Source organism: Burkholderia sp. 22PA0099 (assembly GCF_047497165.1).
GTDB lineage: Bacteria > Pseudomonadota > Gammaproteobacteria > Burkholderiales > Burkholderiaceae > Burkholderia.
The window spans coordinates 57,672-972,660 of record NZ_CP163164.1 but is presented as its reverse complement, the minus strand read 5'-3'; the positions used below and the strand labels follow the sequence as shown (position 1 = coordinate 972,660).

At 66.9% G+C, this 914,989-nt stretch carries 773 protein-coding genes, 4 tRNA genes, 6 rRNA genes, 18 pseudogenes and 1 riboswitch (1 of these 802 running past the window's edge); of the genes and pseudogenes, 439 read left to right on the top strand and 362 right to left on the bottom strand.

Going from position 1 to position 914,989, the window contains the following annotated elements; all coding sequences use genetic code 11:
* Both AB4851_RS04285 and AB4851_RS04280 read right to left on the bottom strand, forming a co-directional pair.
* Positions 1-1,184: the 5' portion of a type III secretion protein gene (locus AB4851_RS04285; protein WP_414448577.1), read on the bottom strand. The gene continues 307 nt to the left of window position 1, outside the view; the window shows 1,184 of its 1,491 coding nt (coding positions 1-1,184); the start codon lies at positions 1,182-1,184; the stop codon falls past the left edge of the window.
* A gap of 303 nt (positions 1,185-1,487) precedes the next feature.
* The gene (locus AB4851_RS04280) at positions 1,488-1,829 is read right to left on the bottom strand and encodes a DNA-binding protein (protein ID WP_414448576.1); all 342 of its coding nucleotides are present in this window, start codon (positions 1,827-1,829) and stop codon (positions 1,488-1,490) included.
* A gap of 149 nt (positions 1,830-1,978) precedes the next feature.
* On the opposite strand from AB4851_RS04280, the gene AB4851_RS04275 reads away from it, so the two are divergent.
* The 3 genes from AB4851_RS04275 to AB4851_RS04265 are packed head-to-tail and all read left to right on the top strand — an operon-like array spanning position 1,979 to position 3,453.
* Positions 1,979-2,515: a PAAR domain-containing protein gene (locus AB4851_RS04275; protein ID WP_414448575.1), complete on the top strand. Its 537-nt coding sequence runs from the start codon at positions 1,979-1,981 to the stop codon at positions 2,513-2,515.
* Between the two features lie 3 nt (positions 2,516-2,518).
* Positions 2,519-3,139, top strand: coding sequence for a type VI secretion system amidase effector protein Tae4 (locus tag AB4851_RS04270; RefSeq protein ID WP_414448574.1), 621 nt, complete (start codon positions 2,519-2,521; stop codon positions 3,137-3,139).
* Complete coding sequence (locus tag AB4851_RS04265; RefSeq protein WP_414448573.1) at positions 3,136-3,453, top strand: hypothetical protein; 318 nt, start codon at positions 3,136-3,138, stop codon at positions 3,451-3,453. The genes AB4851_RS04270 and AB4851_RS04265 overlap by 4 nt, the downstream gene beginning before the upstream one ends.
* Here AB4851_RS04265 and AB4851_RS04260 read toward each other — a convergent pair.
* The 7 genes from AB4851_RS04260 to sctU all read right to left on the bottom strand — a co-directional run bounded on the left by AB4851_RS04260 (position 3,450) and on the right by sctU (position 10,448).
* On the bottom strand, positions 3,450-4,346 hold the full coding sequence (locus AB4851_RS04260; RefSeq protein WP_414448572.1) for a hypothetical protein: 897 nt from the start codon (positions 4,344-4,346) through the stop codon (positions 3,450-3,452). The genes AB4851_RS04265 and AB4851_RS04260 overlap by 4 nt on opposite strands.
* A 16-nt stretch (positions 4,347-4,362) precedes the next feature.
* The gene (gene sctS / locus AB4851_RS04255; protein ID WP_414440803.1) at positions 4,363-4,626 is read right to left on the bottom strand and encodes a type III secretion system export apparatus subunit SctS; all 264 of its coding nucleotides are present in this window, start codon (positions 4,624-4,626) and stop codon (positions 4,363-4,365) included.
* 9 nt (positions 4,627-4,635) lie between these two features.
* The gene (gene sctR / locus AB4851_RS04250; protein WP_414440804.1) at positions 4,636-5,286 is read right to left on the bottom strand and encodes a type III secretion system export apparatus subunit SctR; all 651 of its coding nucleotides are present in this window, start codon (positions 5,284-5,286) and stop codon (positions 4,636-4,638) included.
* Complete coding sequence (gene sctQ, locus AB4851_RS04245) at positions 5,270-6,445, bottom strand: type III secretion system cytoplasmic ring protein SctQ (protein ID WP_414448571.1); 1,176 nt, start codon at positions 6,443-6,445, stop codon at positions 5,270-5,272. Before sctQ ends, sctR begins: the two co-directional genes overlap by 17 nt.
* Before the next feature lie 139 nt (positions 6,446-6,584).
* Positions 6,585-7,241: a type III secretion system protein SctP gene (gene sctP / locus AB4851_RS04240; RefSeq protein WP_414448570.1), complete on the bottom strand. Its 657-nt coding sequence runs from the start codon at positions 7,239-7,241 to the stop codon at positions 6,585-6,587.
* A gap of 7 nt (positions 7,242-7,248) precedes the next feature.
* Positions 7,249-9,351 (bottom strand): type III secretion system export apparatus subunit SctV, encoded by a 2,103-nt coding sequence (sctV, locus tag AB4851_RS04235; RefSeq protein ID WP_414440807.1) that lies wholly within the window; start codon positions 9,349-9,351, stop codon positions 7,249-7,251.
* Positions 9,352-9,371: 20 nt separating this feature from the next.
* Positions 9,372-10,448 carry a type III secretion system export apparatus subunit SctU gene (gene sctU / locus AB4851_RS04230; RefSeq protein WP_414448569.1) on the bottom strand — a complete coding sequence of 359 codons (1,077 nt, stop codon included), beginning with the start codon at positions 10,446-10,448 and terminating at the stop codon, positions 9,372-9,374.
* Between the two features lie 422 nt (positions 10,449-10,870).
* On the opposite strand from sctU, the gene AB4851_RS04225 reads away from it, so the two are divergent.
* The 11 genes and pseudogenes from AB4851_RS04225 to AB4851_RS04175 all read left to right on the top strand — a co-directional run bounded on the left by AB4851_RS04225 (position 10,871) and on the right by AB4851_RS04175 (position 21,967).
* Positions 10,871-11,455, top strand: coding sequence for an HrpB1 family type III secretion system apparatus protein (locus tag AB4851_RS04225; protein WP_414448568.1), 585 nt, complete (start codon positions 10,871-10,873; stop codon positions 11,453-11,455).
* A 31-nt stretch (positions 11,456-11,486) separates the two neighbouring features.
* Positions 11,487-11,879, top strand: coding sequence for a type III secretion protein HrpB2 (locus AB4851_RS04220; protein WP_414440813.1), 393 nt, complete (start codon positions 11,487-11,489; stop codon positions 11,877-11,879).
* Between the two features lie 47 nt (positions 11,880-11,926).
* The gene (gene sctJ, locus AB4851_RS04215; protein ID WP_414448567.1) at positions 11,927-12,784 is read left to right on the top strand and encodes a type III secretion system inner membrane ring lipoprotein SctJ; all 858 of its coding nucleotides are present in this window, start codon (positions 11,927-11,929) and stop codon (positions 12,782-12,784) included.
* 17 nt (positions 12,785-12,801) lie between these two features.
* A complete protein-coding gene (locus AB4851_RS04210; protein ID WP_414448566.1) occupies positions 12,802-13,554 on the top strand; it encodes a type III secretion protein HrpB4 in 753 nt (250 codons plus the stop codon).
* Positions 13,539-14,336 (top strand): annotated as a pseudogene (gene sctL, locus AB4851_RS04205) (type III secretion system stator protein SctL); the annotation flags it as partial. The gene AB4851_RS04210 and the pseudogene sctL, both read left to right, overlap by 16 nt.
* Before the next feature lie 359 nt (positions 14,337-14,695).
* Positions 14,696-16,051, top strand: a complete 1,356-nt coding sequence (sctN, locus tag AB4851_RS04200; protein ID WP_414440816.1) for a type III secretion system ATPase SctN — start codon at positions 14,696-14,698, stop codon at positions 16,049-16,051.
* Positions 16,048-16,572: a type III secretion protein gene (locus tag AB4851_RS04195; protein ID WP_414440817.1), complete on the top strand. Its 525-nt coding sequence runs from the start codon at positions 16,048-16,050 to the stop codon at positions 16,570-16,572. Before sctN ends, AB4851_RS04195 begins: the two co-directional genes overlap by 4 nt.
* Positions 16,569-17,429: a type III secretion system export apparatus subunit SctT gene (gene sctT, locus AB4851_RS04190; RefSeq protein ID WP_414440818.1), complete on the top strand. Its 861-nt coding sequence runs from the start codon at positions 16,569-16,571 to the stop codon at positions 17,427-17,429. The genes AB4851_RS04195 and sctT overlap by 4 nt, the downstream gene beginning before the upstream one ends.
* A 230-nt stretch (positions 17,430-17,659) precedes the next feature.
* The gene (locus AB4851_RS04185; protein ID WP_414448565.1) at positions 17,660-19,099 is read left to right on the top strand and encodes a helix-turn-helix domain-containing protein; all 1,440 of its coding nucleotides are present in this window, start codon (positions 17,660-17,662) and stop codon (positions 19,097-19,099) included.
* A gap of 37 nt (positions 19,100-19,136) precedes the next feature.
* Positions 19,137-20,945, top strand: coding sequence for a type III secretion system outer membrane ring subunit SctC (gene sctC, locus AB4851_RS04180; RefSeq protein WP_414448564.1), 1,809 nt, complete (start codon positions 19,137-19,139; stop codon positions 20,943-20,945).
* 149 nt (positions 20,946-21,094) lie between these two features.
* Positions 21,095-21,967: a phage tail tip lysozyme gene (locus AB4851_RS04175; RefSeq protein ID WP_414448563.1), complete on the top strand. Its 873-nt coding sequence runs from the start codon at positions 21,095-21,097 to the stop codon at positions 21,965-21,967.
* Between the two features lie 88 nt (positions 21,968-22,055).
* On the opposite strand, the gene AB4851_RS04170 is transcribed toward AB4851_RS04175, so the two are convergent.
* Positions 22,056-23,162: a winged helix-turn-helix transcriptional regulator gene (locus AB4851_RS04170; RefSeq protein ID WP_414448562.1), complete on the bottom strand. Its 1,107-nt coding sequence runs from the start codon at positions 23,160-23,162 to the stop codon at positions 22,056-22,058.
* Between the two features lie 386 nt (positions 23,163-23,548).
* Positions 23,549-24,199: a DUF3455 domain-containing protein gene (locus AB4851_RS04165; protein ID WP_414448561.1), complete on the bottom strand. Its 651-nt coding sequence runs from the start codon at positions 24,197-24,199 to the stop codon at positions 23,549-23,551.
* 285 nt (positions 24,200-24,484) lie between these two features.
* Here AB4851_RS04165 and AB4851_RS04160 point away from each other — a divergent pair, with 285 nt between their 5' ends.
* The 3 genes from AB4851_RS04160 (at position 24,485) to AB4851_RS04150 (ending at position 28,232) form a co-directional block, all read left to right on the top strand.
* The gene (locus AB4851_RS04160) at positions 24,485-25,681 is read left to right on the top strand and encodes a hypothetical protein (RefSeq protein ID WP_414448560.1); all 1,197 of its coding nucleotides are present in this window, start codon (positions 24,485-24,487) and stop codon (positions 25,679-25,681) included.
* 169 nt (positions 25,682-25,850) lie between these two features.
* Complete coding sequence (locus AB4851_RS04155) at positions 25,851-27,677, top strand: type III effector HrpK domain-containing protein (RefSeq protein WP_414448559.1); 1,827 nt, start codon at positions 25,851-25,853, stop codon at positions 27,675-27,677.
* A gap of 33 nt (positions 27,678-27,710) precedes the next feature.
* Complete coding sequence (locus AB4851_RS04150; protein WP_414448558.1) at positions 27,711-28,232, top strand: GNAT family N-acetyltransferase; 522 nt, start codon at positions 27,711-27,713, stop codon at positions 28,230-28,232.
* 61 nt (positions 28,233-28,293) lie between these two features.
* Here AB4851_RS04150 and AB4851_RS04145 read toward each other — a convergent pair whose 3' ends face one another.
* Positions 28,294-29,205 (bottom strand): LysR family transcriptional regulator, encoded by a 912-nt coding sequence (locus tag AB4851_RS04145; RefSeq protein WP_414448557.1) that lies wholly within the window; start codon positions 29,203-29,205, stop codon positions 28,294-28,296.
* A gap of 161 nt (positions 29,206-29,366) precedes the next feature.
* Here AB4851_RS04145 and AB4851_RS04140 point away from each other — a divergent pair, with 161 nt between their 5' ends.
* The 16 genes from AB4851_RS04140 (at position 29,367) to AB4851_RS04065 (ending at position 46,504) form a co-directional block, all read left to right on the top strand.
* Entirely contained in the window at positions 29,367-30,215 is an 849-nt protein-coding gene (locus AB4851_RS04140; RefSeq protein WP_414448556.1) for an ABC transporter permease, read from the top strand.
* A gap of 4 nt (positions 30,216-30,219) precedes the next feature.
* Entirely contained in the window at positions 30,220-31,278 is a 1,059-nt protein-coding gene (locus AB4851_RS04135) for an ABC transporter ATP-binding protein (RefSeq protein ID WP_414448555.1), read from the top strand.
* Between the two features lie 85 nt (positions 31,279-31,363).
* On the top strand, positions 31,364-32,452 hold the full coding sequence (locus AB4851_RS04130) for an extracellular solute-binding protein (protein ID WP_414448554.1): 1,089 nt from the start codon (positions 31,364-31,366) through the stop codon (positions 32,450-32,452).
* Positions 32,449-33,291, top strand: coding sequence for an ABC transporter permease (locus tag AB4851_RS04125; RefSeq protein ID WP_414448553.1), 843 nt, complete (start codon positions 32,449-32,451; stop codon positions 33,289-33,291). Before AB4851_RS04130 ends, AB4851_RS04125 begins: the two co-directional genes overlap by 4 nt.
* Positions 33,292-33,361: 70 nt before the next feature.
* Positions 33,362-33,817 carry a TIGR00725 family protein gene (locus tag AB4851_RS04120; RefSeq protein ID WP_414449132.1) on the top strand — a complete coding sequence of 152 codons (456 nt, stop codon included), beginning with the start codon at positions 33,362-33,364 and terminating at the stop codon, positions 33,815-33,817.
* 77 nt (positions 33,818-33,894) lie between these two features.
* Complete coding sequence (locus AB4851_RS04115; protein ID WP_414448552.1) at positions 33,895-35,094, top strand: porin; 1,200 nt, start codon at positions 33,895-33,897, stop codon at positions 35,092-35,094.
* Between the two features lie 266 nt (positions 35,095-35,360).
* Entirely contained in the window at positions 35,361-36,791 is a 1,431-nt protein-coding gene (locus tag AB4851_RS04110; RefSeq protein ID WP_414448551.1) for an amidase, read from the top strand.
* Positions 36,792-36,801: 10 nt separating this feature from the next.
* Positions 36,802-37,734, top strand: coding sequence for a DeoR/GlpR family DNA-binding transcription regulator (locus tag AB4851_RS04105; protein ID WP_414448550.1), 933 nt, complete (start codon positions 36,802-36,804; stop codon positions 37,732-37,734).
* Positions 37,712-39,022 (top strand): Zn-dependent hydrolase, encoded by a 1,311-nt coding sequence (locus AB4851_RS04100; protein WP_414448549.1) that lies wholly within the window; start codon positions 37,712-37,714, stop codon positions 39,020-39,022. Before AB4851_RS04105 ends, AB4851_RS04100 begins: the two co-directional genes overlap by 23 nt.
* Positions 39,016-39,972 (top strand): phosphotransferase family protein, encoded by a 957-nt coding sequence (locus AB4851_RS04095; RefSeq protein ID WP_414448548.1) that lies wholly within the window; start codon positions 39,016-39,018, stop codon positions 39,970-39,972. The genes AB4851_RS04100 and AB4851_RS04095 overlap by 7 nt, the downstream gene beginning before the upstream one ends.
* Complete coding sequence (locus AB4851_RS04090; protein ID WP_414440837.1) at positions 39,969-40,907, top strand: phosphotransferase; 939 nt, start codon at positions 39,969-39,971, stop codon at positions 40,905-40,907. The genes AB4851_RS04095 and AB4851_RS04090 overlap by 4 nt, the downstream gene beginning before the upstream one ends.
* A 155-nt stretch (positions 40,908-41,062) precedes the next feature.
* Entirely contained in the window at positions 41,063-41,332 is a 270-nt protein-coding gene (locus AB4851_RS04085) for a hypothetical protein (RefSeq protein ID WP_414448547.1), read from the top strand.
* Positions 41,329-42,855, top strand: a complete 1,527-nt coding sequence (locus AB4851_RS04080) for a sodium:solute symporter family protein (protein WP_414448546.1) — start codon at positions 41,329-41,331, stop codon at positions 42,853-42,855. The genes AB4851_RS04085 and AB4851_RS04080 overlap by 4 nt, the downstream gene beginning before the upstream one ends.
* Positions 42,856-42,953: 98 nt before the next feature.
* Positions 42,954-43,607 carry an HAD family hydrolase gene (locus AB4851_RS04075; RefSeq protein WP_414448545.1) on the top strand — a complete coding sequence of 218 codons (654 nt, stop codon included), beginning with the start codon at positions 42,954-42,956 and terminating at the stop codon, positions 43,605-43,607.
* A gap of 341 nt (positions 43,608-43,948) precedes the next feature.
* Positions 43,949-44,890: a 2-dehydropantoate 2-reductase gene (gene panE, locus AB4851_RS04070; protein ID WP_414448544.1), complete on the top strand. Its 942-nt coding sequence runs from the start codon at positions 43,949-43,951 to the stop codon at positions 44,888-44,890.
* A gap of 723 nt (positions 44,891-45,613) precedes the next feature.
* The gene (locus AB4851_RS04065) at positions 45,614-46,504 is read left to right on the top strand and encodes an NAD(P)-dependent oxidoreductase (RefSeq protein ID WP_414448543.1); all 891 of its coding nucleotides are present in this window, start codon (positions 45,614-45,616) and stop codon (positions 46,502-46,504) included.
* Positions 46,505-46,551: 47 nt separating this feature from the next.
* Here the strand turns inward: AB4851_RS04065 and AB4851_RS04060 are convergent, their stop codons facing one another.
* Both AB4851_RS04060 and AB4851_RS04055 read right to left on the bottom strand, forming a co-directional pair.
* Positions 46,552-47,223 carry an HAD family hydrolase gene (locus tag AB4851_RS04060; RefSeq protein WP_414448542.1) on the bottom strand — a complete coding sequence of 224 codons (672 nt, stop codon included), beginning with the start codon at positions 47,221-47,223 and terminating at the stop codon, positions 46,552-46,554.
* A 55-nt stretch (positions 47,224-47,278) separates the two neighbouring features.
* Complete coding sequence (locus AB4851_RS04055; RefSeq protein WP_414448541.1) at positions 47,279-47,899, bottom strand: TetR/AcrR family transcriptional regulator; 621 nt, start codon at positions 47,897-47,899, stop codon at positions 47,279-47,281.
* 161 nt (positions 47,900-48,060) lie between these two features.
* Between AB4851_RS04055 and shc the strand changes: the two genes are divergently transcribed.
* Positions 48,061-50,124, top strand: coding sequence for a squalene--hopene cyclase (gene shc, locus AB4851_RS04050; RefSeq protein ID WP_414448540.1), 2,064 nt, complete (start codon positions 48,061-48,063; stop codon positions 50,122-50,124).
* A 67-nt stretch (positions 50,125-50,191) separates the two neighbouring features.
* Here the strand turns inward: shc and AB4851_RS04045 are convergent, their stop codons facing one another.
* From AB4851_RS04045 to AB4851_RS04015, 7 genes are all read right to left on the bottom strand, one after another.
* Positions 50,192-51,220 (bottom strand): hypothetical protein, encoded by a 1,029-nt coding sequence (locus AB4851_RS04045; protein ID WP_414448539.1) that lies wholly within the window; start codon positions 51,218-51,220, stop codon positions 50,192-50,194.
* 86 nt (positions 51,221-51,306) lie between these two features.
* Entirely contained in the window at positions 51,307-52,752 is a 1,446-nt protein-coding gene (locus AB4851_RS04040; protein ID WP_414448538.1) for a DHA2 family efflux MFS transporter permease subunit, read from the bottom strand.
* A complete protein-coding gene (locus tag AB4851_RS04035) occupies positions 52,745-53,308 on the bottom strand; it encodes an isochorismatase family protein (RefSeq protein ID WP_414448537.1) in 564 nt (187 codons plus the stop codon). Before AB4851_RS04035 ends, AB4851_RS04040 begins: the two co-directional genes overlap by 8 nt.
* 119 nt (positions 53,309-53,427) lie before the next feature.
* The gene (locus AB4851_RS04030) at positions 53,428-53,871 is read right to left on the bottom strand and encodes a MarR family winged helix-turn-helix transcriptional regulator (protein ID WP_414448536.1); all 444 of its coding nucleotides are present in this window, start codon (positions 53,869-53,871) and stop codon (positions 53,428-53,430) included.
* Positions 53,872-54,007: 136 nt separating this feature from the next.
* Complete coding sequence (locus AB4851_RS04025) at positions 54,008-54,724, bottom strand: glutathione S-transferase (RefSeq protein ID WP_414448535.1); 717 nt, start codon at positions 54,722-54,724, stop codon at positions 54,008-54,010.
* Between the two features lie 85 nt (positions 54,725-54,809).
* Positions 54,810-56,282, bottom strand: a complete 1,473-nt coding sequence (locus AB4851_RS04020) for an NAD-dependent succinate-semialdehyde dehydrogenase (RefSeq protein ID WP_414448534.1) — start codon at positions 56,280-56,282, stop codon at positions 54,810-54,812.
* Between the two features lie 178 nt (positions 56,283-56,460).
* Positions 56,461-57,432, bottom strand: coding sequence for a LysR family transcriptional regulator (locus AB4851_RS04015; RefSeq protein WP_414440852.1), 972 nt, complete (start codon positions 57,430-57,432; stop codon positions 56,461-56,463).
* Positions 57,433-57,531: 99 nt separating this feature from the next.
* On the opposite strand from AB4851_RS04015, the gene AB4851_RS04010 reads away from it, so the two are divergent.
* The 6 genes from AB4851_RS04010 to AB4851_RS03985 all read left to right on the top strand — a co-directional run bounded on the left by AB4851_RS04010 (position 57,532) and on the right by AB4851_RS03985 (position 63,986).
* Positions 57,532-58,608 (top strand): ABC transporter ATP-binding protein, encoded by a 1,077-nt coding sequence (locus tag AB4851_RS04010; RefSeq protein ID WP_414448533.1) that lies wholly within the window; start codon positions 57,532-57,534, stop codon positions 58,606-58,608.
* Between the two features lie 127 nt (positions 58,609-58,735).
* Positions 58,736-59,446, top strand: coding sequence for an HAD-IA family hydrolase (locus AB4851_RS04005; protein WP_414440854.1), 711 nt, complete (start codon positions 58,736-58,738; stop codon positions 59,444-59,446).
* Between the two features lie 2 nt (positions 59,447-59,448).
* Entirely contained in the window at positions 59,449-60,801 is a 1,353-nt protein-coding gene (locus tag AB4851_RS04000; protein WP_414448532.1) for an NAD(P)/FAD-dependent oxidoreductase, read from the top strand.
* Positions 60,802-60,839: 38 nt separating this feature from the next.
* The gene (locus AB4851_RS03995) at positions 60,840-61,709 is read left to right on the top strand and encodes an ABC transporter permease (RefSeq protein ID WP_414448531.1); all 870 of its coding nucleotides are present in this window, start codon (positions 60,840-60,842) and stop codon (positions 61,707-61,709) included.
* The gene (locus tag AB4851_RS03990) at positions 61,706-62,515 is read left to right on the top strand and encodes an ABC transporter permease (protein ID WP_414448530.1); all 810 of its coding nucleotides are present in this window, start codon (positions 61,706-61,708) and stop codon (positions 62,513-62,515) included. The genes AB4851_RS03995 and AB4851_RS03990 overlap by 4 nt, the downstream gene beginning before the upstream one ends.
* A 43-nt stretch (positions 62,516-62,558) precedes the next feature.
* Positions 62,559-63,986, top strand: a complete 1,428-nt coding sequence (locus AB4851_RS03985) for an aldehyde dehydrogenase family protein (protein WP_414448529.1) — start codon at positions 62,559-62,561, stop codon at positions 63,984-63,986.
* A gap of 55 nt (positions 63,987-64,041) precedes the next feature.
* Here AB4851_RS03985 and AB4851_RS03980 read toward each other — a convergent pair whose 3' ends face one another.
* From AB4851_RS03980 to AB4851_RS03970, 3 genes are all read right to left on the bottom strand, one after another.
* Positions 64,042-65,739, bottom strand: a complete 1,698-nt coding sequence (locus AB4851_RS03980) for a GMC family oxidoreductase (protein WP_414448528.1) — start codon at positions 65,737-65,739, stop codon at positions 64,042-64,044.
* 194 nt (positions 65,740-65,933) lie between these two features.
* Positions 65,934-67,016 carry an ABC transporter substrate-binding protein gene (locus tag AB4851_RS03975; protein ID WP_414448527.1) on the bottom strand — a complete coding sequence of 361 codons (1,083 nt, stop codon included), beginning with the start codon at positions 67,014-67,016 and terminating at the stop codon, positions 65,934-65,936.
* Positions 67,017-67,212: 196 nt separating this feature from the next.
* Positions 67,213-68,322 (bottom strand): FUSC family protein, encoded by a 1,110-nt coding sequence (locus AB4851_RS03970; protein ID WP_414448526.1) that lies wholly within the window; start codon positions 68,320-68,322, stop codon positions 67,213-67,215.
* A gap of 327 nt (positions 68,323-68,649) precedes the next feature.
* Here AB4851_RS03970 and AB4851_RS03965 point away from each other — a divergent pair, with 327 nt between their 5' ends.
* The gene (locus AB4851_RS03965; protein ID WP_414448525.1) at positions 68,650-69,018 is read left to right on the top strand and encodes a nuclear transport factor 2 family protein; all 369 of its coding nucleotides are present in this window, start codon (positions 68,650-68,652) and stop codon (positions 69,016-69,018) included.
* 36 nt (positions 69,019-69,054) lie between these two features.
* On the opposite strand, the gene AB4851_RS03960 is transcribed toward AB4851_RS03965, so the two are convergent.
* Genes AB4851_RS03960 through AB4851_RS03950 form a run of 3 tightly spaced genes read right to left on the bottom strand, consistent with a single transcriptional unit; the run spans position 69,055 to position 74,365 of the window.
* The gene (locus tag AB4851_RS03960; protein ID WP_414448524.1) at positions 69,055-71,928 is read right to left on the bottom strand and encodes an Hsp70 family protein; all 2,874 of its coding nucleotides are present in this window, start codon (positions 71,926-71,928) and stop codon (positions 69,055-69,057) included.
* On the bottom strand, positions 71,928-73,775 hold the full coding sequence (locus AB4851_RS03955; RefSeq protein WP_414448523.1) for an Hsp70 family protein: 1,848 nt from the start codon (positions 73,773-73,775) through the stop codon (positions 71,928-71,930). Before AB4851_RS03955 ends, AB4851_RS03960 begins: the two co-directional genes overlap by 1 nt.
* The gene (locus AB4851_RS03950) at positions 73,772-74,365 is read right to left on the bottom strand and encodes a DUF2760 domain-containing protein (protein WP_414448522.1); all 594 of its coding nucleotides are present in this window, start codon (positions 74,363-74,365) and stop codon (positions 73,772-73,774) included. The genes AB4851_RS03955 and AB4851_RS03950 overlap by 4 nt, the downstream gene beginning before the upstream one ends.
* Before the next feature lie 474 nt (positions 74,366-74,839).
* On the opposite strand from AB4851_RS03950, the gene AB4851_RS03945 reads away from it, so the two are divergent.
* The 5 genes and pseudogenes from AB4851_RS03945 (at position 74,840) to AB4851_RS03925 (ending at position 79,203) form a co-directional block, all read left to right on the top strand.
* A complete protein-coding gene (locus AB4851_RS03945; protein WP_414448521.1) occupies positions 74,840-75,784 on the top strand; it encodes a dTDP-4-dehydrorhamnose reductase family protein in 945 nt (314 codons plus the stop codon).
* A 326-nt stretch (positions 75,785-76,110) separates the two neighbouring features.
* Positions 76,111-76,629: pseudogene (locus tag AB4851_RS03940) on the top strand (RNA polymerase sigma factor); the annotation flags it as partial.
* 25 nt (positions 76,630-76,654) lie between these two features.
* Positions 76,655-77,605 (top strand): anti-sigma factor family protein, encoded by a 951-nt coding sequence (locus AB4851_RS03935; protein WP_414448520.1) that lies wholly within the window; start codon positions 76,655-76,657, stop codon positions 77,603-77,605.
* Between the two features lie 104 nt (positions 77,606-77,709).
* Positions 77,710-78,804, top strand: coding sequence for an anti-sigma factor (locus tag AB4851_RS03930; RefSeq protein ID WP_414448519.1), 1,095 nt, complete (start codon positions 77,710-77,712; stop codon positions 78,802-78,804).
* Positions 78,805-79,071: 267 nt separating this feature from the next.
* Positions 79,072-79,203, top strand: a complete 132-nt coding sequence (locus AB4851_RS03925; protein WP_277396218.1) for a hypothetical protein — start codon at positions 79,072-79,074, stop codon at positions 79,201-79,203.
* Between the two features lie 466 nt (positions 79,204-79,669).
* On the opposite strand, the gene AB4851_RS03920 is transcribed toward AB4851_RS03925, so the two are convergent.
* Positions 79,670-80,443, bottom strand: a complete 774-nt coding sequence (locus tag AB4851_RS03920; protein ID WP_414448518.1) for an AraC family transcriptional regulator — start codon at positions 80,441-80,443, stop codon at positions 79,670-79,672.
* Between the two features lie 111 nt (positions 80,444-80,554).
* Between AB4851_RS03920 and AB4851_RS03915 the strand changes: the two genes are divergently transcribed.
* The 3 genes from AB4851_RS03915 to AB4851_RS03905 are packed head-to-tail and all read left to right on the top strand — an operon-like array spanning position 80,555 to position 85,057.
* Positions 80,555-82,255 carry an efflux transporter outer membrane subunit gene (locus AB4851_RS03915; protein ID WP_414448517.1) on the top strand — a complete coding sequence of 567 codons (1,701 nt, stop codon included), beginning with the start codon at positions 80,555-80,557 and terminating at the stop codon, positions 82,253-82,255.
* A gap of 58 nt (positions 82,256-82,313) precedes the next feature.
* Positions 82,314-83,486, top strand: coding sequence for an HlyD family secretion protein (locus tag AB4851_RS03910; protein WP_414448516.1), 1,173 nt, complete (start codon positions 82,314-82,316; stop codon positions 83,484-83,486).
* Positions 83,483-85,057, top strand: coding sequence for an MDR family MFS transporter (locus tag AB4851_RS03905; RefSeq protein ID WP_414448515.1), 1,575 nt, complete (start codon positions 83,483-83,485; stop codon positions 85,055-85,057). Before AB4851_RS03910 ends, AB4851_RS03905 begins: the two co-directional genes overlap by 4 nt.
* Before the next feature lie 30 nt (positions 85,058-85,087).
* On the opposite strand, the gene AB4851_RS03900 is transcribed toward AB4851_RS03905, so the two are convergent.
* A complete protein-coding gene (locus AB4851_RS03900; protein WP_414448514.1) occupies positions 85,088-86,491 on the bottom strand; it encodes a PLP-dependent aminotransferase family protein in 1,404 nt (467 codons plus the stop codon).
* A gap of 168 nt (positions 86,492-86,659) precedes the next feature.
* Here AB4851_RS03900 and AB4851_RS03895 point away from each other — a divergent pair, with 168 nt between their 5' ends.
* The 6 genes from AB4851_RS03895 to AB4851_RS03870 all read left to right on the top strand — a co-directional run bounded on the left by AB4851_RS03895 (position 86,660) and on the right by AB4851_RS03870 (position 94,033).
* The gene (locus AB4851_RS03895) at positions 86,660-87,943 is read left to right on the top strand and encodes a hydroxymethylglutaryl-CoA reductase, degradative (RefSeq protein ID WP_414448513.1); all 1,284 of its coding nucleotides are present in this window, start codon (positions 86,660-86,662) and stop codon (positions 87,941-87,943) included.
* Between the two features lie 214 nt (positions 87,944-88,157).
* Positions 88,158-88,667 carry a hypothetical protein gene (locus AB4851_RS03890; RefSeq protein WP_414448512.1) on the top strand — a complete coding sequence of 170 codons (510 nt, stop codon included), beginning with the start codon at positions 88,158-88,160 and terminating at the stop codon, positions 88,665-88,667.
* Positions 88,664-90,043 (top strand): tripartite tricarboxylate transporter permease, encoded by a 1,380-nt coding sequence (locus AB4851_RS03885; RefSeq protein ID WP_414440875.1) that lies wholly within the window; start codon positions 88,664-88,666, stop codon positions 90,041-90,043. The genes AB4851_RS03890 and AB4851_RS03885 overlap by 4 nt, the downstream gene beginning before the upstream one ends.
* A 90-nt stretch (positions 90,044-90,133) precedes the next feature.
* Positions 90,134-91,036 (top strand): LysR substrate-binding domain-containing protein, encoded by a 903-nt coding sequence (locus AB4851_RS03880; RefSeq protein ID WP_414448511.1) that lies wholly within the window; start codon positions 90,134-90,136, stop codon positions 91,034-91,036.
* 220 nt (positions 91,037-91,256) lie between these two features.
* Positions 91,257-92,555: a dicarboxylate/amino acid:cation symporter gene (locus AB4851_RS03875; RefSeq protein WP_414448510.1), complete on the top strand. Its 1,299-nt coding sequence runs from the start codon at positions 91,257-91,259 to the stop codon at positions 92,553-92,555.
* Positions 92,552-94,033: an aspartate/glutamate racemase family protein gene (locus tag AB4851_RS03870; protein ID WP_414448509.1), complete on the top strand. Its 1,482-nt coding sequence runs from the start codon at positions 92,552-92,554 to the stop codon at positions 94,031-94,033. Before AB4851_RS03875 ends, AB4851_RS03870 begins: the two co-directional genes overlap by 4 nt.
* A gap of 1 nt (position 94,034) precedes the next feature.
* On the opposite strand, the gene AB4851_RS03865 is transcribed toward AB4851_RS03870, so the two are convergent.
* On the bottom strand, positions 94,035-94,205 hold the full coding sequence (locus AB4851_RS03865; protein ID WP_414448508.1) for a hypothetical protein: 171 nt from the start codon (positions 94,203-94,205) through the stop codon (positions 94,035-94,037).
* A 54-nt stretch (positions 94,206-94,259) separates the two neighbouring features.
* Positions 94,260-95,111, bottom strand: coding sequence for an SDR family oxidoreductase (locus tag AB4851_RS03860; protein ID WP_414448507.1), 852 nt, complete (start codon positions 95,109-95,111; stop codon positions 94,260-94,262).
* Between the two features lie 136 nt (positions 95,112-95,247).
* Between AB4851_RS03860 and AB4851_RS03855 the strand changes: the two genes are divergently transcribed.
* Positions 95,248-96,180 carry an AraC family transcriptional regulator gene (locus tag AB4851_RS03855; protein WP_414448506.1) on the top strand — a complete coding sequence of 311 codons (933 nt, stop codon included), beginning with the start codon at positions 95,248-95,250 and terminating at the stop codon, positions 96,178-96,180.
* Positions 96,181-96,244: 64 nt separating this feature from the next.
* Here AB4851_RS03855 and AB4851_RS03850 read toward each other — a convergent pair whose 3' ends face one another.
* Positions 96,245-96,883, bottom strand: coding sequence for a TetR/AcrR family transcriptional regulator (locus tag AB4851_RS03850; RefSeq protein WP_414448505.1), 639 nt, complete (start codon positions 96,881-96,883; stop codon positions 96,245-96,247).
* A gap of 185 nt (positions 96,884-97,068) precedes the next feature.
* On the opposite strand from AB4851_RS03850, the gene AB4851_RS03845 reads away from it, so the two are divergent.
* From AB4851_RS03845 to AB4851_RS03830, 4 genes are all read left to right on the top strand, one after another.
* Positions 97,069-98,241 (top strand): efflux RND transporter periplasmic adaptor subunit, encoded by a 1,173-nt coding sequence (locus AB4851_RS03845; RefSeq protein WP_414448504.1) that lies wholly within the window; start codon positions 97,069-97,071, stop codon positions 98,239-98,241.
* 11 nt (positions 98,242-98,252) lie between these two features.
* Positions 98,253-101,393, top strand: a complete 3,141-nt coding sequence (locus tag AB4851_RS03840) for an efflux RND transporter permease subunit (RefSeq protein ID WP_414448503.1) — start codon at positions 98,253-98,255, stop codon at positions 101,391-101,393.
* Positions 101,390-102,871: an efflux transporter outer membrane subunit gene (locus AB4851_RS03835; protein ID WP_414448502.1), complete on the top strand. Its 1,482-nt coding sequence runs from the start codon at positions 101,390-101,392 to the stop codon at positions 102,869-102,871. Before AB4851_RS03840 ends, AB4851_RS03835 begins: the two co-directional genes overlap by 4 nt.
* A gap of 143 nt (positions 102,872-103,014) precedes the next feature.
* On the top strand, positions 103,015-103,797 hold the full coding sequence (locus AB4851_RS03830) for an IclR family transcriptional regulator (RefSeq protein WP_414449131.1): 783 nt from the start codon (positions 103,015-103,017) through the stop codon (positions 103,795-103,797).
* Between the two features lie 184 nt (positions 103,798-103,981).
* Here the strand turns inward: AB4851_RS03830 and AB4851_RS03825 are convergent, their stop codons facing one another.
* The 6 genes from AB4851_RS03825 to AB4851_RS03800 all read right to left on the bottom strand — a co-directional run bounded on the left by AB4851_RS03825 (position 103,982) and on the right by AB4851_RS03800 (position 108,825).
* A complete protein-coding gene (locus tag AB4851_RS03825) occupies positions 103,982-105,169 on the bottom strand; it encodes a serine hydrolase domain-containing protein (RefSeq protein WP_414448501.1) in 1,188 nt (395 codons plus the stop codon).
* Positions 105,170-105,188: 19 nt separating this feature from the next.
* Positions 105,189-105,917, bottom strand: coding sequence for a glutamine ABC transporter ATP-binding protein GlnQ (glnQ, locus tag AB4851_RS03820; protein WP_414448500.1), 729 nt, complete (start codon positions 105,915-105,917; stop codon positions 105,189-105,191).
* Positions 105,914-106,570: a glutamine ABC transporter permease GlnP gene (gene glnP, locus AB4851_RS03815; protein WP_414448499.1), complete on the bottom strand. Its 657-nt coding sequence runs from the start codon at positions 106,568-106,570 to the stop codon at positions 105,914-105,916. Before glnP ends, glnQ begins: the two co-directional genes overlap by 4 nt.
* Entirely contained in the window at positions 106,567-107,319 is a 753-nt protein-coding gene (locus tag AB4851_RS03810; RefSeq protein WP_414448498.1) for a transporter substrate-binding domain-containing protein, read from the bottom strand. Before AB4851_RS03810 ends, glnP begins: the two co-directional genes overlap by 4 nt.
* Positions 107,320-107,389: 70 nt before the next feature.
* Positions 107,390-107,881, bottom strand: a complete 492-nt coding sequence (locus AB4851_RS03805; protein ID WP_414448497.1) for a RidA family protein — start codon at positions 107,879-107,881, stop codon at positions 107,390-107,392.
* The gene (locus AB4851_RS03800) at positions 107,878-108,825 is read right to left on the bottom strand and encodes a PhzF family phenazine biosynthesis protein (RefSeq protein WP_414448496.1); all 948 of its coding nucleotides are present in this window, start codon (positions 108,823-108,825) and stop codon (positions 107,878-107,880) included. The genes AB4851_RS03805 and AB4851_RS03800 overlap by 4 nt, the downstream gene beginning before the upstream one ends.
* Before the next feature lie 189 nt (positions 108,826-109,014).
* Here AB4851_RS03800 and AB4851_RS03795 point away from each other — a divergent pair, with 189 nt between their 5' ends.
* From AB4851_RS03795 to AB4851_RS03785, 3 genes are all read left to right on the top strand, one after another.
* The gene (locus AB4851_RS03795; protein ID WP_414448495.1) at positions 109,015-109,896 is read left to right on the top strand and encodes a helix-turn-helix domain-containing protein; all 882 of its coding nucleotides are present in this window, start codon (positions 109,015-109,017) and stop codon (positions 109,894-109,896) included.
* A 209-nt stretch (positions 109,897-110,105) separates the two neighbouring features.
* On the top strand, positions 110,106-110,543 hold the full coding sequence (locus AB4851_RS03790) for a hypothetical protein (RefSeq protein WP_414448494.1): 438 nt from the start codon (positions 110,106-110,108) through the stop codon (positions 110,541-110,543).
* A gap of 288 nt (positions 110,544-110,831) precedes the next feature.
* Entirely contained in the window at positions 110,832-111,356 is a 525-nt protein-coding gene (locus AB4851_RS03785) for a GNAT family N-acetyltransferase (RefSeq protein WP_414448493.1), read from the top strand.
* A gap of 9 nt (positions 111,357-111,365) precedes the next feature.
* On the opposite strand, the gene AB4851_RS03780 is transcribed toward AB4851_RS03785, so the two are convergent.
* Genes AB4851_RS03780 through AB4851_RS03770 form a run of 3 tightly spaced genes read right to left on the bottom strand, consistent with a single transcriptional unit; the run spans position 111,366 to position 113,328 of the window.
* Positions 111,366-112,466: an ATP-binding protein gene (locus AB4851_RS03780; protein ID WP_414448492.1), complete on the bottom strand. Its 1,101-nt coding sequence runs from the start codon at positions 112,464-112,466 to the stop codon at positions 111,366-111,368.
* Positions 112,466-113,170 (bottom strand): response regulator, encoded by a 705-nt coding sequence (locus tag AB4851_RS03775; RefSeq protein ID WP_414448491.1) that lies wholly within the window; start codon positions 113,168-113,170, stop codon positions 112,466-112,468. The genes AB4851_RS03780 and AB4851_RS03775 overlap by 1 nt, the downstream gene beginning before the upstream one ends.
* A complete protein-coding gene (locus AB4851_RS03770; RefSeq protein ID WP_414448490.1) occupies positions 113,167-113,328 on the bottom strand; it encodes a hypothetical protein in 162 nt (53 codons plus the stop codon). The genes AB4851_RS03775 and AB4851_RS03770 overlap by 4 nt, the downstream gene beginning before the upstream one ends.
* 77 nt (positions 113,329-113,405) lie before the next feature.
* On the opposite strand from AB4851_RS03770, the gene AB4851_RS03765 reads away from it, so the two are divergent.
* Positions 113,406-114,647, top strand: a complete 1,242-nt coding sequence (locus AB4851_RS03765; protein WP_414448489.1) for an efflux RND transporter periplasmic adaptor subunit — start codon at positions 113,406-113,408, stop codon at positions 114,645-114,647.
* Positions 114,648-114,655: 8 nt separating this feature from the next.
* Positions 114,656-117,757 (top strand): efflux RND transporter permease subunit, encoded by a 3,102-nt coding sequence (locus AB4851_RS03760; RefSeq protein ID WP_414448488.1) that lies wholly within the window; start codon positions 114,656-114,658, stop codon positions 117,755-117,757.
* Positions 117,758-117,790: 33 nt separating this feature from the next.
* Here AB4851_RS03760 and AB4851_RS03755 read toward each other — a convergent pair whose 3' ends face one another.
* The 4 genes from AB4851_RS03755 to AB4851_RS03740 all read right to left on the bottom strand — a co-directional run bounded on the left by AB4851_RS03755 (position 117,791) and on the right by AB4851_RS03740 (position 121,554).
* Positions 117,791-119,107 (bottom strand): type II toxin-antitoxin system HipA family toxin, encoded by a 1,317-nt coding sequence (locus AB4851_RS03755; protein ID WP_414448487.1) that lies wholly within the window; start codon positions 119,105-119,107, stop codon positions 117,791-117,793.
* The gene (locus AB4851_RS03750; RefSeq protein WP_414448486.1) at positions 119,104-119,433 is read right to left on the bottom strand and encodes a helix-turn-helix transcriptional regulator; all 330 of its coding nucleotides are present in this window, start codon (positions 119,431-119,433) and stop codon (positions 119,104-119,106) included. The genes AB4851_RS03755 and AB4851_RS03750 overlap by 4 nt, the downstream gene beginning before the upstream one ends.
* A 205-nt stretch (positions 119,434-119,638) precedes the next feature.
* Positions 119,639-120,568 (bottom strand): threonine/serine dehydratase, encoded by a 930-nt coding sequence (locus tag AB4851_RS03745; RefSeq protein ID WP_414448485.1) that lies wholly within the window; start codon positions 120,566-120,568, stop codon positions 119,639-119,641.
* A complete protein-coding gene (locus AB4851_RS03740; protein WP_414448484.1) occupies positions 120,565-121,554 on the bottom strand; it encodes a nitrilase-related carbon-nitrogen hydrolase in 990 nt (329 codons plus the stop codon). Before AB4851_RS03740 ends, AB4851_RS03745 begins: the two co-directional genes overlap by 4 nt.
* Before the next feature lie 121 nt (positions 121,555-121,675).
* Here AB4851_RS03740 and AB4851_RS03735 point away from each other — a divergent pair, with 121 nt between their 5' ends.
* Positions 121,676-122,419 carry an IclR family transcriptional regulator gene (locus AB4851_RS03735; protein ID WP_414448483.1) on the top strand — a complete coding sequence of 248 codons (744 nt, stop codon included), beginning with the start codon at positions 121,676-121,678 and terminating at the stop codon, positions 122,417-122,419.
* Between the two features lie 144 nt (positions 122,420-122,563).
* On the opposite strand, the gene AB4851_RS03730 is transcribed toward AB4851_RS03735, so the two are convergent.
* Together AB4851_RS03730 and AB4851_RS03725 are read right to left on the bottom strand one after the other, a co-directional pair.
* The gene (locus AB4851_RS03730; RefSeq protein WP_414448482.1) at positions 122,564-124,228 is read right to left on the bottom strand and encodes an ABC-F family ATP-binding cassette domain-containing protein; all 1,665 of its coding nucleotides are present in this window, start codon (positions 124,226-124,228) and stop codon (positions 122,564-122,566) included.
* A gap of 166 nt (positions 124,229-124,394) precedes the next feature.
* The gene (locus AB4851_RS03725; RefSeq protein WP_414448481.1) at positions 124,395-125,126 is read right to left on the bottom strand and encodes an SDR family oxidoreductase; all 732 of its coding nucleotides are present in this window, start codon (positions 125,124-125,126) and stop codon (positions 124,395-124,397) included.
* On the opposite strand from AB4851_RS03725, the gene AB4851_RS03720 reads away from it, so the two are divergent.
* The gene (locus AB4851_RS03720; RefSeq protein WP_414448480.1) at positions 125,098-126,132 is read left to right on the top strand and encodes an AraC family transcriptional regulator; all 1,035 of its coding nucleotides are present in this window, start codon (positions 125,098-125,100) and stop codon (positions 126,130-126,132) included. The two genes, AB4851_RS03725 and AB4851_RS03720, sit on opposite strands and share 29 nt — an antisense overlap.
* 50 nt (positions 126,133-126,182) lie before the next feature.
* On the opposite strand, the gene AB4851_RS03715 is transcribed toward AB4851_RS03720, so the two are convergent.
* Together AB4851_RS03715 and AB4851_RS03710 are read right to left on the bottom strand one after the other, a co-directional pair.
* A complete protein-coding gene (locus AB4851_RS03715) occupies positions 126,183-127,019 on the bottom strand; it encodes a c-type cytochrome (protein ID WP_414448479.1) in 837 nt (278 codons plus the stop codon).
* Between the two features lie 86 nt (positions 127,020-127,105).
* Positions 127,106-128,026, bottom strand: coding sequence for a LysR substrate-binding domain-containing protein (locus tag AB4851_RS03710; protein ID WP_414448478.1), 921 nt, complete (start codon positions 128,024-128,026; stop codon positions 127,106-127,108).
* 166 nt (positions 128,027-128,192) lie between these two features.
* Between AB4851_RS03710 and AB4851_RS03705 the strand changes: the two genes are divergently transcribed.
* From AB4851_RS03705 to AB4851_RS03685, 5 genes are all read left to right on the top strand, one after another.
* Entirely contained in the window at positions 128,193-128,717 is a 525-nt protein-coding gene (locus AB4851_RS03705) for a sugar ABC transporter (protein ID WP_414448477.1), read from the top strand.
* A gap of 7 nt (positions 128,718-128,724) precedes the next feature.
* Positions 128,725-129,051, top strand: a complete 327-nt coding sequence (locus tag AB4851_RS03700) for a hypothetical protein (RefSeq protein ID WP_414448476.1) — start codon at positions 128,725-128,727, stop codon at positions 129,049-129,051.
* Positions 129,052-129,072: 21 nt separating this feature from the next.
* Positions 129,073-129,918, top strand: a complete 846-nt coding sequence (locus AB4851_RS03695; RefSeq protein WP_414448475.1) for an MBL fold metallo-hydrolase — start codon at positions 129,073-129,075, stop codon at positions 129,916-129,918.
* A 460-nt stretch (positions 129,919-130,378) separates the two neighbouring features.
* Complete coding sequence (locus AB4851_RS03690; protein WP_414448474.1) at positions 130,379-132,067, top strand: hypothetical protein; 1,689 nt, start codon at positions 130,379-130,381, stop codon at positions 132,065-132,067.
* A 381-nt stretch (positions 132,068-132,448) separates the two neighbouring features.
* Positions 132,449-133,312 (top strand): hypothetical protein, encoded by an 864-nt coding sequence (locus tag AB4851_RS03685; protein WP_414448473.1) that lies wholly within the window; start codon positions 132,449-132,451, stop codon positions 133,310-133,312.
* 882 nt (positions 133,313-134,194) lie between these two features.
* Here the strand turns inward: AB4851_RS03685 and AB4851_RS03680 are convergent.
* Both AB4851_RS03680 and AB4851_RS03675 read right to left on the bottom strand, forming a co-directional pair.
* Positions 134,195-135,985 carry an FAD-binding oxidoreductase gene (locus AB4851_RS03680; RefSeq protein WP_414448472.1) on the bottom strand — a complete coding sequence of 597 codons (1,791 nt, stop codon included), beginning with the start codon at positions 135,983-135,985 and terminating at the stop codon, positions 134,195-134,197.
* 396 nt (positions 135,986-136,381) lie between these two features.
* Complete coding sequence (locus AB4851_RS03675; protein ID WP_414448471.1) at positions 136,382-136,927, bottom strand: hypothetical protein; 546 nt, start codon at positions 136,925-136,927, stop codon at positions 136,382-136,384.
* Between the two features lie 779 nt (positions 136,928-137,706).
* Between AB4851_RS03675 and AB4851_RS03670 the strand changes: the two genes are divergently transcribed.
* From AB4851_RS03670 to AB4851_RS03655, 4 genes are all read left to right on the top strand, one after another.
* Positions 137,707-138,669 carry a GlxA family transcriptional regulator gene (locus AB4851_RS03670; RefSeq protein ID WP_414448470.1) on the top strand — a complete coding sequence of 321 codons (963 nt, stop codon included), beginning with the start codon at positions 137,707-137,709 and terminating at the stop codon, positions 138,667-138,669.
* Between the two features lie 135 nt (positions 138,670-138,804).
* Entirely contained in the window at positions 138,805-139,089 is a 285-nt protein-coding gene (locus AB4851_RS03665; protein ID WP_414448469.1) for a hypothetical protein, read from the top strand.
* Positions 139,090-139,363: 274 nt separating this feature from the next.
* Positions 139,364-139,804, top strand: coding sequence for a VOC family protein (locus AB4851_RS03660; protein WP_414448468.1), 441 nt, complete (start codon positions 139,364-139,366; stop codon positions 139,802-139,804).
* A 5-nt stretch (positions 139,805-139,809) separates the two neighbouring features.
* On the top strand, positions 139,810-140,814 hold the full coding sequence (locus tag AB4851_RS03655) for a homoserine dehydrogenase (RefSeq protein WP_414448467.1): 1,005 nt from the start codon (positions 139,810-139,812) through the stop codon (positions 140,812-140,814).
* A gap of 97 nt (positions 140,815-140,911) precedes the next feature.
* Here the strand turns inward: AB4851_RS03655 and AB4851_RS03650 are convergent, their stop codons facing one another.
* The 3 genes from AB4851_RS03650 to AB4851_RS03640 form a co-directional block, all read right to left on the bottom strand.
* Positions 140,912-142,030 carry a Rieske 2Fe-2S domain-containing protein gene (locus tag AB4851_RS03650; RefSeq protein WP_414448466.1) on the bottom strand — a complete coding sequence of 373 codons (1,119 nt, stop codon included), beginning with the start codon at positions 142,028-142,030 and terminating at the stop codon, positions 140,912-140,914.
* A 332-nt stretch (positions 142,031-142,362) separates the two neighbouring features.
* Positions 142,363-143,712, bottom strand: coding sequence for an MFS transporter (locus AB4851_RS03645; RefSeq protein ID WP_414448465.1), 1,350 nt, complete (start codon positions 143,710-143,712; stop codon positions 142,363-142,365).
* Positions 143,713-143,790: 78 nt separating this feature from the next.
* On the bottom strand, positions 143,791-144,732 hold the full coding sequence (locus AB4851_RS03640) for a 2-hydroxyacid dehydrogenase (RefSeq protein ID WP_414448464.1): 942 nt from the start codon (positions 144,730-144,732) through the stop codon (positions 143,791-143,793).
* Between the two features lie 146 nt (positions 144,733-144,878).
* On the opposite strand from AB4851_RS03640, the gene AB4851_RS03635 reads away from it, so the two are divergent.
* Positions 144,879-145,772, top strand: coding sequence for a LysR family transcriptional regulator (locus tag AB4851_RS03635; protein WP_414448463.1), 894 nt, complete (start codon positions 144,879-144,881; stop codon positions 145,770-145,772).
* Between the two features lie 4 nt (positions 145,773-145,776).
* Here the strand turns inward: AB4851_RS03635 and AB4851_RS03630 are convergent, their stop codons facing one another.
* Positions 145,777-146,979, bottom strand: coding sequence for a Fic family protein (locus AB4851_RS03630; protein ID WP_414448462.1), 1,203 nt, complete (start codon positions 146,977-146,979; stop codon positions 145,777-145,779).
* Between the two features lie 642 nt (positions 146,980-147,621).
* Entirely contained in the window at positions 147,622-149,019 is a 1,398-nt protein-coding gene (locus AB4851_RS03625; protein ID WP_414448461.1) for a PLP-dependent aminotransferase family protein, read from the bottom strand.
* 265 nt (positions 149,020-149,284) lie between these two features.
* Between AB4851_RS03625 and cyoA the strand changes: the two genes are divergently transcribed.
* The 4 genes from cyoA to cyoD are packed head-to-tail and all read left to right on the top strand — an operon-like array spanning position 149,285 to position 153,241.
* Positions 149,285-150,229 carry a ubiquinol oxidase subunit II gene (gene cyoA / locus AB4851_RS03620; protein ID WP_414448460.1) on the top strand — a complete coding sequence of 315 codons (945 nt, stop codon included), beginning with the start codon at positions 149,285-149,287 and terminating at the stop codon, positions 150,227-150,229.
* A gap of 5 nt (positions 150,230-150,234) precedes the next feature.
* Entirely contained in the window at positions 150,235-152,241 is a 2,007-nt protein-coding gene (gene cyoB, locus AB4851_RS03615; RefSeq protein WP_414448459.1) for a cytochrome o ubiquinol oxidase subunit I, read from the top strand.
* Entirely contained in the window at positions 152,241-152,855 is a 615-nt protein-coding gene (cyoC, locus tag AB4851_RS03610) for a cytochrome o ubiquinol oxidase subunit III (protein WP_414448458.1), read from the top strand. Before cyoB ends, cyoC begins: the two co-directional genes overlap by 1 nt.
* Complete coding sequence (gene cyoD / locus AB4851_RS03605; protein ID WP_414440930.1) at positions 152,852-153,241, top strand: cytochrome o ubiquinol oxidase subunit IV; 390 nt, start codon at positions 152,852-152,854, stop codon at positions 153,239-153,241. The genes cyoC and cyoD overlap by 4 nt, the downstream gene beginning before the upstream one ends.
* 86 nt (positions 153,242-153,327) lie before the next feature.
* Here cyoD and AB4851_RS03600 read toward each other — a convergent pair whose 3' ends face one another.
* Positions 153,328-154,719 carry a PLP-dependent aminotransferase family protein gene (locus AB4851_RS03600; protein ID WP_414448457.1) on the bottom strand — a complete coding sequence of 464 codons (1,392 nt, stop codon included), beginning with the start codon at positions 154,717-154,719 and terminating at the stop codon, positions 153,328-153,330.
* A gap of 378 nt (positions 154,720-155,097) precedes the next feature.
* Here AB4851_RS03600 and AB4851_RS03595 point away from each other — a divergent pair, with 378 nt between their 5' ends.
* The 10 genes from AB4851_RS03595 to scpA are packed head-to-tail and all read left to right on the top strand — an operon-like array spanning position 155,098 to position 165,267.
* Complete coding sequence (locus tag AB4851_RS03595) at positions 155,098-155,580, top strand: MSMEG_0572/Sll0783 family nitrogen starvation response protein (protein WP_414448456.1); 483 nt, start codon at positions 155,098-155,100, stop codon at positions 155,578-155,580.
* Between the two features lie 19 nt (positions 155,581-155,599).
* Positions 155,600-156,643 carry a Nit6803 family nitrilase gene (locus tag AB4851_RS03590; protein WP_414448455.1) on the top strand — a complete coding sequence of 348 codons (1,044 nt, stop codon included), beginning with the start codon at positions 155,600-155,602 and terminating at the stop codon, positions 156,641-156,643.
* Positions 156,594-157,706 (top strand): MSMEG_0568 family radical SAM protein, encoded by a 1,113-nt coding sequence (locus AB4851_RS03585; RefSeq protein WP_414448454.1) that lies wholly within the window; start codon positions 156,594-156,596, stop codon positions 157,704-157,706. The genes AB4851_RS03590 and AB4851_RS03585 overlap by 50 nt, the downstream gene beginning before the upstream one ends.
* Positions 157,707-157,708: 2 nt before the next feature.
* Positions 157,709-158,269, top strand: coding sequence for an MSMEG_0567/Sll0786 family nitrogen starvation N-acetyltransferase (locus tag AB4851_RS03580; protein ID WP_414440935.1), 561 nt, complete (start codon positions 157,709-157,711; stop codon positions 158,267-158,269).
* On the top strand, positions 158,266-159,252 hold the full coding sequence (locus tag AB4851_RS03575; protein ID WP_414448453.1) for a sll0787 family AIR synthase-like protein: 987 nt from the start codon (positions 158,266-158,268) through the stop codon (positions 159,250-159,252). Before AB4851_RS03580 ends, AB4851_RS03575 begins: the two co-directional genes overlap by 4 nt.
* A complete protein-coding gene (locus tag AB4851_RS03570; protein ID WP_414448452.1) occupies positions 159,249-160,481 on the top strand; it encodes an MSMEG_0565 family glycosyltransferase in 1,233 nt (410 codons plus the stop codon). The genes AB4851_RS03575 and AB4851_RS03570 overlap by 4 nt, the downstream gene beginning before the upstream one ends.
* A gap of 2 nt (positions 160,482-160,483) precedes the next feature.
* Positions 160,484-160,768 (top strand): MSMEG_0570 family nitrogen starvation response protein, encoded by a 285-nt coding sequence (locus AB4851_RS03565; RefSeq protein WP_414448451.1) that lies wholly within the window; start codon positions 160,484-160,486, stop codon positions 160,766-160,768.
* Between the two features lie 55 nt (positions 160,769-160,823).
* On the top strand, positions 160,824-162,128 hold the full coding sequence (locus AB4851_RS03560) for an MSMEG_0569 family flavin-dependent oxidoreductase (protein ID WP_414448450.1): 1,305 nt from the start codon (positions 160,824-160,826) through the stop codon (positions 162,126-162,128).
* Between the two features lie 17 nt (positions 162,129-162,145).
* On the top strand, positions 162,146-162,982 hold the full coding sequence (locus tag AB4851_RS03555) for a Pnap_2097 family protein (RefSeq protein WP_414448449.1): 837 nt from the start codon (positions 162,146-162,148) through the stop codon (positions 162,980-162,982).
* On the top strand, positions 162,982-165,267 hold the full coding sequence (gene scpA, locus AB4851_RS03550) for a methylmalonyl-CoA mutase (RefSeq protein WP_414448448.1): 2,286 nt from the start codon (positions 162,982-162,984) through the stop codon (positions 165,265-165,267). The genes AB4851_RS03555 and scpA overlap by 1 nt, the downstream gene beginning before the upstream one ends.
* Here scpA and AB4851_RS03545 read toward each other — a convergent pair.
* From AB4851_RS03545 to AB4851_RS03535, 3 genes are all read right to left on the bottom strand, one after another.
* Positions 165,248-165,640, bottom strand: coding sequence for a DUF934 domain-containing protein (locus tag AB4851_RS03545; RefSeq protein ID WP_414448447.1), 393 nt, complete (start codon positions 165,638-165,640; stop codon positions 165,248-165,250). The genes scpA and AB4851_RS03545 overlap by 20 nt on opposite strands.
* On the bottom strand, positions 165,637-167,424 hold the full coding sequence (locus tag AB4851_RS03540) for a nitrite/sulfite reductase (protein ID WP_414448446.1): 1,788 nt from the start codon (positions 167,422-167,424) through the stop codon (positions 165,637-165,639). The genes AB4851_RS03545 and AB4851_RS03540 overlap by 4 nt, the downstream gene beginning before the upstream one ends.
* Positions 167,425-167,962: 538 nt before the next feature.
* Positions 167,963-168,889: a LysR substrate-binding domain-containing protein gene (locus AB4851_RS03535; protein ID WP_414448445.1), complete on the bottom strand. Its 927-nt coding sequence runs from the start codon at positions 168,887-168,889 to the stop codon at positions 167,963-167,965.
* Positions 168,890-169,068: 179 nt separating this feature from the next.
* Between AB4851_RS03535 and AB4851_RS03530 the strand changes: the two genes are divergently transcribed.
* From AB4851_RS03530 to AB4851_RS03520, 3 genes are all read left to right on the top strand, one after another.
* The gene (locus tag AB4851_RS03530; protein WP_414448444.1) at positions 169,069-170,259 is read left to right on the top strand and encodes a branched-chain amino acid ABC transporter substrate-binding protein; all 1,191 of its coding nucleotides are present in this window, start codon (positions 169,069-169,071) and stop codon (positions 170,257-170,259) included.
* A 225-nt stretch (positions 170,260-170,484) separates the two neighbouring features.
* Positions 170,485-171,021, top strand: coding sequence for an L-2-amino-thiazoline-4-carboxylic acid hydrolase (locus AB4851_RS03525; protein ID WP_414448443.1), 537 nt, complete (start codon positions 170,485-170,487; stop codon positions 171,019-171,021).
* A complete protein-coding gene (locus tag AB4851_RS03520; protein WP_414448442.1) occupies positions 171,011-172,282 on the top strand; it encodes a Zn-dependent hydrolase in 1,272 nt (423 codons plus the stop codon). The genes AB4851_RS03525 and AB4851_RS03520 overlap by 11 nt, the downstream gene beginning before the upstream one ends.
* 60 nt (positions 172,283-172,342) lie before the next feature.
* On the opposite strand, the gene AB4851_RS03515 is transcribed toward AB4851_RS03520, so the two are convergent.
* Positions 172,343-172,627: a hypothetical protein gene (locus AB4851_RS03515; RefSeq protein WP_414448441.1), complete on the bottom strand. Its 285-nt coding sequence runs from the start codon at positions 172,625-172,627 to the stop codon at positions 172,343-172,345.
* Positions 172,628-172,874: 247 nt separating this feature from the next.
* On the opposite strand from AB4851_RS03515, the gene AB4851_RS03510 reads away from it, so the two are divergent.
* Complete coding sequence (locus tag AB4851_RS03510) at positions 172,875-173,675, top strand: lysozyme inhibitor LprI family protein (RefSeq protein WP_414448440.1); 801 nt, start codon at positions 172,875-172,877, stop codon at positions 173,673-173,675.
* A 90-nt stretch (positions 173,676-173,765) separates the two neighbouring features.
* Here the strand turns inward: AB4851_RS03510 and AB4851_RS03505 are convergent, their stop codons facing one another.
* Both AB4851_RS03505 and AB4851_RS03500 read right to left on the bottom strand, forming a co-directional pair.
* Positions 173,766-175,487: a cobaltochelatase CobT-related protein gene (locus tag AB4851_RS03505; RefSeq protein WP_414448439.1), complete on the bottom strand. Its 1,722-nt coding sequence runs from the start codon at positions 175,485-175,487 to the stop codon at positions 173,766-173,768.
* A gap of 380 nt (positions 175,488-175,867) precedes the next feature.
* The gene (locus AB4851_RS03500; protein ID WP_414448438.1) at positions 175,868-177,079 is read right to left on the bottom strand and encodes an AAA family ATPase; all 1,212 of its coding nucleotides are present in this window, start codon (positions 177,077-177,079) and stop codon (positions 175,868-175,870) included.
* 256 nt (positions 177,080-177,335) lie between these two features.
* Between AB4851_RS03500 and AB4851_RS03495 the strand changes: the two genes are divergently transcribed.
* Positions 177,336-178,010, top strand: a complete 675-nt coding sequence (locus AB4851_RS03495) for an alpha/beta hydrolase (RefSeq protein WP_414448437.1) — start codon at positions 177,336-177,338, stop codon at positions 178,008-178,010.
* 171 nt (positions 178,011-178,181) lie between these two features.
* Positions 178,182-178,943 (top strand): 3-oxoacyl-ACP reductase, encoded by a 762-nt coding sequence (locus tag AB4851_RS03490; protein ID WP_414448436.1) that lies wholly within the window; start codon positions 178,182-178,184, stop codon positions 178,941-178,943.
* Here the strand turns inward: AB4851_RS03490 and AB4851_RS03485 are convergent.
* Complete coding sequence (locus AB4851_RS03485; protein WP_414448435.1) at positions 178,933-179,937, bottom strand: LysR family transcriptional regulator; 1,005 nt, start codon at positions 179,935-179,937, stop codon at positions 178,933-178,935. The genes AB4851_RS03490 and AB4851_RS03485 overlap by 11 nt on opposite strands.
* A gap of 155 nt (positions 179,938-180,092) precedes the next feature.
* Here AB4851_RS03485 and AB4851_RS03480 point away from each other — a divergent pair, with 155 nt between their 5' ends.
* From AB4851_RS03480 to rrf (AB4851_RS03445), 8 genes are all read left to right on the top strand, one after another.
* A complete protein-coding gene (locus AB4851_RS03480) occupies positions 180,093-181,319 on the top strand; it encodes an MFS transporter (protein WP_414449130.1) in 1,227 nt (408 codons plus the stop codon).
* 155 nt (positions 181,320-181,474) lie between these two features.
* Complete coding sequence (locus AB4851_RS03475) at positions 181,475-183,172, top strand: S10 family peptidase (protein ID WP_414448434.1); 1,698 nt, start codon at positions 181,475-181,477, stop codon at positions 183,170-183,172.
* A 265-nt stretch (positions 183,173-183,437) separates the two neighbouring features.
* Positions 183,438-183,599 (top strand): hypothetical protein, encoded by a 162-nt coding sequence (locus tag AB4851_RS03470; protein ID WP_414448339.1) that lies wholly within the window; start codon positions 183,438-183,440, stop codon positions 183,597-183,599.
* Positions 183,600-183,746: 147 nt separating this feature from the next.
* Positions 183,747-185,277: ribosomal RNA gene (locus tag AB4851_RS03465) — 16S ribosomal RNA — on the top strand.
* Positions 185,278-185,341: 64 nt separating this feature from the next.
* Positions 185,342-185,418 (top strand) — tRNA-Ile (locus tag AB4851_RS03460).
* Positions 185,419-185,454: 36 nt separating this feature from the next.
* Positions 185,455-185,530, top strand: a tRNA-Ala gene (locus AB4851_RS03455).
* A gap of 307 nt (positions 185,531-185,837) precedes the next feature.
* A 23S ribosomal RNA gene (locus AB4851_RS03450) occupies positions 185,838-188,717 on the top strand.
* A gap of 193 nt (positions 188,718-188,910) precedes the next feature.
* Positions 188,911-189,024: ribosomal RNA gene (gene rrf / locus AB4851_RS03445) — 5S ribosomal RNA — on the top strand.
* Together the 16S, 23S and 5S rRNA genes with 2 tRNA genes alongside form the textbook arrangement of a ribosomal RNA operon.
* A 59-nt stretch (positions 189,025-189,083) precedes the next feature.
* Here the strand turns inward: rrf (AB4851_RS03445) and AB4851_RS03440 are convergent.
* Complete coding sequence (locus AB4851_RS03440; protein WP_414448433.1) at positions 189,084-190,409, bottom strand: PQQ-dependent sugar dehydrogenase; 1,326 nt, start codon at positions 190,407-190,409, stop codon at positions 189,084-189,086.
* Positions 190,402-190,851, bottom strand: a complete 450-nt coding sequence (locus AB4851_RS03435; RefSeq protein ID WP_414448432.1) for a DUF2231 domain-containing protein — start codon at positions 190,849-190,851, stop codon at positions 190,402-190,404. Before AB4851_RS03435 ends, AB4851_RS03440 begins: the two co-directional genes overlap by 8 nt.
* 454 nt (positions 190,852-191,305) lie before the next feature.
* Here AB4851_RS03435 and AB4851_RS03430 point away from each other — a divergent pair, with 454 nt between their 5' ends.
* Positions 191,306-192,358, top strand: coding sequence for a LysR family transcriptional regulator (locus tag AB4851_RS03430; protein WP_414448431.1), 1,053 nt, complete (start codon positions 191,306-191,308; stop codon positions 192,356-192,358).
* A 30-nt stretch (positions 192,359-192,388) separates the two neighbouring features.
* Here AB4851_RS03430 and AB4851_RS03425 read toward each other — a convergent pair whose 3' ends face one another.
* The gene (locus AB4851_RS03425) at positions 192,389-193,282 is read right to left on the bottom strand and encodes a LysR family transcriptional regulator (RefSeq protein ID WP_414448430.1); all 894 of its coding nucleotides are present in this window, start codon (positions 193,280-193,282) and stop codon (positions 192,389-192,391) included.
* A 291-nt stretch (positions 193,283-193,573) separates the two neighbouring features.
* On the opposite strand from AB4851_RS03425, the gene AB4851_RS03420 reads away from it, so the two are divergent.
* From AB4851_RS03420 to glyA, 5 genes are all read left to right on the top strand, one after another.
* Entirely contained in the window at positions 193,574-194,077 is a 504-nt protein-coding gene (locus tag AB4851_RS03420; RefSeq protein WP_414448429.1) for a DUF4148 domain-containing protein, read from the top strand.
* 386 nt (positions 194,078-194,463) lie between these two features.
* Positions 194,464-195,714: an efflux RND transporter periplasmic adaptor subunit gene (locus tag AB4851_RS03415; protein ID WP_414448428.1), complete on the top strand. Its 1,251-nt coding sequence runs from the start codon at positions 194,464-194,466 to the stop codon at positions 195,712-195,714.
* Between the two features lie 13 nt (positions 195,715-195,727).
* Complete coding sequence (locus tag AB4851_RS03410; RefSeq protein WP_414448427.1) at positions 195,728-198,916, top strand: efflux RND transporter permease subunit; 3,189 nt, start codon at positions 195,728-195,730, stop codon at positions 198,914-198,916.
* A gap of 5 nt (positions 198,917-198,921) precedes the next feature.
* The gene (locus tag AB4851_RS03405) at positions 198,922-200,442 is read left to right on the top strand and encodes an efflux transporter outer membrane subunit (protein WP_414448426.1); all 1,521 of its coding nucleotides are present in this window, start codon (positions 198,922-198,924) and stop codon (positions 200,440-200,442) included.
* A gap of 332 nt (positions 200,443-200,774) precedes the next feature.
* Positions 200,775-202,031 carry a serine hydroxymethyltransferase gene (gene glyA / locus AB4851_RS03400; protein WP_414448425.1) on the top strand — a complete coding sequence of 419 codons (1,257 nt, stop codon included), beginning with the start codon at positions 200,775-200,777 and terminating at the stop codon, positions 202,029-202,031.
* A gap of 58 nt (positions 202,032-202,089) precedes the next feature.
* On the opposite strand, the gene AB4851_RS03395 is transcribed toward glyA, so the two are convergent.
* Entirely contained in the window at positions 202,090-202,998 is a 909-nt protein-coding gene (locus tag AB4851_RS03395) for a LysR substrate-binding domain-containing protein (protein ID WP_414448424.1), read from the bottom strand.
* Positions 202,999-203,102: 104 nt separating this feature from the next.
* Here AB4851_RS03395 and AB4851_RS03390 point away from each other — a divergent pair, with 104 nt between their 5' ends.
* The 3 genes from AB4851_RS03390 to AB4851_RS03380 all read left to right on the top strand — a co-directional run bounded on the left by AB4851_RS03390 (position 203,103) and on the right by AB4851_RS03380 (position 206,634).
* Entirely contained in the window at positions 203,103-203,975 is an 873-nt protein-coding gene (locus AB4851_RS03390; protein ID WP_414448423.1) for an aldo/keto reductase family oxidoreductase, read from the top strand.
* 330 nt (positions 203,976-204,305) lie between these two features.
* Positions 204,306-205,406, top strand: coding sequence for a branched-chain amino acid aminotransferase (locus AB4851_RS03385; RefSeq protein WP_414448422.1), 1,101 nt, complete (start codon positions 204,306-204,308; stop codon positions 205,404-205,406).
* 325 nt (positions 205,407-205,731) lie between these two features.
* The gene (locus AB4851_RS03380; RefSeq protein WP_414448421.1) at positions 205,732-206,634 is read left to right on the top strand and encodes a hypothetical protein; all 903 of its coding nucleotides are present in this window, start codon (positions 205,732-205,734) and stop codon (positions 206,632-206,634) included.
* 66 nt (positions 206,635-206,700) lie between these two features.
* On the opposite strand, the gene AB4851_RS03375 is transcribed toward AB4851_RS03380, so the two are convergent.
* The gene (locus AB4851_RS03375; RefSeq protein ID WP_414440968.1) at positions 206,701-207,489 is read right to left on the bottom strand and encodes an IclR family transcriptional regulator; all 789 of its coding nucleotides are present in this window, start codon (positions 207,487-207,489) and stop codon (positions 206,701-206,703) included.
* Between the two features lie 236 nt (positions 207,490-207,725).
* Between AB4851_RS03375 and pcaF the strand changes: the two genes are divergently transcribed.
* Positions 207,726-208,928 carry a 3-oxoadipyl-CoA thiolase gene (gene pcaF / locus AB4851_RS03370; protein ID WP_414448420.1) on the top strand — a complete coding sequence of 401 codons (1,203 nt, stop codon included), beginning with the start codon at positions 207,726-207,728 and terminating at the stop codon, positions 208,926-208,928.
* A 338-nt stretch (positions 208,929-209,266) separates the two neighbouring features.
* Positions 209,267-210,811, top strand: coding sequence for a methyl-accepting chemotaxis protein (locus AB4851_RS03365; protein WP_414448419.1), 1,545 nt, complete (start codon positions 209,267-209,269; stop codon positions 210,809-210,811).
* A gap of 70 nt (positions 210,812-210,881) precedes the next feature.
* Here AB4851_RS03365 and gabD read toward each other — a convergent pair whose 3' ends face one another.
* Positions 210,882-212,348, bottom strand: a complete 1,467-nt coding sequence (gene gabD / locus AB4851_RS03360) for an NADP-dependent succinate-semialdehyde dehydrogenase (protein WP_414448418.1) — start codon at positions 212,346-212,348, stop codon at positions 210,882-210,884.
* Positions 212,349-212,422: 74 nt separating this feature from the next.
* Complete coding sequence (gene gabT, locus AB4851_RS03355; protein ID WP_414448417.1) at positions 212,423-213,706, bottom strand: 4-aminobutyrate--2-oxoglutarate transaminase; 1,284 nt, start codon at positions 213,704-213,706, stop codon at positions 212,423-212,425.
* A 133-nt stretch (positions 213,707-213,839) separates the two neighbouring features.
* Between gabT and AB4851_RS03350 the strand changes: the two genes are divergently transcribed.
* Entirely contained in the window at positions 213,840-215,468 is a 1,629-nt protein-coding gene (locus AB4851_RS03350) for a PLP-dependent aminotransferase family protein (RefSeq protein ID WP_414448416.1), read from the top strand.
* 7 nt (positions 215,469-215,475) lie between these two features.
* Here AB4851_RS03350 and AB4851_RS03345 read toward each other — a convergent pair whose 3' ends face one another.
* Positions 215,476-215,652, bottom strand: coding sequence for a hypothetical protein (locus AB4851_RS03345; protein WP_414448415.1), 177 nt, complete (start codon positions 215,650-215,652; stop codon positions 215,476-215,478).
* Positions 215,653-215,696: 44 nt separating this feature from the next.
* The gene (locus tag AB4851_RS03340; protein ID WP_414448414.1) at positions 215,697-216,533 is read right to left on the bottom strand and encodes an EamA family transporter; all 837 of its coding nucleotides are present in this window, start codon (positions 216,531-216,533) and stop codon (positions 215,697-215,699) included.
* Between the two features lie 220 nt (positions 216,534-216,753).
* Here AB4851_RS03340 and selD point away from each other — a divergent pair, with 220 nt between their 5' ends.
* Complete coding sequence (gene selD / locus AB4851_RS03335; protein ID WP_414448413.1) at positions 216,754-217,815, top strand: selenide, water dikinase SelD; 1,062 nt, start codon at positions 216,754-216,756, stop codon at positions 217,813-217,815.
* Between the two features lie 45 nt (positions 217,816-217,860).
* Here selD and AB4851_RS03330 read toward each other — a convergent pair whose 3' ends face one another.
* Positions 217,861-218,805, bottom strand: a complete 945-nt coding sequence (locus AB4851_RS03330; RefSeq protein ID WP_414448412.1) for a GlxA family transcriptional regulator — start codon at positions 218,803-218,805, stop codon at positions 217,861-217,863.
* A gap of 122 nt (positions 218,806-218,927) precedes the next feature.
* On the opposite strand from AB4851_RS03330, the gene AB4851_RS03325 reads away from it, so the two are divergent.
* Complete coding sequence (locus tag AB4851_RS03325) at positions 218,928-219,725, top strand: SDR family NAD(P)-dependent oxidoreductase (RefSeq protein ID WP_414448411.1); 798 nt, start codon at positions 218,928-218,930, stop codon at positions 219,723-219,725.
* 83 nt (positions 219,726-219,808) lie between these two features.
* On the opposite strand, the gene AB4851_RS03320 is transcribed toward AB4851_RS03325, so the two are convergent.
* Together AB4851_RS03320 and AB4851_RS03315 are read right to left on the bottom strand one after the other, a co-directional pair.
* Complete coding sequence (locus tag AB4851_RS03320) at positions 219,809-220,255, bottom strand: DUF6130 family protein (protein WP_414448410.1); 447 nt, start codon at positions 220,253-220,255, stop codon at positions 219,809-219,811.
* Positions 220,256-220,368: 113 nt separating this feature from the next.
* A complete protein-coding gene (locus AB4851_RS03315) occupies positions 220,369-220,689 on the bottom strand; it encodes a pyrimidine/purine nucleoside phosphorylase (RefSeq protein WP_414440981.1) in 321 nt (106 codons plus the stop codon).
* Between the two features lie 350 nt (positions 220,690-221,039).
* Here AB4851_RS03315 and AB4851_RS03310 point away from each other — a divergent pair, with 350 nt between their 5' ends.
* Positions 221,040-222,125, top strand: a complete 1,086-nt coding sequence (locus AB4851_RS03310) for a purine-nucleoside phosphorylase (protein ID WP_414448409.1) — start codon at positions 221,040-221,042, stop codon at positions 222,123-222,125.
* Positions 222,126-222,389: 264 nt separating this feature from the next.
* On the opposite strand, the gene AB4851_RS03305 is transcribed toward AB4851_RS03310, so the two are convergent.
* Complete coding sequence (locus tag AB4851_RS03305) at positions 222,390-222,683, bottom strand: DUF4148 domain-containing protein (RefSeq protein WP_414448408.1); 294 nt, start codon at positions 222,681-222,683, stop codon at positions 222,390-222,392.
* Between the two features lie 661 nt (positions 222,684-223,344).
* On the opposite strand from AB4851_RS03305, the gene AB4851_RS03300 reads away from it, so the two are divergent.
* Positions 223,345-224,367, top strand: coding sequence for an Ldh family oxidoreductase (locus tag AB4851_RS03300; protein ID WP_414448407.1), 1,023 nt, complete (start codon positions 223,345-223,347; stop codon positions 224,365-224,367).
* 94 nt (positions 224,368-224,461) lie between these two features.
* Here AB4851_RS03300 and AB4851_RS03295 read toward each other — a convergent pair whose 3' ends face one another.
* Positions 224,462-225,472 (bottom strand): LysR family transcriptional regulator, encoded by a 1,011-nt coding sequence (locus AB4851_RS03295; protein WP_414448406.1) that lies wholly within the window; start codon positions 225,470-225,472, stop codon positions 224,462-224,464.
* A gap of 181 nt (positions 225,473-225,653) precedes the next feature.
* Between AB4851_RS03295 and AB4851_RS03290 the strand changes: the two genes are divergently transcribed.
* The 4 genes from AB4851_RS03290 to AB4851_RS03275 are packed head-to-tail and all read left to right on the top strand — an operon-like array spanning position 225,654 to position 232,549.
* On the top strand, positions 225,654-226,505 hold the full coding sequence (locus tag AB4851_RS03290; RefSeq protein ID WP_414440988.1) for an alpha/beta hydrolase: 852 nt from the start codon (positions 225,654-225,656) through the stop codon (positions 226,503-226,505).
* Positions 226,506-226,545: 40 nt separating this feature from the next.
* A complete protein-coding gene (locus tag AB4851_RS03285) occupies positions 226,546-227,766 on the top strand; it encodes an efflux RND transporter periplasmic adaptor subunit (RefSeq protein WP_414440989.1) in 1,221 nt (406 codons plus the stop codon).
* A gap of 54 nt (positions 227,767-227,820) precedes the next feature.
* Entirely contained in the window at positions 227,821-231,006 is a 3,186-nt protein-coding gene (locus AB4851_RS03280) for an efflux RND transporter permease subunit (protein WP_414448405.1), read from the top strand.
* Positions 231,007-231,016: 10 nt separating this feature from the next.
* Positions 231,017-232,549, top strand: a complete 1,533-nt coding sequence (locus tag AB4851_RS03275) for an efflux transporter outer membrane subunit (RefSeq protein WP_414448404.1) — start codon at positions 231,017-231,019, stop codon at positions 232,547-232,549.
* 42 nt (positions 232,550-232,591) lie between these two features.
* On the opposite strand, the gene AB4851_RS03270 is transcribed toward AB4851_RS03275, so the two are convergent.
* The 3 genes and pseudogenes from AB4851_RS03270 to AB4851_RS03260 form a co-directional block, all read right to left on the bottom strand.
* Entirely contained in the window at positions 232,592-233,923 is a 1,332-nt protein-coding gene (locus AB4851_RS03270; RefSeq protein WP_414448403.1) for a type II toxin-antitoxin system HipA family toxin, read from the bottom strand.
* Positions 233,924-233,992: 69 nt separating this feature from the next.
* Positions 233,993-234,199, bottom strand: a pseudogene (locus tag AB4851_RS03265) (helix-turn-helix transcriptional regulator); the annotation flags it as partial.
* Between the two features lie 136 nt (positions 234,200-234,335).
* A complete protein-coding gene (locus AB4851_RS03260) occupies positions 234,336-235,259 on the bottom strand; it encodes a spherulation-specific family 4 protein (RefSeq protein ID WP_414448402.1) in 924 nt (307 codons plus the stop codon).
* Positions 235,260-235,755: 496 nt separating this feature from the next.
* On the opposite strand from AB4851_RS03260, the gene AB4851_RS03255 reads away from it, so the two are divergent.
* A complete protein-coding gene (locus AB4851_RS03255) occupies positions 235,756-236,973 on the top strand; it encodes an acyl-CoA dehydrogenase family protein (protein WP_414448401.1) in 1,218 nt (405 codons plus the stop codon).
* 25 nt (positions 236,974-236,998) lie between these two features.
* Here the strand turns inward: AB4851_RS03255 and AB4851_RS03250 are convergent, their stop codons facing one another.
* From AB4851_RS03250 to AB4851_RS03215, 8 genes are all read right to left on the bottom strand, one after another.
* Positions 236,999-237,766 (bottom strand): hypothetical protein, encoded by a 768-nt coding sequence (locus tag AB4851_RS03250; protein ID WP_414448400.1) that lies wholly within the window; start codon positions 237,764-237,766, stop codon positions 236,999-237,001.
* A 288-nt stretch (positions 237,767-238,054) separates the two neighbouring features.
* On the bottom strand, positions 238,055-239,686 hold the full coding sequence (locus AB4851_RS03245; protein WP_414448399.1) for an FGGY-family carbohydrate kinase: 1,632 nt from the start codon (positions 239,684-239,686) through the stop codon (positions 238,055-238,057).
* A 37-nt stretch (positions 239,687-239,723) separates the two neighbouring features.
* Positions 239,724-240,452, bottom strand: a complete 729-nt coding sequence (locus AB4851_RS03240; protein WP_414448398.1) for an SDR family oxidoreductase — start codon at positions 240,450-240,452, stop codon at positions 239,724-239,726.
* A 24-nt stretch (positions 240,453-240,476) separates the two neighbouring features.
* On the bottom strand, positions 240,477-241,766 hold the full coding sequence (locus AB4851_RS03235) for a sugar ABC transporter permease (RefSeq protein WP_414448397.1): 1,290 nt from the start codon (positions 241,764-241,766) through the stop codon (positions 240,477-240,479).
* A complete protein-coding gene (locus tag AB4851_RS03230; RefSeq protein ID WP_414440999.1) occupies positions 241,756-242,589 on the bottom strand; it encodes an ATP-binding cassette domain-containing protein in 834 nt (277 codons plus the stop codon). Before AB4851_RS03230 ends, AB4851_RS03235 begins: the two co-directional genes overlap by 11 nt.
* Positions 242,590-242,654: 65 nt before the next feature.
* Positions 242,655-243,713, bottom strand: coding sequence for a sugar ABC transporter substrate-binding protein (locus AB4851_RS03225; RefSeq protein ID WP_414441000.1), 1,059 nt, complete (start codon positions 243,711-243,713; stop codon positions 242,655-242,657).
* A gap of 143 nt (positions 243,714-243,856) precedes the next feature.
* Positions 243,857-244,834: an AraC family transcriptional regulator gene (locus AB4851_RS03220; protein WP_414449129.1), complete on the bottom strand. Its 978-nt coding sequence runs from the start codon at positions 244,832-244,834 to the stop codon at positions 243,857-243,859.
* 385 nt (positions 244,835-245,219) lie between these two features.
* Positions 245,220-245,654, bottom strand: a complete 435-nt coding sequence (locus AB4851_RS03215) for a Fur family transcriptional regulator (protein WP_414448396.1) — start codon at positions 245,652-245,654, stop codon at positions 245,220-245,222.
* Positions 245,655-245,882: 228 nt separating this feature from the next.
* Between AB4851_RS03215 and AB4851_RS03210 the strand changes: the two genes are divergently transcribed.
* A complete protein-coding gene (locus AB4851_RS03210; RefSeq protein ID WP_414441002.1) occupies positions 245,883-246,545 on the top strand; it encodes a response regulator in 663 nt (220 codons plus the stop codon).
* Positions 246,542-247,846, top strand: coding sequence for an ATP-binding protein (locus tag AB4851_RS03205; protein WP_414448395.1), 1,305 nt, complete (start codon positions 246,542-246,544; stop codon positions 247,844-247,846). The genes AB4851_RS03210 and AB4851_RS03205 overlap by 4 nt, the downstream gene beginning before the upstream one ends.
* A 182-nt stretch (positions 247,847-248,028) precedes the next feature.
* Here the strand turns inward: AB4851_RS03205 and AB4851_RS03200 are convergent, their stop codons facing one another.
* From AB4851_RS03200 to AB4851_RS03190, 3 genes are read right to left on the bottom strand one after another with little or no spacing between them, the layout of a single operon-like run.
* On the bottom strand, positions 248,029-249,576 hold the full coding sequence (locus AB4851_RS03200; RefSeq protein ID WP_414448394.1) for an efflux transporter outer membrane subunit: 1,548 nt from the start codon (positions 249,574-249,576) through the stop codon (positions 248,029-248,031).
* A 15-nt stretch (positions 249,577-249,591) separates the two neighbouring features.
* Positions 249,592-251,142 carry an efflux RND transporter periplasmic adaptor subunit gene (locus AB4851_RS03195; RefSeq protein WP_414448393.1) on the bottom strand — a complete coding sequence of 517 codons (1,551 nt, stop codon included), beginning with the start codon at positions 251,140-251,142 and terminating at the stop codon, positions 249,592-249,594.
* 31 nt (positions 251,143-251,173) lie between these two features.
* Positions 251,174-254,392, bottom strand: a complete 3,219-nt coding sequence (locus AB4851_RS03190) for an efflux RND transporter permease subunit (protein WP_414448392.1) — start codon at positions 254,390-254,392, stop codon at positions 251,174-251,176.
* A gap of 282 nt (positions 254,393-254,674) precedes the next feature.
* Between AB4851_RS03190 and AB4851_RS03185 the strand changes: the two genes are divergently transcribed.
* On the top strand, positions 254,675-254,953 hold the full coding sequence (locus AB4851_RS03185) for a DUF4148 domain-containing protein (protein WP_414448391.1): 279 nt from the start codon (positions 254,675-254,677) through the stop codon (positions 254,951-254,953).
* Between the two features lie 81 nt (positions 254,954-255,034).
* On the opposite strand, the gene AB4851_RS03180 is transcribed toward AB4851_RS03185, so the two are convergent.
* The 3 genes from AB4851_RS03180 to AB4851_RS03170 all read right to left on the bottom strand — a co-directional run bounded on the left by AB4851_RS03180 (position 255,035) and on the right by AB4851_RS03170 (position 259,093).
* On the bottom strand, positions 255,035-257,302 hold the full coding sequence (locus AB4851_RS03180; protein WP_414448390.1) for a TonB-dependent receptor: 2,268 nt from the start codon (positions 257,300-257,302) through the stop codon (positions 255,035-255,037).
* Between the two features lie 535 nt (positions 257,303-257,837).
* Positions 257,838-258,266 (bottom strand): histidine kinase, encoded by a 429-nt coding sequence (locus AB4851_RS03175; protein ID WP_414448389.1) that lies wholly within the window; start codon positions 258,264-258,266, stop codon positions 257,838-257,840.
* A 77-nt stretch (positions 258,267-258,343) separates the two neighbouring features.
* Positions 258,344-259,093, bottom strand: a complete 750-nt coding sequence (locus tag AB4851_RS03170; protein ID WP_414449128.1) for a hypothetical protein — start codon at positions 259,091-259,093, stop codon at positions 258,344-258,346.
* Between the two features lie 274 nt (positions 259,094-259,367).
* Between AB4851_RS03170 and AB4851_RS03165 the strand changes: the two genes are divergently transcribed.
* Positions 259,368-259,697 carry a DUF4148 domain-containing protein gene (locus tag AB4851_RS03165; RefSeq protein WP_414448388.1) on the top strand — a complete coding sequence of 110 codons (330 nt, stop codon included), beginning with the start codon at positions 259,368-259,370 and terminating at the stop codon, positions 259,695-259,697.
* Positions 259,698-259,876: 179 nt separating this feature from the next.
* Here the strand turns inward: AB4851_RS03165 and AB4851_RS03160 are convergent, their stop codons facing one another.
* From AB4851_RS03160 to AB4851_RS03150, 3 genes are all read right to left on the bottom strand, one after another.
* A complete protein-coding gene (locus tag AB4851_RS03160; RefSeq protein ID WP_414448387.1) occupies positions 259,877-262,939 on the bottom strand; it encodes an efflux RND transporter permease subunit in 3,063 nt (1,020 codons plus the stop codon).
* Positions 262,936-264,039, bottom strand: a complete 1,104-nt coding sequence (locus tag AB4851_RS03155) for an efflux RND transporter periplasmic adaptor subunit (protein WP_414448386.1) — start codon at positions 264,037-264,039, stop codon at positions 262,936-262,938. Before AB4851_RS03155 ends, AB4851_RS03160 begins: the two co-directional genes overlap by 4 nt.
* Before the next feature lie 81 nt (positions 264,040-264,120).
* Entirely contained in the window at positions 264,121-265,605 is a 1,485-nt protein-coding gene (locus AB4851_RS03150; protein WP_414448385.1) for a TolC family protein, read from the bottom strand.
* Between the two features lie 233 nt (positions 265,606-265,838).
* Between AB4851_RS03150 and AB4851_RS03145 the strand changes: the two genes are divergently transcribed.
* The 6 genes from AB4851_RS03145 to AB4851_RS03120 all read left to right on the top strand — a co-directional run bounded on the left by AB4851_RS03145 (position 265,839) and on the right by AB4851_RS03120 (position 273,345).
* Positions 265,839-266,501, top strand: coding sequence for a response regulator (locus AB4851_RS03145; protein ID WP_414441013.1), 663 nt, complete (start codon positions 265,839-265,841; stop codon positions 266,499-266,501).
* Positions 266,498-267,892, top strand: coding sequence for an ATP-binding protein (locus AB4851_RS03140; protein WP_414448384.1), 1,395 nt, complete (start codon positions 266,498-266,500; stop codon positions 267,890-267,892). The genes AB4851_RS03145 and AB4851_RS03140 overlap by 4 nt, the downstream gene beginning before the upstream one ends.
* A 213-nt stretch (positions 267,893-268,105) precedes the next feature.
* Complete coding sequence (locus tag AB4851_RS03135; protein ID WP_414448383.1) at positions 268,106-268,615, top strand: sigma-70 family RNA polymerase sigma factor; 510 nt, start codon at positions 268,106-268,108, stop codon at positions 268,613-268,615.
* 4 nt (positions 268,616-268,619) lie between these two features.
* The gene (locus AB4851_RS03130) at positions 268,620-269,609 is read left to right on the top strand and encodes a FecR domain-containing protein (RefSeq protein WP_414448382.1); all 990 of its coding nucleotides are present in this window, start codon (positions 268,620-268,622) and stop codon (positions 269,607-269,609) included.
* 411 nt (positions 269,610-270,020) lie between these two features.
* Positions 270,021-272,561, top strand: coding sequence for a TonB-dependent siderophore receptor (locus AB4851_RS03125; protein WP_414448381.1), 2,541 nt, complete (start codon positions 270,021-270,023; stop codon positions 272,559-272,561).
* A 13-nt stretch (positions 272,562-272,574) separates the two neighbouring features.
* Complete coding sequence (locus tag AB4851_RS03120) at positions 272,575-273,345, top strand: hypothetical protein (protein ID WP_414448380.1); 771 nt, start codon at positions 272,575-272,577, stop codon at positions 273,343-273,345.
* A gap of 114 nt (positions 273,346-273,459) precedes the next feature.
* On the opposite strand, the gene AB4851_RS03115 is transcribed toward AB4851_RS03120, so the two are convergent.
* On the bottom strand, positions 273,460-274,821 hold the full coding sequence (locus AB4851_RS03115) for an MFS transporter (RefSeq protein ID WP_414448379.1): 1,362 nt from the start codon (positions 274,819-274,821) through the stop codon (positions 273,460-273,462).
* 290 nt (positions 274,822-275,111) lie between these two features.
* On the opposite strand from AB4851_RS03115, the gene AB4851_RS03110 reads away from it, so the two are divergent.
* Positions 275,112-276,689: an aldehyde dehydrogenase (NADP(+)) gene (locus AB4851_RS03110; protein WP_414448378.1), complete on the top strand. Its 1,578-nt coding sequence runs from the start codon at positions 275,112-275,114 to the stop codon at positions 276,687-276,689.
* Between the two features lie 91 nt (positions 276,690-276,780).
* Here the strand turns inward: AB4851_RS03110 and AB4851_RS03105 are convergent, their stop codons facing one another.
* Positions 276,781-276,957, bottom strand: a complete 177-nt coding sequence (locus AB4851_RS03105) for a hypothetical protein (RefSeq protein WP_414448377.1) — start codon at positions 276,955-276,957, stop codon at positions 276,781-276,783.
* Positions 276,958-277,145: 188 nt separating this feature from the next.
* Between AB4851_RS03105 and trpS the strand changes: the two genes are divergently transcribed.
* Positions 277,146-278,213 carry a tryptophan--tRNA ligase gene (trpS, locus tag AB4851_RS03100; protein WP_414448376.1) on the top strand — a complete coding sequence of 356 codons (1,068 nt, stop codon included), beginning with the start codon at positions 277,146-277,148 and terminating at the stop codon, positions 278,211-278,213.
* A gap of 57 nt (positions 278,214-278,270) precedes the next feature.
* On the opposite strand, the gene AB4851_RS03095 is transcribed toward trpS, so the two are convergent.
* From AB4851_RS03095 to AB4851_RS03050, 10 genes and pseudogenes are all read right to left on the bottom strand, one after another.
* Positions 278,271-279,425, bottom strand: coding sequence for a porin (locus AB4851_RS03095; RefSeq protein ID WP_414448375.1), 1,155 nt, complete (start codon positions 279,423-279,425; stop codon positions 278,271-278,273).
* A 225-nt stretch (positions 279,426-279,650) separates the two neighbouring features.
* Positions 279,651-281,333, bottom strand: coding sequence for a GMC family oxidoreductase (locus AB4851_RS03090; protein WP_414448374.1), 1,683 nt, complete (start codon positions 281,331-281,333; stop codon positions 279,651-279,653).
* 32 nt (positions 281,334-281,365) lie between these two features.
* Positions 281,366-282,582 (bottom strand): annotated as a pseudogene (locus AB4851_RS03085) (mandelate racemase/muconate lactonizing enzyme family protein).
* Positions 282,582-283,889, bottom strand: a complete 1,308-nt coding sequence (locus AB4851_RS03080) for an MFS transporter (RefSeq protein ID WP_414448373.1) — start codon at positions 283,887-283,889, stop codon at positions 282,582-282,584. Before AB4851_RS03080 ends, AB4851_RS03085 begins: the two are co-directional and overlap by 1 nt.
* Positions 283,890-284,012: 123 nt before the next feature.
* Positions 284,013-285,437 (bottom strand): aldehyde dehydrogenase, encoded by a 1,425-nt coding sequence (gene aldA / locus AB4851_RS03075; RefSeq protein WP_414448372.1) that lies wholly within the window; start codon positions 285,435-285,437, stop codon positions 284,013-284,015.
* Between the two features lie 201 nt (positions 285,438-285,638).
* Positions 285,639-285,887: a hypothetical protein gene (locus AB4851_RS03070; RefSeq protein WP_414448371.1), complete on the bottom strand. Its 249-nt coding sequence runs from the start codon at positions 285,885-285,887 to the stop codon at positions 285,639-285,641.
* A gap of 86 nt (positions 285,888-285,973) precedes the next feature.
* Positions 285,974-286,264: pseudogene (locus tag AB4851_RS03065) on the bottom strand (hypothetical protein); the annotation flags it as partial.
* Positions 286,265-286,745: 481 nt separating this feature from the next.
* Entirely contained in the window at positions 286,746-287,012 is a 267-nt protein-coding gene (locus AB4851_RS03060; RefSeq protein ID WP_414448370.1) for a hypothetical protein, read from the bottom strand.
* Between the two features lie 501 nt (positions 287,013-287,513).
* Positions 287,514-287,762 carry a hypothetical protein gene (locus tag AB4851_RS03055; protein ID WP_414448369.1) on the bottom strand — a complete coding sequence of 83 codons (249 nt, stop codon included), beginning with the start codon at positions 287,760-287,762 and terminating at the stop codon, positions 287,514-287,516.
* Positions 287,763-288,685: 923 nt separating this feature from the next.
* Positions 288,686-291,847: pseudogene (locus AB4851_RS03050) on the bottom strand (hemagglutinin repeat-containing protein); the annotation flags it as partial.
* Positions 291,848-293,347: 1,500 nt separating this feature from the next.
* On the opposite strand from AB4851_RS03050, the gene AB4851_RS03045 reads away from it, so the two are divergent.
* Entirely contained in the window at positions 293,348-293,851 is a 504-nt protein-coding gene (locus AB4851_RS03045) for a hypothetical protein (protein ID WP_414449226.1), read from the top strand.
* 78 nt (positions 293,852-293,929) lie between these two features.
* On the opposite strand, the pseudogene AB4851_RS03040 reads toward AB4851_RS03045, so the two are convergent.
* Together AB4851_RS03040 and AB4851_RS03035 are read right to left on the bottom strand one after the other, a co-directional pair.
* Positions 293,930-296,926 (bottom strand): annotated as a pseudogene (locus AB4851_RS03040) (filamentous hemagglutinin N-terminal domain-containing protein); the annotation flags it as partial.
* 229 nt (positions 296,927-297,155) lie between these two features.
* Positions 297,156-297,410, bottom strand: coding sequence for a hypothetical protein (locus AB4851_RS03035; RefSeq protein ID WP_414448368.1), 255 nt, complete (start codon positions 297,408-297,410; stop codon positions 297,156-297,158).
* Positions 297,411-297,506: 96 nt separating this feature from the next.
* Here AB4851_RS03035 and AB4851_RS03030 point away from each other — a divergent pair, with 96 nt between their 5' ends.
* Both AB4851_RS03030 and AB4851_RS03025 read left to right on the top strand, forming a co-directional pair.
* The gene (locus AB4851_RS03030) at positions 297,507-297,845 is read left to right on the top strand and encodes a hypothetical protein (RefSeq protein ID WP_414448367.1); all 339 of its coding nucleotides are present in this window, start codon (positions 297,507-297,509) and stop codon (positions 297,843-297,845) included.
* A 169-nt stretch (positions 297,846-298,014) separates the two neighbouring features.
* Positions 298,015-298,086 (top strand): annotated as a pseudogene (locus AB4851_RS03025) (helix-turn-helix domain-containing protein); the annotation flags it as partial.
* Between the two features lie 78 nt (positions 298,087-298,164).
* Here the strand turns inward: AB4851_RS03025 and AB4851_RS03020 are convergent.
* A complete protein-coding gene (locus AB4851_RS03020; protein ID WP_414449127.1) occupies positions 298,165-299,043 on the bottom strand; it encodes a LysR family transcriptional regulator in 879 nt (292 codons plus the stop codon).
* A gap of 138 nt (positions 299,044-299,181) precedes the next feature.
* On the opposite strand from AB4851_RS03020, the gene AB4851_RS03015 reads away from it, so the two are divergent.
* The 3 genes from AB4851_RS03015 (at position 299,182) to AB4851_RS03005 (ending at position 303,533) form a co-directional block, all read left to right on the top strand.
* On the top strand, positions 299,182-300,936 hold the full coding sequence (locus AB4851_RS03015) for an acyl-CoA dehydrogenase family protein (RefSeq protein ID WP_414449126.1): 1,755 nt from the start codon (positions 299,182-299,184) through the stop codon (positions 300,934-300,936).
* Positions 300,933-302,123 (top strand): CaiB/BaiF CoA transferase family protein, encoded by a 1,191-nt coding sequence (locus tag AB4851_RS03010; RefSeq protein ID WP_414448366.1) that lies wholly within the window; start codon positions 300,933-300,935, stop codon positions 302,121-302,123. The genes AB4851_RS03015 and AB4851_RS03010 overlap by 4 nt, the downstream gene beginning before the upstream one ends.
* Positions 302,124-302,189: 66 nt before the next feature.
* Positions 302,190-303,533 (top strand): MFS transporter, encoded by a 1,344-nt coding sequence (locus AB4851_RS03005; protein ID WP_414448365.1) that lies wholly within the window; start codon positions 302,190-302,192, stop codon positions 303,531-303,533.
* 92 nt (positions 303,534-303,625) lie between these two features.
* Here AB4851_RS03005 and AB4851_RS03000 read toward each other — a convergent pair whose 3' ends face one another.
* Positions 303,626-303,910 (bottom strand): hypothetical protein, encoded by a 285-nt coding sequence (locus AB4851_RS03000; RefSeq protein ID WP_414448364.1) that lies wholly within the window; start codon positions 303,908-303,910, stop codon positions 303,626-303,628.
* A gap of 351 nt (positions 303,911-304,261) precedes the next feature.
* Between AB4851_RS03000 and AB4851_RS02995 the strand changes: the two genes are divergently transcribed.
* From AB4851_RS02995 to cynS (AB4851_RS02960), 8 genes are all read left to right on the top strand, one after another.
* Positions 304,262-305,848 carry a sigma 54-interacting transcriptional regulator gene (locus AB4851_RS02995; protein ID WP_414448363.1) on the top strand — a complete coding sequence of 529 codons (1,587 nt, stop codon included), beginning with the start codon at positions 304,262-304,264 and terminating at the stop codon, positions 305,846-305,848.
* A 184-nt stretch (positions 305,849-306,032) separates the two neighbouring features.
* Complete coding sequence (locus AB4851_RS02990; protein ID WP_414448362.1) at positions 306,033-306,572, top strand: OsmC family protein; 540 nt, start codon at positions 306,033-306,035, stop codon at positions 306,570-306,572.
* A 43-nt stretch (positions 306,573-306,615) separates the two neighbouring features.
* On the top strand, positions 306,616-307,758 hold the full coding sequence (locus tag AB4851_RS02985) for an acyl-CoA dehydrogenase (protein ID WP_414448361.1): 1,143 nt from the start codon (positions 306,616-306,618) through the stop codon (positions 307,756-307,758).
* Positions 307,755-309,128: an FAD-dependent oxidoreductase gene (locus AB4851_RS02980; protein ID WP_414448360.1), complete on the top strand. Its 1,374-nt coding sequence runs from the start codon at positions 307,755-307,757 to the stop codon at positions 309,126-309,128. The genes AB4851_RS02985 and AB4851_RS02980 overlap by 4 nt, the downstream gene beginning before the upstream one ends.
* Positions 309,129-309,167: 39 nt before the next feature.
* On the top strand, positions 309,168-310,556 hold the full coding sequence (locus AB4851_RS02975) for a CmpA/NrtA family ABC transporter substrate-binding protein (protein ID WP_414448359.1): 1,389 nt from the start codon (positions 309,168-309,170) through the stop codon (positions 310,554-310,556).
* 14 nt (positions 310,557-310,570) lie between these two features.
* Positions 310,571-311,440 (top strand): nitrate ABC transporter permease, encoded by an 870-nt coding sequence (gene ntrB, locus AB4851_RS02970; RefSeq protein WP_414448358.1) that lies wholly within the window; start codon positions 310,571-310,573, stop codon positions 311,438-311,440.
* Positions 311,430-312,356: an ABC transporter ATP-binding protein gene (locus AB4851_RS02965; RefSeq protein ID WP_414448357.1), complete on the top strand. Its 927-nt coding sequence runs from the start codon at positions 311,430-311,432 to the stop codon at positions 312,354-312,356. Before ntrB ends, AB4851_RS02965 begins: the two co-directional genes overlap by 11 nt.
* A gap of 32 nt (positions 312,357-312,388) precedes the next feature.
* Entirely contained in the window at positions 312,389-312,838 is a 450-nt protein-coding gene (gene cynS, locus AB4851_RS02960; protein WP_414448356.1) for a cyanase, read from the top strand.
* Between the two features lie 35 nt (positions 312,839-312,873).
* Here the strand turns inward: cynS (AB4851_RS02960) and AB4851_RS02955 are convergent, their stop codons facing one another.
* Positions 312,874-313,809 (bottom strand): LysR substrate-binding domain-containing protein, encoded by a 936-nt coding sequence (locus tag AB4851_RS02955; RefSeq protein ID WP_414448355.1) that lies wholly within the window; start codon positions 313,807-313,809, stop codon positions 312,874-312,876.
* 159 nt (positions 313,810-313,968) lie between these two features.
* Positions 313,969-314,886, bottom strand: a complete 918-nt coding sequence (gene kdgD / locus AB4851_RS02950; protein WP_414441034.1) for a 5-dehydro-4-deoxyglucarate dehydratase — start codon at positions 314,884-314,886, stop codon at positions 313,969-313,971.
* Positions 314,887-315,099: 213 nt separating this feature from the next.
* On the opposite strand from kdgD, the gene garD reads away from it, so the two are divergent.
* Positions 315,100-316,647 carry a galactarate dehydratase gene (gene garD / locus AB4851_RS02945; RefSeq protein ID WP_414441035.1) on the top strand — a complete coding sequence of 516 codons (1,548 nt, stop codon included), beginning with the start codon at positions 315,100-315,102 and terminating at the stop codon, positions 316,645-316,647.
* Between the two features lie 133 nt (positions 316,648-316,780).
* On the opposite strand, the gene AB4851_RS02940 is transcribed toward garD, so the two are convergent.
* Positions 316,781-317,344, bottom strand: a complete 564-nt coding sequence (locus AB4851_RS02940) for a hypothetical protein (protein ID WP_414448354.1) — start codon at positions 317,342-317,344, stop codon at positions 316,781-316,783.
* Positions 317,345-317,719: 375 nt separating this feature from the next.
* Between AB4851_RS02940 and AB4851_RS02935 the strand changes: the two genes are divergently transcribed.
* Entirely contained in the window at positions 317,720-318,157 is a 438-nt protein-coding gene (locus tag AB4851_RS02935) for a DoxX family protein (RefSeq protein WP_414441037.1), read from the top strand.
* 158 nt (positions 318,158-318,315) lie between these two features.
* Here the strand turns inward: AB4851_RS02935 and AB4851_RS02930 are convergent, their stop codons facing one another.
* Both AB4851_RS02930 and AB4851_RS02925 read right to left on the bottom strand, forming a co-directional pair.
* Entirely contained in the window at positions 318,316-319,617 is a 1,302-nt protein-coding gene (locus tag AB4851_RS02930; protein WP_414448353.1) for an MFS transporter, read from the bottom strand.
* Positions 319,618-319,920: 303 nt separating this feature from the next.
* Positions 319,921-321,063, bottom strand: a complete 1,143-nt coding sequence (locus tag AB4851_RS02925) for a branched-chain amino acid ABC transporter substrate-binding protein (protein ID WP_414448352.1) — start codon at positions 321,061-321,063, stop codon at positions 319,921-319,923.
* 339 nt (positions 321,064-321,402) lie between these two features.
* Here AB4851_RS02925 and AB4851_RS02920 point away from each other — a divergent pair, with 339 nt between their 5' ends.
* The 5 genes from AB4851_RS02920 (at position 321,403) to AB4851_RS02900 (ending at position 326,176) form a co-directional block, all read left to right on the top strand.
* The gene (locus tag AB4851_RS02920) at positions 321,403-322,368 is read left to right on the top strand and encodes a 4-hydroxyproline epimerase (protein WP_414448351.1); all 966 of its coding nucleotides are present in this window, start codon (positions 321,403-321,405) and stop codon (positions 322,366-322,368) included.
* Entirely contained in the window at positions 322,368-323,495 is a 1,128-nt protein-coding gene (locus tag AB4851_RS02915; RefSeq protein WP_414448350.1) for an NAD(P)/FAD-dependent oxidoreductase, read from the top strand. Before AB4851_RS02920 ends, AB4851_RS02915 begins: the two co-directional genes overlap by 1 nt.
* A gap of 265 nt (positions 323,496-323,760) precedes the next feature.
* Positions 323,761-324,036: a (2Fe-2S)-binding protein gene (locus tag AB4851_RS02910; RefSeq protein ID WP_414448349.1), complete on the top strand. Its 276-nt coding sequence runs from the start codon at positions 323,761-323,763 to the stop codon at positions 324,034-324,036.
* Entirely contained in the window at positions 324,033-325,337 is a 1,305-nt protein-coding gene (locus AB4851_RS02905; RefSeq protein WP_414448348.1) for an FAD-dependent oxidoreductase, read from the top strand. The genes AB4851_RS02910 and AB4851_RS02905 overlap by 4 nt, the downstream gene beginning before the upstream one ends.
* A 35-nt stretch (positions 325,338-325,372) precedes the next feature.
* Complete coding sequence (locus AB4851_RS02900; RefSeq protein WP_414441938.1) at positions 325,373-326,176, top strand: helix-turn-helix domain-containing protein; 804 nt, start codon at positions 325,373-325,375, stop codon at positions 326,174-326,176.
* Between the two features lie 301 nt (positions 326,177-326,477).
* On the opposite strand, the gene AB4851_RS02895 is transcribed toward AB4851_RS02900, so the two are convergent.
* Entirely contained in the window at positions 326,478-326,738 is a 261-nt protein-coding gene (locus tag AB4851_RS02895; RefSeq protein WP_414441044.1) for a hypothetical protein, read from the bottom strand.
* A gap of 300 nt (positions 326,739-327,038) precedes the next feature.
* Entirely contained in the window at positions 327,039-328,931 is a 1,893-nt protein-coding gene (locus tag AB4851_RS02890; protein WP_414448347.1) for a bifunctional sugar phosphate isomerase/epimerase/4-hydroxyphenylpyruvate dioxygenase family protein, read from the bottom strand.
* A 256-nt stretch (positions 328,932-329,187) separates the two neighbouring features.
* Between AB4851_RS02890 and aroQ the strand changes: the two genes are divergently transcribed.
* From aroQ to AB4851_RS02875, 3 genes are read left to right on the top strand one after another with little or no spacing between them, the layout of a single operon-like run.
* On the top strand, positions 329,188-329,640 hold the full coding sequence (gene aroQ, locus AB4851_RS02885; protein WP_414448346.1) for a type II 3-dehydroquinate dehydratase: 453 nt from the start codon (positions 329,188-329,190) through the stop codon (positions 329,638-329,640).
* Complete coding sequence (locus AB4851_RS02880) at positions 329,637-330,503, top strand: shikimate dehydrogenase (protein ID WP_414448345.1); 867 nt, start codon at positions 329,637-329,639, stop codon at positions 330,501-330,503. Before aroQ ends, AB4851_RS02880 begins: the two co-directional genes overlap by 4 nt.
* Before the next feature lie 35 nt (positions 330,504-330,538).
* Positions 330,539-331,876, top strand: coding sequence for an MFS transporter (locus AB4851_RS02875; RefSeq protein ID WP_414448344.1), 1,338 nt, complete (start codon positions 330,539-330,541; stop codon positions 331,874-331,876).
* 177 nt (positions 331,877-332,053) lie between these two features.
* On the opposite strand, the gene AB4851_RS02870 is transcribed toward AB4851_RS02875, so the two are convergent.
* Complete coding sequence (locus AB4851_RS02870; RefSeq protein ID WP_414448343.1) at positions 332,054-333,166, bottom strand: 2-aminoethylphosphonate--pyruvate transaminase; 1,113 nt, start codon at positions 333,164-333,166, stop codon at positions 332,054-332,056.
* Positions 333,167-333,435: 269 nt separating this feature from the next.
* Here AB4851_RS02870 and phnS point away from each other — a divergent pair, with 269 nt between their 5' ends.
* From phnS to AB4851_RS02800, 14 genes are all read left to right on the top strand, one after another.
* Entirely contained in the window at positions 333,436-334,518 is a 1,083-nt protein-coding gene (gene phnS / locus AB4851_RS02865) for a 2-aminoethylphosphonate ABC transporter substrate-binding protein (protein WP_414448342.1), read from the top strand.
* 20 nt (positions 334,519-334,538) lie between these two features.
* Complete coding sequence (gene phnT, locus AB4851_RS02860) at positions 334,539-335,636, top strand: 2-aminoethylphosphonate ABC transport system ATP-binding subunit PhnT (protein ID WP_414441939.1); 1,098 nt, start codon at positions 334,539-334,541, stop codon at positions 335,634-335,636.
* Positions 335,614-336,549 (top strand): 2-aminoethylphosphonate ABC transporter permease subunit, encoded by a 936-nt coding sequence (gene phnU, locus AB4851_RS02855; protein ID WP_414449125.1) that lies wholly within the window; start codon positions 335,614-335,616, stop codon positions 336,547-336,549. Before phnT ends, phnU begins: the two co-directional genes overlap by 23 nt.
* Positions 336,539-337,408: a 2-aminoethylphosphonate ABC transport system, membrane component PhnV gene (gene phnV / locus AB4851_RS02850; RefSeq protein WP_414441052.1), complete on the top strand. Its 870-nt coding sequence runs from the start codon at positions 336,539-336,541 to the stop codon at positions 337,406-337,408. Before phnU ends, phnV begins: the two co-directional genes overlap by 11 nt.
* A 46-nt stretch (positions 337,409-337,454) precedes the next feature.
* The gene (gene phnA / locus AB4851_RS02845) at positions 337,455-338,783 is read left to right on the top strand and encodes a phosphonoacetate hydrolase (protein ID WP_414448341.1); all 1,329 of its coding nucleotides are present in this window, start codon (positions 337,455-337,457) and stop codon (positions 338,781-338,783) included.
* Complete coding sequence (locus AB4851_RS02840; protein ID WP_414448340.1) at positions 338,774-339,331, top strand: phosphonate degradation HD-domain oxygenase; 558 nt, start codon at positions 338,774-338,776, stop codon at positions 339,329-339,331. Before phnA ends, AB4851_RS02840 begins: the two co-directional genes overlap by 10 nt.
* A gap of 242 nt (positions 339,332-339,573) precedes the next feature.
* The gene (locus AB4851_RS02835) at positions 339,574-339,735 is read left to right on the top strand and encodes a hypothetical protein (RefSeq protein WP_414448339.1); all 162 of its coding nucleotides are present in this window, start codon (positions 339,574-339,576) and stop codon (positions 339,733-339,735) included.
* Positions 339,736-339,882: 147 nt separating this feature from the next.
* Positions 339,883-341,413, top strand: a 16S ribosomal RNA gene (locus AB4851_RS02830).
* A 64-nt stretch (positions 341,414-341,477) separates the two neighbouring features.
* Positions 341,478-341,554, top strand: a tRNA-Ile gene (locus AB4851_RS02825).
* A gap of 36 nt (positions 341,555-341,590) precedes the next feature.
* A tRNA-Ala gene (locus AB4851_RS02820) sits at positions 341,591-341,666 on the top strand.
* Between the two features lie 307 nt (positions 341,667-341,973).
* A 23S ribosomal RNA gene (locus AB4851_RS02815) occupies positions 341,974-344,853 on the top strand.
* A 192-nt stretch (positions 344,854-345,045) separates the two neighbouring features.
* Positions 345,046-345,159 (top strand): 5S ribosomal RNA (gene rrf / locus AB4851_RS02810).
* A 220-nt stretch (positions 345,160-345,379) separates the two neighbouring features.
* Positions 345,380-345,622 (top strand): DUF3717 domain-containing protein, encoded by a 243-nt coding sequence (locus tag AB4851_RS02805; protein ID WP_414441055.1) that lies wholly within the window; start codon positions 345,380-345,382, stop codon positions 345,620-345,622.
* Positions 345,623-345,830: 208 nt separating this feature from the next.
* A complete protein-coding gene (locus AB4851_RS02800) occupies positions 345,831-347,255 on the top strand; it encodes a DHA2 family efflux MFS transporter permease subunit (protein ID WP_414448338.1) in 1,425 nt (474 codons plus the stop codon).
* Positions 347,256-347,465: 210 nt separating this feature from the next.
* On the opposite strand, the gene AB4851_RS02795 is transcribed toward AB4851_RS02800, so the two are convergent.
* From AB4851_RS02795 to AB4851_RS02785, 3 genes are all read right to left on the bottom strand, one after another.
* On the bottom strand, positions 347,466-348,158 hold the full coding sequence (locus AB4851_RS02795; RefSeq protein ID WP_414449224.1) for a 2OG-Fe(II) oxygenase: 693 nt from the start codon (positions 348,156-348,158) through the stop codon (positions 347,466-347,468).
* A gap of 256 nt (positions 348,159-348,414) precedes the next feature.
* On the bottom strand, positions 348,415-350,007 hold the full coding sequence (locus tag AB4851_RS02790) for an inorganic phosphate transporter (protein ID WP_414448337.1): 1,593 nt from the start codon (positions 350,005-350,007) through the stop codon (positions 348,415-348,417).
* A gap of 187 nt (positions 350,008-350,194) precedes the next feature.
* Entirely contained in the window at positions 350,195-351,085 is an 891-nt protein-coding gene (locus tag AB4851_RS02785; protein ID WP_414449223.1) for a DMT family transporter, read from the bottom strand.
* 184 nt (positions 351,086-351,269) lie between these two features.
* Here AB4851_RS02785 and AB4851_RS02780 point away from each other — a divergent pair, with 184 nt between their 5' ends.
* Positions 351,270-352,637: a PLP-dependent aminotransferase family protein gene (locus AB4851_RS02780; RefSeq protein ID WP_414449222.1), complete on the top strand. Its 1,368-nt coding sequence runs from the start codon at positions 351,270-351,272 to the stop codon at positions 352,635-352,637.
* Positions 352,638-352,704: 67 nt separating this feature from the next.
* On the opposite strand, the gene AB4851_RS02775 is transcribed toward AB4851_RS02780, so the two are convergent.
* Together AB4851_RS02775 and speB are read right to left on the bottom strand one after the other, a co-directional pair.
* The gene (locus AB4851_RS02775; protein WP_414448336.1) at positions 352,705-354,057 is read right to left on the bottom strand and encodes an MFS transporter; all 1,353 of its coding nucleotides are present in this window, start codon (positions 354,055-354,057) and stop codon (positions 352,705-352,707) included.
* Positions 354,058-354,116: 59 nt separating this feature from the next.
* Complete coding sequence (speB, locus tag AB4851_RS02770) at positions 354,117-355,073, bottom strand: agmatinase (RefSeq protein WP_414441059.1); 957 nt, start codon at positions 355,071-355,073, stop codon at positions 354,117-354,119.
* Between the two features lie 155 nt (positions 355,074-355,228).
* Here speB and AB4851_RS02765 point away from each other — a divergent pair, with 155 nt between their 5' ends.
* Positions 355,229-356,182, top strand: coding sequence for a LysR family transcriptional regulator (locus AB4851_RS02765; RefSeq protein WP_414441060.1), 954 nt, complete (start codon positions 355,229-355,231; stop codon positions 356,180-356,182).
* Here the strand turns inward: AB4851_RS02765 and AB4851_RS02760 are convergent.
* A complete protein-coding gene (locus tag AB4851_RS02760) occupies positions 356,161-356,625 on the bottom strand; it encodes an Lrp/AsnC family transcriptional regulator (RefSeq protein ID WP_414441061.1) in 465 nt (154 codons plus the stop codon). The two genes, AB4851_RS02765 and AB4851_RS02760, sit on opposite strands and share 22 nt — an antisense overlap.
* Before the next feature lie 194 nt (positions 356,626-356,819).
* On the opposite strand from AB4851_RS02760, the gene AB4851_RS02755 reads away from it, so the two are divergent.
* Positions 356,820-357,449: a LysE family translocator gene (locus tag AB4851_RS02755; RefSeq protein WP_414448335.1), complete on the top strand. Its 630-nt coding sequence runs from the start codon at positions 356,820-356,822 to the stop codon at positions 357,447-357,449.
* Between the two features lie 128 nt (positions 357,450-357,577).
* Positions 357,578-358,045 carry a DUF3224 domain-containing protein gene (locus AB4851_RS02750; RefSeq protein ID WP_414448334.1) on the top strand — a complete coding sequence of 156 codons (468 nt, stop codon included), beginning with the start codon at positions 357,578-357,580 and terminating at the stop codon, positions 358,043-358,045.
* Positions 358,046-358,127: 82 nt separating this feature from the next.
* On the opposite strand, the gene AB4851_RS02745 is transcribed toward AB4851_RS02750, so the two are convergent.
* From AB4851_RS02745 to AB4851_RS02715, 7 genes are all read right to left on the bottom strand, one after another.
* On the bottom strand, positions 358,128-359,084 hold the full coding sequence (locus tag AB4851_RS02745) for an electron transfer flavoprotein subunit alpha/FixB family protein (protein WP_414448333.1): 957 nt from the start codon (positions 359,082-359,084) through the stop codon (positions 358,128-358,130).
* Positions 359,085-359,096: 12 nt separating this feature from the next.
* Positions 359,097-359,846 carry an electron transfer flavoprotein subunit beta/FixA family protein gene (locus AB4851_RS02740; protein WP_414448332.1) on the bottom strand — a complete coding sequence of 250 codons (750 nt, stop codon included), beginning with the start codon at positions 359,844-359,846 and terminating at the stop codon, positions 359,097-359,099.
* Between the two features lie 134 nt (positions 359,847-359,980).
* Entirely contained in the window at positions 359,981-360,838 is an 858-nt protein-coding gene (locus AB4851_RS02735) for an SIS domain-containing protein (RefSeq protein WP_414441066.1), read from the bottom strand.
* Between the two features lie 107 nt (positions 360,839-360,945).
* Positions 360,946-361,956: an ABC transporter permease gene (locus AB4851_RS02730; RefSeq protein ID WP_414441067.1), complete on the bottom strand. Its 1,011-nt coding sequence runs from the start codon at positions 361,954-361,956 to the stop codon at positions 360,946-360,948.
* Positions 361,957-362,008: 52 nt separating this feature from the next.
* Positions 362,009-363,562, bottom strand: a complete 1,554-nt coding sequence (locus tag AB4851_RS02725) for a sugar ABC transporter ATP-binding protein (RefSeq protein WP_414448331.1) — start codon at positions 363,560-363,562, stop codon at positions 362,009-362,011.
* Between the two features lie 65 nt (positions 363,563-363,627).
* Entirely contained in the window at positions 363,628-364,605 is a 978-nt protein-coding gene (locus tag AB4851_RS02720; RefSeq protein ID WP_414441069.1) for a substrate-binding domain-containing protein, read from the bottom strand.
* 75 nt (positions 364,606-364,680) lie between these two features.
* Positions 364,681-366,096, bottom strand: a complete 1,416-nt coding sequence (locus AB4851_RS02715; protein WP_414448330.1) for an FAD-binding oxidoreductase — start codon at positions 366,094-366,096, stop codon at positions 364,681-364,683.
* Between the two features lie 197 nt (positions 366,097-366,293).
* Here AB4851_RS02715 and AB4851_RS02710 point away from each other — a divergent pair, with 197 nt between their 5' ends.
* The 13 genes from AB4851_RS02710 to AB4851_RS02650 all read left to right on the top strand — a co-directional run bounded on the left by AB4851_RS02710 (position 366,294) and on the right by AB4851_RS02650 (position 378,812).
* Positions 366,294-366,938 carry a glucose-6-phosphate isomerase gene (locus AB4851_RS02710; RefSeq protein ID WP_414448329.1) on the top strand — a complete coding sequence of 215 codons (645 nt, stop codon included), beginning with the start codon at positions 366,294-366,296 and terminating at the stop codon, positions 366,936-366,938.
* On the top strand, positions 366,935-367,897 hold the full coding sequence (locus tag AB4851_RS02705) for a shikimate dehydrogenase family protein (protein WP_414448328.1): 963 nt from the start codon (positions 366,935-366,937) through the stop codon (positions 367,895-367,897). Before AB4851_RS02710 ends, AB4851_RS02705 begins: the two co-directional genes overlap by 4 nt.
* A gap of 45 nt (positions 367,898-367,942) precedes the next feature.
* The gene (locus AB4851_RS02700; RefSeq protein ID WP_414448327.1) at positions 367,943-368,716 is read left to right on the top strand and encodes an SDR family NAD(P)-dependent oxidoreductase; all 774 of its coding nucleotides are present in this window, start codon (positions 367,943-367,945) and stop codon (positions 368,714-368,716) included.
* A 2-nt stretch (positions 368,717-368,718) separates the two neighbouring features.
* Positions 368,719-369,663, top strand: a complete 945-nt coding sequence (locus tag AB4851_RS02695; RefSeq protein WP_414448326.1) for an MBL fold metallo-hydrolase — start codon at positions 368,719-368,721, stop codon at positions 369,661-369,663.
* A gap of 48 nt (positions 369,664-369,711) precedes the next feature.
* Positions 369,712-371,244: a xylulokinase gene (locus tag AB4851_RS02690; RefSeq protein WP_414448325.1), complete on the top strand. Its 1,533-nt coding sequence runs from the start codon at positions 369,712-369,714 to the stop codon at positions 371,242-371,244.
* On the top strand, positions 371,241-371,909 hold the full coding sequence (locus AB4851_RS02685; RefSeq protein WP_414448324.1) for an HAD family hydrolase: 669 nt from the start codon (positions 371,241-371,243) through the stop codon (positions 371,907-371,909). The genes AB4851_RS02690 and AB4851_RS02685 overlap by 4 nt, the downstream gene beginning before the upstream one ends.
* Positions 371,910-371,914: 5 nt before the next feature.
* Positions 371,915-373,024 carry a glycerol dehydrogenase gene (locus tag AB4851_RS02680; RefSeq protein ID WP_414448323.1) on the top strand — a complete coding sequence of 370 codons (1,110 nt, stop codon included), beginning with the start codon at positions 371,915-371,917 and terminating at the stop codon, positions 373,022-373,024.
* Positions 373,021-373,788 (top strand): SDR family NAD(P)-dependent oxidoreductase, encoded by a 768-nt coding sequence (locus AB4851_RS02675; RefSeq protein ID WP_414441078.1) that lies wholly within the window; start codon positions 373,021-373,023, stop codon positions 373,786-373,788. The genes AB4851_RS02680 and AB4851_RS02675 overlap by 4 nt, the downstream gene beginning before the upstream one ends.
* A gap of 112 nt (positions 373,789-373,900) precedes the next feature.
* Entirely contained in the window at positions 373,901-374,650 is a 750-nt protein-coding gene (locus tag AB4851_RS02670) for a hypothetical protein (protein WP_414448322.1), read from the top strand.
* On the top strand, positions 374,651-375,643 hold the full coding sequence (locus AB4851_RS02665; protein ID WP_414448321.1) for an aminoglycoside phosphotransferase: 993 nt from the start codon (positions 374,651-374,653) through the stop codon (positions 375,641-375,643).
* A 1-nt stretch (position 375,644) separates the two neighbouring features.
* Positions 375,645-376,514, top strand: coding sequence for a radical SAM protein (locus AB4851_RS02660; RefSeq protein ID WP_414448320.1), 870 nt, complete (start codon positions 375,645-375,647; stop codon positions 376,512-376,514).
* Entirely contained in the window at positions 376,511-377,578 is a 1,068-nt protein-coding gene (locus AB4851_RS02655) for an asparagine synthase-related protein (RefSeq protein ID WP_414448319.1), read from the top strand. The genes AB4851_RS02660 and AB4851_RS02655 overlap by 4 nt, the downstream gene beginning before the upstream one ends.
* A gap of 7 nt (positions 377,579-377,585) precedes the next feature.
* Positions 377,586-378,812: a glycosyltransferase gene (locus AB4851_RS02650; RefSeq protein ID WP_414448318.1), complete on the top strand. Its 1,227-nt coding sequence runs from the start codon at positions 377,586-377,588 to the stop codon at positions 378,810-378,812.
* On the opposite strand, the gene AB4851_RS02645 is transcribed toward AB4851_RS02650, so the two are convergent.
* Entirely contained in the window at positions 378,769-379,458 is a 690-nt protein-coding gene (locus AB4851_RS02645; RefSeq protein ID WP_414448317.1) for a cephalosporin hydroxylase family protein, read from the bottom strand. The two genes, AB4851_RS02650 and AB4851_RS02645, sit on opposite strands and share 44 nt — an antisense overlap.
* 25 nt (positions 379,459-379,483) lie before the next feature.
* Between AB4851_RS02645 and AB4851_RS02640 the strand changes: the two genes are divergently transcribed.
* On the top strand, positions 379,484-380,425 hold the full coding sequence (locus AB4851_RS02640; RefSeq protein ID WP_414448316.1) for a phosphotransferase enzyme family protein: 942 nt from the start codon (positions 379,484-379,486) through the stop codon (positions 380,423-380,425).
* Positions 380,426-380,432: 7 nt separating this feature from the next.
* Here the strand turns inward: AB4851_RS02640 and AB4851_RS02635 are convergent, their stop codons facing one another.
* Positions 380,433-381,005, bottom strand: coding sequence for a polysaccharide deacetylase family protein (locus tag AB4851_RS02635; protein WP_414448315.1), 573 nt, complete (start codon positions 381,003-381,005; stop codon positions 380,433-380,435).
* Positions 381,006-381,060: 55 nt separating this feature from the next.
* The gene (locus AB4851_RS02630; protein ID WP_414448314.1) at positions 381,061-381,525 is read right to left on the bottom strand and encodes a hypothetical protein; all 465 of its coding nucleotides are present in this window, start codon (positions 381,523-381,525) and stop codon (positions 381,061-381,063) included.
* A 379-nt stretch (positions 381,526-381,904) separates the two neighbouring features.
* Between AB4851_RS02630 and AB4851_RS02625 the strand changes: the two genes are divergently transcribed.
* Together AB4851_RS02625 and AB4851_RS02620 are read left to right on the top strand one after the other, a co-directional pair.
* Positions 381,905-383,494: a protease pro-enzyme activation domain-containing protein gene (locus AB4851_RS02625; RefSeq protein WP_414448313.1), complete on the top strand. Its 1,590-nt coding sequence runs from the start codon at positions 381,905-381,907 to the stop codon at positions 383,492-383,494.
* A 155-nt stretch (positions 383,495-383,649) separates the two neighbouring features.
* Positions 383,650-385,326 (top strand): S10 family peptidase, encoded by a 1,677-nt coding sequence (locus AB4851_RS02620; RefSeq protein ID WP_414448312.1) that lies wholly within the window; start codon positions 383,650-383,652, stop codon positions 385,324-385,326.
* 114 nt (positions 385,327-385,440) lie between these two features.
* Here AB4851_RS02620 and AB4851_RS02615 read toward each other — a convergent pair whose 3' ends face one another.
* The 5 genes from AB4851_RS02615 to AB4851_RS02595 all read right to left on the bottom strand — a co-directional run bounded on the left by AB4851_RS02615 (position 385,441) and on the right by AB4851_RS02595 (position 389,723).
* The gene (locus tag AB4851_RS02615) at positions 385,441-386,613 is read right to left on the bottom strand and encodes a porin (RefSeq protein ID WP_414441090.1); all 1,173 of its coding nucleotides are present in this window, start codon (positions 386,611-386,613) and stop codon (positions 385,441-385,443) included.
* A 264-nt stretch (positions 386,614-386,877) separates the two neighbouring features.
* Positions 386,878-387,516, bottom strand: a complete 639-nt coding sequence (locus AB4851_RS02610) for a LysE family translocator (protein ID WP_414441091.1) — start codon at positions 387,514-387,516, stop codon at positions 386,878-386,880.
* 40 nt (positions 387,517-387,556) lie between these two features.
* Positions 387,557-388,411 carry an ammonia-dependent NAD(+) synthetase gene (nadE, locus tag AB4851_RS02605; protein ID WP_414448311.1) on the bottom strand — a complete coding sequence of 285 codons (855 nt, stop codon included), beginning with the start codon at positions 388,409-388,411 and terminating at the stop codon, positions 387,557-387,559.
* Positions 388,412-388,527: 116 nt separating this feature from the next.
* On the bottom strand, positions 388,528-389,400 hold the full coding sequence (locus AB4851_RS02600; RefSeq protein WP_414448310.1) for a DMT family transporter: 873 nt from the start codon (positions 389,398-389,400) through the stop codon (positions 388,528-388,530).
* 134 nt (positions 389,401-389,534) lie between these two features.
* The gene (locus AB4851_RS02595; RefSeq protein ID WP_414449221.1) at positions 389,535-389,723 is read right to left on the bottom strand and encodes a hypothetical protein; all 189 of its coding nucleotides are present in this window, start codon (positions 389,721-389,723) and stop codon (positions 389,535-389,537) included.
* A gap of 226 nt (positions 389,724-389,949) precedes the next feature.
* On the opposite strand from AB4851_RS02595, the gene AB4851_RS02590 reads away from it, so the two are divergent.
* A complete protein-coding gene (locus AB4851_RS02590; RefSeq protein ID WP_414441095.1) occupies positions 389,950-390,711 on the top strand; it encodes a DeoR/GlpR family DNA-binding transcription regulator in 762 nt (253 codons plus the stop codon).
* A 133-nt stretch (positions 390,712-390,844) separates the two neighbouring features.
* Entirely contained in the window at positions 390,845-392,626 is a 1,782-nt protein-coding gene (locus AB4851_RS02585; RefSeq protein ID WP_414448309.1) for a phospholipase D-like domain-containing protein, read from the top strand.
* 40 nt (positions 392,627-392,666) lie between these two features.
* On the opposite strand, the gene AB4851_RS02580 is transcribed toward AB4851_RS02585, so the two are convergent.
* Together AB4851_RS02580 and AB4851_RS02575 are read right to left on the bottom strand one after the other, a co-directional pair.
* Positions 392,667-393,353, bottom strand: a complete 687-nt coding sequence (locus AB4851_RS02580; protein WP_414448308.1) for a TetR/AcrR family transcriptional regulator — start codon at positions 393,351-393,353, stop codon at positions 392,667-392,669.
* A 168-nt stretch (positions 393,354-393,521) separates the two neighbouring features.
* Positions 393,522-395,615, bottom strand: coding sequence for a M1 family metallopeptidase (locus AB4851_RS02575; RefSeq protein WP_414448307.1), 2,094 nt, complete (start codon positions 395,613-395,615; stop codon positions 393,522-393,524).
* A 389-nt stretch (positions 395,616-396,004) separates the two neighbouring features.
* Here AB4851_RS02575 and AB4851_RS02570 point away from each other — a divergent pair, with 389 nt between their 5' ends.
* On the top strand, positions 396,005-397,426 hold the full coding sequence (locus AB4851_RS02570) for an MFS transporter (RefSeq protein WP_414448306.1): 1,422 nt from the start codon (positions 396,005-396,007) through the stop codon (positions 397,424-397,426).
* Positions 397,427-397,557: 131 nt separating this feature from the next.
* On the opposite strand, the gene AB4851_RS02565 is transcribed toward AB4851_RS02570, so the two are convergent.
* A complete protein-coding gene (locus AB4851_RS02565) occupies positions 397,558-397,899 on the bottom strand; it encodes an AsnC family protein (RefSeq protein ID WP_414441105.1) in 342 nt (113 codons plus the stop codon).
* Positions 397,900-397,976: 77 nt separating this feature from the next.
* Here AB4851_RS02565 and AB4851_RS02560 point away from each other — a divergent pair, with 77 nt between their 5' ends.
* From AB4851_RS02560 to AB4851_RS02550, 3 genes are all read left to right on the top strand, one after another.
* Positions 397,977-398,882, top strand: a complete 906-nt coding sequence (locus AB4851_RS02560) for a hypothetical protein (protein ID WP_414448305.1) — start codon at positions 397,977-397,979, stop codon at positions 398,880-398,882.
* A gap of 167 nt (positions 398,883-399,049) precedes the next feature.
* Complete coding sequence (locus AB4851_RS02555) at positions 399,050-399,280, top strand: hypothetical protein (RefSeq protein WP_414448304.1); 231 nt, start codon at positions 399,050-399,052, stop codon at positions 399,278-399,280.
* A gap of 165 nt (positions 399,281-399,445) precedes the next feature.
* On the top strand, positions 399,446-400,591 hold the full coding sequence (locus AB4851_RS02550) for a DUF2827 domain-containing protein (protein WP_414448303.1): 1,146 nt from the start codon (positions 399,446-399,448) through the stop codon (positions 400,589-400,591).
* Between the two features lie 36 nt (positions 400,592-400,627).
* Here the strand turns inward: AB4851_RS02550 and AB4851_RS02545 are convergent, their stop codons facing one another.
* Positions 400,628-401,533 (bottom strand): AraC family transcriptional regulator N-terminal domain-containing protein, encoded by a 906-nt coding sequence (locus AB4851_RS02545; protein WP_414448302.1) that lies wholly within the window; start codon positions 401,531-401,533, stop codon positions 400,628-400,630.
* Between the two features lie 255 nt (positions 401,534-401,788).
* Here AB4851_RS02545 and AB4851_RS02540 point away from each other — a divergent pair, with 255 nt between their 5' ends.
* Positions 401,789-402,631, top strand: coding sequence for an oxidoreductase (locus AB4851_RS02540; RefSeq protein ID WP_414448301.1), 843 nt, complete (start codon positions 401,789-401,791; stop codon positions 402,629-402,631).
* Positions 402,632-402,682: 51 nt separating this feature from the next.
* Here AB4851_RS02540 and AB4851_RS02535 read toward each other — a convergent pair whose 3' ends face one another.
* Positions 402,683-403,729 (bottom strand): aldo/keto reductase, encoded by a 1,047-nt coding sequence (locus AB4851_RS02535; RefSeq protein ID WP_414448300.1) that lies wholly within the window; start codon positions 403,727-403,729, stop codon positions 402,683-402,685.
* A gap of 114 nt (positions 403,730-403,843) precedes the next feature.
* On the opposite strand from AB4851_RS02535, the gene AB4851_RS02530 reads away from it, so the two are divergent.
* The gene (locus tag AB4851_RS02530; RefSeq protein WP_414448299.1) at positions 403,844-404,764 is read left to right on the top strand and encodes a LysR family transcriptional regulator; all 921 of its coding nucleotides are present in this window, start codon (positions 403,844-403,846) and stop codon (positions 404,762-404,764) included.
* 13 nt (positions 404,765-404,777) lie between these two features.
* Here the strand turns inward: AB4851_RS02530 and AB4851_RS02525 are convergent, their stop codons facing one another.
* The 6 genes and pseudogenes from AB4851_RS02525 to AB4851_RS02500 form a co-directional block, all read right to left on the bottom strand.
* Entirely contained in the window at positions 404,778-405,287 is a 510-nt protein-coding gene (locus AB4851_RS02525; protein WP_414448298.1) for a DUF4019 domain-containing protein, read from the bottom strand.
* A 44-nt stretch (positions 405,288-405,331) separates the two neighbouring features.
* Positions 405,332-406,483 (bottom strand): DUF2827 domain-containing protein, encoded by a 1,152-nt coding sequence (locus tag AB4851_RS02520; protein WP_414448297.1) that lies wholly within the window; start codon positions 406,481-406,483, stop codon positions 405,332-405,334.
* Between the two features lie 23 nt (positions 406,484-406,506).
* Entirely contained in the window at positions 406,507-407,649 is a 1,143-nt protein-coding gene (locus tag AB4851_RS02515) for a DUF2827 domain-containing protein (RefSeq protein ID WP_414448296.1), read from the bottom strand.
* Positions 407,646-409,889, bottom strand: a complete 2,244-nt coding sequence (locus AB4851_RS02510; protein ID WP_414448295.1) for a YadA-like family protein — start codon at positions 409,887-409,889, stop codon at positions 407,646-407,648. The genes AB4851_RS02515 and AB4851_RS02510 overlap by 4 nt, the downstream gene beginning before the upstream one ends.
* Before the next feature lie 721 nt (positions 409,890-410,610).
* Positions 410,611-420,183 (bottom strand): beta strand repeat-containing protein, encoded by a 9,573-nt coding sequence (locus AB4851_RS02505; protein ID WP_414449220.1) that lies wholly within the window; start codon positions 420,181-420,183, stop codon positions 410,611-410,613.
* Positions 420,184-424,212: 4,029 nt separating this feature from the next.
* Positions 424,213-424,299: pseudogene (locus tag AB4851_RS02500) on the bottom strand (hypothetical protein); the annotation flags it as partial.
* A 46-nt stretch (positions 424,300-424,345) separates the two neighbouring features.
* Here AB4851_RS02500 and AB4851_RS02495 point away from each other — a divergent pair.
* On the top strand, positions 424,346-424,696 hold the full coding sequence (locus AB4851_RS02495; protein ID WP_414448294.1) for a hypothetical protein: 351 nt from the start codon (positions 424,346-424,348) through the stop codon (positions 424,694-424,696).
* Between the two features lie 335 nt (positions 424,697-425,031).
* On the opposite strand, the pseudogene AB4851_RS02490 reads toward AB4851_RS02495, so the two are convergent.
* The 4 genes and pseudogenes from AB4851_RS02490 to AB4851_RS02475 all read right to left on the bottom strand — a co-directional run.
* A pseudogene (locus tag AB4851_RS02490) lies at positions 425,032-425,112 on the bottom strand (ESPR domain-containing protein); the annotation flags it as partial.
* 747 nt (positions 425,113-425,859) lie between these two features.
* Entirely contained in the window at positions 425,860-426,762 is a 903-nt protein-coding gene (locus tag AB4851_RS02485; protein WP_414448293.1) for a ferritin-like domain-containing protein, read from the bottom strand.
* Positions 426,763-426,869: 107 nt separating this feature from the next.
* Positions 426,870-427,085, bottom strand: coding sequence for a transcriptional regulator (locus AB4851_RS02480; protein ID WP_414449219.1), 216 nt, complete (start codon positions 427,083-427,085; stop codon positions 426,870-426,872).
* A 251-nt stretch (positions 427,086-427,336) separates the two neighbouring features.
* Entirely contained in the window at positions 427,337-427,987 is a 651-nt protein-coding gene (locus AB4851_RS02475; protein WP_414441117.1) for an NADPH-dependent FMN reductase, read from the bottom strand.
* Between the two features lie 327 nt (positions 427,988-428,314).
* On the opposite strand from AB4851_RS02475, the gene pcp reads away from it, so the two are divergent.
* From pcp to AB4851_RS02455, 4 genes and pseudogenes are all read left to right on the top strand, one after another.
* Positions 428,315-428,968: a pyroglutamyl-peptidase I gene (pcp, locus tag AB4851_RS02470; protein WP_414448292.1), complete on the top strand. Its 654-nt coding sequence runs from the start codon at positions 428,315-428,317 to the stop codon at positions 428,966-428,968.
* Between the two features lie 413 nt (positions 428,969-429,381).
* Positions 429,382-430,669: pseudogene (locus tag AB4851_RS02465) on the top strand (quaternary amine ABC transporter ATP-binding protein); the annotation flags it as partial.
* Entirely contained in the window at positions 430,662-431,561 is a 900-nt protein-coding gene (gene choW, locus AB4851_RS02460) for a choline ABC transporter permease subunit (RefSeq protein WP_414448291.1), read from the top strand. The pseudogene AB4851_RS02465 and the gene choW, both read left to right, overlap by 8 nt.
* Positions 431,562-431,702: 141 nt before the next feature.
* Positions 431,703-432,707 (top strand): GlxA family transcriptional regulator, encoded by a 1,005-nt coding sequence (locus AB4851_RS02455; protein ID WP_414448290.1) that lies wholly within the window; start codon positions 431,703-431,705, stop codon positions 432,705-432,707.
* A 16-nt stretch (positions 432,708-432,723) separates the two neighbouring features.
* Here the strand turns inward: AB4851_RS02455 and AB4851_RS02450 are convergent, their stop codons facing one another.
* The 3 genes from AB4851_RS02450 to AB4851_RS02440 all read right to left on the bottom strand — a co-directional run bounded on the left by AB4851_RS02450 (position 432,724) and on the right by AB4851_RS02440 (position 435,637).
* The gene (locus tag AB4851_RS02450) at positions 432,724-433,416 is read right to left on the bottom strand and encodes an aspartyl/asparaginyl beta-hydroxylase domain-containing protein (RefSeq protein ID WP_414448289.1); all 693 of its coding nucleotides are present in this window, start codon (positions 433,414-433,416) and stop codon (positions 432,724-432,726) included.
* A 230-nt stretch (positions 433,417-433,646) separates the two neighbouring features.
* Positions 433,647-435,029 (bottom strand): type II toxin-antitoxin system HipA family toxin, encoded by a 1,383-nt coding sequence (locus AB4851_RS02445; RefSeq protein ID WP_414448288.1) that lies wholly within the window; start codon positions 435,027-435,029, stop codon positions 433,647-433,649.
* Positions 435,029-435,637 carry a helix-turn-helix domain-containing protein gene (locus AB4851_RS02440; RefSeq protein ID WP_414448287.1) on the bottom strand — a complete coding sequence of 203 codons (609 nt, stop codon included), beginning with the start codon at positions 435,635-435,637 and terminating at the stop codon, positions 435,029-435,031. Before AB4851_RS02440 ends, AB4851_RS02445 begins: the two co-directional genes overlap by 1 nt.
* Positions 435,638-435,831: 194 nt before the next feature.
* On the opposite strand from AB4851_RS02440, the gene AB4851_RS02435 reads away from it, so the two are divergent.
* From AB4851_RS02435 to AB4851_RS02420, 4 genes are read left to right on the top strand one after another with little or no spacing between them, the layout of a single operon-like run.
* On the top strand, positions 435,832-437,907 hold the full coding sequence (locus AB4851_RS02435) for an FUSC family protein (RefSeq protein WP_414448286.1): 2,076 nt from the start codon (positions 435,832-435,834) through the stop codon (positions 437,905-437,907).
* Positions 437,904-438,179: a DUF1656 domain-containing protein gene (locus AB4851_RS02430; protein WP_414448285.1), complete on the top strand. Its 276-nt coding sequence runs from the start codon at positions 437,904-437,906 to the stop codon at positions 438,177-438,179. Before AB4851_RS02435 ends, AB4851_RS02430 begins: the two co-directional genes overlap by 4 nt.
* A gap of 41 nt (positions 438,180-438,220) precedes the next feature.
* Entirely contained in the window at positions 438,221-439,453 is a 1,233-nt protein-coding gene (locus AB4851_RS02425) for an efflux RND transporter periplasmic adaptor subunit (RefSeq protein WP_414448284.1), read from the top strand.
* Positions 439,450-441,060: an efflux transporter outer membrane subunit gene (locus AB4851_RS02420; protein WP_414448283.1), complete on the top strand. Its 1,611-nt coding sequence runs from the start codon at positions 439,450-439,452 to the stop codon at positions 441,058-441,060. Before AB4851_RS02425 ends, AB4851_RS02420 begins: the two co-directional genes overlap by 4 nt.
* Before the next feature lie 258 nt (positions 441,061-441,318).
* Here AB4851_RS02420 and AB4851_RS02415 read toward each other — a convergent pair whose 3' ends face one another.
* The 9 genes from AB4851_RS02415 to AB4851_RS02375 all read right to left on the bottom strand — a co-directional run bounded on the left by AB4851_RS02415 (position 441,319) and on the right by AB4851_RS02375 (position 450,266).
* Positions 441,319-442,509 carry an NAD(P)/FAD-dependent oxidoreductase gene (locus tag AB4851_RS02415; RefSeq protein WP_414448282.1) on the bottom strand — a complete coding sequence of 397 codons (1,191 nt, stop codon included), beginning with the start codon at positions 442,507-442,509 and terminating at the stop codon, positions 441,319-441,321.
* A 119-nt stretch (positions 442,510-442,628) separates the two neighbouring features.
* The gene (gene denD, locus AB4851_RS02410) at positions 442,629-443,600 is read right to left on the bottom strand and encodes a D-erythronate dehydrogenase (RefSeq protein WP_414448281.1); all 972 of its coding nucleotides are present in this window, start codon (positions 443,598-443,600) and stop codon (positions 442,629-442,631) included.
* A 49-nt stretch (positions 443,601-443,649) separates the two neighbouring features.
* On the bottom strand, positions 443,650-444,426 hold the full coding sequence (otnI, locus tag AB4851_RS02405) for a 2-oxo-tetronate isomerase (protein ID WP_414448280.1): 777 nt from the start codon (positions 444,424-444,426) through the stop codon (positions 443,650-443,652).
* A 78-nt stretch (positions 444,427-444,504) separates the two neighbouring features.
* Positions 444,505-445,821 (bottom strand): MFS transporter, encoded by a 1,317-nt coding sequence (locus AB4851_RS02400; RefSeq protein ID WP_414448279.1) that lies wholly within the window; start codon positions 445,819-445,821, stop codon positions 444,505-444,507.
* 124 nt (positions 445,822-445,945) lie between these two features.
* Entirely contained in the window at positions 445,946-446,584 is a 639-nt protein-coding gene (locus AB4851_RS02395) for an aldolase (RefSeq protein WP_414448278.1), read from the bottom strand.
* Entirely contained in the window at positions 446,581-447,879 is a 1,299-nt protein-coding gene (otnK, locus tag AB4851_RS02390; protein WP_414448277.1) for a 3-oxo-tetronate kinase, read from the bottom strand. Before otnK ends, AB4851_RS02395 begins: the two co-directional genes overlap by 4 nt.
* Before the next feature lie 13 nt (positions 447,880-447,892).
* Positions 447,893-448,783: an L-threonate dehydrogenase gene (ltnD, locus tag AB4851_RS02385; protein WP_414448276.1), complete on the bottom strand. Its 891-nt coding sequence runs from the start codon at positions 448,781-448,783 to the stop codon at positions 447,893-447,895.
* Positions 448,784-448,831: 48 nt separating this feature from the next.
* Complete coding sequence (locus AB4851_RS02380) at positions 448,832-449,536, bottom strand: FadR/GntR family transcriptional regulator (protein WP_414448275.1); 705 nt, start codon at positions 449,534-449,536, stop codon at positions 448,832-448,834.
* 205 nt (positions 449,537-449,741) lie between these two features.
* Complete coding sequence (locus AB4851_RS02375; protein ID WP_414448274.1) at positions 449,742-450,266, bottom strand: N-acetyltransferase family protein; 525 nt, start codon at positions 450,264-450,266, stop codon at positions 449,742-449,744.
* Between the two features lie 36 nt (positions 450,267-450,302).
* Between AB4851_RS02375 and AB4851_RS02370 the strand changes: the two genes are divergently transcribed.
* The 6 genes from AB4851_RS02370 to ggt (AB4851_RS02345) all read left to right on the top strand — a co-directional run bounded on the left by AB4851_RS02370 (position 450,303) and on the right by ggt (AB4851_RS02345) (position 458,013).
* On the top strand, positions 450,303-450,872 hold the full coding sequence (locus tag AB4851_RS02370) for a helix-turn-helix domain-containing protein (RefSeq protein WP_414441138.1): 570 nt from the start codon (positions 450,303-450,305) through the stop codon (positions 450,870-450,872).
* Between the two features lie 356 nt (positions 450,873-451,228).
* The gene (locus AB4851_RS02365; RefSeq protein WP_414448273.1) at positions 451,229-452,305 is read left to right on the top strand and encodes an HlyD family secretion protein; all 1,077 of its coding nucleotides are present in this window, start codon (positions 451,229-451,231) and stop codon (positions 452,303-452,305) included.
* Positions 452,302-453,876 (top strand): DHA2 family efflux MFS transporter permease subunit, encoded by a 1,575-nt coding sequence (locus AB4851_RS02360; RefSeq protein WP_414441140.1) that lies wholly within the window; start codon positions 452,302-452,304, stop codon positions 453,874-453,876. The genes AB4851_RS02365 and AB4851_RS02360 overlap by 4 nt, the downstream gene beginning before the upstream one ends.
* Positions 453,877-453,890: 14 nt before the next feature.
* Complete coding sequence (locus AB4851_RS02355; RefSeq protein WP_414448272.1) at positions 453,891-455,465, top strand: efflux transporter outer membrane subunit; 1,575 nt, start codon at positions 453,891-453,893, stop codon at positions 455,463-455,465.
* Between the two features lie 87 nt (positions 455,466-455,552).
* Positions 455,553-456,173 carry a TetR/AcrR family transcriptional regulator gene (locus AB4851_RS02350; RefSeq protein WP_414448271.1) on the top strand — a complete coding sequence of 207 codons (621 nt, stop codon included), beginning with the start codon at positions 455,553-455,555 and terminating at the stop codon, positions 456,171-456,173.
* Positions 456,174-456,255: 82 nt separating this feature from the next.
* On the top strand, positions 456,256-458,013 hold the full coding sequence (ggt, locus tag AB4851_RS02345) for a gamma-glutamyltransferase (RefSeq protein ID WP_414448270.1): 1,758 nt from the start codon (positions 456,256-456,258) through the stop codon (positions 458,011-458,013).
* Positions 458,014-458,114: 101 nt separating this feature from the next.
* Here ggt (AB4851_RS02345) and AB4851_RS02340 read toward each other — a convergent pair whose 3' ends face one another.
* The gene (locus tag AB4851_RS02340; protein ID WP_414448269.1) at positions 458,115-458,861 is read right to left on the bottom strand and encodes an SDR family NAD(P)-dependent oxidoreductase; all 747 of its coding nucleotides are present in this window, start codon (positions 458,859-458,861) and stop codon (positions 458,115-458,117) included.
* 232 nt (positions 458,862-459,093) lie between these two features.
* Between AB4851_RS02340 and AB4851_RS02335 the strand changes: the two genes are divergently transcribed.
* The gene (locus tag AB4851_RS02335) at positions 459,094-459,489 is read left to right on the top strand and encodes a tautomerase (protein ID WP_414441145.1); all 396 of its coding nucleotides are present in this window, start codon (positions 459,094-459,096) and stop codon (positions 459,487-459,489) included.
* Positions 459,490-459,549: 60 nt separating this feature from the next.
* On the opposite strand, the gene AB4851_RS02330 is transcribed toward AB4851_RS02335, so the two are convergent.
* The gene (locus tag AB4851_RS02330) at positions 459,550-460,923 is read right to left on the bottom strand and encodes an NAD-dependent succinate-semialdehyde dehydrogenase (RefSeq protein ID WP_414448268.1); all 1,374 of its coding nucleotides are present in this window, start codon (positions 460,921-460,923) and stop codon (positions 459,550-459,552) included.
* A 113-nt stretch (positions 460,924-461,036) separates the two neighbouring features.
* A complete protein-coding gene (locus AB4851_RS02325; protein ID WP_414448267.1) occupies positions 461,037-461,663 on the bottom strand; it encodes a TetR/AcrR family transcriptional regulator in 627 nt (208 codons plus the stop codon).
* Between the two features lie 196 nt (positions 461,664-461,859).
* Between AB4851_RS02325 and AB4851_RS02320 the strand changes: the two genes are divergently transcribed.
* On the top strand, positions 461,860-462,366 hold the full coding sequence (locus tag AB4851_RS02320; protein ID WP_414448266.1) for a TlpA family protein disulfide reductase: 507 nt from the start codon (positions 461,860-461,862) through the stop codon (positions 462,364-462,366).
* 26 nt (positions 462,367-462,392) lie between these two features.
* Here the strand turns inward: AB4851_RS02320 and AB4851_RS02315 are convergent, their stop codons facing one another.
* From AB4851_RS02315 to AB4851_RS02300, 4 genes are all read right to left on the bottom strand, one after another.
* Positions 462,393-463,340: a GlxA family transcriptional regulator gene (locus AB4851_RS02315; RefSeq protein WP_414448265.1), complete on the bottom strand. Its 948-nt coding sequence runs from the start codon at positions 463,338-463,340 to the stop codon at positions 462,393-462,395.
* 81 nt (positions 463,341-463,421) lie between these two features.
* On the bottom strand, positions 463,422-464,189 hold the full coding sequence (locus tag AB4851_RS02310; protein WP_414448264.1) for an SDR family NAD(P)-dependent oxidoreductase: 768 nt from the start codon (positions 464,187-464,189) through the stop codon (positions 463,422-463,424).
* A 59-nt stretch (positions 464,190-464,248) separates the two neighbouring features.
* A complete protein-coding gene (locus AB4851_RS02305) occupies positions 464,249-465,592 on the bottom strand; it encodes an MFS transporter (protein WP_414448263.1) in 1,344 nt (447 codons plus the stop codon).
* 71 nt (positions 465,593-465,663) lie between these two features.
* Positions 465,664-466,035: a tautomerase family protein gene (locus AB4851_RS02300; RefSeq protein ID WP_414441151.1), complete on the bottom strand. Its 372-nt coding sequence runs from the start codon at positions 466,033-466,035 to the stop codon at positions 465,664-465,666.
* A 314-nt stretch (positions 466,036-466,349) separates the two neighbouring features.
* Here AB4851_RS02300 and AB4851_RS02295 point away from each other — a divergent pair, with 314 nt between their 5' ends.
* Positions 466,350-466,778, top strand: a complete 429-nt coding sequence (locus AB4851_RS02295; RefSeq protein ID WP_414441152.1) for a MarR family winged helix-turn-helix transcriptional regulator — start codon at positions 466,350-466,352, stop codon at positions 466,776-466,778.
* Here AB4851_RS02295 and AB4851_RS02290 read toward each other — a convergent pair whose 3' ends face one another.
* From AB4851_RS02290 to AB4851_RS02265, 6 genes are all read right to left on the bottom strand, one after another.
* Complete coding sequence (locus AB4851_RS02290) at positions 466,779-467,621, bottom strand: YkgJ family cysteine cluster protein (protein ID WP_414448262.1); 843 nt, start codon at positions 467,619-467,621, stop codon at positions 466,779-466,781.
* A gap of 62 nt (positions 467,622-467,683) precedes the next feature.
* Positions 467,684-468,679: an XdhC family protein gene (locus AB4851_RS02285; RefSeq protein WP_414448261.1), complete on the bottom strand. Its 996-nt coding sequence runs from the start codon at positions 468,677-468,679 to the stop codon at positions 467,684-467,686.
* A gap of 18 nt (positions 468,680-468,697) precedes the next feature.
* On the bottom strand, positions 468,698-469,660 hold the full coding sequence (locus AB4851_RS02280) for a LysR family transcriptional regulator (protein WP_414448260.1): 963 nt from the start codon (positions 469,658-469,660) through the stop codon (positions 468,698-468,700).
* 9 nt (positions 469,661-469,669) lie between these two features.
* Positions 469,670-471,124, bottom strand: a complete 1,455-nt coding sequence (locus AB4851_RS02275) for an NAD(P)(+) transhydrogenase (Re/Si-specific) subunit beta (protein WP_414449218.1) — start codon at positions 471,122-471,124, stop codon at positions 469,670-469,672.
* A 14-nt stretch (positions 471,125-471,138) separates the two neighbouring features.
* Positions 471,139-471,462: an NAD(P) transhydrogenase subunit alpha gene (locus AB4851_RS02270; RefSeq protein ID WP_414448259.1), complete on the bottom strand. Its 324-nt coding sequence runs from the start codon at positions 471,460-471,462 to the stop codon at positions 471,139-471,141.
* Between the two features lie 14 nt (positions 471,463-471,476).
* Positions 471,477-472,628 (bottom strand): Re/Si-specific NAD(P)(+) transhydrogenase subunit alpha, encoded by a 1,152-nt coding sequence (locus AB4851_RS02265; protein WP_414448258.1) that lies wholly within the window; start codon positions 472,626-472,628, stop codon positions 471,477-471,479.
* A gap of 270 nt (positions 472,629-472,898) precedes the next feature.
* On the opposite strand from AB4851_RS02265, the gene AB4851_RS02260 reads away from it, so the two are divergent.
* From AB4851_RS02260 to dctA, 6 genes are all read left to right on the top strand, one after another.
* The gene (locus tag AB4851_RS02260) at positions 472,899-473,696 is read left to right on the top strand and encodes an SDR family NAD(P)-dependent oxidoreductase (protein WP_414448257.1); all 798 of its coding nucleotides are present in this window, start codon (positions 472,899-472,901) and stop codon (positions 473,694-473,696) included.
* Positions 473,697-473,723: 27 nt separating this feature from the next.
* Entirely contained in the window at positions 473,724-474,593 is an 870-nt protein-coding gene (locus AB4851_RS02255) for a type 1 glutamine amidotransferase domain-containing protein (protein ID WP_414448256.1), read from the top strand.
* A gap of 158 nt (positions 474,594-474,751) precedes the next feature.
* Positions 474,752-476,116, top strand: a complete 1,365-nt coding sequence (locus AB4851_RS02250) for a cytochrome c (protein WP_414448255.1) — start codon at positions 474,752-474,754, stop codon at positions 476,114-476,116.
* Complete coding sequence (locus AB4851_RS02245; protein ID WP_414441163.1) at positions 476,113-476,580, top strand: (2Fe-2S)-binding protein; 468 nt, start codon at positions 476,113-476,115, stop codon at positions 476,578-476,580. The genes AB4851_RS02250 and AB4851_RS02245 overlap by 4 nt, the downstream gene beginning before the upstream one ends.
* Positions 476,577-478,874 carry a molybdopterin cofactor-binding domain-containing protein gene (locus AB4851_RS02240; protein WP_414448254.1) on the top strand — a complete coding sequence of 766 codons (2,298 nt, stop codon included), beginning with the start codon at positions 476,577-476,579 and terminating at the stop codon, positions 478,872-478,874. The genes AB4851_RS02245 and AB4851_RS02240 overlap by 4 nt, the downstream gene beginning before the upstream one ends.
* A gap of 121 nt (positions 478,875-478,995) precedes the next feature.
* On the top strand, positions 478,996-480,276 hold the full coding sequence (gene dctA, locus AB4851_RS02235) for a C4-dicarboxylate transporter DctA (RefSeq protein ID WP_414449217.1): 1,281 nt from the start codon (positions 478,996-478,998) through the stop codon (positions 480,274-480,276).
* A 105-nt stretch (positions 480,277-480,381) separates the two neighbouring features.
* Here the strand turns inward: dctA and AB4851_RS02230 are convergent, their stop codons facing one another.
* Entirely contained in the window at positions 480,382-480,681 is a 300-nt protein-coding gene (locus AB4851_RS02230) for a hypothetical protein (RefSeq protein WP_414448253.1), read from the bottom strand.
* 377 nt (positions 480,682-481,058) lie between these two features.
* Positions 481,059-481,790, bottom strand: a complete 732-nt coding sequence (locus AB4851_RS02225; protein ID WP_414441165.1) for an SDR family NAD(P)-dependent oxidoreductase — start codon at positions 481,788-481,790, stop codon at positions 481,059-481,061.
* Positions 481,791-482,058: 268 nt separating this feature from the next.
* Between AB4851_RS02225 and AB4851_RS02220 the strand changes: the two genes are divergently transcribed.
* Positions 482,059-482,919, top strand: coding sequence for an NAD(P)-dependent oxidoreductase (locus AB4851_RS02220; RefSeq protein WP_414448252.1), 861 nt, complete (start codon positions 482,059-482,061; stop codon positions 482,917-482,919).
* Positions 482,920-483,183: 264 nt separating this feature from the next.
* On the opposite strand, the gene AB4851_RS02215 is transcribed toward AB4851_RS02220, so the two are convergent.
* The gene (locus AB4851_RS02215; RefSeq protein ID WP_414448251.1) at positions 483,184-483,729 is read right to left on the bottom strand and encodes a MarR family winged helix-turn-helix transcriptional regulator; all 546 of its coding nucleotides are present in this window, start codon (positions 483,727-483,729) and stop codon (positions 483,184-483,186) included.
* A gap of 187 nt (positions 483,730-483,916) precedes the next feature.
* Here AB4851_RS02215 and AB4851_RS02210 point away from each other — a divergent pair, with 187 nt between their 5' ends.
* Positions 483,917-484,351, top strand: coding sequence for a nuclear transport factor 2 family protein (locus AB4851_RS02210; protein ID WP_414448250.1), 435 nt, complete (start codon positions 483,917-483,919; stop codon positions 484,349-484,351).
* Positions 484,352-484,467: 116 nt separating this feature from the next.
* Positions 484,468-485,148 carry a hypothetical protein gene (locus AB4851_RS02205; RefSeq protein WP_414448249.1) on the top strand — a complete coding sequence of 227 codons (681 nt, stop codon included), beginning with the start codon at positions 484,468-484,470 and terminating at the stop codon, positions 485,146-485,148.
* 103 nt (positions 485,149-485,251) lie between these two features.
* Here the strand turns inward: AB4851_RS02205 and AB4851_RS02200 are convergent, their stop codons facing one another.
* On the bottom strand, positions 485,252-486,556 hold the full coding sequence (locus tag AB4851_RS02200) for a GlxA family transcriptional regulator (RefSeq protein ID WP_414448248.1): 1,305 nt from the start codon (positions 486,554-486,556) through the stop codon (positions 485,252-485,254).
* A gap of 264 nt (positions 486,557-486,820) precedes the next feature.
* On the opposite strand from AB4851_RS02200, the gene AB4851_RS02195 reads away from it, so the two are divergent.
* The 6 genes from AB4851_RS02195 to AB4851_RS02170 are packed head-to-tail and all read left to right on the top strand — an operon-like array spanning position 486,821 to position 493,921.
* On the top strand, positions 486,821-488,206 hold the full coding sequence (locus AB4851_RS02195; RefSeq protein ID WP_414448247.1) for an L-serine ammonia-lyase: 1,386 nt from the start codon (positions 486,821-486,823) through the stop codon (positions 488,204-488,206).
* Between the two features lie 15 nt (positions 488,207-488,221).
* Positions 488,222-489,466, top strand: coding sequence for a sarcosine oxidase subunit beta family protein (locus AB4851_RS02190; protein ID WP_414441170.1), 1,245 nt, complete (start codon positions 488,222-488,224; stop codon positions 489,464-489,466).
* 25 nt (positions 489,467-489,491) lie between these two features.
* Positions 489,492-489,785 (top strand): sarcosine oxidase subunit delta, encoded by a 294-nt coding sequence (locus AB4851_RS02185; protein WP_206128381.1) that lies wholly within the window; start codon positions 489,492-489,494, stop codon positions 489,783-489,785.
* Positions 489,782-492,793, top strand: coding sequence for a sarcosine oxidase subunit alpha family protein (locus AB4851_RS02180; protein WP_414448246.1), 3,012 nt, complete (start codon positions 489,782-489,784; stop codon positions 492,791-492,793). Before AB4851_RS02185 ends, AB4851_RS02180 begins: the two co-directional genes overlap by 4 nt.
* Complete coding sequence (locus AB4851_RS02175) at positions 492,783-493,418, top strand: sarcosine oxidase subunit gamma (protein WP_414441173.1); 636 nt, start codon at positions 492,783-492,785, stop codon at positions 493,416-493,418. The genes AB4851_RS02180 and AB4851_RS02175 overlap by 11 nt, the downstream gene beginning before the upstream one ends.
* Positions 493,415-493,921: a dihydroneopterin aldolase gene (locus AB4851_RS02170; RefSeq protein ID WP_414448245.1), complete on the top strand. Its 507-nt coding sequence runs from the start codon at positions 493,415-493,417 to the stop codon at positions 493,919-493,921. The genes AB4851_RS02175 and AB4851_RS02170 overlap by 4 nt, the downstream gene beginning before the upstream one ends.
* A gap of 118 nt (positions 493,922-494,039) precedes the next feature.
* On the opposite strand, the gene AB4851_RS02165 is transcribed toward AB4851_RS02170, so the two are convergent.
* The 7 genes from AB4851_RS02165 to AB4851_RS02135 form a co-directional block, all read right to left on the bottom strand.
* Positions 494,040-494,318 (bottom strand): hypothetical protein, encoded by a 279-nt coding sequence (locus AB4851_RS02165; protein WP_414448244.1) that lies wholly within the window; start codon positions 494,316-494,318, stop codon positions 494,040-494,042.
* A 112-nt stretch (positions 494,319-494,430) separates the two neighbouring features.
* Entirely contained in the window at positions 494,431-494,616 is a 186-nt protein-coding gene (locus AB4851_RS02160) for a CsbD family protein (RefSeq protein WP_414448243.1), read from the bottom strand.
* Positions 494,617-494,699: 83 nt separating this feature from the next.
* Positions 494,700-495,263: a ferritin-like domain-containing protein gene (locus AB4851_RS02155; protein WP_414441179.1), complete on the bottom strand. Its 564-nt coding sequence runs from the start codon at positions 495,261-495,263 to the stop codon at positions 494,700-494,702.
* 336 nt (positions 495,264-495,599) lie between these two features.
* Positions 495,600-497,087, bottom strand: a complete 1,488-nt coding sequence (locus AB4851_RS02150; RefSeq protein WP_414448242.1) for a hypothetical protein — start codon at positions 497,085-497,087, stop codon at positions 495,600-495,602.
* A gap of 229 nt (positions 497,088-497,316) precedes the next feature.
* Positions 497,317-498,801, bottom strand: coding sequence for a SulP family inorganic anion transporter (locus AB4851_RS02145; RefSeq protein WP_414448241.1), 1,485 nt, complete (start codon positions 498,799-498,801; stop codon positions 497,317-497,319).
* A 499-nt stretch (positions 498,802-499,300) separates the two neighbouring features.
* Positions 499,301-499,927 (bottom strand): glutathione S-transferase family protein, encoded by a 627-nt coding sequence (locus AB4851_RS02140; protein WP_414448240.1) that lies wholly within the window; start codon positions 499,925-499,927, stop codon positions 499,301-499,303.
* A 140-nt stretch (positions 499,928-500,067) separates the two neighbouring features.
* Positions 500,068-501,138: an acyltransferase family protein gene (locus AB4851_RS02135; RefSeq protein WP_414448239.1), complete on the bottom strand. Its 1,071-nt coding sequence runs from the start codon at positions 501,136-501,138 to the stop codon at positions 500,068-500,070.
* Positions 501,139-501,342: 204 nt separating this feature from the next.
* On the opposite strand from AB4851_RS02135, the gene AB4851_RS02130 reads away from it, so the two are divergent.
* The gene (locus tag AB4851_RS02130) at positions 501,343-501,681 is read left to right on the top strand and encodes a hypothetical protein (RefSeq protein ID WP_414448238.1); all 339 of its coding nucleotides are present in this window, start codon (positions 501,343-501,345) and stop codon (positions 501,679-501,681) included.
* Positions 501,682-501,757: 76 nt separating this feature from the next.
* On the opposite strand, the gene AB4851_RS02125 is transcribed toward AB4851_RS02130, so the two are convergent.
* Together AB4851_RS02125 and AB4851_RS02120 are read right to left on the bottom strand one after the other, a co-directional pair.
* Entirely contained in the window at positions 501,758-502,783 is a 1,026-nt protein-coding gene (locus AB4851_RS02125) for an alpha/beta hydrolase (RefSeq protein ID WP_414448237.1), read from the bottom strand.
* A gap of 234 nt (positions 502,784-503,017) precedes the next feature.
* Complete coding sequence (locus tag AB4851_RS02120; RefSeq protein ID WP_414441185.1) at positions 503,018-503,746, bottom strand: FadR/GntR family transcriptional regulator; 729 nt, start codon at positions 503,744-503,746, stop codon at positions 503,018-503,020.
* A gap of 249 nt (positions 503,747-503,995) precedes the next feature.
* Here AB4851_RS02120 and uxuA point away from each other — a divergent pair, with 249 nt between their 5' ends.
* Both uxuA and AB4851_RS02110 read left to right on the top strand, forming a co-directional pair.
* Positions 503,996-505,042 carry a mannonate dehydratase gene (gene uxuA / locus AB4851_RS02115; protein ID WP_414448236.1) on the top strand — a complete coding sequence of 349 codons (1,047 nt, stop codon included), beginning with the start codon at positions 503,996-503,998 and terminating at the stop codon, positions 505,040-505,042.
* 155 nt (positions 505,043-505,197) lie between these two features.
* A complete protein-coding gene (locus tag AB4851_RS02110; protein WP_414448235.1) occupies positions 505,198-506,514 on the top strand; it encodes an MFS transporter in 1,317 nt (438 codons plus the stop codon).
* A 140-nt stretch (positions 506,515-506,654) separates the two neighbouring features.
* Here AB4851_RS02110 and AB4851_RS02105 read toward each other — a convergent pair whose 3' ends face one another.
* From AB4851_RS02105 to AB4851_RS02095, 3 genes are all read right to left on the bottom strand, one after another.
* The gene (locus tag AB4851_RS02105; protein WP_414448234.1) at positions 506,655-507,398 is read right to left on the bottom strand and encodes an alpha/beta fold hydrolase; all 744 of its coding nucleotides are present in this window, start codon (positions 507,396-507,398) and stop codon (positions 506,655-506,657) included.
* Positions 507,395-508,207, bottom strand: coding sequence for a DinB family protein (locus AB4851_RS02100; RefSeq protein ID WP_414448233.1), 813 nt, complete (start codon positions 508,205-508,207; stop codon positions 507,395-507,397). Before AB4851_RS02100 ends, AB4851_RS02105 begins: the two co-directional genes overlap by 4 nt.
* Positions 508,208-508,327: 120 nt before the next feature.
* Positions 508,328-509,230 (bottom strand): SDR family oxidoreductase, encoded by a 903-nt coding sequence (locus AB4851_RS02095; RefSeq protein WP_414448232.1) that lies wholly within the window; start codon positions 509,228-509,230, stop codon positions 508,328-508,330.
* 98 nt (positions 509,231-509,328) lie between these two features.
* On the opposite strand from AB4851_RS02095, the gene AB4851_RS02090 reads away from it, so the two are divergent.
* From AB4851_RS02090 to AB4851_RS02060, 7 genes are all read left to right on the top strand, one after another.
* Positions 509,329-510,207, top strand: coding sequence for a helix-turn-helix transcriptional regulator (locus tag AB4851_RS02090; protein WP_414448231.1), 879 nt, complete (start codon positions 509,329-509,331; stop codon positions 510,205-510,207).
* A gap of 343 nt (positions 510,208-510,550) precedes the next feature.
* A complete protein-coding gene (locus tag AB4851_RS02085; protein ID WP_414448230.1) occupies positions 510,551-513,220 on the top strand; it encodes a type VI secretion system Vgr family protein in 2,670 nt (889 codons plus the stop codon).
* 2 nt (positions 513,221-513,222) lie between these two features.
* Positions 513,223-515,157: a phospholipase D-like domain-containing protein gene (locus AB4851_RS02080; protein WP_414448229.1), complete on the top strand. Its 1,935-nt coding sequence runs from the start codon at positions 513,223-513,225 to the stop codon at positions 515,155-515,157.
* 3 nt (positions 515,158-515,160) lie between these two features.
* On the top strand, positions 515,161-516,468 hold the full coding sequence (locus tag AB4851_RS02075; RefSeq protein ID WP_414448228.1) for a sel1 repeat family protein: 1,308 nt from the start codon (positions 515,161-515,163) through the stop codon (positions 516,466-516,468).
* A gap of 75 nt (positions 516,469-516,543) precedes the next feature.
* The gene (locus AB4851_RS02070) at positions 516,544-517,710 is read left to right on the top strand and encodes a sel1 repeat family protein (RefSeq protein ID WP_414448227.1); all 1,167 of its coding nucleotides are present in this window, start codon (positions 516,544-516,546) and stop codon (positions 517,708-517,710) included.
* Between the two features lie 63 nt (positions 517,711-517,773).
* Positions 517,774-518,022, top strand: a complete 249-nt coding sequence (locus AB4851_RS02065; RefSeq protein WP_414448226.1) for a PAAR domain-containing protein — start codon at positions 517,774-517,776, stop codon at positions 518,020-518,022.
* 10 nt (positions 518,023-518,032) lie between these two features.
* The gene (locus AB4851_RS02060) at positions 518,033-519,247 is read left to right on the top strand and encodes a hypothetical protein (protein WP_414448225.1); all 1,215 of its coding nucleotides are present in this window, start codon (positions 518,033-518,035) and stop codon (positions 519,245-519,247) included.
* 259 nt (positions 519,248-519,506) lie between these two features.
* Here the strand turns inward: AB4851_RS02060 and AB4851_RS02055 are convergent, their stop codons facing one another.
* Positions 519,507-519,884 carry a hypothetical protein gene (locus AB4851_RS02055; RefSeq protein WP_414448224.1) on the bottom strand — a complete coding sequence of 126 codons (378 nt, stop codon included), beginning with the start codon at positions 519,882-519,884 and terminating at the stop codon, positions 519,507-519,509.
* 186 nt (positions 519,885-520,070) lie between these two features.
* Between AB4851_RS02055 and AB4851_RS02050 the strand changes: the two genes are divergently transcribed.
* Entirely contained in the window at positions 520,071-522,824 is a 2,754-nt protein-coding gene (locus AB4851_RS02050; protein ID WP_414448223.1) for an ImcF-related family protein, read from the top strand.
* Between the two features lie 81 nt (positions 522,825-522,905).
* Here the strand turns inward: AB4851_RS02050 and AB4851_RS02045 are convergent, their stop codons facing one another.
* Both AB4851_RS02045 and AB4851_RS02040 read right to left on the bottom strand, forming a co-directional pair.
* Complete coding sequence (locus tag AB4851_RS02045; protein WP_414448222.1) at positions 522,906-524,759, bottom strand: ATP-binding cassette domain-containing protein; 1,854 nt, start codon at positions 524,757-524,759, stop codon at positions 522,906-522,908.
* Positions 524,756-525,631, bottom strand: coding sequence for an extracellular solute-binding protein (locus tag AB4851_RS02040; protein WP_414448221.1), 876 nt, complete (start codon positions 525,629-525,631; stop codon positions 524,756-524,758). Before AB4851_RS02040 ends, AB4851_RS02045 begins: the two co-directional genes overlap by 4 nt.
* A gap of 147 nt (positions 525,632-525,778) precedes the next feature.
* Here AB4851_RS02040 and AB4851_RS02035 point away from each other — a divergent pair, with 147 nt between their 5' ends.
* The 4 genes from AB4851_RS02035 (at position 525,779) to AB4851_RS02020 (ending at position 527,748) form a co-directional block, all read left to right on the top strand.
* Complete coding sequence (locus tag AB4851_RS02035; protein WP_414448220.1) at positions 525,779-526,207, top strand: TOBE domain-containing protein; 429 nt, start codon at positions 525,779-525,781, stop codon at positions 526,205-526,207.
* 8 nt (positions 526,208-526,215) lie between these two features.
* On the top strand, positions 526,216-526,713 hold the full coding sequence (locus AB4851_RS02030) for a molybdopterin-dependent oxidoreductase (RefSeq protein ID WP_414448219.1): 498 nt from the start codon (positions 526,216-526,218) through the stop codon (positions 526,711-526,713).
* A gap of 5 nt (positions 526,714-526,718) precedes the next feature.
* Positions 526,719-527,291 (top strand): nitrogen fixation protein NifQ, encoded by a 573-nt coding sequence (locus AB4851_RS02025; RefSeq protein ID WP_414448218.1) that lies wholly within the window; start codon positions 526,719-526,721, stop codon positions 527,289-527,291.
* A gap of 133 nt (positions 527,292-527,424) precedes the next feature.
* A complete protein-coding gene (locus tag AB4851_RS02020) occupies positions 527,425-527,748 on the top strand; it encodes a winged helix-turn-helix domain-containing protein (RefSeq protein ID WP_414448217.1) in 324 nt (107 codons plus the stop codon).
* Positions 527,749-528,099: 351 nt separating this feature from the next.
* On the opposite strand, the gene AB4851_RS02015 is transcribed toward AB4851_RS02020, so the two are convergent.
* Both AB4851_RS02015 and AB4851_RS02010 read right to left on the bottom strand, forming a co-directional pair.
* Complete coding sequence (locus AB4851_RS02015) at positions 528,100-528,777, bottom strand: hypothetical protein (protein ID WP_414448216.1); 678 nt, start codon at positions 528,775-528,777, stop codon at positions 528,100-528,102.
* Between the two features lie 16 nt (positions 528,778-528,793).
* Complete coding sequence (locus AB4851_RS02010) at positions 528,794-529,558, bottom strand: hypothetical protein (RefSeq protein WP_414448215.1); 765 nt, start codon at positions 529,556-529,558, stop codon at positions 528,794-528,796.
* A 22-nt stretch (positions 529,559-529,580) separates the two neighbouring features.
* Here AB4851_RS02010 and AB4851_RS02005 point away from each other — a divergent pair, with 22 nt between their 5' ends.
* The 5 genes and pseudogenes from AB4851_RS02005 to AB4851_RS01985 form a co-directional block, all read left to right on the top strand.
* Complete coding sequence (locus tag AB4851_RS02005) at positions 529,581-530,237, top strand: M24 family metallopeptidase (protein ID WP_414448214.1); 657 nt, start codon at positions 529,581-529,583, stop codon at positions 530,235-530,237.
* Positions 530,238-530,338: 101 nt separating this feature from the next.
* The gene (locus tag AB4851_RS02000) at positions 530,339-531,280 is read left to right on the top strand and encodes a 2-hydroxyacid dehydrogenase (RefSeq protein ID WP_414448213.1); all 942 of its coding nucleotides are present in this window, start codon (positions 530,339-530,341) and stop codon (positions 531,278-531,280) included.
* Between the two features lie 229 nt (positions 531,281-531,509).
* A pseudogene (locus AB4851_RS01995) lies at positions 531,510-532,480 on the top strand (ornithine cyclodeaminase family protein).
* Between the two features lie 145 nt (positions 532,481-532,625).
* Positions 532,626-533,534 (top strand): Imm72 family immunity protein, encoded by a 909-nt coding sequence (locus AB4851_RS01990; RefSeq protein WP_414448212.1) that lies wholly within the window; start codon positions 532,626-532,628, stop codon positions 533,532-533,534.
* Positions 533,535-533,881: 347 nt separating this feature from the next.
* Positions 533,882-534,194 (top strand): annotated as a pseudogene (locus tag AB4851_RS01985) (ATP-binding protein); the annotation flags it as partial.
* Between the two features lie 207 nt (positions 534,195-534,401).
* Here the strand turns inward: AB4851_RS01985 and AB4851_RS01980 are convergent.
* From AB4851_RS01980 to AB4851_RS01965, 4 genes are all read right to left on the bottom strand, one after another.
* Positions 534,402-534,584 (bottom strand): hypothetical protein, encoded by a 183-nt coding sequence (locus AB4851_RS01980; protein ID WP_414448211.1) that lies wholly within the window; start codon positions 534,582-534,584, stop codon positions 534,402-534,404.
* 176 nt (positions 534,585-534,760) lie between these two features.
* Positions 534,761-535,183 (bottom strand): hypothetical protein, encoded by a 423-nt coding sequence (locus AB4851_RS01975; protein WP_414440911.1) that lies wholly within the window; start codon positions 535,181-535,183, stop codon positions 534,761-534,763.
* A gap of 73 nt (positions 535,184-535,256) precedes the next feature.
* Positions 535,257-535,586: a hypothetical protein gene (locus AB4851_RS01970; protein WP_414448210.1), complete on the bottom strand. Its 330-nt coding sequence runs from the start codon at positions 535,584-535,586 to the stop codon at positions 535,257-535,259.
* 140 nt (positions 535,587-535,726) lie between these two features.
* Complete coding sequence (locus AB4851_RS01965) at positions 535,727-536,086, bottom strand: hypothetical protein (protein ID WP_414448209.1); 360 nt, start codon at positions 536,084-536,086, stop codon at positions 535,727-535,729.
* A gap of 461 nt (positions 536,087-536,547) precedes the next feature.
* On the opposite strand from AB4851_RS01965, the gene AB4851_RS01960 reads away from it, so the two are divergent.
* Both AB4851_RS01960 and AB4851_RS01955 read left to right on the top strand, forming a co-directional pair.
* Positions 536,548-537,252 carry a hypothetical protein gene (locus tag AB4851_RS01960; RefSeq protein WP_414448208.1) on the top strand — a complete coding sequence of 235 codons (705 nt, stop codon included), beginning with the start codon at positions 536,548-536,550 and terminating at the stop codon, positions 537,250-537,252.
* A 102-nt stretch (positions 537,253-537,354) separates the two neighbouring features.
* On the top strand, positions 537,355-538,365 hold the full coding sequence (locus AB4851_RS01955; RefSeq protein WP_414448207.1) for an alpha/beta hydrolase family protein: 1,011 nt from the start codon (positions 537,355-537,357) through the stop codon (positions 538,363-538,365).
* Between the two features lie 89 nt (positions 538,366-538,454).
* On the opposite strand, the gene AB4851_RS01950 is transcribed toward AB4851_RS01955, so the two are convergent.
* Both AB4851_RS01950 and AB4851_RS01945 read right to left on the bottom strand, forming a co-directional pair.
* The gene (locus AB4851_RS01950; protein WP_414448206.1) at positions 538,455-539,852 is read right to left on the bottom strand and encodes a phospholipase D-like domain-containing protein; all 1,398 of its coding nucleotides are present in this window, start codon (positions 539,850-539,852) and stop codon (positions 538,455-538,457) included.
* Positions 539,853-539,907: 55 nt separating this feature from the next.
* The gene (locus AB4851_RS01945; protein WP_414448205.1) at positions 539,908-541,041 is read right to left on the bottom strand and encodes a DSD1 family PLP-dependent enzyme; all 1,134 of its coding nucleotides are present in this window, start codon (positions 541,039-541,041) and stop codon (positions 539,908-539,910) included.
* 167 nt (positions 541,042-541,208) lie between these two features.
* Here AB4851_RS01945 and AB4851_RS01940 point away from each other — a divergent pair, with 167 nt between their 5' ends.
* Positions 541,209-542,183 carry a threo-3-hydroxy-L-aspartate ammonia-lyase gene (locus AB4851_RS01940; protein ID WP_414448204.1) on the top strand — a complete coding sequence of 325 codons (975 nt, stop codon included), beginning with the start codon at positions 541,209-541,211 and terminating at the stop codon, positions 542,181-542,183.
* Positions 542,184-542,203: 20 nt separating this feature from the next.
* Here AB4851_RS01940 and AB4851_RS01935 read toward each other — a convergent pair whose 3' ends face one another.
* From AB4851_RS01935 to AB4851_RS01905, 7 genes are all read right to left on the bottom strand, one after another.
* Positions 542,204-544,117, bottom strand: coding sequence for an SMP-30/gluconolaconase/LRE-like region family protein (locus AB4851_RS01935; RefSeq protein WP_414448203.1), 1,914 nt, complete (start codon positions 544,115-544,117; stop codon positions 542,204-542,206).
* Positions 544,118-544,476: 359 nt separating this feature from the next.
* Entirely contained in the window at positions 544,477-545,547 is a 1,071-nt protein-coding gene (locus AB4851_RS01930; protein WP_414448202.1) for a lactonase family protein, read from the bottom strand.
* Between the two features lie 193 nt (positions 545,548-545,740).
* Positions 545,741-546,505: an ABC transporter permease gene (locus AB4851_RS01925; protein WP_414448201.1), complete on the bottom strand. Its 765-nt coding sequence runs from the start codon at positions 546,503-546,505 to the stop codon at positions 545,741-545,743.
* 19 nt (positions 546,506-546,524) lie between these two features.
* Entirely contained in the window at positions 546,525-547,481 is a 957-nt protein-coding gene (locus tag AB4851_RS01920; RefSeq protein WP_414448200.1) for an ABC transporter ATP-binding protein, read from the bottom strand.
* Between the two features lie 344 nt (positions 547,482-547,825).
* A complete protein-coding gene (locus AB4851_RS01915; RefSeq protein ID WP_414448199.1) occupies positions 547,826-549,037 on the bottom strand; it encodes a pyridoxal phosphate-dependent aminotransferase in 1,212 nt (403 codons plus the stop codon).
* Positions 549,034-549,714 carry an RraA family protein gene (locus AB4851_RS01910; RefSeq protein WP_414448198.1) on the bottom strand — a complete coding sequence of 227 codons (681 nt, stop codon included), beginning with the start codon at positions 549,712-549,714 and terminating at the stop codon, positions 549,034-549,036. Before AB4851_RS01910 ends, AB4851_RS01915 begins: the two co-directional genes overlap by 4 nt.
* A 29-nt stretch (positions 549,715-549,743) precedes the next feature.
* Positions 549,744-550,403, bottom strand: a complete 660-nt coding sequence (locus AB4851_RS01905; RefSeq protein WP_414449216.1) for an RraA family protein — start codon at positions 550,401-550,403, stop codon at positions 549,744-549,746.
* Positions 550,404-550,559: 156 nt separating this feature from the next.
* On the opposite strand from AB4851_RS01905, the gene AB4851_RS01900 reads away from it, so the two are divergent.
* Positions 550,560-551,480: a LysR substrate-binding domain-containing protein gene (locus tag AB4851_RS01900; RefSeq protein WP_414448197.1), complete on the top strand. Its 921-nt coding sequence runs from the start codon at positions 550,560-550,562 to the stop codon at positions 551,478-551,480.
* 6 nt (positions 551,481-551,486) lie between these two features.
* On the opposite strand, the gene AB4851_RS01895 is transcribed toward AB4851_RS01900, so the two are convergent.
* Entirely contained in the window at positions 551,487-552,293 is an 807-nt protein-coding gene (locus tag AB4851_RS01895; protein WP_414448196.1) for an alpha/beta fold hydrolase, read from the bottom strand.
* 186 nt (positions 552,294-552,479) lie between these two features.
* Between AB4851_RS01895 and AB4851_RS01890 the strand changes: the two genes are divergently transcribed.
* From AB4851_RS01890 to AB4851_RS01870, 5 genes are all read left to right on the top strand, one after another.
* The gene (locus AB4851_RS01890) at positions 552,480-553,385 is read left to right on the top strand and encodes a DMT family transporter (protein ID WP_414448195.1); all 906 of its coding nucleotides are present in this window, start codon (positions 552,480-552,482) and stop codon (positions 553,383-553,385) included.
* A gap of 194 nt (positions 553,386-553,579) precedes the next feature.
* On the top strand, positions 553,580-554,944 hold the full coding sequence (locus tag AB4851_RS01885) for an MFS transporter (protein ID WP_414448194.1): 1,365 nt from the start codon (positions 553,580-553,582) through the stop codon (positions 554,942-554,944).
* A gap of 46 nt (positions 554,945-554,990) precedes the next feature.
* A complete protein-coding gene (locus AB4851_RS01880; protein ID WP_414448193.1) occupies positions 554,991-555,974 on the top strand; it encodes a LysR family transcriptional regulator in 984 nt (327 codons plus the stop codon).
* The gene (locus tag AB4851_RS01875; protein WP_414448192.1) at positions 555,967-557,379 is read left to right on the top strand and encodes an aspartate ammonia-lyase; all 1,413 of its coding nucleotides are present in this window, start codon (positions 555,967-555,969) and stop codon (positions 557,377-557,379) included. Before AB4851_RS01880 ends, AB4851_RS01875 begins: the two co-directional genes overlap by 8 nt.
* 81 nt (positions 557,380-557,460) lie before the next feature.
* Entirely contained in the window at positions 557,461-557,970 is a 510-nt protein-coding gene (locus tag AB4851_RS01870; RefSeq protein ID WP_414448191.1) for a prolyl-tRNA synthetase associated domain-containing protein, read from the top strand.
* Between the two features lie 149 nt (positions 557,971-558,119).
* Here the strand turns inward: AB4851_RS01870 and AB4851_RS01865 are convergent, their stop codons facing one another.
* Complete coding sequence (locus tag AB4851_RS01865; protein ID WP_414448190.1) at positions 558,120-559,040, bottom strand: NAD(P)H-binding protein; 921 nt, start codon at positions 559,038-559,040, stop codon at positions 558,120-558,122.
* Between the two features lie 91 nt (positions 559,041-559,131).
* On the opposite strand from AB4851_RS01865, the gene AB4851_RS01860 reads away from it, so the two are divergent.
* Both AB4851_RS01860 and AB4851_RS01855 read left to right on the top strand, forming a co-directional pair.
* A complete protein-coding gene (locus AB4851_RS01860) occupies positions 559,132-560,064 on the top strand; it encodes an AraC family transcriptional regulator (RefSeq protein ID WP_414448189.1) in 933 nt (310 codons plus the stop codon).
* Positions 560,065-560,214: 150 nt separating this feature from the next.
* Entirely contained in the window at positions 560,215-560,559 is a 345-nt protein-coding gene (locus tag AB4851_RS01855; protein WP_414441260.1) for a cupin domain-containing protein, read from the top strand.
* Positions 560,560-560,641: 82 nt separating this feature from the next.
* Here AB4851_RS01855 and AB4851_RS01850 read toward each other — a convergent pair.
* Positions 560,642-560,842, bottom strand: a pseudogene (locus AB4851_RS01850) (helix-turn-helix domain-containing protein); the annotation flags it as partial.
* On the opposite strand from AB4851_RS01850, the pseudogene AB4851_RS01845 reads away from it, so the two are divergent.
* The 5 genes and pseudogenes from AB4851_RS01845 (at position 560,808) to AB4851_RS01825 (ending at position 565,684) form a co-directional block, all read left to right on the top strand.
* Positions 560,808-561,458, top strand: a pseudogene (locus AB4851_RS01845) (SDR family NAD(P)-dependent oxidoreductase). The pseudogenes AB4851_RS01850 and AB4851_RS01845 sit on opposite strands and share 35 nt — an antisense overlap.
* Before the next feature lie 214 nt (positions 561,459-561,672).
* Positions 561,673-563,049 carry an anthranilate 1,2-dioxygenase large subunit gene (antA, locus tag AB4851_RS01840; protein WP_414449215.1) on the top strand — a complete coding sequence of 459 codons (1,377 nt, stop codon included), beginning with the start codon at positions 561,673-561,675 and terminating at the stop codon, positions 563,047-563,049.
* A gap of 3 nt (positions 563,050-563,052) precedes the next feature.
* Positions 563,053-563,556, top strand: coding sequence for an anthranilate 1,2-dioxygenase small subunit (gene antB / locus AB4851_RS01835; protein ID WP_414448188.1), 504 nt, complete (start codon positions 563,053-563,055; stop codon positions 563,554-563,556).
* Positions 563,557-563,571: 15 nt separating this feature from the next.
* Positions 563,572-564,612 (top strand): anthranilate 1,2-dioxygenase electron transfer component AntC, encoded by a 1,041-nt coding sequence (gene antC, locus AB4851_RS01830; RefSeq protein WP_414448187.1) that lies wholly within the window; start codon positions 563,572-563,574, stop codon positions 564,610-564,612.
* Positions 564,613-564,691: 79 nt separating this feature from the next.
* Positions 564,692-565,684, top strand: a complete 993-nt coding sequence (locus AB4851_RS01825) for an AraC family transcriptional regulator (protein ID WP_414448186.1) — start codon at positions 564,692-564,694, stop codon at positions 565,682-565,684.
* A 48-nt stretch (positions 565,685-565,732) separates the two neighbouring features.
* Here AB4851_RS01825 and AB4851_RS01820 read toward each other — a convergent pair whose 3' ends face one another.
* The 11 genes from AB4851_RS01820 to AB4851_RS01770 all read right to left on the bottom strand — a co-directional run bounded on the left by AB4851_RS01820 (position 565,733) and on the right by AB4851_RS01770 (position 580,201).
* The gene (locus tag AB4851_RS01820) at positions 565,733-566,668 is read right to left on the bottom strand and encodes a diiron oxygenase (RefSeq protein WP_414448185.1); all 936 of its coding nucleotides are present in this window, start codon (positions 566,666-566,668) and stop codon (positions 565,733-565,735) included.
* A 69-nt stretch (positions 566,669-566,737) separates the two neighbouring features.
* Positions 566,738-568,060: an MFS transporter gene (locus tag AB4851_RS01815; protein WP_414448184.1), complete on the bottom strand. Its 1,323-nt coding sequence runs from the start codon at positions 568,058-568,060 to the stop codon at positions 566,738-566,740.
* On the bottom strand, positions 568,057-569,310 hold the full coding sequence (locus AB4851_RS01810; RefSeq protein ID WP_414448183.1) for a GNAT family N-acetyltransferase: 1,254 nt from the start codon (positions 569,308-569,310) through the stop codon (positions 568,057-568,059). Before AB4851_RS01810 ends, AB4851_RS01815 begins: the two co-directional genes overlap by 4 nt.
* On the bottom strand, positions 569,307-570,521 hold the full coding sequence (locus AB4851_RS01805) for an ATP-grasp domain-containing protein (protein ID WP_414448182.1): 1,215 nt from the start codon (positions 570,519-570,521) through the stop codon (positions 569,307-569,309). The genes AB4851_RS01810 and AB4851_RS01805 overlap by 4 nt, the downstream gene beginning before the upstream one ends.
* Before the next feature lie 63 nt (positions 570,522-570,584).
* Positions 570,585-572,075: a GNAT family N-acetyltransferase gene (locus AB4851_RS01800; RefSeq protein WP_414449214.1), complete on the bottom strand. Its 1,491-nt coding sequence runs from the start codon at positions 572,073-572,075 to the stop codon at positions 570,585-570,587.
* A gap of 48 nt (positions 572,076-572,123) precedes the next feature.
* Positions 572,124-572,870 (bottom strand): TauD/TfdA family dioxygenase, encoded by a 747-nt coding sequence (locus AB4851_RS01795; RefSeq protein WP_414448181.1) that lies wholly within the window; start codon positions 572,868-572,870, stop codon positions 572,124-572,126.
* A 17-nt stretch (positions 572,871-572,887) separates the two neighbouring features.
* Positions 572,888-573,775, bottom strand: coding sequence for a branched-chain amino acid aminotransferase (locus AB4851_RS01790; RefSeq protein WP_414448180.1), 888 nt, complete (start codon positions 573,773-573,775; stop codon positions 572,888-572,890).
* Positions 573,772-574,836: an Ldh family oxidoreductase gene (locus AB4851_RS01785; protein ID WP_414448179.1), complete on the bottom strand. Its 1,065-nt coding sequence runs from the start codon at positions 574,834-574,836 to the stop codon at positions 573,772-573,774. Before AB4851_RS01785 ends, AB4851_RS01790 begins: the two co-directional genes overlap by 4 nt.
* The gene (locus AB4851_RS01780) at positions 574,814-576,157 is read right to left on the bottom strand and encodes a KamA family radical SAM protein (RefSeq protein ID WP_414448178.1); all 1,344 of its coding nucleotides are present in this window, start codon (positions 576,155-576,157) and stop codon (positions 574,814-574,816) included. Before AB4851_RS01780 ends, AB4851_RS01785 begins: the two co-directional genes overlap by 23 nt.
* A 526-nt stretch (positions 576,158-576,683) precedes the next feature.
* Positions 576,684-578,876, bottom strand: coding sequence for a S46 family peptidase (locus AB4851_RS01775; RefSeq protein WP_414448177.1), 2,193 nt, complete (start codon positions 578,874-578,876; stop codon positions 576,684-576,686).
* A gap of 104 nt (positions 578,877-578,980) precedes the next feature.
* Entirely contained in the window at positions 578,981-580,201 is a 1,221-nt protein-coding gene (locus AB4851_RS01770) for an alpha-hydroxy acid oxidase (RefSeq protein WP_414448176.1), read from the bottom strand.
* A gap of 99 nt (positions 580,202-580,300) precedes the next feature.
* On the opposite strand from AB4851_RS01770, the gene AB4851_RS01765 reads away from it, so the two are divergent.
* On the top strand, positions 580,301-581,188 hold the full coding sequence (locus AB4851_RS01765) for a LysR family transcriptional regulator (protein ID WP_414448175.1): 888 nt from the start codon (positions 580,301-580,303) through the stop codon (positions 581,186-581,188).
* On the opposite strand, the gene AB4851_RS01760 is transcribed toward AB4851_RS01765, so the two are convergent.
* Positions 581,182-582,312, bottom strand: coding sequence for an FAD-dependent oxidoreductase (locus AB4851_RS01760; RefSeq protein WP_414448174.1), 1,131 nt, complete (start codon positions 582,310-582,312; stop codon positions 581,182-581,184). The two genes, AB4851_RS01765 and AB4851_RS01760, sit on opposite strands and share 7 nt — an antisense overlap.
* Before the next feature lie 164 nt (positions 582,313-582,476).
* Here AB4851_RS01760 and AB4851_RS01755 point away from each other — a divergent pair, with 164 nt between their 5' ends.
* Together AB4851_RS01755 and AB4851_RS01750 are read left to right on the top strand one after the other, a co-directional pair.
* On the top strand, positions 582,477-583,127 hold the full coding sequence (locus AB4851_RS01755; protein ID WP_414448173.1) for a TetR/AcrR family transcriptional regulator: 651 nt from the start codon (positions 582,477-582,479) through the stop codon (positions 583,125-583,127).
* Between the two features lie 125 nt (positions 583,128-583,252).
* Complete coding sequence (locus tag AB4851_RS01750; protein ID WP_414448172.1) at positions 583,253-583,996, top strand: glutamine amidotransferase-related protein; 744 nt, start codon at positions 583,253-583,255, stop codon at positions 583,994-583,996.
* Here the strand turns inward: AB4851_RS01750 and AB4851_RS01745 are convergent.
* Positions 583,957-584,805, bottom strand: coding sequence for an AraC family transcriptional regulator (locus AB4851_RS01745; RefSeq protein ID WP_414448171.1), 849 nt, complete (start codon positions 584,803-584,805; stop codon positions 583,957-583,959). The genes AB4851_RS01750 and AB4851_RS01745 overlap by 40 nt on opposite strands.
* Positions 584,806-584,903: 98 nt before the next feature.
* Between AB4851_RS01745 and AB4851_RS01740 the strand changes: the two genes are divergently transcribed.
* Positions 584,904-585,806, top strand: coding sequence for a DMT family transporter (locus AB4851_RS01740; RefSeq protein WP_414448170.1), 903 nt, complete (start codon positions 584,904-584,906; stop codon positions 585,804-585,806).
* A gap of 52 nt (positions 585,807-585,858) precedes the next feature.
* On the opposite strand, the gene AB4851_RS01735 is transcribed toward AB4851_RS01740, so the two are convergent.
* A complete protein-coding gene (locus AB4851_RS01735) occupies positions 585,859-586,140 on the bottom strand; it encodes a hypothetical protein (protein ID WP_414448169.1) in 282 nt (93 codons plus the stop codon).
* Positions 586,141-586,157: 17 nt separating this feature from the next.
* A complete protein-coding gene (locus AB4851_RS01730; RefSeq protein WP_414448168.1) occupies positions 586,158-586,427 on the bottom strand; it encodes a hypothetical protein in 270 nt (89 codons plus the stop codon).
* 201 nt (positions 586,428-586,628) lie between these two features.
* On the opposite strand from AB4851_RS01730, the gene AB4851_RS01725 reads away from it, so the two are divergent.
* Genes AB4851_RS01725 through cysW form a run of 3 tightly spaced genes read left to right on the top strand, consistent with a single transcriptional unit; the run spans position 586,629 to position 589,426 of the window.
* Entirely contained in the window at positions 586,629-587,660 is a 1,032-nt protein-coding gene (locus AB4851_RS01725; protein WP_414448167.1) for a sulfate ABC transporter substrate-binding protein, read from the top strand.
* Positions 587,661-587,663: 3 nt separating this feature from the next.
* Positions 587,664-588,536 carry a sulfate ABC transporter permease subunit CysT gene (gene cysT / locus AB4851_RS01720; RefSeq protein ID WP_414448166.1) on the top strand — a complete coding sequence of 291 codons (873 nt, stop codon included), beginning with the start codon at positions 587,664-587,666 and terminating at the stop codon, positions 588,534-588,536.
* A complete protein-coding gene (gene cysW / locus AB4851_RS01715; RefSeq protein WP_414448165.1) occupies positions 588,533-589,426 on the top strand; it encodes a sulfate ABC transporter permease subunit CysW in 894 nt (297 codons plus the stop codon). Before cysT ends, cysW begins: the two co-directional genes overlap by 4 nt.
* Positions 589,427-589,443: 17 nt before the next feature.
* Here cysW and AB4851_RS01710 read toward each other — a convergent pair whose 3' ends face one another.
* Entirely contained in the window at positions 589,444-590,427 is a 984-nt protein-coding gene (locus AB4851_RS01710; protein WP_414448164.1) for an aldo/keto reductase, read from the bottom strand.
* A 122-nt stretch (positions 590,428-590,549) separates the two neighbouring features.
* Positions 590,550-591,506 (bottom strand): LysR substrate-binding domain-containing protein, encoded by a 957-nt coding sequence (locus tag AB4851_RS01705; RefSeq protein ID WP_414448163.1) that lies wholly within the window; start codon positions 591,504-591,506, stop codon positions 590,550-590,552.
* 207 nt (positions 591,507-591,713) lie between these two features.
* On the opposite strand from AB4851_RS01705, the gene AB4851_RS01700 reads away from it, so the two are divergent.
* Positions 591,714-592,661: a cupin gene (locus AB4851_RS01700; RefSeq protein WP_414448162.1), complete on the top strand. Its 948-nt coding sequence runs from the start codon at positions 591,714-591,716 to the stop codon at positions 592,659-592,661.
* 48 nt (positions 592,662-592,709) lie between these two features.
* On the opposite strand, the gene betA is transcribed toward AB4851_RS01700, so the two are convergent.
* The 4 genes from betA to AB4851_RS01680 are packed head-to-tail and all read right to left on the bottom strand — an operon-like array spanning position 592,710 to position 596,880.
* Positions 592,710-594,407 carry a choline dehydrogenase gene (betA, locus tag AB4851_RS01695; protein WP_414448161.1) on the bottom strand — a complete coding sequence of 566 codons (1,698 nt, stop codon included), beginning with the start codon at positions 594,405-594,407 and terminating at the stop codon, positions 592,710-592,712.
* A 16-nt stretch (positions 594,408-594,423) separates the two neighbouring features.
* The gene (betB, locus tag AB4851_RS01690; RefSeq protein WP_414448160.1) at positions 594,424-595,902 is read right to left on the bottom strand and encodes a betaine-aldehyde dehydrogenase; all 1,479 of its coding nucleotides are present in this window, start codon (positions 595,900-595,902) and stop codon (positions 594,424-594,426) included.
* Between the two features lie 9 nt (positions 595,903-595,911).
* Positions 595,912-596,523, bottom strand: coding sequence for a transcriptional regulator BetI (betI, locus tag AB4851_RS01685; RefSeq protein WP_414448159.1), 612 nt, complete (start codon positions 596,521-596,523; stop codon positions 595,912-595,914).
* A gap of 57 nt (positions 596,524-596,580) precedes the next feature.
* Positions 596,581-596,880 (bottom strand): hypothetical protein, encoded by a 300-nt coding sequence (locus AB4851_RS01680; RefSeq protein WP_414448158.1) that lies wholly within the window; start codon positions 596,878-596,880, stop codon positions 596,581-596,583.
* Between the two features lie 543 nt (positions 596,881-597,423).
* Here AB4851_RS01680 and AB4851_RS01675 point away from each other — a divergent pair.
* The 7 genes from AB4851_RS01675 to AB4851_RS01645 all read left to right on the top strand — a co-directional run bounded on the left by AB4851_RS01675 (position 597,424) and on the right by AB4851_RS01645 (position 605,814).
* A complete protein-coding gene (locus AB4851_RS01675; protein ID WP_414448157.1) occupies positions 597,424-598,311 on the top strand; it encodes an alpha/beta fold hydrolase in 888 nt (295 codons plus the stop codon).
* Positions 598,312-598,404: 93 nt separating this feature from the next.
* The gene (locus AB4851_RS01670; protein ID WP_414448156.1) at positions 598,405-599,727 is read left to right on the top strand and encodes a glycosyltransferase; all 1,323 of its coding nucleotides are present in this window, start codon (positions 598,405-598,407) and stop codon (positions 599,725-599,727) included.
* Positions 599,724-601,376, top strand: coding sequence for a DHA2 family efflux MFS transporter permease subunit (locus tag AB4851_RS01665; protein WP_414448155.1), 1,653 nt, complete (start codon positions 599,724-599,726; stop codon positions 601,374-601,376). Before AB4851_RS01670 ends, AB4851_RS01665 begins: the two co-directional genes overlap by 4 nt.
* 49 nt (positions 601,377-601,425) lie before the next feature.
* Positions 601,426-602,364, top strand: coding sequence for a glycosyltransferase family 2 protein (locus tag AB4851_RS01660; RefSeq protein WP_414449213.1), 939 nt, complete (start codon positions 601,426-601,428; stop codon positions 602,362-602,364).
* Positions 602,361-603,908 carry an efflux transporter outer membrane subunit gene (locus tag AB4851_RS01655; protein WP_414448154.1) on the top strand — a complete coding sequence of 516 codons (1,548 nt, stop codon included), beginning with the start codon at positions 602,361-602,363 and terminating at the stop codon, positions 603,906-603,908. Before AB4851_RS01660 ends, AB4851_RS01655 begins: the two co-directional genes overlap by 4 nt.
* 4 nt (positions 603,909-603,912) lie before the next feature.
* Positions 603,913-605,100, top strand: coding sequence for an HlyD family efflux transporter periplasmic adaptor subunit (locus tag AB4851_RS01650; protein WP_414448153.1), 1,188 nt, complete (start codon positions 603,913-603,915; stop codon positions 605,098-605,100).
* 78 nt (positions 605,101-605,178) lie between these two features.
* Entirely contained in the window at positions 605,179-605,814 is a 636-nt protein-coding gene (locus tag AB4851_RS01645; RefSeq protein WP_414448152.1) for an SMI1/KNR4 family protein, read from the top strand.
* A 10-nt stretch (positions 605,815-605,824) separates the two neighbouring features.
* Here the strand turns inward: AB4851_RS01645 and AB4851_RS01640 are convergent, their stop codons facing one another.
* The 4 genes from AB4851_RS01640 to AB4851_RS01625 all read right to left on the bottom strand — a co-directional run bounded on the left by AB4851_RS01640 (position 605,825) and on the right by AB4851_RS01625 (position 612,931).
* Positions 605,825-606,487 carry an HAD family hydrolase gene (locus AB4851_RS01640; RefSeq protein WP_414448151.1) on the bottom strand — a complete coding sequence of 221 codons (663 nt, stop codon included), beginning with the start codon at positions 606,485-606,487 and terminating at the stop codon, positions 605,825-605,827.
* Positions 606,488-606,664: 177 nt separating this feature from the next.
* A complete protein-coding gene (locus tag AB4851_RS01635) occupies positions 606,665-607,981 on the bottom strand; it encodes a sel1 repeat family protein (RefSeq protein ID WP_414448150.1) in 1,317 nt (438 codons plus the stop codon).
* Positions 607,982-607,984: 3 nt separating this feature from the next.
* Positions 607,985-610,078, bottom strand: a complete 2,094-nt coding sequence (locus tag AB4851_RS01630; protein WP_414448149.1) for a phospholipase D-like domain-containing protein — start codon at positions 610,076-610,078, stop codon at positions 607,985-607,987.
* 3 nt (positions 610,079-610,081) lie between these two features.
* Positions 610,082-612,931 (bottom strand): type VI secretion system Vgr family protein, encoded by a 2,850-nt coding sequence (locus AB4851_RS01625; protein WP_414448148.1) that lies wholly within the window; start codon positions 612,929-612,931, stop codon positions 610,082-610,084.
* A 440-nt stretch (positions 612,932-613,371) separates the two neighbouring features.
* On the opposite strand from AB4851_RS01625, the gene fdhA reads away from it, so the two are divergent.
* Entirely contained in the window at positions 613,372-614,568 is a 1,197-nt protein-coding gene (gene fdhA, locus AB4851_RS01620) for a formaldehyde dehydrogenase, glutathione-independent (protein ID WP_414441300.1), read from the top strand.
* Between the two features lie 123 nt (positions 614,569-614,691).
* On the opposite strand, the gene AB4851_RS01615 is transcribed toward fdhA, so the two are convergent.
* Together AB4851_RS01615 and AB4851_RS01610 are read right to left on the bottom strand one after the other, a co-directional pair.
* On the bottom strand, positions 614,692-615,954 hold the full coding sequence (locus AB4851_RS01615) for a glycosyltransferase family 9 protein (protein WP_414448147.1): 1,263 nt from the start codon (positions 615,952-615,954) through the stop codon (positions 614,692-614,694).
* Positions 615,955-616,009: 55 nt separating this feature from the next.
* Positions 616,010-617,035, bottom strand: a complete 1,026-nt coding sequence (locus AB4851_RS01610; protein ID WP_414441302.1) for a GlxA family transcriptional regulator — start codon at positions 617,033-617,035, stop codon at positions 616,010-616,012.
* Between the two features lie 495 nt (positions 617,036-617,530).
* Here AB4851_RS01610 and AB4851_RS01605 point away from each other — a divergent pair, with 495 nt between their 5' ends.
* From AB4851_RS01605 to AB4851_RS01555, 11 genes are all read left to right on the top strand, one after another.
* The gene (locus AB4851_RS01605; protein ID WP_414441303.1) at positions 617,531-618,502 is read left to right on the top strand and encodes a dipeptidase; all 972 of its coding nucleotides are present in this window, start codon (positions 617,531-617,533) and stop codon (positions 618,500-618,502) included.
* Positions 618,503-618,635: 133 nt separating this feature from the next.
* Positions 618,636-619,178: a DUF5943 domain-containing protein gene (locus AB4851_RS01600; RefSeq protein ID WP_206125783.1), complete on the top strand. Its 543-nt coding sequence runs from the start codon at positions 618,636-618,638 to the stop codon at positions 619,176-619,178.
* A 47-nt stretch (positions 619,179-619,225) separates the two neighbouring features.
* The gene (locus AB4851_RS01595; protein ID WP_414448146.1) at positions 619,226-621,289 is read left to right on the top strand and encodes an FAD-dependent oxidoreductase; all 2,064 of its coding nucleotides are present in this window, start codon (positions 619,226-619,228) and stop codon (positions 621,287-621,289) included.
* Between the two features lie 2 nt (positions 621,290-621,291).
* Positions 621,292-623,217, top strand: a complete 1,926-nt coding sequence (locus AB4851_RS01590; protein WP_414448145.1) for a (Fe-S)-binding protein — start codon at positions 621,292-621,294, stop codon at positions 623,215-623,217.
* Positions 623,218-623,221: 4 nt separating this feature from the next.
* The gene (locus tag AB4851_RS01585) at positions 623,222-624,385 is read left to right on the top strand and encodes an electron transfer flavoprotein subunit alpha/FixB family protein (RefSeq protein ID WP_414448144.1); all 1,164 of its coding nucleotides are present in this window, start codon (positions 623,222-623,224) and stop codon (positions 624,383-624,385) included.
* On the top strand, positions 624,382-625,179 hold the full coding sequence (locus tag AB4851_RS01580; RefSeq protein ID WP_414448143.1) for an electron transfer flavoprotein subunit beta/FixA family protein: 798 nt from the start codon (positions 624,382-624,384) through the stop codon (positions 625,177-625,179). Before AB4851_RS01585 ends, AB4851_RS01580 begins: the two co-directional genes overlap by 4 nt.
* Before the next feature lie 54 nt (positions 625,180-625,233).
* Complete coding sequence (locus tag AB4851_RS01575; RefSeq protein ID WP_414441308.1) at positions 625,234-626,475, top strand: aromatic ring-hydroxylating oxygenase subunit alpha; 1,242 nt, start codon at positions 625,234-625,236, stop codon at positions 626,473-626,475.
* A gap of 52 nt (positions 626,476-626,527) precedes the next feature.
* Positions 626,528-627,673: a 2Fe-2S iron-sulfur cluster-binding protein gene (locus AB4851_RS01570; protein WP_414448142.1), complete on the top strand. Its 1,146-nt coding sequence runs from the start codon at positions 626,528-626,530 to the stop codon at positions 627,671-627,673.
* A gap of 154 nt (positions 627,674-627,827) precedes the next feature.
* Positions 627,828-628,694 carry a glycine betaine ABC transporter substrate-binding protein gene (locus AB4851_RS01565; protein WP_414441310.1) on the top strand — a complete coding sequence of 289 codons (867 nt, stop codon included), beginning with the start codon at positions 627,828-627,830 and terminating at the stop codon, positions 628,692-628,694.
* A gap of 172 nt (positions 628,695-628,866) precedes the next feature.
* Positions 628,867-630,519 carry an APC family permease gene (locus AB4851_RS01560; RefSeq protein ID WP_414448141.1) on the top strand — a complete coding sequence of 551 codons (1,653 nt, stop codon included), beginning with the start codon at positions 628,867-628,869 and terminating at the stop codon, positions 630,517-630,519.
* Positions 630,520-630,846: 327 nt separating this feature from the next.
* Positions 630,847-631,968: a TIGR03118 family protein gene (locus AB4851_RS01555; RefSeq protein WP_414448140.1), complete on the top strand. Its 1,122-nt coding sequence runs from the start codon at positions 630,847-630,849 to the stop codon at positions 631,966-631,968.
* A gap of 198 nt (positions 631,969-632,166) precedes the next feature.
* Here the strand turns inward: AB4851_RS01555 and purU are convergent, their stop codons facing one another.
* Positions 632,167-633,042 carry a formyltetrahydrofolate deformylase gene (gene purU / locus AB4851_RS01550; RefSeq protein ID WP_414448139.1) on the bottom strand — a complete coding sequence of 292 codons (876 nt, stop codon included), beginning with the start codon at positions 633,040-633,042 and terminating at the stop codon, positions 632,167-632,169.
* A 166-nt stretch (positions 633,043-633,208) separates the two neighbouring features.
* Positions 633,209-634,123 carry a choline sulfate utilization transcriptional regulator gene (locus AB4851_RS01545; protein ID WP_414441953.1) on the bottom strand — a complete coding sequence of 305 codons (915 nt, stop codon included), beginning with the start codon at positions 634,121-634,123 and terminating at the stop codon, positions 633,209-633,211.
* A gap of 209 nt (positions 634,124-634,332) precedes the next feature.
* Here AB4851_RS01545 and betC point away from each other — a divergent pair, with 209 nt between their 5' ends.
* The 3 genes from betC to AB4851_RS01530 all read left to right on the top strand — a co-directional run bounded on the left by betC (position 634,333) and on the right by AB4851_RS01530 (position 638,271).
* Positions 634,333-635,868 carry a choline-sulfatase gene (betC, locus tag AB4851_RS01540; protein ID WP_414448138.1) on the top strand — a complete coding sequence of 512 codons (1,536 nt, stop codon included), beginning with the start codon at positions 634,333-634,335 and terminating at the stop codon, positions 635,866-635,868.
* Positions 635,869-635,906: 38 nt separating this feature from the next.
* Positions 635,907-636,881: a choline ABC transporter substrate-binding protein gene (gene choX / locus AB4851_RS01535; protein ID WP_414448137.1), complete on the top strand. Its 975-nt coding sequence runs from the start codon at positions 635,907-635,909 to the stop codon at positions 636,879-636,881.
* A gap of 244 nt (positions 636,882-637,125) precedes the next feature.
* A complete protein-coding gene (locus tag AB4851_RS01530) occupies positions 637,126-638,271 on the top strand; it encodes a porin (protein ID WP_414441316.1) in 1,146 nt (381 codons plus the stop codon).
* A gap of 123 nt (positions 638,272-638,394) precedes the next feature.
* Here AB4851_RS01530 and AB4851_RS01525 read toward each other — a convergent pair whose 3' ends face one another.
* On the bottom strand, positions 638,395-639,339 hold the full coding sequence (locus tag AB4851_RS01525; protein WP_414448136.1) for a GlxA family transcriptional regulator: 945 nt from the start codon (positions 639,337-639,339) through the stop codon (positions 638,395-638,397).
* A 269-nt stretch (positions 639,340-639,608) separates the two neighbouring features.
* Between AB4851_RS01525 and AB4851_RS01520 the strand changes: the two genes are divergently transcribed.
* The 6 genes from AB4851_RS01520 to AB4851_RS01495 all read left to right on the top strand — a co-directional run bounded on the left by AB4851_RS01520 (position 639,609) and on the right by AB4851_RS01495 (position 645,669).
* Positions 639,609-640,745, top strand: coding sequence for a porin (locus tag AB4851_RS01520; protein ID WP_414448135.1), 1,137 nt, complete (start codon positions 639,609-639,611; stop codon positions 640,743-640,745).
* A gap of 500 nt (positions 640,746-641,245) precedes the next feature.
* Positions 641,246-642,196 carry a choline ABC transporter substrate-binding protein gene (locus AB4851_RS01515; RefSeq protein ID WP_414448134.1) on the top strand — a complete coding sequence of 317 codons (951 nt, stop codon included), beginning with the start codon at positions 641,246-641,248 and terminating at the stop codon, positions 642,194-642,196.
* Between the two features lie 49 nt (positions 642,197-642,245).
* Positions 642,246-643,175: a 3-keto-5-aminohexanoate cleavage protein gene (locus AB4851_RS01510; RefSeq protein WP_414448133.1), complete on the top strand. Its 930-nt coding sequence runs from the start codon at positions 642,246-642,248 to the stop codon at positions 643,173-643,175.
* 66 nt (positions 643,176-643,241) lie between these two features.
* On the top strand, positions 643,242-644,207 hold the full coding sequence (locus AB4851_RS01505; RefSeq protein ID WP_414448132.1) for an L-carnitine dehydrogenase: 966 nt from the start codon (positions 643,242-643,244) through the stop codon (positions 644,205-644,207).
* Positions 644,208-644,209: 2 nt separating this feature from the next.
* On the top strand, positions 644,210-644,695 hold the full coding sequence (locus tag AB4851_RS01500) for a thioesterase family protein (RefSeq protein WP_414448131.1): 486 nt from the start codon (positions 644,210-644,212) through the stop codon (positions 644,693-644,695).
* Positions 644,696-644,697: 2 nt separating this feature from the next.
* A complete protein-coding gene (locus AB4851_RS01495) occupies positions 644,698-645,669 on the top strand; it encodes an alpha/beta hydrolase (protein WP_414448130.1) in 972 nt (323 codons plus the stop codon).
* 647 nt (positions 645,670-646,316) lie between these two features.
* Here the strand turns inward: AB4851_RS01495 and AB4851_RS01490 are convergent.
* The 6 genes from AB4851_RS01490 to AB4851_RS01465 form a co-directional block, all read right to left on the bottom strand.
* Positions 646,317-646,628: a DUF4148 domain-containing protein gene (locus AB4851_RS01490; protein WP_414441324.1), complete on the bottom strand. Its 312-nt coding sequence runs from the start codon at positions 646,626-646,628 to the stop codon at positions 646,317-646,319.
* A 406-nt stretch (positions 646,629-647,034) separates the two neighbouring features.
* Positions 647,035-647,325: a DUF3331 domain-containing protein gene (locus AB4851_RS01485; protein WP_414448129.1), complete on the bottom strand. Its 291-nt coding sequence runs from the start codon at positions 647,323-647,325 to the stop codon at positions 647,035-647,037.
* A gap of 313 nt (positions 647,326-647,638) precedes the next feature.
* Complete coding sequence (locus AB4851_RS01480) at positions 647,639-647,884, bottom strand: hypothetical protein (RefSeq protein ID WP_414448128.1); 246 nt, start codon at positions 647,882-647,884, stop codon at positions 647,639-647,641.
* 317 nt (positions 647,885-648,201) lie between these two features.
* The gene (locus AB4851_RS01475) at positions 648,202-649,455 is read right to left on the bottom strand and encodes an NAD(P)/FAD-dependent oxidoreductase (RefSeq protein WP_414448127.1); all 1,254 of its coding nucleotides are present in this window, start codon (positions 649,453-649,455) and stop codon (positions 648,202-648,204) included.
* A gap of 89 nt (positions 649,456-649,544) precedes the next feature.
* On the bottom strand, positions 649,545-649,853 hold the full coding sequence (locus tag AB4851_RS01470; RefSeq protein ID WP_414448126.1) for a 2Fe-2S iron-sulfur cluster-binding protein: 309 nt from the start codon (positions 649,851-649,853) through the stop codon (positions 649,545-649,547).
* 67 nt (positions 649,854-649,920) lie between these two features.
* On the bottom strand, positions 649,921-651,867 hold the full coding sequence (locus AB4851_RS01465; RefSeq protein ID WP_414448125.1) for a sigma-54-dependent Fis family transcriptional regulator: 1,947 nt from the start codon (positions 651,865-651,867) through the stop codon (positions 649,921-649,923).
* Between the two features lie 462 nt (positions 651,868-652,329).
* On the opposite strand from AB4851_RS01465, the gene AB4851_RS01460 reads away from it, so the two are divergent.
* Positions 652,330-652,617: a DUF1488 domain-containing protein gene (locus AB4851_RS01460; RefSeq protein WP_414441330.1), complete on the top strand. Its 288-nt coding sequence runs from the start codon at positions 652,330-652,332 to the stop codon at positions 652,615-652,617.
* Positions 652,618-652,711: 94 nt separating this feature from the next.
* Here the strand turns inward: AB4851_RS01460 and AB4851_RS01455 are convergent, their stop codons facing one another.
* Both AB4851_RS01455 and AB4851_RS01450 read right to left on the bottom strand, forming a co-directional pair.
* The gene (locus AB4851_RS01455) at positions 652,712-653,359 is read right to left on the bottom strand and encodes a transglycosylase SLT domain-containing protein (RefSeq protein ID WP_414448124.1); all 648 of its coding nucleotides are present in this window, start codon (positions 653,357-653,359) and stop codon (positions 652,712-652,714) included.
* Positions 653,360-653,457: 98 nt separating this feature from the next.
* Complete coding sequence (locus AB4851_RS01450; RefSeq protein ID WP_414448123.1) at positions 653,458-654,759, bottom strand: NCS2 family permease; 1,302 nt, start codon at positions 654,757-654,759, stop codon at positions 653,458-653,460.
* 459 nt (positions 654,760-655,218) lie between these two features.
* Here AB4851_RS01450 and AB4851_RS01445 point away from each other — a divergent pair, with 459 nt between their 5' ends.
* Positions 655,219-655,656: a TIGR02594 family protein gene (locus tag AB4851_RS01445; protein ID WP_414448122.1), complete on the top strand. Its 438-nt coding sequence runs from the start codon at positions 655,219-655,221 to the stop codon at positions 655,654-655,656.
* A gap of 270 nt (positions 655,657-655,926) precedes the next feature.
* Here AB4851_RS01445 and AB4851_RS01440 read toward each other — a convergent pair whose 3' ends face one another.
* Positions 655,927-656,082, bottom strand: a complete 156-nt coding sequence (locus tag AB4851_RS01440; protein ID WP_414442053.1) for a hypothetical protein — start codon at positions 656,080-656,082, stop codon at positions 655,927-655,929.
* Here AB4851_RS01440 and AB4851_RS01435 point away from each other — a divergent pair.
* A complete protein-coding gene (locus tag AB4851_RS01435; RefSeq protein WP_414441954.1) occupies positions 656,024-656,272 on the top strand; it encodes a hypothetical protein in 249 nt (82 codons plus the stop codon). The genes AB4851_RS01440 and AB4851_RS01435 overlap by 59 nt on opposite strands.
* A gap of 96 nt (positions 656,273-656,368) precedes the next feature.
* Here AB4851_RS01435 and AB4851_RS01430 read toward each other — a convergent pair whose 3' ends face one another.
* Positions 656,369-657,406, bottom strand: a complete 1,038-nt coding sequence (locus tag AB4851_RS01430) for an AraC family transcriptional regulator (protein ID WP_414448121.1) — start codon at positions 657,404-657,406, stop codon at positions 656,369-656,371.
* Positions 657,407-657,595: 189 nt separating this feature from the next.
* Here AB4851_RS01430 and AB4851_RS01425 point away from each other — a divergent pair, with 189 nt between their 5' ends.
* The 4 genes from AB4851_RS01425 to AB4851_RS01410 all read left to right on the top strand — a co-directional run bounded on the left by AB4851_RS01425 (position 657,596) and on the right by AB4851_RS01410 (position 662,625).
* Positions 657,596-658,729, top strand: coding sequence for an acyl-CoA dehydrogenase family protein (locus tag AB4851_RS01425; RefSeq protein ID WP_414448120.1), 1,134 nt, complete (start codon positions 657,596-657,598; stop codon positions 658,727-658,729).
* Between the two features lie 87 nt (positions 658,730-658,816).
* A complete protein-coding gene (locus AB4851_RS01420; RefSeq protein WP_414448119.1) occupies positions 658,817-660,505 on the top strand; it encodes an AMP-binding protein in 1,689 nt (562 codons plus the stop codon).
* 57 nt (positions 660,506-660,562) lie between these two features.
* The gene (mmsB, locus tag AB4851_RS01415; protein ID WP_414448118.1) at positions 660,563-661,465 is read left to right on the top strand and encodes a 3-hydroxyisobutyrate dehydrogenase; all 903 of its coding nucleotides are present in this window, start codon (positions 660,563-660,565) and stop codon (positions 661,463-661,465) included.
* On the top strand, positions 661,462-662,625 hold the full coding sequence (locus AB4851_RS01410) for an enoyl-CoA hydratase/isomerase family protein (RefSeq protein ID WP_414448117.1): 1,164 nt from the start codon (positions 661,462-661,464) through the stop codon (positions 662,623-662,625). The genes mmsB and AB4851_RS01410 overlap by 4 nt, the downstream gene beginning before the upstream one ends.
* A gap of 16 nt (positions 662,626-662,641) precedes the next feature.
* On the opposite strand, the gene AB4851_RS01405 is transcribed toward AB4851_RS01410, so the two are convergent.
* Entirely contained in the window at positions 662,642-663,598 is a 957-nt protein-coding gene (locus tag AB4851_RS01405; protein ID WP_414446788.1) for an IS110 family transposase, read from the bottom strand.
* Between the two features lie 301 nt (positions 663,599-663,899).
* Between AB4851_RS01405 and sfnG the strand changes: the two genes are divergently transcribed.
* The gene (gene sfnG / locus AB4851_RS01400; protein WP_414448116.1) at positions 663,900-665,009 is read left to right on the top strand and encodes a dimethylsulfone monooxygenase SfnG; all 1,110 of its coding nucleotides are present in this window, start codon (positions 663,900-663,902) and stop codon (positions 665,007-665,009) included.
* Between the two features lie 188 nt (positions 665,010-665,197).
* Here the strand turns inward: sfnG and AB4851_RS01395 are convergent, their stop codons facing one another.
* The gene (locus AB4851_RS01395; RefSeq protein WP_414448115.1) at positions 665,198-665,326 is read right to left on the bottom strand and encodes a hypothetical protein; all 129 of its coding nucleotides are present in this window, start codon (positions 665,324-665,326) and stop codon (positions 665,198-665,200) included.
* 141 nt (positions 665,327-665,467) lie between these two features.
* Here AB4851_RS01395 and AB4851_RS01390 point away from each other — a divergent pair, with 141 nt between their 5' ends.
* Both AB4851_RS01390 and AB4851_RS01385 read left to right on the top strand, forming a co-directional pair.
* Positions 665,468-666,271: a response regulator transcription factor gene (locus AB4851_RS01390; RefSeq protein WP_414441340.1), complete on the top strand. Its 804-nt coding sequence runs from the start codon at positions 665,468-665,470 to the stop codon at positions 666,269-666,271.
* 108 nt (positions 666,272-666,379) lie between these two features.
* Positions 666,380-666,571 carry a hypothetical protein gene (locus tag AB4851_RS01385; protein WP_414448114.1) on the top strand — a complete coding sequence of 64 codons (192 nt, stop codon included), beginning with the start codon at positions 666,380-666,382 and terminating at the stop codon, positions 666,569-666,571.
* A gap of 57 nt (positions 666,572-666,628) precedes the next feature.
* Here the strand turns inward: AB4851_RS01385 and mdeB are convergent, their stop codons facing one another.
* The gene (gene mdeB, locus AB4851_RS01380) at positions 666,629-669,352 is read right to left on the bottom strand and encodes an alpha-ketoglutarate dehydrogenase (protein WP_414448113.1); all 2,724 of its coding nucleotides are present in this window, start codon (positions 669,350-669,352) and stop codon (positions 666,629-666,631) included.
* Between the two features lie 172 nt (positions 669,353-669,524).
* Between mdeB and AB4851_RS01375 the strand changes: the two genes are divergently transcribed.
* From AB4851_RS01375 to AB4851_RS01360, 4 genes are all read left to right on the top strand, one after another.
* Positions 669,525-670,034: an Lrp/AsnC family transcriptional regulator gene (locus AB4851_RS01375; protein ID WP_414441343.1), complete on the top strand. Its 510-nt coding sequence runs from the start codon at positions 669,525-669,527 to the stop codon at positions 670,032-670,034.
* 169 nt (positions 670,035-670,203) lie between these two features.
* Positions 670,204-670,521, top strand: a complete 318-nt coding sequence (locus AB4851_RS01370; RefSeq protein ID WP_414441955.1) for a helix-turn-helix domain-containing protein — start codon at positions 670,204-670,206, stop codon at positions 670,519-670,521.
* Positions 670,514-671,065 (top strand): HipA N-terminal domain-containing protein, encoded by a 552-nt coding sequence (locus AB4851_RS01365; protein ID WP_414448112.1) that lies wholly within the window; start codon positions 670,514-670,516, stop codon positions 671,063-671,065. The genes AB4851_RS01370 and AB4851_RS01365 overlap by 8 nt, the downstream gene beginning before the upstream one ends.
* Entirely contained in the window at positions 671,062-671,772 is a 711-nt protein-coding gene (locus AB4851_RS01360) for a type II toxin-antitoxin system HipA family toxin (RefSeq protein ID WP_414448111.1), read from the top strand. The genes AB4851_RS01365 and AB4851_RS01360 overlap by 4 nt, the downstream gene beginning before the upstream one ends.
* A 217-nt stretch (positions 671,773-671,989) precedes the next feature.
* Here the strand turns inward: AB4851_RS01360 and AB4851_RS01355 are convergent, their stop codons facing one another.
* From AB4851_RS01355 to AB4851_RS01315, 9 genes are all read right to left on the bottom strand, one after another.
* A complete protein-coding gene (locus tag AB4851_RS01355) occupies positions 671,990-673,384 on the bottom strand; it encodes a TIGR00366 family protein (RefSeq protein WP_414448110.1) in 1,395 nt (464 codons plus the stop codon).
* A 459-nt stretch (positions 673,385-673,843) separates the two neighbouring features.
* Positions 673,844-674,293 (bottom strand): cyanase, encoded by a 450-nt coding sequence (cynS, locus tag AB4851_RS01350; RefSeq protein ID WP_414448109.1) that lies wholly within the window; start codon positions 674,291-674,293, stop codon positions 673,844-673,846.
* A gap of 281 nt (positions 674,294-674,574) precedes the next feature.
* Complete coding sequence (treY, locus tag AB4851_RS01345; RefSeq protein ID WP_414448108.1) at positions 674,575-677,424, bottom strand: malto-oligosyltrehalose synthase; 2,850 nt, start codon at positions 677,422-677,424, stop codon at positions 674,575-674,577.
* Positions 677,424-679,715, bottom strand: a complete 2,292-nt coding sequence (malQ, locus tag AB4851_RS01340) for a 4-alpha-glucanotransferase (protein ID WP_414448107.1) — start codon at positions 679,713-679,715, stop codon at positions 677,424-677,426. Before malQ ends, treY begins: the two co-directional genes overlap by 1 nt.
* Positions 679,712-681,736 (bottom strand): malto-oligosyltrehalose trehalohydrolase, encoded by a 2,025-nt coding sequence (treZ, locus tag AB4851_RS01335; RefSeq protein WP_414448106.1) that lies wholly within the window; start codon positions 681,734-681,736, stop codon positions 679,712-679,714. Before treZ ends, malQ begins: the two co-directional genes overlap by 4 nt.
* A gap of 30 nt (positions 681,737-681,766) precedes the next feature.
* A complete protein-coding gene (gene glgX, locus AB4851_RS01330) occupies positions 681,767-684,103 on the bottom strand; it encodes a glycogen debranching protein GlgX (protein WP_414448105.1) in 2,337 nt (778 codons plus the stop codon).
* Positions 684,104-684,170: 67 nt separating this feature from the next.
* Positions 684,171-686,369 carry a 1,4-alpha-glucan branching protein GlgB gene (gene glgB / locus AB4851_RS01325; protein ID WP_414448104.1) on the bottom strand — a complete coding sequence of 733 codons (2,199 nt, stop codon included), beginning with the start codon at positions 686,367-686,369 and terminating at the stop codon, positions 684,171-684,173.
* Positions 686,366-689,809: a maltose alpha-D-glucosyltransferase gene (gene treS, locus AB4851_RS01320; RefSeq protein ID WP_414448103.1), complete on the bottom strand. Its 3,444-nt coding sequence runs from the start codon at positions 689,807-689,809 to the stop codon at positions 686,366-686,368. Before treS ends, glgB begins: the two co-directional genes overlap by 4 nt.
* A complete protein-coding gene (locus tag AB4851_RS01315) occupies positions 689,806-693,357 on the bottom strand; it encodes a maltotransferase domain-containing protein (protein ID WP_414448102.1) in 3,552 nt (1,183 codons plus the stop codon). The genes treS and AB4851_RS01315 overlap by 4 nt, the downstream gene beginning before the upstream one ends.
* A gap of 343 nt (positions 693,358-693,700) precedes the next feature.
* Here AB4851_RS01315 and AB4851_RS01310 point away from each other — a divergent pair, with 343 nt between their 5' ends.
* Positions 693,701-694,147, top strand: a complete 447-nt coding sequence (locus AB4851_RS01310; protein WP_414449212.1) for a hypothetical protein — start codon at positions 693,701-693,703, stop codon at positions 694,145-694,147.
* 74 nt (positions 694,148-694,221) lie between these two features.
* Here the strand turns inward: AB4851_RS01310 and AB4851_RS01305 are convergent, their stop codons facing one another.
* On the bottom strand, positions 694,222-695,103 hold the full coding sequence (locus AB4851_RS01305; RefSeq protein WP_414448101.1) for a hypothetical protein: 882 nt from the start codon (positions 695,101-695,103) through the stop codon (positions 694,222-694,224).
* 168 nt (positions 695,104-695,271) lie between these two features.
* The gene (locus tag AB4851_RS01300) at positions 695,272-695,631 is read right to left on the bottom strand and encodes a hypothetical protein (protein ID WP_414448100.1); all 360 of its coding nucleotides are present in this window, start codon (positions 695,629-695,631) and stop codon (positions 695,272-695,274) included.
* 1,134 nt (positions 695,632-696,765) lie between these two features.
* On the opposite strand from AB4851_RS01300, the gene vapB reads away from it, so the two are divergent.
* The 3 genes from vapB to AB4851_RS01285 all read left to right on the top strand — a co-directional run bounded on the left by vapB (position 696,766) and on the right by AB4851_RS01285 (position 699,602).
* Positions 696,766-697,038: a type II toxin-antitoxin system VapB family antitoxin gene (gene vapB / locus AB4851_RS01295; protein ID WP_414448099.1), complete on the top strand. Its 273-nt coding sequence runs from the start codon at positions 696,766-696,768 to the stop codon at positions 697,036-697,038.
* An 8-nt stretch (positions 697,039-697,046) separates the two neighbouring features.
* The gene (locus AB4851_RS01290; protein ID WP_414448098.1) at positions 697,047-697,448 is read left to right on the top strand and encodes a type II toxin-antitoxin system VapC family toxin; all 402 of its coding nucleotides are present in this window, start codon (positions 697,047-697,049) and stop codon (positions 697,446-697,448) included.
* A 369-nt stretch (positions 697,449-697,817) separates the two neighbouring features.
* Entirely contained in the window at positions 697,818-699,602 is a 1,785-nt protein-coding gene (locus tag AB4851_RS01285; protein WP_414448097.1) for an IlvD/Edd family dehydratase, read from the top strand.
* A 48-nt stretch (positions 699,603-699,650) separates the two neighbouring features.
* Here AB4851_RS01285 and AB4851_RS01280 read toward each other — a convergent pair whose 3' ends face one another.
* From AB4851_RS01280 to AB4851_RS01265, 4 genes are all read right to left on the bottom strand, one after another.
* Positions 699,651-700,415: a FadR/GntR family transcriptional regulator gene (locus tag AB4851_RS01280; RefSeq protein ID WP_414448096.1), complete on the bottom strand. Its 765-nt coding sequence runs from the start codon at positions 700,413-700,415 to the stop codon at positions 699,651-699,653.
* 132 nt (positions 700,416-700,547) lie between these two features.
* A complete protein-coding gene (locus tag AB4851_RS01275) occupies positions 700,548-701,396 on the bottom strand; it encodes a fumarylacetoacetate hydrolase family protein (RefSeq protein WP_414448095.1) in 849 nt (282 codons plus the stop codon).
* Positions 701,397-701,454: 58 nt separating this feature from the next.
* On the bottom strand, positions 701,455-702,189 hold the full coding sequence (locus tag AB4851_RS01270) for an SDR family oxidoreductase (protein WP_414441359.1): 735 nt from the start codon (positions 702,187-702,189) through the stop codon (positions 701,455-701,457).
* Positions 702,190-702,563: 374 nt separating this feature from the next.
* The gene (locus AB4851_RS01265; protein ID WP_414448094.1) at positions 702,564-703,124 is read right to left on the bottom strand and encodes a DUF4337 domain-containing protein; all 561 of its coding nucleotides are present in this window, start codon (positions 703,122-703,124) and stop codon (positions 702,564-702,566) included.
* A gap of 215 nt (positions 703,125-703,339) precedes the next feature.
* Between AB4851_RS01265 and AB4851_RS01260 the strand changes: the two genes are divergently transcribed.
* Positions 703,340-703,840, top strand: a complete 501-nt coding sequence (locus AB4851_RS01260) for a methylated-DNA--[protein]-cysteine S-methyltransferase (protein ID WP_414441361.1) — start codon at positions 703,340-703,342, stop codon at positions 703,838-703,840.
* A gap of 294 nt (positions 703,841-704,134) precedes the next feature.
* Positions 704,135-704,968: a class D beta-lactamase gene (gene blaOXA / locus AB4851_RS01255; protein WP_414449211.1), complete on the top strand. Its 834-nt coding sequence runs from the start codon at positions 704,135-704,137 to the stop codon at positions 704,966-704,968.
* 55 nt (positions 704,969-705,023) lie between these two features.
* On the opposite strand, the gene msrA is transcribed toward blaOXA, so the two are convergent.
* From msrA to msrB, 3 genes are all read right to left on the bottom strand, one after another.
* Positions 705,024-705,779, bottom strand: a complete 756-nt coding sequence (gene msrA, locus AB4851_RS01250; protein ID WP_414448093.1) for a peptide-methionine (S)-S-oxide reductase MsrA — start codon at positions 705,777-705,779, stop codon at positions 705,024-705,026.
* Positions 705,780-705,844: 65 nt separating this feature from the next.
* Positions 705,845-707,956, bottom strand: a complete 2,112-nt coding sequence (locus AB4851_RS01245) for a cytochrome c biogenesis protein CcdA (protein ID WP_414448092.1) — start codon at positions 707,954-707,956, stop codon at positions 705,845-705,847.
* A 31-nt stretch (positions 707,957-707,987) separates the two neighbouring features.
* The gene (gene msrB, locus AB4851_RS01240) at positions 707,988-708,491 is read right to left on the bottom strand and encodes a peptide-methionine (R)-S-oxide reductase MsrB (RefSeq protein WP_414448091.1); all 504 of its coding nucleotides are present in this window, start codon (positions 708,489-708,491) and stop codon (positions 707,988-707,990) included.
* A gap of 311 nt (positions 708,492-708,802) precedes the next feature.
* Between msrB and AB4851_RS01235 the strand changes: the two genes are divergently transcribed.
* Together AB4851_RS01235 and AB4851_RS01230 are read left to right on the top strand one after the other, a co-directional pair.
* Entirely contained in the window at positions 708,803-709,540 is a 738-nt protein-coding gene (locus AB4851_RS01235) for a response regulator transcription factor (protein WP_414448090.1), read from the top strand.
* Positions 709,540-711,024 (top strand): ATP-binding protein, encoded by a 1,485-nt coding sequence (locus tag AB4851_RS01230; protein ID WP_414448089.1) that lies wholly within the window; start codon positions 709,540-709,542, stop codon positions 711,022-711,024. Before AB4851_RS01235 ends, AB4851_RS01230 begins: the two co-directional genes overlap by 1 nt.
* A gap of 7 nt (positions 711,025-711,031) precedes the next feature.
* Here AB4851_RS01230 and AB4851_RS01225 read toward each other — a convergent pair whose 3' ends face one another.
* The 4 genes from AB4851_RS01225 to AB4851_RS01210 form a co-directional block, all read right to left on the bottom strand.
* A complete protein-coding gene (locus tag AB4851_RS01225) occupies positions 711,032-712,381 on the bottom strand; it encodes a HipA domain-containing protein (RefSeq protein ID WP_414448088.1) in 1,350 nt (449 codons plus the stop codon).
* Complete coding sequence (locus tag AB4851_RS01220; protein WP_414448087.1) at positions 712,378-712,692, bottom strand: helix-turn-helix domain-containing protein; 315 nt, start codon at positions 712,690-712,692, stop codon at positions 712,378-712,380. The genes AB4851_RS01225 and AB4851_RS01220 overlap by 4 nt, the downstream gene beginning before the upstream one ends.
* A gap of 159 nt (positions 712,693-712,851) precedes the next feature.
* Positions 712,852-713,559, bottom strand: a complete 708-nt coding sequence (locus AB4851_RS01215) for a GNAT family N-acetyltransferase (RefSeq protein ID WP_414448086.1) — start codon at positions 713,557-713,559, stop codon at positions 712,852-712,854.
* Positions 713,560-713,698: 139 nt separating this feature from the next.
* Positions 713,699-714,355 carry a DsbA family oxidoreductase gene (locus AB4851_RS01210; protein WP_414448085.1) on the bottom strand — a complete coding sequence of 219 codons (657 nt, stop codon included), beginning with the start codon at positions 714,353-714,355 and terminating at the stop codon, positions 713,699-713,701.
* A 235-nt stretch (positions 714,356-714,590) separates the two neighbouring features.
* Between AB4851_RS01210 and AB4851_RS01205 the strand changes: the two genes are divergently transcribed.
* Positions 714,591-715,571, top strand: a complete 981-nt coding sequence (locus tag AB4851_RS01205; RefSeq protein WP_414448084.1) for an SMP-30/gluconolactonase/LRE family protein — start codon at positions 714,591-714,593, stop codon at positions 715,569-715,571.
* A gap of 84 nt (positions 715,572-715,655) precedes the next feature.
* Here AB4851_RS01205 and AB4851_RS01200 read toward each other — a convergent pair whose 3' ends face one another.
* Entirely contained in the window at positions 715,656-716,261 is a 606-nt protein-coding gene (locus tag AB4851_RS01200; RefSeq protein WP_414448083.1) for a nucleotidyltransferase family protein, read from the bottom strand.
* 219 nt (positions 716,262-716,480) lie between these two features.
* Positions 716,481-717,116, bottom strand: coding sequence for a TetR/AcrR family transcriptional regulator (locus AB4851_RS01195; RefSeq protein ID WP_414448082.1), 636 nt, complete (start codon positions 717,114-717,116; stop codon positions 716,481-716,483).
* Between the two features lie 84 nt (positions 717,117-717,200).
* Between AB4851_RS01195 and AB4851_RS01190 the strand changes: the two genes are divergently transcribed.
* Complete coding sequence (locus AB4851_RS01190; protein WP_414448081.1) at positions 717,201-718,322, top strand: MBL fold metallo-hydrolase; 1,122 nt, start codon at positions 717,201-717,203, stop codon at positions 718,320-718,322.
* 145 nt (positions 718,323-718,467) lie between these two features.
* Here AB4851_RS01190 and AB4851_RS01185 read toward each other — a convergent pair whose 3' ends face one another.
* Positions 718,468-719,442 carry a GlxA family transcriptional regulator gene (locus AB4851_RS01185; protein ID WP_414441374.1) on the bottom strand — a complete coding sequence of 325 codons (975 nt, stop codon included), beginning with the start codon at positions 719,440-719,442 and terminating at the stop codon, positions 718,468-718,470.
* Between the two features lie 126 nt (positions 719,443-719,568).
* Here AB4851_RS01185 and AB4851_RS01180 point away from each other — a divergent pair, with 126 nt between their 5' ends.
* Together AB4851_RS01180 and AB4851_RS01175 are read left to right on the top strand one after the other, a co-directional pair.
* The gene (locus AB4851_RS01180; protein ID WP_414441375.1) at positions 719,569-720,207 is read left to right on the top strand and encodes an HD domain-containing protein; all 639 of its coding nucleotides are present in this window, start codon (positions 719,569-719,571) and stop codon (positions 720,205-720,207) included.
* 321 nt (positions 720,208-720,528) lie between these two features.
* Positions 720,529-722,145 carry a methyl-accepting chemotaxis protein gene (locus tag AB4851_RS01175; protein WP_414448080.1) on the top strand — a complete coding sequence of 539 codons (1,617 nt, stop codon included), beginning with the start codon at positions 720,529-720,531 and terminating at the stop codon, positions 722,143-722,145.
* Positions 722,146-722,178: 33 nt separating this feature from the next.
* Here the strand turns inward: AB4851_RS01175 and AB4851_RS01170 are convergent, their stop codons facing one another.
* Entirely contained in the window at positions 722,179-727,044 is a 4,866-nt protein-coding gene (locus AB4851_RS01170) for a DEAD/DEAH box helicase (RefSeq protein WP_414448079.1), read from the bottom strand.
* Between the two features lie 259 nt (positions 727,045-727,303).
* Positions 727,304-728,134 carry a response regulator transcription factor gene (locus tag AB4851_RS01165; RefSeq protein WP_414448078.1) on the bottom strand — a complete coding sequence of 277 codons (831 nt, stop codon included), beginning with the start codon at positions 728,132-728,134 and terminating at the stop codon, positions 727,304-727,306.
* 139 nt (positions 728,135-728,273) lie between these two features.
* Here AB4851_RS01165 and AB4851_RS01160 point away from each other — a divergent pair, with 139 nt between their 5' ends.
* The 5 genes from AB4851_RS01160 (at position 728,274) to AB4851_RS01140 (ending at position 732,037) form a co-directional block, all read left to right on the top strand.
* The gene (locus AB4851_RS01160) at positions 728,274-729,110 is read left to right on the top strand and encodes a carbon-nitrogen hydrolase family protein (protein WP_414448077.1); all 837 of its coding nucleotides are present in this window, start codon (positions 728,274-728,276) and stop codon (positions 729,108-729,110) included.
* A gap of 26 nt (positions 729,111-729,136) precedes the next feature.
* Complete coding sequence (locus AB4851_RS01155) at positions 729,137-729,418, top strand: hypothetical protein (RefSeq protein ID WP_414448076.1); 282 nt, start codon at positions 729,137-729,139, stop codon at positions 729,416-729,418.
* Positions 729,419-729,546: 128 nt separating this feature from the next.
* On the top strand, positions 729,547-730,899 hold the full coding sequence (locus AB4851_RS01150; protein WP_414448075.1) for an APC family permease: 1,353 nt from the start codon (positions 729,547-729,549) through the stop codon (positions 730,897-730,899).
* Between the two features lie 163 nt (positions 730,900-731,062).
* Positions 731,063-731,716 (top strand): LysE family translocator, encoded by a 654-nt coding sequence (locus tag AB4851_RS01145; protein ID WP_414448074.1) that lies wholly within the window; start codon positions 731,063-731,065, stop codon positions 731,714-731,716.
* Between the two features lie 132 nt (positions 731,717-731,848).
* The gene (locus AB4851_RS01140) at positions 731,849-732,037 is read left to right on the top strand and encodes a hypothetical protein (RefSeq protein ID WP_414448073.1); all 189 of its coding nucleotides are present in this window, start codon (positions 731,849-731,851) and stop codon (positions 732,035-732,037) included.
* Between the two features lie 137 nt (positions 732,038-732,174).
* On the opposite strand, the gene AB4851_RS01135 is transcribed toward AB4851_RS01140, so the two are convergent.
* On the bottom strand, positions 732,175-732,693 hold the full coding sequence (locus tag AB4851_RS01135) for a metal-dependent hydrolase (protein ID WP_414441382.1): 519 nt from the start codon (positions 732,691-732,693) through the stop codon (positions 732,175-732,177).
* 268 nt (positions 732,694-732,961) lie between these two features.
* On the opposite strand from AB4851_RS01135, the gene ggt (AB4851_RS01130) reads away from it, so the two are divergent.
* The gene (gene ggt / locus AB4851_RS01130; protein ID WP_414448072.1) at positions 732,962-734,683 is read left to right on the top strand and encodes a gamma-glutamyltransferase; all 1,722 of its coding nucleotides are present in this window, start codon (positions 732,962-732,964) and stop codon (positions 734,681-734,683) included.
* 204 nt (positions 734,684-734,887) lie between these two features.
* Here ggt (AB4851_RS01130) and AB4851_RS01125 read toward each other — a convergent pair whose 3' ends face one another.
* Together AB4851_RS01125 and AB4851_RS01120 are read right to left on the bottom strand one after the other, a co-directional pair.
* Positions 734,888-735,790 (bottom strand): 4-hydroxy-tetrahydrodipicolinate synthase family protein, encoded by a 903-nt coding sequence (locus AB4851_RS01125; protein WP_414448071.1) that lies wholly within the window; start codon positions 735,788-735,790, stop codon positions 734,888-734,890.
* 1 nt (position 735,791) lies between these two features.
* Positions 735,792-736,085: a hypothetical protein gene (locus AB4851_RS01120; RefSeq protein WP_414448070.1), complete on the bottom strand. Its 294-nt coding sequence runs from the start codon at positions 736,083-736,085 to the stop codon at positions 735,792-735,794.
* Positions 736,086-736,363: 278 nt separating this feature from the next.
* Here AB4851_RS01120 and AB4851_RS01115 point away from each other — a divergent pair, with 278 nt between their 5' ends.
* The gene (locus AB4851_RS01115; RefSeq protein ID WP_414446788.1) at positions 736,364-737,320 is read left to right on the top strand and encodes an IS110 family transposase; all 957 of its coding nucleotides are present in this window, start codon (positions 736,364-736,366) and stop codon (positions 737,318-737,320) included.
* 16 nt (positions 737,321-737,336) lie between these two features.
* Here AB4851_RS01115 and AB4851_RS01110 read toward each other — a convergent pair whose 3' ends face one another.
* Both AB4851_RS01110 and AB4851_RS01105 read right to left on the bottom strand, forming a co-directional pair.
* Positions 737,337-738,227 carry a LysR family transcriptional regulator gene (locus tag AB4851_RS01110; RefSeq protein WP_414448069.1) on the bottom strand — a complete coding sequence of 297 codons (891 nt, stop codon included), beginning with the start codon at positions 738,225-738,227 and terminating at the stop codon, positions 737,337-737,339.
* Between the two features lie 219 nt (positions 738,228-738,446).
* Positions 738,447-739,340 (bottom strand): LysR family transcriptional regulator, encoded by an 894-nt coding sequence (locus AB4851_RS01105; protein ID WP_414448068.1) that lies wholly within the window; start codon positions 739,338-739,340, stop codon positions 738,447-738,449.
* A gap of 145 nt (positions 739,341-739,485) precedes the next feature.
* Between AB4851_RS01105 and AB4851_RS01100 the strand changes: the two genes are divergently transcribed.
* Both AB4851_RS01100 and AB4851_RS01095 read left to right on the top strand, forming a co-directional pair.
* On the top strand, positions 739,486-740,487 hold the full coding sequence (locus AB4851_RS01100) for a Zn-dependent oxidoreductase (protein ID WP_414448067.1): 1,002 nt from the start codon (positions 739,486-739,488) through the stop codon (positions 740,485-740,487).
* Positions 740,488-740,571: 84 nt separating this feature from the next.
* Entirely contained in the window at positions 740,572-741,060 is a 489-nt protein-coding gene (locus tag AB4851_RS01095) for a cupin domain-containing protein (RefSeq protein ID WP_414441389.1), read from the top strand.
* A 171-nt stretch (positions 741,061-741,231) separates the two neighbouring features.
* Here AB4851_RS01095 and AB4851_RS01090 read toward each other — a convergent pair whose 3' ends face one another.
* Positions 741,232-742,704: a hypothetical protein gene (locus AB4851_RS01090; protein ID WP_414448066.1), complete on the bottom strand. Its 1,473-nt coding sequence runs from the start codon at positions 742,702-742,704 to the stop codon at positions 741,232-741,234.
* A 260-nt stretch (positions 742,705-742,964) separates the two neighbouring features.
* On the opposite strand from AB4851_RS01090, the gene ppk2 reads away from it, so the two are divergent.
* Together ppk2 and ilvA are read left to right on the top strand one after the other, a co-directional pair.
* Positions 742,965-743,888, top strand: coding sequence for a polyphosphate kinase 2 (ppk2, locus tag AB4851_RS01085; RefSeq protein ID WP_414441391.1), 924 nt, complete (start codon positions 742,965-742,967; stop codon positions 743,886-743,888).
* 250 nt (positions 743,889-744,138) lie between these two features.
* Positions 744,139-745,722 carry a threonine ammonia-lyase, biosynthetic gene (gene ilvA / locus AB4851_RS01080; protein ID WP_414448065.1) on the top strand — a complete coding sequence of 528 codons (1,584 nt, stop codon included), beginning with the start codon at positions 744,139-744,141 and terminating at the stop codon, positions 745,720-745,722.
* A gap of 91 nt (positions 745,723-745,813) precedes the next feature.
* On the opposite strand, the gene AB4851_RS01075 is transcribed toward ilvA, so the two are convergent.
* Together AB4851_RS01075 and AB4851_RS01070 are read right to left on the bottom strand one after the other, a co-directional pair.
* Entirely contained in the window at positions 745,814-746,404 is a 591-nt protein-coding gene (locus tag AB4851_RS01075) for an IMPACT family protein (protein ID WP_414441392.1), read from the bottom strand.
* A gap of 172 nt (positions 746,405-746,576) precedes the next feature.
* A complete protein-coding gene (locus AB4851_RS01070) occupies positions 746,577-747,374 on the bottom strand; it encodes a class I SAM-dependent methyltransferase (RefSeq protein WP_414448064.1) in 798 nt (265 codons plus the stop codon).
* A gap of 281 nt (positions 747,375-747,655) precedes the next feature.
* On the opposite strand from AB4851_RS01070, the gene AB4851_RS01065 reads away from it, so the two are divergent.
* The 3 genes from AB4851_RS01065 to AB4851_RS01055 all read left to right on the top strand — a co-directional run bounded on the left by AB4851_RS01065 (position 747,656) and on the right by AB4851_RS01055 (position 750,802).
* The gene (locus AB4851_RS01065) at positions 747,656-748,066 is read left to right on the top strand and encodes a YybH family protein (protein ID WP_414441394.1); all 411 of its coding nucleotides are present in this window, start codon (positions 747,656-747,658) and stop codon (positions 748,064-748,066) included.
* 64 nt (positions 748,067-748,130) lie between these two features.
* The gene (locus AB4851_RS01060) at positions 748,131-749,588 is read left to right on the top strand and encodes a purine-cytosine permease family protein (protein WP_414448063.1); all 1,458 of its coding nucleotides are present in this window, start codon (positions 748,131-748,133) and stop codon (positions 749,586-749,588) included.
* Positions 749,589-749,668: 80 nt separating this feature from the next.
* On the top strand, positions 749,669-750,802 hold the full coding sequence (locus AB4851_RS01055; protein WP_414448062.1) for a porin: 1,134 nt from the start codon (positions 749,669-749,671) through the stop codon (positions 750,800-750,802).
* 54 nt (positions 750,803-750,856) lie between these two features.
* On the opposite strand, the gene AB4851_RS01050 is transcribed toward AB4851_RS01055, so the two are convergent.
* Entirely contained in the window at positions 750,857-752,989 is a 2,133-nt protein-coding gene (locus AB4851_RS01050; RefSeq protein WP_414448061.1) for a TonB-dependent receptor, read from the bottom strand.
* A gap of 335 nt (positions 752,990-753,324) precedes the next feature.
* Complete coding sequence (locus AB4851_RS01045) at positions 753,325-753,774, bottom strand: DUF2946 family protein (protein ID WP_414448060.1); 450 nt, start codon at positions 753,772-753,774, stop codon at positions 753,325-753,327.
* A 172-nt stretch (positions 753,775-753,946) separates the two neighbouring features.
* On the opposite strand from AB4851_RS01045, the gene AB4851_RS01040 reads away from it, so the two are divergent.
* From AB4851_RS01040 to AB4851_RS01030, 3 genes are all read left to right on the top strand, one after another.
* Positions 753,947-754,438: a DUF2946 family protein gene (locus tag AB4851_RS01040; protein WP_414448059.1), complete on the top strand. Its 492-nt coding sequence runs from the start codon at positions 753,947-753,949 to the stop codon at positions 754,436-754,438.
* Between the two features lie 106 nt (positions 754,439-754,544).
* The gene (locus tag AB4851_RS01035; protein ID WP_414448058.1) at positions 754,545-756,083 is read left to right on the top strand and encodes a PepSY-associated TM helix domain-containing protein; all 1,539 of its coding nucleotides are present in this window, start codon (positions 754,545-754,547) and stop codon (positions 756,081-756,083) included.
* A gap of 239 nt (positions 756,084-756,322) precedes the next feature.
* On the top strand, positions 756,323-758,443 hold the full coding sequence (locus AB4851_RS01030) for a TonB-dependent receptor family protein (RefSeq protein ID WP_414448057.1): 2,121 nt from the start codon (positions 756,323-756,325) through the stop codon (positions 758,441-758,443).
* Between the two features lie 69 nt (positions 758,444-758,512).
* Here AB4851_RS01030 and AB4851_RS01025 read toward each other — a convergent pair whose 3' ends face one another.
* Both AB4851_RS01025 and AB4851_RS01020 read right to left on the bottom strand, forming a co-directional pair.
* A complete protein-coding gene (locus AB4851_RS01025; RefSeq protein WP_414448056.1) occupies positions 758,513-759,274 on the bottom strand; it encodes an IclR family transcriptional regulator in 762 nt (253 codons plus the stop codon).
* Positions 759,275-759,310: 36 nt separating this feature from the next.
* Positions 759,311-760,456, bottom strand: a complete 1,146-nt coding sequence (locus AB4851_RS01020; RefSeq protein ID WP_414448055.1) for an FAD-dependent monooxygenase — start codon at positions 760,454-760,456, stop codon at positions 759,311-759,313.
* Positions 760,457-760,772: 316 nt separating this feature from the next.
* Here AB4851_RS01020 and AB4851_RS01015 point away from each other — a divergent pair, with 316 nt between their 5' ends.
* The 7 genes from AB4851_RS01015 to AB4851_RS00985 all read left to right on the top strand — a co-directional run bounded on the left by AB4851_RS01015 (position 760,773) and on the right by AB4851_RS00985 (position 766,308).
* The gene (locus AB4851_RS01015) at positions 760,773-762,179 is read left to right on the top strand and encodes an MFS transporter (RefSeq protein WP_414441960.1); all 1,407 of its coding nucleotides are present in this window, start codon (positions 760,773-760,775) and stop codon (positions 762,177-762,179) included.
* A 25-nt stretch (positions 762,180-762,204) separates the two neighbouring features.
* Positions 762,205-762,537, top strand: a complete 333-nt coding sequence (locus tag AB4851_RS01010) for a hypothetical protein (protein ID WP_414448054.1) — start codon at positions 762,205-762,207, stop codon at positions 762,535-762,537.
* On the top strand, positions 762,534-762,752 hold the full coding sequence (locus AB4851_RS01005; RefSeq protein WP_414448053.1) for a recombinase-like helix-turn-helix domain-containing protein: 219 nt from the start codon (positions 762,534-762,536) through the stop codon (positions 762,750-762,752). The genes AB4851_RS01010 and AB4851_RS01005 overlap by 4 nt, the downstream gene beginning before the upstream one ends.
* A gap of 16 nt (positions 762,753-762,768) precedes the next feature.
* Positions 762,769-763,788, top strand: coding sequence for a Rieske 2Fe-2S domain-containing protein (locus AB4851_RS01000; RefSeq protein WP_414448052.1), 1,020 nt, complete (start codon positions 762,769-762,771; stop codon positions 763,786-763,788).
* Between the two features lie 20 nt (positions 763,789-763,808).
* On the top strand, positions 763,809-764,228 hold the full coding sequence (locus AB4851_RS00995; protein WP_414449210.1) for a RidA family protein: 420 nt from the start codon (positions 763,809-763,811) through the stop codon (positions 764,226-764,228).
* A gap of 43 nt (positions 764,229-764,271) precedes the next feature.
* Positions 764,272-765,228: a PDR/VanB family oxidoreductase gene (locus AB4851_RS00990; protein ID WP_414448051.1), complete on the top strand. Its 957-nt coding sequence runs from the start codon at positions 764,272-764,274 to the stop codon at positions 765,226-765,228.
* Between the two features lie 129 nt (positions 765,229-765,357).
* The gene (locus AB4851_RS00985; protein ID WP_414448050.1) at positions 765,358-766,308 is read left to right on the top strand and encodes an IclR family transcriptional regulator; all 951 of its coding nucleotides are present in this window, start codon (positions 765,358-765,360) and stop codon (positions 766,306-766,308) included.
* Between the two features lie 65 nt (positions 766,309-766,373).
* On the opposite strand, the gene AB4851_RS00980 is transcribed toward AB4851_RS00985, so the two are convergent.
* Positions 766,374-767,447, bottom strand: a complete 1,074-nt coding sequence (locus AB4851_RS00980; protein ID WP_414448049.1) for a porin — start codon at positions 767,445-767,447, stop codon at positions 766,374-766,376.
* Positions 767,448-767,835: 388 nt separating this feature from the next.
* Between AB4851_RS00980 and AB4851_RS00975 the strand changes: the two genes are divergently transcribed.
* The 11 genes from AB4851_RS00975 to AB4851_RS00925 all read left to right on the top strand — a co-directional run bounded on the left by AB4851_RS00975 (position 767,836) and on the right by AB4851_RS00925 (position 779,132).
* Positions 767,836-768,606 (top strand): SDR family oxidoreductase, encoded by a 771-nt coding sequence (locus AB4851_RS00975; RefSeq protein WP_414448048.1) that lies wholly within the window; start codon positions 767,836-767,838, stop codon positions 768,604-768,606.
* Between the two features lie 36 nt (positions 768,607-768,642).
* Positions 768,643-769,182 (top strand): cupin domain-containing protein, encoded by a 540-nt coding sequence (locus tag AB4851_RS00970; protein WP_414441412.1) that lies wholly within the window; start codon positions 768,643-768,645, stop codon positions 769,180-769,182.
* Between the two features lie 10 nt (positions 769,183-769,192).
* A complete protein-coding gene (locus tag AB4851_RS00965; protein WP_414448047.1) occupies positions 769,193-770,101 on the top strand; it encodes an alpha/beta fold hydrolase in 909 nt (302 codons plus the stop codon).
* Positions 770,098-770,958: an IclR family transcriptional regulator gene (locus AB4851_RS00960; RefSeq protein ID WP_414441414.1), complete on the top strand. Its 861-nt coding sequence runs from the start codon at positions 770,098-770,100 to the stop codon at positions 770,956-770,958. The genes AB4851_RS00965 and AB4851_RS00960 overlap by 4 nt, the downstream gene beginning before the upstream one ends.
* Positions 770,959-771,753 (top strand): SDR family oxidoreductase, encoded by a 795-nt coding sequence (locus AB4851_RS00955; protein WP_414448046.1) that lies wholly within the window; start codon positions 770,959-770,961, stop codon positions 771,751-771,753. It begins immediately after the preceding gene.
* Complete coding sequence (locus AB4851_RS00950; protein WP_414448045.1) at positions 771,746-773,404, top strand: thiamine pyrophosphate-binding protein; 1,659 nt, start codon at positions 771,746-771,748, stop codon at positions 773,402-773,404. The genes AB4851_RS00955 and AB4851_RS00950 overlap by 8 nt, the downstream gene beginning before the upstream one ends.
* Positions 773,397-774,224: an aspartate dehydrogenase gene (locus AB4851_RS00945; RefSeq protein ID WP_414441417.1), complete on the top strand. Its 828-nt coding sequence runs from the start codon at positions 773,397-773,399 to the stop codon at positions 774,222-774,224. The genes AB4851_RS00950 and AB4851_RS00945 overlap by 8 nt, the downstream gene beginning before the upstream one ends.
* 15 nt (positions 774,225-774,239) lie before the next feature.
* Positions 774,240-775,736, top strand: coding sequence for an aldehyde dehydrogenase (locus AB4851_RS00940; RefSeq protein ID WP_414448044.1), 1,497 nt, complete (start codon positions 774,240-774,242; stop codon positions 775,734-775,736).
* A gap of 14 nt (positions 775,737-775,750) precedes the next feature.
* Positions 775,751-776,716, top strand: a complete 966-nt coding sequence (locus tag AB4851_RS00935; protein WP_414448043.1) for a VOC family protein — start codon at positions 775,751-775,753, stop codon at positions 776,714-776,716.
* 98 nt (positions 776,717-776,814) lie between these two features.
* Complete coding sequence (locus AB4851_RS00930) at positions 776,815-778,443, top strand: methyl-accepting chemotaxis protein (RefSeq protein WP_414448042.1); 1,629 nt, start codon at positions 776,815-776,817, stop codon at positions 778,441-778,443.
* Positions 778,410-779,132 carry a hypothetical protein gene (locus tag AB4851_RS00925; protein WP_414448041.1) on the top strand — a complete coding sequence of 241 codons (723 nt, stop codon included), beginning with the start codon at positions 778,410-778,412 and terminating at the stop codon, positions 779,130-779,132. The genes AB4851_RS00930 and AB4851_RS00925 overlap by 34 nt, the downstream gene beginning before the upstream one ends.
* A 100-nt stretch (positions 779,133-779,232) precedes the next feature.
* Here the strand turns inward: AB4851_RS00925 and AB4851_RS00920 are convergent, their stop codons facing one another.
* The 9 genes from AB4851_RS00920 to AB4851_RS00880 all read right to left on the bottom strand — a co-directional run bounded on the left by AB4851_RS00920 (position 779,233) and on the right by AB4851_RS00880 (position 785,233).
* Entirely contained in the window at positions 779,233-779,601 is a 369-nt protein-coding gene (locus AB4851_RS00920) for a copper resistance protein CopC (protein WP_414448040.1), read from the bottom strand.
* A gap of 28 nt (positions 779,602-779,629) precedes the next feature.
* Positions 779,630-780,073: a copper chaperone PCu(A)C gene (locus AB4851_RS00915; protein WP_414448039.1), complete on the bottom strand. Its 444-nt coding sequence runs from the start codon at positions 780,071-780,073 to the stop codon at positions 779,630-779,632.
* 62 nt (positions 780,074-780,135) lie between these two features.
* Positions 780,136-780,783: an SCO family protein gene (locus AB4851_RS00910; protein WP_414448038.1), complete on the bottom strand. Its 648-nt coding sequence runs from the start codon at positions 780,781-780,783 to the stop codon at positions 780,136-780,138.
* Between the two features lie 118 nt (positions 780,784-780,901).
* Positions 780,902-781,267 carry a DUF2946 family protein gene (locus AB4851_RS00905; RefSeq protein ID WP_414448037.1) on the bottom strand — a complete coding sequence of 122 codons (366 nt, stop codon included), beginning with the start codon at positions 781,265-781,267 and terminating at the stop codon, positions 780,902-780,904.
* Positions 781,268-781,607: 340 nt separating this feature from the next.
* A complete protein-coding gene (locus tag AB4851_RS00900) occupies positions 781,608-781,835 on the bottom strand; it encodes a hypothetical protein (protein ID WP_414441426.1) in 228 nt (75 codons plus the stop codon).
* 420 nt (positions 781,836-782,255) lie between these two features.
* Positions 782,256-782,978 carry an amino acid ABC transporter ATP-binding protein gene (locus AB4851_RS00895; protein ID WP_414441427.1) on the bottom strand — a complete coding sequence of 241 codons (723 nt, stop codon included), beginning with the start codon at positions 782,976-782,978 and terminating at the stop codon, positions 782,256-782,258.
* Positions 782,965-783,615 carry an amino acid ABC transporter permease gene (locus AB4851_RS00890; RefSeq protein ID WP_414441428.1) on the bottom strand — a complete coding sequence of 217 codons (651 nt, stop codon included), beginning with the start codon at positions 783,613-783,615 and terminating at the stop codon, positions 782,965-782,967. The genes AB4851_RS00895 and AB4851_RS00890 overlap by 14 nt, the downstream gene beginning before the upstream one ends.
* Positions 783,612-784,301 (bottom strand): amino acid ABC transporter permease, encoded by a 690-nt coding sequence (locus tag AB4851_RS00885; protein ID WP_414448036.1) that lies wholly within the window; start codon positions 784,299-784,301, stop codon positions 783,612-783,614. The genes AB4851_RS00890 and AB4851_RS00885 overlap by 4 nt, the downstream gene beginning before the upstream one ends.
* Before the next feature lie 122 nt (positions 784,302-784,423).
* Positions 784,424-785,233, bottom strand: coding sequence for a transporter substrate-binding domain-containing protein (locus tag AB4851_RS00880; RefSeq protein ID WP_414448035.1), 810 nt, complete (start codon positions 785,231-785,233; stop codon positions 784,424-784,426).
* A gap of 454 nt (positions 785,234-785,687) precedes the next feature.
* Between AB4851_RS00880 and AB4851_RS00875 the strand changes: the two genes are divergently transcribed.
* Positions 785,688-786,209, top strand: a complete 522-nt coding sequence (locus AB4851_RS00875; protein ID WP_414441431.1) for a sigma-70 family RNA polymerase sigma factor — start codon at positions 785,688-785,690, stop codon at positions 786,207-786,209.
* A gap of 394 nt (positions 786,210-786,603) precedes the next feature.
* Here AB4851_RS00875 and AB4851_RS00870 read toward each other — a convergent pair whose 3' ends face one another.
* Together AB4851_RS00870 and AB4851_RS00865 are read right to left on the bottom strand one after the other, a co-directional pair.
* Positions 786,604-787,023 (bottom strand): CopD family protein, encoded by a 420-nt coding sequence (locus tag AB4851_RS00870; RefSeq protein ID WP_414448034.1) that lies wholly within the window; start codon positions 787,021-787,023, stop codon positions 786,604-786,606.
* Complete coding sequence (locus tag AB4851_RS00865; protein ID WP_414448033.1) at positions 787,020-787,385, bottom strand: DUF3817 domain-containing protein; 366 nt, start codon at positions 787,383-787,385, stop codon at positions 787,020-787,022. Before AB4851_RS00865 ends, AB4851_RS00870 begins: the two co-directional genes overlap by 4 nt.
* 113 nt (positions 787,386-787,498) lie before the next feature.
* Between AB4851_RS00865 and AB4851_RS00860 the strand changes: the two genes are divergently transcribed.
* From AB4851_RS00860 to AB4851_RS00840, 5 genes are all read left to right on the top strand, one after another.
* On the top strand, positions 787,499-788,440 hold the full coding sequence (locus AB4851_RS00860) for a GlxA family transcriptional regulator (protein WP_414448032.1): 942 nt from the start codon (positions 787,499-787,501) through the stop codon (positions 788,438-788,440).
* Between the two features lie 221 nt (positions 788,441-788,661).
* Positions 788,662-789,390, top strand: coding sequence for a gluconate 2-dehydrogenase subunit 3 family protein (locus AB4851_RS00855; protein WP_414448031.1), 729 nt, complete (start codon positions 788,662-788,664; stop codon positions 789,388-789,390).
* On the top strand, positions 789,387-791,165 hold the full coding sequence (locus AB4851_RS00850) for a GMC family oxidoreductase (protein ID WP_414449209.1): 1,779 nt from the start codon (positions 789,387-789,389) through the stop codon (positions 791,163-791,165). The genes AB4851_RS00855 and AB4851_RS00850 overlap by 4 nt, the downstream gene beginning before the upstream one ends.
* Before the next feature lie 53 nt (positions 791,166-791,218).
* A complete protein-coding gene (locus AB4851_RS00845; protein WP_414449208.1) occupies positions 791,219-792,673 on the top strand; it encodes a c-type cytochrome in 1,455 nt (484 codons plus the stop codon).
* A 178-nt stretch (positions 792,674-792,851) separates the two neighbouring features.
* Positions 792,852-794,087, top strand: a complete 1,236-nt coding sequence (locus tag AB4851_RS00840; RefSeq protein WP_414448030.1) for a sensor histidine kinase — start codon at positions 792,852-792,854, stop codon at positions 794,085-794,087.
* A 124-nt stretch (positions 794,088-794,211) separates the two neighbouring features.
* Here the strand turns inward: AB4851_RS00840 and AB4851_RS00835 are convergent, their stop codons facing one another.
* Positions 794,212-794,760, bottom strand: coding sequence for a lysozyme inhibitor LprI family protein (locus AB4851_RS00835; protein ID WP_414448029.1), 549 nt, complete (start codon positions 794,758-794,760; stop codon positions 794,212-794,214).
* A gap of 25 nt (positions 794,761-794,785) precedes the next feature.
* Positions 794,786-795,703 carry a LysR substrate-binding domain-containing protein gene (locus tag AB4851_RS00830; RefSeq protein ID WP_414448028.1) on the bottom strand — a complete coding sequence of 306 codons (918 nt, stop codon included), beginning with the start codon at positions 795,701-795,703 and terminating at the stop codon, positions 794,786-794,788.
* 158 nt (positions 795,704-795,861) lie between these two features.
* On the opposite strand from AB4851_RS00830, the gene AB4851_RS00825 reads away from it, so the two are divergent.
* The gene (locus AB4851_RS00825) at positions 795,862-797,499 is read left to right on the top strand and encodes an amidase (protein WP_414448027.1); all 1,638 of its coding nucleotides are present in this window, start codon (positions 795,862-795,864) and stop codon (positions 797,497-797,499) included.
* A gap of 226 nt (positions 797,500-797,725) precedes the next feature.
* Here the strand turns inward: AB4851_RS00825 and AB4851_RS00820 are convergent, their stop codons facing one another.
* Complete coding sequence (locus tag AB4851_RS00820; RefSeq protein WP_414448026.1) at positions 797,726-798,466, bottom strand: SDR family NAD(P)-dependent oxidoreductase; 741 nt, start codon at positions 798,464-798,466, stop codon at positions 797,726-797,728.
* Between the two features lie 71 nt (positions 798,467-798,537).
* On the opposite strand from AB4851_RS00820, the gene AB4851_RS00815 reads away from it, so the two are divergent.
* A complete protein-coding gene (locus AB4851_RS00815) occupies positions 798,538-799,467 on the top strand; it encodes a LysR family transcriptional regulator (protein ID WP_414448025.1) in 930 nt (309 codons plus the stop codon).
* Positions 799,468-799,526: 59 nt separating this feature from the next.
* Here the strand turns inward: AB4851_RS00815 and AB4851_RS00810 are convergent.
* Positions 799,527-800,314 (bottom strand): annotated as a pseudogene (locus tag AB4851_RS00810) (IS5 family transposase).
* Between the two features lie 373 nt (positions 800,315-800,687).
* Here AB4851_RS00810 and AB4851_RS00805 point away from each other — a divergent pair.
* The 4 genes from AB4851_RS00805 (at position 800,688) to AB4851_RS00790 (ending at position 801,801) form a co-directional block, all read left to right on the top strand.
* Positions 800,688-800,879, top strand: coding sequence for a hypothetical protein (locus tag AB4851_RS00805; protein WP_414448024.1), 192 nt, complete (start codon positions 800,688-800,690; stop codon positions 800,877-800,879).
* Between the two features lie 23 nt (positions 800,880-800,902).
* A complete protein-coding gene (locus AB4851_RS00800; RefSeq protein ID WP_414448023.1) occupies positions 800,903-801,103 on the top strand; it encodes a hypothetical protein in 201 nt (66 codons plus the stop codon).
* 45 nt (positions 801,104-801,148) lie between these two features.
* A complete protein-coding gene (locus AB4851_RS00795) occupies positions 801,149-801,382 on the top strand; it encodes an ABC transporter permease (protein WP_414448022.1) in 234 nt (77 codons plus the stop codon).
* A 71-nt stretch (positions 801,383-801,453) separates the two neighbouring features.
* A complete protein-coding gene (locus AB4851_RS00790) occupies positions 801,454-801,801 on the top strand; it encodes a hypothetical protein (RefSeq protein ID WP_414448021.1) in 348 nt (115 codons plus the stop codon).
* A gap of 239 nt (positions 801,802-802,040) precedes the next feature.
* Here the strand turns inward: AB4851_RS00790 and AB4851_RS00785 are convergent.
* A pseudogene (locus AB4851_RS00785) lies at positions 802,041-802,375 on the bottom strand (transposase); the annotation flags it as partial.
* A gap of 280 nt (positions 802,376-802,655) precedes the next feature.
* Here AB4851_RS00785 and AB4851_RS00780 point away from each other — a divergent pair.
* From AB4851_RS00780 to AB4851_RS00750, 7 genes are all read left to right on the top strand, one after another.
* On the top strand, positions 802,656-802,937 hold the full coding sequence (locus AB4851_RS00780; protein ID WP_414448020.1) for a hypothetical protein: 282 nt from the start codon (positions 802,656-802,658) through the stop codon (positions 802,935-802,937).
* Between the two features lie 71 nt (positions 802,938-803,008).
* Entirely contained in the window at positions 803,009-804,754 is a 1,746-nt protein-coding gene (locus tag AB4851_RS00775; RefSeq protein WP_414448019.1) for a hypothetical protein, read from the top strand.
* Positions 804,735-805,241, top strand: coding sequence for a toxin-activating lysine-acyltransferase (locus AB4851_RS00770; protein WP_414448018.1), 507 nt, complete (start codon positions 804,735-804,737; stop codon positions 805,239-805,241). The genes AB4851_RS00775 and AB4851_RS00770 overlap by 20 nt, the downstream gene beginning before the upstream one ends.
* A gap of 57 nt (positions 805,242-805,298) precedes the next feature.
* A complete protein-coding gene (locus tag AB4851_RS00765) occupies positions 805,299-806,561 on the top strand; it encodes an HlyD family secretion protein (protein ID WP_414448017.1) in 1,263 nt (420 codons plus the stop codon).
* A gap of 11 nt (positions 806,562-806,572) precedes the next feature.
* Positions 806,573-808,762 carry a peptidase domain-containing ABC transporter gene (locus AB4851_RS00760; protein WP_414448016.1) on the top strand — a complete coding sequence of 730 codons (2,190 nt, stop codon included), beginning with the start codon at positions 806,573-806,575 and terminating at the stop codon, positions 808,760-808,762.
* A complete protein-coding gene (locus AB4851_RS00755; protein ID WP_414448015.1) occupies positions 808,759-810,201 on the top strand; it encodes a TolC family protein in 1,443 nt (480 codons plus the stop codon). The genes AB4851_RS00760 and AB4851_RS00755 overlap by 4 nt, the downstream gene beginning before the upstream one ends.
* Before the next feature lie 260 nt (positions 810,202-810,461).
* A complete protein-coding gene (locus tag AB4851_RS00750) occupies positions 810,462-811,730 on the top strand; it encodes an IS256 family transposase (RefSeq protein ID WP_414449142.1) in 1,269 nt (422 codons plus the stop codon).
* A gap of 129 nt (positions 811,731-811,859) precedes the next feature.
* Here AB4851_RS00750 and AB4851_RS00745 read toward each other — a convergent pair whose 3' ends face one another.
* Positions 811,860-812,750 carry an NmrA family NAD(P)-binding protein gene (locus tag AB4851_RS00745; RefSeq protein ID WP_414448014.1) on the bottom strand — a complete coding sequence of 297 codons (891 nt, stop codon included), beginning with the start codon at positions 812,748-812,750 and terminating at the stop codon, positions 811,860-811,862.
* A 122-nt stretch (positions 812,751-812,872) separates the two neighbouring features.
* Here AB4851_RS00745 and AB4851_RS00740 point away from each other — a divergent pair, with 122 nt between their 5' ends.
* Entirely contained in the window at positions 812,873-813,778 is a 906-nt protein-coding gene (locus AB4851_RS00740; protein ID WP_414448013.1) for a LysR substrate-binding domain-containing protein, read from the top strand.
* Here AB4851_RS00740 and AB4851_RS00735 read toward each other — a convergent pair.
* Positions 813,754-814,938 (bottom strand): iron-containing alcohol dehydrogenase, encoded by a 1,185-nt coding sequence (locus tag AB4851_RS00735; RefSeq protein ID WP_414448012.1) that lies wholly within the window; start codon positions 814,936-814,938, stop codon positions 813,754-813,756. The genes AB4851_RS00740 and AB4851_RS00735 overlap by 25 nt on opposite strands.
* A gap of 175 nt (positions 814,939-815,113) precedes the next feature.
* Here AB4851_RS00735 and AB4851_RS00730 point away from each other — a divergent pair, with 175 nt between their 5' ends.
* From AB4851_RS00730 to AB4851_RS00720, 3 genes are all read left to right on the top strand, one after another.
* Positions 815,114-815,689, top strand: a complete 576-nt coding sequence (locus AB4851_RS00730) for a hypothetical protein (RefSeq protein ID WP_414441451.1) — start codon at positions 815,114-815,116, stop codon at positions 815,687-815,689.
* Positions 815,690-815,702: 13 nt separating this feature from the next.
* The gene (locus AB4851_RS00725; protein WP_414441452.1) at positions 815,703-816,185 is read left to right on the top strand and encodes a hypothetical protein; all 483 of its coding nucleotides are present in this window, start codon (positions 815,703-815,705) and stop codon (positions 816,183-816,185) included.
* A gap of 186 nt (positions 816,186-816,371) precedes the next feature.
* A complete protein-coding gene (locus AB4851_RS00720; RefSeq protein ID WP_414441453.1) occupies positions 816,372-816,716 on the top strand; it encodes a hypothetical protein in 345 nt (114 codons plus the stop codon).
* A gap of 102 nt (positions 816,717-816,818) precedes the next feature.
* Here AB4851_RS00720 and AB4851_RS00715 read toward each other — a convergent pair whose 3' ends face one another.
* A complete protein-coding gene (locus AB4851_RS00715; protein WP_414448011.1) occupies positions 816,819-818,903 on the bottom strand; it encodes a putative bifunctional diguanylate cyclase/phosphodiesterase in 2,085 nt (694 codons plus the stop codon).
* 294 nt (positions 818,904-819,197) lie between these two features.
* Positions 819,198-819,277, top strand: a riboswitch (cobalamin riboswitch).
* 385 nt (positions 819,278-819,662) lie between these two features.
* Between AB4851_RS00715 and AB4851_RS00710 the strand changes: the two genes are divergently transcribed.
* The 8 genes from AB4851_RS00710 (at position 819,663) to AB4851_RS00675 (ending at position 827,903) form a co-directional block, all read left to right on the top strand.
* A complete protein-coding gene (locus AB4851_RS00710; protein WP_414448010.1) occupies positions 819,663-821,894 on the top strand; it encodes a TonB-dependent receptor in 2,232 nt (743 codons plus the stop codon).
* A 13-nt stretch (positions 821,895-821,907) separates the two neighbouring features.
* Positions 821,908-822,699 (top strand): ABC transporter ATP-binding protein, encoded by a 792-nt coding sequence (locus AB4851_RS00705; RefSeq protein WP_414448009.1) that lies wholly within the window; start codon positions 821,908-821,910, stop codon positions 822,697-822,699.
* A gap of 4 nt (positions 822,700-822,703) precedes the next feature.
* On the top strand, positions 822,704-823,717 hold the full coding sequence (locus tag AB4851_RS00700; RefSeq protein ID WP_414448008.1) for an ABC transporter substrate-binding protein: 1,014 nt from the start codon (positions 822,704-822,706) through the stop codon (positions 823,715-823,717).
* Positions 823,718-823,738: 21 nt separating this feature from the next.
* Entirely contained in the window at positions 823,739-824,752 is a 1,014-nt protein-coding gene (locus AB4851_RS00695) for a FecCD family ABC transporter permease (protein ID WP_414449207.1), read from the top strand.
* A 187-nt stretch (positions 824,753-824,939) separates the two neighbouring features.
* Complete coding sequence (locus AB4851_RS00690) at positions 824,940-825,617, top strand: hypothetical protein (RefSeq protein WP_414448007.1); 678 nt, start codon at positions 824,940-824,942, stop codon at positions 825,615-825,617.
* A 93-nt stretch (positions 825,618-825,710) separates the two neighbouring features.
* Entirely contained in the window at positions 825,711-825,908 is a 198-nt protein-coding gene (locus tag AB4851_RS00685; RefSeq protein ID WP_414441459.1) for a YqaE/Pmp3 family membrane protein, read from the top strand.
* A 109-nt stretch (positions 825,909-826,017) separates the two neighbouring features.
* Positions 826,018-827,442, top strand: a complete 1,425-nt coding sequence (locus AB4851_RS00680) for a DEAD/DEAH box helicase (RefSeq protein WP_414448006.1) — start codon at positions 826,018-826,020, stop codon at positions 827,440-827,442.
* Positions 827,443-827,519: 77 nt separating this feature from the next.
* On the top strand, positions 827,520-827,903 hold the full coding sequence (locus AB4851_RS00675; RefSeq protein ID WP_414441461.1) for an ATP-dependent protease: 384 nt from the start codon (positions 827,520-827,522) through the stop codon (positions 827,901-827,903).
* A 171-nt stretch (positions 827,904-828,074) separates the two neighbouring features.
* On the opposite strand, the gene AB4851_RS00670 is transcribed toward AB4851_RS00675, so the two are convergent.
* Entirely contained in the window at positions 828,075-828,851 is a 777-nt protein-coding gene (locus tag AB4851_RS00670) for an SDR family oxidoreductase (protein WP_414448005.1), read from the bottom strand.
* Positions 828,852-828,958: 107 nt separating this feature from the next.
* On the opposite strand from AB4851_RS00670, the gene AB4851_RS00665 reads away from it, so the two are divergent.
* Together AB4851_RS00665 and AB4851_RS00660 are read left to right on the top strand one after the other, a co-directional pair.
* The gene (locus tag AB4851_RS00665; RefSeq protein ID WP_414448004.1) at positions 828,959-829,387 is read left to right on the top strand and encodes a winged helix-turn-helix transcriptional regulator; all 429 of its coding nucleotides are present in this window, start codon (positions 828,959-828,961) and stop codon (positions 829,385-829,387) included.
* A gap of 125 nt (positions 829,388-829,512) precedes the next feature.
* On the top strand, positions 829,513-829,683 hold the full coding sequence (locus tag AB4851_RS00660) for a hypothetical protein (protein ID WP_414448003.1): 171 nt from the start codon (positions 829,513-829,515) through the stop codon (positions 829,681-829,683).
* Positions 829,684-829,702: 19 nt separating this feature from the next.
* Here AB4851_RS00660 and AB4851_RS00655 read toward each other — a convergent pair whose 3' ends face one another.
* Positions 829,703-830,179: a hypothetical protein gene (locus AB4851_RS00655; RefSeq protein WP_414441465.1), complete on the bottom strand. Its 477-nt coding sequence runs from the start codon at positions 830,177-830,179 to the stop codon at positions 829,703-829,705.
* Positions 830,180-830,549: 370 nt separating this feature from the next.
* Positions 830,550-831,131, bottom strand: a complete 582-nt coding sequence (locus AB4851_RS00650; RefSeq protein WP_414448002.1) for a TetR/AcrR family transcriptional regulator — start codon at positions 831,129-831,131, stop codon at positions 830,550-830,552.
* Between the two features lie 142 nt (positions 831,132-831,273).
* Between AB4851_RS00650 and AB4851_RS00645 the strand changes: the two genes are divergently transcribed.
* A complete protein-coding gene (locus AB4851_RS00645; RefSeq protein WP_414448001.1) occupies positions 831,274-832,269 on the top strand; it encodes an aldo/keto reductase in 996 nt (331 codons plus the stop codon).
* A 184-nt stretch (positions 832,270-832,453) separates the two neighbouring features.
* Here AB4851_RS00645 and AB4851_RS00640 read toward each other — a convergent pair whose 3' ends face one another.
* Complete coding sequence (locus AB4851_RS00640; protein WP_414448000.1) at positions 832,454-833,296, bottom strand: LysR family transcriptional regulator; 843 nt, start codon at positions 833,294-833,296, stop codon at positions 832,454-832,456.
* A gap of 93 nt (positions 833,297-833,389) precedes the next feature.
* Between AB4851_RS00640 and AB4851_RS00635 the strand changes: the two genes are divergently transcribed.
* From AB4851_RS00635 to AB4851_RS00605, 7 genes are all read left to right on the top strand, one after another.
* Entirely contained in the window at positions 833,390-833,809 is a 420-nt protein-coding gene (locus AB4851_RS00635; protein ID WP_414447999.1) for a tautomerase family protein, read from the top strand.
* A 197-nt stretch (positions 833,810-834,006) separates the two neighbouring features.
* Complete coding sequence (locus tag AB4851_RS00630) at positions 834,007-835,224, top strand: efflux RND transporter periplasmic adaptor subunit (protein WP_414447998.1); 1,218 nt, start codon at positions 834,007-834,009, stop codon at positions 835,222-835,224.
* 16 nt (positions 835,225-835,240) lie between these two features.
* Positions 835,241-838,405 carry an efflux RND transporter permease subunit gene (locus AB4851_RS00625; protein ID WP_414449206.1) on the top strand — a complete coding sequence of 1,055 codons (3,165 nt, stop codon included), beginning with the start codon at positions 835,241-835,243 and terminating at the stop codon, positions 838,403-838,405.
* A complete protein-coding gene (locus AB4851_RS00620) occupies positions 838,402-839,904 on the top strand; it encodes an efflux transporter outer membrane subunit (protein ID WP_414447997.1) in 1,503 nt (500 codons plus the stop codon). The genes AB4851_RS00625 and AB4851_RS00620 overlap by 4 nt, the downstream gene beginning before the upstream one ends.
* An 88-nt stretch (positions 839,905-839,992) precedes the next feature.
* Positions 839,993-841,489, top strand: coding sequence for an ATP-binding protein (locus AB4851_RS00615; protein ID WP_414447996.1), 1,497 nt, complete (start codon positions 839,993-839,995; stop codon positions 841,487-841,489).
* Positions 841,482-842,162 carry a response regulator gene (locus AB4851_RS00610; protein WP_414447995.1) on the top strand — a complete coding sequence of 227 codons (681 nt, stop codon included), beginning with the start codon at positions 841,482-841,484 and terminating at the stop codon, positions 842,160-842,162. Before AB4851_RS00615 ends, AB4851_RS00610 begins: the two co-directional genes overlap by 8 nt.
* Positions 842,163-842,360: 198 nt before the next feature.
* Entirely contained in the window at positions 842,361-844,151 is a 1,791-nt protein-coding gene (locus AB4851_RS00605) for a hypothetical protein (RefSeq protein ID WP_414447994.1), read from the top strand.
* A 127-nt stretch (positions 844,152-844,278) separates the two neighbouring features.
* Here AB4851_RS00605 and AB4851_RS00600 read toward each other — a convergent pair whose 3' ends face one another.
* Positions 844,279-844,758 carry an N-acetyltransferase family protein gene (locus AB4851_RS00600; RefSeq protein WP_414449205.1) on the bottom strand — a complete coding sequence of 160 codons (480 nt, stop codon included), beginning with the start codon at positions 844,756-844,758 and terminating at the stop codon, positions 844,279-844,281.
* Between the two features lie 102 nt (positions 844,759-844,860).
* On the opposite strand from AB4851_RS00600, the gene AB4851_RS00595 reads away from it, so the two are divergent.
* Together AB4851_RS00595 and AB4851_RS00590 are read left to right on the top strand one after the other, a co-directional pair.
* On the top strand, positions 844,861-845,802 hold the full coding sequence (locus tag AB4851_RS00595; protein ID WP_414447993.1) for a LysR family transcriptional regulator: 942 nt from the start codon (positions 844,861-844,863) through the stop codon (positions 845,800-845,802).
* Between the two features lie 220 nt (positions 845,803-846,022).
* On the top strand, positions 846,023-846,391 hold the full coding sequence (locus AB4851_RS00590) for a hypothetical protein (RefSeq protein ID WP_414447992.1): 369 nt from the start codon (positions 846,023-846,025) through the stop codon (positions 846,389-846,391).
* Between the two features lie 67 nt (positions 846,392-846,458).
* Here AB4851_RS00590 and AB4851_RS00585 read toward each other — a convergent pair whose 3' ends face one another.
* The 7 genes from AB4851_RS00585 to AB4851_RS00555 form a co-directional block, all read right to left on the bottom strand.
* Entirely contained in the window at positions 846,459-846,821 is a 363-nt protein-coding gene (locus AB4851_RS00585) for a hypothetical protein (RefSeq protein WP_414447991.1), read from the bottom strand.
* 312 nt (positions 846,822-847,133) lie between these two features.
* The gene (locus AB4851_RS00580) at positions 847,134-848,552 is read right to left on the bottom strand and encodes a purine-cytosine permease family protein (RefSeq protein ID WP_414447990.1); all 1,419 of its coding nucleotides are present in this window, start codon (positions 848,550-848,552) and stop codon (positions 847,134-847,136) included.
* Positions 848,553-848,676: 124 nt separating this feature from the next.
* On the bottom strand, positions 848,677-850,146 hold the full coding sequence (locus AB4851_RS00575; protein ID WP_414447989.1) for an aldehyde dehydrogenase: 1,470 nt from the start codon (positions 850,144-850,146) through the stop codon (positions 848,677-848,679).
* Positions 850,147-850,158: 12 nt separating this feature from the next.
* Positions 850,159-851,196 (bottom strand): LLM class flavin-dependent oxidoreductase, encoded by a 1,038-nt coding sequence (locus AB4851_RS00570; RefSeq protein ID WP_414447988.1) that lies wholly within the window; start codon positions 851,194-851,196, stop codon positions 850,159-850,161.
* Positions 851,197-851,207: 11 nt separating this feature from the next.
* Complete coding sequence (locus AB4851_RS00565) at positions 851,208-852,134, bottom strand: flavin reductase (RefSeq protein ID WP_414447987.1); 927 nt, start codon at positions 852,132-852,134, stop codon at positions 851,208-851,210.
* A 23-nt stretch (positions 852,135-852,157) separates the two neighbouring features.
* Positions 852,158-852,979: an alpha/beta fold hydrolase gene (locus AB4851_RS00560; protein WP_414447986.1), complete on the bottom strand. Its 822-nt coding sequence runs from the start codon at positions 852,977-852,979 to the stop codon at positions 852,158-852,160.
* Positions 852,948-853,550 (bottom strand): amino acid synthesis family protein, encoded by a 603-nt coding sequence (locus tag AB4851_RS00555; RefSeq protein ID WP_206126448.1) that lies wholly within the window; start codon positions 853,548-853,550, stop codon positions 852,948-852,950. The genes AB4851_RS00560 and AB4851_RS00555 overlap by 32 nt, the downstream gene beginning before the upstream one ends.
* Positions 853,551-853,925: 375 nt before the next feature.
* On the opposite strand from AB4851_RS00555, the gene AB4851_RS00550 reads away from it, so the two are divergent.
* Both AB4851_RS00550 and AB4851_RS00545 read left to right on the top strand, forming a co-directional pair.
* On the top strand, positions 853,926-854,603 hold the full coding sequence (locus AB4851_RS00550) for a GntR family transcriptional regulator (protein WP_414447985.1): 678 nt from the start codon (positions 853,926-853,928) through the stop codon (positions 854,601-854,603).
* Positions 854,600-854,896, top strand: a complete 297-nt coding sequence (locus AB4851_RS00545; protein WP_414441490.1) for a DUF1330 domain-containing protein — start codon at positions 854,600-854,602, stop codon at positions 854,894-854,896. The genes AB4851_RS00550 and AB4851_RS00545 overlap by 4 nt, the downstream gene beginning before the upstream one ends.
* A 157-nt stretch (positions 854,897-855,053) precedes the next feature.
* On the opposite strand, the gene AB4851_RS00540 is transcribed toward AB4851_RS00545, so the two are convergent.
* Positions 855,054-856,967, bottom strand: a complete 1,914-nt coding sequence (locus AB4851_RS00540) for a phosphatase PAP2 family protein (protein WP_414449204.1) — start codon at positions 856,965-856,967, stop codon at positions 855,054-855,056.
* Between the two features lie 486 nt (positions 856,968-857,453).
* Between AB4851_RS00540 and aqpZ the strand changes: the two genes are divergently transcribed.
* Complete coding sequence (gene aqpZ / locus AB4851_RS00535) at positions 857,454-858,158, top strand: aquaporin Z (protein WP_414447984.1); 705 nt, start codon at positions 857,454-857,456, stop codon at positions 858,156-858,158.
* 23 nt (positions 858,159-858,181) lie between these two features.
* Here aqpZ and AB4851_RS00530 read toward each other — a convergent pair whose 3' ends face one another.
* From AB4851_RS00530 to AB4851_RS00505, 6 genes are all read right to left on the bottom strand, one after another.
* Entirely contained in the window at positions 858,182-859,012 is an 831-nt protein-coding gene (locus AB4851_RS00530; RefSeq protein ID WP_414447983.1) for an amidohydrolase family protein, read from the bottom strand.
* Positions 859,009-860,055 carry an NAD(P)-dependent oxidoreductase gene (locus AB4851_RS00525; protein ID WP_414447982.1) on the bottom strand — a complete coding sequence of 349 codons (1,047 nt, stop codon included), beginning with the start codon at positions 860,053-860,055 and terminating at the stop codon, positions 859,009-859,011. Before AB4851_RS00525 ends, AB4851_RS00530 begins: the two co-directional genes overlap by 4 nt.
* Before the next feature lie 16 nt (positions 860,056-860,071).
* Positions 860,072-861,112: a LacI family DNA-binding transcriptional regulator gene (locus AB4851_RS00520; RefSeq protein ID WP_414441494.1), complete on the bottom strand. Its 1,041-nt coding sequence runs from the start codon at positions 861,110-861,112 to the stop codon at positions 860,072-860,074.
* 19 nt (positions 861,113-861,131) lie between these two features.
* Complete coding sequence (locus tag AB4851_RS00515; RefSeq protein WP_414447981.1) at positions 861,132-863,060, bottom strand: TRAP transporter large permease subunit; 1,929 nt, start codon at positions 863,058-863,060, stop codon at positions 861,132-861,134.
* 4 nt (positions 863,061-863,064) lie between these two features.
* Complete coding sequence (locus tag AB4851_RS00510) at positions 863,065-864,096, bottom strand: TRAP transporter substrate-binding protein (protein WP_414441496.1); 1,032 nt, start codon at positions 864,094-864,096, stop codon at positions 863,065-863,067.
* Positions 864,097-864,280: 184 nt separating this feature from the next.
* On the bottom strand, positions 864,281-865,186 hold the full coding sequence (locus AB4851_RS00505) for a LysR family transcriptional regulator (protein ID WP_414441497.1): 906 nt from the start codon (positions 865,184-865,186) through the stop codon (positions 864,281-864,283).
* Between the two features lie 128 nt (positions 865,187-865,314).
* Here AB4851_RS00505 and AB4851_RS00500 point away from each other — a divergent pair, with 128 nt between their 5' ends.
* From AB4851_RS00500 to AB4851_RS00490, 3 genes are all read left to right on the top strand, one after another.
* Positions 865,315-866,178 carry an amidohydrolase family protein gene (locus AB4851_RS00500; protein ID WP_414447980.1) on the top strand — a complete coding sequence of 288 codons (864 nt, stop codon included), beginning with the start codon at positions 865,315-865,317 and terminating at the stop codon, positions 866,176-866,178.
* Positions 866,179-866,337: 159 nt separating this feature from the next.
* Complete coding sequence (locus AB4851_RS00495; RefSeq protein WP_414447979.1) at positions 866,338-867,639, top strand: dicarboxylate/amino acid:cation symporter; 1,302 nt, start codon at positions 866,338-866,340, stop codon at positions 867,637-867,639.
* 152 nt (positions 867,640-867,791) lie between these two features.
* Complete coding sequence (locus tag AB4851_RS00490) at positions 867,792-868,889, top strand: porin (protein WP_414447978.1); 1,098 nt, start codon at positions 867,792-867,794, stop codon at positions 868,887-868,889.
* 138 nt (positions 868,890-869,027) lie between these two features.
* Here AB4851_RS00490 and AB4851_RS00485 read toward each other — a convergent pair whose 3' ends face one another.
* On the bottom strand, positions 869,028-870,170 hold the full coding sequence (locus AB4851_RS00485; protein ID WP_414447977.1) for a hypothetical protein: 1,143 nt from the start codon (positions 870,168-870,170) through the stop codon (positions 869,028-869,030).
* Positions 870,171-870,432: 262 nt separating this feature from the next.
* Between AB4851_RS00485 and AB4851_RS00480 the strand changes: the two genes are divergently transcribed.
* On the top strand, positions 870,433-871,734 hold the full coding sequence (locus tag AB4851_RS00480) for a hypothetical protein (RefSeq protein WP_414447976.1): 1,302 nt from the start codon (positions 870,433-870,435) through the stop codon (positions 871,732-871,734).
* Positions 871,735-871,831: 97 nt separating this feature from the next.
* On the opposite strand, the gene AB4851_RS00475 is transcribed toward AB4851_RS00480, so the two are convergent.
* Both AB4851_RS00475 and AB4851_RS00470 read right to left on the bottom strand, forming a co-directional pair.
* Entirely contained in the window at positions 871,832-872,440 is a 609-nt protein-coding gene (locus tag AB4851_RS00475; protein WP_414441503.1) for a fumarate hydratase C-terminal domain-containing protein, read from the bottom strand.
* Positions 872,437-873,315 (bottom strand): fumarate hydratase, encoded by an 879-nt coding sequence (locus AB4851_RS00470; protein WP_414447975.1) that lies wholly within the window; start codon positions 873,313-873,315, stop codon positions 872,437-872,439. Before AB4851_RS00470 ends, AB4851_RS00475 begins: the two co-directional genes overlap by 4 nt.
* A gap of 154 nt (positions 873,316-873,469) precedes the next feature.
* On the opposite strand from AB4851_RS00470, the gene AB4851_RS00465 reads away from it, so the two are divergent.
* Positions 873,470-874,468: a ketopantoate reductase family protein gene (locus AB4851_RS00465; protein WP_414447974.1), complete on the top strand. Its 999-nt coding sequence runs from the start codon at positions 873,470-873,472 to the stop codon at positions 874,466-874,468.
* 39 nt (positions 874,469-874,507) lie between these two features.
* Here the strand turns inward: AB4851_RS00465 and AB4851_RS00460 are convergent, their stop codons facing one another.
* The 4 genes from AB4851_RS00460 to AB4851_RS00445 form a co-directional block, all read right to left on the bottom strand.
* A complete protein-coding gene (locus AB4851_RS00460; RefSeq protein ID WP_414447973.1) occupies positions 874,508-875,323 on the bottom strand; it encodes a hypothetical protein in 816 nt (271 codons plus the stop codon).
* A 24-nt stretch (positions 875,324-875,347) separates the two neighbouring features.
* On the bottom strand, positions 875,348-875,974 hold the full coding sequence (locus AB4851_RS00455) for a flavin reductase family protein (protein WP_414447972.1): 627 nt from the start codon (positions 875,972-875,974) through the stop codon (positions 875,348-875,350).
* Positions 875,975-876,003: 29 nt separating this feature from the next.
* Entirely contained in the window at positions 876,004-876,975 is a 972-nt protein-coding gene (locus AB4851_RS00450; RefSeq protein ID WP_414447971.1) for an amidohydrolase family protein, read from the bottom strand.
* 67 nt (positions 876,976-877,042) lie between these two features.
* On the bottom strand, positions 877,043-878,224 hold the full coding sequence (locus AB4851_RS00445; protein ID WP_414447970.1) for a porin: 1,182 nt from the start codon (positions 878,222-878,224) through the stop codon (positions 877,043-877,045).
* Between the two features lie 322 nt (positions 878,225-878,546).
* Here AB4851_RS00445 and AB4851_RS00440 point away from each other — a divergent pair, with 322 nt between their 5' ends.
* The 4 genes from AB4851_RS00440 (at position 878,547) to AB4851_RS00425 (ending at position 883,368) form a co-directional block, all read left to right on the top strand.
* Positions 878,547-879,866 (top strand): MFS transporter, encoded by a 1,320-nt coding sequence (locus tag AB4851_RS00440; protein WP_414447969.1) that lies wholly within the window; start codon positions 878,547-878,549, stop codon positions 879,864-879,866.
* Between the two features lie 45 nt (positions 879,867-879,911).
* The gene (locus tag AB4851_RS00435; RefSeq protein ID WP_414447968.1) at positions 879,912-880,628 is read left to right on the top strand and encodes an HpcH/HpaI aldolase family protein; all 717 of its coding nucleotides are present in this window, start codon (positions 879,912-879,914) and stop codon (positions 880,626-880,628) included.
* A gap of 108 nt (positions 880,629-880,736) precedes the next feature.
* On the top strand, positions 880,737-881,504 hold the full coding sequence (locus AB4851_RS00430; protein WP_414441512.1) for a DNA-binding transcriptional regulator: 768 nt from the start codon (positions 880,737-880,739) through the stop codon (positions 881,502-881,504).
* 310 nt (positions 881,505-881,814) lie between these two features.
* Positions 881,815-883,368 (top strand): methyl-accepting chemotaxis protein, encoded by a 1,554-nt coding sequence (locus AB4851_RS00425; RefSeq protein ID WP_414447967.1) that lies wholly within the window; start codon positions 881,815-881,817, stop codon positions 883,366-883,368.
* Between the two features lie 49 nt (positions 883,369-883,417).
* On the opposite strand, the gene AB4851_RS00420 is transcribed toward AB4851_RS00425, so the two are convergent.
* Entirely contained in the window at positions 883,418-885,049 is a 1,632-nt protein-coding gene (locus AB4851_RS00420; RefSeq protein WP_414447966.1) for an NAD(P)-binding protein, read from the bottom strand.
* Complete coding sequence (locus tag AB4851_RS00415; RefSeq protein WP_414447965.1) at positions 885,046-885,807, bottom strand: hypothetical protein; 762 nt, start codon at positions 885,805-885,807, stop codon at positions 885,046-885,048. The genes AB4851_RS00420 and AB4851_RS00415 overlap by 4 nt, the downstream gene beginning before the upstream one ends.
* A gap of 305 nt (positions 885,808-886,112) precedes the next feature.
* Here AB4851_RS00415 and AB4851_RS00410 point away from each other — a divergent pair.
* Positions 886,113-887,663 (top strand): annotated as a pseudogene (locus tag AB4851_RS00410) (methyl-accepting chemotaxis protein); the annotation flags it as partial.
* A gap of 204 nt (positions 887,664-887,867) precedes the next feature.
* On the opposite strand, the gene AB4851_RS00405 reads toward AB4851_RS00410, so the two are convergent.
* The 3 genes from AB4851_RS00405 to AB4851_RS00395 form a co-directional block, all read right to left on the bottom strand.
* Positions 887,868-888,833, bottom strand: coding sequence for a 3-hydroxyacyl-CoA dehydrogenase family protein (locus tag AB4851_RS00405; RefSeq protein ID WP_414441529.1), 966 nt, complete (start codon positions 888,831-888,833; stop codon positions 887,868-887,870).
* Between the two features lie 30 nt (positions 888,834-888,863).
* A complete protein-coding gene (locus AB4851_RS00400; RefSeq protein WP_414447964.1) occupies positions 888,864-890,177 on the bottom strand; it encodes an MFS transporter in 1,314 nt (437 codons plus the stop codon).
* An 83-nt stretch (positions 890,178-890,260) separates the two neighbouring features.
* Positions 890,261-891,028: a FadR/GntR family transcriptional regulator gene (locus AB4851_RS00395; RefSeq protein WP_414447963.1), complete on the bottom strand. Its 768-nt coding sequence runs from the start codon at positions 891,026-891,028 to the stop codon at positions 890,261-890,263.
* Between the two features lie 334 nt (positions 891,029-891,362).
* On the opposite strand from AB4851_RS00395, the gene AB4851_RS00390 reads away from it, so the two are divergent.
* The gene (locus AB4851_RS00390; protein ID WP_414447962.1) at positions 891,363-891,686 is read left to right on the top strand and encodes a DUF4148 domain-containing protein; all 324 of its coding nucleotides are present in this window, start codon (positions 891,363-891,365) and stop codon (positions 891,684-891,686) included.
* Here the strand turns inward: AB4851_RS00390 and AB4851_RS00385 are convergent.
* A complete protein-coding gene (locus AB4851_RS00385) occupies positions 891,613-892,869 on the bottom strand; it encodes a multidrug effflux MFS transporter (RefSeq protein ID WP_414447961.1) in 1,257 nt (418 codons plus the stop codon). The genes AB4851_RS00390 and AB4851_RS00385 overlap by 74 nt on opposite strands.
* Positions 892,870-893,136: 267 nt before the next feature.
* Positions 893,137-894,549, bottom strand: coding sequence for a glycerophosphodiester phosphodiesterase family protein (locus AB4851_RS00380; protein WP_414447960.1), 1,413 nt, complete (start codon positions 894,547-894,549; stop codon positions 893,137-893,139).
* 564 nt (positions 894,550-895,113) lie between these two features.
* Here AB4851_RS00380 and AB4851_RS00375 point away from each other — a divergent pair.
* A complete protein-coding gene (locus AB4851_RS00375) occupies positions 895,114-896,004 on the top strand; it encodes a dienelactone hydrolase family protein (RefSeq protein WP_414447959.1) in 891 nt (296 codons plus the stop codon).
* Here AB4851_RS00375 and AB4851_RS00370 read toward each other — a convergent pair whose 3' ends face one another.
* Entirely contained in the window at positions 896,005-896,367 is a 363-nt protein-coding gene (locus AB4851_RS00370) for a copper-binding protein (RefSeq protein ID WP_414447958.1), read from the bottom strand. It lies immediately after the preceding gene.
* Between the two features lie 135 nt (positions 896,368-896,502).
* Positions 896,503-896,871, bottom strand: a complete 369-nt coding sequence (locus AB4851_RS00365) for a hypothetical protein (protein ID WP_414447957.1) — start codon at positions 896,869-896,871, stop codon at positions 896,503-896,505.
* A 324-nt stretch (positions 896,872-897,195) separates the two neighbouring features.
* Here AB4851_RS00365 and AB4851_RS00360 point away from each other — a divergent pair, with 324 nt between their 5' ends.
* Positions 897,196-897,522, top strand: a complete 327-nt coding sequence (locus AB4851_RS00360; RefSeq protein WP_414447956.1) for a DNA-binding protein — start codon at positions 897,196-897,198, stop codon at positions 897,520-897,522.
* Between the two features lie 27 nt (positions 897,523-897,549).
* Here the strand turns inward: AB4851_RS00360 and AB4851_RS00355 are convergent, their stop codons facing one another.
* Positions 897,550-897,738 (bottom strand): hypothetical protein, encoded by a 189-nt coding sequence (locus AB4851_RS00355; RefSeq protein WP_414447955.1) that lies wholly within the window; start codon positions 897,736-897,738, stop codon positions 897,550-897,552.
* Positions 897,739-898,109: 371 nt separating this feature from the next.
* On the opposite strand from AB4851_RS00355, the gene AB4851_RS00350 reads away from it, so the two are divergent.
* Positions 898,110-898,388: a hypothetical protein gene (locus AB4851_RS00350; RefSeq protein ID WP_414447954.1), complete on the top strand. Its 279-nt coding sequence runs from the start codon at positions 898,110-898,112 to the stop codon at positions 898,386-898,388.
* A 117-nt stretch (positions 898,389-898,505) separates the two neighbouring features.
* Here the strand turns inward: AB4851_RS00350 and AB4851_RS00345 are convergent, their stop codons facing one another.
* Complete coding sequence (locus AB4851_RS00345; RefSeq protein ID WP_414441542.1) at positions 898,506-899,009, bottom strand: hypothetical protein; 504 nt, start codon at positions 899,007-899,009, stop codon at positions 898,506-898,508.
* 304 nt (positions 899,010-899,313) lie between these two features.
* Positions 899,314-900,924 carry a DUF2957 domain-containing protein gene (locus tag AB4851_RS00340; RefSeq protein ID WP_414447953.1) on the bottom strand — a complete coding sequence of 537 codons (1,611 nt, stop codon included), beginning with the start codon at positions 900,922-900,924 and terminating at the stop codon, positions 899,314-899,316.
* A gap of 761 nt (positions 900,925-901,685) precedes the next feature.
* On the opposite strand from AB4851_RS00340, the gene AB4851_RS00335 reads away from it, so the two are divergent.
* The 7 genes from AB4851_RS00335 to AB4851_RS00305 all read left to right on the top strand — a co-directional run bounded on the left by AB4851_RS00335 (position 901,686) and on the right by AB4851_RS00305 (position 909,867).
* Positions 901,686-902,000, top strand: coding sequence for a GntR family transcriptional regulator (locus AB4851_RS00335; RefSeq protein WP_414447952.1), 315 nt, complete (start codon positions 901,686-901,688; stop codon positions 901,998-902,000).
* Positions 902,001-902,306: 306 nt separating this feature from the next.
* A complete protein-coding gene (locus AB4851_RS00330; RefSeq protein ID WP_414447951.1) occupies positions 902,307-903,740 on the top strand; it encodes an MFS transporter in 1,434 nt (477 codons plus the stop codon).
* 144 nt (positions 903,741-903,884) lie between these two features.
* A complete protein-coding gene (locus tag AB4851_RS00325; RefSeq protein ID WP_414441546.1) occupies positions 903,885-904,874 on the top strand; it encodes an amidohydrolase family protein in 990 nt (329 codons plus the stop codon).
* On the top strand, positions 904,871-905,992 hold the full coding sequence (locus AB4851_RS00320) for a maleylacetate reductase (RefSeq protein ID WP_414447950.1): 1,122 nt from the start codon (positions 904,871-904,873) through the stop codon (positions 905,990-905,992). Before AB4851_RS00325 ends, AB4851_RS00320 begins: the two co-directional genes overlap by 4 nt.
* A complete protein-coding gene (locus AB4851_RS00315) occupies positions 905,989-906,897 on the top strand; it encodes an intradiol ring-cleavage dioxygenase (protein WP_414447949.1) in 909 nt (302 codons plus the stop codon). The genes AB4851_RS00320 and AB4851_RS00315 overlap by 4 nt, the downstream gene beginning before the upstream one ends.
* A 140-nt stretch (positions 906,898-907,037) precedes the next feature.
* A complete protein-coding gene (locus AB4851_RS00310) occupies positions 907,038-908,261 on the top strand; it encodes a porin (RefSeq protein WP_414441549.1) in 1,224 nt (407 codons plus the stop codon).
* 127 nt (positions 908,262-908,388) lie between these two features.
* Entirely contained in the window at positions 908,389-909,867 is a 1,479-nt protein-coding gene (locus tag AB4851_RS00305) for an aldehyde dehydrogenase family protein (RefSeq protein WP_414447948.1), read from the top strand.
* 54 nt (positions 909,868-909,921) lie between these two features.
* On the opposite strand, the gene AB4851_RS00300 is transcribed toward AB4851_RS00305, so the two are convergent.
* Positions 909,922-910,449 carry a MarR family winged helix-turn-helix transcriptional regulator gene (locus AB4851_RS00300; protein WP_414441551.1) on the bottom strand — a complete coding sequence of 176 codons (528 nt, stop codon included), beginning with the start codon at positions 910,447-910,449 and terminating at the stop codon, positions 909,922-909,924.
* A 152-nt stretch (positions 910,450-910,601) separates the two neighbouring features.
* Here AB4851_RS00300 and AB4851_RS00295 point away from each other — a divergent pair, with 152 nt between their 5' ends.
* Complete coding sequence (locus AB4851_RS00295; protein ID WP_414447947.1) at positions 910,602-911,195, top strand: cytochrome b; 594 nt, start codon at positions 910,602-910,604, stop codon at positions 911,193-911,195.
* 227 nt (positions 911,196-911,422) lie between these two features.
* Positions 911,423-912,283 carry a UilS family quorum-quenching N-acyl-homoserine lactonase gene (gene uilS, locus AB4851_RS00290; RefSeq protein WP_414447946.1) on the top strand — a complete coding sequence of 287 codons (861 nt, stop codon included), beginning with the start codon at positions 911,423-911,425 and terminating at the stop codon, positions 912,281-912,283.
* A gap of 72 nt (positions 912,284-912,355) precedes the next feature.
* Here the strand turns inward: uilS and AB4851_RS00285 are convergent, their stop codons facing one another.
* Positions 912,356-914,524, bottom strand: coding sequence for a TonB-dependent receptor family protein (locus tag AB4851_RS00285; protein ID WP_414447945.1), 2,169 nt, complete (start codon positions 914,522-914,524; stop codon positions 912,356-912,358).
* Positions 914,525-914,989 lie beyond the last annotated feature (465 nt).

The following is a 914,989-nucleotide window of genomic DNA, read 5'->3' as shown; positions in this document are numbered from 1 at the left end:
GCATCGGCGGCGGTGTTGGCGTCGGGCGTGCCGTTGGCGCTGTTTGCCGCCGTGTTCGCCGCGCTGCCGGCAGCGCCGTTCGTTGCGCCTTGTATCGCGCCGTCGGTCGACATGTCCGCCGGGGCACTGACGCCCGTGTTCGCGCCGACGTTCGCACCGGTGGCCGTGTTCGGCGCGGCGGCGCCCGAGGCGAGCTGCGGGTCCGACGCGTAGATATGCTTCACGCCGTCGGGCGTCTGCGCGTACTGCACGCCGTCCGCCGAGATCATTTCCGAGTAGGCCGTGGCGTCCGTCGAACTGGCGTTGTCGGCCGATTCGGAGACATCCGAGACGATGTCCTTCACGTTCGGGTCGAGATCGGCGCGCACGCGGGCGATCGCCGCGTCGAGCGCCATCTTGTTGCCGACCGAGCCCTTGATCACGAAGCGTCCGCCGCCGCCGTACTGCACGCGCGCGCCCGGTACCCCCAGCGAATCCTCGATGCTGCGCGCCACTTGCGGCGCCACGTCGTATTGCGCCGCGACCTGGGTGATGGCGAGGCGGCGCAGCAACTGGCGCACCGCGGCATCGTCGGCCGAGCTGGCCAGCATGCCCGTCACCACCACCGTGTCGCCCACCGCGTGCGCGCCGAGGCCTTCGATGCGGGCCGCGGCCAGCGCGTCGGTCACGCGGTGCGCGTTGTCGTCGGCGTTCGGCGGCAGGGCTGCGCGGCTCATCTGCGCCGTGGACAGCACCGACACCGTCACGATCACCGCGCCCACGCCGAAGCAGGCCGCCGCGACGCCCAGGTAGCGGCGGCGCAGCGGCGAGGCTTTCGGCACCGGCTTGGTCATCAGCGTTTGCAGCAGTTCGTAGTCCGACGGCCACACGCCCGCTTCATCGCCCACGCAGAGGATCGTGCCGTCGAACTGCATCGGCACGAAATCCACCAGCAGGATCGTTTCGAGCGGGCCGCTGGTGGCCGTGCCGGCCGTCGCGGCGTTCGCTTCCGGCGTGCCGGGGGCTGCCGCGACCATCTGCGCCGACACCACGCCGGTATCGGCCACCGTCAGCCACAGGTCGCCGCCGCGCCAGTCCGTCAGGCGAATGTCCGCCGCATCGTCCGTGCCGATGCGGTGCGCGCCGGGCGCGAGCTGCAATTGCGCGCCTGCGTGGGTGCCGGTGAGAATCCGCAGCAGTTTCATGGGTGCGTCGAGTCGGGTCACAGCCTCAGCTATCGTTCCGGCTAATGTAGGCGGTCGGCGGGGATCGGCTGGCGAAGGATGCGAAGCGGGAGCGTGGTATGCGAACGCAGGGGCGGGGGGGATTTCACGGGGAAGGGGGCGAAAACGTTGGCGGGGCGGGGGCTGAGGAAATCGGGGCGGGTCAGGCCGCGGGCGCGGCTGGACGGAACGAGCGGCGCGGGCAGCGTGCGGCGGGGATCTTCATGGAGGTGGCGAAACTCGGATTGCCGTCGCCCGATAAGGGGCGGTAAATGCCCTCGCGGCTCAGGCCGGGGGGCAGGCGAGTTGGCTGATAGTGCGCGAGCGGGCGATGTCGCCGAGTGCGGCGGCGATCAGCTCGGGATCGCCGTTCTCGACAGCGGCTTCGAGATAGGCAGCGATATCGGCCGAGGTGTGGAGGTAGTCGACGCTGTCGAAGTGGGTGAATTTCGTGGAGAGCATGGTGGTAATGGCCTGCGTTATGCGCTCGGGTTGGATATCTCGCAGCGCGGTATTCGGATGATTCGATTCGCGAACCTGGAGGAAGTGGCAATGGTAGCGGGCCGTCGGTGGGATGTCCGACATGGCTGACGGTTTTATTGCTTGCTCCATGACGTGAAGCAGCATTCGCGTGCGCATTCCGGGTAAATCGGCACGGTTGCCCGACTATCCTGATCGACTTCAATGGATGTGAGTAGCGCCCCGATGGCTGATCCACAATCGCCGCCGCTCTCGCATCGAGTTGCGCTCGATTCTGAATATGGAGGCCATCACAATTGCGACGTTACGACATCGTCAAGGGAGACAAAACCACTGCCGGTGGAACAGTCATGGCCGGTGATTCTCATGATCGGATTCATGATCAAGAACAAGCCTATGAACACGACCCGATATGGTGCCCCGTATGTCGATCGGTCGGAACTCTCGTTTGTACAGGTCCGCGCTTGTCGTCAACAGGTCCGGACGGCAGGGAAGCTGCGCTGAGTGATGATTTATGCGTATGCCAATGTGAGCCAAGCCCTCGCTTGCTTGCCTCTCAATATGTCTCTTACATCGATACGAGAGACGCGCCTCAATCTGGGCATCGCAGCCGGTTCCGTGCAACGGCGAATATCGAATACGACGAACAGGTCTGTCCCGCAGGCAATGGGGTATCGAAGGGCTATCCGTTTTTCATCGAAACACCTGGCGGATACACGCACTTTGGCCGGCTCGACAGCGAAGGCAATTTGCCGCGTATTTATTCCGCATACGCCGATGATTACGTCGTCTTCTGGGGTGATGAAGCGCTTGAAAGACAAGTGGAGGCATAAGGCATGCCCAACCCGAGAACCGTGGTGCGTACCAACGCTTCCCCTAATTCCGTCAAGCATGTCCAACTGACGGCCGTTACATTCCAGGCGCTATGGGATGCTTATCCAATGGGTAATCCTTACGATAATTCGACATATTCAAATCAATGTGCGATTCGAATGAGCGTCATGCTGCATCGTGTTGGAATCGAGATGAAGTCGTTTTCGTCAAAGGTGATCAAGCCGCTCGGCGGGCAGCCCAGCATTGGAAGAATACTCATCGATGGGAAGGCGACCGCGACCCGAGCCAACGAGCTTGGAGAGTGGTTGAAATTGCAGCCGATAGCCGGTATGGGCAATGCGGAAAACATCACGGGAACAAACTGGGAATCGAGGGTCGAAGGCCGCACCGGTATCATCATGTTCGATGGGTATTGGGCTCGTGATCGAGAGTCGGCGGACAACGCCAGCGGCGGACATATCGATCTTTGGAACGGCTCGCGACTCACGATCAGCAGCGCGCAAGGTGTGTTTTCGGTTTTTGGCCGGATGATCGGGATAGAGCGTGCCCATATCCCAGGGACGAGTTACGGGTATTCCGATTTGAGAAAATCGAAAACGGTATTGTTTTGGGAAATCAAATGAAGCGTGCCGCGCTGGGTGCCCTGGGTTTATCTTACGGCCTGCTGTTGACATGGCTCTGCTTGTATTTGTTCAGCCATGTCGAGTCCGCTCCCACGAAAGCGGTGTCGGCAGGATGCCATGAAATAGATAAATGCCCGGTGCCTTGGTGGGTTTTGCCCTCGATGGTCGCTTATTTTTTCGGACCATCGATCGCTTTCATGCTGTTGAATGCCGTTTCCTGGAAGCGATGGTCGATTTCCGGATGGGCCTGGTGTTTTTTTGCACTGACGTTGGCGACGATCGCTTTGTATTTATCGAATCTCGCCAACCGCTAGTCGGCCACCCCCTCACCCCTTCCCCCCTCCGCCTTCTTCCCCGCCCGCCCCAAGATCCCCGCCTTCACACTCTGCTGAATCGCCCCACCTCGTTCCCGCCGCAATTTCCCCGCCTTGAACTCGGCCCGCAGCATCACGAGCGGCAGCACCATATTGAACGACTGGCTCCCGGTAGAAGGCCCACCCGCCAGCGCCAGCTCCCGCAGCGCCGCAATCCCGCCGGCGCCCACGTGGCCGATCTTCATTTCGATCTGCTGAAGATCGATCATCGCGGCGGCCAGTTTCGCGGCCCAAGGCGTGGCGTCGGCTTGGCCCGCGCTGGCGCGCAGCTTCACCACGGCGTCGTTCCAAGCAGTACGCACCGCCTCGGCGCGCTGTGCATCCTGGCCTTCGCCGAACTTCGCCGCGATCGCGTCGAGTGCGCTCGGCGGCGCGGTTTGCGCCGAGGCCGGGCGCGGCCCGCCCGCCTGGGCATCCGCACCGGCGCCGCCCGCCTTGCCGGCCTCCACGGGCGTGTCGTCCTGTTCCTGCTCGCGCCCGCGTCCGCCGCCACCGCCGCGCCCGCCGTTCAGCGCGTCCATGTCGTCCTGCTTGAACGAGGCGTCGCCGTCGTCGTCGCCGCCCGCGCCGCCCACGTTGTTGCGCTTGGCGCGCGCCACGTTGGCGCGCTTGCGGTTGCGCGCGAGGCTCGCGAACTTGCGCTGCGCGGCCTGGTTGCCGTTCTGCGCCTGGTTGGTGTTGGTAAACAGCGTGCCGTTGTAGGTGGTGGCTTTCTGCGCCTGCCGCGCACCTTCCTTGGCGGCGGTGTTCTGCTGCGCGTCGCCGGCGCGGCGCGCCTGATCGGCGGCGGCGGTGGTTTGCGGGCGAACGGTCGGGTTGCGGTTGATGGCCATCGGGTCGGTTTTCCGGTCAGAGCGGCACGGCGGTGCGCATCATCTGGTTCGCGAAATGCAGCACGGCGGCGCAGCACACCGGCGCGACGATGATGATGGTGATGGTCACGGCGATCAGCTTGATGACCTGCGGCAGCGTCTGGTCCTGCAGCGAGGTGATCGCCTGCACGAACGACACGCCCAGCCCCACCACGGCGGCGACGATCACGGGCGGCAGCGACACGGTCAGGCACAGCAGCATGCCCTGCGTGGTGAAACGGATCAGCGAATCGACATCCATCGTCGCTCCTTACTTGTAGGTCATCACGAGGCCGTGGATCAGCGTCGACCAGCCGTCCATCACCACGAACAGCAACAGCTTGAACGGAATCGCGACGTTGGTCGGCGTGACCTGGTTCAGCCCGAGCGCGAGCAGCACGTTGGCGATGATCAGGTCCACCACGATGAACGCGATATACAGCAGGAAGCCGATCTTGAACGCGTCGGTCAGCTCGGACAGCGTGAACGACGGCGCCAGCACGATCAGGTCATGCTCGGTCAACTGCTGCGCCTGCTCCTTGGGCCACACCACGGCGGCGGAGCGCAGGAAGAAGCGCTTCTCGCGCTCGGCGGTGTGCTTCTCCAGGAACGCGCGGAACGGCTCGCGCGCCGCGCCGAACGCCTGGATCAGCGCCTGCGACGGCTGCGCCGACAACTGCTGGCCCTCCAGCGCCTTCTGCGCCTGCATGCCGATCGGCGCCATCACGTAGATCGACACGAGGATCGCGATGCCGTTGAGCACCATGTTGGGCGGCACCTGCTGCACGCCGAGCGCGTTGCGCAGCAGGCCGAGCACCACGACGATCTTCGCGTAGGAGGTCACCACCATCGCCACGAAGGGCAGCAGGCTGATCGCGATGACGACCAGCAGCAGCCCGGTAATGTCACTGAACTGAACCATGCCGATGCGCCATCCTGATGATTCGTACGCCGAGATGCTCGCCAACCGTCACGAGTTCGCCAAAACCCACTGTTTGCCCATGCACCACCAGCCGCAACTGCGCATCGGCGGCCGGCACCGGCAGTTCGACGACATAGCCCGGGCCGAGCGCCGAAAGCTGGTCGAGCGGCAGCGCGACCGTGTCGATCTCGAACTGCACGGGCAGCTCGAGGTTGCCGACCACGATCGGTTCGTCGGGGCGATCCGTCGCGAGGCCGACATCGGCACGGGTCGAATCGAGTTCGTCGGACATGGTCCACTCCTGAGTAAGGGTAAGCGTCCGGCCGTCGAGCGACGCGCCGGCGTGCGCGCGCAGATGGCCGCGCGCGCCCCACGCGGCCACGACGCGCGGCGCGCCGCCGCCGTGCAGCGCGGCTGCATCGAAGGTCGGAAACAGGCAGCGCAGCAGCACGTCGCCGGGTTCGAGCGCCGAGAGCGTCTCGACCGCGAAATGGCGGGTGCCGACGATGGCGCTGCCGGGCAGGTTCAAGGCGGGAAACGCGGTGCGCCAGGCGTCGCCCGCGGTGCGGGCGATCAGCGCGTCGAGTGTGCCGAGCACGGCGCTGGTGGCCGCCACGGTGCAATCGATGCGGGTTTCGCCGAGCGCGATCGACAGCGCCATCGGCGGCAGGTCGAGCTGGGCGTCGGCAAGGCAGTCGGCCAGCGGGCGGCGCATCACGGACACCACGCGCGGCGCGTCGAAGCCCATTTTCCCGAGCGCGGCGGCCAGCGGTTCGAGCAGCACGCCGGCCACCGTCTGGCGCAGCGCGAGTTCCGCGCCGCTCGGCGACAGCATGGCCGGCGCGCCGGGCACGCCGGTGCGGTCGGGCCAGGCCAGGATCGCGAGCGCCGGATGCGCGTCGAGATCGAATTCGACGAACACCGGCCGCGCCGCGCCGCCGGGGGCGGCCAGCGCCAGTTCGAGCACGGCCGGGTCGCGCAGCGCGCCGCGTGCCGCGCCGGGGCCCGGGCCGACGATGGGCGCGATGCGCAGCACCCGCGCGCCGGTGGCGGCCAGCACGGCGGGCGCGAGGCGCGCATCGTGCGCCGTCTGCGACAGGCGGGCCAGGCCGACGTCGACACGGCGCGGCACCGCGCGCGCGATCGCAGCTTGCGTCACGGTCGTGGCGGGCGCTGCGCTCGCGGCAGGCGTCGGTCGTGCCGGCGGGGCGACGTGCGGCGCCTGAGCGTTGGGGGCGCTCGCGGGGTCGTCGCTGGTCGTCGCGGTCAGAAAGTCGGCCATGCAGGGAAGCGGGTGATTACCAGATGGTGAGTTCGATGTCGCGAACCTCGCCCCACGCGCGCATCGTTTCGGCGAGCTCGCGCTGGAGCATCGTGCTGTGGGTCAAGAGTAAGTCGCGCGCGGTCGGGTCCTGCGCATCGAACCGAAGCAGGAGACTGAAACGCGAAAGCGACAGCGACAGCCGGGTTTGCGGCAGCAGCGCGGGATCGAGCGTCATGTGCGCTTCCCAGTTGCCCGCGTTGGCGATGGCCGGATCGCCGCAGAACGCCGCGATCTCGCGCGTCAGCACGCCGAGCACCTGCAGGTACTGCTGCTGGTGCATGTAGACGGCCGACACGATCGGCACGGCGGCGCGCTCGACGCGGGCCGGCAGCGTATCGCTGTCGTCGGGGGCCGGGATGGGCGAGAGCGTCGCGCCGGGATCTTCCGCGGGCGCCTCGGCATCGTCCGGCAGGTAGCGCGGATCGAAATACAGCGCGATCTCGGGCTGCGCCGGCGCTTCCTCGGGCGTGTCCTGGCCACCCGTTTCGGCCTGCTCGCGGGCGGGCAGCCGGTGCGGCGCGCGGCGCGAGGCCAGCGAGGCGTAATCGAAGCGGCGCTCGCGCGGCCGGCTCGGCTCGGCGCTCGCCGCGCCCGGAATGATGCGCGCCGAGCGCGAGTCGATGGCGGTCATGGGCGGCTCAGGCGTTCAGCGTGACGCGGCCGACCGGCTTCAGCTCGACGTGCTCGCCCAGCTCCTGGTACGAATACACGGCCAGCCAGCCGAGCCGCGCCTCGATCATGCGGCGCACGTAGCGGCGGATATCCATCGACGTGACCAGCACCACGCCGTCGCGCGGCGCGGTGCCGACGAACGACTGGATGCGATCGATCAGGAACGCGGCGTCGTTCGGCGGCAGCGCGAGGAAGTTGCCGGTGGGCGTCTGCTTGATCGCGGCGCGAATGTGCTGCTCGGCCTGCATGTCGAACAGCACGGCGGAAAGCTGGCGCTCGCCCTTGGCGGCGCGGTGCGCGAGAAAGCGCGAGAGATCGCCGCGCACGTACTCGGTCAGCATCAGCATGTCCTTTTCCTTCGCGCCCCAGGCGATCAGGCTTTCCATGATGGTGCGCACGTTGCGGATCGACACCTGTTCTTCGAGCAGGCGGCGCAGCACGTCGGCGATCCGCTGCGGCGGCAGCACCTTCTGCACCTCGGCCACCAGGCCCGGCGCGTCATGGCCGATCTGGTCGAGAATCCACTGCACTTCCTGGATGCCGAGGAACAGCGTGGCGTGGCGGCGCATGGCGGCCACGCAGGCGTGCGGGATGATCTGCTCGGCGCGCCACACGGGCGTCTTGGGCGGGATCGCCTTGTCGTCGAGCCAGCGCGTGGGCAGGCCGTCGGTGGCGATCAGCGGGCCGGGCTCGGTGCGCTCGGCCAGTTGCTGGTATTTCTCGGCCACGCTGGCCGCCACGTCGGACGCCAGCAGCGACAGGTCGGGCAGCAGCACCTTGCCCGCCGGCAGCGCGACGCTCAGGTGCGGCACGTCGTGCACCAGGATCTCGAACGTGGAAGCGGCCAGCGGCGCGTGAATCCACATCGTGATGCCGGGGAACGGCAGCCCGAGCAGCTCCTGCAGCGCGTTGCGCTCGCCCTCGAACGCGATGTCGAGCGTCGGCAGCGACAGCCGCGCGGCCAGGTCGGGCGAGATCCGCACGCCCACCGCGCAGGCGAACTGCGGCGCGCGCGGCAGGATCGGCGGCACCTCGGTCTTCGCGCCGGAGCGCTGCATCGAGGCCAGCGTCTCGCCGCCGCCGTGCTCGCTGTCGCGCGCGGCGGGCTTCTTGGAAAGCTTGTAGCCGGCGAACGCCAGCAGCCCCGCCAGCATCACGAACAGCAGCGCCGGAAAGCCCGGCACGGCCGCGAAGCCGAGCAGCAGCAGCGCCGCGAAGAACAGCGCGCGGCTGCTGGAGCCGAGCTGGTGGCCGATCTCGTCGCCGAGCGAGCGCTGCTTGGTCTGGCGCTCGTCGGCCACCCGCGTGATCATCACGCCGGCCGCCACGGACAGCAGCAGCGACGGGATCTGCGACACCATCGCGTCACCCACCGACAGCACCGAGAAGCGGTTCGCCGCGTCGCCGGCCGACATGCCGTGATAGGCCACGCCCACCGCGATCCCGGCCAGGATGTTGATCAGCGTGATGATCAGGCCCGCGATCGCGTCGCCCTTCACGAACTTCATCGCGCCGTCCATGCCGCCGTGCAACTGGCTTTCCACCGCCAGCGTGGCGCGCTTGCGCTTGGCTTCCTCGGGGGTCAGCAGGTTGGCGCGCAGGTCGGCGTCGATGCTCATCTGCTTGCCGGGCAGCGCGTCGAGCGTGAAGCGCGCCCCCACCTCGGCCACTCGCTCCGAGCCTTTCGCGATCACGATGAACTGCACCGTCGTGATGATCGCGAACACCACCAGGCCCACCACCAGGTTGCCGCCCACCACCAGCTTGCCGAAGCTCTCGATGATGTTGCCGGCCTCGGCGTGCAGCAGGATCGACTTGGTCGAGGCGATGTTCAGCGAGAGCCGGAACAGCGTGGTGAACAGCAGCAGCGACGGGAACGCCGAGAGCGCCGAAATGTCCGGCACGTACATCGTGATCATCAGGATCGTCACGCTGATCGTGATGTTCAGCGCCAGCAGCGCGTCGATCATCAGCGGCGGCAGCGGCAGGATCATCAGCGAGATGATCGCCACCACCAGCGCGACGATGCCGATTTCGCCGCCGGCGGGGAGTTTCAGGGACTTCAGCATCGTGGCTCCGGAGGCTGCGCTCAGTGAACGGGCGGGTGAGGTTGGGAATGCGCATCGCGGCTCGCGCCGATCGAATCGACCCAGCGCAGGATCGCCGCGATGGTTTCGAACAGCGCGTCGGGAATCGGCTCGTCCACGCCGACCTTGTAGAGCGCCCGCGCCACCGGCGGGTTGCCGACGATCGGCACGTCGGCCTCGGCCGCGGCGCGGCGGATCGCGGCCGCCGCCTCGTCCATGCCCTTGGCGATCACCACCGGCAGCGGATGTTCGTCGGGCGCGTAGCGCAGCGCCACCGCGTAGTGGGTGGGGTTGACCACCACCACGTTGGCGCGCGCCATGCGCGGCGGCGGCGAGTTGGCCATCTCGCGCGCGATCCGCTTGCGTTCGCCCTTGATCATCGGGTCGCCTTCGTCGCTCTTGTGCTCGCGCTTGACCTCGTCCTTCGACATCTTCATCTGCTTCATGAACAGCATCTGCTGCAGCTTGACGTCGGCCGCGCCGACCACGATGAAGATCACCGCCGCCACCAGCATCAGCTTGAGCAGGATGCTCCAGAACATCGCCGACAGCTCGGCCAGCGGCTGGTACAGCGCGCCCGACACCAGCGGGATCAGGCCGCGGATCACCACCCACATCACCGCGAAGATCAGCGAGGCCTTGACGATCATCTTGGCGGTCTCGATCACCGTCTTGATCGAGAAGATCTTCTTCAGGCCTTCGCCGGGGTTCAGCGCGTTGATGTTCGGCATGACCGGCTTCAGCGCGATCTGCAGGCCCACCTGCATGCCCGAACCCATCAGGCCCGCGAACGCCGCGCACAGCGCGAGCGGCACCACGGCGAGCAGCGCGATGCCGCCGAAGCGATAGAGCCGGTCGTACATGTCGGTGAGCGTGTGCGGCGTGTTGACGAATTCGAGCGAGCTCATCACGAGTTGCCGCATCGAGTCGCGCAGGTGCGCACCGGTCGCCATCACGAAGCCGATCGCGGCCGTCATCGAGATGGCGTCCGCGAGGTCCGAGCTTTTCGAAACCTGGCCGTCCTTGCGGGCGTCGCGCAGTTTCTTGTCGGTAGGTTCTTCGGTTTTTTCGTCGCTCATCGCTCGCTCGGCGCGGGTTGTGCGCAAGCGCCCGCCGGGCGGGGCGGACAGGGGTTGGCGGGGCGGCCGGCGGCGCTCGGGCTGGCTTGCGGCGGCGAGGCGGCAGCGTCCAGCAACGGCGCACGCACCGAGCCGGTCGGACGAAGATAGCCGGGGGGCGTGGCGGGGAGGGGGAGGGACGCGAATCGGGCGATGGGGATGCGAAGTTGGGGGCGGGGCTCGGCCGGGCGGGGCCGCAACGTCCGAAAAAATCGGGGGCGGATGGCTCGATCGCTGCGCCGGACCGGCGCCCGGCCGGCTTCGCTTTCGCTGCGCTGCCTTCGCATCGCCGCCCGCACGCGCCACGGCCGGTTGCTAAGGTTCGATGGTGCGTCCGATCGACCCCGAGCGTGGCGCGAAGAATTCCGCCAGGAGAATGCGCGATGACCAACGCCACACCCGATTACCTGAATTGCAGCCCGGAGATCGTCGGAGGACTGATCGAAACGGCTTCGGATGCGCTGCTGCAGACCTTCCCGAAGGTGTCGGTCGATCCGTACGACATCGAGCTGATGCTCGACGCGCTGCGCGTGCTGCGCCCGAAGGTGCCCGAGATCCAGATGCTCGACGGCATCCTGCACATGGTCCGCAACCATTGGGACGACGCGATCCTGGTGCTGCGCGAAGTCAGCGAGAGCGCGCCGCGCTTCGCCTACGCGAAGGCGCTGCTGGCGTTCTGCCTGTCGACCAAGGGCGACGGCGACTGGAAGCTGATCGCCAACGAAGTGCTCGAGACCAACCCGACGCGCGACACGGTTTCGCTCGTGAAGGCGCTGCACGCCCGCGAGGAATTGCTCGGCGCGGTGCATGCGAGCCGCAACGGCAGCGCGTTCGTGCCGCCGGCCTCGATCGAGGAACTCAACGACGAGCTCGCGAATCGCGGCGATCACCCCGATACGCATGCCCCGATCGCCGCGCCGGTCGCGGGCATCGAATCCCTGCCGTTCGGCGTCGCGCTGCGCGCGTGAGCGTCGCCGGTTCGTCTGACGGAGGACGACTATGACTGCAATCGATCATTCCGCGGCGCTGCGCGCCTCGCTCGAAGCCCTGAACAAGCCGGAAGCGGCAGGGGGCGGCACCTCGCCCGCCGCCGCCGACAAGTTCAAGGCGATGATGGACAAGCCGTCGATGGCGCCGCCGCACGCGGCCCAGAGCCCGTCGATGGAAGTCGCCTCGAAGCTGGTGGCCGCGCAGGACGCCGAGTTGCAGCGCAGCGTGACCGACGCCGCCCAGTTCATGCAGCAAGCCCCCGAGATGAACCTCAACGAGATCAACGCGGGCTCGATTCGCCTGACCTACGAGCTGGCCGCCACGCAGCTCGACATGGAAGCGAAGATGGGCGTCGTGAACTCGTCGAAGTCGTCGATCGAAACGCTGATGAAGAACCAGTGACACGCGGCGCCCGCGGGCGCCGTGCGGTCCGCCGCGAGACTTACCCCATGCCACAGACTCGGTCAGGATGGCGGCGTACGGCCGTCGCGGGCGCGTTCGCGCTCTGCGCGCTGCTCGCCGGTTGCAAGAAGGAACTGTACGGAAACCTGTCCGAGCAGGACGTCAACGAGATGGTCGTGGCGCTGCTCGAGAACGGCGTGGACGCCTCGAAGGACACGCCCGACGGCGGCAAGACCTGGACGCTCGACGTCGACGAGAACCAGATGGTGCGCGCCATGGAGGCGCTGCGCTCGCGCGGCCTGCCCAAGAGCCGCTACGACAATCTCGGCGACCTGTTCAAGAAGGACGGCCTGGTTTCCACGCCGACCGAGGAACGGGTGCGCTTCATCTACGGCATGTCGCAGGAGCTGTCGTCCACGCTGTCGAAGATCGACGGCGTGCTGGTGGCGCGCGTGCAGATCGTGCTGCCGAACAACGACCCGCTCGCGCAGACGATGAAGCCGTCCTCGGCGGCGGTGTTCATCAAGTACCGCCCGAATTCCGACGTGGGCGCGCTGGTGCCGCAGATCAAGACCCTGGTGATGCACAGCGTCGAAGGCCTGACCTACGACCAGGTCAGCGTGACGGCGGTGCAGGCCGATCCGTCGGACCTCGCGCGCCAGCCGCAGCCGCCGCAGGGCGGCGCGCCGCTGGTGTGGATCGTCAGCGGCATCGCGGGTGCGGTGCTGATTCTCGCGGCGGGCCTGCTGATCGTGCTGCGCCGCAAGCTGCCGCACGGCTCGGATAACTCGGGCGGCGCGAACGGCGGCGGTGGCGGCGCCGAGGCGGGCGATGGCGCCGCTACCGGCCTGCGCGGGCGGCTCGGTGCGCTCGGCGCGCGCCTGCGTCCGCGCCCGGCCAACTGAGCGCGCGCCCCGCACGCATGGATTCCCCCGCGTTCTATCCACCGCAACGCGTGGCCGCCGCACTGAGCGGCTATCGCGACAACCTCGACACGGCCGCGCTGTGGGCCGACCCGTCGTGGTCGTCGCTGCCCGATAACGGCTGGCGCGATGCGCTCACGCGCGCCTCGTCGGCCGCGCGCCGCGCCTGCTCGCAGGCGATGGCCCGCGCGGCCGGAGTGCGCGAGCCGCCGTTCGGCGCGTTCGCCACGCCCGCCGTGCTCGGCCTGGCCGGCCACGGCGCGCCGGCCGCCTCGCCCAAACCGAATCTCGCGCTGCTCGACGCGCTGCCGATCGCGCAGTCGCTCGCCGTGCTGCGCATGCGCTCGCTGTCGTTTCGCCGGGTCGAGGTGCGCCGGCTGATCGACAAGCACACGCGCTCGCGCCTGGCCGAATGGACCGGCGTGCATCCCGACGCGATCGCGCAGGATGCGCACGCCGCCGACGCGCCCGACGTGGCGCATCTCTCGATGAAAACCGGCCTGCCGCCGCTGGCCCGGCTCGACGCCATCGACATGGCCGCCGAAGGCTGGCTGCTGTTCGTGCGCGACGCGGGCGGCCTGAACGGCCCCGGCGAGGCGCGCGCGCCGTCGCTGACGCGCCTGGCGCTGCCGCGCGCGCTGACGCCGCCGGCCTCGTTGCCCGCCGCCAGCGGGCTCGATGCGGCCGGCTCGATCCGGCTGCTGGCCCGGATGCCCGAACTGCTGCCGGAGGTTGCATGGCTATTTGGTTGAGCCGTCCGCGCGACGCGCACCACCAACCCGACGACGACACCCCGCGCGCCCGGCTCGGCGCGGCCGGCGACGTGCTGCCGCGCGAGCTGTTCGGCTCGCTGGTGTCGCTCGACAGCGCCTACGCGGCGCTCGCCGACGACCGCGCCGCGCTGATCGAGGCCGCGCGCCACGAAGCGCTCGGCATCGTCGAAGCGGGCCACGCCGAGGCCGAGGCGATCCTGGCCGCCGCGCGTCGCGAACGCGACGAAGCCGCGCGGCTCGGCTATCGCGACGGCTACGACCGCGCGCTCGGCGACTGGATGGACCGCCTGGCCGACGTCGCCAACGCGCAGAACCAGCTTCAGGTGCGCATGCGCGAACGGCTGGCCGATATCGTCGCGTCGGCGGTGGAGCAGATCGTGCGCACCGAGAACCGCGAGGCGCTGTTCGAGCGCGCGCTGGCCTCGGTCGAGCGGATCGTCGATGGCGCGACCTATCTGCGCGTGGCCGTGCATCCGGACGATCTCGACAGCGCCAAGGACACGTTCGATCGCCTGGCCACGCGCTGGCGCGAACTGGGCCGCCCGATCCCGATGTCGGTGGTGGGCGACAAGCGGCTCGCGCCGGGAAGTTGTGTCTGCGAATCGGATTTCGGCGCGGTGGACGCGAGCCTCGACACGCAACTGCGCGCGATGCACGGCGCGGTATCGCGTGCGCTCAAGCGCACGCTGGTGGAGGCCGAGCAGGACATGGCGCAGGACGCCGCCGACGCCGAGGCGGCGCAGGGCGAGATGGTGGCCAGCTACGCGCAGGAGGCCGAACTGGCCGCGCACGAGGCGTATCCGGTCGCGCCGGCGGCGGCGCAAGACCCTTATGCGGCGCAGGACCCTTATGCCGCTCAAGATCCCTATGCGGCTCAAGATCCCCATGCCGCCGCGCCGCAAGATCCCTACGCGCATCCCGATCCGTACGCCCACCCCGACCCCTACGCCGCGCAGCCCGCCCACGATCCGTACGCGGCCGGCGATGCCGTGCAGTACGAAACATCGGAGCACGACGCGCATCCCGACGAAGCCGCGCGCCACGCCGAGCCGCAGCAAAGCGACTATGACGCTGCCCCCGCCCCCGAACTGACCGTCAACCTTCGCCACGGAGGCCCCCGGTGAGAAACGTCTCCTGGCTCGAACGCACCGACGATTTCGAGCGCCTGACCGACGCGATCGAGCGCGAGATCCTCGCGGTGCCGGCCGTCGCGCGCACCGGCAAGGTCATGGAAGTGGTGGGCACCGTGATCAAGGTGTCCGGCCTCGACGTCACGCTCGGCGAGCTGTGCGAACTGCGCTCGCCCGAGGGCGAACTGTTGCAGCGCGCCGAGGTGGTGGGCTTCACGCGCGACGTGGCGCTGCTCTCGCCGTTCGCGCGGCTGGAGAACGTGTCGCGCGCCACGCAGGTGATCGGCCTGGGCCGGCCGCTGTCGATCCAGGTGGGCGACCAGTTGCTGGGCCGCGTGCTCGATGGCCTGGGCGACCCGATCGACGGCGGGCCGCCGCTCGATTCCGACGACTGGCGGCCCGTGATCGCGCAGCCGCCCGACCCGATGACGCGCCGCATGGTCGACACGCCGATGCCGACCGGCGTGCGCGTGGTGGACGCCATGATGACGCTTGGCGAAGGCCAGCGGATGGGCATCTTCGCGCCGGCCGGCGTCGGCAAATCCACGCTGATGGGCATGTTCGCGCGCGGCGCCGCCTGCGACATCAACGTGATCGCGCTGATCGGCGAACGGGGCCGCGAAGTGCGCGAATTCATCGAATTGATTCTCGGCCCGGACGGCATGGCGCGCTCGGTGGTGGTGTGCGCCACGTCCGACCGCTCGTCGATGGAGCGCGCCAAGGCCGCGCACACGGCCACCGCGATCGCCGAGTATTTCCGCGACCGTGGCCTGCGCGTGCTGCTGATGATGGATTCGCTGACGCGTTTCGCGCGCGCCGGCCGCGAGATCGGCCTGGCCGCCGGCGAACCGCCGGCGCGGCGCGGCTTCCCGCCGTCGGTGTTCGCGGAGCTGCCGCGCCTGCTCGAACGCACCGGCATGGGCGAGACCGGCTCGATCACCGCCTTGTATACGGTGCTGGCCGAGGATGAAACCGGCGGCGACCCGGTGGCGGAGGAAGTGCGAGGCATTCTGGACGGCCACATGATCCTGTCGCGCGAGATCGCCGCGAAGAACCAGTACCCGGCGATCGACGTGCTCGGCAGCCTGTCGCGCGTGATGTCGCTGGTGGTGCCCGACGCGCACAATCGCGCGGCCTCGCGCGTGCGCGAGCTGATGGCCAAGCATCGCGACGTGGAAGTGCTGTTGCAGGTGGGCGAGTACCAGCCCGGCCAGAACCCGCTCGCCGACGAAGCGATCGAGAAGGCCGACGCGGTTCGCGCGTTCCTGTGCCAGCGCACCAGCGATTACGCGGCCTACGACGACACCACCGCCTATCTGCACGAGCTTGCCGGAGTGAGCGCATGAGCGTGGATGCCCGCCTGAAGCGGGACCGCCGCGCGATCGCGCTGTCGCGCGCCACCGATCGCCGCCGCAAGCAGAACGAGCAGTTGCGCATGCAACTGGTCGGGCAGCGCGCGGCGCTCGCGCAGCGCGAGGACGAGCATGCGCAGGCGATCGAGCGCGTCGAACAGGACGCCGCCGCCGTGCAGGCCATCGACGATCAGATCGACGCGATGATGACGGGCGCGATGCCGTTCGTGGTGGACGATTTCCAGGCCTGCAAGATCGTGCGCGGGATCGCCGTCGAGCGGCTGCGCGCGAGCGAGGAGCAGGTGGAGCAGGCCTTGCAGGCGGTGCACGCCGCACAGCAGGAGATCGTTGAAAGCAATCGCGCGATCGCCCGCAACGTCGGCAGCATGGACGCCTGCGAGCAGCGCATCGGCGTGATGCGCCGTGTTTATCAACGCGCCGAGGACGACGCCGCCGACGACGAGGCCGAGGACGGCGTGCTGGCGCGCCGCGCGCGCGACAAGGCCGCCGCATGAATCCCTCGTTGAATGTTCTGCCCGACCTCACGCACCTGGTGATGGGCTACCTGACGCTGATCGGCGTGTCGTCGATCCGCCTGTTCGTGATCATGACGATCTTCCCGCCGTCGGCCGACGGCGTGCTGCAAGGCCCGGTGCGCAACGCCATCGTGATCTTGTTCAGCACCTTCATCGCCTACGGCCAGCCGCTGTCGTTCGGCGAGGAACTGCACGGCGCGGCGCTGGTGGAACTGGGCCTGCGCGAAGGCATGATCGGGCTGGTGCTCGGCTTCGCGGCGTCGTCGGTGTTCTGGGTGGCCGAGTGCGCCGGCTATTACATCGACGACCTGACCGGCTACAACAGCGCGCAGGTGCAGAACCCGCTGCGCAACGAACAGGCCACGCCCACCGCCACGCTGTTGCAACAGGTGGCGACGGTGGCGTTCTGGAGCCTGGGCGGCATGAGCTTCCTGCTCGGCACGCTCTACGAATCGTATCAATGGTGGCCGCTCACGGCGCACAGCGTGGATGTGTCGAGCGTGCTCGAATCGTTCGCACTGCAGGAGACCGATTCGCTGATGCAGCAGGTCGCGAAGCTCGCCGCGCCGGCCGTGATGATTCTGTTATTGATCGACGTGGCGTTCGCGTTCGCCGCGAAGTCGGCCAGCAAGCTCGAACTGATGGGTTTGAGCCAGCCCGTGAAGGGCGCGGTGGCGGTGCTGTTGCTGGCGCTGTTCGTGGGCGTGTTCGTCGATCAGGTGCACGACCAGCTCACGCTGTCGTCGTTCACCTCGCAATTCCGCGCATGGGCCGATGCCGCGCACGCCAGCAATACGGGCGCGGCCACGCATCCGGTCGATCCGCATGCGAAGTGATGTTGCGATGTGCGAGGTGTGCTGAGAATGTCTTGATGAAGTGAGTGAGGAAGTGACTGAGCAATCGTGAGACTCACGCGAAGCCGCGTCGCGTGGGGCGCAATTCTCAAATCGGCATCATTGCTGAAGATTGCTCAGTCAAACTGAGAGTTCGAAGATGAAGTGACGACTACATTGCTTGCATGGCGCTGCGATCCGGTGCCGCGTGCAAATGCAAGGAGAGTCGCTTCATGTTTTCGATGCTCTATTTCCCGATCGTATCCGCGCTCGCCGCTTCCGATGAAGTGGCCGGCGCCGGCAACGCAGCCCGCACCGTCGATGCGATTCTCGACGGCGAATTCGTCGCGGCCGTGCAGCAGTCGGGGCGACGCCTCGACGATTCGGCCTCGGCGGCCACCGCCCAGGAATTGCAGTGGCACGCGGATCTGCAACTCGTGCTCGGCTTCGATGCCGAAGCCGAGGATGCCTACCGCCGTGCGCAGCGCCGGATGCGTGCCTCGAAGGCCGAGATTCGCGTGGCGACCTGCCGCAATGCCGCCTGGCAGGCGCTGTTCCGTCATCGCGTGGGCACCGCGCTGGCCTGCTTCGCACGGGCCGCCGACGAAGCCGAGGCGCACCCGTCGCGCCGTCTCGAAGCGCGCATCGGCATTGCCTGCGCGCTGCACGAACTGGGCCGCACGCGTGAGGCGCTCGACGCGCTCGACGACGTGACGGTCACGCACCCGCGCTGGCGCGACGTGGTGACGGCGCTGCGCTTCGACCTGATCGCGCAGCACGAATTGCGCAGCGCGAATGCGTTGCAGGATCACGTGTATTGGCGCTCGGCCGCGCTGGCAAGCCCGGCCGCCTACTTGCCCGCGCCGCGCGCCGGCTTCGCCGAGGCGTTGCAGGCCGCGGCCGGCGTGCGTGCGCCGCTGCTCGCCGGGCGAGTGGCCTACCTGCGCGACCTGCACAACGTGATGGGCGGCGACCGCGATGCGATCGCCAACGTGTGCGCCTACCTCGAACGCGTGCGCGATCAGGGCTTCGCCGATTATCAGCGCGCCGTGCGCCTCGAAATCGCGCTCGCCACGTTCGTGGGCGACGCGCCGCATATCGCGCAAACGATCGTCGAGCCGCTGCATCAAGGCGTGCGCGGCTCCGACACCGGCCACCGCCAGCTCGAATATCTCTACTGCGCCGCCAAGCTGCGCGAAACCCAGGGCCGCCCGCAGGAATCGCTGCAGTGGTACAGCCGCTACGCGCTGGTCGCGATGCAGTGCCTGCGCGAGGATTCGCACGTGCGCACGCCGGCGCTGGACCGCCAGCCGAAGGCCGCGCCCGACGATGTCAGCGCGCGCCTGCCGGCCAAATACCGCCGCGCCTACCGCTACGTGCTCGACAATCTCGAACGCGCCGACCTGTCGGTGCGCGAGATCGCCACGCAGATCGGCGTGACCGAACGCGCGTTGCAGAGCGCGTTCAAGAGCTGCCTCGGCCTGTCGCCGAGCGAACTGATTCGCACGCGCCGCATGGAGCGTATCCGCGAGGCGTTGATCGATCACGCCGACGCGGGCGACCAGCGCGTCCTCGAAACCGCCCGCCGCTGGGGCGTCCAAAGCCGGTCCACGCTCGTGACCGGGTATCGCAAGCAGTTCCGCGAAGCGCCGTCCGAAACGCTCGAACGCTGACGCCGGCCTTTCCCTCCATCTTCCCGAATCGACATCCATGAGAGCGAAGAAGCTTGTTGCCGCCGCGTGCCTCGCGGCGGCGCTGTCTGCCTGTCTGTCCGATGCCGCGTTCGCGGCGCCCGTGCGGTGGCGCAGTGCGACGGTCCACGTACAACTCGATGGCAAGGACCTGAAGGACGTGCTGCGCGATTTCGCGGCCAGCCAGGGTATTGCCGCCTCGATCGCGCCCAATGTGGCGGGCACCGTCACGGGCCGTTTCGACCTGTCGCCGCAGCGGTTCCTCGATACGCTGTCGTCCACCTTCGGCTTCGTCTGGTTCTATGACGGCAACGTGCTGTCGATCAGCAGTTCGAACGATGTGACGCGCCAGGTGCTGCAACTCGATCACAGCGAGATCGGCCAGTTGCGCTCGTCGCTCAAGCAGATCGGCCTCGACGATCCGCGCTTCCCGCTCACCTACGACCCGGTGTCCGGCACCGTGCTGGTCAGCGGTCCCGCGCAATACGTGCAGATGATCGCCGACGTCGCGCAGCGGCTGGACGCGAGCACCGGCCACCGCAACGGCTCGGTGATCCGCATCTACAAGCTCAAGAACGCCTGGGCCACCGATCACGACGTGCAGGTGGACGGCGCCAAGGTGACGGTGCCGGGCGTGGCCACCATCCTCGGCAACATGTACAGCGTGAAATCCGGCTCGACGGGCGGCCAGCCCAGCTCGGCGCCGAACATGCAGCGCGTGCAGTCGCTCAACGACGTGTCCGGTTCGTCCACCGGCATGATGGGCAGCGGCGGCGGCAGCGGGATGCAACCGCCGCCGTTGCCGCCGTCGATGTCGGGCTCGCAGTCGGTGGGGCAGGCCGGCCAGGCGTTCGGCGGCGCGTACGACAACAACAACGCCGGCTACACGCGGCGGCGCGGCGGTTCGGGCGGCGACGTGGCGGTGACCGACGGCAGCGACGGCCTGCCGGTGATCCAGCCCGATCCGATCACCAACTCGGTGTTGATTCGCGATACGCCCGATCGCGTCGGCCAGTACGGCGACCTGATCCGGCAGCTCGACGTGCGGCCGAAGATCGTCGAGATCCAGGCGCACATCATCGAGATCGACGACGACACGCTGCAGCAGATCGGGGTGGATTGGCGCGCGCACAACAGCCATGTCGATTTCCAGACGGGCAACGCGGCGCAGGCGCAGAACACCTACGACGGTCAGCTCAATCCGATCTTCGGCACGGTGGCGCAATCGACCAGCGGCTCGTCGAGCACCACCGGCTCGCTGGTCAACGCCACGCCGGGCGGCGCGGCGCTGTCGGCGGTGGTGGGCGGCGCGGGGCGCTACCTGCTGGCGCGCGTCACGGCGCTGCAATCCACCAACAAGACCAAGATCGACGCCTCGCCGCTGGTGGCGACGCTCGATAACGTCGAGGCCGTGATGGACAACACCACGCGCTTCTTCGTGCGGGTGCAGGGCTATACCTCGGCCGACCTGTACAGCGTCTCGACCGGCGTGTCGCTGCGCGTGCTGCCGCTGATCGTCGACGACGGCGACAAGACGCGCATCAAGCTCAGTGTGCACATCGAGGACGGCCAGTTGACCCAGCAGCAGGTGGACAACATCCCGGTGATCACGACCAGCCAGATCAACACGCAGGCGTTCGTTGGCGTGGGCGACAGCCTGCTGATCGCGGGCTACACCACCGACACGCAAACCAACGGCGTGACCGGCGTGCCGTTGCTGTCGCGCATCCCGCTGCTCGGCGCGCTGTTCCGCTATCACAGCGACGATCACTCGCACAACGAGCGCGTGTTCCTGCTGACTCCGCGCGTGATCGACGCGGGCGTCTGACACCGGAGCCGGCGGCTGATTTCCGAGCGTGCCGGCTCGGTTCGCATATCGGTGGATCGCTTCGCACGGCGGCCCGAAGGGCCGGATGGGCACACCCTATAGTCGGACGAGTCGGCATTGCCGCCGATCATTCCGTGGGGGAGTCGTTCATGTCGTTATCCATCAATTCCATGTCGACGCAATCGCTCGACCCGTCGTCGCTCTCCACGAGCGGCAGCAGCGGGTCGAACGCGGCGTCGCTGATGCAGGTTCTGCAGCAGATCGCGCAGATGATTCAGGAAATTACCCAGGCACTGAAAATGGCCGCCTCGGCCGACCAGGACGGTTCGGGCCTGGGCGGCGGAGGCGGGGGTGGCGGAGGCGGCGGCATGCCGCAATCGCTGGCGGCTGCGCCTGGCGGCGGTGCGGGCGGAGGCGGCGGGGTGCCCGCAGCCGGTGGCGGAGGCGGGGGTGGCGGCGGCACGCCGGCCGTCAGCGATTCGCCGGCCGGAAGCGGCAGTGGCAGCGGCACGCCGGTGCAGGCCTCGGCCGGCACCACCGGCCCGAGTTCGGGCACCGACGTGTCGAGCCTCGGCGGCAGCAACGCCGACAAGATCGCGTCGTTCCTGCAGAACAACCTCGGCCTGAACAAGGACGCGGCGGCCGGCGTGCTCGGCAATCTCCAGCAGGAGAGCGGGCTCGAATCGGACATCAACCAGGGTGGTGCGCGCGGCGGCCCGTCGGCCAACAACGCCGACGACAACCAGAACGGTTACGGCCTGGCCCAATGGGGCGGCGTGCGCAAGGAAGGCCTCGAGCAATTCGCCGCATCGCAGGGCAAGCCGGCCAGCGACCTCGGCGTGCAGCTCGACTATCTGGCGAAGGAAGTCGGCGAAAAGCCGGGCCTGGTCGATGCGCTGAACAGCGCCGGTTCGCCCGACGCGGCCGCGAAGGTGTGGGATCAGCAGTTCGAGATGGCGTCGGACCCGCAGATGCAGAACCGCAACCAGTACGCGGAGCAGTTCGCGAGCCAGGGGCTGTAAGCGCGACGCGCGCCGATGGAACCTCGATGAAAAAACGGCCGGCATTTCCATGCCGGCCGTTTTGCGCTGTGCGGCGCCGCGAGGGGCGTCAGCCGTCGTTGCGCGGCAGGGAGAGCACCGGCAGGCGGATGGAGTCGGACGGCGAGCCGTCGTCGCGCATCGCCTTCGCGATCATCGTCACGCCGATATTCCACGGGTTCGCATACGACGCCCACGGCTGCGCGAGCGCGGCCGTCGCGCTGTGACGCGCGTGCACCGTCGGCCCGTTGGCCGGCGCTGCAACGTTTGCGCGATCGGCTGGAACCAGCAGCGCGGACGCGCGCGTTTGCGGCGGGCAGGCCGGCGCGGCTTCCTGGTGCGTGCGCGGCGGCGCGGCGTCGAGTTCGTCGAGCAGGTCCGGCAGGCCGTCGTCGGCCATCGCGAGATCGTTCGGAGAACTGTCGATCACGCCGTCGGTCTGTTCGATCCGGTAGCCGTGGGCATACATGGTGCGCAGCGCGACGCCGGCTTCGCCGGTCAATTCGAGCTTGCGGCGCAGCTTGTAGATATGTTGTTCGAGACGCCGACCGACGATGTCTTCCGTGCTGCCCCAGATCGCGCCGGCCAATTGGCGGCGCGTGACGTATTCACCGGCGCGCGAGAACAGCAGCCACGCGATCGCGAATTCGCGCGTGGTGACGCGCACGCTGCGGCCCGCGATCTGCACGGTGCTGGCCTGCTGATCGAGCGTATACGCACCGAGCGTGACGCGCTGTTCGTCGCGCGGCGCCGGTTCGGCCTCGACGCGGCGCATCGCGCGCAACGCACGGGCGGCCAGTTCGTTGCGATCGAACGGGGCGAGCACGACGTCGTCGGCGCCGGCGTCGAACGCGCGCTCCAGGCTGTCGCGATCGGTAAACGTGCCGACCACCAGCACCGGTGCGCGGCGGCCGCCATAGAAAGTGCGGCGGGCGAAAACGGTGCGCGTGCCGTCGATGCCGGTGGCGGCGTCGACCAGAATCACGCGGTAATCGTCCCGATACAGGCCGCGCGCCAGCGCGACATCATCATCGAATTGAATGCATTCGATCGATGCGTCGAGAAAATGCTGGCGCAGTCGTTCGAACATGCTGACGTTGGGCGTTAATACGGCGAACTTCAACCTGAACCTCCTTTCCTTGTCCCGGCGTGCAATGAACCGGCAGGCTACTGGCACGGAGCGAAATTACAGGCATAGAAATTCCAGGGGTGTAACTTATTGTTAACCGTGGGAAAGAAAATGAGAGTTTTGAAGTACTAAAAGTGAAGGTTTTTCGAATCGTGGAACGCAATGTTTAGTTTTTAATCTAAACAACATGTTTCCTAATGTACTTGTAAGCTTAAATCGCGTGTCTTCAGACAAGATTGTAATTTCAATGAAAGATACCTGGAAATAGGTATAAGTGGTATCGAATCGATTACATTTCAGTTTGTAAAGTTAGATGAGATTTGGTGAGTAATGCTCGGCATTACTTGAAAGGCACGCTCGAATTTCCATGTATATGCAACGGAAATGCGCAAAGAACCGCTATCGCGCTTTCATAAAGAAAACAAAAAGACCTGCTATTGAGCGAGCGGTGACGTGCGGTAAAGCTGGTAGGTCGCGAAGTACGGCACGTAGAGCTGCGTACCCTCCACGCGGCAGGCGTCGCTGGCCGGAATTCCGCCTCGCGTATTCATTCTGATCACCGCGCTGATGTTCGTCATGCGGCCGCCCTGGCCGTCGCCGGCGCGCGTGCTCGCATCGATCCCGTAGCGCACCCACGGCAACGCATTGGCGTCGACGATGGTGGCCGCCAGCGTCTTGCCCACCGCGAAGCTGCCGTCATGGGCGAGGAAATAGCGGCCCGGCGTGACCGAGCCGACGCTCTGGCCGTGCGCGTCGATCAACGTGGCTTCCGGCCCATAAGGTTGCCAACGCAACGTCTGGCCGGCCGGGCTGCCCGGCGCGCCGGGTTCGAGCGCCGTCACGCGATGACATCGATAGACCTGGTCGCCCGCCGCCGTCAGCGTCTCCTGCCACAGCTCGGCGGTGGGGCCGCGCAGCGAATCGGGCACGCCCGCATCGGGCGGACCGGGCGGCGGCGGCGTCGCGCAACCGGCGAGTGTGGCGAGCAGCGCGAGCGCGGCCGGCGCCAGGGCGCGGCGGCGCGGGTTCGCCGGGGCGAAGGCCTGCGATGCCCGGAGGCGGTCGACGAACGGAAAAGCGTGCATGGCCGCGAACGGAAAGTCGGTAAGCCCTTATCAGACAGGAAGCGGGGCAGGTACGCGCGCGGCAACCCGAAGCATTGCGCGGCGACACGCAACGATCCCCCGCGCGCCGCTGCGTGTCGCTGCGCATCCCTTGCTCGTGCTTCGCATTTCCGGCAGGACGTTCGGATTGCCGAAGTTTCGCGGCGCGCCCGTTGACTAACATTGGAAACGGCATAGCGCCTCCTGTGACAGGCGGCATATGACGTAAACGCAGCACGTCTATTTCGGACCCACATAGGAGGCCACATGAATGTAGCTGGCGGAATTGGAGTCAACCTGCAAAGCCCGATCACCAATGCGGGCAATGCAGCGAGCCTTTCGGCGCAGATCATGCCGATGCTGCAGCAGACCGAGCAGATGGTCAGTCAGCTGGCAGGCTCGGTCATGCAGCAACTGATCGGTCAGATGCAGCAGGAACTGAAGCAGGCCCAACAACTCGCGCAGACGCTCGGCGGCGGCGCGGGCAATGCGACCGGCGCGGGTGACGGCGCAGGTGGGGCTGGCGGTGCGGGCGCAGGCGCCGGCACGGGTGGCGCGGGCGATGTCGGTGGCGATGCCGGCGCGGGCGCGATCGGCGGCGCGGCCGGTGCGGGCGCGGCGGACGGCTCGGGCATGACGACGCAGTCGGCGGCGGGTGCGCTCGCGTCGTACATGTCGCAGAACAACATCGGCTCGATGGACCCGAACGCCCTGTATCAACTGGCGCAGAACCCGCCGGCCGGCACGCCGCCGGACGTGCAGAACGCGGCGAAGTTCATGCTGCAGAACCCGGACGTCTTCAAGGCCATCGAAACGCACGACGTGGCGGGCGCGGATGGCGTGGCAGGCCAGGGCGACATGCAATGGGCCGCGCAAGGCGGTGCCGATAACGTCGCCAGCGGTGCGGGCGGTGCAGGCGATGCAACCGGCGCGGGCGATGTCGGCGGCGATTCGACCACGGCCGGCGACGGCTCGGGCGCGGCATCGGGCGGCGCGCCGATGACGATGCAATCGGCCGCGGGCGCACTGGCTGCCTACGCGAATCAGAACGGCATGAGCACGGTCGATCCGAACGCGCTGTACCAGATGGCGATGAACCCGAAGTCCGGCGAATCGCAGGATGTGCAGAACGCGGCGAAGTTCATGTTGCAGAACCCGGATGCCTTCCAGGCCATCGAGACCAACGACGTCAAGGGCGCGGACGGCCTGTCGTCGATCGCGAACCTCGAGAAGGCCGCGCAAGGCGAAATCGCCGACCCGACGGCCGGCGCCGGCTCGACCGCTTCGGCCTCGGCCTCGCAACCGATGGGCGGCATCTCGCCGGAAATGTTCATGCAGATGGCCGGCATGGGTGGCATGGGCGGCCTGATGGGCGGCCTCGGCGGCGGCATGGGCATGATGGGCGGCATGGGCGGCCTGCAAATGCCGAAGGCGCAAGACAGCGACGACGACGACAACGCGTAAGGCTCGCGGCCGGCCCGCTCCGCGAGGAACGGGCCGCGTTGTCGGTTATACGCGTCCTCGCGGGGCGGCCGTGCCGCCCCGCGTTTCCCATTCCTAAATTTCGATACCGCGTTCCATGACCTCGCTCTCATCTCTTTCGTATTCTTCCCCGTCCGTCAACGATCCGTCGATGACGGGCACGAGTGATTCATCGGGCGGGATGCAGTCCGGCCTGCAGATGATGGAAAACCTCAACTCGCAGCTCCAGCAGATGGTGCGGGCGTTGATGGAGGCGGCACAACAGCAGCAGAGCAACAGCGGCGACGCGGGCGGCGATTCGTCCGCCTCGGGCAGCGGCAGCGGCGGCATGCAGATGCCGCAATCGGACCCGTCCTCGGCGCTCGATGCGACGGGTGGCGCGGGCGATGCGTCGGGTGCGGCCGGTGCCGCCGGTGCGGCCGGCGGCGCGGCCACGGCCTCGACCGACGACGGCAAATACGCCGCGCTCGATCAGTACAGCCAAACGAACGATCAGTCCGACATGTCGAAGTGGGCCGATCTCGCGCCGGCCGACCAGGGCGCTTCGCTGGAGCGTCCGCTGGCGGCCATGCAGATCCTGAGCGGCAAGACCGGCCCCGACGGCCAGCCGCCGAGCGACGCGCAGAAGGCGGCGGCGATGCAGTTCGTCAACGACAACCCGACGCTCAAATCGGCGTTGCAGAACACCGGCGCGCTGAAGTCCGACGGCACGGTCGATACGAAAAAGATGCAGGGCTTCATGGGCCAGGTCAGCACCAACCTGAGCCAGGCCGATTCGGATATCAAGGACTACATGAAGAAGCATCCCGACGCGGATGCCGATTCGGTCAACGTCGAACGTTCGGCGGGCCTGATGAAGGCCTATAACGCGATCACGGGCGAATCCGAAGGCCACAAGTCGAACGGCAAGAACGGCAACAACTACACGCACGGCGGCAAGAGCGGCGGCGGCCTGACGACCCAGCAGCAGGTCGAGGATCTGCAGAAGAACTCGGGCTTCAGTTCGGCGCTCAAATCGGCCGCCACGGCGTTCGGTTCCGACGGCGGCTTTGACGATCTGGATCGCAGCGGCGACGACAAGGCCACCCACAAGCGCGATCAGGTCTATTCGACCAAGAACCTCGATCACTTCCTGTCCGACGATGCGCCCACCACCCAGGCCGGTTCGCAGCAGTTCCTGCAGAACGCGAGCCTGGAGAACATCACCGGCAACACCGATATCAGCAGCCTGAACGGCGACGTGATCCAGAACCCGCAGAACTACTCGCCGCAGCAGAAGGCCGCGGTGATGGTGAAGCTGATGGAAACGCTGGTGGACGTGCAGGCCGGCGGCTCGGACAAGCTGCGCAACGTCGACAAGACGGTGGCGGCGCTCCAGCAGGACATCCAGAAGCTCGCGAGCGACCCGGACACGGCCGCCTATCTGCAGAAGACGGTGCCGCCGGAAATGCAGCAGATGTCGGGCGAATTCCAGGGCGCGGGCGGTGTCACGTCGGCGGGCGGCGGCGACTCCGGCTCGGACGGCACGGCAGCGGCCGGTGGCAACGGCCAGAACCCCGGCCAGACCATCGACGACGTGCATCGCGGCCTGAGCGACGCCAAGACGGTGGCGCAATCGCTCGGCGATCTTGCCAAGGGTGAAGGCTCGATGGGCCTGAGCGGCGACGCCGCGGTGGGCGAAGCGGCGGCCGGTGCCGCGGAAGGCGGCGCCGAAGGTGCGGCGGCGGGCGCGGAAGCGGCCGAAGGCGCGGCAGCCGGCGTGGAAGGCGGCGCGGCGGCAGGCGAGGGCGTGCTCGGTGCGGTCGGCGGTGCGATGGCGGCAGCCGCGCCGGTGATGGCGGTGGGCGCGGCGGTAGTGGGCGTGGCGGGCATCATCTTCGCGATCGTCGAGGCCGTGAAGAAGCACAACGACCAGAAGGCGTTCGCCTCGAACGTCAACCCGACGCTGCAACAGTTCGGCATTCCGCTGCCGTCCTGATCGTCGGCATTCCCAACCGTACCGGAGGCCCGCATGCGCAGCCTGGTATTCGACCGTCACGACGAGGTCAACCTGTTCGTGGCGTCGCGCACGGGCGAGGAGCGTTACGACGACGCGCGCGCGATCGGTCTCGCCAAGGATGGCGAGCTGGTCGCGGGCGTGGTGTTCCAGGGGCACAACGGGCCGAACCTGTTGATGCACTTCGCGCTCGGCGCCTCGCGGCACGTCATCACGCCGGCCTTCGTGGCGGCGGCGTTTCTCTACCCGTTCGCGATGCTGCGCTGCCGGCGCGTGACGGGCCTGGTGCGCGTCGACAACCCCGAGGCGCAGCGGCTCGACGAGCATCTCGGCTTCGTGCGCGAGGGCGTGATGCGCGGCGCGGCCGGCGACGGCACCGATTTCATCCTCTACGGCATGTTGCGCGACGAATGCCGCTACATACGCGGGCGTTATCTGAAGGCGTTCCTGAAGGAGACCGAAGGGATTCCGGACGAGGCGGCAATGCCGCAGGCCGATACAGTGGATACGGACGAGCCGGTGCGCGCGGCTGCCTGAAAGCACGCATTCCTCCGGCGTGGCGCTGCCGTTTCGTCATCCTCAGGGATGACGAGCCGCGTCACGCCCCTGCCGTTTGCGGCGCGGCGAATTCCCCGAGCATCCAGTCGCGCAGCTTGCGCAACGCCGCGCTCGTCTCGAAGCGCTCGGGCGTGTAGCACAGGTAGTGGCCCTGGTTGTCCACCTCGACCGGCGCGTCCACCGGCTGCACCAGCGTGCCCGCGTCGAGCGGCGAGCCGATCAGGAAGGCCGGCACCAGCGCGAGGCCGAGCCCGGCCTGCGCGGCCTGGATCAACACCGCATATTGCTCGAAGCGCGGCCCCGCGAACGCGTTCATGCGCGTGACGCGGTGCCGTTCCGACCATTCGAACCACACGCTCTCGGCCTGCTCGTGCACCAGGCGCGGCGCGTCGGCCACGTCGGCCGGGGTGCGCAGCGCATGTTTGGCCGCGAACTCGGGCGAGCAGACCAGCACGAACGTGCGGCCCGCCAGGTAATCGCAGCGCACGCCTTCCCAGCGGCCGTCGCCATAGCGGATCGCCGCGTCCAGCCCGAACGGGAACGGGTCGCCGTGCGCCAGATGGCGGCGAAAGCTCAACGTGACGTTCGGCGCGGCGGCCACGAACGCCGGCAGGCGCGGCACCAGCCACTTGGTGGTGAAGGTCGGCACGCTGGCGATGGTCAGCAGGTCGCTGTCCTCGCGCACACTGAGCAATTCGAGCGAGGCGTTGCCGATCTCGCGCAGCGGCCCCGTGACGCGCGCGTGATACACCTGCCCGGCGCGCGTCAGCGACAGGTTGCGCCCCTCCCGCACGAACAGCTTCACGCCGAACAGCGCCTCCAGGTTGGCGATCTGGCGGCTGACCGCGCTCGGCGTGAGGCCCAGCTCGCGCGCGGCATACGAAAAGTTCAGATGTTTGGCGGAACTGGCGAATGCGTGCAGTTCGGCGATGTTCGGATACAGGTGCTTCATCGCGAGGTGTTCCGGATTCGCAAGGGTCGATGCGCACTTTGTACGTTTTTTTCATGACGATGCCATGTCGAAAACGCACACTGGCGGCCGTCATCGCGAAGCCAAGCTGCTGATTCAACGAGGTTTCGCGCCGTTTCATCCGCTCGCCCACGGACGCCTCGATGTCTTTCTCCCCAGCCACGGCCGCCGCCGCTGGTGTTCCCATTCGTCGCAGCAATCGCGCGCCGTCGCCGGGCCGCGTGCTGGTGCGGGCCGTGGTGGCGCTGTTCGCGCTGTACCTGCTGCTGCCGATCGCGCTGCTCGTGATCGGCTCGACCGGGCAGAGCTGGACCAACACGCTGTTGCCCACTGGTTTCACCGGCCACTGGTACGCGGACCTCGCGGCCGATACGAGCTTTCGCCGCGCGTTCGGCACCAGCTTCGTGGTGGCGCTCGCGTGCTGCGCGCTGAACGCCGTGCTCGGCGTGCCGCTCGCCTACGCGCTGCACCATCGCGCGCGCCGTGGCGGCGGGCTGGCCGCGCGGCTCGTGATGCTGCTGCCGATCGCGGTGCCGGCGCTCACGCTGGGATTCGGCTATATCGCCGTGTTCGGCGGCGACACGCTGCCGTGGCTCGGCACGCTGTGGCTGATGATCGCCGCGCACGCGGTGCTGACGCTGCCCTACCTGCTGCAAACGCTGCTCGCCGACCTGCGCCACCTCGACCTGGCCACGCTCGAAGCGTGCGCCGCCACGCTCGGCGCCACGCCGCGCCGGCAGTTCTTCACGATCGTGCTGCCGAACCTGCGCCACAGCCTGTTCGCCGGGCTGGTGATGGTGGCGGCGCTGTCGATCGGCGAGTTCCAGATCTCGAACCTGATCGCCGGCTTTCGCTACCGCAACTATCCGGTAGTGCTGCTGCAGGCCTTCTACGGCGCGTCGGGCTTCGCCTGCGCCGCCACCGTGGTGCTGCTGGTGCTCGCGATCGCCGCGACGCTGGCCTCGGTCGCCACCGTGCAACGAATCAAGTAACGCCATGAGCCTCGAATTCGACAACCTCAGCTACACCTACCCGGGCGCGTCGCACGGCATCGCGAACCTCTCGCTGGCCGCCGCGCAGGGCGAACTGCTGGCCGTGATCGGCCAGAGCGGCTCCGGCAAATCCACGCTGCTGCGCCTGACCGCCGGCCTGCTGACGGGCTACGCCGGGCGCATCGCGATCGGCGGCGAGGACGTGGCCGCGCAACCGGTGTGGCGGCGCGGGGTGGGCATGGTCTTTCAGCAGTACGCATTGTTTCCGCACCTGAGCGTGGCCGACAACGTCGCCTACGGCCTGAAGATGCGCGGCGTGGCCGGTGCCGAACGGCGCCGGCAGGCGCTCGCGATGCTCGAACGCGTGGGCCTCGCGAGCCACGCCGAGCGGCGGCCGGCGCAGTTGTCCGGTGGTCAGCAGCAGCGCGTGGCGCTGGCTCGCGCGCTGGTGATCGAGCCGCGCGTGCTGCTGCTCGACGAGCCGCTGGCCGCGCTCGACGCCGGCATCCGCCATCAGTTGCGCGACGAGATTCGCGCGCTGCAACGCGCCTGTGGCGCGACCACGCTGTTCGTCACGCACGATCAGGACGAGGCACTGAGCATGGCGGACCGCGTGGCGATCGTCGAGGGTGGCCGCGTGCTGCAGGTCGGCACGCCGCGCGAGCTGTACGAGCAACCGGCCTCGGCGCGCGTGGCGCGCTTCATCGGCCATTCGACGATCCTGAGCGGGCGCGTGGTGGCCACCGATCGCGTGGACGTGGGCTTCGCGACGCTGTGCGCCGCGACCGGCGCACATCGCGAGGGCGACGCCGTCGAACTGCTGCTGAGGCCCGAGCATGTGCAGGCCGATCCCGCGCCGGGCGGCGTCAACCTGATTCGCGGCGCGTGCGGCGAGGTGCGCTACTTCGGCTCGACGCACCGCTACGATTTCCTGCCGCACGGCGCGGCCGCGCCGCTGGCCGGCGAGGGCCGCGAGGTCGCGCGGCACAGCATCGCGATCGACCCGCGTCATTTGCGCGTGCTGCCGGTGGCATCGAATCCGACGGTTGCGCCGAATGCGTGAAGCCGCTTCCCACCCGAACCACGCCGCCGCTCGCGCTTTCGCGCTGCGGCCCCAACCCGATCACCCCGTCTCCCGGAGAATCCCGATGTTCGCAGCACTCGCCCTGACCCAACGCATGCGGGCCGTCGCGCTCGCGCTCGGCACGCTGCTCGCGTGCACCGCCCACGCCGCGCAAGCCGCGCCGCTGTATGCCGGCGAGGACGCGCTCTACCAGAAGGCGGCCGACGAAGGCCTGGTGGTGTCGTTCGACACCGGCCCCGAGTGGGCCAACTGGAAATCGCTGTTCGCCGAATTCCGCAAGCGCTATCCGAAGGTGGAGATCACCTACAACGACATCGGCTCGGCGGCTACCGTGGTGGCGCTCGACAAGTCGCGCCGCCGCCCGCAGGCCGATACCGCCTACTACTTCGCCGCTTCCGCGCTCGACGCGAAGGCGCGCGACGTGGTCGCGCCGTTCAAGCCGCTGAACTTCGACAAGCTGCCGCCGGTATTTCGCGACGCCGACGGCCGCTGGTTCACCGTGCATTCGCTGAACATCGCGTTCCTCGTCAACCGGAAGCTCGTGAAGGACGTGCCGCAGCGCTGGTCCGATCTGCTGAAGCCCGAGTATCACAACGCGGTGGTGTATCTCGATCCGCGCTCGACGGGCCAGGGCCAGGTGGACGTGTTCGCGGCGGCCTACGCGAACGGCGGCAGCGTGGACGATCCGAAGCCGGGCGCCGATTTCTTCGGAAAACTGAAGACCGCCGGCAACGTGCTGCGCGTGGAGGGCACCACGCCTTACGCGAAGTTCGTCAAGGGCGAGATCCCGATCCTGATCGGCTACGAGAACGACGGCCTGAAGGCGAAGTACGCCGACGGCATGGGCGACGCGGCCGAGGTGGTGATTCCGCAGGACGGCAGCGTGTCGGCGCCGTATGCGATGAGCCTGGTGAAGAACGCGCCGAACCCGTCGGCCGCGCAGCTGTGGTTGAACTTCGTGATGAGCGACGCGGGGCAGGCGCTGTTCGCGCAGGGCTACGTGCGCCCGGCCGTGCCGGGCGTGGCGCTCGCGCCGGACGTCGCCGCGAAGATGCCGAACGCGCCGCAGGTGCGCCCGCTCGACGTGGTGAAGGCCGCCGCGAAGAAGGCGCAGGTCGACCAGCTCTGGTCGCAGGCCACGCTCGGCCAATGACGCGGGCGACCTCTATCGAACGCCGCGACGCGGGCCTGTTGCGCCGCTTCGGCGCGGCGCCGGCCGCGGTGTTGTTCGCGATCGCGTTCGCGCTGCCGCTTGCGGCGCTGGTGGCATCCGCGTTCGACGGCGGCGGCCGTGCGTTCGGCGCGGTGCTCGGCGATCCGCTGGTGGCCGATGCGGTGCTGCGCTCGATCGGGCTGGCGGCGGCCACCGCCACGCTGTCGAGCGCGATCGGCGTGGCGCTGGCGATTGCGCTGGCCGGGCAGCCGCCGGCACGACGCCGGTTCGCGCTGGCCGTGCTCGGCGTGCCGCTGGCGTTCTCGGGCCTGGTGATCGCCTACGGCTTCATCCTGAGCTTCGGGCGCGCGGGCTTCGTGACGATGCTGCTCGCGCGGCTCGGGGCCGATCCGTCGCGCGTGGGCGGCGTGATCTACACGAGCTTCGGGCTGGCGATCGCGTATGCGTACTACCTGATTCCGCGCGTCGCGCTGATGCTGTATCCGGCGTTCGCGAACTTTGACCGCCGGCCGCTCGATGCGGCGCTGACGCTCGGCGCGCGGCCGTGGCGGGCCTGGATCGACGTGGCATGGCGGGAGCTGTGGCCGTCGATGGCGGCGGCCTGGTGCCTGGTGGCGGCGATCGCGCTCGGCACCTACGGCACCGCCGTGGCGCTGGCCGGCACGCAGATCAACATCCTGCCGCTGCTGATGTACCTGAAGCTGTCCGACGGACAGACCGATTTTTCGCAGGCAGCCGTGCTGTCGATCCTGCTGACGGCGCTGTGCACCTGTGTGCTTGCAATAGGGGAATGGATTGTCAGACCAAGGCAACACTGAACGCGCGGCGCCGGCCCAGGCCGCGCTCGCGGAACTGGCGACCCGCCAGCGCGGTGCGAACCGGCTGCTGATGCCGGTCGGCGTGATCGGCCCGCGCGCGGCCACCGACGAACAACTGCGGGTGGCCGAAACCATTGCGCATGCGCTGGCGCAGGCCGGCATGGCGATCGTCGGCGGCGGCAAGGGCGGCGTGATGGAAGCGGCCGCGCGCGGCGCGCATCGGGCCGGCGGCATCGCCATCGGCCTGCTGCCCGAGGACGACGCGGAAGGCGCGAACCCGTACCTGAGCGTCGCGCTGCCGACCGGGCTCGGCATCACGCGCAACGCGCTGATCGCGCGCTCGTCGCTGTGTCTTATCGCGGTGGGCGGCGGGCTCGGCACGCTGTCCGAGATCGCGCTCGGGCTGCAATGGGGCAAGCCGGTGTTCGCCATCTGCGATGCACCGCAGGTCGCCGGCATCGAGACGTTCGATTCGGTGGATGCGTTGCTGGCGCGCGCGGCGCGTTGGCTGGGTTTGCTCGCTTGATCGGTTGATCGACTGAGCTTGGCAACGGGGTTTCGCAGTACAGGTTTTTCCGTCAACTAAAAGTAGGATTACTAATCATGAAGAAGACCTTGATTGCGTCGTGCCTGCTCGGCGGCGTGGCCGCCGGCGCGCACGCGCAAAGCAGCGTGACGTTGTACGGGATCGTCGACAACGGCCTGGCCTGGCAGAACAGCGCCACCTCGCTCGGCTCGACCTCGGGCGGCCATTCGCTGACCAAGATGACGTCCGGCGTGTGGGCCGGCAGCCGTTTCGGCCTGAAGGGCAGCGAGGATCTGGGCGGCGGCACCAAGGCGATCTTCACGCTCGAAGCGGGCGTGAACACCGCGAACGGCACCTCGCAATTCACGGGCGGGATGTTCACGCGCCAATCGTGGGTGGGCCTGACCGATGCGCGCTTCGGTACGCTGACCGCCGGCCGCCAATACACGGCCTATTACACGATTCTGTCGCCGTGGAGCCCGACCACCTGGCTGACCGGTTATTTCGGCGCGCATCCGGGTGACATCGATTCGCTCGACAACATTTACCGCGCCAACAACTCGCTGGTCTATCAGTCGCCCACGCTCGGCGGCTTCACGTTCGCCGCGTCCTATGCGTTAGGCGGCGTGCCGGGCAGCGTCAACGCCGGCTCGACCTGGAGCGCGGGCCTGCAATACGCGAACGGGCCGGTGGGGATCGGCGCGGCGTTCCAGCGCGTGAACAATTCGACGCCGGGCGGCGGCGCGTGGGGCGCATCGTCCACCACCTCGAACGGCGGCGCGGAAACGGCCGTGTCGGCGATCAACAACGGCTACCAGACGGCGCAGGCGCAGCAGCGCTTCGCCGTGACGGGCGGCTACCGCTTTTCGGATGCGTGGGATGTTTCGGCATCCTATTCGAATGTGCAGTACATCCCGGGCGCGGGCTCGTCGTTCCGCAACACGGCGATCTTCAACACGGCCGGCGCGGTGCTGCATTTCCACCCGTCGTCGTCGTGGGATTTCGCGGGCGGCTACAGCTATACGCGGGCCACGCTTGCCAACGGCGTGGCGAACGCCGCGCAGTATCACCAGTTCTCGATGTCGCAGTACTACAGCCTGTCCAAGCGCACCGGCCTCTACGCGGTCGAGTCGTACCAGCGCGCCAACGGCGACACGCTGTCGAGCACCGGCAAGGTCGTGATCGCCACGCCTTCGCTGGGCGACGGCTTCGCCGCCACGCCGGCTTCGTCGCGCAGCCAGGTGGCGCTCGGGGTGGGCGTCGTGCACCGGTTCTGAGCGTGGGAGCGGGCCGCGCCGGTGCGCGCGGCTCGCTCCGCTTTTTCCACGCGAATTCGTCAGACCTCGCAACGGCCGGCGTGGCAAGCACGCCGGCCGTTTTCGTCATGACGGTGCGCCTGCCCCGCGAGCGTGCAGGCGAAAACCACGCGCTGCACCAATTCCACAAAATCAACAAATACAACAAAACGGGCTTGACATCATTTATTGGCCTGCCTGTAATGGATCGCATCGCCCGGGTTGCCGGGCCTTGCTTCGATCCCGTGATGAATCCCCGATACCGTAACGATTTCATGCCGACCGTCAGTGCTGCCGCCGCCGATATTCGGTCGGGCGGCCTGACGCCGTCCGCGCTCGTGCAGCATTGCCTGAAATCGATTGAAACCCACAATGCCACATTGAACGCGTTCGGCGACGTGTACGCCGAAGCGGCGGCCGACTACGCCGACACGCTGACGAAGGAAGCGGCCGAGGGCCGGTTTCGCGGGCCGCTGCACGGCGTGCCGTTCGGCATCAAGGATCTGTTCGCCACGGCCGGGCTGCGCACCACGCGCGGCTCGCTGACTTCTGCAAATTACGTGCCGTCGGACGACGCGCCGATCATTCGCCGCCTCAAGGCGGCCGGCGCGATCCTGATCGGCAAGACGGCCACCACCGAGTTCGGCTGGAGCGGCGCGAGCCTGTCGCGCGTGTTCGGCGACGGCCGCAACCCGTGGAACCCGGCGCTGACCAGCGGCGGTTCGAGTTCCGGTTCGGCGATCGCGGTGGCCGCGCGCATGGTGCCGGCCGCGCTCGGCTCGGACGGCGGCGGATCGGTCAGGATTCCTGGTAGTTTTTGTGGCGCGTTCGCGCTGAAGGGCTCGCTGGGCCGGATTCCGACCTGGCCGTGGTCGGCCACCGAAATGCTCAGTCATGCCGGGCCGATCACGCGCACCGTGCGCGACAGCGCGCTGCTGTTCGACGTGCTCGCCGGCCCCGATTCGCGCGATCACCAGGCGCTGCCCGCGCCCGGCGAATCGTATGCCGCCCGCTGCGATGCACCGCTGCCGCCGCTGCGCGTGGCGTTCTGCCCGACGCTGTTCGGCGTGGAGGTCGATCCGCAAGTGGCGCGTGCGGTTGCCGCCGCCGTCGAGCAGATCGCACGCACGCTGCCGGTGGAGATCGACACGCCCACGCTCGATTGGCGCGATCCGCTGCCGACGTTCGAGGCGCTGTGGGTGGCGGGGCGCGGCATCGTCTACGGCAACACGCTGCGCGATCGAATGGCCGAACTCGAACCGGGCTTCGCGGCGCTGATCGAGCGCGCGTCGAGCTACGATCTGGCGGCCTATCTCGCGGCGGTGCAGCAGCGCGCGGCGTTCGCGTGCGAGGTGCATGCGCTGTTCGATCGTTACGACCTGCTGATCACGCCGACGCTGCCGATCCTGCCGTTCGAGGCGGAGCGCATCGCGCCGGCCGATTTCGACACGCGCGGCAGCGCCGTGCCGTGGGCGCGGTGGACGCCGTTCACCTACCCGTTCAACCTGTCGGGCCACCCCGCCGCGAACGTGCCGTGCGGCTGGAGCGAGGCGGGCCTGCCGATCGGCATGCAGGTGGTGGGGCCGCGTCACGCCGATGGCGCGGTGCTGCAGTTTTGCGCGGCGTTCGAGGCGATCGCGCCCTGGGATCATCGGCTGCCGCCGATGCTCGGCGCGTAAGGCGGCCGCCATGTACCGCGCGAACTCGATCTCGACCGCCGCCGCGCCGCGCTCCGTGTGCGACGCGTTCGGCGCCTGCCGCGCCCCGGCGCGCGCGCATCGCGCCGCCGCTCGCGGCCACGCCGTGCGGGTGCGCGGCCCCCGCTACACTGGCGGCATTCCCGCGACCGAGACCGTTCTTCCCATGCTGAATCAGCCCCGCCTTCAAGAAATTCTGCGCCTCCTGAGCCAGCAGCAGCGCGTGAAAGCCGCCGATCTCGCCGCGTCGCTGCTCGTTTCCGAGGAAACGATCCGCCGCGATTTCAAGTACCTCGAATCGCTCGGCAAGCTGCGCCGCATTCACGGCGGGGCGATCCTGCCGAAGCTCAGTGAAGAGCAGCCGCTGCAGGTGCGCAACCGGGTCCGCACGCAGGCGAAGGCGCGCATGGCCGAATGCGCGGCGCAACTGGTGCAGGACGGCATGGCGTTGTTTCTCGACACCGGCACCTCGACGCTCGCGCTGGCCCAGGCGCTGACGCGCTTCGCGGGGCTGCGCATCGTCACCAATTCGCTCGACATCGCGATGCTCGTCACGCAGCAGAGCAGCAACCACGTGGTGGTGACGCCGGGCGACGTGCGCCGCAACGACAACGCGCTGGTCGGCCCGCACACGCTGGCCTTCGCGCGGCAGTTCCATTACGACATCGCATTCATGGGCATCGGGGGCGTCGATCTCGACCTCGGCCTGATGGATTACGAGGAGCCCGAAGCAATGTTGCGCCGGACCCTCGTGGAGCACTGCGTGCGCAGCGTGATCCTTGCCGACGACGGCAAGTTCGGACACCGCACGTTCATCAACACGCTGCCGTTCGTCGCGGTCTCGGCGCTGGTCACCAACCGGCCGCCGCCCGACGATTATCGTCAACGCCTGGAACAGGACCATGTCGACCTACTTCACCCCTGATCTGCCCGGTGCGCTCGATGCGCCGGGCGCGGACACGGCGCGCGCGTTCGACGCGCTGTTCCGCGCCACTTCGGCCATCGGCGCGACGCACGCGGGCGGTTTGCACCGGCTCGCCGCTTCGGCCGAGGACGGCCGCGTGCGCGATCTGCTGCGCGACTGGCTCGCGCATCACGGCTTCGCGGTGCACGTCGACCGGGTCGGCAACCTGTTCGGCCTGGCCGAATTCGATCCGGCCGCGCCGTGGGTGCTGTGCGGCTCGCATCTCGACAGCCAGCCGAGCGCCGGCCGCTTCGACGGCGTATACGGCGTGCTGGCCGGCGCGGTGGCGGCGGCATCGATCGTCGGGCGGTTTCGCGCGGCCGGCGTGCGGCCGGCCTGCAACCTGGCCGTGGTGGACTGGACCAACGAGGAAGGCGCGCGCTTCCAGCCGAGCCTGACGGGCAGCAGCGCATTCACCGGCGCGATGACGGTGGACGCCGCGCTGGCCTGCACCGACGCGCAGGGCGTGACGTTGCGGCAGGCGCTGGCCGGCATCGGCTATCTGGGCGACACGATGCTGGACCTGCCGCTGGCCGCCTATGTCGAGATGCACGTCGAGCAGGGCGCGCGGCTCGAACGCGACGCGGTGCCGATCGGCGTGGTCGGTTCGACCTGGGCCGCGCTGAAGCTGCGCGTGCGCTTCGACGGCGAGCAGAGCCATACCGGCCCGACGCCGATGGCCGAGCGGCGCGACGCGCTGCTGGCGGCGGCGCAGGTGGTGACGGCGGTGCACGCCGAGGCGAGCCGGCACGGCGAGCGCATGCACAGCTCGGTCGGCCGCCTCGACATCTATCCGAACTCGCCGAACGTGGTGCCGTCGCGCACCACGCTGCATGTCGAATTCCGCTCGGCCTCGACCGACCTGCTCGACGGCGCGGCGCAGCGCTTCGACGCGACGCTGGCCGAGATCGCCGCGCACACCGGCACGCGTGTCGAAATCGAAAGCCGCCAGTTGCGCGCGCCGCTCGCGCTCGACGCCGGGCTGGCCGCGCTCGCGCACGAGGTCAGCGCCTCGCTCGGCCTGCGTTCGGCCGACAGCGTGACGGTGGCCGGCCACGATGCGATCAGCCTGAGCCGCGTCGTGCCCGCCTGCCTGTTGTTCGTGCCGAGCCGCGGCGGTGTTTCGCATAACGAAGCGGAATTCACCGAGGACGCCGATCTGCACACCGGCCTGCGGATGCTCGAAGCCCTGCTGGAGCGGCTGTGCCTGTCGGCCGTGCCGGCACGCCGAGCGGGGCCGCCATGGTGAACGAAACCCCCGAACTGCTGCGGCTCGCGCACACGCTGGCCGAAGCCGGCATCGGCGCCGACGCGCGCATCGTCGCGGGCACTGCCGGCGTGGCCTCGCCGATGCGGCTCGCGACCGAATGGGCCGGCTTCACGGTGGAGCAGGGCGGCGCGACCTGGTACGCGAAGGTGTTGCACGACGATGCGCGGCCGCTGGTCGATGCGTCATGCAGCGCGCGCGCCAGCCGGGCCGCCGCCGAGGCGGGCGCGGCACCGGCGTTGCAGGTGGCCGACACGGCGCGCGGCGTGCTGTTGTTCGATGCGCTGCCGGCCGAGGCCTGGCGCTGGGCGCGCATCGACGATCTGGCCGCGCCCGAACCGCTGGCGCGGCTCTGGGCACGCAAGCGCGCGGTGCATCGCGGCCCGTCGCCGGGCTTCGAGCGGTCGCTGGCGGCCGATCTCGTGGCGCTGCGCGCGCTGTGCGTGCGCGATGCGGTGGCGCTGCCCGCCGGCCACGCGTGGCTCGACGAATGCGTCGATCTCGCCTGCGCCGTGCTCGACGGCGCGCGCACCGACAGCGTGCCGCTGCATGGCGACGGCGTGGCGTCGAACGTGATGGTGGGCCCCGACGGCGCGATGCTGCTGATCGATTTCGATCGCGGCGGGATCGGCGACCCGTGGTACGACGTGGCGACCACGCTCAACGAGCTGGCGCAGTTCGACGCGCAGTGGCGCGACGGCATCGCGCTGTGGGCCGGCCGTTGCGACGAGGCCGATTACGCGCGCTGCCGGCTTTACGCGATCGCCGACGATTGGTACTGGACGTTGTGGGGCCTCTGGCTCGGCGCGACCTCGCCGCGCCGGCTCGAATTCACCAAGCTCGCGCAATGGACGCTGCTGCGTTGCCGGCAGGCGATTCACGATGCGCGTTTCGAAGGCTGGCTGCGCATGCTGGGAGGGCGGACCTCATGATGACGCTGGGCGAAGCCCGCTCTGCGGGCGAACACGCGATCGAGGCGGCGATCCGCTGCGTGCCGGATTGGGACGACGGCCGCCGCGTGCGCTACGCGCCGGTGGGCGGCGGCATCTCGAACGCGAACTGGCGCGTGGAAGTCGAGCGCGAACCGACCGCGTATTTCTTCAAGGTGCCGGGGCGCGGCACCGAGATGTTCATCGACCGGCGCACCGCGCACGAGGCCAGCGTGAAGGCCGCCGATTCCGGTTACGGCGCGCCGGTGTTCGCGTTCCTCGAATCGTGCGGCGTGGAGGTGTTCGCGTTCATGGAGGGTTGGCGCGCGTCGTCGAATCTCGATTTCGCCGACGGCACGATCCGTCACAACGCGCTGCGCGCGCTGAAGGCGTTCAACGATCAGCCGCTGCTCGCGCAAACCAAGACCGCGTTCGACATGATCGACGAGCATCAGCACCAGGTCGAGACGCTGCACGCCGTCACGCCGCCCGACCATGCGTGGCTGTGCCGCCAGTTCCGGCGCGCGCGGCAGGCGCTGGCGGCGTCGGGCATCGATCTCGCGCCATGCATGAACGACACGCTGGCCGGCAATTTCATGCTCAACGAGGCGCGCGAGATCATGCTGGTGGATTTCGAATACGCGTCCAACAACGATCGGCACTACGAGCTGGCGCTGTGGTTCGGCGAGATGTTCTTCGATGAAGATGCCGAGCTGGCGCTGATCGAGGATTACTTCGGCCGCGCCACGGCGCGCGAGATCGCGCGCGTGCAGCTCTACAAGGCGCTGGCCGACCTGAAGTGGTCCACCTGGGCGATGGTGCAGCGCGCGGTATCGACGATCGATTTCGATTTTCATAAATACGGAACCTGGAAGCACATGCGCGCCCGCGCCGTGATGCAGGATTCCCGATGGGAGACGTGGCTGAGACAGGCTTGATTGGGGGCGGGGCCTGGGCGAACGGCGCCGCGCGGCGCGCGGCGAATCGACAACCGGTGGCGAAATTCAGGGTGAAACGGCATGTCAGTCATTCAGTTATCCGTATTAAATTTCGGCGGCGCGCCGGTGCGTGCGGCGAATCGGGAGGTGGGGCGATGAGCACGGTATTCGAATCCACGCAGGCGTCGAGCAAGCGCGGCGCGATCCGCGTTGCGTTCGGCATCTACTTTTTCCTGCTGTTGATGATGGCGCTGTTCCCGCCGCTGTATCTGGGCGTGAGCGGCAGCACGCGGCTGGTGTTCGGCGTGCCGCTGCCGATCTTCTACTGGATCGCGAACGCGGTGCTGGTGGGGCTCGGCTGCTGGGCGCTTTACGTGACGGAAGGGCTGACCGGCGAACTGGCCGACGAAGGAGAAGCGGCATGAGCGAACTGACCGGAGGCGGCAACCCGTTCATCACGTTCGGGACCATCGTGGTATTTCTCGCCGCGATGATCGCGGTGCTCTACGCCACCAACCGGCGCAGCACCACGTTCGCCGATTACGCCGTGGGCGGCCGTTCGTACGGGCCGTGGTACGTGGCGATGAGCTACACCAATTCGTGGTGGCCCGGCTCCACCTTCACGGCGTTCTTCGCGCTGTCGGTGGGCGGCGTGCTGGGCTTCTACGGGATGGTCTACGCCACGCTCGGCGTGACCGCCATGTACCTGATGGCGAACCGCGCCTGGACCTGGGGCCGCCAGTTCAACCTGACCACCCAGCCTGACCTGCTCGGCATGCGCTTCAACAGCCCGGCCGTGAAGCGGATCGCGTCGATCATCGGCATCATCTCGGTGTTCCCGTGGGTGGTGATGGGCATCCAGGCGCTCGCCACGCTGTTCCAGTTCGCCAGCTTCGGGCAATGGACCGTCACGGCCTGCCTGGCGGTGGGCGTGGCCGTGGTGCTGATCCGCCAGTACTGGACGGTCAGCATGGGCATGCGCGGCCTGATCATGACCGACATGTTCCAGGGGCTGATCGCCTACGTGGTGTGCGCGGTGGTGTGCGTGCTGCTGCTGGCCGGCCCGCATGCGTCGTTCTCGAACCTCTCGCAACTGACCGGCAAGATGCTGCTGATCCCGGGCGACGCGCGCACGTCCTACGGGCCGTGGTACATGTTCAGCCTGATCTTCACCGGCGTGATCGGCTCGATGTGCTGGCCGATGAGCTTCCAGCGCATCTACACGGCGAGCGGCGTGCGCGCCGTGAAGAAGGGCACCTTGCTGACCATGCTGCTGGTGGGCGGTTTCTACTGCATCCTGATGCTGTTCGCGGCGGCGGCCAGCCACGACCCGAAGGTGGCGGCCAACCCTCAGCACGGCTGGTTCGTCGCGCTGGCCGACATCGGCGGCCCGTGGCTGCTGGCGCTCGCCATCGTGATCGTGCTCGCGGCCAGCATCGGCCACGTGGACGGCTGCGTTCAGGTGTGCGGCACGCAGTTCGCGAACGACCTGGCCACCTGGCGTGCGCCGCGCACCGACAAGCAACTGATGGTGCTGTCGAAGGCCGGCATGGCGGTGTTCATCATCGCGGCGGCCGTGATCGCCTACCTGACGTTCAACTACAGCCGCCTGCAACTGCTCGCGCAAATCTCCTATCAAGGGATCATCCAGCTCGCCGTGCCGCTGTTCTTCGGCATCTTCTCGCGCCACGGCAACAAGCAGGGGGCGATCGCGGGGATGGTGGTGGGCATCGCGATCGCAATCGTGCTGACCACGCTCTATCCGGACGACATCCGCGCGCTCGGGTCGCTGACCAGCGGGATCGTCGGCTTGATCGCGAACTTCCTGGTGTTCGTCGGCTGCGCGATCGCGATCCGCCCGTCGGCCGAGGAGAAGGCGCGGCTCGATCGGCTGTTCGCGAAGCCGTCGCGCGCGCCCGCGGCGGCTGGTGCGCCGGCGATGCGCTGATCCGGTTGCAATGTTTGGCATGACGAACCGCCCGCGTGGCGGTTCGTCGGTGGTTTTCTTTCAGACTCCTTCCGACTTCTTTCGATGGACACCGCATCATGACCCTGGCGATCTTCGATCTCGACGACACCCTGATCGACGGCGATTGCGCGAGCCTGTGGAGCCGCCGCATGGCCGAGCTCGGCTGGGCCGACGGCGACGCGTTCGTGCGCCGCTGCGACGAGATGATGCGCGCGTACGGCGCGGGCACGCTGTCGATGGGCGATTACATGGCGCTGACGCTTGCGCCGCTGATCGGCCGTGGCGGCGGCGAGGTGCGGGCCGCCGTCGAGGCTTTCGTCGACGACGTGATTGTGCCGCGCATGCGGGCCGACGCGCGGCGCGCCGTCGAGGCGCACCGCACGGTCGGCGACCGGCTGCTCGTGATCTCGGCATCGGGCGCGCATCTGGTCGAGCCGATTGCTGCCCGCTTCGGGATCGACGCGGTGATCGCGATCGACCCCGAACTGCGCGACGGCGCGTACACCGGCCGCACGGTCGGCGTGCTGCCGTTTCGCGAGGGCAAGAGCGTGCGGCTCGACGCGTGGCTGCGCGATGCCGGCGAGGCGCTGGCCGGCGCGAGCTTCTATTCTGATTCGCACAACGACCTGCCGCTGCTTGGCCGCGTCGATCGCCCGCATGCGGTGCGCCCCGACCCGGTGCTCGAACGCCAGGCGCGCGAGGCCGGTTGGCCGGTGCTCGACTGGCGCTGAGGCCGAGTGCTGAGATTCGGTGCTGAGGTCCGGCGTTGAGACCATGGTGTAGAGTTCCTGCACCGTAGTCCAGCGCCGTAGTCCAGCGCCGAAGCCCGGCACCGCAGTCCGGCACCGAAGCCCGCCGCCACCCGGTGCTGCCATCCAGCGCCGAAGCCCTGGCTCTGCCACCCGCCGCCGAAACCCCGCCGCACCATCGTCCATTCCTCCGCTCGCGCAGCGCTTCGCACGCGCGCGCCGGCACGCTTTCACGAATTCCGCTACAGTCGTCGCGCCCGGCCTCGCCCCGTATGGCGGCGCGGCCGGCACTCTTTCTGAAACGTGATGGCAAGGAGATGGCGATGCGGATTCTGGTGGTGGGCGCGGGGGCGACGGGCGGTTATTTCGGCGGGCGGCTGGCCGCGGCCGGGCGTGACGTGACGTTTCTCGTGCGCGAGGGGCGCGCCCGCGCGCTCGCGCGCGACGGCCTCGTGATCCGCAGCCCGGCCGGCGACCTGACGCTGCACGACGTGAAGACGGTGCAGGCCGGAGACGCCGATCGCGCCGGCGCGTTCGACCTGATCTTCCTGAGCTGCAAATCGTATGGCCTGGACGACGCGATCGAATCGTTCGCGCCGTTCGTCGGCCCGCGCACGGCGATCCTGCCGGTGCTGAACGGCATGCGCCATATCGACGTGCTGAAGGCCCGTTTCGGCGACGCGAACGTGATGGGCGGCCTCTGCATGATCGCGGCCACGCTCGACGCCGAGCAACACATCGTTCACCTGAACGATGCGCACGCGGTGGGCTTCGGCGATCTGGCGGGCGGCCTCACGCCGCGCACGCAGGCCGTGGCCGAGGCGTTCTCGGGCGCCGGCTTCGACGTGCTGCCGGCCGACGACATCGTCGCCAAGATGTGGGACAAGTGGATGTTCCTGTCCACGCTGGCCGCATCCACGTCGCTGTTCCGCGGCTCGGTGGGCGATATCCTGGCCGCGCCGGACGGCCGCCAGTTGCTCGAAACGATGTTCGGCGAAGTGACCGCCATCGCCGCGCACAACGGCTTCCCGGCCGGCGAATCGCTGCACGAGCGCGCGCGCCGCATGCTGTTCACCGCATCGAGCATGACCGCCTCGATGCTGCGCGACGTCGAGAACCACGCGCGCGTCGAGGCCGATCACGTGATCGGCGATCTGCTCGCGCGCGCGCCGGCCGACGATGGCGGCCTGAAGCTGTTGCGCGTGGCTTACAACCACCTGAAGGCTTACGAAGCGCGCAACGCGCGCGAGGGCGCGGCCGCCTGAAGGCTGCCCGTGCAACGAGGGCGTCGCTGTCTGATGCTTTCCCGTGCAGCGAGGGCGCGGGTGTCTGAGGCTCGCCTGTGCAGCGAAGGCGCGGCTGCCTGAGGTTCGCCCGCGCAGTGAGGGCGCGGCTGCCTGGGGCTTTCCCGTGCAGTGAGGGCGTCGCTGCCTGAGGCTCGCCCGTGCAGTGAGGGCGCGGCTGCCTGGGGCTTTCCCGTGCAGTGAGGGTGCCTCCGCCTGAGGCTCGCCCGTGCAGTGAGGGCGCGGGTGCCTGGGGCTTTCCCGTGCAGCGAAGGCGCCGCCGCCTGATGCTTGCCCGTGCAGCGAAGGCACCGCTGTCTCAGGCTCGCCCGCGCAGCGAAGGCGCTTCTGCCTGATACCTGCCCGCGCATGACGGCACCGGGCATCCTGCCCGATCAGGCCCGCCATGCGCTGCCGTGCTTGCTTCCGCGCGGCGAATTGCTAGGATGAGCGTCGACGCGCGCGACACGATCGTGCGCGGAGATGACGACGTGCGCCGATCCGGGCCATCGAACCCGCCGCCGCTGCCCACCCGGCCGCCGCGCTGCCGGGGTGTTTCCTCCGCCTGCTTCAGCCTGCTCCGCCACCGTGCCGCCCCGCCGTTTCTCGCGCGCCGGCACGCGCTCCGCGTACCTTCCCCGCCGCCCGACGTCGCGCGCCGCATCGTGCGGCGTGCTTCAACGATGCATATCGAGGAGACAAGGCATGGCAAGCGAAGTCGTGGGATTCGTCGGGATCGGCGTGATGGGGCAGCCGATGGCGCTCAACCTCGCGCGCGCGGGCACCGAACTGGTGGTGTGGAACCGCTCGCCGGCACGCTGCGAACCGTTGCGCGAAGCGGGCGCGCGGGTGGCCGAAACGGTCGACGAGGTCTACCGCAGCGCAAAGATAGTGATCCTGATGATGGCGACCGACGCCGCGCTCGACGCCGTGCTCGGCCGTGGCACGCCCGCGTTCGGCGAGCGCGTGGGGGGGCACCTGATCGTGCAGATGGGCACCATGTCGGCCGAGTATTCGCGCGCGCTCGACGCCGAGATCCGCGCGGCCGGCGGCCGTTACGTCGAAGCGCCCGTGTCGGGTTCGCGCAAGCCGGCCGAGGCGGGGCAACTCGTGGCGATGCTGGCCGGCGAGCCGGACGACGTGGCCGTGGTGCGCCCGCTGCTCGCGCCGATGTGCCATCAGGCGGTGGAATGCGGCGCGGTGCCGGCGGGCCTGTTGATGAAGCTGGCCGTCAACAGCTACCTGATTCCGATGGTGACGGCGCTGGCCGAGGCCTCGCATCTGGCGCGCCATTACGGGCTGGACCTGACGCAGTTTCAGGCCGTGCTCGACGCCGGCCCGATGGCCAGCGCCGTGTCGCGCGTGAAGATCGACAAGCTGGTGCGCGAGGATTTCGAGGTGCAGGCGTCGATCGCCGACGTGCTGAAGAACAACCAGCTGGCCGCCGAGGCCGCGCGCAATGCGGGCCTGGCTTCGCCGCTGCTCGATACCTGCCACGCGCTGTACGACGAGACGCTGGCACTCGGGCACGGCGGCGAGGACATGGCCGCCGTGGTGCGCGCGATCGAGGCGCGCACGGCGCGGGGCCGGGGCTGAATGTGCGAGTGTTTAAGCCGTGCGCGGTGTTTCGTCAGCGGTGCTGATCAGTTGGCGGCATCCCAGGCCGCATCGAGCGCGGCCATGTCCTGATAGACGGGCACGTCGGCCGGGAACGGGTTTTCCTCGCCCGGCGCGACGATGCCCGCGAACGGCATGCCGAGCCCGCGCGCCGCGTCGAATTCCGTGAACGAATCGCCGATCGCCAGCACCTCGGCCGGCTGCCAGCCGCCCTGGCGCAGCACGTCGGCGAACGCATCGGGCTTGGTGGTGGGCGAACCGACGATGCTGCGGAAATAGCGTGCGAAATCGCGTTCGCGCGTGATGCGCTGCAGATCGTCGTCGGCGGTGCCGGAAATCAGGTGCAGCGACAGCGCGCCCTGCCGGCTTTCGAGGAACGCGCGTGCGCCGGGCAACTCGGGGCAACTGTCGATGCGCTCCATCAGCAGCTCGCTGTAGCGCTGCGCGCGCCCTTGCACCATAGCCGGGTCCGGCACGCGGCCGAAGATCACCTGCTCGTAGTGCGCGAACTTCGCGACGCGGCCCACGCCGCCGTGATGCACGAGATGGGCCAGCATGTCGGCGCGCTGCGTCTCGCTGATCGGCTCGTCGTAGCACTCGAAGAACAGGTTCACCTTCATCCAGACCGAATCGAGAATCACGCCGTCGAAATCGAAAGCGATCGCGCGGATCGTGTCGAACGGGATCGGGGAAGGCATCGTGTTACTCCGTCAAAGGGGGAAAGCGGGAAGGGGAAGGGCGTGTGCGTGGCGCTCAGGCGCCGTCCATCGTCATCGCCTCGAGCTGGCGAACGATTTCCTCGCGCAGGTCGGGCGACAGGTTCTGATAGCCGAGCAATTCGGAAATCCACATGCCGTCGGCGGCGAGCCGGCAGATCATCAAACGCGCGGCATCGCCGAGCGGCAGCGGATCGGGGCGCGCGATCTCGCGCATCGGCGCGGCCCAGCGTTCGCGCGCGTCCGGGTCCGTCATCATCGACGACACCAGCACGCGCAGCAGGTTGGTGCTGGCGGCGGGCGCGGCTTCGGCCATCGCCGCGTGCAGATAGGCGCGCGCGTTCGCGCCCTGCGGGTGCGGGTCGCTGTCGATGCGCGTGTGCATCTGCTGCTCGAAACGTTCGAGGGTCTGCGCGAACAGCGCATCCAACAGCGCCTGCTTGCTGCGGAAGTGATATTGCAGCCCGCCCTTGCTGACGCCGGCGCGCTCGGCCACGGCGTCGAGCGTGACGGCATGCACGCCGTGTTCCGCCGCGATATCGGCGGCGGCACTCAATAACTGCGAACGGACGTGGGCGGGGGCTTTCTTGCGGCGGTTGCCGCGGGCGTCGTCGGTGGCGGGGCGCTCGCCGGAGGCGGCCGATGCGGCTGCGGACACGCGAGGCGCAACGTCAGCGGATACGAAATCCGGCGCGGGCAACGAGGAGGCGGGCACGGCGGCCGGGTCGACAGGCGGCGCGGCGGGCGCGGAAGGCCGGGAGGAATTCATCCGCGCATCTTAACATCGGCTGTCAAATCCAAACAATCCGGCTGGATGGTATGATCCGGCCGATGAAAAATTCCGCTCTTCCTCTGCCATCGATGCTCGATGCCGCGATCCTGCGCGGCCGCGACGCCCTTGCGCAGCGCCAGGACGCCGACGGCAGCTGGTGCTTCGAACTCGAATCCGACGCGACGATCACCGCCGAATACATCCTGATGATGCATTTCATGGGGAAGATCGACGACGCGCGGCAGGCCCGCATGGCGATCTACCTGCGCGGGATTCAACGGCTGTCGACCCACGGCGGCTGGGATCTCTACGTGGATGGCGCACCCGATGTCTCGGCCAGCGTGAAGGCCTACTTCGCGCTGAAGGCGGCCGGCGACAGCGAGAGCGCGCCGCACATGGTGCTCGCTCGCGAATGCATCCTGAAGCTCGGCGGCGCGGCGAAATGCAACGTGTTCACGCGCATCCTGCTGGCCACCTTCGGCCAGGTGCCGTGGCGCGCCACGCCGTTCATGCCGGTGGAGTTCGTGCTGTTCCCGAAGTGGGTGCCGATCTCGATGTACAAGGTCGCCTACTGGGCGCGCACGACGATGGTGCCGCTGCTGGTGCTGTGTTCGCTGAAGGCGCGCGCGAAGAACCCGCGCAACGTGTCGATCCGCGAGCTGTTCGTGGTCGCGCCCGAAGAGGAACGCCATTACTTCACGCGCGGCGGTTTCGTGCGCAACCTGTTTCTCGGCATCGATCGCACCGTGCGCCATGCCGATGCGCTGATCCCGCAGGCGCTGCGCCGCCGCGCGATCCGTCACGCCGAGGCGTGGTGCGCCGAGCGCATGAACGGCGAGGACGGCATGGGCGGGATCTTCCCGCCGATCGTCTACAGCTACCAGATGATGGATGCGCTTGGGTATCCTGACGATCATCCGCTGCGCCGCGACTGCGAGCGCGCGCTGGAAAAGCTGTTGGTCGAGCGCCCCGACGGCAGCATGTATTGCCAGCCGTGCCTCTCGCCGGTGTGGGATACGGCCTGGGCCACGATGGCGCTCGAACAGGCGCGCGCGGTGCCCGAGACGCGTGCCGATCCGCGAGTTTCCGAAGCACAACTGAACGAGAAGATCGCCGCCGCCTACGACTGGATGGCCGGCAAGCAGGTGACCGAGCTGCGCGGCGACTGGATCGAGAACGCGCCGGCCGAGACGCCGCCGGGGGGCTGGGCGTTCCAGTACGAGAACCCGTATTACCCCGACATCGACGACAGCGCCGTGGTGGCCGCGATGCTGCATCAGCGCGGCCGCGCGCTGGCGCGCAGCACGGGCCACAACCCGTACGAGCAGGGTGTGGCGCGCGGGCTGGACTGGATGCGCGGCCTGCAATCGCGCAACGGCGGCTTCGGCGCGTTCGATGCCGATTGCGATCGTCTCTATCTGAACCTGATTCCGTTCGCCGATCACGGCGCGCTGCTCGATCCGCCGACCGAGGATGTGTCGGGCCGCGTGTTGTTGTGCTTCGGCGTGACCGGCCGCGACGAGGATAAACCGGCGCTCCGGCGTGCGATCGAATACGTGAAGGGCGCGCAACGCGCGGACGGCAGTTGGTGGGGCCGCTGGGGCACCAACTATCTGTATGGAACCTGGAGCGTGCTGGCCGGGCTGGCGCTGGCCGGTGAAGATCCTTCGCAGCCCTACATTGCGCGGGCGCTGGCATGGCTGCGCGCGCGGCAGCACGCCGACGGCGGCTGGGGCGAAACCAACGACAGCTATATCGATCCGGCGCTGGCCGGCACCAACGGCGGCGAGAGCGCATCGAACTTTACGGCCTGGGCGCTGCTCGCGCAGATGGCGTTCGGCGACTGGCAATCGGAATCGGTGCAGCGCGGCATTCGCTATCTGATGTCGGTGCAGCAGGACGACGGCTTCTGGTGGCACCGTTCGCACAATGCGCCGGGTTTCCCGCGCATCTATTACCTCAAGTACCACGGTTACACGGCGTATTTCCCGCTGTGGGCGCTGGCGCGCTATCGGCGGCTGTCGCACGCGGCGCGGGTCAAGGCGGAAGCCGAAGCGTTGCCGAACCTGACGCTTACGCTGAAGACGCGCGAGGCGGTGGCCGTGCAGTAAGCGCGGCGGCGTTTGGCGATCCTGATCAATCGGGCAGCCGGTCACGAGCCGGCTGCCCGATTGCCGTTTACGGCGTCTTGGCCGGTGCGCTGCCCGAGCACGGCAGATAGCGCAGCGGCCGGGCCGCCACCTTCACGCAGGCTTCGGTCGCCTGGGCGGGCGCGCCCGCGCGTTGCCCGGTGACCTGCACGCTGTTGTCATCGCGTTGCCAGCGCAGCGCGGGTTGCGGATTGGCGGCGAACGTCACGCTGCCCACGCCGACATCGTCGTCCACCGCGAGCCGGCCTTGCCACGCCGTGAGCTTGCGCGCGGCGTCGTAGTTGCCCGACATGGTATTCACGTTGAACGAGAACCCCTTGGCGTAGCCGACCTGCGAGTAGGTTTCGAGCGACCAGCGCAGCGTCCAGCCGGCGCCGTCCGGCGCACGTTCGACGACGGTGGCCGGCGGCCAGGCGATGTCGCCGAGGTTGACCGTTTTCGCGAGCTGGCATTGCAGCAGGCGCGGTGTCGGCGCGTGCGGGTCGCTCACGTCGACGCGGGTGCCGGTTTCGCTGATGGCCGCGCAGGGCCAGCCGTCGAGGCTTTGATCGAAGGCGAGCGTGACGCGGTAGACGGTGCCGGCATCGCCGTTGCGATGTTCGATGCCGCGAATCGACAGCGTGCCGAGCGCTACCGCGCGTTCGCTCGTGATCGCGGCGGGCTGCCCGTTGGCGACGCGCGTTTGCACGTGGCTGCCGGCCGGGAACGTCGCGCCACCCATCTGCACCGGCGCATCGGCCTCGCGCGTCGCGCCTTGCGGGCCGGTCGCCATGATGCCGCGATAGGTGATGGCGAGCCCCAGCAGCGGTGCGCAGAGGAACAGCGCGGTCGCGAGATAACGCGTGAGCGGGCGTGCGCGGCGCAGCTTCGTGAACAGGAACACGGTCAGCAGCAGCCAGCCGGCCGCCAGCGCGAGCACGGTGAACAGCCGGGTGCCGCCTGGGCTGCCGCTGTCGGCATGGCAGAGCGCGGGAGTGAGGGCAAGGGCAAGCGCGAGAAGGCGCACGGCCCCGTGTGACGTGCTGGCGGGCATCGATCGCGGGCGGATCGGGATCATCGGGCTTCCGGAATGGCGAGTACGCCGCCACGATACACGAGGCGGCGTGAAGCTTGCGCTGCCGCCATGGCTTCGCGCGGGCCGGTTCAGGCGCGCGTGTCGGCCCGCTTCGCCACCCGTACCGGCAAACGCAGCGCCATCGCGAACAGCAACGCATACAGCGCGGCCAGCATCGCGAAGCCCCACGCGTAGGCGGGCGCATGCGCGCTCGCGCCGTCGCCCGCGGCCGGGATCGCGAGCCGCCAGGCCAGCAAGGTGGAGCACAGCGTGGTCAGCGCCGGGCCGCCGAGCCGCTGCACGATGTTGAGCGCGGTGGTGGCCATCGGCAGCGTCTCGCGCGGCACCGACGCATAGGCGGCCGTGATGGTCGGCACGCCGATCGCGCCCTGGCCCATGCCGCGCAGGAGTTGCGAGGCCAGCATGACCGCGAGGCCGAAGCCATGCAGCGGCATCCACACCATCGGCAGCGTAGAAAGCAGCGCGAGCAGCGCGCCGCCGGCCGAAACGTATCGGATGCCGAAACGTTCGGTCAGCATCCCCATCGACGGAAACGCGATCATCAGGCCGATGCCGGTAGGCGCGAGCAGCCAGCCCATTTCGCCGGGCGAGCGGCCCACGCCGTCGATCAGGTAGAGCGGCACCAGCATCTGCGAGACGAACAACGCGCCGTTCCAGACGAATTGCGTCAACGCGGCCCGGCCGAACACCGGGCGGCGAAACACCGCGAGATCGATCAGGGCGTGCGCGCCGAGGCGGCGCGCATGGCGCAGGAACAGCGCGATCAGCAGCGCGCCCGCCGCGAGCGAAGCGGCGCCCTCGGGGCGGGCGACGCGTTCGCAGCCGAACAGCACCAGCACCAGCGCGGGCGACAGCAACGCGAAGCCGGCCCAGTCGAGCCGGCGTGGTTCGCCGGTGGGGGTGTCCGCCGGCAGGAAGCGCACCGCGAGCACCAGGCCCAGCGCGCCGATCGGCAGGTTCATCAGGAACAGCCATCGCCACGACGCGTAATCGAGCAGCGCGCCGGCCAGCACCGGGCCGAGCACCGGCGCGAGCAGTACCGGCACGGCGGCATAGCCCACCACGCGTGCCATCTGCGCGCCGGCCACGCGCGCGATGGTCATCTGCGCCATCGGCGCGAGCAGGCCGCCGGTCACGCCCTGCAACACGCGGAACGCGATCAGCGAACCGGCCGACCACGCCAGCCCGCACAGCGCGGACGTCACGGTGAACGCGGCGAAGCAGACCAGATAGACGCGCTTCGCGCCGAGCCGGTCCACCAGCCAGCCGTTCATCGGCAAGGCCAGCGTGAGCGCGAGCAGGTAGGCGCTGGTGGCCCACTGGATCGTCGCGAGGCGGGTGTGCATCGCGTGGGCGAGGCCCGACAGCGAGACGTTGACGATGGTGGCGTCGAGTTGCGCGAGCAGCGAGCCGAGCGTCGCCACCGCGCACACCTTCCAGATGGCCGGATCGAGGCGCGCGGACGCGGCCGGGGCTGCGTCCTGCGCTGCGGCGCCGGATCGGCGATCAGGCACCGTGCTTGTCGAGCAGCGCGATGACGTCCTGCGTCGTGCCGGATTCGCCGAGGCGCGGGAAGATCGTGCTGAAGCTGTGCGCGTGCGCCTCGGCCTTCAGGTCGGTCATCGCATCGCTGACGAGCGTGACGTTGTAGCCGAGCGCATGGGCGACGCGCGCCGTGGATTCGACGCCGATGCTGGTGGCGATGCCGCACAGCACGATCTGCGTGACGCCGGCGGCCTTCAGCTTGGCGTCGAGATCGGTGTTGGTGAACGCGCACCACGAACGCTTGGTGACCAGCAGGTCGCTCGGCTGCTGCTTCAGTTCGGGGATCAGGTCGGCCCAGTCGGGCGGCAGCGCGCCGCCGCCGTGCGATTGTTCGTTGCGGCCCGGCGGGATGCCGGCCACGTTGACGAGCACCACGGGCAGTTGCTTCGCGCGGAACGCGTCGAGCAGCTTGACCGATTGCGCGACGATGTCGGCGGCCGGATGCGCGATGGGCAGGGCGACGATGCCCTTCTGCAGGTCGATGACGACGAGGGCGGTTTTCGGATCGAGGACGGTGACGGTCATGGAAAGACTCCTACGGCGCGGGGCCGGTGACGGGTTGGACCAGGAACGGCGCGGCGCCGCCGGAATGCGGCGCCGTGAAAGATTGCGAGGCGGTTCGAAGGACTGCGAACGGCCGGCGGTCAACGCTCGGCCAGTTGCTTGATCAGCGGCAGGGCGGCGGCCAGCACGCGGCGCTCTTCGTCGCTCAGTTCGCGCACCGCTTCGAGCAGCCAGGCGTGCTTGGCGGTGCGGCGCTGCTGGCGCTCGGCCGCGCCCGCGGGCGTCAGCGCGATCAGCCATTGGCGGCCATCGGTGGGATGCGGCTGCCGCTCGATCAGCCCGGCCGTTTCCAGGCCGACCACCAGCGTGCCCATCGATTGCGGCTTCATCGATTCGGCGCGCGCGAGATCGGCGGTGGTCAGCGGGCCGCTCTGTTCGAGGCGCGCCAGCACGCTCAGTTGCGACAGCGTGTATTCGCTCGGCCCCAGCTCGGAGCGCACGCGGCGCACCAGTTGGCCGATGGCGAGGGTCAGGTCGGAGACGGCGGATTCGAGCGCGCGGTCGGAAGCTTGGGCGGGCGACATGGACGGTATCGTATTAAAAGAAAGTTGAACTTGCAAGGTTAACTTCCAAATTATACGAAGGCTTTCGACAGGCGTCCATTTCGCTTTCCAACGCCTGTCGAAACTGTTTCGCAGGGCTGAAGATCGCGCCGCGCGGCTAACGATCCAGTTCGGGGTAGTGGCGGAAGATGCCTTGCGTGTTGAACGGGATGCGCCGCTCCGAAGCCAGATAGCGTGCGATCGGCGGATGCGCGGCGACGCGCTCGCGAATCTCGCTCAGGCCCGGATGGTTCGGCTCCTCGCGGCCCATCGCCTTCGGGAACGCATAGCGCAGGCCGTCGATCAACTGGAACACGGAAAGATCCACATAGCTCAACTGGCTGCCGACCATGAAGCCGCCGCGATGCGGGTTCTGCGCAAGCACGCGGCTGAAGTAGCCGAGGAACTTCGGCAGCCGGTTCGCGATGAAATCCTCGCTGCGCCACGCCGCCTCGGCCAGTTGATCCTCGTAATAGAGGCCCGAGCCGATCGGGTGATGCGTGTCGTGGATCTCGGTGACGAAATCGGCCACCGTCAGTTGCAATTGGTGTGCCCACAGGCGGCCGGCTTCGTCCTTCGGCGCGAGGTGCAGCTTCGGGCCGAGGAACAGCAGGATGTTGGCGACCTGGCCGACGATGTGCTCACCGGCCTTGAGGAACGGCGGCGCGAACGGCACGGCTTCGAGCGTCGTGCTGTCGAGCAGCTTGCTCATGGCCGCCATGCCGCCCTTCTCGCGCGCCACGTCGGTGTAGTCGGCCTCGGCGGCTTCGAGGGCCAGCCTCACGTATTCGCCGCGCCCCTGGATGGTGGGCCAGTAATACAGCTCGTAATGCATGGTGTGCGCCTCCGTCGAACGGGATCAGCCGACAGTGTAGGACGGTTGACGATCCGGCGTCGGCGCGCGGCGGGCCTTTCTATATTCAGGCCAGGCCGCCCTGGCAGACGTACTTGATCGACAGGTAATCGTCGAGGCCGTACTTCGAGCCTTCGCGGCCGTAGCCCGATTCCTTGACGCCGCCGAACGGCGCGGCCTCGCTGGAGAGTGCGCCCTCGTTGACGCCGACGATGCCCGCTTCGAGCTGATGCGTGACGCGCTCGATGCGGCGCAGGTCCTGGCTGTAGAAATAGGCGGCCAGGCCGAACGGCGTGTCGTTGGCGGCGCGCACGGCGTCGGCTTCGTCCTCGAAGCGGAACAGCGGCACCACCGGGCCGAAGGTTTCCTCGCAGCTCAGTTGCATCTCGGCGGTGGCGTCGGCCAGCACGGTGGGCGCGTAGTAGTTCGGGCCGAGTTTCGCGAGGCGCTTGCCGCCGGCCAGCACGCGCGCGCCGCGTGTTACGGCGTCGTCCACGTGGCGCGCGATCTTGTCGATCGCGCGGTCGTTGATCATCGGGCCGATCTGCGAATCGGCCTGCGTGGCGGGGCCGACCTTGAGCGCGGCCACGCGTTCGGCGAGCCGCTCGGCGAAGCGCTCGTACACGCCGGCCTGCACGTAGACGCGGTTCGGGCACACGCAGGTCTGGCCGCCGTTGCGGAATTTCGAGGCCAGCAGGCCGGCCACGGCCGCGTCGAGATCGGCGTCGTCGAACACGATGAACGGCGCGTTGCCGCCCAGCTCCAGCGACAGCTTCTTCAGCGTGGCGGCCGATTCCTTCGCCAGATATTTGCCGACCGGCGTCGAGCCGGTGAAGGTGATCTTGCGCACGCGCGCATCGCCCAGCCAGTTGCCCACGGCCGCCACCGCGCGCTCGCGCGAGGTGCTGATCAGGTTCAGCACGCCGGGCGGCACGCCGGCTTCGTGGGCGAGCAGCACCAGCGCCAGGGCCGTGAGCGGGGTGTCCTCGGCGGGCTTGGCGACCACCGTGCAGCCGGCCGCCAGCGCCGGCGCGATCTTGCGCGCGATCATCGCCAGCGGGAAGTTCCACGGCGTGATGGCGGCCACCACGCCCACCGGCTCCTTGCGCGCGCTCATGCGCTTGCCGCGTTGCTGCTGCGGGATCAGGTCGCCGTAGATGCGGGTGGCCTCGTCGGCGAACCACGCCACGTACGACGCGCCGTACATCACTTCGCCGCGCCCCTCGGCCAGCGGCTTGCCCTGTTCGAGCGAGATCAACTGACCGAGCGGGTCGGCGTGCTCGACGATCAGCGCGTGCCAGCGGCGCAGCACGGCGGCGCGCTCGGCGGGCAGCGCGTCGCGCCAGGCCGGAAATGCACGGGCGGCGGCGTCGGTGGCGGCGCGCGCGTCGGCCTCGCTGCTGTCCGCCACCGCGGCGATGGTCTTGCCGGTGGCCGGATCGGTCACGGCGAAGCAGCGGCCGTCCGAGGCGGCGGTCCACTGGCCGTCGATGAAGTTGTCGGTACGAATCAGGTCCTGCAGGCTGAAGCGGGCTGTCATGGGATGGCGTCTCGTCGGAAGGGCGTAGGCGGTGCGCGCCGCCATCGGGCGGCGCGCAGCGGTCCGCACCATGCTACTGCCGCTGCCGCAGTGCATGTTTCGCCAAATAAATTGCTAAACAGTACGAATCGGTTGTTTTGAGGGGTGCGCACGGCATTTCATGCTGTGCGGCGCGGGCTCAGGCCGTCGCGCGCGGCCCGGCCGCGATGGCGGCGGCCAGCCCGAGTTCGGGATAGGCGAGATCGACGGCGGCGAGATCGGCGTGCATCTCGGCGAGCAGCCAGTCGCGTACCTCGGCCACGATCGGCCGAAGCGGGCGCCCCGGCGCCCACGACAGGCAGCACAGGCGGTCGGTCACCTGCAATTCCGACACGGCCGGCACCAGTTGCTTCTGCGCGAGCCAGTGCGCAAGCACGTTGACCCAGCCGAGCGCGATGCCCTGGCCCAGCAGCGCGGCCTGCACGACGATCGCGTAATCGTTGAAGCTCAGGACGTGGGCGGCGGTGCGCTCGCCGCTGGCGAACGCCCGGTAGCGCGTGTGCCAGCCGCGTTCCTCGGCATCCATCACGATGACGGTGTCGCCATGCTCGTGCCAGGCCTCGCCGCGTGCGAGTTCCGCGTAGCGCGGGTTGCACACCGGCAGCAGCACCTCGGGCATCACGGCCACGCTGTGCTCGACCGGCTCGCCGCCGTGCAGGAAGCGCATGCCGAGATCGACGTCGCCGAGCGGGCCCCCGATGCGCCCCGAAATCAGTTGAAAACGCAGATCGACCGACGGAAACGCCGCGTTGAGCCGGCCCATGCGCGACATCAGCCAGTGCGTGGTGAACGCGGTGGATACCGACAAGGTGACCGGTTCCACCCCGGTGGCGCGGGCCTCGATCTCGCTGATGGCATCTTCGATGCCGTTCAATCCTTCGGAGATCTTGCGATACAGGATGCGGCCGTTCTCGGTCAGCTCGATGCCGCCGTGCACGCGCTCGAACAGGCGCACGCCGATGTGATCCTCCATGCGCGACAGCATGCGGCTGACGGCCGGCTGGCTGACGTAAAGCTCCTCGGCCGCGCGCGTGAAATTTCCGCAGCGCGCGGCGGCTTCGAAGACGAACAGCGCGTTCGCGCTCGGGAGTTTGCGACGAAGGTTCGGCATGACCTGATGTTATGCCCGATCCAACAATTTGGGAATTGCCGCCAAAAATATGGACGCCTATATTTTGTTCAACACGGTCTGACAAAGCGGGAGCGATGGATGGACGCGAGAGTAAAGGCAGGCGTATCGATTCGATCGGCGGTCAAGCGTTATGGCCAGGTGGCCGCGCTCGACGACGTATCGCTGGACGTGGCGCAGGGCGAATTCGTTTCGCTGCTGGGGCCGTCCGGCTCGGGCAAGACCACGCTGCTCGGCATCCTCGGCGGCTTCGTGCAGCCGACCAGCGGCAGCGTGTGGGTGGGCGAGCGCGACATTACATTTGCGCCGCCGCACAAGCGCGACATCGGCATCGTGTTCCAGAACTACGCGCTGTTTCCGCACATGACGGTGGGCGAGAACGTGGCGTTCGCGCTGCGCGCCCGCCGCGAGCCGAAATCGGGCTGGGCGCGCCGCGTGGCCGATGCGCTCGCGATGGTCGAACTGTCCGGCTACGAGGGCCGCCGCATCAGCGAGCTGTCGGGCGGCCAGCGGCAGCGCGTGGCGCTGGCTCGCGCGATGGTGTTCGAGCCGCAACTGATCCTGATGGACGAGCCGCTTTCCGCGCTCGACAAGCAACTGCGCGAAACCATGCAGATCGAGCTGCGCCGCCTGCACCGGCGGCTTGGCGCGACCATCGTGTATGTCACGCACGACCAGCGCGAGGCGCTGACGATGAGCGATCGTGTGGCAGTCCTGCGTAACGGCAAGCTGGTGCAGATCGATACCCCCGAGCGGCTCTACGACCGCCCGTGCAATGCGTTCGTGGCCAGCTTCATCGGCGAGGCGACGCTGCTGCCGGTGCAGCGCGAGGGCGAGCACGCGGTGCGGCTCGGCGATGCCGTGCTGCACACCAGCGCGCCGCTGCCGCGCGGCGACAAGCTGCTGCTCGCGGTGCAGACCGAAAAGCTCGTGATCGACGACGGCACCGCGCCGGCCGGGGCCAACCGTCTCAGCGCGCGCGTGACCGAGGTGCTCTATCAGGGCGAAAGCCTGCGCGTGTTCGCGACGCTGCCCGACGGCACCGCGCTGAGCCTGCGCCAGCCCGGCAACCACGACGCGCGGCAACGCATCCCGCCGCCCGGCGCGTCCGTTTCCGTCGTGCTCGACCCGCGCGACACGATCGTCGTGCCCGCCTGACGGGCACCCCCGCTTCCGGCGTCATGCCTCGCAACGCGCTTCGCTCCGGCGAGGCCGCGGGGGAGAGGTGCGCCCTGTTTGCAGTGCCGTTTTCGAAACCCGTGTCATGTCATCAAGGATCCAAGCCATGAAGCTCACCGATTTCAAGGTTCTGACGTTCGATGTAGTCGGGACGCTGATCAACTTCGAACAGGGCGTGCTCGCCTCGGTGCGCCGCCTCGGCGGCCCCGCCGCGAAGGACCTGACCGACGATCAGATCTTCGAGCCGTACCTACGCGGCCGCGCCGCGTTCCCGGGCCGCTCCAGCCACGCGATGTCCAGCGTCTATCTGTCGCTCGCCAAGGAACTGGGCCTGCCCGACGATCCGCAATCGGCCGCCGCGTTCCAGCGCGACGTGCTCGAATGGCCCGCGTTCGAGGATTCGGTGGCCGCGCTCAAGCGCCTGCGCAAGCACTTCCGGCTGGTCGCGATGACCAATGCCGACCGCGTCGCGCTGTCGGCCTACGCGCACACGCTCGGCGATCCGTTCGACGATACGGTGTGCTGCGACGAAACCGGCGTCGCCAAGCCGGACCCGCAATTCTTCGCCTACAACCGCGGGCGTCAGGCCGCGTTCGGCTACAAGTTCCGCGAGATCCTGCACACGGCGCAGAGCCAGTATCACGACATCGGCATTGCCACCCAGCTTGGTTACGCGACCTGCTGGATCGAGCGCCGCCAGGGCGAGAAGGGCTTCGGCGGCACCCCGGTGCCGAACGAAGTGACCACGCCGACGTTCTGCTTCGCGACGCTCGCCGCGCTCGCCGACGCGGTGGACGCCGAACTGGCCGCGGCCTGATCATGCTCGCGCCGTCCGCCACGACCGCTCCGCAGCCCGGTTTGCAGCCCGCTTTGCAGCCTGATTCGCTGTGGCGTCATCTCGCCGGCCGCTCGGGCGTGCTCGACGCCGATGCCGGCGCGGGGCCGCTCGACCGCGATCTGCAGGTGGAGGTGGCGGTGATCGGGGCCGGCTACTCGGGCCTCGGCGCCGCGCATGCGTTGCAGCGGCGCGGCGTGTCCTGCGCGGTGCTCGACGCGAACCCGGTGGGATGGGGCGCGAGCGGGCGCAACGGCGGCGTGGTGTCGTCGAAGTTCCGCCTGTCGTTTCCGACCATCGCGAGCCGTCACGGGCTGGACGTCGCGAAGCGCATGCACCGGCTCGCGCATGAAGGCGTGCGCGCGGTGGAGGCGCTGGTCGACGAATTCGGCATCGAAGGCGCACGGCTCGCGCATACCGGCAGCCTGCGCTGCGCGCACACCGAGCGTGCGCTGGCGGGTTGTCTGGCCGAAGCCGAATGGGTACGCACGACGCTCGGCGACACATCGATGACTGCACTTTCGCGCGCTCAGGTCACCGAAGAAACCGGCTCGACCGGCTTCGTCGGCGGCGTATTGAGCGCCGACGCGGGCACCATCCTGCCGCTCGAATACGTGCTCGGCCTCGCGCGCGGCCTGGCGGCGCGCGGCGTGCCGATCCACACCGGCACGCCGGTGCTCTCGATCGAACGCACGCCGGGCGGCGTCACGCTGCGCACGCCGGCGGCCACGGTGCGCGCGAAGCAGTTGATCGTGGCCACCAATGCGTACTCGGGCTTGAGCGCGGCCACGGCCGACTATCAACGCGAACTCGTGCCGTTCCGCAGCGCGATGATCGCCACCGAACGCCTGCCGGCCGAACTCGATGCGGCGCTGATGACGGGCGACCGCAGCTATACCGAAACGCGCCGGATGATGAAGTGGTTCCGCCGCGCCGACGGCCGCATGATCTTCGGCGGCCGCGACGCGTTCGGCAAGGAAGGCCAGGACACCGGCTTCGAGGCGCTGCGCCGCGCGATGGTGGCGCTGTTCCCGCAACTGGCGGGCGTGCGGGTGGAATACCGCTGGTCGGGCTACGTCGGCATGACGTTCAACGCGTTGCCGCACGTCGGCCGCAGCGACGCCTCCACCGTGTTCTGCCTCGGCTACAACGGCGCGGGCGTGGCGATGGCGAGCCTGATCGGCCAGCACGCGGCCGCGCTGGCGCTCGGCGAGCGGCCCGATCTCGCGCTGCTCGCGCAGGACGGCCTGCGGCCGGTGCCGTTTCATGCGCTGCGCGCGCCGGGCGTCAGGCTCGTCGCCGCGTGGTACCAGATACTCGATTCGCTGGGGGTATGATGGCGACTGCCAGAACTCTGATTTCGGATACCGAATTGATGCGACCGAACGAGGCCGGCGCCGCGCGCCATCATCAACGGCGCGAGGATCGCGCGATGCTGCTGCTGCTCGCGCCCGCGCTGGTCGTGGTCGTGCTGCTGCTGGTCGCGCCGCTGGCGTGGCTGTCGTGGCAGTCGATTCGCCAGGACGGCGGCTTCACGCTCGAATACTACCGCCGCATCTTCAGCGGCCCCTACCTCGACACCTTCGCGCTTACATTTCGCATGAGCGCGATCGTCACTGCCGTCACGCTGCTGCTGGCCTACCCGGTGGCGTACCTGGCCGCCTCGGTACGGCCGCGCTACACGGCGCTGATCCTCGGCATGGTGGTGCTGCCGTTCTGGACCAGCGTGCTGGTGCGCACCTATGCATGGCTCGTGCTGCTGCAGCGCACCGGCGTGGTCAACAAGCTGCTGATGGCCACCGGCCTGATCGATCGCCCGCTGCAACTGGCCTACAACGAACTGGGCACGATCGTGGCGATGGTGCACATCCTGCTGCCGTTCATGGTGCTGCCGCTGTATTCGGCCATGCAGAAGATTCCCCGCAACCTTTCTCAAGCCGCCGCCAGCCTCGGCGCCACGCCGCTGCACAACTTCGTGCGGGTGTTCCTGCCGCTGTCGATGGGCGGCGTGGTGGCCGGCGTCACGCTGGTGTTCGTGCTCTGCCTCGGCTTCTACATCACGCCCGAACTGATGGGCGGCGGCCGCTCGATCATGGTGTCGATGGTGGTGAGCCGCAACGTGGAGATCTACAACAGTTGGGGCGCGGCCAGCTCGGTGAGCGTGGTGCTGCTGCTGTGCGTGTTCGCGATCTTCTATGCGGCCAGCCGCGTGATCCCGCTCGACAAGACCCTGGGGGCGAAATGAAACCGAATCCGCTCGCCCGCGCGCTGCTGATCGCCGCGGTGATCCTGATCCTCGCATTCCTGATGATCCCGGTGCTGATCGTGGTGCCGATGTCGTTCTCCGACACGCGCTTCATGACGTTCCCGCCGCCGTCGCTGTCGCTGCGCTGGTATCACGCGTTCTTCGGGAATCCCGAATGGCTGGCGGCGGCGCGCACCACGCTGGCGGCCTCGTTCGGCGCGGTGCTGATCGCCACGCCGGTGGGCGTGGCCGCGGCCTACGCGATCGAACACGGCCGGCACCCGCTGATCCGCCGGCTGCGCACGGTGCTGATGCTGCCGCTGATGGTGCCGATCATCATCGTGGCGGTGGGCGTGTTCTTCGTCTACTCGCAGTTCGGCTATGTCAATACGCTCGGCGGCCTGATCCTGGCCGACGCCATGCTGGGCCTGCCCTATGTGCTGATCTCGGTGGGCGCGGACCTGCGCTCGTTCGATCACGCGCAGGAAATGGCCGCGCGCAGCCTCGGCATGAACCGCCTGCGCAGTTTCCTGACCGTCACGCTGCCGCAGATCCGTTCCAGCGTGATCTCGGGCGCGGTGTTCGTGTTCATCCAGGCGCTCGACGAAACGGTGGTGGCGCTGTTCGTATCGGGCGGCCCGAACCAGACGCTGACGCGCCGCATGTTCGTGACGCTGCGCGACGAGATCGATCCGACCATCGCCGCGATCAGCACCATGCTGACCGCGATCACGCTCGCGCTGGTGCTGATGATGGTGATCAGCCGGCGCGGTGGCAATCAGGCGGCGAGCGCGGCGGCGGCCTGAACGCGGCACGCTCGCCTTTTCACGGACTCCTACGGAACCGCGCATGACCGATGCCCTGAACTTCTACATCGACGGCGCGTGGGTCGCGCCGTTCGGCGACGCGCGCCTGCCCGTCATCGACCCGTGCACCGAACAGCCCTACGCCGAAGTGGCGCTCGGCGATGCGCGCGACGTCGAGCGCGCCGTGGCCGCCGCGAAACGCGCGTTCGGCACGTTCTCGCAAACCGAGCCGGCCGAGCGCGTCGCGTTGCTGCGGCGCGTGCTCGACGTGTATTTGCGGCGCTACGACGAGATTGCGGCCACGCTGTCGCGTGAGCTGGGCGCGCCGCCCGCGCTGGCGTCCGACTGGCAGGCCGGGCTCGGCCGGCGTCATCTGGAAGAACTGTTGCGCACCAGCGAGACGTTCGCCTGGCAGCGCCGCAAGGGCTCGACGCTGATCTGCCACGAGCCGCTCGGCGTGGTTGCGCTGATCACGCCGTGGAACTGGCCGATCAACCAGATCGTCTGCAAGGTCGCGCCGGCGCTGCTGGCCGGCTGCACGATGGTGCTCAAGCCGAGCGAGGTGTCGCCGCTCGACGCCGCGTTGTTCGCCGAGGTGCTGCACGAAGCGGGCGTGCCGCCCGGCGTGTTCAACCTCGTGCACGGCGACGGGCCGGGCGTGGGCGCGGCGCTGTGCGCGCATCCCGACATCGACATGGTGTCGTTTACCGGCTCGACGCGCGCCGGCGTGCAGGTCGCCACGCTGGCCGCGCCGGGCGTGAAGCGCGTGCATCAGGAGCTGGGCGGCAAATCGGCGAACCTGCTGCTCGACGACGCCGATTTCGAAACGGCCGTGAAAAACGGCGTGGACAGTTGCTTCAGCAACAGCGGCCAGTCGTGCAACGCGCCGACGCGGATGCTGGTGCCGGCCGATCGTCACGACGAGGCCGTCGAGATCGCACGACGTGCGGCGCTCGCGCATCGGGTCGGTGCGCCCGACACGGCCGGCGTGACGATGGGGCCGGTGGTCAACGCCGTGCAGTTCGGGCGCGTGCAGCGGCTGATCGAGGCCGGCGTGGCCGAGGGCGCGCAACTCGTGGCAGGTGGCCCCGGCCGCCCCGACGGGCTGACGCAGGGCTATTACGTGAAGCCCACCGTGTTCGCGAACGTGCGGCCCGACATGACGATCGCCAACGAGGAGATCTTCGGGCCGGTGCTCGCGATCCTGCCGTATCGCGACGAAGAGGAGGCAATCTCGATCGCCAACGACAGCCCATACGGCCTGGCCGCCTACGTGCAATCGGGCGACCTGGCGCGCGCACGGCGCGTGGGATTCCGGCTGCGGGCGGGCGGTGTGTATCTGAACTATCCGGCCTGGGATGCGGGCGCGCCGTTCGGCGGCTACAAGCAATCGGGCAACGGCCGCGAATACGCCGAGTGGGGGCTGGAGGCGTTTCTCGAAGTGAAGGGCGTGGTCGGCTACGGGGACTGACGCCGCGCCGATCGATCGAACGCCGTGCCGCGCGTCTTGCGCGGCACGGCGTTGTTCATTCAGGCGGGCGCGGCGCGGCGCGGCCGAGCAGCGCGTCGGCGATGCGTTCCGCGATCATGATGGTCGGCACGTTGGTGTTCGCGCACGGGATCGACGGCATCAGCGACGCGTCGCACACGCTGAGGCCTTCCACGCCATGCACCGCGCCGTCGGCGCCGGTGACGGCCAGCGGGTCGCCGGCCGCGCCCATCCGGCAGGTGCCCGACGGGTGCCAGGTGCCGCCCACCGAGCGCGTGACGAACTCGGTCAGCGCGGCGTCGTCGGCGAGCAGCGTGGCGAGCGAGACGCCCTGCGTGACGACGCGCCCGATCAACGCGCCGCGCAACGGCCCGGCCACGTCGAGCAGTGCGCTCAACGCGCCGCGCTGCACCGCGTTCCAGCGGCCCGGCTGCGCCACGGCCGCCACGCGCGGCGAATAGCTCGACGGAAAGCGCGGCCCGAGCCGAGCGGCCAGCGCGGGATCGGCCAGCGTTTGCGCGCCGAAGCGCACCGCGCCCTTGAGCCGTTCGAGATCGCGCGGATCCGACAGCATCGAGAACGCCACGGCGGGTTCCTCGCGCGCATCGGCCGAGGCCAGCGTGACGCGCCCGCGCGAATACGATTTGTTGACCCAGAAGAACATCGTGCCGAGCCGGTAGCCGACCGAATGCCAGCCCGAACGCGACAGGATCGCGCCGTGCATGTCGCCGGGCGGCGTGCCGGGCAGCCCCGACGAATAACGCACGATGGCCTGCTCGTGATGCTCGTCGGGAAACGGCGTGCGCGCCGCGCGCGGCAGGAACGCCGATACCGCGATCGACGGATGCTCCATCAGGTTGCGGCCCACGCCCTCGCGCGCGGCGATTACCTCGATGCCGAGCGCGTGGAGATCCTCGCCCGGGCCGATGCCGCTGCGCAGCAGCAGCGCGGGGCTGTGGATCGCGCCCGCGCTGACGATCACGTGCCGCGCATGCAGCGTGGCGCGGCTGCCGTCGGGGCGAATCACGTCCGCGCCTGTCGCGCGCTTGCCGTCGAAGCGCACGCGCTCGACTTGCGTGTCGGTCGTGATCGTCAGGTTGGGGCGGGCGCGTGCGGCGTCGTCGAGATAGCACACCGAAGTGGGAATGCGTTCGCCCTGCTCGCTGACGGCGATCGCGCCGACGAACGCGCCGTCCTGCCAGGGGCCGTTCTGATCGTCGCGCAGCGGCAGGCCGCGCCGGTCGAGCGCGTCGATCACGCCGCGCACGAACGGCGAGAGCCGCTCGGGTGGCGCGCGTTGCACGCGCAACGGGCCGCTCGCGCCGTGCAGCGGGCCGTCGAACTGCACGTCGCGTTCGAGCTTGCGGAAGTACGGCAGGCAGCTTGCCCAGTTCCAGCCGGACGCGCCGAGCGCTGCCCATTCGTCGTAATCGGCGGGTGCGCCGCGGTTGGCCATCAACGCGTTGATCGCCGAGCCGCCGCCGAGCACGCGCGCCTGTTCGTAGCGGCGAGACGCGGCGGGCGCGCTCATGCGGGCTTGCAAGCGCGCCCACAGGTTGCGCGTGTCGAGATAGGCGCGGCCGGGGTAGCGGCTGCGCATGTCGGGTGGCAGCGTGGCGGCCGACACGTTGCGGCCGGCCTCGACGAGGCAGACCGAGCGGGTAGCGTCCTCGGAGAGCCGCGCGGCCAGCACGCAGCCGGCCGAGCCGCCGCCGAGTATCAGGTAGTCGTACACGATCGGAACCGGCAGGAAAGGCGCATCGCCCTGGGCGGCGCGACAGGTAGCAATTCGGCGCGCGCGGCAGGGCGGATGACGGGAATCGAAGTCAATCGAAACGAGCGCCGCGCGGCGTCATGCGGCAACGCGCGGCATCAAGTTGCGGGCGCAACGAAGCGACAAAGCGGCACGCCTCGCGCGTGCCGCGCCGCTTATTGCTGCATGAACTTGAGCCAGCGTGCCTTGGCCTGGATGCCCTGCGGCGTCGCCCACCATTCTTCCGAGAGCAGCGCCTGCTTGGCAGCGTTGGCCGGCGAGCTGGGCAGTTCGCTCGCGCGCTGCGGCGTGATCTTGCCGGTTTGGTAGGCGGCCGGGTTGCCGGGGCCGTAGTCGATGTACTTCGGCAGGTTCGCCTGCAAGTCGGGCGAGACGGCCGCATCGACGAAGCGCACCGCGTTCGCGAGGTTCGGTGCGTTCTTCAGGATGCACAGCTGGGTGTTCTGCAGGATGCCGTCGTCGTAGGTGAACGCCACGTCGGGGTTGTCCTTCGCGACCGCGCTGGCGCGGCCGTTCCAGATCATTTCCATGTCCACTTCGCCGTCGTGCAGCAACTGCGCCGATTGGCCGCCCGAGGTCCACCAGACGGCGATGTCGGGCTTGATCTGCGCGAGCTTGCGGAACGCGCGATCCACGTCGAGCGGATAGAGCTTGTCGCGCGCCACGCCGTCGGCGAGCAGCGCGGCTTCGAGCACGGTTTGCGGATCGTTGCGCAGCGCGCGCGTGCCGGGGAAGCCCTTGACGTTCCAGAAGTCGGCCCAGCTGTGCGGCACCTTCTTGACGGTTTTCTTGTTGTAGCCGATCACGCTCGAATAGAACTCGTACGGCACCGAATACGGCGTGCGGTATTTCTCGGGGATCGATGCGGCGCTCGGCATCTTCGTGTAGTCGAGCTTTTCGATCAGCCCTTCGGCGCCGCCGCGCAGGCAGTTCGAGGTGGGCGTGTCGACCACGTCCCAGATCGGCTTGCCGGTGGCGCCCTGCGCCTTGATCTGCGGCCATGCGTCGGGAATGCTGTCCTGCGCGATGGTGATGCCGAGCTGCTTGGCGGCAGGGTCGAGAATGGCCTTGGTCTGGGCTTCCTGGTACGCGCCGCCTTGCGACACGAAGGTGATCTGGCCGGCGGCGAGCGCCGACGTGGCGCTCGCGCTACCGATCGCGAGTGTTATGGCGGCCTGACACAGGCGTTTCGTTTTCGTCACGACTCTTCCTCGACACGGTTGCAGTGGACACTTCATCCGGAAGGGCTGGCCGCGATGCGAGCGGCACTCCGGGGGGAATCGATCATCGGGTCGATTCGAATATAGTGAGCCAATTTGCTGCGGACAACGCCGAAATTGTTGGAGCCGGCATGACCTGATGTAATGGCCGCATCGGGTGAAGCGTGTCGGTGTGCTGATGAATCGTCTGTGTTGAGCGGGCGCGAGTATTCGCCTAGTTCCGAACCGGGTTGCGCTCTGCGGCGGGCGCGTTGCGTTGGGTGCCTGCGGCACGCACGGCCTCGGACGGCATCAACAGCAAGGCCAGCGCGAGCGAGATCAGGCAGCCGGCCAGCACTTCCTCGATGCGCATGGCCGCGAGCGGCACGATCGCGAAGCCGAGCGTGCCGTACAGCAGGCCCACCAGCAGCGTGATGAAGAACACGCCGCGCGCATACGCATGAAGAATGTAATAGGCCCAGCCGAACACCGACGCGATCATCGCGGCCACCAGCACGCCGGTCTGATGCGCGAAAACGGTGACGAGCAGCACGCTGGCCGCCGCGCCCGCGAGCGTGCCGATCACGCGCTGCACGACGCGCGCCCGCGTGCCCTGGTGCGAGGTGGTGCCGAGAAACACCACGAACGTGCTGATCACGGCCCACATCGCGCGATCTTCCGAGAGTGCGCCGCCGGCCAGCATCGCGAGCAGCGCGGCGGCGGTGGCGGCCAGCGCCGGCCGCCAGGCGAGATGGTGCAGCCGGTGCGCGAGCATCGCGGTCAGCGGCGCGCGGGCCGGGCGTTCGCCGGGCGGCAGGCCGTGTTCGACCGGAATCAGCACGCGGCCCACCAGCGCCAGCACGGCCGGCGCGAACGTCATCAGGCCGAGCATCTGCATCAGCCGCGTGGGGTCGGGATGCAGATACAGCCCGAGGTAGAACGACACCAGCGTCAGCATCGCCGCGCCTACCGCGCGAGCGCCGAGCGATTGACACAGCACGCCCGCGAACACCACCAGCAGCGAGCCCGCGCCGCGCCATAGCGGCTGTTCGGCCACGGCTGCCCCGGCGGCCAGCGACAGCCCGGCGCAGCTCGCGAGCAGCGCCAGCGTGACGAGCCAGCCCGACCAACGCGCTTCGCGCAGGAACAGCGGCGCGATCATCGCGAACAGCGCGGCGGGAATGGCGGCGGTCAACGGAACGTGGTGGCGAACGGCCCAGGCGAGGCCGAGGCTGGCCGTGAGCGAACAGGCGAGCGCCGAGCGGGTGGCGCCGCGCAGGCGCGCGAGCAAGGGGTCGTGCAGGCGGGCGCGATGGAACACGCGCGAACAGGCGGCGGCGATCATGGTCGACGATATCCGTGCCGGCAACCGGGCTTGTGGCCGTGTGCCGAATCCGGGCGGGCAGCCCGGCGTTGAATGGACACCGGATGCGCAGGCCCGCCGGGATCTCCGGCATGCGATGCGCCCGGTGAGGCGATCGGCCCGGGCGGCCCGCGCGCCGCGTCGAGGGTGGGACGCGGCGGCGGATGGCTCGGGTTTTCCCGGATGATACCCGGTCAAAAATGACATTGGCGGTGGCGGCTCAGGGTATCCGCCGATGCGAGAGGGGGCCGCCGGGGCGGCGGATTCGGGTACGCTGCGCTGACCGCCTGCCCCGACGAGGAGCTGCCCATGAACGCCATCGCCATCATCGAGCGCTACGAAGTTGCCTTGCGCGACGCGATGCTCGCCAACGATGTTGCATCGTTGTCCGAACTGATCGACGACGACCTGGTGTTCACGGCGCCGGACGGGCAGGTGCTGTCGAAGGACGACGATCTGGACGCGCATCGCGCGCGCTTGCTGCGCCTGCATCGGTTCGATATCTACGAGACGCGCACGCAGCGCGTCGGCGAACTGATCGTGACGGTCACGAAAGCGCAACTGGCCGGCCATTTCGGCGCGACGCCGATCGACGGCCAGTTCGCCTACACGCGGCTCTGGCGCGCGGCCGGGCCGCGCTGGCGAGTGATCGCCGGGCACGCCTCGCGGATCGGCTGAGGGCGCGACCGCCCGCGCGCCGCGCCGCGCGGTGCTTCAGCCGAGCAGCTTGAGCCCGGCCGGCAGCGCTTCGCCGAACACGCGCCCCGAATCGGCGCTGTCGAGCGTCACCACCTCCCGCACCATCGCGATCCAGGCCGGCGAGGCATGCGCCGCTTCGAGCCGTTGCAGCACGGCGGCGCGCACCGCGTCGGGCAGGTCGCGGCTGCGGTCGCCCGTCATGCGGGCGATCTGCGCGGCGGCAAACATGGCCGGTTCCACCTTCTTCCAGTCGAGCGCGAGGATCGCATCGAGCCAGCGCGTCGCCACGTCCGGCGGCACCACTTCGTGCGCACTGCCATGGAACGGCAGCCGCGCGCCGAGCCGGCCGATCGCCCACCAGTCCTGCCGGTTGCCCGGCGTGCGCGCGAGCTTGTCGAGCAAGGCTTCGGCGATGGCGATCTTGCGCGCGGCCGGCACCTGTTCGAGCGAGGCGTAGAGGCGCGTCATGTCGGCCGTGCCGAGTTTCGCCGGATCGAACGGCAGACCGTGATGTTTCTGCGCGGCGGCGGTGTCGAGCCAGTGCAGCGCGTCGAGCATCTGCCGTTGCGCCTCGGCCGGCAGGCCGCCCGCCGCACGGCGCCAGAGCGTCCACCATTCGGACCAGACCTGCGCGTCGTTGACGTGCTGGATGCCGTCGTCGAACAGTTGCCACAGTTGCTCGACGCGCCAGGCGTCGAGCGGATGGCCGAAGCCGGGGCGGATGCACCAGCCGGCCAGGTTCAGCCACAGCCGTTCGTGGTCGGCCGAGCGACGGCGGCGGCCGGCGCGCGCCCACAGCGCGCCGAACAATTCGCGCAACAGCGAGAGATCCCAATCCTGACGCGGGCCGAGCGTCTGCTCCAGTTGCGCACGCAAGCGCTTGACGGCCTTCGGATCGACGCGCGTGGAGGCCGCGCCGAACACTTGTTCGATCAGCTCGACGGCCTGCCCGAACGCGGGATGGCGCGCGTCGCCGGAGGCTTCGCCATCGGCTTGCGCTTCGCTCTCGTTGCCGCGCAGGCTGAATTCGAGTTGCCAGCGTTGCGCGTCGTCGTCGGTGGCGACGCAGTGCATGTCGAGCGTGCCGACCTCGGTCAGCGCGGTGTGCAAGCGAACCTTGCGTTCGCGCTTGCGCTCGCCGCCGCGTTGGCGCACCACGGTGGCGACCGGCGGCAGCCAGACGAAATCGTTGCCCGACAGCTCGGCGATCTCGCCCGGCTGCCACGGCGTGTCGGCGGCGGTCGAGACGAGATGGAACTGCACGGGATGGCCGAGCCGCAGCGCGAACGTGCGATCGTCGAGCCGCACGGCCTGATCCTCGGGCGTGCCGCGCGGCAGCACGCAAACGCCGCGCGGGGGCGGGGCTTCGGTGTTGGCGTCGCCGTTTTCATCGCCGGCTGGCGGCTTTGCCTCGTCGTCGCCGTCGAGCACGAGGAAGTAACTGCGCGGCGAACCGCCGCCGATCCTCGGCGCATGGCCCGCGCGCGCCAGCCCGTAGGCCACCGCGCCGCGCGCCACGGCGATATCGGGCTGATCGTTGTTGAGCACCTTGAGCGGCTGGCCGCGCCACGCGCCGAGCGTGTCGGCGAGCCGCCCGGCCAGCGCGCGGGCGCGGAACACGCCGCCGTTCAGCAGCAAGGTGTCGGGCATCGCGAACGGGGTGTCTGAGGGGGCGGTCGTTGCGCCCGCAACGGCTTCATGCGACTGCGCGGCGAAGCGCGCCAGAAACGCCGCGACATGCCGCGTGATGGCCGGATCGGCCGCGTACGGCAGCCCGAATTCGACGATCGCCGCGCGCGAGCGGCGCGGCATGTCGTCGGCGCGGCCGGCCGGGAAGAAGCCGTCCACCACGATCCGCTCCACCTCGTCGCGCGCGAGCCGGGTGCTGCGCGCGCCGCCGATCAGCTTCGAGCCCGCGCCGAGCAGCGTGACGGGCACCGTGCCGGGCGCGTCGTCGCCGAGCAATTGCTCCTTCGCCACGCGGCAGCGTTCGACCAGTTGCGACAGGCTGGCGGCCGACAGCCGCGCGGGCGATCCCGCCGCCGTGCCCGCTGTACCTTGTGCATCCGCGCCCGTCAGCCGGCGCTCGGCCAGGTGCGCGAGCGCCAGATCCATGTTGTCGCCGCCGAGCATCAGGTGATTGCCGACGCCGATCCGCGTGAGGCGCGGCGCGCCCGATTCGTCGAGGGTGCCGGGCTCCACGCGGATCAGCGTCAGATCGGTGGTGCCGCCGCCCACGTCGCACACCAGCACCAGGCGCGTGCCGTCGAGCGCTTCGCCGAGGCCGTCGCGGTGCTGATAGAGCCAGTCGTAGAACGCGGCCTGCGGCTCTTCGAGCAGCCGCAGCGTGGGCAGCCCGGCCGCGCGCGCGGCTTCGAGCGTCAGGGCGCGCGCGCCGTCGTCGAACGACGCGGGGACGGTCAGCACGACGTCCTGGGTTTCGAGCGGCGCGGCCGGAAAGCGGTGATTCCAGGCCGCGCGCACATGCGCCAGATAGCTGGCGCTGGCGGCCACCGGCGAAACCTTGGCGACCTCGTCGGGCGCGCCCCACGGCAGGATCGGCGCGAGCCGGTCCACCGAGGCGTTCGACAGCCAGCTCTTGGCGCTGCTGACGAGGCGGCCCGGCACCTGCGCGCCGAGCTGGCGCGCGAAGCGGCCGACCACGGCCGGCTCGCGCGCGCCGCCCCACGGCAGCGCCAGCGCGTCGGCGGCCAGTTCGCCGGCCGCCGGGTGATAGCGCGACGAAGGCAGCAACGGCGCGGCCCCCACTTCGCCCGGCCCCACCAGTTGCTCCACTTCGAACACGCGGATTTGCGTTTCGCCCGCCTCGACGTAGGCGACGACGGTATTGCTGGTGCCGAGGTCGATCCCGACGACGTATCGCGTCATCAGGCGTCCGTGCCGCCGCGCACGTCGAACTCCACCTTCCAGCGTTCGCCGCTGCCGCGCGGCACGGCTTCGAGTTCGAGCGTGCCGGCCTCGGTGACGTGCGCATGCAGCTTCACGGCCACGATCTCGCCGGGCGTGCGGCCGTCGGCCGGCAGCGTGGCCTGGATTGCTTCGAGCTCCTGAAGTTCGTCGGCCGACCAGTAATCGAGCATCGTGCCGACCTGATCCTGACGCCGCACCGACGAGCCGAAGAAGCGGAAGTGCACCGGCTCGCCCACCACCAGGCCGAATTCCTGCTCGGGCAGCGCAGCGTCCGAGCCTTCCTCCATGCCGAACGGCGCGACGCACAGCGCCGAGATGGGCGGTTCCATGCCGGGGATCGCCGGCATCGCCGATTCGATCGCCACGTAATAGGCGCGCGCCGTGCCGCCGCGAATCCGCACGCCCCGGCCGCGCTTGACGTAGCCGTAGTAGGCCGCGCCGCGCGCTACCGCGAGGTCGAGGTCCGCGCCGCCGAGCAGGCGGGCCGGGGCCGCGCCTTCGGCCGCGAGCCAGCCGTTCAGGATCGACAGGATGCGCTCGGTCAGCAGTTCGGACTTGAACACGCCGCCGTTGAACAGCACGGCGGTGGGATGCAGGAAGCTGGCGGCCGGGTTGGCCGCGAACGGCTGGCCCTCGAGTTCGGCCAGCGCGCCGACCTGCTTGCCGAGGAAGGCGGCCAGGTGACGCGTGATGCCCGCGTCCTGCGCGTAGGGCAGGCCCAGTTGCGTCAGGCCGGCGCGCGTGCGCACCGTCGGGCGGGCCGTGGCGTCGGTTTGCGGGAAGAAGCCTTCGAGCAGGATCTGGGTGAGTTCGGCGCGGGTCAGTTCGGTGCGGATCGAGCCGCCGATCAGCTTCGAGCCGCGGCTCGGCACCACCAGCGGCACCGTTTCCACGCTGCGGTCGGTCAGCAGCGTTTCCTTCGCACTGCGACACGCGTAGGTCAGCGCGCGCAGTTGCCACGGGTCGGCCTGCGTGCCTTGCGCGGCGAGCTTGCGCGCCACCACATGGGCGAGCGCCAGATCCATGTTGTCGCCGCCGAGCAGGATGTGCTCGCCCACCGCCACGCGGTGCAGTTCGAGATTGCCGTCGCGTTCCACCACCGCGATCAGCGAGAGATCGGTGGTGCCGCCGCCCACGTCCACCACCAGGATGATGTCGCCGACCTTGACGTCCTTGCGCCAGCCGCCGCCGCTTTTCTGAATCCAGCTGTAGAGCGCGGCCTGCGGTTCTTCCAGCAGCGTCATGCGCGTGTAGCCGGCGGCCTGCGCGGCCTCGGCCGTCAGTTCGCGCGCGGCCGGATCGAACGAGGCGGGGATCGTCACCGTCACGTCCTGGTCGGCGAAAGGCGCGTCGGGGTGCGCGTGGTTCCAGGCTTCGCGCAGGTGGGTCAGGTAGCGCACCGACGCTTCGAGCGGCGAGACGCGTTCCACTTCGGGCGGCGCGTCGTTCGGCAGGATCGCCGCGCGGCGGTCCACGCCGGGGTGGCACAGCCAGCTCTTGGCGCTCGACACCAGCCGGATCGGCGTGCCCGCGCCACGGCTGCGGGCCATCTCGCCGACCGCGTAGTCGCGCGTGGCCGTCCACGGCAGCGTCAGGTCGCCCGCGGCCAGTTCGCCCGGATGCGGCAGGTACAGGAACGAGGGCAGCAGCGCGGGCGTGTCGATCGCGCCCGGCGAGTTCAACTGGGCGACCGGCAGCACCTGCTGCGCGGCGGCGTCGCCGTCGCTGGCGGCCAGATCGACGTAGGACAGCGCGCAGTGGGTGGTGCCGAGATCGATGCCGATCGAGTAACGCGGGTCGCTCACAGCTCCACCTCCGCCGGCGCGATCACCGAGACATCGTGCGATTCGACCAGCTTCGGCAGCTTGACGGCCTCGGCGCGCCAGCCGCGATGGCTCAGGGTGCCGGTGAACGGCGCGGTGCCGACCACGTTGCCGGTCAGGCGGTTGGCGGTGGCGTCGAAGCCGGCCGGCAGCGTCACGCGCGTGCCTTCGGCCTCGCTGCGCACCGGGCGGATCGTGAAGTGCTCGCGCAGCGTCGCGCGGCAGCCTTCGTGCACGAGGCGCGCGGCGGCACCGATTTCGGCGTCCGCGTAGGCGGCGATGTCTTCCTCGACGAAATCGACGAGGCGCGCGTTCTTCTGCAGCAGGCCGAGCAGTTGCAGCGCGGCGTCGGGGCTGGCGGCCTGGATTACGGGCGCGGGCGGTTGCGGGGCGGGGGCGGGCTTGGCTGCGACCGGTTCGGGCGCTTTGGGCGCGACGGGGGCGGCGGCGGGCGCTACGCCGTTGCGCAGGTCGCGCACGTCGGCGGCGAGCTTGCCGTTGCCGAGGATGGCGAAGAACGATCCGATGGCCACCGACAGGCGGCCAGCGAAGGACAGATTCGATTCAGGCATGTCATGCAACTCCGGTGGGCAGGCCGGGCGGCGCGCGCATGAGGCGCGCCGGCGCGGGCTGCCGGCAGGGACGGGACGAGACCGGTGCAGTCTCGAAAAACCCGTATTTTGCCTTGTTGTGGTCTGGCCCCGCGCAAAAGTCGCGGTGGTGGAGGCGGGGAAGTGCGGTGGGACGGGCTTGGGCGGGGGGGCGTCGCACGGGGTGGGCCTGGGGCGGGGGCGGTTTGAGGGAAGGCGTTCGGCGGTGGTTGTGGCGGATGGGGCGATCGCGGAGGCGGGCCTTTGTCGAGGTGTTGAGGGAAGACGTCTGACAGTGGCCGCAGCGGATAGGGCGATCGCAGGGGTGGGACCGTAGCGGGAGCGGTTCGACGATGATTGGCGGCGAAAAACGGAAGGCCGTTGCCACACGCGCCCGCTTCCGCAACCGGCACAATAGTGCCCCACCCGCTTGCGGGACTACCAGGAGACCACCGGATGAAACTCGCCCTGATCGGTGCTTCGGGCCTGCTGGGCCGCGCCGTGGCCGCCGCGCTCGCGCCGCGCCGCGAATGGCAGCTCGTCGCCACCGTCCGCGATCCGGGCAGCGCGACCGCGCAGGCCGCCGCACGCCTGGCCGGGCTCGCGCCCGAGGCGCTGACGCCGCTCGACGTGCTCGATCCGCGTGCGCTCGACCGTTTCTTCGCCGCGCAGCGCCCCGCCGCGGTGATCGTGTGCGCGGCCGAGCGGCGGCCCGATGTGTGCGAGCGCCAGCCCGAGGCGGCGCGCGCCATCAACGTGACGGCCCCGGCGGAGATCGCCGCGCGCGCCGAGGCCGGCGGCGCATGGACGCTCGCGATGTCCACCGATTACGTGTTCGACGGCCGCGCCGCACCGTACCGCGAAACCGACGCGCCCGCGCCGCTCAACGCCTACGGCCGCAGCAAGGCCGACGGCGAGACGGCGCTGCTGGCCGCTTCGTCGCGCGCCTGCGCGCTGCGCCTGCCGCTGCTGTTCGGCCCGGCGCTGACCTGGGCCGATTCGGCCGTGACGAGCCTGGTGCCGGCGATCGTGGCGTCGTCGCGGCCGGGCGCCGCGCCGGTCGACATGGACGCCTGGGCGATCCGCTATCCGACCTGGACGCCCGACGTCGCGTTCGTGATCGCGCAACTGGCCGCACGCCACGCGGCCGGCCAGACGGTGACGGGGCTGTGCCAGTGGTCCGGCGACGAGCCGATGACCAAGCACGAGATCGCCGTGCGGATCGCCGCCGCGCTCGGCATCGCGCCGCGCCTGACGGCCGTGACCGAGCCGCGCGATGCGACGCCGCGCCCGTACGATTGCCATCTCGACGCGTCGCGGCTGGAAGCGCTCGGCATCGGCCGGCGCACGCCGTTCGATACGGCGATCCGGGCGGTGCTGGCGGCGGGGGAGGCGCTGTGACGGCGGAGGATGACGTCGGTTCCGGCGCCGGTTCGGCCTGCTCCTGTCGCGTCGCCAGCCGGCCGGCCGACGCGGGCGTGCGTGCCGGGTTCATGCGCCGCGCCGGCCGATAGGCCCGAACCCCGTTTCCGGTTGCCTCGCAACAGGGAATCCGTCAGGCGTTCGGACGGTTCCGCGTCAGCCCGCGCGCGCCGAGCCGCGCGTGCAGCCAGCCTTAGCATGCGGGAATCGGGCGAGGTACAATTCGCCAGCCTATTCCTCCGGCTCGCCAGCAGCCGGATTCCGGCCGGTGTGCCAGCCGGCAACCTCGCTTTCAGTTAGCCATCATGTCAACAGCAGATGTCGAGAGTCTGCCCAATCTGCTGCCCGGCATGTTGCCGCGGCTATGGGCCTTCTCGCTGCGCCTGTGCGGCAACCAGCACGACGCGGAGGATGTGCTCCAGCGTGCCTGCGTGCGCGGCCTCGAACGCGCTCACCAGCTGCAGCCAGGCACCGCGCCGCTGAGCTGGATGTTCTCGATCGTCCACTCCACCTGGATCAACGAATTGCGCGCGCGCAGCGTGCGCAGCCGTTCCAGCATGGAATGGGACGACAATTTCCTCGAAACGGTCGCCGATCCCGGCGCGCGCAATCCCGAAGACATGCTCCTGAGCGGCGAGATCATCACCGCCGTGGAGCGCTTGCCGGAAGCGCAGCGGATCGTGATGCTGCTGGTGGCCGTCGAGGGCCTCAGCTATGCCGAGGCCGCCGACGTGCTCGAGGTGCCGATCGGCACCGTCATGAGCCGGCTGTCGCGGGCGCGACAGACCATCGGCGCCCAGTTCGGACCGCGCGACGACGCGGCCGCTTCCCCCCAAAACGAGCCGCGCGATGAAGACCGACGACGCCAGCCTGCTGGCTTATGTGGACGGCGAACTCTCGCCGCAAGATACCGCGCAGATCGAACAGGCGATCGGCGCATCGGACGAACTGTCGGCGCGCGTGGCCCTGCTGCGCGCGTCGCAACTGCCGTACGGCGAGGCGTTCGGGCAGCAGTCGCTGCCGCCCGTGCCCGAATCGCTGACGCGCAACGTCGAGGCCATGATCCGCCGGCATCGCGAGGCGGCGGCCGAGGCGGTTGCAGCCTCGGCCGCGACCGCCGCCGCGCCGGCTGCCGAGGAACCCGAAGCCCCGCTCGGGCCGAACGTGCACCGCCTGCGGCCGCGCGCACCGAAGCCGGCTGCGTTCACGTGGCCGAAGCTGGCCGTCGCGTTCGTGGCGGGCGCGTTCTGCTGCGGGCTGGCCCTGCAATTCCTGCCGACGCTGCGCGGCGAGGGCGCCGGGCTGGCCACGGTGGCGAGCCAGGGCGGCATGGCGCCGTGGATTCGCGCTGCCGCCGGCTATCAGCAGCTTTACGTGCGCGATACGATCGCATCGCTGCAACCCGACGCCGGTGCGACGGCCGCCACGGTGACGGACATCCAGAATGTCGACCGCCTGCCGGTGCAGATCCCCGACCTGAGCAGCCAGGGCCTGACCTTCAAGCGCGTGCAGCGGCTGCGCTTCCATGACAAGCCGCTCGTGCAGATCGTCTATCTGCCGAAGCAGGGCAAGCCGGTGGCGTTGTGCGTGTTGCGCGATGCGAAGGGCGATGCGGCGCCGTCGAGCGAGCAGGTGGACGGCATGTCGGTGGTGGCGTGGCGGCGCGGCCAGCTTGGTTACGCACTGATCGCCGCGCCCGGCGATGTGAACCTCGAAGGCCTCGGCAAGCAGCTCTACGACGGCCCGGCGCCGGCCACGATCGGCGCGGCCGAGGTGGCCGCGCCTGCTCCGCGCGCCTGAGCGCCGCGCGGGGGCCGGGCGGCGATAGGTCTGAACTATGCGTATCATAGCGATCTGCTAACGACGCGCCGCGGCCAACCCGCGTGCCACGACACTTGCGCCAGATGAAACCCGACGACAGCACATTGATCGCGTACGCCGACGGCGAGCTGAGCCCCGCCGCCGCGGCGTCGGTCGAACAGGCGCTGGCCGAATCGTCAGCCTTGCGGGACGAAGTGTCGCGGCTGCGCGCGTCGCGTTTGCCGTATCGCCAGGCGTTCGCGGCGCAATCGCTGCCGCCGCTGCCCGATGCGCTGCGCTTGCGGATCGAGGCGATGGCGAGCGCGGCCCGGCAGCAGCCGGAGCAGGCGCGGCAGGAATCGAGGCAGGAATCGGGGCCGGAAGCAGGGGCTGGATCGCAGGGCGAGGCTCCGTACCGCCACGCATCGCGGCCCGAAGCATCGCACGTCGAAGCACCGCAATCCGAGGCGCTGCAATCGGAAACGCTGCAATCCGAGGCGCCGCAGCCGCACCTCGAAGCACCGAAACCCGAAACGCCGCACTCCAAAGCAGCGCAGCCGGGCAGCGCCACGTCTGGCGTCGTACTCCCGTTCGCCAAGCGCCGCATTCCGCGCCCGGCCCTGTGGCTCGCGGCGGCGTTCGTCGCCGGCGCGTTCTGCGCGGGGCTCGTGCAGCAATTCGCGGCGGGCGGGCTGGGCGGTGGCGACACGCCGCTCGCGGCAGCCGGCGTGAAGCGGCCGTGGATCAGCGTCGCGGCCGAATATCAGCAGTTCTACACGCGCGAGACGCTGGCCGATGTCCAGCCCGATCCGGCCGTGTCGGCGCGGATCATCGGCGCGATCCGCAGCGACGACGGCATCGCCGTGCGCGTGCCCGACCTGGCCTCGGCCGGGCTGACGTTCAAATCGGTCGACCGCCTGCGCTACGACGGCAAGCCGCTCGTGCAGATCGCCTATCTGCCGGCGCAAGGCACGCCTGTCGCACTGTGCGTCATGAAGGACGCGCGGCCCGATCAGGCGATCTCCCAGCGCGAGATGCACGGCATGTCGGTCGTGACCTGGCGGCAGGGCAGTCTGTCCTACGCGCTGATCGGCAAGCCCGATTCCGGTGATCTGAACGCGATCGCCCGGCAGATCGCGGGCAGCCGCGTGGAGGCGATGTTCGCGGCGCGCGAGATCGCACGCCGGCTGCTCGGCTGACGCCCCCGCGTCGTTCAAAATTCGGCTCGGCAGGCCGGTTCCCTTCCTTTTTTGTCTCGTCTAAGCTTGTTGCGCTGCTGCAAGGGCAGCGTGGCGCTATGTCATAACGCCTTGATTTTTATGGGGTTGGAGTCGATTGGGATTCGTCGGCACAGCCTGCGGCGCTCGGTCGCGCGGCAGTTGTTGCGAAAAGCACAATGCCTGTTGCAGTGCAGCGAGTGTTCCGTATAATGCGGGTTATTCCCTAGGTATTAACCCGAGGTCATCATGAAAGCAGCAACTGCATCCACCCCCGTCCTGGCTCAATGGTTCGCACAAGTGCGCAGCAATCTGGCACGCGCTTGGGAACTGCACGTTCGCACCTGCGAACTGATCGCCGAAGCACACCGCCGCATGTAATGGCGGGCGGCCCGGCCGCCGGCAGGTCGATGCGGAGCGGCGCAGCGCACAGCTGCGACGGTGCATCGAACTCTCCGAGCCGGAGCCGCGTTCGAACCCGGCATGCTGGTCGCCGGGTTCCGCGTGAGTCCTGACGACTCACGCATGCCGGTTACGCGAATGCTCGCGTGCCGATCGTCCCGCCGGGGCGAATCCCGCTGACAGGGTTCGCCGCTCCGGCAACCGCTCGACGGTCGGCCACCGCGGCAACAGGCGCAGCAAGGCCTGATTCGCGCCACGGCCCCATTCAGTCCGTTTCGCCCCGCGAGTTCGCCGGCGGAACGCAGTTCTCGCATCGCGCGGGGCCGGCAACATGCCGGTTTCGCGCCGATCGCCTCGCATCGATGGCGCCGATCGTTCCGATCGTTGCGCGCTGCATCCCCTTCGGTCAGATCGTCCGCGCCCGGTTCCGCTGCCGCGCTCGCGCCTACGCACGCCGCAAATACTCGCTCGGCGCCACCCCCAACACCTTCCTGAACATCGCCGCGAACGCGCTCGGGCTGTCATAGCCGTGTTCGAGCGCCAGCTCCAGAATCGACGCGCCGGCGGCCAGACGCGGCAAGCTCAACAGCAGACGTGCGTGCCGCCACCACGCGCCCGGCGTCATGCCGGTTTCGCGCGCGAACGTGCGCGCCAGCGTGCGGGCGTTCATGTGCGCGGCGCGCGCCCAGCCTTCCAGCGTGACCGGCTCGGCCGGATGCCGGATCAGTTGCGTGCACAGCGCGGCCAGCGCCGGATGGTGCGGCATCGGCACATGCAGCGCGAGCGGCGGGGCCAGTTCGAGCTCGTCGAGGATCAGCGCCAGCATCCGGCCCGCGCGGCGGTTCAGGTCGCAATCCCACGGCAGGCCGTGCGCGGCGGCGATCAGCTCGCGCAGCAGCGCGCCGACCTCGATCACGCGGCAATCGCGCGGCAGCCCCGGACGCACCTCGTAGGCGACGAACAGCGAGCGCATGCGCACGTCGCCGGCCATGTCGATCGCGTGATGCATGCCGGCCGGCACCCACACCGCCCGCCCCGGCGGCACCACCCAGCTTCCCGCCTCCGCGCGCACGATCATCACGCCCTCGATCGCGTGGATCAGTTGCGCCTGCACGTGCATGTGGCTCGGGATCGACGAGCCGGCCGGCATGTCGGTGGCGATCACGCCGATCTGATGCGCCTTCTCGCGGGCATCGAGCGCTTCGAAAAATTCGTTCATGTGTCCATTTCGCGACGATGAATGCACATTGCGCGTGCGACTGACGTCAGGCCGCGACCTTAGCATGGCCTGACTGTTTTCGTTCAACCGCTTGCGACGAGCGCTGCCGCCATGTTTCCGATGTCTTCCGACGGGCCATTGCCCGTGCCATCCGCTTGTTCCACTCGTTCCGAGTCGTGGTGTTCGCCGTGTCCGCCGACCACGCACACCACGCAGGCCGCGCTGACCGAGCCGACCGAGCCGACCGAGCCGACCGCGCTGACCGCACCGACCGCACCGACCGCACCGACCGCGCCGACCGCGCCGACCGCGCCGACCGCGCCGACCGCGCAAACCGCGCAAACCGCGCAAACCGCGATTCCGCGCCCGTTCGTGCCTCGCCCCGCCGCGCTCACCGCCGTGCTTGCGAGCGTGCTGACCGCCGCGCTGGCCGGCTGTGCCCCGGCCGCGCCGTATCGCGCGCCGGTGGCCGACGCGGCCCGCAACGCGCCGTTCGATGCGGCCGCCACCGTTCCCGAAACCCGCCCGGCCGCGCCCCCCGACCATTGGTGGCGGCTCTACGACGACCCCTCACTCGACGCGCTGATTCGCGACGCGCTCGCGCAGAACCGCGACCTCGCCGTCGCGGCGGCCCGCGTGCAGCGTGCCCGCGCGTTGCTCGGCGAGGCCGAGGCGGCACGCCTGCCCGCGACGCAGGCGTCGTTCGGCGTGGACTACGGCCGCCACACGGCCGACCAGACCGTCGCGTCGGCGCGCGACACGGGCAGCGCCGCCACGCGCTTCGGCTGGTCGCCGGGCTTCGGCGTGTCGTGGGAACTGGACCTCTGGGGCCGCGTGCGCCATCTGGTCGAGGCCGCGCACGCCGACGCCGAGGCGCGACAGGCCGCGTCCGACGCGTTGCGCGTGACGATCGCGGCCGACACGGCCGGCGCTTACGCGAGCGCCTGCGCCTACGGCGAACGGATCGACGTGGCGCAGCGCTCGCTCGGCGTGGCCGAACGCGTCGCGGCGCTGACGGCGCGCCAGCAGGCGCTCGGCCTCGTGTCGCGGCTCGAGGTCGCGCGGGCGCGCGCACTGGCCGACGACACGCGTGCCGAGCTGCCCGCGCTCGAAGGCGAACGCCGCGCGTCGCTCTACGAATTGGCGGTGCTGACCGGCCGCCCGCCCGCCGAGGTGCCGGCGGCGGCCGTGCAGTGCCGTCGCGCGCCGCGGCTCGCGCAGCCGTTCCCGGTGGGCGACGGCGCGGCGCTGTTGCGCCGCCGCCCCGATCTGCGCGAGGCCGAGCGCCGGCTCGCGGCGGCTCATGCCCGGGTGGGCGAGGCGCAGGCCGCGCTCTATCCGTCGATCGTGCTGGGCGGCTCGGTGAACTGGTTGTCGACCTCGGGCGATCCCGCCTCGCTCGGCGACCGCTACGCGATCTCGTGGGGCGTCGGGCCGCTGATCAACTGGCATTTCCCGAACCTGGCCGCGAGCCGCGCGCAACTGGGCGCGGCCCGCGCCGACGACGACGGCGCGCGCGCCGCGTTCGATGCCGCCGTGCTGCGCGCGCTGCGCGACACCGAGCAGGCGCTGGCGCGCTACGGCGCGGTCTGGCAACGCCGCGACGCGCTGCAGACGGCCCGCGACGAACACGCGCGCGCGTTCGCGCTGGCCGAGCGCGCGTTTCGCGAGGGCGCGGCCGATTCGCTCGACGTGCTCGACGCCGAGCGCGGCCTGATCGCCGACGAGGCCGCGCTGGCCGCCGCCTCGCAGCGGCTCGCGCTCGATCAGGTCGCCGTGTTCAAGGCGCTTGGCGGCGGCTGGCAGCCGTGATCGCCGCGCCGTTTCCCTTCCTTCATCGATCCGATTCCACGCACACTTTCACGCCGACATGAGCACGACCACCGAGCAGAACCCCGACATCGCGCCGCACACCGAACCCGTCGCGCCACCCGCGCGCTTCGCGGGCGCCCGCCGCACCTGGCTGATCGCGGGCGGCGCGCTGGCCGTCATCGCGCTGCTGGCCTGGGGCTGGCACTGGTGGCGCGTCGCGCGCTTCATCGAAAGCACCGACGACGCCTACGTGCGCGCCGATGTGGTGACCGTCAGCCCGCGCGTGTCGGGCTACGTCACGCGCGTCGCCGTGGACGACGATCAGCGCGTGGCGCGCGGCGACGTGCTGGTCGAACTCGACGACCGCGATTTCCGCGCGAAGCTCGACGCGGCGCAGGCGGCCGTGGCCTCGGCCGAGGCCGCCCGGCAGGAAGCCGACGCGGCGGCGGCCACGCTCGACGCCCGCATCGCGCGGCAAGGCAGTGCGATCGCGCAGGCGCAGGCCGATGTCGAGGTGGCGCGCGCCGAGGCGGATCGCCGCACGGCCGATGCGACGCGCTATCGCGCGCTGCTGGCCGACGAGGCCGCCAGCGGCCAGCGCTGGGAACAGGCGCGCGCCGAGGCGTTGAAGGCGCGCGGCCTGCTGGCCGGCGCGCAGGCCGCCGCCCGCGCACAAGGTGAGGAACGCGAAGTATTGCGTCGCCGCCGCGCCGAAGCCGCCGCCGCAATCGGCGCGGCGCAGGCTCGGCTGGCTGCTGCACAGGCGCAATTTTCGCTGGCCCGGCTCGATCTCGAACACACGCGGATCCGCGCCACGCGCGAAGGCGTGGTGGGGCAGCGCGCCGTGCGCGCGGGGCAATACGTCGAGGCCGGCACGCCGCTGCTGGCGGTGGTGCCGCTGCACGAAAGCTATGTCGTGGCGAACTTCAAGGAGACGCAGCTCGCCGCGATGCGTGCGGGCGAGGCGGTGCGGCTCGACGTCGATACCTATTCGGGCCGCGCGCTGCACGGCCGCGTGGTGGGCATCGCGCCCGGCTCCGGCGCGCAGTTCGCGCTGCTGCCGCCCGATAACGCCACCGGCAACTTCACGAAGATCGTGCAGCGCGTGCCGGTGAAGATCGCCGTCGACGCGTTGCCGGGCGACGTGGTGCTGCGGCCCGGCATGTCGGTGATCGCGCATGTCGATACGCGCGGCGGCGGCGAGGCCGGCGCGCACGGAGCGCAACCGTGAGCGCGGCCGGCGGCGGCCACGAGGCCGTTTCGCTGCGCGCCTGGGTGGCGGTGCTCGGCGGCGTGGTGGGCTGCTTCATGGCCGGCATGAACGTGCATGTGACGAACGCCTCGCTGCCCGATATTCGCGGCTCGCTCGGCGCGAGCTTCGAGGAAGGCTCGTGGATCACCACCGCCTATCTCGTCGCGGAGATCGTCGTGATTCCGCTGACGGGCTGGCTGGTGCGCGTGTTCTCGGCGCGCCGCGTGCTGCTGGTGGGGGCATCGGGGTTTCTGGTGTTTTCGATTGCCTGCTCGATGGTGCCGAACGTCGGCGCGATGATCGCCGCGCGCGCGTTGCAAGGCGCGTTCGGCGGCGTGCTGATTCCGCTGTCGTTCCAGTTGATCGTGACCGAGCTGCCGAAGTCGCGCCATCCGCTCGGCATGGCGCTGTTCGCGATCGCCAACAACGTCGCGCAGGCGGCCGGGCCGTCGCTGGGCGGCTGGCTGACCGACACCTATTCGTGGCGCTGGATCTTCTACCTTCAGGTGCCGCCCGCGATCGCGCTGGTGGCGGCGATCGCGTGGTCGATCCGCCCGGTGCCGACCGAGCCCGGGCAGTTGCGAAACGCCGACTGGGGCGGCATCGCGACCATGGCAGTCGGCCTGAGCGCGTTGCAGATCGTGCTGGAGGAGGGCGAGCGGCACGACTGGTTCGCGTCGGGCGGCATCGTGCTGCTGTCGGCGCTGGCGGCGGCGGGTATCGCGGCGTTCGTCGCGATCGAATTGCGGCGCGCCGATCCGTTCATCAACCTGCGGCTGCTCGGCCGCTACAACTTCGGCCTGGCCAGCCTCATGCAGTTCCTGTTCGGCGGCGTGGTGTTCGGCGTGGTGTTTCTGGTGCCGAACTATTTCGCCGAGGTGCAGGGCTACAGCGCGCGCGACATCGGCCTCGCGATGATCCCGTACGGGCTGGTGCAGTTCGCGATGTCGTTCCTGACGCCGCCGCTGATGCGCCGGGTCGGGCCGCGCGCCACCATCGTGGCGGGCTTCGCGCTGGTCGCGGCCGGCTGCCTGATGAACATGCACCTCGATGCCGATTCGGCCGCCAACGTGATCGTGCCGTCGCTGGTGGTGCGCGGCGTCGGCCAGTCGCTGGTGGTGATCGCGCTGTCGGTGATGGCGGTGGACGGCATCGAGAAGGCGCAGCTCGGCTCGGCCTCGGGCGTGTTCACGATGGTGCGCAACGTGGGCGGCGCGGTGTTCATCGCGATCGCGAGCCAGATCGTGGTGGAGCGCGAGAAGCTTCATGCGATGCGGATCGGCGAGGCCGTCACGCCGTTCTCGGCCGCCTACCAGGAGCGCATGGCCGCGCTGACGCGCGCGATCGACGGCCTGCATCGGGCGCGGCCGCAGGCGCTGCCGCTCGACGACACGAGCGGCGTGCATCGTCTCGCGCTCGCGCTGATCGATCGGCACGTCACGCGCGAGGCGCTGCTGATGGCCTACAGCGATGCGTTCCTGCTGGCCGGCGTGGCGATGCTGGCCTGCGCGGCGGGCGCGTTCGCGCTGCGCCGCGCGACGGCGCGCTGAATCGGCCGGCCGGCGCTCGGGCGGTCAGCGTCAGCCCGGCGACACCGCCTTCAGCGCGGCCACGAAACGCTTGTCCGACAGATACGCCACATTGAAGCGGCAATAGGCCGACAGCCGGTCCGCGCCGGGCGCGAACACCGCGCCCGGCGCGAGGATCACGCCCTGGTCGATCAGCGCCTGCGCAAGCTGCATCGAATCGGGCCAGCCCGGCAGCGACGCCCACAGGTACAGGCTCTGATCGCTTTCGCGGAACACGTCGGCGCCCAGCCGCCTGAGCGCCACCAGGCCGGTTTCGGTCGCGCGCCGCAGCTTGTCCTGCAGGAAGTTCGTATGCCGAAGGAAATGACCGTCGCTGACGATCGCGTCGATGGTGCGTTCGCAGTACTCCGAACTGCTGACGTGCATCAGCATCTTGACGTCGGCCAGGTCGCTGGCCAGCCCCGCGTCGCAGGCCAGGAACCCCACCCGCAGCGCCGCCGACACCGATTTCGCGAAGCTGCCGATGTAGATGGTGCGGCGTAGCTGGTCGAGCGTGGCGATGCGCGTCAGCGTGCGCGGCTTGAGATCGGCCAGCGCGTCGTCCTCGACGATGGTCAGGTCGTGGGCATCGGCCAGTTGCAGGATGCGGTGCGCCTTGGCCGCCGAGGTGTCGGTGGCGGTGGGGTTGTGGCCCACCGATTGCGTGAAGAACAGCTTGGGCCGATGCGCGGCGAGTTCGGCTTCGAGCGCGGCGATCGAGGGGCCGTCGGTTTCGCGAGGAATCCCGATGATTCTTGCGCCGCTCAATTTGAGCTTGCCGAACAGCGGGTAGTAGCCGGGGTCGTCCACCAGCACCGCGTCGCCCGGATGCACGAAGTAGCGCAGCACGATGTCGATCGCCTGGTTCGCGCCGTGCGTGAGGACGATCTGCGAGGGCTGGGCGTCGATGTCGTAGCCGGCCAGCTTCTGTTGCAGCGACTGGCGCAGCGGCAGGTAGCCGTAACGGCTGCCGTAGCGGAACAGCGAGGCCACGCCGGTGCGCACCACGCGCTGGTGGTACAGGTCGAGCCGCGTCTTGGCGAGCCAGTCCACCGGCGGGAAGCCTTCGCCGAGGTTCAGCACGTTGGCGCTCTCGTGCAACTGCTCGCGCATCAGCCAGACCACGTCCATCGCGCGGTCGAGCGTGGTGGCGTCGTCGGGGTCGGCCGCGGGCGCGGCGGCCGTGCTCGCGCGCCGGCACACGAAGAAGCCGGAGCCGCGGCGCGGCTCGATCAGGCCGTTGGCGGTCAGGATGTCGAACGCGCTGACCACGGTGTTTTTCGAACAGCCCGAGGCATCCGCATATTCCCTGATCGACGGCAGCTTGCTGCCGGCCGGCAACATGCCTTCTTCGATCTGTCTGGCGAGATTGTCCGCAATCGCTTCAGACAGCGTGGTTCCTGCGCGCCGTATCATCGCGTCCGCTCCGGGTGGTGCGTGCACTGTGTCGGGTACAGTGCCGCGAGTGTTGTCGGGAACTGTACCTTTCATTGAGGTACAGCGCGCCTATTATTCGTCCATTCGAACCGGCCCCGCAACACAGGAATACGCGGGGCCGACCCAACACCGAAGGAGACGACCCCGATGCCCATCGATTCCGCCCTGCCCGATTTCCGCTCCCTCACGCCCGCCGAACGCCTGTCGCGCATCGCCGTGGCGGCCGGCCTCGACGACGCGCAACACGCGCTGCTCGCCAAGCCCGGCGCGCTGCCGCTCGATATTGCCAACGGCATGATCGAGAACGTGATCGGCACGTTCGAGCTGCCGCTCGCGGTGGCCGGTTACTTCCGCATCAACGGCGAGGACGTGCTGGTGCCGATGGCGGTGGAGGAGCCGTCGATCGTGGCGGCGGCCTCGTTCATGGCCAAGCTGTCGCGCGAGGCCGGCGGCTTTCGCACTTCCAGCACCGGCCCGCTGATGCGCGCCCAGGTGCAGATCCTCGGCATCGACGATCCGTACGGCGCGCGCCAGACGATCCTCGCCAGCAAGGCCGAGCTGATCGAGCTGGCCAATTCGCGCGATGCCCTGCTGGTCAAGCTCGGCGGCGGCTGCCGCGACATCGAGGTGCACGTGTTCCCCGACACGTCGCGCGGCGCGATGGTGGTGGCGCACCTGATCGTGGACGTGCGCGACGCGATGGGCGCGAACACCGTCAACACCATGGCCGAGGCGGTGGCCGGCAAGGTGGAGGCGCTGACGGGCGGCACGGTGCGGCTGCGCATCCTGTCGAACCTGGCCGACCTGCGGCTGGCCCGCGCGCACGTGCGCTATTCGGCGGCGACGCTGACCACGCGCGACTACGCGGGCGAGGACGTGATCGAGCGCGTGATCGACGCCTACGAGTTCGCCGCCATCGATCCCTACCGCGCGGCGACGCACAACAAGGGCATCATGAACGGCATCGATCCGGTGATCGTGGCCACCGGCAACGACTGGCGCGCCGTGGAAGCGGGCGCGCATGCGTATGCGAGCCGCAGCGGCCGGTACACCTCGCTGACCACCTGGGAAAAGGCCGCCAACGGCGATCTGGTCGGCACCATCGAGCTGCCGATGCCGGTGGGCCTGGTGGGCGGCGCGACGCGTACCCATCCGCTCGCACGTGCCGCGCTGAAGATTCTCGGCGTGGAATCGGCGCAGCGGCTCGGCGAAATCGCGGCGGCGGTGGGCCTCGCGCAGAACCTGGGCGCGCTGCGCGCGCTGGCTACCGAAGGCATTCAGCGCGGCCACATGGCGCTGCACGCGCGCAATATCGCGATCGCGGCCGGCGCGACCGGCGCGGATGTCGACTGGGTGGCGAAGAAGATGGCCGCCGCTCGCGACGTGCGCACCGATTACGCACTGCAATTGCTGGCCGGGCCGCGCAACTGAGCGACGGGGCCGGACGTTCGTCGAGAACGCTCGGCTTGCCAAGTCGCACGGGGTACGAAGTAACGCGCGAAGCCGCGCCGCGCACGGCCCTGCCGTGCCGGCGCCGTTTCGCGTCAGGGCAGCACCGCGCATGATCGCCATTCGGCATGCGCGCACGCGGACCGCGGGACCCACCCCGGCCGCGCAGCACACTCCATATCGAAGGAGGAGACAGATGAACGACATTCGCGTGGAATCGGCCGCGCTCGCGCCCCCGCGTGCCTTGCACGACACGGCGACCGACGCGCCGCTGGCCGAAGTGTGGGGCGATACCGTCGACTTGCGCCATCTCGGCTGGTCGGTCGTGATCGGCGTGGGCGTGGCGCTGGGCGCGTTTCTCGCGGGCCGCGCGCTGCTCGCGCCGTTGGTGGCCGATCCGCAGATCGCGCGCGCCTACGCGATGCTGGTGGGCCTGGGCGGCTGCCTGGCGGCCGGGGCGATCTGCGCCAGACTGTTCAAGCCGAAGCGCGTGGTGGTCGAGCACCTGGTGGACGAGGCGGCGCGCCTGCGCGTGCTGGCGCAGCTCGATGCCGAATCGGGCGGCCTCGGCACGCTCGACGACCTGAGCCCGGCCGCGCGCGCCGAAATGGACGAACTGGGCCTGACGGCCGTGTTCGCCGCCTACGAACGCGGCGAGCGCGATGCCTCGGCATCGGCCGCCGACACCACGGGAGCGCGCCGATGACTCCGCTGCTGTCCGATTTCTCCGTCGCGTTGGCGATGGGCCTGCTCGGCGCAATCGCGTTCTCCGCGATCGGGCTGGTGTCCGGCACCGACGAAACCACCACCATCGCGCCGCTGACGCTGCTGGTCGCGCTGCTCGGCGTGCCGCCGGCCGGCGTGTTCACGTTCTTCCTGGCCGGCGCGGTGGCCAAGCACATGACGCACGCGATCCCCACCGCGCTGCTCGGCATTCCCGGCGACACCCTGGCCGCGCCGCTGTTGCAGCAGGCCACGGCGCTGCGCGCACTCGGCGTGCCGCACATCGCGCTGCGCAAGATGATCTCCGGCGCGATCGTGGCGGCCTGCGTGGCGGTGCCGCTGGCCGTGCTGTTCGCGGTGCTGCTCGCGCCGTTCGGCGGCGCGATCTCGAAGGCCGCGCCGTGGGTGTTCCTGGCGGCCGCGTGCGTGATCGCGTATGCGTCGGCCGGGCGCTGGGCCAGCGTGCTGCTGCTGATTCCGTTCGTGATGCTGATCGTTGCGTTGCAGACGCTGACCGGCAAATACGGCGTGAAGCTGTCCGTCAGCTATTTCCTCGGCATCGCGATCGGCCCGCTGATCGCCGATTTGTTCGGCATCCTGTCGCCGCCCGCGCGGCGTGCGATGCGCCGCGACCGGCTCGCCACGTTCTCGCTCGCGCCCGACCTGAAGGGCTGGCGCGGCTGGTTTCCGAACCCGCTGCGGATTCTCGACCGCAGCCAGACGGGCTGGACGCTCGGCACCGCCGCGCTGTCGAGCGCCACCTTCGTGTTCAGCCCGGTGGCGATGACGGTGGTGGCGGGCGAGATCGTCGGCGCGCGCATCAAGCATGCGTATCCGCGCCTGACCACGGTGATCGCCGCGCGAAACGGCGTGACCGAGGCGACCTATATCGCCGAGGCGCTGATTCCGCTGATCGCGTTCGGGCTGCCGTTGAGCCCGGTGGCCGCAGGCCCCGCCGCGCCGCTGTTCAACGCGCCGCCGCGCTTCTTCGTCGATGCCGCCACGGGCCAGATCCACAACCTGCACACGATGATGTCGGCCTGGGCGTTCCTCGGCTACGGCTTGCTGGCGGTGCTGCTGGCCGCCTTGATCGCCTATCCGCTGGCGATGAACTACGCGCACCGCGCGGCGTCGTTCGTGGCGCGCAAGCTGAGTCACGAGGCGATCATCGCCACCTTCGCCGGGCTGATCGTGGTGATCGGCGTGTGGGAAGGCGGCCTGGCCGGCTTGGCCGTGATCCTGACGGTGGGGTTGGTGGGCGGGGTGCTGTCGAAGCTGTTCAGCTTCAATACCGGCGTGCAGTTCATGGGCTTCTATGCGGCCGTGCTCGGTGTGCCGGCGCTGATGAAGCTGATTTGAGCGAAACCGTCTTCGATTTTGCTTGCGATGGCCGCGGCGTAAAATGCGCGCTGATTCAGCCCGCTCACTTTTCTCCCCGCCGGCCTCCGCATGGAAATCAAGTGGATCGAGGATTTCATCGCCCTCGCGCAATACCAGAGCTTCTCGCGCGCGGCGGAATTCCGGAACGTCACGCAATCGGGTTTCAGCCGGCGCATCCAGTCGCTGGAGCAGTGGATCGGCGCGGAGCTGATCGACCGCAGCAGCTTCCCGCCCGTGCTGACGCCGGCCGGCCGCCTGTTTCGCGAGGCGGCCGACGACATCCTGCACAAGCTTCACGACACGCGCGCGATCATCCGCACCGAGCAGCGCATCGCCGGGCACGGCCTGCAGATCGCGGCCGGCCATACGATCGCGCTGAATTTCCTGCCGCCCTGGCTCAAGGCGCTGTCGGCCCGCTTCGGCGAGGTGCGGGCGCGCGTGGTGCCGGCCAATGTCCACGATTCGATCCTGGCGCTTGTCAACGGCAATTGCGAGCTGATGTTCGCGTATCACCACCCCGAACTGCCGCTCCATCTCGACCCGGCCCGCTACGAACACCTGACGGTGGGCCTCGACACGCTGCTGCCGGTCAGCCGGCCGACGCCGCGCGCCGCGCCGCAGTTCCGCCTGCCCGGCACCACCAAGGCCGCGCTGCCGCTCATTGCGTACACCGAAACGAGCTACTTCGGGCGCTGCCAGGCGTTGCTGCTGTCGCGCGCGCCGGCCACGCCGATGCTGCGGCTGCATTACGAATCGGACATGGCCGAGGTGCTCAAGAAGCTCGTGATCGAGGGCGAGGGGCTGGCCTGGTTGCCGAAAAGCGCCGTCACGCGCGAGCTGGCCAACGGCGAACTGGTGCTGGCCGGGCCGTCGAGCTGGCACATGGAAGTGGAGCTGCGCGTGTACCGCGACGCCAGCAACCGCGGCGCGTTTCTCGACACGCTCTGGCAGCACCTGCGCGCCTCCGCCTGAGGCCGTCCGGCCGCGCTCGCGGCCCCTATGCGGAATCCGCATACGCGCATGACGGACCCGCATCGCGGTTTTTTTGACCATCCCTACCATCCGTTCTGACGGCCGGATTGCCCGGTCGCGCCTTCGGTTCCGATCCGCTGCCCGCGCGTCGCGATACCGGTCACGCTCAATCGCTTCGCGCCGGGCGGCCGTTCGGCCGCCCGGCGCATCAGGGACGGACATGAAATCTCGCCTCACTTTCTGGATCGCCGCCGGCATCGTGCTCGGCATCGCGGCCGGCTACCTGTGCCATGCCCATGCGGCCGACGCCGCGCAGGCCAAGGCCATCGCCGGCTACTTCTCGATCGTCACCGACATCTTCCTGCGGCTGATCAAGATGATCATCGCGCCGCTGGTGTTCGCCACGCTGGTGTCCGGGCTGGCCGGCATGGAAGGCGGCACGGACGTCGGCCGCATCGGCCTGCGCACCGTGCTGTGGTTCCTGTGCGCGTCGCTGATCTCGCTGCTGATCGGGCTGACGTTCGCCAACCTGCTGCAACCGGGCGCCGGGCTGCACCTGAGCCCCGGCACCGAGGAAACCGTCGCCGGGCTGAACACCGCCGGGCTCAACGTCAAGGACGTGGTCACCCATGCGTTCCCGACCAGCCTGCTCGACGCGATGGCGCGCAACGACATCCTGCAGATCCTGGTGTTCTCGCTGTTCTTCGGGCTGGGGCTCGGCGCGCTCAAGCACGACCCGCGCGTGGCGGTGGTGATCGGCGCGATCGACGGCCTGGTGCCCGTGATGCTGCGCCTGACCGGCTACGTGATGCGCGCCGCGCCGTTCGGCGTGTTTGGCGCGATCGCCTCGGCGGTGACGCTGCGCGGGCTGGACGTGATCGTCACCTACGGCAAGCTGATCGGTTCGTTCTACGCAGCGTTGGTCGTGTTGTGGGTGCTGCTGCTCGCGGTGGGCTGGCTGTTCCTCGGACGCGATGTCGGCCGCTTGCTGAAGGCCGTGCGCGAGCCGGCCATGCTGGCGTTTTCGACCGCCAGCAGCGAGGCCGCGTATCCGCGCCTGACCGAGCAGCTCGAACGTTTCGGGGTACCGAAGAAGGTGGTGGGCTTCACGCTGCCGCTCGGTTATGCGTTCAACCTGGACGGCTCGATGATGTACCAGGCGTTCGCCGCGATCTTCATCGCGCAGGCGTTCGGCGTGGACATGCCGCTGTCCCAGCAACTGACCATGTTGCTGGTGCTGATGTTGAGCAGCAAGGGCATGGCCAGCGTGCCGCGCGGCTCGGTGGTGGTGGTGGCCGCCGTCGCGCCGCTGTTCCATTTGCCGGCGGCGGGCGTGGCGCTGGTGCTCGCCATCGACCAGATTCTCGACATGGGCCGCACCATGACCAACGTGATCGGCAACAGCGTGGCGACCGCCGTGATCGCGAAGTGGGAAGCGCGGCGCGAGGCCGGCATGGCAAAGGACGCGCCGGCGTCAGCCGCGACGCGCTTCGAGGCGCTGCCGGGCGAGGCGCAATGAACGCGCCGGCAAGTCAGGCCGTGGCCGCCGACGCGGCGGCGCGGCGCTACGGCGTGGTGGGCGGGCTCGGCCCGCTGGCCGGCGCCGACGTGTTCTACAAGCTGATGCGCGCGGCCGGTGCGACGCCGATCGATGCGATCTTCGAGCAGCATCCGTTTCGCGGCGTCGAATCCGATCGCGAGGCCACCACCGCGCGCAAGCTCTACGTGTTCGACATGATTCGCGATTTCGAGCGGCGCGGCGTGACCACCGTGGTGCTGCCGTGCTTCCTGAGCCACACGTTCATCGACGAGTTGCGCGCCAATACCTCGCTGGTGATTGTCGATATCGTCGAGGCGCTGCGCGAGCATGTGCGGCGGAACTGGCCGCAGGCGCGGCGGATCGGCGTGCTGGCTTCGGCGGCCACGCGTGCGCAGCGTCTGTTCGAGCGGTATTTCGCGGCGGACGGCTTGACGTTGTGCTACCCCGAGGCGGAGGACGGCGATGCAGCGATCGATGTCGTGGCCGAGGCTGTGTACGGCCCGGGCGGCATTCGCTCGGGCGCGGTGGCCGGGCGGCCGGTGGCGCTGTTGCGGCGCGCATGCGCGTCGCTCGTCGCGCAGGGCGCGGACGTGATCGTGCCGGGGCTGACCGAGATCGCGCTGGTGGCCGATGCGCTCGGGCCGCTGCCCGTGCCGCTCGTCGATGCGAACGCCGTGTACGCGCGCCATGTGCTCGATGCGGGCGCGCTCGCGCCGCGACCGCCCGAGCCGTTCCGGATCGGCGTGGTGGGCGGCGTCGGGCCGGCCGCCACCGTCGATTTCCTGGCCAAGCTGGTCGGCAACACGCCGGCCGCGCGGGACCAGGATCATCTGAAGGTGATCGTCGAGCAGAACCCGCAGATCCCGGACCGCACCGCGCACCTGATCGGCGACGGGCCGGACCCGACCGTCTCGCTGTACGCCACCTGCAAGCGGCTCGAACAGGGCGGCGCGAACCTCGTGGCGATTCCGTGCAATACGGCGCATGCGTTCGTCGAGCGGATTCAGCCGCGCCTGTCGATTCCGATCGTCAACATGTTGAGCGTGACGGCGCAGTATCTGCGCGAGCGGTTTCCGACGCTGCGCGAGGTGGGGGTGCTGGCGACCTCGGGCACCTTGGCGAGCGGCGTGTACGGCGACGCGCTTGCCGCGCAGGGCCTGGCGCAGATCGCGCCGCCGCCGGAATTGCAGGCGCGCGTGATGGCGGCGATTTATGGCGAGCGGGGGGTGAAGGCGGGGTTGACCGAAGGCGCTTGCCGGGACGATATCGACGCAGCGCTCGATGGGCTGGTGCGGATGGGCGCGCGGGTGGTGTTGCTCGGGTGTACGGAGTTGCCGTTGCTGTTGCCGGCGGGGGAGCGACCGAGCGCCACCGGCGCGTGCGTCACGCTGGTCGATCCCACCGACGTGCTGGCCAAAGCCTGTGTCGCGGCGGCCGAAGCTGCGCTCATCGAGTAGGTTACCGAAGCAACTCGGCAACGACTGCCTCGACGAGCCGCGTGCACGCATCGGGGTCGGCGTCGAGAAAGAGCGCAGGCTCGATCAGTTCAAGCTCGATGACGTGAGGCCGGCCGCCGATCGAGACGAGATCCACGCGGGCCAGCAACGGCACGCCGGGGGCGCGCTGCAAGGCGAGGCGGCCGGCTTCCGTTTCACCGGCGCGGCGTGACGCGCGCCGACGGCGTTACCGCGAGGCCTGGCCGTCCGATGCTCTGTCGGTCGAAGCGGCGAGCGCCTGCTGCGCTTCGAGTGCCGCCAGGCGCTCGCTCAATTGCCGGCGCATCACGTCGAACGCATCGCTGCCCAACGCGATGCGCTTCGGCGCGGGGTGCTGATCGGCGCTGGCGATCATGATTTCAGCCATCTTCGCCGCGTCGCCGAGCGGCACCTGGGCTTGCGCCTCGATCATCCGGTGCGCCATGCGAGCCGGCGACGCATCGTAGGCGGCGAGCTTGGGCGACAACTGCGCGCTTCGATAGCGAAAATCGGTGCCTGCCGAACCCGGTTCGATCAGCGTGCAACCGATGTTGAATGCGGCCACCTCCTGACCCACGGCATCGATGAAACCCTCGATGCCCCACTTGCCCGCGTGATACAGCGCCCCGCCGGGAAACGCCGCCTGGCCACCCATGGTGGACAACTGAATGATCCGGCCGCGCCCCTGTTGCCGCAGATGCGGCAGCGCCGCGCGCACCACCTGGATCGAGCCGATCAGGTTCGTGTCGATCTGATGGCGGACTTGCTCGTCGGTCATTTCCTCGGCCGCGCCGAACAGCCCGTAGCCGGCGTTGTTCACCACCACGTCGATCGGCCCCAGTTCGCCGAACGCCCGATCGACGACGCGGCGAATCGCCGGCGTGTCCGTCAAATCAAGGTGTGCCAACCAAAGCGATGCGCCGTGACGGGCCTTCAGATCCGCCATCGCGTCGAGCTTGCGCACCGTGCCGGCGACGCGATCCCCTCGGGCCAGCAGTTGTTCGGTCATGTGGCGGCCGAAGCCGCTGTTCACGCCGGTGATAAACCAGGTTTGCTGCATGGTGTCGATACTCCTCGAATCCGTTCGCGTTGCACTCGCTGCCCGGCAAGCCCGGGCAGCCCAATGCAGGATAAGATCTGGCGGCTGGATTCTGAATACTTCAAAGTCGCATTTTCATGCGTGAAAATCTGAAATCATGATCGATCCCTTCTCCGATTTCCTGGGCCTGCTGGGCGCGCGCTCCGTCGTGTCGGGCGGCCTTGTGGCGGGTGGCGCGTGGGCCATCCGTTTTCCACGCTCGAACACGATCAAGTTCTGGGGCGTGGTGCGGGGCGGTTGCTGGGTCGTGTTCGAAGGGGAGGCACAGCCCATCCGGATCGAAAGCGGCGACGTATTCCTGCTTTGCGAACCGCGCTCGCATGTGCTCGCCAGCGATCTGGCGGCCGAGCCGGTCGAACTGGCCGACGTGCTCGATGCTCGCGTGGGCAGCACCGCTCATCACGGCGATGGCGACGATTTCTTCATGATCGGCGGCAAGGTCGAATTGAACATCGTGTCCCATCCGCTGTTGCAGGGCGTGTTGCCGCCGGTGATTCACGTACGGGGCACGTCGAATCAGGCGCAACCGCTGGGCTGGCTGCTCGATCAACTGGTGCGGGAGCGGCAGGGCGGTTTTCCGGGGGCGAACGTCGCGTCGAACCAGCTTGCGCACCTGATGTTCATTCAGATCTTGCGGGCGCATGTCGAAACCGCGGGCTTGCAGCCTGCCGGCTGGCTTCGCGCGCTGAGCGACACGCGTCTCGCGCCGGCGCTGCAACGCATGCACGACGACCCCGGCCGCGCCTGGGCGCTTCGCGAGCTGGCCGACGCCGCCGCGATGTCGCGTGCCACGTTTGCCGCTTATTTCAAGACCGTTTCGGGCATGTCGCCGCTTGCGTATCTGACGGCATGGCGCATGCATCTGGCGCAGCGCGCGCTGCTGGAAACCCGCACGCATGTGAACGTGCTGGCCCGCTCGCTTGGCTACGCATCGGAGAGCGCGTTCAGTCATGCGTTCCGGCGCGTGGTGGGTCGTTCGCCGAAGCATTTTCGGGAGTGGGGGAGCGGGGAGACCGAGCAAGGTTTTTGATCGACACAAGCGTGATGTGAATCATGCATCTCTGAGGATCGCGCCGGTTTGCATCGACCGGCATTCAAAAACGGTCGGCATGCGCCAGAGATTCGATACATAAACCAATCGACGATCGCATCATCTCGCCCACGGTCGCATTCGCGGGAATATCGATTTTCCCGACAAGAAACACGGAAAGCGTTCCGGTGATATGGGCATGCAGATGAAGGGCGGCCAAATGGGAATCGAGTGACCCGGAGATCTCCCCCTTTGCCGCGGCGCTTCTCAGTGCACGCTCGATGGCGTCGATAACGCGCTGGCAAAATGACTGGAAGCGAAAAAACAGCACATTGCCGCGAGTCATCTCGCTACCCGCCAGGAGTAGCGCGATGACTCGCATGCAATGCCGATCGCGCAGGGGAAAATCGACCAATCCGAAACAAAACGCCCGGATTGCGTTCAGATCGGCGCTGCTTGCCAATGTATTTTCAAAAACCTCGACCTGCGTCGATAAGTCCTCGAAGGCTCGGTCATACAGCGCTTCGAGTATCGAATCCTTGCTGTCGAAGTGCCAATAAATCGCGCCGCGCGTCATGCCGGCCTCTTTGGCGATGGTCTCGAGCGAGACCCCCGATACGCCCTTCACGACGAATAAGGCCTCGGCTGCGTTGAGCAACTCCTCGTACGTGGAGTGCGTCTCTACGTTGTTGCGTGTCCGCATATTCCCGACCTCCCTTGGAAGTGGCCTCGATGCTCATGGATGCGTGTGCACGTCAAAGCGCATCGTATCGTTGGATGGTACGGTAAACCCGCACGGCGGGCATTTTGACCTGCCTGAGCCTCTCGCTGCAGCAGCGGCGACGAGCCAGGGGTTTCCCTCTGACACCTTGAAAGGCATCGAAACGAATGAAACGGCATAGCAAAACTAGGGGTGCGTTGATCGTCGCGACGTGCCTGGGTAGCGCAGTAGCACTCACCGCGTGCGACAAGAACGAGGCGCCCAGGCAGGTCGCGCCGCAGGTGGGGGTGTTCACGCTCGATGCGCAAAAAGTCACGATTTCCACGACCTTGCCCGGGCGCACCGATGCATGGCGCGTCGCGGAAGTGCGCCCGCAGGTAAGCGGCATCATTCAAAAGCGGATGTTCGAGGAGGGGAGCGACGTCAAGCGCGGGCAGCAGCTCTATCAGATCGACGAAGCGCCGTACCGGGCTGTCTACGACAAGGCGCGGGCGGCGCTGATCGGCAGCCGGCAACTGGCTCAGCGATACCAGAAACTGGTCGGCGACAACGCGATCAGCAAACAGCAATACGACGATGCCCAGTCCGCCTACCGCCAGGCACAAGCCGATGTCGAATCGGCCCGTATCAATCTGGCGTACACCAAGGTTTATTCGCCGATTCCCGGTCGCATCGGTCGTTCAGCCGTGACCGAAGGGGCGCTGGTCACCAACGGTCAGCCGCAAGCGCTGGCCGTGGTGCAACAACTGGATCCGATTTATGTGGATGTCACCGAATCGTCGATCGACATGCTGCGCTTGCGACGTGAATTGCGCAGCGGGCAACTGAAGTCGATCGGGCAGGACGCGGCCGCGGTACGCCTCGAGCTGGAGGATGGGACGCAGTATCCCGTTACCGGATCGCTCAAATTTTCCGAAGTGAGCGTGGACGAAGGGACCGGGATGGTCACGATGCGCGCACTGTTTGGCAATCCTGAGCACGAATTGCTGCCGGGGATGTTCGTGCACGCAAGGCTCAACGAGGGCGAGCGAAACAACGTCGTCGTCGTGCCGCAGCAGGCCGTGATGCGCGATACCACCGGAGCCGCTCTGGCCTGGACGGTCGACGCCAACGGGATCGCCAGGCAACAGCGGATCGAGGTCGATCGCACGCTCGGCAATGCCTGGCTGGTGTCGGGGGGCTTGAAGCCCGGCGATCGGGTGGTGACCGAGGGCTTGCAGCGCCTCAAACCCGGAATGCTGGTTTCGCCTCAGCCCGCGACCAACGTCCATTTGCAACTGTCGGACGACCCTGCGTCCGCTCAGCCGAACCCGTCGTCGCTCGCCCCGACGGGCAAGTAAGCGGAGCCGCCATGTCCAAGTTCTTCATCGGCCGGCCGATTTTTGCCTGGGTGATCGCGATCGTCGTCATGCTCGCCGGTTACCTGTCAATTCGGACCCTGCCAGTCAATCAGTACCCCAACATCGCGCCGCCCGCCGTGATCGTGACGGTGACCTATCCCGGCGCATCCGCGCAGACCGTGCAAGACACCGTGGTGCAAGTGATCGAGCAGCAGATGAACGGTCTCGATGGGCTGCGCTACATCACGTCCAATAGCAATTCGGACGGGAGCATGCAGATCATCGTGACCTTCAATCAGGGTACCGATCCCGACATCGCGCAGGTCCAGGTTCAGAACAAGCTTCAACTGGCGACACCGTTGCTGCCGCAGGAAGTGCAACAGCAGGGGATTCGCGTTGCAAAGTATCAAGTGAACTTCATGATGGTCGTCGCGCTCGTGTCCGAAGACGGGAAGATGTCGAGCTACGATCTGGGCAACTTCCTTGCGTCGAATCTTCAGGATCCAATCCTGCGCACCAAAGGCGTGGGCGACTACCTGCTGCTCGGCTCGCAATATGCGATGCGGATCTGGCTCGACCCGGCCAAACTGGATAGCTATTCACTGACGCCCACCGACGTGGCCGATGCGATTTCGGCGCAGAACGTTCAAGTGTCTTCCGGCATGTTGGCGCAGCTTCCGACCACCAAAGGCGTGGAACTCAACGCAACCGTCATCGGCAAGGTCCGGCTCAAGACCGCGGACCAATTCCGCAATATCTTGCTCAAGGTGAACAAGGACGGCTCCCAGGTTCGCCTGAAGGATATTGCAACGGTGGGGCTTGGCGCCGAAACGTATTCGATTTCGAGTCTCTACAACGGCAAGCCGTCGGCCGGTCTCGCGTTGCGTCTGGCCACCGGTGCCAACGTGCTCGATACGGTGAACGCGGTACGGCGTGTGCTGGACGAGAAGAAGGACATTCTTCCGCCGGGCGTCAAGATCGTCGTGCCGTACGACACGTCGCCCGTGGTCAACGCGTCGATGCATGAGGTCGTGAAGACCTTGATCGAAGGGATCGTGCTGGTGTTCCTCGTGATGTATCTGTTCATGCAGAACCTGCGCGCCACGTTGATCCCGACGCTGGCCGTGCCGGTCGTGTTGCTCGGCACGTTTGGTGTCCTGGCGGCGGCGGGATTCACGATGAATACGCTGACCATGTTCGGCATGGTGCTCGCAATCGGCCTCCTGGTGGACGATGCCATCGTGGTGGTCGAGAACGTCGAGCGGGTGATGGTGGAAGAAGGGTTGAGCCCCCGCGAAGCGACGAAGAAGTCGATGGGCCAGATTCAGGGTGCTTTGGTGGGCATCGCGATGGTTCTTTCCGCGGTGTTTTTGCCGATGGCATTTTTTGGCGGATCGACCGGTGTGATTTACCGTCAGTTCTCCATCACGATTGTCTCGGCGATGACGATTTCGGTGCTCATGGCGATGGTATTTACACCAGCCCTTTGTGCGACGCTTCTGAAGCCGCCTGCACAAGATCACCACGATAAGAAAGGCTTTTTCGGCTGGTTCAATCGGATGTTCGAGCGCAACGCCGATCGCTATCAGAACGTGGTAACGCGGGTGATTGCCAGGAAGGCCCTGTTCATGGGCGTCTACGGCGTGATCGTGTTGTGTCTGGGCTTTCTGTTCACGAAAGTGCCAACCGCATTCCTGCCCGACGAGGACCAGGGGCAGATGTTCGTGCAGGTGCAGATGCCGCCGAACTCGTCGGCCGAGCGTACCGAGAAAGTGATCACGCAGGTTCGGAACTACCTGCTTGAACATGAAAGTGGTGCGATCGACTCCGTATTCACGGTGAACGGTTTCAACTTCGCTGGCCGCGGACAGAACTCGGCGATGGCTTTCGTCGCAATGAAGCCTTGGGATAAGCGAACGGGCCGTGATCCATCCGTGTTCGGCGTCGCCCAGCGCGCATTCGGTCCGTTTTCCGCGATCCGCGACGGCATGGTCATCCCAATTGTGCCGCCGGCCATTCTCGAACTCGGCAACGCGAAAGGCTTCGATATTTTTCTCGAAGACGATACCGGTCAAGGGCATGAGGCCCTGATGGCAGCGCGAGACAAATTCCTCGAACTGGCCGAGAAGGATCCCTTATTGATCAACGTGCGCCCGAACGGGATGAACGACGAGCCGCAATTCCACATCAATATCGACGACGAGAAGGCGCGCTCTCAGCAAGTCAGTCTTGCTGCGATCAACGATACGATGACCGCTGCATGGGGCTCGCAATACGTCAACGATTTTATCGATCGCGGTCGAGTCAAGAAGGTGTTCATTCAGGGGCAACCCGACTCGCGGGTACGACCGGAAGATCTGAACAAGTGGTACGTACGGAACGATGCGGGTCAAATGGTGCCGTTCGCCTCGATCGCATCGGGTTCATGGGCATATGGGTCGCCGAAGCTCGAGCGATACAACGGTGTTCCCGCGGTCGAGTTGCAGGGCGAGCCCGCGCCAGGCCACAGCTCGGGCGAGGCGATGCTCGAACTGGAGAAGATCGCGGCGCAGTTGCCCCATGGTTTCAGCATCAAGACCACCGGCCTCTCTTTTGAGGAGAAGCTTTCCGGATCGCAGGCGCCGGCCCTGTATGTGCTCTCGATCCTGATCGTGTTTCTGTGTCTCGCCGCGCTGTATGAAAGCTGGTCCGTGCCGTTCTCCGTGCTGCTGGTGATTCCGCTCGGCGTGATCGGCGCGGTTTGCGCGACCTTGATGCGCGGCTTGAACAACGACGTGTTTTTCCAGGTCGGCCTGTTGACCACCGTGGGCCTGTCCGCGAAAAACGCGATCCTGATCGTCGAGTTCGCGAAGGACTTGCACGAGCATCACGATGTGCCGCTGGCGCAGGCAGCAATCCAGGCGGCGCGCCTTCGCCTGCGTCCGATCATCATGACGTCCGTGGCGTTCGTGCTCGGCGTCGCGCCGCTCACGATCTCGCATGGCGCGGGATCGGGTAGCCAGCACTCGGTAGGCACCGGCGTCGTGGGCGGAATGATGACGGCGACGTTCCTCGCCATTTTCTTCGTGCCGCTGTTTTACGTGCTGATCACCGGCCTGTTCGCACGCCGCAAGAAGAAAGGCGGCAATGAGTGCAAGGAGGTCAAGGCATGATGCATTTCAAACTGACGAAAATAGTCCTGGCGTGCGGGGTGTTTGCATTGAGTGCCTGCACGATGGAGCCGAAATATGTCCGCCCGGCGCTGCCCGTATCGGCGACCTATGCGCAAGCGGATCAAATGAGGACCACGAACGTTTCACCGTCCGACGTGGCATGGGAAGCCTATTACCCGAATGCCGAATTGCGCGGTTTGATTGCGTTGGCGATCGCCAATAATCGCGATCTGAGGGTATCGGTGCTCAATATCGAGCGGGCAAGAGCCCAGTATCGAATCCAACGGGCCGATCTGCTGCCGACCCTGGCCGCTCAGGCCGGCGGCAATGTCGCGCGCATGCCGTCGGATCTATCGGCCACCGGGCAATCCGGCGTGACGCACGACTATTCGGTGGGCGGCGCGGTTGCGTCGTACGAGCTCGACCTCTTTGGGCGTGTGCGAAGCCTCACCCGGCAGGCCCTTCAGGCCTACCTTGCCACCGAGCAGGCGCGTCGCGCGGTGCAAATCAGTCTCGTCTCCGAGGTAGCGAATGCCTGGTTGACCTTGCAGGCCGATCACCAACTGTATCTGTTGGCTCGGCAGACGAGGGAGAGTCAGTCGGGAACGCTGTCCATGATCGATTCGGGCTATCGAGCCGGAACCTCGACCGCACTCGATCTCAACCAGGCGAGATCGCAGGTTCGGTCGGCGCAAGCCGCTGTGGCTCGCTACGATCGGCAGATCAAACTGGATCACAACGCGCTCACGCTGCTGGTCGGCAGCACGATTCCGGCCGAATGGATGACGTACGTGCCACTGGAATCGATTCGTCTCGACGAACATCTCGATGCCGGCGCGCCGTCGGACCTGCTGACTCGCCGGCCGGACATCATCGAGGCAGAGAATCAACTCAAGGCGGCGAACGCCAACATCGGCGCCGCGCGGGCCGCCTTCTTCCCGCGCATCGTGCTGACGGCGTCGGGCGGAACGGCCAGTGCCTCGCTCAGCGGCCTCTTCGATCCCGGCAGCGCGGCGTGGTCGTTCGGTCCGTCGATCAGCGTGCCGATCTTCGATTTTGGCCGTAATGCGGCGAACCTCGAAGTCTCCAAGGTTCAGCGCGAAATCGAAGTCGAGAATTATCGAAAGGCGATTCAGCTGGCATTCCGTGAAGTATCGGATGCGCTCGACGGTCGAGAGACGTTTGTGAGCCAGGAGGAAGCGCAGGCGGGTTTGGTCGCGGCGAATGCCGAGTCTTATCGGTTATCGCACGAGCGCTTCGAGAATGGCGTCAGCAGTTATCTTGACGTGCTCGTGAGCCAACGCGCGTTGTTCCAGTCCCAACAGGATTGGGTTGCCGTGCGGCTTGCGCGAGAAGCCAACGTCGTGAATCTGTATGGCGCGCTGGGTGGCGGATGGAAGACGGGCGATAAGACGGGCGCATCGGCGGCATCATCGCGCGCCGAGGTTGCCGTTCATCCGGCTGCGCACGGCGATTAAATGGGCGTGCTCAACGAGGCGTCGCCGGTGGGCGACGCCTCGTTGCATTCGAGCCGGATGCGAGGAATGCGCGTTGTATGATACCGGTCGGTAAAACGGTTGCAATGCCGGTCGCGCCGCCGACCGGTAGCTGAGGAGACTTGATGGCGCAGGACATTACATTCGGCGGCGATGCCGCGCAGGCGGAATCTGACAAGGGCATCCAGGTCGTGTCGCGCGCCGCCGCCATTCTTCGTGCGCTGGGACGGCATCCCGAAGGCTTGAGCCTTGGCGCGATCGCGGAGGAAACCGATCTTCCGCGCTCGACGGTCCAGCGTCTGGTCGGCGCGCTCGAACTGGAGCAATTCGTCGAAACCATGGGGCCGCGCGGCGGCACGCGCCTCGGGCCGGCACTCGGTCAACTGGCGCGGGCCGCGCATGGGGACATCGTCTCGGTGGCCAGGCCGCACTTGGAGTCGATGGCGAAGGCGGTCAACGAGACGGTGGCGTTGGCCGGTGCGTCGGGGCGCCGTGCGATCGTGGTCGATCGCGTGGTAGTCGAGCGCGAGTTATGCATCATGATTCCGATCGGCGTGTCGTCCAATCCCTATACAACCGGGTTGGGCAAGGCATTGCTGGCGGAACTGCCCGACGATGCGGTTCGCAAGCTGTTCGGCAATCGCATCACGCCCGAAACCACCAAGACGGTGAAGGACATGGCCGGGCTGATCGCGCAGTTGGAGCGCGTGCGGAGCGAGCAGATCGCGTATGAGCGAGAAGAGCACATCGAGGACGTGTGCTCGATTGCAACGCCGATCGACACGTTCCTGGGACCCTATTCGATCGGCATCGCCGTACCGAAAGCACGCTTCGATTCGAACATCGCGTTGTTCGAGCGCGAGCTGCGAAAATGTAAGAAACTCATCGAGGCCGAAGTCGGCCGTTGAGCTCGCTGGCCAAGGCCTTCTCTCAGGCCGATCTGCCGGTGTGCAAACAGTCACCGGATCGGGCATCGACTTTTAACGGTGCTTGTCCGGATGTCATTCACGTACTGAAGTGAGTGCGTGTGCATGGCAACCATGGCGCAACCATGAACTCATTCGGTGCGTCGTCCGCGTCCGTGCCCGGACCTCATCGCGCCATCTTCGCAATGCCCTCGAACAGCGCCAGATTCAAGCGCTTCAGTTCGTTATTCGCAGGGGTGGGTTGTGCCGAAAACTTGGCGATCACCGTCTCGCTCGCCGGGTCGACATAAAGCCACTGGCCGTGAATGCCGATCGCAAAGCCGGCGCCGTTGCCATTCCCTCGCTGATACCACTTGTTTCGATAGCGTCCGTCGGGCAGCCAATCCGCGAAGCTGCCATTGCGCCAGGCTTCGGCGCTTCCGCCGTGGCGCGTATCGTCGATCCAGGCGCGCGGGATCAGCCGCCGTCCGTCGATTTCCCCGCCCACACGCACGAGTTCGCCGATCCTCGCGAGATCGCGGATGGCCATGCACAGGCCGCCGCCCGAACGTGCGGTGCCGGCGATGTCCACGGTCACGTAGCCGTCGGCACGCAGTCCGAGCGGCTGCCACAAACGGGCGGATGCGAAATCCGCGTAGCGCTGGCCCGAGGCGCGTTCGATCACGAGGCCGAGCACATCCGAATTGGGCGAGCAGTAATGAAACGGCCCGCCGTGATCGCCGGCTCCCTTGGGCAAGGCCGCCAGCAGATCGAGCACGGTTTCCCGTGGCTCGCCGTCGTGCCGAGGGTCCCACAGGCCGGCCCGGCGGTATCGAGAATAGAGACCGTGCGGATCGAGATAATCCTCGTCGAACGCTAGGCTGGTGCGCATGTCGAGCACATGCCGGACGCTCGCATCGCCGAACGCCGACGATTTCAACTCGGGAACGTAGTGCGCGACCGGTGCATCGGGATCGAGCAGCCCGTCGCCGTGCAGGATGCCGGCGAGCAGGCCCGCGACCGATTTGCTGGCCGAGAACAGGATATGGCGGCTTTGCAGCGTGAAGTTCGGTGCGAGCCAGTCGGCGACGATGCGCCCCGCGCGCATCACGGTCAGGCCGTCGGTGCAGGTGTCGTGCAGGATCGACGATATCGTGTGGCGCTTGCCGTCGATGGTCAGCGCCTGCCCGACCAGCGCGGCGGCATCGACGGGGGCCGTTTCGGCGAGGCCGGATGCGGCGGCGATGCGCGTCGACGGAATGATCTCGTGCAAATGGCGGAAGGCCCAGACATTCCACGGCGCGTCGCGCCAGTTGTGCTGGCCTACGGCGTCGCGGCGAAATCCGTAGTCCTGTTCGAATCGGGAGGCAGTCATGAGGCGTGGCGATGGAGGATCAATGAATGTGTCGCAGGAAATCGCGAAAGCGCTCGCTGGGCGGTGCGGAAAGCAGCCGTGACGGATCGCCGTCGTGAACCAGCCGGCCCGCCTCCATGAACAGCAGGCGCGTGCCCACTCGCTGCGCGAAGCCCATTTCATGCGTGACGACGACCATCGTCATGCCCTCCGCGGCAAGCGTCTGCATGACCTTGAGCACTTCCTCGCGCAGTTCGGGGTCGAGCGCCGAAGTCGGTTCGTCGAACAGCATCAACTGCGGCTGGATCGCCAGCGCTCTCGCGATGGCGACGCGCTGCTGCTGGCCGCCCGAGAGTTGCGACGGATAGTGGTTCATGCGCTCGGACAGCCCGACCTTCTGCAACAGCGAACGCGCGATGTCGTTGGCCTCGGCGCGCGACTTGCCGCGTGCGCGGATCGGCCCGAACATCACGTTCTGCAGCGCCGTCAGGTTCGGGAACAGGTTGAACTGCTGAAATACCATGCCCGCTTCGAGCCGGATACGCCGCACGTCGCGCGCGCTGCCCAGCACGCTGATGCCGTCGACGCGCAGGTCGCCCCCACTGAGCGTTTCGAGCCCGTTGATACAGCGCAGCATCGTCGATTTGCCCGAACCGGACGGGCCGACGATCACCATCACTTCGCCGCGCTCGACCGTCAGATCGAGCGGATGCAGCACGAGGTGCTGCCCGAACTGTTTCGATGCCTGCCGGAATTCGATCATGCTCATCTCAGGCGTACTCTCCGTTCAAGAACTCGCAAGCCCAGCGCAAGCAGGCTGATCACGAGCAGGTAGATGCAGGCCACGGCGGTCCAGATTTCCACCGCACGAAAATTTTCCGCCATGATTTCCTGGCCGCGCCGGGTCAGTTCGCCCACGCCGATCACGAGAAAGATCGACGTGTCCTTGACCAGATTCACGAACTGGTTGCCCATCGCCGGCAGTGCCCGCCGCATCGCGATCGGCGCGATCACGTGGGCGAGCACGCGGTGAAACGGCAGGCCCATCGCGAGACCGGCTTCCCGCAGCCCGCCGGGCACCGCGTCGAGCGCGCCGCGCACGATCTCCGCGTTGTAGGCGCCCGAGTTGACGATCAGCGTGATGATGGCGGCGCTGGTGCCGCTGATGCGCACGTTCATCATGATCGGCAGTGCGAAGTAGACGAACATCACCTGCACCACGATCGGCGTGCCGCGTATCAGCGCGACGTACAACTGCGCGGGCAGCATCGCGAGCCGCCCGCCGTAGGTCAGCGCCACGCCCGCGATCCCCCCCAGCACGAGACCGCCGGCGAGGCCCGCCAGCGCGATCAGGATGGTCAGCCGAAGCCCTTGCATCAGATCGGGCAATGCGGCCAGCATGGCCGCCCAGTCGAAGTTCATGCCGAGCGCTCTCCGAACCACTTGCGATTCAATGCGTCGAGCCGTCCGTCGGCCTTCATCGCGGCGAGTTGCTGGTTGGCGGCGGCCACCAGCGGGCTGCCTTTCTGGAAGCCGATCCCGACATCGAGCCCTTCCAGCGGCGGCTGCACGACGCGCACCTTGCCCTTGCCGCCGGTGTTGGCGTAGTAGAGCAGCAGCGGCTTGTCGTACACGACCGCATCGGTGCGGCCCGCCAGCAGCGCGAGCAGCGCATTGTTGATGCTTGGAAGCTGGTCGATCGTCGCGTCCTTGATGTGTTCGCGGATGTATCCCACCGCCACCGTGCCGGTTTCGGTGCCGATGCGCTTGCCGGCGAGATCGGCGGGCGAGTGGATGCTGGTGTTGTCGATGCGGGTGAGCGAGATCAGCCCGCTCTTGTAGTACGGCATCGAGAAATCGATCACCTGCTGGCGTTCCGGCTTGATGAAAAGCTGCGACACGATCGCATCGAGATTGCGGGTTTGCAAGGCCGGCAGCAGCGCGCCGAACTCCATCGGTTGAAGGCGCCACGTGCGATTCATGCCCTTGGCCACCTCGCTCCACACTTCGACGTCGAAGCCGGAATAGCCGTTGCCGTCCTTGTAGGCGAATGGCGGCGCGCCCACGTTCGAGCCGATCACGAGTTCCGCGTCATCGGCGCGGACCACACGGGAGAGCAAAGCGGCGGGCGCCGCGGCAAGGCCGAGTTGCAAAAGTTGACGACGATTCATGGTCTTCTCCACGTTGGAGGGTCGTTGCGGGTCGGCTTTGCCGATCGTTTGTAAGACGGGATGCGAGGCGTCAGGACAGTTCGATGCTGTTGTCCGGCACGTGTTTCAGCGCGACGACCAGTTCGATCTCGAGCAGCGCGCCATCCGGCAATCCGGCCACGCCGACGGCCGATCGCGCATGGCGCCCGCGTTCGCCGAGGATCGCGAGCAACAGCGTCGAGGCTTCGTCGAGCACGCGCCCGTAGTGCGCAAAGCCGGGCGCCGCATGGACGAAGCCGCGCAGGAACAGCGTGCGATCGATATCGAGCGACGCCGGCACGCCTGCGTGCAGCACGGCGAGCGCGCGTAGCACGCAGGTATGCGCCGCGTGCCGGATCGTTTCGGGCGGCGTCGAGTCGCTCACGGGGCCGGCAATCACGTCGCCTTCGATCCGGCAGACCTGGCCGCTCACGTAGGCAATATCGTCATGAATCACCACGCTCTCGTAGGCGCCACGCGGCGCGGGCGCGGCGGGCAGCGCGAGGCCGAGTTGCGCGATTCGATGTTCCAGGTCCGACGTCATGACGGCGACCCCGGTTGCGTTTCGATGACCACCCGTCCGCCTAGCCAGCAACCGTCCGGCACGCGGCTCCGGTCGCCGTCTGCGAAACGGAAGCGCACGGAAATCTGCGAAGGGCGATGCATCGCGCGGCCCTGACGGATCGTGACCGCCTGAACGGAGGGTTCGATCGCGCCGCTGGCAAGCAGTCCGAACGAAAGTGCCGAAGCCGCGATGCCGGTGGCGGCGTCCTCGGGGTAGCCGGAGGCGCGCGGGAACTGCCGCGCATCGAACACCGCCTGCGCTGCGTCGTGCGCGGCATAGGGATAAAGCCCGGTCGAGCCGATTTGCTCGCACAACGCTTCGATCTGGTCGAAGCGCGGCTGCATTGCATCGAGATCGGCCACGCTGGCGAGCGGGATCAAGGTCTTCACGCGGCTGGTGCAGGCGTTCTGGATCGGCAGCGGCGCCAATTGCGCCTCGGTGATGCCGAGCACGTCGAGAATCGCATCCCGCGTGGGCCGATCGTCCAGCGCCTCGACACTGCCCGCCGGTTGCGAGATCTCGACCGCTGCGCCGTCGCTGGATTCACCGGTGATGCGCGCCAGTACCACGCCGCTGCGCGTCAGGATGCGGAGCCGGTCGCGCTGCAGGCGCCCGTTGCGGTGCAGCAGCCAGACCGCGCCGACGGTGGCGTGGCCACACATCGACATTTCGTGGTTCGGCACCCAGAAGCGAAACTCGAAGTCGCAACCCGAGTCGGCCGGCGCCGGGATGACGAAGCCGCTTTCGTGGCCGTAGCGTTGCGCGACCGCCTGCATCTCGGCATCGGACATGCCGTCTGCGTCGATCACGATCGGCGCGGGGTTGCCGCCGCCTGGCGCGGCGGCGAATACGTTGACGAGTTCGACTGCGGGGTGTCGGGTCATTGCGGCGTATGCCCCGCCAATCGGGGCCTGGTTTTCCATGCGATCAGGTTACGGAAATCCACGCCGTGCCGCGCGTTTCGGCGGGCCGCGCCAGTTGATCGAACGGGCCATGGCGGTGCCGGACGCCGGTTTTTGTACTGCTATGCTGCGTGACACGGTTTCATGCAGGACATCGCGGCATCGGCGAATCGGTGCGCGATCGTGTTCTGGTCGAATGGGAGGTGAGGGATGCTGCGTTCGTTCGATGAAGTCAGCCGGCCGGCCGACAAATCGCTACTCGTTTCTGCCGGCGACGGCTGCGCGACGCTCACCGGACGCGGCAGCTACGCCATGCCCTGGCATTGGCACGATTGTCTGATGTTCATCCTGCCCAGCCTCGGGGCGGTCGAGATCCGGCATGAAGACCGGCGCGCCGGTATCTGGCTGTCGCAGGATCGCTTCGCGGTGATGCCGTCCGAGCACGCGCACCAGACGCGCGCCGCGTGCGCGCCCCACACGCACGTCGCGCTTTATGTCACGGCTGATGCGCTGCGCAGGCTGGATACCGGTGTCGGATCGCTCGATGCGTTTCGTCGACGCACGCGCAAACCCACGCTGTTTCGCAAATCCGCCACCATCCGCAATCTGCAGGATCTGTCGCTGCGCGCCGACCTCGGCGCCTATGGCAGCGAGGCGACGCGGCAGGCGCTGGCGGCGGCGCTGCTGATGCAGTGCATCGGGGAGGTCATCGCGGGGCACGGCGAATCGGCGCGGTCGCCAGCGGAACATGGCATGGCGCTGGTCGCGGATATCGAAGCCTATGTGACGTCCCATGTCGATCGGGATATTCCGCTCGATGCGCTCGAGCAGCGGTTCGGGGCGTCGCGTCGGCATATCACGCGCCTGTTTCGTGAACGGACGGGGCTGTCGATCGGGGAGTTTCAGCAGCGTGTGCGTTATCGGATCGCCTGCGAGTTGCTGACGCAGACGGATTTGCCGATCGGGGAGGTGGCGTTTCGGGTTGGGTTCGCGAGTGGCGCGGCACTGGCGCATGCGATGCGGCGGATCGGGGGGCATTCGCCTTCGGAATTGCGGGTGGGGGCGGGGGCTACGTTGGGGGCTGATTGCTGACTGACGATGCGAACGCGTCTTGATGACCCAAAAGCGTCAGCAGGCCGGTTTTGCGTCGAAGTCACGTTTGGGGGAAGGATCGAAGCGGCGATTCGAGTCGCCGCCATGACGGGCTGCCGATGAATGAGTCGGATCGCGGATACCGATGCGGCAGCGGTGACGGCAAGGCCTGCGATGAGAATGATAATTAACTGACTAGACACGCTTGTGTGGAAGATCCGAATCGCAAACCGGCCGTGGCCGCGGGCTTCCGGGGTGGGCGCTATCTGTCGGCGCAGGCCAGCGCGCATGGAGAGTGGCAATCGAATGGCTCCGCGAAACCCGGCTTGGACGCCTATGCGACGTCCAAGCAGTGTGCGTTGGTCACGGCAATGAGCTGTGCCCGCGAGCCCCCGCGATTGCATTTCAACGCCGTCGAGCCAGGTTTCACTTCCGGCACGGGGCTGGGCATGGGCAACGCCAATGCGTTCGTGCGCGCGCTGGTGGCCGGTCTGGTGCCTGTGATCGTGCCGTTGCCGATGCCCTTTATGAAAATTCTCAGCACGCCCCGGCGCTGGCACGCGAGACGCAATTCCAGGATCGCGTCGTCGCTCAAACGCGCGACTTACTGGCGAGCTTTCGCAGGTAAGGCGTTGCTGCCTTCATGACATCCGACCGGTTATTGACGAATCCGCCGCGCTATCTGGCCTTATGACTGAACGCGCCGTCAGGATTGGCGTAGGAATTCGCATCTTTTCGCGCTCGGGCCGTGCCGGGCAGAATAGCAAACCGGTTCATCGCGGATAGGTCCGCTGCATCCGGCGTTCATCAAATTTCCACGGTTTGTGGACAGTGTTGCCGCAAGATCCTTATCTTGCGTTGTGCATGTTCCGTTTCAACGCGGCGGCCGACGACGGCACTCACAGGAATGCTTCCATTGATTCTCGAAGGAAACCATGAACACTGCCCATCCGATTAAGCCGTACTGGGTCGATAACGTAAATGAAGCAGACGAGTTGGCCGTCTTCTTCACGGAAAACACCGACGCTTCCTATATCTCCCACTCTGAACTCCAGTTTGGTCTTGCAGAATCGCCGAAGTGCTGGAACCCGGATCGGCCGCGACTGATCAGGTCGGAAATTACAGAAAGCATAACGGCAGAAACAGCGGAAAATGGGCCGCCGCCAACGTTGATATTTGCTGCAAGACACGGTTTGGAACTCGTCGCGATGGGGTGTGTTGCGATGCATACCCAAGGTCCTGGGGTTCCTTATGCTGTTTTGGAGGACATCGTTATCAGCCGCAGCATGAGGCACGCGGGTATCGGACGTACCGTGCTGGATTGGCTAATACGGGAAGCACGAGAAGCCGGATGTCATCGCATCTTTCTGGAAAGCGGCGCTCAGAATCATCAGGCGCATGAATTCTTCCGGAAGCAAGGCTTCACGCAGTGTTCGGTCGTGATGATGCGCGAACTGTGAATGCCGGATTCACGTCTGGCCTCGCGGTAGCGTGAGCTCGAACACGGAGCCGCCAGACTGAGACGGCCTGAACGTAGCCTGTCCTCCGTGCGCCAACGCAATCGCCCGCACGACCGAGAGACCCAGGCCGGCACCGCCGAATTTCCGGGAGCGCGACGCATCGGCGCGCGTGAACGGCTCGAAAACCAGCGGCGCGAAGTCGGGAGACAAGCCCGGGCCTTCGTCTTCGACGCCAACTGAAAACGAATCCTCCCGAACGCTGAGCGAGACAAGCAGACGGCCCGGCACGGCGTATCTTCGCGCGTTGTCGAGCAATGCAAACAGTGCTTGCCGAATACGGGCGCCATCGCAAGCCACGACCGTGTCGGACAGGTTCAGCTCAAGGATGAATCCGGCTTCGCCGAGCGCATCCCCAATAGAGTCGACGGCACGCCGGATTTCGATATCGATGCGCGTGGGCTCGATGCGCATCTCCAGTCGCCCGATGTCCTGCAAGTTCATGATGTAAAGATCATCGACCAGCCGGGTCAGACCTTCGACCTGAAACAGCAAGCCGCGTATTTGCGTTTCGTCGGGCGTGAATATGCCGTCCCGCATGCCTTGCAGCCGACCACGCAAAATGGTGAGCGGGGTTCGCAATTCATGAGCGATCGCGGCGTTCCACTCGGTTCGCTCGGTCGTCATGCGCTCGAGTCGAACCGCCATCGCATTGAAGTCGTCAACGAGAAGGGCGGTATCGCCGAGCGAGCGGTCGCCAGCCAGGGCACGCGCCTCCAGGTCGCCCGCCGCAATACGTCGGGCGCCTTCGGCAAGCGAGTTCAGCGGCGCAAGAATACGCTTGGCCAGGCGCGACGCCATGATGACCGCGAACACGAGCCCGAGAAGCAACAGCGTGGCGAAAATCAGGTAGTCCTGGGGGTCCGGAATGAATGCTTCCGCAAAGGTCGTCGGTTGTGGCGGCGGAGAGTGAGCGTAGAGCAAGCCATAGATGACGAATGAGCCGACGAAAAGAATCAGTGCGGTGATGACCGATACGAGGCCCATCGAAAGAACGATCTGACGCCCGAGCCGTCCGCGGTGCTTTCCGGTCGTTGCGGTGACGGTTTTCATCAGGAACCGGTCAGCTTGTAACCCACGCCCCGAACCACGGTAATCATGTCGGAAGCGCCCGCTTTCTCGAGTTTCTTCCGCAGGTTGCTGACATGGCTGTCTACTGTACGTTCAAGCGCAACGCCACCCGGCAGGCAGGCATCGAGAAGCTCGCTGCGCGTGAATACGCGCTGCGGAGATCTGGACATATGCGTGAGCACGCGGAATTCCGTGAGCGTGAGCGAGAGTTGAACGCTTTGGCCGGATTGTTGTTCCGCAGCCAGCGTGCGAACGCTTGCCACATAACTCGCCGTGTCGATTTCGAGCCGACCGACGCGCAGCACGGGTTCATTGCGGCCGGATGTCGTCCGGCGAAGCACAGCCCCGATACGCGCCACGATTTCGACCGGATTGAACGGCTTGACGATGTAGTCGTCCGCACCGATGCGCAGGCCCTGCAGACGGTCGATGTCCTGATCGAGCGCGGTGACGACGACGATCGGCGTGTCGCCACGCCGGCGCAGTTCGGCGAGCACTTCCCAGCCATCCTTGCCCGGCATTTTTATATCGAGCAGCACGAGATCGGGTTTGAGCAGCGGCTGCACGTCGAGCGCGGTCTGGCCGTTGTTGACCTGATAGGTGCGATAGCCCTCACGGCGCAGATAGGCGTCGAGAATCTCGGCGATTTCGGGTTCGTCTTCTGCGATCAGGATCAGCGCGTTCATGGTTCGTCGCGGGCGTTGTGCAGCTTTTCGGAGAGCGCATCGTGAACCCACGCAGCGCACCAGGCAATCCGCTTCATCAAATCTCCATCATAGCTCGACAGTTCGGCGCGGCCGAACAGCGGCGAATCGCTGCCGCGTTTTCTCGACGCAATCTCCACACAACGTCCAACGTATTCAAACGGCAGCGCAGCACACTCCTGGCTCGCCCAACCGCAGCCCGTATCACTCAGCCGCCATGACGCACTTCCCGATCAGCAACACCGCCGCCGCGCTGGCCGTTGCGCTTGCCCTCGTCGCCACGTTGTCCGGCTGCAAACGCAGCCACGTCGACGCTACGCCACGCGCGTCCATTCCGACCGTCAGCGTCATCAAACTGCACCAGCAGGCAGTGCGGGTTTCCGCCGAACTGCCGGGGCGCGTCGTCGCCTTCCTTGAAGCCGAGGTGCGCCCGCAAGTCGGCGGCATCATCCAGCAGCGCCTGTTCGTGGAAGGCAGCGAAGTCGAGGCCGGCCAGCCGCTCTATCGAATCGACCCCGCAAGTTATCGCGCCGCGCGTGACAACGCCGAAGCCGTCCTGCGGCGTGCAGAGGCTGCCATTCCCTCCGTGCAGGCAAAGGCCGACCGGAACCAGGTGCTCGTCAGGCACCACGCGATCAGCCGGCAAGACCACGAAGAAGCCATCGATGCGCTGGCGCAGGCGCGCGCCAGCGTCGCCGTCGCAAAAGCGGCACTCGAAACGGCACGTATCGACCTCGACCGCACGACGGTCCGCGCCCCCATTTCGGGACGCATCGGCCGCTCGACGCTCACGCCCGGCGCGCTCGTGAGCGCGAGCCAAGGCACCGCGCTCACGACCATTCACCAGATCAGCCAGGTCAACATCGACCTCACACAATCGAGCGCGAACCTGCTCGATCTGCGCGAGGCCATCGACGCCGGGCGCGTGGTGGACGCAAACGGCGGTGTGCCGGTGAAGCTGAAGCTCGAAAACGGGGCGATCTATCCGCTCGAAGGGCGCCTCGAATTTGGTGAATCGAACGTGGCGACCGGCACCGGCACCTACACGCTGCGGGCCGTCGTGTCCAACCCGCGCCGTGTGTTGCTGCCGGGCATGTACGTGCGCGCGATCGTGGAGGAGGGCACGGTGCCGCGCGCCTATCTGTTGCCGCAGCGTGCCGTGAGCCGCAACCCGCGCGGCACGGCCACTGCGCTGATGGTGCGCGGCGGCAAGGTCGAGGAAGTCGAGCTTGCCGATGCCCGCGAGCACGGTAACGACTGGCTCGTCACGCAAGGCCCGCGTGAAGGCGATGCGCTGATCGTCGAAGGCAGCCAGCAAGTGCGCGCGGGCGACGCGGTGGCGGCGACCGAAGTCGCCATCGACGCCGCCACCGGCAAGGTACGCCAGCCGACGGCCACGCAGAACGGCAACGCCGCCGCGCAGGCCCACACCGCCGAGAAATCAAGCCAAAGGGGATGAACGCCATCATGTCGGCATTCTTCATCAGACGCCCGGTGTTCGCGTGGGTGCTGGCCATCGTCGTGATGCTGGCCGGGGTGCTCGCGCTCAAACGCCTGCCCGTCGCGCAGTATCCCGAGATCGCCCCCACCACCATTTCGATTGCCGCGAGCTACCCTGGCGCGGACGCGGGGACCATCGAAAATTCGGTCACGCGCGTGATCGAGCAAGGGCTCACCGGCCTGGACAACCTGCTCTATATGTCGGCGAGTTCGGACGCGTCGGGCGAGGTCGAAATTCGCCTCACCTTCAGCAACGACGCCAATGCCGATGTCGCGCAGATGCAGGTGCAGAACAAGCTGCAACAGGTCACCGCGCAATTGCCTTCGGTGGTGCAAAGCACGGGGCTCACCGTCACGAAATCGTCGGCGAGCTTTCTGATGGTCGTGGGCTTCGTCTCGACCGACGCAAAGCTGCGCTCGATCGACCTCGACGATTATGTGGGCAGCACGCTTCAGGATCAGATTCGCCGCGTGCATGGCGTGGGCAATACGCAGTTGTTCGGTTCGAGCTATGCCATGCGGATCTGGCTCGACCCGGCCCGTCTGCAGCAATACGCGCTGATGCCCGGCGATGTGGAAACCGCGTTGCGCGCCCAGAATGCGCAGGTCGCGGCGGGCCAGTTGGGCGCGCAACCCGCGCGCCCCGGCCAGCAGTTGAACGCCACGGTCACCGCGCAAAGCCGCCTGCAAACCGTCGCGCAGTTCGAGGACGTCATCGTCAAGAGCGCGAGCGACAGCGCCCTGGTGCGCCTCAAGGATGTCGCCCGGGTGGAACTGGGCGCCGATACCTACACCTACGCCTCCACCTACAACGGCAAACCCGCGTCATCGATGGGCGTGATGCTGGCCGCCGACGCGAACGCCATCGACACGGCCGCAGGCGTCAAGACGCTGATCGCCTCGCTCAAGAGCACGCTGCCCCCCGGTGTGGATGTCGTCTATCCGTACGACACGACCCCGTTCGTCGCGTTGTCGATCCATGAAGTCGTGAAGACGCTTGTCGAAGCGATCGTGCTGGTCTTCATCGTCATGCTGGTGTTCCTGCAGAACGTGCGTGCGACGCTGATTCCCACGCTCGCCATTCCGGTCGTGCTGCTCGGCACGTTCGCCGTGCTTGCCGTGTTCGGCTACTCGATCAACACGCTCACCATGTTCGCGATGGTGCTCGCCATCGGCCTGCTGGTGGACGACGCCATCGTCGTGGTGGAAAACGTCGAGCGCGTCATGCGCGAGGACAAGCTGGACCCGCGCGAGGCCACGCTCAAGTCGATGCGCGAGATCACGGGCGCGCTGATCGGTATCGCGACGGTGCTTTCCGCCGTGTTCGTGCCGATGGCGTTTTCTTCCGGATCGACCGGCACGATCTATCGCCAGTTTTCGGTCACCATCGTCACGGCGATGCTGCTCTCCGTTGCCGTCGCGCTGATTCTCACGCCCGCGCTCTGCGCCACGATCCTGCGCCGCCCTCATGGCGATGCCGCGCGGCGTGGCTTCGCGGGCTGGTTCAACCGTTATTTCGAGCGCGGCTCGGACGCCTATCGCAGCAGCGTCGCCGGCATGCTCGGGCGCGGCAAGCGCTTTCTGGCGATCTTCGTCGCGGTGGTGGTGGCGATGGGGTGGATGTTCATGCGTCTACCCAGCTCGTTTCTGCCCGTCGACGACCAGGGCATCCTGATGACCAGCGTGGAGCTTCCGGCCGGCGCGATGAGCGCGCGCACCCAGGACGTGCTCAAGCGTGTGACGGACTATTACCTGAACGACGAGAAAGACGCGGTGGATGGCGTGATGGCCATCGAGGGCTATGGTTTTGGCGGCTCGGGCCAGAACGTGGGCATGGTGTTCGTGCGCCTCAAGGACTTCGAACAGCGCCAATCCGCGCATCGCTCCGCAAAGGAAATCGCGCAACGCGCGAGTGCGGCCTTTGCCGCCATCGGCGACGCGCAGGTCTATGCGCTGCTGCCGCCCGCCGTGGACGGCATGGGCACGTCCAACGGCTTTGACTTCTACCTGAAGGACAGCAACGGCGCGGGGCGGGAAAAACTGATCGAGGCACGGAACACGTTGCTGGCCGCCGCGGCTCGTGACCCCGCGCTGATCGATACGCGCCAAAGCGGCCAGGATTCCACACCGCAGTTTGCCGTGGCCATCGATCAGGCCAAGGCGAGCGCACTCGGCTTGAGTCTTGCCGATATCAACCAGACGCTGTCGGTCGCGTGGGGCAGCGACTACGTGAACGATTTCATCGACCGGGGGCGCGTGAAGCGCGTCTACGTGCAGGGCGATACCGACTACCGCATGCAGCCGCGTGATCTCGACGGCTGGCATGTGCGCAACGCCGGCAACGAGATGGTTCCCTTCTCCGCGTTCGCGCACGGGCGCTGGACGTTCGGCCCGACCCGGCTGGAGCGCTATAACGGTGATTCGGCGCTGGAGATCCAGGGCGAGGCCGCGCCGGGCGTGAGCTCGGGTACGGCAATGCGTGCGATCGACAGACTGGTTGCCGCGCTGCCGCCCGGATTTCGTCACGAATGGACCGGATTGTCCTATGAGGAGCGGCTCGCGGGCGATCAGGCAACCGGGCTCTATGCGATTTCCGTCCTGGTGGTGTTTCTATGCCTCGCGGCGCTCTACGAAAGCTGGTCGATTCCGCTCGCGGTGATGCTCACCGTGCCCATCGGCATGGCGGGCGCGCTGCTGGCCGCGATGCTGTGCGGCCAGACCAACGACGTCTATTTCAAGGTCGGGCTTCTCACGACCATCGGGCTGGCGGCGAAGAACGCGATCCTGATTGTCGAGTTCGCCCTGGAGCGGGAGGCGCACGGGGCAGGCGTCGTCGAGGCCACGCTCGACGCCGCGCGCCAGCGCCTGCGGCCAATCCTGATGACTTCGCTCGCCTTCATTCTCGGTGTCGTGCCGCTGGCCGTCGCCACGGGCGCGGGTTCGGGCGCCCAGAACGCGATCGGCATCGGCGTCATGGGCGGCATGCTCGCCTCCACCGTGCTGGGCATTTTCTTCGCGCCGCTGCTTTATGTGGCGGTTCGCATGGCGTTCAAGGGCAAGCGGGCGTGATGCGGTTCGACGTGTTGTCGTGAGCCGGCTGCGCTATCTGGCCTTATGACTGAAGGCCCCGTCAGGATTCGCGTAGGGGTTGACGTCCTTTCGCGCCGCAGCCGTGCTCGGGTCGGACATGCCCATCTGTTCGCGCAGCGGCGCAGGCCGGTACTTCCCAGGCTTTGCATCGGGCTTGATGTCTTCGAGCCCCCAGCTCCATGCATCCAGCATGCGCTTGGCGACTTCGCGGAAATCAGGGTATTGGTCTGCGAACTCGGACACCCTCGGCGTGACCCGATGAACCGCGGCCGAGACGCGCTCGACAGCCTCCCCCAGATCCGCCTTGCTCAGACCAAGCCGCGCACCACCGTAACTCTGCAGCAGTGCGCCTGACGCCCAAACCCGCTTGCCCTTGACAGGCAGCGCCGGGATCGCCGATGCATATTTCGGATAGACGGTACCGCTGAGAACGTCGTAGACAGGCGCGAGCCGCACGTCGTCGCGGTTGGTGTAGACGAGCGCGAAGTTCTTCAGGTGGGCATCCTGATTGTGGACTGCATGATTCAGCAGCAACAGGGTGAAGAGCCGTCGGGCATTTTCCTTGAACGCGTCGCGCGGAACATAGGTTCTGGTCAGCGTCTCAAGGAGTTCGAGTGTGCCGTTGTACTTGTTGACGGGGTCCAGGCCCTTCAGCGCGCAGTAGTCTTCCACCGCCAACGTCTGGCCGTCGTGGGGGCGGTCGAAGCGTTTCACCGCCAATACCTGCCCGTCGTCGGACAGTTGCGCGCCAGGGACGTCGAGCCCGGCCTGGCGTGCGACTTCCAGGCATAGATACTCGTTGATCGCCAGCGCCGGCAGATCATCGAAGCCCGTCTTCAGGATGGTGTCGTCGGTCCACGTGGTGGCTTTCTCTTGCAGCAGCGCCTTGGGCATGACCCCCGAAATGCCTTCCGTGATCCTGGTCTCGAGCAGACGCAGGAGGTTGTCGCGCGAGTCGGTCGACGCGAGCAGTTCCGCCATGTCGGTCTTGCTCGCGGCCTGTTCGGGCGTCGCGCCGCGCGGCACGACCTGTACGCGTCCGATCGTGTTCGCGCCGGTGAGCGCGAGCAGCCCGAAATCGCTCACGTCGGCGTGCGGGCCGAGGTGGCGGATCATGATGTCCTTCTTGACGCCTTCCGGAAGGTTCATCTGGAAAAACGGATGCAATCGGGGCCACACATACGACGCCGCGCGCACGGGCATCAGCAGCGAGACCTGGTTCTCTTCCGCAGCATCGGGCAGGTACGTGAAAACGAACTGCCCGCCCTCTTCGGCGAGCGTGCCGACCACCTGGCCTCGAACGTAGACGTCAAGGGGATCGCGGCTCATGACTTTTCCTCTGTCGCCTTGAGGCGCTGCACGGCGCGCAGCCGCACGCGTCTGGGCGTGCCGCCCGGACCATCCGGCAGATCTTCAGGGTCGTCCAGCACGTCGTCGAGCGTGCGTTGATGCCCTCGGCGGCGCGCAAGGATCTCGAGCCCGACGGCATCGAACAGGCTGAGCATCTTGACCGCGCCCAGCTCGGGCAGCGAGCCAGTCTCGAACAGGCTGATGCGTTCGCGCGGCAAGCCGCTCAGTTTGGCGACTTGTTGTTGCGTCAGGTTCGCAGCGAGCCGGGCCTCCCGGAACGCTTCACCTAATTCGGCTAAATTCATGTGATGTATAGCTCACATTATCCGTTTTAAGGACGATATTGTATCGTATACATCACAATAGTAATGCCAAACGTTTACACTGAGCGTGACGTATCCATCACATTAAAATCATCAAGACGACTAATGTGATGGATACGTCACAAAAGATCCGCGGCTGCGGGGCCGTGAAATCGAAGTCACGCCCCACCCATCGCCCATCAGCGCCTCAACCCCCCAAGCCTCCCGGGTCCACATTCCCCCCGCAGATCACCACCGCCACCCTCTCCCCCGGCGAGCGAACATAAGCCCCTGCCATCAACGCCGCCAACGCCGTCGCGCCCCCCGGCTCCGACGCCACCCTGAGCCGATTCCACAGCACGTTCTGCGCGTCACGAATCTGCGCATCCGACACCAGCACCGATTCATTCACCGTGGGCAACAGAACCGAAAACGGCACGTTGCCAACCCGCTTGCATCCGAGCGAATCCGCCGCGATGCCGCTCGTCTCGACATCCACCGGTTCACGCGCCTGCAACGCGCGATGCAAGGTCGGACACTGCGCCGGCTCCACCGCAACGATCTTGACCCGCCCCGCGAACCACGCCGCGATGCCGCCAATAAACCCCCCGCCACCGACAGAAACCAGCACCGTATCGACATCCGGCAATTGCGCATCGAGCTCAAGCGCCAGCGTGCCTTGCCCCGCGACCGTGGCGGGATCGTCGAACGCATGCACCTTCAGCGCGCCCGATTCGGCGGCCCGCGCCTCGCTGGCCGCGAGCGCCTCGACATAGGTATTGCCGGCCACCACGACCTTCGCGCCGAGGTCGGTCAGCATCTTGCGCTTGAGCGGCGTGGCGAGGCTCGGCACGTAGATCTCGGCGCGGGCGCGCAGCTTGTGCGCGGCGTAGGCGACGGCGATGCCGTGGTTGCCCCCGGATGCGGCGATCACGCCGGCCGGCGGCAGCGGCTGGCCGAGCAGGCGGTTGAACGCGCCGCGCGGCTTGAACGAGCCGGTCACCTGCAGCGATTCGAGCTTCAGGAACGTGTCGCCGGGCACGTCGAACCAGCCGGCCTCCAGTTGCACGACGGGCGTGGTGCGGATGTACGGCGCAACCCGCTGCGCGGCCGCGCGAATATCGTCTCGGGTGATCATGAGCGTTGATCCTCGTAATGAGCGGCGGCTTGCGGTGCGGCCGGGATGACGGTAACGGGCGCCTGGCGGCGTTCGTCGACGGTCAGGCGAAACACGTCGGGGCGGCTGTAGTGGCCGGTCACGTCGAAATCGAACTTGCCGCGCGCAATGTTTCGCAGGTCGATCTCCGCGGTCAGGATGGTTTCCTCGCCGAACGCGGGGCCGGCGAGAATCCGCCCGAACGGATCGACGATACAACTTCCGCCTGCCTGCACCACGGCGTCGGGGTCGTCGCCGAACAGGCTGTCGTACGCGGCAGGGTAATCGCTTCGCCGCAGAAACTGATTGCTTGCGAGTACGTAGCATCGGCCCTCGATCGCGATGTGCTGCATCGATGCGACCCACGACGGCCGCGAATCGGCCGTCGGCGCGCAGTAAAGCTGGATGCCCTTCGCATACATGGCCGTGCGCATCATGGGCATGTAGTTCTCCCAACAAATCACGGCGCCAAGCTTGCCGAGTTCGGTGTCGAGCACGGGCATGGTGGAGCCGTCGCCATAGCCCCAGATCAGGCGCTCGGAACCGGTGGGCATCAGCTTGCGGTGTTTGCCGAGGTAGTGGCCGCCCGGCCCGAAGAACAGCACGCAGCAGTAGAGCGTGCCCGCATCGCGTTCGATCACGCCGATCACCAGATGCACGCCGTGCCGCCCGGCAATGGCGGCCAGCGCGTCGACGCACGGCCCCGGCACGTCGATCGCGGCCTCCCAATACGCGCGATAGGCGTCGCGCCCTTCGTCGCTGCGCCCACCGACGTACGAGCCGAACGCATGCCCCTTGGGGTAGCCGCCGACGAACGCTTCGGGAAACACCACGAGCCTGGCGCGCTGCGACACGGCGGACGCCACCAGGTCGTCGACTTTCTCCAGGGTTCGGCGCTGGTCGAACGGCACGGGCGTGCCCTGCACGACGGCCGCGATCCACGGCGATTCGAGGTTCGATTCACTCATTGCGATCTCCTTGTGTATCTATAATGAACATGTTAGTATCAGTATCGAACATCATAGGCGCTTGCCCGATCCGGGGCAAGCGGTGCGTGTTCGTCTTTGTTCAAGGTCGAGGAGAGCAGCGATGGGCGAAATCGCGACGGTCAACAGCGTGGAGCACGCCGTTCGTCTCGTTGAGCTGATGGCCGGGTCGGAGCATGCGCTGGGCGTCAGCCAGATGGCGCAGTCGCTCGATCTGCCGCGGGCCACGGTGTACCGGCTGCTCAAGACCTTGGCCCAGCGCGACTGGATCGTTCAGGATGACAAAACTTATCGGCTAAGTTTCCGCTTGGCGGCGCTGTTTCAGGGAGCGGGGGCGGGCGTGGAGGCGGCGCTGGCCGAACGCGTCACGCCGCTGCTGCATCAACTCGTGAAGCAGACGGGCGAGACGGCTCACTTCGCGGTGCTCGATGGCGACCGCGTCGTCTATCTGGCGAAGGTGGATTCGCCGCATCCGATCCGCATGTTCTCGGAAGCCGGCTGGCGCGGGCCGCTGCATGCCACGGGCGTGGGCAAGGTGCTGCTGGCGTTTGGCGAGGCGAAGCTGCTGGCGCGCATTTGCGACGCAGGGCTGAAGCCGTTCACGCCGAACACGCTGGTCGAGCCGGCGCAGCTTCGGGACGAACTGGCCCGAATCCGCGAGCAGGGTTATGCGCTCGATGCCGAGGAACTGATCGACGGCCTGACGTGCGTGGCCGTGCCGTTGACGAGCGGCGGCGAGGTGCGTGGTGCGGTTTCGGTGGCCGGGCCGACTGCGCGGCTGGCTGATCCCGAGGCGTTGGCGGCGTTGCTGAAAGCGGCCGTGGAGGCGCTGCCGGCGACCTTGTGACGGGAAGGCTGTTTCGTGTGTGTCTGGCGCGAGCCATTGCCAGGTTGTCTCAACCTGCCGCTTCTCGAAGCGACAGGTCGGTTTCCGCGTCAATCAACCGGGCCACTCGTATCGCCCTATTCGGGCGGCAAGTCCCATCGCCCGTTACTTCGCGCCCGCTTCCTCGCGCATGCGACGCGCTTCGTCGCGCAGGAACTGCTGGTAGTCGTCCAGATCGCCGTCGAAGGGCTCGACGCCCCCCTTGGTCACGAGCCAGAACTCGTCACAGACGGCGCGCAGCAGCGACCGGTCGTGACTGACCAGCATCACCGTGCCCTCGAACTCGTTGAGCGCCATGCCCAGCGCCTCGCGGGTGGCCAGGTCGAGGTGGTTGGTCGGCTCGTCGAGCAGCAGCAGGTTGGGGCGCTGCCACACGATCATGCACAACACGAGCCGCGCCTTTTCGCCGCCGCTCATCGTGCCGACGGCCTGATGCACCATGTCGCCGCTGAAATTGAAGCTGCCGAGGAACGTGCGAAGCGATTGCTCCGTGCCGCTCTGGCCGGGCGCGCGCATATGCGCCGGCGTGTCCTTGGCCAGGCGGATCATGTGTTCGATCGGCGTGTCGAGCGGACGCAACACGTCGAGTTCCTGCTGGGCGAAGTAGCCGATGTTCAGGCCCTTGCCTTCGCTGATCTCGCCGGTGATCGGCGTCAGCGCGTGCGCGACCGTTTTCACCAGCGTGGATTTGCCCTGCCCGTTGGCACCGAGAATGCCGATGCGCTGCCCGGCCAGCACGGAACGATTGATGCCGCGCACGATGACGGTCGGCGGGGTGCCCGGCGCGGCGTCCGCCGGCGCGGGGTAGCCGAAGCTCGCGTCCAGCATCGACAGCAGCGGGTTCGGAATGTTGAGCGGCTCCTTGAACTCGAAGTTGAAGTCCGCGTCGGCCAGCACCGGCGCGATCTTCTCCATGCGTTCGAGCGCCTTGACCCGGCTCTGCGCCTGCTTCGCCTTCGAGGCCTTGGCCTTGAAACGGTCGATGAATTTCTGCAGGTGGGCGATCTTGTCCGCCTGCTTCGCCATCGCGGCCTGCTGCAATTCGAGCTGCTCGGCGCGCATGTCTTCGAACTTGCTGTAGTTGCCGCCGTAACGCACGAGCTTCGCGTTGTCGACGTGCACGGTCACCTGCGTCACCGCGTCGAGGAATTCCCGGTCGTGGCTGATCACGACCATGGTGCCCTGATAGCGCTTGAGCCACGCTTCGAGCCAGACCAACGCGTCGAGATCCAGGTGATTGGTCGGTTCGTCGAGCAACAGCAAGTCGGACGGGCACATGAGGGCACGCGCCAACTGGAGCCGCATACGCCAGCCGCCGGAGAAGCTGTTGACCGGCTGGTCGAGCTGCGCGTCGCTGAAGCCGAGGCCGAGAATCAGCGCCTGAGCGCGTGAGGCGGCATCGTGTGCACCGGCGTCGTGCAGGGCCATGTAGGCCTCCGCCATGCGCATGCCGTCGTCGCTGGCTTCCGAGGCGGTGACTTCCGCCTGCGCGGCCAGCAGGACGGTGTCGCCATCGATCACGAAGTCGGTCGCGCTCTGCTCGGTCTCGGGCATGTCCTGCGCGACCTGGCCCATTTTCCACGCAGCGGGAATCGAAAACTCGCCGCTGTCTTCATGCAGCGTGCCGTTCAGAAGGCCGAAGAAGGAGGATTTGCCGGCCCCATTGCGGCCGACAAGGCCGATCTTTTCGCCTGGGGCGAAGGTGACGGATGCGCGATCGAGTACGACATTGACGCCGCGGCGCAGGGTGACATTACGGACGGAGATCATGAGGGGCGACTTCGGACTTCGGAGAGGACACGCATCATAGCCGACCGGAGGGGGAGGCCGCCTGATACGGGTGGGTTCGCCCGGTTGGTCCGTCGACTTCAGGCTATCGTGGGTAGCTCTGCGCGGGAAACGGCCGGACGTTGCCGTTGGCCGGTTCACCCCGATTTCAGCCCTGCGCGGTTGGCCGGATCACGATGCTGCCGACATCCACGTCAGGCGGCTGATCGATGGCAAAAAGGATGCCCCGCGCGATCGCATCGGGCGAAATGGCAATCGCTTTCAAACGATCCTCGACCGCGGCCTTTGCTGCCTGATCGGTCATGGAATCTCCGAAGTTGGTATCGATCACGCCCGGTGAAACCTCGGTAACCCGGAGCTTGGGTCCGGCTTCCTGTCGCAGCGCTTCCGTTGCGGTGCGCACGGCGTTCTTGGTTGCGGCGTACACGCCCATGGTCGGCAGAATCTTCAGCCCTGCCGTCGATATCACGTTGATCACATGGCCGCTGTCCTGCCTCGCGAACACGGGCAGCGCAGCCGCAATGCCATATAGCGTGCCGCGCAAATTGACGTCGATCATCGCGTCCCAATCGTCGACGCACAGCGCGTCGAAGCGCGAGATCGGACCAATGCCTGCGTTGTTGACGATCACGTCAAGGCGCCCGAAGCGGTCGACTGCGTGAGCCACCAATGCCTCGAGATCGGCGCGACGCGTGACGTCGGTCACGCAGTGGCTCGCTCGTCCCCCGGCTTCGTCAAGCTCGGCGGCCAGATTCACCAACGCGGCTTCGCGTCGAGCGCCGAGCACCACCGCGTGACCGTGCTTCGCCAGCAACCGTGCGGTTGCGCGCCCGATGCCGCTGCTTGCGCCCGTGATCGCAATCACCTTCGTGTCATTCATTTCGTTCTCCTTTGATGTCGAAATTAAACAGGGACATCAAAAGATGGTCTATGCTCGGCTCACCATGAATTTGTCGCGATCGTCCAAATCTCCGCGTGACCCGCTGTCCGACGTGCTTGCGCTGCTCGACGCGCGGGCCACGCGTCCGACGCGGCTTGAAGCTGCCGGAGACTGGGCGCTCGCGTTTCCCGAGCGGGAGCGCCTGAAATTTGTCGCCGTGCTGAAGGGCGCCTGCTGGATCGAACTTCCCGGCCACGCCGGCGAGTTTCTGCACACCGGCGATGTCTGCCTGATCGGCCGCACGTCCTATACCGTTGCCAGCCGCCCCGGCGTGCCGTCCATCGACGGTATGCAGTACTACGAAGGGATGGCGCTGGACAGGCTGCGCCTCAATGGCGACGACACCATCATGCTGGGCGGGGGCATCACCCTGGCGCGGGAAAATGCAGGATTCCTGCTCGACATGCTCCCGGTCTTCGCGGTCGTCCCGCGCTCGCCGGGGGCGGCGGCCAGTGTTGCCGCGGTGCTCAAGTTGCTCGATGCCGAAATCACGCGCGATGCGATGGGATCGGAGACGGCGACTGCCCGGCTTGCCGAAGTCCTGATGATCGAGGCGATCCGCGCACGCACCGTCGGCCCGGTCCCCGCCGGCTGGCTGGACGCGCTGGCCGAGCCGTGTCTGGGCCGCGCGCTTGCCCTGATCCATAACGACATCGCCGAGCCCTGGACGGTCGCGCGCCTTGCCGCAGAGGTCGGCATGTCGCGGTCGGCGTTCGCTTCGCTCTTCACGCGGACGGTGGGCCAGCCGCCGCTCGATTACGTCAGGTCCTGGCGGCTTGCGCGTGCGCGCGCCATGCTCGCCAACGGAGAGGACAACATTGCGCAAGTGGCGATCACGGTCGGCTATTCGTCGCAAAGCGCGTTCGCGCATGCCTATCGCCGTGCGTTCGGCACTACGCCGCGTGGCGCTTTCAAGCCTTCGGTTACGGAAGAAAATCCACGTTGAGCGGACCGGTGGAAGACTGGTTCGTATCGTCCAACCGTTAGCTTTATGCGTTACGGGCCAGCTTTCCGCTTCGCCATATACGCAAGATAAGCGACGATCAAATCGATCTCCCGATCGCTCAACTGATCCTTCGAGAAAGCCGGCATGGTCCTGCCGGGCCAGTCCCGAACCGATGCCGGATTGCGAATATAGCGATGCAATGCTGCAGGCTGAAAGTACTCGACGGGATTCATCGGCACGTTGAGGTCGGGGCCGGTATCCGCGCTGCCCGCGTGGTTGAGCCGATGACAGGCGAAACACTGCGTGATGAACAGGCTCTGGCCCGCGCGGATCGGATCGGTTGCCGGCAGCGAGGGATCGACGGCGAGCACCGGCCAGCGAGCGGAGGGAGACGGTTGCGTGGTCAGTTGCGCGATCTGGTAAGGCCATTGCTCGCTGCGCACCGATGCCGCTCCCCGGCCGACCCAGACCAGGTAGAACGGGCCGGCGCTGACCGGCTTGCCCGGCAACTTGGGCCATGGTTGCGCCGGGTTTTCCACCGCGAGCCATGCGACGGCCGCCGCGGTATCACGGTTGCGCACGAGATCCATCGGCAGTTGCGCGGCAAAGCCGTCGGTCGCGCGTGTCTCGAGCACGCTGTCCGCAGGCAATGCCGTGGCGTCGAGCAGGTCGGCCAGCGGCACTGCGCGGTAGGTTGCTGGCGTACCGTAGGCGATATCTCGCGGAACGTGAATTTCGGCCGCATCCGGTCGCGCCAGCAACTCTGCCTGGCTGAACGACTGGGTCTTGCCGCCAATCACGAGTTTGATCAAGGGCTGCGCGGCTGCCGCATGCCCGATTGCGCCGAGCGTCAGCAGCAGAACCGCAAGCAACACACGTTTCGACATTGCTTCTCCAGGCAGTGTTGTTGCCGGCGCCATCGGCTGCGGGGATGGATTGGCCGCCGCGAATTCACTCAGCACCGGTGGGCGGATTATGTCAGCGGCGCCGAATCGTCGGTAGTGCGTACGTGCTTCTGCGCTTCATGAAGAATCCATGTCGCAAATGCCTGCAGCGGCGCTTCACTCAACTCGATCGGTTCAGGAAGAACGAGACAGAAGTTTTTGGTAATCGTTTTGCCGTCCGGCCAGGGCGCGACCAGACGGCCCTGCTCAAGCTCCGCCCCGATGTAAAGACGCGGCACCAATGCCACACCCAAACCGGCCAGCGCGGCCTCGATCAGCATCGAATGCAGGTCGTACCGCGCGCCAACCGCCGAATTGGTCAGTACGATGCCGGCCTCCTGCGCGTAAAGCTGCCACGCGTCCGGATTTTGTCGTCGGTGAAGGCGGGGTAACGCGTCCAGCGATGGGTTCGGACCGGCGCCGGCGAGAAGCGCCGGACTACAGACCGGCACCAGCACTTCTTCCAGCAGACGATGCGAATGCATACCCGCCCACGCCGGATGCTCGAAATGAATGGCGGCATCGAAGCCGCTACCGGCAAGAATGAACGGTTCCATGCACTCGGCAATATGCACGGTGACGTTCGGATGCTGGTGTTGAAACCGTTTCAGACGAGGGATCAGCCAGCGGGTGGCAAAGGTCGGAATGGCGGCGATATCGATGCTCGCGCCCTCGATCGGCTGTCCCATCAGATACAGGCTGTCCCGTTCCAGCCGATTCAGAATCTCGCGAACCTGCACCGCGTAGCGCGTGCCGTTGGGCGCAAGCCGAACCCGGTTTCCCACGCGATCGAACAGCGCGATACCCAAAAACGTTTCCAGGCGCGCGATCTGACGACTGATGGCGCCTTCGGTCAGCGCCAGCTCTTCAGCCGCGCGCGCGAAGCTGCCGTGTCGAGCCGCCGCCTCGAAGGCCAGCAGCGCGGAATTGCTTGGAATCTTGCGTCGCATCGGGATTTTACGGGTGGGTGGGCGTTGGATGTCAGCTTGATCAAACGTCAATGAAGGCTGAGTTTATATCGTTATATAGGCTGGAAACGCCAGATTAGCATTACGTTACTGCAATGAACATCGGTCGTTTGCAGCGATCTACCCGGCCGTCACGAAGGACAATCTGATGATCTACACCGTGGAATGCAGCTTCGCCGATTCCGACTGCGAAGCCGAATGGAACGACTTCTACAGCCTTGAAAAACTGCCCGCACTCATCTCGGTCACCGGCTTTCACACGTCGCAGCGCTTCAAGTCGATAGGCAGCGGCTGCCCGGTCTACCTGGCCGTCCACACGATCGACGGCCTAGATGTCCTGACGGGAGACGAATATCGGCTGAAAGGCGGCGGCAATTTTGCAAGGTGGCAGCAACACATCACCGACTGGCACCGAAATCTCTACAGCGATATCGGTTTGGCGCCGGCGGTCAACGCGGACGAACTCCTAGCGCTGTGCGCAGGCGGCCCCGGACCGCTGATCGAGATGGGCCTCACGCCGTTGTCGATGCAAGCCGTTGCGCTGGAGAAGTTTCCGGCACGCCGTTGGCTTGCAAAGCTGCCACGGCAAGCTGCGCAGCGTGTTGGGGGCATGTTTGAAGATGTCCACTTCTATGCGCCGATGACGGAGCAACTGACAAAACAAGGCAAGTAGGTCTGCCGTGCCCAACATCACGCTCTATATCCCTACGGGGCAAATGCCCTCCGACGAAAAGCTCGCCGAGCTTTCCCGCGATTGCGTCGAGCTTTGCACAGGTGTGCTTCAGGCGACGCTCAAGAACGTTCATGTCATCTATGTCGATGTTCGGCATGGACACGGCCATCCGGCTTTCGCGGAAATCCACTATCGGCTTGAAACGTTTCGCACGCCTGCCGTCATGAACCGCTTTATGGAAGGCCTCGACGACGCCATCGCGCGCCGCACGGGTCTCACGGCGCGCATTCGTTGTTTCGGCTACGCCGCGTCGGATATTCACGCCCGAAATTAGACAGTCTTCCGGAGAAGAATCGTGTCCACCGTTACCTTTCCCAGCCAGCGAGCCGGGGATTTCACCATCACCGCGATCAGCGACGGTTATCTCAACGCGAGCCTGGATTTCCTGTCGAATATCGACCCTGCCGAGGCTTCCAGAATGCAAAGCGATGCCGCGCAGAAAGAACCTTCTGCAGTGCATATCAACTGCTATCTGGTGCGAGGCGCGGGCCGCACGATTCTTATCGATGGCGGTGCCGGCGGCATCAAGCAATGGGGCGGGCGCTTGAAATCCAACTTATTGCTTGCTGGCGTCGAACCGGCCGAGATTGACACGATCTTGCTGACACACGCTCATCCCGACCATGTCGGTGGGTTGGTGGACACGGCCGGGCACATCGCCTTTCCGAATGCGGAGCTGGTGGCGCATCAGCGAGAGGTCGCATTCTGGCGGGATGAGGGAAACCTGAGTCGTGCCAGCGAGCGGGCGCGCGGTAACTTTGCGATAGCGCGTCAAGTGTTCGACGGATACCGCGACACGCTTCGCACGTTCGATGAAGGGGAGGTGCTTCCCGGTATTCGGGCGATGCCGCTGCGGGGGCATACGGACGGGCATTCCGGATATCTTTTTGAATCCCGTGATCAGGCTGTGTTGGTATGGGGAGATATTGTTCATTTTCCGCATATCCAGATTCCACGGCCGGAGGTGTCGATTGCGTTTGATCAGGATCCTTCTGGGGCGGCCGTCACACGGTCACGGCTTTTGGATCTGGTCAGTTCGGAGGGGATTTTGATTGCTGGTATGCATTTGGGGGAACTGGGATTTGCGCGAATCAAGCGAGCGAACGCGGGATATGGGTTGCTTTATGAGACCGATGCGTGAGGTTGGGAACGGGCGTGATCATGTGTGATGGCATGTGACGGCGGTTAGTGGTCGAGAATCGACCGGCTCGATGCCGGTTTTCGACCCATTTCTGCAGCTCGGACTCTGAGCAAAGCGATGGTCACTTCCGAGACACAACTGCCGCTCGCACATTGCGGGGCGGTCAGCCGTCGCTACCATTGGCCAAATCACTCCACAAGTGGCTTTCGAATGGACAGTCAGCGTGAATCAAACTGTCGTTGCCCTTCTCAATGTCTCTGGCTCACCGATCCGTCGCAAAACGTTCAGCCAAGACCTCTGAACTTCGCATGCGATGTACCAGAAAAACAAGCAACTCCGGATGTACTTCGTGGGAAAGGATATGTAATATGATAAAGAACGAACTTTGTCGACCTTTGCTTGCATCAAAAGTTAAATTGATGGGTGTGTAGGACGGGATTTAATAATTACGGGAGCGAATATGTTTGATGTGATGGGGCCAAAACAAAATACGAATTATCTAAAATCGGCGGTAGCGCAAATATACGGCGACGACGACGATTTTATCGTAATCGGCCTGACTGGCCGAACAGGTAGCGGCTGTAGCACGGTTGCCAGAATTCTTCAGTCAAAAAAAGACCAAATTCGCCACAATCTTTTCTCTGGGAGCAATGCTTGCACTAATGAGCAGCGAAAAGAGCGGATTTTGCTTAGACATTTCGGAGCGGCCTGGACTCCATTCCTGCTTTTACAAGTTAGGGCTATAATTACGACCTTTCTTTTGGATCGGGAAGGTAGTTTTGCGGCTGAGAAATTTTCAAATCTATTTGAATCCGAAGCTAAACGGGAGGCCTTTGCAAATCTTCTTGATGAACTTCGAGTGCCTTATGTAGCGTTATCTTCTGACGATAAATCCACAGATCCCATCGAATACTACACGCAACTGCTTCCTACTAAATGCGAGGCGCTTCGTGAAATTTTGGGTGAGAGTTCTTTTGTAAAATTATATCAAATTATTGGGAAAAATATCCGATTATCCGGAGATCCCTATACCGCGATTCTGAAGGAGGGTTGTTTTTTTGCTCTGGCAGGGCGAATTAACTCTATTATTAAAATAATTCATGATGCGAGAAAGCAAAAGAAGGAGCCAACATATATCGTTTTGGATGCAATTAGAAATCCTCTGGAAGCTGTATTTTTTCAGGATAGATATTCTGCTTTTTATCTATTGGCAGTGTCCGCACCTGAGGATGATCGAATAACGCGGCTTCGTGGATTGAAGTACTCGGATTCCGACATCGAGTCGATCGACAAGATAGAATATACAGCGCACGACCTAGACAACCCAGATTTTTTTTCCGTGCAGGACATTCAATCCTGTCTTCAGCGCGCCGATTTATACGTGAGCAATCCAAATGTTCCCAGTAAGGTTTCTGAGTTTCAAGATTTGGCAAACCAGCTTATAAAGTTTGTATCATTAATTAGGCGCCCCGGAATTGTCACCCCTTCTGCCGTGGAGCGGTGTATGCAGATGGCGTACACGGCCAAGTTAAACTCTGGCTGTATTTCTCGTCAAGTGGGGGCAGTGGTTACTGACGCAAACTATTCCGTCAGATCGATCGGGTGGAATGATGCGCCACATGGCCATGTGCCCTGTAATCTTCGGAGTCGCGATGATCTTCTACAGGGCGATGACAAGGCTGCCTATAGCGCCTTCGAGAAAAGTGACGAAAAATATCTTGGTCATTTCAAAACTCGAAGTGAACGGTTCAAGGTGGTTGCATCGACTGGGCGAAATAATGCATTTTGCTTTAAGTCAGAATATAATGCTTTCAAGGATGACAAGAATCAAGTCCACACGCGCTCGTTGCATGCCGAAGAAAACGCGTTCTTGCAGGTTGCAAAGTATGGGCTCGCGTCGATAGAAGGCGGATTGCTTTTTACCACTGCCAGCCCATGTGAGCTTTGTTCTAAAAAGGCATATCAGCTCGGTATTAAAAGAATTTATTATATCGATCCCTACCCTGGCATCGCTTTAGATCATATCCTCAAAGGCGGGTCGAATAATCCGGGGCTTTTGCTATTCTCAGGTGCAATTGGTCGAGCGTTTCATAAACTTTATTCACCAATAGTCCCATATAAAGACGAGTTGAATGCCGTTACAGCGTGATTAACTGAGATGTTCAGCGCTACGCTGAGGGGTGTGTTCAAACACGGACGCCTTAACCGTCGGTTGCCTATGGCGGCTTTGAGTAGATGGAGTAACTTACGTCTTCTAGTATTGAATAGCTACTTTTTGGTGGCGCGAGCGTTTTGGTGCCCGTGCAACCTATCAGGCGAATTAAACTTTGTGGCCGAAAGCCGGCTGACACGACTGGCGGCTTTCAGTTGCGGTCGATTGCCCCAGCAGCCGGTTATTGCTTCATGCGACCAACATATTGCAACCTTTTTGGATCTTTCCATTCTACGAAAACACGGCTAAACACTCAAGTTCGTGCTTTTTTGGTGCCGATATATTGGTCTTGGGTGAAACTCAGCAACAGAGGATTGTATGAATAGGGGAAAGACGGCGCAAGTCGCAAAGAACATGTGGGGTGGCCAAGAGTATCAGCAACGCGCGCAGCGGGCGTTGCCCATCTTGGTAAGGCAGGCATTATCCGGCAAGTCCATCTTCTATCAACAACTTGCGGATGAGCTAGGGATGTCTAATCCTCGTACGCTCAATTATCCACTGGGAAGCGTCGGACAAACTTTGATCGAACTTGGTCGACAGTGGGATGAAGAACTTCCACCGATCCAATGCTTGGTCGTTAATCAGTCACATGCGATCCCCGGACAAGGGTTCGGATGGTTCCTACCGAACCCGGAAGAGTGGAAGGACATGAGTCCCGCTCAGCGGCGCCGGATGACCGAACAGGTAATGCAACAAATCTACGCCTATCCCAAGTGGCCACAGGTGCTGAAAGAGTTGAATCTTTCTCCAGCAAGAGCGAATTTTGACGATCTCCTCGCGGGCGCTTCCTATATGCAAGGAAGCGGTGAAGGTGAGGCTCATAAGCTGCTAAAAGAATACGTCCGGATTCGCCCGGATGTCGTTGGAGTCGCTGTTCGCAATACACTCGGCCGCGCAGAGGAGTCTCTTCCGTCAGGCGACAGAGTCGATGTGTTCTTCGATACCGGCAAAGAATGGGTCGCTGTCGAAGTAAAGAGTCGACTATCGGACGAGGCCGACCTGGCACGTGGCCTCTATCAATGTGTTAAATACACAGCTGTTCTGCGCGGAGTTGTAGCTGCACGTCAATTGGATTTCGACGTCCGCTCATTGCTAGCGATTGAAGGGGAGCTTACTGAAAGGTTACGTGTGTTGGCAACCGTTCTTGGCGTACAAGTAGTCGAATCAATCCAAGTTTCATAGACTCGGCGTATTTGGTTAGCAAGTCGGCTCTGCCAGGCGGCCATGAATCAGTTCGCTGTTCTCTACGAAGAACGTTTTTTCAGGCCGTCAGTGTGATATTCAACCTGCCTCGAACACGGAAATTCTGACAGTCCCCCATGCGCTGCAGCTCAACCGCCAACTTCCGTGCCGACCCGAAGGAGACGATGGGGCCGCTTCAAACCAGACACCCACCACACGATGTCATTGACCTACGCTGATTTGAGCAGATTCGCAAGCGATCGGGAGATAAGATGAATGAGATACCTCCCGACTCAATAAAGCATCATCAGGGAACCAGTTTTGCTCGTCGATGCGTTTGACGACATGCCAAGCGATCGAGCCCTTGCGGAGAGTAATCGTCGCGACACCGATTGCTCCATTCCAGGTCCGGAACTGCACAGTCGCCACATTGCCAGCGACGGTGCCGTTAATCGATGGGCATATGCCGGTCAAGTCTCCTTCGTCGACTTTCTGTTTCCCGTACGACGTAGCAACGTGATACCCGCAAATGCGATTTCCGTCCTGAGTGAGCCTGTATAGGGAGAAGGAGTCTCCTTTCCCCCGCAGGCACTGTTCTGCGTATGGACCGGTCGCGCTATCGCAGGAATACTTGAACGTCCAATCACCCTCGAATAAACCTGAAGCTTTCGCGGGACACATCGCTGTCAACGCAAAAGTAAACAACGTGGCCCGAGACAGAACGAATAATCGTACTAGGCGGTTTTTGCACATTTGGCGGGATTGAGACCGGATAAGATCGCGCGATTTTCGTCCAACCACGAGAATGTGTCTAGGGCCACGTTGGTGGCCAAATAGACAACACGCAACCGCTGCAAGTCAACGAAACGAACACCCCAACGATCACGACCCCACCGGCGTGAAGCCGTCTGAACTCCAGTCCTCGCTGCCGACCCCGTGATGGACAAAAAAGAATCCCTCGGGGTCGTAGCGGTTCTTGATCGCTTTCAGCCGCGCATAATTCGCCCCCCAAAACGCCTCGCGCCAATCTCGACGGAAAAAATCTGTTTCCGACAGATAGGAGCCGCCTTGTGGTGACAATGCTTTAAGAACGGCCGCAGCTTTGGCCACACGCTCGGCTTGGCGGTGTGCCTCCGTCATGTCAGGCGGCGTGATCGGGAGACCCGCAAACGGCGGCGAACCGCCCGCAGCCACAATCATCAAGGCGAACGCGTCGGCAACTTTCGGATTCATGGCGCACTGACGTGCGTGCGCGTTCACCTCGGCAGGGGCGCCCGCGAGTCCCTTGTTGACATGCAGTTCCACGGTCTGAAATTGGGCGGCCTCCACGAGCGCCCCGGCAAGCCGGCCGCGTTGTGCTGGTTCGAGAAGCGTCGCGGGCAGCCATTGTGACTCGTAGCCGTACAGAAATAGTGAGGCTTGGTCTCCATCGCCTCGCCACCAACCGTGCTGGGTGGCCGCTCCGGCCCGTGGGTCGGGCACCAGTCCCGGGTTGGCCTTGAGATCCCACCAGCGGCGTGCGGGACCGGCGCCGATCCGAGGTTCGTCGTTGAAGATGAAATCTGCCGGTGAGGCTCGTACCCAATCGATGAACGGTGCCCAGACCGATTTGGCCCGCCCGTCGTCGAGCCCCTGACACACCATCGACACCATGACCTCGTCTTCGTGAAAAACAAGCTGCTCGCCCCATTGGGGGTTGAACAGGTTTTCGGCATAGTGGTCAACGAGCCGTTCAACCAGCCGCCGGTAAGCCTCACGCGATGACGCCTTGACCGTGAACTCGGCCCAACCAAAGTGCTCGGGCAGATCGTGGGTTTGCAAAGTGATCCGGGTCACCACACCGAAACTGCCGCCACCTCCGCCTTTCAGTGCCCAGAAAAGGTCGGGCTCCCGGGATGCGTTGACCGTGCGGACCACGCCGTCAGCGGTGACGATCTCGGCCTGGAGCAGGCTCGCGGCCGCCAATCCGTAACGCTTAGAGAACGATCCGAAACCGCCGCCCTGGACGAGGCCGGCCACCCCCACGCTCGCACAGCCGCCGCCCTGGACGTATCGCCCCGCCTGGGTGGTAACGGCAGTGTAGACATCGATCCACATGCAGCCGGCCTCTACCGTCACAGCCGGGGTCGGAGGCGTCGAAGAGCCCAATGGAACGAATGCATCGTGCAGCTCGATGCGGTTCATCGCGCGTGTCCAGATCAAAAGGGAATCCGGCGCGTTCGAGCCGCCAAGGTAACTATGCCCCCCGCCTTTCACCACCAGACGCAAATTGTGTTGGCGCACGAAATTGATGCCCGCCACCACGTCGGTGGTGGAACGGGCGGCCACGGCGTAAGCGCTCGCGCGGGGTGTCCATCCATCGAGCCACCCTGATATCTGCGTGCCGCCAGGATCGTCACCGAGCGCGATCGGGTTTCGCGCTTCCCCCAGGCGAGCAAGACAATCGGGCGTGCGGGGCGCTTGCGCACAGGTCTGCCAGATGGTCGTTGGTCGCAACAGATTTCCACCCACTGCCCGACTCAGCGCCTCCCATTCCTCTGCGTCCGGCCACGCAGGATCGCGAGGCCGGACGCGGCCCGTTCGAGCCGCTGCTGGAATCACGTCGGCAAAAATCGTGGTGGTGGGGAGGAACGGCAGGGTGGCAACACCCTTTAGAAGGCTTCGTCTCTTCATGACGTCTCTTTTTCTTACCGTGAGCTAATCGGCTTGGCGAACCGTCTTTTCTGGATTCTAAAGCGAGCCCGGTTCGCTCCGCCGAGCGAATGACCGCCGCAATAGATCAAGGCGACATTCAAGTGTCAGCGCGACATCGTAGGTGAGTGGTCGCAATTGGCCGGGGCCGTATCCGACCCGTTGCGGCCGGTCACGTTTCTCCTAAGCGGACGCCCCGATAGTATCAAGCGGCAGTCGGAGATCCATCACCTTCCGACTCACCAGGGGACCTGTCATCAGAGAAAGCTCGAAAATTCTCAAGCGAGGCTAACGACAGTACGTCTTGCGCTCGAAAACAGAGGCAGGATGAATGCCATCCGAATTGAATAACGATGATGTCGCGTAAGCACCGAATTTTCAAGCGCGAAATATTGCCCAAAGAAAAAGCGCCAAAATAAAAATCAATATCATCGAATTTCTCCAGGTTCTTGGGCCAAACCGGAATTTTGTTAAATCTGTGAATTCTTTATTTGACTGATGATTTTTTGCTGCATCGACAAATCCATCCGAAACTTTTTTGGCATCATTAAAAAATAAGCGTATAGCCCCTTCCGAATCAAATCCATCAGATCCGTTGGCCTTCAATTGAATTAAAACAGATCCCTTGCTCAGCTCTATGCGTGCGAATGAATTGCCAATCAAGTTAATGGCAGCTCTAGTGAAATGACTGTTTTCTTTAAGGCTCTCGCACAAAATATCTGCACCTCGCCCCCAGATGTAAATGCCATTTTTAAGTGCATGGCCGCGCGTGATAAAGTTTCCGCCGCCATCGCCGACCTTTATCTCTACATCATATTCAGAATTTACAAACAAATCCCTTTTTATATAAAGCCACCCTTTAAGAGTTGATACATCAAATTCATATTCCCTGGAAATTTGATCCAAAATATTAAATAAGTTCATGGCGGTCCGGACACTTTTAAATGTGAATTCGCAGGGAAGGATGCTATGCGATGCTCAATGCCTTTCAATATTTTTCAACCGTTTTTCTCTGCTAACTTGCAGATCCATTCATCGCCACATTTCTCCGTCAGACATCCGATAATAATTAGCTTCCGCACGGAATTTCCATTAAATCAGATTTAGGGGGGGGCGTTATTTTGCTTGCCAGATTCGAGAAAATTTCAAGAGCTTTACTTCTCAAAGTCCCGGGGCCAGATCCGATAGACCAGCCAACCAGCCAGCAATTGATAGTCCCCATCATTTACCCGACATTGGAACAACAAGCAAGAACAGCGGGACAAGCGTTAGTTTGAGCGCGAGCATGCTTAAATCGAGCGGATTTAAAGCGTGATGATACCCTCGTGCCCTCATCGCAGGGTGTCACTGTACCGCGAACGGCTGCTATGCGGACACCGAGACGAAGGACCGCTTCTGGCCGGTAGCGGCCGGCGCAACCGGCCGTATCCGACCCTGCACGGACGGCCGACCTCGACGCGACTGGGTTCGTTGTGCGATGAGCAAGAGATTAAGCCGACCGGCGGACTGCAAAAATATGTTCTTCCCCGTGACAGGCCCACATGACAATTCTCTTCCGAGACCAGCCTCACAAATCACCGCTCTATTCTTCTCGTAGCGCCTGAAATCCTCTCGTACGTCGAATAATCTTCTCGTTGAGCGGCCAATCCGCAGCCTACCGTGGTGCTATAGTCGCAAATGATAATTCAACACCTATTTGCGACATGAAACTCGCGATTCTCGTACTTGATGGAGTTTTCGACACTGGCCTCACGGTGTTGTTGGACATCTTCTCCACCGCCAACGAATTGGCGTCCGCCCAAGGGATCCCAGCCCCGTTATTCAACGTGGAGGTCGCAGGAGTTGGACGGAGCGTCCGCACAGCTCTTGGCTTGACTGCGACCGTTGAGCCAGCAACCACGGTTCGGAAGCCGGACTGGGTGGTCGTGCCGGCGCTCAACGCCAAGCAGCCGGAAAGACTGATTGAGGCATTGGGGCGCAAGGACGTTCTCGAAGCGGTCGCGCATCTTCGCGCGTGGCACGCAAGCGGCATTAGCGTCGCGGGAGCCTGCATAGGGACGTTCCTGCTCGCCGAAGCAGGCCTGCTCAATGATCGGGAAGCGACGACCTCTTGGCCGCTCGCGCCCTTGTTTCGTCAACGCTACCCAAGTGTGAAGCTAGACGATTCACGAATGATCGTCGCGGGCGATCGCGTGGTCACCGCCGGAGCGGCTATGGGCCATCTCGACCTCGCATTGTGGTTGGTGCGCCAGGCAAGCCCTGAAATAGCCGCGCTCGTTGCGAGATTGATGGTCGTCGACAAGCGGCCATCCCAGGCGAAATACATCATTCCGGATTTCCTAGCCCACGCCGATCCACTGGTAGAGCGCTTTGAACGATGGGCGCGCACTCATCTGGCAACAGGGTTTTCGCTTCAAGACGCGGCGCGTGCGCTGTCCGTCACGCCTCGTACCCTGCAGCGCAGGACCGAGGCCATACTCGGAAAGTCACCGCTCGCCTTTTTCCAGGACATGCGAGTGGAGCGCGCCCAGCACCTCGTCTCCCTGGGAGAGGATCTGGAAACGATCGCAAGCCAGGTCGGTTATGCCGACTCCACGACTTTGAGGAACCTGTTGCGGCGCCGGACTGGCCGCACCGTGCGAGAGATAAAGGCTGATCTACAGTGAACGGTTCGTGGCCTGTGGTTGATGCTGATGTCGTAAACGGTAGCGATAATGTCACAAACGACAATGGTGCTGATAGGGCACGCCGCTTAGGATTTACCTGTCGCTCTCGACACAAAACCTCTGCGGAAAACAATCATGAAAGTCTTGGCTATTGGAACGTTGAAGTCTCTCACTCAAGAACAGTCGGACAGAATTTTCCCGGCCGAAGTGCCGGCGACGCTCAAGCTTTATCTGGACGGCAAGATCGAGCAGTTCTGGCTGCGTGATGAAATGAAGGGCGCGATTTTTTTGCTAAATGTCGAGTCAGTCGCCGAGGCTGAGAACCTTCTTAAAGCGCTTCCCTTCACGCAAGAGAACCTGCATACGTTCGATCTGATGCCGGTAGGGCCGCTGCTTCCGCTGGGCTTTCTCATCAAGTAAGCCCGCGATTTTGGCGTCTCCGCTCAATTGACCTCACGCTGGACGGAGACGCTGCTCGATCTGTGCTCGCCGCGCTTTATCGCCAATCGCAGCACAGCGATGCCGGCTCCAATTCCGCTGCCCCCATCCACACCCCCGATACATCAAAAATTTCGATCATTAAACAAAAATAAATATCGTTTTCCATCGATCTCATGAATCATTAACATCATCGTCACGGTTCCCCGCCCAACCCGCAGCGAACCTCAACCCCCCACAAACCGGAGCCCGAACGATGACCACCCCCCAAACCCCCGCCCCCCTGCTGCCGTTCCACATCGCCTTCCCCGTCCACAGCCTCGAAGCCGCCCGCGCGTTCTACGGCGATCTGCTCGGCTGCCCCGAAGGCCGCAGCTCGGCGGAGTGGGTCGATTTCAATTTGTTCGGTCACCAGATCGTTGCCCACCTCGCGCCGGAAGAAGCCGGCATCGCCCCCACCAACGCGGTCGACGGCCACGGCGTGCCGGTCCGCCATTTCGGCGCGCTGCTGACGCTGGAGCAATGGCAGGTGCTGGCCGACAAGCTGCGCGCGGTGGGCACGAAGTTCGTGATCGAGCCGTATATCCGCTTCAAGGGCGAGCCGGGCGAGCAGGCCACGATGTTCTTCCTCGATCCGTCGGGCAACGCGCTCGAATTCAAGGCGTTTGCCGATCTCGGCAAGCTGTTCGCGAAGTAAGCGCCATGTCACGCTGCGATGTCGTGATTTCCGGGTTCGGCCAGATCGGCCGGGCCGTCGCCGGGCTGCTGGCGGCGCGCCACGCGCGCTATCGCGAGCGCTACGGCGTGAACGTGCGGCTCACGGGCATCAGCCGCTCGCGCGGCGGCCGCATCGATCGCGACGGCTTGCGCGATGCGCTCGACGCCGATGCGCCGCTCGATGCCGCGCTGACGGGCGAGGCGTTCGTGGCGGCCGCGCGGCCGCAGGTGCTGATCGAGGCCGGCCCGACCGACTACCGCACCGGCGGCGCGGGCTACGGCTACCTGCGCGCGGCGCTGGCTTCGGGCGCGCACGGCATCGCGATCTCGAAGGGCGCGCTGGTGTTCGATTACCCGGGGCTGCGCGCGCTGGCCGATGCGAATGGCGTGCGGCTGAAGATCAGCGGCGCGACGTCGGCCGCGCTGCCCACGATCGACCTGATCGAACTGAACGCGGCCGGTTGCGAGGTGAGCGTGATGGAAGGCATCTTCACGGCCACCACGAACTATGTGCTCGACCGCATGATGTCGGGCGTCGCGTTCGCCGACGCGGTGGCCGAGGCGCAGCGCGCGGGCATGGCGGAGCCGGACCCGCGCTTCGATCTGGACGGCTCGGATACGGCCTGCAAGATCTGCATCCTCGCCAACGCGGGCTTCGGCGCGCGGCTCGCGCTCGATGCGATCGCGCGCGACGGCATCGAGCGCGTGTCGCCGGGCGATCTTGCGCGCTGGCGCGCCGAGGGCCGGGTGCCGAAACTGGTCGGCCGCATCGAACGGCACGACGGCACGGTGAGCGCCTCGGTGCAACTGCGCACCTACGCGAGCGATCATCCGTTCGCGCAGGTGGGCGCCGGCATGAAGGCGGTGCGGATCGAGACGGACGCGATGGGCGAACTGCTCGCGATCGGCCGCACCAGCCCGCTGGCGACGGCCGCCGCCGCCTTGAAGGACTTCGAACATCTGCTGATGCAGGGCATCGCCGCGCGTTAGGCGTTCAGGCATCCGGAATGAAAAAAGCAGGCGCGCAGCCTGCTTTTTTTATGACCGTCGGGCAGAGCGCAGCGCGTGGCGCGCCGCGCGGTGAAGCTCAGGCCGCCGGCCCGATCTCGCGGTGGATCGGGATCACGGTGCGCCCGCCGTTGTTGCGCAGCACGTCGCGCAGGTCGTTGATGACGGGGAACACCTCGTTGTTCCAGTCGGCGCCCTGCATGTCGTGCGCTTCCTGCTCGCGTTCGACGATCCAGCGGTCTTCCTTGAAGATCCGCTCGGTGAACCACACCAGCAGCGGCCACGCGAAATCGAGCGCGAACGGCACGGACGGCTTGCGGATCGACAGCATGCCGAACGTCCGGTTGGTGCGCTGCTCGGCGTCGAGCGGCACGTAGACGATCCAGAGATCCATCACCAGCGTGCCTTCGCTCGACAGGATCTTCAGCTTTTGATACGGATATTCGGTGCGGATCGTCATGACGCTCTTGTCGCTCTGATCCTGCGGCTTCTTGCTGGCGCCGAACACGAGCGCCTCGCCGATCGGCTGCTTGCCCTCGGCGCGCGAGAACGTGTAATCCACTTCCACCCAGCCGTCGCCGCGGCGGCGGCCGAGCGAACGCGCCTTCATCTGGCCCATCTCGCGGCGATGCAGGAACTGATGGTTCATGTCCATCAGGTTCTCGTGCATGAACGAGTAGTGGCATTTGACCTTGCGGCCGAAGCGGCGGGTCTTGTACTTCGGGTCGGACACGGTGGGCAGCGCGGGCACGGGTTTTTCGGCGGCCAGCGCGGGATCGCCGGTAAACACGAAGATCAGGCCTGCCACTTCCTGGCACGGATAGGAACGCACGCCGTTGGGCAGGCGCTCCTTGCCGAGATAGGGGACATCGACGCACTGGCCGCTGCAATCGTAGGTCCAGCCGTGATAGCCGCAGCGCAGCGCGTCGCCGTCGACCACACCGGCGTGCAGCGGCACTTGGCGGTGCGCGCAGCGATCTTCGAGCGCAAAAACCGTTCCCGATTCACCTCGGAACAGCACGATCGGATCGCCGGCGAAATGCACGCCGAGCGTCTTGCCGCGCTTGAGTTCGCGCGACCAGGCGAGGGGATACCAGAAATCGGGATGAATCGGCACGCGGCGCAGATCGCGCACGGGGAGCGTGACGGTGGAATCGGTGGCGTTGGGGTTCGTGTTCTGCAGGGGCACGGCGTGCATGCGGGAGCATCTCCTGGCGTTGCGGGCGCATGGGACCATCGCGGCGGAACGCGAAGGGCAATCGGAGGAGTGTAAGCGAAAGTGAGGCGGCTCAGGCATGCCTTGTGAAGCAAACATGACAGCCGGCAGGCAAGGCAGGGGCGGATCGGGCCGCGGATCGGGCCATGAAACAGCTGGGGCAGCCGCCCGCGCCGGAGGCGATTCGTCAGGGGGACTGACGGTCGGCGGGGATTTTCAGCGGCGGCTCGGCAACCGGCGACGCTCGGCCATCCGAAACAAAGGCGCCGCGTGCCGCCGTGTGCCGGCGCGAGGCGGCCGGCACGCGGTGCGCGTCAGGCGGGCAGTTCGACGCGCCGCAGCTTGCCGGCCAGCAGGCCGTAGGCGAGGATCGCGACGATCCCGTGCGCGCCGACGAACCACAGCGCGCGGTCGAACGAGCCGGTGGTGGCCACCACGAAGCCGATCACGAGCGGCGTGACGATGCCGGCGGTGTTGCCGATGCCGTTGAAGATGCCGCCGCTCAGGCCGGTCATGTCGCGCGGCGCGACGTCGGCGAGCACGGCCCAGCCGATCGCACCGAGCCCCTTGCCGAAGAACGCCAGCGACACGAGCACCACCACCATCGTGTCCGATTCGGCCCACGGCGCGAGCATCAGCGAGGTGGCGAGCGCCATGCCGATCATGAACGGCGTCTTGCGCGCCACCGAGGTCGAGCAGCCGCGCCGGATCAGGAAATCCGACAGCAGGCCGCCGAGCACGCCGCCGCTGAAGCCGCAGATCGCCGGCAGCGCGGCCACGAAGCCCACGGTCATGATGTTCATGCCGCGCGCCTTGACGAGATAGATCGGAAACCAGGTGATGAAGAAGTAGGTCAGCGCGGTGATGCAGTACTGGCCGATATAGACGGCCCACAGCGTGCGGCTGGTGAACAGCGCGCCGATCTCGCGGCGCGTGAAGCGGCGGCGGGTGCCGGCCTGGGCGCCGTCGAGGCCCACCAGCGCGCCGTTGGCGGCGATATGGTCGAACTCGGCGCGGCTCATGCGCGGGTGCGAGCCGGGGTCGCGCAGCACGGCGAACCACAGCACCGCCATCGCGAGGCCGAGCGCGCCCATGAAGAAGAACACCTGGTGCCAGCCGAACGCGTGCGTCAGCCCGGCCATCAGCGGCGTGAAGATCACCACGGCCAGATACTGCGCCGAGTTGAACAGCGCGCTGGCGGTGCCGCGCTCGTTGGTCGGGAACCAGGTCGCGACGATCCGCGCGTTGCCGGGGAAGGCCGGCGATTCGACCAGGCCGAGCATGAAGCGCATCACGAACAGCGCGACGGTGGCGCTGGCCGCGCTGCCGAACAGCGACACGCTGCCTTGCGCCATCGTGAACACCGACCACAGCACGATGCTCGCGCCGTACACGCGGCGCGCGCCGAACCGGTCGAGCAGCCAGCCGCCCGGAATCTGCCCGATCGCATAGGCCCAGCCGAACGCGGAGAACACGATGCCGAGCGCGCTCGGCGAGAGGCCGAGATCCTTCGAGACGAAGGTGCCGGCGATCGAGAGCGTGGCGCGGTCGGCGTAGTTGAGGACGGTGACGCTGAAGATCAGCGCCAGGATCCAGTAACGGAAATGGCCGATGCGCTCGCTGGCGGCTGCGGCCTTCGACGTCGTGATGTCGATGCTTTTCATGTGTCTCCTCCCTGATTTGGCGGGATGGTTCTGGTTATCGCTGCGGTTGCGCGGCCCGGGTCGGATCGCCCCGGCGCGTCACGGCGTGACGCTCGTATCGGGCCGGCGGCCGGCGAAACTGGCGGCGAGGCTGTCGAGCACGATCGCGCCCATCGCCTCGCGGGTCTGCACCGTCGCGCTGGCGCGATGCGGTTGCAGCACCACGTTCTGCATGCCGAACAATTCGGCCGGGGCGTTCGGCTCGTCCACGAACACGTCGAGCCCGGCGCCTGCGATGCGGCCGTCGGCCAGCGCGCGCACCAGGTCCGCCTCGTTGACCAGCTTGCCGCGCGCCACGTTGATCAGATAGCCATCGGGGCCGAGCGCGTCGAGCACGCGGGTATCGACGATGCCTTCGGCGTTGTCGGCCGAGGCGGCCAGCACCAGCGCGTCGCTGTCGGTGGCCAGTTGCGCGAGATCGGCGACGAAGCGGTACGGCACGTCGGGCAGCTCGCGCAGGTCGGTGTAGGCGATCGGGCAGCCGAACGCGGCGGCGCGCGCGGCGATCGCGCGGCCCACCCGGCCCAGCCCGACGATGCCCACCCGCATGCCGCTGAACTTGCGCGCGAGCGGCAGTCCCGGCGCCTTGCCCCACTGGCCGTCGCGCACGTGGCGGTCGCCCACGCAGAGGCCGCGGCAGGCCGACAGCAGCAGGCCGATCGCGAGGTCGGCCACGTCGTCGGTCAGCACGCCGGGCGTGGTCGAGACGTGCAGGCCGCGTTGGCGCGCGTAGTCGAGATCGATGGCGTCGGTGCCGATGCCGTTGATCGCGACGATCTTCAGGTTCGGCAACTGGTCCATCACCGCGTTGCGGATGCCGGAGGCGCCGCCCGTGACGACGCCCTGGATCAGCGTGCCGATCTCGCGCAGGTAGCCGGCCGGCTCCGCATGCTCGTAGTAGCGATGCAGCGTGTAGCGCTCGGCCAGTTGGCGCTCGAGCGAGGGCAGGACGGGGTTGATCAGCAGGATGTCGAACGGCATGGCGGGCGGTGTCTCGAACGGCTTGAAATGGGAATCGGCGGCGCGCCGGCAGGCAAAGGGCGAGGGCGGCCCGGTGCGAACGAGTATAGGCAGGCGATCGATCGAGGTCTAAGCTATATTCCGCATCGATCAATACAAAAATTGGAATGAACGTCGAACTCAATCATCTGCGTTGTTTCGTGGCCGTGGCCGAGGAATTGCACTTCGGCCGGGCCGCCGCACGGCTGTTCATGACGCAGCCGCCGTTGAGCCGGCAGATCCAGTTGCTGGAGGAATCGCTCGGGCTGCTGCTGTTCGAGCGCAACAGCCGCAGCGTGAAGCTCACCGCGGCCGGGCGCGGCTACTACGACGATGCGCTGCGCATTCTTCGCCTGACCGACCAGGCCGCCGATGCGGCCCGGCGCGTGGCGCGCGGCGACGAGGGGCAGGTGACGGTGGGCTTCACGGCCGTGGCCGGCTACCGGCTGGTGCCCGAACTGCTGGCGGCGGCGCGCGTGCAGTTGCCGGGCATCCGGCTGGTGCTCAAGGAGATGGTGTCGGTGGTGCAGATCGAGGCGCTGAAGGCGCGCGCCATCGATATCGGCATCCTGCGCGCGCCGTCGGCCGACCCCGAGATCGCCACGGCGCGGCTCGCGCGCGAACCGCTGATGGTGGTGCTGCCGGCCGCGCATCCGCTCGTGCGCCGCAAGACGATCGCCGCCGCCGATCTGGCCGGCCAGCCGTTCGTCATGTATTCGGCCGACGGCGGCAAGTATTTCCACGATCGCGTGCTGGCGCTGCTGACGGAGGCGGGCGTGTATGTCGACGTGGCGCAGCAGCTCGACCAGACGCATACGGTGCTGACGCTGGTGCGGGCGGGAATCGGCGTGTCGATCGTGCCGGCCTCGGCGCGCGAGCTGGGCATGCGCGACGTGACGTTTCGGCCGCTGTGGGCGCGCGACGCGGTGGCGGATCTGGATCTGGGCTGGCGGGTGGAGCGCGACAGCCCGGCGGTGGAGCGGTTTCGGGCGTTTGCGATGGAGGGGCGGGGGGGCGGATAAGGCGTTATTCGGTATCGACTTCCGGCCAGAGGCGCGGAAAAACGAAGCGCAGGCTTTGCAGCGGCAGATCGAACGACAAGTCGTCTCGATGCGAGGTGGATTTCAGAATGCCGAAATCGAGCAGGCTGCGGATGACGCGACGGCCGGTGGTTTCGCCTTCACCGAGCATCCGCGCGAAATCCGCGCGGGGTAACGGGCGTTGCAATGCGATGAATTCGAGCGGGAGTGCAGCTTGCGCGGCTCGGATGACGGATTTCTCCGAGCCGATTTGCCACGGGTTGGCTTCGAGATATTGCAGGAGATCCTTCAAACGCTGGGCAAAGCCGCCGGCGTCGATCATCTTCAGCATGAAATCGACTTGATCGAGGCAGCAATCGAGGAAGTAATCGACAAAGCGGATCAAGCCTTCCTGCGAAAGATTGCCTCGGCCATCGAGATCGTTTCGACGGGTCATGTCGGCGTCGGCCAACCGGGTGTAATAGGCTTCGTGGCTTCGTGCAAAGCCGCGAAGCGGCGACCAGAGGCCCCGGGTCAAGCCTGCCGCGTTCAGCGCGAGATGCGAATGCAAACGGCAGACGCGCCCGTTGCCGTCGATAAACGGGTGAACCCAGGCCAATCGATGATGCGAGCATGCAATCGCGATCAACTGAAGCTCGCGCGGGCGGATGAACCGATAACCCAGGCTCCACTCGGCCAACAGCGGTTCGATCATGTCGACTTCGGGCGCGGTATGCCGCCCGACGGTGACATCCTTGTCGCGCAGCGCACCGGGCACGATCGGATCGCCATCCGGCGTCACGCGCAGTGCTTCCGGCATGGCGGCAAAGAACCGTGCGTGAATGTCGCGTACCCGGGCCGGGTCGAATAGCTGCTGCACCGACATGTCCCGCCATTCGGCTTCCAGTTCCGATTCGGCGCGGATATGGGCAATGGCCATATGCTGCTTTCGAAAATCATCGACATCGGGCGAATACTCGCGCCGCAGTGCGGCCTCGATCTTGGCGGGGGTGGTGTGTTGCCCCTCGATCTTGTTCGTGTAATACGAATTCATGCTGCGCAGCCGTGGCGCAAGGGCCGCTGCCAACGGGGTGCCGTCGACTTTCAATAGCTGTTGCGTCTTGTCGATCAGTGCCGATGCGCGCTCGATCGAACCATTCAGAACGCGATCTTCCGGAAATAGGGGCTGGAACGTCGCGGTGGTCGTCATATGCGCTTCTGGCTGGCTCGGTGGAGGGAGAAATGGAGGGTTTCGTGTAGCCGAAATTCTGCCATAACTATTTATTTTGTATAGAGATTATTTTTATCGTGAAGGGTTGTTTGGAGGGTTCCATGAAGGGTTTCGAGGAGGCGTGAGAATGAACCCTTCTTCCGACACTTTTTCCCCATGCGCCTTTCTCTGCGATTTCTTAAGTTTCGCTTAAGCATCCTCCCCGACCATCTGCGCGCGTTATTTCCGCCCCCCGTGCCGACAAGCGATAACGACAGGAGAATGCCGATGCATTGCGAAGCGGCAAGCTTCGTGAGGCAGACGAGTGGCAGCGGTGCGTCGCCCGCCACGGCGCGCCGGATGCAAGCGCAAATGCAGGCACGGATGGCGGAAAGGGCGATGTTGCAGGCCACGAAATGCCGGCCTCGCAGCAGGCGGCGTTCGGCGGCATGTCGGCTTTGGCCGGCATGCCTCTTGACGCAATGTTCGGCGCACCGCCGGCTGTCCCGCACGCTCCTGCTCATCCCCTGATGTCTGCGCGCCTCGATTCGCACACCGGCGCGTCAACCCGACCGAACGACACATGCCAAACGGGCCGGGGAAAGCTTCCACGCTTCCCCCGGCCCGTTTCGTTTCCCCACCTCAAACGATCAACCCCCGCCCGCTCGACACATCGCTCGCCAGCAGCAGCGAAAGCCGCCGCAGCGCCGCATGCAGTTGCGTGCGGTCGGGCGTAGCGCCGAGCGACACGCGAATCGCGTTCGGCGCGCTCGCGCCTAGGTAAAACGCCGTGGACGGCGCCACCGCCAGCCCTTCGGCCCCGGCCGCCGCGGCCAACTCGCCCGGCGCCCAGTAACTCGGCAGCGGATACCAGAGATGAATGCCGGCCTCGCAGCCACCCGTGGTGCCGAGCATCTGCGCGGCGGCGCGCAGCCGTTCGCGCGCTTCGGCGCGCACGCCGTCCAGCACCTGCGCGGCCGAGCCGTCGTTGATCCATTGCGTGACGAGCGCATTGGTCAGCGGCGGCGACATCAGCGAAAACGAGCGCAGCGCGGTCAAAAACGCATCGCGCAACGCCTCGTCGGGCAGCGCGACGAACGCGGTGCGCAGCCCCGGCGACAGGCATTTCGACAAGGTCGATACATACACGACCTGGCCCGGTGCGATCCGCGCGAGCGGCGGCGGCGCGTCGGGCGCGAACAGCCAGTACGGATCGTCCTCGACGATGCGTACGCCGTGCCGCAACGCCACGCTCAACAGTTCCTGCCGGCGCGCGGCCGGCAACGTCGCGCCGGTCGGGTTCTGCAACGTCGGGTTCAGGTAGATGAGCCGCACCGCGCTGCCCTGCGGCTCGCGGCAGGCGGCGTCGAGCGCGTCGGGCCGCATGCCCTGCGCGTCGGTCTCGATCGGCCGCGCGACGCGCCCGAGTTGGGTGGCCGCCAGCGGCAGCCCCGGGTAGACGAGCGGTTCGCAGGCGACCGTGTCGCCGGGCGCGGTCATCGACACGATCAGCGCGGCCAGCGTGGCCTGCGCGCCGGGGCTGACGACCACCCGCGCGCGCGGCACCTCGCCGAGCATCGGCCGCAGCCAGCCGACGGCGGTGTCGCGGTCGGCCTCGCTGCCGCCGCCGAGGTGATAGGTCATCAGCAGGTCGATGTCGCTGCGCATCAGCACCTGCGACATGCCGCGCCGCAGCAGCATCTCCAGGTCGACGCCGGCCGGCGGCGGGGGGATGTTCATGCTGAGATCCACGCGCTGCGCCAATTCCACCTTCGGCGCGGCCACGAACGTGCCGAGCGGCCCGCGCGATTCGAGCAGATGGCGGCTGCGCGCCTCGTTGAAGCCGCGCGTGACGGTGGTCAGGTCGACGCCGAGCAGCGCGGCGATCTGCCGTTGCGGCGGCACGCGGTCACCCGGCTGCAAGCGGCCATCGGCAATCGCCCGCTCGATGAACGCGACGATCTGCAAGTAACGCGGCCCCCCGCCATCGGCCAGCGCGTCTTGCCATACATGTGAGGGTTCCGAAAGATTTTGCGGCATTCTGTCGCGGTATGTGTGTGTCATGTCTTACTCTACCATCCGACATCGAAGCGCGTAAATCCATACATAAAGTATTTGTATGCACGGCCACGCCGGCCGCGCGTTCCGGGGGCCGGCACGAACGGGCATCGATGCGGATGGGCGGGTTTGCGCGTCAAGCCAACACGGACAATCCATGCGCACACCATCTTCCCGAACCCCGCCCGGTGTCGAATCCGGGCCACCGCAGTCCCCGTCTTCCCACGCCTCCCCGCTGGCCGCCGCCATGCGCACGCTGCCGGCCGCCGCGTTGTTGCTGCTCGGCGGTTGCAGCAGCGTGCTGATGAACCCGAAGGGCGATATCGGCGTGCAGGAAAAGCACCTGATCCTGATCGCGCTGGGCCTGATGCTGCTGGTCGTGATCCCGGTGATCGCGCTCACGCTGTGGTTCGCGTGGCACTACCGCGCCACGAACCGCAGCGCCACCTACGCGCCGCGCTGGTCGCATTCGACCGCGATCGAAGTGGTGGTGTGGACCATCCCGTGCGTGATCGTGGTGGTGCTCGCCATGCTGATCTGGCGCACGACGCTGAGCCTCGATCCCTACAAGCCGATCGAATCGCGCGAGAAGCCGGTGCGGGTGGACGTGGTGGCGCTGAACTGGAAGTGGCTGTTCATCTATCCCGACTACGGCATTGCTTCGGTTAACGAACTGGCGGTGCCGGTGGGCACGCCGGTCGATTTCCGGCTGACGGCCGAATCGCTGATGAACTCGTTCTTCATCCCGCAGCTCGGCACGCAGGTCTACGCGATGCCGAGCATGCAGACCCGCCTGCACCTGATCGCCGATGAAGCCGGCACGTATCTGGGCCAGTCGGCGGCGTTCAGCGGCCCGGGCTTCTCGGACATGCACTTCAAGACCCACGCGACCAGCCGCGGCGAGTTCGACGCCTGGGTGGCGCGCGCCCGCCAGTCGGCCGTCTCGCTCGACGCTGCCGCCTACGCACGGCTCGCGCAACCGAGCGAGAAGAACGCGCCGACGCTGTACGCGAGCGTGGTGCCCGACCTGTTCGACAACGTCGTCGCCGCCTCGATGCGGGCCGGCTCGGCCAACCCGAGTTGCACGGCGGCGGAGCCGGGCGTGGTGGCGAAAACCATCAAGTCGGCCGACGCGGCTTCGATTTCCCTTTCTTCCGGCGGCGCGCGCTCGCCCCTTCTGGCTACCCGGTAATCATCATGTTTGGAAAGCTCACTCTCGATGCCATACCCTGGCACGAACCCATCATCATGGGCACGCTCGCGGTGGTGCTCGTGCTCGGCGCCGCGCTGCTCGGCGCGATCACCTACGCGGGCAAGTGGACGTACTTGTGGCGCGAATGGTTCACCTCGGTGGACCATAAAAAGATCGGCGTGATGTATATCGTGATGGCGATCGTGATGCTGCTGCGCGGCTTCGCGGACGCGATCATGATGCGTGCCCAGCAGGCCGTCGCGAACAACGACGCGGCCGGCTACCTGCCGCCGCATCACTACGACCAGATCTTCACGGCGCACGGCGTGATCATGATCTTCTTCGTGGCGACGCCGCTGATCATCGGCCTGATGAACGTGGTGGTGCCGCTGCAGATCGGCGCGCGCGACGTGGCCTATCCGTTCCTCAACTCCTTGAGCTTCTGGTTCGCGGTGGTGGGCGCGGGGCTGGTGATGATCTCGATGTTCGTCGGCGATTTCGCGGCCACCGGCTGGGTGGCGTATCCGCCGCTCTCGGAGCTGGGCTACAGCCCGACGGTCGGGGTGGATTACTACATCTGGTCGTTGCAGATATCGGGCCTCGGCACCACGCTGACCGGCATCAACTTCATCGTGACGATCCTGCGCATGCGCGCGCCGACGCAAAAGCTCATGCAGATGCCGGTGTTCGTGTGGACCGCGCTGATCACCAACATCCTGATCGTCGCCGTGTTCCCGGTGCTGACGGGCACGCTCGCGCTGCTGACGGCCGACCGCTATCTCGGCATGCACTTCTTCACGAACGAGCTCGGCGGCAACGCGATGATGTACATCAACCTGATCTGGGTCTGGGGCCACCCCGAGGTGTACATCCTGATCCTGCCGGCGTTCGGTGCGTTCTCGGAGATCATCGCGACGTTCTCGGGCAAGCCGCTGTTCGGCTACAAGTCGATGGTGTACGCCACAGCCTCGATCGGCGTGCTGTCGTTCTTCGTGTGGCTGCACCACTTCTTCACGATGGGCTCGGGCGCGAACGTCAACGCATTCTTCGGAATCATGACGACCATCATCTCGATCCCGACCGGCGTGAAGCTGTTCAACTGGCTGTTTACGATGTATCGCGGCCGCATCCGCTATCACAGCGCCACGCTGTGGACGATCGGCTTCATGATCACGTTCGCCGTGGGCGGCATGACCGGCGTGCTGCTGGCCGTGCCGGGCGCGGATTTCGTGCTGCACAACAGCCTGTTCCTGGTGGCGCACTTCCATAACGTGATCATCGGCGGCGTGGTGTTCGGCTGCCTGGCCGGCGTGAGCTTCTGGTTCCCGAAGGTGTTCGGCTTCACGCTCGACGAGTTCTGGGGCAAGGTGTCGTTCTGGTGCTGGCTGATCGGTTATTGGCTCGCGTTCACGCCGTTGTACGTGCTCGGCTTCGAGGGCATGACGCGCCGCATGAACCACTACGCCGTGCCGGAATGGCACCCCTGGCTGGTGATCGCGCTGGTAGGCGCGGTGTTCGTGGGCCTCGGCATCCTGGCGATGCTGGTGCAGATTTATGTGAGCGTGCGCCGCCGCGATGCGCTGCGCGACGTGACGGGCGACCCCTGGGGCGGCCGCAGCCTCGAATGGTCGACCTCGTCGCCCGCGCCGTTCTACAACTTCGCGATCGTGCCGACCATCACCTCGGTGGAACAACACTGGGACGACAAGGAATCGGGCCGCGCCTACGTGCAACCCAAGCAGTACGAAGCTATCCACATGCCGCGCAACACCGGTGCCGGCGTGATCATCGCCGCGTTCAGCGCCGTGTTCGGCTTCGCGTTCGTGTGGCACATGTGGCCGTTCGTGGTGCTGGGCCTGATCGGCATGGTCGGCACGTTCCTCGCGCGCACTTACAACACGGATACGGATTACTACGTCACGGCCGCCGAAGTCGAGCGGATCGAAAACGCGCGTTTTGCACAACTGAAGCGTCACGCTCCCGTGCCGCTCAATGAAACCGAGGTGGCCTGATGAGCGCCCATAGCCTTGAACACGGCCACGACGATGGCCACGACCACGGCCATCACGACGACGGCAGCAAGACCGCCATCGGCTTCTGGATCTACCTGATGAGCGACTGCCTGATCTTCGCGACGCTGTTCGCGACGTTCGGGGTGCTCGCCAACGCCACGGCCGGCGGCCCCACGGGGCAAAGCCTGTTCGAGCTCGATTACGTGCTCGGCGAAACCATGCTGCTGCTGGTCAGCAGCTTCACGTTCGGTCTCGCGATGCTGGCGATGAAGGGCGGCCGGCGCGGCACGGTGATCGCATGGCTCGCGATCACGTTCGTGTTCGGCGCGGGCTTCATCGGCATGGAAGTGCACGAGTTCGCGAAGCTGGTGGCCGACGGCGCCGGCCCGCAAACCAGCGCGTTCCTGTCCGCGTACTTCGGCCTGGTCGGCACCCACGGGCTGCACGTGACCTGCGGCCTGATCTGGATCGGCGTGATGATGCACCAGGTGTGGAAGTTCGGCCTGAACGGCATGGTGCAGCGCCGCCTGGCCTGCCTCAGCATGTTCTGGCACTTCCTGGATCTGGTGTGGATCTGCGTGTTTACCTTCGTCTATCTTCGGGAGTTCGTATGAAGCCCAGCCCGCATTCGCATTCCGGCCACGCCGCCCATGACGGGCACGACGCCGCGCACGGCTCGCTGAAGGGCTATGGCATCGGCATGGTGTTGTCGGTACTGCTTACCTTCGTGTCGTTCGGCGTGGTGATGACGCATATCGTGCCGCGCCAGTACGGCTTGGCCGCCATCACCATCGCCTGCGTCGCGCAGCTGATCGTGCAGTTGTTCTACTTCCTGCATATCGGCACGGCGCGCAGCCAGCGCGCCAACACCGGCATCTTCATCTGCACCGGGTTCCTGATCGCGGTGATCGTCGGCCTGTCGCTGTGGGTGATCCACAACGCCAACGTCAACATGATGCCGACCCACATGTCGATCGAACGCGCGCTCGCCAAGGACTGACCAAGGACTGACGAGCCCGTTCGGCAGCCTCGCACGGCGCATCGCTCCTCAAGGGGCGGTGCGCCGTTTTCGTTTGGGTGTGCGGCTCAGATGGCCGGCGACGCCAGATGATGCGGATCGCCGAGCGCGTCGGCCACCAGCCGCAGCGCCTCGCGGCAATCGTCGGGGGTTTGCGGGCCGCCGAGGCAGAGGCGCAGCGCGTTGGGCGGATTGCCGTCGGTGGAGAACGCCGCGCCGGCCACGGCGGCCACGCCGCGGTTGCGCAGTTGCTGCGCGAGATCGGGCGCGGAGCGGTGGCAGTCGGGCGGGATCGGCAGCCACAGATGAAAGCCGTCGGGGTTCGCATCGAACGGCCAGTCGTGCAGCACCTGCGCGGCGATCGCGAGGCGCGTGCGGCCTTCGGCGCGGATCGCATCGAGCATGGCGGCCACGGTGCCGTCGTTGACCCATTGCGTGGCCAGCAGCATGGTGTACGGGCTCGGCATCACGGTGGTGGCGCGCAGCGCGCCGGCGATGCGCTGCGCCTGCCGCGCCGACGGCGCGAGCAGGTAGGCGATCCGCAGGCCGGCGCCGAAGTTCTTCGACATGCCCGTCACGTAATACGTCAGCTCGGGCGCGAGCAGCGCCAGCGGCGGCGGCGCGTTCTGCGGCAGCATCGCGTAGGCGTCGTCCTCGATGATCGGCACGTTGTAGCGCAGCGCCACGTCGGCCAGCGCTTCGCGGCGGCGGAACGGGATCGTCAGCGTGCTCGGGTTCTGCAACGTCGGGTTGCAGTAGAACGCGGCCGGCTTGTGGGCCTTGCAGAGCGATTCGAACGCATGCGGCAGCGGGCCGTCCTCGTCGCGCGGCAGCGCCTGCAGGCGCACGCCGAGCTGCGAGGCGATCGCCTTGATGCCCGGGTAGGCGAGCACGTCGAGCGCGAGCGTGTCGCCGGGGCGCGCCAGCAACGACACCAGCGCCACCAGCGCGCTGTGAATGCCGGGGCACACCAGCACGGCCTCGCCGTTGCAGCCCGGCAGGCGCCGCCCGAGCCACGCGCGGCCGGCCGCGCGATCGGCCGGTGCGCCGCCGAAATCCTGATAGCGCAGCAACTGGTACGGATCGGCGCCCGCCAGCAGCGCGGCGGCCGAATCGGTCAGGCGCGTGGCCATCACGGGCGGCTCGGGCGGCATGTTCATCGACATTTCCACACTGCTGCCGCCCGACAGCGGCAAGGTCTGGGTCGGCCCGCGCACGAACGTGCCGCTGCCCGCGCGGCTGTCGATCAGCCCGCGCTTGCGCGCCTCGCCGTAGGCGCGCGCCACCGTGGTGTAGTTCAGTTGCAGCGCGTCGGCCAGCTCGCGCAGGCCCGGCATGCGGTCGCGCGGCTTGAGCCGCCCCACCGCCACATCCTCCTCGATCAGGTCGGGAATCAGCAGGTAGGCCGGCTTGCGACTCTCGGCGAGCCGCTTCGACCAGTGAGCGAGTGAGTGATCCATGTGGGGTTTCCAGGCGTCGATGCAATTCACCAATTCACGTTAACACGCGAATTCACGCGAAAAAAAATCGATCGGATACCGAATCGAAAAGCGATTGCATTGATCGCGCCACGTATCGTTTTGATGCATGCGCGCACAGCCGGCGCGCATGCCGCTGCGCCAGCGCGGTGCGCGATGCGCAGGCGCGGCGCGTTTCCAGGGCGCCGCCGGGCCGCCTGGCACGGCGGATGGGCCACCGTTTCGAAGTGCAGCGTTCTCGATGATTGGACAGTGATCGCATCGCCGTGCGCCCGCACGGCATGTCCCATGCGTAATGGAAGGCGTCCGGGCAACCCTGGCCCGGCGTTTCCGATCATTCACAGACACTTGGAGAACACGATGCCTGCCGTCAATCATCCGCAGCACCAGAAGGGCGACGTACTGGTCGACTACGAAGAAAAGGTATTCGAGGACGTCAAGGCGGAGCCGGGCGAGAAGGCGCTCGTCACGTTCCATACCGTGGCGTTCGAGGGCTCGATCGGTTTCGTGAACCTGCTGCAGGCCACGCGCCTGCAACGCAAGGGCTTCGAAACCTCGGTGCTGCTGTACGGCCCCGGCGTGACGCTCGGCCTGCAACGCGGCTTCCCGACGCTCGGCGACGAAGCGTTCCCCGGCCATCTGAACTTCAACAAGCAACTCGTGAAGTTCATGGAGGAAGGCGGCAAGGTGTACGCGTGCCGCTTCGCGCTGCAGGCGCTGTACGGCCACGGCGAGGCCTCGCTGATCGAAGGCATTCGCCCGATCAATCCGCTCGACGTGCTCGATATCCAGCTGCTGCATCGCAAGGAAGACGCACTGATCATCCACACCTGGACCGTCTGACGGCCGCGCGGAGTTTTCCATGAGCCACAAGCGCATCGTTCGCGCCGCCGCCGCCCAGATCGCGCCCGATCTGGAGCGCGCCGCCGGGACGCTCGAGAAGGTTTGCAGCACGATCGACCAGGCGGCCCGCGAGGGCGTGCAATTGATCGTGTTCCCGGAAACCTTCGTGCCGTACTACCCGTACTTCTCGTTCGTCCGGCCGCCGGTGGCGGCGGGCGCCGATCACATGCGGCTCTACGAGGACGCGGTGGTGGTGCCGGGGCCGGTCACGCAGGCGGTGGCCGAGCGGGCGCGGCTGCATCGCATGGTGGTGGTGCTCGGCGTCAACGAGCGCGATCACGGCAGCCTCTACAACACCCAACTGGTGTTCGACGCCGACGGGCAATTGCTCCTCAAGCGCCGCAAGCTCACGCCGACGTATCACGAGCGGATGATCTGGGGGCAGGGCGACGCGGCGGGCTTGAAGGTGGCGCATACGGCCATCGGCCGGGTGGGCGCGCTGGCTTGCTGGGAGCACTACAACCCGCTCGCGCGCTATGCGCTGATGACGCAGCACGAGGAAATCCATTGCGCGCAGTTCCCCGGTTCGCTGGTCGGCCCGATCTTCGCCGACCAGATGGACGTGACGATCCGCCATCACGCGCTCGAATCGGGCTGTTTCGTTGTGAACGCAACCGGTTGGCTGACCGAAGCGCAAATTCAGTCGATCACGCCCGACCCGCAATTGCAGAAGGCGCTGCGCGGCGGCTGCCACACGGCGATCGTCTCGCCCGAGGGGCAGCATCTGGCCACGCCGCTGCGCGAGGGCGAGGGCCTGGTGATCGCCGATCTCGACATGTCGCTGATCACCAAGCGCAAGCGAATGATGGATTCGGTGGGCCACTACGCGCGCCCCGAATTGCTCAGTCTCGCGATCAACGACCGGCCCGCCATGCCGGTCACGCCGATGGCGCCGGGCGGCGCTGTGGCATCCCCCGCTGCATCCCCTTTCCCCGCTTTCGAAGGAGCGATCGATGAACGCCATCGCGAAGCCGTCGGCACAGAGCCGGCAACTGATCACTGAGCTGCAGTCGGTCGGGCTGCGGCTCGTCGATCCGAAGGCCGGCGCCGCAAGCCGCCGCGGCGGCGCGGGGCCGTCCGACCACAAGGCTGTCACGGTGGACGGCGTGACCGTGATGGTGCCGGTGCATACCAGCACCGCGTGGGATTCGCCGTTCGTGGCCGGCGCGCCCGACGCGCTCGGCGCGAGCACGCTGACGCGCGGCGCGATTCCGATCGCCGAGATTCGCTTTCCGGCCAACCCGCGCTTCTACGCGTTGCAGACGCTCGACGGCGTGCCGTATTCGCATATCGCCACGCTGCACGGCGCGGACGTGCTCGCCACCACGGTGCTGCAAACCTGCATCCGCTACGAAAGCCGCCGCAAGATGTGCCAGTTCTGCTCGATCGGCCAGTCGCTCGCGGCGGGCCGCACCATCGCGCGCAAGACGCCCGAGCAACTGGCCGAGGTGGCGCGCGCGGCGGTGCTGCTCGACGGCGTCAAGCACATGGTGCTGACCACCGGCACGCCGGCCACCAGCGATCGTGGCGCGAGCCTGCTGTGCGACAGCGCGTTCGCGATCAAGGCGGCCGTCGATCTGCCGATCCAGGGCCAGTGCGAGCCGCCCGACGACGATGCCTGGTTCGCGCGCATGAAGGCGAGCGGCATCGACACGCTCGGCATGCACCTGGAGGCGGTCACGCCCGCGGTGCGCGAGCGGATCATGCCGGGCAAGGCCAGCGTGCCGATCGCGCGCTATCTGGACGCGTTCGACGCGGCGGTGGCGGTGTTCGGGCGCGGGCAGGTCAGCACCTACATTCTCGCCGGGCTGGGCGATACGCCCGAGGCAATTCTCGCGATGTCGGCCGATCTGGTCGCGCGCGGCGTCTATCCGTTCGTGGTGCCGTTCGTGCCGATCAGCGGCACGCCGCTCGAAAGCCATCCGGCGCCCACGCCCGAGTTCATGCGTTCGGTGCTCGCGCCGCTCGGCGCGATGCTGCGCGACGCGGGCCTGCGCTCGGCCGACATCAAGGCCGGTTGCGGCAAGTGCGGCGCGTGCTCGTCGCTGTCCACCTACGAGGCCTGATCATGGACTGCGAAGCGATGTGGGACAGCGGCGCGGCGCTCGCCTACCGGCCGGCCGAATTCCGGATCAAGTGGGCCGCGCTGCCGTGGGAAGTTCAGGAGGCCTACCGGTTGCGGCGCGCTGTGTTTTGCGTCGAGCAGGGCGTGTTCGTCGGCGACGATCGCGACGAGATCGACGCGCACGCGCAGCCGCTGGTGGCCGTCAGCGGTTGCGCGGGGCTGCCCGATCAGGTGGTGGGCACGGTGCGAATTCACGAAACCGCGCCGGGCGTGTGGCTCGGTTCGCGGCTTGCGGTGCATGCGGCGTTCCGCACGCACGGCCGGATCGGCTCCACGCTGATCCTGCTCGCGGTGCGCAGCGCGCATGCGCTCGGCTGCCGCGAATTCCACGCCCATGTGCAGGCGCAGAACGTGCCGCTGTTTCGCCGCCTGCATTGGGAATCGCTCGGCGAGGAGATGCTGCACGGGCGCCTGCATCATCGGATGCTGGCCGATCTCGCGCACTATCCGCCGTGCACCACGCCGTACACCGGCTTCGTGTTGCCGGCAGGAGGGGGACGATGAGCCTCGCCGAACGCATCGCGACGCTGCGCGCAAGCCGCGGCTTCGCGCACAAGACGGATATCGCCGGTGTGGTGGGCGCGCTCGCGCGCGCGTTGCCGAACGGCGCGGCGGATCTGGCGCAGGCGGTGGCGGTGGGCGACGACTGCGCGGCGATCGCCGACGGCGACGGCTACCTGCTGTTCGCGATCGAAGGCCTGGTGGCCGATTTCGTCGAGGCGATGCCGTGGTTCGCCGGCTACAGCGGCGTGATGGTCAATCTCAGCGACATCTACGCGATGGGCGGCCGGCCGATCGCCGTGGTCGACGCGCTGTGGAGCGAGGGCCTGGACGCCGCGCGCGCCGTGCTCGACGGCATGGCGGCAGCCTCGGCCGCCTACGGCGTGCCGATCGTCGGCGGCCACAGCAACGCGCGGGCCGATGGCGCGCAACTGGCCGTGGCGATCCTCGGGCGTGCGCGCCGGCTGCTGTCGAGCTTCGCGGCGCAGCCGGGCGACCGGCTGCTGATGGCGGTGGACTTGCGCGGCCGCTTCGAAGATCCGTACCCGTTCTGGAATGCATCGGTCGGCGCGCCGCCGCAGCGGCTGCGCGACGATCTCGAACTGTTGCCCATGCTGGCCGAGGACGGCCTGTGCGATGCGGCCAAGGACATCAGCATGGCCGGCGCGATCGGCACCGCGCTGATGCTGCTCGAAGCGTCGCAGGTGGGCGCGCGCATCGATCTCGATGCGATCCCGCGCCCCGATGGCGTGGATTTCGACCGCTGGCTCGGCGCGTTCCCGAGCTTCGGATTCCTGATGTCGGTGCGCGAGGCGCAGGCCGATGCCGTGATCGCGCGCTTCGCCGCGCGCGGGCTGGCCTGCGCGGCGATCGGCACGGTGGATGCGACGCGCGAGGTGGTGCTGACCGAAGCCGGCGAGGCCGCGCGCTTGTGGGATTTGCGCGAGACGCCGTTCATCGGCGCAGCGCCCGGAGCCGCGCGATGAACGCCGCACCGCTGCGCATCGCGCTGTTCACGCACTCGGTCAACCCGCGCGGCGGGGTGGTGCACACGCTGGAGCTGGCGTGCGCGCTCGGCCGGGCCGGGCACGACGTGACGGTGGTCGCGCCGGCCGGCCCCGGCGAGCGGTTGTTTCGCGACGGCGGCAACGAGCACGACCGCTTCGAGATGGACGGCTACCGCGTCGTGCTGGCGCGCACCGGGGCCACGCCGTTCGATACGGTCGGCATGGTCGAGACGCGGATCGCCGCGATCCGGCGGGCCTTCGACCGCGCCGCGCTGGCCCGCTTCGACGTGCTCCACGCGCAGGACAGCATCAGCGGCAACGCGCTGGCCGACTGGAAGGCCGAGGGCGCGATCGCCGGTTTCGTGCGCACCGTGCATCACCTCGACACGTTCGCGCATCCGCGCCTCGATGCGTGGCAGCGCCGAGCGTGGCGCGATGCCGACCGCCTGCTGTGCGTGAGCGCCGACTGGACGGCGCGCATGCGCGACGAGCACGGCGTGGCCGCGCAACAGGTGGCCAATGGCGTGGACATCGAACGTTTTTCACAGGCACCGGCCGCCGCGATCGACGCGGTTCGGCAACGCTTCGGACTGCTGGCGAACGGTGCGACGGTGCTCGCGATCGGCGGCATCGAGGCGCGCAAGAACACGCGCGCATTGCTCGACGCATTCGCGCAATTGCGGCGCGCGAAGCCGCACGCGCAACTCGTGATCGCTGGCGGCGCGAGCCTGCTCGATCACGATGCCTATACGCGCGATTTTCTCGCCCGAGCGGCCGAACTGGGCCTGCCGGTTGGCGTGGGCGGCGCGGTGGTAGTGACCGGCCCGCTCGACGATGCTGCGATCGTCGCGCTGCTGCATGCGGCCGATGCGGTGTCGATGGTGTCGCTGCGCGAGGGCTTCGGGCTGGTGGTGCTCGAAGCGTTGGCCTGCGGCAAGCCGGTGGCCGTGTCGCGCATCGCGCCGTTTACCGAGCATCTCGACGCGCGCACGGCGGTGTGGGCCGACCCCGGCTCGATCGATTCGATCGAGCAGGCGCTGCACGACGCGCTCGACGGCCGCCGTGCGCCGGATTTTCGCGAGGCCGTGCCGGTGCTGCTCGCGCGCTTCAGTTGGGCCGCGAGCGCCGCCTCGCATGCGGCGATCTACCGCCAATGGCTGAACGAGCGCGCCGCTGCCGTTCCCCTTGTTACCGAACAGGAATCCTGATCATGCCCGTCATGCACTTCCGGGTCCGCTGGCCCGACGACAGCGAAACCCGCTGCTATTCGCCATCCACCGTGGTGGCCGATTACTTCACGCCGGGGCAGCGCTACGCGCTCGACGATTTCGTGACGCGCTCGCGCGAATCGCTCGGCATCGCGTCCGAGCGCGTGCGCGCCAAGTTCGGCTTCGCCTGCTCGGCCGCGATGGACGAACTGGCCCGCATCGAGACGCTGGCCGAACGCTTCGGCACCGCGCCCGACGCCGCCGTCACCGTACTCGCGCTCGAATGACCGCGCCGGCGTGCCCGCCGGCATCCCGCGCCCGTCCATCTTCAGGAGTCCCATCATGTCGAACGCTTCCGCTGCTCTGTCCGCCTCGCCCTCGGGCGAGATCCCGCACTATCCCGTGCTCGTCGTCGGCGGCGGGCAGGCTGGCCTGTCCGTCAGTTATTACCTGAAGGCGGCCGGCATCGCGCATCTCGTGTTCGAGAAGGAAACCGTCACGCACACCTGGCGCCGCCAGCGCTGGGACGCCTTCTGCCTGGTCACGCCGAACTGGCAATGCGCGCTGCCGGGCCATCCGTATCGCGGCGACGATCCGCACGGCTTCATGACGAAGGATCAGATCATCGAATATCTCGACGGCTTCATCGCCGCCGTCGACGCGCCCGTGCTCGAACACACGGCCGTGCAGCGCGTGACGCGCGGCGCGGATGGCCGCTACTGCGTGGTCACCTCGCGTGGCACGTTTACGGCCGATCAGGTGGTGGTGGCCTCGGGCGGCTATCACACGCCGATCGTGCCGCGCATGGCCGAACGGCTGCCGGCCGGCATCGCGCAAATCCAGTCGTCCGACTATCGCAATGCGGCCGCGTTGCCCGAAGGCGGCGTGCTGGTGGTGGGCTCGGGGCAATCGGGCGCGCAGATCGCCGAGGATCTGCATCTGGCCGGCCGGCGCGTGACGCTGGCGGTGGGCGACGCGCCGCGCTGCGCGCGCTTCTATCGCGGCCGCGACGTGGTGGATTGGCTGGCCGACATGCGCTACTACGAAATGCCGGTCGGGCAGCATCCGTTGCGCGAGGGCGTGCGCGACAACACCAATCACTATGTGACCGGCCGCGACGGCGGGCGCGACATCGACCTGCGCCGCTTCGCCGCCGAAGGCATGGAACTGTATGGCCGCCTCGACGATTGCCGCGACGGCGTGCTGCGCTTCGCCACCGATCTGGGCGCCTGCCTCGACAGCGCCGACGACACTTACAACGGCATCAACGCCAGCATCGACGCGTTCATCGCGAAGCAGGGCATCGCTGCGCCGCCGGGCCAGCGCTACGCGCCGGTGTGGCGCCCGTCGGCCGAGCGCGCCACGCTCGCGCTGGCCGACAGCGGCATCACGTCGATCGTCTGGTGCATCGGCTTCACGCCCGATTTCAGTTGGATCGACGTGCCGGTGTTCAACGGGCGCGGCTATCCGGCCCACGAGCGCGGCGTGACCGGTGCGCCGGGGCTGTATTTCGTCGGCCTGCCGTGGCTGCATACCTGGGGCTCGGGGCGCTTCTCGGGCGTGGCGCGCGACGCCGAGTACCTGGTCGAGCGGATTCGCACGACCGCCGACGCCACCACGCTGCTGGCCGAAGACGCGGCGGCCTGAGGCGCGGGCGCGACACGATGCAGACGACCCTTCATCGCTACCGGGCCGGCATGCCGCAACTGGGCCTGACCGGTTTGGCCGAGAACTGGCTGCTCAAGGAATGCGGCCACCGTCATTGGGAGGCGCTGGCCGCGCACGCGGGGCGCGACACGCCTGATTTCACCGACGAGCGCGGTCGGCCCGCCTATGCCGCGTTCGTGGCAGTGGGCGTGAACCTGCCGCCGCCGGGCGCGATCGACGAGCACGACCGGTTCGAGATCCATCTCGACCTGAGCCGCGTGGGTGCCGTGCGCCACGCGAGCGAGCAGCGCATCGTGCGCGACGGCGCGGTGCTCGGCTCGGTGCGGATGCTGTCCACCTTCGTCACGCGCGAGGCGGCCCACAACCGTTCGGTGGCGCGGGCGCGCATCGGCGGGCTGGCGGGTGCCACCGCCGAAGTGCCCGAAGCGCTGGCCGAACTGACCGCGCGCGGGCGCGGCCTGCGCGACGGCGATCCGGCCGCCTTGCCGGCCTGGGCGCGCGACGAACAGGGCACCTTCGAGCCGCTCGCCTGCACTGATTTCCTGCCGTGCCCGAACAACGATTTCAACGGCGCGGATCTGCTCTATTTCGCGAGCTTCCAGGCCTTCGTCGATCGTGCCGAATGGCAGCGGCACCGCTTCGCGAAGCCGCCCGCGCTGGTGTCGCGCTCGCTGCATTTCCACGGCAACCTCGACGTGGGCGACACGCTGACGGTGCGCGCGCGCATCGAGCGGCTCGACGCGGCGCGGCTGCGCCACTGGAGCGAAATCGTGCGCGGCGCCGACGGCATGAAGATCGCCGACGTGATCACCGAAAAACGTTGGGATACCTGATGAACGACGACGATTCGAAGGCCCGGCCCGCCCCGCGCGTGCGCGACGTGCCGCTGAAGCCGGTCTACACGCGGGCCGATCTCGACGGCCTCGCGCATCTCGACGGCAGCGCCGAGCCTGGCGAACTGCCGTTCGTGCGCGGCCCGCATCCTGGCATGTACACCGCGCGGCCCTGGACGATTCGTCAGTACACCGGCCATGCCGACGCGGCCGAAACCAACCTCGCGTTTCGTGCGGCGGTGGCCGGGCAGGCCGACGGGTTGTCGGTCGCGTTCGATCTGCCGACCCAGCGCGGCTACGATTCCGATCACCCCGAGGCGGCGGCCGACGTCGGGCTGGCCGGCGTGGCGATCGACAGCGCCGACGACATGCTGCGCCTGTTCGACGGCATCCGGCTCGACCGCATCTCGGTGTCGATGACGATGAACGGCGCGGTGCTGCCGGTGCTGGCCGCATTCATCGTGGCCGCCGACGAGCGCGGCGTGCCGGCCGCCCAACTGACCGGCACGATCCAGAACGACATCCTCAAGGAATATCTGGTGCGCCATACGTGGATCCACGCGCCCGAGCCGTCGATGCGGATCGTGGCCGATGTGGTGGCGCATCTGGCCGAACATGTGCCGCGCTTCAACGCGCTGTCGGTATCGGGCTATCACTTCCAGGAGGCGGGCGCGGACCCGGTGCTCGAACTGGCGCTGACGCTTGCCAACGCGCGCACCTACGTCGAACGGCTCGCGGCGGCCGGGCTCGATGCCGACGCGGTGTGTGCGCGGCTCAGTTTCTTCTTCGGAGTGGGCACCGATTTCTATACCGAGATCGCCAAGCTGCGCGCCGCGCGCCTGCTGTGGGCCGAACTGGCGGCCGCCTGCGGTGCGCGCTCGCCGCGCGCCCGCGCGCTGCGCACGCATTGCCAGACGTCGGGCTGGTCGCTGACGGCGCGCGAGCCCGACAACAACATCGTGCGCGTGACCGTGGAGGCGATGGCGGCCGTGTTCGGCGGCACGCAATCGCTGCACACCAATGCGTACGACGAAGCGCTGGCGCTGCCGTCGACGGGCGCGGCGCGGCTCGCCCGCAACACGCAGCAGATCCTGCAACACGAGATGGGGCTGTGCGACACCGCCGATCCGTGGGCCGGCTCGTATCTGATGGAATCGCTGACGGCGGGCATTGCCACGCGCGTGCGGGAGATTCTCGGCGAGATCGATGCGCAGGGCGGCATGCTGGCGGCGATCGAATCGGGCTGGGTGCGGCGGCGCATCCGTGCGGGCGCCGAGGCCGTGCAGGCGCGCATCGATACCGGCGCGCAGACGGTGGTCGGCGTGAACCGCTTCGTGGCCGATGATGCCGGGCCGCCGCCGGGCTGCCGTGAGATCGACGGCCGCCATGTGCGCGCGATGCAGCGCGCGCGGCTCGAACGCACGCGGGCGCGGCGCGATCCGGCGCGGGTTGCCGCCACCCTGCAGGCGCTCGGCGACGCCGCGCGCGGCGGGCCGGGCTCGGGCAACCTGCTGGCGCTCGCGATCGATTGCATGCGGGCGCGCGCCACGGTGGGCGAATGCACGGCCGCGCTCGAACGCGTGTGGCCGCGCTATGCGCTGCCCGACGATGAACCGCTGCGCGCCTATGCCGACGTGCGTGATGGCGACGCCGCATGGCAGGCCGCGCGCACGCGTATCGAGGCGCTCGCGGCGCGGCTCGGGCGGCCACCCGTGGTGGTGCTCGCGAAGCTCGGGCAGGACGGCCACGACCGTGGGCTCAATGCGATCGCGTCGGCGCTGGCCGATGCCGGGTTCGTGGTGGTGCGCGCGCCGCTGTTCGCATCGGCGGCGTTGCTGGCCGAGCGCGTGACCGAGCAGGCGGTGGATGGCCCGGTCGATTTGGTTGGCGTGTCGACGCTGTCCGGCGCGCATCTCGACACGGTGCCGGCGCTGCTCGACGCGCTGGCCGCGCGTGCGATCGACGTGCCGGTGGTGGTGGGCGGCATCGTGCCCGACGCGCATGCGAGCCGTTTGACGGCTGCCGGCGTGCGCGCCGTGTTCGGGCCGGGCACGCCGATGGACACGCTCGTGATGCGGCTCGCGGCGATCGTCGAACGCTCGGCCGCTGATCGCGACGGCGGCGCTGACAGCTACGACCGCAGCGACCTCAACGACCGCAGCGACCTCAACGACCTCAACGACCTCAACGACCTCAACGACCTCAACGACCTCAACGACCTCAACGACCTCAACGACCTCAACGACCGCACCGCCTGCGCCGCACTCAGTCCGCGGGCTGCCTGAGGTCGGCCTGATAGAACGCCGGGAAGCGATCGAGCTGGCGCTGCGCATCGTCGGGTGCGACGCCCTCGGCCAGCACCGCGCTCGAAAAGCCGGTGCGCTCCATCATCTGCAACTGGTCGGCGAGCACCTCGCCGGTGGCGCGGAGGTCGCCGCGAAAGCCGAGCCGCCGCCGCACCAGATACGCCTGGCTGTAGGCGCGGCCGTCGGTGAACGCCGGGAAGTGCAGTTCGACGCGCGCCGCGCGGGCGATCGCTTCGGCATGCTCGCTCACGTCGGCGTCGTTGGCCAACGCGAGCACGGTGCCCTCGGCCTGCGCGGCTTCGGCCGCGTGCGCCTCGGCGCTCAACAGGCGGATGCGTTCGGTGGCGCTCATGCCGGGTTCTCCTCGACGATGCGCGCGGCCTGTGCGGCCGCCTTGAACGGTTCGATGCCCACCCGGCCCACCGTCTCGATGAAGCGTTCGTGCCGCTCGCCGCACGGCGCGCGCAGCGCCAGATAGGTGGCGAGCACCGCGTCGATCGCGTCCGGCACCTCGCGCGCCGAGAATGACGGGCCGATCACCTTGCCCGCGCGCGCCTCGCCGCCGCGCGCGGAGCCGTCCGCGCCGCCGAGCGTGACCTGATACCACTCGCGCCCGTCCTTGTCGACGCCGAGGATGCCGATATGGCCGCTATGGTGGTGGCCGCACGAGTTGATGCAGCCGCTGATATGCAGGTCGATCTCGCCGAGGTCTTCCAGTTCGTCGAGATCCTGGTAGCGCTCGGCGATGGCGTCGGCGATCGGCAGCGAGCGCGCGTTGGCCAGCGCGCAGAAATCGCCGCCGGGGCACGCGATCATGTCGGTCAGCAGATGCACGTTCGCGCTCGCCAGCCCTTCGGCGCGTGCGGCTTCCCACAGCGAGAGCAGGTCGTCGGCATGTACCCATGGCAGCACCACGTTCTGCGCGTGCGTGACGCGTGCCTCGCCGGCCGAATAGCGATCGACCAGCGTGGCGACGCGTTCGAGCTGATCGGCCGACGCATCGCCCGGCGCCTGCAGCGTGCGCTTGAACGACAGCGTGACGATCCGCAACGCCGGGTCGCGATGCGGCGCGACGTTGCGCGCGAGCCAGCCGGCCAGCGCCGGCGTGCGCGCGGCAGCCTCGGCCAGCCGTTCGGTGGCGGCCGCATCGGGTGCGCGGCGCGAAACGGCCTCGGGCGTCACGAAGCAGGCTTGCACGCGCGCGAGTTCTGCGTCGGGGATGGTGTGCGGGCCGCCGTCGTGGCCGACGATCTGCGCGAATTCGGCATCCACGTCGTCGATGAAGCGCTGCCCTTCCGCCTTCACGAGAATCTTGATGCGCGCCTTGTACTTGTTGTCGCGACGGCCGTACTGGTTGTACACGCGCACGATCGCCTCGATGTAATTCATGATGTCGCGCCACGGCACGAACGCGCGCATCAGCGTGCCGATCAGCGGCGTGCGGCCCATCCCGCCGCCGGCCGTGACGCGAAAGCCCAGTTCGCCGTTCGCGTCGTGCAGCAGGCGCAGCCCCACGTCATGCCAGTCGGTGGCCGCGCGATCCTCGGCCGCGCCGCTGATCGCGATCTTGAACTTGCGCGGCAGGAACGCGAACTCGGGGTGCAGCGTGGTCCATTGGCGCATGATTTCGGCGAACGGGCGCGGATCGGCGATCTCGTCGGGCGCCACGCCCGCGCGTTCGTCGCACGAGATGTTGCGGATGCAGTTGCCGCTGGTCTGGATGCCGTGCATGTCGACGGTGGCGAGCAGGTCCATCACGTCGGCCGCGCGGTCGAGCGGAATCCAGTTGAACTGAACATTGGTGCGCGTCGTGAAGTGCGCGTGGCGGGTGGGCAGGCGCACCGTGCCGAGCGCGCGCTGCGCGTCGAGCGCCTGGCGGTACACCTCGGGCTCGGGCACGTCGTAGTCGCGCGCGATGCGGGCCAGCACGCGCAACTGCGCGCTCGACAGTTCGCCGTATGGCACCGCCACGCGCAGCATCGGCGCATGGCGTTGCACGTACCAGCCGTTCTGGAGCCGCAGCGGGCGGAACGCGTCCTCGCCGAGCCGGCCGTCCTGCCAGCGTTCGAGTTGGTCGCGGAATTGCGCGGCGCGACTGCGCACGAAGGCGCGGTCGAAGTCGGTATATCGATACATGGGGCACAGGAGAAGGCTCGGCGCGCGCGCCGGGAAGCGACGAACTTACGGCGGCGGCCCGGGGGCGACAAGAAGCAGATCGCGTGAAAAACGGCGCAGCAGTGCGGCGGCCGATCTGCTGCGCCTGTTTTTCCGCTGCCTGCTGCTATACGCGCGGCCGCGGGCAGGCGACCATGCTTCGCAGTGCACGGCGTTGTCTTACCCCTTCGTCTTTTTGCCGTGCCGGGATTACTGCGCGAGTGCCTGGGTCATCACCCCTAAACCCGCAGAGCTTGCGGCCGCATGCCTGTGGCGCGGCAGGCAACCGCTCCGACACGCTACGCTCGTGCCGGAGCCCTTATTTAACGAGGCGAATGCATCTGGCGTGCTGCGCCGATGCATTCGTGTCGGATTCCTCAAGATTGCGTCGGTGGCGTGAAGGGAAGGCTCTGACGGGGTGTGCCGAGCCGCGGCTCGGCGATATGCATCGGCCGATGCGCCAGCCGGTAGCGCAGCTGAAACCCCAGCCCACCAGCCGTCGTTCCCACGCCCAACCCGTTCAGCGCTTGCCGGCCGCCGTCAGCCGCATCGATTCCGCCGCCGTTTCCCGCAGCCATTGCGCGAGCCGTTGCGCGCCGTCGGGCAGATCGGCGTCGTCGCGTGTGCAGAGGTAGTAGTCGCGGCCGTCGTCGAGCGCCGTGTCGAACAGTTGCACCACCTCGCCGCTGGCGATCTCCGCCTCGATCAGCGGCGCGCGCATCAGCCCCGCGCCGAGCCCCGCGCGAATCGCGCTGAGCGTCAGTTGCCCATCCTCGAACATCGGCCCGACCACCGGCGGCACGTTGCGCACGCCCGCGTTGCGAAGCCAGTTGACCCAGGTGCTGCGATCCTCGTCGTGCACCAGCGGCACCACGGCCAGATCGGCCGGCTTGCGGAACGGGCCGAAGCGCCGCCGGAACGACGGATGGCAGACCGGCACCATCGCGCCCGGCAGCAGCTTCTCGCAGCGGTAGCCGGGCCAGTCGCCCGCGCCGAAGCGGATCGACAGATCCGATGCGTCGCTGCGGTAGTTGCGGTGGTTCGCGTAGAGCACGGTCACGTCCACATCGGTATTCGCGTCGAGGAAGCGATGCAGCCGAGGCACGAACCAGCCGATGCCGAACAACGGGATCAGGCTGACGGTGATCTGCCGCAGCGAGGAGCGGTCGCGCACGAAGCCGGTGGCGCTGCGCAGCACCGAGAACGCCGCGCTGATCGAGCGGTAATAATCGCGGCCCTCGTCAGTCAGCGCCAGCGCGCGGCCCTCGCGCACCGTCAGCGGGGTGCGGATGAACGCATCGAGCAACTGCAATTGGTGACTGATCGCCGACGGCGTGATGTCGAGTTCGGCAGCGGCGGCCGTGACCGAGCCCAGCCGCGCGAAAGCCTCGAACGCACGCACCGCGCGCAGCGGCGGATCGTTGGATAATTGTTCGATATTTTTCATGTTTTGAATTCTATCGAATAATTCGGAGATTGGGCTGTCTTTCAAAAGTCATGATGGGTAAGGTTTTTGGTGAATTTGGCTTCGCGGGCATAAGCATTCAATCAAAGGATATTTGCCGGTCGGCAATCGACTATTTAATATTTTTCATGTTTTAATCGTCCGCCACACGCTCCCCGACCATGAAAAAAATCGTCCTGTCCGCTCCGTTCTCCGGCACCGCCATCGCGGCCGCCGCCACCCTTGCGCTGTCGCTGGGCGCGCCCGCCGTGATGGCGGCCGACGCGCCGCAAACCGTGCTGATCGGCCTGGCCGCGCCGTTGACCGGCCCGTCCGCGCGGATCGGCAAGGATCTGCAGAACGGCGCGCAGCTCGCAGTCGATGATGCCAACCGCACGCATCCGACCATCGGCGGCAAGCCGGTCGTCTACAAGCTGGTGGCCGTCGACGATCAATCCGACCCGCGCACGGCCGTCACGGTCGCGCAGGATCTGGTCGGGCAGCATGTGATTGGCGTGGTCGGCCACTGGAACACCGGCTGCAGCGTGCCGGCCGCCCGCGTGTATCACGACGCGGGCATCCCCGAGATCGCGCCGGCCTCCACGGGCCACCAATACACGCTGCAAGGCTTCGATACCGCGTTCCGCATCATGGGCCACGACGACACCGGCGGCGCCTACACCGGCGCGTACGCGGTCAAGACGCTGCACGCCAAGCGCATCGCCGTGCTCGACGATCGCACCTCGTTCGGCTCGGGCCTGGCCGACCAGTTCGTGAAGGGCGTGAAGGCGGACGGCGGCAATATCGTCGATCGCGAATACGTGACCGACAAGACCACCGATTTCAGCGGCGTGCTGACCGCCATCAAGAGCAAGCGGCCGGACGTGGTGTTCTTCGGCGGCCTCGACGCGCAGGCTGCGCCGATCGCGCGTCGCATGCATCAGCTCGGCATCGACGCCACGCTGCTCGGCGCGGGCGGCTTCGTCAGCCAGACCTTCCTGTCGCTGGCCGGCAAGGACGGCGAGGGCGTGACCGCGCTCGAACCGGGCCGGCCGCTCGCGAAGATGCCGGGCGGCCCGGCGTTCGACGCGCAATACCGCGCGCGCTATCACGCGCCGATCGAACTGCACGCGCCGTTCGCGTACGACGCCGCGGCCACGCTGATCGCCGTCGCGCAGCAAACCGGCTCGACCGATCCGGCCAAGCTGGTCGCCGCGCTGCACAAGGTGGATCGGCAGGGCGTGACCGGCCGCATCCAGTTCGATGCGCGGGGCAACCTGAAGGACCCGGCCTACACGATCTACCAGGTGCGCGACGGCAAGTGGAACGTCGTCGACGTGCTCGGCGGCGGCGCGGGCGCGCCGGCGAACTGAGGCCCGGTGCAGGACTTCGGCGTGAGCGGGCGGGCGGCAGCCGGTGATGAACCGGCGCCGCCCGTTCGCCGTTCCGAGGTTCCGGCCTCCGCGTCTGGCTTGCCGATCCCCTATCAGCGTAGCGATACGAGCGGCCCGCTCGCCGCTCCGAGGTCCCAGCCTCCGCCCCCGGTTTGCCGATCCCCCATAACCATAACGACACGAACCCCCAAGTCAGGAGCTCCCATGACCGAGCCGACCCAACCCGCCGCCCCGAGCGGTGACGCTGATACCGACACCCGCCTGGGCATCCTCGCGCGACGCAGGATCGAGGCGGAAATCATCAAGCCGATCTACGAGATCATGAAGCGCGAGTTCGGCACCGAGCGCGCGCAGGCCGTGATCGCCGAGGCGGTGCGCGGCGCGGCCGTCGACGCGGGCAAGACGTTCGCGGCGCAGGAGCCGAACGGCGCGAGCATCGCTTCGTTCGTGGCCCTGCAGGTGCTGTGGGAGAAGGACGACGCGCTCGACGTGAGCGTGCAGCGCGAGGACGCCGAACACTACGATTACGACGTGCATCGCTGCGCCTACGCCGAGATGTATCACGCGATGGGGCTGGGCGAGATCGGCCATCTGCTCAGTTGCGCGCGCGACGAATACTTCATTCGCGGCTACGACCCGCGCGTTGCGCTGACGCGCACCACCACCATCATGCAGGGCGCGAAGCGCTGCGATTTCCGCTACGCCGTGCGCGAAGTGAAGGAGCCGAATCATGGCGAATGAACGCAATGCGGCGCTGCGCGTGGACGGCGCGCGGCTGTGGGATTCGCTGGAGCGGATGGCGCGCATCGGCGCGACGCCGAAGGGCGGCGTCTGCCGTCTCGCGCTGACCGAACTCGATCGCGAATCGCGCGACCTGTTCGTGGAATGGGCGCGCGCGGCGGGCTGCACGATTCGCGTGGACGCGATGGGCAACGTGTTCGCGCGCCGCGCGGGCCGGGTGGCCGATGCCGCGCCGGTGATGACCGGATCGCACGCCGACACGCAGCCGACCGGCGGCCGCTACGACGGCATCTACGGCGTGCTCGGCGGTCTCGAAGTGGTGCGCGCGCTGAACGACGCGAACCTCGAAACCGAACGCCCGATCGACGTGGTGCTGTGGACCAACGAGGAAGGCTCGCGCTTCGCGCCGGCGATGGTGGCCTCGGGCGTGTTCGCGGGCGTGTTTACGCTCGACTACGGCCGCTCGCGCACCGATCGCCAGGGCGTCACGCTGGGCGACGCCCTGGCCGCGATCGGCTATGCGGGCGACGCGCCGGTGGGCGGCTACCCCGTGCACGCGGCCTACGAGCTGCATATCGAGCAAGGCCCGATTCTCGAACGCGCCGGCACCACGATCGGCGTGGTCACGGCCGGGCAGGGGCAGCGCTGGTACGAACTGACGTTCACGGGCGTGGACGCCCACGCGGGCACCACGCCGATGGACGCGCGCCGCGACGCGCTGGTTGGCGCCGCGCGCGTGGTCGATTTCGTCGATGGGCTCGGCCGCCGCCTCGCGCCGGACGCGCGCGCCACGGTCGGCATGATCGAGGCGCGCCCGAACTCGCGCAACACGGTGCCGGGCGAGTGCTTCTTCACGGTGGAGTTTCGCCATCCCGACGCCGCCGTGCTGGCCGAAATGGATGCGGCGCTGCGCGCGGAAGTGGCGCGGATCGCGGGCGGCGCGGGCCTCGGCGTGCGCATCGAGCAGATCTTCGATTACGCGCCGGTGCCGTTCGCGCCGCGCTGCATCGAGGCGGTGCGCGACGCGGCCGCCGCGCTCGGACTGTCGCACCAGGACATCGTGTCGGGCGCGGGCCACGACGCATGCTATCTCGCGCGCGTCGCGCCGGCCGGCATGATTTTCGTGCCGTGCGTCGACGGTCTCAGTCACAACGAAGCGGAAGCGATCACGCCCGAATGGGCCGAGGCGGGCGCCAACGTGCTGCTGCACGCGGTGCTGGCGAGCGCGCAGGAAGTGACGCAGGAAGCGGCGCAGGCGTAGTGCGGACAGGCCGCGCACGTGGCGTCATGCCCGCGCGCGGCCGGAGCGATCAGCCGATGCTCACAGGGACGGATGGCATTGGAACGTCAGGCGCGCCTCGCGATCGGAGACGTGTTCCAGCCCCGGGCTCGCGCGCATGCCCTGCTGGGCGCAATAGGCATCGGCGGTGCTGATCGCCTTCTGATGCGCGGCGGCCCAGGACAGCACGGCGCCGTGCGAACTGGTGTTGACGGTGTAGGTATGCGGCTTGTCGGTGGCGCTGACCTCGGACACGCTGGCGCATGCACCGAGCCACAGCGTCAGACAGGCCGCGAGCAGGACGGTAAGCGGCGTTCTGGAAGACATAGGGCGTTTTTCTGGCTGGGTTGGCGGCGCATGACGCCGCACTGGGACAGGCGGAAGTATCCGCGAATTCGCCGGCGCGATCATCGCTGCCTGGCCGAACACTTCGTTTCCGTTGTGTGAACAATGTGCGACGAAGCCGGAGGTTCGGCCTCGGGCCGGCGAGCCGGTATCCTGTGCGACCGGCGCGGCGGCGATGGGTTCCGGCCGCCGCCCGCCGAATCCAATCGAAAAACGAGGGTAATAACCGATGAGAGCACGGCATTTCGCGGCCGCCTGCCTGATGGCGGCCTTGACGGGGATCGGCACGAGCGCCGCGCAGGCGGCCAGTTTCGATTGCAAGGCGGCGCGCACCGGCGTCGAACGCAGCATCTGCAGCCAGCCCGCGCTCGGCGATCTCGATTCGCAACTCGATGCCACCTATCGTCAGACCGTCGCCCGCGCGGCGGACCCGGCCGCCGTATCGCGCAGCCAGCGCGCCTGGCTGGCCGAACGCAACCGCTGCGGCGATGCGGCCTGCATCGAACAAGCCTATCGCGACCGGCTCGGCGCGCTGGCCGCCGTCAAGTCGGCCGAATGGCGCCGCTATTCGAGCGCGGCGCTCGGCATCGCGTTCGATTACCCGTCCAACCGCAAGCCCGTCACGCCGTGCCCGGGCACTGGCGAAAAGCGCTGCGTCGCGCTGGTCGGCCGGGGCATGGACAACAGCGATTACTTCGTGGAACTGAACGTGGTGAGCGGTGGGCTGGAAGCCGTGGCGCAACGGGACGCACTGTTCAAGCAGGACGACAACGGCAAATGGGTGACGAGCGCCGGGCCGGGCACGCCCGCCGATGTCGAGCGTTTCGCGGGCCGCGGCTGGCAGGGCATGCGCGCCACGCAGACCTGCGGCGTCAGCGATCCCGAAACCGGTTTTCACGCCGCAGGCGGCGAATGCTTGTGGGCGGTGTTGAGCAACGGCACGCAGGCCGTGGTGGCCGATACCCAGGGCATCGTCGGCAACGACGACGACACCGCGCGCGTGCTCGGCTCGCTGCAGTTTCTGCACTGATTCTGCACAAATCGCCGCCGCTGGCCCGGTAAACCGTGCGCGGCGGCGCGTTTTTTCCAATCCTCAGTTCATTCTCAAGCGCCTCGGGCCTCAGGCAAAACCGGTCGGCCATTGCGTCCTGCCGCGTTCGCCGAGCAGCGCGCGGCCGAGCGCCTCGAACGCGACGGCCGGCAGATTCGGCAGCCGTTCCACCACGGTGCTGGCCGGATAGAACGCCTCCACCGCATCGTCCAGGATGCCCACCCCGATCAACTCGATGCCTTGTGCGCGCACCTCCGCGATGCGCAGGCGCAGGTCCGCACGCAGCCGCGCCGGGTCGCCGTCGCCGGTGGCCGGATAGCCGTCCGACAGCACCATCAGGATGCGCCGCTGCGCGCGCCGCGCGAGCAGGCGCTCGGCGGCCCAGCTCAGCGCCTCGCCGTCCGGGTTCTCGTGGCCGCATTCGAGGCGCGCGAGGCCGCTCGGGTTGTCCGAATCGAAGCGCTTGTAGATTTCCAGGTCGAGCCGCTCGACGAAGCGGTTGTAGCCGCGCGGCGCGTGGCCCTGCGTGAGCCAGCGGTCGCGGAACGCGCGCATCGCCGGGTCGTCGATCGAGCTGTAGCCGAGCGCCTCGCACGGAAAGCCCAGTTGCGCGAGCGCGTCGCACAGCGCCGCCGCGCAAAGCCGCGCGAGTTCGATCTTGCGGCCGGCCATCGAGCCGCTGCGGTCGATCAGCAGCGTGACGGCGGTGTCGCGCCCCGATGTCGCGCGCCGCGTGCGGAACGGCGTGCGATAGCCGGGGGTGGTGGCGACCCGCGCCAGCGCGCGGCGGTCGAGTTCGCCGCGTTCCTGTTCGGTGCGCCAGTGCAGGTGTTCGTCGGCTTCGAGCGCGCGTTCGAGTTGCGCTTTCAGGCGCGCGGTTTGCGCGCGTGCCGCGCTGCGCAGCTTGCGCCAAGCGGTGGCGTCGCCGCTGCCGGTCAGGTCGGTGACGGTGTCGAACGCGGTGGTGATCGGGATCGAGCGAACTGGCGGGGCGTTCGTTTGCGCGGTGCGCGGCGAGGGCGCGCTGTCGCCGCTGGCCTGGTCGTCGGTCGAGGATGCGCTGTCTGCCGGCGTCGCGGCGTTCGACAACTCGGCGCTTGCGGCCGGTGCGTCGGTGGCGGGTGCGCTGCCGAACGCGTCGTCGGGGTCGATCTCGATCGCGGTATCGGGCGTGTCGAGCGAGGTTTCGCGATCGACCGTGATCATCATGTTGTTGGCGTTGCCGCGCGCGAGCCCGCGCACATGCGCGACCAGGCGGCCGGCCGCCTTGATGCTGTCCGCCGTCGAACGCGCGGCGCGCGCCGCGTCGATCAGTGTGCTGCTGGCGTGCAGCGTGGCGTCGAGCGAGGCGACGCGTTCGGGCCGCGTGGGTGTTTCGCCATGCAACTCGCGTGCGATGCGCCAGATCAGGCGGTCGCGCCAGTTCAGCGTGGGCCAGCGCCGGGCGATCTCGCGCGCGGCGGCCTCGCGTTGACGCGCGAGCAGCGGCGCCGCGCCGGGGAATTGCGCGGCCAGCGCGCGGCTGGCCCGGTAATCGTCGATGGTTTCGGCCAGCGCGCGCGTGACCTCGGCGGCCACGCCGGCCCGTTGCGCCGGTTCGCCGAAGCGCAGCCGCGCGGCCAGCAGATCGACCCAGCCCGCCAGTTCGTCGGCCGACAACGGCGTGTCGCCTGCGGTGGCGGGCAGCGTCAGGACGGTCGTGCCGGTTGCGCCGGTTGCGTCGTTCGCCAGATCGAGGCGCGGGCCGTCGCGCGACACGCGCACCTGCACGCGAGGGTCGCCGGTCAGCACGCGCGCGAGCTTGCCGAGTTGCTCGCCGGGGTCGTCGTTGGACGGTGCGGGGGCGGGCTGGGTTGCGGTGGTTGCTCGGGCTTTGGCTGCGGCTTCGGCGCCGGCTGCGGCTTCGGCTCTGGCTCTGGCTCTGGCTCTGGCTCTGGCTCCGGCTCCGGCTCCGGCTCCGGCTCCGGCTCCGGCTCCGGCTCCGGCTCCGGCTCCGGCTCCGACTCCGGCTCCGGCTCCGGCTCCGGCTCCGGCTCCGGCTCCGGCTCCGGCTCCGACTCCGGCTCCGACTCCAGCTCCAGCTCCAGCTCCAGCTCCAGCTCCGACTCCGACCCCGCCTTCGGTTGCACCCCCGCCCCGGCCCCCGACCCCGGCTTCGTCCCCGGCCGGTTTCACGCCGGCTCCTGCCCGATGTAATGGCGGACGATGTCGCGGATCAACGCGGCGTCGTCGGCGCTCACCTTCGCGTAGATCGTCGGGCCGGCCGCGATGTCCGGGTCGCCGGTGCGCAGCATCAGCGCGGTCCAGTCGATCAGGCGGCGCGTGGAGAACGCGCTGGCCAGGTCGTCGCGTTCGAACGCTTCGCGGCACGCGGCGGCGATCGCGGCCAGCGTTTCGGCCATCGGCACGCTGACGCGCGGCCCGAACGTGCGGCGCAGCACGTCGGCCTCCTCGGACGGCGAGAGGTAACCGATCTCGTAGACGCGCCAGCGATCAAGAAACGCGTCGTTCATCACGTTGGCGCCCTGATACAAATGCCGGAAGCGGCTCATCGCGCCGGCCGCGTTGGCCGTGGCGAACAGGCGGAACGCCGGATGCGGGGCCACGATCTCGTCGCCCTTTTCCTTGAGCAGCAGGCGGCCGCCCGGTTCGAGCACGGCGGTCAGCACCGCCAGGATCGCCGGCTCGGCGAAATCCACCTCGTCAACGATCAGCCACAACCCCGCGCGCATCGCCGTCGGCAGCACGCCGTCCACCCAGATCGTCTCGCCGCCCTTGACCGTCCAGAAGCCGACGAAATCGCCCACCGTGGTCTGGCCGTTCATGTTCGCGCGCAGCACGCCCTGGCCGGCCTGCGCGGCGGTCTGCTCGATCAGGCTGGTCTTGCCGGTGCCGGTGTGGCCGATCAGCAGCAGGCGGCGGTTTTCGGCGATGTCGCGCACCACGTTGGCCGCGCGCTCGCCGAACAGGTAGGCCGGGTTGGTCGCGGGCACCAGCGGGCCGCCCGCGCCGCGCGCGAGTGGCACGCCAGCGATCGTGACGCGGGCGTCGGCACCGGTATCGGCGGCTTGCGCGGCCTCGGCCGCCGTCTCGCGGGCGGCTGCGTGCAGGTCGGCCAGGAAGCGCGCGCGATGCGGCGGCGCAGCGGCCTCGCCATGGTCGTCGCGACGCGCGTAGCCTTCGCGATGCCATTTGCGCAGCTTCGTGTCGAGGTTGTCGAGGTCGATGACGGTGTCGATATCGATGTCGCCGCTGGCGCGGCGATGCTGAATTCGGTAGCTGCGCGGCCGGTCCGAATGGCTGACGAGCCAGGCGCCGTCGTCGCGTGCATAGACGCCGACAGGCGACGGTTCGGTGGAAAGCGAGTCGGACAGGGTGCTCATCGTCGGAGGGAGGCGGCGGCGCGCGCGGTCGGGAAGCCGCCATTGTGCGCCGCGGCTTGGCGTCGCGCGGGGCAAAAACCGAGCCGTCCGGGCAATTCGTTCCGTTAAGAAGTCAATTCATTTCTCGTCAGTGGTTTATTGCTTGCGGAGATTGATTCAGACTGGCGCTTCCGGTTCGCGCAGCCGCACGAACCGCCCCTCTATATATAGAGCGGCTTCGCTCCAGCAGCGGGCCGCCAACCCGGAGCCCGATTCGATGACGACCGACCTGACCCAGCTTCCCGGCTCGACGCTCGCATTCCGCCGCCGCCCGGCCGCCGGCGTGGCGCGCGCGCGGCTGTTGCTGCTGCACGGCGTGGGTGGCAACGAAACCAACCTGGCGGCGGTGGCCGATGCGCTGCCGTCCGATCTCGATCTGCTGTTCGTGCGCGGGCCGCTGACGCTCGGTGCCGGGCAGTTCGCGTGGTTCAACGTGCGCTTCGGGCCGAACGGCCCGACCATCGATGTCGCGCAGGCCGACGCGAGCCGCCTGCATTTGATCGATCTGCTTCGCGCGCTGCGCACGGCCGACGGCGACGCGCCGCTGCCGACGCTGATCGGCGGTTTCAGCCAGGGCGGCATCATGAGCGCGAGCGTCGGCCTCAGCGCGCCGGGCGAGGTGCGCGGCTTCGCGATCCTCAGCGGCCGAATCCTGCCCGAGATCGCGCCGCACGTCGCGCCGCGCGAGGCGCTGGCCGGCCTCGACGCGTTCATCGCGCACGGCGAGTACGACGACAAGCTGCCCGTCACCTGGGCCGAGCGTGCCGACGCGATGCTGACCGAACTCGGCGTGCCGCACGCCGTGCGCCGCTATCCGGTCGGCCATCAACTGACCGGCGAGATCGTCGGCGATTTTGCTGCATGGGCGGACGCGCGCCTCCGGCAAGCTTGAGCGTTACGGCGCGCATCCGGTGGGCCATCAATTGACCGGCGAGATCGTCGCCGATTTCGCGGCGTGGGCGGATGCCCGCACCCGGCAAGCCTGAGCGTTACGGCGCGCTGTTCTGCGCGGATCGTGCTGCGCGCGAGATAATCGCGCTTTGACGATCCGGAGACGCGGCAAATGAACTTATCGGAACAATGGGTGCTCGTGACGGGCGGCGCGCGCGGGCTCGGTGCGTCGATCGCGCGTTCGCTGGTGCGCGAAGGCGCGGGCGTGATCGTCAATTACCTGAACAGCGAAGCGGCAGCCACCGCGCTGGCGGCCGAACTCGGCCCGCGCGCGATCGCCTTGCAGGCCGACGTGACCGACGCCGCGCAAGTCCGCCGAATGGTCGATGCGGCGCGCGAGCGCACCGGCGAGCCGATCGCGGCGGTGGTCAACAATGCGCTGGCCAGCTTCCGCTTCGACGGCGACGCGCGGCCGCAACTCGGCGAGATCTCCTGGGAGCGCATGCAGCAGCAGCTCGAAGGCGCCGTGAAGGGCGCGCTCAACACGATGCAGGCCACTTTGCCCGGCATGCGCGAGCGCGGCTTCGGACGAATCGTCAACGTCGGCACCAACCTGGTTCAGAACCCGGTGGTGCCGTATCACGACTACACGGCGTCGAAGGCCGCGCTGCTGGCGCTGACGCGCACCGCGTCGAACGACCTCGGCCCCGACGGCATCACCGTCAACATGGTGTCGGGCGGCCTGTTGCGCACCACCGATGCGAGCCGCGCCACGCCCGAGGCCGTGTTCGACATGATTGCGGGCTTCACGCCGCTGCGCCGCGTGACCACGCCCGAGGAATTCGCCGATGCCGTGCTGTTCTTCCTGTCGCCGTGGTCGCGCGCCGTGACGGGGCAGAACCTGATCGTCGACGGCGGGCTGGTCAAGGGCTGAGGTCCTGGCCGGGCAGCGTATCGCTTTCGACCAGGCCCGGCACCGCCTCGCGCATCGTCGCGACGAAGCGCAGCAGCCGCGACGGGTAGAACTGCGCGTGCGGATACGTGAGGTAGGCTGGCAGCGCCGCAGCGCGCCATTCCGGCGCGACGTGCACGAGCCGGCCGGCGGCCAGATCGTCGGCCAGCAGCCATGACGAGCTGATGCCCACGCCCAGCCCGTGCAGCATTGCGCTGCGCAACGCGAACAGGTTGTCGGTGCTCATGCGCGGCTGGATCGTGAAGCGGCGCGTCTCGCCCGTCGTGCGATGCGTGAGCGCGATCTCGTTGCGGTAATAGGTACGCAGCGCCAGCCATGTCAGCGGGGCCAGCGCCTCCGGCGTGGCCGGGATCGCACCGCCCTCCAGCAGCGACGGCGCGGCCACCACGATGCGCGGCACGTTCGCCAGCTTGATCGCCACCACCGACGGGTCGGTCGGCTCGCCTATCTGAATCGCACAATCGATGCCGGTGCCGATGAAATCGTGCACTTCGTCCTGCAGCAGCCATTCCACCGTCACGCGCGGGTGCGCGCGCAGGAAGCGCATCAGCGGCTCGACGAAGATCTGCTGGCCGAACGCATGCGGCACCGTCACGCGCAACGGGCCTTCCGGCTCCTGCTGCGCGCCGCGCAGATCGGCCTCGAACGACGCCCAACTGGCCAGCAATTCCTTGGCGCGCTTGAACGCGCGTTCGCCATCCACCGTCAACCGCATCGAGTGCGTCGAACGATGCAGCAGACGCACGCCGAGCGAGCGCTCGAGCGCCTGCAGGCGCCGGCTGACGGTGGGCTGGGTGGTGCGCAGCAAGGCCGCCGCCGCCGACAAGCTGCCCGATTCGACTATACGTACGAACGTTTCCATCAGTTGAAAACGATAGCCGGCATCGTCGGGTGAGGCTTCCGAAACCCGGTGAGGTGCGCCAGAGGCAGGGCTGGCGGGCGATTTGAGGGTCATGCGCGGAGCGTATATCAAATGTGCGGGCGGTGCCACTACCGGGCCGGTGCAGCAGCCGTCACACTCGCGACTCCTGATTCACGACGAGATGGAATCCCATCATGAGCTCGACCCCCGACTTCGAACCTGCTGGCGGCGTGGCCCGCGAAGCCGTCATGCCGCCCGCGCATCGGGCCGTGCCGGCCGCCGCTGGTTCCGCCGGCCAGGGCCAGCCGGCCGTGCTGACGCCGCGCCTCGTGCTGCTGTTGGCCGCCGCCGCCGGGCTCGGCGTGGCGCCGCTCTATTACAGCCAGCCGATGCTGGGCGTGCTCGGGCCGGATATCGGCGCGTCGGACCGGCTGGTCGGCTTCGTGCCCACGCTGACCCAGCTCGGTTATGCGCTCGGCATCCTGCTGCTTGCGCCGCTCGGCGATCGCTTCGACCGGCGGCGCGTGATTCTCGTCAAGGCCGGCGTGCTGGTGGCCGCGTTGCTGCTGGCCGCGCTCGCGCCGTCGATCGGCTTCCTGCTCGCGGCCAGCTTCGCGGTGGGGCTGGCCGCGACGCTCGCGCAGGACGTCGTGCCGGCCGGTGCGACGCTCGCGCCCGACGCGCATCGCGGCAAGGTGGTCGGCACCGTGATGACCGGGCTGCTGCTCGGCATCCTGCTGTCGCGCGTGGTGGCCGGGGTGGTGGCGGGCAGCCTGGGCTGGCGTGCCACCTTCGTGATCGCGGCGGTCAGCGTCGCCGCGATCGGCGTGGCGGCCGCGCGCGGCCTGCCGAGCTTCCGGCCCACCACGCAGTTGCCGTATCGCGCGTTGATCGCCTCGCTCGGCGCGCTGTGGCGTCAGCATCCGGCGTTGCGGCGTGCCGCGTTCGCGCAGGGCATCCTCGCGATCGGCTTCAGCGGCTTCTGGACGACGCTGGCCGTGATGCTGCACGGCGCGCCGTTCCATCTGGGCAGCGCGGCGGCCGGTGCGTTCGGCCTGGCCGGTGCGGCCGGTGCATTGGCCGCGCCGCTGGCCGGCCGGCTGGCCGACCGTCGCGGTTCGGAATTCGTCACGCGGCTCGGGATCGGCGTGGCCACCGTGTCGTTCGCCGCGATGGGTTTCGCACCGTGGCTGCCGGTGACGGCGCAGCTTGCCCTGATCGCGTTGAGCACGGTGGGCTTCGACCTCGGCTTCCAGTCCACGTTGATCGCGCATCAGACCATCGTCTACGGCATCGATCCGGCCTCGCGCAGCCGGCTCAACGCGGTGCTGTTCGTCGGCATGTTCGTGGGCATGTCGGCCGGCGCGGGGTTGGCGACCTTGCTGTTCGCGCAGTGGGGCTGGACGGCGGTGGTCGTGCTGGCCGTGGCCACCTCGCTGGCGGCGCTGGCGGTGCGGATGCTGGGCCGGCGTTGAGTTGCTCGATGTAATGTCTGAAGGCAGATAAGCGGGCGGGCCGGATGGCTCGCCCGTTTTGTCATGGATGGGCGGCGGCGCGCCGTTGACGTGCCAGGGCGATCTGTCGACAATCCGCAGACCATTCATGCGCGGGTTCGCCGACCGAGGATGTCATGCCGCTACGTTTGAACGCATCGTTGTGCTGTGTGGGGTGGTTCGTAGCCCTGTCGATGGGGGAGGCTGGTGCGGCGGAGGCGGTTGCGCGGCCGGCTTCGGATGCCGTTGCGTCTGCATCGCCCGTTGCGTCGGCTTCATCGGTCTCATCCGCTTCGCCCGCGCAGGCCGCATCGGCGCCGTCCGCCGCGAGCGCGCCGTCCGCGCATCGCCCGCGCGCTGCCGATGCGTCCGCCACCCCATCGCATGGGAGCGACGACACCGGCCACCTCATCCCCGTACCGCCCGAAACCCGCTCGGTCACGCGCCATTCGATCCGGCTCGACGGCCGCACGCTCGACTACACCGCCACCGCCGGCAATCTGCTGCTGCGCGACGATGCCGGCGAGGCCACCGCGAGCGTCTTCTATATTGCTTACACCGCGAACGGCAAACGCGCCGCGTCGCGGCCCGTGACGTTCCTGTTCAACGGCGGCCCGGGCGCGGGCACGATGTTCCTGATGATGGGCTCGTTCGGCCCGAAGCGGGCACATACGGCAAGCCCCGCCGTCAGCGGGCCGGCGCCCTACACGCTGGCCGACAACCCCGACAGCCTGCTCGACCAGTCCGACCTCGTCTTCATCGACGCGGTGGGCGCCGGCTTCTCGCGCCCGGTCGGCCACGCGACGGGCAAGAACTTCTGGGGTGTCGACAGCGACCTGAGCGCGTTCGACCATTTCATCGAGCGATACCTGACCGTCAACGGCCGCTGGGATTCGCCGAAGTACCTGCTCGGCGAATCGTATGGCACCGCGCGGGCCGCGATGCTCGCGCATCGGCTGAACGACAGCAACATCGCGTTGAACGGCGTGATCCTGATGTCGTCGGTGCTCGATTCGGCGGCGTTCTCGCCCGGTTCGGATTTCGAGAGCGAAAGCTATCTGCCGACGTATGCCGCGATTGCCTGGTATCACGATCGCCTGTCGCCGAAGCCGCCGAACCTGCCCGCGTTTCTCGACGAGGTGCGGGCGTTCGCGCGCGGCCCGTATCAGCAGGCGCTCGCCGCGGGCGACGCGCTGCCCGACGCCGAACGCGACGCGATCGCCGCGCGCATCGCCGGCTACACCGGGCTCGACGTGCAGTTCATCAAGGATGCACGGCTGCGCGTGGGGCCGTCGCGGTTCCGCAAGCAGTTGCTGCGCGGCGAGTCGCGCAGCCTGGGCCGCTACGACGCGCGCTTCGAGGGCATCGATTACGACGATGCGGGCGAGCGCCCCGATTACGACGTGTCGGCGACGAGCATTTCGAGCGTATTCGACGCGGCCCTGCACCAACATCTCGCGCAGGATCTCGATTACCGGCCGACCGATCGGTATCGCGTGTTCAACGACGCGGCCTTGCGCCAATGGGACTGGAAGCATCGCGCCTGGTGGGGCGAGCAATTGGCCGTGCCGTATGCGGCGGGTGACCTGGCCGAGGCGATGCGGCAGAACCCGAAGCTGCGTGTGTTGTCGCTGAATGGCTATTTCGATCTGGCGACGCCGTTCTACGCGACCGAATATGCGCTGTCGCATCTCGGCCTGGACCGCTCGCTGCGCGCGAACCTCGGGCTGCGCTACTACCCGACCGGCCACATGATCTATCTCGACGACGCTGCGCTGCATGCGATGAAGGGCGATCTTGCGCGCTTCTATCAGGCGTCGACGCCGGCCGATTGAGGGCGGTCGGCGTGGGAGTTGGTTGCGCGAGCAACCATATATCGTGTTTCTTCGTTTGAGATCAACGGCTTGGCATGAAGGGCGCCGCGCGAGCGGCGCCCTTCATGCATTTTCTTTGCGAAAACGCTTGCACGAAGCGGGATGGGTGCTTAGAATTCGGCCTCTCTCGCGATGACGGAAACGCAGAACGAGAGGAGAAGCCAGGCAGGACAAGGAGAGCGCCGGAATTTGGGCCGCTTCTTTGAACTGGTGAGGAACTCGATCGATGCAGTCTGTTGATCGAAGCGCTGAAAAAGTAGTTGACGCGCTTCAAAATGTTCTTCATAATCTCGCTTCTCTGCTGCTGAAAACGCAGCACCGAAACGAAGCCAAGCTTCTCTCGGAAACGCTCTTTAACAATCTACAGCCGATAAGTGTGGACGCTTGATGGAAGCGGTCCTGATCTTAGGATCAGGTCAGCAAAAGTATCAAGAGTCTCACACAAAAGTAAGTCAGGTTTATGAAGTAATTCGTAATCCTGTCAGCTTTGAGTGAGCGACCGGTTCGAAAGAACCGAAAAACAGTAACAGGTATTGAACTGAAGAGTTTGATCCTGGCTCAGATTGAACGCTGGCGGCATGCCTTACACATGCAAGTCGAACGGCAGCACGGACTTCGGTCTGGTGGCGAGTGGCGAACGGGTGAGTAATACATCGGAACATGTCCTGTAGTGGGGGATAGCCCGGCGAAAGCCGGATTAATACCGCATACGATCTACGGATGAAAGCGGGGGACCTTCGGGCCTCGCGCTATAGGGTTGGCCGATGGCTGATTAGCTAGTTGGTAGGGTAAAAGCCTACCAAGGCGACGATCAGTAGCTGGTCTGAGAGGACGACCAGCCACACTGGGACTGAGACACGGCCCAGACTCCTACGGGAGGCAGCAGTGGGGAATTTTGGACAATGGGCGAAAGCCTGATCCAGCAATGCCGCGTGTGTGAAGAAGGCCTTCGGGTTGTAAAGCACTTTTGTCCGGAAAGAAATCCTTGGTTCTAATAAAGCCGAGGGATGACGGTACCGGAAGAATAAGCACCGGCTAACTACGTGCCAGCAGCCGCGGTAATACGTAGGGTGCAAGCGTTAATCGGAATTACTGGGCGTAAAGCGTGCGCAGGCGGTTTGTTAAGACCGATGTGAAATCCCCGGGCTCAACCTGGGAACTGCATTGGTGACTGGCAAGCTAGAGTATGGCAGAGGGGGGTAGAATTCCACGTGTAGCAGTGAAATGCGTAGAGATGTGGAGGAATACCGATGGCGAAGGCAGCCCCCTGGGCCAATACTGACGCTCATGCACGAAAGCGTGGGGAGCAAACAGGATTAGATACCCTGGTAGTCCACGCCCTAAACGATGTCAACTAGTTGTTGGGGATTCATTTCCTTAGTAACGAAGCTAACGCGTGAAGTTGACCGCCTGGGGAGTACGGTCGCAAGATTAAAACTCAAAGGAATTGACGGGGACCCGCACAAGCGGTGGATGATGTGGATTAATTCGATGCAACGCGAAAAACCTTACCTACCCTTGACATGGTCGGAATCCTGGAGAGATCCGGGAGTGCTCGAAAGAGAACCGATACACAGGTGCTGCATGGCTGTCGTCAGCTCGTGTCGTGAGATGTTGGGTTAAGTCCCGCAACGAGCGCAACCCTTGTCCTTAGTTGCTACGCAAGAGCACTCTAAGGAGACTGCCGGTGACAAACCGGAGGAAGGTGGGGATGACGTCAAGTCCTCATGGCCCTTATGGGTAGGGCTTCACACGTCATACAATGGTCGGAACAGAGGGTCGCCAACCCGCGAGGGGGAGCTAATCCCAGAAAACCGATCGTAGTCCGGATCGCACTCTGCAACTCGAGTGCGTGAAGCTGGAATCGCTAGTAATCGCGGATCAGCATGCCGCGGTGAATACGTTCCCGGGTCTTGTACACACCGCCCGTCACACCATGGGAGTGGGTTTTACCAGAAGTGGCTAGTCTAACCGCAAGGAGGACGGTCACCACGGTAGGATTCATGACTGGGGTGAAGTCGTAACAAGGTAGCCGTATCGGAAGGTGCGGCTGGATCACCTCCTTTCTCGAGCTAATACCGCGAAAGTTGAGCGTTCACGCTTATCGGCTGTAAATCAAGACAGACTCAGGGGTCTGTAGCTCAGTTGGTTAGAGCACCGTCTTGATAAGGCGGGGGTCGTTGGTTCGAATCCAACCAGACCCACCACTTAGTCTGGACAGTATCCTTGAGAAGTCTCTGTATGGGGGCATAGCTCAGCTGGGAGAGCACCTGCTTTGCAAGCAGGGGGTCGTCGGTTCGATCCCGTCTGCCTCCACCAATCTTCAATGACAAGCGTTCAGGTCAGTGTGACCTGAGGATTTGTCATTGGCGATTGAGCCAGTCAGAGCGATCTGTACACCATGTGTACTTATCGGCTGTCGTTCTTTAACAATCTAGAAGAAGTAGTAATTTGAATAACGGAAGCGTCTATTTGAGATGGGCGTGAAAGTTATTCGGGTTGTGATTGTATCGATGTATCTCAAGAAGATTCGAACTTAAATGTTCGGCTCAATTGGAATACGGCACAAATGCGAGAACTCAACCTGTAGCGACTGTCGAGCGCAAGCGAGACAGACTCGTTATAGGGTCAAGCGAACAAGTGCATGTGGTGGATGCCTTGGCGATCACAGGCGATGAAGGACGCGGTAGCCTGCGAAAAGCTACGGGGAGCTGGCAAACAAGCTTTGATCCGTAGATGTCCGAATGGGGAAACCCACTCCTTTTGGAGTATCCATGACTGAATACATAGGTCATGTGAAGCGAACGCGGTGAACTGAAACATCTAAGTAACCGCAGGAAAAGAAATCAACCGAGATTCCCAAAGTAGTGGCGAGCGAAATGGGAAGAGCCTGTACTCTTTATTTGTATTGTTAGTCGAACGCTCTGGAAAGTGCGGCCATAGCAGGTGATAGCCCTGTAGACGAAAACAGTATGAAAGAACTAGGTGTACGACAAGTAGGGCGGGACACGTGAAATCCTGTCTGAAGATGGGGGGACCATCCTCCAAGGCTAAATACTCGTGATCGACCGATAGTGAACCAGTACCGTGAGGGAAAGGCGAAAAGAACCCCGGGAGGGGAGTGAAATAGATCCTGAAACCGCATGCATACAAACAGTCGGAGCCTCGTAAGGGGTGACGGCGTACCTTTTGTATAATGGGTCAGCGACTTACGTTCAGTAGCAAGCTTAACCGAATAGGGCAGGCGTAGCGAAAGCGAGTCCGAATAGGGCGTTCAGTTGCTGGGCGTAGACCCGAAACCAAGTGATCTATCCATGGCCAGGATGAAGGTGCGGTAACACGTACTGGAGGTCCGAACCCACTAACGTTGAAAAGTTAGGGGATGAGCTGTGGATAGGGGTGAAAGGCTAAACAAACTTGGAAATAGCTGGTTCTCTCCGAAAACTATTTAGGTAGTGCCTCGCGTCTCACCTTCGGGGGTAGAGCACTGTCATGGTTGAGGGGTCCATTGCGGATTACCTCGCCATAGCAAACTCCGAATACCGAAGAGTGCAATCGCGGGAGACAGACATCGGGTGCTAACGTCCGGTGTCAAGAGGGAAACAACCCAGACCGCCAGCTAAGGTCCCCAAATATAGCTAAGTGGGAAACGAAGTGGGAAGGCTAAAACAGTCAGGAGGTTGGCTTAGAAGCAGCCATCCTTTAAAGAAAGCGTAATAGCTCACTGATCGAGTCGTCCTGCGCGGAAGATGTAACGGGGCTAAGCTATATACCGAAGCTGCGGATGCACATTTATGTGCATGGTAGGAGAGCGTTCCGTAAGCCTGCGAAGGTGCACTGTAAAGTGTGCTGGAGGTATCGGAAGTGCGAATGCTGACATGAGTAGCGATAAAGGGGGTGAAAGGCCCCCTCGCCGTAAGCCCAAGGTTTCCTACGCAACGTTCATCGGCGTAGGGTGAGTCGGCCCCTAAGGCGAGGCAGAAATGCGTAGCTGATGGGAAGCAGGTCAATATTCCTGCACCATTGTTAAATGCGATGGGGGGACGGATCGCGGAAGGTTGTCCGGGTGTTGGAAGTCCCGGTCGCTGCATTGGAGAAGGCGCTTAGGCAAATCCGGGCGCAGAATTCAAGGGTGTGGCGCGAGCTTCTTAGGAAGCGAAGCAATTGGAAGTGGTTCCAAGAAAAGCCTCTAAGCTTCAGTTTAACAGTGACCGTACCGCAAACCGACACAGGTGGGCGAGATGAGTATTCTAAGGCGCTTGAGAGAACTCGGGAGAAGGAACTCGGCAAATTGGTACCGTAACTTCGGGATAAGGTACGCCCTTGTAGCTTGACTGGCCTGCGCCAGGAGGGTGAAAGGGTTGCAATAAACTGGTGGCTGCGACTGTTTAATAAAAACACAGCACTCTGCAAACACGAAAGTGGACGTATAGGGTGTGACGCCTGCCCGGTGCCGGAAGATTAAATGATGGGGTGCAAGCTCTTGATTGAAGTCCCGGTAAACGGCGGCCGTAACTATAACGGTCCTAAGGTAGCGAAATTCCTTGTCGGGTAAGTTCCGACCTGCACGAATGGCGTAACGATGGCCACACTGTCTCCTCCCGAGACTCAGCGAAGTTGAAGTGTTTGTGATGATGCAATCTCCCCGCGGCTAGACGGAAAGACCCCATGAACCTTTACTGTAGCTTTGCATTGGACTTTGAACCGATCTGTGTAGGATAGGTGGGAGGCTATGAAACCGGAACGCTAGTTTCGGTGGAGCCGTCCTTGAAATACCACCCTGGTTTGTTTGAGGTTCTAACCTTGGCCCGTGATCCGGGTCGGGGACAGTGCATGGTAGGCAGTTTGACTGGGGCGGTCTCCTCCCAAAGTGTAACGGAGGAGTACGAAGGTACGCTAGGTACGGTCGGAAATCGTGCTGATAGTGCAATGGCATAAGCGTGCTTAACTGCGAGACCGACAAGTCGAGCAGGTGCGAAAGCAGGTCATAGTGATCCGGTGGTTCTGTATGGAAGGGCCATCGCTCAACGGATAAAAGGTACTCTGGGGATAACAGGCTGATACCGCCCAAGAGTTCATATCGACGGCGGTGTTTGGCACCTCGATGTCGGCTCATCTCATCCTGGGGCTGTAGCCGGTCCCAAGGGTATGGCTGTTCGCCATTTAAAGAGGTACGTGAGCTGGGTTTAAAACGTCGTGAGACAGTTTGGTCCCTATCTGCCGTGGGCGTTGGATATTTGAAGGGGGCTGCTCCTAGTACGAGAGGACCGGAGTGGACGAACCTCTGGTGTACCGGTTGTCACGCCAGTGGCATCGCCGGGTAGCTATGTTCGGAAGAGATAACCGCTGAAAGCATCTAAGCGGGAAACTCGCCTTAAGATGAGATATCCCTGGAGGCTTGACCTCCTTGAAGGGTCGTTCGAGACCAGGACGTTGATAGGTCAGGTGTGTAAGCGCAGTAATGCGTTCAGCTAACTGATACTAATTGCCCGTAAGGCTTGATCCTATAACAAGTCTGCGTCGATGATCGTTTGTGCTTCAGCACTGACGAGCATCCCGTCCTGAACCGCAGGTTCAGGATCTTAAACAGCGCGACAAGTTATACAGCATTGAGTCCTCGTGTGCCGATACACACAACTCATTACTACTTCTTCCAGATTGGATGTGGCGCTCAAGCAGCGACGCATCAACCCCTTTAGCCTGATGACCATAGCGAGTCGGTACCACCCCTTCCCATCCCGAACAGGACCGTGAAACGACTCCACGCCGATGATAGTGCGGATTGCCCGTGTGAAAGTAGGTAATCGTCAGGCTTCCCCTTCAGAACCCCCGCTGCGAATGCAGTGGGGGTTTTGTCTTTGGGGCTTCTGAATCAGCCCCCCGCTCCCGTCACCCGCCAAACGGTATTGCCGACATCGTCCGCGATGATCAACCCGCCTTCTCGGTCTTGCGTCAGGCCAACCGGCGCACCGTGGAGCTGCTCTTCGTCGTCGGACGTAAAGCCCGTGACCACCGGCTTTGGCGCTCCCGTGGGTTTTCCATCTTTGAACGGCACATACACCACGGCATAACCGCTCAACGGTGAGCGATCCCAACTGCCATGCTCGCCGATGAACGCGCCGCTCCGATACTCCGCCGGCAGGTTGTTGCCTGTGTAGAACCACAAACCGAGCGGTGCGACGTGCGAGCCAATCGCGTAATCGGGGCTGATCGCCTTGGCGACGAGATCCGGGCGCTGCTGCTTCACACGCGAATCGACATGTTGCCCGTAATAGCTGTACGGCCAGCCGTAGAAACCACCATCCTGAATCGACGTCAGATAATCGGGCACGAGATCGGCACCGATTTCGTCGCGTTCGTTGGCGATGGCCCAGAGCTTGCCGCTCTTCGGTTCCCATTGCAGCCCGGTGGGGTTGCGCACCCCTGATGCGTAAATGCGGCTCGCGCCCGAGGCCACGTCGACTTCGAGAATCGCCGCGCGTCGATATTCGACGTCCAGGCCGTTCTCGCCGATATTGCTGTTCGAACCCACGCCGACATAGAGCTTCTTGCCGTCGGGGCTGGCGAGCAGCGACTTGGTCCAATGATGGTTGACGGTGCTCGGCAGGTCGGCCAGCTCCACGCCGGGCGCGCTGATCGACGTCTGGCCGGTGGCGTACGGGAATTTCAGCAGCGCATCAGTATCGGCAACGTAGAGCGTATTGCCGATCAACTGCACGCCGAACGGCGAATCGAGCTTGTCGATGAACGGGTATTTGTCCCATTCGCCGTTGCCGCCCGGTTTCCTGCGCAGCAAGGTGATCCGGTTGCCGCCCGGCGCGCCCTTGCCGGCGCGGCTCGTGATCATTCCGGCAATCAATTGCTTGGGAGAACTGACGGGTTCCGTGTGCGGGCTGTTCGACTCGACCACCAGCACATCCTGATTCGGCAGCACATAAACTTGCCGCGGATGTGCCAATCCCGAAGCGATTTTCTCGATTTTCAAGCCCGGGGCAATCTTCGGCGTTTGTCCGTCCTGCCAGCCCACGCCCTTCGGCACCTGTATCGGCGGCATCAGGAAGTTGCGTGCGCTTGGCAGCGGCGGATTCGCGCCGGATTGATGTTCCGTATCGTATTGCGCCTTTTCGCTGCAAGCACCGAGCAGCATTGTCGCCGCGATGGCGGTGGCCAGCACGTTCAGTGAGAGCGACTTATTCATGACGGCCCCCTTGTGCGCCGAAGCCGAACTTGCCGAACGCGAGCGTCAGTTGGCCGAGGCCGAGCAATACCACCGTGATCACCGAAAGTAGTACGTTCTCCGGAACAATCGCGTAGGCGTCGCGGCTATGCACGAATGCGTTGGCAATTGCGGCGATAATGCCGGCCAGGTTCAGCCAGAAGTCGAGGCGTTCGGTACGCAACACCGGGCGGCGAGACGGTAGCCAGACATGCCCGAGATTGAGCAGGCGCGGCACGATCGCCATCACCAGCCCGATGCTGACGAGCCAGGACGCGCCCTTGGCCCAGAGCACGTTGGCGGTATTGGCGTAGACGATGTCGAAGATCAGTGTGCCGACGAACAGGCCGTAGGGAATTGGATTGAGCAGGTCGAAAATCGCGGTGGCGAACCGCGACCGATAGCTCGGGCTGGCTGGAGTCATGAAAAAATCCTCGTGTCTGATTGGAAGAAGGTGAACAATCACGCGCGACCGCAGCAGAAGCGATACGGTCGTCCCACTGACGCCACGCTGGCGGCGGCGTCATCAGCTCTCAGGTCATGTCGATGTAGCGAAGCACGGTGATGCAGCCCGCGATCGCAACGCGGTACACGGGCCTCGTGAAATATAGGCCAGCTTTGGCCGATGCGTATCGAAGCGAATCGCTTCATGTCGCGGCAAACCGGTATCGATGCGCGCGCAACGGCATCGCGCAGCCGCCGGATCGTTGGCACACCGATGCACTCCGCACTTCCGTTCGCCACGCTTTAGCCGCCATTTCGGCATGCGCTTATGAAGGCCATTCATCAATGGCTGTGCGAAGATACGCGCTCGGTTCGCAGCCCTTTGCGACAACGCCGGCATTGTCTGCCGGCCCGCTTTAACGGAGCCATGGCGAATGCCCACCCTCGACAACATGCGTTTGTTCGTGAAGGTTGTCGAGACAGGCAGCTTCACGAAGGCGGCCCAGGCCGCCCACGTCGCGACGCCCCAGGTGTCGCGCGCCATTGCCGCGCTCGAATCGCAATTGCGCGTGCGCTTGCTGAATCGCACCACGCGCCGGATCGCCGTCACCGAAGCCGGCGAACGCTACCTCGTGCACTGTCGCCAGATTCTCGATCTCGTCGATGAAGCGGAGGCCGAAGCGTCGGGCGCGGCGCGCTGTCCGTCGGGGCGCCTGCGCGTGCACGCCACCGCGGGCTTCGGCCGGCACTACCTGGTGCCGCGGCTCGCGCGTTATCGCGAGCGCTATCCCGAGGTCATGATCGACCTGACACTCGCACAGCGTGTGCCCGATCTGGTCGACGAAGGCTACGATCTCGCCGTGGTGGTGGCCAGCGAGTTGGGCGATTCCACCTTGGTCGCGGAACGCATCGGCACCACCTACAGCGTGTTGTGCGCATCGCCGGCGTATCTCGCCCGCGCGGGCGTGCCGGCCGCGGTGGCCGATCTGCACGACCATGTCTGCCTGCAACTCGTGGTGCCGAATGCCTCGACCAGCGCCTGGCAGCTCGAAGGCGCTACGTCGTCCGAACTATTCATGCCGGAACAGGAATGGCCGTTCGTCGTCAACGTCGCGGACGCGATGGCCGATGCGCTGCGTTCCGGCATGGGCATCGGGCCGTTGCCGATCTCCACGGCGCTGGAAGGCTTGCGCGACGGTTCGCTGGCGCGCGTGCTGCCGGCCTGGCGGTTGCGCTCGAACGGCATCCATGCGCTCTATCCGTCGCGGCGGCATCTGGAGGCGAAGGTGCGCACGTTCATCGATTACCTGCGTGCGGTCGTGCCGCCGGTGCTGGAGCTGGAATCGCATGCGCTGTCGTCGCTGACCGGCGCGGCGAATCCGCACGCGGTGCGCTCGTCGCATGACAGGGACGACGATAAGCAGGCAAATGGCGCCGAGCCCGAGCAGCCGCTGGAACACCACGACCTGAGCGACTGCGACGCCTGAACGAACCCGCCCGACGTCAGGTGGAAGGCGTCAGTCGCGATGGCGCAGTGCGTCGATCACGAGCGAGAGCGCGCGCGACGATTGCCGGCGGCTCGGGTAATAGGCGTGATAACCCGGAAACGTGGTGCCCCATTCCTTCAGCACGCACTTGAGATGACCGGCGCGAACGTGCGGCATCAGTTCGTCCTCCGGAAGATAGGTCAGCCCGAAGCCTTCCAGCGCGGCGGCCAGCATCTGCGGCGTGCTGTTGAAGATCAACTGGCCGTCGACGCGCACCAGCACGTCGTGCTTGCCCTTCTTCAACTCCCACGCATAAAGGCTGCCGCGCGTGGGCAGGCGCAGGTTGATGCAGGCGTGTTCGAGCAGATCCTGCGGGCACTTCGGCAGCGGGTTGCGCGCGAAATACTCGGGCGAGCCGGCGATCATCATCCGCACGTCGGGGCTGATGCGCACGGCGATCATGTCGTTGGCCACCTGATCGCCGAAACGCACGCCGATGTCATAGCGCTGCGCCACGATGTCGGACAGGTTGTAGTCGATCGACATCTCGATCTTGAGCCCCGGGTAATCGGCCAGCAGCGGCTTGAGCCGCGGCCAGAGGATCGAGTTGACCGGGTGATCGGTCGCGGTAATGCGGATCAGGCCGACCGGCTTGTCGCGCAGTTCGGACAGCGCATTGAGTTCGGATTCGATCTCGTCGAAACGCGGCGCGGCCACGTGCATGAGCCGCTCGCCGGCCTCGGTGGTGGCGACGCTGCGCGTGGTGCGCGTCAGCAACCGCACGCCGAGCCGCGTTTCGAGGCCGCGGATCGTATGGCTCAGTGCCGATTGCGACACGCCCAGTTGCGCCGCCGCCTTCGTGAAACTGCGTTCGCGCGCGACGGCGAGAAAGGCCAGGAGATCGCTGAAATTGTCGCGTGCCATCGAGGAACCCACCGGGCGGTGGACATAAATTCGAGATAAAGATCGTGCATGCTATCACCGGCTCGAAACGCACGTGTGGAGTGTGGCCGTTCGTGAGGGTGCGACATGATGGCGCTCCGATTGATGAACGTCATTCATAAGGCCATGCCGTATCGAGCGGCTAATCAAATAATCCGGACGCTGTTACATTGCGGTTCGCCGGAAGATGAGCGTGGTTTCCGGCGCGCTTGACCAACGACGAAGTCAGCCGGCGGACACCTTGCCGGCAGCCGGATTCACGCACACTACCCCGTGCGCATCGTTGGCCGCGAAGCGACCGGCACGCGTTCATCGCCATCGGCGCGCCCTGAAGGGCACGCGATATCAGTTTCAGGAGGCTGGCGCCGCAAGGCGCGGGAGACGGGCGCCATTCAAGGCTCGAGCGAAGCGGTTCGCACAAGACGAACCGGCCGCGACAGGCCTGACGGCGCCACGACGGACGCAGCGACGTCCGAACGTACGAACCGAGCTTTCTGGAGTTGCCACATGAAGTCGTATTGCAAGGCCGCCATTGTCGCGGCCGGTTTCGTCGTTCCCGCCATTTCGTTCGCGCAAGGCAATGCACCGTTGACGCGCGCGCAGGTTCGCGCGGAGCAGGCCCGCTACGAGCAGGCCGGTTTCAATCCCGCGCGCGACAACCCTTCGCATTGGGTGGACGACCTGCAGGCCGCGTCGGCCCGTGTGAATGCCGAACGCAACCGCAGCATGCGGACGGCCAGTGGCGGCGCGAACCCTATGCCAACTATTGCAAATTGAGTTTGATTCAGCGCAACAATTTTCTGTTTGTGATAGGTTCCCGCTCCACTCATCAGTTTGATGTGTCCGGGCGCCGGGTCATGCATTGGCTACGGTCCGGTCGCGCATCCACTGACGTTGCACCGGAACGGGGTGTCCGATGCAGCGATCGAGCCGGGTCCCGGGGTTCTTCGTCTTTTTTGTGTCCGCGCTGCGTGCCGCTTCGCGGATGCCGTCGTCGCATCGTCTAGTCGTGGCCGCTCGTTCAGGGCGAGCGGCGGCGAGCGTGACACGGGCCGACGCCGCGATCGTGGCGCCGGCGCTTGTCGTCCCCGTGTTTGCCGCATCGTAACCGGCGCAGTGTCGCCGGCCGGTGCCGTTTCGTTGATTCTTATAGAGGTCGCTCCATGCGCGTCGAACGGGTTTCTTATCGCATTATTCCTGTCGCAGCAGCCGTAGCCGCGCTGCTTGCCGCCTGCGGAAAGCAGAATGCGGCTCCGCCGCCGTCCACGCCGGAAGTCGGCGTCGTGACGGTCCAGCCGCAATCCGTGCCGGTCGTCTCCGAACTGCCGGGCCGCACCAATGCCTTCCTGGTTGCCCAAGTGCGGGCGCGGGTCGACGGCATCGTGCTGCGCCGCGAGTTCACCGAAGGGGGGGATGTGAAGGCCGGCCAGCGCCTCTACAAGATCGACCCGGCGCCGTACATCGCCACGTTGAACAGCGCCAAGGCCACGCTCGCCAAGGCCCAGGCCAACCTGGCCTCGACCAACGCGCAGGCCGCGCGCTTCAAGGTGCTGGTGGCCGCGAACGCGGTCAGCAAGCAGGATTACGACAACGCCGTGGCCTCGGCCGGCCAGGCCGCCGCCGACGTCGCGTCGGGCAAGGCCGCCGTGGATACCGCGCAGATCAACCTCGGCTACACCGATGTGCTCTCGCCCATCACCGGCCGCATCGGCATCTCGCAGGTCACGCCGGGCGCCTACGTGCAGGCCAGTGCGGCCACGCTGCTGTCGACCATCCAGCAGATCGATCCGATGTATGTGGATCTGACGCAATCGAGCCTCGACGGCCTGAAGCTGCGCCAGGACATCCAGAGCGGCCGGATCAAGACGGCCGGCCCGAACGCGGCCAAGGTCAAGCTGGTGCTGGAAGACGGCAAGACCTACCCGCTCGAAGGCAAGCTGCAATTCACCGATGTGACGGTCGACCAGACCACCGGTTCGGTCACGATTCGCGCGCTGTTCCCGAACCCGAACCGCGTGCTGCTGCCGGGCATGTTCGTGCGTGCACGCATCGAGGAAGGCTCGAACGACAACGCGTACCTGGTGCCGCAAGTCGGCGTCCAGCACGATCCGAAGGGCCAGCCGACGGCGCTGGTGGTCGGCTCGGACAACAAGGTGGCGTCGCGCGTGCTGACGACCTCGGGCACCTACGGCCAGAACTGGGTGGTCGAGGGCGGCCTGCAAACGGGCGACCGCGTGATCGTGCAGGGCGTGGGCAAGGTTCAGCCGGGCGCGACGGTCAAGCCGGTCGCGGCGCAATTGCCGCCCGACCCGAACGCGGCATCGGATGCGAGCGCTGCATCCGCGCCGGCATCCGGTGCATCCGGCGCATCAGCTCCCGCAGCTTCCGCATCGGGCGCGTCCGCAGCGAAGTAACAAGAGGTCCTAAATGGCAAAATTCTTTATTGATCGGCCAATTTTTGCGTGGGTGATTGCGATCGTGCTGATGCTCGTGGGCGTCGCATCGATCTTCACGCTGCCGATTTCGCAGTACCCGACGATCGCGCCGCCCGCGGTGCAGATCACGTCGACGTACCCGGGTGCATCGGCGAAGACGGTCGAGGACACGGTCACGCAGGTGATCGAGCAGCAGATGAGCGGCCTCGACAACTTCCTGTACATGTCCTCGACGAGCGACGACTCGGGCACCTCCACGATCACCATCTCGTTCGCGCCGGGCACCAACCCGGACATCGCGCAGGTGCAGGTGCAGAACAAGCTGTCGCTCGCGACGCCGGTTCTGCCGCAGGTCGTGCAGCAGCTCGGCCTGAAGGTCACCAAGTCGAGCTCGAGCTACCTGTTGTGGATCGCGTTCAACTCGGAAGACGGCAGCATGGGCCGTAACGACCTGACGAACTACGTCGCGTCGCACGTGCTCGATCCGCTGAGCCGCCTGAACGGCGTCGGCCAGACGCTGCTGCTCGGCTCGCAATACGCGATGCGGATCTGGCTCGACCCGACCAAGCTGACCAACTACAGCCTGACGCCGGCGGACGTGTCCAGCGCCATCGCCGCGCAGAACGTGCAGATCGCGGGCGGCCAGATCGGCGGCACGCCGGCCAAGCCGGGCACCGTGCTGCAGGCGACCATCACCGAGCAGACCCTGCTGCAGACGCCGGAGCAGTTCGGCAAGATCCTGCTGAAGGTCAATCAGGATGGTTCGCAGGTTCGGCTGAAGGATGTCGCGCAGATCTACCTCGGCGCGGAAAACTACAACTACGACACGAAGTACATGGGCCAGCCGACCGCCGGCGTCGGTATCCAGCTTGCGACGGGCGCCAACGCGCTCGCCACGGCGGGTCTGATCAAGGCCAAGGTCACCGAGCTGTCGAAGTACTTCCCGCACGGGATGGTGGTGCACTACCCGTACGACACCACGCCGTTCGTGAAGCTGTCGATCGAGGAAGTGGTCAAGACGCTGCTGGAAGGCATCGTGCTGGTGTTCCTCGTGATGTATCTGTTCCTGCAGAACCTGCGGGCCACGATCATCCCGACCATCGCCGTGCCGGTGGTGCTGCTCGGCACGTTCGCGATCATGAGCGCGGCCGGCTTCACGATCAACACGCTGTCGATGTTCGGCCTGGTGCTCGCGATCGGCCTGCTGGTGGACGATGCGATCGTGGTGGTGGAAAACGTCGAGCGCGTGATGTTCGAGGAAGGGCTGTCGCCGAAGGAAGCCACCAAGAAGGCGATGGGCCAGATCACCAGCGCGCTGGTGGGCGTGGCGCTGGTGCTGTCGGCCGTGTTCGTGCCGGTGGCGTTCTCGGGCGGCTCGGTGGGCGCGATCTATCGCCAGTTCTCGTTGACGATCGTGTCGGCGATGGTGCTGTCGGTGCTGGTGGCGTTGATCCTGACGCCGGCCCTGTGCGCGACGCTGCTCAAGCCGATCGAGAAGGGCCATCACGAAGAGAAGAAGGGTTTCTTCGGCTGGTTCAATCGCAACTTCGACAAGGGCCGCGAGAAGTACCACGTCGGCGTGCACCACGTGATCAAGCGCTCGGGCCGCTGGCTCGTGATCTATCTCGCGGTGATCGTCGGCGTGGGCTTCCTGTTCGTGCGCCTGCCGAAGTCGTTCCTGCCCGATGAAGATCAGGGCTACATGTTCATGATCGTGCAGACGCCGCCGGGCTCCACGCAGGAAACCACGGCTCGCACGCTGAAGGACATCACCGATTACATGGCGAACAGCGAGAAGAACGTCGTGGATTCGGTGTTCACGGTGAACGGCTTCAGCTTCGCCGGCCGTGGCCAGAATGCCGGCCTGGTGTTCGTCAAGCTCAAGCCGTTCGAAGAGCGTCTGGCCGACGACCGCAAGGTGCAGGCCCTGATCAAGCGGACCTTCGGGCACTACTCGGCCTACAAGGACGCGATGGTGATCCCGTTCAACCCGCCGTCGATTCCCGAACTGGGCACCGCAGCCGGCTTCGACTTCGAGCTGACCGACAACGCGGGCCTCGGCCACGATGCGTTGATGGCCGCGCGCAACCAGTTGCTCGGCATGGCCGCCAAGGACCCGACGCTGGCGCTGGTGCGTCCGAACGGCCTGAACGACACGCCGCAGTACAAGGTCGATATCGATCGCGAGAAGGCCGACGCGCTCGGCGTGACGCCGTCCTCGATCGACCAGACGTTCTCGATCGCGTGGGCCTCGCAGTACGTCAACAACTTCCTCGATACGGACGGTCGTATCAAGAAGGTGTACCTGCAGGGCGATTCGCCGTTCCGCGTGACGCCGGAAGACCTGAGCGTCTGGTACGTGCGCAACAGCTCGGGCGGGATGGTGCCGTTCAGCGCGTTCGCCACCGGCCACTGGACCTACGGTTCGCCGAAGCTCGAGCGCTACAACGGTATCTCGGCCGTGGAAATCCAGGGTCAGGCATCGACGGGCAACTCGACGGGGCAGGCGATGAACGCGATGTCCCGGATCGCGGCGCAGTTGCCGAACGGCATCGGCTATTCGTGGACGGGCCTGTCGCTGCAGGAAGTGCAGTCGGGTTCGCAGGCGCCGATTCTGTACGGCATCTCGATCCTGGTGGTGTTCCTGTGTCTGGCGGCGCTGTACGAAAGCTGGTCGATCCCGTTCTCGGTGATCATGGTGGTGCCGCTCGGCGTGATCGGTGCACTGATCGCGTCGACGCTGCGCGGCCTCGAGAACGACGTGTTCTTCCAGGTCGGCTTGCTGACCACGGTGGGCTTGTCGGCGAAGAACGCGATTCTGATCGTGGAATTCGCGCGTGAATTGCAGCTTACCGAGAAGATGGGCCCGGTCGAGGCAGCGCTGGAAGCGGCGCGGCTGCGGTTGCGTCCGATTCTGATGACGTCGCTGGCGTTCATCCTGGGCGTGCTGCCGCTGGCGATCAGCAACGGCGCGGGCTCGGGCAGCCAGCACGCGATCGGCACGGGCGTGATCGGCGGCATGATGACGGCCACCTTCCTCGCGATCTTCATGATTCCGATGTTCTTCGTGAAGGTGCGGTCGATCTTCGGCGGCGAGAAGGAAGACCCGGATCAGGCGCTGCGTCTCGCGCAGGAACACGCACACCGCACGCAAGAAGGCGACGGCAACCAGGAACATTGATGACCATGCGAAAAATCGTTTTGACGGCAATGGCGTTCGCGCTCGTCGCTTCGGGCTGCACGATGGCGCCGCATTACAAGCGTCCGGATGCGCCCGTGTCGGGCTCGTTCCCGTCCGACGGCGTCTACGCGACGCAGCCGGGCGCGAGCGACGCGCGCAGCGCCCAAGGCCAGGCCGCGCCGGACATCGGCTGGCGCAACTTCTTCGCCGATCCGCGCTTGCAGCAACTGATCGAATTGGCGCTGAAGAACAACCGCGACCTGCGTGTCTCGGTGCTCAACATCGAGGCGGCGCGCGCGCAGTATCAGATCACGCGCGCCGAACTGCTGCCGACGCTCGGCGGCACCGGCACCGGCTCGATCGAGCGGCTGCCGGCCGGTATATCGACCACCGGCGCTCCGCTGATTACGCGCGACTACAACGTCGGCTTGTCGGCGTCGTGGGAGCTGGACCTGTTCGGCCGAATCCAGAGCCTGAAGGATCAGGCGCTGGCGCAATACCTGTCGACGGCACAGGCCCGCAAGGCGCAGGAAATCTCGCTCGTCTCGCAGGTGGCGGATCAGTATCTGACGCTGCAATCGACCGACGACCTGCTGAAGGTCACGGAAGACACGCTGAAGAACGCGCAATCGTCGTACAACCTGACGAAGCTGCAGTTCGACAACGGCACCGGTTCGGAGCTGGATCTGCGCCAGGCGCAGACGGTGGTCGAGCAGGCGCTGGCCAATCAGCAGGCGCAAGCCCGGGCACGCGCGCAAGCCGTGAACGCGCTGGTGCTGCTGGTCGGCGAGCCGCTGCCCGACGATCTGCCGGCCGGTTTGCCGCTGAACAACCAGAACCTGCTGACGGATATTCCGGCCGGCTTGCCGTCGGATCTGCTGACGCGCCGCCCCGACATCATGGAGGCCGAGCAGACGCTGCGCGCGGCCAACGCGAACATCGGCGCGGCCCGTGCGGCGTTCTTCCCGAAGATCTCGCTGACGGCCGCGTTCGGCACCGCGAGCCCGACGCTGGGCGGCCTGTTCAAGGCCGGCACGGCGGCGTGGTCGTTCGCGCCGAACATCGCGCTGCCGATTTTCGAGGGCGGCTCGAACATCGCGAACCTCGATCTGGCGCATGTGGAAAAGCGCATCGAGATCGCGAACTACGAGAAGGCGATCCAGTCGGCGTTCAGCGAAGTGTCGAACGGCCTGGCGGCGCGCGGCACCTACGATCAGCAGATCGCGGCGCTGGCACGCAACGAAGAGGCGCAGCAGCGCCGTTACGATCTGTCCGACCTGCGCTACCGCAACGGGGTGGACAGTTATCTGACGGTGCTGACGGCGCAAACCGACCTGTACACGGCGCAAACCACGCTGATCTCGGCACGCCTCGCGCGCTGGACCAACCTGGTGGACTTGTACCGCGCGCTGGGCGGCGGCTGGATCGAGCAGACCGGCGATCAGCCGCGCGAAGCCGATGCGCCGGTGGATTACGGCAAGCAGGCCGCGCCGGCTGCGGCGGCCTCGCAAGCCAAGGCGGGCTGACCCCGGTACGGGCGGCGGCATGGATTGCCGCCCGCGCCTCACGCACACCCCGGAAGCCCTCGCGGTTTCCGGGGTGTCGTTTTTTGTCGAACCGGAATGCGTCGAGCCCGTCATGCCGCGCGCGATGGCGAAGCGTCACCGACCTGTCAGCGGGCGACATCGATCCGGCCTCGTTACCCCCTGCGCCGATTCCGTCCTATCGCGTTGTCGCAATTCTTCTAGATGCGAACCGGCGCTTCCGCTTGAATAACGTTCCGAATCAGGCAATTTGATCGAGGCACGCCGCGGCTGCGGCGCAGGTAAGTCTTTTGACGACGGACGTCGGGAAAATCATGTTCAACTATTCCACCAGCACCATCGAAGCGGTCGATCCGGACCTCTGGCAAGCCATCCAGCACGAAAACCAGCGCCAGGAAGATCACATCGAACTGATCGCTTCCGAGAACTACACCAGCCCGGCCGTGATGGCTGCGCAAGGTTCGCAACTGACCAACAAGTACGCGGAAGGCTACCCCGGCAAGCGCTATTACGGCGGCTGCGAGTACGTGGACGTGGTCGAGCAACTGGCGATCGATCGCGTGAAGGCGCTGTTCGGCGCGGAAGCGGCGAACGTGCAGCCGAACTCGGGTTCGCAGGCGAACCAGGGCGTGTTCTTCGCGGTGCTGAAGCCGGGCGACACGATCATGGGCCTGAGCCTGGCCGAAGGCGGCCACCTGACGCACGGCATGGCGCTGAACATGTCGGGCAAGTGGTTCAACGTGGTCAGCTACGGCCTGGACGCGAACGAAGACATCGATTACGAAGCACTGGAAAAGCGCGCGCACGAAACCAAGCCGAAGCTGATCATCGCGGGCGCCTCGGCGTTCTCGCTGAAGATCGATTTCGAGCGGATCTCGCGCGTGGCGAAGGACATCGGCGCGTACTTCATGGTCGACATGGCGCACTACGCCGGCCTGATCGCAGCGGGGCTGTATCCGAACCCGGTGCCGCACGCCGATTTCGTGACCACGACGACGCACAAGAGCCTGCGCGGCCCGCGCGGCGGCGTGATCCTGATGAAGGCGGAGTTCGAGAAGCAGATCAACTCGGCGATCTTCCCGGGGATCCAGGGCGGCCCGCTGATGCATGTGATCGCGGCGAAGGCGGTGGCGTTCAAGGAAGCCGGTTCGGCGGAATTCAAGACGTATCAGCAGCAAGTGGTGGACAACGCGCGCGTGCTGGCGGAAACGTTGGTCAAGCGTGGCCTGCGGATCGTGTCGGGCCGCACGGAAAGCCACGTGATGCTGGTGGATCTGCAAGCGAAGAAGATCACGGGCAAGGCGGCGGAAGCGGCGCTGGGCCTGGCGCACATCACGGTGAACAAGAACGCGATTCCGAATGACCCGGAAAAGCCGTTCGTGACCTCGGGCGTTCGCCTGGGCTCGCCGGCGATGACGACGCGCGGCTTCGGCACGAAGGAAGCCGAGATCGTCGGCAACCTGATCGCCGACGTGCTCGAAGCGCCGGACGACGCGGCTACGCTCGAACGCGTGCGCGACCAGGTCAGCGAGCTGACGGCACGCTTCCCGGTGTACGGCGGTCGTTCGTAATCCTTGGCAATGCCGGCCCGGGCCGTCGTGCAATGCGGCGGCCCGGCGGATGGCCGGCTCAGGCCGGCGCGTCGGCGCGAATGAAATCGATGAACGCGCGCAACGGCGCCGGCACGAGCCGCCGCCCCGGGTAGTACAGAAACGGCCCGGAGAACGATTCCCACCACGGCTCCAGCACCGGTTCGAGCGCGCCGCTCTCGAAATACGGCTTCAGCCAATCCTCGAACAGATGCACGATGCCGGTGCCGGCCAGCGCGGCATCCACGGCCAGATCGACGGCCGCACCCAGTTCCACCAGCAACTGCCCCGACGGTTCGATCCGCACCTTTTCCCCATCGCGCTCGAAATCCCACGGCGGGATCGCGCGCCCCGGGAAGCGGCCGAGGATGCATTCGTGTTCGAGCAGGTCGCGCGGATGCGCGGGCCGCCCGCGCCGCGCCAGATAGCCGGGCGCCGCGCCGAGCGCGAGGCGCTGCACGCGCGGGCCGATCGGCACCGCGATCATGTCCTGTTCCAGCCGTTCCTCGTAGCGGATGCCGGCGTCGCAGCCGGCCGCCAGCACGTCGACGAAGCTTTCGTCGGCGGCCACTTCGAGGCGGATCTCCGGGTAGGCGGCCAGAAAGCGCGGCACGATCGACGGCAGCACCAGCCGCGCCGCGCTGACCGGCACGTTGAGCTTCAGCGTGCCGGCCGGGCGGTCGCGAAGGCCGTTGATCACGTCGATGGCCGCCTCCACTTCATCGAGCGCCGGGGCGAGCCGGGCCAACAGCCGCTCGCCGGCCTCGGTCGGCACCACGCTGCGCGTGGTGCGATTCAGCAGCCGCACGCCGAGCCGCGTTTCGAGCCGGCGCACCGCCTCGCTGAGGCCCGACGCGCTGTTGCCGGTGGCGCGTGCACCGTCGCGAAAGCCCTTCGCGCGCGCGACCGCGACGAACGCCTGCAATTCCGTGAGATCGACGCTGCTCATTGTTCGCTCCTTCGTACAAGCCGTGCGGATTATGGCGGCTTATCGATGGAATCGCCAGCGCGTAAGCTCTGGATTCCTTCACGTTGCCACCGCAGGAGCCTTACATGACCGCATCACTTCGTGCTTCCACCTTCGAACTCGGCGATCTGCCGGTGCACCGGATCGGCTACGGCGCGATGCAACTGGCCGGCCCCGGCGTGTTCGGGCCGCCGAAGGATCGCGCCGCCGCGCTCGCCGTGCTGCGTGCGGCCGTCGAAGCCGGCGTCGACCATATCGACACCAGCGATTTCTACGGCCCGTACGTGACCAACGAGCTGATTCGCGAGGCGCTGCACCCGTATCGCGACGATCTCGTGATCGTCACCAAGATCGGCGCGCGTCGCGGCGACGACGGCGCCTGGCTGCCGGCCTACACGCCCGACGAGCTGAAAAGCGCCGTGCACGACAACCTGCGCCGCTTGCAGCTCGATGCGATCGACGTCGTGAACCTGCGCATCATGTTCTCGACGCACGGCCCGGCCGAAGGCTCGATCGAGACGCAACTGAGCGCGCTGGCCGAGTTGCAGCAACAGGGGCTGGTGCGCCATATCGGCCTGAGCAACGTCACGCGCGCGCAGATCGAGGAAGGGCGCAAGATCTGCGAGATCGTGTGCGTGCAGAACCACTACAACCTCGTGCATCGCGCCGACGATGCGCTGATCGACGCGTTGGCCGCCGACGGCATCGCCTACGTGCCGTTCTTCCCGCTGGGCGGTTTCTCGCCGCTGCAATCGTCGGTGCTGTCTGGCGTGGCCGAGCGGCTCGGCGCGACGCCGATGCAGGTCGCGCTGGCCTGGCTGCTGCGCCGTTCGCCGAACCTGCTGCTGATTCCGGGCACCTCGTCGGTGGCCCACCTGCACGAGAACCTGGCGGCCGGCGATCTGGCGCTGCCCGATGACGTGATGCGCGAACTCGACGGCGTGGCCGCGGCCGCCTGACGGCGCAACGTCCCGACCGAGCGGCGGGACACCGCCGCGCCGTTACGCACGCCAAGGCATGCGACCCCGTATCCACGGCGGGCGGGCGGCGGCCGACCGTTGCTGACACGTCACTTTTAAGCACGTGCTGGCAATCATCGATTCCAGCCGGCGCGTGTCTAATTCCTTGTTTTTGTGAGGATTGGCGAGAAGGGGCGGCCCGGGTAGGAGAGCGAAATGGCGCTGCCCGGGCCATTCCGGGATGCGCGGAACGCTCAGGTCGATTACAGTGTCCGGTTATCACGGCGGCGGGCGTCCCCGCCGCTCTCTAGAACACCAGGAGCGGACCTCATGAGCACCGGCAGCACCTCGACTTTCCCGATCGAACGCCACCCGAACCCGACTTCCGCCGAAGAACGCGCGCGCCTGCTCGCGAACCCCGGCTTCGGCAAGATCTTCACCGACCACATGGTGACGATCCGCTATACGGAAGGCCAGGGCTGGCACGATGCGAAGATCGCTCCGCGCAAGCCGCTGGAAGTCGATCCGGCGATGCTCGTGCTGCACTATGCGCAGGAAATCTTCGAGGGCATGAAGGCGTATCCGCTGCCGGACGGCAAGATCGCGCTGTTCCGCCCGGACCAGAACGCCAAGCGTTTCCGCAATTCCGCGCGGCGTCTGGCGATGGCCGAGCTGCCCGAGGACCTGTTCGTGAACTCGGTGCGCGAGCTGGTCAGCCTCGAGCGCGGCTGGATCCCGTCAGCCGAAGGCAGCGCGCTGTATCTGCGCCCGTTCATGATCGCCAATGAAGTGGTGCTCGGCGTGAAGCCGTCCGCCGAATATCTGTACTGCGTGATCGCCACGCCGGTGGGCGCGTATTTCAAGGGCGACGCGTCGAAGGGCGTCTCGATCTGGGTGTCGGACAGCTACACGCGCGCCGCGCCCGGCGGCACGGGCGACGCGAAATGCGGCGGCAACTACGCCGCCAGCCTGGCCGCGCAGGCCGAGGCCTCGCGCGAAGGCTGCGATCAGGTAGTGTTCCTCGACGCCGTGGAGCGCCGCTGGATCGAGGAGCTGGGCGGCATGAACGTGTTCTTCGTGTTCGCCGACGGCTCGCTGCAAACGCCGCCGCTGACCGGCACGATCCTGCCGGGCATCACGCGCGCCTCGCTGATCGATCTGGCCCGCGACCTCGGCTACACGGTGCGCGAGGAAGCCTATTCGATCGAACAGTGGGAAGCCGATGCGAAGAGCGGCAAGCTCGTCGAATCGTTCGCCTGCGGCACGGCCGCGGTGGTCACGTCGATCGGCCAGGTGAAGGGCCGCAAGCACACGTTCACGATCGGCGACGGCAATGCCGGCCCGGTCACGCAGCGCCTGAAGCAGACGCTGGTCGGTATTCAGACGGGCAAGGAAGCGGACCAGCACGGTTGGGTGGATATCATCGGCTGAGTGGCTCGCAGCGATGCTTTGAAACGTGCGGATCAAATGCGCACGATCAGCTTGTTTAAAACCCCGCTGGCATAAAGCCGAGCGGGTTTTTTTATTCCTGAAGAATTTGAATTCGCCAATGTGGCGATTATTCATTGGCTGCTATCGATTTTTCCGACCTGCGTTTTTGATATCGATAAAGCCGAATCTTTGCCGCGTGGCACGTTATCCCTGCTTGACGGTTTATCTTTTTTCTCACATGCTTGCGGCGACTTGCACTGCCGTATTGATTCAGGTTTTTAAGCGTGCGATGTCATCAAATTAAAATGAAAAATCGGGGTGAGAAATGAGAGGATTGTCTGGTGCGGCGCAACTCGAGCGGGCCGGCCGCTTGACGGTGTTGGCATGCGTTGTTTCGACCTTGTATGCGTGTTCCGGTTTTCAAATCCAGGTGCCGACCAACTCGAGCACAACGTCCGGAGCGGATTCGTCATACGGTTATCAGCCGCTTGATCCGGTGTCGACCACGGTGCAGCCCATCGATGCTCAAGGCCATTGCGTGACCGGCAGGCCGACTCGCGACGAACTGCTCGGGGCCTTGCCTGACGAAACCATGCGGCTCGCGATCGGCAAGATCGATGCATCCGGAAAGGTGACCTACGGGCCAACGTCGATCAGCGCATCGAACAGCCAATATGTCGTCACCATCGACTATGTCAAATCGAATACGGTCGCCTTTTTTGTTAAAAAAGATGACCCTTCGCCGACCTCCAACGGTTTCACGGTGAGGGTGGTCGATAGTTATGAAAAAGCCGATAGCTCGGTGCCGGTTTATATCGGAATTGGTTTGCGTCTAACCGCGAATTTGACCACCAGCGCAGCGGGAATCAATCTGGGCAATTTGCTGGCGATTGGTGCGGCTGCCCAGGCGAACAAACTCAGCGGAACCCTGGTGCTGCAAACGATGGGCGTGACAGGGGAAAATATTTCCACGGCATTGCCGGTTCCCACCGAAATCAGCGTGGCGTCGATCCAGGGTGCGATTCAAGCGATCGGCACCATGAAGGCAAAACTGTATGACAGCAAGACGCTGATACAGCCGCGCGTTGTCGCTGTGTATAACACGCTCGGTGGCGGCACCACCACGATCAACGGATTCATTGCGTCGGTGCTGGGGCAGGTGCCTCGACTGAATGTGCCGATTGCCACGACGGCTGAAACCAAATTGCTAACTGCTTGCCCTATATAAGGGCGTTCTCCGACGTAGCAGGCCAGGGCGCGGCGGCGCGATTTCCCGCCCCGTCTCCCTTGCCCCTCAACTCCGGCGCGCCACCAACGCCGACACCCTCTGCGCCGCCTCCAGCAGCGGCTCCAGAAACTCCTTCACCATCTGCTTGGCCGTGTGCCGCTGTGCATTGCCGCTGATGTTCATCGCGGCGATCACGCGCCCGCGCCGGTTCTTGATCGGCGCGGACAGCGAAATCAGCCCCGCCTCCAGTTCCTGATCGACGATCGCCCAGCCCTGCTTGCGCACGGTGGCGATCTCGGCCTTCAGCGCGGCCGGATCGGTGATGGTGCGCGGCGTGTGCGCCTGGATCGGGCGCAGCGCGAGCACTTCGTCGAGCGCCGAATCGTCGAGCGACGACAGCAGCACACGCCCCATCGACGTACAGTACGCAGGCAGCCGGCTGCCGATCGACAGGTTGATGGTCATGATCTTGTGGGTCGGCACGCGCAGCACGTAAACAATCTCGGCGCGATCGAGCACGGCCGCCGAGCAGCTTTCGTGGATCTGCGCCGAAAGCTGCTCCATGACTGGTTCGGCCAGGTTCCAGAACGGCATCGACGTGAGGTAGGCGAAGCCCAGATCGAGGATTTTCGGCGTGAGCCGGAACAGCCGGCCTTCGGCCTCCACGTAACCGAGCGTTTGCAGCGTCAGCAGGATCCGGCGCGCGCCCGCTCGCGTCAGCCCGGTCGCCGCGGCGACCTCGGTCAGCGTCTGCTCCGGATGCTCGGCGTCGAATGCGCGAATCACGGCCAGGCCGCGCGCGAACGATTGAACATAGGAGTCGCCGGGTTTGGCCTGAAGATCGTCTGTACTCATGGGCTGGGGTCGTGTCGTGTAGCGGTGGAGAGTAGCGCAAGGGGACGGGTCGCGCCAAGCTTGGGTGCGGAGAATCGCCGCTGGGAGCGCCCTCGAACTTGACACGCCCCCGGCCGCCTCCCTATGATCGCAAAATAGTTCGATATTCGATCTTGTGTTCGCTTATAGAACATTCCGATGCGGCGCGGCGAGTGTGCCGGCGCGCATTTCATCCGAACGAAGTTCCGGAGACAACCATGACCGATGCATTCCTTTGTGACGCAATCCGCACCCCGATCGGCCGCTACGGCGGCGCGCTTTCCGGCGTTCGCGCCGACGACCTGGGCGCGGTGCCGCTCAAGGCGCTGGTCGAGCGCAACCGCGAAGTCGATTGGGCCGCGATCGACGACGTGATCTTCGGCTGCGCCAACCAGGCCGGCGAAGACAACCGCAACGTCGCGCGCATGTCGGCGCTGCTGGCGGGCCTGCCGGAAGGCGTGCCCGGTTCGACGGTCAACCGCCTGTGCGGTTCCGGCATGGACGCGATCGGCATCGCCGCGCGCGCGATCAAGTCGGGCGAGGCTGGGCTGATGATCGCCGGCGGCGTGGAAAGCATGAGCCGCGCGCCGTTCGTGATGGGCAAGGCCGCGAGCGCGTTCTCGCGTCAGGCCGAGATCCACGACACCACGATCGGCTGGCGCTTCGTCAATCCGTTGATGAAGAAGCTGTACGGCGTCGATTCGATGCCGGAGACGGGCGAGAACGTCGCGGCAGACTACGCGATCAGCCGCGCCGATCAGGACGCGTTCGCGCTGCGCAGCCAGCAGAAGGCGGCGCGCGCGCAGCAGGACGGCACGCTGGCGCAGGAAATCACGGCGGTCACGATCGCGCAGAAGAAGGGCGATCCGCTGGTGGTGTCGCGCGATGAACACCCGCGCGAAACCTCGCTGGAGGCGCTGGCCAAGCTGAAGGGCGTGGTGCGTCCGGACGGCACGGTCACGGCCGGCAATGCGTCGGGCGTCAACGACGGCGCCTGCGCGCTGCTGATCGCCAACGAAGAGAACGCGAAGCGTCACGGGCTGGTGCCGCGCGCGCGCATCCTGGGCATGGCGACGGCCGGCGTCGCGCCGCGCGTGATGGGCATCGGCCCCGCGCCGGCCACGCAGAAGCTGCTCGCGCAACTCGGCATGACGATCGACCAGTTCGACGTGATCGAGCTGAACGAAGCGTTCGCCTCGCAAGGCCTGGCCGTGCTGCGCATGCTCGGCGTGGCCGACGACGATGCTCGCGTCAACCCGAACGGCGGCGCGATCGCGCTGGGCCACCCGCTCGGCGCATCGGGCGCGCGTCTCGTGACCACGGCGATGTACCAACTGCATCGCACGCAGGGCCGCTTCGCGCTGTGCACGATGTGCATCGGCGTGGGCCAGGGCATCGCGCTCGCCATCGAACGCGTCTGATCGCGCCTTAGCGCCCCTCGCTCCTTGCCGCCCGCGTTCGCGCGGGTGGCCGACGGCAGCCTCGACCTTCGGTCGGGCTGCCGTTTTTCATGGGCGCGAGCCTTGCCACGTGCCGTCGATCACGGATCAATTAATTGGCAATTTATTGATGTAGATCTGGAAAATGAGGATTTTGAGAGCTTTTCTCCTGATCGGGTTAATGTTTTCCCCAATGCTGCCGTCAAAAAAGAGATAAGCCCGCAGCCGTTGCGATGCCACGCGGGCCCCAGCACGACCTGACCTGAATGAGAGAAGCCACGGTGGCCCATGCCTTCGACGCCGTGTGCCGGAGCCAATGAATGCGCAATAACCAGCCGGTCACGCAGCACGAATACGAATTCCCCGACGACGCGACGTTGATGTCGACCACGCGCGCCGACGGCACCATCACCTACGCGAACGCGAGCTTCGTCCAGATCAGCGGCTTCACGCCGGAAGAACTGGTCGGCGCGCCGCACAACACGGTGCGGCACCCCGACATGCCGCGCGAGGCGTTCGCCGACATGTGGGCGACCATCCAGGGCGGCGAGCCGTGGATGGCGCTCGTCAAGAACCGCCGCAAGAACGGCGACCACTACTGGGTGCGCGCCAACGCCGTGCCGCTGATGCGCAACGGCCAGCCGCAGGGCTATATGTCGGTGCGCACCAAGGCGTCGCGCGAGGACATCGCCGCCGCCGAAGCGCTGTATCGCGACTTCCGCGAAGGCCGCGCGGGCGGCCGGCGTTTCTACAAGGGCATCGTGATTCGCGGCGGTTTCGGCCGGCTCGCGTCGCTGCTCAAGACGATGTCGGTGCGCACGCGCATGTATGCGCCACTGGCGGCGCTGGTGCCGGTGGTGACGGGCGGCGCGTGGGCCTGTGGCGCGAGCGGGTTGCCGCTGGCCGGCGTGGCCGCCGTCACGGCGGTGGCCACGGGGCTGGTGGCGATGTGGCTCGACGCGCAGATCGTGCGGCCGCTGCGCGATCTGCACGAGCGCGCGTTGAACGTGGCGACCGGCGAGAGCCGCAACGGCCCGGCCGCCACGCGTGTCGACGAGATTGGCATGACGCTGCGCACGATCGACCAATTGGGGCTGATGTTCCGCTGGCTGGTGGACGACGTCAGCGAGCAGGTGCTGAACGTGCAGCGCGCCAGCAGCGAGATCGCGCAGGGCAACAACGACCTGAGCGCCCGCACCGAGCAGGCCGCGACGGCCGTGCAGCAGACGGCGTCGTCGATGGCGCAGATGACGGCCACCGTGTCGAACAACGCGGCCACCGCCTCGCAGGCGAACCAGCTTGCCGTGTCGGCCAGCGACGCGGCCTCGCGCGGCGGCCATGCGGTGGAAGAGATCGTCGGCACCATGAACGAGATCACCGACAGCTCGCGCCGCATCGCGGACATCATCGGCGTGATCGACGGCATCGCGTTCCAGACCAACATCCTCGCGCTCAATGCCGCGGTGGAAGCGGCGCGCGCGGGCGAACAGGGCCGCGGCTTCGCGGTGGTGGCGGGCGAGGTGCGCGCGCTCGCGCAGCGCAGCGCGAATGCGGCCAAGGAGATCAAGACGCTGATCGAGAACAGCGTCGATCGGGTGGCCTCGGGCGCGCGCCGCGTGGACGACGCGGGCCGCACGATGGACGACCTCGTGGTGCAGGTCAAGCGCGTGGCCGACCTGATCGCCGACATCAGCTCGGCCACGGAAGAGCAGAGCGTGGGCGTCGAGCAGGTGGATCGCGCGGTGGTGGATCTCGACAACATCACGCAGCAGAACGCGGCGCTGGTCGAGCAGAGCGCGGCGGCCTCCGAAAGCTTGCGCCAGCAGGCCACCTCGCTGGTGGATGCGGTGGGCGTGTTTCGCTGACGCAAACGACAACGCCTTCGCGGCGTGAACCGCGAAGGCGTTGTTCATTTCGCTGCCGGCAGAGCCGGAATCAGACCGCCAGGCACAGATACTTGATCACGACGTAATCGTCGATGCCGTAGTGCGAGCCTTCGCGGCCGAGGCCCGATTGCTTGACGCCGCCGAACGGCGCGACCTCGTTCGAGATCAGGCCGGTGTTGATGCCCACCATGCCGTATTCGAGCGATTCCGCGACGCGCCAGACGCGGCCGATGTCGCGGCTGTAGAAATACGCGGCGAGGCCGAACTCGGTGTCGTTCGCATGACGAATCACTTCGTCGTCCGAGGCGAAGCGGAACAGCGGCGCGAGCGGACCGAACGTTTCGTCCTTCGCCACCTTCATGTCGGGCGTCACGCCGGTCAGCACGGTCGGCTCGAAGAAGCCGTGGCCGAGCGCGTGGCGCTTGCCGCCCGTGATCACCTTCGCGCCCTTCGCCAGCGCATCCTCGATGTGCGATTCCACCTTCAGCACGGCCGCTTCGTTGATCAGCGGGCCTTGCGTGACGCCGGCCTCGGTGCCGCGGCCGATCTTCAGCCTGGCCACCGCCGCCGCGAGCTTGTCGGCGAACGCGTCGTACACCGCGTCGTGCACGTAGAAGCGGTTGGTGCAGACGCAGGTCTGGCCGCTGTTGCGATACTTCGAGGCGATCGCGCCTTCCACGGCCGCATCGAGATCGGCGTCGTCGAACACGATGAACGGCGCGTTGCCGCCCAGCTCCAGCGACACCTTCTTGACCGTCGGCGCGCACTGCGCCATCAGCAGGCGGCCCACCGGCGTCGAGCCGGTGAACGACAGCTTGCGCACCGTGGCGTTGCCGGTCAGCTCGCCGCCGATCGCCTTCGGGTCGCCCGTCACCACGCTGAACACGCCGGCCGGCACGCCCGCGCGCTCGGCCAGCACGGCCAGCGCCAGCGCCGAGAACGGCGTGGCTTCGGCCGGCTTCACGACGATCGGGCAGCCCGCGGCCAGCGCCGGGCCGACCTTGCGCGTGATCATCGCGGCCGGGAAATTCCACGGCGTGATCGCCGCGCACACTCCGATCGGCTCCTTCGTGACGACGATGCGCTTGTCGCCGGCCGGCGTCGGGATGGTGTCGCCGTACACGCGCTTGCCTTCCTCGGCGAACCATTCGATGAACGACGCGGCATACAGGATTTCGCCCTTCGCCTCGGCGAGCGGCTTGCCCTGTTCGGTGGTCAGGATCAGCGCGAGATCGTCGGCGTGGGCGAGCATCAGCTCGTACCACTTGCGCAGGATCGCGGCGCGCTCCTTCGCGGTGCGCTTGCGCCAGGCCGGCCAGGCGGCGTTGGCGGCCTCGATGGCGCGGCGCGTTTCGGTCGTGCCGGCCAGCGGCACGGTGCCGAGCAGGTCGCCGGTGGCGGGGTTGCGGACTTCGAACGTGGCGCCGTTCGCGGCGTCCTGCCATTCGCCGTTCAGATAGATCTGCTGACGGAACAGCGAGGCGTCCTTCAATGCGGCGGTGATGTCGTGGCTCATGCGTGACCTCGTGATGCGAATGTAAAACGCCGCGTTCGAAGCGAACGCGGCGTGTCGGGCCGGGTGGGCGCGCGTCAGGCGGCGACGCCGACGGTTTCCTTCAGGACTTCCTCGAGGATGCCGAGCGCTTCGTCGAACACGGCGTCCTGAATCGTCAGCGGGAACAGGAAGCGGACCACGTTCGAATACACGCCGCACACCAGCAGCAACAGGCCGCGCTCCAGCGCGCGCGCCTGCACGCGCTTGGTGAATTCGGCGTCCGGCTCCTGCGTGCCGGCCTTGAAGAACTCCACGGCGACCATCGCGCCCGGGCCGCGCACGTCGACGATCTGCGGGATCTCCGGCTTGAGTGCGGCGAGCTTCGCCTTCAGCGCGTCGCCGAGCTTCACGGCACGTGCTTCGAGTTGCTCTTCGTCGATGATGTCGAGCACCGCGTGCGCCGCGGCCACCGCCAGCGGGTTGCCGGCGTAGGTGCCGCCGAGGCCGCCGGGGGCCGCCGCATCCATCACGTCGGCGCGGCCGACCACGCCCGACAGCGGCATCCCGCCGGCCAGGCTCTTGGCCATGGTGGTCAGGTCGGGCAGCACGTCGTAGTGCTGCATCGCGAACAGCTTGCCGGTGCGCGCGAAGCCGGTCTGCACTTCGTCGGCGATCAGCACGATGCCGTGTTCGTCGCAGATCTTGCGCAGGCCGCGCACGAAATCGGCCGGCGCCTGGTAGAAGCCGCCTTCGCCCTGCACCGGTTCGAAGATGATCGCGGCGACGCGCTTCGGATCGATGTCGGCCTTGAACAGCATGTCGATCGCCTTCAGCGAATCGGCCGTGCTGATGCCGTGCAGTGCGTTCGGGTAGGGGGCGTGGAACACGTCGCCCGGGAACGGGCCGAAGTTCAGCTTGTAGGGGGCGACCTTGCCGGTCAGCGCCATGCCCATCATGGTGCGGCCGTGGAAGCCGCCCGCGAACGCGATCACGCCCGGACGGCCGGTAAACGCGCGGGCCATCTTCACGGCGTTTTCGACGGCTTCGGCGCCGGTCGTGAAGAACGCGGCCTTCTTGGCCTGTTTGCCCGGCGCGCGGGCGATGATCTTTTCGGCCAGTTCGACGTACGACGCGTACGGCACGATCTGGTAGGCGGTGTGCGTGAACTGTTCGAGCTGCGCGGCCACGGCCTTGACCAGCTTCGGATGGCGATGGCCCGTGTTCATCACGGCGATGCCGGCGGCGAAGTCGATGAAGCGGCGGCCTTCGACGTCCCACAGCTCGGCGTTCTCGGCGCGGGCCGCGTAAAAGTCGCACATCACGCCGACGCCGCGCGGGGTGGCGGCGTTCTTGCGGGCTTGCAGATCGGCATTCTTCACGGAGATCTCCTTCCAGTCGATTCGGTTTGGTTCGTTCAGACGGTGGCCGCGGGAGCGCGGCCGATGGAGACGACTATAATCCGGCTTGGCTCTGAAAATTAGAGCCATTCCGGTAAATCTATAGGAGCCAATTTTGAGGGCGAGCGTGTTATCCGACTGGCTGGCGCAGCGTCTCGTGCGCAGCGGCGGCGCGCAGCCGGTGTACCGGCAACTGCACCGGCTGTTGCAGCAGGCGATCCTGTCGCGCGAGCTGCCGGCCGGCACGCGCGTGCCGTCGTCGCGGCTGCTGGCCACCGAGCTGGGGATCGCGCGCAATACCGTCACGCAGGTGTACGAACAACTCGTGCTCGAAGGCTATGTGACGTCGGCCACCGGGCGCGGCACGTTCGTGGCCGATACCTCGCCCGACGAGATCGTCGGTGCGGCCGAGCGCGACGGGCCGGATGCGCTGCGCGGAAAGAGGGCGGCGGCAGGCGGGCGCGGCGCGATGGCCGCCACGGACGCAGGCGTTGCCTCGCCGCCCGCGCCCGATCCGGCGTGGCTGGCCGATCCGGCCGGCGAGACGGGCATCTCGCCGCTGGCGCTGCGGCGGCCGCTCGCGCGGGCCTTGTCGGCGCGCGGGGCGCGGCTGGTGGAGGGTGCGGGCGTGTCGAAGCGCCAGGGCGGCGCGTTCATGCCCGGCGTGCCCGACGTGTCGCGCTTTCCGTCGCGCGTCTGGACGCGCCTGCACAACAAATACTGGCGTCGCCTGCGGCCCGACCTGCTGACCTACGCGCCGGGCGGCGGGCTGGCCTCGATGCGCGAGGCGCTGGCCGATTACCTGCGCACCTCGCGGTCGGTGCGCTGCTCGCCCGAGCAGATCGTAATCACCACCGGCATTCACCAGTCGATCGATCTGGCCGTGCGCCTGCTGACCGATCCCGGCGACGTGATCTGGACCGAGGACCCGTGCTACTGGGGCGTGCGCAGCGTGCTGCATGTCTCGGGGCTGACCACGCGGCCGATTGCCGTGGACGACGAAGGCATCGCGCCGAGCGCCGAGGATCTCGCCACGCCGCCGAAGCTGATGCTCGTCACGCCGTCGCACCAGTATCCGCTCGGCATGGTGATGAGCCTCGCGCGGCGGCGCATGCTGCTCGAATACGCGCGGCAGCACGGCGCGTGGATCATCGAGGACGACTACGACAGCGAATTCCGCTACGGCAGCCGGCCGCTTGCATCGTTGCAGGGGCTGGATACGAGCGGGCAGGTGATCTACGTGGGGAGCTTCGGCAAGACGCTGTTTCCGGGGCTGCGGGTGGGTTATCTGGTCGCGCCGGAGCCGCTGGCCGAGAGCTTCGCGACCGCCAGCGCCGAGCTGTATCGCGAGGGGCAATTGCTGCAGCAGGCCGTGCTCGCCGAGTTCATCGCCGAGGGGCATTTCGTTTCGCACATCCGCAAGATGCGCGCGCTGTACGGCCTGCGGCGGCAGACCTTGCTCGACGAACTGGCGCACCGCTACGGCGATGCGCTGCCGGTGCTCGGCGGCGATGCCGGGCTGCATCTCGTGATGCAATTGCCCGACGGCACCGACGACCGCGCCGTGGCGCAGGCCGCGCTCGAACGCAACATCGTGGTGCGGGCGCTGTCGGGCTACTACGCGGATCGCTCGCGCGCCGCGCCCGGGCTGCTGCTCGGCTATGCGTGCGTGCCCGAGGACGAGATCGGCGCGGCGTTCGGCACGCTGGCCGAGGCGATTGATGCGGGGTGGGTGGGCGGGTAGGGGCTGGCTATGGCGTGGAGCCGGATTGCGGCGCCGGCAGATTGCCCCGTGCTCGCGCCACGGCGGCCTGCGCGGCGGCGTGTACCGCCGGGTCGGGATCGGCCGCCGCGCAGGCCAGGAATTCGGCGATGACCCCCTCGTTGTCGAGATAATCGGCGGCGTCGAACACGGCGTAGTGCGTCATCACAGGCTTCGCTCCATCGTTTGGCGCAACCTGCGCCGGTGCATTTACAAGCGGATCAACACCGCCCCCGCCACCACCATCCCGCACGCCACGATCCGCCGCGCCGTGGGCTGCTCGCGCATCGCGAACCAGCCGATGCCGATCGCGAAGATCGAGCTGGTCTCGCGCAGCGCCGAGACGGTCGCCACCGGCAGGTGCCGATAGGCCAGCGTGACGATCGCATAGGCCGCCAGCGCGCAGGTACCGGCGGCCATGCCGCGCCACAGCGTGGCCGATGGCGCGAGAAGCGGGCGCGGGCCGCCGCGCAGCGCGCAGACGAGCAGGAACTGCGGCACGTTCCACAGCAGATAGACCCAGCAGATATACGACAGCGAATTGCCCGCGAGCCGCACGCCGATGCCGTCCACCACCGAGTAGGCGGCGATGAACACGCCCGTCAGCACCGCGTAGGGCACGCTCTCGCCCGACAGCCGCAACCCGCGCCGCAGCGCCAGCGACACGATGCCGAGCGACACCAGCGCGATGCCGGCCAGCGCGAACGCCGACGGCCGTTCGCCGAGCGCGACGAACGCGAACAACGCGACCAGCAGCGGTGAACTGCCGCGCGCGATCGGGTAGATCTGGCCGAATTCGCCGCTGCGGTAGGCGCGCAGCAGCGCGAGGCAATAGCCCACCTCCAGCAGCGCCGACGCCGCGATATACGGCCACGCGCCCGGCGCCGGCGCGGGCAGCCACAGCGCGCCGGCCACCCCGGCCACGATGTAGGGCACGGCCATCGTCCCGAGCTGGATCACGCGATCCTCGCTGACATGCAGGAACGCGTTCCAGACCGCGTGCAGCAACGCGGAGAACAGCACGAGGGCAACCAGCAGGTGATCCATGGACGGCTTCGGCAGGCTCGCGGCGCGAGCGGTGGAGGCAAGGGCACGCCACGCGCGCAGACCGTGCGATGTGGCATTGCGCGGCAAAATGCGGCAAGGCGGCGATTATCTCAGCAGCGGCCCGATTTCGCCAAGTGTCCGTTTCGTGACGCTCGCGGGCGCGCGGCAGGCGCGGATTGCCGATAATGGGCGCTTCTTCATCCGGACTGTTCCCATCGCCATGAACGAAACCCCGCAAACGAATGCCCCGCCGCGCCTGACGAGCCTGTCGCACGGCGGCGGCTGCGGCTGCAAGATCGCCCCCGGCGTGCTGGCCGAGCTGCTCAAGCGCAACGCGCCGCCCGCGCTGTTCCCCGATCTGCTGGTCGGCACCGAAACCGCCGACGATGCCGCCGTCTACCGCCTCAACGACGAGCAGGCGATCGTCGCCACCACCGATTTCTTCATGCCGATCGTCGACGATCCGTACGACTTCGGCCGGATCGCCGCCACCAACGCGCTGTCGGATGTCTACGCGATGGGCGGCAAGCCGATCTTCGCGCTGGCGCTGGTCGGCATGCCGATCAACGTGCTGCCGCACGAAACCATCGCCGCGGTGCTGAAGGGCGGCGAATCGGTGTGCGCCGAGGCGGGCATCCCGGTGGCGGGCGGCCATTCGATCGATTCGGTCGAGCCGATCTACGGGCTGGCGGCGATCGGCGTGGTGCATCCGTCGCGCGTGAAGCGCAACGCGGGCGCGCGTGCCGGCGACGTGCTGGTGCTCGGCAAGCCGCTCGGCGTGGGCGTGCTGTCGGCCGCGCTGAAGAAGGGCCAGCTCGATGCGGCGGGCTACGCGGCGATGATCGCGGCCACCACCAAGCTGAACCGCCCCGGTGCCGAGCTGGCCGCGCTGCCGGGCGTGCACGCGATCACCGACGTGACCGGCTTTGGCCTGCTCGGCCACGGGCTGGAGATGGCGCGCGGCGCGAGCCTCAGCGCGCGTGTGCGATATGCGTCGCTGCCCTGGCTGGCTGGCGCGCAGGCGTTCGCCGAGGCCGGCGTGATCACCGGCGCTTCGGGCCGCAACTGGGCCGCGTACGGCGCGGACGTGCGGCTTGGCGAGCACCTGTCGCCGGCCGCGCAGGCGCTGCTGACCGATCCGCAAACCTCGGGCGGCCTGCTGGTGGCGTGCACGCCCGAGACGGTCGACGACGTATTGGCCTGCTTCCATGCCGACGGTTTCGCGCAGGCCGCCGTGATCGGCGAACTGGTGGACGGCCCGGCGCGGATCGAAGTCGCCTGAGTTTGCATGTGGCGCCCGGTGCCGGGCGCTACGCAGTGGCGAGCGTCAGGGCGCGCGGGCGTCGCGCCGGATCGCTTGAGGCGACACGCCGAGCCCGCGCACGAACGCCTCCCGCATGTGCCGCCGGTCGCGAAACCCCGTTTCCCGCGCGACCGCATCGAGGGTGTGACGGCTGCGCTCGATCATGAGCCGGGCCGCTTCGAGCCGAAGCGCCTCGACGGCCTTCGCCGGCGATTTGCCCGTTTCCTGCGTGAACAGCCGATGAAACTGCCGGGGGCTCAGGTTGGCCGCCTCGGCAAGCTCCTCCACGGACAGCGTCCGGTGCAGATTCTGCCGCGCATGGTTCAGGGCGTTCTGAATCCGGTCGGTTTTCGGCGCCAGCTCCAGCATTTCCGCGTGCTGCGTTTGCCCGCCCGAGCGGCGCTGCGGCATCACCAGCCGATGCGCGACCGACCGCGCCACCTCCATCCCGAGATCCTTCTCGACCATCGCGAGCGCGAGATCCAGCCCGGCCGTCATGCCGGCCGACGTCCAGATCCGGCCGTCGACGATGAAGATGCGGTCGCTTTCGATCAGCACATCCGGGAATCGCGCCTGCATCTGCGCGGCAATCGCCCAGTGCGTGGTGACGCGCCGCCCCGACAGCAGGCCCGCTTCCGCCAGCACGAAGCCGCCGGTGCAGATGCCCGCGACGCGCTGGGCGCGCGCGCTTTGGCGGCGCAACACGTCCACCGTGCCGGGCGGCGTGGGCACCGCGAACGGATCGGCCACGCCCGCCACCAGCCACGTATCGACCTTGGACGTGCCGTTCGCGGCGTGCGTGCCGATCGGGAAGCCGACCGACGAGCGCACCTCCCCGCCTTCCGCGGAGTACAGCGTGAAGTGATAGAACGGATCGCCGACGACGGTGTTGGCGTGCTCGAACACCGATTGGGTGGCCAGCGCCATCATCTGAAAGCCGTCGCTCAACAGAAAACCGATTCGATGCATCGACAACTCCAGGGCGGGCGGGGAATGGCAGGAAAAATGACTATATACGTCATTTGAGACATTCGCCAGCGCGGCCAGAATACGTTTCGGCAAGTCACCCGAAACCTTCCCTGGAGTAAGTCATGACGCAATCTCATCCTGGTACCGCCCTGATCACCGGTGCATCGTCCGGCATCGGCGCCGTGTATGCCGACCGTCTCGCGCGGCGCGGTTACGACCTGATTCTGGTGGCGCGCAACCGTGACCGCCTGAACGCGTTGGCCAAGCGCATCACCGACGAAACCCATCGCAACGTCGAAGTGCTGGTGGCGGACCTCGGCGAGCGCGCCGACGTGCAGCGGGTCGAAGCGACGCTGCGCGACGACGCCAGCATCACGCTGCTGGTGAACAACGCGGGGGTGGGCACGCACAGCCCGCTGCTCGAAACCAGCGTCGATGCGATGACCTCGCTCATCGAGCTGAACGTGACCGCGCTGACGCGCCTCACGTATGCCGTCGCGCCGGCCTTCGTCGCACGCGGCAAGGGCGCCATCATCAATATCTCGTCGATCGTCAGCATCGCGCCCGAACTGCTGAACGGCGTGTATGGCGGCAGCAAGGCGTTCGTGCTGGCGTTCAGCCAGTCGCTGCATCACGAGCTGGCCGCCAAGGGCGTGCAGGTGCAGGCCGTGCTGCCCGGCGCCACCGCCACCGAGTTCTGGGAAATCGGCGGCCTGCCGCTCGAGCACCTGCCGAAAAATATGGTGATGACGGCGCAGGAGATGGTCGATGCCGCGCTCGTCGGGTTCGATCGCCAGGAGCTGGTGACCATTCCGTCGCTGCATCAGGTCGAGGGTTGGCAAGCGTACGAAGCGGCACGCCAGACGATGGCGCCGCATCTGTCGAACAGCGTTCCGGCGCCGCGTTATACCGCTGCCTGATGGCCGTGCGTGCGATGTCGGTGTGAAGGTCTTCCCACCCGATTTCGCACGCGCTTCGCATGCGCCTCATGCCGGGCAGGCGATCACGGCACCACGAAGTGCGTCGTCCTGGTCTCGATCACGCTGTGCGAGGCATCCACCAGCTCGATGCGCACGGCGTGCGGGCCGGGCGGCAGCGGGCCGAAGTAGATCGCGTCGCTCTGCGCGTGGATCCAGCTCCATTTGCTGTCGTCGACGAACACGTGCAGATGCCCGATCCTGGGCTTCAGCGTGGTGGCCGCCTTGCCGTGGATGTCGGTGTACAGCGGCAGGATGCTCAGGTTGTCGACGCGAAACGCCAGGTAGACATAACCGTCTTTCAGGACATCGGCGCGGGGCTTGAACAGCGTCAGGTGCGGTTGGGCGGGGGCCGGGACATCGGCGATGACACCAGGCGGTGGCGGGAGGCTGCCCGGAGCGGCCGCGCGGGCGGACGTCATGCCGAGCAGGCCGGCAAGCAGCGCCGCGGCGAGATAGCGCGTGTGGATCATGTTCCTCTTCAAGCAATGGAGTGAAAGAGCTTTCAATTGCTTGACAGGATAGTTTTTGCCGCCGCCCGGCGGCATCGGTCATTCGACCGAGGCGGCCAGGCGAAGCGCGTCGCTCAGAGGTAGCTGCAGACGTAATCGAGCGTCTCGATCACTTCGATATCGAAGCGCGACTTGCCGGGCACGGAGAACGATTCGCCTTCGGCGTACGTCTGCCATTCATCGCTGCCTTCGAGGCGGATGCGGCACTTGCCGGCCTGCACTTCCATCAATTCCGGTTCGTTCGTGCCGAAGTTCAGCGTGGCAGGAAGAATCACGCCGAGCGTCTTGCGGCTGCCGTCCGGGAAGATGACCGTATGCGAGACGCACTTGCCGTCGAAGTAGACGTTCGCCTTCTTGACCACTCGAACCTGATCGAATTCTGCTGCCGATGCCATGCGTAGCGCTCCACTGTCTGATTGGGTTGGGTAAGGCGCCGCGAGCGGCGATGCCGCCGGCGGGCGCGGGGAATCTTACCGGAATCGTGCCGCGTGCCTTGCATCGCCCCGGAAATTTGGCCGCCCGGGCGCGGCGGCTAGAATCGCAAGTCTGGCGCAGGAAACCGGCCGCAGCACGCCGGTTTTCGTCGTTCGATCGCCAGACAGACGGCGGCACAGACCGCCGCCATTCTCGTCGTGGCACCGCGTCACGACGAAACCGATGTGTGCGCCGCGCCGGAGGGCCGGCCAGGCTCGCGCATCCGCAGTGTCCGTAACCGTTCTCATCACTCCATTCATAAGGAACGACGATGCTGACTCGCTCGATGCTTTCCGCGGCCGTGTTCTCGCTGGCCGCGTGCGCCACGGTGCCGTCCGTCGCGCAGGATTCCACCGATGTTCAGGCCCAACAGGGCGCCCCCGGCCACGACGATCACGGGCCGGGCGTGCGCACGCCGAAGGTCATGATCGTGACGATGTTCGGGCCGGAAGGGCAGGCCTGGACCGATCGCCTCGGCCCCTGGACCCAGGTGAAGGTGCCGGGGCTCTCGCCCGACTATCCGACGGTGCAGTGCAATCGCCAGGAGGTTTGCGTGGTGACCACCGGCATGGGTTACGCGAATGCCGCGGCCACCATCATGGCGTTGAGTTTCTCGCCGAAGTTCGACCTGCGCCGCACCTATGTCCTCGTGTCGGGCATCGCCGGCGTGGACCCGGCGCAGGGCACGGTCGGCTCGGCGGCGTGGTCGCATTACCTGGTCGATTTCAGCCTGCAATGGGAGCTCGACGCGCGCGAGATTCCGGCCGGCTGGAACACCGGTTATCTCGGCATCAACACCAAGAGCCCGAACGAGAAGCCGCCGCTCGACTACCGCAGCGAGGTGTTCGAGCTGAACCCGAAGCTGACCGCGGCCGCCTATGCGCTGTCGCGCAACGTCGTGCTGGCCGACAGCGCGCAGGCGCAGGCCGCGCGCGCGAAGTTCGACGCCGCGCCGGCCAACCGGCCGCCGACGGTGGTGCAATGCGACACGTCGTCGGGCAATACGTGGTTCTCGGGCACGAAGATCGGCGAACGCGCGCGCCAGTGGACCAAGATCCTGACCGACGGCAAGGGCACCTACTGCATGACGGCGCAGGAAGACAACGCCACCTACGAAGCGCTGACGCGCGCGGCCGCCACCCGGCGCGTCGATCTCGCGCGCGTGGCCGTGCTGCGCACCGGCTCCGATTTCGACCGGCCGTATCCGGGCCAGACGAGCGTCGACAACCTGCTGAACTATGCCGACCAGGGCGGCTTCGCGATCGCCACCGAGAACCTGTATCGCGCGGGCAATCCGCTGGTGCAGGACATCGTCACGCATTGGGGCGAATGGCGGGACGGCGTGCCCGCGCGTTGAGCGGTGCGGCGCCGGTGAGGGGCGCCGACGCGCCATGACATGAAAAAGGTGGCCGCGCTTGATGAAAGCGGGCCGCCTTTTTCACTGCCGATTTTGCCAATCAGCTTTTGCCGTTCGTGCGCGGTTGGGCGCGGAACGGAATCCACACCGGCGCGGTGCGATCCCACTGGTCGAGTTGGGACGGTTTCGGTTCGTTCGGATTCATGATGTGAGCTCCTTACGGATGACGAGGCCGGCGCGGCCGGCGTGCGGGTTGCTGACGGATTAACGATTGGCGAGTTGGCTCGACGGGCCGCCCGATTCCGAGGTGCCCAGGCGTTGTTGCGCCAGTTCGATGCCTTGCGGGTACGACGTGCTCTTGCGCAGCAGGGCCAGCGTGCCGTCGCGTTGGGATTGCGCCAGTTCGGCGCGCACCTGGGCGCGGGTCAGCGTGCTGGTGGTCTTGGCGGCGGGCAGGTCGCCGTAGGTGCCGGCGCGGCCGATGCCGCCATCGGCAAAGGCGGAAACGGCGCTGGTGGACAGGACGAGTGCGGCGGCGGCGATGGTGAGGGTTTTCATGTTCAGCTCCTTTGAGTACCTGAATTCGGATGCGCAACGCATTGGGTTACGCGACGGAGTGAAATTTAGGTGCAGCCGCAGCATCAATAAATGGGATGCGCGCGAATTGAATTGTCGCCCTGTTGGAACAATCGAATTCCGTACTGTCGATAGGGTTAGGCTAAAACCTTGGCTGGCTTGGGTTTCGGCTGTTCTCGAACGAGTGTGCGAAACGCTCGTTTTCACATTGATGCGTCAAATGCAATAGTGTGATTCTGTGGAGTTCATGATGCTTGCGCGTCATGCTGCGATGCGGAAAAACAAGGGACAGGATGATGAAAGCCCGCCCGGGGGCGTGCCGGTGGAGGCGGCGGCTGGTATCCGGTGCGCATGTCGCGCTGCAACGAGCCCGCGCCGAATGCGTGACTGGCTATGCCGATCGGCCGGTCATCGCAGTCGAGATTTATGCCGATTTCATCATCGCCGCCGTGCATTGGCCACAAGCCGGGCCTCGGATCGCAACGGATACTGGCGTTCGACGATTCGTTTTCTCCCACCGAGGCATGTGATCTACTACCGGCGCGCGGCCACCGGCGTGCCGGCCGCCAGGCTGCGGTTCGACGGCGAGCGAGTTGCACGACACCATTTCGAACAGGGCCACGCTGCGGCCCGGAGGGAATCGATGAGTATTGCTGAGGATGTGAGCCTGTCGCTCGACGAGGTCGATGCGCTGGCGCGTCGCGTGCTGATGGCGCACGGCGTGAGCGAGAACAACGCGCGTTCGCTCGCGAGCGTGATCGTGCAGGGGCAGCGCGACGAGTGCCATTCGCACGGCGTCTACCGCCTGATTTCCTGCGTGCGCACGCTGCGCACCGGGCGCGTCGACGGGCGCGCCGTGCCCACGCTGCGCAAGCTGGCCGGCAGCGTGATCGAGGCCGACGCGCACGGCGGCTATTCGCTGCCCGCGTTGGAGCTGGGACTGCCGGCGCTGGTCGAGGCCGCGCGGCAGCAGGGGCTGGCGGCGCTGACGATCCGCCATTGCTATCACTTCTCGGCGCTGTGGCCGGAGGTCGAGGCGATCGCCGCGCACGGGCTGGTGGGCATCGCGATGTGCCCGAGCCACGCCTGGGTGGCGCCGGCCGGCGGCACGCGGCCGGTGTTCGGCACCAATCCGATCGCGTTCGCGTGGCCGCGCCCGGATGGGCAACTGCCCTATGTGTTCGATTTCGCGACCAGCGCGATCGCGCGCGGCGACATCGAACTGCATGCGCGCCAGGACAAGCCGATTCCCGACGACTGGGCGATCGACGAGCACGGCCAGCCCACCACCGATCCGCATGCGGCGATGCGCGGCGCGATGCGCACGTTCGGCGGCCACAAGGGCTCGGCGCTGGCCACGATGGTCGAGCTGATGGCGGGCTCGCTGATGGGCGACCTGACCAGCGCGGAGTCGCTCGACTACGACGGCGGCGCGGGCGCCTCGCCGTATCACGGCGAATTGCTGCTGGCGTTCGATCCGGCGGTGTTCGCGGGCGACGGGCTGGCGGCGGGCCACGCGAGCGGTGAACGCGTGCTGCGCGAGATCGCCGCGCAGGGCGCGCGCCTGCCGTCGCAGCGGCGCTTCGCGGCGCGAGTGCGCAGCGAGGCGAACGGCGTGCGGGTGCCGCGCGCCTTGTATGACGATATCCTCAAGCTGCTCGATTGAAGAGCGCGTTGCGTCGTGCAAAAACAGAAGGGGCGGCCGAGAGGCCGCCCCTTCGTCATTCCAGTCGCGCGGGTGCTTACCGCAGGTGCTTACCTTACGCGGCCCACTCGCTGACCACCGGCGTGTCGATCATCGGCGCGCGTTCCGCTTCCTCGAACGTGCGCTTGCTGCAGACGGTGTCGAGCGGCGGGCGGCCCGAGCCGTTCAGCAGCGGGCAGCGGTCGAACACTTCGGCCACCCAATCGACGAACACGCGCACCTTCGGCGACAGATGCCGGCTGTGCGGATACACCACCGAGATCGGCATCGGCAGCGGCTTGTGGCCCGTCAGCACTTCCTTCAACTGGCCCGAGCGCAGTTGCGGCAGCACCATGAACAACGGCGGCTGGATCAGGCCGAAGCCCTCGATGCCGCAGGTGACGTAGGCGTCCGCATCGTTGACCGACACCACGCCTTCCATCTTCACCTCGACCTCCTTGCCGTCGATCAGGAACGCCCAATCGATGTTGCGGCCGGTGCGGCTCGAAAAATAATTGACGGCGCGGTGATCGGCCAGATCGTCGATCGAACGCGGTTCGCCGTAGCGCGCCAGATAGGCCTTCGAGGCCACCGTCACGCCTTCGAACAGGCCCACGCGGCGCGCCACCAGTGAGGAATCCTGCAGAGCGCCCACCCGGATCACGCAATCCACGCCTTCCTGAAGCAGATCGACGGGGCGATCCGACAGGCCGAGCTGCAGATCGATGTCGGGATAGCGTTCGCGGAATTCGTTGAGCGCCGGGATCACCACGAGCCGCCCGAGCGAGCCGGGCATGTCGACGCGCAGCTTGCCGTGCGGCTTGCGGTTGTTGATCTGGAAGCTCGCCTCGGTTTCCTCGACTTCCGCCAGAATGCGGATGCAGCGCTCGTAGTACGCCGCGCCGTCCGGCGTCAGCGACAGGCGTCGCGTGGTCCGGTGCATCAGGCGCACGCCGAGAAATGCTTCGAGGTTCTGAATGATCGTCGTGACGGAGGCGCGCGGCAGGCTCAAGGTCTCGGCCGCCTTGGTGAAGCTGTTCGTATCGACGACGCGTGTGAAGACCTGCATGGCTTGAAGACGGTCCATCGCTTTACCTCCGGGATTGTTCGGCCCCGATCGGCCTGTTCGACATGCTTATGCGCACGTCTATCCGCCGATTGTTCAAAGCCCCTGAATTGTGTTGCCGGATTATAGGCATTTATCCTGATGTCTGCCGGACCCAGAATGCGCTCCATCTTGCAAATGGACGCGCTTCGGCGCCTGACTCATGGATGCATCCGGTTTTCGCAATCTGCTGAATTCCGCTCCGGCCACGCCGGAGCGGGCTGGCACGTCGCTCGCAGTGTCCGATGTCGAAATCGAGGGCCATGCCCAGGACATCGTATTGCGGCTGTATCGCCGGCCCGACAAGACCGGATTGCCAGTAGTGCTTTATTTCCATGGCGGCGGTTTCGTTCGCGGCTCGCTGGCCGATGCGGACTTCGCCGCGCGCTTTCTTGCCGAGCGCCTGCCCGCGCTGGTGGTGTCCGTCGATTATTCGCTCGCGCCGAAACATCCGTTCCCGGCCGCGCCGGAAGACGCGTATCGCGCGGCGCGCTGGGTCGAGGCCCGGGCGCGCGCGTTCGGCGGCAATCCGCGCCGGATCGCAGTGGCCGGCCACGACGCGGGCGGCCAGCTCGCCAATTGTCTGGCGTTTATCGCTCGCGATCGCGGCGACGTGAACATCGTGGCTCAGGCCCTGTTTGGCCCGATGCTCGACCCGAGCATGACGCGCATGGGCGACGAGCGCCAACTGGCTTCCGACATCACGGCCAAGGATTGCGCGGCCAGCTATCGCGCCTACCTGCCGCAACCGGCGCAACGCATGCACCCGTATGCCGCGCCGCTCGAATCGGCGCGCCTGGCGAAGTTGCCGGCCACGCTGATCGCCACCGCCCAGAACGACGTGCTGCATGTCGAGGCCGAGCGCTACGCGGCCCGGCTGATCGAGGCCGGCGTGCTGGTGCAGGTAATTCGTTATCCCGACGTTACGCACGCGGAGCTGGGCGGCTACGCGCCCGCGCTGCAGGAGGCCGTGCGCTTCCTGACTTGCCGCTTCCAGGCTCACGCCAACGACTAACAACACCAATTCACTGATTCCAACGCAACCGGAGATCTTCATGTCAATCTTACGTACTCCTCAATCACGCATCGCGGCTGCCGCGCTGGCCGTCGTCGTGGTGATCGGCGGCGGCGCGTTCGGCGTGATCCACGCGAGCGCGAGCGCCCCGCAGAACGCCGCGCCGCCGCTGCAGGAAGTCGACGTCGCCAACGTATTGGCGAAAACGATCACCGACTGGCAGACCTATTCGGGCCGCCTCGAGGCGATCGACCGCGTCGAGGTGCGTCCGCTCGTGTCGGGCACCATCGTGTCGGTCAACTTCAAGGACGGCGCGCTGGTCAAGAAGGGCGACACGCTGTTCGTGATCGATCCGCGCCCGTACCAGGCCGAGGTCGATCGCACCGCCGCGCAACTGGCCGCCGCGCAAGCGCGCGACGGCTATGCGCAAACCGATTGGCAGCGCGCCCAGCGCCTGATCGGCGACAACGCGATCGCCAAGCGCGACTACGACGAGAAGCAGAACGCCGCGCGCGAATCGGCCGCCAACGTGAAGGCCGCCGCCGCCGCGCTCGAAACCGCGAAGATCAACCTCGGCTACACGCGCATCGTCGCGCCGTTCGCGGGCCGCGCCTCGCGCGCCGAGATCACGCTCGGCAACGTCGTGTCGGCCGGTGCCTCGGCCGCACCGCTCACCACGGTGGTGTCGGTCTCGCCGATCTACGCCTCGTTCGACGCCGACGAACAAACCTACCTGCGCTATATCGGCAGCCAGCGCGACGGCCGCCGCGTGCCGGTCGATCTGGGCCTCGCCAACGAAACCGGCTACTCGCGCACCGGCGTGGTCGATTCGGTCGACAACCGGCTCGATACCTCGTCGGGCACGATCCGCGTGCGTGCGCGTTTCGACAACGCCGACGGCGCGCTGGTGCCGGGGCTCTACGCACGGATCAAGGTCGATGGCAGCGCACCGCATCCGGCCTTGCTGGTGGACGATGCCGCGATCAACACCGATCAGGACAAGAAGTTCGTGTTCGTGCTCGACAAGCAGGATCACGTCACGTACCGCGAAGTGCAGATCGGCGCGTTGCACGGCAATCAGCGCGTGATCGTCGGCGGCCTGCAGGCGAGCGACCGGGTGGTGGTCAACGGTACGCAGCGCGTGCGTCCGGGCGAACCGGTGAAGGCGCACATGGTGCCGATGACGGGCGGCGGCGATGGCGATTCGGCCACGCCGGTGGCGGATGCCGCCAAGCCCGCCAGCGGCCGCGCGCAGTCGTGACGGGGGCGCTGGTCCGCCCTCGTCACCACTCGCACAACCCGATAGAGCTTTTCCATGAACATATCCAAATTTTTCATCGATCGTCCGATATTTGCAGGAGTCCTATCGGTACTGATCCTGCTCGGCGGCGTGATCGCGATGTTCAAGCTGCCGATTTCCGAATATCCGGAAGTCGTGCCGCCTTCGGTGATCGTCAAGGCGCAGTTCCCGGGCGCCAACCCGAAGGTGATCGCCGAGACGGTCGCCTCGCCGATCGAGGAGCAGATCGACGGCGTGGAAGACATGCTGTACATGCAGTCGCAGGCCAACAGCGACGGCAACCTCACGATCACCGTGACGTTCAAGCTCGGCACCGATCCGGACAAGGCCACGCAGCTCGTGCAGAACCGCGTGAACCAGGCGCTGCCGCGCCTGCCGGAAGACGTGCAGCGGCTGGGCATCACGACGGTCAAGAGCTCGCCGACGCTGACCATGGTGGTGCACCTGATCTCGCCCGACAACCGCTACGACATGACCTATCTGCGCAACTACGCGCTGATCAACGTGAAGGATCGCCTGTCGCGGATCCAGGGCGTGGGCCAGGTCCAGCTGTGGGGGTCGGGCGACTACGCGATGCGCGTCTGGCTCGATCCGCAGAAGGTGGCGGAGCGCAACCTGACCGCCGACGACGTGGTGCGCGCGATTCGCGAGCAGAACGTGCAGGTCGCGGCCGGCACGATCGGGGCGTCGCCGTCGATTCCGGGCACGCCGCTGCAGTTGTCCGTGAACGCGCGCGGCCGCCTGCAGAACGAGAGCGAATTCGGCGACATCGTCGTCAAGACGGCGCCCGACGGCGCGGTCACGCACCTGCGCGATCTCGGCCGCGTGCAGCTCGACGCCTCGGAATACGGCCTGCGTTCGCTGCTCGACAACCAGCCGGCCGTGGCGATGGCGATCAACCAGTCGCCGGGCGCGAATTCGCTGCAGATTTCCGACCAGGTCCGCGCGACCATGCAGGAGCTGTCGCAGGATTTCCCGGCGGGCGTGCAGTACAAGATCGTCTATGACCCGACGCAGTTCGTGCGCTCGTCGATCAAGGCCGTGGTGCATACGCTGCTCGAAGCGATCGCGCTGGTGGTGCTGGTGGTGATCGTGTTCCTGCAAACGTGGCGCGCGTCGATCATTCCGCTGATCGCCGTGCCGGTGTCGATCATCGGCACCTTCTCGCTGCTGCTGATGTTCGGTTATTCGATCAACGCGCTGTCGCTGTTCGGGATGGTGCTCGCGATCGGGATCGTGGTGGACGATGCGATCGTGGTGGTGGAGAACGTCGAGCGCAACATCGAGAGCGGGCTGTCCGCGCGCATGGCCACCTACAAGGCCATGCAGGAAGTGAGCGGGCCGATCATCGCGATCGCGCTGACGCTGGTGGCCGTGTTCGTGCCGCTCGCGTTCATGACGGGCCTGACCGGCCAGTTCTACAAGCAGTTCGCGATGACCATCGCGATCTCCACGGTGATCTCGGCGTTCAACTCGCTGACGCTGTCGCCGGCATTGTCGGCACTCCTGCTGAAAGGCCATGACGAGAAGCCGGACTGGCTGACGCGCGTGATGAATCGCGTGCTCGGCGGTTTCTTCCGCCGCTTCAACTCGGTGTTCCATCGCGGCGCGGAAGGCTACGGCCGCGGCGTGCGTGGCGTGCTGTCGAGAAAGACGCTGATGCTCGGCGTCTACCTGGTGCTGGTCGGCGCCACGGTGCTGATGGGCCGGCTCGTGCCGGGCGGCTTCGTGCCCGCGCAGGACAAGGAATACCTGATCGCGTTCGCGCAGTTGCCGAACGGCGCCTCGCTCGACCGCACCGAGAAGGTGATTCGCCAGATGGGCTCGATCGCGCTGAAGCAGCCGGGCGTGGAGAGCGCGGTGGCGTTCCCGGGCCTGTCGGTCAACGGCTTCACCAACAGCTCCAGCGCGGGCATCGTGTTCGTCACGCTCAAGCCGTTCGACGAGCGTCACGGCAAGACGATGTCGGCCGGCGCGATCGCCGGTGCGCTGAACCAGCAGTACGCGGGCATCAAGGATTCGTTCGTCGCCGTGTTCCCGCCGCCGCCGGTGCTGGGCCTCGGTACGCTGGGCGGCTTCAAGATGCAGATCGAGGATCGCGGCGCGGTGGGTTACGCGAAGCTGGCCGATGCCACGCAGGATTTCATCAAGCGCGCGCAGCAGGCGCCCGAGTTGGGCCCGCTGTTCACGAGCTACCAGATCAACGTGCCGCAGCTCAATGTGGATCTCGACCGCGTGAAGGCCAAGCAGCTCGGCGTGAACGTGACCGACGTGTTCGACACGATGCAGATCTACCTGGGCTCGCTGTACGTGAACGACTTCAACCGCTTCGGACGCGTGTATCAAGTGCGCGTGCAGGCCGATGCGCCGTTCCGTCAGCATGCCGGCGATATCGGCCTGCTCAAGACGCGCAACGCGGCGGGGCAGATGGTGCCGTTGTCGTCGCTGGTCACGGTGTCGCCGACCTTCGGGCCGGAAATGGTGGTGCGCTACAACGGCTACACGGCGGCCGACGTGAACGGCGGCCCGGCTCCGGGCTTCTCGTCGGGGCAGGCGCAGGCGGCGGTCGAGCGGATCGCGGCGCAAACCTTGCCGCGCGGCGTGAAGTTCGAATGGACCGACCTGACCTATCAGCAGATCCTGGCCGGCAATGCCGGGCTGGTGATCTTCCCGATCAGCGTGCTGCTGGTGTTCCTGGTGCTCGCGGCGCTGTATGAAAGCCTGGCGCTGCCGCTCGCGGTGATCCTGATCGTGCCGATGAGCATTCTGTCGGCGCTGACGGGCGTGTGGCTCACGCAGGGCGACAACAACATCTTCACGCAGATCGGCCTGATGGTGCTGGTGGGGCTGTCGGCGAAGAACGCGATCCTGATCGTGGAATTCGCCCGCGAGCTGGAGCACGACGGACGCACGCCGTTCCAGGCTGCGGTCGAGGCGTGCCGGCTGCGTCTGCGCCCGATTCTGATGACGTCGATCGCGTTCATCATGGGCGTGGTGCCGCTCGTGCTGTCGACCGGCGCCGGCGCGGAAATGCGTCATGCGATGGGGATCGCGGTGTTCTTCGGGATGCTCGGCGTGACCCTGTTCGGCCTGATGCTGACGCCGGTGTTCTATGTGGTGCTGCGTACGTTGGCGGGTGGCAAGATCCACGTCGCGCAGAAGGATACGCCGCGGTACGACCCGTCGACCGCGGATGCTTGAGGACCAGACGATGAAAAACGACAAGACGATCCTGCGCCTCGCGAAGCTGGCCGGCATCAGCACGCTGATGTCCGCGCTGCTCGCCGCGTGCGCGGTCGGCCCCGACTACAAGCGGCCCGACGTCACCACGCCGGCCGCCTTCAAGGAGGCGCCCACGCTCGCCGCCGGCGAGCAGGCCGGCACCTGGAAACCGGCCGAGCCGGCCGACGCCGCGCATCGCGGCGAATGGTGGACGGTGTTCGGCGACACCACGCTCGACGCGCTCGAAAAGCAGGCGCTCGACGCGAACCAGAACCTGAAGGCCGCCGCCGCCCGCGTGGAGGAAGCACGCGCTTCCACCCGCGCGGCGCGCTCGGCGTGGTTCCCGTCGCTCGACGCGGGCTTCGGCCCGACACGCGAAGGCGTGTCGTCGGCCTCGCAGTTCCTGCCGCAAGGCTCGGGGCCGATCAACGCCACGCTGTGGCGCGCGCAGACCAGCGTCTCGTACGAGGCGGACCTGTTCGGACGCGTGAGCCGCAACGTGGAGGCGTCGCGCGCCGACACCGCGCAGAGCGAGGCGCTGTTCCGCTCGGTGCAACTGGCCTTGCAGGCCGATGTCGCGCAGAACTACTTCGAATTGCGTCAGCTCGATTCGGATCAGAACCTGTACCGGCGCACCGTCGATCTGCGCCAGGAATCGCTGAAGCTCGCGCAGCGCCGCTTCGACGAGGGCGACATCAACGAACTCGACGTGTCGCGCGCGAAGAACGAACTGGCCTCGGCGCAGGCCGATGCGGTGGGCGTCGCGCGTCGCCGCGCGGCGTCCGAACATGCGCTCGCGATTCTGCTCGGCAAGCCGCCGGCGGATTTTTCGTTCAGCGAAACGCCGATCGTGCCGGTGGCGATCAGGATTCCTGCCGGTCTGCCGTCGGCGCTGCTCGAACGGCGGCCGGATGTGTCGGCGGCCGAGCGCGCGATGGCGGCCGCCAATGCGCGGGTCGGGCTGGCGAAGTCGGCCTACTTCCCGAAGCTCGACATCACCGGTTCGTTCGGTTTTGAAGCGGCCACGCTCGGCAGCCTCTTCATGTGGTCGAGCCGCACGTTCCTGCTCGGGCCGTTCGCCGGCTCGGCGCTGTCGCTGCCGATCTTCGACGGCGGGCGTCGCGCCGCGGGCGTGCAGCAGGCGCGCGCGCAGTACGACGAGCAGGTCGCGAACTATCGCCAGCAGGTGCTGGTGGCGTTCCGCGAGGTGGAGGACAACCTGGCCGACCTGCGTCTGCTCGACGATCAGATTCGCGCGCAGGGCGAGGCCGTGAGCGCGTCGCAGCGCGCGGCGAAGCTGTCGCGCACGCAGTATCAGGAAGGGCAGGTGGCCTACCTCGACGTGATCGACAGCGAACGCTCGGTGCTGCAATCGCAACTGCAGGCGAACCAGTTGACCGGTGCGCAGGCGGTGTCGACGGTGAACCTGATTCGCGCGTTGGGTGGCGGATGGGGCGCGCCGGCGGTGGCGGTGGGCGCGGCCGGTGCGGCATCGGCCACGCAGGCGGTGGCGCAGCGCTGAGGCGTGTAGCGGGTTGAAATGGTTGTCATGAAAACGGGCCTTTCAGAGGCCCGTTTTCAGTTTACGGGCCTGTTTTTGCAGGCCGTTGAAGATGGCGTCGGCCAGATCGGTCGGAAAATCGGCGGCCAACAGCGCGGCCACTTCGTCGATCACGCCGGGCGTGGCCGCCACGAGCCGCTCGACGATCGCGTGAACGTCCGCCTCGGTCAACCCGCTGCGCTTGCCTTGCGCGAACCAGTGGCGCGGCTGGATTTCACTCCAGGCGTAGTGCCGGTTCGCGCCGCGCACGGCCATTGCCATCTTCACGCGCTGCGGCGCGATCTGGCCGGCGCGGCGCCCCATGATCGGATGAAACGACAGGATGTCGTAGAGCGGGGTGGCGCGGTAACGCGCGTCCGGCAGATGCGCGATGCTGAAATTCTTGCCGTGGCCGTCGGCGGCCGCGAGCATCCAGAACAGGATCTGCGCCGTGAAGAAATGGCGTCGGTCGCGCTCGGCGTCGACCGAGCCGGAAAGAATATCCATGGCCGTATCGATGCCGGGGCCGCCGTCGGCTTCGTATTTGGTCAGCCCTGAAATGCCGGTGGCCTGGCACAGGTCTTCCTGCGGCAGACGCACGACCCAGGTGCCGTCCGCGGACAGCCGACGATCGAAGCGCGCGACCACCAGCACCTTCTGATCCTCGAAGCGGCCGACGCCGCACGGTGCGACGGGCAGGCCGTAGGCGGCGGCGATCAGCGCGCAGAGCCATTCGTTCTCGACCGAGGTGCGCATGTCGGCGCCGATGCCGCCGACTAGCCCGAGCGGCAGCTTCAGGATATGCGAGGTCGGGGTGCTGCCTTCGGGGCGCAGCCAGGTATTGTCGTGCCAGAGCAGCGCGGTTTTTTCCTGCGCGCCGGCGATCGACAGGCGCAGGTCGGGCGCGGTGGCGGTGCCTGCGGCCGGCGCGAGCGGCAGCGCGCGCAGCCATTGGGCGATGTCGCGCTCGCCGAGCGGCGTGCCGGCGATGCGCTTGAGATCGTCCGGTGCCTGGCCGGGCGGCAGCAGTTGCAGCGCGCCCACGCAATCGCGCCCGACCGCTTCGAGCAGCCCGAACGGCGAGGCGTCGCGCGCGGCATGGCGTTGCGCGATGCGACGGCGGATCGCGTCGCTGTCGGGCAGCAGGTTGTCGAAGTAGTGGGCGACGGCCGTGCCGTGATACGGCGCATTGCCGGGGCGCAGCGGCAGCGACAGCGAGAGCGGGCGGCGTTGGGGATCGGCGAGCCAACTGTCTGCATAGGCCAGCCGATCGACGCCTTGCACGCGTTCCCAATAGCCGACCTCGATGCCGTTCATCCAGAGCGCGAGGCGCGTTGCCGGGTGCGAGCGGGGCATGGCGGCTTACCAGTTTTCGCGCGACGTATCGCTGGCGGCGGGCGTGCTGCCCGGCTCGTGCGCGTCATTCAGCGTCAGTTCGATGCCGAGGATGCGCATCACGCGAAACAGCCGCTCGAGGCTGGCGGTGGACGGGTCGGCTTCGAAGCGGGCGTAGGTTTGCTGCGTCACGCCAAGCCGCTCGGCCATGGCGGCTTGCGTGAGGCCCGCGGATTTCCGGAAGCCTTGCAGCAGCGGCCGTAGCTGGCCGAGGGTCTTGACCGGGTAGTTCACGATGGGAAGGCGCGACGCGCACGAAGTGGCGAACGTCCGGATTTTACAGCATACAGGCTGTATTTTTAAAATACAGCCTACAAGCTGTTTTTTGTGAATACAGCTTGTGGGCTGTTAATTGATCGCGCTCCGGCGATGCTCAACGGCGACGGTTCGATGCGGTGGCGGTCGTTGTCGACGTCGTTTTTGCCTGCGTCACCGGCGGATTCAACGCCGCCACCCCCGACACTTCCTGATCCCAGTAAGTCGGCAGCCCGTTATACGGATTCGGCAGCTTCAGCGACGTCATGTAAACACCACCCGCCCCGTTCGTCACGGCGAACTGCAGGGCGCTGCTCATCTGCGTGGCTGTGGCGTTGTAGACGATATGGATGAACCGGCTCGCGGCATAGTTCGCCTGCCATGCCGCCGCCTTGTACTTCGCGTAATTCGTCTGCTTGTCCTCGTACACCACGAAGCGGTCCGCCACCGGCAGGCTCGCGTAGATCTCCGGAATATTGGTACCCGGGTTGTTGACCACCTGGAAGTTCGGCGACAGGCCCTTGATGTAGTTGTAGAGCGATTGGTAGTACTGCACATGCGCGGTGGTGCTGTCGTTCGCCATCTCGTCGATGAAGAAGCCGTCCACCGTGTAGAACGCCAGATAGGTGTTGATGTCCTTCGTGACGTCGGACAGCGAGCGGCTGCCGTACGACGTATGCACGTAGGCGATCACCTTGCCGCCGGCCGTGCGCACCTTGGCGATGGCGTTCGTGTAGGCCGGATCGACGGCGATGCCCGGGCCGCTGTTCGGGTTGACGATGGCCGTCAGCGGCACCGAGGCGGCGTTGGTGGCGAGCGTGTTCCAGGCGGTCGAGCCCGAGCCGGACGGATAGAAGTAGGCCGGCACGACCAGGTCGGCCGCCTGGGCCGCACCACCCGTCACGCAGAGCGAGGCCAGCAGCGCGCAGGCCGCCGAGGCGAAGCGCCGGAACCGGCCGGGCGCGCGGCGGGTGCGCGTGTGTTGCCTGCGATCGATCAGGAGTGCAGGGCAAATCTCGACGCCGTGGTGCTGAATGCTCATGGTCTACCTCTGAATGGGCCCGCCGCCGAGGGCCTGGCCCGTCGTGTCGGGTAAGGGGGTACGTCGCCCCGGGAACCGCCGCCGTTATTTCGGATTGCTGCCTGTTTTTCGATGCGATGCCAGTGCCTTGTCGATCCGTCTGTTTGCCTGCTTGCTAGCCGGATTTCCCCGTCCGGCCATTCATGAATAGCAGCTTTCAATATCGTCTGCAAATTGCGTATTACGCGAGGATCGTCGCGTGATCCCACCCCCGCCCATATCGTATTTGCCGATTTCCATTTCCGGATCGCTTGTTGGACCGCGCCTGGCGCGCGCGGCTATCATCGGCGCCAAGCCCCTCGCCATCGTGCACGCAAACGTGTGCGAAGGCGATATCCGTGTTTACGACAGCGGGTCGGCAATATCGAGGGCGGCGCGCGGGCTTTCGCACGCAATGCGTGTGACGCCATGACCGCCCCGATTCGTCTGACCTGAAACGATGGAGAACAGAGATTCGATGAGCGATTCCCGATCGCCGGCCGCCGCCGGTGGGCAGGCCGATGTCAAGGCCGAGGCCGATGCGCCGCGGAGCTTCGGTGAACTGATCGTCGCGTTGCGCGCGAGCGCCGCCGAGCGCGATCGACGTGGCGGCCACGCGGCTCGCGAGAAAGCCTGGATGGCCGGCCTCGGCCTGCAGACGCTGGCCGTGCCGCGCGCGTTCGGCGGCCAGGAGGCCGATTGGCCGATCGTGTATCAGACGATTCGCGCGATCGCGCGCGTCGACAGCGCGCTCGCGCATCTGGTGGGCTTCCAGGTGTTGCAGATCGTCAGCGTCGACGTGTGGGGCAGCGACGCGCAACGCGAGCGCTACCTGCGCGGCACGGTCGAGCAGGGCTGGTGGTGGGGCAACGCCGTCAATCCGCTCGACACGCGCCTCGCCGCGCATCAGGACGGCGCGGGCGGCTATCGGCTCGACGGCATCAAGGGCTTTTGCTCGGGCACGCGCGGTTCGACGCGGATGACGGTGTCGGCGCATGACCCCGTGACCGGCAAGCCGGTGTTCGCGGTGGTGCCCACCGGGCGCGAAGGCATCACCGTGCACGAGGATTGGGACCCGATCGGGCAGCGCCAGACCGACAGCGGCAGCGTGTCGTTCAGCGGCGTGACGGTGGCGGCGGACGAGGTGCTGCATCGCTCGGAAGCGCCGCCCAGCCCGCGCGCCACGCTGCGCACGCTGGTGTCGCAACTGGTGCTGACCAACCTGTTCGTCGGGCTGGCCGAGGGTGCGCTGGCCGAGGCGCGCGACTACGTGGCGACGCGCGGGCGGCCGTGGATTCATGCTGGCGTGGAGAAGGCGCAGGATGATCCGTACACCTTGCAGCGCTTCGGCGACATGCGCGTGCAGGCGGTGGCCGCCGAGGCGCTGGCCGATCGTGCGGCGCGCGCGTTGCAGGCCGCGTGGGACCGCAAGACCGCGCTGACGGCGGACGGGCGCGCCGAGGTGGCGCTGGCGGTGTCGGAGGCGAAGATCGTCGCGCAGCGCGCCGCGCTCGATGCCGGCGAGGCGCTGTTCGACGCCTGCGGCGCGCGCGCCACGGCTGCGCCGCTCGCGCTCGACCGCTTCTGGCGCAACGCGCGCACGCACACGCTGCACGATCCGCTCGACTACCGGCTGCGCGACGTGGGCCGCTTCGCGCTGACCGGCGTGCTGCCGGAAGCGTCGCTGTACACCTGAAGCCCGCGCCGGCCGCGTGGCCGGCTCAGTCCCGCCCGCGCTCGCCCGGCACGCGTGCCATCCGCTGCGCGAACGATTCGAAGGCCGAAACATCGGCGCCCGTCAGCAGCGCGGCGGCGTCCGGGCCTTCGTGCGCGGGCATCGGCACTTCCTGGCAGTCGATCAGGTGCCGCACGCTCGGGTATTTCGACATGCGCGGCCGCTTGTAGCGCAGCCGGAACAGGCGCGGCACGACCTGGCCCGCGTCGCCCAGGTCGCCCACCTTCTGCACCGGCGCGCCGAACCAGAAGCGGATCCACGCGGCCTGCCGCTCGCCGGGCGGCGCGGCCATGAAATCGGTCAGCACCAGCAGCACGTAGGGAATATCGCGTTGCGCGAGGGTGGGCCACGCCCACAGCTTCAGCACGTCGGCGTGCTCGATCGCGTGCGTGAAGCGCGTGACCTGGAACGCCGAGGCGGTTTGCCGGATTGTGTGCAGGTGCCGCTGCCATTGCTGGAAGAAGCTCGCGCGCAGTTGCCGGGCGCGCTCGGTCAGCGGCGGGCCGACATTGACGGCGAGCGGGTTCGGCACCGCGTCGGACACCAGCGGGCAACGCGCGAACGGCCCGGCCGCATGCACGAAGCGCCGCGCCTGCGAGCGGTCGCGCAACTGCACCACACGCAGCACGCCCGAGCATAGCGGGCAGCGCGCCAGGCCGCGCAACAGCGGCAGGTCGCGGCAGAACGCGTCGACATGAACCAGGCGGTCCTCGACGGGGTGCAGCGCGTATTCGAGCAGCGGCCGTTCTTTCATCTCGGTCACGGAAGGCGAGGGGGCTGGGCGGGCGACGCAATGCGACAACGGGATGACGGAATCAAACACGCGTTCCGTGACAAGACGATGATGCTCGCGCAGGTGTGGCGGGCACAGCGGGCCGCACGTCGAACGCGGCCCGCCCCCGCGCCGTCCCGCGTTCAGCGCACTTCGCGCGCCACGCACTGCAACGCCTCGAACGCGCGATAGCGCCCGGCATGCCAGGTCGTGGCGCATACCGAGCGGGGCCGCACGTCGAGCGCGTCCCGCCCCCGCGCCACCCCGCGTTCAGCGCAGCTCGCGCGCCACGCGCTGCAACGCCTCGAACGCGCGATAGCGCCCGGCATGCCAAACCGCGAGTTCGCCATCGGCCGGCGCATACCGGCGGCTGATGCGCGACATCGCGCCCATCGCCATGCGCAGGTCGTCGTGCACGCCGCCCGCCACGCCGCCGAGCATGGCCGCGCCGAGCAGTACCGGCTCGTCGGCTTTGGTGGCGAGCACCGGCTTGCCGGTGGCGTCGGCCAGCAACTGGCGCACCAGGTCGAGCCGCCCCGCGCCGCCGCTGATCACGATCTGCTCGACCGGCGCGCCGGCCGCCGCCTGCGCCTCGACGATCTGCCGCAACCCGTAGCCGATGCTGCAAATGCCGGCCAGATAGAGCGCCACGAGGCTGTCGAGATCGGTGTCCATGCCGAGCCCGGCGATCACGGCGCGCGCGTGCGGATCGGCGAACGGCGCGCGGTTGCCGAGGAATTCGGGCACCACGTGCAGCCCGTCGGCAAGTTTCGCGGCGGCCGACAGCGCGCCGTCCACCCGCGCCACCGCGCGGCCGGCCAGCCACACCGGCAGCGCCTCGCCGGCGCGGGCCGCGTCGTGCGCGGCGTCGGCGGCGGCCGGATGCATCGCCAGCAGCCGTTCGATCGCCGCGCCGGCCACCGACTGGCCGCCCTCGTTGAGCCAGGCGCCCGGCACCATCGCCGAGAAATACGGCCCCCACACGCCAGGCACGAACACCGGCTCGCGCGTGGTGGTCATGGTGCACGACGAGGTGCCGAACACGTAGGCCAGGCAGGTTTCGGGCGCATGCCCGGCGCCCACGGTGCCGATCCCGCCCGCGTGCGCGTCGATCGCGCCGGCCGCGACCGGCGTGCCGGGCGCGAGCCCCAGCTCGGCGGCGGCCTGCGCCGTGAGGCCCGCGCCGAGCGGCGTGCCGGGGTCCACCACGTGCTGCCCGATTCGCGCGAACTGCTCGTCGGCCAGCTCGCCGAGGCCGATCTCGCGGAAGTAGCCGTCGTCCCAACGCCGCTCGTGCGCGAGATACGTCCACTTGCAGGTGACGGTGCAAGTCGAGCGCGCCAGGTCGCCGGTCGCGCGCCAGGTGAGGAAATCGGTCAGGTCGAAGAACTGCCAGGCCGCGTCGAACACGGCGCGGCGATGCTCGCGCAGCCACAGCAGCTTGGGCGTCTGCATCTCGGGCGAGATGCGCCCGCCGACGTAGTTCAGCACCGCGTGGCCCTGCGCGTTGATGCGCTCGGCCTGCGCCACGGCGCGGTGATCCATCCACACCACGATGTCGCGCTCGGGCTGTTCCGACGGCCCGACCGGCAGCGGCGCGCCGCCGTCGCCCAGCACGACCAGCGAGCAGGTCGCATCGAAGCCGAGCCCGGCCACCTGCGCCGGCGCAATTCCCGCCTGCCCCGCCTGCGCCAGCGCCGCCTTCACGGCCGTGCACACGGCCTGCCAGATCTCGGCGCTCGATTGCTCGACGATCGCGCCGCTCTCGTGGAAGACGGCGATGTCGTGCTTGGCCGACGCCACCATGCGCCCCTGCGCGTCGAACAGGCCGGCGCGCGCGCTGCCGGTGCCCACGTCGATGCCGATCAGGTAGCGCGCGTCGGGGTTCGGATGATCCGTCATGTCTCGGTTCCTGGAGTGGGAGCGTGGCGCGACGATCTCACAGATCGACGCTGGTGGGCAGGATCACGAGATCGCGGATCGTCACGTTGCGCGGGCGCGTCAGCATGAACAGCACCGCGTCGGCCACCTCGTTGGCCTGCATCAGGCTGCCGGCCGCCAGCGCCTCGTCCATCTTCGCCTGCGGCCAGTCGTCGAGCAGCGCCGTCACCACCGGCCCCGGCGCGACCGCGCCCACCCGCACGCCGTGCTGCATGAGCTGCCGCCGCGTGGTGTGCACGAACGCCTGCACGGCGAACTTCGACGCCGTGTAGATCGGCTCCCACGCCACCGGCACGATGCCCGCGATCGAGCTGGTGAACAGGATGTCGCCGGAACGCTGCGCGACCAGATGCGGCAGCACCGCGTGCACCGAGCGGAACGCCGCGTTGATGTTCAGGTTCAGCATCCGGTCCCATTCGTCGGGGTTGCCGTGCAGCACCTCGCCGCCCACGTAGGCGCCCGCGTTGGCGTGGAAGATGTCGAGGCCGCCCGCGAGCGCGACGATGCGCGGCAGCATCGCCGAGACTTCGGCCGGATTCAGCAGATCGACCGCCAGCGGCAGCGCGCGCTCGCCCAGTCGCGCGCAGCAATCGGCGAGGCGATCCTGCGCGCGGTCGATCAGCACCACCGTGGCGCCCGCGTCGAGCAGCGCGCGCGCGCAGGCGAGGCCGATTCCCGAGGCCGCGCCGGTGATGGCGGCGACCTTTCCGTTCAAGGGTTCAGACATGCGGAGTTCTCCAGGAGAAAAAGGTCAGGCGCGGCCGTGCGAGACGCGCGAGCGGCGCGCCAGCGAATCGACGATCACCGCGATCGCGAGCACCGCGCCGGTGATCATGAAGCGCAGCGACGACGACAGGTTCAGGAGCGTCAGGCCGCTCGCGATCGACTGGATCACGACGATCCCGAGCACCGCCGACCATGCGCTGCCGCGTCCGCCGAACAGGCTGGTGCCGCCGATCACGGCCGCCGCGATCGCGTTGAGGTTGACGTCGCCCGAGCCGGCCTGCTGGCTGGCCGAGGCGAGCCGTGCGGCGCTCAGGATGCCGCCGAGCGAGGCGAGGCTCGTGCACAGCACGAACGCGCTGGCGTAGATCGCGCCCACGTGGATGCCGGCGCGGCGCGCGGCCTCGTGATTGCCGCCCACCGCGTGCATCGAGCGGCCCCAGCGGGTGCGCGTCAGCGCGTAGTGCATGGCGGCGGCCAGCGCGACGAACAGCGCGAACATCAGCGGCACGCCGCGGCCGTGGTCGAGATAGGCGACCACCGCTTCGAGCAGCACGGTGAGCGCGGCCGCGCGCAGCAGCAGGCTGCCGGCCGACGGCGCGGACAGCCGGGCCGCGCGACGCCGCGCATGGGTGCGCAGCCCGAGCAGCAGCATCGCCGCGCCCGGCAGCAGCGCGAGCAGGTGCGACACCGGCGCGGGCAGCACCCGCAACTGGCCGAGATCCACCAGCGCCGAATCGTAGGGCAGGTTGATCGAGCCGGGCGGCCCGAGCACGTAGAGCTGCATGCCGAGGATCGCGAGCAGGCCGGCCAGCGTGGTGACGAAGCTCGGCATGCCGAGCCGGTTGAACAGGAGTGCGTAGCACAGGCCGAACACCGCGCCGGCCGCGATCGCCGCGACGATCGCGAGCAGCACCGGCCAGCCCGCGTTGATCCACAGCGTGCCGACCAGCGCCGAGGCGAAGCCGCTGATCGAGCCGACCGACAGGTCGATCTGCCCGACCATCAGCACGCAGACGATGCCGAGCGAGATCACGCCCACCGTCGAGCAGTCGAACAGCAGGTTGACGAGGTTGTTGGCCGACAGGAACACCGGGTTCAGGCTGGCGAACACCGTCCAGATGATGACGAGGCCGGCCACCACCGGCAGCGAGCCGAGATCCCCGGCGCGCACTCGCTGCGCGAACGCGGCGAGCGTGTCGCCCACGCCGGCGGCGTGTTTGACGCGTACGTCGGCGCGGTCGAGCAAAGGGCTTGAAGCAGGACTTGAAGCCGGCCCCGGCGCCGGCTGCGTGGCGTGTTGCGATTCATTGCGCATGATCGTTTCCTTGGCTGGGCGCGGCGTCCTGGCCTGCGGTGCGGCGGCCGGCGCGGCGCGATACGGCGTTCTCGGTGGCGCCGGTGATGGCGGCCACCAGCGAGGCGTTCGACGAATCGGGGTAGAACACGCCGTTGTTGCGGCCGAGCCGCAGCACCACGATGCGATCGGCCACGGCGCGCACGTCTTCCATGTTGTGGCTGATCATGATCACGGCGTGGCCGCGGTCGCGCACGCGCTCGATCAGGTTCAGCACCTCGGCCGTCTGCGCCACGCCGAGCGCGGCGGTCGGTTCGTCGAGCATGATCAGCTTCGGGTCGAGCAGCAGCGAGCGGGCGATCGCCACCGTCTGGCGCTGGCCGCCCGACAGCGAGGCCACCACGTCGCGCACGCTCGGAATGCGCGCCGACAGCTCGTTGAGCAGTGTCCAGGCGCGCACTTCCATCTGCACCTCGTCGAGACGCAGCGGGCTCAGTTCGCGGCCGAGAAAGATGTTGGCGACCACGTCGAGGTTCTCGCACAGCGCGAGATCCTGGAACACCGTGGCGATGCCGAGGTCGAGCGCCGTGCCCGGATCGGACAGCGCCACCGGCTTGCCGCCGAACGTGATGGTGCCCGAGGTCGGTTGATGGACGCCGGCCAGCAGCTTCACGAGCGTCGATTTGCCGGCGCCGTTGTCGCCGACCAGCGCGACCACTTCGCCCGCGTGGACGTCGAGTTCGATGTCGGTCAGCGCCGACACCGCGCCGAAGCGCTTGGAGATGCCGCGCAGGCTCAGCACGGGTTCGCCGCGCGGGGCGCGGGTCGTGGAATCGTGAGTCATGACGGAGATGCCTGTGAGTTGGCGCGCGGCCCGCCTTGCCGGGCAGGCCGCGCGGCCGTGGTCAGTCAGTTCGCGATGCCGAGCGTCTTGCAGCCCTGCGCGTAGCGGCCGGTGCACAGTTCCTTCGCGCTCGCGAAGCCCTTGGCGATCACTTCGGCCTTCAGGTTCTGCGCGGTGATGACGGCCGGCGTGAACAACTGCGTGGGGGTCTTGTAGAGCGTCGTCTGGCCCTTCGGCGGCTGGCCGGACAGGAAGCCCGTGGCCACCTTGGCCGCGGCCGCCGCGACGATCTCGCTCGGCTTCAGGATGGTGTTGTACTGGTCGCCCGCGATGATCAGTTGCAGCGCGGCGTTGGTCGCGTCGTTGCCGGTCACGGCCGGCAGCGGCGTGACGCCGGCCGCCTTGAACGCGGCGATCGCGCCGCCCGCCGTGCCGTCGTTGGCGGCCACCACGCCCACGATCTGCGCGCCGAAGCGCGTGATCTGCCCGCTCACCCATTGCTGCGCCTTCGGCGGCGCCCATTCGGGCGTGTCGAATTCGGCGAGCGTGGCGTAGCCGCTGCCTTGCAGGCCCGCGTGGATGCCGTTGCGGATCAGCCCGGCCGCCGCATCGGTGGGCGAGCCGTTGACCTCGAGCACGCCGCCCTTGCCGGCCGGCACGCCGCTCGCCTTCAGGTGCTGAACCAGCGATTGCGCGATCGATTTGCCGATCGCCTCGTTGTCGAACGACACGTAGTAGTCGGCCGGCGTGGCGGGAATCGGCCGGTCGTACGCGATCACCTTCACGCCCTGCGCCTGCGCCATGTGCACCAGCGAGGCGGCGGCGGTCGAATCCACCGGATCGATCACGATCACCTTCGCGCCCTGCGCGATCGCCGAATTGAACTGCTGCTGCTGGAGCGCCACGTCGGCGTTCGCGTTCTGATACAGCACCTGGCAGGCGGGGCACAGCTTCTGCATCTCGGCCTTGAAGCCGGGGAAATCGTGCTGCTCGTAGCGCGTCGAGGCCTGGTCGGGCATCAGGAACGCCACCGTGCCGGACGGCGCGGCGAAGGCCGGGGCGGTGCCGGCGAGCGCCAGGCTCAGGGCGGCGGCGCGCAGCGTGCGGGAAAGCATCGGGTTCATCGGGTGTCTCCGTGTCGTTGAAAATGGCCGGCTTCGGGTGGGCCGTTCGGGTGCTGCGTTCTCGGATATTGATCCGTAGTGCGAATCGATTGGGCTGGCGCGTTCCGTTCGTCGTGGAGGGCGCCTGCCCGGTATGCGCGGCGCTAGACGAGCGCCGCGTCGGTGCTGGGCTGCGCCGTTGCCGCCGTCGCGCTGGCCGCGTTCAGTTGCTGATAGGCGCGCCAGCGCGACGGCGACATCGCCTTGATCATCAGGAATTGCCGGTTGAAGTTCGACAGGTTGTTGAAGCCGACCTGATAGCAGATATCGGTGATGCTCAGTTCGTCCGACATCAGCAACTGGCAGGCGAGGTTGATGCGCAGGCGGTTCACGTATTGCACGAACGGCACGCCGGTGTGACGGCGAAAGTAGCGCGAGAACGCGCTGGCGCTCTGGCCCGACAGTGCGGCCAGGTCGGTTTCGCGCAGCTCTTGCGACAGGTTCTTGCCGATGTGGGCGAGTACGTGGTTGATGCGCGAGGCGCCGTAGCGCGCCGGGTCGGCGCAATAGGCCGCGCTGGCCAGCCGTGCCGGCTCGGGGCTGCGCACCAGCAGTTCGAACAAGGAAACGAACAGCACGATGCGGCGCATGCCCTGCGCGCCGAGCATCTCGCGCAGGATCGGTTCGGCCGCCGCGCCGGTGTCGGGCGAGAACAGCAGGCCCCAGCGGGCCGCATCGAGCAGCGCCTCGACACGGCGAAACTCGGGAAATGCGGCGATCACGCGCTCGACGAATTCCGCGCCGAACTGCAGCACCAGGCAGCGCTCGTCCACGCGCTCCTCGCGCGGCACGTGGCTGACCCAGTTGTGCGGCAGGTTCGCGCCGGTCATCACGAGGTTGCCGGGCGTGAAATCGCCGATATGGTCGCCGACGAAGTACTTGCCGCTGGTGGCGGTGATCAGGTGGATCTCGTATTCGGGATGGAAGTGCCAGCGCACCGTGCGATACGGATAGCCGTGCGACCAGACCTTGAACGATTCGTCGCGCGGCACGGCCACCAGTTCGAGATCGGGCTGCGCGCGCTCGCCGGGCCGCGCGGCGTCGTACGCATCGTGCGCGTCGTCAACCCGGATCGCCTTCATCGTCGTGTCTGCCGGCACCGCCGTGTCTCCTGTGTTTCGACGTTCTCGTCGCTGCGTTTTGCTTCGTTTTGCTTCGATTCGCGCGGCGCGTCGAGCGGCCGGGCGATGGATGAAAAATAGCCGCGACGGCGCGCGGTTACCACCGAAAATAAGACCGCGAGCCGATACTTTTTTGCATTCGGGTAAGCCCGTAGCCTCGGCAAGGTCAACTTTCGTGCAATGGGAAAACGGGGCGGGAAGCGGTTGGCGCTGGGCCGGGACGGGCTGGAAGCGGCGGAAACGCGGGCCTTCGACGGGCCGTCAGTGGGCCATCAGTGGGCCGTAAACGGCGCCAGGCCGCCGGCGCGTCAGCGCATCGGCGGCCTGGCGAGCCGGGCGGCGGGGGTCAGTGCTTGCCGTTCAGACGGCGCACGCACGCGCCGCAGACACCGAACACCACGTGGTTGTAGCTCAGGTAGCGGAAATCGTGTTCCTCGGCGATGCGCGCCTGCTGCGCCTTGAAGGCTGGGTCCTGGATGTCCTGGATCGCGTCGCAGCGCGTGCAGACCAGGTGGATATGCGGGTCGCCGCGGTTCAGTTCGTAGATGACCTTCGACATGCCCAGCGACGAACCGAGGATCAGCGAGGCTTCCTGCAACGACCCGAGCGCGCGGTAGATGCTCGACAGGTTGTACGGCTCGTCCTGATCGGCAAGGCGGCGAAACACCTGATCGGCGGTGAAATGGGCGTTCGGCGATTCGTGGAACAGGCGGTAGACCGCAATACGTGTCGCGGTCGGCCGCATATGGGCCTTTTTGAGGTTCGAGAAAATCGCGTTCATGGATGCCGGCAGCGGTGGACGCGGCGCGCCGCTCGGTATCGGGCGCGCCGGACTTCGAAAGCCTGCTGGTCGAAACTTAGATGAAAAACAGGGCCTGATCTTGTCGGCGCGAGGGGGCGGTAGAAATTGCGGTAAATTCGCGCGTGGATGCCCGAATCCGGTCGCGAATGGCGTCGGCGGGCACGGCCAAGGCAAGGCAATGCAGGCGAAAGAACGGGGAACGTGCCGATGAGAGTGTTACTGGTCGAGGACGACGAGATGATCGGCGACGAGATGGCGGGTGCGCTGCGCGACGCCAGCTACGCGGTGGATTGGGTGCGCGACGGCGAGAACGCGATCGCCTCGGTGCGCACCCAGCGCTACGAACTCGTGCTGCTCGACCTCGGGCTGCCGAAGCAGGATGGCTTTCATGTGCTGGCGGCCATTCGCGCCGCCAACAACCCGGTGCCGGTGGTGGTGGTGACGGCGCGCGACGCGCTGGAAGACCGCATTCGCGGCCTCGACAACGGCGCCGACGATTACGTGCTCAAGCCGTTCGAAATCACCGAATTGCTGGCGCGGATCCGCGCGGCGGTGCGGCGCGGCGGCGGCACGCCCGCGCCGGTGCTCGACAACGGCGTGGTGTCGCTCGATCCCTCCACCCACGAGGCGCGCGCCGGCGAGCGCAGCGTTCGGCTGTCGAGCCGCGAATTCGCGCTGCTCCACGCGCTGCTGCAACGGCCCGGCGCGATCCTCTCGCGCACCGAGCTCGAAGATCGCATCTACGGCTGGAACGAGGAAGTCGAAAGCAACGCCGTGGAATTCCTGATCTATTCGCTGCGCCGCAAGCTCGGCAGCGAGACGATCCGCAACGTGCGCGGCGTGGGCTGGATGGTGTCGAAGGCGCAATGAGACATTCCCTGCAATTCCGCTTGTCCGCGTGGCTGTCCGCGATGGTGTTGCTCGCGGCCGTGATCGCGGGCGTCGCGTCGTTCTGCGCCTCGTTCCATGAAGCGAACGAGTTGCAGGACTGGCAGCTCGAACAGGTGGCCGCGATGCTGAGCCCCGGCACGCTCGACGCGATGCAGCGCGACGGCTCGATCGGCGGCCATGTGAAGGCCGTGCACGACAAGCCCGAACTGATCGTGCAGCGCCTCGATGCGGGCGCGGGCCCGCTCGCGCTGCCGGCTTCGCTGCCGGACGGCGTGCAGGACGTGACGGTGGCCGGCGTGGATTGGCGGATCGTGGTGCGCACGCTGGCAGGCGGCGCGCGCGTGGCCGTGGGCCAGCAGACGGCCGGCCGCAACGACGTGGCCGAAAGCAGCGCGCTGGCCGCCACCGCCCCGCTGATCGTGTTCGTGCCGGTGCTGGTGCTGGTGCTCGGCTACGTGGTGCGGCGCATGTTCGCGCCGCTGCGCGCGCTGTCGGCGCATGTCGACGGGCGCGACAGCCGCGATCTGTCGAGCCTGTCCAACGACGGCCTGCCCGACGAGATCCACCCGTTCGTGGTGGCGCTGAACCGGCTGTTCGATCGCGTCGGGCAATCGATCGCCGCGCAACGGCGCTTCATCGCCGACGCCGCGCACGAGCTGCGCACGCCGCTGACCGCGCTCTCGCTGCAGGCCGAACGGCTCGAACCGCTGACCGCCGCCACGCCCGCGCACGAACGCGTGCTGGCGCTGCGGCGTGGGCTGGCGCGCAGCAGCGCGCTGGTCGAACAGTTGCTGACGTTCGCGCGCGTGCACGACGGGCCCGATACGCCGGACGCGCGCCTGTCGGTGGCGCAGGCCTGCCGCGGTGTGCTGGAGGACTTGATGCCGCTGGCCGACCGCAAGCGGATCGACATCGGAGTGATCCAGCTCGACGAGGCCGACGTGATCGCGCGCCCGCTCGACCTGCGCATGCTGGTGCGCAACCTGGTGGACAACGCGATTCGCTACACGCCCGACGGCGGGCGCATCGATCTGGCGGTGCGCGCGAGCGCCGGGCAGGTGGAATTGAGCGTGGCCGATACCGGGCCGGGCATCGCGCCGCAGGAGCGCGAGCGCGTGTTCGATGCGTTCTACCGGATCGTCGGCAACGAGGCGCTCGGCTCGGGGCTCGGGCTGGCGATCGTGCGCACGATCGTCGAGCGCACCGGGGCGCGCATCGAGCTGGGCGATGTCGAGCCGAGCGGGTTGCGGGTGACGGTGACGTTGCCGCGGGCGGTATAAGCCGCCGGGCGCGGGCCGGGGCGGCTGGCGGGTGGTTTTTCCGGCGGCTTGCCGGATGCTCGTCGGGTGGCGACAGCCGTTGTGGGCGGGTTGCCGGCCGCTTGCCGGGGCTGCCTGCTACCGTGCCCGGGCCGCTGACTTCCCACCATTCGCTGCCCGCCTGCTCTGCCCGCTCCCGAGCCTCAACCGCTTGCTTCCCGCGGTTCGCCGCTTGCCGCCGCTGCTCGCTTCCGTACCTCGGCCGCTGACTTTCCACCGTTCGCCGCTGCCGGCACATCCGTCCCCAACCCCTCCCATCCGCCGCCGAGCGCCACGGTCAGATCCACCGCCGCCGCGATCCGTTGCGCGTCGATCCGGTCGACCTGCTGCTGGTTCGACAGCGCGATCGTCTGCGCCGTCACCACGTCGAGATAACTGACCGCGCCCGCGTCGAAGCGGTTCGTGGTCAGCTTCAGCGCCAGGTCGGCGGCATCGGCCGCGCGCCGCGCGCTGTCGGCCTCCGAGGCCAGCGCGTGCAGCGTGCTCAGGTCGTCTTCCACCTGCTGGAACGCGCTCAACACGGTTTGCCGGTAGTCGGCCACGGCGCCGTCATATTGCGCGGTCGCGCCGTGCAGCGCGGCGCGGCGCCGGCCGCCGTCGAACAGCGTGCCGACCAGTTGCGGCCCGAGCGACCAGAACAGGCTCGGCGCGGTCAGCCACGGCCCGAACGCCGCGCTCTCCAGCCCGGCGCTGGCACTGAGCATCAGGTCGGGGAAGAACGCCGCGCGCGCCGCGCCGATCTGCGCGTTGGCGGCGGCGGTGCGCCGCTCGGCCGCCGCGATGTCGGGCCGCCGCTCCAGCAACTGCGACGGCACGCCGGGCGGAATCGCCGGCACCGCGAGCGCCTGCACGCGCGGGGCAATCGTAAACGTCGATGCGCTTTCGCCTACCAGCGTGGCGATCGCGTGTTGCAGGCGCGCGCGCTGCGCGCCGATGTCGGTGGCCTGGGTGCGCGCCGCTTCGTATTGCGCGCGAGCCTGGGCGACGGCCGAGGCGTCGATCGCGCCGTCGGCGAGTTGCTGTTCGAGCAGTCGCAGCGCGCGGCCGTAGGCGGTCACGGTGCGGTCGAGCAATTGCTGCTGGGTGTCGAGCGAGCGCAGCGCGAAGTAATCGGTGGCGAGTTGCGCGCCGATCGCGAGCCGCACTGCGGCTACGTCGGCCTCGCTGGCCGCTGCGTTGGCTTGGGCGTTGGCCACCGCGTCGCGGATCCGGCCGAACACGTCCGGCTCCCAGCTCGCGGAGACGCCGGCCATGTAATCGGTGGTGGTCTTGCCGGCCAGCGACGAGCCGGCCTTGTTCTGCGAGACGCGCGCGCGGTTCGGCGTGGCGCCGGCCGTGATGGTCGGCAGGAAGCCGGCGCGCTGCTCGGCCACGGTGGCGCGCGCGGCGTCGAGATCGGCCAGCGCGCGCTTGAGCGTCTGGTTCGACACGTCGACGCGCGCTTCGAGCCCGTTGAGGTCGGCGTCGCCGAACGCGGTCCACCACGGGCCGCGCGTGGCGGCGTCGGCGGGGGCGGCCACGCGCCAGCCCGGCTGCGCCAGCGGCGCGCCGGCGTAAGCGGCGGGGGTGTCGACGCTCGGGCGGGCGTAGTCGGGCAGCGTCGAGCAGGCGCCGAGCGATAGTGCGGCGAGGGTGGCCGTCAGGGCCGCGACGAGGGTGCGGCGGGCGGGGTGGGGGCGCGGAGCGGACATGAGTGGGTGCGCCTTTTAGTGCTGGGTGGTGGGGGTGGCGGCGGCTGAGGTCGAGCCTGAGTTCGAGCCCGAAGCCGGTGCCGAGCCCGAGCCCGAGCCCGAGCCCGAGCCCGAGCCCGAGCCCGAAGCCGCCGAACCTGCCGAACCTGCCGAACCTGCCGAACCTGCCGAACCCGCCGAACCCGCCGAACCCGCCGAACCCGCCGAACCCGCCGAACCCGCCGAACCCGCCGAAGCCGCCGAACCCGCCGAAGCACCCGACGCCCCCTCACCCGGCACCGCCGTACGCGTCGTCGCCGTCACGCTGACCATCGTGCCCGCCGCGAGCGAATCGCCCGGGTTGTCGATCACGCGATCGGTCGCGCCGATCCCGCCGACGATCTCGACGCGCGTGCCGAAATCGCGCCCGATCCGAACCTGCCGCAACGCCGTGCGCCCATCCTGGCCGACCACCGCGACGGTCACGCCGTCGGGCCGGTACAGCAGCGCGCTGACCGGCAATTCGAGCGCCGGGCTGGCGCTGGCGATGCTCAAATGCGCCTGCGCGTAGGCGCCCGGCATCAGCGTGCCGTCGCGATTGTCCACGTCGATCTCGACGCGCAGCGTGCGCGTGACCGGATCGATCGCGCCGCTGCTGCGCGCGACGCGGGCCGCGAAGCGCCGCCCCGGATATTGCGGAGAGCCGAGGTAGACGCCGGTGCCGGTCGTCACGTTCGCGGCGCTGTCCTGCGGCACGTCGACGAACACGCGCAACGTATCGGTCTGCTGAATATGGAACAGCTCGCCCGTCTGGCCGGGCGAGCCCGGCGTGCCGCCCGCCGTCACCAGCGTGCCGACGTCGACGTTGCGCGCCGTGACCACCCCCGCGAACGGCGCACTGACCGTCTCGAACGACACGAGCTGCGCCAGATGCGCGACGTTCGCCTGCGCGGCCGCGAGCAGCGCGCGCTTGGCGTTCATGTCGGCCGACTTGGTGTCGGCGTCCTGCTGCGAGACCGATTGCGTCGTCAGCATCTGCTGCCAGCGCGCGGCCGTCGATTTCGCGTAATCGTAGTTGGCCTGCGCGACGGCCTCGTCGGCGCGCGCCTGCTTCAGTTGCGCGTCGAGATCGGGCGCGGCGATTTGCGCGAGCGTGTCGCCGGCCTTCACGTGCGCGCCGATGTCGGTCCGCCAGCGCGCGATATAGCCGCTGGTGCGCGCGTAGATCGCGGCATCGGCGAACGGCGTCACCGCGCCCGGCAGGATCAGCTCCTGATCGGCCGGTGCCTGGCCGGGCAGCACCACCGTGACGGGCAGTGCCTGCTGGGCCGCCACCTGCGTGTGCTGTGCGGCGCTCGCCGCCACGCGCGGCACGATGCCGGCGGCGAGCAGCGCGGCGAAGCCGGCCGCGAGCGCCAGCGGCAGCACGAGCGAGCGACGGCGCGGCGGGGTGGCCGGAACCTGGGCCTGAGCTTGGGCCGTACCCGGTGCTTGATCCTGAGCTTGAGCCTGAGCCGGTGCCTGAGCGTGGGAAGGCGCGGACGGCGGCGTGCGGTCGGCGGGATCGAAATCGTTCGTATCGTTCATGATCGGTAGGCGCGAAAGGGTAGCGGCGGGCTCAGTGACGGCCGGCGGACGGAGCGGGATCGGCGGCGGGAGCGGCAGGGGCGGCCGGCGGCGCGGCGTCGCGCCGTTTCTCCAGCCAGGCGTGCACCATGCCGAACACCACCGGCACGAACAGCAGCGTGGACAGCGTGCCGAACGCCAGCCCGCCGATCACGGCGCGGCCGAGCGGCGCGTTCTGCTCGCCGCCGTCGCCGAGGCCCAACGCCATCGGCAGCATCCCGATCAGCATCGCCAGCGCCGTCATCACCACCGGGCGGAAGCGCGTGAAGCCCGCTTCGAGCGCGGCCTGCCACGGCGCCGCGCCGTCGCGCAACATCTCGCGCGCCGCGTTGATCACGAGAATGCTGTTCGCGGTGGCGATGCCGATACACAGGATCGTGCCGGTCAGCGCGGGCACCGACAGCGTGGTGTGGGTGGCGAACAGCATCCACGCGATGCCGGCCAGCGAGGCGGGCAGGCCGCTGACGATCACGGCCGGGTCGAGCCACGACTGGAAGTTCACCACCATCAGCAGATAGACCAGCGCGATCGCGAACGCCAGCCCGGCCAGCAAGCCCGAGAACGACGTGTCCATCGCCTGCACCTGGCCGCGCAGCACGATCTTCGAGCCCGGCGGCAACTGGGCGCGCGCCGCGTCGACCCGCTTCGTCACGTCGGCGGCCACGCCGCCGAGGTCGCGCGCCTGCGTCGACGCGTAGAGGTCGAGCACCGGCTGCACGTTGTAGTGCGACACCACCGCCTGCTGGCTGACGCGCGCGAACGTGCCGAGCCCGCCGAGCAGGTTGCGCGGGGCCGCACCGGCCGGCGTCGCGCCGGTGCCCGGCGGCGACGGCAGCGGCAGGTTGGCGAGCGATTGCAGCGAATCGATCGCGTATTGCGGCGCTTCGATCGCGATCGGGTAGCTCACGCCGTTGCTCGGGTCGAGCCAGAAATTCGGTGAGGTCTGCGAACTGCCCGACAGCGCGATCAGCAGGTTCTGCGAGACATCGCGCTGCTGGAGGCCGGCCAGGATCGCGCGGGTGCGGTCCACGTTCACGTTGATGGCCGGCTCGTCGCCGGGCTGCTGGATGCGCGCATCGACGAGGCCCGGCACGCCGCGCAGTTGCGCGAGCAGGCGGTTGGCCACCTGGCGGTTCGCGTCGAGCCGGTTGCCGACGATCTGGATGTCGATCGGCGAGGGCAGCCCGAAGTTGAGGATCTGGCTGACGATGTCGGCCGGCAGGAACGCGAACGTGATGCCGGGGAACGCCTGCGTCAGCGCGTTGCGAAGCTCGGCCACGTACCGCGCGGTGGGCGGATGGCCGGCCTTCAGCGAGATCATGACGGTAGCGTCTTCGGTGCCGATCACGCCGCTCGAATCGTAGGTCAGGTTGATGCCGCTGACCGGCACGCCGATGTTGTCGAGCATCGAGGCGATCTGCGCCGGCGGGATGGTCGCGCGGATCTTCGCCTCGACCTCGTCGGTCAGGCGCGCGGTCTGCTCGATGCGGGTGCCGGTGGGCGCGCGCAGATGCAGGCGGATTTCGCCGGTATCCACGGCCGGGAAGAAATCGCGGCCCGCGAACGCGAACAGCGAGGTGGACGCCAGGCAGGCCAACACGAAGCCGATCACCACCGCGCGGCGGCAACGGATCGCGCCGTCGAGCAACGCACGGTAGCGCGCGCGCACCGCCTCGAAGCGGCGCTCGAAGCCGCGCTGGAAGCGCGCGAAGCGGCCGGTGGCGGCGGGGTTCGGCGCGCGCAGCAGCCACATCGCGAGCGTCGGCACCAGCGTGCGCGAGAGCAGATACGACGCCGCCATCGCGAAGATCACCGCCTCGGCCATCGGCACGAACAGGTAGCGCGCCACGCCGGTCAGCAGGAACATCGGCGCGAACACGATGCAGATCGACAGCGTGGAAACGAAGGTCGGCACGGCGATTTCGCCCGCGCCGGTCAGGATCGCGTCCTCGAGCGGCGCGCCGCGTTCGAGGTGATGCGTGATGTTCTCGATCGCCACGGTGGCGTCGTCCACCAGAATGCCCACCGCGAGCGCAAGCCCGCCGAGCGTCATGATGTTGATGGTCTGGCCGAGTGCCGACAGCGCCAGCAGCGAACTGAGCACGGCCAGCGGGATCGACACCGCGATGATCAGCGTGGCGCGCCAGCTTCCGAGGAACAGCAGGATCATCAGCGCGGTCAGGCAGGCGGCGATCAGCACCTCGCGGATCACCCCCTGGATCGCCGATTTCACGAACACCGACTGATCGCCGAGCGCCGTGATCTTCAGCGCCTTCGGCAGCCCGGCCGCGATCTGCGGCACCAGCGTCTTGACCTGCCCGATGATCGACAGCGTCGAGGCGCTGCCGGTTTTCTCCACCGTCAGCAGCGCGGCGCGCTTGCCGTCGGCGCGCACGATATTGGTTTGCGGCACGTAGCCGTCGCGCACGTGGGCCACGTCGCGCACGTAGATCACGTTGCCGTTGATGGCCTTTACCGGCAGGTTGTTCAGCGCGGCGATGGTCTGCGTGCTGCCGTTCATCTGCACGTTGTATTCGCGCGCGCCGATCTTGGCGGTGCCGCCGGGCAGGATCAGGTTCTGCGCGTTGACGGCGTTAACCACGTCGGATGGCGCGAGGCCCTTGGCCTGCAGCGCGCGCGGGTCGAGATCCACCACGATCGAGCGCACCTTGCCGCCGTACGGCAGCGGCACCGACGCGCCCTGTACGGTCGCGAGCTGGGTGCGGATGAAGCTGTTGCCGAGGTCGTAGAGCTGCTGCTCGGGCAGCGTGGTGCTCGACAGCCCGAGCTGGAGGATCGGCACCGTCGAGGCGCTGTACGTGATGATGTTCGGCGGCAGCGTGCCGGGCGGCATCAGGCGCAGGATCGACGCGGAATTGCTGGCCGCCTGCGCGATCGCGCGGTTGATGTCCGCGCCGGGGTGGAAGAACACCTTGACCACCGACACGCCGTTCAGCGACTGCGATTCGATGTGCTCGATGTCGTCCACGTCGGACGTCAGCGCGCGTTCGTAGATCGAGGTGATCCGGTGCGCCATGTCCTCGGCCGACAGGCCGTTGTATTGCCAGACGATGCTGACGACGGGGATGTCGATGTTCGGGAAGATGTCGGTCGGCGTGCGCAGGATGGCGAGCGGGCCGCCGAGGGCGATCAGCAGCGCGAGCACGACGAACGTATAGGGCCGGCGCAAGGCCAGCCGGACGATCCACATGGCGGTTCCTTCCGGGCAGGGGCAGGGAGGGGGAGCGGGGCGGCGTGGATGCCGCGACGGAAGGCGCCAGTGTGGTGGCGCGGCGGCGTCCCCGCTCTGACGCGCACATTACGAAAGCGTCATGTGCGCGGATTGCGGTTTTGTCATCCGATCGTCAAGTTCGCGGCAAGGCGCGGCGACCAGAATCGTTTCCGTCGGCCCGCTTTTCATTCCATCGCGCTGTATTCGATTGGGATTGCCAAGCATCGAGGCCGCTTCATCGACGGACGACGGAGGTGACTCATGAACAAGACGATTCGCGGGATCGCGGCGCTGGCCACGGCAGGGATGGCTTCGCTGGCGCTGGCTGCACCGGCCATGGCCAAGGTGGACAACAACGGGCTGACGCGGGCGCAGGTGCATGCGCAACTGGTGGACGCCCAGCGCGACGGGCTGGTGCCGGCGCGCGACGGCGACTATCCGCCGTCGGCGCAATCGATCGAGCGCAGCCGCGAGCTGTACGCGATCTCGCATCACGCCGCATACAGCGAATCGGGCGCGCGCGCAGCGGCGAGCGAATGAAAAAAGCGGGCCGAGCCGCCCGCTTTTTCGTTTCGGATGCGCCGGAGCCAACCCGACGCCTGGTACTGCATGCCTTGAGGCTTACTGATAGAAGTTCATCGTCAGCATCGCCGAACGGCCCGGCGCCCACGATGCGTAGATCGGGTAGGCGGTCGCGAAGTACTTCTTGTCGAAGATGTTCTGCACGTTCAGTTGCAGGTCGATCGACTTGGTCACGTGGTACGTGGCCGCCGCATCGAAGCGCGCGTAGCCGGGCGTCCACTTGCTGGCCGTGGCGGCCACCGACGCGTAGGTCAGGCTCGAAATCGTTGCGCCCGCACCCACATTCAACTTCGGCAGTGCGTCGTAGCTGGTCCACAGCGTGAAGTTGTGTTTTGGCACCATCACCATCGGCAGGCCGGAGGCGGTCGGGCTGCCCGGGCCGGCGTTGGTCGTGACGGCGTTCAGGTACGAGTAGCCGCCGAACACGTGCCACTTGCGCGTGACGTCGCCGGCAAAGCCGAACTCGAAGCCGCGCACCCGTTGCGAACCGGCGTTGACCGTGTGGCCCAGGCCGTCGGACACGCGGGCGTTGGTCTTGTCGGTCTGGAACAGCGCGGTGGTCAGCGACAGGCGCTGGTCGAGCACGTCCCACTTCGCGCCCACCTCGATGTTGCGCGAGCGTTCCGGCGCGAGATCCTGGTTGGTCGCGACCAGCTGATCGGTGCCGCCGCCGATGCCGGCGTTCGAGCCCGGCGGGTTCGACGAGGTGCCGTACGAGGTGTACAGGCTGACGGTTTCGATCGGCTTGAACACCAGGCCGAACTGATAGCTGAACAGGTTCGCGGTGTTGGTCAGGTCGGCCACGCCGGCCTGCTGGGCGCGCACGTCGTAACGGTCGTAGCGCAGGCCCGCGTTGAAGCGCCAGCGCTCGGACAGGCGCACCGTGTCGAACAGGTAGGCCGACGCCATGTCGGTGCGGGTGTTGGTGGTCGGGCCGGGGAAGGTCTTGTCGCCGTTCAGCAGCAGGTTGCCCGTCCACGGGTTGTTCGGGTTCCAGCTGCCGAGCGGCGTGCAGTTGAACGCCACCGTGCACGGGCCGCCCGAGCGGATGTTGTTGCCCTTCGAATCGCTGACCAGATAGCCCTCGTAGCGGCTCTGTTCGTGGCTGAACTCGATGCCGCCCGTCAGCGTGTGCTCCATGCCGAACAGCGTGGCCTTGCCGGTCAGCTCGGTCTGGTTGGCGATGTTGTTGGTCGCGTACTTGCCGCTCTTGGCCTGCAGCGAAATGATGTTCGAGGTGGGCGAGGTCAACTGCGGATTGGTGGCCACGTAGTCGAGCGTCGAGCGGCCCACCACCGTGGTGTTGCGCAGCTTCCAGCCGCCTTCGAGGCGATGCTCGACGCGCACTTCGGCGGTGTCGGTCTGGCCGTAGCGGTAATCGCGGTTGTTCTGCCCGTAGAACAGGCCGCGATCCGACTGCACCGGCGTGCCGCTCGCGCGGAACGGCACGCTGAAGTCGGGCATGTCATAGCTGTTCAGGTGGTAGTAGCTGACCGTCACCTGGGTCGGCGTGTTCAGGCCGAACGTGACCGACGGCGCGATCCCCCAGCGCTTGCTGTACACATCGGTGCGGCCGGCCTGGTCGGCGTCGTGGCCCATCACGTTCAGGCGCACCGCCGTGGTGTCGTTGAGCTTGCGGTTCACGTCGAGCGTGGCGCGCTTGTAGCTGTCGGTGCCGAAGCCGATGCTGCCGTTGGTGAAGTTGTCGTTCTTCGGCGCCTTGGTGACGATGTCGATGCTGCCGCCCACCGAGCCGCGCCCCGCATAGACCGAATCCGGGCCCTTGACCACGCTGATCTGCTCGATGTCGAACGTCTCGCGGTTTTGCACGCCCGAATCGCGCATGCCGTCCACGAAGATCGAGTTGCGCGATTCGAAGCCGCGGATCACCGGGCGGTCCGCCGACGGGTTCGCCGCCGCGTCGCCGCCGAGGAACGTGATGCCCGGCACCGTGCGCAGCGCGTCGGCGAAGGTCGTGACGTTTTTCTCGCGCATCACTTCCTCGGGAATCACCGTGACCGAGCGCGGCGTGTCGAGCAGCGGCGCGGTGAACTTGAACGAGGGCAGCGCGCGCGTCTGCATCTCCGCTTGCGCCTTGACGGACACGGTCGGCAGCGTGGCGCTGCGCGTTGTGGAGGACTGCGAAGCGCTTTGCGAAGCCGAAGCGGCCGGTACGGCGCCCGTCGAGGTGGTGGCAGGGGCGGCGGCCGGGGCGGTTTGCGCGACCGCGACGAGCGGCGCGAGGAACACGGTGCAGGCCAGGGCCGAAACGAGCGCGCGAGGCTTCGTATTGAGCGAAGTAGACATGGGCGAGAGGGCGGTGGTGTCGAAAAACGGCGTGTCGCGGGGGCAATCTCGCCCGCTGAATATTGATCTTAATGAGAATGATTCGTGATTGCGTTCCGGATTGTATTGATTTCGAAATGCTTTGTAAACGAATGTTGTAAAAAATCGACTCGACCATTCTTCTGAGCAAAATCAAGGCGGAACGGCGGTTTCCGGGCAATCGCGTGGTACGCGCGCGGGGTGGTGAAGAGGGGTGGGAAAGAATTGGCAAGAATGAATCGCCAATGAATATGACGATTACGGATAGATGGCGCACGGTCGGCCGGGCGTCCCGGCATTGCGCTTCGAGCAAGTTTGTATTGCGGGTGGTGCGGCCGCCGTTAACGCCACGTTAACGTCGCGGCGCTCATGCTGCGTCTCCGTGCCGCGTTGGCGGCCACCGTCCACGCAGAGTGATTGGGGGAGCGGACGCATCTCGTGCGCTCCCCGTCTCACTCTTTTACGACCCGGCCTGCTGGCCGGGTCTTTTTTGCCTGTGCGCGTGCCGATGCCCGCTTCAGGCCTTGCCGCCGGGCTGGTCCAGGGTGGCGAGCAAGGTCGCGAGCGCCTGCTTGCAGGCGGCCGCGTCGGGCTTGCTGGCGCGCAGGGCGGACAGCGCGTGGTCGATCGCGTCGTCCACGCGGTGCCAATCGGCGGCGGCGCGCGGCTTCAGCGACGGCTCGGCGCCGTCCCACTTGGTTTCGAGATCCTTGATGCGTGCCTTCGCGCCGGGCAGGTTGCCGGCGTCGACGAGCTTCGCCGTGTCGGCGACGATGGTGCGGAAGCCGGACAGGTCGCCGAGCTTCGACGGCGCGGCGGTGGCGGCCTGGGCCGCTTGTGCACCGGCGATCGCGCCGGGCACGAACGGCAGCGCGACGAAGGCGCCGAACGACAGCGCGACGGCGAGCAGGGGCGTGGACAGATGACGGATGGTGCGGGAATGCATGGCAGGACTCCTGATGAATGGGCGGCCGGCGGGCCGCCGATGAACAAGCGAATGAATGAGCGAATGGAGGGAACGGATCAGGCTGCCGCGCTGGAAGACCCGCCGCGCCGGTGCGCGATGCTCAACGCGCCCACCAGCAGCACGATCACGACCAGGAACGCGAGGCTCGTATACACCGTGCCCCAGCCGAGGCCGCCGTATTCGCGCGCCTGCGAGAGCAGGTCGCCGAGCGAGGCGCCGAGCGGACGCGTCAGCACGTAGGCGATCCAGAACGCCAGCACGCGCGGCATGCCGAGCCAGGCCGCGAAGCCGGTCAGGGCGATCAGCGCCGCGCAGGCCAGCACGCCGAGCTGGAAGCCCATGCCGAGCGCCTCGGTGGCGAGGTCGCCGGCCGCCGTGCCGAGCGCGAACGTCAGCAGGATCGCGGCCCAGTAGAAGGTTTCGCGGCGCGTCGTGACGATCGTCTCGAACGACAGCGTGCCCTCGACGCGATACCAGATCGCGAATGCAGCGGCCAACGCCACGGCGAAGCAGGCGCTGCTGGCATGGAGGCTGATGTGCAGGCCGTCGGTCAGCGCGTCGGTGATCTGCGTGCCGACCACGCTGACCAGCACCACGTTGAGCCAGTAGATCCACGGCACGTAGGCGCGGGTGCGGAACTGCGCGGTCAGCGCCGCCGCGAGCAGGAGCAGCATCACGCCGCCCGTGATTGCGGTGCCCAGGCCGACGTTGACGGCCAGGTAATCCGCGCCGGTTTCGCCGACGGTGGTGGTCAGGATCTTGATCACCCAGAAGGCGAGCGTGACGGGCGGTACTTTATTGAGCATCCGGGCGGCGTCGCCGGTGCGGGGCGTTGTCATCGAAATCACGGGAGTCTCCACGGTCGCGTGCGCGATCCGGGCGGACCGCGACGCCACTGTGCCGTCGCGCAGCTTAAGCGAAGCTTACGGATTCATTTCTGTTGCGAGGGCGCCGCCGTTAAGGTCGAGTTAACCGCGAACCCGGAAGATGGGTCGTGGATGTCGAGCGAGGTGCTCGCTGCATTGACTGCCGATTCGTTCGCATCCCTTCTCTTCTGGAAATTACAAAGGAATCCATATCTTGAAAAAGCGGCTTGCCTCGATCCTTGCCTTCTCCGCGCTTGCCTCGGTCGGCGTTGCCCATGCCGACGTCACGCATCTGACCTCGCGCGACAGCGTGAAATCGGAACTGGTGCGTCTTGAACAGGTGGGCTACAACCCGGCGCACAAGTCGGACAATTATCCGAACGACATTCAAGCCGCCGAAGCGAAGCTCCACGCGCAGGATGCGATGGCCGCCAATGGCGCGCCGCGCGATACGTCGGGTTACGGCTATGTGCCGGCCGGGACGTCGCAAGGCGGCACGGTGGCGCATCTGGGCGATCGCGACGGGTTGTATACGCATCACTGATGGCGGCGTGCCGTTTCATCCAGCCGCGCGACGCGCGACCGGGCCTCATCGGCCCGGCCCGCGTCAGGTTTCCGAAGTGTGTCGATGCTGCCGTCAGGCAGTTGAACTGAAAGGCCCCGAAGTCGCTTGCGCGACGACGGGGCCTTGTCGTTTCATCGGCAGCCGGAAGCCGGCGAACGTCAATCGCTGCGCCCCCCACCTCGCACCTGCAACAACATTCGCAACACCACCGGCAGCACCACCAGCACCAGCGGCAACTGCACCACCAGCCCCGAAATGATCGCGACCGCCAGCGGCTGCTGCATCGCCGAGCCCTGCCCCAGCGCGAACGCCAGCGGCAGCAGCGCCAGGATCGCGGCGATGGTGGTCATCGCGATCGGCCGCAGCCGGTTGCGGCCGGCGAGGATCAGCGCCTCGTCCACCGGCATGCCGTCCTCGTGCACCAGCGAGCGGAACTCGGACACGTAGAAGATCGCCACCTCGGTCACGATGCCGATGATCATCGTCATCCCCATCATCGCGGAGATGTTCAGCTCGATGCCGGTCAGCCACAGCCCCACGAACACGGCGCCGGCCGCGAGCAGCGGCATCGCCAGCACGGCCAGCGCGATGCGCAGCCGCTCGTACAGGAACAGCAGCAGCGCGAACACCAGCGCGAGCGCGGCGCCGAACACGGCCAGCAGCCCGCGAAACGCGATCTGCTGTTGCTGGTACAGCCCGCCCAGCTCGTAGTACACGCCTGGCGGCAGCAGCGACGGCGTGGCGAGTGCGTGCTGCACGTCGGCGATGGTCGAGCCGAGGTCGCGGCCGTCGATGCGCGCGGTCACGGCCACCATCCGCTTGAGGTTGTCGCGGCTGATCTCGGGCTGGCCGCTGACGGTTTCGGGCGTGGCCACGCGCGACAACGCGAACAGGTGCCCGTCGGGCGCGCGGATCGACAGCCGGCCGAGTTCGGTATCGGTCAGGCGCCGCGCGCCGGCCACCTGTACGCGCACGCCGATCGTCTTCGGCCCGACCTGGTATTGCGTGGCGACGCTGCCCTGCACCATGTCCGACACCTGCTGCGCGATGGCCTGCGGGTCCACGCCCTCGGCCGCGGCGGCGTCGGCGCGAATGTGCAGGTCGAGCGCGTCGCCGGCCGGGTTGATGCCGTCGTTCACGTCGACGATGCCGGGGATCTTGCCGATCTGCGCGGCCACATGCTGTGCGGTGGCGTCGAGCACGGCGGTGTCGTCGGCGTAGATCTTGATCTGCACGGGCTGCGGCACGGCGGTCAGGTCGCCGATCAGGTCCTCCATCAACTGCGCCAGCTCGATGCTGACGCCGGGCACCTGCGCGTCCACCTGGGTGCGGATTTCCTCCATCACCTTGTCGATCGGCTCGCGGTCGCCCGACTTCAGGCGGATGAAGAAGTCGCCCTTGTTCGGTTCGTTGAGATCGCCGCCGAGGCCCGCGCCGGTGCGTCGCGAATAGGTATCGACGTTCGGGTTGGCGCGCACGATGGTTTCGATCTGCTTCATCAGCCGATCCGTTTCGGTCACCGAAGTACCGGGCGCGGTGTGATAGTCGAGCACGAAACCGCCTTCGTCCATCGACGGCATGAAGCCGCTGCCCACCTGCGTGTAGGCGAACGCCGAGGCGGCCAGCAGCGGCACCACGCCGAGCAGCACCAGCAACGGCCGCGCGCTCACGCGCGACACCAGCGCCAGGTAGCGCCGGTTCAGCCAGCCGCCGAGCCGCGTTTCGGGATGTTCCTCGGCATCCTTGGCAGTCAGCCAGCGGTCGCAGAGGATCGGAATCGCCAGCCAGGTGACGAGGAACGAGATCAGCAGCGCGCTGGCCATCGTCACGGACAGCGCCTTGAAGAACGCGCCGGTCACGCCCGACAGGAACGCCAGCGGCACGAAGATGATCAGCGTGGCGGCCGACGAGCCGGCCAGCGGGCGCGTGAATTCGAGCGCGGCGCGCATCACGCGGCCGTGGAAGCCGTGCTCGTTCGGCTCGCGCATGCGCCGTGCAATGTGCTCGATCATGACGATCGCGTCGTCGATCACGAGGCCCACCGCCGCGGCCATGCCGCCGAGCGTCATGATGTTGAAGCCCATGCCGGCCACCTTCAGCAGCAGGATGGTGGCGGCCATCACGATCGGCACGAGCGCCACGGCGATCAGCGTGATCTTGATATTGCGAAGGAATACGAACAAGGTGGCGGCGGCGAGCAGCACGCCGATCAGGATCGCATCGCGCACGCTCGACGCCGAGGCCACCACCAGCTCGCTCTGGTCGTACCAGTTCGCGAGATGCACGCCGGGCGGCATCTGTTTGGCGAAGCCGGCGAGCTTGGCGCGGATCTCGCCGGCCATCGCCACGCTGTTCGCGCCGGGCTGCTGGTAGACGTTGACGAGCACCGCGTCGCGGCCGTCGGCGGTCACGCGGATCCACTGCGGAACCACGCCGCGCGTGATGCTGGCCACGTCGCCGAGCCGCACCTGCGTCGCGCCGCTGGTGGACACCACCACGTCGCGCAGCGCATTCAGGCCGCTGAACGCCGTATCGGCCACCACCAGATAGAGCTTGTCGTGATCCTCGATGCGGCCGGCCGCCATCAGCACGTTGCCCGCGCCCACCGCGCGCGACACGTCGGCCACCGACAGCTTGTAGGCCGCCAGCCGCTGCGGATCGACGGCCACCTGCAGTTCGTCCTGCGCGCCGCCCGTCACGTCCACCCGCGCCACGCCGCCCACCGCCGACAGCAGCGGGCGCAACTGGAACTGCGCGAGATCGCGCAACTGCGACAGCGATTGGGTGGTCGAGGTCAGGCTGTAGGCGACTACCGGGAACACGGTCGGGTCCATCCGGCGCACCTGCATGCTGGTGCCGGGCGGCAATGTCGACATGATTTCGGCGATCGCGGCCTGTGCCTGCAAGGTGGCCTGCGCCATGTCGGTGCCCCAGCCGAAGTTCAGCGAGATCTCGGCCGCGCCGCGGCTCGTCTTCGATTCGACATCCTGAACGTTGGGCACGCGCCGCAACGCTTCTTCCACCGGCATCGTGACCAGCGCGGCCATCTGCTCGGCCGGGCGATCGCCGGCATCGAGCGACACCACCGCGCGCGGGAACGCCACGTTCGGGAACAGCGAGATCGGCAACTGCAGCGCGGTCAGCGCGCCGGCGATCGCGAGCAGCGCGATCACGAACAGCAGCGAGCGGCGGTGCGCCTGCATCCATTGGCCTGCGTTCATCGCTTGACGCCCCCGGTGGTGCGCACGGCCGCGCCGTCCGTCAGTTCGTAGTTGCCCGACACCACGATCGGCCAGTCGGCGTGCAGCGGGCCGTCCACGCCGTAGCCCTGCTCGTTCTCGACGCGCGTGGCGACGGCGATGCGATGCGCGCGCGCGTCGGGGCTGACCTGGAACAGCCACGCGCCCTTCGCGTCGCGCAGCACGGCCGCGCGCGGCACGATCCACCAGGTGCCGGAGTTCGCCGCGATGTCGGCGCGCACGCGGGTGCCGGGCAGCAGCGCGCTGCCGGCCAGCGGCACGGCCGCGCCGACATCGACGAGCTGGCTTTGCGGATCGATCGACGCGCCCACCACCGTGATGCGGCCCGTGACGGGCGCGCCGGCGCGGGCGGACAGGCCGGCGAGTTTGACCGTGTCGCCCGGATGCAGCGAGGCGGCATCGGCCGGCTCGACGCCGAGCATGACGTTGGCGGCGGCCTTGGCCGCGTCGTTGCCGTTGCCGGCGCTCACGCCCACCAGTTGCGCGAGCGCCGTGCCGGCCTGGATCTGATCGCCGGGCGTCGCGCTGATCTGCGACACCACCGCGTCAGCGGAGGCGGCCACGGTATGCGGGCCGGCGGCGATGTCGAGCCGCGCCTGCGCATCGAGCGCCTGCCGCGCATCGGTATCGGCCTTGCTGGCTGCGGCCAGTTGCGAGGCGGTGGCGAGGCCGTCGTGCAGCATCGCCTCGGTGCGCATGCGTTCGTCGCGCGCCAGCTTCGCGGCGCTTTGCGCCTGCGCGAGCGCGGTCACGGCGGACGGATCGGCCTCGACCACGAACAAGCCCGCGCCGCGCGCGACGCGCTGGCCAGGTTGCACGAGCACGCGCGTGACGCGCGCCACGTAAGGCAGGCTGACGGTGACGGCGTTTTCGGCCGAGGCGGCCACCACGCCGTAGGCGCGGATCTGGTTCGAGGCCTGGCCGCGCGTGACATGCGCGAGTTCGACGGTCACCGTGGGGTGTGTGTCGGCGTGGGCGAGGGCCGGTGCGAGCGCGGCGGCCAGGGCCGCGCTCAGCACGGCGAGGTGCGGCGCGGCGCGGAAATGCGATGAGAAGGGCATGGGCGGAATCGGTTGCAAGATCGGGAGGGCGGGAGGGCGCGCGGCGCGGCCGCGCATCGGTCGGCGCTTAACGGGCAGCATTCAACGGGCGGCTAGCGGCGGCTCGGTATCGGTCGGGGCGTGGATGGTTGGCGATCCTGAAGAATCGGACTGCGCACCGGGGTCGGGAATCGCCGCGCCGAGCATCGCCTGCAGGCCGATCCGTTGCTCGGCCAGCGCTTCCTGCTGGGTGGCCGCGTCGATGCGCCGGACCAGCGCGGCGGTGGCGGCATCGGTCATCTGTTGCAACGTGATGTCGTGCGTGGCGTAGGCGCTGCGCGCGCGTTGCCCGGCGGCGTCGAGTGCGGGCAGCGCCGCTTCGGCACGCGCCAGTTGCGCTTCCGACAGCGCCGTGTCGGCGCGCAGGTGCGCGATGTCGGCGTAGGCCGCGTTCAGGCGCGTGGCGTATTCGTCGGCGAGGCGCTGGCGGGTGGCCGTCTCGATCGCGATATTGCCGCGATTGCGATTGAACACCGGCAGCGAGAAGTTGATCTGGAAGCCGCTCGAATAGATCTCCGAGGTATCGCGCGAGCGGTTGAAGCCCACCTGCAGGCTCGGGAACTGGTTCAGCACCGCCGCGCGCAGCTTCTGCTCCTGCGCGGCGTAGCCGGCCTCCAGCGCGATCAGGTCGGGGCGGCGCGACGGCAGCGCGGCCACGGCGGCATCGAGCGTCGCATCGGGCAGCGGCGCGATCGTGTCGCTGCCGGTCAGCGTCAGCGTCACGTCGGGCGCGAGGCCGAGCAGCAGGTTCAGATCGTGATGCGTCTGCGCCTGCGCGTGGCGCATGTCGTTCGCCTGCCTGGTGGCGTCGGCGTAGGCCAGTTGCGCGGCGGTGGCCACGTCGTCGGTGGTGTCGTGGCGCGCGATCGCGCGTTGCGTCTGGTCGAAGCGGGTGCGGGCCAACTCGCGCTGCGCGTCGAGCAGCGGCAGCATCGCCGCCTGGAAGCGCGCCTTCACGAACAGTTGCTTGGCCTGCACCACCACCTGCCATTCCTGCCACAGCAGCGCGAGGTTGGTCTTGCGTGCGGCGGCGTCGGCGGCCTTGCGGTTCGCGCCGCGCGTGACGATCGCCATCACGTCCATCGCCAGGCCATACGCGAACGCGCGGCCCAGTCCGACCTGGCCGGGGTAGTCGCTCGACACGCTGATCTGCGGGTCGGGCAGCAGGCCCGCCGCGAACGCCTGCGCGTGGGCGATGCCGAGATCGTCGCGGGCGAGGCGCAGGTCGGGGTTGTTGGCCACGGCCAGCATCGCCACTTCGTCGATGTCGAAGCCGTCGCTCGGGTCGAAGCGATGCGCGGCGAGCGCGGGCGAGGGCGAGGGCGAGGGCATGGCGGCCGGATCGATGGTGAGGCGGGCGAGGCCGGCGGTGGTCGTGAAGCTGGCTTGCCGCGCGAGCGGCTGCGGCCGGTACGACACGCAGCCGGCCGTGAGCAGCAGGCACGCGGCGGCCAGCGCGCCGAGCGTCCGCCTGGCGTGACGGTGCGGTTCGGGGCGGCGCACCGGATGAGGACGGACTCGGGGCAATCTGGGCTCCTTGGGATCGGTGATGACGAGTGGCGGATTGTCGGAGGGCCAGCATTAAGGGAGCCTTAACAATCGGTGCCGGGTCGCGGCGGCGCCACGGGTGCGACAGCGCGCCGCTCGGGCCCTTGGCGCGGGGCCGGCGATGCTAAGGCGGCGCTAAGGATCGGCTGCCTAAGATTCGTGTTTATCGAGCGCCCGAGTTGCGGGCGCGACATGTTTACGGAACAGGCACCATGCGCGTATTGCTCGTCGAGGACGATCCGCTGATCGGCAGCGGACTGGAAGAAGGACTCCGCCACGAAGGCTTCGCGGTGGACTGGGTGCGCGACGGCGATGCCGCCACGCTCGCGCTGCGCACCACGCCGTACGGGCTGCTGCTGCTCGATCTCGGGTTGCCCGGCAAGGACGGCCTGGCGCTGCTGACCTCGCTGCGCCGCCGCGACGATGCGCTGCCCGCCATCGTGATCACCGCGCGCGACGCCGTGACCGACCGCATCGCCGGGCTCGACGCGGGCGCCGACGACTATCTCGTCAAGCCGTTCGTGCTGGAAGAACTGCTGGCGCGCATCCGCGCCGTGAACCGCCGCCACGCGGGCCGCGCGCAGACCACGCTGTCGGCCGGCGCGTTGCGGCTCGATCCGGCGCGTCATCAGGTCTGGCTGTCGGGTGACGAGGTCGCGCTGTCGCCGAAGGAATTCGTGATGCTGCACGAGCTGATGGTCGAGCCGGGCGCGGTGATCTCGCGCGAGCAGTTCGAGGAGCGGCTCTATAGCTGGGGCGAGGAAATCGAGAGCAACGCCGTGCAGGTGCATATCCACAACCTGCGCAAGAAGCTCGGCCATGTCGCGATCCTGACGGTGCGCGGCGTGGGCTACCGGATCGGCGAGGCGGCATGAGCGCGTCGCCCGTGCGCCGGCTCGTCACGTCGCTGCGCGGCCGGCTGCTGATGTGGCTGCTGCCCGCCGCCTGCGTGGTCGGGTTGCTGGCGAGCGCGGGCACCTACTGGGCCGCCGTGCGCGAACTCGATTTCCTGCTCGACGACCAGTTGCGCAGCGTGTCGCAACAGGTGGAGATCAACCAGCATGGCCTGCCCGCGTTCGCCGGCCACGGCGCCGCGGCGGCGCCCGCGCGCAAGCTCAACGACGCCGACGACGTGGTGCTGCAACTCTGGCGCGACGGCCAACTGGCGTTCACGACCGACCCCGGCATCGTGCTGCCGCCGCCCGGCCCGCCGGGGTTGGCGACGCTCGACGCCAACGGACAAAGTTGGCACACCTACATACGCGAGAGCGGCGGCACGATGATCCGCGTCGCGCAGCCGCGCACCGCGCGCTGGGATGCGCTGGCGCGCATCGCCATCCATCTGCTGTGGCCGGTGCTCTCGCTGCTGCCGCTGCTCGCGATCGCGCTGTGGTTCGGCATCGGCTACGGGCTGCGGCCGTTGAAGATGATCGCGGAAGGCCTGCGCCAGCGTCACGCCACCCACCTCGATCCGCTCGATACCGAAGCCGTGGCCGACGAGGTCAAGCCCCTGGCCGGCGCGATCAACGATCTGCTCGGCCGGCTCGACGAATCGTTCACGCTGCAACGGCATTTCATCGCCGACGCCGCGCACGAGCTGCGCACGCCGATCATGGGCCTGTCGATCCAGGCGCAATTGCTCGGCCGCGCGACGAGCGATGCCGAGCGTGCGCGCATCGTCGCGCAGATCCAATCCGGCGCGACGCGGCTCGGCCATCTCGCCGAACAGTTGCTGACGCTGGCGCGGCTCGAACCGCGTCACGGTCCCGATGCGCAGGCGGCCGCGCATGGCAGCGTGGATCTCGCGGCGCTGGCGCGCTCGGTGGTCGGCGATCGCGCGCGGCTGGCCGATGCGCAGCAGGTGGATCTCGGCGCGGTGGGCGAGGGCGCGCTGCCGGTGCCCGGCAATGCCGACACGCTGCGCGTGCTGCTCAACAACCTGGTGGACAACGCGATCCGCTATGCGGGCGCCGGCGCCAGCGTGGACGTGCGCACGCGCCGCGCCGCCGACGGCGTGGCCGTCATCGAGGTGTGCGACACCGGCCCCGGCATCCCGGCCGCCGAGCGCGCGCGCGTGTTCGAGCGCTTCTATCGCGGCGTGGGCGCGCAGGGCGTGGCCGAATCGGGCAGCGGGCTCGGGCTGTCGATCGTCAAGCGCATCGCCGAGCAGCATCACGCCTCCGTGCGGCTCGGCGACGGCCCGGCCGGGAGCGGGCTGGCCATCGAGATCCGCTTCGACGGCGCGGCCGAAACCATCGCCGCCTGAGCCCCGCGCGGGCCGCCCGGCCCGTTTGTTGACGCGCCTTCCGTTCGCCAAGGCCGCCGCGCACGTCGTCCGACACCGCCCTTACGCCTGTCTCGTCCTCGCCGCAACACCCCGGCATCGTCAGATTTATTTCGAGATATTTATTGTTGTTGTATATAATAATCATTCTCATTTACCTGATGAAACGCGTTACGCCCAGCCCGGGAACGTCCGATGTCGGCCAACAAACTGCTCCTGCACAGCGAAGTCGATGCGCTTTACAGCGGCCATCACGCATGGCTTCAGCGCTGGCTTGGCCGCAAGCTCGGCTGCGCGCATCGCGCCGCCGATCTCGCCCACGACACGTTCTTGCGCCTGCTCGCGCGCGAGGAACCGATCCGCGCCGAGGAGCCGCGCGCGTTCCTGACCACCGTGGCGCAGCGCGTGCTGTACAACCACTGGCGGCGCGAGCAGCTCGAACAGGCCTACCTGGAAGCGCTGGCTGCCCAGCCCGAGCCGGTCGCGCCGTCGCCCGAGACGCGCGCGCTGCTGCTGGAAACCCTGCTCGAAATCGACCGCCTGCTCGACGGCCTGCCGGTGGCCGCCAAGCGCGCGTTCCTGCTGGCCCAGCTCGACGGCCTGACGCAAGCCGAGATCGCCGCCGAACTGGGCATCTCGCTCGCCACGGTCAAGCGCCATCTGGTGAAGGCCGCCGCGCAGTGTTTCTTCGCGATGGCAGTGTGAGCCGATGAGCCTCGACGGACGGCCGGCGATCCCGCCGGACATCGCGCGGCGCGCGGTGCAATGGTGGGTGGATCTGCAAGACGGCGGCGCGCGCGACGCGGCGCTGCAGGCCGGCTTCGAGCGCTGGCGCGCCGAGCATCCGCTGCACGAGGCGGCCTGGCGGCATATCGAAACCATGCAGGGGCGGCTGTCGCGGCTCGCGGCCGGCGTCGACGCCGGTGCCGCGCGCGCGGCCCTGTTGCCGGTGCGCTCGCCGCGCCGGCGCGCCGCGATCAAGGCGTTGACGCTGCTGGTGGCCGCCGGCGGCGCGGCCTGGTCGCTCGATCCGGCCGAGCGCTGGACGCTCTGGAACGCTGACTGGCGCACCGCCGTGGGCGAGCGGCGCAGCGTCACGCTGGCCGACGGCACCCTCGTGATCCTCAATACCGACAGCGCGATCGACGTGCGCTTCGACGTCGCCTCGCGCCGCATCGCCCTGTTGCGCGGCGAGATCATGGTGACGAGCGGCCACGAGGCGCGCAGCCCCGCCCGCCCGCTGGTGGTGACCACGGCGCAGGGCGAACTGACGCCACTCGGCACGCGCTTCGCGGTGCGCGACGAGGCGGCCGGCGTGCGCCTGAGCGTGTTCGAGGGATCGGTGCGTGCGCAACCGCTTGATGCCGGCGCGGCCTCGCGCGTGATCGCGGCCGGGCAGCGCACGGAGATGGCGCACGACGGCGTGGCCGCGCCGCGCCCGCTCGACGCTTACGCGGGCGCCTGGACCGGCGGCTCGCTGGTCGCCACCCGGATGCGGCTCGCCGATCTGCTGGCCGAGCTGGCGCGCTACCGGCACGGCTATCTGCAATGCGACGCCGCGATCGCCGAGCTGCGCGTGTCCGGCACCTATCCGCTCGACGACACCGACCGCGTGCTCGACACGCTCGGCGCGACGCTGCCGATCGAGGTCGACCGGTTTACGCGGTATTGGGTGCGCGTCGTGCCGGCGCGCGGTTGAGGCGAGCCGAGGGCCGCGGAGCCGCCAGCCGAGGCTGAAGCCGCAAGCCGCGAGTCGCAAGCCGCAAGCCGCAAGCCGCGAGTCGCAAGCCGCAAGCCGCAAGCCGCAAGCCGCAAGCCGCAAGCCGCAAGCCGCAAGCCGCGAGTCGAAGCCGCGAGTCGAAGCCGCGAGTCGAAGCCGCAAGTCGAAGCCGCAAGTCGAAGCCGCGAGCTGAAGCCCGAAGCCCGAAGCCCGAAGCCCGAAGCCCGAAGCCCGAAGCCCGAAGCCCGAAGCCGGTTTACGGCCACGTTTGCTCCGGGCCGTTTCACCCTCCCCGAAAAATATTTTCGACATCCTGAGCTGTTTTGTCCGTCTCGCGTGACAGGGAAAGGAAAGCACGTTTCTGCCCATCGTTTCCCGATTCATCGACCCATGCACCCGACCCGTACCGCCCGGCCGCCGCGCCCGTTTTCCCTCGTTCCGTCGCGCGGCGCCGCCGTGCGCCTCGCCTTCGCGCCGAGCCGCGTGGCCGGCCGGCTCGCGGCCGTCGTGCTGCTCTCGGCGCTGGTGCCGCCCGCCGCGATGGCGGCCGGCGCTACGGCCAATGCGGCCGATGCCGCCGATGCGCCCGCCGTCGCGTCCGCCGGCGAGCGCAGCTACGACATCCCCGCCGGCCCGCTCGAAGGCGCGCTGAACCGCTTCGGTCACGAGGCCGGCATCCTGCTCGCGTTCCCGGCCTCGCAGGTGGCCGGGCTGCAGAGCGCCGGCCTGCATGGCCGCTACGCGGTGCCGCAGGCGCTCGGCCAGTTGCTGTCAGGCAGCGGCCTTGCCGCGCAGCGCCAGCCGGGCGGCGGCTACACGCTGGTGCACGGCGCGCAGAGCGGTGCGGCGGCGGCCGGCAACGATTCCGCCATCGCGCTCGCGCCGGTGCAGGTGCGCGACCGTGGCGTCAAGGCCGACAGCTACCGCCCGCAGAAGGAAGCCGGCGTCACGCGTTCGGAAGCGTCGCTGCTCGACACCGCGCAGGCCGTCAACATCGTGTCGGCGCAGGTGCTGCGCGATCAGAAACCGCGCAACCTCGACGACGCGCTCGGCAACATCAGCGGCATCACGCAGGGCAACACGCTGGCCGGCACCCAGGACGCGATCATGAAGCGCGGCTTCGGCGACAACCGCGACGGCTCGATCATGCGCAACGGCATGCCGGTGGTGCAGGGCCGCGCGCTGAACGCCACCGCCGACAGCGTCGAGGTGCTCAAGGGGCCGACCTCGCTGCTGTACGGGATCATGGATCCGGGCGGCGTGATCAACGTGGTCGGCAAGGTGCCGCAACTGACGCGCTCGAACACCGTGTCGGCCACCGGCGAAACCTACGGGCACGGCAAGAACGGCGGCGAGATGATGCTCGACCTGACCGGCCCGATCGGCGACACGCGGCTCGCCTACCGGCTGATCGTCGATCATTCCGACGAGCAGTACTGGCGCAACTTCGGCACCAGCCGCGAGACGCTGGTGGCGCCGTCGCTCGGCTGGTACGGGCGCGATACGCAGGTGGTGGTGTCGTACGAGCACCGCGATTTCCTCTACCCGTTCGACCGCGGCACCGCGCTCGACCCGCGCACCAACGCGCCGCTGGCGATCCCGGCGCGCGAGCGGCTCGACGAGCCCTGGAACAACATGGTCGGCGCGTCGAACCTGTTCCAGATCCAGGCCGACCACCAGTTCAACGCCGACTGGAACGTGCACGTGGGCTACAGCTACAATCGCGAAACCTACGACGCGAACCAGGTGCGCATCACCGCCGTGAACACCGCGAAGGGCACGCTCTCGCGCAGCGACGACGCCACCCACGGCGCGGACAGCACCGACAGCTACGGCATCGCCTACGTCAACGGCAAGGTGCGGCTGGCCGGCATGCGTCACGACCTGCAGTTCGGCATGGACAGCGAATATCGCAGCATCTACCGCGCCGATCTGCTGCGGCAGGCCGTGTCGATACCGTTCAGCTATCTGAACCCCGTGTACGACCTGATCCCGCCGTCGTCCACCATCTCCGCGCCCGACAGCGACCAGACCGACCGCCTGCACAGCCTCGGCCTGTTCGCGCAGGACACCGTGCACCTGACCGACAAGTGGATCGTGACGGCCGGCGTGCGCTTCATGCGCTACAGCGAGCTGGCCGGCAAGGGCCGCCCGTTCGTCGCCAACACCGATCTGAACGGCACCAAGTGGCTGCCGCGCGTGGGCGTGGTGTACAAGGCCGCCAACTGGTTCTCGCTGTACGGCAACTATTCGCAATCGCTGAAGCCCACCTCGTCGATCGCGGCGCTGTCGTCGGGCTTCACGATCAGCGGCGCGACGCCGCCCGAGCAGGCCACCGCGTACGAAGTGGGCGCGAAGCTCGACATGCCGTCCGGCATGACCGGCACGCTCGCGCTGTTCGACATCGAGAAGAAGAACGTGCTCGTCTCGCAGTTCAACGACGTCACCAATCTGACCGACTGGCGCACCTCGGGCCGCGCGCGTTCGCGCGGCATCGAGCTGGACGTGTCGGGCAAGATCGGCGACAACTGGAACGTGATCGCCAGCTACGCCTACATCGACGCCAAGACCACCGAGGACCCGGTGTTCACCGGCAACCGGCTCTGGAACGTCGCGCGCAATACCGGCTCGATCGCGGCCGTGTACGACGTCGGCGCGCTGTTCGGCGGCGACGACCTGCGGCTCGGCGGCTCGGCGCGCTATATCGGTTCGCGCCCCGGCGATTCGGCCAACAGCTTCACGCTGCCGTCCTACGTGCTCGCCGACGCGTTCGCGACCTACGAGACCAAGATCGGCAAGCAGAACCTCAGCGTGCAGTTGAACGTCAAGAACCTGTTCAACCGCACCTACTACCCGTCGAGCGCGAACCGCTTTTTCGTGGCGATCGGCGATGCGCGGCAGGTGCTGCTGACCACCACGCTGCAATTCTGATCGGAGCATGACGATGACGAAGATGAGGAAACCGAAGGAATACGGCGTGGCGCTCGCGGGGCGGCGGCGTTGGCTTGGTGCGGCGGGGGCGTTGGTGGCGGGGTGGGTGTCGAATGCGGCGGTGGCGGCATCGTCCGTATCGTCCGCATCGCCCGAACCGGCCGGTGGCACGCGCGTGACGATGCTGGTTCAACTCGATGGACCCAACCTCGCGGTGGATCGGCAGATCGCGGCACACCTCGGCGGGCGCGGTTACGCGGTGCGGCTGGTCGATCAGGATGTGGCCGTGGCGGCGGCGTCCGATGCCGATCTCGTGCTGATCTCGTCGACCGTATCGGCGAAGGCCGTGCGCCCCGAGTGGCGTTATCTGGCCAAGCCGCTGCTGACCTGGGAGAACGATTTCCTCGACGATCTCGCGATGACCGGCAAGCGCCACGACGCCGATTTCGGCGAAACCGGCAAGGAGCGCTACCTGTGGATCGTCAACGCGCCGCATCCGATCGCGGCCGGGCTGCCGGCCGGCACGACCGACGTCTACCGCAAGCAGGCGCCGATGAGCTGGGGCAAGCCGGGGCTTGGCGCGGCGACCATCGCCACGGTTTACGGGCAGCCGGACAAGGCCGCGCTGTTTGCGTACGAGCGCGGTGCGACGATGGATTACGAATCGCTCGCGCCGGCGCGGCGCGTGATGTGCTTTCTCGACAACGACACGTTTCCGAATTTGTCGGCGGCGGGGATCGCGTTGTTCGATGGGGCGGTGGATTGGGCGGCGGGGCGACGGTGAGGTTTACGGCCGAATGATTGGCAGGCCGAAATGGCAAACGGACCGCGATGGGCGGTCCGTTTTCGTATGCAGCGCCGGTTGCCAGCTCGGGGTATTCCGGCTGAAGCGACGCCGTTACACCCCCGGCTTACGCAACGTCACCCGCGTAATATCCTTCACGATCACCAAATAACACAGCACCGTCACCAGCGCATTGAGGCCGACAAACACCAGCGCCCCATTGAACGAACCCGTCGCGCTCACCAGATAACCGATCACGATCGGCGTGACGATCCCGGCCGCGTTGCCGAACATGTTGAACAGGCTGCCCGACAGGCCGATCGCTTCCTTCGGCGCGGTGTCGGCCACCACGGCCCAGCCCAGCGAGCCCACGCCCTTGCCGAAGAACGACAGCGCCATCAGCGCGATCACCAGCGCTGCGCTGTCCACGTAGTTGCAGCCGATGATGACCATCGACAGCGCCATCCCGCCGATGATCGGGATCTTGCGCGCCCGGGTGAGCGACACGCCGCGCTTGATCATCCAGTCCGACAGCAGCCCGCCCAGCACGCCGCCGAGGAAGCCGCAGATCGCCGGCAGCGAGGCCAGCACGCCGGCCTTCAGGATCGACATGCCGCGCGACTGCACGAGGTAGATCGGAAACCAGGTCAGGAAGAAGTAGGTCAGCACGTTGATGCAGTACTGGCCGATATACACGCCGATCAGCATCCGGTTGCCAAGCAACTGGCGAATATAGAACCAGCCGGCCAGCCGCTCGGGGGCGCCGTCGGCGGCCACCGGCTTGCCGCGCGTCTCGATCACGCCGCCGCCCTGCTCGATGTGCTCACGCTCGGCCTGGTTCACGCGCGGGTGGTCCGCCGGGCTGCGCACGGCGCGCATCCAGATCACGGCCAGCACGATGCCGATCAGGCCCAGCCACAGGTAGACGTGATGCCAGCCGTACGCATGGGTGAGCCAGGCCATCAGCGGCGTGAACAGCACGGCCGCGAAATACTGCGCCGCGTTGAAGATGGCCGACGCGGTGCCGCGTTCGCTGGTGGGGAACCAGCTCGCGACCACCTTGGCGTTGGCGGGGAAGGCCGGCGCCTCGGCGATGCCGACGGCGAAGCGCAGCACGAACAGCGCCGCGATCGCGGCGGCGGCGCTGCCGGCCAGGCCGATCATGCTCTGCAGCAGCGTGAACAGCGACCACAGGAAAATGCTGCCCGCATACACGCGGCGCGCGCCGAAACGGTCGAGCAACCACCCGCTCGGCAACTGCGCCAGCACATAGGCCCAGCTGAACGACGAGAAGATGTAGCCCATCTGCACCGCATCGATGCCGAACTCCTTGCGGATCGCCGTGCCGGTGATCGACAGCGTCGCCCGGTCCGCGTAGTTCAGCGTCGTCACGACGAAAATCATCAGCAGAATCCAGTAACGGACGGCGGTCCGTTTGGCCGTGGTGGCCGGATTGGCGGTGCGGGTCGCTTCCATGAGTGTCCTGGCGAGAGCGCGAATCGGGAGTCGTTGCAGAGCGGGTTCCGAGACGATGCCGTTACGTGGGTGTAATGGTACGTCGTCGTACAACTGGGCAGTGTAGTAGGGCGACGTGACCGGAACCACTCGGGTTTTCCCTGGCCCTGTAAAAATCGTCAGCGGCTTTTGTGACAAGGCAATGCGCGTGACCGGGGTCGAAACGCGCGCGGCAATTCTTCTAGTCAGTCATCGTATCTGTTCGGCTACAATATGCGGCACGAACTTTTTTGGACTGACGGAGCATATCCATGCAATTGACAGGCGAAATGCTGATCGGCGCCGATGCCGTGAAGGGCACGGCAGGCACGGTGCAGGCGTTCAACCCGGCGCTCGGCGAAACCATTGCGGAGCCGGTGTTCGGCTCGGCCAACGAAGCCGACGTCGAGCGCGCCTGCGCGCTGGCGCAGGCGGCGTTCGACCCGTACCGTTCGGCGCCGCTCGACCAGCGCGCGGCGTTCCTCGAGGCGATCGCCGACGAGATCCTCGAACTCGGCGATGCGCTGATCGAACGCGCCCAGGCCGAAACCGGCCTGCCCGCGGCGCGCCTGCAAGGCGAGCGCGGCCGCACGGTCGGCCAGCTTCGCCTGTTCGCACGCGTGGTGCGCGACGGCCTGTTCCTCGGCGCGTCGGTCGATCCGGCGATGCCGGAACGCACCCCGCTGCCGCGCTCGGATTTGCGCCTGCAGAAGATCGGCCTCGGCCCGGTGGTGGTGTTCGGCGCCAGCAACTTCCCGCTGGCGTTCTCGGTGGCGGGCGGCGATACGGCTGCGGCGCTGGCCGCCGGCTGCCCGGTGATCGTGAAGGCGCACGAAGCCCACCTCGGCACCTCGGAGCTGGTGGGTCGCGCGATCCAGCGCGCGGTTGCCCGCACCAACATGCCGGCTGGCACGTTCTCGCTGATGATGGGCCCGGGCCGCGTGATCGGCGCCGCGCTCGTCAAGCACCCGGCGATCAAGGCGGTCGGCTTCACCGGCTCGCGCCAGGGCGGCCTCGCGCTCGTGAACCTCGCGAACGCACGTCCGGAACCGATCCCCGTCTACGCCGAAATGGCCAGCATCAACCCGTTCGTGGTGTTCCCGGCGGCGCTCGCGGCGCGCGGCGAGAAGATCGCGCAGGGCTTCGTCGATTCGCTGACGATGGGCGTGGGCCAGTTCTGCACGAACCCGGGCCTGGTGATCGCGATCGACAGCCCGGAACTCGACGCGTTCTCGGCAACGGCCGCAGCCGCGCTCGGCGGCAAGCCGGCCGGCACGATGCTCACGCGCGGCATCGCCGAAGCGTATTCGAACGGCCGCGCCAGGCTGCAGGGCGCCGACGGCGTGCGCCAGCTCGGTACGGGCGGCGCGGGCGAGAACGGCTGCGCGATGACGGGTGCGCTGTTCGACGTGGCGGCCGAAACGTTCCTGCGCGAGCACGCGCTGCGCGACGAAGTGTTCGGCCCGGCCTCGCTGATCGTGCGCTGCCGCGACCTCGCCGAAGTGGCGACGGTGCTGGAAGCGCTCGAAGGCCAGCTCACGGCCACGCTGCAGATCGACGAAGGCGACTACGACGCGGCCCGCACGCTGGTGCCGATCCTCGAACGCAAGGCGGGCCGCCTGCTGGTGAACGGCTTCCCGACCGGCGTGGAAGTGTGCGACGCGATGGTTCACGGCGGCCCGTTCCCGGCCACCTCGAACGCGATGTACACCTCGGTCGGCGCCACGTCGATCGATCGCTTCCTGCGCCCGGTGTGCTACCAGGACTTCCCGGAAGCGCTGCTGCCGGACAGCCTGCGTGAAGCGAACCCGCTCGGCATCGCGCGCCTGCGCAACGGCCGGGGCGAGTAAGGCCTGACCGGCACGCGTGGCGGCTTCGATGCCGCCGCGCGTGCCCGACGTTTCTTTAACGGCTTCGTTGCGGCGGCTTCGAAGCCGTTTTTTATGCGCGCGCCGGGGGCTGCCGGCAATCGTTGGCATCCCGAACGATCGACGCGTCGTTGGCGTCGAGGTGAGCCTCGCCGCTGGCCGTGCCGTGAGCCGCGTTGCGCGCCGCTTCCTTGCGCAATCCCGCGCCGCCCGCATGGGCGATCGCCGCGCCATGTCCGATCTGTGGCACGCTTGCGCGATGATCTTCCTGCCTTGCCTCTCTACGCATCGCTGGCGCCGCTCCTGACGGCGCGGCATCGTCTCACGCGTTACCCCTGACCTTGTCCGCCGCGGCTCGCCGGCCCGGCTCCGCAACTGCATTTGCATCTGCACCGGCCGACCCGGCGGCGCGGCGGCTTTTCCCCGGAGAAAAGCCCGATGTGCCCGACGTCCCTTCCTTCGGCATCCGCCGCGCGCCCCGTCGTGTTGACGGGCGACCGCCCGACCGGCCCGCTGCATCTCGGCCACTACGTCGGCTCGTTGCGTACGCGAGTGCGGCTGCAGGACACCCATCAGCAGAACATCCTGATCGCCGACACGCAGGCGATGACCGACAACGCGCACGATCCCGACAAGGTCCGCCGCAACGTGCTCGAAGTGGCGCTCGATTATCTGTCGGTCGGCATCGATCCGGCCAAGACCACCCTCTGCCTGCAATCGGCGCTGCCCGCGCTGGCCGAGCTGACGCTGCTGTACATGAACTTCGTCACGGTCGCGCGGCTGGAGCGCAACCCCACGATCAAGGACGAGATCCAGGCGCGCGGCTTCGGGCGCGACATCCCGGCCGGTTTTCTGTGCTACCCGGTGGCGCAGGCGGCCGACATCACCGGCTTTCGCGCGACGGTGGTGCCGGTGGGCGAGGATCAGGCGCCGCTGATCGAGCAGACCAACGAGATCGTGCGGCGGCTGAACCGCCAGACCGAGCGCGCGCTGCTGCCCGAGGTCGAGGCAATGATCCCCACGCTGGGCCGGCTGCCCGGCATCGATGGCAAGGCGAAGATGAGCAAGTCGCTCGGCAACGCGATCGCGCTGGCCGCGCCCGAGGATGCGATCCGCACGGCGGTGCGGCAGATGTATACGGACCCGAACCATTTGCGCGCGTCGGACCCGGGCACGGTGGAGGGCAATGTGGTGTTCACGTATCTCGACGCGTTCGACGACGACGTGGCCGAGGTCGAGCGGCTCAAAACGGCGTATCGCGCGGGCGGGCTGGGCGACATGGTGGTCAAGCGCCGGCTGGAGGAGCGCCTGCAGGCGTTCGTCGCACCGATCCGCGAGCGGCGTGCGCAATTGGCGGCCGATCCGGGTTATGTGGTCGAGGTGCTGATGCAGGGCACCGAGCGCGCGCGCGAGGTCACGCAGGCCACGCTCGACGTGGTGCGCGAGGCGCTCGGCACGTTCTCGATCGAGCGCGTGCGCGAGCAGTATGCGTCGCTGAAGGGATGAGGCATCGGCGCCGCGCCCGCGCCGCCCGGCTCGGGCGTCGCGCGGGCGCGGGCCGGGTCAGAACTTGTGACGCAGCGCGAGCCGCACGGCCACCTGGTTCGACGTCGAGGCGGGGCCGTCGGTGCCGAGCACGAAGCCCGAATCGAGGATCGAGTTCGTGCGGTTGCCCGTCACCTTCGACAGCGCGCCTTGCAGGTAGATGTCGGTGCGCTTCGACAGGTTGTAGTCGGCCATCAGCCCGATCGTGTGGATCTTCGGGCTGACGTTCTGCGCCGACGAATCGTATTTTTCGAGCGACAGCACGTATTCCGCGCCCACGAAGAACGACTGGCTCAGTTGCAGCATGCCGTTCAGTTCGAAGTTCTGGTATTTCAGCGCGTTGAGCGTGGTGCCCGGTGCGACGATCGCGGCCGGCGAACCCAGATAGATGTTGCCGGTGGGGTTCTTGTAGTTCGTGTTCGAGTACGCGAAGCCCACGGTGGCGATGCCGAACGTGTAGTTCACGCCCACCCCGAAGATGCGCATGCGCTCGGCCAGGAAGCTCGCGTCGTTGCTGGCGATCGCGCCGGCCGCCGTCGCGCCCGGATGGTTCGCCTGCAAATAGGCCGCCGCCACCAGCAGGCCGCCGCGCGTGTATTGCGCGCCGACGCTCCAGGTGCGGTCGTTCGCGAAGCCGGTGTCGTTGCTGAACGCGTACGCGCCGCCGAAGCGCAGGCCGTTGAAGTCGGGGCTGGCGTACTTGACGGCGTTGTCGAGGCGGAACGAGTTGTCGGTGTTGTCGTTGTCGTACGGGTGCGAGAACAGGTAGCCGGCCCAGTTGCCGTTGGCCGTGGTCGGCGCGAAGTAGTCGACCACCGAATCGTACTGGCGGCCGAGCGTCACCGTGCCGAGGCGCTTGTCCTGCAGGCCCACGTAGGCTTGCCGGCCGAACATGCGGCCGCCTTCCTGCGCCTTGCCCGAGCTGGCGTCGAAGCCGTTTTCGAGCTGGAACACGGCCGACAGCCCGCCGCCCAGATCCTCGTTGCCCCTCAGCCCCCAGCGGCTGCCCTGCGCATAGCCGCTGGCCATTTCGAGCGCGCCGCCCTTGCCGCCGATGTTGTTGGTGTAGTTGAGCCCCTCGTCGATCACGCCGTACAGCGTGACGCTGCTCTGCGCGAATGCCGGGGTGGCGACGGCCGCCGTGACGGCGAGTGCCGCGATGCGCTTTTTCATTTGGATCTCCGAATCGTTTTGTCTGTTGTCGTTCGATAAGGGCCGGGAAGCCCGGGCCGGGGTGCGATGCGGGCGCCGGCAATGGAACCGGCGCCCGCGGTCAGGCCGGCGCGCGGCGGGCGAGGCCGCGTGCCGGCAATCGGTCGCCCGCTGCCGTGCGCGCCGCGATCGCGGCGTGCACGGGTGTCTCCTGGGGGCGGGCGGGAAAAACGTTGAAGCGGGGTGTCAGCCGGCCATCGCGGTGGCGCGGGGGCTGGCCGTGCCCGATGCGGCTTGCGCGGCGGGCGCCGCGCGGGCGTCGTCGAGGATCAGGTCCGCGCCTTTCTCGGCGACCATCATGGTGGGCGCGTTGATGTTGCCCGAGGTGATGTTCGGGAACACCGAGGCGTCCACCACGCGCAGCGCGTCGAGGCCGTGCACCTTGAGGCGGGCGTCCACCACGGCGGTGGCCGGGTCCGGGCCCATCGTGCACGAGCCGCACAGGTGGTAGATCGAGCCGGATTGCTCGCGGAAGTACTGAAGGAAATCCTCGTCGCTCTGCACGGCCGGGCCGGGCGAGATCTCCTCGATCGTCATCGCGCGCAGCGACGGCGCCATCATCAGCTTGCGGATCAGCTTGCTGCCCTGCACGGCTTCGGCCAGGTCCTTCTCGGTATCGAGCGCGTTGATGCGGATCTTCGCGGCATCCTCGGCGCGGCCCGAGGCCAGTTCGATCGAGCCACGGCTGGTCGGGCGACACGGGTTGAAGGCGATCAGGAACCCTGAATACGGTTCGGGCTTGATGCTGGCGCGGTTGCTCTTCGGAATCCGGTAGGACAGCGGATTGAAATAGAGCTGGAGGTTCGGCTCGCTCTCGCCGCCGTCGCCACGGAAGAAGCCGCCGGCCTGGTTCACGCTCATCGCGAGCGGGCCGCGCTTTTGCAGCAGGTAGCGCAGGCCGATCTTCATCTTGCCGAACAGCGTGCCCATCTCGTCGTTGAGCGTCGGCCGGTTGGCCTTGAAGTAGAAGCTCACGCACAGGTGGTCCTGCAGGTTCCGGCCGACCGCCGGCAGTGCGTGCACCACCGGAATGCCGTGCTTGGCGAGCCTTACCGGATCGCCCACGCCCGACAGTTGCAGCAGCTTCGGCGTATCCACTGCGCCGGCACAGAGGATCACCTCGCGGCGCGCCACGGCGTGCTGCTCGCGGCCTTCGTGCGCGTACGCCACGCCGGTCGCGCGCTTGCCGTCGAAGCTGACGCGGCGCGCCAGCGCTTCGCTGACCAAGGTCAGGTTCGGCCGCGACAGCGCCGGATGCAGGTAGGCCACGCCGGCCGAACAGCGCTCGCCGCGCCTGGTGTTCAGTTCGTAGATGCCGGCGCCCTCGAAGTGCGCGCCGTTCATGTCGGCCGTGCTCGGCATGCCCAGTTCGCGGCAGCCGGCCAGGAACTGGTGGACGATCGGGTGCACGTCGTCCGTCATCGGCGTGATGTGGATCTTGCCTTCGCTGCCGTGCCATTGCGGCGCGCTGGCGCCGAGCGGGTGCGTTTCGAGGCGGCGGAAGTAGGGCATCACGCTGTCGTAGGACCAGCCGCTGTCGCCGCTGGCCTTGGCCCAGTCGTCGTAGTCGATGCGCTGGCCGCGCACGTAGACCAGCGCGTTGATCGCGCCCGAGCCGCCCACCACCTTGCCGCGCGGGCAATACAGCTCGCGCCCGCCCAGCGCCGGCTCGGGTTCGCTGTAGTACATGTAGTTGTACTTGCGGTTGTAGTAGGTCTTGGTGAAACCCACCGGCACCTTGAACCAGGGCGAAGCATCGCGCGGGCCGGCCTCGAGCACGAGCACCGTGTGGCGGCCGTCGGCGCTGAGCCGGTCGGCGAGGATCGAACCGGCCGAGCCGGACCCGACGATGATGTAGTCGTATTCCATGTCTTGCTTCCTGCTTCTGCGCGCGGCGGGCTTCAGCCCTTGGCCGGCGAGTAATCGTTGACGTCGGCGGGTTGGGCAGCCATCTGCAGATGCAGGCGCTTGCCCGTGTACGGCGTATGCGCGCGCACCACGTCCATGTTCAGCTCGATGCCGAGGCCCGGCTCGTTCGACGGGATGATGTAGCCGTCTTCCCAGCGGATCGGCGTCTTGACGACTTCCGAATGGAAGCCGCCCCAGGTCATGATGCTTTCCTGGATCAGGAAATTCGGCGTGCAGGCGGCGAGCTGGATGCTGGCCGCCGCACCCACCGGGCCGTTGTACAGATGCGGCGCGATCTGCGCGTAATGCACCTCGGCCAGCGTCGCGATCTTCTTCGCTTCGAGCAGGCCGCCCACGCGCCCCACGTTCATTTGCAGGATCGACGCGCCGCCGGCCTGCAGCAGCTTGTGGAATTCGTACTTGGTGGTCAGGCGCTCGCCGGTGGCGATCGGGATCGAGGTATGGCGCGCCACTTCGGCGATCGCCTCTTCCTGGCCCGGCGGCACCGGCTCCTCGAACCACAGCGGATCGTATTTCTCCAGCCGCTGCGCGAGCCGGATCGCCGACGACGGCACCATCTGGCCGTGCGTGCCGAACAGCAGGTCGGCCTTGCTGCCCACCGCCTCGCGGATCTTCCGGCAGAACGTCTCGCAGCGATCGAGCACCGCCAGCGAAAGCTGGTGACCCGAATACGCCGTGTACGGGCCGGCCGGATCGAACTTGACGGCCGTGAAGCCGCGCTTGACGTTCTCGGCCGCGCATTCGGCGGCGAGATCGGGGTCGTCGTAGTCGTACTCGCCCTGCGCGTTCTTCGGATACAGATAGGTGTACGAACGCAGCCGCTCGTGGATCTTGCCGCCGAGCAGCTCGTACACCGGCTTGCCGGCGGCCTTGCCGATGATGTCCCAGCACGCCATCTCCAGGCCGCTCGCGATCCCCATCATGGTCAGGTCGGGGCGCTGCGTGAAGCCGCTCGAATAGCAGGCGCGGAAGAAGCGCTCCACGTGGTGCGGATCGTGATCGAGCAGATGGCGCTCGAAGACGTCGCGGATCGCCGGGATCATCACGTCGGGATGGAAGGTGGCCGCGTAGATCTCGCCGACGCCTTCGATGCCGTCGTCGGTCTTGAGCTTGACGAACAGCCAGTACATGCCGCCGACGTGCGGCGGGGGACCGCCACGCTGAACGTTTCGAGTGAGACGATTTTCATCAGGATTCCTTCTGAGCAGAGAGACGGCGCTTGAGCATCACCGCCGCGCCCGCACCCACGAGGGCCACGGCGGCGATATAGCCGAAGTAGAGCTGATAGCCGGTGGCGCCCGGGAAGTTCTGGGTCGCGTAACCGTTGATGAGCGGGACGAACACGTCCGGCGAGTAGCCGAGCACCGAGATCAGGCCGATCGCGAGGCCCGAGCAGTGGGCCGGCACGCGGCAGTCGTCGAGCAGCGACCAGTACAGGCCGCGCACCGCGTAAGTCAGGATGCCGATGAACAGCACCAGCACCACCAGCAGCAATTGCGGCGTGGCCGCCGGCACCGTGGCGAGGCCGACCAGCGACAGCGCGGCCAGCACCAGCGCGCCGGCCAGCACCGAGACGCGCGACAGGCGGTCGCCGAGGTAGCCGCCGCCGATGCCGCCCACCGGGCGCATCCACAGCTTGAGCGTGGTGATGAAGCCGGCCGCCGTGGTGCTCAGGCCGAAGCCGCCTTCATGCAGGTAGGCCGAGAAGCTGTAGGTGGCCCAGAACACCTGGTAGCCGCAGAACACGATCGCCGCCACCAGCCACAGCGACGGGTTCGAGGCCAGCGTGCGCAGGTCGGCCAGCAGTGCGCCCGGGCGGGCCGTGGCGCCGCCGGATGCCTGCGTCGAGCGCGGATCGCGCACGAAGCCGATCGCCACGCCCAGCACGATGCAGATCACCGCATACATGTGCACGACCAGCTTGAAGCCGCTCGCGTCGGTGCCGTCGTGATGGCGCGTGACGTACGCGAAGATCGAGATCGCGATGGTGGCGAGCAGCGCCTCCACCAGCCCGCGGCCGCCGTCGAGCAGGCCGAAGAAGCGGCCTTGCTCGCTGGCGCCCGCGATCATGTTGACGCGCTTGATCACCGCCGCCCAGAACGTCAGGCCGGTGGTGATGCCCCAGCCGCCGAACACCATCATCAGCGTCGTGAAGGCCGGCGCGGTGGCGTAGACGAAGCCCAGCGCGCCGGTGCCGATCAACGAGAAGCAGATCAGGTAGCGTGGCGAGATGCGGTCGGCCAGCCAGCCGCTCGGCAGGTAGCTGATCAGGAACAGCGTGCCGAGCGAGGAATAGAGCAGGCCGAGCTGCACGTCGTCGATATGGAAGAACGTGAGCATCGTCGGCTGGTACACCTGCCGCAGGTACAGCATCGGGTAGATCGCGCCGGCGGCGGCCACCAGCAGCAGCAACTGGGTATAGCGTTGCGCGCGGCTCGCGCTCTCGGACGGGGCCGCGGCAAGCGCCGCGGCGGAAGTGGGGGTGTGCGCCGACATGGTCAGTTCTCCTGAGAAGACGGCGGCCGACTGCGGCGGCTGTCTCCGAATATTGTTGTGTTGTTGAGGTTGTAGTGGGGCGGCGTGCGTGTCAGGCGCGCGCCGCCCGTGGGTGCCGCATCGTCAGTAGTGCATGACGACGAGGCGGGTCTGGGTGAATTCGAGCATGCCGTGCTTGCCGTCGTCGCCGCCGAGGCCCGAGCGCTTCCAACCGGCGTGGTAGCCCTGGTACGGATCGGCCGGCGTGCGGTTGACGTAGAGTTCGCCCGCTTCGATGGCGTTCGCCACGCGCTGCGCGACGCGGTAGTTCTCGGTGTAGAGCACCGACGACAGCCCGTACTGATGGTCGTTCGCCAGCGCGATCGCTTCGTCCAGATCGCGGTAGCGCAGCACCGGCATGACCGGGCCGAAGCTTTCCTCGCGCACGATTTCCATGTCCTGGCGGCAGTTCGTCAGCAGCGTGGCCGGGTAGAAGAAGCCCGGGCCGGCCGGCAGCGTGCCGCCGGTTTCGAGCGTCGCGCCCTCGGCCACCGCGCGCTCGACCATCGCGTGCACGCGTTGTTGCGCGGCGGCGTTGGCGAGCGGCCCCATGCGGGCCGGGTCGTCGCGGCGGTCGCCGATCGTCACGGCCGCCATCTTCTCGCGCAGCAGCGCGACGAAGCGGTCGTGCACGCTTTCATGCACGTACACGCGCTCGATCGCCGTGCAGAGCTGGCCGCAATGGGTGGTTTTCGAGGCGACCAGCGCGGCGGCGGCCTGTTCCAGGTTCGCGTCCGGCTCGATGATGGCCGGCGTCTTGCCGCCCAGCTCGAGCGACGGCTTGGCGATGTTCGTCTTGCAGTATTCGAGCACGGTGCGGCCCGCGCCGACGCTGCCCGTCAGCGTGATCATGCCGACCTGCGCCTGCGTGCACAGCACGGCAGCCGTGTCGTGGTTCATCGCGAGGATGTTGACGAGGCCGGCAGGCAGGCCCGCCGCGTCGGCGGCGCGCGCCACTTCGAACGCCGAGCACGGCGTGTGGTTGCTCGGGCGCACCACTACCGCGTTGCCCGCGATCAGCGCCGGCGCGATCTTGCGCATCAGCGTGTAGATCGGATAGTTGAACGGGATCAGCGCCGCGACCACGCCGATCGGCTCGCGGTGCAGGAACAGGTTTTCGTTCGGGGAATCGCTCGGGATGATCTCGCCTTCGATGCGGCGCGCCCATTCGGCGTGATAGCGGGTGATCTCGGCGGCGTAGCGCGCTTCGTTGGTGGCGTCGCTGACGCTCTTGCCCGATTCGAGCGCGAGCGCCGCGCCGATCTGCGGCGCGCGTTCGGTGATCGCGTCGGCGAAGCGGCGCAGCGCCTCGGCGCGTTCGGCGGCCGGTTGCCGGCGCCAGGCGCGTTGCGCGGCGGCGGCGGCCTCGACAGCTTCGACGGCGTCGGCGGCCGAGGCGGCGCGCACGCGGCCGATCGATTCGCCGGTGGCCGGGTCGGTCACGGCGATGAAGCCGGCTTCGGCCGAATCCACGAACCGGCCATTGATGTAATTGTGTTCGTCACGCATGACTACGCTCCTCCTATTCCTGGCAGGTGAATTGTTGTCATGCGTGGTGGGCGCGGCAAGCGACGATTTTTATCGTCTAACTTGAGAAAAAGGAATGTTAGTAGGAGGGGAGGTTGGGGCGGGGCGCGCAGCGGTCGGCGTATAAACAGGCCGTTGACATGCCTCTCGACCTGACTCTGGGCGAAGCTGGGTTGATTGGTTCTATTGCTCGTGACTCTTTGAAGCCTCTTCTTTTTCTTCATTTTTCAGCGCGCGAAGTTCTTTTGCGAACTGATAGGTCGCTCCTCCGAACAACACTAGATAAATAGGGATGCCAGGTACAAGACCGGCGCCTCCCGCATTTTTGTAAATAGATATTGCAAGAATAATTAATGGAATGGACGATAGGGAAGTGTAGCCAAAAATAAATTTTCGATATATCTCTCTTCTCTTGGGAGATGCGAGTTTCATTTTGTTTGCCTTTCTTGCTGTGGTTTTGGATAATCGTTTGTGTCGGGCTCGGTAGTATCTGCATCCATGGATCAAATTATTTTCCAATTCGCGAGTTCGGTATCGCGCGACAGGGCCGCCGTGCTGTCCTTGCCGGTTGAGTAATCGGACTTCACATCGATCGTCGCCGGGCCGACCGCGGCGTGTGTCGTGCCGCTCGCGCTGTCGCTGGTATGCGCAAAGCTGGGCAGGCCGCTCGTCAGGGAAACATTCTGCGACGATGCCGAATACGACATCGTGTTCCGCACGTCGCCAAAACCGAAGCCGCCGGTTGTCAGCGTATTCGAATCTGCGGGCGCGGCGCTGGCGAGCATCGCGCCATTCAATTGCGCTTGGTTTCATTGTCGGACTTAAACCAAGGGCCAAACCTTTTCGGATCGTCACTCAAGATTCCAGCCTTGCGTAACGATTTAGGTAAAAATTTAATAAATGTGATCAATAGTGCAATAAAAAACGGAAGCCCAATTGCGAAAACTGAGATGTCGTCGCTTAATCCGATTGCTCTTCGGCATATTCCAATTAACATGGTCGTATAAAGTATGGCGCTTCCAATGGAGGCGCCCCCAATAAATCCAATTATTTTAATGGTTGCATAGAGTCGTCGCCAGTTCACTTTTCCTCCTTGGTGTGGCGGATGTCATTAATGACCGTCGCGCCCTTTGAGCCAACTCCATATAAAAGAATTCCCTGCGTTATGCCATAGGGTGCCGTCTGCTTAATGAAAGGAGTCAAGATATTGTTATTGATGTGTGGTACGGTTACTCCAAAATAACAATACGGATGTCGATGCCATCGAGAGAGCCGCTTTTAGCAATTCAATCATTTGAGCCATGGCCCGAATTCCTTCGGATCGTCGCTCAACATCCCGGCCGCACGCAATGGCTTGGGCAGATACTTCGCAAATAAAATGAACATAACGGTAAATGTGAGAGGCCCGATGCCAAAAAACGCAATGCTATCATTCCAGCCAAGCAGCTTTCTGCATATTCCGATTACCAGTGCCGTATTGCAGCCAGCAGTAGCAAGCGAAATCATGCTGACCATAATCCATATTTGCAGCGTCGCGTATAATCTGCGCCAGTTCATCTATGTCTCCCCGCATTTCGAATGTCATTAACAATTGCTGCCAATTTCTAACCAATTCCGATAAATAACGTAGCATGCGTTGTTTCATATGGTCAGGGCTGCCTAATAAGCGGCAACAAATTTACATTATTGATGCGAGAAATCGTAATGCCAGACATCGAAGCAGGGCGGTTCAGGCTATCGGCCACGCCCATATTGAGACGAATCGAAACCCTCAACTCAGCGACGGGAAATGTGGAATTAAATCCATCATAAGCAACGTTACCGTAACTGTTCGACACCACCTAGTTGAATCCCCAGCGCAACGGATTATCGTCATGAGTATTGGCGCCGTTATAGCGGTTGTGCGAGCCGCTTCCGCTTTCAACGACTTCGCTCATCCCGAAAGTCGCCGATCACCCACCGCACAACCAAGACCTGTCGTGCAAAGCTCCGCCCCAGTATTCGCCGCTATGCCGCTAACAACCATCTGGGCTACTGCTGATGTGTTTAACATAACTCCTACTGCTCGTTACTCTTGGAACCTTCTTCTCGTTCCTCTTGTTTCAGGGCGCGCAGCTCTTTGATGAATTGATACGACACCGCTGTGAAAAACGTCAGATAAACTGGGCCGCCGGAGAGAACCGGCTTCCAGCCTGCGCCCTGTGCTAGGGAAAATCCCAGCCCAACCAGAATCATTCCTGCTACTCCTGCATATGCAATCGCAACGCGGCGATAGAGTTTTTTACGTTTCGACATATAGATCGTCATTTCTTAATTCCTGAATTTTGTGAATTTTCAATAGTGGCTTGCATTGGCCCTGGCAAAATCTGAAGCAAATACTGCAAAGCTGTCCCCATCGGGCCAGGCATCATGCCTTCGGCAAAACTACCCGCTACACTGGTTCCCACGCCAATCCCCCCCGACAAATCCGGACTGATCGCCGTATTTAGAATCGCGGTCGTTCCATACGCCCCCGTTCCTGCAACCAGCGCGTTGTAGAAGCCGACAGCCGTTTGGGCTGCCGCAGACGTACCCAACATATTCAATGGCGCCGTCAATGGTGCAAACGCCGCCGCTATCCCGCCAGCCGATACCGCAGTCTGGTAATTCGGCTGATCCTTCGACAACCCGCTTCGGTAATTCAAGGCATCCCCCGTGTACCAAAACGCCGTACCCGATGACCATGCCGCAGCCACATCGGCCAGCAGCCCCGTCGTCAATCCGGCCGTCACCGATCCCGCTAAAAGCGTCCCACCAGCGCGCGCAATCGTATTGCCGAAGGGATCTTTGTCGTAATTCGAATCGATCAACTGCTGCGGTGTCTTGCCCGTGCCGAATTGCGTTCGACCCAGCAGATTCGCCACCTGGTTTTCCGCGATGTACTGGCTGTTGTAATTGTGATCCGCGTAGTTCGGATCGTTTGCGTAGCCCTTACAGTTCAGATTCTTGCAGCCGACGATGCCGCGTACCTCATAGTCGTGTACGCCGCCCGAGGCTTGCGCCGTCTGTTGATCCGAGTTGCGCATTAACTCGGCGAGAATCCGTCCTTCGGCTTCACCTTCGCTAATACCAAGCTGCGTGGCGACTTGCTTGGCGTACTTTTCCGCCTTCTTGTATTCATCCGGATGCAACTGCCGATTAAAAACCTCGTTATCCAGCGCCGCCCCCGCTCCATTCAACGCCCCTCCACCCCCCGCCACCGCACCACCCGCATACCCACCCGCCGTCGCCACCACCTCATTCAACGCGTTCCGCACCGCCCCTTGCGCTTCAACCGGCAGCTTGCCAACCGCCGATTCGATAATTGGCTGCGCCAGCGACTGCAACGCGTCCCCCGCCAGCGAGCCGGCCATCGCACCCGAGACATTCCCACCCGAGAGCGCCGCACCGATCGCCGCCACCGCCGCGTGCATCGCCATCCGTCCTTCGCCGCCTTCACCGAACATCGCTTTCAGTTGCGGGTTGTGATCGATCACCCGATCCGCCACCTCCGCGACGGCGAATGTCGCCACGCGCCCGAACGCTTGCTGGAACGCCAGATCGTTCTGAACCTTCTGCAAGTCGAACGTGTTTTGCACCGTCTGATTCGCGTGCTCGGTATCACGCGACAGGCCCGCCGTGCTGTCCTTGCCGGTTGCGTGATCGGACTTCACGTCGATCGTCGCCGGGCCGACTGCGGCGTGTGTCGTGCCGCTCGCGCTGTCGCTGGTATGCGCGAAGCTGGGCAGGCCGCTCGTCAGGGAAACATTCTGTGACGATGCCGAATACGACATCGTGTTCCGCACGTCGCCAAAACCGAAGCCGCCGGTTGTCAGCCTATTCGAATCGGCGGGCGCGTCGCTCGCGAGCATCGCGCCATTCAGTTGCGTGTGGTTTTGCACATCGATATCGAATCCGCCGTTCCCGGCGGTGATGGCGGTCTGCCGGTTGGCGGATGCGAAGTCGGAATCGATTCCGGTGTGGCCGAACGCCAACTGCGGGGCGATCATCACGCCGCCCGGGCCGATGCTGGCGGCGATGCCGCCGCTCGTGCTGTGCTGGTTGCTGGTGTAGGTCGAACTGTCCTGCGCCGTGGTCATCGTGAGGTCGCGGCCGACATCGAGCTTCACGGTATCGCCCGATGCCTGCGCGCCGGTCAGCGTCGTGTCGCGGCCTGAATGGATGGTCAGCGTTTGTCCGGCTTCGACGGTGGTGTTCGTGTGAGTGACGCTGTCGCCGTCGCCCTGGCCATGCGAGGCGAAGCCGTTCGCCGACACGCTCAGGCCGGAGGTGCCGATCGAGGCGCCGGCCGACCAGCCGCCCGAGCCGTTGCTGCTGTGTGTCGATTCGGTGCTGCGCGCGCTGTCGAGCATCACGTCGCGATTGGCGGCAAGCAACACGTCGCGGCCGATCACGCTGGCGCCCGTCATCGTCAGATCGCCGGCGCCGTCTTGACCGCTGCCGTGCGCGACGATCGCCACACCGCCGTTACCGATGATCGATGCGCCTTGCTGTACACGCGCCGTGGACGTGGTGTCGCTGCTGCTGTGGCTCGATCCAACGCCGATCTGCAACTGAATGCCCGTGGCGGCCATCGGGTCTTGCCCGTTTGCCAACGCTTGCGCAGTTCCCTTGATCGCATTCCGGCTCTGGTACGCCGTCTCGGCGGCCGCCACGCCTTGTACCGCCGCCAGGCGCGCATCGCCGGAATCCGTGCCGGCTTTCACCATGCTGCCCATGGCCTGACCGACGTCGACGATTCCGCCGCCGATGCCCACGCTCACGCCCGATTGTTTCGTCTGCTGGCTGACATGATCGTCGTAGGCATCCGTGGCCGCGTTGATCGTGACGTTGCGACCGTCGATGGCGACCTGCTGCCCGGCAATGACCTGCGCGGCGGTCAGCGACGTGTCGCGGCCGGCGTGAAGGGTGACGTTGCCTTGTGATGATCCGACGATGCTCGAATGGTTCGTGGTCTGACTCGATTGCGCTTGTTGTGCGGTGGCGCGCGACCCGATCGATACGGACAAGCCGCCGCCGGACATCAAGCCGGCATCACGTTTTTCGTACGTGGTGGACGAATCGACCCGGTCCTGAGACGTGATGATCTCGACATCGCGCGCGGCCGTCAGCGTCACGTCGTTCGTCCCGACGACATGGCTGCCGGCCACATGCAGATCGCGTCCGCTCGCGATCGTCACGCCGTCGGCGGAAATCGTGCTGCCCTGGCGGTACGTTGCCGTTCGATCGACACCGCTGACGACCTTCGAGCCACTGACGATGCCGTTACGGCTGTGCGTCTCGTGCGTGTTCAGATCGTGCGTTTCGGCCGCCGCGCCTATATTCACGTCGCCGGCCGCCGCGAGTATCGCGTTGCCTTTTTCCAGGCCGATCGAACTGCCGATGACGTTCAGATCCTTGCCCGCTACGATCGCCACGGCGTTGCCGCCCGTCAGCGTCGTACCGGTCAGCGCTTCGTCGCGCGAGTGGTAGGTTTCCGCGTAACTGCGCAAGCCGCCGCTGCCCGAACTCGAACTGTCGACCGTCGAAGTTGCGTTCGCGGTGCCGAGCGAGACGTTCCCGCCCGCGACGATCATGCCGCCGTCGCCGAGATCGATCCGCGCGCCTTGCGCGGTCAGATCCTTGTCGACCGCAATCGCGGACGTGCCGCCGACCTTCACGCTGCTGCCGGTGACGACGCGCGTGTCGGTATCGGCGGCCCCGTTCGCGCGCGCGACGACCTGCTTTTCGCCGGTCTGAACCGCGCCGAGCTTCCAGTCGCCGCCTATCCGCATCCCAAGATTGCCGCCGATGGTCACGTCGCCGGCGTGCTGCCGGAAATCGCCACCGGTCACGATGGTCGCGTCGCCGGTGACCTGAAGCGTCGCCTTCGGCGCGAGGGTGGTGGTGATGCGCTGCGAGCCGTGGTCGCCGTCCTGTCGCTTGGTGGTGGTGGCGGCGTCGAGAATCAGATCGCGTCCGGCGCCGATTTGCAGGCTGCCGGATTTGATGTCGGCGGATGTGAAATCGATATCGCCGCGCGACGCGAGCGACATCGTTTCGCCGCTTTGCAGCGTGCCGTGGCGGTTGTCGATCGTGTCGCCGCTGATCGACAGCGCGTGATCGGCGCGGAGGGTGCCGCTGTTCGTGAACGATGTGGCGTTGCGGATATCGATGTCGGACGCGGCGATCAGCGGCCCCTCACCCATGGACTGGCTGGCCTTCGCGAGATAGACGACCGGCACGAGAACGGTTTGCCCATCGACGACGCGCGATTCCATCAGGATCACGTTGCGGGTCAACTGCGCGACCTGTTCCGGCGAGAGCGACGCGCCAAGCGGCAAATCGAGCGATGTCGCGAGCGATGCGCCGGCACCGAGCAGTGATTCATACATGAGTTCGAGGTCCGCGTAAGGCCCGAGCACGGCCTTGCCGGTCAGCGCGGTGACCTGATTGCGCACGAGTTGCTGCTCGTAGAAGCCATCGCCGAGCCGCTTCGCGGTCTGATCCGGATGCAGGCCGAGTTGTTGCAGGTAATAGTCGCTCGACAGGAATTTCCGTGAACTCGTGAACGCGGGATTCGTCTCGATGACGTAATGCGCGTCGGGGGTACGGTTCGGCTGGAACAGCCCACCTTGCGGGATCGTCAGGTGCGTAAGCACGTCGACGGCGGTCGCGCCGGCGATGACCGGATCGACCACCGCGCCAGGGCCGGATGGCGCGGCTGCGTGTCCGACAGTCGGCCGGTTGCCGGGCGCGATATCGCCCGCGATGTCGCCAATTGAGACACCCGGCAGCGCTTGGCCGGGCTTCAGGCCGAGCGAGGGCAGGGTGGCGTTGCCGGCCGGGTTGTCGATCTTGATCCCATTGCCACTCAGCTTGCCGTTCGAGACCCAGCTTGATTCATACGCTGGCAGCCTGAACTCCCGGATATCGGCGGACGCGTTGCAGCCCGTGTCGCAGAACGAATAAGTCCAGTCCTTGCCCTTGTAGGTTCGGTAGTGATATTGGCCGGTGTACGTGACCCGCACTTTCGGCGCGGCTTGGTCGCGCCAACTGTTCTGGTCGAGTGCCTTCGGCATCTCGATATCGCCGGCGGCAGCAACGCGGCTCCAGTAGTTCTGGAAATTTTCGACGGACGACGCCCCGAGTTTGCCGCCGGAGACGATCTGCGCTTCGGGGCTGAATGTCGTGACGGCGCTCGCGCGCGCGGTGCCGGTGTACGTGGTGAACAGGTAATCACTGTTCATCTTGCCGCCGTGCGGCGGTTCGATGTAGACGCCGCCGATATTGTCGGGGGCCTTGACGTTCGCTTGTCCGACCTGGCCGCTCATGCTGATGCCGAGCTGGTCGAGCGTGGCGGGGGCGACGGTTTGCGTGAAGCCGGAGGTCGCCATGTGCCGGCGCGTGTTGGTGACGCGGTCGGCGTGCAGCGCCATGTCGCCGTCGGATTGGATCAGCGCGGATTGATTCAACACGCTGCCCGCGTTCGTGTAGCTGCCATCCGTGCGTTGTCCGCCAGCGATCACGACCCGGCCGAGCCCGAGGATCGTCGCGAGCGCGGGCGTGTCGGTCGCGGTGGTGTCGTCGCGATTCTGGATGTCGCGCGACAGCAGTTCGAGCAGGCCGTTGCCGTCGGTCGCGCCGATCAGCGCGGTCGGGCCGACGTTGGTCAGCCGCGATGTCGCGCGCAGCGACACGCTGCCGCCGACCAGCGAGCCGAGGTTGTCGAGTGTCTGGGAGCGCGTCGCAAGCTTGCCGCCGGCGACGAGCGAACCGCGGTTGGTGATCGCGCCGGCATCGATGCGCAGGGCATTCACGGCCAGCAGCCCGCCGTCGTTGGTGAACGAGCCCGGCAATGTGAACGTGAAATCGTGGCCGGCATCGAACCGGAAATCGGAGGTGTTGCGGAAATCGCCGCGCACGTTCAGCGTGAGATCGTTCGCGGCGCCGATGTCGCCTGCGCCGGTCAGCGTCTCGGCGTCGAGCGACAGATCGCGCGTCGCACCGATCCGGCCGCGCGCGTTCGAGAGCGCCGATGCCGTGCGGATCGCGATATCACCATTCGCGGTCACATTGCCGATTTGGCCGCCGTCGTTGTTCATGCGGGTCGCGTCGATCGTGACGGCTGCACCGCTCAGTTCGCCGCCTTGCGTGTTGCTCAGCGAGTCGGCCGCGATATCGAGTACGCCGTTACCGGTGATTTTTCCAGTGTTCGTGATTGCGTCGCGCGCGCGAAGGGTCGTCGTGCCGGCCCCCGTGTTGCCGATCTGGCCGCCTGCGTTATCGATCGATGCGGCATTGAGCGATATCGTGCCGTTCGTGCCGATCCGGCCGCCTTGATTCAAGATCGCGCCACCGGCCGAAGCGACGAGTGACGCCGCCGACCGCAGCAGCCCGTTCGTATTGTTCAGGATGCCTATTGTTGCTATCGACAAGCGCTGCGCGTCGAGTGCTCCGTCGCGATTGTCGAGACTCGATGCCGTTGCCGCGAGCGCGCCGTTGGTCGCGATCCGGCCACCCACATTCGTGATGGCGTTCTTGCCTTGACCTGGCGCGAGCATCAGCGTGCCGCGCCCTGCGTGAATGATCGTGCCACCGTCGTTGTTCAGCGTCGCGGGCGCGAGGGTCCAACGGGTGCTGTTGGTTTGCAGCGATCCCCCGTTCGAGTTGTCGAGCAGGCCGCTGACGTCGAGTGTCATCTGCGACGTGCCGAGCTGGGTGATGGAGCCGTGCGCGTTGACGAGATCGGTCGCGTGGAGGCCCAGGGTATTCGCGATGATTCGTCCGTCGCGGTTGTCAAGGTGCGACGCGTTCAGCGTGGCCGTGTCGCCGCTGATCGTGCCTTGTGCATTCTTCAACGTGGCGGCATGCGCCGTGATGGCTGCCGCGCCGAGGTTGCCGCCGCTGTTGTCGAGCGTGTCGGCCGCTGTCGCGTGCAATGCATTCGATGCGGTGATGTCCCCGCCGTTGCGGATCGACGCGGCGTGGACGATCGTGTCGCCGCCGGAGCCGATCGTGCCGGCCGTATTGGTCAGCGTCGCGCCGGCGGCCACGCCGAGATCCGCGTTCGACAGTAAGGTGCCGCCACTGTTGTTCAGCGCGCCGCGGGTTGTCGCGGCGAGCCCCGTTTGACCGGAAATCGAGCCGGCTCGGTTGACGAGCGAATCGGCATTCAGGATCACGCGGCCGTTGCTGACGATCCGGCCCGACTCGTTGTCGATCGTGCCGGTGCCGTTCGCGGCCGATATCTTCAGTGTGCCGGCTCCGGCGTGCGTGATCGTGCCGCGTGTGTTGTCGATCGATGCCGGCGTCAGGCTCAGATCGGTGGCCTGCGTTTGCAGTATCCCGTCGCGATTGTCGAATCGATCGACGATCGCGACGCGCATCGCGTCATCGCCGGTTTGCGTGATCGTGCCGCCGTGGTTCACGAGGTGGGTCGCGTCGAGCGACAGTCGTGTGCCCTCGATCACGCCGGAGCTGTTGTCGAACGACCGGGCGGCGGCGGTGGCGGTTTGTCCGGCGATACGCCCGGCTACGTTGGTCAGCGTCGCGCCGGCTTGAAGATTCGTGTCGCCGCCGGCGGATATCACGCCGTGATCGTTATCGACGGCGTCCGCCGTGACACGCAGATTCGACAGCGCCGTGATCACGCCGTGATTCTCGATAGAAGCGGCTTGCACCTCCACGCCGCCGTTACCGCCGATCACGCCGCCTTGTGCACCGGCGGTGGTGATCCCGGCTGCATTGATCAGGTGTTTTTGAGTGGCGATCTTGAGATCATCGCCGTTCAGCGATGTGACGCGGCCAGCGGTGTTGTCGAGAGCGTCGGCATCGATGGTCAATCCGGCCGTGCTCTGGATCGTGCCTTGCCGGTTCGCCAGCGCGCCGCCGCGAATGTGCATCGCGCCAGCGGCGACGAGCGTGCCACGGTTGTTCGTGATGCCGTTCGTGGTGTCGATCTCGAGCGCATTCTTCGCGGATACCTTGCCGCCGAGATTCGACAGCGTTGCCGCGCGCAGCGTCGCACCGGCATCGGTCGACACGATGCCGCGATCGGTGATCAGTGTGCCGGCCGCGTGCGCATCGAGAGCACGTAGTGCGTGTAACGTCGCGTCTCCCAGGTTGATATCGCCGGCGCTGGCAGCCAGCGTGACGGCGCCGTTCGCGAGTGTCTCGCTACCGTGCAGATCGATCCTGCCGGCGGCCAGTGCGAGGTCGCCGCCGGCGATGGTGTGGCCGGTGGCTGCGAGTGCGTTGTTCGCGTTCACGGTGAGCCGGCCAGCTTGATCGACCGTGCCGTCCTGATTCACGCCCGCGCCGAGCGTGCCCGCCGAGTCGACAGCGCCGGCATCCAACGTGAGATTCCCATGCGCGGCGAGCGTGCCGGTGTTCGTGATATCGGCGGTGGTGTTGGCCGACAACGATTGCTGCGCATATGTCGTCCCACTGTTTTGGATGCCGTCCGCGGCCGACAGCGCGAGGCCGCCATTCGAGGTTGTCTTGCCCGAGAGCGTCAGTCGACCATCCGAATGCAGCGTCATGTCTCCGGCCTGCGCGGCGAGCACGCCCTGGCTCGACACGCCGACGCCGCGCTCGGTGCCGACCAGGAAGATCTGGCCCGCGTACATCCCGCCGAGCAGGGCGACGTCGATCGACACACCGGGCGCAGGGCCTTCGCCCGCGATCACTCGGGTTGCGAGCGTCGCGTGGTCAACCTGATTCGCGCCCGTCACGACATTCAGCCGTTTCGCCCATATCTCCGCGTTTGCCTTCACAGCGCGCGCGATCAGGTCGACTTGATCGATGTTCGATGCGTCGATCCCGGCGCCCTGCACCGTGATCAATCCGCGCGATACCGCGTAACCGGCCAGTGCGCCGTCCCGCCCGATCAGCGGTTGACCCGTCGTCAGCGTCGCGCGGCTGGTGTTGATGAAGCCGCCGCCGTCGACGACGATGCCTGCCGGATTCGCGAGCACGACCTCGGCGCGCGGCCCGGCCACCTCGACGTAGCCGCGCAACCGGCTCGCCGCCGTGCTGTTGACCTGATTGACGATGATTCGCGCGGATTGTCCCGGTGCGAAGTTCGGATTGCCGTTGATGTAGCCGGCCTGTTGCGTGTTAACGAGCGTGGCCGAATTGTTGAGAATCGCGCCGGGACGCTGTACGTCGAAGCGGTTGTAGGTGTTGACCGACACACCGGCGCCGGACGGTTGCGCGATGTTGACCTGCGGCAGACCATTCGGTGTATTGATCACATGCGTGGCGGTGCCGGGTGTCGGTGCGATTTGCGCGAATGCGGAGGGGGAGAGTACGGCGGCGCACAGCGCGATGAACGGAGCGTATGACGGCGCGCGGTGCCCTCGATCCACCAACCCGCACCGTTTCGCGCGTGTGACGCCACCTGCGGATTTACTCGATGTGATGGCGTGTTCCCCGACGGCTACTACCATGCCGCGGAGCTTGGAATACACCAGACGGTAGGTCTCTCTGTTCATCGTTTTTATTGAGTCGTTACGGTAAAAAACCGAGACGAACAGTAGAGCAATTGTTTTGGTTTCTGAATCTGGAAAATGGAATTGTTTGATTGATTCGATGCGATTTTAAAAATCGGATTTTTCTTAGTCGAAAATTCCTGGTTACCGAAACCGTCTGCAAAGCTATCCCTGCCAGCGTCTGCTGTCAGGGATAGCGGTTCCTCTTCGCCTCGCCGTTCTTCGGCAATGAATTCAACAACGCCAGCAAGGCCTTCGACCGCGTCGTGCTGTCGGTATCTCCGCTTATGAACATTAAGACTTTGTCAGGCTTCCGAATCAATGCGTAATCGAATTGAAAAACCGCCGGCGATTTCCGCGTTTTCCGCCCGCGCATGAGGCGTTCGATTGCCTGCCTTAAGCCTTCCTTCAGGTCGCCATCGATACGATCGGGCGTCTTCATCCTCGAAGCGGCTCGGCCTCGCCGCCGCTCATCCCATGTTCCCGATTGCAACCGGTTTCGCGTTCGGCTTCGGCATCGCCGAGGGAGTGTCTCGCGATGCGTGACGCATGGCGCGCCAATGCGCTGATCGCCGCCGTCGCGGCGATGTTGGCGCAACTGATCGTGTTGCTGCTGATGGACGTGTTCCATGTGCCCGATCGTGCGTTCACCTCGATGCCGTTCCATTGCGCGGCGGTGGTCTATCTCGCCGCGGCGGTGCTGCTCGTGCACCGGTTTGCCGCGCAGGCGTTTCGCGGCGCGCTGGCGTCGGGGTATGTGCGTCTGACCTCACCGGCCGAGCGGTTCGTGCGGGTCGCGGCGCATTGCCCGCGCCGCACGCTGGTGCTGTTGCATCTGCGTCTGCATCGCTATCAGGTGGATCGTCGGCCCTTGTGATTCGGCATCTGCCCGGATGACGGTTTTGTCATGAACGGGCCACGATCGGGAGCGTCCCGCGCCGCCACACTGAGCGCGGGCAGGCACCGCCTGCAATGGCCAACCTGGATGCAGACCCGTCGTGAACAAGCTAACTTCGATCCGTACTTTCGTTAAGGTTGCCGAGTGCATGAGCTTCGCGAAGGCCGCGAAACAACTCGGCGTATCCGCCTCGGTCGTGACGCGCAGCGTCGCGGAACTCGAAAAACATCTGGGCGTGCTGCTCGTGAACCGCACGACGCGCAGCGCGGCGCTGACGCGGGTTCGAACCTCCGCGCGCCTATCGAACCCGCTTGAGCGCCGCGAGGAAGCTGTCGATCAGCGCCATCTGGCCGCCCGCGCGCGTCAGCCTCAGGATGCGCGACGAGAACGGATTGCGCGTCAGGCGAATGAACACGGCACGCTGGGATTGCGTGCGCGCCAGCGCTTGCGGCACGAGCGCCACGCCCATGCCGAACTCCACCATCGTGACCACCGTCTGCCACAGGCGCGCCTCGTGCCGGATGGTCGGGCTGAATCCGGCATCCACGCAGGTGGCGATGATCTGGTCGTGGTAGTGCGGCGAGACGGCGCGCGGAAACAGGATGAACGGTTCGTTCTGCAGAACTTGCAGATCGATGCGCTTCTTCCCGGCGAACGGGTGATTGGCCGGCAGACAGCACAGAAACGCCTCCGACATCAGAAGTTGGGTGTCGATCTCCGCCGGATAGTGGCCCCAGTAGGCGAAACCCAGATCGATCTGAAGCTGCTGAAGCGCCCGGCTCTGTTCGGCCGTATTCATCTCCTTGAGCGCGACCTCCACATCGGGGTGGGCCGCCTCGAAGCGTTCCACCGCCTCGGGCAAACCCCGATAGAGCATCGAATTCACGAAGCCGATTCGCAGGCGGCCCGCCAACCCGTGGGCGGACTGCGTGGTGAGCTTCGCCGCCTCGTCGGCCTGTTGCAGCAGCCGTTGCGCTTCCGCGAGCAGGACTTGCCCGGCGTTGGTCAGCACCACCGACTTGCTGCTGCGCTCCAGCAGCCGCGCGCCCAATTGTTCCTCGAAGCGTTTGATATCGAAACTCAGCGCGGGTTGCGAGATGAACAGCCGGCGTGCCGCGCGCCCGAAATGCAGTTCTTCGGCGACGGCAACGAAGTATCGGAGTTGTCTGAGTTCCATCGGTTTCCGCTCCCCAACGATAGATGCGTGTTATCGCACATGCCATCAATTGTATTGGACGCTTATCGAGTGGGCTCGTACTCTCGATTGCACTTCGCGGCGCCCCGACACGCCGCACCATCATTCAGGAGACGATCCATGTCCGACCCTCGACAGGAACCCGCGACTTCGAACATCCCCGACAGCCGCGGCATCAATTTCTTTACCAGCGACCCCTCGTTCGGCCCTTTGCTCAGGAGCTTCCTGGGCGACACGACCTACCACCTCATCGAATCCCGTCTGATCGACCTGGGCCAACGCGCCTCCGACGAACTCGATGCCTGGGCCACGAGCGCGGACCACAACCCACCGGTATTGATGCAACGCACCCGAAGCGGCGAAGCGCTTCAGCGCATCGAGAAGCATCCGGCCTATGTCGCGCTCGAACGCGTGGCCTACAGCGAGCTCGGGCTGGCTTCGATGAGCCATCGACTCGATGCGCCGCCGCCGCTCGTCAAGTACGCGCTGACGTTCCTGTTCGTGCAGGCGGAATTCGGCCTGTGCTGCCCGGTGAGCATGACCGATTCGCTCACCCGCACGCTGCGCAAGTTCGGCAGCCCGGCGCTGGTCGATCGCTACCTGCCGATGCTCGCCTCGCAGGATTTCGACACGCTGTTTCAAGGCGCGATGTTCATGACCGAGCAGGCGGCCGGCTCCGATACCGGGCGCACGGTGACGCGCGCAACGCGAGGCGCGGATGCGAACGGCAACGAAGTGTGGACGTTGACGGGCGACAAGTGGTTCTGTTCGAACCCGGACGCCGACCTGGCGATGGTGCTGGCGCGCCCCGACGACGCGCCGGACGGCATCAAGGGGCTCGCGCTGTTCCTGCTGCCGAAGGTGCTCGACGACGGCAGCCGCAACACGTATCACATCGTTCGCTTGAAGGACAAACTCGGCAGCCGCTCGATGGCCAGCGGTGAAATCGTGCTCGACGGCGCGCGGGCCTACCTGATCGGCGAAGTGGGGCGCGGCTTTCATCAGATGGCGGACATGATCAACATGTCGCGCCTGTCGAACGGCGTGCGCGCGGCCGGGCTGATGCGTCGCGCGCTCACCGAGGCGCTGCATGTCGCGCGCAATCGCTTGGCATTCGGCCGCAAGCTCGTCGAGATGCCGCTGATGCAGCGGCAGTTGCTGAAGATGATGCTGCCGGCCGAACAGGCTCGCTCGATGTTCATGCAGATCGCTGCGCTGCTTCCGGAGGCCGACCGTGGCGACGCGCTCGCCGTCAAGTGCGTTCGCATCCTCACGCCGCTGGTGAAATTCCGCGCCTGTCGCGACGCGCGAAAGGTGACCGGAGACGCAATGGAAGTGCGCGGCGGCGTGGGCTATATCGAAGAGTGGGCCGACCCGCGGCTCGTGCGCGATTCCCACCTGGGCTCCATCTGGGAAGGCACCAGCAACATCGTTGCGCTCGATGTGGCGCGCGCCACACGTCGCGAAGGCGCGCTCGAATCGCTCGGGCACTACCTGAATGCGCAACTGGACGAAGCCGCGTTGCCCCGGGCGTCGATCGAACTGTTGCGCGACGTATTCAGGCGCGCCAGCGTCGCGCTCGACAGCGTGGCCGAGTGTGGCCGTGATGAAAGCGTGCGCGAGGCGGCCAGCGCTGCTTACCACGCGACGGCGGCCGTCTTCATGGCGACGGAAGCCGCCCGCATGGGAAGCGATTTCCGTCGGCTGGCGCTCGCCCATCTCGTCGTCAAGCACAAGCTCATGCCGCGCGATCCGTTGGCGCCCGTGAATGCCGGCGCCGACGCCGGTGTGCTCCGCAAGCTCGTCGACGAAACGCCGATGACGCTCGACGATGCCATGTCGCTGATCCCCACGAACAAGGAGCGTGCGCAATGAGTACGAATCAGGTTACCGGTGCGCTTCAGGGCCTGCGTGTCATCGATCTGAGCCGGGTGCTTGGCGGTCCTTACTGTACGCAGGCGCTGGCGGACCACGGCGCGCAAGTCATCAAGCTGGAACCGCCGGACGGCGACGAGACGCGCGGCTGGGGGCCGCCGTTTGTCGGCGACACCGCCTCCTATTTCGTCGGGGTCAATCGCAACAAGCAGGGCATTTGCGTCGATCTGTCGTGCGAGGCGGGGCGCCATGTCCTCTGGCAGTTGCTCGAAGGCGCAGACGTGCTGGTCGAGAATTTCAAGCCCGGCACGCTCGAACGCTGGGGGATGGATTACCCGCTGCTGTCGAAACGCTTCCCGAAGCTGATTCACTGTGCGATTTCCGGGTTCGGGCCGGATGGCCCGCTTGGCGGGCTGCCCGGCTACGACGCGGCGATCCAGGCCATGGCCGGGCTGATGAGCGTGAACGGCGAGGCCGACGGGCCCGCGCTGCGCGTCGGCTTGCCGGTGGTCGACATGGTGACCGGCCTCAACGCGCTGGCCGGCATTCTGCTCGCTCTCGCGGAGCGCGAGAAGAGCGGCCGGGGCCAGTCGCTCGATATCGCGCTGTACGACAGCGGTGTCTCGCTGCTCCATCCGCATCTGCCGAACTATTTCGGCAACGGGCGCACGCCCCGGCGCAGCGGCAATGCGCATCCAAACATCACGCCCTACGACAGCTATCGAACCGCGACCGCGCCGATCTTCCTCGCGGTGGGCAACGACCGTCAGTTCGCCAAGCTGGTTGGCCATCTGAATGCACCGGCACTCGCACAGGATGTTCGCTTTGCCGACAACCGGAGCCGCTGCGCACATCGTGCTGAACTCAAGGCGGAGCTTGAACGCCTGATGCAATCGCACGATTGCGAGGTGCTCGCGACGGCGCTGATTCGTGGCGGCGTGCCGTGCGGGCCGGTCCAGACCGTCGATGCCGTGGCGCGTCACCCTCACACGCTGCACCGCGAGTTGATGGTGGAGATCGGCGCGTATCGCGGCACCGGCACGCCGATCAAGTTGTCCCGAACCCCGGCCACGTATCGCACCGCGCCGCCCGCGCTCGGTGGCGATACGCGCGCGGTGCTCGATGAACTGGGCATCGATGGCGAGACACAACGGCGGCTGTTCGAGGCCGGCGTGCTGAAAGGCTGACGCCTGGAAGCCATCAGGCATCCGAATCAACCGGCATGCAGACCGGCAATCATCAGGAGACAAGCGATGCAACCCACCGTGCAGGAAGGCCCGAGGCGCCAGCCTCGGCGCGCCGCATTCGCCGCGTTCGTCGGCACGACGATCGAATGGTATGACTTCTATATCTACGCGACGGCTTCGGCGCTCGTGTTCGGCAAGCTGTTCTTTCCTCAGGGCGACCCGTTCTACAGCACGCTCGCCTCGTTCGGCACCTTCGCCGTGGGTTTCTTCGCGCGGCCGTTCGGCGGGTTGGTGTTCGGTCACTTCGGCGATCGATTCGGACGAAAGAAGGCGCTCGTCGCGACGCTCGCCATCATGGGGATCGGCACGGTGGGCATCGGTTTCCTTCCCACTTATGCGTCGGCCGGCGCGCTGGCGCCCGTGCTGCTGGTGCTGTTGCGCGTGGCGCAGGGCGTCGCGATCGGCGGCGAGTGGGGCGGCGCTGTGTTGATGGCGGGGGAGCATGCGCCCGCGGCCAGGCGCACGTTCCTGGCCTCGTTCGCGCAACTGGGCAGCCCCGCCGGCCTGATTCTCGCGTTGCTCGCGTTTCGCACGGTCGGACATCTGCCGCAGCAACAGTTGATGGACTGGGGCTGGCGCATTCCGTTTCTGCTCAGTGCGGTGTTGTTGCTGGTTGGCGTGTTCATCCGCTCGGGCGTGGCCGAATCGCCCGAATTCGCGGCGGCCGCCGAGCGCGCGAAGCCGGCCAATCTTCCCATCGTGGATGTGCTGCGCAACGCATGGCGCACCGTGCTGCTTTGCCTGGGCGCGAACGTGATCGGTGTCGCGGGGGCGTGGTTCTGCAACACCTTCATGCTGAGTTTCGCGACCGGAACGCTGGGCATCAGCCGTGCGCTGATGCTCGACTGCCTGTTTGTCGTCGCGTTCGTCCACTTCTTCAACCAGCTTTTCTCGGGATGGCTTGCGCAGCGTGTCGAGGCAAGGAAGTTTCTCGCCTGGGCAGCGGGCCTGGCGATGATTTCGCCGTATCCGATGTTCATCCTGGTATCGACGGGCAAGCCCATCGCCATCGTGGTCGGCATCGCGATGGCCGTGATGTGCATGTCGGGTTCGTACGCCGTGATGGCCGGATTGATGACGGAGGCCTTCGATGTGCGCTACCGCTACTCGGCGATCTCGCTGTCGTATCAGTCGTGTGCCGCGCTGGCAGGCGGACTGACGCCGCTGGTCGGCACGGTTCTCGCTCATGCGTGGCCGGGGCAGTGGTGGCCGTTGGCGGTGTTCTACAGTGCGTTGGCGGGGATTTCGCTGGTGTGTTTGATGGGGTTGAAGACTAGGGAAGCGGGCTTGCGATCGCCGGGCGTGAAGCGGCATGTGTCGAATGCTGTTCGGGGAAAGGCGTCCGAGTAGGTTCTGGTCACACAGTGGATTGGAGTGGTTCCTTAGGCCGCCGAGCTCGGCTGCAAGTGGCGCGGCCTGACATACACGCTATATGCCGAGCTTCAATTCCGACGACTAGCGCTTTTTTCCCGAAATTTTTTCCAGATCTTCATGATCATCCTGTAAACAACGATGGCGATAAGCAAGTCAAAAAAAGCAAACCCGTAAATATAAAGAGTGTCAGGGTCATGTATGCCCAACTTGTCGGAAAGCATAAACAAGATTTCCTGCTGATTAGCTGGCATCGGTATCGGATAAGTGTGAACGACCCTGAGCGTCGAGGCATAGATGCCAATAAACAGCAGTATCTTGGAAATTCTTTTCAAATTAAGGGCAAGTATTGCCATGCGTAACAACCTCTATTAAACCGTAGGCGTTCAATCCTGAATTGCCGGCGGGGATCATTTTTAATGAAGAATGTAAATTCAGACCGGACAATACAGCCCGCTGCGTAGTTGGCGCAATAATTGATTTATTGAGATGCAAGAAATCAGGATGAAGATCAAATTGAAAATCGATTCTGTAGTGTGAACAGAATTCAGAGCACCTTGGCGGTTACTTTATCGAGCAGGTCAAACCGGCAACGCACCTGCCCCCCATCCGCTTCTCCCCATTCAATGGCACAAACTTTGCATCACCTTTTCGTCGAGCTATCCTCGACGAAACCCGGCCAACACGGCCAGCCCAAAGGTCATGCAATGAACGTGCCGATCAACGAAGGCGATTCGCCCGCCTTCTGGCGAGAGCAGGAAATGCTGCTCCTTCAGCAGGTGATGAACCTCGTCGGGAAGAGCATCTCGCCCGACGTGGTGCTGCGCGAAACACTGCATCTGATGTCCGAACTGCTCGGCCTCAATCGCGGGCGCGTGGTGTTGCTCGACGAGGCGCACGACCGCAGCCGCATCCGCTACGCCTACGGGCTCAAGCCCGACGAGATCGAGCGCGGTCAATACGCGCCCGGCGAGGGCGTGACCGGCCATGCGATCCGGCACGGACAGTTGATCATCGTGCAGGACATCGATCAGGACGACTTGTTTCTCGCGCGCGCGGTGCCGCGCGAGTTGCTGCCGCCCGGGCCGGTGTCGTTCATCGCGATGCCGATCCGCATCGAAGGCCGCAGCGTGGGCGTGCTGGCCTGCCACCGGATTCGCATGCGCAACCGCACGCTGGCGAGCGACATCTCGATCCTGCGCATCCTGGCGACGCTGGCCGGCCAGTTGCTGCAACTCGAAGCGATGATGAAGGCCAAGACCCGCGCGCTCGAAGAGCAGAACGAAATGCTGATGCATGCGCTGGAGCACGGCAGCGCCAAGTACGGCATCGTCGGCACCTCGCCCGCGCTGCTGCGGGCGATCTCGGAACTGGAACGCGTGGCCGACGCGTCGGCCGCGGTGCTGCTGCTCGGCGAATCGGGCACCGGCAAGGAACTGTTCGCCCGCGCGCTGCATCTGTCGGGACATCGAAGCGACAAGCCGTTCATCAAGGTGAACTGCGCGGCGATCCCCGATACGCTGTTCGAATCGGAACTGTTCGGCTACGAGCGCGGCGCGTTCACCGGCGCGACCGGCGTGCGCGAAGGGCTGTTCGAGCAGGCTTCGTCGGGCACGATCTTCCTCGACGAGATCGGCGAACTGCCGCTGACGATGCAGGGCAAGCTGCTGCGCACGCTGCAGGAAGGCACCATCACGCGGCTCGGCGGCAAGCGCGAGATCCGCGTGGACGTGCGGCTGGTGGCGGCCACCAACCGCAGCCTCGAAGCCGACGTGGCCAACGGGCTGTTCCGCCAGGACCTGTTCTACCGGCTCAACGTGATCCCGATCCGGCTGCCGTCGCTGGCCGAGCGCCGGGGCGACATCCGCGCGCTGGCGCTGCTGTTCCTGAATCGCATCAACCAGGCGAACCAGCGCAACGTCAACCTGACGCCGGACGCCTACGCGCGGCTCGAAGCGCAGCCGTGGCCCGGCAATATCCGCGAGCTGTCGAACTTCATCGAGCGCGTGGTGCTGCTCGCCGAGAAGCCGATCCTCAACGCGGCCGATCTTGAGCGCTTCCTGCCCGAGGCGGAGCCTGTACCCATCCCCATCCTCGAACCGGCGCCACCCACGGCGCTGCCCGATGCCGTCGTGCGCCCGTACATGGCGAACGACTCGCATTCGGCCGAGGAATTGCAGCAGGCGCTGCGCGCGGCCGGCGGCAACAAATCGCGCGCCGCGCAACTGCTTGGCATGACGTCGCGGCAGTTTTCGTATCGTTGGCAGAAGGTGTCGGGTCGTCAGGGCGGCTGACAATGTCGGACAAATTGTCGACATTGTTAACAATGTTCGGAGCCCGAAGCGTCGCTCGGAAATGGCTTGAGAGTCGATAAAAGAATAAAGAAAACAACGGCTTGAGATGAATTTTCGACGCCTGGCACGGTGGTTGCAATAGAGGAAGGGCGATCACGCCGATCGCTCAACCCGGAGAACCACCTTGAGCAACGACACCGTCACTCCCTACCTGCGCCCCATCGATCGCGAAGGACTTCTGAAGTTCGCCGCCGCCGGCCGCGACAACCCCGAGCGCAAGGGCAGCAACAAGGTCCATACGGTGATGCAGGGGCAGTTCCGCTCGTGGAGCTACGTCGGCACGCACAACCCGGTGGTGGTGGACGAGCCGGTGCATCTGTTCGGCGAGAACACCATGCCGGCGCCCGGCGAAATCGTGCTGTCGGCGCTGGGCGGCTGCCTGAGCGTCGGCATCACGGCGGTGGCCACGTTCCGTCAGGTCAAGCTGTCGCGTCTCGAAGTGTTCCTCGAAGCCGATATCGGCAACACGGCCGCCTGGGGCGCCGGCGGCGCGGAGCGTCAGCCGGAACAGATGGGCTTCCAGGACATTCGCGTCAAGGTGCTGATCGAGGGCGACGCCACCCGCGAGGAACTCGACGACATCGTCAGGCATGCGAACCATTTCTCGCCGGTGGCCAACACCCTGCGCAACCCGGTGCCGTTCAGCATCGCGTTGGCGGACTGAGCGCGGCGCGCCCCCTCACCTCGACTAGCGGGAGTAACGCACCATGAAAGCGCTTGAATTCCCCGGCGGCCCGATCGATCCGGCGTGGTCCGACGCGCGCGTCATGGCCGACGTGACGGCCGTCGCCGACGGCCCGCTCGCGCAGGCCGCGTATCGCATCGATCACGAGGGCTACTACCCCCTCGACATCATGGGTTCGCTCGGCACGGCCGGCGCGTTCGGCGCGCATCTGGAGCGCGGCGGCCGCCGCGTGGGCCTGGCGATCGACGCGATGCGTGCCGTCAGCCGCCGCTGCGGCTCCACGGGCTTCTTGACCTGGGCGCATGACGTTTGCGGGCTGTACATGGAGCAATCGGGCAACCCGGCGCTGACCGGCGCGCTGCTCGACGATCACACGATGGGGCGCAGCTTCGGCGGCACAGCGATGTCGAACCCGATGAAGGCGCTGGCCGGCATCGAGAAGATGCTGCTGCGCGCCGTGAAGGTGCCGGGCGGCTACCGCGTCAGCGGTGCGTTGCCGTGGGTCAGCCATATCGCAACCGGTCAGTACTGCGGAGCGATGGCCGGCGTTTATCGCGACGACGGCTCGCTGTCGCACGAAATCATGTTTTTGCTGCACCTCACGCCGGAAGTGACGCTGCGGCAATGCCCCGAGTTCTCGGGCATGGAAGGCACCAGCACCTGGGGCGTGCGGCTCGACGACGTGTTCGTCGGCGAGGACGCGATGATGGCGGACCCGGCGCGTCCGTTCATCGCGAGGATCCGCGCGGCGTTCGTGCTGTTGCAGGTCGGCATCGGCCTGGGCGTGGCGCAGGGCAGCCTCGATTCGATCCGCGAGGTCGAGCCGGTGCTCGGCCACGTGAACCGCTTCCTCGAGGACGGCGCGGCCGAGTTGCAGGCCGAATTCGACGAGCTTGGCGCGCGCATCGCGCGGCTCGCGCAAACGCCGTACGACGGCAGCAGGGATTATCTGCTCGACGTGCTCGACGCCCGCGTGCACAGCGCGGAACTCGCGATGCGCGCGGCGAACTCGGCGCTCATGCACCAGGGTGCGCGCGGCTACCTGATGAGCGCGGCGCCGCAGCGGCGCGTTCGCGAGGCGCAGTTCGTGGCGATCGTCACGCCGGCCATCAAGCATCTGCGCTGGGAAATGGCGCGTCTGTCCGCCGAGGAGGTGCCCGCATGAGCACGAGCAACGAACCGTGGCGGCAGTTTCTGTGCCGCGCCTGCGGATTGATCTACGACGAGGAGCAGGGCGACCCCGATAGCGGGCTGGCCCCGGGCACGCGCTTCGAGGACATCCCCGACGATTGGTCCTGCCCGCTGTGCGGCGTGATCAAGGCCGATTTCGAACCGTACGAACCGCTGGCGAACGCGGCTGCTTCGTCATCCGAAGCATCGGCTTCGGTTGCGCCGTCGCGCGAACGCGGCGTGGTGATCGTCGGCGGCGGCATCGCGGGCTGGAGCGCGGCGGAAGCGCTGCGGGCGCTCGATCCGGCCGTGCCGATCACGCTGGTGACGGCGTGCAGCGGCGATCGCTATCTGAAGCCGGAATTGTCGGTGGCGCACGGGCGCGGCCTGAAGCCGGCCGACCTGGTGCGCGAAGCGGGCGCCGACGCGGCGGGCCGCCTAACGGTGCGCTTGATGGCGCACACGCATGTGGTCGGCATCTCGCCGTCGCTGCATCAGGTGCGGACCACGCGCGGCGCGCTGCGCTACACCAAGCTCGTGATCGCCCAGGGCGCGCGTCCGGCCCTGCCGGCGCAGATGCCCGCATCGCTGTGCTGGCGCATCAACGATCTGGCCGGCTGGTCGGGTTTGCAGGCGCGCCTGGACGGCGCACGCCGGCAGGTCGCGATCGTCGGCGCGGGCATGATCGGCTGCGAACTGGCGGAGGATTTCGCGCGCGCCGGGCACGCCGTCTCGCTGATCGACGTGAACCCGGGGCCGCTGGCGAGCCTCGTGCCGCCGGTGGTGTCGGACCGTCTGCTGGCGAGCCTGCAGGATGCCGGTATCCGTTTCCTCGGCGTGCGCCGCATCGAACGCATCGAGCCGGCCACGGCGGGCAGCGCGCGGAAAACCCTCGTCATGCAGGGCGGCGAGCGGATCGAGGCCGACGAGGTGGTGGCCGCCACCGGCCTGGTCACGGAAACGCGGCTGGCCCGGATGGCGGGGCTCGCGTTCGATCGCGGCATCGTGGTCGACCCGGCGACGATGCAGACCAGCGTGGCGGACATCTTCGCGATCGGCGATTGCATCAGCGTGGCGGGCGTGCCGTGCCGCTTCATCGAGCCGATCGTGCGGCAGGCCAGCGCGCTGTCGCATTGCGTGCTCGACCGCGAACATGCGGGCTACGAGCACAGCACGCCGCTGATCCGCCTGAAGACGCGCGGGTTCCCGATCGTGTTGCACGGCGTGCCGAGCCCGCACGGAACCTGGAGTACGCCTGACGCTGGCGACGATGCCGATGGCCCGCTGCGGATCGAGCAGCGCCTGGATGGCCGCGTCGTCGCACGCATCGAAGCCGGCCCCGCGAAGCAGCGGCTGGTCGCCTGATGGTTTTCGAATGTTGTCCCGAACCCGGTGCATCGAATCATGAAAGATGAAAACCCGTATCGTCCGTACAGCCCGCACCACTCGCTGGCGCGTTGCTCGTGTGGCCGGCACGCCAGCCAGGACGAGCACGATGCACGCGATGGCGCCGTGGCGGCATCGCACGACGTCGAAACCCGCTCGCGCCATTTCCTTGAAATGGCCGCGGTGCGGGCGCTGTTTCCGCAGGATGCGCTGCGCCGGCGTTTCCTGAAGGCGGTCGGCGTCAACGCGGCGCGCGCGGCGATCGCCAGCGTCCTGCCGCTGGCAGACCTGCAGGCGATGGCCGAGGAACGGCGGCCGCTCGAAAAGCCTGACCTCAAGATCGGCTTCATTCCGATCAACTGCGCCACGCCGCTGATCATGGCCGACCCGATGGGCTTCTATCGGGAACAGGGGCTGAAGGTCACCCTCAGCAAGACGGCGGGCTGGGCGCTGGTGCGCGACCAGATGCTGAACCGCGAGCTGGACGCCTCGCATTTCCTCGCGCCGATGCCGCTGGCGATTTCGATGGGGCTCGGCTCGTCGCCGCAGCCGATGCGGGTGGCCGCCATTCAGAACGTCAACGGCCAGGCCATCACGCTGGCGCTCAAGCATCGCAACAATCGCGACCCGCGCAACTGGAAGGGCTTCAAGTTCGCGATTCCGTTCGAGTATTCGATGCACAACTTCCTGCTCCGCTATTACCTGGCCGAGCACGGCATCGATCCCGACCGCGACGTGCAACTGCGCGTGACGCCGCCGGCCGAGATGATCGCGAACCTGCGCGCCGGCAACATCGACGGCTTCCTCGGGCCCGACCCGTTCAACCAGCGCGCGGTGTACGACCAGGCGGGCTTCATCCACATCCTGTCGCGCGACATCTGGGATGGGCACCCGTGCTGCGCGTTCGGCGTGAGCCAGGCGTTCATCGACACGAATCCGAACACGTTTGCCGCGCTGTACCGCTCGCTGCTGAAGGCGTCGGCCGCTGCGCACAAACAGGAGAACCGCCCGGCGATCGCACGCGCGATCGCCACGCCGAACTACCTGAACCAGCCCGAGATTGTGATCCTGCAGGCGCTGAACGGCCATTACGCGGACGGCCTCGGGCACGTGGTCGATCAGCCCGATCGCACCGATTTCCAGCCGATGCCGTGGTATTCGATGGCGACCTGGATGCTCACGCAGATGCAGCGCTGGGGCTATATCAAGCAGCCGGTGAACTACGCCGCGCTGGCCGAGAAGGTGTTCCTGCTGACCGACGCGCGCGCGCAGATGAAGGCGCTCGGGCAGGACGTCGACCCGGTGGCGATGAGCACCGGCATGAAGCGGTTCACGGTGATGGGACGCGAATACGACCCGGCCGATCCGGGCAAGTATCTCGCCGGTTTCGCCATCAAGCGCTCGTGATTCAGGGGAATGAGATGAAAGCTTCGATTCGGTTGCAGGCGGCCCTCGTGTCGCTGTGCGTGGTGCTGTTGGTGCTGGTGGTCTGGCAGGTGGCGACTACCGCGAACGAGGCTGCGCAGGCGGCGCCGCTGACGGCAGAGCAGAAGGAATACGCGCGCCTGATGGGGCAAACCCCGGGCGATACGTCGGTCGAGCCGAGAAACGACGGCTTCCCGACGCCGGTGCAGTTCTTCCGGGCGGCGGGGCGCAATCTGGCGCACCCGTTCTACGATCACGGCCCGAACGACAAGGGCATCGGCATCCAGCTCGGGCATTCGCTGCTGCGCGTGGCGGGCGGTTATCTGCTGGCCGTGCTGGTGTCGATTCCGTTGGGATTCCTGATCGGCATGTCGCCGCTGCTGTATCGCGCGCTCGATCCGTTCATCCAGTTGCTCAAGCCGATCTCGCCGCTGGCCTGGATGCCGATCGCGCTGTACACGATCAAGGATGCCTCGATTTCCGCCATCTTCGTGATCTTCATCTGCTCGCTGTGGCCGATGCTGATCAACACCGCGTTCGGCGTGGCGAACGTGCGGCGCGAATGGCTCAACGTGGCGCGCACGCTGGAGGTGTCGCCGCTGCGCAAGGCGTTGCAGATCGTGCTGCCGGCCGCCGCGCCCACCATCATCACCGGCATGCGGATCTCGATGGGCATCGCGTGGCTGGTGATCGTGGCCGCCGAAATGCTGGTGGGCGGCACCGGCGTGGGCTACTTCCTCTGGAACCAGTGGAACAACCTGTCGCTGACCAACGTGTTGTTCGCCGTCCTCATGATTGGCGTGGTGGGCATGCTGCTCGACCAGCTTTTCGCTCGCGTGCAAAAGAAGGTGACCTATGCAGACTAATGACAATCGCGGCGCCGGCGGCGCGTTCATCGAGGTCGATGCGCTGTCCAAGCGCTATCGCGCCGATCTTCCGCCGGTATTCGAGGACGTGACGTTCAAGATCGAGCGTGGCGAGTTCATCTGCGTGATCGGCCACTCGGGGTGCGGGAAAAGCACCATCCTGAACGTGCTGGCCGGGCTCGAACAGGCCAGCGGCGGCGGCGCGGTGATGGGCAAGCGCGAGATCGACGGCCCGAGCCTGGACCGCGGCGTGGTGTTCCAGGGCCATGCGCTGATGCCGTGGCTCACGGCCAGGCAGAACGTGGAATTCGCCGTGCGCTCGCGCTATCCGGCGTGGACGCGCAAGCAGGTCGAAGAATGCGCGGTGCGTTTTCTCGACATGGTCGGGCTGACGCGCGCCATCGACAAGAAGCCGTCGGAACTGTCGGGCGGGATGCGCCAGCGCGTCGGCATCGCGCGCGCGTTCTCGGTCGCGCCGAAGATGCTGCTGATGGACGAGCCGTTCGGCGCGCTCGACGCGCTCACGCGCGGCGTGATCCAGGACGAGCTGCTGCGCATCTGCCTCGCCACGCACCAGACGGTGTTCATGATCACGCACGACGTGGACGAGGCGATCCTGCTGGCCGACCGCATCTTCCTGATGAGCAACGGCCCGCGCGCACGCCTCGCGGAAATCGTCGTCAACACCCTGCCGCGCGAGCGCACGCGCGAAACGCTGATCCACGATCCGCAGTTCTATCGCATCCGCAATTACCTGATCGATTTTCTCGTCAAGCGTTCGGCCGAGATCCAGCAGGACATCGAGCACGGCCGCGACGCGCACGACACCACCCGCATCGTTCGTCCCGGCCTCGTGCCGGACAAGGTCACCGAGCTCGATTCCGAGCGCGCGCTGCGCGCCGGCATGAAGGCTTGATTTTTTCAGACTGTTTTTGGAGGGGAACCGCAATGATTTCGAATCGCACGCAAGTGACCGACATGATTGTTTCGGCCAAGGTCCGCAAGGGCCTGAAGTGGGCCGACGTGGCCGAGAAGGTTGGCATGGCGAAGGAATGGACCACGGCCGCCTGCCTCGGGCAGATGCAGTTGAGCCGCGAGCAGGCGGCTGTCGTGGGCGAGATCTTCGAATTGTCGGACGAGGCGATCGCGTGGTTGCAGATCGTGCCGTACAAGGGCTCGCTGCCCACGGCCGTGCCGACCGATCCGCTGATCTACCGCTGGTACGAAATGGTCAACGTGTACGGCACGACCATCAAGGAATTGATTCACGAGGAATTCGGCGACGGCATCATGAGCGCGATCGATTTCTCGATGGACATCCAGCGTCAGGCCGATGCGAAGGGCGACCGCGTCAACGTGGTGCTGTCGGGCAAGTTCCTGCCGTACAAGGCGTATTGAGCGCAGCGCAATACAGCGCGAGGGGCGGCGCCGGATCAGGCTTCCGGCATCGCCCCGGCCGGCGAGGACGGCCGCAGGTTGTGCGTCGACAGCCAGACTTCGTGCTGGAGCCATTCGCGGAACTGCGCGATGTGCGGGTCCTGCGATTGTTCGGGGCGCGTGACGAACCAGTAGGACTGCCGGCCATCGATGTGCACGTTCAGCACCTGCATCAACTGGCCCGCCGCGATCTCGCGCGCCACCATGTGGCGATCCGCGATCGTGATGCCGAGGCCGTCGATCGCCGCGCGGATCGCGTGATCGAGCAGATCGAATTCATAGCCGCCGCGCGTATCCACGCCGTCGATGCCGGCCGCCGTCAGCCAGTGCTGCCACGTCAGGTAGCGCTGGTCGTCGGCCGCCAGCACGTGCAGCAGCGTGAAGCGATTGAGGTCGATCGGCCCGTCGTGCTGCACGCGCGCGTACAGCGCCGGCGCGCACACCGCGATGTGCTGCTCGTGCATCAGCAGCACGTTCTCGAAGCCGTCCCATTCCCCATCGCCGAAACGCACCGCGCAATCGAGCAGGCGCGAGGTGCCGAGGCTGTCGGCCAGGCGCGTGGTCAGGCTCAGTTCGTATTGCGGATGCGCTTCGCGCAGGCCCGTCATGCGTGGCATCAGCCAGCGCGCGGCGAAGGTGGGCGGCACGTTCACGCGCAGGCGATTGTGGTGCTGCTTGTCCTGCAGCCCGCGCACCGTCAGTTCGATCTTGTCGAACGACTGCTGCAACGCATGCAGCAACACGCGGCCCGCCGAGGTCAGTTCGAGTTGGTGATGGCGGCGCGTCAGCAGCGCTTCGCCGAGCTGGCCTTCCAGTTGACGCACCTGCCGGCTGACCGCGCTCTGCGTGACGTTCAGCAGCTCGGCCGCACGCGTGAAGCTGCCGGTGCGGCCGGCCAGTTCGAAGGCTTTCAGCGCGTTCAGCGCGGGCATTTTGCGTCTCACGGCGGGGCAGGTCGGGAATCGGGACGGCGCCTATTGTAGAGCGGGCCGGACAGGGCCGCGAGCGCCGTAAACGCAGCAAACCCCTCGGCTCGACAGCCCGAGGGGTTTGTCAGGAAGCCGAACGACGGTGCGTCCGGCGCCGGAGGCTTACTGCGCGCCGAGCTTCTTGATCAGCACGTCGAGTTCGGCCACTTCCTCTTCGGTCAGGTCCGTCAGCGGTGCGCGCACCGGGCCGGCATCGTGGCCGACCAGCTTCGCGCCGGCCTTGACGATGCTGACCGCGTAGCCTGCACGGCGGTTGCGGATCTTCAGGTACGGCAGGAAGAAATCGTCGATCAGCTTGCCGACCGTTTCATGATCGTCTGCCGCGATCGCGCGGTAGAAATCCATCGCCGTCTTCGGGATGAAGTTGAACACGGCCGACGAATACACCGGCACGCCCAGCGCCTTGTAGGCCGCTGCGTACACTTCCGCGGTCGGCAGGCCGCCGAGGTAGGCGAAGCGCTCGCCGAGGCGGCGGCGGATCGTGACCATCGGTTCGATCTCGCCCACGCCGTCCTTGAAGCCGATCAGGTTCGGGCAACGCTCGGCCAGGCGTTCGAGCATGTCGGCGTTGAGCTTCGAATTGGCGCGGTTGTAGATGATCACGCCGATATCGGGCACGGCCTTGCACACTTCTTCCGCGTGCAGCGCGATGCCGTCCTGCGACGCTTCGGTCAGGTAATGCGGCATCAGCAGGATGCCGTTCGCGCCGAGGCGCTGGGCTTCCTTCGCGTACTCGATCGCCACGCGCGTCGGGCCGCCGGCGCCGGCCAGGATCGGCACCTTGCCCTTGCAGGTTTCCGTGGCAGTGCGAACCACATTCGAATAGTCGGCTTGCGTCAGCGAGAAGAATTCACCCGTGCCGCCGGCCACGAACAGCGCCGAGGCGCCGTACGGGGCGAGCCATTCGAGGCGTTCGACGAAGGTATCGGCGCGGAAGTTGCCTTGCGCGTCGAAATCGGTAACGGGGAAAGACAGCAGCCCTTCGGAGATGATCTGCTTCAGTTCTTGCGGCGTGGTCATGAGGAGTCGTCCTGTGCGCGTGAGCGGATTCGGTCAATAACAGTTACGTTGTATGTCATCGTACAACATCGTTTTGGCTCGTGCAAGCGCCCGAAAGCCCGTAACAACCCGTATACGTGCGTTTCGTCATCAGGGTTTACGCACGATCCCGCCGGCTCGGCCGGTGTTGTATGATGACTGTTAATTCATGGCAGTCGCACGAGGATTTCCCCGATGTCCCAGTCTCCCCTGTACATCCGCGTCCACCCGGACGACAACGTCGCGATCGTGGTCAACGACGGCGGCCTGCCCACCGGTGCGCAGTTTGCCGACGGCCTGACGCTCGTCGAAGGCGTGCCGCAAGGCCACAAGGTCGCGCTGGTCGATCTGAAGGAAGGCGATACGGTGCTGCGCTACAACGTCGTGATCGGCTACGCGTCGAAGGATCTGCCGCGCGGAAGCTGGGTCAACGAGCGCACGCTGCGCATGCCCGAACCGCCCGGCCTCGAAAACCTGCCGCTCGCCACCAAAAAAGCGCCCGAGCAGGCGCCGCTCGAAGGCTATACGTTCGAGGGTTACCGCAACGCGGACGGCTCGGTCGGCACCCGCAACATCCTGGCGATCACCACCACCGTGCAGTGCGTGTCGGGCGTGGTGGAGTTCGCGGTCGATCGAATCAAGCGCGAGCTGCTGCCGCGCTACCCGAATGTCGACGACGTGGTCGGCCTCGAACACACCTACGGTTGCGGCGTCGCGATCGATGCGCCGGGCGCGGAAATCCCGATCCGCACGCTGCGCAACATCAGCCTGAATCCGAACTTCGGCGGCGAAGTGATGATGGTGAGCCTCGGCTGCGAGAAGCTCCAGCCGGAGCGGCTGCTGCCGGCGGGCGCGATTCCGGTCGCGGCCGACAAGCCCGACAACGGCGGCGTGGTGTGCCTGCAGGATTCGGCGCACGTCGGCTTCATGTCGATGATCGACTCGATCGTCAGGATGGCGGAACAACATCTGGCGCGCCTGAACCTGCGCCGTCGCGAAACGGTGCCGGCGTCGGAACTGGTGGTGGGCGTGCAGTGCGGCGGCAGCGACGCGTTCTCGGGCCTGACCGCGAACCCGGCGGTGGGCTTCGCGGCCGACCTGCTGGTGCGCGCCGGCGCGACGATCATGTTCTCCGAGGTCACGGAAGTGCGCGACGGCGTCGCGCAACTCACTTCGCGTGCCGCCAACGAACAGGTCGCGCAGGACATCATCCGCGAAATGGCCTGGTACGACGCGTATCTGGAGCGCGGCCGAGTGGATCGCAGTGCGAACACCACGCCGGGCAACAAGAAGGGCGGCCTGTCGAACATCGTCGAGAAGGCGATGGGCTCGATCGTGAAGTCGGGCAGCTCGGCGATCTCGGGCGTGGTCAGCCCCGGCGAGCGGGCCAGGCAGAAGGGCCTGCTCTACACCGCCACGCCGGCCAGCGATTTCATCTGCGGCACGCTGCAACTGGCGGCCGGCATGAACCTGCACATCTTCACCACGGGCCGCGGCACGCCGTACGGCCTTGCGCAGGTGCCGGTGATCAAGGTGGCCACGCGCAGCGATCTGGCGCGCCGCTGGCATGACCTGATGGATGTCGACGCCGGCAGCATCGCCACCGGCGCGAAGACGATCGAGCAGGTGGGCTGGGAGATGTTCGAGCTGATGCTCGATGTCGCCAGCGGCCGCAAGACCTGGGCCGAACAATGGAAGCTCGCGAATGCGCTGACGCTGTTCAACCCGGCGCCGGTGACCTGATCGAGCGCTCGGGCCGGTTTCAGGCCCGCTTCAGGCTGCACACCGCAAACCCGCCACGATCCTCACGGACCCGGCGGGTTTGTCGTTGATGGCGTGCGTTCCGCAATTCTTCCGCCACGATCGATCGGTCTGCTTACTTGTTCGCCCCGAGCGCGCCGCGCAGGCGCTCCATCAGCGTGTAATAGCGTTGCTGGATTTCGGCGGCTGATTCGGGCGCGCCGGCCGAGAAGCGCTCGGCCCAGGCCGCGTGCCATGCGTAGCTCGCGTGCTGCGCGCGATCGCCGCTCGGGCCGGCGATCAGCGAGCGGATGCGCGCATCGTGCCCCGCGCCCGAATGCGTGTCGAACAGTGCGAGCATCAGCGCGTGATACGCGCGATAGATCGCATCGTCGAACAGGTGGCGGTACACATGCAGGGTCTTGTCCAGTTCGCGCTTGGTGCGGATCACCTGATCGGGCGTGATGTCCTTCCAGTCGCCCACCCACGTGTAGAAGCACAGCAGCGCATTGAGCTTCGGCGCGATCTCGTCGTAGATCGCGAGGCGTTTCTCGATCAGCTTCTGGTTGGTCCACTGCACGAGTTCGAGGCGCTTGATGCGCCGGCTGATCAGCCAGCCGAGCGCCGTGACCGACAGCGGCGTGAGCACGCCGACGCAAAGCTTGACGATTTCGAAGGTGTTCGACGTGAGCGCGGGCATCGTCGTGAAGGAGCTCGAAGGGGCAGGAAACCGCAGCCTAGCAGGCGCGGATGTCATGCGGGAGGCGCGACCGGCGCGCATGCGACGCGAGATTGCGGCGGCGCGCATCTTTCGGTCGGCGTGGCGCGCGGGCCTGCGCCGATGCGCGTGGATGGCCGCGTGCGCATCGCGATCCGTTAGCAGAGCAGAAAATTTTTATCGGGGCTTGCCCGGATTGCGGGCGCCGATGCGGCATCGTCTGCGCCGCGCGGCGGCCCATGTGTAAAGTTTTGCTACAACCTTTTGCTTGGAACCCCGCGTGAAAGTTTTTAGTCTGGCGCATTCACCAGACGCGGCGCAGTTCCGCCGCGTCGTCAGTCCTATAAGGAGAGAGATATGACGCGTTCCGTCGATTCCGGCGTGATCTTCATCGCGAGGCTGTTGATGGCGGCCCTGTTTTTGTGGGGCGGCGTGATGAAACTGCTGGGGTACGGCGAATTCGTGGCGTATCTCAAGGGCATGTACGTGCCGTTCGCGCAGGTGTCGGCGCCGATCATCGTCGCCATCGAAGGCCTGGGCGGCCTGCTGCTGGTGGTCGGCTATCGCGTGAAGCCGCTCGCCTTGCTGCTTGCGCTCTATACGATCGCGACGGCGCTGATCGGCCACAATTTCTGGGACGCCACCAATTCCGCCGCGCAGCACGACATGGTGATCCACTTCTGGAAGAACGTGGCGATCGCCGGCGGCTTCCTGCTGCTGTACGTGACGGGCGCGGGCGGCGTGAGCATCGACGGCATGCGCCGGCCGAGCAATACGTTCGGCACGCTGCGCTGACCTCGCCCGGCTTGCGATCCGCTTTCCATTTCCGACGAAACTGTATCGAAACGTTTCCCCGACATTGGCTCGCGGCATGAAAAAAGCGCCTTGCGGCGCTTTTTTCATGGCGGCGTGGATTGCAGGCCGCTTCGGAGTCCATTGCTTCGGAATCCGTCTCAACGCTCCTTCGCGTTGCGCGCGCACAGCGCGGCCAGTGCGCCGATCACGCACACCGCGCCCACGTAGGCGGTCGGCGCGAACGAATTGGATTTCATCATCAACGACACGACCACCGGCGACAGGCCGCCGAAGATCGCATACGCGACGTTGTACGAGAACGAGATGCCCGAGAAGCGGATCACGGCGGGGAAGCCGCGCACCATCGCCGACGGGATCGCACCCACCGTGCCGACCAGGAAGCCGGTGAGCGCGTAGAGCGGCACCAGCGTGGTCGGATCGGCCGCGACGCGCGAGAACAGCGTGCAGAAGCTGGCGGCGAGCAACAGGCCGCCGATCACGATCACGACCTTCGCGCCGAAGCGGTCGGCCAGCGCGCCGGCCACGATGCAGCCGATCGTCAGGCCGACGGTGGCGATGCTGTTGGCGAACAGCGCCGTGGCGGCGGGGATGTGCAACTGCTTTTGCAGCAAGGTGGGCGTCATCAGGATCACCACCACGATCGCGGCCGACAGCATCCAGGTCAGCAGCATCGAGACGATCACCGAGCGGCCGTGGTCGCGCAGCACCGCCTTCAGCGGGATCTCGGCGGCCAGCGCCTTGCGCGCCTGCAGTTCGGCGAACACCGGCGTTTCGTGCAGCCAGCGGCGCAGGTACACCGACACGAGGCCGAACACGCCGCCGAGCAGGAACGGAATCCGCCAGGCGTACGAAGCAATTTCAGCCGGGGAGAAATGCCGGTTCACGCCGCCCGCCACCATCGAGCCGAGCAGGATGCCGGCGGTCAGGCCGGCCGTCAGCGTGCCGCACGCATAGCCGATGCGGCGCGACGGCACGTGCTCCGACACGAACACCCAGGCGCCCGGCACCTCGCCGCCCACCGCCGCGCCTTGCAGCACGCGGAACAGCAACAGCAGCACGGGAGCCAGGATGCCGATCGAATCGAAGGTCGGCAGCAGGCCCATCAGCAGCGTCGGCAGCGCCATCAGCAGCACGCTCAGCGTGAACATCCGCTTGCGGCCGACCAGGTCGCCGAAGTGCGCCATGATGATGCCGCCGAGCGGGCGCGCCAGATAACCGGCGGCGAAGATGCCGAAGGTCTGCAACTGGCGCAGCCAGTCGGGAATGTCGTGCGGGAAGAACAACTGCCCGATCGCGGGCGCGAAGAACACGAAGATGATGAAGTCGTAGAACTCGAGCGCACCGCCGAGTGCGGCCAGGCTCAGGGTTTTGTAGTCGCTGCGCGTGAGCGCGCGATCGGCGGCGGCGCTGGGCGCGCGGCCTGTTTCGTATGCTTGCATGGTCGGGGCGAACGGAATTCGGATCTCGGCGCGCGCACCGTGCGCGACGCCGCAAGGCGTCCCGGGCGGCGGGCCGGATTGGCTCGCGACACGGGCCGCGTGATTCCGGTTCGGAGACACGCGGGGACGGCGTACTGGCGGGTCGCTGGATTCTACAGGATTAACGCAGGGGGTTTGACGCGCGATGCGTGCCTGGCAGGAAGGGAACAGGCGTGTAAGCGAAATGCAAAAACGGGCGCCCGACGCGCCCGTTTTTTGCCATTGCGTGCGGCCGCTGATGGGCCGCTGAACGCGCCGCGAGGCTCAGTTGCCGGCGATCGTATCGACCGCCTTGAACTGGCCGTGATCGACACGGTAGATCGTGACCGGCGCGTCGCGCAGGTCGCCCTTCGCGTCATAGGCGATGGTCGCCGCCGACACGCCCTTGACCTGTACCTTGCCGACGAACGGGCCATACACCTTCGGGTCGGTCGAGTTCGCGTTCTTCATCGCCGTCAGCAGCGCGATCGCGCCGTCGTACGAGTACGGCGAGTACGTGACCACTTCCTCGTGGAAGCGCGCCTTGTAGCGTTGCTCGAAGCCGCTGAAGCCCGGCATCTTTTCCTTCGGCAGCCCGCCCATGTAGACGATCGCGCCTTCGGCCGCCTCGCCGCCCACCTTCAGGAAGGTCGGCGATTTCGACATCTCGCCCGTGATGAACGCGGCCTTGATGCCGAGCTGACGCATCTTGCGGATCATCGGCGAGGATTGCGCGTCGCCGCCGCCGTAGAAGATCGCATCCGGGTTCATGCCCTTCAGGTTGGTCAGGATTGCAGAGAAATCGAGCGCCTTGTCGTTCGTGAAGTCGCGCTTGACGATGGTGCCGCCGGCCTTCTGCACGGACGTGGCGAATTCGTCGGCGATGCCCTGGCCGTACGCGGTGCGGTCGTCGATGATCGCGATGCGCTTGTAGTGCAGCGTGTTCACCACGTAGCTGCCGACGATGCGGCCGGCCTGCGAATCGCTGGTCAGCAGGCGGAAGGTGGTCTTGTAGCCGCGCGCCGTGTATTGCGGCGAGGTGGCCATCGAGATCTGCGGCAGCCCGGCCTTTTCGTAGAGATCCGACGCCGGGATGCTGGTGCCGGAGTTGAAGTGGCCGATGATGCCGGCCACGTTGTCGTCGATCAGGCGCTGCGCCACCGTGGTGCCGGTGCGCGGGTCGGCCTGGTCGTCCTGCGAATCGAGCACGAACGTGACGGGCTTGCCGCCGATCACCGGCTTGGTCGCGTTGAAATCGTCGATCGCGAGCTGCACGCCTTTCTGCATGTCGGTGCCGTAGTTCGACTGCGTGCCGGTCAGCGGCGCGGCGAAGCCGATCTTGACGGCGTCGGCGGCCAGGGCCGGCGTGCCGGCTGCGACGAGGGCGGCGGACGCGGCGAGCGCGAGTTGCGAGATCTTCACCTTCACTTTCGTTTCCCCTTTGGCTGCTGCGGCCGGCTTTTCATGCGCCGGCCTGTTGGCGATCGCGGGGCGCCGGCCGGGAGCCGGCGTCCACTGTGCTGAAATCGGCGGAACGTTGCCGTGAGCCCGGCGCCTGGCGTGCAACACATCGTCCAGGCGGGGACGCAACGATTCGAGCGATGACAGCGCAGTCTAGGTAGCGAAAAAGCGGAAGTCTTGCGAGACAACAGCACGCCGGATGACGATATCGGCATATGCGCGATTTCCCTGACTATGCCGATTTCGTCATCGGGTGCGCATAATGTCGCCAAGACGCGAGGCGCCGCCGCTTCCTACGATAGCGGCATGAAAACACTCGACTTCATCGATTCGCACACGGGCGGTGAGCCTACCCGCCTCGTCGTGTCCGGAGGGCCGGATCTCGGCGCCGGCCCGCTCGCCGAGCGCCTCGAACGCCTGCGCACGCAGCACGACGACTGGCGCGCCGCGGTGGTGACCGAGCCGCGCGGCTCGGACGTGATGGTGGGCGCGCTGCTGTGCGAGCCGTCCGATCCGTCCTGTGCGGCGGGCGTGATCTTCTTCAACAACGTCGGGTATCTGGGCATGTGCGGCCACGGCACCATCGGGCTGGTGGTGTCGCTTGCGCACCTGGGCCGCATCGGGCCGGGCACGCACCGCATCGAAACGCCGGTCGGCATCGTCGAGGCCACGCTGAACGCCGATCGTTCGGTGTCCGTGAGAAACGTGCCGGCCTACCGCTACCGCCAGGGCGTGAGCGTCGAGGTGCCGGGCCACGGCGCGCTGAAGGGCGACATCGCCTGGGGCGGCAACTGGTTCTTCCTGGTGGCGGAGGATCAGCACCGCCGCACCGTCGCGCCGCCGCATCTGAAGGAGCTGACCGCGTTCTCGGGCGCGGTGCGCGATGCGCTGATCGCAGCCGGCATCACCGGCACGCACGGCGCGCTGATCGACCATATCGAACTGTTCGGGCCGCCGTCGCGGCCGGGCCTCGACAGCCGCAGCTTCGTGCTGTGCCCCGGCGACGCCTACGATCGCTCGCCGTGCGGCACCGGCACCAGCGCCAAGGCGGCCTGCCTCGCGGCCGACGGCAAGCTGGCCGAGCAGGCCGTGTGGCGGCAGGAGAGCGTGATCGGCAGCGTGTTCGACCTGCAATACGTTCGGCATGACGAAACGATCGAGGGCGAACCGGCGATCGTGCCGACGCTCACCGGCCACGCGCACGTGATGGCCGAAGGGCGGCTCTGCTTCGACGACAGCGACCCGTTCGCGAACGGCATCCGGCTGAACTGATGGCGCGCGCGGATGTGATCGTGATCGGCGCGGGCATCGTCGGCGCGGCGTGCGCGGCGGCATTGGCCGCGCGCGGGCTGGCGGTGGAGGTGCTCGACGCGGGCGGGATCGGCGCGGGCACCACCGCGGCCGGCATGGGGCACCTGGTGGTGATGAACGATTCGCCGGCCGAGCTGGCGCTCACGCGCCGCTCGCTGGCGCTGTGGCGCGAACTCGCGCCGAGCCTGCGCGAGCGCGACGCCTATGTGCGCTGCGGCACGCTGTGGGTGGCCGCCGACGACGAGGAACTGGAAGCGGCGCAGGCCATGCGCGACGGCTACGCGGCGGCGGGCATCGCGGCCGAGGTGATCGGCGCGGCCGCGTTGCGCGCGCGCGAGCCGATGCTCGCGCCGGGCCTGGCCGGCGGGCTGTTGGTGGAGGGGGACGGCATTGTCTACGCGCCGTCGGCCGCCGAATGGCTGCTCCGGCATTCGCCGTGTGCGGCGCGCATCCGCACACGGCTCGGCACGCGCGTCGCGGCGCTCGACGGCACGCGCGTGCGGCTCGACGGCGGCGACACGCTCACGGCCGCGCAGGTGATCGTCGCGAACGGCATCGACGCCGCGCGGCTCGTGCCCGGCGTCGCGTTGCAGGCCAAGAAGGGCCATCTGCTGATCACCGACCGCTACCCCGGCGCGATCACGCATCAACTGCTCGAACTCGGCTACATCAAGAGCGCGCATCACGCGCAGGGCACCTCGGTGGCGTTCAACGCGCAGCCGCGCCCGACCGGCCAGATCCTGATCGGCTCGTCGCGGCAGTTCGATACCGCCGATCCGGCCGTCGAGATGGCGGTGCTGGCGCGCATGCTGGCGCGCGCCACGCGCTATCTGCCGGGCCTCGCCGGCCTGAACGCGCTGCGCGCCTGGACCGGGTTTCGCGCGGCCACGCCCGACGGCATGCCGCTGATCGGCCCCGCGCCGGGGCGGCCGGGCGTCTGGCTCGCGACCGGCCACGAAGGGCTTGGCGTGACCACCTCGCTGGCGACCGCAGAACTGATCGCCGCGCAACTGGGCGGCGAGACGCCGCCGATCGCGCCCGAGCCGTACTGGCCGTCGCGCGTCACGACGGGGGCTGGCCATGACTGAGATCGACCGCAAGGCGATCGGCGAGACGCCGCCGATCGCGCCCGAGCCGTACTGGCCGTCGCGCGTCACGACGGAGGCTGGCCATGGCTGAGATCGACCGCAAGGCGATCGGCGTGACGCCGCCGATTGCGCCCGAGCCGTATTGGCCGTCGCGTGTCACGACGGAGGCCGGCTATGACTGAGCTCGAACGCAAGGCGATCGGCGAGACGCCGCCGATCGCGCCCGAGCCGTATTGGCCATCGCGCGTCACGACGGAGGCTGGCCATGACTGAGATCGACCGCAAGGCGATCGGTGTGACGATCGACGGCGCGGCCTGCCGTGTGCCCCAGGGCGTGACGGTGGCGGCGGCGCTGGCGATCGCGCTCGGCGTGCGCGGTACGCGCGCGTCGGCGAGCGGTGCGCCGCGCACCATGCTGTGCGGCATGGGCGTGTGCCAGGAATGCCGCGTCGGCATCGACGGCCGCGCGCATGCGCTGGCGTGCCAGACCGTCTGCCGCGACGGCATGACGATCGATACGACCTGGAAATCCGAACGATGAATGTGCATTACGACGTCGTGATCGTCGGCGCGGGGCCGGCCGGTTTGTCGGCGGCGCGGGCGGCGGCCGAGGCCGGCGCGCGCGTCGCGATCCTCGACGACAACCCCGATGCCGGCGGCCAGATCTGGCGGCAGGGCCCGGTGTTTGCAGCCGCCGCGCCGCTGGCCGAGGCGCTCGACGCGCTGCGCGCGCTGGGCGTCGAACGCCTGTCCGGCGCGCGCGTGGCGGCGGCGCTGCCGGGGCGCATGTTGCTGGCCGGGCAGGGCGAGTCCAGCCTGACGGTGCGCTACGAACGGCTGATCGTCGCCACCGGCGCGCGCGAACTGCTGCTGCCGTTCGCGGGCTGGACACTGCCCGGCGTGACCGGCGCGGGCGGCTTGCAGGCGCTGATCAAGGGCGGCGTGCCGGTGCGCGGCGAGCGCATCGTGATCGCGGGCAGCGGGCCGTTGCTGATCGCCGCGCTGGCCACCGCGCGCGACGCCGGCGCGAAGGTCGTGGCCGTGGTCGAGCAGGCCGGCGCGAACGCCGTGGGCCGCTTCGGGATGTCGCTGGCGGCCACGCCATCGAAACTCTGGCAGGCCGCGCTGCTCACACGCGGCTTCGTCGGCACGCGTTACATGACGGGCGGCGTGGTGCGCGCGGCGCACGGCGAGGCGCGGGTGGAGGCCGCCGTGATCGAGGCGGGCGGGCGCACCGAGACGATTGCCTGCGACCGGATCGCCTGCGGCTACGGGTTGCTGCCGAATTTGATGCTGGCGCGCGCGCTCGGCTGCACGGTGGAGGGTGGCGCGGTGGCCGTCGATGCCTGGCAGCGCACCTCGCTCGATGCGATCTACGCGGCCGGCGAAAGCACCGGCGTGGGCGGCATGGAGCTGGCGCGTGTCGAGGGGACAATCGCGGGCCTGTCGGCCGCCGGCGTGAGCGAGGCCGACCCGCGCTTCGCGCCGCTGCTGCGCGAACGCGACACCTGGCGCGGTTTCGCCGCGCGCGTTGCGCAGGCGTTCGCGCTCGGCGCGGCGGCGCGTGCACTGCCGCCCGACGATACCGTGCTATGCCGCTGCGAGGACGTGACGCTCGGCATGGCGCGCCCGTATGCGAACGCGCGCGACGCCAAGCTGCAAACGCGTTGCGGCATGGGCGCGTGCCAGGGCCGGGTGTGCGGCGCCGCGGCTGCCGTGCTGCTCGGCTGGCAGGAGGGCGGCGCGGGCGCGCCGCGTCCGCCGTTCGTGCCGGTGCGGGTGGGCACGCTGGCCGCGCTCGACGGCGCGGCCGATGCCCTGGCCGATCCGCCGCTCCTATAATCGACGCACGCCGTTTCCCATCCCACGCCACAGCAATCATGACTTCGCTTGCCGCTTCCCCATCGCCGCTGTCGGATGCGATCCGCCTGCCCGCCGCGCCCGGTGGCGGCGGGCTCGACGCGATGCTCGCGCATTTCGCGCTGCTCGAACCGGTGTTCGACGGCCTGCCCGATGTGGCGTTCTTCGTGAAGGACGTGGCCGGCCGCTACGTGCTGGCGAACCGCACGCTCGCGCAGCGCTGCGGCTTCAAGGAAAAGCGCGACCTGTACGGCAAGACCACCGAGGAAGTGTTCCCGCGCCGCTTCGGCCGCAACTATCTCGAACAGGATATGGCGACGATCCACGTCGGCCAGCCGCTGACCGACCAATTGGAGCTGCACCTGTATCCGGGCCGCGAGCCGGGCTGGTGCCTGACCACCAAGGAACCGCTGCGCGACGCGGCGGGGCAGGTGGTCGGCCTGGCGGGCATTTCGCGCGACCTGAAGGCGAACGAAGGCTCGCATCCGGCGTACAGCCGGCTCGCCGATGTCGTGCAGTACATCCAGGAGCATTACGTCCAGCCGCTCAATCTCAAGCATCTGGCCGCGATGGCCGGGATGTCGGTCGCGCAGCTCGAACGTTATTTCCACAAGGTGTTTCATCTGACGCCGCGCCAGGTGCTGCTGAAGACGCGGCTCGATGCGGCCACCGCGTTGCTCGTCACGCACGAGAAAGTGACCGACGTGGCCGCGCTGTGCGGCTACACCGATCACAGCGCGTTCTCGCGGCAGTTCAAGGCGACGGTGGGCGTGACGCCGACCGAATACCGGATGACCTTGCAGGCCGAACGCGGCGCGTGAGCGGCGCAGGCCACGCAACGCTCACGCAATCCCGACGCTCAAAAAGCAACTAACGGTCTAGCCGCCCGGCGCCTGCAAGAAACGTCCGGCGCCTCGGCGCATTCGGCGCATTCGGCGCGAGCGGGCGAGCGGGCGAGCAGGCGAGCAGGCAGGTCAATGCCGTGCCGTCAGGCGAGGGCGGCGGAGAAGAAGCGAGGGAGCGGGAGAAGCGAGGAAAACGGCGCGAAACCGCACGCAAGAACAACGGGAAGAGGGTGAACCCGGCACGGACGCAGGCGCGCCGGCCGAAGCCACGGCCCGATCAACGGAAGCCGAGGCCCTTCAGAATGGCCGTGCCGTCGGCCGTCAGGCGAACCAAGGGCGCGTCGGCATCGCTGCCGACGGTTTCGATCAAACCGGCTTCCTGCAACGCGGGCAACTCGGGCTTCGCGTTCGCGGCGATCGGCGCATGCAGCAGCACGAGCAGCGTGGCGATCTCGTGGTGACTGAGCAGGCGGCGCAGCATGGTCTTCGGGCGTGACGGGGGGCTGGCCGGGCGGCCGGGTGCATCGTTGGCGCTCATACAACCTCCTATTTATCTCGAAAACCAATGGGTAGCGGATGGTGACGTCCGAGACTTAAACGATTCTTAAAACCGTGGCGAGGAAGGGACAAGGCGGCCGGGCATCCGTTACCAGTTGTAACGGCGGCGCAGCGGGTGGCGGCGCATGTTGCGCCGCGATGATCGCGCCGGCCCTTGATGCGTTTGAAACGGCGGCCGGCGGTGGGGGCGGGGATGCTGCGGGCCGTTCCGTTACGGCCGTAAGACGCGAGGGGGCGGCCGTCGTCGCCGATCGGCCGCCCCCCGTTCCTGCGAAAACGTTTACTTCCGGCGTTGCGCCTGCGCGGCCAGCCGCACCGCCGTGTTCGCCGCGCCATAGCCGTCGTAGCCGCCGCGCCGCTCGACGATCTCGAACGAGAAGCGGTTGTCGATCAGCTCCGTATAGGCATGCAGGAATTCGCCGCCGTTCTCGTCGCGGTCGTACAGCAGATGGTGACGGCACAGCGCGTCGATGAACGCGTCCGACAGCGCGTAGCGCGCGGCGAGGTCGTCATAGTAATTGCGCGGAATGCGCAGGAAGCTCACGCCGTCCTCGGCCGCCTCGGCCACGGCCTTGACGATGTCGTCGGTGCGGAACGCGACGTGATTGAGCCCCGAGCCGTGATAGCGGTTCAGCGATTCGAACACGGCCGTGTGGCGATCCACCGAGGCATTGAGCGCGATTCGCACGCTGCCGTCCGGGCTGCGCACGGCGCGGCTGCGCATCAGGCCGTACGGGTCCGGCACCAGCCAGCTTTTCTCCACCTCGAAGCCGAACGCGGTGCGGAAGAACAGCACCCAGGTGTCGAGCGCGTCGGCCGGCAGCGCCAGGCAGACATGATCGATGCCCGTCAGCGGGCCGACTTCCACCGGGCCGTCCACGTCGGTCAGCACGAAATCCGATTCGTAGAGCGTCGGCGCGCCGGGCGCCTCGTCGATGAAATAGTCGAGGCTGCCGTCCGGCGCCTGCACGCCCGGCACCACGCGCTCGCTCGGGCCGACGCGCCCCGAGAACGGCGTGAAGCCGAAGCTGGCGGCGCGCTCGAACGCGAGCTTGGCGTCGTCCACCTGGAACGCCGACGCGCACAGCGACAGCCCGTGCTGCTGGAAGAACGCATCGGCGAACGAATCCGGCTCGGCGTTCAGCACGATCGAGGCCGCGCCGTGCTGATACAGCATGACGTTCTTCGAGCGGTGCTTGCCGGCCAGGCGGAAGCGCAGCTTGCCGAGCCAGCCGGCCACGTTGGCGGCCGCGGCCGCATCCACGGCGAATTCGATGAACTTGAAGCCGACGTGCGCGGGCGCGGCCGGCGGCGCGAACAGCGGCTGGCTGGCGGCCGGCGCGTGGCCGTCGGCGGCCAGCCGCACGCGCGTGATGTCCTCGAGGTGCAGCAGCGAGCGCAGGCCATCGGCTGCGGTGATCGCGGTGGGCGCGGCGCGGAAGCCGTCGTTGAAGATTTCGAGCGAAAGCGGGCCGTCGAAGCCCGATTCGATCACGCGCGCCGTGAAGCGGGCGAGGTCGAAATCGCCCTGGCCCGGGAACGAGCGGTAATGGCGGCTCCATTCGAGCACGTCCATCGCCAGCTTCGGCGCGTCGGCGATCTGCACGAACGCGATCCGGTCGCCGGGGATTTGCGCGATGGCGTCGGGGTCGTCGTCGAGCGAGAGCGTGTGGAAGCTGTCGAGCGCGAGGCCCAGGTGCGGGCTGTTGACGGCATCCACGAGCTTCCACGCGTGGCGGTAGGTCTTCACGACGCGGCCCCAGGCCAGCGCCTCGTAGGCGGCGATCACGCCCGCGCCGCGCGCGGCTTCGGCCAGCGCGCCGAGCTGGTCGGTCAGCAGGGCGTCGTCCGCGATGGTGTTCGGCGAGACGTTGCTGCAGACGAGGATGCGGTCGGTGCCGAGCGCATGCATCAGGTCGAACTTGCGGCGCACGCGGTCCAGGTTGCGCGCGAGCTGCTCGGGGCTGACGCCGTCGAAATCGCGGAACGGCTGGAACAGCACGATGTCCAGGCCGAGATCGGAGGCGATCTTGCGCACGTCGGCGGGCGAGCCGTCGAAGTAGAGCAGATCGTTTTCGAAGATCTCGACGCCGTCGAAACCGGCCGCCGCGATCGCATTGAGTTTTTCGACGAGCGTGCCGGACAGCGACACGGTGGCGATCGAACGCTTCATGAGCGAATTCCCGCAAAAAGGGTTCGGAAGTGGCGACAACGAACGAACAGGTTAACCAGAACGCGTTCGAAGATCGCGCAACTCCCCGATTTTATTCAAACAAGTGACGGGATTATACAAACTAACTAGATGGTACAAATAAGCATAAACCCCGAAAGACAAGCGATGCGCGCCGAAGGCACACTTGCGCCACCTCAAAGATTGTAGGTGGCGGATGCGCGATGCGATCCGCCCCGGTTTTACGGAGTCACGCGCAATGTCGAAGCCGAAGGTCCTGGTGCTCAACGGGCCGAACCTGAACCTGCTGGGCACCCGGCAGCCGCATATCTACGGCGCCGAGACGCTGGCCGACGTCGAGCGCCGCTGCGCCGAGGCGGCCGAATCGCTGGGCCTGGAGATCGAGTTCCGCCAGTCGAACGCCGAGCATCATTTGATCGACTGGCTGCACGAGGCGCGCACGCGCATCGACGGCGTGGTGATCAACCCGGCCGCCTATACGCACACCTCGGTGGCGCTGGCCGATGCGCTGACGGGCATCGACAAGCCGGTGATCGAGGTGCATATCTCGAACGTGCACCGGCGCGAGGCGTTCCGGCATCACTCGTATGTGTCGGCGGTTGCGCTGGGCGTGATCTGCGGCATGGGTACCGAGGGTTATGTGTTCGCGCTGCAACGCTTCGCGACGATCTTGAAAGGGGCGGGGCAATGAGCGGTCAAGCGGATAAGACATCGTTCCTGATCGGGCTGATCGGGCAGGGCATCGGCGGTTCGCTGTCGCCGGCCATGCACGAGCGCGAAGGCGGCCTGCAAGGCTTCAACTATGTTTACCGGCGGCTCGATCTCGACGTGCTCAAGATGAGCGTCGACGAACTGCCGAGGCTGCTCGACCTGGCCGAACGGATGGGCTTCGACGGTCTGAACATCACGTATCCGTGCAAGCAGCGCGTGATCGCGCATCTCGACACGCTGTCCGACGATGCGCGCGCGCTGGGCGCGGTCAACACGGTGCGCTTCGCCGACGGCAAGCGCAGCGGCCACAACACCGATTGGTCCGGGTTCGCGCGCGCGTTCCGGGGCGGGCTGGACGGCGTGTCGCTGGCGCGCGTGGTGCAGATCGGTGCGGGCGGCGCGGGGGCGGCCGTGGCGCACGCGGCGCTGATGCTCGGCGCGGGCGCGCTGACGATCTTCGACGTGGATGCCGCGCGGGCCGCGTCGCTGGCGGCCGAACTGCAAACGCGCTTCCCGCAGGCGGTGGTCACGGCGGGCGGCGCGCTCGACGCGGCGATGGCGCAGGCCACCGGCCTGATCCACGCCACGCCCACCGGCATGGCCAAGCATCCGGGGCTGCCGCTGCCGGCCGAATTGCTGGCCGGCAAGCCGTGGGTGGCCGATATCGTCTATTTCCCGCTCGAGACGGAATTGATCCGCGTCGCGCGGGAGATGGGTTGCCGCACGCTGCCGGGCGGCGGCATGGCCGTGTATCAGGCGGTCGACGCGTTCGAGATCTTCACCGGCCGCGAGCCGGACGCCGAACGCATGTTCTCGCACTTCGAATCGCTCGTCGCACGCTGATGCGGCGCGGCCAGGACAACAACCAGGAGACTTCGATGCAGCAATCCTCCCAACCGACCGCCACGGCCGCGTCCCGCGCGGACGCGGGCACCCAGCGCCGCTCGTCGGCGCGCTACCGGATTCTCGCGCTGCTCGCGTTCGGCACGATGATCAACTATCTCGACCGGACCGTGCTCGGCGTGGCCGCGCCGAGCCTGACCAAGGAACTGGGGATCGGCGCTGCCGTGATGGGGATCATGTTCTCGTCGTTCTCCTGGACCTACGTGCTCGCGCAGGTGCCGGGCGGCCTGTTCCTCGACCGTTTCGGCAGCAAGGTCACCTATTACCTGTCGATGACGTTCTGGTCGCTGTTCACGCTGCTGCAAGGCTTCGTGGGCAGCGTGGGCACGCTGCTGGCCTGCCGCCTCGGCCTCGGGTTCAGCGAAGCGCCGTGCTTCCCGACCAACAGCCGCGTGGTGGCGACCTGGTTCCCGCAGAAGGAGCGTGCGATGGCCACTGGCACCTACACGGTCGGCGAATACATCGGCCTGGCGTTCCTGAGCCCGGTGCTGTTCGCGCTGATGGGCGCGTTCGGCTGGCGTTCGCTGTTCTGGGTGGTCGGCGGCGTCGGCATCCTGTTCGGCCTGGTCTGGCTCAAGCTGTATCGCGAACCGCGCGAGCATCCGGCCGCGAATGCCGCCGAGCTGGCCTACATCGCCGAGGGCGGCGGCCTGATCGACGGCGAATCGAAGGCCGGCAAGCCGGGCCAGAGCAAGTTCAGCTGGTCGATGGCCGGCAAGCTGCTGAAGAAGCGCCAGCTCGCGGGCATCTGCCTCGGCCAGTTCGCCGGCAACTCCACGCTGGTGTTCTTCCTGACGTGGTTTCCGACCTATCTCGCCACGGAACGCCACATGGGCTGGCTCAAGATCGGCTTCTTCGCGGTGATGCCGTTCATCGCCGCGTCGGTGGGCGTGATGTTCGGCGGCATTTTCTCCGATTACCTGCTGCGTCGCGGCAAGTCGGCCAACGTGGCGCGCAAGCTGCCGATCATCGCCGGGCTGCTGCTTGCCTCGACCATCGTGCTGGCCAACTACGTGCAGAGCAACGAGGCCGTGATCGCGATCATGTCGGTGGCGTTCTTCGCGCAGGGCATGGCCGCGCTGGGGTGGACGCTGGTGTCCGATATCGCGCCGGAGGGCCTGCTCGGCGTGACCGGCGGCATCTTCAACCTGGCGGCCAACCTGGCGGGCATCATCACGCCGCTGGTGGTGGGGTTCATCGTCGCCTCGACGGGCTCGTTCGTCGGTGCGCTGGCCTTTATCGGCGTGATCGCGCTGATCGGCGCGCTGTCGTACATCTTCATCGTCGGCGACATCAAGCGGATCGTGCTGTAACCGTTCTCCGCGCACGGCACGACTTGGCCCGGCCCGCGACAGCGGCGCCGGGTTTTTTTATGGGGGCGGGCGAGGTGCGCGGGTGGTGGCGGTTCCGGCGCGCGGCGATGGCGAGCCGCGCCGAGCGCCTATTCGCGGAGGCGCCGAGAATCGAGCCGCCACCGCCAAGTACCGCCTTCAACACACCGCAATGCCGAGCCGTTTCAGCGCCGCGTCGATCGCCGCCACCGCGCGGCGGATCTCGTCGGCATCGATCGCGCCGATGCAGCCGACGCGGAACGTCTCCACCTCGGTCAGCTTGCCCGGATACAGCACGAAGCCCGCGTCGCGCACCGCTGCGTAGAACGCCATGAAATCGTAGGCAGGATCGCGCGGCGCATGGAACGTGACGATCACCGGCGCCTGCACGCGCGCGTCGAGGAACGGCACGAAACCGAGCGCGCGCATCCCGTCGATCAGCGCCGCGCAATTCGCCGCGTAGCGCGCACCGCGCGCCGGCAGGCCGCCCTGTTCGGCGTATTGCGCGAGCGCCGCGTGCAGCGCGGCCACCACGTGCGTGGGCGGCGTGAAGCGCCATTGGCCGGTGCGCTCCAGGTAGGCATGCTGGTCGTGCAGGTCGAGCGCGAGCGACGGCGAACGCCCGGCGCTGGCCGCGAGCAGCGCACGTTTGACGATCACGAAACCCATCCCCGGCACGCCTTCGAGGCACTTGCCGCTGGCCGACACCAGCGCGTCGATGCCGTGCGCCGCCACCTCCACCGGCAACGCGCCGAACGAACTCATCGCATCGACGATCAGCGGCTTGCCGTGCCGCGCGCACACGGCGGCGACCTGCGCGAGCGGGTTGAGGATGCCGGCGCTGGTTTCCAGATGCACGAGCGCGACGTGCGTGATGCGTGGCGTGCGCGCCAGCATCGCGTCGAGCGCTTCCGCGTCGATGGCCTCGTGCTCCGCAAACGGCAGTTCCACCGTCTCGATGCCGAGCCGCCCGAGAATTCGCACGATTCGCGCGCAATATGCGCCGTGGTTCGGCACCAGCACCACGCCGTCGCGCGGCACCAGCGTGCCGAGCGCCGCCTCCACCGCGAACGTGCCGCTGCCTTGCAGGGGCACACAGGCATAGGTGTCGTCGCCGCCGGCGATGCGCACCAGATCGGCGCAAAGCTCCCGCGTCAGGCGATTGAACGCGGCGTCCCACGAGCCCCAGTCGCGCAGCATCGCGCGGCGGGTGGCCGGCGAGGTGGTCAGCGGGCCGGGCGTCAGGAGAATCGGGTCGGTATCGGGCGTCACGTTGCCTCCGGGGCGGAAAGGAATCAAAGCAGGCGGCGCGCGATGGTCGGCGCACCGGACAAATCCCATCGTAGTGGCAAAGTGTGTCAATTATTGGAGTTAAGTGGCGCAGTCATGGAGTTGTCATCGAACGCTGTGATGCTTCGCCTGCTGCCGGAACGAATGCGTTCCGGCCGGCGTGGAGCCGGGCCGAATGCAAGCCCGCACAAGACGACAGGGCGCCGGCACGAGCCCGGCCCGACCCTCTATCCGCATTACGGAGAAGCGAGATGACAGTCCAGAATTCCTTCGGCACGGTGTTGCGCAAGCTGGCGCTGGCGGCGTGCGCGGCCGGCCTGCTGCAAGGCGTCGCCCTGCCGGCGCATGCCGCCGGCGCGGTGGTGCTGTACACGGCCGACGGCCTTGAAAACCTCTATCGCGACGTGCTGCCGGCGTTCGAGAAGAAGGAAGGCGTGAAGGTGAACATCGTCACGGCGGGCAGCGGCGAAGTGGTGAACCGCGCCAACGTCGAGAAGAACTCGCCGAAGGCCGACGTGCTGGTCACGCTGCCGCCGTTCATCCAGCAAGCCGGCCAGCTCGGCCTGCTGCAGGACTACGCGAGCGCCAACTACAAGAACGTGCCGGCCATCGCCAAGGCGGCCGACGGTTCGTGGGCGACCTTCGTCAACAACTACTTCTCGTTCGCGATCAACCCGGATGTGGTGAAGAACCCGCCGAAGACGTTCGCCGACCTGCTCGCGCCCGAATACGGCGGCAAGGTGGCCTACTCGAACCCGGCCACGGCCGGCGACGGCATGGCCGTGATCATCCTGACCACCACGCTGATGGGCGAAGACGCCGCGTTCGACTACCTGGCCAAGCTTGAACGCAGCGCCAAGTTCCACACCAAGGGCACGGGCTATCTGAACGTGCTGCTGTCGCGCAACGAGATCAGCGTTGCCAACGGCGACCTGCAGATGGATCTCGATGACGCCGAGCACGGCGCGCTGGCGGTCAAGCCGGTGTTCCTGACGGCCAAGGCCGGCGACCCGCCCACCACGTTCCAGTTGCCCTACGCGATCGGCCTGATCAAGAGCGGCCCGAACGCCGACGCCGGCAAGAAGCTGATCGACTACCTGATGTCGGCCGACGTGCAGGCTAAGGTGCCCGACATGTACGGCATCCCGGGCCGCACCGACGTGCCGCTGACCGGCAAGAACGGCGAAGCCGTGAAGCGCGCGATCGCGGGCGTCAAGCTGATCCCGGTGGACTGGAACGCCGTGATGGCCAAGAAGGCCGGCTGGACCGAGCGCTGGAAGAAGGACGTGATCGGCAGCTCCGGCAAGGAAACCGAAGTCGTCAAGCCGAAGTGACCGGTGCCTGAAGGATGCCTGTGAATACCGCCAGCCTGACCCATCTCGGCACGCGCGGTTCGGCGCAATCGCACGCGGCTCCGCGTGCCGTTGCGCCGGGCGGCGTGCAGATCGAGCATCTGAGCGTGCGCTACGGCGCACGCACGGTGCTCGACGATCTTTCGTTGCAGATCGGCGCCGGCGAGCTGCTGACCGTGCTCGGCCGCAGCGGTTGCGGCAAGACCACGATGCTGCGTTTCATCGCCGGGTTCGTGAAGGCTGACGGCCTGACCGGTTCGCTGACGGTGGCCGGCCGCGATCTGACCCATGCGCCGCCGCACAAGCGCAATCTCGGCCTGCTGTTCCAGAACTACGCGCTGTTTCCGCATTTGTCGGTGTTCGAGAATGTGGCGTTCGGGCTGCGCGCGCGGCGTTTGTCGTCGGGCGAGATCGCGCGGCGCGTGGCCGATGCGCTGAAGCTCGTGCAGCTCGGCGACGCCGGGCACGCAATGCCCGCGCAATTGTCGGGCGGCATGCAGCAGCGCGTGGCGCTGGCGCGCGCGCTCGTCATCGAGCCCGACGTGCTGTTGCTCGACGAGCCGCTGTCCGCGCTCGACGCCAACCTGCGCGCCTCGGTGCGCACCGAACTGAAGGCGCTGCACGAGCGCCTGCCGAACCTGACGATCGTCTGCGTCACGCACGACCGCGACGACGCGCTGGTGCTGTCCGACCGCGCGCTGTTGATGCGCGACGGCCGCATCGCGCAGATCGGCACGCCGCAGCAACTGTACGACCGCCCGCGCGACGGCTTCGTGGCGCGTTACCTCGGCGCGGCGAACCTGTTGCCGCCGAACGTGATCTATCCGATCGGCGATCCGCTGCACACCCTCCGCGATCAGGTCGCCTGCGTGCGGCCCGAGCGCTTCACGCTGAAGCCGCCCGGCAGCGGCGGGCTGAACGGCACCATCGGCGCGGTCGAGTGGCATGGCTCGGAGCTGTCGGTGTCGGTGATGCTCGATGCCGTGCCCGACACGCCCGTCCTGGTCACGCTGCAACGCGGCCGTGGCATGACGCCGGCGCGCGGCGAGCGCGTTTCCCTGCATTGCGAGGCGGATGATGTCGTCCTTATCGACCCCTGAGCGCAACGTCGAGCCGGGCCTCGCCGCGAAGCGCGAGGCATCGGCTGCCGCGCATGCGCGGGTGGCGCGACGCCGCCGCTGGCAGGGCAACCTGCATTTGCTGGTGTTGGCGATCGTCGTGCTCGGCCCGCTGGTGCTGTATCCGCTCGCGCGCCTGCTGCTGCTCAGCGTGATGGGAGATCACGGCTTCACGCTGGCCGGCTACCGTGCGTTCTTCGGCAACCCCGACACGCGCAATGTGCTCGGCACCACGCTGTGGGTGCTGTGCGTGAGCGCGGGCACGGCTTCCGTGCTCGGCGTGCTGCTTGCGGCGCTGCTGTTCTTTCGGCCGTTCCCGGGCGCCTCGCTCGTGACGCGCTTTCTCGAACTGTACGTGGCGTTCCCGTCGTTCCTGGTGGCGTTCACGCTGATCTTCCTGTACGGCTCGCAGGGCTCGGTCAGCATCGCGTTGCAGCGGCTGTTTCATCTCGATGCGCCGCCGCTCGATTTTCTGTTCGGCATCGGCGGCGTGATCCTTGCGCAGACGGTGTTCTACACGCCGTTCGTGGTGCGCCCCACGCTGGCCTCGTTCGCGACGCTCGACCTGCGGCTGGTCGAGGCGGCGCGCAGCCTCGGTGCGAGCGGCTGGATGCTGGCGCGGCGCGTGATCCTGCCGATCGCGTGGCCCGGCATCGCCGCCGGCACGATCCTGTGCTTCCTGCTGACGCTGAACGAGTTCGGGATTCTGCTGGTGCTCGGCAGCGCGCGGCTCGTCACGCTGCCGGTGGCGATCTATACCAGCGCGTCGGTCGATCTCGACCTGCCGACCGCCGCGGCCGGCGCCGTGGTGATGCTGGCGATGTCGCTGTCGCTGTATGCGCTTTACCGCCGGATCAATCGGCGCGCGATGGGGGGAGGCCGGGATGTCCGCTGACTATCGTTTGGGCGGAGAGGCCCCCGCGCCCTTGCCGCAACACCGCGTCAACGCGATGGACGCCGTGCTCAAGCAGGCCTCGCGCGTCGCGCTCGGCCTGGCCGCGTTCGCCTGCTTCTGGCTGTTCGTGCTGCCGGTGATCGTGGTGGCGCTGTCGAGCGTCGCCACGCGTTGGTCCGGCACCATCTTGCCGGCCGGCTACAGCCTGCGCTGGTTCGCCGCGCTCGGCGAGCCCGAATTCGGCGCGCTGGCCACCAGCCTCGAAATCGGCTTCGGCGTGGCGGTGATCGGCACGGTGCTCGGGCTGTGGCTCGCGCTGGCGCTCGAAGGGCGCACCAGCGGGCGGCTCGGCACGCTGCTCGATGCGATCGTGATGCTGCCGAACGGCGTGCCGAGCGTGGTGCTTGGGCTGGCCGTGCTGATCGCCTATCATCAAAAGCCGGTCGATCTCTCGAGTTCGGCCGCCATCGTCGTGCTGGTGCAGCTCGCGCTGATCCTGCCCTTCTGCTATCGCTGCGCCGCCGCCGCATTGCGGCCCGAACTGACCGTGCTGCGCGAAGCCGCCGCCAGCCTTGGTGCGCCGCCGTCGATGGTGCTGCGCCGCGTGCTGCTGCCGCAACTGGTGCCGGCGCTGCGTGCGAGCCTCGCGCTCGGCTTCGCGCTGTCGCTCGGCGAGCTGGGCGCGACCATGACCGTTTATCCGCCGGGCTTCGCGACCGTGCCGATCGTCGTGATCGGCCAGGTCGAGCGCGGGTATTACCTGCCGGCGTCGGCGCTGGCGCTGTTGATGCTGGTGGCGTCGCTGGCGGCGCTGATGTTGATCGCGGCGCGCGTGCCGCGCCTGCGCCGGCCGTCGTAACGCAGGGCCGGCTGGGCGAACCGACAACGATGAAGGTGGAGGAGTCATGCTGAAACCGGATCAGGACACGATCGACGTCAACGGCCGCCGCTACCGGCTGCCCGTCACGCCCACGGCCATCGTCTGTATTGGTGGCGGCGCGCCCGCGTATCTCGATGCCGCGCTTGCCGCCGGCGTCGTGCCGTTCGTCGCCCGCATGATGCGCGACGGCGCGGCGTTCGACGCCGACGGCATCGTGCCCGCGCTGACCCATGCGAGCCAGGTGTCGATCGCCTGCGGCGTGCCGCCCGCCGTGCATGGCATCTGCGGCAATACGTTTCACGATGCGCTCGCGCAAGGCGGCGCGGGCGCCGAGGTGGCGCTGCACCGCGCCGACGACCTGCGCGCCGGCACGATCTTCGCCGCGGCGGCCGAGGCCGGTGCGCGCGTGGCCGTGGTGACGGCCCGCGACAAGCTGCGCCGGCTGCTCGGCGCGCGGCTCAAGGGCATCTGTTTTTCGGCCGAAAAGGCCGCGCAGGCGTCGCTCTCCGAGAACGGCATCGCCGATGCACTCGATCTGGTCGGCTTGCCGTCGCCGTATATCTATAGTCCGGAGCTGTCCGAGTTCGTGCTGGGTGCCGGCGTGCGGCTTGCGAGGACGCGCAAGGTCGATCTGATGTATCTCGCGACGCACGACTATGTGCAGCGCAAGTGGGCACCCGGCTCGCCCGAGGCGAATGCGTTCTACGCGACGATCGACCGGCATCTGGCGCTGCTCGACGCGCTCGGCTGGGTGGTCGGCCTGACCGCCGATCACGGCATGAGCGCCAAGCACGATCCGCACACCGGCAAGCCCAACGTGGTGTATCTGCAGGACGTGCTCGACGCCGGGTTCGGCTTTCCGGCCACGCGCGTGGTGTTGCCGATCGCCGATCCGCATGTCGCGCATCACGGTGCGCTCGGCTCGTTCGCGACGATCCACCTGGGCGCCGGCCTCGATGCGGACGAGGTGGTCGCGCGGCTGCGCGCGCTCGACGGCGTGGCGCTGGCGCTGCGCCGCGACGATGCCGTCGCGTATCTCGAACTGCCGGCCGACCGCATCGGCGACGTGGTGGTGGTGGCGCGCGACGACGTTGTACTGGGCCGGCGCGAGCGCGAGCACGACCTGTCCGCGCTGACCCTGCCGCTGCGCTCCCACGGCGGTTTCGGCGAGCAGCGGGTGCCGCTGCTGTTCAACCGGCGCATGGCGTCGCTCGATCCGAGCCGCCGCTGGCGCAACTTCGACGCGTTCGAACTGGCGCTCAACCATGCCGTGCGCGGCGCCGATTTCACGTTCGAGCGCGCGTTGCACGCACCCAATCTCGTCAATCAGGAAGGAGCAGGGACGTGGCATTGACGCTGGACGACATCCGCACGCTGTTCGAGCGCCGTGGCGGCACGGCATACAGCGGCGAGCCGGTGACGCAGCTCGAGCACGCGTTGCAGAGCGCGCAACTGGCCGACGACGAGGGCGCTGACGACGCGCTGATCACGGCGGCGCTGCTGCACGACCTCGGGCATCTGCTGAACGAGCAGGGCGAGACGCCCACCGCGCGCGGCATCGACGATCTGCATCAGTACTACGCGCTGCCGTTCCTGCGCGGGGTGTTTCCCGAGGCGGTGCTGGAGCCGATCCGGCTGCATGTCGATGCGAAGCGCTGCCTGTGCGCGATCGAGCCGGGGTACGCCGAGGCGCTGTCGGCCGATTCTGTGCGCAGCCTGGCGCTGCAGGGCGGTACTTATAGTGATGAGGATGCGCGGACGTTCCTGCTGCGTCCCCACGCAGGCGATGCAATCCGGCTGCGCCGTTGGGACGACGAGGCGAAGGTGGCCGGCGGCGTGACGAAATCGCTCGATTACTTCATGGAAATCGCAGCGCGCACGGCAATAACGATGCATCGATAGAGTTTTTGCGCGAATTTATTCGCATATTTCTTTTTATATCAAAGGCTTGTCATAAAGGGCGCCGCGTGAGCGGCGCCCTTTATGCATTTTCTTTGCGAAAACGCTTGCACGAAACGGGATGGGTGCTTAGAATTCGGCCTCTCTCGCGATGACGGAAACGCAGAACGGGTGGAGAAGCCAGGCAGGACAAGGAGAGCGCCGGAATTTGGGCCGCTTCTTTGAACTGGTGAGGAACTCGATCGATGCAGTCTGTTGATCGAAGCGCTGAAAAAGTAGTTGACGCGCTTCAAAATGTTCTTCATAATCTCGCTTCTCTGCTGCTGAAAACGCAGCACCGAAACGAAGCCAAGCTTCTCTCGGAAACGCTCTTTAACAATCTACAGCCGATAAGTGTGGACGCTTGATGGAAGCGGTCCTGATCTTAGGATCAGGTCAGCAAAAGTATCAAGAGTCTCACACAAAAGTAAGTCAGGTTTATGAAGTAATTCGTAATCCTGTCAGCTTTGAGTGAGCGACCGGTTCGAAAGAACCGAAAAACAGTAACAGGTATTGAACTGAAGAGTTTGATCCTGGCTCAGATTGAACGCTGGCGGCATGCCTTACACATGCAAGTCGAACGGCAGCACGGACTTCGGTCTGGTGGCGAGTGGCGAACGGGTGAGTAATACATCGGAACATGTCCTGTAGTGGGGGATAGCCCGGCGAAAGCCGGATTAATACCGCATACGATCTACGGATGAAAGCGGGGGACCTTCGGGCCTCGCGCTATAGGGTTGGCCGATGGCTGATTAGCTAGTTGGTAGGGTAAAAGCCTACCAAGGCGACGATCAGTAGCTGGTCTGAGAGGACGACCAGCCACACTGGGACTGAGACACGGCCCAGACTCCTACGGGAGGCAGCAGTGGGGAATTTTGGACAATGGGCGAAAGCCTGATCCAGCAATGCCGCGTGTGTGAAGAAGGCCTTCGGGTTGTAAAGCACTTTTGTCCGGAAAGAAATCCTTGGTTCTAATAAAGCCGAGGGATGACGGTACCGGAAGAATAAGCACCGGCTAACTACGTGCCAGCAGCCGCGGTAATACGTAGGGTGCAAGCGTTAATCGGAATTACTGGGCGTAAAGCGTGCGCAGGCGGTTTGTTAAGACCGATGTGAAATCCCCGGGCTCAACCTGGGAACTGCATTGGTGACTGGCAAGCTAGAGTATGGCAGAGGGGGGTAGAATTCCACGTGTAGCAGTGAAATGCGTAGAGATGTGGAGGAATACCGATGGCGAAGGCAGCCCCCTGGGCCAATACTGACGCTCATGCACGAAAGCGTGGGGAGCAAACAGGATTAGATACCCTGGTAGTCCACGCCCTAAACGATGTCAACTAGTTGTTGGGGATTCATTTCCTTAGTAACGAAGCTAACGCGTGAAGTTGACCGCCTGGGGAGTACGGTCGCAAGATTAAAACTCAAAGGAATTGACGGGGACCCGCACAAGCGGTGGATGATGTGGATTAATTCGATGCAACGCGAAAAACCTTACCTACCCTTGACATGGTCGGAATCCTGGAGAGATCCGGGAGTGCTCGAAAGAGAACCGATACACAGGTGCTGCATGGCTGTCGTCAGCTCGTGTCGTGAGATGTTGGGTTAAGTCCCGCAACGAGCGCAACCCTTGTCCTTAGTTGCTACGCAAGAGCACTCTAAGGAGACTGCCGGTGACAAACCGGAGGAAGGTGGGGATGACGTCAAGTCCTCATGGCCCTTATGGGTAGGGCTTCACACGTCATACAATGGTCGGAACAGAGGGTCGCCAACCCGCGAGGGGGAGCTAATCCCAGAAAACCGATCGTAGTCCGGATCGCACTCTGCAACTCGAGTGCGTGAAGCTGGAATCGCTAGTAATCGCGGATCAGCATGCCGCGGTGAATACGTTCCCGGGTCTTGTACACACCGCCCGTCACACCATGGGAGTGGGTTTTACCAGAAGTGGCTAGTCTAACCGCAAGGAGGACGGTCACCACGGTAGGATTCATGACTGGGGTGAAGTCGTAACAAGGTAGCCGTATCGGAAGGTGCGGCTGGATCACCTCCTTTCTCGAGCTAATACCGCGAAAGTTGAGCGTTCACGCTTATCGGCTGTAAATCAAGACAGACTCAGGGGTCTGTAGCTCAGTTGGTTAGAGCACCGTCTTGATAAGGCGGGGGTCGTTGGTTCGAATCCAACCAGACCCACCACTTAGTCTGGACAGTATCCTTGAGAAGTCTCTGTATGGGGGCATAGCTCAGCTGGGAGAGCACCTGCTTTGCAAGCAGGGGGTCGTCGGTTCGATCCCGTCTGCCTCCACCAATCTTCAATGACAAGCGTTCAGGTCAGTGTGACCTGAGGATTTGTCATTGGCGATTGAGCCAGTCAGAGCGATCTGTACACCATGTGTACTTATCGGCTGTCGTTCTTTAACAATCTAGAAGAAGTAGTAATTTGAATAACGGAAGCGTCTATTTGAGATGGGCGTGAAAGTTATTCGGGTTGTGATTGTATCGATGTATCTCAAGAAGATTCGAACTTAAATGTTCGGCTCAATTGGAATACGGCACAAATGCGAGAACTCAACCTGTAGCGACTGTCGAGCGCAAGCGAGACAGACTCGTTATAGGGTCAAGCGAACAAGTGCATGTGGTGGATGCCTTGGCGATCACAGGCGATGAAGGACGCGGTAGCCTGCGAAAAGCTACGGGGAGCTGGCAAACAAGCTTTGATCCGTAGATGTCCGAATGGGGAAACCCACTCCTTTTGGAGTATCCATGACTGAATACATAGGTCATGTGAAGCGAACGCGGTGAACTGAAACATCTAAGTAACCGCAGGAAAAGAAATCAACCGAGATTCCCAAAGTAGTGGCGAGCGAAATGGGAAGAGCCTGTACTCTTTATTTGTATTGTTAGTCGAACGCTCTGGAAAGTGCGGCCATAGCAGGTGATAGCCCTGTAGACGAAAACAGTATGAAAGAACTAGGTGTACGACAAGTAGGGCGGGACACGTGAAATCCTGTCTGAAGATGGGGGGACCATCCTCCAAGGCTAAATACTCGTGATCGACCGATAGTGAACCAGTACCGTGAGGGAAAGGCGAAAAGAACCCCGGGAGGGGAGTGAAATAGATCCTGAAACCGCATGCATACAAACAGTCGGAGCCTCGTAAGGGGTGACGGCGTACCTTTTGTATAATGGGTCAGCGACTTACGTTCAGTAGCAAGCTTAACCGAATAGGGCAGGCGTAGCGAAAGCGAGTCCGAATAGGGCGTTCAGTTGCTGGGCGTAGACCCGAAACCAAGTGATCTATCCATGGCCAGGATGAAGGTGCGGTAACACGTACTGGAGGTCCGAACCCACTAACGTTGAAAAGTTAGGGGATGAGCTGTGGATAGGGGTGAAAGGCTAAACAAACTTGGAAATAGCTGGTTCTCTCCGAAAACTATTTAGGTAGTGCCTCGCGTCTCACCTTCGGGGGTAGAGCACTGTCATGGTTGAGGGGTCCATTGCGGATTACCTCGCCATAGCAAACTCCGAATACCGAAGAGTGCAATCGCGGGAGACAGACATCGGGTGCTAACGTCCGGTGTCAAGAGGGAAACAACCCAGACCGCCAGCTAAGGTCCCCAAATATAGCTAAGTGGGAAACGAAGTGGGAAGGCTAAAACAGTCAGGAGGTTGGCTTAGAAGCAGCCATCCTTTAAAGAAAGCGTAATAGCTCACTGATCGAGTCGTCCTGCGCGGAAGATGTAACGGGGCTAAGCTATATACCGAAGCTGCGGATGCACATTTATGTGCATGGTAGGAGAGCGTTCCGTAAGCCTGCGAAGGTGCACTGTAAAGTGTGCTGGAGGTATCGGAAGTGCGAATGCTGACATGAGTAGCGATAAAGGGGGTGAAAGGCCCCCTCGCCGTAAGCCCAAGGTTTCCTACGCAACGTTCATCGGCGTAGGGTGAGTCGGCCCCTAAGGCGAGGCAGAAATGCGTAGCTGATGGGAAGCAGGTCAATATTCCTGCACCATTGTTAAATGCGATGGGGGGACGGATCGCGGAAGGTTGTCCGGGTGTTGGAAGTCCCGGTCGCTGCATTGGAGAAGGCGCTTAGGCAAATCCGGGCGCAGAATTCAAGGGTGTGGCGCGAGCTTCTTAGGAAGCGAAGCAATTGGAAGTGGTTCCAAGAAAAGCCTCTAAGCTTCAGTTTAACAGTGACCGTACCGCAAACCGACACAGGTGGGCGAGATGAGTATTCTAAGGCGCTTGAGAGAACTCGGGAGAAGGAACTCGGCAAATTGGTACCGTAACTTCGGGATAAGGTACGCCCTTGTAGCTTGACTGGCCTGCGCCAGGAGGGTGAAAGGGTTGCAATAAACTGGTGGCTGCGACTGTTTAATAAAAACACAGCACTCTGCAAACACGAAAGTGGACGTATAGGGTGTGACGCCTGCCCGGTGCCGGAAGATTAAATGATGGGGTGCAAGCTCTTGATTGAAGTCCCGGTAAACGGCGGCCGTAACTATAACGGTCCTAAGGTAGCGAAATTCCTTGTCGGGTAAGTTCCGACCTGCACGAATGGCGTAACGATGGCCACACTGTCTCCTCCCGAGACTCAGCGAAGTTGAAGTGTTTGTGATGATGCAATCTCCCCGCGGCTAGACGGAAAGACCCCATGAACCTTTACTGTAGCTTTGCATTGGACTTTGAACCGATCTGTGTAGGATAGGTGGGAGGCTATGAAACCGGAACGCTAGTTTCGGTGGAGCCGTCCTTGAAATACCACCCTGGTTTGTTTGAGGTTCTAACCTTGGCCCGTGATCCGGGTCGGGGACAGTGCATGGTAGGCAGTTTGACTGGGGCGGTCTCCTCCCAAAGTGTAACGGAGGAGTACGAAGGTACGCTAGGTACGGTCGGAAATCGTGCTGATAGTGCAATGGCATAAGCGTGCTTAACTGCGAGACCGACAAGTCGAGCAGGTGCGAAAGCAGGTCATAGTGATCCGGTGGTTCTGTATGGAAGGGCCATCGCTCAACGGATAAAAGGTACTCTGGGGATAACAGGCTGATACCGCCCAAGAGTTCATATCGACGGCGGTGTTTGGCACCTCGATGTCGGCTCATCTCATCCTGGGGCTGTAGCCGGTCCCAAGGGTATGGCTGTTCGCCATTTAAAGAGGTACGTGAGCTGGGTTTAAAACGTCGTGAGACAGTTTGGTCCCTATCTGCCGTGGGCGTTGGATATTTGAAGGGGGCTGCTCCTAGTACGAGAGGACCGGAGTGGACGAACCTCTGGTGTACCGGTTGTCACGCCAGTGGCATCGCCGGGTAGCTATGTTCGGAAGAGATAACCGCTGAAAGCATCTAAGCGGGAAACTCGCCTTAAGATGAGATATCCCTGGAGGCTTGACCTCCTTGAAGGGTCGTTCGAGACCAGGACGTTGATAGGTCAGGTGTGTAAGCGCAGTAATGCGTTCAGCTAACTGATACTAATTGCCCGTAAGGCTTGATCCTATAACAAGTCTGCGTCGATGATCGTTAGTGCTTCAGCACTTACGAGCATCCCATCCTGAACCGCAGGTTCAGGATCTTAAAAGGCACGACAAGCGTTATAGAAAGAATTCTCGTGTGCCGATACACACAACTCATTACTACTTCTTCCAGATTGGATGTGGCGCTCAAGCAGCGACGCATCAACCCCTTTAGCCTGATGACCATAGCGAGTCGGTACCACCCCTTCCCATCCCGAACAGGACCGTGAAACGACTCTACGCCGATGATAGTGCGGATTGCCCGTGTGAAAGTAGGTAATCGTCAGGCTTCCCCTTCAGAACCCCCGCTGCGAATGCAGTGGGGGTTTTGTCTTTGTATTTCCGATTTTCTCCATTAAAAATCGAAGTATGTCGATACGGCGAATGGCAGTGGTATGCTACGCGTCCCCGATACGGATCGAATTGCATCCGCTATCCGGTCATTCAATTGGCGCGATGAATTGGATTATTTAGATAATCCAATTCATCGGGATCGACAGCAAGGAATCATGACTGCAACTTCCAGCGATAAAGCAACTCAGCCGATTTCCATCGTGAGAATTGAATCCGCGATCAATGCCTGGCGTGAAGTGTATGTGCCGGCCGAGATCCATGACGACTACGCGCTCGACAGCGCAAGCAGTTGTCTCGCTGAAGTCTATGGTTCGATGATTTTCCACGGAGAATCGAGCGTCGAGCTGAAATCGCTGACGCAGGACCAGCTCGACGCGCTGCTCGCGACCGAAGTCTGAGCCGAAACGGCAGGGCGTAAGCGTTCCGTAACGCGCATTCGCCTTGCGCCGATCGATAAACCCGCGCTCCCGCGCGGGGCTCCGTGCTGCACGTCATGCAATCGGAGTACCATCGTCGCCGCAACACACGGATGCGCGGCGCGGCTCTGACCTCCCGCACGCCACTCGGCATCCTTCGCCTGATCCCATTCCGCTCGATATATCCCGTATGACCGACAGCAGCGTCGATCGTCGTCAGACGACAGGTTTCCTCCCGTATCTCGTGGCCGCGACCTTCTTCATGGAGTATCTCGACACCACCGTCATCGCGACCGCATTGCCGCAGATGGCGAAGTCGTTCGGCGTCGGCCCGAATGCGCTGAGTCTCGGGATGACGGCCTACATGCTGGCGCTCGCGGTGTTCATTCCGATCAGCGGCTGGATCGCGGATCGCTTCGGCTCGCGCACGGTGTTCGGCTCGGCGATTGCAGTGTTTACGATCGCGTCGGTGTTGTGCGGCTTGTCCGACAGCGTCGGCACGTTTACGGCCGCGCGGTTGTTGCAAGGCGTGGGTGGCGCCATGATGGTGCCGGTCGGGCGGATGATCGTCGTGCGCAGCACCGACAAAGCCCAATTGATGCGCGCGATCGCCACCATCACGTGGCCCGGCATCGTGGCGCCAGTGGTGGGACCACCGGTGGGCGGCTTCATCACGACCTACGCGTCGTGGCGCTGGATCTTCCTGCTCAACGTGCCGCTCGGCATCGCGGCGCTGGTGTGCGTGATGCTGCTGGTACGCAACGAGCGTTCGGAAGAGGCGCGGCCGCTCGACTGGCTCGGTTTCGTGCTGTCGGGGGCCACGCTGACCTGCATGCTGTGCGGCACCGAAGCCGCCGGCCAGCAGGACGCGAACTTCGTCGAAGCGATCGGCCTGATCGCCGCCGCCATCGTGTTCGGCGCGGCGGCCTGGTGGCATGCGAAGCGCACGCCGCATCCGCTGCTCGATTTCACCACGCTCAAGGTGCGGACGTTCTCGGTCACGATCTTCACCGGCTCGGTCACGCGCGTTGCGATCAACGCGGTGCCGTATCTGCAACCGCTGCTGTTCCAGGTGGGTTTTGGCATGTCGCCGTTCCAGTCGGGCCTGCTGCTGCTGGCCAGCGCCACCGGCAACCTCGGCATGAAGGCGCTGACCTCGTGGATTCTCGATCGCTTCGGTTTTCGTCGCGTGGCGTTGGTCGATGTGACGATCGCCGGCTTTTCGACGATCGCGTGCGGCTGGTTGACTGCGTCGACGCCGCTGATCATCACGCTGGTGGTGGTGTTCGTCTACGGGCTGTCGCGCTCGATGCAGTTCTCGACGCTGGCCACGCTGGCGTTCGCCGACGTCCCGCCGAAGCAGACGAGCGCGGCCAGCACGTTGTCGAGTGCGGCGCAGCAGATGACGATCGGCATGGGTATCGCGTTCGGCGCGATGTCGTTGCGGCTGGCCTCGCTGTTGCGCGGCGATGCAACCGGCACGCACTACGTGATGGCCGATTTTCGCTGGGCGTTCCTGGCGGCCGGCGTGCTCGCACTGCTGACCTTGCCCGGTTATGCGCGGATGGCGGCGAACGCGGGCGACCGCTTGCGGGCAAGCGTCGCGAAGCGCTGAAGCGCCGAGCCGCCGAGCCGCCGAAGCGCCGAACCACCGAACCACCGAAGCACCGAAGCGCCGAAGCACCGAAGCACCGAAGCGCCGAAGCGCCGAACCACCGAAGCACCGAAGCACCGAAGCACCGAAGCACCGAAGCACCGAAGCACCGAAGCACCGAACCACCGAAGCACCGAACCACCGAACGACCAATCCGCATACGTGTCGCGCTTACTGCGCGTCGTGAAAAATCACCCCGAGCGTATGCCGATGCCCCGAGCGCAGTCGGCTCACGCCATGCCGCAAGTTGACGCGGTACACACCGCGCGTGCCCTGCATCGGCCGCCCATGCACGGCAAAGATCGCCGCGTCGCCGCGCGCCAGCGGCACCACCTCGGCGCGCGACTGCATGCGCGGGCGCTGCTCGGTCAGCACGAACTCCCCACCCGTGAAATCCTCGCCCGGCTGTGACAGCAGGATCGCGACCTGCAGCGGAAAGACGTGCTCGCCGTAAAGGTCTTGATGCAGACAGTTGTAGTCGCCTTCGCCGTAGCGCAGGATCAGCGGCGTCGGCCGAGTCTGGCCGGCCGCGTGACAGCGCTGCAGGAACGCGTCGTGATCGGCCGGATAGCGCGTGTCGATGCCGAGCGCGCGGTTCCAGTCGTTGGCGATCGGCGCGAGCGGCGCATAGAGATCGCGGCGCAGCGCAGTCAACTCGGGAGATAGCGGATAGCCGAAATATCGATATTCGCCGCGGCCGAAGTTGTGCTGCGCCATCACGATGCGGCTGCGATAGCGCGATGTGTCGTCGTAGCCGCCTATCCACGCATCGCAGGCATTGCGATCGAGCAGGCCGCGAATGACAGCCACCCCGTGGGCATTCAACGCGTCACGAATCGCGCGCCATTCGTACTCGGCAGGCAATACCGACGAAAGAGAAGGGGAAGGGGAGGCGGGCGTGAACGGCGAACGCCGTTCGAGGCTGGCAGTCACGATGAATCTCCACACAATGGGCTGGCGATCATCGTAGAGGCCACGCGCTCGCGCGGCGCTCCGAATCTTGCGCGGCAATCGGGCTGGAACCGGGCCGCCTGCCGGGAGGTCATCTCGCCGCGAACCCCGCGAGACGGCCTCCAATCAACACATCAAAACAACGGCCGAACCGGAGCCGCCGCTACCATCAAGCGATCGTGTGAAACAGCCAGTACAACCCCCCGGCCAGCACGATCGAGGCCGGCAGCGTCAGCACCCAGGCCAGCACCAGGCTGCGCACCGTCCCCCATTGCAGGCCCGAGCCGTTGGCGGCCATGGTGCCCGCCACGCCCGACGACAGCACGTGCGTCGTCGACACCGGCAGGCCGTACATGTCGGCCGCGCCGATCGTGATCATCGCTACCGCCTCGGCCGATGCGCCCTGGCCGTAAGTCAGATGCTGCTTGCCGATCTTCTCGCCGACCGTCACGACGATCCGCTTCCAGCCCACCATCGTGCCGAGGCCCAGCGCGAGCGCCACGGCCACCTTGACCCAGGTCGGGATGAACTTGGTGGAGTGGTCGAGCTGCGAGCGATAGTTGTCGATCGCGCTGCGGTCGTCGGCCGAGAAGTTCGGCTGCTTGGCCTTGTCCATCAGGCGGATCGCTTCGGACACGAGATACATCGTGTTGCGCACGTTGTCGATCTGGCCTTGCGGCATGTCGGCCATCGAGCCGGTCGAGCCCACGGTCGAGCCGACAGCCGAGGCCAGCGAGTTCGACAGTTGCTGCATGGCCGGCACCGTGTCCGGCGTCAATTGACGCGTCTGCACGTAGGTTTCGACCACGGCGCGCGAGTTGGTCGGGGCGGCGACGCCGTTGGCGTATTTGCCGAACGTGGTCGAGGCCTGGTGCGCCACGGCGACGAAGGTCTGCGTTTCGGCCGGCGTGACCGCCTTGTTCAGCGCGTAGGCGGTGGGCACCGTGCCGATCAGGATCAGCATGATCAGGCCCATGCCCTTCTGGCCGTCGTTCGAACCGTGCGCGAACGACACGCCCGTGCACGTCAGGATCAGCAGGCAGCGGATCCAGAACGGCGGCGGCTGGTCCTTCGGCGGTTCCTTGTAGAGCGCCGGCGCCTTCACGACGGCCTTCAGCACCAGCAGCAGCAGGCCCGAGAACAGGAAGCCGACCAGCGGCGAGAACAGCAGCGCCTTGCCGACGCCGCCGGCCTGGCCCCAATCCACGCCGCTCGTGCCCGACGCGCCGTGCATCAATTGGTTCATCAGGCCGACGCCGATGATCGAGCCGATCAGCGTGTGCGAGCTGGACGACGGCAGGCCGAAATACCAGGTCGCGAGGTTCCAGACGATCGCCGCGATCAGCAGCGCGAACACCATCGCGAAGCCGGCGCCGCTGCCCACCTGCAGGATCAGCTCGACCGGCAGCAGTTGCAGGATCCCGAACGCCACCGCGCCGCTCGACAGCAGCACACCCATGAAATTCCAGAGGCCGGACCACACCACCGCGATGTTCGGCGTGAGCGAGTGTGTGTAGATCACGGTGGCGACCGCATTCGCGGTGTCGTGGAAGCCGTTGACGAACTCGAAGCCGAGCGCGATCAGCAGCGCCACGCCGAGCAGGAAGTACGGAAACAGCGAATGGTTACCGACCGGTGCGAGATCCGCGAGCAGGTGGGTCAGCACGTAGCCGCCCCCCGCAACGAGGATGACGAAGAAGACGATCAGGCCGAAGCCTTTCGATCGACCGAGATCGATGGAAGACGAAGTAGGTTGGCTCATGGCGGACGGTGGGATTGTGGTTTGGGACGATCGCCCGATCCTAGCCCCCGCACTTAGGCAGTTTCGTGACAGTTAACGATTGCCCTGAATGGTTCGACCGGGCGCATGCCGCGTCGGTCGAATTGACATCGTCGTCATGAAACCGTGCCGGACCAAGTGGTAAGGAATGCCACGCATCCGCCAGAATTCAACCGCGTGCCGGCCGCACCGCTGGCGTGCCGGCGAAACGCCGCGCGCAGGCCACGCAGGCGACCACCACCGCGGTCACGGCCAGCATCGAGGCCGGCACCGCTTCGTGCAGCAGCCACGCCGCGAGCAGGAGTCCGAAGAAAGGTTGCAGCAACTGGAGTTGGCCCACGCCCGCGATGCCGCCGAGCGCCAGCCCGCGATACCAGAACACGAAGCCGATCAGCATGCTGAACAGCGATACGTAGGCGAGACTCCACCAGGCCGGCGCGCCGATCGCGGCGAACGACGCGGGGCGGCTCGCGATGGCGAGCGGCAGCATCAACGGCAAGGACAGCACCAGCGCCCACGAAATCACCTGCCAGCCGCCGAGCCGGCGCGACAGCCGCGCGCCTTCCGCATAGCCCAGGCCGCAGGCCAGGATCGCCGCCAGCATCAGCAGGTCGCCCGCCAGCGAGGCGTCGCCGCCGTTGCGCAGCGCGAAGCCCACCACGGCGGCGCTGCCGATCGACGAGAACAGCCAGAACGCCGCGTGCGGCCGCTCGCCGCCGCGCACCACGCCGAACAGGGCGGTGGCGAGCGGCAACAGACCGACAAACACGATCGCGTGCGCCGACGTGATGTGACGCAGCGCGAGCGCGGTCAGCAGCGGAAAGCCCACCACCACGCCGAGCGCGACGATCGCGAGCGGCATCAGGTCGGCGCGCGCCGGCCGCGTCTCGCGAAACGCGAGCAGCAGCGCGATGGCGATCAGCCCGGCGATTGCCGCGCGCGCCACGGTCAGGAACACCGGGTCGAAACCGAGCACGGCGATGCGCGTCGCCGGCAGCGAGCCGCTGAAGATCAGGACACCGAGGAAACCGCTGAACCAGCCTTGGGTGGAGTTCTGCATGATGAACGTGGACGCCGTGGTCGGGGAAGGATGGGGCAGCATCCCACGCGCGCGCTTCCGGGGTAAGCTACGGAGCAGCACAATTTCAGCAAACTGTACTGATCGGAGCCCCGTACAGATGGCGGACATCCACTCCACAATCCCACCCAAAAGCGCGGGCGACGGCAGCCGCGTGGCGCAGGTGATGGCGACCTTGCGCGCCCGCATCGCCAGCCGTGCGCTGATGCCCGGTGCGCGCGTGCCGTCGATCCGCTCGATGGCGGAAGCGCTCGGCATCTCGAAATCGACGGTGGTCGATGCCTACGACCGGCTGGTGGCCGAGGGCGCGTTGTCGGCGCGGCGCGGTTCGGGCTTCTTCGTGGCGGGCCATGCGCCGCCGTTCGCGCTGGCCGACGTCGCGCCACGCCTCGATCGCGAGCTGGACCCGCTGTGGCTGACGCGGCAATCGCTCGAAGCCGGCAGCGCGGCGCTGAAGCCGGGCGCGGGCTGGCTGCCGGCCGACTGGTTGCCCGACGACGGGCTGCGCCGCGCGCTGCGCACCGTGGCGCGCGACGGCCAGCACGACCTGGCCGACTACGGCGCGCCGCTCGGCCTGCCGGCGCTGCGCCAGAAGCTTGCCTGGCGGCTCGCACAGCACGGCATCGAGGCCGCTGCCGACCAGATCCTGCTGACCGACAGCGGCACGCACGCGCTCGATCTGGTGTGCCGCTTCCTGCTCGAACCGGGCGACACGGTGGTGGTGGACGACCCGTGCTACTTCAATTTCCAGGCGCTGCTGCGTGCGCATCGCGTCGAGCTGGTCAGCGTGCGCTACACGGCCAACGGCCCCGATCCGGCCGAGTTCGCGCGCGTGCTGGCCGAGCACCGGCCGCGCCTGTACGTGACGAATTCGGCCGTCCACAACCCCACCGGCGCGACGCTGGCGCCGGCCGTCGCGCATCGCGTGCTGACGCTGGCCGCCGAGCACGACGTGCTGATCGTGGAAGACGACATCTTCGCCGACTTCGAAACCGACCCCGCGCCGCGGCTCGCCGCCTTCGACGGCCTGTCGCGCGTGATCTCGATCGGCAGCTTCTCCAAGACGCTGTCGGCGGCGGTGCGCTGCGGCTATATCGCGGTGCGGCACGAGTGGGTCGATCCGCTGATCGACCTGAAGCTCGCGACCACCTTCGGCAACGGCGGCCTGAACGCGGCCGTCGTGCATCGGTTGCTGGTGGACGGCACCTACCGCCGCCATCTCGACGGCCTGCATGCACGGCTCGGCGATGCCGTCAGCGAGACCTTGCGGCAATTGACGGCGGCAGGGCTGACCGTGCCGATCCGGCCGCGCGCGGGCATGTTCCTGTGGGCCGAATTGCCGGACGGGATCGATGCGGCGGCGGTCGCGCGGCATGCGCTGGAGGAGGGCGTAGTGTTCGCGCCGGGCAACGTGTTCAGCGTGTCGCACACGGCCACGCATTACCTGCGCTTCAACGCGTCGCAGAGCAACCGGCCGGCCGTGTACGCCGCGCTGCGGCGCGCGATGGCGCTGGCCGCGCGGCAGCCCGCCTAGCCGTTTTCGGCATCGAAGCGGTTCCGCGATGGAACGCGCGCCGCGTCGGGGCGCGCGAACCAGGTGCTTACGCGCCAGTCGTTGCCACGCGATTCGCCGCTGGTTTCTCGCGACGTTTGGCATCGCCCTGCACCCCGCGATCGGGCTCGCCCGCGTCGCCGCGCCGCGCGATGCGGATCACGCAGAAGCCCGACAGCAGCGCCGCCGCGGTGTACTGCAGCGCAAGCGGCCACCAGGCCGGCGCGGCGCTCTGTGCGATCACAGTAGCCACCAGCGGCGTGAGGCCACCGGCCAGCGCGCCGCACACCTGGTACGAGATCGAGATCGCCGTATAGCGGATGCGCGCCGCGAACAGGCCGCTCACGAAACCGGCCACCACCGCGTAATAGCCCGATTCGGCGATCGTTGCCAGACCGATGCCGAGCGTGATCGTGATCGGCGTGCCCGCATGCACCAGCGGCAGCATCACGAACGGCACGATCGCGGCCCAGGCGGCCATGGCGACCAGCACCCGCGTGGTGCCGAAGCGCTGCGCGACCCAGGCCGCGCCGAGCTGCACCACGAACTGCAGGCAGGCCACGATCGTCATGCAGTGCAGCACCATCGAGCGATCGAGCGACAGGAACTGCGTGGCGTAGGTGATCATGAAGATGTTGCTGAAGTACACGCCTGCGATGCCGTACACGTTCGCGCCGATTGCGAGCAGCAGCAGCGGCCACTGGCGCAGCGATTCGCGCAGCGGGTTCGCCGCCATCTCGCCGGCGGCCTTCACCTCGGCGAACTCCGGCGACTCCGACACGCTCGCACGGATCGCGAAACCCACCACCAGCAGCACCGAGCTGGCCAGGAACGGCACGCGCCAGCCCCAGCTCATCATGTCTTCCCTGGGCAGCATGCTGATCGCGCCGAACGCGAGCATCGACAGGATCAGGCCGCTCGCGCTGCCCAACTGCGCGAACGACGCGAAGAACGTGCGCTTGCCTTCCGGTGCGTGTTCACCGGCCAGCAGCACCGCGCCGCCCCATTCGCCGCCCACCGCGATGCCTTGCAGCACGCGCATCAGCACGAGCAGCGTGGGCGCGAGCATGCCGGCCTTCTCGTAGGTCGGCAGCAGCCCGATCGCCACCGTGGCCACCGCCATCAGCAGCAGCGTGGCGAGCAGCGAGCGCTTGCGTCCATAGCGGTCGCCGAGATGGCCGAACAGGATGCCGCCGAGCGGGCGTGCGAGGAAGCCCACCGCGAACGAGCCGAACGAGGCGAGCAGGCTCACGAGCCGGCTTTCGCCGGGGAAGAACAGCGGGCCGAACACGATCGCGGCCGCCGTGGCATAGCTGTAGAAGTCGTACCACTCGATCGTCGTGCCGACGAACGACGCGAGCGCCGCCCGTCGAGGTTGCCGGATCGGCGTTGAAGCTTGCATCACGAAGTCTCCTTCCGGTTCTTTCTTGTAGGTGCCGCGTAGCGTGGGGGAGCCGGGGCTCAGTCGCGCAGCTTCACGCCGGGAAACGCGCACAGCAGTTCGTAGGCGAGATTCGCGCCGAGCAGCGCGGTGGTGCCGAACGGATCGTAGGGCGGTGCCACTTCCACGAGGTCGGCGCCGACGATATTGAGGCCGTACGCACCCCGAATGATTTCGAGTGCTTGCGGCACGGTCAGCCCGGCGATTTCCGGCGTGCCGGTGCCCGGCGCGTAGGCCGGATCGATGCCGTCGATGTCGAAGCTGATGTAGACGGGTGTGTTGCCGATCTGCTCGCGCACCTCGCGCATCAGCGGCGCCAGCGACTGATTCCAGCACGCTTCGGCCTGCACCACGCGAAAGCCCTGCTCGCGGCACCAGTCGAAATCCTCGGCGGCGTAGCCGGTGCCGCGCAGGCCGATCTGCACCACGCGATCGGTCGCGAGCAGGCCTTCCTCCACCGCGCGGCGGAACGGCGTGCCGTGCGCGATCTTCTCGCCCATCATCGTATCGTTGACGTCGGCGTGCGCATCGACGTGAATCAATGCGACCTTGCCGTGCTTGCGGTGGATCGCGCGCAGGATCGGCAGCGCGATGGTGTGGTCGCCGCCGAGCGTGATCGGCTTGCAATCGTGGGCCAGGATCGCGTCGTAGGCGGTTTCGATGCGGGCGATCGAATCGAGCAGATTGTAGGGGTTGATCGCCACGTCGCCCACATCGGCCACGCGCAGCGAATCGAACGGCGCGGCGCGGGTGGCCATGTTGTACGGGCGCAGCAGCACCGATTCGGCGCGGATCTGGCGCGGGCCGAAGCGCGCGCCGGTGCGGTTCGAGGTGCCCAGGTCGAACGGCACGCCGACGAAGCAGGCGTCGAGGCCGGCCGCGCTCGGCACGTGGGGCAGGCGCATCATCGTCGCGATGCCGCCGCTGCGCGGCATGTCGTTGCCGCCGAGCGGCTGGAAGAAGGGGGTGTCGTTCATGGGCGTCTCGATGATTCTGTTTCGTGTGGAACGGGAGCCGCCGTATCATTCGACGCGGCGCGACGCATAGTTGTACGCGTTTTGCCGGGCTGGAAGAATGCCAAGGTTTCGACGTCAACATCGATCCGGATCGATGTAATCAAGGGGGAGCATCCGTGCTGGGGAATCTGTCGACGCTCGATCTGCGTCTGATCCGCGTGTTTCTGGCAGTGGCCGACGCGGGCGGCGTGACCGCCGCGCAGGCGGTGCTGAACGTGGGGCAATCCACCATCAGCGCGCAGTTGTCGTCGCTGGAGACGCGGCTCGGCTACCGGCTCTGCGAGCGCGGCCGCAGCGGTTTCCGGCTGACACCGAAGGGCGAACGCTTCCAGTCGATGAGCCGCAAGCTGCTGGTGGCGCTCGACGAATTCGGCAGTGCCGCGCGGCACATGGATCGCCAACTGGTGGGCACGCTCAACATCGGCCTGATCGGGCATACGCCGATCAGCCAGAACGCGCGCATCGCCGAGGCGATCGCCGCGTTCCGCACGCGCGACGAGGCCGTGCGTTTTTCGATTTCGGTGCGCCCGCCCGGCGACCTGGAGGAAAAGCTGCTCGGCGACGAGATCCAGATCGCGATCGGCTATTTCTGGCATCGCGTGCCGGTGCTCGACTACACGCCGCTGTTCATCGAGCGGCAGGTGGCCTATTGCGGGCGCGGGCATCCGCTGTTCGAGCAGGCGGGCGGGCTGTCCGCCGCCGACGCGGCCGCGCACGAATGGGCCTGGCGCAGCTATCCGCTGCCCGAGGCGCAACTGTCCACCTCGCCCGATCGCGTGACCGGCACCGCCGACAACATGGAGGCGGTCGCGCTGCTGATCCTGTCGGGGCATCACCTCGGCTACCTGCCCGAGCATTTCGCGGCGCCCTACGTGGCGCAGGGCTTGCTCGCGCCGCTCAACCCCGAGTTGCTGAACTACGACGTGACGTTCCACATGGTCGTGGCGCGGCGCGCGAAGAAGGCCCCGATCGTCGCGGCGTTCCTGGAGGATCTGGCCAGCGCGCATCTGCGCGTGCCGGCCGGTGGCGAAACAGGGGAAATCACGCCTCAGGCGATCGGCAAGCCCTGATCGCCCTTGACCTCGCGCAGCGACAGCACCGATTCCACCGACGTGACGCCCGGCAGCACACGCAGCACGTCGCGCACGAAGCTGCCGTAATCGTCGAGATCGCGCCCGATCACCTGCAGCAGATAGTCCGCCGAGCCGGACACGTTGTGGCACGACAGGATGCGCGGCATCGCCAGCACCTCGCGCTCGAAACGATCGCCGAGCGCGCGGTCGTGCACGGCGATGCGCAGCAGCACGAACGCCACCACGCCGTAGCCGAGCTTCTTGCGCGAGAGCTGGCCGCGATAGCGCTCCACATACCCTTCGTTCTCGAGCCGCTTGAGGCGGCGCGCGCACGGCGTTTCGCTGAGGCCCACCGTGTCGGCCAGCCGCGCGATCGGGATACGGCCGTCGCGCTGCACGGCGGCGAGGATGGCGCGGTCGGTTTTGTCGAGGTCGTCCATGGTGGGCGGATTCCGTTGTTCGATGGAGGAAATATAGAGGAATCCGCCTCGGATGTCGTCGAGAAAGGCCGTAAATGGCTCAAAAGCGCTCCGCGAACCCGGGCACACTGGAGCGCCTTCGCACGGCGCGCGCGCCGTGTTTCGAAGCGACCCTTTTGACCTCTCTTCGACCTCTCTTTTCGCCGATCCGCCCCATGATTTCGCTCCATTTGCTCGCCCTCTACGTCGCGGCGCTGGCCGCCGTTTTCGCGTTGCCCGGCCCCGACATGGCGCTGCTGCTGCAGACCAGCATCCAGCGCGGCATGCGTCCGGGGATGGCGGCGGCGGGCGGGCTGGCGCTCGCGCGGGCGGTGCACGTGACGCTGTCCGCCTGCGGCGTGGCCGCGTTGCTGCGCAGCGCGCCCTGGCTGTACGACATCGTCCGTTATGGCGGCGCGGCGTATCTGGCCTATGTCGCCTGGCAGATCTTCCGCTCGCCGCCGTTCGCGATGCCGGGCGGCGCGGCTGTCGCGCCCGGCTCGGACGTGCTGCGTCAGGCGTTCACCAAGGGTTTGCTGACCAACCTGCTCAACCCGAAGGCGCTGCTGTTCTGCTCGGTGCTGCTGCCGCAGTTCGTGCGGCCGGAAGCCGGCTCGGTGGGCGTGCAGGTGACGGTGCTCGGCGTGCTGCTGGTGGCGCTGGGCGCGGTGTTCGATTCGGGCTATGTGGCGGGCGCGTCGCGGATCGCGTCGTGGATGCGCGCCCACCCGCTCGCGCAGACGCTGCAGCGCTACACGTTCGCGGCCGCGCTGTTCGCGTTCGCATGGCGCTTGTCGGTGGACTGAACATCGAGGCTGGACAAGCGCCGCGCGCTGACCGAGGATGAGGGTCGTCGAATCTTTCGACATGCCGCGCGGGGCCAGCGCCATCGGCTAGCGGCCCCGCCGCCATTCATTCCAGGGAGTGTGTGTTCGTGACATCGTCTTCGTTTTCGTCTTCGTCGAATCCCAAAGCTACTGTCGCCGCTGGCGAATTCAGCGTCCGGATCGGCGCGCCCGAGCTGCCGGGCGTGCCGGCCGGCGCCGCCGCCCTCGGGCGGCTCACGCTGGAGAAGGAATACAGCGGACCGCTGCAGGGCCACGCGGCCGGCGAGATGCTCAGCATCGGGCAGCCGGCCAGCGGCGAGGCGACCTACGTTGCGCTCGAATCGTTCGTCGGCACGCTCGATGGCCGCGAGGGCGGTTTCGCGCTGTCGCATCACGGGCAGATGCATGCGGGCAAGGAAGCGCTGCGCGTGACCGTGGTGCCGGGTTCGGGCAGCGGCGAACTGGCCGGGATTGTCGGCGAGATGGAGATTCGCCGCGAGGGAGGGCGCCACGAATACGTGCTGCGCTACGGATTCGTGGGGTCGTGGTTCGATGCGCTGCGCACCGCCGGCTGAACGACCGGCGAACGCGTGCCTCGCTTCGGGCGCCGGCCCGTGCCGAGGCAAGATCGCCTGACGATACGCGCGGCGCGTGGGCTTACTTCAGCGCCGCCGTCAACGCCGGCACGGCGGTGAACAGATCCCCGACGAGCCCGTAATCCGCCACGCCGAAGATCGGCGCTTCCTCGTCCTTGTTGATCGCCACGATCACCTTGGCGTCCTTCATGCCGGCCAGATGCTGGATCGCGCCCGAAATGCCGATCGCCAGATACAGATCCGGCGCGACGATCTTGCCGGTCTGACCCACCTGATAATCGTTCGGCACATAGCCGGCGTCGACGGCCGCGCGCGAGGCGCCGAGCGCCGCACCGAGCGTGTCCGCGAGCGGTTCGAGCAGTTGCGCGTAATGCTCCGCGCTGCCCAGGCCGCGCCCGCCCGACACCACGGTCTTCGCGCTCGTCAGTTCGGGGCGATCGAGCTTCGTGACCTGCCGGCCGACGAACTCGGCCCGGCCGCCGCCGGTGTCCATCGCCTCCACCGCCTCCACCGCTTCCACCGTTTCGATCGACGCATGGCCGCCCGTCGCCTCGGCGGCGTCGAAGGCCGTGGCGCGCACCGTGATCACCTTGATGGCATCGCGCGATTGCACTGTGGCGATCACGTTGCCCGCGTAGATCGGCCGCTCGAACGTATCCGCGCCGAGCACGGCCGTGATGTCCGAGAGTTGCGCGACGTCGAGCCGGGCCGCGATACGCGGCGCGACGTTCTTGCCGGCCGTCGTGGCCGGCGCGACGATGTGCGAATACTGGCCGGCGAGCGCGAGCACCGTCTCGGCGAGCGGTTCGGCCAGCCCGTGTTCGAGCCGGGGCGCATCGGCCAGCAGCACCTTCGCCACGCCGGCGATGCGCGCGGCCGCGTCGGCCGCCGCCTGCGCCTGCCAGCCGGCCACCAGCACATGCACCTCGCCGCCGAGTTGCCGGGCCGCCGTGACGGCGTGCAGCGTCGCGGCCTTCAGCGCCGCGTGTTCGTGTTCCGCAATGACGAGCGTCGTCATGGTTCGTGCTCCTTACAAGACTTGGGATTCGTTGCGCAGCTTGTCGACGAGCGCGTGCACGTCGGCCACCTTGATGCTCGCGCCGCGCTTGGGCGGCTCGGCGAAGCGCAGCGTGTGCAGGCGCGGCGCGACGTCCACGCCCAGTTCGTCGGGCGTGAGCGTGGCGAGCGGCTTCTTCTTGGCCTTCATGATGTTGGGCAGCGTGACGTAGCGCGGCTCGTTCAGGCGCAGGTCGGCCGTGACCACGGCGGGCAGGGCCAGCGAGAGCGTTTCGGTGCCGCCGTCCACCTCGCGATCGACGCTGGCGCGGCCGTCGGCGATCGTGAGCTTCGCCGCGAACGTGGCCTGCGGCAGCCCGGCGAGCGCGGCCAGCATCTGGCCGGTCTGGTTGGCATCGTCGTCGATGGCCTGCTTGCCGAGCAGCACCAGTTGCGGCTTCTCGCGTTCGATCAGCGCATGCAGCAGCTTGGCCACCGCGAGCGGTTGCAGCTCGGCGTTCGATTCGACCAGGATCGCGCGGTCCGCGCCGATCGCCAGCGCGGTGCGCAGCGTGTCCTGCGCCTGCGCCACGCCCATCGACACGGCCACCACCTCGCTGGCCACGCCTTGCTCCTTGAGGCGCACGGCCTCCTCGACGGCGATTTCGTCGAACGGGTTCATCGACATCTTCACGTTGGCGAGATCGACGCCGGTGCCGTCCGATTTCACGCGAACCTTCACGTTGTAATCGACGACGCGTTTGACTGCGACAAGTATCTTCATGGCGGTTTGGGAAAGGTTCGGGCGAGCGGCGGCGCGGGCCGCGCAATTGATGCGGCCCGCGCTTTCGCTTCGCAGTGCAAAACAAAAAGGACGAAAGAAAAACGGAGCAGGGGGCCGGCCCCTGCGGATGCGGCTCAGATCATGCCGGAGGTGCGCATGTCGGCGAGATGGCGCTTCATGTCCTGCACGTCGCGGGCGTGGGTTTCGCCCTTGCGCAACGCGACGCTGGTGGACAGGATGTCGACGATCACCAGCGCCGCGAGGCGCGAGGTGGTGGGCGTGTAGACGTCGGTGTTCTCCAGCGTTTCGGCCACCACCGCCACGTCGCAGTAGCGCGTGAGCGGCCCCTGCGAGCCGGTGATCACCACCACGATCGCGCCGCGTTCCTTGGCGGTGCGCGCCACCTCGATCAGCGAGCGCGTGGCGCCGGTGTTCGAGATCGCCACCACCGCGTCGCCGGGCTTGAGCATCGACGCGGCGATGAACTGCTGGTGCGAATCCTGGTGCGCGACGCACGGCACCCCGAACAGCGGGAATTTCTGCTGCGCGTCGAGCGCCACGATGCCCGACGCGCCGAAGCCGAAGAACTCGATGCGCGCGGCCGAGGCCAGCAATTCGACGGCGCGGCCGATCGCCTCGAAATCGAGCTTCTTGCGCGCCCAGTCGAGGCTCGTGATGGTGTAGTCGAAGATCTTGGTGGCCACCGTTTCGGGCGTGTCCGCATCGGACAGCACCGAATGCGTGGCCGGCGCGCCGAGCGCGAGGCTCTGCACCACGCGGATCTTGAAATCCTTGAAGCCGTTGCAGCCGATCGTCGCGCAGAAGCGCAGGATGGTCGGCTCGCTGACCTGGGCGAGCCGCGCGAGTTCGGACAGGCTCACTTCCGCGATCGAATGCACGTTCTCCAGGATGTAGTCGGCCACCTGGCGGCTGCCGCGCCGCAGCTCGGGCCGGGCACGGTCGATCACTTCGAGGATGTTGTAGTCGGGCACGCGTTGTTTCCTTCCTTGACTGGCGGGCATGAAGCGCAAAAGGCTCATGCGGAGCGTCATGCGGCGCATCGCGGCACGGCAACCGCGAGGCGCATCCAACGCGGAGTTTAGCGGAATATCCAGCGGCGCCAGAAGCCCGCGCCCTGCTGCATCAGCACCGCCGCGACGATGATCGCGCCCATCACGACCTGCTGGTGATAGCCCGGCACGCTGGCCAGATTCATGATGTTGCCGATCACGCCGAGGATCAGCACGCCCATCAGCGTGTTGAGCACGCCGCCCTTGCCGCCGGCCAGGCTCGCGCCGCCGATCACCACCGCCGCGATCACGGTCAGCTCGTCGCCCACGCCCACGGTGGGCGCGCCCACGCTGGCGCGCGCCGTCGAGACGATGCCGGCCAGCGCGGCCAGCGCGCCGGAGCACACGTAGGTGCCGAGAATGTGGCGCGCCACCGGCACGCCCGACAGCCGCACCGCCTCCTCGTTCGAGCCGATCGCGCGCACCACGCGGCCGGCGCGCATCCGGCCGAGCGCGATGCCGCCCGCCACGAACACCAGCAGCATCACCAGCGTCGGGCCGGGAATGCCGAAGTAGCTGTGGCGGCCGAAGTCGAGCAGGGCCTGGCCCGCGTCGTCCACCAGGATCGGCGAGCCGTTCGAGACGATCATCGCGATGCCGCGCGCCACCGTCATCATGGCGAGCGTCACGACGAACGGCGTCAGCCGGCAGAACGCCACCAGCACGCCCGACACGAGGCCGCACAGGCCGCCCGTCACGAGCGCGGCCGCCAGCGCGAACGCCAGCCCGTGCTCGGGGATCAGCATCGCCGACAGCACGCTGCCGAGCGCCGCGACCGAGCCGACCGACAGGTCGATGCCGCCGGTCAGCACCACCAGCAGCATGCCGACCGACATGATGCCGACGCCGGCCACCTGGCGCGTGATGTTGGCGAGGTTGGGCGCGGAGAAGAAGTCGCTCGAGATGAACGACGCCGCGATCACCAGCACGACGAGGATCGCCACCGTGTTGAAGCGGCGCGCGGATTGCCAGGCATGCTTGAGCTTCGAGCCGGCGGCGGGGCGCTGGCGCGGGTTCGAGGTAGCGGCGCTGGGATTCATGATGGGTGTCTCCAAACGGGTAGAACGTTCCGGGGCTGCAGCAAAGGCCGCGTCAACCGTGAATGAGGGAGGCGTCCTCGCGCCCGGCCGCTTGCGGGCCGGCATGCGGGGAGCCGTGGGTTTCGCCGGGATCGCGGCGCAGCGAGAGCGCGAGGATCGCTTCCTCGCTGTAGTCGGCGGGCTGCAGTTCGCCACGGATGCGGCCTTCGCCCATCACCATGATGCGATCGCACAGCCCCATCAGTTCCTGGTGCTCGGACGAGATCACCAGCAGCGCCTTGCCGCGTTCGGCCAACTGGTTGATCAGTGTGTAGATCTCTACCTTCGCGCCCACGTCCACGCCGCGCGTCGGCTCGTCGAGGATGATCAGATCGCCGTCGGCATGAAACCACTTGGCGAGCACCACCTTCTGCTGGTTGCCGCCCGACAGCGTGGAAACGTCGGCATCCATCGAGCGGGCCTTGATGCGCAGCGCGTCCATCAGTTGCGCGACCGCCTCGCGCTCGCGGCGGAACGCGAGAAAGCCGCCCGGCGCGCTGACCGATTTCAGCGAGGCGAGCGTGGCGTTGATGCGGATCGGCATCGCGAGCACCGCGCCCTGGCCCTTGCGATCCTCGGGCACCAGGCCGATGCCGGCGCGCACCGCCGCCATCGGCGTGCGCGCGTTCAGGCGCTTGCCCTTCAGTTCGATGCTGCCGGCCTCGGCCCGGTCCGCGCCGAAGATCAGCCGCGCCACCTCGGTGCGGCCCGAACCGATCAGCCCGCCCAGCCCGACCACCTCGCCCGCGCGCAGCGAGAACGACACGCCGCGCACCGCTTCGCCGCGCGCCAGCCCGTCCACCTTCAGCACCACCTCGCCGGCCGTGGCGTGCCGTTCGGGGAACAGCACCGACAGCGGCCGGCCGACCATCTTGCGAATCAGCTCGTCGCGCGAAATCTCGGTCGGCACGACGGTATCGACGCGGCGGCCATCCTTGAGCACCGTGATCCGGTCGGCGATCGCGAACACTTCCTCCAGCCGGTGCGAGATATAGACGATGCCCACGCCGCGCGCGCGCAGCGAGCGCACGATCTCCAGCAGGCGTTCGGCGTCGGACGGCGCGAGCGCGGCGGTCGGCTCGTCGAGCACCAGCAGCTTCAGTTCGCCCGACAGCGCCTTGGCGATCTCGATCACCTGGCATTGCGCGGCCGACAGCGTGCCGACCAGCGCGGCCGGGTCGATGTCGAAGCCGAGGCTGGCGATCAACGCGCGCGCCTTCGCACGCAGGCCGCGCCAGTCGATCACGGCGGGCAGGGCGGCCAGGAACACGTTCTCGGCCACCGACAGGTCGGGCGCCAGCGCCGTCTCCTGGTGGATCACGGCGATGCCCTCGGCCAGCGCCGCGTGCGGGTTGCGCAGCACCCTCTCGCGGCCCTGCACGCGGATCGTGCCGGCGTCGGGCTGGTGGCCGCCGCCGATCACGCGCATCAGCGTCGATTTGCCCGCGCCGTTTTCGCCGACGAGCGCATGCACCTCGCCGCCGTGCACGTCGAAATCGATGTTCTCGATCGCGTGAATGCCGCCGAACCGCTTGCCGATGCCGGTTAGTGCGATGAACGGAATCATTGGACTGTGTCTCCACTCGGGCGCGCGCCAGCCGCGGGCGGCGCGCGCATGCGACGAAGAAAGCGTCAGAAGATCGCTTTCGGGTTGTAGTACTTGTCGACGTTGCTCTTCGAGATCGCGACCGCCGGCGTGTACGACAGCTTCGGCACTGCACCGGCCTGGCCCTTGGCGGCCTTCACGCCGATGTCCACCGCGGTGCGCGCGACCAGCGCCGGATCGTTGAGCGCGGTCACGCCGTACTTGCCCTGCTTGATCAGCGCGAGCGCTTCCTTCTGGCCGTCGGCCGCCGCCACCAGCGTGATGCCGTCGCGGTTCGCGCTCTGGATCGCGCGGCGCGCGCCGAGCAGCATGCTGTCGTTCTCGGCGAGCACCATGTTGATGTCCTTGTTGGCTACCAGCAGGTCTTCCATCGCCTTCAGGCCGCCTTCGTCCGACCAGTTGCCCCAGCCCTGGCCGACGATCTGCAGGTTCGACTTGCCGGTTTTTTCGAGCTGCGCCTCGACGATGCCGGCCAGCACGCCGTCGCGCCGTTCCTTGCCGACCGGGTTGCCCTTCTCGCCGGACAGCAGCGCGATCTTCAGCGGCTTGCCGCCGGTGTTGTCCACCACCCAGCGGCCCACCAGCGCGCCGTTCTCGCTGTTCGACGACTGCACCAGCGTGACGTAGTTGGCCTTCGGGTCGAGCGTGCTGTCGAACACCACCACCTTCACGCCGGCCGCGCTCGCGGCGTTCACCGCGCCCACCAGCGCCTCGGGATCGGCCGGATCGATCAGCAGCACCTTGACGCCGCGCGTGACCAGATCCTCCACGTCGGAAATCTGCTTGCCCATCTTGCCCTGCGCATCGGCCACGATCACGTCCGCGCCGAGTTCGGTGGCGCGCGCCTTGGCCGATTCCATGGCCGCCGCGAAATACGGTGCGTTGAGCACCTTCATCGAAATGCCGACCTTGAGCTTGTCGGCGGCGAACGCGGGTGCGGTGGCGATGATGCCGGCCGCGGCGAACGCGGCGGCGCAGCACAGCTTCTTCATAAGACGCGACATGTCTCCTCCTCTTGTGGGTGTGTCACGCGAAAGGGCGGCGCGGTGCGCTCGCCCGGAAATGCGGGGCGCGGCGCGTCACGGCGCCAGCAGCTTGCCGGGGTTCAGGATGCCGCGCGGGTCGAGCGCGGCCTTCACGGCGCGCATCGCGGCCAGCTCCTCGGGGCGGCGCGACAGCGCCAGCACCTCGAGCTTCTTGGTGCCGATGCCGTGCTCGGCCGACACCGAGCCGCCGAGTTCGGCCGTCACGCCATACACCACGCGCTTGACCTCGGCCGCGGCGCTCGCCGGCCAGTCCGGCTCCTGCACCACGACGTGCAGGTTGCCGTCGCCGAGATGGCCGTAGACGAGGATGCTGGCGTTCGGCCATTGCGCGCGCAGCCGCTGCTCGCAGCGTTGCGCCGCGATGCCGACCTCGGCGATCGAGAAACTGATGTCGAACGACACGCGGCCCGGAATCAGCCGGCCGTATTCGCCGGGCGCGTCGCGGATCGCCCAGAACGCGGCGGCGTGCGCCTCGTTGGCGGCCAGCGCGGCGTCGTCCAGCGTGCCGGCTTCGAGCATCTCGCCGAGAAACGACTCGAACGCGGCGTGCTGGCTGTCGGGGTCGGCGCCGCTGCTTTCCAGCAGCACGTAGAACGCGTGCCGGCCCGCGAGCGGCGCGCGCAGTTCGGGCAGGCGCGACAGCACGAAGTCGTAATAGCCGGGCCACATCACCTCGAACGCCGACACGCCGGCCGGCAGGCGCTCCTGGGCAAGACGCAGGAGCCGGGTGACGCCGTCGTAATCGGGCACGCCGCACCAGGCGGTGGACACCGCGCGCGGCTTCGGGCGCAGTCGCAGCACCGCGCGCGTCATCACGCCGAGCGTGCCTTCGCTGCCGATCAGCAGGTTGCGCAGGTCGTAGCCGGTGTTGTTCTTGATCATCTTGCGCAGGCCGCCCACCACGCTGCCGTCGGCCAGCACCGCTTCGACGTCGAGCGCCTGCTCGCGCATCATCCCGTAGCGGATCACGCGATTGCCGCCCGCGTTGGTGCCGAGGTTGCCGCCGATGGTCGCGCTGCCGCGCGCGCCGAGATCGAGCGGAAACATGAAGCCGGCCGCCTCGGCCGCTTCCTGCACGGTTTGCAGCGGCACGCCGGCCTGCACCGTCATGGTGGCGCTGACCGGATCGATCTCCTCGATCGCGTTCATCAGTTCCAGGCTCAAGGCCACTTCCCCGCCCAGCATGCAGGCGCCGCCCGCCAGGCCGGTCAGGCCGCCCTGCGTGACCACCGGCTGGTGGTGCGCATGACAGATGCGCAGCGCGGCCGACACCTGTTCGGTGGAGCGCGGGCGCACCAGCGCGATCGGTTCGGCGCACGGCATGCGGCTGGAATCGGCGTGGCGGCGGCCGGCGAAATCGGCCGGCAGGCTCACCACGGCGGCGCCCAGCGCCTCGCGCAGCGCCGCGACCACCGTGGCGGCGCGGGCCGGATCGGGCATCTCTTGCATGAAGTCGTCTCCTGCATGTCCGGCTGGCCTGCGGGTCGAATCGCAGCCTTTCCGGGTTCGTAACGATAGTGTTGCAATCATTATATTTGCAATTCCTGGGATTTTTCCTAGTGAAAACCCGAGTGTTCGTTTGTTTCACAAACTATATCATCACGAAAACTAACGTTTCATTCGAGTTCTCAGAGGGAGAAACAGTCATGCAATGGCCCGAGCCGCGTTCGTTCGACGTGGATCTGGATACCGGCCTGATGGCCGGCACCGATTCGCACTATCAGAAACGCCTTGGCGATCTCGCCGGCCTTTATGCCGATACGGCGGCGTTCGATGCGCTGGCCGCGACGCGGGCGAGCGAGGTTGTCTACGAAGTCACCGACCACCGGCCGAATGCCGAGCCGGGCGACCTGATCACGGGTGTGACCCGCATGAGCGCGGGCAGGGTGGGCGACGAGTTCTTCATGACGCGCGGCCATATCCACGCGAACATCGACCGCCCCGAGCTGTATTTCGGGCTCAAGGGCCATGGCCTGATGCTGATGGAGGCGCCGGACGGCGAGACGCGCATCGTCGAGATCCGCGCCCATACGGTGTGCTACGTGCCGCCGCGCTGGATTCATCGCTCGGTGAACCTGGGCGACGGCGATTTCGTCATGCTGTTCTGCTATCCGGCCGATTCGGGGCAGGACTACGCGATCATCGAGCGCGCCAACGGCATGCGCCAGCGCATCGTGAGCGACGGTAACGGCGGCTGGCGCAGCGAACCCAACCCGGCCTGGCGCGCGCGCAGCGCCGAGGACATCGAGGCGCTGGTCGCGCGCCGCCATGAAACGGAGCAAGCCCGATGAGCCATTCCCCCGCCACCCGTCCGACCTTCTACTTCATCGGCGTGACCACCGGCCAGAGTTCGATCATGCGCGTGTTCCCCGAGTGGGCGCGGCATCTGGGCCTGGGCGATGTCGAGATCAAGGGCATCGATTTCCCGCTGCACGCGAGCCGCGAGGCCTACCGGGAAACCGTGCAATTCCTGCGCGACGATCCGCTGTCGCTCGGCGCGCTCGTCACCACCCACAAGATCGACCTGTACGCCGCCTGCCAGGATCTGTTCGACGAGATCGATCCGCATTCGCGGCTGATGGGCGAAACCAGTTGCCTGTCGAAGCGCGACGGCAAATTCGTCTGTCATGCGAAGGATCCGATCACCTCGGGCCTGTCGCTCGACGGTTTCCTGCCCGAGCAGCACTTCGCCCGCACCGGCGCGGAAGTGTTTTCGATGGGCGCGGGCGGCTCCACCATTGCGCTGACCTGGCATCTGATGCAGGCGAGCCGCGGCGCGAACCGGCCGTCGCGCGTGATCGTCTCGAACCGCTCGGCCGGCCGGCTGGAGGAACTGGAACGGATTCACCGCGAGCTGGATCTCGGCGTGCCGTGCGAATACGTGACCGCGCCGCGCGCCGAGGACAACGACGCCGTGCTGGCGCGGCTGTCGCCGGGCGCGCTCGTGATCAACGCCACCGGGCTGGGCAAGGACGCGCCCGGCTCGCCGCTGACCGACGCGGCCCGCTTTCCGGAGCGCGCGGTGGCCTGGGACCTGAACTATCGCGGCAAGCTGGTGTTTCTCGACCAGGCGCGCGCGCAGCAGGCGGCGCGCGGCCTGCAGGTGGAGGACGGCTGGACCTACTTCATCTACGGATGGACGCGGGTGATCGCCGAGGTGTTTCATATCGAGATCCCGACGCGCGGCCCGGCCTTCGACGACATTTGCCGGATCGCCGCGGCGGCCGGCAAGCCCGCGCCGGCCGCCTGATTTCCCGCGCCGCCCCGGCGCCCGCACTCAACTGAAGGATTGACGATGTATCTCGACAAATTCCGCCTCGACGGCAAGCTCGCCGTGGTAACCGGCGCCGCGCGCGGCATCGGCTTCGCGATTTCCGAAGCGCTGAGCCAGGCCGGCGCGCGCGTGGTGCTGACCGACATGCATCGCGGCGCGCTCGACGAGGCCGTGGCGACACTGACGGCGGCCGGCGCGCAGGTCGAGGCCGAACTGCTCGACGTGACCGACGCGGCCGGCGTGCAGCGCGTGCACGACGCGGTGATCGCCCGTCACGGGCGCGTGGACGTGCTGGTCAACAACGCCGGCATCGCGATCTCGAACCATCCGGCCGAGAACATGACCGACGAGGTGTGGGATCGCGTGATCGACGTGAACCTGAACGGCGTGTTTCGCTGCTGCCGCGCGTTCGGCAAGAGCATGCTGGCGAGCGGCGGCGGCAGCATCGTCAACGTCGGCTCGATGTCGGGCTTCGTCGTGAACCGGCCGCAGGAGCAGGCCAACTACAACGCGTCGAAGGCGGGCGTCCATCACCTGACGCGCTCGCTGGCCGCCGAATGGGGCGCGCGCGGCGTGCGCGTCAATGCGGTCGCGCCCACCTATATCGATACCGAGATGAACAAGTATGTGTACGAGGACCCGGAGATGTACCGCCACTGGGTCGGCGGCACGCCGATGAACCGGCTCGGGCGCGTGGACGAGGTTGCCTCGGTGGTGCTGTTCCTCGCCAGCGAGGCCGCGAGCCTGATGACCGGCTCGATCGTGCTCGCCGATGGCGGCTACGTGTGCTGGTAACCATGAACGCCATGCCGCTGTCGATCGACGTCGAAACCTTCGAGATGCCGCTGGCCGCGCGTCTCGCCAGGCGCGCGAGCGCCGCGTCGGACGCGTTCGCGCCCGCGCCGCCGGCCGGCGGCGTCGCGCTCTACTGGCTGGGCCAGGCCGGCTTCGTGATCGAGGGCGCGGGGCGGCGCCTGCTGATCGATCCGTATCTGTCGGATTCGCTCGCGAACAAGTATCGCGGCACGCGCTATCCGCACCGGCGCATGATGGCCGCGCCGGTCGCGCCCGACGATTTCGAGCGGGTGGACCTGGTGCTGTGCACGCACCGCCACACCGATCATATGGACCCCGACACCTTGCAGCCGCTCGCGCGGCGCTTTCCGCAGCTGCGCTTCGTGGTGCCGGCCGCCACGCTCGACGAGGCCGTCAAGCGCTGCGGCGTGGATGCCGCGCGGCTGATTCCGGTGGATGCCGGCGAGTGCGTCGAGCCGCTGGCCGGTGTGCGCGTCTCGCCGGTGCCGTCGGCGCACGAGACGCTCGACGTCGATGCGCAGGGCCGCCATCCGTGGCTCGGCTACGTGATCGAGATCGCGGGCGTGCGGCTCTATCACTCGGGCGATTGCGTGCCGTACGACGGCTTGCCGGAGCAGGTGGCCGCGCTCGCGCCGCATCTTGCGCTGCTGCCGGTCAACGGCCGCGACGACGAGCGCAGCGGCAACGGCGTGCCCGGCAATTTCACGCTGGACGAGGCCGTCTCGCTCTGCAAGGCGGCCGGCATGCGCGCGATGATCGCGCATCACCACGGCCTGTTCGATTTCAACACCATCGAGCCGGCCGCGATCGATGCGCGGATCGTCGAGGAGCAGTGCGCGCTGGCGCTGTATCGCGCCCGCACGCAGTGCGCGTGGCGGGTGCGGGCCGATGCGCCGGCGCTCCCTTCCTCGCGGCACGGTAGCTGATCGGGCGTGGCGGCCCGCCGATTCACGAAGCACAACGAACCAACGAAGATGGAGACAAGCCCTTATCTTGCGATCGATGTCGGCACCGGCAGCGTGCGCGCCGCGCTGGTGGATGCCGACGGCCGGATTCGCCGGCTCGCCGCGCGCGAGCACGAGCAGCACGTGCCGCGCTACGGCTGGGCCGAGCAGCGCCCGCTCGACTGGTGGGCCGGCGCGGTCGAGGCGATCCGCGAAGTGCTGGCGGCCGAGCCGGACGCGGCCCGCAACCTGGCCGCAATCTGCGCCTGCGGGCAGATGCACGGCACGGTGCTGATCGACGCCGACGGCCAGCTCACGCGCGATACCGCGCCGCTCTGGAACGACAAGCGCGCCGCGCCGCAGGTGGAAGCGTTTCGCGCGCGCTACCGAGGGCAGGGCGACGCGCATGCCTACCTGCCGCGCACCGCCAACCCGCCCACCGCCGCGTGGCCGGCGTTCAAGCTGCAATGGATTCGCGATCACGAGCCGGACGCCTACGCGCGTGCGGCCACCGTGTTCATGCCGAAGGATTACGTCAACTTCCGCCTGACCGGCGAGCGCGCCTGCGACTGGAGCGACGCGTCGATGATGTTCCTGATGGACCCGAAAACGCGCATGTGGTCCGCCTCGATGTTCGACGAACTCGGGCTGGACCCGCGCAAGATGCCGCCGGTGCGCGCGCCGCACGAACTGCTCGGCCAGGTGACCCAGGCCGCCGCAGCGGCCACCGGCCTGCGCGAAGGCACGCCGGTGCTGGTCGGCGCGGCCGACTACCCGGCCTCGGTGCTCGGCTCGGGGGTGTTCGAGCCGGGGCTGGCCTCGGACATCACCGGCACCTCGTCGATCATCACCGTGATCGCCGACGCGCCGATGCTGCACCCCGAGGTGTCGAACGTGGCGACCTGCGAGGGCCACTGGGGCCGCTTCACGCTGCTCGATTCGGGCGGCGACGCGATGCGCTGGGCGCGCCGCGCGTTTCATGAAAACGCGTTGTCCTACGAAGCCGTGGCGCGCAAGGCGGCCGAAGCGCCGGTGGGCGCCGAGGGGTTGTTCTTCCTGCCCTACCTGAGCGGCGAGCGCTTCGGCGAGCATCCGAATTCGCGTGCGCAATTTTTCGGCATCGCGGCCCGCCACGGGCTGTCGCATCTGCATCGCGCGGTGCTCGAAGGCGTGGCGTTCGGCGTGCGCCGGCACATGGCGATGATCCAGCCCGAAGGCGTGCGCATCGAGCGGCTGGTGGCCGCCAGCGGCGGCGCGAAGGCCGCGCTGTGGCTCGACATCAAGGCCAGCATGTATCGCACGCCGATCCTGGTGCCGGCCGAGGTCGAATGCGGCGTGATCGGCTGCGCGCTGCTGGCCGCCACCGCCTCGGGCCAGTTCGCCACGCTCGGCGACGCCGTGCGCCGCTTCGTGCGCTTCGAGCGCGAAGTGCTGCCCGACCCGCGCGCCAGCGACACCTACGACCGCATGATGCCGATCTTCGAGCGGCTCTACGCCAGCGCGCAGCAGTTCTACGACGATCTCGACGGCCTGCAGGCCGCCGCACCGGAGGGCCAGGCATGAACCTCGCGCCGCAAGCGGTTTTGTGGGACATGGACGGCACGCTCGCGCTGAGCGAGCCGCTGCATATGCGCACGCTGCTGGCCGCGCTTGCGCACCACGGCGTGCAGGCCGGCGACGAGCTGCATCCGCTGATGTTCGGGCAGACCGGCCGCGAAGTGCATCGCATCGTGCGCGAGCGGTTCGGCATCGAGGCCGGCTTCGGCGAGTGGTCGGCATTTCGGGCCGCGCGCTACGTGGCCGAAGCGCCGCAACTGGTCGAGCGCCCCGGCGCGCTCGGCGTCTGGCGCGCCGTGCAGGCGGCCGGCGTGCCGCAGGCGGTGGTGTCGAATGCGGGCCGCATGCTGCTAGAAGCGAACCTGAACGCGCTCGGCCTGCAGTCGCCCGAACTGATCAGCGTCAGCGCCAACGACGTGCGCCGCGGCAAGCCCGATCCCGAGCCGTATTTGCGCGCGGCCTATCTGCTCGACGTGCCGGCCGCCCGCGCGGTGGCGGTGGAGGACAGCCCGACCGGCGCGCAGGCGGCGCTGGCCGCCGGCATGCGCGTGCTGGGCTGGCCCGCCGATGCCGAACACGTCGCGCTGTTCCCGCCGCAAGTTCAACTGGTGCACGACGCCGCCGAGCTGGCGGCCGCGCTCGGCCTTTCCCTCGATCCTTCGACATCCTGACCATCATGCTGAAAACCAGTATTTTTCCGTCGCGCTACGTGCAGGGCGCGGGCGCGCTCGACACGCTCGACGCCGAACTCGCGCGGCTCGGCTCGCGCGCGGCCTGCCTCGTCGACCGCAACGTGGCGGCGCTGCTCGAACCGGTGCTCGCGCGCGCCGGCAACGTGGCGTTGCAGGTGCGCGCCGTGGACGCCGCCTGCACCGAGCGCGCGGTGGCCGACACGGCCGACTGGGTGCGCTCGGCCGGCGCCGATATCGTCGTGTCGTTCGGCGGCGGCAAGGTGATCGACACCGGCCGCGCCGCCGCCGACGACCTGCGCCTGCCGTTCGTCTGCGTACCCACGGTGGCCGCGTCCGACGCGCCGTGCAGCGCGCTGGCCGTGATCTACGACGACGCGGGGCGGGTGGTGCGCGACCGCTTCGTGCGCCGCAACCCGGACCTGGTGCTGCTCGATACGGCCGTGATCGTGCGCGCGCCGGCGCGCTTCTTCATCGCCGGCATCGGCGACGCGCTCGCCACGTTCTACGAAGCCGACGCCTGCCGCCGCGCCTATGCGCGCAACCTGTGCGGCGGGCGCGGCACGGCGCTGGCGTTCGAGGCCGCCCGCTTGTGTCGCGACATGCTGTTCGCGCACGCCGTGCAGGCGGTGCAGGATTGCCGCGCGCAACTCGTCACGCCCGATTTCGACGCGACGCTCGAAGCCACCGTGCTGCTGTCCGGCATCGGCTTCGAATCGGGCGGCGTGGCGGCCGCGCATGCGATTCATCACGGGCTGGCCGACCTGCCGTCGTCGCACGGCCTGCTGCATGGCGAGAAGGTGGCGGTGGGCGTGCTGGCCTCGCTGTTCCTGTCCGCCGTGCCCGACGACGAGCGGCGCCGCGTGTTCGCGTTCTGCCGCGCCGTGGGGCTGCCCACGCGCCTCGCGCAGATCAACGTCGATGCGGCCGATGATGCCGCGCTCGGCATTGCCGCCGCCCGCGCCTGCCGCAGCGGCGAAATCATCCACAACGAACCTTATCCGGTCGATTCCACGATGCTCGTCGCCGCGCTGAAAAGCATGGACCGTTACGGCGCGCGCCTGGAAGCCGACCTTCAACTGCCGAGAGCCGCATGAACCCGATCGAAACACATTCCACGCCGACCTTTCATCCGCAACTGTTCGCGGGCCGCACCGTGCTGGTGTCGGGCGCGACCAGCGGCATCGGGCTGGCCATCGCCGAAGGCTTCGCCGGGCTTGGCGCGCAGGTAATCGCCACCGGCAGTTCAGCGGCCAAGCTCGACGCGTTGCAGGCCGACCGTTCGCTGGCCGGCATCCGTTTCGCGGCGCTCGATGTACGCGACGGCGAGGCGATCGAGCGCTTCGCGGCCGGCCTTGAGACGCTCGACGTGCTGGTCAACGCGGCCGGCGTGGCGCGGCCGTTCGACGAATACCGAGACGATGTGTTCCGCGAGGTGCTCGACGTGAACCTGACCGCCGCGATGCGCTTGTCGATGGCGGCGCGTGCGCACCTGGAGCGGACCAAGGGCTGCATCATCAACATCGCCTCGATGCTCAGTTATCTGGCCGACGCCGAAGTGCCGGCCTATTGCGCGAGCAAGACCGGCATCCTCGGCCTGACGCGCTCGCTGGCCCATGCGTTCGGCGTGACGGGCGTGCGCGTCAACGCGATCGCGCCGGGCTACCACCGCACCGACATGACGCGGCCGTTGTGGGAATCGCCCACCGCCGCGCCGAAGATCGCCGCGCGCAGCGCGCTCAAGCGCTGGGGCGAGGCGGAGGACCTGGTCGGCGCGACGCTGTTCCTCGCGTCGCCGGCCGCGGCGTTCGTGACCGGGGTGACGCTGCCGGTGGATGGGGGTTATGCCAGCGGCAGTTGAGCGGGGCAGGGCGGCGAGCGGTGTTGGGGCCACCCGATTTCCCCCGACAAATAACTTCAGGTAAATTACCCACCGAACGCCCGCCCCATCCCGATCCGGAGCCGCCCTCTCCATGCAGGACCGTCCCCTTCCGCTCGACCTGTCCGGCCTGGCCCGGAGCCTGTACGCGCAGGGCACCGAGGAAAGCATCCTGGCGCGGCTGATGGAGCGGATCGCGCCGGTGCATCGCGTGTGCGTCGATATCGGCGCGAGCGACGGCCTGCGCAACAGCAACACCGCGCTGCTGCTGCGCGAGCAGGGCTGGTCGGGGCTGCTGGTGGAAGGCAGCGCGTATCGCTTCGGCAAGCTCGCCGAACACTACGCCGGCGCGCGCCATGTTCGGCTTCGCCACGACCGCGTGCAACCCGACACGGTGGACGGCCTGCTGGCCGACGCGGGCATCCCCGCCGATTTCGACCTGCTGTCGATCGACATCGACGGCAACGACTACTGGATCTGGCGCGGCTTGCGGGCCTTCAGCCCGCGCATCGTCGCGATCGAATACAACCCGTACTACGCGCCGCCCGAACGCTGGGTCATGTGCTTCAACCCCGATCACGAATGGGACGGTTCGACCTATTACGGCGCGAGCCTCGAATCGCTGTGCCATCTGGCCCGCGACAAGGGCTACGAACTCGTGTGCTGCGACGACATGGGCAACAACGCGTTCTTCGTGCGGCACGACCTGTATCCGCTGCTCGGCATCGCCAACAACGATCCGTCGGTGCTGTTCCGCCCCGCGATGTACAAGCTGCGCTACGTGGGCAACAACACGTTCCTGACCGGCCATCCGTATCGCCACGGCCCGGCCGAGCGCATCTGAATGTCGCCGCCCGCCGCCTCCTTCGACGCGATCCGCGCGGCCTATGCGCTTGGCCCGGGCGAGCCGCCGCGCCGCGTCGGCGAGCGCGTGTGGCACCTGCCGGGCGAGGGCGGCGGCTTCGCCGTCAAGTGCTACGCGGCGGCGCATCGTGCGCGCGCGGAGAAGGAAGCGGCCGTGCTCGCGCATCTCGCGGCGCACGACGATGCACGCTTTCGCATCCAGCGTCTGCGGCGCACGTCGAGCGGCGCGCCGCTCTGGTCGGACGGCGGCACGCACGCGATGCTCACGCATTGGCAAGACGGCCGGTTCCGCACCTACGACACGTTCACGCCGGCCGAATGGGCGGCGCTCGGCGCGAGCCTGGCGGCGCTGCACGGGCAACTCGACGGGCTGCGGCTACCGGCGGCGGACACGATCCGCACACGGCTCGAAGCGATCGACGCCGAGGCGGTGCGCCGCAGCCTGCACGACGCCTGCGACCAGGCCCGCCATCGTGCCGATGCCGAACCGCTGTACCGCTACGCCGACCTCGCGCGCCGCCTGCTCGACCGCTACCATCCGGGCAGCCTCGCGGCGTTCCCCGCCGACGATCCGCAGCACCCGATCCACAACGACTACAACCAGTTCAACTATCTGTTTACGCCCGCGCTGCCGCCCGTGATCCTCGACTGGGAGGCGGCGATCGGCGCGCCGCGCGAATACGAACTGGTTCGGTGTCTGAATCATTTGCCGCTGGAAGCGCCGGCGCTGGCCGAGGCGTTCGTGCTGGCCTATTTGCGCGTGCGGCCGGTGGCGGCCGAGCGCTTCGCGTGGGCCGTCGACGCCGCGTGCCTGCAACATGCGACCAAGCTCTGGGTGGTGCAGGGCTGGCTCGACGAGCCGGCGCGCTTCGCCGCGCATCTGGCCGGCGCCGTGACGATGGCCGGCGCGATGGTGGATGCGCGCGGCGCGCTCGTCGATTTCTTTTCCCGTTGTGCGCAAGCAGGGCGCTGATATGACTACCGATCCGAACCCGGCCGCCCCGGCGGGGGAGCGCAAGCATGTGTTTCCGCCGCCGATGGAGCGCCATTACCGCGTCGAGGGCGGCCGCGTGCAGACGCGCTCGCTCGAAACGCATATCGTCGATCACTGCAACCTGACCTGCGCGCAATGCTGTTCGCTGTCGCCGCTGCTGCCCGAGTGGCATGTCAGCCCGGCGTCGGTCGAGCAGGACCTGCGGATCGCCGGCAAGGTGCTGAACCCGCGCGTGTTCAAGCTGGTCGGCGGCGAGCCGCTGCTGCATCCGGAGATCGTCGAGATCGTCGGGCGCGTGCGCGACACCGGCATCGCGCCGCTCATCTCCGTCACCACCAACGGCCTGAAGCTCGGCGAGATGAGCGACGCGTTCTGGCAGGCGGTGGATGCGCTGACGATCTCGCGCTACCCGAAGCCGGCGCTGCCCGCCGCGCTGGTCGAGCATGTCGAGGCGCAGGCCGCGCGTTTCGCGGTGCGCCTGAACTGGAAGGTGCAGGACGTGTTCACGACCATGGACCGCGCGCAGCCGTCCACCGATCGCGACGAGGCGCAGCGCGTGTATCGCGATTGCTGGATTCGCGAGCGCTGCCATATGATTCGCGACGGCATGTTCTACACCTGCACGCGGCCCGCGCATTTTCATACGCTTTATCGGGGTACGAAGGATTTCCAGGCCGACGGCCTGCCGCTGCGCGACGGCCCCGGCATGCTCGACGCGCTGCTGGCCTACCTGCAGCGCGAAGCGCCGCTCGAAGCCTGCCTGCATTGCCAGGGCGGCAGCGCGCCGGTCGCGCCGCATCGCATCCTGAAACGCATCGAAGTGGACACCTTGAAGGCTCGCTACCCATGATCGTCGGCACGCGTGACGCATTCGGCTTCCAGCGCCTGCATTACCACCCGCGCAGCGGCGCGTCGGCCGGCACGATCCGCGCCACGTTGCAGGCCGCCGCGCATGCCGGCCAGCCCGCAGCCGGCGCGCCCGACGCGGCGGCCATCGCCGGTTACCTGAGCGGCGCGCGCCTGGCCGGCCGCACCGTGTTGCGCGACGTGCTGGCCGTGCCGCCGGGCCATGCGCTGTTGCGCACGCCACAGGGGCTGGCGGTGCAGCCCGCGAGCGAGCCGGCCCGGCCCGCGAACCTCGACGCGGTGCTGCGCGCCTCGCTGCAACGCGCGCTCGACAGCGGCAAGCGCGTCGCGCTGGCGCTGAGCGGCGGGCTCGACTCGGCGCTGCTGCTGGCCTTGCTGCGCGAGTTGGGCGCGCACCGGCAGGTGAGGTCCTACATCCTCGCCACCGACATGCCCGATTACTGCGAACTCGATGCCGCGCTCGAACTGGCCGCGCAGATGCAGGCCGACGTGAAGATCGTGCGCGTGAGCGAGGCCGATTTCGTGGCCGCGTTGCCGCGCACCACGCAGGCGGTGGAAGAGCCGATGTTCAACCTGCATCCGGTCGCCAAGCTGTTGCTGGCCGAGGCGATGGCGGCCGACGGCATCGAGCTGGCGATCACCGGCGACGGCGCCGATCAGGTGCTGCGGCGCGATCGTTCGGCGAACTATCTACCGCTGTGCCACGCGCTGTTCGATGCGGCGGGCGTGGAACTGGTGCCTCCGTTCGTCGACGACGCGGTGGTCGCGCACCTGACCAGCTTCGAGCCGGACCCGGACAAACAGTGCCTGCGCGAACTGGGGGGCCGCCTGGCGCTGCCGGCGCGCCTGGTGACAGGCCCGAAGCGCGGCCGTCTTGCGCCGGCAATGGACCTGTCGGCCTGGCTCGATCCAAACCGCACGCAAGCGCTGGCCGCCTCGCTCGGCCTGCCCGCGCCCGCGCTGGCTGCCGATACCGAGCGCGTGCTGTGGACCACGCTCGCGCTGATCCTCGATCATCTCGATGCTTCGTCGCATCGTTCCACCTGAACCGCTCATGACACGCATCCTGTTCTGCGTGGTGCCCGAGAAGGGGCACCTCAATCCTTGCATCGGCCCCGCGCAGCACTTGCGCGACGCGGGCTTCGAGGTGGCGTTCTATGCGCCCGTCGATATCGGCGCGCAACTGGCGGGCGCGGGCGGCTTCGCGTTTCTCGGGCCGCGCGAGATTCCCGAGCGTCACGACCTGTCGCGCGGCGCGAGCTTCGCCGAGCAGATCCGCGACGCCGACTGGCTGCGCCACTGGATTCGCACGCTGCTGATCGATCTCGCGCCCGAACAGGTGGACGGCATTCGCGCCGTGCTGCGCGACTGGCGGCCCGAGGTGGTGGTGATCGATCCGCTGCTGTACGCGGCGGCGATCGCGGCGGAACTCGAAGGGCTGCCGTGGGTGGCGATGTCGAATTCGCTGAACCCGGTGCTGCCCGACGATCTGGATTCCGAATTGTTGCGCACCGTGCGCTGGCTCGCGCCCGAGCGCGAGGCCCTGTTCGCGCGTTACGGGCTGACCGCGCGCTTTCGCGGCTGCGACATCCTCTCGCCGCACCTGACGCTGGCCTTCACGACCGAGGCGCTGGTGGGCGCGCCGCCGCCCGGAGTGGAACTGGTCGGCCCGGCGATGCCGTCCGGCCCGCGCGGCGACGAGACGGCGTTCCCGTGGGAGCGGCTCGATCCGGCGCGCCCGCTCGTCTACATGTCGCTCGGCAGCCAGCTTTATTACCACCCCGATCTGTTCGACAAGGTCGACGAGGCGGTGCGCGCGACGCCGGCGCAACTGGTGCTGTCGATCGGAGAACTGATCGATTCCGACTGGCGGCCGGGGCAGAAGCTTGGCGCGCCGGCCGGCGATGCTGATGTCATCGCCGTGCGCTACGCGCCGCAACTGGCGCTGCTGCGGCGCACGCACGCGTTCATCAGCCACGGCGGCGCGAATTCGGTGATGGAGGCGCTGGCCAGCGGCGTGCCGATGCTGCTCTCGCCGTTCTGCAACGACCAGTTCCATTCGGCGCATTTCGTCGAACAGGCCGGCGCGGGTTGCCGGATCGATCTCGAACGCGCCAGCGTAGAGGAATTGCGCGCGGCGATCGAACGACTGCTGCAACCGGGCGGCGTGCGCGAGCGCGTGGCGCGGATTCGCGAGAGCTACGCGCGCGACGGCTCGGCCGAGGCCGCGCGCCGGATCAGCGCACTCGCCGCAGGAAACCGCCGGGCGACAGCGTCATGATCACGCGGTCCTCGATGTCGAGATCGGCCTCGAAGCGCGGGTCGGCATCGAGGAAGGCGCGCGCGGCCGTGGCCGGATTGTTGCCGCGGCCGTAGGGCTTGCCGTCGAACATCGTGGCGGGCAGGTATTCCATGATGGTGTCCATCACGATGACGTAGCTGCCCGGCGTGACGAGCGGCGCATAGCGTTCAAGTTCGCGCAGTACGTGTGCGTGCGTATGCGTGAGATCGAGGATCACCATCACGCGAGCGCCGTCGGGAACGTGTGCGCGCACGGCGGCCAGCGTGTCGTCCGCGCACGAATCGCCTTCGATCAGCGTCATGCGATGGGCGAGCCGGTTGGCCTGCAATTGCGCGCGCACGTCGTCGCGCAGGCGCGGCTCGATGGCGATCACGCGGCCGTCGCCGCCCGTCAGTTCGAGCATCGACGCCGAGAACACCACGCCGCCGCCGGCCGCGATGCCGGTCTGCACGATGCGGTCGGGGCGCTCGCGCCACACCAGCTCCTGGATCGCGAGCATGTCGCCGGGCAGATGGAAGAAGCGCTCGCCGAGCCAGCGCGTCTGGAACAGATGATTGAATTCGGCGGCGCGTGTCAGCCACGCGATATTGAGGTCCCGCATGCGGGCCGAGATACGGTCGGACATGATCAATGCAATGCTCAGGAGTGACGTGGAAACGCTCGAACCCTTGCTTCAACGGTATTGGCATACCGGGCCGGTGCGCCTGGCGGCGTTGCCGTCGGGCCATACTAACAAAACGTTTCGGCTGGAATGCGAGGCGGGCGGGCGGGTGCTGCGCGTGTCGTGGGCCGGCAAGCCGCTCGATCAGGTGCGGCGCGAGGCGGCCGTGCTCGATCATGTGCGCGCCGTGCCCGGCCTGCCGGCGCTGCCGGTGTTGATCCCGACCGTCGATGGGCAGCCCGGCGCGCATTTGCCCGATGGCCGCTGGCTCCATCTGTTCGAGGCGATCGACGGCGTGCCGGGCCTGCCCGCCGACGCATTGGGCGGCACGCTCGACGCGATGCGCACGCTGGCGGGCCTGCATGCGGCGATGGCCACGCTGCCGGCGCCCGGCGCCACGCCGCTCGGCTGGCTGGCCGCGCGCCATGCGCGCGTGGCGGCGCGTGCGAGGCCGCGCCTGCCGGGTGAACTCGATAGCGAGTACAACGAATTGATCCGGCGCATCGGTGCGCATCTCGCGACCGCAACGGGGTGGTTGACCGGCCCGGCGCACTGGCTGCACGGCGACTATCACGCCGGCAACCTGCTCTATGCGGGGAATGCCGTGAGCGGCGTACTCGATTTCGACGACGTGGGGCAGGGCGCGCATTGGCTCGAAGCGGCGTTCGCGTTGTTCGCGCTGTCGCGCGATGCGCAACGCGACGATCGCTTTGTGTTCGATGCGCCGACCTGGGCTGCCGGGTTGCAGGCTTACGCGGCGGCGCGGGCCGACGCCGCGCCGGGCTGGATCGATGCGCGGTGCGAGGCGCTAATGTTGTTGTTCTGCGCGGACCAGACGCTGATCCATCTCGAAGCGGCGCAGCGCGGCTTGTGGACGCCCGGCGCTGGCATGGGGTTTCTCGGCGGCTGGCGGCAGTTGATGGCGGATTAGGCTGACATCAGGCCGACATCAGAAACAAGCGCACCGCCTCGACCGTATTGGGACGCGGCTCGCCATGCCGCGAGCCGTCGTGCAGGCAGAACAGCGCGTCCTGCCCCAGCGCGGCGCGCGCGGCCAGATGCGCGTGCATCGCGTCGCACAGCGCCTGCGGCGCGGGGGGCGGCCGTTGCCAGTCGTCGAGGATCGCGGTCCAGCCCGTGTGTTCGCGTTGCAGGCGCGCGAGCACGCGGGCGCGGCAATCTTCGGGCTGCCAACCATAAGGCAAACGAAACGGAACGACGTCGGGCGCGGGTACGCCGGCCAGCCGATGGGCTTCGCGGATCAGCGCATCGGTGGCCTCGATCTCGCCGCTCAGGGCCGCATCGCTCAATTCGCCCGCGCGCGCATGCGTGTAGGTGTGATTGCCGAGCCGGTGGCCTTCGCGCACGATGCGCGCGGCCACGTCGAGCGCGCCTTCGAGATGCCGGCCGAGCACGAAGAAACTGGCCCGGCATGCGGCGGCGCGCAGCACGTCGAGCAGCGGCGGCGTCGACGGGCCGGGGCCGTCGTCGAAACTCAGGTGGAAGGACATGATGGGCGCGCGGCAAGTGGCGGGAACCGGAACGATAACGCAGCCGGCCGGGCCGTTACTCGCATTGCGGCGCGAGCAGGCTCTTTTCCTTGCCGATCAAGGTCCAGCCGCTGTCGATCTGGCTGCGCGGGTTGGTTTCATGCAGCCACCAGGTGCCGCATTCGGTGCAGCGATAACGCGCAATGCGGACAGGCGCCTTGAACATCGGGCGCAACTTTTTCAATGGGCCATCGCGCAATAGCGCGGAATGGGCGTCTCCATATGGGCCGGCTTGGTTCAACTGTTCGCACGCGGTGCAGCGCATGACATTCAGATATCCGTCACATAACTGACACATTTTATGACGGCCTTCGACGAAAGATGAAAGTAAATTTTCACGAAATTTTAACGTATTACGAAAATCAGAACTATCGTTGAAAACGTTTCTATAAATGCGCCAATTGGTCGCAGGCGAGGCCGATTCGGTCGCATCCGATCGGTTGATGCAGCGTGCACGATACGTAATTCTTTCAATCTCCATTCATTTCTGGTGCGCGGAAATTTCCAAAAAAAAGCGCAAAAGCGCAAGCGAAAAAGCTGGAAAAATTTAATGGCCCGATGCGTGCAACGAATCGATTTTCCGAATCGAGCGCCGCATGCAAATGGCCGTGGCAATAACGCCTGGCGGCCAATTCGAATGGCAACGGTTTGTTGCATTTGTTGCTTCCGGCAAGGGCTTAAAGCGCGAATGCGCGCGTACGAAAATGCCGCCGCTGATTTACACTCGACTGGCCGTTCTTATTCTGATCGATCAATCCGGCGTCACTGAGAGGACGCCGGCAACCTGCCGGAACCGCAGGCGGCAGGTCAGGTCGGATTTTCCGTAGACCGTGCAACACGGAACCTTGGAGGGTCACAACATGGCAAGGCATCTTCATGCCGGCAACGAGCCGAAAGTCGTCACCGAATCAAAATGCGTCGGCGCATGCGATCCCGCGGAGCGGATTCACGTCACGATCATGCTGCGGCGCGAGGGGCAGGCGGCGCTCGATACGCTCGTCGACAAGCTCGCGAGCGGCGATGCGGCGGCCAAACCGGTGTCGCGCGACGATTTCGCCAAGCGCTTCGCGGCCCGCGCCGACGATATCGAGCACACCGAAGCCTTCGCGAAACAACATCAACTGACGGTCGAGCGCGTCGATCCGGTGCAGAGCGTGGTGGAACTGGCCGGCACCATCGCGCAGTTCGAGAACGCGTTCAGCGTCAAGCTTCAGCAGTACGAACATCATGCGGTCGGCACGTTCCGCGCGCGCACCGGCGATATCGCGCTGCCGAACGAGCTGCACGACGCCGTCACGGCCGTGCTCGGCCTCGATACGCGCCCGCAGGCGCATCCGCATTTCCGCTTCCGGCCGCCATTCAAGCCGGCGCGCACCGGCGCCAGCACCTCGTACACGCCGCTGCAACTGGCCTCGATCTACAACTTCCCCGAAGGCGACGGTGCGGGCCAATGCATCGCGCTGATCGAACTGGGTGGCGGCTATCGCGCGGCCGACATCACGCCGTATTTCGACCAACTGGGCGTGGCGCATCCCAAGCTGGTCGATGTGAGCGTGGCCGGCGCGCGCAATGCGCCCACCGGCGACCCGAACGGCCCGGACGGCGAGGTGGCGCTCGATATCGAGGTGGCCGGCGCGATCGCACCGGGTGCGACGATCGCCGTCTATTTCTCGCCGAACAGCGATTCGGGCTTCATCCAGGCGGTGAATCAGGCGATCCACGATACGAAGAACCAGCCGTCGGTGGTGTCGATCAGTTGGGGTGGCCCGGAAGCGTCGTGGACGCAGCAATCGATGCAGGCGTTCAACAACGTGCTGAAGGCGGCGGCCTCGCTCGGCGTGACGGTGTGCGCGGCGTCGGGCGACAGCGGCTCGGGCGACGGCCTGCAGGACGGCCAGAACCATGTCGATTTTCCGGCTGCCAGCCCCTACGTGCTGGCCTGTGGCGGCACCACGCTCGATGCGCAGGCCGGGCAGGGCATCCGCCGCGAGGTGGTGTGGAACGACGAGGCGGCCAGCGGCGGCGCGGGCGGCGGCGGCATCAGCGCCGTGTTCGATGCGCCGCCCTGGCAGAAAGGCCTCTCGGCGAAGCAGACGGGCGGCGGCAGCACGCCGCTCACCAAGCGCGGCGTGCCCGACGTGGCCGGCGACGCGTCGCCCACCACCGGCTACGAGGTGCTGATCGCCGGCACCACGGCCGTGCTCGGCGGCACCAGCGCCGTCGCGCCGCTGTGGGCTGCGCTGATCGCGCGCATCAACGCGGCGGCCGGCAGCCCGGCCGGCTGGGTCAATCCGAAGCTCTACGCGCAGGCGTCGGCGCTGCACGACATCACGCAGGGCAACAACGGCGCGTTCGCGGCGGCGGCGGGCTGGGATGCCTGCACGGGGCTCGGCAGCCCCGATGGCGTCAAGGTCGCGGCGGCGCTGGGCGGCGCGGGCAGCCAAAAGTAGTTTGTGCTGCGAAGCAAAGCGATGCGCGCGGGCCGGCTGGCATCGGAGACGCCGGCCGGCCGCGCCGTGGTGGCCACCATGGTGCGGCGGCATGCGCGCCTCGGCAGTCGGCGGTTCATTCAAGCACGTTCGATAAAACCAGAAGGAGCGGCACGATGAGCAAGCAATCAGGAACTTCGTCCAGCGGCGGCACATTCCCGTTGCAGCATGGCGGCCACAACTCGCACGGCGTGCCGCCGAGCGTCGATCCGGTCGCGCTGGCGCGCGGCCGCGACGAGCCGTTCTTCGACCCGGTGGCCTACGGCAACGGCCCGGACGATTCGGTGACCGACATCAGTGAAGGCGCGGCGGTTACGCATCACACGCTCACGCTCGATGGCAAGCGGATCGCCTACACGGCCACGGCCGGGCATCTCGTCACGGTCGATCCGAGCAGCTCGCAGCCGAACGCGAAGCTGTTCTACGTGGCGTTCACGCAAGACAGCCAGAAGGAGGAAACGCGCCCCGTCACGTTCTTCTACAACGGCGGGCCGGGCTCGTCGTCGGTGTTCGTGCTGCTCGGCTCGTTCGCGCCGCGCCGCATCCGCACCGCGATGCCGAGCTTCACGCCGCCCGCGCCGTATCAGATGGAAGACAATCCCGACAGCCTGCTCGACAGAAGCGACCTGGTGTTCGTGAACCCGGTGGGCACCGGTTATTCGGCCGCCGTGGCGCCGTTCAAGAATCGCAATTTCTGGGGCGTCGACGAGGATGCCGATTCGCTGAAGCAGTTCATCAAGCGCTACCTGACCAAGAACAACCGCTGGAATTCGCCGAAATACCTGTACGGCGAGTCGTACGGCACGGCGCGCACCTGCGTGCTGGCCTACAAGCTGCACGAGGATGGCGTGGACCTGAACGGCATCACGCTGCAATCGTCGATTCTCGACTACCAGCAGGCCGGCAATCCGGTGGGCGCCTTGCCTACCGCCTCGGCCGACGCCTGGTATCACAAGCAGCTCGGCGTCTCGCCCACGCCCACCGATCTCGGCAAGTTCACGGAAGAGGTGGCGCAGTTCGCGCGCACCGATTACCTCGACGCGCTGCGCAAGTTCCCGCAGACAGACGCGGCCGTGGTGCAGAAACTGGCCGACTACACCGGCATCGATACCGCCACGCTGCTGTCGTGGAGCCTCGACGTGGCCAGCTACGACGCACGCGGAAATTCGGTATTCCTCACGACCTTGCTGCGCGCGCGCGGGCTTTCGCTCGGCTCGTACGACGGGCGCGTGACCGCGATCTCGTCGGGCATCGCCGGCAACATCGATCCGAACTCGGGCGGCAACGATCCCACCATGACCGCCGTGACCGGCGTGTACACGGCGATGTGGAACGCCTACCTGAACGAGCAACTGAAATACACGTCGAATTCGGCGTTCACCGACCTCAACGATCAGGCGTTCGCGAACTGGGATTTCAAGCACAAGGACCCGACCGGCGCGGAGGTGGGCGTGGACGCGAAGGGCAACGTGGTGCTCTATACGGCCGGCGACCTGGCCGCCGTGATGGCGCTGAACACCGACCTGAAGGTGCTGTCGGCGAACGGCTTCTACGATTTCGTCACGCCGTTCTACCAGACGGTGCTCGATTTGCAGCAGATGCCGCTGGAGAACGCCGACGTGCGCAAGAACCTGTCGGCGCGCTTCTATCCGTCGGGGCACATGGTGTATCTCGACGGCGGCTCGCGCACCGCGCTCAAGCGCGATCTGTCGGCCATGTACGACCACACGGTGGCCGATTCCGGCGCGGTGATGCGGATTCGCGCGTTGCAGGCGAAGAAGCGCGGCGGCTGATCCGGCATCGCGCGGCGTCGAGCGGTAAACGACAAGGCCCGGCCGCAATTCGGCCGGGCCTTGTCGCATTCGCGCGCCCGGTGGTTCACCGCGCGCGATGCTGCGTGGCGCCGCTTAGAAGCGGTGCATCATGCCCAGGCGCACGACGGTCTGGTTGATGCCCGACGACGAGCCGGCGGACGCGTCGATGATCTGCGCGTTGTCGAACGAGGTGCCGGTGTGCGCGCTGACGGCGTGCTGATAGGCCGCCTGGACGTACAGCGAGGTGCGCTTGCTGAGGTCGTAGTCGAGCATCATCGCGAGCTGGTGGTACTTCGGCGTATAGCTGCCGGCTTGCGAGTGCAGGTGCGCCATCGTGAACGTGTACGAGGTGCCGAGCCAGAACGCCGACGTGAAGTAGTACTGCGAATTCAGTTCGATGTTGTCGAACTTCCACGCGTTCCAGGCCGCGCCGTTCGACGGCGTGCTGTTGGCCAGCCAGACGTTGCTGGTCGGCGAGTAGACGTCCACGTGCGAGTAGGCCGCCGCCACCTGAACCTTGGTGAAGCGGTACGACACGGCCGCGCCCATCGTCTGTTGCGACGCGCCGTTGAACAGGTCGCCCGAGGTGATCGCGCCGCTGGTGGTCGACCCCTGGTTGTTCATGCGCAGGTACGAGGCCGCCGCCGTCAGGCCGCCGTTCTGGTAGTTGACCGTCGCGCCCCACAGGCGGTTGTTCGAGAAGCCCGTGCTGTTGCTGAAGCCGTACATCGCCTCGAACGTCAGGCCGTTCCAGGTCGGGCTGACGTACTTGACGGAGTTGTTGACGCGGAAATCCCAATCCTCGTTGTTGTTGTCGAACGGCACGGTGCCGATGTCGCCGCCCCAGTTGCCGGCCGCCGTCAGCGCGGTGTAGCTGAGCGGGTCGACCGTGATGTCGTACTGGCGGCCCAGCGTGACCGTACCGTAGTGATCCGACGACAGGCCGACGTAAGCCTGGCGGCCGAATTCGCTGCTGTCCTGGCCGAGCTTGCCGTTGTTGATGTTGAAGCCGTTCTCGAGCACGAACACCGCATGGTTGCCGCCGCCCAGATCCTCGTTGCCCTTCAGGCCCCAGCGGCTGCCGGCGGTGTCGCCGCTCGACAACTGGTAGGCCGAGTGGCCGCCGGCGTTGCTCGTGTAGTTCAGGCCTTCGTCGATCAGGCCGTACAGCGTGACGCTCGATTGCGCGTGCGCGGCGACCGCGAACAGCGAGGTCACGGCTGCGGCGATGCCGAGGAGCGTGCGTTGGATCGGTGTGGTCTTCATGTTTTATCCCTTCCTGAGAGGTGGTCGTATCCGGGCTGCCTGTGCGACGGATGACGGAGTGTAGGTAGCGGGAAAAACCTGTCGGGGCGGAACGCTGAAACTCAGAGTTCCGCTCGATGCAAGAGCCGGTCAGTCGCCTGACGGTGAAGGGATTTCATGAAACCGACGCAGGGTGGCCGGGTTATTTCGTTGTATTTAGGTTTCGGTGTGCTTGACGTCGGGTTTTTCTTCGCCCTGCCGGTGCATGGCGCACCGGCAGGTGGTTCAGCGTACGAGCTGGCGCACGCCGAGCGCGACGATCACGCCGCCGCAGATCCGATCCGCCCAGGCCTTGCCGCGCCGGTACGCGGCGGCCACGCCCGGATGCGAGAGCACGATCGCCACGAAGCCGTACCACGACGAGGCCACCACCAGCACCACCGACAGCATTGCGCCGAAGGTGGGCCAGGTGACGTGGGTGGGCGTGGCCGAGGCGAACACGGCCGCGAAGAACGCGATCGATTTCGGGTTCGCGATATTGGTCGCGACGCCCTGCACGAACGCGCGGCGATGATCGACCGGGCCGGCCTGCGCCTGCGCCTGGGCGGCCCCGGCATCGATGCCCGGCGCGGCCTTCGCGTTCAGCACGAGCCGCGTGCCGAACCAGATCAGGTAGCCCGCGCCCGCGAATTTCACGGCCAGCGCGATCCACGGGAACGCCGTGAACACGATGCCGACGCCGAGAATCGCGCAGCTCGCCCAGAACAGGTTGACCGACACGATGCCGCCCACCATCGCGAGCGCGGCGGCGCGCGTCGACGACGCGGCCTTGTGCGCCACGGCCACGAAGTTCGGGCCGGGGATCACCACGCCCACCACATAGACGGACAACACCGCCAGTACCGCGTGCCAATCGATCAGCATGCCGAAGCGCCTTGTCGGGAAACGGTAAGCGACCGCACGCTCAACGCGCCGCGCCCGGCCAGTCGAGCAGGGTGTACGGCAGCGCGCGCTTGTGGCGCGAGGCGTCGTAGAAGCGCAGCACCGTTTCGTACACGTGGTCGTCCACCGGCTTGCCTTCGAGGAAATCGTCGATCTGCTCGTAGGTCACGCCGTAGGCGGTTTCGTCGGGCAGCAGCGGGCGCAGCGCTTCCAGGTCGGCGGTCGGCACCTTCATGACGAGGGCGTCCGCGCCGCCGAGGTGGCGCGCCACCTCGCGCACGCGGCGCTTGGTCAGGCCCGCCAGCGGCAGCACGTCGGCGCCGCCGTCGCCGAACTTGGTGAAGAAGCCCATCACCGATTCGGCCGCGTGGTCGGTGCCGATCACGATGCCGCGGCGCGCGCCGGCCACCGCGTACTGCGCGATCATGCGCTCGCGCGCCTTGATGTTGCCGTGCACGAAATCCTGTTGTGCATCGTCGCGGAACGTCAGGCCGCTTGCGGTGGTGGCGGCCAGCATGCCGTCGGCGGCCGGCTTGACGTCCACCGTCAGGTTCTCGTCGGCGGCCACGAAGGCCAATGCGCGCTGGGCGTCTTCCTCGTCACGTTGCACGCCGTACGGCAGGCGCATCGCCACGAAGCGCGCGTCGTAGCCGCTTGCGCGCAGGCGTTCGACGGCGAGTTGAGCGAGGCGGCCGGCCGTGGAGGAATCCACGCCGCCGCTGATCCCGAGCACGTAGGTGGTGAAGCCCGTCGAGCGCAGGTAGTCGGCGAGGAAGGCGATGCGGCGCTCGGCTTCCTGGGCGGCGTCGAAGCTCGGCGAGACTTGCAGTTCGGCGGCAAGCGCGCGTTGGCGCGCGGCGTAATCGGGACGGGTCATGATGGGTTGGCTCTCCGGAGCGGAATCGGGTCAGACGCGCATCATAAGCGGAATAGGTGCAATCGCGCGCAGCCGGCGCAGCGCGGGCCGCCCGCGGCCGGCCATGCGCCTGCCGTTCAGCGCGACCAGCGCGCCAGCGCCACGCCCGCCAGCGCGACCGCGAAACCGGCCAGTTGCAGCGTGCCGAGCGTCTCGCCGAACAGCGCGTAGCCCTGCAGGGCCGCGAGCGGCGGCGCGAGGAACATCAACGAGGTGGCGCGCGCCGCGCCGCCGTGCCGCAACAGCCACACCAGCAGCATGATCGCGCCGCCCGACAGCATCGCCACACCCCAGGCCAGCGACACCCACAGTGTGGGCGAGGGCAGCCAGCGCGTCTCGCCGAGCGCCAGCGCGAAGCCGGCCGCCACCACGGCCGCGCCGAAGTTCTGCACGGCGACGGTGGTGCGCAGGTCGGTTTTCGCCACGGCGCTCTTCTGGTAGAGCGAGCCGGCCGTGATCGAGCCGATCGACAGCACCGCCACCAGCACGGTGAACGCCGACACGCCCGCGCCCGCCGCAGCGGCCGGGGCCGCCAGCTTCGGCGCGAGCACCAGCGCGACGCCGGCCAGCCCCAGCGCCATGCCGGCCCAGCCGCGCGCGGGCAGGCGCTCGCCGAACAGCGGCACGGCCAGCACGGCGGTGGCGAGCGGCTGCAGCGCGCCGAGCAGCGCCATCACGCCGGCCGGCAGGCCCTGCGCGACGGCCCAGTAGCTGGCGCCCAGATAGAAGCCCTGCAACAGCGCGCCGGCCAGCAGATGACGGCCCCATTCGCGGCCCACCGGCCAGCGCGCTCGCGTGACGAGCGCGATCGCGGCGAACAGCAGCGCCGTGCCGCCGAAGCGGGCCAGCAGGTAGAGGTTGGGATCGGCGTACGGATGGATCGCGCGGGCGACCACGAAACCGGTGGACCAGAGCGCGACGAAGGCGGCGGCGGCAAGCAGGGCAGGCATGAGGCAGGGCGGCCACGGACGGCGCGCGGAAAACGGGAAGCGCGCAGTATCGGCGCGCGGGTGCCGCGCGTCTTGTCAAAATCTGCACCGGGGCGGGGGCGGCTTGCCTGCATCGGCCGCCCCGCGTTCGGTGCTCAGGCGAGCGCGAAAACCTCGGCGTCGGCCGCCCGGGCCGTTTGCATCCCGGCGCGCTGCGCGGCCAGTTGCGCGTGCAGGCGGTGCGCCTCGGCGAACGTGAAGTCGATCCAGTACGGATCGCCGGCTCCGTCGTTCAGGCGTTCGGCCGGGAAGCGGATGGCGAGGGCGGCGGCGGGTTGGGACATGGCAAGGCTCCACGAGCGGATGGTTCGGCGAGCGGCGAGTGTAACAACGCGTGCGCGCGATATTGGGCGCGTGGTTGCAACACTGCTTTGCAGCGCGTTGCCCGCGATCGGGCAGTCGCGGGCGGCGATGCGCTCGGCCGCTCCCGCACCCATGCTCACAATCCTGTCAATTAGCCGTACTACAATAGGCCGCCCCGTGGTTTCCAGGGCGATTCCGGACCGTTTCATGCTCGCAGAACAACGTCATCAATACATCCTGTCCGAACTTTCCCGCTCCGGCGCCCTGTCGGTCGCCGAACTCGTGCGCACGCTCGGCGTGTCGCGGGAGACGATTCGCCGCGACCTGAACGCGCTGGCCACCCGCGGCCTGGTGGTGACCACCCACGGCGGCGCGCTGGCCGCCGACCGCCGCGAGCCGAGCCTGTCGGAGCGCCAGGCCGCCCACACCGACGCGAAGCAGGCGATCGGCCGTCGCGCGGCCGAATTCGTGCCCGACGGCGCGTCGGTGCTGCTCGATTCGGGCAGCACCACGCACGCGGTGGCGCTGGCGCTGAACGACCGGCACCGCCTGACCGTCTACACCAACGACTGGCGGATCGCCTTCGCGCTGGCGCGCCGCAACGAGAACCGCGTCACGCTGCTCGGCGGCGAGCTGTCCGACGACGAGGACGCCACGTTCGGCCTCGACACGATTCAGCAACTGGCGCAGTACCACGTCGATTTCGCGTTCGTGGGCGCTGGCGGCGTGACGCAGGACGGCGACCTGACCGACTATTCGCGGATCGCCGCCGAGGTGCGCAGCCGGATGCTGGCCTCGGCCGCCACGGCCGTGGTGGTGGCCGATCACTCGAAGTTCGGGCGCGTCACGCCGGTGCGCATCAACGGCATCGAGAACACCCGCTACCTCGTGACCGACCGCTCGCCCGACAAGGCCGTGCGCCGCGCGCTGACCGCGCGCGGGATCGAATTGGTTGTTTGCGACGTTTGAGCCTGGCCTTTGCTGTGCGATGAACGTGGCCCGCCCCCTTCATGACAGCGACACGTAAACGTCACCATTGCGTCATGCCGATGGCAAGCAAGCCCGCGACACTGGCCGTTCCACCGAGCCGAGGAGCGAGCCGATGTCCGTCACCGTGCGCAGTTACCTGTCCCCCACCCTGGTGCTGCTGGCCTTCGATTGGCCGCAGGCCGCGAACCGCGCCGATTTCCTCGGCTTCGCGATCCGCCGCACGCCGGGTTTCCACAGCGCGGACGGCCACGCGCGCGCGGCCAGCAGCTGGCTGCCGAACCGGCTGACGTTCGACGGCCCGGTGGCCGACACGCAGCGCGATGCGCCCACCGATCAGGCGCCGATCCAGAAATTCATGTGGTGGGATGCGCGCATCGATCCGCCCGACCGCGGCCAGGCGTTTCGCTACGACGTGTTCCCGGTGGTCGGCACGCCCGACGCGCTGCAGGTGCTCGACGCGGAAGCCGGCCATTGCGCGCTGACGCTGCCCGATCACGTGGTGGATGGCGTGGGCACCTGGTTCAACCGCGCCGTGGTCAGCTCGCAGGCGTTTGCGCGTCAGGTGGCGGCGCTCGGCCTCGACGAGCACGACACGCCCACCGCCGCACAGGCGCTGGCCTTGCGCACCTGGCTCGCCAACGACTTGCAGCAGGTGTTCGGCGCGATGCTCGATCCGGCCACGCGCGCGGCCTCGGCCGTGTATCACCTGACCGACACGCTGTGGGCGATCCCGGCGTTCGAGGCGTTCGGCCGGGCGCACGGCCGCGATGCGCTGGCGATCGTGTACGACGCGCACGTGACCGAGCGCAAGGGCAAGCCGCCGCTGCCGTCGCCGAACCAGCCGGCCGTCGATGCGCTGAAGGATCTGGCGACGCTCGCGCCGCGCGACCGCACGCGCATCATGCACGACAAGTTCATCGTCACCGACGGCGGCGGCAGCGATCCGCATCCGGCGCGCCTGCTGACCGGTTCGGCCAACTTCACCACCGAAGGCCTGACCGAGCAGGCCAACGTGCTGCATACGTTCGATTCGGCGATCCTGGCCGGCCTCTACAACGACCGCGCGCACGCGCTCGCCGCGAACCCGAGCATTGCCGACACGGCGAAGCTGACGAGCGGCTGGTCCGAGCCGGCACAGGTCGGCTCGGCCAGCGTGCGGGTGGCGTTCTCGCCGGAGCCGGGCAAGTCGCGCATCGAGATCGACACGATCGTCGCGGCGATCGAGGCCGCCAAGCATTCGGTGGTGTTCTGCCTGTTCATGCCGACCGACGCGCCGTTGCGCGACGCGTGCTTCAAGGCCGGCGACGCGGGGCTGATGATGTTCGGCCTGGTCAACCGGATCAGCGCGAGCGGCGCGCAGGCGGCCGAAACGGACCAGCACGACGGCAAGACGCTCGATGCATCCCGGCTCGCCAACCTGGAGCTGTACCATCGCAGCCGCGACAACCGCGACGTGATCGACGCCGAGTATTTCTCGCCGGTCACCGTGCCCGAAGGCTTCGAGCCGGAGCTGCGGCTGTTCCCGGGCGAGCCCGCGCCGGCCTACCCGCCGGTGGTGATCCACCACAAGTTCATCGTGATCGATGCCGAGGGCGAGAACCCGATCGTCTACACCGGCTCGGCCAACATGAGTTCGAACTCGGAACACTACAACGACGAGAACCTGCTGGAGATTCGCGACGCGCGCATCGCCGGCACCTATCTCGCCGAATTCCTGCGGCTCTACGAGCATTACCGCGCGCGGGCGCTCGCGATCGAGGCGCAGCGCACCGGCACCACGCACGCGCAGGCGCATCCGACGCTGGCGTTGCAGCCCGATGCGCGTTGGGCGAAGAAGTATTTCGCGGAGGGCAGCCCGGAGGCCAAGGCGCGGGTGGCGCTGGCCGGCGGCTGACAGGAAGGCGGCGCGGCCGGACGGCCGCGCATGAGGGGAATCAGTCGGTGATGTAGCGCAGCACGCTGTCGACGATCATCGCGCGGTGCCGCACGCGCAGCCGCGGCGCCGACGGATCGCGGCCGAACGCGGCGCCGAACGTGTAGCGGTTCGAGACGCGATGGAAGCAGAACGAGCTGATCATCAGGTGCAGGTCGAACGCGTCGATGTCGGCGCGGAACGCACCGGCTTCGGCGCCGCGCGCGAGCAGCGCTTCGAGCGTCTTGATGATGCTGACATTGCGATCCTTGAAGGTCGTCAGTTGTTCGATGTATTTCGCGCCGTGAATGTTCTCGATCGAGACGAGGCGCACGAAATCGCGATGCTTGTCGTGATAGTCGAACGTGAATTCGACCAAGCGGCGCATGCCTTCGGTGGGCGGCAGCTCGCCGACGTTCAGTTCGACCTCGAGCGCGCGGATGTCGCCGTAAACCTTGTCCAGCACCGCCTCGTACAGCCCTTCCTTGCTGCCGAAGTAGTAGTACAGCATCCGCTTGGTGGTGTTGGTGCGCTCGGCGATCGCGTCGACGCGCGCGCCGGTCAGGCCCATCGCCGAAAACTCCTGCGTCGCGACATCGAGGATGTTGCGGCGGGTTTGTTCGGGATCGTATTTGCGCCGGGATTCGCGCCGCTTGCCTCCGGGCGGAACGGCGCCTTCCGGCGCGTCGGGCTTGCTACCTGATGTCATGTGTTGGTGTGGGCGGCTGGTTCGGCGCATTCTAGCATGCGCTCCGAGGGTGTCCGGATGGCGCCGGATGGGCCGCCGCGGCGGGTTTGCCGCAGCTAAAATGCCCCGCCCCGCATGAACCAAGTTCATGCGGGGCGGGGCATGGGCAGGTGATTTGCGAGGGTGGCGTTATGGACGCGAAATGGGCCGACCATTGCGCATCGAGATCACCGGCATCCGCAGGCGCCGGGTTGCGACCTCATCGGCCAGCGTCGCAGGCGGCGACATGGCGAACCGGCTCGACTGCCGGGCACGGATCGCCCGTTGCGAAAGACCCTCCAGCATATCCTGGTCATTCTCGAGATTGACCAACACCTCCGGGGCGAGCGTCACGGTGTCCAGTGCCGGTTGCAGCATATCGCGTGCGTTCTTGCTGTATTGCGTCACGTAATAGTCCAGGCCGGTGGGATTCGCGAGTACTGCACCGCAACCGTCGAGCCGCACTTCGGCGCGTGCGTCGCTGAGGACGAGACGCTCGTTCAAGGCCAACTGGTTGCCGTAGGCGAGCGTCACCGGGATCGACCAACGTTCGCCCGGATGAAAATTCACGTTGGGCAGCGGAGCCTGCGACAGCATGACCACGGTTTGATTCGCCGTGAGATCGCAGCGCGTGTCGATCGACAGGACGGGCACGCCGGTCTGACGCGCGAAGCTGTTGCCGATCTGCCCGACGTCGGTGCCGCTTGCATCGGACAGGGCATCCCACAGCCGCTGCGGCGTGGCGTTGCCGAATGCGTAATTGCGCACGTACTGTTGCACGCCGCGTTGCATGGCGTCGTCGCCGATGTAGCCTTCGACCATCTTCAGGACCTGCTCGGCCTTGTCGTAGATCGCCTTGGTTGCCAGCCCGAAATCGGTGGCGCTGTAATCGTTGAAGTTCGGTTGCATCGGAAACGGGACCGGCGAGACGTCGTAGTACATGATGTCGGGCTTGCTCCAGACCTGCTCTTCCCAACCGAAGTGGTCCGGATCGAGTGCGATGTCGGCGCGCGTGGTCATGTAGGACGTCACCCCTTCGTTGAGCCACACATCGTCCCACCAGTCGAGCGTGACCAGATCGCCGAACCACTGGTGAGCGATTTCGTGGTTGATCACTTTCGTTGCTCCGCGGGGGAACGGCTTGCCCGGCGGCGGCAGGATCGTGTCGGCGAATTCGAGAATGGCGCCCCAGTTTTCCATGCCGCTGAACCACAACTGTTTTTCCTCTATGAACTTGTCGTTTGCGGCGACCGTGTCGAGTTTGGTCAGCGGCAGCGGGTAGCCCGTGTAGCGATAGAAATAGTCGAGCGCCTGCTTGGTCGCCTCCATCGCGGGCTTGGCCTGTTCCTTCATGCCCGGCGGCGTGAAGATGCGCAGGTGCAGACCCTTGTCGTCGGGCAGCGGGCTGGTGAATTCGTCTTCCAGCACATCGAAGCGGCCGCCGCCGAAGAACAGCAGATACGACGGCATCGGCGGGGTTTTCTCGAACGACACGGCCTGGTAGCCGCCGGACAGCGCAGTCGCCTGCTTTTCCGGTGCGTTCGACACCACGCGCCAATCGCTCGGCACTTCGGCGGACACCTCGTAGGTCGGACGGAACGCCGGCTCGTCCCAGCCCGGGAACCAGCGGCGCGCGAAGTTCGATTCGAGCTGCGTCAGAATCGCGCCGCTGGTGCTGCCGTCAGTACCCATCAAGTCGAGGCGGAACATGCCTTCGGCGGCCGAGCAATTGGGACGCGGATCGTCGTCGCAGGCGCCCTTCGTGCCCTTCTCCGGATCACCGTGCGTCGTCTGGTTGATGACGCCTTGCCATTCCATATGCAGCGTGTAGCGACCCTTCGGGATCGTGCCGTTCGTCGCGCGCAACTGATAAAAATCGCCGCCGGTCTGCGGCGTGGTGATCAGACGCACGTTGCCTGGCTGCAACGTGACCGTGCCCTTGGCGAAGACCAGCTTGCGTGCCGCCACGACGATCTCGGTGACGGGTTTGAGCACGTCGATCTCGACATCGGCGCGGCCGTCGAACTGCGAGAGGTCGGCATTGGGGCGAAACCACAGCTTGTAGTTGATCGGTACCACCGTATCGGGGAATTCGACCGGCTTCACCGACTTGTCGACGGCAGTCACGGGTGGCGGCGACGGCGTTTCGATCGGGGTGTCGTCGTCGTCGCCACCGCCGCATGCGCTCAGCGCGAGCGCCGCGACAGCGAAAAGATAATGGATCTTGCGGAAAGGCATTCTCATACCGGAGTCTCCTGAGGGACGAGATAAATACGGGCATGCCGCGTATCGCCGAGAGGCGAGCGCGCCAATAATTTCCTGAAAAAGAAATTATTAGATTTATTGAGGTAAATGCGGCTAATAGACGCGATTCGAATGACGGCGCAATGCGTTTGTGGCCGTGCTTTCGAGTGAAAGGGGATGCGTCGCTTTCAAGCGCCTGCGCATTCTAAGGGGGGGGTGCCGTTGGTAAATTGCAATTTTGTAAATTAATCAGGTTATTTTGATTTTAAAAGGAATGAGTTATCGAATGAGCATTAATCCTATTTGCACGACATGAACGTTGTGGTATCGCGCGTGGCTCGCCCCGGTACAATGCGCGACGAACTAAAACCGCCCGGAGACGCGCCAGCATGGCTTCCACCGAACACGCTTCCTCTTCCGCCCCCGCCGGCGCCACCGTGATCCACGCCGGCGAGATCGCCGCGCGCCTCGACCGCCTGCCGCCCACGCGCACCGTCTGGAAGCTCGTGGTGCTGCTGAGCCTCGGCTTCTTCTTCGAGCTGTACGACCTGCTCTACAGCGGTTATGTCGCGCCGGGCCTCGTCAGGAGCGGCATCCTGTCGTCGAACACGCACGGCCTGTTCGGCACCACCGGCGTGGCGAGCTTCATCGCCGCGCTGTTCGCGGGGCTGTTCATCGGCACGATTGCTTGCGGCTTTTTGGCCGACCGCTACGGCCGCCGCGCCGTGTTCACGTGGTCGCTGCTGTGGTACACGGCCGCCAACGTGGTGATGGCGTTCCAGGACACGGCCGGCGGCCTGAACTTCTGGCGCTTCGTGGTGGGCCTCGGGCTCGGCGTGGAGATGGTGACGATCGGCACGTATATCTCCGAGCTGGTGCCGAAGGAGATCCGCGGGCGCGCGTTCGCCTGCGAGCAGGCGGTGGGCTTCTGTGCGGTGCCGGTGGTGGCGTTCCTCGCCTATCTGCTGGTGCCGAACGCACCGTTCGGCCTGGACGGCTGGCGCTGGGTGGTGCTGATCGGCGCGCACGGCGCGATCTTCGTCTGGTGGATTCGCCGCGCGCTGCCCGAAAGCCCGCGCTGGCTCGCGCAACAAGGGCGGCTGGCCGAGGCCGACCAGGTGATGCGCGCGCTGGAGGCGAAGGTCGAGGCCGAATACGGCCGCCCGCTGCCGCCGCCGGGGCCGGCCGAGCCGGTGATCGCGCGCGGGCGCTTCGCCGACATGTGGGTGGCGCCGTACAGCCGCCGCACCGTCATGATGACGATCTTCAACGTGTTCCAGACGGTGGGCTTCTACGGTTTCGCGAACTGGGTGCCGACGCTGCTGATCAAGCAGGGCATTACCGTCACCACCAGCCTCATGTATTCGAGCGTGATCGCGCTGGCCGCGCCGCTCGGCCCGCTGCTGGGGCTGCTGATCGGCGACCGCTTCGAGCGCAAGCACGTGATCGTGGCGATGGCGGGCGCGGCGATCGTGTGCGGGCTGCTGTTCAGCCAAAGCGGCACGGCCGGCACGCTGGTGGTGCTCGGCATCGGCCTCACGCTCGCCAACAACATCATGTCGTACAGCTTCCACGCGTATCAGGCCGAGCTGTTCCCCACGGCGATCCGCGCGCGGGCGGTGGGCTTCGTCTATTCGTGGAGCCGCTTCTCGGCGATCTTCACGTCGTTCGTGATCGCCTCGGTGCTGAACGGCTTCGGCACGGCCGGCGTGTTCGCGTTCATCTCGGCCGCGATGCTGATCGTGATGGTGTCGATCGGGCTGATGGGGCCGCGCACCAAGGGCATCGCGCTGGAGCGGATCTCGCACTGACGCACCGCTGGCCGCCGCGCTTCTTTCTTCTTCCGCCATAACGACAACGCGCCCGGGTCGACCACCCCGGGCGCGTTGTGCATTTCAAGGCCTCGCATCGCGCGCCGGCCGCTGCCATCAGGCCGGCGCCGCTACCCCGGCTTGGTGCCCAAGCCTTTCAAGCCCTGGATCACGACCATCAACGCCCGGCCGTGTTCGTCCGAGCCATCCCACGCCTCCACGATCGCATCGCGCAGCCGCTCGTCGTAATTGCCGGTGCGCATGCCCGACGAAGGCGCTTCCATGCCGTAGAAACTGCATAGCTTAATGAATGGCTCGCTGCGCCGCAGACGCTGCCCGTCGGACAACCGAAGGCGCGACACGGTGGGCTGGCTGACCCCGCAAAGCCGTGCTATTTCACTGGACGAGCGTGGATCTGCCCGCAGCCTGTCGAGCAAGGCATGAACCGAAAAATTGTGATCCAGGGCTTCCATGTCATGCATTATAACTATACAGTAGCGCTTATTGAAATGCCCTGTCGCAAGATCGGGCCGCAGTACCGAGAGAGTTGATGACACTGAAACACCTGCCCCCCACGTTTTGCTGGACCAGGATCGGCGCCGAGTTCGGCGAGGATCTGTCGACTGTCGTGCTCCGCAAGGAGTGGGAGCGTCGGCTGGGCGGCGGGCGGTTTCTGTGGGGCATCGGGCAGCCGCTCGGCAGCAGCGTGCAGGTGGCCGCGCATCGCGTGGGGTCGCTGGCCGCGCTGTTCACGCCGTCGGCGAACCGCGCACGCGCGGCGGAAATCGGCCCGCGCGCGATGCTGCTGTGGAATGCCTGGGTGGATGCGGGCGGGCAGGTGCGTCAACTGCCGCCGTATGCCTTCATCACGAGCCGCCCGACCTTGCCGTCGGGCCGCCGCCGCGAGCAGTACCACGCGCTGGTGTGCGCGTCGGCCGCACCGCTCGGCGTCGGCACGCGCCTGCGCGTGAGCCCCGACAACCTGCGCAGCACCGTCACCGGCAAGCCGCTCGGCGCGGCGCAGTCGGCTGTGGTGGTCGATTGCGTGGCGCGCACGGCGGAGCCGGGCGCGCGCAGCTATCCGGTGGCGTTGACGGTGGAGCTGGACGCGCCGTACACGGTTCGGCTCGCGCAGCCCACGGTGGTCAAGGCGCGCGATCTCGCGCGCGTGAGCAAGGCGGCGCGCGAGGGCGATTTCGAAACCTATGTCGATCTGGTGGAGCGCCTGCGCGGGCGCTCGGCCGGCGCACAGTCGCGCGGCTTCACGCGCGACCTGTTCGACTTGCCGGTGGTGGAGCCGGTGGCCGTCTACACGGATTTCGTGAAGCGGCTGCGTGCCCGGTCACCGGCGGAACCGGCGCGCGGCTCGACGCGCGACCTGTTCGAATTTCCCGCGCCCGAACCGGCGCCGGCATTCGCCATTCCAGGCAGCGCGCAGGGCAAGCTGTTGCTCTAGCGCCGCGCGGCCTCGGCGCCGCGCGACCGAATGACGGCCAGGCTCGGAAGTCGCTCCCGCGGCCGCTGCAGGGTGCAGCGTCGCGGCGAGCGGGATTGATGCCCGCGCGCATGCGTTGCAGGGCGCGCAGCCGGCTTGCCGACAGGCAGGCCCGAGGAGGAAGGTGCATGGCGAACATCGGTCATTCGCGCGAGGCGCTTGCCGCCCAGCGTTACGTCGAGGCGACGCGCAACGTCGATCTCGCATTCCGCGCAGTGCGCGGCGATCAGGAAGACATCCCGGAAAGCGCCGAATACGCGGCCGCGCAATCGCGGCTCGATCGCGCGCTCGACGAGCTGGCGCGCGCGCAGGAGCTGTTCGATACGGCCGTCAGCGTGCGCGGCACCCGGCATTTCTGAGGCGAACGCGGCGCGCGCCGTGCGCCGTGCGTGTCACGCCATTGGCATCTCGCGCGTTCGCGCACCGGCAGCCGCGCGCCGTTGCGCCGGGCGCGCGTATGCTGTGCCGATGCCCGCCGTCACGCGCGCTCGCGCGGCGGCGCCCATCCTTTTCGCTCATCCGCCATGACTGCTCCTGTCGATTTGAACGGCCTGCGCATCGGTATCACGATCGGCCTGCGCGAGCCGAACGAAAGCCTCTGGATCAACGGCATCAAGCAGAACGCGCTCTATCTCGCGAAGCTGCTGATGGCCTCGTCGCACGGCTATCGGGTCACGCTCGTCAACACCACCGATGTGCCGTTGAGCGAGGGCCTGCCGTGGGATCGCGCGGCGTTCGACACGCGCAGCTTCGCCGAGATGAAGGATTCGCTCGATGTCCTGATCGAACTGGGCGGCCAGATCGACGCCGAGCAAACCGCCTACCTGAAGGCGCGCGGCGCGAAGCTGGTCAGCTATTGCTGCGGCTTCGAATATATCCACGCCACGCAATCGATCCTGTTCGGCCGCAAGTTGTGGGATTCGCTGTTCATCAATCGCGGCTACGACGAGGTGTGGGCGATCCCGCAGATCGCGCCCAATTCGCTGCCGTTCCTGCAATCGCTGCGCCGCTGCCCGGGGAGGGTGGTGCCGTTCGTCTGGGATCCGATGTTCCTGACCGAGCGCTCACGCCCGCTGCGCGAGCACGGCGAATACCGGCCGAGCGGGCAGCTGGCCAAGCGGTTGACGGTGATGGAGCCGAATCACGACGTCGTGAAGTTCTGCCTCTATCCGATGCTGATCATCGACGAAGCGTTCCGCCGCGATCCCGAGGCCGTGTCGTTCACGCACGTGACCAATGCCGATCACATCGCGCAGCGCAGCCAGGAGTTCGTCATGCTGATGAATTACCTGGAGATCGTGCGCGCCGGCAAGGCCAGCTTCGTCGGCCGTTTCGATACGCCGCAATTCCTGGCCGAGTTCACCGACGTGGTGGTGTCGCACCAATGGGAAAACCCGCTCAACTATTTCTATTTCGACGTGTGCTGGCAGGGTTATCCGCTCGTGCATAACGCGCATCTGGTGCAGGACCTCGGCTACTACTACCCGGAAAACGACGTGCAGGCCGGCGCGAAGGTGCTGGCGCGCGTGCTGCGCGAACACGACGCCGATTGGGAACACTACCGCCGCCAGCAGCGCGCGCTGCTGCGCCGCTATACGCCGGAGAACCCGGCGCTGGTGGCCGATTACGATCTGCTGCTGGCCAACCTGGTTGGCGTCGCGAGCGCGTGATGCCGGCCTGACGCCGGCGCGCGCGCATGCCCGCCGTCACGCCGGCTGCGCGCTCGCCGCCTGGCCGTTGCCGAGCCGCGCGGCGTCGCTGGCCGGCGGCGCGCCGAACAGGCGCTTGTAGTCGCGGCTGAACTGCGACTGGCTCTCGTAGCCCACCTTCAGGCCGATCGCGCCCGCGCCTTCCCCCTCCGAAATCAGCATGCGCCGCGCCTCGCGCAGGCGGATCTGCATGCGGTATTGAATTGGCGTCATCGAGGTCAGGTTCTTGAAGTGGCGATGGAACGACGTCACGCTCATGCCGGCCAGCTCCGCCAGCGCATCGATGCTCATCGGCTCGGCGTAGTGCGTCTTGATCCATTCCGTCACGCGGCCGATCTTCGCGACATGCGAGCTGTTCAGCGCGAACTGCACCAGCGTTTCGCCAAGGCCGCCGGTCAGCAGCCGGTAGTAGATTTCGCGCACCACGAGCGGCGCGACGAAATCGATCTCGTCGGGATGGTCGAGCAGCTTCAGCAGCCGCGCGAACGGTTCGAGCAGCGCGGCGTTCAGCGGCGCGGCGGCCAGCGCGGCCGGCGGCGACGCGTTCGGCGCCGGCTCGGCCGCCACGCGCTGCAGCACGTCGGCCAGCAGCGCGCGGTCGAGGCTCAGCGTCAGCGCCAGATGCGGCTTGCCGTCCTCGGTCATCTGCATGCAGGTCGTGACCGGAATGTTGACCGTCACCGCGAGGAAATGCTCGGGCGTGGCGAGAAACGATACGTCCCCGAAGCCCACCCATTTCGCGCCCTGCACGACCAGCAGGATGCGCGGATCGTAGAGCGCGCGATCGGGCGGCGTGGTGCTCGTGATCCTGAAGATGCGCAGGCCGGGGACGGGCGTGGCCTGATAGGGCGAGGTGCAATGGCGCTCGATGGTGTCGCGCATCGCGGTCAGCAACGGTTCCATGGCGATGTTCCCGGGGTGGCCCGGGCCGGTTCGGCAGATGTGGGCAAGCCTAGGGGAATCGGCAGGATCGTGCAACAAGCGGGCCATGTCGGCGAGCGGGTTTTTCCCGGAATGGCAGGATCACGCAAGAGATTGGTGCGATGTTGGCTGGCCGCGAGTAGCCCACGGCGTAACAATGGTTTCCGTGCAGCCGTTACGCCGCGGCCGGTTCCGGGCGGCGCGGGCTGTCGATCCGACTCATTTCCAGGAGGCACCATGAAGCAAGAAAACGTCTGGTTCATTACGGGATGCTCGACGGGATTCGGCCGCGAGCTGGCGCAGCAGGTGCTGGAGCAGGGCGGCCGCGCGGTGCTCACGGCGCGCCGTCCCGACACGCTGGCGGCGCTCGCCGCGCCGTATGGCGAGCGCGCACTGGTGCTGCCGCTCGACATGACCGACGAGACGGCGATCCGCCGCGCGGTGGCCGATGCCCAGGCGCATTTCGGCCGCATCGACGTGCTGGTCAACAACGCAGGCTACGGCTATTTCTCGGCGATCGAGGAAGGTGAGGATGACGAAGTACGCCGCCAGTTCGAAACCAACGTGTTCGGTTTGTTCTCGCTGACGCGGCACGTGCTGCCCGGCATGCGGACGCGCCGCCAGGGGCATGTGATCAACGTGTCGTCGGTGGGCGGCCTGATGGCGTTTCCGGCCACCGGCTATTACCACGCGTCGAAATACGCCGTGGAAGGCTTTTCGGAATCGCTGGCCGGCGAGGTCAAGCCGCTCGGCATTCATGTGACGATCGTCGAGCCGGGCCGGTTCCGCACCGATTGGGCGGGCCGCTCGCTGATCGAATCCAAAACGGTGATCGACGATTACGCCGAGACGGCCGGCAAGCGGCGCGCCCAGGCGCACAGCTATTCGGGCACGCAGCCGGGCGATCCGGCGCGCGGCGCGGCGGCGATCATCCGCATCGTCGGCGAGGCGGCGCCGCCGCTGCGCCTGCTGCTCGGTTCGGATGCCTATCAATTGGTGCAGACCAAGCTCGAGGCGCTGCGCGCCGAGTTCGAGCAATGGAAGGATGTCTCGCAAGGCACCGATTTTCCGGCAGAGTGAGATAGATAGCGGCTGCACGCCCGGGCCTGCGCCCGGGCGCGCACTTCAGGCTCAGGCCTTCGGCGTGAACGGTTGCGGCACGCGGTTGGCGCCCTGGCGCGCCAGCATCCAGCCCGGATACTCGGGCGCCAGTGCGCTGACCTCATCGAGCTTCGCGAGGTCGTCCGCATCGAGCTTCACATCGGCGGCGGCCAGGTTCTGCTCGATCTGGTCGAGCCGCTTGCCGCCGGTGATCACCGTGGTCACGAACGGCTTGCTCAACACGTAGGCCAGCGCGACGGTCGCCACGCTCACGCCGTGCTTCTCGGCGATCGGGCGCATCGCCGCGACGCAGGCCCAGGCGCGATCCTTGTCGACGGGCGGGAAGTCGAAGTTGGCGCGGCGGCCTTCGGCGTCGCTCGAACCGGGGCCGAACTTGCCCGACAGCAGGCCGCCCGCGAGCGGCGACCACACCATCAGCCCGAGCTTTTCCTCGGTCATCATCGGCACCAGCTCGCGTTCGAGATCGCGGCCGGCAATCGAGTAGTAGGCCTGAACGCTTTCGTAGCGTGCGTAATCGTGCTTCGCGGCGATGCCGAGCGCCTTCGCCACGCGCCATGCCTGCCAGTTCGACACGCCGACATAGCGCACCAGGCCGCGCGAGATCAGGTCGTCGAAGGTGCGCAGCGTTTCGTCGAGCGGGGTGACGGTGTCGGTGCCGTGGATCTGATACAGGTCGATGTAATCCGTCTGCAGGCGCTCCAGGCTCGCCTCGACCGAATCGAGGATGTGGCCGCGCGAGGCGCCGCGATCGTTCGGACCGTTGCCGACTTGCGCGAACACCTTGGTGGCGATCACCACGTCCTTGCGCGCCACCTTGAGGTTCTTCAGCGACTGGCCGAGGATCTTTTCCGATTCGCCGAACGAGTAGACGTCGGCCGTATCGATGAAGTTGACGCCGGCGGCGAGGCTGCGCTCGACGATCGTATCGGCCGCGTCCTGGCCGACGCTGGCGATGCTGCCCCACATGCCTTCCTGCTCCGGGCTGCCGAACGTCATCGTGCCGAGACAGATTTCGGACACGAACAGTCCGGTGTTGCCAAGTTGGTTGTAACGCATCGTGATCTCCATCGTTCGGCCGGCGGCGCCAGCCGTAAGCCGCTTACTATGCGCTCGCGGTCCGATGCGATAAAGTGCGCCAATCTGAACGCACTGTTATTTTCAAACATCACAATGCCGAACCTGGATTCGCTGCGGATCTTCGTGCGCGTCGCCGAAATGGCCAGTTTCACGCGGGCTGCCGAAAGCCTCGGCATCCAGAAGGGGCGGGCGTCGAACACGGTGCGCGCACTGGAGGCGGAGCTGGGCGCGCGGCTGCTGCATCGCTCGACGCGCACCGTGCACCTGACCGAGGACGGCCAGGTGTTCTATCAGCGTGCGCAGGATTTGCTGGCCGATGCCGACGCGCTGCAGACGATGTTCACGGTGCGCCACGATACGCCGCTGCGCGGCCGGTTGCGCGTGGATCTGCCCACCGAGCTGGCGCGAACCATGGTGGTGCCGGCGCTGCCAGCGTTCATCGAGGCGCATCCCGAGGTGGTACTGGAGCTGTCGAGCACCGACCGGCGCGTGGATCTGATTCTGGAAGGGATCGATTGCGTGCTGCGCATCGGCGGCCTGGTGGACGACACGCTGGTCGCGCGCCGCCTCGGCAGCCTGCGGATGATCAACGCGGCCAGCCCCGGCTACCTGCGGCGCTTCGGCACGCCGCGCAGCCTGCACGAACTGTCCGAGCGCGGCCACCGCATGGTGTTCTATACCTCCACGTTCGGCCATCGCTCGGCGCTGTGGGAGTACGTGGAGCGCGGCCGGCCCGCGACGCTCGCGTTGCCGTGCGCGCTCAGTGTGAACAGCGTGCAGACCTATTACGCGGCCGGCGTGGCCGGCATCGGGCTGATTCAGGCGAGCCGCTCGCGGCTCGGCCCGTTCCTGGCGAGCGGCGAGCTGGTGGAGGTGCTGCCCGATTTCCGGCCCGCGCCGTTGCCGGTCTGGCTGGTGGTCGCGCACCGGCACAACCTGTCGCGCCGGGTGCGCGTGTTCATGGAATGGCTGGAGCAGGTGCTGACGCCCTACCTCGATGGCGAGGACGCCTGAGCGGCGCTGCCGCTCAGTTGCCCGGAATCGTGCCCTGCGCGACGCGCGGCACGTAGCCCGTCAAATGCCAGCGGCCGTCGTTTTCGAGCCGGAAGCTGACCTTCTCGTACACCACCTTGCCCGACACCTGCGTGGTGGCGTAATCGACATTCGCATAGAGGCCGTCCGGCACGTCCTTCGCGCCGGTATAGATGATGCGCGTGACGGCGGCCCAGCCGCGGCCCTTGATCTGGCCGACTGCCTGGCGCGAGCCGCGCACGTCGTCGGCGAAATGCTGCGCGTCGTAGCGTTGCTTGACGAACGGCGCGGCGTCGTTCCAGAGATCCTGGAAGCGGCCGGCGTCGATCAACTGGAGCGCGTAGTCGCCGTCGCGCAGCAGCTCGTCGGCCGAAGTGCCGGCATTGACGGGCGCGAGCGACAGCGATTGCCCGGCCGGGGCCTGCGGCTGCGATTGAGCCAGGGCGAGCGGCGCGCAGGCCGCGAAGGCGCACAACGCGGCGCCGCGAACGATGATCGATTTCAATGGGCCTCCGGATGCCGGTTGAGCGTGGTGTCGCGTGCCGTGCTTCACCGGTACAGCGCGGCGAGCGCGTCCGTGTAGGCGGCGACGTTGTCGGGGTTGTCGATGTCGACCGAATGCAGCAGGTGCGCCGCGTTCTCGCGGTAGGCGTCCAGGTTCGCGTCGTGTTCGCGGAACGCGCGCAACAACTGGCGGCCGCCTTCCTCGCAGTCGAAATCCGGGTAGAAATAACCGCACTTGCCGAGATACGGTGAGTTGTGGACGAGCGGATAGCCGCCGTACAGCAGTTCGTAATAGAGGTAGTTCTGGGCGTTTTCCCAGGTGTGCGATATCACCGCATCGCCGTGCTGCGACATGAATTCGTACAGCGCGAAGCGGCCTTCGAACGTGGCGAGGCTGTGGTTGACGATGTCGAGGCTGCGCGCGAAGTGCACGAACGTGGTGTGTTCCTTCATGTGCAGCGCGTTGCACACGCGCACGAATTCCACGAACGACGGCTCGGCGCGATAGGCTTGCTCGGCGATCAGCATCGGGATGATGCTGGTCTTCACCATGCAGATGTTCGGCTCGAAGATCGCCATTCGCCAGCGCGCGCGGCCCGGCTGGTAGCCGAACGCGCGGCCTTCCTCCAGCGTGGCGCGCGCGCGGTCGAACAGCATCGGATGCCAGATGTGCGGCACGATCGTGACCGGGCGGCGCAGGCCCGTTTCGAGGTAGTGGCGGCACGAGTGCTCGAATTCGGGAATGGTCCAGACGCCGTCGTAATGCGCACCCGAAAACAGGAAGCCCGACGGTTTGTCGAACATCGCGCGCTCGATGTCGATCACGTAATCGTTGCCCACCCGCATCGTGATGACCTTGCCGCCGCGCGCCCGATAGGTGGCGATCCAGTCGGCGTTGAATTGCGCGCTCATCTCGATCAGCACGTCGCAGCGCGCCATCGCTTCGTCCATCGAGATCAGCGGCACGTTCCATTCGCCGAGCATCATCTGCGGATCGGCCGGTTCGGTGCCGCCGCCGTTCACCATCACCGCGTCGGCGACGAGCGGCGACTGGCGCAGCAGCAGCACCAGCAGCAGGCAGTTCTGGAAGATGCCGTTTTCCCACAACGACTGGCCGGCGCCGCGCACATACAGCGAAACGCCGACCACGAGGCGCTTGCCGCCGTTCGGCAGATCACGGACGGGACTATCGGACATGCAGGTTTCTCCGCGGAATGCCGTCAGGCAACGAGGCGTTCGACGTAGGCGTCGAGATTCGCCGGATGATCGATCGACACGCGTTGCAGCACGGCGTCGGCCTTCGCACGGTAGGCGGCGAAATTCGTGTCGTGCTCGCGCCAGGCCTGGTGCAGCACGCGGCCACCCGTGGCCGAATCGAACTCCGGGTAGTAGTAGCCGGCTTCGCCGAGCATCGGCGAATTGTGGATCAGCGGATAGCCGCCGTACAGCGCGTCGTAATAGAGGTAGTTCTGCGGGTTTTCCCATTGATGGGAAATGATGGCGTCGGCGTGCTGGGCCAGGAACGACGGCACCTCGACGCGCGGCTCGAAGGTGGCCTTGTGATGGCGCACCAGATCGAGGCTGTTGGCGAAGTGGACGAACGTGCGGTGTTCCTTCATGTGCATCGCGTTGACCACGAACAGGTGTTGCACGGCGCTCGGCTCGGCGCGGTAGAACTCCTCGGCGACCAGCATCGGGTAGTGGCAGCTCTTGACCACCGAGATGTTCGGCTCCAGCGTGGCCAGCCGCCAGCTCGCGCGGCCCGGCTGGTAGCCGAAGCGGATGCCTTCCTCGGCCAGCGCGGCGGCGCGGCGCTCGACGAAATGCGGCGACCAGATGTGCGGAATCGAATGCACCGGCACGCGCATCAGCGTGCGCAAGAGCGGGCCGGCCGTCTTGTCGTCCTTCGGCAGCATCCAGACTTCGTCGTAGGGGCCGCCGTTGAAGATGTGGCCCGACGGCAGATTGAAGATGGGGGTTTCGCAGAGGCCCGCATAGACGTTGCCGACGAAGCACATGATGAGCTTCTTGCCGAGCGTCTTCATGTATTTCAGCCAGTCCACCTGCAACTGCGCGCCCATCTCGATCACCACGTCCAGCTCGTGCGAGACGTCGCGCGGGTTGACGAGCGGCACGTCGAGGCCGCCGAAATCGAGGCCGGTGGGAATCTGGTTGGCGTCGCCGCCGTTGAGGAAGTAAATCCGGCCGATGCGACCGGATTTTTGCAGCATCATCGCCAGGAAGGCGATGTTCTGATGGATGCCGTTTTCCCAGATTGCCTGACCATCTCGCGCGAAGAGCGAAATGCCGATGGTCAGGCGCCTGTCAGCGCTGCCAGATGAAGAATGAAGGGATTCGATCACCAGCTGTGTCCATATCCGACACCATACGTCTTGTTCTGCCCCGAGACGCCGATGCCCAGTTTCAGAATGCCGTTGGTTGCCACATGCGCACTTGCACCGAAGGCCATGCCGGATTCGCCCGCGAATCGGGCGACGCCGATTGCCACGTTGACCGTCTTGCCTGGCTCGACCTGCGGCAGCATGGTCAGTGCGGTGGCGGCGGCGATGCCCTGGCGCGCCATCCTGTCGGTTTGCTGCACCGCCTGCTGCGTTTGCCGCACTTGCGAACCCAGCGAGCTGATCTGGTTCTGCTGACCGGCGAACGATTGTGACATAGAAGTTGTGAGCGTATTCAACTGGTTGAGGTTGACCGCGTCGGTGCCGGCGGTGCCCGCCGCGACGTTCGTGATCTGGCGTTGCTGGGTTGCACTGCCGACCGACACCACGTTCGAGCGGCCGTCGTCGGTCGAGGCCTGGCCGATGGCTACCGAGTTGGAACCGGTCGTGACCGATGGCGACTGCGCGGCCTGGAGCGGCATGTCGGCGGCGTAGATCATCGGTTTCTTCGCTTGCGCGGTGTCTGCCGTTGCCGTCGTGAACGCGGCGATCCGGTCGCTGATCGTGCCGAGGCTGGTGGACAGCGTCGTGACCGAGGCGTTCGTCGTCGACAGACCGTTGGACAGCGAGTCGATGTTGGTAGTCAGGGCGTCGATTCGGGTCGTGGTTGCCGATGCCAGCGATGCGACGTTGCCGTCGGTCGTGTTCAGGCCGGTGGACAGCGAAGCTACGTGGCTGTCGGTCGTGCTCAATCCCGTGGACAGGGACGAAAGGCTGCTGTTCGTGGTTTTTTGGTCGGTTGTCAACGCGGCGACTTTGCTGTCGGTTTTGCTCAGGCTTGTGGTCAGGGAGGCAACGTTGGTGTTGGTGGTGCCGAGGTCCTTCGTCAGCGTGGCCACGTTGCTGTCGGTTGCGCCGAGGTTGGTGGTCAGAGACGAGACGTTGGTATTCGTGGCTCCGAGGTCTTTCGACAATGCGGCCACGTTGCTGTTGGTCGCACCGAGGCCGGTAGTCAGCGACGAGACGTTGGTATTCGTGGCTCCGAGGTCTTTCGACAACGCGGCTACTTTGCTGTCGGTCGCACCGAGGCCGGTGGTCAGCGTCGAGACGTTGGTATTCGTGGCTCCGAGGTCTTTCGACAACGAGGCCAATTTGCCGTCGGTCGCCCCGAGGCCGGTGGTCAGCGTCGAGACGTTGGTATTCGTGGCTCCGAGGTCTTTCGACAACGCGGCCACTTTGCTGTCGGTTGCCCCGAGGCCGGTAGTCAGCGACGAGACGTTGGTATTCGTGGCTCCGAGGTCTTTCGACAACGAGGCCACTTTGCTGTCGGTTGCCCCGAGGCCGGTGGTCAGCGACGAGACGTTGGTAATGGTGGTGCCGAGGTCCTTCGACAACGAGGCCAATTTGCTGTCGGTCGCACCGAGGCCGGTGGTCAGCGACGAGATGTTGGTATTGGTGGTGCCGAGGTCCTTCGACAACGTCGCCAATTTACCGTCGGTTGCACCCAACGCAGTGGACAGCGAGCCGATCTGCTCGCCCGACCGGGTCATGCCGGTTTGGAGTTGGGCGACGGTTGCCGCGTCGGTTGCGGCTGCACCGTCGGCCACGTTGGTGATGCGGCGCAGTTGGGTCGCGCTGCCGATCGACATCTCCGATTTGGGTGCCGCCTGATCGGTCAGATAGCCGAAGGACGTCGGTGAGGAGTCGGCCGTCTGGCTGTGTTCGCCGATCGCGATGCTGCCCGGGGTATCGGCCCGAGACGCATAGCCGATCGCGATGCTGGCCTTGTTAGTGGCGTGGGCCAGTGGGCCAAGCGCGAGACTGGCTATGCCTTTGGCTTGAGACGCTGTGCCAAGTGCGAGGCTGCCTGCGCCAGCAACGTGGGAGTTCGTGCCAATCGCAATGGAGGCTCGGTCCTCGGCAACCGAGGCGCGGCCGACAGCAATCGAGTTTCTGCCCGACGCAGTCGCACCTTGCAGGTCGAAAATATCGCTGCCGATTGCAGCCCACTTTTTCGTAGCGGCCGGTATGCCGCCGTCCGCCGCCTGCGCGCCTTGGCCGATCAAAACGAGAGCACACAGCGCCGTGGAAACGGCTTTTGCCACAGTGGATTGACCGGGCTTGCCACGCGCCGAATCTTTCTCTGATCCGGCTACCCAGGCTTTAATCGATTCATTCCAAATGGGGCGATAGTTGTGATTCATGTTGCGTTTCTCCGTGAGATCAATATATAGCCTCGGATAATGTCGGTATTTATTTCCGGTGGGCTTAGGTAAATATTTCAGTGCGCGGAGTGTATTGCAGAAAGCAAATTGAAATGTAGATATTTTGAGATCTGTAAACGTATGATTTTTCCCAGTGTGGAGTTTTGTCTAGATTCCCAATTAATTGTATTTTTCGGGCGTGAGTCGGTTCGGATGGCCGATTGACGGGGCTTCTGGCTGTTCTGTCGCGGTGATGAATTTCAGGGGCGGATGTGTCGATCGCCAATTGATCGTGGAGGTGGCATAAATCGAGCGGCTCGATCCTCGTTTTCGAGATGTAGAAAGTGGTAATTCGGCGATTATGTTTTTTTGTAATTATTGTGAAGTGAGTGATTAAATGGCCGGGAATTTGAATTTGTATGATGGGATTGTCATTGAAACGCGTGCGCCGGAGTTTATTTTTTTGAGCGTTCGGCGGGGAAGGCGCAGGCACGAGCAACGCGCGTCGGGTTGCATGGCAACCCGACGGATCGACGCGTGACGTTCGGATTAATGGGGCGGGCCGTGTGCCCCGGCGCACGAATGCCGGGCGCAGCGCACGCCCGAACCGCAGCCGGCGTTGCGCCGGCTGTTCAGATCGCCTGATCGTCTTTCACGACGCGCGTGAGGGAGACGATCAGGTGCTTTTCAGAGCGGTGAGGCGGAGGTAACGGCGAGTCGATTACCAGCTGTATCCATACCCGACACCGTAGGTCTTGTTCTGGCCCGAGACGCCGACGCCCAGTTTCAGAATGCCGTTGGTCGTTACGTGCGCACTGGCGCCGAAGGCCATGCCGGATTCGCCTGCAAACCGGGCAACGCCGATCGCCATGTTGATCGTCTTGCCTGGCTCGACCTGCGGCAGCATGGTCAGCGCCGTCGCCGCGGCAATGCCTTGGCGCGCCATCTTGTCGGTTTGCTGCACCGCCTGCTGGGTTTGCTGCAATTGCGAGCCCAGCGAGTTGATCTGGGTTTGCTGACCCGCGAACGACTGCGCCGTGGAGGTGGAGAGCGCATTCAACTGGTTGAGGTTGACTGCGTCCGTGCCTTGCGTGCCCGCCGCGACGTTCGTGACCTGACGTTGCTGGGTCGCGCTGCCGACCGATACCACGTTCGAGCGGCCGTCGTCCGTCGAGCCTTGGCCCAGTGCGACCGAATTCGAACCTGCCGTGACCGACGGCGCCTGCGCGCCCGCTGCCGACATGTCGGCGGCGTAGCCGCCCGAGCTCAGCGATCGCGTGGTGTTGTTCGCCGCGGTGGTCGAGAGCGAGGCCACCTGGGCGCTGACCGTGCCGAGGCTGCTCGACAGCGAGGTGACCGACGTGTTGGTCGCCGACAGGCTCGAGGACAGCGAGCTGAAGCCGCTCGAGGTGGTGGTCGACAGCGACGCCACGCTGCTGGTCGTGGTCGACAGGCCGGTGGACAGCGAACCGGTGGTGGTCGAGGTCGAGCTGGACAACGACGCCACCGAGGAGGTGGTTTGCGACTGCGAGGTCGACAGCGAGCCGACCGACGTCGAGGTGGAAGTGGACAGTGCGCTCAGCGAGGTCGAGGTCGAAGTCGACAGCGACGCCACCGCGCTGGTGTACGACGAGGCCGCGCTGCTCAGGCTGGTCGACAGCGAAGCCACGGCCGAGTTGGTCTGGAACAACTGGCTGCCGTTCACGGCGTCGGTGCTGGTGGCCGAGACGCGGCCTGCCGCGAGGTTCGTCAACTGGCGCTCGAAGCCTGGCGAGCCGATGCTCACCACGCCCACCGGCGAGTTGCCCGCGAAGTTGCCGAACGTCATGTTGCCGACCGTGGCCGAGCTGACCGGCACCGCCGCCGAGGTGATCGCGCCGCTGCCGATCGCCACCGAGTTGTCGATGTTCGCGACCGCGTTCGGGCCGATCGCGACGCTGTCGACGCCCGTGGCCACCGAATCCGTCGAACCCGCCGACGTGTTGGTGTGGAAGTACTTGATGCCTGTCGAGTTGATGCTGTCGAGCGCGCTGCCGATGTTGTCGACCGTCGCTGTGGTGCCGTTCGCCTTGTACGTCGTGTACGACGGCGGGGTGATCGCGCCCGTGGTCGGGTCGTACGTCGCGCCGCCGCCGAGCGCCGAGGCGATGCTGTTGCCGACCTTGCCCGACGAGTTCGCCACCGATGAGCTGACCGAGGTCGACAGCGAACTGACGCTGGTCGAGGTCGAGGTGGACAGCGAGTTCAGGTTGCTGTTCGTCGAGGCCAGGCCGGTGGACAGCGAGCCGGTTGCCGTCGACAGCGAGCCGAGGCTGGTCGAGGTCGAGGACGACAGCGAGGCGATGTTGCTGGTGGTGGTGCTCAGGCCTGACGAGAGCGAGGTGACGTTGCTGTTGGTGGTGCTGAGGCCGGTGGACAGCGAGGTGACGTTGCTGTTGGTTGAGCTGAGGCCAGTCGACAGCGACGCGACGTTGCTCGTCGTGGTGCTCAAGCCGGTGGACAGTGAACCGACACTGGTTGAGGTCGAGGACGACAGCGAGCCGACGCTGCTGTTTGTGGTGCTGAGGCCGGACGACAGCGATGAGATGTTGCTGGTGGTGGTGCTCAGGCCGGTGGACAGCGAGCCAACGCTGGTCGAAGTCGAGGACGACAGCGAAGCGACATTGCTGTTGGTGGTGCTGAGGCCAGTGGACAACGAGCCGACACTGCTGTTGGTGGTACTGAGGCCGGACGACAGCGATGAGACGTTGCTGTTGGTCGAGCTCAGGCCAGTCGAGAGCGACGCGACGTTGCTCGTCGTGGTGCTCAGGCCGGTGGACAGCGAGCCAACGCTGGTCGAAGTCGAGGACGACAGCGAAGTGACGTTGCTGTTCGTTGTCGACAGGCCGGTGGAGATCGAGGACACGCCGGACGACAGCGAGGAAACCGTGCTGTTGGTGGTGCTGAGGCCAGTGGACAGCGAGCCGACACTGCTGTTGGTGGTGCTGAGGCCGGACGACAGCGATGAGACGTTGCTGTTGGTCGAGCTCAGGCCAGTCGAGAGCGACGCGACGTTGCTCGTCGTGGTGCTCAGGCCGGTGGACAGTGAACCGACACTGGTCGAGGTCGATGACGACAGTGAACCGACGCTGCTGTTTGTGGTGCTGAGGCCGGACGACAGCGACGAGATGTTGCTGGTGGTGGTGCTCAAGCCGGTGGACAGCGAGCCAACGCTGGTCGAAGTCGAGGACGACAGCGAAGTGACGTTGCTGTTCGTTGTCGACAGTCCAGTCGAGATCGAGGACACACCGGTCGACAGCGAGGAGACCGTGCTGTTGGTGGTGCTCAAGCCGGACGACAGCGAGGTGACGTTGCTGTTGGTGGTGCTGAGGCCGGTGGACAGCGAGGTGACGTTGCTGTTGGTTGAGCTGAGGCCAGTCGACAGCGACGCGACGTTGCTCGTCGTGGTGCTCAAGCCGGTGGACAGTGAACCGACACTGGTTGAGGTCGAGGACGACAGCGAGCCGACGCTGCTGTTTGTGGTGCTGAGGCCGGACGACAGCGATGAGATGTTGCTGGTGGTGGTGCTCAGGCCGGTGGACAGCGAGCCAACGCTGGTCGAAGTCGAGGACGACAGCGAAGCGACATTGCTGTTCGTTGTCGACAGTCCAGTCGAGATCGAGGACACGCCGGTCGACAGCGAGGAGACCGTGCTGTTTGTGGTGCTCAAGCCGGACGACAGCGATGAGACGTTGCTGTTGGTCGAGCTCAGGCCAGTCGAGAGCGACGCGACGTTGCTCGTCGTGGTGCTCAAGCCAGTGGACAGCGATCCGACGCTGGTCGAAGTCGAGGACGACAGCGAAGTGACGTTGCTGTTCGTTGTCGACAGGCCGGTAGAGATCGAGGACACGCCGGTCGACAGCGAGGAGACCGTGCTGTTTGTGGTGCTCAAGCCGGACGACAGCGATGAGACGTTGCTGTTGGTCGAGCTCAGGCCAGTCGACAGCGAGGCGACGTTGCTCGTCGTGGTGCTCAAGCCGGTGGACAGTGAACCGACACTGGTCGAGGTCGATGACGACAGTGAGCCGACGCTGCTGTTGGTGGTGCTCAGTCCGGTGGACAGCGAACCGACACTGGTCGAAGTCGAGGACGACAGCGAAGCGACATTGCTGTCGGTTGTCGACAGTCCAGTCGAGATCGAAGACACGCCGGTCGACAGCGAAGAGACCGTGCTGTTGGTGGTGCTGAGACCGGTGGACAACGAGCCGACACTGCTGTTGGTGGTGCTGAGGCCGGACGACAGCGATGAGACGTTGCTGTTGGTCGAACTCAGGCCAGTCGACAGCGACGCAACGTTGCTCGTTGTGGTGCTCAAGCCGGTGGACAGCGAGCCGACGCTGGTCGAGGTCGAAGACGACAGCGACGCGACGTTGCTGTCGGTTGTCGACAGTCCAGTCGAGATCGAAGACACGCCGGTCGACAGCGAGGAGACCGTGCTGTTGGTGGTGCTGAGGCCAGTGGACAACGAGCCGACACTGCTGTTGGTAGTGCTGAGGCCGGACGACAGCGATGAGACGTTGCTGTTGGTCGAGCTCAGGCCAGTCGAGAGCGACGCGACGTTGCTCGTCGTGGTGCTCAAGCCCGTGGACAGCGAGCCGACGCTGGTCGAGGTCGATGACGACAGCGAAGCGACATTGCTGTTCGTTGTCGACAGTCCAGTCGAGATCGAGGACACGCCGGTCGACAGTGAGCCGACACTGCTGTTGGTGGTGCTCAGTCCGGTGGACAGCGAGCCAACGCTGGTCGAAGTCGACGACGACAGCGAAGTGACGTTGCTGTTCGTTGTCGACAGGCCGGTGGAGATCGAAGAGACGCCGGTAGACAGCGAGGAGACGCTGCTAGTTGTCGTGCTCAGACCGCTGGACAACGAGGACACATTGCTGTTGGTGGTGCTGAGGCCCGACGACAGCGACGTGACATTGCTCGTCGTGGTGCTCAGTCCGGTGGACAGCGATCCGACGCTGGTCGAAGTCGAAGACGACAGCGACGCGACGTTGCTGTTCGTTGTCGACAGGCCGGTGGAGATCGAGGACACGCCGGTCGACAGCGACGAAACCGTGCTGTTCGTGGTGCTCAAGCCGCTCGACAACGACGAAACATTGCTGTTGGTTGTGGACAGCCCGGTGGACAGCGAGCCAACGCTGGTCGAAGTCGAGGACGACAGCGAAGTGACATTGCTGTTCGTTGTCGACAGGCCGGTCGAGATCGAAGACACGCCGGTCGACAGTGAGGAGACCGTGCTGTTGGTGCTGCTGAGTCCCGACGACAGCGATGTGACACTGCTCGTCGTGGTCGAGAGTCCGGTCGACAGTGAACCGACGCTGGTTGAGGTCGAGGATGACAGCGAAGCGACATTGCTGTTGGTTGTCGACAGGCCGGTCGAAATCGAGGACACACCGGTCGACAGCGAGGAGACCGTGCTGTTGGTAGTGCTGAGGCCGGTGGACAGTGAGCCGACGCTGGTCGAAGTCGACGACGACAGAGAAGAAACGTTGCTGTTGGTCGTGCTCAGTCCGCTGGACAGCGAGGAAACGTTGCTGTTGGTGCTGCTCAAGCCGCTCGACAGCGACGTGACATTGCTATTTGTCGTCGACAGCCCGGTTGACAGCGAGCTGACGCCAGTTGAGGTCGAGGTCGACAGCGAAGACACATTGCTATCGGTGGTGCTCAGTCCACTGGAGAGAGACGAAACATTGCTGTTGGTTGTCGACAGGCCGGTCGAGATCGAAGACACGCCGGTCGACAGCGAGGAGACCGTGCTGTTAGTGGTGCTGAGGCCGGTGGACAGTGAGCCGACGCTGGTCGAAGTCGACGACGACAGAGAAGAAACGTTGCTGTTGGTCGTGCTCAGTCCGCTGGACAGCGAGGAAACGTTGCTGTTGGTGCTGCTCAAGCCGCTCGACAACGACGAAACATTGCTGTTGGTTGTGGACAGCCCGGTTGACAGCGAGCTGACGCCAGTTGAGGTCGAGGTCGACAGCGAAGACACATTGCTATCGGTGGTGCTCAGTCCACTGGAGAGAGACGAAACATTGCTGTTGGTTGTCGACAGGCCGGTCGAGATCGAAGACACGCCGGCCGACAGCGAGGAGACCGTGCTGTTAGTGGTGCTGAGGCCGGTGGACAGTGAGCCGACGCTGGTCGAAGTCGACGACGACAGAGAAGAAACGTTGCTGTTGGTCGTGCTCAGTCCGCTGGACAGCGAGGAAACGTTGCTGTTGGTGCTGCTCAAGCCGCTCGACAACGACGAAACATTGCTGTTGGTTGTGGACAGCCCGGTGGACAGCGATCCGACGCTGGTCGAAGTCGATGATGACAACGAAGAAACATTACTGTTTGTGCTGCTCAAGCCCGACGACAGCGACGAGATATTGCTGGTCGTTGAGCTGAGACCACTCGACAACGAAGAGACGTTGCTGTTGGTGGTGCTGAGACCCGACGACAGGGACGTGATGTTGCTCGTCGTGGTCGAGAGGCCAGTGGAGAGTGAGCCGACGCTGGTCGAGGTCGACGACGACAGGGACGACACGTTGCTATCGGTGGTGCTCAGGCCGGTGGAGAGCGAAGAGACATTGCTGTTGGTCGTGGACAGCCCGGTGGACAGCGAACCAACACTGGTCGACGTCGAAGTCGACAGCGACGAGACGTTGCTATTCGTAGTCGACAACCCGCTGGAGACCGAGGACGACAGCGATGAGACATTGCTATTAGTCGACGACAACCCGCTGGACAGCGAAGTGACGTTGCTGTTGGTCGTGGACAGCCCGGTGGACAGCGAACCAACGCTGGTCGAGGTCGAAGTCGACAGCGACGAGACGTTGCTATCGGTGGTGCTCAAGCCAGTGGACAGCGAGGAGACATTGCTGTTTGTCGTGCTCAGGCCGCTGGACAGTGAGGAAACATTGCTGTTGGTGCTGCTCAAGCCGCTCGACAGCGAAGTAACGTTGCTGTTTGTCGTCGACAACCCGCTGGAGACCGAGGACGACAACGAGGTGACGTTGCTGTTGGTCGTAGACAGCCCAGTGGACAGCGATCCAACGCTGGTCGAAGTCGAAGTCGACAGCGAGGACACGTTGCTGTTCGTGGTTGACAGTCCGCTGGAGACCGAGGACGACAGCGATGAGACATTGCTGTTGGTCGTGGACAGCCCAGTGGACAGCGAACCAACGCTGGTCGAGGTCGAAGTCGACAGCGACGAGACGTTGCTATCGGTGGTGCTCAAGCCAGTGGACAGCGATGAGACATTGCTGTTTGTCGTGCTCAGGCCGCTGGACAGTGAGGAAACATTGCTGTTGGTGCTGCTCAGGCCGCTGGACAGTGAGGAAACATTGCTGTTGGTGCTGCTCAAGCCGCTGGACAGCGAAGTAACGTTGCTGTTCGTCGTCGACAACCCGCTGGAGACCGAGGACGACAACGAGGTGACATTGCTGTTGGTCGTGCTCAGGCCGCTCGACAACGACGAAACGTTGCTATTGGTCGTAGACAACCCGGTCGACAGAGAGCCGACGCTGGTCGAAGTCGAAGTCGACAGCGAGGACACGTTGCTGTTCGTGGTCGACAGCCCGCTGGAGACCGAGGACGAAAGCGACGAGACATTGCTATTGGTCGTCGACAACCCGCTGGACAGCGAAGTGACGTTGCTGTTGGTCGTGCTAAGTCCCGTCGACAGCGAGTTGGCTGTGGTCGACGTCGAGGACGACAACGAGGACACATTGCTGTTGGTGGTGCTCAGGCCTGTCGACAGCGAACCGATGCCGGTTGAGATCGAGCCGACGCCGGTCGAGAGCGAACCGATGCTGGTCGACAGCGAGCCAATCCCCGTGGACAGCGAGCCGATGCCGGTCGACGTCGACGTCGAGAGTGAGCTGACCGCCGTCGACAGTGAGGTGATGCCGGTCGAGGTCGAAGTCGAGAGCGTCGTCAGGTTGCTGTCCGTCGTGGACAGGCCGCTGGAAATCGACGTTACGCTGCTCGACAGCGAAGTAACGTTGCTGTTCGTCGTGCTCAAGCCCGACGAGAGCGAGGTGACATTGCTCGTCGTGGTGGAAAGTCCGGTGGACAGCGAGCCGACGCTGGTCGAGGTCGAGGACGACAGCGAAACGACGTTGCTGTTCGTGGTGCTCAGGCCGCTGGACAGCGAGGACACGTTGCTGTTTGTGGTGCTCAAGCCCGACGAAAGCGAGGTGACATTGCTCGTCGTCGTGGAAAGTCCGGTGGACAGCGAACCGATGCTGGTCGAGGTCGAGGACGACAGCGAAACGACGTTGCTGTTGGTGGTGCTCAGGCCGCTGGACAGCGAGGACACGTTGCTGTTTGTGGTGCTCAAGCCCGACGAAAGCGAGGTGACATTGCTCGTCGTGGTGGAAAGTCCGGTGGACAGCGAGCCGATGCTGGTTGAAGTCGACGATGAGAGCGAAGCGACATTGCTGTTTGTCGTCGACAACCCACTGGAGACGGACGTGGACAGCGAGGACACGTTGCTGTTGGTTGAAGACAGACCGGACGAGAGCGAAGTGACGTTGCTGTTTGTGGTGCTCAAGCCTGACGAGAGCGAGGTGACATTGCTCGTCGTGGTGGAAAGTCCGGTGGACAGCGAGCCGACGCTGGTCGAAGTCGAGGACGACAGCGAAGCGACATTGCTGTTCGTGGTGCTGAGACCAGACGAGAGCGAAGTGACATTGCTGTTTGTCGTGCTCAAGCCGGACGAGAGCGAGGTGACATTGCTCGTCGTCGTGGAAAGTCCGGTGGACAGCGAACCGACGCTGGTCGAAGTCGAGGACGACAGCGAAGCGACATTGCTGTTCGTGGAGCTGAGACCAGATGAGAGCGAAGTGACATTGCTGTTTGTCGTGCTCAAGCCCGACGAGAGCGAGGTGACACTGCTCGTCGTCGTGGAAAGTCCAGTGGACAGCGAACCGACGCTGGTCGAAGTCGACGACGACAGCGACGATACAGTGCTGTTTGTCGTGCTCAACCCGGTCGACAGCGAGCCTACGCCTGTGGACAGCGAGCCGATACCGGTCGAGGTCGATGTCGACAGCGAACTGACCGCCGTCGAGAGCGAGGTGATGCCGGTCGAAGTCGAAGTCGAGAGCGACAAAACGTTGCTGTTTGTGGAACTCAAGCCGGACGAGAGCGAGGCGACGTTGCTCGTTGTGGTCGAAAGCCCGGTGGACAGCGATTCGACACTGGTCGAGGTTGAGGACGACAGCGAAGCGACATTGCTGTTGGTGGTCGACAGTCCACTGGAAATCGAAGTCACACCCGTCGACAGCGACGAGACATTGCTATTGGTCGTACTGAGTCCGCTGGACAACGAAGTGACGTTGCTGTTCGTGGAACTCAGACCCGACGAAAGGGACGTGACGTTGCTGTTCGTCGAGCTCAGTCCTGACGAGAGCGAGGTGACGTTGCTCGTTGTGGTCGAAAGCCCGGTGGACAGCGATCCGACGCTGGTCGAAGTCGAGGACGACAGCGAAGCGACATTGCTGTTCGTGGTCGACAACCCACTGGAAATCGAAGTCACACCCGTCGACAACGACGAGACGTTGCTATTAGTCGTACTGAGTCCGCTGGACAGCGAAGTGACGTTGCTCGCCGTGGTGGAAAGTCCAGTAGACAACGACCCAACGCTGGTCGAGGTCGAGGACGACAGCGAAGCGACATTGCTGTTGGTGGTCGACAGCCCACTGGAGATCGAGGTCACACCCGTCGACAACGACGAGACATTGCTATTGGTCGTACTGAGTCCGCTGGACAACGAAGTGACGTTGCTGTTCGTGGAACTCAAGCCGGACGAGAGCGAAGTGACGTTGCTCGCCGTGGTGGAAAGTCCAGTAGACAACGACCCAACGCTGGTCGAAGTCGAGGACGACAGCGAAGCGACATTGCTGTTGGTGGTCGACAACCCGCTGGAAATCGAGGTCACACCCGTCGACAACGACGAGACGTTGCTATTAGTCGTACTGAGTCCGCTGGACAGCGAGGTGACGTTGCTCGTTGTGGTCGAAAGCCCGCTGGAAATCGAGGTCACACCCGTCGACAACGACGAGACGTTGCTATTAGTCGTACTGAGCCCGCTGGACAGCGAATTGACGTTGCTGTTCGTGGAACTCAAGCCGGACGAGAGCGAGGTGACGTTGCTCGCCGTGGTCGAAAGTCCAGTAGACAACGAACCGACGCTGGTCGAAGTCGAGGACGACAGCGAAGCGACATTGCTGTTCGTGGTGGACAGCCCGGTGGACAACGAACCCACACCAGTCGAAGTCGATGAGGACAGCGATGAAACCGTGCTGTTGGTCGTGCTCAATCCGGTCGACAGCGAACCCACGCCGGTGGAGAGCGATCCGATACCCGTCGAGGTCGATGTCGACAGAGAACTGACCGCGGTCGAGAGCGAGGTGATGCCCGTCGAAGTCGAGGTCGAAAGCGAGAGGACGTTGCTGTTGGTGGTCGACAGCCCACTGGAAATCGACGTCACACCCGTCGACAGCGACGAGACATTGCTATTGGTCGTACTGAGTCCGCTGGACAACGAAGTGACGTTGCTGTTCGTGGAACTCAGGCCCGACGAAAGGGACGTGACGTTGCTGTTCGTCGAGCTCAGTCCTGACGAGAGCGAGGTGACGTTGCTGTTCGTCGAGCTCAGTCCTGACGAGAGCGAGGTGACGTTGCTCGTTGTGGTCGAAAGCCCGGTGGACAGCGATCCGACGCTGGTCGAAGTCGAGGACGACAGCGAAGCGACATTGCTGTTCGTGGTCGACAACCCACTGGAAATCGAAGTCACACCCGTCGACAACGACGAGACGTTGCTATTAGTCGTACTGAGTCCGCTGGACAGCGAAGTGACGTTGCTCGCCGTGGTGGAAAGTCCAGTAGACAACGACCCAACGCTGGTCGAGGTCGAGGACGACAGCGAAGCGACATTGCTGTTGGTGGTCGACAGCCCACTGGAGATCGAGGTCACACCCGTCGACAACGACGAGACATTGCTATTGGTCGTACTGAGTCCGCTGGACAACGAAGTGACGTTGCTGTTCGTCGAGCTCAGCCCTGACGAGAGCGAGGTGACGTTGCTCGTTGTGGTCGAAAGCCCGGTGGACAGCGATCCGACACTGGTCGAGGTCGAAGACGACAGCGAAGCGACATTGCTGTTGGTGGTCGACAACCCGCTGGAAATCGAGGTCACACCCGTCGACAACGACGAGACGTTGCTATTAGTCGTACTGAGTCCGCTGGACAGCGAGGTGACGTTGCTGTTCGTGGAACTCAGGCCCGACGAAAGGGACGTGACGTTGCTATTCGTGGAACTCAAGCCGGACGAGAGCGAGGTGACGTTGCTGTTCGTGGAACTCAAGCCGGACGAGAGCGAGGTGACGTTGCTCGCCGTGGTCGAAAGCCCAGTAGACAACGACCCGACGCTGGTCGAAGTCGAGGACGACAGCGAAGCGACATTGCTGTTCGTGGTCGACAAGCCGCTGGAAATCGACGTCACGCCGGTGGACAGCGACGAGACTGTGCTGTTCGTGGTGGACAGCCCGGTGGACAACGAACCCACACTGGTCGAAGTCGATGAGGACAGCGATGAAACCGTGCTGTTGGTCGTGCTCAATCCGGTCGACAGCGAACCCACGCCGGTGGAGAGCGATCCGATACCCGTCGAGGTCGATGTCGACAGAGAACTGACCGCGGTCGAGAGCGAGGTGATGCCCGTCGAAGTCGAGGTCGAAAGCGAGAGGACGTTGCTGTTGGTAGTCGACAGCCCACTGGAGATAGACGTCACGCCCGTCGACAGCGACGAGACATTACTGTTGGTGGTGCTGAGGCCGCTCGACAGCGAGGTGACATTGCTGTTGGTCGACGACAAACCGGTAGACAGCGAGCCGACGCTGGTTGAGGTCGACGAGGACAACGAAGCGACGTTGCTATTGGTGGTCGACAGCCCACTGGAAATCGAGGTCACACCTGTCGACAACGACGAGACACTACTGTTGGTAGTGCTCAGACCGCTCGACAGCGAGGTGACATTGCTGTTGGTCGACGACAAACCGGTAGACAGCGAGCCGACGCTGGTCGAGGTCGAAGACGACAGCGAAGCGACATTGCTATTGGTGGTCGACAGCCCACTGGAAATCGAGGTCACGCCCGTCGACAACGACGAGACATTACTGTTGGTGGTGCTCAGGCCGCTCGACAGCGAAGTGACATTGCTGTTGGTCGACGACAAACCGGTAGACAGCGAGCCGACGCTGGTCGAAGTCGACGAGGACAGCGAAGCGACGTTGCTGTTGGTGGTCGACAACCCGCTGGAAATCGAAGTCACGCCCGTCGACAGCGACGAGACATTGCTATTGGTCGTACTGAGTCCGCTGGACAACGAAGTGACGTTGCTCGTTGTTGTCGAAAGCCCGGTAGACAGCGAGCCGACGCTGGTCGAGGTCGAAGAGGACAGCGAAGCGACGTTGCTCGTTGTTGTCGAAAGCCCGGTAGACAGCGAGCCGACGCTGGTCGAGGTCGACGAGGACAACGAAGCGACGTTGCTATTGGTGGTCGACAGCCCGCTGGAAATCGAGGTCACGCCCGTCGACAACGACGAGACATTACTGTTGATGGTGCTGAGGCCGCTCGACAGCGAAGTGACATTGCTGTTGGTCGACGACAAACCGGTAGACAGCGAGCCGACACTGGTCGAGGTCGAAGACGACAGCGAAGCGACATTGCTGTTGGTGGTCGACAGTCCGCTGGAAATCGAAGTCACACCCGTCGACAGCGACGAGACATTGCTATTGGTCGTACTGAGTCCGCTGGACAACGAAGTGACGTTGCTGTTCGTCGAGCTCAGCCCTGACGAGAGCGAGGTGACGTTGCTCGTTGTGGTCGAAAGCCCGGTGGACAGCGATCCGACACTGGTCGAGGTCGAAGACGACAGCGAAGCGACATTGCTGTTGGTGGTCGACAGTCCACTGGAAATCGAAGTCACACCCGTCGACAGCGACGAGACATTGCTATTAGTCGTACTGAGCCCGCTGGACAGCGAAGTGACGTTGCTGTTCGTGGAACTCAAACCCGACGAAAGCGAAGCGACGTTGCTCGTTGTGGTCGAAAGCCCGGTAGACAGCGAGCCGACGCTGGTCGAGGTCGACGAGGACAACGAAGCGACGTTGCTATTGGTGGTCGACAACCCGCTGGAAATCGAGGTCACGCCGGTCGACAGCGAAGCGACGTTGCTGTTGGTCGTGCTCAGGCCGCTCGACAGCGAGGTGACGTTGCTATTGGTCGACGACAAACCGGTAGACAGCGAGCCGACGCTGGTCGAGGTCGACGAGGACAACGAAGCGACGTTGCTGTTGGTCGTCGACAACCCGCTGGAAATCGAGGTCACGCCCGTCGACAACGAAGCGACGTTGCTATTGGTGGTCGACAACCCGCTGGAAATCGAGGTCACGCCCGTCGACAGCGACGACACATTGCTGTTGGTGGTGCTCAGACCGCTCGACAACGAAGCAACATTGCTGTTGGTGGTCGACAACCCACTGGAAATCGACGTCACGCCCGTCGACAACGACGAGACCGTGCTGTTGGTCGTGCTCAGGCCGCTCGACAACGAAGTGACATTGCTGTTGGTAGACGACAAACCAGTCGACAGCGAGCTTTCGGCCGTGGATGACGCCGTCGACAACGACGTGACGCGGCTGTTGGTTGTGGAGAGTCCCGTGGACAACGAGCCGGCGCCCGTCGACAACGACGAGACATTGCTGTTGGTCGTGCTCAATCCGCTCGACAGCGAGGAAATCGAGCTGCTGGACGACGCGAGCCCCGAGGACAGTGACGAGACGTTGCTATTGGTGGTGCTCAATCCGCTCGACAGCGACGTGACATTGCTTGTCGTGGTCGAAAGCCCGGTGGACAACGATCCGACGCTGGTCGAGGCGGAGGACGACAGCGAAGCGACATTGCTGTTCGTCGTGGAAAGCCCGGTGGACAGCGACCCCACTCCCGTCGACAACGACGACACGTTGCTATTGGTCGCGCTCAACCCACTCGACAGCGAAGCGACATTGCTGTTCGTCGTGGAAAGCCCGGTGGACAGCGACCCCACCCCCGTCGACAACGACGACACATTGCTATTGGTCGCGCTCAAGCCACTCGACAGCGAAGTGACATTGCTGTTCGTCGTGGAAAGCCCACTCGACAGGGACGTCACACGGCTATTCGCCGTCGACAACCCGCTCGACGTCGACGTCGACAAGCTCGCGATCGAGCTGGTGGTCGTGCTGAGTCCGGTACTGAGCTGCGAGACAGTGACGGCGTCGGTCGCGGCCGAGCCGTCGGCCAGGTTGGTGATGCGGCGCAGCGTGGTGGCGTTGCCCACCGACACTTCGGCGGTCGGTGCGGCCTGGCCCGTCAGGTAGCCGGTGGTGGTGGGAGCAGCGGCGGCGGTTGCGCTGCCGTTGCCGATTGCGACGCTGCCCGCGTACGACGCGGTCGAATTCGGGCCGAGCGCCACGGCGTACTGGTCGGACGCGGACGCGCCGGCGCCGACGGCCAGCGCGCTGGTGGAGCTGGCCACCGAAAAACGCCCGACGGCAACCGCTGAGGCGCCGGAGGCGGTGGCGCCGCCGGTGCCGGAGCTGTCGCCGCCGCCGATCGCCACCGAGCTGCTCGCGGTCGCGCGCGTGTCGTTGCCGACCGCCGTCGAGCCCAAGCCGGTCGCGCCCGAGCCGGAACCCACGGCGATCGCGCTGGAGCCGGTGGCGAATGCGTTGTGACCGAAGGCGGTGGTGTAGATGCCGGTGGCGGTCGCGCCATTGCCAACCGCTATCGAGGTGGTGCCGGTCGCCGTGGAGCCGTAGCCGAGCGCCATCGAGGCGATGCCGGACGACGTGGAGTTCGACCCGATCGCGATCGCACCGGTGCCGGTGGCGGTGGTGTTGCTGGGCGTGTAGACGCCCAGCACCGCCGCATTGCCGCCGATCGCGATGGCCGACGTGCTGGTGGTGACGCCGCCGCCGGTCGCGTACTGCGCGTGCGCGACCTGATTGGTCGCGCCGGCAACCAGCACGGCCGTGGTGACCGCTTTTGCAACTGCCGATTTATTGGGTTTACCCCGAGCCGAATCGTTTTCCGATGCAGCCACCCAAGCCCCGAGAGATTCGTTCCAGATCGAACGGTAATTGCGATTCATACTGCTTGTCTCCACGGAGCCGTGCGTTGCACCAGGCAAAATCAAGTGTGATTGCCGGCATGCACGGAAAAGCGATCAATTGCGCGGATTCTATGAGAACTCGCTAATTTCAAATGAAAACAACTGCAAACTCGCAGGTATCAACTGTAAAACAGTGTTCGACGATTCTGTTTTATAGGCTTGTTAAGTTTTATGAAGAATCAGTAAGTCGAATGGTGTAAGTGCATTGTATCGGTCAAAAGTCCCTGGTCATCTGCGGGAAATCCATGATGAATAAGGAGCTATGGAAATTTTTCGGCGTATTCAAAGGTAACTCTGTATTAAAAAATGCTGCAATGCGTAAAAATTTCGCAGGGCTGGGTTGCTCCGAATTTGTAAAAATGAAAACGGAAAATTTATCAATTCAACATTTATGTAGGCTTGTAAAAACGATTAACTAAACTGTTTCATACCGAGAGAAGTGTGGCGAAAATGACGTAAACCGGGTGCGATCCGTAAATGATCTGGTGCATTGGCACCAGGCAAAGTGGGGCAAATTGCACCGGTTACGCGCTTCCTGTCGATGCGGCGAGCGCTTTCAAAACGAGGGATTTTCGGTTGCCGCAGCCTTTCCGGCCGGTTTCGGTTTTCTTCGATCCGAATGGTCGCGGGATGGCCGGACGTGACGGCACAACGAGTGGCGAGGCGGGGAGACGGTACGACGGAGGGCAGGGAACGGGCGGCCGTGCGGCCACCCGGTGGTTTGAATTACGCCCGGATGAATTTAAGTGCGAGGCGTGCCAGCCGCGGTACGAACTTCGGGCGCAGCAGGCGCGGGTCGTAGCCGGCCATGCGCCGATCGTTCTCGGCCAGGCACAGCTCGATCAGGGCGCGCGGCTTCAGCGCGTCGGTGCCCACGGTGGCAGCGGCGTTGGCGGGGAAGTTGGCGTCGTGGGCCACGCCGTCGGCGTCGATGCCGCGCGCAATGCCGATACGATCGCGGATCAGCGTCGCCCAGATCGCGGCCACGCGCAGGAAGAACCACGGCCGCTTCCACCACGGCAGGTTGCGCCAGTACCATGCGTACCAGTTCGCGAAGAACAGGATATGGCGGCCTTCCTCCTGGATCACCGGTTCGAAGGTTTCCACGAGCGCCTCGGGGAAGAAGCCCGATTGCTGCGCGGAACGGAACAGCCCGAACGCGAAGAAGCTGTCGATGCACTCGCTGAAGCCGGTCAGCACCCAGGCCCATTCCGGGTCGGTGGGTGCCGGGTAGGGCGGCTCGGGCGCGAGGTGGATGCCGTAGGCTTCGACGAGCCTGGACAGCACGACCTTGTGGCGCGCTTCCTCCTCGCCGTCCATCTGCAGCGCCGAGCGCAGCAGCGGGTCCGTCACGGTGGCGGCGAAGGTGGCCACGCGGATCGAGGCACGGCCTTCGGTCTGCACGGCGATGTCCCAGATCGGCAGCGCCGTGAGCCGTTTCAGTTCGTCGGGGGCAAGCGGCGGCCAGTCGATGATGGCCGGTTTGTAGGGGTTATGGGTATCGAGCAGCATGCGGCAGAACATCTGGCGGTGCGCGTCGGAGCCGATGCGCACGGGGCCGGTATCGTCGTGCGCCCAGTTGCGCATGGCGTGGTCGGCCGCTTGCTCCTGTTGTAGCGTGTCGGACATAAGCGTGGGTAGGACGTTGGCAAGAAAACGAGGTGGATTATTTTTCCATAGGCCACCGTTTTCTGTTTTTCGTGCCAGGTCGGAATCCGCGTCCGGCTTGCCTTGCGTCAACTATGGGCGTCGATCCAGATGCGCCCCCAGCGGGACGCGTAGGCGAGGGCGAGCGACTCGTCGAAGAAGAAGTCGATGGCGTCGAACGAATAGGCGCGCGGCGGTCCGGCCGTGGTCCGCTCGATCGTGAGGTTCGCGGCGAACAGCCCATTGGGCTGCTGCGCGGCGGCGGGCGCCATTTCGTAGCCTTTGTAGCGGATCGGACGATTCATTGCAGGGGAGAGCGTGAAGTGCAGGAGGTTCCAGCGTAAGCGCCCCGGTGCCGCGTCGGAACCAATCTTTCCGGCGAAGCATATGCCCGCGAATGGGCGAATCCTTAGCATCGCGGCCGCGGTGAACGGCGCCATCGGGCCCGGCGCGCGGCATGCCGGCCACGCACGCAAAAAAGCCGGTCGGTGACCGGCTGTCGGGGTGCGTCCCAGCCGCGCGGGGCGCGGCGGCGGGCGATGCGTGGGGTGTCGCGTTACTTCGAAGCGAGCTTCAGCACCGGCGCGAAACCGCCGTCGGTGGCCACGCGCGTCGCGGCCCGGTGCGAGGCGAAGGCGAGCGCGAACTCGGCGGCTTGCGCACCGACCGTTTCGAGCTGGCCGGCCACCTTGGCGTCGGTGCAGGTGTCGGCGGATTCGAAGCGCGTTTCGAGCGTGTTGACGGCGGCGCCGAACGGCGTCGGCCAGCCGCGCAGCGCATGGACGATCGAGCGCAGCGAACTCAGCACGGTGCCGGCGGCTTGCCAGCCGTAGGCGGTGACGATACAGCCCACGGCGCGGCCGTCGAGGTAGGGGCGCTCGTCGGCGCGCAGCTCTTCCAGCGTATCGAGCGCGTTCTTGACGAGGCCGGACACGCCGCCGTGGTAGCCGGGCGTCGCGATGATCACGGCGTCGGCATCGCGCACGGCTTCGATCAGCTCGATCTGGGCGGCGCTGAGGCTTTTCTGCTCCGGGGCGTAGTGCGGCAGCGAATGCAGGAACGGGCCGTCGAACAGCCGCGTGCGGGCGCCGGCCGCTTGCGCGCCGCGCAGGGCGAAGCCCAGTGCGCGCTCGGTGGACGAGGCGGCGCGGGTGGTGCCGCCGATGCCGACGATGAAGGGTCGGCGGTGTTGGTCGAATGCAGTCAAAATGCGCTCCCGGAATGCGGTGCCTGATCGGGCAGGCCTGAACCGCCATGGTAGCGAGCCGCGCGCGCCGCGCGAAACGACTTTTCGTTCTATCGATATGCGCTGGAGCATGGCAAGCGGCCCGGCGGGCCGGTCGATTGGATAGCACGATTGTCTGGTTGGACGCGGCCGGAGGCGTCACTAAGATCGATCGGGACGCGTTGAATTCAGGCGTTGTCTCTGACATGGGTTGGCCCCGCCGGCGGAAACGCCGCCGGGGCATTTTTTCTGGCGCGCGCGGTTCCGGGCCTAAGATGGGCGCTTGCGCCATCCTTCCGGGCCGTTTGCATGAGCACGAGCACGATTCTTGTCACCGGCTTCGCGCCGTTCGGCGGTGACGCCCACAATCCGTCGTGGGACGCGGCCCGCCGCGTCGATGGCGAAACGCTCGACGGCGCGCGCGTGGTGGCGCGCTGCCTGCCCTGCGTGTTCGACGAGGCCGGGCCGGCGCTGCTGGCTGCGATCGAGCACACCGCGCCCGCGCTCGTGCTGTGCCTCGGGCTGGCGGCCGGGCGCGCCGACGTGTCCGTCGAGCGGGTGGCGATCAACGTGATCGACGCGCGCATCCCCGATACCGCCGGCCGGCAGCCGATCGACGTGCCGGTGGTGGCGGGCGGCCCGGTCGGCTATTTCTCGACGTTGCCGATCAAGGCGCTGGTGCGCGACCTGCGCGCGGCCGGCATCCCGGCCTCGGTCTCGCAGACGGCCGGCACCTATGCCTGCAACGCGGTGTTCTACACGCTGCTGCATCACCTCGCAATGCAGCGCACGGCCACGCGCGGCGGCTTCGTGCATCTGCCGTGCGACCCGGCGCTGGCGGCGCGGCATCCGGGCATGCCGAGCCTGTCGGTGGAACTGCAGGCGCAGGCGATTCGCGTGATGGCGGCCACCGCGCTCGCCGTCGAGCACGACGTGCGCGTGGGCGAGGGCGCGGTGCAGTAGCGGGTGTGCGACGTTGTCTATCGTCCGGATTCCTGATCAACCAGGTGGCGTCACGGTGCCGAATCGGATGCGTGCGCAACTATCCTGACAGCGTGAAAGGAACCGGAAAGCAAGGCCTTCCGGCGCTGCGAACGAGGTGCGACCGGGTTGCACCTTTGGCGCGTCCGGCGCATCGAACGCCCGCGCGCCGAGGCCCCTTGCGGGCCTGTCGGTGATCGGACACGATCTTGTCGATTTACGACTTTCCGGCTTGTGTTTTTCCGCCGCGCGGGTGGCTCCGAACGGGGTGTGACGCGTTGCACGATGCTGTCTCACATTGCACGCCCGGCGCGGCTTTTCACGTGATGCAACGCCGCAGGCGGAGGGCCGTGGGCCGCCGCGCCGCGCCAGGCTTGGCGTCGCATGACAAATGCAGGTGTCGTATTTGCGCAAGCGACTGTCGGAATTCGTCGGCTGCCTGTACTTTTTTCTAGCAACCATTGAGGCACGCTCTGTTGGTGCGAGCCCCCGCTACACGAGGAGAAGGTTTCAATGGATGCCCCCAAGGTCGTGGTCGAAGGTCTGTGCAAGGTTTTTGGTAATAACCCTAAGCAGGCGCTCGACATGCTCGCAGCCGGGTCGACGAAGGACGATATCTTCAAGCAGACCGGCCAGGTGGTCGGTGTGCACGACGTGTCGTTCGACGTTCAGGAAGGCGAGATTTTCGTGCTGATGGGCTTGTCCGGTTCGGGCAAGTCCACGCTGATCCGCCTCGTCAACCGCCTTGTCGAGCCGACGGCCGGCAAGGTGCTGATCGATGGCCGCGATGTCGCGGCCGTGCGCCGCTCGGAGCTGACCGCGCTGCGCCGGACCGACATGAGCATGGTGTTCCAGTCGTTCGCGCTGATGCCGCAACGCACCGTGCTGTCGAATGCCGCGTTCGGCCTGGAAGTGGCCGGCGTGAGCCGCAAGGATCGCGAACGCCGCGCGATGGACGTGCTGGAGCAGGTCGGCCTGGCGGCATTCTCGAAGAAGCTGCCGTCCGAGCTGTCGGGCGGGATGCAGCAGCGCGTCGGCCTGGCCCGCGCGCTGGCCGTGAACCCGTCGCTGATGATCATGGACGAGGCGTTCTCGGCGCTCGATCCGCTCAAGCGCAAGGAAATGCAGAACGTGCTGCTGCAACTGCAGAAGGAGCAGCGCCGCACGATCATGTTCGTGTCCCACGATCTGGAGGAAGCGCTGCGGATCGGCACGCGGATCGCGATCATGGAAGGCGGCCGTCTCGTGCAGGTGGGCACGCCGCAGGACATCATCGCGAACCCGGCGGACGAATACGTGCGCGCGTTCTTCGACGGCATCGACACCAGCCGCTACCTGACGGCCGGCGACCTGATGCAGACCGGCGCGGTGCCGGTGGTTTCGAAGTTCGACGCGGCCAACGTGGCCGCCACGCTGAACGGCAGCGCCGACTACGCGTTCGTGCTGGACGAGGCGCGCAAGATCCGCGGCTTCGTCACGCGCGAGGCGATCGGCACCAGCGCGCCGAACCTGCGCCAGATCGAATGCATCCGGCACGACGCCACGCTAGATCACGTGGTCGAACGCGTGGTGGCCAGCCCGAATGCCCTGCCCGTCGTCGATGCCGACGGCTGTTACTGCGGTTCCGTGGATCGGGCCGTGCTCCTGAAAGCCATTACCCGCTCGCGAGGCTCCCATGTCTGAAATGATTCCGCTCGGCACTTGGGTCGACCAGGGCGTCCGTTACCTGCTCGACCATGATGCGAAGACGTTCGATGCGATCGGACGCGTGATCGAAAGCCTGGCCGCTGCCGTCGAACACGGCCTGCAGGCGATTCCGATGTGGCTGATGATGGCGATCTTCATCGGCGTCGGGCTGTGGCGGGTGGGCTGGCGCTTCGCGATCTTCACCACGGCGGCGATGCTGCTGATCTTCGCGACCGGCTTCTGGGATCAGACGGTGATCACGCTCGGCCTGACGCTGTCGTCCACCATCATCAGCCTCGTGCTGGGCATTCCGCTCGGCATCTGGGCGGCCAAGAGCAAGGTGGTGGCGACCATCGTGCGTCCGATCCTGGACCTGATGCAGACCATGCCGGCGTTCGTCTACCTGATTCCGGCCGCGATGCTGTTCGGCCTGGGCCGCGTGCCGGGGATTCTGTCCACGGTGATCTTCGCGATGCCGCCGGCCGTGCGCCTGACGAGCCTCGGCATCCGCCACGTGAACCGCGAGATCGTGGAAGCGGGGCAGGCGTTCGGCTGCACGCCGTGGCAACTGCTGTACAAGGTGCAGATCCCGAACGCGCTGCCGTCGATCATGCAGGGCGTGAACCAGACCATCATGATGGCGCTGTCGATGGTGATCATCGCGTCGATGGTGGGCGCGGGCGGCCTCGGCAACGACGTGCTGGCCAGCATTCAGCGTCTGGACATCGGCCTGGGCTTCGAAAGCGGCCTGTCGGTGGTGCTGCTCGCGATCGTGCTGGACCGCATCACCGAAAGCTTCGGCCGTGCGCCCGGCGCGGCACGCGCACCGCTGTTCTCGGGGTTCCGCCAGTTGTTCGGCACGAAGTCGTCGGCCGCCCAGCGGGCCTGAGCGTCGCCCGGAGCCGGCTTGCCTGCCGGCTCCGGGGTTTCCTGTTGCATCGTTCCAAGCGTTTCGTTCCTGTTGCCTGCCCGGGCTGCGCCGTGCCGCCCGGGCAGGCTTCGTGCAACCTGCTCAGGCCGGAGACCGATCGTGAGCCTTGCAGTCGAGACCGTTCCCGTCGCCCGTGCGACGTCCCCCCAGGCGCTTGCGCATTTCGGTTTTCTCACGCTGCCCGACTTCTCGATGATCGCGTTCACGAGCGCGGTCGAAGTGCTTCGGATGGCGAACTACGTGGGCCGCGCCGAGCATTACCGATGGTCGATCTATTCGCTCGACGGCGGCCCGGTGCAGGCCAGCAACGGCATCGCCGTGCGCCCGACGCTGCCGCTCGATCTCGACGGCCCGCTGCCCGACGTGCTGATCGTATGCGGCGGGGTGCGCATCCGCGAGGTGGTGGACGCGCGCACGCGCGAGGCGCTGGGCGCGCTGGCCGAACGCGGGCTGCCGCTCGGCGGCATCTGCACCGGCGCGTACGCACTGATCTCGGCCGGCGTGCTCGACGGCTATCGCTGCACCGTGCACTGGGAGAACCTCTCGGCGCTGCACCGCGAATTCCCGCGCGTGCATTTCGCCGACGAGCTGTTCGTGGTCGATCGTGACCGGCTGACCTGCACCGGCGGCACCGCGCCGCTCGACCTGATGCTGAACCTGGTGGGCGCGCGGCTCGGCCAGCCGCTGGCCGCTCAGGTATCCGAACAATTCATCGTGGAGCGGATTCGCGGCGCGGGCGATCCGCAGCCGATTCCGGTCGATGCGCGCGTGGGTTTCTCGCGTGCCGAGCTGGTGGAGGTGGTGCGGCTCATGGAAGCCAATATCGAGGAGCCGCTGTCGCTCGACGAGCTGGCCCGCCTCGTGCGCCTGTCGCAGCGCCATCTGCAGCGCATGTTCAAGGTCTATCTGAACGTGTCGCCCACGCACTACTACCTGACGCTGCGCCTGAAGCGCGCGCGGGACCTGCTGCGCAGCACCGACGCGTCGATCTCACGCGTGACCAGCGTGTGCGGCTTTCATTCGCCCTGCCATTTCAGCAAGGCCTATCGCGCGCAGTTCGGCCACGCGCCGAGCTACGAGCGCCGCACGCCGACCCGCCAGTAACGCCGGCCACCACCGCTCAAACCGGAATCGACCCGCCGCGCAGCCGGATGCCGACCTGGATCAGTCGCACGATCGCGGCCGACAGCAGGCGCAGGCCCGGCGGCAGGTCGCGGCGGCGGATGTCGAGCAGCAGCACGATGCGCACGCTGTCGCTGTCGTTCCAGACTTCGTGCTCGAACGTGTCGTCCCACAGCAGAAATTGGCCGTCGTCGAGGCGATGGTCGCGGCCGTCGATCTTCAGCACGGCGGCCGGGCTGCCGTCGTCGCGCTTCGGCATCGACAGCACCAGATAGCCGCGCAGCACGCCGCGGAACGGCCCGCGATGCGGCGGAATGTGCTTGCCCGGCGCGAGGAACGACAGCGAGGCCGACAGCACGTCGGGCGTGGCGTCCACGATCGCGGCAAGCGCCGGGCAACGCACGCGGTTCTTCTCGAAGCCCACGCCGTAGGCCTGCAGGATGAACATGCGCCAGTCGCGCGCGTCGTTCGCCGAGATGTCGGCCTGCTCGCGCATGATCTCGTGGAAGCGCGGAATGCGCGGCAGGTCGCGCGCGACGTCGAGCGCCTCGTCGCGCAGCGTGCGCCAGGCAGCCGTGAAACGCCGCGCGTCCGGGAACAGCGCGGCGGTGTCGAGCACCGCCGCGCTGCGGATCTTGCGATCGTAAAGGTGGCGCAAGGTACGCGCGCCGAGATCGTAAAAAGCAGCCATGTGGATCGCCGAGTGGCCCGCGGGGCGCCGTTCGCTACGAGTGACGAACGGTTCCAGTCCCGAACCGGGCATGTGAGGGCGATCATCCCAGATGGGGCTTACGGTTCCATATCGCCGCTGCAACAATGTATGACCAGCGCGCTGCTGGTAATGAAGCGTGATGATGACAGGAAGAAATCGGGCGTGTCGGAGCCGGTTCGCGCCAGTGGGATTGCGATGACGCGTTGCCGCTACGATGCTGTCTTGCGTATTTCAGCTTCGAGCTCTGGAGAAGCGATGTCACCGATGTCGCGAAAGGCACGTGACAGTTGGTCCAGGAGCGTTCCGTCGGCTCCGTGTTGTTCGAAGCACGTCTTCCACTGGCGTACCTCGCTCCAGACCCGGCGCATGATGCCGACCGCTGTCGGTCGTGCAGACACGAACGCAGCGTAGTGACTGAGTGCGTTGTCCAGGGTGGCGAGCCTGCCTTGTTTCCCTACGCCCAGATGCAGGCTTCGCTCACTGGCCAGGACGGGGCGGGGAACGACATCGTACAGGGGGCTGAGCACCCACCCACCACATCGCGGGTCTCGCACGAAGCCATGGTTGCGAAGATGATCGTCGTCGTTGGTCACGAAAATGTTGAGCACCATGCGCGCAAACATCTCCTCGCCATTGGCTCTGACGCAGCTTGGGTGGACGTATTTGTGAATGGCGCGGCCCAAGTCGGCATAGGCCATGTCGGGTGACTCCAGTTCGCTGCAGGCCACGAGCGTGAGGCCGCTGACGAACGGAAGCCGGCCTTCGATGCAGTCCTCGCCCGGACGGGTGTCGTGCAGCGCACCCACGGGCGGATTCTGATCAGAGTGGCCCCAGTAGCGGTCAAAGCGACGAATGAGCATGACCGGGCGGCCGCCGATATCCAGATAGCGTACTTCGGGCACCGTCAGGCCACAGCGGCGGGCAAGTTCCAGCGTGCATGTCTCTGCTCGGGCAACATTGAATGTGTCGCCCTTTGCAGGAAACTTGGCGAGCCACAGCGCCCCTTCGTCGTCGCGGACCGAAGCCTTGGGCCGAGCGCCGCCGGCGGATGGGCCGGCATCCAGGAAGTGCTCGAGGTTTGCCGGTACCGAGGCTCCGTTTTCAACGGCCTCCGCCGCCTGCAGGACGTAGTGCAGCGAATGCAAGTCGCTCGCGGATACCGAATCGGGGCTCGTTCTCTGTTCCCGCACGTCCAGGGCGCCGACGCGGTCCCCGCCGGCGTGCAGCAGGTACTGCGCTTCATGCAAACCATTGGCCGGTGCCTTCAGGCGCGCTTCGATCACTCTGCGTCCCCAGGCGTCGGGCGCAGCATCGCGAATCCCGCCGAACTCGCCAAGCCCGTTCACCGGGAACAGCACTTTGCCCATGATGGTCTGACGGTCGCCAAGAGCAAGGCTCACAGGGTCCAGTTCAAAGGACGCTTTGCGCTGGAGATATCCCATGCCGTAGGCGAACTCGCTGGCAAGCTCGCGGTTCCGGACATTCGCGCCGTCTGTTTCGGTCAGGCCAAGGATGCCCGCCGGGACGAATCGATTGCCATCGGGTTGCGCGACGTGGCTGAAAACAAAGACTTCCGCTTTCTTGCGCGCCATCAGAAGTCCAGCCGTTGCAGTTCAGCCTTGCTGGGTTCGCGCACGCGCCGTGTCGTCTCACGTGCCGCCAACGCCTGAAGCGAAGGATCGTCTTCCTTCAGAAGTGAAAGCAGGCTGACACCGGGCGCTATCGCTTCCAGGTAACGCAGTATCTGAGCCTGTGTGCGGCCGAGGTCGCCCTTCTCCAGCAGAACCGCTGTCGAGCGGGAAATCCCGGCGCGAGTCGCCGCATCCGCTTGTCGAATGCGGCGGGCAATGCGCAAGCGAGCCAGCTTTTCCCCGAGTTGTCGAGCTTCTTGTAGACGCTCCGGGCTCATCAGCGGGTGTTCATCGCGTTTCATGTTTGTAATCCCAGTCCAAAAGATCATAAAGACTATCTTTGCGGACATATTAGCTCTCGACCCAGTCATGTCAAGTATGTAATCGCAATCATAATGTTTATAGTGACTGTAATTGCAGACATTTCTGATGGGAGAGGTCGCCAGGATGGCGGTTGAGGTATGACCTTGCCGCCCCCCTTTTCCAGCAAGCCTCGACAGACTTATCGTCGTGAGATAGTGGCTGCGGAGTTCGGCCAGGGTGTCCCGACCGACTTGATTGTTGGACATCAATGACTCGGCCCCGGTGCGGGGCGGGACAGGCGGGCTGCCTGCGACCCTGCCGCCGGCAAGAAAAAAGGGCGACATGCTATGCTCGGCGCGTCTTGCCCGTTCGACCGCCATCCGCCACCGGCCCACAGCCGTTCCCGCTGGCCGATGGTTCGTGTCCGGCGGGTGCCACATCCCGTTTTCCGAGCGCATCGATGCCACTGATTCGACCTGGTCGCATCCTCCTCTCGCTGAAACTCTACCTCGCCGCGATGCTCGCGCTGAGCATCGCATTCGTGCGCGGCTTCGACTATCCGTACTGGGCGATGATGGTGGTCTACATCCTCGCCCTCGATTCCACCGCCGCGATGCGCCAGAAATGGCTCTACATGCTGGCCGGTACACTGGCCGGCGCGGGCGTCGGCCTGCTCGCGTCGATTGTGTTCTCGCTGTCCCAGATGGTGATCGTCGGCGCGATGATGGCGCTGATCAGCGTGACCACGTTCTTCGCGGTGGGCGACCGCCTGCCGAGGTTCTACGGGTTCCTGATGGCCGGCACCACCTGCCTGCTGGTGGCGATGCCCGGCATCACCACGCCCGACATGGTCTGGCTGCGCGTGGTGGATCGCGTGCAGGACGTGTTGGTAGGCGCGTTCATCCTGTTCCTCGTCGATACGCTGTTGCTGGTGCATACCTCGCGCGACGAGCTGGGCGCGGTGGTGGACGGTTGGCTGGCGCACCTGCGCAGCCTGTGCGTGGCCGCGCTGCGCGGCGAGGCGTGGGAGCACGGGCCGCCGGGGCGCGAGCAGCCGGCCGAACGCCGCGAGGATCACGAGGCCAAGCTCGTCAAATCGGTCGGGTTGATCGACGTGCTGTCGTCCTATTTGCCGTTCGATCGGCTGAGTCGGGGCGGACGCCGCCGCGAGGCTGCCGAGGCGATCCGGCTGCGCGGGCTGCGGCTGTTGCCGCACCTGTATCGCATGAGCGACATCGACGCGCACCGCGAGATGCACGGCCTGCCACGCGCCGACGTGGCGCTGCGCGAATCGCTGGCCGGCTGGATCGAGGCCGGCCACCCCGACGACGCGCGCGCGGCGCTGCATGCACGGTTGCGCCGCCGCGTCGAGGTGGCCCCTGACGACTGGGATGCGCTGCTGGTGCGCATGCAGCGCCGCTGCCTGCGCGGCATTTTCGCGATCTGGTGCCTGATCGGCGCGGCGCGCGCCAATCTGTCGGCGCGCCATCCGTCGCGCTCGCGGCTGCCGCGTCGGCACAATGCCACGCCGCTGGTGCTGCCGCATGTCGATCTCGGCTACCGGCTGCGCATCGTGCTCGGCACGGTGCTGCACATGGCCACGTTCGCGGTGTTCTGGAACCTGTTCGACTGGGTGTCCGCCTTCGCGGCGCTCGGCATGTTGCTGAGTACGACGTTCTTCGTGGTCAGCGCGCGCTCGCCCGCGCCGGTGACCACGCTGCTGGGCATCGCGCGCGTGGTGGCGATCGCGCTGGGCATCGTGTTCGTGTACGTGACGGCGATCCTGCCGCACACCAGCTCGATGGTGACGGTGGCGCTGGTGCTGTTCCCGGCGCTGTTCGTGCTTGGCCTGGTGGTGCCCGACCCGGGCAAGGTGCTGTTCGCGGTGCTGCCGATGGCGCTGCTGCGGCTCGGCAACAACGGCCCGTCGGTGGATCTGGCGCAGTTGCTGAACAGCGTGCTGGGGCTCGCGATCGGGCTGTGCTCGGCGCTGTTGTGGTTGGTGCTGCTGGTGCGCCTGCCGGCCGGCGGCCCGGTCGGGCGCGTGCAGCGCGAATCGCGGGCCGACCTGCGCGACGTCGTGCGGGGCCGCGAAGACGATGCACAGGCCTACGAGCAGCGTGCGCTCGACCGTTTCATCCTGCTGTCGCAATGGGCGCCGGCCGCCACCGGCAAGCCGGCCGGCGCGGCCGTGATCGACGATTCGCCGCCGGCCCGTGCGATGCGCGAGATGCGCATCGGCAGCGAGCTGATCCGCGTGCAGCGCCGCCTGCCGGACAGCGCGTGGCTGATCACGGCGGTCGGGCGTTTGCTGTCGGCGGCGGATGCACGGGGCAAGCACGATGGCAACGACGCGCCGCCAACTTCGCCCGTCGCGCTCGATACCTTCCTGCACGCGGCGGCCGGCCTGCCGGTGTTCGCGCAGGCGCTGCTGGCCGACGTGCGGCTCGCGCTTTATCCGCATGCCGCCCCGCCCGTGCCGCCGCGCACCGACGCGGGCGGCAACGGCAACCCCGCCCCCGGAGCCGCGTCATGATGTCGCCCGAAGTCGATCTGCTGGGCATTTTCGTGCCGATGCCGGCCGTGGCGATCGCGGTGGTGTTCGTGCTGCTGTTCGTGCTGCGTCGCGTGCTCGACCGCTTCCTGCATATCTGGCCGCTCGGCGGCCGGGTCTGGCACGTCGGCCTGATCCAGGTGTGCCTGTTCGTGATCCTGCTGGCCGTGGTGCTGCGGATCTTCGGCGGGCCGAGCGCGCTGCCGTTGTCGTCGGCGCTCGACGACTGGCTGCATCGGCTGTTCCGGCCCTGATGCGTTTCCTTCTTCTCATTGCATCCTAGCGAGGATTCGCCGTGCATTTCACGCCCCGCCAATCGAGGATCATCGGTACCGTCTTCCAGTCGTTGCTGGCGCTCTTCATCGTCGCGATCGCGGCCATCGCCGCCGCCTATATGTGGACGTATTACGAGCGCGATCCGCGCACGCGCGACGCCCATGTGCGCGCCGACGTGGTCAACGTGACGACCGACGTCAGCGGCCTGCTGACCGAGGTGAACGTGCACGGCAACGTGTTCGTGCATCGCGGCGACGTGCTGTTCCGCGTCGATCCGCAGCGCTTTCAGATCGCCGAGCAGAAGGCGCGCGCGAGCCTGGAGAGCGCCGAGGCGCAGCGCGTGTACGCCGGCCAGCAGGCCGCGCGCAACCGCGCGTTGCGCGGCGCGGTGTCCGAGCAGAGCGTCGAGCAATCCGATCAGGCGCTGCGCGGCGCGCAGGCGGCGGTGGATGAAGCGCGCGCGACGCTGGCCTCGGCGCGGCTCGATCTCGAACGCGCGACCGTGCGCGCGCCGTTCGACGGCATCGTGACCAACGCGACCCTGCATCCGGGGCGCTTCGTCAGCGCGGGCACTGGCATGCTGGCGCTGGTCAACGTGGCGTCGCTGCGCGTGGAGGGCTATTTCCAGGAAACGCGCATCTCGCGCATCCACGTGGGCGACCGGGCGCGGATCTGGCTGATGGGCGAGGGCGCGCCGCTCGACGGGCATGTGATCAGCGTGGTCGGCGCGATCCAGGATTCCGACACGGCGGCCGGCGCGGGCGCGCTGGTGCCATCGATCAATCCGAACTTCGCGTGGGTGCGGCTCGCGCAGCGCGTGCCGGTGTGGATCGCGTTCGACGATGTGCAGACGCATATCGACGCGCGCCTGATCAGCGGACGCACGGCTTCGGTGGCGATCCTCAAATCGGGCGACGCGCAAGCGAAGCCGGGCGCGCAGCCAAACGCATCGGGCAGCACCGCGCCCGAGCGGATGCCGGCGGGGGCGTCCGGGGCATCGGCTGCGGCGGCTGTCAACGCATCGGGGGCGTCGGCTGCATCGGGTGCTTCGGGCATGCCTGGTGCATCCATCGCATCCAGGGCAACGGCTGCATCCGGCGCTTCCGGCATGCCCGGCACATCCACTGCATCGGGGGCATTGGCTGCATCTGGTGTTTCCGGCATGTCAGGCACATCCACCGCATCCGGCGCATCGAGCCGATCCGGCCCATCCACCGCTTCCACCGCCTTGGCCGCGCGAGGGCAGCCATGAACCGCTTCATGACGCGCCTGCCGCGCGGCGTGCTGGCCGCGTCGTCGTTGTGCCTGACGATGAGCGCCTGCACGCTGTTCCATCCGCTCGGCCCCGATTACCGCGCACCCGAAGCGCCGGCCGCCGCGCAGCGGGCGCTTCCGGGCGTGCCCGCCGCCGCGTCGGGCGCCGATGTCGCCCCGGCCAGCGGCGCGCAGGCCGCCACGCCGCCCGCGCTCGGCCGCACCGCAGCCGGCGTGCCGCAAGCCGACCCGGCCACGCTCTACACGCCGGCCACCGTCCCCGACGACTGGTGGAAGCTGTACGCCGATCCCGACCTGAACGCGCTGGTGGAAGAAGCGCTGCGCGCCAATCTCGACTTGCGCCAGGCCGCCTCGACGCTGGCCGCCGCGCAAACGGCGCTCGACCAAGCCCGCGCGGCGTGGCTGCCGTCCACCAGCCTGTCGGCGAGCTACGCGCGCGAGCGCAACAACGTTTACGGCGCGTCGGGCCTGCATCGCTTCAATGCGGCCGGCATCAATCTCGGCGTGTCGTACGAGGTGGACCTGTTCGGCCGGATTCGCCGCGCGGTGGAAGAGGCCAGCGCGAGCTATGACGCGCAGACCTTCGCGTTCGCGGCCGCGCAGATCAAGCTCGTGGTGAACACCGTCGACGGCTATCTGCTCGCGTGCCAGGGCAACGCGGCGCTGGCCAACGCGCGCGATCAGCTCGGCGTCGCCGATCGCCAATATCAGCTCGTCGAGCGCCTGCATGCGCATGGCGCGGCGGCCGACGTGGACGTGTTGCAGGCGAAGGCGCAGCAGCAGGCGCAGGCCGCGACCATCCCGAACCTGGAGGCCAACCGCCAGGCGGCGCTGTATTCGCTGGCGGTGCTGCTCGGGCGCGGGCCGTCCGACGTGCCGCCCGCCGCCGAGCGCTGCACCGCGCCGCCGCGCATCGCGCACACGCTGCCGGTGGGCGACGGCCTGAGCCTGCTGCGCCGCCGCCCCGACGTGGCCGAGGCCGAGCGCCAGCTCGCCGCGCAGACGGCCGGCATCGGCGTGGCGATGGCCGCGCTGTATCCGCAGGTGTCGCTGGGCATCGGCGTGGGCGGCAAGGGCGCCACCGTGGCCGGCGCGTTCCAGTCGAGCGGACGCACCTGGCAGCTCGGGCCGCTGCTGCAATGGAACTTCCCGAACGTCGAGGTCGCGCTTGCGCAGGCGCGTGGCCAGCAGGCGAACGCCCGCGCGGCGCTGTCGCATTACGACTCGACCGTGCTGGTGGCGGTGAAGGAAACCGATACGGCGCTCGACGCCTACGCACACGCGCTCGAATACGACGCCGCGCTGGCCGATACCGAGCAAACCGATGTCGCGCTGCTGGCTGAAACCGAGCGGCTCTACAAACACGGCGCGGTGGCCTATCTGAACCTGCTCGATGCACAGCGCTCGCTGGTCAGCGTGCGGGCGCAGCGCGTGTCGGCGCAGGCCGGCGTGTCGCGCGCGCAGGTGGCGCTGTTCCAGGCGCTCGGCGGCGGCTGGAGCGATTCGGCCGCGCGCGCGAGCGAGGCGGATCGCGTCGCGCGCGAGCGTTTCGATGCGCAGATGAAGGGCACGGCGGCGCGCTGAACGGCGGCGGGGGCGTGTGTGCCGCGATGCCGCGTCAGGCCGTGTCGTCCCGCCGCATACGCGCGTCTCGATGCGCAGATGAAGGGCACGGCGGCGCGCTGAACGGCGGCGGGGGCGTGTGTGCCGCGATGCCGCGTCAGGCCGTGTCGTCCCGCCGCATGCGCGCGTCTCGATGCGCAGATGAGGGGCGCGGCGGCGCATTGAACGGCGGCCGAGGCATGCATCGCCGATGCCGCCTCGGATCACGTCACGCCGTATTTATTGCTCGGCGGGGAAGCGGATCGTCGCGATCGGCGAGAACTCGCTGGCGTCGTGGCCGATCAGGCGGTCGGGCGCGAAATCGGCCAGCAGCGCATCGCGGCGCCCGGCCACCAGCTCGTCGGCGATCAGCCGGCCGAGCAGCGGGCCGAGCGTCATGCCGCTGTGAGTGGCCGCCACGTAGGCGCGCCGCTTCGGCGTGACGAAGCCGATCGCCGGCAGCCCGTCGGCCGGCCGCGAGCGTTGCCCCACCACGATCCGCTCGATGCGCGCGCCGCCCGTGTTGCCGAACCAGCCGTGCAGGCGGTGCAGCAGTTCCCGGGCGATGTCGCTGTCGATCGCGGGCGGATTGGCCGGGTCGGCGTGATCGTCGAGATCGAGGGCCTGCAGCAGCAACCGGCCGCAGCCGTCGGGGCGCACGTTGAGATCCGGACCGATCAGGTTGCTGTGCAACTGCACCAGTTGCGGATCGGTCGAGGCCAGGAAGCCGCAGGCGATCCTGTCCTTGCGTTCGGCGTCCACCATCGCCAGGCCGATGCCGAGCGTGGCGGCCAGCCTGGCCGTCCAGCGGCCGGTGGCCAGCACGCAGGCGTCACCCGTCCAGCGCTCGCCGGACGACAGATCGAGCGTCACGCCGTCGTCGCGTTCGTCGATGGCGCGCACTTCGGTGTGCTCGTGCGCCACCGCGCCGGCGGCGCGCGCCTCGGCCCACAGATGCGCCATCAGGATCGACGGCGCGATCAGGCCTTCGGACGGGAAATGCCAGACGGGCGCCTGCTCGTCGGCCAGTTGCAGTTCGGGGATGCGCGCGCGCACGAACGCGGGCGAGACTTCCACCGCCGGATAGCCGAGCGCCTGCAGCTTGGCGGCGCGCTCGCCGAGCCGTTGCTGCTCGAGTGCGTCGCCGGCCCATTCGAACGTGCCGCAGGCGTCGAACCAGCGCGCCTCGGTGCGGCACTGCTGCTGCAGCGTCGCATGTTCCGCGATGCCGGCGCAGTTCAGCGCGTGATAGCTGACGGGGCTTTTGCCGTTGGAGTTGATCCAGGCGAAGCTGGTGCTGCTGGTGCCGCTGCCGAGGCGCTTCTGCTCGAAGACGGTCACGCCCGCGCCCAGCAGGGCCAGCGATCGTGCGATGGCGAGGCCGATGATGCCGCCGCCCACGACCGCGATACGGGGACGATGAGTTTGCATGATGGAAGCCCGGGAAGAGCGCGGCGGAACCTGTCGGCGCGTGCCCGCCGCTGCGTTCGATGGTCCGCTATCCTAACCGCTCGCCGCCCCTGGCGTCCTTTCGGGCGGCTTACCTCGCCTCAGCCCTGCTCGTCCTCGATATAAGCGCGAATCACGTCGGCGAACGCGGTATCGCCCACCAGCCCGAGCGATTCGGCTCGCGCCGTATCCCAGCGGCCCGGCCAGCTACCGACGATCGCCACCACGCGCGGATCGATCTCGTGGCGGATCTTCGCGACCGGCGCGTCGCCGGCCACTTCGCGCAGCGCATCGATCATCTCGCCCACGCTGACCGAAATGCCGGGCAGGTTGATCACGCGACGCTTGCCGAGCGCCGCGCCGTCGAGTTCGCAGCCGGCCACCAGCGCTTCCACCGCGCGGCGCGGCGACAGCAGCCAGAGGCGCGTGTCGAGCGGCACCGGGCACACCGCGTCTTCGCCGTTCAGCGGCTCGCGGATGATGCCGCTCGCGAACGACGACGCCGCCGCGTTCGGGCGGCCCGGGCGCACGCTGATGGTCGGCAGGCGCAGCACGCGGCCATCGACGAAGCCGCGCCGCGCGTAGTCGCACAGCAGCAGTTCGGCGATCGCCTTCTGCGCGCCGTACGACGATTGCGGGTTCAGGGCAGTCTCGTCGAGCACCACCTCGGGCAGCGCGCCGCCGTACACAGCCACCGAACTGGTGAACACCACGCGCGGCGTGTGGCCGAGCGCGCGGCACACGTCGAGCAGTGTGCGCGACGCATCCAGATTGATGCGCATGCCGAGTTCGAAATCGGCTTCGGCCTGGCCGCTGACGATCGCGGCCAAGTGGAAGATCGCGCCGGTTTGCGTATCGATCGCGCGTTCGAGCACGGCGCGATCGGAGATGTCGCCGACCAGCGTTTTCACGCGCGGGTCGTCGAAGCCGGCCGCTTCCACCACGTCGAGCAGCAGCAGTTCGTCGATGCGCTCGCGCGCGCCGTTCGGGCCGGCGAGTTCGCCGAGGGCCAGCAGTTGGGTGGCGAGGCGCTTGCCGAGGAAGCCGGCGCCGCCGGTGATCAGGACTTTCATGGGCGTGTCTTTCGTGTCGGGTGAGGTTGTGCGCTTGGGCGATGCATGCTTACAGGTACGGCCGCAGCCAGCCGAGGCCGTCGGACGTGCCGGCCTTCGGGCGGTATTCGCAGCCGATCCAGCCGTCATAGCCCAGCGCGTCGATCTGCTCGAACAGGTAGGGGTAGTTCAGTTCGCCGAGGTCCGGCTCGTGGCGGTCGGGCACGCCGGCGATCTGGATATGGCCGATGCCGGCGAAATCGCGCTTGAGCTTCATCGCGATGTCGCCCTCGACGATCTGGCAGTGATAGCAGTCGAACTGCACGCGCAGGTTCGGCGCGCCCACGTCATGGCAGATCGCCTGCGCGTCGTCCTGGCGGTTCAGGAAATAGCCGGGCATGTCGCGCGTGTTGATCGGCTCGATCACCACCAGCAGGCCGGCGGCGCGCGCGGCTTCGGCCGCGTAGGCCAGGTTGCGGACGTAGGTATCGCGATGGCGCGCGCGGTCGGCGTCGGCGGGCACCAGGCCGGCCATCACGTGCAGCTTGTCGTTGCCGATCGTGCGGGCGTAGTCGAGCGCGGTATCCACGGCGCGGCGGAATTCGTCCTCGCGGCCCGGCAGCGCGGCGAAACCGCGTTCGCCGGCGGCCCAGTCGCCCGGCGGCGCGTTGAACAGCGCCTGCACGAGGCCGGCGTCGCTCAGGCGCGCCTTCAGTTCGGCGGCGTCGAACTCGTAGGGAAACAGATACTCGACGGCCTTGAACCCGTCGCGCGCGGCGGCGGAGAAGCGCTCGAGGAACGGGTGCTCGGTGTACATCATCGAAAGATTCGCGGCGAAGCGTGGCATGGCGGCGGTTCCGTCAGGAGAGTGGAGCGGCGCCGCGCGGCAGGCCCGAAGGCATGCCGGCACGGCGGCGGCGAGGAATCAGCGGTTCACGAGTTTCGCGGGCGTCAGCCAGACGGCGAGCGCGCCGATCACCAGCATGCCGGCCAGCATGTACATGCCGGACGCCGTGCTGTGGGTGGCGTCGCGCAGATAGCCGATCAGGTAGGGGCTGGCGAAGCCCGCGAGGTTGCCGACCGAGTTGATGATGGCGATCCCGGCGGCGGCGGCGCTGCCCGCCATGAACGCGGTGGGCAGCGACCAGAACAGCGGCGCGCAGGTCAGCACGCCGCCGGCCGCGATCGACAGGAACACGATCGACACGGCGGTATTGTGCGGGAACAGCGCGGCCACGGCGAAGCCGATCGCACCCATCGTGGCGGGCACGATCAGGTGCCAGCGGCGTTCGCGGCGGCGGTCGGAGCTGTAGCCGAACAGGTTCATCACGACGATCGCCACCAGGAACGGGATGGCCGACAGCAGGCCGATCGTGAAGTTATCCTGAATACCGGTGGATTTCACGAGCGTGGGCATCCAGAACGTCAGGCCGTACTGGCCCGTCACGAAGCTGAAGTAGATCAGCGACATCCACCACATGCGCTTGTCGGCGAACACGGCACGCAGCGAATGCTTTTCCTTCGATTGCAGGTGCGGCTGCGCGGCGATGTCCTCATGCAGCACGGTCTTTTCGCGGGCGGTGAGCCACTTGGCGCGGTCGATGCCGTTGTCGAGATAGAACAGCGTCGCGATCCCCACCAGCACGGCCGGCACGGCTTCGAGCATGAACATCCATTGCCAGCCATGGAAGCCCGAGCCGCCGTGAAAGCGCCCCATGATCCAGCCCGACAGCGGGTTGCCGAAGATGCCCGAGACGGGAATCGCCGACATGAACACCGCGATCACCTTGGCGCGACGGTGCGACGGGAACCAGTACGTGAGGTAGAGGATCACGCCCGGGTAGAAACCGGCTTCGGCCAGACCGAGCAGGAAGCGCAGCGCGTAGAACTGAGCCGGCGTCTTGACGAACGCGAACAAGGCCGACAGCAGGCCCCACGTGATCATGATCCGCGCGATCCAGATCTTCGCGCCGATCTTGTGCATCAGCAGGTTGCTCGGCAGTTCGAACAAAAAGTAGCCGACGAAGAAGATGCCCGCACCGAGGCCGAACACCGTCTCGCTGAACGCGAGATCCTGCGACATCTGCAGCTTGGCGAAGCCGACGTTGACGCGGTCGAGGTAGGCCACCACGTAGCACAGCATCAGGAACGGCATGATGCGCCAGAAGACCTTCTTGTAGGTGCTATCGAGTTCGGTGGGGCTCGCCTGGGCGGCGGCCGGCGCGGCGGGATGCGGTGTCATGGTGTCGTCTCCGTGTGATGTCTGTCGCGCGCGATTCGGATCGCGAGTCGTTGGGCGGCGCGGCGGCGGGGGCGGGCTTGCGTGGGCCCGCCTGCCGCCGTTGCGCCGGGGCTTGCCAATCGGCTTACCAGCGCGCGCCGAAGGTGTTGCGCAGGTCGTCGAGCGCGGCCGCATCGAGCGGCGCGGGCTTCGGGTTCGTCATCAGCCAGAGCCGCGCGGTTTCCTCCAGCTCCTCCAGCACGGCCGACGCCTGTTCGACCGACGGCGCCCACACCACCGGGCCGAGCCGTTCGAGCAGCACGCCGCGCACGCGGTCGGCCAGCGCCGCGACCTCGGCCGCCACCGCCGGATCGCCGGGGCGGCGATAGGGGATCAGCGGAATATGGCCGACCTTCATCACGTAGTACGGCGTGATCGGCGGCAGCACGTCCTCTTGCTGCCACACGCCGGCGAGCGTCAGCGCCACCAGATGCGTGGAGTGCGTATGCACCACGCCGCGCGATTCGGGATTGCGTTCGTAGATGCCGCGATGCAGCGCCAGCGTTTTCGAGGCCTTGTCGCCCGACACCTGGTTGCCGCTCAGGTCGACCTTGGCGATGCGGGCCGGATCGAGCCGGCCGAGGCAGGCGTCGGTGGGCGTGATCAGCCAGCCGTCGTCGAGCCGCGCGCTGATGTTGCCGGCCGTGCCGACGGCGTGGCCGCGCGCGAACAGGCTCGCGCCCACTTCGCAAATGGTGTCGCGCAGGGTGCTTTCGTGGCTCATCCGAGCTGCTCCAGTTGCTTGAGGGCCTTGTCGAAGAAATCGACGGCGCCGAAATTGCCCGACTTCAGCGCCAGCGCGAACCGGCCGTCGAGGGTGGCCGTGCCCGGCACGCCCGGATCGATCTGCGCGCCGATCTGCAAGGCGCGTACGCCGAGCGCCTGCACCACCGAGCCCGAGGTTTCGCCGCCCGCCACCACGAAGCGGCGCACGCCGCGCGCCTGCAAGCCGCGCGCGATGGCGGCCAGCGTCAGCTCGACCAGCTCGCCGGCCGCTTCCACGCCGAGTTGCCGTTGCACCGCCTTCACTTCGTCGGGCGTGGCCGTCGCGTAGATCAGCACCGGCTCGGGCAGGTGCCGGTCGGCGAATTCGAGCGCGGCCACCGCCACCGCCTCGCCGCGCGCGACGGCGAGCGGATCGATGCGGAACGCCGGGCGCTGCGCCTCGCGCCAGTGCGCGACCTGCGCGTTGGTGGCCTTCGACGCGCTGCCGGCCAGCACCGCGGCCAGGCCGCCGATGCCGGGCAGCGCCGCCGCGTCGCCGCGTTCGGGCAGCAGCCCCGCGCGGCGGAAGTTGGCCGGCAGGCCGAGCGCGATGCCCGAGCCGCCCGTCACCAGCGCGTGATCGGCGCAGGCTTCGCCCACCACGTGCAGATCGGCGTCGGACAGCGCATCGGTGATCGCGAAGCGCACGCCGTCGGCGCGCAGCGCCGCGAACGCGTCGCGCACGGCTTGCGCGCCGCGCGCGATGGTGTCGTAACGCACCATGCCGACCTTCGACGGCGTTTGCGCCTGCAACACGCGCACCAGGTTCGCGTCCTTCATCGGCGTGAGCGGGTGGTTCTCCATGCCCGATTCGTTGAGCAGGCCGTCGCCCACGAACAGGTGGCCGCGATAGATGGTGCGGCCGTTTTCCGGGAACGCCGGGCAGGCGATCGCGAGCTGGTCCTGCGCGCCGAGCGCCTTGGCGAGCGCGTCGGCCACCGGGCCGATGTTGCCGGCGTCGGTCGAATCGAACGTCGAGCAGTATTTGAAATAGAACTGGCGGCAGCCTTGCGCGCGCAGCCAGGCGAGCGCCTCGAGCGATTGCGCGACGGCGTCGCCGGCGGCGATCGTGCGGGACTTCAGCGCGACGATGATCGCGTCGGCGTCGAGTGGCGTGCCGGCGTCGGGCACGCCGATCGTCTGCACGGTGCGCATGCCGCTCTTGACGAGCATGTTGGCGAGATCGGTGGCGCCGGTGAAATCGTCGGCGATGCAGCCGAGCAGAGGCCGCGTGGAGGTGTGGGATGCAGTCATGTCGAAGGTTCCGTCAACGGGCGCCCGGCAGCGTGATGCCGGGGAAGGTCTTGATCACGGCGGAATCGTCCTCGCCGCCGTGGCCGGCGCTCGACGCGCTCATGAACATCTGGTGCGCGGTGGCCGACAGCGGCAGCGGAAACTTGCTGCGGCGCGCGGTATCGAGCACGAGGCCGAGATCTTTGACGAAGATGTCGACCGCCGACAGCGGCGTGTAGTCGCCGTTCAGGATGTGCGGCACGCGGTTCTCGAACATCCACGAGTTGCCGGCGCTGTGCGTGATGACCTCGTACAGCGCATCCGGATCGACGCCTTCGCGCAGGCCCAGCGCCATCGCCTCGGCGGCCGCGGCGATATGCACGCCGGCCAGCAACTGGTTGATGATCTTGACCTTCGAGCCGGCGCCGTATTCGTGGCCGAGCCGGTAGACCTTGCCCGAGATGGCGGCCAGCACGTCTTCGCAGGCCGCGTAGGCGGCGGCGGGGCCGGACGTCATCATCGTCATTTCGCCCGAGGCCGCACGCGCGGCGCCGCCCGACACGGGCGCATCGAGCATCAGCAGGCCGGCCGCCTCGACGCGCGCGCCGAGCTGCACGGCGAACTCGGGCGAGACGGTGGCGCTCGAGATCACCACCGAGCCGGCGCGCATGGCCGGCACCGCGCCGTGTTCGCCGAACAGCACCGTTTCGGTTTGCGCGGCGTTGACCACCAGCGTGACCACCACCTCGCACTTCGCGCCCAGCTCGGCCGGGCTGGCGCAGCGCTGGCCGCCCTCGGCCGCGAAATCGGCGAGCACCTGCTCGCGCACGTCGCACGCGTGAACCGTGAAGCCGGCGCGCAGCAGCGAGCGGGCAACGCCCAACCCCATCGCGCCAAGACCGATGACGCCTATTTGTCGTGACATGGTGAACCTTCGTATGAACGGGAAGCGCCCGGCCTGGCCGGGCGGAAATCAGCGGATGCCGGCCTGGGCGAGACGCCGCGCGGCATTGACCATATGGGTGCGCGCCGCGTTGCTGGCGGCCAGCGCGTCGCCGGCGCGGATCGCGTCGACGATGGCGGCGTGTTCCTCGCGCACCTGGCGCGAGAAATCCTCGCGCGTGGCTTCGTTGCGGCGCGTGACCACCACGCCGGCTTCGAGGTACTGGTTCAGGAAGCTCAGGGTCTTGAGGAAATACGGGTTGCCGGTGACGGTGGCGATGGTGCGGTGGAACGCGATGTCTTCCGCCACGCCGTCGTGGCCTTCGGCCACGGCCGTGTCGATCTTCGCGAGCGCGGCGTCGATGCGGACCATGTCGGCGTCGGTGCGGCACTTGGCGGCCTCGGCCGCCACTTCGGCCTCGATCGCGCGGCGCACCGCCAGCAGATGCGCGAGCGAGCCCGATTCGACCGCTTCGGCGTAATCGATGCGCAGCGGCCGGATCGCGCCGTGCTGCGAGATGAACACGCCGCTGCCCTGGCGCGGCTCCACCACGCCTTCGTTCTTCAGGCGCGAGATCGCCTCGCGGATCACCGTGCGGCTCACGCCGAACTCCTGCGCCAGCACCGATTCCGTCGGCAGCTTGCCGGTGGCGGTGAAGCTGCCGATCTCGATTTGCTTGAGCAGTTGCTGCGCGACCGTATCGCTCATCGCGCGGGACGGGATTTTTTCGAACATGGACGGGCCGGGTTTGTCAGGTTATGTGGTCATCATACAAATTTTTGATTGGAGGGGGGCACTCGGGAATACCCGGGGCGATGGGGCGGAATGCGGGAAAGCCTTGCCGGGAGAGGATCGGCCGGGCGAAAGGGGCGAGGAAGGGAAGATGAGGCGTGCGGCCCTGCCGGTCAGGGCCGCACGGGCGGGCCGGGCCGCCCGGCGCTCAGGTGGTCGGCGAATCCGGCGTTGCCCGCGTATCCAGCGTCAACTGCATGAACGTCAGATCGAGCCACTTGCCGAACTTCATGCCCACTTGCCGCAGCGTGCCGGCGTTCTCGAAGCCGAGCTTTTCGTGCAGGCGGATCGAGCCGGTGTTGCCGGCCTCGATGCCGGCCACCATCGCGTGCTTGCCGATCGCGCGCGCGCGATCTATCAGCGCGATCATCAGCGTCTTGCCGAGGCCGTTGCCGCGCTGGTCGCCGCGCACGTAGATCGAATGCTCGACCGTGTGACGGTAGCCGTCGAACGCGCGCCAGTCGCCGAACGAGGCGTAGCCGAGCACCTGCTGCGCATCGTCCACGGCCACCAGCACCGGGTAGCCCACGCGGCGGCGGTCGCCGAGCCAGGCGGTGCGGTTGGCGGCATCCACGGCGGTCTCGTTCCAGATCGCCGTGGTATTCAGCACCGCGTCGTTGTAGATCGCCGTGATACCTTCGATGTCCTGCCAATCCGCGTCGCGAATTTCCATGCCAGCCTCCTTGGGCTGTCCACTAAATTAAAACGAGTGTACACCATAGTAGACGACATCGATCAACGAATCGGCGCCCGAATCCGCACCGAGCGCGAGAGCCGCGGCTGGTCGCTGACCAATCTGGCGGAGGCGTCGGGCGTGTCGCGCGCGATGATCCACAAGATCGAGCGCGGCGAGAGCAGCCCGACGGCCACCTCGCTGGCGAAGCTGGCGGGCGCGTTCAACCTGAGCATGTCGGCGCTGCTGGCGCTGGCCGAACTGGAGGAGGGGCGCTTGCTGCGGGTGGACGATCAGCCGGTGTGGGTCGATCCGCAAAGCGGCTATGTGCGCCGCCATGTGTCGCCGAAATCGGTGTCGCCGCTGAACCTCGTCGAAATCGACCTGCCGCCCGGCGCGGATATTCCGATGCCGGCCTCGGCCTATCAGCACATGCAGCAACTGATCTGGGTGCTCGACGGCACGCTGGTGTTCGTCGAGGGCGGCGAGCGCCACGAACTGCACGCTGGCGATTGCCTGGAAATCGGGCCGCCCAGCGATTGCGTGTTCCGCAACGACAGCGCCGCGAACTGCAAATACGCCGTGGTGCTGGTGCGCAAGGGCTGAACGCCGGCGGGCCTTGCCGTGCAGTGATGCGTGGCGAGACCCGCCGGTTCCCTGAAGCGCCGGGCGATCGGCCCAGCCAACTGAGCAGCGCCTTCGCGGCGGACACGCCGTTCGTCGGCGCCGCGTCCACACACCACCGACGCCGCCCCCGGCGCCGTCCGAATTCCTCCTACGATTGAACGATCACCCGCCCTTCGGGCCGGTTTGCCATCGTGCTTGCGCATTGAATGATGTACGTCATATCATGTTGAATGATGATCGTCATGCAATGACGACGCCAGCCATTCGCTACCGACCGGGGCCGTGCATCTCGCGTGCACGGCCCCGGTCGGCATCCCCGATTACAGGAGTCAAGCATGCAAGACAACAACGCCGCCGCCGGCGAGGCCGCGGCACCGCGCAAGCGCCGGATCATTCCTTTCGCGATCCTGACGATTGTGCTGATCGGGGCAGTGGGCTACGGCATCTATTGGTGGTTCAGCGGGCGCTTTTACGAATCGACCGACGACGCCTACGTGGGCGGCAACGTCACGGTGATCTCGCCGCGCGTGTCGGGCTACGTGGCGCGTGTGCTGGTGGAGGACAACGCGCTGGTGCACGCCGGCCAGCCGCTGATCGAACTCGATCCGGCCGATTTCACGGCGCGGCTCGACGCGGCACAGGCCGAGGTGGACGCCGCCAAGGCCGCGCTGACGCGGCTCGACGCGCAGCACGCGCTGATCGAGGCCGACATCGCCCAGGCGCAGGCGCAGGCCGACGTCGATCAGGCCGCGCAGCAGTTCGCGAGCCGCGACGCGCAGCGCTACGCGAACCTCGCCGAATCGCATTCGGGCACGCAGCAGGATTCGCAGCGCGCGCAAACCTCGCTCGACCAGGCCCGCGCCAAGGTGCGGGCGTCGGCGGCGGCGGTCAACGCGCAGCGCCGCCAGCTCGGCGTGATCGAGGCGCAGAAGGTGGAAGCGCAGGCGCGCATCGAGCAGGCCGGGGCCACGATGCGCAACGCCAAGTTGAATACGGGCTACACCACGCTGCTCGCGCCGGTCGACGGCTACGTGGGCAACCGCTCGGCGCATCCGGGCACGTTCGTGGCGGCCGGCACGCAACTGATGTCGCTGGTGCCGGCCAAGGGCCTGTGGGTCGATGCGAACTTCAAGGAAGACCAGATCCGCCACATGCAGCCCGGCCAGAAGGTCGAGATCGAGGCCGACGTCAACACCGGCCTGAAGATCGAAGGCCACGTGGCCAGCCTGGCGCCCGCCACCGGCTCGGTGTTCAGCGTGATTCCGGCACAGAACGCCACCGGCAACTTCACGAAGATCGTGCAGCGCGTGCCGGTGCGCATCACGCTCGATCCGGACGTGAGCGGAGTCGGCGCGCTGCGCGCCGGGCTGTCGGTGCAGGCGAGCGTCGATACCCGCTCGGAGCATCAATGACCGCCGCCGCCCGGGACGCGGCCGCGCCGTCCGATCCGTCCGTCTTGCCGTTCGCGATCATGTGCGTCGGCATGTTCGTCGCGCTGCTCGACATTCAGGTGGTGGCCGCCTCGCTGCAGGACATCGGCGGCGGCCTGTCGGCCGGCCAGGATCAGATCGGCTGGTTGCAGACGGCCTACCTGATCGCCGAGATCATCACGATTCCGCTGTCGGGCTGGCTCACGCGCGTGTTCTCGACGCGCTGGCTGTTCGTGGCGTCGGCGATCGGCTTCACGGTGGCCAGCATGTTGTGCGGGATGGCCTGGAGCATCGGCAGCATGATCCTGTTCCGCGCACTGCAGGGCATGCTCGGCGCGTCGATGATCCCCACCGTGTTCACCTCGTCGTTCCACTATTTCAGCGGCCCGCGGCGCGCGATGTCGGCGGCCGTGATCGGCACCATCGCCTCGGTCGCGCCCGCGCTCGGGCCGGTGATCGGCGGCTGGATCACCGACGTGATGTCGTGGCGCTGGATCTTCTACATCAACGTGGTGCCGGGCCTGCTGGTGGCGCTCGGGGTGGCGACGATGGTGGATATCGACGAGCCCGATCATTCGCTGCTCAAGGATGCCGACTACCTCGGCATCGCGCTGATGGCGGTGTTCCTCGGCCTGCTCGAATACGTGCTGGAGGAAGGCTCGCGCTGGAACTGGTTCGACGACGCCGACATCCGCCACGCGGCCTGGATCTCGGGCATCGCCGGGCTGCTGTTCGTGTGGCGCAGCCTCAGCTACGACAAGCCGGTGGTGGACCTGCGCGCGTTCACGAACCGCAACTTCACGGTGGGCTGCATCCTGTCGTTCATCACCGGCATCGGCATCTTCAGCACGATCTATCTGATGCCGCTGTTCCTCGGCTACGTGCGCGGCTACTCGGCGCTGCAGACCGGCACCGTGGTGTGCGCCACCGGCCTCGGCGGCCTGCTGGGCGTGCCGGTGTACATGGTGCTCGCGCGCCGCTTCGACACGCGCCACATCCTGATGGGCGCGCTCGCGATGTTCGGCCTGTCGATGCTGAGCTTCGCGCAGGTGACGAGCGACTGGGGCGGCGATCAACTGTTCTGGCCGCAGATCATCCGCGGCATCGCGCAGGTGCCGGCGGTGGCGCCGGCCGTCACGCTGGGGCTGGGCAGCCTGCCGATGGCGCGCGTGAAGTACGCCAGCGGGCTGTTCAACATGATGCGCAACCTCGGCGGCGCGGTGGGCATCGCGATCTGCGGCGCCATCCTCAACAACCGCACCAACTTTCACTTCGAACGGATCGCCAGCACGCTGACCAGCGGCAACGCCGCCATGCAGACGCTGATCGACGGCACCCAGGCGCGCTTCGGGCAGGCGTTCGGCGACACGGCCCACGCGGCCGGCGCGACGCTGCTGCAATTGCGCGGCCTGGCCTATCGCGAGGCCTCGACGATGGCCTACGCCGACGCGTTCCTCGTGGTCGGCGTGGCTTTCGTGATCGCCGTGGCGATGGTGCCGCTGCTGCGCAAGGTGGCGCCGCCGAAGCAGCCGAGCAGCGACGCAGGACACTGAACAGGGAATCGACAATGACGCATCTCATCCGTACCGGCCGCCGCGCGCTGCCGCGCCTGCCGCTGCCGCACGCGCTGGCCCCGGCCCTGCTGGCCACCCTGTTGCTGGCGGGCTGCATGGTCGGCCCCGACTACCATCGGCCCGAGGTCGCGATGGCCGAGCGCTACCACGCGGGCGACGGGCTCGCGGCGGTGTCCGGCGACAGCACGGCCGACCTCGCGCGCTGGTGGACCGGCTTCGACGATCCGGCGCTCACGCGCATCATCGATCGCGTGCTCGCGCAGAACCTCGACCTGGCCGCCGCCCAGGCGCGCGTCGTGCAGGCGCGCGCGGCGGCCGGCGAGGCGGCCACCGCCTGGCTGCCGCAGGGCAGCCTCGACGGCAGCATCGTCCACGAGCATCAATCGCTGGTCAGCCCGCTCGGCACCATCGTCAGCCAGTCGCCCGGCTATTCGCGCAACCTCACGCTCGAACAGATCGACGCCGGCGCGAGCTGGGAACTCGACCTGGCCGGCGGCCTGCATCGCCGCGCCGAAGCGCTGCGCGACGAGGCACAGGCGGCCGAGGCGGCGCGGCTCGGCACGCGCGTGTCGATCGCCGCCGAGGCGGCCGACGCGTACTTCCGCCTGCGCAGCGCGCAGGCCGCGATCGTGCTGCTGCGCGAACAGATCGACACCGATGGCGCGCTGGTGCGCGTGACCGAGGATCGTGTCCAACAGGGCGTGGCGCTCGACCGCGACCGCGACGACGCCGAGGCGCAACTGGCACAGGATCGCGCGCTGCTGCCGGGGCTGCTGACGCAGGCCGCGCAGCAACGCAACCGGCTCGACGTGCTGATGGGCGACGCGCCCGGCACCGACGCCGCCGCGCTCGGCGATGCGCCGCCCGCGATGGGCGTCGCGCCCGGCCTGCCCGGCAAGCTGCGCCCGGCCGACCTGCTGCGCCGCCGCCCCGACGTGATCGCCGCCGAGCGGCGGCTCGCCTCGGCCACGGCCGGGATCGGCGCGGCGCTGTCGCAGTATTACCCGGACGTGTCGCTGTCCGGCCTGCTCGGTTTCGACCGGCTCAACAACGGCAGCCTGTTCACGGCGCGCGCGTTCGAGCCGTCGGTGCTGGCCGGGCTGCATTGGCGGCTGTTCGACTTCGGCCGCGTGGATGACGAGGTGCGGCAGGCCAAGGGCGCGCGCGCCGAGGCGTTCGCGCAGTACCGGCAGTCGATCCTGCGCGCCAGCGAAGACGTCGAGAACGCGCTGGTGGCGCTGGCCGAATCCGACGAGAACGTCGAGCAGTGGCGCGCCGTGACGGGCGCCACCGGCCGCGCCGAGCAATCGGCGCAGCGCAGCTACACGCAGGGCACGGCCGCGCAGGGCGAGCTGCTGCACCGCCGTCGCGCGTTGCTGGAGGCGCGCCGGGCCTGGGTGCTGGCCAGCGGCGACCGCGCCCGTGCGACGGTGGCGGCCTACCGCGCGCTTGGCGGCGGCTGGTCGCCCGATGCCCCGGACGACGCGCAGGCCGCGTCGCCGGCCCCGGCTTCAACCCCGGCGGCAAGCGTGGCTTCGGCCACGCCGGCCCTGGCCGCGACGCCCTGAAACGGCGCGCATGCCGCCCCGTTTCGCGCAAGCGGAGGGGGCGGCGGCCATGGTATGTTGTCGCCTTAATTTTGCGAGGTGAGACGGATGCGATACAGCCCCGAGCACAAGCAGGAAAGCCGCAACCGCGTGCTGGAAGCCGCGGCCTGCGCGATCCGCGAGCAGGGTCCGGACAACGTCAGCGTGGCGGCCGTGATGGGCGAGGCCGGCCTCACGCACGGCGGGTTCTATGCGCACTTTCCGTCGAAGAACGCGCTGATCGCGGCCAGCATCGATTTCATGTTCGACCAGACGGCCGAGCGGCTCGACAAGCGCATGAACGGCAAGACGCCGCGCGACGGGCTGGTCAGCTATATCGACCACTATCTGTCGGAAGCGCATTGCCGCGCGCGCGACACCGGCTGCCCGATCGCGGCGCTCGGCTCGGACATCCCGCGCCTCGACGACGAGGCCCGCGCCGCCTTCGCGCGCGGCATGGAGCGCCAGCACCAGCGCATCGCCGCGCTGCTCGCGCAGTTGGGCTGGGACGACGCCGATGCGATGGCGCGCTCGATGCGCGCGGAACTGTTCGGCGCGCTGATGAGTGCGCGGCTGCTGGACGGCGCCGAGCGCAGCATGATTCTCGACACCTCGAAGCGCGTGCTGCTGCAGCGCTTTCATCTCGACGCGGCATCCGATTCGGCTTCGGCTTCTTCCCCGACGGCGTAAGCCGCCTTCATTGGCCACACGCCGGCGCATTTCGGGGTGTGCGCCGGCCGCATTCGATCCCATCCCCTGGAGCGATCGCGACATGCGGCGACTTCTTCTGCTGGCCACCGCGTTGACGGTGTCGGTGTATGCCACGGCGCAGGCGGCCTCGCTGCCGGCCGTCGAGGCGCAACACGCGATGGTGGTGTCCTCGCAGCATCTGGCCTCCGAGATCGGCGTGCAGATTCTCAAGCAGGGCGGCAACGCCGTCGATGCGGCCGTGGCGGTGGGCTACGCGCAGGCCGTCACCAACCCGTGCTGCGGCAACATCGGCGGCGGCGGTTTCATGACGCTGCACCTGGCCGATGGCCGCGACCGCTTCATCAATTTCCGCGAGAAGGCGCCGGCCGCCGCGTCCGCCAACATGTATCTCGACGCCGACGGCAACGTGAAGCCCGGCGAAAGCCTGTACGGCTATCGCGCGGTCGGCGTGCCGGGCACCGTGGCCGGGCTGAACCTGGCCGAGCGCGAATACGGCAAGCTCACGCTCGCGCAGGTCATGGCGCCCGCCATCCGGCTCGCGCGCGACGGTTTCGTGCTGACGCGCGGCGACACCGACATCCTCGATACCAAGACCGAGCGTTTCCGCGCCGACCCGGACGCCGCGCGCATCTTCCTGCGCCCCGACGGCTCGCCGTGGCAGCCCGGTGACCGGCTGGTGCAGAAGGACCTGGCGCGCACGCTGGCGCAGATCGCGCGGCACGGCGACGACGCGTTCTATCGCGGCGCGATTCCGCAGGCCGTCGAGGCCGCCGCCAAGCGCGGCAACGGCGTGATCGCCGCCGGCGATTTCGCCGCGTACCGCGCCGAGGACACCGAGCCGCTCAAGTGCAGCTATCGCGGCTACACGTTCATCTCGGCGCCGCCGCCCAGTTCGGGCGGCGTCACGCTGTGCGAGACGCTGAACATCCTCGAAGGCTACGACATGCGCGCGCTCGGCTTCCATTCGGCCGCCGCCGTGCACGTCATGACCGAGGCGATGCGCCATGCCTATCTCGACCGCAACACGCTGCTCGGCGATCCGCATTTCATCGACAACCCCATCGCGCGCCTGACCGGCAAGGATTACGCGGCCGAGCTGCGCAAGGTGATCCCGGACGACCGCGCCGCCACGTCGAAGGACGTGATCCCCGGCTTCAGCGTGCACGAGAAGCCCGAGACGACCCATTACTCGATCGTCGACGCCGACGGCAACGCGGTGTCCACCACGTACACCATCAACGGCCTGTTCGGCGCGGTGGTGATCGCGCCGGGCACCGGCTTCTTCCTCAACGACGAGATGGACGATTTCACCGTCAAGGTCGGCGTGCAGAACCTGTTCGGGCTGGTGCAGGGCACGCGCAACGCGATTGCGCCGGGCAAGCGGCCGCTGTCGTCGATGGCGCCGACGGTGGTGACCAAGGACGGCAAGGTGTTCATGGTGGTGGGTTCGCCGGGCGGCTCGCGGATCATCACGATCACGCTGGAAACCGCGCTGAACGTGATCGACTACGGGATGGCGCCGCAGGCGGCCGTCGATGCGCCGCGCATCCATCATCAATGGCTGCCCGACGAGATCGACTACGAAACGCAGGGGCTGTCGCCCGATACGCTCGCGATCCTGCGCAAGATGGGCTACAAGCTGGTCGAGCAAACCCCTTGGGGCGCGGCCGAACTGGTGCTGGTGGGGCTGCCCGGCACCGAGGCGGCGGACCGGGCCAGCTCCGGCAACGATGCGTCGGTGTCGGGGCGCGTGCGCACCGGGTTCGTGTACGGTGCGAACGATCCGCGCCGGCCGGCGGGGGCGGCGGTGGGGTATTGAGCGACGGCGCTGGCGCGCCGTTGTGTTGATCCGCTGATTGAACGGGCCGGGGCCGCTTGCATGCCGCCCCGGCCCGTTTGCGTTTACGGTCGGATCAACGTTCAGATTTGCGCGACGCCGCCGTCCACGAAGATCTCGCTGCCCGTCACGAAGCTGCTGCGATCCGACGCCAGGAACGCCACCACGTTCGCCACTTCGTCGTCACGGCCGGTTCTGCCGAGCGGCGCGAGTTGGGCGGCGTAGTCGAAGAACCCGCTGCGCTGCTCCTCGCTGAGGCCCGTCTTGTCGTGGCCCGGCGTTTCGATCACGCCGGGGCTGACGACGTTGATGCGGATGTCGCGTCCCTTCAGCTCCGAGGCCCAGGTGCGCGCGAACGAGCGCACCGCCGCCTTGGTCGCGCTGTAGATGCTCCAGTTGCCGAAGCCCTTGCTGCCGACGATCGACGAGGTGAGGATGATCGAGCCGCCCGGCTGCATCAACGGCAATGCTTTCTGCACGGTCCAGATCACGCCCTTGACGTTGGTGTTCAGCAGCGCGTCGATATGTTCGTCGGTCAGGCTGCCGAGCGGCGCGAACGCCGCGAAGCCGGCGTTCGCGAACACGATGTCGAGGCGCCCGTGCCGCGCCCGGATCTGCTCGTAGAGCGCATCGACATCGGCCGGGTTCGCCACGTCGCCCTGCACCGGCGTGGCCGCGTCGCCAAGCGTCGCCGCGGCCGCCTTCAACTCGTCGAGCCGGCGGCCCGTCAGATACACATGCGCGCCTTCCGCGATCAGCGCCCGGGCCGTCGCCAGGCCAATACCCGAACTGCCGCCCGTCACGAGCGCGATTTTGCCGTCGAGAGTCATCGGTGAATCTCCTTCGAGAGGTTTTGATTGAGGGCTCAAGTATATGGGTGAATCTGTTGAAGGCTCAAGTATTTCGTCGAGGCGCGGCCATTCGGCAGCCGAGAGCCGGGCATGGCCGGAATTCACGGTGGATTCGTCATTGGGCGGGGCGGGTGGCGGGTGCCAGAATCGAGCCCTGGCACCCGGCCGCAGGCGCGGCCCGCCGCCCCATTTTTCTGGAGTGTTGAACGCTATGCCTTACCTGCAATTGGATGTGAACGACCACTACCCCGCGGACGTCAAGCAGCGCCTCGCGGCCGCGATGAGCGAAACCTATGCCCGCATGATGTCGGTCGATATCCGGCGCATCAGCGTCGCGATTCGCGAGCTGGGCGCGGGCGGCGTCTGGCGCATCGCCGAGGCTGGCGAGGCGCCGGTGCCTGTCTCGGTGATGATGCTCGACATCCGCAAGGGCCGGCCGCCCGAGCAGCGCATGGAGGTCGCGAAGGCGCTGTGCGCGCACTGCGTGGAGATCCTCGGCGTGCCGGAAAACCGCCTCAACGTCGAATTCACCCAGCACACCGGCGACGAGATGTATCACCCGGCGCTCGGCGGCTACAGCCCCGATTGGGCGCCCGGCGAGCAGTAAGCCGAGGCAGGGCGCCCGGCGCAGCGGCGTGGCCGCCGCGCCGGGCGCGCGCTACCGGTTTCAGGCGTGCGCGACCAGCACCAGCTTCTGGTTCACGAACTCCTTGATGCCGAGTTCGGACAGCTCGCGACCGTAACCCGAGCGCTTCACGCCGCCGAACGGCAGTTCGGGCGCCGTGCTGGAGAACGTGTTGATCCACACCGCGCCGGTTTCGATCCGCGCCGCCAGCGACTTGGCGCGTTCGATGTCGCGCGAGAACACCACGCCCGACAGGCCATAGTTCGAATCGTTGGCCAGCTCCACGATTTCGTCGTCGCTCTTGACCACGTAGATCTGCGCGACCGGGCCGAAGAATTCCTCGAAGTACGCCGGGTTGTTCCGGCTCACGTCGGTCAGGATGGTCGGCTCGAAGAAGTTGCCCGGTTGGTCGAGCGCATGGCCGCCGTAGTGGAGCGTGGCGCCGTTCGCCACGGCCGCCTCGACCTGCCTGACCAGCCCATCGCGTGCGCCGGCCGACGACAGCGGCCCGAGCGTGGTGGCTTCGTCGAACGGGTCGCCGATCTTCACGGCCTGGAACGCGGCGGTCAGCTTGCTCAGGAAGGCCTGCGCCACTTCCTCGCGCACCAGGAAGCGCTTCGCGCCGATGCATTCCTGCCCGGCCACATGCAGGCGCGAGAACGTGCCGATCTCGACGGCCTTGTCGAGATCGCTGTCTTCCAGCACCACGAACACGTCGTTGCCGCCCATCTCCAGCGTGGTCTTCTTCAGATGCTTGCCGGCGGTGGCGGCGATCGAGCTGCCCGCGCCTTCCGAGCCGGTCATCGCGGCGCCTTGCACGCGCGGGTCGGCAATCAGCTTGCCGACCTGATCGGCCGTGATGAACAGGTTGGTCCAGGCCCCGGCGGGCGCGCCGGCTTCATGCACGAGCGCCTCGAACACGCTGGCGCAGTGCGGCACGATGCTGGCGTGCTTGGCGACGATCGGGTTGCCGGCGGCGAAATTCGGCGCGAGCACGCGCATCAATTGATAGAACGGGAAATTCCACGGCTCGACGGCCAGCAGCACGCCCACCGGATGATGTTCGATCCAGGCGTCGCCCTGGTCGGTCTGGATGCCGACCGGCGCGAGGAAGCGCTCGGCGTTGTTGGCGTAATAGCGGGCGATCTGCGCCACGATCTGCACTTCGCCGCGGCTTTCGCCAATCAGCTTGCCCATTTCGGCGGTGATGATCCGGGCCAGTTCCTCGACGCGCGAGTCGATCAGGTCGGCCAGCTTGTGCAGCACCGCGACGCGCGGCTGGATCGGGCCTTTCGACCATGCGGACTTGTAGAGCCGATGCGCGGTGGCCAGCGCCGCTTCCACATCGGCATCGGTGTGATTGGGCCAGGTCTTGATCAGTTCGTTGGTGCTGGGGTTGATGGTTTGGTAAGCCATGACATGCTCCGCTTGGGTGAATGCGCTGCAACGCGCGATTGGATTGCACAACTAACTATTAGAGAGTTTGACGAGCACGGAATGTTTTGCGCTCGATACGTCAGGCGAGCGCGCTAGGCGTGCTGACGATGCTCATGTGTCGCGACCGGCCGGAGCATTTGCCGCGTGACGGCCGCCGCGTTGTCGAACGGCGCGCGACCACCTGAAATCTTCGCCATCACGCTGGCGCCGAGCCAGGTCTGATAGAGCGTGCGGGCCGCTTCCGCCGGGTCGTGCACGGTGGCGAGCGAGCCATCGGCCACGCCGGCCTCGATGGCGGCGGCCAGGCGCGCGATGAGGCGTGCGGTGCCGTCGTGGAGCGTGCGCCGCATCGCGGCCGAGAGGTCCGCCACTTCCGCGCCGAGCTTGACCACCAGGCACTTCGCATGCGGGCCGGCGGCCATCTGGCTGTCGGCCCAATGCTGCCAATAGCGCATGAGCCGTTCGCCGACGCTTGCCGCATCCGGCGCCAGCATGGCGTCGAGCGTGGCCAGCGAGGTGTCGAAGTACCGCGCCAGCAAGGCCTGCCCGAAGGCCTCTTTCGAGGCGAAGTAGTGATAGAACGAGCCCTTCGGCACGCCGGCCGCATTCAGGATCTCGTTGAGGCCGACGGCGGAAAAGCCCTTGCCCGCCATGGTCGCTTGCGCGGCGTCGAGAAGGGTTTGCCGGGTCGCGCCCGACGGAGTAGCCTGATTCGTCATTGCTGAGGGTTCCTGAATAGACCAGTCGCCTGGTTCGTTCGATGGAGCCATCTTCGGCTTGCGGCGCGGCGACGACAATGCCGTATCTGCAATGATTCCGGCCATGCGCGGGATGACGGAAAACATGGCGAATCCGTCATTGGGCGCGCGGCGTGCCGCGCCGATAATGAGTCGCGCGACGAACAGGGAGCAGGCGATGCGAATCAGGAAAGGGCGGGTGGCGGCGGTGTTATTCGGGCTGGTGCTGGTCGCGGCGGTGGGGCATTACGCGCTGGCGCGGCCGCACGTGCCGGATACGACGTTCACGCTGCTGTCCGGGCAGCGCGTGTCCACCTCCGCCGACCTGGGCGGCAAGGTGTTTCTCGTCAACTTCTGGGATACCGATTGCTCGACCTGCATCGAGGAGATGCCGAGCATGAAGGCCACCTACGAGCGCTTCCATCCGGCCGGGCTGGCGTTCGTGTCGGTGGCGATGCGCTACACGCCGCGGCAGTACGCGGTCAATTATGCGCAGGGCCGCCATCTGCCGTTCATGCTGGCGCTCGACGACGGCAGTCTCGCCAAGGCGTTCGGCGACGTGCAACTGACGCCCACCACGCTGGTGGTGGACCGGCGCGGCAGGATTTTGAAACGCTATGTGGGTCGGCCCGATTTCGCCGAACTGGACGAGGTGGTCGGGCGGGCGCTGAAAGAGCCGGCCTGACGCAAACCGTCAGCAATCCGTAGGGATCAGACCAGTTGCAACGCACCGCCCGATGCGCGCTGGATGGTTTGCGGGGCTTGGCCGAACGCGCGCAGAAACGCCTGGCGCATCCGTTCGCGATCGCCGAAGCCGGTTTCGCGCGCGATGATCTCGATCGGGTGACGCGTGGTTTCCATCATCAGGCGCGCGGCTTCCACGCGCAGGCGTTCGACCGCCTTGGCCGGCGATTGCCCGGTTTCCTCGCGAAACACGCGGCTGAACTGGCGCGGGCTCAGGTTGGCGGCTTCGGCCAAGCGCTCGACGGACAGGTCGCCGTTCAGGTTTTCGCGCGCGAACGCCAGCGCCATCTGCACGCGGTCGGAGCGCGCATCGAGTTCGAGCAGCGCCGAGAACTGCGATTGGCCGCCGCCACGCCGTTGATACAGCACCAGCTTGCGCGCCACCATGCGCGCGGTTTCCAGGCCCAGGTCGCTCTCGACGATGGCGAGCGCGAGATCGACGCCGGCGCTCATGCCGGCCGAGGTCCAGATCTGGCCGTCGACGACGAAGATGCGATCCTCGTCGAGCTGCACGTCCGGGTACTGCTTCTTGAAGTCGCGCGCATGAAACCAGTGCGTGGTCGCGCGCTTGCCTTCGAGCAGGCCGGCGGACGCCAGCACGAACGCGCCGGTGCAGATCGAGGCGATCCGGCGCGAATGCTGCGGCGCGTGACGGATGTAGTTGCGCAGGCTTTCCGACGGCAGCCGGCACTCGTTGTCGCCGGCCACGATCAGCGTGTCGTAACCGTCGTCGGCCAGCAGTTCGCTGTGCACCGCGAAGCCCTGCGACGAGACGATCGGGCCGCCTGGTTCGGACACGATGCGGAACCGGTAGGCTTCCTCGCTGTGAAGCAGGTTCGCGTATTCGAACACGCTGGCCACGGCGAGCGCGAGCGACTGGAAGTTGGGGTAGACGACGAGTCCGACGGTATGCATGGCCGAAAATAACAAGATGTCCTGAATGATTGAATCTAGCACAAAACAGCCGCGATTTCCGGCCCTGTCGCGTGCAGGGTTTTACTGCGCGGTCCATCCGCCGTCGAGCCGCAGGCTGGTGCCCGTGATCATCGCGGCGGCCGGGCTGGCAAGGTAGAGCACGGCGGCGGCCACCTCGGCGCTGTCGAGCAGGCGGCCGGCCGGAATGCGATCGAACACCCATTGGCGAAATGCCGGATCGGCGAAGAACGGCTTCGTCATCGGCGTATCCACGAAGGTGGGCGCGACCGAGTTCACGCGGATGCCGAGCGGCGCCAGCTCCACGGCGGCGGCCTTGGTCAGCCCCTCGATCGCGTGCTTGGTCATGCAGTAGACGGTGCGTCCCGGCGCGCCCACGTGGCCCATCTGCGACGAGATGTTGACGATGACGCCGCCGCGCGGCGCGTCGCCGTGCCGGCCGCTCATGCGTTGCACGGCCGCCTGCGTCGCCAGGTAGGTGGCGCGCACGTTCAGCGCGAGCATGGTGTCGAGTTGGTCGGTCGTCACGTCGCGCAGGGGGGCGGGCGAATTCGTGCCGGCGTTGTTGACGAGGATGTCGAGCGCCGGCAGCGCGGCGAACGCGCGCTGCAGTTGATCATCGTCGAGGATGTCGCAGACGACCGGCTCGCAACGGCCGCCGGCCGCGCGAATCTCGCCGCAGGTGGCGTCGAGCGCGGCGGCGCCACGGCTCAACAGGTGAACGTGCGCACCGGCACGCGCCAGCAGCCTGGCGATATCGGCGCCGAGGCCGCGGCCCGCGCCGGTGACGACGGCGGTTTTTCCGTTCAGGGAAAACAAGTCTTCAAGCATGAGGCTCTCGTGATGGATCGATGGGGAGGGGTTGCCGGTTCGGTCGTGAGACCGAACCGTTACAGCTTGTTCAGGTTGCCTAACGGAGTTGGCGTTGGCGTCGGCTCCGTGCCGAGCGAGCGCGCATCGCGCGCCAGCAATGCGCACACCAGCGTGATGAACGCCGCGCCCATCGCGAACAGCGCGATCGGGCCGAAATCGCCGTACTTCGCGAGCAGCGTGGTGGCGATCACCGGCGTCGGCGCGCCGGCGAGCAGCGCGCCGAGCTGGAAGCCGATCGTCACGCCGCTGTAGCGCACGTCGGGGCTGAACATCTCCGCGAACCAGGCCGCCATCGGCGCGAACACGGCCGCGTGCGCGATGCTGATCACGATGGCCTCGGCCAGCAGCACCAGCAGCGGGTTGCCGGTGCCCACCAGCAGGAAGAACGGGTAGGGCGCGAGCACGGCCAGCAGCGCGCCGAACACCACCACCGGTTTTCTGCCGAGCCGGTCGGACAGCGCGCCGAACAGCGGATTGGTGAGCAGTTCGAGCGCGGCCGCCAACAGGATGGCGACCAGCACCATGCGGCGCGGCAAGCCCAGATGCCGCGTCATGTAGGACAGGCCGAAGGTCGTGAAGACGTAATACAGGATGTTGTCCGCGAAACGCAGGCCCGCCGACAGCACGATCGCCCGGGGAAAGCGGCGAATCGCTTCCAGGATCGGCAGGCGGGCTTGCTTGCGCGAATCGAGGATCTCGCGGAACACGGGCGGCTCCTCGATGCGCAGGCGGATCAGCAGGCCGATGACCACGAGCAGCGCGCTGCACACGAACGGAATGCGCCAGCCCCAGGCGAGGAAATCGGTTTCCGGCAGGCGGCTGACCAGTTCCATGGCGCCCGTCGCGAGGCACAGCCCGGCGGGCAGCCCCATTTGCGGAAAGCTGCCGTACAGCCCGCGCTTGCCTTGCGGCGCGTGCTCGACCGCGATCAGCGCCGCGCCACCCCATTCGCCGCCGACCGCCAGCCCCTGCACGACGCGCAACGCGATCAGCAGGACCGGCGCGAGCATGCCGATCTGCCCGAACGACGGCACGAGCCCGATCACGGCCGTCGAGATGCCCATCGCCAGCAGCGTGGCGACCAGTACGAACTTGCGCCCGATCCGGTCGCCGAGATGGCCGGCCACGATGCCGCCGAACGGGCGCGCGATGAAGCCGACCGCAAACGTGCCGAACGCGAGCAGCGTGCCCGTCAGCGGATTGTTGCCCGGGAAATACAGCGGGCCGAACACGATGGCCGACGCGATGCCGTAAAGGAAGAAGTCATACCATTCGATCGTACTGCCAATGAAACTGGCCGCGGCGATCGTCGACATTTTCGTCTTCGTGCCGTGGCCTTCAGCCGGGGTGGATGTATTCACGTTCGTCTCCTGCCTGCAGGCTTGTGCAATCGATGCTTGTTGTGTGTCGTGCTCCCGCGAGCCATGCCGCCTTACGCGTAGGGCGGATCGGGCAGTTGCTGGCCGCCGCGAATGATGTATTTGGCGACGTATTCGAGCAGGCCGGTTTCGATGCGGGTTTCGGGAATGCCGGCGCACCGGCTGAAGATCGCGCTGACCTGCTTGACCAGCGATACCTTCGCTTCCTCCGAGCGCCCGGCGCGGATGTTGCACATGATCAGCGTATCGCTGCCGGGTTCGCCGCCCACGTAGCTGCTCTCGGCGGCCAGGTCGTTGAAGACGACGCTGATGATGTTGATCGGCGACAGGATCGTGTTGTGCACGGCCTGGGTGATTTCCCTGGCGATTTGCCGTTTGATGTCGACGTCCAGCCCTGCGCGTGTGGTGCAAACGATGATCGGCATGGTTTTCAAGCTCCGTGGTGAGAGAGGCGGTGATGTGTCCAATCGGTTTCAGGCTATTTTGCATACGTATGCAAAATAGGGCGCTGGCAAGGGCGAGTTTCGCCACGAACCGCATTCCGGCCCGATTGGATGAGCGACCATCTATCGAAGCGACAATCGGCTGATCAATAGATGTACGTGCATCAGTATAGAGATCGATTCGCGAATCCGGTGTCCGTGAGAACCCTTGGTTGTACGCTGCGGATGCGTGTTTCAAGGGGTTTCCCGCTACCATGGCGGAGCTGCACGAATCCGCACAGGGAAGGCGAGGGGACATGTTCACGGAATGCTATTGCACCCAGTTCAGGCGTTCGGCGAATGCGCTGACGCAAATCTACGACGACACGCTGCGTCCGCTCGGCCTGAAGATCACGCAGCTTTCGCTGCTGCGCGCGCTCGACCGGCTCGAAGCCGCCACCTACAACGAGATCGCCGCCGAGGTGGCGCTCGACAAGACCACCATCTCGCGCAACATCAAGTCGCTGATCGAGGCGGGCTGGGTGGTGACGTCTCCTGATGACGATGCGCGCTACAAGGTGGCGCGCTTGAGCGACGAAGGCATTCGGGTGCTGGCCGAAGCGCAGCCGTATTGGCGCGAGGCGCAGGCGCGGGTGGAGCGGGAGATCCGCAAGTACTTCAAGGGGCCGGCGAAAACCGCGCTGCTGGAGGTGCTGCAAACGCTGCAGGGCGTTGGGTCGGCGTAATCAACCCGGCGCGTCCTCAACGAAGAAACCCAGATACGAAAACGCATCACCGGCCTGCTGCGTCCCGACGCGCTCCGCATCGGCATCGATCTCGCGCAGCGTGTCGAGCGTCGCGCTCCGGTTGCTGACATAGCGCCATGCATGCGGAGACCGCGGGTCGCGGCTCGTCTCAATGCCATTACCGCCATCGCCGCCATCCTCACCGGCAACGCGCGCGTTCGACGCCGCTTCGCGCGCCGTATCGAGCGCCGCGCGCAAGCGCGCGCGATCCGGCGAATAGATCACGAAGCCCTCGTTGGCCAGCGCCGCGCGATCGTAGCCCAGTTCGGCGCACAGATACGCCTTAGTCATGCGGTCCTGCGCATCGGCATGACGCGACTGGGCGATCAGGTCGGCCGTCTGCGCATCCACCAGCGTGCCGGCCCGCTGGAACACGGGCTGGCTGGCGGCCCAGGCTTCCGGCGGGCAGGCCTTCGCGGCCGGGTCGAGCGACACCGCCGGATTGACCTCGGCCGGATAGATCCGGCACACGCGCGGCCGTTGCTCGTACGCGCCGCAGGTCAGGTCGGCGCGCAGGTGCGGGCAGGCGCCGGCAAACGCGGCCACCAGCGTGACCGACACGCGCACGGGCAGCGCGCCGCAGTGCGCGGCGAACGAGCGTTGGCGTCGGTGGCGAACCAGCACCGGGTCGCCGGGCGGCTCCGCCGGCCACGGAATCGCGTCGCAGAACACTTGCACGGCGCCGCCGCGCGCCAGCCAGGCGGCGGCCTCGTCGACGGCGAGCGGCAGGCGCAGGTCGTGGCAGCATTGGCCGCAGCGGGTGCATGAAAAATGAATCGACATGAGCGGTGGCGAGTGAGTGAGGGCGGGTGCGCGCGTTGCGGCAAGCGGAATCGGCGCGGCGCTCAGGCGGCTTCCCGCGCCGTCTTGGCCGCCTCGATCTGAACGAACGCCGGCAGCGCGACGCCGTTCCGGGCGGCGGTCAGCTCGGCGAGGATCGATATCGCGATTTCCGGCGGCGTGCGGCTGCCGATATAGATGCCGGCGGGGCCGTGCAGGCGCGACACCTGCGCCGCGCTCAGGTCGAATTCCCGCAGGCGTTCGCGGCGCGCCCGGTTGTTGCGGCGCGAGCCGAGCGCGCCCACATAAAACGCAGGGGTCCTCAGCGCTTCCATCAAGGCGAGATCGTCGAGCTTGGGATCGTGCGTCAGCGCGATCACGGCGCAGCGCGCATCGAGCCGCATGTCGGCGACGGTATCGTCCGGCATGGTCCGCACCAGCGTGACGCCGGGGATATCCCAGGTGTCGCCGTATTCGTCGCGCGGGTCGCACACGGTCACCTGATAGTCGAGCCCCACGGCGATGCGCGCGAGATAGCGCGAAAGCTGCCCCGCGCCGATCACGAGCATCCGGTAGCGCGGGCCGTGGATCGTCGTCAGGCGGCGGCCGTCGAAGCGCAGTACAGCGTCGGCCGCAGCAGGCGCGAGGCGGGCGTGGCCGGTGGCGAGGTCGAGCGTGCGGGCGACCAGCGCGCCGCCGCGCACGGCGTCGTGCAGCGCCCGGATGCCGGAGGCGGGCGTCAGCGGTTCCAGCACGAGCTGAATGGTGCCGCCGCACGGCAGGCCGAAGCGGTGCGCTTCCTCGGCGCTGATGCCGTAGGTCAGCACCTCGGGCGTGGCGTGCGTGACGCCGGTGCGCCTCACGCGCTCGATCAGATCGTCCTCGATGCAGCCGCCCGATACCGAGCCCACCGCCAGCCCGTCGGCGCGCACCACCAGCATGGCGCCCTCGGGGCGGGGCGAGGAGCCCCAGGTTTTCACGACCGTGACCAGCAGGCTGCGGCGGCCCTCGTCGAGCCAGCGCGCGCCGCATTGCAGGACTTCGAGATCGACGCTATCCATGGTGGCGTTCCCGCGTGCTCATTCGGCGCGGTCGCGCCCGGCCGACACGGCGGGCGCGGGATGCGGGTTGAAATGATGCGCGGCGCCGACCGTGCGGAAATACGACAGGCAGGCCTCGATGAACGTGCGCACGCGACGCGGCGGCGACGCCGAGCGCTGGTACTGGATGCCGAGCGAAATTTCGCCGAGGCTCAGCGCGTCGCCGAGCCCGGCACGCAGCAGGTGGCCGCGCGCCAGATCGGCCGCCACCGTCAGTTCCGGCAGCATGGCGAGCCCCGTGCCGGCCAGCGCCAGCTCGCGCGCGACCAGGCCCGGCACCGCCGAATACGCCTTGCCCAGCGAGGCCGGGCACGCTTCGTCATGGAGTGCGAGGCATTCGCGCGACTCGGCACCGGCCTCGCGGCCGTCGATCAGCCGGTGCCGCGACAGGTCGCGCAAGGTGTGCAGCGGGCCGTGCTTGCGCAGGTACGGTTCGCTGGCCACCAGCACGTTGCGTGACGTGAACAACGGCCGGTTGACGACGGTGCTGTTGAGGATCAGGTCCGGCGGATAGATCGCGGCGTCGCAGCCGCTGTCGACCAGGTTCAGCGGCGCATCCTGCATGCTCACCTGCAGTTCGACGCACGGCGAGGTGGTGGAAAACGCATGCAGCACGGTGGCGATGCCCGAGGCCACCGCCAGCGGATGCACCACGATCCGGATCGGCCCGCACTCCGAGGTGGTGTCGTCGGCCAGGCGGCGCTCGGCGTCGTCCACCATCTCGATGATCCGCACGCAGGTCTCGAGATAATCGCGCGCGCCCTCGGCCAGCGAGACCTTGCGGGTGGTGCGATTGAGCAGCCGCGTGCCGACCTGCTGCTCGAGTTCGCGGATGGTGCGCGACAGAACCGGGCGCGACACGTTGAGATGTTCCGCCGCGCTCGTGTAGCTCTGGAATTTCGCCACCGCCACGAAGGCGCGCATCGATTGAAGGTGATCCATGGGCCCGCCTCATTCCACCGATTTGACCAGCGCCTCGACGACCTTCTTCGCATCGCCGAACACCATCATCGTCTTGTCGAGATAGAACAGCTCGTTGTCGAGCCCCGCGTAGCCGGCCGCCATCGAGCGCTTGTTGACGATCACGGTGCGCGCCTTGTACGCCTCCAGGATCGGCATGCCCGCGATCGGCGATTTCGGGTCGTTCTTCGCGGCCGGGTTGACCACGTCGTTCGCGCCGAGCACCAGCACCACGTCGGTCTGGCCGAACGCGCCGTTGATGTCGTCCATTTCGTGAACGAGTTCGTACGGCACCTCGGCTTCGGCCAGCAGGACGTTCATGTGGCCCGGCATGCGGCCCGCGACCGGATGGATCGCGTAGCGCACGTCGATGCCTTTCGCGACGAGCTTGTCGGTCAGCTCCTTGAGCGCATGCTGGGCGCGCGCGACGGCCAGGCCGTAGCCGGGCACGATCACCACCGATTCGGCATTGCCGAGCATGAAGGCGGCATCGTCGGCCGAGCCGGCTTTGACCGGCCGCTGTTCCTGCCGGCCGCCGGCCGCCGACGCGCCGGGGTCGGTGCCGAAGCCGCCGAGCAGCACGCTGAAGAACGAGCGGTTCATCGCGCGGCACATGATGTACGACAGGATCGCGCCCGACGAGCCCACCAGCGAACCGGCGATGATCAGCATCGGATTGTTCAGCGAGAAGCCGATGCCGGCCGCCGCCCACCCCGAATACGAGTTCAGCATCGACACCACCACCGGCATGTCCGCGCCGCCGATCGGCACGATGATCAGCACGCCGAACACAAACGCGATCAGCGTCATGGCGACGAACGGCAGCCACGCCTGCGTCGCGATGAACGCCGCGCCGAGGCCGAGCATCGCGAGCGCGAGCAGCAGGTTGAAGGCGTGCTGGCCGGGGAACGTGACCGGTGCGCCCTGGAACAGCCGGAACGTGTATTTCCCCGACAGCTTGCCGAACGCGATCACCGAGCCCGAGAACGTGACCGCGCCGATCAGCGTGCCGAGCGCGAGCTCGACGCGGTTGCCGTACGGAATCGCGACCGGGCCGGCCGTGCCGGTGGCGGCCAGCTCGAACGCGGCCGGTTCGGACACCACCGCATAGGCGATGCAGACGGCGGCCAGGCCGATCAGCGAGTGCATCGCGGCCACCAGTTCCGGCATCTTGGTCATTTCGACGCGCGCCGCGAGATAGGCGCCGATCCCGCCGCCGACGATCAGCGCGGCCAGCAGCAGCGCGAGGCCCAGCGTCAGGTTCGCGCCGAGCCGGCCCGCTTGCTGCGCGATCAGCGCCAGGCTCGTGACGACGGCGATCGTCATGCCGGCCATGCCGAACACGCTGCCGGCCCGCGCGCTTTTCGGATGCGACAGCCCTTTCAGCGCCTGGATGAAGCACACCGAGGCGATCAGGTACAGCAGCGTGACGACGTTCATGCTCATGAAATCGAGGGCCATCATGCACGCTCCGCCGCGCCCGCGCGCGCTTTCGGTTCTTTCCTGCGGAACATGTCCAACATGCGCCGCGTCACCAGGAACCCGCCGAATACGTTGACCGCCGCGAGCAGCACGGCCAGTGTGCCGAACGCCTTGCCCTGCGCGCCGACCGTCAGGCCGGTCGCGAGCATCGCCCCGACGATCACGATCGCGGAGATCGCATTGGTGACCGCCATCAGCGGCGTGTGCAGGGCCGGCGTGACGTTCCAGACGACGTGATAGCCGACGTAGATCGCCAGCACGAAGATGGTCAGGTTGATGACCGTGTGATTGATGACTTCCACCGCGAAGCTCCGGGTCAGAATGCGCGCGCGACCTCGCCGTCGCGTGCGAGCAGGGTCGACGCGACGATGTCGTCGGCGAGATCGATGTTCAGGACGCCTTCCTTCGTGACGATCAGCTTCATGAAGTCGAGCAGGTTGCGTGCGTACAGCGAGGACGCATCCGCGGGCACGCGGGCCGCCAGATTCGTGTAGCCGCAGATCCGCACGCCGTGGTGGTCGATCACCCGATCTTCCTGGCTGAGCGGGCAGTTGCCGCCGCGCCGGCCGCTGGCCGCGTCGGCGACCGGGCCGCGCCCGGCGGCCAGATCGATCACCACCGAGCCGGGCCGCATCGCCTCGACGGCCTCGGCCGGCAGCAGCGTGGGCGCGTCGCGGCCGGGCAGCAGCGCGGTCGAGATCACGATGTCGGCCTGCCGCGCGCGTTCGTGCACGAGCGCGGCCTGGCGCGCCAGCCAGGCGGGCGGCATCGGCCGCGCGTAGCCCCCGGCGCCTTCGGCGGCCTCGCGTTCTTCCTCGGTTTCGTACGGCACGTCGAGGAATTTCGCGCCCAGCGATTCGATCTGCTCGCGCACGGCCGGCCGTGCGTCCGACGCCTCGACCACCGCGCCGAGTCGCTTGGCCGTGGCGATGGCCTGCAGGCCCGCCACCCCGGCGCCGAGCACCAGCACGCGGGCCGCCTTCACCGTGCCGGCCGCGGTCATCAGCATCGGCACGAAGCGCGGATACAGCTCGGCCGCGATCAACACCGCCTTGTAGCCGGCGATATTGGCTTGCGAGGACAGCACATCGAGGCTTTGCGCGCGCGTGGTGCGCGGCGCGGCTTCGAGCGCGAAGGCGGTCAGGCCTGCGGCGGCCAGCCGCGACGCGTTGGCGGCGTCGAACGGCTCCAGCATGCCGATCAGCACCGCGCCGCGCCGGAACAGCGGCAGCTCTTCGGCGCTCGGGGTGCGGACCTTGAGCACCAGCTCGGCGTCGAACGCCGACGCGGCGTCGACCAGTTCGGCGCCGGCCGCCGCGTAGGCGTCGTCGGGGTGGCTGGCCAGGGCGCCCGCGCCGCGCTGCACGCTCACGCGGTGCCCCTGGGCGACATAACGCTTGACCGTGTCGGGCGTCGCGGCAACGCGCGCCTCGTTCGGCCGGGTTTCGGCAGGAATACCTATCTTCATCGGCTTGGCTCGATCTCATTGCGTTCATTGCGCCGCGGCGCGAGGCCATCGAAGGCCGGACGCCGTGCGGATCCGTTGCAGGGAGCCGATTCTGGGGAATCCGACGGCCGCGCCCAAGGACGAATCCGCAAGGTTTCCGGCCAAGCCGACCGAGCCGGAAGCGATGTCCGAAATCCTTGCATATTCGACATTGAGGGCGCGCGTCGCCCCGGCCAGAATGCAGCCATGACTCGACGCCCTGTCGGTTCACCCAACAAAAAAGGATTCACCATGACTGCTTCCACGAAAGGTTTCGCCCTGATCACGGGCGCTTCGGCCGGCATCGGCGCCATCTACGCGGACCGCCTCGCCAAGCGCGGCTACGACCTGATCCTGGTGGCGCGCAACCAGGAGCGCCTGAGCGCGCTGGCCACCCGCCTCACCGCGGAAACGGGCCGCTCGATCGAGACGATTGCCGCCGACCTGAACGACAAGGCCGCGCTCGCGAAGATCGAGCGCCTGCTGCGCGAGGACACGCGCATCACGATGCTGGTCAACAACGCGGGCATCGGCTCGGTCGCGTCGGTCCTGAACGACGACGTCGACACGATGGAAGCGATGATCAACCTGAACATCACCGCGCTGACGCGGCTGACCTACGCGGTGGCGCCGGCCTTCGTCGCACGCGGCGCGGGCACCATCATCAACATCGGTTCGGTGGTGGGCATCGCCGTCGAGATGCTGAACGGCGTGTACAGCGCTTCGAAGTCCTACGTGTTGAGCTTCGGCCATGCGCTGCAGCGCGATCTGGCAGGCAAGGGCGTGCGCGTGCAATCGGTGCTGCCGGCCGCCACCGCCACCGAGTTCTGGGACGTGGCCGGCTACGCGAAGCAGAAGGAAGCGGCCAGCACGATGCCCGCCGCCGTGCTGGTGGATGCCGCGCTGGCCGGCCTCGACGCAGGCGAGCTGGTGACGATCCCGACGCTGCACGACGGCGAGGCCTGGACCCGCTGGGAAGCCGACCGCCGCGCGCTCGCGCCGCAATTCGCCAACGCCAAGGCCGCGCCGCGCTACGCGCTGGACGCCTGAGCCCCCAACCTGACAACGGACACTGTGATGAAGAACATGCTCAAGATCGGCGCGGCGATTCTCGCGACCGCGACCGCGTTCGCCCTGCCGATGAGCGCCTCGGCGCAATCGCGCGGCAAGGTGCTGGTGGTGATGTCGAGCGCGCACCAGCTCGACCTGCGCGACGGCAAGAAATACGAAACGGGTTACTACCTCAACGAATTCGTGGTGCCTTACCGCAAGCTGGTGGAAGCGGGCTACGAGCCGGTGATCGCCAACCCGAAGGGCGACATGCCGGTGATGGACGCCAATTCGAACAACAAGATGTTCTTCGGCGGCGACGAGGCGGCCCGCGCCGACGCGCTGAAGTACGCGCAAGGCATCGCCCAGTTGAAGCACCCGAAGACGCTGGCCTCGGTGGTCGCGGGCGGCACCGGCGGCTACGTCGGCCTGTTCATCCCGGGCGGTCACGCACCGATGGTGGATCTGCTGAAGGATCGCAATCTCGGCAAGATTCTGGTGGGCTTCCACGACAACGGCCGTCCCACCGGGATCATCTGCCACGGCCCGATCGTGCTGCTGTCCACGCTGCCGGACCCGGATGCGTTCGTCGCCTCGATGGTCGCCAACGATGGCAAGGCCAATTCGCTCGCGAAGGGCTGGCCGTATGCGGGCTATCGCCTGACGGTGTTCTCGACCGGCGAGGAAGAACAGCTCGAAGGCCCGAACGGCCTGGGCGGCAACGTGCAGTTCTATCCGGTGAACGCGCTGGCCGAAGCGGGCGCGCACGTCGACACGATCGCCAACTGGCACAGCAACGTGATCGTCGACCGCGAACTGATCACGGGCCAGCAGCCGATGTCCGCGCCGGAATTCGGCGACGTGCTGGTGTCGAAGCTGAACGCGCGCACGCACTGAGCGTGGCCGCGCACGGGTCGATGTCCGGAAAACCGTGTGTTTCCGGCATGGACCGTCAATCCGGCGTCGCTTAACGTGGCGCCGTCAAGTTTCCGGCCGCCGCGCGATGCGGCGGCCGGATCGATTCAGAGTGTCTGCACCGGCGGGAACGCGTATCCATGGCTAGAAACAAGGAAGAGCTGCCGCAAGCCGGGCCGGCTTCGTCGCATCGTGCGGCAGGGCGATACCGGCGTTGGCTGGCATGGCTGGTGGCGGTATTGGCCGTGGGCCTGGCGGGCTTCGCCGCGTTCGCCTGGCGGCCTGCGATCGACGCCGTGCCGACGCCCGCCGCAGCGGATTTTTCGCCGGTCCTGGTCGGGCAGGGCGCGAAGCTTGCCGCCGCGGGTTTTTGCGCAAGCTGCCACAGCGTGACGGGCGGCAAGCCGTTCGCGGGCGGCTACGCGATGAAGACCGGCTTCGGCACGATCTACTCCACCAATATTTCGCCCGACCGCGACACCGGCATCGGCGACTGGTCGGAAGCGGCGTTCGTTCGCGCCATGCGCGAAGGCGTGGCGCGCGACGGCTCGCATCTGTTCCCGGCGTTTCCGTACGACCATTTCACGCGACTGTCGGATGCCGATATTCAGGCGCTGTACGCGTACATCATGACGCGCCCGCCGGTGCATGCGCAAAACCATCCGAACGAGATGCCGTTCCCGCTCGGGATTCGCGCGTTGCAGGCCGGCTGGAAACTACTGTTCTTCCATCCGACGCGATTCGCGCCGCGCGAGGATCGCTCGCCGAGCTGGAATCGCGGCGCCTATCTGGCCGAGAGCCTCAGCCATTGCTCGGCGTGCCATACGCCGCGCGGCCCGCTCGGCGAGGAATTGACGAACCGCTTGTACCAGGGCGCGGCCGTCGACGGCTGGTTCGCGCCGCCCTTGACCGCCGCGAATCCCGCGCCGGTGCCGTGGACCTCGGCCGAACTGCGCGATTACCTCGTGACCGGCCTGAGCCGCTATCACGGCTCGGCGGCCGGCCCGATGGCGCCGGTCGTGCAGGCGCTCGCCACGCTCGACGCCGACGATCAGGCCGCGCTGGTGACCTACGTCGAATCGCTCGGCGCGGGCGATGCGCATGCGGATCGCGCGGCGTCCGCGGTGGCCGCCGCGCTGGGCCAGGACGCGCTCGATCACGCGCGGGTCGACAGCGCCGGTGGCCGCCGCTTCCTGGCGGCGTGCGCCTCGTGCCACTACAACCGGCCGCCGGACGTCAATCCGCAGCGGCCGGAACTCGGCCTGAACAGCGCCGTGCAGCTCGACGATCCGTCGAACCTGATCCGCGTGATGCTGTACGGCATCAACGCGCAGGACGGCGCTCCGGGCATCGTCATGCCGGGCTTCGCGCACGCCATGACGGACGACGACATCGTCAGCATTGCCGGCTATTTGCGCAGCACGCGCACCGGCCGCGCGCCGTGGCCGGACCTGGCCAGGCAAGTGGCCGCGATTCGCGCGGCCGGACCCGGAGAAATTCGATGACGCAGTTTCAGATCAACGGCCGGCCAGTGCAGGTCGACGCCGACGAGCAGACCCCGCTGTTGTGGATCATCCGCGACGAGATCGGCCTGAAGGGCACCAAGTTCGGTTGCGGCATCGGCATGTGCGGGGCCTGCACGGTGCACGTGGGCGGACGGCCGACGCGCTCGTGCGTGACGCCGCTCGGCGCGGTCGAGGGCGCCGACCTCACCACCATCGAAGGGCTCGACCCGCACGGCGCGCATCCGGTGCAGCTTGCCTGGCGGGCGCTGCAGGTGCCGCAGTGCGGCTACTGCCAGTCCGGCCAGATCATGCAGGCCGCCGCGATGCTCAAGGATTTCCCCGCGCCGAGCGACGCCGACATCGATGCGGTGATGACCGGCAACCTGTGCCGCTGCATGACGTATTCGCGCATTCGCGACGCCATCAAGCAGGCCGCGCGCGAGATGGCGGGAGGCAAGCCATGAGCCGGGTGCAACACGGCGGCGGGGCCGTCAACCTGTCGCGGCGCGGCTTCCTGGTGGCGAGCGCCGCGACCGGCGCGCTGTTCGGCTTCTCGCCGGCCCATGCGCTCGATGTGCTGGCCGGCAGCGGGCAGGACGCGGCGGGCGGCGGGTTCGCGCCGACCGTCTGGTTCGGCATCGACCATCAGGGCGTCGTGACGGTGAACGTGCCGAAGGCCGAGATGGGCCAGCACATCGGCACCGCCATCGCGCGCATCCTGGCCGACGAGCTCGAGGCCGACTGGGGCGCGGTGCGGATCGTCGGGGTGGATACCGACCCGCGCTGGGGCTTCATGGTCACGGGCGGCAGCACGTCGGTGTGGGCCACGTTTCCGGTGTTCAGCCGGGCCGGCGCGGCCGGGCGGATCGCGCTGGTGGAGGCGGGCGCGGCGCTGCTCGGCGTGCCGGCCGCGGCCTGCGTGGCGCGCGGCGGCGCGGTGCATGCGGGCAGCCGCGCGATCGGCTATGGCGAGATCGTGCGCCGTGGCCGGCTCGGGCGGCAGTTCTCCGCCGACGAGCTCAAGGCGCTGCCGATCAAGCCGGCGGCGAGCCGCAGGTTGATCGGCCAGCCGGTGCCGGCGCTCGACGTGCCGGCCAAGACCACCGGCGCGGCCGTCTACGGCATCGACGCGGTGATTCCCGGCATGGTCCACGCGCGCCCCAAGCTGCCGCCCACGCGCTACGGCTCGAAGGTGCTCGCCATCGACGACAGCGCGGCGCGCGGCATTCGCGGCTACCTGCGCAGCGTGGCGCTCGACGATCCGTCGAACACCGTGCCGGGCTGGGTGATGGTGATCGCCGACACCTACTACGCGGCGTTGCGCGCGGCCGATCTGGTCAAGGTGACATGGCAGAACGGCGAGACCGCGACCGTCTCCGAGCAGGACCTGTTCAGCCATGCCGCCGCGCTCGCCGCCGATCCGCATCAGGGCGCGCTGCTCGATACCGGCGGCGGCGACGTGGATGCCGGGCTGGCCCGCGCCGGCACGACGCTCGACAGCCGCTACACCACTACCGGCGTGCTGCATTTCCAGCTCGAACCGGTCAACGCGGTGGCGTTCGAGAAGGGCGGCGTGTTCGAGATCCATACCGGCAACCAGGCGCAGGGCTTCATCCTGCCGGTGCTCGCCAAGGCCTTGCAGGTGCCGGTGGAGCGGATCGTGATGCGCACCTACCTGATCGGCGGCGGCTTCGGCCGCCGGCTGAACGGCGACTACGCGGTGCCGGCGGCGCTGGCCGCGAAGGCGCTCGGGCGGCCGGTCAAGATGGTGCTGACGCGCGAGGACGACACGCGGCTCGATTCGCTGCGCTCGCCCACGCTGCAACGGCTGCGGCTCGGCTGGGACGGCGGCGGCCGGATCGTGGCGATGGAGCATGTCGCCGTGGCGGGCTGGCCGAGCCTGACGGTGTTCCCGGGGAATATGCAGAAGGGCACCAACGGCGTGCCGTACGACCCGTTCTCGATCGCCGGCGCCGATCATTGGTACGACGTGGGCGCGCTGCGGGTGCGCGCCGTCAACAACGATCTGGCGCAGAAGAGCTTCCGCCCCGGCTGGCTGCGCGCGGTCGCGCCGGGCTGGACCAACTGGGCGCTCGAATCGTTTCTCGACGAGGTGGCGCACGCGCAGCGTCGCGATCCGGTGGCCTTGCGGCTCGCGCATCTGACCGGCGCCGGCCGCAACGCCGGCTCGGCGCCGAGCGCGACCGGCGGCGCGCTGCGGCAGGCCAACGTGATCCGGCGCGTGACCGCGCGCGCCGGCTGGGGCCGCGCCATGCCGCCCGACACGGGGCTCGGCCTTGCCAGCTCGTTCGGGCAGGAGCGCGCGATGCCGACCTGGTGCGCCTGCGTTGCGCAGGTCAGGGTCGATCGCCAGACCGGCCGCGTCACGGTGCAGAAGCTGTGGATGGAGATCGACGCCGGTTCGATCGTCGATCCGGGCGGCGCGCTGGCACAGGCCCAGGGCGCGACCTTGTGGGGCTTGAGCATGGCGCTGCACGAAGGCACCGGGTTCGAGAACGGCTACGTCAAGGACCTGAACCTCGATACCTATACGCCGCTGCGCATGGCCGACGTGCCGGCCATGGAGATCGCCTTCGTGCCGAGCACGCAGGTGCCGGTGGGCCTGGGCGAGCCGCCCACCACGGTGGTCGCGCCGGCCATCGGCAACGCGATCTTCGCGGCGGTGGGCGTGCGCATGCGCGATCTGCCGATCCGCGCCGAACGCATCCGGCAGGCGCTGCACGCGCCGAGCGCCTGACCCCGGCCGATGACGCTCGCCGTCATCGGCCGGCAGATCGGCCGGGCCGCCCTGCGCCCGGCCGCGCAACCCTGATTGCCGCCCGCGCTTCGCGATGAACCGGGCGGCCGAGAACGACATGATGAGACAGCCTTTCTACAAGATTCTTTACGTCCAGGTTTTGATCGCGATTGCCGCGGGCATTGTGCTGGGCCACTGGTATCCGCAGCACGCCACCGCGATGAAGCCGCTCGGCGACGTGTTCATCAAGCTGATCCGCATGGTGATCGGCCCGGTGATCTTCTGCACCGTCGTCACCGGCATCACCAGCATGGGCGATCTCAAGAAGGTCGGCCGGGTCGGCGGCAAGGCGCTGATCTATTTCGAGGTGGTGTCGTCGCTCGCGCTGGTGATCGGCCTGCTGTTCGGCCATCTGCTGCATCCGGGCGATGGCTTCAACGTGTCGGTCGCATCGCTCGATTCGCGCGCCATCGCGGGCTTCGTCAGCCGCTCCGAGCATCTCGACGGCATTGCCGGCTTCCTGCTCGGCATCGTGCCCAATTCGTTCTTCGACGCGTTCGCCAAGGGCGACACGCTGCCGATTCTGTTCGTTTCGGTGATGTTCGGGCTGGCGGTGTCGGCCGCCGGGGAGCGGGCCAGCGGCGTGAGCCTGGCGGTCGAGCGCTGCTCGGCGGTGTTCTTCTCGCTGGTGAAGATCATCACGCGGCTCGCGCCGGCCGGCGCGTTCGGCGCGATCGCGTTTACCGTCGGCACCTACGGCATCGCCTCGCTGATTCCGCTGTTCAAGCTGATCGCGGTGTTCTACGTGACGGCGTTCGTGTTCGTCGCGGTGGTGCTCGGCGCGGTGGCGCGGCTGGCGGGGTTCAACCTGTTCCGGCTACTGGCCTATCTGAAGGAAGAGCTGCTGATCGTGCTCGGCACCAGCACGTCGGAGGCGGTGCTGCCGCAGTTGATGGAGAAGCTGGAGCGGCTCGGCTGCTCGAAGGCGGTGGTGGGGCTGGTGGTGCCCACCGGCTATTCGTTCAACCTCGACGGCGCGAACATCTACATGACGCTGGCCGTGCTGTTTCTCGCGCAGGCCACCAATATTCATCTGACGGCGGGGCAGGAGCTGACGCTGCTGGCCGTCACGATGCTGACGTCGAAAGGATCGAGCGCGGTGGTGGGCGCGGGCTTCGTCGCGCTGGCGGCGAGCCTGTCCGTGGTGCCCACGGTGCCGGTGGCGGCGATGGTGCTGATCCTCGGCATCGACCGCTTCATGGCCGAGTGCCGCTCGCTCGTCAACATGATCGGCAACGCGGTGGCGGTGGTGGTGGTGTCGGCCTGGGAGAAGGAACTCGATCGCGAGAAGATGGTCGCGGTGCTGCGCGGCGGGCGTGAGCCGGAGCGGGTTCGGGTTTGAGGTGGCGGCGCATCAGGGCCGAGGCGTCGAATCGGGGAGGGCTCCAACTGGCCGAGCGGGTTCAAGACTCGCTCCCCGTGTGAGCGCGACGGCGTCCCTCAGGTTTCATCGTGCGTGATAGGCCCGCAGGCGATGCTCGAGCATGTCGCGGAGACGGGGAAAGCTGATGATCCATCCGTTTCTCACAACAGCGCCCGGTTCGAGAAGGTCTGCCGCATGCTTGTCAAAGTACTGTTGACTGCTCGCGAGGAGACGGCTGTACGATTCGGGGAATTCGCTGCGCACGACCATGCCTGCCAGGCGGAAGACATTTGCCTCGAGCGCGGATTCGGCGACGGCTGTCGGCGCACGTGCGACTTCTACGCACCTCGCCAGCAGGCTGTTTTCGAGATCACGGGCGTTCATGGTTGTCGTCCTTCAGATGTGCATCGGTACTCAATACCAACCCGCCTGAATATACCACCCCGAGATTTCCCAACCATCCTGTAAATCGACGAAGAGGCGCCCTTCAGGCGGCGATTCCGCGCTCTCGAAATGGGATGTTGGTTTGTCACTTCTCCGGCCCTTTTTTGCCTGCAATGGAATTCTTGTCGCGGCCTGGACGCTTTCCTCGAGTTCGAGGCTGGCGTTGCCCCGTCACGCCAGACACGGCACACACTCAGATTGCTGAATTCGTCGAGCGTCGACTCGCGAGGCGAGCGATACGTCGACGCGCCATGGAGACGCTTTTCGTTGTCATGCTCGAATGCGAGGGCCGCTGCCGAGCGCGGCCGCCCGACCGCTTAGAACGCTTCCTTGAACGGGCGCAGATCGATTTCCTGCGTCCACGCGCTCGGATGCTGCTGGTGCAGATGCCAGTAGGTGTCGGCGATCGCGTCGATGTTCAGCAGGCCTTCCTCGCCGCGTTCCTCGACGACGCCGGGCCGCAGGCTTTTCAGCCGGCTGCCGTTGATGCCGCCGTCGATCACCACGTGGGCGACATGCAGGCCCTGCGGCCCGAATTCGCGCGCCATGCTCTGACTCAGCATGCGCAGGCCGGCCTTCGCCGCCGAGAAGTGCGCGAAGCCGGGCCGGCCGCGCAGGCTGGCCGACGCGCCGGTAAACAGGATCGTGCCGGCGCCCTGAGGCAACAGCAGCTTGACGGCCTCGCGGCCGACCAGGAATCCGGCGAAGCAGCCGACGCGCCAGAAATCCTCGAACTGCTCGGCCGACACCTCCTGCAACGGGATATGCCGGTTGTTGCCGGCGTTGAACACCACCACGCTGGCTGGCGCGCGCCCCGCGCCCGGTTCGGCGGCGGCGCGGAACAGGCGCAGGACGTCGTCCTCGCGGGTGGCGTCCACCTGAATCGCCGTGCCGTTGCCCGCGCCGAGGCTGCTGGCCACGCGCTCGATCTTCTCCGGGGTGCGCCCCGCGACCAGCACATGAAACCCTTCTCGGGCGAAGCGGCGGGCCACGGCCGCGCCGAGCCCTTCCTCGGGGCCGACGCCCACGACCACTGCGGTTGGCTGCATGCTGTTCTCCTGGGTAGATGACGGTGGCGCGCCCGGCGTTGGCGGGCGCGCGCGAGGTGAAAATTCTGGGCTGTCGCGCGGCGACGTGCCATGACATCGACGCAAGACATCCGGCCATTCTCGATGATTCCGGCGAGGCGTGCCGGGGCCGCCGTCATGGCCGGAATCATGGCGTGCATGACATGGCGGGGCGTGCGGCGGGCGCGCAGAATCGGCGGCGAAACCGGCATCGAGCCGTGCACCAATCATTCAGCGGGAGAGCAACGAGATGGCGACGATTGCGGTATTGGGCCTGGGCGCGATGGGCTCGCGCATGGCGGCGAACCTGATCCGGGCCGGGCATCGGGTGACGGTGTGGAACCGCAGCCCGCAGGCGGCCGCGCCGCTGGTGGAAGCCGGCGCGCGGCTCGCCGACACGCCGAAGGCGGCGGCCGCCGACGCGGCGTTCGTGATCGCGATGCTGCGCGACAACGAGGCCTCGCGGCAGGTCTGGCTCGACCCCGATACCGGCGCGGCCGGGGGCATGGCGGCCGGTGCGATCGCGATCGAAAGCTCCACGCTGACGGCCGAGTGGATTCGCGAACTGGACGCATGCCTGGCCGAGCGGGCGCTGCGGCTGCTCGAAGCGCCGGTCGTCGGCAGCACGCCGCAGGCCGAGGCCGGGCAATTGACCTATTTCATCGGCGGCGATGCCGGGGTGCTGGCGCAAGCCGAACCCGTGCTCGCGGTGATGGGCACGTCCATCGTGCACGTGGGGGCGCCCGGCGCCGCCGCGCTGGCGAAGCTGGCCACCAACACGCTGCTCGGCGTGCAGGTGGCGGTGCTGGGGGAATTGATCGGCCTGCTGGGGCACGCGGGCGCCGACGTCACGCGAATCCTGGCGGCGATCGCCGCCACGCCCGTCTGGAGCGCGGCGGCGGGGCGCGTGTCCGGCCTCATGCTGACCGGCGCGGTTGCGCCGCAATTTCCGGTCGAGCTGATCGAGAAGGATTTCGGCTACACGTTGCAGACGGTCGGCAACGATGCGATGGCGCCGACCATCGCCGCCGCGCGCGGCGTGTTTCGCATCGCGGTCGAGCGCGGTTTCGGCAAGGAGAACATGACGGCGGTGGCCAAGCTGTTCGTGTAGCGGCGGTGTTCGATGCTTGGCTGCGACGCTGAGCGGCTCTAAGCAGCCCCAGGCGGCCGAGGCGACCCAGGCGACCCAGGCGGCCGAGGCGACCCAGGCGACCCAGGCGGCCGAGGCGACCCAGGCGACCCAGGCGACCCAGGCGACCCAGGCGACCCAGGCGACCCAGGCGACCCAGGCGACCCAGGCGACCCAGGCGACCCAGGCGACCCAGGCGACCCAGGCGACCCAGGCGACCCAGGCGACCCCAGGCCCTAAGCAGCCCTAATCGCGGCTTTCGTCCCGGTCCCGATCGTACGCGGCGAGGAACGTGTCGGACGACACCTGATCGGCGAGCCGCCGCAACATGACGGCATCGGCCGTGCCGAGCACCGTTTCGACGCGTTCGTTCGCCTCGCGCCAGTGTTCGAACGCGACTTGCAGGCGTGCCTGCCCATCGGCCGTCAACGTCACGCGCTTGACGCGGCGATCCTGGGCGTCGGGCCGCAGCGCCACCAGCCCGTCGCGGATCAGCGGGCGCAGCGCGTGCGTCACGGCCGAAATCTGCACCGCGAGTTGATCGGCCAGATCCTGCAGCGTCGGGGGCTGATTGCCGTTTCGCTGCGTGATCCGCTCGACTTCGGCGAGCAGGCCGGCCTGGGTGGACTTGAGGCCCGACGGGGCCATCGCATCGTCGTACAGGTTGCCGAGACGGCGCGCCGCGCGGCGCAGCGCTGTGTGGGTACAGGCGAGCGACGCGAAATGCTCGCGCGCCTCGGCGTCGCTTGGTGGGGCGGCGGGGGCGTTGGTGGCGTCGGGTTTGCTTGGCATGCCGGAGGATCTGCAAGTGCAGCGCGATGCGGGAAAGCGCTCACTATAACGCTTTAACTTGAGCGCTCAAATACTGGCCGCTCGAATCGGGTGGGGGCGGCGGGCCGAGCAACGGTGCGCCGCCCCTCGTGTTCGTCACGGCTCGCAGCACCGGGCAGGGCCGGCCCATTGAACCGGAGCACCGCTCATGTCGTCCGCACGCGAAGTCTTCATGCAGTTCACCGATGCCCTCACGCATCTCGATACCGACCACGCACGCTGCCTGGCGCTGTTCGCGCCCGACGCCGTCTTCGAGTTTCCGTATGCGCCCACGCTGGGCCTGCCGGCGCGCCACGAAGGCACGGCGCAGATCGGCGCCTTGCTCGAATTGATCCGCGACCGGATTCCGCCGGTGGCCGTCGGCACGATGGTGATTCACGAGCTGAAGCGCGATGGCGAGCTGTTCGTCGAATACCGCTCCGAAGGCCGCATCGGGGGCACCGGGCAGCCCTATACGCAGGACTACGCCAGCTATGTGCGGGTGGAAAACGGCCTGATCCGGGTGCTGCGCGAGTACTTCAACGCCATTTCGAGCGCGCGCGCGATCCTGCCGGGTGGCCTGGCCGACGTGCGGCCCGCGTGACGCAGGTAAGGCGGCGTAACTGCTTGATAGATCGGGAAATCGTGTTTTCCTGAGCCGACCTCAAGTTTTTCGTTCGGATGCCGATATGCAGCGGTCAAGCCAACGGAGAGCAGGTCATGAGCATTCAGGCGACTTCCAGCGTCAGCACGGTCGATCCGTATGACAGCACGTCGGCAAGCAGCAAGCGCGACAAGCAGGCGGCGGCCGATGCGGCAGCCGCGGCGGCTTCCGGTCAAACCAGCCAGTCGAATCCATCGAGCCAGTCGGCGGCGGCCGCAGCGGCGTCGGCCAGCGCAACGCAACCGGCCACGGCGGTGACCTCGACATCGTCGGCGACATCCGCCACTTCGGCCACTTCGGCCACCGCGTCGACCTCGACCACCGACATTACCGGCGGCACGCCGCTCGGCTATGGCGCAAGCAGCACCGCACCGGCGAGCACCTCGACGGCCGTGGGCGCATCGTCCACTTCGAGCACGTCGTCGGATTCGTCGGCTGCCTCGTCCGGCACGTCCGGGTCCACGAGCAGCACGCAAGGTTCGGGCGGCGGTGGTGGCGGTGGCGGTGGCTCTTCGAGCAGCAGCAGCGCCGCGAGTCAGCTCGAACAGACGATCAAGCGCCTCGAACAGCAACTGCAGCAGGCCGAGCAGCAACTGGCACGCGCGCACACCGATGCGGAACGCCAGGCCGCTACCACGCAGGTGGCGACCGACAGCGCTGCCCTGCAGTCCGCGATTGCGCAATACGTGCAGCAGACCGGCCAGTCGAGCGGCACGGCCGTCAGCGTCTACGTTTGATCGTGGGCGATGTAGCGTGAGCCGTCGTGCGCGCCCGAGCGTTCGGGCGCGCCGCGACTAGCGCGCGAGCGGCGGCGCATCCTAGCCCGCCGCCGAATCGTCCTTATCCCGGCCGCCGTCCCCGGTCTTTGCCGGCCGCTTCGGCCTTGCCCGCCGGGCCTGCCACGGTTTCGCGATCGGCAGCATCGGTCCCCTCGGTCGTATCGACCGCATCGACCGCCTCAGCAGCATCGACCGCCTCAGCAGCATCGACCGCCTCAGCAGCATCGACCGCCTCAGCAGCATCAACCGCCTCAGCAGCATCGACTGCCTCAGCAGCATCAACCGCCTCAGCCGCCTCGACTGCCTCAGCCGCCTCAGCCGCCTCGATCGCTTCAGCCCCCTCCGCCGCCGCCCCACCTTTCTCCCGATAAGCCGCCGGCGTCGCACCAAACTGCTTCCGAAACTCCCGCCCGAGATGCGACGCATCGGCAAACCCGCAACTGGTGGCGATGTCGGCCACCGTGCGGTCCGAACTCGTCAGCAGCCAGGCGGCGGTGCGCAGCCGCACCTGCTTGGCGAACGCCTGCGGGCTCTTGCCGGTTTCGGCCTTGAACAGCCGCTCCAGTTGCCGCGCCGACAGGTCGAGCTTGCCGGCCAGTTCCTCCAGCGGCAGCGCGCGCCCCACGTGCTGTTCCATCAGCAGGATCGCGCGCTTGACCTTCGGGTGCGTGGCCGGCTCCAGCCCCGGCGGATGCGGCTGCGGCGCGTTGCCCTTCTGCATCTCCCCCACCAGCAGGATGCGCAGCGCCTTCTGCACCGTGGCGTGATCGAAATGGCGCAGCAGGATCGCGGCGGCCACGTCGATCGCGGCGCGCCCGCCCGAGCACGTGATGCGGCGCCGATCCATGACGAACAGCCGGTCGGCGATCAGCAGCGCCGGATCGGCGTTCGGAAAGCGCTCGATGAAATCCCAGTAATGGAACCAGCTCACGCAGATCCGGTGCGCATCGAGCACGCCCGCGCGCATCAGCGTGAACACGCCGGTGCAGATCCCCACCACGTTGGCGCCGCCCTCGGCCGCGCGCCGCACGAACTTCAGCGTGTCCGGGCTCGCCTGCGGGCTCGAATGCAGCAGCCCGCCCACCACCACCACGTAGTCGAACGGCTCGCGCGCCTCGTCGAAGGTTTCCCACGGCGTGATCTGGATGCCGCAGCTCGCGCGCACCGGCGCGAGCGTGTCGCCGATCACGCTCCAGGCGCAGCGCACCGGCTTGCTGTAGTCGCCGTCGTCGGCGGACAGCCGCAGCATGTCGACGAAGCCCGAGAAGGCGGTGAGCGTGAAGTTCGGCAGCAGCACGATACCGAAGCGCAACCGGTGGGGGGCCGGGTCGTCGGACAGGAGCGAGGCGGGCAGATCGGGCGTCATTGAAGCGTGGTCAGGGTAGGGCGTGAAGCCGGAAAGCGCCGGCCGGCGGCGGCGCTCCGTGCGTCGAGCGTCGCCGATCCATGGGGGCCGGACTTGCGTTTTTCCGTCGCGAATCATCGCCAAAACGCAGTTTTCGGCCCCGCCGTCACCGGGGTGGCGGCGGCATCCCACTTCGATGCCGGTTTTGTTCTATCGGCGGATTTTACGCTTTGATGTACTGACGCCAATGTCCAACCGTTCCGTTTCCCCCGGAGAAGCAGTCAGATGAACGTCAGCGTTTTCGATCTGTTCAAGATCGGCATCGGCCCGTCGAGCTCGCATACGGTCGGCCCGATGATCGCCGCCTGCCGGTTCGCCTCGCATGTCGAGGATGCGAACCTGCTGGCCTTCGTGCGGCGCGTGCGGGTCGAGCTGTACGGCTCGCTCGGCGCGACCGGCAAGGGCCACGGCACCGACAAGGCGGTACTGCTCGGCCTGGAGGGCCACCTGCCGGACGTGATCGACCCGGACCTGATCGAGCCGCGCCTGAAGGCGATCCGCGCCGAGAAGACGCTCTCGCTGCTGGGCCGTCAGTCGGTCCACTTCGAGGAAAAGGAAGACATCGGCTTCTTCCGCCGCCTGATGACCGGCACCGGTATCGTCCACCCGAACGGCATGCGCTTCCAGGCGTTCGACGAACAGGGCCAGTTGCTGGTGGAGAAGGAGTATTACTCGGTCGGCGGCGGCTTCGTGGTGAACCGCGACGGCGATCGCGTGAACGGCGTGCGCGCCGCGACCGAGGTGCCGTACCCGTTCCGCACCGGCGACGACCTGATGCGCGTCTCCCGCGAAAGCGGCCTGTCGATCGCCGAGCTGACGTACCGCAACGAATGCGCGCTGCGCCCGGCCGAGGAAGTGCGCGCCGGCCTGCTGGCGGTCTGGAAGACCATGGCGGCCTGCGTCGAGCGCGGCTGCAAGGTGGAGGGCGAGCTGCCCGGCCCGATGCGCGTCAAGCGCCGCGCGGCCGGCCTGTACAACCGTCTGCGCGACCGCTCCGAGGAATCGCTGCGCGATCCGCTGTCGATGCTCGACTGGGTCAACCTCTATGCGATGGCCGTCAACGAGGAGAACGCCGCCGGCGGGCGGGTGGTCACCGCGCCGACCAACGGCGCGGCCGGCGTGATTCCGGCGGTGCTCCATTACTACGTGAAGTTCGTGCCCGGCTCGAACGAGCAGGGGATCCTGGATTTCCTGCTGACGGCCGCGGCCATCGGCATCATCTACAAGGAAACCGCCTCGATTTCCGGTGCCGAGGTCGGCTGCCAGGGCGAGGTGGGCGTGGCCTGCTCGATGGCCGCCGCGGCGCTCGCCGCCGTGATGGGCGGCACGCCCGATCAGGTCGAGAACGCCGCCGAGATCGGCATGGAACACAACCTCGGCATGACCTGCGACCCGGTGGGCGGCCTGGTGCAGATCCCCTGCATCGAGCGCAACGCGATGGGCGCGATCAAGGCGCTGAACGCGTCGCGCATGGCGCTGAAGGGCGACGGCCAGCATTACGTGTCGCTCGATTCGGTGATCAAGACCATGCGCGAAACCGGCGCCGACATGAAAACGAAATACAAGGAAACGTCACGCGGCGGCCTGGCCGTGAACGTCATCGAGTGCTAACCAAGGTGCATTGAAATGAGCCGCTACTCCCTATTCAGCCTGTTCCGCAACGGCCTGTCGTATCACGAGAACTGGGAGCGCCAATGGCGTTCCCCCGAACCGAAGAAGGAATACGACGTGGTGATCGTCGGCGGCGGCGGTCATGGCCTCGCGACGGCGTACTACCTTGCCAAGGAGCACGGCATCACCAATGTCGCGATCCTCGAGAAAGGCTGGATCGGCGGCGGCAACACCGCCCGCAACACCACCATCGTGCGCTCGAACTACCTGTGGGACGAATCGGCCGGCCTGTACGAGAAGGCCATGAAGCTGTGGGAAGGACTGTCGCAGGATCTGAACTACAACGTCATGTTCAGCCAGCGCGGCGTGATGAACCTCGCGCACACGCTGCAGGACGTGCGCGACACGCAGCGCCGCGTCAACGCGAACCGCCTGAACGGGGTGGACGCCGAATACCTGACGCCCGCGCAGATCAAGGAACTGGAACCCAACATCAACCTGAACAGCCGCTACCCGGTGCTGGGCGCGTCGATTCAGCGCCGCGGCGGCTCGGCCCGCCACGACGCGGTGGCCTGGGGCTTCGCGCGCGGCGCCGACCGCGCCGGCGTGGACATCATCCAGAACTGCCAGGTAACGGGCATCCGCCGCGACGGCGGCCAGGTCACCGGCGTGGATACGGTCAAGGGCTTCATCAAGGCCAAGAAGGTGGCGGTGGTCGCCGCCGGCAACACCAGCTCGCTCGCCGACATGGCCGGCATCCGCCTGCCGATCGAAAGCCACCCGCTGCAGGCGCTGGTGTCCGAGCCGATCAAGCCGTGCGTCAACACGGTGGTGATGTCGAACGCGGTGCACGCGTACATCAGCCAGTCCGACAAGGGCGATCTGGTGATCGGCGCCGGCATCGATCAATACACGGGCTTCGGCCAGCGCGGCAGCTTCCAGGTGATCGAAGGCACGCTGGAAGCGATCGTCGAGATGTTCCCGGTGTTCTCGCGGGTGCGCATGAACCGCCAGTGGGGCGGCATCGTGGATGTCTCGCCGGACGCCTGCCCGATCATCAGCAAGACCGACGTGAAGGGGCTGTATTTCAACTGCGGCTGGGGCACGGGCGGCTTCAAGGCCACGCCGGGCTCGGGCTGGGTGTTCGCGCACACCATCGCGCGCGACGAGCCGCACGCGCTGAACGCGGCGTTCGCGCTCGACCGTTTCTACAACGGCCACCTGATCGACGAACACGGCGCCGCCGCCGTCGCGCACTGACCCCGGACCACGAGGAGAAACCAACATGCTGCTGATCAAATGCCCGTGGTGCGGACCGCGCGCCGAGTCCGAATTCTCGTGCGGCGGGGAAGCCGACATCGCCCGCCCGCTCGACACCGACGCGCTGTCGGACCGCGAATGGGGCGACTACCTGTTCATGCGCAAGAACCCGCGCGGCGTGCACCGCGAGCAATGGCTGCACACGCAGGGCTGCCGCCGCTGGTTCATGGCGACGCGCGACACGGTGAGCTACGAAATCCAGGGCTACGACACGTTCGGCGTGCCCGCACATGACGCACAAGAGGGCAACACGAAATGAGCCAGAAAGACCGCCTGAATGCGGGTGGCCGGATCAACCGCGCGATTCCGCTGACCTTCACGTTCAATGGCCGCACCTACCAGGGCTTCCAGGGCGACACGCTGGCCTCGGCGCTGCTGGCCAACGGCGTGCATTTCGTCGCCCGCAGCTTCAAGTACCACCGCCCGCGCGGGATCGTGACGGCCGACGTCGCGGAACCGAATGCGGTCGTGCAACTGGAAACCGGCGCGTACACCGTGCCGAACGCGCGCGCCACCGAGATCGAGCTGTACCAGGGCCTGGTTGCCACCAGCGTGAACGCCGAGCCGTCGCTCGAAAACGACCGCTTCGCGATCAACCAGAAGTTCGCGCGCTTCATGCCGGCGGGCTTCTACTACAAGACCTTCATGTGGCCGCGCAAGTTCTGGCCGAAGTACGAGGAGAAGATTCGCGAGGCGGCCGGCCTGGGCAAGGCCCCTGCGGCGCTCGACGCCGACCGCTACGACAAGCAGTTCGCGCATTGCGACGTGCTGGTGGTGGGCGGCGGGCCGACCGGCCTGGCGGCCGCGCATGCGGCGGGCGTGACCGGTGCGCGCGTGATCCTGGTGGACGACCAGCGTGAGCTGGGCGGCAGCCTGCTGTCGTGCCGCGCCGAAATCGACGGCAAGCCGGCGCTGCAATGGGTCGAGAAGATCGAGGCCGAACTGACCAAGCTGCCCGAGGTGAAGATCCTGTCGCGCAGCACGGCGTTCGGCTACCAGGACCACAACCTGGTGACCGTCTCGCAACGCCTGACCGAGCATCTGCCGGTGTCGATGCGCAAGGGCACGCGCGAGCTGCTGTGGAAGATTCGCGCCAAGCGCGTGATCCTGGCGACCGGCGCGCAGGAGCGGCCGATCGTGTTCGGCAACAACGACCTGCCGGGCGTGATGCTGGCCGGCGCGGTGTCCACCTACGTCAACCGTTTCGGCGTGCTGCCGGGCCGCGAGGCGGTGGTGTTCACCAACAACGATCGCGCCTACCAGGCCGCGCTCGACCTGAAGGCGCACGGCGCGAAGGTCACGGTGGTCGATTCGCGCGCCGCCTCGAACGGCGCGCTGCCGGCCGCCGCCAAGCGTCACGGCGTGACCGTGATGCACGGCGCGGTGGTGGCGCAGGCAGCGGGCAAGCTGCGCGTGACTTCGGTCGACGTGCACACCTACGCGAGCGGCAAGATGGGCAGCAAGACGGCCACGCTGCCGTGCGACCTGCTCGCGATGTCGGGCGGCTACAGCCCGGTGCTGCACCTGTTCGCGCAATCGGGCGGCAAGGCGCACTGGCACGACGAGAAAGCCTGCTTCGTGCCGGGCAAGGCCGTGCAGCCGGAAACCAGCATCGGCGCGGCCGCCGGCGAATTCTCGCTGGCGCGCGGGCTGCGGCTCGCGGTGGACGCCGGGGTGGACGCGGCCAAGGCGGCCGGTTTCAACGCGGTGCAGCGCCCGGTCGCCCCGCAGGCCACCGACGCCGCCGAAGCGCCGCTGCAGGCGCTCTGGCTGGTCGGCGCGGGCGAGCAGGTGACGCGCGGCGCGAAGCGTTTCGTCGATTTCCAGAACGACGTGGGCGCGGCCGACATCCTGCTGGCCGCCCGTGAAGGCTTCGAATCGGTCGAGCACGCCAAGCGCTACACCGGCATGGGCTTCGGCACCGATCAGGGCAAGCTCGGCAACATCAACGGCATGGCGATCCTCGCGCTGGCGCTCGGCAAGACGATCCCCGAGACGGGCACCACCACCTTCCGTCCGAACTACACGCCGGTCACGTTCGGCACGTTCGCCGGCCGCGAACTGGGCGATTTCCTCGACCCGGTGCGCAAGACCTGCGTGCACGAATGGCACGTCGCGAACGGCGCGCTGTTCGAGGACGTCGGCAACTGGAAGCGCCCCTGGTACTTCCCGAAGAACGGCGAGGACCTGCACGCGGCGGTCGCGCGCGAATGCCTGGCGGTGCGCAACAGCGTCGGCATTCTCGATGCGTCCACGCTCGGCAAGATCGACATTCAAGGCCCGGATTCGATCCAGTTGCTGAACTGGATGTACACGAACCCGTGGAACAAGCTCGAAGTCGGCAAGTGCCGCTACGGGCTGATGCTCGACGAGAACGGCATGGTGTTCGACGACGGCGTGACGGTGCGCCTCGGCGAGCAGCACTACATGATGACCACCACCACCGGCGGCGCGGCGCGCGTGCTGACCTGGATGGAGCGCTGGCTGCAGACCGAATGGCCGGACATGAAGGTGCGTCTGTCGTCGGTCACCGATCATTGGGCGACGTTCGCCGTGGTCGGCCCGAACAGCCGCAAGGTGGTGCAGAAGGTGTGCCAGGACATCGATTTCGCGAACGCGGCGTTCCCGTTCATGAGCTACCGCGACGGCACCGTGGCGGGCGCGAAGGCGCGCGTGATGCGCATCAGCTTCTCGGGCGAACTGGCCTACGAAGTGAACGTGCCGGCCAACGCGGGCCGCGCGGTGTGGGAAGCCATCATGGCGGCCGGCGCGGAATTCGACATCACGCCGTACGGCACCGAAACCATGCACGTGCTGCGCGCCGAGAAGGGCTACATCATCGTCGGCCAGGACACCGACGGTTCGGTCACGCCGCACGACCTCGGCATGAGCGGGCTGGTGGCGAAGTCGAAGGATTTCCTCGGCCGCCGTTCGCTGTCGCGCTCGGACACGGCCGGCAGCAACCGCAAGCAACTGGTCGGCCTGCTGACCGACGATCCGGCCACCGTGCTGGAAGAAGGCGGCCAGATCGTCGAGACGGCGGCCGTGGCGAATGCGAACGGACTGACGCCGATGATCGGCCACGTCACGTCGAGCTACTTCAGCCCGATCCTCAAGCGTTCGATCGCGATGGCGGTGGTGAAGGGCGGTTTGGGCAAGATGGGCCAGTCCGTCGCGATCTCGCTCGCGAACGGCAGGAAGATCAACGCGAAGATCACCAGCCCGGTTTTCTACGACACCGAAGGGGTACGTCAGAATGTGGAATGAAACGCGAAATCAAACTTCGGTGGCCGTGCAACCGGCCGGCATGCGGCTCGAATCGCCGCTGGTCGGTGCGCAGGACGTGCTGAAGCCGCACCAGGCGAAGGCCTCGCAGAAGTTTCAACTGCGCGAGCGGCCGTTCCTCGACCTCGTCAACGTGCGCGGCGAGCTGTCCGATCCGGCGTTCGTCGAGGCGTTCGAGCGCGTGGTCGGCTGCAAGCCGCCCGCCACGCCGAACACGGTGGCGCGCGGCGCCGACTACGACGTGCTGTGGCTCGGCCCGGACGAGTGGCTGGTGCGCTCGCACGGCCCGGTGGTCGCGGGCCAGCTCGAAGCGAAGCTGGTGCCGGCGCTGGCCGGCCGCTACGCGGCGGCGGTGGATGTGGGCAGCGGCTTCACGGTGCTGGAAGTCAGCGGCGAGCGCGTGCGCGACGTGATCGCGCGCGGCTGCCCGCTCGATCTGCATCCGAGCCGCTTCGGCGCGGGCCAATGCGCGCAGAGCCATTACTTCAAGTCGTCGATCACGCTGGTGCCGACCGGCGAGCAGAGCTACGACCTGGTGATCCGCCGCAGCTTCGCCGATTACTTCTGCCGCATCATGCTCGACGCCGCCGCGCCGATCGTGTCATGAAACGCACCGACGATCCGTTCGCGACGCTCGAAACGGCCCGCCCGCGCGGGCGCGGCTGGAGCGTGTTCATCGACGAACTGAAGGTGCCCGCGCGCATCGGCATTCATGCGCACGAGCACGAGGCGCCGCAGCCGGTCGTGGTCGACGCACGGCTCGGCTACCGCTGCGAGCCGGTGGAGCAGGGCGCGGAGGGCTTCGTCGATTACGACGGCTACTGCGCGCGTGTTGCGTCGTGGCTCGCGCACAAGCCGCACACGCGGCTGCTCGAAACGCTGGTGGTGGAGTTGGCGGCGCTGTCGTTCGAGGAATGGCCGTCGCTCGAATCGGTCACGCTGTCGCTGCACAAGCCGAAGATCCGGCCGGGCACGCGGCGCGTGGGCGTCGAACTGGACTGGACGCGTGCGGATTACGTCGCATGGTGCGCGGCGCTCGACGCACGCGAGCGCGTGACGCGCACCGCGTTGCAGGCCGGGCGGGTCGGGGCGGAGGTGGCCGCGCACTGAACGGCCGCGCGGCAGGAAGACAAGAAGGGAACGGCGAACGCCACGCGCGATGCGATATCGCGCGTGGCGTTGGTCGTTTGGGGTGTCGCTGAATTGCGCGGCGTACCGTGCGGCGGCCTCAGTGCAAGGCCAGCCGAGTGCTGTGCGCTTCGAGTTCGCGCAGGCGCGCGACGATGTCGTCGAGCTGCGCGCGTTCGGCCGGTTGCAGGCCGTCACTGGCCAGCGTGGCTTCGAGCCGTACGCGCCACAGCGCGAACGGCGCGGGCTCGCCGGGCACGAGACGCGCCACCAGCAGTTCGAGTAATGACAGATCCGATTCGACGGTCGTCGGCGCGGTGTCCGCGGTGTCGTCGTTCGGGGCGGGGGTGTGACGGGAATCGTTGGAATCGTGCTGCATCGATACCTCGCATGTCGCGGTCTGGACGCTGCCCGGCCGAGGCCGGGCATGCGCGACAGATTGACCGCGCATCGTGACCGCTTCGCGACGAGGCGAAACGGTCACGCGCCGGTCAGTGATGATCCGGCTTGCCGCGCACCGCGTCCTTCGCATCGCCGAGGCCCTTGCGTGCCTCGCCGGCGGCTTGCTGCAAGTCGCCCTTGACTTCCTGCTTGGTGTTGCCGGTGGCCTTGCCAACGGCTTCGTTGACCTTGCCCTTGACCTGCTCGACCGTACCCTTGATGTGATCCTTGTTCATGCTTCACCTCCAGCGTTGAATGCTTGCAGACGGATGGATGCCCGCCGTCACGGGGTTGAACACGGTGCGAACGCGACGCTCACTCAGTTCACGTTCTTCTTCTTCAGTTCCTCGGGCAGCCCGGCGAGCAGGTCCGACATTTCATCGGCGTGCTCTTCCTCGACCGCGAGAATTTCTTCGAACAGGCGGCGCGTGGTCGGATCGCGATCGCCGAGGTATTGGATCGCCTCGCGATAACTGTCGATCGCGATGCGCTCCGCCACCAGGTCTTCCTTGATCATGTCGACCAGCGTCGTGCCTTCCACGTATTCGGCATGGCTGCGCTTGGTCAGGCCGTCCGGCGCCAGATCCGGGCTGCCGCCGAGCTGCACGATACGGGCCGCCAGCATGTCGGCGTGGCTCTGCTCCTCGTTCGAGTGCACGAGGAATTCCTCGGCGATGCCCGACGAGTGAATGCCCTTGGCCATGAAGTGATGGCGGCGATAGCGCAGCATGCAGACGATTTCCGTCGCCAGCGACTCGTTGAGCAGCTTCAACACCGTGTCGCGGTCGGCGTGATAGCCGGCGGTCACGGCGCCATCGTCGACGTGCTTGCGGGCGCGATCGCGCAGGGTCTTCACATCGGTCATATGCGTGTTGTGGGTCATCGCAATTCCTCTTTGTTGGCGTGTCGAAGTTGTCGGCATTCCGCTGCCGATCGCATGGCGGCGATCGGGGGGGCCGCCGGTCCGAACCGGGCATGCTCGGCCGGGTTTGTGTCTTTGTAGAGCAGCATTCGTGCCAAATGGCGGGAAATGCCATGAGGATGAGGGGCGATGACGCCGGGCGGAACAGCGCGGAGCCCTTGGTGGCGGGGCTGCGCGGGGGATGGCAAGGCGCGGCGGAGCGCGCGGCGCGCGATGGGGACGGATCGGCGGCGGGACCGGGAGAGCGGGTAGCGCGCGAGGCGGGCTTGTAAAACCTACATGCGGATTGGCGGGATTTCAGGGGCGGCAGGGCAGGCGCGTGTCGGCGGGCGGCGTCAGCGCGTAGACGGCATAGCCGCCCGGCATCGACGGTGCGCGCAACTCGCGCAGGCCCCAGCCGGTGGCGGCGAGGTCGGTGCCGAGGGTGGCCCAGAACGGTGGCGAATCCTGCTTGATCACGGCGTAGCGGGCGCCGGACGTCAGGGCGATGGCCGAGATGGCCAGCCTGCGGTCGCGGCCGTTGCTGGGTGCGGTGCAAGCGCGGTGATAGGCGATGCTGCCCGGTGTTTTCAGGCCGACCATGTCGACGAGCTTGAACGTCGTGGCATAGGACAGATAGCCGGCATCGTGAATCAACAGGGTGGCGCCGCGTGGCAGATGGGTATCGAGCCAATGCGCGAGCGAAACGAATTCGTTGGCGGCTTGTTGCGTATCCGCATCGTATCGGCTCATGACGATCGGCAAGTACAGCGTGGTCCACCCGGCCAGCACGATGCAGCCGATGCCGCTCCACCGCGCCGATTTCAGGACGTCTAGCGTCAGATAGAGGAAGGCCGGCAGCAGGATGAACAGATAGCGGCCATTGTTGTGCTCGGCGCCGCCCGGCAGCGTGAGCCACATGGCCAGCAGGAACGAACCGGCGAATAGGGCGAGCGGTACCCACAGCCGGGAACGCCGCGCGAGCATCGCCACGATCGCGAGCGGCATCAATCCGCAGCCGACGAACGCCACCAGCATGAATTGCGCTTTCATGGCCCACGGCGAGTTCCGGTCGGCGAAGAACAGTTCCTTGGCCTTGGCGGTAGCCGGCGCCAGCGAACCGAGAGAACACCACGTCCAGGCCAGGAACGGCAGCGCGACGGCCACCGCGAGCAGGCCGTCGCGCACGGCCATCGCATAGTCGCCGGCGCGTGCTCGCAGGCCGAGCTGGCGCAGCATCAACACGCCCGACAGCGCGGCCAACTCCGGGCGCAGGAACGGCATGAGTCCACACAGCAGCGGTAGCCACACGGAGCGCGCCGGTTCCAGCGCGAGCGAGATCGCCCACGCCGAGGCGGCCATCGCGAGCCCGGTTTCCAGGCCGTTCAGCAACTGATACGGGGTAGCGCCGATCAGCGTGCCGAACATGACGAACAGCGCGGCCGTCAGCACCGACCCGCCGAGCTGAAACGCGATGCGCGCGAGCGCCGTGACGTACAGGCCGATGCCGGCCAAGCCGACCACGAAGACCGCGGTGGGCGAGGGCAGGAACAGCTTGGCGAACGCGACCAGCAGCAGGTGGATTGGGCTGGTCGCGCCGGTCAGTGGCGAGGTGCCGTAATTGGGATCGACGCCGGATAGCAGCACATCGGCGTTGTGGATCGTGATGTAGGCGTCGTCGAGCGGGAAGCACAGCGGGTGCGGCGCGACGAGAATCGACAGCAGCACCACCGCGCACACCGCCGCCAGATGGAAGCGGGCACGGGTCGCGGTGGCGGTGTCCTTCCATAGTCGAAGCTCGGGCATGGCGTACTCGGTCGGGCGGGGATGTCGGGAATGGCCACTGGTTTACGGCGGCGCGCCGGGAAAGCTGAACGGCGGACGTGGCCCGCCAGCGCGCTTCGCCAATCGGCGCCACGGGTTCGGCAAGCGATGCCGTTCGGGGCCGGCTCATACCGCTTGATGCGGGTTCAGCGAAGCGCGGAGTGCGGCATCGACGCCGGTCGGCACGAGAATCGACGAAATCAGCCGCGCCTCAACCGAACGAGAACCGCACCCCGGCGCGCGCGAGCAGATGCTGCCCGCGCGGCGACAGGTTCGTGAATCGCAGAAGCTTGCCGGCCTTGCGATAGCGCTCCTCGAGCGATTCGAACGCGGCGATCGCCGAATGGTCGGCCACATGCAGGTGCCGGCAATCCACGATCACGGCCTCGGGGTCATTGAGCGGCTTGAAGAGGTCCTGAAAATGGCCGGTGGACGCGAAGAACAGCGTGCCGTGCACGACGTAGGTGGCGGTGCCTCCGTCGCGCGCGATCTCCGCGCGGATTTCGCGGGCGTGCTGCCAGGCGAAGTTCAGCGCGGCGATCACGATGCCCGACATCACGGCGATGGCCAGGTCGGTGAACACGGTAATGACGGTAACCAGCACGATCACGAGCGCGTCGTTGCGCGGCACCTTGCCGAGCAGGCGCAGCGATCCCCAGGCGAAGGTCTGCTGGGCGACCACGAACATCACGCCCACCAGCGCAGCCAGCGGAATGCGCTCGATCAGCGGCGACAGGAACAGGATGAAGAGCAGGATCATGATGCCGCTCGTCGCGCCCGAAATCCGGCTGCGGCCGCCCGAGCTCAGGTTGATCATGGTCTGGCCGATCATCGCGCAGCCGCCCATCCCGCCGAACAGCCCCGACACCACGTTCGCGATGCCGAGCGCCAGGCATTCGCGGTTCGGCCGGCCGAGCGTTTCGGTGATCTCGTCGGTGAGGTTGAAGGTCAGCAGCGTTTCGAGCAGGCCCACGATCGACATCAGCAGCGCATACGGGAACACGATGCGCAGCGTGTCGAGATTCCAGGGCACGGCCGGCAGGTGAAAGCTCGGGAACACGCCCGCGATATGCGCCATGTCGCCGAGCGTGCGCGTGGGCAGATGCAGGCCCTGGCTGACGATGCCGATCCCGACGATCGCGACCAGCGCCGGCGGGACCGCCTTGGTCACGCGCGGCAGCAGATAGACGATCAGCATCGTCAGGGCCACCAGCGCGCACATGACGAGCAGCGGCGTGCCGTGCAGCCAGGTCGTGCCCTGCGGCGTGACGGTCTTGAAATGCTCGAACTGCGCGGACGCGATGATGATGGCCAGCCCGTTGACGAAGCCGATCATGACCGGATGCGGCACCATCCGGATCAGCTTGCCGAGCCGCAGCAGGCCGAACAGCATCATGAACACGCCGCCGAGCACGACCGTGACCAGCAGGTACTGCACGCCGTGCTGCACCACCAGCGCGACGATCACCACCGCCATCGAGCCGGCCGCGCCGGAGATCATGCCGGGCCGGCCGCCGAGAATCGCGGTCAGCGCGCAGATGATGAACGCGCCGTACAGGCCCATCAGCGGGTTCAGTTGCGCGACGAGCGCGAAGGCGATGCACTCGGGAACGAGCGCGAAGGACGAGGTGATGCCGGCCAGCACGTTGGCGGGAAGGTTCGAGAGCCACTGCTCCCGGGGCGTCTGGATATGCATGGGAATCGCTGCGCGGGCGAAGGCCCGCCTGGTGTTTCGTGGGCGTGACGCAGGCAGGCTGCGTCATCGAGAGCCTTGCCGGGCGAGGTCGAACGCGGCGCGCGCATCGGTCGAAACGACGCAATGCGCCCGCGCGCGGTATCGCGGGGCAAGCCGTTGGGCAACGGAAAGAAAGGCTCTCGAAAGCTACATGGGTGCGGGGGAAATAGGTCAGCATCCCGAAACAAGTCGTTTCGGCGAAAACCCCGGGAGTTTACCCTAGGCGAGTCAAGGCGATGCCCCTTGCGAGCCCGCGCATGCCGCGGGCGGGGCCGGGTGTTCTCGGGGTTCGGCTATCCCTGCGCGATCTCCGGATCGTTGGCGGCCGGCTTGCCGACCGCATAGGTGTGCGGGTGACGCTGAAGATCCAACCCGGCCGCTCGATCGACATACCGGTGGAGGCCGTGCGCGAAGGCGAGTTGCGGCCCTGGCGAGTGCGGCGCGCGGGGCGGAGGCGGGCTCAAGGTATCGCTGCGTTGCATACCTCGGCAAACCCCGGCCGCGCCGACAGCCGCTCGTGGTAATACGCCTCGACGGCCGGCAGCGGCGGGTGCTCGAACGGCGTGCCGAGCCAGCGATGCACCGACAGGCCGATCACGATATCGGCCAGCGAATGCTCGGTGCCCGCCACGAACGCGCCGGTTTGCGCGAGGCGTTCGTCGAGGATGCGCATCTGGCGCGTCCAGTTCGCGATCGACTGCGCGATGCCCTTCGGGTCCTGATGCGCCGGCGATTGGCGCACCAGGCCCTGGAACGCATACACCCAGGCCGGGTTCAGCGTGGTGGCCTGCCAGTCCAGCCATTGATCGACCAGCGCGCGTTGCCGCGAGTCCTGCGGATACAGCGCCGTGCTGCCTTCGCGGTTGGCCAGGTAGCGCAGGATCGCGTTCGATTCCCAGAGCACGAAATCGCCGTCGCGCAGCACCGGCACCAGCGCGTTCGGATTCAGTGAAAGGTATTCGGGCACGTCGGTCGCGCGAAAGCCCGAACCCCAATCCTCGCGCTCGTAGGCGAGGTTCAGTTCCGCGCAGGCCCACAGCACCTTGCGGACGTTGATCGACGGCTGTTTTCCGAGAATGTTCAGCATGGCGGCTCGCTCGCGTTGGCATGGAGACGGCAGTGTAGGGCAAGGCAGGCGCGCTTCGCCATGCACAGTTGCGCTGCGCGCCGCGCCGGAGTGTGCGGCCGAACCAGCCGGCCGCAGGCAAGCGCGCGGCGGCCGATCCGCTAGACGCGCGAGTGCACCGGCACGGCGAGATCGCGCCGCGCGCGACGCGTGAGCCAGGCGCGCATCGGCGCGTCCACGTAGCGATCGAGCACGGCCACGAGCAGCAGCAGCGCCACGATGAACGCGGCGAGCGCGCCCTTGCCGTACACGTGCTTGTGCGCCTCCATCAGCCGGTAGGCGAGCAGCAGCAGCGGCGCGTGGACGATGTAGATCCCGTAGGAAACACGCCCCAGTTGCTCGAACGGCGCGGCGAGCCACGCCGGCGGTTCGCAGGCGGTGGCGAGTTGGACGATCAGCGGGATCAGCACCATCACCTCGACGATCACGGCGAGGCCCGCCCAGCGCGGCGGCATCTTCACGCACAACATCGCGAGCGTGGCGGCGACCGCGAGCAGCGACAGCAGCGCGCTGCGCGGGCGCGCCGCGCGCCGCAGCCGGAACAGCAGCACGCCGGCCGAGAACGAGAAGCCGACGCGCGCCAGCGCGAGATACCACTTGGCGAGATCCCAGCCTTCGTCGATGCCGTGATGACGGATCGCATAGAGCGCGATCACGGCGGCCGACGGCACCATCACCGCGATCAGGATCGGCACCACGCGCCGCCGCACGATGGCCGCGAAACCGAGGTTCGCGACGATCTCGTAGAGCAGCGACCAGGCCGGGTTGTTGACGAGGTAGAGCGGCTCGGCGCGCGCCGGCAGCATCAGCAGCGACAGCACCACCAGCGCGGTGGTGGCGAGCAGCGACGCATGCGGCTGGCCGTGCGCGTGCGCATGCCCGAGCGCCACGAAATGGCTGGCGAGGCCGAGCACGATGCCGATCAGGTAGAGCGGATAGAGGCGGATCAGGCGTACCTTCAGGAACGCGCCGAAGCCGAGCGCGCCCGAGCGCAGCCGCGCTTCATAGGCGTTGGCCACCACGAAGCCGCTGATCGCGAAGAACAGGTCCACCGCCAGGTAGCTCTGCTGGAAGCGCGGCGACTCGAACAGCAGCGGCGCGTGGCGGAACACGATCAGGATTGCGGCGAGGCCGCGGATGGCGTCGAGGTTGGCGTACTTCCACTGCGTCATGTCGGAACGGCGGTTGGTTGTCCGGGCGGCCGTGATTGTAAGCCGGCAAGCGGGTTTTTCGCCGAAGCGCGCGCGGGCGGCGAGCCGTGGTGAGCCGCTGCGCGCCGTTGCTTACCCGCGTTTGCACCGGGTTCCGTCCGGCACACCTCGTGCGATACTCGCCGCTTCTCCGCGCCTGCGGAGCCTGTCTTCGAAGGAGCTGCCGTGTTCGCGAGTTTTGATCCGACCCATACGGGGTTCGTCGCCGAGATCGACGGTTGCCGGTGCAGCATCGAGGCGGTGTCGTCGCCGATCGCCGAGCAGGTCGACTGGCGCTGGACCATCTCGATCGCGCATCTCGACAACGAGAACGGCATGGACCCCGAAAAGTTCGATGTCCTTGCCACCGGCGAGACGGTCACGCCGCTGCAGGCCTCGCAGCAGATCGTCGCGTGGCTCGACGCGCATCCGGCCGAGGACGACGACTACGAAGGCCACGGAGAAGTCCACGAAGACGGCCAGGGCAACGACGGCGGCCAGGGCGGCGAGGCCGCCGCGCAGTAACCGCCACGCGTCGCGGGCCATCGCGCCGGGCCGGGCCGCCGGCCACCGTGGCCCGCGTCGGCCCCGCCCGCACCCGCTACACCACCTCTTCCCCGAATGCCTTGCGCTGCACCAGCGCGACGAACTTCTGCGCGTCGCGCGCGGCCTGCACCACGTCGGCCATTCCGAAGAATTCGTGCGTCGCGCCCGGAAAGTGCTCGCTGACCACGTCCACGCCGCTGCGCGCGAGCCGGTTCGCGAGATTCTCGGCGTCCGAGCGCAGCGGATCGATGCCGGCGATCACCACGGCCGTCTGCGGCAGGTCCTTCAGGTCCGCCGAGCCGAGCACGTCGATGCGCGGGTCCTTCAGTTCGCTCTTGTCGTGCGTCACCTGTTCGACGAACCACAGCATCATCGGCTTGTTCAGCGGCCGCGCGTTGCGATTCTCCTCGTACGACAGCGACATCACGTTGCTGCTCGCCACCGGGTACACCAGCGTCTGGTGAATCGGGCGTTGCAGCCCGTGGTCGCGCGCGTGGATCGACACGTTGATCGCGAGGTTCGCGCCCGCGCTTTCACCCATCACGGCGATGCGCGACGGGTCGCCGCCGAGCGCGGCCGCGTTGGCCACGGTCCAGCGCCACGCCGCGATGGCGTCTTCGTGCGCGGCCGGGAACTTGTGCTCGGGGGCCAGCCGGTAATGCGCCGAGATCACGATCGCGTGGCTCTTGGCGGCCAGCGCACGCGGCGCGGCGTCGTAGGTGTCGAGATCGGCCAGCACCCAGCCGCCGCCGTGGAAGTACAGGATCACCGGCAGCGGCCCGTCGATCGCCGGCTTGTAGACGCGCGCCGGCAGCGGCCCGATCGCGCCGTCGATCTGGATGTCGTGCGAGGCGACATCCACCAGGCCGGGCGGCCGGGCCGCGGCCGCGCCGGCCTGCGCGATCAGCTTCTTCACGGCATCGGCCGGGGTCGGCTGGCGGCGCGCCTCGCTCGGCGTGCACGATTCGATCGGCTTCGGGTTCATCGATTGCAGCGTGTCGAGCACGGCTTTCATGTCCGGGTCCGCATGATCGGTCGGGTCCATGCCGACAATGCCCTTGATCGTCTTGGTAATCGTCATGTCGCTGTCCTCCTTCTGGCGGGTTCGCATCGGAGGCGCGGGCGTGAGCCTGCGCCGAACCAACCGTCGGGATCGCAGGACGCGTGCCCGAATCGGGCGGCTAACGGGAGAGCAAGGCGGGGTGGGGGTTTGCGGCGGGTTTCGCCCGCGTGGCGAGCGGGGCGCGGCCCATGCGTTTTTTACAGGATCGACAGGCGTGGCCGAACAAACGACCCGCTCGCCTGCGGGCTTGCCTTAACGCCAGGCCTGCGTGAATTCGCCGATCACGCGCGTCAGGTGCGCCTGCATCGCCTCGCGCGCGCCTTGCGCGTCGCGGGCCATGATCGCCGAGAAGATGCGCTGGTGATCGCCCTGCGAGGCTTCGCGCAGCGCGGTGTCGTGAAAATGTTCCTCGATCTTCTTCCAGAGCGGATCGGCGCGCGAGCCGTCCCACATCGCGGCCACCATGTGCCGCAGCACGGCATTGCCGGTGGCTTGCGCGATGCCGAGGTGGAAATCGCGGTCGGCGGCCTCGTTGGCGGCCTTGTCGTCCATGTTCTCGCGCATCGCGCGCAGCGCCGCGAACAGGCGGTCGAGATCGGCGTCCTTGCGCTCGGTGGCGGCCAGCGCGGCGATCTCCGCCTCGATCAGCGCCCGCGCGCGCAGGGTTTCGATCGGCCCCGGCCCGCGCGGCAATTCGAACGAGACGGACGCAACGGGCCGCCCCTCGCGTGCCTCGGCCACGTAGATGCCCGAGCCGACCCGCACCTCCACCACGCCGCGCACTTCGAGCGCGATGATCGCCTCGCGCACCTGCGTGCGGCTCACGGCGAAGCGTTCGGCCAGCGTGCGCTCGGACGGCAGACGCGCGCCGGGCGCCACGTCGCCCGAGGCGACGAGGTCGTAGATCTGCCGGGCCAGCCCGACATAGGAGCGATCGGCGTCGGTGGCGCCCCCCGCCGGCGTGGAAAAGACTTCGGCCATGCAATGTGCTCTCGGTGCTCGCGAAACGCGGACGGCGAAAATGGTACACCAGTTTGGCCGCGCGCCGGCCCGGCGGTCCCATGAATCGACGAAACCTCCCGCCCGGCAAGCCGCAGCGGCGTTCGATATCCTGCTTTCAACTGGTAAACCACTATTTCGCCTGATTGGTTGACCAGTGAGAATCTGGACAACCAGGCGGGCCGGAACGTTCCGGCCGGACCGCCGCCGTCATGCTCGGGAGGGCCAGTCATGCAGATGTCGTTTCGTTGGTACGGGGATTCGGACCCGGTGTCCTTGCAGTACATCCGTCAGATTCCGGGCGTGACGCAGATCGTCTCAGCCGTCTACGACGAGCCGGTGGGCGAGGTGTGGCCGGTGGAGAAGATCGCCGCGCTGAAGTCGAAGATCGAGGCGGCGGGGCTGCGCTTCGAGGTGGTGGAATCGGTGCCGGTGCACGAGGACATCAAGCTCGGCAAGCCCACCCGCGACTGCTTGATCGCGAACTACCAGCAGACGCTGCGCCACCTCGCGGCGGCCGGTGTTCGCGTGGTTTGCTACAACTTCATGCCGGTGTTCGACTGGACCCGCACCGAGCTGGCCAAGACGCTGGAAGACGGCTCGACCTGCCTCGCGTTCAGCACCGCCGAAGTGGAGCGCATCGATCCGAACGAGGGCATTTCGCTGCCGGGCTGGGATTCGAGCTATCGCCCCGAGGAACTGCGGGCGCTGCTCGCCGAATACCGCGAGATCGACGAGGCGCGGCTCTGGTCGAACCTCGAATATTTCCTGAAGGCGGTGGTGCCGGTGGCGGCCGAATGCGGCATTCGCATGGCGATCCATCCCGACGATCCGCCGCGCCCGATCTTCGGCCTGCCGCGCATCGTCAAGAACCGCGACGACCTCGCCCGCATCCTGGCGGCGGTCGATCATCCGGCCAACGGCCTGACGCTGTGCTCGGGCTCGCTCGGCGCGGGGCCGCAGAACGACGTCGAGGCGCTGGTGCGCGAATTCGGCGGCATGGGCCGCATCCATTTCGCGCATATCCGCAACGTCAAGATCACGCCCGACGGCGATTTCGAGGAATCGGCGCACCTGTCGAGCTGTGGCTCGCTCGATATCGCCGCGATCGTCAAGGCGTATCACGACACCGGCTACACCGGCTACGTGCGGCCCGACCACGGCCGGATGATCTGGGGCGAAACCGGCAAGCCCGGCTACGGCCTCTACGATCGCGCGCTCGGCGCCGTGTATCTGAACGGGCTGTGGGAAGCGCTGCAGAAGTTCGATCACGCTTGACCCCGGGCGGGCCGTCGCGCCCGCCGCGGCCGTTGCAAGACCGCTAGACCGCATCACCGCATCACACCACCACCAACAAGCACGCCGACGTGCGACCGGCGCGCGCCGCCCTCCGAGGCCGGCCGCGCCCAACACCAACGAAGCGGAGACCTTCGATGCCGAACATCCGATGGGCGATGATCCTGATGTGCTTCCTCGCCAACGTCATCAATTTCGTCGATCGCGCCAATCTGGCGATCGCCGCCCCCAGCATTCGCGCCGATCTCGGCCTCGACGCCGTCGGCATGGGCTTCGTGCTGAGCGCGTTCTTCTGGACCTACGCGTTCCTGCAATTGCCGGCCGGCTGGTTCATCGACAAGGTGGGCGTGCGCATCGCGCTGGCGCTCGCGGTGGGCTGGTGGTCGGTGTTTACGGTCGCCACCGGCGCGGCGCGCGGCCTGGGGCAACTGGTGGGGATGCGCCTGATGCTCGGCGCGGGCGAGGCGGCGGCGATCCCGTCGTTCGCCAAGGTGGCGTTCAACTGGTTTCCGCGGCGCGAACGCGGGCTGGCCAGCAGCATCTTCGACAGCGGCTCGCGGGTCGGCTCGGCGCTGTCGCTGCCGCTGGTCGCGTGGCTGATCTCGCAGGTGGGCTGGCGCGGGTCGTTCATCGTGACGGGCTCGCTCGGCATCGTCTGGGCGGCGGCGTGGTGGTTCATCTATCGTGACCCGGAACGCTATCGCGGCATCGCGCCCGACGCCGTGGCCGCGCTGCTGGCGGAACGGGCCGGCGTGCCGCCCGGTGGCCGCACCGCGGCGCAGGCCGAGGCCGCCGCGCGCGTGTCGTGGCTCGACCTGTTCCGCTATCGCACCATCTGGGGAATGATGATCGGCCTGTTCTGCCTGAACTTCGCGATCTACTTCTTCATCACCTGGTTCCCGAGCTATCTGCTGCAGTCGCGCGGCTTCTCGCTCGCGTCGCTGGGCACGCTCGGCATGCTGCCGGCGTTGGTGGCGATTCCGGGCGGCTGGCTCGGCGGCTATGTGTCCGACGCGCTGTTCCGGCGCGGCTGGAGCGCCACGGCCGCGCGCAAGACCTGCCTGGTGGGCGGGATGCTGGCGTCGTCGTCGATCGCGCTGTCGGCGCTGGTCGACAGCACCGGCTGGTGCCTCGCGCTGTTCGCGCTGTCGTATGCGGGCTTGTCGTTCGCCGGCGCGAACGTCTGGACGCTGGTGGGCGAGGTGGCGCCCACGCCGGCGCACGTCGCGTCGATCGGCGGCATCCAGAACTTCGCCGGCAATCTGGCCGGGATCTTCATCACCACGTTCACGGGGCTGATGCTGTCGATCACGCGCGGCTCGTTCGTGGTGCCGCTGGTGGCGGCCGGGGTGTTGTGCGTGGTGGGCGCGCTGTCGTATCTGTTCCTGGTGGGGCGCGTGGAGCCGTTGCCGCCGTTGCGCGGGGTGGGGGGCGAGCCGGTGCGGGTGGGGTGAGGTTCAAGGTGCGTTCGCCGCGCCGAGCAAGTGGTGCGGCGGGTTGCTCGAATGCGGCCGGCGTGATGCTCGGCGCGTGCCGGCAGTACCGAGCAAGCGATGCCGCGCGGCGGGTTGCTTGATTGCCACCGACGTGACGCTCAATGCGAATTGTCTGCCCCCAAAAACCGATGCAGTACATCCGCCAGCGCGGCCGGCTGCTCGAGCGCCGGCAAATGGCCGCTGTTCGGCACGACCTCGAAGCCGGCGCAGCGCGCCAGCGCCCAGTCGGGCACATGCCAGCCGTCGCGCGAACGCTCGCCGGCCACCAGGCAGACGCGATGCCGCTCGAATACCGCCCCGACGGCATCGAGATAGGCCGCGTTGCCCGTTGTATCCACCACCGAGCGGCCCATCGCGCGCAGCGTCGAGGCCGGCTGATGGTCGAGCCAGCGCGCGGCGATGCGCGCCATCGACGGCGTGACGTCCGCCACCGCGCCGCCCAGCCATCGCGCCGGATCGGCGCGAAACCCCGCCAGCATCGCATCGGCCTCGTGCGCCGTCATGCGGCCGACCGAAGCCGACCAGAACGCATCGTCCAGCGTGAAGTTGCCCTCGATGTTGACGATGCGCCGCACGCGTTCGGGGTGCGCGTGCGCAAACAGCATCGCGATCGCACCGCCCACCGAATGGCCGACCAGATCGACGCGCTCCATGGCCGCCTGCGCATCGACGAACGCACGCAGATGCGCGACCTGTTCGGGCAGCGTGATGCGCGCGGCCGGCACGTCGCGGTGTTCGCCGTAACCGAGCAGCGACGGCGTGGCGTGCGGCGGCGCGTAGCCGTCGATCGCGAGCGTGCCGATGAAACCGTGGATGAAGATCGCGGGCGGCAGTGAGGTCATGCTTCGTTCTCCTTGATAGTGGCGTGCGCCGATCCGGCCAGTTCGTGTTCGAGTTCGTCGAGTTCGAGGCCGTGCGTGCGGTCGTGGTCGAGCAGCTCGCGCACGAGTTCCTCCAGCGTCATGCGGCGCACGCCGTCGCGCAGCCCGCAGCGTGCCAGCGCGGCGGTATCGAGCGTGGCGAGCGAATCGCATAAGCGGCCGCGCGAGGCGGCGAACGCGGTCAGCGCGTCCTGGCCGTCCTGATGCAGGTAGTCGCGTGCTTCAGCCAGCGCCGTGCCGTCCACCGAGGCGATGACGGGCAGCGTTTCGCGGCGCACGGCCTCGATGCGCTGCGCGAACACCGCATCGAGATCGCGCAGATGGCAGGCATGTTCGACGAACGCGAAGCCGGTGCCGGCCGGGCGCGTGGCCCATTGCGCGGCGGGCAGGCGCGCGGCGGCGACGGCGAGCCGCGCGGGCATGTGCGTCAGCGCATCGAGCACGCCGCCGAACGGCAGCACCACCGGATACGGACCGAACACCGCGCCATACGTGAACGGCGCGCCGCCGATCCGGCCGCGCGCCTGCACCAGTTCGTGGTCGTGGCGGCGCATCACCTCGGCCACCATCGCGCCGCAGAACTGGCGTGCGGTGGTGTCGTCGGCGATATCGGGGAATTTCCCGGCGATCTCGTCGCGGATCGCGGCGATCGCCGCCACGCCCACCCGCGACAGCGCCGCGAACTCGATGTAGCGCGACGGCGTATCGATCAAGGCTTCCAGTTGCCGGCCGAGCGGCGTGGCGCGGAAGCGGTCGAATCGCGAATGCATGAAACAGGCCCCGTCAGGTAACGTAGCAAAACGATACGTTACCTGACGGGGCCGGTCAAAGCGGATTTTCGGCCGCCGTCCCGCCGATCGGGGACAGCAGCCGAGGGGGTCAATCAGCCATCAGTGCGCCGCGCCTTCCACGAACTTGCCCTGATTCAGATCGTCGAGCAGCGTCGGCCCGACCGGCTTCCAGCCGAGCCGCGCCTGCGTCAGCGCGCTCGATGCGGGCATGTCGAGGCTCACGAACATCCCCATCCAGCCGAAGTGCGCCTGCGCCTCTTCCGCCGCGATCGAGCGGGCGGGCAGGCCCAGCACGCGCGCCAGCGTCTCGGCGATCTCGCGGCTGGCGATGCCTTCCTCGCCCACGGCGTTCCAGCGCGCGCCAGCCTGGCCCTTCTCGATGGCGAGGCGATACAGCTTCACGACATCCGACAGATGCCCGGCCGGCCAGCGGTTGCGGCCCTCGCCGACATACGCCACCACGCCCTTGTCGCGCGCGATCTGCACGAGCGGCGAGATCAGGCCCTGACGGTACGGGTTGTGCACCTGCGGCAGACGCATCACCGACACGTTGACGCCGGCGTCGAGCAGCGCGTTGCCGGCCAGCTCGGAGCCGATGCGCGGGTTCGGATGGGTGGTGTTGAACACGTCCTCGCTGGCCGGTTCGCCATGCGCGCCGCTGCCCACGCCGGTGCCCGAGGTGATCAGCAAGGGGCGGTCCGAGCCCTTCAGCGCCTCGCCGAGCGCGGCGATCGCGCGCTTGTCCTTCTCGCAGTTCGCGACGAAGTTCGTGAAATCGTGATCGAAGGCCGCGTGGATCACGGCATCGGCCTGGGCCGCGCCCGCGCGCAGGCTGTCGGTGTCCTCCAGCGTGGCGCGGTGCGCTTCGGCGCCGGCCTGGCGCAGCGCATCGGCGCCGGCATCGGAGCGGGTCATGCCGAGCACCTGATGGCCTGCCTGGATCAGTTCGGGAACGAGGGCCGAGCCGATGAAGCCGGTCGCGCCAGTCAGAAAAATACGCATGTGAACTCTCCTTGGGTCGTCACGGGCTTACTATCCGACGTCTGCTTATCCCGTTAAAGTAGTGAGTTCATCATGGTAAAGCGACTAACAGGATCCCCATGACTGTCGACACGGCCCGCTCGCTGGGCGATTTCCTGCGCAGCCGGCGCACCCGGCTGGACCCGGCCAGCTTCGGTTTCGCGGGCCGGCGGCGCACGCCGGGGCTGCGCCGCGAGGAGGTGGCGCAGCGTGCCCACATCAGTCCGACCTGGTACACCTGGCTGGAGCAGGGGCGCGGCGGCGCGCCGTCGGCCGAGGTGCTGGAGCGGATCGCCGGTGCGCTGCTGTTGACCGACGCCGAGCGCGAGCACCTGTTCATGCTCGGGCTCGGACGGCCGCCCGAGGTGCGCTATCGCGTGGTCGAGGGCGTCAGCCCGCGCCTGCAGCGGCTGCTCGATTCGCTGGAGGCCAGCCCCGCGATCGTCAAGACGGCGACCTGGGACGTGGTGGCGTGGAACCGCGCGGCGTCGGTGGTGCTCACGGATTACGGCGCGCTGCCGGTGGGCTCGCGCAACATTTTGCGATTCCTGTTCAGCAACCGCGAGGTGCGTGCCAAGCAGCACGACTGGAACGCCGTGGCGCGTTTCGTGGTGGGCGCGTTTCGCGCCGACGTGGCGCGCGCCGGGATCGCCTCGGAAGTGGGCGAGCTGGTGGAGGAGCTGTGCGCGGCCAGCGAGCAGTTCGCGATGCTGTGGCGCGACAACGAGGTCCTGAGCCACGGCGAAGGCGACGGCGTGAAGCGCCTGGAACACCCGCTGCTGGGCCAGATCGAACTCGAATATTCGGCGTTCGCGGTGGATGGGCGGCCCGATCTGGGGATGATCGTCTATACGCCGCTCGACCCGGCGGTGGCGGCGCGGATTCGTGCGCTGGCGGCGCAGCACGCGGAGCGGGAACGGGCGCAGGCCGAGGCGGTGGCTTCTCCTTCTCTCGCATGAATGTCCTCCTTGATTTCCGCGCCTTGCATGACTGACGTTCAGCTTGTGTTGGTTGTTGGAGGTGAACGGTCATGTCCAATGTTTCAGCGGTACTGCCGGTTTTATAAACACAACGAAAAATAAGAATCGGCTAATTCGTTTTTAGTTCTTTGCTGATGTATTTGCCATTTCCAATGGGCTAGCCTCTTGCGCTGCTGCCGGTGACGCAACACGTAACGCCTCATGCCTCTCGCGGCCCGGCGCCAATCAGATCAATTCCGCCTCGAACGTCAGCCACTGCTGTTGCAAGGGTTCGGCTGCGCCGTTCGTATCGCTGCTTGACCCTGCCCGGAGGTGTTTCCGCATGTCGTCGATCCTGCCTGCCCAAGCCTATACGTTGAAGCTCGCGCCGCAGCCGGCGCCGTTCTCCGTGCTCAAGTTCAGCGGGCGAGACGCCGTGAGCGAGCTGTATCGCTACGACATCGAATTCACGAGCCCGGCGGGCGGTGTTTCGATGGACCAGGTGATCGGCCGGCCCGCGAGATTCATCATCGCCCCGGTCGATCCCGACATGGTTTATCTGCGCCGGATGTTCGGCGAGGACGCCGAGAAGTTCAGCAAGATGCCGCCCGCGCAAGAGATTCACGGTGTCATCACCGAATTCGACGAGTTTGCGACGTCCGCCGACCAGACGCACTATCGGGTCCGGCTCGAACCTGCGCTGGCCGACCTGAACCGCGGCGTCACGAGCCGGCTGTTCCAGAAGCAGTCGGTCGAGGAAATCATCACCGCCACGCTGCGCCATTGCGGTTACCGGGCCGGCGTCGATTTCGTGTTCAAGCTTCGCCACACCTACAAGCGGCACGCGTACGTGACGCAATACCGCGAAACGAGCTTCGCCTTCATCCGGCGTATCTGCGCCGAGGCTGGCATCTGGTTCCGCTGGGAACAAAAGCCCGATTACGCCACGATCGTGTTCGGCGACGATCTCGATGCCTATGCGCGCAAGCAACGCAGCGTGCCGTACCTACGCGACGCGGGCCTCGAAAGCTCCGGCGCGGACACCATCAAGTCGCTCGAAAAACGCACCCGGCGCGTGCCCGAAAGCGTGAAGCTGCACGACTACAACCATCGCGAGGCCGGTGTTTCGCTGCTCGTCGAGGCGAACGCCGCGCGCACCGACACGGCGACGAATGCCGTCGATTATCGCTGGGGCGAGCACTACGAGACGCTGGACGAAGGCAGGCAAATCGCCCGCTGGCGCCACGAGGCGTATCTGGCGAAGCAGATCGTGTTCAAGGGCACCGGCAATCCGTTCTGGCTGGAGGCGGGCGAGGTGATGCGCGTCGAGCCAAATCCGTCCGATGCAACGCACGGGATTTTTGTCACGGCGGTGGAATCGAGCGGTGGCCGTGGCGAGTCGTATTGGGTGAGCTTCGAGGGGATTCCGTCGGATCGGGTCTGGCGGACGCCGATGGCACTGATCGAGCGGCCGAGCGTCGATGGCATCTTGCCGGGCCGGATCACGTCGCCGGGGAACTACAAGTATGCGTATTTGACCGAGCGTGGCGAGTATGTGATCAAGCTGCCGTTCGATCTCGATGAGTGGAGCCCGGGCGGTACGAGCCGGCCCGTGCGGTTCGCCAAGCCGTATAGCGGTGACAACTACGGGCACCACTTTCCGTTGATCGACGGGGCGGAAGTGGCGGTGGTGTTTACGGATGGGAATCCGGATCGGCCGGTGATCATCGGCGCGATGCACGACAGCCAGCATCGAGACCTGGTCGACAACCTGAATCACACGCGCAATCTCGTTCGGACTGCTGGGCAGAACGAACTGCGGATGGAGGATAAGGAAGGCGTCGAGCATATCCACCTCACGACGCCGTTTCAGACCAGTGAGCTGAATCTTGGGCATATGGTCGATAGCGGGCGGAAGGAGCGCGGGCGGGGGGCGGAGCTGCGCTCGGATGGGCATGTGGCGGTACGGGGAGCGAAGGGGATGTTGCTTTCCGCCGATGAGCAGGCTGGCGCCGGCGGCAAGCAGATCGAGATGCTCGCGGCCAAGCGTTTGCTCGAGCAGGCGCTACAGCAGATGCAGTCCCTCGCAGACGCAGCAAAAGCCTCGGAGGCTATCGCAGCAGACTACGCGAAACAGAAGATCTTGCTGGACGACACTCTGAGCGACCTGAAAAAGGCGGGCATCCTGATCAGCGCGCCGGCCGGCATCGGGATCGTGTCGGGCGATCACCTGCAACTTGCGGCCAACAAGAATCTCATCGCTACGGCGGGCGGCAATGCGGATATCGGGGTCGTCAGGCGGTTCACCGTCGCCGCCGGCGAGGCCGTATCGATTTTCGCGGAAAGGCTCGGGATCAAGCTGTTCGCTGCGAAGGGGAAAGTGGCGATTCAGGCGCAGAGCGACGAAATGCTGCTGGCGGCGCTGAAGGACGTGACCATCGCCAGCACCGAGGGCCGGCTGGTGCTGACCGCAGCAAAAGAGGTATGGATTGGCGCAGGCGGATCGTATATCAAGATCAACGCGAACCGGATCGAGAACGGTACGCCCGGCGACATCCTGGAAAAATGCGCCTCGTGGAACAAGCCTTCCGCAGCGTCGGCGCAAATCAGTCCCACGCTTCCCACCAGCCTCCCGGCGCAGCCCTTGATGCTCAACCTGGCTTCGTCGCCTGCATCGCAAAACGCGGTCTTCTCCGGCATGCCGTACACGCTACTTGCCGATGGCGCTGTGGTTCGACGCGGCGTGATCGACGACCTGGGCCAGATTCCGGTCGATCACAGCGTGACAACGCGGGAATACCAGCTTGAGCTGGCGAACGGCGTGACGTACGCGATTCCGGTGGCGGATGCGTACCGGGGCGATCCCGGCAATGGCGAGCTGGCGAATCAGGGCTTCCAGCATCACGAAAACAGCACGGACGCCGACATCACCCCTGCGGGCGATCGCGCGGCGCATCGAGAACGATATAACGCGCTGCTGAACCTGCGCACGAATATCTCTTCCGAAGACTGACCATGGCCAATCCTTCAAAAATCGTGGTGCCGATTGCACGCAACGAGACATCGTCCGCGATGCTGTGTCTGCCGTGGTTTCTCGACATGATCCCGGCGGGCCCGCGCGGAACCGGCAAGAAGTCGGGCAGCGTTGCCGAGTTTCATCCGGTGCCGGCGTCCTACAAGCCGCTTGTCAACGGAGAGGAGGCTTTCGGCGCGCTGTACGACGCGATTCTGGCTGCCAGGCATTCGATCGACTATATCTGCTGGGGTTTTCAGCCATCGATGTATTTCCGGCGGGGCGGCGGCGATTCGCTCTGCATTGGTGACCTGCTGATCCAAAAGGCGCGCGAAGGCGTGAAGGTCCGCATTCTGTGCTGGGCCGATACGTTTGCGGTGGCGCAGAAGCTGGAAAATCCGAACCCGGGATATGACCTGGTGCGCAGCGCGTTCACGCAAAACGAGAACACGACCCAGCTCGAATATGACCGGCAGTGGTATTACCTGGCTCGTATCACGCCGTCGCCGGCACAACGGGAACTCTCCGAATCTTTGCGGCGTTCGACTCGACCCGATGCTCAAGGCGCGAGCGCGAAACCGGGCTTGGCCACGAAGCCGTGGGAGAACATTCAGTTGGTCACGCGGGATTTTTCCCTGTTTGATCGGCTGGAAATCATGTACCGCGAGTCGAGATTCCGCTCGGATACCAACGTCGGCAAGGCGGGGGTGATCGGCGGATATGGACTCGGACCATCGCATCACCAAAAGACGGTGCTGATTGATTACGAGGCGCCGAGTCAGGCCGTTGGTTTTGTGATGGGGCATAACACCCTCGACGCCTATTGGGATAACGATGCGCACAGCTACGCGCGCATGCATGCGCGATTTGGCCGCAATGGAGAAACGCCGCGACAGGATATGTCCGCGCGGGTGACCGGGCCGATTCTCGAACATTTGAACGTGAATTTCTGCCGCGCCTGGCAGCGCAATGCGCATGTCGATCTGTTGAGCAAACGCAAGGCATTGGCCGCACAGCTGAAAGTGCGGCCTGAGATGGGCACGCCGCTCATGGCGCAGATCGTCCGGACGCAGTCGCAGGAAGGCGTGCGCAACATCGAGGCGCTCTACTTGCAGGCGGCCAATAACGTCACGCAGTTTATCTACATCGAGAACCAGTATTTCCGGTGGGAACCGCTTGCAGCGAAGATCAAGTCGGTTGCGCAGACGCACGTATCTGCAGGGCGCGATCCCGGCAAGCATGGTCCGCTGTATCTGTTCGTGGTGACGAACTCGACCGACGACGCGGTGGGAATGGGCACGGGTACGACGTACGACATGCTCGATAGTCTCGGGCGTGCGGACACCATGCCCAACGTGGCGCGGCTGGAGCGTGGCGAGCAACTCGGGATCGATGTGCAGAACGCGAAGAACGAAGCCATGGTGACGTATTACGACCATAGCGCTGGTGGTCCGGCGCGCCAGGAAGCCGCGAGAAAGAAAATCAAGGATTTGGAGCAGAAGCTTCAGGACAACGCCGATGAAAAAAAGCCGATCCTGCCTCAAGACATTCCGGGCCTGAAAGTACATGTTTGTACGCTGGTGGCGCCGGATTCACCGGCCAAGCAGTGGATGCCGGTGTACGTGCACAGCAAGATCATGATCGTGGACGATGTGTTCCTCACGCATGGTTCGGCAAACGTGAATTTGCGCAGTATGGAAGTGGATAGTGAGCTGAATATCTGCCATGAGCATTCTGGTGTGACGCAGGCTTTGCGGAGGAGGTTGTGGGAGATGCATACGAATGGGATGGGGGCGCAGGATTCGCCGGGTGAGGCGTTTAAAGCATGGGGGACTTTCATCAAGGATAACTCGAGAAATCAAGCGAAAGGTTTTGCACCGGAAGCGTCGTTGGTTGGTTTCATGCGGACATCAACGAGCCGACTTCGAGTGGACTGAGACATGAAAATAATCTTCATCGCGATTTCCATCATTTCACTGCTTTTGGCCTGCTCGAAAAAGGATAACCAATTGTCTTCGCAATCCGACATCAACGGTGTCCGCGCAAATCTCGCCTTCGCCTGTGTACACCAAGCAGATCGCCTGCCGCCGCTCGACCCGCAGGCGGACGAGTTTTTTAAATACGGCCTGTATCTTGAGACGCAGGACGGTCCGAAAGACTTCAATAGCGCCGCGCGATATTACCGGATCGCTGCCGCTTACGGTCACTACAAAGCCAATCAAAATCTGCAACGGCTGGTTTCGCAGGGATACGCGGATTCGCCGTACTCCGATGTAGAAACGATTGATCTAGTGGAACAACTGATCAAGGCAGGCGTGCCAGGTGGGTATTACGACATGGGCCACTACCTTGAGCTTGGCTACGGCGTGAAGCAGGACGCTGATGCGGCACGACGATACTTTCGCAAGGCGGCGGACATGGGTAGTCCGGAGGCGCAAGCGTATGTCGCTAATCTGCTCGATCCTATGGATAAGGCTCCCGACATAGCTCGGCAGATGCGTCAATGTGCAGCCGAACAAGGGCATTCAGATTCAGCTAACACCCTGGCTATTGATCTTAAAATCGATAAACACTTTCCGGAGGCCGTCAAAGCTTTTCAAATGGCAGTGGCAGAGGGAGACACGCTGTCGGCCTTGGCTCTTGAGGAGGGGTTCGGGGCGCCTCCTGCGACAAACAGGCCGTATTACCTCGCGTTACCCGGTGATCCGGAGCGATCCCGCCGGTACAAATTGATCGGGAACTTCATCGATCGCAACGACGGTCGCAACCCCAAGGTCCCGGACATCGACAAGATCGTCCCATTGCCGCCTGCCAAGCTGCCGGCATGGGACGGCACATTCCAGTGGCAGAAAGAGCAAGATGCCGCGGTGCCGCCGCCCAAGCCGTCGGAAGAACTGCTCGACCAGCTTGCAAAGGCAAAGCACCTCGATCCGGCAACTGGCTTGCCACTGTCCACTGCTGATTCGAAGACATCGTCGGTGGATGCACCGACAGCGACGCGCGCACGCTTGCCGATCGGAACGACGGCGAGAGCGGGGGCACGCTGCCCCGAGGACGGCGTGTGGTGTGCCCAGATTCGTCCGGGGCTTCAGGCCGATACGACGCGGAACTTCGATCGCGGCGATGTCTTTCCGTTGCTCGATATCTACGAACCTCGTCCGCTGGCGCTTCTCGACAGCGTACTGGGAAAGCGTCGCTATACGACGGACGTGATCTGGAAGCTGATTGCTCATGGAAAAGAAGCGTGATGAAACGATCCGCTTGCGTGAGCGCCTTGGGTTTTATACATACGTCCACCCGCTGGTCGAGTGAGTGCTAAAGCCATGAAGCGCACCGTCCTGACAATCTGTCTGACGATCCTTGTGAGTGCCTGCTCGAACAAGGATCGTCAATTGCCTTCGCAATCCGATATGAACGGCGTTCGTTCGAACCTCGCCTTCGTCTGTGTGCACCAGGCAGATCACCTGCCGCCGCTCGACCCGCAGGCAAACGAATTTTTTAAATACGGTCTGTATCTTGAGAAGCAGGACGGTCCCAAAGATTTCAATAGCGCTGCACGCTATTACCGGATCGCGGCCACTTATGGTCACTACAAAGCCAATCAAAATCTGCAACGGCTGGTTTCGCAGGGATATGCAGAGTCGCCGTACCCGGATGTCGAAACGATTGATCTGGTGGATCAACTGATCAAGGCAGGCGTGCCGGGTGGATATTACGACATGGGGCATTACCTCGAACTCGGCTATGGCGTAAAACAGGACGCTGATGCGGCACGACGATACTTTCGCAAGGCAGCGGACATGGGTAGCCCGGAGGCGCAGGCCTACATTGGCAATCTGCTGGCTCCGATAGATAGGGCACCCGACGTCGCTCGACAGATGCGCCAGTGTGCCGCCGAACAAGGGCACGCAGATGCAGCTGACACCTTGGGTATGGATCTTCAAACTGACAAACTCTTTCCGGAGGCTGTAAAAGCTTTTCAGATGGCGGTGGCAGGGGGAAATACGCTGGCCGCCTTGACGCTTGAGGAAGGATTTGGAGCCCCTCCTGAAACAAACGGATTGTATTACCTCGCGTTACCCGGAGATCCAGAGCGATCCCGCCGGTACAAATTGATCAAGTTGTTTTTAAGGCATAACGACGGTCGCAACCCCAAAGTCCCGGACATCGACAAGATCGTTCCGCTGCCGCCCGCCAAGCTTCCCGCATGGGACGGCACATTCCAGTGGCAGAAAGAGCAGGACGCTGCAGTGCCCCCGCCCAAGCCGTCGGAAGAACTGCTCGACCAGCTCGCGAAGGCAAAGCACCTCGATCCGGCAACCGGCTTGCCGCTTTCGACTGCTGATTCGAAGATCTCGTCGGCGGGTGAATCAACAGCGCACCCGACAAGCGCAGCGACACGATTGACCTCACCCGATAGCGAGCCGCTCACGAAAGAACGCGTGACGATCGGTCAGCTACCCGTATTCCCTGAGGCGCACCACCTTTAAGAATTCGGTGCATGCGCTCAAGCCAATTTTCCGTTTTATTCAACATGATCAGGAGTTTCATTCGTGATTGATCTCATCCGTCTTGGCGACGCCACCGACCACGGGGGCAAAGTCATCAGCGCATCGCACACCATGTGTTACGAGGATCGATACGTCGCGCGCAAGGGCGACGAGGTGACTTGCCCGCAACACGATATCCGCCCGAATCTGATCATCGATGGCGACGAGACGATGCTCGATGAGGGCGTGCCCGTCGCCCGGCATGGCTATCGCGCCATATGTGGATGCCGGCTGATTTCGAGCCTGTTGTGAAAACACGGTCATGCCGGTAGATCTTCCAGACGTAGAGCCGTCAGACGCGCAGCCCAAGCCGCCGCGTGCCATCGTTTGGCTCGGTGTGTTCGTCGTCGTCATGCTCGCTGGCGTGGTGATCGCCTTGCTGACCTGGCCCAAAGGCGAGCCGACCCAGACCGCCTGGTTCTGGGTGCGTCTGCTCGCATTCCCGGCGCTGGCGTGGTGCACGCTGTTTGGCCTGCGCCTTCACTACCACGACGATGAAATCCAGCGCCTTCAGGCACAGCGTGAAGTCCTTGTCGAGGATCGGGAGCGGGCACTGCTGTTCGCGAGCGAGCCGCTCGCCGTGCTGGGCCATGCGTATCTGACCGAGCCGGGCAGCGAGAACCTTGCCGGCAGCATCGCCAATCGCGAACTCGCATTGAGCGCGCAAACCTCGGCTACCGGCACCGATGCGATTCGGCACACAGCCTTGGCGTTCACGGACGATGCGGAAAATCCGGGACGCTACCGAGCCTGCTTCACTGCGTTGATCGAGCGGATTGCCGGTTCCGTGTCGGCGGTACCTGGCAAGGTGCCGTTGCGTGTCTGTTTGCAGTTGCCTGCCGACGTGGATCAGCAAGACCTGCTCGGCGTGTGGCAATCCTGCTGGACTGCGAAGCATCTTCGGCCGGTGATGGCCAAGCTGCTGCCGGCAGCCTCGGGCGTCATGGCGCTGGATGAATGGCTGGACATCCGTGGCGGACCTTCGCTTGAAAAAGCCACGCTGTTCGTTTCGGTGCAACTGCACGATGCACCGCAGCAGTCGAGCGCAGAGGCCGCCGTCGGCGTGCTGCTTGCCTGGGCGCCGCTCGCCGAACGTTGCGCGCTAAACGCACAGGCATTTCTGCACCGCCCCGTGGAGGCCGGGGCATCCGGATTGAATGCCGCGATTTCCTCGGCGTTGCTTTGGGGGAAGGCTACAGCTGCCGAAGTGGGCGACCTCTGGCAGGCCGGGCTATTTTCAACCGATAAAAGTGCGCTGCTTCAGGCAGCGTCGGATACCAAGCTGGCTGTCTCGCAAACGAGCGCGTTCGCTGGCCTGCACGATGTTGATCTGGCCATCGGCAACCCCGGGGTCTGTGCCGGCTGGCTAGCTATTGCACTCGGTATAGAGCACGCGGCACAGCTCGGCGTACAGCAATTCATTGCGTGGCACGAGGGTACGCTGCGGCTCGCCGTGATCCGTGCTTCTCGCGCATAGAAAAATTGGTCTCGAACGTATGAGCACTCGCAAGTTTTGGGGATTCTACATCCTCGTTCCCGCACTCACCGCCGCAGTCGCGCTCTGGGTGTATTTCAAGGGAGCCGGTACGAACGCGTCGCGGGGTCATCAGGTCGGCATGGTTGCGTTCGTTGGCGTGGTGATCCTGATGGCGCGGGCGCTGCTGGCCGGTGCGTGGCGAATCGTGGCCCGGTACGGCCGCAACCCCGCAGCGATTCGTTACGACCGCGATCCATTGTCACGAGTCGGTGCCGCGAAAACGGAAGTGCCGGTCGATCTGAATGCGTACCGGGCAGGAACGCTTCGAGAGATACTGCGCGATCTCCATGGTCGCCGCTGGCGCAAGGCGGATCGCTGGATCCTGGTCGCAGGCGATGAGCCGATCATCAATCGGCTGGCCCCCGGTCTTTCCGACGCGGGGTATGTTGTGACGGGCAACACGGTCTTGTTGTACGCGAAACAGACCTCGAATACGCTCGACACCGCCTGGCTCAACCAAATCCGCCGCCTCCGCACCCGTCGCCCCGTTGACGCGATCGTCGCTGTCACACGCGATCGAGGCTCCGCCACCGCGCCTTTCGGCACCGACGCGCTCACCCGCCAGCTCGCGCGCCACTCGTGCGCTTTACGCTGGGCCGCGCCTGTCTACCTGCTCGATGCCACCGATTTCGGCGGCGAATCGTCGAGCCCCGACGAAGCGATCGGTTTGACTTGGGCGAACGCACGCGTCAACGCAAATGCGCTCGACGCATCGCTACAAGACCTGACCCACTCCCTCGCAGACGCCGGCGTCGTGCGTCTCGTGAACGACACGAGCGACCGCTATCCGGCCGAGCTGTCGCAGCACATCGAGCGTCTTCGTGACGCGCTGTCGGGCCTCGTGCTGCAAACGGCGCAACCCCGAGTCTGGCGGCAGGCGGTGCACGGGCTGCTGTTCGCGCCGTTGTTCAAGGCGCGCGAGCTGGTGCCGCCCGCTTCACTCACGTCGGCGGAACCGGGCAACGACGAACCGGCCATGAGCCCGCAACACCGCACGCTCTGGCAAACCGTCGCCGAGCACAGCCGCAAGATTCACGGCCGGCGCGTCGGCTTCTCGCCGTCGAACACGGTCGCATGGATCTCGACGGGGCTGATCGGCTGCTGGATCGCCGGCACGGTGGCGTCGGGCTTTGCAAACTGCGCGACGCTGCGCGACACGGGTGACACGCTCGCGGCCCTGACAAGCGAGCCGAACCCCACGCGCGCGATGACGCTGCTCGATCGCCTCGACCAGCAGATCGACACGCTCGAAGTCCATCGCCGCGACGGCGCGCCGTGGCTGACGCGCTTCGGCCTGAATCGCGACGGCGTGCTGCTCGACGCGCTGTGGCCCAGCTATGCGAACGCGGCCAGCCGCATCCTTGTGGCGCCGATTCGTCAGCATCTCGAAGCAAATCTGCGTCGGTTGGCGTCGCTGTCGGATGCCGACATCGCCAACGGCGGCAACGTCGGAGTGCAGGCCGCTTACGACACGCTCAAGGCGTATCTGATGCTCACGAATCCCAAGCACGCCGTCGCCGCGTTCCTCGCGCCGCAGCTCGCCGCAACGGCGGCACCGATGCGCCCGGCCAATTCGCCGCTGTCGCCGGGCGCGTGGGACGACCTGCGCCAGCACACGATCGGGTTCTTCGCGGCGCATCTGGGCCGGGGCACGTTGCCGCCGATGACGCCCGACGCTGGCCTCGTTGCCGCGACACGCCAGACGATCATCGGCGTGCGCGGCATCCAGAATTCGACGGACGCGATCTATCAGCAGATCCTCGACGATGCGCAAGCCAAATACCCGCCCGTTTCACTCGCCACGCTGCTCGGCGACACGACGAGCCGCGGCCTGTTCGGCACGACGGCGACGGTGCCGGGCGTGTTCACGCGCGCGGCCTGGGACGAGCGGATCGCAAAGGCGATCGACGATACGAGCGAGCAGCACAACGTGGCCGGTGACTGGGTGCTGCGCCCGGAAGGAAGCCCCGTTGGGGGATCGGATACGAAGGCCGCGCAGGCGGCACCCTCAACACTGAAAGCCCAACTGCGCCAGCGCTATTTCGACGACTACGCGCGTGCCTGGGCCCTGTTTCTCAACAGCCTGCGCTGGCAGCCGGCCGCGACGCTGTCGGCCACGGCCGACCAGTTGACGCTGCTTGGCGACACGCAGCGCTCGCCGCTCGTCGCGCTGATGAACGCGGTTGTCTATCAGGCGGGCGCGGGTGCGAACGCGCGCTCGCTTGCCGACAGCCTGATCGGCAAAGCGCAGCAGCTTGTCGGCGCAAGCGAACAGGATCCGTCGAAGCAGGTGCAGCCGGCGCTTTCACCGCTGGCCACGGCGTTCGGTCCGATCCTGCGCCTGACGGGCAGCGATCTGGTGACGGGCGCGCCCGCCAGCGGCAAGGCCGCCGCGCAGCGCGCCGCCACGGGCGACCTGAGCCTCGCACGCTACCTCGAACGCGTCACGGCGATGCGCTTGAAGGTCTCGCAGATCGTTTCCGGCGCGGACCCCGACGCGATGGCACGTCATGCCGCGCAGTCGGTGCTGCAAGGCAAGACGTCCGAGCTGGCCGAAAGCCGCGACTACGCGGGCCGCCTCGCCGCGAGCCTGGGCGAGCAGTGGTTCGGGCTGGGCGAGCTGTTGCGCGCGCCGTTCCATCAATCATGGCGGGTGGTAGTGCAGCCGGCGGCCACGAGCCTGAACGAGATGTGGCGCACGGCGATCGTCGCGGACTGGAACCGCACGTTCGGCGGACGCTATCCGTTCGCCGATTCGGACAACGATGCTTCGTTACCCGAAATGTCGCGCTTCATGAGCGTCGATAACGGCGTGATCACGCAGTTCGTGACGACGCAGCTGGCCGGTGTCGTCGAGCGTCAGGGCGACCGGTGGGTCGTGTCGCAGGGTGGCGACCACGGTGCGCTGACGATCGATCCCGGCTTTCTCGCGAGCCTGAACCGCCTCACGCGGGTGGCGACCGTGTTGTTTCCGTCCGGCGACGCACAGGTGCGATACGAGTTGCAGGCGGTGCCGACCCCGGGCGTGACAGACATGCGCTTCGTGCTGTCGGGCCGCGAGCTGCATTACTTCAACCAGAAGTTGGCATGGACGCCGTTCGCGTGGCCTGGGCAATCGCTGGAAAACCTGTCGCACATCGAATGGCAGACCGAGCAGGGCGGCTTGCGCACGGCGCTCGACGAACAAGGCCGGTTCGGGCTGGTCCGGCTGCTGGAGCGCGCGAAGGTGACGCAGCAGGACAACGCGCGTTATCTGCTGACCTGGATGCCGAGCACGAGCCTGGGCATGCCGTTGCGCGTGCAACTACGCAGCGAGGCGGGAGCCGGCCCGCTGGACGTATTGCAACTGCGGCATTTCACGCTGCCGGCGCGGATTTTCGTGACCGGGGCGGCGGCAGGGAAGTCGGGGCCGAAGTTATCGGCCGTCAATCCGCCGCCGTTGCCGGCGTTTATGGTCGAGGCGGCGAAGCAGGCGGCGATGCCGTTGCCGGGGGGCGGGCAATCGAGTGCCGAATGACATGACGGGCGGGTGATTCGACACCTGCTTTTCCGAGTGGTGGCTGAAAGCCGATCGCGTACCCAGCCCCCGTTCAAACTGTCAATCCGCCATCACCCACACGCTGACGCTGTCCGCATCGACGCTCACGCGGCATGCGGCGTCGGCATCCGCGATGTCCGCATTTGCCGCGACATCGAAGATCCATCCACCCAACTGCACGCGCGCGTAGCGTTCGCCGTCGCGCAATTCCGACGATTCGATGCGCGCCGCGTACGCGTTCGGGTGATCGTCGCCGACCAGCCGAATCGCCCGCGGCGCCACGCGCCACATCGTGCGCGCCCCCACCGCGAGCGTGCGGTCGGCCGTGTCGATCACCACGCCCGCACCGATCCCGATGCGCCCCGGCGCCACGATCTCGCCCGCGCCCACGTTGCGCAGGCCGAGCAGCTCGGCCACGCGCGGGTTGGCCGGTCGGGTGAACACTTCCGCCACCGGCCCGGCCTGCAGCGTTTCGCCGTGATCGATGACGAGCACGTCGTCGGCCAGTTGCGCGGCCTCGTCGGGATCGTGCGTGACGATCACCGTCACCGCGCCGATCTCGCGCTGCAACGCGCGCAGCGAGCGCCTCAATGCGCGGCGGCGCGGCGTGTCGAGCGCCGAGAACGGTTCGTCGAACAGCAGCAGATGGCTGTGCCGCGTCAGCGCCCGCGCGAGCGCGACGCGCTGGCGCTGGCCGAGCGACAACTGCCGCGGCAGCCGGCGCATCAACGCGTCCAGCCCGAGATGGCCGGCCCAGTAACGCGCAGCCACCGGGTCCGCATCGGCCGGAAAGCTCAATTGACGCGCCACCGTCATGTGCGGGAACAGCCCGTAATCCTGCGGCATGTAGCCGATCTGGCGCTGCTCGGGCGGCAGCGCGCCCAGTTCGGTCGCGCCGAGCCGCACGCTGCCTTCATCGTTGTGCTCCAGCCCGGCGATCAGGCGCAGCGCCAGCGATTTGCCCGAGCCGGACGGCCCGACGATCGCGAGCCGCCGCGACGCGGGCGTCCAGTCCACCGCCAGCCGGAACGTGCCGAGCCGCTTGCGCAGCCGGATCGCGAGCCGCAGTTCGGGCGCGTCGGCGTCGGGCGGCGTGCCGCTGCGCGCGAGCGGCGGCGCGTCGCCGTTTTCGGCGGTGTCGGTGTCGATGTCGGCGGCCTCGCGCCGGCCGAAGCGCACGATCGACAGCATCGCGCAGGCGATCGCGATGGCCAGCGTGGGCAGCAGCAGCGGCATCATGGCCGGCAGCCCGAGGCTGCCGAACATCACGTAGGTATAAACCGGCAGCGAATACGGGTGATACGCCACCATCACGGTCGCACCGAATTCGCCGAACGCGCGCAGCCAGGCCAGCGCGAGGCCGGCGCGGATCGCGGGCCAGGCGGCCGGCAGCGCGACGCGCATGAAGCGGCTGCCGGCGCGATGGCCGAGCGTGGCGGCCACATCCTCGAACACCGGGTCGATCGCGCCGAACGCCGAGCGCGCGGCGACGATCAGGAACGGCGCGGCCACGAACGTTTCGGCGAGCACGATGCCCGCGAACGAATCGGTCAGCGCGCCGTGGGTCCACTGGCCGAGCGGGCTGTACGGCCCGAACAGGAACAGCAGCAGCACGCCGCTGGTCAGCGGCGGCAGCGCCAGCGGCAACTGCACGACGAAGCCGAGCGGCGCGGCGGCCTTCGAGCCCGAGCGCGCCAGCCAGTAGCCGAGCGGCACGCCGCACACCAGCGTGATCAGCGCGGCCAGCGTGGCGCTGCCGGCCGACACGGCCACCGCCGACCAGGTGGCGCCCCAATCGACGCTCGCCCAGTCGGCCTCGCCGATCTGCGGGATGCTGGCGACGAACGGCGCGAGCAGGTAGACCGCGAGCAGCAGCGCCAGCAGGCGCAGCGGCCCGGCCACGCGTCGCGTCATTGCGCGGCGTCGATCACGGCCTGCAGCGACGGCGGCAGCGCCTGCGCATTGCCCTTGACGGTCGGCTTGACCACGTCCACGCCGTGCGCCTTCAGCAGCTCGCGGCCCTTGGCGCTCAGCAGGAAGTTGGCGAAGCGCGACGCGCCGTCCTTGTTCTGCGCATCCGAGAGGATGGTCAGCGTGTAGCTGGCCTGGATGTGCAGTTCAGGCGCGGGCGCGATGGCGGGGATCTTCAGGTCGGAGGTTTCGGTCGAGTAGAAGAAGCCCGCGTCGAGCTGGCCCGATTGCAGGCGGCCGACCAGCGTTTCCTCCGGCAGCACCTGCTCCGGGTTCTCCGGCGTGCCGAGCGTCTTCTCGACGAGGTCGGGCTGGTGATAGAACTCGGCGGCCTTGGTCATCATCTCCACCGTGAACGCGCCCTTCGGGTCGAGCTTCGGATCGGTGCGGCCGATGCGGATGCCCGGCTCCTGCAGCACCTGATCCCAGCGCTTGGTCTTGAATTCCTTCGCGAAACGGCTCTTCGGGTTGTAGCCGATCATCAGCGGCGACTGCGCGAAGTTGACGTACCACGACGTGTGATCGCCGTTGGCCTCGCCCATCAGGCTGGCATTGACCTTCGGGCTGGCGCTGATGAACACGTCGCCGCGGCGCAGCTTGCCCTTGATTTCATTGGCGATCTTGTTCGAGCCGGCGGCGTAGCCACGGAAGTGCAGGCCGGTTTCCTTCTCGAACGCCGGGCCGACGCTGCGCTCCATCAGATTGACCAGCGAACCCGCGTACAGCACGTTGACGGTGTCGTTATCGGCGGCGTGCGCGGTGGCGACGAATGCGCTTGCGACGACGGCGCCGCAGACCAGCAGCTTGCGAAACATGGCTTACTCCGTAGCGTTATAAAGGTCGGTATATTACGGTGCTTACACGACATTTTGTCGGAATCGACGATGCAGCATGCGTTTACACTGGGCGTCCCTGCATCGCGGGCCACGCCGGCCCGCGGCATTCGATTTCAGGAGACAAGCATGCGCACCAGTGCCCGTAACCATTTCGTCGGACAGATCGTCGAGGTCAAGCCCGGTGCCGTCAACGACGAAGTGACGCTGCGCGCCGATGACGGCCTGGAGATCGTCGCGATCGTCACGCACGGCAGCGCGCAGTCGCTGGGCCTTGCGGCCGGCGTGGAGGCGTTCGCGCTGGTGAAGGCGTCGTCGGTGCTGGTGATGGTGGACGTGGATGCCGATCGCGTGTCGGCGCGCAACTGCGTGGCTGGCAGTGTGGCCGCCGTCACCAAGGGCGCGGTCAACGCCGAGGTGGCGATCACCGCGCCGGGCGGCGCGCAGGTCGTCGCGATCGTGACGAACGACAGCGTCGAGCGCCTCGGCCTGGCCGTCGGCAAGCCGGCCAGCGCGATCTTCAAGGCGTCGAGCGTGATCGTCGGCGTCGAAGGCTGAGCGGCGCGATGTCCTCCACCGAAACCGCCGCCGCGCCGCTGCTGCCCGGCCACCCCGGCGCGGGCATCGTGCAGGTGACGGGCGACGTGCTGCGGCCGATGTCGCTCTCGCTTGCCGATCTGGCGGCGCTGCCGGCCACCGTCTGCGAGCCGTTCGCGCTGCGCTGCTTCACGAGCGGGCGCTATATCCGCGACGTCGAGCGCTATCGCGGCGTGCGGCTCACCGAACTGTTCACGCTGGCCGGGCTGCACGATCCGGCCAGCGGCGATTTCAAGCGCACCGTGTTGCTCGCGATCGGCCACGACGGCTATGCCGTCACGTTCTCGTGGCACGAGCTGTTCAACACCGCGATCGGCGAGCAGGCGATCGTCGCCTATGAATGCGGTGGCGAACCGATGCGTGCCGAGGGCGGGGCGCCGTACCTGTTCTCGGGCGCGGACATTTCGCCCGCGCCGCGCCATGTGAAGCGGCTCGCGTCGCTGGTGGCGCGGGTGCTGACGGTGTGAGCGTGGTGTCCGTCGCTTCGGGCAGCGAGCGTGCCGGCGATGCCGCGCTGTTCGCGGCGCTGATCCGTGCGCGCAGCGGCGATGCAGGCGGCGACGCAGGTGGCGACCCGTGCGGCGAGCTGGCGTGGCTCGGTCTGTCGCACGAGGTGTTCGCTTGCTTGCTGGCGCGGCATGGTTTGCCGGATGTCGCTGCTGCGTGGGTCGAGCCGGTGTTGCCGGTTTCCCATGCGGCGTTCGTCGATGCGTTGCGCATTCGCTTGCTGGCCGACGCCAGCCCCGAGGTCGATGCCGACGACGCCCGCTGCCTGGCCAGCATCGTGTCGCATGCGTGCCTGCGTCCCGATCATCTGTGGCGCGACCTCGGCCTCGACGGCCGTGAGGCCGTATCCGCGATGCTGACGCGTTTTTTTCCGGCCGTGGCGGCGCGCAACACCGGCGCGCTGCGCTGGAAGAAATTCCTCGCGCAGGATCTCGCGCTGTCGCGCGGCGAGGCTCCGGCGCCCGCGCCGGGTTGTCCCGGCTGCGAGGATTACGGGCAGTGTTTTCCCGCGTTGCAGGGCCGCGCTTCGCCGCACTGACCCGCCGATCCCTTCGTGTATCCTTGGGCGCATGACCCATCCCGACCTTCCGCCCTCGACCGATTCCGCCGGCGCTCCGCCGGCTTCCGATTCGTCTTCCGAGCTGTCTTCCGCACCGCAGGTGAATTTCCGGATGCGCATCCGTCGCGGCCAGACGGTCGCGCTCGGCCCCGGCAAGGTCACGTTGCTCGAAGCCGTGCACGAGCACGGTTCGATCTCGGCCGCGGCGCGGCATCTCGGCATGTCCTACCGGCGCGCGTGGTTGCTGATCGACGAACTGAACCGCTCGCTGCGCTCACCCGCCACGCATTCCGAGCAGGGCGGCGCGAGCGGCGGCGGCTGCACGCTGACGCCGGTCGGCGAGCAGATCGTGCGGCTCTATCGCGAGATCGAGGAGGAAGCGCAGCGCCACTGCGCGAAGCAGCTCGCCGTGTTGACGGAGATGATGCAGCCCTGAGGGGCTGATGACGGCGGGCGCGGTTGGCTGACGATGTGGCGCGGCGTGACGAAGTTGAAGTGAATGGCTGCCCTGGCCGCGCTGCCATGCGCGATCGCGCTGGCTTCCTGCTTCGCAGTTGGATCGATTGCGACCGAACCGATTGCCACCGGACCGCTTGCTGCTGGCTCGACAGCGGTCGAGCCGATTCCCGTTTGTCCGCTTGCCACCTAACCGAGATTGCGGCCGAGCCGATTGCAGCCGGATTCATTGCCGCTGGCTCGATTGCTACCGCCCCGCTTGCCGCCGAGCCAATCCCCGTCGAGTTAATCCGCTGAACCGATTCCCGCCCCGGTTTGGCTATCCCGCCGATCAGCCGTGCCGCGTGCCGAACGCCTGTCCGGTCGCGCGTTCGGCTTCGCGCTCGGCCGCGCGAGCGTGCGCGGCGATCGCATCCACCACCAGCGCCAATTGCGCCGTGCGGATTCGGCACAGCGGCACCGCCTGCGCCTCGCAGGCCGCGTTCAACATGGCCTGCGCATCGGCATCGACGCGATCGGCCGCCAGCACCACCAGGTCGGCATCGCCCACCAATCGCTGCCACACGGCGGACGTTGCTTGCGCGCCGTCGTACACGGCGACCGAGCCCCCAGCCGCGCCCACGAGCCGAGCGATCGCCGCGTTCGATCCGGGCCGCCCGCCGACATAGACGATCCTTCGCCCGCGCATCGCCCGCAACGACGGCCGCGCGAAATCCACCTGCCCTGCATCCGCCTCGAACGCCTGTTCGAGCACGGCGGCCTCGCGCTTGGCCGTGTTCAACGCGTGGAGCGCATCGTCGAGCTGCTCGCGCAGCATTTGCACGCGCGCCTGTTCGATCTCGCGCTGGTGTTCGGCGGCTGCAGCGCGGCTGGCCAGGACGACCGCGTTCGCATCGCGTTCGGCGAGCGCGCGCCGCAGCCGCGCGAGTTCGGCCTGCGCGGCTGTGGCATCGACGGCGAGCGTACCGCACGAGGCGAGGGCATCGCCGGCCGTCGCGACATGCTGCATCGGCGACGCCGCCATCTCAGGCGAGCGATCCGGCAATGCCGACATCGCTGACATCGGGTTCGGCGCAAGCATCACGCTCGACGGCGAGGCGGCGCGACGGCCGGCGGGGCGAAGCGGCGGCGTGTCCATCGTCGGCCTCTTTCGGTGAGCGGGCGGCGGCGAGCGAGTCGCGCGTCCGGCTTTCGAGTACGTGTTCGACGCATAAGCCGACCAGCTCGGCGTCGAGCCGTTCGAGCGACAGCGCCGCCTCGCGCAGCGCGGCGGGGCCGGCCGCGGGGGGCGGCGCGAAGATCACGTCGCGGAACGTCTCGGCGCGCGCGACGCGCTCGATCAGGTGCTGCAAGTCGGTCAGACGGCGAAACCGCGCGCGCTTGGCGCTGACGGCGAGCGCTACCAGCAGCATGTCGAAGCGCCGTGCGTCGTGGCCCGCGTGGGCCGGCGCGGCCGCGCCCTCGGCGAACAGCGCGACGAAGCGCAGCAAGCTGCCGCGCAGCCGTGCGAACGCGTCCACCACGTCGACGATCAGGGCCGCCCGTTGCGCGTCGTCGCGCCGCCGAACCGCCACGATGCGCGACGACAGTTCGCCGTGCCGGATGTCCTCGTCCGTCCAGTGTGTAGAGATGCTCATGCGCTTGTCGTGCCGCATGCCGCGCCCGGCCACGAGGGCCGCCGCGCAGCCGGCACGATCCTGTCGATCGGGTTGCGAGATGTCACGTAATATACAACAGAATATAACGCTGGCGATCCGGAGCCGTTTTTCGGAGGCCGGCGCGGCCAGCAATCGACGAACGGGTGAGCAAGCAATGGAAGACACGAAGCAGGCGGTGGGCGAGCGGTTTTCGATGGACGCGATGCGGCATGCGCGCGCGATGACGTGGCGCGCGGTGGAGGCGATGGCCGACGAGATCCACGTGGGAATGCGCGAATCGGAGGCGAACGCGCGCTGCAAGGCGCTGCTCGGCGAAATGGGCATGGATCGGCTCTGGCATCCGGTGCTAATCCGGTTCGGCGCGAACACGCTGAAAACCTTCAAGCAGCAGCCCGAGGGCGACCCGGTGCTCGGCGAGCACGACATCTTCTTCGTCGATCTCGGCGTGGTCTGGCAAGGCCACGAGGGCGATGCCGGCGCGACGTTCGTGGTGGGCGGCGACGCCGAGCAGCAGGCCTGCGCGCGGGCCGCGAAGACGGTGTTCGACGAAGTGGAGGCGCACTGGCGCGCGACCGGCGCGGGCGGCGCGGCGCTGTACCGCTACGCGGCCGAGCGGGCCGAGGCGCACGGCTGGCGGCTCAACGTCGACATCAAGGGGCATCGCGTCAGCGATTTTCCGCACGCGATCTACCAGGCCGGCAATCTCGGTGATTACGAAGGCGTGCCGGCCAGCGGGCTGTGGGTGCTGGAAATCCAGATCGCGCATCCGAGCCGGCCGTTCGGTGCGTTCTACGAGGATCTGCTGATCTGACCTGACGGTGTGGCCCGGCGCTTGCCAGTTTGACGTCAGCCGCGGCCGATTGCCGCTTGCTACACTGGCCGGTATCTTCCGATCCCACCCCGATACCCGACATGAAACTCAGCCTGCTGGTCCTGATCGCCGCGCAAGACGATGCCCTCGCGCGCCTCGCCGATGCCTACGAACTGATCTACGCGCCCGATGCGGCTACTCGCGAGCAGGCGATCGCCACGCATGGGGCCGACGTGCAACTGGTGCTGACCAACGGCACCACCGGGTTGTCCGAGGCGGACCTGGCGCGCCTGCCGAAGCTCGGTTTCCTGCATGCGCTCGGCGTCGGCTACGAGAACCTGCCGGTGGCGGCGGCCCGCGCGCGCGGCATCGCGCTGGCGCACGGCGTGGGCGCCAACGACGATTGCGTGGCCGACCACGCGTTCGCGCTGCTGCTGGCCGCCGTGCGCGGCGTGGTGCGGCTCGATGCGGCGTGCCGGGCCGGCGTGTGGCGCGACGCGTTGCCGATGGAGCCGAACTTTTCGGGCAAGCGGCTCGGCATCGTCGGGTTGGGGCGGATCGGCGAGAAGGTCGCGCGCCGTGCCGCTGGTTTCGACCTGGAAGTCGGCTATCACAACCGCCGCCCGCGCGAGGGCGCCGCCGCGCTGCGCTATTTCGATGCGCTGACCGATCTGGCGAGCTGGGCCGATTACCTGCTGGTGGCCACGCCGGGCGGCGCGCAGACGCGCCATCTGATCGACGCCGCCATCCTCGATGCGCTCGGCCCGCGCGGCTTCCTCGTCAATGTGTCGCGTGGCAGCACCGTGGATACCGCCGCGCTGGCCGCTGCGTTGCGCGAAGGGCGCCTGGCCGGCGCGGGCCTCGACGTCTACGAAAGCGAACCCGCGCCGCCCGCCGAGTTGATCGACCTGGACACCGTGGTGCTGACGCCGCACGTGGCCGGCACTTCGCCCGAGGCGCGCGACCGCACTATCGACCTGTTCCTCGACAACGCCGCGCGCCATTTCGCCGGGCAGCCGTTGCTCACGCCGCTCGACGCCTGAGCCATTTTTCGCACGAAAACGGCCCGAAACTCACTATTTCCTGCATCGAACTGGCCTAAACGGCCGATGCGAAGTGATGTCGCGCAATGCGAAGTTCGTGCGAAGCCGCTTCGCGTCCGGTTATTGGATGAAATGTAGATAACTGGAAAAAATGTATAATTCGATGTGATGATGGGTTGGCCATTTGGTCGATCCACCGCCATACCGAACCCGAAGGAGCGCCACGCCGATGAGAACCGATGCCGAACTGCTGTTGCTGGACACGCATGTGGTGGAAAGCCTGCTGCAACCCGACGATGTGCTCCACGCTGTCGCGGACGCGTTCGATCTGCACCGGCGCGGCGCGGGCCGCGTGTTTCCGGTGATTCGCGAGCCGCTGGCCACTGGCGGCGTGTTCGGCATCAAGGCCGGCGACGTGGCCGGCGAGGCGCTGCTCGGCTTCAAGGCGGCCGGCTTCTGGCCGGCCAACCGCGAACTGGGCGGCGAGCCGCATCAGGCCACCGTGATGCTGATCGACCCCGCCACCGGCCGGCCGCGCTGCGTGATCGACGGCAACGCGATCACCACGCTGCGCACCGGCGCGGCTGGAGGCCTCGGCCTGCGCGCGCTGGCGCGGGGCGACAGCGGGAGCGTCTGTGTATTCGGGACCGGCGTGCAGGCGCGGATTCAGTTGAATTTCGCGTTGCGGATGCTGCCGTCGATCACGACGGTGCGCTATGTCGGTTCGCGCGGGGAGGCCAATGAGGCGTTCGAGGCGCTGTTTCGCGAGCGTTGCGCGATTTCGGCCGCCAGCGATGCCGATGCGGCGGTGGCCGATGCCGACATCGTCATCACTGCCACACCGGGCGGCCGCGTGCTGTTCGAAGCGAGCGCCGTGCAGCCGGGCACGCATATCAATGCGGTGGGCGCCGATACGCAAGGCAAGCGCGAGTTGCCGGACGGTTTGCTGGCGCGGGCGCGGCTCGTGGTGGACGACCGCGAGCAGGCGCGCCGGATCGGCGAGGCGCAGTGGGCGGCGGAGCAGGATTGCGTTGAACTCGGCGAATTGCTGGCCGCGCCGGCGTCGTTCGTGCGGGCGCGCGAGGACATCACCGTGTTCGACATGACCGGGCTGGCGCTGCAGGATCTGACCGTGGCGCGGATGTTGGTGGAGCGGGCGAGGGCGGCGGGGGGGGGACGCGGGTGGCTTGGCCTTGGTGAGGGGGCTGCATGGGGGCGGTAGATGTGGGGGCTTGGGTCGATGTCATGCTTCTTGGTGAGGCTGATGCGCTAGCGATCGGCCAAGACCAGATACGAGCGCGACGCCCGACGCGGGCAAACAATCGATGGATGGATACGCACCACGATGCTGAATACGTTGACCATGACCGAGGTGGAAGAGCGGGACGCGCGCGCCAAGGCGTTCTACCTGATCAAGAAGTGGACGAGCCTCACCTATCTGGAGCATGCGGTTCGGCTGTATCGGGATTTTCTCGATGCCTACGCCAGACAACTCGATACGCCGAGGCCCAATCAGGAAGAGCTCAAGGCAGCTTATCAGTGCGACTTCCTCGGCGCGTTGGCAAAGATGGATCGGGGTATCGATACATTGCGCCAGGGCCTCGATAAGCGATCGGCCTACGATGCGCTGATTACCGGAAGCGAGCAAGGCGGCAACCTCCTGTTTGGGCGAAGTGCGGAGGAACTCGGTAGAAGGTACGATCCGTTTTTTCTGGCCTTGGGCTTGAAGAACAACACCTATCGGGATCCGGAATATGCCACCGGGTGGGTACACGGTGTCTGGATCGAGCAATTGATGTGCGACGCGCTGGATTGCTCGATCGGATTCGGGTTTCAAGGGCTGATGGCCCACGAAACACACACGGGAAGGGGAACTCGCGTGTTCGAGTACTGGACCTATGAATCGCTGTTTCAGGATGTGCCGCTTCCTGCATGGCGATATTGGCCGCCAGGACGCAGCTATCCGGCGGATCTTCCCGCCTGCCCGCCGAAGAACGAATCCCCGGCAGGGGAGGTCGAGAGCGGTGAGGACATTCCCATCGAGGGAATCTGGGAGCCGTGGTTCCCGGGCGGTAAGGTTGGGTGTCCGAATTACTTCGTGAAGGGCAGCATCGCTCGCAAATATCTGCTGGAAGGGACGAACGACGAGCATGTCGTGCACTGGCGATTGCTGTGGGAAGACACGCGTTATCGTGATGGCGGTATTCCCGAGGAAGAGGCGACTTACTTCGCCAAAGAATATCCTGCTGACTAGCTTGAGAGGCTTGCCTGGGGAAAGCTGTCCGTGTTGCGTAGCTTCGGCTCTTATGACCGCGCTTCCCGCGAGCAACTAATCCCCGAAGCCACCACCGTCTCCCCTATTTGCTGTCCGTGCATCCAATCACGTCGATCGACGTAATGGTTCGGGACGTGTCCGTGTGGACGAAGATGTCGCACAGGTGATGGAGCGTCTTGAGCCGCTGATATTCGCCCACGGGCTCGTAATTATCTTGATGATAGATGGGAGCGGACCCGACGCCAAAACCAGCGGGTGTAGCGCCGATCTGCGTCGTGCCGGTATATCGCTCCCCCGTTTGAACCCACGTCAGGTACGGATCGTCACTGATCGGGCCGACTGGCGCGGGCAAGACCCATCTACCCGCAGGAATTGGCGTACAGGCGCTCGAGCATTGCCGCCGGCGTGGGTGCTTCTTCTCCACCATGGAGCAGGTCAATGCGCTTGAACAGGAGACGCTTGTGAGTAAGGCGGGCCACTTCGCCGGCGATCTCGTGGTGCTGGACGAACTCGGCTACCTATCCTTCAGCCAGACGGGCGGTGCGCTGCTGTTCCAACTGCTTGGCAAGCTTTACAAACGCCAGCAGCACCACTACCACCAACCTGAGCTTGGCCGAATGGGCCAGTGTGTTCGGCAATGAAGGCCATTAACGTCCACTCGAATGCAAAACTCGGCCACTCGCCGAGTCTCGACGAGTGACCGTTGATGGCCGGAAGCGGCCCGGCGCGACCGACCGTAGCCGACCCTGAGCGGTTCTTCGCAGTTCTCCAGAACAGACGTTCACTGCGAGCTAAAGTGCCAACGCGGTTTCTTGGAGAACAGTATGAATAAAGGGACTTATGCTTCTATTGGCTTTGAGCGTCCTGCTGGTGATGTTCGGGCTTCATCAATTCCACTGGCAAGGTGTGAACCTTTGCAATGGCAAAGGCGGCAGGTTTGTTTGTAGCCATAGCCAGTGATAAGTCCTCCTGGAAAATCGCTTTGAATTTCGGGTCACGACCGAATTCAAAGCGATTTTCCAGAAACACTCACTTATCCGAATCCACAAGCCAATTGTCAGTCGACCACCTATGCGGGATCGTCGAGCGGCTTTACCCTTCCCGAGTAGCCGCCAAGCCAATACGGCGCGATCTGGGGGGCGATTTCCTGGAGCGCCGCATTCAGCATGCGTTTTCACACAGCCTCGCCGGAAGGGGCTCCCACGCTAAAAAGCTGAACAGCACGCGCGGCACTCGCTGCGAAACGGCACGCGGGTCATATAGTCGCCGTCCCAAAAGACATCGCACAGCCCGCTCCAGCTGACTTCAAGAAGCCTCTCGTGCAAACGGCCAAAACTTAGCGTCGCATCATAGACGTCGTGATGCCCGAATACGTATAGCAACCCAAGTTCGGGATGTGGATACGAAGCGTCTGTCTTGTGCTCCCATGACGTACTCATGCCCTGCAGTTCTTCGGCAGTATGCGCGTGCATGTTGAAGCCCTGGTGGTAGAGCCGAGGTGTCCACAGCTCGCCGTCAAACTCTTGGGGCTTCGCCTCAATTTCGAGCGACCATATGCCGCCACAGTAGTGCAAATTCGCCGTTGCGACCTCGAAACTCCGGTTCCGCAAGAAGATGAAATTATTCATGCTGCTCCGATTTCCTGAACGTCCGGTTCCGCCGAACGGTGACCCAACTTAGAGGTCGACATGCACGGTCAGATTATTCATAGATTTCTCCTGATATTAAAATGTCAGCTGCGCGTCTCCAAGGGTTTTCAGGCGGTGTGTAGTATTTCAGGCCTTTCCTCGATGCATCTGCCCACGCACACGATGCTTCGAGAAAGGGGCCTATAGAATCATTTTCCCAGCCCAAGGCACCGCTTGAATAGGGTGAAGATGGGTTGCTCGCTTCAACTTCGGCTTCAGTGAACCAGTCAGTGGCCAGATGTGCCAGAAATGCAAGGAAGGAACGTTCGTCGGCAACTTGTTCCAGCGCGTTGTTTAGCTTCGTCGCCATCTCGGCCTTCAACTCGTCTAATTTGCTCCCCATGCGAGCCCCCTCTAGTAGTCACGTCAAGCAGAAATTGTCACCGATCTAGGAGGCGGCGTCGAATGTCCCAAACTGGCCGGAAGTCGTCTCACGCCATGGCAGTCTTGGCCTCGAAATAGGCGATCCGCAATCGAACCGGTTCAGTGCGTGCCCACCAGATTCGTATGCATCAAAGAAAGATCGATCCGGCCAGGTTCGGAATCGACGGCATGAACCGTCAGAACGCGTATGCCGAGCGGGCCGAGCAGGGAATGCACAATGGACAATCGACTGATCGGCCCGCCGTGCTTTGGAAAGAGGGGGGAGGTCAAGCAAACCGTCACATTGCGGCTAACGACCGGGTCGAGCCACTGGACCGCATTGGTACATCCCTTCCGATATGTCGATTCTACGGTCGCTTCGTAGTACATATCTGTTTTAGCCGATAACCTGACCACCAGCGTTTCAACACCCGTGGCCAATAGCCAGAAGGCCAGGCAGTTGAGCGTGCCGAACGTCAAGATCAAAGCGACAATTTGTGATGGCAGGGCAGGCAGTCCGACGGTGCCTCGCTGATGGCTGCTTCGCCGACGAAGATGATGGCGAACGCCAGAGCGCGAGCCATAGAAATGTTGCCAGGACGATCAGGCCGATGACGCCGATTACGGCAACCAAGAACAGATTGATACGCGGAGCGGGCCCTCTCGTTGCGAAGGTGGCAGAGACAAGCGGCTGCAAAGCAAGCCCTACTGCAAGGCTGCCGATAAAGCTAAGGGACAGCAGTGTAAGTATGTACTTCCGAAACCGCTGCATATGGGATCGCTTTTCAAGAGTGCGTTCGGCAACAGTATCTAATTTCTGGAGGGTGATGTCGCCTATGCCTACAGCGGTCGAGTGTCTGCTCCTGGCCATTCCGCCGACGTGTTCCCACCAAATCGCTACAATCGCCCCCATCCCCCTTCCACAGCATCGAATTCAACACATGCTGACCTCCTATTTCTGGAGCGGCGACACCATCCGCAGTCGCCGCGTAAGCGACATCGTCCTATCAGCCACGGTCGACGTGCCGGTTCCCTCCGCACGCGTGCTTGCAGATTGGGAAAGAGAGACATCGTCGCGGCTCGTCCTGGAGCCCGGGGATGTCGAGGCCATGCCGTTGGCGCGAACGCAGGCGCGCTGGCCGGACTACAAGCGCTGCGTTCAGGCCATGTCCGACTGGACGAGCGCACTGGGGCTGCCCAACGTGCTTGCCTCCAGTGACGTCGCCCTGATGGCCTGTCGTGGCGCGAGGTACCACCATGACGGTGCGCAATACGGCGGCGCGGCCTTCTGCAATCTCTTCCTGAGCGAAGACCGAGGGCTGGACTTGCATTTCCCCGCTACGGGCCATCGCATTCCGCTGACCCGGGGGACCGCCGTGATATTCGATACCGGTCAGCCTCATGGCGTGATTCAGCGCGACAGTAGCGGCTTTAACGTGGCCGACTTCGCGCCGGACCGCGATTGCATCCAGATATTCCTGACTTGGGAGCTTCCCATCGAAGACGCCCATGTCGGGCAAGCACTGAAGGTCGTCTTCGACACCACCCCTTCGACCTCGCTGAACCTGGATGAGGAGCAAGTCTGGTCGAACGGCGCCCCCGCCGCTGTGTGTCCGGAATCGGGTCGCTGGTACCGGGTTGACTGAGTGTTCGTAAGCGTTCGATAACCAACGCCCCAAGGTCATCGAACGTGTAAGACCGTTCTGATATTCTTCGCCTCTCATTCTCGGTGGCCCGGGGGTAGTGACATGCGTTGGATCGTGACCTTTGTGCTCGCAATCGTATGGACCTGCTCGGTGCAGGCCGCCCCGGCCGCTTTTAACGCAGGGGTATCCCGTCTCACGGTGGTGGACGGCGCGGCTCCCTTCGACACGGTCGTCTTTTATCCCACGCATGAGCGTGAGGTGCCGTGGCAAGCCGGTCCGTTCACGATCGAGGCGACGCGCAATGCTTCGCCGGTTCCCGATGACCACTTCCCGGTTGTCGTGATATCGCATGGACGCGACGGCGGCCCGTTCAGCCACCGTGAATTGGTCACCGCGCTGGCTCGCGCCGGATTGATCGTCGTCTTGCCGACGCACGTTGGCGATGCTTCAGGCTATCCCCGCGCGCCGTCCCAGGCTCGGATTTTAATGAGTCGTCCCAGACAGGCGGAGGCCGCGCTCGATGCCGTTCTCGCCGATCCGCGGTTTTCGGCGCATGCCGATATCGGCCGAATCGGCATGATCGGATACTCGGCCGGTGGCTACACCGCGCTGATTCTGGCGGGAGCGAAACCCAACTTTGCGTATGCCAGTGCGTACTGCGCAAATCACGATGATCCGGGATCGTGTCCGCGTCCGGCAACCGGTAATGGCGCCCACGACATCCAGGGTAAAGCGGTGGTATCCGCTGACCTGGCAGCCTGGCAACCGCCCGTTGATCGTCGCCTGAAGGCCTTGGTACTGATGGATCCCGTGGCGATGATGTTCGATGCATCCGGCTTTTTCGCTGTGCGCGTGCCGACGATGCTCTATCGCCCGCAGGACGACAAGTATCTCGGCTCTGCGAGAAACGCTCTCGCCGTTGTGGCAGGCTTGCCCACACCGCCTGCCGTCCATATTGTGCCGGGCAACCACTTCGTTTTCATCGATCCTTGTCCGGCCGCTGTCGCGTCCAGTGTGGCGCTGATCTGTCAGGATGCGCCCGGGATCGATCGTGTGGAGATTCATCGCCAGATCGACCGGGACGTCGTGGATTTCCTGCGCGCGAATCTATAACCCAGGCTGGGCTGAAATGCTTCAAGGAAGCATGTGCGGCGTAGTGGTCGACATTCATGACAAGGCCGATAGGCCTGGCGAGTTCCATTTCACAGCAGCCTCCTGATCAAAACCGCCACCCACCGCCACGCGCCCCCGCAACCAGCGGCCCGGCAGCGCGCATCGGGATTCGCCAGAAGATGGCCATTGGCGTCGCTCACCGAACTCGAGTTGCTCAGGAAATACGCCACGCTGTTCTGCAAGGGATCGAGCCCATCCTTCGGGACGTCGATCCACAGACCGTTTTCGGTATTCAAGCGGGCCGACAGCGAATCGAAATTGAAACTGCCGAGATAATACCGATGGCCGTCGATGCGGATCAGCTTGGCGTGCATCATGCGGTTCTTTCGGTCGGAATATTCGCGCACCTCGATCCCTGCATTCACCAGGCCGGGCAGATCGTCGGCATAGGCGCTCCCGACCGCGGGGAATTCCTGCGTGACGCTCGCCAGCGAGGCGCTCACCAGGATCACGTGTACACCTTCGCGCTGCTTGCGTTCAAGCGCCTCGCGCAGTTCCGGCACCAGGATCAGGTAGGGATTGATGATCAGGATTTCGTGCCGCGCCGTATCGAACGCCTGCAACATGTCCTGCAAGGTGCCGGGTGAGCGCTTGTCGGGCCAGTCGTGGACATAGCGCAGGCGATCGCAGGCGATCGGCGTCCAGGCGGGATCGACCGACACCCCGGCATCGTCGGGCGTATCGGAGGCAGCAGATACATCGGCAGCGGTCGCCCCGGCCGCAGCGTCGAGCGGCGCCAGCAGCCATTCGCGCCAATAACGGATGCGCGCCGGGTCGAGCGTCAGATACCCCCGCGAGTCGCGATAAGGGCTGTCGACTTCGAGGAATTTTTCCGGCTCGGGGCGAGCCACTTGCGGGCTATTCCAGAACAACGCGAAATGCCGGTTCATGGCGTGCAGCGAGGACGCATCTTGTCCGGCGTCGCCCGACACCATCAGATCGCGCTCGCTGAGCCAGTTGCGGAAGCTCGAATCCCAGATCGAGGTACTGCCGATCACGGCCGTGTCGCCCACCAGGAACAGCTTGTCGTGCATGCGATGCGGAAGCTCGGCAAGATCCGATCGTGGATGGAAGATTCGCAGTTCGATGCCGGGCGCCACGTCGTGCAGGGCGACGATGAACTCGTCTTCGAACGGGAAGTGCGGCTCGGGGCCGATGCCGTCGATCAGCAGCTTGACCGGCACGCCCCGGCGCGCGGCCTCGACCAGATGGCGCATCAGCAGCCCGCCGGTCTGATCGATTTCGAAGATGTAGGCGAGGATGCGGATCGGCTCGGCAGGCGTGGCGCGGTCGATCAGTGCAATCCGCGACTGCATCAACTGCTCGTCGTCAATACTGGCGACCAGGTCGACACATTGCGCGTGGCCGTGCCGGGAAAAGGCAAACACGCATGCCAGAATGAGCGCCAGGTTTTTCGTTAAGGTCATGAGGTGGCGAACGGATTCGATGTGTCTACGGCCTTACGTCCTTGAAGGTCGGGTCCTACCATCCATAAAACCGGGCCCAAACCCCCACCGGCCCATCCTCTCCAATCGCCTGGTATTCCGGATGCTGCGCCCCGGTCGCGCAGGCATGGTTCGGCAAGATCCGTAACCGCGTACCCACCGGAAAACGCGCCGCGATATCGCGATCGGGCGCGTCGCCACTGCGCGAAATGATGCCATGTTCCTGGTTCGCACTACCGAGCAAATAACCTTCAAGCGGCGTCCCGTTCTCGTCGCATACCTGCCCGTAACCAAAATCCCGCGTCTGGCGCTGCGTGCCGCGATCACGGCTCATCGCCATCCAGCCCGCATCGACGATCGCCCAGCCCTTGTCTTCCTGATGCCCGATCACGGTGGTCAGCACGCTCAGCGCGATCTCGTCGGTGCGGCACACGCCCACGTTGTGCATGACCAGATCGAACAGCACGTACACGCCCGCGCGCACCTCGGTCACGCCGTCGAGCCGCTCGGCCGACAGCGCGGTGGGCGTCGAGCCGATGCTGACCACCGGGCACGGCAGCCCCGCCGCGCGCAGCCGTTCGGCGGCCTGCACGGCGCCCGCACGCTCCTGCTCGGCGATCCGCACCAGGTCGGCCTGCGTGTGATAGTCGTAGCTCGATCCGGCGTGGGCGATCACGCCGCCGAGCGTCGCGCCGCCCGCCATCAGCGCACGTCCGACCTCGACCAGCGCCGCGTCGTCGGGCTTGAGGCCGGAGCGGTGGCCGTCCACGTCGATCTCGATCCACACCTCGAACGCCGTGCCGTGCTCGCGGCCGAACGCGGCGATCGCGGTGGCCGACGCGAGGCTGTCCGCCACCAGCTTCAGGTCGCAGCCGCGCCGGCGCAGCGCGAGCGCCTGCGGCAGCTTGGCGGCGGCCATGCCGACCGCGTAGACGATGTCGCCGATGCCCTGCGCGAAGAACTGCTCGGCTTCCTTCAGCGTGGACACGGTGATGCCGCGCGCGCCGGCCGCAAGCTGCGCGCGCACCACCGGCTCGCACTTGGTGGTCTTTACATGCGGGCGGAACCGCACGCCGAGTGCGTCGAGGCGCTGCTGCATTCGCGCGATGTTGCGCGTCATGCGCGGAACGTCGATCAGGGCCGACGGGGTAGGGAGCGTATCGAGTGGCATCGTGACGGAACGTGTAAAAAGGGAAGCGCCGCGAGGCAGCGCGCGCCGGTCGAGTCAAATTGACAGAATGTATTGAATTGGACACAATGTCTCGAATTCAGTCAAGACCGATTCTTCGTTCCGATTCTCCGTCCCCGTTCCTTGCCTCCATTTCCAGTGAGCCATCGATGAGCCAGCCGAATCTCCCCACCTACGCCGATGTCGCCGCCGCCGCCGCCCGCATCGAGGGTTTCGCCCACCGCACGCCCGTGCTGACTTCGCGCACGGTGGACGAAGCGCTCGGCGCGCAGGTGTTCTTCAAGTGCGAGAACTTCCAGCGCATGGGCGCGTTCAAGTTCCGCGGCGCGTTCAATGCGTTGTCGAAGTTCAGCGACGCGCAGCGCAAGGCCGGCGTGGTGGCGTTCTCGTCGGGCAACCATGCGCAGGCGATCGCGCTGTCGGCGCGGCTGCTCGGCATGCCGGCCACCATCGTCATGCCGCAAGACGCGCCCGAGGCGAAGGTGGCGGCCACGCGCGGCTACGGTGGCCGCGTGGTGACTTACGACCGTTACCGTGACGATCGCGAGCAGATCGGCCGCGATCTGGCCGAGAAGGACGGGCTGACGCTGATTCCGCCGTACGACCACGCCGACGTGATCGCCGGGCAGGGCACCGCCGCGGCCGAACTGATCGCCGAAACCGGCCCGCTCGACGCGGTGTTCGCGCCGCTCGGCGGCGGCGGGCTGCTGTCGGGCACGGCGCTGGCCACGCGCGAGCTGTCGCCGGGCGCGGAGATCTACGGCGTCGAGCCGGAAGCGGGCAACGACGCCCAGCAGTCGCTCGCGGCCGGCCGCATCGTGCGCATCGACACGCCGAAGACGATCGCCGACGGCGCGCAAACCCAATATCTCGGACAACTGACGTTCGAGATCCTGCGCCGCGACGTCACCGGCATCCTGACCGCCAGCGACGCCGAACTGGTCGATTGCATGCGCTTCTTCGCGTCGCGCATGAAGATGCTGGTGGAACCCACCGGCTGCCTCGGCTTCGCGGCCGTGCGGCAGATGAAGGATCGCCTCGCCGGCAAGCGGGTGGGCGTGATCGTCAGCGGCGGCAACGTCGATCTCGAGAAGTTCGCAGCCCTGACGAGCGCCGCCGGCTGAGTGTCGGGTCGGTTGAGCGACTACTGCGGCGTCCAGCGATACACCACGATGCTGGAGCCGTTGTAGTTGTCCTTGGTGATCACGTACTCGCCGGTCGAGCGCAGGTAGGCGCGCAGGCCGAACATCGAATCGACGTCGTTGCCGACATCCATCGCCGTCGGGTTGGTGTTGACCAGCGTGGTGACGAGGCTGCCGGTGCTCAGGTCGAACACGTCGATGTTCGGCACGGTGTGCACGTAGCCGACGAACAGGTAGCGCCCGGCCACCGCGATCGTCTTCGGGTTCGGGCTGCTCAGGTCGATGACCGGGTTCGGCGTGCGGTTGCCGGCGAGCCAGCCGTGATACACCTCCAGATGGCCGTTCATCGCGGTCCAATCCCAACTTCCCGCTATGCCCTGCGCCAGCACCATGGTGTCGGTGGTCGCCTGGTAGATCACGCGTGTGATCGGCTTGACGGTGCCCGGCACCGGCATCGCCACGCCCGCGCGCCACGACGGCTTGCCGTTCGCGTCGAAGCCGGCGAACGGGTAGCGCGTGACCTGGCTCGAGCCGGACATGCCGGCCCACACGTCGCCGTTCTCGTCGATCGAGAAGCCGCCCGTGACGATCGCGTTGGTGCCGAACAGCGCGCCGGGCAGCGAGCCGTCGGGGATCGCGATGTAGCCGCTGGACGCCGGGTTGAAGTGATAGAAGTTGTAGATGTCGGGGTTCTGGCCGGTGGCGACCAGGATTCGGTTGCCGCCCACGCTGGCGAGCTGGCCGAAATGCTGACCGCGCTGGTAGTCCGTCATCGAGAGCCGCGGATCGTTCGGATAGCTGAACGGATCGACCGTGTTCGCCACGAACTGGCCGCCCGCGCTGCCCGAATAGATGTTCATGCCGCTGTAGAACAGCGCGCCGTCGGTGACCGGGTCGGGCGCGGCCACCGCCTCGAAGTTCAGCGCCTGCAGCGCCCACGCGAGGTTGCCGCTGCCGTCGTAGGCCTGCAGGTCGGTCGGGCCGTTGCGGCCCAGGTCCCAGCCGCCGCCCCACGGGTTGTTCAGCACGTACAGCACGCCGGCCGCGTCGCGGCCGATGCCGACCACTCGCGTGAAGCGCTTCGCGCCCACCTGCCCCTTGATGCCGGTGGTGGCGTCGAGATAGCCGCCCGTCACGCCGAAGGTGCCCGCCAGCGCCGGCTGGCCCGCGATCGAATACTGCTTGATGTTCATGTCCGGGCCGGCGTCGCCCACCATCAACTGGCCGGTCGGCGCGTCGTAGTAGAGCGCCGACGGGCGCGCGCTCGCGCCGAGCTGAATGGTGTTGAGCTGCGCGCCGGCCGGGCCGATCTCGACGATCGTGCCGCTGTTCTTCTGCGCGACCCACAGGTTGCCCGATGCATCGAGCGCGAGCGCGCCGGGCGTGGCGATGGTGATGTCGCGCTGCCATACGCCGTCGGTCGTGAACACGCGCACGCGGTTGCTGAAGTAGTCGCTCGCATACAGCAGCGTGCCGGCCGTGGCGAGGCCGGTGATCACGTCGGCCTTGCTGATGGTGTCCCACACGCTGACCTTGATCGCCAGGTCGCGCAGCCCCGTCGAGCGGTTGTAGCGCGCCACCGTGCCGCTCAGTTTGGTGCCTTGCAGCGGCGTGAAGATCGAGGTGGCGTTGCCGGTGATCGCGCCGCCCTGGAATTCGGCATGCGAACCGATCGAGCCGAGTGTCTTCCCCGCCTGGTAGACACCCACGCCGCCGGCGTTCTCGTCCCAGAACGACGCCGTGTAGATCGTGCCTTCCGGCGCGACCCACATCGAGCGCGCTCCGTTGCCGACGTGCGAGGCAATCGTGCCGTAGGTGTTGGCGATCCAGTCCGTCGAGGTTTGCGCAAGGGCCGCCGGCGTCAAGGCGGCCAGAAAGACGGTGGCGACGACAGCGCGCATGCGTTGCTTGACCATACTGAGTTCTCCTGACGATGTGGAAACCGGCGCGGGCGGCGGTGACGCAGCCGCCGGCCACGCGCCGTCTGTTTCAAACAGATAGCACAGAGAAATCGGAAAAATATTCCGCTGGCGGCGATTCACGCTGGTGGTGCGCGATTGTCGTGGCTCGGCGACGGAATGGCTTTCGCGCTGTCACGCGGGTGCCACGGGGATCAAGGCCGTATCGCCGGCCGTTTCTCGGACGGCAACGGCATGCGGTAATTGTTTCGGATCGCGAAGCAGGGAGCGGAGGGGAAGCGGGGGGGGGGCGGGGGGAGCAAGCGCCGCGAGCGGGCGCTTGCTGGACTACGATGCGGACGACGTCAGGCGCTGGCTCAGGCCGCTTGCAGCGGCAGGATCTCGATCCAGTTCGCGCCCTTGCCGCAGGCGATGCGGTCGGCTTGCGTCAGCGCGCCGGTGGCCGGATCGACGCGGTACAGCGAGATCGAATCCGACAGCTCGCCGCTGGCCGCCAGCAGCGTGCCGTCCGGCGAGAGGCGGATGCCGCGCGGTTGCGGTTCGGTCTCGATGCAGCTTGCGTAGTGCAGCGCGCGGTTCTCGCCGACGCGAAACGTGATCAGGCGGTTCGCCGTGCGCTCGGTGGCGAACACGAAGCGGTTGTCGGGCGTGACTGCCAGGTCGGCGGCCCAGACTACCGGTTGGGTGGGCGCGGGCGGGCGCGGCGCGCCGTGCGCCAGGTGCGCGATGCTCGGCGCGAGGTCCGACACCACCGGCTCGCCCAGCTCGCCCGTGACGGGATCGCGCGGCACGGCCAGCACCGTGCCGTGGAATTCGCCGATCACGTAGAGCGTCGCGCCGTCCGCCGCGAGGCGCAGGTGGCGCGGGCCGAAGCCGGCCGGCGTGGCCAGCTCGCCGCGCGCGATCAGCGCCGCTTCGTTGCCGGCGCGCGCGATGCCGTAGAACAGCACGCGGTCCGAGCCGAGCGAGGCGGCGTACACGTAGCGGTCGTCGTCGGAGACGATGATCGAATGCGCGTTCTGGATGTGGTCGATGAATTGCAGCGGCGTGCCGTCGCCGCTTTCGAGCCGGCGCGCGTCGAACACGAACAGGCGGCTGCCGCCGTACGACGCGCCGAACAGCAGGCGCGCGTCGCGATCCACCGTCAGGTAGGCGAGGCTCGCGTCGATCGGCGTGGCGAAGCGCTGCGTGAGCGTGCCGTCCGCGCCGATGTCGTAGCCGACGATGCTGGGCTGCGCGCCGCGCGTGGCGACGAACAACTGCTTGCCGTCGCGGGTGGGCGCCTGCGGCATCACCACGCTGCCGGCCGGCGTGCGCGTGACGGCGGCGAGGCGGGCCTGCGCGGCGTCGAGATGATAGAGGCCGAGGTCGCCGTCCTCGGCGTTCGAGACGATAACGACGTGGGTGGGGGACAGCGGAGTGGTCATCGGGGGATCGCGGTTCGGGATGTGAAGGAAGACGCGGGCGGCCGGGTGGCTTGCCGCCGCAAGTGTTACGTCATCATACAACCGGGCCAAAGCGTGGTGCAATCGCGTGGCGGGCAAACTCGGTGTAAACGCCGAGTCATCGGGAAACGCATCGCGGCGCGTGTTGGCCGCGATGCGATGCGCCATTCGGCGCTTACTTCTTGAGCCGGTAGCCGGTGCGGAAAATCCACGACACCACGAACAGCAGCGCCACCAGGAACCCCAGCGTCATCGCCAGGCTGATGCCCACGTGCACGTCGGCCAGGCCGAAGAACGCCCAGCGGAAACCGCTGACCAGATAGACGATCGGGTTGAACAGCGAGACGATGCGCCAGAACGGCGGCAGCATGTCCACCGAATAGAAGCTGCCGCCGAGGAAGGTCAGCGGCGTGACGATCAGCATCGGCACCAGCGAGAGCTTCTCGAAGCCGTCGGCCCAGATCCCGATCACGAAGCCGAACAGGCTGAAGGTGATCGAGGTCAGGATCAGGAACAGCACCATCCAGCCCGGATGCAGGATATGCATCGGCACGAACAGGCTGGCCGTGATCAGGATGATCACGCCGAGGATCACCGATTTGGTTGCGGCCGCACCCACATAGGCGGTCACGATTTCCCAGTACGACACCGGCGCGGACAGCACCTCGTAGATGGTGCCCGTGAAGCGCGGGAAGTAGATGCCGAACGAGGCGTTCGAGATGCTCTGCGAGAGCAGCGACAGCATCACCAGCCCCGGCACGATGAACGAGCCGTAGCTGATGCCGTTCACGGAGCTGATCCGCGAACCGATCGCGGAGCCGAACACGACGAAGTAGAGCGAAGTCGAAATCACCGGCGCGATGATGCTCTGGGTCAGGGTGCGCAGGGTACGGGCCATTTCCGCGCGGTAGATCGCGCGAATCGCATGCAGATTGATCATTCGGGGTCCTGTCGAGCGGTCAGGCGGAGGCGGGCGTGGCCGACGCGGTACGACCGCCGTCGATCAGGCTCACGAAGATTTCCTCGAGCGAGCTTTGCGAGGTTTGCAGATCGCGGAAGCGGACGCCGGCCTGCGCGAGCGCGGCCAGCAGCGTGGCGATCGCCTGATCGCGCTCCACCTCGTAGGTGTAGACGAGTTCGGTGCCCTGCTTGGCGAGTTCGAGGCCGAAGCCCGCCAGCGCCTCGGGAATCGCATCGAGCGGCGCGTCGAGCTGCAGCGTGAGCTGCTTCTTGCCGAGCTGGCGCATCAGTTCGGTCTTTTCCTCGACCAGCATGATCTGGCCGCCGTTGATGATGCCGATGCGGTCGGCCATCTCCTCGGCTTCCTCGATGTAGTGGGTGGTCAGCACGATCGTCACGCCGTCGGCGCGCAGTTGATCGACCAGCTTCCACATGTCGCGGCGCAGTTCGACGTCCACGCCGGCGGTCGGCTCGTCGAGGAACAGCAGGCGCGGCTCGTGCGAGAGCGCCTTGGCGATCAGCACGCGGCGCTTCATGCCGCCCGACAGTGTGATGATCTTGTTGTCGCGCTTGTCCCACAGCGACAGCGCTTTTAGCACCTTCTCGATGTGCGCCGGGTTCGGCGCCTTGCCGAACAGGCCGCGGCTGAACGACACGGTGGCCCAGACCGATTCGAACGAATCGGTGGTCAGCTCCTGCGGCACCAGGCCGATGATCTCGCGCGCGGCGCGGTAGTGCGTGCGGATGTCGTGGCCGCCCACGGTGACGCTGCCTTCGGTCGGCGTGACGATGCCGCAGATGGCGCTGATCAGCGTGGTCTTGCCGGCGCCGTTCGGGCCGAGCAGGGCGAAGATCTCGCCGGGGCGGATCGACAGGTTGACGTCGTCGAGCGACTTGAAGCCGGACGCGTAGGTTTTCGACAGATGGGAAACGGTCAGTATCGGTTCTTGGCTCACGGTCGAATCGGTGCGGTGCGGCGGCCGGTACGCGCGCGGGCTGGATGGCCGCGCGGCACCGGGCCGGCCGGTGACGGGAACGCTATGTTATCAATCGCGCTATCGATATGTGCGGGACAGGATAGCGAGGCGGGCGGGTGCCGTCAGCGGCGGGCCGAGGCAGGCGCAATCATCGCCTGTTTGGCGTGATTTTCCAAACAATTCGTTCTATTTATATTGTTTTGTTCTGAAAATCGTTCGGATGAGCGGTGGGCGGTCTTCGATAGCGGCGGTTTCGGGAACGCAGCGTTGCGGTCGAATATCGCGGGATGTGTCGATTCGTCGATTCTGCGGCGGCCCGGCCCTCAGCCCGCGAGCGCGCCGCAGAACCGTTCGATCGCTTCGCAGGCGCGGGCCAGTGCGGCATCGTCGAGCGCGTAGGCGATGCGCAAGTACGTCCCGAGCCCGAACGCGCTGCCGGGCACGACGGCCACGCCGGCTTCGTCGAGCAGCGCGTCGGCCACGTCCTCGTCCGAATCGAGCCGCAGCCCGGCCGGGCTGCGTTGGCCGATCAAGCCCTCGCACGAGGCAAAGGCATAGAACGCGCCCTGCGGCACTGCGCAATGCAGCCCGTCGATCTGGTTCAGGCGCTCGACCAGCGTGTCGCGGCGGCGCTGGAAGCGGCTGCGCGATTCGCGGACGAAATCCTGCGGGCCGTTCAGCGCGGCCAGCGCTGCGTACTGCGAAATGGTCGAGGCGCCCGAGGTTTGTTGCCCCTGCAACTTTTCCATCGCATCGATCAGCCAGGCCGGCCCGGCGCCATAGCCGATTCGCCAGCCCGTCATCGCATAGGCCTTGGACACGCCGTTCATGGTCAGCGTGCGTTCGCGCAGGCGCGGCTCGACCTGGGCGAGCGTGTGGAAGGCTTGACCATCGAACGTCAGGTGCTCGTAGATGTCGTCCGACAGCACCATCACGCCGGGGTGCGCGAGTAGCACCTCGGCCAGCGCCAGCAGTTCCTCGCGCCGGTACACCGCGCCGGTCGGGTTGGACGGCGAATTGAGGATCAGCCAGCGCGTGCGCGGCGTGATGGCCCGTTCGAGCGCGGCCGGCGTGAGCTTGAAGCCGCTGGCCGCGCCGCACTCGACGATCACCGGCCGGCCCCCGCACAACTGCACGATCTCGGGATAGCTGACCCAGTAGGGCGCGGGCACGATCACCTCGTCGCCCTCGTTGAGCGTGGCCGCGATCGCATTGAAGATCACCTGCTTGCCGCCGCTGCACACCAGCGTGTGCCGCCAGTCGACGTCGATGCCGTTCTCGCGCGCGAACTTGCCGGCGATCGCCTCGCGCAGCACGCGCAGGCCCGCGACCTGCGTATAACGCGTGTGTCCGCAGCGGATCGCCGCGACGCCCGCCTCGCGAATGTGCGACGGCGTATCGAAATCGGGTTCGCCCGCGCACAGCGACACGATCGGCCGGCCTTCGGCGCGATGCGCGGCGACGCGGTCCATCACGCGATAGGTGGCGGACGGGCGGGCCGCCGCGAGGAAGCGGTTCAGGGCGGGGGCGCTCATGATTTGCGCTGGAGCGTGTGATAGCCGAGCGCCTGACGCGCCTCCCGCAGCGTGGCGCCCGCGGCGATGCGCTCGCGAATGCCACTCTCTACGGCCTCGATCGCGCGTGCCGTGGCGGCCACTTCCGCCGCCCGCTCGCGCGGCACCACCACCACGCCGTTCGCGTCGGCCACCACGATATCGCGGGCCGCCACGCGCACCGTGCCGATCGACACCGTGGCGTTGACCGCTTCCACCTGCACGCGATCCTTGCCGGTGCGCATGAAGCGGCCGGCCGTAAACAGCGGATAGCCGTCGCCGAGCGCCTTGCCGACGTCGCGGCAGACGCCGTCGATCACGGTGCCGGCGATGCCGCGCAGGCCCGCGTATTGGGTCATGATGTCGCCCCACACGGTGCAGTCGGTGCGTCCGCCGTTGTCGATGACGACGATGTCGCCCTCGGCCACCTCGTCGATGAAATCGCCCACCGTGCCGGCCGGCGCGCTGGCCGGGGCATAGCGCACCGTGAAGGCCGGCCCGGCCACGGCGTGCGGATAGTCGGCCAGCGGCGCGATGCCGAGCGCCTGGCCGTGCAGGCCGAGCTTGTCGAGCGCATCGGACACGCCGGGCGTGTCGAGGCCGGCGAACAGCGCGACCAGCGCACGATCTTCGGCGCAAGCTTGTTTCGGGTTCGTCATGATTGTTTGGGCATCCTGAGAAAGAGAAATCAACCGGCGCGGATCGCTTCGAACGCCGTGTCGTGCATCACGTCGGCCACCGGGCGGCCCGCGCGCACGGCCGCCACCATGCCGTCCTGGCGGCGCGCGATGCGCTCGCCCAGCTCGAGCACCTCGCCGATGCGCGCGGCCGGCACGAACACCGTGCCGCAGCGGTCGGCGATCACGTAATCGTGTTCGTGCACGGTCACGCCGGCCATCTCGACCGGCTGGCCGGCATGAAGCTGGATCACGCGATTGCGCGCGCTGATCATCGTGACGCCGCGCCCGAACACCGGGTAGCCGATCGCTTCGCTGCCCTCGATGTCGCGGCACAGGCCGTCGATCACCGAGCCGCGAACCTGCTTCGCGACGGCCGCGTTCGCGAGGATGTCGCCCCAGCACGAAATGCCTTCCAGGCCGCCGGCGATCACCAGCACGCGGTCCGGCGTGCGCACCGCGTCGATGACGGGCGAGATCAGGTGCGCGGTGGGCGTGGCGTCGCGCTTCGGGCCGAGCTGCACGGTGCTGGCGCGGCCGACGATCTTCCGGCAATCCCACAGCGGGCGCAGGCCGACGGTCGCGCCGGGCAGGCCGAGGAAATCGAGGGCGTCCGAGACGGTATTGGTATCGAGCGAGGCGAGCCGGTCGAGGGGCGAGGCGTCGGTCATGGCGGCGGTGATGGGATCGGGTGGCAAGGCCCTCATCGTGGCGGTGCGTTGCTGATCCGTAAATTCGCGATTCGATATCGTGCTGATACGTTTTTCGGATTAGCCTGTCGGGCACCGGCGTGGTCTAGTCCACGCCGGCCGAATAGGGAGGACGCGATGGCAAGCATCGATTTCCGGCTGATTCGCCAGTTGTGGATGTTTCTGGCGGTGGCCGAGGAAAAGCATTTCGGGCGGGCGGCGCAGCGGCTGAACATGTCGCAGCCGCCGTTGACCGAGCAGATCAAGGTGCTCGAACAGTCGCTGAAGCTGACGCTGTTCGAGCGTTCGCGGCGCGGCACGCGCCTCAGCGCGGCCGGCGCCGCGATCCTGCCGGCCGTGCGGCAGTTCGCCGATCAGGTGGAGCGGCTCGAACGCGTGGTGCGCGAGGTGGCGGCCGGCCAGTCGGGCGTGTTGCAGGTCGGGGCGATCACGTCGGCGATGCTCGACACGGTGCCGGCGTTGCAGGCCGCGCTGAAGCGGGACCATCCCGGCCTGAGCGTGTTCGTGCGCGAGATCGACAGCGTCGAGGCGATCCCCGCGCTGCAATCGGGCGAGCTCGACGTGGCGTTCGTCCGGCTCGACGGCGCGGCCGCGCACGGCATCGACAGCCTGCCGCTGGCCGAGGACCGGCTCGCCGTGGCCTTGCCGCGCGGGCATGCGCTGGCGGCGCTGTCGCGAGTGCGGCTGCGCGCGCTGGCCGACGAATCGCTGGTGATGTCGTCGCGGCAGGTCAGTCCGGCTTATTTCGACCTGCTGACCGCGATCTGCCGCGAGAACGGCTTCAGCCCGCGCGTGCTGCACGAGGTGCGATCGGTCACCTCGCAGATCGCCTATGTCGGCTGCGGGCAGGGCGTGGCGCTGGTGCCGGCGTCGATGCGCAAGCTGGCGTCGGAGAGCGTCGTGTTCCGGCCGCTCAAGGAGCGGGTGATGGTGGTCACGGCGGCGCTGGCCTGGAACCCGGCCCGCCATCATCCGATGGTGGATGCGGTGGTGGCGTGGGCGCGAGATCAGACAGCCGGCGCCAGGCGGCGTGCCTGATTGCGCCTAGCGGGCTGGCGCGCCGACGAACCCGGCGATCCGATCCCACATGGCGACCGGGTTCGAGTACATCGGAAAATGGCCCGAGCGTGCGATGCGCGCGAGCGTGACGCCGGCCGCTTCCAGTTGCGGCAGATAGGAAAGATGATCGTTCTGCTCGCCGTACATGAACATCGTCGGGCACGGCAGGCCGAGCAACGTGTCCATCAACGCGCCGTGGTCGGACAGCGCCACCATCGACGTGAAGATGCCGCGCACGGCCTGCGCCCGCACCTTGAAGCCCAGGCTGGCCGCATACAGCGAGCTGGAGAACTCCGCCGATTGCCGCGCCCGCGCGATGAACGCGGCGAGGAACGCCTGCGGATCTTCGTCGGGATGACTGAAGATCTGCCGGCTCAGGAAGCAATCCTCAGGGGCGACGTTGCCCTCGATATCGATGAAGCCGAGCACGCGCTCGCCTTCGTCGCGGGCCAGCAGCAGCGCCGTCAGGCCGCCCATCGAATGCCCCACCAGGTAAAAGTGCTGCACGCCCAGATGCGCGAGCACGGCGCGGGCGGTGTCCACCAGCAGCGGGATGTCGATCGCGCGAAGGTCGCTACACGTGCTGTCGCCGCAGCCGGGCGCATCGTAGGCCACGAACGGGCGGCCCGAGAACGCGGCCAGCCGCGCGAAATCGGCGTAGTCCTCCTTGGTCGAGCCGAAGCCGTGCAGGAATACCACCGGCGCACCGGCGCCGGGCCGGTGAATCGCGGCGATCCGCAAATCGAGGCCTCGAACCCGGAGTTCGAGCGTTTCGCTGATGATGTCGACCATGGTGTTCCGAGCGCGGGCGATGGGTGGGGCTGCCCGCTGTGCTTCACTTGGGGCGGCGGGCTTCGGTATCATCGTCGGGCCGGCCCGGCCGAACCATTCCGCATTTCGTATCGGTGTGATACGGATTGCAGCGCGTTCCCGTCGGATTCCCTGGCATTCTCGCCCGTTCATCCTCGCAAGGCCCCCATGCGCGTGCTTCCCTGGTTCGCCCGACAATCCCCGGTTTCGCGCAGCATCGCGCTGATCCTGTTGTCGATGTTCTGCTTCGCGATCGTCGACGCGCTCGGCAAGGCCGTGGCGTTGCGCTACCCGGCCAACGAGGTGACGTTCTTCCGCATGGCGTTCGGGCTGATCCCCGCCGTGCTGATGTGCCTCGGGCGCGGCCGGCCGCCGGTGCTGGCGCGGCTGCGCACGCTCGACCTCCGCGGCCAGACGCTGCGCGCGCTGACGCTGCTCGGCGCGTCGGGGCTGTTCTTCGCGGGCCTGCCGCATCTGCCGCTCAGCGAGGCGGTGGCGATCGTCTATTCGGAAGCGTTGTTCGTGATCGTGCTTGCGCCGCTCGTGCTGCGCGAAACCTTGCAGCGCCGCAGCATCGTGGCGGCGGTGGTGGGTTTCGTCGGCGTGCTGCTGGTGGTGCGTCCGCAGGGCGCCCAGTCGAGCGCGCTCGGCGTGGCGCTGCTGCTCGGCAGCGCCGTGTGCGGCGCGTTCTCGATGGTGCAGATCCGGCGCATCCGCGCCAGCGACGATTCGAGCATGACCGTGCTGTTCTTCACCGTGTTCGGCACCGTGGTGACGGGCCTGTCGCTGCTGCTGGCGTGGCGCGCGCCGTCGTTCGGCGACTTGCTGGTGCTGGCGCTGCTCGGGCTGTTCGCCACTGCCGGCCAGTTGCTCTACACGATCGCCGTGCGCGGCGCCGATGCCGCCGTGCTGGCGCCGTATTCGTACACCAGCATCATCTGGGCGACGATCTTCGGCTATCTGGTGTGGGGCGAGACGGTGCCGTTCCTGTCGGCGCTGGGGATCGCGCTGATCGTGGGCGGCTCGATCGCGGTGGCGATCCGCGAGGAGCCGCCGGAGGGGCCGGCGCTTTGATGCGGACGTGATCGGCACTGGCGGTGCGAGCGGGCCTGCGGTGGTCTCGCATCATCGCCGCATTCGTATAACACTATTAGAATTCCTGATACTCGGTTCACCTATGCTGTTTTCCTGAACCTGTCGCCCTACACTCGTTTCCACGGCGCATCGCCCGACATGGCCGATAGGCGCCGCTTTGGAGACCGGAGACGATGGTGAACAGACAATTACTTGAAGACCTGCCGCTGCGCCCCTTTCATGTCGGGGTGGCCTTCAGTGGAACGGGCGGGCAATTCAGCGACGGTTTCGTGCTCGGCATCATCGGCATTGCCGTCAGCATGGCGGCCGGCCCGCTGCATCTCGATGCGGTGTGGATGGGGCTGCTCGGCGCGGCCTCGCTGGCGGGGCTGTTCTTCGGCAGCATGCTGGCCGGGCCGATCGCGGATCGTTACGGACGCCGTACGATCTTCGCCTACGACATGCTGCTGTTCGCGGTGGTGTCCGCCGCGCAGTATTTCGTGACCTCGCCCACCCAATTGCTGGTGCTGCGCGTGATTCTCGGGTTGATTCTCGGCGCCGATTACGTGGTCAGCAAATCGCTGGTGACCGAATATTCGCCGCGCCGCTATCGCGGCCGCCTGCTCAGCGTGCTCGCGGCGGCATGGGCGGCCGGCTACGTGGGCGCCTATCTGGCCGGCTTCGCGATGAAGGACATCGGGCCGGACGCGTGGCGCATCATGCTCGCCGCGAGCGGCGTGCCCGCCTTGCTGATCCTGCCGTTCCGCCTGATCGTGCCGGAATCGCCGATGTGGCTCATGAAGCGCGGCCGGGCCGACGAAGCGCGCGCCATCATCGCGCGCCGTTTCGGGCCGAACGTGATGCTGCCCGAGCCGGCCGCCGCGCCGCAGGCGCATCGCGGCGCGTGGGCCGAGCTGTTCTCGCCGCGCTGGCGCCGCAACACGCTGGTCGGCTGCGTGTTCTACGCGTGCCAGGTGATTCCTTATTTCGCACTCGGCACCTTCGCGCCGAAGGTGCTCGAAGCGTTGCACGTGAAGGACAAGTTCCTCGGCGGCCTCGTCTACAACGTGCTGATCCTGGCCGGCGCGGTGATCGGCCTGCTGTTGATCGACCGGATCTCGCGCCGCCAATTCCTGATCGGCACGTTCTATCTGGCGGCGCTGGGCCTCGCCGTGCTCGCCTACGGCAACTTCGGGCCGGTCGGCACGATGCTCGCGTTCGGGCTGTTCGCCTGCGTGCTGTCGGCGGCCGCGAACCTCGAATTCGTCTATCCGCCCGAGTTGTTTCCCACACACCTGCGCGCGTCCGGCGTGGGTCTGGCCGTCGCATCGAGCCGCTTCGGTTCGGCGATCAGCACGTTCCTGCTGCCGCTCGCGGTGCAGCACGTGGGCGTGCATGCGGCGCTCGGCGCCTGCGTGGCCGTGCTGCTGTTCGGCGGTGTCTTCTGCCACAAGCTGGCGCCGGAAACCGGCCGCGACAACCTCGCCGACATGACGGACGACAATCCCGCGGCCAGCGCATCGGCGTACGATGCGCACCCTCATCGAACCCGAGCCTGACCGGCAACGCAAGCGCGTGCCGCACAGGCTTCCACCAGGAACCGAGATGCCGCTGAACAAACCGATCGACATGCATGCCGTCCACGTGTTCGTCGCCGTGGCCGAGGAGGGCAGCATGTCGGCCGCCGCGACGCGCATGGGCATGTCGCAATCGGGCGTCTCGCAGATCGTCCGGCAACTGGAAGAGGAACTGGGCGTGGTGCTCGTGAACCGCACCACGCGGCCGCTCACGCTGACGCCGTTCGGCATCGCGCTGCGCAACCGGGGCGCGGTGTTGAGCGAGGAAATCGCCAACCTCAAGGCGCAGGTGGTGGAGGCCGGGCGCGGCATCAAGCCGGACCTGCGCATCGGGCTGGTCGATTCGTTCGCCTCGACCTGCGGCTCGGTGTTCACCAAGGCGCTGCTCGGCAAGGTGTCGCAACTGTCGATCCGCACCGGCCTGAGCCCGCAGCAGGGCGAGGCGCTGCTGCGGCGCGATCTCGACCTGATCGTGACCAGCGACCCGCTGATCGACGCGAACGACGTGGTGCGCTACCGCTTGTTCTCCGAACGCTACTTCGTCATTACGCCGAAGGACTTTCGCAAGCCGGTGCGCAATGTCGACGAGTTGCGCGAGTTGGGCGCGCGCCTGCCGATCGTGCGCTTCAATCGCTCGTCGCAGGTCGGCCTGCAGATCGACCGCTACCTGCGCCGCATCGACCTGCGGCTGCCGAACCGGCTCGAACTGGACAACGCCGACGCGTTGACCTCGATGGTGGCCGAAGGCATCGGCTGGGCGATCACCTCGCCGATGTGCCTGCTGCAAGGCATCACGCATGCGTCGAACGTGGCCGTGCACGTAGTGGAGAGGCTGGAGCTGGAGCGCTCGCTGTACCTGGTGGCGCGCCGCGACGAATACAACGCATTTTTCGATGATGCCTGCGATACCGCGCACGGCGTGATCGAGACGTCGTTCCTGCCGAGGGTGAAGGCCGTCGGCAAACAGATCGAACAACTGATCAGCTTAGGAAACAGGGAAACTTATGAGTGAGCAGAACCAGGCCGGACAACGTACCGAGCGCGATTACGTGGGCGACGTGACGATTCCCGGCGATCGGCTGTATGGCGTCAACACCGTGCGCGGCGTCGACAACCTGAGCGTGTCGCCGTTGAGCATCGCCCACTATCCGGCGTTTCGCGATGCGTTCGCGCAAGTGAAGTGGGCCGCCGCGCTGGCCAATCGCGACAACGGCGTGATCGGCGCGGCGCAATGCGACGCCATCGTGCAGGCGTGCCGGGAAGTGATCGAAGGCCGCTTCGACGCGTCGCTGGTGGTGGACCTGATGGAAGGCTCGGGCGGCACCTCCACCAACATGAACTTCAACGAAGTGATCGCCAACCGCGCCCAGCAGATTCTCGGGCACCCGGCCGGCAGCTACGAAGTCGTGCATCCGAACGATCATGTCAACCGCTCGCAATCGACCAACGATGCGTATCCGGCCGCGCTGAAGATCGCGACCTACGCGATGTTCGCGCCGCTGATCGACGAGGTGGCGCAGCTCGCCGCGCTGTTCGACGCCAAGGCCGCCGAGTTCGCCGACATCCTGCATTTGGGCCGAACCTGTCTTCAGGATGCCCAACCGATGCGGCTCGGCCAGGTGTTCGGCGGCTACGCGGCGCTCACGCATCGCCTGGCCGACGAGCTTGCCGCCGTGCGCGACAAGCTGCGCACGCTGCCGCTCGGCGGCACCGCGATCGGCACCGGCTTCGGCGCGCCGGCCGGCTATCGCGCCGCAGCCTACAAGCATCTGCGCGAAATCACCGGCGTGAACTACCAGGCGCCGGCCAATTCGTTCGACGCGATGCAGAACATGGACGTGTTCTCGCGCGTCTCGGCCGAGCTGCGGACCTGCGCGGTGTCGCTGGCCAAGATCGCCTCGGACCTGACGGTATTGTCGTCCGGCCCGGTGGGCGGGCTGGGCGAACTGCGCCTGCCCGAGGCGCAGGCCGGCTCGTCGATCATGCCGGGCAAGGTGAACCCGGTGCTGCCGATGGCGATGATCCAGTTGAGCTTCGCGGTGGTCGGCAACGACGTGGCCGTGGCGCAGGCCGTGCAATACGGCGAACTGGAAATCAATCACTTCGAGCCGGTGGTGGCCTCGCGCGTGTTCGACAGCATCGCACTGCTGACGAATGGCATCGCGCGCTTCGCGCGGAAGTGCGTGACGGGCATCCAGGCCGACGCGGCGCGCAACGAGCAGCATTTGATCGAATCGATGGCGGTGGCTACCGCGCTGGTGCCGAAGATCGGCTATGCGCGCGTCAGCAAGCTCGCGCGTCAATCGGTGGCCGAAGGGCGCCCGCTTGTCAGCATTCTGGAAGAAACGGGGCTGCTGTCGAAGCAGGACACGCTGAAGGAAATCGACGTGGCGTCGCATCCGGTGTTCGGTGCGTAAGATGGCAGCCTGGCGATAACGGCCCGCGCCCGCCCGGAACGGTTCCGGGCGGGCGTGCCCATGATGGAGCGAACGATCGGCATGTTGGGAAAAGACGAAGTATTGACGTGGCTGGCGCAACGCGGCATCCCGTTTGCGTACGAGCAGCATGACGCCGTGCTCAACATGGCCGAATCGGGCCTGTTGACGCTGATGCTCGACGGCGCACGCTGCAAGAACCTGCTGCTGCAGGACAAGAAGGGCCAGGTTTTCCTGGTGGTCACCACGTCGAACAAGGCGCTCGAGCTGGGGGCGGTGGCCGAGGCGATCGGCAGCAAGCGGCTGTCGTTCGCGTCCGGCGACCGCTTGTTCGAACTGCTCGGCATTCGCACCGGCTCGCTGAGCCCGCTCGCGCTGGTCAACGACCATGCGCGGCGCGTGCGCCTGATTCTCGATACCGACCTCGAAGGCGAACCCGTTTTCCTGTTTCATCCGCTGGAGAACACGGCGAGCGTCGCACTGTCGCGCGCGGCGCTCGATGCGTTCCTGGCGAGCCTCGACCGGCCGGGCGAATGGCTGGCGTTGCCGGCGCGCGTGGCGGCAGGCGAGTGAGGCGTTGCGGGAGCGGTTGCGCGGTGGTTCAGACATAGCACAAACTTCTGCCACATATCCTCACAGTCACGCCACAATTGCCGCCGTATTCCGCGTACGATTAGCACATCGAGGTCAACTGCTTTGAGCCTCGTACCTTATCTAAGGTGTTAGCCGGTGGATCGATTGTTCGGTCCCCCGGCATTTTTTTGTCCATCGAAAATAGCCGGTTTCAACACCTCCTCGGCCCATTGGCGGAAGCTTGTCCGCCCGATGATCGCGGTGTCGCGCGACGCCGCGTTGTCCATGCCTTCTTCCTTGGCGCGCAGCATGTCGACGAAGCCTTGTGCGAACGCCTCGGTGAAACCGCGACCGATGCAAGCCTGCTTGTATGCTTCGTAGGACTGATGTTCGTATTGCACCGGTTTCCCGATCGTCTCCGAGACGATCGCCGCAAGTTCGCTATACGACAGTTCTTCCGGACCGAGCACGGCAATGTCCTCTTGGCCCGACCACGAGCGATCGAGCAGCAGGCCGGCGGCGGCGAGGCCGGAATCGAGCGTCGCGGTGTGGGGCAGCTTCCGGTGCGGGTCGATCGGCCCGACCATCTTGCCGTGACGGATGGCTTCGATCTGCCGCAGCGCGTTGTCCATGAATGCCGGCAAGGCGAGCCCGCGAACCGATGCCCCGGTCTGCCGCATCAGATCGACCATCCGGATCGAGCCGGTGACGGTCCCCGCGCGATCTTGCCACTGCGTGCCACGCCCCAGCGTGGTGACGGCCACGACATGCGCGATGCCATGCCGACGTATTGCGTCTGCCGCCGGCCGGGCGAAGTCGACCGTGGCGGCATCCGGTGTTGCCGATGGCGTGGGTGGACACAGCCAGAAAACCGCATCGGCCCCGCGCAATGCCCGATCGACGATCGTGGCGTCGCCGTGAGAACCTTCGACGATATCGACGCGTTCGCGAACAGCCGGTGGCAGCGTGTTGGCGTCGCGCACGATCAGGCGCAATGCCGCATGGGCGTCGAGCAGGTGCCGAACGACGTGACGGCCGATATTTCCGGTGGGGGTAGTGACAACGATCATGGCGCCTCCAATGAAAATGGAAGCCTACCTGCCGTGCAATCGTCGAGCTATAGTCCATCGTCGCTGATTTCTTCGCAATCGTCCGAGCACCGTGGACCCACTCTCCGAAATCCTCTCCATTCTCAAGCCCGAAAGCTTTCTGACCGCCGGCGTCGATGCAGGCGGCGCATGGGCCATCCGTTTCGGCAGCCGGCCCGGTACGATCAAGTGTCATGCGGTGATAGCCGGAGCATGCTGGCTGGCGATGGACGGTATCGACCACGCGGTCCGGCTGACGGAAGGCGACTGCATCATCCTGCCGGCCGGGTTGCCCTTCACGCTGGCCAGCGATCTCGCCCTGCATCCGGTGCAGGCGCGAGACGTGTTGGCCGGCATACAACCGGGTGATGTCCTCGTTCACAACGGCGGCGGCGGTTTCGCGTTTGTCGGCACGCGCTTCGAAGTCGATGCGCGCGAAGCCGGAAGTCTGCTCGGCGCGTTGCCGCCGTTGATTCATCTGCATCAGGCCGAAGATCGTGCCGCCATGCACTGGTGCATTCAACACATGATGATCGAGATGCAACCGGGAAGGCTGGGTGGCGCGCTTGCGGCGCGTCATCTGGCGCATTTCATATTGCTGCAGGCTTTCCGATTGCATCTGTCTCGGCAGGCGACCGAACGGGTCGGCATTTTGTATGCGCTTGCCGATCCGCACGTCGGCAAGGCGATCGAAGCGATGCATCTTGATGCGGCGCATCGCTGGACCCTTGCCGAGTTGGCCGACCATGCAGGCCTGTCGCGATCCGTTTTCGCGCAGCGATTTCGGGAGCGGGTCGGCGAAACGCCGATTGCCTATCTGACGCATTGGCGCATGCGGTTGGCGAAAGACAAGCTGCTGAACAGCCGCGAGACGCTTGGACAGATCGCGGCCGCGCTCGGCTACGAATCGGAGAATGCGTTCAATACGGCATTCAAGCGGGTGGTGGGCTGTTCTCCGCGCCGCTATGCCCGGACTGACGTGGACGGTCTGAATACGCCGGATTGATGGTTCGTTGGATGGGCGGCCCGGAAGGCGATGTGCCGGTCCCGGCGGCGCGATGTCGAAATTGGATGGAACGGTGTCGCAAGCGTACTAGCCCGGGCCGGGCTTTTGGAATAACGTGAACGCCTTCTCATCCGACCGTCTGGAATCGACATGTCCGACTTCATCACCGTTTTGCGCGAAACCTGCCCTGTTCCCGTTGTCGACGCCACGAAGTGGAAGCGCATCGGCGGCGATCCGCACACCGTGAATCTCAACGCGTATCTCTCCAAGGACGGCAGCAAGATCATGGGCACGTGGATCTGCACGCCGGGCAAGTTCGAAGTGAACTACGAGAAGTGGGAGTTCTGCCACTTCCTCGAAGGCTATTGCATCATCACGCCGGAAGGCGAGGCGCCCGTGCATTTGAAGGGCGGCGACGTGTTCGTGATCGAGCCGGGCATGAAGGGCACGTGGGAGGTGGTGGAGACGGTGCGGAAGTATTTCGTGTTTGCCTGAGCGAAGCATCGCGGTTCGATTCCGCGCGGCGTTCGGCTGCGAACGGTGCGCCGATCGCTGCTCGGAACCTATCGACAATCGATCACTGAGGATCGGCGTCGAGCGTCGATGCGGACCAACCGAATGCCGCCTTCATATGGCCGACTTCTTCTGTCGGCGATCGACCGAATTCCCGCTTGAATTCCCGGCTGAATTGCGAAGGGCTTTCGTAGCCGACCGTGGCGGACGCGGCGGCGGCCGTCAAGCCGGTGCGAATCATCAACAGGCGCGCCTGGTGCAAGCGCGCCATCACCGAGCTGCTCGTGGCGCGCGGCGCCTACGTGGTGGCCGAGGATATCGATCCCGCCGTCGAAGCGCTGGCCGGGCCGCATGTCGTGCCGCTGGTCGCCGATATCTCCGCCGACGGCAGCGCGGAAAAAGCGGTGGCACTTGCCGTTGAACGGTTTTCCCGGCTGGATCTGCTCGTCAACAATGCCGGCATCATCATCAACAAGCTCGTGGTGGACATGTCGCGCGACGACTAGGCGCGGATCATGAACGTCAACGTGGCGTCGTATGCGTCGTATTTCGCATTCCCGACGATTGCCGCCTACACCGCCTCGAAAGGGGCGCTTGCGCAGTTGACGCGAACGCTTGCGCTGGAGGCGATCGAGCACGGCATCCGGGTCAATGCGGTCGGCTCCGGCGATGTCCTCACCCACATCCTCGATCGCGTTGCGCCCGACGGCAACGGCGCCGCAGCGTTGGCGGCTCACGGGGCACGTGCGCCGATCGGACGGGCGGCGCATCCCGAGGAAATCGCGGAGGTGGTGTTGTTCCTTGCCTCCGGGCGAGCCAGCTTCATGGTCGGATCGGTCGTGATGGCCGATGGCGGCATGAGCGTGAAGGCCGGAGCCTGAGCGAGCGCCAAAAGGGGCGGATTGCGGCGAGCGGCGGTGCCGGAGACGTCCGCCAAACGTGTCGATTTCCCGCTCCTTCCAAACTAACCGGATAGCATTCCCTCACCAAGCGGATAGCCGCAGAAAATAGTCCGGTTTCTAATGCATCTCACCCCCACCCGAATCCCGCAACCCGGCCCGAGATGCCATTGGAGATGCGATCGTGAACGCTGAAATGAACCCGGTCCGCTGGCGAAATTTCGTCAACGGCTGCATCGACTTTCGTCCGGACGACGGCATCTATCGTATTGCACGCGATATGTTCACCGAGCCGGATCTGTTCAATCTCGAGATGGAGCTGATCTTCGAGAAAAACTGGATCTACGCTTGCCATGAAAGCGAGATTTCGAAGCCCAACGATTTCATCACGATACGCGCGGGTCGCCAGCCGCTGATCGTCTCGCGCGACGGCAACGGCGCGCTGCACGCGATGATCAACGCCTGTCAGCATCGGGGCGCCACGCTCACGCGCATGAGCAAGGGCAACCAATCCACCTTCACATGCCCGTTCCATGCGTGGTGCTACAAGAGCGACGGCCGCCTCGTCAAGATCAAGGCGCCGAGCGAGTACGGTGATGATTTCGACAAGGCCGGGCGCGGCCTCAAGAAGGCGCGTATCGCGAGCTACAAGGGCTTCGTGTTCGTCAGCCTCGATGCGCAAGGCACCGATACGCTGGAAGATTATCTTGGCGACGCCCGCGTGTTCCTCGACATGATGGTGGCGCAATCGCCGACCGGAGAACTCGAAGTGCTGCCCGGCAAGTCCACCTACACGTTCGACGGCAACTGGAAGCTGCAGAACGAGAACGGTCTCGACGGCTATCACGTCAGCACCGTGCATTACAACTACGTGGCGACGGTCCAGCACCGTCAGGAAGAAAACCTCAAGAAGGGCGCCGGCAGCAGCGCGACGCTCGACTACAGCAAGCTCGGCGCGGGCGATACCGAAACCGACGATGGCTGGTTCGCATTCCGAAACGGCCACGCGCTGCTGTTCAGCGACATGCCGAATCCTGCTGTGCGCCCCGGCTATGCGAGCGTGATGCCGCGCCTCGTGAAAACGCACGGCCAGAAGAAGGCAGAGTGGATGATGCACCGCCTGCGCAACCTGAACATCTATCCGAGCCTGTTTTTCATGGATCAGATCAGCTCGCAATTGCGCATCGTGCGTCCGATCAGCTGGAACAAGACGGAGGTGATCAGCCAGTGCATCGGCGTGAAGGGTGAATCGGACCAGGATCGCGAAAATCGCATCCGGCAGTTCGAGGATTTCTTCAACGTGTCGGGCATGGGCACGCCCGACGACCTCGTGGAGTTCCGCGAGCAGCAGCGCGGGTTCCAGGCGCGCCTGGAGCGCTGGAGCGACATCTCGCGAGGCCACCGGAAGTGGGTGGCGGGCACGACGGTCAACGCCGAACTGCTCGGTATCGCGCCGGCGCTGACCGGCACCGAATTGACGCACGAAGGCTTGTACGTCAATCAGCATGGCGCCTGGCGCGACGCCCTGCTCAAGCGCCTCGACGTGATGAGCGCCGATCGTCAGGAGGCCTGAACCATGTCGAACCCGGCCATCCAGTATTCCGTCGAGCAATTCCTGTATCGCAAGTCCGAGCTGTGCGATCTGCAGCAATGGGACGATTACGTCGAGCTGTTCGACGAGAACAGCGAATTCCACGTGCCGCAATGGGATTCCGAGCACGAATACACGACCGATCCGAAGCGCGGCATGTCGCTCGTCTATTACGCCAATCGCGGTGGCCTGGAAGACCGGGTATTCCGTGTGCGTACCGGCAAGTCGGCGGCCTGCACGCCGATGCCGCGCACCATGCATCAGATCACCAATGTGCGCATTGCGCCGGCCGAAGGCGGCGCCGCCGGCGAGATCGAGGTGAAGGCGAACTGGGCGACGTTCTATGCGCGCCACGGCGTCGCGGAGCATTTCTTCGGTCGCGCGACCTACCGGCTGCGGCCCGATGGCGAGAGCTGGAAGATCATGCGCAAGCATGTGTTGCTGCTCAACGACACCATCAACGCGGTGCTCGATTTCTATCATCTGTAAACGGAGGGGCGCGCGATGAGTCATAAGGTGGCCTTCAATTTTGCCGACGGAAAGACGGTGTTCTTCGACGTGCGTCCCGACGAAATCCTGCTGGATGCCGCGCTGCGCAACGGCATCCAGATTCCGCTCGATTGCCGCGAGGGCGTGTGCGGTACCTGCCAGGGGCGCTGCGATTCGGGGCTTTATACACAGGACTACGTGGACGAGGAGGCGCTGACCGCCGACGATCTGGCGCAGCGCAAGATGCTGTCGTGCCAGACGCGCGTGCAGTCGGATGCGTCGTTCAGCTACGATTTCGATTCTGCTCTGTGCAGCGCGGCCGGCACCGAACGGTTGAGCGGGCGTGTCGTGGGGGTGCGTCAGGTGTCGGAGACAACCGCCATCCTGCAGATCGACGCCAGCGCCCATCAACGCCGGCTCGATTTTCTTCCGGGTCAATATGCACGCCTGAACGTTCCGGGCACGGATGCGTGGCGCGCCTATTCGTTCGCGCATTGCCCGAACGACACCAACCGGTTGCAGTTCCTGATCCGGCTGCTGCCCGACGGCGTGATGAGCCGGTATATCCGCGAGCGTTGCGAGGCGGGGCAGACGATCGAATTCGAGGCGCCGTTCGGGGCGTTCTACCTGCGTCATATCGAGCGGCCGATCGTGATGGTGGCCGGCGGCACCGGCTTGTCGGCGTTTCTCGGCATGCTCGACGAATTGGCCGCGAACGGTGCGGGAGGCCAGCCGGTCCGGCTCTATTACGGCGTTACGCACACGCGCGACCTGTGCGAAATCGAGCGGATCAAGGCCTATGCGGCAAGCATTCCGCAGTTTTCGTATGAAATCGTCGTCATGAAGCCGTCGCCCGAGTGGCAGGGCAAGACGGGCCTGATTCCCGAGCATCTGCCGCGTGCATCGCTGATGGCGGCGCCGTTCGACATGTATCTGTGCGGGCCGCCACCGATGGTCGAGGCGATTCGCGGCTGGCTTCACGATGCCGGCATCGTCGATGTCCGGCTCCACTTCGAGAAGTTCGTGGAAAGCGGGAGTGTGCATCAGGCAGCCTGACCGGCCCGCCGAAGCGCATTTATTTCCGGCCGCAAGTTTCGGCTACCATGCCAGGATCGGACGAACGACAGACGACGCCATGGCTCCCCCTCTCGCCATCGATGGTCACGGCATCCATGCCACGCGGCACGACTTCGAGGGCGCGCACGATTGGATGGCGCATATCTGCGGCCCGCACGGGCTGCAGGTGAGCCGTCCCAACCGTGTCCAGTTCAATCACTCGGGCACCGTGCTGCGCTCCATGGCGAGCACGCTCGGCTATGTCGAATACGGCACCGACGTGACGATTTCCGTCGAGGACGGCGCACCACTGAACTGCTACAGCATCAGCCTGCCGCTGACCGGCCAGCAGGAGCTCGCGGCGCGCGGGCGCACCTGGCTGTCGGATGCCGATCGAGGCGTGATCCTCTCGCCGCATGAAACGCAGGCGCTATCGATCGACGGCAATTGCCGGAAGATCATCATGTCGGTGCCGCGCTCGGCGTTGCGGCAGGTGCTGGAAGGCCTGTTGAAGCGGCCGTTCGCCGACGCGATCACGTTCGAGCCGGAGATGAGCGCGGCGGCAGGCGAGCCGGGCGCCTGGTGGCGCATGGTGCGCTTCCTGACCGACGAAATGGAGCGCTCGGGCGGCGTGCTCAACCATCTTCAGATGGCGGGCGACCTCGAACAGGCCTTGCTGAAGGGCCTGCTGATCGCGCAGCCGCACAACTATTCCACCGAACTTGCCGACGTGCTGCGTCCGACCGTGCCGCGTTACGTGCATCTGGCGCGCCAGTTCATCCAGGCGCACGCCCGGGAAGACGTGACGCTGGAAGACATCGAGCGGGCCGCCGGCGTGTCGCGCCAGAAACTGTTCGCCAGCTTCCGGCAGCACGTCGGGCAGGGGCCGATGGCCTGTCTGAAGCGCTATCGGCTGGAGGGCGTGCGCCGCGACCTGGTGAGCGACGGTTCGGCACGCAACGTGTCGACCGTGGCGCTCGCCTGGGGCTTCACGCACCTGGGCCGGTTCTCGGCCGAGTACAAGGCGCTGTTTGGCGAAACGCCGTCGCAGACGCTGAAGCGGCGAGGGTAGGCCGCCAAGCGGCCCGACCCCGAGCCGGCCCGCTTGGTGGGTGAGCGCTCAGGCGGCGAACTGGAAATTCAGTTCCTCCTTGATGCCCAGTTCCGTAACCAGTTTCTCCAGCCCCGAATAATCGCGCGACAGCTTCGACTTGCTGGCGTCGCGTTTGCAATCTTCGAGCATCTCCGCGTAATGCGGCACCTGCAGATGTCGCAGGATGCACTCCCATGCCGAATAGTCCTGCGCCCAGAACGCATCGAGCGCCACCGGCAGGTAGCTGCGGAACGACGCACGCTGCGCCTCGTTCAGTTCTCCGTAAAGCGGCTTGGAGATTTCGGCCAGCAGCGCGGCGTGGGCATATTCGTCGCGATTGTGCAGCGTGGTGATCAGGCTGTGGAACGGTTGGATGGTCGAATCGCGCGCCATCAGTTCCAGATAGGCGTTGATGCTGATTTCGGACACGATCGCGAACACCAGCACTTGCAGATCGCGTTCCCAGGGGTCCTGCGTCTGCGCCTGCAGGCGTTGCAGCGCGCGGTAGGTCACCGAATCCGGGAATTGGATTTCGTAGTCGATGCCGCGCATTTTCCTGGTGCGCTCGATCGCCATCATGTGCATCAGCGAATGGAAATGCTCGTCGATCAGCGAATGCTGGATCTGCTGCTGCACTTCCGGCTCGGAGCCGCACGGAAAGCGGCCGGCCACCAGCAGCGCGAACGCCGGGTTGGCCACGCGCTCTTCCGCCGCGATGGTGCGGCGGTTATAGACGATCCACGCCCAGGCCAACACGGCTTCGCGCGTCTTGTCGGATACCGAGGCAAACGTCGGGTGATCCCAGAACGGCACCATGTAGGCCGGGTAGTCGGGTGCGGTCGAATCGAGCGGGGCATTCGCCAGTTGTTCGAAGAAATCCGAGCGAACGGTGGCGCGCCGGGGCCACGCCGTGCCGAGCCGCTTGACGAAGTCGAGATTGAAAGCGTAATCGATGGTTTCCATTTTCTGTGTCCAATAGAACGATGATTCGGATAACGAAGTTGGCGGCCGAAGCAGCCGGGCCAGGGTGCGTCACGACGTCGACTTCTCGAGATTGACGGTGCCGGCCGACGCGGCGGGTGAGGGGCGCGGGTCGAGCCGGTCGACCGGCACGGCCAGGCGCGTGATCAGGCCGGCCAGCAGGAACAGGCCGATCAGGAGCGCCCAGCCCCAGGTGCCGGCCGTCAATACCACGCCGGTCATCAGGATCGGCCCGACGATGCGCTGGATCGTGTCGCCGAGGCTGAACATGGCCAGATAGCGCCCGCGGCTTCGCTCCGGCGCCATCTCGTACGACAGTTGCCAGCCGGCGACCGAATGCAGGTTCTCGCCGACCGTCAGCAGCAGCAACGCAATCGTGACCCCGACGATCACCACCGGCAGCGCGTGGCCCTCGGCGAACGCGAAGATCAGGCAGGCCGAGACCAGCAGGCCGCTGGCGATGATCCAGAGCCGCAGCGAGGCGCGCACCCCCTTGGCATAGCTGGACAGATGCACCTGCATCAACACGGTGAGCACGGTGTTCACGGCCAGCACGAGCGACGACACGGAAGCCGGCGCGTGCGCTTTCTGCACGATCCAGAGCGGGATCAGCACCAGCAGGATCGAGTCGTGAAGCGCCATCAACGATTCGCTCAACGTCACGAGCATGAAGCGGAGGTTGCGGAACGGCGATTCGGCGGCGGCCGGAGCCGGCGCTGCGGCTTGCGGCGTGACCGGCTCCGGCGCCTCCTGACGCTGCGCGGGTGCCGCCAGGCCGGCCGTGCGCGCGACGCCCGCGATGCAGCGGGCGAAGATCAGGAACGACAGGCTGTTGACCAGGAACAGCGCGGTGAAGGCGGCATGCGAATGCATGGCCTGCACCACGCTCGCCAGCAGGAAGCCGGCCGTGACGCCGACGTTGCGGATCGCCCGGATCGACGCCATCGTCCGCGTGTAGTCGTGCTGGCCTTCCACCTGCCCGACCACCACCTGCATCAGCGGTGGCGCCGCACGGTCGCACGCGGTCAGCAGGCAGGTCAGCAGCAGGTACGGAACCGGGCTGGCCACGAACGCGTAGCCCGCGTAACCGGCCGCGCGGATCACCAGCAGGACGATCATCACCGGCGCCGCGCCGAACCGGTCGGCGAGCTTGCCGATCGGCACCGGGCTCAACAGGCCGCACACGTTGGCGGCCGCCAGCGTGGTGCCGATGAACAAGGCAGGAATCCCGACGTTGGTGACGAAGAACAGCGTGGCGGCCGCCATGAACATGCCGCTGCCGATGGAATCCACCGTGGCGCCGGCCGCGATGATCCTGCCGTTGCGGGTGGCGGGCAGCACCATCGCCAGCATGCCGTGAACGCGACGCATCATGACGTTTCCTCCTGGCACAGGGTGGGGATCTCGACGGGCGCGTCGGCAAATGTCGCGCCGAGCTTGCTCAAGGCGCGTTGCTCGCTCGCACCTTGCAGGCCGACGGCGGCGTGAAGCGCATCGGCGTGGCTGCCGTGAAAGCGGAACAGGCCCCACCGCGGCTCCATTCGGCAGCCGCGGTGGCGCTTGGCCTCGTAGGCGGACAGGCCGTAGTAGATGCTTCGGATTCCTTGCGTCATCGCCCAGCGCATCGCCTCGTAATAGGCGACGGGGAAATAGCAGCTGCGGCCGTTCTCGTCGAAATGAAAGCCGCCGGTGCGGGCATACAGGCGATCGTGCGAACGCAGGTACAGCGCGAAGCCGTCGATGTGCTCGCCCTGGTGCGCGCTGATCACGACGCAATCGTCGCCGAACGTTGCGGCGATCAGGTGCAGGTCGCGGCCGATCCGCTCGGCGTCGCCGGGCAGGCCGTGCTTGATGCGCAGCGCCGCCTGAAGCGCGACCAGCTCCGGCGTGATCGCGTCGGCGCCGGTGTGCACGCGCACCTGCCAGGCGCCGGCCTCGAACTCGGCCAGCTCGCGCTGGATGTTGCGGCGGCGATTGCGGTTCAAGGTGTTCAGGTAGGCATCGAACGACGGCACCTCGGGCAGATCGAGGATGGTTTCCGCGCCGACCACCGCCGGCTGGAAGCCCTGCTCGCGGGCGGCGCTGCCGACGTCCGACAGTTCCTGCGTCGACAGATAGAGCGCGCCGCAACTGCGGCAGCCGAGGTCCGTTGCAGCCTGGCGAAGCAAGCCGGGCAGCGCGGCCAGAATCTGCGCGCGGGCCGACGGCGGCAGCCCGTCGGCGAACACGATGCCCGGATGCGCGCCGAACGTGGCCAGCGCCAGCGATGGGTATTGATCGGCGCGCAGCGCGGGCAACGCCTGGCGCAGCGACAGATACGTGGCCCGCTCGGCGTCCGACAGCCAGTCCGGCACGCCGAACGCGTTGTCGTTGCCGGTCATCTTGGGCAGGTCGTAGAACGGCAGGCCGGTTTCCGCGCTCGCCAGCAGCAGCGGCGCGAGCGCGGCCAGTTCGCCATGGCGTTCGATGCCGAGGTAGCGCACCTGATAGTCCTCGGTGTGCTCCACATAGCGCCACCACCGATGGTCGTCCCAGACGATGGCCGGGCGGCGCAGGGCAGGAAAGGTGGCGTCGGTCGGCCGCTGCTGCGCGGTCAGGATGCGGGCGGAGATGGGCGCGCTCATGACGATTCCGCCCAGGTCACGGCGGATTCCATCAATGCGCAGGAATCCGAAAGGCGCGCCAGCAGCGCCGGCTCGTCCTGCCCGGTGACCAGCCAGGTGGCGACGAAGTCGCCCGATTTGCGCGCTTCGTAGCGCTGGCCCGACCAGTCGTCGCCCAGCGTCACGAGGATCTGCAGGCTCTCGATGCCCGGCAGCGTGTCGGCCGGCAAGCCGCGTACCACGCCGTTGCGCGGCGGCAATCCGAAGTTCGCGACCAGCGGCGACGCGTCGAGCGCGGCCCGGATGCCGGCCAGATCGACCGGCAAGCCGCATGCGATGCGGCACCACAGCTCGCGCGGATCGAGCCCGAGACAGCGTTGCAGCATCGTCGGGATCGGCGTGCCCGCCACGCGGCTCGCGATTTCGCAGAACACGATGTCGCGCTCGGGCGTGATGAAGAACTCGGCGTGCGCGATCAGATCCGAGGTGGCCGGCAACGCGTCCACCACGGCCCAGCTTGCCGCCACGAGCGCCGCGTGGCGCCAATCGTCGCGCGCCAGCGTGTAGCTGCCGCTGCCGGAATCGGTCCAGTGCGCGAGGCAGCCTTCGCCGGTATAGGCGGACGGAATCGCGAAGATGCGTTCGCCGTCGATCTTCAGCAGATCGACATGAAAGAAATCGCCGGCGATAAACGCTTCGGCTTCGTAGGCGACGGTGTCCAGCGGCAGCGCCAGGCCTTCGAGATCGGACGGCTGCTCGACCAGCACGACGCCGGTGGAGCCCGATGCGCTGCGCGGTTTCAGCACCACGGTGCCGGGGCAGCGCGCCATGAATTCGACGATATCGGCCACGGTCTCGACCGGCGCGAACTGCGGCACGCGCACCGGGCTGCCGAGCAGGTGGCGCTTCATGACCACCTTGTCGCGATAGGCGCGGGCGCTGTCCGGGCTCTGGCCCGGCAGGTTCAGTTCGGCGCGCAGCAGGGCCGCGCGTTCGATGTCCACTTCGGCGAGCGCCACGATGCGGCGGATGGTGTGCCGCTGCATCAGCGAACGCGCGGCGGCCAGGACTTCGGCGTCGTCGGCGTAGTGTTCGACGCGGGCGATCTCGTGGAAGCCGGCCGCGACCTCGGCATCGTGAGGCGCGACGGCAATGAGTTCGTCAGCGCAATCGTGTAGCCATGCCGAATAATCGAGATGCGCTGTCCGGGGACTGAGGAGCAGAAGGATCATGAGGATTGAGCACCGATGTAAATGAATGACGAGGTGTCCGTTGCGCAGCCGTTCTCGCCGCGTTCAGCGGCATGTCCAGCCGAGAAAGACATGCGGGCCGATATCGGGCATCTCGTACGGCGGCCCGTATTGCCGGAATCCCTCGCGCAGATAGAAGCCTTCGGCGGTCGTGCGGGCGTTGCACCACACGAACGCGCCGTCGTTGCACGCCACGAAGGTGAGGATCTGCCGCAGCAACGCCGCGCCGATGCCCGTGCCGCGCTTCTCGGGGTGGCTGGCCATGCCGCGCAGCCGCCAGGCCTGGCCGGGCGGCAACGGGCGCGGCACGCGTTCCTCGGGGGGCAATTCGCGGTAGAGGGAGGCGATGCCGACCAGTTGGCCGCCGTCGAACGCACCGAAATGCAGGACATGAGGATCGTCGTCTTCCGGATAGCGGCAGGCCTCGATCGGCTGTTGCGGCCGCAGGACGCGATGCCGCAACGGCAGCACCTGCTCGCCCGAAATGGTTCGGACAACGTAAGCCGGGCTGTCATCGTCCGGCACGAAGCCGCTGCCGGTGCGGGCCGGCAGCGCGAGCCGGCCCGCTTCGTCCAGCGCGACCGACGTGCCGCTGTCGACGGCCAGCAACGCGATGCTGTCGATATCGAGGTAGTCGACCAGCGCGCCCAGATGGGCCGTGACGGCCACGCCCGCCGACGATTCGGGCATGCAGCCGAGCATGGTGCGCAAGCCCCTGGCCTTGGCCTGCTGCAACAGGCGCAGCCCGGGCGTGAGGCCGCCGGCCTTCATCAGCTTGAGGTTGACGCCGTGAAAGGCGCGCGTGCACGCATCCAGGTCGTCGCCGTTGACGAAGCTCTCGTCCGCGTAGACCGGAATGGGCGAGCGTTGCCTGAACGCCTCGGCCGCCGACCAGGCGTCGCGCGCGAACGGCTGTTCGATGGCCACCACGCCGTGGCGTTGCAGGCTCGGCAGGGCGGCGATCGTGTCGTCGAAGTTCCAGCCGCAATTGCCGTCCACCAGGAACGGTGCATCCGTGGCGGCGCGCAGCGCGGCGAGCGTATCGAGGTCGAGCGGGCTGGCCAGCTTGATCTTGTAGGCGGACCAGCCCGGCCGCTCGCGCAGCTTGTCGAGCATCACGGCCGGCGTGTCGAGGCCGATGCTGTAGGTCGAGCCGGTTCCCGAGGGGTCCTGAACGTTCAGCGCGCGCCAGAGCGGCAACCCCAGCAGGCGCGCGCGCAGGTCGTGCAGCGCGCAATCGAGCGCGGCGAGCACGAACGGCGAGCCGGCAAGCTGCTGCGCAAGGCGTTCCCATGCCTGCTCCGGATGCAGCGGATCGAGCTGCGCGAGCAGCGGCGCGACGCCGCGCAACGCGCCGCTCATGGCGTCGAGCGACGAGTTGTAGCTGTCGGTCATGAAGGCCGACGCTTCACCGTATCCGGTATGGCCGCCCTGGCTCAGTTCGACAATCAACGCATCCTGAACGGGAATGGCTTCGCGCGCACAGCGCCAGAGGTGCTTGTCGACCAGTCGAATTTGACGAACGCACAGCTTCATCACGATGTGAATCTCCAGTAATGCCGAGCGAAGGGGGCGACGCCGGCCTCAGTTGATCCAGTAGCGCGTCAGATGGCGCACCGGATCGGTGTACTGACTGCGTGCGTGCATCAATCGCCGGTTATCCCAGATCAGCACGCTGCCTTCGGGAATCAGCACCGAAATCATGTTGTCGAGAAAGAACGCCTCGCCTTGCAGGGCGATCCGCGCCAACGGGCCGGCGTCGTCGGCGGCGCTTGCCGCCGCCATGTCGGACTCCGAAGGGTTGACGTCGCCGAAGCGGAACAGGTTGTAGCTGAACCGGAACACCGGCTCGCCGTTCTCTTCACGCATCATCGGCGCGTCGTGCCGCTTGCGCTGCGTGCTGCCCGGCTCGGTGGTCGCGCTGAACGCGATCGGATGCGTTCTCGCCCACTGTTGCAGTTCGGGGCTCAACGACTTGAAAAAGGCGAACCCGTCCGACAGCAAGGTCTGGCCGCCGCCGCACGCCGCCTGCCGGTGGCAGTGCAGCGCCAGGTATTTCGGCGGCGGATCGTAGACGGGCGCTTCGGTATGCGGCCCGATGCCGTTCTTGCTTTGCGAGTAGGGCAGCGCGTCGAAGCCGGGCTTGTACGTGACTTCGTAGGTTTCCCGGCCGTTGAACTGCGGGATGAACACCCCGAAACGGCGCAGCGTGCCGGGCACGTCGTCGCCCAGCAATTCGGGTTCGAGCACGGTCCACCCCTGCTCGCGCAAGGCGTCCTGATGCTGGAGCAGCATCGTCTCGGTTGCGTCAAACGTGTCGCGATGGTTCATGGCTGATCTCGTCGGTATCAGGATGGGTTGCGCACGGCCGCGCTGTAGGCCTCGATCAGCGTCTGGCAGATTTTTCCGGGCACGAAATCGTGCGCATCGATCCGGCGCACCGGCGTGACTTCGGCGGCCGTGCCGGTAATGAAGCATTCCTCGAACGCGCCGAGCTCCTCGGGCAGGATGGTCCGCTCGATCACCTCGTAGTCGAGCGCGCGGGCCAGCGCGATCACGGTTTGCCGCGTGATGCCGTTCAGGAAGCAATCGGCCACCGGGGTGTGGATCCGGTTGCCTTGCGTGAAGAACACATTGGCGCTGGTGGCCTCGGCCACATGGCCTCGCCAGTCGAGCATCAACGCATCGTGAAAGCCGTTTTCCTCGGCCTGGTGCTTGGAGAGCGTGGCGATCATGTAGTGGCCCGACGCCTTCGCTTCGTAAGGACTGCTCGCGGGCGGCGGCCGCCGCCAGGCCGCGGTCTGCATCGTGATGCCGGCCATGCGCGCGGCCGGGTCGAAATAGCTCGGCCATTGCCAGCAGGCGATCGCCATCTTGATGCTGTTCTTGCGGGCCGAGGTCGAGATCATCTCGCTGCCGCGCCATGCCACCGGCCGCACGTAACCGTCCGCGATGCCGTTGCGTTGCAGCAGCTCGGCCGTCACGGTTTCGATCTGTTCCCGGGAGTAGGGAATCGCGAAATCCATCAACTCGGCCGAGCGGAACAGGCGGTCGGTGTGCGCGCGCAGCTTGAACACGCGCCCGTCATACACGCGCTCGCCTTCGTAGACGCAGCTCGCGTAGTGCAGGCCATGATTGAGGACGTGGATGTTCGCGGATTTCCATTCGACGAACTCGCCGTTCAGCCAGATCCAGCCGTCGCGAAGATCGAATGGCAAAGCTTGGGTCGTGCTCATGCTTCCTCCGTCAAATGCAGCAGTTCGTTCAGTTCGGGCAAGTTCAGGTGCTTCGCTTCGCGCAGCAGCACCTCGGTTTCTTCGTCCGATGCGGGAATCCCGTCGCTCAGGCGCGTGGCGCGGATGCGTTCCTGCGGATCGCCGGCCACCAGCACCTGCTGGCCGTCGCGGGCCGGGGTGGCGCGCACGGCGTCCATCAGGCGGGCGACTTCGCTCTGGAAGCGGGCCGGTTCGATGAAGGCGCCCACATCGATGGCGATCATGAAATGGCCGATCTGGCGGCCCGTGTCGAAGCGGCCGGTGTCGAGGTGTTCGAGTTCGTGGTCGAGCGGCATGCCCGACAGCACGCAGCTCAGGATCTGCACCATCATCGCGAGCCCCTGGCCCTTGTAGCCGCCCAGCGGCGCGAGCGACACGACTTCGTCGGGGCTTTCGGTGTAGTCGCCGTGCTGGTCGAGCACCCACCCGAGCGGCAGCCGGATGCCGTTCTTTCGGTAGTGCTTGATTTGCGAATAGGAGATCTGGCTGGTGGCCATATCCAGCACGAAGTTCCGGCCTTCGCCCGCCGGCGCCGCAAAGCACACCGGATTGGTGCCGAACATCGGCCGCTTGCCGTTGAACGGCGCCATGCGGGCCGCGGCGCTGGTGGTGACGAGCGCCGCCATGCCGCGCGCCGCGATTTCGCGGCCATAGACGGCCGCCGCGCCGAAGTGATTGGAGTTGCCCACGGCCACCGCGCCGATGCCGTGCTCGGCCGCCAGATCGGCCGCGAGCCGTGCCGCGTGCGTGCCCGCCACGGTGCCGAGCGCGCGGTCGGCGTCGAGCGTGGCGATGCCGCCGCGCCGGCGCAGCACCTTGAACTCGGGCGCGGCGTTGCTGCGGCCTTCGTCGAGTTCGCGCAGGTAGAGCGGCAGCAGCCGCAAGCCGTGCGTATCCACGCCCGTCAGCGAGGTTTCGATCAACGCATGCGCGAACCATTGCGCATGCTCGGCAGACACGCCGCGGCGCAGCGCGGCCTGGACGCAAATGCTGCGCGCCTTATCGGATTTCAGGTAGTTCACGGGTGGACTCGCGGTGAGGGGGCCGGGGATGGAGCGTGTCGCGTTGCGCGGCGGGCACGATGCGATGAACCGCATGAGCCGGGTGCCGCGCAGGTTTGTGCTCCGCTTGCAGTTCTTTCTCGAAGAAGAAATTCGCCTCGCCGAAGGCCGGCACGAGATCGTCGAGCCAGGTCGCGTGCTCGTCGAACCTGGCGAAGAACGGGCGGCGCACCCAATCGGGGTTTCGCGCCTGCAGGAACTGCAGCGCGAAGACTTTCTCGCCGGCGATGGTGGTGATGCCGTCCACCATCACCTTGCCGGGGAACGCGCTCATCGACGGGCCGCGCACCGTGCGCGACAGCCCCGACACGCGTTGATAGGCCGACTGGAAAATTTCGTAGGCCTTCGCCAGCGGCACCTCGAAGTAGTGGCTCGGCCCGGTATCGCGCTCCACGAACATGTAGTACGGAATCGCGCCCAGGCGCGTGCCGGTGGTCCACAGCTCGACCCAGTCGTCGGGGTTCTCGTTGATGTTGCGGATCAGCGGCGCCTGCATGCGCAGCGTCGCCCCGGAGCCGGTAATGCGCTTGACCGCCTGCTGCGCGATGGGCGAGCGCAGTTCGGCCGGGTGGTTGTAATGGCCCATGATCGCGAGGTTCTTGCCCGACGCCACCACCTTTTCGAACAGGCGCAGCAGGTCGTCCGCATCCTTGTCGGTGACGAAGCGGTGCGGCCAGTACGACACGGATTTGGTGCCGATTCGAATGTTGCGAATGTGTTCCAGCTCCGGGATCAGCAGCGGCTCGATATAGCTCGCGAGCGAGCGCGTGTTCATGACCAGCGGATCGCCGCCCGTCACCAGCACATCGGTGACTTCCGGGTGACGGCGCAGGTAGGTGACCAGTTCGTCGGTTTCCCGGGCATTGAATTTGAATTCCTCCATGCCGACGAACTGCGCCCAGCGAAAGCAGAACGTGCAATAGGCATGACAGGTTTGCCCGGCGCTCGGGAAGAACAGCACGGTTTCCTTGTATTTGTGCTGGATGCCGTGCAGCGGCACGCCGTCGAGCGTCGGCACGTTGTGCGTCATCTGCCCGGCCGGATGCGGATTCATGCGGCGGCGCACGGCCTCGACGCGCGCCTTGAGCGCATCGCCGTTGCCGCTGTCGATCAGGTCGCTCAAGGATGCGTATTCTTCCCCGGACAACATGTCGGGATGCGGAAAGATCATCCGGAACATCGGGTCGTCGGGAATTTTTTCCCAATCGATCAAATCGCGTAATACATATTCGTTGGTGCGGAATGGCAGCACTTGCGAAACCACGCGGAGTGCATCCTGCATTTCGTGCGGCAATCGCTTCCAATAGGAAGACTCGCGAAACAGCTTCGCGGTATATGCCTTGAACTTTTCAGGCTCCAATTTATTTCTCCATCAGCATTAATGTGTTGTTCGCACCGGTAGCTGGATGAGTCGAAAACGTGGTTCTGCGATAAACCGCTGGCGAGCCACGGCAATGACGCAAATTAAAAAGACAACAGTTCTCCCTTCGCTCGATTTCGCGAAAAAAACGACTGGTCCGAATTAGAGTTATCTGATGCCGGCTATTTAGTAAATGAAGCTAAACAAGATAAAGAAAAGTCTTGCGCACAACAAGGCACGCCCCTGCTGATGCAGGATTGCGTGCTGGTCGATGAATCGCGTCAGAATCTTTCTTTCTTTATTTGTTTTGTTATGGGGCTGCTTTCGTCTTGCCAATTAAGATTGAATTGGATTCAAACATGGTACCTTTGTTTTTGCCGAGAATGCTCAAGAATTGAATGTGGTTTCATTTCGTGACATTTAATCGAAACTAACGGCGCGGTAATGTTCAATTCGGTAAAACGACGCTCATTTCCCGCAACAGCGAATCGGCATGATCGAGGTGATGCATCACCCACAGCATGTAGCGGATGTCGACGTGAATCGCGCGAGTGGCGGCCGGGTCCAGCAGCCAGCCCGAACTGACGCCTTCCCAGGCGCTGTCGAATACCAGCCCCACCAGCTTGCCGTCGCGGTCGAGCGTGGGCGAGCCCGAGTTGCCTCCGGCGATGTCGACATCGGAGAGGAAATCCACCGGGAGTGGGTTCGCGTCGGGGCCGGCCAGGCCGTCGAACGCATGCGCACGGATGGCGGCGAGTTCGGCGGCCGGGGCATTGAACGGCTCGATCCCGGTGGTTTTCTGCACGATGCCGTCGGTGGTGGTGAATGGCGCGTAGTCGACCGCGTCGCGTGGCCGGTAGCCGCGCACCACGCCGAAGCTCACGCGCAGCGAGGCGTTGGCGTCGTGGTAAGCCGGCAGGCCGTGTGCATCGCCGTACGCCGTCAGTGCCTTCATGTAGCCGGCGCGCGCGGTGGCGTCGTCGCTGTCTGCGGCCTGTTCCGCATGTTCGACGGCGATCAGGTCCGGCATCAGCGCACGCATCAGCACGATCCAGCTGTCGTGGCTTGCCGCGAGTTGATCGGGGGTGGCCGACATCGCCGCGATGCGGCTTGATTCGTCAGTCAGCGTGCTGCCGGCGTATAGCACCTCCACCTTGCCCGCCAGCGCGGCGGCGTCGCTCGCGCCGTCGAGCCAGCGATCGAGCGCGGGCAGATGCTGATCGGCCGGCAGCGTCACATAGCGTTGCAGCACGTAGGCCAGCAATTGCCGATCGACGGCCGGATCGTAGCGGCGGTCGATGCTCCGCTGTTGATCGAGCAGGTTCGCCTCGTCGCGCTGCCGGAAGCCGTCCTCGCGTTCGGTGTCGGGTTTTTGCCGTTCCGCCGCCAGCCGCACGATCCGATACGACGCCTGATAGAGCTGCGTCTGTTGCAGCAGGTAGAGCATCAGATGCCGCTCGCGATAGGCGCGGTGCGCCTGGACGAGCCGTGTCAGCGCATCGACCTTGGCTTGCAGTGCCGGGCCGTCGAGCCGGCCGCCGGCCGGTTGCTGCGCAAGCCAGTGGCGCAGGTCGGTTTCCTGCGCGCGACGTATCGCAAGCGCGTCGCCGCGAATCAGCTCGTCGCGCGCGCCCCGATAGAACTTGATCGAATTGTCGAAGCGCGCGACCTGGTGCGCGTACGCCACCGCGACGGCCGGCCTGCGCTGCCCGGCGTCGTCGACGATGCGGTTCATGTCGCCGAGCGTGCGGATCAGCGCGGGGTATTGCCAATCGATCGCATCGCCGAGTTCTTCGGGCAGCCGGTGGCGATCCGTGCGCTTCGGATAGCCGGCGGTCATCACGAAATCGCCGGCCTTCACGCCTTGCGGGTTCAGCGTCAGCCAGTGCTTCGGGCGATACGGCACGTTGTCCTTGGCATAGGTCGCGCTGCTGCCGTCGCGGCCCACGTAGGCGCGCAGGAAACTGAAATCGCCGGTGTGGCGCGGCCACATCCAGTTGTCGACTTCGCCGCCGAACTTGCCGATCGATTGGGGCGGTGCGTACACGAGCCGCACGTCGCGCAATTCCCTTTGGCGTACCAACTGATAGTCGTAGCCGCCGCTGAAGGTTTGCACGACGCACTGATAGCCGGGCGTGGTGCAGTCGCGTTCGAGCCGATCCTTCTCGTTGCGGATCGCGACATAACGCCGATAGCCGTCGCTGCCGGGCGGTACCGCGGCTTCGATGCGGTCGGTCACGTCGGTCACCTGCTCGGTGACGTAAACATGCTGCGCGGGTGCGGCCGCCAATTCGTCGGCCTGCGTGCGGGCCAGAAAGCCGCGCTCGATCAGGTTGCGTTGCGGCGTGGAGTTGTATTGCAGCGCGCCGTAGCCGCAGTGATGGTTGGTGACGATCAGGCCGTCGGGCGAGACGAACGAGGCCGTGCAGGCGCCGAGCCAGACCACGGCATCGAGCGGCCACGCTTGCAGCGAGGCGAGTTGCCGGGGATCGAGCGCGAGCCCGCGCTGCTTCAATTGCGGCGCGAGCGACGGCAATTGAGCAGCTTGCCACATGCCTTCATCGGCGCGCGACACGGTGGCGGCCAGCATCGACAGGGCGACGAACAGGGAGCCGTGCGCGCACGACGGCTTGAAACGCATCTTGAGCCCCGTATCGATACCGGCTGGGTGGCGTGGGGCCCGGCCGGCCCGCACGCGCGGTTGCCGGGCGGCGGCGGACGAGAAAAGCGCGGAGATGAGCGCGTTCAATGGGTGCGGACGAGCAGGTCGGCGGTGACGTCGTCGCAGGTGCACGCGCCGAGCATCGCCATGTCCCGGTCGACCTCGTCACGCAGCAGGCGAATCGCGTGTGCCACGCCCGCTTCGCCGGCCACCGCCGAGGCGTAATTGAACGGCCGCCCGACGAACACGAGCCGGGCGCCGAGCGCCAGCGCCTTGAGCACGTCGGCGCCGCGACGAAACCCGCCGTCGATCATCACGGGGTAGTCGCGGCCCACGGCGCCGACCGTTTCGGCCAGGATGCGCATCGGCGACACCGCGCCATCGAGTTGCCGCCCGCCGTGATTCGACAAAATGATGCCGTCGGCGCCGGCCGCGCGCGCGGCCACCGCGTCGGCCACGCTCAGAATGCCCTTGATGACGAGTTCGCCACGCCACTCGTTGCGGATTCGCTCGAGATACCGCCAGTCGAGGTGATCGCGCGCCGAGAAATCGCGCAGCACATGCGCGGACACAATGGGCGCGCCGCGCGTGGCGAACGAGTTTTCGAAATGCGGCATGCCGTGCGCCAGCAGCGTGCGGGCGAAGGTGCCGGCCAGCCAGCGCGGCCGCACGATGCCGTCCCGGAACAAGCGCAGGCTCGGACGCAATGGCGTCGAAAATCCGGTTTTGACATGGTTCTCGCGATTCGCCGGCACGGGGATGTCGACCGTGACGACCAGCGTGCGATAGCCGGCGCGAGCCACGCGTTCGAGCAGCGGCGTGATCCGGCTCGCATCGCCGGGCAGGTAGGCCTGGAACCAGGTATCGGGCGCGGCTGCCGCCACGTCTTCGAGCGGGATCAGCGACGAGCCGCTCAGGACCGACGGGATGCCGGCCCGTTGCGCGGCCCTGGCCAGCACGATGTCGCCGCGATAGGCCGACAGCGCGTGAATGCCCATCGGCGCGATGCCGAACGGCGAGGCGTAGCGGCGGCCGAACAGCTCGACGCCCTGATTGCGGCCGGAAACGTTGCGCAGCACGCGCGTCACGAAGCCGTGCTGCTCGAACGCGATGCGATTGTCGGTGCAAGAACGATTGTCTTCCGTGCCGCCGCTGACATAGCCGAAGATCGGGCGCGGCAGCACGCGGCGCGCGGCCGCTTCGAAGTCGTGAAGATTCTGAATGCGCCGCAGAACGCGCGGAGGCCGGGCCGCGCGAGCGGGGGCAGGGCTTTCGTGATCGATGGGCGAGGCAACCGTATTCATCGCAATGCACGTTCAACAGGACTCCATGATTCTAGGTAGGCGGGGGTCCGATAAAAAGCGATAATCCGCCAACACGTTCGTTCGAAAAAAGCGAAGGAAATGGCCACCCCGACTCTCAAGCAACTGGACGCGTTCTATTGGGCCGCAACCTGCGAGAACTTCACGACCGCCGCGCAGCGGTTGCACCTGTCGGTGTCCTCACTGTCGAAGCGCATCAACGAACTGGAGCAGGTGGTGGGGGTCAGCCTGTTCGATCGCAGCGGCCATCGCGCCGTGTTGACCGGCGAGGGCGAGAAGCTGATCCCGGGCGTGCTGCGCGTGCTCGAATCGGTCGCCGCCTTGCAGAACACGATCGCGCACGACGAGGGGCTGACGGGGCGCATGCGGTTCGGTGTCGGCGAGCTGTCGGCGATGACATGGTTGCCGCGTTTTATCGCAACGGTGCAGCAACATCACCCGAAGCTCGCGATCGAACCTCATGTGGACGTGGGCGCGATCCTGGAAGAGAAGGTCGATATCGGGGAACTGGATTTCGCTGTGATCGCAGGGCGATCGTCGCGCAGCAGCGTGCTGTCGCAGCCGGTTGGCGAAGCGCAGTTCGCCTGGATGGCCGCCGAGCGTCTGGTCGGAGCGCAGCGCAAGCTGACATCCTCATTGATTTCTCAGCATGCGCTCGTGATCCTGCCGTCGGGCTCCGGCATCACGCGCATTCTCGATGATTGGTTATTGGCGCGCGGCATCAATCACGCGCGCCGGTTGCCGTGCAATAGCTGGAGCGCGGTGGCCGGCATGTTGCGCGAAGGCGTGGGCATCGGCTTCCTGCCGGTCAACTGGGCCGCCGGCCCGTGGGGCGACGAACTCGTGCCACTGGAAAGCGATCCGCCGCTGGCGCCGCTTCAATATGCGTTCCAATGGCGGCGCGGCGACGTGCGTGGCCTCATTCCGGCGATGCTGGCGCTGGTGCGGCAGCGCGTGGATTTTCACTGATCCGGTTTGCCATCCAGCAACTCGATCAAGCCGAACGGCGCGTGCTCCCCGGTGCAACGATCGAGCGTGTCGTGTGCCTGTACCGCCACGGCCTCGCTGCGCGCGAACATCGCCGTTTCGTAAGATGCCAGCGCCGCGTCGAGATCGTCAGGATGCCGGACGATCGCCGCCGCGAGTTCGGCGCCGTCGAGCATCGCCAGGTTCGCCCCGTCGCCCGACGGCGGCATCAGGTGCGCGGCGTCGCCGAGCAAGGTCACGCCGGGCACGCGCGGCCAGCGCAGGCCCACCGGCAGCGCGTGCAGCAGGCGGGGCGTCAGCTCCGAATCGGCTGCCGTGATCAGCGCGGTGAGCACCGGCGACCAGCCTTCGAATTCGGCCGCGACCGTTGCGATCGCAGCGGCTTTATCGGTGAAATCGATGGCGGCCATCCACTCGGTGCTTTTCCTCAGTTGTACGTAGGTGTGCAGCACGCCGTTCGCTTCGCGATGCGTGAACAGCCCCTTGTCGGGCACGGATGCGATCATCGCGCCGGCGCCCACCACCCGAGCCGTGGCGGCATGGTGTCGATCCACGTCGTACAGATAGGTTTCGACGATGCTTTCGCCCACGTAGGCCGGCTTCACGTCGGTCAGGCAGGCGCGCACTTTCGACCAGGCGCCGTCGGCGCCCACCAGCAACGCGGCGCGGGCCGTCGTGCCGTCCGCGAACGCGAGCTGGCGTTCGCCGCCCTGGAGGGCCGAGATGCCCGTAAGCTTCCTGCCCCAGCGCACCGTGCCGGCCGGCAGCGATGCCAGCAGCACGCGGCGCAGATCGCCGCGCAGCACTTCCGGCCGCCGGCCCTGGCCATCGTCGGGTTGATCGAGCAGCACCTTGCCCTGTGGATCGAGCACGCGCATGGCCTCTGCGCCCTTGTGCACGATCGCCCAAAACTCCGGTAGCAGGCCGGCGGCGGCCAGCGCGCGTTGCCCGTCGTGTTCGTGAATGTCGAGCTGGCCGCCTTGCGTGCGCGTATCGGCCGACGGATCGGCTTCGTAGACGGTAGCGGCGATGCCGTGCCGGTGCAGCACGCGAGCGAGGATCAGGCCGCCCAGGCCCGCCCCGATGATGGCAATCGATGAGTTCATTCGGATTCCATGACAATTCGACGCTTGCCGCGACCACGGCAATTTATCTGGAACGTCGTTCCATGATATGGTGGAACATTGTTCCAGTGGTCGTCAAGTCAATGATGAAAAAGAAAGACAGTGCCGGATCACGCCGGGAGGCCTCGCTATCGCGCGAGCGCATCGTGGAAGCATCGATCGAACTGCTCGACGCGCACGGCGAGCGCGGTTTGACGTTTCGCGTGCTGGCGGAGCGGCTGGCCACGGGGCCGGGGGCGATCTACTGGCATGTGGAGAACAAGAGCGAATTGCTGACCGCCGCGTGCGACGCGGTGGTGGCGCGCACGATCGAGGCGACGGCCGGCGCGGCCACGCCGGCCGACGTGATCCGCCAGTTGGCGCTGGCCTTGTTCGATACGTTCGACCGGCACCCGTGGGTCGGCTCGGCGCTCACCGATGCGCCGGGGCAATTGCCGACGGTGCGCATTTTCGAGCGCATCGGCCAGCAGGTGCGCGCGCTCGGCGTCGCGCCCGGTTCGCAGTGGATGGTGGCGTCGGCGCTGTTCAGCTATATCGTCGGCATCAGCGGGCAGAATGCCGCGAATGCCGAGATGGCGCGCGAGCAGGGCTTCGATCGCGTCACGCTGTTGTCCGAGATGGCGGCCGCCTGGTCGCAACTCGATTCGGATGCCTATCCGTTCGTGCGCAGCATGGCGCCAGGATTGAGCGAGCACGACGACCGGGCCGATTTCATGGCCGGCATCGATCTGATCCTCGGCGGGTTGGGTGCCGCCGCGCCGGCCACTGGCGCGGGGAAGGCGAAAGCGCGGCGCTGAAGCGCGCATCGGTCCGGCGCACCAGCCTGCGCCGTCGCGGTGGATATTTGATCGATATGACACGATGTGTCATATAATCCACCAAGAGTCGCTCGGCGATTCGGGCGCTATCCACTGGGGTTCTGATGCAAATTCATTTCGTTGTCCATGAAGCCTTCGAAGCGCCCGGCGCTTACGAAACCTGGGTCGTCACGCGCGGTCATACGGCGCGTTATTCGCGCGTCTATCTGGGCGAACCGCTGCCGCAGGACGTTCGGAACATCGATCTGCTGGTTGTGCTCGGCGGCCCGCAATCGCCGTCCACCACGCAGGCCGAGTGCCCGCATTTCGATGCCGAGGCCGAGAAGGCGCTGATCCTTGCCTGTACGCAAGCGGGCAAGGCGGTGGTGGGCGTGTGCCTCGGTGCGCAGTTGATGGGCGAGGCGTTCGGCGCGGCCTGCATCGCCAGCCCCGAGAAGGAGATCGGCAAGTATCCGATCACGCTGACGCCCGAAGGCCGCGCGAACCCCAAGTTCGCGCACTTCGGCGACACGCTGGCGGTGGGCCATTGGCACAGCGACATGCCCGGCCTGACCGAGACGGCGGTGGTGCTGGCGGCCAGCGAGGGCTGCCCGCGCCAGATCATCGCGTATGGCCGGCTCGCTTACGGCTTCCAGTGCCACATGGAATTCACGCGCAGCGTGGTGGAGTTGCTGATCGCCGCCACGGGCGACGGATTCGACGCGCTGGCGGCGCACCGCTTCGTTCAGCAACCGGCGCAACTGCGCGCCAACCACTACGACGCGATGAACGACACGCTGTTCGGATTCCTCGACAAATTGGCCGAGGACTATCGCGTGTCGTCGCGCCCGGTAGCGCGAGCCGATTGATTCCCGCGCGCGGTGGCGAACCGCGCAACCCCGCCTTCGGCATTGCCGAGCCGGTATTGGTGCGGCGTCTCGCCGGCGATGCCGCGGAACATGTTGATGAAGACGGACGGCGAGGCGTAGCCCAGCTCCGACGCGATCCGTTTGACGGACTGCCCCGCATCGAGCCGCGCGAGCGCGCGCATGAAGCGGATGCGCTGCTGCCATTCGCCCAGGCCGATGCCGAGATCGGCGAGGCAGCGCCGTTCGAGCGTGCGCTCCGTCACGTTGAAGTGCGCGGCGAGCCACTGGGTCGTCAGCCGCTTGCCCGGTTCCGAATCGATCCGTTGCAGCACGGCCTGCATCAAGTCGGACGAGGGCGGCGGCAGATACGCATCCACATGCGTCGAGGCACGGATCTCGTCGAGCGCGACCTGCGCCATGCGCTGTTGCGCGGCCGTTTCCGGCACCCGCACGTCGATGGTCGAGAACGTGTCGAGAATCGCGCGCAGCACCGGGCTGACCGTCATCGCGCAGGCTTGCGCGGGCAGCGCCGACGAGATCTCCTTCGACAAGTAAACGGATCGATAGGACACCGGCATGTCGTTGACCGAAAAATGCTCGACGTTCGGCGGAATCCACACGGCGTAGTGGGGCGGCGAGAGAAACGTCCGGCCCGCTATTTCCAGGCGCATCACGCCGCGCGTCAGGTAGTTGAATTGCCCCCAGTCGTGCGCATGCGCATCCCAGATGTCGGGTTCGAGCGCGAGGTGGCGGAAATACAGCCCTTGGGAGAGATCGACGGAGGTGGGGATGGCGACTTTCGGCGGCATGTCGGCTTTTCGCAATCGAATGTCGGGAAACAGGGATATGCCGATAGTACGACAGTCCCTAGAATCGGCGCACCCGACACTCCGATCAATAACGTTCGATGAACTATCTTTTTCCGTTGCTCGCCGCCGTGCTCTGGGGCGGAAACACCGTCGTGACGAAGTTCTGCGCGGCGTCGCTGTCGCCGTTCGAAATCAGTTTCTATCGATGGCTGCTGGCCGCCGTCGCGCTGACGCCGTTCGTGCTGCCAGGCGTGCTCGGCAACTGGCGCACGATTCGCCCCGCGCTGGGCAAGGTGGTGGTGCTCGGCCTGCTGGGCGGCGTGGTGTATCAGGCGATCGCCTATATCGCCGCGCATTACACCAGCGCCACCAACATGGGCATCATCCAGGCGCTGGTGCCGTTGATCGGGCTGGTGCTGGCGATGGCGCTGCTGCGCCACAAGACCGATGCGGCGGCGCTGTGCGGGCTGGCCGTGTCGATCGTCGGCGTGCTGCTGGTGGTGACGAAGGGCTCGCCCGGCATGCTGCTGCGGCAAGGCATCAATCGCGGTGACGCGCTGATGCTGGTGGGCGTGTGCGGCTTCGCGCTGTACGGCACCTTGCTGCACAAATGGAAGCTGAACGTACCCGCCATGCAGTCGGTGTATCTGCAGGCGGTGGTATCGACCGTGGTGTTCGTGCCGCTGTTCGTGGCCGGGCCGAAGCACGACGTGACGGGCATGGACGGGTTCTACATCGCCTACGCGGGCCTGGGCGCGTCGATCGCGGCGCCGCTGTTGTGGATGCTGGGCACGTCGCGATTGGGGGCGGCGCGCGTGTCGCTGTTCTTCAACCTGGTGCCGATCGTCACGGCCTTGCTGGCCGCGGTGTTTCTCGGCGAGGCGATCACCTGGAGCGTTGCGATCGGCGGCGCGCTGGCCATCGCGGGCGTGGTCATGGCGGAACTCACGAAGCTCGCGCGCGTGGCGGCGCAAGACGCGCCGCAGGGGCAGCGCGGGTAGTGGGCGGCTGTGCGTGGCTAATGAGCGGCTGATGAGCGGCTAATGAGCGGCGTCAGCCACGCCGCGGCTTGAGGAGGCTTTTCTCTTCGCCCAGCAGTATCCAGCCGGCATCGACGGCATGACGCGGGTTGTCCTCGTGCAGCCACCAGGTGCCGCACACCGCGCATTGATAGTAGGAGACGTTGATCGGCGCCTTGAACAGTGCGCGAAACCGCTTGCGAGGCCCCTTCGGCAACAGGCCGGCGTGAGGGGTGCCGTGGGGACCGGCGCGATGCAATGTTTCGCATGCCTGACAGCGCATGACTTCGGGGGGATTGTCACGGGTGTGACGCATTCGACGGCAACCTGCCTTTAAGCTTGAAAGCTGATTTTCATCGAATAGTAACGTATTACGGGATGCGAAACGATCGATGAAATCGTTTCCGGATGAATGAAAACGATTCCGTCGCATCGAAGCGGGCCAGGTTGCCATGTCGATGCGATGTTCAGCAGTCGCAAGCGCGCAACATCGGCCGCGTTGCGGTGACGTGAGCCGGGCCGCGCATTCGGTGCACCGGGCGTTGCGTCCGGACCGGCTGGTTTCTGCTTGTCCGCCAGGCCCGGCAAGGCTTCCGGCGTCATGAGAGCGGGCCGGCGACAAGGCTGCCGCCACGCCGGACGATAAGTCTGCGGCCCGACTCTATCGCCCCCCGCTTCAAGAAATCGTTAAGCCCGCGCATAGCCGAAATCGCGATAAGCATTCGGGGAATCCTGCTTTGGCGCGTGCAGGCCGGGCCGTAAGCTCGCCTCCCTGACAAAAACGATGCCGCTTCGGCCTACGACATGACCCCGCTCCTTACGCTCTGTTCACGGCTGCGCGTCATCGCGCGCGGCGCGGCTGTCGCCGCGACGCTGTTCGCCTCGCTGCACGCCTCGGCCGACACCACGCTGCTCAACGTGTCCTACGACCCGACGCGCGAGCTGTACGCTGCCTACGACAAGCTGTTCTCCGCCTGGTATCAGCAGACGGCGCACACGGCCGTGACGGTGCGCACCACCAACGGCGGTTCGGGCGCGCAGGCGCGTCAGGTGCTGAACGGTCAGCAGGCCGACGTGGTCACGCTCGGCATCGCCTCCGACATCGACGCGCTGGCGGCCCACAAGCTGCTGCGGCCCGACTGGCAGAAGCAGCTCGCGAATCGCAGCACACCCTACACGTCGACCATCGTGTTCCTGGTGCGGGCCGGCAACCCGAAGGGCATTCACGACTGGAACGATCTGGCGCGGCCGGGCGTGGGCGTCGTCACGCCGAACCCGAAGACCTCGAGCGGCGCGCGCTGGAACTACCTGGCGGCCTGGGCCTACGCGATCCAGCAGCCGGGCGGCAACGAGGCCAGCGCGAAGGCGTTCGAGAAGGCGCTGTACCAGAACGTGAAGGTGCTCGATTCGGGCGCGCGCGGCGCGACCAACTCGTTCGTCGAGCGCGGCATCGGCGACGTGCTGGTGGCCTGGGAAGACGACGCGCTGCTGGCCGTCAACAAGCTGGCGCCCGGCAAGTACCAGGTGGTGGTGCCGTCGATCAGCATCCGCTGCGAGCCGCCCGTGGCGGTGGTCGATTCGGTGGTGGACCGCCGCGGCACGCGCGCCGTCGCGCAGGCCTACCTCGAACACCTGTATTCGCCGCAAGCGCAGGCGCTGATTGCTCAGAACTACTATCGTCCGGCCGACCCGGCGGTGGCGGCCCGCTTCGCCAAGAGCTTTCCGGCGATCAAGCTGGTGGACATCGACAATCCGATGTTCGGCGGCTGGCACGACGCGCAGGCCAAGCACTTCGGCGACGGCGGCGTGTTCGACCAGATCTTCCAGCCGAAGTAAGTCATGGCGGCCCGTTCCCTCTCGTCCTGGCCCGGCGCCTGGCGGCGGCCCAGCCCGCTGCCGGGCTTCGGCCTCGGGCTCGGTTATGCGCTGTGCTGGCTCGGCGTGATCGTGCTGTTGCCGTTCTCGGTGCTGTTGCTGCGTGCCGGCGCGGGCGGCTGGAGCGGCTTCGCGGCGGCGGTCTGGACGCCGCGCCTGCTCGCGTCGTACCGGCTGACGTTCGGCACCGCGTTCGTCGCGGCGGCCATCAACGCGCTGTTCGGCTTCGTGGTGGCGTGGATGCTGACGCGCTACCGGTTTCCGGGCCGGCGCTGGCTCGATGCATTGATCGACCTGCCGTTCGCACTGCCCACCTCCGTGGCGGGCATCACGCTGGCGATGCTGTTCGGCCCGAACGGCACGATCGGCGGCTGGTTCGCCGCGCACGGCGTGGAGCTGGCGTTCAACGCCAACGGCATCGTGATCGCGCTGGCCTTCGTCGGCCTGCCGTTCGTGGTGCGCACGTTGCAGCCCGTGATCGAGGAGATGGGCCGCGAGGAAGAGGAGGCGGCCGGCATGCTCGGCGCGTCGCGGGTGGCGACGTTCCGGCGCGTGATCTGGCCGGCGCTGCGGCCCGCGTTGCTGACGGGCTTCGGCCTGGCGTTCGCGCGCGGCGTGGGCGAATACGGTTCGGTGATCTTCATCGCCGGCAACCGGCCGTTCGTGTCGGAAATCACCTCGCTGCTGGTGGTCACCAAGCTGGAGCAGTTCGACTTCGACGGCGCGGCCTCGATCGCGGTCGCGATGCTGGCGGTATCGTTCGCTGTCCTGATGGCGATCAACCTGCTGCAACGCAGGCTGGAGCCGCGTTCGGGCGGCCGGAGGCGCACCGCATGAGCAGCCTGCCATCGCAGCCGGCCCCGGCTTCCCCGCAGGGCTTGCCCGCCACGCGTTCGGCGCGCGTGGGCAGCGCCGCGCTGACCACCGAGCCGCCGTGGCTGCGGCGCCTGATCATCGCGACCGGCGTGCTGTTTCTCTCGGTGCTGCTGATTTTTCCGGTCGCGTCGATCTTCATCGCCGCGTTCAGCGCCGGGCTGCGGGCCTTCCTCGATGCGGTGCGCGACCCCGACGCGATCTCGGCGATCCGCCTGACCTGCATCGTCGCGTTGATCTCGGTGCCGCTCAACACGGTGTTCGGTTTCGCCGTGGCGTGGGTGGTGGCGCGCTTCGACTTCGTCGGCAAGAGCCTGCTGAAGACCGTGATCGACCTGCCGTTCTCGGTGTCGCCGGTGATCGCCGGGCTGCTGTTCATGCTGGTGTTCGGCGCGCAGGGGCCGTTCTGGGGCTGGCTGCAGGATCATCACGTCGATATCGTGTTCGCGCTGCCGGGCCTCGTGCTGGCCACCACGTTCGTGACGTTTTCGTTCGTTGCGCGCGAGCTGATTCCGCTGATGGAGGCGCAGGGCTCGGACGAGGAGGAGGCCGCGCTGGTGCTCGGCGCGTCGGCGTTCCAGATGTTCTGGCGCGTGACGCTGCCGCGCGTGCGCTGGGGCCTGCTGTATGGCGTGGTGATCACCAATGCGCGGGCGATGGGCGAGTTCGGCGCGGTGTCGGTGGTGTCGGGGCATGTGCCCGGCGTGACCAACACGTTGCCGCTTTACGTGCAGGTGATGTACGACGGCTACCAGTTCGCGGGCGCGTTCGCGGCGGCCAGCCTGCTGGCGCTCGCCGCGATGGCGACGCTGGCGTTCAAGAGCCTGCTGGAGCGGCGGCTGCGCCGCCACTGAGCCGGCTCAGGCGCGCATCACTTGTCGACGGTCTGCTGGAACTGCGCGGGATAGCGGTCGCCCGCGATCTTGACGGCGGCCAGCGCGGTTTCGATGGCGCGCAGGTCGTCGGTGGTCAGCACGATTTGCGCGGCGCCGAGGTTCTCTTCGAGCCGCGCCATTTTCGTGGTGCCCGGAATCGGCACGATCCACGGTTTCTGCGCGAGCAGCCAGGCCAGGGCGATTTGTGCGCGCGTCGCGCCTTGCTCGTTGGCGATGGCGCCGAGCACGTCCACCAGTTGCGCGTTGGCGCGGCGATTCTCTTCCGAGAAGCGCGGCACGACGTTGCGGAAGTCGTTCTGGGCGAAGGTGGTGCCCGCATCGATCGCGCCGGTCAGGAAGCCCTTGCCGAGCGGGCTGAACGGCACGAAGCCGATGCCCAGCTCCTCGAGCGTCGCGAACAGCTTCTGCTCGGGCTCGCGCCACCACAGCGAATACTCGCTCTGGATCGCGGCTACCGGCTGCACGGCGTGGGCGCGGCGAATGGTTTGCGCGCCGGCTTCGGACAAGCCGAAATGCTTGACCTTGCCTTCGGCGATCAGGTCCTTCACCGTGCCGGCCACGTCCTCGATGGGCACGTTCGGATCCACGCGGTGCTGATAGAACAGATCGATGCGGTCCGTGTTCAGACGCTTCAATGCGGCTTCGGCCACGGCACGGATGTTTGCCGGGCGGCTGTCGAGGCCGGTGGCCACTTCGCCGTTCTTGAAGCCGAACTTGGTTGCAATCGCAACCTGATCGCGAAACGGCGCGAGCGCCTCGCCGAGCAGGGTTTCGTTGACGAACGGCCCGTAGGCTTCGGCGGTGTCGAAAAACGTGACGCCGCGCTCGAAGGCATCGTGGATCAGCGCGATGCTCGCGGCTTTTTCGGTGGCCGGCCCGTAGCCGAAGCTCAAGCCCATGCAGCCGAGGCCGATCGCGGATACGGTCAGGCCGCTGTTGCCGAGTTGACGTGATTGCATGTGGTTCTCCTGAATGCGGGCGATGGGGCGTGCGCCGCCATCGAATTGATCAGGAGGACAGTGTATTTTCTGGAGCCGTGCTCAACAATCCGCCTGAAGCGGCATGAGGCTTTGAGAAAAACTCATGAATGCGGCGAGTCGGGCTCGGCGTGCCCGGCCGGCTTGCCGCGATCGTTCGCGAGCAGGCCGGCATAGAAATCGATGAACGCGCGCACCTTCGACGAGACGGTTTTCTTGCGTGGATAAACGGCCCAGACAGCCGGCGCGGCGTTTTTCAGGCGGGCTTCCCATCCCGGCAGCAGCGCGACCAGCCGGCCGTCGTCGAGCGCCTGCTCGCAGGCCCAGGCCGGCAGCAAGGCGATGCCGCAGCCGCGAATGGCGAGGTCGAACAGGGCATCGGTATCGTTGACGCGCAGCCGGCCCTTGAGCGTCACGGGCACGGCCGGCACGGTTCGAGCCGCCCGCGTGTCGACGAACAGCCAGCGGTCGTCGGCCGCCAGCGCGAAGCGCAGCACCGTGTGGCGCGCGAGTTCGGCCGGGCCGGACGGCTCGCCGTGCTCGGCAAGGTAGGCCGGGCTCGCGCAGGCAAGACGGCGGTGGGACGTCAGTTGCCGCGCCATCAGTTCCGAATCGGGCAGCGCGCCGATGCGGATCGCCAGATCGAAGCCGGCATCGACCAGGTTGACGATCTCGTCGCGCATGTCGATATCCACGTCGATCTTCGGGAAGCGGGCCATGAACGCGGGCAGATGCGGCACGATGTGCCGGCGGCCGAACGCGGCCGGCATCGTGATGCGCAACACGCCGCGCGGCGAGCGGTTCAGCGAGGACGTGACCTCGCGGGCTTCGTCGAGGCTGCGGATCACGCCGCTCGCCTGCTGGCGGAACACGCGCCCGCCTTCGGTCAGCACCAGGCCGCGCGTGGAGCGGTTGAACAGCGCGATGCCGAGGTCGTGCTCCAGTTCGGTGATGTGACGCGACACGGTGGATGTCTTCACGCCGAGGCGCGCGGCGGCCTGGCTGAAGCTGCCGTATTCCGCGGCGTGGAGAAACGACCGGATGCCGGCGAAGTAATCCATGAAGGGAGCGGGAGCAGGGCGGGTTCGGGAGGCCGGGGAAGGCCCGGCGCCTGGCCGATTGTAGGCGAAACCGGCAGGCCCGGTTATCCCTTTCATGCAAAGCTGATGTCCCCTTTGCGCCATTCCGGCCACGCGGCGGCGTGCCTACAGTGATGTCGTGGCTTCGCACCGGGCGAGGCCCTTCGATGAATCGCTCAGGAGGACATCATGCTGGACAAGACGAGATTGCCGGCGCTGCCGGCGGACGACGACGCGATCGTTCGGGATGCACAGTATTTCGAGTACACCTCTTCCGCGAACCCGATCGGCGCGAAGCTGATTTCGCGCGTGCCGTATCGCACGTTCCCCTCGTCGCTGTACGACGACGGCCCGACGCGGATCGTGCCGCTCGATCTGTCGGCCGAGCTGGCTTGCGAAGTGCAGGCGACCGGCCCGAGCCTGCTGGGCCATTTCGTGCGCATCGTGGCCGGCGAGACGATCGCGGTGAACCCGAACGCGACGTCGCAGGTGTTCTATGTGCTGGAGGGATCGGGCACGGTCTCGCAGGAGCACACGGCGTTCGCATTCGGCGCGGGGGATTTCTTCGCGATGCCGGGCGGCAGCGCGGTAACGTTGGCCGCCGATTCGACGGCGCGCCTCTATTACGTGAACGATGGCCCGCTGCTCGCCTATCTGGGCGCGGCCGTCTCGCAGCAGCGCTTCGCGCCCACGCTCTACCCGGCGGCCACCGCTCGCGACGAACTGGAAAAGGTGGCCGGCTTGCCGGGCGCGGCCCAGCGCAATCGCGTCAGCGTGTTGCTCGGCAACCGGCATTTCCCGCAAACGCGCACTGTGACGCACACGATGTGGGCGATGTTCGGCATCGTGCCGGCGAAGGCCGTGCAGAAGCCGCACCGCCATCAGTCGATCGCGCTCGATTTCATCCCGGCGTGCGAGCCGGGCGTCTATACGCTGGTGGGCACCGAAGTGGACGATAACGGCCAGATCATCGACCCGGTGCGCGTGGACTGGACGCCCGGGATGGCGTTCGTCACGCCGCCCGGGTATTGGCACGCGCACTACAACGAATCGGATGCGCCGGCCTTTGTCATCCCGCTGCAGGACGCAGGCCTGCAGACCTACCTGCGCGCGCTGGACATTCGCTTCGCGCGCTGACTCACGACGGCCCGGCCATGCGGCGCATTCGCCTGGCCGGGCGTGCCGTCAGGCGGTCGTCGCCGCCCGCACGGGCTCGCCGCCTCGCGCCGGCTGCCCGTTCGCCACGAAGTAGCTGGCGGTGGAGCGCGCGAGCGGCTGGCGCCCGCGAATCCGATCGGCGATCTTCTCGGCAATCATGATGGTCGGCGCGTTCAGGTTGCCGGTGGTGATGATCGGCATGATCGACGCGTCCACCACGCGCAGCCCATCGAGGCCGTGCACGCGGCCCTCGTTGTCGACCACGGCCATGTCGTCGTAGCCCATCTTGTTCGAGCAGGACGGATGGAACGCCGTTTCGGCGCGCTGGCGCACGAAGGCATCGAGTTCGGCATCGCTCTGGAGCTTCGCGCCGGGGTGCAGCTCGTCGCCGCGAAAGCGGTCGAGCGCGGGCTGCCGCATGATCTCGCGCGTGGCGCGGATGCCGTCGCGGAACTCGCGCCAGTCGAGCGCGTGCGACATGTAGTTGAACAGAATGCTCGGATGCGCGTTCGGATCGCGCGAGGTCAGCTTCACGCGGCCACGGCTCGGCGAGCGCATCGAGCCGACGTGCGCCTGGAAGCCGTGCATTTCGATCGCGTTCGAGCCGTTGTAATTGATCGCGACCGGTAGAAAGTGGTACTGAATATTCGGCCAGAGGTCATCGTCGCGGGTGCGGATGAAGCCGCCCGCCTCGAAGTGATTGCTTGCGCCGATGCCGGTGCCCTTCAGCATCCATTCGAGGCCGATCTTCGGCTGGTTCCACCATTTCAGCGCGGGGTAGAGCGATACCGGCTCCTTGCAGGCGTACTGGATATACATCTCCAGGTGATCCTGCAGGTTCTGGCCGACGCCGGGCAAGTCGAGCACGACGGGAATCTCCAGTTCCTTCAGCCACGCGCTCGGGCCGACGCCCGAGCGTTGCAGCAATTGCGGCGAGGCGATCGCGCCGCTGCACACCAGCACTTCGCGGCGCGCGTGCGCGGTGACGGCCCGGCCGTTGCGCAGGTAGGCCACGCCCGAGGCGCGCTTGCCGGAGAACAGGATACGGTCGGCCAGCGCGTGCGTGACGATCTCCAGATTCGGGCGCGGGCGCGCCTGATCGAGATAGCCGCGTGCCGTAGAGGCTCGGCGGCCGTTCGGCGTGACGAAGCGGTCCATCGGGCCGAAGCCTTCCTGCTGATAGCCGTTCAGGTCCTCGGTGCGCGGGTAGCCGGCCTGCACGCCGGCCTCGACCATCGCCTCGAACAGCGGGTTCGCGCCGGGCTTGCTGGTGGTGACCGACACCGGGCCGTCGCCGCCGTGATAATCGTTGGGGCCGGCGTCGCGCGTCTCGGCCTTGCGGAAGTAGGGCAGGCAGTCGAGATACGTCCAGTTTTCCAGGCCCTGGTGCGTGGCCCAGTTGTCGTAATCGAGCGCATTGCCGCGGATGTAGCACATGCCGTTGATCAGCGACGAGCCGCCGAGCCCCTTGCCGCGCCCGCATTCCATGCGGCGGTTGTCCATGTGCGGTTCGGGGTCGGTTTCGTAGGCCCAGTTGTAGCGGCGGCCTTGCAGCGGGAACGCGAGCGCCGCCGGCATCTGCGTGCGGAAATCGAAGCGGTAGTCGGGGCCGCCCGCCTCCAGCAGCAGCACGCTCACGTCGGCGTCCTCGGTCAGCCGCGTGGCCAGCACGTTGCCGGCCGAGCCGGCGCCGCAGATGATGTAGTCGTATTCGCGTGGGGTCATGGCTGGGCTCCTGTCCTCAGAACACCGGGTTGTAGCGGCCGAGTTCGACCTGCACCGATTTGATCCGCGTGTAGTGCTCGAGCGTGGTGATGCCGTTCTCGCGGCCGACGCCCGATTGCTTGTAGCCGCCCACCGGCATTTCGGCCGGCGATTCGCCCCAGGTGTTGATCCAGCAGATGCCGGCTTCGAGGCGGTGGATCGCGCGGTGCGCGCGCGCGAGGTTTTCGGTTACGACGCCGGCCGCGAGGCCGTAATCGGTGGCGTTGGCGCGCGCGATCGCTTCGTCCTCCGTAGCGAAATCGAGGATGCTCATCACCGGCCCGAAGATCTCCTCGCGCACGATGCGCATCTCGTCGCGGCAATCGGCGAACACGGTGGGCGCGACGTACTGGCCGCCGCCGAAGTGGTCGTGCACCAGGCGCTCGCCGCCGGCCAGCAGCTTCGCGCCTTCGGCCTTGCCGCTTCCGATGAAGCCGAGCACCTTGTCGAGTTGCGCCGCGCTGACGAGCGGGCCGAAGTTGGTGGCCGGATCGGACGGCTTGCCGATGCGAATCCGTGCGACGCGCGTCAGCACGCGTTCGATGAAGGCCTGCTTGATCGAACCATCGACGAACACGCGCGTGCCGTTGGTGCACACCTGCCCGGCGCTGAAGAAGTTGGCGGTGACGGCGATATCGGCGGCGCGGTCGAGATCGGCGTCGGCGAACACCAGCAGCGGCGACTTGCCGCCGAGTTCCATCGTCACTTCCTTCAGCGAGGACGCGCCCGCCAGCGACATGACCTTCTTGCCGGTTTCCACGCCACCTGTAAACGACACCTTGGCGATGCCCGGATGCGCCGTCAGCATCGCGCCCACCGCGCCGTTGCCCTGCACCACGTTGAACACGCCGGCCGGCACGCCGGCTTCCGTATAGATTTCCGCGAGCTTCAGCGCCGACAGCGGCGTGATCTCGCTCGGCTTGAAGATCATCGCGTTGCCGGCCGCGAGCGCGGGCGCGCTCTTCCAGCAGGCGATCTGGATCGGGTAGTTCCAGGCGCCGATGCCGGCGCACACGCCGAGCGGCTCGCGCCGTGTATACACGAACGATTCCTCGCGCAGCGGGATCTGCACGCCTTCGATGGCGGTGGCGAGGCCGGCGTAATACTCGATCACGTCCGCGCCGGTGACGATGTCCACGGCCAGCGTCTCGGCGATCGGCTTGCCGGTATCGCGCATTTCGAGTTCGGCCAGTGCGTCGTTGCGCTCGCGCAGCAAATCCACCGCGCGGCGCAGGATGCGCGAGCGCTGCATCGCCGTCATGGCGGCCCACACGCGCTGGCCTTCGCGCGCCGATTCCACGGCGCGATCCACGTCGGCCGTGCTGGCCTGCTGCACCGTGGCGAGATGCTCGCCGGTGGCCGGGTCGTAGGTCTCGAAGCTGGCGCCGCCGGTGGCGTCCACGTATGCGCCGCCGATGTAAAGCTTCTGCAGTCCGTAAATCGTCTTGGAAGTCATGACGTTCTCCTAATCGATGGTGGCGCCTGCCGCCACGTCGCGAGGCGCGAGCTGCAGGTCGATGTAATCGTTGGCGAGCCGCTGGGCGGTTCGGGTGTCGATCGGGCCGCCGGCCAGCGCGCCGCGCAGCCACAGCCCGTCGATCAAGGCGGCCAGGCCCAGCGCCGCGAGCCGGGCCTGGCCGCGCGGCAGCGCCTTCGCGAATTCGGCGCTCAGGTTCGAATGAAGCCGCCGCGTGTTCACGCGCTGGAGCCGGCCGAGCGCCGGCGCATGCATGCTTTGCGACCAGAACGCGAGCCAGGTCTTCATGACGGGCGCGCTGACCTGCGTGTCGTCGAAGTTGGCGGCCACGATCGCGCGCAACCGGGCGCGCGGCTCGCGGTGCGCCGCGACGCGCCGGCGCGTGGTGGCGAGCCAGAGGTCGCGCAGCACATGGCGCATGGTCGCTTCGAGCAGGCTGTCCTTGTCGCCGAAGTAGTGGCTGACGATGCCGGTCGAGATGTTCGCGCGCTGCGCCACCGAGGCGAGCGTGGTGCCGGGCAGGCCGGCCTCGTCGATCGTGCGCAAGGTCGCGTCGATCAACTGCGCGCGCCGCACTTCCCGCATTCCGAGCTTGGGCATGGCGAAGGGCCGGGGAGGAAAAGAGCGCAGGTTACCGGTTTTTTATTGAACGTTCAATCAACAAAAACTGCCGAGGCCGACGAAAAACAGGGCCGTGGGCGCGCTCGGGCATGAGATGAAAGAGTTACCGGTGGTTGCGTGTACATCGGTCGGCATTACGTAGCGTTGGCGAATAAAACAAAATGAATGCGGGCCGTAAAACAGTGAATTATGTTTAAAGCGTTTCAAGCTGCCAATTTTTTCGTATTCAAATGGATATTGAATCGGAATAGGGGTGGGATTGGCGGCCTGCGACGCCGAAGCGGCAGGGCGGCGAGCCGAGCGCGCGTTGCGCATGGTCTCGTTGCTGTTCTGCAACAAATCTCATACATCATTGATAACGAAGAGATTTTGTAGTTGGGTCGATCACGATGTGCTGCACCTGACATATTTGACAGGGCGCTATGGTCGGCTATACCACAGAAAATATGACGCAGGCATGAAGGCCGTTTTTCGATGAGGATTTAAGAAACAATTTTTCATGAACCATGCGTGTCGGATAGGCAATTATTCAAGAGGGAAATTAATCCGAATTGGTTGAATTTTTATGGTTTCGCGTATTAGTATTCATACCCATGAAGCAGCTCCGTTCGACAGGTTCAGGCAGTGTTCCTGCCGCATCGATCGGCAATAACGACAGCGTCTGAAGTCATTGTTACGAGGCGCCGGGGGCCACGAGGTTGTCGCATGGAGCCAAATCCGTGTCGCACCGATGGCGGCCGCATCGTCCCAGGGCGCTGCGGGACCCTGGCACAGGGAAGGTAGCCGCCGCGGGTCGTCGTCTCGTGGTCCGGTTACGGGGAGCGTTCGCGGAAGCGGGCGCGTATCGTTTTTGACTGCCGGTCCTTGCCGGAGCACGCCATGCCTATCGAGAAACAGGTCGTCCCACTGCCGAACGGCTTGAAAATCCACGTCGAGCATCATGTCTACGATCCGTCGTTCGAGACGGTCATCCTGATCAACGGCGCGCTCGCGACCACCGCCTCGTTCGGCCAGACGGTGCGTTATCTCGGCGAGCGGCTCAACTCGATCTGTTTCGACCTGCCCTACGCGGGGCAGTCGCGCCAGCACAACCCCGGCCAGTTCGTGCTCACCAAGGACGACGAGGTCGACATCCTGCTGCACTTGAGCGAGCGCTTCCGCCCGTCGTATCTGCTGTCGGTGTCGTGGGGCGGGGTGGCGTCGCTGTTCGCGCTGTCGCGCGGCTGCACGAGCGTGCGCCGCGCGGTGGTGGCCTCGTTCTCGCCGTTCCTCAACGACGCGATGGTCGATTACGTGACGCGCGCGCGCGACCACATCGCGGCCGGCGAGAACCTGCACGCGGCGCAACTGCTGAACGACACCGTCGGCCGCTATCTGCCGCGCATCATGAAGCTCTACAACTACCGCTACCTGACCAAGCTGCCGCGCGACGAGCAGGATCAGGTCGCCTTCCACGTGAACCAGATCCTCGAGATGCGGCCCGAGCAGTATCTCGACGAATTCACGCGGATCGGCTGCGGCGTCAAGTTCATCAATGGCGAACTCGACGAATACACCACGCCGGGCGACGTGCGTCGCCTCGGCAGCTATGTGCGTCGCGCCGAGTTCGAGACGATCCGCAAGGCCGGCCACTTCCTCGATCTCGAAGGGCGCCAGCAGCAGGAGCATGTGCGCGACGCGATCCTCGGCTACTTCTGCGAGGAGCGCGGCGCCACCGCTCCGGACGGCTCGTTCGACGCGCTCGCGCCCATGCCGGTGCTGTCGTAATCCACGGCCGGCCCGGCCGCCGCGCCACCGCCGCGCGCGCAGCCCGGCCGGCTTCCTGAGCGCACCGGAAGCGGTCACGCAGAGGCGGTAACGATGTCGAAGATGATCATCACGGCGATCGGGTCGGCGGGGGATGTGTACCCGCTGCTCGGCGTGGGACGCGCGCTCGCGGACCGCGGGCACCGCGTCGTGTTCTGTACTCACCCGCAGTTCGAGGCGCCCGCGCTGCGCTGCGGTTTCGAGTTCGTGCCGATCGGCACCGCGCAGGAATACGCCGACGCGATGGCGAACCCGGCGCTGTGGGATTCGCGCACGTCGTTTCGCACGCTGTGGGCCGTGATCGCGCCGTCGTTGCGTCCGCACTTTGTAAAGTTGTCCGAATTGATTGACGACGACACGGTGCTGGTCGGCACGCTCTGGGCATTTTCCGCGCGGCTGTTGCAGGAACGCGACGGCGTGCGTTATGTATCGGTTCAAGTGTCGCCGTCCACGCTGCTGTCGGCGCATGCGCCGCCCACCCATCAACGCCTGACGATTCCCGGCTGGCTGCCGCTCTGGTTCAAGGCCGGTCTGATGACGCTGATCGAGCGCGGCGTGCTCGACAAGGTGTGCGGGCCGCAACTGAACGCGCTGCGCGCCGAGCTGGGGCTGGCCCCCGCGCGCCGTATCCTCGGCCGCTGGCTGCATTCCACCGACGGCGTGCTGTGCCTGTTTCCCGACTGGTTCGCCGCGCCGCAGCCCGATTGGCCGGCCCAGCACCGGCTGGCCGGTTTTCCGCTGTTCAACGATATCGACGCGCACGCCCCCGATCCCGAACTCGACGCATTTCTCGACGCGGGCGCGCCACCCGTGGTGTTTACCGCCGGCTCGACTCTTGTCGACGGCGCGGGCTTCGCCGACGCAGTGGGCGAGGCGATGCGCGCGACCGGCGTGCGCGGCGTCCTGATCACGCCCGACACGGCGCGCCGCGACGGCGAGCCCGATGCGTCGCGCCTGATCAAGCGCCGTTATGTGCCGCTGCGCGAGTTGCTGCCGCGCGCCCGCGCGCTGGTGCATCACGGCGGCATCGGCACGGCGTCGCTGGCTTACGAGGCGGGGCTGCCGCAAGTGGTGATGCCGTCCGCGCACGATCAGTTCGACAACGCGCAACGCGTGGCCGACAGCGGCTGCGGCGTGCGGCTCGACGCGCCGGTGGACGGCGCGCAACTGGCCGATGCGCTCGCACGCGTGCTGGGCGACACCGCAATGGTGGAGCGTTGCGCGACCGTGCGGGCCGCGATGGCCGGCGCGGCCGACGGCTGCGTGCTGGCCGCGCGCATCATCGAGGATTGCGCGGCGCCGGCCGCCGGCCGCGCCGCCACCGGGCGCGCCGCGCCGGCCGCCGGGCTGCCGGCATCGCAGGCGTCTCGCGCATGAGCGACACGCAGTACGCAAACCTGGCGAACCCGGCGTCCGACGGCCCCGAAACACCCGCGACGCGCAACGACGGCAGCGCGGTTCCCCCCGGCGCGACCGAAGCCGGCGGCACGCCATCCGCCGACGCCGCGCCGCCGATGCGCGGCGCGCGCCTCGCGCTGCTGACGTTCGCGCTGTCGCTCGCCACTTTCATCGAGGTGCTCGATTCGACCGTCACCAACGTGGCGGTGCCGTCGATCTCGGGCAGCCTCGGCGTGTCGAACAGCCAGGGCACCTGGGTCATCAGTTCGTACTCGGTGGCGGCGGCGATCGCCGTGCCGCTGACGGGCTGGCTCGCGAAACGCGTGGGCGAGCGGCGCCTGTTCGTCACCTCGATCGTGCTGTTCACGCTGACCTCCATGCTGTGCGGCCTGGCCAACGACCTGCATGTGCTGGTGGTGTGCCGCGCGTTGCAGGGCTTGTGCTCGGGGCCGATGGTGCCGCTTTCGCAAACCATCCTGATGCGCGCGTTCCCGAAGGACAAGCGCACGCTGGCGCTCGCGCTCTGGGCCATGACGGTGCTGCTCGCGCCGATCCTCGGCCCGGTGGTGGGCGGCTGGATCGTCAGCAATTATTCGTGGCCGTGGATCTTCCTGATCAACCTGCCGATCGGGCTGTTCTCGTTTACCGTCTGCATGACGCTGCTGAAGCCCGCTCGCGAGGGCGGCCAGGCCGGGCCGATCGACGTGGTCGGCATCGCGCTGCTGGTGGTGGGCGTGGGCGCGTTGCAGGCGATGCTCGACCTTGGCCACGATCGCGGCTGGTTCGGCTCGCCGCTGATCTGCACGCTGGCGATCGTGGCGGCGCTGGCGATTGTCTCGCTGCTGATCTGGGAGCGCGGCGAGAGCCACCCGGCGGTGGACCTGAGCCTGTTTCGCGATCGCACGTTTTCGTTCTGCGTCCTGATCATCTCGCTCGGCATGATGGCGTTCTCGGTGGTGGGCGTGGTGTTCCCGCTCTGGTTGCAGACCGTGATGGGCTACAACGCGTTCCATTCGGGGCTGGCCGCCGCGCCGCTCGGCGTTCTCGCGTTCGTGTTCTCGATCCTGGTGGGGCTCTATTCGAGCCGCTTCGACGCGCGCGTGCTGGCCACCTTCGGCTTTCTCGTGTTCGCCTGCGTGCAATGGAACAACGCGCACTTCACGCTGAACATGACGTTTGTGCAGATCATCACGCCGGGGCTGATCCAGGGCATGGGCCTGCCGTGCTTCTTCATTCCGCTGACGGCGGCCACGCTGTCGCGCATTCCCGACGACAAGCTGGCGGCCGCATCGAGCCTGTCGAACTTCCTGCGCACGCTGTCGGCCGCGTTCGGCACCGCGATGAGCGTGACGCTGTGGGAGAACCGCGCGACCTATCACTACGACATCGTTTCGCAGGCCGTAACGAAATCCGACGGCAACACGCAGCGCTATATCGATGCGCTGCACGCCACCGGCGTTACCGGCACGCGCGAACTGTTGTCGATCAGCAACGTGGTGCACAAGCAGGCCTACATGATGGCGACCGGCGACATGTATTTCATGGCGAGCATGACCTGCCTGACGCTGGCCTGCATGATGTGGCTGACGCGCCCGAAGCGCGGCGCGGCCATGACGATCGGACACTGAGGCAGGCACGGCCATGACCGCAACCACCGCGAACGACACGGGGAACACCATGAAACTTGGGGCACTGATCATCCTGTATCACCCGCGCGACGATCAGCTCGCGCGCCTGCGCGACGTCGCGCGCGATTGCGACGCGCTGGTGGTGGTCGACAACACGCCGGCCGCCAGCCTGGCCGCGCGCCGCGCGGCCGATCAGGATGGCTATGCATTGATCCATCACGGCAACCGCGGCGGCATTGCCGGCGCGTACAACGCCGGGCTGGCCGAACTGTTCGCGCGCGGCGTGGACGCGGTGGCGCTGTTCGATCAGGATTCGACGGTGCCCGCGCCGTTCTTCGCGACGATGCGCGCGGTGTGCGCCGGCTTCGACACGCGCGGCTTCCTGGCCGGCCCGCGCATCTTCGACGAGAACGATCGCCGCTACCTGCCCGAACTCGCCACCGACGGCGTGAGCGTGCGCCGCCTGCCGATGCACGCCGACGCGCCCGTGCAGCGCTGCGGCTTCCTGATCTCGTCGGGCAGCGTGATCTCGCGCGAGGCGTATGCGCGCCTGGGCCGTTTCGACGAATCGCTGTTCATCGATCATGTGGATACCGAATATTGTTTCCGTGCGCTGGCGCGCGACGTGCCGCTGTACGTGGTGCCGCAACTGGTGTTGCCACACCGGATCGGCAACAAGCGCCGCCACCGGATCGGGCCGTTCGAGATGTCGGCGATGAACCACCCGTCGTATCGCCGCTATTACAGCGCGCGCAACGCGGTGCAGCTCGGCATGCAATACGGCCTGCGGTTTCCGGTGGCGATCGTGCCGAGCCTGCTGACGCTGTGGCAGGTGGTGCAGGTGGTGTTGTGCGAGGACGACAAGGCCGCCAAGCTCAAGGGCATCGCGTTTGGCGTCAGCGACGGCCTGTTCGGCCGCCTGGGGCCGCTCGAACAGTCGCGCCCGGGCTGGGCCGCGCACGCGGGCGAGAGGGTGCGCCACGGATGAGCCGATGCAGCTTGCCGGGGCGCCCGGCACTCGCGGGCGGCGTGCTCGCGGCGGTATTCGCGCTGGCCGGCTGCGTGCCGTCTGGCTTCCAGACCCAGGTTCAACCGCACGTGCCCGACGCGAACGCGCTGGCCGGCGTGAGTGGCAACGTGCAGCCGGGCGGCGCATGGCCCGCGCCCGACTGGGTCAAGCAGCTTGGCGATCCGCAGCTCGACCGGTTGGTGGCCGAGGCCTACGAGAACAACCCGAGCCTGCAGGCGGCCCGGGCGCGCATCGATATCGCGCAGGCGCAGTTGCAGCAGTACGCGTCGACCACGGGGCTGGTCGGCACGGCCGGCGCGTCGGTGAGCAAGGCGCGTGTGCCGCGCAGCGACGGCGTGGCGAACGTGCAGGTGGGCGGCTTCAACGTGCCGGTGGATTTGTTCAGCGATCCGAATATTTCGTCATCCTCGCTCTATGCGGGATTCAATTACCAGATCGACCTGTGGGGGCGCAATGCGGCCGCCACGCGCGGCATGTTGTCGAACCGCGACGCCGCGCGCGTCGATGCCGAACAGGCGCGGCTCACGCTGGCCGTCACGCTCGTCACGCTGTATTGCCAGCTCGATCAGGCCTACGCGCAGCGCGACCTGCTCGAAGAGAAGCGCGCCGCGAGCGACCAGATCAACGCGGTGCTGCGCGAGCGCGCCGCGCGCGGCATCGACAACGCCTACGACGCCAGCGATGCCGCGATCAAGCGCAACCGGCTGATCGCGCAGCTCGCGATGGTGGACGAACAGATCACGCTGTCCGAGGTGCAGATCGGCGTGATGACCGGCAAGGGCCCCGAGCGCGGCCTCGCGCTCAAGCGCCCGCATCCGGGCGATCTGGTCGATGCGCCGTTGCCGCCGAAGCTGCCCGTCGATCTGCTCGGCCGCCGGCCCGATATCGTCGCCGCGCGCCTGCGCGTGCAGGGCGCGTTCTCGGCCGTGGACGGCGCGAAGGCCGAGTTCTATCCGAACGTGAACCTGTCGGCGGTGGGCGGCCTGTTCGCGCTGACGCCCGCCGCGCTGCTGCGTGGCCGCGCGTTCGGCGGCTCGATCGGCCCGGCCGTCACGCTGCCGATCTTCGATCGTGGCCGCCTGAAGGCCAAGCTGGCCGGCGAGGTCGCCAACGCCGACCTGAGCATCGCGCTCTACAACCAGAGCGTCGACCAGGCGCTCGGGCAGGTCGCGCGGCAGTTGACGCAACTGCGCACCATCGACACCTTGCTTGCCGAGCAGCAGCATTCGGTGGCCGCCGCGCAGAAGATCGTCGACATCGCCGACGAGCGCCACCGCCGCGGCTTCGGCATGGAAAAGGACGTCAACACCGCGCGCCTGACGCTGGTGGACGAGCGCACGCAACTGATCGACCTGCTCGCCAAGCGCCGCGCGCTGCGCATCGGCTTGATCGATGCGCTCGGCGGTGGCTTCGACGTGACGAGGATGGCCGCGCCCGCGATTGCCCACGACGAACTCGCATTCCCTCCCCACGACCGACTGACCGACTCGCATTTCGACTGACCGCATGGACGACAACAACAACGCGCGCCGCGACCCCGCCGGCGCCCCGCACGATGCCGGCCGGCTCGACGCGAAACGCGCCGCGCGCCGGCGCCACTTCGCGCTGTTCTTCTGCCTCGTGTCGATACTCGCCATCGCGGCCGCGATCTACTGGTTCCTGAGCGGGCGCTATTACGAGGAAACCGACGACGCCTACATGTCCGGCAACATCGTGCAGGTGGGCGCGCAGGTGCCGGGCACCGTGATCGACGTGCTGATCAGCGACACGCAGCGCGTGCGCGCCGGGCAGACGCTGGTGCGGCTCGACGATGCCGAGGCCGCCGTTTCGCTGGCGCAGGCCAGGGCGCAGCTCGCGCAGGCGGTGCGGCAGGCCGCCAACGCGGGCGTGTCGAATGCGATGTACGCCGACACGGTGGCCGCGCGCCAGGCCGATCTCGACGTTGCGCGCAGCGCCTACGATGCGCGCGCGCATGCCAGTGTGGAGGTGGTGTCGCCGGAGGAGACGGCGCGCGCCCGCGCGCAGGTGATCGCCGCGCAGGCGCAACTGGCCGCCGCGCAGGCGCAGCTCGAATCGGCGCGCGTGCTCGGCAGCCGTCTTGCGGTGGAGGACAACCCGTCGGTCGTGCAGGCCGCCGCGCAGTTCAAGCTGGCGTGGCGCAACCTGAAGCGCACCACCATCGTCGCGCCGGTGGATGGCACCGTCGGCCAGCGCTCGGTGCAGGTCGGCCAGCAGGTCGGGCCGGGCGTGCCGCTGCTGTCGCTGATCCAGTTGAACGCGTTGTGGATCGAGGCCAATTTCAAGGAAGGGCAGATCCGCAACATGCGCGCGGGGCAGCCCGTCAGCATCGTTTCGGATATCTACGGATCGAAGGTGGTGTATCGCGGGCACGTGGAGGGCTTTTCGGCCGGCACCGGCAGCGCGTTTTCGATGCTGCCGTCGCAGAACGCGGCCGGCAACTGGATCAAGGTCGTGCAGCGTGTGCCGGTGGTGATCTCGATCGATGCGGCCGATCTGGCCGCGCATCCGCTGCGGATCGGGCTGTCGATGCGCGTGACGGTGGATACGCATGAGCGCGGCGGCCATTTGCTCGATAATGAGCAGCCGTTGCCGGGGCAGAGCACGCGGGTGCACGACAGCGTGGCGTCGGAAGCGGACGCGGCAGCGGCGGCGGTGATTCGGGCGAACAAGTAGGGCGCGGTGTTCGGCGCCGTTGCCGCTCGCGCTTGCTTGCCATCGATACGTGCCATCGCGTTTGAACCACGACAACTCATGACCTCAGCCGAAACCTACCTCGCCGCGCTTCGTCAGGCCTTGAACGACGAAGGCAACGCCGCGTTGGCCCATGCGAGCGGCGCGAGCCCATCGCAACTCGACGTGCTCCGCGCCGTATACCCGCATGCGCCGGCCACGCTCGTGGAGCTGCTTCGCCGCCTGAACGGCACGTATCACCAGACGTACGGCGATACCCGCATCGGCGTGCTGGTACTCGGCTCCGATGTCGAAAGCTATCCTTACTATCTGCTGTCGGTCGAGCAGATCGTCGAGGAGGCGGCCGGCGCCTTCGGCAGCGAAAGCATTGCCGACATCTACGATCTGGAAGAATTCGCGCCGGGCGAATTGTTCGACCCGCGCATCGATGCCAGCGTGCCGATGGGCCGCCGCCTGTGTTTTTCGCATTGCATGAACAACGGCGGCTCGTCGCGGCTGTATATCGATTTCGATCCCGCGCCGGGCGGCAAGCCCGGCCAGGTGGTTCGCTTCCTGCACGATCCCGACAGCTACGCCGTGCTGGCCGACGACTTCGACCAATATCTACGGCAACTGGCCGCCGACGGGTTTCCGTTCCTGGAGGATCAGGACGAACTCGAACTGCATTGGCAGGCGCCGTCGCGCAAGGGCGACTGAAGCGCGGGCCTCAGCCGCCTTGGTTCTCGATCCACGCCCACAGCGTCGGATCGGCGAAATCGCGAATCGTGTCGTGCGCGCCGGCTTCGCGCAGTTGCGCGTCGGTCAATGCCGTCAGCATGCCGAACGTGTGGATGCCGGCCGAGCTGGCCGAGCGCACGCCGGAGCCCGAATCCTCGAACGCCACCGCATGCGCGGCGTCGCCGCCCACGCGTTCCAGCGCCGTCAGGTAGGGCAGCGGGTGTGGCTTGCCATGTTCGAGTTCGCCGCCGATCACCAGCACTTCGAAACGCGTGTCGAGCCCGAGCGCGGCCAGCATCAGCGTGGCGTTCTCGCGCGGCGCGTTGGTGACTATGGCGCTGCGCGCGCCGGTTCGCTCGATATGGTCGAGCAGGGCCTCGGCGCCGGGCGTGGGCGTGAGCCGCGCGCTCAATTGCGCGCGAAACATCTGTTCCTTGTCGGCCGCCAGCGCCGTGTATTCGTCTACCGGCATCCCCGGAAACAGCCCGCCGAAGATCATCGAATCGGGTGCGCCCATCACGTTCGCCTTGTAATAGGCGAGATCGATGCTGCGCTGCCAGCGCGCGAGCAGGGCGTTGAAGGCATTGAGGTGCAGCGCGTCGGTATCGACGAGCGTGCCGTCGAGATCGAACAGGAAGGTGGGCGTGCTCACTGGGCGGGTTTCCTGGGGCGGGGGGATAGGTAGCGGCAAGTTGGCAGAGCCGGATCCGGAAACAGGCTGGCAGAACTCATGTGTTTTCGGGATCGCTAAAATGTTGGGATTCCTGCGCGATTTTCGCGGATGCCGTACGTCAAGGCCGGGCACGGCGAACGTCCCCGGCGGTTCTCTTCATGCCTGATCCAGGTATGCGGTCAGTTGCCACGCCACCGTGGCCGTGTGTTGGCGCGTCCCCATCCATTTATCCAGGACCGAGAGCGGACGAGGTTCGTTGATCGCCAGCGAAGGTAAGGTATCCCCCTTCAGGAACCGCCGGTTCGCGTCGGCATGTTGGCCCGGCTTGAGAACCGCACACCACACGCCGTCTTCGGGGCAGGCGTCTCCCGTTTTCGCGATCGTACCGAGGGGCGTCCGGCTCTCGCCGGCCGGCGGTTCTTCGGTGGCCGCGCTCTGTTTGGTGTCGTGCGCCAACGGCAGACCGGTGGCCGGGTCGAGGTGCTTGGCGTTGGCGAGCTGGGCGATCAGCTCCTCCGACGGCGCCAGCGGTGCGACCTTGGCAGCCTGCTCCTTGTCCCATTGGAAGGTGCCGTCCCATGCGGGAAGTTTGGCCGGCGGCAAGGGGACGATCTTGTCGATATCGGGCACCTTGGGATTCTGGCCGTCGTGACTGTCGATGAATTTCCCGATGAGCTTGTATCGACGGCTGCGCTCGGCATCCGCGGTCAGGCCCAGATACGTCAGCCGATCCGACGGCGGGACGCCGCTGAAGGCCTTTTCCAGTGAAAACGCGGCCAGCGTATCGCCGGCCATCGTGGCTTTCTGGAACGCCTCGACGGCTTCGGGATAATGCGCCGAGTTCTTCTGGTTGATGCCCAGCGACGTGGCCGCGTCGCCATATCCCTGGTTCATGGCGCATTCGCGCATCTGTCGTGCAATCTCCGGTGCCTTGTCGTGAGGCACGAGTTGCTCGGCGACGTAGGCTTGCGCCTCCGGGCTGCCCAGGTCGGCCGCCTTGCGGAAATAGCGCAGGGCCAGCTCCGGATCCTGTTTCAGGCCATAGCCTGTTTCCAGGTAATGACCGATGTCGAAGTAGCCGCCCGGTATGCCCTGTTCGACCAGTTGCTTGGCGAGGTCGATGCTCTCCCTGGGCGCATCCGGCGAATCGGCCAGCCCCTGCGAAATCAGGAGCTGCGCATTGTGATTGGCCTTGTAATGCCCATACGCCGCGGCGATCCGGTAGTAACGGGCGATCGCGTCGAAATCCTTCGGGCCATCGGCATTCTGAAGATATCTTGCGTACTGGAAGAGCGCGTCGGCGTTCGCATCGAGCGGCGGAAGGTGGTCGGCTTCGTGCGTGCAGGTAAAGGCAAGATTGGCGCGCACGGCACTCATGTCAGGCAGTGGGGACGTCACGGTATTTTCCTTGCTCGTGCATGCGCAGATCAGGAGGGAAAGGAGAAGAGGCGAGAGCTTGAAAAGGTTGTTCATCGTTCAATCGTCAAAGCTGCGGGCATTGGACATACGAAGGAAGCCGACCAGGGATTGGGTTGGTTTCGCGTTTCCCCTCTTTTGCAGGTCGCTGTTCGTATTGACGATCATTCGCCATTTTTTGTAAGCGTCGCTCAGGTCATCGGTCGCCTCGTCGTCGCCGGTATGAAGATGCCACAAGCGCTTGCGCAGCGCCGTGGTCACCTTGGCGTTTTCATGGAAGATGTTCAGTTCGCTGTCCACATTCATGCTTCGCGTATTGACGTTGGCGGAACCGATCGTCATGAAGGTGTCGTCAACCGTCATCAGCTTGGCATGCACATAGACGGGGTCCCATTTTGCCGGAGGGGAGTCCGGCGCTACAAGCGTGCACACGATCGTCTTGAGCCCCGGCATGTCGGAAATCGCGATGTCGCCGGCTCCTTCCTTCGGATTGATCGGCCTTGCGTTGATGTGCTGCTGCTGTTTCAAATCGCGGAGCTGCTGGCCGAGATCCGCCTGGGTCATCTGGCTTTGCTGGTAGGCGCCCATCAGTGCCTGAGCCGAGCCATCGAACGGACTGGCGCCCTGCATCTGGAGTTTTTGCAAGGATGCCTGCTCGTTGGCCAGTTTCGTTTCCAGTTGCTTCTGTTGCGCCGCCAGGCTCTCGGTGCGTTCGAGTTGCCCGACGCTGGGCATCGCATTGCCATAGCCCAGCGCGTCCAGCATGCGAAAGGTGTTGACCGTGCCGCTGCCCACGGCCGCGTCGCTCGCATTCGTGATGACGAACAGATAGATCGGCCCGTGCTTGCCCGGATCGCGCCCGCCCGCCAGTTGTTTGGCCGCGACGTCCTTGATCTTCACGGCGAGATCGATCCAGCGGAAATACTGGTTCTCGATGAAGATGTATTGCGTGACATTGTTCGCCGCCTGCAAGTACATCCTCGCGATGTCACGCTTGCCTTTCTGCGACTGGGTGCGCACGACCTGCGACATGACCTGCGTGTCGGCCGATGAATCCTGCCGCATCTTCAAATGCTGCCAGTCGACCTTCGCCCGGGATTTGCCGAGGCTCTGATGGGTCGCGTCGTCCCAGGCCTGGCAGAAGTTGTCGTTGAGATACTTCAGCGCCGGGCCGCTGATCCGGCTCGAGATGTCCTGCCACGGGAAGGGGCCGTTGCGTCCCACGTTCGGAGCCTCGCGCCGGCAGGAGTGGGCATCCTTGTCCCAGTACTGATCCAGCATGTTGTGGCCCATGACGAAACCGGTCGCGCGATCCAGATCCTCGTAGTCGACCAGCACCATCTTCTGGTGATGGGTCGGCTCCATCGACATGCCCTTGGTGGTGCCGCGCTTCATCTGTGCGTCCCATCCGTGTTCGGTGCCGTAGCGCCAGATCCGTCCGGCGATCTCGGCACGCTCGAACTTGTCGAAGTCGCGCGTGGCGATCTCGACGTTCTTGAAGACATCCTTGTAGTGGACGAGCCGGTTGACCTGGTCCGACGCCTCGCCCACTTCCCGGTGCAGGGCGGAGATCGGGTTGGCGAGGTCCTCGGCGATGCCCACGGCGCGCTTCGGCAGGCTGTTGGGCGTATTGGAGGTCACGTCGTTCAATTTCGCGCGGCGATACCATTCGGCGTCGTACTTCAATTGCTCGGCGGTTTCGTAATCGGGCGAGAGCATCGATACTTTCTGATACGCCTTGTCGGGCAGTGCGTGCTTGATGGGCGTGACGCTGTCGAAGCCGGGCATGTTGTTTTCGCCGTAGCCCGCCAGGTACAGATCGTCGTGCCAGCACAGCAGGCGAACCCGGACGCCGTTCTTTTCGGCGACGTGCACCAGCAGTTCGCCGATGCGCATCGCGCCGCCGCCGCCGCGCCTGAAATACATCGACGGCTGAAATCCCCAGCAGATGATGTCGACGGTCTTCCGGGCGCCGAGGATCGCGTCGTACACGGCGCCGAACGCTTCTTCTCCGTTGACGAGCGGCCGGAACGAGCACTGCGCCGGCCCGTATTCCGAGGGCTGCACGTGCCAGGGCAGGGTGAGCGTTGCCTGGCTCGTCTGGTTCTGGGCCAGCGGCGTCGTGATCGGGCCATTCGTGGTTGAGGTTGCCATGGATCAGTTGTCCGAAGGAGGATTCAGCAGGTCGTTGTAGGCTTGCCGATGCACGGCGCGATCGGGGGCGGGTACGTCGCCTTCCGGGAGAGTTTCATGGAACTGGAACCCTCGGTTGGCCAGGGCGCCGTTCACGGGATCCCGGTATTCGCCCGGCACGGGAATCTCGTGCTTCACGCCGTTGGCCATTTCGAGCACGTATTTTTGCGTGGTGACGTGGTGATCGATGGGCAACTCGCCCGACTTGTCCAATACCCCTTGCTTGATCAGCGCCTCGTCCGCGTAGAGCTTGTACGGCATGCCGGCGGGAACGATCTGGCTCGCCGACGGCGAGGCGTTCAGGTTGAGCGTGAGCCGCCGCGTCGGCATGTCCTTGAAGGCAGGGTGCGTCACATCCATGCGGGTGGGGCCGCTGAACGAAAAATTCGCGCCCTTGACGTCGATCTTGCCTGGCGCATGCAGTTCGATGTTGCCGCCCGTGATGCGAATATAGGCGCCGCCCGAAGTCAGCAGGATTTCCTGCTGGGCCGCGGCCTGCACCTGGTCCGTCGCGGAGACGATCTTCATGGTTTTTTGGGCGGTCAGTTCGATATTGTCGGCGTGCGCTTGCACCTCGACCTTGCCTTTGGCCGCGAACAGCTTCATGCCGGCGTTCTGCACGAACAGGCTGATCTTCTGGGTCACGCTCGCAATCAGCGATTTGCCGGCCACGAGGTGCGTGCTCTGGCCACTCACGAGGTTGATGTGCTCGCTGGCCGAAACCTGCGTGGAAGCCTGCGTCGACAGCGCAAGCGCGGCCGGCGCCGCGAACAGCATCAGCGGTTGCGAGAAGGCGTTGGCACTGCCGGTGCCGCCTCCCGCGGTCCGGCCGCCGCCTGCGGTCGAGCCTGACACGCTGTGCCGTGTCGCGTCGGTGTATTGCTTCAAGGCGTCGCGACCGTCTTTCAGGCTTTCCGCCTGGGCCGTCTCGCTGGCCTGGGAAAGCGCTTCGACCACGCTTCGCGCATTGTCCAGCTGCCGGCTCGCGGGTTGCGTGTCGAGCGGCTGGCTGGTGGCCGGATGCGTCGACACGAACAGGCCGCGTCCGGCCCGCAATGCGCCGTAGGCTTCTGCACCGAGATCGAAGCCGGTGCCGAGGAAGTCGCCGCGGGTATTGCCCGTGTGCTGGATCAGATAGCCGAGATGCAACTGCGCATTCGAACTGGAACTGTAGAGCTGGACGCGGTTCTGCCCCGTTGCGTCGTCCATCACCATCTGGTTGAAGCCGCTTCCCGAAAACTCCTTGGAGCGATAGCCGGACAGCAGGCCGTTCGAATGCCATTGGGGCGGGTTCGAGCCGTTGTAGACACGATGCAGCGCGATGGGTCGGTCGATGTCGTTTCCGACATAGCCGATCAACAGCTCTTCCCCGGCGCGTGGCATGTGCACGCCGCCGTAACCGCTGCCGGTATCGGATTGCGCGACGCGCACCCAGCACGATGCCTGTTCGTTTGCCTGATTGATGCGATCCCAGACGAACAGCACCTTGACGCGATTGAGCTCGTCCGTATAGGCCTCCTGCCCATCGGGGCCGGCCACGATGGCCGATTCAAGTCTGGCCTCGGGTTTGCGATGTTCGAAGGGGCTGCGATAGGGCACGCTGGTGCGCTGGGCTTCGATGGCGACCCGATAAAAGCCGCTGGAGCCGTCGGCATGGGCGACCGCAAAGCTTTGTTGAGGATCGTCGGCGCGGGCCTGGGCGAGCGCATTGCCCAGGCTGTGGGGGTACGTGGTTTCGTGGTCGGACAAGGGGAGATTGTTCTCGATCGTCCATTCCACCTCGATGCTCGCGAACTCGCGCTGGGCGGCCGGGTCGCGATCGTGGACGGGATGATCGGCAATCGTGAAGCGCCGACCCGCATCGATACGCCTGAGGCCGGCCACTCCATGAAAGCGCTTCGCACGCGACTCCCATTCCTCCATGCGGATCTTCGACAATCGATCGCCGTGCTGCTGCTCGGCAAAGGTGTAACCGCCGGTGTATTCGTAGACTTCCGCTTGTTGCGGGAGGTCGCCCTGATTGGGCATGGTCGGCGTCGAGGTGCCCTTCGGGTTGATCGACGCGGATGGACGCTTGTAGTCGAAGGTGCGTGTCGAGTACTGCGTCGATTGGAGCGTGCGTGTGCCGGACCATTGCATGAGGGCATCGGCTTCGCCACCGGTTTCGGCATGGTAAAAGCCGACGGTTTCCGGCGCTAGCGGCTCGAGCGTTTGCAATCGGTCAGTGATCACCAGGTTGTGGGATTTCCCGTCCTCTGCCTGCTGCCAGACTCCGTAAAGTCCCTCGTCTTCCATCAGACGATGAACGAAATGCCAGTCGTATTCGGCCTGGCGGCAATACGAACGTACCGGCAACGGGGAAGACAATGCAAAGCGATACATGCCGCGCGCTTGAGGATGCTGGTCGAACACGTCGGAAATGATCGCGTCGGCGCTTTTGTCCTGCCAGTGCCGTTGATCGCGCCGGAATTTCAGGAAGTGCATCCACGAGGAAAATGCGAGCTGGTAGCAGCTCAGCCCGGCATCGCTGCCGAGCCGGCGGGCCATGTGGATGTAGCCGTGATGGGGAAGGTAGCTGCCGTCGGTCTGCTGGATCCACAACGTGACCGGTTGAGCGATCAGCGTCTTGAGTTCGATGTCTTGCGAAGTCGACACGCAGTCGAGCAAAAAGCGAAAATCGCGACCGATCCTCGAATGCGCCACCACGCGATGCGGCAGCAGGAGCGCGCTGCCTGCCTGTACGTCCAATTTCAGTAGGCGGCCCTGTTGTGTCAGCCCGCCCGTTCCCGTTGCGACCACGTCCTGAGGGCCCATTTCGGTATCTCTCTGTGTATTTATCTGCTTTATTTTGATCCGTGATTTTACGGATGACAGAAGTGTGAAAGCAACCTGGAATCATCAAAACAAGAAAGGAATCATCGACTTGTGGCGTGATTTCTCTTCAATATTTCAAATTAATTTCAATTTACTTTCATTTTTGACGGGATGTATTTTCCGGGTGCCTACTTTCTCAATCAGAGCGGCACATCATTGCAATGCGCCCAATCTCTCGTCCAATTTGGCATGCAGGGGCTCGCGTTTGATCGACGATTTCAATCCCCATCCCCCATGTCGGCATCAAGCAACCCCATGTCGCGTTTACTACGCCCCCCGCCCCGCCCCCCGGACTACCCTCTGAAGGCTTGCTGCCCGACCCGTGCGCGGCCGCGCCGGGCGAAGCGCAGCACCAAGCCAGAGAGACAGGAGACGAAGCGATGAGCAGCAATCGAGGAGTCGTGTATCAGGGCCCGGGCAAGGTCGAAGTGCAGAACATCGACTATCCGAAGATGGTCGATCCGAGCGGGCGCAAGATCGGCCACGGCGTGATCCTGAAGGTCGTCAGCACGAACATTTGCGGCTCGGACCAGCACATGGTGCGCGGCCGCACGACGGCGCCGGTCGGCCTCGTGCTCGGCCACGAAATCACGGGCGAAGTGATCGAGCTGGGCGGCGACGTGGAAACGCTGAAGCTCGGCGACATCGTCACGGTGCCGTTCAACGTGGCCTGCGGGCGCTGCCCGATGTGCCGCGAGCAAAGCACGGGCGTGTGCCTGAACGTGAACCCGGCGCGCGCGGGCGGCGCGTACGGCTACGTGGACATGGGCGGCTGGATCGGCGGCCAGGCCGAGTACGTGCTGGTGCCGTACGCCGATTTCAACCTGATCAAGTTCCCGGACCGCGACCAGGCGATGGCGAAGATCCGCGATCTGACCTGCCTGTCCGACATCCTGCCCACCGGCTATCACGGCGCCGTCACGGCCGGCGTGAAGCCCGGCTCGACGGTGTATATCGCGGGCGCCGGCCCGGTGGGGATGGCTGCGGCGGCCTCGGCGCGCCTGCTCGGCGCGGCGGTGACGATCGTCGGCGACATGAACGCCGAGCGCCTCGAACACGCACGCAAGGTGGGCTTCGAAACGGTGGACCTGTCGAAGGACACGCCGCTGGGCGACCAGATCGCGGCGATCGTCGGCCGCCCCGAGATCGACTGCGCGGTGGATTGCGTGGGCTTCGAGGCGCATGGCCACGGTTCGGAAGGCAGCAACGAGGAAGCGCCGGCCACGGTGCTGAACTCGCTGATGGAAATCGTGCGTCCGGCCGGCGCGATCGGCATCCCGGGCCTGTACGTGACGGACGATCCGGGCGCGAAGGACGTGGCCGCCAAGCACGGCAGCCTGAGCATCCGCTTCGGCCTGGGCTGGGCGAAGTCGCACTCGTTCCATACCGGCCAGACGCCGGTGCTCAAGTACAACCGCAACCTGATGCAGGCGATCCTGTTCGACCGCCTGCCGATCGCGGATATCGTCAACGTGACGGTGATTTCGCTCGATCAGGCGCCGGAAGGCTATCGCAAGTTCGACGGGGGTGCGCCGCGCAAGTTCGTGATCGATCCGCACGGTCTGATCCCGGCTTGACGATCGGTTGAGGCCGCCAGGCCCGGAACCCGAGAGACACGGCCCGCGCTTCGGCGCGGGCCGTTTTCATTTTGGTTGCGCGCGCAAGCGCTTGTGAGAAAAGAGAACGGCCTCGGGCCGCAATCAGCCGAAATCGCGCGCCGCCAGCGCCTCGGCCGCCGCGGCCACGGGTGCCTGCCATTCCCCGAGCGTCGGCTGGCGGAACAGGCGCATGCTCGGATACCACGGCGTGTAGTCGACATGGTTGAGCCAGCGGCTGTCGCCCGCCTGCGAGAGCATCAGCCACACCGGCTTGCCGAGCGCGCCGGCCAGGTGCGCGACGCCGGTATCGATCGACACGAGCAGGTCCAGCCGGTCGAGCACGGCGGCCGTGTCGGCGAAGCTGTGCAGCGCGGGCGCGAGATCCACCACGCCGTGGCGAGCGACGGTTTCGCGTTCTGTATCGCTGAGTTCTCCTACCTGCAACGAATAGAAGCGGCAGCCCGGCTGATCAAGCAGCGGTGCCAGCGCATCGAGCGCGATCGAGCGGTACGGCTCGTGGCGCACGCCCGAATTGCTGCGCCACACCAGGCCGATGCGCGCGAGGCCCGGCGCGTCGAGCGCGTCGCGCACGCCATCGGGCAGCGCGGAGGCGGGCGGCGCGTCGAGATAGGGCGTATCGAAGCGTGGCGCGTGCGGCGTGCGCTGGTAGCGCGCGAACAGATTGAACAGCCAGGTCACGCAATCGCATTCGTCGGCGAGTGCGCCGATATGCGGGCCGCTTTCCCGCACGAAGCCGTCGTGGCGCAGCACGCCGCGCGCGGCGTCCACCACCTGCACGTCGACCGAGGCGGCGCCTTCTTCCTTCAGGCATTGCAGATAACGCGCATGCATGAACAGGTCGCCCGCGCCGCCTTCCATCATCACCAGCACGCGCTTGCCCTCGACCGGATCGTGATGGCCGAGGAATTTGCGCTCGGCCCATTCGAAGCTGCCGCCGTGGCCGGGATACAGCGTCTCGACGATGGTGCGCCGGTGCGGCGCGTCGCGCAGCTCGCGGTACAGCTGGTGCGCGTCGCGATAGCGGCCCTGGCCGAAGCGCGCGACGGTTTGCTCGAAGCGGACGATGTAGAGGTTCGGGTCGCCGGCCAGGCCGGCTTCGGCGCGCGTGAGCAGCGCGTCGGCGTCGGCGAAGCGGCCGAGGTAGTTCATCTCGATGCCGGCCAGCGCCTGCGCGAACGGCGTGCCGCTTTGGGTGGCGCCGGCTGCGGCGCGTTCGGCCTGCTCGAGCGCGGCCTCTGCGTGGCCGGCCTCGCGCAAACGGCGTGCGAGCGCCAGCGCGGCGTCGCCGTGGGGGGCGTTCAGGTAGGCGAGATAGGCGTTCGCCAGCGCGGCATCGTGTTGCACGTCCGGTCCTGGTGAGGCGGCGCGCCGCCGCCCGCGTCCGGCCGGGGCGGGAGCGTCAGGCGTGCAGCACGAGCGCCGGTTGCGATGCGCCGATCGGCAGCATCGGTTGCGCCAGCGGTGCGACCTGCTTGCGGCGTTCGCGGGTCGGCGCGGTGCCGAACGCATCGCGATAGCTCTTGCTGAAATGGCAGGCCGACTGGAAACCGCATGCCATTGTAATGTGCATGATCGACATATCCGTCTGCAGCAGCAGCTCGCGCGCGCGGCGCAGGCGCAGCGTCAGATAGTAATGCGTGGGGGTCATGCCGAGATGCTCGCGGAACAGGCGCTGCAACTGGCGTTGCGACATGTTCGCGAGCCGCGCCAGTTCCTCGCGCGAGAGCGGCTCCTCGATGTTGTTCTCCATCAGCGCGATCACCTCGAACAGCGATTTGTTCGCCGAGCCGAGCCGCGCGACGAGCGGCATGCGCTGTTGCGCGCTGGTATCGCGCACGTGTTCGACGATGAACTGCTCGGCGATCTGCGTGACGCGTGCCGTGCCGACGCGCGGCGCGATCAGGTTCAGCATCATGTCGAGCGGCGCCACGCCGCCCGTGCAGGTAATGCGGTCGCGGTCGATCACGAACAGCTCTTTCAGGAAGCGCGTGTCCGGGAATTCTTCCTTGAGCGCCGACATGTTCTCCCAATGAATCGCGCAGGCATAGCCCGACAGCAGGCCGGCCTTGGCCAGCGCGTAGGTGCCGGTGCACAGGCTGCCGAGCGCCACGCCCGCGCGCGCGAAGCGGCGCATCGTGACCAGATGCTCGGCCGTGGTGGCGCGCTGGACATCCACGCCGCCGCACACGAACACCACGTCCGGAATGCCCAGCGTCTCGGCCGGCGCGGTATCCACGCTCAGGCCGTTGCTTGCCGTGACCGGGCCGCCTCCCGGCGACACCACGGACCAGCGGTACAGCGTCTGGCCGCTCAGGTAGTTGGCCATCCTGAGCACTTCGATCGCGTTGGTGAACGCGATCATCGTGAAGTTGGGCAGGGGAACGAACGCGAAGTGAGACAGACTCGCGGTGCGGTCGGGGGACATGGGGCGTTCCTTGAATCGGGAATCGGCGCGCTGGGGGAACACGGCTCGGCTATTGTGGAATCCCGCGCAACAACCATGCCATACGGCTAAACCCTGATCGCACCGTGGGCCGGGCCTCGCAACGGATGGTGCGGCGCACCGCGGCGGGGATGCGCTGCACCGCGCCGGCTCGCGCCAGGCGCGGCCGGCACCGTGCCGGTGCCAGATCATGCGCGCTTTCGCGCGCCGCCTGCCTCGGTGCATACCCGTAGGCGGTTACCGGTCCGGAAACGACGGGCCGGCCGACTTGTACAAAACGGACGCGCATGTCGGAAAAGGCAAAGAAAGCGTCTGAATTCATCAATCGGCCAAAAATCCGAACGACAAGAATAGAGCCGTCGGCAGCCACTGCGAAAACCCGCCTCGATCCCTTGCAGGACGGGCCTTTCCCGGAAGCGCCAGCCGCCGGGATAACCCGCACGATCGCCCACACTACGCGCCATTCTGGAGAATCACATGAGCACGCTGCATCAGGACAGCATCATCATCGACGGCCTGAACATCTCGAAGTTCGATCGTTCGGTGTTCGAGGATATGCACAAGGGCGGCGTGACGGCCGCCAACTGCACCGTGTCGGTCTGGGACAGCTTCATCAAGACGGTCGACAACATCGGCACGATGAAGCAGGCGATCCGCGAGAACAGCGAACTGCTGACGTTGGTGCGCACCACCGACGACATCGCCCGCGCCAAGCGCGAAGGCAAGACCGGCGTGATCCTCGGCTTCCAGAATGCGCATGCGTTCGAAGACAACCTCTCGTACATCGAAGCGTTCGCCGACATGGGCGTGCGCGTGGTGCAGCTCTGCTACAACACGCAGAACCTGGTCGGCACCGGCTGCTACGAACGCGACGGCGGCCTGTCCGATTTCGGCCGCGAAGTGATCACCGAAATGAACCGCGTCGGCATCATGGTCGACCTCTCGCATGTGGGCGGCAATACGTCGTCCGAAGCGATCGCATTCTCGAAGAAGCCGGTCACGTATTCGCACTGCCTGCCCTCGGGCCTGAAGGAACACCCGCGCAACAAGAGCGACGCGCAACTGCGCGAGATCGCCGATGCCGGCGGCTTCGTGGGCGTGACGATGTTCGCCCCGTTCCTCAAGCGCGGCATCGACGCCACGATCGACGACTACATCGAGGCGATCGACTACGTGGTGAACCTGATCGGCGAGGACACGGTGGGCATCGGCACCGATTTCACGCAGGGCTACAGCACCGAATTCTTCGACATGCTCACGCACGACAAGGGCCGCTACCGCCGCCTGACCAATTTCGGCAAGGTCGTGAACCCGGAAGGAATCCGAACCATCGGCGAATTCCCGAACCTGACCGCGGCGATGGAAAAGGCCGGCTGGAAGGAATCGCGCATTCGCAAGATCATGGGCGAGAACTGGGTTCGCGTGTTCAAGGACGTCTGGGGCGCCTGATTCCGCGCCGGCCCCGGGCCGGCCCACCGCCATTCACTCAATCGATCCGCACCACGCGCCCGCTCCACGAGCCACGGCGCGCGGGCGAAGTCGCGCCCGAACCCGGGCGCCATGCCTCATCACGGAGTCAACGATGCAACCGCAACTGCCCATCGACGTCGATCCCAACACCGGTGTCTGGACCACCGACGCGCTGCCGATGCTGTACGTGCCGCGCCACTTCTTCACGAACAACCACGTTGCCGTGGAAGAAGCGCTGGGCCAGGACGCCTACGCCGAAATCCTCTACAAGGCCGGCTACAAGTCCGCCTACTACTGGTGCGACAAGGAAGCGCCGGCGCACGGCATCCAGGGCATGGCGGTGTTCGAGCACTACCTGAACCGCCTGTCGCAACGCGGCTGGGGCCTGTTCAGCATCATCGAGGCCGACCCGGTGAACGCGCGCGCCCGCATCGAGCTGCGCCATTCGTCGTTCGTGCTCCAGCAGCCGGAGAAGATCGGCAAGCTCTGCTACATGTTCGCGGGCTGGTTCGCCGGCGCGATGGACTGGGTCAACGACACCACGCCGGAAGGCAAGGGCGCGCCGCGCGCGTTCTCGACCGAAGCGCATTGCGCCGGCGAACACCATGACCACCACGGCCATTGCGTGTTCGAAGTGTCGCCGATCGCTGCCTGATTCATACCCGATACCAATACGACAGAGCCCGCCAGAGGTCGCCCCCAATGCGTTACCCGAACCTGTTCAAGCCCATGACGCTCAACCAGCTGACCTTGCGAAACCGCATCGTCAGCACCGCGCACGCCGAGGTGTACGCGGAGCCGGGCGGCCTGCCGGGAGACCGGTACATCCGTTACTACGAGGAGAAGGCGAAAGGCGGCGTCGGCCTCGCGATCTGCGGCGGCTCCAGCCCGGTATCGGTCGACAGCCCGCAAGGCTGGTGGAAGTCGGTCAACCTGTCGACCGACAAGATCATCGATCCGCTCACGCGCCTGGCCGACACGATGCACCAGCACGGCGCGAAGATCATGATCCAGGCCACCCACATGGGCCGCCGCTCGTCGTTCCATGGCGAGCACTGGCCGCACCTGATGTCGCCGTCGGGCGTGCGCGAGCCGGTGCACCGCGGCAACGCGAAGATCATCGAGATCGAGGAAATCCGCCGCATCATCGGCGATTTCGCGGCCGCCGCGAAGCGCGTGCAGGCCGCCGGCATGGACGGCATCGAAATCTCGGCCGCCCACCAGCACCTGATCGACCAGTTCTGGAGCAAGCGCTCGAACCACCGCACCGACGAATGGGGCGGCAGCCTCGAGAACCGCCTGCGCTTCGGCATCGAAGTGCTGACGGCCGTGCGCGAGGCGGTGGGCAAGGATTTCTGCGTCGGCCTGCGCATGTGCGGCGACGAATTCCACGAGGATGGCCTCGATCACGAAGCGCTCAAGGAAATCGCCCAGGCGATGTCCGAGACGGGCCTGATCGATTACCTGAGCGTGGTCGGCTCGGGCGGCGACACCCACAACACGATCGCCAACTGCATGCCGCCGATGGCGCTGCCGCCGGAACCGTTCGTCCACCTCGCGGCCGGCATCAAGTCGGTCGTGAAGATCCCGGTGATGCACGCGCAGAGCATTCGCGACGCGGGCCAGGCCGAGCGCCTGCTGGCCACCGGCATGATCGACCTGGTCGGCATGACGCGCGCGCAGATCGCCGATCCGCACATGGTGATCAAGATCCGCGACGGCCGCGAAGACGAAATCAAGCAGTGCGTGGGCGCGAACTACTGCATCGACCGCCAGTACAACGGCCTCGACGTGCTGTGCATCCAGAACGCGGCCACCTCGCGCGAATCGACGATGCCGCACATCGTCGAGAAGTCGCGCGGCCCGAAGCGCAAGGTGGTGGTGGTGGGCGCCGGCCCGGCCGGCCTGGAAGCGGCGCGCGTGGCGAAGCTGCGCGGCCACGAGGTGGTGCTGTTCGAGAAGAACGCGGAAGTGGGCGGGCAGGTGATGATCGCGGCGAAGGCGCCGCAACGCGAACAGATGTCGGGGATCATCCGCTGGTTCGACATGGAAACCAAGCGCCTCGGCGTGGACCGCCGCCTCGGCGTGGCCGCCGACGAGAAGATGATCATGGCCGAGAAGCCGGACATCGTGGTGCTGGCCACGGGCGGCTCCAGCTTCACCTGGCAGGTGCCGGGCTGGGGCGTGGACGAAGGCCTGGCGGTCAGCTCGTGGGACATCCTGAACGGCAAGGTCGAGCCGAAGAAGAACGTGCTGCTGTTCGACGGCGTGAGCACCCATGCCGGCGCGGGCGTGGCCGACTTCATGGCGAGCCGCGGCTCGCAAGTGGAGATCGTCACGCCGGACGTGAAGGTGGCCGACGATTGCGGCGGCACGACGTTCCCGATCTTCTACCGCCGGCTGTATGCGTTCGGCGTGATTCATACGCCGAACACCATGCTCGATCGCGTGTACGTGGAAGACGGCAAGACGATCGCCGTGCTGCGCAACGAATACACGGAAGAGCAGGAAGAACGCGTGGTCGATCAGGTGGTGGTCGAGAACGGTTCGTCGCCGAACGACGAACTGTACTGGAAGCTCAAGCCCGAATCGCTGAACCGCGGCCAGATCGATCCGCACACGCTGTTCGCGTCCGAGCCGCAGCCGTGCCTGTCGGAACAACTCGGCAACGGCCGCTTCCTGCTGTTCCGCGTCGGCGATTGCATCTCGATGCACAACGTCCACGGCGCGATCTACGACTCGTTGCGTCTCGTGAAGGACTTCTGACGATGAATCCGGCTTTCATGATTACCGCCCTGCTGTGGCTGTCGGTGGCGGGGCTTGCGTTCGCCGTCGCGAAGCGCTCGGCATTCTGGCGCGTGGGCCGGGCCACCGCGCCCGGCGCGTTCGGCATCGGCCATTTATTTACCATCCCGAAGCGTTATTTCGTCGACCTGCACCATGTGGTGGCCCGCGACCCGTACATCGCCAAGACCCACGTGGCGACGGCGGGCGGCGCGATCGGCGCGATGGCGCTGGTGTTCGTCAACTACGGCCTGGCGATCTACTCGCCGTGGCTCGACAAGCTGATCCTGCTGGCCTCGCTCGCGATGCTGGTGGGCGCGGTGTTCGTGTGGCGCCGCCGTGCGGCGAAGAACGTGCCGGCGCGCCTGTCGCGCGGCCCGTGGAATACGCTGCCCTGGCTGCTCGGCTCGTTCGCGTTCGGCCTCGCGCTGTACGCGGTGGTGCCGGCCAGCGCGATGTCGGGCGCGGTGGCCGTGCTCTGCGCGGTGCTGATCGCGATCGGCGCGTTCGCCATGACGTTCGGCGCGGCGCGCGGCGGCCCGATGAAGCACGCCATCGCCGGCCTGCTGCATCTGGCGTTCCACCCGCGTCAGGAACGCTTCGCGGCGAGCCGCGAGAGCTTCACCGGCAACGGCACGGCCGTGCCGCCCACGGCGCTCAAGCTGCCCGATATCGAGCAGCAGGAATACGGTGTCGGCAAGCCGGTGGAATTCCGCTGGAACCAGTTGTTGAGCTTCGATGCCTGCGTGCAGTGCGGCAAGTGCGAAGCCGCCTGCCCGGCGTTCGCCTCCGGCCAGCCGCTGAACCCGAAGAAGCTGATTCAGGATCTGGTGACCGGCATGGCCGGCGGCACCGACGCAGCCTACGCCGGCAGCCCGACGCCCGGCATCGCGGTGGGCCGCCACGGCGGCGAGCCGAACGGGCCGATCGTCTCGGGCCTGATCGAAGCCGACACGCTGTGGTCGTGCACCACCTGCCGCGCCTGCGTGCAGGAGTGCCCGATGCTGATCGAGCATGTGGACGCGATCGTCGACATGCGCCGCAACCAGACGCTGGTGCACGGCACGGTGCCGGGCAAGGGCGCGGAAACCATCGCGAACCTGCGCGAAACCGGCACGATGGGCGGCTTCGACACGGCGGCGCGCTACGACTGGTCGGTGGACCTGCAAGCGCCGGTGGCCCAGCCGGGCCGCCCGGTGGACGTGCTGATCGTGGCCGGCGAAGGCGCGTTCGACATGCGTTACCAGCGCACGCTGCGGGCCTTCATCAAGGTGCTGAACAAGGCCGGCGTGGATTACGCGGTGCTCGGCCGCGCCGAAACCGATACCGGCGACACGGCGCGCCGGCTCGGCGACGAAGCCACGTTCCAGCAGATGGCCAAGCGCCTGATCGGCACGCTCGACGCGCTGTCGTTCAAGCAGATCGTGACGGCCGATCCGCACGTGATGCACAGCCTGCGCAACGAATACCGCGCGCTCGGCGCGCGCTACACGGTCAAGCATCACACGGCGTTCGTGGCCGAGCTGGCCGAGGCGGGCCGCATCACGCCGAAGGCCAACGAGGCGCTGCGCGAGAAAAAGATCACGTATCACGACCCGTGCTACCTGGGCCGCTACAACGGCGAAATCGAAGCGCCGCGCAAGCTGCTCAAGACGATCGGCATCCAGGTGGTGGAGATGGAACGCAACGGCATGCGCGGGCGCTGCTGCGGCGGTGGCGGCGGTGCGCCGCTGACCGACATCCCCGGCAAGCAGCGGATTCCGGATATCCGCATCGCGGACGCGCGCGCCATCGGCGCCGACGTGGTCGCGGTGGGTTGCCCGAACTGCACGGCGATGCTCGAAGGCGTGGTCGGCCCGCGCCCCGACGTGCTCGATGTCGCCGAACTCGTCGCCGCCTCGCTGGAGTGAATCGATGAACACCCTCAAACGTATCGATCCGCGCCGGCCCTTCGTGGTCACGCCGGCCGGACTCAAGCGCATCACGCTGGGCGAGGTGGGCGGGGCCGGCGGCAACGTCGCGCTCTGGACCGGCCACGCGCACCACGATGCGCCGAAGCCCAAACGCAGCGTGGAAGCCGCCGAGCATGTGCTGCTGGTGGTGGGCCACCCGGAGCGCGGTTCGCTCGACGATCACACGCGCCAGGTGGTGGCCGCCGCCGCGCTGCTGGCCGACGCGCGCAGCGAAGTGGTGCTGCTGTCGTTCGGTGAACTGAAGGACGAGATCGCCGAACTCGGCATCGACAAGCTGATCGAGCTGCCCGGTTTCGACCGGCGCGGCTTCGCGCCCGATACCGAGCTTCAGGCGCTGCTGGCCTGCGCCGCCGCGCTGGCGCCGCGCCATGTGCTGGTGCCCGACAATGCCACCGGCGACGGCGACCTCGGCCGCCGCTACGCCGCCGCGCTCGGCGCGAGCGTGGCCGCGCAGGTGGTGGAGATCGACGCGAAGCACGTGGGCGTGTACGCCGACGCCAAACGCCAGTTCTGCACGCGGGCCTTGCCCGACGTGGTGCTGCTCGCGCCGAACGCGGTCGAACCGAAGCTGCCGTTCGTCGGGGCCGGCGAGCGGCTTGCCGCGCCGTTCGCGATCGGCACGGCCGGCGCCGCCAACGGCTATCGCGATCTCGGCATGGAAGAACTCGACGCCGCGCAAGTGGCGCTCGAAGAGGCCGATTTCATCGTGTCGGCCGGCAACGGCGTGACCGACGTGGGCGCGTTCGAGACGCTGGCCGGCGTGTTCGGCGCGGCGATCGGCGCGAGCCGCGTGGCGGTGGACAACGGGCACTTCACGCGCGACAAGCAGGTGGGCGCGACCGGCAAGACGGTCGAGGCCAGCCTCTACATCGCGTTCGGCATTTCCGGCGCGGTCCAGCATTTGCAAGGTATCAAGGACTGCCGACATGTGATCGCCGTGAACCTCGACGCCAGCGCGCCGATCGCCAAGCGCGCGAACCTCACGGTGGTGGGCGATGCGCAGGCGACCATCGCCGCGCTGATCGAACAAGTGAACGCCGCACGCGCGGCACGCGGCCGTGCGAGCGAGCACGGTGCGCGGCATCTGGAAGGAGTGGCCGCATGAACGCCCCCCGCAAACTGTCGCGAATCGCGGTGCTGGTGTCGGTGGGCCGGCACCCGGTCAGCGGCGCGCCGCGCTACAGCCGCAACGACGCGGCCGCGCTCGAACTGGGCCGCACGCTGGCCGGCGAGCACGGCGCGCAACTCGAAGTGCTGCATGCCGGCGACCCGAACGATCCGGCGCTGGCCGATTATCTGGCGCTCGGCGCACGCAAGGTCGAGGTGATCGCATGCCGCCCCGGCGACGACACGGTCGCGGCGCTGGCGGGCCGCCTGGCCGGGGTGGACCTGGTGCTGACCGGCACGCGTGCCGAAGGCGCGTTCGATACCGGCCTGCTGCCGTATCAGGTGGCCGCGAAGCTCGACTACCGGCTGGCCGGCACGGCCGTCGATATCGAGGTGCGCAACGGCGAAGCTGTGATCCGGCAATTCCTGCCGAAGGGCCTGCGCCGCAAGGCGGCCGTGATGCTGCCCGCGGTGGTGGCCGTACATCCGCTCGCCAACGCGCAGCCGCGTTACGCCTACGCGCGCCAGCGCGCCGGCAGCGTGGTGCCGGTGCCGGCCGAAGCGGTGGCGGCGAGCGCCGAATCGGCCGATTTCGCGGCCTGGAAAACAGCGCCGACCGAACGCAAACCCGTCAAGCTGGTGGCCGCCGAGAAGCGCTCGGGACATGCCCGGATGCTGTCCGCAACCACGACCGAAAGCCGCGGCGGCAACGTCGTAAATGAAGGGAGTTCGGTCGAAAAAGCACAAGTGATCCTGGCGTATTTGCGCGAGCATCAACTGATCGATTACTGAATCGCTGACCCTTTGTCAGTCGGCGGGAACCAAGCATAGAGTCCGGAGCAAACGATGAATCAAACGGTAGATATTCGCGCGCTGGTGGAGCGCCGCAAAGCGGGTTACAGCCTGGAGGCCCCGTTCTACCTGAGCGAGGAGATTTTCCAGCTCGATATGGACGCGATCTTCCGCAAGCACTGGATTCAGGTCGCGATCGAGCCGGATGTGCCGGAACCGGGCGACTACGTGACCGTGGAACTCGGCAGCGATTCGATCCTGATCGTGCGCGACGACGACATGGAAATCCGTGCGTTCCATAACGTCTGCCGCCACCGCGGTGCGCGCCTTTGCAACGAAGACAAAGGCTCGGTCGGCAACATCGTCTGCCCGTACCACAGCTGGACCTACAACCTGACCGGCGCGCTGATGTTCGCCGAGCACATGGGCGAGAAGTTCGACCGCTGCAAGCACAGCCTGAAATCGGTGCATCTGCAGAACCTCGGCGGCCTGCTGTTCGTCTGCCTGGCCGACGAGCCGCCGGCCGACTTCGAGAACCTGCGCGCCGCGATGGAGCCGTACCTGCTGCCGCACGATCTGCCGAACACGAAGATCGCCGCGCAGATCGACATCATCGAGGAAGGCAACTGGAAGCTGACGATGGAGAACAACCGCGAGTGCTACCACTGCGTCGCGAACCATCCGGAGCTGACCATTTCGTTGTACGAATATGGCTTCGGCTATCAGCCGTCGCCCGCCACCGCCGAAGGCATGGCCGCGTTCGAGCAGACCTGCGAAACGCGCGAGAAGCAATGGGCCGAGCTGGGCCTGCCGTCGGTCGAGGTCGAGCAGTTGCTCGACGTCACCGGCTTCCGCACCCAGCGCCTGCCGCTCGATCGCGCCGGCGAATCGCAAACGCTCGACGCCAAGGCCGCATCGAAGAAGCTGCTCGGCGAATTCGAACGCGCCGACCTCGGCGGCCTGTCGTTCTGGACCCAGCCGAACTCGTGGCACCACTTCATGGCCGATCACATCGTGACGTTCTCGGTGATCCCGCTGTCGGCCGGCAAGACGCTGGTGCGCACCAAGTGGCTGGTTCAGAAGGACGCGAAGGAAGGCATCGACTACGACGTGAAGAACCTCACGGCCGTGTGGAACGCCACCAACGACCAGGATCGCGCGCTCGTGGAATTCTCGCAGCGCGGCGCATCGAGCAGCGCCTACGAACCGGGCCCGTACTCGCCGTTCACGGAAGGCCTGGTCGAGAAATTCTCGGCGTGGTACATCGGCCGCATGGCCGCGCACCTCGGCGCTTGACGGCCGCTACCCCAGCACACACCCAGCACGGACAGGACAGGCGGAGCAAGAGATGATGCGAGATGCCGCGAATTTCGAACCGGTAGACAGCCGCGTGACGCAGCCCGATTTCTGGAAGGCGTTGCCCGAACTCTGGACGAGCGACGTCGAGGAAACACTGATCTGCTGCCATGTGCGGCAGGAAACGCACGACGTGCGGAGCTTCTTTTTCCGCTCGCCGTCAGGGCGCACGTTCGCGTTCGAGCCGGGCCAGTTCGTCACGCTCGAACTCGATATCGACGGCGAGACGATCAACCGCTGCTACACGATTTCGTCGTCGCCGGCGCGGCCGCACACGCTGTCGATCACGGTCAAGCGCGTGCCGGGCGGCAAGGTGTCGAACTGGCTGCACGACAACCTCCAGGCCGGCGCATCGGTGCGCGTGCTCGGCCCGGCCGGGGAATTCACCTGCGCGCGCCACCCCGCGCGCAAGTTCCTGTTCCTGTCGGCCGGCTCGGGCATCACCCCGCTGATGTCGATGAGCCGCGCGCACTACGATCTGGCCGAGGATCGCGACATCGTGTTCGTGCACAGCGCACGCACGCCGGACGACATCATCTTCCCGCGCGAGATCGACATGATCGCGTCGAGCCAGAACAACTTCCGCACCGCGTTCGTCTGCGAACGCGTAGGAAGCCGAACCAACTGGCCGGGCGTGACGGGTTACCTGTCGCTGCCGCTGCTCAAGCTGATCGCGCCGGATTTCATGGAGCGAGAGATCTTCACCTGCGGCCCCGCGCCGTACATGAAGGCGGTGCGCGACCTGCTCGACGAGGCCGGCTTCGACCGCCAGCAGTATCACGAGGAAAGCTTCTCGTTCGAAACCATGCTCGACGAGGCCGCGCCCGAAACCGTGGAAACGCTGGTCGAGGAAGGCGTGCCGGTGCCGGAAACCACGCACTATGCGGTCAGCTTCGCCAAGAGCCATCGCGAGATCGCCTGCGGCGCCGACCAGACCGTGCTCGACGCGGCGCGTCAGGCGGGGGTGCGTTTGCCGTCGTCGTGCTCGCAGGGCATGTGCGGCACCTGCAAGGTCAAGCTGGTGTCGGGGCAGGTGGACATGAAGCACAACGGCGGGATTCGCCAGCGCGAAATCGACAACGGCATGGTGCTGCTGTGCTGCAGCAGGCCGCTGTCCGATCTCGTGGTGGACAAGTAAGTAGGGCGAGGCTACGCAGCCGGCAACACCCCACGTCGCTTATCGACAAGGACGTGTCGGAAAACGACGATACCGATGAATTGTGGCTGCGGAACCTAGAGAGACCCACAAGGCGTGCAACGTCGCGCCAATGACCACCCCAAGGAGATCGACCATGAAATTCATCGCAAAACTGGCCTGGTGCGGGGCCTTTGCCGCGCTGTTGACGGCCGCCGCCCCCTCCGCCTTCGCCGACACGAAGCCCACCATCAAGATCGGCTACGTGGAAGGGTGGGACGACAGCGTCGGCACCTCGAACGTCGCCGCCCAGATCATCGAGAAGAAGCTCGGCTACCCGGTGCAGCTCGTGCCGGTGGCGGCAGGCGTGATGTGGCAGGGCGTGGCGCGCGGCGACCTCGACGCGACGCTGTCGGCCTGGCTGCCGGTGACGCACGGCGCGTACTGGGATCAGTTCAAGACCAAGGTCGTCGACCTCGGCGTGAACTACCCGGGTGCGAAGATCGGCCTGATCGTGCCGACCTACGTGAAGGCGAAGAGCATCGCCGATCTCGAAGCCGAGAAGGCCGATTTCGCCGGCCGCATCGTCGGCATCGATGCCGGCGCCGGCGTGATGCGCAAGACGGACGACGCGATCAAGGCCTACGGCCTGTCGTACACCCTGATGGCCAGCTCGGGCAGCGCCATGACCGCCGAACTGGCGCGCGCCGAAAACGCCAAGAAGCCGATCATCGTGACGGGCTGGGTGCCGCACTGGATGTTCGCGAAGTGGGACCTGCGCTTCCTCGACGATCCGAAGAAGGTGTTCGGCGAAGCCGAGCACGTCGACAGCGTGGCGAACCCCGGCCTCGAAACCAAGGCCAAGCCGGTGGTGGCGTTCCTGAAGAAGTTCCAGTGGAAGGCCGGCGAACTCGACTCGGTGATGCTGGCGATCCAGGGCGGTGCGAAGCCGGATGCGGCGGCCACGCAGTGGATCTCGCAACACGGCGACCGCGTCAAGAGCTGGACCGACGGCGCGCAGTAATCGCCTGAAAACGGTAAGGCAGTGTTTGTAGTCAAGACTGCGAAGTAAAAATGCCCGTCCGATCTCAGGTTGGACGGGCATTGTTTTTGATAAAAACAGCTTGTTTCAAGGGGTTTGGTGAAAGCTTGGTTACACTGTTTCCCTTGAGACGGATCTTGAGAGGAGGTGCTGGATGGGTCAGACAGAGCTGCGAACACGCAGCACGCACGAGGTCGACAAGACGCGCTCACACGAACAGGAAGGCCGTTCGCTGCATCGCGGCCTCAGTTGGAAAGATGCTTTCTGGGTGACCAGCGGCGTGCCGGCCGGGGTGCTCTTCACGATCGGCGGCGTGTGCGCCACGATCGGCCAACCGGCGTGGGCCATCTGGATCGGCGCGATCACGATGGGGCTGCTCCAGAGCGCGACTTATGCGGAAATATCGGGGCTATTTCCACATAAATCGGGCGGCGCGTCGGTGTATGGCGCGATCGGCTGGGTGCGGTACAGCAAGATGATTGCCCCGGTGTCGGTGTGGTGCAACTGGCTCGCCTGGTCGCCCATGCTCGCGCTCGGCTGCGGCCTTGCCGCCAGCTATGCGCTCACGTCGCTGTTTCCGGCCGACGCCGCGATCCAGCACTGGCAGTTCACCGTCGCCAACCTCGGCTTCATCAAGCCGGGCCTCACGTTGCGGATCAACGCCACGTTCGTGATCGCCGCGATCCTGCTGCTGATCACGTTCCGCCTGCAGCACAGCGGCGCATCGGCCGCCGCGAAAACCCAGCGCATCCTCGGCATCGCGTCGCTCACGCCGCTGCTGATCGTCGGCATCGTGCCGTTCGTGACGGGCGACGTGCCGATGTCGCACTTGTTGCCGTTGCTGCCGCTCGGTCACGACGCCAACGGCCATCTCACGGCCGCCACGTTCGGCAGTTGGAACGGGCAGGGCGTGGTGATGGCGCTCGGCGCGATGTTCATGGCCGGTTGGGCCTCCTACGGGTTCGAAACGGCGGTGTGCTACACGCGCGAATTCCGCGACCCGGCCCGCGACACGGCCAAGGCGATCTTCTGGTCCGGCGCGCTGTGCCTGGTGGTGATGACGCTGGTGCCGCTCGCGTTCCAGGGCGCGCTCGGCACCAGCGCGATGCTCGACCCGAAGATCGGCGACGGCACCGGCGTGGCGGCCGCGATGGCGAAGATGGTGGGTGGCGGGGTGTGGGTGGCGAACGCGATCGTGGTGATGCTGATGCTGTCGATCCTGCTGATCGTGATGACCTCGATGATGGGTTCGTCGCGCACGCTCTATCAGGCTTCCGTCGATGGCTGGCTGCCGCGCTATCTCTCGCATGTCAACGAGCACGGCGCGCCCACGCGCGCGATGTGGACCGATCTCGGCTTCAACCTGGTGTTGCTGATGATGTCGGATTACATGACGGTGCTGTCGATCTCGAACGTCTGCTACATGATCTTCGTATTCCTGAATTTGCAGTCGGGCTGGATCCATCGCATGGATCGCGGCAACTGGAAGCGGCCGTTCCGCTGCCCGACCTGGCTGCTGGTGGCAGGGTCGATCTGCGGGTATCTGAACCTCGTCTATGTGGGCGCGGGGGCGAACCTGCAGGGCGAGGGCACGCTGCGCAACGGCATCATCGCGATGCTGCTGATCGTGCCGGTGTTCGTCTATCGCCATTACTGGCAGGATCGCGGGCGCTTCCCGAAGCAGATGCAGCAGGACATGGAATTGGCCGTGCCGAAGCGGCATCCGATATACGAGGCGCTGCCGTTCGTGGCGTTGATCGCGGCGGCGCTGATCGTGGCGATTTCGTATCACCTGGCCTGGCGATGAGGTAGCCGCGGCGGGGTGATGCCGGAACAACGCAGGACCGCAGGACCACGGGGCCGCCGATCAGCGGCCCTTTTTCTTACAGTTGCATTCGCAACACTTCCTTTCAAATCTCCCTGTTCCTTTCCGAATCGAAAGCATTCCGGACGAAAAAGATTCGAAATTCGATGGAATAAGCCGCTTCGCCCCAGCGTTATGTGGTCGACGAGAACGTGTTCAAGGCGACGCAGGCGAACACCGCGACTCAGCCGAGTCGAGCCGTCGAGATACCGGTTCGGTCGAGGTACGCCCGGTCGAACTCCATCCGTGTCATTCGATAAGGAATAGAAAATGAAATTGAAGCGCATTGCAGCCATGGCCTCGTTGGCCGCCGTCACGGCCTTCACGCTCGCCGCATGCGGTGGGGGAGACGACAACAGCACGCCGACGGTGACCGCACCGCCGCCCCCGGCGCTGAAGACGCAGTTCAAGGCCACCACGCTGGTGTCCGACGGCAGCGCGACGGCTGCCAATATCGACCCGAACCTCAAGAACGGCTGGGGCATCGCGTTCAACCCGACCGGCGTGATGTGGGTGTCGGACAACAACACGCATCTGTCGACGCTGTACGACGGCAACGGCGTGCCGCAATCGCTGGTGGTGTCGATCCCGGCGAACGCGGCCGGCGCGGCCGCCGGCCCGACGGGCATCGTGTTCAACAAGACCGCCACCGATTTCCAGATCAGCGCGAACGGCGGCGCGGCCGCCAACGCGGTGTTCATGTGGGCCACCGACGCGGGCACGATCGCCGCGTGGTCGCCGAAGGTGCTGCCGACGCAGGCCGTCAACGCCTATGACGACGGCGCGGGCGGGGCGGTCTACAAGGGCCTCGCGATCGGTGTGAACGCCGGTGCGAACGTGATCTACGCCACCGATTTCCACAACAAGAAGGTCGATACGTTCGACCGTGCGTTCAACAAGATCCTGGTCGGCAAGTTCGTCGATCCGAGCCTGCCGGCGGGCTTCTCGCCGTTTGGCATCGCAGCGATCGGCAACAACGTTTACGTGTCCTACGCCGTGCTCGGCAGCAACGGCAAGACGCAGGTAAACGGCGCGGGCAACGGCGTGGTGGATGCGTTCGACACGGCCGGCAACTTCGTCAAGCGCATCGCCACCGGCGGCACGCTGAATTCGCCGTGGGGCATGGTGATCGCGCCGTCGAACTTCGGCTCGGCCAGCAACGATCTGATGGTGGGCAACTTCGGCGACGGCACGATCGACGTGTTCAACCCGACCACCAATGCGCTGATCGGCGCGCTGCCGAACCCGGACGGCTCGACGTTCAAGCAGGCCGGCATCTGGGGCATGTCGTTCGGCAATAACGCCGCGAACCAGCCGACCAACACGCTGTTCTACGCGGCCGGCCCGACGCCGACCACGGGCGTGTACGGCCGCATCGACGTCACGCCCTGAGCCTAGGGAAATCCGGCGCCCGAGGTGTCGCTGTTCGTTGAGTGGAGAGCGGCAGCGCCGACGGTGAGGTGATATGGAATCCTGACGATATGCCGCAAGCGGAAGCGGCTTGAAAAAACCCCGATCGCATCGCTGCGATCGGGTCGAGAAGGTCAGAGAGACCCAAGGAAATTCCGTCGAGCGGCGCCCCGCGCCGGCTCAGTTGAACACGACCGTCCGGTCGCCGTTCAGGAACACGCGGCGCTCGGTGAATGCCTTCACCGCCCGCGCCAGCGTCATGCATTCCGTGTCGCGCCCCACCGTCAGCAATTGCTCGGGCCGGTACGCGTGATCGACCCGCTCCACCACCTGCTCGATGATCGGGCCTTCGTCGAGGTCGTCCGTCACGAAGTGCGCGGTCGCGCCGATCAGCTTGACGCCGCGCGCATGCGCCTGGTGATAGGGCTTCGCGCCCTTGAAGCCGGGCAGAAACGAATGGTGGATGTTGATCGCGCGGTTGGCGAGCTGCGCGCTCGCCTCGGGCGACAGCACCTGCATGTAGCGCGCGAGGATCACCAGCTCGGCGCCGCTCGATTCGAACAGGTCGAGCCACTGCGCTTCCTGCTGGCGCTTGGTGTCCGGCGTGATCGGGAAATGGTGGAACGGCAGGTGATGCTGCGCGGCCAGCGGTTCGAGATCGGGGTGATTCGAAGCAATCCCGACGATATCCATCTTCAGTTCGCCCATCTTCCAGCGGAACAGCAGATCCGCCAGGCAATGTTCGAGCTTCGACACCAGGATCAGCACCTTCGGGCGCGCGCTGGCGTCGTGGATCGCCCATTGCATGTCGAAGCGCTCGGCGATCGGCGTGAACTCGGTGCGCAGCGCCTCGATGTCGGGCGTATCGGCGGCGTCGTTCGCATGGAACACGCAGCGCACGAAGAAGCGGCCGCTCAGGTCGTCGTCGAACACGGTCAGTTCGTCGACGTAGCAACGGTGACGGTCGAGCACGCCGACCACGGCGGCCACCTGGCCAGCCGCGCTCGGGCACGACAGCGTCAGCAGGAATCGGGAATTGCGTTCGGAGCCGGACATGCTTTCCTCGGATCGGCGGCGGCGCGGTGCGCCGCACGCGGCCGCTCGATTGCGGCCAGGCTCCAGTAGAACAGTCCGATATCGCGCTGAATAGAATCGAAACGTCGTGACGCTGGTATCGAAACGCCAAACGGGGGCGGGCGCAATGCCTGGCCCCGGCCGCGGCTCAGATGCCGGCGGCCAGCACGGCGCGCTCGCCGGCGTTGGCTTCGCGGCAGCGGTCGAACAGCCAGCGGCGGAAGCGGCCGACGGCCGGCGCCTCGGGCCGCGACGGCGGGCGCACCAGGAAGTAGCCGCGCGAGGTGACGACGGTGGCGTCCACGCAGCGCACCAGTTGCCCATCCTGCACGAGCTGGTCGACGAGCGGCGACCAGCCGAGCGCGATGCCCTGGTTCATCAGCGCGGCGTGCACCACCAGCGCATAACTGTTGAACGTCAGCCCGTGCGGCTCGGGCGGCGCGATCAGGCCATGCGCGCCGAACCAGCCCTGCCACGCCAGCCAGCGCTCGGGGCGGGTGGGCTGCACGTGCAGCAGCGGGCGCGTCAGCAGGTCGGCCGGCGCGGCGATCGGGCCGTGGCTCGCCAGGAAGGCCGGCGAGCACACCGGCGTGACCGATTCCTCGAACAGCCGCGTGGAGGTGCACGACGGCCAGTCGCCGTCGCCGAACAGGATCGCCACGTCGGCGTGATCGCGTTGCAGATCGGCGTGCTGGGCGGTGACCACGCGCACGTCCACATCGGGCATTTCCTCCTTCAGCTTCGACAGGCGCGGCATCAGCCAGTAGGTCGCGAACCCGACATCGGTCACCAGCGTCAGCGCGCCGCGCGTGCGGCGCTCGCGAATGTCGGCCGTGGCGCAGCGCAGCGTGTCGAGGCTCTGGCGCACTGCCTCGAACAGCCGCTCGCCGTCCTCGGTCAGCGTCACGCCGCGATGGCCGCGGTCGAACAGCGGCGTGCCGAGCGCTTCCTCCAGTTGCACCACGCGCTGGCTGACGGCCGGCTGGGTGGAGCCCAGCTCGCGCGCGGCCGCCGTGAAGCTCGCGAGGCGCGCCGCGGATTCGAACGCGGACAGCGCCTGCATCGGCGGCAAGCGCTCGGCTCGCCCCGGAAGCCCGTCTGACATAAGCACCTCTGATGGCCCATAAGCATTCGACATCTTCCCCGCGCGATTCCGGCCGGCGACAGTGAAGTCAGCCGCGCCGCGCCGTGGCGAGTGGGGCGAAGCTCAGGGCTTACCCGACGCTGCCGGCGGCGGCGCGATCCCGTCGATTCTAATTCAGTCAATTCGCAATGCTTAACACGAAGCCGAATATCCTTATCTTGATGGCTGATCAACTGACGCCGTTCGCGCTGTCCTCCTACGGGCACCGTGGCGCGATCACGCCGACCATCGATCGCCTGGCCGCCGGCGGGGTGGTGTTCGAGTCCGCCTACTGCGCGAGCCCGCTGTGCGCGCCGTCGCGCTTTTCGTTCATGGCGGGCAAGCTGCCGGCCGCGATCGGCGCCTACGACAACGCCGCCGAGCTGCCGGCCCAGACGCTCACGTTCGCGCATTACCTGCGCGCGGCCGGCTACCGCACGGCGCTGGCCGGCAAGATGCACTTCTGCGGGCCGGATCAACTGCACGGTTTCGAGGAGCGCCTGACCACCGACATCTACCCGGCCGATTTCGGCTGGGTGCCCGACTGGACCCAGCCGGCCGACCGCCCGAGCTGGTATCACAACATGGGCTCGGTGCTCGACGCCGGCCCATGCGTGCGCACCAACCAGCTCGATTTCGACGACGAAGTGACGTTCGCCACGCGCCAGAAGCTCTACGATCTGGCGCGCGAGAAGGAAATGGGCACCGACGCGCGTCCGTTCTGCCTGGTCATGTCGCTGACCCATCCTCATGATCCCTACGCAATCACGCGCGAATATTGGGACCTTTACCGCGACGAGGACGTGCCGATGCCGGCCGTCACGCTCGGCTTCGACGAGAGCGATCCGCACTCGCGGCGGCTGCGCGGCGTCAGCGAGATCGACCGAACGCCGCCCAGCGAGGCGCAAATCCGCGCCGCGCGCCGCGCCTATTACGGCTCGACCAGCTATGCCGACGCGCAATTCGGCGCGGTCATGAGTACGCTCGAAGCCTGCGGGTTCGCCGACGATACGGTCGTGATCGTGACGGCGGACCACGGCGACATGCTCGGCGAGCGCGGCCTCTGGTACAAGATGACGTTCTTCGAGGGCGGTTGCCGCGTGCCGTTGATCGTCAATGCGCCGGGCCGGTTCGCTGCCTCGCGCGTGTCGGCGTCCGTCTCGCACCTCGACCTGCTGCCCACGCTGGTGGAGTTCGCCACCGGCGGCGCGCCGGCCGAATGGCCCGACGCGATCGACGGCCAGAGCCTGGTGCCGCACTTGAGCGGCGCGGGCGGCCACGACGAGGCGATCGGCGAATTCCTGGCCGAAGGCGCGATCGCGCCGATCGTGATGATCCGGCGCGGCGACTGGAAATTCATCCACACGCCGGTCGATCCAGACCAGTTGTTCAACTTGAAGGACGACCCGCATGAACTGACCAACCTCGCGGCCGACCCGGCGCAGAGCGAGCGGGTGGCGGCGTTGCGCGCCGAGGTGGCGCGACGCTGGAACCTCGACGCGATCCACGCCGACGTGCTGGCCAGCCAGCGCCGCCGCCGCTTCCACTTCGCGGCCACCACGCAGGGCCGCATCCAGTCGTGGGACTGGCAGCCGATGCAGGACGCCAGCCAGCGCTACATGCGCAACCACATCGAACTCGACACGCTCGAAGCGATGGCGCGCTACCCGCGCCCGCAACGCTGAACGCCGGCACACCTTTCATCCACACGGGAATACAAGCAATGAAACGACACCTTCGCATTGCAGGACCGGCGCGCGCATTGCGGCGCAGCCTGCTCGCCACAGGCCTTGCGCTCGCGTTTGCCGGCGCGGCGCAGGCCGCCGATCCGGCCTCCTGCGGCGACGTGCGCATGGCCGCGCCGGGCTGGACCGACATCGACGCCACCAACGCCATGACGGGCGCCGTGCTCGACGCGCTCGGCTACCATCCGCGCGTCGCGAACCTGTCGGTGCCGATCACGTTCCAGGGCCTCAAGAAAGGGCAGGTGGACGTGTTCCTCGGCAACTGGATGCCGGCGCAAGGGCCACTCGTGAAGCCGTTCGTCGACGAGAAATCGATCGACGTGCTGCACGCGAACCTGACCCATGCGAAGTTCACGCTGGCGGTGCCCGACTACGTGGCCGCGGCCGGCGTGCACTCGTTCGCCGATCTCGCCAAGTACGCCGACCGCTTCGAAGGCCGCATCTACGGCATCGAGCCAGGCGCGCCGGCCAACCAGAACATCAAGCGGATGATCGCCGACAAGGCGCTCGGCAGTGCGAACTGGTCGCTGGTCGAATCGAGCGAGACGGGCATGCTGACCCAGGTGGAACGCGCCGAACGCGATCACAAGTGGATCGTGTTCCTGGCCTGGGAGCCGCACCTGATGAACACCAGGTTCCATCCGGTCTACCTGTCGGGCGGCGATGCCTACTTCGGCCCCGACTACGGCGGCGCGACCGTCAATACCGTGTCGCGCAGCGGCTATGCGAACCAGTGCCCGAATCTCGGCCGCCTGTTCAGGCAGATCACGTTCAACGTCGACCTGGAGAACGCGATGATCGCCTCGATGCTGCTCGACAAGCTCTCGCCCGCCGACGCCGCGAAGCGCGCGCTGCGTGCCCATCCGGACCTGCTCGGCACCTGGCTCGACGGCGTGACCACCGCGAGCGGCGCGCCCGCGTTGCCGGCCGCCAAGGGCGCGCTCGGCCTGTGATGTGACGCTCGTCCGGTGCGGCCACCGCATTCAGGGTTTATCAGCAGCGGTCGCTGACAGGCCATTTGTGGTCGTTCATGGACGTGTCGCCCATAAATTGGGTTTGTATTTTTTCCTTCACGCGGCCGCACCTTCACAACAACCACGATGGCCGCGCAAGCGATACCCGGTTTCATGCAAGACGTAGGGCTCGTGCGTGCGCGAGTCATTCTTCCAACAGGAATGCAGGTTTGGGGTTGCCACAATGATTAAAAGAAAGAAAATTGCCGCAGCCGGCGCCGCCGCGCTGGCACTGGCAGGCGTGTCGTCCGCGAGTCATGCGCAGAGCAGCGTCACGCTGTACGGCATTCTCGATGCCGGTGTCACCTACGTGAGCAATTCGGGCGGCGCGCACGTCTTCAAGTTCGACGACGGCGTGTCCTACGGCAACCGGATCGGCTTCAAGGGCGTCGAGGATCTCGGCGGCGGCCTGAAGGCGGTGTTCGTGCTCGAAAGCGGTTTCCACCTGAGCAATGGCCAGCTCGGTTTCGGCGGCGCGCTGTTCGGCCGTCAGGCTTATGTCGGACTCCAGAACGATTGGGGCACGCTGTCGTTGGGCGACCAGCTCGACATGACCGAGGAGATGGTCTATCTGACCAACGTGTCGGCGTGGGCCAGCGGCTACGCGATCCACCAGGGCGACTTCGACCGCTTCAACGGCGACCGCCTGCCGAACGCGATCAAGTTCCTGTCGAACACGTTCGGCGGCTTCAAGGTGGGCGGCATGTATTCGTTCGGCAACGTGTCGGGCAACTTCCACCAGAACAGCGCGTTCAGCCTGGGCGGCAGCTACGCGAACGGCAACTTCTCGACCGGCGTGGCCTACACGCAGTTGAACAACCCGAACGGCATCTACGCGTTCGATCCGTACGCGATGATCGGCACCAAGACGTTCCTCGGCCGGCCGACCGTCAGCGTCGATCCGGCCACGGGCGCGGTGACCGACCTGTTCTCCAGCACGCCGATGAACATCGACAAGCAGGGCACGCTCGGCGTCGGCGCGAGCTACACGATCGGCAAGGTGTCGCTGATCGGCAACTTCACGTACACCACCATCAAGGGCTTCGGCCAAAGCTCGCACATGCAGGTGTACGAAGGCGGCGCAACCTATCAACTGACGCCGGCCCTCAGCGTGATCGGCGGCTATCAGCACACGCGCTTCGAGGGCCATCACTGGAACCAGGGTTCGGCCGGCGTGCACTACCTGCTGTCCAAGCGCACCGACGTGTATCTGTCGGGCGACTACCTGCGCGCCTCCAACGGCGTCAACGCGGTGATCGGCTACAGCTTCACGCCGTCCACCACGCAGACGCAGGCCGACGTGCGGATCGGGATGCGCCACTCGTTCTGATCGCGCGGCGCGCTGCATGATGCGCGACGCAATACGCAATATGAAACGGGCCGGCATGACGCCAATCGCGTCGTGCCGGCCCGTTGGTTTTCATCGGTTCGGAATCCTGCTGATCGCTGGCTGCTAACGCTGCACCTGCCGGTCGTCGCGCGGGCTGGCGCCGAAGCGCGTGCGGTAGCTGCGCGAGAAATGCGACGGCGATTCGAAGCCGCAGGCCACGCAGATCGCCGTGATGGTCATGTCGGTCTGCTGCAGCAGCTCGCGCGCGCGGTCGAGCCGCAACTGCATGTAGAAGCGCGCCGGCGTGTCGTCGAGAATCGCGCTGAACAGGCGTTCGAGCTGACGCCGCGTGATGCCGACGTCCTGCGCCAATGCATCCGAGGACAGCGGCGTTTCGGTGTGCCGTTCCATCGCGCCGATCACCTGGATCAGCTTGCGGTTGTGCACGCCATAGCGCGCGGCGATTTCCAGCCGTTGCCGATCCGAGTGCTGGCGGATGCGGCCCACCACGAACTGCTCCGAAATGCTGGCGGCCAGATCCGCGCCGTGCCGGCGGCCGATCAGGTCGAGCATCATGTCGATCGACGCGATGCCGCCCGCGCAGGTGATGCGCCGGTCGCCCGTCTCGAACAATTCCTGCGTGGCGGTCAGGCGCGGGTAGCGCTCGCGGAATGCGGCCAGCGCTTCCCAGTGCAGCGTCAGCGTGTGGGTGGGGTCGAACAGGCCCGCCTCGGCCAGCACGAAGCTGCCGGTATCGATCGCGCCGATCGTCGCGCCGCCGTGATGCTGGCGGCGCAGCCAATCGCCGAGCGTGCGCGTGTAGCGCGCCAGCGGCTCGAAGCCCGCGATCACGAACACGGTGCTGGTGTGGCCGATCTCGCCGAACGGCGCGTCGGCGTTCAGCGCCACGCCGTTGCTGGCGACCACCGGCGCACCGTCCATGCTCAGCAATTGCCAGCGATAGAGATCCGGGCGGAAGCGGTTCGCGACGCGCAGCGGCTCGATCGCCGACATGCAACCGAGCGCGGAGAAGCCGGGGAGCAACAGAAAATGAAAGGTTTCCGGCATGGGCGGGCGGTGGGGTCGTGTGGGGCGCGCTCGATTATAGAGGCGAGTGTGCGCGAATCGAAAAGGCGCCGTATCGATCGTTCGCAGTCCTCGAATAGGGCGGGTGGCGCCGGCCCGCCCCGCGCGGCGGGCAAATATTTCAGTTTGATGATCGGATTCTTCCATTTTCCGGAAGGAAGCTTGCGGCTGCGCGCGCACATTCTCGGGCGCCTCCGTTTCTATACTCGCCGGCGTCTCAACCCAGCGTTTCTACAGAACCGGAGTCTCAGGTGAAAAAAATCTCCATCGCGGCCGCATGCGTGACGACGTTCGCAGCAGCCTCGGCCCACGCTCAAAGCTCGGTCACGTTGTACGGCCTCGTCGATGCCGGCATCGCCTACACCAACAACGTTGGCGGCAGCGGCCGCGTCGCGCTCGCGAGCGGCAACATCAGCGGCAGCCGCTTCGGCGTGCGCGGCTCGGAAGATCTCGGCGGCGGGCTCAAGGCGGTGTTCGTGCTCGAGAACGGCTTCAGCGTCAACAACGGCCAGCTTGGCCAGAATGGCCGCATGTTCGGCCGCCAGGCCTACGTGGGCCTGAGCGGCAATGCGTTCGGCACGCTGACGCTCGGCCGCCAGTACGACGACGTGGTCGATTTCGTTTCGCCGCTGTCGGGCACGGCCGGCACGTTCGGCGATTCGGGCTTCGCGCACCCGTACGACAACGACAACCTGCAGCACAGCGTGCGCTTCAACAACGCGGCGAAGTTCACCAGCGTCAACTATGGCGGGTTCAAGTTCGGCGGCATGTACGCGTTCAGCAACAGCACGAACTTCGCCACCAGCCGCGCCTACAGTGTCGGCGCGAGCTACAGCAACGGCCCGCTGACCGCCGCGGCCGGCTACCTGCAGACCAACGGCTCGGGCACGCGCAACGGTACCGCGTTCGCCAACACGGCCGGCGCGGTCGATCAGGCCGAAGTGAAGGGCAGCCTGACCTCGGACGTGCAGCGCAGCGTGGCCGCCGGCATCAACTACGCGTTCGGCCCCGCCACGCTCGGCTTCGTCTATTCGCACGCCCAGTACCAGGGCACTGGCGCGTTCGGCCTGAACAACGGCGGCGCGCGCTTCGACAACTACGAAGTGAATGGGATGGTTCAGTTCACGCCGGCCCTGCGCGCGGGCCTGTCCTACACGTACACCGATGCGCACCTGAGCGGCGCGACCGCCTATGGCGCCGATCCGAAGTGGAATCAGGTCAATGCGATCGCGCGCTATGCGCTGTCCAAGCGCACCGAACTGTATGCCGAGGCGATGTATCAGCACGCCACCGGCAACAAGAACGTCGCGATGCTGTACAACGCCGGGGGCGCCTCCACCACGGGCAATCAGGTGATGGGCGCTGTGGGCATGCTGACGCGCTTCTAAGCCGCGCTTCTGATGCAGTCCTGACGTTCGACACGCGTTTCGCGGCCGGGCAGCCCGGCCCGCCTCCGAGCGGACTCACGGTGTGCCGGATGCCGGCGCGGGGCGGTTCGGCAACCACGGCCGAAAGCCGGCAGTACGCTGGCCGTGGTTGCCGCGCGCGCCTTCGCTCGTCGATTCGGATGAGTCCATTTGCCCGCCCGATTCGTTTCGGGCGGGCTTTTTTACGTTCGCGCTTGCGAACGTCCGGCGCCGGCTGCCCGGTCATTTCGCGCCACGCCGCATCGGGTCAAGCTCGCCGCCGCGCGATCGTCTTCCCGAGCCCCGTCATGCGGGCGCGCGCTCTCGCCATCATGGTTTCCACTGAAGGTCGCTGACAGTCAACAAAACGTCGCGGCCGGTCGCCTTGCGCCGAATATGGCCCGTTATTTTTTCATCCACGGTGCAGGCCTCGTCGTTCCTCTATCAATCGCCTGCGAGACACCGCCGAACAGGGAGCCAACATGAAGTCGTGCAAGACCCTCGCGCTGGTTGCGGCATTGGCCGCGGCATCTGCGTTGCCGTTGCCGTCGTTTGCCCAGGATTCCGACGCGTGCCGCACGGTGCGGTTCTCCGATATCGGCTGGACCGACATCACGTCCACCACGGCGCTCGCCTCCATGTTGTTCGAGTCGCTCGGCTACAAGCCCACTACCACGATCTCGTCGGTGCCGATTTCGTTCGCAGGCCTGAAGGCCAAACAGATCGACGTGTCGCTCGGCTACTGGTGGCCGGTGCAGCAGAAGCAGCTTCAGCCGTTCCTCGATGCGAAGTCGATCACGGTGCTCGACACGCCGAACCTGTCGGGCGCGAAGGCCACGCTCGCGGTGCCGGCCTACGAATTCCAGGCCGGCCTGAAAACCTTCGACGATATCGCCAAGCACCGCGAGGAACTCGACGGGAAGATCTACGGCATCGAGCCGGGCAGCAGCGCCAACGCGACCATCCAGAAGATGATCGACACCAACCAGTACGGGCTCGGCGGCTTCAAGCTGGTCGAATCGAGCGAGGCCGGCATGCTGGTGACGGTGGAGCGCGCGGTGCGCGCCAAGAAATGGGTGGTGTTCCTCGGCTGGGAACCGCACCCGATGAACATCCAGTTGCAGATGAACTACCTGTCGGGCGGCGATGCGTCGTTCGGCCCGAACTACGGCGAGGCGCGCGTCTACACGCTAACCTCGAACGGTTATGCCGAGCGCTGCCCGAACGCGGGCAAGCTCGTGTCGAACCTGCGCTTCACCACCGATATGGAGAACCAACTGATGTTGGCCGTGGTGAACAAGACGCGCCCGGCCGACTCGGCCAAGGATTACATCCGCAAGCACCCGCAGGTGCTGGACGGCTGGCTCGCGGGCGTGAAGAGCTACGACGGCAAGGACGGTCTCGCGACCGTGAAGGCGGCGCTCGGCCTGTGACCGGCGCGCCGCGCGCCACTCCTACACTGCAAGCAACGAGGCAAACGCAATGAACCACGAAGTGATAGTGACCTGCGCCGTGACGGGCGCGGGCGATACGGTCGGCAAGCATCCGGCGATTCCGGTCACGCCCAAGCAGATCGCCGAGGCCGCGATCGAGGCCGCCAAGGCCGGCGCCACCGTCGCGCACTGCCATGTGCGCGATTCGCAAACCGGGCGCGGCAGCCGCGATCCGAACCTCTACCGCGAGGTGGTGGACCGGATTCGGTCGGCCGACGTCGACGTGATCATCAACCTGACGGCCGGCATGGGCGGCGACCTGGAGATCGGCGCGGGCGAAGCGCCGATGCAGTTCGGCCAGGGCACCGACCTGGTCGGCGGCCTGACGCGCCTCGTGCATGTGGAGGAATTGCTGCCCGAGATCTGCACGCTCGATTGCGGCACGCTCAATTTCGGCGATGGCGATTACATCTATGTGTCCACGCCGGCCCAGTTGCGTGCCGGCGCGAAGCGAATCCAGCAGCTTGGCGTGAAGCCCGAGCTGGAGATCTTCGACACCGGCCACCTGTGGTTCGCCAAGCAGTTGCTCAAGGAAGGCCTGCTCGACGAGCCGCCGCTGTTCCAGCTTTGCATGGGCATTCCGTGGGGCGCGCCGGCCGACACCGGCACGCTGAAATCGATGGTCGACAACATGCCGCCGGGCGCACACTGGGCCGGCTTCGGCATCGGCCGGATGCAGATGCCGATGGTGGCGCAGGCGATGCTGCTGGGCGGCCATGTGCGCGTGGGCCTCGAAGACAACATCTGGCTCGATCGCGGCGTGCCGGCCTCGAACGGCTCGCTCGTGCAGCGCGCGCGCGAAATCATCGAGCGGCTCGGCGCGCGCGTGCTGACGCCGGCCGAAGGGCGCGTCAAGCTCGGCCTGCCGCCGCGCGGCCAACGCCCGCTCGAACGGCGCGCGATCGCCGAATTCGCGTGAGATGACATGGCGTGGGGCGGCATGCTCGCCGCCTCGCCGGATATTCAGGAAAACCAAGGACGTTTCATGACTGTGATCACCGACATCAAGACCTTCGCCGCGATCGGCACCGGCGTGATCGGCGGCGGCTGGGTGGCGCGTGCGCTCGCGAACGGGCTCGACGTGGTCGTGTGGGACCCGGCGCCCGGCGCCGAGGCGCAACTGCGCGCCAAGCTCGCCAACGCGTGGCCCGCGCTGGAGCGTGTCGGCCTGAAACCGGGCGCGTCGGTCGAGCGGCTGCGCTTCGTGCCGACCATCGAGGCGGCCGTGGCCGACGCCGATTTCATCCAGGAAAGCGCGCCCGAGCGCGAGGCGCTGAAGCTCGAACTGCACGAGCAGATCAGCCGCGCGGCCAAGCCCGGCGCGATCATCGCGTCGTCCACTTCGGGTCTGCTGCCGACCGATTTCTATGCGCGCGCAACCAACCCGGAACGCTGCGTGGTCGGCCATCCGTTCAACCCCGTCTATCTGTTGCCGCTGGTCGAAGTGCTCGGCGGCGAGCGGACTTCGAGCGAAGCGGTGGACGCGGCGATCGCCATCTACGCGTCGCTCGGCATGCGTCCGCTCAGGGTGCGCAAGGAAGTGCCGGGCTTCATTGCCGACCGCCTGCTCGAAGCGCTGTGGCGCGAGGCGCTGCATCTGGTCAACGAAGGCGTGGCCACCACCGGCGAGATCGACGATGCGATCCGCTTCGGTGCGGGCATCCGCTGGTCGTTCATGGGCACGTTCCTGACCTACACGCTGGCCGGCGGCGACGCGGGCATGCGCCACTTCATGAAGCAGTTCGGGCCGGCGCTCGAACTGCCGTGGACCAAGCTCGTCGCGCCGACGCTGACCGACGAGCTGATTGACCGCGTGGTGGAAGGCACCACCGAGCAGCAGGGCGAGCGCAGCATCCAGGCGCTCGAACGCTATCGCGACGACTGCATCACCGAGGTGATCGAAACGATCGCCCGCGTGAAGGCGCGTCACGGCATGCGCTACGAGGATTGACGATGCCCACCGAAACCGCGCTGACGATTCACCGCGACGTGGTGCGCGAGGAATGGGTCGATTACAACGGGCACCTGCGCGATGCGTTCTACCTGCTGATCTTCAGCTTCGCCACCGATGCGCTGATCGATCGGATCGGCCTCGACGCGGCAACACGGCAGGCGCGCTCGCGCTCGATCTACACGCTGGAAGCGCATGTGAACTACCTGCAGGAGATCAAGCTCGGCACGGCGGTGCGCGTCGATGCACGCGTGCTGGCGGTCGATGCGAAGCGCATCCATCTGTATATGGAGATGTTTGCGGACGGCGTGGACGGCGCGGTGTCGGCCAGCGAGCAGATGCTGATGCACATCGACACGCGCGGGCCGAAATCCGCGCCGTTCGATGCCGACGTTCACGCGCGGCTTGCTGAAAGGCACGACGCGCAGCGCGAGATGGCGGCGCCGGCCTGGGCCGGGCGCGTGATCGGCCTGCCGGCGCCGCGCTGACGATGGCGCTCGAAGCGGAAATCGCCGCGTTCGTCGCGCGGGTCGCGGCCGAGGGCGGTGACGGCGGCGACCCGCGCGCGGTGTCGGTCGCGGCGCTGCGCGACGGCTACGAGCGTTTCGCCGCGCGCTGGACGCCGGCGCGATTGCCGAGCGGCGTGACGACGGAGGATGCCATGTTCGTCGCGCCGGCCGGGCACCGCATCGGTTTGCGGCGTTACCGATTCGCGCAGGCTGCGCGCGGCGTGGTGCTGTTTTTTCACGGCGGCGGCTTCGTGCTCGGTTCGCTGGCCAGCCATCAATCGATTGCGGCGCGGCTGGCGGCCGACGCGGCTGCCGACGTGATCGCCGTCGATTATCGGCTGGCGCCCGAGCATGGCGCGCCGGCCGCGCACGACGACGTGCGCGCCGTCACCCAGGCGGCGCTCGACGGCCGCCTGCCGTTCGATCTTCCCGCCGGGCAGCCGATCGCACTGGCAGGCGACAGCGCCGGCGGCACGTTGGCGGCCAGCGTGGCGGCATGGTTCGGCGCGCGGATCGCGGGTGTCGCGCTTGTCTATCCGATGCTCGGGCTGGAGCCGCAATTGCCCGCGCGAGAAAGCGAGGCGGATGCGCCGATGCTGACGCTCGCCGATGTGCGCAGTTATCGTCAGTGGTACTGGGGATCGGCGGATGGGGCCGCGGCAGCGCCGGTTTCGCCGCCGCCGGGCACCGTGCCGTTGCTGGCCGGTCGTTTCGACGGGCTGCCGCCGGTGCTGGCGATCGGCGCGGAGCACGATCCGCTGCGCGACGATGCGCGTGTGTATGTCGAGACGATCCGTGCGGCTGGCGGCGAGGCGCGCTTCGTGCTGGCCGAGGGCATGGTGCACGGTTGCTGGCGCGCGCTCGATGTCAGCCCCGGCGCGGCGCGCATGCACCGGGCCGTGTGCGCATTTCTGCGCGAGCGGATCGATGCGGATTCCGAACGAGTGAAATAGGGTGGCGGCTTGCCGGTGCGGTTCTTGTCCCGGCCGATGAGTACCGAGGCGTTGGCGGTGGCCATCGAATCGTTTTTGGCCGGCATCAGCGTGGTCGGCGCAAGCGCGCACGAAAGCGCATAAAAAAATACCTCGGACCAGCATCGGACCGAGGTTGAGTCGCATCCTGTCCATTGGCACGAGTCGGATGCGGCTTGGAGTATAGGAAACCTAAGGATGTCTTTCAATTCGCAAATCCGAGGATGCGCTCTGTTAGTGCACCCCGGCTCGCGAACGCCGCTGCGGCATTTCTCGTCCACCAAAGAAAAACGGCCGATCTCGGAAAGAGAGTGGCCGTTCATGACTGCTGGTGTTTCATGGAGCGGGGCGCGCAGGCCAGGTTTGAAGCCGATATTGCGGCGCGTCACCGTCACGTTCCAGGAAACGGATTGTTGCAACGTAAACAACAAAGATTCAGGCCGCTTCGATCGTCCGGTGGGCAGATCAGGCTTGCGCCAGGAGCGAAAAAAGGCCCGGGCGCCAGGCGCCCGGGCTAAGCCTTCCCTGACGGGACGGCGGAGGTTTGGGGCCTGAAAACGGCGACGAGTCCGTTGCCGGACTCGTTACCGAAGCGAGGCTGCCGTACGGGCAACCCCGGAGCTTGCTGCTTAGTGACCGTAGTAGATCGAATCGTGAGCCGGCGTAACCGTGGCTGCCGGGCTGCCCGAATGGACCACCGGGGCTGCCTGCGAACCGTAACCGCTCGTGTCCGGGCCGGCCACGCGGGCTTCCGCGGCCTGGATGTCTTCCGGGTAGTACGGGCTTGCGACGCCCGGATGATAACCGGCCTTCTCGAGTTGGACCAGTTGCGCACGCACTTCGGCGCGGGTCACAGGGCCGTTCTGGGCGGTTTGGGCGAATGCGGCAACCGAAGCGGTCAGGGCGGTAGCGGCAACAACTGCGGCGATGAGCTTATTCATACAACCTCCGAAATTTTATCTGGTATGTCCGCTTGCGGCGTTTTGTCGTCAGCGGTTGATGTGAATCGTAGACCTCGGATCACCTAGGGTAAATACTGGTTTTGATCATAGATCGTTGCTTAAATCGATAAAATCGCAGGGCGGAAATGGTCTGATGAATGCGTGGGTCGCAACGATGGAAGCGTCGTGGCGGCGCGGTGCGAATCGCGGCTGCACGGCCATGCGAAGCATCGCGCGCCGGCGTGCGGGTCGCACGTGCGCGCGTAGGAAGAAGCCAGGAGGGGGATTTGATGTGCTCGGTGCGCCCGCGCACATAACCAGCAGGCACACCTAAGCATGGTGCGCCGCCGACTGGCGAGCACAAAAAGAAAACGCCGCGAATGTATCGCGGCGCGATGTTTCGGCCTTACTTGCCGCTGTGCAGGCCGAGCACCTGGGAGGCGGAGATCATGGCGCCCGCATTCGCAGGCGCCGGACGCTCGGCAGGACGAAACACTTCGTCGCCGCGCTGGATCACTTCGCGGGACAGTGCGCACGTGCCCGTGCGTTGCGCGAAGCGGCGGCGCCAGCGCTGTTCGCCGTAGTGGCAGCGGCCGGGTTCGACCCAACGAACGACGAGCAACGTGTCCGATTGTTCGAGAATCTCGACGTGAACGTCGGCGGGATCGCGCAGGGGTATCGATTTGGAAGACTTCATTTGCCGTTTCCTAAAGCTCGTGCGGTATCGGCCTAGGCAGTATTTGCAACTGCGTTTTGTCGATTCCGTAGCGGTTTCCAATGAGAATCTGGAGCTAAATGTAAGCGCCCTCGGCAAGAAAAAACATCCTGTCTGGATCGAATTACATTTTGCCAATTTAGAAACAATCGATCGGCAGGTTTGTGGGCGCACAAAGAAAAAACCCCGGAGGGGATCCGGGGTGGAAAAAAGAACGAGCGGCACGGCAGGCTTCTTACTCGCATAGACGCCTGGGGTGAATCCCGTGCTGAGGTGGCTCGCCCTTGGAGACGGTTCAGTGCACGTCGTACATTGATCGGCCGTTGATCGTGAACGGGTCTTGCGCCCGTTTTCCTGCTTCGGCCGTCATGCGCGGCTGTGCACCGTATCCGGATGGCTCGGCGCCGCTTTGCTCGCTGCCTGGCTGGGCGGCGGCGGAAACGGGCTGCGACGGGGCTTGCGAGGCGCCGTCCGCTGCTTGGGCGGACGATGCGAAGGCCAGCAGCACGCACGCTGCGGCGACAATTCCTGGCTTGCGCATCTTGTTCGGGCTCCTCATGGATCGTCGGCAACGCGCGGGCAAATTCGCCGCGCCGGGTGCCGTGCATCTCCGGACAGACGCCATGATGCACGGCGCATGCCGATAGCAGCGTGACGCCAACATGGCGATTTCGTCAGAAATGTCGGAGGAATGCGGTTTCGCCGATCGAAGCATGCCGAATAAGATAAATCCTTAAACACTGCGTTGCAGATTTACGGCTATTCCTGAGGAAATTCTGAGGATCGGGTAATGCGCCATTCGATCCGATAATCGACACGGCCGAATGGATTTTCGAATGGCGTGCACGAATTCCGTGCTCAGCGTGCGAAGCGGGCCGCGTCGAACGGCGTGAGATCGACATCCGGGCGTTCTCCGCAGATGGCCTGTGCAAGCAGCCGCCCGGTGATCGGCCCGAGCGTCAGGCCGTGATGGTTGTGACCGAACGCGAACCACATGCCCGGATGATGCGGGGCCGCGCCGATCACCGGCCGCATGTCCGGCGTGCACGGGCGCAAGCCGAGCCACGGCGCGTCGTCGAGCCGCTCGCCGAGGCCGAACGCCGGGCGCGCCAGGCGTTCGGCGCGGGCGAGCTGGATGCCGGTGGGCGGCAGCGAGCGCCGGGCCAGTTCGATGCCGGTCGTGAGCCGCAGGCCGCGCTGCATCGGCGCGATCACGTAGCCGTGTTCGATGTCGACAACCGGTGCGGACAAGCGCGGCGTGTCCGATGGCGGTGCGTAGTGCATGTGATAGCCGCGCTTGTCGCGCAGCGGGATGCGGTAGCCGAAACGCGCGAATACGCTGTCCGACCAGGGGCCGAGCGCGATCACGGCCTCGCGCGCAGTGGTGTCGCCGTCGGCCGTCGTGATGCGCCAGCCGCCGTCGATGCGCGCGAGCGTGGCGGCATCGCCGAGCAGGAACCGGCCGCCTTCGCGTTCGAACAAGCCGGCATAGGCCGCGACCAGCGCGCCGGGATTCGACACGGCTTTCGGATCGAGCCAGTGAATCGCGCCCGCGAAGCCCGCGCGCAGCGACGGCTCCTGCGCGCGCAGCGCGGTGGCGTCGAGCACCACGTGGCGCAGGCCGTGCGTGCGCGCCAGGCCCGCGGCTTCCGCGATGCCATGATCGAGCGCGTGCGGCGAGCGGAACGCTTCGAGCCAGCCGCTGCCGCGAATCAGCGCGGCGGCTTCGGGGCTGCGCGCGGCCAACGCGTCGTGTTCGTCGACGCTGCGCTCGATCAGCGGACGCATGTCGCGTGCGGCCGCGGCGTGCCGGGCCGGCGCCGATTCGTGCCAGAAACGCAGCAGCCACGGCGCGTAAGCGGGCAGCGAGCGCGGATGCCAGTACAGCGCGGTGGCGCGGTTCGTCGCGTAACGCATCAGCGCCAGCGGGTTGCGCGGGAACGCATACGGCATGACCGACGAGCGTTCGATCAACCCGGCATTGCCGAAGCTCGTGCCGAGCCCCGGCGCCTGCCGGTCGATCAGCGCGACGCGCCGGCCGCGATCCTGCAGATGTTGAGCGACCGATACGCCGACGATGCCGGCGCCGAGCACGATGACGTCGAAATCCATGAGGTGACTTGGGCGATGAAGGTGTTGAACGTGGCGTGAGCGGAAGCGAGCCGAGCCGGCTCGTAATCGTCAGGAACCCGAATCATGGGCTAATGCGGGGAGAAGTCCGTATCGGCTGAGTATTCGATCACCAGATCCGAAGCGGCCACCGCCACGCACGGCAGAATCCAGCCTTGCGCGCGTTCCTCGCGCGTCACGCCGGGCCATTCGACGCGGTACGTCACGCTGCCGCTGACCATCCGGCACAGGCAGGCTCGGCATACGCCGTTGCGGCACGAGCGCGGCAGCGACAGCCCCTCGAAGCCGGCGGCTTCGAGCAGCGATAGCGAGTCGGGCGCGTCGAAACTCGCGCCGAGCGGTTCGACGCGGACGCGGAACGGGCGTTCGGATTCGGTCATCGGGGGCGGGCGAACGGGAGGCGAGCCCGCCAGCATACCCGAAGCGCGGCGTGGCTTGCCGTGGGGGTCAGGCGTCGCCGCGCCGCCGTCGCAGATGCCGGTAGACGGTATTGCGCGCAAGGCCCAACTCGCGCGCGGCGGCGGACACGTTGCCCTGATGGCGCGCGAGCGTGCAGTCGATCAGCGAGGCCTGCTGCGCGTCGAGCGTGGTGGCGGAGGCGCACGCGGCCGGCGAGGTGGCCCACTCGGCCGCGCCGTCGGGGCAGTCGAGCCAGAAATCCTCGGGCAGATGGTCGAGGCCGATCTCGGGCGCATCGTCGGCGAGCATGCCGGCCGTGCGCAGCACGTTCGTCATCTGCCGCAGGTTGCCGGGCCAGCGGCAGCGCGCGAATGCGGCCAGCACGGCGTTCGAGACGCGCGACGGCACGGCGTCGGCGCGGGCGAGGCGGGCCAGCACGCGCCGCACCAGTTCAGGCAGATCGGTGCGCTGCGCGAGCGGCGGCAGCGTGACGGCCAGCCCGTTGATGCGGTAATAGAGATCGTCGCGAAAGCGCTGGTCGGCGATCATCGCGCGCAGGTCGCGGTGCGTCGCACACACGATCCGTACGTCCACCGGCACGGCGCGGCCGCTGCCGAGCGGCACCACCGCGCGCTCCTGCAGCACCCGCATCAGCCGCACTTGCTGGGCCGGCGGCATGTCGCCGATCTCGTCGAGGAACAGCGTGCCGCCGTCGGCCTGCACGATGCGACCGGGGCTGCCGCGCCGGCGCGCGCCGGTGAACGCGCCGTCTTCATAGCCGAACAGCTCGGCCTCGATCAGCGAATCGGGCAGCGCTGCGCAGTTGACGGCGACGAACGGGCCGTCGCGGCGCGGCGAGGCGCCGTGCAGCGCGCGCGCCAGCCATTCCTTGCCGGTGCCGGTTTCGCCGAGGATCAGCACGGGCAGATCGCGCCCGCGGATCTTCGCAACACGTTGCAGGATCGCGGCCATGCGCGCGTCGCCGGTGTCGAGCGTGGCGAAGGTGATCGCGTCGGCATCGGGGTTGGCATCAGGCACGGCCGGTTTCACCGCGGTTTCCGGAGTTGGCGGCACCGCAACGGAGGCCGTGCGCGCGGCGACTCGGTCGCCGGTGCGGCGTGTCTGTGCCTGCTCGCAGCGCGCCAGCACGCGCACGCCGGTCTGCAGTGTCAGCGCGACAGTCGCGCCCGGATCGCGTGCGGCCCGGTCCGCCAGTTGCGCGAACGAGATACCGAACAATTCATCGCAGCTTCGCTCCTGCAACGCACCGAGCGATGTACCGAACTGGAACAGCGCGCTGCGGTTGGCCGCGAGCAGGTTGCCGTCCGCGCCGAACGCGGCGAGCCCGCCGAACAGCGAATCGACGAATTCGGCATGCGCGTGGAAATGCACGCGCAACGCGGCGTCGCAGGCGCTGGAGAACAGGTGATTTTCGATCAGTTGTGCAGACATCCTGACCAGCGCGAGCGTGTGCGGGCCGAAGCCGCGCGGGTCGCCGCTGACGTCGAGCGCGCCGAGCAAACGGCCGAACGGATCGACGATCGGCGCGCAGGAGCAGGACAGCACATGATTGGCGCGCAGGAAATGTTCGTCGCCGTGCACGGTCACGGCCTGGCGCGAGGCCAGCGCGGTGCCGATCGCATTGGTGCCGCGCGCGGTTTCGGCCCACGACGCGCCGGGGCGCAGCGCCACGCGGTTCGCCTTGGCGACGAAATCGGCGTCGCCGATGCTGTGCAGGATCATGCCGTCATGATCGGTCAGGAGTACGAGGCTTTGGGTATCGGCGATCTGGGCGTGCAGCGCGTCCATCACCGGGCGCGCGAGCGTATAGAGCGAGCGGCTGCCGTCGATCAGCTCGCGCAGCGCATGCGCCGACAGCGGCGCGTAGTCGGGCCGGTCGGCGGCGCGCAGGCCGATCGAGGCCGAGCGCGCGTGCGCCTGCGCGATGACGTCGAGTCGGCTGACCGTGGCAGGCAGCACGGAGGATTGCGGCATGTCGTGTCTCCAGGGAAGCGTCGGCGGCGCTCCGATCCTTGTTTGATGGGCGCCGTGCAGCACGCCGCTCGCGTCATGATACAAGCGCCACCCGGCGTGCGCGACCGCGATTCGCCGCTGCGGCGGCGCGGCAAGCCGATGGCGCCCGGCGGCACGGCACTCGGGGCGGACGGGTGGCCTGGTTTGTTGCGCAGTGCAAAACGATGGCGAACGGGCGCGTGAATTCGTCAGCGGCTGTTGAAAACCGCGGGCGTGGCACATGCAGGCAGCGCGGCATCGGGGTTTGTCCCGTCAGTCCTTGCGTGTGCGCGCATAGCGTCTACAGTGAAAGGCAACCGGCTCGATCTCCTGCGCGCCTTCCGCCGCGCGCCACCCTGCCGACCGTTCCGCGCTCGCCCCGGCCGCCCCGGCCCGCAATGGTGTGCGCGGCCTTTTGCATTCTCGTCACGACAAAGGCGCCCCATGCAGATCCTCTTCCCGAACGAAGCCCCCGAATACTCGGGGCCTGAACTGACTTTGTTATTCGCGGCGATGGTGGATGGCGAGCGGGTATGTTGCGAGATTACCGCCGAGGCGCTGGAGTCGCATTTCGGCGCGGCCTCGGCGCGTTCCGAGGACATGCTTGGCGCCTTCGCGAATCATCGTCCGCGCATCGAGGCGGCCGCGCGCCGGCTGCTGGCCGATACGCGTGCGCAATGCGTGACGCTGCGCAGCGGTTATGTACGCTTCCACGAGGCGAACCTGCGCTGATCGCGCGAGCGGGCGGGGGCCGGAAGCCGGCGCTCGCCTTCATCGCCATTCATTATTCAGGATTGCGAGAGAATATTCGTGCCGCGCGGGGTGGTTACGGCCGTGCGCGGGAGAAGCCGTGTCGCGTTTCCGCTTCCGAGGCGGGAGCGTCGGGCTGCGCATCGGTATCGAGCGCGCGATTGAATTCCGCGGCCCGCACGCGAATTTTCTGCGCATAGGCCTGGGAGCCGCCGTAGCGGCGCATCGCGACGTCGAGATCGCCGTTCGCGCCCTGCATGTAACCGTAGAGAATCGCCGAGCCGATCTTGATGTTGGTGGTGGGTTCGGTCAGATCCTGATTGCGCACCAGCCCGCGATGTACCGACGGCACGACCTGCATGAGCCCGGTCGCGCCGTTCGCGCCCTTGGCCTTTTCCCGGAAGCGCGACTCGATCGAGATGATCGCGAGCAGCACGGCCGGCGGCAGCGAATACTTGGCGGAGGCGAGCGTGACGGCGTCGGAGATTTGCTGCGCCTTCTGCTTGGCGACGCCGAACTTGCGGATCAGATACGTGGAGACGGGGCCATGCGGGGTGGGCGCTTCGGCATCGAGCAGCAGGCCCGAGGCGGGCACGGCCGGGGCCGAGGCCAGTTGCGAAAACGAGGCAGCCACCGCGCCATCGGCCGAAGCAGCGGCCAGCGCGGCCGACGCCGTGCATGCGCAGCCCAACAGGAGAACGATCGAACAGGTGAGCTGCCGCATGGATCTCGGGGAATCGAAACCGGGGCGCACAGTATATCGATCTGCGCCCGCACCGGCATAGTGCTCCGAAACGCCGATGCCGCCGGCTGCCGTGCGCGTCAATCCGCGCCCAGGTAGAAGTAGCGGAACAGGAACACCACGGCGATGATCCAGACCACCGGCTTGACCTGTTTCGCGCGGCCCGTCAGCAGCTTGAGGCCGGCGTAGGCGATGAAGCCGAACGCCACGCCGTTTGCGATCGAGTAGGTGAACGGCATCAGCAGCGCGGTGAGCGCGGCCGGCACGGCTTCGGTGGCGTCGTCCCAGGGCACGTCCACCATGTCGCGCAGCATCAGGCAGGACACATAGAGCAGCGCCGGCGCGGTGGCGTAGGCGGGCACCACGCCGGCCAGCGGCGCGATGAACAGGCAGGCCAGGAACAGCACGGCGACGGTCACGGCCGTCATGCCGGTGCGCCCGCCCGCCTGCACGCCCGAGGCGCTTTCGATATAGGCCGTGGTGGACGAGGTGCCGAGCAAGGAGCCCGCCACGATCGCCGTGCTGTCGGCCAGCAGCGCCTTGTTCAGGCGGTGCATCTTGCCGTTGACGAGCAGGCCCGCGCGGTTCGCCACGCCCATCAGCGTGCCGGTCGCGTCGAACAACTCGACCAGGAAGAACACCAGGATCACGTTGATCACGCCGGTCGACAGCGCGGCCTTGATGTCGAGCTTGAACAGCGTCGGCGAGATCGACGGCGGCGCGGAGAAGATGCCGTGGAATTGGTTGCCGCCGAAGAAGAACGACAGGATGGTGACCGCGACGATGCCGATCAGGATCGCGCCGCGCACGCGCAGCGCGTCGAGCGTGACGATCACGAAGAAGCCGACGATCGCGAGCAGCGTGGTGGGTTCGTGCAGATTGCCGAGCGTGACGAGCGTGGCGGGGCTGCCGGTGATCACGCCAGCCGTCTTCAGCGAGATGATGCCGAGGAACAGGCCGATGCCGGCCGTGATCGCCACGCGCAGCGTCTTCGGGATGCCGTTGATGATGGCCTCGCGCACGCGCAGCAACGTGACGATCAGGAACAGGCAGCCCGAGATGAACACCGCGCCGAGCGCCGCCTCCCAGGTGAAGCCCATGCCTTTGACGACCGCGTAGGCGAAGTAGGCGTTCAGGCCCATGCCCGGCGCGCAGGCCACCGGGTAGTTCGCGTAGAGGCCCATGATCAGCGACGCGAGCGCGGCCACGATGCAGGTCGCGACGAACACCGATTCCTTCGGCATGCCCGCATCGCCCAGGATCGCCGGGTTCACGAAGATGATGTACGCCATCGTCAGGAAGGTGGTGACGCCCGCGAGCAGTTCCGTGCGCAGGTCGGTTCCGGCTTCCTGGAAGCCGAAATACCGTTTGATCGAGTCCATGAAGTGGCTTCTCCGGTCGGTGGTCGGTGGTCGTGTCGGTGCTCGACGTATCATGTGTTCGGGGCGGCGCGGGCAGTGCCGCCGCGCGCTTGGCGGCCGCGATTGTAAACGCAGTGCGGCCATGCGCCTATTGCCGTTGCCGTTGCCGGCGAGCGCCGGGGCGCGTTACGATGGCCGCGGCGCGCCCGCCCCGCCTGCGCGGCAATACGCGCGTCATACGATACGTCGCCAAAATACCTGAGAGCTCATGCCCAACCATCATGCCGCGACGCGAATGCGTGGCTTGCCGCAACGATGCGCCGCACTATTGCAACGGCCTTTCCTGTCGAGCGGCGGATCGTCTGCCGAGGCATCGAATCTTTCAATTTCATTGCTTGCGCCGTGGCGTCGAACGCGTGCCTATTCGTTGCACACGCAACCATATCGAAATGAAGCGAATTCCGGCAGCGGGGCGATGCGATGAACCATTCCGATCTGCCGCCGTGGATGCCGATCGCGCTCGCCGAAGCCGGCGTGACGCGTCATGGCCCGGGAAGCAGCCACCCGCGCATCGTCGAATACAACGGCATGACGAATCTCGTGGGCTACGACGACAAGGTGTCGTGGTGCTCGTCGTTCGCGAACTGGTGCATCGCACGCGCGGGCCTGGCCGGCACCGGCTCGGCGCTCGCGCGTTCGTGGCTCGACTGGGGGCGGCCGCTCGATACGCCGCGCTATGGCTGCATCGTGGTGCTGACGCGCGACGATCCGGCAAGCTGGAAAGGGCATGTCGGCTTCTATCTGCGCCATGAGGGCGAGGCGATCGTGTTGTTCGGCGGCAATCAGTTGGGGAGGGTGCGGGAACTGGCTTATGACGGCGCCTCGTTGCTGGGGTATCGCTGGCCGGTGGGCGGGTAGGGTGCACCGCGATTGTGCATATTGCACATCGCGGCACACCGCCGAAATGCTCCGTATCGCACATACGCCGCCGTCGAGCGCGGTTAAATTCGCAGCGAAGCCTTGCCGTGCAACGCGTGGCGCGCGAAATCCTGATTCGAAACCCCCGTAAAAAACGGGTTCAGGATGTAAAAGATTGCAAGGTGCTATCGCGCAAATCGGGCTGGGACACTACGATAGGGCGGTGGGTTAAACGGTGCCGTACCTGGAATTCAGGCTCGGCCACAAGCACTACCGGTATTCGCCGGGTGACCACAGCCCGGCTTCCCGTTCGAATTCAACGGTCGATACGGAGGTCAGCATGATGAACTTGATCAGTCGTTGGGCAATGCGGCACGCCCCCACTCCCGAGAAATCCGCCGCTTCGATGCTCGTGACGGCACGCATGGAATTGTTCACGGCCGAACAGCGCGTGATCGATGCGAAGACGCAGGCCAATTATTGGCGCACACGCGTATCGTTTCTCGAGGAAGTGCAGAAGCAGGGCATCGACCCGTGGGTCGGCACCACGGCGCAAACTCCGGAGCCTGCTCCGTCGGGCGTCGCACGCGGCCCCCGTCTGGCGGCCAGCACCTGAGTGCCCGTGTAGCGCGGTTTGCGTCGTCCAGCGGCGCGAACCGCGTTTTCTTCAAGACTGCTTGCTATTCCTCGCCGCGTTCGCGGTGAACCCTCCTCATTCCGTCCCGCCCGCTTCGGCATCTCGTTCGCGCTCGCGATACGCGGCCGGGCTCAGTCCGCTCCATCCTCGAAACGCCCGATAGAACGCGCTCGGCTCCGCGAAGCCGGCGGCGGTCGCCACGTCGGCCACGGTCAGCGTGAGGTCGGCCAGCGCGGCGCAGGCGATCTCGTAACGCAGCGCATCCTTGATTTCCTGATACGACGCGCCCTCGTGGCGCAGCTTGCGCCGCAGCGTCGCCTCGGCCACGTGCAGGCGCGCGGCGAGGCTGGCCGCGTCGGGCCAGTCGGCCGGCGCGGTGGCGCGCAGCACGGCGCGCACGCGGCTCGCCAGCGAATCGGGGTTGCGGTACTTGACGATGAAGTTGCCGGGCGCGTTGCGCAGGAAGGCTTTCAACGAAGGCGGCGTTTGCACCACGGGCAGCGTGGCGAACGCCGGGTCGAGATCGACGTAGGCGTCGGGCGAATCGAAGCGCAGGTCGTCGCAGAATATTTGCCGGTAATCGCGCGGCACCTCGGGGGCGGGGCTGCGCAGGCATGCGGTCAGCACCGGAATGCGCCGCCCGATCAGCCAGCAGGTCAGCCCGTAGACGAGGATGAAGAACGTCGCGTAGACGAACGCGGGCGGCCGTGCCTCGGCGTCCCGATGCACGAAGCGCAGCCGCACGCGCGTGGCATCCACCTCCAGTTCGGCATGCAGATCGTCGAGCACGCAGCGCATCATGTTCAGCGCGCGCGACAGCCCGCCCATGCCGGTGCGCGCGCCGAGCGCGGCCTCGCTCATCGCCACGAACGCGCCGCTGCGCATCGGGTGCGAATCCTGTCCGAAGAATTCATCGTCGAGCGTGCGCGCGATCGCGTTCCAGAGCGCGCCGTACTGGCGCGCGCCCACGTGGGCGTCGGGCGCGTCGAGCAGGCCCGGCGCGATGCCGGCCTGCGCGAGCAAGGCCTCGGGATCGGCGCCGCGCCGGCACGCCAGCGCGAGGCTGGTGGCCACGAGGCGGACGGAAACGGTTCCCTTGTCGGTGGTTTTCATGCGAGCGCGGCGTGCTGCGGCGGCACGATATGGCCGCCACGAACACGGTATGGCAAAAACGATCATTGTAATTGAGTGCGGCGAGCATCGATACCGCGCCGTTCGTTGCCTACACTGCCTTTACCGGCGCGCCGCCGCACCGCAACCCGCCCGGCGCGCGACACACCAGATCACGAGACAAGGCACGCCATGGATGCGCTCTACACCGAAGATCAACGCATGATTCGCGACAGCGTGCGCGATTTTTCCACCGAAGTGCTGGCCCCGAACGCGGCGCAATGGGATCGCGACGGCGCGCTGCCCGATCGCGTGATCGCGCAGATGGGCGAACTGGGCTTGCTCGGCATGGTGGTGCCAGCCGAATGGGATGGCGCCTACACCGATTACACGGCCTACGCGCTGGCCGTCGAGGAAATCGCGGCCGGCTGCGCGTCCTGCGCCACGCTGATGAGCGTGCAGAACTCGGTCTGCTGCGGCCCGATCCTCGGTTACGGCACCGACGAACAGCGCGAGCGCTGGCTGCGCCCGCTCGCGTCGGGCCGCATGATCGGCTCGTTCTGCCTGACCGAGCCGCAGGCCGGCTCCGAGGCCAACAACCTGCGCACGCGCGCCGTGCTGAAGGACGGCCAATGGGTGCTCGACGGCAACAAGCAATTCATCTCGAACGCGTCGCGCGCCGGCGTGGCGATCGTTTTTGCCATGACCGATCCCGACCTGGGCAAGCGCGGCCTGTCGGCGTTCCTCGTGCCGACCGACACGCCCGGTTTTCAGGTCGGCAAGCCCGAGAAGAAGCTCGGCATTCGCGCGTCGGACACCTGCCCGGTCACGCTGACGCATTGCGCGATCCCCGAAGCGAACCTGCTCGGCGCGCGCGGCGAGGGGCTGAAGATCGCGCTCGCGAACCTCGAAGGCGGCCGCATCGGCATCGCGGCGCAGGCGGTGGGCATCGCGCGCGCCGCGTTCGACAAGGCACGCCGCTATGCGTCGGAACGCATCCAGTTCGGCAAGCCGATTGCCGCGCATCAGGCGATCGCCGAGAAGCTCGCGAACATGGTCACGCAACTGAACGCGGCGCGGCTGCTCGTGCATCATGCGGCGCGGTTGCGCACCGAGGGCCTGCCGTGCCTGTCGGAAGCTTCGCAGGCCAAACTGTTCGCCTCCGAGATGGCCGAGGCGGTATGCTCGGACGCGATCCAGATTCACGGCGGTTACGGCTACCTGGCCGACTACGACGTGGAGCGCCATTATCGCGACGCGCGCATCACGCAGATCTACGAAGGCACCAGCGAAGTGCAACGCATGGTGATCGCGCGGCAGCTCTAGCATCGCGTGCCGGCAGGCGGCACGCATGAATCACGAAGATGCACGACGACGCACGATAACGTGCGCGAGACCGAAGGAGACGACACGATGACGGCACAGGCATTCCTCGACGCCCGCGATTTCCTGCTGAGGCACCGCACCGATTACGACACGGCATATCGCGAGTTCCGCTGGCCGAGCGTCGAGTCGTTCAACTGGGCGCTCGATTATTTCGACCCGATGGCGCGCGGCAATGCGCGGCCGGCGCTGTGGATCGTCGATGCGGCGACGGGCGCGGGCGAGCCGGTGTCGTTCGCGCGGATGTCGGAACAATCGTCAAGGATTGCGAATCACCTGCGCGAGATCGGCGTGGGGCGCGGCGATCGCATCCTGCTGATGCTGCCGAATCGCGTCGAGTTGTGGGAAACCATGCTGGCGGCGATGAAGCTCGGGGCGGTGGTGCTGCCGGCCACCACGCAACTGTCCGCCGACGATATCCGCGACCGCGTGTCGATCGGCGGTGCGCGCTACGCCGTGATCGATGCCGACGAAGCGGCCAAGTTCGACGAGGCCGGCGTGAACCTGACGCGGATCGTGGTAGGCGGCACGCGCGACGGCTGGCTGCGTTACGACGACGGCTACGCCGCATCGGCCGAGTTCGTGCCCGACGCACCCACCCACGCCGACGACACGCTGCTGCTGTATTTCACGTCGGGCACCACCTCGAAGCCGAAGCTCGTCGAGCACACGCATCGCACCTACCCGATCGGCAGCCTCTCGACGATGTACTGGATCGGCCTGCAACCGGGCGACATCCACTGGAACATCAGCTCGCCGGGCTGGGCCAAGCACGCATGGAGCTGCCTGTTCGCGCCGTGGAATGCGCAGGCCTGCGTGTTCGCGTTCAACTACACGCGCTTCGATCCGAAGCAGGCGCTCGACACGCTGGTGCGCTACGACATCACCACGCTGTGCGCGCCGCCGACTGTCTGGCGCATGCTCGTGCAGCAGCCGCTGGCCGATTACGCGGTGAAGCTGCGCGAGATCATCGGCGCGGGCGAGCCGCTCAATCCCGAGATCATCGAGCGCGTGCGCCGCGCCTGGGGCATCACGATTCGCGATGGCTACGGCCAGACCGAAACCACCTGCGTGATCGGCAATTCGCCGGGCCAACCGGTGGTGGCCGGCTCGATGGGGCGGCCGATGCCCGGCTATCGCGTGACGCTGCTCGACCCCGACGGCGCACCGGTCGAGGAGGGCGAGGTGGCGCTGCCGCTCGACGGCGAGTGGCCCGGCGGCCTGATGCGCGGCTACGCGAACCATGCTGAAGCGACCGCGCAGGCGATGCGCGACGGCTTTTACCGCACCTCCGACATCGCGCTGCGCCGCAGCGACGGCTACTACCTCTACATCGGCCGCGCCGACGACGTGTTCAAGTCGTCCGACTATCGCCTGAGCCCGTTCGAACTCGAAAGCGTGCTGATCGAGCATCCGGCGATCGGCGAGGCGGCCGTGGTGCCGAGCCCCGATCCGCTGCGGCTGTCGGTGCCGAAAACCTTCATCACGCTGCGCGCCGGCTACGAGCCGGGCGAGGCGCTGGCGCGCGAGATCTTCCGCTTCTCGCGCGAGAAGCTGGCGCCGTACAAGCGCATCCGCCGCCTGCAGTTCGCCGAGTTGCCGAAGACGATCTCCGGCAAGATCCGCCGCGTGGAGTTGCGACGGCGCGAGATCGAGCGCGATGCCGATCCGGCGGCGCGCATGCCCGACGAATACTGGGAAGAGGATTTCCCGGCCTGAAGGCGGCCGAACATGCAGCCGGAAACATAGGATGACGTAGCAACCGGGAGACGCATCATGAAGATCGGATTTGTCGGCCTCGGCCACATGGGCGCGCCGATGGCGCTGAATCTCGTCAAGGCGGGCCACGATGTGCAGGCGTTCGACCTCAATGCCGACGCGCTGCGGCTGGTGGCCGACGGCGGCGCGACGCTGGCTGCGTCGGCCCGCGACGCGGCCGCCGAGGCGGCCTGCGTGATCACGATGCTGCCCGCCGCCGCGCACGTGCGCGCAGCGTTGACGGCCGACGACGGTGTGCTGGCCGGCCTCGCGCCGGGCGCCACGGTGATCGATTCGAGCACCATCGACCCGGCCAGCGCGCAGGCGTTCGGCGCGCTGGTCGAGGCGCGCGGCGGCCATTTCGTCGATGCGCCGGTGTCGGGCGGCACCGGCGGCGCGGCGGCCGGCACGCTGACCTTCATGGTGGGCGGCAGCGCCGAGGCATTCGCGCATGTCTCGCCGATCCTGAGCGGGATGGGCCGCAACCTCGTGCATTGCGGGCCGGTGGGCATGGGGCAGGTGGCGAAGATCTGCAACAACCTCGTGCTCGGCATCTCGATGGCCGGCGTGGCCGAGGCGATGGCGCTGGGTGCGGCGCTCGGCATCGATCCGAAGGTGCTCGGCGGTATCCTCGGCACCTCCACCGGCCGCTGCTGGAGCGCCGACACCTACAACCCGTACCCGGGCGTGATCGAGACGGCACCGGCCTCGCGCGGCTACACCGGCGGCTTCGGCACCGACCTGATGCTGAAGGATCTCGGCCTCGCCGGCGAGGCGGCGCGACAGGTGCGCCAGCCCGTCTATCTCGGCGCGCTCGCGCAGCAGCTTTACCAGACCCTGAGCAGCCGCGGTGACGGCCGGCTCGATTTCTCGGCGGTGATCCGCCTCTACCAGATGCCGGAAAAACAGGAATCCCGATGATTGCATTGAACGACACCGACGGCCGCACCGCCGCCACCGCCGCCGCCACCGCCGCCGCGCCCGAAGTGACGATGCGCGTGATCAACCGTGTCGCCGTGGTCACGCTCGACCGGCCGGCCGCGCTCAATGCGCTGTCGCACGCGATGGTGCGCGAGCTGGCCGTGCTGATCGAACGCTGCCGCCGCGACGACGCGATCGTCGCCGTGGTGCTGCGCGGCGCGGGCGGCAAGGGCTTTTGCGCGGGCGGCGACGTGCGCGCGCTCTATCGCGAGGCCCAGGCCGGCTCGCGCGACTGGATCGGCTTTTTCGTCGACGAATACCGGCTCGATTACGCGCTGCACACGTTCCCCAAGCCGCTGGTGGCGCTGATGGACGGCATCACCATGGGCGGCGGCATGGGGCTCGCGCAGGGCGCGGCGTTGCGCGTCACCACGGAGCGCAGCAAGATCGCGATGCCCGAGACGCGCATCGGCTTCGTGCCCGATGTGGGCGCGACGCATTTCCTGTCGGCGCTGCCGGTGGAACTGGCGCTCTACATCGGGCTGACCGGCGTGACGCTGTCGGGCGCCGATGCGCTGGCCGCGCGGCTGGCCGACGCATGCGTGCCGGGCGCGTGGCTCGATACGTTCGAGCAGCGGCTCGAACGCGCCGATTTCACCGGGGCCGATCTGCCCGGCGCGTTGCGCGCGGTGTTCGAGCCGCCGGCCAACGTCGTGCCGCACGCCGCGCTCGAAGGCCAGTTGCCGTGGATCGTGCGGCACTTCGATCGCCGCTCGAGCGTCGAGCGGATCGTCGCGACGCTGCGCCAGGAACTCGACCGCGACGAAACCGGCCGCGAATACCGTCAATGGCTGCTGGCCACGCTCGATGCGCTGCTCGGGCATTCGCCCACCATGCTGGCGGTGACGCGCGACGCGCTGCTGCGCGGGCGGCAGATGACGCTGGCCGAAGCGTTTCGCATGGAGCTGGAGATCGGCGTGCGCGCGATCGAGGAAGGCGATTTCATCGAGGGCGTGCGGGCGCATCTGGTCGACAAGGATCGCCGGCCGCGCTGGTCGCCGGCCTCGCTGGCCGAGGTGAGCGGCGAGCGCGTGCGGCATTTCCTGTCGTCGCCGTGGACGCCCGATACCCACCCGCTCGCCGATCTGGGGCGCGACTGAGCAACCGTCTTGTGAGTCAAGCGATATGAAAGTCGGGATTCCAGTCGACGCGATGTTTTGCGACGGCATTGATGATCGTCAGCAGCTTGCGCATGGCGGCGACCAAAGCGACTTTCTTTCGCTTGCCTGCGAGGACGAGACGTTGGTAGTACTCGCGCAGCACAGGGTTGTAGCGCACGCCAGTGAGCGTGGCCATGTACAGGGTGCGACGCACGTCGGCGCGTCCGCCCCAGATGCTGCGCTGACCGCGCATGAGCCCCGAATCGCGATTCAGCGGCGCCACGCCGACCAGTGCTGCGATGCGTCTGCGATCGAGCTTGCCCAGTTCGGGCAGCTCGGCGAGCAGCACGGCGACGCTGGTCGAGCCGATGCCAGGCACGCTGCGCAACGTGCGCGCCAGTTCGGCATGATGATGCGCAACGTGCGCGGCGACCTCGGTATCGCTGTCGTCGAGCTCCTTTTTGAGGAAATCGATGACGCGTTCGAGGCTGGCCCGGGCTGCAGCATGGGCAAGCCGCAAGCGTTGTCGCTCGCCGGTGATCATCTGGACCAGTTGCCGACGCCGCAGCACCAGGGCTTGAAGCCGCTGGAGTTCGGCATCGGCAAGCGGTTTGACGAAACGCTCGCGCTCGGGATGCTGGTGCAGCACGCGAGCGAAGGCGGCCAGCATCCTGGCGTCGAGCGCATCGGTCTTGGCCAGCACGCCCATGGCTCGCGCAAAGTCGCGCGCCATGCGAGGGTTGACCACGGCGACGGCCAGGCCCACGGCTTGAAGTGCGCACGCAGCCTCGAACTCGTAGCCGCCGGTGGCCTCCAGCACGATCAGCGCCGGCTGAAGTTCACGCAATTGACTGACCAGTTGTTCGATGCCGGCCGCGTCGTTGGTTGCCTGCCACGTCGCAGTTTGCGTGCTGGTGGCCACCTCCAGCGTCCGGCTCGACACATCGATTCCCACGAAAACAGTATCGGACACGTCCCTTCGCTCCCATCCTTGTTTATGCGAACTCTACATTCCTACAACCGTTCGGGCTGCAAGAAAGGACGGTCCAACCCGGGCGCCCAGTGCTCAGTCACGGGCTTCGTGTTTCAACCCAGAGGCCGCTCGGGCTACCCGAGTTGGTCCGAGGCTTAAAGATACAAGGCCTATGCCGCCGAGGCGGAATCGATAGTCGAATTGATTGGTTGGCCGCATCGAACCGCAAACCTAGCATGAGTCGAACGCCCGGCCGGAGCTTGCTCCGGCCGTTCCGTCCTTTCATGCGAGGAATCCGTCGATGAGTCACGAGCCGATCAGCCAGCCGCCCGACGCGCTGAAATTCGCCTACTGGGTGCCCAATGTCAGCGGCGGCCTGGTGGTCAGCAAGATCGAGCAGCGCACCAGTTGGGACGCCGATTACAACCGCAAGCTCGCGCAACTCGCCGAGCGTCACGGCTTCGATTACGCGCTGTCGCAAATCCGCTTCACGGCCGGTTACGGCGCCGAATATCAGCACGAATCGGTGGCGATCAGCCACGCGCTGCTGGCGGCCACCGAGCGGCTCAAGGTGATCGCGGCGATCCTGCCGGGGCCGTGGCACCCGGCCGTGGTCGCCAAGCAACTGGCGACCATCGATCAACTGACGGGCGGGCGCGTGGCCATCAACGTGGTCAGCGGCTGGTTCAAGGGCGAATTCACGGCGCTCGGCGAGCCGTGGCTCGAACACGACGAACGCTACCGCCGCTCCGAGGAATTCATTCGCGCCGTGCGCGGCGTGTGGACCGAGGACAACTTCACGTTCAAGGGCGATTTCTACCGCTTCAACGATTACACGCTGAAGCCCAAGCCGCTTCAACAACCGCACCCGGAAATCTTCCAGGGCGGCAATTCGGCGGCCGCGCGCAAGATGGCGGCGGCCGTGTCCGACTGGTATTTCATGAACGGCAACACGCTCGACGGCCATCGCGCGCAGATCGACGAGATCAGCGCCGCCGCCGCGCAGCAGGGGCGGCGCGTGCGCTTCGGCGTCAATGCGTTCGTGATCGCGCGCGATACCGAGGAAGAAGCGCGCGCCGTGCTCGACGAGATCGTGCGCCATGCCGATGTGGACGCCGTGAACGCGTTCGGCCACGCGGTCAAGCAGGCCGGCAAGGCCGCGCCCGACGGGCAGGGCATGTGGGCCAACTCCACGTTCGCGGATCTCGTGCAGTACAACGACGGCTTCCGCACCAACCTGATCGGCACGCCGCAGCAGATCGCCGAGCGGATCGTCGCGTTGAAGGCGATCGGCGTCGATCTCGTGCTGGCCGGCTTCCTGCATTACCACGAGGAGGTGGTGTATTTCGGCGAGCGCGTGCTGCCGCTGGTGCGCGAACTCGAGCGCCAACGCGAGGCGCAACCGGCGTGACGTGATGCCGCGAGCCGGGCATGCGATCGCAGTTTTGCCCGGCTGTTTCGACAGGTTTTCAAGCCTCGACTGCAATCGCAGTTTTGCGCCGCCATTCGTTGCTGCGCCTCGCTTTGCGCGAATTTTCCCGCCGTTGTCGCGACCGATGCGAAGGCATCCGAAAAGTATTTTGGCGAGCAACAGCGGCGTCATCGAAAATCCAGTACAGTCGCAACTCTGAGAATTTCCGGCAGCGTTCGCCAGGCCAAAAACATGGCCGGTTTCGCGCGCTGCACGGCGATGATCGCCGGCTGCTTTGAGAGGAGCAGCCCGGGCATGCCACCTCGGCGTCGGCCGCGACACCGGTGCGGCATGCAAAGCGTCCGGCGCGAGCGGGGCGCGGCAGGGGATCGAACGGGGCAATACCGGCGCCGCATGCGGCCCAAGCCGGATAAACAGAACATTCCGAGGAAAACCAATTGGTCGAGCTATTTGGCAAGCTAGGGAGAATCATCTCCAGCACCGGCACCGAGCGCTTCGCGTCGAACCTGCACGCGCTGCTCGCCGGTTCCGTCGAGCTGGCCTCGACCAAGATCACCGCCTGGTCGGTCAACGAGAGCCGCGGCGAAATCGTCGACGTGCATCTGCTGGGCGCCTTCGCCTCGCACGATCAGGACATCCGCCCGGTCATGCCGAAGGCCGATCCCGCGCACGATCCGCTGTCGCGCAAGGTGCTCGATGCCTCGGACACCCAACTGATCCACCTGAATCCCCCGCAGTTGCGTGACGACACGCGTGAGGCATTGCCATCGTGCCGTCATGAGCGTGGGTTCCAATGTCACCTGGTCTCGCGCAAGGCGAACCGGCGCTTCGTGATCTCGCTGTACCGTCCCTATCAGGCCTACGATTTCACGTTGCAGGAAATGTCGTTTTTGAAGAGCTGCGCCGAAATGCTGTTGCCGCTCGTCGAAATCCACGCGTCCCACCGGCGTTTTGCCGCGGGTGCCCGGCCGGAGCCGGCCGATGGCCATGCCGCCGACCCGAACCGCCAGGCGCTGTTGCGCAGCGAGTTCGAGCGCCGCTTGTCCAGTGTTGCCGTGGTGTTGTCCGATCGCGAGATCGAGGTGTGCGTCGGCCTGTTGAGCGGCAGCACGTTTCGCGAGATGGCCGAGAAGCTCGGCGTCAAGCCCAGCACCATCGAAACCTATATCAAGCGTTCAGCCGCCAAGCTGGGCTTCAAGGGACGTCACGGGCTCGTCAAGTGGGTGCTCGACGGGGCGTGAAGCCGCCACATTTTTGCACCGAAACCGTTGTGCCCGGCGTTGCGCCGCGACCTCTGCCGACAGCAGGCCGGTGTGCGCCGTCTGGATCGATACCGAGAGAGAAGGGCCATGTTGAAGAATTTTCCCGAAATCACGATGCGCGATGCGCGCGATATCGTGTCGAGGTTGTGGTATCGCGCCGATGGGTCGCGCGCGTTCGGCAGCTGCTCGGTCGCGCCGGCCGTGATCGTCACGACCGCACGCGACTGGTTTGCGATGAACGACTCGGCGGCCGCGGCCGCCATGGCGGCTTCCCGCTGAACCCTTGCACGGCGGCGGCGCGGTGTTGACGCCTCGCCGCCGCGCGCCGCGCATCCGTTAGGACTGCCACGACGCCGCGCGGCGGCCGTCCTTGCCGTAACGCTCCCGCGCCGCGCGTACCACCGCGCGATCGACCGAACCCTGGCCGGCCAGCGCATGCAGCGCCGCCACCACGATCGAAGCGCGGTCGACCTCGAAGAACTCGCGCAGCGCCTGCCGCGTGTCGCTGCGGCCGAAGCCGTCGGTGCCGAGCGTCACATAGTGCGCCGGCACGAACGCGCGGATCAATTCCGGCAACGCCCGCGCGTAGTCGCTGGTTGCGATCACAGGGCCTTGCGCGCCGCGCAGTGCCGAACCGACCGCCGTTTCCAGGCCCGCTTCTTTCTCCGCTTCGCCTCCAGATTCCCCCAGCCGCGCCGCCCGTTCGGCCGCGATCGCCTCGCGATGCAGTTCGGTGTAGCTCGTCACGCTCCACACCTGCGCCTGCACGCCCCAATCGGTTTCGAGCATCGCGGCCGCCGCGAGCACCTCGGTCATGATCGCGCCCGAGCCGAGCAACTGCACGCGCGCCGAAGCGTGCCGCTCCGGCTGCAACGAATACAGGCCGCGCAGGATGCCCTCGCGCACCGCGTCGCCGGCCGGCATCGAAGGCTGCGCGTAATTTTCGTTGGTGACCGTCAGGTAATAGAACACGTCGCGTTGCTGCTCGCCCATCTCGCGCATGCCGTGCTCGATCAGCAGCGCGGCTTCGTAGGCGAAGGCCGGGTCCCAGGCGCGGCAGTTCGGAATCGCCGACGCGGCCAGGTGGCTCGTGCCGTCCTGGTGCTGAAGGCCTTCGCCGCCGAGCGTGGTCTTGCCCGAGGTCGCGCCGATCAGGAAGCCGCGGGCGCGCTGGTCGGCGGCGGCCCAGATCAGATCGCCGATGCGCTGGAAGCCGAACATCGAGTAGTAGATATAGAACGGCAGCATCGGCAGGTCGTGCACGCTGTAGGCCGTGGCCGCCGCGATCCACGACGAGATCGCGCCCGCTTCCGAGATGCCTTCCTCCAGGATCTGCCCGTTGGTGGATTCGCGGTAATAGAGCATCGAGCCGAGATCCTCGGGCTGATAGCGCTGGCCGTGCGGCGAGTAGATGCCGACCTGGCGGAACAGGTTGGCCATGCCGAACGTGCGGGCTTCGTCGGCCACCACCGGCACGATCCGTTCGCCGATCGACGGCGCCTTCAGCAGGCCGCCGAGCATGCGCACCACGGCGGTGGTGGTGGACATCGTCTTGCCGTCCGCGTCGAGCGCGAACTGCCCCCATGCCGACAGCGGCGGCACCGCCAGCGGCGTGCCGGCCTCGCGGCGGCGGCGCGGCAGGTAGCCGCCGAGCGCCTGGCGGCGCGCGTGCAGGTAGCGCATCTCGGGGCTGTCGGCGGCGGGCCGGTAGAACTTCACGTCGGCCACCTCGTCGTCCGACAGCGGCAGCGCGAAGCGGTCGCGGAACGCCTTCAGATCGTCGAGATCGAGCTTCTTCTGCTGATGGGTGGTCATGCGGCCCTGGCCGATCGCACCCATCCCGAAGCCCTTCATCGTCTTGGCCAGGATCACCGTGGGCTGGCCGCGATGCGCACGCGCCTTCGCGTAGGCCGCGTGCAGCTTGCGCACGTCGTGGCCGCCGCGGCGCAGGCGGTCGATGTCGTCGTTGCTCAGGTGCGCGGCCAGCGCGGCGAGCTGCGGGTTCTGCTGGAAGAAGTGCTCGCGGTTGTAGGCGCCGTCGTTGGCCGAGAAGGTCTGGAACTGGCCGTCCACCGTGTTGGCGAACGCGCGCAGCAGCGCGCCGTCGCGGTCGCGCGCGAACAGCGGGTCCCAATCCGACCCCCACAGCACCTTGATGACGTTCCAGCCCGCGCCGGCGAACAGCGTTTCGAGCTCGTCGATGACGCGGCCGTTGCCGCGCACCGGGCCGTCGAGCCGTTGCAGATTGCAATTGATGACGAACACGAGGTTGTCCAGTTGTTCGCGTGCGGCCAGCGACAGCGCGCCGATCGATTCCGGTTCGTCCATTTCGCCATCGCCGAAGAAGCCCCACACCGTGCGGCCTTCGGTGCCGAGCAGTTGGCGATGCTGGAGGTAGCGCATGAAGCGCGCCTGGTAGATCGCGTTGATCGGCCCGATCCCCATCGAGCCGGTGGGGAACTGCCAGAAATCGGGCATCAGCCACGGGTGCGGGTACGAGCACAAACCGGGGCCGGCGATTTCGCGGCGGTAATGGTCGAGCTGCGCTTCGCCGAGGAAGCCTTCGAGAAACGCGCGTGCGTACACGCCCGGCGCCGAGTGCGGCTGGAAATAGACGAGATCGGCGTCGCGTTCGGGGCTGGCCGCGTGGAAGAAATGGTTGAAACCCACTTCGAACAGGTCCGCCGCCGATGCGTAGCTGGCGATATGGCCGCCCAGCTCGCCATAGGCGCGGTTCGCGCGCACCACCATCGCCAGCGCGTTCCAGCGCAGCGCGGCGGCCAGTTTCGCCTCGATTTCGAGGTCGCCCGGGTAGGGCGGCTGGGCCTCGACGGGGATGGTGTTGGCGTACGGCGTGGCGCGCACGCGGCCGGTGGCCAGCCCTTGCGCCGAGGCTTGCACGGCGAGCCGGTCGAGCAGGTAATGCGCGCGCTCGGGGCCGGCATGTTCGACCACGCCGTCGAGCGCGGCGAGCCATTCGCCGGTTTCGACCGGGTCGTCGTCGATCGGATGGGCGGGGAGGGCGAGAATCGACGGCACGCCGTTCGACAGGTCGGTCATGGTCATGCTCCGGCAAGGGGAAGCTGCGTGTGGGGCCGCGGCGCGGTGAACGCGGCGATCCGACAAGCGTACTGAGCCGATCGCGGAATGTGTGTCTGTATTGGCTTGCGTTTTGGCTCGGGTGCAGTATAAATATTCCGGAATTTCGCTCATTCCAGGAATTGTTACATTCATGCCCAATGATTCGATCCGGCTCGATCGCACCGATATCGCGATCCTGAACCAGCTTCAGCAGAACGCGCGCATCACCAATGCCGAACTGGCGCGTGCCGTGAACCTGTCGCCCACGCCGTGCTTCAACCGGGTGAAGGCGCTGGAAAAGCTCGGTTTGTTCAAGCAGCAGGTGACGCTGCTCGATCCCGAGCCGCTCGGCCTCAAGCTCAACGTGTTCATCCAGGTCAGCCTGGAGAAGCAGCAGGAGGACGCGCTGCGCCGCTTCGAGTTGGCGATCGACCAGCGGCCCGAGGTGATGGAGTGCTATCTGATGTCGGGCGACGCCGATTATCTGCTGCGCGTGGTGGTGCAGAGCATGCACGGGCTGGAGCGCTTCATCATCGACCGGCTGACGACGATTCCGGGCGTGTCGAATATTCGGTCGAGCTTTGCGCTGAAGCAGGTGCGGTATCGGACGGCGTTGCCGTTGCCGGCGGCGGGGTTGACGTTGAGTCGGGAGGAGGAATAAGGGTGGCTGCTCCGCTGGGAAACTAGAGTTAATTCCATTATAATGTGGATTATGCGCGGTTTTTAGTCAATAGTATTTGGAATTGTGGAGTTACGATGTACGAGAAAAATTGCTGCCAATTCCACATTTCGGGATGCTGATTGCGGAGAAGAGGTAGATGCACACTATGTTGGATTTAAGCCTTAACAAGCCTGCCGAGGTCGTCAAGCGCCTCTGTGCTCGCTTGCGAACGGAGCGTTTGGCTCTGGGTATGACACAGGCTGATCTGGCCGGGCGTGCCGGCATCGGAACCAACACTGTGTCCAATCTGGAGGCCGGGCGCAATGTCGGCTTCGAGGCCGTGGTTCGAGTGGCGATGGTTCTTGGCCGAGTCAAGGAGCTCGAAGGCTTGTTCCTACCCAAGCTGGACAGCATCGAGGACATTCGGCGTTACGAAAACAGCGTCAATCGCCTCCGCACGAAGAAAAAGAGGCTCGACAATGCTTGAAGAGGTCAACGTTTTCTATGAGGGCTGGGGTGAGCGATGGCATTGGGGTACGCTGGCCTCCACGACTGCGCTGACCGGTCGCCCGCTGATCGTGTTCGAGTACAGCAGTGAAGCCAGGCGGAGAGGCCTTGAATTGTCCTCGTACACGTTGCCTCTGGCGGGGCCTCAGTTGCGGCGAGATTTCCCGAGCCACCAGATGCAATTGCCAGGGCCTGTTTATGACGCCTTGCCGGACGGGTGGGGCATGTTGCTGATGGATCGCATGTTCAGGAGCCGTGGGCTCACCGCAGCGCGGATTGGCGCCCTCGAAAGGTTGGGCTACATCGGCCGCAACGCGATGGGGGCCATGACGTTCGAGCCCGTGGCCCCCGGAGGAGGAGAACCGGACGTCCATATCCCGTTGGAACAGCTGGCTGCCGAAGTGCAGGATGTACTCCATGGAAAGGGGGGGAGTTCCTGCAGACGTTGCTATTGGTGGGCGGCTCGCCTCAAGGTGCAAGGCCTAAAGCCCTGGTTTACCGCGATCCCCAATCCGGCGGGTTGACCACTGCCGTCACGCCGGGCTTCGAAGCCTGGCTGGTCAAGTTCCCCGCTAAAGACGAACACCCCGAGGTATGCGCCATCGAGATGGTCTATGCGGAATGCCTGCGCAAATGCGGCATCGAGACTCCGGACACGCAGTACTTCAGTTTGCCGAACGGGCTGGCGGCATTCGCCAGCAAGCGTTTTGATCGCCACGACGGACTACGGGTGCCCATGCAAAGCCTTGCCGCTTTTACGGGCGCCGATTATCGGACGCCGGGGTCGTTGGAGTACGTCGGCTTCTTGCGGGCGACACAGATGTGCACGAATGATGTGCGAGAGATGGGAAGAGCCTTCGAGCGTGCCGTCTTCAACGTTGCATTCAACAATCGAGACGATCACCCCAAGAATTTCGCGTACACCATGGCGCCAGAGGGGCAATGGCGATTGGCGCCGGCATACGACGTGACCTTCTGCGAGGGGCCGGGTGGATACCATCAGATGGACGTGATGGGCGAGGCATTGGAGATTTCCCGCGCGCACATGCTTCGACTGGCTGAAGAAGCCGAAGTCCCCCAAGAAGTTGGCGCTACGATAATCGACCGCATTTGTGATGTGGCCAGCCAGTTCACCGACATCGCCGAGAGCATGTCCCGGTTCGTTATGACTCGAGATACCTTGCGCACGATCCAGCGCCGTATTGACGAGAACTTGGCGCGACTGCGGTGAGGTCGCTGGGGCCGCAGTCTTCGCTGAGAATGTACTGGCGGGCGAACGGTCCAGTTGTCATTTTCTCCAGAGCAGCAGCCCGCGACCCGATGCTTGCGCACGCAATCATCGCCTGAACGCCGGATTCATCCAGCATGCAGGCAGCGATCGGTAACGTGACGGAATCTCGGCACCCGTTTCCCACTCAAGCGCCTCGATTCCCACGGGCCTCCAGCCGTCAAGGCACCAGCCACAGCGCCACCGCATACACCACCAGCGACACCGCGAACGTCACCGCCGTATACCCCATCACGCGCTGAATCCGGATGCCCGCGATCGCGACGATCGGCACCGCCCAGAACGGCTGCAGCATGTTCGACACGTTCTCGGCCATCGCCACGCCCATCGCGGTGCGCGGCACCGACGCGTGCAGGCTCAGCGCGGCCGGCAGCACGAACGGCCCCTGCACGGCCCAGTGGCCGCCGGCGCTCGGCACCAGCAGCGTGATGATCAGCGAGCTGAGGTAGCTCCACAGCGGCAGCGTCATCGGCGTGGCGATCGTCACGAACGCCTTGGCGATCATCGAGGCCAGCCCGGTGCCCTTCATCATGCCCATGATCCCGCCGTACACCGGGTATTGCAGCAGCATCGAGCCGGTCTGGCGCGCGGCGCGGCGGATCGCGTTGGCGTAGGCGATCGGCGTGCGCTGCAGCGCGAGGCCGATCATCAGGAAGATCAGGATGGTGGTGTTGATGTCGAGATCGAAGCGGTGCTCGCGCCATTCCATCACCAGGAAGCCCACGCCGAACAGCAACAGCAGCGCGGTGCCGAGCATCGATTGTTCGAGCCGCGTGGCGAACGACGGCGTGCCGCCGCCGGCGCGCGCATGCGGGTCGTCGCTGGCGCTGCCGCCGGCTTCGCTTTCCGCCGCCTCGCCGAACGGCACCACGTCTTGCTCGCGCGGATGCATGCGGATGAAGATCGCCGTCATCACCACCACCACCAGCACGGTCGGCACGAACACGAACGGCGCGAACACGGTGCTGGCGAGCGGCACGACCTGGCCGGTGGCCTTCTCGACGAGGTTCAGCGCGTTGCCGTGCGAAGCCTGCGACAGCGCGATCGAGCTGGACAGCCCGCTGTTGCAGATCGACCAGGCCGAATAGCTGCCGGCCACCAGCCACGCGAAATCGACACGCACGCGCCGCGCGATCTCGCGCGACAGCATCGCGCCGACGATCAGCCCGAGCCCCCAGTTCAGCCAGGCCGCCACGGCCACCACCGGAAACACCAGCAGCGCGGCGCGGGCCGGCGTCTGGGCGTGCGCGGCCATCGCGCGCAGGCCGCGCTGCACCACGGGCGCTTCGGCGATCGCATAGCCGGTGGCGAGGATCAGGATCATCTGCAACGCGAAGCCGAGAATGCCGAACGTGCCTTCATACCAGGAGCCGAGCACGGTCGGCACGTCGCCCTTGGGCGCGATGACGAACGCGAGCACGGCGACCAACGCGGTCAGGCAGATCGAGAGCACGAACGGGTCGGGCATGACGCGTTCGAACACGTAGACGAGGGCGGATACCACGCCGCGCGATTCGCGAGCGGGCGGGTGGGCGAGGGTACGGTCTCTTTGCATGCTGTCAGTCGGTTGCGCAGCAGGGGTGTCTGCTGGCTGGCCGGGGCGCCAGGATCGGCATGCGGATGCGCCCGCCCGCGCGCACGGCAAGCCGGTGCGGCGCAAGCGGGACAGGGTGCGGTGCTCCTCCAGGTGCTCAAGGCGGATGCCTCGGCGCAGCGGGTTGATGTCGCGTCGGCCACGTCGCGCGTTCGGTGTGCTCACGCGCGTCGGCCGGCCAGCCTGTTCTTGTTATAAGTTCGATATTCGAACACTGTTTCGATAATCGAACGCGGCCATGATCGCCGTGTGCGAAACCGGTGTCAAGGCGCGGCAGAGGACGATAGGGGTATTTCGCCCGAGTTCAATGCGCGATGAATGCGAATTGAAAGGCGATCGGCGAAAACTGAAATGAATCGGTAAGGCAGGGTGACGCGGGAAGGCGGGCCGGGCGGCGAGGCGCCCGGCGCGAAGGGGCGATCAGTACTGCTTGTACGGCAGGAATTTGCCCGACAGCACGACGTTGACGCGGTCGCCCTTCGGGTCCTTCTCGCGCTGGATATCCATCGAGAAATCGATCGCGCTCATGATGCCGTCGCCGAATTCCTCGTGGATCAGCTCCTTGATGGTGGTGCCGTACACGTTGACGATCTCGTACCAGCGGTAGATCAGCGGATCGGTCGGCACGGCGGACGGCAGCGAGCCCTTGTACGGCACGATCTGCAGCCACGCCACGGCCTCGTCGGGCAGCTCGAACAGCTTGCCGAGCGCCTCGGCCTGCGGCTTGTCGAACGTCATCTGGCCGAGACAGCCGGCCGTGGTGAACTCCTTCGACAGGCCGGTGGCCTCGGCGGCCTGCATCCACTTGATGCCCTTGCGCACCTTGGCGGACAGAATCATCCTGGTCACTTCTTCGCGGCTCGAAATCATCGCTGCTGGCTCCGTTGGGACAACTGAACAGGGAACGCCACGCCGCCGCGCGAGCATGGCGCGCGGCGGCTAAGCGGAATGTGGCGTGCGGGACGTCGGCGCGCTGCATCGGCGCGCCGCGGCGAATCATCGTGGGGAGGGCGGCGCCGGCCGCGAATGCATGCGGGCCGGCGCGTCGCCAGCGCTTATTAGCGGCCGGCCAGAAATCGGTGTCAACGGCGCACCGACTGTGCTGCTTTCCCGCGCGGACGATTGACGTGCCGCGCGGTGCGCCGATCGGCTCAGGGCTTGCCCGATGCGCCGCCCGATGCCTCGCCCACCAACGCGGCCACCGGCAGCGTGGCGAGCAGGTCGGCCAGGCGCAGCCGCTGCCCGCGCCCGGCATGCGGCGCGCGCTCGGTCAGCGCGTCGCGCCAGGCGTGCGGGGCATCGTCGGGCAGCACCACGGCGGTGTCGCCCCAATGGCGCGGATCGATGCGCGGCCCGGTGCCGTCGGCGGCCAGCATGCCGTGCGCGAGCCGCGCGCCCACCACCAGGATCGCGGTATCGGCATCGCGCCGCATCAGCGCGATCGCGTGCGCCTGCGCCGGGCCTTCGATCGCGAGCGGCAGGTACGCGCCGCTCGCGAACGTGGCGGCGTGCCGCGCGCGCAGGCCGAGCAGGCGCGTGACCAGCGCGCGCTTGATGCGCGCGTCGGGCCAGGTGCGCAGATAGCCGGCGAGGTCGCCATCCACCGGCATGGCGCGCCGCTCGGCGAACGCGACGTCGCGGCGGTTGTCGGGATCGACGAGGCTGAAATCCCAGGCATCGGTGCCCTGGTAGAGATCGGGCACGCCGGGCGAGACGATCCGCAGCGTGGTTTGCAGCAGCGCATTGACGACCCCGGCCGGCGCGATGCGCGCCACGAACGCGTGCAGCGCATGCGCGAAATCGTCGCTGCCGCGCGGCGTCAGGATTTCGCGCACGAACGCCTCGCAGGCCGCTTCGTAGTCGGCGTCGGGCGCGAGCCAGCCGGTCTCGCGCTTGGCCTCGCGCAGCGCCTTGGTTTGCCAGCCGACGATGCGGTCGGCGAACGCGGCCAGGCCCTCGGCATCGTCGGGCGCCAGCGTGGGCGGCCAGCAGCCGGCCAGCGTCTGGTACAGCATCGCCTCGGTGGCGCGGCCCGGTGCGAGCGCCGCGTCGGCGCGGGGCGCGCGTCGATGCCCGGCGTTGCGCGCCTGCCAGGCCTCGACGGCCGCGCGCCACGACGCCGGAATTTCGCTGAGCACGGCGAGCCGCGCACGCACGTCCTCGCCGCGCTTGTGGTCGTGCGTGGCGGTGGCCAGCAGCGTGGCGGGCGTGAGCCGCGCGCGTTCGAGGTTGCAGGCGTGAAACGCGTCGGGTGAGAGGGCGAAACGCTCGGCGTCCGCGCCCACTTCGTTGCGCGACAGCAGCCGGCCGTAGCGATAGCACGCGGTGTCCTCCACGCCCTTGGCGGCGAGCGGCGCACTGAGCCGCGCGAACGCGAGTTGCGCGCGCAGTGCGAGCGCCGGGTCGGGCGCGAGGCCGGATTCAGATTCGGATTCGATAGGGATGCAGACGATCTCGGGCCAGCCGAGCCAGCCGAGCACGCGGTCGAGCACGTCGCGATCCGTGCGCGGCAAGGCCTCGCGCGCGGCGCGCCACGCGGCCTCGACGAACGGCCGGTCGTGCTCGCGCTCGCCGCCGGCCGGATAGAGCCGATAGACGGGCAACTGCACGGCCAGTTCGACCACGGCGCGATGCAGCGGCGCGCGTGCCACGTCGCGCGTGCGCAGATCGCCGCGCGCGATCTCGTGCAGCAGCGCCGCCACGCGCTCGGCCTCGACGGCCAACTGACGCGGCACGGCCTCGCGCTTGCCGGTCAGCGCTTCCTGGGTGAAATCGGCGGGGCTGCCCGACAACTCGGCCCACAGTTTCGCGAGCGGCGCCTCGCCGGCCGGGTCGTGCAGCAGCGCGCCCACGTCGTTCATGAAGTCGTAGCCGGTGGTGCCGTCGGTCAGCCAGTCGGCGGGCAGCGTTTCGCCGCGCGCGAGGATCTTCTCGACCACCAGGTATGGCGTGGGCTGGCGCAGCGCGGCGAGCCGTTCGTGCAGGCGGCGGCAATAGCCTTGCGGGTCGGCGAGGCCATCCACGTGATCGATGCGCACCCCGTCCACCAGCCCCGCATCGACGAGCCGGAACAGCAGCGCGTGCACGTCGTCGAACACGGCCTCGTCTTCCACGCGCACGCCCGCCAGCGTGTCGATGTCGAAGAAGCGCCGCCAGTTGATCTCGTCGTTGGCGGTGCGCCACCACGCGAGCCGGTACGCCTGCCGTTCGAGCACGGCGTGCAGGCGCGCGCGGCCCGCTTCGGTGTCGCTCGCGTAGTGGCGCAGCGCGGCGTCGAGCGCACCCGTGCCGTGCGCGTGCACATGCTCGCGCAGCGCCTCGAACGCGAGGCTGATGCGCGGCGCACCGGGCGAGGCTTCGACCAGCGGCGCGAAGCGCGCGGCCAGCGTATCGAGTTCGGGCCGATGCGCGGCGCGCAGGATGTCGGGATAGGCGGCCAGATTGACCGGCAGCGAGCGGCCGGGGCAGACCACATGCAGGCGGCCGTCGATCGGTTCGTACTGCAATGCAATGTCGCCGGCCGCGAGCGCCTCGCCGTAGGGGCGGCCGAGGCACGGCAGCAGCACGCGCCCCTGCAGCGACGGGTCGGCCGGATGCCAGTCGATGTCGAAGTGCTGCGCGTAGCGGCTGCGCCGCCCCCATTCGAGCACGTCGTTCCACCAGCCGTTCGAGGAACCGCCCACGCCCATGTGGTTCGGCACGAAATCGACGATGACGCCGAGGCCGTGCCGGCGCAGCGCGCCGACCAGCCGCACGAAGCCGTGTTCGCCGCCGAGTTCCTCGCTGACGCGTTCGTAATCGACAGTGTCGTAGCCGTGCATCGAGCCCGGCTCGGCCTGGGTGATCGGCGACAGGTACAGATGGCTGACGCCGAGCGCCGCGTAATCCTCCGCGTAGGCGGCGGCATCGTCGAACGTGAAGCCCGCATGCAGTTGCAGGCGCAGCGTGGCGCGCGGGTGGCTCGCCGGGGCGGGGGTGTTGTGGTGCGGGGTGTCGCTCATCAGACGGCTCCTCCGGTGCGTCGTGCCAGTGCGACGGCGGCCAGCGTGGCGCCGGCCGCGTCGTCGATCAGGTGGGCGGTGTCGCGCGGCATGCGCCGCCGCCAGTTCGGATGGCCGACGGGCGGCCCGGGCAGGTTCGGCTGCGCGGGCAGCGCGAGCAGGTCCTCCAGCGGCATCAGTGCGAGCGAGGCGGCGCTGCGCGCGACGAAGGCGAGCGCGGCGGCCACCGGCGGTGCATCGGGCGCGGGTGGCGTGGCCGCCGACGTGACGCCCGCCGCGGCCAGTGCGTGCCACAGCTGAGTGCGATCGGCGGCGCGCTCGGCGAGATCGGCGGGCAGCGCGGCGTCGCGCTCGCCGGCCGGTGCTTCGGATGCCTGAGCGTTGGCGTCGCGCGAGACGGGCGTGGCTGGCGTGGCTTGATGATTCACGGCGGGTTCCATGGGTGGCCAGGTGTCGGGCGGATCGTCGGCGCGAGGTGCAGCGGCGAGCGCGTTCGCGTCGTGCCGGCTTGCGTCGGCGGCGTTATCCACAGGGTCGAGCGCCGCGACGTGCCGTCGCCACGCGAGATCGACGCCGCGCCACCAGCCCGCGATCGTCGGCAGATCGTGGGTGGACGGCATCGCCGCCACATCGTGGTCCCAGCGCTCGGGCGGCCGGAATGCGCCGCCTGCATCGCGTTCGAACCACAGCACGCGCATGCCGGCCACGCCGCGCCCGGCGAGCTGGTCGCGCAGCCCGTCCGGCACGGTGCCGAGATCCTCGCCGATCGCGATCGCGCGGTGCCGCGACGATTCGAGCGCGACGAGCCGCAGCAGGTCGTCGAGCGGATAGCGCAGATAGGCGCCATCGCGCGCCGAGGTGCCGTCGCGCACGATCCACAGCCGCTGGAAGCCGAGCACGTGATCGATGCGCACGCCGCCCGCATGCGCGAACGCGGCGCGCAGCAACGCGATGAACGGCGCGAAGCCGTTCGCGCGCAGCGCGGCCGGCGTCCAGGTGGTCACGCCCCAGGCTTGCCCGTCGGTATTGAACAGGTCGGGCGGCGCGCCGATCGAGGCGTTGGCCAGCAGCGTGCCGGGCGCGGCCCAGGCGTCGGCGCCGTCGGGCGCGCAGCCCACGGCCAGATCGGCGATGGTGCCGATCGACATGCCGGCGGCCCGCGCGGCGCGCTGTGCGCCGTCCAGGCCGCGCGAGGCCAGCCACTGCGCGAACGAGAAGAACGCGATGTCGTCGCCGTGCGCGGCGGCGAACGCGCGCACGGCGGGCGCGTCGGGGCCGTGCAGTTCGGCGGGCCAGCGCCGCCAGTCGGAGCCGAGCCGTTCGTCGATCGCATGCGCCTGCAACGCATCGAAACAGGCCTGCCCGTACAGCGAGGTGCCGCCGCTGGAGACGAACGACGCAAACGCCCGCGTATCGGACGACGGATGCGCACGCCAGCGCTCGTACAGCACACGCAGCACGCGCAGCTTCAGATGCATCGCGCGCGGCCAATCCACCAGCGGCGCGGCGCTCAACTCGGCGGCCAGGCCGGCGAGGCCGGTTTCGGCGAGCGCGGCGCGCGTCGCCTCGGGGCCGGCCACGTCGTCGGGATCGAGATACGCGAGGTTGTGCCAGCGCCGCGACGACGGCGAATACGGGCTGTCGCGCTCGGGCTGGGCCGGGAAGCCGGCGTGGGTCGGGCTGATCGCGAGCGCATCGGCGCCGTGCCGGCCGGCGGCGGTGGCGAGCGCCGCCAGCGCCGTGGTGTCGCCGATGCCGAGGTCGCCGTCGCGGCGCAGGCCGTAAAGCTGCGCGGCCAGGCCGAACGGGCGCGCGCGGCCGGCGGCCTGCGCGGCGTCGTCGATGCGCCAGCCGCGCGCGGGCGCGACGGCCAGCGTCAGGCTCGCGAAATCGGTTTCGACGGTGTGATAGCCGGGCACGTCGATGGCGGGCAGCAGCGCGCCGCGGCCGGTCGCGTCCGCGATCAGCGTGCCGCCGATCCGTTCGCCGCTTTCGAGCGTCAACACATAGCCGTGGCCGCTGTGGCCCGCAGCGGCAGGCCACGGCACGGGCTGCCCCGCGTCGGCCGTGAGCAACGGCGGCGGCACGGCCGGCGCGGCCAGCGCCGCCGCGCTCCATTCGCGGTCGGCCTGCGTCGCGCACGGCACGCCGAGCGCATCGAGCAGCACGGCGAGCGCGTCGTCGCCCACCCGTTGCGGGGCGTCGCCCGCATCGATCCAGTCGGGCTCCAGCCCGGCGGCGCGCGCGAGCGCGTCGAGCGAGGCGGTGGATTTTCCGTTCGGGGTGCTCATCGTCCTGCTCCCTCGCGGCGGGCGCCGGCCGGCATGTCGAGCCAGGCGATGCAGGCATGCGCGCCGAGCTGCCCGCTGCCGAGCGCGTCGCGCACGCGCGGCGGCGTTTCGAACACGATCTTGCCGGGCGGCGCGGCGGGCAGCGCGATCGCGGCGTCGTCGAGATTGAGCGCGATCGCGAGGGCCGCGCCGTTGCCGAGCCGCCAGCGCGCGATCAGTGCGCGTGGCGGGGTGTCGTCACCGCCGTTGCCGTTGCGGCTTTGCATCGCGTTGGTTGCGGCCGCAACGGTCGCGGCTTCCTGCCGGTCGTTGTCGTGCTCGGGATCGTCGAGCGGCAGGCGCGAGCGATCGGGATAGGCGGCCGGATCGGCCGGTGCAGGTGCCGCTTGTTGCCCGTCGCGCGCCAGCAGGCTCACGCCCTCGGAGCGCGTGCCGGGCAGATGCGGCATCACGAAGCTGGTGCGCACGGTCAGCGCGCCCCGATAGAACGCGCGCCAGGTTCGCGCGTCGTCGCTTTCGTCGTCGGCGGTGGCGGTGTCGTCCAGCGACGAGCGCGCGAACGTGGCGGGATCGTTCGGATCGGGAATCCGGTCGCGATGCTCGGCGCTGGCGAACGCCGGGAACGCGGCGAATTCGCGGCGGCGGCCCTCGCGCACGGCGTCGGCCAGTTCGCCCGTGTAATCGGTAAAGAACTGGAACGGCTGCGTCGAGCCGGTTTCCTCGCCCATGAACAGCATCGGCACCGAAGGCGCGAGCAGCGTCAGCGCGGTGGCGGCGCGCAGCGCGTCGTCGTTGACGAGCGCGCGCAGCCGCTCGCCGAACGCGCGGTTGCCGATCTGGTCGTGGTTCTGCAGGAACGCGACGAACGCGGTGGGCGGCAGGTGCGCGCTCGGCTCGCCGCGCGGCCGGCCGTCGTGCAACGGCGACGGCTCGCCCTGATACGCGAAGCCCTCCGCCAGCGTGCGCGCGAAGCGCTGCAGCGGCGCGTCGGCATAGGCGCGGTAGTAGCCGTCGCGCTCGCCGGTCAGCAGCACGTGCAGGCTGTTGTGGAAATCGTCGTTCCACTGCGCGTCGAAGCCCGCGTCGGCCAGCAGCCGCGCGCTGTTGCGCTCGTTTTCCAGCACCAGATGGATGTGCCGGTCGCCGCTCGCGTAGGCGCGCACGCGCGCGGCCAGTTCGCCGAGCCAGGCGGCGTCGTCGATCGCATGCACGGCGTCGAGGCGCAGCCCGTCGATGCGGAATTCCTCCAGCCAGTACAGCGCATTGTCGATGAAGAAGCGGCCCACCTCGGCGCGCGAGAAATCGATCGCCGGCCCCCACGCGGTGTGGCTGCCTTCGCGGAAGAAGCCGGGCGCGTAGCGCGCGAGCCAGTTGCCGTCCGGGCCGAAGTGGTTGTACACGACGTCGAGGAACACCTGCAGGCCGAGGCCGTGCGCGGCGTCGATCAGCGCCTTCAGCTCGTCGGGGCGGCCGTACGCGGCGGCGGGCGCGAACGGCAGCACGCCGTCGTAGCCCCAGTTGCGCATGCCGGGAAACGACGACAGCGGCATCAGCTCGATGGCGGTCACGCCGAGCGCGGCCAGTTCGCCGAGCCGGCGCTCGACGCCGCGATAGCCGCCGAGCGCGCCGACGTGCAGCTCGTAAAGCACCGTGTCGCTCCACGGCCGGCCGCGCCAGTCGTCGTGCATCCAGCGGTAGGTGGCCGGGTCGATCACCTCGCTCGGGCCGTGCACGCCGTCGGGCTGGAAGCGCGAGGCCGGATCGGGCACCGCATCGCCGCCATCGAGCCGGTAGCGGTAGCGCGTGCCGGGGCCGAACGGTGCGGTGGTGTCGAACCAGCCGTCGTCGCGGGCCGTCATCGCGACGCTGGCCTGGCGCTCGCCGTCGTCGAGTTCGACCTCGACGGTTCGGCAGGCGGGCGCCCAGAGCCGGAAGTGGGTGCGGCGCGGATCGATGCAGCAGGCGCCGAACGAGGCCGGGTAGGCGTGACGGGCGGCGGGATAAATCAGGGAGTCGGTCATGGTCGAATCCTCGGGAACGGGGGCGGCGCGCTAACGCCCGGCGCTGGCCGGTTCGGTGGCGAGCGGCGCGTCGGCGTGAGCGTCGGCCTGCGGGCCTGCGTGATCGGTTCGGGGTGCTTGACGATGCGCGACCGGTTCGGGCTCGGCGTCGTCGTCGGTTTGCGGCATCGGCTCGGCCGCGACGGGTTCCGATTCGTCGTCGGCATCCTCGGGCAGCGCATCGCCGGTGGCGTCCGCATGCGCCGGATCGACCGCTTCGGTTTGCGCAGCACCGAGCCGCGCGGCGGCGATCACGGCCGCGTGCGCGGCCAGTTCGATCCCTTCGGCGGGCAGCACGGCCGGCTCGGCGTCGGGCCGGCCGCTGTCGGCCAGCACGAGGTAGGCGAGGCCCGGCGCGGGCGGCACGAACACCAGCGGCTGCGAGGAGCCGTTCAGCATCAGCAGCAGCACCTCGGTTTCGCCGCTGCCGTCGGGGCCGACGCGGCGCATGGTCAGGGCGCGGCGTTCGCCGTCCTCCCAGGCGGGCACCGACAGGCTCTCGCCACGCTCGTCGAACCAGTCGATCTCGCGCAGGCCCGGCGCGACCTCGTGGTCGCCGTCCGGATAGCGCGCGCCCGACAGCAGCGGATGCTCGCGGCGCAGCGCGGCAAGCCGCCCGACGAACGCCGACAACTGCCGGCCGGCCTCGCCGTTGGCCTGCTCCCAGTCGAACCACGACAGTTCGTTGTCCTGGCAATAGGCATTGTTGTTGCCCTGCTGGGTGCGGCCGAACTCGTCGCCGCCGAGCAGCATCGGCGTGCCGAGCGCGGCGAACAGCGTGACCAGCAGCGAGCGCGACACGCGCGCGCGCACCTCGTTGATGCCGGCATCGTCGGTCGGGCCTTCCGCGCCCCAGTTCGCGCTGCAGTTGTCGTCGCGGCCGTCGCGGTTGTCCTCGCCGTTCGCTTCGTTGTGCTTCGAGGCATAGGCGACCATGTCGGCCAGCGGGAAGCCGTCGTGCGCGGCGATGAAGTTGACCGAGGCCCAGGGCCGGCGTTTCTGGTGGTTGAACAGGTCGGCCGAGCCGGCCAGCCGTGCGGCCAGCTCGGGCCGCATGCCGGCATCGCCGCGCCAGAAGCGGCGCACGGTGTCGCGGAAGCGGTCGTTCCATTCGCCGAAGCCGGCCGGATGATTGCCGAGCTGATAGCCGCCGGGGCCGATGTCCCACGGCTCGGAAATCAGCTTGCGGGTGGCGAGCACCGGGTCCTGGCACAGCGCGTCGAAGAAGCCCGAGCCGCGGTCATAGCCGTCCGGCTCGCGGCCGAGCGTGACGCCGAGGTCGAAGCGGAAGCCGTCGATATTGAACGAGGTGCTCCACCAGCGCAGCGAATCCATCACCATCTGCAGCACGCGCGGGTGCGAGAGATTCAGCGTGTTGCCGCAGCCGGTTTCGTCGATGTGATAGCGCGGATCGTTCGGTTGCAGCCGGTAGTAGCTGGCGTTGTCGAGGCCGCGCCACGACAGCGTGGGGCCGAGCTGGTTGCCCTCGCAGGTGTGGTTGTAAACCACATCGAGCAGCACCTCGATGCCGGCCGCGTGCAATTGGCGGATCGCGATGCGCATCTCGTCGAGCCGCCGTGTCGAGAGGTACGACGGCTCGGGCGCGAAATACGACAGCGTGTCGTAGCCCCAGTAGTTGCGCAGCCCGCCATTGATCAGCTCGCGGCTGTTCAGGAACGCATGCACCGGCAGCAGTTCGATGGTGGTCACGCCGATCTTGAGCAGATGATCGATGAACTCGGGCGAGGCCAGCGCCGCGAACGTGCCGCGCGAGGGCGGGCGCAGCCGGTCGCGCCGCATCGACACGCCGCGCACGTGGGTTTCGTAGATCACCGTGTTCGACCACGGCACCTCGGGGCGGCGGTCCTCCTGCCAGTCGAACGTTTCGTCCACTACCACGCATTTCGGCATGGCCGGCGCGGAATCGCGGCGATCGATCGACAGATCGGCGCGGTTCGAATGCAGCCGATAGCCGAACAGCGCATCGGACCAGCGCACCTGGCCGATCAGCTTGCGCGCGTACGGATCGAGCAGCAGCTTGGTGGAATTGAAGCGATGGCCGTGTTGCGGCTGATAGGGGCCGTCGGCGCGAAACGCGTACACCGTGCCCGGATGCGCGTCGGGCAGATAGCCGTGCCAGATTTCATCGGTGCATTCGGGCAGGTCGAGCCGCGCGATTTCCTTGCGGCCGGTGGGGTCGAACAGGCACAGCTGGATGCGTGTGGCGTGGGCTGAAAATACCGCGAAGTTGATGCCGAGGCCATTCCATTTGGCGCCGAGCGGATAGGGCTTGCCCGGCTCCAGCCGGTCGGGGGTTGCAGCGCGCATGATGCGGAATCCTTTTTGATGTCGTTAAGTTCGTTGTGAATGCATCGATACCCGGCGCTCCCGCGCATCAGTCGGGCCGCAGCCAGATCGTCGCGAGCGGCGGCAGGCGCAACTGCGCGGACCATCGTTCGCCATGCGAGGGGATCTCCTCCGCCTGCACGGCGCCGCCGTTGCCGCGATTGGTGCCCCCGTATGCGGCGCTGTCGGTATTGAGGAGTTCGGACCATCGCCCGCCGGCCGGCAGCCCGATGCGATAGTCGTCGCGCGGCACCGGCGTGAAGTTGCACACGGCCACCAGCCGCCGCCCGCTGTCGTCGCGGCGCACGAACGCGTACACACTGTTGGCCGCGTCGTCGCCGATCAGCCAGCCGAAGCCCTCGGGCTGGCTGTCGAGCCGATACAGCGCGGGTTCGTCGGCGGCGAGCCGGTTCAGGTCGCGCACCAGGCGCTGCACGCCGCGGTGCGGGGGCGTGTCGAGCAGCTCCCAGGGCGGCTGGCCGTCGTGCGCGAACTCGCCGGGTTGCGCGAATTCGCCGCCCATGAACAGCAGCTTCTTGCCGGGATGCGCCCACATGAAGGCGTAATAGGCGCGCAGCGTCGCGAAGCGCTGCCACGCGTCGCCGGGAATCTTCCCGACCAGCGAGCCCTTGCCGTGCACCACCTCGTCGTGCGAAAGCGGCAGCACGAACCGTTCGGAAAACGCATAAACCAGCCCGAACGTCATGCGCTCGTGATGATGGCGGCGATGCAGCGGGTCCTCCTGCAGATAGGCCAGCGTGTCGTGCATCCAGCCCATGTTCCACTTGAAATCGAAGCCCAGGCCGCCGTTTGCGGTGGGGGCGCTCACGCCGGGCCAGGCGGTCGATTCCTCGGCGATGGTCAGCACGCCGGGCGGCGCGTCGGGGCCGTGCAGCGTGTCGTTGAGCAGGCGCAGGAAGGCGATCGATTCGAGGTTCTCGCGGCCGCCGTGCCGGTTCGGAATCCACTGGCCCGACGCGCGCGAATAGTCGCGATACAGCATCGAGGCCACCGCGTCCACGCGCAGGCCGTCCACGTGATGATCGCGCACGAAGGCCAGCGCCGCCGCGATCAGGAAGCCGCTCACCTCGCGGCGGCCGAGGTTGTACACCAGCGTGTTCCAGTCGGGATGGAAGCCCTCGCGCGGGTCGGCGTGCTCGTAGAGCGCGCTGCCGTCGAACTGGCCGAGGCCGTGCGGGTCGGTCGGGAAGTGCGCGGCCACCCAATCGACGATCACGCCGACGCCGGCCGCATGCGCGCGATCGACGAAGCGCGAGAGGCCCTCGGTCGGGCCGAAGCGCGCCGACGGCGCGAACGGCGAGAGCGCCTGATAGCCCCACGAGCCGCCGAACGGATATTCGGCCACCGGCATCAGTTCGACGTGCGTGAAGCCCATGCCGGCCACATAGGGGATCAGCCGGTCGGCGAGTTCGTCCCAGGTCGGGCAGCGCGGCGGATCGCCGATGCGCTGCCACGATTCGGGGTGCACCTCGTACACGGACATCGGCGCGCGCACCGCGTCGGTCTCGGCGCGGCGGCGCATCCAGTCGTCGTCGGTCCAGGCGAAGCGCGTGAGCGCGGCCGGATCGGCCACCACCGAGGCGGTCAGCGGCGGCGTCTCGGTGGCGCGCGCGCACGGGTCGGCCTTGAGCGGCATCACGCGGCCGTCGTGCGAGCGCAGCTCGTACTTGTAGCGCACGCCCGCGCCGATGCGCGGCACGAACAGCTCCCAGATGCCCCACGGGCGGCGCAGCCGCATCGGATGGCGGCGGCCGTCCCAGGAATTGAACTGGCCCACCACCGACACGCGCGCCGCGCTCGGCGCCCACAGCGCGAATATCACGCCGGGCACGCCGTCCACGGTGGCGGGCCGTGCGCCGAGGCAGTCGAGCACGGCGAACGGATCGCCGTTGCCCAGGCGCGCGAGCGCCGATTCGTCGAGCAGCGGGCCGAATGCGTAGGCATCCTCGATATCCTGCGTGGCCGTCATCCAGTCGATCGACAGCCGGTAGGCATCGTCGGAATCGAGCGTGCCGGCGAAGCAGCCGGCCGGCGCGACACGTTCGAGTTCGCCGAGCACGCGCCCGCCGTCGCGCGCCACGGCATGCACGCGATGCGCGCCGGGCAGCAGCGCGCGCACCACCCGGCGGTCGCCGACACGATGTGGGCCGAGGCAGGCGAACGGATCGGGGTGGCGTGCGTCGAGCAGCGCATCGATATCGGCCGGGTCGAACAACGTCTCGCTCATGGGGCGTCCTTCGCGTGGGAGGGCGGGGTGGAAGTGGAAGAAGGGGGCGGCGCGCCGAGCAGTTGCGCGGCGAGCCCGGCCAGGCCGAGCACCGGCACGCGCAGCCAGTCGGGCCGGTTGGCGGCTTCGTAGCCGATTTCGTAGGCGGCCTTCTCGATCAGGAACAGCATCAGCAGCCGGTCCGCGGCGTCGGCCGCGACGAACGGCTCGGCGGCCGCCTCGATCGCACGCCGGTACTGGGCGAGGAAGCGGTCGGCGGCGGCCTGCCCGAAGCGGTCGAACAGCGTGCGCTTCAGGTCGGCGGTGGGCAGCGGCGACTTCTCGATCGAGAACTGCGCGGCCGCGCTCGCATACGACAGCGAGCGCAGCAGCCCGGCCACGTCGCGCAACGGATGCGACTTGGCGCGGCGCGCGTCCAGCGCGCGCGCCGGTTCGCCCTCGAAATCGATCAGCATCGCGTCGCCGTTCACGTTGAGCACCTGGCCGAGATGGAAATCGCCATGGATGCGCGTGCAGAGCGCGTCCAGGTCGCGCGGCACGCTCGCGGCCAGCGCCGCGAGCAGCGCGTCGCGCGAGGCCAGCAGCGTGTGTGCGGCGTCGCGCGCGGCCGGATCGAGTTCGTCGAGGCGCGGCGCGAGCAGGTCGAGCGCGCGCCGGACCATCGCCGAAGCGTCGCCGGCCCAGCGTTCGACGTGGGCCGGCGTGGCGCGCTCGGGCGCGATGTCCGGGTCGTCGCACGGCTCGGCCAGCGTTACGTGCAGCTCGCCGAGCCGGGTGCCGATCGCGCCGGCGAAATTGGCGTAGGCATCGAATTCGTCGGAGTCGGTCAGCGCGTCGTCGGCGTTGTCGGAGGTGGCGGCCGCGGCCAGCGCGAGGTCGCCCACGGCGCGCTTGACGAAGTCGAGCGAGTAGGCCCACGCATCGCCCTGGTTCTCGACGAAGGCTTGCACGATCGCCACGGTATGCGGCGTGCCGTCCTCGCCCACCCGCTGCACCTCGCCGACCAGCGCCGGCGCGTTGCGGTAGCCGGCGCGCGTCAGGTGCCGGCTCATCTCGGCCTCGGGGTGGATGCCGCCCGCCACGCGTCGCACCAGCTTCAGCACCAGCGCCTCGCCGATCACGAGCGAGCTGTTGCTCTGCTCGGCCGCGAGCCAGCGAATCTCGGGGGCGTCGCCCAGCGTGGCCCGATAGTCGTCGAGCGACGGCTCCGGCAGGAACCTCAGCGTGCCGCCGCCCGTGAGCGGAACGCTGGCCTGCTCGGCCAGCTTGCGCAGCAGGCTGTGTGCGAAGCCGGGCAGCGCGAACGCATCGGTCAGGTAGCCGACCGTCGGGCCGCGCCGCACGCGCGCCAGCGCGAGCCGCATGAACAGCGGGTGCGGCGTCTCATCGCCCCAGGCGGCGGCGAGCGGCACCACGTAGCGTTCCTCGCGGCCGTCCGAGCGCGCCACCACTTCGGCGTACTGAAACGCCTCGCCGGGGATCGGCGTTACGCAATCGAAGCGCGCGCCGTCGAGCGTGCGATCCTTCGAGGCGAACCAGCGGCGCAGCGCCAGCCAGTGCGGCAGCACCTCGGTTTCGAGCGACGCCAGCAGCGGCGCGGCCGGGTGCGCGTCGCCGCGCCGCATCACCAGCGTGGTGTATTCGGGCAGCGGCTCGGCGTGCGGGCGATGCCACGCCGGTTCGGCGCCGTGCGGCGTCAGCGCGAACCACAGGAAGCCGTAGGGCGGGAACGTCAGCAAGTAAGGCAGCTCGCCGATCGCCGGAAACGGTGAATCGGAGGTCATCTCCACCGGCACGCTGCCCGCGAACTCTGACAGGTCGATCTCGACCGCCTGCGACGTGCGCGACAGGTTCGCCACGCACAGCACCGGCGTGGCGTCGGGCAGTTCGCGCAGATAGGCGAGGATCTTGCGGTTCTCGGGGCGCAGGAAGCGCAGCGTGCCGCGCCCGAACACCTGGGTGGCGCGGCGCGTGGCGAGGATGCGGCGCATCCAGTTCAGCAGCGAATGCGGGTCGCGCGATTGCGCCTCGACGTTGATCGCGTCGAACCCGTACAGCGCGCCCATCACGGGCGGCAGCACCAGTTGCTCGGGGTCGGCGCGCGAGAAGCCGCCGTTGCGGTCGGCCGACCACTGCATCGGCGTGCGCACGCCGTCGCGGTCGCCCAGGTGGATGTTGTCGCCCATCCCCAGTTCATCGCCGTAGTAGATCACCGGGGTGCCCGGCATCGACAGCAGCAGCGAATTGATCAGCTCGATGCGGCGCCGGTCGCGCTCCATCAGCGGTGCGAGACGGCGGCGGATGCCGAGGTTCAGGCGCGCGCGGCGCTCGCTCGCGTAGGTGTTCCAGAGCATGTCGCGCTCGTCCTCGGTCACCATCTCCAGCGTCAGTTCGTCGTGATTGCGCAGGAAGATCGCCCATTGGCTGCTCGGCGCGAGCTCGGGCGTCTGCCGCATGATGTCGATGATCGGGAAGCGGTCCTCGCTCGCGATCGACATGTAGATGCGCGGCATCAGCGGGAAGTGGAACGCCATGTGGCATTCGTCTTCGTGGCCGAAGTACTCCTGAACGTCCTCGGGCCATTGGTTGGCCTCCGCCAGCAGCATCCGGTTCGGATACTCGGCGTCGATCGCGGCGCGGATCTTCTTCAGGACTGCGTGCGTTTCGGGCAGGTTCTCGTTGCTGGTGCCTTCGCGCGCGACCAGGTACGGCACCGCGTCGAGCCGCAGCCCGTCGATGCCGAGGTCGAGCCAGAAGCGCATCACCTGCAGCACCTCGCGCACCACCGCCGGGTTGTCGAAGTTCAGGTCGGGCTGGTGCGAATAGAAGCGGTGCCAGTAGTACTGGCCCGCCACCGGGTCGTGCGTCCAGTTCGACGGTTCGGTGTCCACGAAGATGATGCGCGTGCCGGCGAATTTCGTATCCGTGTCCGACCACATGTAGTAATCGCGATGCACCGAGCCGGGCTTCGCCTGGCGCGCACGCTGGAACCACGGGTGCTGATCCGAGGTGTGGTTGATCACCAGTTCGGTGATCACGCGGATGCCGCGCGCATGCGCCTCGCGGATGAAGCGGCGCACGTCGGCCAGCGTGCCGTAGTCGGGGTGGACGTTGCGGTAATCGGCGATGTCGTAGCCGTCGTCGCGGCGCGGCGACGGATAGAACGGCAGCAGCCACAGCGCGTCCACGCCGAGCGCGGCGATGTAGTCGAGCTTCGAGATCAGGCCCGGGAAATCGCCGATGCCGTCGTCGTTCGAATCGAAGAACGACTTCACGTGTACCTGGTAGATGATCGCGTCCTTGTACCAGAGCGGATCGCCGGTCAGCGCGCCGCGATCGGAAAAGCGCGCGGCGCTGCGGCGCGGGGTGCGACGCGGCGCGCCGGCCGTGGTCTGGAACGGGGCGCGTTGCAGCGGGTCGAGCTTGTCTTCGCGGATCATCGGCGGACTCCCTCGCCGGCATGACCCGGCGTTGCGCCGCGCGTGCGCGGGGCGTCCGGCGCGATGCGCCAGATCGCGAACGGCAGCGCGTGCGGATCGAGGTTCACGTACTGGCGGGTGCCGTGCCAGTGGCCGGTGTGGCCGCTGGCCAGATCGACGCTGCGCAGCGCCGCACCTTCGGCCACCCCCCACGTTTCGTAGAGCGAACGGTCGAGCATGAAATCGGTGGCCTGCGGCGCCCACGGGTCGAGGCTGACGGCGGCCACGATCACGTTGTCGCCGGTTGGCGTGGCCTTGCGGAACACCAGCACCGAATCGTTGGGCGACTCGAGGAAGCGGATTCCGAGGTGGGTCTGCAGCGCCGGGTTGCTGCGCCGCACGCGGTTCAGCAGCGCGATTTCCGTGCTCAGGTGGCCCGGCTGCTTCCAGTCGCGCGCGCGCAGTTCGTACTTTTCCGAGTCGCGGTATTCCTCGCCGTCGTCGGCCAGCGGCGCCGATTCGCCGATCTCGAAGCCGCTGTACATGCCCCACACGCCCGACAGCAGCGCGGCCAGCGCCGCGCGGATCACGAATTGCGCGCGCGGCGCGTGGTGCAGATAGTGCGGGTTGATGTCGGGCGTATTGACGAAGAAGTTCGGGCGGAAGAAGTCGCGCGCGGGGCCGTCGGCCAGTTCGGTCAGGTATTCGCGCAGCTCGTGCTTGGTCTCGCGCCACGTGAAATACGTGTAGGACTGCGAGAAACCGAGCTTGGCGAGCCGGTACATCATCGCCGGGCGCGTGAACGCCTCGGACAGGAACACCACGTCGGGATGGCGCGTGCGCACTTCCTCGATCATCCAGGCCCAGAACGGCAGCGGCTTGGTGTGCGGGTTGTCGACGCGGAACAGCTTCACGCCCGCGTCCACCCAATGCAGGATCACGTCGCGCAGGGCCGTCCACAGCTCGGGGATCGCGTCCGGCGCGTAGAAATCGGGGTTGACGATGTCCTGATAGCGCTTCGGCGGGTTCTCCGCGAAACGCAGCGAGCCGTCGGGCCGCCAGGCGAACCAGCCCGGATGGCGCGCGAGCCACGGGTGGTCGGGGGAGCACTGCACCGCGAAATCGAGCGCGATCTCGATGCCGTGCTCATGCGCGGCCGCCACCAGCGTGCGGAATGCGCCGAGCGTGCCGAGGCTCGGATGCAGCTCGTCGTGGCCGCCGATCGGCGAGCCGATCGCGTAGGGGCTGCCCACGTCCTCGGGGCCGGCGCGCAGGCTGTTGTTGCGGCCCTTGCGCGCGGTCAGGCCGATCGGATGGATCGGCGGGAAATACAGCACGTCGAAGCCCATCTCGCGGATGCGCGGCAGATGGCGCGCGACGTCCTCGAACGTGCCGTGACGGTTCACGTCGTCCGAGGCCGAGCGCGGGAACATCTCGTACCAACTGCCGAAGCGCGCCGCGCGCCGTTCGGCCTCGATCGGATAGACGGTCGGCTCCTGCGTCAGCGCGGTGCGGCGGCCGAGCGCCGCGTAGATCGCCGCCGACGGCTCGGCCAGCACCAGCGCAAGCTGGCCGGCGGCGTCGGCCGCGTCGAATTCCTTGGCGAGACGGCGGGCGTCGGCCAGGGCCGTGTCGCTGGCGCTGGCGGGGGCCTCGCCGTCGCGCTTGGCGTTCTTGCCGCGCTTGCGGCCCGTATCGACTCCATCGAGCCCATCGAGCGCACCGGCCAGCAGCGCGCGCACTTCCTGCAATTCGAGCGTGATGTCCTGCCCGGCCGCGTGCTTCTTGCCGATGTCCACCACCAGCGAGCCCCAGTCGTCGCGCCAGGCGAGAACCCGGAACAGATGGCGGCCGAGCCGGTCGAGCGGAATCCAGGCGCGCCAGCGGTCGTTGCCGAGCGGGGCGAGCGGGGCCTCGCGCCAGGCGGCTTCGTCGGCCGCGCGCCAGGCCACGGCCGCGCCGAGCTTCGCGTGGCCGTCCGCGATCAGCGTCGCGCGCACTTCCACCTGTTCGCCCACCACGCGCTTGGCCGCGAAGCGGCCGCCATCGACGCTCGGTTCGACGCGCTCGATCGCGATGCGGTCGGCGGCGAGCGCGGCGGACAGGGCGGCGTTGGCGGACGAGCGGGCGCGGCGGCGGTTGGCTTCGCCGGCGGTGGTTGTGTGGGCGGTGGTGTCGGCTTCTTCCCCGGCGTCGCTTGCTGCGTTCGCCGTCTTGCCGTCCGCCTTGGCGTCCTTGCCCGGCTTGACCGGTTTCGCGCGCGCCGCGCGCAGCAGCGTGACGTCGCCCGGCATCAGCGCGAGCGCGCCGAGCGGCGCGGTCTTGGCGCGGCGGCCCGCCGACAGCGGCGCGAAGCGCGTGAACGCGCCCGGCACGCCGGCCAGACAGGCCGGATCGACCGAGGCGGTGACGTCGAGTTCGGGGTTCAGCGCGATCAGCAGCGCGTCGTCGGCGCGCTCCAGCGACGGCGCGTCGCCGCGCAGCAGCACCGTGGCCGACGCGTCCGCGCCGCTCAGTGCCGCCAGCTCGCCGCGCGACGCGAACACCGGCGAGGCGCTGCGGCGGCGGTTCGCTTCGGCGAGCGCCTCCGACAAATCGAACGGCGCGTGCTCGAACGCCTCGCGAAACGCCGCCGGCTGCGGGTGGGCCGTCATCAACGGCGTGGCGACGCCGCGCTCGAAGCCCATCGGCACCAGCCAGCCCGTACCCAGCGCGGCGGCCGTTTCCAGCGCGCGCCGGTAGCCGCGTTCGACGGCGTCGGGCGGCAGGCCGCGCAGGTCGTGCGCGAGGCGCGGGCCGTCGAACGCGTCGGGAAACGTGATCGGCGAGCCGACCCGGCGCAGCAGCGCGTGTTCGTCCACCAGCCAGGGCGCGCGCAGGTCCCACCAGCGCAGCGACGAGAACACGCCGTCGAAGCCCGCGCCCTCGAACGCGCCGAGCGCCTCGCGCGCATGGCCGGGGATGCCGGCCAGCCAGCGCACGTCGTGCAGTTCGCCATGGCGCGAGCCGAGCCAGGTGCGCCACCAGGCGGCCGGCAGGCGTTGCGGCGCGTCGATCAGGAAGCCGGCCACGCCGGCCGCCGACAGCGTCGCGAAGCGGCCGTGCCACCAGCCGGCCAGCGCGTCGGCCACGTCCGGCTGCGTCACGTCGGCGTAGGCGACCGTCTGCTCGAAGGCCGCCGTGCGCGGATCGATGCGGGCGTCGTCGTGGTGCCGCTCGACGTACCACGTGGGTGCGGTCTTGCGCAGCGGATGCTCCACCGCGACGCGGTCCACCGTCACGTCGAGCATCAGTTTCAGATCGAATTCGCGGGCCTGTTCGGCCAGCCGGGCCAGCGCGCCGGCCGTGTCGAGGTCCGTGGCGAGCGAGTCGGCCGGGCGGTCGTGATCGGCCACCACGCGCGGGTGGCCGGCGCTGCCTGCCGCGCTGAAGGCGCCGATCAGCACGTGATCGAAACCGAGCGAGGCGATGCGCTCGAACCAGGCGGGCCAGGCGTCGAGCGGGCCGACCAGCCGCGCGTCGAGGAAGTACAGATGCGGGGAAAACGGGGATGCGGGAACAGAAGCCATTGGACCGTCCGGTGCGAGTGGACAGCGGCGGTTGCCGCTTGCGCGTTGGAGAGCGCAACGGGCGTGCCCGCTGCCGGAGGCCCGTGGGCTGGGGCTGTGGCTGGCCGGGATCGCCCGCGCCGTGCAGGAAATGCCCGTTATGGGGCGCATTCGGCCGATGTCTGTAGTTTTTACAGAGATGCGAGGGGGGAGCGGAAGCGGGGCGCTGGGCGTGCGCCGAATTGCTTGGTTACAGGTCTTACGGATAACCAATCTGCTGGTTACATAAACCTTTCGATGTTTTGGCTAGACTTCGTGCCATTCCCTGTTCACGCAAGACTTCAACTGACAAAAGGTGTCCATGATGGCGAACACACTGATCAAACTCGTCGCGGTTGCGGCCCTCGGCGTTGCCGTTTCGATGCCGGCCTTTGCGCGCGGCGACCTGAACAATGCGCTCGGTGGCGCGCTGGGCGGCGTGGCGGGCGCGGCGTTGGGCGGGGCGGTGGGCCGCAGCACCGGCTCCGTGATCGGTGGCGCGGTGGGCGGCGGCGCGGGCGGGGCGATCACGTCGAGCCGCCGCGAGCGTACTGGTGCGATTCTCGGCGGCGCGTTGGGCGGTGGGGCGGGCACGGCGGCGGGCAATGCGATGGGTGGCCGGTCGGGGGGCTTGGTGGGTGCCGCGCTGGGTGGCGGCGCGGGGGCGGCGCTCGGCGGGAACGTGTCGCGGTCGAATTCGTATGAGGACGATTACCGGCGCGGCGGGCGTGGTCACCATGGGCGGCATCGCGGGCATCGCAATTGGGATTGAGAGCGAGCGCGGATTCGCGCTCTTGTGATGGGTGAGGCCCGGGGGTGGCGCGATGCGTTGACCCCGGGCTTTTTTCAGGACGTCTCCCTCGCCACCAGAAACCGCGCCTTGTTCCCACTCCACCTGGATGCATTCGCCCGATAAACGCCCAGCAACTTCGTGCGCAGGTTGTCGGGCTGGCTGAACGAGGCGAGATTCAGCTTGCCGATATCGCCTTCGGACGCCACGTCGATGCCGCATTCCAACTGAAACGGCACCTCGTACGGAAACAGCACCTCTTCCTCCGACGTATAGGCGCCGCCGATCCGCCCCTGGGTTCGCGCGGGATCGATCCGCATGATCCACACGAGCGAGACACCGGCAATCGACGCGAGCCCGTCGCCGCTGCTCGTCGAGAAGAATTGGTTGGTTCGCCAATCCTTGTCGAACCGATAGCATTGACCGGCCGGCGGCGGGACATCCGGAAACGCGATGCCCTGCGTTTTCAGGTACTGCACCATGCCCACCGAGTCGCCGCGGATCACCCATGAACCGGTTGGCCGCGGCCTCGCCTGGAGCGCGCCTTTGGTGTCTTCCAGCAGATCGACCAGATCGGACAAGCGGGTCGCCGCTTGCTGCCGGTAGTCCTGCATGATTTGACGTTCGCTGGGAACGTTCGGACCCGGCCCGAGTGCCGATATCAATTCGCGGTGATCGGCGGAGGCGTCATCCTGCATGATGGCGGTCATCATCTGTTCGTCGATTTTCATCAACTCCCAGCCTTTGGGATCTTTTTTCAGATCCATCAGCACTTTCGTGATGACGCTGTTGAACGCAACGTTATTCCCGTTGGTGAGCGCCTGATCGACCATGTATTTGTACTGAGGCTGCGCGGCCATGATCCGATAGAACTGGTTCATGATCTTGTAGCCGTGCAAGTAGTAGTAATCGAGCGGCGGCGTGGCAACGAATGGCATTGTCTGGATGCTCCTCGAAATCGCGAACGCCGTGCGGTATCGGCTCGATACCGGAAGCCGGTCAGCGCTCGACAAGGGTGGTCGATGCATCCAGAACAGCGCAGCGGCGGGTTTTATTCCGCGATTGTCGAAGGGGCCGCACGCCTCCCGGGCGAGGCGACGCGAGCGCTACTCCGGTTCGCGCGGCGTCTTGTCGACGTCGGCTTGCTGTTCGGGCGTGACTTCGAATTGTTCGAGGTGTTTGGAATGCAGGGACATCACGGTGGCCATGCACCAGACGGCGTGCGGCACGGAACGCAGCGTCAGCAGCCAGTTTTCCGCCTCGCAGCGATAGAACCAGTTCCCGGCCTCACCGTCCCAGAGCGACGGGTCGGTGCGGGCCAGCAAGGCGGCCTTGCAATCCTTGGCCTTGCCGGGCACGTCGAAGACGACGCCGTAATGGGCGTAGTCGGTGAAGACGATGGTCGGGTCGTTGAAGAGCGCGTGGAGGTGGGCTTTCAGGGCGGGGAGGTCGGGGATGGGGGGCATGGGAGGTGATTTTGAAGAGGGGCCGGGCCGTATCATGCTGCCTGATGGCGAATTAGCTTGCTGATCCTACAGGCCATGGAAAACAAAATGAAGAAGCATCTTACAGGCGAATCGATATCAAAAATGACGGTCTCAAGCGTTCGTTTGTCGCACAACCGCTGGTAATCGTTGGGTTTAAGAAATTTCTCGAAAAGGTCAATCCGACAAGTCAATGAGGGTGATAACAAAAAGCAACCAAAAGGCGGCTTTTTGTAGTCAAGGCACGACGATTTTCATTCTTCGTTCCACACATTCATTTTTTCTTGGGGTCGTGAATGGGAAGGGTGGGGTGCTTGGGTTTTGTCGGAGGATTCACATGGTGTCTCCGGTCATCTTTTCCATCTTCTCGTTTGGGCTTCGGGCCAGGATTGATTGTCGTCATATTTCAATTTCCTTTTGTGAACAGGTGTGGCCTCAAATTAACCTGCTGTCTTGAGGTATCAAGCAGTAGATCGATTCATCAGTACCAATGCGTCGGCGGTATTGCTGATGCGCAGACACTAGTTTGCCGCAGCGAGGATAAATCGGATATAGGTTGCTTCATTATGATTTTCGACGCTGACGAATACATCTTCGAGAAAATTTTTCTGAACAAGAGTGTCTATATTTTTAATAAAGGATTCAATGGCGCGAGTGGCGCCATTCCTGCTCGAATATTCCTGATTTCGGTTTGCCGTGAGCGCTATCGCTACGTCTTGCGAGAGTTGCGGCGCTGGTGCGCCGAGGACTGTAACGAGTCAGGGAGGATGTCGCCGAAGGAGATGGGATAGCCATTGACGATTGCTCAAAATATCGCCATCACGCCGGCAATCGCCTTGAACTCTGCCGTGTGTGGTTGTTTCGGCACTTTTAGCATCCCTGGCCCCTTACCATCCGTCGAGGATATATACGACCGGTTGGAAGGTGAAGTTCCAGGAAACGCTCATACGCCATTGCTGAACGGGCGCCAAACACGGTGCTGCTTGTCTACGGCACGAAGGCCATATAGTGGGAGCGACTCCGTTGACAACGGATTTGGACGAGAGTACACGTTTTTGCATATGCAGGCATATGGTGCTATTGTTTGAGGGTTGCCGACACGATCAGGAGGGCGAGATGCGTACCGTATCGATTTTCCGAAACAATGCGAATCAGGCGATCCGCATCCCCAAGGATTTGGAGTATCAGGGTGTGGTCGAGCTCGAAATTCGCCGGGATGGCGACACGCTCATCCTCCGTCCAGTTCGGCCGACGTGGGGTTCTTTTGCTTCGCTTGAGTCGGCCGATCCGGACTTTCTGTCTGAGCGAACTCCTGTCGTCGCACCGGAGCGCCGGTTTGAGTTGAGCGATGATGATCTGGGTGTCAAAGCCGGGCCATCGACGTCATGAGCCTGTACATGCTCGACACGAACATCTGTTCGTACATCATGCGGGCCCGGCCCGCCGAGGTAATCCGTCGACTGGAGATTGCTGTATCCGCGCAGCATCGCATCGTCATATCGGCGATCACTTACGCCGAGTTGTGTGACGGCGCGGCGAGCAAGCGAGCATCGCCTAGAATGCCTGGCCTCGTCCGCGAGTTTGTTGCGCGCCTCGATGGTGTACTCGCATGGGATGCTGCGGCGGTCGATGCGACCACAAATATCAGGAAGGCCCTGTCGGAAATGGGCACGCCGATCGGCTACAACGATGCGTCGATTGCAGGGCATGCAATCGCCTGCGGCGCGATGCTTGTAACGCATAACACACGAGAATTCGAGCGGGTTGCAGGCCTGCAACTCGAAGTCTGGCACGATTGATCGGACGTTGGTTGGCGGAGTGGCTTACGATTTTTGGGGCTTGCTAATTGTCATGGCGCCGCCGATCTATTTCGTATCGTGCGTGAGCAACAAAGCTCGGAGCCGGGGGCCGCACGCATATTGCATGAGTCGCAGTGGTCAGGCCCACTCCGCACCCCCCATTTCCCGTGCTACCATCGCTCATGGATACCGATAACCAGGCCCGGGCAACCCGCCGCTTTTCAGCCTGGTAACCGCCCCCAGAAGAGACACTCGCGGCCCCAGCCGCCCGCCGGAACTCAACGCAGGCAAGCGCCAGCCCCCGCCAGCCCACCTTCCCAGCGAGCCCCCCACCCCGCGAGGTCACAACGATCGAGACAGGAGAACGCGATGCCCCACAATCCCCCCCGCCGCCTGCGCAGCCAGGAGTGGTTCGACGATCCCTCGCATGCCGACATGACCGCGCTCTACGTCGAGCGCTTCATGAACTACGGCCTCACGCGCGAGGAAATCCAGTCGGGCCGCCCGATCATCGGCATCGCGCAGACGGGTAGCGATCTCGCGCCCTGCAACCGCCATCACATCGCGCTGGCGGAGCGCACCAAGGCCGGCATCCGCGACGCGGGCGGCATTCCGATGGAATTCCCGGTGCATCCGCTGGCCGAGCAGAGCCGCCGGCCCACGGCCGCGCTCGACCGCAATCTGGCCTATCTCGGCCTGGTCGAAGTGCTGCACGGCTTCCCGCTCGACGGCGTGGTGCTGACCACCGGCTGCGACAAGACCACGCCGGCCTGCCTGATGGCGGCCGCCACGGTCGACATGCCGGCCATCGTGCTGTCGGGCGGCCCGATGCTGGACGGTTGGCACCAGGGCAAGCGGGTCGGTTCGGGCACGGTGATCTGGCACGCGCGCAACCTGTTGGCGACGGGCGAGATCGATTACGAAGGCTTCATGGAACTGACCACGGCCTCGTCGCCGTCGATCGGCCACTGCAACACGATGGGCACGGCGCTGTCGATGAACAGCCTGGCCGAAGCGCTCGGCATGTCGCTGCCGGGCTGTGCGAGCATTCCGGCGGCCTATCGCGAGCGCGGTCAGATGGCCTATACGACGGGCAAGCGGATCGTCGATCTGGTGCGCGAGGACGTGCGCCCGTCGCAGATCATGACCAAGGCGGCGTTCGAGAACGCGATCGTGATCGCGTCGGCGCTCGGCGCATCGAGCAACTGCCCGCCGCATTTGATCGCGATCGCGCGTCACATCGGCGTCGAACTGTCGCTGGACGACTGGCAGCGCCTGGGCGAAGCGGTGCCGCTGATCGTCAACTGCATGCCGGCCGGCGATTACCTGGGCGAGAGTTTCCACCGCGCGGGCGGCGTGCCGGCGGTGTTCCACGAACTGTCGAAGGCGGGCCTCGTGCATCGCGATTGCCTGACGGTGTCGGGCGGCACGATCGGCGAGATCGCGGATCGTTCGGCCACCTCCGATCGCGACGTGATTCGCAGTACGGAAGAACCGCTCAAGCACGGCGCGGGCTTCATCGTGCTGTCGGGCAACTTCTTCGACAGCGCGATCATGAAGATGTCGGTGGTGGGCGAGGCGTTCCGCCAGACCTACCTGAGCGAACCCGGCTCGGAGAACGCGTTCGAGGCGCGCGCGATCGTGTTCGACGGCCCCGAGGATTACCACGCGCGCATCAACGATCCGGCGCTTGAAATCGATCAGCACTGCATCCTGGTGATTCGCGGCGCGGGCACGGTCGGTTACCCGGGTAGCGCGGAAGTGGTCAACATGGCGCCGCCGGTGTCGCTGGTGCGCGAGGGCATCACGTCGCTGCCGACGATGGGCGACGGCCGGCAGAGCGGCACGTCGGCGAGCCCGTCGATCCTCAACATGTCGCCGGAAGCGGCGGTGGGCGGCGGGCTGTCGCTGCTGCGCACGGGCGACCGGATTCGCGTCGATCTGAATTCGCGCAAGGTGGATGTGCTGGTGGACGACGCCGAACTGGCACGCCGCCGCGAAACAGCGGAGTTCAAGATCCCGCCCGCGCAAACGCCGTGGCAGGAGCTGTATCGCCAGACGGTCGGCCAGTTGTCGACGGGCGGCTGCCTGGAGCCGGCCACGCTGTACCTGAAGGTGATCGAGACGCGCGGCAACCCGCGCCACTCGCACTGAACTTGCCCTGACCCCGCCACGGGCGCCAAGCCCGTGGTGTCGGCCGGCCTACTTGAACTGGCCGGCCAGCCGCTGCTCCGCATGCTGCATGTGCAGCCCCATCGCGAGGCTGATGCGGCGCACGTCGCGCTCGTTGAGCGCGGCGTAGATTTCCTCGTGCTCTTCCATCGATTCCGCCCACCACTGCGCGCTGAAGAAGTGCTGTTCGAGCGTCATGTAGAGCGGGGTGGTGCGGTGAATCCAAAGCTGATCGAGCAGCACCACGTAGGCGCTGTTGCCGGATGCCTCGGCCAAACTCAGATGGAACTGCCGGTCGTATTCGTTCAGTTGCGGATCGCCGACCTTGCTGCCGCGCAGCTTGCCGAGCCAGCCGAGCACGGTTTCGATCTGCGCATCGGACGCATGACGCACCGCCTGCACGGCGATTTCCGGCTCCAGATAGGCGCGCGCGCGAATCACGTCGAACGGCGACACCGCGTGCATGCGCGGCGCGGGCGCGGTTGATCCGGCATGGGCGGCCGCTGCGGCATTCGTCACCGCATTCGCCGAAGCCGCCTGCGCCGCGATCGCCGCGGCTCCGCCGCGCTGCTTGACGAAGATCCCCGAGCCGCTGCGCACTTCCACCGTGCCCTCGATCTCCAGCGCGATCAGCGCCTCGCGCAGCGACGAGCGGCTCACGCCGAGCCGCGCGCTCAGATCGCGTTCGGCCGGCAGCCGTTCGCCGACGATGAATTCTCCGGCGTCGATCAGCTCGGTGATCTGCGCGGCGATCTGGCTGTAGAGCCGTTTCGTTTCGATCGGTTGGAAGGGCATGGGCGGAGTGGGCGGTGTGAGCGGCCCGCGAGCGGACCGGCGCGCGGGGCGCACAGTATAGGACAACGCCCGACGGCGGCCGCGTGCTTGCGAGGCCGCCGCCGGGCGCGGGCGGAAGGTGCGGCCGAACGCTTACAGCTTGAACGGCACGACCGTCTGCTGCTGTTCGCCGAGGCCTTCGATACCGAGCTTCATGACGTCGCCGGCGGCCAGGAAGCGCGGCGGCTTCATGCCCAGGCCGACGCCGGGCGGCGTGCCGGTGGTGATCACGTCGCCGGGCAGCAGCGTCATGAACTGGCTCAGGTGGCTGACGAGTTCGGCCGCGTCGAAGATCATCGTGCTGGTGTTGCCGTTCTGCACGCGCTCGCCGTTCACTTCGAGCCACATCGCCAGGTTCTGCACGTTCGGCACTTCATCGCGCGTCACGAGCCACGGGCCGATCGGGCCGAACGTGTCGCAACCCTTGCCCTTGTCCCACTGCGAGCCGCGTTCGAGCTGGAATTCGCGCTCGCTGACGTCGTTGATCGTGACGTAGCCGGCCACGTAGTCAAGCGCCTGATCGCGCTCGACGTAGCGCGCCGTGCGGCCGATCACGATGCCGAGTTCGACTTCCCAGTCGGTCTTTTCCGAACCGCGCGGCAGCATGACCGGATCGTTCGGCCCCTGGATGCACGAGGTGGCCTTGGTGAACACGATCGGCTCCTTCGGCACCGGCATGTTCGATTCGGCGGCGTGATCCGAGTAGTTCAGGCCGATCGCCAGGAATTTGCCGATGTTGGCGACCGGGCAGCCGTAGCGCGGCGCGCCGTCGACGACGGGCAGCGAGGCGATGTCGAGCGCGCGCAGCTTGGCGAGCGTCGCCTCGTCGAGCGTGGCGGGCGTGATGTCGGCGATCACGCCGCTCAGGTCGCGCAGCTTGCCGTCCTGATCGACGAGGGCCGGCTTTTCGCTGCCGGGCTGGCCATAACGGGCGAGTTTCATGGGTGAGGGCTCCTGATGAATCGGGTCGAGGGTTGAGCGTTGAAACGGAGACGGCGGATCAGATGGTCATGCCGCCGTCGACCGAATAGGTCTGGCCGGTGACGAATGCGGCGTCGTCGCTGGCGAGGAACGTGACGATCGGCGCGATTTCCTCGGCGCGCGCGATGCGGCCCATCGGCTGGCGCGCGACGAACGCGGCGCGCGCGGCCACCGGGTCGTCGTAGGCGTTGATGCGCTGCGCCAGCGACGGCGTGTCGACGGTGCCGGGCGAGATGGCGTTGCAGCGCACGCCCTGCAGCACGTAATCGGCGGCGACGGCCTTGGTCAAGCCGATCACGGCCGCCTTCGACGCGCCGTAGACGAAGCGGTTCGGCAGCCCGCGGATGCTGCTCGCGACGCTGGCCATGTTGACGATGCTGCCGCCGCCGTTCTCGAGCATCGACGGCAGCGCGGCGCGGATCGTCCAGAACATCGAGCGCACGTTCAGATCGAAGGCGAACGCCCAGTCGTCATCGCTGGCTTCGAGGATGGTGCCGTTGTGGACGAAGCCGGCGCAGTTGAACAGCACGTCGGTGCGCGGCAGGCCGCCGAAGAACGCGTCGATCGCGGCGCGGTTCATCACGTCGAGCGGCGCGGTGTGCACGTTGGCGACGCCTTCGAACGCACGCAGCAGTTCCGGCTTCACGTCGGTCGCCCAGACCTGCGCACCCTCGCGGGCCAGCGCGAGCACCGCCGCCTGCCCGATGCCTGCGCCCGCCGCCGTGACGACGGCTACCTTGCCTTCGAGTCTCATCGTGTCTCCTGTTCGTGTCCGGTTGCGGCCCGGCGACAAATTGGCCGGACCAGTGGGCCAGACGCCATCCTAATGGCGAATGGCTGAGGAGGCGAGAGGTGGGAGGGGTGGGTTTTCCCTTTGGTGAGTTTGAAATTGCGTAAAGATTGTTGATTTTATTGAGTTTTATTTTCTAGAAAAAGTGAGGAAAGGATCGAGGCGGCAGCGCGATGCAGGCTGAGATACGGAGAAATCGGTCGGAAAATAGCTTTGGATGAATCGTTAAAATATATTTTTATGGTCGGTCCAAATGAAAAGGCGCGCCACAACGACAAACGGCCGGGAACCACGGGCCGAAGCCCGCCGTTCCCGGCCGTTTCAACGCGCCGCGACGCTCAGATATGCAGAAACGCCGTGATCGACACCCCCACTCCGGCCAGCCCCGCCAGCGCGACCACCACGAACAGCCGGCGGCTGCCCGTCAGCGAGGTGATGGCCGCCAGCGAGATCGCCGCGCTGATCAGCGCCAGCGCCTGCCCGAACAGGTGCTGCGGGTGCTCCTTCGATTCCGACTGGCGGTTCGCTTCCTCGACCTGTTGTTCGAGCGCCTTGGCCTTCTCGGCGATGTCCTTCTTGCGCGCGTTGTACTTGTCGATCTGGTCTTTGAAGCGCGCCTGCTTCTCGGGGCCGGCCAGCTCGGCGGCCAGTTCCATCAGGTGGCCCTTGTTCGACTGGGCCTGATAGAGATTCCATTGATCGCTGGCCTTGCTTTGCAGCAGCACGGCATTGTTCTTGTACATCAGCGCCTGGGTTTGCAGGACGCCTTCCTCGTAGTGGAGCAGGCTGGCCAGCGCGGCGAGGATCGCCGTGAAGACCGCCACCCAGCGCGAGAGCGGATCGCCCGCATGGGCGGCGTGTTCGACGGCGTGATCGTGGGGAGCGTGTTCGTGCGACATGGTGAGTCCGGTGCTTCGTGTAAGCGATGAAAGCGCCGCGCAAGGCGCGGGCGGAACGTGGGGCCGGCCATTATGGCAGGGTCTGATGACGTGTCGTAATCGGGAGCACGCGCCGCGTCGGCGCGAATTCGACCGCAAGCATCGGCAGGGGGGATGCACGGCTTGCCGTTACACTGGCACGCATCGGAAGCATAAGCAGGGACAGGAGAAACAGGATGTCGCAAGTGTGTAAACGCATCCCGTCGCCGGTGGGCGAGCTGACGCTCGTCGCGCGCGACGGCAAGCTGATCGCGATCCTCTGGGACAACGACCGGCCCACGCGCGTGAAGGTCGGCGCGCTGCGCGACGACGACGCGCATCCGGTCCTGGTCGAAACGGCCCGCCAGCTCGACGAATATTTCGCCGGCCGGCGCACGGCGTTCGATCTCGACATCGCATTCCACGGCACCGAATTCCAGAAGCGCGTGTGGAACGCGCTGCTGACGATCCCGTTCGGCGAGACGCGCAGCTATCGGGACATCGCCGTGCAGGTCGGCAACCATCGCGCCACGCGCGCGGTGGGCGCCGCGAACGGGCGCAACCCGCTGTCGATCGTCGCGCCGTGCCATCGCGTGATCGGCACCTCGGGCGACCTGACCGGCTTCGCGGGCGGCAAGGATCGCAAGGCCGCGCTGCTCGCGCTCGAATCGAGCGCGCGTCAGCCGGTGTTGTTCTGACCTGACGGCGCGGGTCCTCTGCCTCCGGCTGCGCGGCGCGCTTGCTCGCGCTCGAATCGAGCGTACGTCACCGGTTCTGTCCTGACCTGACGGCACCAGTCCTTTGCCACCGGGCTACACTACGCGGCGCGCCATCGCCGCGGCCCGGTCATCCCTCCCGATCGAACGTTTCGCCGCGGCCCGCGCGCCAAACCATAACGAAGACGAGAGAGGGCACGCATGCAGGACAACTCACGGCCGGTGCACGTACCGGCCCGGCTCGCGACGCACCGCTTCACGGCGATCGTCGTCGCGATGCTCGCGGCGACGGCAGCGGCTGTCGTCACCCACGCCGCCGCGCCGCTTCCGGCGCCGGCTCATACCGATTCCCGCACGCTCTGCACGCTGGTGGCCGACGCCGCCACCGGCGCCATGCTGGCCGAGCAGGGCGATGCATGTCAGGCGCGCGTCACGCCCGCCTCGACGTTCAAGATCGCGTTGAGCCTGATGGGCTTCGATGCCGGTGTGCTGAAGAACGCGCACGCGCCGCAGTTGCCGTTTCGCGCCGGTTATCCGGACTGGGGTGGCGCGGCCTGGCAGCAACCGACCGATCCCGAGCGCTGGATTCGCTATTCGGTGTTCTGGTATTCGCAACGGATCACCGAGGCGCTCGGTCAGGCGCGTTTCGCGCAATACACGCGGCGGCTCGGCTTCGGCAACGCCGACGTGACGCTCGGCCCCGGCGAATTCAGCGGCATGCGCGGCGCATGGAACGCCGGCACGCTGCGGATCTCGCCGGTCGAGCAGGTCGCCTTCCTGCGCGGCATCGTCAATCGCACGTTGCCCGTCAGCGCGCAGGCGTTCGACATGACCGAGCGCATCACGCGCATCGACGCGCAGCCGGGCGGCTGGGTCGTGCACGGCAAGACCGGCACGAGTTCGCCCGGCGACGACGGCCGGTTCGACCGCGCACGCGCCTACGGCTGGTTCGTCGGCTGGGCGACGCTCGGCTCGCGCAAGGTGGTGTTCGCGCGGCTGATCCAGGACGATGCGCCGCACGATGCGCCGGCCGGGTTCCGCGCGCGCGACGCGATGCTGGCGGCGTTGCCGGCGCTGGCGTCGCAGCAACCGGCGGCAGCCGCTCAATAAGCCCCGGCGCGACACGCGCGGCATGAACCGCCGCGCATCGCGCCTTCACCGGCGCTTACGCGCCGCCGCCGTTCTTTGCGTACAGCACCGGCGCGGTCACATACCACTTCGGATACTGCGATTTCAGCGCGGCCACCTTCGGCAGATCGTTGACGACGATGTACGGATAGTCGGGATGGTTGACGAGGAAATCCTGGTGATAGCCCTCGGCCGGATAGAACTGCTTGCCCGTCTCGATCTTCGTGACGATCGGCGACGAGAACGTGTGCGCGCTCGTCAGTTGCGCGATGTAGGCGGTGGCGATCGACTGCTGCTGCGCGTCGGCCGGGAAGATCGCCGAGCGGTATTGCGTGCCGGTGTCGGGGCCCTGGCGGTTCAGCTCGGTCGGATCGTGCGCGACCGAGAAGAAGATCTGCAGCAGCCGGCCGTAGCTGACCTGCGCCGGGTCGTAGACGATCCGCACCGATTCCGCATGGCCGGTGTCGCCCTCGCTGACGGTTTCGTACTGCGCGGTGGAGGCCGCGCCGCCCGCATAACCGGCGGCCACCTGCTTGACGCCGGCGACGTGCTCGAACACCCCCTGCACACCCCAGAAGCAGCCGCCCGAGAACACGGCGGTTTCGGTGTGCCCGGCGGCGGGCTTCTCGTCGAGCGTCGGCGCGGGCAGCGGCTTGGCGCTGTCGGCCAGCGCGGCCGGCTGCCAGCCGAACGCGGCGGCGGCCACCGCACCCACGGCGGCAACGCTGCCGGCGACGCGGGCGATCAGTCGGAGCCGCGAGCGGGGCGCGGCGGCGGAGCGGGTCGTTTTCATGATGCGGACTCCTTGCAATGTCGAATGGCGAACGTCGTGTAGCGGATGGGTAAGCGGTGCGGCGCTCAACCGAACGTGAAGGCGAAGGCCTGCACGCCCGGGTCGAGGAACTCGATCGAGAACGTGTGATCGGCGACCGGGCCGGTCTGGCGAATCAGTTGATACAGGCGCTGGCCCTTGACCACGCCGACGCCGTCGGCATCCACGTCGGCGCCGTGCGACGCGCCCGGCGCGGTGCCGTCGACCGTCACGCGAAAGCGCACCGGCGCGCCGTTCTTGCCCGGGCCGAGCACCAGGTGCAGGTCGCGGGCGTGGAAGCGGTAGACGATCCGGCCGCCCGGCTTGGCGAGCGTGGCCTGCTCGTTGCCGACCGTCCAGGCGCCGGCCAGGCCCCAATCGTCGAGGCCGGGCTGCGCGGGCGGCGCGTAGTCGTGCTCGCGGTCATGCAACTGGCCGCCGGGCGACACGAAGTTGTCGGCGCGTGCGTAGCCCACGTAGGTTTCCGGCGAACGCATGTCGGCGCTGTCCGCGGCGGCCTGCGCACCGCTGGCGGCGGCGCCTTCGAGGCCGAGCGGCACCTGTGCCGCGTCGGGGTGGCCCGCCTCGACCAGCAGTTGCTGGATCGCGCGTTCCGATTGCGCGTAGTCGCCTTCGCCGAAGTGGTGGTAGCGCACGCGGCCTTGCGCGTCGATGAAGTAGTGCGCCGGCCAGTATTCGTTGTTGAACGCGCGCCAGATCGAATAGCCGTTGTCGATCGCCACCGGGTAGGTCACGCCGAGGTCGTGGCTGGCTTTCTTGACGTTGTCGATATTGCGCTCGAAGGCGAATTCCGGCGCATGCACGCCGATCACCACCAGCCCGTCGTTCTGGTACTTGCGCGCCCAGGCCTTGACGTACGGCAGCGTGCGCAGGCAGTTGATGCACGAGTAGGTCCAGAAATCGACCAGCACCACCTTGCCGCGCAGCGACGCGTTGGTCAGCGGCGGCGAGTTGAGCCACTGGGTCGCGCCGGCCAGCGACGGCGCCTCGCCCTCGACCGGCAGCGCCGGCGCGGAGACGCGCAGCATCGCCGCGTCGTGGCGGGCGGCGGTCGTGGCGGCCGACATCATCGCGTTGGGGTTGGCGTCGGGGGCGGTGTGGTTCGCGGCGGCGCGCATGGCGTCGCCGGAAGCCATCATCGACGGGCCGTTGCCTGCGCCGGCCGCGGCACGCATGGCGTCGCCGGAGGCCATCATCGAGGGGCCGTTGCCTGCGCCGGCAGCGGCACGCATGGCGTCGCCGGAAGCCATCATCGACGGGCCGTTGCCTGCGCCGGCAGCGGCGCGCATGGCGTCACCGGAAGCCATCATCGAAGGCCCGTTGCCGTCACCGGCAGCCGCACGCATCGCATCACCCGAAGCCATCATCGCCGGGCCGCCCGCATCGCCGGGCGCCTGCCCCGGCGTCTTGCGCGGCGCGAGCCGATCCACCAGCGATTGTTCGAGGCCGCCGGTGGCGACCGTCGACACCTGCGTCAGCACGCCCGTATCCAGGCCGAGTGCGATCGCGACCACGCCGCCGAGCATCGCCACGCCTAGCCCGCGGCGGATCCATTCGCCCGCGCCGAGCGAGCGCTTCATCGCCGAGAACAGCTTGCCGCCGATCAGCAACGCGGCCGCTAGCGAGGTGGCCGCGCCGGCCGCGTAGGCGACCAGCAGCAGCGTGGTGCCGACGCTCGCGCCGCGCAACGCCGCGCCGGTCAGCACCAGGCCGAGGATCGGGCCGGCGCACGGCGCCCACAGCAGGCCGGTGGCCACGCCGAGCAGCAGCGACGCGCCGATGCTGCCGCGCCCGTCGTTGGCGGTGGAGGCCACGCCGGTCAGGCGGTTGCCGAGCGCCACCAGCGGCCGGGTCAGATGGTCGGCCAGGCGCGGGAACAGCAGCGTCAGGCCGAACACGCCGACCAGCGCGATGGCGAGCCAGCGGCCGGCCTCGTTGGCCTGGGCGATCCAGCCGCCGCCCACGGCGGCCAGCGTCGCGACGCCCGCGAACGTCACGGCCATGCCGGCCAGCAGCGGCAGCGCGTTGCGCATGAACGGCTTGTCGGCGCGGGCGAACACGAACGGCAGCACCGGCAGGATGCAGGGGCTCAGGATCGTGAGCACGCCGCCGAGATAGGCGAGGATGACGAGCAACATGATGGGATGTCCTTCGGGGGAGGGGCGGCGCTCAGGCCGACGAGGGGCGGAACGTCATCGCCGTGCCGTTCATGCAGTAGCGCAGGCCGGTGGGCTTCGGGCCGTCGTCGAACACATGGCCGAGGTGGCCCGCGCAGCGGCGGCAGTGCACTTCGGTACGGACCATGCCGAACGAGGTGTCGGTGTCGGTCACCACGGCGTGGTCGAGCGGCGACCAGAAGCTCGGCCAGCCGGTGTGGCTGTCGAACTTGGTGGCCGACGAGAACACCGGCAGCGCGCAACCGGCGCACGAGAACGTGCCGGAGCGGTGCTCGTCGTTGAGCGGGTTGCTGTACGGGCGTTCGGTGCCCGCCTCGCGCAGCACGGCATACTGGGCGGGCGTGAGGCGCTTGCGCCATTCGGCGTCGGAAAGCGTCAGTTCGGCCGGTGCGGCGAGCTTCGGCGGTTGTTGCGCGAACACGCCGTTGCGCGTGAGGGCGGCCACGGCGCCGGCGAATGCGGCGCCGGTCAGCAGGAAACGTCGGCGGCTGGTCATGTTGGACTCCTGTGGGACGGGGGATGACATGCCGCTCATCGTAATGACGGGACGGTCGCGAAGTCCTCACGAAAAGTTAAAGTTTTCGTGATAATTCGGCGACGGCGACGGCTACGGCGACCGTGGACGGAATGTTCACGAAACCGTGACGACTCGGCCGCGCCGATGCGCGAGAATCGTCCTGCCGGCGGCGCGGCGGTGGCGGCCGATGCCGTGGTTGCGTCGGTTGCATCCGCGCCGCGCCGGTTCGCCGCCTTTTCATGCTGCATCCGCCGTGCCCGCCCGGCGCGGCTTGCCCGACTTCCCTGCCCATGGACCCACAAAAACGCATCCTGATCGTCGAAGACGATGCCGACATCGCCAACGTGCTCGCGCTGCACCTGCGCGACGAGCGCTACGAGGTGGTGCACTGCGCCAACGGCGACGACGGCCTGCGCCGTCTCGAACAGGGCCATTGGGACGCGCTGGTGCTCGACCTGATGCTGCCGGGCGTCGACGGCCTCGAAATCTGCCGACGCGCCCGCGCGATGGAGCGCTACACGCCGATCATCATCATCAGCGCGCGTTCGAGCGAGGTGCACCGCATCCTCGGCCTCGAACTCGGCGCGGACGATTACCTCGCCAAGCCGTTCTCGATGCTCGAACTGGTGGCGCGCGTGAAGGCGCTGCTGCGGCGCGTCGAGGCGCTGTCGCGCGATGCGCGGCCCGACGCCGGGCGGGTGGACGTGGGCGGCCTGGCGCTCGATCCGCTCACGCGCGAGGCCGCCGTGGACGGCGCCGCGATCGACCTGACCCCGCGCGAATTCGACCTGCTGTATCACTTCGCGCGCCATCCCGGCAAGGCGTTCTCGCGCACCGACCTGCTCAACGCCGTGTGGGGATATCAGCACGAGGGCTACGAGCACACCGTCAACACCCATATCAACCGGCTGCGCGCCAAGATCGAAGCCGACCCGGCCCAGCCGGCGCGAATCCTCACGGTCTGGGGGCGCGGCTACAAGCTGGTCGCGCCGGGCGTGGCGCCGAACGCCGACGGCAAGGACGCCTGATGCGCCGCCTGACCCTCACGCAGCGGCTCGCGGTGGTGTTCTCTGTGCTGCTGCTGGCCTGCTGCGGCGCGTCCGCGTGGATCCAGATCCGCGCCAGCGACATGCACGAGAAGGAAGTCGTGCAGCGGCTCTCGCACGATCTGGCCGGGCATATCGCACTGAGCGCCTCGCTGATGGACGACAACGGGCTGCGGCCCGACGCCGTGCGCAAGCTGTTCGGGCAACTGATGGGCGTGAACCCGAGCGTCGAGGTGTATCTGCTCGACAATGCCGGCGAAATTCGCGGCGACGACGCGCCGCCGGGCCGCGTCAAGCGCGAGCGCGTCGATCTCGCTCCGGTCAAGCGCTTCCTCGATGGCCAGCCGCTGCCGATCCTCGGCGACGATCCGCGCAGCCTCGACGCGCGCAAGGTGTTCAGCGCCGCGCCGTTGCAGATGCCGGGGCATCCGCCGTCCGGCTATATCTACGTGGTGCTGCTCGGCGAGGCGCACGACGAGCTGGCGGCGCGCGTCGCGGCCAGTTCGGTGCTGCGCACCACGCTGTGGTCGATCGCGCTGGTGGCGCTGCTCGGGCTGCTGGCGGGGCTGACCGCGTTCGGGCTGATCACGCGGCCGCTGCGCCGCTTCACCGACGCGATCCGCCGCTTCGACGCCAACGGCGAGCCCGACGCGCAGCCGTCGCTGCCGCATGTGTCGGTGGCCGGCGCGCGCGACGAGATCGCCGTGCTCGAAACCGCGTTCGCGCAGATGTCCGACCGGATCGGCGAGCAATGGCGCGAGCTGAAGCAGCAGGACCAGCAGCGCCGCGAGCTGATCGCGAACCTGTCGCACGACCTGCGCACGCCGTTGACCTCGCTGCACGGCTATCTGGAAGCGCTGGCCATGAAGGGCGCGACGCTCGACGCGGCCGATCGCGAGCGTTACCTCGCGATCGCGCTGGCGCAGAGCGGCAAGGTGGGGCGCCTGGCGCGCGCGTTGTTCGAATTGGCGCGGCTCGAATCGGGGCTCGTGCAGCCGGCGCTGGAGGACGGCTCGCTGGCCGATCTGGTGCAGGACGTGTTCGCCAAGTTCGAGCTGGGCGCGAAGGCGCGCGACGTGACGCTCGACGCGCGGATCGAGCCGCGCCTGCCGAACGTGCATGCCGATTTCGGGATGATCGAGCGGGTGCTGACCAATCTGCTCGACAACGCGCTGCGGCACACGCCGGAGGGCGGGCATGTGGCCGTCGAGCTGGCGGCGCACGATGGCGCGGTGGTGGTCACGGTGCGCGATACCGGCCCGGGCGTGCCGCCGGGCCTGCGCGAATCGCTGTTCCGGCGGCCGGTGGGGTCGTGGGAAGTGGCCTCGGGCGATTCGCATCGCGGCGGGCTGGGGCTGCTGCTGGTGCAACGGATGCTGCAACTGCACGGCAGCGAGGCGCGGCTGGTGGACGAGCCGCGCGGCGGGGCTGTGTTCGAGTTCGCGTTGCGGGCGGCGGGGCGGTGAGGGGGCGTTAGAGCAGAGACTTGAACGCGGCGGGAATCATCGGCGCCACGTGTTGCAGGTGTTGAGCCTGGCGTGTGACGAAGCCGGCGATTTCCCGCACGAGCATGCGCTCTTCGCCGATATACATATCGGAGCCGGCCAGTTCCGCGGCGGCGTTCATCGCGCTGTCGGCCATGCGCCGCAGGTCGCGCGACAGATAGCTCGCGGGGATGCCGGTGCGCTGCGCGAAATCGGCGAGTGCAAACGCCGTCACGTCATCGATGCGAAATGCGTCGCCGTAACCCATGGCCATGTCCTGTTCGACGCCGGCGCCATAGACATTCACCGATACGAGGTCGTAGAACGGCGCGGGCGCCAGCCCCGAGCGGCGCATGAAGAACGACAGATTCTTGCCATGCGCGTCGCTGTTGCCGATCAGCAGATGGAACATCGCCCACCGGACGAGCAGGGCACGCGCGTGCGCCGGATCTTCGCATTGCCGCGCCAACGGGAACAACGTTGCAAAGCTCACGCCTTCGCGGATATTGGCGACACTCTCGTTGTTGCCGAAATTGCGCTCGTATTTATAGGACACGGGGGCGTCGAGTGCCTGGCACGCATCGATCACATGCAAACGGCGTACGGTATGCACGAGGCCCGTGGTCGGATCGCGCGTCACGCTGCGATCGAAGCGCTCGACGAGCAGCAGCGGCTCCGGAATCCGCCACAGCGAGACGGGCGCCACGGGCAGGCCCATCCGCGCGGCGAGCGTCATGCAGAAATGCTCGTTCGCCACCATGTGCGGCGTCGACATGTTGCGTGATTCCGGCTTGAGGAGATGGGTGGAACTCAGTGCGCCATCGGCGAGCGCAATGTGTTCGCCCTCGATCAGCACTTGCAGCTTGTCCTGATAGCCCGCGACCGAGAGTCGGACCTTGCGGTCCCAAACCGGGAACGGGATCGTGTCGCGATCGCGGATGCGCTCGCTCAGTTCGGCATGAGGGATCGCGCGCCGCACGGCTTCCCGACTCTGTACCGGTGCGGCGCCATCATCGGCAACGGGCAGGAAACCGAGGCCACCGACTGGCTCTCTGCCCAACACATGCACCAGCCCGAATACGTTGTCTTTCGAAATCTGATTGACGACCGAGGCGACATCGAGCGCACGCCCTTCCGGCAGAAGATTAGACAGGAAGCGTTGCATGACGCCCGATGCCGGAGCGTGGGGGCCGAGCGGAATGTGTGGGGAAAGCGGGAATGCGTCGGCGCGTGCCAGCCATGCGTCGTCGTACCGGAACATGAAGCGCTCGTCGTGCGACTCGAACTCGAGTTGGCCGACTATGCCGGTATCCGTCGCGACGATGAGCTGGCGACTCATGCGTGCCCGCCTTCCGCTGACGAGCCTGGGATGTCGTGCTGCAGAGCGTGGAAGACTTTCGGCGTTTCCGATTTCGGAATGGCGAACAGATTCAGGCCGAGGCCGTCGAGTACGCGGAACATTCGGTCGGAACCGACCGGAATGCCGTTTTCCATTCGCGACAGCATTGCCGTGGAGACACCCAGCAAGGCGGCAGCATCGTCGATGCGCATCGATTGCTCACGGCGTCGATTGCGCACGACGTTGCCGAGCGCGACCAGATCGGCCGCGAGCGGGCTGGTGACGACGGGTTTGGGAAGATGGCGGGCCATAATTAACCATATATGAAAACAAAGAGATCTCGGTTGCTTGAGATCAAAATATTTCTCGAATATGGAAATTATAGATCGAATCTTAAGTTGGCTCTCTAAGTTTCCATATTTGAGAAATATGGATGCGTTTTCCCCGCAATTCCCGTGTCGTTTGCCGCCTCACCCCCGCAACCCCGCCAGCCCCACCTTCTGCCGCCCCTGTTCATCGAAATTCTCCGGCGCGAGCCACGCCGCGAACGCCTGCTTCAGGCGCGGCCATTCCGTATCGACGATCGAATACCACGCCGTATCGCGCGCACGGCCCTTGTAGACCACCGCCTGCCGGAAAATCCCCTCGAATTCGAAGCCGAGCCGCTCGGCCGCGCGCCGCGACGGCGCGTTCAGGCTGTCGCACTTCCATTCGTAGCGGCGGTAGTTGAGCTGGTCGAACACGTAGGCCATCAGCAGGTACTGCGCCTCGGTGGACAGCGGCGTTTGCTTGAGCTTCGGCGAGAACGTCACGCTGCCCACCTCGATCGCGCCGTGCACCGGGTCCTGGCGCATCAGCGCCAGCGTGCCGACCGCGCGGCCGCTGGCGCGGTCGATCACGGCGTAATGGCGCGGGTCGGTGCTGCGCTCGGCGGTTTCCGCGTAGCGGCGGAATTCGTCGGCCGAGGCGAACGGGCCGACGAACAGGTAGGTCCAGTCGCGGCCGTCGTCGGCGGACAGGTAGGCGGCGGCGAGATCGTCGGCGTGGCGCGCCGCGTCGAGCGGCTCCAGGCGGCAGTAGCAGCCTTCGAGCGTGACGGCGGCGGGCAGCGGGCGGGGCGTCCAGCCTTCGACGGCAGCGCCGATCGGTTGGCCGTATTCGTTGATGCGGGCGGACATCGTTTCTCCGGGCAGTGAGTGGCAGAATTCGCTCACTGTAGAGAGGCCCTGGCTCTTTGAAAAGGTCCAGCGGCACCGGAAACGATGGTGCCACGCACCGCGCTTGGTGGCGCGGCGCGCACGGCACGGCTTGCGGCGTTCAGGCCGGCTTGGCGCTTTCCTCGAGGATCTGGCGGATCGCGCCTTCGAACGCCTCGACCGGCTGGCCGCCCGTCACCAGATAGCGTTCGTTGAAGATGATCGACGGCACCGACGTGATGCCGATCGATTGCGATTCGCGCTCGGCCGCGCGCACCTCGTCGGCGTAGTCGCCGCCGGCCAGCACGGCGCGGGCGCGTTCGGCGTCCAGCCCGGCCGATTGCGCGGCGGCCACCAGCACGTCGGGATCGTTGGTGGCCCGGCCTTCGCCGTGATACGCGCGCAGCAGCGCGAGCTTCAGCTCCAGTTGGCGGCCTTCGAGCCCGGCCCAGTGCAGCAGGCGATGTGCGTCGAACGTGTTGTAGACATATTCGCGCTTGCCGAACGTGAAGCCCACCGCCGCACCGCGCTCGCGCAGCATCTCCTGCGATTCGGCGATCTGCTCGGGCGTGCGGCCGTATTTCTTGCCGAGATAGCCGACGATCGATTCGCCTTCCGGCTTCATGTCCGGGTTCAGTTCGAACGGATGCATGCGGATCTGCACTTTGGCGTCGTCGCCGATGCGCTCCAGCGCGAGCAGCAGCGACGACAGGCCGACCGCGCACCACGGGCAGGCGACGTCGGAGACGAAATCGATGGTCAGGGCTTGTTGGGACATGGCGGAAATCCTGCGGTCAATGCGTGAGGCCCGACAGGTTAGCGCGAATCGTCCGGCGTTGCCGGACGCGGCAGGGGTGGGTGCGTGGGTGGATGGCCCACGGCCGCTCACTATCTGGGCCGCGCGCGTGCCGTTTTGCGTTTCCGGGCCGGAGCGTGTATCAGAGCGGAACGGCCGCGCCGCCGCGCGGCGTTTTCCTTTTTCCGATTTCCGATCCGAGATTTCACCCCATCCGATGACCGATCCGAACGCCCTCAATGCCTCGAACGACCCGATCCGATCCGCCGGCGCGCCGGCCGCGACGCTGCTGGTGGACAGCCGCCACGTGCTCGGCGAATGCGCCACCTGGTGCGGGCTGACGCACGCGTTCTACTGGACCGATATCGAAGGCGCGCGCCTGTGGCGTCACCGCCCCGGCGCGGCGCAGGACACCGAAAGCTGGGCGATGCCCGAGCGGCTCGGCTGCTTCGCGTTGAGCGACGACCCCGATGTGCTGGTGGTGGGGCTGGCCACGCATCTGGCGCTGTTCGACCTGCGCAGCGGCCGTTTCGAGCGGCTGGTCGAGGTCGAGCCGGGCGAGCGCTCGCGCATCAACGACGGCCGCTGCGACCGCGCCGGCAACCTCGTGTTCGGCATGAAGGACGAGCACGAGCCGCTGGAGGCGTCCACCGGCTTCTATCGCCTGAACGCCGACCGCTCGCTCGAACGGCTCGCGCTGCCGCCGGCGGCGATCGCCAACAGCATCGCATTCTCGCCGGACGGCACGCGCATGTATTTCTGCGACACGCCCACGCGCCAGATCATGGTGTGCGACTACCGCGCCGACGGCCCGGTGGCGAACGTGCGGCCGTTCGTGGCGCTGACCGATCCGACCGGCGGCCCGGACGGCTCCACCGTCGACGCGGCCGGCGGCCTGTGGAACGCGCAATGGGGCGGCGCGCGCGTGGTGCGCTACGACGAGAACGGCGTGGAGACGGATCGCATCGTGGTGCCGACGGCGCAGCCGAGTTGCCCGTCGCTGGGGCCGGCGCCCGAGCGGGCGAGCGAGGGGCCTGACGAGGGGGAGGGCTGGAACACCTTGTACGTGACGAGCGCGCGTGAAGGGCTCGATGCGGCGGCGCTGCGCGACGATCCGCACGCGGGCGGGGTGTTTGTCGCTGCGACCGGGTATCGCGGCTTGCCGGAGGCGCGGTTTCCGCTGGGCGGCAAGCGCTGAACGCGGTGGGGGCGGGTGGTCGCGACGTCCGGTTGGTCAACTCGGCCTAGTGCGGAGTCGGTTGAGCGGCCTCTGCTGAACGCGTCAGGCGCCCGGCGGCGCGGCCAGATCGTCGCGTGTATCGACATCGCGCAACACGCCGGGATCGTCTACTTCGACCCGCGCCACCTCGTGCGCGACGAGCAGCGCGCGTGCCCCGGCATCGCCGTCGAGCGCGGCCAGCGCGTCGCGATGCACGGCCGCGAAGCCGACCGGATGGCCACGCTGGCCGTCGAACCACGGCGCGGCAATGGTGGCGCGGCCGCTGGCCAGCTCGCTGGCCACGGCGCGGATCGAGGCGGGCGCGATCCACGGCATGTCGCCGAGCGCGACGATCCAGCCGGCGGCGTCGCGCTCCGCGCGCACCGCGGCGGCCAGGCTCGCGCCCATGCCCTGCACGGCCTCGCCGGCCACCAGTACGCGGCAGCCGACGATCGCGAGCCGCTCGGCCAGCACGTCCGCGCCGGGGCGCACCACGGCGATCACATCGGGAATCACGGCGCGCAGCCGGCGCGCGGCGGCCAGCGCCACGGGCGTGCCGTCGGGCAAGGCGGCGAGCAGCTTGCTGTCCTGTCCGGAAGGGTCGAAGCGCGTGCCTAGGCCGGCGGCCAGCAGCACGCCGACAAATCGCGAGGAATGCAGATCAACCATGAGCAAGGCCGTGAGCGGGTGAACTGTGAGGGCGATTGTGCGGGCGGGCGGCGTGAACTACAAGCTGCAAGTCGCAAGTCGCAAGTCGCAAGTCGCAAGTCGCAAGTCGCAAGCCGCAAGCCGCAAGCCGCAAGCCGAAAAGCGCAAGCTACGCACCTCGCATATCGCACCACAAGCCGTGAACCACATCCGAGGACCACTGAACCGCCGCACCGCGCATCAATCCCTCCCGGCATCCCCCCGCGCATAGCGCGCCAGAAACATGTCGGCGGCCGATTCGGCCAGCACGCGCTGCGCCGGGCCTGCGACGGCCGGCTGGCCCATCGCCACCTGCGGCCAGAACGCGAACGATTTCACGAGCCCCTGCAACTGCTCCGACGCGAAACGCGGGTCATCCACGCTCAAGCGCCCGTCGGCCGTGGCCGCGCGAATCCACGCGCCGAGATCCTCCTCGCGCTCGCCGAGCCGCGACACCATCTCGCGTGCCCGCTCGGGCGAATGGATCGCGGCGGCGATCGCCACGCGCACCAGCGACAGGAACGTGTCGTCGCTGAGCAGGCGCAGCTTGCGCATCAGCAACTCGATCAACTGGCCGCGCAGCGGCGCGTCGGCGCGGTAGACGGGCGCGTCGCCGGCGCGCGTCGAATCCCACAGCCGGTGCAGGATCGCCGCGAACAGCGCCTCCTTGCTCGGGAAGTGGTTGTAGACGGTGCGCTTCGACACCTGCGCGCTGGCGGCGATGCGATCCATGCTGGTGGCGTCGTAGCCGGCCGACAGGAATTCGTCGATCGCCGCGCCGACGATGGCGGCGCGTTTGCGGTCGGTCAGGCGGGTCGGGGAAGCATTGGAGTCCATGGGCGAATTTTACACTGTCCGGTTTACTTTTCCCGAAAACAAACTACACTAGCGAGTCTACTTTTCGATTCCGGACGGATCCCGATGACTTCGCTCTCCCAATGGTTCAGCCGCACGCTGGGCTTCGCCGCCGCGCGCCGAGGCCGCGCAATGTCGGCCGGCTCGCCGCAGCATGACGGCGAGCGCTTCCGCAACGTGCGGCCGCGCCCGGCCGAGGGCATGGGCAAGATGGTGTCGATCGCCTGGAACATGCTCGTCAACAAGCCGGGCGGCACCGCGCCGGCCGGCACGCTGCCGGTGGATCCGCTCACGCGCGAGGCGCTCGACGCCGCGCCCGACCGCAGCCTCTACCGCCTCGGCCATTCCACGATGCTGCTGAAGCTGCGCGGCCAGTTCTGGCTGACCGATCCGGTGTTCGCCGAACGCGCCTCGCCGTTCCGCAACATGGGGCCGAAGCGCTTCCACGCACCGCCGATCGCGCTGGCCGACCTGCCGCCGCTGGCCGGCGTGATCCTCTCGCACGACCATTACGATCACCTCGACCGCGACACCGTGCTGACGCTGGCCGCCACTACCGAGGTGTTCCTGACGCCGCTCGGCGTGGGCGATCGCCTGATCGAATGGGGCGTCGACGCGGCCAAGGTGCGCCAGTTCGATTGGTGGCAGGGCACGGAACTGCAGGGCATCGCGTTCACGGCTACCCCGGCGCAGCACTTTTCGGGCCGCAGCCTGTTCGACAGCGACAGCACGCTGTGGGCCTCGTGGACGATCATCGACGGCGACCTGCGGGTGTTCTTCAGCGGCGACACCGGCTATTTCGACGGCTTCCGCGAGATCGGCGAGCGCTATGGCCCGTTCGACGTGACGCTGCTCGAAACCGGCGCCTACGACGCGCAATGGCCGTACGTGCACATGCAGCCCGAGCAGACGGTGCAGGCGCACCAGGATCTCGGCGGACGCTGGCTGATGCCGGTGCACAACGGCACGTTCGATCTGGCGATGCACCGCTGGCAGGACCCGTTCGAGCGCGTGTTCGGCCTGGCGGCCGCGCGCGGCATTCCGCTCGCCACGCCACGCATGGGCGAGCGGCTCGACCTGGCCGCGCCGCATCGCGGCGAACGCTGGTGGCGCAACGTGACGGAAGTGGTGGCGGTCGAGCCGGTGCGGCAACGCCGCTGGCGCTGCCGTGGGACCAGCGCGACTTGACGCCGGCTTGACGCCGACGCCGACTTAACGCCGACTTAACGCCGACTTAACGCCGACTTAACGCCAACGCCAACGCCAACGCCAACGCCAACGCCAACGCCAACGCCAACGCCAACGCCAACGCCAACGCCGCGAGGCTGACCTCTCAGTCCGCCTCGCGCCGGTAACGCTTGCGATACTCGGCCGGCGTCACACCCACGTGCCTGACAAACGCACGGCGCAGCACATCCGCATTGGCGAAACCGCATTTCGCGGCCACCTGCTTGGGCGCGTCGCCGGCCGTCTCGATCAGCGCGCGCGCCGCCGTCACGCGCGCCATCTCCACCCACGCCGCCGGCGTGACCCCCACCTCCGCATGAAACAGCCGCGCGAAATGCCGCGGGCTCAGGCCCGCGTGCTCGGCGAGGCTCCCCACGCTGTGATCGAGCCCCGGCTGCGCGGCCACCCAGCGCTGCACGTCCTGCAGTACCGAACGGCCCGCCGGCGCCGTCTCGCCGTGGCGGCTGAACTGCAATTGCCCGCCCGGGCGCTTGAAATACATCACCAACTGATTGGCCACGCGCATCGCGATCTCGCGGCCGAGATCCTCCTCGACCAGCGCGAGCGCCAGGTCCAGCCCGGCCGTCACGCCGGCCGCCGTGCGCAGCTTGCCGTCGCGCACGTAAAGCGCATCGGGTTCGATCTCGGCGGCCGGGCAGCGCGCGGCCAGCGCCTCGACGGCGGCCCAGTGGGTGGTGACGCGGCGGCCGTCGAGCAGGCCGGCGTCGGCCAGCACCAGCGCGCCGGTGCACACCGAGCCGAACCGGCGGCAGCGCTTCGCCGCGCCGCGCAGCCAGGCCAGCACGGCGCCGGACACGGCCGGCGCGTCGTGCGTGGCGATGCCGGGCGCGCCGGCCACCAGCAGCGTGTGCGGATCGGGCAGGGCGTCGCCGACCACCGCGTCGGGCACCAGCCGCGCGCCCGACGAGCTGACCAGATGCCCCGGCTCGCAGGCCAGCACCTGCAACTGGTAAGCCGCGCGGCCCGCTTCCAGGTTGGCCTGCGCGAACACGTCGAGCGGCCCGCTGACGTCCAGCAACTGCACGCCCGGCACGGCCAGGATGGCGATGGTCTTGCTCATGAAAACTCCCGCTGAGGGCGGTGGCCGCTTCCCGCGCGATTTGGCAGAAAGTGGCGTGTCACGCCGATTGAAGACAATACTAGCACGCGGGAGAATGGTCTCCGAAGCCCACACACGGAGAACATCATGATCGACATCGGCGGCATCAGCGTGCCCGACAGCCAATTGGCCCGCGACATCACGGAATTCGTTCGGGACACCGAAAGTCCCTTGCTGTTTCATCATTCGAGCCGCGTTTATTACTTCGGCGCGCTGGCCGGGCGCGACCGCGGCCTGAAGTTCGACCCGGAACTGCTCTACGCGGGCGCGATGTTCCACGATGTCGGCCTGGTGCCGTCGCACAGCAGCGCGCACGAGCGCTTCGAGGTGGACGGCGCGAACGCCGCGCGCGATTTCCTGCGCCAGCGCGGCATCGCGCAGCACGACATCGATCTGGTCTGGACCGCCATCGCGCTGCACACCACGCCCGGCATTCCGCAGCACATGCACCCGGTGGTCGCGCTGGTCACGGCCGGCGTGGAGATGGACGTGCTTGGCCTGACCTACAAGCAATACAGCGATCACGAACGCGACGCCGTCACGCATGCGCACCCGCGCACGCCGCATTTCAAGGAAGACATCATCCAGGCGTTCTACGACGGCATCCGCCACAAGCCGGACACGACCTTCGGCAACGTCAAGGCCGACGTGATCGCCGACAAGGAGCCGCATTTCCACGCCGGCAATTTCTGTTCGGTGATTCGCTGTTCCGCCTGGCGCGGTTGAGCGTAAAGCGGCTGCGCGCGTTTTGCGGAAACGCTGAAAGAAATCGGTATGCGCGTTGTAATCCCATGCCGCGCAGCGAACCGGACCGCCTCGGCAGATTGCACGCCGGGCGGGCCATTTGCGCTATTCATCAGAAGATTTCGAGGTGCTTACCTGTATTCCGGTATTCATTTCGATTCCTAAAAGAAAAAGTCCGAAAAAATTAAAGTTGGATCGCGGCGGGCCGTAATCGCGGGCTGGTGTCCGACGCTGTGTCGACGGATGCCGACGCCGCATCGACACCCGTCGCATCGCGGGGCGACAGAACTGGAGAACCGCATCTTGAGCCGCATGCATCACACCGTTCGTTTCAAAATCGTGATGGCCATGACGGCCTGCGTGTTGATCATCGCGCTGGTCGGGATCTTCGGATCGCTAACCATTTCGCACCTCAGGCAGACGGTCAGCGACGAATACACCACCGTGGTGAAACCGATCCGGATTCTCGGCGCGGTGCGCGGCGAGGTGCTCGACATCCGCCGCATGATGCGGACCTTGCAGGTGGTGCACTCCGACGAGCGCACCCGCGCGGGGATCGAATCGATCCGCCATTCGCTCGACCAGCTCGACAAGGAATGGCCGAACTACTACCCGGGCGGGATCACGTCGCCCGAGGAGCACGAGATCGCCGACAAGATCAACGCGGGCATGCCGCAGTTGCACCAGTCGTCGCAGCAGATCCTGTCGGCGCTGGCCGCCGGCAACTACGACGCGGCCGGGCAGGTGATCGACGCGGAGAACGCCTCCGCCGACGCGATGCTCGACCAGATCAAGGCCGATATCACGCTGAACGACCGGCAGGCGCGGCAAATGACGACCGACAGCGGCGATAGCGCACGCACCGCGCTGACCATCGCGATCGCGCTCGTGATCGTGGGCATGCTGGTGGCGGCCGCTGCGTCGGTCTACCTGCTGCGCGCCATCATGCGCCCGCTGGAGAGCGCGATTGCGGTGGCCAACACGATCGCCGACGGCCGCCTCGAAGCGCGCATCGACAGCCGCTATCGCGGCGAATTCGGCGACCTCATGCATGCGCTGAAGGCGATGGACGGGCAACTGTCGCAAACCGTGCGCCGCATTCAGGCGAGCACCGGCTCGGTCTCGCTCGCGGCCAAGGAAATCGCCACCGGCAACCTCGACCTGTCGGCGCGCACCGAGGAGCAGGCCGCCTCGCTGGAAGAAACGGCGTCGAGCATGACGCAACTGACCGAGACGGTGAAGCAGAACGCCGAGAACGCGCGTCAGGCCAACGGCCTCGCCACCAACGCGACCAACCTGGCCGACGACAACAACCAGGCGATGCGCGAGATGGTCGACACGATCCTCAAGATCAGCGGCAGCTCGGGCAAGATTTCGGAGATCACCGGCACCATCGAGGGCATTGCGTTCCAGACCAACATCCTGGCGCTGAACGCCGCCGTGGAAGCGGCGCGTGCCGGCGAACAGGGGCGCGGCTTCGCCGTGGTGGCGTCGGAAGTGCGCACGCTGGCGCAGCGTTCGGCGGCGGCGGCCAAGGAGATCAAGGAGCTGATCGCCTCGTCGGTCACGCTGATCGAGGGCGGCGCGGGGCAGGCCAACGAGGTCAGCGACAAGATGGGCCGCGTGCGCGAGGCGATCCGCCGCGTGTCGGACATCGTCGCGGAAATCTCGGCGGCTTCCGACGAGCAGTCGCGCGGCATCGAGCAGATCAATCAGGCCGTCACGCAGATGGACGAGGTCACGCAGCAGAACGCCGCGCTCGTCGAGCAGGCCGCCGCGGCGGCGCAGTCGCTGGACGAGCAGTCGGCGGTGCTGTCGGAGGCGGTGTCGGTGTTTCGCCTGACGGGCGGCAACGGCGGGCAGGCACTGGCGCCGTCGTATGGCGTCGCGACGCGCCTTGGCGCGCCTGCGCTGGCCTGAAGCCGAGACTGTCGTGAGCTTCGGCGGCGCGTTTCAGCGCCGCCGCGCCAGCTTCACGCGCGCCGTCTCGCGTTCGTCGGGCGGCAGCGCATCCTCATACACGAACTCGCCGCCGATCAGCGCAGCCACGGCCACGCCGTCGCGCAGCAGCACGCGGTTGCCGGCCAGCGCGGGCACCTTGCGGCCCGGCAGCAGCGTGCCGGCCAGGTTCAGCGGATCGGCACCGTTGACGGCGATCCACTGGCCGTCGGCCGGCTGGCGGCGGATCTCGCGCAGCACCGGAATCGCTTCCGGCAACGCGAATTGCTCGCCGGCCAGCCCCGCCACGAAACGGCCGCCGCGAATCTCGCCGCGCGCCTCCAGCCGCTGATAGACGCGCAACAGTTCGCGCCACGGCGGCAGCCATGCGGCCTCGCGTTCGAGCAGCCGCCAGAACACCACGCCGTAGCGGCGCAGCAGTGTCCAGGCCAGATGTTCGAGCGTGTCGCGCCTGCCATCCGTGCCGTTGCTTTCACTTTCTCCCGCCATCTCGACGCGCACCGGCCGCCGCACCAGCGACCAGCGCCCCGCGTCGTCCATGCCGCCGATCAACGCGCCGCCGCGCCGCGTGCGCGGGCTGTAGAACGCGCTGCGCTTGACCGCCGGGCGCAGCAGCGCGCGCAGGCCGGCGAAGCTGTCGGCGTTGACGCGGCCGGCCGCCACCAGCTCGCCGAGCGCCTGTTCGAGTTCGACGGGCAGCAGGCGCGTGTCGTCGACCAATTCCTCGAAGAACATCGCGCCGTGCGCAGCCAGCGCGTCGTGCACGCGCGTGGCGCGCGCCGACAGCGCCGGGGCGGCGCCCTCGTGCAGCGATTGCCAGACGCCGACATGGCGGCGCGGCAGCAGCACGATCGGCGTGGTCTTCACGGGGCCGCCGCCGCTTTTGGCCGCTGCGCCGGCCGGCCGCGCGGGCGGCGCGATGCGGGTCCAGACGATGCGGCCCGAGCGGCACAGCTCGTCGATGCCGCCCGTCGTGTAATCGCTCAAGCGGGCCGGCAGCAGTTCGTCTTCCCACGCGCCGGCCGCCGCCTCGAAGCCTTCCAGTTGTTCGACTACCGCGGCCAGCGCGTCGCGGCCCTGGCCGCGCGTGTCGCCGCTTGCGTGCTGCCAGTGCAGCAGGAAGCGCATGAAATCGGCGCGCTCCACCGGCTCGATCTCGCGGCGCAGACGCTTGACCGTGTAGCGATGGATGCGCGCGAGCAGATGCCGCTCGCACCATTCCTCGACGCTGGCGCCGGGCGTGAAGCGGCCGCGCATGACGTAGCCCTCGGCTTCGAGCGCGAGCAGCGCGGCCTGCACCTCGGCGTCGGGCAGGCCGAGCGGCGCGGCGATGGCGGTCAGCGGCAGCGGGCCGAAGCCGGTCAGCCGCGCGCGGATCACGTCGAGGCGCGCGGCTTCGGGCGTCCAGTCCACGGCGGCGCGGCCTTTCGGCGCGGCGAGCGGCGGGGCGAGGCGCGCGCGCGGATGCAACGCGCGCAGGCAGGCGATCCGCTCGGCCGGCACCCACAGCGTGAGCGCCTCGGTCACCTGCAATGCGCTCACGCGCTTGGCCGCTGCCAGCTCGGTGAGCGCCGCGAACCAGCCGTCGTGCGCGTGCGCTTCGTCGTCGCTGACGCACGCCAGGCTGACCAGCGCGTCGTGCACTTCGTCGGTGTCGCGCACCAGCGGCCACGCTTCCTCGCGCACGGCGGCAATCGCGTCGGCGTCGAGCGCGCCCAGATCGTCGGCCGATTCGGGGTCGGTCCAGCGGCGCGCCAGCACCGCCTGCGTGCGACGTTCTTCGAGCGGGGCGTCGTCGAGGAACGCATACGGCTTCGCGTTGAGGATCTCGGCGGCCAGCGGCGACGGCGCGGGCAGGTCGCGCGCCACCAGCGTCACCTCGCCGGCTTCGATGCGGCGCAGCAGCGCGAGCCAGCCTTCGGTGTCGAGCGCGTCGTGCAGGCAATCGTCGAGCGTCTGATCGACCAGCGGGTGCTTCGGGATTTCGCGCTCGCCGACGATGTTCTCGATGCAGGCCACCTGATCGGGGAACACGGTCGCGAGCAGGTCCTCGCTCTTCATGCGTTGCAGTTGCGGGGCGGTGCGGCGGCCGCCCGTGTAGCGCGGCAGGCCGAGCGAGGTGGTGGCGTTCCAGCGCCAGCGCACCGCGAACAGCGGCGCGTCGAGCAGCGCCTGCACCAGCACGTGCTCGGCGGTGGCCGCGCGCAGGTAGCGCCAGACTTCGTCGAGCACGAAGCTGTGCGCGAGCGACAGCGACAGGATGATCGCGTCGTCGGTGGCGGCGGCCTGCAGCTCGAAGTTGAACGTGCGGCAGAAGCGCTTGCGCAGCGCGAGGCCCCACGCGCGGTTGATGCGGTTGCCGAACGGCGCGTGGATCACGAGCTGGGTGCCGCCCGATTCGTCGAAGAAGCGCTCCATCACGAGCGTCTGCTGGCTCGGCAGTGCGCCGAGCGCCGCGCGGGCACGCGCAAGATAGTCGACGATCTGGCGCGCTGCCTCGGGGGCGAGGCCGAGCGAGGTGGTCAGCCAGGCCAGGGCGGGGGCGAGGCGGGTGGCTTCGGTGGACGCGGGGGGGGATGCGGGCGGAGTGGAAGCATCGGGCGACACGGCTGCGGTCGGCTCCGGTGCTTGCGCGGGCGGCTTGCGGGCCGCCTTGGTCCGCGTGGCAGTCGTGGGCGTGGTTCGCGCCGGGGCAGGCGCCTTGGTTGGCGTGGCGGCCATCGGCGTGGCCGGTTCCGGGGTAGGCTCCTCGGCCGATGTGGCGGCCGTCGGCGCGGTCCGTGCCGGGGCCGGCTCCTCGGCTGGCGCGGCAGTCGTGGGCGTGGCCCGTCCTGAGGCAGCCGCCTTGGCCTGCGCGGCTGCCGTCGACGTAACCCGTGCCGAGGCTGGCGCCTTGGCCGACACGGCCGCCGTCGACGCCCCTCGCGCCGTAACGGCCACCGCCGCCGACGTCCGCGCTGCGCCGATCGCGCGCGAGGCGGCCGGCGCGGCGTGATCGAGTTCGCCCTGTTCGAGCAGCGCGTCGATCGTGGCACGCAGCCGCGCGACGCCGGCCGACAGCTCGTCGCTGCGCCCCGGCGCCTCGCCGAGCCAGAACGGGATGTTCGGCGCCTGTCCGCGCGCGTCCTCGACTCGCACGCGCCCGTTCTCGACGCGCAGGATCCGGTACGACTGGTTGCCGAGCTGGAACACGTCGCCGGCCAGGCTCTCGATCGCGAAATCCTCGTTGACGGTGCCGATCTGCGTGGCCTGCGGTTCGAGCAGCACGGCGTAATCGGCGGTATCCGGGATCGTGCCGCCCGAGGTCACGGCCGTGAGCCGCGCGCCGCGCCGGGCGCGTATCGTGCCGGTGCTCAGGTCGCGATGCACATAGGCGCGACGCGGCCCGCGCCGGCTCGAAAACCCTTCGGCGAGCATCGCCAGCACCTCGTCGAAGCGTTCGCGCGGCAGCGCCGCGTAGGGCGCGGCCTGTGTGAAGCAGCGGTACAGCGCGGTTTCGTCCCATTCCGCGCAGGCCACCTCGGCGACGATCTGCTGCGCGAGCACGTCGAGCGGCGCCTGCGGCATGCGCAGTTGGTCGAGTTCGCCGCGCGCCACGCAATCGAGCAGCGCCGCGCATTCCACCAGCTCGTCGCGCGAGAGCGGGAACAGCCGGCCCTTCGGCGTGCCGCCGACCTGGTGCCCGGAGCGGCCGACGCGTTGCAGGAACGGCGCGATGCCGCGCGGCGAACCGATCTGGCAGACCAGGTCGATGTCGCCGATATCGATGCCGAGTTCGAGCGAGGCGGTGGCCACCAGCAGCTTGAGCTTGCCGTGCTTGAGGCGCTGTTCGGCGTCGAAACGGGCTTCCTTGGCGAGGCTGCCGTGATGCGCGGCGATCGCGTCGTTACCGAGCCGGTCGCCGAGATGGCGCGCGAGCCGCTCGGCCAGCCGGCGCGTGTTGACGAACACGAGCGTGGTGCGATGCGTGGCGGCGAGTTCGGCGATGCGGTCGTACAAGCGTTCCCACACGTCGTTCGACATCACCGCGTCGAGCGGCACGGGCGGCAGTTCGAGCGCGAGATCGCGCTCGCGTGCGTGGCCGACGTCGACGATCGTGCAGGCCGGCGCGGCCGCGCCGTTTGCTTCGTCATCCTGCGTATTGTCCGGATTCGCTGCATGCGTCGTGCCCACCAGGAACCGCGCCACCCGGTCGATCGGCTTCTGCGTGGCCGACAGCCCGATGCGCGGCAGCGCCCGCCCGGCCAGCGCGTCGAGCCGCGCGAGCGACAGCGCCAGATGGCTGCCGCGCTTGTTGCCGGCCAGCGCGTGGATCTCGTCGACGATGGTGGTGCGCACCGTCGACAGCATGCGCCGCCCCGATTCCGACGACAGCAGCACGTACAGCGATTCCGGCGTGGTCACGAGGATGTGCGCGGCGCGCTTGCGCAGCGCGTTGCGCTCGGCCTGCGTGGTGTCGCCGGTGCGCACGGCGGTGCGGATCTCGGGCACCGGCAGGCCGAGCCGCGCGAGTTCCTCGCCGATGCCGGCCAGCGGCGCGTCGAGGTTGGTGCGGATGTCGTTCGACAGCGCCTTCAGCGGCGAGACGTACACCACCAGCGTGGCGTCGGGCAGCGTGCCGTCGTGCGCGAGCGCGTCGCGTACCAGTTCGTCGATCGCGCAGAGGAACGCGGTCAGCGTCTTGCCCGAGCCGGTCGGCGCGGCCACCAGCGTCGAACGGCCGGCCTGGATCGGTGGCCAGGCGCGGGCCTGCGCCTCGGTGGGCGCGTCGAAGCGGCGCGCGAACCACGCGGCGACGGCCGGATGAAAGGCGTCGAGCGGGTTGCTGCCGGGGCGGGGGCGGCGGGTACGGGTGTCCATCGCGATGGCTCGGGCGGGCGCGGCGCGCAAGGCGCACGCGCCCCGTTAAGGGGGCAGTGCTGGCCGAAGGGAAAGGACCAGTGTGCCAGAGCGCCGGTGGGGCCGGATCGGCTGGTGCGGGGTGCTCGGCACGAGCGGCGTCATGGCGACCACGTCGACCGCATCGACCACACCGGCCACACCGGCCACACCGGCCACACCGGCCCAGATGGGGATGCTCCAGCCGAACGCAATGCCCGTGCGCGGCCGGTGGCCGGGTTCAGCGCCCCGGCTCGTAGAACAGCGCGAACAGTTCCGACTGCGAATTGACGCCGAGCTTCGCGTAGATGTGTTTCTTGTGCGCCCGCACCGTCTCGAACGAGATCGTCAGCCGCTCGGAAATCGCGCGTGTCGAGAAGCCGCTCAGGCTCAGTCGTACCACCTCGACCTCGCGCGCCGTCAGCGGCGTGTGTCCGCGCTGCTGCACCACGCGCTCGAAATGCTCGGCGTAGCTCGCCTCGTCGGGCGCGGCCGGCAGCGCCGCATCGGCTTCGAGCGCCGTGCCGCGCGTGCTGCCGCCGGTAAAGGTTTCGTAAGGCAGGCGCTGCCGCATCAGCGCGATCACCCACGGCGCCACCACCGCGAACACCGCGAGATCGCGCTCGCTGTAGCGCCGCGTCGCGCCGAGCGAGAAGATCAGCGTGTGGCTCTCGTCGACGGCATGGTTGAACTGCACCTCGTCGCCGATGATGTTGCTCTTGAAGTAGCGCTGGTAATAATCGGTCATCCGGAAGTTGTCCGGCGCGACCGATTCGAGCGTGACGAGGCCCGAGGCGGGGCGCTCGCAGGCCGCGATATAGAACGGATCGAGCTGGTACAGCGCGCTCAGGTAGCTCTGGAACATCACATCCACGGTGCCGTCGGGCGTGGGCGATTCGGCGCACACCAGCGGGGCGCGCTCGCGCGCGAACAGCAGCCCCACCCAACTGTCGAACGGCACGAAGCGTTGCAGCACGCGGCTCAGGCGGGTCCAGAAGTCGGCGCTGTCGATCGCTTCGATCAGCGTCGCGACGTGGTGATGGAACGCGAGATCGCGCCAGTCGAGTTCCATGTGTCCTCCGATCGTGGTAACCCAGGTGGGGAATTCCTGGACAAAAATAACGTCCCGATAATAGCGCCACGCCGCAGGCCTCGGCCCGCGGCGCAATGCGAGCGCGAGTCTATCGGCCCGCAATACTGGAGGCAAGCAGATGCAAATCGAATTGGCGCAGATCCCGGTGATCGACGGCAACGTCGAACCGAACCTGGCGCGCGTGACCGAGGTGATCGGCGCGCGGCGCGACGGCACCGACCTGATCGTGTTTCCCGAAACCACGCTGACCGGCTTTCCGACCCGCGAGAACGTGCGCGACGTGGCCGAGCCGCTCGACGGCCCGTCGCTGCGCGCGGTGCGCGACGCCGCGCGCGCGGCCGGCACGGGCGTGGCGGTGGGGTTCGCCGAGCGCGACGGCGAGCGCTTCTACAACACCACGGTGCTGATCGACGCCGCCGGCGAGATCGCGCTGCGTTACCGCAAGACCCACCTGTGGGCGTCCGACGTCGGCGTGTTCGAGCCGGGCGAGCGCTTTGCCGTGTGCGAATTCAAGGGCCTGACGGTCGGCCTGCTGATCTGCTACGACATCGAATTTCCCGAGACGGCCCGCGCGATCGCCTCGCTCGGCGCCGATCTGCTGATCGTGACCAACGGCAACATGGAGCCGTTCGGCCCCGTGCATCGCCGCGCGATCGTGGCGCGCGCGATGGAAAACCAGATGTTCGCGGCGCTCGTCAACCGCATCGGCGGCGGCGACGACAACCTGAGCTTCCCCGGCGAGTCGGCGCTGATCGCGCCGTCGGGCGATGTCCTGAGCGAGCTGCACGGCGAGGATGCCGTGCTGTGCACCACGCTCGACCCGGCGCTGCTCGCGGCGAGCCGGGAGCATTACAGCTATCTGCACGACGCGCGCGTGCGGCTCGACCTGCGCGACGATCCCGCGCCGGACGCCGCGCCGTTCGCGGGGCGCGGCCGCGTGATCCGCGCGCGCTGAACCCGGGCGGGGCGGCGCGCCGGCTCATGACCGGCCTGCCGCTTCGTGGTGGCTGCCTTTTGCTGCGGCGCTGCTTGGTTGCTGCGCAGTTGCTGTTCAGTTGCCGTTTCGCTGTTGCTTCGTGCCGGGTTGCGGCCTCGCTGTCGTTGCGTTGCCGCTCGACAGCCTCATCGCCTGATCGGCTTGCCGTCCGACCGTTCGCCCGGCTCGCCGCCGCGCGCGAACGGATCGGCCGGCGCGAGCCGAAGCCGTCCACCGCCGGGCGTCCGCCCGGCGGGCCGTTGTTCGCTTTCTTGACCTTGGCCTGACCGTAGATCCATGCCGCCGCCGCGGCGATGTCGCCTGCCTCGCGCAGCGCGCCGTCACGCGGTGCGGCCCCGTGCAACCTGGTGTTTTGCGTAGGAGCGCGCGTTGCCGCGCTCACTGGAGACCGACCATGATTCAATCCTCCCCGTCGCGCCCCGACGGCCACGAGCCGCGCCTGAAGCGCACGCTCGGCCTGCCGTCCGTGCTGTTGTTCGGCCTGGCCTACATGGCGCCGCTGATCGTCTACGGCACCTACGGCGTGCTGGCCGGCGCGAGCCAGGACACGGCCGCGCTGGCCTATCTGCTGGCGCTGATCGCAATCGTATTCACGGCCCTGAGCTACGGCAAGCTCGCGCGCCTGTTCCCGGTGGCAGGCTCTGCCTACACCTACACGCGCAAGACCTTCAACGCGCATCTCGGCTTCATGATCGGCTGGGCCACGCTGCTCGATTACTTCTTCCTGCCGATGGTGATCTGGCTGATCGGCGCGGCCTATCTGGGCGCGGCGTTTCCGTCGATTCCGGCGTGGGTGTGGATCGTCGCGTTCATCGTGCTGACGAGCGGCCTGAACATCCTCGGCATCGAGCTGGCGAACCGCTTCAACATCGTGCTGATGGTGGTGCAACTGGTGATCGTCGCGCTGTTCGTGGCGCTGTGCTGCCACTACGCGATGGCGGCCGCCGGCCCCGGCGGGATTCTCGCCGCGCAGCCGTTCTTCAATGCGCACGTGCCGCTGTCGGCCACCATGGCCGGCGCCGCGATCGCCGCGTATTCGTATCTGGGCTTCGACGCGGTATCGACGCTGACCGAGGAAACCGTCAACCCCGAGAAGACGATTCCGCGCGCCATCGTGCTGATCGCGCTGATCGGCGGTGCGATCTTCGTGATCGCGGCCTACACGCTGCAACTGGCGCATCCGGGCGCGGTGTTCAAGGACCCCGATTCGGCCGCGTTCGAGATCGCCAAGAAGGTGGGCGGCGACATTTTCGTATCGGTGTTCCTGGCCGGGCTGATCCTCGCGCAGTTCGCCTCGGGCATCTCGGCGCAGGCCAGCGTCGGCCGGCTGCTCTACGCGATGGGCCGCGACGAGGTGCTGCCGCGCCGCATCTTCGGCTACATCCACCCGCGCTTCCAGACGCCCGCGCTCAATATCGCGTTCGCCGGCGTGATCGGGCTGATCGCGCTGAAGCTCGACGTGGCCACCTCCACCTCGTTCATCAACTTCGGCGCGTTCCTCGCGTTCACCTCGGTCAACCTGTGCGTGATGCGCCAGTATTTCTTGCTGTCGCCCGCGCAGCGCCGCTTCGGCGCGATCGGCGGGCTGCTGTTCCCGGCGCTCGGCGCGATCGCCGATATCTGGCTGCTCGTGAGCCTGGAGAAATCGGCGCTGGTGCTCGGCGCGATCTGGTTCGTGCTCGGCCTGGTCTACTTGGGCTGGCTCACGCGCGGCTTCCGTCAGGCGCCGCCGGAAATGGCCGTCTGACCGGCCGCGAAGGGCGGGCAGCGAACGAGCAGGGAACGGGGCAGGGGCGCGCCGGGCGTGACGCCCTGCGCGTTGCGCGCGGCCCCAGTACAATCACGGCCTCGCGCGCAATGCGCGGGGCCGTTCCGTTTGGGGCACGGCCCTTTATGGAAAGGAAGCGCAAGTGATTGACCTGTCGACGCTCGGCACATTCATCGTGATCATGTTCGGACTGTTCCTGGTGCCGGGGCCGGCCGTGCTGATGGTGCTGTCGCGCACCGCGCAAGGTGGCTGGCGCGCCGGCGTGATGGCGAGCGTGGGCTGCGCGATCGGCGACATCGTCCATACGCTCGCGGCCGGGGCCGGGCTGTCGGCGCTGCTGATGACGTCCTCGATCGCGTTCAATGCCGTGAAATACGTGGGCGCGGCGTATCTGTTCTATCTGGGCTGGCGCTCGTGGCGCGAGCCGGCGCCGAAACTGGCCGCCCAGGCCCCGGCCGCCGATGCGGCGCAACCCGTGCAGCAGGATGTGTCGCCGGTGCGCGTGTGCGGCCAGGCGATCCTGACTGAATTGCTCAACCCGAAGACGGCGCTGTTCTTCATCGCGTTCCTGCCCCAGTTCGTGCATCCCGAGAACGGGCATGCGTTCCTCCAGTTCGTCGAGTTGGGGGTGCTGTTCGCGGTGTTCGGCACGCTTTATACGTCGATGCTGGTGTTCGCGCTGCGGCCGCTGCGCCACATGCTCGGCAAGCTGCCGCTGCTGCGCCGCCTGCAGGGCAAGCTGATCGGCTCGATGCTGATCGGGCTCGGCGTGAAGGTCGCGGCGCAGACGCGCTGATTGCGACTCCTCCTAGGTGACTATCGGCGCTTTCCGATTCAACGCGCGCCGCGAGTTCACTAACATCGAAAGGTTTTGATCGTGCCGGGTGCGAGCCGCCTGGCGTATTGATACCTTTAGAGGGAGTCCGCCGTGATCGACGATTTCGAACACTGCCAGCAACGGATCGACACGATTCAGCAGCAACTCGCGGAGGACAAGCACGCGGTGTCCAACACCGTGCTGGCCGATATTCGCGAATGCGTGCGCATGTTCGGCTTTACCTCGCAGGATATCTTCGGCGATGCCGCCGGCCCACGGCCGTTACGCGCCGTGGAATGAGGCAAGCAGGGTGCGCTGCGTCGGCGGGTGCCCAGCGCTTCAAGCCAACTCGTTCAAGCCCCGCCGTTCGCGCGCCGCGCTTCGCGTTCGTTTCCCGATTCCGCTTTCACGCCTCGCCTCGCGCTTCAACCCGCCGCTCAAGCCATCCTCAACCACCGCAGCCAATGCTCGAGCAGCGCATCGCGCTGCCACGCCGCCTGCGCAAGCCATAACGCGCCGATCCACGCGACCGTCACCACGATCAGGTCGCAACGGCCGCTTTTCCACCAGTTCAGCGAGTGACGTTGCAGGATCCACGGCACGCCGAGCGGGTTCGGCCAATCCGCGAGCAGATGCATGAGGCCGCCGCACGCGAAGCCGAACAGCGGCGGCGCCCACGCATGCTGCGCGGCCACGGCGCGATCGGCGAACCACAGCAGCGCGATCCAGCCGATGCCCCAATGTGTCGCCGTGCGATGTTTGATCCACAGCCGCCGCTTGCGCGTCCACCAGGCCACTTCGAGCCAGTCGGGCGCGGTGCCGCCGGCCACGCCGCCGAGGAAGGCGGCGAAGCTGCCGGCGTGCCATGCGCCGGCGGCGCCGGCCTGCCAGACGAGCGCGGCGGCGATCAAACCGGCTGCCCAGCCGGTCGCACGATGAGCGTTATGTGAAGCCATGCGGGGAAACGTGCGAAGGTGCGCTGCAAAAAATCCGGGGCGCCATCTTCTCAGATCGGCACCGCGTGCGGATCATCTGCGGCGGAATATTTCTCTGCGCGCATGAATTGCATCTAACGGTCGCTAACGCGCAAAAGCCCTGCATTCAGCACTGAAAGTTGCATTGCACCATCGTGTCTCAAGCATTTTTTTCAAGTTCCGGAACATGCTATAAGCGGCGAGACGGCCTTTTTCCAGCACGCCTGTATTCACTCATGAGGGATGCGCAATGAACGTTACGTTCCAACGTTTCAGGATTTCCGTCGTCGCAGCTTGCGCCGGCGTCGCCGTTTCGGGCTTCATGCCCGCCGCCCCCGCGCTCGCCAAGACACCGTTGCATGCGCAACTAACTGGATCGGCGGTAGCGGTCGCCGACAAATACAGCGCCGACGCCGCCGAGAAAATCTTCAAGGAAGGCGGCAACGCGGTGGACGCCGCCGTGGCGATCGCGTTCACGCTGGCGGTCACGTACCCCGAGGCCGGCAACATCGGCGGCGGCGGTTTCATGACGCTCTACGTCGACGGCAAGCCGTACTTCCTCGACTACCGCGAAAGCGCGCCGCTCGCCGCCACCAAGGACATGTATCTCGACAAGGACGGCAACGTCATCAAGGGCATGAGCCTGTATGGGCCGCGCGCGGTGGGCGTGCCGGGCACCGTGTCGGGCATGTGGGAAGCGCAGAAGCGCTTCGGCAAGCTCAAGTGGCAGCAGGTGCTCGCGCCGGCCATCCATTACGCGAAGGACGGCTTCATGGTGGACGAGCAACTCGCGCAACGTGGCGCGGACGCCTCCAAGGAATTCGACGGCAAGACCAACTTCGACAAGTTCTTCGGCGCAATGAAGGCCGGCACGAACTTCAAGCAGCCCGACCTGGCCAACGTGCTGCAGCGCATCTCGTCGCAGGGCGCGAAGGGCTTCTACGAGGGGCCGACGGCCGCGAAGATCGCCGCCGCGATGCAGCCCGGCGACGGCCTCATCACCGCAGAGGATCTCGCGCAGTACAAGGCGGTCTGGCGTCAGCCGGTCGAGGCGAACTGGAACGGCTATCACGTGATCACCGCGCCGCCGCCGAGTTCGGGCGGGGTGGGGCTGGTGCAGTTGCTGAAGATGAAGGAGGATCGCGCGGCCGACTTCAAGGGCGTGCCGCTCAATTCGGCGCAGTACGTGCACCTGGTGGCCGAGATCGAGAAGCGCGTGTTCGCCGATCGCGCGCAATACCTCGGCGACCCCGATTTCTACAAGGTGCCGGTGGCGCAGTTGACCGACGACGCCTATATCGCCAAGCGCGCGGCCGAGGTCAATCCGGTTTCGCCGTCCGACACGCAGAGCGTGAAGCCGGGCCTCGGCACCACGATGCCGGAGAAGGCCGAAACGACGCACTTCTCGGTGGTGGACAAGTGGGGCAACGCGGTGTCGAACACGTACACCATCAACGGCTATTTCGGCTCGGGCGTGGTGGCGGAAGGCACCGGCATCGTGCTCAACGACGAGATGGACGACTTCTCCGCGAAGCCGGGCGTGGCCAACATGTTCGGCGTGGTGGGCAGCGACGCGAACGCGATCGAGCCGAAGAAGCGGCCGCTGTCGTCGATGTCGCCGACGATCCTGACCCAGGACGGCAAGGTGGCGCTGGTGATCGGCACGCCGGGCGGCTCGCGCATCTTCACCTCGATCTTCCAGGTGATCACCAACGTCTACGATTTCGGCATGCCGCTGAAGCAGGCGGTGGGCGCGTTCCGCTTCCATCACCAGTTGCTGCCGCCGAACACGATCTTCTGGGAGCCGTACCACCCGATCACGGGCGAGCTGGCGCAGCAGATCGAGGCGAAGGGCTACACGCTGAAGGGGCAGGATTTCAGCGGCGATATCCAGGTGATCCGCGTTGACGGCAAGACGCCCGAAGCGGCGGCCGATCCGCGTGGGCGTGGTGTGACGCGTATCGTGCGCTGAGGGCGCTGAGGGCGCTGAGGGCGCTGAGGGCGGTGGGTGCGCTGAGGGCGGTGGGTGCGCTGAACGCGCTGAACGCGCCGAACGCGTGACAGGCGTTCAGTGCTCAAGTGCCTTGCGAGCGTTAAATGCGCCCGACATGACCGGCGCAGGCCGATGCGGTGACGATCCCGCATCCGGCCTGCGCCGGTTTTTCTTTTCCCCGCGTTACATCGGGCTGCCGGCCGGGCACGGCGCGGCCAGCCATTCCGCCCGCAGGCGATCCAGCATCGGCAGCACGCGCCGCAACTCTGCCACCAGTTGGGGCGAGGCCGGCGTGATCGGCATGCGCACCTCCGGCGAGATGCCGTGCGTGAGCGACAGCATCGCCTTGATCGCGGACGGGTTCGGCGCGGCGAACAGCAACCGCACGACGGGCTGCATCGCGTCGAACAGGCTGTGCGCTTCCGTTACGCGTCCCGCCTCGTGCAGCCGCTGCACCTCGACGAACAGATCGGCGCACACATGTGCGCTGGCCAGCACGCCGCCCGCGCCGCCGGCGGCGAGGCAATCGAGGAACGCGCTGTCGGTGCCGCACAGCAGCTCGATCGGCAACGCGTCGAGCGCGCCGAAATGCGCGGGCACGCATTCCTTGATGCCGGCCAGGTTCGGATGACGAAGCAATTGGCGCACGGTGGAAGGCTCGATCGTCACGCCGGTGCGATGCGGCACGTCGTACAGCATCACCGGCCGCCGCGTGTGCTGCGCGATCTGCTCGAAATGCCAGAGCACGCCGGCCTGATTCGGGCACAGATAGGCCGGTGGCGATACCAGATAGCCGGCGATCGCGTGCCGTTCGAGCTGGTCGATTTCGGCGAGGAACGCGCGCGTGTCGAGGCCGCCCACGCCGACGAATACCGGCAGCCGGCCGGCGGCGACCTCGACGATGGCTTCCAGCGCGGCGGCGCGTTCGGCGCTGTCGAGCAGCGCGGCCTCGGCCGTGGTGCCGAGCGCGACGAAGCCGGCGATGCCGGTGTCGAGGTACGACGCGGCCAGCGTGCGCAGTGCCGCGGTATCGACGCGGCCGTCGCGAAACGGCGTGACGAGCGGCACCCAGATGCCCTTGAACATGTCAGGCCTCCACGGTGGCGGTGTGCACGATCGGGCCGATGGTGGCCGCGTCGACGCACGACATCAGCAGGTCGAGCAGGGCCGGCATGTCGGGGCTGGCGGTGCCGAGCGTGACGTGGATCGCGCGCCGCGCCGGTTGCACGGCGACGATATGGCTCGCTAGCGTGGAGGCCAGCAGCGTCGCGAGTTGCGCGTCGCGGTGGCCGTGCGTCAGCGAGATGCGGACGCTGGCGCGCGTGACGCGCGGAGTGGGAAACAGGATACGGAGCGGTGTGACAGCCTTGGCTTGGCGCATGCGATGGAAGGGAACCCGATCGGGTAGGAAGACCCTCCCAGCGTAGCGAGCCGCGTATCAATACCGCGTAAAAAGATCGGGGCGGGGCGTAAACGGAACCGGAACCGGCGCTTGTATCTTTAAGCCTCGGACCAACTCGGGTAGCCCGAGCGGCCTCTGGGTTGAAACACGAAGCCCGTGACTGAGCACTGGGCGCCCGGGTTGGACCGTCCTTTCTTGCAGCCCGAACGGTTGTAGGAATGTAGAGTTCGCATAAACAAGGATGGGAGCGAAGGGACGTGTCCGATACTGTTTTCGTGGGAATCGATGTGTCGAGCCGGACGCTGGAGGTGGCCACCAGCACGCAAACTGCGACGTGGCAGGCAACCAACGACGCGGCCGGCATCGAACAACTGGTCAGTCAATTGCGTGAACTTCAGCCGGCGCTGATCGTGCTGGAGGCCACCGGCGGCTACGAGTTCGAGGCTGCGTGCGCACTTCAAGCCGTGGGCCTGGCCGTCGCCGTGGTCAACCCTCGCATGGCGCGCGACTTTGCGCGAGCCATGGGCGTGCTGGCCAAGACCGATGCGCTCGACGCCAGGATGCTGGCCGCCTTCGCTCGCGTGCTGCACCAGCATCCCGAGCGCGAGCGTTTCGTCAAACCGCTTGCCGATGCCGAACTCCAGCGGCTTCAAGCCCTGGTGCTGCGGCGTCGGCAACTGGTCCAGATGATCACCGGCGAGCGACAACGCTTGCGGCTTGCCCATGCTGCAGCCCGGGCCAGCCTCGAACGCGTCATCGATTTCCTCAAAAAGGAGCTCGACGACAGCGATACCGAGGTCGCCGCGCACGTTGCGCATCATCATGCCGAACTGGCGCGCACGTTGCGCAGCGTGCCTGGCATCGGCTCGACCAGCGTCGCCGTGCTGCTCGCCGAGCTGCCCGAACTGGGCAAGCTCGATCGCAGACGCATCGCAGCACTGGTCGGCGTGGCGCCGCTGAATCGCGATTCGGGGCTCATGCGCGGTCAGCGCAGCATCTGGGGCGGACGCGCCGACGTGCGTCGCACCCTGTACATGGCCACGCTCACTGGCGTGCGCTACAACCCTGTGCTGCGCGAGTACTACCAACGTCTCGTCCTCGCAGGCAAGCGAAAGAAAGTCGCTTTGGTCGCCGCCATGCGCAAGCTGCTGACGATCATCAATGCCGTCGCAAAACATCGCGTCGACTGGAATCCCGACTTTCATATCGCTTGACTCACAAGACGGTTGCTCAGTCCGCCTCGCCCTTCACGCAGGCCTCCACTACCTCGACGAACACGCGCTTGAGCGCGCTGTCGTCGTCGCGCCAGATCAAGCCGAGCGGCGCGCGGTGCCCGGGCAGCGCCAGCGGCCGGGCCACCACGTTCGGCGGCACGGCGGCGGCGGCTTCGGCAGGGATCAAACCGATGCCGAGCCCGGCCGCCACCAGCGCGAGCATGGTGGTGTATTCGCCGAGTTCGCGCGCGATCTCGAGCGTGACCTGCTGCGCGCCGAGCGCCACCAGCAGCGCGTCGAACAGGCCCGGCGCGTAGCGGCGCGCCAGCACGAACGCGGGCTGGCCGCGCAACTGCGCCGGCTGGATCTCGCGGCGGCGCGCGAGCGGATGCGAGGCCGGCACCGCCACCACGAACGGTTCCTCCATGACCACGCGCGTGCGCAGGCCGCCGGCCGCGATCGGCAGCCGCCCGAGCCCGAAGTCGAGCGTGCCGCCTTGCAGCGCGGCGATCTGGTCGGGCGTGGGCATGTCCTTGAGTTCCAGCGCGATGCGCGGGTAACGCGCGTGCAGGGTGCGGATCACGGTGGGCAGCAGCTTCGGCAGCACCGACGACACGAAGCCGAGCCGCAGTGTGCCGATCTCGCCGTGCGCCGACAGCCGCGCCACCTGCGCCGCGCGCGCGGCCTGATCGAGCGTGGCGCGCGCCTCCGGCAGGAACAGGCGGCCCGCGTCGGTCAGCGCAACCTTGTGACGGTCGCGGTCGAACAGGCGCACGCCGAGGCCGGTTTCGAGCGTCTTGATCTGCATGCTCAGCGCCGGCTGCACGATGCAGAGCCGCTCGGCGGCGCGGCCGAAGTGCAGTTCGTCGGCCAGCGCGACGAACGCGCCGAGGTGTTTGAGTTCCATCGCGAAGGCTCCGCACAGCGTGATCAGCCGCGATGATAACAAGCACGGCGGGGTGGGGCACGTGGGCCGGCGCGCATGTGGAAGCTGCCTGGAAACGCGGGCTTCAGTCGATCGGCGGGCCATTGCCACGATGCGTGATTACGGCGACGGTTTCGCGACGATCTCCGCCAGGAAGCGGGCTTCGATCGATCGCCAGGCCATCGCCCTGGCGGCACCTCATCACGGCGCCGATTCCGAGAAAATCTCCACCAGAAAATCGATCACGACACGCACCCGCATCGGCACCCGCCGCCCGGCCGCATGCACCACGTGCATCGGCAGCGGATCTGGCTGGAGCGCCGGCAGCAATTCGCGCACGCGCCCCGCGCGGATCTCGTCGGCCAGCAGCCAGTACGGCGCCTGCGAGATGCCGAGGCCGTGCAGTACGGCCGCGCGGACGTGTTCGGCGTCGCCCGTCAGCAGCGAGCCGCGCGGCAGGTAGGCGATCGATTCGCGGCCCTGCTTGAGCCGCCACGGGCGGCGCTCGCGGTCGCGCGCGAACACGATGCACGGATGCGCGTCGAGCTCGGCGAGCCGCGCCGGCGCGCCGTGCGCGGCGACGTAATCGGCGCTGGCGGCCAGCACCATGCGCGTCTCGCCGAGTTGGCGCGCGCTGAGCGAGGAATCGGCGAGCGGCCCGTGGCGGATCGCCAGATCGATGCCCAGGCCGACCAGATCGACGTTGCGCTCGGACGCGGACAGCTCCACCGACACATCCGGATAGCGCCGGAACAGCTCGGGCAGCCGCGGCGTGATCCAGAGCCGGCCATGCGCGGGCGCGGTGTTGATGCGCACCAGCCCGCGCGGCGATTGCTGTCGCACGCCGACCGACGATTCGACCGCCTCGAAATCGTCCACCAGCGGCCGCGCCGCGTCGTAGAACGCCTGCCCGGCTTCGGTGATCGCCACGCGGCGCGAGGTGCGTTGCAGCAGTTGTGCGCCGAGATGGCGCTCCAGCGCGGCGATCTGCTTGCTGACGGCGGGCTGCCCAATGCCTTCCTCGCGGCCCACCGCCGAAAAACTGCCGCGTTCGACCAGCCGGACGAACAGCCGTATTGCGTCGAGACGATCCATGAGCGTGATGTCGATCCATTCCAGAGTGGAATCGATGATATGTGCGGATCGCGCGTTTCGGCAATCGATGAAACGCCTTAACGTACGGCCTCACCGGGTGTCGTGGCGGCGCCGCGCACCCTCAACCGAAGCGAGGTCTTGAACGATGCAAGCGATTTGCGTGACGCCCGAGCGGGCGCTGACAGTGCGCGAGATCCCCACCCCGGCGCAGCCCGCGCCGGGCCATGTGCTGGTGGAGATGGCCGGCTCGGCGATCAACCACGGCGACAAGACGTTCCTGCGCATGCCGCAGGCCGCCGGCAATGCATTGAGCGCGGTGCGGCACGACGTGTGGGGCGCGTCGGGCGCGGGTGTGGTCGCGGCGATCGGCGCGGGCGTGCCGGCCGCCTATCTCGGCCGGCAGGTGGCGATCTACCGCTCGCTCGGCCGCAGCCCCGAGACGGTCGGCCTGTGGTGCGAGCGCGCCCAGGTGCCGTACACGAACTGCCTGATCCTGCCCGACACAGTCGACGCGCGCGATTACTGCGGCTCGCTGGTCAACGTGATGACGGCCTACGCCTTTCTGGAGGAGATGGCCGAGGCCGGCCACGCCGGCGTGATCGCGACGGCCGGCAATTCGGCGACGGGCCGCGCGCTCGGCGTGCTGGCCCGTGCCCGCAAGCTGCCCGTGATCCTGGTGGCGCGCACCGCGGCGTCGGCCGAGGCGCTGCGTCGCGCGGGCGAGCCGCACGTGGTGACGGCCGGCCCGGCGCTGGCGGACACGCTCGGCCCGCTGGCGGCCTCGCTGAACGCGACGGCCGTGTTCGACGGCGTGGGCGGTGCATTGCTCAGTGCGCTCGCGCCGGCGCTGGCGCCACGCTCGACGATCTACGCGTATGGCTTTCTCGATCGCACCGAGCCGTTCTCGATCGCCACCGCGCTGCTGATGATGAAGGACCTGACGATCCGCCGCTTCAGCAATTTCGAGAGCGCGACGGTGCGTGATCCCGCCCGGCTGGTGCGCGCGCTGACGGCGCTCGAAGGGCTGATCGACGATCCGGCGCTGCGCACGCGGCTCGGGGCGACGTTCACGTTCGACCGGATCGATGAAGCGATGGCGTTCGAGCCGGCCGACGGCGCGAAGGCCGTGTTGGTCGCGCGCGGCTGAGAGCCCGGTCGAGGGGGCGGGTGGACAGCGCGGCGCATGCGTGCTGTCATGCCCGTTCCCCACGACTCTGACAGGAGCTTCGCGATGTCGCGCCCCGATTTCATCAAGCACTGGACCGAACTCGAAGGGCAGGAGGCCGGGCACTACCCCGGCGACCCCGAATCGATGGGCCTCGGCGCGCCGCTCGCGCGCAAGCTCGGGCTGACGCGCCTCGGCATTCATCATGTGCGGCTGCTGCCGGGCCGGCGTACGTCCTATCCGCACGCCGAGAGCGCCGAGGAGGAGTTTGCGTACGTGATCGAGGGCACGCCTGACGTCTGGATCGACGGCCATCTGCACCGGCTCGCGCCCGGCGATGCGGTGGCGTTTCCGGCCGGCACCGGCATTTGCCATACGTTCCTGAACAACACGCAGGACGAGGTGCGCTTGATCGTGGTCGGGGAGACGCCGAAGGACGAGAACCGGATTCGCTATCCGTTGAACGCCGCGCACGAGGCAGCGCGCGACGACCGCTGGATCGATTGGCCCGAACGGCCGCTCGGGCCGCATGACGGGAAGCCGCGCATCGAATGAGCGGGAAGCGGCGCACTGCTTGAACGGGATGCCGCGAATTGCGTGAGCAGGAAGCCGGGCATCATCCGAGCGTCAAGCCACGCATTGCCCAAGCAGAAATCCACGCGTCACCTGAACCTGAAGCCGCGCAGCACCCGACGCGGCGTCCGCCGTGCGCGTTCACGCCGCCGCTCAACCCACCGACGCCCCAGCCTCCCCACCCAGCACCACGCTCTCCACCCACCCAACCAGCCCCTCCAGCACCGGCTGCCAATCCCCACTATCCCTCTGACGCAGCACCGTCACGCCCGGCAGCCACGGAGACACAGTGCCCGCGTTCCCCCAGCGCCAATCGCCCGACCGATTGACCGGCACGCAGGTCGTCGCGCCGAGCAGCGCGGCCAGGTTCGCGACCGACGAATCGACGGCGATCACCGCATCGAGTTCGCGGATGCAGGCGGCGGTGTCGTCGAAGCCCTCGATATCGGGTGCGTAGTGGCGCATTCCGCGCGGCAGGCCGCCGGCCAGCGCCTCGCCGCTCGGATGATGCAGGCTCACGAACAGCACGCGCGAGGCCAGCGCCGGATGTGCGATCAGCCGCTCGACGGCCTCGCGCGGCAGGCTGCGGCGTGCGGCCCAGCACCGCGCCGCGCTGCCGAGTTCGGGGCGGTGCCGGTGCGAGCAGTCGTAGCACAGGCCCACCAGCTTGCGGCCCGGCGCGGCGGCGCGCATGCGGCGCGCCCACAGCGTGGCGGCGCGCGCGCGGTCGGTCGGCACCCGCAGGTACGGCTCGAAACGGCCGCGCGGCCGGGCGCGCGTGGCGTCGAGCAGCGGCAGATGCAGCAGGCTCGCGTGCAGGTCCGGCGCGAACACCGCGATCTCGTGCCGCAGCGCTTCCGGCAGCGGCTCGCCCGCCCCCACCGGGCGCGGCGCGTCCACTACCCGGCAATCGGGCAGCGAGGCGCGCAGCAGCGGCAGCAGCGGCGTATCGCAGGTGATCATCAGCCGCGCGCCGGCATGCAGCCAGTCGCGCGCGGCGGCCAGCATCAGCAGTTGATCGCCGAAGCCGAGCTGGTGCGTGATCAGCACGCGCCGCCCCGACACATCCCCGCCGTTCCACATCGGCAGATCGGTGCGATAGCTGCCGCTCGACACGGGGTCGTCGTTGCGGCGCAGCCAGCCGGCGAAGCCGCGCGGCTCGCCGAGCTTGAGCCAGGCCTCGCCGAGCCGGTGCGCGGCGATGGCGGCGGCGGCTTCGTCGCCGGCCGTCGTGGCGTGGCGCATGCCCAGATCGAGATGACGGATGCCGGCCTCCAGGTCGCCCGCCATCGCCAGTTCGTGGCCGAGCCGCGTGTCGAAGCCGGCGCGCGGCCAGGGCAGGCCGGCATGGCGGCGCAGCATCTCGGCGGCCTCGCGGTGGCGTCCGGCCAGCGACAGCGCCTGCACGCGCATTTCGACGAATTCGGCCGCGAACGGGTCGATCGCCAGCGCCTGATCGGCCCACGGCAGCAGTTCGTCCTCGCGCTGCCGGTCGATCAGGCCCCGGCAGATGTCACGCAGGAACGCGGGAATTGCGGCGGCCCGCGCCGGCCGGGCGAGCGGCACGCGGAACGACTCATCGGACGAATGGGGAAAATGCGGCGAACGGGGGGAGGGGGTACGCATCGGGCGTCGGTGTGCAGGTGTCTCGGGTCCGGTTCTGTTTCTGGCGCGGGCCGGCGAGCCGGTCGCACATCGTCGCTGCAATCGTCAGTGTAGAGAATCGGTGCCCGTCCGGGGAGGGGCGGCGACGGAAAATCGGTGGCCTCGGATCGGATAAAGGGGCCGGACACCCAGCCGATATGCGCGCGGTTAATGCAGTTGACATGCGCCGCTGAGATAATCGGGAACGCACGTATCTGACGGTTTACCAAGGAGGCAGCACGATGACCGACACCCGTACCGAAGAACTGGACGCCGAAGCGCGTCAGCGCCGCCTGGAAGAAGACCTCGTCGACGCCTACGACGAAGAACTCGAAATGGAGCTGGACGACCGCCGTTTCGACGATGAAGCCACGATGTTCTCGGCAGAACGCCGCGAATCGCGCAAGCAGTACTTCCGCGAGCTGTTCCGCCTGCAGGGCGAGCTCGTCAAGCTGCAGGACTGGGTGGTCGCCACCGGCCACCGCCTGGTGGTGATCTTCGAAGGCCGCGACGCGGCCGGCAAGGGCGGCGCGATCAAGCGGATCACGCAGCGCCTGAACCCGCGCGTGTGCCGCGTGGCCGCGCTGCCGGCGCCGAACAACCGCGAGCGCACCCAGTGGTATTTCCAGCGCTACACCGCGCATCTGCCGGCCGGCGGCGAGATCGTGCTGTTCGACCGCAGCTGGTACAACCGCGCCGGCGTCGAGCGCGTGATGAACTTCTGCACCGATGACGAGTACGAGGAATTTTTCCGCTCGGTGCCCGAGTTCGAGAAGATGCTGGTGCGCAGCGGCATCCAGATCGTCAAATATTGGTTCTCGATCACCGACGAAGAGCAGGAAACGCGCTTCGAGGCCCGCATCCAGGACCCGCTCAAGCAGTGGAAACTGAGCCCGATGGATCTCGAAAGCCGTCGCCGCTGGGAAGCCTATACGGCCGCCAAGGAAGAGATGCTGTCGCGCACGCATATTCCGGAGGCGCCGTGGTGGGTGGTGCAGGCCGTCGACAAGAAGCGCGCGCGCCTGAACTGCATCGACCACCTGTTGAGCCTGGTGCCGTATCACGAGGTCGAACACGCGCCGGTGCTGCTGCCGGAGCGCGTCCACCACGAGGATTACCTGCGCCGCCCGGTGCCGGATTCGATGATCGTGCCGGAACGCTACTGATCCCGGCCGACACGCCCGGGGCGGCCAGGCCGGCTCGCCTTGGGGTCGAGTGCCGGGGTTGACAAACACACGGGCATCACGGATGCTCTCGCTCCATGACCCGTCTCGCCTTCCCGATCGCGCACATTATTCGCACCATTCATCGAATGGTGGGTTAGCGCGCGCAAGGAAGCCGTCACGAAACCCGCCCCCGAGGCGGGTTTTTTGTTTCCGTCTCCGGGCACGATCATCCCCAAGCCAGGAGCGTTCGATGCTGTCGCTGTCCAGTCGCCGTCAGGAAACCGTCACCCCCCCGTCCGCCGACATCGCGTCGAGCCTCGATGCCTATCTGAAGAAGATCCTGACCGCGCGCGTCTACGACGTGGCGATCGAAACGGCGCTCGAACCCGCCCGCCAGTTGTCCGCCCGCGTGCGCAACCGCGTGTTCCTCAAGCGCGAGGACAACCAGCCGGTGTTCTCGTTCAAGCTGCGCGGCGCCTACAACCGCATGGCCCATCTGTCGACCGAGGCGCGCGAGCGCGGCGTGATCACGGCTTCGGCCGGCAATCACGCGCAGGGCGTGGCGTTCTCGGCGGCGCGGCTCGGCGTGAAGGCGGTGATCGTGGTGCCTGTTACCACGCCCCAGGTCAAGGTCGATGCGGTGCGTGCGCATGGCGGCGCGACCGTCGAGGTGATCCAGGCCGGCGAATCGTATAGCGACGCCTACGCGCACGCCGTGCAGGTGCAGGCCGAGCGCGGCCTGACCTTCGTCCATCCGTTCGACGACCCTTACGTGATCGCCGGGCAGGGCACCGTCGCGATGGAAGTGCTGCGCCAGCATCAGGGGCCGATCCACGCGATCTTCGTGCCGATCGGCGGCGGCGGCCTGGCGGCCGGCGTGGCCGCTTACGTGAAGGCGGTGCGCCCGGAGATCCGCGTGATCGGCGTGCAGGCCGCCGATTCGTGCGCGATGGCGCAGTCGATCCGCGCCGGCGAGCGCGTGACGCTGGCCGAGGTCGGGCTGTTCGCCGACGGCACGGCCGTCAAGCTGGTGGGCGAGGAAACCTTCCGGCTCTGCCAGGCCTTGCTCGACGACGTGATCACCGTGGATACCGACGCGCTGTGCGCCGCGATCAAGGATGTATTCCAGGACACCCGCAGCGTGCTGGAGCCGTCGGGCGCGCTGTCGGTGGCCGGCGCCAAGCGCTACGCCGAGCAAGCCGGCATCGAAGGCGAAACGCTGGTGGCGATCACCTCGGGCGCGAACGTCAATTTCGATCGCATGCGCTTCGTGGCCGAACGCGCCGAAGTGGGCGAGGCGCGCGAGGCGGTGTTTGCGGTGGCGATCCCCGAGGAGCGCGGCAGCTTCCGGCGCTTCTGCGAGCTGGTGGGCGAGCGCAGCGTGACCGAGTTCAACTATCGGATCGCCGACGCGCACTCGGCGCATATCTTCGTGGGGGTGCAGACGCGCCGCCGCGGCGAATCGGCCGAGATCGCGGCCAACTTCGAGGCGCACGGCTTCGGCACGGCGGACCTGACCGGCGACGATTTGTCGAAGGAACATATTCGCTACATGGTCGGCGGCCGTTCGCCGCTCGCGCACGACGAGCGGCTGTTCCGCTTCGAATTCCCGGAGCGGCCGGGTGCGTTGATGAAGTTCCTGTCGGCGATGGCGCCGAACTGGAACATCAGCCTGTTCCATTACCGCAATCAGGGCGCCGACACCAGTTCGATCCTGGTCGGATTGCAGGTGCCGGCCGCCGATCATGACGCGTTCGACCGTTTCCTGGCCACGCTCGGCTATCCGTATCACGAGGAAACCGCGAACCCGGCGTATCGCCTGTTCCTGGCTTGAAGCGGCAAGTGTGAAGCCGAGGGCTTCGATTGGCGCGCCGGAAGGATGAGCTTGAAGCCGCGGGCTTTGGCCGCCGCGCCGGGCGTTCGGTTCACTCGAACGCGGGAAACCCGGCGCGCCCCTGCGTGGCGTCGAACAGCGTGTCGCGCGCCGCGGCCACCTCGGTCACGGGCAGCTTGATCGCCAGCCGCACCGTCATCGCATAGGCGCTGTCCACCAGCTCGAAGCCGGCCTGCTCGATCCAGCGGCGCACGCGCGCTTCATCCGGATAGCCGATCTCGATCGCGAGCCGCGTCATGGCGATGCGCTCGACGCGCTGCGCATCGAGCAGCGCGCCGGCGATCGCATCGGTGTAGGCGCGCACCAGCCCGCCCGCGCCGAGCTTGACGCCGCCGTAGTAGCGCACCACGGCGGCCAGCACGCCGTCGAGATCGTGATGGCGCAGCACTTCGAGGATCGGCCGGCCCGCCGTGCCCGACGGCTCGCCGTCGTCGGACATGCCCGACTGGCCGCCCGCGAGCAAGGCCCAGCAGACATGCGTGGCCCCGGCATGGGCGTCGCGCAGCGCTTGCAGCTCGGCCATCGCGGCGTCGCGATCGGCCACCGGGATCGCATAGCCGATGAAGCGGCTCTTGCGGATCTCGATCTCCTTCGTACAGATGGCCGCGAGGGTATAGGTCATGGCGGGTGGGGCGGCAACGGCGCGGCGGGCGGGAAACCCGACATTCTACGGGCAGGCGCGCGGCGGCACTGCGTGCTGGCTCAAGCGAGACGTGGGGGGCGGCCTGGTTTTGGCCCGTAGACGGCGCTCGCGTGGCCTTCGCGCTGCCCGTGCCGTTCGCACGTCACCCCCTTCAGGCCGTCTGCCCCGGCGCGAAGCAATGCGCGGCCCAGCCCGGCACCGCGTGGCGATACAACAGATGCAGCCCGTCGTCGAACGACACCGCCTTCAGCCCGTGCGCGGCGGCCAGCGTGCCGAGCGCCGGCGCCGAAAACAGCGAGATATGCCCGTTGCGCGGCAGGCAATACCACCAGTCGGCGATGCCGGCTTCGACCTGCGCGTCGGTCACGAGCAGCGTGGAGACGAGAATCGCGCCGTCGTCGTCGAGGTAGCGCAGCAGCGTGGCGACGAGCGCATGCGGATCGGGATGATGCTCGAACACCTCGAACGCGAGGATGTTGCGATAGGCGCCGTCGGCCGGCTGTGCCTGCGGCGTGCCGTGATACGGGTCCCACGACGCGACCGTGCCGAAGCCGCGCGCGGCCAGTTCGTGTTCGAGCTGGCCGAAGCCCGAGCCGAAATCGAGCGTGGGCTGGCCGGCCATCGCCGGGAAATGCTGCGCGATCATCGCGGCGTTGTCGCGCGCTCGCGCGCCGGTGCAATCGGGGTCCTGCCGCACGTAATCGGCGTTGTAGATATGGGCGGCGAAATCGTCGGGCGTCCATGCGTCGAACGCGCGCGTGAACACGAAGCGGCAGCGCTCGCACTGGTGGTAGTAGACAGGCACGCCCGCATAGGGATCGACCTTGCGGCCGGCGAAGCGGTCCGCGCCGCCCACCGAGAAATCGAGCACGCCGCACAGGCGGCTCGTGCCGCCGCAACACTTGCAGGCGGTTTCGGCGGCGGCGACACACAACGATGCAATCGGCATGGCGGTCTTCCGGCTCGGTCGGGTGCCGCCATCATGCCAGTTCCGGCCCGGGCCGACCATGCATCGACGCCGACCCATGCAAACCACCCTCGCCAAGGCCCTCGCCGGGTGCGCCTGGGGCGGGCATTCCCCGATGGACGGCAGCGCCGGCCCGCATCGCGCATGGCCGGACGGCATACATCGATGGATCTCGATGTCTACATTGAAACGTTGATATAGGTCACGTTTTTTTGACTCAATACGATCGCAGCCAATCCATCGATACCACCAGGAACACCCCGATGAATCCGACCGAACAACAGGTGATGGCCGCCGCCGATGCGTTGATCGACGCGTTCGGCCGGCACGATCGCGAGGCCTATTTCGCGGCGTTCGCGCCCGAGGCCAGCTTCGTGTTCCATCACGTCGATGCGCCGCTGCGTTCGCGCGAGGCCTACGCGGCGCGCTGGCGCGAATGGGAGCGCGACGACGGCTTCGCGGTGCTCGGCTGCGAATCGCGCGATCGCGCCGTGCAACTGGCCGGCGACGGCGTGGCGATCTTCACGCACGCCGTGCGCACCACGCTGCGCACCCATGCCGGGCAGGACACGCTCGACGAACGCGAAACCATCGTGTTCGCGCGCGCCGGCCAGCGCTGGCTCGCCGTGCATGAACATCTGTCGCCGGCGCCGCAGCCCGGCGGCAGTGCCTGAACCCGTTCCGGCAAAGCGTCATTCAACGCCACCCGGCATCAGGACAACTGAACAAGGATTCCCCATGGAACATCCCGGCACGGCGGACCTCGGCAGCGCGGCAGCGCACGAGGCACCGCGTTTCTCCACGATCGAGACGCGCTCGATCGACTATGTGCCCGACAGCGAGCGGCACGGCAGGGTGCTCGACCAGGGGCCGTTCTGGTTCCTCGGCAACTTCCAGTTCTTCACGATCGCGATCGGTTTCGTCGGGCCGGGCATGGGCTTGTCGCTGGGCTGGACGATCCTGTCGGGCACGCTCGGCATTCTGTTCGGCACGCTGTTCATGGCGTTCCATGCGTCGCAGGGCGCGCATCTGGGCTTGCCGCAGATGGTCCAGTCGCGTGCGCAGTTCGGCTATCGCGGCGTGGTGGTGGTGTTGCTGGCCACGGCGTTCACGTTCATCGCGTTCAACGTGGTGGACGTGGTGCTGATGGCCAGCGGCCTGCATGCGATCTTCGGCTGGTCGCCGGTGGCGATCACGCTGGCCACGGCGCTGTTCGCGCTGTTCCTGGCCGTGTACGGCCACGACTGGCTGCATCGCGCGTTCAAATGGATGCTGTACCTGAGCCTGCCGCTCTATCTCGTGCTGACGGTGGCGATCCTGTTCGGCGGCGTGCCGCCCAAGGCCGCGCACGCGGGTGCGTTCAGCCTGGTGGCGTTCGCCTCGCAGTTCGCGGCCAGCGCCAGCTACAACATCACGTATGCGCCGTATGTATCGGACTACTCGCGATATCTGCCACGCAGCACCCGGCCGCGCGCAATCATCGGCGCGGTGTTCGCGGGGGCGTCCTCGTCGGCGGTGTGGCTGATCGCGCTCGGCGCGTGGCTGGCGTCGCGGCTCGGCGCGTCCGACGGGCTGATCGCGCTGAACGAGGCGGGCAACGCGATCTTCCACGGCTTCGGCGCGCTGATTTCCATCATGTCGATCGGTGCGATGGTCGCCACCATGGGCCTGAACAACTACAGCGCGATGCTGACGCTGATCACCGGCGTCGATTCGTTCCGCGCCGTCAAGCCCACGCGCACGATCCGCATCGTCACGCTGGTGCTGCTCACGGCGGTGTGGGTGACGATCTCGATGCTGCTGACCGGCAACGCGATCGACATCCTGTTCGCGGCGCTGACCATGATGCTGTACCTGCTCGCACCGTGGACAGCCGTCAATCTCGTCGATTACTTCTTCGTGCGGCGCGGCCGTTACGCGATCACGCATCTGTTCACGGCCGACGGCATCTACGGCGCGTGGGGCGTGCGCGGGCTCGTGTCGTACGCGGCGGGCTTCGTGGCCTCGGTGCCGTTCTTCGTGCTGCCGGGCGTGTATAGCGGCCCGCTCGCGGCGCGGCTCGGCGGCGTGGACATCGCATGGGCGGTGGGCTTGGCGGTCGCGACGATCGTCTATCTGCTGCCGTGGCGCCGGCTCGACGCGCGTGCCGAAGCAGCCGCGATCGAGGCCAGCGACAGCGCGCTCGGCCTGCATTGAACGCGGCGGGGCTCGACACCCCGCGCGCCGGATTCGATCGATAGCGGCGCAAGCCGCCATCCACCTATATAGGATAACGAATGAAACTGAAGGCTGCGGCGGCGCTCGCCTGCCTGTGCGCGTCGTATGGCGCGCAGGCGCAGAGCAGCGTGACCTTGTTCGGCGTGCTCGACGAGGGCATCAATTTCACCAGCAACGCGGGCGGCCATGCGGCCTGGCAGCAGACCAGCGTGGATCTCGTCACGAGCCGCTGGGGCATCAAGGGCAACGAGGATCTCGGCGGCGGGCTGCACGCGATCTTCGATCTCGAAAGCGGCTTCCAGGTGGACAACGGGCGCTTCTATTACGGCGATCGCGTGTTCGGCTACCAGTCGTACGTGGGCCTGCAATCGGACGCATACGGCACGCTGACGCTCGGGCGGCAGTTCGACACGGTGGCCGACACGATCGCGCCGCTGACGGCCAACGGCAGTTGGGCCGGCTACCTGTTCGCGCATCCGTTCGACAACGACAACACCGATGCGTCGTTCCATGCCAACAACGCGGTCAAGTTCACGAGCGCGGCGTACCACGGGCTGACGGCCACCGCGCTGTACGGTTTCGGCAATCAGGCCGGCAACTTCGCGCGCAACCGCGCGATCGGCGCCGGGTTGAGCTACGCCTGGAACACGCTGACGATCGGCGCGGTGTACGAGGATCTCGGCACGCCGGGCACCACGACGGGCGGCAGCGTCGCGCCCGACGACATGGATTTCGTCGCGGGCAACCAGAAGATCTACGGGATCGGCGCGAACTACGGCATCGGGCCGGCGACATTCGGGCTGGTGTATACGCACGTGACGGTGCAGCAGCCCGTGTCGTCGCTGTACGTGGGGGACCTGGGCACGGGCGTGTCGCAACTGCGTTTCGACAATATCGAGGCGAACGCGAAGGTCTACGTGCAGCCGAACTTGTTCGTCGGTGCGATGTATACATACACGCGCGCGCATCTGGCCACGGGTGGTGGCGACGCATCGCTGCACTGGAACCAGGTGGGGTTGATGGCGCATTACGCGCTGTCCAAGCGCACCGGCGTGTATTCGCAGGTGGCTTACCAGCGCGCGAGTGGCGGCGCGGGCACGCCGCTCGATGGCGCTTACGTGCTCGGCTCGGCCGGGCAATCGTCGAGCGCGCAGCAGATCGTGGCGCGCGTCGGCATCACGCATGCGTTCTGACGCGCAGCGTCGAACGAGCGGCGGGCGGCGTGACGGCGGCCGCCCGCCGTGCGTTCAGAACTTGTAGTTGAGGATCAGTTCGAGGCGGCGGTCGCTGCCGATCAGGTATTGCGTCTCGTCGTAATAGGCGCTTTCCACGTAGTGCCGGTTGAACACGTTGTAGGCGCGCGCCGTGATCGTGGTGTCCTTGCGCGGCTTCCAGGCGAGCGCCAGATCCACGGTGGTGTACGACGCCATCGACAACTGGTTCGCCGTATCGGCATAGCGCTTGCCCACGTAGCGCAGGCCGCCGATGCCGGTCCATTCGGGCGCGAAGCGCCAGCTCACCCACAGGTTCGCCAGGCGCTGCGGCACCGAGGCCGGCACGTTGCCGTCGCGCGAGACCAGCGCGCCGCCGCTTTGCTCGGTGAAATCGTCGTATTTCGCGCGCAGCACCGCGACGTTCGCATCCACGCGCAGATCGCGCGTGACCTGCGCGCCGAAGCTCGCCTCGATGCCGCGCGACGATTGCTGGCCGATCTGGATCGACTGGTTCGGATTCTGCGGATCGGCGGCCACCAGGTTGTCCTTGACGATCCGGTAGGCGGCCAACGTCCACTCGGCGCGGCCGTCGAGCAGCGATTGCTTGAAGCCGATCTCGATCTGCCGGCCGGTGGCGAGCTTGTAGTTGGCGCTCGACGAATTGAGCATCAGCAGCGAGCTGACCGGGTCGGCCGCCACCGAATACTGGCCGTACACGGTGAAATTCGGCGCGATGTCGTAGACGGTGCCGAGCCGCCAGCCGGTGTTCGCGTAGACGCGGGTGAAGCCGCCGCCGTTGACGAGATCGTCGCGGTTGACGCTGGCATGGTCGTAGCGCAGCCCGCCCACCACCGACCAGCGCGACGTGAGCTTGAGGCGGTCCTCGGCGAACAGCGCGTACTGGTTGGCCTGCGAATCGTATTTCGGCAGCGTGCCCGCTGTGTTGATGAAGCTGCCCGGATCGAACGCGAACGGATCGACCAGCGAGCTGCCCGAATACGGCGAGTTGTTGGTGTGCGTGAACGTGGTGTGATTGAACTCGAAGCCGGCCGAGAACGTGTTGCGATGGCCGAGCACGCTGCTGTCGACGGTGGCGGTGGTCACATTGCCGAACTGCTGCTGGTCGTGAAAGATTTCCGTGTAGCTGCTGCGCGCGATCAGGCCGCTGGCCGGCTGGAACGTGTAGTACTCCGCATCCTTCCAGTGGCGGTTGCTCTTCATCCGGTAGAACGTGCTCGTCACGTTCAGTTGCTCGGTGGGCTGCCAGTTGGCCGTCAGCGTGGCCCAACTGTCGCGGAACGAGATCAGGCTGTCGCCGACGTTGTAGTTCTTCTTGAGCAGTGCCGTGTCGAGCGCGCCGTTGACGAGCGGCACGCCGAAATAGCGCATCGGCTGCTGGTAGCCTTGCGCGTACGAGGCCGTGATCGACAGGTCGGGCGTGACGTCGTAGCGCAACGCGCCCGACACGGAAAGATTGCGCGAGTTACCCGCATCGACCCAGTTCGCCGAGCGGTTGCCGCTGATGTCGAAGCGGTACGACAGGCGGTCGTTGATCGCGCCGCCGCTGCCGAACGCGGCGCGCGCGGTGCGTTCGGTGCCGATGCCCACCTGCAGTTCGTTCTCGATCGGCGTGCGCGTCGGCTTCTTCGGCACGATGTTGACCACGCCGCCGATCGCGCCTTCGCCGTAGATCACCGAGGCCGGGCCGCGCAGCACGTCGATGTGATCGACCGACCAGGTATCGAACGGGTAGGTCGCACCGATCGCGCCGTAGGGGCGCACGCCGTCGAACAGTTGCGTGACCGACGACGCGCCCACGAAGCCGCGCGCCGACAGTTCGGCGTCGCCGTTGCCCGGATGGGGCGAGGCGGCGATGCCGGCGGCGCGGCTCACCGCATCGATGATCGAGGCGTCGCCGCGCGTGTCCAGCGTGGCGCGGTCGATCTGCTCGACGCTGGCCGGTGTTTCGAGCGGCGTGAGGCCGAGGTGGCTGCCGGTGTCCTGCACGCGGCGCAGCGCGGTGTCGCGGCCGGCCGCGACGTTGACGGTGGGCAGAGGCTGGTCGGACGACGCGGCTGCCGGGGCGGTTTGTGCGAACGTGCAGATGGGTAACGCGGCCAGTGCGGCCAGGGTGGTGGCGGTCGCGGAAAGCGGATAGGACTTCATGTCGAGTCGGGCGGATCGAAAGCGGACAGGAACGGCGCGCGCGGCTGCATGGCCTGCGCTGTGGCCGGTGATGGCGGTTTCGGCGTTGCGTCGTGTGCTCGCTTGGGCGTCGGGACGCTGGAACGCCGAGGCGAGCGTGCGCCGTCGCGCCTCGCGGGGTTGACGCGAAGCGTTCGGGATAACGAAACGATGGAAACCGGACAGACGCGACGGGCCGTGCGCGTGCCGCTTGCGCTACCGCTACCGGTCATCAAGGCCGGGCGCTGAAGGGCGAGCGGAAACGGCGGCACGTGACCCGGCGCGCGCACAAAGGCACGCGGCGGATCGGCGTCGCGTCAGGCGGGAACGAAGCGGGGCGGGGCGCGCGCGCCGGGGCGGGCGTGCGCGGGAGGCGGCCGGAACCGCACGATGCGCGGGGCGGCACGGCGTGCCACCACGCCGAGGCCGTTCCACAGCACGGCCACCAGCACCGCCAGCGTGATGGCGCTGGCCAGCGACGCGCTGAACGGGCACAGCTCGCCGTGGGCGCTGCCGCGCGCGTGGTGCGAATCGGGGCTTTGGGTGAGGGCGCGGGACAGATCGTCGGCTGCTTGTGTGGCGGCCGACGTCAGGTCGAGCGGGCCATGGCCGCTGCAGATCGCGAGCCCGGCCGCGCCGCTGTCCGCGCTCGTGTCGAGCATCAGACCGGCTGGCAGGATCAGGCGGAACGCAAGCACGCAGAGAATCAGCGCCGACAGGAGCGGATGATTCGCGCGCTGCGCCAGCAGATGGCGGAGTCGATTCATGGCGGGGCGTATTGTAGCCGGGTTCCGCGTACGCGTTGCCACGCGACGAGATGTCGCATGATGGCCCGCGCCGATTGTCAAGGACTTCCAAGCAATTGCCGTTGCGGTGATGCCGGCGATCGCACGGCGACGGCTTCACGCGGCCCGTCGGCGGAGGTTACAATCGCGCGCCATGAACGCACTTCGCCACTTTCTGCTGCGAAGCGGCGTCGCGACACGCTTGCTGTGGGGCCTGATCCTGGCCGTGCTGCTGTCTCGCGCGCTGCTCTCGGGCGCCGTGATGCTCGCTCCGGACGGACCGGATGCGGGCGCGGTGGTGCTGTGTTCGGGGCATGGGCCGCTCGTGCTCGGCGCGTCCGCGCTGACGGCCGATTTCGGCGCGCAGGCGTCGATCACGCCGGCCAACGATGCGTTTGCCCTGGTCAGCCTGCTGCCGCACCACGGTCACGACGATTCGGGCAGCCAGCAGAACAACACGAACGGCGGCGACCTCTGCCCGTTCAGCGGCGCGCTGCTGACGGCGCTCACGGCGAGCCTGCTGCTGGTGCTGTTGTTCCCCGCCGCCGTTGCGCGGCAAAGCTGGCCGCGCCCCGTTGCGCGCGCGGTCGGGCGCCTGACGATCGGCGATCGTCCTCCCTCCCGCGCGCCTCCTTCGTTTTCCTGAGCATTCCCTCATTGCCACGCCGTGCCGGCCGGTGCCGGTGCGCGCGTGCGTGCGTCTTCCCGCTTCGCTTCATCGAAGCGGACTCCTGAATGCTGTCGAGGCTCGCATGGCGCGGGCCGCCGGCCGTCGCGCCGCCTGGCTGCCGCATCGCAAGCCGGGCGCCGCCGCCACGACGACGAGGAACCCAGCGTATGTCGACCTCCCTCGGACGCCTTGCGTCCCCCGTTCTCCGCAAGCCGGCTATCGCACGCTGTGGCGCTGGCATTTCTATGCCGGGCTGTTCGTGATGCCGTTCCTGGTGATCCTCGCGATCACCGGCACGCTGTACTGCTTCCAGCCGCAGATCGAGCCGCTGCTCTATCCGCATCGGCTGATCGTCACGCCGCAAGCCACGCCAAGGCTCGACGCCGACCGGTTGTTGCAGCGCGCCTCGACCGCGCTGCCGGTTGGCTCGAAGCCCGTATCGGTGGAAGTGAACCGCGCGCCGGATCGCAGCGCCGAGTTCGTGTTCCGCCTGCCGACGGGGGCGCGCGAAAGCGTCTACGTCAACCCGTACGACGGCACGGTGCTCGGCACGCTCGGCGTGGACGACCGCTTCATGCAGGTCGACCGGATGCTGCATCGCAAGCTGCTGCTCGGCAAGCCGGGCGAGCTGCTGATGGAGCTGGCCGCCTGCTGGACGCTCGTCATGATCGGCACCGGCGTGGCGCTGTGGTGGCCGCGCGAGCCGGGCCGGCTGCGCCGCGCGTTCGCGCCCGACCTGCGCCTGCGCGGGAGGCCGTTGTGGAAGAGCGTGCATGCGGTGCTCGGCATCTGGCTCGCGCTCGGCGCGGTGGCGTTCGTATTGAGCGGCCTGCCGTGGACGGGTTCGTGGGGCAAGCAGTTCAAGGCGCTCGCCACCAGCGCGAACCTCGGTTCGCCGCCGGGAGCGTGGGGCGACAGCGGGCTGCGCTCGCTTCGGCCCGGCGTGCAGCCAGCGGCGGCGGCGTCATCGGAACACGCGATGCACCACGCGCACGCTGACGATTCGATGCCCGGCATGGTGATGGACGACCTGCCGCTGCCGCAGACGCCCTGGGCGGTCGGCAACGTGCCGGTGCCCGAATCGGCGCCGGCCGCCGCCACGCCAGCGCTGACGATCGACGCGGCGATCGCGAAGGTCGCCGCGCTGGGCGTGATGAGCGGCTACACGCTGGCCCTGCCGGCCACGCCCGACGGCGTGTTCACGGCGTCGTACTTCCCGGCCGATCCGAAGGCCGAACGCACCCTCTCCATCGACCAGTACAGCGGCCGGACGCTGCGCGACATCCGTTACGCCGATTACGGCGCGGTGGCGCAGGGCGTGTCGTACGGTACGGCACTGCACATGGGGCGCTATTTCGGGCTGGCCAATCAATTGATCTGCGCCGCGATTTCGTTGGGCCTCGCCGCGATGGCCGTGACCGGCTTCGTGATGTGGTGGAAGCGGCGGCCCGCGCTCACGCTCGGCGCGCCGTTGCGCGAACGCGAGCGGCCGCCGATGCGCGGCTGGATCGCCGGGCTGGTGCTGCTCGGCATCGTGTTTCCGATGATGGGGGCGACGATTGTGGCCGTCTGGCTGGCCGACCGGCTGGTGTTCGGGCGCGCGATGCGCACGGCCCACTGAGCCGCCGCCGCCCGCGCGCGCGATCGGCGCGTGTCGGTGGCCTATCGCGACACGCCGGGGGGCGTGTCGATCCCGATCGACCTTGATCGTCGCAGCCTTGCCGTGCCGTTTTGGCCTGCTTGCTCACGCATGTGCGTGGCAGCGCCGCCGCGCGCCGGGCTGCGATATGGGCCGCGCGTGTCCGTTCGCCGATGGCACGGCGCGCCGCGCGGCCTCACTCGCCAATCAGACCAATGAACATGATTCGACCATCCCGTATCGCCGCCGCCGTCGCCGGCGTGTTGTCCGCCGTTTCCGCGTTGTCCGCGAGCGCCGTTGAACCCGCCTCGCCCGACTCTGCCACCCCCGCCGTGACGCTCGCCCCGGTCGCCGTCAAGGCAAGCACCGACACCGACGCCTCGCCCACCGCCTTGAGCACGCGCTCGCTGAAGCGCCGCCTCGACCAGACGGTCGGCTCGGTCGGTTTCGTCGATGCGTCGTCCTACGCCGACCGCTACGCGTTCACGCTGCGCGACGTGCTGAAGGACGTGCCGGGCGTGTTCGTCGAGAACCGCTACGGGCAGGAACTGCGCCTGTCGATTCGCGGCTCGGGCATCGCGCGCGGCTACCATGCGCGCGGCCTCGACATCCTGCAGGACGGCATCCCGACCAACCTCGCCGACGGCAGCGGCGACTACTACCAGATCGATCCGCTCGCGTTGCAGGCCACCGAGGTCTACAAGGGCGGCAACGGCCTGCAATACGGCGCGTCCACGCTGGGCGGCGCGATCAACTTCGTCACGCCCACCGCCTACACGGCGCAGGCGCCGAACATCGTGCGCGTCGAAGGCGGCAGCTACGGCACGCTGCGCACCAGCGCCCAGGTCTCGCGCGTGATCGGCCCGCTCGATTTTCTCGCCAGCTTCAGCGTCAATCACGCCGACGGCTGGCGCGACCACGAACGCGGCCAATACGAGCAATTCAACGCGAACGTGGGCTACCGCTTCAGCCCGAGCGTGGAAACGCGCTTCTATGTCGGCGCGTACGTGGTGGATCAGAAGCTGCCCGGTTCGCTGTCGCTGTCGGACGCGCTGCACAACCCGACCGCCGCCGCGCCGAGCGCGCTGTCGGGCGATCAGGCGCGCAACACGCGCACCGAGCGGATCGCCAACCGCACCACCGTGCAGCTCGACGCCGGCCAGTTGCAGTTCGATACCTGGGCGATCCACAAGAGCCTCTATCACCCGATCTTCCAGGCGCTCGATCAGGACGGCTGGACCTACGGCTTCGCGCCGCGCTTCATCGCGCATCCGACGCTGGCCGGCATGCGCGACGAGCTGATCGTCGGTGCACGCTTCTTCGGCGGTCGCACCCAGGCGAACCAGTACGTGAACGTCAACGGCGAGCGCGGCGCGCAGACGCTCGATTCCACGCAAACCGCCTTCAACTACGAGGCCTACGTGGAAAACCGGCTGTTCTTCCTGCCGACCGTGGCGCTGATGACGGGCGTGAAGGCGCTGCACTCGGTGCGCGAATACGTGGACAACGGCGGCCTGGCCACCGATCCGGCCTACAAATCCACGCGTGCCTCGTACAGCGGTCTGAACCCGAAGCTCGGCCTGCTCTGGCAGCCGCAGCGCGACGTGCAGGCCTTCGTCGACATCACGCGCAGCCAGGACGTGCCCGATTTCACCGACCTCTCGCAGACCTTCGCCACCACCACGCGCTTCACGCCGCTGGCGGCCCAGCACGCGTGGACGCTCGAACTCGGCACGCGCGGCACGCGCGACCGCCTGAGCTGGGACCTGACCGCCTACCGTTCGCTGGTGCGCGACCAGTTGCTGCAATACACGACCAACCCCGACATCCCGGCCGCCACGTTCAACGCGAACAAGACGGTGCTGCAGGGTATCGAGGCGGGCGCGTCGGTCGATGTCTGGCGCGATGTGACGCGCAAGGGCGCGGGCGACCGCATCACGCTGTCGGGTGTCTGGAACCTCAGCGATTTCCGCTTCAAGGACGATCCGCAATACGGCTCGAACCGTATCGCCGGCGTGCCGCTGAACGTGCTGCGCGCGGTGCTCGGCTACTCGCGGCCGAACGGCTTCCATCTGTCGGCCAGCGTCGACTGGGTGCCGTCGGGCGGCTGGGCCGACGACGCCAACACGCTGCGCGTGCCGGGCTACACCGTGTTCGGCGTGCAGGCGGGGATGGATTTCCGCAACGGGCTGTCGATCTACCTCGATGTGCGCAATCTGGCGAACAAGCGCTATGTGTCCGATGTCAGCACCATCGCCGACGCGCGTACCGCGTCGAGCACGGCGATCTTCTATCCGGGCGAGGGGCGCAGCGTGTTCGCGGGCATGCGTTACGCGTTCTGAGGGGAGGGGCGGCGCGCCGGCCGCGATCGTTTCGTTCTGCTTGATACGACGCAGCCGGCAGCGCGCCGCTCAGACCACGAGCCGCGCGATCTGCTGCGCGGCCGCCTTCAACTGATCGGCCAGCCAGGCCGAATGGCCGGGCCGATGCGCGAACATCTGCGATGGGCCGGCGATGCTCAACGCCGCCAGCACCTTGCCGTCGCGATCGACGATCGGCGCGGCGCAGGAATCGATGCCGGCCTCGAGCGCCGAATGGCTCCAGGCGCAGCCTTCGGCGCGAACCTGCTGCAATCGCGCGGCCAGCGCGGCCCAGTCGGGCGCGTCGGCCTCGTGCCATGCCGTGGCGCACATCTGCTCGACCTGTTCCGCGTCGAGCCGCGCCAGCATGACCAGCCCCGGCGTGGCGCGATAGGCCGGCAGCCGGCTGCCCACGCGAATCTGGCTGACCAGCGGCGTATCCGGCATTTCCGCGAGCCAGTAAACGATCTCGTGCTGCTCGCGCACCACCAGATAAGTGGACATCCGCGTCGAGGCGGCCACGCCCGGCAGCACCTCGCGCGCCCGCGCGATCAGGCTCGACGAGCCGAGCGCGGCCGAGGCGAGCGTCAGGAACGGCAGGCCGAGCCGGTGCCCGTCCGCCTCGGCCACCAGCATGCCGGCCTGCTCCAGTGTGGCGAGCAGGCGCATCAGCGTGATGCGGTTGACGCCGATCCGGCGCGCGGCCTCGCTGATGTTGCGCGTGGAGCCGCCTTCGGCGATGTAGCGCAGCAGGTTCAGCGCGCGTTCGACGGCGCCGGAGGCGTCAGCGGGGCGTTCCTGTGATGCGGTCATGGCGGGCAGGCAGAGGGCGTGGCGAAAGGTCCGACATCATGCCAGAGGAACGCCCCACGCATCGTAGCCGTAGACCCAATCGGCATTGCCGCCTTCCTTGAGCCAGTTGTTGCCGCGCGAGCCGATCTGGATGCGCGCGGTGCGCTCGCGCCGCGCGGTTTCATAACGTTCCAGCGCGGCGGCCAGCGTGGCCGGCGTGGCCGCGTCGAGCGCGCGCGACAGCACCACCGCATCCTCGATCGCCATGCCCGCGCCCTGCGCCATGAACGGCATCATCGGATGGCAGGCGTCGCCGAGCAGCGTGAAGCCGTCGCGGCTCCATTGCGGCAGCGGATCGCGCACGTACAGCGCCGAGGCGAGCACGGTGTCGCAGGCCGCGAGCAGCGCGCGCGCGTCGGCGTGGAAGTGCCGGTAGGCGTCGCGCAGCGCGTCGGGGTCGCCGGGCGCGGTCCACGATTCGTGGGTCCAGTCGGGCTGGGCCGTGGTCGCGAAGATGAACACGTCGCGCCCGCGGTTCAGCGGGAACGTGACGATCTGCGATTCGGGCGTCGGCCCCCACCATTTGACGAACGCGCCCACGTCGTCGCCCGCGATGCGTTCGACCGGCACCACCGCGCGGTACGACACCACGCCGGTGAATTGCGGCCGGTCCTCGCCGAACAGGAATTCGCGCACGCGGGAATGGATGCCGTCCGCGCCCACGATCAGGTCGAACTCATGGCGGCTGCCGTCGGCCAGTGCAATCGAGCCACCCGTCGACTCGCCCGTCGATCCACCCGCTTCGCGCCGTGCGAAACCGGCCACGCGGGCGCCGAGCCGCAGCCGCTCGGCCGGGATCGCCTGCACCAGCGCGTTGACCACGTCGGCGCGATGCATCGTCAATTGCGGCGCGCCGTACTGGCGCTCGGCCTCGTCGGACATCGCCAGGTGCGAAGTGACGGCGCCGGTGTCCCAGGTCCGGCTGATGCGCGCGCACGGGCGGGCCGCCGTCTCGCGCAGCAGCGCGCCGATGCCCAGGCCGTCGAGCGCACGCACCGCGTTCGGCGTCAGGTTGATGTCCGCGCCGACCCGGCCGAACGCATCGGCCTGCTCGAACACGGTGACCGCGTGGCCGCCCCGCGCCAGAGCGATGGCCGCCGCCAGCCCGCCGATCCCGCCGCCCGAAATACCGATCTTCAACATGTCGCTGCTCCACGTTATGTTCAAAAATGAACATGATGTATAGAAATTGAACGTGTCGAATTCTCGGGACTTTTTATTTTGATCGCAATGCTTTTTGGTGTCGGGTATTTGCAAGGAACGGCCTTTGCGGCCTGCTGGCAAGCTGCTGGCGCGACGTGTCAGTATTTTCCCTTAGCGCTGCGAAATCATTTTTTTCCAGCCGAGTGCGTGGCTTAAAATTAACCATATACGAATCGTTGTTCCTTAGGCGGAACAAAAGCCGCCAGAACATATCGATAGCCGTTCAACCGCAACTTGGCGATGTAAACCTATGGACATGAAGGTCGGGGTGGACAGTGCAGCAGGGGCCGGCAACGCCGGCGCGTCGGACCGTCTGACCATGGGCGGCATCGTGGCGCGCATGGAGCGGCTGCCCGGCAATGCGATGCAGGTGAGGGCGCGGGTGCTGATCGGCTGCGCGACGTTCTTCGACGGCTTCGACGTGATCGCCATCGCGGCGACGCTGCCGATGCTGATCGCGAAATGGGGCCTCGCGCCGTCGCAGATCGCGTTTCTGATCGCGGCCGGCTCGATCGGCCAGTTGATCGGCGCGCTGCTGTTCCCGGCGCTCGCCGAGCGCTACGGGCGCGTGCGGACGATCGCGTGGAGCTCGGGGATCATCGGCATCACCAGCATCGCGTGCGGCTTCGCGCCGTCGTATGCGGCGTTCGTCGCGTTGCGGGCGGTGCAGGGCGTGGGGCTGGGCGGCGAGCTGCCGGTGGCGGCTGCCTACATCAGCGAGATCACGCGTGCGCACGGCCGCGGCCGCTTCGTGCTGCTCTACGAAATCATCTTCCCGATCGGCCTGCTGGTGGCGAACGCGCTGGGCGCGTGGCTGGTGCCGGTGCTGGGCTGGGAGGTGATCTATTTCATCGGCGGCATTCCGCTGGTGCTGTTCTTCGTGCTGCGCCGGCTGGTGCCCGAATCGCCGCGCTGGCTCGGGCAACGCGGCCGCATGACCGAGGCCGCCGTGTCGATCTCGGCCTTCGAGGCCAGCGTGAAGCAGCCGCTGCCGCCGTTGCAGGCCTCCGATGCGGTGGCGCACGCGCAAACCGCGGTCAAGCATCCGAAGCGCACCGTGCGCGACCTGTTCGGGCCGCTGTACCTGAAGCGCACGGTCGCCGTGGCGATGCTGTGGATGACCTGCGGCGTGATCCAGTATGGCCTGCTGACCTGGCTGCCGACCATCTACAAGGTGGTCTACCACGCGCCGTTGCAGCTCGCGCTGAACCTGACGGTGGGCGCCTCGGTGCTCGGCGTGATCGGTTCGCTGATCTGCGCGCTGGTGGTCGACAAGGTGGGCCGCAAGCCGGTGATCAACGTGTCGTTCCTGTTGTGCGCGATCGCGCTGTTCTGCGCGGCCGTGTTCCACGACAGCTCGGTGTACGTGGTCGGCACGTTCTGCGCGCTGTCGTTCGGCCTGCTCGGCTGCGGTTTCATCACCGCCTATGTCTACACGCCGGAGCTGTATCCGACCAGCGTGCGTGCGCTCGGCTGCGGCGTCGGCAGCGCCTGGCTCAAGGTGGCCGCGATCGCCGCGCCGGCGCTGGTGTCGAAAACGCTGACCACCAACATCAGCGTCGCGTTCTACGCGTTCGGCGCGGTGCTGCTGCTCGCCGCGATGGTCATTCACCTGCTTGGCATCGAGACCAAGGGCCAGGTGCTCGAACAGCTCGAAAACTGATTCCCCTGCAACCAGGAGCCAAGCCGTGACGTCCGACACTTCCCAGGAAACGGTGCTGCTGACCGTGTTCCTGCGCCATGATCAATCGAACAACCTCGATGCCATCCAGTCCCGGCTGAAGCAAGCCGACTGGTGGGAGCGCTTTCCGCCGGAGGGCGTTCGCATCGTCTCCTGGACGGTGGCGATGGGGTTCGGCCAGATCGTGACGCTCGAAGTGCCGCCGCGGCTGCTGCCGCTGGTCAACGTGGAACTGGAGCGCTCGGCGTGGGGCGTGTTCCGCACCGAGTGTTATCCCGCTTACGATTTTTTGCCTGTTCGCGAACGGATTCGTGAACGGGTTCGCAATGGAGGCCAATGATGGATCGATATCTGGAGCCGCATCAAGCGCGGCAGCGTCCCCCGACGCAATACGAAAACCTGCTCGGCGACGCGATCGAACGCGCGTTCGGGAAGGGCATCACGGCGCTGCCGGAACTGGTGGCTTACCTGAACGAATTCGGGCCGCGTGCGCAGAACGCCGAAGCGTGGACGGAAGACAACTTCCGCACCGAGATCGCGCGCCTGGCCCAATAACCATTCGGAGAACCCCATGAATACGGATCAGAAAGACGATATCGACAGCACGCTGCAACGCGGCCTGCAGAATCTCTGGTACCCGATCTGCCCGTCGTCGTTCGTCAAGCAAGAGCCGGTATCGCTGCGCCGCCTGGGCCGCAAGCTCGTGTTCTGGCGCGACGTGGACGGCACGCCCTACGCGCTGGAGGATCACTGCCCGCATCGCGGCGCGCCGCTCTCGCGCGGCGTGGTGCTCGGCGATCGCATCCAGTGCGGCTATCACGGCGTGCATGTGCGTTGCGACGGCGTGGTCACGTCGGTGCCGGGCAGCCCGGGCTGCAAGCTCGAAGGCTCGCGCGGCGCGCGCTCGTTCCACGTGCGCGAGGCCGCCGGCGCGCTGTTTCTGTACAACTCGGCCGAGAACGTCGACGAGCCGCCGCCGCTGGTGCTGCCCGAGGAGCTGACGGGCGCCGAATTCTCGTCGTTCCTCTGCTACACGGAGTGGAAGGGCGATTACCGCTTCGTGCTCGACAACGTGATGGACCCGATGCACGGCGCGTATCTGCACAAGCAGTCGCATTCGATGGCCGAGGGCGAGATCAGCGCCACGTTCACGATTCGCGACACGGAGCGCGGCTTCGTGTTCGAGAAGGTCGGCCAGCGCGACGTGAACTTCGACTGGACCGAATGGGCCGACACGGGCCTGCACTGGATGCGTCTCGAAATCCCGTATCCGAAGACGGGCGGCCCCGGCGGCAACTTCATCATCATCGGCAGCTACACGCCGATCGGCCCGAACCTGGCGGCGGTGTTCCACTGGCGCGTGCGCAAGGTCGACGGCTGGCAGCGCGACACCTGGCGCTTCCTGTATCGCAACCGCCTCGAAGCGCGCCATTGGGCCGTGCTCGAACAGGATCGCGAGATCCTCGAATACATGGAGCCGGACGCGAACCAGAACGAGCACCTGTATCAGCACGACATGGGCATCGTGCGGTTGCGCCGGCACCTGCGCAACCTCGCGAAGCAGCAGATCGAGAACGGGGCGGCGCGGTGAACGTGGCGCAGAACGCGCCGATGCCGGTGCGTTGCGAGGCGGTGCCGGAAGCCCCGGGCGCCACCTGGAGCAACGCGCTGGTGATCGGCGACGACATCATCCTGTCGGGCATGACGGCGCATCCGGCCACGCTGGCGGCAGCAGATGGGCTGTCCACCTACGAGCAGACGCGGGTGGTGCTGGAGAAGATCCGCGCGCTGGTGGAAGCGGCAGGCGGGCACCTCGGCGGCATCTACAAGCTCGTGGTGTACGTGACGGACATCGCCGACAAGGCGGAAGTCGGCCGCGCGCGCCGGGAATTCTTCGCCTCGCAGGCGGCGCAAGGCGCGCCGTATCCGTGCTCGACGCTGGTCGAGGTATCGGGGCTGGTGTTTCCGGAATTGCGTGTCGAGATCGAGGCATGCGCGCGGCTCGGCATCGCCCGGGCCGCGGCACGGTAAAGCAACGCAATAAAGCAACACGAGAGACGCGAGAGACGCGAAGATGAGCAATCAACCGGCCCACACGGCCATCGTGCGCACGCTGCGCCACGAGGCCACGGGCATCATGAGCATCGAACTGGTGCCGCCGCGCGGCGAACGCTTCACGGCGTTCGAGGCGGGCGCGCACATCGACCTGCATCTGGCGAGCGGGCTGGTGCGCAGCTATTCGCTGCTCAATCCGGGCAGCGAGACGCACCGCTACGTGGTGGGCGTGCAGGTGGACCCGAAGGGGCGCGGCGGCTCGCGCTTCATCCACGAGAATTTCCGCGTGGGCATGCACGTGCCGCTGTCGGCGCCGCGCAACCTGTTCGCGCTCGATGAAACCGCCTCGCACAGCGTGCTGATCGCGGGCGGCATCGGCGTCACGCCGATTCTGTGCATGTATCGCCGGCTGCTCGAACTGGGCCGCCCGGTGCAGATGCTGTATTGCGCGCGCAGCGCCGATCACGCGGCGTTCCTCGACGAGCTGCGCGGCCTCGGCGGCGCGTTGCGCGTGCATTTCGACGACGAGCAGGGCGGCCCGGCCGACCTGAAGGCGTATCTGGCCGAGGCGCCGGCCGGTGCGCACGTGTATTGCTGCGGCCCCGCGCCGATGCTCGACGCATTCGATCAGGCCTGCGAAGCAAGCGGCATCGCGAACCGCCACGTGGAGCGCTTCGCGGCGGCCCCGCAGGCCGCGCCGGCAGCCAGCCACGGCTATCAGGTCGAACTGGCGCGCAGCAAGCAGGTGGTGGAGGTGGCGGCGGGGCAATCGCTGCTCGATTCGCTGCTGGCGGCCGGCGTAAAGGTCGATCACAGCTGCATGGAAGGGATCTGCGGCTCGTGCGAAACGCGCGTGTTGTCCGGGTGCCCCGATCATCGCGATTCGGTGCTCAGTGCGTCGGAGCGCGCGAGCAATCAGGTCATGATGATCTGCGTGTCGGGCTGCAAGGGCGAGAAGCTGGTGCTCGACCTCTGAGGCAGCGGCAGCAGGACAGGAAGATGACAGGCGCGGCGGCGCGCGGAACGAACGCGATAGGGCCGGAATTCCGGCCCGCCGGGCCTTCGCGCTATCATCTGTCATCTTTCCTACCCAATCTTGCCGATCATGGCGCGAGCAACCCCTCCAGGCACTGCAAAACGGCCCCGCGCCGATCAGACGCACGACGTCAAAGCCGTGCCGGACACTCCCGATTCCTCCCTCGATGCCCCGGCCGAAGCCGATGACGAAGCCGGCGCCGCCTCGGGCGCCGGGTCGTCCTATTCGGTGCCGGGCCTCGAACGCGGGCTGCGGATTCTGGCCGAATTCTCCTCGCGCGAGCCGATCCTGGGCGCGCCGGAATTGTCCAAGCGCATCGGCATTCCGCGCACCACCACGTTCCGGCTGCTGCAGACGCTCGAATCGCTCGGCTTTCTCGAACGCGCGCCGGGCGATCGCCATTACCGGCTCGGCGTGGCGATCCTGCGGCTCGGCTTCGAATATCTGAATTCGCTCGAACTGACCGATTTCGGCCAGCCGGTGCTCGACTGGCTGCGCGACGACACCGGCTTCAGCGCGCATCTGCTGATTCGCGACCAGCGCGACGTGGTGTTCGTCGCCAAGGCGCAGACGCGCGATCCGATGTTCAGCTCGGTCAAGGTGCATGTCGGCACGCGCTTGCCCGCGCATGCCACGGTGCATGGCCAGGTGCTGATGGGCGACCTGACGCTGGCCGAGTTGCGCAGCCTGTATCCGGAGCGCGAGCTGTCGCGCTTCACCGAGCGCACGCCGGCCACCGTCGATGATCTGTACCAGCGCATTCGCGCGACGGCGGCGCAGGGCTACGCGTTGAGCGAGGCCTCGTTCGAACGCGGCATTTCCGCGATCAGCGCGCCGGTGCGCGATCACACCGGCCGCATCGTCGCGGCGCTGACCGTCACGGTGCCGCGCTCGGACATCGGCGAGGCCGAACGCGCGCCGCTCGTGGCGCGCACCTGCCAGGCGGCGCTCGATCTGTCGTCGCGGCTCAACTACCGGCCGCGCGTCGGCGATCCCACCCAGTCCTACGCGCACGTCTGAACGCAACAACGGCGCGCGGCGAGGCCGAAACCTCGCTGCGCGCCGGCTCGTCCTGAGCGGCGAAATCAGAACGAGTGGTGGATGCCGGACAGCACGATGGTCTGGTTGCGTCCGCCCGATACGCCGGCCGTGAAGAACGCCGCGTTCGCATTGCTGTTCGCGTGCTCGACCATCACGTTCACGTACAACTGGGTGCTCTTGGAGAGCGAGTAGGTGTCGCCGATCTCGAGCAGCGTCCAGCGGCGGCCCGACAGCGTGGTGGTGGACACCCCGCCTCCGACGTTGTTGAACGGCGTGACCAGATAGTTCGCGCCCACGTCGTAGCTCTGGTAGATATCCGAGAAGCCCGCCGATTGCAGTTTCACGTGCGTATACACGCCGTGCAGCAGCAGCTTGCCGATCTGGTAGGACAAGCCCGCGCCCATGTTCTCGACCTTGGCCGCCGTGTAGTTGGCGGCCGCCACGCCCTGGAAGCTCGTGATGCCGGTGGTGACGATCGACGGCGTGCGGTTGCTCTCGTTCGAGTACACCGCGCCGGCCTTGAGCCCCCCGTTCGCATAGGTCAGCGTCAGGCCGTAGTTGCGGCCGGTTGCGAAGTTGGTGGTGTTGCCTAGGCCCATCATCGCGCCCACGCTGAAGCCGTAGTAATCCACCGACCGGAATTTCACCGAGTTGTCGAACGGCACGATGCCCGTGTCGGCCAGCTCGTCGATATTGCCCGGGTGGAACGCAAACCAGCTCTGCCCCTGATATGCCGTGCTGAACGGCCCGAGCACGTCGAAGTTGAACGGCGTCTGGTGGCCGAGCGTCAGCGTGCCGACGCGGTTCTGGCTCAAGCCGACATAGGCCTGACGATTGAACAGGGTGCCCGCCTTCGCGAAGCTGCCGGTGTTCGTATAGAAGCCGTTTTCGAGCTTGAACACCGCGCGCCAGCCGCTGCCGAGATCCTCCGTGCCGGTCAGGCCCCAGCGGTCGGGCTGCGTGTTGCCTTGCTCCTCTTCCCACTTCGCATGCCCGGCGACGTTGCTGATATAGGCCACCCCCGCGTCGAGGCTGCCGTACAGCGTGACGCTGCTCTGCGCCGACGCCGTCGCGCTAACCACAAGACCTGCCACCCCGGCAGCAATGATGCGCTTCACAGTCCGTACTCCTAATAGATATGGTCGTTCGATAGAGCCTGGTGGGGCGACGCGCCGCCAACGTCGATGCCGGCGTGCCACGTCGCGGAAATGCATGTTCCTGCTTGCCTTGTTTGTTTCATATAAGGAACAACGTATCTCCTATGGAAATTATAATGAGATGCGAGCGTGGACAAAAAAAGCTTGGTGCTCGGGCTTACCCGAATTCGTCTCGATGCAACAGATTGCTTTCGATCCTTGCAGGAAGGGGTTTTGTCGCGATACGCGCTGGCACGCTAGTGTTTTCCCTGATGCCGCCAAATTTCTTTTTGACCCGTGGCCGGCAACCTTATAATGACCACATATAAACCACTGTTCCTTATGTGGAACAAATGAACGGAGGGGAACGATGAATCTCCCAACCTATCGCGACACCGATGCAAGGCTCGACAACCGGCGCGTGATCGTCACGGGCGGCGCGCGCGGTTTGGGCGCGGCGTTCGTCGAGGCGCTGGCCGCGGCCGGCGCGAATGTGGTGTTCGGCGATGTGCTGCACGACGAAGGCCAGCAGCTTGCCGAGCGGCTCGGCAGCCGCGTGCAGTTCGTCGCGCTCGATCTGAGCGATGACGCCAGCATCCAGGCGTTCGTCGCCACCGCCGCGCAACGGCTGGGCGGCGTGGATGCGCTCGTCAACAACGCCGCGATCACCAATTCGGGCGGCCGCTTCGCCGAGGAATTGAGCCTCGAAACGTGGGACGCCGTGATGAACGTGAACGTGCGCGGTACCTGGCGCATGTGCGTCGAGACGCTGCCGTACCTGCGCGAATCGGCGAGCGCGGCCGTCGTCAACATCGCCTCGGACACGGCGCTGTGGGGCGCGCCGAAGCTGCTCGCCTACGTCGCCAGCAAGGGCGCGGTGATCGCGATGACGCGTTCGCTGGCGCGTGAGTTCGGCGCGCACGGCATCACCGTGAACGCCGTCGCGCCGGGCTTGACCGAAGTCGAAGCCACCGAATACGTGCCTGCCGAGCGCCACGCGCATTACCAGCAGGGCCGCGCGATCTCGCGCGCCCAGGTGCCCGCGGACGTGACCGGGCCGGTGCTGTTCCTGTTGTCCGACGCCGCGCGCTATCTGACGGGCCAGGTGCTGCCGGTCAACGGCGGCTTTGTAATGAACTGACGCTCGCCGCTGCGCGAGCCTATTTGGAGAATGAAGATGGCCGATGCCGATATCGAACGTAAATCGTGGGACCAGCCCGCCGACGCGAGCTTCGAGCAGTGGATGGAGGCGCGCGTCGCGCGCTTCGCCACGCGCCGCTACGACTGGGACGCGCTGAAGTTCCAGGCCGACTACGACCCGAAATACCGCCGCGCGCAGATGCGCTACGTCGGCACCGGCGGCACCGGTGTCGCGAAGGACGTCAACACGGTGCCGGCCGGCGGCTTCACGTTCTCGACGATGGTGATTCCGGCCGGCAACATCGGCCCGAGCCACATTCATATGGATGTCGAAGAAATCTTCTTCGTGCTGCGCGGCAAGATGAAGGTGGTCTGCGAGCGCGACGGCGAGACCTGGGAATCGGTGCTGGGCGAGCGCGATCTGATTTCGGTGCCGCCGGGTGTCTATCGCACGGAAATCAACGTCGGCGAGGAAGACGCGCTGATGTGCGTGATGCTCGGTTCGCCGAAGCCGGTCACGCCGACCTATCCGCCCGATTCGCCGCTCGCGAAGATCAAGCGCGAACTCGCGAAATAAGAGGCCGCCCATGCACGACCAGCACAGCCTGCCAGCGTTCGGCGATCGGCTCGCGGCGTTTGCCGAGCGCCGGATCGACGTCGCGCCGTCGCGCGTCATCGGGTATCGCGAGGCCGGCGCTCATCGCGCCGAAGCCTTGCCGGTGGTGCTGCTGCACGGCATCGGCTCGGGCGCGGCGTCGTGGGTGCAGCAGTTCGAGGCGCTCGGCGCCGCGCGCCGCGTGCTGGCCTGGGATGCGCCGGGCTATGGCGAATCGACACCGGTCGGCCCGGCTTCGCCGCACGCCGCGGATTACGCCGAGGCGCTGGCAGGCTGGCTCGATGCGCTGGGCATCGCGCGCTGCGTGCTGGTCGGACATTCGCTCGGCGCGATCGTCGCGGGGCGTTTCGCGGCATCGCATCCGGGCCGCGTGGCGGGGCTGCTGCTGCTGTCGCCTGCCGGTGGTTACGGTGCGGCGAGCGAAGCCGTTCGCACGCAAAAGCGCGACAGCCGCCTCGCGATGCTGACCGAACTCGGCCCGCAAGGGCTGGCCGACCAACGTAGCGCGAACATGCTGTCGCCGCACGCGAGCGAGCCGGCGCGGCAGTGGGTGCGCTGGAACATGGCGCGCATCGTGCCGGCCGGCTATGCGCAGGCCACGCACCTGCTCGCCAATGCCGATCTGGCCGCCGACGTGGCGCAATACCGTGGCCGCATCGCGGTGGCGGTCGGTGCGCAGGACGGCATCACGCCGCCCGAGGCGTGCGCACCCATCGCGCAGGCGGCCGGCGTGCCGTTGCAAACCATTCTGGGCGCGGGCCACGCCGGTTATATCGAGTCGCCCGACGCCTACACCACGCTGATCGACGCATTCGCCAAGCAGTGCGAAGCAAATGAATCACAGCACCGATCGCAGCACCAACGGGAGACGAACGCATGACGCCGGCATCGACCGAGCGCGCACCGGCCGCCATCGAAGGGCCGGGCGAGATCAACTACCTGGTGCCGGGCCTCGATCGCGGCCTGCGCATCCTGACCGAATTCTCGGCGCACGAGCCGATCCTCGGCGCGCCCGAACTGTCGCGCCGGCTCGGCATTCCGCGCACCACGGTGTTCCGGCTGCTGCAGACGCTCGAATCGCTGGGCTTTCTGGAGCGCGCCAACGGCGAGCGCAATTACCGGCTCGGCGTGGCGATCCTGCGGCTCGGCTTCGAATACCTCAGTTCGCTGGAGCTGACCGACCTCGGTCTGCCGCTGATCGAGGCCTTGCGCGACAGCACGGGCCTGTCCACGCATATCGTGATTCGCGATGGCCGCGACGTGGTGTTCGTCGCGAAGGCGCAGAGCCACGCGCCCGCGTTCAGCGCGGTCAAGGTGAACGTGGGCACGCGCTTGCCGGCGCACGCCACCACCCACGGCCAGGTGCTGATGGGCGACCTGACGCTCGACGAACTGCGCGCGCTGTACGCCGGGCTCACGCTGCAACGCTTCACGCAGCACACGCCGGGCACCGTCGAGGAACTGTTCGAGCGTGCACGCGCCGACGCCGAGCAAGGCTACGCCACCAGCGAATCGTCGTTCGAGCATGGCATTTCGGTGGTCAGCGCGCCGGTGTTCGGCGACGCGGGGCGGATCGTCGCGGTGGTGACCGCCACGGTGCCGCGCGCCCATTTCGACACCACGCTGCCGGCCAGCGGGCTGATCGAGCAGGTGCGGGCCACCGCGCATCAACTCTCGCTGCGGCTCAACTACCGGCCGCCGGCGGAACAACGCTTCATGAACGCTTTGGAAATCTAAATGATTCAGATCGACCTCACAGGGCAGGTGGCCGTGGTGACGGGCGGCTCGTCCGGCATCGGCCTTGCCACCGCGCGGCTGTTCCTGCAGGCGGGCGCGTCGGTGGCCCTCTGCGGCCGCGACGCCGGCCGCCTGGCCGCCGCCGAGCGCGCGCTGCGCGATGCCTTCCCCGACGCGAAGCTGCTGGCCGCGCGCTGCGACGTGCTCGATGCGGACGACGTCGCGCGCTTCGCCGAAGCGGTGCAGGCCGCGTTCGGCCGTGCCGACATGCTCGTGAACAACGCCGGGCAGGGCCGCGTGTCCACCTTCGCCGATACCAGCGACGACGCCTGGCGCGAAGAACTCGACCTCAAGTATTTCAGCATCGTGCGCCCCACGCGGGCGTTCCTGCCGATGCTCGAAGCGGCCGCCGGCGCGATCGTCTGCGTCAACTCGCTGCTCGCGCTGCAACCCGAGCCGCACATGGTGGCCACCTCGTCGGCGCGCGCCGGCGTGCTGAACCTCGTCAAGTCGCTGGCCGTGGAACTCGCGCCGCGCCGCGTGCGCGTCAACTCGATCCTGATCGGCATCGTCGAATCGGGGCAGTGGCGCCGCCGCTACGAGGCGCAGGCACAGCCGGGCCAGAGCTGGGAAGACTGGACCGGCGAACTCGCGCGTCAAAAGAAGATTCCGCTCGGCCGTTTCGGCCGCCCCGAAGAAGCCGCACAAGCGCTTTTTTATCTGGCCACGCCGCTGTCGTCCTACACGACCGGCAGCCATATCGATGTTTCTGGAGGCGTTGCACGTCATGTCTAATACCACGACCGTCGGCGAACTGATCGCCGCTTTTCTCGAACAATGCGGCGTGCAGACCGCTTTCGGTGTGATCTCGATTCACAACATGCCGATCCTCGACGCGATCAACACGCGCGGCAACATCCGCTATGTCGGCGCGCGCGGCGAAGCCGGCGCGCTGAACATGGCCGACGGCCTGGCGCGCGTGTCGGGCGGGCTCGGCGTGGCGTTCACGAGCACCGGCACGGCGGCGGGCAACGCGGCCGGCGCGATGGTCGAGGCGCTGACCGCCGGCACCGCGCTGCTGCACATCACCGGGCAGATCGAGACGCAGTATCTCGATCAGGATCTGGCCTACATCCACGAAGCGCCCGACCAACTCACGATGCTGTCGTCGATTTCGAAGGCCGCCTACCGCGTGCGTTCGGTCGAGACGGCGTTGTCGATCGTGCGCGAAGCCGTGCGCGTGGCGCAAACCGCGCCGAGCGGCCCGGTCAGCGTCGAGATTCCGATCGACATCCAGGCCGCCCTCATCGAATGGCCGGCCGATCTCAGCGCGCCGCACGTGAGCCTGCCGACCCACGATACGCAACGCGTCGAGCAACTGGCCGAGGCGCTCGCGTCGGCCAAGCGCCCGCTGTTGTGGCTCGGCGGCGGCGCCCGCCATGCGCGCGCGCAGGTCGAGCGGCTCGTCAAGCTCGGTTTCGGCGTGGTGACCAGCGTGCAGGGCCGCGGCGTGCTGCCGGAAGATCATCCGGCCACGCTCGGCGCGTTCAACGTGCAGCCGAGCGTCGAGGCGTTCTATCGCACTTGCGACGCGATGTTGGTGGTGGGCTCGCGCCTGCGCGGCAACGAAACGTTGAAGTACAAGCTTGCGCTGCCGCAGCCGCTGTACCGCATCGACGCCGACGCGCTGGCCGACAACCGCGGCTATCGCAACACGCAGTTCGTGCACGGCGATGCGGCCGCCATTCTCGACGAATTGGCCACGCGTCTCGAAGGCCGCCTGAACGTCGATCCGACGTTCGCGCAGGATCTCGCGGCGGTGCGCGAAGTGGCCGTGGCCGAAACCGGCAAGGGCCTCGGCCCGTATCGTCAGTTGGTCGAGGCGCTGCAGCAGGCCGTGGGCCGCGATTTCAACTGGGTGCGCGACGTGACGATCTCGAACAGCACGTGGGGCAACCGCATGCTGAAGATCTTCGAACCGCGCGCGGGCGTGCATGCGCTGGGCGGCGGCATCGGGCAGGGCGTGCAGATGGCGATCGGCGCGGCGCTCGCCAACGCCGCTGCGAAAACCGTCAGCCTGGTGGGCGACGGCGGCCTGATGGTCAATGTGGGCGAACTGGTCACGGCCGTGCAGGAAAACGCCAACGTGATGATCGTGCTGATGAACGATCAGTGCTACGGCGTGATCCGCAACATCCAGGACGCGCAATACGGCGGCCGCCGCTGCTACGTGCAACTGCATCAGCCCGAGTTCGCGCAGTTCTGCGCGAGCTTCGGTCTGACCCACTACCGCATCTCGTCGCTCGATCAGGCCGAGGCCGTGATCCGCGAGGGCATGGCGGCCAGCGGCCCGGTGATGGTCGAGGTGGACATGCTGTCGATCGGCTCGTTCGCCACCGCGTTCGCCGGCCCGCCGGTCAAGAAAGAGGAGCCCGAACATGCGTGATTCCACGGTGTCGCCCGGCCGTCGCATCGAAGTGGCGATGATCGGCTTCGGCGCGATCGGGCAGACGGTGTATCGCGCCGTCGCGGCCGACCCGCTGGTGCGCGTGGCGCAGGTGGTGGTGCCCGAGCATCAGCGGGACATGGTGCGCGCGATCACCGGCCCCGAGGTCGACGTGGTCAGCTCGGTCGCGGCGCTCGCGCATCGCCCGCGTTTCGCGCTCGAATGCGCGGGCCACGGCGCGCTGATCGATCACGTGGTGCCGCTGCTGAAGGCCGGCACCGATTGCGTGGTGGCGTCGATCGGCGCGCTGTCCGACCTGGCGCTGCTCGAAGCGCTGGAATTGGCGGCCACCGAGGGCAATGCCACCGTCTCGCTGTTGTCGGGCGCGATCGGCGGCATCGACGCGCTCGCGTCGGCCAAGGAAGGCGGCCTCGACGACGTGCAGTACATCGGCCGCAAGCCGCCGGTGGGCTGGCTCGGCACGCCGGCCGAGGCGGTGTGCGACCTGCACGCGCTCACCGAGGCGCGCGTGATCTTCGAAGGCAGCGCTCGCGACGCCGCGCGGCTGTACCCGAAGAACGCCAACGTGGCGGCCACCGTCGCGCTGGCGGGCCTGGGCCTCGACAACACGCGCGTGCGTTTGATTGCCGATCCGCAGGTCACGCGCAACGTGCACCGCATCGTCGCCACCGGCGCGTTCGGCGAGATGTCGCTGGAAATGTGCGGCAAGCCGCTGCCCGACAACCCGAAAACCTCCGCGCTGACGGCATTCAGCGCGATTCGCGCGCTGCGTAACCGCGCGGCCCATTGTGTGATCTGAACGAGGAAGCCCGACATGTCAGACAAGGACATCATCGCCACGCTCGTGCCGACCGACGAGATCTTCGTCGGCGGCGTGTGGAAGCGCGGCCGCGGCGCCGTGTTCGCGAGCCGGTATCCGGCCGACGGCTCGGTCAACGCGGAAATCACCACGGCCGACGCCGACGATGCGCGCGACGCCGTGGAAGCGGCCGACCTGGCCTGGCGCCGCGCGGATTGGGCCGGCCTCAAGCCGCATCAGCGCGCGCTGGTGCTGTACCGCATCGCCGACCTGATCACGGCGCGCCACGAAGCGCTCGCGCAGTTGCAGCGCCGCGACAACGGCAAGCCGATCGGCGAGACACGCGCGCTGGTGGCGAGCGCCGCCAATACGTTCCGCTATTACGGGGCCTGCCTCGAAACGCTCGACGAAGAACTGACACCCTCGCGCGGCGATTACCTGACGATGAGCGTGCATGAGCCGATCGGCGTGATCGCGGCCATCACGCCGTGGAATTCGCCGATCGCGTCCGACGCGCAGAAGCTCGCGCCGGCGCTGGCGGGCGGCAACGCGGTGGTGCTCAAGCCGGCCGAAGTCACGCCGCTGGCCTCGCTCGCGCTGGCCCGCATCTGCGAGGAAGCCGGCGTGCCGCCGGGCGTGCTGAGCGTGCTGCCCGGCAAGGGCTCGGTGATCGGCGATGTGCTGGTGCGCCATCCGCTCGTGAAGAAGGTGTCGTTTACCGGTGGCACGGAGGTCGGGCGCGGCATCGCGCGCATCGCCGCCGAGAAGCTGATGCCGGTGTCGCTGGAGCTGGGCGGCAAGTCGCCCACCATCGTGTTCGCCGACGCCGATCTCGATCACGCCGTCAACGGCGTGCTGTACGGCATCTTCAGTTCGTCGGGCGAGGCGTGCATCGCCGGTTCGCGGCTGTTCGTCGAGCGCCCGATCTACGCGGAATTCATGCGGCGGCTGGTGGCGAAGGCGCGCGAGCTGCGGGTTGGCGATCCTGCGCTGCCGGGCACGCAGATGGGGCCGCTGATTACGGCCAAGCATCGCGAATCGGTCGAGCGCTACGTGGCGATCGGGCTGGAAGAGGGCGGGCGCCTGCTGTGCGGCGGCGAGCGGCCGGTGGGCGAGGGGCGCGAGCACGGTTATTTTTATCAGCCGACAATTCTCGAAGGTTTGAGCAACGGCGCGCGCATCTGCCAGGAGGAGATCTTCGGGCCGGTGCTGGTGGCGATGCCGTTCGACGACGAGGCCGCGCTGCTGGCCGAGGCCAACGAAAGCGTGTTCGGCCTGGCCGCCGGCATCTGGACGCGCGACTACAAGCGCGCCTGGCGCGTGGCGCGCGCGCTGGAAGCCGGCACCGTGTGGATCAACACCTACAAGCTGTTCTCGATCTCCACGCCGTTCTCGGGCTGGAAGGACAGCGGCATGGGCCGCGAGAAGGGCCGGCTCGGGATTCGCGAGTACATGCAGCAGAAGAGCCTCTATTGGGGCTTGAACGACGCGCCGCTGGCGTGGGCGAACTAAAGGGGCAAGGCAACATGACGATTCTGGGCATCGAACAGATCACCTACGGCGTCGACGATCTCGATACCTGCCGCCGTTTCTTTTCCGACTGGGGCATGCGCGAGGTCGCGCACGACGCCGGCCGCGCGCGCTTCGAAACGCTGAACGGCTGCACGGTGCTGGCCGTGAAGGCCGACGACCCGTCGCTGCCGCCGGCCTTCGAGGCCGGCCCGACGCTGCGTGAAGTGACCTGGGGCGTGGCGAACGCGGCCGATCTCGCGCTGTACCGCGAGCGCCTGGCCGGTGCGCCCGGTTACTACGCGACCGACGCGGCCGTGGGCTGCACCGATCCGGCCGGCATGGCGATTCGCGTGGAAGTCACGCGCAAGCGCGCCATCGACGTGAAGGGTTCGCCGTCGAACGTGTGGGGCGAGGCGCCGCTGCGCGTCGATACGCCGAGCCCGGTGTACGACCACGCCGAGCCGGTCGAGGTGGGCCACGTGGTGTTCTTCACGAACTGTCTGGCCGAGCAGCAGCGCTTCTACGAGGAACGGCTCGGCTTCGAGATGTCGGATCGCTACCCGGAGCGCGGCGCGTTCATGCGTTGCGCGCCGCACGGCGGCCATCACGACATCTTTCTGCTGGCGCTGCCGAACGGCAAGAAGGGCCTCAATCACGTGGCGTTTACCGTGCGCGACATCCACGAGGTGTTCGGCGGCGGGCTGCACATCAGCCGCTGCGGCTGGCAAACGCAGCTCGGGCCGGGGCGGCACCCGGTCTCGTCGGCGTATTTCTGGTACTTCAAGAACCCGGCCGGCGGGCTGATCGAGTACTACGCCGACGAGGATCAACTCACGCCCGACTGGCAGCCGCGCGATTTCGAACCTGGCCCGACCGTGTTCGCCGAATGGGCCGTCGACGGCGGCCTCGACGGCCATACGCGCCGTCAGGTCGAGGCGAAGGCGCCGGAAGGCCAGTTCATGACCGACCGAAAAAGCTGACGTAGCTCGCGCCCGCCGTTGCCGCCGATCGCGCGCGGCGGCGGGCGCTGGCCTGCGCGTGCGCCGGGCACGCCATTCCTTCCCCCTTCACCCCGACGATGAAACACCTCACCCTCAATGCCCGGATCGCCGCGATCGTGCTGTTTCTCGCGCTGCTGCTGATCGTCACGGGCGGCATCGGCATCGCCGGCATGAACGCCAGCAATCGTTCGCAGCACGAAGCGTATGACGTCTATTACGCCTCGGCCGTGGCGCTCGGCAAATCGAACACGGCCATGTCGCGCGCGCGCTTCGGGCTGGATTGGGCGATCGCGAACCCGCAATCGCCACAGCTCGTGCCGCAACTGGATCGCGCCGCCGCGCTGCTGATTGATTCGGATAACTGGTGGAAACGCTTTCGCACGCTGCCCAAATCGCCCGAGCTGGGCGCATTGACCGACGATCTCGACGCCAAGCGCGCCGCCGTGCGTCGCGATGCGATCGATCAGTTGATCGCGGCGATCCGCAGCGGCAACACCGGCTGGATGGACGCACAACGCGCGCAGCAACTGATCGGCCTCTACACTGCCATGAACGCGAGCCAGGGCGCGCTCGAGGATTATCTCGACCGGCAGTCGAGCGCGGCCGGGCGGCATTCGGATGCGCGCTTTCACGTGCTGATGGCGATCTGCATCGCCAGCCTGGTGCTGGCGCTGGTGGTGTCGTGGTTCGGTTGGCGCGCGTTGCGGCGCGCGATCATGACGCCGCTGGCCTCGGCGATGCGGCAGTTCGAGGCGATTGCGGCGGGCGACCTGACCACCCGCGTCGAGATCCGCTCGAACGACGAAATGGCCACGCTGCTGCGTTCGCTGGCCGGCATGCAGGCCAGCCTTGCCGCCACGGTGGCGGCCGTGCGTTCGGGGTCGCAGGCGATTGCCGGCGCGACCCAGCAGATCGCGGCCGGCAATCAGGATTTGTCGCAGCGCACCGAGGAGCAGGCGGCGTCGCTCAGCGAGACGGCCTCCGCGATGGAGCAACTGACGGCGACCGTCAACCAGAACGCCGACAACGCGGGCCAGGCCAGCGAGCTGGCGCGCAGCGCGGCCGAGCTGGCCGGGCGCGGGCGCGAGGCGGTCGGCACCATGATCGAGACGATGCGCGCGATCCACACCGGCTCGGCGCGCATGACCGGCATCATCGGCACGATCGAGGGCATCGCGTTCCAGACCAACATCCTGGCGCTTAACGCGGCGGTGGAAGCCGCGCGGGCCGGCGAGGAAGGGCGCGGCTTCGCGGTGGTGGCCGGCGAGGTGCGCAGCCTCGCGCAGCGCTCGGCCACGGCGGCGCGCGAGATCGGCGCGCTGATCGCCGAGGCGACCTCGCGCGTCGAGGCCGGCGCCGGCTTGATCCAGGACACCGGCGCGACGATGGCGCAGATCGACACCGCCATCGACCGCGTCACCCGCATCGTCACCGAGATCGCGCAGGCCTCGGGCGAGCAGAGCGACGGCATCCAGCAGGTCGGGCTGGCGATCACGCAGATGGATCAGGTCACGCAGCAGAACGCGGCGCTTGTCGAGGAAAGCGCGGCGGCGGCCACGGCGCTGGCCGATCAGGCGCATACGCTGCGCGAGTTGACGGCGGCGTTCCGGATGGGGGGCAGGGGGCTTAGGTCGGCCGGGGTTCGTGGTCGAGATGTGTGTTACAAACGGCCATGCCCGAATTCGACCGCCACCCCGTTCGCCTGAACCTGCTTTCCATTACCCGCCTGCGCCTCGGCGCGTTGGTGTTGCCGCCGCTGGCCTTGTTCCCGTCGGCAAGCCGCGCCGATGTCGGCAGCCTGGGCGCCGTCGCCATGGCGGCGTTCACGGTGTTCGTCGCGATCTGGGGCGGGCTGACCTTGTTCGTGGGCCTGTGGTTGTGCCGCCGGCTGTCGGTGGTCAAACGGCTCGCATGGTCCGCGCTGTTTTTCTGCCTGCCGGCGATCTACCTGGCGGTGTCGCTGCTCTCCAGCTACGCGCTCGGCGAGGGCACGCGCCTCAGAACCGAAGTGACGAAACAACCGCTGGAAGTATCGGGCGTGACGTTCCCGCCCGGCAGCACCGCCGATTACGAGCAAACCGGCGGCCTGTTCGGCCTGGGCGCGCAGCGCACCTTGCAGGCGATTCGCAGCCCGCATCCGGTGCCGGTGGGCAACGTGTTCGTCGACGCGTTCATCTTCATTCCGCAGAACTCGGGCGACACGGTGCGGGTGGACCTCAGCCCGGGCCAGACGATCGACGGCTGGCCGTGCGGCGGCGACAGCACGCTGCATCTGACGCCGGCCGGTCCGAAACTGGCCGCGTGTTTCCTGGCCGGCTCGCGCGAGTGGAAGGGGCGCCTGCTGCAGCCGGGGGCGTATGTCGATCTCGATGCCGGCATGGCGTCGGGGGATTAGCGCGCCACGGCGCGGCGCGAAATGAACAAGGCCCGCGCGGCAGGCATGCCGCGCGGGCCTTGTCGCATGGGCGATCCGGTTGTGTGCCGGATCGCGCGGCTTACTGCGCCGTGAACGTATACGTGCCTTGCGTGCGATGGCCGTCGGTGGCCACGGCCACCCAGTTCACCGTATAGACGCCCGGCTTCAGCGCGGCGAGATCGACGCTCATGTGCTTCTTGTCGCTGCCGCTCACGCTCGACGCATCGCGCGTGGCGGCCTGCCCGGCGGCATCGGTCACCTTCAGCGAGCTGAACGCCGGTTCGAGCCCTTCGTCGAAATCGATCGCGACGTTGGCCGTGGCGACAGGCACCGTGGCGCCGGCGTCGGGCACGCGCTGCTTCGGATGGGCGTGCGCGAACGCGAGCGGGGCGATGGCGGCGAACAGTACGGCGGCGGCACCGTGCAACAGGGGCTGGCGAATCTTCATGTCTGAACTCCTGGGATGGACGGGCGGCTTACTTCGACATGCCCTTCGGGCCTTCGACCTTGCACTGCGCGGTGAGCTTTTCGCCGTCGCCGAACGTCAGCGTCAGCGGGATCGTCGAGCCGACCTTCAGCGGCTGCTTCGGCTCCTCGAGCATGACGTGGTAGCCGCCCGGCGCGAACGCCAGCGTGCCCTTGGCCGGCACGGTGGCCTTGTCCACCATGACCATCTTCGACATGCTGCCGTTGCTTTGGGTCTGATGCATCATCGCCATGCCGAACGCGTCGGCGCCGACGTCGGTCAGGTCGACGGGCTTCGCGCCGGCGTTGGCCAGCTCGAAGAAGCCGCCGGACGGGATGCCGGCCGGCATCGCGCGCACCCAGCAGTGCGAGACGGTGACGTCGGCCGGGGCCGCGAAGGCGGCGGCGCAGGCGAACAGGGGGGCGGCGGCGAGCAGGCGGAGTGCGGTTTTCATGCGGGATTCCTTGATGAATTCGGTCGATGGGGTGGACGGGCGGCCGGAACGGCGCGTGCGCATCAGTTGCGGCCGCTCTTGATCAGCAGCGGCAGGTCGTGGACCCACGGCGGCACGCCCTGGCCGTCGCGCGCGAACAGGCGCAGCTTGCCGTTCGGATCGAAGATCACGCTCGCGGCCGTGTGGTTCATCGAATAGTTGTCGGGCTTGCTGCCGGCCACCTGTTCGTAGCTGATGCGGAAATCGTTGGTGACCTGCTTCAGTTGCGCGTCGTCGGCCGGGCGCAGCGCGCGGAACGACGGATCGAAGGCGCTCACGTATTGCGACAGCACGGTGGGCGTGTCGCGTTTCGGATCGACGCTGACGAACAGCACCTGCACCTGTTTCGCGACATCGGGGCCGAGCTGCTGCAAGGCCTGCGCGAGTTCGGCCAGCGTAGTCGGGCACACGTCGGGGCAATGCGTATAGCCGAACAGCAGCACCACGACCTTGCCGCGATAGTCGGCCAGCGTGCGGATCTTGCCGTCGGTGTCGGGCAGCGCGAAATCCTTGCCGAACTGGGTGTTGCCGGTGATGTCGAGGTTGTTGAACGACGGTTCGTTCTGCTTGCAACCGGCCAGCAGCGTGGCGCCGACGAGGGCGCCGGCGATCGCGAGGGTCGCCGTGCGCCGTCCGGCGCTGAAAGGGGAAACGGTCAAACGCTTGAACATGGAAATCTCGCCATGAAAATCGGAAAGCCGAACGAGGGCGCAAGTGCGCGACTGCCTGCGCGGGCGTGCAGCCCGGCAACCCGGCAGACGGGCGGCGCGATCGAACGGAACGACGGAATCAGGCGAAGGCGGGTGGGGCGCGGGCCGGAGCGGCGAGCGAGAGGAAGCGGCGCGGCGGCAGCGCCTGCGCGAGGCGCGGCGCGCGCTCGACGCGGCGCTGGAACAACGCGGCGGCCGTTGCGGCGCCGGGCGGCGCGTAGACATGCGAGGCCGCGAGCGTGCAGTAGCCGCAGGCGGACAGCGCGTCGTGCGGTTGCCCCGGCTGGCCCGGATGCTGCGCCGCGGCGCAGATCGGCGCGTCCGGCCGCTGCGCGGCAGCGGCCTCCTCCAGCTGGCTGGCGAGCGGCATCAGGACCAGCAGCCAGACGGCAAGCAGGCCGAGCCAGGCGGTCAGACGGCGGCGGAAGGGAGAGGACGACGGCATCGCGCGATGGTAAACCAGTGCGCACGGTTTTGCGTCGTTTGTGAGGCAGCCGCGACGGCGCCGTGGGCGTTCGTCGCGAGAAGTGGGGCGATTTGTCGCGCCAGAAAATGCGGGGTCGGGACGGGGGCGGTACGTGGCGGCGGCGCTCAGGCCCGCATGGGCGCGCCTGCGGGCATGGCGATGCAGTGGCCGTCGAACGGCCGGTGCATCAACGGCGCGACGATCGTTTCAACTGAAGTTTCAACCGCACGCGCGCCAACGCAGCGAAACCGCCAGCGCAGCGAACCCGGCGCATGTCGGCCGAATTCGCCGAAACGACCCGCTGCGCCATCCAACCCTCTCACACGTAGTCGCGTCCATCCGGTGCGCTCGACGCAAGCCGCCCGGCGGCGGCCAGCACCGAGCGGCCTGTGGCCGTCAGGGCCGGGCGCGCGACGCCGTCCGCGTGGGGCTCGACCGAAACCAGGCGATGGGCGAGCAGGGCATCGATCTCGACGCGGCCCGGATCGATGCCGTCCGGTGCGCCGTGAATCAGCATCAGGGTGGCGAGTTCATGGGGGCTCAACATGGTGGACTCCGAAGGCAGGGCAACCGCGCGGCGGCGCGGGACATCGGACATGCCGTAGTGACGTGAAGCCATGATGACGGGCGGCGTGAAACATGGAGCAGCGAGCCGGCATCGATACGGCGGCGAGCCGAACGCGGCGGGGTGCGTCGGCGTGGCCTTGCCTGCGCTGTCGGTGCGACAGCGGGGCGGCACGCGCGCTGCGTTCGTTACGTTGACATGGACTCGCTCGGGAACGCGGCCGTTCCCGCGAAGCGTGTTACCGGCGATCACGAGCGCGAGGGGCCGTAACGATCGGTGCTGACGCGCCGCACAAGCCGTGTGCCGATGTCGGACGCCGCGGCATGTGCGGCGGGGAGCCCGCGGCGATGCTGCGCCGCAAGGCGCAGCCGCATGCCGCTTACAACAGGCGCAGGGCGCGCCTTACTGCTGGATGAACCGTTGCAGTTCGATCGTCTGCGGCGCCTCGAAGATCTGCTCCGGCGGCCCGCTTTCCCACACGCGGCCCTGGTGCATGAACACCACCTGATCGCTGACCGCGCGCGCGAAGCGCATCTCGTGCGTGACCATGATCAGCGTCATGTCTTCCTTGGCGAGTTGCTCGACCACGCCGAGCACTTCCGCCACGAGTTCCGGATCGAGCGCCGAGGTGATCTCGTCGCACAGCAACACGGCCGGCTTCATCGCCAGCGCCCGCGCGATCGCCACGCGCTGCTGCTGGCCGCCCGACAGTTGCTCGGGAAACGCATCGAACTTTTCGCCCAATCCCACGCGTTCAAGCATCAGCTCGGCGATGGCCCGCGCCTGATGCTTGTTGGTCTGCTTGACCACCGTCTGCGCCAGCATCACGTTCTGCCCGGCGCTCAGGTGCGGGAACAGGTTGTATTGCTGGAACACCATGCCCACCTTCAGGCGCAGCGCGCGCAGGTCGCCGCGTCGTGCATCCACGGTGGTGCCGTCGATCGTGATCGAGCCGGCGTCGATGCTCTCCAGCCCGTTCAGCGTGCGCAGGAACGTGCTTTTGCCCGAGCCGCTGCGGCCGATGATGGTCACCACCTGGCCGGGCTCGACGCTGAAGTCGATGCCTTTCAGCACGTGGTTCTGGCCGAAGTTCTTTTCGAGGGCGCGGGTTTCAACGAGCGGCATGCCATTTCCTTTGCAGCGAGCGCGCCCAGCGGGTCAGCGGATAGCAGAGCGCGAAGTAGATGAGGGCGACCAGGCCATAGACGAGAAACGGCTGGAACGTCGCGTTCGAGATCACCTGGCCGGCCTTGGTCAATTCGGTGAAGCCGATGATGGACACCAGCGCGGTGTCCTTGATCGCCTGCACGCCGAAGCCGACGGTCGGCCCGATGGCGATGCGCGCCGCCTGCGGCAGGATCACGTGGCGCAACTGTTCGAGATAGCTCATCGCCAGGCTCGACGACGCTTCCCATTGCCCGCGCGGCACCGCTTCCACGCAACCGCGCCAGATCTCGGCCAGGTACGCGCTGGTGAAGAACGTCAGGCCGAGCGTGGCGGCCACCCACGGCGGCACGTCGAGGCCGAGCAGCGGCAGGCCGAAGAACACCACGAACAACTGCATCAGCAGCGGCGTGCCCTGGAACACCTCGATATAGACCTTGACGATGCCGCGCAGCAGCGCGTTGTTCGACACGCGCATCGCGAGCAGCACCAGCGCCACCGCGCCGCCCAGCGCGAACGACACCAGCGACAGCACCACCGTCCAGCGCGCGGCCAGCAGCAGGTTGGCGAGGATCTGGCCAAACGTGAATTCGATCATCGCGCGCCTCCCGTGGCGCGGCGCGCGAACAGGCGGCGGCCGGCGGTGTTCAGCGCGAAGCGCAGCACCAGCGCCATCGCCAGATAGCCGAGCGTGATCACGAAGTAGGTTTCGAACGCCCGGAAGTTGCGCGACTGGATATAGCTGGCCGCGTAGGTCAGGTCGGTCACCGAGATCTGCGAGACCACCGCCGAGCCGAGCATGGTGATGACGATCTGGCTCGTCAGCGCCGGGAACACCTTGGCGAACGCCTGCGGCAGCACCACGTGGCGGAACGCCTGGGCGCGCGACATCGCCAGCGCGGCGGCCGCCTCGTGATGGCCGCGCGGCACGGCGGCCATGCCGGCGCGCACGATTTCCACCGAATAGGCGCCGAGGTTCAGCGTCATCGCCAGCACGGCGGCCGTGACCTCGCCGATATGGATGCCGAGCGCGGGCAGGCCGAAGAACACGAAGAACAGTTGCACCAGGAACGGCGTGTTGCGGATTGCCTCGACGTAGGCGCCGGTCGCGCCGCGCAGCCAGGCGAGGCCCGGCGCGCGGGTGTCGTGCGCGGCCGCGCCGAGCACGCCGAGGCTCAGGCCGAGCACGGTCGACACGGCGGTCAGCGCGAGCGTGGTGGCGGCGCCGCTCACGAACATGCCCGCGTACTCGGCAAGCTCGCCGAACTGAAGCTGGTAGGTCATCTCGAATGCGGATCGGTGGAAGGAGTCGGTCGGCGGCGCACCCGCCGCCGCGGCTGAAAGCGGCGCGGCGGCGGGGGCACGAGGCCGGAAGCGGGCAGGCGCGCGGTGCGCGCCGTTACACGTTACAGGCCGGCCGGCAGCGGCTGGCCCAGCCACTTCTTCGAGATCGCGTCGAGCGCGCCGTCCTTCTTGGCCTGGGCGAGCGCGGCATCGACCTTGGCGAGCAGGCGCGGTTCGTTCTTGTTCAGGCCCACGAAGCACGGCGAGTTCTTGATCACGAACTTGGTTTCGGGGCGGCGCGGCGGGTTCTTGGCGAGGATCGCCGCGGCCACGATGTTGCCCGCCGCGATCAGTTGCACCTGGCCGGACAGGAACGCCTGGATGGTGGCGTTGTTGTCCTCGAAGCGCTTGATGGTGGCGTTCGGCGCCATCTGCGTCAGGGCGATTTCCTCCAGCGCGCCGCGCGTCGCGCCGACGGTCTTGCCGGTCAGGTCGGCGGGGCCGGCGACCTTGATGTCGGCCGGGCCGAACACGCCCTGGAAGTACGGGCCGTAGGCGGTGGAGAAATCGATCACCTTCTCGCGGTCGGGCGTCTTGCCGAGCGACGAGATCACCAGATCGACCTTGTTGGTCGTCAGGTACGGAATGCGGTTCGCGCTGTTGACCGGCACCAGCTTGAGCTTCACGCCGAGCGACTTGGCCAGCAGGGCGGCCGTGTCGATGTCATAGCCTTGCGGCTGCATGTCGGTGCCGACCGAACCGAACGGCGGATAGTCTTCCGGCACCGCCACGCGCAACTCGCCGCTCTTGGCGATCGTGTCGAGCGCATCGGCCTGCGCGGCGGGCGCGCCGAGCAGCAGCAGGGCGGGAGCGGCGAGCAGCGCGGCGAGCCAGGCGCGGCGGGAGGCGGTGCGGTTCGATCGAAAGTCCATCGCGAGTTCTCTGTAGGTGTTGTCGTCAGTCGGTCGGGCCGTCGGCCGGCCCCCGCTTTCATTTAGCAAGAGCCGGGCCATGCGACGGCAGGCTGGTCTAACCAGCTTCGACGGCGATGGGGGAGGGCGATGCACCGTTTTCGAGCGGAGCGCGTGCGTCATTCGGGTGCGAGGCGGCCGGAAAGCGCCGAAAGCGGGCGTGGCATGGGCCTTCGGTGGCAAATGACGGCCCGAAACGCAGCGTGACGCGTCGAGCGGATGCGTTCGAACGGGGAGGTTTCATTTGTTCATACTGGTATGACCAGTCGAGCAAACGCATGAGCCGGGTTGATCACGGCCATGTCGCCCTGCATCGATCGATTGCGCAACGCCGATGATTCTATAAAATGCGAATCATTCTTATCTTCACTTCGAAATCGAATCGAAGTGTTTGTCGCAAAAAGGGGTTGTTTCGATGTCCGCTGTTCGATCCGACGTGCAACGTGAAGTGAGCGCGTTGTATCACGACCATCATGCGTGGCTGCAGGGCTGGCTGCGCCGCAAGCTCGGCAACGCGTCGGACGCCGCCGACCTGGCCCAGGACACGTTCGCGCGGGTGCTGACCGCCTGGGCCGGCGCCGATTTCGACCCCCGCGAACTGCGCGAGCCGCGCGCCTACCTCACGACGGTGGCCGGCCGGCTGGCGCTCAATCACTACCGCCGCCGCTCGCTCGAACGCGCCTGGTTCGACGCGCTGGCGCTGATGCCCGAGGCGATGACGCCGTCGGTCGAGGCGCGCTGCCTGATCCTCGAAACGCTGCACGAAATCGACGCGATGCTCGACCGGCTGCCGGCCAAGGTGCGCGGCGCGTTCCTGTTGTCGCAGCTCGAAGGGCTGACGTACGCGGAGATCGCGGAGCGGCAGGGCATCAGCGAGCGGACGGTCAAGCGGTATATGTCGGCGGCTTACGACGCGTGTTTCTTGCTGGCGTCGTGAGTGTCTGGCGGCGCAACGGTCCCTTCAAGACGGCTTGGCGACCGCCGGTGTCGCAATGCCTGGTGGCGTCGTGAGCGTCTGACGGCGCGACGGTCTCTTCAAAACGGCTTGGCGACTGCCAGCATCGCAATGCCTGCTGGCGTCTTGAGCGTCTGACGGCGCGACGGTCTTTTCAAAACGGCTTGACGACCGCCGGCATCGCAATGCCTGCTGGCGTCGTGAGCGTCTGACGGCGCGACGGTCTCTTCAAAACGGCTTGGCGACTGCCAGCATCGCAATGCCTGCTGGCGTCTTGAGCGTCCGACGGCGCGGCGGTTCCCTCAGAACGGCTTGGCGACCGCCGGTATTGCAATGCCTGCTGGCGTCGTGAGCGTCTGACGGCGCGGCGGTCTTTTCAAAACGGCTTGACGACTGCCAGCATCGCAATGCCTGCCACCAGCACCACCACGGCCGGCGCGGCTCGCCACGGCCGGGCCGCCGCACCGCGTCGCAGCGCGCTCAAGCGCCCCGACTGCACACCGTGCAAGCCCGACAGCAGCACCACCAACACGAGCTTGACGATCAGCCAGCGCCCGCTGTCGAACCAGTGCCCCATCGTCGCCAGCCCCAGGCCGAGGCCCCACACCAGCAACATGGCGGGCGTGGTGACGTAGCGGTCCCAGCGTTCGAGCACGGCGGCGAGCGCCTGCGCGCCCGCCGCGTGCGGCGCGGCCGACAGGCACAGCGCGCCCGCGCTCACCCCTCCCACGAACATCAGCGCCGCCGCGACGTGCAGCGCCTTGAGCCACGGATACAGCATCGCAAGCGTCATCATCGGGCCGCCTCGGCTCGCTGCGCATCAATGCGGCGCGACAGGCGCGCCGCATTGACGAAGCCGCCGAACGGCACGAGCGCCAGCCCCAGCAGCGCGGCCGTGTCGGTGCCGCGCCAGTTCGCTTCGGACGCCGTGCGCAGCGCGAGCCAGCCGTGCACGAGGAACGTGAGGCCGTGCACCGGCCCCATCAGATGCACGGCCCAGTTCGCGCCGGCCAGGTGCTTGAGCGGCACGGCCACGCAGAGCAGCAGGAGCAGCGTGATCCCTTCGGCAATGCAGGAGATGCGCAGGCGGCGCAGCGCGTCGAGGGGGAAGGAGGGGGCATGTCGGTCTCGCGGTCGGACGTTGGGGTGGGAGTGCATTTATAACGCCCGCGCGGACACCGGAGAGAGTGGCAGGATTGACGAAATCAGATCGTTTACTGCCATCGGCTGATAAAGTTCGTTTTCCCTTTCCTCGATTGCCCCCGCCCGTCATGCGAACCGTCGTCATCCTGGCGCTGCAAGGCGTCGTCCCGTCCGATCTCGGCATCCCCTGCGATGTATTCGGCCGCGTGCTCGACGCCGGCGGCGCGCCCGCCTATCGCGTGCGGGTGGCGGGCGAGGCGGCGCGTGTCAGCGCGGGCGCGTTCGAGATTCGCGCGCCGTTCGGGCTGGCCGCATTGGCCGACGCGGACATGGTGGTGGTGCCCGGCATCGAGAACGCGCGGCGCCCGCAGTCGGCCGCCGTCACGCGCGCCTTGCGGGCCGCGAGCGAGCGCGGCGCGCTGGTGACCTCGATCTGCACGGGCGCGTTCGTGCTGGCCGCCGCGGGCCTGCTGGACGGGCGACGCGCCACCACGCACTGGGCCGCCGCCGAGGAACTGGCGCGCCGCTATCCCGCCGTGTCGGTGGACCCCGGCGTGCTGTTCGTCGACGACGGCCCGATCGTGACTTCGGCCGGCGCATCGGCCGGCCTCGACATGTGCCTGCACCTGGTGCGCCGGCATCACGGCCAGGCCATCGCCGCGCACGCCGCGCGGCTGGCGGTGGCGCCGCTGCATCGCGACGGCGGCCAGGCGCAGTTCATTCACCAGCAGGCGCCGGCGCCGCGCGACAGCCTGGCGGGCGTGGTCGACTGGATGGTGGCCCACCTCGACCAGCCGCTCGACGTCGCCACGCTGGCCGCCCAGGCCTGCATGACGCCGCGCACGTTCGCGCGCCGGTTCCGCGACCAGACCGGCACCACGCCGATCCAGTGGCTGCTGCGGCAGCGCATCCGCCGCGCGCAGGAATGGCTCGAAACGGGGCCGGCGTCGATCGAGCAGATCGCTGCCGCGACCGGTTTCGATTCTCCCGTGACGTTCCGCGCGCGCTTCCAACGCTTCGTCGGCGTGTCGCCGAGCGCCTATCGCAAGCGCTTCTCCCGTCCCGTCTGACGCCGCCCGGCACCCCGTCGCGCGATTGATGCCAATCATGCAATAAGCCGTTGCGACTGGATATCGCACAATGGAACCGGTTCCATTTATACTGCGAGCGCCAAATTGCGTCGAAACGAAAAATCCGGCTGCGGTATCGCGTATTTTTCGAGATGGCGGGGCCGTGGCGTTCGACGCCTGTCGTCCCGCACCCGTCGCTCCCATCACGAACGGACCCCATCATGACCACCCCTCCCGACAAGCCGGGCTCGCGACGCCGTTTCCTGCAGACAACGATTGCGCTCGTCCCGGCCGCTTCGCTGGCCGGCTGCGATCTCGGCCAGCCAAGCGCTGCGGCTTCTGCTCAGACGTCGTCCCAGGCCGCCGCCGGCGGCCCCTACAAGCCGCGCTTCTTCGATACCGCCGAATGGGCGTTCGTGAACGCCGCCTGCGACCGCCTGATTCCCGCCGATGCCGAAGGCCCCGGCGCGCTCGAAGCCGGTGCGCCCGAATTCATCGATCGTCAGATGGATACGCCGTATGCGCACGGCGCGACCTGGTACATGCAGGGGCCGTTCCAGGAAGGCGCGCCCGAACTGGGCTACCAGCTCAAGCTGGTGCCGCGCGACATCTACCGGCTCGGCATCGCGGCGGTGAACCGCTATTGCGGCACCGCCTACGGCAAGCCGTTCGCGGAACTCGATGCGGCCACGCGCGACGGCGTGCTCGGCGCGCTCGAAGCCGGCAAGGTGGAGCTGGGCGACGTGCCGGCCAAGACGTTCTTCGGGCAACTGCTGCAGAACACGCGCGAAGGCTATTTCTGCGACCCGGTGCACGGCGGCAACCGCGAGATGGCCGCGTGGAAGATGATCGGCTTCCCCGGCGCGCGCGCGGATTTCATGGATTTCGTCAATCAGGACGGCAAGGCCTATCCGTACGCGCCGCTGTCGATCAATGGGGAGCGTGGCTGATGGCCGAGAAGAAACCGCATGTCGATGCCGTGGTGGTGGGCTTCGGCTGGACCGGCGCGATCCTCGCGAAGGAATTGACCGAGGCGGGGCTGTCGGTGGTGGCGCTGGAGCGCGGCGAATACCGCGACACGTACCCCGACGGCGCTTACCCGAACACGCTCGACGAGCTGACCTACAGCGTGCGCAAGAAGCTGTTCCTCGACCTGTCGAAGACGACGGTGTCGATCCGCCACGCGCCCGGCGACACCGCGCTGCCGTATCGCCAGCTCGCGGCGTTCCTGCCCGGCGAGGGCGTGGGCGGCGCGGGGCTGCACTGGTCGGGCGTGCATTTCCGGATCACGCCCGAGGAGTTGCGCCTGCGCAGCCATTACGAGGAACGCTACGGCAAGCGGTTCATCCCCGAAGGCATGACGATCCAGGATTACGGCGTCAGCTACGAGGAACTCGAACCGTATTTCGATTTCGCCGAGAAGGTGTTCGGCACTTCGGGGCAGGCCTATCGCGTGGACGGCAAGGTGGTGGGCGACGGCAACGTGTTCGAGGCCAGCCGCAGCAATCCCTTTCCGTTGCCCGCGCAACTGAATACCTATTCGGCGCAGCGCTTTTCCGACGCGGCCAAATCGATCGGACTGCATCCGTACCGGCTGCCGTCGGCCAACACGTCGGGGCCGTACACGAACCCGTACGGCGTGCAGATGGGGCCGTGCAATTTCTGCGGCTATTGCAGCGGCTACGCCTGCTACATGTATTCGAAGGCGTCGCCGAACCTGAACATCCTGCCCGCGCTCAAGCAGGAGCCGAAGTTCGAGCTGCGTTCGAAGTGCCATGTGTTGCGTGTCGAACTCGACGGCGACAAGAAGCGCGCCACCGGCGTGACCTATGTCGACCCGGCCGGCCGCGAGGTGTTCCAGCCGGCCGATCTCGTGATCGTGGCCGCGTTCCAGTATCACAACGTGCATCTGCTGCTGCTGTCGGGCATCGGCAAGCCCTACGACCCGGTGTCGGGCGAGGGCGTGGTGGGGCGCAACTTCGCGTACCAGAACCTTTCGACCATCAAGGCGTTCTTCGACAAGGACACCTGGACGAACCCGTTCGTGGGCGCGGGCGGCAACGGCGTGGCCGTCGACGATTTCAACGCCGACAACTTCGACCACGGGCCGCTCGGTTTCGTCGGCGGGTCGCCGCTGTGGGTCAACCAGGCCGGCACCAAGCCGATCAGCGGCATCGCCACGCCGGCCGGCACGCCGGCTTGGGGCTCGGCGTGGAAGAAGGCCGTCAAGGACAGCTACGCGCATACCGTGTCGATGGACGCGCACGGCTCGAACATGTCGTACCGCGACGTGTTCCTCGATCTCGATCCGACCTACCGCGATTCGTACGGCCAGCCGCTGCTGCGCATGACGTTCGACTGGAAGGACAACGACATCAAGATGGCGCAGTACGTGACCGGCCAGATGAAGAAGATCGCCGAGGCGATGGGGCCGAAGGCGATCGGCGTGTCGACGCGCGAGTTCGGCAAGCACTTCGATGCGCGGCAGTACCAGACCACCCACCTCGTCGGCGGCGCGGTGATGGGCACCGACCCGAAGACCAGCGTGCTGAACCGCTATTTGCAGAGCTGGGACGTGCACAACGTGTTCGTAATGGGCGCGTCGGCGTTTCCGCAGGGGATCGGCTACAACCCCACCGGGCTGGTGGCCGCGCTGGCCTACTGGTCCGCGCGCGCGATCCGCACGCAGTATCTGAAGAACCCCGGCCCGTTGGTGAGCGTATGAAGCAGAGCATCTTTTCGAAGGGCGCGCGTTTGGCGCGGGCGGCGGCAGTGGTGATGGCGATGGCCGGGGTGGTGGCGGTTGTGGCGTGGCCGGCGGCTCAGGCGTGGGCCGACGGGGCTGCGGCTTCGACGGCTGAGGTATCGGCTTCGATATCAGCACCGGCATCGGCTGCGGCATCGGCTTCGACATCAGCACCGGCATCGACATCGGCATCGGCATCGGCTTCCATTTCAGCCTCGGTCTCGGCTTCCTCCGCCACTGCCGCCGACCTGCTCAAGCGCGGTGAATATCTGGCGCGGGCCGGCGATTGCATAGCCTGCCACACCGCGTCGGGCGGCAAGCCGTTCGCGGGCGGCCTGAAGTTCGCCACGCCGATCGGCACGATCTATTCGACCAACATCACGCCGGACCCCGCCAGCGGCATCGGCGGCTGGAGCCTGGCCGATTTCGATCGCGCCGTGCGTTCGGGCGTGCGCAAGAACGGCGACACGCTGTACCCGGCGATGCCGTATCCGTCGTACGCGCGCTTGTCCGACGCGGACGTGCGCGCGATGTACGCGTACTTCATGCACGGCGTGACGCCGGTCGAGCAGGTCAACCGGGCCGTGGATATCGTCTGGCCGCTGTCGATGCGCTGGCCGCTCGGCATCTGGCGCAAGCTGTACGCGCCTGCGCCGCAACCGTTCGACGCCGCGCGCTACCCCGACGCCGTGCTCGCGCGTGGCGCCTACCTCGTGCAGGGCCTCGGCCATTGCGGCGCGTGCCACACGCCGCGCGCGCTGACCATGCAGGAGCGCGCGCTGACCGATGCCGACGGCCTCGATTTCCTGGCCGGCGGCGCGGCCATCGACGGCTGGGTGCCCACCAGCCTGCGCGGCGAGCCACGCACCGGCCTCGGCACGTGGTCCGAGCCGCAGATCGTGCAGTTCCTGAAGAGCGGCCGCAACGCCCACACCGCAGCGTTCGGCGGCATGACCGACGTGGTCGATCACAGCATGCAGTACCTCAGCGATGCCGATCTGAACGCGATGGCGCGTTATCTGAAGACCTTGCCGCCACGCGTGACCGGCGAGACGCCGTATGCGTACGACGACGCGGCAGCCAAGGCGCTGCGCGCCGGCGACGCGAGCAAGGCCGGCGCGGCTGTCTACGTCGACAACTGCATGGCCTGCCATCGCAGCGACGGCCGCGGCTACACGCGCGTGTTCCCGGCGCTCGGCGGCAACCCGGTGGTGCAGGGCGCCGATCCGGCCTCGCTGATTCACGTGGTGCTGGAAGGCGCGGCGCTGAACGGCACGCACACCGCGCCGTCGACGTTCACGATGCCGCCGTTCGGCTGGCGGCTGTCGGATCAGGAAGTGGCGGAGGTCGCGACGTTCGTGCGCACGAGTTGGGGCAACAGCGGGGCGCCGGTGACGGCCGCGCAGGTGGCGAAGCTGCGCAAGACGTATCCGGGCACGCGGCCCGACGCACCGGCGGGGGCGAGCTTCGGGCGAACGGGGCGGTAGGCGCCGTTGTGGCCCGTGGGCGGGGGATCGGCCTGTCGCTGCGGCGCGCGATCCTCCGGCGAAATGCCGCAGGCCCGAGGCTATAATCGCGAATCTCCCGTGTGGGCGTGAGGTTTCGACCGCGCCAGACGATGCGGCCCGGGTGGGCTGCCGAGCACACGGCGCAGCGGGGTGTTGCATGAAAAACGAACCAGGGGTGTCGCCGGATTCGCACGAATCGATTGCGCGCGATATCGGCGCCGTGACTCGCATCAGCGCGGTGCCTTCCATCCTGCAAATGATCTGCGACGAGACGGGCATGGGCTTCGCGGCCGTCGCGCGCGTGACCGACGCCACCTGGACAGCCTGCGCGGTGCTGGACAACGTCGATTTCGGCCTGAAGCCGGGCGGCCAGCTCGAGCTGAAAACCACGCTGTGTTTCGAATCCCGCGCGCTCAACGCGCCCATCGTCATCGACCAGTTCAGCCAGGACGCCACCTATCGCGGCCATCACACCGGGCAGATATACGGGCTGGAAAGCTATATTTCGATTCCTATCGTGCTGCCGAACGGCAGCTATTTCGGCAACCTGTGTGCGATCGATTCGCGGCCGGCGAAGGTATCGGAGCCGCGCATCGTGCGCATGTTCGAGGTGTTTGCTCAACTGATCGGCATGCAACTCGATAACGAACTGCGCCTGTGGTCGGCCGACGCGATGTTGAGGAAGGAGAAGGAGACGGCGGGCTTGCGCGAGCAGTTCATCGCGGTGCTGTGCCACGACCTTCGCAACCCGCTGTCCACCGTCAACGCCACGGCGGAGTGGCTGGTCCGGCGCCCGTCGGAGCCCGAGGTGGTCGCGGCCGGCCAGCGCCTGCGACGCACCGTGAGCCGGATGACGGGCCTGATCGGCGACATGATGGATTTCGCGCGGGGGCAGTTCGGTGCGGGCATCGCCATGTCGATCGAGACGGTGGAACTGCTCGACACGCATCTGTTTGCGGTGGTCGACGAGCTGACCGTGGCCAATCCCACTCGCGTGATCGTGTCCGACATCTCCGTCGCGCCCTCCGTGCAGGTCGATCTGCGCCGAATGCAGCAGCTTCTGTCGAACCTGCTCGGCAACGCGTTGACGCATGGCGCGCAGGATCAGCCGATCCGTGTCGACGTGAGCCACGTTCAGGACATCCTGTCGATCTCGGTCACCAACGGGGGCAATCCGATTCCGGAGCATCTGCTGCCGAGGCTGTTCGAGCCGTACTGGCGGTCACCCGGCAGTCAGCTCGGCGGCGGGCTGGGCTTGGGCCTGTTCATTTGCCATCAGATCGCGATCGCGCATGGCGGAACGCTGGAGGTGCGCTCCAGCCTGGAAGGCGGGACCACGTTCTGCGCCCGGCTGCCGGCGATGCAAACGGTCGTCAAGGCGCAAGTCGATTGAGCCGGCCGGGTGGCTGCGGCTACCTTAGAAGCGGTTTGACGTGATTCGCTTCACAAATGGGGCGCGCCGGGTTCGGGATCGGCATGTGGTTTCTCATCGCGATTCGCGGCGGCCCCATTCACCATCAATTCGCCAGGCGCGACTCGAGTTCATCCGCACGCGCGTCCGTTTTGCGCAATTCGCAATCGGGCAGCGTCACGCCGCCGTTACCGCTCTGGCATTCCTCGTCGCGGTTTTTCAGCCAGGCCAGTTCGTCGGCCTTCAGCGCCTTGCGCTTGGCCTGATCGCTGCCGTATTTGTGGGCCAGTTTCCCGTAGACCTTGTTCAGGCGCGTGTCCTGAATCGCCAATTCCTTTTCGACGCACAGGTCGAGCTGCACCGCGTTGCCGGCCGCGCGATCGCGGCAGGCCGCATATTCGGGGGACGTTTCGGCGAAACTGTTTTGCGAAAGGATCAGGCATGCGCCGGACAACACGAGCAGCTTTTTCATTCGGAATGAATCCTGGTTGATTTGATTGGGATATGACGTCATGTGCCGCAGGATGGCGGGCGTCATGATACGGCCAGATTTACCGGGATAACCGTGTTTTCGGCGTTGAAATGTTTTTGAAAGAAAATTGCGCCCATGCCGAATAATCGAATTCGGCATGAATTGATAATCGGTGATTTTCATTCACCGATTCCGTCGGAACTCATCGTTAATCGGCCGGCTCGGCTTCGCCGATGCGCAACTGCGTCTTCAGATAATGCAGGAATGCCTGCAGCTTCGGCGACGGCGCGCGCTCGCGCGGGAACAGCGCGTTGAAATCCTGGGGCGGCCCGATCCAGTCGGGCAGCACGCGAACCAGCCGCCCGGCTTCGACCTCGGGCGCCATGCCGGCGTCCATCGCCAGCAGCAGGCCCAGGCCGGCGCGCGCCGCGTCGAGCACCAGCGCCGGATCGCTGGCCACGATCACCGGCTCAACGGCGTAGCGCGCCGGCTTGCGGCCGGCCTTGCGCAGCGGCCAGAGGTAGCCGCTGTCGTTGCGCGCCTGATGCAGGGCGAGCACGGGGTGTTGCGGCAGTTCGTCCGGCGTGGCCGGCGCGCCGTGCCGTTCGACATAGGCGGGGCTGGCGTAGACGGCGGTCGAGAAGGTGCCGAGCCGCCGCGCCACCAGGCTCGAATCGGGCAACGCGCCGAGCCGCAGCGCGACATCCACGTCCTCGCCGAACAGGTCGATCGGGATATGCGAAGCGACGATGTCGAGCCGCACGTCGGGGTAGCGCGTGCAGAAGCCGGCGATCAGCGGCGCGATCCAGGTCGCGCCGAACGAGTAGGGCAGCGTCACGCGCAGCCAGCCGCCCGGTGTGCCGCGAATGCGCTGCACGGCATGCTCGGCCGCGTCGAGCTGCCCAGCGATCGCGCGGCAATGCTCGAAGTAGGCGGTGCCCGCTTCGGTCAGGCGCAGCTTGCGCGTGGTCCGGTGCAACAGGTGCGCGCCGAGGTGCGCCTCCAGTTCGCGCACGCGCCGGCTGACGGTGGTTTTCGGGGTTTGCAAGGCGGCTGCGGCGGCGGTGAAGCTGCCCGATCGAACCACTTGCAGGAACACCAGCGTGTCGTTGAGGTCGCGGCTCATCGGCGGAAAAGCGGGCGAGGGTGGGCGGTCATGGCGGCAGATTAGCACGCCGATCGTGCCATCCATGGCGCAATCCTTGCCGCTTTGACCGACTAATCGGCCGCCTCGCCAACCCCTATCGTGTGGCCTTCTCCATTGCTTCCAACGGGACGGCATCCATGAACCTCAACGAATACGCGAGCCACGACGCCATCGGCCTGGCGCAACGCGTCGCAGCAGGCGACGTGACCGCGTCGGAACTGGCCGAGTTGGCCCGTCGGGCGATCGACGCCGTCAACCCCGAGATCAACGCCGTGATCGAGCACTGGCCCGCCGAGGGTGGTGTTGGCGACGCTGGCGGTATCGGCAACTGCGATATGGGCACCCGCAACGCGGACACCCGTAACGCAGACGCTTGCAATGCTGACACCCGCAACGCAGACACCCGCAACGCAAACGCCCGCAACACAGACGCTCGCAATGCAGACGGCCGCAACGCAGACGCTCGCAACGCCGACACCCGCAACGCCGGCACCGCGCAGCCGGCCGCCGGCCCGCTCTCCGGCGTGCCGTTCCTGATTAAGGATCTTGCGGTTTCGATGCGCGGCAAGCGCGTCGAACTGGGCAGCCGGCTCGCGGCGGGCCTGGTGGCCGAACACGACTCCTGGCTGATGTCGCGGTTTCGCGCGGCCGGGCTGCAGACGATCGGCCGCACCACCACGCCGGAGATGGCGTTCAGCACCGCGACCGAATCGGTGCAGCAGGGCGCGACGCGCAACCCGTGGCACACGGCACTGAGCGCGGGCGGCTCCAGCGGCGGATCGGCCGCCGCCGTGGCGGCCGGCGCGGTGCCGCTCGCGCATGCCACGGACGCGGCCGGCTCGATCCGCGTGCCGGCCGCCAGCACCGGCCTGTTCGGCTTGAAGCCCACGCGCGGGCGCAGCTCGAACGGCCCCGCGCTCGACGAGGTGTTCGCCGGCTTCGGCGTGCAACTGGGCGTGAGCCGCAGCGTGCGCGACAGCGCCGCGCTGCTCGACGCGATCCAGGGGCACGCGAGCGGCGACCCGTACGTGACGGCCGCGCCGCCGCGCAGCTTCCTGTCGGAAGTGGGCCGCGAGCCGGGCGCGTTGACGATCGGCGTGATGATCGATCCATGGGACGCGAGCCTTACCGATCCCGCCATCGCGGTGGCCACGCGCGCCACCGTTCAACTGCTCGAGGACCTCGGCCATACGGTGATCGAGATGCGGCCGTCGCTCGGCATGTCGTGGGAGGCGTTCGTCGAACTGAACGCGACGATCTGGACGGCCACGCTGGTGGGCTGGATCGACGCTCTGGCGGCGGCCACCGGCCGGCCGATCGATCTCACGACGCTGGAGCCGGCCACGCTGGCGTGTTTTCGTCACGGCCAGGCGGCGCGTGCGTCGGAATTCGCGGCGGCGCTGGCGGGGCGCAACACGGTGGCGCGTGCGGTGGGCGGCTGGTTCGAGGCGGTGGACGTGCTGCTCACGCCGACGCTGCCGCAGATGCCGCCCGCCATCGGCGTGTACGGCGCGGGCGCCGATGCGATGACGGGCCTCGAATGGACCGCGCGCGTGTTCGGCCATGCGCCGTTCACGCCGCCGTTCAATGTCGCGGGCGTGCCGGCGATGTCGGTGCCGCTCGAAACGCATCCGCAATCGGGCCTGCCGATCGGCCTGCAGTTCGCGGCGGGTTTTGCGCGTGAGGACATCTTGTTGCGGCTCGCCGGGCAACTGGAGCGCGCGCGGCCGTGGGCTGGTCGCCGGCCGGTGGTGTGGGCGGGTGATCGCGGTTGAGGCGGGACGGAGCGGGCATCTGAGGCCGGGGCCGAGGCCGGTACTCGACCCCGGCACCCGAGGCTGGCACCCGAGGCTGGCACCCGAGGCTGGCACCCGAGGCCGGCACCCGAGGCCGGCACCCGAGGCCGAACCTGATGCCGGCACCCGAGGCCAGCACCCGAGGCCAGCACCCGAGGCCAGCACCGAACCCGCCACAGCCCCCCCGGCGACGCATCCGACCGTGTCAGAACACCAACCCGCCCGCTACATCAATCGTCGAGCCCGTCACCCAGCCTGCGTCGTCCGACACGGCGAACGACACCGCCGACGCGATGTCGGCCGGCTTGCCGGAGCGGCCGAGCGGCGTCTTCTCGATGAGCGGCGCGAGCAGTTCGCGCGGGATGTGGCTGTTGCCTTCGGTGTCGGTGAAGCCGGGCGCGATGCCGACCACGCGGATCGCGCGCGGGGCGAGTTCGAGCGCGAGCGAGCGCGTCAGCGTGTCGACCGCGCCCTTGGTCGCGCAGTACACGTGCGCCATCCCGGTCGGGCTTTTCGCCACCCCGGAACTGATGTTCACGATCACGCCGCCGTCGGGCAACGCGCGCGCGGCGGCTTGCGTCATCAACAGCAGGCCGCGCACGTTCACGCCGAAGTGCCGGTCGATCGATTCGGCGCTGAAGGTGTCGATCGAATCGATCGCGTAGATGCCGGCGTTGTTGACGAGGATGTCGAGCTGCCCGAACGCGGCGAGCGTGGCCTCGACCAGGGCCTGCGGGCCGCCGTGCTCGGCCACGTCCGCCTGCACGGCGACGGCTTCTCCGCCCGCTGCCGCGATGCGTTCCACCAGCGCGTGCGCCGGTTCGGCGTCGCGCGTGTAGTTGACGACCACCTTCGCGCCGTCCGCCGCCAGCCGCAGCGCGATGCCCGCGCCGATGCCCTTCGAAGATCCCGTCACGATGGCCGTCTTGCCTGCGAGTCGCGTCATGCCTGCTCCTGATTGTGAAGTGAGCCTGTATGCTAGGCGCCACCTTGGCCCGGATAAAGCGGTGGAACGGGATGAACCATGAAGATGGGCTTCACAATCGAATGATCTCGCCGGAGATGCTGCCCGGCATCGCGGCGTTTGCGCGAGTCGCGCATCACCGCAGCTTCACGCGCGCGGCCAACGAACTGGGCGTATCGACCTCGGCGCTGTCTCAGACGCTGCGCGCGCTGGAAGCGCGGCTCGGCGTGCGCCTGCTCGAACGCTCGACGCGCAAGGTGGGCCTGACCGAAATCGGCCGGCGCTTTCTCGACAGCGCGCAGCCGGCGCTCGACGCGCTGCACGGCGCCGTCAACGACGTGCACGATCGCCGTGACCGGCCGGCCGGGTTGCTGCGGCTGAACGTGTCGCGCGTGGCCGCCGACATCCTCGTGATGCCGCACCTGACGCCGTTCCTGGAGGCTTATCCCGACATCACCGTCGAGCTGCATTGCGACAACGCGCTGGTGGACAGCGTCGCGGGCGGCTTCGACGGCGGCATCCGCCTGCTGGAGAATCTGGCGCAGGACGTGGTGTCGGTGCCGCTGGGCGGCACGCAGCGCCTCGCGACCGTGGTCGCGCCGCATTACCTCGACGGCCGGACGATGCCGCGCGAGCCGGCCGATCTGGCTGCGCACCGCTGCCTGAACGTGCGGCTGGAGGGCGGCATTTTTCGCTGGGAGTTTCAGGAGGGCGCGCGCACGTTCAACGTGGATACGCCCGGGCCGTTCCTGACCAATGACGGCGATCTGCTGCTCTCGGCGATTCGCAGCGGCGCGGGCATCGGCTGCACGCTCGAAGCGGTGGTGGCCGACGACATTCGCGCCGGCCGGCTGGTGGCGCTGCTCGAACCTTGGTGGCCGAGTTTTCCAGGCTTCCATCTTTATTACTCGAGCCGCATTCATGTGCCGCGCAAGCTGCGGGCGTTTATTGATTTCATGCAGGCGCGTGGGGAGGTCAGCTGATTGTTGTCCCGACGTGCGCATCGAGATATTTCTTTTAATTTAGAGCGTGTTATGCACTTTCAAAAATACTGGACAGCGCGAGCGAGCATCAGCGAGACAAAGACGAAGTGCAAGCCGGCCAGAGTATCAGGCAGACGCTCGTAGTCACGCGCCAGCCTGTGAAAGCGATTGAGCCAGCCAAAGCTGCGTTCGACCACCCAGCGTCGCGGCAAAAGCACGAAGCCTTTCTTCGCCTCGGGTAGTTTGACAACTTGCAGTTCGATGCCTTCGACTCTCGCTGCTGCATCCTTGCCGGTTTAGCCTTGGTCTGCGAAAGCGAGTTTCACCGTTTTGTCCGCGGCTTGCTGGACTTGTTGAGCCAGCCCCCGAACCGGAGCGCGCTCTTGCTCGTCGGCCTGCGTGATACATACGGCCAACAGATTTCCCAATGTGTCGACTGCGATATGCGTTTTGCCGCCACGTTTGCGTTTGTAGCCGTCGTATCCTGCGCGCGGACCGCTCTCGCATGTGGATTGAAGCGTGCGCCCATCGAGAATGACCGCCCTCGGTTTGTCCTGACGCGCTTGTGCGACGCGAATGATCGAGCGTGGATCGTCGGTCATTGCTTCAAAACACCCAGCGCGAAGCCATCGCTGTGTCTGCTGATAAACGGCCTCCCACGGCGGGAAATGGCTCGGCAGTAACCGCCGCTGCCCCCCCGCGCGGACCAGCCAGCGCAGCGCGTTGTACAGCTATCGCAGTTCGTATCGCCGCTGCTGTGCGTCTTCTTTCATCGAGGCCAGATGGGCGCTACGAAGCCCCATTCTTCGTCCGTTACATCGCTTGGATCGGGGCGGCGTTTTTCCATCTCTCTTCGATCCAGGTGAGCCTGAAAAATGCAGAACACGTTCTAATGTTTCAAATCACGACAAAAAAACAAGACACAACACAATTCATTGAGTAATTTTACAAAGCAATTTAATTTCGATGTCACGATGATGGCAGTTGTCATGACTGTCCAAATTCAACGCCGTCAAGGCGTCGGAAATGCCGTGACCATGCGAGGAAGATGCTTGTGCTTTAATTGTATCGTTTAAAAATTATTAAGAAAATCGAATGAGTGCGGCATCGAAGATTTATCGATCGTTTGAAGTTATAGATAAAAAGAATTTGAGGATTGAAATTCGTTTCGATTTTTCATAAAGCTCTTTGGAAAATTGGAATCGGCGTCCCTCCCTCGCATGATCTTCTATGCGTTGTTGATGCGATCGAAGCAGGCGCAGTTGGCAATTCTGAAGTGGAATGAAATCAACCAATCACTGGAGGCCGATTTCGCCGGTGCGGGGCGCAGGCGGGCAGTATTTTATGTCGGCTTGTTTGAATCAGGCAGGTTTGCCGATCGATGGTTCATTTCCTTATTGGAGGTTTCGTGAAGAAGATTTCGTTCGAATTCGTCATGAAGAAGCTTTTGTTCGAACTCGTGATCCCGGTGGCGGCGATTTTCCTGCTCTGCATCACAGTCAATTTCGTTGGGGTCGAGACGGGGGTCTATGGATGGATAAATAACAGAAATTTGACGGGTGCCCTGAATTCCATCGTGTCTGTCGCTATATTTTTTATTATCAAATATGTATTTGAAAGGAGAATTCGTTCATGACGCAAGCTTTTTTGCGCGGCGCTTCCCGCCGAGTCCAGCCGCAGCATGATCGATGATATTTCCGATGGCCTGTCGGTCCTGACCGAGGAAGAACTGCAACTGGTTGCCGCCTGCGGATTGGTCGGCGCGATCCTGGGCGGTTTACGGGGCGCGGTGTGGGGCGGTATCGGCGGCGCGTTCAGCGCGATGGCCATCGGCACACCGATCGGGGCCACCGGGATTGCCGGCATGGTGTCGGGCGGGATTAGCAGTGCCGCTGCCGGTTGGAGCAATCGCTAAACTAACCCCGCATGGCGAGCGGACTGGCGCCGGCACGGGCCCGTCCGCCTGTTTGGCTGCGGCATGACATCATGAAAAACGACTTCGAGGGCTTGGCGTTTAAGCATCTGTTTGTTCCGTTCGTGGCCGAGCGGGTCGCCCAGGCCGTGGTCGTGGCCCGGCATCCGCGCTGCGACCTGACCGACGAGACGCTCCTGGCACGCTACGCCTATGCGGTGCCTCGCGAGGGTACCGGGCGGGGCAAGGTGTTTTACGCGGAACGTTACGGCGGCGACGGCATCTCCTTTCATGGCGGGGGCGCGAGGTGCGGATACGACGGGCAATTCCAGTTGAAGGGCATCGTGCGTTGCAACGCCGAGACCCGCGCCGGCGCGCTGACCCGCACCGGCCCCTGGCGCAGCCGATCCAACCGGAATTAAGAAAATACTGATTCTCATTCTCAGTTTTAGTCTCATTCTCATTGGAAGATCTGCATGTTACAGTCCGCTGCGCGAGGTGAGGGTTCCCGTGTTTTGCAGTCATATACATACAAATAGCGCCAGGAGATCGAATGACTCCCCAGTTGAAGATTGATCGATCACTCGAAATTCTGGATGCCAAGGGAATTTTTCGATTGAACCTGCTCCATTTCCGCACAAGACGCTGCGAAAACCTGGCCCGGCAGCTTTACTAGCAGCGCCTGGGCGCGGCGGCATATGGTCATATAGTTAGGTGCCGGCAAAACGGTAAAGGCCAGACGCGCAGGCTTTGTGCGAAGCCTGGCGCGCAACGGCAGATGGAGCACGGTCTTCAGTCCGAGCAAGGCCTGAATCAGCGCATCGCTGTACAGCCGCGGGCGACCCGCGTGGGCGGTATCTGGCACGTTTGCAAGAGCATCGTCAATCCACATCGTGATGCTGCCTCGATTTATCGGGCCGGCGTTGTACGCCACCCAGTTTTTCTGACACGGTATTTCGCCTTCGGCTCCTGCGTTCCGCTCTTGTCCTTGCACATGTTCTCGCATGCAAAGAGCATGTCGGCTCGTTTGAATCAGGCAGGTTTGCCGATCGATGGTTGATTTCCTTATTGGAGGTTTCGTGAAGAGAATTTTGTTCGAATTCGTGGTCCCGGTGGCAGCGATTTTCCTGCTCTGGATCGTAGTCAATTTTATTGGGGTCGAGACGGGGGTTTATGGACGCATAAATAACAGTAATTTGACGACTGCCCTGAATTCCATCGTGGCTGTCGCCATATTTTTTATTATCAAATATGTTTTTGAAAGGAGAGTTCGTTCATGACGCCAGCTTTTTGCGCGGCGCTGCCTGCCGAGTCCAGCCGCAGCATGATCGGTGATATTTCAGATGGCCTGTTGGTCCTGACCGAGGAAGAGTTGCAACTGGTTGCCGCCTGCGGGGTAGGCGGCGCGATCCTGGGCGGTCTCCAGGGCGCTGTGTGGGGCGGTATTGGCGGCGCGCTAGGCGCGGCGGCCATCGGTGCACCGATCGGGGCCGGCGGGATCGCGGGCATGGTGTCGGGCGGGGTTGGCGGTGCCGCTGCCGGCTGGAGCAATCGTTAAGCGACCCCGGCATGGCAGGCGGACGGACGCCGGCACGGGCCCGTCCGCCTGTTTGGCTGCGGCATGACATCATGAAAAACGACTTCGAGGGCTTGGCGTTTAAGCATCTGTTTGTTCCGTTCGTGGCCGAGCGAGTCGCCCAGGCCGTGGTCGTGGCCCGGCATCCGCGCTGCGACCTGACCGACGAGACGCTCCTGGCACGCTACGCCTATGCGGTGCCTCGCGAGGGTACCGGGCGGGGCAAGGTGTTTTACGCGGAACGTTACGGCGGCGACGGCATCTCCTTTCATGGCGGGGGCGCGAGGTGCGGATACGACGGGCAATTCCAGTTGAAGGGCATCGGCCCCAATCCTCTGTTGGGCGACAAGGCCGATCCTCGTCACAACGACGGGCAGATCACGCTGAAAGCCGCCTTGTCCGAGTTCACCTGGAGCCGGTCCCTGCAGGACATCCTGCCGTTCGGCGCCGTGCAATGCCCGGCGGTGATCGCCATGAGCCCGATACAGGCCGCGCCGAGCGCCGCCGTGCGCCCGACGCGCGGGCTGGTGGTGCGCGAGAGCGCGCTCAGGCCGGCGCACTTCGATCGCTCCGCGTATTTCAGGCCGCGGCACGACATGCGCGGGCAGCGGCGCGAAGACGTGGCCCGGGTCAGGGAAATGATCGCGCTGCTGCCGGAACTGCTGCCTCGCGCGCCCGACTTGTTGCGAGATGGCTGGCACGCGCTCGATGCCCGCGAACGCCTCGAGCGCGGGCTCCAGGAGTTCGTGCGGCGTGCGGCCATCCAGTGTGCAGCCGCGAAATCGCTGCTGCTCCTGCACAATCTCTCGCTCTCGAATATCGCCCTTGACGGCCGCTGGCTGGACCTGACGTCGGTGGCCTCGCTGCATCCCGGCGAAGCGTATGGCGAGGAGAATTTCGATATCGCCTGGAACGAATTGAAATGGCAGGCTGCGCCGATCCTTCGCGGGCTCCTGTCGATCTGTTTCCAGGCGGACAAATACGCATTCGAAGGCAGGGGCGCGATGACCGCCCTGTGCACCGGCGCCATGGGGCGTTTCGAGCGCGAGCATGCGCATGCCGGCAGCCGCTACCTGCTGGCGTTCGCCGGCATTCCCATGATCGTCGCAGACAGGATGTACCGCGATGCGCGCTGCCTGGAATGGGCGACGCGGCTGTCCGCCCACATCGATGCCGCGCTGACCAGCCATGTCGTCAACGCGCGCTACCTGGCCGGCATCGCGCGGGCACGAGCCGCACCGGCCGCCAACCTGCTGCATTACACGTTTGCCAGGGAGTTCGATGCGGATTGGGTGCGCCTGGGCAATCTTGGCCGGGACGTCGATCCCGCATTGCAGCGCTTGTTTCCGGAAGTGCTGGCGCTGGCGGTCGCGTCGGCGCGCGAGATCGGCATCGGCCGGCAGCCGCTGCTGTTCGCGATCGCGGTGAATGCGCTGAAGCACGCGTCGGAGCGCGTGGGGCTCGACTTCGACAGCATCGATGCCGAACTCCAGGCGTGGTGCGACGAGCATGCACGGGCCGGTGCGCCGGCCGACGGCACGCTCCAGGCTCATGTGGATCGCCTGCGGAGCCGGATCGTCGGACGCCTGTCCCGAGATCCCGACACCATGCTGACGATCGCGACCGGTGCCGGATCGCGCCGCCTTCGTTACGACTTGACCAGCAACCGTCTGGTCGAGACTCGAGATGGTCGTGCCGTCGAATTCCCCGATTTCATCAACGAGCGAAATTGCACCGATTTCGCGCTCCTCGAAACACTCGGATGCCTGGGGCGGCAGCATGAAATTCAAGAACGATGAAATGGCGCTCGGCTTCCAGAAGCTGGGCTGCCTGGCTCACCTGATGTCGACGAGCCAGGCTCATCGCAACCAGCGGCTGTACAGCCTGTCTCTGTGGGCCGCGCAAGCGGTCGCGCACGATCATGTCGAGATCTTCTTTCGTAACGGCGACCCGGTCGGTTACCTGATCTGGGCCATGCTGACGCCTCGTACGCTCGACAAGCTGCTCGGTCAGGCCTATGTGCTGCATCCCTCGGAATGGAACGAGGGTGAGCTGCTGTGCATTCTCGATCTCATGCTGCCGCGCGGTTCGATGGCTACGCACGCGCGTGCGATCCAGCGTCGGCTCGCGCCGGCCAGCGACCATGTCGTCTGGGTGCGAAAGCGCAAGAATGGGGTGCTCGCCATCTATGGCAGGCATCTGCGCGCTCGACGCTCGATGGTGGCGACGCCGGAATCGCTGGCCGACAAGCTCGACGGATTCATGACGGACGACTCTCGCGGGTGAGGGCGGTGCCATCGTACGGTTCGTCATCCGAAACATTCCTGTTCCCACCAGCGCTCGATGTCCACCCGATCCCTGTTCCGAAGCGCTGCGCTGGATGCGCAGCGGGCGCCCATGCTGGGCGCCATCCTGCTGATTCGCCCCGTATCGATGAGCGTCCTGGTCGCGCTGTCGGTGGTGTCGGCCATCGTCCTGGTTCTGTTTTTCTCGCTCGGCAGCTATACGCGTCGTATCACGGTGGAAGGCACGGTGATGCCCGATGCGGGCCTCGTGAAGGTCTATGCGCCGCAATCGGGAACGGTGCTGCGCAAGCTGGTGGACGAAGCGGAACACGTCACCCGGGGAATGACGCTCTATACGCTGTCCGCCGACGTGCAGAGTGCCGCTGCGGGCGGCACGCGGGCCGCGCTGATCGAGCAGGACCGCCGCCGCAAGGCATCTCTGCTCGATGAAATCGACAAGACGCGGCTATTGCAGCAGGATGACCGCAGGGGCCTGGAGGAGAAGCTCGCGAGCCTGCGCTCGGCGCTGGCGCGGCTCGATCAGCAACTGGGCGAGCAGCGCCAGCGCGCCGCGATAGCCGCGGACGGCGTGGCGCGTTATCGGCGCCTGGCCGCTCAGGATTACATCTCGACCGACCAGCTCCAGCAACGCGAGGCGGACCTGCTCGACCAGCGATCGCGGCTGCTGGGCCTGCAGCGCGACCGTGAGGATATCGCGCAGACGCTCCGGGAGACCGGCACCGCCTTGTCGGGTCTCGCGCTCAAGCAGCAGAACCAACTGGCGCAGATCCACCGCGCCGTGATGGATGTCGAGCAGGGCGCCATCGAAAACGAAGCGCGACGCGAATTCGTGGTCACGGCACCGGAGGCCGGCACGGCCACCGCGCTGGTGGCCGAGGCCGGCCAGGCGGTCGACCCGCAGCACCCCGTGTTGAGCATCGTGCCCGACGGGGCGCATTGGCGCCTGCACCTGCTGGTGCCGAGCTCGGCCATCGGCTTCGTGCACGTCGGCGATGCCGTGAAGATTCGCTACCGCGCCTATCCCTATCAGAAATTCGGCCAATACACGGGGCATGTGCAGACGATCGCCCTGACCGCGTTGTCGGCCGCGGAACTCGGCGCGAGCAGCGAGACGGCGTCGTCCGGGGCGGGAACCTTCTATCGCATCGTGATCGCGCTCGATTCGCAGACCGTCATGGCCTACGGCAAGCCCCGTCCCTTGCAGGCCGGCATGACCGTGCAGGCGGACATACTCCAGGAGCGTCGGCGCCTCTACGAATGGGTGCTGGAGCCGCTTTACAGCGTCACCGGGAAATACTGATTCCAATCGCCATGCCCATTCTCGATTCACTCTCCTTTGGCGCGAGCCGCAGGCTGCCCTCCATACTTCAGACCGAGGCGGCCGAGTGCGGGTTGGCCTGTCTCGCGATGATTGCCGGGTACCACGGCCACCACGTCGATCTCGCCACGCTGCGAGGCCGGTTTCCCGTCTCGCTCAAGGGTGTCCACCTGGTCCGCCTGATCCGGATCGCGCAGACGCTCCAGCTGGAAACACGCGCGCTCAAGCTCGACCTCGACCGCCTCGATCGACTGCGCACGCCCTGCATCCTGCACTGGAATTTCAATCACTTCGTGGTGCTCAAGGAGATCGACAGCAAGCGTGCCGTGATCCACGATCCGGCCCAGGGTGTGCGGCAGGTTCCGCTCGACGAGCTGTCGCGCTGTTTCACCGGCGTGGCGTTCGAGTCGTGGCCGGCAAGCAGCTTCGAGCCGCGCAAGGAGAAGCCGGCGGTTCGCCTGCGTGCGCTGCTGGGCAAGGTGTCCGGCCTGAAGCGCTCGGTCGGGCAGGTGCTGGCGCTCGCGCTGGTGCTCGAGGTGTTCTCCCTGGTGCATCCGTTCTTCCTGCAATGGATCATCGACAACGCGATCGTCGGCGAGGATCGCGACTTGCTGAGCGTCCTGGCGATCGGCTTCGGGCTGCTGCTGCTGATCCAGCAGGCGACCAGCGTGATTCGCGCAGTGGCGCTGATGTATTTCGGCACCACGCTCGGCGTGCAGTGGCGCGCGAATGTGTTCACGCATCTGCTCAGGTTGCCGATGCGCTATTTCGAGCAGCGCCATCTCGGCGACATCGTCTCTCGCTTCAACTCGATCGACACGATCCAGCAGACCCTGACCACGTCCTTCCTGAGCGCAGTCATCGATGGGCTCATGACGGTGGTCACGCTGACGATGATGTTCGTCTACAGCCGCACGCTGGGAGCGGTGGCTCTGGGCGCGCTGGCTTGTTATGCGCTGTGGCGGGCGCTCTGGTACCGGCCCTTGCAGCTCGCTACCGAAGCCCGGATCGTACGGGCGGCCAAGCAGCAGAGCCACTTCCTGGAGACGGTCCGCGGTGTCAAGACCATCAAGCTGTTCAACCGGCAGGTGCAGCGCAAGGGCGGCTGGCAATCGCTGATGATCGACGAGGTCAACGCCGGCCTGACGGTACAGAAACTGCAACTGGTCTACCAGCAGTTGAGCGCGCTGATATTCGGCGTCGGCGAGATCCTCGTGATGTGGCTCGGTGCCCGCATGGTGATGGACGGGCACTTCTCGGTCGGTGCCTTGATGGCATTCAATGCCTACCGTGGACAATTCAACGACCGGGTTGGCAGCCTGGTCGACAAGTATTTCGACATGCGCATGCTGAGGCTGCAGGGCGAGCGGCTCGCCGACATCGTGTTTACGCTGCCGGAATCCGACGTGAATCCGCGGCGGGTGCCCGACGAAATGCAGGACCTCGCGGCCGGCATTGAGTTCGATGGCGTGCGCTTCGGCTATGCCGAAGGCGAACCGCTGGTGCTCGACGGCGTGTCCCTGGCCATCGCCTCAGGCGAATCGGTGGCGATCGTGGGGCCGTCGGGATGCGGAAAGAGCACCCTGATCAACGTGCTGATCGGTGCGGTGGCGCCGAGCGCCGGCGAAGTGCGTATCGGCGGCGTCGCCGTCGAACGGCTCGGCCTGGAGCGGTTACGCAACTTGGTCGGGACGGTGCTGCAGGACGACGTGCTGTTCGCCGGTTCGATCGCCGACAACATCAGTTTCTTCGACCCCGCCGCGGATCTGGCGTGGATTGCCGAATGCGCGCACGTGGCCGCCGTCCATGACGATATCGGTGCGATGCCGATGGGCTACAACACGTTGGTCGGCGATATGGGCACGGTCCTGTCCGGCGGCCAGAAGCAGCGCGTGCTGCTGGCCCGCGCGCTCTACAAGCGGCCGAGGATTCTGGTGCTCGACGAGGCAACCAGCCATCTCGACATCGAGCGAGAACGGCAGGTGAATGCCTCGATCAGCGCGCTGCGGATGACGCGCGTGATCGTCGCACACCGGCCGGAAACCATCGCCGCGGCCGGCCGGGCCATCGTGCTCGACGGCGGCCGGGTGGTGCTCGATCAAGCGATGTCGCCGGCCTTCGCGAATCATGGCGAGGAGGCTGCGCAGCCCGCGGCGCCTGCCGATGCAGGAGCGGGCCGATGAGGCGCGATGCCGGTCTGGCCGTGGCGATCGCGCTGCTGATGACGACGGCGCACGGCATGGCACCGCAGCAGTTCGACGTATTCGGCACGCGAGCGCAGGTGTCTGCGACGCCGAGCGCCGCGATGATCGGCGAGACCGAATGCCGTCCCTTGCCTGACGGGCAGCCGATCGACCTCGCCGATGCGATCCTGCAGGCCCTGTGCGCGAGTCCCCAGGCACGCGGCGCTTGGGCCAACGCGCGTGCGCAGGCGGCCGCGCTCGGCATCGCCGACGCCGCCTATCTGCCCCAGATGAGCGCGACAGCGGGCATTGAGCGCGATGCGCTGTCGAGCAGCTACGACGGCAGCGCGTTCGGCGATGGGGCGATTCGTCGTTCGCAGAACGCCTCGAGCCGATACGGCAGCCTGAGCCTGAATTGGGTGCTGTTCGATTTCGGCAAGCGCGCTGCCGCGCGGCGCCAGGCCGGCGCCTTGCTGGCCGCGGCCAATGCCACGCAGAGCGAGGTGCTCGAAAGCGTGATGCTCGACACGGCCCAGGCCTTCTATGCACTCGCCGATGCCCAGGCCCTGCTCAATGCCGCGGATCGCGCCGAGAATATCGCCCGCCTCAGCCTGGAAGCGGCCCGGGCGCGGCACGATGCCGGTGCGGGTACGCTCGGTGACGAGTTGCGGGCTCGCACCAGCTACCAGCGCAGCCTGCTCGATCGAGTGAGCGCGCAGGGCGACGTGCAGGTGGCTGACGGCGCCTTGGCGGTGGCGATGGGGCGGTACGCGAATACGCCGGTGAGGATCGCACCCGCGTCGAGCGATGAGGATACGGATCGCGAGACGCTGGCCGGAGTCGGGCAATTGATCGAGGAGGCTAAGCGCCGGCACCCGAGGTTGATTGCGGCGCGCGCGCAGGTCGAGGCGGCGCTCGCCGGCGCCGATGCCGCGCGCGCACAAGGCCGGCCGACGATCGCGCTGGTCGGCAGTCTGAGCCAGAATAATCCCTCTTACCAGCAACAACCGCAGGGCCTGCTGTCGCCCCGTCTGAGCACCAGCCGAGGCAGCACGCTCGGCGTGCAGTTGACGATTCCGCTGTTCGAGGGGTTCGCGTCCGGCTATCGCGTGGCGCAGGCCGATGCGCAGGCCGATGCGCGCCTCGCGGCCTTGCACGATACCGAGCTGCAGGTGTCGCTGGAGGTCTGGAAGCGCTATCACGAGGCGGAGACGAATGCAGCCAACCTGAAGAATGTGCGCGATCTGGTCGATAGCGCGGGCCGCGCGCTGAAGGTCGCGCAAGGCCGTTACCAGGAGGGCGTGGGCACCTTCAGCGAGTTGCTCGATACCCAGGTGGCGCTGGCCGATGCGCGCAGGCAGCGCGTGCAGGTGGAATCCCGATGGCGGAGCGCGCGGCTGCGCCTGGCGGCCAGCCTGGGGCGCTTGGGGCGGCCGTGAGGCGGGTAGCGGGGTGTTCGCCTCACGGGGGCCGCCCTACCTGAAAATTCCTGAACTGCCCTGGGTTTTGTTGAGGTGCCCATTCTCGAGAGAACGGTGCCACGAACAAGAAATCGAGCAAATTTCCCCCGGAAGTCCGGGAGCGCACGGTGTGCCTAGTACGCGAGCGGCGTAGCGAGCATTCCAGCGCGTTTTTTTCCCAGAGGACCTATCCGCGATTTCGTGGGCGGGGCATATCATGAGGAGTCGATTTCATGGATATGTCGATGAAAAAGAAGCGGACGGCGGCGTCTCAGGCAGCGGCCCGTGGGCCGCTGCCTGAACTGCCTGATGAGTTGATGGACCAACTGGTCAAAGGGCCGATGTCGCCTGGCGAAGTTCAGGACCTGATGCTGGCGTTCAATAAGGCCATCATCGAACGGGCGATGGGTGCCGAGATGAATCTGCATCTGGGCTACCCGTCAGGCCAGCTCAAGCCGCTCGGTCAGGCCAACGAGCGCAACGGCGCCAGTGGCAAGACCGTCATCACCGACCGCGGCCCGGTTCGTGTCGAGATTCCACGCGACCGGGACGGCAGCTTCGAGCCGATCCTTATTCCCAAGCACGAGCGCCGTTTTACCGGCTTCGACGAGCGCATCATCGCAATGTACGCGCGTGGCATGAGTGTGCGCGAGATCAAGGCGTTTCTGGCCGAAAGCTACGGAACCGAGGTCTCCCCCGATTTCATCAGCTCGGTGACCGACGAAGTCATGGCCGAAGCCTTCGCCTGGCAAAGTCGTCCGCTGGAGACGATGTATCCGGTGGTGTTCTTCGATGCGCTGCGGATCAAGATTCGCGACGACGGCATGGTCAGCAACAAGGCCGTCTACTTGGCGTTGGGCGTCCAGGCTGACGGCCAGCGCGACGTGCTGGGCTTGTGGATCGAGCAGACTGAAGGCGCCAAGTTCTGGCTCAAGGTATTCAACGAACTCAAGACGCGCGGCTGTCAGGACATCCTGATCGCCGTGGTGGACGGTCTGAAGGGCCTGCCCGAGGCGATCGCTGCGGTTTATCCCCGCACCACCGTGCAGACCTGCATCGTGCATCTGATCCGCAATAGCCTGGAATTTGCGAGCTATGCGGACCGCAAAAAGCTCGCCCAGGCGTTGAGGCCGATCTACGCTGCCGCCAGCGCGGAGGCCGCAGAGCAAGCGTTACGGGACTTTGCCGAAGGGCCGTGGGGCGCCAAATACCCGATGATCGTCCAATGCTGGCAGCGGGCCTGGGAGCACGTCACACCGTTCTTTGTGTTTCCGCCGGACATTCGACGGGTGGTTTATACGACCAACGCCATTGAGAGCTTGAACATGCAACTGCGCAAGATCATCAAGACGCGAGGCCATTTCCCGAACAACGAGGCGGCCGTCAAACTGCTCTGGCTCGCACTGCGCAACGTCCTGGCGAAATCGGTACGGAACACTTTCGATTGGAAATCTGCGATGAACCAGTTTGCTATTCTGTTCGGTGAACGATTTACGCAGGCCCGTTGAGCACGAGGGTTTTTAACCGCCTCGCCCACAAAAATGCGGACAGGTCCTTCCCAGACGGAACTCCATCGCCGCATCAAGTCCTGAAAGCCTTCATTGATCAGCTTCGCGATCCGCCGCCGCACACACCACTCAACCCGCCGCCCACTCCACCGCACATTCCTCCGCGAACTCCCGATACCCACGCGGCGCGCGCCCCAACAACGCCGTCAACGCATCGACGTCCCCCGCCGTCGCCACCGCACCGTCCTGCTGATACCGCTGCATCATCAGCCGCATGTCATAAACCATCCAGCCGGGCGCGAATGCCTTGAGCCGCGCATCCATCGCATCGAGATCGTCACCGCCATGGCGCACGACACGTTGCAGCGCCTGGCCCCAGATCGCCACAATCGCATCGGCCGTCAGCGCCTCGGGCCCGACCAGCTCGAACGTGGCGCGCGGCAGCGGCCCGGCGGCGTGCTCGCGGCGCAGCAGTTCGCGCGCGGCGGCGTCGCCGATATCACGCACGTCCACCATCGAAATGCCCTTCTGGCCGATCGGCATGCCGTACACGCCGTGTTCGAGCAGCGCATCCTTCAGGCGCACGTCGTTCTGCATGAAGTAGGCAGGGCGCAGCACCGTGGCCGGCAGATCCATCCGCTCGATCATGCGTTCCACCGTGTGCTTGCCGGTGAAGTGCGGCACGTCCACGTAGTCCGCGCCCTTGAACACCGACAGATAAACGATGCCCTTCACGCCTGCCTCGCGCGCCAGGCCCAGCGCCTGCAGCGCCTGGGTCAGTTCGTCGGCGGCGTTCGGTGCGAGCAGGAACAGCGTATCCACGCCTTGCAGCGCGGCGCGCATCGCGTCGAGATCGGCCAGTTCGCCCTTGACCGCCGTGATGCGCGGGTCGTCGAAGCGGGCCTTTTCGGGCGAGCGCGTCAGCGTGCGGATCGCGGCGCCGGCCGGCGCCTGGGCCTGCAAATGGGCGATGACCTGCTGGCCCACCACGCCGGTGGCGCCCGTTACGAGAATCGTCATGTCGTACTCCTGAATCGGTTGAGGGCCGCGGAAGCGCGGCCCGGTAGACAGAACGATATGCGTTCCATGAAATCACCGAAAGGCCGATAATCGAGACCTTTCGTCTCGTAGATGGAACGATCATGGATCTCGCTGCCCTGGCCGATTTCAACGCGGTTGCCGAGCACAAGGGCTTCGGCCCGGCCAGCCGCGCGCTCGATCGCCCGAAGGCCACCTTGTCGCGTCACGTGGCCGAACTGGAGCGCGCGCTCGGCGTGCGGCTGGTGGAGCGCGGCGCGCGCACGCTGCGTCTGACCGAAGAGGGCCTGGCGCTGCACGAGCGCACGCGCGGCCTGCTGGCCGAAATCAGCGAGGCGGGCGAGGCCGTGGCGGCGCGCGCGCCGGTGCCGAGCGGGCGGCTGCGTGTGAGTGCGCCGATGGTGTTCGGGCATGTGGTGTTGAGCCGGATCGCACCGACCTACGCACGGGCCTATCCGCAGGTGGAGCTGGAGATCGTCGCGGAAGATCGCATGGTCGATCCGGTGCAGGACGCGTTCGATCTGGTGATTCGCGTGAACCCGCCGCAGGACGCGTTGCTGGTGGGCCGCCGCATCGCCACCGATCGCCGCGTGCTGGTGGCGTCGCCGGGGCTCGCGTTGCCGGCCGCGCCGCGCGACCCCGACGCGCCGCTGGCGCTGCCGGCCGTGATCATGAGCAACGCGGCCGGCCAGACGCATTGGCCGGTGGAACTGGCGAACGGCCGGCCGTGCGTGATCGCGCCACGGCCGGTGTTGCGGATGTCGTCGCTGTTGATGGTGCAGCAGGCCGTGCTCGACGGTGCGGGCGTGGCGCTGCTGCCGGGGCTGCTGGCCGAGGCGGAAGTGCGCGCCGGCCGGCTGGTGCAGCTCGGCGTGGATGCCGGGCCGGCGGTGGAAATCTGGGCGCTGTACAGCTCGCGGCGGCTGCTCAGTGCCAAGGTGCGCGCGTTTCTCGACCTGTTGCAGCAGTTGGGCGGGATGCGCCCCTACGCGCCGGCGGCCTCGTCGTAGACATGCTCGAACGCGCGCCGGTAGATCTCCAGCGCGCTGCCTTCGTCGATCTCGCACGGGTTGTTGATCAGCAGCCGCTCCTGCTTCATCGCGTCGGCGGCCAGCCCGGCGAGGTCGCCCACGTCGATGCCCACCGCCTGCAGGTTCGCGGGCAGGCCCGCATCGCGCGCGAGCGACACCAGATGCGCGATGAACGCCTCGGCCTGCTCGTCCACGCTGCCGTGCGGCGCGAGCCCGATCAACTGCCCGAGTTCCGCGTACTGCTGCGCGGCGGCCTGCACGTTGAAGCGCAGCACATGCGGCAGCACCAGCGCGTTCGACAGCCCGTGCGGCACATGGAACACCCCGCCGATCGGATAGGCGAGCGCATGCACGCCGCCCACCGGCGCGTTGGCGAACGCCTGCCCGGCCAGCATCGCGCCGAGCAGCATGGCCGAGCGCGCGGCCAGATCGCCGCCGTCGCGGCAGGCGGGCAGCAGGTTGGCGGTCAACAGTTGCAGCGCCTTGCAGGCCAGATGATCGGACAGCGGGTTCTTCAGGCGCTTGCTGGTGTAGGCCTCGATCGCATGCACCATCGCGTCGATGCCGGTGGCGGCGGTGGCGGCGGCGGGCAGGCCCACTGTCAGTTCCGGGTCGAGATAGGCCGAATCGGCGTAGAGCTGCGGCGCGACCACGCCGCTCTTGGTGGTGGCGCCGGTGGTGACGATCGAGATCGGCGTGACTTCCGAGCCGGTGCCGGCGGTGGTGGGAATCTGCACCAGCGGCAGGCGGCCCTGGCGCACGCGGTTCACGCCGTACATCTCCTCCAGCGGCTGATCGCCCGCGCACAGCGTGGCCACCAGCTTGGCGACGTCCATCGACGAGCCGCCGCCCAGCCCGATCACGAGGTCCGCGCCGAAGCCGCGCGCGCGAAGCGCGGCCTCGCGCACCACGTGGTCGGGCGGATCGGCCACCACGTCGTCGATCACCAGCGTGTCCCAGCCGGCCAGCGCGAGGCTTTCGAGCGCCGGGGCCAGCGTGCCGCCGCGATGCAGGAACGCGTCGGTCACCACGCAGGCGCGGCTGCCCGCGTAGCGTTCGCGCAGCGTCTGGCCGAGGCGGCGCGCGATGCCGGGTTCGAGCACGATATGCGGAACGGTCTGAAACGAGAACGATTGCATGGGCGATGTCTCCGGCTGTTTTGAGGGGGCGGTCGGGCCGCGCGAGTCGAATCATGATACCGGCGGGGCGAGGCCCGCGCTGATCGCCGCGCGGCTTTCAACCCGAAAGCGAAGGTTCGCCATTCGGCGCGATTAACCGGTATGTCATAACGATTCGATGCACATCGATTAAAAAGTGAAATTTACCGATTCAAAATGGAATCTTAAAATCGCACGGCAATTTTTCCCCATTCAAAGAACCGGTAATCATCGAAACGATTTCAAGGCCGGTGGTTGGATTTACGCTGAAGATATTTACGTTTATAGTCGCCGTCGACCGATTCGGAATGACCGCAATTCACTCAGGAATACGACGATGGCCGACGCACCGAGCACACAATCGAATCCCCTTTCTCCGCGCCCGTCCGGCAAGCAGGGCTGGGTGACGGTCGATCCGTCCACGGTGCCGCCGGCTTCGCAAATGGCGCTGCGCAATGCGATCGCGCTTGAAAAGGCGCCCCCGACCGATTTTGGCGATTTGCTGTGGATCATGGCGCAGGAATCGAGCGGTGTGGTCAATTCGCGCAGCCAGGATTCGTCGGCGCGCGGCCTGTTCCGCTTGTTGCGCGCGCAGTATGGTTTGAATCCGAATGGCGTGAGTTCGTTCGGGATTGCGGTGCAGGAAGCGCAGGGCGGGCTGCGGTATATCTACGGCCGTTATCACAGCGCGGCGCATGCCAGGAAATTCTGGGAAATCCACCACTGGTATTGAGCGATTGAACGCGATGCCTGTCCTGCGCCTTGGCGCCGCCGTGCTGGTGTTCGCCGGATTGGCGAAACTGGCGCTGGCGGCCAACCCGGTACCGCGTTTCGACAATTTCCCCGCGGCCGACTGGCACGGCACCATCGTCGCCACGGCGATCCGCTCCACGCAGGATCGCCGCTTCGCGTCGCGGCTGCGCGAGTTGAGCGGCAAGGCGCCGAATTTCGCCGGGCACTACACGTTGAGCACCTGGGGCTGCGGGGCGTCGTGCGTGATGGCGGTGGCGGTGGACGCCAACACCGGCTTGACCGTCTGGCTGCCGTTCACCGTGTGCTGCTGGAATCCCGACGTCGAGGAGCCGGTGGGCTTCCGGCGCGACAGCAAGCTGGTGATCGTGCGCGGCAATCGCGATGAAACCGGCAACGGAACCTACTACTATCTATTCGATCAGAATCGCTTCACCCTGCTGCGCGGCGACGCCGAGCCGGGGAAACCGGGAAGCTGAGCGACAGGGCACACCCCGCCGGCACACCGCCGGGCCTGCGCGAACGCGCTGGCCCGGCGCTTTGTTTTGGGGCCTGGCAAGCGGCGCACGCGGGCCGTCTCTCGCGCGCAACGCCTTCGGGCTTGTTTTACCGGGGTTCGGTCATACTTGACGCCGACGTCGTGCAACACATCGAAGGTCCACCGCATGAACAAACCCGAATTCAGCGATATGGCGAGCGCGCGGCCCGAGCTGCTGTGCTATCTCGTCGCGATTGCCGCCGCGTCGTATGCCCTGACGCAGGAGTGGCGCGTCGACCACGTGGTGGATTGCTGCCGCCGCTGGCTCGACAAGCAGCAGGTCACGATGGGCTGGCTCGATCGCGTGCGCATCGGCCAGCTCGCGCTGAAGATCGCCAGCCGCGATCTGCTCGGCGCGGGCATCGCGGTGCGCCTGTCGAGCGTGACCGCCCTGTTCACGAGCGAAATGGAGTTGAACGAGGCGTCCACGATGGTGCAGCGGATGATGGTGCTGTGCCAGGAGGCGCTGTAACCGGTTTGAAGGGGGCGGCGTTCGCCGTCCCCGTTGCTGTCTCGCAGTGTTCCCGCTTCGACCCTTTCCCTTTCTTCCCTTCCGATCCCGGCGCGTGCCCGCTCAGGCCACCGTCGCCGCGCCGTTGCCCGAGCGCTCGCGGATCAGTGCCTCGAACGCCTCGGCCGTCAGCGGCAGGCCGAGCAGGAAGCCCTGCATTTCGTCGCAGTCCAGCGATTTGAGCTTGTCGAGCTGGGTGATGGTTTCCACGCCCTCGGCCACCACGTCCATGTCGAGCGAATGCGCGAGCGCGATGATCGCCGAGACGATCGCCGCGCCTTCCTTGCCGTGGCGATCCAGCCCGTTCGTGAAGAAGCGGTCGATCTTCAGTTGCTTGACGCGGAAGCGCTGCAGGTAGGCCAGGCTCGAATAGCCGGTGCCGAAATCGTCGATGGCGATCTCGAAGCCGTTGGTCTGGAAATCGCGGATCGCCACGATGGTGTGCTCGGCGTCCTGCATCGCCATCGTTTCGGTGATCTCGAAGATGATCTGCTGCGGCGCGACCTCCTCGTGCCGCACGATCTCCAGCATCGCGGCGGCCAGCCCCGGCTGCGCGAGCTGGCGCGTCGAGAGGTTCACGGCCACCTTGATCTCGGGCAGCCCGGCCCGGGCCCAGGCGCGGATCTGGCGGCAGGTCTCGCGCACCACCCAATAGCCGATCGGCACGATCTGCCCGGAGCGCTCGGCGATCGGGATGAAATCGAGCGGCGCGAGCGTGCCGAGCGTCGGGTGATGGAGCCGGATCAGCGCCTCGGCGCCGGTCAGCGCATGAGTGGCGCCGTGGAATTTCGGCTGGAAGTTGAGCGAGAAGTAATGGTTCGACAGCGCCTCGTGCAGCGCCTGCTGGATCTGCAGCGTGCGCAGCGCGGCGTCGTTCATGCCCACTTCGAAGAAGCGGAACGTGCCGCGGCCGGCGCGCTTGGCCTCGTACATGGCGGCGTCGGCGTGCTTGAGCAGCGTATCGACGCTGTCGCCGTCGCGCGGGTACAGCGCGATGCCGATGCTCGGCGTGACCAGCAGCGGCGCTTCGCTGCTCCAGGCGCTGTCGCGGGTGCGGTCGAGCACGCTTTCGGCGATCAGGCGCGCGTCCACCGCGCCGTTGATCGGCTCCACCAGCACCACGAATTCGTCGCCGCCGAGCCGCGCCACGGTATCGATGTTGCGCACGCAGGCGCGCAGCCGGTTCGCGAACGACACCAGCACCTGATCGCCGACCGAATGGCCGAGCGAATCGTTGATCGCCTTGAAGCCGTCGAGATCCATGAACAGCACGGCGAAGCCGGTCTGATGGCGGCGCGCCTGGTCGATCGCCTCGACGATCCGCGAATTCAGCGTGCTGCGGTTCGGCAGGCCGGTCAGCGTGTCGAGCGTGGCGAGCCGCACGATTTCGCCGTTCAGGTTGGTGACGGCGCGCGACAGGCGGGTGTTGCGCGCGTCGATGCGCGACAGCAGCAGCGTGACCACCAGGATCACCACGGTAAACAGCGAGACGGTGGTGGCGAGCCACGCCGAATCGATGCCGCTGGCCGCGCCGCACATGCTGCCGAGCGGGAATTCGGCGGCGGCCATGCCGGCGTAGTGCATGCCGCTGATGCCCACCGCCATCACGAGCGCCGCGCCGATCCGCGCGCGCATCGCCGACTGGCGCTGATCGTGGCGCAAGGTGCGCGCGATCGACAGCGCGGCGATCGAGGCCGCCACCGCGATCACCAGCGAGGCGGCCAGCCAGCCGGTCTGGTAGTGGATGCCGGGCTGCATGTGCATCGCGGCCATGCCGGTGTAGTGCATGCCCGCCACGCAGCCGCCCATCAGCGTGCCGCTGATCGCCAGGTCGAGCCGGTTGGTGTGGTTGTGGGTGGTGTAGTAGAGCGCCAGGTAGGAGACGATCACCGCGAGCGCCAGCGAGTAGGCGGTATCGACGATGTCGTAGCCGAGCGGGATCGGCAGCGTGAACGCCAGCATCGCGATGAAATGCATCGACCAGATGCCGGTGCCCATCGCCACCGCGCCGCCGGCCAGCCAGGCATGGCGCAGCGGCGAGCGGCCGAGCAGGGCGATGCGGCTGGTCAGATCGAGCGCGGTGTAGGACGCAAGGGTGGCGACCGCGAACGACACGACTACCAGTAAAAAATTGTACGAACCGTGCATGTTTTTCAAACGGTAGCCGGCGCGTGACGATTTTGCCGTCACGCGGCTACCGGATCGCGCGCAGGCACTGCGCCGCGATAAATAGGGGTGGATGCAACACTCGCAACGATTATTGCGAGTCCAGCATCATAGCCGTTGCGTGCGCCGATTCGGGGCCATAGAAAACGAAAACGCCGCGAAATCCCTCGATTTAACAATTGATCTCGCGCGCAATGGTGGTTTTTCGCCACGTTCGCCGATTGTCGGCGCTTGCGGCACCGTTTCTGTTCCCCCAGAATGGCGGCCGCCTAGCTTGGAAGCGGGTGCAAATCCCGCGCGGTCGCGCCACTGTGACCGGTCGTGCCGTCGCCCGACGGCCGTGCCGGAAGCCAGACCTGAGCTTCGCCTTGTCCATTCGTTTGTCCAACGGGGCGCGAAACCCCAGGAGATTTCCGCGTGATCCAAGCTGTCCGATATCGCGACGCCCGCCCTTCGTGCGCGCGCCGCGCCGATGTGTTTCCTGTCGTGTCGCGTGTTTCCCGTGTGTGCGTGCCGGCCAGCCGGGCCGATGGCCTTGGCCGCCGTGCGAGGCATGGTGGCTCGGCGGCCTAGCCGATCAGCCGGATTCGCCGGATTCGCCGTCATCGCGTCGTATCGACTGCGATGACGGAGGCGAATCGCCATGCCCGTTCCGTCACCTTTCGCACCGGCCGGCGGCCGCGCCTCGATGCGCGCGGCCCGGCTCCGGTGCGCCCGCTACACGCCGACACCCCGACAACCATGAAACGCACGTTCCGCATCCATTCCACCCGCGCGCCGCGCGCCGCCTCCCGTCACGCCTGCGCCGGCGTGGTCGCCGTCGCCTCGCTGTTCGGCGCGCCGCGCGTCGTGCTGGCCGACGAGGCCGCCCCGGCACCGCCGTCTTCTGCGTCCTCGGCTTCGTCCGCGCGGCGCGACGGCGCCACCGCCTTGCCGGCCGTCACAGTGGGCGCGTCGCGCGCGGCCACCGCCGGGTCCGATCTCGGCACGCCGGTTGCCGCCGGCAGCCGGCTCGGGCTGTCGAGCCTCGACACGCCCGCCAGCGTCGAGACGCTGTCCGGCGACCGCGTGCGCGAACGCGGCGACACCACCGTGCTCGACGCCGTCACGCGCGCGGCCGGCTTCGCCGCCGACGGCGCGCCCGGCAACGGCGGCACGGCGATGTCGGTGCGCGGCTTCAGCGGCCCCGAATCGGTCACGACGCTGTACGACGGCACGCGCATGATGGTCGGCGCCGGCACCGTGACGTTCCCGGCCGACACCTGGCAGGTGGACCGCATCGAGGTGCTGCGCGGGCCGGCCTCGGTGCTGTACGGCGAGGGCGGCATCGGCGGCGTGATCAACGTGGTGCCGAAGGCGCCGCAGCGCGAACGCTCGACCACCGTGCTGGTGGGCGCGGGCAGCTACGGCGAGAAACGCGTGGCGCTCGACACCACCGGCGCGCTCGGGCCGATGCTGTCGTACCGCTTCTACGTCAACGACGACCGCCGGAACGGCTGGGTGCCGCGCGGCGAATCGCACATCACGTCGGTGGGCGGCGCGCTGAAGCTCGACGTCGATCCGGCGCTGTCGTTCACGCTCGACTACGATTTCGCGCGCCAGAAGCCGATGACCTATTTCGGCGTGCCGACCGAGGGCGGCGCGCTGAACCCGGCGTTCGCGCGGCAGAACTACAACGTCGGCGACGCGTCGATTTCGTATTTCGACCGCTGGGCGCGCCTGGGCGCCACCTGGCGCGCCGCGCCCGGCGTGACGGTGCGCAACAGCCTGTACGGCATGCTGACCGACCGCCACTGGCACGATTCGGAAAGCTACGCGTTGCAGAACGACGGCTCGGTGCTGCGCAGCGACTACATCGAGATCACGCACCACGAGCGGCAGGTGGGCGACCGGCTCGACGCCACGTTCGACGGCCATCTGGCGGGCCGCCAGAACCGGCTGGTGGTGGGCGCGGAGTTCAACGACGTGACGTTCGTGGATGGCAGCAACACGCCGTTCAGCGGGCAATCGGTGGTGCCCGCGTTCGGCTTCGATCCGGGCGTGTTCGCCAGCCCCGACGCCACCGTGCCGGTGTTCCGCACGCACACGCGCCAGGCCGGCGTGTTCGCCGAGGATCGCGTGGAACTGAGCGACCGGCTGTCGTGGATCTCGGGCCTGCGCTACGACTACCTCGACTTCCACCGCGACACGTTCGCCACCGCCACGGCCGGCGCGTCGTCGTTCGACAAGACGTTCGGCCACACGAGCTGGCGCACCGGGCTGGTATTCTCGCTGACGCCCGATGTTTCGCTGTACGGCCAGTACACCACCGGCACCGACGGCGTCGGCTCGCTGATCACGCTGTCGAAATCGAGCAGCGCGTTCAACCTGTCGACCGGCGAGCAGTGGGAGGCGGGGCTCAAGCAGGCGTTCGCGGGCGGGCGCGGATCGTGGACGCTGGCGTTCTACCAGATCGTCAAGCGCAACCTCCTGAGCGCCGATCCGCAGAACCCGGGGCAGACGATCCAGGTGGGCAAGCAATCGTCGCGCGGCGTGGAATGGACCGGCGCGCTGCGATTGCCGCACGGCCTGTCGATCGATGCGAACGCGGCGTTCCTGCGCGCGCGCTACGACAACTTCGACGAATCGGTGGGCGGCGCGAGCGTATCGCGCGCCGGCAACGTGCCGATCAACATCCCGCAGCAGACCGCCAACCTCTGGGTGGACTGGGCCTTCGCGCCGGGCTGGCGCGCGGGCGCGGGCCTGCGCTATGTCGGCCGCCGCTATGGCGACACCGCCAACAGCGTGCATCTGCCGTCGTACACGCTGCTCGACGCCTCGGCGTCGTGGCGCGCCACCAAGGACCTGACCGTGTCGCTGTATCTGCACAACCTGACCAACCGCGTCTACGCGGAAACCAGCCAGAACGACGGCGGCGAATGGCTGCTCGGCGCGCCGCGCTCGGGCGGCGTGACCGCCACGCTGAAGTTCTGAACGAGGACGCGTGATGAGCGAGCTGCGCATCGATGGCCTGAGCTGGACGCCCGACGGCGCGGCCGGCGCGGCGCGCGCGCTGCTGCGGCAGATCGCGCTCGATGCGCGGCCCGGCGAACTGGTCGGGCTGATCGGCCCGAACGGCAGCGGCAAGACCAGCGTGCTGCGCTGCGCGTTCCGCTACGAGCGCCCGCACGCGGGCCGCGTGACGGTGGGCGGCGAGGACGTGTGGGCCTTGAGCGGCCGCCAGGCCGCGCGGCGCATCGCCGTGGTGCTGCAGGACCCGCCCGACGAGTTCGGGCTGACGGTCGGGCAGGTGGTGGCGATGGGGCGCACGCCGCACAAGCGCATGCTCGACGGCGACACGGCCGAGGACGTGGCGCGCATCGCGCGGGCGCTGGCCGACGTCGGGCTGGCCGATGCGCAGGCGCGCGCGTTCGCCACGCTGTCGGGCGGCGAGCGGCAGCGCGCGTTGCTGGCGCGCGCGCTGGTGCAGTCGCCCGAGTTGCTGATGCTCGACGAGCCGACCAACCACCTCGACCCGCGCCACCAGATCGCGCTGCTCGCGCTCGTGAAGCGGCTGCGCATCACCACGCTGGCCACCCTTCACGACCTGAACCTCGCCGCCGCGTTCTGCGACCGGCTGTTCGTGCTGGCCGACGGCGAGATCGTTGCGCAGGGCACGCCCGAGGCGGTGCTGACCGCGCCGCTGCTGAAGGCCGTGTACGGCGTGGATGCGCTGGTGGACCGGCATCCGCGCGGCGGCTACCCGCGCGTCACGTTGATCATCGATGAGGAAAACTGACGAAATGAAGACCGCGCCGATGAGGCCGCGCGCCCGGCGGATTCGCCATGCCGCCCATGCCGTTTGTACTGCCGCGCTGCTGACGAGCCTGCCCGCGTTCGCGGCCGGCCATTACCCGGTGACCGTGCACAGCTGCAACCGCAGCGTGACGTTCGCGCAGGCGCCCGCGCATGCCGTCAGCAACGACGTGAACCTGACCGAGATGATGCTCGCGCTCGGCCTGCGCGACCGGATGGCGGGCTACACCGGCATCGGCGGCTGGAAGACCGCCACGCCCGCGCTGCGCGCGCAACTGGCCGGGTTGCCCGAATTGGCGCGCCAGTACCCGGCGCTGGAGACGTTGCTCGCGGCCGGCGCCGACCTGTACGTGGCTGGCTGGAACTACGGGATGCGGGTGGGCGGGCCGGTCACGCCCGATTCGCTGGCGCGCTTCGGCATCGCGTCCTACGAGTTGACCGAATCGTGCTCGCACATCATGCCGCGCCCGCCCGCATCGTTCGACGACGTGTATGCCGACCTGCGCAATCTCGGCGCGATCTTCGACGTCGCGCCGCGCGCCGCGCAGACGATCGCCGCGATGCAGGCGCGCGTGGCCGCGGTGGCGCATGTGCTCGGGCCGCGCGTCGAGCCGGTGCGCGTGTTCGTCTACGACAGCGGCGGCGACAAGCCCTTCACCGCCGGCCGCTACGCCATGCCCGACGCGCTGATCCGCGCGGCCGGCGGCGTCAACGTGATGGACGATCTCGCGCAAAGCTGGGCGGCGGTCGGCTGGGAAAGCGTGGTGGCGCGCGATCCGCAGGCGATCGTGATCGTCGATTACGGCGCGCAGACGGCCGCCCAGAAGATCGCCTACCTGACCGGCAACCCGGCGCTGGCGAACGTCGCCGCGATTCGCGCGCGACGCTTCGTCGTGCTGCCGTACGACGAGGCCACGCCCGGCGTGCGCAACGCGGACGCCGTCGACACGCTCGCGCGCGGCCTGCATCCTGCCGCGTTCGCGGCGCCGGGCGGGAAGTAAGCGATGACGCGACAGGCGACGATGGGCGCGGCGAGGCGCATGCGGGCCGCGGGCTGGCTCGGTGGGTGGTTGCTGCTCGCGTCGATGCTGATCGCCACCGGCCTCGGGCCGGTGGCGATCGCGCCCGGCACGGTGGCGCGCGTGCTGCTGGCCCATTTCAGCGGTCATGCGGCGGCCGGCGTCGCGCCCGGCATCGATACGATCGTCTGGCTGATCCGGCTGCCGCGCGTGCTGCTTGGCGCGCTGGTGGGCGCCACGCTCGCGATGGTCGGCGTGGCGCTGCAGGCCGCCACCGGCAACCGGATGGTCGATCCGCATCTGCTCGGCGTCAGTTCCGGCGCGTCGCTCGGGGCGGTGGCGGCCACCGTCTGGTTCGGCGCGGCGTTCGGCTGGCTCACGCTGTCGGTGTTCGCGTTCGCCGGCGCGCTGGCCGCCACCGCGCTGGTGATCGTGCTGGGCGCGCGGGCCGGGCGGCTCGATTCGTCGCGGCTGCTGCTGTCGGGCGTGGCCGTGTCGTTCGCGATGATGGCGATGGCCAATCTGCTGATCTATCTCGGCGACCCGCGCGCGGCGCAGTCGGTGCTGTTCTGGATGCTCGGTGGTCTTGGCCTCGCGCGTTGGGCATTGCTGGCCGTGCCGGCCGTGTGCCTCGCGGCGGGTGCGTTGTTGCTGATCGGACGGCGGCGCGAGCTGAACGCACTGACCAGCGGCGACGTGGCCGCCGCCGCGCTCGGCGTGGATGTCTCGGCACGGCGGCGCGAGCTGTTCGTGGTCTGCTCGCTGCTGACCGCCGCCACGGTGGCCGTCAGCGGGGCGATCGGCTTCGTCGGGCTGGTGGTGCCGCACGTGTGCCGCCGCCTGTTCGGCGCCGAGCACGGGCGGCTGCTGCCGCTGGCGGGGCTGGGCGGCGCGATCGCGCTGGTGTGGGCCGACGTGCTGGCGCGCACGCTGATCGCGCCCGACGACCTGCCGATCGGCGTGATCACCGCGCTGATCGGCGGCGCGTTGCTGGTGGCGTTGGTGCGGCGCGGCTGACGCTCGCGGAGGCAGCTTCGCCGTGCCGGATCGTATGACACCGAAATGTCAAACCATTCGATGAAATGCGCGGGTTTTCTCCTCCATACCAGGGCAATCGGTCAATGGATCGGCGGCTATAGTCTCGCCGATTGTTGTGAACTGCGAAATAAATCCAGTTCGATTCGCCCCGTTGAGGAATGATCCGATGAATGTCCCGCGTTTCAACCGGCTGTGCGCGCTTGCTGCGCTGGCCGCCTTTGCGTTCGGCTGCCAGGCTGCGCGCGCCCAATCCAACGAGGTGTATGGCGGCGTCGGCACCGACGGCGTCAGCGTCGGCGTCGGCCACGCGTTCAACTCGTACACCGCGCTGCGCGGTGAAGTGGGCGGCTTCGCGCTGTCGCACAAGTTCTCGTCGGACGGGCAGGACTACAACGCGCATGTGCGGCTGATTCATGGCGGCGTGTTCGCCGACGTGTTCCCGTTCCCCACGCACGTGCCGCTGCACCTGACGGTGGGCGCGCTGATCGGCGGCGACCAGATAACGGGCGAGGCCGAGCCGGGCGCCAACGGCACCTACCGCCTCAACGGCGTGACCGTGCCGGGCTTCGGCCAGACGGTTTCCGCCAAGCTCAAGTGGCCGACCGTGCGGCCTTACATCGGCTTCGGTTTCGGCCATAGCCCGACCGGCAAGGCCGGGTTGTCGGTGGCTGCCGACATCGGCGTGGCCTATGGCACGCCGCACGTCAGCTTCGACGTGCCCCCGCTGGTCGCGACCGCGGCCGGCGCGAACAACGTGGCGGCGGCCGAGCAGCAACTGCGCGACAAGGCGCACGACCTGCGCTTCTATCCGGTGGTGAAGGTGGTGATGACCGATCGCTTCTGATTGCGAAGCATCGGATCACGAAGCGATGGCGGATTCCGGGCCGGCCCGAGTCGGTTGACGTAACATCGACGCACTTCACTCTGGAGCGAATCGATGCGCCTCGTCCTTGCCATTCTGTTGCCGTGGTTTCAGTTCTTCACGATCGGCCGGCCGTTCGCCGGGATCATCTGCCTGCTGCTGCAGATCACTATCATCGGCTGGCTGCCGGCCGCGATCTGGTCGGTGTATGCATTGAGCCAATACAACACCGATCGGAAGATCGCCAGGGCATTCGGCGGCCGCAACGATTGAGCGGCCGGGCGGCCCCGGCCTTCCGCCTTCGGCGGGCGGATTCGCGGCGCGCCTGCCGCTGCCGGCGCGGCAACCGCTAGAATTGCGGTTTTCGCCCGGAACACCCCCCATGTCTTTTGCCTCGCTCGGCCTGATCGCACCGTTGCTGCGTAATGTGCAGGATCTCAATTACCAGACGCCCACCCCGGTGCAGGCCAAGGCGATTCCCGCCGTGCTCGGCGGCAAGGACGTCATGGCCGCGGCGCACACCGGCACCGGCAAGACGGCGGGTTTCGCGCTGCCGCTGCTGCAGCGGCTCGTGCAAAACGGCCCGGCCGTGTCCAGCAACCGTGTGCGCGTTCTGGTGCTGGTGCCCACGCGCGAACTGGCCGAACAACTGCTGCAGAGCTTCGCCGATTACGGCAAGGGGCTCGACTTGCGCTTCCTGGCCGCCTACGGCGGCGTGAGCATCAACCCGCAGATGATGAAGCTGCGCAAGGGCGTGGACGTGCTGGTCGCCACCCCGGGCCGCTTGCTCGACCTGAATCGCCAGAACGCCGTGCAGTTCGATCAGGTGCAGGCGCTGGTGCTCGACGAAGCCGACCGCATGCTCGATCTCGGTTTCTCGCGCGAGCTGAACGCGGTGTTCGCGGCCTTGCCTGCGCAGCGCCAGACCTTGCTGTTCTCCGCCACGTTCACCGACGACATCCGCGCGATGGCCGCGAGCATTCTGCGCAACCCCGTCGACATCAGCGTCAGCCCGCCGAACACCACCGCTACCCGGATCAAGCAATGGGTGGTGACCGTGGACAAGCGCAACAAGCCCGACCTGTTCATGCACCTCGTGGCCCGGAACAAGTGGAAGCACGCGCTGGTGTTCGTCAAGACGCGCAACGGCGTCGATTACCTGGCCGGCATGCTCGACGAGGCTGGCTATGCCGTCGACACCATTCACGGCGACAAGCCGCAGCCCGCGCGCCTGCGTGCGCTGGAGCGCTTCAAGACCGGCGAGGTGCAGATGCTGGTGGCCACCGACGTGGCGGCACGCGGGCTCGACATCGACGATCTGCCGCTCGTGATCAACGTCGATCTGCCGATCGTGGCGCAGGACTATGTGCACCGCATCGGCCGCACCGGCCGCGCGGGCGCGAGCGGCGTGGCGGTGTCGCTGGTGTGTGCGGATGAAGCGCCGTATCTGGCCGCGATCGAAGCGCTGATCGGGAAGACGCTGCCGCGCGAGGAGGAGCCGGGGTTTTTGGCCGAGCATCGCGTGCCGGAAACCAGCGCGGCGGGGCAACTCATCAAGAAGCCTAAGAAACCGAAGAAGCCGAAGGGCGGGCAGGCGGCGGGTGTGGCGCCGGGTACCGGCTCCGGCGCGCAAGGGGATGCGGACGAGGCGTATGACTGGCGGTTGTTGGTCGGCAGCCCGTTCAGTACGCAGAAGCCGCGTGCGAAGGTGGCGGGGAAACCTTCTGCGAGGAAGCCTTCTGCGGCAGGCAAACCTTCGGCCGGGAAGCCGCAGGGGAAACCGGGTGGCGGGCGGGGGAAGCGTTGAGCGAGTGGCGCGGAGGCGCCGTGCGGGATTGGAAACGTGCTGCGCGATGATGCGGCGCGACGACTGTGAGAGATGAAATGACAACGACATTCGACGAAGCAACGATGGCGGCGATCGCCGCGTTTGCTCAACTGGACTTCGAAACGGCTGCGCAAGCGATGCGCGCCGAAGCCGATTACGACTACGAACGCGATCAGTGGATCTCGCGCTTTATCGACGAGGCCGGCGGCGGCGAGGACGATTCGGAGTACGACGCACTGCATGCCGAAGCGCAGACGACGCCGGAGTACGCGCAGTTCATGGACGGCGCGCGCAAGGAAATCCTGGAGTACTTCGGCGTGACCGAAGAGCAGCTGGATTGGGTGATCGTGTTGCGCGATGACGATAGCGATGCGCTGTGGGATGAGGTCAATCGGCAACGGAATGCGTTGGGGACGGGGGAGGTTCGGGGGGATCTTTGATTTTTTGCTTTCTGCGAACGGCCGCCCCGGGTCGAAGCCGCCAATCCGACCAATCCGGGCTTTCGGCTTTCGATCCGTTGCTCCCGTTCCTGCCCTTTCGCCACAACGACATCTCTTGTATCGGATTCGGCGTACGCGCAGGCGCAACATCGATTGCCGAAGCCACTCGTCTCAGGCTCCGGATGGTTTCGGACGGCCGAGCTTGACCATTTGCCGAAACATGAACTGCGGCGCAACGCGGCTGGCGATCTTCAGGACATTGCTCACACCAGGACGAATCTCGAGTTTCCCGGCTTCGATACCTGCAATGGCGCGTTTCGCGAGCACGCCGACATTCATGCCTTTTTCATTTTTCATCGCCTCGGCAAACTCGCCTCGAAACAGCGGCGTTTCGGTGCCCGGGGGCGCCAATTCGACTACGGACACACCGGTGCCGGCCAACTGCGCCCGCAGGCACTGCGTATAGGCATGGAGTGCGGCTTTTGACGCGCTGTATATCGGCGCCGCGGGGAAGGGAATAAATGCCAGACCCGATGAAACATTCACGATCAAGCTGTTTTTCCGCCTCATGAGCAAGGGCAGGAAAGTTTGAACCATCCACATCGGGCCCTTCAAGTTCCCATCGATTTCAGTGGTCAGGTCACTCAACGGATACTGCCGATCCAGCCCGATGTTGCGCATCGTTCCCGCGTTGTTCACCAGGGTGTCCAACGCCGGGAACTGCTCGGACACGATTTTGTATATCGACGCGATATCCGCCGGATCGCCGACATCGCTTTGAAAAGCATGCAGCCCCGGCACGGCACGCTGTGCATCTTTCAGCTTGCCCGGGTCCCTCCCGGTGACGATCACCGTATTGCCGCCCTTGGCGATGAGTTGCCGTGCCAACTCCATGCCGATCCCGCTTGTTCCGCCGGTAATCAATACGGTTCTTCCTGTCATTTTCATGATGTCACTCCCTGTTTTGTCGAGCACGAGCGTAGTCTGCCCGGTACACTCTTCAAAAGAAAGAAGGCACCTGAAAGTTCTATACGTACCAAAAAGAGAGTGTGAAAGTGGAACGAGTCCCGGAGTTCACCAAGGAACAGATCGCCGCCGCGCAGTATTACGCGAGCCTGACACCGTCGATCGATCTTGATCCTCGCATCGCTTCGTTGGTCAGAGATCTCATCGGCCGCGTTGCCGACAAATGGACAATGCTGATCCTCGACACGCTCGCGGAAAAGTCGCCGCTGCGTTTCAGCCGACTTGGCGAATTGGTTGAGGGAATCAGCCAGAAAATGCTCACACAAACCCTACGCACGATGGAGCGTGATGGCCTGGTGATACGGACGGTGTATCCGGTCGTGCCACCGAAGGTCGAATACAAACTCACCGACCTCGGGATCACATTGGGCGCTGCATTTTGCGGAGTCTGGGTGTGGGCGGCCAACAATCTGGACGCGGTAGAAAACGCGCGTCGAGATTTTGATCAACGGCCATGACGGCTGCAATAAAAAACCGCCCCGAAAGGCGGTTTTCCACGAAGCAACATCCCGACGAAACTCAAGCCGCGTAGCGCTGCTCCGAAGCCGCATCGCCGAGCGCGATCAGCCACGCGGTGCGCAAGATGGAGGATTTGCTCGGGCACCGGCTGTTCCAGCGCACCACGCGCGAGGTGAACGACATCGGGCATTACCTCGTGCATCCGCGCCGCCCGCATCGCCACGAGGCCTTCGAGACGTTCAAGGCGTGGCTGCTGACAGCGCTCGGCATCGAGGAGGAGGCCGCGCCCGCCTGAGCGCGGGCGCGTGGCCGGGCTACTTCGCCGCGCCCACCAGCGCGAACGCGTCGTACTTCGGATTGATCGGCGTGTGCGGCATGTGGTTGAGCGCTTCCTCGACGAGCGGCTCGCAGGCGCCGTAGTCCGAACCGATGCTGTCGCTGTGCGCCTGCGGGAAATTCACGGCCATCACCTTGCCGCCCCAGCGGTCGACCGTGGCCGTCATGGTGCATTTGCCCGCGCCGCCCACCTTCAGGTCGAGCAGCACGACGTTGAGGTCGAGCGCGGCGTCGGCGTTCGAGAAATTCCATTGCGCGGTCATGCGGTCGTCGGCGCCGCCGGTGCTGACGAGCTTCATCGTCTTGTCGGGAATGCCGACCGATTGCACGAGGTCGAGGATGTTGGCGCCGACCAGTTTGCCGTCCTGGACTTCGCGTGCTTCGTGAGTGCGATAAGCGGCGCAGCCTGTCAGCGAGATGCAAAGCGCGGCGAGGGGAAGTGTCAGGATTCGCATGGGAAACCCTCCGGTTGGCGCATCGGACAGCCGATGCGGGATTGACGGGGCGGCCGGGAGAATGCCGCCGGGCACGATGGCGGACGGTGCCACGAGACGACGCGCAACGCAGGCATTGCAAACGGCTTGCAGCGTGCTTGCACGAGGGAAATTGGTTGCGCGTACATGGACCTGAGCGAGCGGCGTGCGCAAAGTTCAGGGGAATGTGCGGCGTTTGCGTGACCGTTCCTTTCCTCGGCGGCGGCAGCGCGGCGAGGCGGTCGGGTAAGCAGGAATCGATCCTCGATCCGATGGATGTACGGACGTGCGGGGGAGAAATGTAATCAGGTGACCTACGCGATGGCGGGGGCCTTTCGATCCGTCCGATCCGTCAGGCCGGCCACGCCTGCATGGCCACCGCCACCATCTCGAGCAGAGCCTGGCGGCTCGCGCCGGTGCGGGCGTCCGAGGCCATGCCCCAGCCCAGCACCATCAGATAGCGCGCCAGCGCTTCCGGGTTCGCGTCGGCGGCCAGGTCGCCCGCCTGCCGCGCCTGCTCGAAACGCTCGCGCAGGCGCGCGCGACGCGCGTCGCGATGCCTGACCAACTCCTGCGCCATCAGGCTTTCCGGGCCACCGCCCGCCAGCGAGCAATTGAACGCCAGGCAGCCGGCCGGAAAGCCCGGCTCGGTGTACAGCTCGGCCCAGCGCGTCAGCATCTGCTCGGCCACTTCGCGGGCCGTCGCGCATTGCACCGCGTCTTCCGCGTATTGCAGGCGCGTCGCGCCGTAGCGCTCCAGCACGGTGCGAAACAGCGCCTCCTTGCTGCCGAACGCGTGATAGAAGCTCGGCGGCGTGATGCCGAGCGCGCCCGTCAGGTCGGACAGCGAGGTGCCTTCGTAGCCCTGCCGCCAGAACAGGTCGGTGGCGGTGTCCACCGCGGCGTCGACATCGAATATGCGTGGCCGGATCATGCGTTTCCTTTCGTTTGCGGGCGTCGGGCTCAAATATAGCATTCAATATAAAACGTTTGACGACGGCTCCACGCTCGAAATATAGTGATCGATATATTTGCGAATCCATGGGGGATTCGCGGGTTTCCTCATGGAGGTGGTCATGCAGTTCACGCAACTGGGACGTACGGGTTTGTCGGTGTCGCGGCTGTGTCTGGGTACCGGCACGTTCGGGCACCAGACCGACGAGGCCGAATCGTTTCGCATCTTCGACGCGGCGGCCGAGGCCGGCGTGAACTTCATCGATACCGCGAACATGTACCCGGGCGGGGCGTTGCCGCACGAGGTGGGCAGTTCGGAGGAGATCACCGGGCGCTGGCTCAAGGACAAGCGCCAGCGCTTCATCCTGGCGACCAAGGGCGGCGCGCCGATGGGGCCGCTGCCGTGGGACCGGGGCGGCTCGCGCAAGCATCTGCTCGATGCGGTGGACGCGTCGCTGCGCCGCCTGAATACCGATTACGTCGATCTCTACCAGTTGCATGTGGACGACGCGACCACGCCGCTGGACGAGACGGTCGAGGCGATGGACGCCATCGTGCGCTCGGGCAAGGCGCGCTATATCGGCGTGTCGAATTACCTCGCGTACCGGCTCGCGCGCGCGATCGGCCGGCAGGAGCTGCTGCGGCTGACGCGGTTTGTTTCGGTGCAGCCGCGCTACAACCTGCTGTTTCGCGAGATCGAGCGCGAACTGCTGCCGCTGGCGCGCGAGGAAGGGCTGGCCGTCAATCCGTTCAACCCGCTGGCGGGCGGGCTGCTGACCGGCCGCTACCGGCAGAGCGACGATCCGGGCGCGGGCCGCTTCTCGCCGGAGATGGGCCAGTTCGGCGCGATGTACAAGAACCGCTATTGGCGCGACCGCGAGTTCGGCACGGTCGAGCAGGTGCAGGCGATGGCGCAGGCGGCCGGCGTGGCGTTGCCCACGCTTGGCGTGGCGTGGATTCTGGCGAACCCGGCGATCACGTCGGTGATTCTCGGGGCGAGCCGCCGCGAGCAACTGGCCGACACGCTGGCCGCCGCCGACTACGCGTTGGAGCCTGCCCTCAAGGTGCAGCTCGATGAATTGACGGCGGTGTACCGGCAGGGCGACGCGGGGCGTTGAGCGTTGGTGACTGGGGTGTTTGGTTTTGAGCGCTTGAGGCTTTGCGTTGAGGTTGGCGCTTGGGTCGGCGCAACCAGCGCGGCCAGATGCGCCGTCATCGCACGCGCGGGCGGCCCCGGCTCGGCGCTGTCGTGGCGGCGCTCGGTGGTCGAATAAGATCGGCGTTCCGATCGCCGCTCAAATCTCAAATCCCCGCGACCAGCGCACCCAGATGCGCCGTCATCGCACGCGCGGCCGGCCCCGGATCGGCGCCGTCGTGACGGCGCTCGATGGTCGAATACGCGATCTCGGGCAACGGCGGCAGCGCGGTGCCCGCCAACACCGGCAGCCCCAACCCCGGCGCGGTGCGGCAGGCGATGCCGATGCCGGCTTCGCAGGCTGCGCGCAGCCCGTCGAGGCTCGGCGTGGTCAGTGCCACGCGCCAGGGCCGGCCCACCGCATCGAGCACGCGTTGCGCCGCCAGCAGGAACGGGCACGGCGGCGCGATGCTGATCAGCGGCACCACCTCGCCGTCGAGCAGGTTCGCATCGCCGAACCACTGCATCGGCAGGCGTGCGACCACGTTGCCGCCGAACGGCTCGCCGGCGCACAGCGCCACGTCGATGCGGTCCTCGCTCATCGCCTGCAGCAATTCCGCCGTGCTGCCGATCACGATCGTGAACGCCGCCTCGGGCGTCAGCGCGCGCACCTCGGCCAGCGTCGGCCGCAGCACGCCCGGCACGAAATCCTGCACCACGCCGATTCGCACCGGCGCCACCGCGTCGGGCGCCAGTTCGGTGCGGGCCGCGTCGATGCGCCCGAGGATCGCGCGCGAATGCGACAGCAGCAGGCCGCCGAACCCATTGAGCCGCAGCGCGCGGCCGTCGCGATCGAACAGCGCCTGCCCGACGATCGCTTCGAGACGCGAGATCTGCAGGCTGACCGCCGATTCGCTGCGCGCGATGCGCTGGGCCGCCGCCGCCAGCGAGCCGCAATCGACCACGGCCACGAAGGTGCGCAGCAAGGGGGAGGGGATGTCGGGAATCATGAGAAAAACTCAAATCTGGGCCGGTATGGAACGCAAGCAAGCTTGCGAATTCCTCAAATAATATGACAGCACCATCTTTTGAGGAGCAACACCATGCCGTTTGCCCGATTGACGTTGTCGCAAACCCCGTCCGCCGCCGACGCCCAATATCTGTCCACCGAACTGACCCGGCTGATCGCCGACGAACTGGCGAAGCAGCACGAACTGACCTCGGTGCTGATCGAGACGCCGATCTCGAACCGCTGGACCATCGGCGCGAGCCTGCGGCACACGGCGGCGCATCTCGAAGTGTGCGTGACCGCCGGCACCAACAACGAGGCGCAGAAGCGCGCCTTCATTGCCGCCGCGATGGCCTTGCTGCGCGAAACCATCGCGCAACTCGACGCCGCCACCTACGTGGTGATCAAGGAGGTGGCCGGCAGCGATTGGGGCTATGACGGGCGGACGCAGGCGGATCGGGCGCGGCAGCGCGAGACGGACGCCGCAGCCGTGGCAAGACAAGGCGTGGTTTGATCAGTAGACCGAAGCGGACTTGCGAACGATCCCCGCCCCGCCGTTCTCCATCCATCGCGGCGGATGACGATTTCGCCAGTAATCCCGCGTAATGCCCGGCCATCGCCTGCGCCTGCCATTCCTAATTTCTTGCGAATTTGCTTCCCATACTCGGCCCATCGGGCGTGGACCGCGCCCTCGGCATTGGGGCTTTCATCATGCAAATTCGGCTTTCCGCACCGCGTCGCACGGGCATCGTGCTGCTGGCCTGCACGTTGGCGGCGTGCTCGCACGATCAGAAGAGCACGCAAAAGAAGGTGCAGACGGTGAACGTGGAAACGGTCAGGATCGTTCCGTTCGCGCAATCCGTGTCCTTGCCCGGCCGCGCCACGTCGTTCCTGACCTCGCCCGTCACGCCGCAAGTCACGGGCGTGATCCAGAAGCGCCTGTTCAACGAAGGCGGCGTGGTGCATGAAGGGCAGGTGCTCTATCAGATCGACCCGGCGCCTTATCAGGCCACCTACGACGCCGATCGCGCCGAGCTGGAAAAGGCCCGGGCCGCGCTGCTGTCGGCCCAGCCGATCGCCGAGCGCGACCGCTCGCTCGCGGCGATCGATGCGATCAGCAAGGAAACGCTCGAAACCGCCGAAGCCACGCTCAAGCAGGACGAAGCCACCATAGATGCGGACCAGGCCGCGCTCGAAAGCGCACGCATCAACCTCGGCTACACGCGCGTCAGGGCGCCGGTGACGGGCACCATCAGCGCCTCGGCCTACACGCCGGGCGCGCTCGTCACGGCCGATCAGACCACCGCGCTCGCCACGATCTACGCCTACGATCCGATGTATCTGGACGTGACGGAATCGAGCACCGACGTGCTCGCGCTGCGCAAGAAGCTGGCGAGCGGCGCCTACAAGACGGACGCCAACGGCAACGCGAAGGTCAAGATCACGCTGGAAGACGGCACGACCTACGCCCACCAAGGCACGCTGCAATTCGCGGGCGTGGGCGTCGATCCGACCACCGGCACCATCACGCTGCGCGTCATCGTGCCGAACCCGGAAAAGCTGCTGCTGCCCGGCGAATACCTGCATGCGGTCATCGATCAGGGCATCAACGAGACGGCGATCCTCGTGCCGCAGCAGTCGGTCGCGCACGATCAGCGCGGCGAGGCGACGGCGCTGGTGGTCGATGCGCAGAACAAGGTCGAGCAGCGCACGCTGACGCTCGGCGGCACGGCGAACAACAACCAGTGGGTCGTGACGGGCGGGCTGGCGGCGGGCGAGCGCATCGTGGTGGCCGGCTCGCAGTTCGCGAGCGTGGGCGACACGGTGAAGCCGGTCGAGGCCCAGGCCGCGAGCCAGCCGGCGGCGGCCGATGGGTCGGACGCTTCGGACGCTTCGGCGCAGGCGGCCACCTCGCCCGCGTCGAACTGAGGGCGGCTGCATGCGTATCGCACACTTCTTTATCGACCGCCCCGTTTTCGCCTGGGTGCTCGCGTTGCTGGTGTCGCTGTCGGGCGCCTTCGCCATCACGCAATTGCCGCTCGATCAGTATCCCGACATCGCGCCGCCCACCATCCAGATCACGGCGTCGTACAACGGCGCGTCGGCGCAAACCAATCAGGATGCCGTAGTACAGGTGATCGAGCAGCAGATGGTGGGCCTCGACAACCTGATGTACATGTCCTCGTCGGCGAACTCCGAGGGCAATATCTCGATCAAGCTGACGTTCGGGGCGGGCACCAATCCGAACACGGCGCAAGTGCAGGTGCAGGACCAGTTGCAGGCCGCCAACGCGCTGCTGCCGACCGAGGTGCAGCAAAGCGGCGTCACCGTGCGCAAGGCCTCGCCCGATACGTTCCTGGTGTTCAACCTGGTGTCGGAAGACGGCAAGATGAGCAAGGCCGCGATCGCCGATTATCTCTACAGCAACCTGGAGGAGCAGATCGAACGCTTGCCCGGCGTGGGGCAGGCGCAGCAGTTCGGCTATGAATACGCGATGCGGATCTGGCTCGATCCGAACAAGCTGCAGAAATACGCGCTGATGCCGTCCGATGTGGTCACGGCGATCGACGCGCAGAACAACGACGTGGCCGCCGGCGAGGTGGGCGCCGCACCCGCGGTCAAGGGCCAGGAACTCGACGCGACGATCACGGCGCGCAGCCGCCTGACCACCGCGCAACAGTTCCGCGACATCGTGCTGAAGACGCAGACGAACGGCTCGCAGGTGCTGCTGGGCGACGTGGCGCGCGTCGATCTCGGCCCGCAGGCCTACACGGTCGAAACCAACTTCAACAACAAGCCTGCCTCGGGGCTGGGCCTGCAACTCGCGCCGGGCGCGAACGAAGTGCAGGTGGATCAGGCCGTGCACGACTTCCTGAACAAGCGCGCGGCGAGCTTTCCGAGCGGCCTGAAGGTCGAGTATCCGTACGAGATGGTGCCGTTCATCAAGACCTCGATTTCAGAGGTGGTGAAGACGCTGATCGAGGCGATCGTGCTGGTGGTGGCGATCATGTTCCTGTTCCTGCAGAACCTGCGCACCACGCTGATTCCGGCGATCGCGGTGCCGGTGGTGCTGCTCGGAACGTTCGGCATCCTCGATGTGTTCGGCTACTCGATCAACATGCTGACGATGTTCGGCGTGGTGCTGGCGATCGGGCTGCTGGTGGACGACGCGATCGTGGTGGTCGAGAACGTCGAACGTTTGATGTCCGAAGAACATCTGTCGCCGCGCGAGGCCACCCGCAAATCGATGACGGAAATCAGCAGCGCGCTGGTGGCGATCGCGATGGTGCTGTCGGCGGTGCTGCTGCCGATGGCGTTCTTCGGCGGCTCGACCGGCATCATCTACCGGCAGTTCTCGGTGTCGGTGGTGTCCGCGATGGCGCTGTCGGTGGTGGTGGCGCTGACCTTCACGCCGGCCTTGTGCGCGACGATCCTGCGCGACGACCACGAAAAGCCGAAGGGCCGGTTCTTCAGCGGTTTCAATCGCGGCTTCGACGCGTCCACCAGCAAGTACCGGCGCACCGTCGACAGGATCCTCCATCACCGCAAGCCGGCGATGCTCGTGTACGTGGTGCTGGTGGTGGGCGCGGGCTTCCTGTTCATGCGCCTGCCCACCTCGTTCCTGCCGACCGAGGATCAGGGCGTGCTGATGGTGACGGTCACGGCCCCGGTGGGCGCCACGCGCGAGCGCACCGAAGCCACCATGGCGACGGTCGAGAACTATCTGCTCAAGCAGCCGGCGGTATCCGAGGTGTTCAACGTGGCGGGCTTCGCCGTGGGCAGCAACGGCCAGAACGTCGGCATGATGTGGGTGAAGCTGAAGGACTGGAGCCAGCGCACCGCCGCCAGCGACACGGCGCAGGGCTTCGTCGTCAAGGCGTCGCGCGATCTCGCGCAACAGGTTCGGGATGCGAAGGTATTCGTGTTGCAGCCGCCCACCGTGCGCGGCCTCGGCATCAGCTCGGGCTTCGACATGCAGCTCGTGGACGAAGGCAACCTCGGCCACACGGCGCTGGCCGCCGCGCGCGACAAGCTGATCGCGCTGGCGAACCGCAGCGGCATCGTGCGCCAGGTGCGCTTCAACGGCCTCAGCGACACGCCGCAACTGTCGCTCGACATCGACGATCGCAAGGCGAACGCGATGGGGCTGGCGCCCGGCGATGTCAACACCACCATCGAGGACGCGCTCGGCGGCGAGTATGTCGACGAGTTTCTCGACAACCAGCGCATCAAGAAGGTGTACGTGCAGGGCGATGCGCAATTCCGCATGACGCCCGAGTCGCTCGAGCAGTGGTATGTGCGCAATGCCTCGGGCACGATGGTGCCGTTCTCGGCGTTCGCCACGTCGCACTGGACGTACGGGCCGCCCGAGCTGGATCGCTACAACGCGCAATCCTCGTTCGAGATCGTCGGCGACCCGGCGCCGGGCGTCAGTTCGGGGCAGGCGATGGATACCATGGCGAAGCTGGTCGGCCAGTTGCCGAAGGGCATCAGTTATGCGTGGACAGGCCTGTCGTATCAGGAGCAATTGTCGGGCGGGCAGGCGCCGTATCTGTATGCCGTTTCGGTGCTGTTCGTGTTCATGTGCCTTGCCGCGCTCTATGAAAGCTGGTCGGTGCCGCTCGCGGTGCTGCTGATCGTGCCGCTCGGCGTGTTCGGCGCGGCGCTCGGCACGAGCTTGCGCGGCCTGTCGAACGACGTCTATTTCCAGGTGGGCTTGCTCGTCACGGTGGGCTTGTCGTCGAAGAACGCCATCCTGATCGTCGAGTTCGCAACGATGCTCGAGAAGCAGGGTGCCGGCACGCTGAAGGCGATCGAGCAGGCGGTGGCGTTGCGCATACGCCCGATCGTCATGACCTCGTTGGCGTTCCTGCTCGGCGTCGCGCCGCTCGTCATCGCGAGCGGGGCGGGTGCGGCCGCGCGGCAATCGATCGGCACCGGCGTGTTCGGCGGCACGCTGGTGGGTACCGTGCTGGCGATCTTCTTCACGCCGCTGTCGTATTTCATGGTGCGCAAGCTGGGCGGCAAGCGTCGCAAGCCCGATGGCCCGGGCGGCGGCGGTGGCGCCGATGCGCCGGCCGGCTCGCCGGAACAAGGAGGTGCCGCATGAAGCGCGCGATTCATTGGATGCTGGCCGGTGCGGCCGCCACGGCGCTGAGTGCGTGCATCGACCTGTCGCCCACCTACCAGCGGCCGGCCGCGCCGGTGGCGGCCGCATGGCCCGATGCGGCGTCGGCATCGGACGCGCAGGCGCCGGACGTGCTGGCCGCCGACATCGGCTGGCGCACGTTCTTCGTCGATGCGCGCTTGCAGAATACGATCGCGTTGACCCTGTCGAACAACCGCGACCTTCGTATCGCCATCCTGAACATCGAGAAGGAGCGTGCGGAATACCGCATTCAGCGTGCCTCGCTGTTTCCGGAAATCGATCTCGGCGGCAATGAAGACGCCGAGCGCACACCCACCTCGGTGCGCAGCGCGCAAACGGGCTCGGCCTCGGCCACCAATGGCCAGAGCGGCGAGATCTCGCATGTCTACAGCGCCAACCTGGGCTTCACGTCCTACGAACTCGACCTGTTCGGGCGCGTGCGCAACCTGAGCAAGGCGGCGCTGGAAACCTACCTGTCGACGGTCGAGACGCGTCGCAGCACGCAGATCAGCCTCGTATCGGACGTGGCGAGCGACTGGTTGACGCTGGCTTCGGACCAGCGCCTGCTGGCGATCGCGCAGGCGACCCAGGCCAGCCAGCAGCGCACCTTCGACCTGGTGAGCCGCGAGCATGCGCTCGGCGCGGCCAGCGCGCTCGATCTGGCGCAGGCGCAGGCCAGCCTCCAGGCCGCGCGCAACAGCGCCGCGCAGGCGCAAACCACCGCCGAGCAGGCCCGCAACGCGCTGGACCTCGTGGCCGGCACGCGCGTGCCCGATGCCGATCTGCCCGATGCGCAGGTCGATCCCGTCGCCAGCATCACGGCGATTCCGGCCGGCATTCCGTCGGCCGTGTTGCAGCGCCGCCCCGACGTGCTGGCGGCCGAGCACACGCTGAAGGCCGACAACGCGAACATCGGCGCCGCGCGTGCGAACTTCTTCCCGACCATCAGCCTGACCGCCGCGCTCGGTTTCGAGAGCCCGGCGCTGGCGCATCTGTTCACGGGCGGCAACCGGAGCTGGTCGGTGGAGCCGTCGGCGACCCTGCCGATCTTCGATGCCGGCGCGAACCGCGCCACGCTCGACGCCTCCAAGGCGACGTTCAGGATCGACGTGGCGACCTACGAGAAAACCATTCAAACCGCTTTCGAGGAAGTGGCGAACGCGCTGGCCACGCGCGCGACCATCGGCGAGCAACTCGACGCGCAAACGCGCACCGTGCAGGCCGATCAGCACGCCTACGATTTGACGATGGCGCTCTACCAGCAGGGCAGCGAGAGCCTGCTCGATGCGCTGACCGAGCAGCGCCTGCTGTACTCGGCGCAGCAATCGCTGGTGGCGACGCAGCTTTCGGCGCAAACCAGCCTGATCACCTTGTATGCGGCGCTGGGCGGCGGCGTCGATGCGGGAGACAAACCCGCGAGCAATGCGGCGGCGGCCCCCGCACCGGTGGGCAGGCCCTGAGTGGACCGGTATCGAGCGGGTATGATGGGCGGCCGCTTCGGGAGCGGCGCATCGTTCCCGTTGGATAGGAAGGTTTCCGAAAGAAAAGATGAGTGAACAAGGCCATGTGCCCGGAATCGATGCCATGCCCGGCGTGCTGACGCGCGTGATGCGCGGCATTCGCCGCGAAAGCCTGACCGGCAAGCTGTTTGCCGCGATGCTGATCGTCAATATCCTCGTGATCGGCGCGATGGCCGCGGGCGCACAACTGAGCTTCGAGCGCGGCTTCCTCGGCTACCTGGAGCGGCAGGAGGTCAAGCGGCTCGAATCGAGCGTGCAGCCGCTCGCGACGGCGTATCGCGATCACGGCAGTTGGGATTTCCTGCAACAGAACCGCAGCCTCTGGCACGAGATCATGCGGCCGTTCGGGCCGGCTTCCTACCCGGTGTCGAGCCACCGGCCGCTGCCGCGCCTGCCGCTCTCGTCGCTGATCGGCACCAACACGCGCTTCACGCTGATCGATGCTCAGGGCACCTACGTATTCGGCAATCCGTCGTTCGCGGCGGAGTCGCCGCGGCGGCCCATCGTCGTGAACGGCAAGACGGTGGGATGGTTGCTGATGGTGCCATTCGAGCGGGCCACCGAGGCCGGTGATTTGCGCTTCCAGAAAACCCAGCGCGAATCGAGCTGGATCATCGCGATCGTGGCGACCTTGCTCGCCATCCTCACGACGCTATGGATGGTGCGCACGCTTGCGTCGCCGTTGCGCCGGATCGCGAGCGCCACGCACATGCTCGCGCGAGGCGACCTTGGCACGCGCGTGCCGACCGTATCGAGCGGCGACATCGGCCAGCTCGAACACGATTTCAATCATCTCGCGCAGACGCTGGAAAGCACCGAGCGCATGCGGTCCGCGCTGGTGGCCGACATCTCGCACGAACTGCGCACGCCGCTGGCCGTGATGAGCGGCGAGATCGAGGCGATCGAGGTGGGCGTGCGGCCCGTCAGCGTGGAGGCGGTCAGCTCGCTCGGCGTGGAGGTCAAGCGCCTGCGCCGGCTGGTCGACGATCTGTACGATCTTTCGCTCGCCGACGTGGGCGCGCTGCGCTATCACCACGCGTCACTCGACGTGTGCGAAACGCTGCGCGCCGCACTGCGCCGCGCCGCACGCCGTTTCGCCGATGCGGGGCTGGTGCTGAACACCGCGTTGCCCGATGGCCCGCTCTGGGTGCGCGGCGACGATCGGCGCCTGCATCAGGTGTTTACCAACATCATCGAGAACACGCTGCGCTATGTGGATGCGGGCGCAACGGTCTGCGTGACGGCGAGCCAGAGTGCCGGCACGGTGCGGATCGCGTTCGACGACAGCGGCGCGGGTGTGCCCGACGCCGTCCTGCCGTCGTTGTTCCAGCGGTTTTATCGCGTCGAGGCGTCGCGCAGCCGCGCGACCGGCGGAGCGGGGCTGGGCCTGCCGATCTGCCGGGGCATCGTCGAGGCGCACGACGGCCGGATCGAGGCGTCGCGTGCGCCGCAAGGCGGCTTGCGCATCGCGATCGATCTGCCGCGCATTCGGGAATCGGTCATGGACTGCAACGAGCATGAATAAGGACACCGCGTTCGACATCCTGATCGTCGAGGACGAACCCAAGCTGGCCAGCGTGATGGCCGATTTCCTGCAGGCGGCCGGCTACACCACGCGCTGCCTTGCCGACGGCAGCGCCGTGGCGAACGAGGTGGCGCGGCAGATGCCGTCGCTGATCGTGCTCGACCTGATGCTGCCTGGCCGCGACGGGCGCGACGTGTGCCGCGACCTGCGCGCCCATAGCGACGTGCCAATCATCATGGTGACGGCGCAGGTCGAGGAGGTGGATCGCCTGATCGGCCTCGAACTCGGCGCCGACGATTACATCTGCAAGCCGTTCAGCTTGCTGGAACTGGTGGCGCGCGTGAAGGCCATCCTGCGCCGCGCGCGCGTCGAACGCTCGGCGGAAAGCGAGCCGCTGACGTTCGACGACGATCGCCTGCAAGCCACGTTTCGGGGCGTGCCGATCGATTTCACCGCGATCGAGTTCCGGTTGCTGAAGACGCTCGCGCAGTGGCCGGGCCGGGTGTTTTCGCGCGATGCGCTGATGGAGCGGCTGTATCCCGACGGCCGCATTGTCGAGGATCGCACCATCGACAGCCATGTGAAGAAGATCCGGCGCAAGTTCGAGGCGGTCGAGCCGGACGAGGATGTGATCCAGTCGGTGTATGGGGCAGGGTTCCGGTTTGCGTTGTGAGCCGGGTTGAGGCGGTCATGACGATGGCGGGTGGCTGACCCGCATATCGTTACGGAATGCGAATGTAATGGCACGGAAAGCCCGTGGAATGCCGGCGGGCGGCCCTGTAAATTTGAGTAATCTGTAAGGCAAGGCCGTGTAACGTTTGTGACACGCCGGGGGAAAAGAATGCCGGTTTCCCATCAGAAAGCCAACCACATGCATTCTCATTCCAACAGCCGTGCCGTGCTCGGCCTGACGATCATCGCCGCGGCGTGCGCGCTGGCCGCGTGCGGCGGTTCCGATTCGTCGTCGCCGGCTTCCTCGTCGACCACGTCCACGCCGCCGCCCGTTACCTCGACGCCCAGCAGTGCATTTGCCGCCGGCAATCTGGTGGTGGCGCGCACCGTGTACGACCCCGCGCTCGTGGTGAGCGGCGCGCTGCCGTTCGACGCCACGCCGGAGGCGACCAATCCGCCCGTGTCGACCGTGAACGCGGTCACGCCCGGCACGTTCCCGAACGTGTTCACGAACGACACGAACGACGCCGCCTTCAGCGTCATGACCAACATGTATCTCGATCAGTGGCCGGCTGCCGCCGCCAGCGCCGCATCGAGCACCAACATCACGGCCGCCGCCGCCGCGCTGGCCACGCCCGAGATTTTCTCGGTGAGCTTCGCCTCGCAATCGGGGATGGGGCTGAACGTCTCGCCCGACGGCAAGACGCTGACGTTCATGGGCTACAACGCAGCGCCGAACAAGCTCGACATCACCAACACGAACACGCCGGGCGCGGTGGATGCGAGCAACACCGATATCCAGACGAGCACCTATCGCACGGTCGGCCAGGTGAGCCTCGCCACCGGCCAGGTGGCGTTCACGCACACCAACGCCTACAGCGGCGACGACGCGCGCGCGGCCGTGCTCGTCAATGGTCAGTACTACATGGTAGGTGGCTCGGGCAACTCGGGCTCCAGCCCGAATCCCACCTATGGCGCGCTCGACATGCTGTCGATGGATACCGGCCTGCAGAGCATCACGCCGGGCAGCGCTTGCGCGTTCACGCAGGTGATCGGCGCGTTCCAGTCGGGCAACGGCAGCACCTACACGCCGGCAGCGGCCGGCAACTGCGCGCTCGGCACCGTGACCGACGCGCTGTCGAGCCAGACCTACGCGAAGAAAACCAGCATGGGCGGCAACCAGTTCGGCTTCTCGCTCGCCTCGCTGAGCGGCCAGACTTTCGACAAGACCAGCAAGGACGACAACTTCCGCAGCGTGTTCGTCGATGCGAACGGCACGATGTACGTGACCAAGGACAGCGGCAGCAACGGCGTGGATACGGTGTACCAGGTCGGCGCGGTGGGTGCGCTGGCCAATGGCGCGGCGTTGCCGCAGAACACCGCCGTCACCATCGCGGCCGGCTTCCCGACCTCGACTTCGACGGCCGCGCAATCGGAATCGTCGTTCCCGAACCCGTGGACGCTCGCCAAGGGCGTGGGCTTCCCGTCCGACGTCTGGGTGCCGAAGAACAACACGAACCTGATGTTCGTGGCCGACGAAGGCGACTACGACGACAGCGGCACCGTGTCGTATGCACCGAACGGCAGCGGCGGCCTGTGGGTGTACCAGAACCAGGGCGGCACCTGGACGCCGATCGCGCATCTGACGGCCGGCCTGAACCTCGGCACGGCATACACCGTGACCGACGCCGCCGGCACCTACGGCACGGCCGGCGCGAGCTACACCACCGCACCGGACGGCCTGCGCCACGTCACGGGCCAGCTCAACGGCGACGGCACATACACGCTTTACGCCACCACCTCGACGATCGGCAACAGCCTCGGTTCGGCATTCGATCCGGGCGCCGATTCGAACCAGTTGGTAAAGATCACGGTAACGGTCAACGGCTCGACGGTGACGGCGGCCGGTAGCGGTTTCTCCGTCATGCAGACGGCGCCGTTCGGCCAGCTTCTGCGCGGGGTCGTGGTGGTGCCGAGCGCGGCGTCTTAAGTGTTGGGGGCGTGGCTGGCTGAATGATGCGCCGCTGGGATCGGTCGTGCGTCATTCAGCTATCCTGCGTTCCTGGCGCAGCGATCGACCGGCTGCTCGGCGATCTGGCGCAGGTGCCGAACCGCCGTCAGCCTTTCGCCAGCGCCCGAATCCCGTCGCCCTCGAGCCGATAGCGAACCCATTCGTCTTGTGGCTCGGCACCGATCGACCGATAGAACGCGATGGCCGGTTCGTTCCAGTCGAGCACGCTCCATTCGAAGCGCCCGCAGCCATTTTCCAGGGCCACGCCCGCGAGATATTGCAACAGGCGCTTGCCGGCGCCCACGCCGCGCGCGTCGGGCGACACGTACACATCCTCCAGATACAGCCCGGATTTCGCCTGCCACGTCGAGTACGAGAAGAAATACACGGCGTAACCGACGGGGCGGCCGTCGAGTTCGCAAATCAATGCCTTTGCCGGCGATTGCGCGCCGAACAGCGACGCCCGGATGGTATCGGCCGTCGCGGCCACCTGATCCTCGGCCTTTTCGTAGATGGCGAGTTCGATGATGAAACGCAGGATGAGCGGGGCGTCGTCGGCGGTGGCGGGCCGGATGGTCAGTGCCATGAGCGTGAGCGGTTCCAGAGCGGTGAAGCGGTAACGGGATTCCGATGGTAGCCGACGAGTGGCATGCATATACTGCATTCTGTTCATCACGAATTGAATGTCATGCATTACGACCTGCGCCGCCTCGACCTGAACCTGCTGCTGGTATTCGACGCATTGGTGCGTCACCGCTCGGTCACGCTGGCGGCGGACGAGCTGGCCATGAGCGCGTCGGCGGTCAGCCACGCGCTGGCGCGGTTGCGCGATGCGCTTGCCGACGAGTTGTTCGTGCGCATCGGCAATGAAATGCGGCCGACCGCTGCCGCCGAGCGCATCATGCGCCCGGTTGGCGACGCGCTCGACCTGTTGCACGCCGGGCTGGCCCCGGCTCGCCGTTTCGATCCGGCCAGCAGCGAACGCACCTTTACGTTCGCCGCGACGGATTACACGGCGTTCGCGATGCTGCCCGCGTTCATCGCGCGGATGCAGGAGGTGGCGCCTTCGCTGCGGTTCAGGATCGTCGCGTCGCGCGGCCGGGAATCGGCGGAGGAACTGGCGTCGGGCCGGATCGATTTCGCGCTCGGATATGAAGAGGAAGCCTTAGCGTTGCCGGCCGGCGTCGAAAGTGTCGATGGGTTCTCCGACGATTACGTGGTGATCGCGAGCCGGCAGCATCCGACGATCCGACGCAAGCTGAGCATGGCGCAATATCTCGCCGCCCAGCATGTGGTGGTCACGCCCTGGGACGATTCGCGCGGCGCGATCGATCGCGTGCTCAACCGGTTGGGCGTGGTGCGGCACGTCGCCGTGCAGTTGCCGGCTGTGCTCGTCGCGCCGTTCATCGTCGCGCGCTCGAACCTGCTGATGACCGTGCCGCGTCACGCGGCGCTGATTTTGCGCGATGCCGCGCCGGTCACGATCTATCCGGCGCCGTTCGACGTGCCGCGCTACACGCTGAAGCTCTATCAGCACACCCGGCATGCGGGCACGCCCGCGCATGTCTGGGTACGCGATCAGTTGCTGCGCTCGGCGCACGCCATCGGTCAGCAAGGCGAGATCCGTTGACAGGTTTCGTCTGCGGATGGCAGACTCAGCCCCCATGAACGCCTTCACGTCCCTCGCCCTCGCGATCCATCATCATTGGCATTTCCATGCGGAATTGCCAATGGGGCGTGCCTAGGCCAGATATTCGAGCGATACCCGCTTCGAAGCCCCGCCGGTAGCGACGGGGCTTTTTGTTGGGTGACACTCCGTCGATGGCCGGCTCAACGAGAGAGCCAGACCGATGATGTCAGCATCGAAAACCTTTGCGACCCCCCTCGACCTGTACCGGGCGATTTCACGCGTCTGGGCGGCGGATACGTCGAGCCCTGCGCATGCCTGGTCGGCGTTGAATCCCGCGCTGAATCATTGCAGCGTCACCGCGCTGGTCGTGCAGGATTGCTTCGGCGGCGAGATTCTCTCCACGCGCACGCCAGGCGGCACGCATTTCTATAACCTTATCGACGGCAGGCGCTGGGATTTGACGGTTGGTCAGTTTTCCGAACCGATTCCGTACGACGACACGCCGTCCACGCGCGAGATGGCGTTGGGCGATACCTCGCATGAAAAATACGCATTGCTGACGGCGCGGTTGAACGAGGTCGGCAGGTGACGCACGCTTAAAAAACCAGATTGAAAATCGAAATGCCGTTCAGTCAGGAAACCGAACGGCATTTTCATCATTCAGGCTTGATCTCCAGAGAATCAAACTCCACGAACAGTTCGGCGCCGAGCGTGGCCTGAACGGAAGCGATGCTTTTCAGTGGCTTGCCCTTTCCCCAGGAGTACGACTTGTCCAGCGCGGCCAACGCCTGTCTGTACTCGTCGGAGTTGAAGTCGGTTAGCACCTTGATCGAAGAGATGATGTTCTGTATCAGGAAGTCGTTGCACCAGCATCGTGTCGCGCCTTTAAACATCAGATGAGCCTGGTCTTTCTTGTCGTCGAACATCAAGTGAAGCTCGACCACCTGCTTGTCCATGTCGGCGGCCAAGCCGAGTAGATACCAGTCGTGAAACGATTCGTATTTTTCGATATTTGTCATTGCGTTCGTCCATCGGATTTCCCGATGTGCCGATATTCAGCGGAACATAGAGCGTGTTGTACATCGGCGTATCTGCCTCGTACTGTTGTCTGACGGGGCGTCAATCGTAGCGGCATGATCCGAGGCGGAATTTGATCTTGGCTAACAATTCTGCCGCGCTCACGCTCCGTACGACGACACCGGCCGATACCTCGCAACAACAATACGCACTGTTGACATCAAGGCTGAACGACATCGACCGATGACGCACATGCAAAAAAGCCGGCTCGAAAGCCGGCTTTTTTGCATGCGGACAACAGGGAAGGGCACCCCTCACTCCGACGCGTGCACCCCCACCGCCGCGTTCCGCGAGGCACTCACGCCCTTGCGCTTCGACGCCAGCACGTAATACACCACCGCCGTCGCCACCAGCCCGACCATCCACGAGATGTCTGCACCGCCCATGATGCCGGCCCACGGGCCGCGGAAGAAGCTTTCCTCGAAGAACGGCACCTGCACCGCGATACCCAGCAGGTAGATGCCCACGGCCTTCGTGTTGAACGCACCGTACGTGCCGCCGTTGCTGCTGATGATTTCGCTGACCTGATAATGCTTGCCGCTGATCAGGTAGAAATCCACCAGGTTGATCGCCACCCACGGCGCCAGCACGATCCGCATCGCGAAGATCGCCGTGAGGAAGATGCCGATGAAGTTCTTCGACGCCCACAACGCGGTGACGGTCGAGGCGATCAGCAGCACCGCCGAGACGATCACGCGCACCTGCCGGCCCGGCACCCAGTTCGGGCGGAAGGTCTGCGCGGCGGTGATCATCGAGAGCACCGCGCCGTACAGATTCATGCCGTTGTGGCCGATGATGTTGATCAGGAACAGCACGATCAGCACGTAACCGAACACGCCCGTCTGCGAACGCACCGCTTCCATCGCATCGGTGGCGCCGTTGCCGGCGCTGACGGCCAGCACGCCGAAGATGAACGCGAAGATGGTGCCGAGCGAGGTGCCGAAGAACGTGCAGGCGAAGGTCTTGCCGAAGCCTGCCGTGATCGGCATGTATCGTGAGTAGTCCGAGGTATAAGGCGCAAAGCTGATCTGCCATACGGCGCACAGCCCGAACATCGCGAACCAGTTGCCGATCTCGAACTTCCCGCGATGCAGTACGCCGGCATCGAGCCCCGGCACGATCATCGCGATGCCCACCACCAGCGCCGCGCCCATGAACCACGCGCCGATCTTGTTGAAGCGGTGGATGAAGTTGTAGCCGATCACGCCGACCAGCGTGGCCAGCGCCGCGCCGAGCACCGTGCCCACCTGCACCGGAATCTCCGGCGCCGCGGTGTGCAGCGTCTTGCCGGCGAGGATGATGTTGGAAACGAAGAAGCCCAGGTAGATCAGCGTGGTGAAGCCCACCACCAGCAGCGAGCCGTATCGGCCGAACTGCGCGCGGCTCTGGATCATCTGCGGCACGCCGACCAGCGGGCCTTGCGCCGAGGTCAGCGCATGGAACAGCGCGCCGAAAAATTGCCCCGCGGCAATCGCGAGAATCGCGCTGACGAGATCGAGATGGAACACCAGCACGGAGGTCGCGCCCGAGATCACGGCCAGCGGCGCGACATTGGTGCAGAACCACAGGGTGAAGAGGTCTCCGGGTTTGCCGTGCCGGTTCTCCGGCGCGACGTACTCGATCGAATTGCTTTCTATGGCAAGAACGCTGTTGTCGTTCTCCGAGTTTTTCATGGTGTCTCCATCTCCAGCTTTATGGGCAGGCAGCACCGTGCCGCGCGCGGGATGCGCGAGGCGAGGGGCCACCGCTACGGCGTACAGCGGGTTAGCGAAGTGGCGGCCCCCGGGCCGCCCGCACTCAGCGCATCACGAACGGGTCGCTGATCGGCTCGTCCGAGGTGCGCAACCAGACGGTGCGTGTCGTGGTGTATTCGAGCGCCGCGCTCAGGCCGCCTTCTCGGCCGTGGCCCGACAGGCCGAAGCCGCCGAACGGCGCGAGCGGCGACACCGCGCGATAGGTGTTGATCCAGACGATGCCCGAGCGAATCCGCTTCGAAACACGATGCGCACGCGTCAGGTTGCTCGTGAAGATGCCCGCCGCGAGGCCGTAGGCCGTGCTGTTCGCCTTCTCGATCGCCTCGGCCTCGGTGCCGAACGTGTCGACCGACAACACCGGCCCGAACAGCTCTTTCGTTATGCAGTCCGGACGATCGACGCCCGTGCAATCGAGGATGGTGGGCGCGTAGAAGTAGCCATCGCGATCGAGCGCATGGCCGCCGGTCAGCACCTTGGCCCCCTGACGCACGGATTCGGCCACCACGGTTTCGATGTGGCGGCGCTGGCGCTCGGTGCAGAGCGGGCCGTATTCGGTGGTCATCTCGTTCGGCGAGCCGATTCGAATCCGGCCGAGGCGCTCGATCAGCATGGCGAGGAAGCGTTCCTTGACTGAGGCTTCCACCAGCAGCCGCGAGCCGGCCACGCAGCTCTGGCCGCTTGCCGCGAAGATTGCGGCCACCTGGGCGTTCACCGCGCTCTGGAGGTCGGTGTCGGCGAACACGACGAACGGCGATTTGCCGCCCAGTTCCAGCGACACCCTGGCCAGATTGTTCGCGGTGTTCGAGACGATATGCCGGGCGGTTTCCGGGCCGCCGGTGAAGGCGACCTTGGCCACCTTCGGGTGGCTGCTCAACACCGCGCCGCATTCCGGGCCGAAGCCGGTGATCACGTTGACCACGCCGGCCGGGAAGCCGGCCTCGTGCACCAGCCGCGCGAATTCGAGCAGCGGGCCGGGCGCTTCCTCGGAAGCCTTCAGGACTACCGTGCAACCGGCGGCCAGCGCCGGGCCGACTTTGACCGCCGACAGGAACAACTGGCTGTTCCAGGGCACGATCGCGGCCACCACGCCCACCGGCTGGCGTTCGAGCCAGACCTGCATGTCGGGCTTGTCCACCGGGATGGTTGCGCCTTCGAGCTTGTCGGCCAGGCCCGCGTAATAGCGGTAGTACTCCGCCACGTACGCGATCTGGCTGGCGGTTTCGCGGATGATCTTGCCGGTATCGGTGGTCTCGATTTCCGCCAGCCGCGGCGCGGCCTGCTCGACCAGATCGGCCAGCCGATGCAGCAGCTTGCCGCGCGCCGAGGCCGTCAGGCCGGCCCACGCGGCATCCGACAGCGCGCGGCTGGCGGCTTCCACGGCGCGCTCGACCTGCTCGGTGCGGGCTTCGGGCATCTGCGCCCACACTTGGCCGGTGGCCGGGTTGACGCTGCCGAACGTCGCCGCGCCGGCTTCGAACTGCCCGTCGATATACAGCTGAAAATCGCCGTTCATGGAATCAGTACCTCACTGAAAAGCAGGCATCACGTCGCGGATCATCCGTTCGAGCGAGGCCTTCTTGCGCTCGAAGCTCATGCCGGTATCGATCCAGAAGGAGTATTCGTCGAAACCGAGCGCCGCGTAGGCCTTCAGGCGCGCGATCACTTCTTCAGGTGTACCGATCACATTGTTCCTGCGCATCGCCTCGGGCGTGTAGAACGGGTGCGTCGCGATTTCGTCCGGGCTCAGCGGCTTGATCATGCCGCGGCTGATCGGGCGCTCGTTCTTGAACCACGCGCCGAAGTAGTTGTAGAACGTGTTGATCTCGTCGGCGGCCAGTTGCGCGTCGTCCTCGCCGCTGGCCACGTAGGTGTGGCGCAGCAGCATGATCTGCGGGCGCGGCACGTTGCTGAACTTCTCGCAGGCGGCGTTGAAGTGGCCCACCAGCTTTTCCACTTCCTCGTCGCCCATGTGCAGCGGCGTGACCTGCACGTTGCAGCCGTTGGACACGGCGAATTCGTGGCTGTTCGGATCGCGCGCGGCCACCCAGATCGGCGGATGCGGCTGCTGCAGCGGCAGCGGCGACGAGGTGGTGGCGGGGAACGACCAGAACTCGCCCTGGTGCGCGTAATCGCCTTCCCACAGCTTCTTCACGGCCGGAATCAGCTCGCGCATCTTCTGGCCCGCATGCCAGGCGTCGAGGCCGGGCGAGAGGCGCTCGTATTCGAACGAGTAGGCGCCGCGCGCGATGCCGAGTTCGAGGCGGCCGTTGGTGATGATGTCGGTCATCGCCGCTTCGCCGGCCAGCTTGATCGGGTGCCAGAACGGCGCGACCACCGTGCCGGTGCCGAGCCGCACGTTCGGCAGCTTGTTGGCGAGGTCGGCCAGGTTCAGGAACGGGTTTGGCGCGATCGTGAAATCCATGCCGTGGTGCTCGCCGGTCCAGACGGCGTGCATGCCGCCGCGATCGGCGATCCTGCACAGCTCGACCATCTCGTCGTAAAGCTGCTTCTGGCTGGTACCGTCGGAGACGCGCTCCATGTGAACGAAAAGCGAAAAACGCATGATGTGACCTTTCAAGAATGAAGCGGGCGGACGGTGCCGTTGCTATGGTCGCCGAAGTACATGCCATAACTTTTCAATTGGCTTTCCTTGCGATAGCGATCGAGCATGCTGGCCAGCGCACGGTCCTGAAAATCGTCGGTGCCGATCTCGTCGAGGCTGACGAACTCGCCCGCGGCGGCCGTATCCTCCGGCACGCTGCACAGGAACGAAATGTACTGATAGTGCGTCTCGGTGTTGTTGTACGCCGAGTAGATGAAGTTGGCCGATGCACCTGGCTGGTACTGGTCGAACAGCTCGACCAGCGCCTTGTCCGCGCCTTCCTTGCCGATTTCCTTCGACGGCAGTCCCCATTTGTCGTCTGCCGTTTTGGTCAGGAGTACCTTGTTTTCGCGGGCGATGATCGCGCTGACGATCACCTTCGGGCCCGCGATCACGTCGGTCGACACCTTGGCCGGCGTGAAATAGCCGCCGCGATAGTAGCCGAGACCCGCGTAGCCTGCCGAGTGGAATGCTTCCACCTTGCCCACCAGCAGCGCGTGGTCGCCCGCGTCGATCACCGCGTGCACGGTGCAGTCGAACCAGGCGCTGACGTCGTCGATCAGCGGGTTGCGGCGCTCGCTCACGCGCCAGGCGACGTTGGCGAAACGATCCTCGCTGGGGCGCGCGAAGGTGTTCGACAGATCCTTCTGGCCTTCCGCGAGGATGTTGATCGCGAAATGCTTGACGGTCGAAAAGCTGGCGTAGTTGCTGGAGGTCTTGGCGATGCTGACCAGCAGCAGCGCCGGGTCGAGCGACACCGACGAAAACGAGTTCGCGGTGAAGCCGAGCGGTTTGCCGTCTTCGTCGCGGGTGGTGGTGACGATCGTCACGCCCGTCATGAAGGCGCCGAACGCGTCGCGAAGCTCTCGCGTGTTGATCTGGGCTGTCTCTTGGCTCATGTCACACTTCCGATTTCTTGGGGTTATGCCTGCGCCGCGGCCGGTGCGCCGGCTTGCGTGGTGGTCTGCAGCCAGTCGCGCAGGGCGCGGTTGACGCGTTCGGGCGCCGTCAGGTTCACCATGTGGCGCTCGTTCTCGATCACGACGGCCCGGCCGTTCTGCGCGGCTTCGGCCATCTGTTGCGCCATCGTCGCGGTGGAGTTCGGATCGTCCGATCCGGTCAGCACCAGCGCCGGGCACGCGATGGCGGGCCAGCGGTCCGCATACACCGCGTCGCCGCCCGCGAAGGCCGTGTAGGCCGTGGCGTAGCCGGGCAGGCTGACCGATTGCAGCCACGACGCCACCTTGCTCGCCGCCACTTGTTGCGCTTCCTCGCTGTTGAACCAGCGGCGCAGCGGCGTGTCCACGTCGATCGTGCCGGAGCGCAGTTCGGCGGCACGTTGCAGCACCGCTTCGCGGGCCGCTTCGGTACGCCGGTACACACCGTTCAGGACTGCCACGCGTTTGACCAGGTCGGGCCGCGTGGCGGCCACGCCGGCGGCGATCAGCGAGCCCATCGAATGACCGGCCAGGTTCACCGGGCCGAGCGCCAGCGCCTCGATGAACTCGATCGCCCAGGCCACGAACTGCTGCAGCCCCGCGCCGGCATCGAGCGGATCGCTGTGGCCGTGGCCCGGCATGTCGACCGAGATCACATGGAACTCGGGCGACAGCGCTTCGATCTGCGGATACCACGCGTGCGCCTGCATGCCCACGCCGTGAATCAGCACCAGCGGCTCGCCGGTGCCTTGCTCGAGGTAGTGCGCGACGCGCTTACTTGACAGCGGCAGGGTTCTTGACGTCATTTCCGAGCTCTGCGAGGTCTTGATAGCGATCGCCAATGCGGTGATGCGGCCGGCCGCCGGTCGCGCCGCCGATGGCGATGACCAGTTCGTCCGCGGCCGGTGCGTCCGGAATTGCAAATTGCAGCGTCAAGTAGTGCGAACGACGGCCTTCGTCGTTCTTGTCCATCATCGGGATCAGCAGCGGGGCGTTCGCCGGGCCGCGCGTGTTGTTGAACGCGAGGTACGACTTCGCGCCGACCGCGTGGCGGTACGTGTTGCCGAAGTGCAGCGTGTGGATCAGCGCCGAGGCGTGCTCCAGCTCGCCATCGAGGCCGACGATCGCGGCCTTGCCGAACGCTTCGATCGCTTCGCCCGAACCGGCTTCGTCGATGATCAGCTTCGTCAGGTGCGCACTCAGTTGCGGCGCCAGCTCGCGGATTTCCGGCGAGAGGTTGTCCACATAACCGCGGCCGGCCCACGGGTTCTTGATCACGGCGACGGCGCCGATCATTTTCAGCGGTTTCGCGGCGGCTTTCGCGCCGTCCACGAACACGTTCTCGACATGCAGGATCGACTTGCGGATGAGGCTCATGGGCATTTCCTTTCGGGCATTGATAGCGTGATTCATTGTGGTATACCATCTTACGGTACTCCATAAGAGTTAACCCTGAATCGAGTCGGCGGGAGCGGTTCCGAAGGCGTGGAGGCAATCGCGGCGAGGCGCGCAGCGCTACGGTGGGCAAGGCTTTGGCGCAAGTCGTGGCTGAGTTCGTGGCCGTATTGGTGGCCGTATAATGGCCGCCATCCGAGGCGCCGCCTGCAGCGGTGGCACGCCGTTCTCCGCTTGCCCGGCGAGCATGCGGCAGCGGTTGACATCGCGATGGCCATCGCGAGCCGGCCGGGCCGATGTACCGTCGCCAACCGCCGGAACGCACCCGTTCCCGCGACTGACCAAAATTGAAGATCCATGAATCTGACTATTGAAAATCCACCGGTGACGTTACGGGAGCTGTCGCACGAGAAGCTGCGCAACGCGATCATCAGCGGCTACTTCCCGGGCGGCACGCGGTTGATCGAACGTACGTTGTGCGAAGAAATGGGCGTGAGCCGGTCGGTGGTGCGGGAAGTGATTCGCTACCTGGAAGCGGAAGGGCTGGTGGAGACCGTGTCGGGCAAAGGCCCGACGGTCGCGACGCTGACCTGGGACGTGGCCGCGCAGATCTACGAGATCCGCCTGCTGCTGGAGCAGAGCGCCGTGGCCGATTGCACCGCGAACCTGACGCCCGAAACGGCCGCCGAGATCGAGGCCGCGCTGGCCGATTTCAAGCGCGCCTTCGATGGCGACGACGTCAACCTGATCATCAGCGTGTCGTCGAAGCTGTACGAGAAGATCTTCTCGGTGGCCGGCCACAGCGTGGCGTGGGAGGTCGTGCAGCGCCTGAACGGCCGGATCAACCGGCTGCGCGCGATGACGATGAAATCGACGGAACGCAGCCGCACCGGCTATCAGCGCATCGAGAAGATCTGCCTGGCGATCTTCAGGCAGCGCGATGCGGCGGCGGCGAAGGAGGCGGTGGCCGAACATATCCGCGAAGCGGCCGGCATCGCGCAGAAGGCTTTGGCAAACGAAAAGGTGAATAAATGAGTGCGTATTGGATTGCCCACGTCAACGTTCTGGACCCCGAACAATACAAGGGCTATACGGAGCTGGCGCCCGAAGCGCTCAAGCAATACGGCGCGGTGTTTCTTGCACGCGGCGGCGAGGCACAGGTGCTCGAAGGCGCCGATTACAAGCGGCATGTGGTGATCCGCTTCGCGGATATGGCGACCGCGCTGGCGTGCTATCACTCGCCCGAGTATCAGGCGGCGAAGGCGAAGCGGGCTCGGGATGGGGTCAGCGAGGCGCACATTTCGATCGTCGAAGGGGTGCCGGAGTGAGATCGGATGCGGCCGACAGTCGTTCGTAGCGCTGTCGGTCGGGTTGCGGAAGCAGGGCGCGCGCCGGGCGTTACCGGGGCGCGCTTTTTGTTTTTCGGAAGGCTCGATACGCGATGCGCGGCCTCGACCCGCCGCGCATCGCGTCACGTAAAAAGCTTCACCCGTCGATCCGGACCTGCACGCCCGTATTCCCGTAAACCGCTGTCGCCTTGAACCCGTCCACCACCACGGAATCGAAGCGCCCGGCCAGCTGGCTGCAATCGAGCAACGCGACGGTATCCCCCACCTTCGGCGCGAACCCCGGCGCGAACGCCACATGCAGTGTGCCGCCGACGATCGACACCGCGCCCGTCACCGCCACGCGGCCGGCGTCGCCGGCACCGCGATCGATTTCGAGCGTGCCGCCCTTCAACTGCGTGTACTTGCCCGCGATGCTGGCGCGCGTGGCGGCGGCGATTGCCACGGTGCCGGCGCTCACATACACGTCGCCGTTGCCGAACGCGTTCGCCGAGCCGGCCGCGAGCGTGCCGCCGGCAACCAGCGTGCCGCCGCTGTAGCTGTTCTTGCCGGCCAGCGTCAGCTTGCCGGTGCCGGCGAAGTTCAGCCGGCCGGTGCCGCCGATGTCGTTGCGCCAGGTGTCGGCGGCCTGGAAGCCGCCCTGGCTGGCGTCCATCGAAATCGCGACGTTGCCGTTGAACTGGCCGTAGCCGTCGGCGGCGGAAAACAGGTTCAGGCGGCCCCAACCTTCGGCGTCGTCGAGCACCGGGTAGCCGGACGCGAGCGCGGTGGTCTTCAGTACCACGCGGCGCTGGTCGGCGCTCAGGTACGGCAGGCGCGTTTCCAGCAGCGCCTCGGCGCCCTTGGGCACGACGGCAGGGCTCGCGGTGGAGGCGATCGGGGCGAAGCCGAACGTCAGGCGGCGCAGGTAGTTTGCCTTGTTGGTGGCGTAGTCGGCGAAGCGGTCGGTGGCGGTGGTGCCGGAGTGCGCGAGCGCCAGGAAGCCGGCCGACGTGGTGTTGGTGGCGGCGTACAGGGCGGTGTGCGCCTGCGTCACGGCGGTGGCCTTCAGCGTGGCATTGGCGGCGTCGGCCAGGTTGGCGGCCACCGAGGCCTCGCCGAGAATCCGGCCGCCGATCACGTCGAGCGGCGAATGCATGCCGGCCAGGATGCGGTTCTCGCCGAGTTCGAGGCCGCGGCTCAGCATCTCCTGGAAGCGCTCGGGCAGCACGTAGGCCATTGCCACGGCATCGCGCATCGCTTCGGCGGAGTGGCCGCTCGGGAAGCCGCCATCGGTGGCGGGCGTGGTGCTCTCGGCCGGCACCAGCGCGGGCACGACCGCCACGCTGCTGCTCCAGCGGAACGGCCGTTCGTACTTGTAGAAGCGCTTGGCCGGCTCGGTCGACGCGTTGTTGCCCATCGTGTTGATGAAATCGACCACGCCGCCGAAGCCGGCGTTGGCGGTGCCGCCCACGCCGGTGTTGTTGCCGCCGTCGTTGTAGGCGACGGTGGTGGCGTCGGCCGGAATCGTGGTGATGGTGGTGGTCTGCTGCGCGGCGGTGCGCCAGAGCGAGGTCAGCGGCCCCATGCCGTCGGTCACGCTGTAGCCCTTGCCGCGGCGGTCGTCGTAATAGGCGGCGTCGGCCTGCGCGGCGGTGCGCGTGGTGGTGGCGGTCACCACGTATTGCACGTTGGCGTTGAGCACGGCGGCGTTCAGCGCGGTGCCGTTGGCGGTGCCGTCGTTTGGCAGGCCGGTCCAGTTGGAGGCGACCACGGCCGGGAAGCCCGTCACGGCGGGCGCGCTCACGCCGGCATCGACGATGTCGGTCAGCGGCTGCCACAGGTCGCGGAAGCCCGCCAGCACGCGCACGCCGGCATTGGTGCTCAGGGTGGCGTAGCGCGCGTCGCCGCGTTGGTTGGTGTAAGCGTTGTCGACGAACGCTGCCACCGAGGGAGCCGGCGCGCTGTCCGTGAAGCCTTGATCGGCCGGGGCGGCCGGCACTTGCGAGACGACGGCGGCCGGCGCGTTGCCGGTGGAATCGTCGCCGCCGCACGCGGCGAGCAGGAACGACATCGAGGCGGCGAACGCGAAGGCGTGCGTGCGGGGGCGGCTGAAGAACGAGACGGACACTGCAAGGCTCCGGGGAGTGACGAGGAGCGTGAACCATACGGTTAAATTATGACAACTGAAGCGGTTCGACAGCATTTCGTCGGGCAAATGCATGCTTGGCCCCGGCAAGCGCGCAGGCGGCCCGATTCAATCGCATTCGATTGCATCGAGTGGAATTCAGCCGAATCGATTCAGATCAATCAGATTCAAATAAGTAAAATTAAGTTAAATCTGATTGAATTGGATTTCATCGAATTACGTTAATTCATGTCAAATCATCGCGCGTATGCAGGAAGCGTGATCCAGCGCATATCAAAGGCGCTTTCGCCTGACAATCATTAACGCTCCGCCTTTCCGTGAGCCCTATAATCCTGCCCGATTCGATCAATCGAATTGGCGCGGTATTTGATTTTGTTTAAAGATTTTCGATTCAAATCAGGGGTTATTTCAATGAAGCTTTCCAATCGTCTCGCAGCCGAGGTGTTCGGCACGTTCTGGCTGGTGCTCGGCGGCTGCGGCAGCGCCGTGCTGGCGGCGGCGTTTCCCGGGCTCGGCATCGGCTTCGCGGGCGTCGCGCTCGCGTTCGGCCTGACGGTGCTGACGATGGCGTTCGCGATCGGGCATGTCTCGGGCTGCCATCTGAATCCGGCGGTCAGCCTCGGGCTGACCGTGGCGGGGCGCTTTCCGGCGCGCGACCTGCTGCCCTACGTGATCGCGCAGGTGGTGGGCGCTTCGCTCGGCGCGTTCGTGCTGTATCTGATCGCCACCGGCAAGCCCGGCTTCGACGTGGTGGGCAGCGGCTTCGCCACCAACGGTTATGGCGAGCGCTCGCCGGGCCATTACTCGCTGGCGGCGGCGTTCGTCTGCGAGGTGGTGATGACGGGCATGTTCCTGTTCGTGATCCTCGGCGCGACCGACAAGCGTGCGCCGGCCGGCTTCGCGCCGATCGCGATCGGCCTGTGCCTGACGCTGATCCACCTGATCTCGATCCCGGTGACCAACACTTCGGTCAACCCGGCTCGCTCGACCGGCCCGGCGCTGTTCGTCGGCGGCGAGGCGATCGGGCAGCTCTGGCTGTTCTGGGTCGCGCCGCTGATCGGCGCGGCGATCGCGGGCGTGCTGTATCCGATGGTGGCGGGTCGTCAGGCCGACTGACCGCAGCCCCGTCGCGGCGGCGTTCAGTCCGCCGCGAAGCCGTACAGCGCCGCCGGGTTCTCGACGAGAATCCGGCGGCGTGTCGTTTCCGCGCCCAGGCAATCGAGCGCCCAATCGAGCAGGCGGGCCGTGTCGGGCGTGGGCTTCACGTTCGGATGCGGCCAGTTCGAGGCCCACAGGCAGCGCTCCGGGTAGCGCGCGGCGAGTTCGCGGGCGATCCAGGCCACGTCGTCATAGGCGGGCGGCCCGCTGCGCGAGCTTTCGTACGGCGCCGAGAGCTTCACCCAGCAGCGCCCCGCATCGAGCAGCCGGCACAGCGCGGCGAACGCCTGGCCGTCGCGCGTCACCGGCCCGAGAAATTTCCCCAGATGATCGATCACGAGCCGCGCCGGCAAGGCCAGGAGTTGCGCTTCGCGCTCGGGCAGCGTGCGGCCGTCGAGTTGCAGGTTGACGTTCCAGCCGAGCGGGGCGATGCGCGCGGCCAGCGCGTCGAGCGCATCCCAGCCCTGCAGGCCGCCGGGCAGCATCATGAAGCGCACGCCACGCATGCCGCCTGCGTGCAGCCGTTGCAGTTCCTTCTCGTCGATGCTTTCCGGCACCACGGCCACGCCGCGCGCGCCGTTGCCGAGCCGCGCGATCGCGTCGAGCGTGCAGCGGTTGTCGAAGCCATAGCCGGTGGGCTGCACCACGATCACGCGCGAGAAACCCAGCGCCTGCTGCACCTCGTGGTAGGCGGAGGCGGGCGCGGGCGGCGGCGTGAACGTCGCGCTCGGCGCGAGCGCGTAGCCGGCTTCGTACACATGGATATGGCAATCGCAGGCGCCGTCGAGGCGGCCCGCTTGCGGTGCGGTCATCGGGTTTGCTCCGGCAGGTCGAATCGGGTGGTAGATCGGGTGGCAGATCGGGCGGCAACCCGCTGCGCGAAGCGGCTCGCGTGCGCGGCGTTCACGGCGCCGTCGGGCAGGCGGCCTTCGAACAGCGCCTGGGTTTGCGTCACGGTTTCGAGCGATTGATGCTCGATCGCACCGGGCGTCAGGCCGCCCACATGCGGCGTGGCGATCACGCGCGGGTGCGCGGCGAGCGCCGCCGACGGCATCTGGTCGGCCGCGCGGCCCACGTCGAGCGCGCAGCCGGCCAGTTGGCCGCGTTCGAGCGCGTCGAGCAACGCGGCGTCGTCCACCAGCTCGCCGCGCGCGGCATTGATGAAGAACGCGTCGGGCTTCATGGCGGCGAACGCCTGCGCGTTCATGAAGTTCGCGGTGTCGGCGTTGGCCGGCGCGAGGCACACCACGAAATCGGCCTCGCCGAGCAGCGTGTCGCGATCGACCTGATGCAGCCGCAGGTCGGTCACGTCGGCGAACGGATCGAACACGATCACGCGCATTCCGAACGCCAGCGCGAGGCCGCACAGGTAGCGCGAGATCTGGCCGTAGCCGATCACGCCGAGCGTGGCGCCGCGCAGCTCGCGGCCCATGCGCGGCACGGGCGCCTGGCCGGCGCGATAGGCGAGCGCGTAGGCGCTGGTGTCGCGCGCGAGGTCGAGCATCGCGCCGATCACCCATTCGCTGACCGACGCCACGAACCCGGCGCTGGCCTGCGTGATCAGCACGCCGTGCTCGCTGGCGGCGGCCACGTCGATGGTGCGGATGTCCACGGCGCAGCGCAGGAACGCGACCAGCTCCGGCAGCGCCTCGAACAGCGCGCGCGGCGCGGGCGTCTGCCGGTAGCCGATGATCACGTCGGCGTCGTGCGCGGCGGCCGCCAGCTCGGCGGTGCTCAGTTCGCGATCTTCCTGGTTGAAGCGGACCTCGGCGATGGTGCGCAGTGCGGCGGTGGCGCGCGCGCCGAAGTAGTGGTCGAGCATCCGGCGCGGATGGCTCACGAATACCTTGTTCATGGGGCGTTCCTGGAAATCAGCGGTGCGCCGGCGGCGCGACCGATTCGCGCTCGACCAGCGCGATGTCCGTGAAGAGTGCGGGCGCGGCGGCGGGCGCGTCGCCCTGGCGCATCACGCGCTCGACCATCGCGGCGGCCATCGCGGGCACGGGCAACTGCACGGTGGTCAGCGCGGGGTTCGAAATCGCGCCGAGGAAATGGCCGTCCATGCCGACGATCGAGATGTCCTCCGGCACGCGCAGCCCCGATTCGCGCAGGCCGGCCATCAGCCCGAGCGCCATCAGGTCGTTCACGGCGACGATGCCGGTGGGCCGGTCGGCATCCGCGGCCAGCCGCTGCGCGAGCGCGCGGCCGTTCTGCGCGATCATCGAATCGCCGTATTCATCGACGGTGCCGCTGTCGAGCACGCGTGCGCTGCCGGCCAGGCCCGCTTCGTCGGCGGCGGCCAGGAAGCCGTCGATCTTGTCGCGACGGCTCATGGTCATGCCGGCCAGCGTGGCGTAGGCGAGTTGCGTGTGACCGTGCGCGATCAGGTGCCGCGTGGCCATGCGCGCCGCGCCGAAGTTGTCGGGCGTGACGTGATCGATGCGGGTGTGTTCGCCATCGGTGGCGCGGCGGTCGTAGCTGACCACCACCATGCCGCGCTCGGCGGCGGTTTCGAGGTGCCGCTCGTCGGCCAGCGACGAGATCACGATCACGCGGCGCACGCCCTGCGAGAGCAGATCCTCGAAGAACGACGCCTCCTTGAGCGGATCGCGATAGGTGTTGCCGATCAGCACGCGATGGCCGTAGCGCTCCTGCGCGAGCGTTTCCACCTCGCGCGCGATGTAGCCGTACATCGGGTTGGCGATCGACGGCACCAGCAGCCCGACCAGCGGCGTCTGGCCCGTCTTCAATTGCCGCGCGAGCGTGCTCGGGCGGTATTGCAGGGCGTCCATCGCGGCCTGCACGCGCGCCAGCGTGTCCTGGCGCATCTGGTCGGTGCGGCCGTTGAGCACGTTCGAGACGGTGCTGACGGACACGCCGGCGTGGCGGGCGACATCCTGAATGGTGCTCATGTCTGACAGTGAAATCCGGTTACAGGCCGAGCCGGGTCGGCAACCACAGGGAAAACGACGGCACCAGAATCAGTACCACGAGAGCCGCGCACAGTACCAGCAGATATTTGAGCATCGGCCGCGCCACCGCCTTGACGTCGGTGCCGGTGATCGCGCAGGTGGCGAACAGCCCCAGCCCGATCGGCGGCGCGAACAGGCCCAGGCCCATCGCCACCACGATCACGGTGCCGAAGTGCAGCGGATTGATGCCGAGCTGCATCGCGATCGGCGTGAGCAGCGGGCCGAAGATGATCAGTGCGGGCGCGCCTTCGAGCACCGCGCCGAACACGATCATCAGCAGCACCGACAGCAGTATGAACATGGTGGGGCCGTACTGATGCGCGAACGCGATCATCGAATCGGACACCAGCGCGGGAATCTGCTCGATGGTCAGCGCGAACGACACGCTGGACGCGGCCGCGACGATGAACAGGATGCTGCTCGCCATCGACGCCGAGCGCACGAATACGCGGGCGATCGAGCGCGGCGTCAGTTCGCGGAACGCCAGCCAGCCCACCAGCAGCGCATACACCACGGCGAACGCGGACACCTCGGTGGAGGTGGCGACGCCCGAGGTCACGCCCTTGCCGATCATCGCGATCATGATCAGCGCGACCAGCGCGCCGCCCAGCAGCGGCAGCCAGGTGCGCGGGTTCGGCAGCGCGGCGGCCAGGTCGATGCGGCGGCCCGCGATCACGGCCACCGCGGCCAGCGCCACCGCCAGCACCACCGCCGGCACCACGCCCGCCAGGAACAGCCCGGCGATCGAGATGTTGGCGACGAAGCCCATGATGATCATGTTCACGCACGGCGGGATCGTCTCGGCCATCACGGCGCTCGCGGCGAGCAGCGCGGCGGCCTCGTTCGGATCCTCGCGGCTCTGGCGCACGGCCGGCATCACCACGCCGCCCACCGCCGCGATGTCGGCCAGCTTCGAGCCGGACACGCCCGAGAAGAACGCGGTCGCGATGATGGTGATCAGGCCGAGCCCGCCGCGCACGCGGCCGAACAGGCGCAGCAGCAGCTCGATCAGCCGCGACGACATGCCGTTGCTTTCCATCAGCAGGCCGGCCAGCACGAAGAACGGGATCGCCAGCAGCACGAAGTGATCGGTGCCGGCCACCACCTGCTGCGCGTAGACCAGCATCGGCAGCGACGGCTCGGCGAGGAAGTAGAGCAGCGCGCTGAACGCCAGCACGAAGCCGATCGGCACGCCGAGCAGCAGCCCGCCGAAGAAGCCGATCGCCAGCAGCGCGCCGGGCCGCAGCGCGTGCGCGGGTACCAGCGCGTTCCAGGCCAGCACGGCGGCCACGCCCAGCACGCAGCCGGCCAGCGCCTGCAGCACCGCGCGGCGCGGGCCGTTCAGCGCGTTGACGAAGCCGAACAGCGCCATGAACGCGCTGCCCGCCACCAGCGGATAGACGTTGATCCAGGCGGGCAGGCCGCTCGGCGTCATCTGCCCGAACGAATCGAGCAGCAGCAGGTACGAGGACACGCACAGGTTGGCCGCCACGCCCGCGATCACCCAGTGGCCGGCCTGCACCAGCACCGGCTGCCAGCGCGCGGGCAGCATGCCGCGGAACAGGTCGACGCCCACGTGCTGGCTGCGCGCCAGCACCGTGGCCGCGCCGCAGAACACCAGCACGATCATCAGCGCCCCGGCCACTTCCTCGGCCCAGTCCACCGGATCGTGCAGGAAATAGCGGTACACGACCGAGATGAACACCACGGCCACATCGGCCGCCAGCACCGCCGCGCAGAAGTATTCGATCGCGTGCAGCAGGCGGCTCAGGCCGCGCGCGAGCCGCGTCGAGGGCAGGGCGTTGGCGGCATCGGCAGCGTTGGCTGCATCGGCGGCGACGCCGGCAGCCGTGGCCGCCGCCGTGGAATCGGTGGACAGGGCGCGCATGAACTCAGCTCCGTGCGGCCGCGATGGCCGGGAACAGCGGCGCGGTGGCCGGATACTGCTTCGCGAAGCTGGCGTAGAGCTTGGCCTGCATCTCGCCGCGCACGGTGGCGCGATCGGCCGCCGACATCGGCGAGAACTGCATGCCGCGCTGCTTGAGCGCGTCGGCGGCGCGCGCGGCCGTCTGGATCGCGGCCTGGCGCTGCTGCAGCGTGGCATTGCGGGCCGCGGCCTGGAACGCGGGCAGCAGGTCGGCCGGCAGCTTGGCCAGCGAGCGGCGGCCCATCACGGCCACGATCGGGCTGAACACGTGCTGGGTTTCCCAGCACGACTTGACCACCTCGTCGAACTTGCTGGCCAGCACCGTCGCGCAGTCGTGCTCGAAGCCGTCCACCACGCCGGTTTGCGCGGCCATGTACAGCTCGCCGACGGGAATCGGCGTGGGCACCGCGCCCATCAGCTTGAAGGTTTCCATGAACGCCGGCGTGGGCAGCACGCGCAACTTGAGGCCCTTGATGTCGGCCAGCGTGTGCACCGGCTTCTTGGTGAACACGTTGCGCCCGCCGAACGAATAGCCCCAGCCCACCACCGAGCAGCCGGCGCGCTGTTGCAGCAGCGTGTCGAACGAGGCGCCCACCGAGCGGTCCATCGCGCGGCCGACGTGATCGAAGCCGTCGAACAGGTAACCCAGGTCGAGCATGCCCAGCTCGGGCAGCACCGTCGCCCAGATCGACGAGCCGGACACCATCATGTCCACCGCGCCCACCTTGACCTGCTGCACCACGTCGCTTTCCTTGCCGAGCTGGTTGTTCGGGAAGAAATCGATGCGGATGCGATCGCCCACGCTCGCCTTCAGGTTGGCCGCCAGGTGCTGATACCAGACGTAGTGCGCGGCGTTGTCGTTGGCCGGCATCGACGACGACACGCGCAGCGCGATCGGCGCCTGCGCGCGCACGATGGCCGGCAGGCCGATGCCGGCCGCGGCCAGCGAGGCTGCCGAGGCGGTTTGAAGAAAGCGTCTGCGGGAATTCGACTGCATGGTGGTGTCTCCTGGGTGCCGCGCGCTGCGCGAGCCGGTTATTGGGTCGGCGCGACGGCCACGCGGCGACTGTATCGATTTAGTGTATCGATACAGTAAACGCCCAAACGCGTGCACGGCATTGGTGTTTTCCCGCGTTCCGGGCGATTCGGCGGTTCGGAGACGGAGCAGGGCGGCGGCGCGTTCAGCGCCCGCGCGCGGCCCCGTAAAGCGGCAGCACCTGGGCCTCCAGCATCGCGATCGCCTGCCGCGCCAGTTGCGGCAACGGATGGCGGCGGCTGGTGGCGATCGCGAGGCGGCTGTACAGCGTCGGCTCGGTGATCCGCGTCAGGCGGAAATGGCCGGGCGGCAGGTCGGCCGGAATCGCGTTCAGCGACAGCACCGCGTGGCCGATCCCCTCGTTGACCAGATCGAGGATCGAGGCCACGCCGTCCACTTCCAGTTCGATGTTCAGGCGGATGCCCTGTTCGGCGGCGGCGGCCTCCACCATGTGGCGGATCGCGTGCATGCGGCCCGGGATCACCAGCGGATAGCGCACGATCTCGCGCAGCGTGATCGATTCGACCGGCGCGGCGTGGCCCGGCCCGACCAGGAACAGCTCCTCGGTGTGGATCGTGCGCTTGTCGATCGAGGGCGTGTCGAACGTGTCGTACAGCACGGCCACGTCGATGCGGCCCATCATCAGCCACTCGGTCAGGTAGGTGGACAGCCCCTGCGCAACCGACAGCGTCGCACCCGGAAACGTGCCGCGGAAGTGCCGCACCAGTTCGAGCGTGCCGACCCGCGCGAAGCTCGGCGTGATGCCGATGCCGAAATGGCCGCCGAGCGTGCCGCGCAGTTCGTCGAGATCCTGCGAGGCGCGCTGCACCTGCTGCAACAGCCCCTTGGCATGCGCCAGCATGCGCTGGCCGGCCGGCGTCAGCGTCACGCCGCGCCCGTTGCGCTCCAGCAGCGTGTGGCGCAGTTCCACCTCCAGTTGCCGCACCAGGCGGCTCAGGGCGGGTTGGTTGGTGTTCAGCGTGTTGGCGGCGCGCGTGAAGCTGCCGAGTTCCGCCACATGGACAAATGCGTCGAGTTGCCGGAGATCCATGATCGAGCTATGCGATATATGTATAACAGCTAGTTTGGTATGGCGATTGTAGCGAGGCAGCGGAGCCACCACAATGCACACCATTCCCGAACGACGGCCGCCGCGAGCGGCCAGCCACGAGACAGCCGATGAAATCCTGCCTGCCCCCCGATCCCCATCCGGTCCGCCCCGCGCACGTGCTGCCCGCCGGCGCCTGGGATGCCCACTGCCACGTGTTCGGCCCGGCCGCCGCGTTCCCGTACGCGCCGGACCGCAGCTACACGCCGCCCGACGCGCCGTTCGAGCGCCTGGTCGAACTGCACGACTTCCTGGGCCTGGCGCGCGGCGTGATCGTGCAGGCAAGCTGCCACGGCACGAACAACGCCGCGATGCTCGACGCGATCGCCCGCAGCGAAGGCCGCTACATGGGCGTGGCGATCGTGGACGGCAGCGTGACCGACAACGAGCTGGCCGACCTCGACGCGGCCGGCGTGCGCGGCGTGCGCTTCAACTTCGTCGCGCACCTGGGCGGCGCGCCCGATCTGGACGTGTTCGATCGCGTGCTGGAGCGCATTCAGCATCTGGGCTGGCACGTCGTGCTGCACCTCGACGCGCAGGACATCGTCGCCTATGCCGATCGCATCGCGCGCATCCAGGTGCCGTTCGTGATCGACCACATGGGCCGCGTGCGCGCCGAGGCCGGCGTCGATCAGCAACCGTTCGCACAACTGCTCGAACTGATGCGCAACCCGCTCGCGTGGGTCAAGGTGTGCGGCGGCGAGCGCGTGTCGGCCGGCACGCGGCCGTTCGACGATGCGATTCCGTTCGCGCAGGCGCTGATCGAGGCCGCGCCCGACCGCGTGCTGTGGGGCACCGATTGGCCGCATCCGAACATCACGCGCGACATGCCGAACGACGGCGGCCTGGTGGACCTGATGTTCCGCTTCTGTCCCGATCCGGAACTGCGCCGCAAGCTGTTGGTCGATAATCCGCTCCGGCTGTACGGCCGGTAAGCCGAACGATTCACCCGTACGACCCCGTTTCAAGCAGATCCGCCGCGCCAGACGGCGGACGAGGCAAGGCCGGCGGCGCACGCGCGCCGCCGACGCATCCATGAAGGAGACAGGTATGACCCGCATCGACAAGCCGACGTCCCGCACGGGAGTGGCGTCATGAGCGAGAGCGCCACCATGACCGCCGCCACCCGCAGCCCCCGCAAGCCGTTCTATCGCGCGCTGTATTTCCAGGTGTTCGTGGCCATCGCGCTGGGCGTGCTGCTCGGCCATTTCGCGCCGTCGCTCGCCGTGCAGATGAAGCCGCTCGGCGACGCGTTCATCAAGCTGATCAAGATGGTGATCGGCCCGATCATCTTCTGCACCGTGGTGACCGGCATCGCCGGCATGGGCGACATGAAGAAGGTCGGCCGGGTGGGCGGCAAGGCGATGCTGTATTTCGAGGTGGTGTCCACGCTGTCGCTGGTGGTGGGCCTGATCGGCGGCCATCTGCTCAAGCCCGGCGCCGGCTTCGACCTGAACCCCGCCACGCTCGACACCAAGGCGCTGGCCGGCTACACCACCGCCGCGCATCACCAGAACACCGTCGATTTCCTGATGCACATCATTCCGGATTCGGTGATGGGCGCGTTCGTGACGGGCAACGTGCTGCAGGTGCTGCTGGTGTCGGTGCTGTTCGGCGCGGCGCTCGCCGCGCTCGGCGAACGCGGCCGCGGGCTCACGCAACTGATCGACCAGGTGGCGCATTCGTTCTTCGGCATCGTCCACATCATCATGAAGGTGGCGGCGCTCGGCGCGTTCGGCTCGATGGCGTTCACCATCGGCACCTACGGGATCGGCGCGGTGCTGCCGCTGCTGAAGCTGATCGGCGCGTTCTACCTGACGCTCGCGGTGTTCATCGTGGTGGTGCTCGGGCTGATCTCGCGCGCGCTCGGCTTCAGCATCTTCCGCTTCATGGGCTATATCCGCGAAGAGATCCTGATCGTGCTGGGCACCAGCTCGTCGGAGGCGGCGCTGCCGCAGATGCTGGAGAAGCTCGAACGGCTCGGCTGCTCGAAATCGGTGGTGGGCCTGGTGATTCCGGCCGGCTACTCGTTCAACCTGGACGGCACCAACATCTACCTGACGATGGCGGTGCTGTTCATCGCGCAGGCCTTCAACGTCGAACTGAGCCTGATCCAGCAGATCACGCTGATCGGCGTGGCGATGCTGACCTCGAAGGGCGCGAGCGGCGTGGCCGGCGCGGCGTTCGTGATGCTGACCTCCACGCTGCTGGTGTTCCCGCTGATTCCCGTGTCGGGCATGGTGCTGATTCTCGGCATCCACCGCTTCATGGGCACCGGCCTGGCGATCGTCAACACCATCGGCAACGGCGTCGCCACGCTGGCCGTGTCGGCCTGGGAGCGCGAGCTCGATCGCGACAAGCTCAACGCCGAGATGGCCCGCCGCCGATCGGCCTGAGCGGCTTGAGCGGCCGATTCCTTCGATGTCCTGATGCATTGGCCCGGGCGCGACGCCCGGGCATCCCCTGAACGGCATGACCCGTCCGCCCGCGCTTGGCGCAGGTGGCGGCGCAACTCGCTTCATAAAAAATCATATTGGAGACTTTCGTCATGAACGCACCCCTGGCTGCGGCTGCCCGCCGCGCGCGCCACGCCCGCCCGCACCCCGCATGGTTCGGAATCCTGATTGCCGGCCTGAGCAGCGCGGCGCACGCCGAGGACTACAGCGCCGCGAAGGCCGCCGCGCTCGATACCGCCTCGGGCTCGGTGCAGATGTACGGCCTGATCGGCATGTACGTGGACACCTCGAAACTGAGCACCTCGAAGGCCAGCACCGCGCAGGTCGGCGGCGGCGGCATGACCACCTCGTTCTGGGGGATTCGCGGCCGCGAGGAACTGGGCGGCGGCAATGCGGCGATCTTCTCGCTGGAGAGCTTCTTCCGGCCGAACACCGGGCAGATGGGGCGCAACACCACCGACGGCCTGTTCTCGCGCAACGCCTACGTGGGGCTGAGTTCGGCGCGCTTCGGCACCGTCAAGATCGGCGAGCAGACCAACCCCACCTACATCAACCAGCAACTGGTGAACCCGTTCGGCTCGTCGGTGGTGTTCTCGCCGCTGATCGTGCAGTCGTACACCACGACCTACGACAACACGGAAATCGGCGACACCGTGTGGGACAACGCGGTGGAATACGTCTCGCCGAACCTGGGCGGGCTGACCGCCACGGCGATCTACGGCGTGAGCAGCACCACCGGCCACCAGGGCAAGGACAACTTCGGCCTGCACCTGACCTACGCGAGCGGGCCGCTGACGGCCGTGTTCACGGCGCAGCGCGTGCGCACGGCGGTGGTGGCGCCGAGTTCGGATCAGTACCTGTACCTGGCCGGCGCGGCCTACGACACGAAATACGTGAAGCTGTACGCCGCCGCGCAAACCACCAGCAACGTCAGCGCGCAAACCGGTTCGCACACCTACGAACTGGGCGCCACGGTGCGGCTCACGCCCACCAACCTGATCCTCGCCGAATGGGCGCGCACCGCGCACAGCAAGCCGCTCGACCAGAGCGACGTGCGCAACACGGCGAGTCTGGCCTACGAATACGTGCTGTCGCGGCGCACCTTCGTGTATGCCGTGTATTCCTACGACAAACTCAGCGGCAACCCCACCGGCAACACGCTCGGCGTGGGCATGCAGCACACGTTTTGACGTGGGGGGCGGCGCAGCCAGGCATCCCGGCCGGTCCCGCCTTCCGAGCTGCTGTCCGGTTCGAAGGGCCGAAAAACAGCGTCAACGCGCTTTCTTTTGCGCTTCGCATGACGCGCGGTCATGCGAACGAGGCGTCGCTCAGGCGTCCTCAAAGGCCGGCAGCGACGACACCGCGCGCACGAAATCCTGCTGCCGGCGGTGGCCGCTTTTGGACAGCACGGCACGCAGTTGATTGCGGGCCGTGGTGACGGTGATCGCCGCCGACGCCGCGAATTCGTCGAGCGACAGCCCGCGCGCCAGCGCATGCGCGAGCCGCGCCTCGGCGGGCGTCAGCCCGAACAATTGCGCCAGTTGGCCCTCGCTGGCGGCGGCCTCGCGCTGGGCGTGCCGCACCGTGATCATCAGGTCGGCGCGCAGCGGCGCGAGCAGCGGCCGCGCGGCGAGCGGGTGCGGGGTGCGGCCGGCGTGGGGCATCGGCAGCACGCTCAGGTGCCAGACGTCCCGGCCGGTGCGCACCGTGAGGCTGACGGGGTGGTGGGCCAGGCGCACGCGGGCGATCGCGTCGCCGAGCGCCGGGCTCCACGCGCCGGTCGATTCGAGCCGGCGCCCGGCCGTCTCGACCTGGCGCTGCCTGCCGAGCCAGGCTTCCGCCCCGCGATTGCAGAACACGATGCCGTTGTGCGAATCGATTGCGATCACACCTTGCCCGAGCGCGTCGAGCGCGGCCTCGCCCGAAGCGATGCCGGCCCGCAACGACGCGTTGCGCATCATCAGGCGGATGGTCTGGCGCAGGTGCGGCATCAGGCGTCCGACCGCCTGCCGTTGCATCGGTGAAAACGACGGCTGCCCCACCGCGTGATTGAAGACCAGATAAACATCGAGTCCGCCTTCGCGATAAACACAACTGCCGAGCACATAACGGACGCCGAATGGAATCAGTAAATCCTGATAAAACTCGTTGCGCGAGACGAAGCGCGCGTCGAAATAATCTTCGCAGCTGAATATTTCGCCCACTTGCCGCGCTTGCGCGAGCAGGCGGCGCGGATCGATATGGCCGTAGTAATTCGCATAAGCGTCGCCGGCCGGCAGGAATTCGGGCCGCGTCATGATGCTGATCGGCGCCGCGCCGGTCACGCGATCCCAGCCCACCATATGGGCCACGCTGCTGCCGATCCAGTTGTCGAACGCGGTGAGCGCGCCCAGCAAGGCATCCGGCTCCAGCACCGCGTCGTAAAACCCGGCCAGCAGCCCTTCGAGCGCTTCCGGTTTACCCGTTTTCACTTCCCGTAATGCCATCGATCCCCCGACCCCGGCCCGCATCCTGGCGTGCGTGGCGATTTCTCTGCTTTGTCATGACGCATTTTGATCATGCGTCTCGATTTGCGACTCCGCAGAATGCCACAACGTCGATGCCATGCGAAATAAATCAAATTCGGCGAAAACGATTCCGCAATGATTACGTATTGAAAGCAATGCGATTCAAAGCGGGCAATAGGAACGGCGAGTGAGCGCCACGGTTTTTAATCTGGAACGAAAGACCAATATGAAAAAGACTTGGATTTGCCTCGGGGTGTGCGCAGTGCTGACGGCCTGCGGGGGCGGGGGCGACGACAATTCGGGTGCGACTGCCAATTCGGGCGGCACGTCGGGCGTGACCTCGGGCTCGGGTGGCTCCACGGGCGGCACCGCCGCCACCGCGCAGCCGCTGGCCGCGCAGCAGACCTACATCGGCTCGGTCAGCTTCGGCGACACGATCTCGGTGCAGATCGACGCGCCCGCCAAGGGCCAGGTGACGACCACCTTCGTCAGCTCGCAGTTCGGCCTGTCGGGCAAGCTGGTGGGCAGCTACACCGTGACCAACGGCAACTACGTGGTGAGCGGCTTCCAGGCGAGCGGCACCGTGCCGGCCACGCTGTCGGCCGGCGCGAGCGCGGTGGGCATGCAGTTCACGGTGAGCGCCGACGCGGCCAATCACGGGGTGTTGAGCGGCCAACTCAGCAACGTGCCGAACGTGTCGGCGGGCAGCGGCCTGCTGGCCGGCCAGGTGAGCGCCTCGAACAACGGCGTGACCACCGTAGCGGGCCTGGCCGGCACCTACAGCTTCATCAAGCTGTCGGGCGACTATGCGTCGAACGGCGTGCCGGTCGGCACCCAGGACGTGAATTCCGGCCAGATGCGCATCAATGCCGACGGCTCGCTGCGCGTCTGCCTGGGCGCGCCGTATTCGAACACCTGCATGGACGACGAGAACCCGAACGTGGCCGATACCGGCACCGTCAGCGTCGATCCGGACCAGACCACCTACCCGGGCGCGTTCGACCTGGCCGTCAACGGCCTGCCGATCGGCCGGATGTTCGTCAGCACCAGCGGCGGCAACAACACCATCCTGCTCGACCAGGCCAACGTCAACAGCAGCGGCACCGTGCGCACCGGCTCGTGGGTGCTGCAAACCACCGCCGCGCTGACGAGCGGCAGCTACGACGGCCGCTGGGTGTGCTCGGAGCCGAACACCAACGACAACGATCAGTTGCTCGGCAATATCATCGCGTCGAACGTCACGATCTCGGGCACCACGCTCACGCCGTCGGGCACCAGCGCCAGCCCGATGACGCTGAACCTGAACAGCACGTTCAACGCCGCCGCCTCGACCACCACGCCGACCTATGCCACCGGCGTGAACGGCCTGATGGCCGGCTTGCTGCCGAACGTGTCGAACGGCAAGCAGGTGCAGAGCACGATGGTGTTCCTGCCGGTGTCGTCGACCAATCTCTATTACACCGACGAACCGAACGGCGACGGCTTCTTCGTGCAGGGGCTGTGCACGAAGCAGCCGAATCCGGCGTAAGCGCCGCTGCCGCAAGCCGGATGTCGTGCCGCGAACGCCGTTGCGTAGCGGTGCGACACGGCACGAAGCGGCGCACAACAACCGGTTCGACGGCCGCTCAACGATGGCCGAGTTTCCCGACGATGTCCGGCATGCGCGCCACGGCCTGCTCGTGCAATTGCGCGTAGAGGCTGTTGCCGCGCGCGTCGATCGCGACCGTCGCCGGCCCCAGTTGCTCGACGTCGAGCGTGAGCAGGCGGAACTGCGAGATGTATTCGGTCCAGTGCATCGCCACCACGCGGCGCAGCGCACGCGACAGCAGGTTCAGCCCGCCCCCCGGAAACGACAGGTAGGCGCAGCCGCATTCGCGCAGCGCCGCGGCGCTGGCGTCGTCGAGGCCGCCCTTGCCGCCCACCAGCCGCACGCCGAGGCCGCGAATCAGCGTCGGCATCCACGCGTTGTAGCGCGTGCTGGTGCTCGGATTCAGGTAGAGCGCTTCAGGGCCGTCGGCCGTTTCGTTCACGTAGGTGCTCAGATGAAAGAACGCGCCGCCGTGCAGATCGACCGGCAACGGCGTGCCATTGTCGATCGACTCCGCGAGCCGCTTGTGCGTCGGCAAACCGATGCTCACGGTGATCTCGCCCGATAGCCGCACCATGTCGCCGAGCTGGAGATCGAGCACCTGTTCGGCGCGCAGCGGCAGTGTCAGATCGTGCATGCGGCTCATTGCCCGCCCTCCAGGAATTCCACACGGCCGTCGCCGTGAATGCGCGCGGCCGTGCGGCGGTTGATCCAGCAGTTGAAGCAGACCGCGATCGGCACGAAGCCGTGGCTCGCCGCGTAGTCGATATGCACGGCCATCGCGCTGGTGTCGCCGCCAGTGCCCATCGGCCCGAATCCCATCGCATTGACCGCATCGAGCAGGCGTTGCTCCATCTTCGCGAGCGTCGGCTCCGGGTTGGTCTGCCCGAACGGCCGCAGCATCTGCTCCTTCGCGAGACGCGCGGCGTAATCGAACGTGCCGCCGATGCCCACCCCGATCACCAGCGGCAGGCACGGCTGCGAGCCGGCGCGCAACATGGTGTCGAGCACGAAGCGCTCGATCTGATCGTGCGTCGGATAGACGAACGCCTCGATCGCCTCCCAGCGTCCCGTGCCCATCGCCTTCGGCGAGCACACGATGTCGACGTAATCGGCGTCGTCGATCAGGTCGAAGCTGACGATCGGCATGTCCTTGCCCGCGTAGCCGCGTTCGTGCGTCAGCGGGTTGGTGACCATCTTGAGGATCGGCGGCGAGATCGACGCCGCCAGGTCGGCAAAGCCGTCGCGGATCGCCGCGCGCACCGGGCCGTCGAATTGCACGCGCGTGCCGACCTTGACGCTGTAGGTGGGAATGCCGACGTCGCTGCACACCAGCGAATCGTCGCGGCGCGCGCCATCGGCGCTTTCGACGAGAATCTTCAGCGTCGCGCGGCCGGTGGGGTGGGTCTCCCGCTCGGAGGCCTGTTGCAGGAACGCCCGCGTATCGGCGGGAATCGCCTTGAGCGAGCGCTCGTAGAGTTGCGCGGTGACGCGCCGGACTGTCGCACTGTCAATCGACATCGTCGGTATTCCTCATAAGTGATGCAGTCATGCGGAACGCTCGCGCCATCGGCAGCGGCGGATTCCGCCTGGAGAAAAGCTTGCAGAAAGCGAACTTGCGGCCAAAGGCCTGCGGCGACAATGCGCGAACGCCAACCCACCTGAAACGCTTGCCATGAACGTCCATTCCCACACCGCGCGCCGCATCGCCATCGTCGGCGCAGGCGCGATCGGGGGCCATCTCGCGGCCCGCCTCGCGCTCGCCGGCCATCGCGTGTCCGTGCTCGCGCGCGGCCGAACGCTCGACGCGATCGCCTCGCGCGGCCTGCGCTACACCTGCCCCGGCGAATCCGAACGCAGCGTCGCGGTGAGCGCAGGCGCGCACGCCGCCGAACTGGGCGCGCAGGAACTCGTCGTGATTGCGCTCAAGGCGCACGCGTTGCCCGCGCTCGCCGCGTCGCTCGCACCGCTGATCGGTCCTGACACCATCGTGCTGCCGGTCGGCAACGGCCTGCCGTGGTGGTACTGCCTCGCGCCCGGCCACCCGCTGCATGGGTTGCGGCTGGCGAGCGTCGATCCGCACGGCGGCATCGAAGCGGCGCTGCCGTTCGCCCAGGTGCTCGGCGGCAGCGTCATGGCGTCGTGCAGCGCGCCCGCGCCCGGCGTCGTGCACCATCACAGCGGCGGCCGCATCACGCTCGGCGAGCCGTGCGGCGGTGTCAGCGCGCGCGCCGCCGAGTGGGCCGAGGTGTTCACCGAGGCCGGCCTGCCCACCACCGCGAGCGATGACATCCGGCGCGACCTGTGGATCAAGCTGCTCGGCAACGCATGCTCGAACCCGCTGAGCGTGCTGACCCAGGCGAGCACCGACCGCCTGCTCGACGACGCGCACACGCGTCACGCTTACGAGCAGTTGATGAACGAGTGCCTCGCCATCGGCAAGGCGGCGGGGCTGGCCCTCGATATCGACGTCGCGCAGCGCATCGCGCAAACGCGCGCGCTCGGCGCGGTCAAGACCTCGATGCTGCAAGACCTCGAAGCCGGCCGCGCGCTCGAACTCGACGCGATACTCGGTGCGCCGCTCGAATGCGCGGCTCGGCTCGGTGTCGACGCGCCGCTGATGCGCGCCGTGCTGGCGCTCACCCGGCTGCGCGCAACGCCCGCCGATGCTTGATGCACGCACGCCGTGGCTTGTCATGATTCGTCTTGCGAATCAATCGCGAACGTAGTCGCCCGCGTTCGCGACCCAGCCCTTGCCGATGAAATCGTGGCGCGGCGGCGAGAACACGTCGATCAGCAGATGGCGGCCATCGCCCACGCCTTCCGTGGTGTGAATCAGTTGCACCGGCACGGTGACCATCGAAGCGGGGCCGGCCGACAGATGCTCGTCGTCGCGCCACGCATTCGCGTCGGGGCCCCATTGCACCCGCAGGTGATGGATGAAATGCCCTTCGATGGCGAGCGACCCCTGTTCGAAATCCGTGTGACTGTGCGGGCTCAGTTTCGAGCGGTCGCGCGCGTCCTGGTACTCGACCCAGTTGATGCTGAGCGTGTCGGTTTGCAGCATCTTGAGCCGGGGCTTGTCGGCAGGCGGCGTGATGCGGTCGATTTCGATCACCTGCAATTCGCCCGCGCCGTGTGTGCGCCGATACCCGGCTTCGCTGGCGGCGATGCGCGTATCGGGCACCGCGTAATCGGCCGCATTGCACGCGGCATCGGCCGCCAGGTCCGGCCGCGACGACGCGAGCAGCACCGCGCGGCCGCCGTTCGCGGGCCGCACGCTGACCGCGCCCGCCGGCACCACGCAGATGCTGCGCCCCGGCACGGCCTGCACCGGGCCGCCGCCGACGCTGACTTCTGCGCCGTCCTCGGGAAGCAGCAGCATCATTTCGCGCGGGCTGTTCGCGTCGAACGTCGCGCCGTCGCCTTGCAGCCATTGCACGAAGAAGTTCTGGCCGCGCGCCACAGCACCCGGCGAAAGATCGTAGACGGCGGTGCTGCGCACGCCGGCATCCGTGGAGAGAGTCATGTTGGAATCCTTATTGATCGAATATCAAGCGTTGCGCGGGCTCGGGCGGCCCAGTTCGTCGAGTTTGCCGACCGTCGCGTAGCGATTGCCGTCGAGGCGCGTCAGCGGTTCGGCGAGCACGGTGTCGAAGCGGCCGTCCGCGCCCACGAAGCGCTCGTCCAGATGCACGCCCACGATGCGCCCGAACACCACCCGGCTGAAGGTCTCGCCGGGGCCGGTCGGCTCGATGTCCAGAATCTGCAACAGCCGGCACTCCATGCTGGCCGGCGAGGCGGCCACGCGCGGCGGCTTCACCATCACGCTCGGCGCTTTTTCCAGGCCCGCCAGCTCGAACTCGTCGGTGCCGTAGGGCGCGTCGATCGAACTCATGTTCATCGGTTCGCGCAACGCCCATGACACGAGATTCGTCACGAACTCGCCGGTCTCGCGAATATTCGTGACGGTGTCCTTTTCGTGCCGGTCGGCCGGTGCGTTGCACGAAAACATCACGACGGGCGGCGCCGTCGAGACGAGATTGAAGTGCGAGAACGGCGCGAGATTGACTTGCCCCTGGCTGTTGATCGTACTGATCCAGCCGATCGGACGCGGCGCGACGATGGCATTGAACAGCGTGCGTTTGAAGCCGGGCGTGGTCGCCGGATCGATAAACATTGAGCTCTCCTTGTCCTTTCCGGCCCGCATCACGCGCGCAAGCCGCCCTTCACGAACACGGCCTTGCCGGTTTCGTACAACACCGCATGGCGTTCCGCTTCGGTGAGCAGCGCCGTCGCGTCGAGCATGCGTTGCACCATGTCCTGATAGGTGCCCGACGAGGTGCCGATATCGGAGCCCCACATGATCTTGTGCGCGCCGAACATGTCGACCGCGCTGCGCAACGCCTGGTCGGCGGGCGTGCCGGTTTCCCGATAGATGTCGAGATTGATCGAGGTGAACTTGAAATAGAGGTTCGGCTCGGCGGCGAGCGGCACGAAGCGTTCGTCGAAACCGAAGTTCTCGTCCTCGGCTTCCGGTTCGAGCATGTGGTCGAGCACCACGCGCAAATTCGGGAAGCGCCGCGCCAGCGCGATGATGGCCGGCACCGACGGGCCGCCGCCGCCCGCGGCAAGCACTTCGATATCCATGACGATCCCGCGTTCATTCGCGGCGGCCCAGGTCTCCAGCGCGCGCGGCGATTCCAGCCACGGCATGGTGCCATCCGGCTCGCGTCCGCCGAACAGGCGCACGCCGGCCAGGCCGTGCTGGTCGACGTAGCGGCGCACCAGCGCGGGCGTGCTTTCGTCCTCGGCATCGAGAATCACGACGGCGGAGAAAAGCTCCGGATGGGCATCCGACGAATCGAGGATGTAGCTGTTGTCGAAACGGTAGACCATGCGCTTCTGCACCGCGACGGCTTCGACCACGCCCGCCTCGCGCATCCACGGCAACATGCGCGAGACATCGGGCACTTCGTTGATCGGGTTCGTGCCGTGATGGCCTCCCGGCAGGCCGATCACGCCCGGCAGGCGCGGTGGCGCATTGGGCGAGCGTTTCATCGGATTGCGCGGGTAGCGCGCAAGGTCGTCCGCCACGAGGTGCGCGTGCGAATCGAACAGCTTCACGGTCTGGCCGGATTGGCCGGATTGGCCGGGCGTTGAGGGTTGCGTGGAACGCATGTCGTCTCCATTCAAATGCAAGGTGTTTCGTCACGCCCGGCCTGGCCGGGCTCTCAAACAGGAACCGCTAGAACATGTGGCGGATGCCGACCGTGAAGCCGGTTTGCGCGTCGCTGGCCGAGGCCGTGGTGCCGAACATGGCGGCCACGGCGCGGTGTCCGGTCGAATCGAAGCCGTCGGCTTTTTCATGCAGCAGCACGGCATAGAGGTCGGTCTGCTTCGACAGCGAATAGTCTGCGCCGAGATTCCACTGCTGATAGCTCGCACCGCTTTGGCCGTTGAACGAACTGGCGCGGGTATACGCGTAAGCCACGCCGAGCAGCAGCGCCGGTGTCAGCCGGTACTTCAGGTTCGCCTCGCCGGTGTTGAACGTCACGCTCTTGCCGGCTTCGCCGGAGGGCAGGGCGGCGCCCGCCACGGCCGTCGCGCCGAGGCCCGCGAACCGGGTGTTCGTGTAGATCGCGCCGAGCGTGAACCGGCCGATGTCGTACGACGTGCCCGCGCCGAGCACCTGCTGCGAGCGCGCCGTCGCATAGCCGCTGAAGATCGGGCTCGTAAAGTTGTTCCCGGTCGCGCTGCTGGTGGCGTTGTTGCCGAACAGCGCGTAATTCGGATTCTTCACATACATCCAGGCGGCCGCCATCTTGAACGGCCCCTGCGCGTAGTCGGCGCCCGCCGACATGATCTCGTTGCGCGTCGCGGCGCCCGCGACGCCGCCCAGGCTGTACGTCGCGCCGACCTGCAGGCCGCGATAGCGCGGGCTGACGTACTTGATCGCGTTGTTCGCGCGCTCGGTGCCGTCCACATCGTCGAGCCCGGCCGGGTGATAGCCCCAGCCCGCGCCGCGCGCCGCCCAGTCGGTGCCGGCTTCGAACGGCCCGAGATAGCTCGACAGCGTCAGATACTGGCGGCCCAGCGTGATCGTGCCGAAAGGCGTGCCAAGCCCGACGTAAGCCTGGCGGCCGAACAACAGGCCGGCCTGCAGCGCGCCGGTGGTGGTCGTGAAGCCGTTTTCCAGCGTGAAGACCGCGCGGTAGCCGCCGCCGAGATCCTCGCTGCCGGTCAGGCCGAAGCGCGACGCGCTCTCGTTGCCGCCCGCGATGGCGGATTGCGATTTGCCGCCCGCGTTGCTGAGATAGCGATAGCCGGCATCCACGATGCCGTACAGCGTCACGCTGCTCTGGGCGAACGCGCTGCATGCGACGCCGTACGCGGCGGCGCCCACCAACCACGTCATCGATTTCTTCATGATGTCTCCTCCTGTTATGCCGCCCCGTTCACGACGGGCGGTGCGGTAAGCGAGCCGGTGCGCGGTTTGCGGTTTGATGCACGGCCGGTTTTACGCGACGAATATTTTCATGCGCGCCGCGGCGAGCCAAGCGCGTTTCGACAACATTTCGCAGGGCGAAATGTCAGGAGCCGACAGCCCGGCTCGCCGTTGCCGTGGTGCAGCAGGATTTCGCGGTGCGGAATCGGGGGATTTCACGCTGGTGGCCGAAATGGGCGGCGCGTAGTATTGCCCGCCGTGGGGAGAGCGCGCTGCGCAAACAGAACGCCCCGTTGGAGGAGACATGACTATTTCGCAGGCCGAGACGGCCAAACCCGTGGCCGAGTACGACGAGCGCCTGATCCGGCGAGTCTGGTGGCGGATCATGCCGCTGATCATGGTGACGTATCTGGTGTCGGTCGTCGACAAGATGAACGTCAGCTTCGCGAAGCTGCAGATGGTGCACCAGATCGGCCTGACCGAGACCGCCTACGGCCTCGCGTCGTCGCTGTTCTTTATCGGCTATCTGATCTTCGAAATTCCGAGCGCGCTCGGCGTGCATCGTTTCGGTGCGCCGAAATGGATCTTCCGCATCATGCTGAGCTGGGGGATCGCCACGGTGCTGCTGGCCTATACGAGCTCGGGTTCGATGTTCGCGGCGCTGCGCTTTCTGGTGGGCGCGGCGGAAGCGGGGCTGTATCCGGGCGTGGTCTATTACCTGACCGTGTGGCTGCCGCGCCGTTATCAGGTGCGCGCCGTCGCGCTGCTCACGCTCGGCAGCGCGCTCGGCAACATGCTCGGCTCCGCGTTCGGCGGCCTGCTGCTGTCGCTCGACGGCACGTTCAATCACGCGGGCTGGCAGTGGGTGTTCATCGTGACGGGCGTATTCGCCCTCGTGCTCGCGCCGATCGTGCTGCTGTGCCTGCCGCGCAGCATCGAGACCGCGCGCTTTCTCGAACCCGCCGATCGCAGCCGCCTGGCGAGGATGGTGCTCGACGAAGCGCCTTCCACGAACCATGAAGGCACGGTCCTGAGCGTGCTGGGCGATCGCATCGTGATGGTATTCGCGCTCGGCTACACGCTGCTGCTGACCTCGCTCTATGGCGTCATCTACTGGCTTCCGACCGTGATTCGCGGCTTCGGCGTGTCCAGCTCGCTCAACGGCTTGCTGACGATGTTGCCGTGGGCGCTGACCTCGGTGCTGTTGCTGACCGTGCCGCGCCGGCTCAAGCGCGACAGCCAGGTGCGCCGGGCCGCCACCACGATCGGCGTGATCGGTTGCGTGGCGTTCTTCGTCAGCATGCTGGTGGACGATCCTGTGTATCGCTATATCGCGCTCGTGCTCGGCACGCCTTGCACTTCGCTGCTGCTGCCGTGCTTCTGGTCGCTGCCGTCGAAATACTTCAGCGGCCGGCGCGCCGCCACCAGCCTCGCCGCCATCAGCAGCATCGGAAACTTCGGCGGCTTCCTCGCGCAGAACGCGATGCCCTGGATCGGCAAGACGCTCGGCCACGCCGGCTACGCGATGCTGCTGCCCGCGCTGTGCCTGCTGCTGCTCGGCGTCACCGCCTACGCGATGGAACGCGCAAGCCGGCGCGGCGCCGTCGCGCCGGCCCTGCGCTGATCGCGGGCCGCGCTTCTTCACCTCTTTTTTCCAGGCCTTATCGTCATGCACGATTCCACGCATCAGATCGGCACGTTCGTCAAAACCGGCGCGCCGCAAATCGTCGAAATCCTCGGCGGAGCCGGCCTACATTTCGCGGTCGTCGACGCCGAGCACGCGCCGTTCGATCGCGCCACGCTCGACATCATGGTGATCGCCGCGCGCTCGGTCGGCTTGCCGCTGTTCGTTCGGATTCCAGACATTCAACCCGCGACCGTCCAGTCCGCGCTCGATCTGGGCGTGTCGGGCCTGCTCGTTCCGCACGTCGATTCCGCCGACGACGCGCGCCGCCTGGTCGCCCGCACCCGCTTCCTGAACGGCGAGCGCGGTTTTTCCAGCTCGCCGCGCTTCGCGGGATACGGCTCGATGACGATGAAGAACGCCGTCGAGGCGGGCAACGGCACGGCCGTCATGTGTCAGATCGAGAGTCGCGCCGGTTGCGCGGCCGCGCAGGAGATCGCCGGGGTGGACGGGGTGGCCGGCCTGTTCGTCGGCCGCGCCGATCTCGCGCTTTCGTTCGGCCTGACCGATGCGCGCGCGCCCGAAGTCATGCAGGCGACCGTCGACGTGCTCGCCATCACGCGCGCGGCGGGCAAGATCGGCGGCGTCGCGCTCGGCGACGCGCGCGAGCGTGAGGAATTCGCGCGGATGGGGGCGTCGTGGTTCGTGGTCGGTTCGGATCAGTCGCTGCTGCGCAAGGGCGCGCTCGGGCTGATGGCTTGACGGCGCGCGTGCCGTCAAACCCGGATCGTCCGGGCGTTTTCGCGGATAATCCCTCGCTTCATCAAGGCTCGCGCGCGAAAGCTGCCGGGCACACACCGGGTTAACACGATGGCGGAACGCGATTCGTCGATCCGCGCAGTAGAGCGGGCCATCACCCTGCTGCGCGCGCTGAACCAGATGCCGATTTCGACGCTCGACGGCTTGCATCAGTCGACGCTGCTGCCGAAGCCGACGCTGGTGCGGCTGCTGCGCACCTTCGAGGAGCTGGGGCTGGTCGCACGCGGTGCGCGGCCCGGCGAATATCGCCTGCTCGATGGCGTCAACGCGCTGAACTCGGGGTATCACCACGTGCCGCGCGTGGTCGAGGTGGCCGGGCCGCTGGTGCGCGCGCTGACCGAGAAGATCAAATGGCCGATTGCGGTCGGCATGCTCGATGTCGATGCGCTGGTGGTGCGCTACAGCACGATTCCCTATTCGCCGCTGTCGTTGCTGCACTCGTCGATCAACATGCGCCTGAGCCTGGTTTCGCGCGCGCTCGGCCGCGCCTATCTCGCGTTCTGCTCGGCCGACGAGCAGGCCATGCTGCTGGAGATCGTGCGCCAGAGCCATCATCCCGAAGATCACCTCGCGCAGGACCGCGACGCCGTGCAGGCGATGCTCGACGCCACCCGCCAGCGCGGCTACGCGCTGCGCGACACCACGGTGCGCCCGGTATCGGGCACGCTCGCGGTGCCGGTGATCGCGAACGATTTCGTGATCGCGTCGATCGGGCTGACGTGGTTTTCGTCGGCGTTGACGGTCGATCTGGTCGTGGAGCGGTATCTCGATCAATTGCGTGATGTGTCGCGGCAGATCTCCGCGCAGTTGCAGGCGTAGTTCGGCCACAACTCGACGCCGGGTTCGCCGGCCCTGATCGTTGCGAGCATGGCGGGAAGAGCGCTCCGTTCGTGCCTCGCAGCGTCGGGCAGGCGCCCCGCCCGACGCGGGCCGGCCGATATACCGGCCCGCGATTGATCAGATGATTCCCCGCCAAAATCGCGCCCATCAAGGGTTTTCAGCGCATCTCTCAGGGAATTCCCGCCTGCGCCGGCGCGCCGCGTGTGCCGTCAAGACAGGAGCCGGCACGCGCACGCGGCCGGTGAAGACCACACGACGACCAGACGACCCGACGGCGGACATTCATCCCATGCATTCCTTCACCCTGAACCGGAAACTGACGTCGATGATCGCGATCCTCTGGATCGGCCTGCTGCTGATCGCGGGATTCGGCGCGTGGCACGCGCGCCAGACGATGCTCGACGGCCGCCGCGATGCGCTGGCTTCGCTGATCAGCGAGGCCTATGGCGTGGCCGACTATTACTACAAGCAGTCGCAGCAGCACGCGATCAGCGAGGACGAGGCCAAGCACCGCGCGCTCGACGCGATCGGCGCGATGCGCTACGGCAGCGACGGTTATATCTCGATCAACGATTCGCAGCCGGTGATGATCATGCATCCGATCAAGCCCAAGCTGAACGGCACGAATCTGTCGAGCTTCACCGATCCGAACGGCGCGCACTTGTTCGTGGACATCGTCAAGGCCGGCAACGGGCCGGGCGAGGTGGGCTATGTCGCCTACCTGTGGCCGAAGCCCGGCGCCGACGCGCCGGTCGAGAAATCGAGCGTGGTGCGCCGCTTCGCGCCGTGGGACTGGTACATCGTGACCGGCATGTACATGGACGATATCCGCACGGCGATGATTCACGACGTGCTGCTCTGGCTCGCCGCTTCGGGCGCGCTCGGCATCGTGTCCACCGTGCTGATGGTGTTCGTGCTGCGCAGCGTGCGGCGCAGCCTCGGCGGCAACCTCGAATCGGCCGTCGATACGGCGCGCCGCATCGCGCAGGGCGACCTGACGGCGCACGTCACGCTGCAGCGCGACGATCGCGCAAGCCTGCTGCATGCGCTGCACAGCATGCAGGCCGGGCTGATCGACATGGTGTCGCGCGTGCGGCTCGGTACCGAGAACATCAACGTGGGCGCGACCGAGATTTCCGCCGGCAATACGGACCTGTCGCAGCGCACCGAGCAGCAGGCCGCCGCGCTGGTGGAAACCGCATCGAGCATGGACGAGATCACCTCGCACGTGCGGCAGAGCGCCGAGAGCGCCTCGCAGGCCGCCGCGCTGGCGGGCCAGGCGGCCGAGGTGGCGACGCGCGGCAGCGACGTGGTGGGCGACGTGGTGCGCACCATGGACGAGATCACCGACAGCTCACGCAAGATCGCCGACATCATCGGCGTGATCGACGGCATCGCGTTCCAGACCAACATCCTCGCGCTCAATGCGGCGGTGGAAGCGGCGCGCGCGGGCGAGCAGGGGCGCGGCTTCGCGGTGGTGGCCGCCGAGGTGCGTTCGCTGGCGCAGCGCTCGGCGTCGGCCGCCAAGGAGATCAAATCGCTGATCGACACCTCGACCACCACCGTCGAGCAAGGCGCGACGCTCGTGTCGCGCGCCGGCTCGACGATGCAGGAGATCGTGCAATCGGTGAAGCGCGTCAACGAGATCCTCGGCGAGATCAGCCAGGCCGCGACCGAGCAGAGCACCGGCATCGAGCAGGTCAACCGCGCGGTGGGCGAGATGGATCAGGTCACGCAGCAGAACGCGGCGCTGGTCGAGCAGGCCGCGGCGGCGGCGCATTCGTTGAAGGATCAGGCGGAGGTGTTGCGGGAGGCGGTGACGCAGTTCGCGTTGCCGGCTTGAGGGGGCATGACGATGGCGCTTCGGCACGCCACTGCGTGCCGAAGCGGTGTCAGGCGGTTTCGGTGGAGGCGGGCACGACGCTTATCGCCGTCGGCAGGCCGCTGGTGCCGGTGCGCGACGGTGTGGACGAGACCGGCACGACGGGCGGCGGAATGCGGCCGAGCTCGATGCGGCCAGTGTCCTTGCCGCTCAGTCCAACCTGTTGTTCTGCAGTGCGATCAAGGCCGCCGCGGTAGATAACCGCGTCGCAATGCCGTGACACCGAGCCGTCGTCGAACGTGACCGTTCCGCCACGCCTGTTGCCGTGCGATCGTATGCTGACGACCTTTCTTTTGGACACATCGAAGCCGGGATAGGGCGCGTGCGGCTTGAAACGCCGATAAAGCGCCATGATCAGATAAATCAGAAACCGGTTGAGCGGGTAGGCCTTCGAGAACCAGTCGTCCTGGCGAATCACGCTGATCCACTCCACGTCGCGCCGCAACAGTGGCGAAACGTTGTGCCATAACTCCCTGCCGACCTCGGAGACCAGTTGGGTCGCGATATCGATGAATGCGGCATCGAGATCGCGATATGCCGTGGGTTGATTTCCCCAGATCAAGCCGGACGTCGTGTAGCCGTCATACGACTGAATTCGACGCATCGCGGTCAGCACGGGCGGATAGCTGGCGAGGCAGATTCCCATCGTCACTGGGGAAGTACCGACCGCGGCGTGCCAGATCTCAAGTGGATGTGGAACTTTCGGGTCGAACAGACAGCGCAGTGCATCCTGCAGCGCGCCGTCCCCGGAGCCGATGATCAGCACCGTCGGCCGGTGAGGGAAGCCGAGCGCGAGCTTGGGGATGCTGTCCTTCTTCCAGAAATCATCGAATTCGAGATCGCGTTCGATGCGTTGGTCGGAAAATGTCTTCGCTTCCTTGCCATAGCCGATTGCGTAGAGCAGGTAGTCGGATTCGATGGATAACTTCCGAAAGGCTTTCTTAGGAGGCCGATAATCGAGCGAAAGCGCGACAGGATCACCGCCATCGATCGATGCCGAAATCATCGAATCGGTTCCGCTGGTCACGGTTTTCGCGAGATCCTTCCGCGACGCCTCCGACAGCGTTGTGTATTCCACGAGCCAATCGCCGGATTTTTTCATGATGGCGTTCTGGCGCCAGAGATTGACGTTCTTGGCAACCAAAGCCTTGAATTGCCGATTGAACGTATCGATCGTCACGGATTTCGTGAACCGCAATCGCAGTGCTTTCCATAGCGCACTGTCCAGCAGAACCGGCTTGTCGAGTGGATAGGTATGCGAATCGGATGTGGTATTCGGCCATTCGTACATCGAGGTGCTGACATAGCGATCGGCCGTGCTCGCGAGAATGCCGGACGGATACCGGTTCTTTTCGACCAGTACGAAGCGAATCCCTTCCTCCTCGGCTTGCAAGGCGGCCGCGATACCGGCAATGCCGGCACCGAAAATGGCGAGCTGAAACGCGAAATTGTCATCGGTGGGGGGCTTGCCCCGCCACGGCTCGATCAGGCCGGTATCGACCAGGGCCTTCACCGCCATTTGTGCGCGGACGATCTGATCTCGGATGGAGATGAACGAGAAGCGGTAGTTGACGTCGAGTTGGCGTGGCCCGACCTTCAGGGCGAGCAGCGGCAATACGTCGGCTTGATGAGCGGCGGTCATAGGTTTTCGAGCAGATCGGACAGAACGGCTTGGCTAACGGAAAACAGCGTGGGGTTCTCCATCACTTCACGTGTACCGCCCACGCCGCCCGGCGGGCCGTCGTCGGCCGGGTCGTCTCCGCCGGGTGGGCCATTGCGCCCGCCATTGCCGCCGTCACGTTCCGCTGCTGCATCGCCGTCGGCATCGAGATCGTCATCGGGGGCGCGACGGTACAGCCGCTCCTCGATGAGATCTTCGAGATTCCGGTCGCGCCAAATGGTGTCATCGAACGATTCGAACCAGGGGCCGCTGCTTTCTTCCGGGTGCACGATCTTGCCGAATCCTTCCCGTTCCTCGAAGGGGCGGCTATCGAGAAAGGCGAGAACGGGTGCGAGTTCATGGATCCCCGCCGTCTGCTGCATTTTCAGGTGCGTGCGTGAAACGGCGTCCTGAAAGCGCTGGCTGTTGCCGTTGTATCGTTCGATCAGAAACCCCTGCGCATCAACCTGGGCGATTATCGAGGCCGATTGCTCGTCCGGGCTGCCTGAGTGAAGCCAGACACGTCCCTTTTCATCGCCGCGCACCGTCAAATAGACAATCATTCCGAATCGGGTGATCCATCGATTCGAGCCGCCTGAGCGCGTCAATCCGTAGAAACGGGCCACCAGTGCCGTGGCGATGCGCTGTTTATCCGCTTTTTCAAGCCAATAATCGAGCCGGCGCATCGTGAAGGCGAGCTCCGTCAGAATCTCGGCGTTATTCGGAGAGAAAATTCGCAAGATGAGGTCTCGGTGGTGCGTTGTTCGGCAACGTTTTTCTGAATCGTTTCGAGTGCGATTATACAAACCATTTTTTAGATAAGGGTTGGCTTACCACCACGACGACGCATTGCCGCGACTTGTCGAAACGGAAGTGCCGAGCACGATCGTCGATCGGCTGCTGGCTCGGGCAAGTGCGCCTCGAAGGGGCGTCGTGGAGGCACCGCCACGACGCCGTGCGCGAATCGCACTCAAGCTCCCCACCGTATCTGCCGTAAACCCTGAGCGTTATCCCTAAATAAATCGACGCTCATCCGTCCCCCAAAATGTTCAGCAAAATCAAGGTTTCAACCGGCTTGCTCTGCGTGCTGATCGCATTCTGCGCATTCCAGCTCGTCACGGCCGCGCTCGGGTACTGGGCGCTCACGCGGACTCACGACAACGTCGGTGAACTGTCGAATATCGCCGTGCGGCAAATGAATGCCGTCAACGAGACGACTCAGCAGTTGATGGACGCCCGCATCAATCTCTCGCGCGCCGGCACGCGCATGGTCAAGGGCGGCGGCGAGCCGGCCCAGATCGTGCAGCACGCGCGCGAGCAGCTCGCCGCCGCCGATCAGAGCTTCGCGCGCTACGTGGCTGCGAGCCGCGAGGGCAGCACCTCGGCCAACGCCGCCGCGCTGGCCGATCGCTACGGCAAGCTGCACGGCGCGCTCGGCGAACTCGCGCAGTTCCTCGACGCCAACAACATCCAGGCCTTCCTCGATCAGCCGACGCAAGGCTTTCAGGATGCCTACTTAAAGGAAGTGCACGACTTCGAAGCGTTCGCCGTGACCTCGGGCCGCGCCTCGCTCGACGCGATCGACACGCGCGTGGAGGTGTTCAAGATGGTCGGCGCGGCGATCCTGCTGGTGCTCGCGGTGCTGACCGTGGTGATTCACCTGGGGCTGCGTCGCGGGCTGGTTGCGCCGCTTGAGGAAGCCGGGCGTCACTTCGACCGCATCGCGCAGGGCAAGCTCGACACGCCGATCGGCGCGCGCGGCAGCAACGAAATCGGCCACCTGTTCGCCGGCCTCGCCAACATGCAGGCCAGCGTGGCCGGCACGGTCAAGCTGGTGCGCGAATCGGCCGACGCCATCCACCTGGGCGCGAACGAGATCGCCACCGGCAATGCCGATCTGTCGGCGCGCACCGAGAGCCAGGCGGCGTCGCTGGAGGAAACCGCGTCGAGCATGGAGGAACTGACCTCCACCGTGCGTCAAAACGCCGATCACGCGCGCGAAGCGAACACGCTGGCCGCCAGCGCGCTGAGCGCCACGGCGCAGGGCAGCTCGGTGGTCAATCAGGTGGTCGACAAGATGCACAGCATCGCGCAAAGCTCGGACCGCATTGCCGAGATCATCGCGGTGATCGACGGCATCGCGTTTCAGACCAACATCCTGGCGTTGAACGCGGCCGTGGAAGCGGCGCGCGCGGGCGAGCAGGGGCGCGGCTTCGCGGTGGTGGCGGGCGAGGTGCGCGGGCTCGCGCAGCGCAGCGCGCAATCGGCCAAGGAGATCAAGGCGCTGATCAACGAATCGGTCGAGCTGATTCGCGGCGGCGCGGAGCTGGTGGAAAACGCCGGCGCGGCGATGGGCAACGTGTCCACCACGATCTCGCGCGTGGCGCAGACGATGGAGGAGATCAGTGCGTCGTCGCGCGAGCAGAGCACCGGCATCGAGCAGGTCAACCAGACCGTCACGCAGATGGACGAGATGACCCAGCAGAACGCGGCGCTCGTCGAGCAGGCCGCGGCGGCGGCGGCGTCGCTGCATCAGCAGACCGAGCATCTGAAGGCGGCGGTGTCGGTGTTCGAGGTGTCGGACGCGGTGATGCGGCCGGGCGGTGGGGGGCGGCGTACGGCGGTGGCGCGATGCGCTTGTCGCCGCGCTTCAGTTGAGCGGCGGGGCGGGCGGCGGCTGGAATTTGCTGCGTCCGATCCCGCACTGCCGACGATTCACGGGCCGACCCCGTATCGCACGCTTCGGCCCGATATCGATCTCACCGCATCGGGCGCTTCACCCCGATGCGGCCACACCCGCTCACCCCTCGAACGGCGGCGCCCCCAACGTCTTGCGCAACTGCATCAGGCTCTGATAAGCCCGGTTGCGATACGCCGCCAGCGGCTTGGCCGCGTCCGGCGCGATGCCGAGGAAGCCGCCGCCGCTCTTGAGCCCGAAGTCGCCCGCCTCCACGCGCGCCTTGAGGCCGGCCGGCACCGTGAAGCGCGGGCCGTACTGCTTCTCGAGCGACGTATACGACGCCGCGTACACATCCAGCCCGGCCATGTCGGCGATCGCGAACGGCCCGAACAGCGCGAGCCGGAAGCCGAACGAATTGCTGACCACCTTGTCGACATCCTCGGGCGTCGCCAGCCCTTCCTCGACCACCGCCACGGCTTCCTTGAACAGCGCGAACTGCAAGCGGTTCGCGACGAAGCCGGCCACGTCCGCCACGCGCGCGGTCACCTTGCCCGCTTCCTGCACCAGCGTTTCGGCCGCTTCGAGCATGGCCTCGGGCGTGTCCTTGCCGGGGATGATCTCCACGGCCGGCACGAACGGCGCCGGGTTCATCCAGTGCACGCCGAACAGGCGCTGCGGGGTGTCGAGCGCGCGGGCCATCTCGTGGATCGGGATCGCCGACGTGTTGCTCGCGATGATGCAGTCGGGCCGCACGGCCGCCTCGATGCGCTTGAGCACGCTCAGTTTCAGGTCGAGATTCTCGGGCACGACCTCGGCCACGTAATCGACTTCGTGGCCGACGGCCTCGATCGAATCGGCGGCCACCAGGTGGGTTTCGAGGAGGGCCGTGCTGCCTTCGGGAAACAGCGCGGCCTTCTCGAACGCGGCGCTCTCTTCCAGCAGCCGGGCGCGCGCCTGTTGCGCACGCAACGGGTCGGCGTCGGTCAGGTAGACCTTGCGGCCCGTCAGTGCGAGGCATTGTGCGATGCCGCCGCCCATGTAACCCGTGCCGACAACGGCGATGGTCTTGATGGTGCTTGTCTTCATCGGTCAGATCCGGTGTGTGGGGGAGAAGCCTTACATGTCGATGTGCGAGCGGTCCGGCATCAGGCGCAGCGCGATGGCCGCGACGATCGCGCCGAACAGCAGGTAGGCGGCCACCGCGTAGCCGCTGCCGTACCAGGCGAGCAGGGCGGTGGCGACCAGCGGCGCGGGGCCGCCTGCCACCACCGAGGCGAGCTGGTAGCCGATGCCGGCGCCCGCGTAGCGGATGTTGGCGGGGAACTGCTCGGCGATCAGCGAGGCCTGCGCGCCGTATTGCAGCGAGTGCGGCAGCATCGACAGCGCGATCGCGAGGAACACCAGCGCGTGGTTGCCGGTGTTGATCAGCGCGAAATACGGGTAGGCCAGCAGCGCGAGCGCGGCGCAGCCGAGGTAATACATGCGGCGGCGGCCGACGCGATCCGACAGGATCGAGAAATACGGCAGCAGGAACATGTCGAGCACGGCCGCGGCCACGGTGCACCACAGCACGAACTGGCGGTCGAGGCCCACCTGGCGCGTGGCGTAGTCGAGCGTGAAGGCGGTGAACACGTAGAACGGCATCTGCTCCGACATGCGCAGGAATGCAGACAATACGATTTCCTTCGGAAACTTGCGGATCGCCTCGCGCACCGGGTTCGCGACCACGTTGCCGCTGCGCTGCTGCTTGGCGAACGCCGGCGTTTCCTGCACCTTCATGCGCACCACCAGGCCCACCACGATCAGCACGAAGCTGGCGAGGAACGGAATGCGCCAGCCCCAGGCGAGAAACGCGTCGCCGGCCACGGCGCTGCCGGCGATCATCGCGACGGTCGACAGGATCAACCCGACCGAGGTGCCCATTTGCGGCCATGCGCCCGACATGCCGCGCTTCTTCTGGTCGCCCCATTCGATCGACAGCAGCGCCGAGCCGCCCCATTCGCCGCCCACGCCGATCCCCTGCAGCACGCGCAGGATCACCAGCGCGATCGGCCCGATGGCCCCGGCTTGCGCCGACGAAGGCAGGCAGCCCACCAGGAAGGTGGAAAGGCCGGTGATCAGCAACGTGATGACGAGCGTGCGCTTGCGGCCGATGCGATCGCCGAAATGGCCGAAGATCGCGCCGCCGATCGGGCGCACGATGAACGCCACTGCATAGGAAGCAAACGAATAAAGCAGGCCGAGCTGCGGGCTGACGTTCGGGAAGAACACATGCGGGAACACCAGCGCGGCCGCCGCGCCGTAAATGTAGTACTCGTACCACTCGATCGACGTGCCGATCAGGCTCGCCAGCGCGGCATTGCGCCGGTGGCGGCGCAATGCGTCATCAGATTGGGAATCCTTAATATTTACGGCGCTTGTCTGGCTCACGGCCTATCTCCTGGTTGATTCGCCGGTTCTCTGCGTAACCGTGCGACGGGGGTACGGGGCGGCGCGCGGCCGCCCCGGGTGTATCAGATCGCGCTGGCGGGCAGGGCCGCGAGCGCTTCGATGCGTTCCTGCAGCGCCGCGCCGTCGGCGGGCGTCATGGTCTGCACCAGGCGGCGCGTCGCGCGCACCATGTGCTCGTGCATCGCGATGCGGGCCTGGCGGCCGTCGCGCGCGACGATCGCTTCGTAGATCGGCACGTGGTCGACATAGGCGGCTTGCGGCGTGGTGGCGCGCGACAGGTTGCGGCCGATCCAGCTCATCGTCAGCGAGCGGATGCCGCGCAGCACGTCGCGCAGCACGGCGTTGTGCGCGGCTTCGGCGATCGCGAAGTGGAACGTCAGGTCGGCCTCGCTGAACGCCTCGCCGCTTTGCGCGTCGCGCATCGCATCGAGCGCGGCCTTGATCGGTTCGAGATCCGCGTCGGTGCGGCGCTGCGCGGCCAGATCCACCAGCAGCATCTCGATGTGCCAGCGCGCCTCGACGAATTCGGTGATGTCCTTGGTGCCGAACAGCAGCGCCCATTCGACCGTCTTGAACAGCGCGCTCGGGTCATTGCCCTTGAAATAGCAGCCGCTGCTTTGCCGCACGTCGAGCACGCCGCGCGATTCGAGCAGCTTGACGGCCTCGCGCACCGACGAACGGGCGATGCCCAGTTGCTCGGACAGGCGCGTGACCGACGGAATCCGGTCGCCCGGCTCGACCGCGCCCGACAACAGGAAGTCGAGCAGGCGCTGGGCGATCCGTTCGACGGTCGATTCCGCGCGCACGCTGTCCAGTTTCGTCAATTCCATCGTCGCAGTCTTCATGGTCGGGCGGGCTTCGCTGGGTTCGGGATCGTTATCGGTTCAACCGGTCAACCGTTCGAACGGTTGACCGGTTTGCGAAGAATCGCACCGCGGCCGGTGCGGCACAAGTCAGGGAAAACCAGGGGAGGGCGAAGCAATCGGCCGGCGGGCGCGGGGTTTTGTCGCGTTCTGTGTCGGCGGGCTCGCCGGAAAAACTGGCTTGCACGGCGTGGCTCGCCCGGAAACATCCGGGATACATCGGGCGGTTCAAATGCAGTCATGCCGGCGACGCACGAAACGCGACGCGGCACCGAATCCCACCCGATCCAGGAGAACACTGATGAATGCCGCCCGATTGCTCGCCGTTGCCGCGCTGCTTGCCGCGCCCGCCCTGTCGTTTGCCGCCGCGCCCCAGGCGCTGACCCGCGCCGATGTGCGCGCCGATCTGGTTCGCGTCGAACGGGCAGGCTATCAGCCGATCAGTGGCGACGCGCGGTATCCGGCCGATCTGGAGGCCGCGCTCGTGCAGGTCCGCAGCGACCAGAACAGCGCGTCGCTGTCGCAGGCCGATGCGGATCGCGCCGCGCCGCTCAGGCCGCTTCGCTCGACCGGCTGGCGACCGTGGCCGGCTTGCTTTGCGCGAGGTAGCGCAGCAGCTTCCTGACCATCACCACCACGATCCCCGCGAGGATCACGAAGAACAGCGCGAGCGGCGTGAGCGTGTGGATCGACACGAAGCCGGCCAGGCCCATCATCAGCGACGACACCAGCAGCAGCGCGCAGCCGAGCAGCGCGCTGGTCAGCCCGGCGATGTGCGGGAACAGCGAATTGCCCTTGGCCATCAGCGTGGGGTACATCGCGCCGGCGCAGAAGCCCATCACCAGCACCGGCACGGCCAGCGTCCACACTTGCAGGCCGACGGTCAGCGCCAGCAGCAGCATCGCCACCGAAGCGCCGGCCATGGTGTAGGCACCCATCCGCACGCGCTGCTCCGAGGTCGGCAGCGCCGCGCTGTGGATGCGGTTCGACAGGCCGCCGCAGAAATACATCGCGCCGATGCCGAGCGCGAGGTAGCCGAAGTAGGTCGGCGGCTTGTGCAGCGTGGTCTGCACCATGAACGGCCCGACGATGTTGAACACCAGCAGGATGCTGTAGCACACGCCCTGGGCGAGGAAGCAACAGCGGAACACCGGGCTCGACAGCACTTTGCCGGTATTGGCGATCAGCGTGCGCACCTCGAGCCTGACCGGCTTCGGCAGCGTCTCCTTGTAGCGAGACAGCACGGCCCACATGATCAGCGAATAGAGCAGCAGGAACACCAGGCAGGCCTTCCAGCCGAACCATTCCTGCAAGTGCGCGCCGATCACCGGCGCGATGATCGGCGCGAGCCCCCAGGCGGTGGCCATGTAGGTGAACGCGTGAACCAGCGCCTGGCCCTTGAACGTATCGGTGATGATCGCCTTGGCGAGCAGGTTGGTGGTGGCGATGCCGAAGCCTTGCAGGCAGCGCGCCAGCACGAAGGTTTCGAGGTTCGGCGCGCCGAGCGAGAGCACGCAGCCGATCGTGTAGATGATCAGGCCGAACGCGAGCACGGGCTTGCGGCCGTAGGCGTCGGCCACCGGCCCGAAGATCAGTTGGCCGAGCGCGAACGCGACCATGTAGCCCGACACGCTCGACTGGATCGCCTGCGGCGAGGCGCCGAACGCATGCGCCATGGCCGGCAGCGCGGGCACGTAGATATCGATCGCCAGTTGTCCGGCGGACGCCAGCAGGCAGATCAGGCACAGCAGGAAGCGCGGCGAATTGACGGCGCGTTCGGCGGGACGGCTCGGGGTTTCGTTGTTCATGACGGCATCGTGAGGGCGGGACCGGCGGGGCGCCGAGGCGGTTCGATATCCGAACGGCTTCGGCGCGAATGTCGCCGGGGCGTATTGTGCCTGTCGTTTCGAAACTCGATACGAATCCCCATTGCGAACCCGGGGGCGCGCGTGCTTGGCACGGTCGAATCGCAAGCCAAACGAAATATTCGGAATGAAAACGCGGAATGAAAAACGCGGGCGGGACCGGCGGCGGCTCGAAAGCCGCCGCCGGCGAGCGAGGCGGGGCGGCGCGCTTTAGCGGCCGGTTTCCTTCAGGTATTGCGCGCGGGCGGCCACGGCCGTGTTGGCGAAGTCCGAGAACACGCCGTCGATGCCGGCGCGGTAGGCATCGAGATACTCGCCGACCGGATCGCCCTTGTACTTGCCGGGCAGGTAGCGCGCTTCGTTGCGGAACGTGTACGCGTGCACGAACAGGCCGGCCTTGTGCGCATCGGCGATCAGGCTGGTCGGTTCGACCGAGTTCACGTCGGCGAGCGAGCCGGTGTAGGCCGTGCCGTCGGCGTTCTTGTCCTTCCACGGCGTGACCTTCCAGGCGAACACCTGCGGCTTCCACGGGCCGATGCCGTCGGCGTAGGTCTTGATCTCGGCGAGGCCGGCCGGCGTCAGCATGTCGCCGAACCAGCGCGAATCGCCGTTGAGGGTCCAGCTGTACGGGCGGCCGTCGACGAACGCGTAGTCGTCGTTGGTCTGGTAGATCATCGCGCCGGTCTGGTAGTTGACGGCGTTGCCGTCGATCAGCTGCACCATGCGCGTGAGCACGCCGCGCGAACGGAAGTACTTCAGGCTGGCCGGGTCGAAGCTCTGCAGCAGGATCGGCGCGGTGCGGCTGTTCAGGTTGTTGTCGTTGAGGAACTTGATGATGGCTTCCTCGAACGGACGCGTGCCGGCCGCGCCGCAGCCGTTGGCGATCGCCTGCTCGTTATTCCAGATCGGGTTCTTCGATTCCGGATAGATCGTGAAGGTCTTGCCGGTGACGGCCGACTTCGCGCGCGCGATGTCGTACACCTCCTGCATCGTCAGGATCGGGTACTGGCCGTTCAGCGCCGTCGGGCGCACGTCCTTGGCGTCGTACGTGGTGCCGCGAATCCATGCCTTCAGCTCGGCCACCGTGAAATCGGTGATCGACCAGTCGTTGGTGTGATCCTCGCCGTCGACGATCAGCGATTTCAGCACCGATTTCGGATCGGCCGGATCGGTCAGGTCGCTCAGGTAGCTCGACGGGCCGGTGGTGGCCGTGGTGGTCCAGCTGACCGGCACGCGCACGCCCGGCACGGTGCGCTTGCGCGCGGCCACGGTGGCGTTGGTCTTGGCCACGTCGGCCACGTTGGTGTTGTCGCTGAGCCAGGGGTTGTGACGCGCGACCAGCACGCAATCCTTGGTCAGGTGCAGGTCTTCTTCCAGCGAATCGGCGCCGGCGTTGGCGGCCCCTTCGTAGGACACCTGCGTTTCTTCCGGATACAGGCCCGGCAGGCCGCGGTGGCCGATCACGAGCGGCGCGTTGCCGTCGAGCGTCTTCAGCGCGCTCGGGGTGGACGCCTGCGTCGACGTGGCCGGTGCGGGATCGTCGTCGTTGCCGCAAGCGGCCAGGGTGATGCTGGCGACGAGCGCCAGCATCAGACACGAAATACCGGTCCTTGAAAGAGTCATGGTGGTGTTCTTTTTCATCAGTTTGAGTGGTTATCGAACGTCAACACGCGGTTTTGCTGTTACTAAACGGCAATCGTAATTCGGTAAACATTGAAAGCTGGAGATGCGAGGTGGTGCGTTTTCCTGACGGATAGGTTTTATCGGTGCGTTTTATGTAATTTTGCGAATGCTACTTTTGTAATGTGACAGAACGTCGAAAGGCAACGTGCATCGGTGAAATCGTTTTCCAGCAAGCGTGATGGGAAATTGAGGCGGGTGCCAATTTCTTTCATTTGTATTTATTTTTCTGAATTGACGATTGCGTCGGGGCATTCCGGCGTTCGATTTTTCTTTCGTTTTCATTCAATCGCTGTGCGATCGATCGTGGCTGGCTGATCCGCAGGCGCGTATCGCCATGCGAAGCGGGGTAGGCGCATCGGGCGGCGCGTGGCCGTCAGCACACCGAATCGATGAAATAATCGCGGTCGCTTCACGACCGGACACGCCAAGGCATTGAAATCGACGGACTCTCTCGGTCGCCTTGCGCGGCCGTCACGCCTGCGCGGCCTACGCAGCCTGAACAGGATGGTGTCTGGCGCGGCGGCGCTCGCGATCGGCGTCGCCGCCTGCCTGCATGCGCCGGCCTCGCGCGCCGATGGCCTCGCGCTCAACCCGCCGCCGCTCGCCACGCAACTCGGCGAGCAGGTGCTGTTGCTGCCGGTGCGCAGCAACGGCGCGATCGTTCAACTGCAAACCACCCTGTTCAAACCGCCCGGCGCGGGGCCGTTCCCGTTGGTCGTGCTCAATCACGGCAAGGACCCCGGCGATGCGAGCCGGCAGCCGCGCTCGCGGCACTTGCGCGTGGCGGCCGTGTTCGTGCGGCGCGGCTATGCGGTGGCGATTCCGATGCGGGAAGGGTTTGCCGGTTCGGGCGGCTTCTATCACGGCGATGGTTGCGACAGCCGCCGTCACGGCATCGACGAGGCGGCCGATGTGGCCGGCGCGATCGCGGCGCTCGGCGCGCTGCCCTTTGTCGACCGCTCGCGGATCGTGGTCGCGGGCCAGTCCGACGGCGGCCTGGCGACCATCGCGTTCGGTGCGCGGGCGATGCCGGGCGTGCTCGGGCTGATCAATTTCTCGGGTGGCGTGCGCAAATCCGCCTGCCAGGGTTGGGACGACACGCTGGTGGCGGCCTACGCGAGCTATGGCCGCGCCGCGCGCTATCCGTCGCTCTGGTTCTACGGCGATAACGATTCGTTGTGGCCGCAACCACTGCCACGGCGCATGTTCGGCGCCTACCTCGCGCAGGCGCGCGGGCCGGCCGCCGCTGCGCGTTTTGTCGACATCGGCGTGTTCGGCCGGAGTTCGCACGACTTCTTCGATACCCCGGCCGGGGTGGCGATCTGGCTGCCGCAGGTCGCGGCGTTCTTCCGCGCGCTCGGCCTGCCGTTCGAGCCGGCCGGCGCGCGGCGCTGATCAGGACGGATCGTCGAGCTTGACGATCGTCGGCGTGCCGTTCAGGTTCTCGACGCGCACGCGCACCTTGTCCCCGGCATGCACGTGTTGCGTCATCGCGGCGTCGCCGGCCTTGTAGGCCATCGTCATCGCCGGCATGCCGATGTTGGCGAGCGTGCCGTGCTTCAGCGTGATCATGCCGGTGGCGGGGTCCACCTTGCGCACCACGGCGTCGGTCAGGCCGTCGTCGGCCTGCGCTTGCGGCTGAGATTTGGCCGGGGCGGCCATCTTCATGCCGGCCATGTCGTCGGCGAAGGCCGGCGCGGCGGCCAGGCTGGTTGCGGCGGCGAGCAGGAGGGCGGATCGGGCGAACAGCGTATTCATGGTCAGGCTCCGTCTGAAACAAGCAATGGGAATTGCGGCGCCGGCATGGCCGGCATGCGCATGACAGGCGACGACGCGCCCGCGCGGGCGGCGGGCCGGCGCGGTCGGTCGGGGTTCAACAGGGGAGGAGGAAAGTCAGGCGGCGCGCGGCGGGCGCCACAGGCCGTTCGGATCGCGCACGGCGAGCGAGGCGGCGTAATGGAAGCGTATCGGGAGGATCAGCGCGGCGGGGCGGCGTACTTCGGCGAGCACGGCCGGGTGATGGAGGCTGCCGAACTGGCATTGCGCCGACATCCGGCAGGCGTGGTCGCAGCCTTTCGGCTTGCCGGGGGGCGGCGTGGCCATGCCGTCGCAATCGGACATGGCCGTCATCGCCGGCATCGCGCCGTGCATCGCCTGCCCGTCGTGCATCGGGCACGCGCCCGCCAGCCCGCTCGCGGCCAGCGCGTCGAGCGGCAGCGCGATGCAAAGCAGCAGGACGAGCAGGGTTCGGAGCAATCGCATGGGCCGGAGTATAGCGGCCGGGCCGGGCAGGCGGCCACGCAAAAAAAATGGCGGCGGGCGAAATCGCGCACGGTGGCGCGTGGGCGGCGATGTTCCGGCTTTTACATGCGTGTCACGTTACGTCGACGCAACGAAGCGGCCGCCGCGGTGGCCGCCTATGCGGCCGAGCGCACGTTGGCATCTCGCGCGGAGCCTTATCCTGACTGGACTTGCCGGATATCGCGCGGCGCGCGGGTACGCTCGCCGCAGGCTGGTACGAATTCTGCTGATAGCAGGCATGAGCGCGCCGCACGGCGACCCGTCCAACGCAGAACGGAACGAATCATGAATACGCTGCCGAACCAGTCCGATGCCCAATTCCAGGCCTTCCTGACGAAGCTGCTGGCCCAGCCGCAGCCGGTCGAATGGAGCGAGAAGCAACAGATCGAACTCGACATGGCGCGCGCGCTGTCGACCCACATGCTGCGCGTGGCAGAACGGTTGCACGCGCAACCGGGCGACACCGAAAGCTGGCTGACGCTCTATCGCTACGGCCGGGCGCTCGATTTCATCCTGACGTCGCTGGCTGCCTGCCGCGATATTCATCCGCGCACGCTGCGAACGATCCTGAAGCTGGCGCGCTTCGAGGTGAATGCGAACTATCCCGAGTGAGCAGGCCGGTGCGGCCCGCCGGCTTGCTTAGTTGTACCCAAGGATCGCGCTGGTCGCGATGTCGGGACGATCGCCGGTGTGGGACGCCAGCGCGCAGGTCGGATTTTGCAGCGCGGCCCGATACGACGTGAACGCGGGCGCGGTGCGGGCGGCCGGTTGCGGCGAAGCAGCGGGAGCGGGAGCAGAATCGCGGTCGAGCGGCGGGAAGGCGAACATCGTGGTGTCTCCGGTGCGGGCTGGATGGAATGGCGCCCACTATCCCAGAACCGCGGCCCGCAACCAAGCGAGTAATTTTTATTCGAGCCTTCAGGTTTTCTGATTGCAGCGCCGGCGGCCGTCTGACCCCGCCTTTTTGTGCTCACCTAACAATTGACTTGGATCAAATCTAGTTGGCCGGGCCGATTGCGCAATCGCAGCACCGTGGATTAACTGGGGAGTCGCCCCGGCGTGGCCGGAATACCGGCCGGTATGGGGCGTCATTCCGAGGGGCGGTGGGGCCGCAGGCGCGTCGTGCAGGAGTCCGCACGATGCACCTGCGGCCCTGCTCGCGTGATGGCAGAGCCAAAAATCCATAATCGAGGCCGGCGATGAGAGGTATTACGGGGTACAAACTGAAGCTGCGGATCCAGGATCGCTTCCAGCAGTTGGGCGACAATTTGCCGGCGTCGCTCGACGACGCCGAGGCGCGCGACCGGGTGGTCGCCAAGACCCGCGCGCTCGGGCAGGGTTTTTTCGACATGTCCGAGGATGAATATCACGAATGGGCGGGCCTGCTGCCCGAGGACGAATTCGTCGAACTGATCGCGCTGATGATCTCGCTCGCCACCGAGCCGGCCGCGGCGCCGGCTGCGGCGCTGTCGCGCTGAGCGGTTGACGGCATCGCGGCGGGCCATCCAGGCCCGCCGTTGTTTTTTCCATGAAAAACGGGGTGGCGCGACGCCACCCCGTTTTCGTTACGGCCTGCCGAACCTCGGCGCGGCCGCTTATTGCACCTTGAAGGCCGGCGAGGTGGTGACCGTGCCGGTCACCGTGCAGTTCGGCGTCAGCACCGCGTTGTTGAACGTCAGCGACGACGCCGTGTTGTTCCAGGCGGTGACCACCGAGCTCGGGCCGCAGGTGCCGAGCAGCGATGCGCTGACCTGCGCATTGTTGATCGTCAATTGCGTCGGCGTGTCGGCCTGGCCCGTCCACGGGTTCATGCTGGTCGCACTGCCGGTGATCAGCGAGCAGAGGCCGCCACCCGCGAACGTCGTCGACGTGATGTTGACGATGCCGGTCGAGGTGATGGTGCCGTTGAAGGTGGCGGTACAACTGGTGTTGATCGATCCTTTGGATAGTGTGGTGCTGCCGGTGGCCGAGAACGGTTCACCGTTGGGATTCATCGGGTTGCCGTTGGCCAGCGACACCGTGACGGCGAAAGCCGGCGCGGCGAGCGCCGACGAAACAGCGAGTGCAACGACAAGGGAAGCCACTTTTCGAATAGTCATGATGCGTGCCTCAATTGACGAATGGCGGCGAACCGCCGTGGGTAAGCGCAATGCGGGCGGCCCTCCGGCTACCGCGTTGCGCGTAAAACCGGGCGCCCCCTCAGGCTCGCCCGGTAGAAACCGCACCCCCGCAGGTCGGGTTGGCTGGTAAGCCGTCCGTGCGATGCACGGCCCTGCGTCTCTCAGGTTCTATTGAATCAATAGGTATCCTATTGATTTGTTCACTCGGCGGACCGGCGGCAGGAATGCTGCCGCCGGTCGTTGCCGTCTTGCCGCGTGTCTGCCTGGCGCGGGTTCGACTGCCTTACTGCACGAACGCGCCCACCGTGAAGAACGGGTTGTACTGGTTGTTGTTCACCACCATCGCGTACACCTCGCCGATCTTGATCGCCCAGCCGGTGTCGCCCTTGTGGAAGATCGCGACCGGCCCGCTGCTGTTGCTGGCGTTGAAATCCTGCAGCGCCGTCACGCCGATCAGGCCCGGGGTGGCCTGCGTGTAGTCGAGCGAGAACGTGCTGGTGCCGGCCGAGGTTTGCGGATCGATGAAGCCGGCCGTTGCGCCGCTGAACAGCGTGGAGGTGTAGTTCGCGGCCAGCGTCGAGACGGCCGTGTTGTCCACGCAGTTGCCGGCGGTCGGCTCGAAGAACGTGCCGCTGTAGATGCCCGGCAGGTTCGGATGCGCCACCGACGCGTTGAAGCTCGCGTCGCCTACCGCCGGTGCGCCGGAGTTGCCCGCGTTCGCCACCACGCCGCACGCCGACGCGCTGGTCGCGCCGATGTAGCCGCCGGTGAACGAGTTCTTGGCCACGGCGGTGGCCGGCGCCAGCGCGGAGATGCCGATTTCCGCATCGGCCACCGTGTTCAGCAGGGCTGCCGGGTCGGTCGGCACGAACGCCTGCCCGACGCGAATCACGATCGGAATCAACGCCCCGCGCAGCCTGCCGACGATCATGATGCCCTGCGCCTGGCTCGGTGCGAGCAGCACGATCGGCTGGCCCTGGCCGGCGCTCGGATACGGCGAGCCCGACGAGGTCGGCTTGCTGACGAACACGTTGTCGGCCGAGCCGTCGGTGTTGGTGCGCAGCGCCCACGGCGTGCCGGTGGTGCGGCACGAGTAGTCGCTGCCCGGCGTGATGGTGCACGAGCCGTCGCCGTTCAGCGTCTCGTTCCAGTTGACCACATCAGGCTGCCAGCCTTCCGGCTTGGCCGTCTGATACGAGGTGCCGGTCGGCGACAGATGGATGCCGAGCTCGTTGTAGTTGCCCGCGACCTTGGTGAAGTCGGTTTCGGTGTCGGTGAAGCCGATGAACGGGAAGAAATCGAACGTGCGCGACGGCACCGCGCCGAGGTTGCCGAGCAGGGCCACGCCGTCGAACTCGATGGTGGCACCCGGAATTCCGCCGCCCACCACGCCGTTGCCGACGAACAGCATCGGCGGATCGGCCGGATTGACCGTCACGGAGTACGAACCATCGGCCGACGCGCCGTTGTCGAGCACGAACGCGCAGCGGTTCTGTTCGGCCGTCGGCAGCGTGGTGGCGCGGTGGAACGTGCCGGTGATGGTCTGGCCGGCGCGCGTGGTGTTGACCTGGCCGGCGCTGGTCGGCACCGACGACAGGATGAACCGCATCTGATACGTGAGCTTGGTCGAATCGAATTGCAGCTTCACGTATTCGCCGCTGCCCGAGCCGCCGGTATAGACGGTGGTGTAGTCGAGCGTATCGGGGCAGAGCTTGTTGGTGACGGTCGGGGTCGTGGTCGACCCACTGGCCGGGCAACTGCTGCCCGAGCATTGCGGGACCTGGATCGCTGCCGGCGGATCACCGCCATCGCCGCCGCCACAACCGGCGAAGAACGGAATCGCGAGCACGAAACAGGACAGCAGCGCGGTGCGCGGCTTGGTGATACGGGGCATACCCCCTCCTTGTTGATGATTCCGGGTGTCTCGATGTCGATCGGGGCGCGGGCCTTGGAATGACCCGTCGGTGCGGCGGTTCGATCGACGATGTCCGGGCGCGATGCCGGCGGCACGGGTGGTGCCGGACGGCGATCGCACTTGGAATTACGCAAGCATGAGTCGGGCGCCGTTCGCGTCGCGGGTAGCGGTGCGTCGGCTGAAAAGCGGAAAAGGATGCCGGGTCGGCGAAAGGGCGGACACGTTGCGCCTCGAGCGCGGTGTCCGATCCTGCGGGAATGACGAGCGACAAGCGCCCGGTTGGCCCCGTGTTGGCGTGCGTAACATCGATGTCTCCGTCGGTACGCGCTGCACGTTATTGGTGAAACTTGTTTCGCGAAACTATGATACGGACCGCATGGCAAGTAAATGGTCAGGCAATTCCAAACGGATCGATATTCTCGTTTCCCTTTAAATCGAAGGGCTTGGCGCGGAATTAAAACGAAGCCGGGGCGAGCTTGCGGGGGCACGAGGCGCGGGCGAGCGCCAATCGTTTCGACTGCCAATCAATCCGGCGCGATTGTGCAGTGAAGCAAAACACGGTGCGCGTCGGTTCAGCGCCGGACGAGTCGATTGCGCGACAGATCGGCAAAGACGCTTGACGCTGGATTCCGATGACGGTTTGATACCGTCATGGCAGCACGCTGGGCGCCACGGCAAATCTCGCGCCGCTTCCGGTTTTTGCCGCCGGCATGAACGGACACTCGCACAGTGGAGGACGCATGCAAGGATGCTCCGAACCCGCACTCGGCCGCACGAACGGTGCGCGCGGGCCGCGGCTCGCGCAAGATTGGCGCCCCGATTTTTCCCGGATTCGCGGCCACGTCGCGCTGGCGATTGCCGACCAGATCGAGGAAGCGATTCGCGCCGGCCTGTTTCGCCCCGGCGATCGCCTGCCGAGCCAGCAGGCGATCGCCGATTCGCTGGGCTTTCACCCGAACACGATTTACGCCGCGTTTCGCGAGGTCGCGCGGCGCGGCCTGATCAAGGGCTTCGCCGGCCGCGGCACGCTCGTGCTCGACGCTGCGCTGCGCTGACCACGCGCGCTCGCCGGTGCGCACCAACCGGCATCCCCGCCTTCCTGGTTTCCGGCACGCGTGAGTGATCACGGCGTGCCGGCTGCCGCCGTCGTGCCTTTCGCGTCGCTCTCCCTGTTGTCCTTTCGGAATGCTTCCGCTCGGAAGCCTGGGCGCCTCCGCGTAAACGCCTATATTTACTTGCAAAAGCAAATATATACTTCGACACATGTTTGCGTTTGCAAATAAATGTCGGCCGGCGGCGGCAAGCTGCCGGCCATTGCGTCAAGCTTCGCGCATCACCGCCAGACGAGTCGGACGATCACGATGAACACTTCTTCCCCGCAACACGCGCAGCCGGCGACGGTGATCGACATCCCGGCCCTGATCGATGCGCGCCCGGTCGGGCGCTTTCAGCTCGGCATCTTCCTGCTGGCCGGCGCGGCCATGATCATCGACGGCTTCGACGTGCAATCGATGGGCTTCGTCGCGCCCGAGCTGGTGCGCGACTGGGGCATCGAGCGCGGCGCGCTCGGCTCGGTGTTCTCGGCGAGCCTGGTCGGCATGTTGCTGGGCTCGCTGGCGTTGAGCGTGCTGGCCGACCGGATCGGCCGGCGTCCCGTGCTGGTGGTGTCCATGTTGTTCGCCGGCGTGTGCATGCTCGGCACCGGGCACACGCACAGCGTTGCGCAACTGCTGGCGATGCGCACGCTGACCGGGGTAGGGGTGGGCGCGATCATGGGCAACGCGATGGCGCTGGTCAGCGAGTACAGCCCGGCGCGGCGGCGCGCGTCCACCATGATGCTGGTGTCGTGCGGCTTCACGGCCGGCGCGGTGCTCGGCGGCCTGGTGTCGGGCTGGCTGATTCCGCTGGCCGGGTGGCGCGCCGTGTTCCTGGCGGGCGGGGCGGTGTCGCTCGCGATCGGCATGCTGATGGCGGTGTGGTTGCCGGAATCGGTGCAGTTCCTGGTGCTGCGCGGCCGTCGGCCCGAACAGGTGGCGCGGCTGGTGGCGCGTATCGTCGGCGGTGCAGCGGTAGCGCCCGGCCTTGCGAGCGGCGGTTTCCTGCCCGGCACGCGCGCAGCGAAGCCGTCCGGCGCGCCCGTGGCCGAACTGTTTCGAGGCGGCCGCGCCGGCATCACGCTGCTGCTCTGGGGCCTCAACTTCGCGAACCTGCTGAACCTGTTCTTCCTGTCGAACTGGCTGCCGACCATCATCGTCGACCTCGGTCATACGCGCGGCGTCGCGATCGCGGTGGGCACGCTGCTGCAGGTGGGCGGCACGCTCGGCACCATCGGCATGGGCCTGCTGATCGATCGCGCCGGCTATGCGCGCGTGCTGGTGCCGGCGTTCGTCGTGGCGGCCGCGACCATCGTGTCGATCGGCCTGCCCGGGCTGCCGCTCGTGCCGCTGCTGGCCGTGGTGACGGTCAGCGGCCTGTGCATCGTCGGCGGCCAGCCCGCGATCAATGCGCTGACGGCTTCGGTTTATCCCACCCACATTCGCGCCACCGGCATCGGCTGGGGGCTCGGCATCGGCCGCGCCGGTTCGATCCTCGGCCCGATGGCGGCCGGGCAACTGGCGGTGCTCGGCGGTTCGGACCGCATCATGTTCGTCGCCTCGGCCGTCATCGCGCTGGCCTCGTGCGCGATGACGCTGGCGCTGGCGCGCCGCCGCCGCGCGCTCCGTCCCGACGATGCGGCGGATGCCTCGCCGGCTGCCGCGCGTGAGGGCGTCGCGGCTTCGTCGTGCGGCTCGTGACGGCACGCGTGCGGCGCTGATCCGGGTGGCGTTCAGGATCTCGATGCATCACGCTTGAAATTCGTTGTACTGATGATTTATCGCGTCGCCACCGAGCCGGAGGCCCGGCGGCGACACCGGCTGCTTGAACTTGGAGAGAATGGCATGGCTTTCAGCAAGGTAGGAAAAATCGCGCTCGAGGAACATTTCGCAATCGCCGAAACGATCGAGGATTCGGCCGGCTTCGTGCCGCACGACGATTGGGTCGAACTTCGCCACCGGCTGCTCGACATCCACGAACGCCGCATCGCCGAGATGGACCGTGGCGGCATCGAGATGATGGTGCTGTCGCTGAATGCGCCGGCCGTGCAGGCGATTCGCGATTCGAAACGTGCCGACGAGCTGGCGCGCCGCGCCAACGATTTCCTGGCCGAGCAGGTCGCCAAGCGCCCCGACCGCTTCCGCGCGTTTGCCGCGCTGCCGATGCAGGAGCCGGAGCTGGCGATTCGCGAGGCCGAGCGCTGCGTGCGCGAGTTGGGCTTCGTGGGGGCGCTCGTCAACGGCTTCACCGACTCGGCCGAAGGCGGCGAGCTGTACTACGACCTGCCGCGCTATCGCCCGTTCTGGGCCGCGCTCGAAGCGCTCGACGTGCCGTTCTACCTGCACCCGCGCAACCCGCTGCCGGGCCGCGCGCCGATCTACGACGGCCATCCGTGGCTGATGGGGCCGACCTGGGCGTTCGGTCAGGAAACCGCCGTGCATGCGTTGCGCCTGATGGGCTCGGGCCTGTTCGATGCGCACCCGGGCCTGAAGATCATCCTCGGGCACCTCGGCGAGGGCCTGCCCTACAGCATGTGGCGCATCGACAATCGCAACGCCTGGGTGTCGGCGCGGCCGAACTACCCGGCCGAGAAGCCGATCGCCGAATATTTCCGCAAGCATTTCTGGCTGACCACGTCCGGCAATTTCCGCACCCAGACGCTGATCGACGCAATGCTCGAAATCGGTTCGGACCGCATCCTGTTCTCGGCCGACTGGCCGTTCGAGAACATCGATCACGCAGCCGATTGGTTCGATGCGGCCTCGATCAGCGAGAACGACCGCGTCAAGATCGGCCGCACCAACGCCGAGCAACTGCTGAAGCTGGCGCGATGAGTACCCCGAACTATGTGGCCGTGAACGCGCGACTGCCGTTCGTCTACGAGAGCCTGCCGGGCAGCGTGAGCTTCGGCCACGGCACGCGCGCCCTGGTGGGCGAGGCCGCCGCCCGGTTCGGCATCTCGCGCGCGCTGCTGCTTTACGGGCCGCCGCACGCGCAACTGGCCGACGAGCTGGCCGAGCGGCTCGGCACGCGCTATGCGGCCCGTTTCGACGGTGCGCGCATGCATACGCCGGTGGACGTGACGGATGCCGCGATGGCGATCGTCGAGGCGCACGACATCGACGGCATCGTGTCGGTGGGCGGCGGTTCGACCACCGGCTTGTCGAAGGCGCTCGCGCTGCGCACCGACCTGCCGCAGATCGTGTTGCCCACCACCTATGCCGGCTCGGAGATGACGCCGATCCTCGGCGAGACGTGCGACGGCATCAAGACCACCCAGCGCAGCCCGCGCATCCTGCCCGAGTGCGTGCTGTACGACGTGGATCTGACGCTGGACCTGCCGGCGTCGATGTCGGGCGTGAGCGGCATGAACGCGATCGCGCACGCGATCGAGGCGCTCTATGCGCGCGACACCAACCCGATCATCGCCGCGCTCGCGCTCGACAGCGTGCGCGCGTTGTTTACGGCGCTGCCGGTCATTGCGGCCGAGCCGGGCCACCGCGCGGCGCGCGCCGATGCGCTCTACGGCGCATGGCTGGCCGGCGTCTGCCTGGGCTCGGTCGGCATGGCGCTGCACCACAAGCTGTGCCACGTGCTCGGCGGTGCGTTCGACCTGCCGCATGCGCAAACCCACGCGCTGGTATTGCCGCATGCGCTGGCCTACAACGCGCCGGCGATTCCCGACGTGACCGCGCGGCTGGCGGCGGCGCTCGGCGTGGACGATGCCGGCCGCGCGCTGCACCGGCTCAATGCGACGATCGGCGCGCCGCGTTCGCTGGCCGAGATCGGCATGCCCGAATCCGGCATTGCGCACGCGGTCGAACTGACGCTCGCGAACCCCTATTGGAATCCGCAACCGCTCGACGCGGCCGGCCTGCACGGGCTGCTCGATCGCGCCTGGCGCGGCGCCGAGCCGCTCGCGATTCCCCGCAACGATGGACCCGCATCATGACCGATATCTCTCAACGTTCCGACCGCCGTTACCCGTTGTTTTCCGAAGAACATTCGGCCGAGGCCGTCAACGCCCGGATCGGCCCCGATGTCGAGCCGCGCACCGCCCGCATCGCGGCCGCGATCGTGCGGCATCTGCATGCGGCCGTGAAGGAGATCGAGCCGACCCACGAGGAGTGGTTCGCCGCGATCCGCTTCCTGACCGAGACGGGGCAGATGTGCACCGACTGGCGCCAGGAATTCATTCTGTTGTCCGATGTACTGGGCGTGTCGATGCTGGTCGATGCGATCAACCACCGCCGCCCCGGCAATGCCACCGAGAACACCATCCTCGGGCCGTTCTACGTGGATGGCCTGCCGGTGCTGCCGGCCGGCGCGAACATCTGCCTCGACGGCAAGGGCGAGCCGCTGGTCGTGACGGGCACGGTGACCGACACCGACGGGCAGCCGGTGGCCGGCGCGACGATCGACGTCTGGCAGACCAACGACGACGGCTACTACGACGTGCAGCAGCAGGGCGTGCAGCCCGACGGCAACCTGCGCGGCAAGTTCGAGAGCGGGCCGGACGGCGCGTTCTGGTTCCGCAGCGTGCGCCCGCGCGATTACCCGATTCCCGACGACGGGCCGGTGGGCAAGCTGCTCGCCACGCTGGGCCGCCATCCGAACCGCGCCGCGCACATTCATTTCATGATCCGCGCGGCGGGCTTCGAAACCGTCATCACGCACATCTTCTCTCCCGATTGCCCGTGGCTTGCAGAGGACACCGTGTTCGGCGTGAAGGAAAGCCTGATCGGCGAGTTCGAGCGGATCGAGCGCGCCGAGGACGCGGCCGCCTACGGCTTCGACGCCGATGCGCCGTGCTGGCGCACCTCGCGCCCGTTCGTGCTGCAACGCAAGGCGGATTGATGCTCGATTGACGCCGCCGCCATGACCTGACCATGCCCGCAAGGAGGTGATCGAACCGATACTCGCCCATCGCATCGCCCTGGCAAGACCGTAATACTCAATACAACTAATTATTAAGATGAAGACGGAGACAACTGGTCATGAAGCATTGCATTGCGGGCGCCGTCGCTGCGCTCTTTGCCGTCTGCGCGCAGGCGCAAGGCAGCGTGACGCTGTACGGCATCATCGACGCCGGCGTGGCGTATACCAACGACGTGCAGACGGCGAAGCCGGGCGGCCGACCGACGGGCGCGAGCAGCGTGGCGTTCGCGGACGGCCTGACGGCCGGCCTGTCGGGTAGCCGCTGGGGCTTTCGCGGCGTGGAGGATCTCGGTGGCGGCCTGAAGACGATCTTCACGCTGGAGAACGGTTTCACCATCAACAACGGCGCATTGACCCAGGGCGGCGCGGAGTTCGGCCGGCAGGCCTTCGTCGGGCTGGCGTCGTCGCACCTCGGCACGCTGACGTTCGGGCGCCAGTACGACACGCTGCTCGATTCGATCCAGCGCTTTTCCGCGCCCGCGTGGGCCGGATGGATGTCGTCGCACGTGGGCGACGTCGACGACCTCGGCCTGCTGTACCGCATCAACAATGCCGTGAAGTACGTCACGCCGGTGTTCGGCGGGTTGCGCGTGAGCGCGCTCTACAGCTTCGGCGGCGTGCCCGGCGCGTCGGGCCAGAACCAGGTGTGGTCGCTCGGTGCGAGCTACGAGCACGGCCCGTTCGGGTTCGGCGCGGGCTACCTGAACGCTCGCAATCCCAACGTGTCGTTCTACGGCAATACGCCGAACAAGGGGCTGACCTCCGCCAACAACATCGGCTCGGCCGGCTCCGCCACCGCGCCCGAATCGATGCCGGCCTTCGCCGGCTATGCATCGGCCAATACGCTCGAAATCATGGGGCTGGGCGGCAGCTACACGTTCGGCACGACCACCGTGAGTGGGGTGCTGACGCGCACGCGCTTCGATTCGCTCGGCTCGGCTTCCGGGCCGAACCCGTTCGGCTATACCGGCAATGCGGTGTTTACGAGCGCCGAACTCGGCGTGCGCACCCTGATCACGCCCGCGCTGCAAACCGGCATCGCGTTCGACTACACGCGCCGCAGCTCGGTGGACGGCGACGGCGGCGCGAAATATCTGCAACTCGACGCGATTGCCGATTACGCGTTCTCGGGCCGCACCGATGTGTATCTGGCTGCGATCCTGCAACGCGCGAGCGGGCGAGATTCGCTCAATCAACCGGCCGTGGCGACGATCGGCGGCTTCACGCCATCGGCCACCAACAAGCAGGTGGTGGTGCGCGTCGGCTTGCGGCAGCGGTTCTGAGCGTGGTGCGCCGGGGCATGCAATAACCGCCTTACATTTGCAATTGCAACTATTGCGATTGCTGGGTAAGATGCCCCGGACCGATTTGCCGATTCACGGAATCACCGAAGCTGAGGAGTGCAGTGCAATGGAAATTGACAAGCAACAGGGCGGCGCGCCGATCGAGGCGCGCCATTGGATCGACGGCGAATGGGTGGGTTCGGCCCGCACCGGCGAGAGCGTGAACCCGGCCACGGGCCGGCCGATCGGCATCTATCACGATGGCGGCGCCGAGGAAGCGGCGCGCGCCGTGGCCGCCGCCGCTCGTGCGTTCCGGGACCCAAGCTGGACGGCCGACCCGCAGCGTCGCGCGGTGGCGCTGATGCGCCTGGCTGACGCGTATGAAGCGCGCCGCGACGACATCGTCGACACCTTGTGCCGCGAGAACGGCAAGCTGCGCTACGAGGCCGGTTTCGAAGCGGGCCTGATCGTGCGCGGGCTGCGCTTCGCGGCCGGCCTCGCGCTGCAGAACTTCGGGCGCGTGATGGACCCTTACCCGGGTTTCCAGGGCATGAGCATCGTCCAGCCGATCGGCGTGGCGGGGCTGATCGTGCCGTGGAATTCGCCGGCTTATCTATCGGTGCGTTCGCTCGCGCCTGCGCTGGCGGCCGGCTGCACGGCGGTCGTCAAGATGCCGATGCAGGCCGCGCAAACGGCCGCGTTGATGAGCGAGATCATCGGCTCGGTGGCGGAGCTGCCGCGCGGCGCGGTCAACGTGTTCATCGAATCGGGCGCCGACGGCGCGCGGCATCTGGTGGAGGCGCCCGAGGTGCAAACGGTCAGCTTCACCGGCAGCACGCGTACCGGCCGCGCCATCGGCGTGGCCGCCGCCGAACGGCTGAAGCGAGTGGGCCTGGAGCTGGGTGGCAAGACCCCGCATCTGATTTTCGACGACGCCGATCTCGATGCGCTGCTGCCGGTGCTGGAGAAATCGTCCACGGTGTTCGCCGGGCAGTTCTGCATGTGCGGCAGCCGCATCCTGGTGCAGCGCGGCATCGCGGAGCGCGTGCGCGAAGGCCTCGCGGCACGGCTGCGCGCCGTGCGGCCGGGGCCGGCCGCCGACCCGGCGAGCGACATGGGGCCGTTGATCGACCGCGCCTCGCTGGCGCGCATCGACGCGATGGTCGAGGCTGCGCTGGCGGCCGGCGCCAAGGCCATCGTGCGCGGCGGGATCGTGACCGAGCCGCCGCTGGCCGAGGGCAACTTCTATCGTCCGGCGCTGCTGGAAATCAGCGACGCCTCGATCGCCATCGCGCAACAGGAAGTGTTCGGCCCGGTGCAGACGCTGCAGGTATTCGATACGGAGGACGAAGCAATCGCGCTGGCGAACGACAGCGAGTACGGCTTGAGCGCCTGCGTATGGAGCCGCGACGTCGATCGGCCGGTGCGCGTCTCGCGGCGGCTGGAGGCGGGCTTCATCTCGATCAACGGCTGGGCCAACATCGCCGTGGAATTCGAGGAAGGCGGCTACAAGTCGAGCGGGCTGGGCCGGCTGGGCGGGGTGGCGTCGCTGGAGGATTTCGTCGAGCGCAAGCAGATCACGCAGACGTACGCGGCTTCGGCCTGAGGCGCAGGCCACGAACCGTGCCTGAGGCGCCTGACGCGGCCTGAGGCGCGCGCCTCAGCCGCGCGTCTTGCGCGCAGCCGGGCTTGCGCGCTTGCGCGCCGGCGCGGCCGGTTCGGGCTCGGGCAGCGACGTGCCGATCTCGACGCTGTGCAGGTTCGTGAAGATGTGATCCATCAGCCGCTTCAGTTGCTTGAGCTGCGCGCCCTCGAGCCCGGCCGTGGCGAGTTGCTCGTAGTAGATCGCGCGCGGAATCCAGCGCTCGACCAGCGCGCGGCCGGCCGGCGTCAGTGCGATGCACACGGTGCGGCCGTCGTCGGTCAGCCGTTTGCGCGTGACGTGACGCATCGTGATCATCTTGCCGACCAGCCGCGACAGCGTGGACAGTTCGCTCGACACCATTTCGGCCAGATCGATGAGCCGCTGGTCTTCCTGCTCGCGCAGGGCGGCCATCACGCGATACATCGGCAGCGTCAGGCCGGCCTCGCGCAGTTCGGCGGTGAACAGTTGTTCCATGCGCACGCCGACCTTGGCCAGCAGGTACGGAAACGCTTCGGTGAACCGGTAGTGATCGAAATCGGGCATGTCGGGATATCGGCGTGCGTCAAGCGGAGTGATGGGCGTCGGCGGGTGCCGGGCGCCGAGCAGGAATGGAGACGAGGGTGCGACGCGCAGCGAGCCGCCGTCTGTTTGCAAATTCAATTATTGCGCGTGGCGATTATATAGGAGGAGAAATCATGTCTCAACCGCGATACCCCGGCGGCGCACGGCTGTTTCACTGGCTGATGGCGGCCATCATCGTTACCGTCTGGTTCATCGGCTTCGGCTCCTCGCACTGGCGCGGCGATGCCGCGCGGGGCGGCACGCCGCTGCTGGTGCACAAGGCGATTGCCTCGACCGTGCTGTTCCTGGTGGTGGCGCGTCTCGTCTATCGCTGGCTCAGGCGCCGCGCCTATCCGGCGCTGCCGCCGACCCTCTCGCCGCCGATGCGTGCGGTCGCCACCGGCGTGCACATCGTGCTGTATGCCAGCGTGATGATGGCCACGCCGCTGTCGGGCTGGATCTGGAGTTCGGTGGCGGGGCACCCGGTGCCGGTGCTCGGCCTGTTCAATCTGCCGCCGCTCGCGGCCGTCGATCACGCGAGCTACGACCGCTGGATGTGGATTCACCGCGCGTTCGCCTGGAGCGCCGGCGCGGTGATCGTCGTGCATGTGCTGGCCGCGCTCAAGCATCATTTCATCGATCGCGACGAGATCCTGGTGCGGATGCTGCCGGGGCGGGGGCGGCCTTCGCCGCAGGCGTTCGGCACGGCCGTGCGCGACGGCGACTGACCGGCGACCCGCCGGCATCGGCCCGGCGGCCCGTGCGGTGCGAACCGCGCGACGGCGGGGCGAAGCGCACGAAGCGGCGCATGACGAGGCGCTGTCCGAGAAACGCGGGTCTCTTGTATCATGGTCGCCCGCATCCGGCGCCAGGCCCTTGCCGGAGCGACGCTTCGGATCGCGAAGCGTTTCGCGCCGCCGGATTTCCCGCCCCTTCATTCCCAGCTTTCAATTCCATGCCGATTACCACTCATCGCACCGACAACGACATCGCGATCACGCTGCGCCGCCCGGAAACCGCGGGCGACGCGCCCGTCATCGTGCTGTGTCACGGGTTCTGCGGCATCCAGGAGGTGCTGCTGCCGCGCTTTGCCGAGGCGTTCGTCGCGGCCGGCTATGCCGCCGTCACGTTCGACTATCGCGGCTTCGGTGCGAGCGGCGGCGAGCAGGGGCGCCTGGTGCCGGCGATGCAGATCGAGGACATCGCCACGGTGCTGGCGTTCGTGCGCGCGCAGCCCGGCATCGATGCGGCGCGTATCGGCCTGTGGGGCACCTCGCTCGGCGGCGGCCACGTGCTGGCCGCGGCGGCGGCCGATCCGGCCGTCAAGGCGGTGGTGAGCCAGTTGAGCTTCGCCGACGGCGAGCAGGTCGTCACGCGCAGCATGAGCGCCGAGGAAAAGCAGGCGTTCGTGTCGACGCTTGCGCGCATGCACGAGAAGAAGGCGGCCACCGGCCGCGAGATGTTCGTCGCCATCACCAAGGTGCTGACCGACCCGCAATCGAAGGCGTTCGTCGAGGATGCGCGCCAGCGCCATCCGCAGATGGACATCAAGATCCCGTTCCTGACGGTGCGCGAGATGCTGAACTACCGGCCGGCCGCGCATGCGGCCCAGGTGGCGTGCCCGGTGCTGGTGGTGGTGGCCGGCGACGACGGCGTCAACCCGCCCGAGCAGGGCACGGCGCTGTACGAAGCGGTGGGCGCGGCGAACAAGGCGCTGCACGTGGAGGCCGGTGCGGGCCACTACGACATGTATGACGGCGCGCATTTCGACAGCAGCATCGCGCGCCAGCTCGAATGGTTCGGCGTGCATATCTGAAGCACGCCTGAGCATTCGAACCAGCGGGGGCGCGCCGGGTCATGCCGGCGCGCCCCCGTTTTCATGCGACGCTCAATAGACGAAGCGCCCCTGCACGTACACCGTGCGCGGCGCGCCGACCATCCGGCCCGCGTTGCCGTCGACGTTGCGCGTGTAGTAGCGCGCGTCGCCCACGTTATTGATGCCGGCCGTCAGCGTGCTGCCCTTCATCTTCGGAATCTTCCAGTCGGCCTGCAGGTTCCAGACGCGGAAGCCCGGCACGCGCCCGACGCTGCCGTCGGCCGATTCGGCCACCGTGTTCGCCGTGTCCGAGTATTGCGCGCTCTGGTGCGTGCTCGATACGTTGAAGGTCCACGCGCCGGTTTTGTAGCGCATGCCGAGGGTGTCGGTGAAGCGCGAATAGAACGGCACGTCGAGGCCCGCGAACTGCCCCGATTCCTGGATCGCCTTCGTGTAGGTGAAGTTGAAGTAGGCGTCGAGGCCGCGCAGCGGGCCGTCATCGGCGAATTCGTAATCGAACGCCGTTTCGATGCCCTGGTGATGCGTCGCGCCGATGTTCTGGAACGTCGCGGGCACCGAGCCCACCACCTGCAGGATCTGGTTGTCGAAGCGCATGTTGAACGCGGTCACCTCGGCGTGCACCTGGCGGCTGGTCCAGCGCGCGCCCACTTCGAACGTCCTGGCGGTTTCCGGCTGCAACGGGTTGCCGGACGACTGCGAATTGAGCTGCAGGTTCTGCACCGGGCCGAACGAGGTGCTGTAGTCGGTAAACAGCGTCAGCGTCGGCGTCAGCAGGTACGACAAATTCACGGCCGGCAGCGGCTTGTTGTTCTTCGAACCGAAGCTCTGGTTCAGGATGTCGTCGCGGCGCGTCGATTCGATGTGCTCGTAGCGGATGCCCGGCGTCAGGCGCCAGCGGCCGAACGCGATGCGGTCGTCGATATAGACGGCGTTCGCATCGGTCGAATTGTCGAAGCGCGTGGGGCTGCTGATCAGGCCGGTCAGGATCGACTGGTTGAAGCTGTTGTCGGTGCCGCGCTCGCGAATGTAGCGGTAGCCGACCGTCACGTCGTGCGCGGTCGGGCCGAGCGTCAGGCGCTGCGTGTAGCGCGGCTCGATGCCGTAGACCGAATACGTGCGCGGCTGGTCCTGCAACTGCGTGCGCGCCGCATTGATCAGCGAACTGGTGCGGTAGCTCTCGTTGTAGAAGGTTCGGACTTCGAATTCCTGGGTGGCCGAGATGGTGTTCAGGTAGCCGACGTCGAAGCCCTTGCGGTCGCCGTACCAGAAGTCGGTGGGCCGCGTGTTCTGAAACGGATCGGCGTTGTATTGCGCCACCGTCAGGCCGCCCGGCGTGTGCGATTTGACGTCGTAGTACGAGAACTTGCCGTACAGCTCGGAGCTGGGCGTCAGCTCGAAGCGCCATTTCAATTGCAGATCGTTGACGCTCTCGTCGCTGCCGACGCGCCAGTCGCGTCCGGCCATCCCCGAATACAGCAGCGCCACGCCGAGGCCGTTGTCGAGCTGCGTGCCGAGGAACGTGCTGTATTGGGTGCTCGCGCCGCCATGCGTGTAGATGTTCTCGCGCATCGTGGCGTCGGCGGTCAGGCCCGGCGTGTTCGGAATCTCGCGGGTGCGGAAGTTGATCACGCCGCCCACGTTCTGCGGGCCATAGCGCACCGAGCCGCCGCTGCGCACCACGTCGATCGATTCGATGTTGCCGAGGCTGATCGGCGCGAACGACATCTGCGGCTGGCCGTACGGCGCGAACGCGAGCGGGATGCCGTCGAGCAGGATCGTCGAGCGCGGCGCATAGCGGCCCGTCAAGCCGCGCACGCCGATGTTCAGCGAGATCGCGCTGCCGGCCGAGCCGGAGTTGTCGGTGGCCTGCACGCCGGGCACGCGGCGCAGCACGTCGCCGATGCTGGACGCGCCGCTCTGTTCGATCGTGTCGTGGTTCACCACGGTGCGCGCGCCTGCGAAGGTCTTCACGCTGTTCTGCAAGCCGCTGCCGAGCCAGTCGCCCGACACGTTGATGGCGTCGAGCGTGGTGTTCTTCAGCGTTTCCTTCAACGCTTCCTTCGGGGCTTCCTTGCGTGCTTCCCGAGGCGTGTCCTGCGACGTCGTGTCGGATTCCTGAGCGAATGCCGGATCGACCAGCGCCGCGCAGGCGAGTGCGGCGAGCGCCGCGCAGCGGGTCAGCCGGGTGGTGTCGGTGAAATGGCGGCCAGTCCTTGCCATGATGCGGTGTGTCCTGTTGTTGTGTTTCGAAACGGTGTTGCCGCCGGCTTCGCGGGTAGCGAACCTGCCGGGCCGCGCATCGTTCGCCGGGCTTGACGGCGAATGATCGGCGTTATTGGAATGAGAATCATGTCTATTTGCAGACGAATTGCGGCCGGTCGGACGAGTGTGAAGCGATGACGGGTCAGGGATCCGGGCACCACCGGGTTCGAGCGACCGGCGCAGGCCGGCAGCTACTACGGCTCGGCACGACGCCGCGGGCGCGACGGTCGTGGCGTCGTTCGCGGGTCGGGCTGAATGGGTCGATGCGTGGCTGTCGTACGGCGACGAACTGGCTGGGCGTTCCCGGCGGTCGAGCGACCGGGGAGAAATCGAGGCATCGGCACTATGCCATCGATTTTATTTCGGTATATGAAATATTTTGATGACTGCCATCTACCTGGTGGATGAATCGGGCGGGGCCGC

Excerpts from the sequence above, each read along its gene's own strand:
- AB4851_RS01315 (WP_414448102.1), bottom strand. The coding sequence starts at position 693,357 with ATGGCTTCTGTTCCCGCATCCCCGTTTTCCCCGCATCTGTACTTCCTC.
- AB4851_RS00830 (WP_414448028.1), bottom strand. The coding sequence starts at position 795,703 with ATGAGCCGCGACCTCAACGACACGCTGGTGTTCCTGCAAGTGGTTCGA.
- AB4851_RS00765 (WP_414448017.1), top strand. The coding sequence starts at position 805,299 with ATGTCCACCCGATCCCTGTTCCGAAGCGCTGCGCTGGATGCGCAGCGG.
- AB4851_RS03915 (WP_414448517.1), top strand. The coding sequence starts at position 80,555 with ATGTTTCCGATGTCTTCCGACGGGCCATTGCCCGTGCCATCCGCTTGT.
- AB4851_RS01950 (WP_414448206.1), bottom strand. The coding sequence starts at position 539,852 with ATGACCTTAACGAAAAACCTGGCGCTCATTCTGGCATGCGTGTTTGCC.
- AB4851_RS02320 (WP_414448266.1), top strand. The coding sequence starts at position 461,860 with ATGCGAATCAGGAAAGGGCGGGTGGCGGCGGTGTTATTCGGGCTGGTG.
- AB4851_RS01885 (WP_414448194.1), top strand. The coding sequence starts at position 553,580 with ATGGTGAACAGACAATTACTTGAAGACCTGCCGCTGCGCCCCTTTCAT.
- AB4851_RS01280 (WP_414448096.1), bottom strand. The coding sequence starts at position 700,415 with ATGCCCTTCCAACCGATCGAAACGAAACGGCTCTACAGCCAGATCGCC.
- ggt (WP_414448270.1), top strand. The coding sequence starts at position 456,256 with ATGCGGCGACTTCTTCTGCTGGCCACCGCGTTGACGGTGTCGGTGTAT.
- AB4851_RS02420 (WP_414448283.1), top strand. The coding sequence starts at position 439,450 with ATGAACCGCTTCATGACGCGCCTGCCGCGCGGCGTGCTGGCCGCGTCG.
- AB4851_RS00770 (WP_414448018.1), top strand. The coding sequence starts at position 804,735 with ATGAAATTCAAGAACGATGAAATGGCGCTCGGCTTCCAGAAGCTGGGC.
- ilvA (WP_414448065.1), top strand. The coding sequence starts at position 744,139 with ATGCTGTCGCTGTCCAGTCGCCGTCAGGAAACCGTCACCCCCCCGTCC.
- AB4851_RS02875 (WP_414448344.1), top strand. The coding sequence starts at position 330,539 with ATGCAGCAATCCTCCCAACCGACCGCCACGGCCGCGTCCCGCGCGGAC.
- AB4851_RS02760 (WP_414441061.1), bottom strand. The coding sequence starts at position 356,625 with ATGGACGACCTCGACAAAACCGACCGCGCCATCCTCGCCGCCGTGCAG.
- AB4851_RS01630 (WP_414448149.1), bottom strand. The coding sequence starts at position 610,078 with ATGGCAACCTCAACCACGAATGGCCCGATCACGACGCCGCTGGCCCAG.
- AB4851_RS00940 (WP_414448044.1), top strand. The coding sequence starts at position 774,240 with ATGTCAGACAAGGACATCATCGCCACGCTCGTGCCGACCGACGAGATC.
- AB4851_RS01805 (WP_414448182.1), bottom strand. The coding sequence starts at position 570,521 with ATGATCCTTCTGCTCCTCAGTCCCCGGACAGCGCATCTCGATTATTCG.
- AB4851_RS03930 (WP_414448519.1), top strand. The coding sequence starts at position 77,710 with ATGAAACCCGACGACAGCACATTGATCGCGTACGCCGACGGCGAGCTG.
- AB4851_RS00640 (WP_414448000.1), bottom strand. The coding sequence starts at position 833,296 with ATGATTCCCGACATCCCCTCCCCCTTGCTGCGCACCTTCGTGGCCGTG.
- AB4851_RS03305 (WP_414448408.1), bottom strand. The coding sequence starts at position 222,683 with ATGAAAACCCTCACCATCGCCGCCGCCGCACTCGTCCTGTCCACCAGC.
- AB4851_RS02780 (WP_414449222.1), top strand. The coding sequence starts at position 351,270 with ATGGCGACCTTGCGCGCCCGCATCGCCAGCCGTGCGCTGATGCCCGGT.
- AB4851_RS02215 (WP_414448251.1), bottom strand. The coding sequence starts at position 483,729 with ATGCCAAGCAAACCCGACGCCACCAACGCCCCCGCCGCCCCACCAAGC.
- AB4851_RS03670 (WP_414448470.1), top strand. The coding sequence starts at position 137,707 with ATGAAACTCGCGATTCTCGTACTTGATGGAGTTTTCGACACTGGCCTC.
- AB4851_RS02565 (WP_414441105.1), bottom strand. The coding sequence starts at position 397,899 with ATGGAAGCCCTGGATCACAATTTTTCGGTTCATGCCTTGCTCGACAGG.
- AB4851_RS02295 (WP_414441152.1), top strand. The coding sequence starts at position 466,350 with ATGTTCACGGAATGCTATTGCACCCAGTTCAGGCGTTCGGCGAATGCG.
- AB4851_RS00510 (WP_414441496.1), bottom strand. The coding sequence starts at position 864,096 with ATGCAGTCGAATTCCCGCAGACGCTTTCTTCAAACCGCCTCGGCAGCC.
- AB4851_RS01305 (WP_414448101.1), bottom strand. The coding sequence starts at position 695,103 with ATGCCATTCGTTGCCACGCCGCCGCTCGATTACTACTACTTGCACGGC.
- AB4851_RS00995 (WP_414449210.1), top strand. The coding sequence starts at position 763,809 with ATGCCGGTGCGTTGCGAGGCGGTGCCGGAAGCCCCGGGCGCCACCTGG.
- AB4851_RS01160 (WP_414448077.1), top strand. The coding sequence starts at position 728,274 with ATGCAAATCGAATTGGCGCAGATCCCGGTGATCGACGGCAACGTCGAA.
- AB4851_RS00975 (WP_414448048.1), top strand. The coding sequence starts at position 767,836 with ATGAATCTCCCAACCTATCGCGACACCGATGCAAGGCTCGACAACCGG.
- AB4851_RS01855 (WP_414441260.1), top strand. The coding sequence starts at position 560,215 with ATGTCCGACTTCATCACCGTTTTGCGCGAAACCTGCCCTGTTCCCGTT.
- aroQ (WP_414448346.1), top strand. The coding sequence starts at position 329,188 with ATGTCGAAGCCGAAGGTCCTGGTGCTCAACGGGCCGAACCTGAACCTG.
- AB4851_RS02395 (WP_414448278.1), bottom strand. The coding sequence starts at position 446,584 with ATGAGCCACGAAAGCACCCTGCGCGACACCATTTGCGAAGTGGGCGCG.
- AB4851_RS01975 (WP_414440911.1), bottom strand. The coding sequence starts at position 535,183 with ATGAATAATTTCATCTTCTTGCGGAACCGGAGTTTCGAGGTCGCAACG.
- ntrB (WP_414448358.1), top strand. The coding sequence starts at position 310,571 with ATGAAAGCTTCGATTCGGTTGCAGGCGGCCCTCGTGTCGCTGTGCGTG.
- AB4851_RS02980 (WP_414448360.1), top strand. The coding sequence starts at position 307,755 with ATGAGCACGAGCAACGAACCGTGGCGGCAGTTTCTGTGCCGCGCCTGC.
- AB4851_RS03510 (WP_414448440.1), top strand. The coding sequence starts at position 172,875 with ATGAGAGCACGGCATTTCGCGGCCGCCTGCCTGATGGCGGCCTTGACG.
- AB4851_RS03220 (WP_414449129.1), bottom strand. The coding sequence starts at position 244,834 with ATGAAGGCGATCCGGGTTGACGACGCGCACGATGCGTACGACGCCGCG.
- AB4851_RS00815 (WP_414448025.1), top strand. The coding sequence starts at position 798,538 with ATGAACCATGAAGATGGGCTTCACAATCGAATGATCTCGCCGGAGATG.
- AB4851_RS02355 (WP_414448272.1), top strand. The coding sequence starts at position 453,891 with ATGACGCATCTCATCCGTACCGGCCGCCGCGCGCTGCCGCGCCTGCCG.
- betC (WP_414448138.1), top strand. The coding sequence starts at position 634,333 with ATGCTTAACACGAAGCCGAATATCCTTATCTTGATGGCTGATCAACTG.
- AB4851_RS03545 (WP_414448447.1), bottom strand. The coding sequence starts at position 165,640 with ATGAGCGCCACCGAACGCATCCGCCTGTTGAGCGCCGAGGCGCACGCG.
- AB4851_RS01625 (WP_414448148.1), bottom strand. The coding sequence starts at position 612,931 with ATGGGCCCTCAGGACGTGGTCGCAACGGGAACGGGCGGGCTGACACAA.
- AB4851_RS03210 (WP_414441002.1), top strand. The coding sequence starts at position 245,883 with ATGAGAGTGTTACTGGTCGAGGACGACGAGATGATCGGCGACGAGATG.
- AB4851_RS04025 (WP_414448535.1), bottom strand. The coding sequence starts at position 54,724 with ATGCATTACGAGCTGTATTACTGGCCCACCATCCAGGGGCGCGGCGAA.
- AB4851_RS03750 (WP_414448486.1), bottom strand. The coding sequence starts at position 119,433 with ATGAATTTAGCCGAATTAGGTGAAGCGTTCCGGGAGGCCCGGCTCGCT.
- AB4851_RS00560 (WP_414447986.1), bottom strand. The coding sequence starts at position 852,979 with ATGACGTCAAGAACCCTGCCGCTGTCAAGTAAGCGCGTCGCGCACTAC.
- AB4851_RS04270 (WP_414448574.1), top strand. The coding sequence starts at position 2,519 with ATGCCCAACCCGAGAACCGTGGTGCGTACCAACGCTTCCCCTAATTCC.
- AB4851_RS01090 (WP_414448066.1), bottom strand. The coding sequence starts at position 742,704 with ATGCGTACCCCCTCCCCCCGTTCGCCGCATTTTCCCCATTCGTCCGAT.
- AB4851_RS02335 (WP_414441145.1), top strand. The coding sequence starts at position 459,094 with ATGCCTTACCTGCAATTGGATGTGAACGACCACTACCCCGCGGACGTC.
- AB4851_RS02570 (WP_414448306.1), top strand. The coding sequence starts at position 396,005 with ATGGCTTCCACCGAACACGCTTCCTCTTCCGCCCCCGCCGGCGCCACC.
- AB4851_RS03640 (WP_414448464.1), bottom strand. The coding sequence starts at position 144,732 with ATGCCGTTCGACATCCTGCTGATCAACCCCGTCCTGCCCTCGCTCGAG.
- AB4851_RS01780 (WP_414448178.1), bottom strand. The coding sequence starts at position 576,157 with ATGCAGGATGCACTCCGCGTGGTTTCGCAAGTGCTGCCATTCCGCACC.
- AB4851_RS03185 (WP_414448391.1), top strand. The coding sequence starts at position 254,675 with ATGAACAAGACGATTCGCGGGATCGCGGCGCTGGCCACGGCAGGGATG.
- antC (WP_414448187.1), top strand. The coding sequence starts at position 563,572 with ATGAGTCATAAGGTGGCCTTCAATTTTGCCGACGGAAAGACGGTGTTC.
- AB4851_RS01730 (WP_414448168.1), bottom strand. The coding sequence starts at position 586,427 with ATGACGCCGGAAGCCTTGCCGGGCCTGGCGGACAAGCAGAAACCAGCC.
- AB4851_RS03175 (WP_414448389.1), bottom strand. The coding sequence starts at position 258,266 with ATGCATTCCCGCACCATCCGTCATCTGTCCACGCCCCTGCTCGCCGTC.
- AB4851_RS01910 (WP_414448198.1), bottom strand. The coding sequence starts at position 549,714 with ATGACGAACCCGAAACAAGCTTGCGCCGAAGATCGTGCGCTGGTCGCG.
- AB4851_RS01440 (WP_414442053.1), bottom strand. The coding sequence starts at position 656,082 with ATGCGTGCCGTCACGAGCATCGAAGCGGCGGATTTCTCGGGAGTGGGG.
- AB4851_RS03975 (WP_414448527.1), bottom strand. The coding sequence starts at position 67,016 with ATGAAGTGTCCACTGCAACCGTGTCGAGGAAGAGTCGTGACGAAAACG.
- AB4851_RS03965 (WP_414448525.1), top strand. The coding sequence starts at position 68,650 with ATGAACGCCATCGCCATCATCGAGCGCTACGAAGTTGCCTTGCGCGAC.
- AB4851_RS03090 (WP_414448374.1), bottom strand. The coding sequence starts at position 281,333 with ATGGAATACGACTACATCATCGTCGGGTCCGGCTCGGCCGGTTCGATC.
- AB4851_RS00435 (WP_414447968.1), top strand. The coding sequence starts at position 879,912 with ATGCACGATTCCACGCATCAGATCGGCACGTTCGTCAAAACCGGCGCG.
- AB4851_RS02675 (WP_414441078.1), top strand. The coding sequence starts at position 373,021 with ATGAACCCGATCGAAACACATTCCACGCCGACCTTTCATCCGCAACTG.
- AB4851_RS03665 (WP_414448469.1), top strand. The coding sequence starts at position 138,805 with ATGAAAGTCTTGGCTATTGGAACGTTGAAGTCTCTCACTCAAGAACAG.
- AB4851_RS02225 (WP_414441165.1), bottom strand. The coding sequence starts at position 481,790 with ATGCAGCCAACCGCAGTGGTCGTGGGCGTCGGCCCCGAGGAAGGGCTC.
- AB4851_RS01970 (WP_414448210.1), bottom strand. The coding sequence starts at position 535,586 with ATGGGGAGCAAATTAGACGAGTTGAAGGCCGAGATGGCGACGAAGCTA.
- AB4851_RS01935 (WP_414448203.1), bottom strand. The coding sequence starts at position 544,117 with ATGGTCAAGCAACGCATGCGCGCTGTCGTCGCCACCGTCTTTCTGGCC.
- AB4851_RS02910 (WP_414448349.1), top strand. The coding sequence starts at position 323,761 with ATGACTGAGATCGACCGCAAGGCGATCGGTGTGACGATCGACGGCGCG.
- panE (WP_414448544.1), top strand. The coding sequence starts at position 43,949 with ATGCGGATTCTGGTGGTGGGCGCGGGGGCGACGGGCGGTTATTTCGGC.
- AB4851_RS01870 (WP_414448191.1), top strand. The coding sequence starts at position 557,461 with ATGTTGGGAAAAGACGAAGTATTGACGTGGCTGGCGCAACGCGGCATC.
- AB4851_RS03205 (WP_414448395.1), top strand. The coding sequence starts at position 246,542 with ATGAGACATTCCCTGCAATTCCGCTTGTCCGCGTGGCTGTCCGCGATG.
- AB4851_RS02070 (WP_414448227.1), top strand. The coding sequence starts at position 516,544 with ATGAAGCGCACCGTCCTGACAATCTGTCTGACGATCCTTGTGAGTGCC.
- AB4851_RS01365 (WP_414448112.1), top strand. The coding sequence starts at position 670,514 with ATGCTTGAAGAGGTCAACGTTTTCTATGAGGGCTGGGGTGAGCGATGG.
- AB4851_RS01155 (WP_414448076.1), top strand. The coding sequence starts at position 729,137 with ATGACCGGCCTGCCGCTTCGTGGTGGCTGCCTTTTGCTGCGGCGCTGC.
- AB4851_RS04030 (WP_414448536.1), bottom strand. The coding sequence starts at position 53,871 with ATGTCGCCCGCCCAAGCTTCCGACCGCGCGCTCGAATCCGCCGTCTCC.
- shc (WP_414448540.1), top strand. The coding sequence starts at position 48,061 with ATGATCCGGCCGATGAAAAATTCCGCTCTTCCTCTGCCATCGATGCTC.
- AB4851_RS01290 (WP_414448098.1), top strand. The coding sequence starts at position 697,047 with ATGCTCGACACGAACATCTGTTCGTACATCATGCGGGCCCGGCCCGCC.
- AB4851_RS03825 (WP_414448501.1), bottom strand. The coding sequence starts at position 105,169 with ATGACTGCCTCCCGATTCGAACAGGACTACGGATTTCGCCGCGACGCC.
- AB4851_RS01750 (WP_414448172.1), top strand. The coding sequence starts at position 583,253 with ATGCAAATTCATTTCGTTGTCCATGAAGCCTTCGAAGCGCCCGGCGCT.
- treY (WP_414448108.1), bottom strand. The coding sequence starts at position 677,424 with ATGAGCGACACCCCGCACCACAACACCCCCGCCCCGGCGAGCCACCCG.
- AB4851_RS03515 (WP_414448441.1), bottom strand. The coding sequence starts at position 172,627 with ATGTCTTCCAGAACGCCGCTTACCGTCCTGCTCGCGGCCTGTCTGACG.
- AB4851_RS00470 (WP_414447975.1), bottom strand. The coding sequence starts at position 873,315 with ATGTCGATTGACAGTGCGACAGTCCGGCGCGTCACCGCGCAACTCTAC.
- AB4851_RS03495 (WP_414448437.1), top strand. The coding sequence starts at position 177,336 with ATGACGACCGACCTGACCCAGCTTCCCGGCTCGACGCTCGCATTCCGC.
- AB4851_RS01025 (WP_414448056.1), bottom strand. The coding sequence starts at position 759,274 with ATGACCGCATCACAGGAACGCCCCGCTGACGCCTCCGGCGCCGTCGAA.
- AB4851_RS00795 (WP_414448022.1), top strand. The coding sequence starts at position 801,149 with ATGATCGATGATATTTCCGATGGCCTGTCGGTCCTGACCGAGGAAGAA.
- AB4851_RS01210 (WP_414448085.1), bottom strand. The coding sequence starts at position 714,355 with ATGTCCCAACAAGCCCTGACCATCGATTTCGTCTCCGACGTCGCCTGC.
- AB4851_RS01060 (WP_414448063.1), top strand. The coding sequence starts at position 748,131 with ATGGAACATCCCGGCACGGCGGACCTCGGCAGCGCGGCAGCGCACGAG.
- AB4851_RS01430 (WP_414448121.1), bottom strand. The coding sequence starts at position 657,406 with ATGAAAACCACCGACAAGGGAACCGTTTCCGTCCGCCTCGTGGCCACC.
- AB4851_RS01595 (WP_414448146.1), top strand. The coding sequence starts at position 619,226 with ATGCGTTACCCGAACCTGTTCAAGCCCATGACGCTCAACCAGCTGACC.
- AB4851_RS01510 (WP_414448133.1), top strand. The coding sequence starts at position 642,246 with ATGAACCACGAAGTGATAGTGACCTGCGCCGTGACGGGCGCGGGCGAT.
- purU (WP_414448139.1), bottom strand. The coding sequence starts at position 633,042 with ATGTCCGGCTCCGAACGCAATTCCCGATTCCTGCTGACGCTGTCGTGC.
- AB4851_RS02280 (WP_414448260.1), bottom strand. The coding sequence starts at position 469,660 with ATGGATCACCTTCAATCGATGCGCGCCTTCGTGGCGGTGGCGAAATTC.
- AB4851_RS00650 (WP_414448002.1), bottom strand. The coding sequence starts at position 831,131 with ATGATCCGGCCACGCATATTCGATGTCGACGCCGCGGTGGACACCGCC.
- AB4851_RS01895 (WP_414448196.1), bottom strand. The coding sequence starts at position 552,293 with ATGGTCGACATCATCAGCGAAACGCTCGAACTCCGGGTTCGAGGCCTC.
- AB4851_RS03130 (WP_414448382.1), top strand. The coding sequence starts at position 268,620 with ATGAGCCTCGACGGACGGCCGGCGATCCCGCCGGACATCGCGCGGCGC.
- AB4851_RS03805 (WP_414448497.1), bottom strand. The coding sequence starts at position 107,881 with ATGACGTCGGACCTGGAACATCGAATCGCGCAACTCGGCCTCGCGCTG.
- AB4851_RS04185 (WP_414448565.1), top strand. The coding sequence starts at position 17,660 with ATGTTTTCGATGCTCTATTTCCCGATCGTATCCGCGCTCGCCGCTTCC.
- AB4851_RS01110 (WP_414448069.1), bottom strand. The coding sequence starts at position 738,227 with ATGGAACTCAAACACCTCGGCGCGTTCGTCGCGCTGGCCGACGAACTG.
- AB4851_RS02625 (WP_414448313.1), top strand. The coding sequence starts at position 381,905 with ATGGCAAGGCATCTTCATGCCGGCAACGAGCCGAAAGTCGTCACCGAA.
- AB4851_RS02245 (WP_414441163.1), top strand. The coding sequence starts at position 476,113 with ATGACGCAGTTTCAGATCAACGGCCGGCCAGTGCAGGTCGACGCCGAC.
- AB4851_RS01420 (WP_414448119.1), top strand. The coding sequence starts at position 658,817 with ATGACGGCACAGGCATTCCTCGACGCCCGCGATTTCCTGCTGAGGCAC.
- AB4851_RS03835 (WP_414448502.1), top strand. The coding sequence starts at position 101,390 with ATGATGCATTTCAAACTGACGAAAATAGTCCTGGCGTGCGGGGTGTTT.
- AB4851_RS00900 (WP_414441426.1), bottom strand. The coding sequence starts at position 781,835 with ATGTTGAGCCCCCATGAACTCGCCACCCTGATGCTGATTCACGGCGCA.
- AB4851_RS02000 (WP_414448213.1), top strand. The coding sequence starts at position 530,339 with ATGAAACTCAGCCTGCTGGTCCTGATCGCCGCGCAAGACGATGCCCTC.
- AB4851_RS02285 (WP_414448261.1), bottom strand. The coding sequence starts at position 468,679 with ATGGATAGCGTCGATCTCGAAGTCCTGCAATGCGGCGCGCGCTGGCTC.
- AB4851_RS00595 (WP_414447993.1), top strand. The coding sequence starts at position 844,861 with ATGCATTACGACCTGCGCCGCCTCGACCTGAACCTGCTGCTGGTATTC.
- AB4851_RS03525 (WP_414448443.1), top strand. The coding sequence starts at position 170,485 with ATGACCGAGCCGACCCAACCCGCCGCCCCGAGCGGTGACGCTGATACC.
- AB4851_RS02755 (WP_414448335.1), top strand. The coding sequence starts at position 356,820 with ATGATTTCGCTCCATTTGCTCGCCCTCTACGTCGCGGCGCTGGCCGCC.
- sctP (WP_414448570.1), bottom strand. The coding sequence starts at position 7,241 with ATGACCGCCATCGACTCGCGCTCGGCGCGCATCATTCCGGGCGCGGCG.
- AB4851_RS00835 (WP_414448029.1), bottom strand. The coding sequence starts at position 794,760 with ATGAAAATCACCGATTATCAATTCATGCCGAATTCGATTATTCGGCAT.
- AB4851_RS01570 (WP_414448142.1), top strand. The coding sequence starts at position 626,528 with ATGATGCGAGATGCCGCGAATTTCGAACCGGTAGACAGCCGCGTGACG.
- AB4851_RS02690 (WP_414448325.1), top strand. The coding sequence starts at position 369,712 with ATGGAGACAAGCCCTTATCTTGCGATCGATGTCGGCACCGGCAGCGTG.
- AB4851_RS03365 (WP_414448419.1), top strand. The coding sequence starts at position 209,267 with ATGCGCAATAACCAGCCGGTCACGCAGCACGAATACGAATTCCCCGAC.
- denD (WP_414448281.1), bottom strand. The coding sequence starts at position 443,600 with ATGAAAGTCCTGATCACCGGCGGCGCCGGCTTCCTCGGCAAGCGCCTC.
- sctT (WP_414440818.1), top strand. The coding sequence starts at position 16,569 with ATGAATCCCTCGTTGAATGTTCTGCCCGACCTCACGCACCTGGTGATG.
- AB4851_RS01385 (WP_414448114.1), top strand. The coding sequence starts at position 666,380 with ATGTTGAAGAATTTTCCCGAAATCACGATGCGCGATGCGCGCGATATC.
- AB4851_RS01460 (WP_414441330.1), top strand. The coding sequence starts at position 652,330 with ATGCAGATCCTCTTCCCGAACGAAGCCCCCGAATACTCGGGGCCTGAA.
- AB4851_RS01190 (WP_414448081.1), top strand. The coding sequence starts at position 717,201 with ATGACTTCGCTCTCCCAATGGTTCAGCCGCACGCTGGGCTTCGCCGCC.
- AB4851_RS00655 (WP_414441465.1), bottom strand. The coding sequence starts at position 830,179 with ATGCGAATCCTGACACTTCCCCTCGCCGCGCTTTGCATCTCGCTGACA.
- AB4851_RS02545 (WP_414448302.1), bottom strand. The coding sequence starts at position 401,533 with ATGGAACCGTTGCTGACCGCGATGCGCGACACCATCGAGCGCCATTGC.
- AB4851_RS03425 (WP_414448430.1), bottom strand. The coding sequence starts at position 193,282 with ATGGCACGCGACAATTTCAGCGATCTCCTGGCCTTTCTCGCCGTCGCG.
- AB4851_RS01875 (WP_414448192.1), top strand. The coding sequence starts at position 555,967 with ATGAGTGAGCAGAACCAGGCCGGACAACGTACCGAGCGCGATTACGTG.
- AB4851_RS03230 (WP_414440999.1), bottom strand. The coding sequence starts at position 242,589 with ATGACTCACGATTCCACGACCCGCGCCCCGCGCGGCGAACCCGTGCTG.
- AB4851_RS01590 (WP_414448145.1), top strand. The coding sequence starts at position 621,292 with ATGAATCCGGCTTTCATGATTACCGCCCTGCTGTGGCTGTCGGTGGCG.
- AB4851_RS03060 (WP_414448370.1), bottom strand. The coding sequence starts at position 287,012 with ATGAACTGGCGCAGATTATACGCGACGCTGCAAATATGGATTATGGTC.
- AB4851_RS00465 (WP_414447974.1), top strand. The coding sequence starts at position 873,470 with ATGAACGTCCATTCCCACACCGCGCGCCGCATCGCCATCGTCGGCGCA.
- AB4851_RS00335 (WP_414447952.1), top strand. The coding sequence starts at position 901,686 with ATGCAAGGATGCTCCGAACCCGCACTCGGCCGCACGAACGGTGCGCGC.
- AB4851_RS01260 (WP_414441361.1), top strand. The coding sequence starts at position 703,340 with ATGTCGCAAGTGTGTAAACGCATCCCGTCGCCGGTGGGCGAGCTGACG.
- AB4851_RS04035 (WP_414448537.1), bottom strand. The coding sequence starts at position 53,308 with ATGACCGTCACCGTCCTCGATCCGAAAACCGCCCTCGTCGTCATCGAC.
- AB4851_RS00375 (WP_414447959.1), top strand. The coding sequence starts at position 895,114 with ATGGTGTCTGGCGCGGCGGCGCTCGCGATCGGCGTCGCCGCCTGCCTG.
- AB4851_RS03570 (WP_414448452.1), top strand. The coding sequence starts at position 159,249 with ATGAACGCCGCACCGCTGCGCATCGCGCTGTTCACGCACTCGGTCAAC.
- AB4851_RS02375 (WP_414448274.1), bottom strand. The coding sequence starts at position 450,266 with ATGGAAATTCGCGACGCGGATTGGCAGGACATCGAAGGTATCACGGCG.
- AB4851_RS03900 (WP_414448514.1), bottom strand. The coding sequence starts at position 86,491 with ATGATACGGCGCGCAGGAACCACGCTGTCTGAAGCGATTGCGGACAAT.
- AB4851_RS02135 (WP_414448239.1), bottom strand. The coding sequence starts at position 501,138 with ATGACGCAGTGGAAGTACGCCAACCTCGACGCCATCCGCGGCCTCGCC.
- AB4851_RS00885 (WP_414448036.1), bottom strand. The coding sequence starts at position 784,301 with ATGACCTACCAGCTTCAGTTCGGCGAGCTTGCCGAGTACGCGGGCATG.
- AB4851_RS01470 (WP_414448126.1), bottom strand. The coding sequence starts at position 649,853 with ATGACCGAATCCGAACGCCCGTTCCGCGTCCGCGTCGAACCGCTCGGC.
- AB4851_RS01560 (WP_414448141.1), top strand. The coding sequence starts at position 628,867 with ATGGGTCAGACAGAGCTGCGAACACGCAGCACGCACGAGGTCGACAAG.
- AB4851_RS03855 (WP_414448506.1), top strand. The coding sequence starts at position 95,248 with ATGATCGATCCCTTCTCCGATTTCCTGGGCCTGCTGGGCGCGCGCTCC.
- AB4851_RS00870 (WP_414448034.1), bottom strand. The coding sequence starts at position 787,023 with ATGATGACGCTTGCGATGCTGTATCCGTGGCTCAAGGCGCTGCACGTC.
- AB4851_RS00515 (WP_414447981.1), bottom strand. The coding sequence starts at position 863,060 with ATGCGCGCCCTGTCCACCGATTCCACGGCGGCGGCCACGGCTGCCGGC.
- AB4851_RS00555 (WP_206126448.1), bottom strand. The coding sequence starts at position 853,550 with ATGAGCCTCATCCGCAAGTCGATCCTGCATGTCGAGAACGTGTTCGTG.
- AB4851_RS01275 (WP_414448095.1), bottom strand. The coding sequence starts at position 701,396 with ATGAAACTCGCCCGTTATGGCCAGCCCGGCAGCGAAAAGCCGGCCCTC.
- AB4851_RS01410 (WP_414448117.1), top strand. The coding sequence starts at position 661,462 with ATGATTGCATTGAACGACACCGACGGCCGCACCGCCGCCACCGCCGCC.
- AB4851_RS03595 (WP_414448456.1), top strand. The coding sequence starts at position 155,098 with ATGCCTGCCGTCAATCATCCGCAGCACCAGAAGGGCGACGTACTGGTC.
- AB4851_RS03315 (WP_414440981.1), bottom strand. The coding sequence starts at position 220,689 with ATGGCATCGGCAGCAGAATTCGATCAGGTTCGAGTGGTCAAGAAGGCG.
- AB4851_RS00745 (WP_414448014.1), bottom strand. The coding sequence starts at position 812,750 with ATGACGATTCTCGTAACGGGCGCCACCGGCGTGGTGGGCCAGCAGGTC.
- AB4851_RS03290 (WP_414440988.1), top strand. The coding sequence starts at position 225,654 with ATGGATGCATCCGGTTTTCGCAATCTGCTGAATTCCGCTCCGGCCACG.
- AB4851_RS01525 (WP_414448136.1), bottom strand. The coding sequence starts at position 639,339 with ATGCCGGAAACCTTTCATTTTCTGTTGCTCCCCGGCTTCTCCGCGCTC.
- glnP (WP_414448499.1), bottom strand. The coding sequence starts at position 106,570 with ATGAACTTCGACTGGGCGGCCATGCTGGCCGCATTGCCCGATCTGATG.
- AB4851_RS01800 (WP_414449214.1), bottom strand. The coding sequence starts at position 572,075 with ATGAAGCTGTGCGTTCGTCAAATTCGACTGGTCGACAAGCACCTCTGG.
- AB4851_RS02430 (WP_414448285.1), top strand. The coding sequence starts at position 437,904 with ATGATGTCGCCCGAAGTCGATCTGCTGGGCATTTTCGTGCCGATGCCG.
- AB4851_RS03735 (WP_414448483.1), top strand. The coding sequence starts at position 121,676 with ATGGGCGAAATCGCGACGGTCAACAGCGTGGAGCACGCCGTTCGTCTC.
- AB4851_RS02350 (WP_414448271.1), top strand. The coding sequence starts at position 455,553 with ATGCGATACAGCCCCGAGCACAAGCAGGAAAGCCGCAACCGCGTGCTG.
- AB4851_RS01165 (WP_414448078.1), bottom strand. The coding sequence starts at position 728,134 with ATGGAACTCGACTGGCGCGATCTCGCGTTCCATCACCACGTCGCGACG.
- AB4851_RS00370 (WP_414447958.1), bottom strand. The coding sequence starts at position 896,367 with ATGAATACGCTGTTCGCCCGATCCGCCCTCCTGCTCGCCGCCGCAACC.
- AB4851_RS01035 (WP_414448058.1), top strand. The coding sequence starts at position 754,545 with ATGGCGCGGGCCGCCGGCCGTCGCGCCGCCTGGCTGCCGCATCGCAAG.
- AB4851_RS02680 (WP_414448323.1), top strand. The coding sequence starts at position 371,915 with ATGCTGAAAACCAGTATTTTTCCGTCGCGCTACGTGCAGGGCGCGGGC.
- AB4851_RS02250 (WP_414448255.1), top strand. The coding sequence starts at position 474,752 with ATGGCTAGAAACAAGGAAGAGCTGCCGCAAGCCGGGCCGGCTTCGTCG.
- AB4851_RS01300 (WP_414448100.1), bottom strand. The coding sequence starts at position 695,631 with ATGCCCCCCATCCCCGACCTCCCCGCCCTGAAAGCCCACCTCCACGCG.
- AB4851_RS02380 (WP_414448275.1), bottom strand. The coding sequence starts at position 449,536 with ATGTTCGAAAAAATCCCGTCCCGCGCGATGAGCGATACGGTCGCGCAG.
- AB4851_RS01200 (WP_414448083.1), bottom strand. The coding sequence starts at position 716,261 with ATGGTTGATCTGCATTCCTCGCGATTTGTCGGCGTGCTGCTGGCCGCC.
- AB4851_RS03880 (WP_414448511.1), top strand. The coding sequence starts at position 90,134 with ATGGAAATCAAGTGGATCGAGGATTTCATCGCCCTCGCGCAATACCAG.
- AB4851_RS00725 (WP_414441452.1), top strand. The coding sequence starts at position 815,703 with ATGCCTGTCCTGCGCCTTGGCGCCGCCGTGCTGGTGTTCGCCGGATTG.
- AB4851_RS00800 (WP_414448023.1), top strand. The coding sequence starts at position 800,903 with ATGAAGAAGCTTTTGTTCGAACTCGTGATCCCGGTGGCGGCGATTTTC.
- AB4851_RS01150 (WP_414448075.1), top strand. The coding sequence starts at position 729,547 with ATGATTCAATCCTCCCCGTCGCGCCCCGACGGCCACGAGCCGCGCCTG.
- AB4851_RS02590 (WP_414441095.1), top strand. The coding sequence starts at position 389,950 with ATGCTCGCAGAACAACGTCATCAATACATCCTGTCCGAACTTTCCCGC.
- AB4851_RS01495 (WP_414448130.1), top strand. The coding sequence starts at position 644,698 with ATGGCGCTCGAAGCGGAAATCGCCGCGTTCGTCGCGCGGGTCGCGGCC.
- AB4851_RS03960 (WP_414448524.1), bottom strand. The coding sequence starts at position 71,928 with ATGACGCGATACGTCGTCGGGATCGACCTCGGCACCAGCAATACCGTC.
- fdhA (WP_414441300.1), top strand. The coding sequence starts at position 613,372 with ATGAGCAGCAATCGAGGAGTCGTGTATCAGGGCCCGGGCAAGGTCGAA.
- AB4851_RS02650 (WP_414448318.1), top strand. The coding sequence starts at position 377,586 with ATGACACGCATCCTGTTCTGCGTGGTGCCCGAGAAGGGGCACCTCAAT.
- AB4851_RS01740 (WP_414448170.1), top strand. The coding sequence starts at position 584,904 with ATGAACTATCTTTTTCCGTTGCTCGCCGCCGTGCTCTGGGGCGGAAAC.
- AB4851_RS01530 (WP_414441316.1), top strand. The coding sequence starts at position 637,126 with ATGATTAAAAGAAAGAAAATTGCCGCAGCCGGCGCCGCCGCGCTGGCA.
- selD (WP_414448413.1), top strand. The coding sequence starts at position 216,754 with ATGAACGAAACCCCGCAAACGAATGCCCCGCCGCGCCTGACGAGCCTG.
- AB4851_RS02260 (WP_414448257.1), top strand. The coding sequence starts at position 472,899 with ATGACTGCTTCCACGAAAGGTTTCGCCCTGATCACGGGCGCTTCGGCC.
- aldA (WP_414448372.1), bottom strand. The coding sequence starts at position 285,437 with ATGCGTGACGAACACAATTACATCAATGGCCGGTTCGTGGATTCGGCC.
- AB4851_RS03145 (WP_414441013.1), top strand. The coding sequence starts at position 265,839 with ATGCGCGTATTGCTCGTCGAGGACGATCCGCTGATCGGCAGCGGACTG.
- AB4851_RS00605 (WP_414447994.1), top strand. The coding sequence starts at position 842,361 with ATGCATTCTCATTCCAACAGCCGTGCCGTGCTCGGCCTGACGATCATC.
- AB4851_RS03780 (WP_414448492.1), bottom strand. The coding sequence starts at position 112,466 with ATGAAAACCGTCACCGCAACGACCGGAAAGCACCGCGGACGGCTCGGG.
- AB4851_RS01675 (WP_414448157.1), top strand. The coding sequence starts at position 597,424 with ATGCCTATCGAGAAACAGGTCGTCCCACTGCCGAACGGCTTGAAAATC.
- AB4851_RS00385 (WP_414447961.1), bottom strand. The coding sequence starts at position 892,869 with ATGAACAACGAAACCCCGAGCCGTCCCGCCGAACGCGCCGTCAATTCG.
- AB4851_RS02030 (WP_414448219.1), top strand. The coding sequence starts at position 526,216 with ATGTCCTCCACCGAAACCGCCGCCGCGCCGCTGCTGCCCGGCCACCCC.
- cyoD (WP_414440930.1), top strand. The coding sequence starts at position 152,852 with ATGAAGCCCAGCCCGCATTCGCATTCCGGCCACGCCGCCCATGACGGG.
- uilS (WP_414447946.1), top strand. The coding sequence starts at position 911,423 with ATGCCGATTACCACTCATCGCACCGACAACGACATCGCGATCACGCTG.
- AB4851_RS02965 (WP_414448357.1), top strand. The coding sequence starts at position 311,430 with ATGCAGACTAATGACAATCGCGGCGCCGGCGGCGCGTTCATCGAGGTC.
- AB4851_RS02730 (WP_414441067.1), bottom strand. The coding sequence starts at position 361,956 with ATGAATCCCAGCGCCGCTACCTCGAACCCGCGCCAGCGCCCCGCCGCC.
- AB4851_RS01000 (WP_414448052.1), top strand. The coding sequence starts at position 762,769 with ATGAATACGGATCAGAAAGACGATATCGACAGCACGCTGCAACGCGGC.
- AB4851_RS01030 (WP_414448057.1), top strand. The coding sequence starts at position 756,323 with ATGATTCGACCATCCCGTATCGCCGCCGCCGTCGCCGGCGTGTTGTCC.
- speB (WP_414441059.1), bottom strand. The coding sequence starts at position 355,073 with ATGAACGACACCCCCTTCTTCCAGCCGCTCGGCGGCAACGACATGCCG.
- AB4851_RS00445 (WP_414447970.1), bottom strand. The coding sequence starts at position 878,224 with ATGAAGAAATCGATGACGTGGTTGGTGGGCGCCGCCGCGTACGGCGTC.
- AB4851_RS04155 (WP_414448559.1), top strand. The coding sequence starts at position 25,851 with ATGACGGGCACGAGTGATTCATCGGGCGGGATGCAGTCCGGCCTGCAG.
- AB4851_RS03005 (WP_414448365.1), top strand. The coding sequence starts at position 302,190 with ATGCAACCCACCGTGCAGGAAGGCCCGAGGCGCCAGCCTCGGCGCGCC.
- AB4851_RS02620 (WP_414448312.1), top strand. The coding sequence starts at position 383,650 with ATGAGCAAGCAATCAGGAACTTCGTCCAGCGGCGGCACATTCCCGTTG.
- AB4851_RS03320 (WP_414448410.1), bottom strand. The coding sequence starts at position 220,255 with ATGATCCACACGCGCTATCTCGCCGCGGCGCTGCTTGCCGGCCTGCTC.
- AB4851_RS04010 (WP_414448533.1), top strand. The coding sequence starts at position 57,532 with ATGGACGCGAGAGTAAAGGCAGGCGTATCGATTCGATCGGCGGTCAAG.
- AB4851_RS01285 (WP_414448097.1), top strand. The coding sequence starts at position 697,818 with ATGCCCCACAATCCCCCCCGCCGCCTGCGCAGCCAGGAGTGGTTCGAC.
- AB4851_RS00750 (WP_414449142.1), top strand. The coding sequence starts at position 810,462 with ATGTCGATGAAAAAGAAGCGGACGGCGGCGTCTCAGGCAGCGGCCCGT.
- AB4851_RS02520 (WP_414448297.1), bottom strand. The coding sequence starts at position 406,483 with ATGTCCGATAGTCCCGTCCGTGATCTGCCGAACGGCGGCAAGCGCCTC.
- AB4851_RS02665 (WP_414448321.1), top strand. The coding sequence starts at position 374,651 with ATGTCGCCGCCCGCCGCCTCCTTCGACGCGATCCGCGCGGCCTATGCG.
- AB4851_RS03950 (WP_414448522.1), bottom strand. The coding sequence starts at position 74,365 with ATGCCTGAATCGAATCTGTCCTTCGCTGGCCGCCTGTCGGTGGCCATC.
- AB4851_RS02200 (WP_414448248.1), bottom strand. The coding sequence starts at position 486,556 with ATGACGCCCGATCTGCCCGCCTCGCTCCTGTCCGACGACCCGGCCCCC.
- AB4851_RS02105 (WP_414448234.1), bottom strand. The coding sequence starts at position 507,398 with ATGACCTCACTGCCGCCCGCGATCTTCATCCACGGTTTCATCGGCACG.
- AB4851_RS03490 (WP_414448436.1), top strand. The coding sequence starts at position 178,182 with ATGAACTTATCGGAACAATGGGTGCTCGTGACGGGCGGCGCGCGCGGG.
- AB4851_RS00720 (WP_414441453.1), top strand. The coding sequence starts at position 816,372 with ATGAACAAACCCGAATTCAGCGATATGGCGAGCGCGCGGCCCGAGCTG.
- AB4851_RS00905 (WP_414448037.1), bottom strand. The coding sequence starts at position 781,267 with ATGCCGTCGTCCTCTCCCTTCCGCCGCCGTCTGACCGCCTGGCTCGGC.
- AB4851_RS03920 (WP_414448518.1), bottom strand. The coding sequence starts at position 80,443 with ATGAACGAATTTTTCGAAGCGCTCGATGCCCGCGAGAAGGCGCATCAG.
- AB4851_RS00935 (WP_414448043.1), top strand. The coding sequence starts at position 775,751 with ATGACGATTCTGGGCATCGAACAGATCACCTACGGCGTCGACGATCTC.
- sctS (WP_414440803.1), bottom strand. The coding sequence starts at position 4,626 with ATGGATGTCGATTCGCTGATCCGTTTCACCACGCAGGGCATGCTGCTG.
- AB4851_RS01565 (WP_414441310.1), top strand. The coding sequence starts at position 627,828 with ATGAAATTCATCGCAAAACTGGCCTGGTGCGGGGCCTTTGCCGCGCTG.
- AB4851_RS03560 (WP_414448450.1), top strand. The coding sequence starts at position 160,824 with ATGTCGAACGCTTCCGCTGCTCTGTCCGCCTCGCCCTCGGGCGAGATC.
- AB4851_RS00305 (WP_414447948.1), top strand. The coding sequence starts at position 908,389 with ATGGAAATTGACAAGCAACAGGGCGGCGCGCCGATCGAGGCGCGCCAT.
- AB4851_RS03395 (WP_414448424.1), bottom strand. The coding sequence starts at position 202,998 with ATGAGCAGCGTCGATCTCACGGAATTGCAGGCGTTCGTCGCGGTCGCG.
- AB4851_RS01220 (WP_414448087.1), bottom strand. The coding sequence starts at position 712,692 with ATGGCCCGCCATCTTCCCAAACCCGTCGTCACCAGCCCGCTCGCGGCC.
- AB4851_RS02550 (WP_414448303.1), top strand. The coding sequence starts at position 399,446 with ATGACTGCTCCTGTCGATTTGAACGGCCTGCGCATCGGTATCACGATC.
- AB4851_RS00285 (WP_414447945.1), bottom strand. The coding sequence starts at position 914,524 with ATGGCAAGGACTGGCCGCCATTTCACCGACACCACCCGGCTGACCCGC.
- AB4851_RS01455 (WP_414448124.1), bottom strand. The coding sequence starts at position 653,359 with ATGCGGCAGCTCACCTGTTCGATCGTTCTCCTGTTGGGCTGCGCATGC.
- AB4851_RS03725 (WP_414448481.1), bottom strand. The coding sequence starts at position 125,126 with ATGAATGACACGAAGGTGATTGCGATCACGGGCGCAAGCAGCGGCATC.
- cyoB (WP_414448459.1), top strand. The coding sequence starts at position 150,235 with ATGTTTGGAAAGCTCACTCTCGATGCCATACCCTGGCACGAACCCATC.
- AB4851_RS02120 (WP_414441185.1), bottom strand. The coding sequence starts at position 503,746 with ATGGCCGAAGTCTTTTCCACGCCGGCGGGGGGCGCCACCGACGCCGAT.
- AB4851_RS00440 (WP_414447969.1), top strand. The coding sequence starts at position 878,547 with ATGACTATTTCGCAGGCCGAGACGGCCAAACCCGTGGCCGAGTACGAC.
- phnU (WP_414449125.1), top strand. The coding sequence starts at position 335,614 with ATGTCGTCCTTATCGACCCCTGAGCGCAACGTCGAGCCGGGCCTCGCC.
- AB4851_RS00345 (WP_414441542.1), bottom strand. The coding sequence starts at position 899,009 with ATGACTATTCGAAAAGTGGCTTCCCTTGTCGTTGCACTCGCTGTTTCG.
- AB4851_RS03590 (WP_414448455.1), top strand. The coding sequence starts at position 155,600 with ATGAGCCACAAGCGCATCGTTCGCGCCGCCGCCGCCCAGATCGCGCCC.
- AB4851_RS03015 (WP_414449126.1), top strand. The coding sequence starts at position 299,182 with ATGTCCGACCCTCGACAGGAACCCGCGACTTCGAACATCCCCGACAGC.
- AB4851_RS02880 (WP_414448345.1), top strand. The coding sequence starts at position 329,637 with ATGAGCGGTCAAGCGGATAAGACATCGTTCCTGATCGGGCTGATCGGG.
- AB4851_RS00925 (WP_414448041.1), top strand. The coding sequence starts at position 778,410 with ATGCCCGAATTCGACCGCCACCCCGTTCGCCTGAACCTGCTTTCCATT.
- AB4851_RS01015 (WP_414441960.1), top strand. The coding sequence starts at position 760,773 with ATGAAGGTCGGGGTGGACAGTGCAGCAGGGGCCGGCAACGCCGGCGCG.
- phnV (WP_414441052.1), top strand. The coding sequence starts at position 336,539 with ATGTCCGCTGACTATCGTTTGGGCGGAGAGGCCCCCGCGCCCTTGCCG.
- cysT (WP_414448166.1), top strand. The coding sequence starts at position 587,664 with ATGGCGGCCCGTTCCCTCTCGTCCTGGCCCGGCGCCTGGCGGCGGCCC.
- AB4851_RS01825 (WP_414448186.1), top strand. The coding sequence starts at position 564,692 with ATGGCTCCCCCTCTCGCCATCGATGGTCACGGCATCCATGCCACGCGG.
- msrA (WP_414448093.1), bottom strand. The coding sequence starts at position 705,779 with ATGAAAACGACCCGCTCCGCCGCCGCGCCCCGCTCGCGGCTCCGACTG.
- AB4851_RS00630 (WP_414447998.1), top strand. The coding sequence starts at position 834,007 with ATGCAAATTCGGCTTTCCGCACCGCGTCGCACGGGCATCGTGCTGCTG.
- phnS (WP_414448342.1), top strand. The coding sequence starts at position 333,436 with ATGACAGTCCAGAATTCCTTCGGCACGGTGTTGCGCAAGCTGGCGCTG.
- AB4851_RS00690 (WP_414448007.1), top strand. The coding sequence starts at position 824,940 with ATGAATGTCCCGCGTTTCAACCGGCTGTGCGCGCTTGCTGCGCTGGCC.
- AB4851_RS03870 (WP_414448509.1), top strand. The coding sequence starts at position 92,552 with ATGAACGCGCCGGCAAGTCAGGCCGTGGCCGCCGACGCGGCGGCGCGG.
- AB4851_RS00295 (WP_414447947.1), top strand. The coding sequence starts at position 910,602 with ATGTCTCAACCGCGATACCCCGGCGGCGCACGGCTGTTTCACTGGCTG.
- AB4851_RS01005 (WP_414448053.1), top strand. The coding sequence starts at position 762,534 with ATGATGGATCGATATCTGGAGCCGCATCAAGCGCGGCAGCGTCCCCCG.
- AB4851_RS02920 (WP_414448351.1), top strand. The coding sequence starts at position 321,403 with ATGAAAACACTCGACTTCATCGATTCGCACACGGGCGGTGAGCCTACC.
- AB4851_RS01925 (WP_414448201.1), bottom strand. The coding sequence starts at position 546,505 with ATGATCAATCTGCATGCGATTCGCGCGATCTACCGCGCGGAAATGGCC.
- AB4851_RS04280 (WP_414448576.1), bottom strand. The coding sequence starts at position 1,829 with ATGCTGCTTCACGTCATGGAGCAAGCAATAAAACCGTCAGCCATGTCG.
- AB4851_RS00565 (WP_414447987.1), bottom strand. The coding sequence starts at position 852,134 with ATGAGCCAAGAGACAGCCCAGATCAACACGCGAGAGCTTCGCGACGCG.
- AB4851_RS00790 (WP_414448021.1), top strand. The coding sequence starts at position 801,454 with ATGAAAAACGACTTCGAGGGCTTGGCGTTTAAGCATCTGTTTGTTCCG.
- AB4851_RS03625 (WP_414448461.1), bottom strand. The coding sequence starts at position 149,019 with ATGCCGCAAAATCTTTCGGAACCCTCACATGTATGGCAAGACGCGCTG.
- AB4851_RS00460 (WP_414447973.1), bottom strand. The coding sequence starts at position 875,323 with ATGACTCTCTCCACGGATGCCGGCGTGCGCAGCACCGCCGTCTACGAT.
- AB4851_RS02630 (WP_414448314.1), bottom strand. The coding sequence starts at position 381,525 with ATGGAGATTGAAAGAATTACGTATCGTGCACGCTGCATCAACCGATCG.
- AB4851_RS02195 (WP_414448247.1), top strand. The coding sequence starts at position 486,821 with ATGAACGTCAGCGTTTTCGATCTGTTCAAGATCGGCATCGGCCCGTCG.
- AB4851_RS03530 (WP_414448444.1), top strand. The coding sequence starts at position 169,069 with ATGAAAAAAATCGTCCTGTCCGCTCCGTTCTCCGGCACCGCCATCGCG.
- AB4851_RS00620 (WP_414447997.1), top strand. The coding sequence starts at position 838,402 with ATGAAGCGCGCGATTCATTGGATGCTGGCCGGTGCGGCCGCCACGGCG.
- AB4851_RS00820 (WP_414448026.1), bottom strand. The coding sequence starts at position 798,466 with ATGACGCGACTCGCAGGCAAGACGGCCATCGTGACGGGATCTTCGAAG.
- AB4851_RS00710 (WP_414448010.1), top strand. The coding sequence starts at position 819,663 with ATGAAACGCACGTTCCGCATCCATTCCACCCGCGCGCCGCGCGCCGCC.
- AB4851_RS00365 (WP_414447957.1), bottom strand. The coding sequence starts at position 896,871 with ATGCGATTGCTCCGAACCCTGCTCGTCCTGCTGCTTTGCATCGCGCTG.
- AB4851_RS00540 (WP_414449204.1), bottom strand. The coding sequence starts at position 856,967 with ATGTCGTTCCTGCTCGCCGCGTGCGGCGGCGACGATTCCACCGGCAAC.
- treS (WP_414448103.1), bottom strand. The coding sequence starts at position 689,809 with ATGATCCGCGAAGACAAGCTCGACCCGCTGCAACGCGCCCCGTTCCAG.
- AB4851_RS02785 (WP_414449223.1), bottom strand. The coding sequence starts at position 351,085 with ATGCAGAACTCCACCCAAGGCTGGTTCAGCGGTTTCCTCGGTGTCCTG.
- malQ (WP_414448107.1), bottom strand. The coding sequence starts at position 679,715 with ATGAGCACCCCGAACGGAAAATCCACCGCCTCGCTCGACGCGCTCGCG.
- AB4851_RS00990 (WP_414448051.1), top strand. The coding sequence starts at position 764,272 with ATGAGCAATCAACCGGCCCACACGGCCATCGTGCGCACGCTGCGCCAC.
- AB4851_RS00970 (WP_414441412.1), top strand. The coding sequence starts at position 768,643 with ATGGCCGATGCCGATATCGAACGTAAATCGTGGGACCAGCCCGCCGAC.
- AB4851_RS03300 (WP_414448407.1), top strand. The coding sequence starts at position 223,345 with ATGAGTATTGCTGAGGATGTGAGCCTGTCGCTCGACGAGGTCGATGCG.
- glgB (WP_414448104.1), bottom strand. The coding sequence starts at position 686,369 with ATGAGCGAGACGTTGTTCGACCCGGCCGATATCGATGCGCTGCTCGAC.
- AB4851_RS01670 (WP_414448156.1), top strand. The coding sequence starts at position 598,405 with ATGTCGAAGATGATCATCACGGCGATCGGGTCGGCGGGGGATGTGTAC.
- AB4851_RS00775 (WP_414448019.1), top strand. The coding sequence starts at position 803,009 with ATGAAAAACGACTTCGAGGGCTTGGCGTTTAAGCATCTGTTTGTTCCG.
- AB4851_RS02075 (WP_414448228.1), top strand. The coding sequence starts at position 515,161 with ATGAAAATAATCTTCATCGCGATTTCCATCATTTCACTGCTTTTGGCC.
- AB4851_RS04110 (WP_414448551.1), top strand. The coding sequence starts at position 35,361 with ATGAATCCCCGATACCGTAACGATTTCATGCCGACCGTCAGTGCTGCC.
- AB4851_RS02985 (WP_414448361.1), top strand. The coding sequence starts at position 306,616 with ATGAAAGCGCTTGAATTCCCCGGCGGCCCGATCGATCCGGCGTGGTCC.
- glnQ (WP_414448500.1), bottom strand. The coding sequence starts at position 105,917 with ATGAGCATGATCGAATTCCGGCAGGCATCGAAACAGTTCGGGCAGCAC.
- AB4851_RS01765 (WP_414448175.1), top strand. The coding sequence starts at position 580,301 with ATGGCCACCCCGACTCTCAAGCAACTGGACGCGTTCTATTGGGCCGCA.
- AB4851_RS00845 (WP_414449208.1), top strand. The coding sequence starts at position 791,219 with ATGGCGATGGCCGGGGTGGTGGCGGTTGTGGCGTGGCCGGCGGCTCAG.
- AB4851_RS00865 (WP_414448033.1), bottom strand. The coding sequence starts at position 787,385 with ATGCACTCCCACCCCAACGTCCGACCGCGAGACCGACATGCCCCCTCC.
- AB4851_RS00670 (WP_414448005.1), bottom strand. The coding sequence starts at position 828,851 with ATGAAAATGACAGGAAGAACCGTATTGATTACCGGCGGAACAAGCGGG.
- AB4851_RS02535 (WP_414448300.1), bottom strand. The coding sequence starts at position 403,729 with ATGCGTTACAACCAACTTGGCAACACCGGACTGTTCGTGTCCGAAATC.
- AB4851_RS00890 (WP_414441428.1), bottom strand. The coding sequence starts at position 783,615 with ATGATCGAATTCACGTTTGGCCAGATCCTCGCCAACCTGCTGCTGGCC.
- AB4851_RS00675 (WP_414441461.1), top strand. The coding sequence starts at position 827,520 with ATGACAACGACATTCGACGAAGCAACGATGGCGGCGATCGCCGCGTTT.
- AB4851_RS01055 (WP_414448062.1), top strand. The coding sequence starts at position 749,669 with ATGAAACTGAAGGCTGCGGCGGCGCTCGCCTGCCTGTGCGCGTCGTAT.
- AB4851_RS00480 (WP_414447976.1), top strand. The coding sequence starts at position 870,433 with ATGAAAAAGACTTGGATTTGCCTCGGGGTGTGCGCAGTGCTGACGGCC.
- AB4851_RS04145 (WP_414448557.1), bottom strand. The coding sequence starts at position 29,205 with ATGAAGCACCTGTATCCGAACATCGCCGAACTGCACGCATTCGCCAGT.
- AB4851_RS00715 (WP_414448011.1), bottom strand. The coding sequence starts at position 818,903 with ATGCACGGTTCGTACAATTTTTTACTGGTAGTCGTGTCGTTCGCGGTC.
- AB4851_RS02995 (WP_414448363.1), top strand. The coding sequence starts at position 304,262 with ATGAACGTGCCGATCAACGAAGGCGATTCGCCCGCCTTCTGGCGAGAG.
- AB4851_RS00705 (WP_414448009.1), top strand. The coding sequence starts at position 821,908 with ATGAGCGAGCTGCGCATCGATGGCCTGAGCTGGACGCCCGACGGCGCG.
- AB4851_RS01940 (WP_414448204.1), top strand. The coding sequence starts at position 541,209 with ATGAGCCAGCCGAATCTCCCCACCTACGCCGATGTCGCCGCCGCCGCC.
- AB4851_RS00915 (WP_414448039.1), bottom strand. The coding sequence starts at position 780,073 with ATGAAAACCGCACTCCGCCTGCTCGCCGCCGCCCCCCTGTTCGCCTGC.
- AB4851_RS03520 (WP_414448442.1), top strand. The coding sequence starts at position 171,011 with ATGGCGAATGAACGCAATGCGGCGCTGCGCGTGGACGGCGCGCGGCTG.
- AB4851_RS02720 (WP_414441069.1), bottom strand. The coding sequence starts at position 364,605 with ATGTCGCGTCTTATGAAGAAGCTGTGCTGCGCCGCCGCGTTCGCCGCG.
- AB4851_RS02645 (WP_414448317.1), bottom strand. The coding sequence starts at position 379,458 with ATGTCCGACCGTATCTCGGCCCGCATGCGGGACCTCAATATCGCGTGG.
- AB4851_RS02155 (WP_414441179.1), bottom strand. The coding sequence starts at position 495,263 with ATGACCCACAACACGCATATGACCGATGTGAAGACCCTGCGCGATCGC.
- AB4851_RS03685 (WP_414448473.1), top strand. The coding sequence starts at position 132,449 with ATGAATAGGGGAAAGACGGCGCAAGTCGCAAAGAACATGTGGGGTGGC.
- AB4851_RS04160 (WP_414448560.1), top strand. The coding sequence starts at position 24,485 with ATGAATGTAGCTGGCGGAATTGGAGTCAACCTGCAAAGCCCGATCACC.
- AB4851_RS02930 (WP_414448353.1), bottom strand. The coding sequence starts at position 319,617 with ATGCAAGCATACGAAACAGGCCGCGCGCCCAGCGCCGCCGCCGATCGC.
- AB4851_RS02165 (WP_414448244.1), bottom strand. The coding sequence starts at position 494,318 with ATGCAGCACGATTCCAACGATTCCCGTCACACCCCCGCCCCGAACGAC.
- AB4851_RS00570 (WP_414447988.1), bottom strand. The coding sequence starts at position 851,196 with ATGCGTTTTTCGCTTTTCGTTCACATGGAGCGCGTCTCCGACGGTACC.
- AB4851_RS01795 (WP_414448181.1), bottom strand. The coding sequence starts at position 572,870 with ATGAACCATCGCGACACGTTTGACGCAACCGAGACGATGCTGCTCCAG.
- AB4851_RS00490 (WP_414447978.1), top strand. The coding sequence starts at position 867,792 with ATGAACGCACCCCTGGCTGCGGCTGCCCGCCGCGCGCGCCACGCCCGC.
- AB4851_RS01215 (WP_414448086.1), bottom strand. The coding sequence starts at position 713,559 with ATGTCCGCCCGCATCAACGAATACGGCCAACCGATCGGCGCTGCCGTC.
- AB4851_RS03345 (WP_414448415.1), bottom strand. The coding sequence starts at position 215,652 with ATGACGCACTACGCCGTGTTCGACGCCGCCGATTATCTCGACAACGAG.
- dctA (WP_414449217.1), top strand. The coding sequence starts at position 478,996 with ATGAGACAGCCTTTCTACAAGATTCTTTACGTCCAGGTTTTGATCGCG.
- AB4851_RS03540 (WP_414448446.1), bottom strand. The coding sequence starts at position 167,424 with ATGTATCGATATACCGACTTCGACCGCGCCTTCGTGCGCAGTCGCGCC.
- AB4851_RS04100 (WP_414448549.1), top strand. The coding sequence starts at position 37,712 with ATGTCGACCTACTTCACCCCTGATCTGCCCGGTGCGCTCGATGCGCCG.
- AB4851_RS02540 (WP_414448301.1), top strand. The coding sequence starts at position 401,789 with ATGAAGCAAGAAAACGTCTGGTTCATTACGGGATGCTCGACGGGATTC.
- AB4851_RS00330 (WP_414447951.1), top strand. The coding sequence starts at position 902,307 with ATGAACACTTCTTCCCCGCAACACGCGCAGCCGGCGACGGTGATCGAC.
- AB4851_RS03715 (WP_414448479.1), bottom strand. The coding sequence starts at position 127,019 with ATGTCGAAACGTGTGTTGCTTGCGGTTCTGCTGCTGACGCTCGGCGCA.
- AB4851_RS02580 (WP_414448308.1), bottom strand. The coding sequence starts at position 393,353 with ATGACATCAGGTAGCAAGCCCGACGCGCCGGAAGGCGCCGTTCCGCCC.
- AB4851_RS00895 (WP_414441427.1), bottom strand. The coding sequence starts at position 782,978 with ATGCCGCTCGTTGAAACCCGCGCCCTCGAAAAGAACTTCGGCCAGAAC.
- AB4851_RS01180 (WP_414441375.1), top strand. The coding sequence starts at position 719,569 with ATGATCGACATCGGCGGCATCAGCGTGCCCGACAGCCAATTGGCCCGC.
- AB4851_RS02835 (WP_414448339.1), top strand. The coding sequence starts at position 339,574 with ATGCAGTCTGTTGATCGAAGCGCTGAAAAAGTAGTTGACGCGCTTCAA.
- AB4851_RS00520 (WP_414441494.1), bottom strand. The coding sequence starts at position 861,112 with ATGAGCACCATTCAGGATGTCGCCCGCCACGCCGGCGTGTCCGTCAGC.
- AB4851_RS03195 (WP_414448393.1), bottom strand. The coding sequence starts at position 251,142 with ATGAACGATACGAACGATTTCGATCCCGCCGACCGCACGCCGCCGTCC.
- AB4851_RS01435 (WP_414441954.1), top strand. The coding sequence starts at position 656,024 with ATGCGGCACGCCCCCACTCCCGAGAAATCCGCCGCTTCGATGCTCGTG.
- AB4851_RS01955 (WP_414448207.1), top strand. The coding sequence starts at position 537,355 with ATGCGTTGGATCGTGACCTTTGTGCTCGCAATCGTATGGACCTGCTCG.
- AB4851_RS01645 (WP_414448152.1), top strand. The coding sequence starts at position 605,179 with ATGACCTCAGCCGAAACCTACCTCGCCGCGCTTCGTCAGGCCTTGAAC.
- AB4851_RS02095 (WP_414448232.1), bottom strand. The coding sequence starts at position 509,230 with ATGCGTATTTTTCTGACTGGCGCGACCGGCTTCATCGGCTCGGCCCTC.
- antA (WP_414449215.1), top strand. The coding sequence starts at position 561,673 with ATGAACCCGGTCCGCTGGCGAAATTTCGTCAACGGCTGCATCGACTTT.
- AB4851_RS00475 (WP_414441503.1), bottom strand. The coding sequence starts at position 872,440 with ATGAGCCGCATGCACGATCTGACACTGCCGCTGCGCGCCGAACAGGTG.
- AB4851_RS03020 (WP_414449127.1), bottom strand. The coding sequence starts at position 299,043 with ATGGAACTCAGACAACTCCGATACTTCGTTGCCGTCGCCGAAGAACTG.
- AB4851_RS03990 (WP_414448530.1), top strand. The coding sequence starts at position 61,706 with ATGAAACCGAATCCGCTCGCCCGCGCGCTGCTGATCGCCGCGGTGATC.
- AB4851_RS01605 (WP_414441303.1), top strand. The coding sequence starts at position 617,531 with ATGAGCACGCTGCATCAGGACAGCATCATCATCGACGGCCTGAACATC.
- AB4851_RS00395 (WP_414447963.1), bottom strand. The coding sequence starts at position 891,028 with ATGGAATTGACGAAACTGGACAGCGTGCGCGCGGAATCGACCGTCGAA.
- AB4851_RS03410 (WP_414448427.1), top strand. The coding sequence starts at position 195,728 with ATGGCAAAATTCTTTATTGATCGGCCAATTTTTGCGTGGGTGATTGCG.
- AB4851_RS01960 (WP_414448208.1), top strand. The coding sequence starts at position 536,548 with ATGCTGACCTCCTATTTCTGGAGCGGCGACACCATCCGCAGTCGCCGC.
- AB4851_RS02685 (WP_414448324.1), top strand. The coding sequence starts at position 371,241 with ATGAACCTCGCGCCGCAAGCGGTTTTGTGGGACATGGACGGCACGCTC.
- AB4851_RS00325 (WP_414441546.1), top strand. The coding sequence starts at position 903,885 with ATGGCTTTCAGCAAGGTAGGAAAAATCGCGCTCGAGGAACATTTCGCA.
- AB4851_RS00780 (WP_414448020.1), top strand. The coding sequence starts at position 802,656 with ATGACGCCAGCTTTTTGCGCGGCGCTGCCTGCCGAGTCCAGCCGCAGC.
- AB4851_RS00825 (WP_414448027.1), top strand. The coding sequence starts at position 795,862 with ATGAACCTCAACGAATACGCGAGCCACGACGCCATCGGCCTGGCGCAA.
- AB4851_RS04265 (WP_414448573.1), top strand. The coding sequence starts at position 3,136 with ATGAAGCGTGCCGCGCTGGGTGCCCTGGGTTTATCTTACGGCCTGCTG.
- AB4851_RS03440 (WP_414448433.1), bottom strand. The coding sequence starts at position 190,409 with ATGAATAAGTCGCTCTCACTGAACGTGCTGGCCACCGCCATCGCGGCG.
- AB4851_RS03135 (WP_414448383.1), top strand. The coding sequence starts at position 268,106 with ATGTCGGCCAACAAACTGCTCCTGCACAGCGAAGTCGATGCGCTTTAC.
- AB4851_RS01790 (WP_414448180.1), bottom strand. The coding sequence starts at position 573,775 with ATGAGCACGACCCAAGCTTTGCCATTCGATCTTCGCGACGGCTGGATC.
- AB4851_RS02045 (WP_414448222.1), bottom strand. The coding sequence starts at position 524,759 with ATGACGCGACGCGTGGCCGGGCCGCTGCGCCTGCTGGCGCTGCTGCTC.
- AB4851_RS00505 (WP_414441497.1), bottom strand. The coding sequence starts at position 865,186 with ATGGATCTCCGGCAACTCGACGCATTTGTCCATGTGGCGGAACTCGGC.
- AB4851_RS03415 (WP_414448428.1), top strand. The coding sequence starts at position 194,464 with ATGCGCGTCGAACGGGTTTCTTATCGCATTATTCCTGTCGCAGCAGCC.
- AB4851_RS01650 (WP_414448153.1), top strand. The coding sequence starts at position 603,913 with ATGGACGACAACAACAACGCGCGCCGCGACCCCGCCGGCGCCCCGCAC.
- AB4851_RS03385 (WP_414448422.1), top strand. The coding sequence starts at position 204,306 with ATGAGCACCGGCAGCACCTCGACTTTCCCGATCGAACGCCACCCGAAC.
- AB4851_RS04060 (WP_414448542.1), bottom strand. The coding sequence starts at position 47,223 with ATGCCTTCCCCGATCCCGTTCGACACGATCCGCGCGATCGCTTTCGAT.
- AB4851_RS04210 (WP_414448566.1), top strand. The coding sequence starts at position 12,802 with ATGGATTCCCCCGCGTTCTATCCACCGCAACGCGTGGCCGCCGCACTG.
- AB4851_RS04020 (WP_414448534.1), bottom strand. The coding sequence starts at position 56,282 with ATGACAGCCCGCTTCAGCCTGCAGGACCTGATTCGTACCGACAACTTC.
- AB4851_RS03475 (WP_414448434.1), top strand. The coding sequence starts at position 181,475 with ATGCCGCTACGTTTGAACGCATCGTTGTGCTGTGTGGGGTGGTTCGTA.
- AB4851_RS02975 (WP_414448359.1), top strand. The coding sequence starts at position 309,168 with ATGAAAGATGAAAACCCGTATCGTCCGTACAGCCCGCACCACTCGCTG.
- AB4851_RS01705 (WP_414448163.1), bottom strand. The coding sequence starts at position 591,506 with ATGGATTACTTCGCCGGCATCCGGTCGTTTCTCCACGCCGCGGAATAC.
- AB4851_RS03970 (WP_414448526.1), bottom strand. The coding sequence starts at position 68,322 with ATGATCGCCGCCGCCTGTTCGCGCGTGTTCCATCGCGCCCGCCTGCAC.
- AB4851_RS02480 (WP_414449219.1), bottom strand. The coding sequence starts at position 427,085 with ATGAATCGTCCGATCCGCTACAAAGGCTACGAAATGGCGCCCGCCGCC.
- AB4851_RS03200 (WP_414448394.1), bottom strand. The coding sequence starts at position 249,576 with ATGTCCGCTCCGCGCCCCCACCCCGCCCGCCGCACCCTCGTCGCGGCC.
- AB4851_RS03155 (WP_414448386.1), bottom strand. The coding sequence starts at position 264,039 with ATGCCCTTCTCATCGCATTTCCGCGCCGCGCCGCACCTCGCCGTGCTG.
- AB4851_RS01245 (WP_414448092.1), bottom strand. The coding sequence starts at position 707,956 with ATGTTGCTCGTCATCCTCGCCTATCTCGGCGGCGTGCTCACGATCCTG.
- AB4851_RS03255 (WP_414448401.1), top strand. The coding sequence starts at position 235,756 with ATGAGCGATTCCCGATCGCCGGCCGCCGCCGGTGGGCAGGCCGATGTC.
- AB4851_RS03840 (WP_414448503.1), top strand. The coding sequence starts at position 98,253 with ATGTCCAAGTTCTTCATCGGCCGGCCGATTTTTGCCTGGGTGATCGCG.
- treZ (WP_414448106.1), bottom strand. The coding sequence starts at position 681,736 with ATGACCGACTCCCTGATTTATCCCGCCGCCCGTCACGCCTACCCGGCC.
- AB4851_RS04105 (WP_414448550.1), top strand. The coding sequence starts at position 36,802 with ATGTACCGCGCGAACTCGATCTCGACCGCCGCCGCGCCGCGCTCCGTG.
- AB4851_RS02090 (WP_414448231.1), top strand. The coding sequence starts at position 509,329 with ATGACTGTCGACACGGCCCGCTCGCTGGGCGATTTCCTGCGCAGCCGG.
- AB4851_RS03215 (WP_414448396.1), bottom strand. The coding sequence starts at position 245,654 with ATGAACGCGATTTTCTCGAACCTCAAAAAGGCCCATATGCGGCCGACC.
- AB4851_RS00320 (WP_414447950.1), top strand. The coding sequence starts at position 904,871 with ATGAGTACCCCGAACTATGTGGCCGTGAACGCGCGACTGCCGTTCGTC.
- AB4851_RS03675 (WP_414448471.1), bottom strand. The coding sequence starts at position 136,927 with ATGAACTTATTTAATATTTTGGATCAAATTTCCAGGGAATATGAATTT.
- AB4851_RS00840 (WP_414448030.1), top strand. The coding sequence starts at position 792,852 with ATGAAAAACGAACCAGGGGTGTCGCCGGATTCGCACGAATCGATTGCG.
- AB4851_RS00450 (WP_414447971.1), bottom strand. The coding sequence starts at position 876,975 with ATGCGTTCCACGCAACCCTCAACGCCCGGCCAATCCGGCCAATCCGGC.
- uxuA (WP_414448236.1), top strand. The coding sequence starts at position 503,996 with ATGCAGATGTCGTTTCGTTGGTACGGGGATTCGGACCCGGTGTCCTTG.
- AB4851_RS02610 (WP_414441091.1), bottom strand. The coding sequence starts at position 387,516 with ATGCTGATCGATTGGCACGCGGTACTGGCGGTGTTGTCCGTCTATGTG.
- AB4851_RS02635 (WP_414448315.1), bottom strand. The coding sequence starts at position 381,005 with ATGTCCTTCCACCTGAGTTTCGACGACGGCCCCGGCCCGTCGACGCCG.
- AB4851_RS04015 (WP_414440852.1), bottom strand. The coding sequence starts at position 57,432 with ATGCCGAACCTTCGTCGCAAACTCCCGAGCGCGAACGCGCTGTTCGTC.
- AB4851_RS00590 (WP_414447992.1), top strand. The coding sequence starts at position 846,023 with ATGATGTCAGCATCGAAAACCTTTGCGACCCCCCTCGACCTGTACCGG.
- AB4851_RS02745 (WP_414448333.1), bottom strand. The coding sequence starts at position 359,084 with ATGACGACGCTCGTCATTGCGGAACACGAACACGCGGCGCTGAAGGCC.
- AB4851_RS01580 (WP_414448143.1), top strand. The coding sequence starts at position 624,382 with ATGAACGCCCCCCGCAAACTGTCGCGAATCGCGGTGCTGGTGTCGGTG.
- AB4851_RS00315 (WP_414447949.1), top strand. The coding sequence starts at position 905,989 with ATGACCGATATCTCTCAACGTTCCGACCGCCGTTACCCGTTGTTTTCC.
- AB4851_RS03280 (WP_414448405.1), top strand. The coding sequence starts at position 227,821 with ATGAACATATCCAAATTTTTCATCGATCGTCCGATATTTGCAGGAGTC.
- AB4851_RS01070 (WP_414448064.1), bottom strand. The coding sequence starts at position 747,374 with ATGCCGATTGCATCGTTGTGTGTCGCCGCCGCCGAAACCGCCTGCAAG.
- AB4851_RS01100 (WP_414448067.1), top strand. The coding sequence starts at position 739,486 with ATGCAAGCGATTTGCGTGACGCCCGAGCGGGCGCTGACAGTGCGCGAG.
- cyoA (WP_414448460.1), top strand. The coding sequence starts at position 149,285 with ATGCGCACGCTGCCGGCCGCCGCGTTGTTGCTGCTCGGCGGTTGCAGC.
- AB4851_RS01195 (WP_414448082.1), bottom strand. The coding sequence starts at position 717,116 with ATGGACTCCAATGCTTCCCCGACCCGCCTGACCGACCGCAAACGCGCC.
- AB4851_RS02560 (WP_414448305.1), top strand. The coding sequence starts at position 397,977 with ATGACACTGAAACACCTGCCCCCCACGTTTTGCTGGACCAGGATCGGC.
- AB4851_RS03500 (WP_414448438.1), bottom strand. The coding sequence starts at position 177,079 with ATGAGCACCCTGTCCGACTCGCTTTCCACCGAACCGTCGCCTGTCGGC.
- AB4851_RS01480 (WP_414448128.1), bottom strand. The coding sequence starts at position 647,884 with ATGCGCAAGCCAGGAATTGTCGCCGCAGCGTGCGTGCTGCTGGCCTTC.
- AB4851_RS00350 (WP_414447954.1), top strand. The coding sequence starts at position 898,110 with ATGAGAGGTATTACGGGGTACAAACTGAAGCTGCGGATCCAGGATCGC.
- AB4851_RS04150 (WP_414448558.1), top strand. The coding sequence starts at position 27,711 with ATGCGCAGCCTGGTATTCGACCGTCACGACGAGGTCAACCTGTTCGTG.
- AB4851_RS01270 (WP_414441359.1), bottom strand. The coding sequence starts at position 702,189 with ATGAGACTCGAAGGCAAGGTAGCCGTCGTCACGGCGGCGGGCGCAGGC.
- AB4851_RS00405 (WP_414441529.1), bottom strand. The coding sequence starts at position 888,833 with ATGAAGACAAGCACCATCAAGACCATCGCCGTTGTCGGCACGGGTTAC.
- AB4851_RS03070 (WP_414448371.1), bottom strand. The coding sequence starts at position 285,887 with ATGAAACTCGCATCTCCCAAGAGAAGAGAGATATATCGAAAATTTATT.
- AB4851_RS03140 (WP_414448384.1), top strand. The coding sequence starts at position 266,498 with ATGAGCGCGTCGCCCGTGCGCCGGCTCGTCACGTCGCTGCGCGGCCGG.
- AB4851_RS03645 (WP_414448465.1), bottom strand. The coding sequence starts at position 143,712 with ATGAAAAGCATCGACATCACGACGTCGAAGGCCGCAGCCGCCAGCGAG.
- AB4851_RS01095 (WP_414441389.1), top strand. The coding sequence starts at position 740,572 with ATGTCGCGCCCCGATTTCATCAAGCACTGGACCGAACTCGAAGGGCAG.
- sctV (WP_414440807.1), bottom strand. The coding sequence starts at position 9,351 with ATGCTGAAGTCCCTGAAACTCCCCGCCGGCGGCGAAATCGGCATCGTC.
- AB4851_RS03845 (WP_414448504.1), top strand. The coding sequence starts at position 97,069 with ATGAAACGGCATAGCAAAACTAGGGGTGCGTTGATCGTCGCGACGTGC.
- AB4851_RS03575 (WP_414448453.1), top strand. The coding sequence starts at position 158,266 with ATGAGCCTCGCCGAACGCATCGCGACGCTGCGCGCAAGCCGCGGCTTC.
- AB4851_RS02790 (WP_414448337.1), bottom strand. The coding sequence starts at position 350,007 with ATGAGCCAACCTACTTCGTCTTCCATCGATCTCGGTCGATCGAAAGGC.
- blaOXA (WP_414449211.1), top strand. The coding sequence starts at position 704,135 with ATGCTCGCGGCGACGGCAGCGGCTGTCGTCACCCACGCCGCCGCGCCG.
- AB4851_RS00600 (WP_414449205.1), bottom strand. The coding sequence starts at position 844,758 with ATGGCACTGACCATCCGGCCCGCCACCGCCGACGACGCCCCGCTCATC.
- AB4851_RS04125 (WP_414448553.1), top strand. The coding sequence starts at position 32,449 with ATGACGCGGGCGACCTCTATCGAACGCCGCGACGCGGGCCTGTTGCGC.
- AB4851_RS02700 (WP_414448327.1), top strand. The coding sequence starts at position 367,943 with ATGTATCTCGACAAATTCCGCCTCGACGGCAAGCTCGCCGTGGTAACC.
- AB4851_RS01050 (WP_414448061.1), bottom strand. The coding sequence starts at position 752,989 with ATGAAGTCCTATCCGCTTTCCGCGACCGCCACCACCCTGGCCGCACTG.
- AB4851_RS01655 (WP_414448154.1), top strand. The coding sequence starts at position 602,361 with ATGAGCCGATGCAGCTTGCCGGGGCGCCCGGCACTCGCGGGCGGCGTG.
- AB4851_RS04260 (WP_414448572.1), bottom strand. The coding sequence starts at position 4,346 with ATGGCCATCAACCGCAACCCGACCGTTCGCCCGCAAACCACCGCCGCC.
- AB4851_RS01355 (WP_414448110.1), bottom strand. The coding sequence starts at position 673,384 with ATGCAAAGAGACCGTACCCTCGCCCACCCGCCCGCTCGCGAATCGCGC.
- AB4851_RS03250 (WP_414448400.1), bottom strand. The coding sequence starts at position 237,766 with ATGAAAGAACGGCCGCTGCTCGAATACGCGCTGCACCCCGTCGAGGAC.
- AB4851_RS00755 (WP_414448015.1), top strand. The coding sequence starts at position 808,759 with ATGAGGCGCGATGCCGGTCTGGCCGTGGCGATCGCGCTGCTGATGACG.
- AB4851_RS02005 (WP_414448214.1), top strand. The coding sequence starts at position 529,581 with ATGGAAGACACGAAGCAGGCGGTGGGCGAGCGGTTTTCGATGGACGCG.
- AB4851_RS02655 (WP_414448319.1), top strand. The coding sequence starts at position 376,511 with ATGATCGTCGGCACGCGTGACGCATTCGGCTTCCAGCGCCTGCATTAC.
- AB4851_RS00355 (WP_414447955.1), bottom strand. The coding sequence starts at position 897,738 with ATGTTCGCCTTCCCGCCGCTCGACCGCGATTCTGCTCCCGCTCCCGCT.
- AB4851_RS04220 (WP_414440813.1), top strand. The coding sequence starts at position 11,487 with ATGACTGCAATCGATCATTCCGCGGCGCTGCGCGCCTCGCTCGAAGCC.
- AB4851_RS02895 (WP_414441044.1), bottom strand. The coding sequence starts at position 326,738 with ATGAGCGCCAACGATGCACCCGGCCGCCCGGCCAGCCCCCCGTCACGC.
- AB4851_RS02695 (WP_414448326.1), top strand. The coding sequence starts at position 368,719 with ATGAACGCCATGCCGCTGTCGATCGACGTCGAAACCTTCGAGATGCCG.
- AB4851_RS03330 (WP_414448412.1), bottom strand. The coding sequence starts at position 218,805 with ATGCATCGAATCGGTTTTCTGTTGAGCGACGGCTTTCAGATGATGGCG.
- AB4851_RS01225 (WP_414448088.1), bottom strand. The coding sequence starts at position 712,381 with ATGAGTCGCCAGCTCATCGTCGCGACGGATACCGGCATAGTCGGCCAA.
- AB4851_RS03650 (WP_414448466.1), bottom strand. The coding sequence starts at position 142,030 with ATGCACGCCGTGCCCCTGCAGAACACGAACCCCAACGCCACCGATTCC.
- AB4851_RS02125 (WP_414448237.1), bottom strand. The coding sequence starts at position 502,783 with ATGACGATTACCAAGACGATCAAGGGCATTGTCGGCATGGACCCGACC.
- cynS (WP_414448109.1), bottom strand. The coding sequence starts at position 674,293 with ATGATTTCGAGCCGCGAAGAAGTGACCAGGATGATTCTGTCCGCCAAG.
- AB4851_RS01760 (WP_414448174.1), bottom strand. The coding sequence starts at position 582,312 with ATGAACTCATCGATTGCCATCATCGGGGCGGGCCTGGGCGGCCTGATC.
- AB4851_RS00680 (WP_414448006.1), top strand. The coding sequence starts at position 826,018 with ATGTCTTTTGCCTCGCTCGGCCTGATCGCACCGTTGCTGCGTAATGTG.
- AB4851_RS00430 (WP_414441512.1), top strand. The coding sequence starts at position 880,737 with ATGGCGGAACGCGATTCGTCGATCCGCGCAGTAGAGCGGGCCATCACC.
- AB4851_RS00960 (WP_414441414.1), top strand. The coding sequence starts at position 770,098 with ATGACGCCGGCATCGACCGAGCGCGCACCGGCCGCCATCGAAGGGCCG.
- AB4851_RS03910 (WP_414448516.1), top strand. The coding sequence starts at position 82,314 with ATGAGCACGACCACCGAGCAGAACCCCGACATCGCGCCGCACACCGAA.
- kdgD (WP_414441034.1), bottom strand. The coding sequence starts at position 314,886 with ATGACCACGCCGCAAGAACTGAAGCAGATCATCTCCGAAGGGCTGCTG.
- AB4851_RS03010 (WP_414448366.1), top strand. The coding sequence starts at position 300,933 with ATGAGTACGAATCAGGTTACCGGTGCGCTTCAGGGCCTGCGTGTCATC.
- AB4851_RS04175 (WP_414448563.1), top strand. The coding sequence starts at position 21,095 with ATGTCGTTATCCATCAATTCCATGTCGACGCAATCGCTCGACCCGTCG.
- AB4851_RS00880 (WP_414448035.1), bottom strand. The coding sequence starts at position 785,233 with ATGGACTTTCGATCGAACCGCACCGCCTCCCGCCGCGCCTGGCTCGCC.
- AB4851_RS01555 (WP_414448140.1), top strand. The coding sequence starts at position 630,847 with ATGAAATTGAAGCGCATTGCAGCCATGGCCTCGTTGGCCGCCGTCACG.
- AB4851_RS01900 (WP_414448197.1), top strand. The coding sequence starts at position 550,560 with ATGGCAAGCATCGATTTCCGGCTGATTCGCCAGTTGTGGATGTTTCTG.
- AB4851_RS03600 (WP_414448457.1), bottom strand. The coding sequence starts at position 154,719 with ATGGATCACTCACTCGCTCACTGGTCGAAGCGGCTCGCCGAGAGTCGC.
- AB4851_RS03470 (WP_414448339.1), top strand. The coding sequence starts at position 183,438 with ATGCAGTCTGTTGATCGAAGCGCTGAAAAAGTAGTTGACGCGCTTCAA.
- AB4851_RS04140 (WP_414448556.1), top strand. The coding sequence starts at position 29,367 with ATGTCTTTCTCCCCAGCCACGGCCGCCGCCGCTGGTGTTCCCATTCGT.
- cynS (WP_414448356.1), top strand. The coding sequence starts at position 312,389 with ATGATTTCGAATCGCACGCAAGTGACCGACATGATTGTTTCGGCCAAG.
- AB4851_RS02400 (WP_414448279.1), bottom strand. The coding sequence starts at position 445,821 with ATGACACCGCATCCCGCCGCGCCGGCCGCCGCCCAGGCGAGCCCCACC.
- AB4851_RS01075 (WP_414441392.1), bottom strand. The coding sequence starts at position 746,404 with ATGACCTATACCCTCGCGGCCATCTGTACGAAGGAGATCGAGATCCGC.
- AB4851_RS00575 (WP_414447989.1), bottom strand. The coding sequence starts at position 850,146 with ATGAACGGCGATTTTCAGCTGTATATCGACGGGCAGTTCGAAGCCGGC.
- AB4851_RS02890 (WP_414448347.1), bottom strand. The coding sequence starts at position 328,931 with ATGAAGCGTTCGATCGCCACCGTGTCGCTGTCCGGCACGCTCGTCGAA.
- AB4851_RS02230 (WP_414448253.1), bottom strand. The coding sequence starts at position 480,681 with ATGAACGCCCGTGATCTCGAAAACAGCCTGCTGGCGAGGTGCGTAGAA.
- AB4851_RS00615 (WP_414447996.1), top strand. The coding sequence starts at position 839,993 with ATGAGTGAACAAGGCCATGTGCCCGGAATCGATGCCATGCCCGGCGTG.
- AB4851_RS02445 (WP_414448288.1), bottom strand. The coding sequence starts at position 435,029 with ATGGCGCGCAAGAAAGCGGAAGTCTTTGTTTTCAGCCACGTCGCGCAA.
- nadE (WP_414448311.1), bottom strand. The coding sequence starts at position 388,411 with ATGACCCGTCCCGATTACGCCGCGCGCCAACGCGCGCTTGCCGCCGAA.
- sfnG (WP_414448116.1), top strand. The coding sequence starts at position 663,900 with ATGAGTCACGAGCCGATCAGCCAGCCGCCCGACGCGCTGAAATTCGCC.
- AB4851_RS03935 (WP_414448520.1), top strand. The coding sequence starts at position 76,655 with ATGAAGACCGACGACGCCAGCCTGCTGGCTTATGTGGACGGCGAACTC.
- AB4851_RS03985 (WP_414448529.1), top strand. The coding sequence starts at position 62,559 with ATGACCGATGCCCTGAACTTCTACATCGACGGCGCGTGGGTCGCGCCG.
- AB4851_RS03375 (WP_414440968.1), bottom strand. The coding sequence starts at position 207,489 with ATGAGTACAGACGATCTTCAGGCCAAACCCGGCGACTCCTATGTTCAA.
- pcp (WP_414448292.1), top strand. The coding sequence starts at position 428,315 with ATGAGCACGAGCACGATTCTTGTCACCGGCTTCGCGCCGTTCGGCGGT.
- AB4851_RS00760 (WP_414448016.1), top strand. The coding sequence starts at position 806,573 with ATGCCCATTCTCGATTCACTCTCCTTTGGCGCGAGCCGCAGGCTGCCC.
- AB4851_RS02710 (WP_414448329.1), top strand. The coding sequence starts at position 366,294 with ATGCAATGGCCCGAGCCGCGTTCGTTCGACGTGGATCTGGATACCGGC.
- AB4851_RS02705 (WP_414448328.1), top strand. The coding sequence starts at position 366,935 with ATGAGCCATTCCCCCGCCACCCGTCCGACCTTCTACTTCATCGGCGTG.
- AB4851_RS01890 (WP_414448195.1), top strand. The coding sequence starts at position 552,480 with ATGCGCGTGCTTCCCTGGTTCGCCCGACAATCCCCGGTTTCGCGCAGC.
- AB4851_RS01185 (WP_414441374.1), bottom strand. The coding sequence starts at position 719,442 with ATGAGCAAGACCATCGCCATCCTGGCCGTGCCGGGCGTGCAGTTGCTG.
- AB4851_RS02205 (WP_414448249.1), top strand. The coding sequence starts at position 484,468 with ATGAGCATTCAGGCGACTTCCAGCGTCAGCACGGTCGATCCGTATGAC.
- ggt (WP_414448072.1), top strand. The coding sequence starts at position 732,962 with ATGAACGTTACGTTCCAACGTTTCAGGATTTCCGTCGTCGCAGCTTGC.
- AB4851_RS03190 (WP_414448392.1), bottom strand. The coding sequence starts at position 254,392 with ATGTGGATCGTCCGGCTGGCCTTGCGCCGGCCCTATACGTTCGTCGTG.
- AB4851_RS01205 (WP_414448084.1), top strand. The coding sequence starts at position 714,591 with ATGACCGATCCGAACGCCCTCAATGCCTCGAACGACCCGATCCGATCC.
- AB4851_RS02485 (WP_414448293.1), bottom strand. The coding sequence starts at position 426,762 with ATGTCCGACACGCTACAACAGGAGCAAGCGGCCGACCACGCCATGCGC.
- AB4851_RS02085 (WP_414448230.1), top strand. The coding sequence starts at position 510,551 with ATGTCGTCGATCCTGCCTGCCCAAGCCTATACGTTGAAGCTCGCGCCG.
- AB4851_RS04085 (WP_414448547.1), top strand. The coding sequence starts at position 41,063 with ATGAGCACGGTATTCGAATCCACGCAGGCGTCGAGCAAGCGCGGCGCG.
- AB4851_RS02160 (WP_414448243.1), bottom strand. The coding sequence starts at position 494,616 with ATGAACAAGGATCACATCAAGGGTACGGTCGAGCAGGTCAAGGGCAAG.
- AB4851_RS03710 (WP_414448478.1), bottom strand. The coding sequence starts at position 128,026 with ATGCGACGCAAGATTCCAAGCAATTCCGCGCTGCTGGCCTTCGAGGCG.
- AB4851_RS00945 (WP_414441417.1), top strand. The coding sequence starts at position 773,397 with ATGCGTGATTCCACGGTGTCGCCCGGCCGTCGCATCGAAGTGGCGATG.
- AB4851_RS02905 (WP_414448348.1), top strand. The coding sequence starts at position 324,033 with ATGAATGTGCATTACGACGTCGTGATCGTCGGCGCGGGGCCGGCCGGT.
- AB4851_RS02060 (WP_414448225.1), top strand. The coding sequence starts at position 518,033 with ATGCCGGTAGATCTTCCAGACGTAGAGCCGTCAGACGCGCAGCCCAAG.
- mmsB (WP_414448118.1), top strand. The coding sequence starts at position 660,563 with ATGAAGATCGGATTTGTCGGCCTCGGCCACATGGGCGCGCCGATGGCG.
- AB4851_RS02290 (WP_414448262.1), bottom strand. The coding sequence starts at position 467,621 with ATGTCGATTCATTTTTCATGCACCCGCTGCGGCCAATGCTGCCACGAC.
- AB4851_RS01575 (WP_414441308.1), top strand. The coding sequence starts at position 625,234 with ATGAATCAAACGGTAGATATTCGCGCGCTGGTGGAGCGCCGCAAAGCG.
- AB4851_RS02340 (WP_414448269.1), bottom strand. The coding sequence starts at position 458,861 with ATGACTCTCGACGGCAAAATCGCGCTCGTGACGGGCGGCAGTTCGGGT.
- msrB (WP_414448091.1), bottom strand. The coding sequence starts at position 708,491 with ATGACCAGCCGCCGACGTTTCCTGCTGACCGGCGCCGCATTCGCCGGC.
- cysW (WP_414448165.1), top strand. The coding sequence starts at position 588,533 with ATGAGCAGCCTGCCATCGCAGCCGGCCCCGGCTTCCCCGCAGGGCTTG.
- AB4851_RS03430 (WP_414448431.1), top strand. The coding sequence starts at position 191,306 with ATGCCCACCCTCGACAACATGCGTTTGTTCGTGAAGGTTGTCGAGACA.
- sctC (WP_414448564.1), top strand. The coding sequence starts at position 19,137 with ATGAGAGCGAAGAAGCTTGTTGCCGCCGCGTGCCTCGCGGCGGCGCTG.
- AB4851_RS04165 (WP_414448561.1), bottom strand. The coding sequence starts at position 24,199 with ATGCACGCTTTTCCGTTCGTCGACCGCCTCCGGGCATCGCAGGCCTTC.
- AB4851_RS03325 (WP_414448411.1), top strand. The coding sequence starts at position 218,928 with ATGACGCAATCTCATCCTGGTACCGCCCTGATCACCGGTGCATCGTCC.
- scpA (WP_414448448.1), top strand. The coding sequence starts at position 162,982 with ATGAACGACGACGATTCGAAGGCCCGGCCCGCCCCGCGCGTGCGCGAC.
- AB4851_RS02175 (WP_414441173.1), top strand. The coding sequence starts at position 492,783 with ATGTGGAATGAAACGCGAAATCAAACTTCGGTGGCCGTGCAACCGGCC.
- AB4851_RS00360 (WP_414447956.1), top strand. The coding sequence starts at position 897,196 with ATGAATACGCTGCCGAACCAGTCCGATGCCCAATTCCAGGCCTTCCTG.
- AB4851_RS03580 (WP_414440935.1), top strand. The coding sequence starts at position 157,709 with ATGGACTGCGAAGCGATGTGGGACAGCGGCGCGGCGCTCGCCTACCGG.
- AB4851_RS03095 (WP_414448375.1), bottom strand. The coding sequence starts at position 279,425 with ATGAAAAAGCGCATCGCGGCACTCGCCGTCACGGCGGCCGTCGCCACC.
- AB4851_RS01725 (WP_414448167.1), top strand. The coding sequence starts at position 586,629 with ATGACCCCGCTCCTTACGCTCTGTTCACGGCTGCGCGTCATCGCGCGC.
- AB4851_RS00735 (WP_414448012.1), bottom strand. The coding sequence starts at position 814,938 with ATGCAATCGTTCTCGTTTCAGACCGTTCCGCATATCGTGCTCGAACCC.
- AB4851_RS02415 (WP_414448282.1), bottom strand. The coding sequence starts at position 442,509 with ATGCAAACTCATCGTCCCCGTATCGCGGTCGTGGGCGGCGGCATCATC.
- AB4851_RS01040 (WP_414448059.1), top strand. The coding sequence starts at position 753,947 with ATGAACGCACTTCGCCACTTTCTGCTGCGAAGCGGCGTCGCGACACGC.
- betA (WP_414448161.1), bottom strand. The coding sequence starts at position 594,407 with ATGACCCCACGCGAATACGACTACATCATCTGCGGCGCCGGCTCGGCC.
- AB4851_RS01120 (WP_414448070.1), bottom strand. The coding sequence starts at position 736,085 with ATGCGCCAAGCCAAGGCTGTCACACCGCTCCGTATCCTGTTTCCCACT.
- AB4851_RS03775 (WP_414448491.1), bottom strand. The coding sequence starts at position 113,170 with ATGAACGCGCTGATCCTGATCGCAGAAGACGAACCCGAAATCGCCGAG.
- AB4851_RS01665 (WP_414448155.1), top strand. The coding sequence starts at position 599,724 with ATGAGCGACACGCAGTACGCAAACCTGGCGAACCCGGCGTCCGACGGC.
- AB4851_RS02300 (WP_414441151.1), bottom strand. The coding sequence starts at position 466,035 with ATGCCGATCATCGTTTGCACCACACGCGCAGGGCTGGACGTCGACATC.
- AB4851_RS00500 (WP_414447980.1), top strand. The coding sequence starts at position 865,315 with ATGAAATCCTGCCTGCCCCCCGATCCCCATCCGGTCCGCCCCGCGCAC.
- AB4851_RS02715 (WP_414448330.1), bottom strand. The coding sequence starts at position 366,096 with ATGCAAGAGATGCCCGATCCGGCCCGCGCCGCCACGGTGGTCGCGGCG.
- AB4851_RS00340 (WP_414447953.1), bottom strand. The coding sequence starts at position 900,924 with ATGCCCCGTATCACCAAGCCGCGCACCGCGCTGCTGTCCTGTTTCGTG.
- AB4851_RS02040 (WP_414448221.1), bottom strand. The coding sequence starts at position 525,631 with ATGTTTCGCAAGCTGCTGGTCTGCGGCGCCGTCGTCGCAAGCGCATTC.
- AB4851_RS04135 (WP_414448555.1), top strand. The coding sequence starts at position 30,220 with ATGAGCCTCGAATTCGACAACCTCAGCTACACCTACCCGGGCGCGTCG.
- AB4851_RS04080 (WP_414448546.1), top strand. The coding sequence starts at position 41,329 with ATGAGCGAACTGACCGGAGGCGGCAACCCGTTCATCACGTTCGGGACC.
- ppk2 (WP_414441391.1), top strand. The coding sequence starts at position 742,965 with ATGACCGACACCCGTACCGAAGAACTGGACGCCGAAGCGCGTCAGCGC.
- AB4851_RS03740 (WP_414448484.1), bottom strand. The coding sequence starts at position 121,554 with ATGAGTGAATCGAACCTCGAATCGCCGTGGATCGCGGCCGTCGTGCAG.
- AB4851_RS02330 (WP_414448268.1), bottom strand. The coding sequence starts at position 460,923 with ATGGCTTACCAAACCATCAACCCCAGCACCAACGAACTGATCAAGACC.
- AB4851_RS02940 (WP_414448354.1), bottom strand. The coding sequence starts at position 317,344 with ATGCCCGCGCTCACGTCGAACACCTTCGAAATCGTCAAGCTTTGCGTC.
- AB4851_RS02440 (WP_414448287.1), bottom strand. The coding sequence starts at position 435,637 with ATGTCCAACAATCAAGTCGGTCGGGACACCCTGGCCGAACTCCGCAGC.
- AB4851_RS00920 (WP_414448040.1), bottom strand. The coding sequence starts at position 779,601 with ATGAAGATTCGCCAGCCCCTGTTGCACGGTGCCGCCGCCGTACTGTTC.
- AB4851_RS00380 (WP_414447960.1), bottom strand. The coding sequence starts at position 894,549 with ATGACTCTTTCAAGGACCGGTATTTCGTGTCTGATGCTGGCGCTCGTC.
- otnK (WP_414448277.1), bottom strand. The coding sequence starts at position 447,879 with ATGACTGCATCCCACACCTCCACGCGGCCTCTGCTCGGCTGCATCGCC.
- AB4851_RS00805 (WP_414448024.1), top strand. The coding sequence starts at position 800,688 with ATGATCTTCTATGCGTTGTTGATGCGATCGAAGCAGGCGCAGTTGGCA.
- gabD (WP_414448418.1), bottom strand. The coding sequence starts at position 212,348 with ATGAGCCACGACATCACCGCCGCATTGAAGGACGCCTCGCTGTTCCGT.
- antB (WP_414448188.1), top strand. The coding sequence starts at position 563,053 with ATGTCGAACCCGGCCATCCAGTATTCCGTCGAGCAATTCCTGTATCGC.
- AB4851_RS01020 (WP_414448055.1), bottom strand. The coding sequence starts at position 760,456 with ATGTTGAAGATCGGTATTTCGGGCGGCGGGATCGGCGGGCTGGCGGCG.
- AB4851_RS03585 (WP_414448454.1), top strand. The coding sequence starts at position 156,594 with ATGAACGCCATCGCGAAGCCGTCGGCACAGAGCCGGCAACTGATCACT.
- AB4851_RS02935 (WP_414441037.1), top strand. The coding sequence starts at position 317,720 with ATGACGCGTTCCGTCGATTCCGGCGTGATCTTCATCGCGAGGCTGTTG.
- AB4851_RS02185 (WP_206128381.1), top strand. The coding sequence starts at position 489,492 with ATGCTGCTGATCAAATGCCCGTGGTGCGGACCGCGCGCCGAGTCCGAA.
- AB4851_RS01660 (WP_414449213.1), top strand. The coding sequence starts at position 601,426 with ATGAAACTTGGGGCACTGATCATCCTGTATCACCCGCGCGACGATCAG.
- AB4851_RS01990 (WP_414448212.1), top strand. The coding sequence starts at position 532,626 with ATGCTGAATACGTTGACCATGACCGAGGTGGAAGAGCGGGACGCGCGC.
- AB4851_RS01310 (WP_414449212.1), top strand. The coding sequence starts at position 693,701 with ATGGCGAACACACTGATCAAACTCGTCGCGGTTGCGGCCCTCGGCGTT.
- AB4851_RS02670 (WP_414448322.1), top strand. The coding sequence starts at position 373,901 with ATGCAGGACCGTCCCCTTCCGCTCGACCTGTCCGGCCTGGCCCGGAGC.
- AB4851_RS01445 (WP_414448122.1), top strand. The coding sequence starts at position 655,219 with ATGAACCATTCCGATCTGCCGCCGTGGATGCCGATCGCGCTCGCCGAA.
- AB4851_RS03755 (WP_414448487.1), bottom strand. The coding sequence starts at position 119,107 with ATGAGCCGCGATCCCCTTGACGTCTACGTTCGAGGCCAGGTGGTCGGC.
- AB4851_RS01105 (WP_414448068.1), bottom strand. The coding sequence starts at position 739,340 with ATGGATCGTCTCGACGCAATACGGCTGTTCGTCCGGCTGGTCGAACGC.
- AB4851_RS03235 (WP_414448397.1), bottom strand. The coding sequence starts at position 241,766 with ATGCGCAATGAATCGCAACACGCCACGCAGCCGGCGCCGGGGCCGGCT.
- AB4851_RS01710 (WP_414448164.1), bottom strand. The coding sequence starts at position 590,427 with ATGCAATCACGTCAACTCGGCAACAGCGGCCTGACCGTATCCGCGATC.
- AB4851_RS03390 (WP_414448423.1), top strand. The coding sequence starts at position 203,103 with ATGACCGCATCACTTCGTGCTTCCACCTTCGAACTCGGCGATCTGCCG.
- AB4851_RS00930 (WP_414448042.1), top strand. The coding sequence starts at position 776,815 with ATGAAACACCTCACCCTCAATGCCCGGATCGCCGCGATCGTGCTGTTT.
- AB4851_RS01880 (WP_414448193.1), top strand. The coding sequence starts at position 554,991 with ATGCCGCTGAACAAACCGATCGACATGCATGCCGTCCACGTGTTCGTC.
- pcaF (WP_414448420.1), top strand. The coding sequence starts at position 207,726 with ATGACCGATGCATTCCTTTGTGACGCAATCCGCACCCCGATCGGCCGC.
- phnA (WP_414448341.1), top strand. The coding sequence starts at position 337,455 with ATGCTGAAACCGGATCAGGACACGATCGACGTCAACGGCCGCCGCTAC.
- AB4851_RS02100 (WP_414448233.1), bottom strand. The coding sequence starts at position 508,207 with ATGCATTCGCGATTCGACCGCTTCCGCGCCACGCCGCTCGGCCGGCAA.
- AB4851_RS02035 (WP_414448220.1), top strand. The coding sequence starts at position 525,779 with ATGCGCACCAGTGCCCGTAACCATTTCGTCGGACAGATCGTCGAGGTC.
- AB4851_RS03405 (WP_414448426.1), top strand. The coding sequence starts at position 198,922 with ATGCGAAAAATCGTTTTGACGGCAATGGCGTTCGCGCTCGTCGCTTCG.
- AB4851_RS03080 (WP_414448373.1), bottom strand. The coding sequence starts at position 283,889 with ATGTCGGCGCACACCCCCACTTCCGCCGCGGCGCTTGCCGCGGCCCCG.
- AB4851_RS00950 (WP_414448045.1), top strand. The coding sequence starts at position 771,746 with ATGTCTAATACCACGACCGTCGGCGAACTGATCGCCGCTTTTCTCGAA.
- AB4851_RS04000 (WP_414448532.1), top strand. The coding sequence starts at position 59,449 with ATGCTCGCGCCGTCCGCCACGACCGCTCCGCAGCCCGGTTTGCAGCCC.
- AB4851_RS03035 (WP_414448368.1), bottom strand. The coding sequence starts at position 297,410 with ATGAAGACGCCCGATCGTATCGATGGCGACCTGAAGGAAGGCTTAAGG.
- AB4851_RS03000 (WP_414448364.1), bottom strand. The coding sequence starts at position 303,910 with ATGGCAATACTTGCCCTTAATTTGAAAAGAATTTCCAAGATACTGCTG.
- AB4851_RS03310 (WP_414448409.1), top strand. The coding sequence starts at position 221,040 with ATGCTGACTCGCTCGATGCTTTCCGCGGCCGTGTTCTCGCTGGCCGCG.
- AB4851_RS03120 (WP_414448380.1), top strand. The coding sequence starts at position 272,575 with ATGACGAAGATGAGGAAACCGAAGGAATACGGCGTGGCGCTCGCGGGG.
- AB4851_RS01915 (WP_414448199.1), bottom strand. The coding sequence starts at position 549,037 with ATGAGCGCCCCCGCCCTGAACCGCTTCCTCGCGGCGGCCCGCCCGTCC.
- sctU (WP_414448569.1), bottom strand. The coding sequence starts at position 10,448 with ATGAGCGACGAAAAAACCGAAGAACCTACCGACAAGAAACTGCGCGAC.
- AB4851_RS01135 (WP_414441382.1), bottom strand. The coding sequence starts at position 732,693 with ATGGCTTCACATAACGCTCATCGTGCGACCGGCTGGGCAGCCGGTTTG.
- AB4851_RS03765 (WP_414448489.1), top strand. The coding sequence starts at position 113,406 with ATGACGCACTTCCCGATCAGCAACACCGCCGCCGCGCTGGCCGTTGCG.
- sctR (WP_414440804.1), bottom strand. The coding sequence starts at position 5,286 with ATGGTTCAGTTCAGTGACATTACCGGGCTGCTGCTGGTCGTCATCGCG.
- AB4851_RS02800 (WP_414448338.1), top strand. The coding sequence starts at position 345,831 with ATGACCGACAGCAGCGTCGATCGTCGTCAGACGACAGGTTTCCTCCCG.
- AB4851_RS00310 (WP_414441549.1), top strand. The coding sequence starts at position 907,038 with ATGAAGCATTGCATTGCGGGCGCCGTCGCTGCGCTCTTTGCCGTCTGC.
- AB4851_RS02310 (WP_414448264.1), bottom strand. The coding sequence starts at position 464,189 with ATGCTTGAAGACTTGTTTTCCCTGAACGGAAAAACCGCCGTCGTCACC.
- AB4851_RS01425 (WP_414448120.1), top strand. The coding sequence starts at position 657,596 with ATGGATGCGCTCTACACCGAAGATCAACGCATGATTCGCGACAGCGTG.
- AB4851_RS03480 (WP_414449130.1), top strand. The coding sequence starts at position 180,093 with ATGCCGCCCGCGCATCGGGCCGTGCCGGCCGCCGCTGGTTCCGCCGGC.
- AB4851_RS02775 (WP_414448336.1), bottom strand. The coding sequence starts at position 354,057 with ATGCAAGCTTCAACGCCGATCCGGCAACCTCGACGGGCGGCGCTCGCG.
- AB4851_RS00955 (WP_414448046.1), top strand. The coding sequence starts at position 770,959 with ATGATTCAGATCGACCTCACAGGGCAGGTGGCCGTGGTGACGGGCGGC.
- AB4851_RS00300 (WP_414441551.1), bottom strand. The coding sequence starts at position 910,449 with ATGCCCGATTTCGATCACTACCGGTTCACCGAAGCGTTTCCGTACCTG.
- AB4851_RS02955 (WP_414448355.1), bottom strand. The coding sequence starts at position 313,809 with ATGCCCGCGCTGAACGCGCTGAAAGCCTTCGAACTGGCCGGCCGCACC.
- AB4851_RS02220 (WP_414448252.1), top strand. The coding sequence starts at position 482,059 with ATGGCGACGATTGCGGTATTGGGCCTGGGCGCGATGGGCTCGCGCATG.
- vapB (WP_414448099.1), top strand. The coding sequence starts at position 696,766 with ATGCGTACCGTATCGATTTTCCGAAACAATGCGAATCAGGCGATCCGC.
- AB4851_RS03160 (WP_414448387.1), bottom strand. The coding sequence starts at position 262,939 with ATGAACGCAGGCCAATGGATGCAGGCGCACCGCCGCTCGCTGCTGTTC.
- AB4851_RS02555 (WP_414448304.1), top strand. The coding sequence starts at position 399,050 with ATGGCGAACATCGGTCATTCGCGCGAGGCGCTTGCCGCCCAGCGTTAC.
- garD (WP_414441035.1), top strand. The coding sequence starts at position 315,100 with ATGTCCCAGTCTCCCCTGTACATCCGCGTCCACCCGGACGACAACGTC.
- AB4851_RS03635 (WP_414448463.1), top strand. The coding sequence starts at position 144,879 with ATGAACGTCGAACTCAATCATCTGCGTTGTTTCGTGGCCGTGGCCGAG.
- AB4851_RS03630 (WP_414448462.1), bottom strand. The coding sequence starts at position 146,979 with ATGACGACCACCGCGACGTTCCAGCCCCTATTTCCGGAAGATCGCGTT.
- AB4851_RS02915 (WP_414448350.1), top strand. The coding sequence starts at position 322,368 with ATGGCGCGCGCGGATGTGATCGTGATCGGCGCGGGCATCGTCGGCGCG.
- AB4851_RS02315 (WP_414448265.1), bottom strand. The coding sequence starts at position 463,340 with ATGCATACCGTCGGACTCGTCGTCTACCCCAACTTCCAGTCGCTCGCG.
- AB4851_RS03655 (WP_414448467.1), top strand. The coding sequence starts at position 139,810 with ATGTCACGCTGCGATGTCGTGATTTCCGGGTTCGGCCAGATCGGCCGG.
- AB4851_RS03535 (WP_414448445.1), bottom strand. The coding sequence starts at position 168,889 with ATGAAAAATATCGAACAATTATCCAACGATCCGCCGCTGCGCGCGGTG.
- AB4851_RS03275 (WP_414448404.1), top strand. The coding sequence starts at position 231,017 with ATGAAAAACGACAAGACGATCCTGCGCCTCGCGAAGCTGGCCGGCATC.
- AB4851_RS01170 (WP_414448079.1), bottom strand. The coding sequence starts at position 727,044 with ATGGACACCCGTACCCGCCGCCCCCGCCCCGGCAGCAACCCGCTCGAC.
- ltnD (WP_414448276.1), bottom strand. The coding sequence starts at position 448,783 with ATGTCACGACAAATAGGCGTCATCGGTCTTGGCGCGATGGGGTTGGGC.
- AB4851_RS01865 (WP_414448190.1), bottom strand. The coding sequence starts at position 559,040 with ATGATCGTTGTCACTACCCCCACCGGAAATATCGGCCGTCACGTCGTT.
- AB4851_RS04115 (WP_414448552.1), top strand. The coding sequence starts at position 33,895 with ATGAAGAAGACCTTGATTGCGTCGTGCCTGCTCGGCGGCGTGGCCGCC.
- AB4851_RS00985 (WP_414448050.1), top strand. The coding sequence starts at position 765,358 with ATGGCGCGAGCAACCCCTCCAGGCACTGCAAAACGGCCCCGCGCCGAT.
- AB4851_RS01745 (WP_414448171.1), bottom strand. The coding sequence starts at position 584,805 with ATGCCGCCGAAAGTCGCCATCCCCACCTCCGTCGATCTCTCCCAAGGG.
- sctJ (WP_414448567.1), top strand. The coding sequence starts at position 11,927 with ATGCCACAGACTCGGTCAGGATGGCGGCGTACGGCCGTCGCGGGCGCG.
- AB4851_RS02325 (WP_414448267.1), bottom strand. The coding sequence starts at position 461,663 with ATGACGAATCAGGCTACTCCGTCGGGCGCGACCCGGCAAACCCTTCTC.
- AB4851_RS03055 (WP_414448369.1), bottom strand. The coding sequence starts at position 287,762 with ATGACGATCTATATGTCGAAACGTAAAAAACTCTATCGCCGCGTTGCG.
- AB4851_RS03830 (WP_414449131.1), top strand. The coding sequence starts at position 103,015 with ATGGCGCAGGACATTACATTCGGCGGCGATGCCGCGCAGGCGGAATCT.
- AB4851_RS02150 (WP_414448242.1), bottom strand. The coding sequence starts at position 497,087 with ATGCCCGAGCTTCGACTATGGAAGGACACCGCCACCGCGACCCGTGCC.
- AB4851_RS03245 (WP_414448399.1), bottom strand. The coding sequence starts at position 239,686 with ATGACGGATCATCCGAACCCCGACGCGCGCTACCTGATCGGCATCGAC.
- AB4851_RS02110 (WP_414448235.1), top strand. The coding sequence starts at position 505,198 with ATGCCGAACATCCGATGGGCGATGATCCTGATGTGCTTCCTCGCCAAC.
- AB4851_RS02360 (WP_414441140.1), top strand. The coding sequence starts at position 452,302 with ATGACCGCCGCCGCCCGGGACGCGGCCGCGCCGTCCGATCCGTCCGTC.
- AB4851_RS03875 (WP_414448510.1), top strand. The coding sequence starts at position 91,257 with ATGAAATCTCGCCTCACTTTCTGGATCGCCGCCGGCATCGTGCTCGGC.
- AB4851_RS01930 (WP_414448202.1), bottom strand. The coding sequence starts at position 545,547 with ATGACCACTCCGCTGTCCCCCACCCACGTCGTTATCGTCTCGAACGCC.
- AB4851_RS01945 (WP_414448205.1), bottom strand. The coding sequence starts at position 541,041 with ATGCCACTCGATACGCTCCCTACCCCGTCGGCCCTGATCGACGTTCCG.
- choW (WP_414448291.1), top strand. The coding sequence starts at position 430,662 with ATGTCTGAAATGATTCCGCTCGGCACTTGGGTCGACCAGGGCGTCCGT.
- AB4851_RS03555 (WP_414448449.1), top strand. The coding sequence starts at position 162,146 with ATGCAGACGACCCTTCATCGCTACCGGGCCGGCATGCCGCAACTGGGC.
- AB4851_RS01490 (WP_414441324.1), bottom strand. The coding sequence starts at position 646,628 with ATGAATAAGCTCATCGCCGCAGTTGTTGCCGCTACCGCCCTGACCGCT.
- AB4851_RS03565 (WP_414448451.1), top strand. The coding sequence starts at position 160,484 with ATGCCCGTCATGCACTTCCGGGTCCGCTGGCCCGACGACAGCGAAACC.
- AB4851_RS04130 (WP_414448554.1), top strand. The coding sequence starts at position 31,364 with ATGTTCGCAGCACTCGCCCTGACCCAACGCATGCGGGCCGTCGCGCTC.
- AB4851_RS00390 (WP_414447962.1), top strand. The coding sequence starts at position 891,363 with ATGAATGCCGCCCGATTGCTCGCCGTTGCCGCGCTGCTTGCCGCGCCC.
- AB4851_RS02265 (WP_414448258.1), bottom strand. The coding sequence starts at position 472,628 with ATGAAGATAGGTATTCCTGCCGAAACCCGGCCGAACGAGGCGCGCGTT.
- AB4851_RS02600 (WP_414448310.1), bottom strand. The coding sequence starts at position 389,400 with ATGCCTGCCCTGCTTGCCGCCGCCGCCTTCGTCGCGCTCTGGTCCACC.
- choX (WP_414448137.1), top strand. The coding sequence starts at position 635,907 with ATGAAACGACACCTTCGCATTGCAGGACCGGCGCGCGCATTGCGGCGC.
- AB4851_RS01545 (WP_414441953.1), bottom strand. The coding sequence starts at position 634,123 with ATGCAGGCGCTGTCCGCGTTCGAATCCGCGGCGCGCCTCGCGAGCTTC.
- AB4851_RS04065 (WP_414448543.1), top strand. The coding sequence starts at position 45,614 with ATGGCAAGCGAAGTCGTGGGATTCGTCGGGATCGGCGTGATGGGGCAG.
- AB4851_RS03270 (WP_414448403.1), bottom strand. The coding sequence starts at position 233,923 with ATGCCCCGCTCGCACCCGGCAACGCGCCTCGCGCTCTGGATGAACGGC.
- AB4851_RS00860 (WP_414448032.1), top strand. The coding sequence starts at position 787,499 with ATGCGAACCGTCGTCATCCTGGCGCTGCAAGGCGTCGTCCCGTCCGAT.
- glgX (WP_414448105.1), bottom strand. The coding sequence starts at position 684,103 with ATGCGCGCTGCAACCCCCGACCGGCTGGAGCCGGGCAAGCCCTATCCG.
- AB4851_RS00585 (WP_414447991.1), bottom strand. The coding sequence starts at position 846,821 with ATGACAAATATCGAAAAATACGAATCGTTTCACGACTGGTATCTACTC.
- AB4851_RS03995 (WP_414448531.1), top strand. The coding sequence starts at position 60,840 with ATGCGACCGAACGAGGCCGGCGCCGCGCGCCATCATCAACGGCGCGAG.
- AB4851_RS03690 (WP_414448474.1), top strand. The coding sequence starts at position 130,379 with ATGTTTGATGTGATGGGGCCAAAACAAAATACGAATTATCTAAAATCG.
- AB4851_RS03285 (WP_414440989.1), top strand. The coding sequence starts at position 226,546 with ATGTCAATCTTACGTACTCCTCAATCACGCATCGCGGCTGCCGCGCTG.
- AB4851_RS03260 (WP_414448402.1), bottom strand. The coding sequence starts at position 235,259 with ATGAGCATTCAGCACCACGGCGTCGAGATTTGCCCTGCACTCCTGATC.
- AB4851_RS02170 (WP_414448245.1), top strand. The coding sequence starts at position 493,415 with ATGAAACGCACCGACGATCCGTTCGCGACGCTCGAAACGGCCCGCCCG.
- AB4851_RS00855 (WP_414448031.1), top strand. The coding sequence starts at position 788,662 with ATGACCACCCCTCCCGACAAGCCGGGCTCGCGACGCCGTTTCCTGCAG.
- AB4851_RS02575 (WP_414448307.1), bottom strand. The coding sequence starts at position 395,615 with ATGAGAATGCCTTTCCGCAAGATCCATTATCTTTTCGCTGTCGCGGCG.
- AB4851_RS01450 (WP_414448123.1), bottom strand. The coding sequence starts at position 654,759 with ATGGACTCGATCAAACGGTATTTCGGCTTCCAGGAAGCCGGAACCGAC.
- AB4851_RS01475 (WP_414448127.1), bottom strand. The coding sequence starts at position 649,455 with ATGGATTTCGACGTCATCGTGCTCGGCGCCGGCATCGTCGGCGTATCG.
- AB4851_RS03810 (WP_414448498.1), bottom strand. The coding sequence starts at position 107,319 with ATGAATCGTCGTCAACTTTTGCAACTCGGCCTTGCCGCGGCGCCCGCC.
- AB4851_RS00685 (WP_414441459.1), top strand. The coding sequence starts at position 825,711 with ATGCGCCTCGTCCTTGCCATTCTGTTGCCGTGGTTTCAGTTCTTCACG.
- AB4851_RS02725 (WP_414448331.1), bottom strand. The coding sequence starts at position 363,562 with ATGATTCCGTTCATCGCACTAACCGGCATCGGCAAGCGGTTCGGCGGC.
- otnI (WP_414448280.1), bottom strand. The coding sequence starts at position 444,426 with ATGCCACGCTTCGCCGCGAATCTTTCGATGATGTACACCGAGCACCCG.
- AB4851_RS01500 (WP_414448131.1), top strand. The coding sequence starts at position 644,210 with ATGCCCACCGAAACCGCGCTGACGATTCACCGCGACGTGGTGCGCGAG.
- AB4851_RS03485 (WP_414448435.1), bottom strand. The coding sequence starts at position 179,937 with ATGACCCTCAAATCGCCCGCCAGCCCTGCCTCTGGCGCACCTCACCGG.
- AB4851_RS03860 (WP_414448507.1), bottom strand. The coding sequence starts at position 95,111 with ATGCAGCAAACCTGGTTTATCACCGGCGTGAACAGCGGCTTCGGCCGC.
- AB4851_RS03030 (WP_414448367.1), top strand. The coding sequence starts at position 297,507 with ATGCGTGACGCATGGCGCGCCAATGCGCTGATCGCCGCCGTCGCGGCG.
- cyoC (WP_414448458.1), top strand. The coding sequence starts at position 152,241 with ATGAGCGCCCATAGCCTTGAACACGGCCACGACGATGGCCACGACCAC.
- AB4851_RS02740 (WP_414448332.1), bottom strand. The coding sequence starts at position 359,846 with ATGAAGATACTTGTCGCAGTCAAACGCGTCGTCGATTACAACGTGAAG.
- AB4851_RS02530 (WP_414448299.1), top strand. The coding sequence starts at position 403,844 with ATGCCGAACCTGGATTCGCTGCGGATCTTCGTGCGCGTCGCCGAAATG.
- AB4851_RS00875 (WP_414441431.1), top strand. The coding sequence starts at position 785,688 with ATGTCCGCTGTTCGATCCGACGTGCAACGTGAAGTGAGCGCGTTGTAT.
- AB4851_RS03795 (WP_414448495.1), top strand. The coding sequence starts at position 109,015 with ATGCTGCGTTCGTTCGATGAAGTCAGCCGGCCGGCCGACAAATCGCTA.
- AB4851_RS01815 (WP_414448184.1), bottom strand. The coding sequence starts at position 568,060 with ATGATGCGTCGCGTTCACGGCATGCTGGCGATGGTGCTGCCCGCCACC.
- AB4851_RS00455 (WP_414447972.1), bottom strand. The coding sequence starts at position 875,974 with ATGTTTATCGATCCGGCGACCACGCCCGGCTTCAAACGCACGCTGTTC.
- AB4851_RS00550 (WP_414447985.1), top strand. The coding sequence starts at position 853,926 with ATGAATCTGACTATTGAAAATCCACCGGTGACGTTACGGGAGCTGTCG.
- AB4851_RS02585 (WP_414448309.1), top strand. The coding sequence starts at position 390,845 with ATGTCCGTCACCGTGCGCAGTTACCTGTCCCCCACCCTGGTGCTGCTG.
- AB4851_RS03295 (WP_414448406.1), bottom strand. The coding sequence starts at position 225,472 with ATGGACCGTCTTCAAGCCATGCAGGTCTTCACACGCGTCGTCGATACG.
- AB4851_RS03730 (WP_414448482.1), bottom strand. The coding sequence starts at position 124,228 with ATGATCTCCGTCCGTAATGTCACCCTGCGCCGCGGCGTCAATGTCGTA.
- AB4851_RS01735 (WP_414448169.1), bottom strand. The coding sequence starts at position 586,140 with ATGCGTCACACCCGTGACAATCCCCCCGAAGTCATGCGCTGTCAGGCA.
- AB4851_RS02020 (WP_414448217.1), top strand. The coding sequence starts at position 527,425 with ATGCGCATCCGTCGCGGCCAGACGGTCGCGCTCGGCCCCGGCAAGGTC.
- AB4851_RS02615 (WP_414441090.1), bottom strand. The coding sequence starts at position 386,613 with ATGAAGACCACACCGATCCAACGCACGCTCCTCGGCATCGCCGCAGCC.
- AB4851_RS01235 (WP_414448090.1), top strand. The coding sequence starts at position 708,803 with ATGGACCCACAAAAACGCATCCTGATCGTCGAAGACGATGCCGACATC.
- AB4851_RS01230 (WP_414448089.1), top strand. The coding sequence starts at position 709,540 with ATGCGCCGCCTGACCCTCACGCAGCGGCTCGCGGTGGTGTTCTCTGTG.
- AB4851_RS04090 (WP_414440837.1), top strand. The coding sequence starts at position 39,969 with ATGATGACGCTGGGCGAAGCCCGCTCTGCGGGCGAACACGCGATCGAG.
- AB4851_RS00610 (WP_414447995.1), top strand. The coding sequence starts at position 841,482 with ATGAATAAGGACACCGCGTTCGACATCCTGATCGTCGAGGACGAACCC.
- AB4851_RS02145 (WP_414448241.1), bottom strand. The coding sequence starts at position 498,801 with ATGCATATCCAGACGCCCCGGGAGCAGTGGCTCTCGAACCTTCCCGCC.
- AB4851_RS04075 (WP_414448545.1), top strand. The coding sequence starts at position 42,954 with ATGACCCTGGCGATCTTCGATCTCGACGACACCCTGATCGACGGCGAT.
- AB4851_RS03110 (WP_414448378.1), top strand. The coding sequence starts at position 275,112 with ATGCAATTGACAGGCGAAATGCTGATCGGCGCCGATGCCGTGAAGGGC.
- AB4851_RS02595 (WP_414449221.1), bottom strand. The coding sequence starts at position 389,723 with ATGTCCCAACCCGCCGCCGCCCTCGCCATCCGCTTCCCGGCCGAACGC.
- AB4851_RS03895 (WP_414448513.1), top strand. The coding sequence starts at position 86,660 with ATGCCCATCGATTCCGCCCTGCCCGATTTCCGCTCCCTCACGCCCGCC.
- AB4851_RS00645 (WP_414448001.1), top strand. The coding sequence starts at position 831,274 with ATGCAGTTCACGCAACTGGGACGTACGGGTTTGTCGGTGTCGCGGCTG.
- AB4851_RS02510 (WP_414448295.1), bottom strand. The coding sequence starts at position 409,889 with ATGAATCACAACTATCGCCCCATTTGGAATGAATCGATTAAAGCCTGG.
- AB4851_RS00910 (WP_414448038.1), bottom strand. The coding sequence starts at position 780,783 with ATGTTCAAGCGTTTGACCGTTTCCCCTTTCAGCGCCGGACGGCGCACG.
- AB4851_RS01585 (WP_414448144.1), top strand. The coding sequence starts at position 623,222 with ATGAACACCCTCAAACGTATCGATCCGCGCCGGCCCTTCGTGGTCACG.
- AB4851_RS03660 (WP_414448468.1), top strand. The coding sequence starts at position 139,364 with ATGACCACCCCCCAAACCCCCGCCCCCCTGCTGCCGTTCCACATCGCC.
- AB4851_RS02450 (WP_414448289.1), bottom strand. The coding sequence starts at position 433,416 with ATGGCTGCTTTTTACGATCTCGGCGCGCGTACCTTGCGCCACCTTTAC.
- AB4851_RS01810 (WP_414448183.1), bottom strand. The coding sequence starts at position 569,310 with ATGAGCGCGCCCATCTCCGCCCGCATCCTGACCGCGCAGCAGCGGCCG.
- AB4851_RS00545 (WP_414441490.1), top strand. The coding sequence starts at position 854,600 with ATGAGTGCGTATTGGATTGCCCACGTCAACGTTCTGGACCCCGAACAA.
- AB4851_RS03125 (WP_414448381.1), top strand. The coding sequence starts at position 270,021 with ATGCACCCGACCCGTACCGCCCGGCCGCCGCGCCCGTTTTCCCTCGTT.
- AB4851_RS03180 (WP_414448390.1), bottom strand. The coding sequence starts at position 257,302 with ATGTCTACTTCGCTCAATACGAAGCCTCGCGCGCTCGTTTCGGCCCTG.
- AB4851_RS01775 (WP_414448177.1), bottom strand. The coding sequence starts at position 578,876 with ATGCGTTTCAAGCCGTCGTGCGCGCACGGCTCCCTGTTCGTCGCCCTG.
- AB4851_RS01465 (WP_414448125.1), bottom strand. The coding sequence starts at position 651,867 with ATGCCGCAATCCTCCGTGCTGCCTGCCACGGTCAGCCGACTCGACGTC.
- AB4851_RS00695 (WP_414449207.1), top strand. The coding sequence starts at position 823,739 with ATGGGCGCGGCGAGGCGCATGCGGGCCGCGGGCTGGCTCGGTGGGTGG.
- AB4851_RS03705 (WP_414448477.1), top strand. The coding sequence starts at position 128,193 with ATGATCTACACCGTGGAATGCAGCTTCGCCGATTCCGACTGCGAAGCC.
- AB4851_RS01375 (WP_414441343.1), top strand. The coding sequence starts at position 669,525 with ATGCCCAATGATTCGATCCGGCTCGATCGCACCGATATCGCGATCCTG.
- trpS (WP_414448376.1), top strand. The coding sequence starts at position 277,146 with ATGTGCCCGACGTCCCTTCCTTCGGCATCCGCCGCGCGCCCCGTCGTG.
- AB4851_RS03945 (WP_414448521.1), top strand. The coding sequence starts at position 74,840 with ATGAAACTCGCCCTGATCGGTGCTTCGGGCCTGCTGGGCCGCGCCGTG.
- AB4851_RS02140 (WP_414448240.1), bottom strand. The coding sequence starts at position 499,927 with ATGCTGAACATTCTCGGAAAACAGCCGTCGATCAACGTCCGCAAGGTG.
- AB4851_RS00420 (WP_414447966.1), bottom strand. The coding sequence starts at position 885,049 with ATGACCGCCGCTCATCAAGCCGACGTATTGCCGCTGCTCGCCCTGAAG.
- AB4851_RS01045 (WP_414448060.1), bottom strand. The coding sequence starts at position 753,774 with ATGAATCGACTCCGCCATCTGCTGGCGCAGCGCGCGAATCATCCGCTC.
- AB4851_RS02660 (WP_414448320.1), top strand. The coding sequence starts at position 375,645 with ATGACTACCGATCCGAACCCGGCCGCCCCGGCGGGGGAGCGCAAGCAT.
- AB4851_RS01610 (WP_414441302.1), bottom strand. The coding sequence starts at position 617,035 with ATGTCCCCCGACCGCACCGCGAGTCTGTCTCACTTCGCGTTCGTTCCC.
- AB4851_RS04225 (WP_414448568.1), top strand. The coding sequence starts at position 10,871 with ATGACCAACGCCACACCCGATTACCTGAATTGCAGCCCGGAGATCGTC.
- AB4851_RS03380 (WP_414448421.1), top strand. The coding sequence starts at position 205,732 with ATGAGAGGATTGTCTGGTGCGGCGCAACTCGAGCGGGCCGGCCGCTTG.
- AB4851_RS00530 (WP_414447983.1), bottom strand. The coding sequence starts at position 859,012 with ATGACCGCACCGCAAGCGGGCCGCCTCGACGGCGCCTGCGATTGCCAT.
- AB4851_RS00425 (WP_414447967.1), top strand. The coding sequence starts at position 881,815 with ATGCATTCCTTCACCCTGAACCGGAAACTGACGTCGATGATCGCGATC.
- AB4851_RS00525 (WP_414447982.1), bottom strand. The coding sequence starts at position 860,055 with ATGAACAAGGTATTCGTGAGCCATCCGCGCCGGATGCTCGACCACTAC.
- AB4851_RS03925 (WP_277396218.1), top strand. The coding sequence starts at position 79,072 with ATGAAAGCAGCAACTGCATCCACCCCCGTCCTGGCTCAATGGTTCGCA.
- AB4851_RS01485 (WP_414448129.1), bottom strand. The coding sequence starts at position 647,325 with ATGAAGTCTTCCAAATCGATACCCCTGCGCGATCCCGCCGACGTTCAC.
- AB4851_RS04045 (WP_414448539.1), bottom strand. The coding sequence starts at position 51,220 with ATGATCCCGATCCGCCCGCGATCGATGCCCGCCAGCACGTCACACGGG.
- AB4851_RS03435 (WP_414448432.1), bottom strand. The coding sequence starts at position 190,851 with ATGACTCCAGCCAGCCCGAGCTATCGGTCGCGGTTCGCCACCGCGATT.
- AB4851_RS03760 (WP_414448488.1), top strand. The coding sequence starts at position 114,656 with ATGTCGGCATTCTTCATCAGACGCCCGGTGTTCGCGTGGGTGCTGGCC.
- AB4851_RS03340 (WP_414448414.1), bottom strand. The coding sequence starts at position 216,533 with ATGGATCACCTGCTGGTTGCCCTCGTGCTGTTCTCCGCGTTGCTGCAC.
- AB4851_RS03850 (WP_414448505.1), bottom strand. The coding sequence starts at position 96,883 with ATGCGGACACGCAACAACGTAGAGACGCACTCCACGTACGAGGAGTTG.
- AB4851_RS02210 (WP_414448250.1), top strand. The coding sequence starts at position 483,917 with ATGTCGTCCGCACGCGAAGTCTTCATGCAGTTCACCGATGCCCTCACG.
- AB4851_RS03785 (WP_414448493.1), top strand. The coding sequence starts at position 110,832 with ATGAACACTGCCCATCCGATTAAGCCGTACTGGGTCGATAACGTAAAT.
- AB4851_RS02015 (WP_414448216.1), bottom strand. The coding sequence starts at position 528,777 with ATGCAGCATGTCGCGACGGCCGGCGATGCCCTCGCCTCGTGCGGTACG.
- AB4851_RS02240 (WP_414448254.1), top strand. The coding sequence starts at position 476,577 with ATGAGCCGGGTGCAACACGGCGGCGGGGCCGTCAACCTGTCGCGGCGC.
- AB4851_RS02275 (WP_414449218.1), bottom strand. The coding sequence starts at position 471,124 with ATGAGCATGAACGTCGTCACGCTGCTGTACCTGATCGCCTCGGTGTGC.
- AB4851_RS04195 (WP_414440817.1), top strand. The coding sequence starts at position 16,048 with ATGAGCGTGGATGCCCGCCTGAAGCGGGACCGCCGCGCGATCGCGCTG.
- AB4851_RS01505 (WP_414448132.1), top strand. The coding sequence starts at position 643,242 with ATGACTGTGATCACCGACATCAAGACCTTCGCCGCGATCGGCACCGGC.
- AB4851_RS01770 (WP_414448176.1), bottom strand. The coding sequence starts at position 580,201 with ATGAATACGGTTGCCTCGCCCATCGATCACGAAAGCCCTGCCCCCGCT.
- AB4851_RS04120 (WP_414449132.1), top strand. The coding sequence starts at position 33,362 with ATGCCGGTCGGCGTGATCGGCCCGCGCGCGGCCACCGACGAACAACTG.
- AB4851_RS00580 (WP_414447990.1), bottom strand. The coding sequence starts at position 848,552 with ATGAAAAACTCGGAGAACGACAACAGCGTTCTTGCCATAGAAAGCAAT.
- AB4851_RS02180 (WP_414448246.1), top strand. The coding sequence starts at position 489,782 with ATGAGCCAGAAAGACCGCCTGAATGCGGGTGGCCGGATCAACCGCGCG.
- AB4851_RS03680 (WP_414448472.1), bottom strand. The coding sequence starts at position 135,985 with ATGAAGAGACGAAGCCTTCTAAAGGGTGTTGCCACCCTGCCGTTCCTC.
- mdeB (WP_414448113.1), bottom strand. The coding sequence starts at position 669,352 with ATGACCGACCTGTCGAACGGCGTGCCGTCGATTCTCGCCCTCCCCGCC.
- AB4851_RS04095 (WP_414448548.1), top strand. The coding sequence starts at position 39,016 with ATGGTGAACGAAACCCCCGAACTGCTGCGGCTCGCGCACACGCTGGCC.
- AB4851_RS00700 (WP_414448008.1), top strand. The coding sequence starts at position 822,704 with ATGAAGACCGCGCCGATGAGGCCGCGCGCCCGGCGGATTCGCCATGCC.
- AB4851_RS01820 (WP_414448185.1), bottom strand. The coding sequence starts at position 566,668 with ATGGAAACCATCGATTACGCTTTCAATCTCGACTTCGTCAAGCGGCTC.
- AB4851_RS03745 (WP_414448485.1), bottom strand. The coding sequence starts at position 120,568 with ATGATCACCCGAGACGATATTCGCGCGGCCGCGCAGCGGGTTGCGCCG.
- AB4851_RS01125 (WP_414448071.1), bottom strand. The coding sequence starts at position 735,790 with ATGTTCAAGGGCATCTGGGTGCCGCTCGTCACGCCGTTTCGCGACGGC.
- AB4851_RS01065 (WP_414441394.1), top strand. The coding sequence starts at position 747,656 with ATGAATCCGACCGAACAACAGGTGATGGCCGCCGCCGATGCGTTGATC.
- AB4851_RS01265 (WP_414448094.1), bottom strand. The coding sequence starts at position 703,124 with ATGTCGCACGAACACGCTCCCCACGATCACGCCGTCGAACACGCCGCC.
- AB4851_RS01700 (WP_414448162.1), top strand. The coding sequence starts at position 591,714 with ATGCTGGACAAGACGAGATTGCCGGCGCTGCCGGCGGACGACGACGCG.
- betI (WP_414448159.1), bottom strand. The coding sequence starts at position 596,523 with ATGCCCAAGCTCGGAATGCGGGAAGTGCGGCGCGCGCAGTTGATCGAC.
- AB4851_RS01515 (WP_414448134.1), top strand. The coding sequence starts at position 641,246 with ATGAAGTCGTGCAAGACCCTCGCGCTGGTTGCGGCATTGGCCGCGGCA.
- AB4851_RS02435 (WP_414448286.1), top strand. The coding sequence starts at position 435,832 with ATGCCACTGATTCGACCTGGTCGCATCCTCCTCTCGCTGAAACTCTAC.
- AB4851_RS01600 (WP_206125783.1), top strand. The coding sequence starts at position 618,636 with ATGCAACCGCAACTGCCCATCGACGTCGATCCCAACACCGGTGTCTGG.
- AB4851_RS03800 (WP_414448496.1), bottom strand. The coding sequence starts at position 108,825 with ATGGAAAACCAGGCCCCGATTGGCGGGGCATACGCCGCAATGACCCGA.
- AB4851_RS00740 (WP_414448013.1), top strand. The coding sequence starts at position 812,873 with ATGGATCTCGCTGCCCTGGCCGATTTCAACGCGGTTGCCGAGCACAAG.
- AB4851_RS03885 (WP_414440875.1), top strand. The coding sequence starts at position 88,664 with ATGACTCCGCTGCTGTCCGATTTCTCCGTCGCGTTGGCGATGGGCCTG.
- aqpZ (WP_414447984.1), top strand. The coding sequence starts at position 857,454 with ATGAAGCTTTCCAATCGTCTCGCAGCCGAGGTGTTCGGCACGTTCTGG.
- AB4851_RS03240 (WP_414448398.1), bottom strand. The coding sequence starts at position 240,452 with ATGTCTGAACCCTTGAACGGAAAGGTCGCCGCCATCACCGGCGCGGCC.
- AB4851_RS03170 (WP_414449128.1), bottom strand. The coding sequence starts at position 259,093 with ATGCTCAATAAAGTACCGCCCGTCACGCTCGCCTTCTGGGTGATCAAG.
- AB4851_RS04005 (WP_414440854.1), top strand. The coding sequence starts at position 58,736 with ATGAAGCTCACCGATTTCAAGGTTCTGACGTTCGATGTAGTCGGGACG.
- AB4851_RS00635 (WP_414447999.1), top strand. The coding sequence starts at position 833,390 with ATGCCGTTTGCCCGATTGACGTTGTCGCAAACCCCGTCCGCCGCCGAC.
- AB4851_RS01395 (WP_414448115.1), bottom strand. The coding sequence starts at position 665,326 with ATGCCCGGGCTGCTCCTCTCAAAGCAGCCGGCGATCATCGCCGTGCAG.
- AB4851_RS02080 (WP_414448229.1), top strand. The coding sequence starts at position 513,223 with ATGGCCAATCCTTCAAAAATCGTGGTGCCGATTGCACGCAACGAGACA.
- AB4851_RS03115 (WP_414448379.1), bottom strand. The coding sequence starts at position 274,821 with ATGGAAGCGACCCGCACCGCCAATCCGGCCACCACGGCCAAACGGACC.
- AB4851_RS02255 (WP_414448256.1), top strand. The coding sequence starts at position 473,724 with ATGAAGAACATGCTCAAGATCGGCGCGGCGATTCTCGCGACCGCGACC.
- AB4851_RS03890 (WP_414448512.1), top strand. The coding sequence starts at position 88,158 with ATGAACGACATTCGCGTGGAATCGGCCGCGCTCGCGCCCCCGCGTGCC.
- AB4851_RS02365 (WP_414448273.1), top strand. The coding sequence starts at position 451,229 with ATGCAAGACAACAACGCCGCCGCCGGCGAGGCCGCGGCACCGCGCAAG.
- AB4851_RS01635 (WP_414448150.1), bottom strand. The coding sequence starts at position 607,981 with ATGAACAACCTTTTCAAGCTCTCGCCTCTTCTCCTTTCCCTCCTGATC.
- AB4851_RS01905 (WP_414449216.1), bottom strand. The coding sequence starts at position 550,403 with ATGACCGACGCCTCGCCCCTCGACCGGCTCGCCTCGCTCGATACCAAT.
- AB4851_RS00660 (WP_414448003.1), top strand. The coding sequence starts at position 829,513 with ATGGAGGATTTGCTCGGGCACCGGCTGTTCCAGCGCACCACGCGCGAG.
- betB (WP_414448160.1), bottom strand. The coding sequence starts at position 595,902 with ATGACTTCCAAGACGATTTACGGACTGCAGAAGCTTTACATCGGCGGC.
- AB4851_RS02190 (WP_414441170.1), top strand. The coding sequence starts at position 488,222 with ATGAGCCGCTACTCCCTATTCAGCCTGTTCCGCAACGGCCTGTCGTAT.
- AB4851_RS02805 (WP_414441055.1), top strand. The coding sequence starts at position 345,380 with ATGACTGCAACTTCCAGCGATAAAGCAACTCAGCCGATTTCCATCGTG.
- AB4851_RS00495 (WP_414447979.1), top strand. The coding sequence starts at position 866,338 with ATGAGCGAGAGCGCCACCATGACCGCCGCCACCCGCAGCCCCCGCAAG.
- AB4851_RS00965 (WP_414448047.1), top strand. The coding sequence starts at position 769,193 with ATGCACGACCAGCACAGCCTGCCAGCGTTCGGCGATCGGCTCGCGGCG.
- glyA (WP_414448425.1), top strand. The coding sequence starts at position 200,775 with ATGTTCAACTATTCCACCAGCACCATCGAAGCGGTCGATCCGGACCTC.
- AB4851_RS03225 (WP_414441000.1), bottom strand. The coding sequence starts at position 243,713 with ATGAACCCGATGCTTTCCCGCACGCTGCGCGCCGCCGCCCTGAGCCTG.